At 62.8% G+C, this 922,746-nt stretch carries 847 protein-coding genes, 2 tRNA genes, 27 pseudogenes and 1 other annotated feature (2 of these 877 running past the window's edge); of the genes and pseudogenes, 411 read left to right on the plus strand and 465 right to left on the minus strand.

Features of this window, described 5'->3' with window-relative positions; translation table 11 throughout:
* A protein-coding gene (locus NLM33_RS11595; protein WP_254096175.1) for a hydroxyacid dehydrogenase crosses the window boundary here: on the minus strand, positions 1-298 show its 5' portion. The gene continues 752 nt to the left of window position 1, outside the view; the window shows 298 of its 1,050 coding nt (coding positions 1-298); its start codon is at positions 296-298; its stop codon lies off the left edge, out of view.
* A gap of 257 nt (positions 299-555) precedes the next feature.
* Between NLM33_RS11595 and NLM33_RS11600 the strand changes: the two genes are divergently transcribed.
* The 3 genes from NLM33_RS11600 to NLM33_RS11610 all read left to right on the plus strand — a co-directional run bounded on the left by NLM33_RS11600 (position 556) and on the right by NLM33_RS11610 (position 2,186).
* Entirely contained in the window at positions 556-1,116 is a 561-nt protein-coding gene (locus NLM33_RS11600) for a thiamine pyrophosphate-binding protein (RefSeq protein ID WP_254096176.1), read from the plus strand.
* A gap of 8 nt (positions 1,117-1,124) precedes the next feature.
* Positions 1,125-1,727 carry a thiamine pyrophosphate-dependent enzyme gene (locus tag NLM33_RS11605; protein ID WP_254096177.1) on the plus strand — a complete coding sequence of 201 codons (603 nt, stop codon included), beginning with the start codon at positions 1,125-1,127 and terminating at the stop codon, positions 1,725-1,727.
* Between the two features lie 78 nt (positions 1,728-1,805).
* Complete coding sequence (locus tag NLM33_RS11610) at positions 1,806-2,186, plus strand: VanZ family protein (protein ID WP_254096178.1); 381 nt, start codon at positions 1,806-1,808, stop codon at positions 2,184-2,186.
* Between the two features lie 33 nt (positions 2,187-2,219).
* Here the strand turns inward: NLM33_RS11610 and NLM33_RS11615 are convergent, their stop codons facing one another.
* The 7 genes from NLM33_RS11615 to NLM33_RS11645 all read right to left on the minus strand — a co-directional run bounded on the left by NLM33_RS11615 (position 2,220) and on the right by NLM33_RS11645 (position 11,615).
* Positions 2,220-2,606, minus strand: coding sequence for a DUF1236 domain-containing protein (locus NLM33_RS11615; RefSeq protein ID WP_254096179.1), 387 nt, complete (start codon positions 2,604-2,606; stop codon positions 2,220-2,222).
* A gap of 116 nt (positions 2,607-2,722) precedes the next feature.
* Positions 2,723-3,610, minus strand: coding sequence for a 2-hydroxy-3-oxopropionate reductase (locus NLM33_RS11620; protein ID WP_254096180.1), 888 nt, complete (start codon positions 3,608-3,610; stop codon positions 2,723-2,725).
* Between the two features lie 219 nt (positions 3,611-3,829).
* Positions 3,830-4,615 (minus strand): hydroxypyruvate isomerase, encoded by a 786-nt coding sequence (gene hyi, locus NLM33_RS11625; protein ID WP_254096181.1) that lies wholly within the window; start codon positions 4,613-4,615, stop codon positions 3,830-3,832.
* Between the two features lie 13 nt (positions 4,616-4,628).
* Complete coding sequence (gene gcl, locus NLM33_RS11630; protein WP_254096182.1) at positions 4,629-6,419, minus strand: glyoxylate carboligase; 1,791 nt, start codon at positions 6,417-6,419, stop codon at positions 4,629-4,631.
* 152 nt (positions 6,420-6,571) lie between these two features.
* Positions 6,572-8,374, minus strand: a complete 1,803-nt coding sequence (locus tag NLM33_RS11635; RefSeq protein ID WP_254096183.1) for an adenine deaminase — start codon at positions 8,372-8,374, stop codon at positions 6,572-6,574.
* Between the two features lie 119 nt (positions 8,375-8,493).
* A complete protein-coding gene (locus NLM33_RS11640) occupies positions 8,494-9,345 on the minus strand; it encodes an IclR family transcriptional regulator (protein ID WP_254096184.1) in 852 nt (283 codons plus the stop codon).
* Positions 9,346-9,485: 140 nt separating this feature from the next.
* On the minus strand, positions 9,486-11,615 hold the full coding sequence (locus NLM33_RS11645) for an acetate--CoA ligase family protein (protein ID WP_254096185.1): 2,130 nt from the start codon (positions 11,613-11,615) through the stop codon (positions 9,486-9,488).
* A gap of 340 nt (positions 11,616-11,955) precedes the next feature.
* Between NLM33_RS11645 and NLM33_RS11650 the strand changes: the two genes are divergently transcribed.
* From NLM33_RS11650 to NLM33_RS11685, 8 genes are all read left to right on the plus strand, one after another.
* Positions 11,956-12,651 carry a GntR family transcriptional regulator gene (locus tag NLM33_RS11650; RefSeq protein ID WP_254105754.1) on the plus strand — a complete coding sequence of 232 codons (696 nt, stop codon included), beginning with the start codon at positions 11,956-11,958 and terminating at the stop codon, positions 12,649-12,651.
* A gap of 74 nt (positions 12,652-12,725) precedes the next feature.
* Positions 12,726-14,459, plus strand: a complete 1,734-nt coding sequence (oxc, locus tag NLM33_RS11655) for an oxalyl-CoA decarboxylase (RefSeq protein ID WP_254096186.1) — start codon at positions 12,726-12,728, stop codon at positions 14,457-14,459.
* Positions 14,460-14,522: 63 nt separating this feature from the next.
* Complete coding sequence (frc, locus tag NLM33_RS11660) at positions 14,523-15,800, plus strand: formyl-CoA transferase (protein WP_254096187.1); 1,278 nt, start codon at positions 14,523-14,525, stop codon at positions 15,798-15,800.
* 96 nt (positions 15,801-15,896) lie between these two features.
* The gene (locus NLM33_RS11665) at positions 15,897-16,280 is read left to right on the plus strand and encodes a hypothetical protein (protein ID WP_254096188.1); all 384 of its coding nucleotides are present in this window, start codon (positions 15,897-15,899) and stop codon (positions 16,278-16,280) included.
* 603 nt (positions 16,281-16,883) lie between these two features.
* Positions 16,884-17,186, plus strand: coding sequence for a type II toxin-antitoxin system HigB family toxin (locus tag NLM33_RS11670; RefSeq protein ID WP_371929935.1), 303 nt, complete (start codon positions 16,884-16,886; stop codon positions 17,184-17,186).
* The gene (locus tag NLM33_RS11675; protein WP_254096189.1) at positions 17,186-17,569 is read left to right on the plus strand and encodes a type II toxin-antitoxin system HigA family antitoxin; all 384 of its coding nucleotides are present in this window, start codon (positions 17,186-17,188) and stop codon (positions 17,567-17,569) included. Before NLM33_RS11670 ends, NLM33_RS11675 begins: the two co-directional genes overlap by 1 nt.
* Before the next feature lie 322 nt (positions 17,570-17,891).
* Positions 17,892-18,290, plus strand: a complete 399-nt coding sequence (locus tag NLM33_RS11680) for a VOC family protein (RefSeq protein ID WP_254105757.1) — start codon at positions 17,892-17,894, stop codon at positions 18,288-18,290.
* 192 nt (positions 18,291-18,482) lie between these two features.
* A complete protein-coding gene (locus NLM33_RS11685; RefSeq protein WP_254096190.1) occupies positions 18,483-18,926 on the plus strand; it encodes an SRPBCC family protein in 444 nt (147 codons plus the stop codon).
* A 24-nt stretch (positions 18,927-18,950) separates the two neighbouring features.
* Here the strand turns inward: NLM33_RS11685 and NLM33_RS11690 are convergent, their stop codons facing one another.
* The 3 genes from NLM33_RS11690 to NLM33_RS11700 form a co-directional block, all read right to left on the minus strand.
* Positions 18,951-19,439 carry a flavin reductase family protein gene (locus tag NLM33_RS11690; RefSeq protein ID WP_254096191.1) on the minus strand — a complete coding sequence of 163 codons (489 nt, stop codon included), beginning with the start codon at positions 19,437-19,439 and terminating at the stop codon, positions 18,951-18,953.
* A gap of 5 nt (positions 19,440-19,444) precedes the next feature.
* Positions 19,445-21,034, minus strand: a complete 1,590-nt coding sequence (locus NLM33_RS11695; RefSeq protein WP_254096192.1) for a 4-hydroxyphenylacetate 3-hydroxylase N-terminal domain-containing protein — start codon at positions 21,032-21,034, stop codon at positions 19,445-19,447.
* Between the two features lie 115 nt (positions 21,035-21,149).
* On the minus strand, positions 21,150-21,980 hold the full coding sequence (locus NLM33_RS11700) for an IclR family transcriptional regulator C-terminal domain-containing protein (RefSeq protein WP_254096193.1): 831 nt from the start codon (positions 21,978-21,980) through the stop codon (positions 21,150-21,152).
* A gap of 138 nt (positions 21,981-22,118) precedes the next feature.
* On the opposite strand from NLM33_RS11700, the gene NLM33_RS11705 reads away from it, so the two are divergent.
* From NLM33_RS11705 to NLM33_RS11730, 6 genes are all read left to right on the plus strand, one after another.
* Complete coding sequence (locus tag NLM33_RS11705) at positions 22,119-23,447, plus strand: ABC transporter substrate-binding protein (RefSeq protein WP_254096194.1); 1,329 nt, start codon at positions 22,119-22,121, stop codon at positions 23,445-23,447.
* Between the two features lie 19 nt (positions 23,448-23,466).
* The gene (locus NLM33_RS11710) at positions 23,467-24,186 is read left to right on the plus strand and encodes an ABC transporter ATP-binding protein (RefSeq protein WP_254105759.1); all 720 of its coding nucleotides are present in this window, start codon (positions 23,467-23,469) and stop codon (positions 24,184-24,186) included.
* A gap of 3 nt (positions 24,187-24,189) precedes the next feature.
* A complete protein-coding gene (locus NLM33_RS11715; RefSeq protein ID WP_254096195.1) occupies positions 24,190-24,888 on the plus strand; it encodes an ABC transporter ATP-binding protein in 699 nt (232 codons plus the stop codon).
* 7 nt (positions 24,889-24,895) lie between these two features.
* On the plus strand, positions 24,896-25,762 hold the full coding sequence (locus NLM33_RS11720; RefSeq protein WP_254096196.1) for a branched-chain amino acid ABC transporter permease: 867 nt from the start codon (positions 24,896-24,898) through the stop codon (positions 25,760-25,762).
* A gap of 6 nt (positions 25,763-25,768) precedes the next feature.
* Positions 25,769-26,854: a branched-chain amino acid ABC transporter permease gene (locus NLM33_RS11725; protein WP_254096197.1), complete on the plus strand. Its 1,086-nt coding sequence runs from the start codon at positions 25,769-25,771 to the stop codon at positions 26,852-26,854.
* Between the two features lie 248 nt (positions 26,855-27,102).
* A complete protein-coding gene (locus NLM33_RS11730; RefSeq protein ID WP_254096198.1) occupies positions 27,103-28,899 on the plus strand; it encodes an NAD(P)/FAD-dependent oxidoreductase in 1,797 nt (598 codons plus the stop codon).
* Between the two features lie 84 nt (positions 28,900-28,983).
* On the opposite strand, the gene NLM33_RS11735 is transcribed toward NLM33_RS11730, so the two are convergent.
* From NLM33_RS11735 to NLM33_RS11755, 5 genes are all read right to left on the minus strand, one after another.
* A complete protein-coding gene (locus NLM33_RS11735; protein WP_254096199.1) occupies positions 28,984-30,309 on the minus strand; it encodes an Hsp70 family protein in 1,326 nt (441 codons plus the stop codon).
* A 91-nt stretch (positions 30,310-30,400) separates the two neighbouring features.
* Entirely contained in the window at positions 30,401-31,297 is an 897-nt protein-coding gene (locus tag NLM33_RS11740) for a hypothetical protein (protein ID WP_254096200.1), read from the minus strand.
* A 14-nt stretch (positions 31,298-31,311) separates the two neighbouring features.
* Positions 31,312-32,058 carry a sulfite exporter TauE/SafE family protein gene (locus tag NLM33_RS11745; RefSeq protein WP_254096201.1) on the minus strand — a complete coding sequence of 249 codons (747 nt, stop codon included), beginning with the start codon at positions 32,056-32,058 and terminating at the stop codon, positions 31,312-31,314.
* Positions 32,059-32,131: 73 nt separating this feature from the next.
* Entirely contained in the window at positions 32,132-32,824 is a 693-nt protein-coding gene (locus NLM33_RS11750) for a glutathione S-transferase family protein (RefSeq protein WP_254096202.1), read from the minus strand.
* 38 nt (positions 32,825-32,862) lie between these two features.
* Complete coding sequence (locus NLM33_RS11755) at positions 32,863-33,087, minus strand: DUF1127 domain-containing protein (protein ID WP_254096203.1); 225 nt, start codon at positions 33,085-33,087, stop codon at positions 32,863-32,865.
* A 122-nt stretch (positions 33,088-33,209) separates the two neighbouring features.
* On the opposite strand from NLM33_RS11755, the gene NLM33_RS11760 reads away from it, so the two are divergent.
* Positions 33,210-34,127, plus strand: a complete 918-nt coding sequence (locus NLM33_RS11760) for a transcriptional regulator GcvA (RefSeq protein ID WP_254096204.1) — start codon at positions 33,210-33,212, stop codon at positions 34,125-34,127.
* A gap of 144 nt (positions 34,128-34,271) precedes the next feature.
* On the opposite strand, the gene NLM33_RS11765 is transcribed toward NLM33_RS11760, so the two are convergent.
* The 3 genes from NLM33_RS11765 to NLM33_RS11775 all read right to left on the minus strand — a co-directional run bounded on the left by NLM33_RS11765 (position 34,272) and on the right by NLM33_RS11775 (position 36,863).
* A complete protein-coding gene (locus tag NLM33_RS11765; RefSeq protein ID WP_254096205.1) occupies positions 34,272-35,273 on the minus strand; it encodes a YncE family protein in 1,002 nt (333 codons plus the stop codon).
* Between the two features lie 75 nt (positions 35,274-35,348).
* Complete coding sequence (locus NLM33_RS11770; protein WP_254096206.1) at positions 35,349-35,945, minus strand: superoxide dismutase; 597 nt, start codon at positions 35,943-35,945, stop codon at positions 35,349-35,351.
* A gap of 54 nt (positions 35,946-35,999) precedes the next feature.
* A complete protein-coding gene (locus NLM33_RS11775; RefSeq protein ID WP_254105761.1) occupies positions 36,000-36,863 on the minus strand; it encodes a DUF1259 domain-containing protein in 864 nt (287 codons plus the stop codon).
* A gap of 522 nt (positions 36,864-37,385) precedes the next feature.
* Between NLM33_RS11775 and NLM33_RS11780 the strand changes: the two genes are divergently transcribed.
* The 14 genes from NLM33_RS11780 (at position 37,386) to NLM33_RS11840 (ending at position 51,996) form a co-directional block, all read left to right on the plus strand.
* A complete protein-coding gene (locus NLM33_RS11780; RefSeq protein ID WP_198031694.1) occupies positions 37,386-37,523 on the plus strand; it encodes a hypothetical protein in 138 nt (45 codons plus the stop codon).
* Positions 37,524-37,762: 239 nt separating this feature from the next.
* The gene (gene oxlT / locus NLM33_RS11785; RefSeq protein WP_254096207.1) at positions 37,763-39,049 is read left to right on the plus strand and encodes an oxalate/formate MFS antiporter; all 1,287 of its coding nucleotides are present in this window, start codon (positions 37,763-37,765) and stop codon (positions 39,047-39,049) included.
* 259 nt (positions 39,050-39,308) lie between these two features.
* On the plus strand, positions 39,309-40,631 hold the full coding sequence (oxlT, locus tag NLM33_RS11790) for an oxalate/formate MFS antiporter (protein ID WP_254096208.1): 1,323 nt from the start codon (positions 39,309-39,311) through the stop codon (positions 40,629-40,631).
* 187 nt (positions 40,632-40,818) lie between these two features.
* Positions 40,819-41,238, plus strand: coding sequence for a CBS domain-containing protein (locus tag NLM33_RS11795; RefSeq protein ID WP_254096209.1), 420 nt, complete (start codon positions 40,819-40,821; stop codon positions 41,236-41,238).
* Positions 41,239-41,348: 110 nt separating this feature from the next.
* Positions 41,349-42,362, plus strand: a complete 1,014-nt coding sequence (locus NLM33_RS11800) for a 2-dehydropantoate 2-reductase (RefSeq protein WP_254096210.1) — start codon at positions 41,349-41,351, stop codon at positions 42,360-42,362.
* The gene (locus tag NLM33_RS11805) at positions 42,362-43,150 is read left to right on the plus strand and encodes a fumarylacetoacetate hydrolase family protein (RefSeq protein ID WP_254096211.1); all 789 of its coding nucleotides are present in this window, start codon (positions 42,362-42,364) and stop codon (positions 43,148-43,150) included. The genes NLM33_RS11800 and NLM33_RS11805 overlap by 1 nt, the downstream gene beginning before the upstream one ends.
* 190 nt (positions 43,151-43,340) lie before the next feature.
* On the plus strand, positions 43,341-43,469 hold the full coding sequence (locus tag NLM33_RS49245; protein ID WP_256570524.1) for a hypothetical protein: 129 nt from the start codon (positions 43,341-43,343) through the stop codon (positions 43,467-43,469).
* A 224-nt stretch (positions 43,470-43,693) separates the two neighbouring features.
* A complete protein-coding gene (locus tag NLM33_RS11810) occupies positions 43,694-43,885 on the plus strand; it encodes a hypothetical protein (RefSeq protein ID WP_254096212.1) in 192 nt (63 codons plus the stop codon).
* Between the two features lie 77 nt (positions 43,886-43,962).
* Entirely contained in the window at positions 43,963-44,562 is a 600-nt protein-coding gene (locus tag NLM33_RS11815) for a hypothetical protein (protein ID WP_254096213.1), read from the plus strand.
* Positions 44,563-44,696: 134 nt separating this feature from the next.
* Positions 44,697-45,407 carry a hypothetical protein gene (locus NLM33_RS11820; protein ID WP_254096214.1) on the plus strand — a complete coding sequence of 237 codons (711 nt, stop codon included), beginning with the start codon at positions 44,697-44,699 and terminating at the stop codon, positions 45,405-45,407.
* A 276-nt stretch (positions 45,408-45,683) separates the two neighbouring features.
* Positions 45,684-46,679 (plus strand): nitronate monooxygenase family protein, encoded by a 996-nt coding sequence (locus NLM33_RS11825; RefSeq protein ID WP_254096215.1) that lies wholly within the window; start codon positions 45,684-45,686, stop codon positions 46,677-46,679.
* A gap of 245 nt (positions 46,680-46,924) precedes the next feature.
* Positions 46,925-47,893: a zinc-binding dehydrogenase gene (locus tag NLM33_RS11830; protein WP_254096216.1), complete on the plus strand. Its 969-nt coding sequence runs from the start codon at positions 46,925-46,927 to the stop codon at positions 47,891-47,893.
* A 175-nt stretch (positions 47,894-48,068) separates the two neighbouring features.
* Positions 48,069-49,442, plus strand: a complete 1,374-nt coding sequence (locus tag NLM33_RS11835; RefSeq protein ID WP_254096217.1) for a cation-efflux pump — start codon at positions 48,069-48,071, stop codon at positions 49,440-49,442.
* A 223-nt stretch (positions 49,443-49,665) separates the two neighbouring features.
* Positions 49,666-51,996, plus strand: coding sequence for a PAS domain-containing sensor histidine kinase (locus tag NLM33_RS11840; RefSeq protein ID WP_254096218.1), 2,331 nt, complete (start codon positions 49,666-49,668; stop codon positions 51,994-51,996).
* Between the two features lie 6 nt (positions 51,997-52,002).
* Here NLM33_RS11840 and NLM33_RS11845 read toward each other — a convergent pair whose 3' ends face one another.
* Positions 52,003-52,896 carry a LysR family transcriptional regulator gene (locus tag NLM33_RS11845; protein ID WP_254096219.1) on the minus strand — a complete coding sequence of 298 codons (894 nt, stop codon included), beginning with the start codon at positions 52,894-52,896 and terminating at the stop codon, positions 52,003-52,005.
* A 227-nt stretch (positions 52,897-53,123) separates the two neighbouring features.
* On the opposite strand from NLM33_RS11845, the gene NLM33_RS11850 reads away from it, so the two are divergent.
* Genes NLM33_RS11850 through NLM33_RS11870 form a run of 5 tightly spaced genes read left to right on the plus strand, consistent with a single transcriptional unit; the run spans position 53,124 to position 59,089 of the window.
* The gene (locus tag NLM33_RS11850) at positions 53,124-53,600 is read left to right on the plus strand and encodes a formate dehydrogenase subunit gamma (protein WP_254096220.1); all 477 of its coding nucleotides are present in this window, start codon (positions 53,124-53,126) and stop codon (positions 53,598-53,600) included.
* A complete protein-coding gene (locus tag NLM33_RS11855; RefSeq protein WP_254096221.1) occupies positions 53,597-55,153 on the plus strand; it encodes an NADH-quinone oxidoreductase subunit NuoF in 1,557 nt (518 codons plus the stop codon). Before NLM33_RS11850 ends, NLM33_RS11855 begins: the two co-directional genes overlap by 4 nt.
* Before the next feature lie 10 nt (positions 55,154-55,163).
* Positions 55,164-58,037, plus strand: a complete 2,874-nt coding sequence (gene fdhF, locus NLM33_RS11860; protein WP_254096222.1) for a formate dehydrogenase subunit alpha — start codon at positions 55,164-55,166, stop codon at positions 58,035-58,037.
* 4 nt (positions 58,038-58,041) lie between these two features.
* Positions 58,042-58,866: a formate dehydrogenase accessory sulfurtransferase FdhD gene (fdhD, locus tag NLM33_RS11865; protein ID WP_254096223.1), complete on the plus strand. Its 825-nt coding sequence runs from the start codon at positions 58,042-58,044 to the stop codon at positions 58,864-58,866.
* Complete coding sequence (locus NLM33_RS11870) at positions 58,856-59,089, plus strand: formate dehydrogenase subunit delta (RefSeq protein ID WP_254096224.1); 234 nt, start codon at positions 58,856-58,858, stop codon at positions 59,087-59,089. The genes fdhD and NLM33_RS11870 overlap by 11 nt, the downstream gene beginning before the upstream one ends.
* Here NLM33_RS11870 and NLM33_RS11875 read toward each other — a convergent pair.
* The 13 genes from NLM33_RS11875 to NLM33_RS11935 all read right to left on the minus strand — a co-directional run bounded on the left by NLM33_RS11875 (position 59,064) and on the right by NLM33_RS11935 (position 74,963).
* Positions 59,064-62,033, minus strand: coding sequence for a bifunctional [glutamine synthetase] adenylyltransferase/[glutamine synthetase]-adenylyl-L-tyrosine phosphorylase (locus NLM33_RS11875; RefSeq protein ID WP_254096225.1), 2,970 nt, complete (start codon positions 62,031-62,033; stop codon positions 59,064-59,066). The genes NLM33_RS11870 and NLM33_RS11875 overlap by 26 nt on opposite strands.
* Positions 62,030-63,490, minus strand: coding sequence for an ATP-binding protein (locus NLM33_RS11880; protein WP_254096226.1), 1,461 nt, complete (start codon positions 63,488-63,490; stop codon positions 62,030-62,032). The genes NLM33_RS11875 and NLM33_RS11880 overlap by 4 nt, the downstream gene beginning before the upstream one ends.
* Complete coding sequence (locus NLM33_RS11885; protein WP_254105763.1) at positions 63,474-64,154, minus strand: response regulator transcription factor; 681 nt, start codon at positions 64,152-64,154, stop codon at positions 63,474-63,476. Before NLM33_RS11885 ends, NLM33_RS11880 begins: the two co-directional genes overlap by 17 nt.
* A 271-nt stretch (positions 64,155-64,425) precedes the next feature.
* Positions 64,426-66,003: a Do family serine endopeptidase gene (locus tag NLM33_RS11890; protein WP_254096227.1), complete on the minus strand. Its 1,578-nt coding sequence runs from the start codon at positions 66,001-66,003 to the stop codon at positions 64,426-64,428.
* Positions 66,004-66,238: 235 nt separating this feature from the next.
* Positions 66,239-66,718: a cytochrome c-type biogenesis protein gene (locus tag NLM33_RS11895; protein WP_254096228.1), complete on the minus strand. Its 480-nt coding sequence runs from the start codon at positions 66,716-66,718 to the stop codon at positions 66,239-66,241.
* A gap of 4 nt (positions 66,719-66,722) precedes the next feature.
* Positions 66,723-68,705 (minus strand): heme lyase CcmF/NrfE family subunit, encoded by a 1,983-nt coding sequence (locus NLM33_RS11900; RefSeq protein WP_254096229.1) that lies wholly within the window; start codon positions 68,703-68,705, stop codon positions 66,723-66,725.
* Entirely contained in the window at positions 68,702-69,193 is a 492-nt protein-coding gene (ccmE, locus tag NLM33_RS11905) for a cytochrome c maturation protein CcmE (RefSeq protein ID WP_254096230.1), read from the minus strand. The genes NLM33_RS11900 and ccmE overlap by 4 nt, the downstream gene beginning before the upstream one ends.
* Before the next feature lie 34 nt (positions 69,194-69,227).
* A complete protein-coding gene (gene ccmI, locus NLM33_RS11910; protein WP_254096231.1) occupies positions 69,228-70,349 on the minus strand; it encodes a c-type cytochrome biogenesis protein CcmI in 1,122 nt (373 codons plus the stop codon).
* 132 nt (positions 70,350-70,481) lie between these two features.
* Complete coding sequence (locus NLM33_RS11915; RefSeq protein ID WP_254096232.1) at positions 70,482-70,751, minus strand: hypothetical protein; 270 nt, start codon at positions 70,749-70,751, stop codon at positions 70,482-70,484.
* Between the two features lie 100 nt (positions 70,752-70,851).
* Entirely contained in the window at positions 70,852-72,246 is a 1,395-nt protein-coding gene (locus tag NLM33_RS11920; RefSeq protein WP_254096233.1) for a hypothetical protein, read from the minus strand.
* Positions 72,247-72,405: 159 nt separating this feature from the next.
* A complete protein-coding gene (locus NLM33_RS11925) occupies positions 72,406-73,782 on the minus strand; it encodes a sensor histidine kinase (RefSeq protein WP_254096234.1) in 1,377 nt (458 codons plus the stop codon).
* 116 nt (positions 73,783-73,898) lie between these two features.
* Positions 73,899-74,573 carry a response regulator transcription factor gene (locus NLM33_RS11930; protein ID WP_254096235.1) on the minus strand — a complete coding sequence of 225 codons (675 nt, stop codon included), beginning with the start codon at positions 74,571-74,573 and terminating at the stop codon, positions 73,899-73,901.
* A 237-nt stretch (positions 74,574-74,810) separates the two neighbouring features.
* Entirely contained in the window at positions 74,811-74,963 is a 153-nt protein-coding gene (locus NLM33_RS11935; protein ID WP_254096236.1) for a hypothetical protein, read from the minus strand.
* Between the two features lie 223 nt (positions 74,964-75,186).
* On the opposite strand from NLM33_RS11935, the gene NLM33_RS11940 reads away from it, so the two are divergent.
* The 5 genes from NLM33_RS11940 to NLM33_RS11960 all read left to right on the plus strand — a co-directional run bounded on the left by NLM33_RS11940 (position 75,187) and on the right by NLM33_RS11960 (position 79,178).
* Entirely contained in the window at positions 75,187-76,161 is a 975-nt protein-coding gene (locus NLM33_RS11940) for a Ku protein (RefSeq protein ID WP_254096237.1), read from the plus strand.
* A 60-nt stretch (positions 76,162-76,221) separates the two neighbouring features.
* Entirely contained in the window at positions 76,222-76,458 is a 237-nt protein-coding gene (locus NLM33_RS11945; RefSeq protein ID WP_254096238.1) for a hypothetical protein, read from the plus strand.
* 177 nt (positions 76,459-76,635) lie between these two features.
* Positions 76,636-76,839, plus strand: a complete 204-nt coding sequence (locus NLM33_RS11950; protein WP_371929936.1) for a hypothetical protein — start codon at positions 76,636-76,638, stop codon at positions 76,837-76,839.
* A gap of 261 nt (positions 76,840-77,100) precedes the next feature.
* Positions 77,101-77,265: a Flp family type IVb pilin gene (locus NLM33_RS11955; protein WP_027521278.1), complete on the plus strand. Its 165-nt coding sequence runs from the start codon at positions 77,101-77,103 to the stop codon at positions 77,263-77,265.
* Positions 77,266-77,642: 377 nt separating this feature from the next.
* Positions 77,643-79,178, plus strand: coding sequence for a PAS domain S-box protein (locus tag NLM33_RS11960; protein ID WP_254096239.1), 1,536 nt, complete (start codon positions 77,643-77,645; stop codon positions 79,176-79,178).
* Between the two features lie 105 nt (positions 79,179-79,283).
* Here NLM33_RS11960 and NLM33_RS11965 read toward each other — a convergent pair whose 3' ends face one another.
* Positions 79,284-79,559, minus strand: a complete 276-nt coding sequence (locus NLM33_RS11965) for a DUF3303 domain-containing protein (RefSeq protein WP_254096240.1) — start codon at positions 79,557-79,559, stop codon at positions 79,284-79,286.
* 439 nt (positions 79,560-79,998) lie between these two features.
* Between NLM33_RS11965 and NLM33_RS11970 the strand changes: the two genes are divergently transcribed.
* Entirely contained in the window at positions 79,999-81,042 is a 1,044-nt protein-coding gene (locus NLM33_RS11970; RefSeq protein ID WP_254096241.1) for a medium chain dehydrogenase/reductase family protein, read from the plus strand.
* A gap of 17 nt (positions 81,043-81,059) precedes the next feature.
* Here NLM33_RS11970 and NLM33_RS11975 read toward each other — a convergent pair whose 3' ends face one another.
* Positions 81,060-82,253 carry a M20/M25/M40 family metallo-hydrolase gene (locus tag NLM33_RS11975; protein ID WP_254096242.1) on the minus strand — a complete coding sequence of 398 codons (1,194 nt, stop codon included), beginning with the start codon at positions 82,251-82,253 and terminating at the stop codon, positions 81,060-81,062.
* A gap of 106 nt (positions 82,254-82,359) precedes the next feature.
* On the minus strand, positions 82,360-82,935 hold the full coding sequence (locus NLM33_RS11980) for a CAP domain-containing protein (RefSeq protein WP_371929937.1): 576 nt from the start codon (positions 82,933-82,935) through the stop codon (positions 82,360-82,362).
* Positions 82,936-83,118: 183 nt separating this feature from the next.
* Between NLM33_RS11980 and NLM33_RS11985 the strand changes: the two genes are divergently transcribed.
* The 3 genes from NLM33_RS11985 (at position 83,119) to NLM33_RS11995 (ending at position 87,681) form a co-directional block, all read left to right on the plus strand.
* Positions 83,119-84,144: an aldo/keto reductase gene (locus tag NLM33_RS11985; protein WP_254096244.1), complete on the plus strand. Its 1,026-nt coding sequence runs from the start codon at positions 83,119-83,121 to the stop codon at positions 84,142-84,144.
* Between the two features lie 164 nt (positions 84,145-84,308).
* Positions 84,309-85,943, plus strand: coding sequence for a thiamine pyrophosphate-requiring protein (locus NLM33_RS11990; protein WP_254096245.1), 1,635 nt, complete (start codon positions 84,309-84,311; stop codon positions 85,941-85,943).
* Positions 85,944-85,962: 19 nt separating this feature from the next.
* Entirely contained in the window at positions 85,963-87,681 is a 1,719-nt protein-coding gene (locus tag NLM33_RS11995) for an alpha/beta-hydrolase family protein (RefSeq protein WP_254096246.1), read from the plus strand.
* 6 nt (positions 87,682-87,687) lie between these two features.
* On the opposite strand, the gene NLM33_RS12000 is transcribed toward NLM33_RS11995, so the two are convergent.
* Complete coding sequence (locus tag NLM33_RS12000) at positions 87,688-89,271, minus strand: MDR family MFS transporter (RefSeq protein WP_254096247.1); 1,584 nt, start codon at positions 89,269-89,271, stop codon at positions 87,688-87,690.
* A 194-nt stretch (positions 89,272-89,465) separates the two neighbouring features.
* Entirely contained in the window at positions 89,466-89,981 is a 516-nt protein-coding gene (locus tag NLM33_RS12005) for a YcgN family cysteine cluster protein (RefSeq protein ID WP_254096248.1), read from the minus strand.
* 295 nt (positions 89,982-90,276) lie between these two features.
* Between NLM33_RS12005 and NLM33_RS12010 the strand changes: the two genes are divergently transcribed.
* The 3 genes from NLM33_RS12010 to NLM33_RS12020 are packed head-to-tail and all read left to right on the plus strand — an operon-like array spanning position 90,277 to position 93,743.
* On the plus strand, positions 90,277-92,574 hold the full coding sequence (locus NLM33_RS12010; protein WP_254096249.1) for a transglycosylase domain-containing protein: 2,298 nt from the start codon (positions 90,277-90,279) through the stop codon (positions 92,572-92,574).
* Between the two features lie 9 nt (positions 92,575-92,583).
* Positions 92,584-93,162 (plus strand): DUF1214 domain-containing protein, encoded by a 579-nt coding sequence (locus NLM33_RS12015; protein WP_254096250.1) that lies wholly within the window; start codon positions 92,584-92,586, stop codon positions 93,160-93,162.
* Positions 93,159-93,743 carry a DUF1254 domain-containing protein gene (locus NLM33_RS12020; RefSeq protein WP_254096251.1) on the plus strand — a complete coding sequence of 195 codons (585 nt, stop codon included), beginning with the start codon at positions 93,159-93,161 and terminating at the stop codon, positions 93,741-93,743. Before NLM33_RS12015 ends, NLM33_RS12020 begins: the two co-directional genes overlap by 4 nt.
* Before the next feature lie 109 nt (positions 93,744-93,852).
* Here the strand turns inward: NLM33_RS12020 and NLM33_RS12025 are convergent, their stop codons facing one another.
* From NLM33_RS12025 to NLM33_RS49600, 7 genes are all read right to left on the minus strand, one after another.
* Positions 93,853-94,515, minus strand: a complete 663-nt coding sequence (locus tag NLM33_RS12025; protein ID WP_254105766.1) for an MIP/aquaporin family protein — start codon at positions 94,513-94,515, stop codon at positions 93,853-93,855.
* Between the two features lie 23 nt (positions 94,516-94,538).
* Positions 94,539-94,949 (minus strand): arsenate reductase (glutaredoxin), encoded by a 411-nt coding sequence (gene arsC, locus NLM33_RS12030; RefSeq protein ID WP_254096252.1) that lies wholly within the window; start codon positions 94,947-94,949, stop codon positions 94,539-94,541.
* A 15-nt stretch (positions 94,950-94,964) separates the two neighbouring features.
* Positions 94,965-95,435, minus strand: a complete 471-nt coding sequence (locus tag NLM33_RS12035; RefSeq protein WP_254096253.1) for an ArsI/CadI family heavy metal resistance metalloenzyme — start codon at positions 95,433-95,435, stop codon at positions 94,965-94,967.
* A gap of 11 nt (positions 95,436-95,446) precedes the next feature.
* Positions 95,447-95,791: a helix-turn-helix transcriptional regulator gene (locus tag NLM33_RS12040; RefSeq protein ID WP_254096254.1), complete on the minus strand. Its 345-nt coding sequence runs from the start codon at positions 95,789-95,791 to the stop codon at positions 95,447-95,449.
* Between the two features lie 213 nt (positions 95,792-96,004).
* Complete coding sequence (locus NLM33_RS12045; RefSeq protein WP_254096255.1) at positions 96,005-96,238, minus strand: hypothetical protein; 234 nt, start codon at positions 96,236-96,238, stop codon at positions 96,005-96,007.
* A gap of 276 nt (positions 96,239-96,514) precedes the next feature.
* Positions 96,515-96,814 carry a hypothetical protein gene (locus NLM33_RS12050; RefSeq protein WP_254096256.1) on the minus strand — a complete coding sequence of 100 codons (300 nt, stop codon included), beginning with the start codon at positions 96,812-96,814 and terminating at the stop codon, positions 96,515-96,517.
* Positions 96,815-97,032: 218 nt separating this feature from the next.
* The gene (locus NLM33_RS49600; protein ID WP_371929938.1) at positions 97,033-97,473 is read right to left on the minus strand and encodes a hypothetical protein; all 441 of its coding nucleotides are present in this window, start codon (positions 97,471-97,473) and stop codon (positions 97,033-97,035) included.
* Positions 97,474-97,660: 187 nt separating this feature from the next.
* On the opposite strand from NLM33_RS49600, the gene NLM33_RS12060 reads away from it, so the two are divergent.
* Positions 97,661-99,493, plus strand: coding sequence for a tetratricopeptide repeat protein (locus NLM33_RS12060; RefSeq protein ID WP_371929939.1), 1,833 nt, complete (start codon positions 97,661-97,663; stop codon positions 99,491-99,493).
* Positions 99,494-99,564: 71 nt separating this feature from the next.
* Here NLM33_RS12060 and NLM33_RS12065 read toward each other — a convergent pair whose 3' ends face one another.
* From NLM33_RS12065 to NLM33_RS12080, 4 genes are read right to left on the minus strand one after another with little or no spacing between them, the layout of a single operon-like run.
* Positions 99,565-100,329 (minus strand): hypothetical protein, encoded by a 765-nt coding sequence (locus NLM33_RS12065; protein ID WP_254096258.1) that lies wholly within the window; start codon positions 100,327-100,329, stop codon positions 99,565-99,567.
* A 2-nt stretch (positions 100,330-100,331) separates the two neighbouring features.
* Positions 100,332-100,529, minus strand: coding sequence for a hypothetical protein (locus NLM33_RS12070; RefSeq protein WP_254096259.1), 198 nt, complete (start codon positions 100,527-100,529; stop codon positions 100,332-100,334).
* A gap of 4 nt (positions 100,530-100,533) precedes the next feature.
* On the minus strand, positions 100,534-100,974 hold the full coding sequence (locus tag NLM33_RS12075; RefSeq protein ID WP_254096260.1) for a hypothetical protein: 441 nt from the start codon (positions 100,972-100,974) through the stop codon (positions 100,534-100,536).
* Between the two features lie 40 nt (positions 100,975-101,014).
* Positions 101,015-104,422 (minus strand): CHAT domain-containing protein, encoded by a 3,408-nt coding sequence (locus NLM33_RS12080; RefSeq protein ID WP_254096261.1) that lies wholly within the window; start codon positions 104,420-104,422, stop codon positions 101,015-101,017.
* 664 nt (positions 104,423-105,086) lie between these two features.
* On the opposite strand from NLM33_RS12080, the gene NLM33_RS12085 reads away from it, so the two are divergent.
* A complete protein-coding gene (locus tag NLM33_RS12085) occupies positions 105,087-105,464 on the plus strand; it encodes a VOC family protein (protein WP_254096262.1) in 378 nt (125 codons plus the stop codon).
* A 115-nt stretch (positions 105,465-105,579) separates the two neighbouring features.
* Here NLM33_RS12085 and NLM33_RS12090 read toward each other — a convergent pair whose 3' ends face one another.
* Both NLM33_RS12090 and NLM33_RS12095 read right to left on the minus strand, forming a co-directional pair.
* Positions 105,580-106,341, minus strand: coding sequence for a hypothetical protein (locus NLM33_RS12090; protein WP_254096263.1), 762 nt, complete (start codon positions 106,339-106,341; stop codon positions 105,580-105,582).
* Between the two features lie 18 nt (positions 106,342-106,359).
* Complete coding sequence (locus NLM33_RS12095; RefSeq protein ID WP_254096264.1) at positions 106,360-106,548, minus strand: hypothetical protein; 189 nt, start codon at positions 106,546-106,548, stop codon at positions 106,360-106,362.
* Between the two features lie 252 nt (positions 106,549-106,800).
* Here NLM33_RS12095 and NLM33_RS12100 point away from each other — a divergent pair, with 252 nt between their 5' ends.
* Entirely contained in the window at positions 106,801-107,775 is a 975-nt protein-coding gene (locus NLM33_RS12100; RefSeq protein WP_254096265.1) for a DUF2336 domain-containing protein, read from the plus strand.
* A gap of 116 nt (positions 107,776-107,891) precedes the next feature.
* On the opposite strand, the gene NLM33_RS12105 is transcribed toward NLM33_RS12100, so the two are convergent.
* Positions 107,892-108,845, minus strand: a complete 954-nt coding sequence (locus NLM33_RS12105) for a LysR family transcriptional regulator (protein WP_254096266.1) — start codon at positions 108,843-108,845, stop codon at positions 107,892-107,894.
* 123 nt (positions 108,846-108,968) lie between these two features.
* Between NLM33_RS12105 and NLM33_RS12110 the strand changes: the two genes are divergently transcribed.
* Positions 108,969-110,417 carry a hypothetical protein gene (locus NLM33_RS12110; RefSeq protein WP_254096267.1) on the plus strand — a complete coding sequence of 483 codons (1,449 nt, stop codon included), beginning with the start codon at positions 108,969-108,971 and terminating at the stop codon, positions 110,415-110,417.
* 89 nt (positions 110,418-110,506) lie between these two features.
* Here NLM33_RS12110 and NLM33_RS12115 read toward each other — a convergent pair whose 3' ends face one another.
* From NLM33_RS12115 to NLM33_RS12125, 3 genes are read right to left on the minus strand one after another with little or no spacing between them, the layout of a single operon-like run.
* Positions 110,507-110,851 (minus strand): DUF1491 family protein, encoded by a 345-nt coding sequence (locus NLM33_RS12115; RefSeq protein WP_254096268.1) that lies wholly within the window; start codon positions 110,849-110,851, stop codon positions 110,507-110,509.
* 59 nt (positions 110,852-110,910) lie between these two features.
* On the minus strand, positions 110,911-111,627 hold the full coding sequence (locus NLM33_RS12120; RefSeq protein WP_254096269.1) for a peptidoglycan-binding domain-containing protein: 717 nt from the start codon (positions 111,625-111,627) through the stop codon (positions 110,911-110,913).
* Positions 111,620-113,485, minus strand: a complete 1,866-nt coding sequence (locus NLM33_RS12125) for a PAS domain-containing sensor histidine kinase (RefSeq protein WP_254096270.1) — start codon at positions 113,483-113,485, stop codon at positions 111,620-111,622. Before NLM33_RS12125 ends, NLM33_RS12120 begins: the two co-directional genes overlap by 8 nt.
* A gap of 385 nt (positions 113,486-113,870) precedes the next feature.
* Here NLM33_RS12125 and NLM33_RS12130 point away from each other — a divergent pair, with 385 nt between their 5' ends.
* Together NLM33_RS12130 and NLM33_RS12135 are read left to right on the plus strand one after the other, a co-directional pair.
* On the plus strand, positions 113,871-114,302 hold the full coding sequence (locus NLM33_RS12130) for a DUF5330 domain-containing protein (protein ID WP_254096271.1): 432 nt from the start codon (positions 113,871-113,873) through the stop codon (positions 114,300-114,302).
* A gap of 70 nt (positions 114,303-114,372) precedes the next feature.
* Positions 114,373-114,801: a SufE family protein gene (locus tag NLM33_RS12135; protein WP_254096272.1), complete on the plus strand. Its 429-nt coding sequence runs from the start codon at positions 114,373-114,375 to the stop codon at positions 114,799-114,801.
* Positions 114,802-114,808: 7 nt separating this feature from the next.
* On the opposite strand, the gene NLM33_RS12140 is transcribed toward NLM33_RS12135, so the two are convergent.
* Both NLM33_RS12140 and NLM33_RS12145 read right to left on the minus strand, forming a co-directional pair.
* Positions 114,809-115,222, minus strand: coding sequence for a MucR family transcriptional regulator (locus tag NLM33_RS12140; RefSeq protein WP_254096273.1), 414 nt, complete (start codon positions 115,220-115,222; stop codon positions 114,809-114,811).
* A 9-nt stretch (positions 115,223-115,231) separates the two neighbouring features.
* Complete coding sequence (locus NLM33_RS12145) at positions 115,232-116,080, minus strand: DUF308 domain-containing protein (protein WP_254096274.1); 849 nt, start codon at positions 116,078-116,080, stop codon at positions 115,232-115,234.
* 312 nt (positions 116,081-116,392) lie between these two features.
* Here NLM33_RS12145 and NLM33_RS12150 point away from each other — a divergent pair, with 312 nt between their 5' ends.
* Together NLM33_RS12150 and NLM33_RS12155 are read left to right on the plus strand one after the other, a co-directional pair.
* Entirely contained in the window at positions 116,393-118,042 is a 1,650-nt protein-coding gene (locus NLM33_RS12150) for a glycosyltransferase family 39 protein (RefSeq protein ID WP_254096275.1), read from the plus strand.
* Between the two features lie 183 nt (positions 118,043-118,225).
* Positions 118,226-119,005 carry a class II aldolase/adducin family protein gene (locus NLM33_RS12155; RefSeq protein ID WP_254096276.1) on the plus strand — a complete coding sequence of 260 codons (780 nt, stop codon included), beginning with the start codon at positions 118,226-118,228 and terminating at the stop codon, positions 119,003-119,005.
* A 213-nt stretch (positions 119,006-119,218) separates the two neighbouring features.
* Here the strand turns inward: NLM33_RS12155 and NLM33_RS12160 are convergent, their stop codons facing one another.
* The 3 genes from NLM33_RS12160 to NLM33_RS12170 all read right to left on the minus strand — a co-directional run bounded on the left by NLM33_RS12160 (position 119,219) and on the right by NLM33_RS12170 (position 123,737).
* Positions 119,219-120,613 (minus strand): M20/M25/M40 family metallo-hydrolase, encoded by a 1,395-nt coding sequence (locus NLM33_RS12160; RefSeq protein ID WP_254096277.1) that lies wholly within the window; start codon positions 120,611-120,613, stop codon positions 119,219-119,221.
* Positions 120,614-120,641: 28 nt separating this feature from the next.
* Complete coding sequence (locus NLM33_RS12165; protein ID WP_254096278.1) at positions 120,642-122,015, minus strand: glycosyltransferase family 87 protein; 1,374 nt, start codon at positions 122,013-122,015, stop codon at positions 120,642-120,644.
* Between the two features lie 99 nt (positions 122,016-122,114).
* Positions 122,115-123,737: a helicase HerA-like domain-containing protein gene (locus NLM33_RS12170; RefSeq protein ID WP_254096279.1), complete on the minus strand. Its 1,623-nt coding sequence runs from the start codon at positions 123,735-123,737 to the stop codon at positions 122,115-122,117.
* A 330-nt stretch (positions 123,738-124,067) separates the two neighbouring features.
* On the opposite strand from NLM33_RS12170, the gene NLM33_RS12175 reads away from it, so the two are divergent.
* The 14 genes from NLM33_RS12175 to NLM33_RS12240 all read left to right on the plus strand — a co-directional run bounded on the left by NLM33_RS12175 (position 124,068) and on the right by NLM33_RS12240 (position 136,760).
* Complete coding sequence (locus NLM33_RS12175) at positions 124,068-124,433, plus strand: DUF2267 domain-containing protein (protein ID WP_254096280.1); 366 nt, start codon at positions 124,068-124,070, stop codon at positions 124,431-124,433.
* A gap of 24 nt (positions 124,434-124,457) precedes the next feature.
* Positions 124,458-124,865: a DUF4332 domain-containing protein gene (locus tag NLM33_RS12180; protein ID WP_254096281.1), complete on the plus strand. Its 408-nt coding sequence runs from the start codon at positions 124,458-124,460 to the stop codon at positions 124,863-124,865.
* Between the two features lie 139 nt (positions 124,866-125,004).
* Complete coding sequence (gene folP / locus NLM33_RS12185) at positions 125,005-125,853, plus strand: dihydropteroate synthase (RefSeq protein WP_254105770.1); 849 nt, start codon at positions 125,005-125,007, stop codon at positions 125,851-125,853.
* Positions 125,850-126,227 (plus strand): dihydroneopterin aldolase, encoded by a 378-nt coding sequence (gene folB / locus NLM33_RS12190; protein ID WP_254096282.1) that lies wholly within the window; start codon positions 125,850-125,852, stop codon positions 126,225-126,227. Before folP ends, folB begins: the two co-directional genes overlap by 4 nt.
* Complete coding sequence (folK, locus tag NLM33_RS12195) at positions 126,220-126,711, plus strand: 2-amino-4-hydroxy-6-hydroxymethyldihydropteridine diphosphokinase (protein WP_254096283.1); 492 nt, start codon at positions 126,220-126,222, stop codon at positions 126,709-126,711. Before folB ends, folK begins: the two co-directional genes overlap by 8 nt.
* 87 nt (positions 126,712-126,798) lie before the next feature.
* Positions 126,799-128,670 carry a methylmalonyl-CoA mutase family protein gene (locus NLM33_RS12200; RefSeq protein ID WP_254096284.1) on the plus strand — a complete coding sequence of 624 codons (1,872 nt, stop codon included), beginning with the start codon at positions 126,799-126,801 and terminating at the stop codon, positions 128,668-128,670.
* Positions 128,667-129,131, plus strand: coding sequence for a GFA family protein (locus NLM33_RS12205; RefSeq protein ID WP_254096285.1), 465 nt, complete (start codon positions 128,667-128,669; stop codon positions 129,129-129,131). Before NLM33_RS12200 ends, NLM33_RS12205 begins: the two co-directional genes overlap by 4 nt.
* Before the next feature lie 17 nt (positions 129,132-129,148).
* The gene (locus NLM33_RS12210) at positions 129,149-129,298 is read left to right on the plus strand and encodes a hypothetical protein (RefSeq protein WP_254096286.1); all 150 of its coding nucleotides are present in this window, start codon (positions 129,149-129,151) and stop codon (positions 129,296-129,298) included.
* Positions 129,295-131,451 carry a methylmalonyl-CoA mutase gene (gene scpA / locus NLM33_RS12215; RefSeq protein WP_254096287.1) on the plus strand — a complete coding sequence of 719 codons (2,157 nt, stop codon included), beginning with the start codon at positions 129,295-129,297 and terminating at the stop codon, positions 131,449-131,451. Before NLM33_RS12210 ends, scpA begins: the two co-directional genes overlap by 4 nt.
* 257 nt (positions 131,452-131,708) lie before the next feature.
* Complete coding sequence (locus tag NLM33_RS12220) at positions 131,709-132,443, plus strand: RsiV family protein (RefSeq protein ID WP_254105772.1); 735 nt, start codon at positions 131,709-131,711, stop codon at positions 132,441-132,443.
* A 132-nt stretch (positions 132,444-132,575) separates the two neighbouring features.
* Positions 132,576-133,559 (plus strand): tripartite tricarboxylate transporter substrate binding protein, encoded by a 984-nt coding sequence (locus tag NLM33_RS12225; RefSeq protein ID WP_254096288.1) that lies wholly within the window; start codon positions 132,576-132,578, stop codon positions 133,557-133,559.
* 81 nt (positions 133,560-133,640) lie between these two features.
* Positions 133,641-134,630 (plus strand): methylmalonyl Co-A mutase-associated GTPase MeaB, encoded by a 990-nt coding sequence (meaB, locus tag NLM33_RS12230; protein WP_254096289.1) that lies wholly within the window; start codon positions 133,641-133,643, stop codon positions 134,628-134,630.
* Positions 134,627-135,283 carry a pyroglutamyl-peptidase I gene (locus NLM33_RS12235; RefSeq protein WP_254096290.1) on the plus strand — a complete coding sequence of 219 codons (657 nt, stop codon included), beginning with the start codon at positions 134,627-134,629 and terminating at the stop codon, positions 135,281-135,283. Before meaB ends, NLM33_RS12235 begins: the two co-directional genes overlap by 4 nt.
* Positions 135,284-135,389: 106 nt before the next feature.
* On the plus strand, positions 135,390-136,760 hold the full coding sequence (locus NLM33_RS12240; protein WP_254096291.1) for a TIGR03808 family TAT-translocated repetitive protein: 1,371 nt from the start codon (positions 135,390-135,392) through the stop codon (positions 136,758-136,760).
* A gap of 21 nt (positions 136,761-136,781) precedes the next feature.
* Here the strand turns inward: NLM33_RS12240 and NLM33_RS12245 are convergent, their stop codons facing one another.
* The 4 genes from NLM33_RS12245 to NLM33_RS12260 all read right to left on the minus strand — a co-directional run bounded on the left by NLM33_RS12245 (position 136,782) and on the right by NLM33_RS12260 (position 140,743).
* Positions 136,782-137,261 carry a TIGR03809 family protein gene (locus NLM33_RS12245; protein WP_254105774.1) on the minus strand — a complete coding sequence of 160 codons (480 nt, stop codon included), beginning with the start codon at positions 137,259-137,261 and terminating at the stop codon, positions 136,782-136,784.
* Between the two features lie 509 nt (positions 137,262-137,770).
* Positions 137,771-139,465, minus strand: coding sequence for a S8 family serine peptidase (locus tag NLM33_RS12250; RefSeq protein ID WP_254096292.1), 1,695 nt, complete (start codon positions 139,463-139,465; stop codon positions 137,771-137,773).
* Between the two features lie 13 nt (positions 139,466-139,478).
* The gene (locus NLM33_RS12255; protein WP_254096293.1) at positions 139,479-140,177 is read right to left on the minus strand and encodes a hypothetical protein; all 699 of its coding nucleotides are present in this window, start codon (positions 140,175-140,177) and stop codon (positions 139,479-139,481) included.
* Entirely contained in the window at positions 140,174-140,743 is a 570-nt protein-coding gene (locus tag NLM33_RS12260; protein ID WP_254096294.1) for a sigma-70 family RNA polymerase sigma factor, read from the minus strand. Before NLM33_RS12260 ends, NLM33_RS12255 begins: the two co-directional genes overlap by 4 nt.
* Positions 140,744-141,217: 474 nt before the next feature.
* Here NLM33_RS12260 and NLM33_RS12265 point away from each other — a divergent pair, with 474 nt between their 5' ends.
* On the plus strand, positions 141,218-142,375 hold the full coding sequence (locus NLM33_RS12265) for a GGDEF domain-containing protein (protein WP_254096295.1): 1,158 nt from the start codon (positions 141,218-141,220) through the stop codon (positions 142,373-142,375).
* Between the two features lie 63 nt (positions 142,376-142,438).
* Positions 142,439-143,551, plus strand: coding sequence for a DUF2336 domain-containing protein (locus tag NLM33_RS12270; protein ID WP_254096296.1), 1,113 nt, complete (start codon positions 142,439-142,441; stop codon positions 143,549-143,551).
* A 64-nt stretch (positions 143,552-143,615) separates the two neighbouring features.
* On the opposite strand, the gene NLM33_RS12275 is transcribed toward NLM33_RS12270, so the two are convergent.
* Positions 143,616-144,254: an NrsF family protein gene (locus NLM33_RS12275; RefSeq protein WP_254096297.1), complete on the minus strand. Its 639-nt coding sequence runs from the start codon at positions 144,252-144,254 to the stop codon at positions 143,616-143,618.
* Position 144,255: 1 nt separating this feature from the next.
* On the minus strand, positions 144,256-144,801 hold the full coding sequence (locus tag NLM33_RS12280; protein WP_254096298.1) for a sigma-70 family RNA polymerase sigma factor: 546 nt from the start codon (positions 144,799-144,801) through the stop codon (positions 144,256-144,258).
* A 296-nt stretch (positions 144,802-145,097) separates the two neighbouring features.
* Between NLM33_RS12280 and NLM33_RS12285 the strand changes: the two genes are divergently transcribed.
* From NLM33_RS12285 to NLM33_RS12315, 7 genes are all read left to right on the plus strand, one after another.
* Positions 145,098-145,751 carry a hypothetical protein gene (locus NLM33_RS12285; RefSeq protein WP_254096299.1) on the plus strand — a complete coding sequence of 218 codons (654 nt, stop codon included), beginning with the start codon at positions 145,098-145,100 and terminating at the stop codon, positions 145,749-145,751.
* A gap of 137 nt (positions 145,752-145,888) precedes the next feature.
* Positions 145,889-146,668 (plus strand): enoyl-CoA hydratase, encoded by a 780-nt coding sequence (locus tag NLM33_RS12290; RefSeq protein WP_254096300.1) that lies wholly within the window; start codon positions 145,889-145,891, stop codon positions 146,666-146,668.
* A 176-nt stretch (positions 146,669-146,844) separates the two neighbouring features.
* Positions 146,845-148,275, plus strand: a complete 1,431-nt coding sequence (locus tag NLM33_RS12295; protein ID WP_254096301.1) for a TolC family outer membrane protein — start codon at positions 146,845-146,847, stop codon at positions 148,273-148,275.
* A gap of 199 nt (positions 148,276-148,474) precedes the next feature.
* Positions 148,475-149,443: an alpha/beta fold hydrolase gene (locus NLM33_RS12300; protein WP_254096302.1), complete on the plus strand. Its 969-nt coding sequence runs from the start codon at positions 148,475-148,477 to the stop codon at positions 149,441-149,443.
* A 33-nt stretch (positions 149,444-149,476) separates the two neighbouring features.
* The gene (locus NLM33_RS12305; protein ID WP_027528164.1) at positions 149,477-149,896 is read left to right on the plus strand and encodes a hypothetical protein; all 420 of its coding nucleotides are present in this window, start codon (positions 149,477-149,479) and stop codon (positions 149,894-149,896) included.
* Positions 149,889-150,989, plus strand: coding sequence for a hypothetical protein (locus NLM33_RS12310; protein WP_254096303.1), 1,101 nt, complete (start codon positions 149,889-149,891; stop codon positions 150,987-150,989). Before NLM33_RS12305 ends, NLM33_RS12310 begins: the two co-directional genes overlap by 8 nt.
* Complete coding sequence (locus NLM33_RS12315; protein ID WP_254096304.1) at positions 150,967-151,305, plus strand: hypothetical protein; 339 nt, start codon at positions 150,967-150,969, stop codon at positions 151,303-151,305. The genes NLM33_RS12310 and NLM33_RS12315 overlap by 23 nt, the downstream gene beginning before the upstream one ends.
* 149 nt (positions 151,306-151,454) lie before the next feature.
* Here the strand turns inward: NLM33_RS12315 and NLM33_RS12320 are convergent, their stop codons facing one another.
* Both NLM33_RS12320 and NLM33_RS12325 read right to left on the minus strand, forming a co-directional pair.
* Positions 151,455-152,417 (minus strand): hypothetical protein, encoded by a 963-nt coding sequence (locus NLM33_RS12320; protein ID WP_254096305.1) that lies wholly within the window; start codon positions 152,415-152,417, stop codon positions 151,455-151,457.
* Between the two features lie 304 nt (positions 152,418-152,721).
* The gene (locus NLM33_RS12325; protein ID WP_254096306.1) at positions 152,722-154,323 is read right to left on the minus strand and encodes an FAD-binding oxidoreductase; all 1,602 of its coding nucleotides are present in this window, start codon (positions 154,321-154,323) and stop codon (positions 152,722-152,724) included.
* Positions 154,324-154,416: 93 nt separating this feature from the next.
* Here NLM33_RS12325 and NLM33_RS12330 point away from each other — a divergent pair, with 93 nt between their 5' ends.
* Complete coding sequence (locus tag NLM33_RS12330) at positions 154,417-154,974, plus strand: AAA family ATPase (protein ID WP_254096307.1); 558 nt, start codon at positions 154,417-154,419, stop codon at positions 154,972-154,974.
* Between the two features lie 33 nt (positions 154,975-155,007).
* Positions 155,008-155,919, plus strand: coding sequence for an amidohydrolase family protein (locus NLM33_RS12335; protein WP_254096308.1), 912 nt, complete (start codon positions 155,008-155,010; stop codon positions 155,917-155,919).
* On the opposite strand, the gene NLM33_RS12340 is transcribed toward NLM33_RS12335, so the two are convergent.
* From NLM33_RS12340 to NLM33_RS12360, 5 genes are all read right to left on the minus strand, one after another.
* A complete protein-coding gene (locus tag NLM33_RS12340; RefSeq protein WP_254096309.1) occupies positions 155,907-156,785 on the minus strand; it encodes a hypothetical protein in 879 nt (292 codons plus the stop codon). The genes NLM33_RS12335 and NLM33_RS12340 overlap by 13 nt on opposite strands.
* A 15-nt stretch (positions 156,786-156,800) precedes the next feature.
* Positions 156,801-158,204, minus strand: coding sequence for a hypothetical protein (locus tag NLM33_RS12345; RefSeq protein WP_254096310.1), 1,404 nt, complete (start codon positions 158,202-158,204; stop codon positions 156,801-156,803).
* 107 nt (positions 158,205-158,311) lie between these two features.
* A complete protein-coding gene (locus tag NLM33_RS12350; protein WP_254096311.1) occupies positions 158,312-161,428 on the minus strand; it encodes an efflux RND transporter permease subunit in 3,117 nt (1,038 codons plus the stop codon).
* Positions 161,429-161,485: 57 nt separating this feature from the next.
* On the minus strand, positions 161,486-162,730 hold the full coding sequence (locus tag NLM33_RS12355) for an efflux RND transporter periplasmic adaptor subunit (RefSeq protein WP_254096312.1): 1,245 nt from the start codon (positions 162,728-162,730) through the stop codon (positions 161,486-161,488).
* 155 nt (positions 162,731-162,885) lie between these two features.
* The gene (locus tag NLM33_RS12360) at positions 162,886-164,298 is read right to left on the minus strand and encodes a CoA transferase (protein WP_254096313.1); all 1,413 of its coding nucleotides are present in this window, start codon (positions 164,296-164,298) and stop codon (positions 162,886-162,888) included.
* A 58-nt stretch (positions 164,299-164,356) separates the two neighbouring features.
* On the opposite strand from NLM33_RS12360, the gene NLM33_RS12365 reads away from it, so the two are divergent.
* Positions 164,357-164,644, plus strand: coding sequence for a hypothetical protein (locus NLM33_RS12365; protein ID WP_254096314.1), 288 nt, complete (start codon positions 164,357-164,359; stop codon positions 164,642-164,644).
* 166 nt (positions 164,645-164,810) lie between these two features.
* Positions 164,811-165,581: an SDR family NAD(P)-dependent oxidoreductase gene (locus tag NLM33_RS12370; protein ID WP_254096315.1), complete on the plus strand. Its 771-nt coding sequence runs from the start codon at positions 164,811-164,813 to the stop codon at positions 165,579-165,581.
* A gap of 143 nt (positions 165,582-165,724) precedes the next feature.
* Here NLM33_RS12370 and NLM33_RS12375 read toward each other — a convergent pair whose 3' ends face one another.
* From NLM33_RS12375 to NLM33_RS12385, 3 genes are read right to left on the minus strand one after another with little or no spacing between them, the layout of a single operon-like run.
* Entirely contained in the window at positions 165,725-169,189 is a 3,465-nt protein-coding gene (locus tag NLM33_RS12375; RefSeq protein ID WP_254096316.1) for an error-prone DNA polymerase, read from the minus strand.
* Positions 169,186-170,838: a DNA polymerase Y family protein gene (locus NLM33_RS12380; protein WP_254096317.1), complete on the minus strand. Its 1,653-nt coding sequence runs from the start codon at positions 170,836-170,838 to the stop codon at positions 169,186-169,188. Before NLM33_RS12380 ends, NLM33_RS12375 begins: the two co-directional genes overlap by 4 nt.
* Complete coding sequence (locus NLM33_RS12385; RefSeq protein ID WP_254096318.1) at positions 170,729-171,520, minus strand: ImuA family protein; 792 nt, start codon at positions 171,518-171,520, stop codon at positions 170,729-170,731. Before NLM33_RS12385 ends, NLM33_RS12380 begins: the two co-directional genes overlap by 110 nt.
* A gap of 168 nt (positions 171,521-171,688) precedes the next feature.
* Here NLM33_RS12385 and NLM33_RS12390 point away from each other — a divergent pair, with 168 nt between their 5' ends.
* Together NLM33_RS12390 and NLM33_RS12395 are read left to right on the plus strand one after the other, a co-directional pair.
* Positions 171,689-173,086, plus strand: coding sequence for a UdgX family uracil-DNA binding protein (locus tag NLM33_RS12390; RefSeq protein WP_254096319.1), 1,398 nt, complete (start codon positions 171,689-171,691; stop codon positions 173,084-173,086).
* A 108-nt stretch (positions 173,087-173,194) separates the two neighbouring features.
* Complete coding sequence (locus NLM33_RS12395; protein WP_254096320.1) at positions 173,195-174,817, plus strand: inorganic phosphate transporter; 1,623 nt, start codon at positions 173,195-173,197, stop codon at positions 174,815-174,817.
* A gap of 71 nt (positions 174,818-174,888) precedes the next feature.
* Here the strand turns inward: NLM33_RS12395 and NLM33_RS12400 are convergent, their stop codons facing one another.
* Entirely contained in the window at positions 174,889-176,061 is a 1,173-nt protein-coding gene (locus NLM33_RS12400) for a M20 aminoacylase family protein (protein WP_254096321.1), read from the minus strand.
* 202 nt (positions 176,062-176,263) lie between these two features.
* Complete coding sequence (locus NLM33_RS12405; protein ID WP_254096322.1) at positions 176,264-177,433, minus strand: M20 aminoacylase family protein; 1,170 nt, start codon at positions 177,431-177,433, stop codon at positions 176,264-176,266.
* 219 nt (positions 177,434-177,652) lie between these two features.
* On the opposite strand from NLM33_RS12405, the gene NLM33_RS12410 reads away from it, so the two are divergent.
* From NLM33_RS12410 to NLM33_RS12430, 5 genes are all read left to right on the plus strand, one after another.
* Positions 177,653-179,272, plus strand: coding sequence for a GMC family oxidoreductase (locus tag NLM33_RS12410; RefSeq protein WP_254096323.1), 1,620 nt, complete (start codon positions 177,653-177,655; stop codon positions 179,270-179,272).
* A gap of 266 nt (positions 179,273-179,538) precedes the next feature.
* Entirely contained in the window at positions 179,539-180,477 is a 939-nt protein-coding gene (locus NLM33_RS12415) for a metallophosphoesterase (RefSeq protein WP_254096324.1), read from the plus strand.
* 13 nt (positions 180,478-180,490) lie between these two features.
* Complete coding sequence (locus NLM33_RS12420; RefSeq protein WP_254096325.1) at positions 180,491-180,814, plus strand: cupredoxin family copper-binding protein; 324 nt, start codon at positions 180,491-180,493, stop codon at positions 180,812-180,814.
* 103 nt (positions 180,815-180,917) lie between these two features.
* On the plus strand, positions 180,918-181,469 hold the full coding sequence (locus NLM33_RS12425) for a sigma-70 family RNA polymerase sigma factor (RefSeq protein WP_254105776.1): 552 nt from the start codon (positions 180,918-180,920) through the stop codon (positions 181,467-181,469).
* Positions 181,466-182,227: an anti-sigma factor gene (locus NLM33_RS12430; protein ID WP_254096326.1), complete on the plus strand. Its 762-nt coding sequence runs from the start codon at positions 181,466-181,468 to the stop codon at positions 182,225-182,227. Before NLM33_RS12425 ends, NLM33_RS12430 begins: the two co-directional genes overlap by 4 nt.
* Before the next feature lie 124 nt (positions 182,228-182,351).
* Here the strand turns inward: NLM33_RS12430 and NLM33_RS12435 are convergent.
* Together NLM33_RS12435 and hpnO are read right to left on the minus strand one after the other, a co-directional pair.
* Positions 182,352-183,300, minus strand: a protein-coding gene (locus NLM33_RS12435) for an IS630 family transposase (protein WP_254096327.1) whose coding sequence is annotated in 2 segments (ribosomal slippage) — positions 182,352-182,957 and positions 182,959-183,300 — 948 coding nt in all. Because the reading frame shifts where the segments join, the coding sequence is not laid out codon by codon here.
* Positions 183,301-183,518: 218 nt separating this feature from the next.
* Positions 183,519-184,910: an aminobacteriohopanetriol synthase HpnO gene (gene hpnO, locus NLM33_RS12440; protein ID WP_254096328.1), complete on the minus strand. Its 1,392-nt coding sequence runs from the start codon at positions 184,908-184,910 to the stop codon at positions 183,519-183,521.
* A 124-nt stretch (positions 184,911-185,034) separates the two neighbouring features.
* Between hpnO and NLM33_RS12445 the strand changes: the two genes are divergently transcribed.
* On the plus strand, positions 185,035-185,649 hold the full coding sequence (locus NLM33_RS12445) for a DUF2147 domain-containing protein (RefSeq protein ID WP_254096330.1): 615 nt from the start codon (positions 185,035-185,037) through the stop codon (positions 185,647-185,649).
* Here the strand turns inward: NLM33_RS12445 and NLM33_RS12450 are convergent.
* The gene (locus NLM33_RS12450) at positions 185,617-188,205 is read right to left on the minus strand and encodes an MMPL family transporter (protein WP_254096331.1); all 2,589 of its coding nucleotides are present in this window, start codon (positions 188,203-188,205) and stop codon (positions 185,617-185,619) included. The genes NLM33_RS12445 and NLM33_RS12450 overlap by 33 nt on opposite strands.
* 431 nt (positions 188,206-188,636) lie before the next feature.
* On the opposite strand from NLM33_RS12450, the gene ispH reads away from it, so the two are divergent.
* Entirely contained in the window at positions 188,637-189,563 is a 927-nt protein-coding gene (gene ispH, locus NLM33_RS12455; RefSeq protein WP_254096332.1) for a 4-hydroxy-3-methylbut-2-enyl diphosphate reductase, read from the plus strand.
* Between the two features lie 35 nt (positions 189,564-189,598).
* Positions 189,599-190,747, plus strand: a complete 1,149-nt coding sequence (gene hpnH, locus NLM33_RS12460; RefSeq protein WP_254096333.1) for an adenosyl-hopene transferase HpnH — start codon at positions 189,599-189,601, stop codon at positions 190,745-190,747.
* Between the two features lie 87 nt (positions 190,748-190,834).
* On the opposite strand, the gene NLM33_RS12465 is transcribed toward hpnH, so the two are convergent.
* The 6 genes from NLM33_RS12465 to NLM33_RS12490 form a co-directional block, all read right to left on the minus strand.
* Positions 190,835-191,569, minus strand: coding sequence for a phosphorylase (locus tag NLM33_RS12465; protein ID WP_254096334.1), 735 nt, complete (start codon positions 191,567-191,569; stop codon positions 190,835-190,837).
* The gene (gene shc / locus NLM33_RS12470; protein ID WP_254096335.1) at positions 191,566-193,524 is read right to left on the minus strand and encodes a squalene--hopene cyclase; all 1,959 of its coding nucleotides are present in this window, start codon (positions 193,522-193,524) and stop codon (positions 191,566-191,568) included. The genes NLM33_RS12465 and shc overlap by 4 nt, the downstream gene beginning before the upstream one ends.
* A 53-nt stretch (positions 193,525-193,577) precedes the next feature.
* On the minus strand, positions 193,578-194,846 hold the full coding sequence (hpnE, locus tag NLM33_RS12475; protein ID WP_254096337.1) for a hydroxysqualene dehydroxylase HpnE: 1,269 nt from the start codon (positions 194,844-194,846) through the stop codon (positions 193,578-193,580).
* Complete coding sequence (hpnD, locus tag NLM33_RS12480) at positions 194,846-195,685, minus strand: presqualene diphosphate synthase HpnD (protein WP_254096338.1); 840 nt, start codon at positions 195,683-195,685, stop codon at positions 194,846-194,848. Before hpnD ends, hpnE begins: the two co-directional genes overlap by 1 nt.
* The gene (hpnC, locus tag NLM33_RS12485) at positions 195,675-196,559 is read right to left on the minus strand and encodes a squalene synthase HpnC (protein ID WP_254096339.1); all 885 of its coding nucleotides are present in this window, start codon (positions 196,557-196,559) and stop codon (positions 195,675-195,677) included. The genes hpnD and hpnC overlap by 11 nt, the downstream gene beginning before the upstream one ends.
* 182 nt (positions 196,560-196,741) lie before the next feature.
* Positions 196,742-196,984 (minus strand): hypothetical protein, encoded by a 243-nt coding sequence (locus tag NLM33_RS12490; RefSeq protein ID WP_254096340.1) that lies wholly within the window; start codon positions 196,982-196,984, stop codon positions 196,742-196,744.
* 460 nt (positions 196,985-197,444) lie between these two features.
* On the opposite strand from NLM33_RS12490, the gene NLM33_RS12495 reads away from it, so the two are divergent.
* Complete coding sequence (locus NLM33_RS12495) at positions 197,445-197,942, plus strand: hypothetical protein (protein WP_254096341.1); 498 nt, start codon at positions 197,445-197,447, stop codon at positions 197,940-197,942.
* A gap of 71 nt (positions 197,943-198,013) precedes the next feature.
* Positions 198,014-198,847 (plus strand): hypothetical protein, encoded by an 834-nt coding sequence (locus NLM33_RS12500; protein WP_254096342.1) that lies wholly within the window; start codon positions 198,014-198,016, stop codon positions 198,845-198,847.
* Positions 198,848-198,874: 27 nt separating this feature from the next.
* Here the strand turns inward: NLM33_RS12500 and NLM33_RS12505 are convergent, their stop codons facing one another.
* From NLM33_RS12505 to NLM33_RS12520, 4 genes are all read right to left on the minus strand, one after another.
* The gene (locus NLM33_RS12505) at positions 198,875-201,241 is read right to left on the minus strand and encodes an RND family transporter (protein WP_254096343.1); all 2,367 of its coding nucleotides are present in this window, start codon (positions 201,239-201,241) and stop codon (positions 198,875-198,877) included.
* 204 nt (positions 201,242-201,445) lie between these two features.
* Positions 201,446-202,228 (minus strand): ethanolamine ammonia-lyase subunit EutC, encoded by a 783-nt coding sequence (gene eutC, locus NLM33_RS12510; protein WP_254096344.1) that lies wholly within the window; start codon positions 202,226-202,228, stop codon positions 201,446-201,448.
* A gap of 6 nt (positions 202,229-202,234) precedes the next feature.
* Positions 202,235-203,821 carry a B12-binding domain-containing radical SAM protein gene (locus NLM33_RS12515; RefSeq protein ID WP_254096345.1) on the minus strand — a complete coding sequence of 529 codons (1,587 nt, stop codon included), beginning with the start codon at positions 203,819-203,821 and terminating at the stop codon, positions 202,235-202,237.
* A gap of 174 nt (positions 203,822-203,995) precedes the next feature.
* Positions 203,996-205,378 carry an ethanolamine ammonia-lyase subunit EutB gene (locus NLM33_RS12520; RefSeq protein WP_254105777.1) on the minus strand — a complete coding sequence of 461 codons (1,383 nt, stop codon included), beginning with the start codon at positions 205,376-205,378 and terminating at the stop codon, positions 203,996-203,998.
* 303 nt (positions 205,379-205,681) lie between these two features.
* On the opposite strand from NLM33_RS12520, the gene NLM33_RS12525 reads away from it, so the two are divergent.
* Positions 205,682-207,421 (plus strand): methyl-accepting chemotaxis protein, encoded by a 1,740-nt coding sequence (locus tag NLM33_RS12525; RefSeq protein WP_254096346.1) that lies wholly within the window; start codon positions 205,682-205,684, stop codon positions 207,419-207,421.
* Positions 207,422-207,430: 9 nt separating this feature from the next.
* Here the strand turns inward: NLM33_RS12525 and NLM33_RS12530 are convergent, their stop codons facing one another.
* The 10 genes from NLM33_RS12530 to NLM33_RS12575 form a co-directional block, all read right to left on the minus strand.
* On the minus strand, positions 207,431-207,655 hold the full coding sequence (locus tag NLM33_RS12530; protein WP_254096347.1) for a hypothetical protein: 225 nt from the start codon (positions 207,653-207,655) through the stop codon (positions 207,431-207,433).
* 72 nt (positions 207,656-207,727) lie between these two features.
* A complete protein-coding gene (locus NLM33_RS12535; protein ID WP_254096348.1) occupies positions 207,728-208,303 on the minus strand; it encodes an HdeD family acid-resistance protein in 576 nt (191 codons plus the stop codon).
* 132 nt (positions 208,304-208,435) lie between these two features.
* A complete protein-coding gene (locus NLM33_RS12540) occupies positions 208,436-209,959 on the minus strand; it encodes an FAD-dependent oxidoreductase (protein ID WP_254096349.1) in 1,524 nt (507 codons plus the stop codon).
* Between the two features lie 95 nt (positions 209,960-210,054).
* Positions 210,055-210,948: an alpha/beta fold hydrolase gene (locus NLM33_RS12545; protein WP_254096350.1), complete on the minus strand. Its 894-nt coding sequence runs from the start codon at positions 210,946-210,948 to the stop codon at positions 210,055-210,057.
* A gap of 11 nt (positions 210,949-210,959) precedes the next feature.
* Positions 210,960-211,787 carry an HD domain-containing protein gene (locus NLM33_RS12550; protein WP_254096351.1) on the minus strand — a complete coding sequence of 276 codons (828 nt, stop codon included), beginning with the start codon at positions 211,785-211,787 and terminating at the stop codon, positions 210,960-210,962.
* Between the two features lie 335 nt (positions 211,788-212,122).
* Positions 212,123-213,760, minus strand: coding sequence for a tetratricopeptide repeat protein (locus tag NLM33_RS12555; RefSeq protein ID WP_254096352.1), 1,638 nt, complete (start codon positions 213,758-213,760; stop codon positions 212,123-212,125).
* Entirely contained in the window at positions 213,757-214,437 is a 681-nt protein-coding gene (locus tag NLM33_RS12560; protein WP_254096353.1) for a formyltransferase family protein, read from the minus strand. Before NLM33_RS12560 ends, NLM33_RS12555 begins: the two co-directional genes overlap by 4 nt.
* 161 nt (positions 214,438-214,598) lie before the next feature.
* Positions 214,599-215,477, minus strand: coding sequence for a transglutaminase family protein (locus NLM33_RS12565; RefSeq protein ID WP_254096354.1), 879 nt, complete (start codon positions 215,475-215,477; stop codon positions 214,599-214,601).
* Positions 215,474-217,993 carry a circularly permuted type 2 ATP-grasp protein gene (locus NLM33_RS12570; protein ID WP_254096355.1) on the minus strand — a complete coding sequence of 840 codons (2,520 nt, stop codon included), beginning with the start codon at positions 217,991-217,993 and terminating at the stop codon, positions 215,474-215,476. Before NLM33_RS12570 ends, NLM33_RS12565 begins: the two co-directional genes overlap by 4 nt.
* Positions 217,994-218,020: 27 nt before the next feature.
* Positions 218,021-221,290, minus strand: coding sequence for a DUF2126 domain-containing protein (locus NLM33_RS12575; RefSeq protein WP_254096356.1), 3,270 nt, complete (start codon positions 221,288-221,290; stop codon positions 218,021-218,023).
* 174 nt (positions 221,291-221,464) lie between these two features.
* Between NLM33_RS12575 and NLM33_RS12580 the strand changes: the two genes are divergently transcribed.
* Positions 221,465-222,397: a lipase family protein gene (locus NLM33_RS12580; protein ID WP_254096357.1), complete on the plus strand. Its 933-nt coding sequence runs from the start codon at positions 221,465-221,467 to the stop codon at positions 222,395-222,397.
* Between the two features lie 4 nt (positions 222,398-222,401).
* Here NLM33_RS12580 and NLM33_RS12585 read toward each other — a convergent pair whose 3' ends face one another.
* The 4 genes from NLM33_RS12585 to hpaR all read right to left on the minus strand — a co-directional run bounded on the left by NLM33_RS12585 (position 222,402) and on the right by hpaR (position 226,796).
* Positions 222,402-223,925 carry a UxaA family hydrolase gene (locus NLM33_RS12585; RefSeq protein WP_254096358.1) on the minus strand — a complete coding sequence of 508 codons (1,524 nt, stop codon included), beginning with the start codon at positions 223,923-223,925 and terminating at the stop codon, positions 222,402-222,404.
* Positions 223,926-224,115: 190 nt separating this feature from the next.
* Positions 224,116-224,892, minus strand: a complete 777-nt coding sequence (locus NLM33_RS12590) for an HpcH/HpaI aldolase/citrate lyase family protein (RefSeq protein WP_254096359.1) — start codon at positions 224,890-224,892, stop codon at positions 224,116-224,118.
* A 127-nt stretch (positions 224,893-225,019) separates the two neighbouring features.
* Complete coding sequence (locus NLM33_RS12595) at positions 225,020-226,105, minus strand: malate/lactate/ureidoglycolate dehydrogenase (RefSeq protein ID WP_254096360.1); 1,086 nt, start codon at positions 226,103-226,105, stop codon at positions 225,020-225,022.
* A 169-nt stretch (positions 226,106-226,274) separates the two neighbouring features.
* Positions 226,275-226,796 (minus strand): homoprotocatechuate degradation operon regulator HpaR, encoded by a 522-nt coding sequence (gene hpaR, locus NLM33_RS12600; protein ID WP_254096361.1) that lies wholly within the window; start codon positions 226,794-226,796, stop codon positions 226,275-226,277.
* Positions 226,797-226,910: 114 nt separating this feature from the next.
* Between hpaR and hpaH the strand changes: the two genes are divergently transcribed.
* From hpaH to NLM33_RS12630, 6 genes are all read left to right on the plus strand, one after another.
* The gene (hpaH, locus tag NLM33_RS12605) at positions 226,911-227,717 is read left to right on the plus strand and encodes a 2-oxo-hept-4-ene-1,7-dioate hydratase (RefSeq protein ID WP_254096362.1); all 807 of its coding nucleotides are present in this window, start codon (positions 226,911-226,913) and stop codon (positions 227,715-227,717) included.
* A gap of 30 nt (positions 227,718-227,747) precedes the next feature.
* Entirely contained in the window at positions 227,748-228,146 is a 399-nt protein-coding gene (locus NLM33_RS12610; RefSeq protein ID WP_254096363.1) for a 5-carboxymethyl-2-hydroxymuconate Delta-isomerase, read from the plus strand.
* A complete protein-coding gene (hpaE, locus tag NLM33_RS12615) occupies positions 228,139-229,677 on the plus strand; it encodes a 5-carboxymethyl-2-hydroxymuconate semialdehyde dehydrogenase (RefSeq protein ID WP_254096364.1) in 1,539 nt (512 codons plus the stop codon). Before NLM33_RS12610 ends, hpaE begins: the two co-directional genes overlap by 8 nt.
* A gap of 126 nt (positions 229,678-229,803) precedes the next feature.
* A complete protein-coding gene (gene hpaD, locus NLM33_RS12620; protein WP_254096365.1) occupies positions 229,804-230,787 on the plus strand; it encodes a 3,4-dihydroxyphenylacetate 2,3-dioxygenase in 984 nt (327 codons plus the stop codon).
* Between the two features lie 3 nt (positions 230,788-230,790).
* Positions 230,791-231,660, plus strand: a complete 870-nt coding sequence (locus NLM33_RS12625; protein WP_254105778.1) for a fumarylacetoacetate hydrolase family protein — start codon at positions 230,791-230,793, stop codon at positions 231,658-231,660.
* Between the two features lie 20 nt (positions 231,661-231,680).
* Positions 231,681-233,306: a thiamine pyrophosphate-dependent enzyme gene (locus NLM33_RS12630; protein WP_254096366.1), complete on the plus strand. Its 1,626-nt coding sequence runs from the start codon at positions 231,681-231,683 to the stop codon at positions 233,304-233,306.
* A gap of 117 nt (positions 233,307-233,423) precedes the next feature.
* On the opposite strand, the gene alkB is transcribed toward NLM33_RS12630, so the two are convergent.
* The 4 genes from alkB to NLM33_RS12650 form a co-directional block, all read right to left on the minus strand.
* On the minus strand, positions 233,424-234,077 hold the full coding sequence (gene alkB / locus NLM33_RS12635; protein ID WP_254096367.1) for a DNA oxidative demethylase AlkB: 654 nt from the start codon (positions 234,075-234,077) through the stop codon (positions 233,424-233,426).
* A gap of 9 nt (positions 234,078-234,086) precedes the next feature.
* A complete protein-coding gene (locus tag NLM33_RS12640) occupies positions 234,087-234,836 on the minus strand; it encodes a 2OG-Fe(II) oxygenase (RefSeq protein ID WP_254096368.1) in 750 nt (249 codons plus the stop codon).
* A 175-nt stretch (positions 234,837-235,011) separates the two neighbouring features.
* Positions 235,012-235,698: a DUF2848 domain-containing protein gene (locus tag NLM33_RS12645; protein ID WP_254096369.1), complete on the minus strand. Its 687-nt coding sequence runs from the start codon at positions 235,696-235,698 to the stop codon at positions 235,012-235,014.
* Positions 235,691-237,040 carry an amidase gene (locus NLM33_RS12650; RefSeq protein WP_254096370.1) on the minus strand — a complete coding sequence of 450 codons (1,350 nt, stop codon included), beginning with the start codon at positions 237,038-237,040 and terminating at the stop codon, positions 235,691-235,693. The genes NLM33_RS12645 and NLM33_RS12650 overlap by 8 nt, the downstream gene beginning before the upstream one ends.
* Positions 237,041-237,227: 187 nt before the next feature.
* Between NLM33_RS12650 and NLM33_RS12655 the strand changes: the two genes are divergently transcribed.
* The 3 genes from NLM33_RS12655 to NLM33_RS12665 all read left to right on the plus strand — a co-directional run bounded on the left by NLM33_RS12655 (position 237,228) and on the right by NLM33_RS12665 (position 239,771).
* Positions 237,228-237,641 (plus strand): Zn-ribbon domain-containing OB-fold protein, encoded by a 414-nt coding sequence (locus tag NLM33_RS12655; protein ID WP_254096371.1) that lies wholly within the window; start codon positions 237,228-237,230, stop codon positions 237,639-237,641.
* 3 nt (positions 237,642-237,644) lie between these two features.
* Positions 237,645-238,784: a thiolase gene (locus tag NLM33_RS12660; protein WP_254096372.1), complete on the plus strand. Its 1,140-nt coding sequence runs from the start codon at positions 237,645-237,647 to the stop codon at positions 238,782-238,784.
* 72 nt (positions 238,785-238,856) lie between these two features.
* Entirely contained in the window at positions 238,857-239,771 is a 915-nt protein-coding gene (locus NLM33_RS12665) for an SDR family oxidoreductase (RefSeq protein WP_254096373.1), read from the plus strand.
* Between the two features lie 88 nt (positions 239,772-239,859).
* Here the strand turns inward: NLM33_RS12665 and ppc are convergent, their stop codons facing one another.
* Positions 239,860-242,658, minus strand: a complete 2,799-nt coding sequence (gene ppc / locus NLM33_RS12670) for a phosphoenolpyruvate carboxylase (RefSeq protein WP_254096374.1) — start codon at positions 242,656-242,658, stop codon at positions 239,860-239,862.
* A 375-nt stretch (positions 242,659-243,033) separates the two neighbouring features.
* Here ppc and NLM33_RS12675 point away from each other — a divergent pair.
* Positions 243,034-243,794, plus strand: a protein-coding gene (locus tag NLM33_RS12675; protein WP_371929940.1) for an IS5 family transposase whose coding sequence is annotated in 2 segments (ribosomal slippage) — positions 243,034-243,372 and positions 243,375-243,794 — 759 coding nt in all. Because the reading frame shifts where the segments join, the coding sequence is not laid out codon by codon here.
* 9 nt (positions 243,795-243,803) lie between these two features.
* Here NLM33_RS12675 and NLM33_RS12680 read toward each other — a convergent pair.
* The 3 genes and pseudogenes from NLM33_RS12680 to NLM33_RS12690 form a co-directional block, all read right to left on the minus strand.
* Positions 243,804-244,208, minus strand: a pseudogene (locus NLM33_RS12680) (YccF domain-containing protein).
* 137 nt (positions 244,209-244,345) lie between these two features.
* Entirely contained in the window at positions 244,346-245,443 is a 1,098-nt protein-coding gene (locus NLM33_RS12685) for a rhomboid family intramembrane serine protease (RefSeq protein WP_254096376.1), read from the minus strand.
* A gap of 307 nt (positions 245,444-245,750) precedes the next feature.
* Positions 245,751-246,560 carry a crotonase/enoyl-CoA hydratase family protein gene (locus NLM33_RS12690; RefSeq protein WP_254096377.1) on the minus strand — a complete coding sequence of 270 codons (810 nt, stop codon included), beginning with the start codon at positions 246,558-246,560 and terminating at the stop codon, positions 245,751-245,753.
* Between the two features lie 104 nt (positions 246,561-246,664).
* Between NLM33_RS12690 and NLM33_RS12695 the strand changes: the two genes are divergently transcribed.
* Complete coding sequence (locus NLM33_RS12695; protein WP_254096378.1) at positions 246,665-247,537, plus strand: SDR family oxidoreductase; 873 nt, start codon at positions 246,665-246,667, stop codon at positions 247,535-247,537.
* A gap of 70 nt (positions 247,538-247,607) precedes the next feature.
* Here the strand turns inward: NLM33_RS12695 and NLM33_RS12700 are convergent, their stop codons facing one another.
* On the minus strand, positions 247,608-248,882 hold the full coding sequence (locus tag NLM33_RS12700; protein ID WP_254096379.1) for an acyl-CoA dehydrogenase: 1,275 nt from the start codon (positions 248,880-248,882) through the stop codon (positions 247,608-247,610).
* Between the two features lie 215 nt (positions 248,883-249,097).
* Here NLM33_RS12700 and NLM33_RS12705 point away from each other — a divergent pair, with 215 nt between their 5' ends.
* Complete coding sequence (locus NLM33_RS12705; protein ID WP_254096380.1) at positions 249,098-249,877, plus strand: enoyl-CoA hydratase-related protein; 780 nt, start codon at positions 249,098-249,100, stop codon at positions 249,875-249,877.
* A gap of 150 nt (positions 249,878-250,027) precedes the next feature.
* On the opposite strand, the gene NLM33_RS12710 is transcribed toward NLM33_RS12705, so the two are convergent.
* Genes NLM33_RS12710 through NLM33_RS12720 form a run of 3 tightly spaced genes read right to left on the minus strand, consistent with a single transcriptional unit; the run spans position 250,028 to position 252,192 of the window.
* The gene (locus NLM33_RS12710) at positions 250,028-250,405 is read right to left on the minus strand and encodes a DUF6285 domain-containing protein (protein WP_254096381.1); all 378 of its coding nucleotides are present in this window, start codon (positions 250,403-250,405) and stop codon (positions 250,028-250,030) included.
* A gap of 2 nt (positions 250,406-250,407) precedes the next feature.
* Complete coding sequence (locus NLM33_RS12715; RefSeq protein ID WP_254096382.1) at positions 250,408-251,394, minus strand: phosphotransferase family protein; 987 nt, start codon at positions 251,392-251,394, stop codon at positions 250,408-250,410.
* 9 nt (positions 251,395-251,403) lie between these two features.
* Positions 251,404-252,192 carry an enoyl-CoA hydratase/isomerase gene (locus NLM33_RS12720; protein WP_254096383.1) on the minus strand — a complete coding sequence of 263 codons (789 nt, stop codon included), beginning with the start codon at positions 252,190-252,192 and terminating at the stop codon, positions 251,404-251,406.
* A 196-nt stretch (positions 252,193-252,388) separates the two neighbouring features.
* Between NLM33_RS12720 and NLM33_RS12725 the strand changes: the two genes are divergently transcribed.
* The 3 genes from NLM33_RS12725 to NLM33_RS12735 all read left to right on the plus strand — a co-directional run bounded on the left by NLM33_RS12725 (position 252,389) and on the right by NLM33_RS12735 (position 255,195).
* A complete protein-coding gene (locus tag NLM33_RS12725; protein ID WP_254096384.1) occupies positions 252,389-253,168 on the plus strand; it encodes an SDR family NAD(P)-dependent oxidoreductase in 780 nt (259 codons plus the stop codon).
* 122 nt (positions 253,169-253,290) lie between these two features.
* Complete coding sequence (locus NLM33_RS12730) at positions 253,291-253,668, plus strand: VOC family protein (RefSeq protein ID WP_254096385.1); 378 nt, start codon at positions 253,291-253,293, stop codon at positions 253,666-253,668.
* Between the two features lie 252 nt (positions 253,669-253,920).
* Positions 253,921-255,195: an acyl-CoA dehydrogenase family protein gene (locus tag NLM33_RS12735; RefSeq protein WP_254096386.1), complete on the plus strand. Its 1,275-nt coding sequence runs from the start codon at positions 253,921-253,923 to the stop codon at positions 255,193-255,195.
* Positions 255,196-255,309: 114 nt separating this feature from the next.
* Here NLM33_RS12735 and yghU read toward each other — a convergent pair whose 3' ends face one another.
* Positions 255,310-256,191, minus strand: coding sequence for a glutathione-dependent disulfide-bond oxidoreductase (yghU, locus tag NLM33_RS12740; RefSeq protein WP_254096387.1), 882 nt, complete (start codon positions 256,189-256,191; stop codon positions 255,310-255,312).
* A 242-nt stretch (positions 256,192-256,433) separates the two neighbouring features.
* On the opposite strand from yghU, the gene NLM33_RS12745 reads away from it, so the two are divergent.
* Together NLM33_RS12745 and NLM33_RS12750 are read left to right on the plus strand one after the other, a co-directional pair.
* Entirely contained in the window at positions 256,434-257,567 is a 1,134-nt protein-coding gene (locus NLM33_RS12745) for a nitronate monooxygenase (protein WP_254096388.1), read from the plus strand.
* Positions 257,568-257,738: 171 nt separating this feature from the next.
* Positions 257,739-259,247, plus strand: a complete 1,509-nt coding sequence (locus tag NLM33_RS12750) for an acetyl-CoA acetyltransferase (protein WP_254096389.1) — start codon at positions 257,739-257,741, stop codon at positions 259,245-259,247.
* 120 nt (positions 259,248-259,367) lie between these two features.
* On the opposite strand, the gene NLM33_RS12755 is transcribed toward NLM33_RS12750, so the two are convergent.
* The 4 genes from NLM33_RS12755 to ltnD form a co-directional block, all read right to left on the minus strand.
* Positions 259,368-261,059 carry a methyl-accepting chemotaxis protein gene (locus NLM33_RS12755; protein WP_254096390.1) on the minus strand — a complete coding sequence of 564 codons (1,692 nt, stop codon included), beginning with the start codon at positions 261,057-261,059 and terminating at the stop codon, positions 259,368-259,370.
* Between the two features lie 179 nt (positions 261,060-261,238).
* On the minus strand, positions 261,239-262,528 hold the full coding sequence (gene otnK / locus NLM33_RS12760; RefSeq protein WP_254096391.1) for a 3-oxo-tetronate kinase: 1,290 nt from the start codon (positions 262,526-262,528) through the stop codon (positions 261,239-261,241).
* The gene (gene otnI / locus NLM33_RS12765) at positions 262,525-263,307 is read right to left on the minus strand and encodes a 2-oxo-tetronate isomerase (RefSeq protein ID WP_254096392.1); all 783 of its coding nucleotides are present in this window, start codon (positions 263,305-263,307) and stop codon (positions 262,525-262,527) included. Before otnI ends, otnK begins: the two co-directional genes overlap by 4 nt.
* 10 nt (positions 263,308-263,317) lie before the next feature.
* Positions 263,318-264,232 (minus strand): L-threonate dehydrogenase, encoded by a 915-nt coding sequence (ltnD, locus tag NLM33_RS12770; RefSeq protein ID WP_254096393.1) that lies wholly within the window; start codon positions 264,230-264,232, stop codon positions 263,318-263,320.
* Between the two features lie 120 nt (positions 264,233-264,352).
* Here ltnD and NLM33_RS12775 point away from each other — a divergent pair, with 120 nt between their 5' ends.
* Positions 264,353-265,012 carry an aldolase gene (locus NLM33_RS12775; RefSeq protein ID WP_254096394.1) on the plus strand — a complete coding sequence of 220 codons (660 nt, stop codon included), beginning with the start codon at positions 264,353-264,355 and terminating at the stop codon, positions 265,010-265,012.
* Positions 265,013-265,326: 314 nt separating this feature from the next.
* On the opposite strand, the gene NLM33_RS12780 is transcribed toward NLM33_RS12775, so the two are convergent.
* The 6 genes from NLM33_RS12780 to NLM33_RS12805 form a co-directional block, all read right to left on the minus strand.
* Entirely contained in the window at positions 265,327-266,031 is a 705-nt protein-coding gene (locus NLM33_RS12780) for an ABC transporter ATP-binding protein (RefSeq protein ID WP_254096395.1), read from the minus strand.
* Positions 266,015-266,746, minus strand: coding sequence for an ABC transporter ATP-binding protein (locus tag NLM33_RS12785; protein WP_254096396.1), 732 nt, complete (start codon positions 266,744-266,746; stop codon positions 266,015-266,017). Before NLM33_RS12785 ends, NLM33_RS12780 begins: the two co-directional genes overlap by 17 nt.
* Positions 266,743-267,720, minus strand: a complete 978-nt coding sequence (locus NLM33_RS12790; RefSeq protein ID WP_254096397.1) for a branched-chain amino acid ABC transporter permease — start codon at positions 267,718-267,720, stop codon at positions 266,743-266,745. The genes NLM33_RS12785 and NLM33_RS12790 overlap by 4 nt, the downstream gene beginning before the upstream one ends.
* Entirely contained in the window at positions 267,720-268,598 is an 879-nt protein-coding gene (locus NLM33_RS12795) for a branched-chain amino acid ABC transporter permease (protein ID WP_256570525.1), read from the minus strand. Before NLM33_RS12795 ends, NLM33_RS12790 begins: the two co-directional genes overlap by 1 nt.
* 192 nt (positions 268,599-268,790) lie before the next feature.
* The gene (locus NLM33_RS12800; RefSeq protein ID WP_254096398.1) at positions 268,791-270,041 is read right to left on the minus strand and encodes an ABC transporter substrate-binding protein; all 1,251 of its coding nucleotides are present in this window, start codon (positions 270,039-270,041) and stop codon (positions 268,791-268,793) included.
* Between the two features lie 89 nt (positions 270,042-270,130).
* A complete protein-coding gene (locus tag NLM33_RS12805; protein WP_254096399.1) occupies positions 270,131-270,946 on the minus strand; it encodes a putative hydro-lyase in 816 nt (271 codons plus the stop codon).
* A 119-nt stretch (positions 270,947-271,065) separates the two neighbouring features.
* Here NLM33_RS12805 and NLM33_RS12810 point away from each other — a divergent pair, with 119 nt between their 5' ends.
* Positions 271,066-271,983, plus strand: a complete 918-nt coding sequence (locus NLM33_RS12810; protein WP_254096401.1) for a LysR family transcriptional regulator — start codon at positions 271,066-271,068, stop codon at positions 271,981-271,983.
* Between the two features lie 142 nt (positions 271,984-272,125).
* Positions 272,126-273,376, plus strand: a complete 1,251-nt coding sequence (locus NLM33_RS12815; protein WP_254096402.1) for a Zn-dependent hydrolase — start codon at positions 272,126-272,128, stop codon at positions 273,374-273,376.
* A gap of 177 nt (positions 273,377-273,553) precedes the next feature.
* Here the strand turns inward: NLM33_RS12815 and NLM33_RS12820 are convergent, their stop codons facing one another.
* Positions 273,554-274,627 carry a tartrate dehydrogenase gene (locus NLM33_RS12820; RefSeq protein WP_254096403.1) on the minus strand — a complete coding sequence of 358 codons (1,074 nt, stop codon included), beginning with the start codon at positions 274,625-274,627 and terminating at the stop codon, positions 273,554-273,556.
* 166 nt (positions 274,628-274,793) lie between these two features.
* On the opposite strand from NLM33_RS12820, the gene NLM33_RS12825 reads away from it, so the two are divergent.
* Both NLM33_RS12825 and NLM33_RS12830 read left to right on the plus strand, forming a co-directional pair.
* Positions 274,794-275,570: an SDR family oxidoreductase gene (locus NLM33_RS12825; protein ID WP_254096404.1), complete on the plus strand. Its 777-nt coding sequence runs from the start codon at positions 274,794-274,796 to the stop codon at positions 275,568-275,570.
* Positions 275,571-275,705: 135 nt separating this feature from the next.
* Positions 275,706-277,121: an amidase gene (locus NLM33_RS12830; RefSeq protein ID WP_254096405.1), complete on the plus strand. Its 1,416-nt coding sequence runs from the start codon at positions 275,706-275,708 to the stop codon at positions 277,119-277,121.
* A gap of 153 nt (positions 277,122-277,274) precedes the next feature.
* Here NLM33_RS12830 and NLM33_RS12835 read toward each other — a convergent pair whose 3' ends face one another.
* A complete protein-coding gene (locus tag NLM33_RS12835; RefSeq protein ID WP_254096406.1) occupies positions 277,275-278,381 on the minus strand; it encodes an amino acid ABC transporter permease in 1,107 nt (368 codons plus the stop codon).
* 2 nt (positions 278,382-278,383) lie between these two features.
* Entirely contained in the window at positions 278,384-279,571 is a 1,188-nt protein-coding gene (locus tag NLM33_RS12840; protein ID WP_254096407.1) for an amino acid ABC transporter permease, read from the minus strand.
* A 107-nt stretch (positions 279,572-279,678) separates the two neighbouring features.
* On the opposite strand from NLM33_RS12840, the gene NLM33_RS12845 reads away from it, so the two are divergent.
* The 4 genes from NLM33_RS12845 to NLM33_RS12860 all read left to right on the plus strand — a co-directional run bounded on the left by NLM33_RS12845 (position 279,679) and on the right by NLM33_RS12860 (position 283,737).
* Positions 279,679-280,551, plus strand: a complete 873-nt coding sequence (locus tag NLM33_RS12845; protein WP_254096408.1) for a MurR/RpiR family transcriptional regulator — start codon at positions 279,679-279,681, stop codon at positions 280,549-280,551.
* Between the two features lie 3 nt (positions 280,552-280,554).
* On the plus strand, positions 280,555-281,904 hold the full coding sequence (locus NLM33_RS12850; protein WP_254096409.1) for an aspartate aminotransferase family protein: 1,350 nt from the start codon (positions 280,555-280,557) through the stop codon (positions 281,902-281,904).
* Positions 281,905-281,916: 12 nt separating this feature from the next.
* Positions 281,917-282,930, plus strand: a complete 1,014-nt coding sequence (locus NLM33_RS12855; protein WP_254096410.1) for an amino acid ABC transporter substrate-binding protein — start codon at positions 281,917-281,919, stop codon at positions 282,928-282,930.
* Positions 282,931-283,086: 156 nt separating this feature from the next.
* Positions 283,087-283,737: an aspartate/glutamate racemase family protein gene (locus NLM33_RS12860; protein ID WP_254096411.1), complete on the plus strand. Its 651-nt coding sequence runs from the start codon at positions 283,087-283,089 to the stop codon at positions 283,735-283,737.
* Here NLM33_RS12860 and NLM33_RS12865 read toward each other — a convergent pair.
* Positions 283,720-284,373, minus strand: a complete 654-nt coding sequence (locus NLM33_RS12865; protein ID WP_254096412.1) for a TetR/AcrR family transcriptional regulator — start codon at positions 284,371-284,373, stop codon at positions 283,720-283,722. The two genes, NLM33_RS12860 and NLM33_RS12865, sit on opposite strands and share 18 nt — an antisense overlap.
* A 160-nt stretch (positions 284,374-284,533) precedes the next feature.
* On the opposite strand from NLM33_RS12865, the gene NLM33_RS12870 reads away from it, so the two are divergent.
* Genes NLM33_RS12870 through NLM33_RS12890 form a run of 5 tightly spaced genes read left to right on the plus strand, consistent with a single transcriptional unit; the run spans position 284,534 to position 289,321 of the window.
* The gene (locus NLM33_RS12870) at positions 284,534-284,743 is read left to right on the plus strand and encodes a ferredoxin (protein WP_254096413.1); all 210 of its coding nucleotides are present in this window, start codon (positions 284,534-284,536) and stop codon (positions 284,741-284,743) included.
* 58 nt (positions 284,744-284,801) lie between these two features.
* On the plus strand, positions 284,802-286,022 hold the full coding sequence (locus NLM33_RS12875) for a cytochrome P450 (RefSeq protein WP_254096414.1): 1,221 nt from the start codon (positions 284,802-284,804) through the stop codon (positions 286,020-286,022).
* Between the two features lie 33 nt (positions 286,023-286,055).
* Positions 286,056-287,378 (plus strand): MFS transporter, encoded by a 1,323-nt coding sequence (locus NLM33_RS12880; RefSeq protein ID WP_254096415.1) that lies wholly within the window; start codon positions 286,056-286,058, stop codon positions 287,376-287,378.
* Between the two features lie 29 nt (positions 287,379-287,407).
* On the plus strand, positions 287,408-288,073 hold the full coding sequence (locus tag NLM33_RS12885) for a sulfite oxidase-like oxidoreductase (RefSeq protein WP_254096416.1): 666 nt from the start codon (positions 287,408-287,410) through the stop codon (positions 288,071-288,073).
* 24 nt (positions 288,074-288,097) lie between these two features.
* Positions 288,098-289,321: a bifunctional alpha/beta hydrolase/OsmC family protein gene (locus NLM33_RS12890; protein ID WP_254096417.1), complete on the plus strand. Its 1,224-nt coding sequence runs from the start codon at positions 288,098-288,100 to the stop codon at positions 289,319-289,321.
* A gap of 167 nt (positions 289,322-289,488) precedes the next feature.
* Here the strand turns inward: NLM33_RS12890 and NLM33_RS12895 are convergent, their stop codons facing one another.
* The 16 genes from NLM33_RS12895 to NLM33_RS12970 form a co-directional block, all read right to left on the minus strand.
* A complete protein-coding gene (locus NLM33_RS12895) occupies positions 289,489-290,571 on the minus strand; it encodes a YeeE/YedE family protein (protein WP_254096418.1) in 1,083 nt (360 codons plus the stop codon).
* 114 nt (positions 290,572-290,685) lie between these two features.
* Positions 290,686-291,699: a zinc-binding alcohol dehydrogenase family protein gene (locus NLM33_RS12900; protein WP_254096419.1), complete on the minus strand. Its 1,014-nt coding sequence runs from the start codon at positions 291,697-291,699 to the stop codon at positions 290,686-290,688.
* A 192-nt stretch (positions 291,700-291,891) separates the two neighbouring features.
* Positions 291,892-293,223, minus strand: a complete 1,332-nt coding sequence (gene paaK, locus NLM33_RS12905; RefSeq protein WP_254096420.1) for a phenylacetate--CoA ligase PaaK — start codon at positions 293,221-293,223, stop codon at positions 291,892-291,894.
* Between the two features lie 35 nt (positions 293,224-293,258).
* Positions 293,259-293,708, minus strand: coding sequence for a hydroxyphenylacetyl-CoA thioesterase PaaI (gene paaI / locus NLM33_RS12910; protein WP_254096421.1), 450 nt, complete (start codon positions 293,706-293,708; stop codon positions 293,259-293,261).
* Between the two features lie 116 nt (positions 293,709-293,824).
* A complete protein-coding gene (paaE, locus tag NLM33_RS12915; RefSeq protein WP_254096422.1) occupies positions 293,825-294,907 on the minus strand; it encodes a 1,2-phenylacetyl-CoA epoxidase subunit PaaE in 1,083 nt (360 codons plus the stop codon).
* A gap of 2 nt (positions 294,908-294,909) precedes the next feature.
* Positions 294,910-295,413, minus strand: coding sequence for a 1,2-phenylacetyl-CoA epoxidase subunit PaaD (gene paaD, locus NLM33_RS12920; protein ID WP_254096423.1), 504 nt, complete (start codon positions 295,411-295,413; stop codon positions 294,910-294,912).
* Positions 295,407-296,183, minus strand: a complete 777-nt coding sequence (paaC, locus tag NLM33_RS12925) for a 1,2-phenylacetyl-CoA epoxidase subunit PaaC (RefSeq protein WP_254096424.1) — start codon at positions 296,181-296,183, stop codon at positions 295,407-295,409. The genes paaD and paaC overlap by 7 nt, the downstream gene beginning before the upstream one ends.
* 142 nt (positions 296,184-296,325) lie before the next feature.
* Entirely contained in the window at positions 296,326-296,613 is a 288-nt protein-coding gene (gene paaB / locus NLM33_RS12930; protein ID WP_092186062.1) for a 1,2-phenylacetyl-CoA epoxidase subunit PaaB, read from the minus strand.
* Positions 296,614-296,623: 10 nt separating this feature from the next.
* Positions 296,624-297,616: a 1,2-phenylacetyl-CoA epoxidase subunit PaaA gene (gene paaA, locus NLM33_RS12935; RefSeq protein WP_254096425.1), complete on the minus strand. Its 993-nt coding sequence runs from the start codon at positions 297,614-297,616 to the stop codon at positions 296,624-296,626.
* Positions 297,617-297,692: 76 nt separating this feature from the next.
* Positions 297,693-298,559: a phenylacetic acid degradation operon negative regulatory protein PaaX gene (gene paaX, locus NLM33_RS12940; protein ID WP_254096426.1), complete on the minus strand. Its 867-nt coding sequence runs from the start codon at positions 298,557-298,559 to the stop codon at positions 297,693-297,695.
* A gap of 170 nt (positions 298,560-298,729) precedes the next feature.
* A complete protein-coding gene (locus tag NLM33_RS12945) occupies positions 298,730-299,500 on the minus strand; it encodes a triacylglycerol lipase (protein ID WP_254096427.1) in 771 nt (256 codons plus the stop codon).
* 186 nt (positions 299,501-299,686) lie between these two features.
* On the minus strand, positions 299,687-300,973 hold the full coding sequence (locus NLM33_RS12950) for a DUF445 domain-containing protein (RefSeq protein WP_254096428.1): 1,287 nt from the start codon (positions 300,971-300,973) through the stop codon (positions 299,687-299,689).
* A gap of 234 nt (positions 300,974-301,207) precedes the next feature.
* Positions 301,208-301,663: a phasin gene (locus NLM33_RS12955; protein WP_254096429.1), complete on the minus strand. Its 456-nt coding sequence runs from the start codon at positions 301,661-301,663 to the stop codon at positions 301,208-301,210.
* Positions 301,664-301,898: 235 nt separating this feature from the next.
* Positions 301,899-302,492, minus strand: a complete 594-nt coding sequence (locus tag NLM33_RS12960) for a GNAT family N-acetyltransferase (RefSeq protein ID WP_254096430.1) — start codon at positions 302,490-302,492, stop codon at positions 301,899-301,901.
* Positions 302,489-303,571: an alpha/beta hydrolase gene (locus NLM33_RS12965; protein ID WP_254096431.1), complete on the minus strand. Its 1,083-nt coding sequence runs from the start codon at positions 303,569-303,571 to the stop codon at positions 302,489-302,491. The genes NLM33_RS12960 and NLM33_RS12965 overlap by 4 nt, the downstream gene beginning before the upstream one ends.
* A complete protein-coding gene (locus NLM33_RS12970; protein WP_254096432.1) occupies positions 303,568-303,948 on the minus strand; it encodes a hypothetical protein in 381 nt (126 codons plus the stop codon). Before NLM33_RS12970 ends, NLM33_RS12965 begins: the two co-directional genes overlap by 4 nt.
* Positions 303,949-304,115: 167 nt before the next feature.
* On the opposite strand from NLM33_RS12970, the gene NLM33_RS12975 reads away from it, so the two are divergent.
* Positions 304,116-305,036, plus strand: coding sequence for an alpha/beta fold hydrolase (locus NLM33_RS12975; protein WP_254096433.1), 921 nt, complete (start codon positions 304,116-304,118; stop codon positions 305,034-305,036).
* On the opposite strand, the gene NLM33_RS12980 is transcribed toward NLM33_RS12975, so the two are convergent.
* The 6 genes from NLM33_RS12980 to NLM33_RS13005 form a co-directional block, all read right to left on the minus strand.
* A complete protein-coding gene (locus NLM33_RS12980) occupies positions 305,033-305,707 on the minus strand; it encodes a spermidine synthase (RefSeq protein ID WP_254105780.1) in 675 nt (224 codons plus the stop codon). The genes NLM33_RS12975 and NLM33_RS12980 overlap by 4 nt on opposite strands.
* Positions 305,708-305,737: 30 nt before the next feature.
* Positions 305,738-308,974: a bifunctional cytochrome P450/NADPH--P450 reductase gene (locus tag NLM33_RS12985; protein WP_254096434.1), complete on the minus strand. Its 3,237-nt coding sequence runs from the start codon at positions 308,972-308,974 to the stop codon at positions 305,738-305,740.
* 144 nt (positions 308,975-309,118) lie between these two features.
* Positions 309,119-310,114 carry an alpha/beta fold hydrolase gene (locus tag NLM33_RS12990; RefSeq protein ID WP_254096435.1) on the minus strand — a complete coding sequence of 332 codons (996 nt, stop codon included), beginning with the start codon at positions 310,112-310,114 and terminating at the stop codon, positions 309,119-309,121.
* Positions 310,115-310,137: 23 nt separating this feature from the next.
* The gene (locus NLM33_RS12995; RefSeq protein ID WP_254096436.1) at positions 310,138-311,688 is read right to left on the minus strand and encodes a wax ester/triacylglycerol synthase family O-acyltransferase; all 1,551 of its coding nucleotides are present in this window, start codon (positions 311,686-311,688) and stop codon (positions 310,138-310,140) included.
* A gap of 48 nt (positions 311,689-311,736) precedes the next feature.
* Positions 311,737-312,537 carry an alpha/beta fold hydrolase gene (locus NLM33_RS13000; RefSeq protein ID WP_254096437.1) on the minus strand — a complete coding sequence of 267 codons (801 nt, stop codon included), beginning with the start codon at positions 312,535-312,537 and terminating at the stop codon, positions 311,737-311,739.
* On the minus strand, positions 312,537-312,794 hold the full coding sequence (locus NLM33_RS13005) for a DUF6489 family protein (protein WP_254096438.1): 258 nt from the start codon (positions 312,792-312,794) through the stop codon (positions 312,537-312,539). Before NLM33_RS13005 ends, NLM33_RS13000 begins: the two co-directional genes overlap by 1 nt.
* A 310-nt stretch (positions 312,795-313,104) precedes the next feature.
* On the opposite strand from NLM33_RS13005, the gene NLM33_RS13010 reads away from it, so the two are divergent.
* The 12 genes from NLM33_RS13010 to NLM33_RS13065 all read left to right on the plus strand — a co-directional run bounded on the left by NLM33_RS13010 (position 313,105) and on the right by NLM33_RS13065 (position 327,172).
* Positions 313,105-314,706, plus strand: coding sequence for an ABC transporter substrate-binding protein (locus NLM33_RS13010; RefSeq protein WP_254096439.1), 1,602 nt, complete (start codon positions 313,105-313,107; stop codon positions 314,704-314,706).
* A 100-nt stretch (positions 314,707-314,806) separates the two neighbouring features.
* Positions 314,807-315,787, plus strand: coding sequence for an ABC transporter permease (locus NLM33_RS13015; RefSeq protein ID WP_254096440.1), 981 nt, complete (start codon positions 314,807-314,809; stop codon positions 315,785-315,787).
* Between the two features lies 1 nt (position 315,788).
* The gene (locus NLM33_RS13020) at positions 315,789-316,760 is read left to right on the plus strand and encodes an ABC transporter permease (RefSeq protein ID WP_254096441.1); all 972 of its coding nucleotides are present in this window, start codon (positions 315,789-315,791) and stop codon (positions 316,758-316,760) included.
* 13 nt (positions 316,761-316,773) lie between these two features.
* Complete coding sequence (locus tag NLM33_RS13025; RefSeq protein WP_254096442.1) at positions 316,774-317,760, plus strand: ABC transporter ATP-binding protein; 987 nt, start codon at positions 316,774-316,776, stop codon at positions 317,758-317,760.
* A complete protein-coding gene (locus tag NLM33_RS13030) occupies positions 317,757-318,746 on the plus strand; it encodes an ABC transporter ATP-binding protein (protein ID WP_254096443.1) in 990 nt (329 codons plus the stop codon). Before NLM33_RS13025 ends, NLM33_RS13030 begins: the two co-directional genes overlap by 4 nt.
* 88 nt (positions 318,747-318,834) lie before the next feature.
* Positions 318,835-320,640 carry a gamma-glutamyltransferase family protein gene (locus tag NLM33_RS13035; RefSeq protein WP_254096444.1) on the plus strand — a complete coding sequence of 602 codons (1,806 nt, stop codon included), beginning with the start codon at positions 318,835-318,837 and terminating at the stop codon, positions 320,638-320,640.
* 18 nt (positions 320,641-320,658) lie between these two features.
* Positions 320,659-321,369, plus strand: coding sequence for a DUF1028 domain-containing protein (locus tag NLM33_RS13040; RefSeq protein WP_254096445.1), 711 nt, complete (start codon positions 320,659-320,661; stop codon positions 321,367-321,369).
* Positions 321,366-322,355, plus strand: a complete 990-nt coding sequence (locus NLM33_RS13045) for an ABC transporter ATP-binding protein (RefSeq protein WP_254096446.1) — start codon at positions 321,366-321,368, stop codon at positions 322,353-322,355. The genes NLM33_RS13040 and NLM33_RS13045 overlap by 4 nt, the downstream gene beginning before the upstream one ends.
* A 175-nt stretch (positions 322,356-322,530) precedes the next feature.
* Positions 322,531-323,640, plus strand: coding sequence for an ABC transporter ATP-binding protein (locus tag NLM33_RS13050; RefSeq protein WP_254096447.1), 1,110 nt, complete (start codon positions 322,531-322,533; stop codon positions 323,638-323,640).
* Between the two features lie 36 nt (positions 323,641-323,676).
* Positions 323,677-325,185 (plus strand): ABC transporter substrate-binding protein, encoded by a 1,509-nt coding sequence (locus tag NLM33_RS13055; RefSeq protein WP_254096448.1) that lies wholly within the window; start codon positions 323,677-323,679, stop codon positions 325,183-325,185.
* A 154-nt stretch (positions 325,186-325,339) separates the two neighbouring features.
* Complete coding sequence (locus NLM33_RS13060; RefSeq protein ID WP_254096449.1) at positions 325,340-326,281, plus strand: ABC transporter permease; 942 nt, start codon at positions 325,340-325,342, stop codon at positions 326,279-326,281.
* Between the two features lie 3 nt (positions 326,282-326,284).
* Positions 326,285-327,172 (plus strand): ABC transporter permease, encoded by an 888-nt coding sequence (locus NLM33_RS13065; protein WP_254096450.1) that lies wholly within the window; start codon positions 326,285-326,287, stop codon positions 327,170-327,172.
* Here the strand turns inward: NLM33_RS13065 and NLM33_RS13070 are convergent.
* The 9 genes from NLM33_RS13070 to NLM33_RS13110 form a co-directional block, all read right to left on the minus strand.
* Positions 327,169-327,912 (minus strand): hypothetical protein, encoded by a 744-nt coding sequence (locus NLM33_RS13070; RefSeq protein ID WP_254096451.1) that lies wholly within the window; start codon positions 327,910-327,912, stop codon positions 327,169-327,171. The genes NLM33_RS13065 and NLM33_RS13070 overlap by 4 nt on opposite strands.
* 10 nt (positions 327,913-327,922) lie before the next feature.
* Positions 327,923-329,176 carry an adenylate/guanylate cyclase domain-containing protein gene (locus tag NLM33_RS13075; RefSeq protein WP_254096452.1) on the minus strand — a complete coding sequence of 418 codons (1,254 nt, stop codon included), beginning with the start codon at positions 329,174-329,176 and terminating at the stop codon, positions 327,923-327,925.
* Complete coding sequence (locus NLM33_RS13080) at positions 329,173-329,562, minus strand: response regulator (RefSeq protein ID WP_254096453.1); 390 nt, start codon at positions 329,560-329,562, stop codon at positions 329,173-329,175. Before NLM33_RS13080 ends, NLM33_RS13075 begins: the two co-directional genes overlap by 4 nt.
* Complete coding sequence (locus NLM33_RS13085; protein WP_254096454.1) at positions 329,559-332,141, minus strand: ATP-binding protein; 2,583 nt, start codon at positions 332,139-332,141, stop codon at positions 329,559-329,561. The genes NLM33_RS13080 and NLM33_RS13085 overlap by 4 nt, the downstream gene beginning before the upstream one ends.
* A 54-nt stretch (positions 332,142-332,195) precedes the next feature.
* Positions 332,196-333,176 (minus strand): ABC transporter substrate-binding protein, encoded by a 981-nt coding sequence (locus tag NLM33_RS13090; protein ID WP_254096455.1) that lies wholly within the window; start codon positions 333,174-333,176, stop codon positions 332,196-332,198.
* A 112-nt stretch (positions 333,177-333,288) separates the two neighbouring features.
* The gene (locus NLM33_RS13095; RefSeq protein ID WP_254096456.1) at positions 333,289-336,384 is read right to left on the minus strand and encodes a MexW/MexI family multidrug efflux RND transporter permease subunit; all 3,096 of its coding nucleotides are present in this window, start codon (positions 336,382-336,384) and stop codon (positions 333,289-333,291) included.
* Between the two features lie 72 nt (positions 336,385-336,456).
* Positions 336,457-337,647, minus strand: coding sequence for an efflux RND transporter periplasmic adaptor subunit (locus tag NLM33_RS13100; protein ID WP_254105781.1), 1,191 nt, complete (start codon positions 337,645-337,647; stop codon positions 336,457-336,459).
* 1 nt (position 337,648) lies between these two features.
* Positions 337,649-338,350 (minus strand): TetR/AcrR family transcriptional regulator, encoded by a 702-nt coding sequence (locus tag NLM33_RS13105; protein ID WP_254105783.1) that lies wholly within the window; start codon positions 338,348-338,350, stop codon positions 337,649-337,651.
* Positions 338,351-338,422: 72 nt separating this feature from the next.
* On the minus strand, positions 338,423-339,091 hold the full coding sequence (locus NLM33_RS13110) for a GntR family transcriptional regulator (RefSeq protein ID WP_254096457.1): 669 nt from the start codon (positions 339,089-339,091) through the stop codon (positions 338,423-338,425).
* A 127-nt stretch (positions 339,092-339,218) separates the two neighbouring features.
* Here NLM33_RS13110 and NLM33_RS13115 point away from each other — a divergent pair, with 127 nt between their 5' ends.
* Complete coding sequence (locus NLM33_RS13115; RefSeq protein WP_254096458.1) at positions 339,219-340,187, plus strand: DMT family transporter; 969 nt, start codon at positions 339,219-339,221, stop codon at positions 340,185-340,187.
* Positions 340,188-340,203: 16 nt separating this feature from the next.
* Here NLM33_RS13115 and NLM33_RS13120 read toward each other — a convergent pair whose 3' ends face one another.
* Both NLM33_RS13120 and NLM33_RS13125 read right to left on the minus strand, forming a co-directional pair.
* Positions 340,204-340,794: a thiamine pyrophosphate-dependent enzyme gene (locus NLM33_RS13120; RefSeq protein ID WP_254096459.1), complete on the minus strand. Its 591-nt coding sequence runs from the start codon at positions 340,792-340,794 to the stop codon at positions 340,204-340,206.
* A complete protein-coding gene (locus NLM33_RS13125) occupies positions 340,791-341,330 on the minus strand; it encodes a phosphonopyruvate decarboxylase (protein ID WP_254096460.1) in 540 nt (179 codons plus the stop codon). The genes NLM33_RS13120 and NLM33_RS13125 overlap by 4 nt, the downstream gene beginning before the upstream one ends.
* A 104-nt stretch (positions 341,331-341,434) precedes the next feature.
* Here NLM33_RS13125 and NLM33_RS13130 point away from each other — a divergent pair, with 104 nt between their 5' ends.
* The 5 genes from NLM33_RS13130 to NLM33_RS13150 all read left to right on the plus strand — a co-directional run bounded on the left by NLM33_RS13130 (position 341,435) and on the right by NLM33_RS13150 (position 346,588).
* Positions 341,435-342,667, plus strand: coding sequence for a cytochrome P450 (locus NLM33_RS13130; RefSeq protein WP_254096461.1), 1,233 nt, complete (start codon positions 341,435-341,437; stop codon positions 342,665-342,667).
* An 84-nt stretch (positions 342,668-342,751) separates the two neighbouring features.
* Positions 342,752-343,354 carry a potassium channel family protein gene (locus tag NLM33_RS13135; RefSeq protein WP_254096462.1) on the plus strand — a complete coding sequence of 201 codons (603 nt, stop codon included), beginning with the start codon at positions 342,752-342,754 and terminating at the stop codon, positions 343,352-343,354.
* A 63-nt stretch (positions 343,355-343,417) separates the two neighbouring features.
* Positions 343,418-344,635: an ornithine--oxo-acid transaminase gene (gene rocD, locus NLM33_RS13140; RefSeq protein ID WP_254096463.1), complete on the plus strand. Its 1,218-nt coding sequence runs from the start codon at positions 343,418-343,420 to the stop codon at positions 344,633-344,635.
* 572 nt (positions 344,636-345,207) lie between these two features.
* Positions 345,208-346,422 (plus strand): Spy/CpxP family protein refolding chaperone, encoded by a 1,215-nt coding sequence (locus NLM33_RS13145; RefSeq protein WP_254096464.1) that lies wholly within the window; start codon positions 345,208-345,210, stop codon positions 346,420-346,422.
* The gene (locus tag NLM33_RS13150) at positions 346,400-346,588 is read left to right on the plus strand and encodes a Spy/CpxP family protein refolding chaperone (protein ID WP_254105786.1); all 189 of its coding nucleotides are present in this window, start codon (positions 346,400-346,402) and stop codon (positions 346,586-346,588) included. The genes NLM33_RS13145 and NLM33_RS13150 overlap by 23 nt, the downstream gene beginning before the upstream one ends.
* A 29-nt stretch (positions 346,589-346,617) precedes the next feature.
* Here the strand turns inward: NLM33_RS13150 and NLM33_RS13155 are convergent, their stop codons facing one another.
* The 9 genes from NLM33_RS13155 to NLM33_RS13195 all read right to left on the minus strand — a co-directional run bounded on the left by NLM33_RS13155 (position 346,618) and on the right by NLM33_RS13195 (position 356,092).
* Entirely contained in the window at positions 346,618-347,481 is an 864-nt protein-coding gene (locus NLM33_RS13155) for a sugar phosphate isomerase/epimerase (RefSeq protein ID WP_254096465.1), read from the minus strand.
* Positions 347,481-348,671, minus strand: coding sequence for a dihydrodipicolinate synthase family protein (locus tag NLM33_RS13160; RefSeq protein ID WP_254096466.1), 1,191 nt, complete (start codon positions 348,669-348,671; stop codon positions 347,481-347,483). Before NLM33_RS13160 ends, NLM33_RS13155 begins: the two co-directional genes overlap by 1 nt.
* 10 nt (positions 348,672-348,681) lie before the next feature.
* Positions 348,682-349,833 (minus strand): Gfo/Idh/MocA family protein, encoded by a 1,152-nt coding sequence (locus NLM33_RS13165; RefSeq protein ID WP_254096467.1) that lies wholly within the window; start codon positions 349,831-349,833, stop codon positions 348,682-348,684.
* A complete protein-coding gene (locus NLM33_RS13170) occupies positions 349,830-351,239 on the minus strand; it encodes a hypothetical protein (RefSeq protein WP_254096468.1) in 1,410 nt (469 codons plus the stop codon). The genes NLM33_RS13165 and NLM33_RS13170 overlap by 4 nt, the downstream gene beginning before the upstream one ends.
* Positions 351,240-351,456: 217 nt before the next feature.
* Positions 351,457-352,305 carry an ABC transporter ATP-binding protein gene (locus tag NLM33_RS13175; RefSeq protein ID WP_254096469.1) on the minus strand — a complete coding sequence of 283 codons (849 nt, stop codon included), beginning with the start codon at positions 352,303-352,305 and terminating at the stop codon, positions 351,457-351,459.
* Positions 352,302-353,294, minus strand: a complete 993-nt coding sequence (locus NLM33_RS13180; RefSeq protein ID WP_254096470.1) for an ABC transporter substrate-binding protein — start codon at positions 353,292-353,294, stop codon at positions 352,302-352,304. The genes NLM33_RS13175 and NLM33_RS13180 overlap by 4 nt, the downstream gene beginning before the upstream one ends.
* A 55-nt stretch (positions 353,295-353,349) precedes the next feature.
* Positions 353,350-354,159 (minus strand): ABC transporter permease, encoded by an 810-nt coding sequence (locus NLM33_RS13185; RefSeq protein WP_254096471.1) that lies wholly within the window; start codon positions 354,157-354,159, stop codon positions 353,350-353,352.
* Positions 354,160-354,467: 308 nt separating this feature from the next.
* Positions 354,468-355,175 (minus strand): TetR/AcrR family transcriptional regulator, encoded by a 708-nt coding sequence (locus NLM33_RS13190; protein WP_254096472.1) that lies wholly within the window; start codon positions 355,173-355,175, stop codon positions 354,468-354,470.
* A 68-nt stretch (positions 355,176-355,243) separates the two neighbouring features.
* Positions 355,244-356,092 carry a VOC family protein gene (locus NLM33_RS13195; RefSeq protein WP_254096473.1) on the minus strand — a complete coding sequence of 283 codons (849 nt, stop codon included), beginning with the start codon at positions 356,090-356,092 and terminating at the stop codon, positions 355,244-355,246.
* A gap of 212 nt (positions 356,093-356,304) precedes the next feature.
* On the opposite strand from NLM33_RS13195, the gene NLM33_RS13200 reads away from it, so the two are divergent.
* On the plus strand, positions 356,305-357,198 hold the full coding sequence (locus tag NLM33_RS13200) for a sugar kinase (protein ID WP_254096474.1): 894 nt from the start codon (positions 356,305-356,307) through the stop codon (positions 357,196-357,198).
* A 32-nt stretch (positions 357,199-357,230) separates the two neighbouring features.
* Complete coding sequence (locus tag NLM33_RS13205; RefSeq protein ID WP_254096475.1) at positions 357,231-358,148, plus strand: ribokinase; 918 nt, start codon at positions 357,231-357,233, stop codon at positions 358,146-358,148.
* On the opposite strand, the gene NLM33_RS13210 is transcribed toward NLM33_RS13205, so the two are convergent.
* Positions 358,149-359,369, minus strand: coding sequence for an NAD(P)/FAD-dependent oxidoreductase (locus NLM33_RS13210; protein WP_254096476.1), 1,221 nt, complete (start codon positions 359,367-359,369; stop codon positions 358,149-358,151).
* Between the two features lie 245 nt (positions 359,370-359,614).
* Between NLM33_RS13210 and NLM33_RS13215 the strand changes: the two genes are divergently transcribed.
* Both NLM33_RS13215 and NLM33_RS13220 read left to right on the plus strand, forming a co-directional pair.
* Positions 359,615-360,412 carry an enoyl-CoA hydratase/isomerase family protein gene (locus NLM33_RS13215; protein WP_254096477.1) on the plus strand — a complete coding sequence of 266 codons (798 nt, stop codon included), beginning with the start codon at positions 359,615-359,617 and terminating at the stop codon, positions 360,410-360,412.
* The gene (locus NLM33_RS13220; protein WP_254096478.1) at positions 360,409-360,990 is read left to right on the plus strand and encodes a histidine phosphatase family protein; all 582 of its coding nucleotides are present in this window, start codon (positions 360,409-360,411) and stop codon (positions 360,988-360,990) included. The genes NLM33_RS13215 and NLM33_RS13220 overlap by 4 nt, the downstream gene beginning before the upstream one ends.
* Here the strand turns inward: NLM33_RS13220 and NLM33_RS13225 are convergent.
* From NLM33_RS13225 to NLM33_RS13240, 4 genes are all read right to left on the minus strand, one after another.
* The gene (locus NLM33_RS13225) at positions 360,984-362,324 is read right to left on the minus strand and encodes a TRAP transporter large permease (RefSeq protein WP_254096479.1); all 1,341 of its coding nucleotides are present in this window, start codon (positions 362,322-362,324) and stop codon (positions 360,984-360,986) included. The two genes, NLM33_RS13220 and NLM33_RS13225, sit on opposite strands and share 7 nt — an antisense overlap.
* On the minus strand, positions 362,321-362,896 hold the full coding sequence (locus NLM33_RS13230; protein WP_254096480.1) for a TRAP transporter small permease: 576 nt from the start codon (positions 362,894-362,896) through the stop codon (positions 362,321-362,323). The genes NLM33_RS13225 and NLM33_RS13230 overlap by 4 nt, the downstream gene beginning before the upstream one ends.
* Positions 362,897-363,049: 153 nt before the next feature.
* Positions 363,050-364,045 (minus strand): TRAP transporter substrate-binding protein, encoded by a 996-nt coding sequence (locus NLM33_RS13235; protein WP_254096481.1) that lies wholly within the window; start codon positions 364,043-364,045, stop codon positions 363,050-363,052.
* A 60-nt stretch (positions 364,046-364,105) separates the two neighbouring features.
* The gene (locus NLM33_RS13240; protein WP_254096482.1) at positions 364,106-365,824 is read right to left on the minus strand and encodes an IlvD/Edd family dehydratase; all 1,719 of its coding nucleotides are present in this window, start codon (positions 365,822-365,824) and stop codon (positions 364,106-364,108) included.
* A 183-nt stretch (positions 365,825-366,007) separates the two neighbouring features.
* Here NLM33_RS13240 and NLM33_RS13245 point away from each other — a divergent pair, with 183 nt between their 5' ends.
* The 3 genes from NLM33_RS13245 (at position 366,008) to NLM33_RS13255 (ending at position 369,128) form a co-directional block, all read left to right on the plus strand.
* Positions 366,008-366,709: a GntR family transcriptional regulator gene (locus NLM33_RS13245; protein WP_254096483.1), complete on the plus strand. Its 702-nt coding sequence runs from the start codon at positions 366,008-366,010 to the stop codon at positions 366,707-366,709.
* 197 nt (positions 366,710-366,906) lie between these two features.
* Complete coding sequence (locus tag NLM33_RS13250) at positions 366,907-368,178, plus strand: MFS transporter (RefSeq protein WP_254096484.1); 1,272 nt, start codon at positions 366,907-366,909, stop codon at positions 368,176-368,178.
* 189 nt (positions 368,179-368,367) lie between these two features.
* A protein-coding gene (locus NLM33_RS13255) for an IS5 family transposase (protein ID WP_254094667.1) occupies positions 368,368-369,128 on the plus strand; the annotation gives its coding sequence in 2 pieces (ribosomal slippage) (positions 368,368-368,706 and positions 368,709-369,128; 759 coding nt in all).
* A gap of 9 nt (positions 369,129-369,137) precedes the next feature.
* On the opposite strand, the gene NLM33_RS13260 is transcribed toward NLM33_RS13255, so the two are convergent.
* Complete coding sequence (locus NLM33_RS13260; RefSeq protein WP_254096485.1) at positions 369,138-369,962, minus strand: NAD(P)-dependent oxidoreductase; 825 nt, start codon at positions 369,960-369,962, stop codon at positions 369,138-369,140.
* Positions 369,963-370,053: 91 nt separating this feature from the next.
* Here NLM33_RS13260 and NLM33_RS13265 point away from each other — a divergent pair, with 91 nt between their 5' ends.
* From NLM33_RS13265 to NLM33_RS13275, 3 genes are all read left to right on the plus strand, one after another.
* A complete protein-coding gene (locus NLM33_RS13265) occupies positions 370,054-371,034 on the plus strand; it encodes an SMP-30/gluconolactonase/LRE family protein (protein WP_254096486.1) in 981 nt (326 codons plus the stop codon).
* A gap of 374 nt (positions 371,035-371,408) precedes the next feature.
* Positions 371,409-372,530, plus strand: coding sequence for a DUF937 domain-containing protein (locus NLM33_RS13270; protein WP_254096487.1), 1,122 nt, complete (start codon positions 371,409-371,411; stop codon positions 372,528-372,530).
* An 81-nt stretch (positions 372,531-372,611) separates the two neighbouring features.
* On the plus strand, positions 372,612-373,106 hold the full coding sequence (locus tag NLM33_RS13275; protein WP_254096488.1) for a hypothetical protein: 495 nt from the start codon (positions 372,612-372,614) through the stop codon (positions 373,104-373,106).
* A gap of 92 nt (positions 373,107-373,198) precedes the next feature.
* On the opposite strand, the gene NLM33_RS13280 is transcribed toward NLM33_RS13275, so the two are convergent.
* Entirely contained in the window at positions 373,199-374,629 is a 1,431-nt protein-coding gene (locus tag NLM33_RS13280; protein WP_254096489.1) for an aldehyde dehydrogenase family protein, read from the minus strand.
* Between the two features lie 208 nt (positions 374,630-374,837).
* Complete coding sequence (locus NLM33_RS13285) at positions 374,838-377,201, minus strand: transketolase (RefSeq protein WP_254096490.1); 2,364 nt, start codon at positions 377,199-377,201, stop codon at positions 374,838-374,840.
* 132 nt (positions 377,202-377,333) lie between these two features.
* On the opposite strand from NLM33_RS13285, the gene NLM33_RS13290 reads away from it, so the two are divergent.
* The 3 genes from NLM33_RS13290 to NLM33_RS13300 all read left to right on the plus strand — a co-directional run bounded on the left by NLM33_RS13290 (position 377,334) and on the right by NLM33_RS13300 (position 380,317).
* Positions 377,334-377,795, plus strand: a complete 462-nt coding sequence (locus tag NLM33_RS13290) for an Lrp/AsnC family transcriptional regulator (protein WP_254096491.1) — start codon at positions 377,334-377,336, stop codon at positions 377,793-377,795.
* 128 nt (positions 377,796-377,923) lie between these two features.
* The gene (gene ppk2, locus NLM33_RS13295) at positions 377,924-378,844 is read left to right on the plus strand and encodes a polyphosphate kinase 2 (protein WP_254096492.1); all 921 of its coding nucleotides are present in this window, start codon (positions 377,924-377,926) and stop codon (positions 378,842-378,844) included.
* Positions 378,845-378,895: 51 nt separating this feature from the next.
* Positions 378,896-380,317: a TAXI family TRAP transporter solute-binding subunit gene (locus NLM33_RS13300; RefSeq protein ID WP_254096493.1), complete on the plus strand. Its 1,422-nt coding sequence runs from the start codon at positions 378,896-378,898 to the stop codon at positions 380,315-380,317.
* Here the strand turns inward: NLM33_RS13300 and NLM33_RS13305 are convergent.
* From NLM33_RS13305 to NLM33_RS13360, 12 genes are all read right to left on the minus strand, one after another.
* Positions 380,295-381,374: a zinc-binding dehydrogenase gene (locus tag NLM33_RS13305; RefSeq protein WP_254096494.1), complete on the minus strand. Its 1,080-nt coding sequence runs from the start codon at positions 381,372-381,374 to the stop codon at positions 380,295-380,297. The genes NLM33_RS13300 and NLM33_RS13305 overlap by 23 nt on opposite strands.
* Positions 381,375-381,435: 61 nt before the next feature.
* Positions 381,436-382,371 carry a DMT family transporter gene (locus tag NLM33_RS13310; RefSeq protein WP_254105788.1) on the minus strand — a complete coding sequence of 312 codons (936 nt, stop codon included), beginning with the start codon at positions 382,369-382,371 and terminating at the stop codon, positions 381,436-381,438.
* 194 nt (positions 382,372-382,565) lie between these two features.
* On the minus strand, positions 382,566-383,405 hold the full coding sequence (locus NLM33_RS13315) for an aldo/keto reductase (RefSeq protein WP_254096495.1): 840 nt from the start codon (positions 383,403-383,405) through the stop codon (positions 382,566-382,568).
* Positions 383,406-383,726: 321 nt separating this feature from the next.
* A complete protein-coding gene (locus tag NLM33_RS13320; protein WP_254096496.1) occupies positions 383,727-385,703 on the minus strand; it encodes a methyl-accepting chemotaxis protein in 1,977 nt (658 codons plus the stop codon).
* A gap of 202 nt (positions 385,704-385,905) precedes the next feature.
* Positions 385,906-388,608: a nitrate reductase gene (locus tag NLM33_RS13325; RefSeq protein WP_254096497.1), complete on the minus strand. Its 2,703-nt coding sequence runs from the start codon at positions 388,606-388,608 to the stop codon at positions 385,906-385,908.
* Between the two features lie 14 nt (positions 388,609-388,622).
* The gene (locus NLM33_RS13330) at positions 388,623-389,840 is read right to left on the minus strand and encodes an NAD(P)/FAD-dependent oxidoreductase (RefSeq protein WP_254096498.1); all 1,218 of its coding nucleotides are present in this window, start codon (positions 389,838-389,840) and stop codon (positions 388,623-388,625) included.
* Between the two features lie 74 nt (positions 389,841-389,914).
* Positions 389,915-391,306 carry an MFS transporter gene (locus NLM33_RS13335; protein WP_254096499.1) on the minus strand — a complete coding sequence of 464 codons (1,392 nt, stop codon included), beginning with the start codon at positions 391,304-391,306 and terminating at the stop codon, positions 389,915-389,917.
* A 419-nt stretch (positions 391,307-391,725) separates the two neighbouring features.
* Positions 391,726-392,151 (minus strand): globin family protein, encoded by a 426-nt coding sequence (locus tag NLM33_RS13340; protein WP_254096500.1) that lies wholly within the window; start codon positions 392,149-392,151, stop codon positions 391,726-391,728.
* 97 nt (positions 392,152-392,248) lie between these two features.
* On the minus strand, positions 392,249-393,043 hold the full coding sequence (locus NLM33_RS13345; protein WP_254096501.1) for an ABC transporter ATP-binding protein: 795 nt from the start codon (positions 393,041-393,043) through the stop codon (positions 392,249-392,251).
* Positions 393,044-393,055: 12 nt separating this feature from the next.
* The gene (gene ntrB, locus NLM33_RS13350; protein ID WP_371930115.1) at positions 393,056-393,949 is read right to left on the minus strand and encodes a nitrate ABC transporter permease; all 894 of its coding nucleotides are present in this window, start codon (positions 393,947-393,949) and stop codon (positions 393,056-393,058) included.
* A gap of 65 nt (positions 393,950-394,014) precedes the next feature.
* Complete coding sequence (locus tag NLM33_RS13355) at positions 394,015-395,331, minus strand: CmpA/NrtA family ABC transporter substrate-binding protein (RefSeq protein ID WP_254096503.1); 1,317 nt, start codon at positions 395,329-395,331, stop codon at positions 394,015-394,017.
* 343 nt (positions 395,332-395,674) lie between these two features.
* On the minus strand, positions 395,675-396,592 hold the full coding sequence (locus tag NLM33_RS13360; RefSeq protein ID WP_254096504.1) for an intradiol ring-cleavage dioxygenase: 918 nt from the start codon (positions 396,590-396,592) through the stop codon (positions 395,675-395,677).
* Between the two features lie 162 nt (positions 396,593-396,754).
* Here NLM33_RS13360 and NLM33_RS13365 point away from each other — a divergent pair, with 162 nt between their 5' ends.
* A complete protein-coding gene (locus tag NLM33_RS13365; protein WP_254096505.1) occupies positions 396,755-398,029 on the plus strand; it encodes a serine hydrolase in 1,275 nt (424 codons plus the stop codon).
* A gap of 32 nt (positions 398,030-398,061) precedes the next feature.
* Here the strand turns inward: NLM33_RS13365 and NLM33_RS13370 are convergent, their stop codons facing one another.
* Complete coding sequence (locus tag NLM33_RS13370) at positions 398,062-399,798, minus strand: SulP family inorganic anion transporter (protein ID WP_254096506.1); 1,737 nt, start codon at positions 399,796-399,798, stop codon at positions 398,062-398,064.
* A 317-nt stretch (positions 399,799-400,115) separates the two neighbouring features.
* Here NLM33_RS13370 and NLM33_RS13375 point away from each other — a divergent pair, with 317 nt between their 5' ends.
* Entirely contained in the window at positions 400,116-401,573 is a 1,458-nt protein-coding gene (locus NLM33_RS13375) for a sensor histidine kinase (protein WP_254105790.1), read from the plus strand.
* A 71-nt stretch (positions 401,574-401,644) separates the two neighbouring features.
* Here NLM33_RS13375 and NLM33_RS13380 read toward each other — a convergent pair whose 3' ends face one another.
* Positions 401,645-402,376: a cytochrome c biogenesis CcdA family protein gene (locus tag NLM33_RS13380; protein WP_254096507.1), complete on the minus strand. Its 732-nt coding sequence runs from the start codon at positions 402,374-402,376 to the stop codon at positions 401,645-401,647.
* Positions 402,377-402,581: 205 nt separating this feature from the next.
* Positions 402,582-402,908 (minus strand): hypothetical protein, encoded by a 327-nt coding sequence (locus NLM33_RS13385; protein WP_254096508.1) that lies wholly within the window; start codon positions 402,906-402,908, stop codon positions 402,582-402,584.
* A 433-nt stretch (positions 402,909-403,341) separates the two neighbouring features.
* On the opposite strand from NLM33_RS13385, the gene NLM33_RS13390 reads away from it, so the two are divergent.
* From NLM33_RS13390 to NLM33_RS13410, 6 genes and pseudogenes are all read left to right on the plus strand, one after another.
* Positions 403,342-404,385 carry a LysR family transcriptional regulator gene (locus NLM33_RS13390; RefSeq protein WP_254096509.1) on the plus strand — a complete coding sequence of 348 codons (1,044 nt, stop codon included), beginning with the start codon at positions 403,342-403,344 and terminating at the stop codon, positions 404,383-404,385.
* Positions 404,386-404,414: 29 nt separating this feature from the next.
* Positions 404,415-404,786: a helix-turn-helix domain-containing protein gene (locus NLM33_RS13395; RefSeq protein WP_020608151.1), complete on the plus strand. Its 372-nt coding sequence runs from the start codon at positions 404,415-404,417 to the stop codon at positions 404,784-404,786.
* A gap of 370 nt (positions 404,787-405,156) precedes the next feature.
* Positions 405,157-406,512, plus strand: coding sequence for a murein L,D-transpeptidase (locus NLM33_RS13400; RefSeq protein ID WP_254096510.1), 1,356 nt, complete (start codon positions 405,157-405,159; stop codon positions 406,510-406,512).
* 394 nt (positions 406,513-406,906) lie between these two features.
* Positions 406,907-407,725, plus strand: coding sequence for an enoyl-CoA hydratase (locus tag NLM33_RS13405; RefSeq protein ID WP_254096511.1), 819 nt, complete (start codon positions 406,907-406,909; stop codon positions 407,723-407,725).
* 223 nt (positions 407,726-407,948) lie between these two features.
* Positions 407,949-408,086, plus strand: a pseudogene (locus tag NLM33_RS49605) (zinc-ribbon domain-containing protein); the annotation flags it as partial.
* Between the two features lie 129 nt (positions 408,087-408,215).
* Positions 408,216-411,314: an AAA family ATPase gene (locus NLM33_RS13410; RefSeq protein ID WP_254096512.1), complete on the plus strand. Its 3,099-nt coding sequence runs from the start codon at positions 408,216-408,218 to the stop codon at positions 411,312-411,314.
* A 386-nt stretch (positions 411,315-411,700) separates the two neighbouring features.
* Here NLM33_RS13410 and NLM33_RS13415 read toward each other — a convergent pair whose 3' ends face one another.
* From NLM33_RS13415 to NLM33_RS13450, 8 genes are all read right to left on the minus strand, one after another.
* Positions 411,701-411,901: a hypothetical protein gene (locus tag NLM33_RS13415; protein WP_254096513.1), complete on the minus strand. Its 201-nt coding sequence runs from the start codon at positions 411,899-411,901 to the stop codon at positions 411,701-411,703.
* 1 nt (position 411,902) lies between these two features.
* Positions 411,903-412,379 (minus strand): hypothetical protein, encoded by a 477-nt coding sequence (locus tag NLM33_RS13420; protein ID WP_254096514.1) that lies wholly within the window; start codon positions 412,377-412,379, stop codon positions 411,903-411,905.
* A 51-nt stretch (positions 412,380-412,430) separates the two neighbouring features.
* A complete protein-coding gene (locus NLM33_RS13425) occupies positions 412,431-413,018 on the minus strand; it encodes a hypothetical protein (protein WP_254096515.1) in 588 nt (195 codons plus the stop codon).
* Between the two features lie 138 nt (positions 413,019-413,156).
* Complete coding sequence (locus NLM33_RS13430; protein ID WP_254096516.1) at positions 413,157-414,002, minus strand: metal-dependent phosphohydrolase; 846 nt, start codon at positions 414,000-414,002, stop codon at positions 413,157-413,159.
* A 308-nt stretch (positions 414,003-414,310) separates the two neighbouring features.
* On the minus strand, positions 414,311-414,748 hold the full coding sequence (locus NLM33_RS13435; RefSeq protein WP_254105792.1) for a PaaI family thioesterase: 438 nt from the start codon (positions 414,746-414,748) through the stop codon (positions 414,311-414,313).
* Positions 414,749-414,931: 183 nt separating this feature from the next.
* On the minus strand, positions 414,932-416,011 hold the full coding sequence (locus NLM33_RS13440; RefSeq protein WP_254096517.1) for an isocitrate/isopropylmalate dehydrogenase family protein: 1,080 nt from the start codon (positions 416,009-416,011) through the stop codon (positions 414,932-414,934).
* 70 nt (positions 416,012-416,081) lie between these two features.
* Entirely contained in the window at positions 416,082-417,149 is a 1,068-nt protein-coding gene (locus NLM33_RS13445; RefSeq protein WP_254096518.1) for an alcohol dehydrogenase, read from the minus strand.
* Positions 417,150-417,288: 139 nt separating this feature from the next.
* Positions 417,289-418,485, minus strand: coding sequence for a CaiB/BaiF CoA-transferase family protein (locus tag NLM33_RS13450; RefSeq protein ID WP_254096519.1), 1,197 nt, complete (start codon positions 418,483-418,485; stop codon positions 417,289-417,291).
* 184 nt (positions 418,486-418,669) lie between these two features.
* On the opposite strand from NLM33_RS13450, the gene glgA reads away from it, so the two are divergent.
* Complete coding sequence (gene glgA / locus NLM33_RS13455; protein ID WP_254096520.1) at positions 418,670-420,085, plus strand: glycogen synthase GlgA; 1,416 nt, start codon at positions 418,670-418,672, stop codon at positions 420,083-420,085.
* 24 nt (positions 420,086-420,109) lie between these two features.
* On the opposite strand, the gene NLM33_RS13460 is transcribed toward glgA, so the two are convergent.
* Positions 420,110-421,048, minus strand: a complete 939-nt coding sequence (locus NLM33_RS13460; RefSeq protein WP_254096521.1) for an oxygenase MpaB family protein — start codon at positions 421,046-421,048, stop codon at positions 420,110-420,112.
* A 65-nt stretch (positions 421,049-421,113) separates the two neighbouring features.
* Positions 421,114-422,256 carry a patatin-like phospholipase family protein gene (locus NLM33_RS13465; protein ID WP_254096522.1) on the minus strand — a complete coding sequence of 381 codons (1,143 nt, stop codon included), beginning with the start codon at positions 422,254-422,256 and terminating at the stop codon, positions 421,114-421,116.
* 202 nt (positions 422,257-422,458) lie between these two features.
* Here NLM33_RS13465 and NLM33_RS13470 point away from each other — a divergent pair, with 202 nt between their 5' ends.
* Complete coding sequence (locus NLM33_RS13470; protein ID WP_254096523.1) at positions 422,459-423,346, plus strand: LysR family transcriptional regulator; 888 nt, start codon at positions 422,459-422,461, stop codon at positions 423,344-423,346.
* Positions 423,347-423,614: 268 nt separating this feature from the next.
* Positions 423,615-424,886 carry a site-specific integrase gene (locus NLM33_RS13475; protein WP_254096524.1) on the plus strand — a complete coding sequence of 424 codons (1,272 nt, stop codon included), beginning with the start codon at positions 423,615-423,617 and terminating at the stop codon, positions 424,884-424,886.
* A gap of 123 nt (positions 424,887-425,009) precedes the next feature.
* Here the strand turns inward: NLM33_RS13475 and NLM33_RS13480 are convergent, their stop codons facing one another.
* The 24 genes from NLM33_RS13480 to NLM33_RS13590 all read right to left on the minus strand — a co-directional run bounded on the left by NLM33_RS13480 (position 425,010) and on the right by NLM33_RS13590 (position 436,072).
* Entirely contained in the window at positions 425,010-426,002 is a 993-nt protein-coding gene (locus NLM33_RS13480) for a PIN domain-containing protein (protein ID WP_254096525.1), read from the minus strand.
* Between the two features lie 143 nt (positions 426,003-426,145).
* Complete coding sequence (locus NLM33_RS13485) at positions 426,146-426,838, minus strand: abortive infection family protein (RefSeq protein ID WP_254096526.1); 693 nt, start codon at positions 426,836-426,838, stop codon at positions 426,146-426,148.
* 220 nt (positions 426,839-427,058) lie between these two features.
* Positions 427,059-427,238 carry a hypothetical protein gene (locus tag NLM33_RS13490; protein WP_254096527.1) on the minus strand — a complete coding sequence of 60 codons (180 nt, stop codon included), beginning with the start codon at positions 427,236-427,238 and terminating at the stop codon, positions 427,059-427,061.
* Positions 427,235-427,600, minus strand: coding sequence for a hypothetical protein (locus NLM33_RS13495; protein ID WP_254096528.1), 366 nt, complete (start codon positions 427,598-427,600; stop codon positions 427,235-427,237). Before NLM33_RS13495 ends, NLM33_RS13490 begins: the two co-directional genes overlap by 4 nt.
* Position 427,601: 1 nt before the next feature.
* On the minus strand, positions 427,602-427,994 hold the full coding sequence (locus tag NLM33_RS13500; RefSeq protein ID WP_254096529.1) for a hypothetical protein: 393 nt from the start codon (positions 427,992-427,994) through the stop codon (positions 427,602-427,604).
* Positions 427,991-428,443 (minus strand): endonuclease domain-containing protein, encoded by a 453-nt coding sequence (locus tag NLM33_RS49610; RefSeq protein WP_371929941.1) that lies wholly within the window; start codon positions 428,441-428,443, stop codon positions 427,991-427,993. Before NLM33_RS49610 ends, NLM33_RS13500 begins: the two co-directional genes overlap by 4 nt.
* Positions 428,433-428,621: a hypothetical protein gene (locus NLM33_RS13505; RefSeq protein WP_254096530.1), complete on the minus strand. Its 189-nt coding sequence runs from the start codon at positions 428,619-428,621 to the stop codon at positions 428,433-428,435. The genes NLM33_RS49610 and NLM33_RS13505 overlap by 11 nt, the downstream gene beginning before the upstream one ends.
* An 11-nt stretch (positions 428,622-428,632) precedes the next feature.
* On the minus strand, positions 428,633-428,809 hold the full coding sequence (locus NLM33_RS13510; RefSeq protein WP_254096531.1) for a hypothetical protein: 177 nt from the start codon (positions 428,807-428,809) through the stop codon (positions 428,633-428,635).
* Positions 428,806-429,057, minus strand: coding sequence for a hypothetical protein (locus tag NLM33_RS13515; protein WP_254096532.1), 252 nt, complete (start codon positions 429,055-429,057; stop codon positions 428,806-428,808). The genes NLM33_RS13510 and NLM33_RS13515 overlap by 4 nt, the downstream gene beginning before the upstream one ends.
* The gene (locus tag NLM33_RS13520; RefSeq protein ID WP_254096533.1) at positions 429,054-429,425 is read right to left on the minus strand and encodes a hypothetical protein; all 372 of its coding nucleotides are present in this window, start codon (positions 429,423-429,425) and stop codon (positions 429,054-429,056) included. The genes NLM33_RS13515 and NLM33_RS13520 overlap by 4 nt, the downstream gene beginning before the upstream one ends.
* Positions 429,422-430,099, minus strand: a complete 678-nt coding sequence (locus tag NLM33_RS13525) for a hypothetical protein (protein WP_254096534.1) — start codon at positions 430,097-430,099, stop codon at positions 429,422-429,424. Before NLM33_RS13525 ends, NLM33_RS13520 begins: the two co-directional genes overlap by 4 nt.
* Entirely contained in the window at positions 430,092-430,421 is a 330-nt protein-coding gene (locus NLM33_RS13530; protein ID WP_254096535.1) for a hypothetical protein, read from the minus strand. The genes NLM33_RS13525 and NLM33_RS13530 overlap by 8 nt, the downstream gene beginning before the upstream one ends.
* On the minus strand, positions 430,418-430,627 hold the full coding sequence (locus NLM33_RS13535; RefSeq protein ID WP_254096536.1) for a hypothetical protein: 210 nt from the start codon (positions 430,625-430,627) through the stop codon (positions 430,418-430,420). The genes NLM33_RS13530 and NLM33_RS13535 overlap by 4 nt, the downstream gene beginning before the upstream one ends.
* The gene (locus NLM33_RS13540; protein WP_254096537.1) at positions 430,627-430,812 is read right to left on the minus strand and encodes a hypothetical protein; all 186 of its coding nucleotides are present in this window, start codon (positions 430,810-430,812) and stop codon (positions 430,627-430,629) included. Before NLM33_RS13540 ends, NLM33_RS13535 begins: the two co-directional genes overlap by 1 nt.
* Before the next feature lie 39 nt (positions 430,813-430,851).
* A complete protein-coding gene (locus NLM33_RS13545) occupies positions 430,852-431,046 on the minus strand; it encodes a hypothetical protein (RefSeq protein ID WP_254096538.1) in 195 nt (64 codons plus the stop codon).
* Positions 431,046-431,258: a hypothetical protein gene (locus NLM33_RS13550; RefSeq protein ID WP_254096539.1), complete on the minus strand. Its 213-nt coding sequence runs from the start codon at positions 431,256-431,258 to the stop codon at positions 431,046-431,048. The genes NLM33_RS13545 and NLM33_RS13550 overlap by 1 nt, the downstream gene beginning before the upstream one ends.
* Positions 431,258-431,440 carry a helix-turn-helix domain-containing protein gene (locus tag NLM33_RS13555; RefSeq protein WP_254096540.1) on the minus strand — a complete coding sequence of 61 codons (183 nt, stop codon included), beginning with the start codon at positions 431,438-431,440 and terminating at the stop codon, positions 431,258-431,260. The genes NLM33_RS13550 and NLM33_RS13555 overlap by 1 nt, the downstream gene beginning before the upstream one ends.
* Before the next feature lie 53 nt (positions 431,441-431,493).
* A complete protein-coding gene (locus tag NLM33_RS13560) occupies positions 431,494-431,736 on the minus strand; it encodes a hypothetical protein (protein ID WP_254096541.1) in 243 nt (80 codons plus the stop codon).
* A 93-nt stretch (positions 431,737-431,829) separates the two neighbouring features.
* Positions 431,830-431,905 (minus strand) — tRNA-Phe (locus NLM33_RS13565).
* A gap of 355 nt (positions 431,906-432,260) precedes the next feature.
* The gene (locus NLM33_RS13570; RefSeq protein WP_254096542.1) at positions 432,261-432,611 is read right to left on the minus strand and encodes a hypothetical protein; all 351 of its coding nucleotides are present in this window, start codon (positions 432,609-432,611) and stop codon (positions 432,261-432,263) included.
* Positions 432,612-432,934: 323 nt separating this feature from the next.
* Positions 432,935-433,342 (minus strand): helix-turn-helix domain-containing protein, encoded by a 408-nt coding sequence (locus tag NLM33_RS13575; protein ID WP_254096543.1) that lies wholly within the window; start codon positions 433,340-433,342, stop codon positions 432,935-432,937.
* Between the two features lie 16 nt (positions 433,343-433,358).
* Positions 433,359-434,294: a recombinase RecT gene (locus NLM33_RS13580; protein ID WP_254096544.1), complete on the minus strand. Its 936-nt coding sequence runs from the start codon at positions 434,292-434,294 to the stop codon at positions 433,359-433,361.
* 18 nt (positions 434,295-434,312) lie between these two features.
* Positions 434,313-435,149 carry a hypothetical protein gene (locus tag NLM33_RS13585; RefSeq protein WP_254096545.1) on the minus strand — a complete coding sequence of 279 codons (837 nt, stop codon included), beginning with the start codon at positions 435,147-435,149 and terminating at the stop codon, positions 434,313-434,315.
* Positions 435,149-436,072 carry a PD-(D/E)XK nuclease-like domain-containing protein gene (locus NLM33_RS13590; protein ID WP_254096546.1) on the minus strand — a complete coding sequence of 308 codons (924 nt, stop codon included), beginning with the start codon at positions 436,070-436,072 and terminating at the stop codon, positions 435,149-435,151. The genes NLM33_RS13585 and NLM33_RS13590 overlap by 1 nt, the downstream gene beginning before the upstream one ends.
* A gap of 375 nt (positions 436,073-436,447) precedes the next feature.
* Between NLM33_RS13590 and NLM33_RS13595 the strand changes: the two genes are divergently transcribed.
* The 3 genes from NLM33_RS13595 (at position 436,448) to NLM33_RS13605 (ending at position 438,382) form a co-directional block, all read left to right on the plus strand.
* A complete protein-coding gene (locus tag NLM33_RS13595; RefSeq protein WP_254096547.1) occupies positions 436,448-436,849 on the plus strand; it encodes a GcrA family cell cycle regulator in 402 nt (133 codons plus the stop codon).
* Positions 436,850-436,913: 64 nt separating this feature from the next.
* Positions 436,914-437,282, plus strand: coding sequence for a GapR family DNA-binding domain-containing protein (locus NLM33_RS13600; RefSeq protein WP_254096548.1), 369 nt, complete (start codon positions 436,914-436,916; stop codon positions 437,280-437,282).
* A gap of 11 nt (positions 437,283-437,293) precedes the next feature.
* Complete coding sequence (locus NLM33_RS13605; protein WP_254096549.1) at positions 437,294-438,382, plus strand: S-adenosylmethionine-binding domain-containing protein; 1,089 nt, start codon at positions 437,294-437,296, stop codon at positions 438,380-438,382.
* Positions 438,383-438,408: 26 nt separating this feature from the next.
* On the opposite strand, the gene NLM33_RS13610 is transcribed toward NLM33_RS13605, so the two are convergent.
* Positions 438,409-438,786 carry a hypothetical protein gene (locus tag NLM33_RS13610; RefSeq protein WP_254096550.1) on the minus strand — a complete coding sequence of 126 codons (378 nt, stop codon included), beginning with the start codon at positions 438,784-438,786 and terminating at the stop codon, positions 438,409-438,411.
* Here NLM33_RS13610 and NLM33_RS13615 point away from each other — a divergent pair.
* From NLM33_RS13615 to NLM33_RS13635, 5 genes are all read left to right on the plus strand, one after another.
* On the plus strand, positions 438,746-439,771 hold the full coding sequence (locus NLM33_RS13615; RefSeq protein WP_254096551.1) for an AAA family ATPase: 1,026 nt from the start codon (positions 438,746-438,748) through the stop codon (positions 439,769-439,771). The genes NLM33_RS13610 and NLM33_RS13615 overlap by 41 nt on opposite strands.
* Entirely contained in the window at positions 439,768-440,061 is a 294-nt protein-coding gene (locus NLM33_RS13620) for an HNH endonuclease (RefSeq protein ID WP_254096552.1), read from the plus strand. The genes NLM33_RS13615 and NLM33_RS13620 overlap by 4 nt, the downstream gene beginning before the upstream one ends.
* 13 nt (positions 440,062-440,074) lie before the next feature.
* A complete protein-coding gene (locus tag NLM33_RS13625; RefSeq protein WP_254096553.1) occupies positions 440,075-440,584 on the plus strand; it encodes a hypothetical protein in 510 nt (169 codons plus the stop codon).
* Between the two features lie 9 nt (positions 440,585-440,593).
* Positions 440,594-441,202 (plus strand): hypothetical protein, encoded by a 609-nt coding sequence (locus NLM33_RS13630; RefSeq protein ID WP_254096554.1) that lies wholly within the window; start codon positions 440,594-440,596, stop codon positions 441,200-441,202.
* A 194-nt stretch (positions 441,203-441,396) separates the two neighbouring features.
* Positions 441,397-442,466, plus strand: a protein-coding gene (locus NLM33_RS13635; protein ID WP_254096555.1) for an IS630 family transposase whose coding sequence is annotated in 2 segments (ribosomal slippage) — positions 441,397-441,883 and positions 441,883-442,466 — 1,071 coding nt in all. Because the reading frame shifts where the segments join, the coding sequence is not laid out codon by codon here.
* Positions 442,467-442,711: 245 nt separating this feature from the next.
* Here NLM33_RS13635 and NLM33_RS13640 read toward each other — a convergent pair.
* Positions 442,712-444,325: an outer membrane beta-barrel protein gene (locus NLM33_RS13640; protein WP_254096556.1), complete on the minus strand. Its 1,614-nt coding sequence runs from the start codon at positions 444,323-444,325 to the stop codon at positions 442,712-442,714.
* Positions 444,326-445,093: 768 nt separating this feature from the next.
* Between NLM33_RS13640 and NLM33_RS13645 the strand changes: the two genes are divergently transcribed.
* The 3 genes from NLM33_RS13645 (at position 445,094) to NLM33_RS13655 (ending at position 446,995) form a co-directional block, all read left to right on the plus strand.
* Positions 445,094-445,918: a nodulate formation efficiency C protein gene (locus tag NLM33_RS13645; RefSeq protein ID WP_254096557.1), complete on the plus strand. Its 825-nt coding sequence runs from the start codon at positions 445,094-445,096 to the stop codon at positions 445,916-445,918.
* Positions 445,919-446,016: 98 nt separating this feature from the next.
* A complete protein-coding gene (locus NLM33_RS13650) occupies positions 446,017-446,355 on the plus strand; it encodes a hypothetical protein (protein ID WP_254096558.1) in 339 nt (112 codons plus the stop codon).
* Positions 446,356-446,587: 232 nt separating this feature from the next.
* Positions 446,588-446,995 carry a hypothetical protein gene (locus NLM33_RS13655; RefSeq protein ID WP_254096559.1) on the plus strand — a complete coding sequence of 136 codons (408 nt, stop codon included), beginning with the start codon at positions 446,588-446,590 and terminating at the stop codon, positions 446,993-446,995.
* A 206-nt stretch (positions 446,996-447,201) separates the two neighbouring features.
* Here NLM33_RS13655 and NLM33_RS13660 read toward each other — a convergent pair whose 3' ends face one another.
* Together NLM33_RS13660 and NLM33_RS13665 are read right to left on the minus strand one after the other, a co-directional pair.
* On the minus strand, positions 447,202-448,041 hold the full coding sequence (locus NLM33_RS13660; protein ID WP_254096560.1) for an RMD1 family protein: 840 nt from the start codon (positions 448,039-448,041) through the stop codon (positions 447,202-447,204).
* Positions 448,042-448,334: 293 nt separating this feature from the next.
* On the minus strand, positions 448,335-448,556 hold the full coding sequence (locus tag NLM33_RS13665) for a hypothetical protein (RefSeq protein ID WP_254096561.1): 222 nt from the start codon (positions 448,554-448,556) through the stop codon (positions 448,335-448,337).
* Between the two features lie 454 nt (positions 448,557-449,010).
* Here NLM33_RS13665 and NLM33_RS13670 point away from each other — a divergent pair, with 454 nt between their 5' ends.
* A complete protein-coding gene (locus NLM33_RS13670; RefSeq protein ID WP_254096562.1) occupies positions 449,011-449,274 on the plus strand; it encodes a hypothetical protein in 264 nt (87 codons plus the stop codon).
* A gap of 394 nt (positions 449,275-449,668) precedes the next feature.
* Here NLM33_RS13670 and NLM33_RS13675 read toward each other — a convergent pair whose 3' ends face one another.
* On the minus strand, positions 449,669-450,835 hold the full coding sequence (locus tag NLM33_RS13675; RefSeq protein ID WP_254096563.1) for a helix-turn-helix domain-containing protein: 1,167 nt from the start codon (positions 450,833-450,835) through the stop codon (positions 449,669-449,671).
* A 390-nt stretch (positions 450,836-451,225) separates the two neighbouring features.
* The gene (locus tag NLM33_RS13680) at positions 451,226-452,257 is read right to left on the minus strand and encodes an IS110 family transposase (protein ID WP_254096564.1); all 1,032 of its coding nucleotides are present in this window, start codon (positions 452,255-452,257) and stop codon (positions 451,226-451,228) included.
* 311 nt (positions 452,258-452,568) lie between these two features.
* Here NLM33_RS13680 and NLM33_RS13685 point away from each other — a divergent pair, with 311 nt between their 5' ends.
* Together NLM33_RS13685 and NLM33_RS13690 are read left to right on the plus strand one after the other, a co-directional pair.
* Complete coding sequence (locus NLM33_RS13685; protein ID WP_254096565.1) at positions 452,569-452,748, plus strand: hypothetical protein; 180 nt, start codon at positions 452,569-452,571, stop codon at positions 452,746-452,748.
* 11 nt (positions 452,749-452,759) lie between these two features.
* Positions 452,760-453,074 carry a hypothetical protein gene (locus NLM33_RS13690; protein WP_254096566.1) on the plus strand — a complete coding sequence of 105 codons (315 nt, stop codon included), beginning with the start codon at positions 452,760-452,762 and terminating at the stop codon, positions 453,072-453,074.
* Between the two features lie 783 nt (positions 453,075-453,857).
* Here NLM33_RS13690 and NLM33_RS13695 read toward each other — a convergent pair.
* The 6 genes from NLM33_RS13695 to NLM33_RS13715 all read right to left on the minus strand — a co-directional run bounded on the left by NLM33_RS13695 (position 453,858) and on the right by NLM33_RS13715 (position 458,608).
* Positions 453,858-454,088 carry a hypothetical protein gene (locus tag NLM33_RS13695; RefSeq protein ID WP_254096567.1) on the minus strand — a complete coding sequence of 77 codons (231 nt, stop codon included), beginning with the start codon at positions 454,086-454,088 and terminating at the stop codon, positions 453,858-453,860.
* Positions 454,089-454,131: 43 nt separating this feature from the next.
* Positions 454,132-454,962 (minus strand): nodulate formation efficiency C protein, encoded by an 831-nt coding sequence (locus NLM33_RS13700; protein WP_254096568.1) that lies wholly within the window; start codon positions 454,960-454,962, stop codon positions 454,132-454,134.
* A gap of 467 nt (positions 454,963-455,429) precedes the next feature.
* Entirely contained in the window at positions 455,430-455,897 is a 468-nt protein-coding gene (locus NLM33_RS13705; RefSeq protein WP_254096569.1) for a hypothetical protein, read from the minus strand.
* Positions 455,898-456,409: 512 nt separating this feature from the next.
* Complete coding sequence (locus tag NLM33_RS13710; RefSeq protein WP_254096570.1) at positions 456,410-456,787, minus strand: hypothetical protein; 378 nt, start codon at positions 456,785-456,787, stop codon at positions 456,410-456,412.
* Between the two features lie 3 nt (positions 456,788-456,790).
* Positions 456,791-456,916: a hypothetical protein gene (locus NLM33_RS49250; protein ID WP_256570526.1), complete on the minus strand. Its 126-nt coding sequence runs from the start codon at positions 456,914-456,916 to the stop codon at positions 456,791-456,793.
* A 735-nt stretch (positions 456,917-457,651) separates the two neighbouring features.
* On the minus strand, positions 457,652-458,608 hold the full coding sequence (locus tag NLM33_RS13715) for an ABC transporter substrate-binding protein (protein ID WP_254096571.1): 957 nt from the start codon (positions 458,606-458,608) through the stop codon (positions 457,652-457,654).
* Between the two features lie 103 nt (positions 458,609-458,711).
* Here NLM33_RS13715 and NLM33_RS13720 point away from each other — a divergent pair, with 103 nt between their 5' ends.
* Positions 458,712-459,005: a hypothetical protein gene (locus tag NLM33_RS13720; protein ID WP_254096572.1), complete on the plus strand. Its 294-nt coding sequence runs from the start codon at positions 458,712-458,714 to the stop codon at positions 459,003-459,005.
* Between the two features lie 223 nt (positions 459,006-459,228).
* Here the strand turns inward: NLM33_RS13720 and NLM33_RS13725 are convergent, their stop codons facing one another.
* The 6 genes from NLM33_RS13725 to NLM33_RS13750 all read right to left on the minus strand — a co-directional run bounded on the left by NLM33_RS13725 (position 459,229) and on the right by NLM33_RS13750 (position 465,340).
* The gene (locus NLM33_RS13725; protein WP_254096573.1) at positions 459,229-462,612 is read right to left on the minus strand and encodes an adenylate/guanylate cyclase domain-containing protein; all 3,384 of its coding nucleotides are present in this window, start codon (positions 462,610-462,612) and stop codon (positions 459,229-459,231) included.
* A 97-nt stretch (positions 462,613-462,709) separates the two neighbouring features.
* The gene (locus tag NLM33_RS13730) at positions 462,710-462,856 is read right to left on the minus strand and encodes a hypothetical protein (RefSeq protein ID WP_254096574.1); all 147 of its coding nucleotides are present in this window, start codon (positions 462,854-462,856) and stop codon (positions 462,710-462,712) included.
* Positions 462,857-462,969: 113 nt separating this feature from the next.
* Complete coding sequence (locus NLM33_RS13735; protein ID WP_254096575.1) at positions 462,970-463,239, minus strand: superinfection immunity protein; 270 nt, start codon at positions 463,237-463,239, stop codon at positions 462,970-462,972.
* Positions 463,240-463,366: 127 nt separating this feature from the next.
* A complete protein-coding gene (locus tag NLM33_RS13740; protein WP_254096576.1) occupies positions 463,367-463,648 on the minus strand; it encodes a DUF3489 domain-containing protein in 282 nt (93 codons plus the stop codon).
* Between the two features lie 110 nt (positions 463,649-463,758).
* On the minus strand, positions 463,759-463,968 hold the full coding sequence (locus tag NLM33_RS13745) for a hypothetical protein (RefSeq protein WP_254096577.1): 210 nt from the start codon (positions 463,966-463,968) through the stop codon (positions 463,759-463,761).
* An 877-nt stretch (positions 463,969-464,845) separates the two neighbouring features.
* Entirely contained in the window at positions 464,846-465,340 is a 495-nt protein-coding gene (locus NLM33_RS13750) for a papain-like cysteine protease family protein (protein WP_371929942.1), read from the minus strand.
* Between NLM33_RS13750 and NLM33_RS13755 the strand changes: the two genes are divergently transcribed.
* Positions 465,304-466,433 (plus strand): IS3 family transposase gene (locus NLM33_RS13755; RefSeq protein WP_254095161.1). Its coding sequence is split into 2 segments (ribosomal slippage): positions 465,304-465,556 and positions 465,556-466,433, totalling 1,131 coding nucleotides; the frame shifts between segments, so codons are not numbered across the junction. The two genes, NLM33_RS13750 and NLM33_RS13755, sit on opposite strands and share 37 nt — an antisense overlap.
* Before the next feature lie 543 nt (positions 466,434-466,976).
* Here the strand turns inward: NLM33_RS13755 and NLM33_RS13760 are convergent.
* Positions 466,977-467,468: a group II intron maturase-specific domain-containing protein gene (locus NLM33_RS13760; protein WP_254096579.1), complete on the minus strand. Its 492-nt coding sequence runs from the start codon at positions 467,466-467,468 to the stop codon at positions 466,977-466,979.
* Between the two features lie 914 nt (positions 467,469-468,382).
* Between NLM33_RS13760 and NLM33_RS13765 the strand changes: the two genes are divergently transcribed.
* Both NLM33_RS13765 and NLM33_RS13770 read left to right on the plus strand, forming a co-directional pair.
* Complete coding sequence (locus NLM33_RS13765; protein WP_254096580.1) at positions 468,383-469,597, plus strand: methyl-accepting chemotaxis protein; 1,215 nt, start codon at positions 468,383-468,385, stop codon at positions 469,595-469,597.
* Positions 469,598-470,056: 459 nt separating this feature from the next.
* Complete coding sequence (locus NLM33_RS13770; protein ID WP_254096581.1) at positions 470,057-470,281, plus strand: hypothetical protein; 225 nt, start codon at positions 470,057-470,059, stop codon at positions 470,279-470,281.
* Between the two features lie 153 nt (positions 470,282-470,434).
* On the opposite strand, the gene NLM33_RS13775 is transcribed toward NLM33_RS13770, so the two are convergent.
* Entirely contained in the window at positions 470,435-470,644 is a 210-nt protein-coding gene (locus NLM33_RS13775; protein WP_254096582.1) for a hypothetical protein, read from the minus strand.
* Between the two features lie 385 nt (positions 470,645-471,029).
* On the opposite strand from NLM33_RS13775, the gene NLM33_RS13780 reads away from it, so the two are divergent.
* From NLM33_RS13780 to NLM33_RS13835, 12 genes are all read left to right on the plus strand, one after another.
* Positions 471,030-471,461 carry a ParB/Srx family N-terminal domain-containing protein gene (locus NLM33_RS13780; RefSeq protein WP_254096583.1) on the plus strand — a complete coding sequence of 144 codons (432 nt, stop codon included), beginning with the start codon at positions 471,030-471,032 and terminating at the stop codon, positions 471,459-471,461.
* Positions 471,462-471,520: 59 nt separating this feature from the next.
* A complete protein-coding gene (locus NLM33_RS13785) occupies positions 471,521-472,372 on the plus strand; it encodes a site-specific DNA-methyltransferase (protein ID WP_254096584.1) in 852 nt (283 codons plus the stop codon).
* Complete coding sequence (locus tag NLM33_RS13790; protein WP_254096585.1) at positions 472,299-472,787, plus strand: phage terminase small subunit P27 family; 489 nt, start codon at positions 472,299-472,301, stop codon at positions 472,785-472,787. Before NLM33_RS13785 ends, NLM33_RS13790 begins: the two co-directional genes overlap by 74 nt.
* Positions 472,765-474,348 carry a terminase large subunit gene (locus NLM33_RS13795; protein WP_254096586.1) on the plus strand — a complete coding sequence of 528 codons (1,584 nt, stop codon included), beginning with the start codon at positions 472,765-472,767 and terminating at the stop codon, positions 474,346-474,348. The genes NLM33_RS13790 and NLM33_RS13795 overlap by 23 nt, the downstream gene beginning before the upstream one ends.
* A 459-nt stretch (positions 474,349-474,807) precedes the next feature.
* Complete coding sequence (locus tag NLM33_RS13800) at positions 474,808-475,179, plus strand: HNH endonuclease (protein ID WP_254096587.1); 372 nt, start codon at positions 474,808-474,810, stop codon at positions 475,177-475,179.
* 1 nt (position 475,180) lies between these two features.
* Positions 475,181-475,618, plus strand: coding sequence for a hypothetical protein (locus tag NLM33_RS13805; protein ID WP_254096588.1), 438 nt, complete (start codon positions 475,181-475,183; stop codon positions 475,616-475,618).
* 92 nt (positions 475,619-475,710) lie between these two features.
* Complete coding sequence (locus NLM33_RS13810; protein ID WP_254096589.1) at positions 475,711-476,769, plus strand: phage major capsid protein; 1,059 nt, start codon at positions 475,711-475,713, stop codon at positions 476,767-476,769.
* Positions 476,770-476,771: 2 nt separating this feature from the next.
* A complete protein-coding gene (locus NLM33_RS13815) occupies positions 476,772-477,941 on the plus strand; it encodes a hypothetical protein (RefSeq protein WP_254096590.1) in 1,170 nt (389 codons plus the stop codon).
* Between the two features lie 18 nt (positions 477,942-477,959).
* Positions 477,960-478,442, plus strand: coding sequence for an HNH endonuclease (locus NLM33_RS13820; RefSeq protein WP_254096591.1), 483 nt, complete (start codon positions 477,960-477,962; stop codon positions 478,440-478,442).
* Positions 478,442-480,568, plus strand: coding sequence for a phage major capsid protein (locus tag NLM33_RS13825; protein WP_254096592.1), 2,127 nt, complete (start codon positions 478,442-478,444; stop codon positions 480,566-480,568). Before NLM33_RS13820 ends, NLM33_RS13825 begins: the two co-directional genes overlap by 1 nt.
* 63 nt (positions 480,569-480,631) lie before the next feature.
* Positions 480,632-480,922, plus strand: coding sequence for a hypothetical protein (locus NLM33_RS13830; protein ID WP_254096593.1), 291 nt, complete (start codon positions 480,632-480,634; stop codon positions 480,920-480,922).
* Between the two features lie 6 nt (positions 480,923-480,928).
* A complete protein-coding gene (locus NLM33_RS13835; protein ID WP_254096594.1) occupies positions 480,929-482,329 on the plus strand; it encodes a phage portal protein in 1,401 nt (466 codons plus the stop codon).
* A 97-nt stretch (positions 482,330-482,426) separates the two neighbouring features.
* Here NLM33_RS13835 and NLM33_RS13840 read toward each other — a convergent pair whose 3' ends face one another.
* Positions 482,427-483,290, minus strand: coding sequence for a hypothetical protein (locus NLM33_RS13840; protein ID WP_254096595.1), 864 nt, complete (start codon positions 483,288-483,290; stop codon positions 482,427-482,429).
* Positions 483,291-483,383: 93 nt separating this feature from the next.
* Here NLM33_RS13840 and NLM33_RS13845 point away from each other — a divergent pair, with 93 nt between their 5' ends.
* The 6 genes from NLM33_RS13845 to NLM33_RS13870 are packed head-to-tail and all read left to right on the plus strand — an operon-like array spanning position 483,384 to position 486,084.
* Positions 483,384-483,734 carry a hypothetical protein gene (locus NLM33_RS13845; RefSeq protein WP_254096596.1) on the plus strand — a complete coding sequence of 117 codons (351 nt, stop codon included), beginning with the start codon at positions 483,384-483,386 and terminating at the stop codon, positions 483,732-483,734.
* On the plus strand, positions 483,727-484,380 hold the full coding sequence (locus tag NLM33_RS13850; RefSeq protein WP_254096597.1) for a hypothetical protein: 654 nt from the start codon (positions 483,727-483,729) through the stop codon (positions 484,378-484,380). The genes NLM33_RS13845 and NLM33_RS13850 overlap by 8 nt, the downstream gene beginning before the upstream one ends.
* The gene (locus NLM33_RS13855; protein WP_254096598.1) at positions 484,373-484,765 is read left to right on the plus strand and encodes a hypothetical protein; all 393 of its coding nucleotides are present in this window, start codon (positions 484,373-484,375) and stop codon (positions 484,763-484,765) included. Before NLM33_RS13850 ends, NLM33_RS13855 begins: the two co-directional genes overlap by 8 nt.
* Positions 484,756-485,112, plus strand: coding sequence for a hypothetical protein (locus NLM33_RS13860; RefSeq protein WP_254096599.1), 357 nt, complete (start codon positions 484,756-484,758; stop codon positions 485,110-485,112). The genes NLM33_RS13855 and NLM33_RS13860 overlap by 10 nt, the downstream gene beginning before the upstream one ends.
* Positions 485,112-485,798, plus strand: coding sequence for a hypothetical protein (locus NLM33_RS13865; protein WP_254096600.1), 687 nt, complete (start codon positions 485,112-485,114; stop codon positions 485,796-485,798). Before NLM33_RS13860 ends, NLM33_RS13865 begins: the two co-directional genes overlap by 1 nt.
* A gap of 37 nt (positions 485,799-485,835) precedes the next feature.
* The gene (locus NLM33_RS13870) at positions 485,836-486,084 is read left to right on the plus strand and encodes a hypothetical protein (RefSeq protein WP_254096601.1); all 249 of its coding nucleotides are present in this window, start codon (positions 485,836-485,838) and stop codon (positions 486,082-486,084) included.
* Here NLM33_RS13870 and NLM33_RS13875 read toward each other — a convergent pair.
* Positions 486,081-486,596 carry an NUMOD3 domain-containing DNA-binding protein gene (locus NLM33_RS13875; protein WP_254096602.1) on the minus strand — a complete coding sequence of 172 codons (516 nt, stop codon included), beginning with the start codon at positions 486,594-486,596 and terminating at the stop codon, positions 486,081-486,083. The genes NLM33_RS13870 and NLM33_RS13875 overlap by 4 nt on opposite strands.
* A 37-nt stretch (positions 486,597-486,633) precedes the next feature.
* On the opposite strand from NLM33_RS13875, the gene NLM33_RS13880 reads away from it, so the two are divergent.
* The 21 genes from NLM33_RS13880 to NLM33_RS49625 all read left to right on the plus strand — a co-directional run bounded on the left by NLM33_RS13880 (position 486,634) and on the right by NLM33_RS49625 (position 503,734).
* Complete coding sequence (locus NLM33_RS13880) at positions 486,634-488,127, plus strand: phage tail sheath C-terminal domain-containing protein (RefSeq protein WP_254096603.1); 1,494 nt, start codon at positions 486,634-486,636, stop codon at positions 488,125-488,127.
* A 172-nt stretch (positions 488,128-488,299) separates the two neighbouring features.
* Positions 488,300-488,500, plus strand: coding sequence for a hypothetical protein (locus NLM33_RS13885; RefSeq protein ID WP_254096604.1), 201 nt, complete (start codon positions 488,300-488,302; stop codon positions 488,498-488,500).
* Positions 488,501-488,550: 50 nt separating this feature from the next.
* The gene (locus NLM33_RS49615) at positions 488,551-488,772 is read left to right on the plus strand and encodes an HNH endonuclease (RefSeq protein ID WP_371930116.1); all 222 of its coding nucleotides are present in this window, start codon (positions 488,551-488,553) and stop codon (positions 488,770-488,772) included.
* Positions 488,748-489,116 (plus strand): phage tail tube protein, encoded by a 369-nt coding sequence (locus NLM33_RS13890; RefSeq protein ID WP_254096605.1) that lies wholly within the window; start codon positions 488,748-488,750, stop codon positions 489,114-489,116. The genes NLM33_RS49615 and NLM33_RS13890 overlap by 25 nt, the downstream gene beginning before the upstream one ends.
* A complete protein-coding gene (locus NLM33_RS13895) occupies positions 489,113-489,568 on the plus strand; it encodes a phage tail assembly protein (protein ID WP_254096606.1) in 456 nt (151 codons plus the stop codon). The genes NLM33_RS13890 and NLM33_RS13895 overlap by 4 nt, the downstream gene beginning before the upstream one ends.
* A gap of 160 nt (positions 489,569-489,728) precedes the next feature.
* A complete protein-coding gene (locus NLM33_RS13900; RefSeq protein WP_254106195.1) occupies positions 489,729-492,254 on the plus strand; it encodes a CHAP domain-containing protein in 2,526 nt (841 codons plus the stop codon).
* A complete protein-coding gene (locus NLM33_RS13905) occupies positions 492,251-492,811 on the plus strand; it encodes a DNA circularization N-terminal domain-containing protein (protein ID WP_254096607.1) in 561 nt (186 codons plus the stop codon). Before NLM33_RS13900 ends, NLM33_RS13905 begins: the two co-directional genes overlap by 4 nt.
* The gene (locus NLM33_RS13910; RefSeq protein WP_254096608.1) at positions 492,808-493,476 is read left to right on the plus strand and encodes a hypothetical protein; all 669 of its coding nucleotides are present in this window, start codon (positions 492,808-492,810) and stop codon (positions 493,474-493,476) included. Before NLM33_RS13905 ends, NLM33_RS13910 begins: the two co-directional genes overlap by 4 nt.
* 3 nt (positions 493,477-493,479) lie before the next feature.
* The gene (locus NLM33_RS13915; protein WP_254096609.1) at positions 493,480-494,610 is read left to right on the plus strand and encodes a phage baseplate assembly protein; all 1,131 of its coding nucleotides are present in this window, start codon (positions 493,480-493,482) and stop codon (positions 494,608-494,610) included.
* Positions 494,611-494,620: 10 nt separating this feature from the next.
* Complete coding sequence (locus tag NLM33_RS13920; protein WP_254096610.1) at positions 494,621-495,439, plus strand: phage baseplate assembly protein; 819 nt, start codon at positions 494,621-494,623, stop codon at positions 495,437-495,439.
* A 3-nt stretch (positions 495,440-495,442) separates the two neighbouring features.
* The gene (locus NLM33_RS13925) at positions 495,443-495,961 is read left to right on the plus strand and encodes a phage GP46 family protein (RefSeq protein ID WP_254096611.1); all 519 of its coding nucleotides are present in this window, start codon (positions 495,443-495,445) and stop codon (positions 495,959-495,961) included.
* A complete protein-coding gene (locus NLM33_RS13930) occupies positions 495,958-496,317 on the plus strand; it encodes a hypothetical protein (RefSeq protein ID WP_254096612.1) in 360 nt (119 codons plus the stop codon). The genes NLM33_RS13925 and NLM33_RS13930 overlap by 4 nt, the downstream gene beginning before the upstream one ends.
* Positions 496,318-496,394: 77 nt before the next feature.
* Positions 496,395-497,510 carry a baseplate J/gp47 family protein gene (locus tag NLM33_RS13935; RefSeq protein ID WP_254096613.1) on the plus strand — a complete coding sequence of 372 codons (1,116 nt, stop codon included), beginning with the start codon at positions 496,395-496,397 and terminating at the stop codon, positions 497,508-497,510.
* Positions 497,511-497,957, plus strand: a complete 447-nt coding sequence (locus NLM33_RS13940; RefSeq protein WP_254096614.1) for an endonuclease domain-containing protein — start codon at positions 497,511-497,513, stop codon at positions 497,955-497,957.
* A complete protein-coding gene (locus tag NLM33_RS13945; RefSeq protein ID WP_254096615.1) occupies positions 497,954-498,715 on the plus strand; it encodes a YmfQ family protein in 762 nt (253 codons plus the stop codon). The genes NLM33_RS13940 and NLM33_RS13945 overlap by 4 nt, the downstream gene beginning before the upstream one ends.
* A gap of 71 nt (positions 498,716-498,786) precedes the next feature.
* The gene (locus NLM33_RS13950) at positions 498,787-500,055 is read left to right on the plus strand and encodes a hypothetical protein (protein ID WP_254096616.1); all 1,269 of its coding nucleotides are present in this window, start codon (positions 498,787-498,789) and stop codon (positions 500,053-500,055) included.
* Between the two features lie 11 nt (positions 500,056-500,066).
* Positions 500,067-500,669 (plus strand): DUF4376 domain-containing protein, encoded by a 603-nt coding sequence (locus NLM33_RS13955; RefSeq protein WP_254096617.1) that lies wholly within the window; start codon positions 500,067-500,069, stop codon positions 500,667-500,669.
* Complete coding sequence (locus NLM33_RS13960; protein ID WP_254096618.1) at positions 500,666-501,010, plus strand: hypothetical protein; 345 nt, start codon at positions 500,666-500,668, stop codon at positions 501,008-501,010. The genes NLM33_RS13955 and NLM33_RS13960 overlap by 4 nt, the downstream gene beginning before the upstream one ends.
* A 38-nt stretch (positions 501,011-501,048) precedes the next feature.
* The gene (locus NLM33_RS49480; RefSeq protein ID WP_305880486.1) at positions 501,049-502,548 is read left to right on the plus strand and encodes a hypothetical protein; all 1,500 of its coding nucleotides are present in this window, start codon (positions 501,049-501,051) and stop codon (positions 502,546-502,548) included.
* A complete protein-coding gene (locus tag NLM33_RS49620) occupies positions 502,548-503,570 on the plus strand; it encodes a hypothetical protein (RefSeq protein ID WP_371929943.1) in 1,023 nt (340 codons plus the stop codon). The genes NLM33_RS49480 and NLM33_RS49620 overlap by 1 nt, the downstream gene beginning before the upstream one ends.
* Positions 503,531-503,734: a hypothetical protein gene (locus tag NLM33_RS49625; RefSeq protein ID WP_371929944.1), complete on the plus strand. Its 204-nt coding sequence runs from the start codon at positions 503,531-503,533 to the stop codon at positions 503,732-503,734. Before NLM33_RS49620 ends, NLM33_RS49625 begins: the two co-directional genes overlap by 40 nt.
* A 73-nt stretch (positions 503,735-503,807) precedes the next feature.
* Here NLM33_RS49625 and NLM33_RS13975 read toward each other — a convergent pair whose 3' ends face one another.
* The 9 genes from NLM33_RS13975 to NLM33_RS14015 form a co-directional block, all read right to left on the minus strand.
* Positions 503,808-504,299 carry a hypothetical protein gene (locus NLM33_RS13975; protein ID WP_254096620.1) on the minus strand — a complete coding sequence of 164 codons (492 nt, stop codon included), beginning with the start codon at positions 504,297-504,299 and terminating at the stop codon, positions 503,808-503,810.
* A gap of 127 nt (positions 504,300-504,426) precedes the next feature.
* A complete protein-coding gene (locus NLM33_RS13980; RefSeq protein WP_254096621.1) occupies positions 504,427-505,764 on the minus strand; it encodes a ParB/RepB/Spo0J family partition protein in 1,338 nt (445 codons plus the stop codon).
* 116 nt (positions 505,765-505,880) lie between these two features.
* Complete coding sequence (locus NLM33_RS13985) at positions 505,881-506,060, minus strand: hypothetical protein (protein WP_254096622.1); 180 nt, start codon at positions 506,058-506,060, stop codon at positions 505,881-505,883.
* Positions 506,057-506,386 carry a hypothetical protein gene (locus NLM33_RS13990; RefSeq protein ID WP_254096623.1) on the minus strand — a complete coding sequence of 110 codons (330 nt, stop codon included), beginning with the start codon at positions 506,384-506,386 and terminating at the stop codon, positions 506,057-506,059. The genes NLM33_RS13985 and NLM33_RS13990 overlap by 4 nt, the downstream gene beginning before the upstream one ends.
* On the minus strand, positions 506,383-506,829 hold the full coding sequence (locus NLM33_RS13995) for a hypothetical protein (RefSeq protein WP_254096624.1): 447 nt from the start codon (positions 506,827-506,829) through the stop codon (positions 506,383-506,385). Before NLM33_RS13995 ends, NLM33_RS13990 begins: the two co-directional genes overlap by 4 nt.
* Positions 506,826-507,125, minus strand: a complete 300-nt coding sequence (locus NLM33_RS14000) for a hypothetical protein (protein ID WP_254096625.1) — start codon at positions 507,123-507,125, stop codon at positions 506,826-506,828. Before NLM33_RS14000 ends, NLM33_RS13995 begins: the two co-directional genes overlap by 4 nt.
* A 23-nt stretch (positions 507,126-507,148) precedes the next feature.
* Positions 507,149-507,547: a helix-turn-helix domain-containing protein gene (locus tag NLM33_RS14005; RefSeq protein ID WP_254096626.1), complete on the minus strand. Its 399-nt coding sequence runs from the start codon at positions 507,545-507,547 to the stop codon at positions 507,149-507,151.
* 138 nt (positions 507,548-507,685) lie between these two features.
* Positions 507,686-508,429 (minus strand): hypothetical protein, encoded by a 744-nt coding sequence (locus NLM33_RS14010; RefSeq protein ID WP_254096627.1) that lies wholly within the window; start codon positions 508,427-508,429, stop codon positions 507,686-507,688.
* Positions 508,430-508,438: 9 nt separating this feature from the next.
* Complete coding sequence (locus NLM33_RS14015; protein WP_254096628.1) at positions 508,439-508,786, minus strand: hypothetical protein; 348 nt, start codon at positions 508,784-508,786, stop codon at positions 508,439-508,441.
* 845 nt (positions 508,787-509,631) lie between these two features.
* Here NLM33_RS14015 and NLM33_RS14020 point away from each other — a divergent pair.
* The 10 genes and pseudogenes from NLM33_RS14020 to NLM33_RS14065 all read left to right on the plus strand — a co-directional run bounded on the left by NLM33_RS14020 (position 509,632) and on the right by NLM33_RS14065 (position 518,455).
* Positions 509,632-510,351, plus strand: a complete 720-nt coding sequence (locus tag NLM33_RS14020) for a LuxR family transcriptional regulator (protein WP_254096629.1) — start codon at positions 509,632-509,634, stop codon at positions 510,349-510,351.
* A gap of 597 nt (positions 510,352-510,948) precedes the next feature.
* Positions 510,949-511,311: a hypothetical protein gene (locus NLM33_RS14025; RefSeq protein WP_254096630.1), complete on the plus strand. Its 363-nt coding sequence runs from the start codon at positions 510,949-510,951 to the stop codon at positions 511,309-511,311.
* 1,167 nt (positions 511,312-512,478) lie between these two features.
* Positions 512,479-513,426, plus strand: coding sequence for a hypothetical protein (locus NLM33_RS14030; RefSeq protein ID WP_254106197.1), 948 nt, complete (start codon positions 512,479-512,481; stop codon positions 513,424-513,426).
* Positions 513,427-513,522: 96 nt separating this feature from the next.
* A complete protein-coding gene (locus NLM33_RS14035) occupies positions 513,523-515,715 on the plus strand; it encodes a hypothetical protein (protein ID WP_254096631.1) in 2,193 nt (730 codons plus the stop codon).
* Between the two features lie 69 nt (positions 515,716-515,784).
* A pseudogene (locus NLM33_RS14040) lies at positions 515,785-516,084 on the plus strand (transposase); the annotation flags it as partial.
* Between the two features lie 173 nt (positions 516,085-516,257).
* Positions 516,258-516,641, plus strand: coding sequence for a hypothetical protein (locus tag NLM33_RS14045; RefSeq protein WP_254096632.1), 384 nt, complete (start codon positions 516,258-516,260; stop codon positions 516,639-516,641).
* A gap of 93 nt (positions 516,642-516,734) precedes the next feature.
* Complete coding sequence (locus NLM33_RS14050) at positions 516,735-516,872, plus strand: hypothetical protein (protein WP_254096633.1); 138 nt, start codon at positions 516,735-516,737, stop codon at positions 516,870-516,872.
* Positions 516,873-517,209: 337 nt separating this feature from the next.
* Positions 517,210-517,389, plus strand: a pseudogene (locus NLM33_RS14055) (IS3 family transposase); the annotation flags it as partial.
* A 326-nt stretch (positions 517,390-517,715) separates the two neighbouring features.
* Positions 517,716-518,096 carry a hypothetical protein gene (locus NLM33_RS14060; protein ID WP_254096634.1) on the plus strand — a complete coding sequence of 127 codons (381 nt, stop codon included), beginning with the start codon at positions 517,716-517,718 and terminating at the stop codon, positions 518,094-518,096.
* A gap of 116 nt (positions 518,097-518,212) precedes the next feature.
* Entirely contained in the window at positions 518,213-518,455 is a 243-nt protein-coding gene (locus NLM33_RS14065) for a hypothetical protein (RefSeq protein WP_254096635.1), read from the plus strand.
* A gap of 164 nt (positions 518,456-518,619) precedes the next feature.
* On the opposite strand, the gene NLM33_RS14070 is transcribed toward NLM33_RS14065, so the two are convergent.
* The gene (locus NLM33_RS14070; protein ID WP_254096636.1) at positions 518,620-520,479 is read right to left on the minus strand and encodes an NAD(P)-binding protein; all 1,860 of its coding nucleotides are present in this window, start codon (positions 520,477-520,479) and stop codon (positions 518,620-518,622) included.
* A 951-nt stretch (positions 520,480-521,430) separates the two neighbouring features.
* Between NLM33_RS14070 and NLM33_RS14075 the strand changes: the two genes are divergently transcribed.
* Positions 521,431-523,008: an NEL-type E3 ubiquitin ligase domain-containing protein gene (locus NLM33_RS14075; RefSeq protein ID WP_371929945.1), complete on the plus strand. Its 1,578-nt coding sequence runs from the start codon at positions 521,431-521,433 to the stop codon at positions 523,006-523,008.
* 454 nt (positions 523,009-523,462) lie between these two features.
* Complete coding sequence (locus tag NLM33_RS14080; RefSeq protein ID WP_254096638.1) at positions 523,463-523,960, plus strand: hypothetical protein; 498 nt, start codon at positions 523,463-523,465, stop codon at positions 523,958-523,960.
* A gap of 48 nt (positions 523,961-524,008) precedes the next feature.
* Here the strand turns inward: NLM33_RS14080 and NLM33_RS49630 are convergent, their stop codons facing one another.
* The 5 genes from NLM33_RS49630 to NLM33_RS14100 all read right to left on the minus strand — a co-directional run bounded on the left by NLM33_RS49630 (position 524,009) and on the right by NLM33_RS14100 (position 528,699).
* On the minus strand, positions 524,009-524,299 hold the full coding sequence (locus NLM33_RS49630) for a hypothetical protein (protein WP_371930117.1): 291 nt from the start codon (positions 524,297-524,299) through the stop codon (positions 524,009-524,011).
* Positions 524,300-524,724: 425 nt separating this feature from the next.
* Positions 524,725-525,009 (minus strand): hypothetical protein, encoded by a 285-nt coding sequence (locus NLM33_RS14085; protein WP_254096639.1) that lies wholly within the window; start codon positions 525,007-525,009, stop codon positions 524,725-524,727.
* 651 nt (positions 525,010-525,660) lie between these two features.
* A complete protein-coding gene (locus tag NLM33_RS14090; protein ID WP_254096640.1) occupies positions 525,661-527,049 on the minus strand; it encodes a hypothetical protein in 1,389 nt (462 codons plus the stop codon).
* A 366-nt stretch (positions 527,050-527,415) separates the two neighbouring features.
* On the minus strand, positions 527,416-527,631 hold the full coding sequence (locus NLM33_RS14095) for a hypothetical protein (RefSeq protein ID WP_254096641.1): 216 nt from the start codon (positions 527,629-527,631) through the stop codon (positions 527,416-527,418).
* 225 nt (positions 527,632-527,856) lie between these two features.
* Positions 527,857-528,699 (minus strand): nodulate formation efficiency C protein, encoded by an 843-nt coding sequence (locus NLM33_RS14100; RefSeq protein ID WP_254096642.1) that lies wholly within the window; start codon positions 528,697-528,699, stop codon positions 527,857-527,859.
* 1,354 nt (positions 528,700-530,053) lie between these two features.
* Between NLM33_RS14100 and NLM33_RS14105 the strand changes: the two genes are divergently transcribed.
* The 7 genes and pseudogenes from NLM33_RS14105 to NLM33_RS14130 all read left to right on the plus strand — a co-directional run bounded on the left by NLM33_RS14105 (position 530,054) and on the right by NLM33_RS14130 (position 535,251).
* On the plus strand, positions 530,054-530,347 hold the full coding sequence (locus NLM33_RS14105; RefSeq protein WP_254096643.1) for a hypothetical protein: 294 nt from the start codon (positions 530,054-530,056) through the stop codon (positions 530,345-530,347).
* 215 nt (positions 530,348-530,562) lie between these two features.
* Positions 530,563-530,931, plus strand: a complete 369-nt coding sequence (locus NLM33_RS49635; RefSeq protein WP_371929946.1) for a transposase — start codon at positions 530,563-530,565, stop codon at positions 530,929-530,931.
* Between the two features lie 126 nt (positions 530,932-531,057).
* A complete protein-coding gene (locus NLM33_RS14110) occupies positions 531,058-531,603 on the plus strand; it encodes a hypothetical protein (RefSeq protein WP_254096644.1) in 546 nt (181 codons plus the stop codon).
* A 123-nt stretch (positions 531,604-531,726) separates the two neighbouring features.
* Positions 531,727-532,374 (plus strand): annotated as a pseudogene (locus NLM33_RS14115) (IS630 family transposase); the annotation flags it as partial.
* Positions 532,375-532,632: 258 nt separating this feature from the next.
* Positions 532,633-533,031 carry a hypothetical protein gene (locus tag NLM33_RS14120; protein ID WP_254096645.1) on the plus strand — a complete coding sequence of 133 codons (399 nt, stop codon included), beginning with the start codon at positions 532,633-532,635 and terminating at the stop codon, positions 533,029-533,031.
* A gap of 12 nt (positions 533,032-533,043) precedes the next feature.
* Positions 533,044-534,275 (plus strand): IS3 family transposase gene (locus NLM33_RS14125; protein ID WP_254094988.1). Its coding sequence is split into 2 segments (ribosomal slippage): positions 533,044-533,335 and positions 533,335-534,275, totalling 1,233 coding nucleotides; the frame shifts between segments, so codons are not numbered across the junction.
* Positions 533,328-533,444 (plus strand) — a sequence feature (AL1L pseudoknot). Its footprint overlaps the gene before it by 117 nt.
* Before the next feature lie 586 nt (positions 534,276-534,861).
* On the plus strand, positions 534,862-535,251 hold the full coding sequence (locus NLM33_RS14130; protein ID WP_371929947.1) for a hypothetical protein: 390 nt from the start codon (positions 534,862-534,864) through the stop codon (positions 535,249-535,251).
* A gap of 183 nt (positions 535,252-535,434) precedes the next feature.
* Here NLM33_RS14130 and NLM33_RS14135 read toward each other — a convergent pair whose 3' ends face one another.
* The gene (locus tag NLM33_RS14135) at positions 535,435-536,151 is read right to left on the minus strand and encodes a peroxiredoxin-like family protein (protein WP_254096646.1); all 717 of its coding nucleotides are present in this window, start codon (positions 536,149-536,151) and stop codon (positions 535,435-535,437) included.
* Positions 536,152-536,423: 272 nt separating this feature from the next.
* Here NLM33_RS14135 and NLM33_RS14140 point away from each other — a divergent pair, with 272 nt between their 5' ends.
* A complete protein-coding gene (locus NLM33_RS14140; RefSeq protein ID WP_254096647.1) occupies positions 536,424-536,906 on the plus strand; it encodes a cupin domain-containing protein in 483 nt (160 codons plus the stop codon).
* A 73-nt stretch (positions 536,907-536,979) separates the two neighbouring features.
* Entirely contained in the window at positions 536,980-538,188 is a 1,209-nt protein-coding gene (locus NLM33_RS14145) for an MFS transporter (RefSeq protein ID WP_254096648.1), read from the plus strand.
* Here the strand turns inward: NLM33_RS14145 and ccoS are convergent.
* The 10 genes from ccoS to NLM33_RS14195 form a co-directional block, all read right to left on the minus strand.
* Positions 538,185-538,367, minus strand: a complete 183-nt coding sequence (gene ccoS, locus NLM33_RS14150) for a cbb3-type cytochrome oxidase assembly protein CcoS (RefSeq protein ID WP_254096649.1) — start codon at positions 538,365-538,367, stop codon at positions 538,185-538,187. The two genes, NLM33_RS14145 and ccoS, sit on opposite strands and share 4 nt — an antisense overlap.
* A complete protein-coding gene (locus NLM33_RS14155) occupies positions 538,355-540,559 on the minus strand; it encodes a cation-translocating P-type ATPase (protein ID WP_254096650.1) in 2,205 nt (734 codons plus the stop codon). Before NLM33_RS14155 ends, ccoS begins: the two co-directional genes overlap by 13 nt.
* Positions 540,560-540,570: 11 nt before the next feature.
* Positions 540,571-541,065, minus strand: coding sequence for a FixH family protein (locus tag NLM33_RS14160; RefSeq protein ID WP_254096651.1), 495 nt, complete (start codon positions 541,063-541,065; stop codon positions 540,571-540,573).
* Between the two features lie 21 nt (positions 541,066-541,086).
* Entirely contained in the window at positions 541,087-542,553 is a 1,467-nt protein-coding gene (gene ccoG / locus NLM33_RS14165; RefSeq protein WP_254096652.1) for a cytochrome c oxidase accessory protein CcoG, read from the minus strand.
* 113 nt (positions 542,554-542,666) lie between these two features.
* Positions 542,667-543,539 (minus strand): cytochrome-c oxidase, cbb3-type subunit III, encoded by an 873-nt coding sequence (ccoP, locus tag NLM33_RS14170; RefSeq protein ID WP_254096653.1) that lies wholly within the window; start codon positions 543,537-543,539, stop codon positions 542,667-542,669.
* Positions 543,540-543,545: 6 nt separating this feature from the next.
* Entirely contained in the window at positions 543,546-543,710 is a 165-nt protein-coding gene (locus tag NLM33_RS14175) for a cbb3-type cytochrome c oxidase subunit 3 (RefSeq protein ID WP_254096654.1), read from the minus strand.
* A 13-nt stretch (positions 543,711-543,723) separates the two neighbouring features.
* Positions 543,724-544,458, minus strand: a complete 735-nt coding sequence (gene ccoO, locus NLM33_RS14180) for a cytochrome-c oxidase, cbb3-type subunit II (RefSeq protein WP_254096655.1) — start codon at positions 544,456-544,458, stop codon at positions 543,724-543,726.
* Positions 544,459-544,469: 11 nt separating this feature from the next.
* Complete coding sequence (gene ccoN / locus NLM33_RS14185) at positions 544,470-546,119, minus strand: cytochrome-c oxidase, cbb3-type subunit I (RefSeq protein ID WP_254096656.1); 1,650 nt, start codon at positions 546,117-546,119, stop codon at positions 544,470-544,472.
* A gap of 214 nt (positions 546,120-546,333) precedes the next feature.
* Complete coding sequence (locus tag NLM33_RS14190) at positions 546,334-546,759, minus strand: HPP family protein (RefSeq protein ID WP_254096657.1); 426 nt, start codon at positions 546,757-546,759, stop codon at positions 546,334-546,336.
* Positions 546,760-546,792: 33 nt separating this feature from the next.
* Positions 546,793-547,626: a universal stress protein gene (locus NLM33_RS14195; RefSeq protein ID WP_254096658.1), complete on the minus strand. Its 834-nt coding sequence runs from the start codon at positions 547,624-547,626 to the stop codon at positions 546,793-546,795.
* Between the two features lie 216 nt (positions 547,627-547,842).
* Here NLM33_RS14195 and fixL point away from each other — a divergent pair, with 216 nt between their 5' ends.
* The 4 genes from fixL (at position 547,843) to NLM33_RS14215 (ending at position 551,286) form a co-directional block, all read left to right on the plus strand.
* A complete protein-coding gene (fixL, locus tag NLM33_RS14200) occupies positions 547,843-549,360 on the plus strand; it encodes a sensor protein FixL (RefSeq protein WP_254096659.1) in 1,518 nt (505 codons plus the stop codon).
* 3 nt (positions 549,361-549,363) lie between these two features.
* Positions 549,364-549,981 (plus strand): response regulator FixJ, encoded by a 618-nt coding sequence (gene fixJ, locus NLM33_RS14205; protein WP_254096660.1) that lies wholly within the window; start codon positions 549,364-549,366, stop codon positions 549,979-549,981.
* Positions 549,982-550,040: 59 nt separating this feature from the next.
* Positions 550,041-550,463, plus strand: coding sequence for a response regulator (locus NLM33_RS14210; RefSeq protein ID WP_254096661.1), 423 nt, complete (start codon positions 550,041-550,043; stop codon positions 550,461-550,463).
* A gap of 130 nt (positions 550,464-550,593) precedes the next feature.
* Complete coding sequence (locus NLM33_RS14215) at positions 550,594-551,286, plus strand: helix-turn-helix domain-containing protein (protein ID WP_254096662.1); 693 nt, start codon at positions 550,594-550,596, stop codon at positions 551,284-551,286.
* A 67-nt stretch (positions 551,287-551,353) separates the two neighbouring features.
* Here NLM33_RS14215 and NLM33_RS14220 read toward each other — a convergent pair whose 3' ends face one another.
* From NLM33_RS14220 to NLM33_RS14235, 4 genes are all read right to left on the minus strand, one after another.
* On the minus strand, positions 551,354-552,643 hold the full coding sequence (locus NLM33_RS14220; RefSeq protein WP_254096663.1) for an MFS transporter: 1,290 nt from the start codon (positions 552,641-552,643) through the stop codon (positions 551,354-551,356).
* Positions 552,644-552,665: 22 nt separating this feature from the next.
* Complete coding sequence (locus NLM33_RS14225; protein ID WP_254096664.1) at positions 552,666-553,178, minus strand: PRC-barrel domain-containing protein; 513 nt, start codon at positions 553,176-553,178, stop codon at positions 552,666-552,668.
* 23 nt (positions 553,179-553,201) lie between these two features.
* Positions 553,202-555,406: an amylo-alpha-1,6-glucosidase gene (locus tag NLM33_RS14230; protein WP_254096665.1), complete on the minus strand. Its 2,205-nt coding sequence runs from the start codon at positions 555,404-555,406 to the stop codon at positions 553,202-553,204.
* A 72-nt stretch (positions 555,407-555,478) separates the two neighbouring features.
* Positions 555,479-557,242: an ABC transporter ATP-binding protein gene (locus NLM33_RS14235; protein WP_254096666.1), complete on the minus strand. Its 1,764-nt coding sequence runs from the start codon at positions 557,240-557,242 to the stop codon at positions 555,479-555,481.
* A 305-nt stretch (positions 557,243-557,547) separates the two neighbouring features.
* Here NLM33_RS14235 and NLM33_RS14240 point away from each other — a divergent pair, with 305 nt between their 5' ends.
* Positions 557,548-558,618, plus strand: coding sequence for a glycosyltransferase family 4 protein (locus NLM33_RS14240; RefSeq protein ID WP_254096667.1), 1,071 nt, complete (start codon positions 557,548-557,550; stop codon positions 558,616-558,618).
* A gap of 130 nt (positions 558,619-558,748) precedes the next feature.
* On the opposite strand, the gene NLM33_RS14245 is transcribed toward NLM33_RS14240, so the two are convergent.
* The 5 genes and pseudogenes from NLM33_RS14245 to NLM33_RS14260 form a co-directional block, all read right to left on the minus strand.
* Entirely contained in the window at positions 558,749-560,680 is a 1,932-nt protein-coding gene (locus NLM33_RS14245; RefSeq protein ID WP_254096668.1) for an alkyl/aryl-sulfatase, read from the minus strand.
* A 117-nt stretch (positions 560,681-560,797) separates the two neighbouring features.
* The gene (locus tag NLM33_RS49640) at positions 560,798-562,081 is read right to left on the minus strand and encodes a TRAP transporter large permease (RefSeq protein ID WP_371930118.1); all 1,284 of its coding nucleotides are present in this window, start codon (positions 562,079-562,081) and stop codon (positions 560,798-560,800) included.
* Positions 562,082-562,318: 237 nt separating this feature from the next.
* Positions 562,319-562,837: pseudogene (locus tag NLM33_RS49645) on the minus strand (TRAP transporter small permease); the annotation flags it as partial.
* A 92-nt stretch (positions 562,838-562,929) separates the two neighbouring features.
* A complete protein-coding gene (locus NLM33_RS14255; protein ID WP_254096669.1) occupies positions 562,930-563,943 on the minus strand; it encodes a DctP family TRAP transporter solute-binding subunit in 1,014 nt (337 codons plus the stop codon).
* 197 nt (positions 563,944-564,140) lie between these two features.
* Complete coding sequence (locus NLM33_RS14260) at positions 564,141-564,911, minus strand: methyltransferase domain-containing protein (protein ID WP_254096670.1); 771 nt, start codon at positions 564,909-564,911, stop codon at positions 564,141-564,143.
* A 138-nt stretch (positions 564,912-565,049) separates the two neighbouring features.
* Between NLM33_RS14260 and NLM33_RS14265 the strand changes: the two genes are divergently transcribed.
* The gene (locus NLM33_RS14265) at positions 565,050-565,793 is read left to right on the plus strand and encodes an SDR family NAD(P)-dependent oxidoreductase (protein ID WP_254105794.1); all 744 of its coding nucleotides are present in this window, start codon (positions 565,050-565,052) and stop codon (positions 565,791-565,793) included.
* A 223-nt stretch (positions 565,794-566,016) separates the two neighbouring features.
* On the opposite strand, the gene NLM33_RS14270 is transcribed toward NLM33_RS14265, so the two are convergent.
* Together NLM33_RS14270 and NLM33_RS14275 are read right to left on the minus strand one after the other, a co-directional pair.
* Positions 566,017-566,274 (minus strand): helix-turn-helix domain-containing protein, encoded by a 258-nt coding sequence (locus tag NLM33_RS14270; protein WP_254096671.1) that lies wholly within the window; start codon positions 566,272-566,274, stop codon positions 566,017-566,019.
* Positions 566,274-567,977 carry a sigma-54-dependent Fis family transcriptional regulator gene (locus NLM33_RS14275; protein WP_254096672.1) on the minus strand — a complete coding sequence of 568 codons (1,704 nt, stop codon included), beginning with the start codon at positions 567,975-567,977 and terminating at the stop codon, positions 566,274-566,276. The genes NLM33_RS14270 and NLM33_RS14275 overlap by 1 nt, the downstream gene beginning before the upstream one ends.
* A 322-nt stretch (positions 567,978-568,299) precedes the next feature.
* Between NLM33_RS14275 and NLM33_RS14280 the strand changes: the two genes are divergently transcribed.
* Positions 568,300-569,403 carry an IS5 family transposase gene (locus tag NLM33_RS14280; protein ID WP_254094633.1) on the plus strand — a complete coding sequence of 368 codons (1,104 nt, stop codon included), beginning with the start codon at positions 568,300-568,302 and terminating at the stop codon, positions 569,401-569,403.
* The gene (locus NLM33_RS14285) at positions 569,400-569,606 is read left to right on the plus strand and encodes a hypothetical protein (RefSeq protein ID WP_254094631.1); all 207 of its coding nucleotides are present in this window, start codon (positions 569,400-569,402) and stop codon (positions 569,604-569,606) included. The genes NLM33_RS14280 and NLM33_RS14285 overlap by 4 nt, the downstream gene beginning before the upstream one ends.
* A 213-nt stretch (positions 569,607-569,819) precedes the next feature.
* On the opposite strand, the gene NLM33_RS14290 is transcribed toward NLM33_RS14285, so the two are convergent.
* The 3 genes from NLM33_RS14290 to NLM33_RS14300 form a co-directional block, all read right to left on the minus strand.
* Positions 569,820-571,013, minus strand: coding sequence for a serine hydrolase (locus NLM33_RS14290; RefSeq protein ID WP_254096673.1), 1,194 nt, complete (start codon positions 571,011-571,013; stop codon positions 569,820-569,822).
* Between the two features lie 79 nt (positions 571,014-571,092).
* The gene (locus NLM33_RS14295) at positions 571,093-572,727 is read right to left on the minus strand and encodes an NAD(P)/FAD-dependent oxidoreductase (RefSeq protein ID WP_254096674.1); all 1,635 of its coding nucleotides are present in this window, start codon (positions 572,725-572,727) and stop codon (positions 571,093-571,095) included.
* Positions 572,728-572,973: 246 nt separating this feature from the next.
* A complete protein-coding gene (locus NLM33_RS14300; RefSeq protein WP_254096675.1) occupies positions 572,974-574,044 on the minus strand; it encodes an isocitrate/isopropylmalate dehydrogenase family protein in 1,071 nt (356 codons plus the stop codon).
* 168 nt (positions 574,045-574,212) lie between these two features.
* Between NLM33_RS14300 and NLM33_RS14305 the strand changes: the two genes are divergently transcribed.
* A complete protein-coding gene (locus tag NLM33_RS14305) occupies positions 574,213-575,601 on the plus strand; it encodes an MFS transporter (RefSeq protein WP_254096676.1) in 1,389 nt (462 codons plus the stop codon).
* On the opposite strand, the gene NLM33_RS14310 is transcribed toward NLM33_RS14305, so the two are convergent.
* Positions 575,582-577,192 carry a B12-binding domain-containing radical SAM protein gene (locus NLM33_RS14310; protein ID WP_254096677.1) on the minus strand — a complete coding sequence of 537 codons (1,611 nt, stop codon included), beginning with the start codon at positions 577,190-577,192 and terminating at the stop codon, positions 575,582-575,584. The genes NLM33_RS14305 and NLM33_RS14310 overlap by 20 nt on opposite strands.
* A gap of 101 nt (positions 577,193-577,293) precedes the next feature.
* Here NLM33_RS14310 and NLM33_RS14315 point away from each other — a divergent pair, with 101 nt between their 5' ends.
* The 14 genes and pseudogenes from NLM33_RS14315 to NLM33_RS14380 all read left to right on the plus strand — a co-directional run.
* On the plus strand, positions 577,294-577,443 hold the full coding sequence (locus tag NLM33_RS14315) for a hypothetical protein (protein ID WP_254096678.1): 150 nt from the start codon (positions 577,294-577,296) through the stop codon (positions 577,441-577,443).
* Between the two features lie 263 nt (positions 577,444-577,706).
* A complete protein-coding gene (locus tag NLM33_RS14320; protein ID WP_254096679.1) occupies positions 577,707-578,156 on the plus strand; it encodes a (2Fe-2S)-binding protein in 450 nt (149 codons plus the stop codon).
* Positions 578,157-578,167: 11 nt separating this feature from the next.
* Positions 578,168-580,354, plus strand: coding sequence for a molybdopterin cofactor-binding domain-containing protein (locus NLM33_RS14325; RefSeq protein ID WP_254096680.1), 2,187 nt, complete (start codon positions 578,168-578,170; stop codon positions 580,352-580,354).
* A gap of 59 nt (positions 580,355-580,413) precedes the next feature.
* Positions 580,414-581,679 (plus strand): FCSD flavin-binding domain-containing protein, encoded by a 1,266-nt coding sequence (locus NLM33_RS14330; RefSeq protein ID WP_254105795.1) that lies wholly within the window; start codon positions 580,414-580,416, stop codon positions 581,677-581,679.
* Positions 581,680-581,683: 4 nt separating this feature from the next.
* Complete coding sequence (soxX, locus tag NLM33_RS14335) at positions 581,684-582,124, plus strand: sulfur oxidation c-type cytochrome SoxX (RefSeq protein WP_371929948.1); 441 nt, start codon at positions 581,684-581,686, stop codon at positions 582,122-582,124.
* Between the two features lie 8 nt (positions 582,125-582,132).
* Entirely contained in the window at positions 582,133-582,591 is a 459-nt protein-coding gene (locus NLM33_RS14340; protein ID WP_254096682.1) for a SoxY-related AACIE arm protein, read from the plus strand.
* Positions 582,591-582,911 (plus strand): thiosulfate oxidation carrier complex protein SoxZ, encoded by a 321-nt coding sequence (gene soxZ, locus NLM33_RS14345; RefSeq protein WP_254096683.1) that lies wholly within the window; start codon positions 582,591-582,593, stop codon positions 582,909-582,911. Before NLM33_RS14340 ends, soxZ begins: the two co-directional genes overlap by 1 nt.
* Positions 582,908-583,687 carry a sulfur oxidation c-type cytochrome SoxA gene (gene soxA, locus NLM33_RS14350; protein ID WP_254096684.1) on the plus strand — a complete coding sequence of 260 codons (780 nt, stop codon included), beginning with the start codon at positions 582,908-582,910 and terminating at the stop codon, positions 583,685-583,687. The genes soxZ and soxA overlap by 4 nt, the downstream gene beginning before the upstream one ends.
* A gap of 83 nt (positions 583,688-583,770) precedes the next feature.
* A complete protein-coding gene (locus tag NLM33_RS14355; RefSeq protein ID WP_254096685.1) occupies positions 583,771-585,096 on the plus strand; it encodes an ABC transporter substrate-binding protein in 1,326 nt (441 codons plus the stop codon).
* Positions 585,093-586,031 (plus strand): carbohydrate ABC transporter permease, encoded by a 939-nt coding sequence (locus NLM33_RS14360; protein WP_254096686.1) that lies wholly within the window; start codon positions 585,093-585,095, stop codon positions 586,029-586,031. The genes NLM33_RS14355 and NLM33_RS14360 overlap by 4 nt, the downstream gene beginning before the upstream one ends.
* A complete protein-coding gene (locus tag NLM33_RS14365) occupies positions 586,028-586,852 on the plus strand; it encodes a carbohydrate ABC transporter permease (protein ID WP_254096687.1) in 825 nt (274 codons plus the stop codon). Before NLM33_RS14360 ends, NLM33_RS14365 begins: the two co-directional genes overlap by 4 nt.
* Positions 586,853-586,941: 89 nt before the next feature.
* On the plus strand, positions 586,942-588,687 hold the full coding sequence (locus NLM33_RS14370) for a tannase/feruloyl esterase family alpha/beta hydrolase (protein WP_254096688.1): 1,746 nt from the start codon (positions 586,942-586,944) through the stop codon (positions 588,685-588,687).
* A 162-nt stretch (positions 588,688-588,849) separates the two neighbouring features.
* On the plus strand, positions 588,850-590,781 hold the full coding sequence (locus tag NLM33_RS14375; protein WP_254096689.1) for a S9 family peptidase: 1,932 nt from the start codon (positions 588,850-588,852) through the stop codon (positions 590,779-590,781).
* Positions 590,782-590,793: 12 nt separating this feature from the next.
* A pseudogene (locus NLM33_RS14380) lies at positions 590,794-590,886 on the plus strand (carbohydrate ABC transporter permease); the annotation flags it as partial.
* Positions 590,887-590,905: 19 nt separating this feature from the next.
* Here NLM33_RS14380 and NLM33_RS14385 read toward each other — a convergent pair.
* The 5 genes from NLM33_RS14385 to NLM33_RS14405 form a co-directional block, all read right to left on the minus strand.
* Positions 590,906-592,084, minus strand: a complete 1,179-nt coding sequence (locus NLM33_RS14385) for a 6-phosphofructokinase (protein ID WP_254096690.1) — start codon at positions 592,082-592,084, stop codon at positions 590,906-590,908.
* Between the two features lie 50 nt (positions 592,085-592,134).
* On the minus strand, positions 592,135-593,286 hold the full coding sequence (locus NLM33_RS14390) for a fructose-1,6-bisphosphatase (RefSeq protein ID WP_371929949.1): 1,152 nt from the start codon (positions 593,284-593,286) through the stop codon (positions 592,135-592,137).
* A gap of 342 nt (positions 593,287-593,628) precedes the next feature.
* On the minus strand, positions 593,629-595,296 hold the full coding sequence (locus NLM33_RS14395; protein ID WP_254096692.1) for a regulator: 1,668 nt from the start codon (positions 595,294-595,296) through the stop codon (positions 593,629-593,631).
* A 9-nt stretch (positions 595,297-595,305) separates the two neighbouring features.
* A complete protein-coding gene (locus NLM33_RS14400; protein WP_254096693.1) occupies positions 595,306-596,004 on the minus strand; it encodes a cysteine hydrolase family protein in 699 nt (232 codons plus the stop codon).
* Positions 596,005-596,331: 327 nt separating this feature from the next.
* Entirely contained in the window at positions 596,332-597,288 is a 957-nt protein-coding gene (locus tag NLM33_RS14405; protein WP_254096694.1) for a hypothetical protein, read from the minus strand.
* Between the two features lie 157 nt (positions 597,289-597,445).
* On the opposite strand from NLM33_RS14405, the gene NLM33_RS14410 reads away from it, so the two are divergent.
* Positions 597,446-600,922, plus strand: a complete 3,477-nt coding sequence (locus tag NLM33_RS14410; RefSeq protein WP_254096695.1) for an indolepyruvate ferredoxin oxidoreductase family protein — start codon at positions 597,446-597,448, stop codon at positions 600,920-600,922.
* Between the two features lie 158 nt (positions 600,923-601,080).
* Here NLM33_RS14410 and NLM33_RS14415 read toward each other — a convergent pair whose 3' ends face one another.
* The 4 genes and pseudogenes from NLM33_RS14415 to NLM33_RS14430 form a co-directional block, all read right to left on the minus strand.
* The gene (locus NLM33_RS14415) at positions 601,081-602,805 is read right to left on the minus strand and encodes an FAD-dependent oxidoreductase (RefSeq protein ID WP_254096696.1); all 1,725 of its coding nucleotides are present in this window, start codon (positions 602,803-602,805) and stop codon (positions 601,081-601,083) included.
* Between the two features lie 73 nt (positions 602,806-602,878).
* A pseudogene (locus NLM33_RS14420) lies at positions 602,879-603,736 on the minus strand (S1C family serine protease); the annotation flags it as partial.
* A gap of 72 nt (positions 603,737-603,808) precedes the next feature.
* The gene (locus NLM33_RS14425) at positions 603,809-604,258 is read right to left on the minus strand and encodes a hypothetical protein (protein WP_254096698.1); all 450 of its coding nucleotides are present in this window, start codon (positions 604,256-604,258) and stop codon (positions 603,809-603,811) included.
* Between the two features lie 9 nt (positions 604,259-604,267).
* Positions 604,268-605,866: a GMC family oxidoreductase gene (locus NLM33_RS14430; RefSeq protein ID WP_254096699.1), complete on the minus strand. Its 1,599-nt coding sequence runs from the start codon at positions 605,864-605,866 to the stop codon at positions 604,268-604,270.
* A 197-nt stretch (positions 605,867-606,063) separates the two neighbouring features.
* Between NLM33_RS14430 and NLM33_RS14435 the strand changes: the two genes are divergently transcribed.
* Positions 606,064-606,852, plus strand: a complete 789-nt coding sequence (locus NLM33_RS14435) for a thermonuclease family protein (protein ID WP_254096700.1) — start codon at positions 606,064-606,066, stop codon at positions 606,850-606,852.
* Between the two features lie 76 nt (positions 606,853-606,928).
* On the opposite strand, the gene cyoD is transcribed toward NLM33_RS14435, so the two are convergent.
* From cyoD to NLM33_RS14455, 4 genes are read right to left on the minus strand one after another with little or no spacing between them, the layout of a single operon-like run.
* Positions 606,929-607,318 carry a cytochrome o ubiquinol oxidase subunit IV gene (cyoD, locus tag NLM33_RS14440; protein WP_254096701.1) on the minus strand — a complete coding sequence of 130 codons (390 nt, stop codon included), beginning with the start codon at positions 607,316-607,318 and terminating at the stop codon, positions 606,929-606,931.
* Positions 607,315-607,956, minus strand: coding sequence for a cytochrome (ubi)quinol oxidase subunit III (locus NLM33_RS14445; protein ID WP_254096702.1), 642 nt, complete (start codon positions 607,954-607,956; stop codon positions 607,315-607,317). Before NLM33_RS14445 ends, cyoD begins: the two co-directional genes overlap by 4 nt.
* Complete coding sequence (cyoB, locus tag NLM33_RS14450; protein ID WP_254096703.1) at positions 607,956-609,956, minus strand: cytochrome o ubiquinol oxidase subunit I; 2,001 nt, start codon at positions 609,954-609,956, stop codon at positions 607,956-607,958. Before cyoB ends, NLM33_RS14445 begins: the two co-directional genes overlap by 1 nt.
* A complete protein-coding gene (locus NLM33_RS14455) occupies positions 609,946-610,779 on the minus strand; it encodes a cytochrome ubiquinol oxidase subunit II (RefSeq protein ID WP_254096704.1) in 834 nt (277 codons plus the stop codon). The genes cyoB and NLM33_RS14455 overlap by 11 nt, the downstream gene beginning before the upstream one ends.
* A 256-nt stretch (positions 610,780-611,035) precedes the next feature.
* On the opposite strand from NLM33_RS14455, the gene NLM33_RS14460 reads away from it, so the two are divergent.
* Positions 611,036-611,836 (plus strand): SDR family NAD(P)-dependent oxidoreductase, encoded by an 801-nt coding sequence (locus tag NLM33_RS14460; RefSeq protein WP_254096705.1) that lies wholly within the window; start codon positions 611,036-611,038, stop codon positions 611,834-611,836.
* 40 nt (positions 611,837-611,876) lie between these two features.
* On the opposite strand, the gene NLM33_RS14465 is transcribed toward NLM33_RS14460, so the two are convergent.
* The 4 genes from NLM33_RS14465 to NLM33_RS14480 are packed head-to-tail and all read right to left on the minus strand — an operon-like array spanning position 611,877 to position 616,121.
* Positions 611,877-613,253: an MFS transporter gene (locus NLM33_RS14465; RefSeq protein WP_254096706.1), complete on the minus strand. Its 1,377-nt coding sequence runs from the start codon at positions 613,251-613,253 to the stop codon at positions 611,877-611,879.
* Between the two features lie 46 nt (positions 613,254-613,299).
* Positions 613,300-614,316: an amidohydrolase family protein gene (locus NLM33_RS14470; RefSeq protein WP_254096707.1), complete on the minus strand. Its 1,017-nt coding sequence runs from the start codon at positions 614,314-614,316 to the stop codon at positions 613,300-613,302.
* Positions 614,317-614,340: 24 nt separating this feature from the next.
* Complete coding sequence (locus NLM33_RS14475; RefSeq protein WP_254096708.1) at positions 614,341-615,573, minus strand: acyl-CoA dehydrogenase family protein; 1,233 nt, start codon at positions 615,571-615,573, stop codon at positions 614,341-614,343.
* 17 nt (positions 615,574-615,590) lie between these two features.
* Complete coding sequence (locus NLM33_RS14480; protein ID WP_254096709.1) at positions 615,591-616,121, minus strand: flavin reductase family protein; 531 nt, start codon at positions 616,119-616,121, stop codon at positions 615,591-615,593.
* 157 nt (positions 616,122-616,278) lie between these two features.
* Between NLM33_RS14480 and NLM33_RS14485 the strand changes: the two genes are divergently transcribed.
* Positions 616,279-616,755: a MarR family winged helix-turn-helix transcriptional regulator gene (locus tag NLM33_RS14485; protein ID WP_254096710.1), complete on the plus strand. Its 477-nt coding sequence runs from the start codon at positions 616,279-616,281 to the stop codon at positions 616,753-616,755.
* 60 nt (positions 616,756-616,815) lie between these two features.
* Here the strand turns inward: NLM33_RS14485 and NLM33_RS14490 are convergent, their stop codons facing one another.
* Positions 616,816-618,111, minus strand: a complete 1,296-nt coding sequence (locus NLM33_RS14490; RefSeq protein WP_254105796.1) for a sorbosone dehydrogenase family protein — start codon at positions 618,109-618,111, stop codon at positions 616,816-616,818.
* Positions 618,112-618,344: 233 nt separating this feature from the next.
* Between NLM33_RS14490 and NLM33_RS14495 the strand changes: the two genes are divergently transcribed.
* Entirely contained in the window at positions 618,345-619,538 is a 1,194-nt protein-coding gene (locus NLM33_RS14495) for a urate hydroxylase PuuD (protein WP_254096711.1), read from the plus strand.
* 212 nt (positions 619,539-619,750) lie between these two features.
* Here the strand turns inward: NLM33_RS14495 and NLM33_RS14500 are convergent, their stop codons facing one another.
* Positions 619,751-621,589: an ATP-binding protein gene (locus NLM33_RS14500; protein WP_254096712.1), complete on the minus strand. Its 1,839-nt coding sequence runs from the start codon at positions 621,587-621,589 to the stop codon at positions 619,751-619,753.
* Positions 621,590-621,805: 216 nt separating this feature from the next.
* Between NLM33_RS14500 and NLM33_RS14505 the strand changes: the two genes are divergently transcribed.
* A complete protein-coding gene (locus NLM33_RS14505) occupies positions 621,806-623,215 on the plus strand; it encodes an ABC transporter substrate-binding protein (protein ID WP_254096713.1) in 1,410 nt (469 codons plus the stop codon).
* A 114-nt stretch (positions 623,216-623,329) separates the two neighbouring features.
* Here NLM33_RS14505 and NLM33_RS14510 read toward each other — a convergent pair whose 3' ends face one another.
* Positions 623,330-624,631: an FAD-binding oxidoreductase gene (locus tag NLM33_RS14510; protein WP_254096714.1), complete on the minus strand. Its 1,302-nt coding sequence runs from the start codon at positions 624,629-624,631 to the stop codon at positions 623,330-623,332.
* 129 nt (positions 624,632-624,760) lie between these two features.
* Here NLM33_RS14510 and NLM33_RS14515 point away from each other — a divergent pair, with 129 nt between their 5' ends.
* Positions 624,761-625,618: a VOC family protein gene (locus NLM33_RS14515; protein ID WP_254096715.1), complete on the plus strand. Its 858-nt coding sequence runs from the start codon at positions 624,761-624,763 to the stop codon at positions 625,616-625,618.
* 78 nt (positions 625,619-625,696) lie between these two features.
* Positions 625,697-625,972 (plus strand): hypothetical protein, encoded by a 276-nt coding sequence (locus tag NLM33_RS14520; RefSeq protein ID WP_254096716.1) that lies wholly within the window; start codon positions 625,697-625,699, stop codon positions 625,970-625,972.
* Positions 625,973-626,008: 36 nt separating this feature from the next.
* On the opposite strand, the gene NLM33_RS14525 is transcribed toward NLM33_RS14520, so the two are convergent.
* The gene (locus tag NLM33_RS14525; RefSeq protein WP_254096717.1) at positions 626,009-627,043 is read right to left on the minus strand and encodes a L,D-transpeptidase; all 1,035 of its coding nucleotides are present in this window, start codon (positions 627,041-627,043) and stop codon (positions 626,009-626,011) included.
* 187 nt (positions 627,044-627,230) lie between these two features.
* Between NLM33_RS14525 and NLM33_RS14530 the strand changes: the two genes are divergently transcribed.
* On the plus strand, positions 627,231-628,214 hold the full coding sequence (locus NLM33_RS14530) for a lytic transglycosylase domain-containing protein (protein WP_254096718.1): 984 nt from the start codon (positions 627,231-627,233) through the stop codon (positions 628,212-628,214).
* Between the two features lie 34 nt (positions 628,215-628,248).
* Here the strand turns inward: NLM33_RS14530 and NLM33_RS14535 are convergent, their stop codons facing one another.
* The 4 genes and pseudogenes from NLM33_RS14535 to NLM33_RS14550 form a co-directional block, all read right to left on the minus strand.
* Positions 628,249-628,632 carry a cupin domain-containing protein gene (locus tag NLM33_RS14535; RefSeq protein ID WP_254105797.1) on the minus strand — a complete coding sequence of 128 codons (384 nt, stop codon included), beginning with the start codon at positions 628,630-628,632 and terminating at the stop codon, positions 628,249-628,251.
* 23 nt (positions 628,633-628,655) lie between these two features.
* Positions 628,656-629,030 carry an SDR family oxidoreductase gene (locus NLM33_RS14540; protein ID WP_254105798.1) on the minus strand — a complete coding sequence of 125 codons (375 nt, stop codon included), beginning with the start codon at positions 629,028-629,030 and terminating at the stop codon, positions 628,656-628,658.
* A gap of 52 nt (positions 629,031-629,082) precedes the next feature.
* A pseudogene (locus NLM33_RS14545) lies at positions 629,083-629,367 on the minus strand (SDR family NAD(P)-dependent oxidoreductase); the annotation flags it as partial.
* 45 nt (positions 629,368-629,412) lie between these two features.
* Positions 629,413-631,212 carry a thiamine pyrophosphate-binding protein gene (locus NLM33_RS14550; protein ID WP_254096719.1) on the minus strand — a complete coding sequence of 600 codons (1,800 nt, stop codon included), beginning with the start codon at positions 631,210-631,212 and terminating at the stop codon, positions 629,413-629,415.
* Positions 631,213-631,384: 172 nt separating this feature from the next.
* On the opposite strand from NLM33_RS14550, the gene NLM33_RS14555 reads away from it, so the two are divergent.
* The 7 genes from NLM33_RS14555 to NLM33_RS14580 all read left to right on the plus strand — a co-directional run bounded on the left by NLM33_RS14555 (position 631,385) and on the right by NLM33_RS14580 (position 641,190).
* Complete coding sequence (locus NLM33_RS14555; RefSeq protein WP_254096720.1) at positions 631,385-632,323, plus strand: IclR family transcriptional regulator; 939 nt, start codon at positions 631,385-631,387, stop codon at positions 632,321-632,323.
* Between the two features lie 144 nt (positions 632,324-632,467).
* Entirely contained in the window at positions 632,468-633,712 is a 1,245-nt protein-coding gene (locus NLM33_RS14560) for an ABC transporter substrate-binding protein (RefSeq protein WP_254096721.1), read from the plus strand.
* An 88-nt stretch (positions 633,713-633,800) separates the two neighbouring features.
* Entirely contained in the window at positions 633,801-634,676 is an 876-nt protein-coding gene (locus NLM33_RS14565; RefSeq protein ID WP_254096722.1) for a branched-chain amino acid ABC transporter permease, read from the plus strand.
* Positions 634,673-637,213, plus strand: a complete 2,541-nt coding sequence (locus NLM33_RS14570; protein ID WP_254096723.1) for a branched-chain amino acid ABC transporter ATP-binding protein/permease — start codon at positions 634,673-634,675, stop codon at positions 637,211-637,213. The genes NLM33_RS14565 and NLM33_RS14570 overlap by 4 nt, the downstream gene beginning before the upstream one ends.
* A gap of 330 nt (positions 637,214-637,543) precedes the next feature.
* On the plus strand, positions 637,544-638,209 hold the full coding sequence (locus NLM33_RS14575; RefSeq protein WP_254096724.1) for a hypothetical protein: 666 nt from the start codon (positions 637,544-637,546) through the stop codon (positions 638,207-638,209).
* Between the two features lie 29 nt (positions 638,210-638,238).
* The gene (locus tag NLM33_RS49485) at positions 638,239-638,475 is read left to right on the plus strand and encodes an HGGxSTG domain-containing protein (RefSeq protein WP_305880513.1); all 237 of its coding nucleotides are present in this window, start codon (positions 638,239-638,241) and stop codon (positions 638,473-638,475) included.
* Between the two features lie 513 nt (positions 638,476-638,988).
* Positions 638,989-641,190: a TonB-dependent receptor domain-containing protein gene (locus NLM33_RS14580; RefSeq protein ID WP_371929950.1), complete on the plus strand. Its 2,202-nt coding sequence runs from the start codon at positions 638,989-638,991 to the stop codon at positions 641,188-641,190.
* 180 nt (positions 641,191-641,370) lie between these two features.
* Here the strand turns inward: NLM33_RS14580 and NLM33_RS14585 are convergent, their stop codons facing one another.
* Entirely contained in the window at positions 641,371-641,700 is a 330-nt protein-coding gene (locus NLM33_RS14585) for a hypothetical protein (protein WP_254096725.1), read from the minus strand.
* Positions 641,701-642,214: 514 nt separating this feature from the next.
* Here NLM33_RS14585 and NLM33_RS14590 point away from each other — a divergent pair.
* The 6 genes and pseudogenes from NLM33_RS14590 (at position 642,215) to NLM33_RS14615 (ending at position 650,759) form a co-directional block, all read left to right on the plus strand.
* Entirely contained in the window at positions 642,215-643,345 is a 1,131-nt protein-coding gene (locus NLM33_RS14590) for an ABC transporter substrate-binding protein (protein ID WP_254096726.1), read from the plus strand.
* A gap of 20 nt (positions 643,346-643,365) precedes the next feature.
* The gene (locus NLM33_RS14595) at positions 643,366-644,385 is read left to right on the plus strand and encodes an ABC transporter permease (RefSeq protein WP_254096727.1); all 1,020 of its coding nucleotides are present in this window, start codon (positions 643,366-643,368) and stop codon (positions 644,383-644,385) included.
* The gene (locus tag NLM33_RS14600) at positions 644,379-645,167 is read left to right on the plus strand and encodes an ABC transporter ATP-binding protein (protein WP_254096728.1); all 789 of its coding nucleotides are present in this window, start codon (positions 644,379-644,381) and stop codon (positions 645,165-645,167) included. The genes NLM33_RS14595 and NLM33_RS14600 overlap by 7 nt, the downstream gene beginning before the upstream one ends.
* A gap of 54 nt (positions 645,168-645,221) precedes the next feature.
* Entirely contained in the window at positions 645,222-646,022 is an 801-nt protein-coding gene (locus NLM33_RS14605) for a class I SAM-dependent methyltransferase (protein WP_254096729.1), read from the plus strand.
* 369 nt (positions 646,023-646,391) lie between these two features.
* The gene (locus NLM33_RS14610; protein WP_254096730.1) at positions 646,392-649,382 is read left to right on the plus strand and encodes a patatin-like phospholipase family protein; all 2,991 of its coding nucleotides are present in this window, start codon (positions 646,392-646,394) and stop codon (positions 649,380-649,382) included.
* A 111-nt stretch (positions 649,383-649,493) separates the two neighbouring features.
* Positions 649,494-650,759 (plus strand): annotated as a pseudogene (locus tag NLM33_RS14615) (MFS transporter).
* Between the two features lie 75 nt (positions 650,760-650,834).
* Here NLM33_RS14615 and NLM33_RS14620 read toward each other — a convergent pair.
* The gene (locus tag NLM33_RS14620; protein WP_254096731.1) at positions 650,835-651,395 is read right to left on the minus strand and encodes a hypothetical protein; all 561 of its coding nucleotides are present in this window, start codon (positions 651,393-651,395) and stop codon (positions 650,835-650,837) included.
* A gap of 577 nt (positions 651,396-651,972) precedes the next feature.
* On the opposite strand from NLM33_RS14620, the gene NLM33_RS14625 reads away from it, so the two are divergent.
* The gene (locus NLM33_RS14625; protein ID WP_254096732.1) at positions 651,973-652,227 is read left to right on the plus strand and encodes a DUF1127 domain-containing protein; all 255 of its coding nucleotides are present in this window, start codon (positions 651,973-651,975) and stop codon (positions 652,225-652,227) included.
* Between the two features lie 138 nt (positions 652,228-652,365).
* A complete protein-coding gene (locus tag NLM33_RS14630; protein ID WP_254096733.1) occupies positions 652,366-653,514 on the plus strand; it encodes an amidohydrolase in 1,149 nt (382 codons plus the stop codon).
* 20 nt (positions 653,515-653,534) lie between these two features.
* Here NLM33_RS14630 and NLM33_RS14635 read toward each other — a convergent pair whose 3' ends face one another.
* From NLM33_RS14635 to madL, 3 genes are read right to left on the minus strand one after another with little or no spacing between them, the layout of a single operon-like run.
* A complete protein-coding gene (locus NLM33_RS14635) occupies positions 653,535-654,254 on the minus strand; it encodes a GntR family transcriptional regulator (protein WP_254096734.1) in 720 nt (239 codons plus the stop codon).
* A complete protein-coding gene (madM, locus tag NLM33_RS14640) occupies positions 654,255-655,022 on the minus strand; it encodes a malonate transporter subunit MadM (RefSeq protein ID WP_254096735.1) in 768 nt (255 codons plus the stop codon).
* Positions 655,019-655,459, minus strand: coding sequence for a malonate transporter subunit MadL (gene madL / locus NLM33_RS14645; protein WP_254096736.1), 441 nt, complete (start codon positions 655,457-655,459; stop codon positions 655,019-655,021). Before madL ends, madM begins: the two co-directional genes overlap by 4 nt.
* A 193-nt stretch (positions 655,460-655,652) precedes the next feature.
* Here madL and mdcA point away from each other — a divergent pair, with 193 nt between their 5' ends.
* Genes mdcA through NLM33_RS14680 form a run of 7 tightly spaced genes read left to right on the plus strand, consistent with a single transcriptional unit; the run spans position 655,653 to position 661,667 of the window.
* Positions 655,653-657,299, plus strand: a complete 1,647-nt coding sequence (gene mdcA, locus NLM33_RS14650) for a malonate decarboxylase subunit alpha (RefSeq protein ID WP_254096737.1) — start codon at positions 655,653-655,655, stop codon at positions 657,297-657,299.
* Positions 657,300-657,309: 10 nt separating this feature from the next.
* Positions 657,310-657,627, plus strand: a complete 318-nt coding sequence (gene mdcC / locus NLM33_RS14655) for a malonate decarboxylase acyl carrier protein (protein WP_254096738.1) — start codon at positions 657,310-657,312, stop codon at positions 657,625-657,627.
* Positions 657,624-658,538 (plus strand): biotin-independent malonate decarboxylase subunit beta, encoded by a 915-nt coding sequence (locus NLM33_RS14660; protein WP_254096739.1) that lies wholly within the window; start codon positions 657,624-657,626, stop codon positions 658,536-658,538. Before mdcC ends, NLM33_RS14660 begins: the two co-directional genes overlap by 4 nt.
* Positions 658,525-659,265: a biotin-independent malonate decarboxylase subunit gamma gene (mdcE, locus tag NLM33_RS14665; RefSeq protein ID WP_254096740.1), complete on the plus strand. Its 741-nt coding sequence runs from the start codon at positions 658,525-658,527 to the stop codon at positions 659,263-659,265. Before NLM33_RS14660 ends, mdcE begins: the two co-directional genes overlap by 14 nt.
* Complete coding sequence (mdcG, locus tag NLM33_RS14670) at positions 659,258-659,905, plus strand: malonate decarboxylase holo-[acyl-carrier-protein] synthase (protein ID WP_254096741.1); 648 nt, start codon at positions 659,258-659,260, stop codon at positions 659,903-659,905. Before mdcE ends, mdcG begins: the two co-directional genes overlap by 8 nt.
* A complete protein-coding gene (gene mdcB, locus NLM33_RS14675; RefSeq protein ID WP_254096742.1) occupies positions 659,902-660,750 on the plus strand; it encodes a triphosphoribosyl-dephospho-CoA synthase MdcB in 849 nt (282 codons plus the stop codon). The genes mdcG and mdcB overlap by 4 nt, the downstream gene beginning before the upstream one ends.
* The gene (locus NLM33_RS14680) at positions 660,750-661,667 is read left to right on the plus strand and encodes an acyltransferase domain-containing protein (RefSeq protein WP_254096743.1); all 918 of its coding nucleotides are present in this window, start codon (positions 660,750-660,752) and stop codon (positions 661,665-661,667) included. Before mdcB ends, NLM33_RS14680 begins: the two co-directional genes overlap by 1 nt.
* A gap of 158 nt (positions 661,668-661,825) precedes the next feature.
* On the opposite strand, the gene NLM33_RS14685 is transcribed toward NLM33_RS14680, so the two are convergent.
* Positions 661,826-663,013, minus strand: coding sequence for a CaiB/BaiF CoA-transferase family protein (locus NLM33_RS14685; RefSeq protein WP_254096744.1), 1,188 nt, complete (start codon positions 663,011-663,013; stop codon positions 661,826-661,828).
* 178 nt (positions 663,014-663,191) lie between these two features.
* Between NLM33_RS14685 and NLM33_RS14690 the strand changes: the two genes are divergently transcribed.
* The 3 genes from NLM33_RS14690 (at position 663,192) to NLM33_RS14700 (ending at position 665,326) form a co-directional block, all read left to right on the plus strand.
* Positions 663,192-664,079, plus strand: coding sequence for a VOC family protein (locus NLM33_RS14690; RefSeq protein ID WP_254096745.1), 888 nt, complete (start codon positions 663,192-663,194; stop codon positions 664,077-664,079).
* A 598-nt stretch (positions 664,080-664,677) separates the two neighbouring features.
* Positions 664,678-664,995, plus strand: coding sequence for a hypothetical protein (locus tag NLM33_RS14695; protein WP_254096746.1), 318 nt, complete (start codon positions 664,678-664,680; stop codon positions 664,993-664,995).
* A gap of 133 nt (positions 664,996-665,128) precedes the next feature.
* Positions 665,129-665,326: a hypothetical protein gene (locus NLM33_RS14700; RefSeq protein ID WP_254096747.1), complete on the plus strand. Its 198-nt coding sequence runs from the start codon at positions 665,129-665,131 to the stop codon at positions 665,324-665,326.
* 498 nt (positions 665,327-665,824) lie between these two features.
* On the opposite strand, the gene NLM33_RS14705 is transcribed toward NLM33_RS14700, so the two are convergent.
* The 22 genes from NLM33_RS14705 to NLM33_RS14810 form a co-directional block, all read right to left on the minus strand.
* Entirely contained in the window at positions 665,825-666,274 is a 450-nt protein-coding gene (locus NLM33_RS14705) for a tetratricopeptide repeat protein (RefSeq protein ID WP_254096748.1), read from the minus strand.
* A gap of 167 nt (positions 666,275-666,441) precedes the next feature.
* Positions 666,442-666,849 (minus strand): hypothetical protein, encoded by a 408-nt coding sequence (locus NLM33_RS14710; protein ID WP_254096749.1) that lies wholly within the window; start codon positions 666,847-666,849, stop codon positions 666,442-666,444.
* Between the two features lie 12 nt (positions 666,850-666,861).
* Positions 666,862-668,523 carry a type II and III secretion system protein family protein gene (locus NLM33_RS14715; RefSeq protein ID WP_254096750.1) on the minus strand — a complete coding sequence of 554 codons (1,662 nt, stop codon included), beginning with the start codon at positions 668,521-668,523 and terminating at the stop codon, positions 666,862-666,864.
* Positions 668,524-668,921: 398 nt separating this feature from the next.
* Positions 668,922-669,329, minus strand: coding sequence for a TadE family protein (locus NLM33_RS14720; RefSeq protein WP_254096751.1), 408 nt, complete (start codon positions 669,327-669,329; stop codon positions 668,922-668,924).
* Positions 669,329-670,705, minus strand: a complete 1,377-nt coding sequence (locus NLM33_RS14725) for a pilus assembly protein TadG-related protein (RefSeq protein WP_254096752.1) — start codon at positions 670,703-670,705, stop codon at positions 669,329-669,331. Before NLM33_RS14725 ends, NLM33_RS14720 begins: the two co-directional genes overlap by 1 nt.
* Before the next feature lie 9 nt (positions 670,706-670,714).
* Entirely contained in the window at positions 670,715-671,104 is a 390-nt protein-coding gene (locus NLM33_RS14730) for a hypothetical protein (RefSeq protein WP_254096753.1), read from the minus strand.
* 150 nt (positions 671,105-671,254) lie between these two features.
* Positions 671,255-671,899, minus strand: coding sequence for an isoprenylcysteine carboxylmethyltransferase family protein (locus NLM33_RS14735; RefSeq protein ID WP_254096754.1), 645 nt, complete (start codon positions 671,897-671,899; stop codon positions 671,255-671,257).
* A gap of 3 nt (positions 671,900-671,902) precedes the next feature.
* Complete coding sequence (locus tag NLM33_RS14740; protein WP_254096755.1) at positions 671,903-672,814, minus strand: type II secretion system F family protein; 912 nt, start codon at positions 672,812-672,814, stop codon at positions 671,903-671,905.
* Complete coding sequence (locus NLM33_RS14745; protein ID WP_254096756.1) at positions 672,811-673,740, minus strand: type II secretion system F family protein; 930 nt, start codon at positions 673,738-673,740, stop codon at positions 672,811-672,813. The genes NLM33_RS14740 and NLM33_RS14745 overlap by 4 nt, the downstream gene beginning before the upstream one ends.
* Complete coding sequence (locus NLM33_RS14750; RefSeq protein WP_254105800.1) at positions 673,740-675,083, minus strand: CpaF family protein; 1,344 nt, start codon at positions 675,081-675,083, stop codon at positions 673,740-673,742. The genes NLM33_RS14745 and NLM33_RS14750 overlap by 1 nt, the downstream gene beginning before the upstream one ends.
* Before the next feature lie 53 nt (positions 675,084-675,136).
* Complete coding sequence (locus NLM33_RS14755) at positions 675,137-676,342, minus strand: AAA family ATPase (protein ID WP_254096757.1); 1,206 nt, start codon at positions 676,340-676,342, stop codon at positions 675,137-675,139.
* 11 nt (positions 676,343-676,353) lie between these two features.
* A complete protein-coding gene (cpaB, locus tag NLM33_RS14760; RefSeq protein WP_254096758.1) occupies positions 676,354-677,268 on the minus strand; it encodes a Flp pilus assembly protein CpaB in 915 nt (304 codons plus the stop codon).
* Position 677,269: 1 nt separating this feature from the next.
* Entirely contained in the window at positions 677,270-677,776 is a 507-nt protein-coding gene (locus tag NLM33_RS14765) for a prepilin peptidase (RefSeq protein WP_254096759.1), read from the minus strand.
* A gap of 117 nt (positions 677,777-677,893) precedes the next feature.
* Entirely contained in the window at positions 677,894-678,103 is a 210-nt protein-coding gene (locus tag NLM33_RS14770; protein WP_254096760.1) for a hypothetical protein, read from the minus strand.
* 145 nt (positions 678,104-678,248) lie between these two features.
* Positions 678,249-678,458, minus strand: coding sequence for a hypothetical protein (locus NLM33_RS14775; protein WP_254096761.1), 210 nt, complete (start codon positions 678,456-678,458; stop codon positions 678,249-678,251).
* 567 nt (positions 678,459-679,025) lie between these two features.
* Positions 679,026-679,238 carry a hypothetical protein gene (locus tag NLM33_RS14780; protein ID WP_254096762.1) on the minus strand — a complete coding sequence of 71 codons (213 nt, stop codon included), beginning with the start codon at positions 679,236-679,238 and terminating at the stop codon, positions 679,026-679,028.
* Positions 679,239-679,343: 105 nt separating this feature from the next.
* Entirely contained in the window at positions 679,344-680,231 is an 888-nt protein-coding gene (locus tag NLM33_RS14785; RefSeq protein ID WP_254096763.1) for a branched-chain amino acid aminotransferase, read from the minus strand.
* A gap of 28 nt (positions 680,232-680,259) precedes the next feature.
* Positions 680,260-681,114, minus strand: coding sequence for an acyl-CoA acyltransferase (locus NLM33_RS14790; protein ID WP_254096764.1), 855 nt, complete (start codon positions 681,112-681,114; stop codon positions 680,260-680,262).
* Between the two features lie 11 nt (positions 681,115-681,125).
* Positions 681,126-682,289: a homoserine O-succinyltransferase gene (locus NLM33_RS14795; RefSeq protein WP_254096765.1), complete on the minus strand. Its 1,164-nt coding sequence runs from the start codon at positions 682,287-682,289 to the stop codon at positions 681,126-681,128.
* A gap of 27 nt (positions 682,290-682,316) precedes the next feature.
* On the minus strand, positions 682,317-683,591 hold the full coding sequence (locus NLM33_RS14800) for an O-acetylhomoserine aminocarboxypropyltransferase/cysteine synthase family protein (RefSeq protein ID WP_254096766.1): 1,275 nt from the start codon (positions 683,589-683,591) through the stop codon (positions 682,317-682,319).
* 83 nt (positions 683,592-683,674) lie between these two features.
* Positions 683,675-684,628, minus strand: a complete 954-nt coding sequence (locus NLM33_RS14805) for an amino acid--[acyl-carrier-protein] ligase (protein WP_254096767.1) — start codon at positions 684,626-684,628, stop codon at positions 683,675-683,677.
* 32 nt (positions 684,629-684,660) lie between these two features.
* Positions 684,661-685,887 carry an acyl-CoA dehydrogenase family protein gene (locus NLM33_RS14810; RefSeq protein WP_254096768.1) on the minus strand — a complete coding sequence of 409 codons (1,227 nt, stop codon included), beginning with the start codon at positions 685,885-685,887 and terminating at the stop codon, positions 684,661-684,663.
* A 218-nt stretch (positions 685,888-686,105) separates the two neighbouring features.
* Between NLM33_RS14810 and NLM33_RS14815 the strand changes: the two genes are divergently transcribed.
* The 6 genes from NLM33_RS14815 to NLM33_RS14840 all read left to right on the plus strand — a co-directional run bounded on the left by NLM33_RS14815 (position 686,106) and on the right by NLM33_RS14840 (position 692,087).
* A complete protein-coding gene (locus tag NLM33_RS14815) occupies positions 686,106-686,375 on the plus strand; it encodes a phosphopantetheine-binding protein (RefSeq protein ID WP_254096769.1) in 270 nt (89 codons plus the stop codon).
* Positions 686,372-688,312: a long-chain-acyl-CoA synthetase gene (locus NLM33_RS14820; RefSeq protein WP_254096770.1), complete on the plus strand. Its 1,941-nt coding sequence runs from the start codon at positions 686,372-686,374 to the stop codon at positions 688,310-688,312. The genes NLM33_RS14815 and NLM33_RS14820 overlap by 4 nt, the downstream gene beginning before the upstream one ends.
* Before the next feature lie 34 nt (positions 688,313-688,346).
* On the plus strand, positions 688,347-688,592 hold the full coding sequence (locus NLM33_RS14825) for an acyl carrier protein (protein WP_254096771.1): 246 nt from the start codon (positions 688,347-688,349) through the stop codon (positions 688,590-688,592).
* Positions 688,579-689,964 (plus strand): class I adenylate-forming enzyme family protein, encoded by a 1,386-nt coding sequence (locus NLM33_RS14830; RefSeq protein ID WP_254096772.1) that lies wholly within the window; start codon positions 688,579-688,581, stop codon positions 689,962-689,964. The genes NLM33_RS14825 and NLM33_RS14830 overlap by 14 nt, the downstream gene beginning before the upstream one ends.
* A complete protein-coding gene (locus tag NLM33_RS14835; RefSeq protein WP_254096773.1) occupies positions 689,957-690,682 on the plus strand; it encodes an SDR family NAD(P)-dependent oxidoreductase in 726 nt (241 codons plus the stop codon). The genes NLM33_RS14830 and NLM33_RS14835 overlap by 8 nt, the downstream gene beginning before the upstream one ends.
* A gap of 940 nt (positions 690,683-691,622) precedes the next feature.
* Positions 691,623-692,087 (plus strand): cupin domain-containing protein, encoded by a 465-nt coding sequence (locus tag NLM33_RS14840; protein WP_254105801.1) that lies wholly within the window; start codon positions 691,623-691,625, stop codon positions 692,085-692,087.
* A gap of 347 nt (positions 692,088-692,434) precedes the next feature.
* Here the strand turns inward: NLM33_RS14840 and NLM33_RS14845 are convergent, their stop codons facing one another.
* Both NLM33_RS14845 and NLM33_RS14850 read right to left on the minus strand, forming a co-directional pair.
* Positions 692,435-692,758 carry a hypothetical protein gene (locus tag NLM33_RS14845; RefSeq protein WP_371929951.1) on the minus strand — a complete coding sequence of 108 codons (324 nt, stop codon included), beginning with the start codon at positions 692,756-692,758 and terminating at the stop codon, positions 692,435-692,437.
* Between the two features lie 437 nt (positions 692,759-693,195).
* Entirely contained in the window at positions 693,196-693,909 is a 714-nt protein-coding gene (locus NLM33_RS14850; RefSeq protein WP_254096774.1) for a response regulator transcription factor, read from the minus strand.
* A gap of 659 nt (positions 693,910-694,568) precedes the next feature.
* Here NLM33_RS14850 and NLM33_RS14855 point away from each other — a divergent pair.
* From NLM33_RS14855 to asnB (NLM33_RS14865), 3 genes are all read left to right on the plus strand, one after another.
* Positions 694,569-695,489, plus strand: a complete 921-nt coding sequence (locus tag NLM33_RS14855; RefSeq protein ID WP_254096775.1) for a response regulator transcription factor — start codon at positions 694,569-694,571, stop codon at positions 695,487-695,489.
* 654 nt (positions 695,490-696,143) lie between these two features.
* Positions 696,144-697,235: a Wzz/FepE/Etk N-terminal domain-containing protein gene (locus tag NLM33_RS14860; protein WP_254096776.1), complete on the plus strand. Its 1,092-nt coding sequence runs from the start codon at positions 696,144-696,146 to the stop codon at positions 697,233-697,235.
* A gap of 119 nt (positions 697,236-697,354) precedes the next feature.
* Positions 697,355-699,379 (plus strand): asparagine synthase (glutamine-hydrolyzing), encoded by a 2,025-nt coding sequence (asnB, locus tag NLM33_RS14865; protein WP_254096777.1) that lies wholly within the window; start codon positions 697,355-697,357, stop codon positions 699,377-699,379.
* Positions 699,380-699,641: 262 nt separating this feature from the next.
* On the opposite strand, the gene NLM33_RS14870 is transcribed toward asnB (NLM33_RS14865), so the two are convergent.
* From NLM33_RS14870 to NLM33_RS14895, 6 genes are all read right to left on the minus strand, one after another.
* Entirely contained in the window at positions 699,642-701,072 is a 1,431-nt protein-coding gene (locus NLM33_RS14870) for an HlyD family type I secretion periplasmic adaptor subunit (RefSeq protein ID WP_254096778.1), read from the minus strand.
* On the minus strand, positions 701,059-703,770 hold the full coding sequence (locus tag NLM33_RS14875) for a type I secretion system permease/ATPase (RefSeq protein ID WP_254096779.1): 2,712 nt from the start codon (positions 703,768-703,770) through the stop codon (positions 701,059-701,061). Before NLM33_RS14875 ends, NLM33_RS14870 begins: the two co-directional genes overlap by 14 nt.
* 108 nt (positions 703,771-703,878) lie before the next feature.
* Positions 703,879-706,023 carry a hypothetical protein gene (locus NLM33_RS14880; protein WP_254096780.1) on the minus strand — a complete coding sequence of 715 codons (2,145 nt, stop codon included), beginning with the start codon at positions 706,021-706,023 and terminating at the stop codon, positions 703,879-703,881.
* A gap of 1,078 nt (positions 706,024-707,101) precedes the next feature.
* Complete coding sequence (locus NLM33_RS14885) at positions 707,102-708,370, minus strand: glycosyltransferase family 4 protein (protein ID WP_254096781.1); 1,269 nt, start codon at positions 708,368-708,370, stop codon at positions 707,102-707,104.
* 663 nt (positions 708,371-709,033) lie between these two features.
* Positions 709,034-709,714 (minus strand): hypothetical protein, encoded by a 681-nt coding sequence (locus NLM33_RS14890; RefSeq protein WP_254096782.1) that lies wholly within the window; start codon positions 709,712-709,714, stop codon positions 709,034-709,036.
* Positions 709,711-710,840, minus strand: a protein-coding gene (locus tag NLM33_RS14895) for an IS3 family transposase (protein WP_254095161.1) whose coding sequence is annotated in 2 segments (ribosomal slippage) — positions 709,711-710,588 and positions 710,588-710,840 — 1,131 coding nt in all. Because the reading frame shifts where the segments join, the coding sequence is not laid out codon by codon here. Before NLM33_RS14895 ends, NLM33_RS14890 begins: the two co-directional genes overlap by 4 nt.
* Before the next feature lie 1,023 nt (positions 710,841-711,863).
* Between NLM33_RS14895 and NLM33_RS14900 the strand changes: the two genes are divergently transcribed.
* Complete coding sequence (locus tag NLM33_RS14900; RefSeq protein WP_254096783.1) at positions 711,864-713,552, plus strand: hypothetical protein; 1,689 nt, start codon at positions 711,864-711,866, stop codon at positions 713,550-713,552.
* Positions 713,553-713,700: 148 nt separating this feature from the next.
* Here the strand turns inward: NLM33_RS14900 and NLM33_RS14905 are convergent.
* From NLM33_RS14905 to NLM33_RS14915, 3 genes and pseudogenes are all read right to left on the minus strand, one after another.
* Positions 713,701-714,091: pseudogene (locus NLM33_RS14905) on the minus strand (transposase); the annotation flags it as partial.
* A 118-nt stretch (positions 714,092-714,209) separates the two neighbouring features.
* Positions 714,210-714,380, minus strand: a pseudogene (locus tag NLM33_RS14910) (transposase); the annotation flags it as partial.
* Between the two features lie 186 nt (positions 714,381-714,566).
* Positions 714,567-717,554, minus strand: coding sequence for an acetoacetate--CoA ligase (locus NLM33_RS14915; RefSeq protein ID WP_254096784.1), 2,988 nt, complete (start codon positions 717,552-717,554; stop codon positions 714,567-714,569).
* A gap of 400 nt (positions 717,555-717,954) precedes the next feature.
* On the opposite strand from NLM33_RS14915, the gene NLM33_RS14920 reads away from it, so the two are divergent.
* From NLM33_RS14920 to NLM33_RS14925, 3 genes are all read left to right on the plus strand, one after another.
* Positions 717,955-718,239, plus strand: coding sequence for an asparagine synthase-related protein (locus NLM33_RS14920; protein ID WP_254105803.1), 285 nt, complete (start codon positions 717,955-717,957; stop codon positions 718,237-718,239).
* On the plus strand, positions 718,121-718,417 hold the full coding sequence (locus NLM33_RS49650) for an asparagine synthase-related protein (protein WP_371929952.1): 297 nt from the start codon (positions 718,121-718,123) through the stop codon (positions 718,415-718,417). Before NLM33_RS14920 ends, NLM33_RS49650 begins: the two co-directional genes overlap by 119 nt.
* A gap of 266 nt (positions 718,418-718,683) precedes the next feature.
* Complete coding sequence (locus tag NLM33_RS14925; protein WP_371930119.1) at positions 718,684-718,956, plus strand: hypothetical protein; 273 nt, start codon at positions 718,684-718,686, stop codon at positions 718,954-718,956.
* A 50-nt stretch (positions 718,957-719,006) separates the two neighbouring features.
* Here the strand turns inward: NLM33_RS14925 and NLM33_RS14930 are convergent, their stop codons facing one another.
* Positions 719,007-719,786, minus strand: coding sequence for a bifunctional 2-polyprenyl-6-hydroxyphenol methylase/3-demethylubiquinol 3-O-methyltransferase UbiG (locus NLM33_RS14930; RefSeq protein ID WP_254096786.1), 780 nt, complete (start codon positions 719,784-719,786; stop codon positions 719,007-719,009).
* A 591-nt stretch (positions 719,787-720,377) separates the two neighbouring features.
* On the opposite strand from NLM33_RS14930, the gene asnB (NLM33_RS14935) reads away from it, so the two are divergent.
* Together asnB (NLM33_RS14935) and NLM33_RS14940 are read left to right on the plus strand one after the other, a co-directional pair.
* On the plus strand, positions 720,378-722,336 hold the full coding sequence (gene asnB / locus NLM33_RS14935; RefSeq protein WP_254096787.1) for an asparagine synthase (glutamine-hydrolyzing): 1,959 nt from the start codon (positions 720,378-720,380) through the stop codon (positions 722,334-722,336).
* 94 nt (positions 722,337-722,430) lie between these two features.
* A complete protein-coding gene (locus NLM33_RS14940; RefSeq protein WP_254096788.1) occupies positions 722,431-723,972 on the plus strand; it encodes a hypothetical protein in 1,542 nt (513 codons plus the stop codon).
* Between the two features lie 395 nt (positions 723,973-724,367).
* Here the strand turns inward: NLM33_RS14940 and NLM33_RS14945 are convergent, their stop codons facing one another.
* The 7 genes from NLM33_RS14945 to NLM33_RS14975 form a co-directional block, all read right to left on the minus strand.
* The gene (locus NLM33_RS14945) at positions 724,368-725,393 is read right to left on the minus strand and encodes a glycosyltransferase (RefSeq protein ID WP_254096789.1); all 1,026 of its coding nucleotides are present in this window, start codon (positions 725,391-725,393) and stop codon (positions 724,368-724,370) included.
* 197 nt (positions 725,394-725,590) lie between these two features.
* Positions 725,591-725,845, minus strand: coding sequence for a hypothetical protein (locus NLM33_RS14950; protein ID WP_371930120.1), 255 nt, complete (start codon positions 725,843-725,845; stop codon positions 725,591-725,593).
* Between the two features lie 44 nt (positions 725,846-725,889).
* Positions 725,890-726,756, minus strand: a complete 867-nt coding sequence (locus tag NLM33_RS14955) for a glycosyltransferase (protein WP_254096790.1) — start codon at positions 726,754-726,756, stop codon at positions 725,890-725,892.
* Between the two features lie 427 nt (positions 726,757-727,183).
* Entirely contained in the window at positions 727,184-727,930 is a 747-nt protein-coding gene (locus NLM33_RS49490; protein ID WP_305880487.1) for a hypothetical protein, read from the minus strand.
* Positions 727,927-729,108: a DegT/DnrJ/EryC1/StrS aminotransferase family protein gene (locus NLM33_RS14965; protein ID WP_254096791.1), complete on the minus strand. Its 1,182-nt coding sequence runs from the start codon at positions 729,106-729,108 to the stop codon at positions 727,927-727,929. The genes NLM33_RS49490 and NLM33_RS14965 overlap by 4 nt, the downstream gene beginning before the upstream one ends.
* A gap of 42 nt (positions 729,109-729,150) precedes the next feature.
* Complete coding sequence (locus tag NLM33_RS14970) at positions 729,151-729,819, minus strand: sugar transferase (protein ID WP_256570527.1); 669 nt, start codon at positions 729,817-729,819, stop codon at positions 729,151-729,153.
* Positions 729,797-731,143: a Gfo/Idh/MocA family protein gene (locus NLM33_RS14975; RefSeq protein WP_254096793.1), complete on the minus strand. Its 1,347-nt coding sequence runs from the start codon at positions 731,141-731,143 to the stop codon at positions 729,797-729,799. Before NLM33_RS14975 ends, NLM33_RS14970 begins: the two co-directional genes overlap by 23 nt.
* A gap of 1,039 nt (positions 731,144-732,182) precedes the next feature.
* Between NLM33_RS14975 and NLM33_RS14980 the strand changes: the two genes are divergently transcribed.
* The 8 genes and pseudogenes from NLM33_RS14980 (at position 732,183) to galE (NLM33_RS15015) (ending at position 744,283) form a co-directional block, all read left to right on the plus strand.
* Positions 732,183-733,631 carry an O-antigen ligase gene (locus NLM33_RS14980; RefSeq protein ID WP_254096794.1) on the plus strand — a complete coding sequence of 483 codons (1,449 nt, stop codon included), beginning with the start codon at positions 732,183-732,185 and terminating at the stop codon, positions 733,629-733,631.
* On the plus strand, positions 733,628-734,758 hold the full coding sequence (locus NLM33_RS14985; protein ID WP_254096795.1) for a glycosyltransferase family 4 protein: 1,131 nt from the start codon (positions 733,628-733,630) through the stop codon (positions 734,756-734,758). Before NLM33_RS14980 ends, NLM33_RS14985 begins: the two co-directional genes overlap by 4 nt.
* Positions 734,755-736,302: a lipopolysaccharide biosynthesis protein gene (locus tag NLM33_RS14990; RefSeq protein WP_254096796.1), complete on the plus strand. Its 1,548-nt coding sequence runs from the start codon at positions 734,755-734,757 to the stop codon at positions 736,300-736,302. Before NLM33_RS14985 ends, NLM33_RS14990 begins: the two co-directional genes overlap by 4 nt.
* Positions 736,303-736,402: 100 nt before the next feature.
* Positions 736,403-737,533, plus strand: coding sequence for a hypothetical protein (locus NLM33_RS14995; protein WP_254096797.1), 1,131 nt, complete (start codon positions 736,403-736,405; stop codon positions 737,531-737,533).
* Between the two features lie 77 nt (positions 737,534-737,610).
* A complete protein-coding gene (gene asnB / locus NLM33_RS15000; protein WP_256570528.1) occupies positions 737,611-739,461 on the plus strand; it encodes an asparagine synthase (glutamine-hydrolyzing) in 1,851 nt (616 codons plus the stop codon).
* Between the two features lie 847 nt (positions 739,462-740,308).
* Positions 740,309-741,691, plus strand: coding sequence for a polysaccharide biosynthesis/export family protein (locus tag NLM33_RS15005; protein WP_254096798.1), 1,383 nt, complete (start codon positions 740,309-740,311; stop codon positions 741,689-741,691).
* Positions 741,692-742,093: 402 nt separating this feature from the next.
* Positions 742,094-743,065, plus strand: a complete 972-nt coding sequence (gene galE / locus NLM33_RS15010) for a UDP-glucose 4-epimerase GalE (protein ID WP_254096799.1) — start codon at positions 742,094-742,096, stop codon at positions 743,063-743,065.
* A gap of 163 nt (positions 743,066-743,228) precedes the next feature.
* A pseudogene (galE, locus tag NLM33_RS15015) lies at positions 743,229-744,283 on the plus strand (UDP-glucose 4-epimerase GalE).
* A gap of 508 nt (positions 744,284-744,791) precedes the next feature.
* Here the strand turns inward: galE (NLM33_RS15015) and NLM33_RS15020 are convergent.
* On the minus strand, positions 744,792-745,169 hold the full coding sequence (locus NLM33_RS15020; RefSeq protein ID WP_254105806.1) for a VanZ family protein: 378 nt from the start codon (positions 745,167-745,169) through the stop codon (positions 744,792-744,794).
* A 913-nt stretch (positions 745,170-746,082) separates the two neighbouring features.
* Between NLM33_RS15020 and NLM33_RS15025 the strand changes: the two genes are divergently transcribed.
* From NLM33_RS15025 to NLM33_RS15040, 4 genes are all read left to right on the plus strand, one after another.
* On the plus strand, positions 746,083-748,638 hold the full coding sequence (locus NLM33_RS15025) for a hypothetical protein (RefSeq protein WP_254096800.1): 2,556 nt from the start codon (positions 746,083-746,085) through the stop codon (positions 748,636-748,638).
* Positions 748,639-748,731: 93 nt separating this feature from the next.
* Positions 748,732-749,772: a TAXI family TRAP transporter solute-binding subunit gene (locus NLM33_RS15030; protein ID WP_254096801.1), complete on the plus strand. Its 1,041-nt coding sequence runs from the start codon at positions 748,732-748,734 to the stop codon at positions 749,770-749,772.
* The gene (locus NLM33_RS15035; protein ID WP_254096802.1) at positions 749,769-750,386 is read left to right on the plus strand and encodes a hypothetical protein; all 618 of its coding nucleotides are present in this window, start codon (positions 749,769-749,771) and stop codon (positions 750,384-750,386) included. Before NLM33_RS15030 ends, NLM33_RS15035 begins: the two co-directional genes overlap by 4 nt.
* A gap of 36 nt (positions 750,387-750,422) precedes the next feature.
* A complete protein-coding gene (locus NLM33_RS15040) occupies positions 750,423-751,028 on the plus strand; it encodes a DsrE family protein (RefSeq protein ID WP_254096803.1) in 606 nt (201 codons plus the stop codon).
* Between the two features lie 426 nt (positions 751,029-751,454).
* Here NLM33_RS15040 and NLM33_RS15045 read toward each other — a convergent pair whose 3' ends face one another.
* Positions 751,455-752,123, minus strand: coding sequence for an ABATE domain-containing protein (locus NLM33_RS15045; protein ID WP_254096804.1), 669 nt, complete (start codon positions 752,121-752,123; stop codon positions 751,455-751,457).
* A 404-nt stretch (positions 752,124-752,527) separates the two neighbouring features.
* Between NLM33_RS15045 and NLM33_RS15050 the strand changes: the two genes are divergently transcribed.
* From NLM33_RS15050 to NLM33_RS15060, 3 genes are all read left to right on the plus strand, one after another.
* Positions 752,528-753,406, plus strand: a complete 879-nt coding sequence (locus NLM33_RS15050; protein WP_254096805.1) for an alpha/beta fold hydrolase — start codon at positions 752,528-752,530, stop codon at positions 753,404-753,406.
* A gap of 76 nt (positions 753,407-753,482) precedes the next feature.
* On the plus strand, positions 753,483-754,457 hold the full coding sequence (locus tag NLM33_RS15055) for a zinc-binding alcohol dehydrogenase family protein (RefSeq protein ID WP_371929953.1): 975 nt from the start codon (positions 753,483-753,485) through the stop codon (positions 754,455-754,457).
* 60 nt (positions 754,458-754,517) lie between these two features.
* Positions 754,518-755,492 carry a DMT family transporter gene (locus tag NLM33_RS15060; protein WP_254096807.1) on the plus strand — a complete coding sequence of 325 codons (975 nt, stop codon included), beginning with the start codon at positions 754,518-754,520 and terminating at the stop codon, positions 755,490-755,492.
* Between the two features lie 34 nt (positions 755,493-755,526).
* On the opposite strand, the pseudogene NLM33_RS15065 reads toward NLM33_RS15060, so the two are convergent.
* Positions 755,527-756,530 (minus strand): annotated as a pseudogene (locus tag NLM33_RS15065) (AraC family transcriptional regulator).
* 131 nt (positions 756,531-756,661) lie between these two features.
* On the opposite strand from NLM33_RS15065, the gene NLM33_RS15070 reads away from it, so the two are divergent.
* Together NLM33_RS15070 and NLM33_RS15075 are read left to right on the plus strand one after the other, a co-directional pair.
* Positions 756,662-757,198 carry a carboxymuconolactone decarboxylase family protein gene (locus tag NLM33_RS15070; RefSeq protein WP_254096808.1) on the plus strand — a complete coding sequence of 179 codons (537 nt, stop codon included), beginning with the start codon at positions 756,662-756,664 and terminating at the stop codon, positions 757,196-757,198.
* 41 nt (positions 757,199-757,239) lie between these two features.
* Positions 757,240-757,746: a YkgB family protein gene (locus NLM33_RS15075; protein WP_254096809.1), complete on the plus strand. Its 507-nt coding sequence runs from the start codon at positions 757,240-757,242 to the stop codon at positions 757,744-757,746.
* A 625-nt stretch (positions 757,747-758,371) separates the two neighbouring features.
* On the opposite strand, the gene NLM33_RS15080 is transcribed toward NLM33_RS15075, so the two are convergent.
* The gene (locus NLM33_RS15080) at positions 758,372-759,124 is read right to left on the minus strand and encodes an SDR family NAD(P)-dependent oxidoreductase (protein ID WP_254096810.1); all 753 of its coding nucleotides are present in this window, start codon (positions 759,122-759,124) and stop codon (positions 758,372-758,374) included.
* A gap of 95 nt (positions 759,125-759,219) precedes the next feature.
* On the opposite strand from NLM33_RS15080, the gene NLM33_RS15085 reads away from it, so the two are divergent.
* The 5 genes from NLM33_RS15085 to NLM33_RS15100 all read left to right on the plus strand — a co-directional run bounded on the left by NLM33_RS15085 (position 759,220) and on the right by NLM33_RS15100 (position 761,682).
* Positions 759,220-759,531 carry a helix-turn-helix transcriptional regulator gene (locus NLM33_RS15085; protein WP_254096811.1) on the plus strand — a complete coding sequence of 104 codons (312 nt, stop codon included), beginning with the start codon at positions 759,220-759,222 and terminating at the stop codon, positions 759,529-759,531.
* Between the two features lie 190 nt (positions 759,532-759,721).
* Positions 759,722-759,853, plus strand: coding sequence for a hypothetical protein (locus NLM33_RS49255; RefSeq protein WP_256570529.1), 132 nt, complete (start codon positions 759,722-759,724; stop codon positions 759,851-759,853).
* A 255-nt stretch (positions 759,854-760,108) separates the two neighbouring features.
* The gene (locus NLM33_RS15090; RefSeq protein WP_254096812.1) at positions 760,109-760,252 is read left to right on the plus strand and encodes a hypothetical protein; all 144 of its coding nucleotides are present in this window, start codon (positions 760,109-760,111) and stop codon (positions 760,250-760,252) included.
* A 507-nt stretch (positions 760,253-760,759) separates the two neighbouring features.
* On the plus strand, positions 760,760-761,179 hold the full coding sequence (locus NLM33_RS15095) for a hypothetical protein (protein ID WP_254096813.1): 420 nt from the start codon (positions 760,760-760,762) through the stop codon (positions 761,177-761,179).
* A 170-nt stretch (positions 761,180-761,349) separates the two neighbouring features.
* Positions 761,350-761,682 (plus strand): hypothetical protein, encoded by a 333-nt coding sequence (locus NLM33_RS15100; RefSeq protein WP_157341666.1) that lies wholly within the window; start codon positions 761,350-761,352, stop codon positions 761,680-761,682.
* Between the two features lie 4 nt (positions 761,683-761,686).
* Here NLM33_RS15100 and NLM33_RS15105 read toward each other — a convergent pair whose 3' ends face one another.
* The 4 genes and pseudogenes from NLM33_RS15105 to NLM33_RS15120 form a co-directional block, all read right to left on the minus strand.
* The gene (locus NLM33_RS15105; RefSeq protein ID WP_254105807.1) at positions 761,687-761,788 is read right to left on the minus strand and encodes a hypothetical protein; all 102 of its coding nucleotides are present in this window, start codon (positions 761,786-761,788) and stop codon (positions 761,687-761,689) included.
* An 82-nt stretch (positions 761,789-761,870) separates the two neighbouring features.
* Positions 761,871-762,122: pseudogene (locus NLM33_RS49655) on the minus strand (protein-L-isoaspartate O-methyltransferase); the annotation flags it as partial.
* Between the two features lie 151 nt (positions 762,123-762,273).
* On the minus strand, positions 762,274-763,143 hold the full coding sequence (locus NLM33_RS15115; RefSeq protein WP_254096814.1) for an NAD(P)-dependent oxidoreductase: 870 nt from the start codon (positions 763,141-763,143) through the stop codon (positions 762,274-762,276).
* A 221-nt stretch (positions 763,144-763,364) separates the two neighbouring features.
* Positions 763,365-764,918, minus strand: coding sequence for a PAS domain-containing sensor histidine kinase (locus NLM33_RS15120; protein ID WP_254096815.1), 1,554 nt, complete (start codon positions 764,916-764,918; stop codon positions 763,365-763,367).
* A gap of 533 nt (positions 764,919-765,451) precedes the next feature.
* On the opposite strand from NLM33_RS15120, the pseudogene NLM33_RS15125 reads away from it, so the two are divergent.
* A pseudogene (locus NLM33_RS15125) lies at positions 765,452-766,311 on the plus strand (MurR/RpiR family transcriptional regulator).
* On the opposite strand, the gene NLM33_RS15130 reads toward NLM33_RS15125, so the two are convergent.
* From NLM33_RS15130 to NLM33_RS15155, 6 genes are all read right to left on the minus strand, one after another.
* A complete protein-coding gene (locus NLM33_RS15130; RefSeq protein WP_254096816.1) occupies positions 766,308-767,153 on the minus strand; it encodes a sugar phosphate isomerase/epimerase in 846 nt (281 codons plus the stop codon). The pseudogene NLM33_RS15125 and the gene NLM33_RS15130 overlap by 4 nt on opposite strands.
* A gap of 65 nt (positions 767,154-767,218) precedes the next feature.
* The gene (locus NLM33_RS15135) at positions 767,219-767,533 is read right to left on the minus strand and encodes a MocE family 2Fe-2S type ferredoxin (protein WP_254096817.1); all 315 of its coding nucleotides are present in this window, start codon (positions 767,531-767,533) and stop codon (positions 767,219-767,221) included.
* Positions 767,534-767,556: 23 nt separating this feature from the next.
* Entirely contained in the window at positions 767,557-768,588 is a 1,032-nt protein-coding gene (locus NLM33_RS15140) for a sterol desaturase family protein (protein ID WP_254096818.1), read from the minus strand.
* A 125-nt stretch (positions 768,589-768,713) separates the two neighbouring features.
* Entirely contained in the window at positions 768,714-769,490 is a 777-nt protein-coding gene (locus NLM33_RS15145; RefSeq protein WP_254096819.1) for an ATP-binding cassette domain-containing protein, read from the minus strand.
* A gap of 1 nt (position 769,491) precedes the next feature.
* Positions 769,492-770,619, minus strand: coding sequence for an ABC transporter permease (locus NLM33_RS15150; RefSeq protein ID WP_254096820.1), 1,128 nt, complete (start codon positions 770,617-770,619; stop codon positions 769,492-769,494).
* Between the two features lie 143 nt (positions 770,620-770,762).
* The gene (locus NLM33_RS15155; protein ID WP_254096821.1) at positions 770,763-771,986 is read right to left on the minus strand and encodes an NAD(P)/FAD-dependent oxidoreductase; all 1,224 of its coding nucleotides are present in this window, start codon (positions 771,984-771,986) and stop codon (positions 770,763-770,765) included.
* A gap of 148 nt (positions 771,987-772,134) precedes the next feature.
* Here NLM33_RS15155 and NLM33_RS15160 point away from each other — a divergent pair, with 148 nt between their 5' ends.
* Positions 772,135-773,145, plus strand: coding sequence for a LacI family DNA-binding transcriptional regulator (locus NLM33_RS15160; RefSeq protein WP_254096822.1), 1,011 nt, complete (start codon positions 772,135-772,137; stop codon positions 773,143-773,145).
* A gap of 41 nt (positions 773,146-773,186) precedes the next feature.
* Here the strand turns inward: NLM33_RS15160 and NLM33_RS15165 are convergent, their stop codons facing one another.
* The 3 genes from NLM33_RS15165 to ltrA form a co-directional block, all read right to left on the minus strand.
* Positions 773,187-774,122, minus strand: coding sequence for a substrate-binding domain-containing protein (locus NLM33_RS15165; protein WP_254096823.1), 936 nt, complete (start codon positions 774,120-774,122; stop codon positions 773,187-773,189).
* Between the two features lie 410 nt (positions 774,123-774,532).
* Complete coding sequence (locus tag NLM33_RS15170; RefSeq protein ID WP_254096824.1) at positions 774,533-774,958, minus strand: hypothetical protein; 426 nt, start codon at positions 774,956-774,958, stop codon at positions 774,533-774,535.
* A gap of 10 nt (positions 774,959-774,968) precedes the next feature.
* Complete coding sequence (ltrA, locus tag NLM33_RS15175) at positions 774,969-776,222, minus strand: group II intron reverse transcriptase/maturase (protein ID WP_254096825.1); 1,254 nt, start codon at positions 776,220-776,222, stop codon at positions 774,969-774,971.
* 709 nt (positions 776,223-776,931) lie between these two features.
* On the opposite strand from ltrA, the pseudogene NLM33_RS15180 reads away from it, so the two are divergent.
* Positions 776,932-777,135 (plus strand): annotated as a pseudogene (locus NLM33_RS15180) (IS3 family transposase); the annotation flags it as partial.
* Positions 777,136-777,708: 573 nt separating this feature from the next.
* On the opposite strand, the gene NLM33_RS15185 reads toward NLM33_RS15180, so the two are convergent.
* The 13 genes from NLM33_RS15185 to nac all read right to left on the minus strand — a co-directional run bounded on the left by NLM33_RS15185 (position 777,709) and on the right by nac (position 788,087).
* Positions 777,709-778,380: a 4-carboxy-4-hydroxy-2-oxoadipate aldolase/oxaloacetate decarboxylase gene (locus tag NLM33_RS15185; RefSeq protein ID WP_254096826.1), complete on the minus strand. Its 672-nt coding sequence runs from the start codon at positions 778,378-778,380 to the stop codon at positions 777,709-777,711.
* A gap of 102 nt (positions 778,381-778,482) precedes the next feature.
* Positions 778,483-779,328 carry an ABC transporter substrate-binding protein gene (locus NLM33_RS15190; RefSeq protein ID WP_254096827.1) on the minus strand — a complete coding sequence of 282 codons (846 nt, stop codon included), beginning with the start codon at positions 779,326-779,328 and terminating at the stop codon, positions 778,483-778,485.
* 31 nt (positions 779,329-779,359) lie between these two features.
* Positions 779,360-780,097 (minus strand): amino acid ABC transporter ATP-binding protein, encoded by a 738-nt coding sequence (locus NLM33_RS15195; RefSeq protein ID WP_254096828.1) that lies wholly within the window; start codon positions 780,095-780,097, stop codon positions 779,360-779,362.
* Positions 780,094-780,867, minus strand: coding sequence for an amino acid ABC transporter permease (locus NLM33_RS15200; RefSeq protein ID WP_254096829.1), 774 nt, complete (start codon positions 780,865-780,867; stop codon positions 780,094-780,096). The genes NLM33_RS15195 and NLM33_RS15200 overlap by 4 nt, the downstream gene beginning before the upstream one ends.
* Positions 780,868-780,870: 3 nt before the next feature.
* A complete protein-coding gene (locus NLM33_RS15205; protein WP_254096830.1) occupies positions 780,871-781,572 on the minus strand; it encodes an amino acid ABC transporter permease in 702 nt (233 codons plus the stop codon).
* Between the two features lie 9 nt (positions 781,573-781,581).
* Positions 781,582-782,346, minus strand: coding sequence for an SDR family oxidoreductase (locus tag NLM33_RS15210; protein WP_254096831.1), 765 nt, complete (start codon positions 782,344-782,346; stop codon positions 781,582-781,584).
* Positions 782,347-782,432: 86 nt separating this feature from the next.
* The gene (locus NLM33_RS15215) at positions 782,433-783,224 is read right to left on the minus strand and encodes a LamB/YcsF family protein (protein ID WP_254105808.1); all 792 of its coding nucleotides are present in this window, start codon (positions 783,222-783,224) and stop codon (positions 782,433-782,435) included.
* A 2-nt stretch (positions 783,225-783,226) separates the two neighbouring features.
* Positions 783,227-783,631, minus strand: a complete 405-nt coding sequence (locus NLM33_RS15220) for a biotin/lipoyl-containing protein (RefSeq protein WP_254096832.1) — start codon at positions 783,629-783,631, stop codon at positions 783,227-783,229.
* Positions 783,631-784,614: a biotin-dependent carboxyltransferase family protein gene (locus tag NLM33_RS15225; RefSeq protein WP_254096833.1), complete on the minus strand. Its 984-nt coding sequence runs from the start codon at positions 784,612-784,614 to the stop codon at positions 783,631-783,633. The genes NLM33_RS15220 and NLM33_RS15225 overlap by 1 nt, the downstream gene beginning before the upstream one ends.
* Positions 784,611-785,270 (minus strand): 5-oxoprolinase subunit PxpB, encoded by a 660-nt coding sequence (gene pxpB, locus NLM33_RS15230; RefSeq protein ID WP_254096834.1) that lies wholly within the window; start codon positions 785,268-785,270, stop codon positions 784,611-784,613. Before pxpB ends, NLM33_RS15225 begins: the two co-directional genes overlap by 4 nt.
* Complete coding sequence (accC, locus tag NLM33_RS15235) at positions 785,267-786,622, minus strand: acetyl-CoA carboxylase biotin carboxylase subunit (protein WP_254096835.1); 1,356 nt, start codon at positions 786,620-786,622, stop codon at positions 785,267-785,269. Before accC ends, pxpB begins: the two co-directional genes overlap by 4 nt.
* A gap of 7 nt (positions 786,623-786,629) precedes the next feature.
* Positions 786,630-787,049 (minus strand): acetyl-CoA carboxylase biotin carboxyl carrier protein subunit, encoded by a 420-nt coding sequence (locus tag NLM33_RS15240; RefSeq protein ID WP_254096836.1) that lies wholly within the window; start codon positions 787,047-787,049, stop codon positions 786,630-786,632.
* A 141-nt stretch (positions 787,050-787,190) separates the two neighbouring features.
* Positions 787,191-788,087 (minus strand): nitrogen assimilation transcriptional regulator NAC, encoded by an 897-nt coding sequence (nac, locus tag NLM33_RS15245; protein ID WP_254096837.1) that lies wholly within the window; start codon positions 788,085-788,087, stop codon positions 787,191-787,193.
* Positions 788,088-788,247: 160 nt separating this feature from the next.
* Between nac and NLM33_RS15250 the strand changes: the two genes are divergently transcribed.
* The gene (locus tag NLM33_RS15250) at positions 788,248-789,477 is read left to right on the plus strand and encodes an aspartate transaminase (protein ID WP_254096838.1); all 1,230 of its coding nucleotides are present in this window, start codon (positions 788,248-788,250) and stop codon (positions 789,475-789,477) included.
* 241 nt (positions 789,478-789,718) lie between these two features.
* On the opposite strand, the gene NLM33_RS15255 is transcribed toward NLM33_RS15250, so the two are convergent.
* From NLM33_RS15255 to NLM33_RS15330, 16 genes are all read right to left on the minus strand, one after another.
* Positions 789,719-789,943, minus strand: coding sequence for a hypothetical protein (locus NLM33_RS15255; protein ID WP_254096839.1), 225 nt, complete (start codon positions 789,941-789,943; stop codon positions 789,719-789,721).
* Positions 789,944-790,262: 319 nt separating this feature from the next.
* Positions 790,263-790,472 carry a hypothetical protein gene (locus NLM33_RS15260; protein WP_254096840.1) on the minus strand — a complete coding sequence of 70 codons (210 nt, stop codon included), beginning with the start codon at positions 790,470-790,472 and terminating at the stop codon, positions 790,263-790,265.
* A 26-nt stretch (positions 790,473-790,498) separates the two neighbouring features.
* Positions 790,499-791,605: a WD40 repeat domain-containing protein gene (locus NLM33_RS15265; RefSeq protein WP_254096841.1), complete on the minus strand. Its 1,107-nt coding sequence runs from the start codon at positions 791,603-791,605 to the stop codon at positions 790,499-790,501.
* A gap of 32 nt (positions 791,606-791,637) precedes the next feature.
* On the minus strand, positions 791,638-791,916 hold the full coding sequence (locus tag NLM33_RS15270) for a hypothetical protein (protein WP_254096842.1): 279 nt from the start codon (positions 791,914-791,916) through the stop codon (positions 791,638-791,640).
* A 26-nt stretch (positions 791,917-791,942) separates the two neighbouring features.
* Positions 791,943-792,389 carry a hypothetical protein gene (locus NLM33_RS15275; protein ID WP_254096843.1) on the minus strand — a complete coding sequence of 149 codons (447 nt, stop codon included), beginning with the start codon at positions 792,387-792,389 and terminating at the stop codon, positions 791,943-791,945.
* 14 nt (positions 792,390-792,403) lie between these two features.
* Positions 792,404-794,452, minus strand: coding sequence for a sigma-54-dependent Fis family transcriptional regulator (locus tag NLM33_RS15280; RefSeq protein WP_254096844.1), 2,049 nt, complete (start codon positions 794,450-794,452; stop codon positions 792,404-792,406).
* A gap of 118 nt (positions 794,453-794,570) precedes the next feature.
* Positions 794,571-795,065 carry a hypothetical protein gene (locus tag NLM33_RS15285; protein WP_254096845.1) on the minus strand — a complete coding sequence of 165 codons (495 nt, stop codon included), beginning with the start codon at positions 795,063-795,065 and terminating at the stop codon, positions 794,571-794,573.
* Positions 795,066-795,198: 133 nt separating this feature from the next.
* On the minus strand, positions 795,199-795,879 hold the full coding sequence (locus tag NLM33_RS15290) for an aquaporin (RefSeq protein WP_254096846.1): 681 nt from the start codon (positions 795,877-795,879) through the stop codon (positions 795,199-795,201).
* 152 nt (positions 795,880-796,031) lie between these two features.
* The gene (locus NLM33_RS15295; RefSeq protein ID WP_254096847.1) at positions 796,032-797,663 is read right to left on the minus strand and encodes a molecular chaperone GroEL; all 1,632 of its coding nucleotides are present in this window, start codon (positions 797,661-797,663) and stop codon (positions 796,032-796,034) included.
* Positions 797,664-797,748: 85 nt separating this feature from the next.
* The gene (locus NLM33_RS15300; RefSeq protein ID WP_254096848.1) at positions 797,749-798,585 is read right to left on the minus strand and encodes a metal-sulfur cluster assembly factor; all 837 of its coding nucleotides are present in this window, start codon (positions 798,583-798,585) and stop codon (positions 797,749-797,751) included.
* 5 nt (positions 798,586-798,590) lie between these two features.
* A complete protein-coding gene (locus tag NLM33_RS15305) occupies positions 798,591-799,613 on the minus strand; it encodes an amidohydrolase family protein (RefSeq protein ID WP_254096849.1) in 1,023 nt (340 codons plus the stop codon).
* Between the two features lie 119 nt (positions 799,614-799,732).
* Positions 799,733-800,104: an MmoB/DmpM family protein gene (locus tag NLM33_RS15310; RefSeq protein WP_027550986.1), complete on the minus strand. Its 372-nt coding sequence runs from the start codon at positions 800,102-800,104 to the stop codon at positions 799,733-799,735.
* 6 nt (positions 800,105-800,110) lie between these two features.
* Positions 800,111-801,181, minus strand: a complete 1,071-nt coding sequence (locus NLM33_RS15315) for an aromatic/alkene monooxygenase hydroxylase subunit beta (protein WP_254096850.1) — start codon at positions 801,179-801,181, stop codon at positions 800,111-800,113.
* A gap of 50 nt (positions 801,182-801,231) precedes the next feature.
* On the minus strand, positions 801,232-802,272 hold the full coding sequence (locus tag NLM33_RS15320) for a 2Fe-2S iron-sulfur cluster-binding protein (protein WP_254096851.1): 1,041 nt from the start codon (positions 802,270-802,272) through the stop codon (positions 801,232-801,234).
* Between the two features lie 85 nt (positions 802,273-802,357).
* Positions 802,358-804,028, minus strand: coding sequence for an aromatic/alkene/methane monooxygenase hydroxylase/oxygenase subunit alpha (locus NLM33_RS15325; protein ID WP_254096852.1), 1,671 nt, complete (start codon positions 804,026-804,028; stop codon positions 802,358-802,360).
* A 1,877-nt stretch (positions 804,029-805,905) separates the two neighbouring features.
* A complete protein-coding gene (locus tag NLM33_RS15330) occupies positions 805,906-806,958 on the minus strand; it encodes an NAD(P)-dependent alcohol dehydrogenase (protein WP_254096853.1) in 1,053 nt (350 codons plus the stop codon).
* A 310-nt stretch (positions 806,959-807,268) separates the two neighbouring features.
* Here NLM33_RS15330 and NLM33_RS15335 point away from each other — a divergent pair, with 310 nt between their 5' ends.
* The 4 genes from NLM33_RS15335 to NLM33_RS15350 are packed head-to-tail and all read left to right on the plus strand — an operon-like array spanning position 807,269 to position 810,163.
* Positions 807,269-807,589, plus strand: a complete 321-nt coding sequence (locus NLM33_RS15335; protein WP_371930121.1) for a cytochrome c family protein — start codon at positions 807,269-807,271, stop codon at positions 807,587-807,589.
* Positions 807,590-807,985 carry a VOC family protein gene (locus NLM33_RS15340; protein WP_254096854.1) on the plus strand — a complete coding sequence of 132 codons (396 nt, stop codon included), beginning with the start codon at positions 807,590-807,592 and terminating at the stop codon, positions 807,983-807,985. It abuts the gene before it with no gap.
* 34 nt (positions 807,986-808,019) lie between these two features.
* Entirely contained in the window at positions 808,020-808,568 is a 549-nt protein-coding gene (locus NLM33_RS15345; RefSeq protein ID WP_254096855.1) for a gluconate 2-dehydrogenase subunit 3 family protein, read from the plus strand.
* Between the two features lie 26 nt (positions 808,569-808,594).
* Positions 808,595-810,163, plus strand: a complete 1,569-nt coding sequence (locus NLM33_RS15350; RefSeq protein ID WP_254096856.1) for a GMC family oxidoreductase — start codon at positions 808,595-808,597, stop codon at positions 810,161-810,163.
* A gap of 25 nt (positions 810,164-810,188) precedes the next feature.
* Here the strand turns inward: NLM33_RS15350 and NLM33_RS15355 are convergent, their stop codons facing one another.
* Positions 810,189-810,569: a ribbon-helix-helix domain-containing protein gene (locus NLM33_RS15355; protein ID WP_254096857.1), complete on the minus strand. Its 381-nt coding sequence runs from the start codon at positions 810,567-810,569 to the stop codon at positions 810,189-810,191.
* 256 nt (positions 810,570-810,825) lie between these two features.
* Positions 810,826-811,761: a LysR family transcriptional regulator gene (locus NLM33_RS15360; protein ID WP_254096858.1), complete on the minus strand. Its 936-nt coding sequence runs from the start codon at positions 811,759-811,761 to the stop codon at positions 810,826-810,828.
* Between the two features lie 97 nt (positions 811,762-811,858).
* Between NLM33_RS15360 and NLM33_RS15365 the strand changes: the two genes are divergently transcribed.
* Positions 811,859-812,734: an aldo/keto reductase family oxidoreductase gene (locus NLM33_RS15365; protein ID WP_254096859.1), complete on the plus strand. Its 876-nt coding sequence runs from the start codon at positions 811,859-811,861 to the stop codon at positions 812,732-812,734.
* 78 nt (positions 812,735-812,812) lie between these two features.
* Positions 812,813-813,352 carry an alpha/beta fold hydrolase gene (locus tag NLM33_RS15370; protein WP_254096860.1) on the plus strand — a complete coding sequence of 180 codons (540 nt, stop codon included), beginning with the start codon at positions 812,813-812,815 and terminating at the stop codon, positions 813,350-813,352.
* A 169-nt stretch (positions 813,353-813,521) separates the two neighbouring features.
* Here NLM33_RS15370 and NLM33_RS15375 read toward each other — a convergent pair whose 3' ends face one another.
* Together NLM33_RS15375 and NLM33_RS15380 are read right to left on the minus strand one after the other, a co-directional pair.
* Positions 813,522-813,851 carry a hypothetical protein gene (locus NLM33_RS15375; RefSeq protein WP_254096861.1) on the minus strand — a complete coding sequence of 110 codons (330 nt, stop codon included), beginning with the start codon at positions 813,849-813,851 and terminating at the stop codon, positions 813,522-813,524.
* Positions 813,852-814,841: 990 nt separating this feature from the next.
* Entirely contained in the window at positions 814,842-815,219 is a 378-nt protein-coding gene (locus NLM33_RS15380; RefSeq protein WP_254096862.1) for a response regulator transcription factor, read from the minus strand.
* 467 nt (positions 815,220-815,686) lie between these two features.
* On the opposite strand from NLM33_RS15380, the gene NLM33_RS15385 reads away from it, so the two are divergent.
* The 6 genes and pseudogenes from NLM33_RS15385 to NLM33_RS15415 form a co-directional block, all read left to right on the plus strand.
* Complete coding sequence (locus tag NLM33_RS15385) at positions 815,687-816,958, plus strand: nitrogen regulation protein NR(II) (RefSeq protein ID WP_254096863.1); 1,272 nt, start codon at positions 815,687-815,689, stop codon at positions 816,956-816,958.
* 33 nt (positions 816,959-816,991) lie between these two features.
* The gene (locus NLM33_RS15390) at positions 816,992-818,080 is read left to right on the plus strand and encodes an ABC transporter ATP-binding protein (protein WP_254096864.1); all 1,089 of its coding nucleotides are present in this window, start codon (positions 816,992-816,994) and stop codon (positions 818,078-818,080) included.
* An 80-nt stretch (positions 818,081-818,160) separates the two neighbouring features.
* A complete protein-coding gene (locus NLM33_RS15395) occupies positions 818,161-819,339 on the plus strand; it encodes a PotD/PotF family extracellular solute-binding protein (RefSeq protein ID WP_254096865.1) in 1,179 nt (392 codons plus the stop codon).
* Complete coding sequence (locus NLM33_RS15400; protein WP_254096866.1) at positions 819,315-820,238, plus strand: ABC transporter permease; 924 nt, start codon at positions 819,315-819,317, stop codon at positions 820,236-820,238. Before NLM33_RS15395 ends, NLM33_RS15400 begins: the two co-directional genes overlap by 25 nt.
* The gene (locus NLM33_RS15405) at positions 820,235-821,047 is read left to right on the plus strand and encodes an ABC transporter permease (RefSeq protein ID WP_254096867.1); all 813 of its coding nucleotides are present in this window, start codon (positions 820,235-820,237) and stop codon (positions 821,045-821,047) included. Before NLM33_RS15400 ends, NLM33_RS15405 begins: the two co-directional genes overlap by 4 nt.
* A 448-nt stretch (positions 821,048-821,495) precedes the next feature.
* Positions 821,496-821,915: pseudogene (locus NLM33_RS15415) on the plus strand (TetR/AcrR family transcriptional regulator); the annotation flags it as partial.
* Positions 821,916-822,070: 155 nt separating this feature from the next.
* On the opposite strand, the gene NLM33_RS15420 reads toward NLM33_RS15415, so the two are convergent.
* Positions 822,071-823,200 (minus strand): IS3 family transposase gene (locus NLM33_RS15420; protein WP_254095161.1). Its coding sequence is split into 2 segments (ribosomal slippage): positions 822,071-822,948 and positions 822,948-823,200, totalling 1,131 coding nucleotides; the frame shifts between segments, so codons are not numbered across the junction.
* A gap of 114 nt (positions 823,201-823,314) precedes the next feature.
* On the opposite strand from NLM33_RS15420, the gene NLM33_RS15425 reads away from it, so the two are divergent.
* From NLM33_RS15425 to NLM33_RS15435, 3 genes are all read left to right on the plus strand, one after another.
* Complete coding sequence (locus tag NLM33_RS15425) at positions 823,315-824,175, plus strand: alpha/beta fold hydrolase (protein WP_254096869.1); 861 nt, start codon at positions 823,315-823,317, stop codon at positions 824,173-824,175.
* Positions 824,176-824,601: 426 nt separating this feature from the next.
* A complete protein-coding gene (locus tag NLM33_RS15430) occupies positions 824,602-824,829 on the plus strand; it encodes a hypothetical protein (RefSeq protein ID WP_254096870.1) in 228 nt (75 codons plus the stop codon).
* Between the two features lie 29 nt (positions 824,830-824,858).
* Positions 824,859-825,176 (plus strand): PilZ domain-containing protein, encoded by a 318-nt coding sequence (locus tag NLM33_RS15435; protein WP_254096871.1) that lies wholly within the window; start codon positions 824,859-824,861, stop codon positions 825,174-825,176.
* Between the two features lie 645 nt (positions 825,177-825,821).
* Here NLM33_RS15435 and NLM33_RS15440 read toward each other — a convergent pair.
* A complete protein-coding gene (locus NLM33_RS15440) occupies positions 825,822-826,142 on the minus strand; it encodes a hypothetical protein (RefSeq protein ID WP_254096872.1) in 321 nt (106 codons plus the stop codon).
* A gap of 419 nt (positions 826,143-826,561) precedes the next feature.
* On the opposite strand from NLM33_RS15440, the pseudogene NLM33_RS15445 reads away from it, so the two are divergent.
* A pseudogene (locus tag NLM33_RS15445) lies at positions 826,562-826,746 on the plus strand (hypothetical protein).
* Between the two features lie 186 nt (positions 826,747-826,932).
* On the opposite strand, the gene NLM33_RS15450 reads toward NLM33_RS15445, so the two are convergent.
* The 3 genes from NLM33_RS15450 to NLM33_RS15460 form a co-directional block, all read right to left on the minus strand.
* Positions 826,933-827,214: a hypothetical protein gene (locus NLM33_RS15450; RefSeq protein ID WP_254096873.1), complete on the minus strand. Its 282-nt coding sequence runs from the start codon at positions 827,212-827,214 to the stop codon at positions 826,933-826,935.
* Between the two features lie 232 nt (positions 827,215-827,446).
* Positions 827,447-827,656, minus strand: coding sequence for a GDCCVxC domain-containing (seleno)protein (locus NLM33_RS15455; RefSeq protein ID WP_254096874.1), 210 nt, complete (start codon positions 827,654-827,656; stop codon positions 827,447-827,449).
* A gap of 137 nt (positions 827,657-827,793) precedes the next feature.
* Entirely contained in the window at positions 827,794-828,600 is an 807-nt protein-coding gene (locus NLM33_RS15460) for a hypothetical protein (protein ID WP_254096875.1), read from the minus strand.
* A 95-nt stretch (positions 828,601-828,695) separates the two neighbouring features.
* On the opposite strand from NLM33_RS15460, the gene NLM33_RS15465 reads away from it, so the two are divergent.
* The 6 genes and pseudogenes from NLM33_RS15465 (at position 828,696) to NLM33_RS15490 (ending at position 833,436) form a co-directional block, all read left to right on the plus strand.
* A protein-coding gene (locus NLM33_RS15465) for an IS3 family transposase (RefSeq protein ID WP_254095161.1) occupies positions 828,696-829,825 on the plus strand; the annotation gives its coding sequence in 2 pieces (ribosomal slippage) (positions 828,696-828,948 and positions 828,948-829,825; 1,131 coding nt in all).
* The gene (locus NLM33_RS15470) at positions 829,822-830,043 is read left to right on the plus strand and encodes a hypothetical protein (RefSeq protein ID WP_254096876.1); all 222 of its coding nucleotides are present in this window, start codon (positions 829,822-829,824) and stop codon (positions 830,041-830,043) included. Before NLM33_RS15465 ends, NLM33_RS15470 begins: the two co-directional genes overlap by 4 nt.
* 333 nt (positions 830,044-830,376) lie before the next feature.
* Positions 830,377-830,751, plus strand: coding sequence for a hypothetical protein (locus NLM33_RS15475; protein ID WP_254096877.1), 375 nt, complete (start codon positions 830,377-830,379; stop codon positions 830,749-830,751).
* A gap of 199 nt (positions 830,752-830,950) precedes the next feature.
* On the plus strand, positions 830,951-831,886 hold the full coding sequence (locus tag NLM33_RS15480) for a GAF domain-containing protein (protein WP_254096878.1): 936 nt from the start codon (positions 830,951-830,953) through the stop codon (positions 831,884-831,886).
* A 33-nt stretch (positions 831,887-831,919) separates the two neighbouring features.
* A pseudogene (locus NLM33_RS15485) lies at positions 831,920-832,321 on the plus strand (formylglycine-generating enzyme family protein); the annotation flags it as partial.
* Between the two features lie 446 nt (positions 832,322-832,767).
* Positions 832,768-833,436 carry a hypothetical protein gene (locus tag NLM33_RS15490; protein WP_254105810.1) on the plus strand — a complete coding sequence of 223 codons (669 nt, stop codon included), beginning with the start codon at positions 832,768-832,770 and terminating at the stop codon, positions 833,434-833,436.
* Positions 833,437-833,927: 491 nt separating this feature from the next.
* Here NLM33_RS15490 and NLM33_RS15495 read toward each other — a convergent pair whose 3' ends face one another.
* Positions 833,928-834,104 (minus strand): hypothetical protein, encoded by a 177-nt coding sequence (locus NLM33_RS15495; RefSeq protein ID WP_254096879.1) that lies wholly within the window; start codon positions 834,102-834,104, stop codon positions 833,928-833,930.
* Between the two features lie 199 nt (positions 834,105-834,303).
* Here NLM33_RS15495 and NLM33_RS15500 point away from each other — a divergent pair, with 199 nt between their 5' ends.
* The 3 genes from NLM33_RS15500 to NLM33_RS15510 all read left to right on the plus strand — a co-directional run bounded on the left by NLM33_RS15500 (position 834,304) and on the right by NLM33_RS15510 (position 835,698).
* Positions 834,304-834,600: a thermonuclease family protein gene (locus NLM33_RS15500; protein WP_371929955.1), complete on the plus strand. Its 297-nt coding sequence runs from the start codon at positions 834,304-834,306 to the stop codon at positions 834,598-834,600.
* A gap of 624 nt (positions 834,601-835,224) precedes the next feature.
* Positions 835,225-835,488 carry a hypothetical protein gene (locus NLM33_RS15505; protein ID WP_254096881.1) on the plus strand — a complete coding sequence of 88 codons (264 nt, stop codon included), beginning with the start codon at positions 835,225-835,227 and terminating at the stop codon, positions 835,486-835,488.
* Positions 835,489-835,521: 33 nt separating this feature from the next.
* The gene (locus NLM33_RS15510; RefSeq protein ID WP_254096882.1) at positions 835,522-835,698 is read left to right on the plus strand and encodes a PRC-barrel domain-containing protein; all 177 of its coding nucleotides are present in this window, start codon (positions 835,522-835,524) and stop codon (positions 835,696-835,698) included.
* Positions 835,699-836,079: 381 nt separating this feature from the next.
* Here the strand turns inward: NLM33_RS15510 and NLM33_RS15515 are convergent, their stop codons facing one another.
* Both NLM33_RS15515 and NLM33_RS15520 read right to left on the minus strand, forming a co-directional pair.
* Positions 836,080-836,628, minus strand: a complete 549-nt coding sequence (locus tag NLM33_RS15515) for a sulfite exporter TauE/SafE family protein (RefSeq protein ID WP_254096883.1) — start codon at positions 836,626-836,628, stop codon at positions 836,080-836,082.
* A gap of 399 nt (positions 836,629-837,027) precedes the next feature.
* A complete protein-coding gene (locus NLM33_RS15520) occupies positions 837,028-837,270 on the minus strand; it encodes a hypothetical protein (RefSeq protein WP_254096884.1) in 243 nt (80 codons plus the stop codon).
* A 711-nt stretch (positions 837,271-837,981) separates the two neighbouring features.
* On the opposite strand from NLM33_RS15520, the gene NLM33_RS15530 reads away from it, so the two are divergent.
* On the plus strand, positions 837,982-838,779 hold the full coding sequence (locus NLM33_RS15530) for a Crp/Fnr family transcriptional regulator (RefSeq protein WP_254096886.1): 798 nt from the start codon (positions 837,982-837,984) through the stop codon (positions 838,777-838,779).
* Here the strand turns inward: NLM33_RS15530 and NLM33_RS15535 are convergent.
* Together NLM33_RS15535 and NLM33_RS15540 are read right to left on the minus strand one after the other, a co-directional pair.
* Positions 838,760-839,059, minus strand: coding sequence for a DUF1330 domain-containing protein (locus NLM33_RS15535; RefSeq protein ID WP_254096887.1), 300 nt, complete (start codon positions 839,057-839,059; stop codon positions 838,760-838,762). The two genes, NLM33_RS15530 and NLM33_RS15535, sit on opposite strands and share 20 nt — an antisense overlap.
* A gap of 866 nt (positions 839,060-839,925) precedes the next feature.
* Positions 839,926-840,184 (minus strand): annotated as a pseudogene (locus NLM33_RS15540) (transposase); the annotation flags it as partial.
* 259 nt (positions 840,185-840,443) lie between these two features.
* On the opposite strand from NLM33_RS15540, the gene NLM33_RS15545 reads away from it, so the two are divergent.
* Together NLM33_RS15545 and NLM33_RS15550 are read left to right on the plus strand one after the other, a co-directional pair.
* On the plus strand, positions 840,444-840,932 hold the full coding sequence (locus NLM33_RS15545; RefSeq protein WP_254106199.1) for a hypothetical protein: 489 nt from the start codon (positions 840,444-840,446) through the stop codon (positions 840,930-840,932).
* A 441-nt stretch (positions 840,933-841,373) separates the two neighbouring features.
* Positions 841,374-841,856: a hypothetical protein gene (locus tag NLM33_RS15550; RefSeq protein ID WP_254096888.1), complete on the plus strand. Its 483-nt coding sequence runs from the start codon at positions 841,374-841,376 to the stop codon at positions 841,854-841,856.
* A 412-nt stretch (positions 841,857-842,268) separates the two neighbouring features.
* Here the strand turns inward: NLM33_RS15550 and NLM33_RS15560 are convergent.
* From NLM33_RS15560 to NLM33_RS15570, 3 genes and pseudogenes are all read right to left on the minus strand, one after another.
* A pseudogene (locus NLM33_RS15560) lies at positions 842,269-843,207 on the minus strand (aldehyde dehydrogenase family protein); the annotation flags it as partial.
* A gap of 620 nt (positions 843,208-843,827) precedes the next feature.
* Positions 843,828-844,055 (minus strand): hypothetical protein, encoded by a 228-nt coding sequence (locus tag NLM33_RS15565; protein ID WP_254096889.1) that lies wholly within the window; start codon positions 844,053-844,055, stop codon positions 843,828-843,830.
* A gap of 413 nt (positions 844,056-844,468) precedes the next feature.
* Positions 844,469-844,714, minus strand: coding sequence for a hypothetical protein (locus tag NLM33_RS15570; protein WP_254096890.1), 246 nt, complete (start codon positions 844,712-844,714; stop codon positions 844,469-844,471).
* Between the two features lie 1,136 nt (positions 844,715-845,850).
* Between NLM33_RS15570 and NLM33_RS15575 the strand changes: the two genes are divergently transcribed.
* The 5 genes from NLM33_RS15575 (at position 845,851) to NLM33_RS15595 (ending at position 848,946) form a co-directional block, all read left to right on the plus strand.
* Positions 845,851-846,666, plus strand: coding sequence for a phytanoyl-CoA dioxygenase family protein (locus NLM33_RS15575; protein ID WP_254096891.1), 816 nt, complete (start codon positions 845,851-845,853; stop codon positions 846,664-846,666).
* Between the two features lie 798 nt (positions 846,667-847,464).
* Positions 847,465-847,719, plus strand: a complete 255-nt coding sequence (locus NLM33_RS15580; protein WP_254096892.1) for a hypothetical protein — start codon at positions 847,465-847,467, stop codon at positions 847,717-847,719.
* Between the two features lie 57 nt (positions 847,720-847,776).
* Complete coding sequence (locus NLM33_RS15585) at positions 847,777-848,010, plus strand: hypothetical protein (protein ID WP_254096893.1); 234 nt, start codon at positions 847,777-847,779, stop codon at positions 848,008-848,010.
* Between the two features lie 173 nt (positions 848,011-848,183).
* Positions 848,184-848,363 (plus strand): hypothetical protein, encoded by a 180-nt coding sequence (locus NLM33_RS15590; RefSeq protein ID WP_254105811.1) that lies wholly within the window; start codon positions 848,184-848,186, stop codon positions 848,361-848,363.
* Between the two features lie 388 nt (positions 848,364-848,751).
* Positions 848,752-848,946: a hypothetical protein gene (locus NLM33_RS15595; RefSeq protein ID WP_254096894.1), complete on the plus strand. Its 195-nt coding sequence runs from the start codon at positions 848,752-848,754 to the stop codon at positions 848,944-848,946.
* A 109-nt stretch (positions 848,947-849,055) separates the two neighbouring features.
* Here NLM33_RS15595 and NLM33_RS49660 read toward each other — a convergent pair.
* Positions 849,056-849,865 (minus strand): annotated as a pseudogene (locus tag NLM33_RS49660) (GNAT family N-acetyltransferase); the annotation flags it as partial.
* A gap of 590 nt (positions 849,866-850,455) precedes the next feature.
* Between NLM33_RS49660 and NLM33_RS15600 the strand changes: the two are divergent.
* Positions 850,456-850,640: pseudogene (locus NLM33_RS15600) on the plus strand (saccharopine dehydrogenase); the annotation flags it as partial.
* A 237-nt stretch (positions 850,641-850,877) separates the two neighbouring features.
* On the plus strand, positions 850,878-852,659 hold the full coding sequence (locus NLM33_RS15605; RefSeq protein WP_254096895.1) for a Rieske 2Fe-2S domain-containing protein: 1,782 nt from the start codon (positions 850,878-850,880) through the stop codon (positions 852,657-852,659).
* 101 nt (positions 852,660-852,760) lie between these two features.
* On the opposite strand, the gene NLM33_RS15610 is transcribed toward NLM33_RS15605, so the two are convergent.
* Entirely contained in the window at positions 852,761-854,044 is a 1,284-nt protein-coding gene (locus NLM33_RS15610; RefSeq protein WP_254096896.1) for a S41 family peptidase, read from the minus strand.
* A gap of 150 nt (positions 854,045-854,194) precedes the next feature.
* On the opposite strand from NLM33_RS15610, the gene NLM33_RS15615 reads away from it, so the two are divergent.
* Positions 854,195-854,398: a DUF2934 domain-containing protein gene (locus NLM33_RS15615; RefSeq protein ID WP_254096897.1), complete on the plus strand. Its 204-nt coding sequence runs from the start codon at positions 854,195-854,197 to the stop codon at positions 854,396-854,398.
* Here the strand turns inward: NLM33_RS15615 and NLM33_RS15620 are convergent.
* From NLM33_RS15620 to NLM33_RS15635, 4 genes are all read right to left on the minus strand, one after another.
* Positions 854,390-855,652: a phenylacetate--CoA ligase family protein gene (locus tag NLM33_RS15620; protein ID WP_254096898.1), complete on the minus strand. Its 1,263-nt coding sequence runs from the start codon at positions 855,650-855,652 to the stop codon at positions 854,390-854,392. The two genes, NLM33_RS15615 and NLM33_RS15620, sit on opposite strands and share 9 nt — an antisense overlap.
* Positions 855,649-856,778, minus strand: a protein-coding gene (locus NLM33_RS15625; protein WP_254095161.1) for an IS3 family transposase whose coding sequence is annotated in 2 segments (ribosomal slippage) — positions 855,649-856,526 and positions 856,526-856,778 — 1,131 coding nt in all. Because the reading frame shifts where the segments join, the coding sequence is not laid out codon by codon here. Before NLM33_RS15625 ends, NLM33_RS15620 begins: the two co-directional genes overlap by 4 nt.
* Before the next feature lie 59 nt (positions 856,779-856,837).
* Entirely contained in the window at positions 856,838-857,197 is a 360-nt protein-coding gene (locus NLM33_RS15630) for a hypothetical protein (RefSeq protein WP_254096899.1), read from the minus strand.
* 117 nt (positions 857,198-857,314) lie between these two features.
* Complete coding sequence (locus NLM33_RS15635; RefSeq protein ID WP_254096900.1) at positions 857,315-857,512, minus strand: hypothetical protein; 198 nt, start codon at positions 857,510-857,512, stop codon at positions 857,315-857,317.
* A 562-nt stretch (positions 857,513-858,074) separates the two neighbouring features.
* On the opposite strand from NLM33_RS15635, the gene NLM33_RS15640 reads away from it, so the two are divergent.
* Positions 858,075-859,592: an amidase gene (locus tag NLM33_RS15640; protein ID WP_254096901.1), complete on the plus strand. Its 1,518-nt coding sequence runs from the start codon at positions 858,075-858,077 to the stop codon at positions 859,590-859,592.
* 3 nt (positions 859,593-859,595) lie between these two features.
* On the opposite strand, the gene NLM33_RS15645 is transcribed toward NLM33_RS15640, so the two are convergent.
* Together NLM33_RS15645 and NLM33_RS15650 are read right to left on the minus strand one after the other, a co-directional pair.
* Complete coding sequence (locus tag NLM33_RS15645; protein ID WP_254096902.1) at positions 859,596-860,303, minus strand: ABC transporter ATP-binding protein; 708 nt, start codon at positions 860,301-860,303, stop codon at positions 859,596-859,598.
* Positions 860,281-861,027 carry an ATP-binding cassette domain-containing protein gene (locus NLM33_RS15650; RefSeq protein ID WP_254096903.1) on the minus strand — a complete coding sequence of 249 codons (747 nt, stop codon included), beginning with the start codon at positions 861,025-861,027 and terminating at the stop codon, positions 860,281-860,283. Before NLM33_RS15650 ends, NLM33_RS15645 begins: the two co-directional genes overlap by 23 nt.
* A gap of 90 nt (positions 861,028-861,117) precedes the next feature.
* On the opposite strand from NLM33_RS15650, the gene NLM33_RS15655 reads away from it, so the two are divergent.
* The 3 genes from NLM33_RS15655 to NLM33_RS15665 are packed head-to-tail and all read left to right on the plus strand — an operon-like array spanning position 861,118 to position 864,261.
* On the plus strand, positions 861,118-862,353 hold the full coding sequence (locus NLM33_RS15655; RefSeq protein WP_254096904.1) for an ABC transporter substrate-binding protein: 1,236 nt from the start codon (positions 861,118-861,120) through the stop codon (positions 862,351-862,353).
* Positions 862,354-862,402: 49 nt separating this feature from the next.
* Positions 862,403-863,263, plus strand: a complete 861-nt coding sequence (locus tag NLM33_RS15660; protein WP_254096905.1) for a branched-chain amino acid ABC transporter permease — start codon at positions 862,403-862,405, stop codon at positions 863,261-863,263.
* Positions 863,260-864,261, plus strand: a complete 1,002-nt coding sequence (locus tag NLM33_RS15665) for a branched-chain amino acid ABC transporter permease (protein ID WP_254096906.1) — start codon at positions 863,260-863,262, stop codon at positions 864,259-864,261. Before NLM33_RS15660 ends, NLM33_RS15665 begins: the two co-directional genes overlap by 4 nt.
* Before the next feature lie 434 nt (positions 864,262-864,695).
* On the opposite strand, the gene NLM33_RS15670 is transcribed toward NLM33_RS15665, so the two are convergent.
* Positions 864,696-865,379, minus strand: a complete 684-nt coding sequence (locus NLM33_RS15670; RefSeq protein WP_254096907.1) for an integrase core domain-containing protein — start codon at positions 865,377-865,379, stop codon at positions 864,696-864,698.
* A gap of 430 nt (positions 865,380-865,809) precedes the next feature.
* Here NLM33_RS15670 and NLM33_RS15675 point away from each other — a divergent pair.
* Positions 865,810-866,920 (plus strand): annotated as a pseudogene (locus NLM33_RS15675) (IS630 family transposase).
* A gap of 1,481 nt (positions 866,921-868,401) precedes the next feature.
* Here NLM33_RS15675 and NLM33_RS15680 read toward each other — a convergent pair.
* The 5 genes from NLM33_RS15680 to NLM33_RS15700 all read right to left on the minus strand — a co-directional run bounded on the left by NLM33_RS15680 (position 868,402) and on the right by NLM33_RS15700 (position 872,962).
* A complete protein-coding gene (locus NLM33_RS15680) occupies positions 868,402-868,563 on the minus strand; it encodes a flavin reductase family protein (RefSeq protein ID WP_254096908.1) in 162 nt (53 codons plus the stop codon).
* 117 nt (positions 868,564-868,680) lie between these two features.
* Positions 868,681-869,535 (minus strand): carbohydrate ABC transporter permease, encoded by an 855-nt coding sequence (locus tag NLM33_RS15685; protein WP_254096909.1) that lies wholly within the window; start codon positions 869,533-869,535, stop codon positions 868,681-868,683.
* Between the two features lies 1 nt (position 869,536).
* Positions 869,537-870,481 (minus strand): carbohydrate ABC transporter permease, encoded by a 945-nt coding sequence (locus tag NLM33_RS15690; protein WP_254096910.1) that lies wholly within the window; start codon positions 870,479-870,481, stop codon positions 869,537-869,539.
* The gene (locus NLM33_RS15695) at positions 870,478-871,497 is read right to left on the minus strand and encodes an ABC transporter ATP-binding protein (RefSeq protein ID WP_254105812.1); all 1,020 of its coding nucleotides are present in this window, start codon (positions 871,495-871,497) and stop codon (positions 870,478-870,480) included. Before NLM33_RS15695 ends, NLM33_RS15690 begins: the two co-directional genes overlap by 4 nt.
* 124 nt (positions 871,498-871,621) lie before the next feature.
* Complete coding sequence (locus NLM33_RS15700) at positions 871,622-872,962, minus strand: extracellular solute-binding protein (RefSeq protein ID WP_254096911.1); 1,341 nt, start codon at positions 872,960-872,962, stop codon at positions 871,622-871,624.
* A 1,050-nt stretch (positions 872,963-874,012) separates the two neighbouring features.
* Between NLM33_RS15700 and NLM33_RS15705 the strand changes: the two genes are divergently transcribed.
* Positions 874,013-874,837 (plus strand): universal stress protein, encoded by an 825-nt coding sequence (locus NLM33_RS15705; protein WP_254096912.1) that lies wholly within the window; start codon positions 874,013-874,015, stop codon positions 874,835-874,837.
* A gap of 137 nt (positions 874,838-874,974) precedes the next feature.
* Here NLM33_RS15705 and NLM33_RS15710 read toward each other — a convergent pair whose 3' ends face one another.
* From NLM33_RS15710 to NLM33_RS15730, 5 genes are all read right to left on the minus strand, one after another.
* Entirely contained in the window at positions 874,975-875,874 is a 900-nt protein-coding gene (locus tag NLM33_RS15710; protein WP_254096913.1) for an ABC transporter permease, read from the minus strand.
* A 3-nt stretch (positions 875,875-875,877) separates the two neighbouring features.
* Complete coding sequence (locus NLM33_RS15715; RefSeq protein WP_254096914.1) at positions 875,878-876,831, minus strand: ABC transporter permease; 954 nt, start codon at positions 876,829-876,831, stop codon at positions 875,878-875,880.
* 58 nt (positions 876,832-876,889) lie between these two features.
* Positions 876,890-878,494 (minus strand): ABC transporter substrate-binding protein, encoded by a 1,605-nt coding sequence (locus NLM33_RS15720; protein WP_254096915.1) that lies wholly within the window; start codon positions 878,492-878,494, stop codon positions 876,890-876,892.
* Between the two features lie 33 nt (positions 878,495-878,527).
* A complete protein-coding gene (locus NLM33_RS15725) occupies positions 878,528-880,567 on the minus strand; it encodes an ABC transporter ATP-binding protein (protein ID WP_254096916.1) in 2,040 nt (679 codons plus the stop codon).
* A gap of 117 nt (positions 880,568-880,684) precedes the next feature.
* The gene (locus NLM33_RS15730; protein ID WP_254096917.1) at positions 880,685-881,089 is read right to left on the minus strand and encodes an SAM-dependent chlorinase/fluorinase; all 405 of its coding nucleotides are present in this window, start codon (positions 881,087-881,089) and stop codon (positions 880,685-880,687) included.
* Between the two features lie 517 nt (positions 881,090-881,606).
* Here NLM33_RS15730 and NLM33_RS15735 point away from each other — a divergent pair.
* Both NLM33_RS15735 and NLM33_RS15740 read left to right on the plus strand, forming a co-directional pair.
* The gene (locus NLM33_RS15735) at positions 881,607-881,963 is read left to right on the plus strand and encodes an Mth938-like domain-containing protein (RefSeq protein ID WP_254096918.1); all 357 of its coding nucleotides are present in this window, start codon (positions 881,607-881,609) and stop codon (positions 881,961-881,963) included.
* A gap of 139 nt (positions 881,964-882,102) precedes the next feature.
* The gene (locus NLM33_RS15740; RefSeq protein ID WP_254096919.1) at positions 882,103-882,561 is read left to right on the plus strand and encodes a YbhB/YbcL family Raf kinase inhibitor-like protein; all 459 of its coding nucleotides are present in this window, start codon (positions 882,103-882,105) and stop codon (positions 882,559-882,561) included.
* Positions 882,562-882,815: 254 nt separating this feature from the next.
* Here the strand turns inward: NLM33_RS15740 and NLM33_RS15745 are convergent, their stop codons facing one another.
* The 3 genes from NLM33_RS15745 to NLM33_RS15755 form a co-directional block, all read right to left on the minus strand.
* A complete protein-coding gene (locus tag NLM33_RS15745; protein ID WP_254096920.1) occupies positions 882,816-883,166 on the minus strand; it encodes a 4a-hydroxytetrahydrobiopterin dehydratase in 351 nt (116 codons plus the stop codon).
* An 84-nt stretch (positions 883,167-883,250) separates the two neighbouring features.
* Positions 883,251-883,586 (minus strand): ferredoxin FdxA, encoded by a 336-nt coding sequence (gene fdxA / locus NLM33_RS15750; RefSeq protein WP_254096921.1) that lies wholly within the window; start codon positions 883,584-883,586, stop codon positions 883,251-883,253.
* A gap of 38 nt (positions 883,587-883,624) precedes the next feature.
* The gene (locus tag NLM33_RS15755; protein WP_254096922.1) at positions 883,625-884,230 is read right to left on the minus strand and encodes a MarR family winged helix-turn-helix transcriptional regulator; all 606 of its coding nucleotides are present in this window, start codon (positions 884,228-884,230) and stop codon (positions 883,625-883,627) included.
* Positions 884,231-884,327: 97 nt separating this feature from the next.
* Between NLM33_RS15755 and rpoH the strand changes: the two are divergent.
* Together rpoH and NLM33_RS15765 are read left to right on the plus strand one after the other, a co-directional pair.
* Positions 884,328-885,228 (plus strand): annotated as a pseudogene (rpoH, locus tag NLM33_RS15760) (RNA polymerase sigma factor RpoH).
* A 173-nt stretch (positions 885,229-885,401) separates the two neighbouring features.
* On the plus strand, positions 885,402-885,638 hold the full coding sequence (locus tag NLM33_RS15765) for a zinc-finger domain-containing protein (protein ID WP_254096923.1): 237 nt from the start codon (positions 885,402-885,404) through the stop codon (positions 885,636-885,638).
* 100 nt (positions 885,639-885,738) lie between these two features.
* Here NLM33_RS15765 and NLM33_RS15770 read toward each other — a convergent pair whose 3' ends face one another.
* The gene (locus NLM33_RS15770; RefSeq protein WP_254096924.1) at positions 885,739-886,755 is read right to left on the minus strand and encodes an integrase core domain-containing protein; all 1,017 of its coding nucleotides are present in this window, start codon (positions 886,753-886,755) and stop codon (positions 885,739-885,741) included.
* 1,034 nt (positions 886,756-887,789) lie between these two features.
* On the minus strand, positions 887,790-888,863 hold the full coding sequence (locus tag NLM33_RS15775) for a LacI family DNA-binding transcriptional regulator (protein ID WP_254096925.1): 1,074 nt from the start codon (positions 888,861-888,863) through the stop codon (positions 887,790-887,792).
* 252 nt (positions 888,864-889,115) lie between these two features.
* On the opposite strand from NLM33_RS15775, the gene NLM33_RS15780 reads away from it, so the two are divergent.
* The 5 genes from NLM33_RS15780 (at position 889,116) to NLM33_RS15800 (ending at position 895,368) form a co-directional block, all read left to right on the plus strand.
* The gene (locus NLM33_RS15780) at positions 889,116-890,483 is read left to right on the plus strand and encodes an ABC transporter substrate-binding protein (RefSeq protein ID WP_254096926.1); all 1,368 of its coding nucleotides are present in this window, start codon (positions 889,116-889,118) and stop codon (positions 890,481-890,483) included.
* Between the two features lie 131 nt (positions 890,484-890,614).
* Positions 890,615-891,925, plus strand: a complete 1,311-nt coding sequence (locus NLM33_RS15785; protein WP_254096927.1) for a carbohydrate ABC transporter permease — start codon at positions 890,615-890,617, stop codon at positions 891,923-891,925.
* Between the two features lie 7 nt (positions 891,926-891,932).
* Positions 891,933-892,757 (plus strand): carbohydrate ABC transporter permease, encoded by an 825-nt coding sequence (locus NLM33_RS15790; RefSeq protein WP_254096928.1) that lies wholly within the window; start codon positions 891,933-891,935, stop codon positions 892,755-892,757.
* Positions 892,757-893,815, plus strand: coding sequence for an ABC transporter ATP-binding protein (locus tag NLM33_RS15795; protein ID WP_254096929.1), 1,059 nt, complete (start codon positions 892,757-892,759; stop codon positions 893,813-893,815). Before NLM33_RS15790 ends, NLM33_RS15795 begins: the two co-directional genes overlap by 1 nt.
* Positions 893,758-895,368: a glycerophosphodiester phosphodiesterase family protein gene (locus NLM33_RS15800; RefSeq protein WP_254096930.1), complete on the plus strand. Its 1,611-nt coding sequence runs from the start codon at positions 893,758-893,760 to the stop codon at positions 895,366-895,368. The genes NLM33_RS15795 and NLM33_RS15800 overlap by 58 nt, the downstream gene beginning before the upstream one ends.
* A gap of 763 nt (positions 895,369-896,131) precedes the next feature.
* Here NLM33_RS15800 and NLM33_RS15805 read toward each other — a convergent pair.
* A tRNA-Gln gene (locus tag NLM33_RS15805) sits at positions 896,132-896,206 on the minus strand.
* A gap of 262 nt (positions 896,207-896,468) precedes the next feature.
* Here NLM33_RS15805 and NLM33_RS15810 point away from each other — a divergent pair.
* Positions 896,469-898,247 carry an acyl-CoA dehydrogenase gene (locus NLM33_RS15810; protein WP_254096931.1) on the plus strand — a complete coding sequence of 593 codons (1,779 nt, stop codon included), beginning with the start codon at positions 896,469-896,471 and terminating at the stop codon, positions 898,245-898,247.
* 20 nt (positions 898,248-898,267) lie between these two features.
* On the opposite strand, the gene NLM33_RS15815 is transcribed toward NLM33_RS15810, so the two are convergent.
* Positions 898,268-899,503 carry an MFS transporter gene (locus NLM33_RS15815; protein ID WP_254096932.1) on the minus strand — a complete coding sequence of 412 codons (1,236 nt, stop codon included), beginning with the start codon at positions 899,501-899,503 and terminating at the stop codon, positions 898,268-898,270.
* A gap of 261 nt (positions 899,504-899,764) precedes the next feature.
* Here NLM33_RS15815 and NLM33_RS15820 point away from each other — a divergent pair, with 261 nt between their 5' ends.
* From NLM33_RS15820 to NLM33_RS15855, 8 genes and pseudogenes are all read left to right on the plus strand, one after another.
* A complete protein-coding gene (locus NLM33_RS15820) occupies positions 899,765-900,526 on the plus strand; it encodes an enoyl-CoA hydratase-related protein (RefSeq protein WP_254096933.1) in 762 nt (253 codons plus the stop codon).
* Positions 900,527-900,622: 96 nt separating this feature from the next.
* Entirely contained in the window at positions 900,623-902,290 is a 1,668-nt protein-coding gene (locus NLM33_RS15825) for a bifunctional UDP-sugar hydrolase/5'-nucleotidase (protein WP_254096934.1), read from the plus strand.
* A gap of 133 nt (positions 902,291-902,423) precedes the next feature.
* A complete protein-coding gene (locus tag NLM33_RS15830) occupies positions 902,424-903,353 on the plus strand; it encodes a histone deacetylase family protein (protein ID WP_254096935.1) in 930 nt (309 codons plus the stop codon).
* A gap of 73 nt (positions 903,354-903,426) precedes the next feature.
* The gene (locus NLM33_RS15835) at positions 903,427-903,678 is read left to right on the plus strand and encodes an exodeoxyribonuclease VII small subunit (RefSeq protein WP_027526545.1); all 252 of its coding nucleotides are present in this window, start codon (positions 903,427-903,429) and stop codon (positions 903,676-903,678) included.
* 251 nt (positions 903,679-903,929) lie between these two features.
* Entirely contained in the window at positions 903,930-905,240 is a 1,311-nt protein-coding gene (locus NLM33_RS15840) for a hypothetical protein (protein ID WP_254096936.1), read from the plus strand.
* A gap of 358 nt (positions 905,241-905,598) precedes the next feature.
* The gene (gene dxs, locus NLM33_RS15845; RefSeq protein WP_254096937.1) at positions 905,599-907,527 is read left to right on the plus strand and encodes a 1-deoxy-D-xylulose-5-phosphate synthase; all 1,929 of its coding nucleotides are present in this window, start codon (positions 905,599-905,601) and stop codon (positions 907,525-907,527) included.
* 181 nt (positions 907,528-907,708) lie between these two features.
* A complete protein-coding gene (locus tag NLM33_RS15850) occupies positions 907,709-908,263 on the plus strand; it encodes a nucleoside 2-deoxyribosyltransferase (protein ID WP_254096938.1) in 555 nt (184 codons plus the stop codon).
* Between the two features lie 78 nt (positions 908,264-908,341).
* Positions 908,342-908,680, plus strand: a pseudogene (locus NLM33_RS15855) (SAM-dependent methyltransferase); the annotation flags it as partial.
* Between the two features lie 269 nt (positions 908,681-908,949).
* On the opposite strand, the gene NLM33_RS15860 reads toward NLM33_RS15855, so the two are convergent.
* The 6 genes from NLM33_RS15860 to NLM33_RS15885 all read right to left on the minus strand — a co-directional run bounded on the left by NLM33_RS15860 (position 908,950) and on the right by NLM33_RS15885 (position 914,637).
* Positions 908,950-909,660 (minus strand): hypothetical protein, encoded by a 711-nt coding sequence (locus NLM33_RS15860; protein WP_254096939.1) that lies wholly within the window; start codon positions 909,658-909,660, stop codon positions 908,950-908,952.
* Positions 909,661-909,951: 291 nt separating this feature from the next.
* Entirely contained in the window at positions 909,952-910,887 is a 936-nt protein-coding gene (locus NLM33_RS15865; RefSeq protein WP_254096940.1) for a hypothetical protein, read from the minus strand.
* Between the two features lie 307 nt (positions 910,888-911,194).
* Entirely contained in the window at positions 911,195-911,908 is a 714-nt protein-coding gene (locus NLM33_RS15870) for a hypothetical protein (protein WP_254096941.1), read from the minus strand.
* 26 nt (positions 911,909-911,934) lie between these two features.
* Positions 911,935-913,041, minus strand: a complete 1,107-nt coding sequence (locus tag NLM33_RS15875) for a DUF4238 domain-containing protein (protein ID WP_254096942.1) — start codon at positions 913,039-913,041, stop codon at positions 911,935-911,937.
* Entirely contained in the window at positions 913,028-913,759 is a 732-nt protein-coding gene (locus NLM33_RS15880; protein ID WP_254096943.1) for a hypothetical protein, read from the minus strand. Before NLM33_RS15880 ends, NLM33_RS15875 begins: the two co-directional genes overlap by 14 nt.
* Before the next feature lie 293 nt (positions 913,760-914,052).
* Complete coding sequence (locus NLM33_RS15885; RefSeq protein WP_254096944.1) at positions 914,053-914,637, minus strand: hypothetical protein; 585 nt, start codon at positions 914,635-914,637, stop codon at positions 914,053-914,055.
* 135 nt (positions 914,638-914,772) lie between these two features.
* On the opposite strand from NLM33_RS15885, the gene NLM33_RS15890 reads away from it, so the two are divergent.
* Positions 914,773-915,159, plus strand: a complete 387-nt coding sequence (locus tag NLM33_RS15890) for a DUF4351 domain-containing protein (protein ID WP_254096945.1) — start codon at positions 914,773-914,775, stop codon at positions 915,157-915,159.
* 120 nt (positions 915,160-915,279) lie between these two features.
* Positions 915,280-915,942, plus strand: a complete 663-nt coding sequence (locus NLM33_RS15895) for an antitoxin Xre/MbcA/ParS toxin-binding domain-containing protein (protein ID WP_254096946.1) — start codon at positions 915,280-915,282, stop codon at positions 915,940-915,942.
* 165 nt (positions 915,943-916,107) lie between these two features.
* On the opposite strand, the gene NLM33_RS15900 is transcribed toward NLM33_RS15895, so the two are convergent.
* From NLM33_RS15900 to NLM33_RS15915, 4 genes are all read right to left on the minus strand, one after another.
* Complete coding sequence (locus NLM33_RS15900; RefSeq protein ID WP_254096947.1) at positions 916,108-917,529, minus strand: hypothetical protein; 1,422 nt, start codon at positions 917,527-917,529, stop codon at positions 916,108-916,110.
* Positions 917,530-917,950: 421 nt separating this feature from the next.
* Positions 917,951-919,654: a hypothetical protein gene (locus NLM33_RS15905; RefSeq protein ID WP_254096948.1), complete on the minus strand. Its 1,704-nt coding sequence runs from the start codon at positions 919,652-919,654 to the stop codon at positions 917,951-917,953.
* Between the two features lie 435 nt (positions 919,655-920,089).
* Complete coding sequence (locus NLM33_RS15910; protein ID WP_254096949.1) at positions 920,090-921,601, minus strand: helix-turn-helix domain-containing protein; 1,512 nt, start codon at positions 921,599-921,601, stop codon at positions 920,090-920,092.
* 108 nt (positions 921,602-921,709) lie between these two features.
* The gene (locus NLM33_RS15915; RefSeq protein WP_254096950.1) at positions 921,710-921,982 is read right to left on the minus strand and encodes a hypothetical protein; all 273 of its coding nucleotides are present in this window, start codon (positions 921,980-921,982) and stop codon (positions 921,710-921,712) included.
* 250 nt (positions 921,983-922,232) lie between these two features.
* Between NLM33_RS15915 and NLM33_RS15920 the strand changes: the two genes are divergently transcribed.
* A protein-coding gene (locus NLM33_RS15920; RefSeq protein ID WP_254096951.1) for a phospholipase D family protein crosses the window boundary here: on the plus strand, positions 922,233-922,746 show its 5' portion. It continues 497 nt past the right edge of the window; the window shows 514 of its 1,011 coding nt (coding positions 1-514); the start codon lies at positions 922,233-922,235; its stop codon lies off the right edge, out of view.

A 922,746-nucleotide genomic window follows, 5' to 3' on the forward strand; every position in this document is an offset into this window, starting at 1 on the left:
CCGCGGTGCAGGCCTCGACATCGACCGGATCGAAGCCAGCGCCGTTGGAGGAGACGATCAGCAGGTTCGGCGCGCGCTTCAACAGCTCGGCCTGGGCATGGAAATGCCGCGCGAGCTCGTCGCGCGCCGCGCCGATCTGATAGACATGCGCGGCCTCCAGGATCGGCGCGAAAACTACTTCGGGGCTTTCGTTCTCGATGCGATCAAGCCGGACGTCGCTCCGCGCCGTCAGGATGTCGACATAGATCGGATGTGCGAGATATTTGACGTAGAAGACGCGCTTGGTGTTGACGGGCATCGAAAGGCTTCCGGGCTCCTCACAAGGGGGCACGCAGGAACGGCGCGAGCTGCGCCCCTACCATGCCGTCCTCCCACTGCTCTCGTTGTGGTCGCTTATGACACGACAACCCCGGCCATGGCAGCGCAGAGAGCGCAGACCGCTGTCCGGTTCGGACATGTTGACAATCCCGCCCGCCGCGTCAAGTTCGGTACCAAGGCGCCTATGAAGCGGCACCGCGCATAGACCAAAAAAGATGTCGCGGAAGGGAGGACGAGATGACGATCGTGGAGCAGCAGACCCCACCCCAGATGTCTCCCACCGAACGAAGCTGGCACGAAATCGTCGTGCAAACGCTGAAGCGAAACGAGGTCAGCCTCGTGCCTTACGTGCCCGATCGGGTGCTGACACCGCTGATCACGGCCCTGCACGCCGATCCCTTCTTCACGACCTTTGCGACCGCGCGCGAGGAGGAAGCGGTCGGCATCGTCGCCGGAGCCTGGATGGGCGGACGGCGGGGCGCCGTGCTGATGCAGACCTCGGGCTTTGCGACGCTCGCCAATGTGCTGGCCTCGCTTGCGGTGCCCTATCAGATCCCGCTGATCATGTTCGTGTCCGAACGCGGCACGCTCGGCGAGTTCAACTATGGCCAGGCGCTGGTCTGCCGCACCATGCGGCCGGTACTGGACTCGCTCGCGCTCGAGCACCACACCATCGCCCGGCTCGACGAGCTCGAATTCATCGCCGACCGCTCGATCAAGCAGGCCGTCACCACCCAGGCACCGGTGGCGCTGATCCTCAACCCGCTGCTCACCGGCGGCAAGGTCTTTGACAAGTGAGATCAGCCATGAGCAGCACCCAAGGCAATACCAAGGTGATGAACCGCTTCGATGTCACCTCGCGCCTCATCGCGACACTCAACAACGAGGAAGCCGTGATCGGCGGCATCGGCAACACCAATTTCGACCTCTGGGCCGCCGGCCACCGCCCGCAAAACTTCTACATGCTCGGCAGCATGGGCCTCGCCTTCCCGATCGCGCTCGGCGTGGCGCTGGCGCAGCCCGACCGCCGCGTCATTGCGCTGGAAGGCGACGGCTCGCTGTTGATGCAACTCGGCGCGCTAACGACGATCGCGAACCTGAGGCCGAAGAATCTCACCATGATCGTGATGGACAACGGCATCTACCAGATCACTGGTGCACAGCCGACGCCGGCCGCTGGCGTGGCCGACATCGTGGCAATCGCGGCCGGTTCGGGCCTTGTCAACAGCGCCTGGGCCGCGGACGAGGAGGATTTCGAGCGCCTGGTCGAGGGTGCACTGACGGCCTCGGAACCGAGCCTCATTGCAGTGCGCATCGACGACAAACCCGGCGTCGGCACCACCCGCCGCGATCCCGTGCAGATCCGGGAGCGTTTCATGCACGGTCTCGGCGTGCGGCAACCGCTTTGACATTTCGTCATTAACTACACGGCGATCTGATCTCGGTGTGATGATCGATCCGGCGCCGCTCCGTGCTAAACGGATAGGATGTTAGTTTTGTTGCGTCTCTTTGCCTGGCTGCTTGCCGCCGCCGTCAGCTTTGCGACCCTCGGGCCGCCGAGCCTCCGCCCGCATTCCGATCTTGGGCAAGACGGCGAGCACGCACTGGCTTTCGTTCTGGTCGGACTCGCTTTCGGGCTCGCCTATTCGCAGCGCCGCCTCAGCGTCGCGGCCATCGCCGTCGTGCTGATCGGCCTGCTTGAAGTATTGCAGCTCTGGGTACCGGGTCGCCATGCACGGTTCGAGGATTTCGTCGTCGACGCGCTCGCCGCCTGCGCGGGCTTCGTAGTCTCCGCCGCGATCGACTGGGCCATCGTCCGCTTCCGCGGCGCTGCCGGCGTCACAAGAAGCGAAGGCCCCGCGGAGTAGTGCTCCGCAGGGCCCCGTCCCTGGTCGCGATGATCATTCCATGATTTTGATGACCTTGCGGGTCCGCGGCTCGACGATGACGCGGCGGTCGTTGACGACCGCGTAGTCATAGTCCCTGTAGTTCGGCACCGGATGCAACACCACGGTCGGCGGCAGCGGCTCACCGACCACCACGCGCTCATGCACCACGACGGACCGCTCGGAGCGCGGCACCGCACCGATCACCGCATTCGGGATTTCGAGGCCGGCGCCAACGGCCGCGCCGACGGTGCCGCCCACCATCGCCCCGACCGGACCACCAATCTCGCCGCCGGCCCGCGCACCATTCGCAGCACCCTCGGCTGTGGTCGACTGCGCAAAGGCTCCGCTCGACGCCAGCAGCGAAGCGACAGCGAGCGAAATCACAAGACGAGTCTTCATGTCCTCTCTCCGGATTGATTTGTGTTGCGCCGTCAACCGCCGGGCCCGGTGATAGTTCCGGGTTCCCGAACAACCGAAGCGACATCAATCCGAACGAGTGTTACCGCGTAACAGTTTTACGTCGCGGCGATCTCGTGGCCCGCCATCAACTCGAGCGCACGCACCATCGCCGAATGATCCCACCCCTTGCCACCATGCGCAGTGCAGGCCGAGAACAATTGCTGCGCCACCGCCGTGCTCGGCAGCGAAAGCCCGAGCGCTCGCGCGCCCTCGAGTGCGAGGTTGAGATCCTTTTGGTGCAGCTCGATACGGAAGCCGGGATCGAAATTTCGCTTCACCATGCGCTCGCCATGGACCTCGAGGATTCGCGACGAAGCAAAGCCACCCATCAGCGCCTGTCGCACCAGCGCGGGATCCGCGCCGGCCTTCGAGGCGAACAGCAGGGCCTCGCTCACCGCCTCGATCGTCAACGCGACGATGATCTGGTTCGCGACCTTCGTGGTCTGGCCGTCACCATTGGCGCCGACGCGAGTGACGTTTTTGCCCATCTTGTCGAAGACGCCCTTCATGGTGTTGAAGGCACGCTCCGGGCCGCCGATCATGATCGTGAGGCTCGCCGCCTTGGCGCCGACCTCGCCGCCCGACACCGGTGCGTCGAGATAATCGGCGCCGAGCGCCTCGATCTTTTTGGCAAACTCCTTCGTTGCCAGCGGCGAGATCGAGCTCATGTCGACGACAATCTTGCCCTTGGAGATTCCGCTCGCGACACCGTCCTTGCCGAACAGCACGGCCTCCACATGCGGCGTATCCGGCACCATGATGATGATCGCATCCGCCTCCTCCGCGACCTCCTTCGCCGATTTGCAGGCGACGCCGCCGGCCGCGATCAGCTCGGGCGCAACCGGTGCGACGTCGTGCAGGAAGAGACGATGACCCGCCGCCAGGAGGTGGCCGGCCATCGGCCGTCCCATAGTGCCAAGTCCGATGAAGCCGATGTCGATCATGTCACTCGTTTCCTCTCGATTTTGATAAGTCGATCCACGGGCTCGATGCACCTCGCCCGCTTGCGGGAGAGGTCGGCGCGAAGCGCCGGGTGGGGCTCTATCCTCGTTGGGATTTCTTCCGCAAAAATCCGATTGCGGAGACACCCTCACCCCAGCCCTCTCCCGCAAGCGGGAGAGGGAGCGTACCGTCATCGCGGCCGCATCTGGGCCCGAAAACTCTCACGTCTCGAAGGTCTGTGCCGCGTGCCAGGACAGGCCTTCCAGCGTCGTGGTGCGCGGCTTGTATTCGCAGCCGATCCAGCCGCGATAGCCGATCGCGTCGAGATGGCGGAACAGGAAGGGATAGTTGATCTCGCCCGTGCCCGGCTCGTGGCGGCCGGGATTGTCGGCAAGCTGGATATGCGAGATGCGGTCGAGATATTTCTGCATGGTGCGGGCGAGATCGCCCTCCATGATCTGCATGTGATAGATGTCGTACTGGATGAACAGGTTGCTCGAGCGCACATCGGAGATGAGCTGCACTGCCTGCTCGGTGCCGTTGAGGAAGAAGCCGGGAATGTCGAGGGTGTTGATCGGCTCGACCAGCAGCTCGATGCTCTCGCGTGCGAGCGCCGCCGCAGCGAAGCGCAGGTTTCCGACCAGCGTCTCGTTCAGCTCGCGCGGATCGGCATCCGCCGGCGCGATGCCGACGAGGCAGTTGAGCCGGTCGCAGTCGAGCGCCTTGGCATAGTCGATGGCGCGAAACACGCCGTCGCGGAATTCGGCGACGCGATCGGGAAGGATCGCGATGCCGCGCTCGCCGCCCGCCCAATTGCCGGCGGGGAGATTGTGCAGCACCTGAGTGAGCCCATGGCTCTCGAGCTGCTCGCGCAGCAACGCCTTGTCGAAATCGTAGGGGAAGAGATATTCGACTCCGGAAAAGCCTGCCGCCTTCGCCGCGGCAAAGCGGTCGACAAACGGCATCTCGTTGAAGAGCATGGTGAGGTTGGCGGCAAATTTCGGCACGATGCTGGTCTCCCTATTCCGCCGGCTGCAACACGCCCGCGCGCGTGCTCTCGACCTCGTCAAGCGGCAGATCGAGCACTTCCTCGAACTCGACGATGTTGTCGATCTCCGTGCCCATCGCGATATTGGTGACGCGTTCGAGGATGAACTCGACCACCACAGGCACGCGGTGTTTCGCCATCAACTCGCGCGCGGTCGCAAAAGCGGCCTGCGCGCCTTTGGGGTCGGTGACGCGGATCGCCTTGCAGCCGAGGCCTTCGGCGACCGCAACGTGGTCGACGCCATAGACGCCAAGCTCGGGCGCATTGATGTTCTCGAAGGAAAGCTGGACGTGATAGTCCATCTCGAAGCCGCGCTGCGCCTGACGGATGAGGCCGAGATAGGAATTGTTCACGACGACGTGGATGTAGGGCAAATTGAACTGCGCGCCGACCGCGAGCTCCTCGATCAGGAACTGGAAGTCGTAGTCGCCCGACAGCGCGACGATGTCGCGATCCGGACACGCCGCGCGCACGCCGAGAGCCGCGGGCAGCGTCCAGCCGAGCGGGCCGGCCTGTCCGGCATTGATCCAGTTGCGCGGCTTGTAGACGCCGAGGAACTGTGCACCTGCGATCTGCGACAGGCCGATGACGGTGACGTAGCAGGTGTCGCGTCCGAACGCCTTGGTCATCTCCTCATAGACGCGCTGCGGCTTGATCGGCACGTTATCGAAATGGCTCTTGCGCAGCATCGAGCGCTTGCGATCGCGGCAGGCCGCGGGCCACGCCTGGCGCTCGCGCAACCTGCCTGACCGGCGCCACTCCCTGGCGACGGTGACGAACAACTCCAGCGCGGCCTTCGCATCCGAGACGATGCCGAGATCGGGATTGAAGACGCGCCCGATCTGCGTCGGCTCGATGTCGACATGCACGAATTTGCGGCCCTTGGTGTAGGTCTCGATCGAGCCGGTGTGCCGGTTGGCCCAGCGATTGCCGATGCCAAGCACGAAATCGGATTCGAGCATGGTGGCATTGCCGTAGCGATGGCTGGTCTGCAGGCCGACCATGCCGGCCATCAGCACGTGATCGTCGGGGATGGCGCCCCACCCCATCAGCGTCGGGACAACAGGCACGTTCACGGTCTCGGCGAATTCGACGAGCAGATCGGAGGCATCGGCGTTGATGATACCGCCACCCGCCACGATCAGCGGCCGTTCGGCGGCGTTGAGCATCTCCAGCGCCTTCTCGACCTGCTTGCGCGTCGCGGTCGGCTTGTAGACCGGTAGCGGCTCGTAGGTCTCATCGTCGAACTCGATCTCGGCGAGCTGCACGTCGAGCGGCATGTCGATCAGCACCGGCCCTGGCCGCCCCGAGCGCATCACGTGAAAGGCCTGGCTGAACACGCGCGGCACCAGCGCGGGCTCGCGCACGGTGACTGCCCATTTGGTCACGGGCTTTGCGATGGATTCGATATCGACCGCCTGGAAGTCCTCCTTGTAGAGTCGCGCCCGCGGCGCCTGGCCTGTGATGCAGAGGATCGGAATGGAATCGGCGATCGCCGAATAGAGCCCGGTGATCATATCGGTGCCGGCCGGCCCAGATGTGCCGATGCAGACGCCGATATTGCCGGCCTTCGCCCGCGTATAGCCTTCCGCCATGTGCGAGGCGCCCTCGACATGACGCGCCAGGATGTGGCGGATCGAACCCCGCTTCTTCAGCGCCGAGTAGAGCGGATTGATTGCGGCCCCAGGAACGCCGAAGGCAGTCGAGATGCCTTCCCTCTCCAGAATTCGCACGGCTGCATCGACGGCTCGCATCTTCGCCATATCGGACCTCGCTCGGTTGCGTCACTTCGAGCGTGATCATCGATTGCGCACGAGCCGCGCTCAACGAGATCGATTTTATTTTCCACGATGCGGCAGCCGTGGAAAAATCGCGGCGGTCTCAATCGGTTAGGTCGGGAAGCGCGTGAAAGCGACTACTCGAACAGCGGCGCGAGCTCCATCTGCGGCACGAGGACGAGGCCTTTGTCGGTGATGCGAATTTCAGGAATGACCGACAGCGGGATCAAATTGAAGCCCATGTAGGGGATGGTGCAGCCGGCTTCCGCCCATTCGGTCTTCAGTGCCCGCACCTCCTCGGCCACCTCGGTGATGCGCTTGTCCGAGAGCAGCCCTGCGATTGGCAGCGGAACCAGCGCCCTCACCTTGCCGTCCGCAACGACGCAGACGCCACCTTGTTGCTGCTTGATGGCGGATATCGCCACCTGCATGTCGGCTTCGTTGGTTCCCGCAACGATGATGTTGTGGCTGTCGTGCCCGACGCTGGAGGCGACCGCGCCGCGCTTGAGCCCAAAGTCCTTCAAGAGGCCATAGGCGACGTTGCCGGCCGATTTGCCATGGCGCTCGACCACCGTCACGAAGCACAGGCCATGGCGCGCAAACAGCGTCGGCCAATCCTTCGCCGGCTCGATCCTCACCTTCTCGTGGATCAACGTGATGCCGGGAAGCGCGGTCTTGATCGCGTTGACGGTGCAAGCCTTCGGCGGAAGCTCCGGCGTCAGCTTGAGCTTTTCCGGCAGCTTCACGGTCGCATAGGCCGACTTGGGATATTGATAGCGCTGCGACAGCGCCTGATCGAGGAGCTCTGTGATCTTGCCCTTCTCGACCACCAGCTCGCCGCCATACCAGGTGCATTGCGGCTTCAGATCGTCGTCCATCAGCACGAGGTCGGCGCGGCGGCCGCCGCCGAGGCCGCCGATCTCGCCCTCCATGTTGAAGCGCGTCGCGCCATGCAGCGAGCCCATCGACCAGGCCTGCTCCGGTGACATCCCGGCCTTCACCGCCTCGCGCACCACCCAGTCGAGGCCAAACAGGAAGAGATCATCGGCATCACGGTCGTCGGTGCAGACCGCGGTGCGCTTGTGCGAGGCCCCGAGCTCGGTGATGGTGCGGATCGCCTGCGGCAGCGAGTGCCAGGGCGTCGTCGGCGGCCCGCCGCGCAGGAAGACCCACACGCCGGCATCGAGCAGATCATCGGCGATGTCGCGATCAATTGCTTCGTGGGTATCGGTGACGCCGGATGCCGCATAGGCCGCGACGAATTCGCGGCCATAGACATGCCCCGATACCGGACGCCCGCGCTTGAGTGCCGCCGCAAGGATCGCATGGCTGCGCTCATCGCCCATGGTCACCGGCACGAAATCCATCTTCTCGCCGAGCGCGACCGCTTCAGGCCACCGATCGAACAGGCCGGCGATTTTGTCGGGCGTCAGATCGCCGCCGGCGGTCTCCAGCTCCGCGGACGTCGCAGGCACCGTGCTCGGCACCGTCAAAAAGATCGACAGCGGCGCCTCGCGCGCGTCCTGAAGCATCGCCTCGACACCGGCAACGTCCATGACGTTGCCGATCTCATGGCTGTCGCAGAAGATCGTGGTGGTGCCATTGAGCAGCGCCGCTTCCGCATAGGCGCAGGCCGTCACCATCGAGGATTCGATATGGATATGCGGATCGACCAGCCCCGGCGCGATGATGCCGCCGGCAGCGTCATAAGCAGCCACGCTGCTCCAGGCCTTTTTGGCCGCGCCCGCCGGCTTCACCGCCGCGATCCGGCCGCCAGTGATCCAGACCTCGCGGTCCGGGTGGACGCGCTCCGAATAGGTCGACAGCACCCGCGCCCCCGTGATGATCAGGTCAGGCGCGACGCGCAAGGAGGCAACATCGGCCAGGCGGCGGGTCATCTCATGCAGCGGCGCGACGGCAAAGCGGGTCAGTCGGGTCATCGGGAATCTCGCGTGACGGGAACAGCCCAGCGATGGTTGCGCCCCGCGGGCGACACGGGCAACTCAAATAAAACGGCACCCGTGCTTACGCATTGGGCAGCGGCCTGAGCGGCCCGAGTTCAGCCTTGCTCCACCGGCGCCGGCACGACACCGCCCAGCGCAGCCGTGAGTTCCGCTGCGACCTCGCGCACCATCCGCCCAATGTCCGGCAGCCGCGCGTCGGTGATGCGGCTCGTCATGCCGGAGACGGAGATCGCCGCGAGCGGCTCGGCGCTGGGGTTGTAGACCACGGCCGCGACGCAGCGAAGGCCCGTCTGCGCCTCCTCGTCGTCCACCGCAAAACCCTGCTTGCGGATCGTCGCGAGCTCCCTGAACAGATCGCTCGGCCGCACGATCGATTTCTCCGTGAGCCTCGGCATGCCGTGATGCCGGATAACCGCACCGACGTCCTCGTCAGAATAGGTCGCCAGCACCGCCTTGCCGACGCCTGACGTCACCATTGCGACGCGGCCGCCGACCTTGGTCAGCGAGCGCATGATCTCGCGGCTCTCCATGCGCGTCAGCACGATGATGAACTCGTCGTCGACGACGGCGAGGTTGGCGGTCTCGCGGGTGAGATCGCGCAGCTTGCGGAGGTAGGGAATGGCCTGCGCCGTGAAGTTGCGCCGCCGCGCGAAACTGGCGCCGACGGTAAAACTGCGCACGCCGACGTGCCATTTGGATTCGGCGCGATCGAACTGCACGAAGCGGCGGCTTTCCAGCGTCGCGAGCAGCCGGTGCACGGTCGAGGCCGACAGCCCAGTGCGGACGGCAAGATCGCTCAGGCGATAGCCTTCATCGTCCTCGGCAAGCGTCTCCAGAATCGACAGCGCGCGGTCGACGGACTGCACGCCGCCGTCGCGCGCGTCGTTATCCGCCTCTCCCGGCGGTCTTGGCTCGAGCGATCTGCGCCTGATCACGTTCTTGCTCATCGCGACCTGCCGCTTTGGCTACCGTCATTCCGGGGCGCGCGTAGGCGCGAACCCGGAATCTCGAGATCCCGGGTTCGATGCTCCGGGCCGCGCTTGCGCGGTCCCGTCGCATCGCCCCGGGATGACAAGAGAGATACCGCTCAGAGCAGCCCTGCCCCGCGCGCCCACTTGTACTTGGCGCCGAGGACCTCGACCGGCAGTTCGGTCGAGTACGCATAGGCCGGGATGCCGTGCTGGTAGAGATATTCGGCGGCCTCCTCGACCTCGACGTCGCCGGCGAGCGAGGCGACCATGGGCTTCACGAAGCCCTTGGCCTCCATCTCCTTCTTCACCTCGACCATGTTGCGCGCGAACACCATCGGCGGGGTGACGATCGTGTGCCAGTAGCCGAGGATCAGCGCGTGGATGCGATCGTCGGAGAGACCGAGCTTCACCGTGTTGACGTAGGTGATCGGCGGCTCGCCGCCGGTAATATCCACAGGATTTCCGGCCGCGCCGAACGGCGGGATGAACTTGCGGAAGGCGGCATCGAGATCAGGCGGCATCGACATCAGCGACAGGCCGTTGTCGACACACGAATCCGACAGCAGCACGCCCGAGCCACCGGCACCCGTGATGATCAGCACGTTCTCGCCCTTCGGCGTCGGCAGCACCGGCACGCCGCGGGCGAATTCGAGCAGCTGGCGCAGGGACCGCGCGCGGATCACGCCGGACTGCTTGAACACGTCCTCATAAATCCTGTCGTTGCCGGCGAGCGCGCCGGTGTGCGAGGACGCCGCCTTGGCGCCAGCCGAGGTGCGGCCGGCCTTGAGCACAACGACCGGCTTCTTCTTGGAGACGCGTTTCGCGGCCTCCGCGAAGGCGCGACCGTCCTTGAGGTCTTCGCAGTGCTGCGCGATCAGGTTGGTGTTCGGATCCTGCTCGAAGAAGGCGAGCAGATCGTCCTCGTCGATATCGGACTTGTTGCCGAGGCCGACGATCGCGGAAACACCCATCTTCGCCGAGCGCGAGAAGCCGATGATGGCCATGCCGATGCCGCCCGACTGCGACGACAGCGCCGCGTGGCCCTTCACGTCATAGGCCGTGCAGAAGGTCGCGCAGAGATTCGCGGGCGTATAGTAGAAGCCGTAGATATTCGGCCCCATCAGGCGGATGTCGTACTTCTTGCCGACCTCGACGATCTCGGCCTGGAGCTCCGGCGCACCTGCTTCCGCAAAGCCGGAGGGAATCAGCACCGCGCCGGAAATCTTCTTCTCGCCGCACTCGGTCAGCGCGCCGGCGACGAATTTTGCTGGGATCGCGAACACCGCGACGTCGATCACACCGGGCACGTCCTTGACGCTCTTATAGGCCTTGTAACCGAGGATCTCGGCGGCCTTGGGATGGATCGGAATGATCTCGCCCTTGTAGCCGCCGTTGATGAGGTTCTTCATCACGGAGTTGCCGATCTTGCCGTCTTCGGCCGAGGCGCCGATCACGGCGACCGCCTTCGGCTGCATGATGCGGTTCATGGCCGCAACGATCTCTTCGGTCGGGCGCGGCTTCGGCTTGGGCATGTAGGCAAAGTCGACGACGATGCGCACGTCGGCGGGAGTCGCATCCTTTGGGGTCGCGAATACCGGGTTGAGGTCGAGCTCGACGATTTCGGGGAAATCGGTCACGAGCTGCGAGACCTTGACGATGACGTCGGCAAGGGCTGTGCGGTTCACCGGCTCGCCGCCGCGAACGCCCTTCAGGATCTCATGCGCCTGGATGCCGTCGAGCATCGACAGCGCATCCTCCTTGGTCGCGGGCGCGAGGCGGAAGGTGATGTCCTTCAACACTTCGACCAGCACGCCGCCGAGGCCGAAGGCGACCAGCTTGCCGAACGAGCCGTCGGTGATCGAACCGACGATGACCTCGGTGCCGCCCGCCAGCATCTGCTGCACCTGGATGCCCTCGATCTTGGCATCGGCCTTGTACTTCTTGGCATTGGAGAGAATGGTCTCGTAGGCCTTCTCGGCATCTTCGGCCGTCTTGAGGCCGACGATGACGCCGCCGGCTTCGGTCTTGTGGAGAATGTCCGGCGAGACGATCTTCATCACGACCGGGAACCCCATCGAGGAGGCCATCTTGCCGGCCTCGCCCGCCGACTTCGCGACCCCCTCCTTCGGCACCGGAATGCCATAGGCGTCACAGACGAGCTTGCCTTCGGGGGCCGTCAGGCTGGTGCGGTTGTCGGCCTTGACCTGGTCAAGCACCCTGCGGACGGCATCTTTGGAATTCGACATGTGGTTTCTCCCTTGACCTCAGATCTTGCTTTGCAAGGCGCGCGTATTGCGGCTGCCCGTGATGCTTGCCATTCGCCGCGCCTTGTTCCGTACGGCGGAACGGAGGGGCAGAAAGCCCTAGTTTACTCCGCCGGTTTGGATCAAAAATGGCTAGCGATGGCATTTGGTATGCCAGAAGCCAACTTGTCAAGGCGGGTCATAGGGCCGAAGGCCGCAAAAAATAGGCAGCTTGACATTCTGGCATGTGGTATGCCAAAAACATTTCGGTAAATATTCCTGTAAAAGACGACTCCCCCTGAGGAGGAGATTCGTCGTGAAGCAAATCAAGGCGTCGCCCAACATGGCCGAGGCAGATCTCGCAATCGTCCGTATTGCCCCGGAGAGCAGCTTCAAGAACAAGGCGTATGACGCCTTGAAGGAAGCGATCCTCAAGATGGACATCTATTCGACGCCCGAGCCGGTGATGCTGGACGAGCGCGCGCTGTCCGAACGCCTGGGCGTCAGCCGCACGCCGATCCGCGAAGCGATCGCGATGCTCGAGCAGGACGGTTTCGTGAAGACGGTGCCGCGCCGGGGCATCATGGTGGTGCGCAGGACCAAAAGCGAGATCGTCGACATGATCCGTGCCTGGGCGGCGCTCGAGAGCATGGCGGCGCGCCTGATCACCACGACCGCGCGCAAGAAGGACATCTCGGCGCTGCGCGACTACTTCAAGGATTTCGGCAAGGATCGCCTGCCCGAGGATCACATCGAGGAATATTCGCGCGCCAACATCGCCTTTCATCAGGCGCTGATCTCGCTGTCGGAGTCGCCGATCCTCGTCGACCTCACCAACGATCTGCTCTTGCACGTGCGCGGCTACCGGCAACTGACGATCGGACGGAAGGATCGCACCGCGACCTCGCTGCCCGAGCATCTCGGCATGATCGAAGCGCTGGAAGCGCGCGACACCGAGCTCGCCGAGAAGCGCGCCCGCGATCACACCCTTGGCCTTGCGGCTTACGTCGAAGCGCATGGCCAGGAACTTTTTAGCTAGCAACTTCACCACAAGGGCGAACCATTCGCCCCCAAAGCCTAAAACGGCACCTTAAGACCAGGGAGACAAGGCCCATGCTGAATACCGCGACCAAGTCCGAAGCACCGGGCACCGAGCAGGAGTTGACGGATGGCTTCCATCTCGTCATCGACGCGCTCAAGCTGAACGGCATCAACACCATTTATAATGTGCCGGGCATCCCGATCACGGATTTGGGCCGCATGGCGCAGGCCGAGGGCATCCGCGTGATCTCCTTCCGCCACGAGCAGAACGCCGGCTACGCGGCCGGCATCGCAGGATTTCTCACCAAGAAGCCCGGCGTCTGTCTCACCGTTTCGGCGCCCGGCTTCCTCAACGGACTCACTGCGCTGGCTCACGCCACCACCAACTGCTACCCGATGATCCTGATCTCGGGCTCCTCCGAGCGCGAGATCGTCGATCTCCAGCAGGGCGACTATGAGGAGATGGACCAGCTCGCGATCGCAAAGCCGCTGTGCAAGGCGGCCTATCGCGTGCTGCACGCCCAGGACATCGGCATTGGTCTGGCCCGCGCCATCCGCGCCGCAGTCTCGGGCCGTCCCGGCGGCGTCTATCTCGACCTGCCGGCAAAGCTGTTCGGCCAGGTGATGAACGCCGATGCCGGCCAGAAGTCGCTGGTCAAGGTGATCGATGCTGCGCCTGCGCAGATCCCCTCGCCTGCTTCGGTGAAGCGCGCGCTCGACGTTTTGAAGAGCGCAAAACGTCCCCTCATCATCCTCGGCAAGGGCGCGGCCTACGCGCAGGCCGACGAAGAGATCAAGAATTTCGTCGAGAAGAGTGGCGTACCGTTCCTGCCGATGAGCATGGCCAAGGGCCTCTTGCCCGACACCCATCCGCAATGCGCCGGCGCCGCCCGCTCGACGGTGCTGAAAGAGTCCGACGTCGTCCTGTTGATCGGCGCCCGGCTCAACTGGCTGCTCTCGCACGGCAAGGGCAAGAGCTGGGGCGAAGCGCCCAAGAAGTTCATCCAGGTCGACATCGAGCCGAGGGAGATGGACTCCAACGTCGAGATCGTCGCGCCCGTCGTCGGCGACATCGGCTCCGTCGTCTCCGCCTTCAACCAGGCGATGGGCGCGGGCTGGACCGCGCCGCCGGCCGAATGGACCAAGGCTATCGTGACCAAGCGTGAAGAGAACGTCGCCAAGATGGCGCCGAAGCTCATGAACAACAAGTCGCCGATGGATTACCACGGCGCGCTCGGCGTGCTGAAGAACGTCATCAAGGAGCATCCCGACGCGATCCTCGTCAACGAGGGCGCCAACACGCTCGACCTCGCCCGCGGCGTCATCGACATGTACAAGCCGCGCAAGCGTCTCGACGTCGGCACCTGGGGCGTGATGGGCATCGGCATGGGCCAGGCGATTGCGGCTGCGCTCGAGACCGGCAACCCCGTGCTCGCGGTGGAAGGCGACTCGGCCTTCGGCTTCTCCGGCATGGAGGTCGAGACCATCTGCCGCTACAATTTGCCGATCTGCGTCGTCATCTTCAACAATGACGGCATCTATCGCGGCACCGACGTCAACAGCGCCAATTCCGATCCCGCGACCACCGTGTTCGTCAAGGGCGCGCGCTACGACAAGATGATGGAAGCCTTCGGCGGCGTCGGCGTGAACGCCACCTCGCCGGACGAATTGAAGCGCGCCGTCAACGAGGCGATCGCTTCGGGCAAGCCGACGCTGATCAACGCGGTGATCGATCCGGCCGCGGGCTCGGAGAGCGGCCGCATCGGCAATCTCAATCCGCAGAGCGTTTTGCAGAAGAAGAAGTAAGTCCTCCCCTTCAACCCATTATCCCTGCGGGTGCAGGGGCAGACAGAGTACGGAGCAAACACGATGACCAAGGCGCTCACGGGCGTTCGCATTCTCGACTTCACCCACGTCCAGTCGGGGCCGACCTGCACGCAATTGCTGGCATGGTTCGGCGCCGATGTGATCAAGGTGGAACGTCCCGGTGTCGGTGACATCACCCGCGGCCAGCTGCAGGACATCCCCAACGTGGACAGCCTGTATTTCACCATGCTGAACCACAACAAGCGCTCGATCACGCTCGACACCAAGAACCCCAAGGGCAAGGAGGTTCTCACCGAGTTGATCAAGAAGTGCGACATCCTGGTGGAAAACTTCGGCCCCGGCGTGCTCGACCGCATGGGCTTCCCCTGGGAGAAGATCCACAGCCTCAACCCAAGGATGATCGTCGCCTCGATCAAGGGCTTTGGTCCCGGACCGTACGAGGACTGCAAGGTCTATGAGAACGTCGCGCAGTGCACCGGTGGCGCCGCCTCCACCACCGGCTTCCGCGACGGCCTGCCGCTCGTCACCGGCGCGCAGATCGGTGACACCGGCACCGGCCTGCATCTCGCGATCGGCATCCTGGCCGCGCTGCACCAGCGCACCACGACCGGCAAGGGCCAGAAGGTCACCGCCGCGATGCAAGACGGCGTGCTCAACCTCGCCCGCGTCAAACTGCGCGACCAGCAGCGCCTCGCCCATGGTCCGCTGAAGGAATACAGCCAGTTCGGCGAAGGCATTCCGTTCGGCGATGCCGTGCCGCGCGCCGGCAACGATTCCGGCGGCGGCCAACCCGGCCGCATCCTGAAGTGCAAGGGCTGGGAGACCGATCCCAACGCCTACATCTACTTCATCACCCAGGCCCCGGTCTGGGAGAAGATCTGCGACGTGATCGGCGAGCCGACCTGGAAGACCGATCCGAACTATTCCAAGCCGGCCGTCCGCCTGCCACGCCTCAACGAGATTTTTGCGCGCATCGAACAGTGGACGATGACGATGACCAAGTTCGAGGCGATGGAGATCCTCAACAAGGACGACATCCCCTGCGGCCCGATCCTGTCGATGAAGGAGATCGCCGAGGACCAGTCGCTGCGCGCCACCGGCACCGTGGTCGAGGTCGACCACCCCACCCGCGGCAAGTACATCTCGGTCGGCAACCCGATCAAGCTGTCGGACTCACCGAGCGACGTGCAGCGTTCGCCGCTGCTCGGCGAGCACACCGACGAGATCCTGCGCAGTGTGCTCGGCTTCAGCGATCACCAGGTGGCCGACATCCACAAGTCCGGCGCACTCGATCCGCCGCAGAAGCAGGCCGCGGAGTAAGCGGAACGACCGACCAGAGAAAACGCAAGGCCGCCGGTTTCGGCGGCCTTTTTGTTTGCGGAAGCAACCAATGCTCGACCCTCGCGAAGACCGCCGATGCTGCCCGCGCGCCATGCGCATTCCAGCGAAACACGATCGCTAGAGGTCCCCGCCTCCCAGAAGCTTCTTGCCGGCGGCCGCCTGGGACATCGCATCTCTGCAAGACTCGCCAAGCTCTGCAATGTGCGATTTGATGCATTTCCTGACGCCGCCGGTACCGGGCGCAATACCGGCACACAGTTTCGCGACATCGGCTTTGCAGGTCTTTCCGGTCACAGCCACCGTGAGCAGGCGGTCCTGGCAGGCCTCCGACACATCGTTCAAATGAGACTTTATGCAAGCCTTGATCCGGCCCTCACCGGGTCGAATGCCCGCGCACAGCGTCTTGATGTCACCGGCGCAAGGCGGGCCTGCCTGCTGCGCCACCGCGATGGAATCTGACAGCAGCAGCGCTATCACTATGACGAGTCCGGATCGGATTCCTGCCATTTTGATGCCCTCGGCCCGGATAATATCATATCCGAATACGGCCGTCCTTTCTGCATGCGAAGGCGGTGCTCTCCCCGGCTCCGACTAAAATCTGAAAAACAACCCCATGCAAAGTAGCCGTCAAGTGCAGGTGAGAAATTTATGATTTTACGAAAAAACTTGACACGTCGGGCAAATCAGTGGCATTCTGCCATCATCCCACACTTCGGAAAAAGCGGATGTTCTGACTGGCGAAGAGCAGGCCATGGTCGTCGAGGGATGGTCATTGTCTCAGCCACAGTCATCCTGAGCCGAATTCCTCGCCAACGGCAGTCGGTAAGCTTGCCGACGATGGCGCGGTTGGAGCGCGTGACGTATCGCCCATCTCACTAAACGAGACATTGCAGAATTCGCTAGGCCCTTCCTAAGATGGCGAGAGAAGCTCGCCCGTATTGGACGGCTGGAACCGGAAAAGCCTTCAAGAATCGCAAAAAAGGTCGCGTACGGGGCCGTACGAGCCAAAACTTAGTTCCCGCCTTGGGAATTCTTGAATTGATCCCATACTGGGAACATGCTATGGCGATAAACGTAATAGCTAGGAAGGCACTCAAAGACTTTTGGGAGCGATACCCAGATGCCGAGAAACCCCTTAGCGCTTGGTACCAGATCGCTTCCAAGGGAAACTGGAGTTCCCCTGCAGACTTGAAGAAGGCGTTTGGAAACAATGTGGACTTCGTCGGAGATAATAGGGCCATCTTCGATATAGGTGGAAATAAGTACCGCCTGATTGTTCACTTTGCCTACCAATACAAAAGCGCTCTCATCAAGTTTGTCGGCACTCACGAAGAATATGACGGTATAGATGCGGAGACGGTGTGATGATGGACGTTCGACCTCTCCATAACGAACAGGACTACAACTGGGCGATTGGCGAGGTAACTCGCTATTTCGAGGCTCAGCCCGCAGTCGGCACGCCCGAGAGCGACAGGTTTGAGGTGCTCACAACTCTCATCCGAGAGTATGAAGACACACACTATGAAATGCCCCACGTCGATCCAGTACAGGTCCTAGAGTTCGCGATTGAATCAATGGGAAAAACTCAGGCAGGCCTGAGCGAACTCATTGGACGGAATCGCGCGTCTGAAATACTGAACCGCATCCGCCCGCTGACGCTCGATATGATCCGAAAGATCAGTGCAGAATGGAATATTCCCATTGAACTGCTGACTCCACAGTACGCAATGGCTAGGGCTTACGCGTAGCTTCCGACCGCTTTTGCTTTTTTCTTAGCCCTTGGCTTTTCTTTCAGTGGCTCATGCGGGCTTTTAGGCGCGGAAGGGCGGCCTGTTCAGGCGGCACGTTTTTATGTGTGCTCCCTCTCGCACTCGCGGGCTGCCACAAAATTCGAAAAACAACCGCTATGCAAAGTAGCTAGTGCTCATCGGCATAGGCCTTGCGGATCTTACCAAATCGCGGGCAGCGCTGCATCGATTCTGGATCGCTGCTGACAGCATGCTGTCAGCAGGACGGCGTTATGGGTCAAGCGTCGCACGAAGCGGCAAGGGACCTACAGGAGATAGTGCTGTGAGATTTGCTTCGACACGTCTGATCGCTGCCGACATCAAGACGCTTGTCGCCTTTTATGAGAATGTGACCGGCAAGACGGCCGAGTGGCTGGCGCCTGTCTTCGCCGAAATCGTCACGCCTTCGGCAGCGCTCGCTTTCGGTGGCGTCGAGACAGTGGCGCTATTCAAGGAAGGGAGCGCAGAGCCTGCCGCCAACCGCACCGCCATTATCGAGCTCCAGGTCGATGACGTGGAAGCCGAATTTGCGAGGTTGAAAGACCACGTGGAGGTGGTGCATGAGCCGAAGATGATGCCCTGGGGAAATTGCGCGGCGCAGTTCCGCGATCCCGAAGGAACGCTCGTGAGCCTTTACACGCCCGTCAGCGACGCTGCCAAAAAACGGTTTGGATCGCGATGAATCGAGCCGAGGAAGGATGATGCCGAGCCGCCATCCTTTCTCGGTGAGGCCGTTGCATACGGGCTGGCCCTTTATCGGCTGACGCAACAAAATCTGAAAGTCATGTCGGGCCGCCCACGTCTCGTTCGTCCTCGGTGCATGAATGGGCAACGGACACTCCGCGTCGGCCCCATCAATTCATGAGGAACAACCATGCCTAGCACCGTCCGCCTGCACCGCGTTCTCGCGACCAGCCCCGAGAAGATCTATCGCGCCTTCCTCGAGGCAGACGCGCTGGCGAAATGGCTTCCGCCCAATGGCTTTACCTGCACCGTGCATCATTTGGAGCCGAAGGTCGGCGGCACATTCAGAATGTCGTTCCGGAACTTCACGACCGGCAACAGCCACGCGTTTGGCGGCGAATATCTCGAGTTCATCCCGGGCGAACGCCTGCGCTACACCGACAGATTCGACGATCCCAACCTGCCGGGCGAGATTCAGGTGACCGTGATCTTGAAGAAAGTATCTGTCGGCACCGAGCTGGATATCACGCAGGCAGGCATTCCGGACGTCATTCCGCCCGAGGCCTGCTATCTCGGCTGGCAGGAGTCGCTACGGAACCTTGCGCGGCTCGTCGAGCCCGAGATCAATCAGTAGCGCGGCCGGTGAAGGCGACGGCGTTCAACCCCGCTGAAAGCTCCCGTAGCTGCCCTTGTGAAACACCAGCGGGCTGCACGCAGATTCGTCGCCCGACAGCACCTCGCCGAGAATGATGTCGTGGTCGCCGGCCTTGTGGATGGTGGCCACGCGGCAGCAGAGCCGGGCCGCGGCGCCTTGCAGCAGCGGCAGTCCATCGGCGCTGAATACCACTGCCAGATCCTCGAACCTGTTCTTCACTTGCCCTGTGAAGCGGTGCGACAAATCAGACTGATGCTGGCCCAGAATATTCACCGAGAACAGGCCGCGCTGCCGGATCGCCATTCCGGTCGCGCTGCCCTCGTTCGTGCAGAATAAGAGCATGCAGGGATCGAGCGACACCGACGTCAGCGAGTTGATCGTCGCGCCGAACAGCTCGCCGTTCCATTCGGTCGCGATGACGGCGACGCCGGTCGGAAATGTTCCCATTACCGACCGGAAGCGTTTGGAATCGATGGCGGCGCTGCTCAGCATCGATCTCACTTTCGCAGCATGTGATAGCTGAGCTCGCCGGGATCGGTGAGGTCGGGCACCTTCCAGCCGTCGAGGTCGTATTCGGCCATGCAGTCCTCGGCAAAGCCCTTGAAGCGGTCGGCGTTGCCCGAAGCCTGCGCGCCGAACAGGCAGTAGCGGCGGATCTCCTCGGTCGAACCACCGTAGTTGATTTCGTAGAGCTCGTGGCGTCCGCCGAACTCGCTGCCAAGGCAGTCCCACAACAGCTTGAGCAATTTCACGCGCTCCTCGGCCTTGTAGCCGTTGGAGCCGCGCAAGTAGCGATCGAGATAGGGACGGATCTCGCCGTTCTTGAAATCGCTGGCATGGCTGTTGAGATAGATCAGGCCGGAGGCGACCGTCTGCTCGATCAGATATTTCACCTTGGTGTAGGCCATGGTGGCGATGATCTGATAGGCGTTGCCGGGGTCCATGTTGGGCAGCACATAGTCGCCGATCCACGGTTTTGGATCGCGCACCATTGCATCCGACAGGCTCCAGAACAGATTGCGCCAAGCAATCACTTCGCCGACATTGGCCTGCACGCCGCGATAATCCTTTGTGCCGGCCGCCTCCGTCGCCTTGAGCAAGAGCCCGCTGATGAAGTCGAGCTTCACCGCAAGCCGCGTGCAGCCATGCACGACGAAGCGCGGCAGGAAGCCGGTGCGCGGGAAGAAATTGTTCGCCTTGTCGATGTCGCCATAGACGAAGACGTTCTCCCAGGGCACCAGCACCTTGTCCATGATGAGCACGGCGTCGTTCTCGTCGAGCCGGCTCGAGATCGGATAGTCGAACGGGCTGCCCATCACGCTCGCGCTCATCTCGTAGGAGGTGCGGCAGATGAATTTCACGCCGGGCGCATTCGTCGGCACCATGAACACGACGGCGAACTTCTTGTCCTGCAGCGGAATGAGGCCGTGATGCGCGACGAAGGTGTAGTTCGTCAGCACCGATCCCGTCGCCACCACCTTGGCGCCGGAGACGACGATGCCGGCATCGGTCTCCTTCTCGACATGGCAGCAGACGTCGGCCACTTCACTCGGCGGACGATCGCGATCGACCGGCGGATGGATGATCGCGTGGTTGATGAAGGGCACGCGCTCCTGGCTGAACTTGTACCAGCGCTTGGCGTTGTCCTGGTACGGCTCATAGAAATCCGAGTTCGCGCCCAACGTTGCGAGAAACGCGGCCTTGTAGTCCGGCGCCCTGCCCATCCAGCCATAGGTGATCTTCGCCCATTCGGCGATTGCGTTCCGACCGGCGAGAAGATCGTCCATCGTCTTCGGCGCCTTGAAGAAGGCGTGCGTCACCCCGCCATTGCCGGTTTCGGTCGGCAGCAGCAGCTTGTCCTTGCGCTTGTCGTCGTGGAGCGCGTCGTAGAGACGGGCGACCATGCGCGCGGTGTTGCGGAAGGCCGGATGCTTGGTGACGTCCTTCACCCGCTCGCCATAGATGTAGACGGCGCGATCGTCGCGCAGCGAGTCCAGATATTCCGCGCCTGTTTGCGGACGCGTGACTTTGACGTTGCCGGTGTGCTCCGGCGGAATTGCCACCGCTGCCTGCGCCTTGCCTGCCATCGCGCGATCTCCCCTCTGAAATCTGATATGTTCGATAATCGAACTAGTGTCCGTATTTCGAACTTGACGCGACGATACGGCCGGCCCGCCGCGATGGCAAGAGCCGGACGCGTCCTCAGACGGTCATCGAGGAGACCTGCTCGCTGATGCGATTGAGCTCGGGCAGGAAATGCTCGCGCATTTCATTGCGGGTCGTTCGTGTCGAATGCGTCGACAGGTTGATGGCGCCGACGACCTGGCCGCTGCGATCGAGCACCGGCACCGCGATCGCGCGCAGGCCGCGCTCGAGCTCCTCGTCGACGATGGAAAATTTTTGGGCGCGGTCGGCACGGATGCGGTCGAACAGCGCCTGAAGATCGGTGATGGTCTGCGGCGTATAGGCCTCGATCCGCTGCGACTTCAGCCGCCGCCAGATCTCGGCCTCGTCGAGATAGCCAAACATGACGCGGCCGAGCGCCGTGTGCAACGCCGGCAACCGGCTGCCGACCGACAGCGCCGCCGACATGATGCGCCTTGCGGGGACGCGCGCGACATAGACGATGTCGCTATCTTGCAGGATCGCGGCCGAGCAGGATTCGCCGAGGCGCTCGCTGAGCTCGCGCATCAGGGGCAGCGCGCGATCGATCCAGCTCTGCGTCGACAGGTACGCGAAGCCGAGATCGAGGATCTGCGGCGACAGCGCAAACGTCCGGCCGTCCTGCACGACGTAACCGAGCTGGGTGAGCGTGCGCAGCACGCGCCGCGCGGTGGCCCGCGAGAGATCGGCGACCACGGCCGCTTCCGACAGCGTCATGGTCGGCCGCTGACGGCCGAACGCGCCGAGCACCGCCAGGCCCTTGGCGAGCGTCGTCATGAACTCCTTGTCGTCGGGCTCGCCCTTGTGATGCCCGGGCTCGCCCTTGCGATGCCCGGGATCGCCCTTGTGGCGCTCGGATGCTTGCGTCATGACGCGGCCTGTTGACTCCATCTGGGCGCTGGCGGAAACTGGTCGAATTACGAACTAATGTTCGAATATCGAACGCCGGCCCGTGTGTCAATCGATCCACGATGAGAATCCGGCGCATCCAGAGGGGAGGACGCGCAGATGACCTGCCGCAAGATCAGCTCGACCAACCGTCATTCCATCGACCGCCGCACGCTCCTGAAATACTCGGCCGCAACTGGCGCCGCGCTCTCGGTCGGACTGAAGTCGCCGGCGATCGCGCAGACCCGCGCGATCAAGCTCGGCTATGTCTCGCCGCTCACCGGTCCCCTCGCCGCCTTTGCGGAAGCCGACAATTTCATCCTCGCCAATTTCAAGGAGGCGACCAAGGCCGGCATCAAGCTCGGCAACGCCACCGTGCCGGTCGAGGTCGTGGTCAAGGACAGCCAGTCCAATCCGAACCGCGCCGCCGAGGTCGCCAAGGATCTCATCGTCCAGGACAAGGTCGATCTGATGCTGGTGGCTTCGACACCGGAGACCACCAATCCGGTCTCGACCCAATGCGAGATCGAGGAAGTGCCGTGCATCTCCACGGTTGCGCCGTGGCAGCCATGGTTCATCGGCCGTCAGGCCAATCCCGGCGGCGGACCGCCGACGTGGAAGGGCTTCAACTACACCTATCACTTCTTCTGGGGGCTCGAGGACATCATCGCCGTCTTCACCAACATGTGGAGCGAAGTCGCGACCAACAAATCGGTCGGCGGTCTGTTTCCCAATGACGGCGACGGCAACGCCTGGGGCGACAAGGTCGTCGGCTTCCCGCCGGTGCTCGAGAAAGGCGGCTACAAGCTCACTGATCCCGGCCGCTACCAGAATCTCACCGACAATTTTTCGGCGCAGATCGGCGCGTTCAAGGCGGCCAATTGCGAGATCATCACCGGCGTGGTGCTGCCGCCTGACTTCACCACCTTCTGGAAGCAGGCGCTCCAGCAAGGCTTCAAGCCCAAGGTTGCTTCCGTCGGCAAGGCGATCCTGTTCCCCGTTGCCGTCGAGGCGCTCGGCAAGGACGGTCACAACCTGTCCTCGGAAGTGTGGTGGACGCCGAACCATCCGTTCAAATCCTCGCTCACGGGCATGAGCGCGAGGGATCTCGCCACGGCCTATGAGGGCGCGACCAAGAAGCAATGGACGCAGCCGATCGGCTTCGTCCACGCGCTGTTCGAGGTCGCGGTCGATGTCCTGAAGCGCGCGCCCGATCGCGACGGCAAGGCGATCGCCACGACGATCGCCGCGACCAATCTCGACACCGTCGTCGGCAAGGTGCAGTGGGGATCTGCGAACCTGCCGCCCTTTGCCGCCAGGAACGTCGCCAAGACGCCGCTCGTCGGCGGCCAGTGGCGGTTCAAGGACGGCAAGTACGACATCGTCGTCACCGACAACCGGACGGCGCCGGCGATTCCCGTCGGCGGCAAGATGGAGCCGATCGCCTGATCGCGCGGCGCGTAGACGGATCATGCTGCTGGAAGTCGCGGGGCTGAAGAAAAGCTTCGGATCGATCGTCGTCGCCGACGATCTCGATCTGGCGATTGCGCCTGGTGAAGCCGTCGGCATCATCGGGCCGAACGGCGCGGGCAAGACCACGCTGTTCAACCTGATCGCCGGCGGCCTGTCGCCGAGCGCCGGCCACATCCGCTTCGACGGCAGCGACCTCGCCGGGCTGCCGCCCCAAGGCCGCTGCCACGCCGGCATCGGCCGCACCTATCAAATCCCGCAGCCGTTCGAAAATCTCACCGTGTTCGAAAACCTGCTCGTCGGTGCGGTCCATGGCCGCCGCAAGACGGAAGCCGAGGCCGCGCAATCCTGCGGCGATATCCTCGACCAGCTTGGGCTGCTCAAGCGCGCCAATACGCTCGCGGGCGCATTGACGCTGCTCGAGCGCAAGCGGCTGGAAATGGCGCGCGCGCTTGCGACGGCGCCAAAACTTCTGCTGCTCGACGAGATCGCCGGCGGCTTGTCCGAGGGCGAATGCGCCGAGCTCGTCGCGACCATCGGCGACATCCGCAAGACCGGCGTTGCGATCCTGTGGATCGAGCACGTCGTGCATGCGCTGTTTGCCGTGATCGACCGCCTGATCGTGCTCAATTTCGGGCGCAAGATCGCGGAAGGCGCGCCGAAAGAGGTCATGCAACGGCCTGACGTGCATCAGATCTATATCGGCATCGAGGCGTGAGGCATGCCGCTGCTGAGGACACAGAAGCTCACCGCCTTCTATGGCGACTTCCAGGCGCTGTACGGCGTCGACACCAGCCTCGAGGCGAGCGAGACCATTGCGATCATCGGCGCGAACGGCGCAGGCAAGTCGACCTTCCTGAAGGCGATCGCGGGCCTCATCCCCGGTCCCGCCGACAGCGTGCTGCTCGATGGCCTGCCGATCGGTGCGAAGCGCGCTGCCGATATCGTCAAGCTCGGCGTTGCGCTGGTGCCGGAAGGGCGGCGGCTGTTTCCCTCGCTCACCGTGGAGGAAAATCTCCTGATCGGCGGCTACGGCCGCAAGCTCGCCGGCCCCTGGACGCTCGACCGCGTCTACGCCCTCTTCCCGGTGTTGAAGGAGCGGCGCAGTTCGGCCGCGCCGATCCTGTCGGGCGGCCAGCAACAGATGGCCGCGATCGGCCGCGCCCTGATGTCCAACCCCCGCGTGCTGCTGTGCGACGAGATCAGCCTCGGGCTTGCGCCCATCATCATCGCCGACATTTACGCAGCCCTGCCGCAGATCAAGGCCGAAGGCACCAGCGTCGTGCTGGTCGAGCAGGACATTGTGCAGGCGATGAAGGCCGCCGATCGCGTCTACTGCTTCCAGGAGGGCCGCGTCTCGCTCGAGGGCCGTCCCGGCGCGCTCTCGCGCGATCAGATCCACCGCGCTTATTTTGGTTGATGCCATGATGGGGTTCCTCGACGCGATCATCCAGGGCATCTTGCTCGGCGGCCTATACGCCCTGTTCGCCACCGGGCTTTCGCTGATGTTCGGCGTGATGCGGTTGGTCAATCTCGCCCATGGCGACCTCATCGTGCTCGCAGCCTTTGCCATTTTCGTGGTGGCCGAGAAGCTTGGGCTCGATCCCTTCGTTGCGGTCGTTGTCGCAGCTCCGATCCTGTTTGTGATCGGCTTTGCGCTTCAGCACGTGTTGTTGAACCGCGCGCTCGGACGCGACCTCCTGCCGCCGCTGCTGGTCACCTTCGGCCTGTCGATCATCATCCAGAACGGGCTGTTGCAGATGTTCTCCGCCGACAGCCGCCGCCTCAACTCCGGCGCCATCGAGACGGCGTCGGTCTCGCTCGGCGGTGACATCGCGGTAGGCGTCGTGCCACTGCTGACGCTGGCATCCGCGATCGTCGTAATCGTGCTCCTCAACGTCATCTTCTATCGCACCGCGATCGGCCGCGCCTTCCGCGCCACCTCCGACGATCTCGACGTTGCGCAGCTCATGGGGATCGACGTCAACCGCACCTTTGCGATCGCGATGGGCATCGCCTTCGTCGTGATCGCGATCGCGGCGCTCTATCTGGGCCTGCGGGCCAATTTCGATCCCACCATCGGTCCGGCGCGACTGCTCTATGCCTTCGAGGCCGTGATCATCGGCGGGCTCGGCAGCTTCTGGGGCACGCTGGCAGGCGGCGTCGTGCTCGGCCTCGCCCAGACCATCGGCGCGCGGATCGATCCGGAATGGCAGATCCTGTCGGGCCACCTCGCCTTCCTCGTGGTGCTGGCAATCCGGCCGCGCGGCCTGTTTCCCCGCGCGGTCGATTGAGGAGCCATGAAGATGGATGCCGGCGCAGCGAGGCCAAGGCGGGTGTTTCGCATCCAGACCGCAGACCGCCTCTCGCACCGTGCGGCGATCGCCGCCTGCATCGCGCTGCTCATGCTGGTGCTGCTGCCGGTCTTCGCCGGCCGCAATCTCATCCAGGACCTGATCTTCCTGTTCTACATGCTGGCGCTGGCGCAATGCTGGAACCTGCTCGCGGGCTATGCCGGCCTGATCTCGGTCGGCCAGCAGGCCTTCGTTGGCCTCGGCGGCTATGTCCTGTTCGCGCTGACGCTGATCGGCGGCGTCAATCCGCTGCTCGCGATTCCCGTTGCGGGCATCGTGTCGGCGGCGCTGGCCTTGCCGACCGCGCTGATCGTGTTCCGGCTGCGCGGCGCCTATTTCGCGATCGGCACGTGGGTCGTGGCCGAGGTCTATCGCCTGGTTTTCGCGCAAGTGAAGGCGCTCGGCGGCGGCACCGGAACCTCGCTCTCGCCATCCGTCACCTCCTCCGTGCCCGGCATCGAATGGATCAAGGCGCTGCTCGATGTGCGGACGCCGGCGGCCCGCGACATTGCCTCCTACTGGCTGGCACTGGCCTTGATGGCCGGCACGCTCGCCTTCGTCTATCTCGTGCTGCGCTCGCGCCGCGGCCTTGCGCTGGGCGCGATCCGCGACCGCGAGGCCGCCGCCGCGAGCCTCGGCGTCGATATCGACCGCATCAAGCTCGCCGTCTACGTCGCGACTGCCGCGATGACCGGCATGGTCGGCGCGCTGATCTATCTTCAGAAGGCGCGCATCTCGCCGGACGCCGCCTTCTCGGTGCTCGACTGGACCGCCTACGTCCTCTTCATCGTCGTCATCGGTGGCATCGGCACGATGGAAGGCCCTGTCATCGGCGCGATCATCTTCTACCTGATGCAACGTTATCTCGCTGATTTCGGCGCCTGGTATCTGATCCTGCTGGGCACGCTCGGCATCCTCGTCATGCTGTTCGCGCCGCGCGGCCTCTGGGGCCTCGTCTGCGAACGTTACGACCTGACGCTATTCCCGACGCGGCGCCGGCTGGTGGTGGACGAGGATAGCAGTCAGGGATGACGCCGGCGTCCGACATGGCGACGGCTAGTTTGTTGTTCGGCCTGGACCAATTCCGGACTCATGCACCGCAACGAATAGAGCTCTCATTCTACCACCGCGTCGGTCGGCAGAGCGGCATTGTTGCAAGCGAACGCTGAGAACGCCGAAGCCGACCGGGAACCCTGCCCCCAGTCTGGATTCCCGCGATATTTGGGGTAAGGTTACGCCGCCTGCGCAGAAAAATTGCAAACGACATCCGGGAGGAAGTGATGCTCGACACCACGCTTAGCGCGCGCGTACAGGTTTTCCTCGACAAGTTTGAAGCCGCGCTGGCGGCGGGCGAACTCGACACCGCCGTGGGAATGTTCGCTCCGGAATGCTACTGGCGCGACCTTGTTGCCTTCACCTGGAACATCAAGACCATGGAAGGCCGCGACCAGATCCGCGACATGCTCGCGCATTGCCTCGCGCAAGCGAAGCCACACAACTGGAAAATCGCCGAGGGTGAAACGCCAACCGAGGCTGGCGGTGTGACCGAGTCCTGGATCTCGTTCGAGACCGAGGTCGGGCGCGGATATGGACTCATCCGACTGCAGAACGGTCAGATCTGGACGCTGTTGACGACGATGGCCGAACTCAAGGGCCATGAGGAAAAGGCCGGCTTCAGCCGACCGCTCGGCGCCAGGCACGGCGTCAATCCCGGCGCCAAGACCTGGAAGGAACTGCGCGACGAGGAAGTCGAGCAACTCGGCTTCAAGACCCAGCCCTACGTGCTTGTCATCGGCGGCGGACAGGGCGGCATTGCGCTCGGGGCGCGGCTGCGCCAGCTCGGAGTGCCGACGATCATCGCCGAGAAAAACGCACGCCCCGGCGATTCCTGGCGCAACCGCTACAAGTCGCTCTGCCTTCACGACCCCGTCTGGTACGATCATCTGCCCTATATCGATTTCCCCAAGAACTGGCCTGTGTTCTCGCCCAAGGACAAGATCGGCGATTGGCTGGAAATGTACACCAAGGTCATGGAGCTGAACTACTGGACGAACACCACGGCCAAGCACGCCGGCTGGGACGACACCAAGAAGGAATGGATGGTCGTCGTCGAACGTGATGGCAAGGAGATCACGCTGCGGCCCAAGCAACTTGTGTTCGCAACCGGCATGTCGGCCAAGCCGAACATGCCGAAAATCAAAGGCATGGAAAACTTCAAAGGCGAGCAACACCATTCCTCACGCCATCCCGGCTCGGACGCCTGCAAAGGCAAGAAGGTGGTGGTGATCGGCTCGAACAATTCGGCCCATGACATCTGCGCTGCGCTGTACGAGGCCGGCGTCGACGTAACGATGGTGCAGCGCTCGACGACGCACATTGTGCGCTCGGATTCGCTGATGGAGACACTCGGCGATCTCTACTCCGAACGTGCCGTCCGCAGCGGAATGACCACGGCAAAGGCCGATCTGATCTTCGCCTCCCTGCCCTACCGGATCTTGAATCAGTTTCAAAAGCCGGTCTACGACAAGATCCGCCAGGACGACGCCGCCTTCTATGCCGGGCTGGAGAAGGCCGGCTTCAGGCTCGACTTCGGTGACGACGATTCCGGGCTATTCATGAAGTATCTGCGCCGCGGCTCGGGCTATTACATCGACGTCGGCGCCTCGCAGCTCATCATTGACGGCAAGATCAAACTGTTCGCTGGACAGGTCGAGGAAATCACGCCCAACGGCGTCAGGCTTGATAACGGCAAGGAATTGCCGGCGGACGTGATCGTCTATGCCACCGGCTACAGCTCGATGAATGGCTTTGTCGCCGATCTCGTGAGTCGGGAAATGGCCGACAAAGTCGGCAAGGTCTGGGGCCTCGGCTCGAATACGACAAAGGATCCCGGCCCATGGGAAGGTGAACAGCGCAACATGTGGAAGCCGACGCAGCAGGAAGGACTATGGTTCCACGGTGGCAACCTGCATCAGTCGCGCCATTACTCGCAATTCCTCTCCCTGCAGTTGAAGGCGCGCTACGAGAGCATCCCGACGCCGGTCTATGGCCTGCAGACTGTCCACCACAAGGGCTGAAATTGCCGGGTGCACAGTGGGGCTCGCCGATCGCGAGCCCCATTCCGTTTCCGGAAGCTCCGCACGACGAGAGCCAATGAAGGATCAACCTATGCCAGCAAGCCCGCCGCTGGCGGCCCAGCGGTCCGGGTCAGGACTGTGTCCGATCAGAGCGAGGCCATAGGCGATCGACTCGAACTGGTCTCCCGACATCAGCCGCTCGTTGCCGAACCGCTCGGCAAACAGCCGCCGGACGGCGGGCACGAAGGAAGTCCCGCCGGTCAGGAACACCTTCTCCACCTCGCGCGCGGTGATGCCGGCCTCGCCCAGCACCTTGTCGACCGTAGCGCCGAGCCGGGCGATATCGTCGGCAATCCAGGCTTCGAAATTCTTCCGTGTGATGGTCGAGCCGATGTCGACCCCGCCGCCCTTGAAGCGAAAGTCCACCTGGTCGTTGGCCGACAGCGCGACCTTGGCATCCGACACCGCGCGGTACAGCGAAAAGCCGAGGTCGAGGTCGACGATGGTGATGAAATCCTCAAGCAGAGCCGGCTTCAGCGCGGTACGCGAAAGCTCCCGGAGCTCACGCAGATCGCCGTTGCTCTTCATCATCGCGAGCTGATGCCAGCGCGCGAGGTTGGTGTAGTGGCCGCTGGGGACCGGTAGCACCTTGTCAAACGACCGGAAGCTGGAGCCTTTTCCCAACCGCGGCGAGACGACGTGATCGACGATGCGGTAATCGAACGTGTCACCCGCAATCCCGATGCCGGCGTGGCCGAGCGGCTCGGCGCGCAAGCTGCCGCCTGCTTTCGAAAAACGCATCACGGAGAAATCGCTGGTGCCGCCGCCGAAATCCGCAACCAAGACAGTGGAATCGCGCTCCAGCCGGCGGGCGAAGGAGAACGCTGCTCCCACGGGCTCGTAGACGTAGCGCGCGTGGCCGGCGCCGAGGCGTTCGAATGCAGCCCGATAGCGCTGCATCGCCAGCCCTTCGTCTGGATTGCCGCCGGCAAAGCGCACGGGGCGGCCAACCACGATGTTTGCCGCCTCGAAGCCGAATTTGTCGCCGCCATGGCGCGCCAGCGTCCGCAGGAACGCCGCCAAAATATCCTCGAATTTGTAGCGCTGCCGGAACACCTGGGTGGAATTGAAGCTGCTGCTGGCAGCGAAGGTCTTGAACGACTGGAGGAAGCGGTAGACGTGGCGTCCTTCGAGAAACTGTTCGATCGCCCACGGGCCGCCTTCAGCCTGGGCTCCGCTTCCCGGCCGGTCCTCCCAGAAGCACAGGGCCGATACGTAGACGCTGTGGCGTTGCCCGCCATGATCGAAGCGGATGGCCTCGACCCGGCGGTCGTCCGCCGCGAGCGCGACGACCGTGTTGCTGGTCCCAAAATCGATGCCGATCGAGACGGCGGGCGAGGCGCTCGACATGAACCACTCTGACAGATGCTTGGAAAAGGGGGCAGACCACTAGCGGCTTTGAATTGCCCTGACAAGGCCCCGGTCCACCACTGAAATGCCATCATCCGTCGGCCAACACCAGAACCCCGCCGTGGCGAGGCGAAATCACGTAGAGCTGATTGGGCACGACCAACGCGGTCGTGTGCGCCCCCTCGCCGGTCCTGGTCTGTCCTCTCGCCCCTGTCTTCGGATCGATCGTCTCGATCACACCGGGCTCGCCGATCGCCACGTGGACACGGCCGGTGGCCGGATTGAAGAACGTCACGTCGGGCGGGCCTGCGATCGGCCAGACGTTGGTCACCTTTCCGGCGGTGCTATCGACCTCGACCAGCTCGCCGTCGTCGCAGGCCGCGTAAAGCCGATGGCTGATATGATCGATGTCGAGACCGTGTGCTCCGCCGGACGGCAACGGCCAATGCACGACGTCGCCGAGATCTGGCAGCCGGGCCGATAGGATCATCGAGGGCTCGCGAATGCAGAGAAACACACGCTCGGCGGCGGCATCGGTGACGCACCAGCGCGGCCGGCCCGGCAGATCGATCGCGCGCTGCGTGACGTCCTTCAGATCGATGCATTGCAGCGTCGGCACCTGCTCCGCATCACCGATGCAGGCGGCGATTCCGATCCCCTTGCGCTTGACGATCGCCGCGCCGTTCGGACGTGGCCCCGACGGGAAGACGCCCTTGATGTCGTAAGTCGCAGCATCCAGCCAGGATATCGTGGCTGCGCCGCGATTGGTGGTCAGGATCTCGCCGCCATCAGCGACCGCGCCTGCAACGCCCGGAAAGCCCGGAAGCGCTGCGATGTGCGTGTGCGTATCGTGATCGATCACCTCGATGCGATCGCGCGCAGTGTGGGCGATGAAGACGCGGCGGGTCTTCGGATCGAACGCGGCGTGATCGAAGTCGCTGTTCGATCCGTCGGGGATGGCGATGACGCCAAGGGGGTTCAACGGCATGGTGTCCTCACGGGTTAGTGGACGGAAAACGGCAGCACCGAGATGATCAGCGACAGTCCCGCGAACAGCAGGAGCACCAGCACCGTCTTGCGGAAGGTTTCATCGTCGATCTTTCCGAACAGGCGGAAGCCCGACCAAAGGCCGGCGACCATGAACGGCACGCCCAGCGCGTACAGCACAAGCGTATCCCTGGTGATGGTGCCGGCGGCGGCCTGGGACAGCGAGATGACCACGAAGGCCACGAACAGCACCGGCTGAAACACGGCACGCTGTACGTCCTTCGGCCAGCCGCGCCATTGGCAAGAGATCGTCGAGATGATGCCGCCAAGCCCTGTCAGGCCGCCGAGCAGTCCGTTGGAGATGCCGATCGCGATGTCGGCCCCGGTGCCGATCTTCATCGGAGCGAACACCGGCCGCGTGAGGCCATAGATCGCATAGAGTATCAGCAGAACCCCGACGCCGGACCGCAGGTGGGCCGGGTTGAGGTAGGCGAGAATGCTGACGCCGATCGGGATTCCGATCACGGTGCCGAGCGCGAGCGGCCAGGCTTTCTTGAGATCGAGCACATGCCGCAGCTTGACGATGCCGTAGCCTTGCGTGAGCAGGCCGTAGCCCGCGATCAGCGTGGCGGTCTGCATCGGCGTGATGATGTGCAGCCAGACGCCGGATACGACGAGGCCCATGGCGAAGCCGGAGAATCCACTGACGAAGCCGCCGACGAGCGCGGCAAGCGCAAACAGCGCGAAGACAAGTCCATCCATAGGGTCACCTCCCAACGCTGCTTCGAAATCTCCTGATCCAGAAACTCGGGAGCCGAGCCGACGATGTGACGCATCAATATTTCGGCCGGTGCGAATTGGCCCATTCGCGGGCATGATCAATCGGGGCACGAGGTGGTAGAATTGCCCGCAACTTCTTCGTGGTGGGCAGGCTTTCCATTCGCTCGCGCCACCGGCAGAAGGCAGGGAACTGCGGATACATCTTGCGCCCCTCCTCGGTCAGGCTAAACGCGAAGGTACTCGGCAGGATGAAGAAATCCGCGAGCGTGATCTCGGCACCGAGCAGATAGTCCTGCCCATGCGATAGCTCGCGCTCCAGGACGCCGAGCCCAAGCTCGACCTTTGGCAGCGCGTGCGCCACGACCTCTTCATCGGCTGCGATGCCGAGCTCGGGGAAGACGAGCCGTTCGTGCGTCACATGATAGATCATGTAGGGGTAGTAGTAGGAATTGACCGCGCTGATCCACTGGTTCATGCGGGCACGGTCACGGACGTCCTGCGGCGTCAACCGCGGCCCGGCAAACGCCTCGTCGATATAGGAGGCGATAGCGCTGGTCTCGTAGACCGTAAAACCACCGTGCTCCAGGATCGGTACGCGGTTGAACGGGTGCAACGCCAGATGCTCCGGCTTGCCCATCACCGTTTCAAGGTCACGAAAGGTATACGGCACGTCCTTGTGCGTCAGCACAAGCCTAACGATGTTGACGTAGGTGCTTCGCGGAAAACCATATACAATCGGATCGGACATTGTAGTTTCCTCTCGCTCGATAGGCGGTTGATCAGAGGTCACCGCCAAAACGGCTTGTCGGCTTCTTGCAGTGCCTGCTCACGAGTCACGCCGATGTCCGAGAGCAGATGGGGGTCATCAGCGAGATCGCGGAGCGCCTTGCGCTGTCTATGCCGCGCCCGCATAAGGCAAAATCGGCGCCAGCCCAGGCTGACGCGCGTGCCCCAGTTTTCCTGATGAAGTAGCGGACCATGGCGGGCCGCACGAATAGTCAAGGTTGGCATCGACAGGCTCCAAAATTCGTGAAATTCTAGTCTAGAGCCTTTCAATAGTTCCGCTGGCAGACTGACGGCAAACCATACTTTCTCGTCCCTGCCCTAGTTTAACTTATGAAGTTGGTCGCACGATGCGCCCGCGCCTGCCGCCTCTCAACAACCTGAAAGCGTTCGAAGCCGCCGCACGGCACGAAAGCTTCACGCGCGCTGCCGAGGAACTCTGTGTTACGCAAGGTGCGGTAAGCCAGCAGGTCAAGGCGCTCGAACAAGGGCTCGGGCTCAAGCTGTTCAATCGTGAACGCCAGCGTCTGGTCATCACGGAAGCGGGACGCGACTATCTCACGGTCGTGCGCGATGCCCTGGACCGGATTGCAGTTGGCACAGAGCGACTTCTCCAGCGTCAGAACGCCGGTGTCCTGACCGTCAGCACCTCGCCCGACTTCGCCGCCAAATGGCTCGTGCACCGGCTCGGTCATTTTGCCGAAGCCCATTCCGGCATCGACCTCCGCGTCTCGGCAACGCTGCATCATGTGGACTTCGCACGCGAGGACGTCGACCTTGCCGTCCGGCACGGCGACGGCAACTGGCCGGGGTTCGATACCGTCCAGTTGAGCGGCGAGCGGCTTTTTGCGGTTTGCAGCCCGAAGCTGCTTTTGGGACGTCGCGGGCTCAGCAAGCCCACAGGCATTCTGAAGTATCCTCTGATCCATCTGGACAGCCGGGCGGATTGGACGCACTGGCTGCGGGAGGCCGGAATCGATGAGAGCGCGGTCACGCATGGACCGCTTCTCAACCGGGCGAGCATGGTCATCGATGCCGCTATCGATGGGCAGGGCATTGCGCTGGCGCGAACGACCTTGGCCGCATGGGATCTGATCAACGGCCGCTTGATACGCCCCTTTCCGAATTCGCTTCCATTGTCGAAGACGTATTGGATTGTGTGTCCCAAAGCGACGTCGAACGTGCCGAAGATCGTGACGTTCCGAAACTGGCTGTTGGCGGAAGCGGCAGAGGATGCACGCCGCCTCAGATCGGCTCTTCGGCGATAAGGGGCGAAAGCCTTGGGTCATCTGTTCGGACCCGCCTCGGCCTAGCCGATTCCGCTTGTCGCGCTGCGGCTCTGCAAGGCCCTTCGGGACCTGTGTAAACGTCGACTACGCCCGGACATGCCGAACTCCCGACTGTGTGCTTCTTCAAGCTACCGGCCTGAATATCCAGATCGCCGCAGGCCCGGCGAAACTCTCTCGGACGGCCACGATCAGCCGATCCATCTCCGGAATGAACAGCGATGTTCGCGCCCCGGCCACGGTCGGAACGCGTGAGATTCTTTGGTACGCCACGCCATTCGCCTCGAGCACGTCGACATAACCCTGACCACAGCTGACATAGACACGCTTGCGCCTGGCATCGACGAAGAGATCGTCGACGTCTCCACAGGTGTCGGCGGTCCCGATGGACTTGCCGTCGGCAAGCTCCAAGACGCCGAGCCCGGGTGGACTGCGAAACGCCACGAGAAGCCGATTTCGCTCGCGGTCGATGGCCATCGCATAGTTTCCGCCCCTATCCACCGGCCAGCTGGTAAGCTGCTTTCCGGATTTTCCGTCCACCACGGCCACTGCGCGAACATTGGGAAGGTTGACGAAAATTCGATTCGTATCGGGATCGGGCTGGAAGCTCTCCGGGTGCGCCTTCAATGGCGTGTTCTGGACCTTGTTGCGGGTCGTAACGTCGAGGTATGCCAAAGCGCCGTCGCCGTAGCCGACAATGACCCGTTGGGCTGCGGCATCGATGCGGATATTGTCGGCGTCACTTCCAAGTTCGATTTGCCCCTTCGCCTTGTAGTCGTTGCCATCGAACACCTTGACCGAACCATCGCGGGCATTGGCTACAAAGAGCATGTCAGTCGACGGCTCATAGGCAACGCCTTGCGGCTCGTTCAAACCGGATATCGTGTGTATCACGCTGCGACTAGCGAGATCGACGACACCGACGCTGTCGTTGCCCAGTTCGGCTACGAACAATCGCTGTCGCTTCAGGTCGACCGCCATGTGATCGATCCGCCCACGCACGTGGCCAAGCAGTATCTTGGCCTCGAGTTGCAAGGGGCTGTTCTCTTCCGGCCGGGCAGACGTCGCGGCGCCGCTCAGCACGATGCCGGCCAACGCCACTGCCAACTTCCGGAGCCAATGGGACATCACCGCCGCCTTGTTTCGGCGCATGCCACCTGGATTTTACGGTCGGGTCCTCTTTGCTTGTTCACGCGTCTCTCCTCAGGTTTCCCTCGCGTATCGTTCGTAGAGCCTGGCGGCGTTGTCCCAGCGAATGGCCTCCATGTAGACGTCGACGTAGCGGGCCGCCGCCGCACCGAAATCCATGTGATAGGCGTGCTCATACATATCGAGCACCAGTACCGGGCGACCGCCGGCGAGCGTCGTCGTATGATCGGCGGCCCATTGGTTGATGAGCCGCCTGTCGCGAGGTGAATAGGAAAGTATCACCCAACCCGAACCACCCCCTTCTGCCTTGCCCATCGCCGCGAATTCCGTCCGCCAGCGCTCCACGCTGCCGAAGTCGCGCGCAATCGCGTCGGCGAGCGCGCCGCTCGGCCCACCCGCGCCACCGAGGCCGTCGAAGTAGACCTCGTGCAGAATCATCGAGTTCGACGCGATCAGCTCTTCGCGCTTCAGGCCGTTGATGACAAAGTTCGGCGCCTTGGCGAAGTCGAGCTCGGCGAGCTGCGTGCCGATCGCGTTGAGCCGCTTCACCGCGCCGACGTAGTTGTTCTCGTAGTGGCTCACGAGTACCTTTTCAGAGATACCGCTGATCGACTTTGGATCGAACGGCATCGGTTTGGCCTGGTAAGACATTGCAGTAGCTCCTGTATGTTATCGCGTCCCGTTTCCCGTCTTGCGACCTGCGCCTCAGCTCTTCGTGCTTGCGGTCTTGTCGAGTGCGGCGCGCAGGCCCTTGGCGAGCTTGATCGCGTCGTCGTTGGCCCAGAAATGCATGAAGAACAGGCGCTGCTGCTCGTCCAGCATGTGGCTGTGCAGCGCCGTCACCTCGATGCCGTTCGTCTTGAGCGCCGCAATCACCGGGTTCACCTCCTCGCCCGTCAGGACGAAATCGCCGGTGATGGCGGCCTTGCCGTCGCCGGTCGGCTGGAAGTTGATGCCGGTCGCAACACCCAGCGGTCCGGCCGGATTGAGCGGCATGCCGCCTTCACTGATGGGATCGCGACGCGGCACGGTGAACGCGTAGACGCCACCATTGGCCTGTCCCTTGACGCCGATGATCTGATCGAGCTGCGCCGTATCAAGATCGACTGCGGGCTGAGGGCTCGACGGCGCCGCGACGGTGAGCGGCGTCTTGCTCTCGACGAGCGCATCGTGGATGGCCGCGGCGAGTCTGGCGGGATCGCCGTGTCCGGCGACATGCATGTAGAATGTTGCCGGGCTCGCGCGCAGCAAATGATTGTGCACGGCTGATATCTCGAGCCCGCCCGCGATCATCTTCGCCATCACCGGATTGATCTCGGATTCGAGCAGCACCAGATCGCCCATAATCATCGCGCCGCCATGCGCGGGCTTGAACGCGACCCAGCCGCCGAGCGCGAGCGCGGGCTTGATCGTCACGCCGTCGAGCGTCACGGCAAGATCGCTGCGCGGAAAGCCGTAACGATGCACGTCGCCGGCAACAGCCGGCTTTCGGCCCAGCGTGTCATCGACCTTTTGCCAGTCGACGTCCTGCGCCTGGGTGCGCGCGAGCGGAAATCCGCTGACCGCCATCAACAGCAGTGCCGCACAAGAGGTGATGGATTTGCGCATGATTGTTCTCCTGGTTGTGTCCTGCCCCAGGGCAACAGGCGCGGCTCTGCGGAGACGGCGCGCCCCAACATGCGCCGGCACGAACGTGCTGCCGGCAAGTCGAGATCGTTTGTCAGGTGAGATCGGAGGGTGTGCTGACATGCGGCGTCCTTGAGGAGTGAGGACGCGATTCTTGGGCATGTCGCCTCACGGGGAGATCGCACATCCCCGTCAGGCCAATAAAGACCCTGTCGCTCCACGGCGTCAACCGGAGTGGTGGCAATCGGGCCTCGAGATGGCTGCAGCGACGGAAAAGGCCCGGTTTGGCTCCGTTTTTCGCATCTTTATGCCCGCAACGGCCGCTTCAGGGAATGATTATGTTGCAATGCAGGATATCGAATGCTGCCATGCAAACAAAACGATTGTTTCTGGCATCTGGTATACATAAGTTTCCCTTCGAAGATGAGACAGCAGTACTGACCGTCTCGAGAAAGGGAACTTCCGATGTCCAAGTCCGCCGCCGTCGCGCTCCAGCCCTCCAGCTCTCTGATCAGCCGCCTCGTGGCCGCGATCGACCGCCTGTTGATGGCGAGCGCCGAGATCTCCATCCGCAACGGCGATCAGCCACGCTTCGGCCTTTGAAACCTTCAGCGCGTCGAATTGTCGCGCCGAGTCTAAATCTGCCGAATTGCTACTTTCGATGAATGGCCCCTCTCCGCGGGGCCATTTCTATTTGCGCATACGGCTCGTTACGCGACCTCGATTCAAGCAGGTTGCGGCATAAGCGCACGGCGAGCCGTCGGGCGCTTGATGCTTGGCATAATGAATACAAGAATGCCTCTACAGCGCTCACAAGAAAGAGAAGCGCCTCTGGAGGATTCATGACGGACATGGTGCAAGCAGCGGCGCCCACAGCGGCACGCGTCAGCGACACCTATCGCTGGGCTCAACTCGCGATCGGGGTCGCCGCGATGGTGATGATCGCGAACTACCAATACGGATGGACGTTCTTCGTCCCCGACATCCAGAAAACATTCGGCTGGGATCGCGCCTCGATCCAATGGGCCTTTACGTTATTCGTGCTGTTCGAAACCTGGCTCGTGCCGGTCGAGGGATGGTTCGTCGACAAATACGGTCCACGCATCGTCGTGCTCGTCGGCGGCGTGCTCTGCGCGATCGGCTGGGTGATCAACGCCCAGGCGACCACGCTCAACGGTTATTATCTCGGCATGATCATCGCGGGCATCGGCGCAGGCGCCGTCTACGGCACTTGCGTCGGCAATGCGCTGAAATGGTTTCCGGACAAGCGCGGTCTTGCCGCGGGCCTCACCGCGGCGGGCTTCGGCGCTGGCTCCGCGCTCACGGTCGCGCCGATCCAGGCAATGATCAAGGACAGCGGATTCCAGTCCACCTTCCTCTATTTCGGCCTCGGCCAAGGCATCATCATCTGCATTCTCGCCTTCTTCCTGTTCGCGCCAAAGCCGGGCCAGGTGCCGAGTGTGGTGCAGAATGCCGCGCTCGTGCAGAGCCGCCGCAACTATCAGCCGACCGAAGTGCTGCGCCAGCCGATCTTCTGGCTGATGTACTTCATGTTCATGATCGTCGGCGCCGGCGGCTTGATGGTGACGGCGAACCTCAAACCCATCGCGGTCGACTGGAAGGTCGACGCCATTCCGGTCACGCTCGTCGGCATGACCATGACGGCGGTGACGTTCGTAGCCACGATCGATCGTGTGCTCAACGGCCTGACGCGTCCGTTCTTCGGCTGGATCTCCGACATGATCGGCCGCGAGAACACGATGTTCATCGCCTTCGGCATGGAAGGCGTCGGCATCTGGATGCTCTACCTCTGGGGCCACGATCCCGTCTGGTTCGTGCTGCTGTCGGGCTTCGTGTTCTTCGCCTGGGGCGAGATCTACTCGCTGTTCCCCTCGACCTGCACCGACACGTTCGGCGCAAAGTTCGCGACCACAAATGCGGGTCTGCTCTACACTGCGAAGGGCACGGCGGCACTCCTTGTTCCCGTGGCCAACTATGTGCAGCAGACCTCGGGCCATTGGGACAATGTGTTCATCATCGCGGCCGGCGCCAATATCCTTGCCTCGCTGCTTGCGATCCTGGTGCTGAAACCCTGGCGCAAGACGGTGGTCGCGCAGGCGTCCGCCTAAGCCCTCATTTCTCAAATCTCGCGCACTGCGCCCGGCCCTTTGGGGCCGGGCGTTTCGTTTTTAGAGAATAGTTCAGACTTCGTATAATCCGAATGAACCAGCGCATTTTGCTGCGACGCACCGCAAGATAGGGCTTGCATTCTGGGATATGGTATACCAAGCTCCGCGCCGCGCTTGCGACCATACGCCACAATATTTGCGACACTCCGTCGTCTTGCCGACGCCGGGTAACAACAGGCAGCGCCTTGGGAGGTTGTTGATGATTTCCAGCACGGACGGCGCCGTCACGGCCGCGCCTCTTCGAAGTGGTTTCCGTTGGCTCCAGCTCGTGATGGGCATCGTCTGCATGGCGATGATCGCGAACCTGCAATATGGCTGGACGCTGTTCGTCGATCCGATCGACGCCAAGCATCACTGGGGTCGCGCCGCGATCCAGCTCGCCTTCACGATCTTCGTGGTGACCGAAACCTGGCTGGTGCCGATCGAGGCTTGGTTCGTCGACAAATACGGCCCGCGCATCGTGATCATGTTCGGCGGCGTGATGATCGCGCTGTCCTGGGTGCTCAACTCCTACGCTGACTCGCTCACCTTCCTCTACGCCGCTGCGGTCGTTGGCGGCATGGGCGCGGGCGCGGTGTACGGCACCTGCGTCGGCAACGCGCTGAAATGGTTCCCCGACCGTCGCGGCCTTGCCGCCGGCGCGACTGCCGCAGGCTTCGGCGCGGGCGCAGCGATCACCGTGGTGCCGATCGCCAGCATGATCGCCTCCAGCGGCTACCAGACCGCGTTCTTCACCTTCGGCATCGGCCAGGGCGTGATCGTCTTCGTGCTCGCCTTCTTCATCCAGCCGCCGTCGATCTTCGTGCCGCCGAGGAAGAAGAAGCTCAACCTGCCGCAGACCAAGATCGACTTCACGCCGCCGCAGGTGCTGCGCAGCCCCATTTTCTGGGTGATGTACGTGGTCTTCGTGATGGTCGCCTCCGGCGGCCTGATGACCGCGGCCCAGATCGCGCCGATCGCGCACGACTTCAACATCGCCAACACGCCGGTCACGCTTGCCGGCTTCCAGATGGCGGCGCTGACCTTCGCGATCTCGCTCGACCGCATCTTCGACGGTTTCGGTCGTCCGTTCTTCGGTTGGGTCTCCGACAATATCGGCCGCGAGCACACCATGTTCATCGCCTTCGGCACGGCCGCTCTGATGCTGCTGACGCTGTCGGCCTATGGCCACGTGCCTGTTGTCTTCGTGCTGGCGACGGCGGTGTACTTTGGCGTGTTCGGTGAGATCTACTCGCTGTTCCCCGCAACCTGCGGCGACACCTTCGGCTCGAAGTTCGCAACCACCAACAACGGCATGCTCTACACTGCGAAGGGTACCGCCTCGTTGCTGGTGCCGCTCGCAAGCGTGATCTCGGCGACCTATGGCTGGAAGTCGGTGTTCGTCATTGCAGTCGCGCTGAACGCGACGGCGGCACTGATGGCGGTGTTCGTGATCAAGCCGCTGCGGCGCTCCTTCATCCTCGGCAAGGAAGCGACCGCAACGGACACCGCAACGGGCAACGCCAAGACCGAGACGGCGTAGCAACAGCAAAAGCTTTCGCATCGACCAAAAGGGGCGCAGTATTGCGCCCCTTTCTTTTTGCCGGTTGGTGCATGCGAAACGTCAGCATTGCTGCCGCAAGATTTTTCGGATGTGCCAAATCCAACGCTTGACGATTGGCATAATGTATACCAGAATATCTTCACATCGTTTACCCAGGGAGGTTGCAATGCTGGTCGGAGACATTCTGCGCAAGAAGACGTCGCGCGTCGTGACCGTGCGTATGAACGAAACGGTGGGTATTGCCGCGAAGCTGATGCGCGCCAACAACATCAGCGCGCTGGTGGTCAAGGACGTCGTCCGGTCCGAGGGCAACACCGCGGTCGGCATGTTCACCGAGCGCGACGTGGTGCGCGCCGTCGCCGAGCACGGTGCAAACAGCGTCAACGTCAAGGTCTCCCAGCTCATCTCGGTGCAGCAGCTCGTCTCCTGCACCTCGAGCGACACGATCGAGCACGTGCGGCATCTGATGAACCGGCACCACATCCGGCACCTGCCTGTGATCGACGACTACAGCCTCGTCTCCGTCATCAGCATGCGCGACATCGCCGCCGCCGTCGACGAGATCACCACGCCGCACGCGGCCTGACGGGCTGAACTACTTCCCCTGCGACTTCCGGCCCCGGCTCGGACCATCCGAGCCGGCCTGGACCTTTCGTGCCCAAAATCCCGATTCAGCTCCCCCTCTGCGAGGATTTCATGAAGATCTGCATCTACGGCGCCGGCGCGATCGGCGGATATCTTGGAGTGCAGCTTAAGCGCGCCGGCGCCGACGTCAGCCTCGTTGCGCGCGGCCCTCACCTCGCCGCCATGCGCGAGCGCGGCCTCACACTGCTGATGGACGGAGAGGAGCACGTGGTGCATCCGCGCTGCACCGACAACGCGGCCGAGCTCGGCGTGCAGGACTATGTCATCGTCACGCTGAAGGCGCATTCGATCACCGGCGTGATCGAGAAGATGCAGCCGCTGCTGGGGCCGCGTACCCGCATCGTCACCGCGGTGAACGGCATCCCCTATTGGTACTTCTACAAGCACGGCGGAAGTTACGAGAACTCCACGCTCGAGAGCATCGATGCCGGAGGCCGGCAGTGGCGCGAGCTGGGTGCCGAGCGCGCCATCGGCTGCATCGTCTATCCCGCCACCGAGATCGAGGCGCCCGGCGTGATCCGCCACGTCTACGGCAACAATTTCCCGCTCGGCGAGCCCTCGGGCGAGATCACGCCCGACGTGCAGCGCCTTGCCGATCTCTTCGTCGCCGCCGGCATGAAGGCGCCGGTGCTCGACCGCATCCGCGACGAGATCTGGCTGAAACTCTGGGGCAATGTCTGCTTCAACCCGATCAGCGCGCTGACCCATGCAACTCTCGACGTGATCTGCACCGATCCTGCCACGCGTGCGCTGTCGCGCGCAGTCATGCTGGAGACGCAGGCGATCGCCGAGACCTTTGGCGTCAAGTTCCGGGTCGACGTCGAGCGCCGCATCGAGGGCGCCCGCAAGGTCGGCGCGCACAAGACCTCGATGCTCCAGGACCTCGAGCGCGGCCGACCGATGGAGATCGATCCGCTCGTCACCGTGGTCCAGGAGATGGGCCGCATGACCAGGATAGCCACGCCCGCGCTCGATTCCGTGCTCGCCATGGTCACTCAGCGCGCCCGGATCGCCGGCCTTTATGACGGCGTCACGGCGCCTGCCGAAACCAAGGCGGTGGCGTGATGAGCGCGGCCGGCCCGAACAAATGGCTCCGCTTCCGCAATAATGGCGCGACGGGATTCGGAACGCTCACGCCAAACGGCATCGCCGTGCATGACGGTGAGATGTTCGGCCGCAACGCACCGAATGGCAAAGTGCTGGCGCTCGACGCAGTGGAGCTGCTCGCGCCGTGCGCGCCGAGCAAGATCGTCGCGCTCTGGAACAATTTTCACGCGCTCGCCGCAAAGCTCAATCAGCCCGAGCCGCCGGAGCCGCTGTATCTGTTGAAGGCAACCACCAGCATCACAACGCCCGGCGCCGTGATCCGCCGCCCTTCCTCCTATGACGGCAAGACCACGTATGAAGGCGAGCTCGGCATCGTCATCGGCAGAACCTGCAGCCGCGTTTCGAAAGCCGAGGCCGACGCCTTCATCTTCGGCTACACCTGCGTCAACGACATCACCGCCAACGACATCCTCACCCGCGATCCGACTTTCGCGCAATGGGCCCGCGCCAAGGGCATCGACGACTACGGCCCGTTCGGCCCGGTGATCGTAACCGGCCTCGATCCAGCAAAGCTCGTCGTGCGTACCATCCTCAACGGCGCGGAGCGGCAGAACTATCCGATCTCCGACATGATCTTCACCGCGCAGGAGCTGGTCAGCAAGATCTCGCACGACATGACCCTGCTTCCGGGCGACCTCATTGCGGTGGGCACCTCCGTCGGCGTCGGCGTGATGAAGGAGCCCGTCAACACCGTGACCGTCGCAATCGACGGCATCGGCGAGCTGACCAACGAGTTTCGACTGTAGCTGATACGTCGAAGCCCGGATGAGCGACTTGTCCGCCGTAGCTCAAAGAGCGAAGGCGGAAGCGACATCCGGGAGACGGGACCTGACGGCGTCGAAAACGGTCAACGACCACACAGGGTGATTAGTCCAAACGGGCGACTGGATTGCACGCTCTCCGCGCCTAGCATGGAGCCAAGGCACGGAGATCAACGTGAACGTGTTTCGCGGCATCATGATCGGACTTCCCATCGCCATCGCGCTGTGGCTGCTTTTTGTCATGGGCGCCCTCTGCCTGTACGACCTGTTCGAGTCCGTCGGCACACAGGTGGCGGCGCTCTGATCGCGCGACCAGACGACTTTGGCCGACGCGAGATGGTTTGAGTTCCTGCGAAACCCATCCTGCGATCACCACGCGCATGTGACGTGTCGGGCACAGCAAACATATTCCTCCAACGCGCCGCGCGTTCGCCGCACTGTGGACGCATTCCGACGCCCATCTTCGACCGCTTGGGGAGCGCGGCAGGCTACGGCCGTGCTTTGTCTGATCTCAAAGGGGAACTACCAGTGAAGAAAATCGTGATTGCAGTGGGGGCAACGCTTGCCCTGGTGACGGCCGCGAGCGCTGCGGATCTACCGCACCGGCAGCCCGTCTATCCGCCGGCGCAGGCTCCGATCGGGAAGATGCCGATCGGCAAATCGCCAATTGGAAAGGCTCCGATCGGCAAGGCGCCCGGCCCGATCGTGTCGCGCTACTAAAGCCTCACGCGTCTCCAAAACTGCTTTTGTCGGCGGCTGAAAGGCGAAGCGTGGCAATCACACGTCTGAGATCGGGATTGCGTCTCCTCGCGGGATGCGCAGTCCTCTCGCTCGTTTGCACGATCCAGTCGGCTTCCGCCCATGAGGCGCGCAAGCGCATCGCTGACGCGAATGCGCTTGCGTCCCGTGACGCGCCTGCCCGGCCGAAGCCTGGTCAGGCAAAGGGCCCATACTACGTGGACTTCAGGGCAAGGACCGCGGCGAGCTGGGGACATGCCTTCGTCTGGTACGGCAAGACCAGCGAGCGTGCGGTCGAAGTCGCAGGCCTGACGCCCGCGGGCGACACGCTCACCTATATGCTCGGCCATGTCATTCCGGTCCCATCGGAGACCGGCGCGAGCTATGGCGATCTCGATCCGGAATATCTGACGGCGAGCTACCGCGTCTATCTGAACGAGGCCGACGCCAAGCGGGTGTTCGCCTACATCAGGAAATTGCAGGACTCCTCGCCGCTCTGGAACGCCGAGACCATGAACTGCACGGGCTTCATCGGCAACATCGCGGGCTACATGGGACTGAAGGTCCCCATGCGCTGGCAGCGCCCCGAGGAGTACGTCACCAAACTGAAGGAAATCAACGCCGGCCGCCAGATGGTCCAGCTCGCGCCGGAGCAGTAGCGCGCGTTCATACGGGGCGCGCGAAGCGCGAGCCCTGAATGACGCGCTTTCGGGTCTTGCGGCTCGAACCCGGACGCTTGACGGAGCGACAACATAGTCGCCGCTCACCGCAAGCACTTTATCGCGCCCCCTCCATGTCCTTCATCCTCGGCCTCCTCTCCGGTCTCCTCGGCGCGCTCGCCGGCTGGTCCGGCCTTGCCGCGCTGGTCGTGCTGCTGTCCGGCCCGGACCGCGATGGCGGCATCGCGATGGGCGCGTTCTTCAACATCGGACCCTTTGGTGGCCTCGTCGGATTCATCGCCGGCGTCTGGCTGTTCACGAGGTTCGGTCTCGTCCGCGAGAGCATGCCGTCGGCCGATGCGGCGGTACCGGGCGCGGCGAGCCGGACGCACATCTCATACCCCTTTGCCGTGACCATCGTGCTGATCGTAGCGGGCCTCGCCTATTGGGGCTGGTACGAGCTGATCCGCTCGCCCTACCTCACGCACGGCTTCATGACGCTCGAGCTGCAATTCCGCCTGCCGCCCGGCATGGCCTTGCCGGCTGACAAGGCCGACGTGCAGATCTATGTCGACGAAAACCACGGCTTCGCGCCCGTCACCTTGAGCGAGGGCTGGTACGGTCACGACGGCGATCGCAAGGTGATCCTCGCGACCGCAGCGCTGTCTTACAAGACGGGCCGGCGCGAGGTCATCCTGACTCTTCCCAACACGCCGACCGAGACTTGGCGGCTCGACCTCTCCCGCGATCCCGATCCCACGCAGGGCTATTCGCCATGGCGTCCCGGGATCGGTGGGTCGCCTGCGAAGATCGAGATGAATTTCCGCCTGAGTGCCGACAGGTGAAGCGCCGCGTAACCCGGATGGAGCGCAGCACAATCGGAAATGGCGGCATCCGGGCCGTTCATCCGTCGAGGCTCGCTGCGCGAGCGCCTCAGGATGACGGGTCTGGTACTTCGAACAAGATTATCCGCCACGCGGAATCGTCCCCCGCCTCTCGCATGATCGCCCTGCCCTGGCCGCACTTGCTGCGAATAGACTTTTGCCGGACCGGGCGGCATCCTGCCGCCGAAATCAATCGATAACAGGGCCAATCACGCGCCCGAGGAAACAGAGGGCACCATGCTGAAGACACGCTTCACCGAGCTGGTCGGGGTCGAGCATCCGATCGTCCAGGGCGGCATGCAGTGGGTGGGGCGCGCCGAGCTCGTGGCGGCGGTCGCGAACGCCGGCGCACTCGGCTTCATCACGGCGCTGACCCAGCCGACGCCGGAGGATCTGACACGCGAGATCGCGCGCTGCCGCGACCTCACCGACAAGCCGTTCGGCGTCAACCTCACCATCCTGCCCGCGATCAAGCCGCCGCCTTACGCCGAATACCGCGCTGCGATCATCGAAGCCGGCATCAAGGTGGTCGAGACCGCCGGCAACAAGCCGCAGGAGCATGTCGACGAATTCAGGAAGCACGGCGTCAAGGTCGTGCACAAATGCACCAGCGTCCGCCATGCCCTCTCGGCCGAGCGGATGGGCGTCGACGCCATCTCGATCGACGGCTTTGAGTGCGCCGGCCATCCCGGCGAGGACGACACGCCCGGCCTGATCCTGATCCCGGCCGCCGCCAACAAGGTCAATATCCCCATGATCGCCTCGGGCGGCTTTGCCGATGCGCGGGGCCTCGTGGCCGCGCTGGCACTCGGCGCCGACGGCATCAACATGGGCACCCGCTTCATGGCGACCAAAGAGAGCCCGATCCACCAGCTCATCAAGGAGAAGATCGTCGCCAATGACGAGCGCGAGACCGAGCTGATCTTCCGCACCATGCGCAACACCTCGCGCGTCGCCAGGAACGCGATCTCCACCAAGGTCGTCGCCATGGAGAAGGAAGGCGCCAGGTTCGAGGACATCCGCGAGCTGGTGGCGGGCGCCCGCGGCAAGATGGTCTATGCGTCGGGCAATTCGGACGAAGGCATCTGGTCGGCCGGCCAGGTGCAGGGCCTGATCCAGGACATCCCGAGCTGCGCCGAGCTCATCTTGCGCATCGTGCGCGAGGCGGAAGCCATCATCAGGAACCGGCTCGAAGGCATGATCGTTCAACCGGCGGCGCAGGCTGCGGAATAGGATCTGTGAGGATTTGAGCAACGCTGTCCCGGGCGCCGAAGGTGCTCTCCCTCTCCCCGTTCTTACGGGGAGAGGGTTGGGGTGAGGGGCTATCTCCGCGATGTCGGTGACAGAAAGACTCGCGGAAGCTCCCCCTCACCCGGATCGCATCTGGCGATGCGATCCGGCCTCTCCCCGCGTGCGGGGAGAGGCGAAGTGGCACCGCCGTCGCTTAAACAAGTGCATCAAGCGCGAGAGAGTAACACATGAAGGCCTACGTCTATGGCCCTAACGGGGCTGCGATTTCCGACGTTGCTCAACCAACGCCAAAAGGCACGCAGGTGCTGGTCCACGTCCGCGCCTGCGCGCTCAACCGCGCCGACACCGGCATGCGCAAGGGCCACGCCCATGGCGCATCCGGCGGGGTCGGCACCGTGCTCGGCATGGAATGGGCCGGTGAAGTCGCAGCCCTCGGGTCCGACGCGAAGGGGGTGAAGGTCGGCGACCGCATCATGGGCTCGGGCGCCGCTGCGTTCGCGGAGTACACGCTCGCCGATCACGGCCGCCTGTTCCGCGCCCCCTCGAACATGAACTTCGAGGAAGCCGCCACCCTGCCCGTCGCGCTTGCGACCATGCACAACGCCGTCGTCACGGTCGGCGGCGTGCAGCCGGGCCAATCCGTCCTGATCCAGGGCGCAAGCTCCGGCGTCGGCCTGATGGCGATGCAGATCGCCAAGCTCAAGGGCGCGAAGGTCGTGATCGGTTCGTCGACGGATGCCCATCGCCGCAGCCGGCTTACCGACTACGGCGCCGATCTCGCGATCGACTCCTCCGACCCCGGCTGGGTCGACCAGGTGCTGAAGGCAACCGGCGGCGAAGGCGTCGACCTCGTCGTCGACCAGGTCTCGGGCAAGGTCGCGAGCCAGAACCTTGCCGCCACCAGGGTGAAGGGCCGCATCGTCAATGTCGGCCGGCTCGGCGGCACCCATGCCGACTTCAATTTCGACCTGCACGCAGCACGCCGCATCAACTATATCGGCGTCACCTTCCGCACCCGCACCATCGAGGAGATCCGCGAGATTTTCGAGGAGGTTCGCAAGGACATCTGGAGTGCGGTGGAAGCCCGCAAGCTGCAGCTGCCGATCGACAAGGTGTTTGCCTTTGGCGACATCGATGAGGCGTTCGCGCACATGGAGGCCAACAAGCATCTCGGCAAGATCGTCGTGACGCTGTGAGGGGTGACCGTCATTCCGGGGCGCCCGAAGGGCGAGCCCGGAAGCTCGAGATTCCGGGTTCGATGCTTCGCATCGCCCCGGAATGACGGAGCCGGCATCGCTCCTGCAACTCAGTCGCGACTACACCTGTGGACCGCGGCTTGATGTTACGTCGCGGGCTGCTAAATCCCCGGCCATGACAGCACAGCACAGCAAGACATCGGTCGCCGCGATCTCCATCTTCGCCAGCGGCGGCATGGCGGCGGCCAAATTCGTGGTCGGGATCGCGATCGGCTCGCTGGCGCTGATCTCGGAGGCCCTGCATTCCTCGATCGACCTGGTCGCGACCATCATCACCTGGGCGGTGGTGCGGGTGTCCGACAAGCCTGCGGACGACGAGCATCATTACGGCCATGGCAAGCTCGAGAGCGTCTCCGCGCTCGGTGTCACCGCCCTGCTCTACGTGCTGGCCGGGGGCATCCTGGTCGAGGCCTATAGCCGCATCCGCGAGGGCTCGCCGCCCCCGACCATCTCGGCCGTGCCCTTCGTCGTGCTGGTGATCGACATCGTCGTCAATCTCTGGCGCGCCCGGGCGCTGCATCGCGCCGCGCGGGAGACGCGGAGCCAGGCGCTCGCGGCCGACGCGCTGCATTTTGCCTCCGACGTGCTGGGCTCGTTCGCCGTCATCGCCGGCCTCATCCTCGCCGCCCTCGGCTTCTGGTGGGGCGACGCCGCAGCGGCCGCCGCCGTCGCCGTGATGATCGCAGCTCTCGGCCTGCGCATGGCGGGCTCCACGGTGCAGACGCTGGTCGACCGCGCGCCGGTGGGCGCGCTGGAGAAGGCCACGGCCGTGATCAAAAGCGTGCCCGGCGTTCTCGACGTCGAGCGCCTTCGCGTGCGCATGGTCGGCGCGACCTATTTCATCGACACCATCGCAAAAGTACCGCGGACCTATCCGATCGACCGCGTCGAGGACATCAAGCGCAACGCTCAAGCCGCCGTCGCCAAGGCGTTCGGCGATGCCGACCTCACCTTCACCGCGGTCCCCGTGGCGCGCGACAACGAGACCGTGCGCGACCGCATCATGGTGATCGCGCGCAATTCGGGCCTTGCCATCCATCACGTCACCGTGCACGATCTCGGCGCCAAGCTCATCGTCGGCATCGATCTCGAGGTCGACGCCGGGATGCCGCTGATCGCCGCCCACGACGTCGCCAATACGCTGGAGCGCAACATCCAGGAGGAGTTCGGCGAGGATGTGGAAGTCGACGTCCATATCGAGCCGCTCCAGCCGGAGCTGCCGTTCGGCGTCGACGCGCCGGCGGAACGGGTGCAGGCCATTGCAGCCGCGCTGACCGGCTTTGCCGCTGATAGCGAGATCCACGACATCCATAATGTGCGCGTGCGCAACACCGATGCCGGCGAGATCGTCAACTTCCACTGCCGCGCCACGCCGTCGATGAGCGTGATCAAGGTGCATGAGCATGTCGACGAGATCGAGCGCGCGCTGCGGCGCGCCTTCCCGAGCGTGAAGCGCGTGATCAGTCACGCCGAGCCGCCGCGCGCATGAACAAGCGCGCGAAGAGTCACACGTTCCCGTTTCGGACTCCCCGCGCGCGCAAGATTGCGGACGATCGTCGCGCAAACTCTCCATTGGATAAGAATTATTTCGCGTTAACGATTCGTTGACTCTCGACAGCCCGCGAAAACTGGATTCAAATCGCTGTGATTCGGAAGCGAGCGGGGGCTTCATTCCGAGTTGTGGTGCAGCAATATCTCTGGGGGCCGAAGGCATGCCGCGCGCAGACGCCGCGAGCGCGTGCGTCCAATCCGATTCGATCAAGGGATTGGCGCAATCGATCGCGAAACCGGCCTACCACCGGCTCCTGATCGCCGAGCCGGCGCTCCGGCGCGCTGTGCCTACTCTCATCATCGCCTTCCTCATCACCATCTGTCTCGGCGCCTTCGTCCAGGTCGTCGACCAGACCCGCCAGAAGCGCCAGGTGATCAAGCACGACATCCAGGCGCTCGCCGACCTGCTCGCCGAGCGCATCGATCGCCTCGCCTCGGTGCGCATGGATCGGCAGAAGAACATCGAGCGTCTGCCGACGCTGTTGCCCGAACTCATTCCCTCCTGGGGCACAGCCTCGGGCCGCCACGTCATCGTCACCTCCGTCGGCACCGACCGCCGCATCCTTGCCCGCATTCCCGTCGACACCGACCCGGCCGGCAACGACCGCCTGCTCGATGCGATCACCACCGCGCAGTTGGTGGCAACGCCGCCGCAACAGAACGACGTCTCCGATCTGACGCTGCCCAGCGGCAACAGCGCGATGGCGATCTCGCGGCCGATCAAGTCGCTGCCCGGTCAGGTCACGGTGATCCAGGAGCGCAACGAGCCGATCTGGGGCTCGGATGCCGCGCTCTCGGTGACGCTGTCGGCGACCACCGGCTTCGTCGTCCTGATTCTCGGCTTCGCCTTCCACTGGCAGTCGACCCGCGCCCGCGAGGGCGACCTGATCAACGACGCCGTGCGCGGCCGGATCGACACCGCGCTCAACCGCGGGCGCTGCGGCCTTTGGGACTGGGATCTTTCCCGCGGCAAGATCTTCTGGTCGCAGTCGATGTTTTCGATGCTGGGCCTCGACGGCCGCAACGAGCTCCTCACCTTCGGCGAGGTCAATGCGCTGGTGAAGTCGGACGACATCGACCTGTTCGCGATCGCCGACCAGCTGATTTCGGGCCAGATCGACCACATCGACCAGAGCTTCCGCATGCAGCATGTCGACGGCCACTGGATCTGGCTCCGCGTGCGCTGCGAGCGCACGCGCGCCACGGGCGATTCCGCCATGCATCTGATCGGCATCGCGGTCGACATCACCGAGCAGAAGAGCCTTGCCGAACGCACGGTGGAAGCCGACCTGCGGCTGCGCGACGCCATCGAGACGATCCCGGAAGCGTTCGTGCTGTGGGACAACAGCGACCGTCTGGTGCTCTGCAACTCGCACTTCCAGCGCCTGCACAGGCTGCCGGACTCAGCCGTCATCCCCGGCACCTCCTACGAGACCGTGCTCGAGGTCGGCCGCATGCCGGAGGTGCGCACGCGCCACAACGAGACCGCCAATCAGGGACCGGGCGCCCGCACCTTCGAGGCGCAGCTCGACGACGGCAGCTGGCTGCACATCAGCGAGCGCCGTACCAAGGACGGCGGCTACGTCTCGGTCGGCACCGACATCACGCGCATCAAGGAGCACGAGCAGAAGCTCGTCGACAACGATCTGCGCCTGCGCGCCACCGTCATCGACCTGAAGCGCTCGCAGGCGGCGCTGGAGCGCCAGACCAACGAGCTCGCCGATCTCGCCGAAAAATACCAGCGCGAAAAGACCCGCGCCGAGGAAGCCAACCAGACCAAGTCGAAATTCCTCGCCAATATGAGCCACGAGCTGCGCACGCCCCTGAACGCGATCATCGGCTTCTCGGAGGTCATGGGAAGCGGCATGTTCGGCGAGCTCGGCAACGAGAAGTACCAGGAATACTGCCAGGACATCCTCACCAGCGGTCACTATCTGCTGGAGGTCATCAACGACATCCTCGACATGTCCAAGATCGAGGCCGGCCGCATGAAGCTCGACATGGAGGAGCTCGACCTGTCGCGCACGCTGGCGGAATCGCTGCGGGTGGTCTCGGGCCGTGCGCAGGACAAGAACCTGACGTTAGACGCCGACATCGAAAGCATCATCTCGGTCGTCGCCGACCGCCGCGCCACCAAGCAGATCATCGTCAACCTCCTGTCCAACGCCGTGAAGTTCACGCCCGACGGCGGCCGCATCGTGGTGCGCAGCCGGCAGCTCGAGGACAAGGTCGTGCTGATGATCGCCGACACCGGCATCGGCATCGCCCCGCATTCGCTGACGCGGCTCGGCCGGCCCTTCGAGCAGGTCGAGAGCCAGCTCACCAAGACCTATCACGGCTCGGGCCTGGGGCTTGCGATCGCCCGCTCGCTCGCCCAACTGCATGGCGGCACGATGCGGCTGCGCTCGAAGATCGACGTCGGCACCGTCGTGCGCGTCACGCTGCCGCGCGATGCCAACAAGGCCGCAGCCAGGATCCCCGCGGCGGCCTGACCCCGATCAGGATCGCAGCGTCGGCGCAACCTCGCGCGCGACGTTGACGAGCGCGGCGATCAGCGGCGTCATCGGGTCGCGCTGCGGGATCACGAGGCCAATGCTGTAGTTGACCTCGGGATCGATGATCGGGATCGAGCGGACGGTATCGGCAAGACCGAGCGTCTCGGCAAGCTTCGCCGGCATCACGCTCGCCCAGCGCCCGGTCTTCACATGGGTGAACAGCACCAGCAGCGAGTTCGACGTCAACGTCGGCGTCGCCTCGGCATTCACCGAGCGCAACGCGCGGTCGATGATGCGGCGGTTCTGCATGTCCGGCGTCAGGAGGCAGAGCGGCACCTTGCCGACCTCCGCCCAGGTCACTGTCTCGCGGTCGCCGAACATCGCATCCGGCGCGGTCAGGAGGCGATAGCTCTCGTTGTAGAGCGGGATGGTGCGCACCTTGCCGATCGGCTCGTTCTCGATATAGGTCAGCCCGGCATCAACCTCGAGATTTTCGAGAAGCCCCAGCACCTCGGACGACGTGGTCGACTGGATGCGGAAACGCACCTCCGGATGCTTGGCGCGGAATGGCGTCGTCAGCGAGGCCACCATGCCGAGCGCGGTCGGGATCGCCGCGATGCGGATCTCGCCGGAGAGCTTGTGCTTCAGCCCGTTGATCTCGTCGCGCATGGCGCGGGCGTCACCGACGATGCGCCGCGCCCAGTCGAGCGCCCGCTCGCCTTCGGGCGTAAAGCCCTGGAAGCGCGAGCCGCGCTGGACCAGCATGACGCCGAGAATCTCCTCGAGCTGCTTCAGCCCGGTCGACATCGTCGGCTGGGTGACGCCGCAGGCCTCCGCGGCGCGTCCGAAATGCCGCTCCTTGGCGAGCGCCAGCAGAAGTTCAAGCTTGTCGAGCAACCGCTATTCCCCCGGGATTCTGTCGTGGCATGCAAGCTATCACGGCCAGCTCCCTCCAACACGCGAAAACGGGCCGCGGCGGGCACAATCATTCGATTTTCGTATCACCCAATTGCAACGACCGATCGATGCGAATTCCCGATCGCAGCATGAGACAGCTTTATTGATTCTTGAACGATTCCAAATACTCATGGAGAGGTCGGTCACCCTCTGATTGAGAATGAAGAATGACGGGGATTCACGAGCCTTGGGACGAAACGCGCGGCGCTGAGATCATCGCCGAACATGCCGGACAGGAGGGCGCGACGCTGGTTATCCTCCATGCCCTGCAAGAGGCCTTCGGCTATGTCCCGGAAGCCGCCATCCCGATGGTCGCGCAGGCGCTCAACCTGTCGCGCGCCGAGGTTCATGGCGTGTTTACCTTCTACCACGATTTCCGCCACAAGCCCGCCGGCCGCCACGTCCTCAAACTCTGCCGCGCGGAAGCCTGCCAGGCAGCTGGCGGCGATGCGCTGGCCGCACGCGCCGAGGCGAAGCTCGGCGTCTGCCTGGGCAACACCACCGCCGATGACCGGGTGACGCTGGAGCCGATCTACTGCCTCGGCCTCTGCGCGACTGCCCCGTCCGCAATGCTTGATGGCCGCCTCGTCGGCCGGCTCGATGAGAAGCGCCTCGATGCGCTGGTTGCGGAGGCACAGCGATGAAGATGCGGATATTCGTTCCCCGCGATGCGGCTGCGATTGCCGTCGGCGCCGACGATGTGGCTACAGCGTTCGAGCAGGCTGCGGAGAAGCGCGGCCAGCCGATCGAGATCGTCAGGACCGGCTCACGCGGACTGTGCTGGCTGGAGCCGATGGTCGAGGTGGCGACCCTCAAGGGTCGTGTCGCGTACGGACCGGTCAGCCCGGAGGATGTCTCCTCCGTGTTCGATTCCATGGCGAGCAACGGACAGCACCCCCTGAGGCTCGGCGTCGCGGACGAGATGCCCTGGCTCAAGCGCCAGACCCGGCTCACCTTCACCCGCTGCGGCGTGATCGATCCGCGCTCGCTCGAGGATTACCGCGCCCATGGCGGTTACAAGGGCCTGGAGCGCGCGCTCTCGCTCGGCCCGGATGCAATCCTCAACGAAGTGACCGCGTCCGGACTGCGCGGCCGCGGCGGCGCCGGCTTCCCGACCGGCATCAAGTGGAAGACGGTCGCGCAAGCCAAGGCGGACCGCAAATTCATCGTCTGCAACGCCGACGAAGGCGACAGCGGCACCTTCGCCGACCGCATGATCATGGAGGGCGATCCCTTCCTGGTCATCGAGGGCATGACCATCGCGGCGATCACGGTCGGCGCGACCAAAGGCTACATCTACATCCGCAGCGAATATCCGCACGCCGTCGAGGCGATGAACGCGGCGATCGCGACGGCCAAGCGCGGCGGCTATCTCGGCGCGAATATCGGCGGGTCTACCCAAAGCTTCGATCTCGAGGTGCGCGTCGGTGCCGGCGCCTATGTCTGCGGCGAGGAGACCTCGCTGCTGGAGAGCCTCGAAGGCCGTCGGGGCATCGTGCGCGCAAAGCCGCCGCTGCCGGCCCATCACGGCCTGTTCGGCAAGCCGACGGTCATCAACAACGTGCTGTCGTTCGCAGCCGTCCCCTTCATCCTTGCCGAAGGCGCGAAGGCCTATGCAGATTTCGGCATGGGCCGCTCGCGCGGCACGATGCCGATCCAGCTCGCCGGCAACATCCGCCATGGCGGACTGTTCGAGACGGCGTTCGGCGTGACGCTCGGCGAGCTCGTCGATGACATCGGCGGCGGCACGTTTACGGGCCGTCCGGTCCGCGCGGTGCAGGTCGGCGGTCCGCTCGGCGCCTACTTCCCCCGTGCGCTGTTCGACACGCCGTTCGATTACGAGGCTTTCGCCGCCCGCGACGGCCTGATCGGCCATGGCGGCATCGTCGTGTTCGACGACAGCGTCGACATGCGCAAGCAGGCGCGCTTCGCAATGGAGTTCTGCGCCATCGAATCCTGCGGCAAGTGCACGCCGTGCCGGATCGGTTCGACCCGCGGCGTCGAGACCATCGAGAAGATCATGCGCGGCGAGCGCGTGAGCGAAAACCTCGCGCTCGTCGAGGACCTCTGCAACACCATGAAATTCGGCTCGCTCTGCGCACTCGGCGGCTTCACGCCCTACCCCGTGCTGAGTGCCCTGAAACATTTCCGGGAAGATTTTGGCCCGGCACCGGCCACCCTTCAGGCCGCGGAATAGGAGAACAACGATGTCTCTGATCGAAGAAATCGACTTCGGCACGCCGCGCTCGAAATCGGAAACGATGGTCACGCTGACCATCGACGGCAATGAGGTCACGGTGCCCGAGGGCACCTCGATCATGCGTGCCGCGATGGACGCCGGCCACCAGATCCCAAAACTCTGCGCGACCGACATGGTCGATGCATTCGGCTCGTGCCGACTTTGCGTCGTCGAGATCGAGGGCCGCGCCGGCACGCCGGCCTCCTGCACCACGCCGGTGATGAACGGCCTCGTCGTGCACACCCAGACCGAGCGACTGAAGAAGCTGCGCAAGGGCGTGATGGAGCTCTACATCTCCGACCATCCGCTCGACTGCCTCACCTGCGGCGCGAACGGCGATTGCGAATTGCAGGACATGGCCGGTGCCGTCGGCCTGCGCGAGGTGCGCTACGGCTATGAGGGCGAGAACCACGTCTTCGCCAAGTCCAACGGCGAGGTCAACGCCGCCTGGATGCCGAAGGACGAGTCCAATCCCTACTTCACCTACGATCCCTCCAAGTGCATCGTCTGCTCGCGCTGCGTCCGCGCCTGCGAGGAGGTGCAAGGCACCTTCGCGCTGACGATCTCGGGCCGCGGCTTCGACAGCCGCGTTTCACCGGGCATGAGCGAGAGCTTCCTCGGCTCCGAATGCGTCTCCTGTGGCGCCTGCGTGCAAGCCTGTCCGACCGCGACGCTGACGGAAAAGTCGGTGATCGAGATCGGCCAGCCCGAGCACTCCGTCGTCACCACCTGCGCCTATTGCGGCGTCGGCTGCGCCTTCAAGGCCGAGATGCGCGGCGAGGAAGTCGTGCGCATGGTGCCGTGGAAGGACGGCAAGGCCAATCGCGGCCATTCCTGCGTCAAAGGCCGCTTCGCCTGGGGCTACACCAACCACAAGGAACGCATCCTCAAGCCGATGATCCGCGACCGGATCGAGGATCCCTGGCGCGAAGTGTCGTGGGATGAAGCGTTCTCCTTCGCCGCAGCGAAGATGCGCGGCATCCAGGCGAAATACGGCCGCGACGCCATCGGCGGCATCACCTCGTCCCGCTGCACCAATGAAGAGACCTATCTGGTGCAGAAGCTGATCCGCGCCGGTTTCGGCAACAACAATGTCGACACCTGCGCCCGCGTCTGCCATTCGCCGACCGGCTATGGCCTCGCCACCACCTTCGGCACCTCCGCCGGCACGCAGGATTTCGACTCCGTCGAGGATACCGACGTCGCCGTCGTCATCGGCGCCAATCCGGCCTCCGCCCACCCCGTGTTCGCTTCGCGCCTGAAGAAGCGGCTGCGGCAGGGCGCCAAGCTGATCGTGATCGATCCACGCCGCACCGAGATGGTGGAATCGCCTCACGTGAAGGCGCTGCATCTGCCGCTGATGCCCGGCACCAACGTCGCGGTCATGACGGCGCTGGCGCATGTCATCGTTACCGAGGGGCTCGTCAACGAGGCCTTCGTGCGCGAGCGCTGCGACTGGAGCGAGTTCGAGGAATGGGCGGCGTTCGTCGCGCAGCCGAACAACAGCCCGGAAGCCACCGCGATCCTGACCGGCGTCGATCCCAAGGCGCTGCGCGAAGCCGCGCGCACTTACGCCACCGGCGGCAACGGCGCGATCTATTACGGGCTCGGCGTTACCGAGCACAGCCAGGGCTCGACCACGGTGATCGCGATCGCCAACCTCGCGATGGCGACCGGCAATATCGGCCGCCCCGGCGTCGGCGTGAACCCGCTGCGCGGCCAGAACAACGTGCAGGGCTCCTGCGACATGGGCTCGTTCCCGCATGAATTGCCGGGCTATCGCCACATCTCAGGCGATGCCGTGCGCGACCAGTTCGAGGCGATGTGGAACGTCAAGCTCAATCCCGAGCCGGGCCTGCGCATTCCCAATATGTTCGATGCTGCGGTCGAAGGCACGTTCATGGGGATCTACGTGCAGGGCGAGGACATCCTGCAATCCGATCCGAACACGTCGCACGTAGTGGCGGCGCTCTCGGCCATGGAATGCGTCATCGTCCACGACCTCTTCCTCAACGAGACCGCCAACTACGCCCATGTCTTCCTGCCCGGCTCGAGCTTCCTCGAGAAGGACGGCACCTTCACCAACGCCGAGCGCCGCATCCAGCGCGTGCGCAAGGTGATGACGCCGAAGAACGGCCTTGCGGATTGGGAGGTCACCATCGGGCTGGCGAAGGCGATGGGCTTCGAGATGAACTACAAACACCCCTCCGAGATCATGGACGAGATCGCAGAGCTGACGCCGACCTTTGCCGGCGTCTCCTACGCCAGGCTCGACGAACTCGGCTCGGTGCAGTGGCCCTGCAACGAGAAGGCGCCCGAGGGCACGCCGGTGATGCATATCGACGGCTTCGTCCGCGGCAAGGGCAAGTTTGTCGTCACCGAATATGTCGCGACCGACGAGCGCACCGGCCCGCGCTATCCGCTGCTGCTGACCACCGGCCGCATCCTCAGCCAGTACAATGTCGGCGCGCAGACCCGCCGCACCGACAACGTGGTCTGGCACGCTGAAGACCGGCTCGAAATCCATCCGCACGACGCCGAGCAGCGCGGCGTGCGCGACGGCGACTGGGTGCGGCTGAAGAGCCGCGCCGGTGAAACCACGCTGCGCGCGGAGATCACCGACCGCGTCGCGCCGGGCGTGGTCTACACCACCTTCCACCATCCGGACACGCAGGCCAACGTCATCACGACCGACTATTCGGACTGGGCCACCAACTGTCCGGAGTACAAGGTCACGGCGGTGCAGATCTCGCCGTCCAACGGACCGTCCGACTGGCAGAAGGCCTATGACGCGCAGGCGCGGCATTCGCGTCGCATCGCGCCGGCCGAGGCTGCGGAGTAGGCCCATGCACGTGGCGGTCCAGGCGATCGATCGTGAGAGCTGGCGCGACGGAGCGGCCTCCGGCGGGACACGGCACGTCCCGGAGGAGACGCCGATCGCGCTGACCTACAATGGCGGCACCTATGCCGTCATGATGGGAACGCCGCAAAATCTCGAAGACTTCGCCGTCGGCTTCAGCCTGAGCGAAGGCATCGTGAAATCCGCCGACGACATCCAGTCGCTCGATGTCGTTCGCCTCGATGACGGAATCGAGCTCCGGATGTGGCTGGCCTCGGAGGATGCCGGACGCACGAGCGAGCGGCGCCGCCACATCGCTGGGCCCACAGGCTGCGGCATCTGCGGCATCGAGTCGATTGCGGAAGCCGTGCGTCCTGCGGCGGTCGTGCCACAGGGGCAAACCTTCACGCCGGAGCAGATCGTGACGGCGATGCAGGGCATTGCTCCCCTGCAAGCGATCAACATGCAGACCCGCGCCGTGCATGCCGCCGCGTTCTGGTCCCCTGCCCGCGGCATCGTCGCGCTGCGCGAGGATGTCGGCCGCCATAACGCGCTCGACAAGCTCGCCGGCGCGCTGGCCCGCAGCCGCACGGATGCGAGCGGCGGCATGGTGCTGCTGACCAGCCGCGTTTCGGTGGAGATGGTGCAAAAGACGGCCGCGATCGGCGCACCGGTGATGGTCGCGGTCTCCGCGCCCACCGCGCTTGCCGTGCGCACCGCGGAAGCCGCCGGCATCACGCTGGTTGCCATCGCCCGGCAGGACGGGTTCGAAGTGTTCACGCATGGCGGCCGCGTGGCCTGCCGTGCCACGGAGGTTGCCGATGTCGCCTGACCGCTTGATCTACATGGCCAACCAGATCGGCAAGTTCTTCCAGAGCCAGGGGCACGACAAGGCCGTGCCGGGGATCGCCGAGCACATCAAGAAGTTCTGGGATCCCCGGATGAAGCGCGCGATCTTCGCGCATCTCGACGCCGGCGGCGCCGGGCTGGAGCCTGATGTTCGCGAGGCCATCGCATCGCTAAAAGAGGCTACTGCCCTTCCAACAGCGCCCTGAACACGCGCCGCACCTCGCTCTGCGTCTCCTTCACGCGCGCTTCGAGCGATGAGAAATCCGGCGCGTCGCCTGCCCGCGCCAACACCCGCTGAAGGTCGACACCGGCGGTCTCCGGCTTGAAGCGGTCGCTGACGCAGAGGCGCAGGATCTGGGTCAGATCGTGGTAAAGCCGCGCTGCCGCGCGCAGGATCTCGGTCTCCGACTGCGCCAGCACGCCGAGCCTTGCGGCGTTCTCCAGCACCTGCATGGTCGAAACGTCGAGAATCCCCGGCTTGTCATGCGCGTGGACGAGCTGGAGATATTGCGCGATGAAGTCGATATCGACCATGCCTCCGGCGGCATATTTGAGGTCCCAATAGTCGGTCTCGCCCTTCTCCTGCGCGATCGCGCGACGCATGTCGGCGACGTCGTTGGCAATCGTGACGGGATCGCGCCGCCGCGTCAGCACCTCGCGGATGACGGCCTCGATCCGCTCCCGAAACTCCGGCGAAGCCGACACGACGCGTGCGCGCGTCAGCGCCATGTGCTCCCAGGTCCAGGCTTCGTGGGCCTGATAGTCGGCGAAGGAGGCGGCGCTGGAGGCCACCGGGCCTGCACGCCCCGAGGGACGCAGCCGCATGTCGATGTCGTAGAGCACGCCGTAATTGGTCCGCGTCGTGAAGGCGCTGATCAGGCGCTGGGTGAAGCGCGCGAAATAATGCGCGCCCTGGAGCGACTTTGGTCCGTCTGAATCCGGATTCTCGCCGTCGAAATCATAGAGCAGGATCAGGTCGAGATCGGACGACGCCGTCATCTCGCGGCTGCCGAGCCGGCCCATGGCGACGATCGCTGTCTCCTGCCCCTTGATCCGGCCATGCTGGCTGGCAAAGCGATCTGCGACCAGCCCGTGCACGGTGTGCACGATGCCCTCCGCGACGTCGGCGAAGGCGGTACTCGCCTGTTGCGCAGAAACTGTGCCCGAAAGGATGCGCGTGCCGATCAGGAACAGGCTCTCCTGTCCGAACAGGCGCAGCCGGTCGAGGAACTCCTCGTAGGAATCGGCATCTCGCACCGTGGCTGCAAGCCGCGCGGACAACTCCCGCTGGTCCGGCATTGCGCCGAAGAAGCGCGGATCGATCAGGCCATCCATCAATTGCGGCTGCCGCGCCAGCATCTCGCCGAGCCGGGGCGCGGCGCCCAGCACCAGCGCCACGAGGGCAACGAGATCGCGGTTCTGGCTGAGCAGCGTGATCAGCCGACCGCCGCGCTGCAAGGCCTGGAGGAAATGGTCGAACGCTGCGACCGCGCGGTCCGGCTCCTCGGCATGGGCAAGGCCGTCGATCAGGGCCGGTACGAATTCGACGAAGGCGCCACGGGTCGCCTCGTTACGGAACACGCGGTAGTCGCCGGTGATCCAGTCGCGCACCGTCTGTGCGACGGCGGCGGGCTTCTTGAAGCCGAGCGTCAACAGCTGCTGCAACAGGCGCGGATCGTCGGGGCCGGTGCCGTAATCAATCGCCGGCAGCTTTGCCGTGCCGGTCGGATCGCCCTCGAACAGTTTCTCGTAATGACCCTGTACGATCCCGAGCTGACGCAAGAGGTCGCACGCAAAGGCCTCGCGACTCTCATAGCCATAGAACCACGCCAGGCGCTCCACGGCCTCCTTGTCGTCAGGCAAGGCATGGGTCTGCTCGTCGGCGATCATCTGGAGGCGATGCTCGACCCGGCGCAGGAAGTGGTAGGCGGCGGTCAGCTCATCGCGGGCCTGGTTGGTGATCCAGTTGCTGCTGGCGAGCACGTCGAGGGCGGTCAGCGTCGGCCGCACCCGCAATCCCGGATGACGGCCCCCGGCGATCAATTGCTGGGTCTGGGCGAAGAACTCGATCTCGCGGATACCGCCACGCCCCACCTTCACGTTATGGCCTTCGACCGCGACCTCGCTCTGGCCGCGATAGGTCTGCATCTGCCGCTTCATGTCGTGAACGTCGGCGAGCGCGGCGAAGTCGAGATGCTTGCGCCAGACGAACGGCGCGATGTCGGCTAGCAGCGCTTCGCCGGCTTTCAGGTCGCCGGCGCAGGCGCGAGCCTTGATCATGGCCGCACGCTCCCAGGTACGCCCTTCCCGCTCGTAGTAATGCAGCGCTGCGTCGCGCGAGATCGCAACTTGCGTCGAGGACGGATCGGGCCGCAGCCGCAGATCGACGCGGAACACGTAGCCGTCATAGGTGCGCTGTTGCAGCAGGCGCGCGAGCCCCTGCGTCACCCGCACGAAGAAGGGCTGCGGCTCGATGTCGGACGCAAGCGTCGTCGCGTCGGGATCAAAGAACACGATCAGGTCGATGTCGCTGGAATAATTCAGCTCGCCCGCGCCCATCTTGCCCATCGCCAGCACGATCAGGCCGCAACCTTCTTCCGGAGCTTCTTCCGGATTGGCCGGCAGCAGCTTGCCGCGTGCGGCGTCCTGCCGCAGCAGGAACCGGAGCGCGGTCTGGACCGACGACACCGCGACGTCGGTCAACGCCGCCGTCACCCGCATCACCGGCCAAACGCCGCCGATGTCGCAGAGCGCGATCAAGAGCGCCGCCTCCGACTTCATGCGGCGGAGCAGCCGCATCACCTCGGCTTCCTCGATGGCGGCGAGCACGGCGCGTCTGGCGTCGTCGATCAGCGATGCCAGATGTGCATCGGGATCGCACGCCAGCAGCCGGATCAGCCGCGCCGGATCGCCGCGGATCAACTCGAACAGATAGGGCGAGAATTCCGCGATGCCGGCCAGGATCGGACGAACGAAGGGACGATCGAGCAGCGCCGCGATCGCAGCAGCCTGCTGCGGCTCGAGCTCGGCGAGCCAGTCACGAAGACGCTGTTCGGCGGTGGCGGAAGCGGCAATATGGGGACCTTCCGCGAAGCGCGCGGCCAGACTTCCACCATGCTTGTCCGCGTTTCCCGGCGCGGAGAGATTCATGCCACCTTCTGTGGCACATCCGGTATTGGAGGAGCAACCCTCTCGCCGGCCCCGGCGCGGGCGGGCAGGACCAGCGTGGCGATGAGGCCCGGATGGGCATCGCCCAACTTCAGCTCACCGCCATGCAGCGTTGCAACCGCGGCGGCAAGGCTGAGGCCCAGGCCCGAGCCCGGCAGCGTCCGGCTCGCCTCGAGCCGCACGAAACGCTCCACGGCGTGCTTGCGATCACCTTCCGGAATTCCGGGGCCGCGATCGGTGACGCTGAGCAGCACGTGATCGCCCTCGCGCCGAGCCTCGATGAGGATCTGGCGGCTGTCCATGCTGACCACGGTTCCAGCGGACTGCGCGACCGGCTTGCCATATTTGATCGCGTTCTCGACCAGATTGGCGAGCGCCTGGCTGATCAGCTCGCGATTGCCGTGGACCGGCGTCGGCTCAGCCTTCACCTTCAACGTCATGCCGTCGTCCTCGGCGAGCGGCTCGTAGAGCTCGTGGATGCCGCCGGCGACATCGGAGGCGTCGAAATCGTCCATGTTGCCGCGCGCTTGGCCGGATTCGGCGCGCGCGATCATCAGCAGCGCATTGAAGGTGCGGATCAGCCCGTCCGATTCCTCGATGGTCCGCTCCAGCGCCGCGCGGTAGTCAGCCTCGCAGCCCGATTTCGCCAGCGCCTCCTCGGCGCGGTTGCGCAGGCGCGTCAGCGGTGTCTTCAAGTCATGGGCGATGTTGTCGGAGACTTCCTTCAGCCCCACCATCAGCGCCTCGATCCGCTCCAGCATGGCGTTGAGGTTTTCCGCGAGCCTGTCGAGCTCGTCGCCGCTGCGTCCCACAGGCAAACGTTCACTGAGATCGCCGGTCATGATGCGATGCGCCGTGCCGCTCATCGCGTCAATGCGCGTGAGCACCCGGCGCGCGACGAAGATGCCACCGCCGAGGCCGAGCACGACGACGATCAGGATCGACCATTGTGCGGCCTTGGCGACGATGCCGAACAGGCGCCGCCGCTCGGCGAGGTCGCGGCCGATCAATAGGCGGAAGCCGTTTTCCAATTCGGTGACGCGCACGAGCGCGCGATGGTCGCGGTCATCGGTATCCTCGATACGCCGGTACGCGGTCTCCGACCAGCCGCGCGTCGCCATCACGCCCGGCGCCAGCGAGCCGACATTGCCGGCGATCGCCTGGCCCGCCGGCGAGGTCACGAGATAGAGGTTGGCGCCCGGCCGCAACGCCCGATATTCGATCGCCCGCACGAGGCCGAACATGCCGCGGAGACCGTAGATCTCGTTGATCTCCGAAGTCTCCGCATTCACCGTCTGGGTGATCTCTTCCGTGATCAGCCGCCGCGTATTCCAGGCGAAATAGCCGAGCAGCGATGCGGCAAAGATCGCGAACAGGAACAGGTAGACCAGCGTCAACCGGAACGCGGTCGTTCGTATCAGCTTACCGAATGCCGTCACGGATCATGTACCCCGCGCCGCGGATCGTGTGCAGCAGCGGCCGATCGAACCCCTTGTCGATCTTGGAGCGCAGCCGCGAGATGTGCACGTCGATCACGTTGGTTTGCGGATCGAAATGATAGTCCCAGACGTTCTCCAGGAGCATGGTGCGCGTCACCACCTGCCCTGCATGCTTCATCAGATATTCGAGCAGCCGGAACTCGCGCGGCTGAAGCGTCAGCTCGTCCTTGCCGCGGGCGACGCGATGGGAGAGCCGGTCGAGCTCGAGATCGCCGACGCGATAGACCGTATCCTCGGCGGGACCGCCGCGCCGGCGCGACAGCACCTCGACGCGCGCGAGCAACTCGGCGAACGAGTACGGTTTCGGCAGATAATCGTCGCCGCCGGCACGCAGGCCCTTGATGCGGTCGTCGACCTGGCCGAGCGCGGAGAGAATCAGCACCGGCGACGAATCGCCCTTTTCGCGCAGGGCGCCGATCAGCGACAGGCCGTCGCGCTTGGGCAGCATGCGGTCGACCACCAGCACGTCGTAATCGCCGCTCTCGGCCATGGCGAGGCCTTCCTCGCCGTCAGAGGCGTGGTCGGCGATGTGACCGACTTCGCGAAACGCCTTGACGAGATAATCGGCAGATTCGCGGTCGTCTTCGATGATGAGGAGGCGCATCGTGCGGTCGGCGGCGGTCAAGGAGGTCAGCCCTTCTGTCAACATGGCGCGGTCGGCAATCGCATGCAAGCGGAGCGGAAGATTCTCGAACCGGGAAAAGAGCGGGCGGTGAAGCTGGGGGACCTCACCGCCCTTAGGCCCTTCCGACGGAGGGGGGCGTATTCCACCGGAAGGTAGGTTGGGGAAGCGGTGTTGCTCCGCCCCCCTGAAGGGGGCCCGCGGCGGGGGCGACTAATGCCGGCGGCTCCCTTCATCTCGTAACTCCTGATCCTCAGCCCTTGGCGAGGGGGACTGCGACGAAGCGCGACTGGCCGCCGCTCTTCACGCGCATCAGGACGCTGTTCTTGTTGTCGGTGCGCGCCGCGTTGATCGCGTCACGCACGTCGCCGGCGGTGCTCACGCTCTTGCCGGCGACCTCGAGAATCACGTCGCCTTCCTTGAAGCCGCTCTCGGCCGCGGCGCTCTTCGGATCGACCTCGGTAACCACGACGCCGTCCTTGCCGGCGCCAGCCACGCTGTTGGCCGGGGCAACCGTCATGCCGAGCTTCGGCACGTCGGTGCCGCGGGTCGGCGCCTTGCTGTTGTCGTTGTCAGTGTCGGCCTTGGCCTCCACCGTGTTCGGCAATTGGCCGAGGGTGAGGTTCACGACCTTGTCCTGGCCCTTGTGCAGCACGTTGAGCTTCACGGTCGCACCGGGCGCCATGCCACCGATGGTGCGGGCAAGCTCACGGGCATCCTTGACGGACTCGCCGTTGACCGAGGTGATGACGTCGCCGGACTCGATGCCGGCCTTCGCCGCCGGACCGTTGGCCTGCGGCTCCGCCACCAGGGCGCCTTCGGCCTTCTTCATGCCGAGGCTGTCGGCGATGTCGGAGGTCACGGGCTGGATCTGCACGCCGATCCAGCCGCGGCTGACCGAGCCCTTGTCCTTGAGCTGGGCCACCACGCTCTTCACGGTCGCGGCCGGAATCGAGAAGGCGATGCCGACGCTGCCGCCGGAGGGTGAGTAGATCGCGGTGTTGACGCCCATCACCTCGCCGTCGGTGTTGAAAGCCGGACCGCCGGAGTTGCCCTTGTTCACGGGCGCGTCGATCTGGATGAAATCGTCATACGGACCGTTGCCGATGTCGCGGCCGCTGGCCGAGACAATGCCCGCGGTCACGGTGCCGCCGAGGCCGAAGGGATTGCCGACCGCCAGCACCCAATCGCCGATCCGCGGCTTGCCGTCGGACAGCTTTGCGAACGAGAAGTTGGAGCCGCCCTCGACCTTGATCAAGGCGAGGTCGGTGCGCTGGTCGGTGCCGATCACCTTGGCGCTGTAGGTCTTGCCGTCGTCGGTCGTCACCTCGACCTTGTCGGCGCCGTCGACCACGTGGTTGTTGGTCACGGCAAAGCCGTCGGCCGAGATGAAGAAGCCCGAGCCCTGGCCGGTGACGGCACGCCCGCCGCCGCGCGGTCCGCGCATGCCCGGGATCCCGTCCTGCCCGCCGAAGCGGCGGAAGAAGCGCTCCATCGGCGAGCCCGGCTGGAACGGCGAATCATCACCGTCATCGTTGCTCGCGGCCTTCTCCTTGATGTTGACCTTGACCGAGATCACCGAGGGTTTGACCCGCTCGACGATGTCGGCGAATCCGATCGGACGTTCGACCTTGCGGACCTCCGTGTTGACCTGCGCATGCGCCGGACTCGAGAACAGGTCGGACGGCGACGTCGACGGGCTGAAGCCATAGACGGCAACGCCCAGGCCGGCGACCACCGAGGCCATCAGCGCGAGTTTGCGGGCAACGAGCAGCGACCGGCGGGGCTGCCGGTACGACGGGAGGGACGAAAGGTCGGGGCGTTCGGTCATGCAGGGATCTCCAGGGCCTTGAATCTCTTTTGGCGCTGCGCAGGCAACGCCTTACGGCTTCAAGATGGGGATTTGCGCCTTACGGCGCGCTGGCGGCGGGGTTAAACTTTTGTAATGAAGCCGCAAATACCTGCGGCAGTTTAACGCAGGCCAAAAACCATGATTTCACAGGAACTTAAGGAAGTTCCGCGAACGGCGCGGTGCTTCCTTTTGTTCCCTTCGAGGAGCGCGAACGCTAGCCCGATTTCGCCTCGTCGGACATCAGCGCTGCGAGCTTCGCTTCCTCGTCGGGCGTGAGCGGCGGCGGCACATTTACGTCGCCTCGCGAGCGGCGCCGGATCTGAAGCCAGAGGGCGATACCGCCCGCGCCCAATGCGAGCGGCGTGAGCAGCCATAGCAGCAAGGTCTGCCGCTCGAAGCGCGGCTTGAGCAACACGAACTCGCCATAGCGCGCCACCAGGAAATCGATCACCTGGGAATTGCTGTCGCCGGCCGCGATCCGTTCGCGCACCAACAGGCGCAGGTCGCGGGCGAGCGGCGCGTCGGAGTCGTCGATCGACTGGTTCTGGCAGACCATGCAGCGCAGCTCGCGCGACAATTCGCGCGCGCGCGCCTCCTTCGCAGGATCCGCCATGATCTCGTCGGGCTGCACGGCAAAGGCCGCCGGCAGCCCCAAGAGTGCAAGTGCAAGGATCACTGCGATCATCCGGCGCATCGGATCACTCCGCCGGCTGCAAGCGCTGCTGCGCGCGCGCCGGTTTTGGCGCGCCAACCCGCAAGCGGCGGTCAGACAGCGACAGCACGCCGCCGAACGCCATCAGCACAGGTCCCCACCAGATGAGCAGCACCAGCGGCTTGTGATAGATTCGCACCGCGATCGCGCCTTCCGCAGTGACGTCGCCCAGCGAGATGTAGAGCTGGCTCGCGCCGCGGGTCAGAAGCGCAGCTTCCGTGGTCGAGGAGCCGCGGGTGGTGAAGCTCCGCTTCGACGGCGTCATGACACTGAGCGCCTCGCCATCACGGCTGACGTCGAACCGCGCGATCATCTCGCGGAAATTCGGACCCTGCCGCTGGAACAATCCGTCGAGCTTCAATTCATAACCGGCAACGTGCGCAACATCGTCCGGCTTCATGGTGCCGATATATTCGCTGTTCCAGGTGGTCTCGCAGACAATGCCGATCAGCGCGACGCCGAGGCCGGCATGCGCGAAGGCCGTGCCCCAGGCCGAGCGAGGCAATCCGCGCGCACGCCGCACCGCCGTTCCGAACGGCACGCGGAACAGGCCGACGCGTTCGACGAGATCGGTCACCGAGCCGAGGATGACAAACACCGCGAGCGCGATGGCCGGAGGCGCAAGCGCGCTGCCGCCATGCGCCCAGGCCCACACCAGCGCCAGGGCCAGCAGCGCGACGATACCGGCGGCCAGCAGTCGCTGCGCGGCGCCGAGCAGATCGCCACGCTTCCACGCCAGCATCGGGCCGAAGGGAACGGCGATCAGCAGCGGCACGAACAGCGGCCCGAAGGTGAGATTGAAGAACGGCGCGCCGACCGAGATCTTTTCGCCGGTCAAAACTTCCAGCCCGAGCGGATAGAGCGTTCCGACCAGCACCGTCGCACAGGCCGTGGTGAGGAAGAGGTTGTTCAGCACCAGCGCGCCCTCGCGCGAGATCGGCGCGAACAGCCCGCCCTGCTTCAGCGAGGACACGCGCGCAGCATAGAGGCTCAGACTGCCGCCGATGAAAACGCAGAGGATCAGCAGGATGAAGACGCCGCGCGTGGGATCGCTGGCAAAGGCATGTACGGAGGTGAGCACGCCCGAGCGGACCAGGAAGGTTCCGAGCAGCGACAGCGAGAAGGTCAGGATCGACAGCAGGATGGTCCAGACCTTGAGCGCGTTGCGCTTCTCCATCACCAGCGCCGAGTGCAGCAGCGCGGTGCCGGCGAGCCACGGCATCAGCGAGGCATTCTCGACGGGATCCCAGAACCACCAGCCGCCCCAGCCGAGCTCGTAATAGGCCCAGTAGGAGCCCATCGCGATGCCGAGTGTCAGGAAGATCCAGGCGACGAGCGTCCACGGCCGCACCCAGCGCGCCCAGGCGGCATCGATGCGACCTTCGATCAGCGCTGCGATCGCGAAGGAGAACGAGATCGAGAAGCCGACATAGCCGAGATAGAGCATCGGCGGATGCACGGCGAGGCCGACATCCTGCAGCACCGGGTTGAGATCACGTCCCTCGATCGGCGGGTTGGCGATACGCAGGAACGGATTCGAGGTGATCAGGATGAAGAGGTAGAAGGCGCTCGCGACCCAGGCCTGCACGGCGAGCACATGGGCGCGCAGCGACAGCGGCAGGTTGTTGCCGAAGGCGGCGACGAGCCCGCCGAACAGCGCCAGGATCGACACCCACAGCAGCATCGAGCCTTCATGGTTTCCCCACACGCCGGTGATCTTGTAGATCAGCGGCTTCATCGAGTGGGAATTCTCGTAGACGTTGGCGACGGAGAAATCCGAGGTGACGTGCAAGGCGACGAGCGCGACGAAAGACGCGCCGACGAACAGCAATTGCGCCAGCGCCGTGGAGCGCGCGACGTTCATCAGTGCGGGGTCGCGCAGCCGTGCGCCGATCAGCGGTACGAAGGACTGGATCAGTGCAAGACCCAGAGCGAGCACCAGCGCGTAGTGTCCGGATTCAGCGATCACCGCACCGCTCCCTGCGGATTGCCTTGCGCCGTCGTTGCCGCGGGCTTGGCGCCATAATCGTCCTTCCAGTGCCCCTGCTTCTTCAGGGCGTCGGCCACGTCCTTGGGCATGTAGGTTTCGTCATGCTTGGCAAGCACCGTGTCGGCCTTGAACACGCCGCTCGCGTCCAGCGCACCTTCGGCGACGACCCCCTGCCCTTCGCGGAACAGGTCGGGCAGGATGCCCTTGTAGGCGACCGGCAGTTTGGCGCTGCCGTCGGCGACTTCGAAGGTCACGGCGAGATTGTCGCCACGCTGCAGCGAGCCCGGCTGCACCAGACCGCCGAGGCGAAACCGCTTGCCCGGCGCGATGTGCTTCTCGGCGACCATGGTCGGGGTCGAGAAGAACACGATGGAATCACGCAGCGCATTGAGTACGAGCGCGGCCGCGAGCGCGAGCACTGCGAGCGAGCCGCCGATGATGGTCATACGTCGCTGCTTGCGTGTCATGCCGGATCTCTTGCCTGGTCTCTTTCTGCGATCGTCATCCGTCGAGCCCGAGATTCTTGAGGCCTTCATTGAGCTGGCGCAACCGCTCGGCGTCGCCCGCGACCGCTTGACGCGCGTCGCTCAATGCGCCCTTCGCCTTGTCGCGCTCGCCCATCACCACATAGGCGCGCACCAGGCGCAACCAGCCCTCGACATCGTCGCCATTCTGCTTCAGCCGCGTGGCCAGACGGTCGACCATGCTGCGGATCATGGCGCCGCGGTCGCCCTCGCTCATATCTTTGGCGGCTGCAATTGTCTCGTCCGAGAGCGCCGGCGCCGTGCTGCCGCCCCCCACGCGCGCGAGCGAGGATTGCACCAGCGAGCGCCACGGCGCATCCGCCGGTGCCTTTGCCAGCAGCGCGCGCCAGATCGCGGCGGCGTCGTCCTTGCGACCGTCCTGCTCGGCCGCGAGGCCGAGGAAGTAGTTCGCTTTGGGATCGTCGGCGTTCAGCGCCTGGGCGCGCGCGAATTCGGTCTTGGCTTCCGCCGTCACCACGCCGCCGGCGGCAGCCGACAGCGCCTCGCCGATATCAGACCGCCGCTCGGCGCTCTCGCCGTTATAGGTGAGCGAATTTCGATAGGCCGTCACCGCTTCGTCATAGCGGCCAAGCCGCTCCAGCACCGGTGCCAGCACGTTCCAGCCGCGGCCGTCGGTCGGATTTTTCTCGAGATGTTGCTGGACCTGCGTCACCATGTTCTCGAGCGACTGCGCCATGCCGGGCGCGCGATCACGCTGCGCCAGCGGGAAGTCGTGCAGCCTCGGCGAGCCGAGCGGGATGTAGACGAGGATTGCCACCAGCGGCAGGCCGACCAGCGCCAGCACGGCCGCCGCGCGGCGCCATTTCAGGCTCGACTTGTTCAAGCTCGACTTGCCGTCCGGCGCAGGCTCGCTGCCGGCTGCGGCCAACAACCGGCGGCCAATCTCGATCCGCGCAGCCTCCGCCTCCGGCGCGGCGATCAGGCCTGCGGCAAGATCGCGCTCGATTTCGGCAAGCTGGTCCTTGTAGACGGCAAGCTCGCTGCCTCCGCTCGGCGCACCGCCGGCACGGCCGAGCGGCCAGAGCACAGCGAAGATCGCCGCGACCGTCATCAGCGCGAACACGAACCATAGCGTCATCGGGCAAGCTTCCGGCAGCGCGTCGTTCGCGCCTCTCAGCTGGCTTTACACCACGCTGAAGCGGGGCGGCAATTGACAATTGTCAATTTGGCGCGACCAGGCATGGAGCCGAAAGGAAAGGAATCCAACGGCTTAGGCGATCTCGAAATCCGCACTCTGGGCCGCGTCCTCGCCGTGCCCGTTCAGGGCCTTCAGGAAATAGGTTCCCGGCTTCACCGTGTCCGGCAGCCGGATCCGCACCGCCCCGACCGGAACGGGAGAGGCAATCGTCGTGACCGGGTCAGGCAATTGCCGGCCACTCGCCTTCTCGACCAGCACCACCTTCGCCCTGACCATCATTCTGCGATAGGTCGCCGAAATCACGCGGTTCTCGATTTCCACGAAGCTAATGACAGGTTTCATGCGCCCACAAATAGAAATTCAGACCAATTGCGCGCGGACCGTACGTTCCGTCACCAACCAGGTCAACTATAAATTGTAGGCAGGCTTTGATACCCCAAACTTACACGGCGCGCGAGGATTTGCGCTCGCCAGTCAACGCGCTTTCGGCCGCCCGGCTCATCAGCGAGGCGTAATCGTCGCCGAACAGCACTTCGCAGAAGCGGATGGCGGCGGCCATCTGCTGCTGACGATAGGCCCGGACCTTGTGGTCGGCGGCGCGCAGCGACTGCACCAGGGACTCCGTCGACCGCTCCACATATTGCTGGAGGTCCGAATAGGTGCGCAGCGTCACCTCGTTGATCGCAAGCTCGCTGGCATAGTTGCGGCAGGTCGCGACGAAGTCGATCAGCGCGGCGGTTTCCTCGACCTCGGTGCTGTCGACGCGGGCGCCCGGCGGAATGTCCTTCTCCGCACGCTGGCGCAGGATGCGGCGGACACGGCCCGGCACGCTGTCGATCTCCGATTGCAGCGCGTTGGAGATATCGGCACGGATCGAGGTGAGCTGCTTGCCCCAGGCGGAATCGTTACGCAGATCGAGCTCGGTACGCAATCCGCGCACGCCGTCATGCAGCGCCTTGAGGTTCTCGGCAATGTTGTCGAAACGGCCCCGCTTGATGTCCAGCCGCAGCATGGCGGCGAGACAGGACAGGTCATGCAGGGCCATCGTGACCGCCACGCCGAATGGCGTCGCGGCAACACGGATCTCGTCGTCGGAGGCTGCCATCTTGATGGCGAGGCGAACGATCTGCCAGGGCGCCGTCAGCCGCTGGATCACCATCGACAGGACAAACGGCAGCATCTGCGGCGTCTGGAGGACGGGAACGTTGAGCGCGGCCGTCACGGAGGCGATCTGGGAATCGCCGAAGGCACGCAGAAACCGCGGCAGCTTCTCATTGAGGGTCGCAATGGCCTCGCGAACCCCGAGCACGGCACCGATCGCGTAGAGGTCCTCGATGACATTGGGCGGGCCAACGCGGGCGAGCGCGCGCGACTTGTCGCCGACGCCGGGCCCCGTCAGCTCGAAGATCGCGTCGGCCGCGACCGCCTGGATCTTCAGGGCCAGAGCCTCTCCGCTGTCGCCGGCAGGCAGCCGCGAAAGCGCGGCGTCGATCTCACCCACCTTGCCGGGGGCGCCATCGCGACCGAGCCATTGCCAGATCGGAAGCAGCGAGGAGCGGCGGATCTGTCCGAGGCGGATCGGAATGCCGGCCTCGACGAGGAACGGTTCCAGCGGCTGGTAAAGCAGCCGCGACAGATCCTCCGTGCGCGGCGCAACGTCTTCGTCGACCTCGGTCTTGCGCACGATCTTGCGCAGCTGCTCGAGCACGAGGGTGGCAACCGCCGTGTCCTGGCCGCGCTCCAGCGCGCGCTCGAACTCCCGCATCAGCAGCGCCTGCGACTGCGGCGGGAGCTGCGCGAGATAGTCTCTCAGCCGCTCGATCGATGTCTGGCTCATGCGCCCGGAATGCACGGTCATGTGGCGGACGAGGGATGCGTCCGGGCGCGATCATAGGAGGTGGCGCGTTAAGAAGGCGTTTAGGAAGTTGCCCAACGGTGTTGCGTTTTGTGTCGAACCCGCCTTAACAGAACTGAAAAAGGCGCGCGGGAACAAGGACTAAATGCCTGGGAGAACCAGCTCCGCCCGCAAGCCCCCGATCGGCGCGCCGCCGAGGGTCAGGCTGCCGCCGTAGAGCGCTGCGAGGTCGACGACGATCGACAGTCCAAGGCCCGATCCCGGCTTGGACTCGTCGAGCCGCTGCCCCCTGCGCGCGACCTGCGCCCGCTCGGCCTCGGACAGGCCACGACCGTCGTCATCGACGATGATCCGCAGGCGTGGTCCCGTATCGGGCTTGCCGGGCGCGTCCGCCAGCACCTCGATGAAGACGCGCGAGGCCGCCCATTTGCAGGCATTGTCGACGAGATTGCCGACCATCTCTTCCAGATCCTGCCGCTCGCCGCGAAATTTCGCGGCGGAATCCGCCTTGGCTTCGACGACGATGCCGCGATCGCGATGGATCTTCTCCATGGTCCGGCGCAGCGCCTCGATCGCCGGAGCCACCTCCGTCACGGTTCCTACGATCGACACCCTGGCCGCGATGCGGGCGCGCTCCAGGTGATGGGCGAGTTGGTCGCGCATGACGTCCGCCTGCTCCATGACCTTGGCCGCGAACGGATCGGCCGCATGCACGCCGGCTTCGTTGACGATGACCGAGAGCGGCGTCTTGATCGCGTGCGCGAGATTGCCGACATGGGTGCGCGCACGCTCGACGATCTCGCGATTGGCCTCGATCAGCGCATTGGTCTCGCGCGCGAGCGGCGCGATCTCGACGGGAAATTCGCCTTCCAGCCGCTCGGCACGCCCGGAGCGGATGTCGGCGATCGCCTCTGAAATGCGCTTCAATGGCGCAAGACCGAAGCGCACCTGGAAGATCGTGGTGAGCAGGAGCACGATGCCGAGCGCCGTGAATGTGCCGCCGAGGTAATAGTCGAAGCTGCGCGTCTCGTCGAAAATCTCGGTGGCATCGCCGGCGACGCTGACCAGGAACTTGCCGTCGGCGCCGAGATCGACGGGCCGCTCCACCATCCGCAAGGTCTGGCCTTCCGGCCCGTCGACATAGCCGAGCCGGATGCCGGCCGCGATCAGCTCGACGCCCTGCTCCTCCAGCTTGGGCAGCTTCTTGTCCCAGAGCGAACGCGACGAGCGCACTTCCGGCTTTTCGGTGTCCGTGCGCGTGATCTGCCAGTACCAGCCCGACAACGGCAGCTCGAACAGCGGCTCGCCGAGTGACTGGAATTGGCGGTCCGGCGGCTCGTCGGGCGTAGCCACCTCGGCGATCAGCGTGCGCAGATAGAGATTGAGCCGGCGGTCGAAGGCGCGCTCGGTGGCGTTCTTGTAGACCGATGACAGCACCACGCCGGTGATGGCCAGGATCACAACCAGCCACGCGGTCGCCGACAGGAACAGGCGGGTCGCAAGCGAGCTAGCGCGCATTGGATCGATCCCGGCAGGCGCAGGACGGCAGGTGGTCGCAGACGGTCATAGGCGACCAAGACCCCGGCCGCGCCGCCCGGTCAAGTCCCAGGTCAGGTACCCGGTCAAGTGCCCGGTCAAGGACCAGGAGCGGCTGGCGGGGTCAGGAGATAGCCGAGGCCACGGACGGTCTGGATGATATCGACGTCCAGCTTCTTGCGGATGCGGCCGACAAAGACCTCGATGGTGTTGGAGTCGCGGTCGAAATCCTGGTCGTAGAGATGCTCGACGAGTTCGGTACGGGAGACCACGCGGCCGGCATGGTGCATGAGATATTGCAGCAGCCGGTACTCGTGAGAGGTCATCTTCACGGGGTTGCCGGAGACGGTCACCTTGTTGGTTCGCGTGTCCAGCGTCACCGGCCCGCAGGTCAGCTCGCTCTGGGCGTGACCGGCCGAGCGGCGCAGCAGCGCGCGGATGCGCGCCAGCACCTCCTCGAGGTGGAAGGGCTTTGCGACATAGTCGTCGGCGCCAGCATCAAAGCCCTGGACCTTGTCGCTCCAGCGGTCGCGCGCGGTGAGGATCAGGACCGGCATGGTGCGGCCGTTGCGCCGCCAGGCCTCCAGAACCGAAATGCCGTCCTTCTTGGGCAGGCCGATGTCCAGCACCACGGCGTCATAGGGCTCGTTGTCACCGAGATAGTGCCCCTCCTCCCCGTCAAAGGCGCGGTCGACGACGTAACCGGCGTCGGCCAGCGCCTTGGTGAGCTGGCGATTGAGATCGGGGTCGTCCTCAACAACAAGCAGGCGCACGCTTCTCTCCAAGAATAGTCCGAAAGGGACGGACTGCGGAATCTACTGCCAAGATGACCAATCCCGGCGTGAACTGAATATGAACGCCGGGAACTGGCAAATGTTACTTTTTTGTCATGAGGCCGACACGACGGCGCCCGCCCTGCGGCCGGGCTACTCCGGCCGCAGGGCGGGCGCAATTTGCCGCGTTCCTCGGCGAGTCGGAAGCGCTGATCGCGCGTGCCGGGCGGCGGGCGCTCAGGTCCGGAAGAACACGAACCAGATGACGCCGAGGATCAGGATCGCAAGTCCGGTCGAGACGGTGAGCAAGGCTGCAACCGACGGACCGGGCTCGCCCTGGCGCGCTTCGGTCGATGTCTCGATGATCCGATCGTCGCGTCTCGTAGCCATGGTAACCCTCAATTGCCGGGGTATCGCGTCCAAATGCCGCGACCTCCTCGCGGCCTCTCGTGATGTGCGGGGCAACGTTTGATCACGAACGATGTTCCGGGCTGGCCCTTTCCAGAGGGTCAGCGATTAACGCCGTTGCAAGATTCCAATCCGCGCCTTGCTATGATTCGCGGTTCCCCGGTGTTATCTTCGCAGGCTGTCCCTGTTGCGTTTGGAGTAGCCCATGGCCCCCCGTGCCAACTGGAAGGGTTTTTTGCGCCTCTCGCTCGTGACCTGTCCGGTCGCGCTCTATCCGGCCACTTCGGATACCGAGAAGGTCTCCTTCAACCAGATCAACCGGAAGACCGGCCACCGGATCAAGTACCTCAAGGTCGACGCCGAGACCGGCGACGAGGTCACGTCCGACGACATCGTCAAGGGCTACAAGGTCGACACCGACACCTATGTCGAGGTCACCAAGGACGAGCTCGACGAGATTGCGCTGGAATCGACCCACACGATCGAGATCGATGAGTTCGTGCCCAAGGCCGACATCGACAACCGCTATCTGATCCGCCCCTATTATCTCGTGCCGGACGGCAAGGTCGGCCATGATGCCTATTCGGTGATCCGCGAGACCATCCGCAGCATGAACAAGGTCGCGATCGGCCGCGTGGTGCTGACCAACCGCGAGCACATCATCGCGCTCGAGCCGCTCGACAGCGGTCTGATGGGCACGCTGCTGCGCTACCCCTACGAGGTGCGCAGCGAGAAGGAGTATTTCGACGACATCCAGGACGTGAAGCTCACCAAGGACATGCTCGACCTCGCCAAGCACATCGTCGAGAAGAAGTCGGGCGCGTTCGAGCCCGAGCTGTTCGAGGACCACTACGAGACCGCGCTGATCGACCTGATCAATAAGAAGCGCAGCGGTGTTCCGCTCGCCGCCAAGGCCGCGCCGAAGACGGGTGGCAACGTCATCAACCTGATGGACGCGCTCAAGAAGAGCCTCGCGACCGAGAAGGAAGCCGCGCCCGCCGCCAAGGTCAACGGCAAGGCCAAGAAGCCGAAGAAGCGCGTCGAGGGTCAGCGCGAAATGCTGCTGCCGATCGCCGGCAAGGGCGGCAAGACCGCCGCCGCGAAGGAAGCCCCCAAGAAGGCCGATAAGCAGGCCGACAAGCCGGTGCGTGCGCCGGCGCGCGGCAGGAAGGCCGGATAGCGGCACCACCTCCGGGCGACGCTGCCGTGATGTCCCTTCCCGCGTATCGCCCGGCCTGACATGCCCTGGTCGACGTCGCTCGACGAACCAATCCCCCTGCCCAACCGGCGCAAACTGCTCACGCTGCAAGAGGCGGCCGACTACATCATGCAACTGCCGGAGGACGCGCAGCACGAAGCCCACTGGCAGACCGCAATCGAGATCCTGATCAACGCGGCTGAGACCGGCGGCGGCTGGACGATGTTCGCCCGCATCGCGATGTTGCGGGCGCTGAACGCGGACGGCGGCCGCGGATGAGCCCATGCCGGACCGGCGCTCGCTCGCCGACCCGTTGACGAACAGGCTCAACAATCCGTTAAGCGGAGGCGTCGTTTTTCGACGCGACCGCCTGACCTCACCGCCGCACCGGGTATTCCTACGGAAGACAAAATTAACCGTCGATTGCCGCTCTGCCCAGCATGGTCGCTCCCTCGATTGAGCCAAGGTCGCACGCCCGTGCAGCAGCAGGACGCCAGAAAAAACTACATCGGCATCGTGAACGACACGAGCGAGGAAGAGCGCGTCGCCAATAGCGCCGCACGGTCGCAGCCGCGCGTGGTGACCTATCTGGTCAGGCGCCTCGCAGCTGTGCTGAACCGCCGTCGCAAAGGCGCGCCGGGACGCGCGATGACGCCTTGAGACGCGCGAGGGTACAACACAGCGCCTTCTCGTCTCCTTTACCATGCCCGGCTCCCGCAATGTCGCTTCTGCCAGCAGGGCACCGATTCAAATCCGCCTGAATTGGGTGAGGAAACCTTAATTTAATGGATGCCATCATATCAGGCAGCACGCGAGGTCGACCGAACCCGTTGTTTTGACGCGGACAAAAAAACTTAATCGACCAATTTACCAGTTCGAAAACGACGCCAGCATAGATTAGACGGATCATAGGAGTCGACGATGGCTTTGCTTAGGTCTTTCCTTGCCGATGAAAGTGGTGCCACCGCGATTGAGTATGGTCTGATCGCCGCCGGCATTGCGCTCGCAATCGTTACGGTTGTGAACAACACGGGGTCCGCCCTGCTCAACAACAAGTTCAACTCCATCAGCTCGGCGATGAAGTAACGCCGGCAGTTGACCTGGTAAAAACTCCCGACTTCCGTTGATTCCAGAACGACGTCCGGCCTCGGCACGATTCCGAGCGGCCGAAGGGCAATACTGAAGCGGCAGCCGACGGAGCCAGAGATCAGCTCCGTTTATTTACTGACCCCGCCGGGCCGACCTGTCATTTCAGCATGACGTCGAGAACCGTTCGTATACCTAAGTATAGTCGTCACAAGCCATATTCCTGATCGATCATTGGCCACCGCGAGGCGCGGTTCGACCCACCGTACGCCGTTGACGACCGCTAGGTATCCGCCGCTCCGGGCCGAGGGATAGCTCCGCTACCCCGACGCTAGAAATGAGTCGATTTGATCCATCGCTCTTCAGCAAGGTCGGCCATGCAAGATCCAATTCAGGTACCGTCGGACGGGTTCGATCCAAGCGAGCGCAAGTGCCCCGAGAAGGCGTTACGCGAGAGCGACGAGCGCTTTCGCACCTTGGTGCAATTCTCCTTCGACGTATACTGGGAAACGGATGCACAACATCGCTTCATCCGCCAGGAGTTCGCCGAAACCCTTGCCGATCCGCCGGTCTCCGAGATTGGCAAAACGCGATGGGAAGTGCCTTATCTGGAGCCTGATGCGGAGGGTTGGCGCAAGCATCGGGAGATGCTGGACGCCCACCTCCCGTTCCGTGATTTCGAGCACGCGCGGCCGACGCCCGACGGCGGCAAGCGCTACGTGTCCGTATCGGGGCTACCCGTCTTCGACGAGAAGGCACACTTCCTGGGCTACCGCGGCGTCGGGCGCCACATCACGGAGCGCAAGCGCGCCGAACAGGCGCTGCGTGAGAGCGAGGCCCGCTTCCGCACCTTCGTGGACCACGCGACGGACATGTTCATGCTCCACAACGATGATGGTCGTGTTCTCGACGTGAACCGAAATGCGTGCGAGAGCTTGGGCTACGGCCGGGACGAACTGATTGGGTCGATTCCGCTTTTCTTCGATCTGGAGATGGACGAAGCCGCCTGGCGGATCAACCGCGAGCGCCTCAAGGCCGGAGGCATCGCAACGCTGGAGAGCCACTATCATCGAAAGGACGGCACCGTGTTTCCCGTCGAAGTCCGCATGCGCGAGTTCTGCGAAGGCGGCCAGCGACAGACCATTTCATTGAGCCGCGACATCACCGAACGCAAACGAGCCGCCGAAACCTTCCGCGTGATGCAGGCCGAACTGACACACGCCAATCGCGCGGCGGCAATGGGACAGGTCACGGCTTCGGTCACGCACGAATTAAGTCAACCAATTACTGCGATGCTCTGCAATGCGGAGGCTGCGCTGAACTGGCTGGGATCGCGATCCCCGAACGTCGAGGAGGCACAGCGGGCGCTCGCATGCATCGTCGCGGACGCCAGACGAGGCGGCGAGATCATCGGCTGGATCCGCTCCCTGATCAAGAGAGCTCCGACACGGAAAGAGAGCGTTGACGTCAATAGCGCCATCCTGGACGTCATCACCATAGCCCGCAGTGAATTGATCAAACATGGTGTTCTGCTCGAGACTGAACTCGCTGCGCACTTGCCGCTTGTCGAGGGCTACCGCGTCCAGCTGCAACAGGTCATTCTCAATCTGGTCCTCAATGCGATCGAAGCAATGAACTGCCTGGACGCGGGGGGACGGGAGCTGCGGATCAGCACGGTCGTGGATGCCTCAAATGCCGTTGTCGTTGCCGTCCGGGACAACGGTCCCGGTTTTGACGCGGCAATGGTCGACCGCTTGTTCGAGCCCTTCTACACGACCAAGCCCGGAGGTATCGGCATGGGCCTGTCCATCTGCCATTCGATCGTCGAAACGCATGGAGGACGACTTTGGGCCGGTGCGAATGAACCAAGGGGCGCCGTGTTCCAGTTCAATCTGCCTCCCGCACCAGGGTAGTACACGTCACGGGGGGCGGTGCGCAGGCGGGAGCTCATCCACTGAATCGTGTTCTCGGCCACTGCCGCCGGCCTCGGCGGCGGCAGTGGTTGTCGGGGTTGAAGCTCAACGCTTGGGTAGCGATGCCATGACCTCGCCCGCGTCTCCGTCCTCCAGGCAAGGCGTGACGGTCAACGGGAGCAGATCCGCCCATTGCGCGTGCCAACGATACATGGCCTTTGGATCACTCGATTCAGAGATCGCAAATCCCTGCCCGTTCATGCCATGCCAGCGGCCCAACATTTTCACGCCTTCAGGCGGAGCGCCACCGGTTTCCAGAAAGCGTGCGACAGCTGCATTGAAGGTGCCTTGAGGTACAGACCAAGTTGTTATGAATTTCATGCGAGTCTCCCATATCTGCAATTGTTGGAAGAATGCCGCGGCTGCGCCGCTTGCGCACGATAGCGCCTATGCTTCGAATAACAACGGCGAATGAATGGGTTCGTTGGTTCGATCGAAGCCGCCGTTTGCAGAGCAACAAACCAGCACCGGTTTCGACCGAACGTGGCACCGGCGTCAAAATGCGACTTAGCGGGACATTGAGCAGGGCAGCACGTGTCAAAAAGGCCAAGACGCGACCAGGCGTGCAGAGCGACTCCTGGCGCGAAGCGGAAGTCCATCGAAGCTCAAGCTCGCCTGAGAGGTTGGAGCGCAATTGATCGGCATCAATTACAAGGCCGGTTTTCCCAGCCAGACTTGCAAATCTGGATGCCTGACAGACGAAACCATCGATTGCAGTTCTCCCAATTCACGTCGAGTGTGAGATTGCAAGGATCGGCACGTGAGCAATCCGCGCAACCGCGTTGTTCAACTCCGGCGCTTCGGCGGTCCCGAAGAGCTGGAGGTGGTCGACGCTCCTCTGCCGACGGCTGGTCCCGGCGAGGTGCGCGTTCAGGTACTCGCCTCCGGGCTTGAGTACACCGACACTCTGATCCGACGCCACCTCTATCCGCAGACAGCCTCGCGTCGGCCCCCCTTTGTCATGGGCTACGACGTCGTCGGCGAAATCGATCAGCTCGGCGATCGTGTGAGCGGCTTTCAGCTTGGTGACCGAGTGGCCGACATGACGGTGCTCGGATCGAACGCTGCCTATCGCACGCTTCGGGCGAGCGACTTGACTCTCGTGCCAGCGGGCCTCGACGCGGCGGAGGCTGCCACGCTGATCCTCAGCTGGATGACCGCGTACCAACTCCTGCATCGCGCCGGCCGGGTGCAGTCAGGACAGCGCGTGCTGGTGCATGGAGCTGCCGGTGCGGTCGGTCAGGCGCTTCTCGTGCTCGGGGGTATAGCCGGGCTTCAGCTGTGGGGCGGAGCCCATGGGAAGCACGCCGCGCTGATCCGCGAGCTCGGCGCTACGCCGGTCGATTATCAACGCGAAGATTTCACGCGGGTCTTGCCGGGCGGATTTGACATCGTGTTCGACGGCATCGGGGAAAACGGCTATCGCCGATCATTCTCGGCCCTCAAGCGCGGCGGTCTGCTCTGCGCTTACGGCTACTCGGCGGGCGTGCAGAGTCACCGACGCATGCTCACCATGCTGATGTGGATCGCGCGACTGTACCTTTGGAGGTGGTTGCCTGGTGGCCGGCGGGCAATGTTCTATTCGATCAACGCAATGCGATTGCAGCATTCTGGGTGGTTTATGGAGGACCTGAAGCGCCTGTTCGCTTTACTCGGCAGCGGCGCTATCCATCCGCGTGTCGCAGCGCGGGTCTCGCTGGACGAAGTTGCTGAAGCGCATCGAAGCCTCGAAGCCGGTGGTCTTGAGGGCAAGCTCGTGCTGTGCCCAGATCTCTCGCCGCGACACGGCCAGCGTGCCGCCTGAATATCAGCGCAAGCAGTTCACCGCATCGTCGCAAGCTGGAGCGCGAGCGCGCAGGCGCGGTCGTATTCGTCGAGATTGATCCATTCGTCGATCGTGTGCGCCTCGTTCTGCCCCGCACCGAAAGTGACGGTCGGTATGCCGTGGCGGACCATCCAGTTGGCGTCCAGACCACCATTGGCGGCGCGGACGGCCGGCGTCCCTCCAACCGCGGCCACGGCCTCGATCGCGCGTTTGACGACGGGCAGGCTCTCCTTCATGCGGAACGGATAATAATCGGTCTCGGCCTTGAATTTGACGCGGCCGGACTTGCCTTGCGTGTTCTTGACGCGCTTGGCGGCCTTCTCGAACGCCGCCTTGTAGGCTTTGGTGATCTCCTTGAAAAACTTTCCATCGTGGCTGCGGCTTTCGCCGCGCACGTGCACATAGTCGGTGACGACATTGGTTGCATCGCCTGCGGGGCGGCCCTCGCCGCCGGTGACCGGACCTACATTGCTCGTGCCCTGCCGCTTGCCCTTCACCACCTTGCCGAACCAGCCGCCGGCCTTCACCTCGGCGAGCGCAAGCGCAAGGATCATGGTCGAGCTGATGCCGCGCTCCGGCGCAACGCCGGCATGCGAGGCGCGGCCGAAAATCTCGACATTCCAGCGATCCGCACCGACGGCGCCGATGGTGACGTTGGAGGCGGAGCCGCCGTCATAGTTGAAGGCCATGACCGGCGAGCCGAGCTCCTCCGTCTTGACGTGTCGCGCGCCATAGAGCCCGCTCTCCTCCCGCACGCAGAACAACAGCGTGATCGGCGGATGATCGAGCTGCTGCTTCGCAAGCTCAGCCGCCAACGTGACGAGAACGCCGCAGCCACAGCGGTTATCGCCGCCGAGCGCGGTCTTGGCCGCATTGACGATCTTGCGCCCCGACCGCTTCGGCTTCGCGCCGGCGCACAGCGGCACCGTGTCCATGTGGGTCATGAACATGATCCGCGGCTGGTTGTGCATCGCGCCGCGGCCGGGCAGATCGACGATGAGGTTGCCGGTCTCGGTCGGCACGGGAATGCGCGTGTTGGCATCGTCGAGGCGGATCGCCCCCGCCGGGACGCCGCTCTCTCGCAGCGCCGCCGTAAGCTCGCGCCCGATCGCCGCCTCCTTTCCAGTCACGCCCTCGACGGCAAGGAAGCGCATGAGGCGGTCAGTGGCGGCCTGGGTGTCGACGGACATGAATGATTCCCTTGATGGACGGTGCGAGCAAGCATCCGTTGCAGCGGCCGGTTCCGCAAGGCTCCTCACCGCAATTCGCCCGGCGATTCCGGCATCGCCCTCCGCTTCAAATGCAGAGGCTGAGCAGCTTGACGTGGCAATCCCTGGATTTCGGTCCACCCGAGGGAGCGGCGTCACGTTTCACGGCGACGACGGGCTCCTTGTCCTTTTTGCCCTTGCCCGGCTTCGGCTCGTAATCGCCCGCGATCACCATGGCCCAGTAGGTGCGCTTGCCGCTGGCATTCCTGGCGCTCGCGATTCCGACGCGGGATGCGTTGTGCAACAAGAGGTTCTTGCGGTGCCCGGAGGAGTCGATCCACTGTCCCAGCGTCTTCTCGAAACTGTCATAACCATAGGCGATGTTCTCGGCGGCGCGCCCCGCATGCGCCGGCGCGACCCGCCTGGTGAACGAGCCGAGGACTTCGTGGCTGAGATCGTCCTTGGCCGCCATGGCCTGCGCCTGCTCCAGCGCAATGCGGTCCAGCGTTGCATCACGCACGACGCGGGCCTCGCCGTGCTTGAGGCGGAAGCCGGAGATCAGCTCGGCCGGAGACTCGGCAGCCATGACAGGCGCGGCCAGCAGCACAAGGCCGGCCATCAGTCCGCTGACCATACGACGCGTCGTCGTCCCCCAGGCGCCCATCGGTCTCCAAGCCCGCGCGGTAATCCGCCGTTTCTCCACCGGCAATGTGGACGCTTCAAGGCGCGCGCCAGGCATCGCCTCCATGTGAGCGTGTAATGGCACGAGGCCCGTACTTGCGCTAGCATTTCGTGGAAAGGTCGCCCGGCGAAAGCTGCGGCTGCAGAACCTTCGAGGAGCATTGTGATGGAATACCGACGCTTGGGTTTGTCAGGGCTCACCGTGCCGGCGCTCAGTCTTGGAACTGGCACCTTCGGCGGGGTTGGTCGCCTCGCGGCGTGGGGCACCACCGATGCGACCGAGGCGCGGCGCCTGCTGGATATCTGCCTTGATGCCGGCGTGTCGATGTTCGACAGCGCCGACGTCTATTCGCTTGGCGAATCCGAGCGCGTGCTCGGCGAGGCGATCAAAGGTCGCCGCGACAAGGTTTTGATCTCGACCAAGGCGACGTTCCGCTTCGGCGATGGGCCCAACGACATCGGCTCATCACGGCAACATCTGCTCGCAGCGATCGACGGATCGCTCAAGCGGCTTGGCACCGACTATATCGACCTGTTCCAGCTCCATGGCTTCGACGCCTTTACGCCGCCCGAAGAGGTGCTTGCGACACTCGATGGGCTCGTACGCGCCGGCAAGATCCGCTATGTCGGCGTTTCGAACTTCTCGGGCTGGCACCTGATGAAGTCCCTCGCCGTCGCCGACAAATACGGCTATCCGCGCTACGTCGCCAATCAGACCTACTATTCGCTGATCGGGCGCGACTACGAATGGGAGCTGATGCCGCTCGGCCTGGATCAGGGCATCGGCGCTGTCGTCTGGTCGCCCCTCGGCTGGGGGCGTCTCACCGGAAAGATACGCCGGGGTCAGCCGAAGCCCGAGGTCAGCCGCTTGCCCAAAACCGCCGACTTCGGGCCGCCCGTACCCGACGAGCACGTCTATCATGTCGTGGACGCGATCGACGAGGTTGCCAGGGAAACCGGGAAAAGCGTGTCGCAAATCGCATTGAACTGGTTGCTCCGGCGTCCGACGGTTTCGACCTTGATCATTGGCGCACGCAACGAGGCGCAATTGCGCGAAAATCTCGGCGCGGTCGGCTGGTCATTGACCAAGGATCAGATCGAGCGGCTGGATGCAGCCAGCAAGGTGACGCTGCCCTATCCTTACTGGCACCAGCGGACGACCTTCACCGACCGCAATCCGCCGCCGGTCTAAGGCGGGTGAAATCGAGCGCCGGTGGATAGCGGCCGAGCGCGGCCGCCCTGCATGGCTGACCTACGGCTGCGCGCGGGCGCGCGCGCTTTACGCTTTCGCGAATTCCTGCTCCTCTACCCGACAAATCGGCCGGATCAACCGGCCTGCCGTAAGGGAGAGACGCGATGAAGCTCGGCACTGCGATCGCGGAAATCATGAAGCGCGAGGGGATCGAGATCCTCTGCGGCTATCCGGTCAACCACCTGATCGAGCACGCCGCGAAGGCCGAGATCCGCCCCGTGATGGTGCGGCAGGAGCGCGTCGGGATCCACATGGCCGATGCGATCTCTCGCGTTACGTCCGGGCGCTCGATCGGCGCCTTCTGCATGCAGCATGGTCCCGGCGCGGAGAACGCCATGGGCGGTGTCGCGCAGTGCTTCGGCGAGTCCGTCCCCGTGCTGGTGCTGCCGATGGGCTATCAGCGCAGGCTCTCGCACATCGAGCCGAACTTCAACTCCAGCGAGGTAATGAAGGCGTTCGCCAAATCCTCCGAGCCGATCATCCTCGCCGCCGAAGTCTCCAATATCTTTCGCCGCGCCTTCACCAGATTGAAGAACGGCCGCGGTGGTCCCGTGATTGTCGAGATCCCCGCGGACATGTGGAACGAGGAGGTGCCGGCCCCCCTCGACTACACGCCGGTGCTGCGCACCCGCTACGCCGCCGACCCTGTTCACGTGAAGGAGGCCGCGGCGCTTCTCATCAACGCCAAGCGGCCGGTGATCTATGCCGGCCAGGGCGTGCATTACGCGCAGGCCTGGCCGCAACTGAAGCGGCTCGCCGAGTGTCTCGCGATCCCCGTCACCACCAGCCTCGGCGGCAAGTCGTCGTTTCCGGAAACGCATCCGCTCTCGCTCGGCTCGGGCGGGCTCGCCGTGCCGCGCGCGGTGCCGAAGTTCCTTGCCGAGGCCGACGTGATTTTTGGCATCGGCTGCTCCTTCACCGAGACCAGCTTCGGCATCGCCATGCCCAAGGGCAAGACCATCATCCATTCGACGCTCGACCCGAACCATCTCAACAAGGATGTCGAAGCCAAGGTCGGGCTCGTCGGCGATGCCGGCCTGGTGCTCGATGCGCTGCTGGACGAGATCGGCAAGACGGTCACGTCGGACCGTGATGCCTCGGCGGTTGCGGCCGAGATCGCGGCGTCCCACAAGGAATGGCTCGCAAAATGGATGCCAAAACTCACCAGCAACGACGCGCCGCTCAATCCCTATCGCGTGCTCTGGGATCTCCAGCACACCGTCGACATCCACAACACCATCATCACGCATGATGCCGGCAGCCCGCGCGACCAGCTCTCGCCGTTCTGGAAGGCGGTCGAACCCCTCTCCTATCTCGGCTGGGGCAAGACCACGCAGCTCGGCTACGGCCTCGGTCTCGCGATGGGTGCCAAGCTCGCAAAGCCCGACAAGCTCTGCATCAATGTGTGGGGCGATGCCGCGATCGGATTTACGGGCATGGATTTCGAGACCGCGGTGCGCGAGCGCATTCCGATCCTGTCGATCCTGCTCAACAATTTCTCGATGGCGATCGAGCTGAAGGTAATGCCGGTCTCGACCGAAAAATATCGCTCGACTGACATTTCCGGCGACTACGCCGCGATGGCGCGCGCCTTTGGCGGCCATGGCGAGCGGGTGACCAAGCCTGAGGATATCGTGCCCGCGATCAGGCGCGGCATCCAGAAGACGCGCGAGGGCGTGCCGACGCTGCTCGAGTTCATCACCAGCAAGGAGACCGACGTGTCGCGGCCGGGGACATGAGCGACGCCAGCGGGGACGCATGAGTGTCGGCCAGAATCTCGCCTGGCCCATCCGGCGGCAGATGCTGTCGCTGTCCGGCGTCGGCCTCATGCTGGGCGCGTTGTTCTTTGCGGCTGCGCTGACGCCGACACTGATCCCGCGCAGCTATCTCACGCAAGGCGCTCTCGCCGGCGCCTGCTTTGCGATCGGCTACGCCGCCGGCATCCTCTGGCGCTGGCTGTGGCACTATCTCGAGCTGCCCGAGCCGTCGGCGCGGGTGCGATCGACCGCCAACGCGCTGGTCGCGGCCGGCTGCCTTCTCGTCGTCATCATTTACCTCAGACGGGCGGCCGAATGGCAGAACTCGATCCGCGCAGTCATGAAGATGGCCCCGGTCGAGACCGCGCATCCGCTCAAGGTCTGCGCCATCGCGCTGCTCACATTCGTCGTGCTTCTGGCGCTGGGGCGGCTGTTCGTGCTCGTCGTTCGTTTCCTGGCCGCGCGCAAAGGACGTATCATTCCGAGAAAGATCGCAAACGTCCTCGGCGTTCTCTTGGCGACGCTGCTGTTCTGGTCGATCGCCAACAACCTCCTCGTCCGCACCACCTTTCGCGCGCTCGATTCGTCCTTCCGCGAATTCGACGCCCTGATCGAGCCGGAGCGGCCGCAGCCGACGGCGCCCGGGAAAACGGGAAGCGCGGCATCACTGGTGAAATGGAATGAGCTCGGGCGCGCGGGACGCGAATTCGTGGCTTCGGGACCAACGGCTGCCGAGATCAGCGGCTTCACGGGCCGCGCCGCGCAGGAACCCGTGCGGGTCTATGTCGGTCTCGGTGCCCGCGACACGCCGCAGGCGCGCGCGAGACTGGCGCTGGACGAGCTCAAGCGCCAGCACGGCTTCGAGCGCGCGATCCTGATCGTCATCACGCCGACCGGCACCGGCTGGATCGACCCGGCCGCGATGGGCACGGTCGAGTATCTCCACCACGGCGATGTCGCCAGCGTCGCGATGCAGTATTCCTATCTCAACAGCCCGCTGTCGCTGTTGTTTCAACCCGAATACGGCGCGGAGGCCGCGCGCGCACTGTTCTCGGAAGTTTACGGCTACTGGACGACGCTGCCGAGGGACAAGCGGCCAAAGCTATATCTGCATGGTCTCAGCCTCGGCGCCATGAACTCGGAAAAATCCGCAGAGCTGTTCGAGACGATCGGCGATCCCATCGCAGGCGCGCTGTGGAGCGGGCCGCCGTTCGAAAGCCGGATCTGGCGCTCGGTCACCGCGAACCGCAATCAGGGCTCGCCGGAGTGGCTGCCCGAGTTTCGCGACGGCCGCTTCGTGCGCTTCATGAACCAAAACGGATCGACGGTGGCGGCAGATGCGCCCTGGAGCGCACTGCGTGTCGTCTATCTGCAATATGCCAGCGACGCGATCGTGCTGTTCGACTACCGCGATGCCTACCGAGCGCCAGCCTGGATGAAAGCGCCGCGCGGTCCGGACGTGTCACCGGAGCTGCGCTGGTACCCCGTCGTGACGATGCTCCAGCTCGCCCTCGACATGGCGGTTGCGACCAGCACGCCGATGGGCTTTGGCCACGTCTACGCGCCCGAGCATTACGTCGATGCCTGGGTCGCCGTGACCGACGTGCAAGACTGGTCCGCCGACGCACTCGCGCGGCTGAAGGATCATCTTGCGGCAGCGGCGAGGAAGGCGGCCGAGCGCAGCACTGATGACAATCCCTACGCTGATCGCGGCGGATGAAGCCGCCTACTCCGCCATCTCGACGGGTTGCGCGGTCGCAGGCCCGGCCAGCGGCCGCTCCTCCATCAGGATCAGGCAGAGCGAGGCGAGCGCCATCATCGCGGCCGCGGCCCCGAAAACGTAGCGGAACGCCATCATCATGTCGGCCGAGGGAATCGCGTTGATCGCACCGTGATGCTCGCCGGCCAGCGGGATGTCGGCGCCGAGCGAGATCAGCAGGACGGCCGCAAACGCTGCGACCGTGAACGAGGACATCAGCGAGCGGAAAAAGTTCATCGCGCCGGTGATGGTGCCGACCTGGGCGCGCGCGACCGAATTTTGCAGCGAGACCACGCAAACCGGAAAGGTCGTGCCGAGACCGAGCGCGAACGCGGCCATCAAGACCAAGAGGGCCCACAGCGGCAGCGTGGAGAATGTGAGACCCAGTCCGCACAGTGCTGCCCACGATGTGCCGACGACGGCGACGCGCTTGTAGTGCTTCGCGCGCGCCATGGTGCGGCCGGCGATGGCCGCGCCGCAGGTCGAGACCGCCGCGAGCGGAATGAGCGCAAGTCCAGCCTCGCTGGCGCTAAGATGGTAGACGGACTCATAGTATAGCGGCAGCTGCACGGTAAGACCGGTCATCGCCCCGAGCGCGCAGCCGCCGGCAGTGAGCGCGTAAGGCGCGACCGTTCCGCTGAGCAGCGGCAACGGCAGGAACGGCTCGTCCGCCCGCCGCGCGTGCCAGACGAAGGTCACCGCCAGAGCAACGGCGCCACCCACCATCGCAATCACGGTCGGCGAGAGCCAGGGATAGCGGGTGCCGCCCCAGGTCAAGACCAGCATGAAGACGACCGCGGATGCCATCAGGAGCACGCCGCCGAACCAGTCGACCTTGCGCTTGCGGTGGAAGACCGGGATCTTGCCCATCTTCGGCAGCAGCAGTGCCAGCGCAGCGGCTGCGAGCGGCAGGTTGATCCAGAAGATCATCGACCAGTGCAGATGCTCGGCGAACACGCCACCGATCACGGGCCCGAGGATGCCGCCGACCATCCAGACGCTGGAGAAATAGGCCTGGTACTGGCCGCGCTCGCGTGGGCTCACCACGTCGGAGATCACGGTCTGCACCACCGGCATGATGCCGCCGCCGCCGAGTCCTTGCAGGCCGCGCGCCAAGATCAGCATCGGCATATTCGGCGCGACCGCACAGAGGATCGAGCCCGCCACAAAGAGGCTCAGCGAGGTGATGAGCATGGCTCGGCGACCATAGATGTCGCTGAGCGTGCCGAACACCGGCGCCACGGCGGTGCCGGCCAGCAGATAGGCCGTGATCACCCAGGAGAGGTTGGAGACGTCGCGGAACTGGCGCCCGATGGTCGGCAGCGCGGTCGCGACGATGGTCTGGTCGAGCGCCGCCAGGAACATCGTCAGCATCAGGCTGATGACGATGGTGCGGACTTCATCCGAGGTCAGCGGCGCCGGCGGAGCGATGGAGGGCGCGTCGTCGACGCTCAAGACCTCGGTCGGAAGGCGGGACAGCTCTTCGGCGATGTCGTCGGGCAATGGCCCGATGTCGGCAGGTTGATGGCTCTGCCGTGCGAACTTGTTCATTTCAGACGTAGTTCTTCGGACGCAGATTGTTGCGGCGCAACGCCGCGATGGAATCGTTCTATGAATCCCAATCTACGCAGCAAATCCTCATCGAGGCAGGCACCTCGACGCATGGGAGCATCCCGTCCCCGGGTCATCCCGAAGACGTGATCGCTCCGGAATCGGGAATGGCGCTCAGCCCTTGTCAGCCCTTGTCAGCCCTTGGGCCGCCGCCTCAATTGCGCCCGCTTCGGCAGCAGCGCCGGCCACTCGACGATGTGGTCCTCGAGCTCCTCGTCCGGGATCTCGTCCTCGCTGCCCTCGACCCGGCCGCGCACGGAGACGCCCGCTTCATGCACGGTATTGGGATCGCCGGAGACAAGCGGATGCCACCAATAGAGGTCGCGCCCTTCCGCGACCAGCTTGTAGCCGCAGCTCGGCGGCAGCCAGTTCAGGGTGCGGACATTGGCCGGCGTCAGGCGCACGCAGTCCGGCACCTTCTGAGACCGATTCGGGTAGTCCTTGCAGGCGCAGGTGCCGGCATCGAGCAGCTTGCAGCCGACATGGGTGAAATAGATGTCCCCGGTGTCCTCGTCCTCGAGCTTGTTCAGGCAGCAGCGCCCGCAGCCGTCGCAAAGGCTCTCCCATTCAACCTCCGACATCTGCTCCAACGTCTTGGTTTTCCAGAAGAATCCTTCCTGGTCTGAAGGTCGTTTGGGAGCTGCGGTCATTGCGTCTTCAACTGGTTTCACAAGAGGATCGGCCAACTCCATCTAGGGCGCGAGCCAATGGTGCTGCAAGCAGCGCCGTGGACGTTCCGTAAAGATGCGGGGCCAATTAGGCCTGTCGTTCAAAATCGCGAGCGTGACCATTGGTTTATGGCCCCCGCTCGGCTAGAACAACCTGCGAGTCCCCCGAAGGACGCAATTGGGTGCCTTGGGTTTGCCGCAACAGTCCCGCAAGACGTCTCGATGCCGCCCCGGCCGGGTGCTTGAACGCTTTCGAACCGAGCCTCAAGGGTTCTAGGTGCGCCAGATCATACCACCGCATTGGAAGAGCAAGGTCCGGAACTTCTTCCTGGATCTTGATGCGCGCATCGACTCCTCGCTGTTCTCCTCGGCAAAGGGCATCCGCGAGCTCTATGAGCGCTACTCGACCTTCATGGACCGCTTCTATGTCGGACGGTGGAAGCGCTGGGTGTTCATCGAGCCGCTGTCGGAGGCTGCGACCCTCGGCCTCGGCGGGCTGGTGCTGCTGCTCACCCTCGCCATCCCAGCCTTCCGCGAAACGGCGGATGAGGACTGGCTGAAGAAGTCCGACCTCGCCGTGACCTTCCTCGACCGCTACGGCAACCCGATCGGCAGCCGCGGCATCAAGCACAACGACTCGATCCCGCTGGAAGACTTTCCGGACGTTTTGATCAAGGCGACGCTCGCGACCGAAGACCGCCGCTTCTACGATCATTTCGGCATCGACATCGCCGGCACCGCGCGCGCGCTCGTCACCAACGCCCAGGCCGGCGGCGTTCGCCAGGGCGGCTCCTCGATCACCCAGCAGCTCGCCAAGAACCTGTTCCTGAGCAACGAGCGCACCATCGAGCGCAAGATCAACGAGGCCTTCCTCGCGGTCTGGCTGGAATGGCGGCTGACCAAGAACGAGATCCTCAAGCTCTATCTCGACCGCGCCTATATGGGCGGCGGCACCTTCGGCGTCGACGGCGCCGCACATTTCTACTTCAACAAGTCGGCGCGTGACGTGACGCTTGCGGAAGCCGCCATGCTCGCCGGCCTGTTCAAGGCCCCGACCAAATACGCACCCCACATCAACCTGCCCGCCGCCCGCGCCCGCGCCAACGTCGTGCTCGACAACCTCGTCGATGCCGGCTTCATGACCGACGGCCAGGTGTTCGGCGCCCGCCGCAACCCCGCCTTCGCGGTCGACCGCCGCGACGAGGCTTCGCCGAACTACTACCTCGACTACGCCTTCGACGAGATGCGCAAGCTCGTCGACACCTTCCCGAAATCCTACACCGAGCGCGTCTTCGTGGTCCGCACCGCGATCGACACCAACGTGCAAAAGGCCGCGGAAGACGCGATCGAGAACCAGCTTCGCCAGTTCGGCCGCGATTATCACGCGACGCAGGCCGCGACCGTGGTCTCGGACCTCGATGGCGGCATCCGCGCCATGGTTGGCGGCCGCGACTACGGCGCAAGCCAGTTCAACCGCGCGACCGACGCCTATCGCCAGCCCGGTTCCTCTTTCAAGCCATATGTTTACACGACGGCCCTGCTAAACGGCTTTACGCCGAATTCGGTCGTCGTCGACGGCCCGGTCTGCATCGGCAATTGGTGTCCGCAGAACTATGGCCACTCCTATTCCGGCTCGGTGACGCTGACGCAGGCGATCACCCGCTCCATCAACGTGGTGCCGGTGAAGCTCTCGATCGCGATCGGCGCCAAGGAGCAGCCGAAGGCGCCCAACCCCGCCAAGATCGGCCGCGCCAAGATCGTCGAGGTCGCCCGCCGCTTCGGCATCAAGGCGCCGCTGCCCGACACGCCGTCGCTGCCGATCGGCTCGGACGAAGTCACCGTGATCGAGCACGCCGTGGCCTATGCGACCTTCCCGAACCGGGGCAAGGCCGTCACGCCGCATTCGGTGCTCGAGGTACGCACCGGTGGCGGCGACCTCGTCTGGCGCTGGGACCGCGACGGTCCGAAGCCGCGGCAGGCCATTCCGCCGAACATCGCCGCCGACATGGCCGGCATGATGAGCCACGTGGTCAGCGAAGGCACCGCGCGCCGCGCCGCGCTCGACGGCATTCCGACCGCGGGCAAGACCGGCACCACCAACGCCTACCGCGACGCCTGGTTCGTCGGCTACACCGGCAACTTCACCTGCGCGGTCTGGTACGGCAATGACGACTACTCGCCGACCAACCGCATGACCGGCGGCTCGCTGCCGGCGCAGACCTGGCACGACATCATGGTCGCGGCCCATCAGGGCGTCGAGGTCCGGGAAATTCCCGGCATCGGCATGGGCCAGAAACTGCCGCCGCAGCCGGCGGCCGCCAACGCGCAGGCCAATGCGGCGCCGAAGGTGCTGGAGACCAAGCCCGGTCCGCCGCCAGTGCTGACCAAGCGCGGCGCCGATATTCTGGTTCGGGTGGAGAAGCTGCTCGACGACGCCGCCAAGACCGCGACCAAGACGACGTCCGACGATACGGCAAAGCCGGCCAAGCCCGCCTCGCCGTCGAGTGCGCTCGCCTTCCCGCAGAACTATGCGGCGGAGGAGAATGCGACCTCGGCCGGCCCGCGCAAGAACTGACCTGATCCCGTGCGGCTGATCATCATCACATTGACGGCCCTTCTGCTCGCAACCGCGGTCGGCGTCGGCGCGACCTGGATGACGACGACGCGCGGCACCGACATCGGGGCGCTCACCATCGGCGCCTGGACGGCGCGGCCGCGCACCGGCACGGCCGACGTCGACCCCTATTCGCGCGCCACCATCGTGCGCAACGGCGAGCTGCCGATCGGCACCGGCGACGGCGTGGCGTTCACCGCGACCACCGACGACAAGAAAAAGGCGCTCGACGGCCGCTGCGACATCGTGGTCTCCGGGGTGACCCCGCCGGCTCGGTTCTGGACGCTGACGCTCTATGACCGCAAGGGCCATCTCGTCGCCAACTCGCTGCAGCGCTACGGCTTCACCAGCCAGGAGATCGTGCGGCAGTCGGACGGCACGTTCGAGATCCGCATCGCCTCGCGCTCCCGCTCCGGCAACTGGCTGCCGACCGGCGGCATCGAGCGTTACGCGCTGATGCTCCGCCTCTACGATACGCCCGTGGGCGTCGCCACGCGCACCCAGCGCGACGCGCCGATGCCGCAGATCGCAACGGTGGGCTGCCCATGATCCGGCTCGCGTTCACGATCCTTGCCGGCATCCTGCTCGGCCTCGTCGTCCACCTCGTCAGCGTGCTGGCGCTGCCACGCATCGCGACCCAGGACGCCTATTCGCGGCTGACGCCGATGACGAAGGAGAACGCGGTCACGCAGCTGCCGCTCGCCGATCCCAATACCTCGCCGATGCCGTTCATGGACCCGGCCTTTGCGCTCGCGATCTGCCGCTACGACCTGTCGGGTGGCCCCTTGAAGCTGCAGGTGCCGGTGAGCCAGGCCTACACCTCGGTGTCCTTCTACACCCGCAACGAGATCGCCTATTACGCGATCAACGACCGCTCCGCCGGCAGGAAGGTGATCGAGCTCGACCTGATGACGGAAGCCCAGCACAACGCGCTGCCCGAGGACGAGGAGGTCACCGCGGCCGACCGGCTGATCATCGATTCCCCGTCCGCGACCGGCCTGATCGTGATGAAGGCGCTCGCCGCGGAGCCCGGCCTGATGCCGCAGGCGCAGGCTTCGCTTGCCGCCGCCACCTGCGCGCCGCAGACCGACGCCCCCGCCAAGGCCGAGGCCCCGCGCGGCCGGCGTTGAGCGGGCCGCTAGCGGCGCATGAACAAAATCTGGAAAACAACCCCATGCAAAGTAGCGGAGGGCCTTGTTATGCTCACTTCGAGTATTGTTATGCCGGAGCGGGCCGAGATTAGTCTGACCGCTTCCAGACCCAGCGTGCCAGCGGGAGGGCAAGGGCTGCCCCGATGAGCTGAGCGGCGATGAAACCTGCAACTCCGTTTGGCGCGATACCGGCAAACGTGTCGGACATCGATCGCGCGATCGTCACGGCTGGATTGGCAAATGAAGTGGAAGCCGTGAACCAATAGGCTGAAGCAATGTAAAGGCCGACCGCGTAAGGCACTGCGTTTGGCGTTTTCGCCGCGACGCCAAAGATCGTCGCCAGCAGGCCGAACGTTGCTACGGCCTCGGCAAGCCATTGCCCGGCGCCAGAGCGCGCGGCCGCCGAGAACTGCCAAACCGGAAGCTCGAACATCAAATGTGCGATCCACACGCCGACGATTCCGCCGGCGACCTGCGCCACGACGTAGACTGCCACATCCGACCAGGTCGTTTCGCCGCGCAGTGCAAACGCCAGCGTGACTGCCGGATTGAAATGGGCTCCCGACACCGGACCGAACATCTGGATCAGCACGACGAGAATGGCTCCAGTCGGAATCGTGTTGCACAAGAGCGCCAGCGCGCCATTCCCGCCAGCGAGCTTCTGGGCCATGATTCCGGAACCGACGACGGTTGCGAGCAGAAAGGCTGTCCCGAGCCATTCAGCGAAGGCGCGCTGCGCGAGGCTTGGCATGGCGCGCTGCGCACGGTCTGGCATCAGCGGCTACGGCTCAACGAGACGCACTCGCCGTCTTCCTTCACGAACTCGCCGTGTTGCGGCGGCAGCAGCTCAAGGACCAGCTCGGAAGGGCGACACAATTTCACGCCCTTCGAGGTCACCACGATTGGCCTGTTGATCAGGATCGGGTGGGCCATCATCGCGTCGAGAAGCTGGTCGTCGCTCAAATCCTCATTGCCTAGCCCGAGCTCTGCATAGGGCGTGCCCTTCTTGCGCAACAAGTCACGCGCCGGCATTCCCATCCGCACGACGAGCTGCTTCAGCAGCGCACGAGCAGGTGGTGTCTTCAAATATTCGATCACATGAGGCTCGATGCCTGCGTGCCGGATCATCGCGAGTGCGTTGCGCGAGGTGCCGCAATCCGGATTGTGATAGATGATCGCGTCCATCGATCGTCCTCGAATTCAGCAGCAGGCCGAGGACGGCTTCGGGGCCGGCTGAGGCGCGCAGCAGGCAGACTGCTTCTCGTGAGCCACCCGTGCCCGGTTCTCTCCGGTGCCGTCGCCGTAAACGGTGCTCTCGCCGGTCGTGTGAAAAGTCTCCCACGCGATGCCGGCGGGATCGTCAATCCACGATTTCTCGGACTTGGCGTAGCAGCAGGTCGTCTGCCCTTGCTCGATGACGTTGCCGCCGGCCTGGTGCAGCCGCGCATAGACCTCTTGCAGTTCCTCGGCGGTCTCGACCTGGATGCCGAGATGATCCAGGCCAGGCTCACGCCCCCGGGTCGAGATCGCGAAATTGACCCGAGGATCCTCGAGCATCCACTTTGCGTAGTCGGATTTCACGACGGCGGGTTCGGCTGCAAACAGCGCGGAGTAGAACCCGATCGACCGCGGAATGTCGTCGACGGAAACGTGAACGTGCAGGCGCTTCATGACATGTCCTCTCAGGCTGGCACTCTGGTGCGCTTCCGCGCGGGTTTGCACGCCGCAACTGGAGCGCATGGCGCTCCGCCGCAGCAATTCTCCGTCAGGAATCCAAGCAGCGCGTTCATCGTGTTGAACTGGGCCGCATAAATCATCGAGCGTCCCTCGCGCCGGACGGTCGCCAGACCAGCCATCCGCAGCCGGTCGAAATGAAAGGTGAGCGTGTTCGGCGCGAGATCCAGCGTTTCCGCGATCGCGCCGGCAGACATTCCGTCCGGGCCGGCCTGGACCAGCAGGCGGAAAACGTCGAGGCGATTGTCCTGTGCGAGAGCGGCGAGCGCAGCTACCGCGGCCATCTTTTCCATATTTCAACGATTATTGAAATAATAACTGCCTGTCAATTGATCTTTCTCGTCGGCTGAGCCGGTCTGGCAATCACTCTGCCGCGCGATCACCGGAACGTCGTCCGTCTTGTCGAACACGTTGGTCCGGCACACGTTGACGCAAGTGTCGTGCAAAGCGCGAACTCGGTTGGCGATTGAATGCTGAATCGTCGCGCTAGACTAGTTTGGCGACGTTCACGCATCTTCGTCATCAAGCCAGGCGTGAATCAGAGACGATGGAATGATCCGTTTGGGCAAATGCGGATTGATGGTGCCCGCGAATACTGCCAAGCCTTCCCGAAGCCGTGAGCGCGCGAACGCCTTCGCTTCAGTTTCCGTCGCAAAGGTCTTCGTCTCGCGCGGACTGCGCTGCTTCGGCAAAACGCCCTGTTTGCGAACTTCATAGGTGACGTACCAAATCTGCGTCATTCTGCCCACCAACGTGTCATCCAGCCCGGCTGGTGCAATTGGCATTGTTAGGTGAGCGCCTGACACCGAATGCTTGATCCAGATCAATCTCGATCGAGACCGGGGATGGTCTGCGCGTAAAGCCAGAAAGCGTAGCTGGGTCTGGCACGTAGTGAGGCAAGAAAGCCAGGCGCGAAGCAGCGCAACTACGCGTGCACACTATCGGAATTGACGAGGCCGCCGGAATCTCTCCGGCGGCCTTCGCGCTTAACGTGGTTCGCTGACCTGCGTCCCCGACTAGATATCGATGCTAACAGCGATGTTACGGCCCTGGAGTTCGGAGATCTTCATTCCGTCGGCCATCACCTGCGCAAACTCCGGGTCCTTTGCCACGGCCTCCTGCACCTTGCCGTAGACTTCCCAATTGGCGTAGCGCGTCGTCACCAGCAACTCTCCTGCCCAATGGCCGGTGTGGAAACGGGACAGTCGAAGAAATTCGGCGCCGTGTTTCTCAAAGATTTTCTTCGCCTGCCTGACAATCTTGGTCATTTCCTCGGGCTTGTCAGTTTTGAAACGAGTAAATTGCACGATAGGCATGGGACTACCTCCATAGTGATGTAAAATGTCCAAGAGGCATGTATCGAGTTACGCTTGAGGAGCGAATCTCAATGCGATCTCGATGAACGTTTGTCTTCATCAACTTGTTGCTGGTTCAGCCTTCATAAGCGGCAACAACTCTGCCCTTTCGTGGCGGATCGGCTCGCATCATCACTGGCCAAAGCAGAGGTCGTACGCGCAAATGCAGTCTTGGAAAATCAGTGTTGAAGCAGTGCGGCCGGCGCCACAGGCAGGGAGCGCACGAACACGAAGCGAGAGGTCACCGGTATTTCCGCATCCGCGCGACCATCCTGGCCGATGAGGATGAGGCCTGCCCCGCCATTTGCCACAGTCAGGATGATGGCTTCACCTGTCCATGTCCGGATCGGCTCCATTCCAATGATGAGAAACTCCCCGATGGGCTGGTCCAAATATTGAAGTCGAAGCTGCGGCGCGATTTCAGCCGGTGCAAACGCGAAGCCCAGTTGCTGCGCGCGTGCGTAGATTTGCCGTAGCGACACCGTCTCGCCCTGAAAGCCCAGGTCGGCCGCCGACACTGTCAGAAGGTCCACCGCCGTTTTCGTGCCGCTGACGGTAAAGGCCGGCCGCGCAAGAGCCGCCGCAGCCGAGTCGCCAACGCCGCAACCGATCGCGCTCATGGCGTTGAGAAGAGCGAACGGATCCGAGAATGTCCCGATCGCTATCGTCTTCCACACCGCAACGTCCGAAGCGGATGTCAGAGGGCTCTGCGGTTTCGGGACAGCGGGAGCCGTCCTGAACGTCAACTGCCTCTGCAGCACATCGCGTGCCGAGCATTGGGCCTTGGCGTCGTTGGTGGAGCCGAGGATGCACGTGCTGCAAAGCAAGAGCACGGCAAGCGCGATGCTGTTGCACCACCCCGTCGAACGACGCGAGCTCGCGGCGTTTCGCTGCGAGGTGGCGGCCGTCGGCGCAATCAAGCCCCTCATGATGACCTCCCTCGCAATGCGAGATCGGCATGCGATGCATGCGCGTGCGGAGGATGCCAGGCGGTCGCTCGAAATGCTTTACAATCAGCTTCCTTTTTTCTTACCGTTACCTTCTAACCCGGTCCAAGGTGTCATCGTACCTGGGAGGCCGCGTTTGCTTTATTCCTTTGCGGACTGCACTCTCAACACGGACCAGCGTGAGCTCCGCCGCAACGGGGACCTCATTGTCGTCGCGCCGCAAGTCTTCGATCTTCTCGAGTACCTGATCTGCAATCGCGAACGCGTGGTCAGCAAAGACGACCTCATCGCTGCGATCTGGAAGGGCCGGATCGTTTCGGAATCAGCGCTCACGACCCGCATCAACGGAGTCCGATGCGCCATCGGTGACAGCGGCGAGGAGCAGCGGCTCATCAGGACGCTGCCGCGCAAGGGCATCCGCTTCGTCGGGGTCGTGCACGAAGAGCGAGAGCCTGCGCATGTGATTGCCGGGTCTGAGGAGCGGCCACAACAGACGCCACCTTATCCGGGGCGGATTTCGATCGCCGTACTGCCCTTCAGCAACATGAGCGGCGATGCCGAGCAGGAATATTTCGCGGACGGAATGGTCGAGGAAATCACGACGGCGCTTTCGCGGTTCAACTGGCTGTTCGTGATCGCTCGCAATTCGAGTTTCGCCTTCAAAGGCAAGGCGATCGATATCAAGGAAGTCGGATGCAGGCTCGGCGTGCGCTATGTCCTCGAAGGGTCCGTGCGCAAGGCGTCCGGGAAAGTTCGCATCGCAGGACAATTGATCGACGCGGCAACTGGCGCGCATGTCTGGGCGGATAGCTTTGAGCGAGACCTGAGCGATATTTTCGTGCTTCAGGATGAGATAACCACGGCCGTCGTCGGCGCGATCCTGCCGAAACTGCTTCGAACGGAAATTGCAGCGGCAACGCGGCGGCGGCCGGAGAGCCTCACCGCCTATGATCTTCAGCTCCGGGCCATGGCTCAGTATTCCCGGGCGACCCGCAAGGGTGTGGCCGAAGCGTTAACGCTGGCCAAACGCGCCCTCGAGCTCGATCCGGGATTTGGCTTTGTCGCGGCGCTAGCGGGCCTCTGTCACATGGTCAAGGTACTGTCGGGCTTCTCGACTGATCCTCAATCCGACAGAAATGAAGCCGTGCGGTTTGTGCACCTGGCGTCAAGGATCGATAATGGTGATCCGCAAACGTTGGCGACGTCTGCGTTGGTCTTGGCGTTCATGGTCGGCGATTACGAACGTAGTATCGAGATGGTCGACCGGGCGGTTGCGCTCAACCCCAATTCATACTGGCTATGGCTCGACAGGGGCTGGGTCTATCACACCGCGGGGGTTCCGGAGGAAGCGATCCGCAGCTTCGAACATGCAACGCGCATGAGCCCGATCGACCCGATGCTGGACCGGCTATCTGTTGGCATGGGGATGGCCTTCATCGAGCTTCGGCGCTTTGACGAGGCCATCGCCGCGGGCAAGAAAGCCTTCCGGTTCAATCCCTTTTTTTCGGCGACTTACTGGTGTCTCGCGTCCGCTTTTGCCCATCTCGGACGTGACGCGGAAGCGCATGAGGCTGTGGGGCGTCTGCTCGAGCTTGATCCCGCCTTCACGATATCCACGTGGATGGCTCGAGGTGGACAGACAAACGCAAAGCTCGCGATCGAAGGCCTCCGCAAGGCAGGCCTACCCGAGTGAACCGCGCTCGGATACGGCCTGAACGTCCTTAGTCCGGCTGCGCTGCGCCGGTCTGATTGAGGCCAACCGCCCTATCCGAGGATCCCCTTCAATCCGGCATAGATCGAGCCGACCGCGGTGGCGGCGACGCCGACGAGCGGGCCGACGGTCTGCATGAGGTCCTGGATCAGGCGCGCCCTGCGCCGCAATTGCTCCTCGCCGACATGCTGCCCGAGAAGTCGTGCCACCCTGAAAGCGAAGGCGTTGGGCTTGCCGCCCTGGGTCAGAACCCGCGGCAACACCTGGAAGATCACGACGCCGAGGATGTTGCCGGACAGGAAAGCGAGCAGGATGCTCGCGCCATATTCGAAGACCTCACGCCACTCGACCCAGACCTCGGGAAGGATCGGGACGCGGTCGTGAATGCCGGTCACCGTCAGCATCAGCTGGATGCTGACGGCAGCGCACAGCACACCCAGCACCAGCGCGCCGATCAGGGAGACCCTGTGCAGCGGATAGGCGATGAGCCCGAACAGCAGGGGGATGACGATCGACGCCAGCCGCAGCGGCAGCGGCGACATGTTGAAGGTGATGGTGACGAGGACGTGCGCGGTGACCAGCAGCAGCGCGGGAATGACGACATAGAGAACCGCATGCGTCGCCATATACCGCAGCGGATTCTTGTGTCGCTCGAGTGTCGCGTTGACCCGGTCGAGATCGCGCCTGAGCTTGTCCAGGTCGGCGACGATCTCGTCGATCTCGGCAAGCATCGGGCGCACGACACGCAAGTCCCGCGAGCAGTGCTTGCACGCGATGGCCTCATCCTTGATGGTCTCGGCGCAGAACGGGCACTCCATGGTCAGCGCGACTTCCTGCGGGTCATGATCGCCTCGATCTCGGCCCTGGCGCGCCGCAACTCGTCACGCAGCAGGTCCCGCTTGCGCAGGAGATCGTCGCGTTCGGCGATCAGCGTGGCGGGAACCGCAATGTCGCGCGAGCAGGACGCGCAGACCAACGCACTCTCGACATTGTCCGACTGGCAATAGGGACACTTCATCGCTTCATTTCGGCGCGACTTTCAGGACGAAACTGGCGGTGCCGGGGCGGCCGTCGCTGTCCTTGATGTCGACCCGCACCAGATACTCGCCCGGCGGCAATTCGGCGTCCTGCATGTTGATGCCGTCGGCCTGGATGAACGGCTTGACCCGCGCGGTCAGGTCCACGTTAGGCGAGCGCAGGAAGATCACCTTGACCGAGTCGGGATCAATCTTCGCGCCGCCGAATGACTCGAACTTCAATTGCAATCGCAGCGGCGAGCTGGCGGCATCGCTGGGCGAAACCACCTCCACCTTCGGACCGCGCAAAATGCCGCGCCGGTCGGTCGCAACCGCCCCCTTCGGCGGCGGCAGCTTGGCTTCGTCTTCCGTGATCAATTGCGTCGCCTGCGCGGCCCCCGAACTCAAGAGGCCTGCCGCGACGAGCCCGAGCAACGTCTTCCGCATCATCCTCGTTCAACCCTTCCTTCCCACGCACCACGCCTCGCTAGCGCACTCCGCCGTCGCCGATGATCGTGTACGGCGCCCAGAACAACGGATGCGCATAGGCAAATTCGGTCTTGCCTTCGCCGTTAAGATAGCCGGGGCCGTCGACGAGAGCCATCATCGCCTGGCGCAGCGCCTCGCTTCGTCCGAGCTTCGGATCGTCCGCCTGTCGCTTGAACAGATCCGTCACCAATTGCCGCGCCGATTGCGAATGCACCGACCAGTTCGTGACCAGAAGCGCGCGCGTGCCGGCGTAGAAGAAGGCGCGGCCGAGCCCCGAGGCCGCCTCGGCGCCGGCCCCTGCTCCGGCGCCGGTGTTGCACGCCGACAGGATGACCCAATCCGCGTCGAGCTTGAGGCCAAGGATCTCCTCCATCGTCAGGAGGCCATCGCCCTCTTCGCCCGTCACCGCCGGGGACGACAGTGCGAGCGCCGGCTGGGTCAGGCCGTTGAGCTCGCCCGGCACGAGGCCATGGGTCGCGAAGGCGAGGATCTTGAAGCCGGAGAGATTCATGGTCTTGACGGCGCTCTCCGTCGCCTTCTGGCCGAGGAACAGGACCTTTGACGGGTCGGCCTGCAAGGCGATCGCGATCGACTTCAGCTCGTCCGCGGTATCTGGCAGCCGGGGCAGCAGCCCGAGCTCGGCGCTATCGACACCTTCGAGCTTCGGACTGTTGCGCCGCTTCAAGGGCATGCCGCGTGTCAAATTCCCGCCGGCGTCCGCGACCTGGACCTTGGCATCGGCAGCTTCCGCCTCGGCTTGCTGATCCCTGTTGAAATAGGGATCGCCGAACGCCACCAGCTCGCTGCGTCCGGGCTTGCCCGGCGGCAACTGCCGCAGCGTCCGCAAGGCAGCCGCCGAGGGGACCGTCGTCACCGCGTGGGTGCGCGCAAGCCAGGGCACGTTGCGATAGCTGACGAACAGCGGATCGTCGTCCTGCACGACCTCCGCCGGCGCGGTCGGCAGCAATGAGAGCGGCAGCAGGCCGAGCGCGCCATTGGTGACGACGATCAGGTTCTTCGCCGGCTTCCAGCCGCCTTCGACGGGCTTCAGCAGGAGCTCGTAGAGCTCATAGGCGAGCTTGAGGTCGAACGGAGGAATGTCCGAGATCATCGCCGCCTGCGGCTCGAGCGCCTCACGCAGCTTGCGGATCTTGCTCTCGATGTCGCCGATCCTGGCCTTGACCGCGGCGAAGGCCACCGGACCCGTCTTGGGGACGGCCCAGACGAAGCTGCCGTTCTGGCCGAAATAGAACGACAGCATCGCCTCGTTGTCGGCCAGCGTCGCACGGATCTCGGCGACGCTCGCCGGTTTGGGCGAAACCAGATCGGCGTAAGACGGAAACTTCTGCTTGATCTCCTGGCGCGCCTTGTCGCGCTCGCCGCGCAATGCCACGATCGACGCCTGGATCTGCTGCACGCCCTTCTCGTCGCGATCGGCCGAGGGAATGGCGAGCACGTTGTTGAGCGTGCCGAGCTGGGCGTTGACCTGCTTGGTCAGGTCCTGCTCCTTGCGCACGAGATCGGCGAGCGCCGGATCTTTCGCCGCCGCCCGGGCGCTGGAAGCTGCCAGCGCCTGCTGGACCGAGCGGCCACGGATGGCGTCGGCAAGACCAAAGGTCTCTTCGCCGACCTCGTTGCTCGTCCCCTCGGCGCGTGCGAGCAGGATGAAATAGCTTTCAACGATCGCCTGCAGCCGCTGACTGCGCGCGGCCACCACGGTCGTATTCTCGTCGTCGGCGTTCTCGCGCGCATTCGCCATCATGATCGGAATGGCGGCCTTGAACTCGCGGATCGCTTCCGCATCGCGGCGCGCCCGCATCAGCCCGATCGCCAGCGTCCCGCGCGCCGAGGCGGCGTCGAAATGGTTTTCGCCGACACGGCTGACCTGCTTCTTGACCAATTGCTCGGCAGCGGCGATCCCGGCGTCGACTTGGCCGGAGGCATAGAGCGACATGATGCGCGAGGGATTGAGCTCGAACACCTGGCGGCGCTGCGGATCCCAATTGGCGACCGCCTTGTCGATCCTCGCGTAGATCTCGTTCGCTTCAGGCGCCTTCCGCCGCAGCGCCAGGATACCGGCAAGCTGCGAGAGCAGCGCGACGGTGGCCTGCGAATCCTCGGGCACGCCGACCGTCTTGTTGATCTCGACGGCGACCCGGCCGAGCTGCTCGGCCTCCTCATAGCGGCCTTCCTCGACCAGGATGCCGGCGAGGCCCATGACGAAGCGTGGCGTCACCGGATTGTATTTGCCGGTGTCCTTCAGCCGTGACAGCAGCGCCCGGCGCGCATCGACCTCGGCTTCAGCCAGTCTGCCCTGCCTCGCCTTCATGCGCGCCTGATTCAACACCATGGTGTCGACCACCTGCAGCAGGAGGGTCTCTGCAGGCGGGTTTTCCGACTCCAATACCGCCTTGTTACCGGCGCTCTTGCGCAGCTCCGCGGTGCGATAGGCGGCCTCGGCTTCGGCAAACTGCCCCCGTGCCTCGAATATGATCCCGCGGGTGATCTCGATTTCACCCTCCCAGGTCTGGCCGAACTTTGCATAGGACGTTCGCCAGCCGGGAAGCCCACTGGTGCGCGCTTCCTGAATCCCAGTCAGGCTGCGACGCAAATAGGCTTCCGCCTGCGCGACATCACCCATCTGGAGGAGAATGGACGCAACCGTGCGGTTTGCATTGAACTGCATTCCCTTCGCGCCTGGCAGAGTGGCTACCTCGCGCAACAGCCTCTGGATGACCTCGAGCGCGCGCTTCGGATCGCCTGCGAGGGCGTATTGCACCGACTGCAACTGCAACAATCGCCCCATCATGTTTGGGCTGACGGCCCCGCGGCCCACTTCTACGGCCTTGTTGGCGTCGGCGGTGGATTCGGCGAGACGCCCGAGCTGGGAGCGGGCATTGGCGCGGTCGAAATAGAACTGGGCGAGATCCTCGCGGGACTCCTTCCCCGTGGGCGTCGAATCCGCATCCGTCTTCAGCTCCGCGATCAGCTTCTCGTTCGGCTTTTCGCTGTCGAGGATTGAGGTGATGTCGGCGATCGTACGAGGCGGCGCCACAAAGCCTTTGGGCAATGCCGTTCCCGGCGCCAGCTTGGGCGCATCTTCCTTTGGCGCCGCGACCGCAACATTGGCGCGGCCATTGGCAGCATTGAGGGCGGCGAGCACGCAAGCATGGACCTGCGGCTTGGCCTTGGCACGACAGGCTTCGAGATTGGCGCCGCCCGCCGGCCCGCCTCCCGCACGCATGCAGGCTTGCACGATCGGCTTGCCGACCGTCATCCGGCAGTTCTCGACCGCCGCTTCCTGCGTGAGAGCGAATACCGGGCCGGTCGATGCCAGCAGAGCGCCGATTGCGAGGAGTTTGCGGATGCCTGGCAGCGACAGGTGATTCAAATGACTTTCGAACATGGCCGGAGCCCCTGCTGAAAGAAATGGTCAAAAATCAACGCGTCTAACGCATGCAATCTATCGATATCGGCGCTCGCGGGACAAGCACAAATCTATCCGACGAAGGTTCGAGAAGACCCTGGTCGCGGCCGCTGCGCTGCACAGCCACGCGCCCCCGTCCAGACGGAACCAACCCGGGTTACCCCTAAAGGTCAGCCGCGGACAGCCACCGTCCGGCCGTAAGGCGGCTGGGCAGCGAGCGGCGGATTGGCGGCCCGCGCGGCGAACTCGCCGATCAGGCGGCTGACAGCGCCTCTTCCATTGCGGGTATGAGTTGTTCGTTTTTCAAAACCCTGGCGATTGCTGCTTCGGTTAGGGTAAGCACCATCGGAACCTCCCCTGGCTGATCCACTCAAGGCAAAAGGTACTCTCCGGATTGTATGGTTGAGCCTAGCACCAAGCGAGTTAGGACAATGTCCGAATCAGCACATGAGCGAAGTGGCATATGCCTCCTCGAGGTTCGCTGAGCGAGGCACGGCGGACGAGATTTGCTCTCGTTGAGTTCTTCGCATTTTGACCCTGAGCGGTCATCTGGTGTCCAATTCGAACTCCAACCTTAAAGGTGACAAATTTCGGACCTTGAGAAGAGTGGACGAGAATTGTTGCATTAAGTCGGAGTGCACGAATGAGCCCTTCCGGATCTTTGATCGCGATCCTGCCGTGTAATGACCTTGATGCGTCGGAGCGGTTCTACAATCGATTAGGCTTCGCGCGCCCGGACAGCCAAAGGCCTGCTCCGGGAGAACCCGACACCTATCGCATGCTGTCGAACTCAAAAGGCGGATATCTGCATTTGACGGACGCGGTCGAGGGATGGCTAAAGCCGGGCAGAAACCCTTTTGGGCTTTATCTTTACCTTGAGAATGTTGACGCTGCGGCGCGCGAATTTCAGCAATCACCCGAAGACAAGCCGTGGGGGATGTACGAATTTGCCATGTCTGATCCAGATGAAACGTTGGTCCGTGTCGGGTGGCCAACCCGTCTCCGCGCTGGAGCTCAATAATTCGGCGCAATTGGCCCTTCCGTGACCTCCGGCGACCTCCGCTATCGTGCCGCTAATGGCGGATAAGGAGACATCAGGCGTTACCCGGGCACCCTGATTACGGTGCACGACCTGGTCAGCCGCGGACGGCGACCGCGCGGCCGTAAGGCGGCTGGGCCGCGACCGGCGGATTGGCGGTCTGTGCGGCGAGCTCGCCGATCAGGCGGTCGGCGTCCGCCGCCATGCCGTCGGGCGCCTGGATCACCAGCCGTTCCAGCGCCCAGCGATAGGACGAGACGCGCTGCTCCAGGCATTGCTGCACCCACTGCACGATCAGCGAGTTCTCCTGCATGCGCGCGACCGCATCCGCCTTCTCCCTCGGCGAGAGCTCGGAGACGCGGGCCATGCTGGCGTTGCGCTTCTTGTCGAGATCGATGACGCGGATCGCACTGGCGAAGAACGGCTCGAACCGCGTGATGTCGTTGCGCACGTCCTCGATGAGCTGCGCATAGCGCGAGGAATGCGAGCGGTGCGGCTCGTCGATCAGCGTGCGCCCGTACATCGTACGGTCGAACACCACCTTCTGCTGCCAGGGTGACGGCAGCGCCTTGTAGTCGCCGAACACGCTCTTCCAGGCGGGACGCGACAGCGGCGGCTCGATCATGGGATAGGCGAGGTCGCGAAGCTGGCGTTCCTCGTCGGTGAGCTGGAATTGCGAAGCCCTGAGACCAAGGCTGCCGGTCACCTCGGCCCCCAGCCAACGGTGCATGTCGTCGCTGCGCATGTCCTCGCGGGTGCGGCCGAAATCGCCGCCGCTACAGGCGCCCAGCGTCGCGCCGGTCAGCGCGAGCAGCAGGGCCGATGCGAAACACCGGATCTTGTGATGTGGGTCCGGCATGACACGACAACCGGATGATCAGCGGCGCCGACGGCGGCGCCCCGGCGCAGTGCCCTCTTCCGGCCCGCGACCGCCGCTGGTCTCGTCCGATTCACGCTCGATGCGAATCACGGGAAGGATCAACACCCTCCCCGTCTCTGCGAGCGGAGCGACATCCCCCGATGAGCCCGGCCGGCGACCGGCCGGAAATTCAATGATGGTCCCCATGTCAGCTCTCTTCTATTGCCGCGCGACCGAACGGTCCTCACAACATGGGTGCCATTAAGATCAGCACATGGTTAACGGGGTGTAAACGTGCCGCCTGGACCGTAACCGCACGGGCAAGACGCGCCGTCCCGTTGCAGCACGACAACAGCGCAAAAGGCGGCGTCAGCTTCACACCTCGTTTTCCTTAACGAGCCTTTAAAACAACCCGCGATAGGCTGACGCGGACGATCTTTCTCGAGTCGCGTACGCCTCATGACCAAGCCGCTATTTCCAGCATTCGACGGGCTCATCACCCTGTCCCGTCGCGAAGGCGTCGATATTCGCCCCACGCTCCTGCGCGTGCTGACCGACCTTTACGTACAGGCGAAGAGCCATAGCGGCGACGAGGAGCGGCAATTCGTCGAGCTCGCCTCGCGGCTGATCGACCAGGTCGACGATGCGACGCGCGCCGCGGTCAAGGCCCGTCTCGCGATCTATCCTGCAACACCCGCGCCGATCATGCAGAAGCTCGGGCTTCTGCCCACGCATGAGGGCCGCAGAATTCCGCTGGCGCGCGAGATCCCCGCCCTGCCCGCAGCCCCCGCGCCGGACCGTACGCCAACGGATGTCGAGCTGCGGATGTCCGCCAACATGGCGATGCAGCCAAAGGACGCCGCCGAGATCCACGACATGTTCTTCCGCGCCACGGCCTCGGAGCGCGCGCTGATCCTGCACAATCTGGCGCAGACGCCCCTGAAGGCTGCGCCCCGCATTCCGACCGCGCGCGCCACGCGCGCGATCCAGACGCTGGAGTGGGCGGCCTATGCCGAGGACACCGAAAGTTTCACGCTGGAGCTCGGCGAGAGCCTGATCCTGCCCTCGCGCGTCGCCGCGCAGATCGTCGATGACGTCGGCGGGGAAGCGCTTGCGGTCGCCGCGCGCGCGCTCGACATGCCGAGCCCCAACTTCCAGCGCATCCTCTTGTTCTTCAAGCCGGAGATCGGGACGTCGGTGAACACCGTCTACCGGCTGTCGCGGCTCTATGACCGCCTCAGCGATCGCTCGGCGCTGGTGATGTTAGCGGCCTGGCGCGGCTCGACGCTCGCCGTGACGCGGGCCAAATATCAGTCGTCGCTCTACGACGGCGAACGCCAGCGCGCGCGCAGCGGCGCGAGCCAGCCGCGGCCCGCGGTGCAACCCGGCGCGATCCCGCCGATGCGGACAGGCACCGGCGGCTCGGAGCGCTAGATCGTGGGCTCCTCAACCGGCGGGTAGTACCGGCCGCATCGCGATCGTTCTCGGTCTTGCCCGAACGCCGATAGACGGATGCAATCAGGACTGCGACCAGTGTCGGGAGACCACGATCATGCGATCGGAGCCCGCTTTGCACTCCAAATTCCGCGATCGATCAATGTGTTCGTCGTCTCCACGATAAGACGAGCAACGGCCTGTTGTGCACGCGTTTTCGGTCGGCGCGACAATGTTGCGATCGACGCATGACGCGCAAGGGTGGGCCGAACAATACGACGAGCGCTCAGAAGTCCCTTTGAGAGCTCCGCTTGAATCGCAGCGGAGGGCAGAATTGTATATCCCAGCCCACTCATCACCATCTGCTTGATCGTCGAGACCGAATCGATCTCAGCCTTGACCTGGAGTTTGCGCTTGGTCGTAAGGAAAATGGCATCATCGAGGGTATTTCGCAGATCATGCGATTGGCTCGCCAGGAAAAGATCAAACGTGTGCAATTGGGCGAGAGTGACAGTTTCCGCCTTCGGCCCGATCTGCGGAGCGCTGATCAGGTGGAGCGTCTCGACGACGAGGGGCTGCAAGTCCAATCCGTCGGCATCAGCGACGTTGAACAGCAGCGCCAGATCAAGGCGCGATGAATCGAGCCATTCGCGAAGAAACCCCGAATGGCTTTCGAGCAGATGAAGCGTAACCCGCGGGAGCGATGTCAATGCCATCTCCAATAGCGGCGCCGCAAGAATTGGGGTGACGGTAGTTGGCAATCCGATCGCCACCCGCCCGGAAATCTCGCCGCCGGCTTCTGCCGCGGCTTCGCGTGCTCGTTCAAGCTCACGCAAGACAATGCGTGCGTGCTCGATAAAACGAGCGCCAGAGTCCGTCAGGCGCACGCCTCGCGCCTCGCGCTGTAGAAGCCTTGTGCCCAGCTCCTTCTCCAAGGAGAGAACGTGCTGACTGAGTGCCGGTTGAGCGACGCGGAGCCGATGCGAGGCGGCCGTGAAGCTTCCTGCTTCGACAACGCTTATGAAGTAGCGCAGCTGACGGACGTCCATCGCGAGCCATAGGATTTTCATCTAGCTTGCAGGCATATTAGCTATTTGGCATCTGGATTGGAATGCGACAATTTTGAGGGGTACGAGCGCCTCGGCCTTGCCAGGCTTTCGTCGGGTGCCGCACTCCATCCGAATGCCAGCAAAATGATCTATCTGACGTGGTCACTGCCGATACTTGCCGTTGTCATTCTGATGGCGTCAGGCCGTGTTGGCGCAATCGGCGCCGGACTGATTGGCGCCGGAATCGCGACACTGGTGGCCTTGACGGCAGCGCCAGCCCCATTGACCCTTCCCGGAATATTCCTGGCCGTCGCCGCGGGGCTCTGGAGGAGTTGGTTGGTCGCCGCAGTGATTCTAGCGGGTCTCTTCTTTCGGCACGTCATGGAGACCGAACAAGATGGACGAGGTCGTCCAGTGATTGTCCATGAGATGAGACGCCAGAAAGTCTTTGTTGCTTGCTTCCTCTTGGGACCATTCGCCGAAACTGCAACAGGATTTGGCGTTGGTCAGGTGACGACTGTCGGCGCACTACGCGCGGCCGCGTTGTCTCCGGTCCACGTCGCTTTGCTCGCTCTGTTCAGTCAAATTCTCGTACCCTGGGGAGCTATGGCCAATGGTACGATCATTGGAGCGCAGTTGGCGGCCCTGTCGCCAGCAGATCTCGGCACCAACAGTGCTCTTGTGAGCGTTCCCCTTCTTTTGGTCTGGCTCGTCGTCTTTTGGCGCATGGCAGGAGAGGCCGGTGTAAGCGCGTCGAGCTACCTGATCCACCTGCAAGAGGCCATGTGGGTTCTGCTCGTATCCGTGTTGCTCATTATCGCCAATCAATTCCTTGGCCCGGAAATCGCCGGTATGGCGGCGTTGGGGCCAGTCATCCTTCTGCGCTTCTGGCGGGATGAGAAACCGGATCGACGCCGCTGGCTATCGGCGTTGCGGATTGGATTGCCGTACGCCGCGTTGATCGTCGGCTTTTCCGCGACCCGCATGATCCCGATACTCAGGGCAACTCTTGGAAATTTGGCATTCCAGCCGTTTGCGGACGGCCCGACATGGGTTCCATTGTTACATCCCGGCGTTTGGCTTGCGAGCATCGGATGCCTCGCGGCCCTGGTGGCGCGACGCAGCAGTAAGATAGCAAGCTCAGCGCGGCGCGCTTGGTCACTCGGCTGCAAAGCTGCATCGACGGTCGCCGTTTACTTGGTCATCGCACAGATCATGGCAGAATCGGGTATCGCTAAAGGCCTTGCAAGCGGAGTACAGCTTCTGCTCGGCCCTTGGGCGGTGCTCGCCGTCCCTTTGATCGCCGGCGCACTTGGATTTCTGACGGGCAGCAGCAATGCAGCTAACGGCTTGCTTATGCCATCCCAGACAAGTCTTGCAGGCAGCCACGTCTCGCTTGGGTCGATCGCCGCACTTCAAAACACGGCTGCAGCCGCAATGACGATGCTGTCGCCAGCGCGTGTAGCTATGGGTTGCGCTTTGGTTGGCCGGACAGATCTCGAGCTCGCGGTCTATCGTCTGGCATGGCCCCTCGCCGCTTCAGCTTTGATTGCACTCTCCTGCATAGCAATCGCACTGCTCAGCATACCTTGATGCGCGCAAACGAACGCTGCTGACCCACCTGCCATTTCGTTGTCACGTAGCAAGCGGATACGGCCGGACTCCATAAGTACGCGCCCTGGTCAAGTGCGCGCCAGTTCCAGAAAATGCCGTCCGGCGCGGTCCTCGGTCTCGACGATCCAGGCGTCGGGATCGAAGCGGATTTCCTTGGTGAGCCGTTCCTCGACCGCAGGCTCCGGCAAGGGCTGCGGCGCAAGCGGCACGAAGAAGCGATCGACCGGCCGGCCGTCGTCATAGACGGTCTGCGGCGCGGGCACGTACAGCATCGCATTGCCGTCAAGCAACGACACCTTGACGAACACCGCGCCGGCTTCCTCGGCACCACGCCGGCGCACCGCGCCGAACACGCCTTCAGCCTGGCAGCGGCGCAAATATGCCGCCACCCATATGTTCGATTTCAATCGCATGGACGGGACGATAGGCCAGCTGCGGAAACAGCACCAGTGTCCGCGGCAAGCAACGGCGATTATTCGACGGGATGTCCGATTGCAGCCGCAAGCTCACGCAGCAGGCGGTCCGAGACCTGCCCCGTGACCGGCATCTTGTGCTCGCGCTCGAACTTCTGGATCGCGGCCTGGGTTTCCCCGGAGATCGAGCCGGTCACCTTCAACTGCCCGTAGCCATATTCGGAGAGCGCGCGCTGCACGGCGGCGACGCGACGGATTGCGGGGCTCTGCTGCGCCGGGATCGGCGCCGGCGGTCGCGCGACGACGACGGACTGCGACGGAGGCGTTGTCGCCGTGGCCTTGACGAGATTGGTCAGGGGATCGGCAGACCTCGAGGTCGAGGCCGTCGCCTCCGCGGCTTTCTCCGGCGCTGGCGCCTTCTCTACCGGTTTTGGCTCAGCGACGCGGAACTCCATCGGCTTCGGCTCGAGCGGCAGCGAGTCGGCTGCGAGCGGGCGCGGCCGCGGCAACGGGTTCGACAGCGCGACGGCCGACGGCGCCGGCAAATTGATCACAGTGCCGAACATCGGCGCGGGATGGCGGCCGGTTTGCAGGAACAGCGCGTTGGCGACGATGGCGCTCACCGCGGCGAATGCGACGAGGCCGGCGAGCGTATCCTTGGGGCTGTGCAGCAGGATCCGCATCGCGAGATTGCGCTCGGTCTCGACGTCGACGACCGCCGCCTTGGCGCCGCGGCGGCGTGGAGCATCCTCATCCCTTGCAGACTTTCTAGGCACTTTTCTTCACCAAAGCCGGTTGGTCCTGAACATCATGGCGTGGCGGCGGCATCAGCGTCGCGATCTTGCTTTCGCTCGGCCGTCCTTGCGACGGCATGCAGACGAGCGGCAGCTTGATGGTCACAGCCGTCCCCTCGCCGAGCTTGCTTTGTACCGTCAACTCGCCGAGATGCAAGGCAACGAGGCTCTTCACGATCGACAATCCGAGACCCGTGCCTTCCTGGCGACGCTGATAGGTCTTGCCGGCCTGGAAGAACGGCGCGCCAATCCGTTTCAGGTCGTCGGGCGCGATGCCGACGCCGGTGTCGCTGATGCGAAGGAAGAGGTGCGATGGCGAAACCGTGGCGGCGACGGTGACCTGCCCTCCACGCTCGGTGAACTTGATCGCGTTCGAGACGATGTTGAGCACGATCTGCTTGAAGGCGCGCGGATCGCCGGTCATTACCGGCAGATCCTGCGGCGCATCGGTGACGAGATCGATGCCGTTCTCGCGCGCCTTCAGCGCGAGCAGATTGCAGCAATGCAACAGCGCGGCGCGCGGCGCGAACGGTTCCGGCGAAATCTCGAACCTGCCGGATTCCATCTTCGACATGTCGAGGATGCCGTTGACGACCGACAACAGGTGCTGGCCGGAATCGTTGATGAGCTCGGCATATTCCTTGCGCTGGGCCGCCCCCAACATCAGGGTCTGCTCCTGCGCAATCATCTGGGAGAAGCCGATGATGGCGTTGAGCGGCGTGCGCAGCTCGTGGCTCATGGTGGCGAGGAAGCGCGTCTTGGCGGCATCGGCCGCTTCCGCAGCGCTGCGGGCCTGATCGAGCGCCTGCTCCTGCATCTTGCGATCGGTGACGTCGCGCATCACGGCGACGACCTCCGGCTCGGCCGTCACGTCGCGGCCCAAATCCTGGTCAACCAGATCCTGGTCGAGCGGCCGGCAGCGCATCTCGACCCAGATGAAATCGACCTCGCCGCGCTCGCTGCCGCCGATCTCCCGTCGCAGCCGGAACTCGACGCTGCGCACGTCGCCGCGCGCGGCGTCCGACAGTGCGGTGAGATAGGCCGGGCGGTCGGCGACATGGACGCGGTCGAACAGGCCGTGGCCGGTGAGCTGGGCGCCCGGCAGGCCGAGCATGGCTTCGACCGCCGGCGAGATGAACTGGACTGCGCCGTTGCGCTGATGCCGCGAGATGACGTCGCTCACGTTGCGCGCCAGCAGGCGGTAGCGCTCCTCTTCGCGCGACAGCAGCGTAACGCTGGTGCGCGCCAGCGATTCGGCGCCGAAGGCGAGACCCGCCGCATAGAGCGTCGCGGACACGACGCCGAATGCCATGAACATGCCGCGTTCGGCTGCATTGGCCTGGTCGAGCGGCAACCAGTCGAGATGACCGAACAGGATCAAGAGCGCCGCACAGGACAACGCCAGCACGGAAGCAAAGGCGGCGACCCGGCGCGAGGCCGACAGCGCAGCCTCCAAGGGAACGACGACCAGCCAGACGGCGGCAAACGATTCGATGCCGCCCGTGGTTACCGCCACGGCCATGATCAGTCCGGCGAGCGCCAGCGACGACAGCACATGGGCGCCTTCATAGCGGCCGGTGCGCGAAAGGAACCACGACAGAAGGATCGGCGCGATCAGCCAGGCGAAGGCCGCGACCTCGATCGCGCTGGGTGCGCCGCGCATGGCGAGATAGATCGGGAATGCGGCAAAGGCGGCGAGGCTGCCGAGGAGCCTGGGGGCCATGAAAGCCCGATGGCGTGCCCGCGTCAGCGCGTCATGACGTGCCGAGGGATGCAGCAGCGCATCGAGACAATCGCGGATGATACTCAAAACTGTCACGGGTCTCGCGCTTCGGCTCATGCATCGAAAAGACGCGCCGGAACGCCTCCTTGTCGTTGAGCCACCGTGTCAGAGTGACATTAAACGAACGCTAAGGCGGTGGCGCATGCGACGGAACACCGGATGATCGTGGGGAATTTTACGCGATTTGACGGTTTCATTCGCGCGGATGGTGAACACGGGGTTTCCGCCTCCCTCACCGTATGGTTTCGAATTGGTGGAAGGGCGCAAACGGGCAATCGCGATCCCACATCAATCGAAAATTTACGAGCCTTTCGATTCGTTCAAATCTCACACAAATTTTCGCCGAATTAAGCTCAACGCAATCACTTGCGATTTATCGAGGGGTGCGAGGTCGTAGGCCCGCGGGGGCGCCGCCGGCTGGATCTAACACACAGGTCGCAAGATGCGTTTTCTGCTCCGCATCACATTCTGGCTCGGGCTGGTGCTGGTGCTCCTGCCGCGGGACAAGACACCCGAATCGGAGAAGCTGCCGCAGGTCGGCGCCGCCGAGGCCGTGTCAGCTGCGACCGCTGCCGTCTCCGACATGAGCCAGTTCTGCAAACGCCAGCCGGCGGCCTGCGAGGTCGGCGGCCAGGCCGCGACCGTCATCGGCCAGCGCGCGCAGGACGGGGCGCGCAAGCTTTACCAGATGCTCAATGACAAGAAAGAGCAGATCACCAACGGTAAGAATGACAAGAGCGACAAGAAGGCGCCCGACCACACCGGCTCGATCGGCAGCATGGCGGAGGCCGATCTCGAAACGGGCGCGCAGCGCGACACCCTGACCCAGGACGACCTTGCGCTCGAATGGCGCGGGCCGGAGACGGCGAATTAGGGATCGAATCCTATCGATTTCGATGGATTGCGCCCTTATATATTGGCCCTGAGATTGAACACGGGCCATCATGACGACGATCGACGAAATCAGGGACAATTTCGAGGTTCTGGACGAGTGGGACGACCGCTACCGGTATGTCATCGAGCTCGGCCGCACCCTGGAACCGATGTCGGAGGCCGAACACTCCGCCGCGAACAAGGTGCAGGGCTGCGTCAGCCAGGTCTGGCTGTCCAAGCGGATCGATCGCGGCAACGGCGCTCCCATCCTGAAATATCTCGGCGACAGCGACGCGCATATCGTGCGCGGCCTGGTCGCGATCCTGCTGTCGCTCTATTCGGGACGCACGCCGCAGGAGATTCTTGCGACCGATGCGCTCGCGGTATTTGACGAGTTCGGCTTTCGCGAGCACCTGACGCCGCAGCGTTCCAACGGCCTGCGCTCGATGGTCGAACGCATCCGGACCGATGCGCGCGAGGCGCTCGCCGAGGCCTCGTGAGGCAACGCTATTTGCGTTTGCGCTGCTGCTGCCCCAGCCCCATCTTCTTCGCCAGTTGCGAGCGCGCCACCGCATAATTCGGCGCGACCATGGGATAGTCGGCCGGCAGGCCCCATTTCTCGCGATACTGCTCGGGCGTCATGTTGTACTGGGTGCGCAGATGGCGCTTCAGCGACTTGAAGCGCTTGCCGTCCTCGAGGCACACGAGATAGTCCGGCGCGATCGACTTCTTCAGCGACACTGCGGGCTTTGCCGGCTCGAGCGGCGCCTCGGTCCGCCCCGAGGAGACCCGCACCAGCGCGCCATGCACCTGGCTGATCAGGTTCGGGATCTCGGCGGCCGGCGTCGGATTGTTGCTCAGATACGCCGAAACGATGTTCGCCGTCAGCTCGATGAAGTTCTTGCCCGCCGCATCTGACACGGATGGACCTCAGGAGCGCTGGTCGAGATGCGTGCGCAGCTCGTCGATCGAGGCGAAGCGCATCATCCCCTCGGGCATCTGCGCCTCGATCGAGCCGTCGGAATAGAGCGAATAGGCCATCCCGTCGACGACGCCCGATTTGAGCACGGTGACGGCCGGCTGCTCGGCCGGCGGTGGCGCGGGAGGTGGCGCGGCGTCCGTAAGGGTCGAGGGTGAACGAGGCGGCGGACGGCGCGGCGGCGCGGCCTCCGGCGGGCGCATGCGTTCGGGCTTCGGCCAGGCATCGTCAAAGCTCGCCGGCGGCGGCTCGGCAGGCTCGGCGGCCTCGGGCGCCGGATGCTCCTCGGCCGGTGCGGTCTCGGCAGCCTTGGCCTGCGCGCGCTCGCGCTCCTTGCGCGAGGTCGAAGCAAACAAAAGATTGCGCCGGCGCGGAGCTTCCGGCGTTGCTGCGGGCGCTTCCGGCACCGGCGGCACGTCGGCGCGCGTACGCGCGGCCGCTTCATCCAGCCATGGCGGCGGGGCAGCCGGAGATACCGGCATCGCGGGCTCGGCCTTGGCGGCTTCAGCAGGAACCGCTTCGGGCGCGGGCATACCCGCTGTCGCCATGCCCGGCGGAAGCACCGGCCTGACCCGAACCTCGGACAGTGGCGCCGTTCCTGCAAGCCGGCGGGCCATGCCCTTCAGCTCCTGCACGACGGCGTACAGGCCGATCAGTAACATCCCGGAGCAGACGCCAATGGTCCCGCTGAGTATGAGAGTACTGCCGAGACTGAATTCCTTGAGCGAGATGCCCCAGAGGACCGTGAGGAGACCCGCCACAAAGGCGAAAATCCCCGCGATCAACAATACCAGCGCCATCGAACCCACCCCCGGCCGCGCATGATCGCGCGACACCGCCTACGCCAAGATACCGTCATATCGCATGCCTCGCCAACGGCGATTTGCCGTAACCGTTCCTTAAAATAGCGAAATCAGAGACTTATTCACATTCCCTTCAGCAACACCTCGCTAGCTCTATCAAAGCGTCAGGATCTGGAAATTGCTGCGTTGCATCAGGAATTTAGCCATAATGCGCAATTACTTGGAAATGGAACTGCGCTATAGGGTTTCCGGGGAAAAGGGCCGTGCGCACCGGCACGGCCTAGAGGGGATTCCGGGTCACCGATAGCCATGACATCCATCACCACTTCGGCGATCGATACGCCCCTGCCGCGCTCGATTGAGCGGACTTGCGATGACATTGCCATGCTGGTGCTGGCGGCGGTCGCGATCATCGCGGGGCTGACCTTCCGCGACTACGGGCTTGGCTGGGACGACTACACCCACGCCGAATATGCCGACCTCCTGCTGCGCATGTTCGGCTCCGGCTTCAAGGACACCGCGGCGCTCTCCTTTGCCAATCTCTACATGTATGGCGGCGGCTTCGACATGGTCGCAGCGCTCCTGCACAAGGTCATGCCGATCGAGTTGTTCGAGACGCGCCGCCTCGTCGGCGCCGTCGTCGGCGTGATCGGGCTTGCGGTGACCTGGCGGCTCGCTCGCCGCATCGGCGGACCTCTTGCAGGCCTCGCAGCACTCCTGCTGCTCGCACTCTGCCCGATCTTCTACGGGCACATGTTCATGAATCCGAAGGATGCGCCCTTCGCGGTCGCGATGATCATCCTGATGCTCGGCCTGGTACGGCTTGCGGAAGAATATCCGCAGCCCTCGCCACGCACGATCCTGATCGTCGGCCTCGGCGCGGGCCTCTCGATCGGCACGCGCATTCTCGGCGGCCTTTCGCTCGTCTATGCGATGATCGGCTTCGTGCCTCTGTTCCTGGAAGAGCTGCGCGTCGAAGGTACCCGCGAAGCGATCCGCCGCTTCGCCCATGTCGTCTACGTGCTGCTGCCCGGCCTCGTGCTCGGCTATCTCATCATGGGCCTGATCTGGCCGTGGTCGATCATGGAGCCCGGCAATCCGTTCCAGGCCCTGACCTACTTCTCGCACTTCTTCGAGAAACCCTGGAAGGAGATGTTCGACGGCGCGTTGGTGTCCGTGCCCGACATGCCCTGGTCCTACCTGCCGACGCTGTTCGCGCTGCAATTGCCCGAAGTCATGCTCGTGCTGATGATCGGCGCCGTCATCGGCACCTTGGTCATCCTGCCACGCCGTGAGGTTCCGGCGCGCCGCAAGACCATTCTGTTGATGCTGACGCTCGCGGCCACGCTGCCGCTCGTGATCGCGATGGTGAAGCGGCCAGCGCTCTACAACGGCATCCGCCACTTCGTCTTCGTCATTCCGCCGATGGCCGTCCTTGGCGGAGTCGCCTTTGCCTGGACCATGGAGCGTCTGCGGACCAATCACCGCGCCTGGCAGCCGGTCGTGCTCGCCACCTTCTGCTTCGGCCTCGCGCTGTCGCTCGCCGAGATGATCCGGCTGCATCCCTATCAATACACCCACTTCAACCATATCGCCGGCACCGTGCGCGCCGCCGACGACCGCTTCATGCTGGATTATTGGGGCCTGGCCTTGAAGCAGGCCTCCGACGAGCTGCGCGAGCAGCTCATCGAGCGGCAGGAAGTCCCGCCGCGCAATCGCAAGTGGAAGGTCGCGGTGTGCGGCCCGCAGCGGCCGGCGCAGGTCGCGCTCGGCCCCGATTTCACCATCGGCTGGGATTCCAATGCCGCAGACTTCGCCATGACGCTCGGCGAGTTCTACTGCAAGGGCCTCACCGCGCCGGTCATGGTCGAGATCAAGCGCGACGACGTGGTCTTCGCCCGCGTCTACGACATCCGCGGCCGCAGCATTTCCAGCCTGCTGTCGATCCCGGCGCCGTAATATTTTTCTCCTGACTCTCCTTGGTGGATCCCGCATTCCACTTCCGCCTTCGCTCTTCGAGCCACGGCGGACAAGTCGCTCCATGCGGGCCACGCTTGACTGCCGCGCATCGCGCGCCTTGCTGCATGCCGTTCGCAGGACTAGGCTCCCGCTCCGCAACAACGAGGTTCGGAGAGATTTGCCATGTCACCAGCGGAAGCGCGCCTGAAGGAAGTGCCGTCGAACATGACGGAGGCTGAGTGGCAACAGCGGGTCAATCTCGCCGCCTGCTACCGTCTCGTTGCCCTTTACGGCTGGGACGACCTGGTCGACACCCACATCTCAGCCCGCGTGCCCGGCCCCGAGCATCACTTTCTCATCAACCCCTACGGGCTGATGTTCGACGAGATCACCGCATCGAGCCTGGTCAAGGTCGACCTGCACGGCAACCAGCTCACCGAGAGCGAGTACAGCATCAACCCCGCCGGCTTCACCATCCATTCGGCGATCCACGAGGTGCGCGAGGATGCGATCTGCGTGCTGCATCTCCACACGCTCGACGGCACCGCGGTGTCGAGCAGCGCGGAAGGATTGTTGCCGCTGAATCAGACCGCGCAGCTCGTCACCCACGACCTCGCCTATCACGACTACGAAGGTATCGCGCTCGATCACGAGGAGCGGCCGCGGCTCCAGAAGGACCTCGGCGACCACAACCACATGCTGCTGCGCAATCACGGCACGCTGACGGTCGGCCGTTCGGTCGCCTCCGCGTTCGAGCGCATGTATCACCTCGAGCGCGCCTGCTCGATGCAGGTGCGCACGCGCGCGCTCGGCACGCCGATCTATCCGGTCGAGGAGATCGCGATCGAAAAGAACACCGAACTGCTCTCCAACCGCGACCGCGCCGAGCTGCGCGCCACCAACCTCGTATGGCCGCCTCTGCTGCGCAAGCTCGACCGCGTCAATCCGGGCTACCGGACTTGAGAATTGCGAAGATTCGTGTAGGATCTTCTGCGAACGACCTCTGCACGTTTTGGAATGAAACGCCGCCCAATTCCGGGCGGCGTTTTTGTTTTGGTGCTGCAAACACCGAACGTCATTCCGGGGCGCGCGACAGCGCGAACCCGGAATCTCGCGCAACAATCTCCAGATTCCGGGTTCGCCTCTTCGAGGCGCCCCGGAATGACCGCTATGCGGTCACTTGACCTCCGCGAGCGCGGCGAGGATGCGGGCCCAGGAGCGGATGCCCTTCTGGAAGCTCTGCAGATCGTACTTCTCGTTCGGCGAATGGATGTTGTCGTCATCGAGGCCGAAGCCGACGAGCAGCGAGTCAAGCCCAAGCGTGCGCTTGAAGTCGGCGACGATCGGGATCGAGGCACCCGAGCCCATCAGCACGGTCTCGTTGCCCCATTCGTCCGTCAGTGCCTTCTTGGCGGCGGCGAGCGGCTTCATGTTCCAGTCGAGCGCGATCGCGGGCGCGGCCGAATGGTCGCCGAACTCGACCTTGCAGTCGGCCGGAATTCGCGCCGACACGTAGTCGCGGAAGGCCTTGCGGATCTTCGCGGGGTCCTGCCCCTCGACCAGGCGAAACGAGACTTTTGCAGATGCATGTGACGGGATCACCGTCTTGGAGCCTTCGCCGATGTAGCCGCCCCAGATGCCGTTGACGTCGCAGGTCGGGCGCGAAGAAGCCTGCTCGATCAGCAGCCGTCCCTTTTCGCCGGCCGGGATCGACAGACCGATCGGCTTGAGGAACGTGTCCGGCGTCAGATTGAGCTTCTTCCACTGCTCGAGGATATCCGCGGGCAGGTCCTTCACCCCGTCATAGAAGTCGGAAATGGTGATGCGGCCGTCATCGTCGAACAGCCCGCCGAGAATCTTGGCGAGCACGCGAATCGGGTTCATCGCCGCGCCACCGAACACGCCCGAATGCAGGTCGCGGTTGGCGGCCGTGATCTTCACCTCTTCATAGAGCAGGCCGCGCAGCGACGTCGTGATCGCCGGCGTGTTCCGATCCCACATGCCGGTGTCGCAGACGAGTACATAGTCCGCCTTGAACTCGTCCTTGTTGGCTTCGATGAACGGCACGAAGTTCTTCGAGCCTACCTCCTCCTCGCCCTCGATCAGGAAGGTGACGTCGATCGGCAGCGAGCCCGTCACCGTCTTCCAGGCGCGGCAGGCCTCGACGAAGGTCATTACTTGCCCCTTGTCGTCCTCGGCGCCGCGCGCGACGATGATCTTGCGGCCGTCGGCATGATCGGTGACGACGGGCTCGAACGGCGGGCGGTGCCAGAGATCGAGCGGATCGACCGGCTGCACGTCGTAATGTCCGTAGAACAGCACGTGCGGACGTCCGCTCGGCTTGCTCTTGCCGACGACGGCGGGATGGCCCGCGGTCGGCCTGACCTCCGTTGCAACGCCGAGGCTTGCGATATCCTTGGCGAGATGCTCCGCCGCCGCCTTGCAATCATTGGCAAAGGCCGGGTCGGCCGAGATCGACTTGATGCGCAGCAGCGCGAACAGGCGCGTCAGGCTGTTGTCGAAATCCTTGTCGATTTGATCGAGCACGGACTGAAGCTGTGCATTGGACATTGTTCTCGTTCCTGACTTGCGGTGGTTCTCAAGGCGCTGCTGCTTTTAGCGCCGCCGCGGCTTTCGAGCCAGACGCATCTGGCGGATGCCTGATGTGCCAGACCAGCGCGCCACCGAGAACGGCGGTGGCCGCGAGATTGTTGCCCCAGGCCTGCAAGACCAGGGGAAACAGCGGCAGCGACAGCAGCATGAGGATGCCCGCAGCGGCCAAGGCGATCCAGGTTCCCAGCCGCACGCCTGGTCGCTCGTCGAAAGCGGCGCGATGCATCAGCACCGTGATTGGGAAGAACAGCCATATAAAGTAGTATTGTCGCGCCAGAGGCGAGGCCACCGTCATCAGGCAAAACAGGATGCCGAGCTCCTCGGCGTTCGAGCGTTCCGTTCGCCGCCGCTGCGGCGGCATCGCGGCGAGGAAGCCGAGCCCGAGCGCCGCCGATACTGCGAGCACGATCCAGTTCGCGGTTTTGTAATCGACATCGATCACGTTCGTGGTACGCGGCGGCTTGTCGGGATCGTCCTGATTCCAGTTGACCGGCCGCACCAGGCGGTGCGTCACCGCGATGATGGACTGATTGACCCACGACCAGTTCTGCTCGTCGCGCTTGCCGAAGCCTTTTTCCGAGCTCGAGCCGACCATGGCCTGGTACCAGGTCTTGATCTCAGCGACGTTGTGATCAAAGCCGCGGATCGGTGCGGGCACCACGAAGAGCAGGATGCCGGTGCAGGCGATCATGCTGACGACCGCTCCCCATTGCCGTCGCCAGAGCAGATAAGGCAGCACCGCGACCGGAAACACCTTGATGGCGGTCGCGAGCGCGAACATGAAGCCCGCGAGCCAGGATTCCAGCCATGTTTCCCGATGCTGGAGGCTCCAGAATCCGTACAGCATCATCGCCAGCAGAACGAGGTTGGGCTGGCCGAGGTCGAACATGTCGAATACGAAGGAGATCGTGACGAAGGCCGGCAGCGCCTCCAGCCATCGCCCGGGCGCGCGACCCGATCCGGACATCGCGTGGGAGAATTGCGCGATGTACCACCACGCCACGGCGTTCAGGATCGACAGGACGATATAGAGCGGGACCTTGCCGAACCAGCTCGGGATCGCGAGCAGGATCGCCGGTAGCGGCGGATAGAGGAAGGCAAACTGGGCGGCGAGATCGCTGGGGTAGAGATCGCCGCCCTGCAGCACCTGCTGCCCGGCCCAGTACCACAGCGCGTAGTCCTTGGTCTTGCCGCTGCCGAAAATCTCGGGAACGAGGACATCGGCGGTCAGCACTACACAGCAAAGCAGATATAAAACGTCGAGCGGCGCGCGCAGTGACGGAGTCCTGAGCACGCCGGGCTTGGCTGGGGATGTGGTCGGGATCACAGCTCGATCAATCAGCGCCAAAAAACAGATCATACTGGATCGCGCCGGGGCCGGAAGCCCTGCCCTCGAGCGCGACAAGACAAGATGCGGTTGCAAACCAGCCCGATCGCTTCGATCGAATTTCCTTGCGCGTCAGCGCCGCAACAATCCGCCCAGCGCGCCGCGCACCAGGGCGCGGCCGACCGAGCCGCCGAGCTGGCCGCCGACCGACTTGCCGAGATCGGCGACGACGCCGCCGACCACCTGGTTTGTGACCGTGCGCGTCACGTCGCGTACGACACGCTGACCGGTGGTGAGCCGGGCGCGCCCCGTGTTGGTGCCGAAGATGGTGCCGACAATCGAGCCGATCTGGCCGAGGATGCCGCCCCCGCCTCCGCTCGCCGAACCGTCCGCGGTCGCCGCACTGCCGGCAATGCGCTTTTGCAGGATCTCATAGGCGGATTCGGCATCGATCGCGGTGTCGTATTTTCCCTTCACCGGGCTTGCATCCATGATCGCCTTGCGCTCCTCCGGCGTGATCGGCCCGATCCGCGCCGAGGGCGGACGGATCATCACCCGCTCGACCATCGATGGCGTGCCGTTGCCTTCGAGGAAGGACACCAGCGCCTCACCCTTGCCGAGCTCCATGATCACCTTGGTGGTGTCGAGTTTCGGATTGGGCCGGAAGGTCTGCGCGGCGGCCGCGACCGCCTTCTGGTCGCGCGGGGTGAAGGCGCGCAGCGCATGCTGCACGCGGTTGCCGAGCTGCCCAAGCACCCGGTCGGGCACGTCGATCGGGTTCTGCGTCACGAAATAGACGCCGACGCCCTTGGAGCGGATCAGGCGGACCACCTGCTCGATCTTGTCCATCAGCGCCTTGGGCGCGTCGTTGAACAGAAGGTGCGCCTCGTCGAAGAAGAACACCAGCTTCGGCTTGGGCAGATCGCCCGCCTCGGGCAACTCCTCGAACAGCTCTGAGAGCATCCACAACAGGAATGTCGCGTAAAGCCGCGGGCTCTGCAGCAGCTTGTCGGCGACCAGGATGTTGATCATGCCGCGGCCGTCACGGTCGGTCTTCATGAAGTCCTTCAGCGTCAACGCCGGCTCGCCGAAGAATTTGGTGCCGCCCTGGTTCTCCAGCACCAGGAGCTGGCGCTGGATGGTCCCGACCGTTGCCTTGGTGACGTTGCCGAACCCCTGGGCGGCTTTCCGGATCGGCGCCAGCGGATCTTCTCCGGCATCCGGCCCCTTCCTGCTGGTGTCGGGCACGATGGCGTCGAGCAACGCCCGCAGGTCCTTCATGTCGATCAGGGTCAGGCCGTTGTCGTCGGCGACGCGGAAGGCGACGTTGAGCACACCCTCCTGCACGTCGTTGAGATCAAGCATGCGGGCCAAGAGAAGCGGGCCCATCTCGGTGACGGTTGCGCGCACGGGATGCCCCTGCTCGCCGAACACGTCCCAAAACACCGTCGAGAACTGGTCGGGCTGGAACGTCAGCCCCATGTCAGCGGCGCGCTTGACGATGAAATCCTTGGCCTCTCCTACTTCGGAGATGCCTGAAAGGTCGCCCTTGATATCGGCGGCGAAGACCGGGACACCGGCGCGCGCAAATCCTTCCGCCATCACTTGCAGCGATACGGTCTTGCCGGTTCCGGTTGCACCGGTGACGAGGCCATGGCGGTTGGCGAGCGCAAGCGTCAGCCAGGCGGTCTCGTCTCCCTTGCCGACAAAGATCTTGTCGCTGGTATCTCCGGGCTTGGTGTCTTGTGTCGCCATTACTGATTGCCTTGGTGCGGGAGTGCGATCGTAGGTTCCGTAGTTTAGCGTATGTTGGGTGCCGATTGAACGGGTCAACGCATCTCACGAAGCGTGCATATGCGACATTGTCGAAGGCGAGACGCCTAATCCTTCGACAAAAGTCGGAATGACAGGTTCGCACAGCGGTAATTTTTCGCGGATTCTATCTTTCGCTCTTGCATAGCTGCAACACTTCCTCCGCGATTCGTCGCTGCTCATGCGTTCGTCGCTTGTAATTCTTAACGCACCGGCTCAAGATCATTTTCAGAAGCAAGACTCCGGACTCGAACCGGCTGAGGGGCAGGCCAAATGGACGAGCTGATCGGGCGGCTGGCGACAAACGCCAGCATCGATAGTGCTGTCGCTGAAAAGACCGTCGGCATTATCCTGGGCTTCCTGCGCAACGAAGGCCCTTCCGACAGCGTCCAGGCTCTGATTGATCACATTCCCGGTGCCGAAGCCGCGATCGCCGCGTCGCAAAGCGGCGGCGGCCTTTCGCGCCTGATGGGCGGCGGCCTGATGGCCGTCGGTACCCGGCTGATGGGCCTAGGGCTCGGCATGTCCGACATTCAAAAGATCGCCCGTGAACTATTTCGTTTCGGCCGAGACAAAATCGGAGCGGATCAGATGGGCAAGATCATTGCGGGGACGCCGGGCCTCAGCCAGTTCGGCTGAGGCACGCATTGCATATCGAATGTCATGACATATCCCATCTCCGAGATTGAGGGCCTGTCGGCCTTCGCCGCCAGCAAGCTGAAGGCGCAGGGCATCCGCACCACCGTTGCGCTGCTCGAAGCTGCCAGCACCTTGAAGGGTCGCAAGGCGCTCTCCGCCAGGACCGGCATCAGCGAGCAGCAGCTCCTGGAATGGGCCAACGTCTCCGACTACATGCGCATTCCCGGCATGGGCAAGGCCAAGGTCAACCTCGTCCGCGCCGCCGGTGTCACCACTGTCCGCGAGCTCGCCTATCGCAACCCGTCGCGGCTGGCGCAGAACATGCGCGAGGTGAACGAGAAGCGGAAACTGGTCCGCGTGCTGCCGTCGGAGAAGTCGGTCGGCGACCTCATCGCCAAGGCCCGCAAGCTGGCGCCGAAGATTTCGTATTAGGCGCTGGTCGCTCGCAGCATACTGAGTCTGCGCAGCAGACTGAATCTGGTGCCACACCTTCGGTGTCGTCCTGGCGAAAGCCAGGACGACGTTGGGGATGCGTCTTGACTTGACCTCCCCGACCGCGCAAAGCGACCGCATGAGCGCCTTGCCCTCGCACCCTGCCCCGTCCACTGCCGCATGGCTGCGGACGCTGCTGGCCAGGCCGGTCCCGGCGGTGATGGGCGTGCTCAACGTCACGCCGGATTCGTTCTCCGACGGTGGGCAGTTCATCGCGCCCGACGAGGCGCTGGCGCGGGCGCGCACCATGATCGCCGATGGCGCCGACATCATCGACATCGGCGCCGAATCCACTCGGCCCTACAAGGGCGCCCAGCCGGTCACGGCGGAGGAGGAGCTGCGGCGGCTGAAGCCGGTGCTGGCGGAAGTGGTCGCGCTCGGCGTGCCGGTCTCGATCGACAGCATGAAGTCGGAGGTCGTGGCTTTCGCGCTGGACCAGGGCGCAGCGATCGCCAACGACGTCTGGGGCCTGCAGCGCGATGCCTGCATGGCAGAAGTGGTCGCGGCGCGACAAGTCCCCGTCATCGTGATGCACAACCGCGACAGCGTCGATCCCGCCATCGACATCATGCAGGACATGATCGCGTTCTTTCAGCGTTCGCTCGACATCGCGGCCAAGGCGGGCATCGCTGAGGGCCACATCGTGCTCGACCCCGGCATCGGCTTCGGCAAGACGCCGGAGCAGAGCATGACGGCGCTGGCGCGCCTCAACGAGCTCAGCGCCTTCCGCCTACCTGTGCTGGTCGGCGCCTCACGCAAGCGCTTCATTGCATCCGTGTCACCGTCGGAGCCGCAAGAGCGGCTCGGCGGCTCGATCGCCGCCCATCTCATCGCCGCGCAGTGCGGCGCGCGGATCATCCGCACCCATGACGTCGCCGAGACCCTGCAAGCCCTGCGTGTCGCCACCGCCATCGAGAGCAAACCATGACCGATACGATCTTCGTCACCGGCCTCGTGATTCATGCCCGCCACGGCGTGATGGAGCATGAGACCGAGGTCGGCCAGCGCTTCGTCATCGACCTAGAGCTCTACGCCGACCTCCAGGAATCCTCGCGCACCGACCGGCTCGCTGACACCGTCTCCTATGCCGACGTGGTCGCGACCACGACGGCTGCGTTCAAGAACACCAACTACAAGCTTTTGGAGCGCGCGGCCGGTGCGGTGGCCGATGCCATCCTGTCGCATTTTTCGCGCATCCGTGCGGTGAAGGTCACCGTGCACAAGCCGCATGCTCCGATCGCCGCCATTTTCGATGACGTCGGCGTGATGCTGACGCGCTCGCGGCACCCAAACCATGGCTAGCGTGCTCATCGCCTTGGGCGGCAATGTCGGCGATGTCCGCGCGACATTCCGAAAAGCGATCTCCCACATCTGCGGCATGGCGCAGGCGGTGCTGGTCGCGCGTTCCTCCGACTACACGACGCCACCCTGGGGCGACGAGGACCAGGCGCCTTTCGTCAACGCCTGCATCGAAATCGAGACCAGCCTCGATCCGCACGCGCTCTTGTTCGTGATGCAGAAGGTCGAGCAGAAATTTGGTCGGACCCGCGACAAGGAACGCCGCTGGGGACCGCGTACGCTCGACCTCGACATGATTGCTTATGACGACGTCTCGCTGCAAAAGCCGGATCTGATCCTGCCGCATCCGCGCCTGTTCGAGCGCGCCTTCGTGCTGGTACCGCTCGCCGAGATCGCGCCCGACCGCATGATTGGCGGCATCCGCGTGCGCGACGGCCTCGCCAGCGTCTCAACGCAAGGAATCGAGCGGCTTTCGGATACCGGTTAACCAAAAACAACCGTTTGCAGGGACGGCCGGCCGTGGCAATTTCGCCCCCAACGACGAGAACGAACATGTCCGGGAGCTTCCTGCCGAATGACCGCCGTGACTGACGATCTGCCGCTGGCCGCGGACTTCCCCAAGGCGAGTTACGAGGATTGGCGCAAGCTGGTCGATGGCGTGCTGAAGGGCGCGCCGTTCGAAAAGCTCGTCGGCAAGACGTATGACGGGCTGAAGATCGATCCCCTCTATCCGCGCGCCAAGGATGTCACAGCCGTGGTGGGACGGCCGGCGGCCGCTCCCTGGCAGGTGATGCAGCGGATCGACCATCCCGATGCAACGCAGGCAAACGCGCAGGCGCTCACGGATCTCGAGAATGGCGCGACCGGGCTTGTGCTCGTGTTTGCCGGCGGCAACGGCAGCCATGGCTTTGGCCTGGAACCGACGGCGGATGCAGTCGCAAAGGTCCTCAGGGATATTCACCTCGATGCCGGCATCGGCATCGAGCTTCAGGTCGGCCCACAATCGCGGATGGCCGCGATCCATGTTGCGGAATACGTGAAGAGCAAGGGCATCGATCCTGCGGCCTGCGACATCCGCTTCGGCCTCGATCCACTGGCGGCCTGCGCAGTCTGGGGTCACAGCCCCTATGCCTGGGAGGAGATCGTTCCAGCGGTGACCTCTGGGATCAAGGGCCTCGCGGCGCTCGGCTTCAAGGGACCGTTTGCCTCCGCCGACGGACGCGTGGTCCATGATGCCGGCGGATCGGAGGTGCAGGAGCTTGCCTTCGTGCTCGCCTGCGGCGTTGCGTATTTGCGCGCGATCGAAGGCGCCGGCGTTCCCCTGGAGCAGGCGCAGGGCATGGTCTACGCACGGCTTGCCGCGGATGCCGACCAGTTCCTGACAATGGCAAAGTTCCGCGCGCTGCGGCTATTATGGGTCCGCATCGAGCAGGCCTGCGGCTTGACGCCGAAGCCGCTGTTCATCGCGGCCGACACCGCCTGGCGCATGCTGACGCAGCGCGACCCCTATGTGAACATGCTGCGCGCGACCATGGCGACGTTCGCCGCAGGCCTTGCCGGCGCCAATGCCGTCACCGTGCTGCCGCACACATTGGCGCTCGGACTTCCCGACGCATTCGCGCGGCGCGTGGCGCGCAACACGCAGCTCGTGCTGCTCCAAGAGAGCAATCTCGCAAAAGTCTCCGATCCCGCCGCGGGCGCAGGCGGCATCGAGGCGCTCACGGCGCAGCTTTGCGAGGCGGCCTGGGCGCTGTTCCAGGAAACCGAAAAAGCCGGCGGCGTCTTTGCCGCGCTTCAGCAAGGCCTGATCCAGGGCAAGGTCGCCGCAACGCGCAAGGCGCGCGAGGCCAACGTCGCAAAGCGCCGCGACGTGCTGACCGGCGCCAGCGAGTTTCCGAATCTGCAAGAGAGCGACGTGGCCGTGCTGCCGGGAACGCCGATCGCGCTTGCGCCTTATGGCGAGCAAAAGTTCAAATTCGACCCGCTTGCGCCGATCCGCCTTGCGGAACCTTTCGAGGCGCTGCGCGATCAATCCGACGCAAAGCTGAAAGCAAACGGCGCGCGGCCAAAGGTGTTTCTGGCCAACCTCGGCACGGCCGCTGATTTCACCGCGCGCGCAACCTTCGCAAAGAGTTTCTTCGAAGCCGGAGGCATTTTGGCCGTCGATAGCGAGGGCTTTGCCGATCCGGCAAAGCTTGCAGCCGCCTTCAAGGCGTCGGGCGCGGAGCTCGCCTGCCTGTGTTCCAGCGACAAGGTCTACGCGGCCCATGCAGAAGCCTCGGCCAGGGCCCTGCAAAACGCCGATGCGAAGCATATCTATCTGGCAGGCCGGCCGGCCGAGAACGAAGCTGGCTTGCGCGCCGCCGGCGTGAGCGGGTTCATCTTTGCCGGCGCCGACGCCCTCGCCACGCTGCAGGACGCCTATCGACGGATGGAGCAGGCATGACCGAGACGAGCAAACCCGTTCTCACCGGCGGCTGCCAATGCGGCGCGGTCCGCTTCGCACTGGCGGCCGCGCCGAACAAGATCAGCATCTGCCATTGTCGGATGTGCCAGAAAGCCAGCGCCGCGCCGTTCGCCTCCTTCGCCGATATCAACAAGACGGATTTTGCCTGGACCAAGGGACGGCCGTCGTCCTTCCGCTCCTCCTCGATCGCCGAGCGCGATTTCTGCGCCGCTTGCGGCACGCCGCTGAGCTTCCGCCGCATCGACGGCGACCGCATCGAGATCCTGACCGGCGCCTTCGACCGGCCGGATCACGTGGTGCCGACGCGGCAATACGGAACTGAATCCCGGCTCGGCTGGGTCGTCGGAATCGCAAACCTGCCGAGCCAGACCACGCAGCAGAATTACGGGCCGGAGAAGATGGCGACCATCGTCAGCCATCAGCATCCGGATCATGATTGATATGCTAGGATTGTATTATGCTCGGTTTCTTGGCGGAATTTCTGTTCTGGGTGATCGTGTCGTCCATCGAGCATTTCTTCACCAAGGTTTCACCAGGAAGAGTGGCCAAAAAGAAGCTTCATAGACTGATCGAACGAAGCCGCAAGCTTGAGGAAGCCAAGGGATGAGCCGAATTCCCAATTTCGCCGATGTCGCCTTCGAGCGCGTCGCAAACCCCGCTTCCGCCGGCAGTGCCGAGCCGTGGCTGACGCCCGAGGGCATTTTGGTGAAGCCCGCCTATGGCGAAACCGATCTCGCCGGCCTCGATTTCCTCGATACCTATCCGGGCATCGCGCCGTACCTGCGCGGCCCCTACCCGACCATGTATGTCAACCAGCCCTGGACGGTCAGGCAGTACGCCGGCTTCTCCACGGCGGAGGATTCCAACGCGTTCTACAGGCGCAACCTCGCGGCCGGACAGAAGGGTCTTTCGGTCGCCTTCGACCTCGCCACCCATCGCGGCTATGACAGCGATCATCCGCGCGTCGGCGGTGACGTCGGCATGGCCGGCGTGGCGATCGACTCCATCTACGACATGCGCACGCTGTTTGCCGGGATTCCGCTCGACCAAATGAGCGTGTCCATGACCATGAACGGCGCAGTGCTGCCGATCCTCGCGCTCTATGTCGCAGCCGCCGGCGAACAGGGCGTGGCGCCGGAGAAGCTCTCGGGCACCATTCAGAACGACATTCTGAAAGAGTTCATGGTGCGCAACACCTATATCTATCCGCCTGCGCCCTCGATGCGGATCATCTCGGACATCTTCGCCTACACCTCGCAAAAGATGCCGAAATACAATTCGATCTCGATCTCCGGCTATCACATGCAGGAGGCCGGCGCGACGCAGGACCTCGAGCTCGCCTATACGCTCGCCGACGGCGTCGAATATCTTCGCGCCGGGTTGGCTGCCGGCCTCGACGTCGACCGCTTCGCGCCGCGCCTGTCCTTCTTCTGGGCGATCGGCATGAACTTCTTCATGGAAGTCGCCAAGATGCGCGCCGCGCGCCTGCTCTGGGCAAAGCTGCTCAAGCCGTTCAACCCGAAAGACCCGCGCTCGCTCTCGCTGCGTACGCATTGCCAGACCTCCGGCTGGTCGCTGACCGCGCAGGATGTCTTCAACAACGTGATGCGCACGACCGTTGAGGCGATGGCGGCGACGCAAGGCCACACCCAGTCGCTGCACACCAACGCGCTGGACGAAGCGCTGGCGCTGCCGACCGATTTTTCCGCGCGCATCGCCCGCAACACGCAGCTCTTCCTCCAGCAGGAGAGCGGCACGACCCGCATCATCGATCCCTGGGGCGGCTCCTATTATGTCGAGCGGCTGACGCGCGACCTCGCTGCGAAGGCCTGGGGCCACATCCAGGAGGTCGAGGAGCTCGGCGGCATGGCCAAGGCCATCGAAGCCGGCGTGCCGAAACTGCGCATCGAGGAGGCGTCCGCCAAGACACAGGCCCGGATCGACGCGGGCAAGCAGGCAGTGATCGGCGTCAACAAGTACAAGCCTTCAGATGAAGTGCCGATCGAGATCCTGAAGGTGGACAACACCAATGTCCGGCGCTTGCAGATCGACAAGCTGACGCGGCTCAAATCCGAGCGCAACCAGAAGGACGTCGAGGCCGCGCTCGCCGCGTTGACGCGCTCGGCCGGCGAAGGCAACGGCAATCTGCTCGCGCTCGCGATCGACGCAGCGCGCGCGAAAGCAACGGTCGGCGAAATTTCCGACGCGATGGAAAAGGTGTTCGGTCGCCACCGCGCCGAGATCAGGTCCATCACCGGCGTCTACAAGCGGGAGGCGTCCGCCATGGGCAGCCAGGTTGAAAAGGTGCAGGCGCTGATCGACGCCTTCGAGGAGGCGGAAGGCCGCCGGCCGCGCATTCTCGTCGCCAAGATCGGCCAGGATGGCCACGACCGCGGCCAGAAGGTGATCGCGTCGGCCTTTGCCGATATCGGCTTCGACGTCGACATCGGGCCGCTGTTTGCCACCGCCGATGAAGCCGCGCGCCAGGCGGTCGAGAACGACGTGCACATCCTCGGCGTCTCCTCACTGGCCGCCGCCCACCTCACCGCGGTGCCGGAATTGAAGGCGGCGCTGAAAAAGCACGGCCGCGACGACATCATGATCATCGTCGGCGGCGTGGTGCCGCCGCAGGATTACGATGCACTTTATGCAGCAGGTGCGGAAGCGATCTTCCCACCGGGCACCGTGATCGCGGATGCCGCCGAGGAGCTGATCCACAAGCTCAACGTGCGGCTCGGGCACAGCGCGGCGGCGGAGTAGTTCGGCACAGTCAGGCGGAGAACCTGCAGGCGCCTTGCCGCGACCAACCTTCACGATCCGGTGTATCGATCAAGCGTTCTGCGCCGGTTCATCTTACGGTGTCTATGCTGTGGCAGGTGTCCGGGCTCGGCCAAGCTGGCGGCCTCGGAAGAGAGCATGAATTCATGGGTATTGACGTGACATACTATCGTGCAACCACGCGCGCGGGGCTGCTCCTACGGACCATCGCGATCCTTTCGACCGTCGCGGCGGTCTCCATGGCCTCGCCGTCCCATGCGGCCGAGCCCAAGCCCGATGCCATCATCAAGAACAGGACCATCGAGGCCCGCGTGCTGCTCGACGACCAGATCAAGGCCGATCCCGCGCTCGCTGCCGATTGCCTGGCCGAGGGCAGGAAGTGGCTCGAGAAGAATGCGGCCGATGCCGCCGCCTCGCGCAAGCAGGATCCGCAGTTCTTCCAGAACGGCGGCTGGGATTTCGAGCGCAAATACACGATCCGCTCGGTGGTTGCCGACCGCTATCTCAGCCTGATCCGCGCCGACTATATGGATACCCACGGCGCGCATCCGAATTCCGACGTCAACACCATCCTGTGGGACAAGACGCAAGCCAAACGCATATCGATCCGTCCGTTCTTCACCGACACCGCCGACAACGGAGCGACGATGAAGGCCATGCAGAAGGCCGTGATCGCCTCGCTGCGAATCGAGAAGAAGAAGCGCGATGCGGGCGAGACGGCCACCAACGAGTGGTTCAAGAGCGTCGAGCCGAGCCTGCTCAAGATCGGCGCCGTGACGCTCGCGCCTTCGACCGAAGCGGGCAAGAGCTCCGGTCTCACCTTCCACTATCCGCCCTATGCGGTCGGCCCCTACGCCGAGGGCGAATATGTCGCCTTCGCGTCGTGGGAGACGCTGAAACCTTATTTGACGCCGGAAGGCGCGCGGATTTTCGGCGGCGCACGACCGAAGGGCGACGAAGACGACGGGCAATGATTCGTCGCGGCATGGACAACGCGTTGCTCACAGCGCAACTGGTCTGGCCAGCTTGCCGCGCTGGTGCAAAGCTGCCAAAACTGTCGCTATAGACAGGGCGTCCGACGTTACAGGCGCCGCTGGAAGGTGCTCATGTCTGCCATCACGCGCCGCGCCTTCGCGGCATCGTCTGTCGCTGCCGCTGCTTTCGGTCTCAAGCCGGTACGCGCGGAGACCTATCCGGCGCGGCCCGTGACATTGATCGTGCCATGGGGTGCGGGCGGCGGCACGGATGCAACCGCGCGCATCGTCGCCGCGATGCTGGAGAAGGAACTCGGCCAGCCTTTCAACGTGGTCAATCGGGTCGGCGGCTCCGGTGTCGTCGGCCACACCGCGATCGCAACTGCCGCTCCCGATGGCTACACGATCGGCATGCTGACCGTGGAGCTCACCATGATGCACTGGCAGGGGCTCACCGACCTGACACCGCGGAGCTTCACGCCGCTCGCCATGCTGAACGAGGACGCACCCGGCATCCAGGTCTCCTCCGCCTCGCCTTACAGGACGGCCAAGGAATTGGCCGTGGCCATCAAGGACGCGCCGCCCGGCAAGTTCATTGCGTCAGGCACCGGTCAGGGCGGCATCTGGCATCTCGCACTGATCGGCTGGATGCAGGCGATGGGCCTGCCGGCCAACCAGGTCGCCTGGGTGCCGTCGAACGGTGCCGCACCCGCGATGCAGGATCTTGCGGCTGGCAAGATCGATCTCGCTACCTGCTCGGTGCCCGAGGCCCGCGCGACGATCGAAGCCGGGAAGGCGCGCAGCCTCGCCATCATGGCGCCGGCGCGCAACCCTGTTTTCCCCGACGTGCCGACCCTGAAGGAAGCCATGGGGATCGACTATTCAACCGGCGGCTGGCGCGGCATCGGCGGACCGAAGGGCCTGCCTCCGGAGATCGCGGCCAGGCTCACGACGACGGCGAAGAGGATCTTCGACTCCGCGGAGTTCAGGGCCTTCATCGCCAATCGCGGCTTCGGCATGGCGTGGCGCGATGCCGGCCAGTTCGCCGACTTCATGGACAAGGGCGATGTTCAGATGGGCGCCGCGATGAAAGCCGCCGGCCTCGCCAAGGCGTGACGTGCCGAGCGGGGTGAAGCCGGCCGCGTCGATCCCGGCCCCGGCCCTCGCCTGTCCCGCCCGGCCGTTGTAAAGCAGGGCATGATTCAGAAGAAGGCTTCGCTCGACGTCAAAGCCCTCGCCCGGGACGTCCGTTCCGGCAGCCGCGCGGCGCTCGCCCGCGCCATCACGCTGGTGGAGAGCCGGCGCGGCGACCATCAGACGGCCGCGCGCGAGCTGGTGCAGCAGCTGCTGCCGGACACCGGCAAGGCGGTCCGCGTCGGCATCACCGGCTCCCCGGGCGTCGGCAAATCCACCACCATCGACGCGCTCGGCGCGTATCTGATCGCGCAGGGCCACAAGGTCGCGGTGCTCGCGGTCGATCCGTCCTCGGCGCGCAGCGGCGGCTCGATCCTCGGCGACAAAACCCGGATGGCGCAGCTATCCGCGTCCGATCACGCTTATATTCGCCCGTCGCCGTCATCTGGCACGCTTGGCGGCGTCGCCGCCAAGACGCGCGAGGCGATGCTGCTTTGCGAGGCGGCCGGCTTCGACGTCGTGCTGGTCGAGACCGTCGGCATCGGCCAGTCCGAGACCGCGGTCTGCGACATGACCGATTTCTTCCTTGCCCTGATGCTGCCGGGCGGTGGCGACGAATTGCAGGGCATCAAGAAGGGCCTGGTCGAGCTCGCCGACATGATCGCGATCAACAAGGCCGACGGTGACAACCTCAAGCGCGCCAACATCACTGCCGCCGACTATCGCGGCGCGCTGCACATTCTGACGCCGCGCTCGGAGCATTGGCACCCGCCGGTCGAGACCTATTCGGCTCTGACCGGCACCGGCATCGCAAAACTCTGGCAAAAGATCCTCGATCATCGCAAGGCGATGAGCGCATCGGGCGATTTCGCCGCGCGCCGGCGCGAACAGCAGGTGAAATGGATGTGGTCGATGCTGGAGCAGCGCATGCTGTCGCGGCTGCGCACCGAGGCCTCCGTCCGCGCCAGGGTGAAGAAGATCGAGGCCGAGGTGGCCGATGGCCGCGTCACGCCGGCGCTCGCCGCCGAGCACATCATGGAGCTCCTGCAATGAGCGGCAAGCTTCGCGTCCTCCTCACCGGCTTTGGCCCGTTCCCCGGCGCGCCCTATAATCCGACGCAGCCGCTGGTCGCGCGGCTGTCGCGGCTGCGCCGTCCGGCGTTCGACGGTGTCGAGCTTAAGACCCACATCTTCCCGGTGACCTATGCCGCGGTCGACCGGCAATTGCCGGAGGTGCTCGCAAGGGTGAGGCCCGATGCGCTTCTGATGTTCGGCCTCGCCGCACGCACCTCATACCTGCGCATCGAGACCCGCGCGCGCAACGCCGTCACCATGCTCTGGCCCGATGCCGCCAATACCCGTTCCCGCAAAGGCGCGATCGCAGCGAACGCGGACGCGATGCTGTTCGGCCCCCACACCGCAAAGCTCCTGCGGGCCGCGCGACTGACCGGGATCGACGCGCGGGCCTCGCGCGATGCCGGCGCCTATCTCTGCAACTATCTGAGCTGGCGTGCGATCGAGAGCGTGAACGCCGGCGGGCCAAAGCTTGCCGCGTTCATCCACATCCCGCTGTTGGCGCGCAGTGGCGCGTCGCGGCGCAAGGGAGCGCCGCGCATCACGCTGGAGGAGCTGGTCGATGCCGGCGAAGCGATGCTGATGGAGATGGTGCGATCGGCGCGCCGTGACGCGGCTGCGCGGGGTGGGTAAACATTTAACCCTACCTGCAACAATCGTCCGGCGGCCGGCCGCCCTGCCCCATTTCTGCGCTACCTAACGCTCGCGGATGCGTCCCGCGTCCGCCGGAGGACGCGTTATGGACCTCAATCGCCGCCATCTCATCGGAGCTTCCACCGCCGGCATTGCCGGTGCGCTGGCCATGCCTGTCGATGCCGCGCGCGCAGCCCCCCTGACGTCCGTGCTGGGACGCGATGCCACGCAATATGGTGTGCGGCCCGGCAGCAGCGAGGACCAGACGCGCGCGCTCCAGCGCGCCATCGACGACGCCGCGCGTGCGCAGGTGCCGCTGGCGCTGCCGCCCGGCATCTACCGCACCGGTCTGCTGCGGCTGCAAAACGGCTCGCAACTCGTCGGCGTGCGCGGTGCCACGAAACTTGTCTTCACCGGTGGTCCTTCGATGGTCCTCAGCGAAGGCGCGGGCTCGATCGGCCTCGCCGGTATCACTTTCGACGGCGGCGGCATTGCGCTGCCGATACGCCGCGGCCTCATCCAATGTCTCGGCGGACGCGACGTCCGCGTTCTCGATTGCGAGATCACGGGCTCCGGCGGCAGCGGCGTCTGGCTCGAGCAGATCGCCGGAGACATCTCGGGCAATATCTTCACCAACATCGCCGTGACGGCTGTGGTCTCGTTCGATGCCAAGGGACTCATCGTCTCGCGCAACACGATTCTCGGCACCAACGATAATGGCATCGAGATCCTGCGCACCGCCATTGGCGACGACGGCACGCTGGTCGCCGACAACCGCATCGAGAACATCAAGGCCGGCCCCGGCGGCTCCGGACAATACGGCAACGCCATCAACGCATTCCGCGCCGGCAACGTGATCGTGCGCGGCAACCGCATCAACAATTGCGACTACTCGGCAGTACGCGGCAATTCGGCCTCCAACATCCAGATATCAGGCAACAGCGTCAGCAACGTGCGCGAAGTCGCGCTCTATTCGGAGTTCTCGTTCGAGGCTGCGGTGATTGCCAACAACACGGTCGATGGCGCCGCAGTCGGCGTCTCCGTCTGCAATTTCAACGAAGGCGGCCGCATCGCGGTGGTCCAGGGCAACATCATTCGCAACCTGATCCCGAAACGGCCGATCGGCACCGCGCCGGACGACGATGCCGGCGTCGGCATCTATGTCGAGGCGGACACCTCCGTCACCGGCAACGTGATCGAGAACGCGCCGTCCTACGGCATCGTCGCCGGCTGGGGCAAATATCTGCGCGATGTCGCGATCTCGGGCAACGTGATCCGCAAGGCGCTCGCCGGCATCGGCGTGTCCGTCGTGCCGGGCGCCGGCACAGCGCTCGTCAACAACAACATGATCTCCGAGACCCCGCTCGGCGCCGTCGTCGGCCTCGACCACGCGCGAACAGTCACGACGGATCTCGCAGCCGACGGCGCGCAGCGGTTTGCACAGGTGGTGGTCGGCGGAAACGCGGTGAGGCGGTGAGCCCGGGGTCGTCTCCGCCCCCTAAAACGCATTCCGCAGCAGCGGATATTTCGCTTCGATGCCGTCGAGGCTGAAGGTGAATTCGACGACGCGTTCGGGGATTGCAGGCGGAGGCCCGGGGGCGATCGGGGCTTCGGTAATCTCGGCGAGCCGTTCGGGCATGCCGGCAAGGCCGACAGGCACGACCGTTTCCGGCACAATGTGCACGGCCTTCGGCTGCACGGTCTGGGCGTGCTCGCGGCGCACCGTCTCGCGTGACAAGGCCGCCGGCGACCAGCCCAATGCCACCGTCCCGACGGGACTCATCGCCGGCACGTCGGCGCCGTCGGCGAGCGCCCGCCAGGTCTGCACGGCGCGCTTGGCTTCCTGGATGTTTTCGAGAAAGGCGACTTCGGAGTGATAGCGGCGCCAGCGTCCGGTCTCGAACATTTCGGTGAGATGTTCCAGCCGCTGTTCGGCGAGCGCGCACCAGCGTTCCGCGATGTCGCGGCCGCGAGCCACGCCTTGGCGATGTGTCATGAACCAGCCCGTCAGGAGAGAACCACGGACGCGTGACGCAACGCAGACGAATCAATTTAGACGTGACGGGATTATTTTGTGGAAAAGTTTTGACTTGTCCAGCGACGACGCAAATTTCGGGGCGAAATTCCGTAGTGGTGCGGAGATTTCGCGGGCTTTCGTCGTCAAGCCCCGCACAAGCATGGCGGTCTTGCAGCGCAAGTGCGCGAGGCGATTCGCAAACATCATCTGTGCTGACTCAACCCGGAGCTGAACGGCGGGGAGCTTCGGAGATCGAGAGATCGAGAGCCCAAAAAGAAAAGACCCGTCCGGGGGGACAACCGGACGGGTCAAGCCATATGGGCGCTTGGGGTGGATGGGCGCTCGCGCCTGATATGACTGATGGGGAGGGATGACCGCTCCCACATCATTTGGTCGTGGCACAGGGCCGAACGTTCAAAACCCGTCGCGTGATTTTTTAACCTTCGCAGCCCGCGCAGCCTTGCGCGCAACTATCGCGCGGCAGGTCTATCCGCTTGAGAAAGCGTGGATTTGTCGGCGGCGCCGGAAAGCGAGGGTTGCTCCAGCGCGCGTGTTCCAGGCTCTTCGCGACGTTCCGACGCATCTTCACGTTTTGTTGTTCCCGGCACCGCCGCAACCGGCGTCGCACCGTCGACGGCAACCGCCATGACCGCGGCATAAGCATCGGGCTCACCGTCCCCGAACAGATCGTCGCGGCCCGGCGTTCCCAGGTCGCGGGCGGTCTTTACGAGCGTCAGGCGCAGCGCTTCCGGCTTCAAAGCGTAGTTGCGCTCCAGAAGCAGCGCGGCGACGCCCGAGACATAGGCCGCCGAGAACGAGGTGCCCGACGTCATCTGGTATTTGCCATCCGGCGCCGGAAGGAAGATGTCGACGCCGGGCGCGGCGAGCGCGATGTGGCTGCCGCGATTGGATGCGGAGAACAGCTTGTCCTGCGCATCGGTCGCGCTGACCGCGATCACGTTGGGATTGGCCGCGGGATAGAGCGGCGGAGATTTCGCACCGGCATTGCCGGCCGCCGCGATCAGCACCAGCCCGCGCGCGGCGGTCGCCGCGATGGCGCGCTCGATCACCGCGTCCTTCGGCCCGGCAAAGCTCATATTGACGATCTGCGCGCCGTGCTCGGCGGCGTAGTTCAGCGATCTCAGGATCACGTAGGATGAACTCTCGGCGCCCCCCGTGGTGCCGCCGAAGGCGCGGATCGCGATGATGCGCGCCTCGGGCGCGCTCCCCATCAGACGGGCATGCGACACGATCGCGCCGGCGATGCCGGTGCCGTGAACGTGCGGCCCTTCCTTGCTGCCGAGCGCGTCGAAATTGTCCGCGATTGAATTGGCAAGCTCGGGATGGCTGGTGTCGATCCCGGAATCGATCACCGCGACCGTGACGTTCGCGCCATGCACCAGCATATGTGCCTCCGGCAGGCGGAGCTTTGCCAGCACATATTGCGCGGGGTCGCCTTCCGCAGGCACGCGCGCCTTCTGGTCCTGGAGCATGTAACGGAAATTCGGCTGCACCGAGCGCACGCCGTTCGCAGCGGCGAATTCGCGGCGCGCGGTGTCGTAGGACCGGCCGTCGGTGATGCGGAACAGCCCGATGGTGGCGCCGATCAGCGGAAAGCTTTCCGACGCAATGCGGGTCAGGCCGTGGCTGCGCGCAAGCGCGTCGGCATCGGCCGTCGAAAGGTTGCTGTCGAGCTCGGCCACGAACTCATTGGCGAAACTGCGCGACGTGGTGGCGGCCTGCGCCGTGCTCCGGCCCGAATTGCCGGCGCCGTTCTTGCCAGATTTCCCCGAACCGCCACCGGCAGCATTCGGCTGGCCCAGGCATTCGCCGTCGGCGTCGGGCGCGCTACAGGCCGGATAGAGATTGGGCGAATAGCGTACGTATGGCAGCAACGCCGTGTGGGCCATGCGCGCCGTCAGCCGGGGCACCACCCTGGGTCCGCGATCGACGCTGGTTACCGCCCGCCCGGTGACGACGGGACTGCCGCGCCCCGTCACCGTCGGGCTGATGGTCGGCACGCGGGAAGGAATGCTGATTGTCGGCGTGCGCATGATCGCCTGCGCGTGCGCGACCTCGCCGCCGAAAGCACCAATCAAGAGAATCGCGCCCACCGACGAAGCGCAGGCGCCCGCTCTCGACACGCTTTCGGACTTGCGCTTCATGTCTCTCGGGCGCTTAAGGCGCCGCCACGGCGAGGTTGACGATCTTCTCGCGCTGCATCCTGCCGAGCAGCGAGGCAAGCTCGTCGTTGTTCATCGCCTTGTTGAACTGGAGGCGGAACATGCCGCCCTTGGCGCCGTCGACGATCGAGGCCTGGTAGCTGTCGAGCAGCGTGGTGATGTCAGCGATCCGCGCGTCCGGCGTGAACCGCACCAGCGCATGCGCCGACGCCGCACGCGAGGCCCCGAGCTCGCGCGTGATCGGCTCATTCGTAGAGAGCGAGGCCGTCTGGAAGGTCGAGTTCTGGTTCTTCATCAGCACGGCGCCGATGACACCGGCCTGCAGCAGCAGCGCGATCACGCCGAGGCTCGCCGACCAGGCGAGCGTGCGCGGCGACAGGCTCGCGAAGAAGGTGGAGATGCGCGAGGAGAGCGACAGCGCGGTCGGCGCTCGCGCGGGCTCCGCGTCGATCGCCGCGAACAGCTTCTGCATCGCGCGGGCCGACGGAGCACCGAGGCTCTCATTGAGATGGATAGTCTCTTCGTATTCGGTACGGATCGCGGCATATTGCCTGGCGAGATCCGGATCGCGGGCGAGCGCTTCCTCGACCCGGCGCGTATCGCGCGGATTCAGCGTGCCGGCAGCATGCCATGGCAGCAGCATCTCAATTTCACTGGGCTCTTGCTCCAGCATCTTCTTGCTCAATGCCATCATGGCCAGCCTCGTTCTACGCCGGCTGCCTTGAGCAGATCGGCCAGTTTCTTGCGCGCATAGAACAAGCGCGTCTTCACGGTGTTCTCCGGTATTCCGACGATTTCGGCCACCTCTTCCACGGACTTCTCGTGGTAGTAGACGAGATCGACGATTTCCCGATGTTCCGGCGACAGTGCCGTCAAACACTCTCGCAACGCTTCACTGGTATCCTTTTTCTGCACCGCCGTTTCCGGATCGTCGGACTGGTCCTCGATCGCGTTGGCGGCCTCTTCGTCCAGCTCAAGATCCTTCCTGCGCCGAAGCGCAGACAGGGCCTTGAATCGGGTGATTGCCAGCAGCCAGGTGGAAACAGCGGAACGTCCCTCGAACTTTCCGGCCTGACGCCAGACGTCGAGAAACACCTCACTGATCAGGTCCTCAGCGACCTGCTCATCGCGCACGAGCCGGAGCCCGAAGCGATAGACCCTGACATGGTGCCGCCCGTACAGCACCTGCATGGCGAGCCGGTCGCCTTGGGCGATCCGGGCGATCAGGACTTCGTCCGAAGCCGCCTGTGTCACGCTCAAAGGCCGTCTCGCAAAGTTGGTCGGGTCGAAACGGCAGGCGGTTCGACGGGTGGCGCAAGATTCTTCAACTTACCGCAGTCGTACGGGGACATGTGTGATGTGCCCCACATACGCGCGTTTTCTTGCAGCCCTTGGGGACATGCTGAAAATGGTAACATAATACTAGAACTTTTCCCTACGGAGCGCCCGCAGGCGCGGCGCGATCTTACCAAGCCTCGATCCATAACGCAGCCTTGCGCAGCGCATTCGCCGGCCAAAATGACTGTATCTCTGGACCTTACCGTTGACCTTATCCGTGGCCCATTACTTGACGCATTCCCCGGCCTATCGCCGACAATCCCTAATCGCTGGCTAATTTCCGTGTCGGATCAAGGCACTTACCCGGGCGCAGCGCCCGGATTCGCACCGCAAGGATACCAAACCTAAAGGCTTGCCACGTAGATTTTTGGACTGACATTCACCAATGGCAGGTTCATGAGCACGGCCGCGACATCCATCCCGGAGCGGAATGCCGCAGAGGTCGCGGATCTCGTCCTGTCTCCCGACAAGGCCACGCCGGAAGTCGTCGCGCGCCGCATGCGGCAGCGGCGCCAGATGTATATCAGCCAGGTCGCGAGTTACTCGCTCGGCGCGTCCGTTCTGTTGCTCTATGCCTTTGACGGGGCGATCCCGATGATCGTGCCGTCCCTGTTCTGGCTCGGCGGACTGATGATCATCGGCAGCTTCGGGGTGCTGTCGGAGGCCGGCGTCGGCGAGCGCTACAGGGACCACTACCTCACCGTCTTCCAGATCTCGGCGCATATGGCGCTCCAGCTCATCTTCCTGCTGGCGGTGCCGACGATCGGGGTCGCCTTCATCAGCGTGCTGTTCCTGATCTTCGCCTTCGGCACGCTGCGCATGACCTCGCAGCAGGCGATGCTGACCTGGGCGCTCGCGACCATAGGGCTCGGCTTCGTCTTCCTGATCTCCGACCTGCCGATCGGCATGCCGGTGACGAGCCGGCTCGAGCGGCTTGCATCAATGCTGTGCTTCGTCCTGGTGATCGGCCAGTGCGCCTTCCTCGGCCTGTTCGGCAGCACGCTGCGCAAGATTCTGTACCAGCGCAGCATCGAGCTGAAGGCCGCCTATCAGCGTATCGAGGAGCTCGCGGAGCTCGACGAGCTCACCGGCTCGCTCAATCGCCGCTCGATCATGCGCGCGCTCGATGAGGAGATTGCCGGCGCGCGCGAGGCGAAAGCGCCCTGCTCGGCCGCACTCATCGATCTCGACTGGTTCAAGCGCATCAACGATGCCCATGGCCATCCGACCGGCGACGAGGTGCTGCGCACCTTCGCCATCACCATCTTCGCCAATATCCGCCCCAACGACCGCTTCGGCCGTTACGGCGGCGAGGAGTTCCTGCTGCTGATGCCGGAAACGTCGGGCGAAGCCGCCATGCGCATGCTTGACCGCCTGCGCTTGATCGTGGCCGAGCTCGACTGGAGCGCGTTCGCGCCCGGCATGCATGTGACGATTTCCGCAGGCGTCGCAGCGCTGCGCGACAATGATAATGCCGACTCATTTCTCGCGCGCGCCGACAGCGCGCTCTATTCCGCCAAGGCGCAAGGACGCAACCGCATTGCGACCAGTTGACCAATCCATTTTTGTCCGGCGGCGCTGAAAGAACCGCCGGACCTAACGCTCCAGGACAGGGCCATGAGATCGAAACCCGCCAAAGAATCCGCCAAGGTTTCCGAAGACCTGCTCGACGAATTGCAAGCGACGCTGTCCCACGGCACGGTTGCGCGCCGGGTCGAGACGCTGCGCCGCGTCACAGATCTCTTCATCGGCGGCGCGGTGGACTATTCCGACGACCAGATCGCCGTGTTCGACGACGTCTTCCAGTGCCTGATCGACCATATCGAGACCTCTGCCAAGGTGCTGCTCGCCGAGCGCCTGGCACCGATCCACACGGCGCCGGCCATGACCATCCGCACGCTCGCGCTCGACGACGTCATCGACGTCGCCGGCCCCGTGCTGTCGAAGTCGGAGCGGCTGGACGAGGCGACCCTGATCGAGATCGCGCGCAGCAAGAGCCAGGCGCATCTCAAGGCCATCTCGATGCGCCGCGTCCTGTCCGACGCGCTCACCGAAGTGCTGGTGGCGCGCGGCGATGACGAGGTGGTGCAGTCGACGGTCAAGAATCCCGGCGCGCAATTCACGGAGATGAGCCTCACCGAGCTGGTCGAACGCGCCGAACGTGACGACGACCTCGCAACTTGCGTGGGCCTGCGCCCGGAGCTGCCGCGTCATCACTATCTGAAACTGATCGCGAAGGCCTCCTTGAGCGTGCGCCGGAAGCTCGAAGCCGCCAATCCGGGCCAGTCCGACGCGGTGCTCAGCGCGGTCCAAGAGGCTGCGCAGCGCGTCCGCGCGGCGACCATGACGCGACAGACCGAAATGGCGCGCGCGCTGGTGAAATCGCTGTTCGAGGACGGCCGTCTCAACGAGCACCAGGTCACGGCCTTCGCCGAACAGAGCAAGTTCGACGAGGCCAATGCCGGGCTCGCGGCGCTCGCGGGCGTGCCGGTCGCGATCGCCGAGAACATGATGATCGAAAGCCGCACCGAGGGCGTGATGATCCTCGCCAAGGTCGCCGGCATGTCATGGTCAAGCGTGCGCGCGATCATCGCGATGCGCGACAAGCTGTCCGGCGGCGATCCGACCGACCTGTTGAGCGCGCGAGACACCTATGAGGCGCTGCGCGCCTCGACCGCGCAGCAGGTGCTGCGCTTCCACCGTATGCAGCAGAGCACGGCGCCGGCATAGCCGGCGGGACATATTGTCTGAGCATGAGCTCCGCGCAAACGCGTTCCGCGTTCCGGATCGTGCTCTAGTATCTCAGGACTCTTGAGCCGACGAGCGCGCCGATCGCGGTGACGAACGCGGCGGCGAGCGTGTACCAAGTCGCCACGAACAGCGGCGAATCGTCGGTGCAGTGCGAGGCGTAGAGCGTCGCCGCCAGCCCCGCCGACAACAGGCCGGCGAGCGCGCCGGCAAGCGCAGGCCGCGACGGTGCGCCGTGACGCAGGCCGAACAGCGCGCCCACGAGCAGCGGCAACGACATCGCGGGGATCGCCGACAGGCACACCCTGGAATTCTTGCCGACGAGCCGCATCGTCATCGGCATCGCAGGCGCCATCATCATCTCGCCGCCGATCGCCACCGCAAGCAGGGCCACGGGGAGCAGCAGCAGCCAGCCCCAGCCGCGCATCAAGGCCTCGGGCCGCGACAGATGCAGGCTGATCGCGATCGCGGGAATCGCGAGCGACAGGGTGACCGCGAACTTCATGTCGAAGAACGGATTGTGCATCGCGCTCATCACGTCCGGCCGCACACCGAGGAAAGTGGCGAAGATCAGGATCGAGAGCGGCGCGGCCACCAGCAGCGAGAGCGCCAGCACGGCGCCGACCTTCGGCGCGTGATGAGCGTTGTCGGCCGCGAGCGTGCGAATGAGTTGATCGGTATCCATCTCATATGTCCCGCAATTTGGCGGTCAGCGCGGCCAGCCCCCGATGTAGCGCGACGCGCACCGCACCTTCGCTCATCGACAACTTTGACGCCGTGTCCCTGATCGAGGTGCTGTCGACCGCAATCGACTGCAACACGTCGCGCTGGCGCCGCGGCAGCGTGGCAAGCTGCGCCGCGACCTCGCCTGCGGAAGCGGTCTCCTGCGGCGCCTCGCCCGGGAGCGTCTCGGCGAAATCGTCGATATTGACGAAGATCCGCCTACCCCGTCGCCTCAGCGCGTCGATCAGCTTGTTGCGGGCGATCGCGAACAGCCAGGGCGCGAAAGGCGCTTCGCTGTCCCAGGTATGCCGCTTCAAATGCACCGCCAGCAAAATGTCCTGCACGATATCCTCGGCTTGATCGGGAGGCTGGCCGGCCCGCGCGAGACCGCGCCGGGCGGCAGCCCGCAGCACCGGCGTGACCGCCTTCAGCAGGCGATGATACGCCGCATCATCCCCTGCCATGGCCGACCGCATCAGGCCGGTCCATTCGTCCTCACGTCCGCGCACGCGCGCCCCTCACACGGCAATTCGGCCGCTCTTTCAATTTGTTACGCCAGCACGTTTCACATCACGAAATCGTGACCTCACGACGGGCGACGCATCGCCCCACGGTCCGGCGCAGCCGGCAAGCCCGGGAGGCTCATAACATCGTTCGGTTCGGCTCGCACCCGCCAAGCCGGCCGGACGCGCCGGATTGCTCCGTTTTCGCCCGCCCAGGCCCGAAGATTCCCATTTTCTGCCCCGCTGCGGTCACGCCCAGGGTCTCTGTTCGCGCCGGGCGGGCGCATTGGGGAGATCGTCAAATGATCAGAGCCAGCGGGCGTGTCGCCTTTGTTCTGGGCGCCGGACTGTTTCTGCTGTTCGGGGGCGCCTCGCAGGCCGCCCCGACCGCGTCCATGTCGGACAACACCGACAGCGCGACCAAATCGACCGAGACCGTCACTCCAACCAAACACCGGCGTCACGCCGCCCGTCACCGCAGCAGCAGGACGGCGGAGACATCCTCCGAAGACAAGGCCGGCAAGGGCGCTGCCAAGAATACGGTGGGCGCGGTCTCCGATACCGCCGCGCCGGCCTTCGGCGCCATGCCGCCGTTGGTTGCCAACGCCAACGCGCAGCTCGCCGCTGCCGATACACCGACGGCCGCTGCAGCCACCGCCATGACGTCGCGGGCCAATGACAACGTGCAGGCCGCGGCCGACCAGGCGACTGCAGCGCCGGCGCCGGACAGCCAGGCGGCGGCGGATCAGCCGGGCGACGCCACCCAGGAGCAGGACAACCCGCCTGCGCAAAAGACCGTCGCGGCGGCCGACGCGCAGCCGCGCCCGGCTCCGGTGATGGCTGCCGCAAGCCACGAAAACTCGGCCTGGGACCAGAGCTCGCTGATCGGCAAGATCTTCATCGGCTTCGGCGCGCTCCTGACGCTGGCCTCGGCCGCGCGCATGTTCATGGCTTGATTCGTTGGGATTCTTGGGTCTGAGCGGATTCCAGGGACGCGCGGCTCGCGCGTCCCGTCGGGCGGTTTCGCCCCCTTGAAGCCCACCGCGTCAGCGGGCACATTGCCGGCTGAAATCGAAAAATGCGTGGGTGGACCATGAGCACGTTCGAGCACATCATCGTCGAAAGCAAGGGCGCGGTCGGCATCGTCAAGCTGAACCGCCCGAAGATGCTCAATGCGCTGTCCTTCGGCGTCTTCCGCGAGATCGCCGCCGCCGTCGACGATCTCGAGGCCGATGACGCGATCGGCTGCATCGTCGTCACCGGCAGCGAGAAGGCGTTCGCCGCGGGTGCCGACATCAAGGAGATGCAGCCGAAAGGCTTCATCGACATGTTCTCGGAAGATTTTGCCGCGATCGGCGGCGACCGCGTGGCGCGCTGCCGCAAGCCGACGATCGCCGCAGTCGCAGGCTACGCGCTCGGCGGCGGCTGCGAGCTTGCGATGATGTGCGACATCATCATCGCCGCCGACACCGCGAAATTCGGCCAGCCCGAGATCACGCTCGGCACCATTCCCGGGATCGGCGGCACGCAGCGCCTGACGCGCGCGATCGGCAAGTCCAAGGCGATGGACCTCTGCCTCACCGGCCGCATGATGGACGCGGCGGAAGCCGAGCGAAGTGGCCTCGTCAGCCGCGTGGTCCCCGCCGACAAGCTGATGGACGAGGTGATCGCGGCTGCCGAGAAGATCGCCGCGATGTCGCAGCCGGCGGTCGCCATGGCCAAGGAAGCGGTGAACCGCGCCTTCGAGACCACGCTCGCCGAGGGCATGCAGGTTGAACGCAACCTGTTCCACGCCACCTTCGCACTGGACGACCGCTCCGAGGGCATGGCCGCCTTCATCGAGAAGCGCAAGCCGGTGAACAAGAATCGGTAAGGCTGGTGTAAGGCTTCCTCATAGCTCCCCGCGGAATCCCTGTGACGTAGCTGCAACAAGCACGGATTTCATTGGACATTCACCCGCGGCAGTTTGCCTGCGCGACCGACGCTGGTTAAACAGGTAAGAGGGCCGCCGTCGGCGGGGGCGGACAGCCGGGGGTTGTTACGGATCAGATGAACGGGCGTGCCGCCAGAACTGGCCGCGTGGGGACGCGGCGCCGATCGGGCGTGGGTCATGTCCTTGTCACATGGACCGCGCTGGCGGTTTCCTGCGCCCTGCCCGCCGCGGCGCGCGCCGAAGCGCTGCCGGAGGCCCTGGCAAAAGCCTATCAGACCAATCCGCAGCTCAATGCCGAACGGGCGCGCCAGCGCGCTACCGACGAGAATGTGCCGCAGGCGCTTGCCGGCTACCGGCCGCAGATCGTGGCAAGCCTGAGCGCCGGCCTGCAATCGGTGCGCAACCTGCTTCCGGACAACACCATCCAGACCGCGACGCTGAAGCCCTGGACCATCGGCGTCACCGTGACGCAGACCCTGTTCAACGGTTTCAGGACCGCCAACAGCGTGCGCGTCGCCGAGCTTCAGGTGCAGTCCGGCCGCGAAGCCTTGCGCAATGTCGGCCAAGGCGTGCTGCTTGATGCGGTGACCGCCTACACCAACGTGCTTGCCAACCAGTCGCTGGTCGAGGCGCAACGCTCCAACGTCGCGTTCCTGCGCGAGACACTCGCCGTCACCCAGCGCCGGCTGAACGCGGGCGACGTCACGCCGACCGATACCGCGCAGGCCGAGGCACGCCTCAACCGCGGGCTTTCCGATCTCAACGCCGCCGAAGTCGCGCTTGCCATCAGCCAGGCGACCTACGCCCAGGTGATTGGCAACCCGCCGTCACAGCTTCGGCCCGCCGAGGTCGTCGACCGCTATCTGCCGCGCAGCCGCGAGGACTCGCTCGCCATGGCGATCCGCGAGCACCCGGCGGTGATGGCGGCAGGCTTCGACGTCGATGTCGCCTCGACCAATATCCGCGTCGCCGAAGGCGCGCTGCTGCCGAGCGCCAACGTGCAGGGCAGCGCCAGCCGCAGCCGCGACGCCGACCCGACGCTCAGCACGCTCGGCACCGACCAGGCCTCCATCGTCGCGAACGTCACCGCGCCGATCTATGACGGCGGCCAGGCCGCGTCACAAACCCGTCAGGCCAAAGAGGTCGCCGCGCAAAGCCGCCTCGTGCTCGACCAGGTGCGCAACCAGGCGCGCACCGCCGCGACCAGCGCATGGGTGGCGAACGAAGGCGCCAAGATCGCGGTCTCCGCCTCCGAGTCCGAGGTGAAAGCGGCGACCGTTGCCCTGCAGGGCGTGCAGCGCGAAGCCGCCGGCGGACAACGCACCACCGTCGACGTACTGAACTCGCAAGCCGACCTGATCCAGGCCAAGGCCCGCCTGATCGGCGCGCTGCGCGACCGCGTCATCGCCTCCTACACGCTGCTGAGCGCCGTCGGCCACCTCGACGTCAAGACCCTGAGCCTGAACACCCCCGACTATCTGCCCGAAGTACACTACCACCAGGTGCGCGACGCCTGGCACGGCCTGCGCACTCCGTCGGGGCAGTGATCCCGGCAGGCTCCCCAAAATGTCGAAAACAACCCCATGCAAAGTAGACTGGCCCGGCCGGGCCAGGACTTGACACGTCGGGCAAATCGGCAGGCCATTTCATCAGGAGCGAGGCCAGCGATCACGATTGCTTCAACGTCAAATCAACTCGCGCTAGAGTAGCGACCAAAGTATCGATCGACTCATCTCGCGAGGCACGTTGACTTCAAAGATTCTTCGCGGCGCAGCCTATCTGTGCCTGATCGCCTTGCTGGTGCTCGTCGCAGCCGTCATCGCATTCCGGCTCGCGGCTTCCGTTCGCGAGACCGCAGGCCGCGCTGATCGCGCGCCGCCGGGCGGCCGCTGGGTGACGACGCGCTCGGGCGACGTGTTCATTCAGGAGAAGGGCCGGCCGGCCGGAATTCCGGTCGTGCTGTTTCACGGCACCGCGGCCTGGAGCGAATTGTGGCGGGCGACGAGCGATGCGCTCGCAGCCGGCGGATATCACGTGATCGCGCTCGACCTGCCGCCGTTCGGCTTCTCCGATCGGCCGGGCGGCTACACGCGACAGGATCAGGCGCTGCGCGTCAGCGACGTGCTCGAGAAGCTCAATGCGGCGCCCGCGATCATCGTCGGCCATTCCTTCGGCGCGGGTGCCGCGACCGAGCTGGTGCTGCGCTTCCCGGCCCGCGCCCGCGCGCTGGTCCTGGTCGATGCCGCGCTGGGACTGACGGCTGAACCGTCCGATCCGCCGGCGGTGCTGCGTCCGCAATGGCTGCGCGAAACGCTGGTGTCGCTGACGGTCACCAATCCGCTTGCGACGAAGCTGCTGCTGCAATCGCTGATCGCGAAAAAGGATCGCGCCTTGCCCGAATATGTCGAGATCCTGCAGCGGCCGCTGACGCGCCAGAACTCCACGCCGGACATTGCCGACTGGCTCTATTATTTCACAGGTACAGATCGCGGCGCGATGAGCGCCGACCGCGCCGCCTACGCGCGGCTCAAGCAACCCGTCGCGATTCTCTGGGGCGAGATGGATAGTGTGACGCCGCTCGCCCAGGCGCGCGATTTGAACGTTCTGTTACCCCAGGCGCACTTCACTCTACTGCCCGGACTCGGTCACATCCCGCAGATCGAAGATCCCGGCCAGTTCAATGACGCCCTGCTCAAGGCGCTCGGGACACTCTAAACTCGAACGAGATTCGAACTCATCGGAGGACTCATGGACATCATCAGATTGTGCGCCCTTGGCTACGCCGCACTGCTTGGTTTCGTGATCCTGACCGGTTACATCCCCGCCTTCATCGACCAGAATGACATGATCTTCGGCCTGTTCCGCCGCACCTGGTACGCCGACGGTCTGCACCTCGTCTCCGCGCTGTGGGCGCTCGCCTCGGCTCTGACCTCGCGCCGCGCATCCGAACTGTTCTTCCAGCTCTTCGGCGTCTTCTATTTCGCCGATGGCGTGCTCGGCCTCCTCACCGGCAGCGGCTATCTCGATTTCGGCATCCTCATCAACGGCGTGCTGAACCTGCCGCTGTCGACCCGCATCTTCGCCAATGCGCCGCATCTCGGGCTCGGTGGACTCGCGATCCTGATCGGCTATCTCCTCGCACCGCGCACGCGCCCAGCCCATGCTTAAGCGCTTGCGTCGCATCGTCCTCGCGCTGCTCGTCCTGATCGCGGCCGCGATCCTAGGGCCGCTCGCCTATATCGAGGGCACCTGCCAGCCCGCCACGCAAGCCGAAGCGTCAGCGACCGCGGCAATAGCGCTGCCGCCGATCGGCGAGAAGGGCTATCGCCGCCCGCTCGACAACACCTATTTCACCTTCCCGGAGTGGTACATCGTCTATTCCTTCGAGGATTTTGGCCGCTTCCTCGACCAGTCCAGCGAGAGCCATTTCGGCTATTTGCGCCACATCCTCGGCTTCTGGCAGAGCTTCTGCACCATCAACCGCGCGGTCCCGGCGAGCGCGGAATCGCGCTTCGACGTGAAGATGATGATCTACGTCATCGGCATCAGCTACTCCGCCGAATACGCGATCAAGGGACTTTACGAGAACACGATCGGGCGCGTGTTCGAATGGATCAGGGGGGAGAAGCTCACGCCGCAGGACGAATATGCCCGCGCGGTGCTGCAGGACTATGCGGCCTTCCTCTACACCATCCCCTGGTACAAATATCCGTTCAGCGACACGCTGAATGGGCTGGCGGCGATCTCGGCGCCGACACCGAGCAATCTGCGCACATGGGAGCGCGACTTCGCGCTCGGCACCGAATATTTCATCAAGATCGGCTACGCCGCCGCGATCCAGAAGGCGCTCGATGCCAGCGATGACGACGAGCCGCGCGACATCATGTTCGTGGTCGCGACGCTGCCGCAGGACGTGCTTGGCGCCGAGCCCCGCATCACCCCGGTCCGGACGCTGTCGCCGGATTGGCAACTCGTGCAGGCTCCACGCTACAAGGCGCTGAGTGAGATCCTGAACAAGCTGCTCGACGGCGGTCACCGCCTGGTGGAGATCGCCGGCAATCACGAGATCCTCATCACGGTAATCGCGCCGAAAGGGACGGCTCTCGATATTCCCGACACCACGGAACTGTTTTCACTGGATCTGGACGCCAAGCCCGGCTTCCGCAGGGCCGGCCTTAAGGCTAGGATCGATCGGCTCGTCGAGATCAAGCGCGAGCTGACGACCAAGGGTGCGAGCCTTGAGCACTTCTACGACTATTAGCCCTACAGCTCTGCTGCCGCTCCGCAGGATCGCGTTCGCGGTCTCGCTCGTCATCACGGGCTGGCTTGCGCTTGTCGTTGCCCTGACCTTCGGCACCGCGCCCGGCCGCTCGCTGGCCGTGATCGGGCCGCAGGCGCAGGCGATCGCGGCCATCGCGAAGGCCGACGGCCGCGTGCTGGCGTCGAACACCTATGTCACCATCACGCGATCCAATGCAGCGGATTTCGTCAGCCGGCTCTACGCCGCCGGCGCCCTGCTGGTGCTCGATGCCGAGCAGGCCGGCGGCTGCAACGGACTCGCGCCGAAGCGAAGCTGACGCGGCCCGGGATTTCGGTGCTTTCGGGGCAAAGCGGACATGAGCCAGCGGACAACCTACGCTCAGTCGGTCGAAAATGACCCAAAGCGGGCATGGCAGATATCAGTTTCTGTGAACGAATCGCGCCGAAGCGGAAGTGGTTTGAAAACCTAAATCGCCAATTCAGTGAATCGCCAGTAGGGCTGGACGCTAGGCTGCTGCCGCACAACTTCGAGCACTTCGGCTCTGTACCGTTCCATGCTGTGATTTTCGAGAAATGAACTCATCGCTAGACCAGCTATCCACGAGATGAAAAAGTACATCTCTTGACTGTCCGCGGGCTTGAACGGCGCTCCTGCAGGATCGAATTCAACCTTGAAGTTTGCGTAGTTGAACAGCGAGGGTGGGCAGTGGGGTACGATGTCCAATGATCGCCGAATGGCGAATGGTTGTTTTATCGCACGCATCGCGGAGGCGGAGCAGACTCGCGGTGAGCCATATGTGTAGGAGCCCGCCACCGGACATGCATTGGTCGTCGACGCCATTAGAGCCGCCACAGCGCCACCTAGGGAATGACCAGCGAAGAACATTGTGGGAAGTCGATCTTCTAGGTCGCGCTCAAATCTAAGTTCCATGATCAGCTTGCCAAGCTTTTCGGCTTCATCGAAAAAGCCAGCATGAAATTCGATGTCGTCGAAGAGTTTTCGCTTGTTGATGCGGAGGTTGATCGCCCAGTCATAAGCAAATTGCGTTCCCCGAATGCCCACCAATATCATGTTGCGTCGCTTGACCGGCACCAGGATCGCAACAAACCGTTCTGTTCGGACTATTCGGATTCCAGCGAAGTCCAGTCCAAGCATGACTTCAACGAAATCAAAATCCTCTGCAAGCAACAGGCGTTGGTAGGCTCGGCATGGCACCACCTTCGCGCGATGGGGATGCTTACGCTCATCCGAGCCGATAGCGCAGTATGACAGGTGAGCAACGATTGCGAGAGCGCCGGACCTTATGACATCAAAGACCCCCGATGTTCTTACATCGTAATTCGGGTGAGGCCAGGATGTTTGATTGATCAGGAGATTCAAAGGCTCTCCGATCTTGCGAATATCGTCTTTCGAGGCGACTGCGAGCATTTGAGATGGAATAACCCGGTTTGCGAATTAACCTAAGGTAGCAGACTAATGCGATTGCACAAGCAGGTCCCTGATGATGTTAGGTTGGATAAGTCTGTTGTTGGCCCTTGGCGACATATTGCGCTGCCGCACGAACTTGGTCGCTAACCGGCAAAAGCGGACCTAGCCTTCGTTGGTCCCGGTACACGTGGCCTAGGCTTTATTTGCTGAGCATGATCGCCGCGCAAACGCGTTCCGCGTTTGTCGCGCGGGAAAACCGCTGCACACTTTGCGCTAACGCGGCCCTTCGGGTCCGGATTGTGCTTCACGAAGCGTATTTCTGGTACATCGTGTTGGTGAAGAGATCGGCCGGGTCGTACTTGCGCTTGGCGGCAAAGAAGTCGTCGATCTGCGGATAGGACTTCTTGAGCTGGTCGCGCGAATAATAGAGCTGGTACGGCAGGAAGAAGCGCCCCTGGTTGGCGATGGTGAGGCCGATCAGCTCTTCCGTCACCTTCTTCATGCGGCGGTTGCCCTCATCGTCCGTCGGCTGGTTGATGTAGAGCACCAATGAGAACGCCGGCTCCGGCGAATAGGTGAGGAAATTCTCCTCCTTGTGCACGACGCGGACCGACGCGTTCAACAGATTGGTCTTGTTGTCGAGCATGATCCTGCGCATGCCATCGACGAAGGCGACGAAGTTTTTGCGCGGGATGAAGTATTCGTGGAGGATATCGGTCTCGTCCTGCAAGGCGTTGCGCAAGTACGGCACGGAGTCGTGCATGGGATCGTTGCGGCTGACGAGACAGGCCTCGCCCGAGGCGATCGCCTGCGCCCGCGTCACCGTGCAATTCTCCATGCGGTGCTCGATGTGCTTCTCCGAGAGCCATTTCAGCTCCTGGAAGAACGACCCCTGCTTCGACAGGTTGATGGTGAGCCGTCGGAGTTTCGTGCCGCTGACTTCGCCGAGCGGCTGTCGCTTGAAGTCTGCCCCGTCAGCCTTGGTGTAGGTGTAGAGGAGCATCTCCTGGAGGAAGCTGCTCGGCGCGGTCGAGAGATGGCCGTACATCAGCCCGATATTGCCGTCCTTCTCAATGTCGTCCGCAAACAAGGCCGGGAACGCCTTGTAGTCGAGCACACGCCGTCCGGTCTGGTAGACCGTATTGTCGGCGATATCGAGCTCGGCCTCGACGATGACACCGAACAGGCCGTAGCCGCCGACCACGAGGTTGAACAGCTCCTGGTTCTCGGTCGGCGAGACGCTTTGGACCGAGCCGTCGGCCAGCATCACCTTCATGGTCTTGATCGAGCGGGCCAGCGCACCGGCCTGGTGGTCCATGCCGTGGGCATTGACCGAGATCGAACCGCCGACACTGAAGATGTCCGTCGACTGCATCGCGCGCACCGCAAAGCGCGGATGCAGCACGATCTGGATGTCGTGCCACGTCGCGCCCGGCTGCACGGTGACGCTGCGCGCCGCCTCGTTGAGCGTGATGCGGTTGAAGCCGCGCATGTCCAGCACGATACCGCCCTTGCGGAACGCCTGCCCACCCATGGAGTGGCGCACGCCGGCCGTCGTCACCGGCAGCTTGTTGGCCCGCGCAAAGGCCAGGGTTTTTGCGATGTCGTCGACGCTGTGCACCTCGACCATGCCGTAAATCTCGGTGCGGTTGAGGCAGCTCGCATCATTGATGCTACCGCCAAGCTGCGACCACTTTACGCCCTGAAGCGGTGCGATCGCCCTCACCTTGTCAAGGTCGATCTTGACGTTGCCCTCGCCGATGTCATCCGCAGCCCGGCAGTCCTTCGGACCGGCCGGATCGGCCGCCAGCGCCTGAAGCTTGCGGAAGCCATAAACACCGAACAGCGCAACGAGGACGGCGGCGGCCGAGACGCCTGCTTTGAATTTGCCAAAAGACTTTTGCATAAAGTGATTCCGGTGGGAGGGAGATGATCCGGGAGCGCGGATCATTAGTCAAACCTGACGCTACTCGGTTCAAGCCATTCTCGGGACATGACCATGAAAAGCTGCCGCATTCATCTGATGGGCGCGTCGGGCTCCGGCGTGACGACGCTCGGCCGCGCGCTCGCGGACAAGCTTGCGCTGCCGCATCACGACACCGACGATTATTTTTGGCTACCGACCGCACCGCCCTACCAGACGATCCGGGCTCCGCAGGATCGCCTGCGTCTCGTGCGCGAGATGTTCCTGCCGCGCCGTGATTGGGTGCTGAGCGGAACCGCCTCCGGCTGGGGCGACGAACTGGTCGCGCATTTCGATCTCGTCGTCTTCTTGGTCACGCCACGCGAGATGCGGCTGCAGCGCCTGCGCGCCCGCGAGGCCACGCATTTCGGCGCCGATGCCGTTGCGCCGGGCGGCTGGCGCCATGAAGAGACCGAAGCCTTCATCGAATGGGCCTCGCATTACGAGGCCGGCGACCGCGAAGGCCGCACGCTTGCGAAACATGAGGCGTGGGTTGCCAGCCTGCCCTGCCCGGTCGTGCGCGTCGATGGCGCGCGGCCCCTTGCAGAACTTGTCGAACAGCTATGCAGCGACGTGCGGCGACTGCCAGACTGATGTGATATCGTCGTCCTAGCTGCCGGAGTCACCATGACCAGCAAAGCCCGCGCCCGGGCGTCGCAGCCGTCGACGCCCATCAATTTCGACGTGCCGGCCCATGCCTGCGACTGCCACACCCACATCCACGGCGATCCCGAGAAATTCCCCTTCTTCGCGGGCCGCGTCTATACGCCGGAGCCGGCCTCGCCAGAGGAGATGGCGGCGCTGCACAAGGCGCTGCGCATCGAGCGCGTCGTGATCGTGACGCCGAGCGTCTACGGCACTGACAACTCGTCCACCCTGTTCGGAATGAAGGCCCGCGGCGCCACGGCACGCGGCGTGGCCGTGATCGACGACAAGACGACGGAGGCCCAGCTCGATACGCTGGGAGAGAACGGCTTCCGCGGCATCCGCATCAATCTGGCAACCGGCGGCATCAGCGATCCCAATGTCGGACGCGCACGCTTCATGGCCGCCGTCGAACGCATGAAAGCACGCGGCTGGCACGTGCAGCTCTACACCACGCTGCCAATGATCTCGGCGATCAAGGATCTCGTGCTGGCCGCGCCGGTGCCGGCGGTGTTCGATCATTTCGGCGGCCTGGACGCGTCGCTTGGGCTGGAGCAGCCGGGATTCTCCGACCTGCTCGAACTCGTGAAATCGGGCAAGGCCTATGTGAAGATCTCGGGCGCCTATCGCTCGTCAGAGCTCGCGCCCGGCTACCAGGACATAGTGCCGTTCGCCCGCGCGCTGATCGCGGCCAATGCCGACCGTATCGTCTGGGGCACCGACTGGCCGCATCCGGATTCAGGCCATGTGGAAGGACGCAAGGCCACCGACATCGCTCCGTTCTATCAGATCGACGATAGCCGGTTGCTCAACCAGCTTCCGATGTGGGCGCCGGATGCAGAGACCCGCAAGAAGATCCTGGTCGACAATCCAGCGCGGCTTTACGGGTTCTGATGGGCATTAGGCAAGCTCACCTGTTCGTTCAGCCAGCGCGCGGATTTGCGCAGGCCGCCGAACGGGAACAAATGGAAGCCGCTGATCGGCGAGGTCGCAGGCTTCGGTGCGGCCTCGAGCCCGCGCAGCACCTCGTCCGGCCCGGTCTCGGTCAATAGCCGGCCGTAGCGGCCGATCTGGTTGCGCACGGCGCGGATCGAATTGCCGACGCCACAGCGAAGCGCGAACTTCATCAGCGTGGCCGGACTAGCCGGACCCGCGAGCCCGATCACCACGGGTAGATCGATGGCTGCGATGCGAAGCTCGCCGAGCCAGTTCAGGATCGGCGCGGCCTCGAAGCAGAACTGCGTGACGATGTCGAGTGCAATCTCCCGCTCCTTGCCCCAGTCGCGCCATGCCGCGAGCGACTTCATCGTCTGCGCCGTGTCGAGATAGGGATGTCCCTCAGGATGGCCGGCGAGGCTGAGGCGTGAAAAGCCGTGCGTCTCGATCAGGCCGCTTGTGGCGACATCGCGGCTCGACTTGAACGGCCCTTTGGCGATCGCGAGATCGCCGGCGATCAGGAGGATGCGGTGGACATCTGCCTCCCCGCGCAGCCGGCGGAAGAAATCGTCCAGGGCTTCGCGCGAGCCGACCTCGCGCGCCGCGATGTGCGGGACGGGGTTGAAGCCGGCGCGGCGCAGCGCCGCCGCAGTCTCGACATTGTGCTGGTAGTGGTCGCCCGGCAGGAAGGTGATGCTGACATCGATATCAGCCGAGAAATGCTCGCGCAGTTCGTCGAGCTGATGCCCGCGCGAGGAGATCTCCACCGACGCCTGCGGCAGCAGTGCGGCGAGATCGCAGGGCTGTTGGAGCGTCATCGTCATCGCGCGCTCCATCGTTCACGCCGGTGCCCGGCGGCGCGAGATCACATAGGTCTCGTCGTTGAACCAGAGGCCGCCGTGCTTGCGCACCACGCGATCGGTCGCCTCGAGATAACGGCCATCGCGCACGACCTCGGACAGCCTGTCGTCCTCGATCTGCGCGACATAGATCGCCGCGTTCCAGGCCGCGAACAGCGTCGAGGTGCCGATCGGGCCCGACACTTCATCGGGCAGCGTGTGCATGCGGTAGCGAAAGATCGCGCGCGCATCCGACGACGCGTTGAAATTGTAGTGCCGCGCCGCCGAGCCGAGCTCGTGCTTGACCTGGCGCAGGATCGCGTAACGGTCGGTGCCAAAGGGATCATCGCCCGGCCAGATCTGGTCGATGATCTCCATGCCGGGATCACGGCCGTGGGAATGGATGCCGATCAGCCGGCCGCCGGGACGCAGGGACCGCACCAGCGGCGTCACCACCTTCGAGGCCTTGAACGCGACGCTGGCGCGCGCCCGATAAGGCTGCGAAGCGATGACGAGATCGTAATCGGCCATCACGCGGCCGGGCCGCGGCATGATCGGATCGAGCAGGAAGGAATGGTCCTCACGCCTGAGCGTCAGGATCACCGGCCGCATATAGACGGGATTGCCGGTCTTCTGGCTGATGCCGGCGCGCCAGTTCTCGGCGAGGAACGGTTCGAGCTCGCCGATCTGCTCGGCAAAGCCGTGCGCGGTGTTGCCCGAGAGCGCGACGTCCTTCCACAACAGGCCTTGCGCCGCGGTTGCCGAGCGCGGCGTCAGCCAGGGCGCTTCGCCGTAATAGAGGTTGGTCACGACGAGCACGGTTGCGGGATGCTCGAACAGGCGGTCGGCCATCTTCTCCAGCATCATGCGGACGTCTTCGTAGGAAATCTCCTTGGCAACGACGTAGAGCGGCATCGCGGGAAAGCGCGCATGCAGCGCCCGCATCACCCGCGACAGCACGGTGCCATCGCCGGAACCGGCATCGAACAGCCTGAGCGCCGGCGGGGCGGGCTGGAGATTGGAGATCTCCAGCGAGATGCGGTTGGCGACCTCGGTCTTCTCGCTACAGGTCGAGACGAACAAGAGATATTTCTGCCGATTGTCGAAGAAGCGGAAGCCGGGCGGCGCGGCCTCGACCACGGGAGCCACGCCATTGGCCGCCTTCACCGCGACGGTTGCGGATGGCTCCGGCCGGTGCTCGCTGAGATAGGCGCGCACCTTGTCGAGCGTGCCCGTCGTGATCCTGGCGCCGTCGCGCAGGCGGGACACCAGCTTGCCGTCATTGACGACGAGCCGGCCAAAGGTCGATTCCGCCGTTCGGGTGGCGCGGCAATAGTCCCGGATCTCGCCCAGGATCTGCTCCGCCGTGGCGGTTCCCCTGCCGACTTGTTCCTCCATCCGCATGGCCCGTCTCTCCCGCGGTTGTCCTTGTCTCTAATCAAGGAACGCCGGAGGAGTTCGTCAACCACAAACCGAGTGGGCAGGATCTGTGGGCATATGCCCACAAGGGATCAGCGGGCGCGACGCGAGAAGAAGGAGATCAGGACCGGCAGAGTCACCAGGATCACCACCGGCGCCAGCATCATGCCGGTGACGACGACGACTGCGAGCGGCTTTTGCACCTGCGAGCCGATGCCTTCGGACAGCGCGGCCGGCAACAGCCCGACGCCGGCGACCACGCAGGTCATCAGCACCGGGCGAAGCTGCAACTCGCCGGTGCGCACCACCGCTGTCATGCGGTCAAGGCCTTCCTCGATGAGCTGGTTGAACTGCGAGATGATGATGATGCCGTCCATCACGGCGATGCCGAACAGCGCGATGAAGCCGATCGCCGCGGAGACGCTGAACGCCGTGCCGGTAATCAGCAGACCCAGCACGCCACCGAAGATCGCCATCGGGATCACGCTCATGGCGAGCAGCGTGTCGGTCATCGAGCCGAAATTGAACCAGAGCAGGATGCCGATCAGCGCCAGCGAGATCGGCACCACGATCGACAACCGCCGAATCGCGTCCTGGAGGTTGCCGTACTCGCCGACCCACTCCATGTGCGATCCCGGCGGCAACTGCACCTGCTCGGCGATCTTCTGCTGCGCCTCGCGGATCGCGCTGCCGAGGTCGCGTTCGCGCACCGAGAACTTGATCGGCAGGTAGCGCTCCTGCTGCTCGCGATAGATATAGGCCGCGCCCGAGACGAGGCTGATCGTGGCGACCTCGCTCAAGGGAATCTGCGTGACGGTGCCGTTCGGCCCGGGCGCGCCAATGCGCAAATTCTGGATCGCCTCGGCGCTCTTGCGGTATTCCGGCGCCAGGCGAACGATGATCGGGAAATGGCGGTCCGAGCCCGGCTCATAGAGGTCACCCGCGGTGTCGCCGCCGATCGCGACCTTGATGGTGGCGTTGATGTCGCCGGGCGCAAGGCCATAGCGCGCGGCCTTGGCGCGATCGATATCGATCTGGATGGTCGGCTGTCCGAGCGAGGTGAACACCGCAAGGTCGGTGACGCCCTGCACCGTCGACAGCACCGACTTGATCTTGTTGGCCGTGTCGGTCAGCGCCTTCAGGTCGCTACCGAATAGTTTGATCGAGTTCTCGCCCTTCACGCCGGAGACGGCTTCGGAGACGTTGTCCTGGAGATATTGCGAGAAGTTGAACTCGACGCCCGGGAAGTGGTCGTCGAGCTGCTTGAGCAACTCCGCGGTCAGCACTTCCTTGTCGTGGGTGCCGGGCCATTCGCTTGCGGGCTTGAGCGGCGCGAAGAACTCGGCATTGAAGAAGCCGGCCGCGTCGGTACCGTCGTCGGGGCGGCCGTGCTGCGACACAACGGACTCGACCTCCGGCCGGGCGCGGATCAGCTTCCGCATCTCGTTGACATAGGTGTTGCCCTCCTGGAGCGAGATGGTCGGCGGCAGCGTGGCGCGGATCCAGAGATTGCCCTCTTCCAGCTTGGGCAGGAATTCGAGGCCGAGCAGGCGGCCGAGTGCGATCGTCATGACGACGAGGCCGATGGCCCCGCCCAGCACGATGTTGCGGTTGTTGACAGCCCAATGCAGCACCGGCGTGTAGATCCGATGCAGAAGCAGCATGATCCTGGTCTCGGTCTCCTCGACATGCGCGGGCAGGATGATCGCGGACAGCGCGGGCGTCACCGTGAAGGTCGCAAGCAGCCCGCCTGCGAGCGCATAGGCATAGGTACGCGCCATCGGGCCGAAAATGTTGCCTTCGACGCCAGAGAGCGTGAACAGCGGCAGGAAGGCCGCGATGATGATGGCGGCGGCAAAGAAGATCGAGCGCGACACGTCGGCCGCGGCCGACAGGATGGCATGGCTCTTCATGCCGAACAGCGTCTCCGGTGAGGCATGCTCGAGCTCGGAGAGCGGCGTGGTCTGGGTCAGGCGGCGGAAGATCGCCTCCACCATGATGACGGTCGCGTCCACGATCAGGCCGAAATCGATGGCGCCGACCGACAGCAGGTTGGCGGACTCCCCGCGCAGCACCAGGATGATCACGGCAAAGAACAGCGCGAACGGAATGGTGGCGCCGACGATCAACGCGCTGCGCAGATCGCCTAAGAATATCCACTGCAACAGCACGATCAGCAAAATGCCGACCACCATGTTATGCAGCACGGTGTGAGTGGTGAGGTCGATCAGGTCCTTGCGGTCGTAGATGCGCTCGATGCGCACGCCGGGCGGCAGGATGGTCGAATTGTTGATCTGCGTGACGAGTTGCTCGACGCGTTTGATGGTTGGCGTGCTCTGTTCGCCGCGGCGCATCAGCACGATGCCCTGCACGATGTCATCGCTGTCGTCGAGGCCGGCGATGCCGAGCCGCGGCTTCTCTCCGACGGTGACGGTTGCAACGTCCTTGACCAGCACCGGATTGCCGCCGGTCTGCGCCACCATGGTGTTGGCGAGGTCGTCGATCGAGCGGATCAGGCCGACGCCGCGCACCACGGCGGATTGCGAGCCGATATTGACGGTGTTGCCGCCGACATTGACGTTGGAATTGCTCACCGCCTGGAGCAGCTGCGGCAGCGTCAGGCCATTGGCTATCAGCTTGTTGAAGTCGACCTGGAGCTCGTAGGTCTTGGTCTTGCCACCCCAGCCGGTGACGTCGATCACGCCGGGCACGGCGCGGAAGCGGCGCTGGAGGATCCAGTCCTGGATCGTCTTCAGATCAAGCACGCTGTAGTTCGGCGGACCGACCAGGCGGTAGCGGAAGATTTCGCCGATCGGGCTGAGCGGCGAGATCTGCGGCTGCACGTTGCCGGGCAAAGGCGCGAGCTGTGCCAGCCGATTCAATACCTGCTGGAGCGCCTCGTCATAGGTGTAGGCGAAGGAGAACTGGAGTTTGACGTCGGACAGTCCGTAGAGGGAGATGGTGCGGATGGTCGTCAGGTTCTTCAGGCCTGCGACCTGGGTCTCGATCGGGATCGTGATGTAGCGCTCGATCTCCTCGGCCGACAGACCCGGGCTCTGCGTCACGATGTCGACCATCGGCGGCGTCGGATCGGGATAGGCCTCGATATTGAGCTGGTTGAACGCGATCAGGCCGCCGATCAGCACGGCGACAAACATGCCGACCATCAGGTAGCGGCGATTGACGGCAAGGGCGACGAGACGATCCATTACAGGTCAGTTTTTCGCTGTGAGCTGACGGCAGTGTTGATTGCGCATGTTCATGCGCTAGCTGCCAGAGGCCGCGCGATCGATGAACAGGCTGCCCTTGGTGACAATCTGTTCGCCCGGTTTCAGATTGCTTGTGACTTCGACGAGGTCGCCGTTGACGAGCCCGATCTTGATCTGGCGCAGCTCGACCGACTTGTCCTCGCGCGCGACCCAGATGCGGACCTGGTCACCTTCATAGATCAAGGCCTGCTTCGGCACCGCCGGCGCCCCGCGACCGCCAGCCGAATAGATCGTCACGTTGGCGAACATCTCCGGCTTGAGCAGGCCTTCCTTGTTGTCGATGGTGGCGCGGACCAGAAGGCGGCGGGTGTTGGGGTCGATCGCGGCGGCAACGTAATTGATCTTTGCGGTGAAGGGACGGCCCGGCAGCGCCATCACGTTCACGGCAATGTCCTGATCGACGCAGACGGAGGCGGCATCGCTCTCACGCACGAAGGCCGTGAGCCAGACGGTCGAGAGATCGCCGATCACGAACACCGGATCACTGGCGCCCGCGCTGACATACTGGCCGGGGCCGATCTTGCGCTGCACGACCGTGCCCGAGATTGGCGCGTAGATCGTGATCTCCGGATTGATGCTGCCCTTGTCCTGGAAGGCCTTGATCGATTCGTCGGTGAAGCCGAGGATGTGCAGCTTGTTGCGTGCGGCCTCCAGCGCCGTCACCGAGGAGCGCATGTCGTTCTGCGCCTGGACCTGCGTCGCTTCCGCCTGCTGGTAGTCCTTCAGAGGAACGGCGTGTCCTTCGTAGAGATCCTTGGCGCGCTTGTACTGGATGTCGGCGAGCTCGAGTGCCGACTTCGCCTTGTTCTGTGAGGTGATCGCCGTGATGAAATCGTTCTGGGCCTGCACGGTGTCGGCGGCCTCGATCTTAAACAGCGGTTGACCCTGCTTGACGCTCTCGCCGGGCTTCACGAGCAGCTTGGTCACCCGCCCGGCATAGGGCGAGAACACCGGCGTCGAGCGGTCCTCGTCGACCGCGACCTTGCCTTCGGTGACATATTCGGCGCGGAAGTTCTTTTGCTTCACGGGCTCGATCGACAGCGTCGCCCATTCGGACGGCGTCGGCATGAAATTCTGCGCGTTCTTGCGCGACTGGCTGGAGACTTCCGAGTGGTTCTTTTCCTTGCCCCCCGCATAGAGGTAGGCATAGGCGGCGCCGCCGGCGAGCGTCAGTAAAACTACGGACGCGATCAGCCGTTTCTTGGTAAATACCTGCAATTGCTTGGTATTTTTGACTAACATGTGGCCTGGTCATTCTCGCGATGATTTCAGCAAAATGACTGCCTCATCGATCGCGCTAATAGTGCCGAATTGAGATTTCAGACAACCTAAAAAACGCTGGTGGCCTTTCGGTTTGCGTTAAAATTTTGCCACGTCAGTTCTATGTCAGCTTCGTGTCAGTTACCGCTCGGCCATTCCGGCGGGTGGCTGCCGAGCGGCATTGCCGGACGCAGCCAATCGGCCGGGGTTTTCGACAGCATCGCCGAATGGCTGACCGCTTTCAACGTTCCGAAACCGGATGGCATGGCCTTTATGAACGCAGGATGTACAGCCGCCCCCGGAAGATCCGGGGTCTTCAGACCGTCCGCGAGCCGGCCGAGATTCCACAACCAGCGCCCGGTTTGCGCCAGCGACACGCGCACGTGCCAGCTACCGCCCTCGCGGGCCTGGCGCGCCTTCGCCATCATCGCACCGAAGGCCATCAGATAGCCGGTGGCGTGGTCGAGCATCTGCGCGGGCAATTCCTTCGGTCCGTCAACGCCCGCGGCCTGCCCCTCCGCGTGGTTGAAGCCGGTCGCAGTCTGCACCAGCGAGTCGAAGCCGCGCCGCTCTGCCCAGGGACCGGCATGGCCATAGGCCGACAGCGTGACGTAGACGATGCCCGGATTGATCTTTGCCGCATCTTCCGGCGCGAAGCCGAGGGCGGCGAGTGAGCGCGGACGATAGCCCTGCGAGAAGATGTCGGCCTCCGTGAGCAGCGCACGCAGCCGCTTGCGACCCGCATCGCTCTTCAGCTCGATGAAGGTCGTAAGCTTGCCGCGCCCGGTGTCGATGGTGAGCCAGGGGATGGCGGGCAGCTCGGGGCCGGACACCAGCAGCACATCCGCGCCGTGAACGGCGAGCGTGCGGCCCGCAACGGGCCCTGCGATGACGCGGGAAAGATCGAGCACGCGCAGGCCCGCGAGCGGGCGGTCGCCTTTTGGCCAAAGCTTGGGCCACGGCTTTGGCGGCGCCTCGCCGATCTTCTCGATCGAGACGAGCGGCAGCTCGGCCAGTGCACGCGCCTGCGGCAGCACGGACCATTCGTCATGGGAACGCATCAGCGCAACGACGCCGCCCGCAGCATAGGCGGCGGTCTCAAAATCCTCGCCCTTCCATTGCATCAACGCGGCTTGCACCTTTTCGCGCTCCGGCTCGGAGCCGAGCACCTTGCAGACGGCGTCGCGATGGTGCGGGAAGTTGGTGTGACAGCGGACGAAGCGGCCATCGCCGGTCTTGTAGACGCCGGCGATCGCATCCCAGGCCGGCGGCGGCGGTTTGTCGTCGACGCGCAGATAGCGTTCGGAGCGACATTCGACGACGGCATGGCGCATGTCCACAGTGACATCCTGCACCTCGCCCGTGCGCTGCCTCCAGATTTCGGCGGCCGCAAGGCCCGCCGCAGCGATGCTGACCTGGCCTGCTGTCGCGACGCGGAATGAGGACGGGATTTGCGGCTCCTCGCCGCTCAGCCAGACGCGCTCGAGCGCGGCGGCCTCGCCGCCCGCGGAGGTCCAGATATCCTTGAGGACATGGGCCGGACTTTGCATGGCCACCTGCTCCCGTTAGCTTGGCTCCACGCACTTCACTAGCACGGAAAGGACTGCAATGGCTGCCATCGATCCCCTCACTGCGGGTGCCGTGTTGCTCGCGACCGCCGCCACCGACGCGGTCTACGTCATGTTCACCTCCGCGGTCGTGGCGCGCAAGCGCGTGCCGGCTGCGACCTGGAGCGCGATCTGGTACCTGCTCTCCTCCTATGCCGTCATCAGCTACACCGAGAACGCGACTTATGTCGCCTTCGCCGCGATCGGCTCCTGGATTGGCGCCTACGCGTCGCTCACCTTCCTGCACCGCCCGCCCGGCGGCCCGCCGGTAGGCGCGGCCCCGGAGTGACGGTCGAAACCCATTCAGAAATCGTAGGGTGGACAAAGCGAAGCGTGCCCACCGCTTTCGTGCGGATTGAAGAATGGTGGGCACGGCGCAAGCGCGCCTTTGCCCACCCACAACTCGCGAGGTAAAAGCAGCTGCATTCCACGCGACCAACAAAAAGGAGCCAAAAATGGATCTCGGTCTCAAAGGGAAAAGCGCCGTCGTGCTGGGTGGCACGCGCGGCATCGGGCGGGCGATTGCGGCGACGGTGGCCGGCGAAGGCGCCAACGTTGCGGTCTGCGCGCGCAACGCCGAGCAGGTTGCGGCCACCGTGGCTGAATTGAAAGCGAGCGGCGTGCGCGCGACAGGTAGCGCGGTCGATGTGACTGACGGCGCGGCTCTGAAATCCTGGATCGACGGCGTCGCCAGGGAGTTGGGCGGCATCGACATGATGTTCTCCAACGCCGGCGCCATGGCGCAAGGCAACGACGTCGCCTCATGGGAGCAGAATTTCCGGCTCGATGTGGTCGGCGCCGTGCATGCGTTCGAAGCGGCGCGTCCGTTCCTCGAGACAAGCGGCGAGAAGACGGGCGATGCAGCCTTCGTCATCATCTCGTCGGTTTCAGCAGCGCAAGCCGATGCGGCCGGCTCCTACGGCCCGATCAAGGCGGCACTGATCCACATGGCCAAGGGGCTGGCGCGGCAATACGCGAAGAAGAAAATCCGCGTCAACGTGGTGTCGCCCGGCACCGTCTATTTCAAGGGCGGCGTCTGGAACATGATCGAGCAGAACATGCCCAAGCGCTACGAGGACGCGCTCGCCCGCAATCCGACAGGGCGCATGGCCACGCCGCAGGAAATTGCGAACGCCGCGGTGTTTCTGGCAAGCCCGGTGTCCTCGTTCACGACAGGCTCCAATCTCGTCGTGGACGGCGGCATCTCGAACCGGGTGAATTTCTAGAGGCGCGATATCATCATCGAAGAACTTGTAGGGTGGGCAAAGCGAAGCGTGCCCACCGCTTTCGCGACGAGATGTTGGAAGGTAGGCACGGCGCTCGCGCGCCTTTGCCCACCCTACGGCAGCTTTACTGGAGGCGAAGAGCCTCAATGAAAATCCCGTGATGGCGGCAGAATCCTCACATCGCGGGGGTGGCGGAGTTTTTGCGCGGGCGTGTCGAGGTGGTCGCGGCGGTCGTCGTTGAGGGGCTCGATCAGGGCGTCGCCCGCCGGCACCGGGTGCTTGCGGCTCAGCGCATCGTTCGCAAGCCCGACCAGATCGTGCGAGCGGTCGATCATGCGCTGGGCAATGAGATGCGTCACCTTTTCGGGGCTGCTCTGGATATAGCCCTCGACCAGGATGAGGCGCGCGCCCATGACCTCTTTGCGGTACTGCTCCATGATCTTGGGCCAGACCACGACATTGGCGATGCCGGTTTCGTCCTCCAGCGTCATGAACACCACGCCGCTGGCGCTGCCCGGCCGCTGCCGGACCAGCACCACGCCGGCACAGCGGACGCGGCGCCGCTCGTTCTCATGACTGACGTCCTTGCAGGCGATGACGCGCTCGCGCGTGAACATCTCGCGCAAGAACTCCATCGGATGGCCCTTCAGCGACAGGCGGATGGTCTGGTAGTCGGCGACGACCTGCTCCGGGCGCGGCATAATCGGCAGCGGTTTTGCGTGCTCGTCCGGCTGCTCGCGCGCGGTCGCCGCCTCGAACAGCGGCAGCGGCACGTCGTCGGGCAGACGCCGCACCTGCCATAGCGCCTCGCGGCGATCGAGCCCGAGCGAGCGGAAGGCATCGGCATCCGCCAGCAGGATCAGCGCGCGCTTGGGCAGGCCGGTGTCACGGGCGAAGTCTTCGAGCGAGGTGAAGGGCCGACGGTTACGCGCGACGACGATGCGGTCGGCCCAGTCTTGAACTCTCTCCACGTTGTCATTCCGGGGCACGCGAAGCGTGAACCCGGAATCTCGAGATTCCGGGTCTGGTGCTAACGCACCATCCCGGAATGACGATGTTGTGGACGCGCCCCGGAATGACAGCTGTGAGCGCTTCAGCTTCTCCTCATCCTCATCGCGCCAGTGGAAACCGTCGATCTGGCGGAAGCCCAAGCGCACGGCGCAATATTTGCCGTCGGTGTTCTCCAGCGTGTTCTGCGCAAAACTGTAGGACACGTCGATCTCGCGCACCTCGACGCCGTTCTTGCGGGCGTCGCCGACGATCTGTGCCGGGGCGTAAAAGCCCATCGGCTGGGAGTTGAGAAGCCCGCAGCAAAATGCATCGGGATGATAATATTTTAGCCAGGACGAAATGTAGACGAGCTGGGCGAAGCTCGCGGCATGGCTCTCCGGAAAACCGTAGGAGCCAAACCCCTTGATCTGGTCGAAACAGCTCCTGGCGAAGTCGGGATCGTAGCCGCGCGCCACCATGTTGCTGATCAGCTTGTCCTCGTATTTGCCGATGGTGCCGACATTGCGGAAGGTCGCCATCGAGCGGCGCAGGCCGTTGGCCTCCTCGGAGGTGAATTTTGCCGCCTCGATCGCGATGCGCATCGCTTGTTCCTGAAACAGGGGTACGCCCATCGTCTTGTGCAGCACCTTGTAGAGCTCATCCTTGTCGCCATGCTCCGGTGACGGAGATGGATAGCTCACTTTTTCCTGGCCGTTCCGCCGCCGCAAGTAAGGATGCACCATATCGCCCTGGATCGGCCCCGGCCGCACGATCGCGACCTCGATGACCAGATCGTAGAAGGTCCGCGGCTTCAGGCGCGGCAGCATGTTCATCTGCGCGCGGCTCTCGACCTGGAACACGCCGAGCGACTCCCCGAGGCACAGCATGTCGTAAACCTTGGGATCGTCCTGCGGGACGCTCGCCAGAACCCAGCGCTCACCTTTGTGTTCGTCGATCAGATCAAAGCATTTGCGGATGCAGGTCAGCATGCCCAGCGCCAGCACGTCGACCTTCATCATGTTGAGCGCATCGACGTCGTCCTTGTCCCATTCGATGAAGGTGCGGTCGTCCATCGCGGCATTGCCGATCGGCACATAGGTGTCGAGCCGGTCTTGCGTGAGCACATAGCCGCCGACATGCTGCGAGAGATGGCGCGGGAACTCGATCAGCTCGGTCGCAAGCTCGACCGCGAGGCTGATCATGGGATTGTCGGGATCAAGCCCGGCCTGCTTCACCTGCATGTCGTTGAGGCCCTTGCCCCAGCTTCCCCATACCGTGTCGGCGAGCGCCGCGGTGACGTCCTCGGTCAGGCCCAGCGCCTTGCCGACATCGCGGATGGCGCTGCGCGGACGATAATGGATAATGGTCGCGATGATCGCGGCGCGATGGCGGCCGTAGCGGCGATAGACATATTGCATCACCTCCTCGCGCCGCGAATGCTCGAAATCGACGTCGATATCAGGCGGCTCCAGCCGCTCCTTGGAGATGAAGCGCTCGAACAACAGATCGACCTTGGTCGGATCGACCGAGGTGATGCCGAGCACGTAGCACACGGCGGAATTCGCCGCCGAGCCCCGGCCCTGGCACAGAATGTTCTGGCTGCGCGCATAATGGACGATGTCGTGCACGGTGAGAAAATAATGCGCGTATTTCAGCTCGGCGATCAGCGCGAGCTCCTTGTGCAGGGTGGCGCGGAGCTTGTCGTCGATCCTGCCGCCGAAACAAGTCTGCACGCCGGCCCAGGTCAGATCCTCCAGATGCCCTTGCGCGGTCTTGCCCGGCGGCACCGGCTCGTCCGGATATTGATATTTGAGCTGGTCGAGCGAGAAGTCGATTGCGTCTGCAAAGCGCACGGTTTCTGCGATCGCCGCAGGGACATCGCGGAACAGCCGCGCCATTTCCCGCGGTGACTTCAAAAAGCGTTCGGCATTGGCCTCCAGCTTCCTCCCGATCGCCTCGATCGTGGTTTTTTCCCGGATGCAGGTCAGCACGTCCTGCAAGGGACGGCGCGCGTGATGGTGATAGAGCACTTCGTTGGTCGCAAGCAGCGGCACCTTTGCATTCGCCGCGAGACCATCGAGCCGCGCGAGACGGCGCCGGTCGTCGCCGCGGTAGAGCAGGCTCGCCGCCAGCCACACGCCCTCGGCGCGGCTCGCCTTCAGTTTTCCGAGAACATCCAGCGCTTGTCCCGGCTCGAAGCGATGCGGCAGTGTCAGGACCAGAAGCTGGCCTTCGGCAAACTCCAGGAGATCGGCGAAGCTGAGATGGCATTCGCCCTTCTCGATCCGCGTGATGTCGTCGCCGCGCTTGCCCCGGGTGAGAAGCTGGCAGAGCCGACCGTAAGCGGTGCGGTCGCGCGGATAGACCAGGATGTCGGGCGTATCATCGATGAAGACGATGCGCGCGCCGATCAGGAGTTTTGGCTTGTGCAGCACCTCGGCATTGTCGAGCTCTTTGTAAGCGCGCACGACGCCGGCGAGCGTGTTGTGATCGGCAATCCCGATCGCGGGAATGCCCAGAATGCCGGCCTGATGCACATAGGCGCGCGGATCCGAGCCGCCGTGCAGGAAGGAGAAGTTGGTGGTGATGCCGATCTCGGCATAGGCTGGCGTATTCATGCGAAGAGACCGTGCACATACCAGTTGGCGGGAACGGACCTGCCCTCCTCGTCCACGAGCTCGCTGTCGTAGAGACCATCGCGAAAGATCCAGAACCGCAGGCCTTCGGCATCCTCGACGCGAAAATAATCCCGCGTGAGCTGCTTGCCGTCCTGGCGCCACCATTCCATCGCGATGCGCTCGGGCCCTTCCACCCGCACCACCGCATGCAGCGCGCGTCGCCAGGTGAATTGATGCGGCGCTCCGTCCGGCACGGTCGCGAACGGCACCTTGATCGGCTCCGGTCTGTCGAACAGCCGCAACGGGCGCAGCGGTGGCTCGCTCTCAACGCGCGATGGCCATTCGGCCTGCGCGGCGGCGGCGAGATGATGCTGCGCGGGCGCGGCCAGCACGGCGCACTCCGGGATATGCGTATCCTGCGGCCGGTGCACGACGACGCGCTTGCCGCCGATCCGCGCGGCGATGCGGTCGATCAGCGCGGCGAGCTCGTCATTATCGTGGACGTGCGCATCGAGATCGCGCTGCTCCTGCACCACGATCTCGGTGCGGCTCGCCGAGAGACGGACCATGTCGAAGCCGAAGCCGGGATCGAGGGGATCGGCGAGCGCGTCGAGCCGCTCGCGGAACAGACGATCGATGACTGCACTTCGTGTCACCGGGCGCCCCGTCTCGACCATGATCGCGCGCACCACGCCGTCGGTGCGGAAGAAGGAAGCCTCCAGCCGCCGCGCGCCCTTGCCTTGCTTCTCCATCGAGACGATCAGCGTATCCGCGAGCCGCGACAGCGTCATCGCGATCATGGTGTCGGTCGCGATCGGCTCGGCGAAGCGCTTTTCCACGATGTAGTCAGGCAGCGGCTTGCGCGGGCTGATCGGCGCATCGCCTTGCCCCAGCGCATGCGCGAGCAGCGTCGAGAAGCGCGCACCGAAGCGCGCCGTGATCTCATGGGGGCTGCGCGAGGCGACATCGCCGATGGTTTTCAGGCCGGCGCGGCGCAGGCCCGTGGTGATGGCGTCGTCCGCGCCGAGCGCCGAGACCGGGAAGCGGTTGATCGCTTCCGCCTCCGCGCCATCGGCAACGATGGTGCTAGGTGCCTGCCGCGTCAGCGTGCGCGCGCAGATCGAGGTCGAGGCGATCGCCGCGCTGATCGCAAACCCCTGCCGCGCCAGCGCACGAACGAGCGCCTGCAACAGGTTGGCTTCGCCGCCGAACAGATGCGCGCAGCCGGTGACGTCGAGAAAGAGGCCATGCGGGGGATCGAGCGCCACCAGCGGCGTGAAGCGGTCGCACCAGTCGGCGATATCCTCGAGCGTCTTGGCATCCGCCGCGACATCGGCGTCGAACACCTTTAATTCCGGACAGATCGCGCGGGCATTCGCCAGCGGCTGGCCGATATGCAGGCCGAGGCGGCCGGCCGCGTCATCGAGCGCGTAGATCGAGAGCGCGTTGTTTTCCTTGGCAACGACGATGCTCGGCTGATCATTTCGTTTTAACGCGTTTTCTTCACGCGAACCGATGTCCACTTCGCTTGAAAATGCTTTATCCGGCCTTTCGCTGATGAGCGAAAGCACCCGCTTGATGCGATCGATGGGCAGGCGCGGCAGCCACAGGCTGAGGATACGACGACGGTTCGCTGAACTGGCACTCATCACACTTCCATTCCATGATCCACCGGCCGACCGGGCCATGACGATTGCGAACGAGTTCGGCATCGAAGCAAGGCGCGCCCCAGGCGCTCCACGCAGATCCCGGCGGCGAATGCGCCGCCCGCAACATCCATCTGGTTTCCGCGGTTGACGGCAGAGGGTTTGCTGCCATCCGCAGCAGCAGCCCGGTTACGCCGGAAGCTTGGGCTGCAAGCGTCAACTTGCGGCTCGCCACGAGATCGAATTGTCTGGTCTCGCCCCAGAGCTCGAGCACGACGGCACCCAGCGCATCGCAGGCAAGCGCATCGGCTGACGTCCGCAGCGCGCTCTCGACATCGACAGCGCGCACCATCACCACGCGACGCGGATCAAGGCCGAGCTCGGCAAGCCCGCTCATCGACAGCGCGCCTGTCTCGATTTCCGAAAAGTCCTGGCGCACCCACAACAGCGGCCGGCGCGCAGTCACGCGGCCGGCGAGTCCCGTGACAAACCCCGTCGCGGCCGTGCCCTGACGTCCCTCGCAAAACACTTCGTGGATCGCGGCGCGTGCCAGCCCACCCTGCAAAGCCTGATCGGCTTCCGGGTGGCCGAGCGCCACGCGATCGCGATGATGCGCGGCCTCCGACGTCTCGATGCGCTCGATCTGGCCGCGCAAAGCCGCAAGCGCGCTTGTGCGTGCGCTCATTGCTCGCCGCTCCTTGCCTGATGGGTCGCCAGGATCGTCAGAAAGACAAACGATCGGCTGGCTCATTTGTTCATGATATGTTCTAATATAAAGCTAACAGCGCCGCCGGAGTCAATCGAATTGGCGCGCCCGCAGATTCGTGAGTGGAATCAAGAGGATTCAAGTGCCATGTACCTCATCACCCTCGATAGCGAGACGGATTTCGACGGCTGGCGCAAAGCCGCACGCGCGCTGGCACTGCATCACATCGCCCCCGTGGACGTGACGTGGGGCGTGCAAGGCCAAACCAAGGATCAGATGCCGTCCGGCCTGTCCGAGGCACAGAACCTTCCGCCGATCGAAATCGAAAACACCTTCAACGTGCCGTCCAATTTCATCGAGCTTGCGCGCGTCGCGATCCTCTATCGCGATGCCCAGCGCTTTGCGCTGCTCTATCGCCTGCTGTGGCGGTTGAAAGCCGATCACGATCTATCGGCAGCGATGAGCGATCCCGATGTCGCGCTGGCCACCGCGATGGCAAACAGCGTGCATCGCGACGTGCAGCGGATGCGCGATGTCGTCCGTTTCCGCGAGATCGGACGCGAGCAGAAGGCGCATTATGCCGCCTGGTTCGTGCCGGAGCATCACATCGTCGAATTCGCCGCATCTTTCTTCGCGCGCCGTTATGCCGACATGCCCTGGTCGATCCTCACGCCCGACATCTGCGCCCATTGGGACGGGCACGTGATCTCGTTCACGCCGGGGATCAGCCAGACGGAGATGCCTGCACCCAACCGATTGGAGGAGACCTGGCGCCGCCACTTCCACCCGGACCGGCCGATCGCACCGGAAGCATCCAACAAGCGCGTGAGGAACCTCCCGGAAGCCTCGATACTTGAACCTCTGCTCGCCGATGCCGAGCGCTGGACCGGCGGACGGACCACCCCGCGTCCGGAGGCAGCCATGCCACGCAAACCCGCCGCTGATGATCTCGAAACGCTGCGCGAGGAAGCTGCTCATTGTCGCGCCTGCCCTCTCTACAAGGATGCGACCCAGACAGTGTTCGGTGAAGGCCCGAAGTCCGCCACCATCATGCTGGTCGGCGAGCAGCCCGGCGACAAGGAAGACATCGCCGGTCATCCCTTCGTGGGACCAGCCGGGCAGATGCTCGACCGCGCGCTGGAAGAGGCCGGCGTCGACCGCAGGAAGGTCTACGTCACCAATGCGGTGAAACACTTCAAATTCGTGCCGCGCGGAAAAATCCGTCTGCACCAGAAGCCGAGCACGCCGGAGATCCGCGCCTGCCGGCAATGGTATCAACGAGAACTGGCGGTCCTCCAGCCCAGCCTCGTCGTCGCGATGGGCGCGACCGCCGCGCAAAGCGTGTTCGGCAAGATTACGCCGATTGGCAAGAACCGCGGCCGGCTGATCGATCTTGCCGACGGCCGCAAGGCGCTGGTGACGGTGCACCCGTCCTATCTGCTGCGGCTGCCGGATCCCAAGGCCAGGGAGCTGGAGTACCAGCGTTTTGTCGACGACCTGAAGATCGCAGCTGGATTCCGGGAAAAATCGGCACGGGCAGCGTGATGTAACTCACGCTGCGCCGCGGCAGATACCCGTGGAGAAGCGCCGTCATTTCAACTGCCTGTCACATGCCGCGCGCAAAATCGGGGCACAGGGACAGGAGAGTTTTCAATGAGTGACCTTGCTTTACCCGGCTCCATCGAGCCGGCCTTGCGGAGGGGCCCCGACCTCGACCGCGGTTTTCATCCGCTGACCGGCATTATCTACATGGGGATCATCGCCGCGGCGCTGCTCTTCGTCGCCTACAGCATCTGGGTCGACATCGATGCGACCGGCACGCAGGTCAAGAGCATTGCGCCCTTCCTCATGCTCTTCGTCGCGCTGCTGATCGCGCTCGGCTTCGAGTTCGTGAACGGCTTCCACGACACCGCCAATGCGGTCGCAACCGTCATCTACACCCGCTCGCTGCCCGCCCACATTGCCGTGGTGTGGTCCGGCATGTTCAACCTGTTCGGCGTGCTGCTCTCCTCGGGCGCGGTCGCGTTCGGCATCGTCTCGCTGCTCCCGGTGGAATTGATCCTCCAGGTCGGCTCCAGCGCCGGCTTCGCCATGGTGTTCGCGCTGTTGATCGCGGCGATCATCTGGAACGTCGGCACCTGGTATTTCGGCCTGCCGGCGTCGAGCTCGCACACGCTGATCGGTTCGATCATGGGCGTCGGCATCATGAACGCGGTCCTGCATGGCCGCAGCGGCACCTCGGGCGTCGACTGGGCCCAGGCCACCAATATCGGCAAGGCATTGCTGCTGTCGCCACTGTTCGGCTTCGCGCTCGCCGCCGGCCTGCTCCTGATCCTGCGCACCGTGCTGCTGCGCGCCACGCCCGCTTTGTTCGGCGAGCCGAAGGGCGACCAGCCGCCGCCGTGGTGGATCCGCGGCATCCTGATCCTCACTTGCACGCTGGTGAGCTTCTTCCATGGCTCCAATGACGGCCAGAAGGGCATGGGCCTGATCATGCTGATCCTGATCGGCACTGTGCCGACGGCCTACGCGCTCAACCGCGCGCTGCCGGCGAGCCAGATCGAGGCGTTCAGCGCGAACTCGGAGGCCGCGAGCAAGGTGATCGAGGCCAAGGCCGCCGGCTACAACGTGATCGGCAACCCGCGCCCCGCGGTGACCAACTACGTCGCTCAACACGAGGTCAATGGCGGCACGTTCCCGTCGCTCGCCGTGCTGGTGCGCGACATCGCAAAGCAGGTCACCACCTACGGCTCGCTGGCGAAGGTGCCGGCCGAAGTCGTCGGCAACACCCGCAACGACATGTACCTCGTCTCGGAAGCGATCCGCTTCCTGATGAAGGACAAGGAGGCCGAGCTCAGCGCCAACGACGTCGCCGTGCTCACCGCCTACAAGGGCTCGCTCGACAGCGCCACGAAGTTCATCCCCGGCTGGGTGAAGATCGTGGTCGCCATCGCACTCGGGCTGGGCACCATGGTCGGCTGGAAGCGCATCGTCGTCACGGTCGGTGAGAAGATCGGCAAGACGCACCTGACCTACGCGCAAGGTGCATGTGCCGAGATCACGGCGGCCGCCACCATCGCCGCTGCCGACATCTACGGCCTGCCGGTATCGACCACGCATGTGCTGTCGTCCGGCATCGCCGGCACCATGGCGGCGAACGGCTCCGGTCTGCAATGGGCGACGATCCGCAACATCGCGATGGCCTGGGTGCTCACCCTGCCCGCCGCGATGATCATCTCCGGCGTGCTCTACTACGTGTTCTCACGCGTGTTCTGAGCGAGGGACGCTCCACGACAAAGGGCCCGCGCATCGCGCGGGCCCTTTTCCATTTCGTCAGGCTTGTGTGCTTACGACGCGGCCAAAGAGCTCTCCACCAGCTTGATCCAGTAGGACGTGCCGTAGACGATCGCCTCGTCGTTGAAATTATACGCGGGGTGATGCAGACCGGCGCTGTCGCCGTTGCCGCAGAAGATGAAGGCGCCGGGGCGCGCTTCCAGCATATAGGCAAAGTCCTCGCCGCTCATCTGCGGCGGCATCTCGTGCACATTGGCATCGCCCGCGATCTGCTTCGCCACGCGCCGAGCCACCGCGGTCTGGGCGGCATGATTGCTGGTGAGGGGATAGCTGTTCTTGTAGTGCAGATCGATCTTGGCCCCGGTGATCTGCGCGACACCCGCCACCACATCGTGCACGCGCTTTTTGACGAGCTTGCGCACCTCCGGCGTCAGCGTGCGGATGGTGCCTCTCAATTCCGCTGTCTGCGGAATGACGTTGCGGGTGTTGCCGGCATGGAATTCGCAGATCGAGATCACCGCCGACTCCAGGGGATCGATGCTGCGGGCGACGATCGATTGCAGCGCTGTGATCACCTGCGCACCGACCACGACGGAATCGATGCATTTGTGCGGCCGCGCGGCATGGCCGCCGAGTCCTTCGATCTTGATGTCGACCGCATCGGTCGCCGCCATGACCGGCCCTGACCTGATCGCAAACGATCCGATTGGAATGCCCGGACCGTTGTGCATGCCGTAGACCTGCTCGATCCCGAAGCGCTCCATCAGCCCGTCCTTGACCATGGCCGCGCCACCGGCGCCGCCCTCCTCGGCCGGTTGGAAGATCACCACCGCATCGCCCGCGAAGTTGCGCGTCTCGGCGAGATAGCGCGCGGCGCCGAGCAGCATCGCAGTGTGGCCGTCATGACCGCAGGCGTGCATCTTGCCGGGATTCTTGGACGCATAAGGCAGGTTGGTCCGTTCCTCGATCGGCAGCGCATCCATGTCGGCGCGCAGGCCAATCACCTTGAGATCGCCACCTATCGGCTGCTTGCCCTTGATCACCCCGACCACGCCGGTCTGGCCGAGACCGGTGACGACCTCATCGCAGCCAAACTCGCGCAGACGGTCCGCCACGAACGCCGCTGTGCCATGGACGTCGTACAGGAGCTCCGGATGCTGGTGAACGTGCCGCCGCCAAGCCTGGATGTCTGATTGCAGGTCAGCGACGCGGCTTACGATCGGCATGGAGGCTCCCGGGTACAATCTTTACATTGTAAAGATACCTTAGGAGCGACACTGGGAAACGTCAAGTCGAATCTTGACAGTGTCAAAATTCGATCGCAAGTCCGGAATGGCACGCGAACGCCAGCCCCGAAATGACGCAGCCAGAATGTCAAATGCCCGGGACAAGCCCGGGCATGACCAAACGATAGCGAGTGGAACTAGCTCACGCCGCGAGCGAGCTTTCCACCAGCTTGATCCAGTAGGACGTGCCGTAGACGATCGCCTCGTCGTTGAAATTATATGCGGGGTGATGGAGACCGGCGCTGTCGCCGTTGCCGCAGAAGATGAAGGCGCCGGGGCGCGCTTCCAGCATGTAGGCAAAGTCCTCGCCGCCCATCAGCGGCGGCATCTCGTGCACATTGGCATCGCCCGCGACCTGTTTGGCCACCGTGCGCGCGATCTCGGTCTGCGCGGCATGGTTGTTCACCACGGGATAATTCCTCTTGTAGAGCAGATCGATTTTCGCACCGGTGATCTGTGCCACGCCCGCCACCACCTCGCGCACCCGCTTCTCGACGAGGGCCCGCACCTCCGGCGTCAGCGTGCGGATCGTACCCTTCAGCTCCGCTGTCTGCGGAATGACGTTGCGGGCGTTACCGGCGTGGAATTCGCAGATCGAGATCACGGCCGACTCCAGGGGATCGATGCTGCGCGCGACGATCGACTGCAGCGCCGTAATGAGTTGCGCGCCGACCAGAACGGAATCGACGCATTTGTGCGGGCGCGCGGCGTGGCCGCCGAGACCCTCGATCCTGATGTCGACTTCGTCGGTCGCCGCCATGATCGGCCCTTGCCGGATCGCGAACGAACCGATCGGAATGCCGGGGCCGTTATGCATGCCGTAGACTTGGTCGATGGCAAAACGCTCCATCAGCCCGTCCTTGACCATGGCCGCGCCGCCGGCGCCGCCCTCCTCGGCCGGCTGAAAGATCACGACCGCATCGCCGGCGAAATTGCGGGTTTCCGCAAGATAGCGGGCCGCCCCTAGCAGCATCGCGGTGTGGCCGTCATGGCCGCAGGCGTGCATCTTGCCCGGATTCTTCGAGGCGTAAGGCAGGTTGGTCTGTTCCTCGATCGGCAGCGCATCCATGTCGGCGCGCAGGCCGATGGTCCTGATGCCCTCGCCCGCCGGCTTCTTGCCCTTGATCAGCCCGACCACGCCGGTCTGGCCCATGCCGGTCACGACCTCATCGCAGCCGAATTCGCGCAGGCGGTCCGCAACGAATGCTGCGGTGCGGTGGACGTCATACAGCAGCTCCGGGTGCTGATGGATGTCCCGCCGCCAGGCCTGGATGTCAGGTTGAAGGTCGGCGACGCGGTTCACGATGGGCATGGAGGATCTCAAGCTTTCAGTTGGGAATGCAGGCCTGTCTACCATGCAAGCGGCGGTCCACCTAACTGCTTCGGACATGGCCTTGCGTACGTCATGCTTGGGCTTTTCTTGGGCTTGTCCCGGCCATCCACGTCCGACTATTAGGACAGCAAGCGCGTCGATGTCCGGGACAAGCCAATGTCAGAGTCCCGGCATGATGGCCATCCGGGTGGAAGCAGAATGCCAAGACGGCTCGAAGGTGAGTTTGACTACATTGTCGTCGGCGCCGGCACGGCCGGCTGCATCGTCGCCAACCGGCTCTCGGCTGATCCGAAGAACCGCGTCCTCATTCTGGAGGCCGGCGGCGACGACAACTGGATCTGGTTCCACATCCCCGTCGGCTATCTCTTCGCCATCGGCAACCCGCGCTCGGACTGGATGTTCAAGACCGAGGCCGAGCCCGGGCTGAACGGCCGCGCGCTCGCCTATCCCCGCGGCAAGGTGATCGGCGGCTGCTCGGCGATTAACGCCATGATCTCGATGCGGGGACAAGCCGCCGACTACGACCATTGGCGCCAGCTCGGGCTCACCGGCTGGAGCTATGATGACGTGCGGCCAATGTTCAAGCGACTGGAGGACCACTTTCTTGGACCGAGCGAGCATCACGGTGTCGGCGGCGGCTGGCGCATCGAGGCGCCGCGGCTGTCCTGGACCATTCTCGACGCAGTCGGCGATGCCGCAGAGGAGATGGGCGTCAAGCGCATCCCGGATTTCAACACCGGCGACAACGAGGGCACGAGTTATTTCCACGTCAACCAGAAGCGCGGCCGGCGCTGGTCCTCGGCGCGCGGCTTCCTCAAGCCCGCACTGAAGCGGCCCAACCTGCGGCTCGAGAAGCATGTGCTGGTCGACCGCCTGATCATCGAGCAGGGCCGTGCCGTCGGCGTGCGCTTCATCCAGAACGGCGAGACCATCGAGGCGCGCGCCAAGCGCGAGGTGATCCTCGCCGCCGGCGCGATCGGCTCGATCCAGGTCCTGCATCGCACCGGCATCGGACCTGCCGAGTGGCTCACGCCGCTCGGCATCGACATCGTGATGGACCGGCCCGGCGTGGGACGCAATTTGCAAGACCATCTGCAACAGCGCGCGATCTACAAGGTCGAAGGCGTCCGCACGCTGAACGAAACCTACTACAATCTGTTCCGCCGCGGCCTGATGGGGCTCGACTACGCCTTCCGCCGCCGCGGTCCCCTCACCATGGCGCCGTCGCAACTCGGCATCTTCACCCGTTCCGACGCGACCCGCGCGCGCGCCAACATCCAGTTCCACGTGCAGCCGCTCTCGCTCGACAAGTTCGGCGATCCCCTGCACCGCTTCCCCGCGATCACGGTGAGCGCCTGCAATCTCCAGCCGACCTCGCGCGGCACTGTGCGCTTACGCGCCGCGACGCCGGACGAGAAACCGATCATCGCGCCGAACTACCTGTCGACCGCCGACGACCGCCAGGTCGCCGCCGATGCCATCCGCACCACGCGCCGCCTGATGCAGCAGAAGGCGCTGGCAAAATATCACCCCAGCGAGTACCTGCCCGGGCCCTCCGTCGGCGACGACGATGCCTCGCTCGCCAAGGCCGCCGGCGATATCGGTACCACCATCTTCCATCCCGTCGGCACGGCGAAGATGGGCACGGCCAACGATCCGATGGCGGTCGTCGACGAGCGTCTGCGCTTCTATGGCCTCGGCGGCTTGCGCATCGTCGACGCCTCGATCATGCCGACGATCACGTCAGGCAATACCAACACGCCGACCGCGATGATCGCCGAGAAGGGCGCGACGATGATTTTGGAGGACGCGAGGTAGCTTCAATCGTCGTGCCCCGGACGCAGCGCGGCACCATCAGCGCGTTCACGCGCGTCTGCGACGCGCTATGGTGATGCGCTGCTGAGCCGGAGCCCAGACCGCGCGAGTTGCATGGGTCCCGGCCCTGCAACACACCGCCAAGAGGCGCTGCGTTGCGTCCGGGACATGAGATCCTCCTCACGAAATCGTCATCGCTTCCCGGAATAAACCCGAGCCTCCCCTGATCACGTCTCCAAAGCCCAATCCAGGGCCGAAGGAGAAGCGCTATGAGCGGACACGACCACGGGGACGACGGCGTCAACCGCCGCAAGGTGCTGGAATGCATGACCTGGGCCGGAACTGGCGTGCTCTGGACCATCACGGGCGGCGTGCCGCGTTCGCTCGGCATCGTTGATTCCGCGATGGCCGCCGAAGCGCCCGGCATGACCTTCCTCCAGATCAGCGACAGCCATGTCGGCTTCGACAAGCCGGCCAATCCCAACGCGCTCGGCACGCTGGAGGAGGCGGTCAACAAGATCAACGCGATGCCGGCCAAGCCCTCCTTCATGATCCACACCGGCGACATCACGCACCTCTCGAAGGCCGCCGAGTTCGACAATGCCGAGCGCATCATCTCGCAGACCAAGCTGGACGTGCACTACGTGCCCGGCGAGCATGATTTCCTCGACGAGGAAGTGAAGTTCTATCGCGATCGCTATGGCCGCGGCACCAAGGGCCAGGGCTGGTACTCGTTCGATGCCGGCGGCGTGCACTTCGTCGGCCTCGTCAACGTCGTCGACCTCAAGGCCGGCGGTCTCGGCAATCTCGGCGCCGAGCAGCTCGCATGGCTGGAGGACGATCTGCGCGGCAAATCCAAATCGACGCCCGTCGTGCTGTTCGCCCACATCCCGCTCTGGACCGTCTATCCGCAATGGGGCTGGGGCACCGAGGACGGCGCGCGCGCGCTCGAATACGTCAAGGGCTTCGGCTCGGTCACCGTGCTGAATGGCCACATCCACCAGGTGATGCAGAAGGTCGAGGGCAACGTCACCTTCCACACCGCGCGCTCCACCGCCTTCCCGCAGCCCGCGCCGGGCGCGGCCCCCTCGCCCGGCCCGATGAAGGTCGAGGACGCAAAGCTCCGCTCCATGCTCGGGGTCGCCAGCATCAACTTCAAGCAAGGCAACCAGCCGCTTGCGATCATCGACACGCCGCTCCAGGGCTGAATGGAAGCTGACCATGAAGACACTCAATCGCCGCGACTTCGGTGTCGCCGTGGCCGCGGCCATCCTGCTGCCTGTCACAAACGCCCGCGCCGACGACATGGAGGTGCATATCGACAATTTCACCTTCCAGCCGCCCGAGCTCACAGTGAAGACCGGGACCACCATCACCTGGACCAACCGGGACGATATCCCCCACACCATCGTCTCGGCCGGCAAGTTCAGGTCGAAGACGCTCGACACCGACGACAAATTCTCGTTCACCTTCACCGCGGCCGGCGACTACAAGTATTTTTGTTCGCTGCACCCGCACATGACGGGGTTGATCAAGGTTGAGTAACGGCTCAAACCAAGGCATCACCATTCTGCCCGGCCAGTGGGTTGACACTGGCCGGGCGCGCGCGTCGAAAGCCGGCACCGGCGACAAGGCAAAGCGAGCGGCGATGCCCTCCATCAGCGATGATCCCGACAAGGCGCGGCGCTTCCGCGAAGCGGCGCTGCCGTATCTGGACGACGTCTATACGCTCGCGCGCTATCTGCTGCGTGACGCCTCGGATGCGGAGGACGCCGTGCAGGAGTGCTACCTGCGCGCCTTGAAGCATTTCGACAGCTATCGCGGCCCGGCGATGAAGCCGTGGCTGTTCGCTATCCTGCGCAACGTCTGCAACGCCGAATATGCACGTCGGGCCCATTCCCCCGCGGCGATCGAGGATATTCCCGAGGCGGCCGAGCAGCCGCCGATCTGGCGCGAGACCGAAGCAAATCCCGAAGCTGACATGCTGCGCACGCGCGATGCGACGGCGATCAGAAAGCTCATCGAGGCTCTGGCCGAGCCATTCAAGGAAACCTTTGTGCTGCGGGAGATCAACAACCTGTCCTATCGCGAAATCGCCGAAGCGGTCGGCGCGCCGATCGGCACCGTGATGTCCCGCCTTGCCCGGGCGCGCGCCATGCTGCGCGCAGCCTGGATGGCGGAAGAGGAGCAACCGAAATGACCTGCGACGAGGCAAGGCTTCTGCTTCACGCACTGATCGACGGCGAGCTGGACGCCGGCCATACCAGCGAGGTCGAGGCGCACATCGCGACCTGCCCGGCTTGCGCGGCCGAGCTCGCCGCGCAGCGCGAGATGAAGCGCGTGCTCGCCGATGCGAGCCTGCGTTATACCGCACCCAGCACCTTGCGCGCCCGCATCGAGGCCTCACTGCCGCAGCCGCGCCAGCAGAGCCGTCGCGCGGTGCTGCGCGGCTTTGCGATGGGCTCGGCGGTCTCGGCGCTCGCCGCCACCGGCCTCGTCGCCATCGTGCTGCGCCAGGACGACCAGCAGCGCATCCTGTCCGAGGTCGTCTCAGCGCATCTGCGCTCACTGCAGGCCGGTCATTTGACCGATGTCGTCTCCACCGACCAGCATACGGTCAAACCGTGGTTCAACGGCAAGCTCGACGTCGCTCCGCCCGTGATCGACCTCACTACACAAGGCTTCACGCTGGTCGGCGGCCGGCTCGACTATATCGATGCCCGCGCAATCGGCGCGGTGGTCTACCGGCGCCGGCAGCACATCATCAACCTGTTCGTGTCGCAGACCGCAAGCGCAGAGCACCGTCCGCCGAAGACCCAGACCATGCAGGGCTTCAACTGCCGCCGCTGGGGCGATCGCGGCCTGAACTTCTGGGCCGTCAGCGACATCGGCGCCGACGAGCTCGCCGAATTCGTCGACAAGTTCGAGACGGCGATGAAGGCGAATGTGGAGGGGTAACGTTCCGTCGAAGCACAACAACGTGGTTGCTGGCGCGCAAATCCTCTCCAGGGTCGTCCTGGCGAAAGCCAGGACCCATTACCACAGAATGCAGTTCTGTGATTGGTACTAGAGCATTCGTCACTTAAGTTGACGCATAGCCTGCGTGTCGAAAGTAGTTTGCACATTCCTGTGCTGAGAAGGCATCAAGTACCTCGCCGATCTTGTCCCAGAGTGCGTCGCGGGTTCGCGCGGCGGCCTTGCGCAGGAGAGCCTTGAGCTTGGCGAAGAGCATCTCGATGGGGTTGAGGTCGGGTGAGTAAGGCGGCAGGAAGACCAGCGTTGCGCCCCTGGCCTGGATGATTTTCTTCACCTCTTCGCCTTTGTGAGCTGGCAGGTTGTCGATCACCACCATGTCTTCCGCCGCGAGGGTGGGAGCGAGCACTGCCTCAACATAGGTGAGGAAGGCGTCGCGATTCATGGGGCCATCCAAGACCCAGGGAGCGCTGATGCCGTCGCAGCGCAAGCCAGCGGTAAAGGTGGTTGTCTTCCAATGTCCCCAAGGCTGCTGGCCGATCAGCCGCTGGCCTCTGGGACAGCGTCCATAGCCACGGACCATCTTGGTATTGGTCCCAGTCTCGTCGACAAAGACCAGCTTCTTGGGATCAAGGCCTGTTTGGCGGACCCGCCATTGCTCACGCGCCTGAGCAACGTCGGGCCGATCCTGTTCGGCGGCGTGCAGGCTTTTTTTTGAAGCTGATGCCATGGCGCTTGAAGAAGCGACGGATCGAGCCCTCCGTCGTCTGCAGCCCCAGCGCCTGCTGTATGCGCTGCGCCAATTCTACCAAGGTCAGATCCGGTTCCTTGGCGTTGAGTTCCAGCAACCAGGCTCGATGCGGCTCCAACGGAGACCGGCTTCTGCCACCGCGCGGCGTCGGGCTGACACTGCCGGTCGCATCGTTCCGCTCAGTCCAGCGCACCGCTGACGAGGCGCTCACCCGATACATCCGTGCCGCTTCCCGTCGCGACGTCCCAGCCGCCACTTCCGCCACAAGCCGGCTGCGAAGATCGTTCGAATAGGCTTTTCCCTTCATCTGAGCCCCCAAATCTGGTGGAGCCCAGCGACTCATATTCGCGGCAGTTCGGGAATCCCCCCGGCCATCACAATCGATTCAACTCAGCCGCCGAATGCTCTAGCCCCGAAGTTCTATGAGAGATCACGCGGTATGGGTCCTGGCTTTCGCCAGGACGACATCGTGGAACCGATAGGTGGTCGCAATCCCGGTCGCTATACGCGGCAAAGTAAGCCTGCCTACGCCGACCGTCGCACCGCATTATCCACCAGCGTCTTGCCGAGCGACCAGATCGCACCGGGGACCTTGTGGCTGCCGGCGATGACGTCGTCGAACGCCTTCTCGATCCAGCTGCAGTCTTCTTCGGTGATGGTGAGCGGCGGCAGCAGCTTGATGGTGTGGCTGCCGTGGCCGGCGACTTGCGTCAGGATCTTGTGGTCCTTGAACAGCGGCACGGTGATGAGCTGGCAGAACAGGCCCTTGTTCGCCGTCTCCAGCACGTTCCAGGAGGCGCGGAGCCGCAGCGATTTCGGCGGGCCGAACTCGACGCCGATCATGAGGCCCTTGCCGCGCACTTCCTTCATCAGCTCGTAGCCGGGCACCATGCGCGTCAGCGCGAGGCGGAGCTCGGCGCCGCGCTTGGCGGCAGCCTCGATCAGTTTCTCGGACTCCATGACGTCGAGCGTGGCGATGCCGGCGGCCATGGCGAGGTCGTTCTTGGAGAAGGTCGAGCCGTGCACCACCGCACGGTCCATCTGGTTGAAGATCTTGTCGAAGATGCTTTTCCGCGTCAGCACCGCGCCGACCGGCACGTGGCCGCCCGAGAGCGACTTCGACAGCAGCACCATGTCGGGCTCGACGTTCCAGTGCTCGACCGCGAGGAAGCGGCCGGTGCGCCCCATGCCGGTCTGAATCTCATCGGCGATGAACAGCGTGCCGTATTTCTTGCAGAGCGCAGCCGCACCCGGCAGGAACTCGTCGGTGGGCATGTTGACGCCCTTGCCCTGGATCGGCTCGACGATGAAGCCTGCGACCTCGCGCGAGGACAGCGCCTTTTCCAGCGCTGCCAGATCGTTGAACGGGATCGAGGTGCAGCCGGGCAGCAGCGGCTCGAAGCCGCTGCGGAAATTCGAGTCCCCCGTCAGCGACAGCGCGCCATAGGTCAGACCGTGATAGGCGTGGGCGCAATAGACGATGCCTGGGCGCCCGGTGGCACCGCGCGCGAACTTGATCGCCGCTTCGACACTCTCCGCGCCCGAATTGGCAAAGAACGCCTTGTCGAGATAGGGCACGTATTTGAGCAGCCGCTCGGCGAGCACGCCGGCGAGCGTCGAGACGTCGAACTGAACGAGATTGGGCAGATCGGCGTCGAGCACGCTCTTCAGCGCCTCGCGCATCACCGGATGGTTGCGGCCGATCGCGAACACACCAAAGCCGGACAGCAGGTCGAGATAGCGCGCGCCATCGCGGTCGTAGAGGTACTGCCCCTGCCCCTTCTGGAAGCCGACATCGTAACCGATGGTCTTGAGCACCCGAACGAACTGCTCGTTCAGGTGACGCGTATGCAGGGAGCTGCGTTGCGCCTCGCGGTCAGCAAAGAGCTGAGCCATGTCTGGATTTGGAGTGTGCATCCGCTACATACTTCGGTTGATGGCTGTGTCGTCAACAGAAAACGGTCGTTGCGGCCTTTTGCCCTTTTTCGGACCATCTTCGCAAGCACAGCTTTAGATCATGTTGCACTGCCAAGGAACTATCATGCGTTTGACCCTTTACTCCGGAATAATACTGGTTAGCGGTTTCAGCTGTTTGAACCCGGCCTTCGCGGCCGATCCGACCGGCGACTGGCGGGTCGCCGACGGCGTCGCGAACATCCGCGTCGCTCAATGCAATGGCAGCATGTGGGGCGCGGTATCCTGGGAGAAGACCCCCGGCGGCCGCGACGAGAACAACCCGGATGTCTCAAAAAAGAGCAGGCCGACCCTGGGCATGGCGATCCTGATCGACATGAAGAAGAAGGCCGGTGCCGACCAGTGGGAGGGCCAAGTCTACAACGCCAAGGATGGCCAGCTCTACGCGTCGACCATCACACCCGCCGGCGCCGACGAGCTCGAAATCAAGGGCTGCGTGCTTGGCTTCCTCTGCGGCGGCGAGACATGGACCCGGGTCGGGCCGCCGATCCCATCGAGCCCCGCCAACAGTATGGCCAAGGGCGCGCCGAAGACCACCGGCGCGGCGCCCAAGGCGGCCGCGACCGCAGCGCCCGCCGCTCCCAAGAGCACCGGCGCGAGCGCAAAACCCGGTCAGAAGGGCGCCGCCGATCCCGTCGGCGACATCTGCCTACTCCCTGAGATTGCGGGGTTTGCCCATTAGGGCCGGCTGAAACAGCAGCACGGCGGCGAGCGTCGTCACCAGCGACAGCGCGAGCAGCTTGCCCATGCTGGACGTGCCGGGATGGCTCGACAGCCACAGGCTGCCGAACGCGGTGGCGGTCGTCAGCGCGCTGAAAAAGATCGCCCGCGTCAGGCTGGTCTGCAGCAGATTTGTCCTGCCGGAGCGCCAGGCCACGACATAGTAGATCTTGAAGGCGACGCCGACGCCGAGCAGCAACGGGAAGGCGACGATATTGGCGAAGTTGAGCGGCAACCCGATCAACACGCAGATCTCGAGCGTCACCGCGCCGGCAACCAGGAGCGGCACCAGCGTCATCAGCACGTCGGTGAATCGCCGCAAGGTGACCCACAACAGCAGGCTGATGACGACCAGCGCATAGATGCCGGCCATGATGAAGGCGCGCACGACGGTATCGCCCGATTTCAGGATCGACACCGGGCCGCCGATCGCGGCCGGCTCTGCCGCGAGCACGGCCGCGGCGAACTTGCGCAAGGTGTCGTTGTCGTTGGGATCGCCGCGCGGCAGCGCCTCGACGCGGATCACGCCGTCCTTGCTCTTCCAGGCATTGACCAGATCAGACGGCAGCGATTTCAGCGTGACCGGCTCGGCCTGCATCGCGTTCCTGAGCTGATCGAACACGATCTTCATCGGCGTAATGAAGACGTCCTGTGCCTTGTTGCGGGTCGCCTCGTCCGCATTGGCGAGCTTCTCGAGCCCATCCGCAAGCCGCCGCGAGGCGGTCGCGCCGGGTCCCTGGTCGTTGCCTGCGGTCCTGCGCAAGGCCTCGACCGAGGATTTCAGCGCGTCGACGTTTTCCTGGTCCGAGGGCGCGGCGTCGACCTGGTCCGGGTTGAGCGCGGGTTTGATCACCTTGGCGCCCTGCGCGATCAGCTTCAGCTTCGGTGCCTGGTCCGATGGCACGAAGCTGTCGAGGGACATCACGCGCAGCACCTCCGGCAGCTTCTCGAGCCTCGCCTCGATCTGCCTCGCCTGCTCTTCCGAATTGGTCAGCACGTTGATGGCGTTGGCGCCGGTGTTCGGATCCTTGCGCAGGTCGAGGAAGGTCGCGATCGACTCCGCTCTGGGGTTGCGCAGGTTCATCGGGTTGAAGTCGAACTTCATGTAATAGAGCAGCGGCAAGCCGCCGACGGCGAGCAACAGCGTGCCGCCCACGATCACCACGCGGTGTTTCTCCAGGAAGTGATCGAGCGGCGCCAGGAAGGCGTAGCCGACCGGCTCCTTCTCACCGGGCGGGTTGAGCAGCTTCAAGAGCGCAGGCAGCACGGTGATCGAGGAGAGGAACGCCACCAGCATGCCGACGCCGGCGATCTGGCCGAGCTCGGAGATACCTTTGTAGTCGGTCGGCATGAAGCAGAGGAAGCCGGCGGCGGTCGCCATCGCGGCCAGCGACAGCGGGATCGCCGAGCGCTTGGCGCCCAGCACGAGCGCAGAACTGAGATCATCGACCTTGTAGCGCTCCGAGCGATAGCGGACGCTGTACTGGATGCCGAAATCGACGCCGAGACCGACGAACAGCACGGCGAAGGCAATCGACAGCAGGTTGAGCGAGCCGACCATCATCAGGCCTGCGGCCGTCGTGAGCGCAAGCCCGACGAACAGGTTGATGAACACGGCGAAGATGATCTTCGCCGAATGCAGCGCGAGCCACAGAATCAGCAACACCACCAGGACGGTGCCGATACCGTTGACGACGGCGCCTTCCTGCACCGTGGCATATTCCTCGTTGGCGATGGGGACCGGACCGGTCAGGCGCACCCGCGCCTGGTATTTGGTCGGGAAATCCAGATCGGCTGCGGCTTTCCGGATCGCGTCGGTCGCGCCCTTGCCGGGCTCGAGCGCGTTGTAGTCGACGACCGGCTTGAACTCGATGAAGGCGCGCTTGTCCGAGTCGGTCAGCGGCTTGTCGCTGACGAGCTCGCGCCAGGAGAAGATAGCATTGCCCTTGCCCAGGACGGTCTCGACCGTCTGCGCGATCAGGTTGAAGGGACGCTCGGTGTTGTCGAGCTTCACCTGGCCCCGCTTGACGCCGGCAAGCCCCGTCTCCAACGCGCCGGTCAGGCCGCGGATCGAGGGATCGCCCGCCATGATCTCGATCAGGGGGGCTGCGGATTCGAACTGGCCGGTGATCTTGCCGACCTCTTCGGTCGGCAAGAACAGCAGCCCGTTCTTCTCGAAGAATTCGCCGGTGCCGAGCTGCTGCATCGACACGAAATTGGTCTTGTCGTCCCTCAGCTTGGCGTAGAGGGCGTCGGCCGCAGCCGTCGTCATCTCGGGCGTCGCCGCCTCGACGACGGCCAGAATGGTGGCGTCACGGTCGAAGGCGCGGTCGAAAGCCTGGTCGCGCTGCCGCCAGTCGAGATTTTGCGCGATCAGCGAGTTGATATCGGTGTTGATGGAGAAATGGCGCGCCGCGTAGTAGCCCGCGCCGACAGCCAGCAGGAGCCCGGCGACAACGACGAGGGGGGCAAATCGGGTACAGGTTCGGACGATCGCAACGACTATACTTTGCAGCACATCTATTCTTTCTGGCTTTAAAACAGCTTGCCGGAAACGCCCGCTGTTTATCGGAGTTCCCCGGCGAAACCTATTGCTGTTTTGGGCGGTTTGACCCGTCGCGAGGTTCGAGGAATTGACGTAAGTCACGGCCGCGCGGGCGGGTATAGACGGCCAGTTGAGGCGGTAAAGTGACGAAGAGGCGAGACTCTTGCCTTAATCTTGCTGCATCATAATACCGTTAACGGAACCAAAGATGCGATCCCGCCTTTCCTCGCGGCCGTTTTTTTGACACAAGACCCTGTGCCTCCATGCGCTTGGGGCCCAACGGACGGGTGGGCTGCTACCGCCGGCGCGGACCCAATGGTGCGGATATTGCACTATTGCCACGTATCGGGGTGCCGCCGGGGACAACTGAACGGATTTGGTGCAACTTGCGTGATGGGCGTCCTATGGAAGTTTATCTAGCGCAGCCGCGCGGCTTTTGTGCCGGCGTGGTGCGTGCCATCGAAATCGTGGAGCGGGCGCTGGAGAAGTACGGCCCGCCCGTCTATGTGCGCCATGAGATCGTGCACAACAAATACGTCGTCGAAAGCCTGAAGAAGAAAGGCGCAATCTTCGTCGAGGAGCTGTCCGAGGTTCCACCGAAGGCGATGACTGTTTTCAGCGCCCATGGCGTGGCGCGCAGCGTCGAGGAAGAGGCTGCCGCCCGCGACCTTCCCGTGCTGAATGCGACCTGTCCCTTGGTCACGAAAGTTCACAATCAGGGGAAGCGCTACATCTCCAAGGGCCGTACCCTGATCCTGATCGGCCATGCCGGCCATCCTGAGGTCGAGGGAACCATGGGCCAGGTTCCGGGCCCCGTGCTGCTGGTCCAGAGCGTCGAGGAGGTTAAGGCCCTGACGCTGCCGGCCGATAGGCCAGTGGCCTACATCACCCAGACCACGCTGTCGGTGGACGACACCAGGGATATTATTGCGGCCCTCCAGGCCCGATTTACAGATATTCAAGGCCCTGACATCCGGGATATCTGCTATGCGACACAGAACCGCCAATCTGCGGTAAGGGACTTGAGTAAGCTGGTCGACGTGATCTTGGTGGTGGGCGCCGCCAACAGTTCCAACTCGAACCGGCTCCGCGAAATCGGCACTGAGGCCGGCGTGGCGAGTTATCTGGTCGCCGATGGCCGCGAGCTCAATCCGGAATGGTTGAATGAGGCCAAGACCGTCGGCATCACAGCCGGCGCCTCGGCACCTGAGGTTCTCGTGGATGACGTGATCGAAGCCCTGCGACGGATCGGACCGGTCTCGGTCTCGGTGCTCCCCGGGCGCGAGGAAAACATCGAATTCCGGCTTCCGGCGGAACTCGCCGCAAGCTGACCTACCTGAATTCCAAGCCCAGAAAGAAACGTGTGATGGCAATACCCTTCTTCAAGGAAATGCGTATCGGCGGCTACTTGCTCAAGCAGAAAATGCTTGGCCGCAAACGCTATCCGCTCGTGCTGATGCTGGAGCCGCTGTTTCGCTGCAACCTCGCCTGCGTCGGCTGCGGCAAGATCGACTATCCGGACGCGATCCTCAACCGCCGCATGACGGCGCAGGAGTGCTGGGACGCCGCCGACGAATGCGGCGCGCCGATGGTGGCAATCCCCGGCGGCGAGCCGTTGATCCACAAGGAGATCGGCGAGATCGTGCGCGGCCTCGTGGCGCGCAAGAAGTTCGTCTCGCTCTGCACCAACGCGCTTCTGCTCGAGAAGAAGCTCGACCTGTTCGAGCCCTCCCCGTACCTGTTCTTCTCGGTGCATCTCGACGGGTTGAAGGATCACCACGACAAGGCGGTGTCGCAGAAGGGCGTGTTCGACCGCGCCGTGTCCGCGATCAAGGCGGCGAAGGCGCGCGGCTTCACCGTCAACGTCAACGCCACCATCTTCGACGGCCACCCGGCCGAAGAGATCGCGAAGTTCCTGGACTTCACCACCGAGCTCGGCGTCGGCGTTTCGATGTCGCCGGGCTACGCCTATGAGCGCGCGCCGGACCAGGAGCACTTCCTCAACCGCACCAAGACCAAGAAGCTGTTCCGCGACGTCTTCGCGATGGGCAAGGGCAAGAAGTGGAACTTCATGCATTCCGGCCTGTTCCTGGACTTCCTCGCCGGCAACCAGGAATACGAATGCACGCCCTGGGGCATGCCCGCGCGCAACATCTTCGGCTGGCAGAAGCCCTGCTATCTGCTCGGCGAAGGCTATGCCAAGACCTTCAAGGAGCTGATGGACACCACCGACTGGGAGACCTACGGCACCGGCAAGTATGAGAAGTGTGCCGACTGCATGGCGCATTGCGGCTACGAGCCGACGGCGGCGACGGCTGCACTGACGAACCCGATCAAGGCGGCCTGGGTCGCGATGCGCGGCGTCAAGACTTCGGGTCCGATGGCGCCCGAGATCGACATGTCCAAGCAGCGCCCGGCGCAGTACATCTTCTCGGAGCAGGTCCAGAAGAAGCTCTCCGAGATCCGCCGCGACGAGGCAGTCGCTGCCGAGCAGAAGGCCTCGACCGCCGCCTGAGCGGCTGGACATCGACGACAGCAAAAAGGCCCGATCGCGTTGCGATCGGGCCTTTTCGTTTCTCTGGTCTGTTCGCTCCGAAACCGCTCAGATCGTCTCGGGGACAGGTCCCTCGTTGCCGATCAGGAAGTCGCGGCTGACGCGCAGGGAGCGCAGTGCGCGGTTGAAGTCGATGCCGGTGGAGACCAGGGCGCGCAGCGTGCCCGGATTGCGCACCAGGCCGCGCAGCACAGCGGCTACGTCGATCTGGCCATTGGGCTTGATCGCGGCGCGGGCGAGCGCCGGCAACGCGCGGTGGGCGGGATCGCTGATGACCCGGAGTGCAGCGAACGGCAGGCCAGCCTCGGCGGCATAGGCAGCCGCGATATGGCTCTCCATGTCGACGGCGGCCGCGCCGGTCTCGGAGTGGAGCGCCGCCTTGCAGGAGCGGCCCGTGACCACTTCCTCGGCACCGGCGAGGCTGCCACGTACGACGCGGCGGCGGCCGGAGGTGAGCCGGTCAATGAGGTCTTCGCTGAGCGACAGGCCGGCGGCCCAGCGGGCGTCGCCCGCCAGCACCTCGGTCGCGACCACGACGTCGCCCGAGCGAAGCGTGGGATCGAGCCCGCCGGCGACGCCGAAGGAGATCACGCCCCGGATGCTCTCGGGATCCACCACCGTCAGAAGCGCCCGCAACTGCGTCGGGCTGCTGGAAGAGCAAATAACGGCCATCCCGGGCCCTGCCGCGATGCGGGCCTCCTGAACCAGACCGGTCACAATAAGTATCGGCCGCAGGTCTATTGCATTACCCGCGGAGCCCCCGTCCCCCGTCCCCAAAGTCACATTCCGACCCCTACCACCCTGCTGTTGGTGTTCCGCAAGTTCCGATACCGCGCCAGCGCCCACAGCGGGAAGAACTTCGGGTAACCATGATACCGTAGATAGAACACGCGGGGGAAGCCTGTGGCGGTATACCGCTGCTCGTCCCACAGTCCTTTTTCGTTCTGTGTTGCAATCAGGTACTCCACCCCGCGGACAACGGCCGGATGATCGACCTCACCGGCCGCCATCAGAGCAAGCAAGGCCCATGCCGTTTGCGAAGCCGTTGACGGGGCGGCCTCCCAGCCCTTGTAGTCGAGCCGGTAGCTGACGGCGTCCTCACCCCAACCGCCGTCCTTGTTCTGGATCGAGACCAGCCAGTCGGCGGCCTTGCGCATCATCGGGTCGGCGTGGCCGACGCCGGCCGCATTCAGCGCGCACAGCACCGACCAGGTTCCATAGATGAAATTCATGCCCCAGCGGCCGTACCAGGAACCCTCCGGGTGCTGGGTCCGCCGGAGATAGGCGACCCCGTCGGCCAGGTGCTTGCTGGTCTTCTCGGTCTCGCCGAGCTGGGCCAGCATCGAGATGCAGCGCGCGGTGACGTCCTCGGTCGGCGGATCGAGCAGCGCGCCATGGTCGGAGAACGGGATGTTGTTCAAATAATATTCAAGGTTGTTCACGTCGAAGGCAGCCCAGCCGCCGTCGTCGCTCTGCATGCCCTCGATCCACTCCCGGCCGCGGTCGATGGCGGCGTCATAGCCGGCCGTGCCGTGTTCGCGCCGCATGCGGTCCATCGACATCACCACGACGGCGGTGTCGTCGAGATCGGGATAGTGGGCATTGTTGTACTGGAAGGCCCAGCCACCGGGGCGCGTCTCGGGCCGCTTCACCGCCCAGTCGCCCTTCACATTGAGCTCCTGCTTCGGGATCAGCCAGTCGAGGCCCTGCTTCGCAGCCGGTACGGCTTGCGTGCCGCCGGCCTCGAGCAGCGCGTGGGCAGCCAGCGTCGTATCCCAGATCGGCGAGACGCAGGGCTGACAATAGGCTTCGTCGTCCCTGATCACGAGCAGCTTGTCGATGCCCCGGCGCGTGATCGCGCGCGGCGGGAAATTCTCGTCCTTGCCGAGCGCGTCATACATCATGACGATGTTGGCCATCGGCGGATAGATCGCGCCCATGCCGTCCTCGCCGTTCAGCCGCTCCTCGGTGAAGGCGAGCGCCGCGTCGATCGCGCGCTTGCGCAGGCTCTTGGGAAACATCGGCTCGACGACACGCAGGATCGCATCGAGCGAACGGAACAGCACGAACCAGGCCATGCTCTGGTGCGGCGCCTTGGCGGTCATGCCGATCGACCGCGGATCCTGGAGGAACAGCTCGTCGATGCCGACGCCTTTTGGATTCCGCGCGCGCGGCTTCAGCGCCGCGAGCACCATCAGCGGCACCATGGTGGTGCGCGCCCAGTAGGAGATCTTGTTGAGGTGAAACGGCGACCAGAACGGCAACAGCACGATCTCGACCGGCAGCACCGGCACCGCGCGCCAGCTCACGACGCCGAACATCGCGAGCGTGAAGCGGGTGAAGACGTTGCTGTTGATCGCGCCGCCGCGCGAACGGATCGCCTCGCGCGCCCGCACCATGTGCGGCGCGTCGATGGAATCACCGATCATCTTGAGCGCAAAGTAAGCCTTCACGCTCGCGCTCATGTCGAACTCGCCGTCATGCACCAGCGGCCAGCCGCCATGGGCGCCTTGCACGCGGCGCAGATAGTTGCCGATCTTGGCCTCGATCGCGGCATCGACCGGCTCGGCGAGATGGTGCCGCAACAGGACATATTCGGCCGGAATGGTGCAGTCGGCCTCGAGCTCGAACACCCAATGGCCGTCGGATTGCTGAAAGCCGAGCACGCCTTGCGTGGCCGACGCAATGCTCGATTCCAAGACTTCGCGGTCGGTCGCGCTCTTGTTCACGGAATGCATCTCGCTCGATATCTCCGATAGTTGTCTGGAATTTTGACCGGGACCAAAGCCCGTCAGGTCCGCTGTGCGGCCAGGACCAAATCGGCGGCGCGATCGCCGGACCGGACCGATCCCTCAATGGTTGCTGGCAATCCCGTAGCAGTCCAGTCGCCGGCAAGAAACAGGTTTTTCAGCGCGGTGACCGGCCCGGGACGCAAGGAATTCTGCTCGGGCGTGGCGGCAAAGGTGGCGCGGCGCTCGCGCACGATCTGCCAAGGGGGCAATTCGGGTGGCAGCTCGCCGGCAACGCCGCCCGCCTTGCAGACGTCGTTCCAGATCGTCTGCGCAAGTTCTTCGCGCGGCATCTCGACCAGCCGGTCGCCATTGCTGATGGTGACGGACAGCCGGTTCGGGAACGCGAACAACCATTCCACGACACCACCAATCACGCCGAGGATGGGGGCCGAGCCCGGCGGAGGCTCAAAGCGGAAATGCGCATTCACGATGGCGCGGAATTGTGTCGGCGTTTTCACACCCGGCAGCAACGAGGCGGCGGCGCGCGGCGGCACCGCCATCACGATCACATCGTCGGGCCCGATCGCGACCACATCCTCGCCGCCGAAATTGAGCGCGCTGACCTTGCCGTCCGTGGTCGCGTACGAGCGCAACTCATGGCCGAGCTGCACCGAGTGGCCGCGCTCGGCCAGGAACTTCACCGCGGGCTCGATCAGCACGGCGCTCAGGCCGTCGCGCGCAATCAGCGGGCGGCAGGCCTGGCCACCGGCGAGCAGCGTCTCGCGCACGATCGCGCCGGCAAGCCCCGCCGAGCCCTCGGGCGGATCGACGTTGAGCGCCGCGAGCAACAGCGGCTGCACCAGGCGCTGATACAGCACGCCCTCGCAGGGAATCGACTTGCCGACCAACGTCTCCTCCGACGCCCAGATCAGCGGCGCGAGCTTGAGATAGTCGGTCAGTCCCGTGTCGGGGACGCGACGGCTCTCGTCGAACACCCAGCCCGGCAGGCGGCTGTCGCCAAGATCGAGCTGCCAGCGCTGCCCGGTCTTCAGATCAACGAAGGGAAACTGCGCGCGCGCCGGGCCCACCAGCCCCGCTTCGGTGCCGATCGAGCGCGCATAGGCCAGCGCGTGGCGGTTGCCCGACAACAACAGATGGTTGCCGTTATCGATGACGAGATTGGTCGCGCCGTCGAAATAGGAGCGGCAGCGGCCGCCGGCCTGCTGCGTCGCCTCGTGCACGGCGACCTTGAAGCCGGCATTAGCGAGCCGCACGGCGGCAGAGAGGCCGGAAATTCCGGCACCGATGATGTGAGCTGTCTTTGACATCAGAAAATTGCGTAGCGGAGAAGGATGGCGATACGTGTGAGCTTTGACACACGCACCGGCGTGCGGGGCGCGGCAAAGCCGCGTTCGAGCAAGAGGTCCAGAATGGCGTGATAATATTTCGACATGATCCGCGGCGCGCGCACCGCGCGGCGCCTGTTGCGCGCCATGATCTCGTCCGACTTCTCGAAATGCGCCTTCGCACGCTGGGCGAGCGGCAGGCAGACCTTCGGCAGCGCGCGCTCGGCAATCACGCGCTGCGGGTCGTTGGAGGTGATCCCGGAATGCAGCAGGCCTTCGCGCGGCAGATAGAGCCGGCCGAGGCCTGCGTCCTCGTCGATGTCGCGCAGGATGTTGGTGAGCTGGAGCGCGCGGCCGAGATGATGGGCGAGCAGGATGCCGTCCTCTTCCGGCATGCCGAATACCCGTACCGACAGGCGTCCCACGGCACTCGCGACGCGATCGCAGTAGAGATCGAGGATTGCCATGTCGGGCGCGCGGATGTCCTGCGGCACGTCCATCTCCATGCCATCGACGATGGCGAGGAAATCCTCGCGCTTCAGCCCGAAGGTCTTCACGGAAGCGACGTAGTCGGCGAGCCGCGCCGGCGGATGACCCTGATAGAGCGCATCGATGTCGTTGCGCCATTCCTGAAGCGCGGCGAGGCGCTCATCGCGTGGGCCGTCGGAATCGGCGATGTCGTCGACCTGGCGGCAGAAGCTGTAGATCTGGAACATCGCCTCGCGCTGGTCGCGCGGCAGGATGCGCATCGCGGCGTAGAACGAGCTGCCGGATGCGGTCGAGCCATAATTGGCGCCGGGCGAGGTCGCCTCAAGCGTCATGGGCCGGCCCCGGATTGGAGATTGGCCTGCGTCCGAAGGCGCGACGGCCGATTTCACCGGCGATGCCGGCGAGACTGAAGGTGAGGAGCTCGAGCTTGTTCAGATGCACGCGCTCGCGCAGGGGATCGCGCACCTTGAGCAGGCGCACGATGCGGTCGGCATAGGCCTGGATCACCGAGATATCGACGCCCAGACGGAAGTCCCGCACCTCGGCGGAAAGCAACTTGCTCTCGTTCAGGAGCTCTTCGTTGCGCGCGGCGAGCGCCTGGAGGCAGGCCAGCATCTGCGGCGGCGAATGATCGCCACCGAGCTGTTCGACCGAGGCGCCGCTTGCGGCCAGCGCATCGCACGGCAGGTAGACGCGGTTGAGCGCGCGATAATCCTTGCCGCAATCCTGGAGGTGATTGTTGATCTGCAAGGCGGCGCAGAGCGCATCCGAAGCAACCCAGGTCGAGGTCGCCTCGCCGTGCACGTCGAGCATGAAGCGGCCGACCGGCATCGCCGAGTAGCGGCAATAGTGGATGACCTCGTCCCAGGTCTCGTAGCGCAGCTTCGTCACATCCATGCGGAACGCGATCAGCACGTCCAGCGCATGGCGTGGCGACATGCCGCGCTCGGCCAACGCACGGCGGAGAATGACGGCCTCGGCCTGCGAGTCGCCCTTGCCGTCGAGCTCGGCCTCGAGCAGGTCGAGATAGGCGAGCTTCTCCTCAGCCGGCAACGTCGCATGGTCGGCGATGTCGTCGGCCGTGCGGACGAAATTGTAGAAGGCGAGGATCAGCGCGCGGTGACGCGGATGAATGATCCACGACGCGACGGGAAAATTCTCGTCGCGGTCACCCTTGCCGGATCGCAATTCGCTCGCAGAGGTCATCGGGGACTGGTTAACAATCGTCTGAACAGGAAGGCTTTTTTCGGCGCGCCCGGCCGAGCCGTCGCGGCCCCCATATAGGGGAATATGCCCGCAAAACCAACCTGTCTTGCGGGTCCCCTGCCCCACGATTCGAGACCGCCGCAAAGGCGGGCCCGTGAAAGCTTCACGGGCCACGCGAAAGCTTACTGGTTGTGGGTCTTCAGGACCTGATCGCAAGCCTGCGAGATCTTGGCCCGGTTCTCCTTCAGGCAGGCCAGAATCGTGAAATCGCCCTGATCGATGACCGGACGGCAGAACTTCTGCACATCGCGCGTGCAGGCCTTCTGCTCTTCGGCCGTGCCGCGCCCCTGCTGGGGCTGCTGGGCGAGCGCCGCGGTCGAAAGGGATGCCGACAGCAGGGTGAGAGCGAGGAGAAATTTACGCATTGTAGTCCTTCATTCTGACGGCAGAATCTCTCCGTTCCCGGACAGCACAGGGCGGACGACCGGAACGGATTGTTCTGATGGCGTTGCCGCGGAGCGCGCAGCAGTGGAGACAGCACAAGCACTGGTAAATGCGGCCAAATTGGCACCAAATCCACCAGATCGCGCCTTCGCACGGCATTCATTGGCAGATGTAAGAGATTGATACTATGAGATTATTTAGGCAGCCGGTGTTTTGCCATGGACCTGTTGCAGACATGCATCGCAAGCCCTTGCGTACGTCATCGAAAAGGCACAGCTGAAACCCGTGCGGGGAACGTCGAACACGGCCGCAATCGTTCGCCGTCCTGACACCTCGCAAGTCTATGGTTTGAACCTGCAAGCGTATGGGGACACTAAACCTTCGATGCGGCGAGACGTTCTATTAGGAGCGAACGTCATTCAGAAAACGGGATATTCGAACATGAAATTCTTTGGACGGTCTGGACTGGCGATCAAGGCGGCGGGCATTGGCGCCGCGCTGCTCTTCTCGGTTTCGGCGAGCCACGCTCAGTCGTCCGGACCCTTTGCTGGCTTTGACGGCGCCTGGGCGGGCACCGGAACGGTGTCGTTGTCCGACGGGTCTACCGAGCGCATCCGCTGCAAGGCGGACTACAAGGTCGCGGCCAGCGGTCTCGGCCTGAAGCAGGCGCTGCACTGCGCCAGCGACAGCTACAAGTTCGACCTCACCAGCGAAGTGACGAGCCAGGGCGACCGCATCTCCGGCAATTGGAGCGAGGCGAGCCGCAACATCTTCGGCAATTTGCAGGGCACCGCCGGCGGCGGCCAGATCGACGTGTTCGTCGAGGCCAACGGTTTTGCCGCCAATTTGACGCTGCGCACCAACGGCAACAAGCAGACGGTGCAGATCAGCTCCAAGGGCGAGATCCGCGGCGTCAACATCACCATGGTGAAGAGCTGACGCGCTTCGCCTTCACTCGATGAGCAGACAACATGGCCCCCGGTTCTCGCGAGCCGGGGGTTTTTCATGACATGGACCCTGTTCGCAGAACCCTGCTCAAGGCCGTCGGCCTTCTCGCCCCGCATGCGGCATGGGCAGGTGACGCGCCGGTGACAGAGATGCAAAAGCCCGCCGTCAAGCCGCGTCACGTGCTTTGCTTTCTCGGCAAGGACGAAAGCCTGCTGCATCCGCCGAAGGACGTCGTCAAGACGATCGAGGATTTCGGCTTCGAGATCGACCGCACCTATTCGCAAGCAAAGCCCGACCCGCACATGCCGCGGTCGTTCTCGGTGTGCTGGGATCGCGTATTTCCGCTAGCGTGGTCGGCAGCAGACGAGCAGGCCGTGGTCAACCACAAGTCGGTGCTCTACGTGCTGAGTCCTCGGATGGATCAGCAGAAGACGGTTCCGTATTCGGCGGCGGCCCTGCGCATCGTCGAGGCGATGATCAAAGCGGGCGCAACGGCCGTGAAAGGCGAGAGCGCGGGGGTCGCGCATGGCCTCGAACGTTGGCGAGACCTGGCTGATCAGGCACGCAAGGGCGCAACAACCGGACAGGGTCTTGCCGTGACTCTCGCTTTGGCCAAAGCGTGCCGTCTCGCCTTTGCCAAGCGCCCGCTCGGTGGCGAGCGCTACAACGAAAGCGTCGGCTATCACCTCGTCGGCCTGCCCGAGGTCTACGTTGCAAGATCCCGCGGTAGCGATCAGGACGCAGTGAACCTCATGGAAGAGATCGCCAACGAGATGGCCGAGCGCGGCCTCGAGGCGACGCTCAAGGCGCGCAAGCTCACGCTCTCACACGAGACGCAGTACCGCGAGGACGACTTCAAGTTCAATCCGTACGGGATCGTCCGTATCGAGGCGTGAGCGAGGCGCGGCGCGAGCCGCTCTCGCTCAGATCGCCCGCTTGTCAGCCCCTTGCAGCTTCCCGTGCAGGTTGATCAGCCACATCGCCGTCGGGCGCAGGATGAAGAGGTCGGCAACCAGCGCTGCGACCATCGAGAAGGCGCTGAGCCAGCCGAATAGCCTGAGCGACGGCAGGTCGGAGAACACGGTCACGACGAGGCCGCAGGCGAGCACCACCGTGGTCAGGATCAGCGCGGGGCCGACCAGCACGGTAGCGCGCTCGACCGCGAGCGCCGAGGAGACGCCCGGCTTGCTCTCCAGCCTGAGGCGATTGAGGAAGTGGATGGTCGCGGAGAGGCCGAGGCCGAACGAGACGGTGAGCGCCACGACGCTGGCGAATTGCAGCCCCTCACCCATCGCCCACAGCACCGTTCCCGACATCACCACCGGGAAAATGCCCGGCAGGATGCAGGCGAACATCACCACCCAGGAGCGGAAGGCGAGGCCAATGAAGATCGCGACCAGCGCGAACTCGACCGTAAGGCCGCGGTTCAGCTTCTCGATCATGCTGGCCGAGTTGCGCGCGGCAATCGCCGCAAGGCCGGTCACCGCGACCTCGTAGCCGGGATGTTTCTGGCGTACCGCGTCGAGCTCGCTGTCGAGCTTGTCGACGATAGGCAGGAGCTGGCTGGAATCCTTGTCCGGCACGCGGCCTGCGACCACGACCGCGTCCTGTTCGGCGTCGATGAACCGTCGCACCAGATGCTCGGGGATGACGTTCACGTATTCCTTCAGGGTCGCGACATCCGCGCTGCCGGCCTTTTCCGCCAGCCACCTGCGCAGCGTCTCCAGCGACCAGACGTTGCCGACGCCGGCCGCCTTCTCCACGGTCGCGTGCACGTCCGCGATCGTTTGCAGGGTCTCCGGCGAATAGAGCGTCTCCCCCTTGGGGAGCGTGATCAGGACGTTGACGGGATTGGCGCCGGTCAGCTTGGCGTCGAGCCGGTTGCTGGCGGCGACCGCCTGGCGCTTGTCCGGCACCTGGTCGGCAAGGCGGTAGCGCGGCTGGAGGTTGGCGTAGATGACGCCGAGGCTCGCCACGAACAGCAGCGCGATCAGGCTGAACAGACCGGGCCGACCCACCATGCGCACCGCGATCCAGTAGCAGAAATTGCGCAGCGCCTGCACACCGGCATCCGCGCTCTGGAACTTGACCGCAAAGACCTTCTCGTTGCGCACGAACAGGACGCCGAACACCGGCACCAGCGACAACACCGTAACCAGCGCGATGATGGTGGCGGCGAGCCCTGCCTCGCCGAACTTGCGAATCAGGTCGGAGTCGGAGAATTGCAGCGCGATGAAGGAGATGCCGGCGGTGCCGTGCGTCAGCACGCAGGCAGGTCCCACCACCAGCACCGCGTTCTTGAACGCGGTGAACTTGTCCTGGCCCGCGATCAGCCGGTCTCGCGCGGCGAAGGTGAGCTGCATCGAGTCCGAGAAGCTGATGACCATGATGAGCGGCGTCATCACGTTCAGGAACATGTTGAGATTGAAATTGGCCCAGCCGAGCGCGCCGAGCGCCAGCAGGATCGCGATCATCGGCGGGAACGCCGCCACCACCATGAAGGAGATCTTGCGGAAGAAGATGATGGCAATGATGCAGCCGGCGAGAATGCCGAGGATGTTGTAGGTCAGGCCGTCGCGCTCGACCGCATTGCGGATCTCGAGCTGCATCACCGGCACGCCGGAGAGCTGCACACTGAGCCCGGTGTCGCCGAGATCCTCCTTCATCAGCGCGCGGATGTCGCCGACGACCTTGCCGAGCTTGCTGGAGGCGACCACCTCCGGGTCCAGCGAGAGCACGACCAGTGCGAGCGTGCCGTCCTCCGACAACAGCTTGCCGCGGATGATCTCGTTCGTTTTGACGGTTTCGATGAACTTGTCGTAGGCGGCGCCCTCGGGCAATTCAGCCGGGAACAGCGCAGCCGGCAGCTTGCCAGGCGCCGGCGCCTGGCGGGCGGAGAACAGCGAGACGAGGCCGCGCGTGCCTTCGACGAGCTGCATGTCGGTGATGAAGTCGCGCAGCTTCATCAAGTTGTTGCGCGCCAGCAGGGTCTTGCCTTCGATCACGACGAGGACGTCGAACTCCTCAGCCGGGAACTTCTTCGTCACCTCTTCATACTGATGGAATTCCTTGCTGTTGGAGCGGAACAGCTGCGACAGCGAATCGTCGATCTTGATCCGCTCGATGCCGAAGACGGCACCGACGATCAGCGCGATCAGGATGAGGCAGGAGAGGATCGGCGCGCGGACGGCGACCAGTCCGATGCGTTCGAGTCCAAAAGCGATGGAGGACGAAGGTCCCTGCTCGACCTTGTCGACATGAACCTCACTCTCGCTGTGCTTTTCGAGCATGCCTTGTCCAGTTCCTAAATCGGCTCAGTTGATGAGCTTATGCGCCCCGCATATCGGCTTGAAAACGCCATACAGATGGGAGGCTTGCCCTTTGAAAATGCGCGGGAAATTGCCGCGAGGGTTTAGCAGGTCGGCACGCCCCCTCGCAAGCACGCGCTGGGCAACAAAATCGATCAAGATACGGCAATTTCGGCCCTTGATGGCTCATTCCGGCAGCGCTGCGCCGATTCGCGCCGGGGAATCGCCGCTCTCGTCCTTCAGCGCCACACCGGTGACGCCCCGCGACAAGCTGGCCCGGACCAGCCAGGCGATCTTGAAGGCCGCCTCGCCATAGCTGAGCCCAGCCCGATGGATGTTGGAGACGCAGTTTCGCTCGGCATCGGTACGGCCGGGTCTTGGCGCAAAGGTCAGGTAAGCCCCGAGGCTGTCCGGGGTCGACAGTCCCGGCCGCTCGCCGATCAGCGTCACGACCATGCCCGCCCCCAGGATGGCGCCGATCTCGTCGCCCAAAGCAACACGGGCGCCTGAGGCGACAACGATATGGCCGATTGCGACAGGCGCCGGTTCGGCAAGGCGCTTCAGCAGCGCGCGCAGCAACCCGACCGCATGCGCATGCACCGCCGTCGGCGACAATCCGTCGCCAATGACGATCGCAACCCGGCCGGGGTCCGCGGCGCACGCCGCCAGATGCTCGGCGCAAGCCGGCTCGAGCTGGCGTCCAAGGTCCGGCCGCCGCAGATAGGCGCCGCGATCGGCGGCGCGGCTCCTCGTCGCAATGACCGGAACACCGAACTCGCCAAGCCCGGCGATCATCCGCTCGGAATCGAAGACGGCATGCACGGCGTCGCGGGCGCGCGCGTGATCGAGCGTGAAGTCGAGCAGCGGCTTGGTCGGCAGACTCGCCCCGCTGCGCCCGAGCGCGACGCGCGCCGGTGTCAGCGTCCGCAGGTCCAGGGTCGGGCGACTCGGGTCGGGTGGGCTAGACATGTCGCATCATTCGGCGGGAACGGACGCCTCGCGCAGCCGCAGCGAGTAGTTCGACGCGTTCTGCTGGCCGCTCGATGCCGCGCGCGCGAAGGTGATGAGATGATGTGCGATCATGGCGCAGCCGATCAGGCCTTCGAGATCGCCACGCCTGATCCGGCCCAGCGCGAACTTCCAGAACACACGTCTATAGTCGCCGAGCACGCCGACCTTCCAGAAGATGTTGCGCAGCATGACGAGACCGCGCCTGATGTTGGGCCAGGTCTTCATCTCCGCAGGCACCGGCACCTTGAGACGGTTGGCATAGGTGTAGTCGCACTGGTGCTGATAGCGCGCATAGACCTTCTCGGGCGCGTAGGCCCGCTCCATGCAGAATTTCCAGGACGCCACGACATCGTCATAGGGCAAGAGGAAGTTGACGTTGGAATCGCGGCCTTCGTCGTTGATCAAACGGCCCTCGCGCGCGAGCCGGTCCCACAGCGGCGTCTTCGGCAGCGCCTGGAGCAAATTGATGGTGAGCAGCGGGATGCGGGATTCCTCGACGAAGGAAAGCAGTGCATCCGACGTGTTCGGCTTGTCGGTGTCGAGCCCCATGATGATGCCCGAGACGACCTCCATGCCATAGGAGTTGATGGTGCGCACGCCCTCCAGGATCGGGACCATCATGTTGTGGTCCTTCTGCATCGCATGCAGCGCGTCGGGATCGGGCGTCTCGATGCCGCAGAAGATGGTGATGAAATAGGCCTCGCGCATCTTCTCGAGGATCTCGGGGCGCTTGGCGATGTTGAGCGTTGCCTCGCAGGCAAGCCGCATCACATAGCCGGTCTTTTTCTGCCACTCGATCAGATGCGGCAACAGGTCCATCGCCGCCTTGCGGTTGCCGATGAAATTGTCGTCGACGAAATAGACCGTGTCGGTCATGCCGCATTCCCGCAGGCGGTCGAGCTCGGCGATGATCTGCTGCGGCGACTTGATGCGCGGGTTGCGGCCGTAGAGGCCGGGGATGTCGCAGAACTCGCACTGATAGGGACAGCCGCTGGAATACTGGATGCTGCCGAGGAAATACTTCTTCACCTCCGCAAGCTCGTAGGCGGGGATCGGAAACTCCGTCATCGGGACGCGGTCGTTGGTCGTCAGCACCACCTGCTGCGCCGGGCGCGCGGTGTCGCGCGATAACATCGCGATCAGCTCATTGGTGGCGTCACCGAGTTCGCCGACATGGAGATAGTCGAAGGACGGATAGTAATCCGGGCAGGCGCTGACCGAGGGGCCGCCGAGCGCGACCGGCAGATCGTGCTCATGGGCGCGGCGGCAGATGTCGTTCATCTGCTGGCGCTGGATGTGCATGCCGCTGACGAAGACCGCCTCCGCCCAGTCGAACTCCTCCTTCGTCGTCGGACGGAGGTTCTCGTCGACGAACTTCACCTGCCATTCCCTGGGCAGATAGGCGGAGATCAGGAGCAGCCCCTGCGGCGGCATGAAGGCCTTGACGCCGTCGGTCAGGGGATAGGCGTGCTCGAAGGTGCCGAAAGACGATGTGTAACGCGGAAAGACGCAGAGAATGTGCCGGACCGTTCCGTTGCTTTCAGCGCGCATCGAACTTCCCCCAACGACTTCCTACAAACCGTGCAGAATAGACATCAAGACACATAACGTAACGCTGGGCCCGAATTTCCTCAATATTGTGGCATGGGCCTAATTCATGAGACGCAGCAATGGTTTCCCCGGTTCACGCTGATTGTCGGGGATTATTCGAAATTCCCCCCGGCTTCAGGCGATCAACCGCGAGGCAAAATCGGGTAGCAGCCCCGCATCGCGAGCAAGTCGGAAATCGGCACCCGCAATCCCGCTCTTCGTCAGCCAGTCGTCGAACTCCGGCGCGCGGTGCAGGCCGAAAACGTCGCGGACATAGAGCGCGTCATGGAAGGAGGTCGACTGATAGTTCAGCATGACGTCGTCGGCGCCCGGCACCCCCATGATGAAGGTGACGCCGGCGGCGGCGAGCAGCGTCAGGAGATTGTCCATGTCGTCCTGGTCGGCTTCGGCATGGTTAGTGTAGCAGATGTCGACCCCGAGCGGCAGGCCGAGCAGCTTGCCGCAGAAATGATCCTCGAGCCCTGCCCGGATGATCTCCTTGCCGTCATAGAGATATTCCGGACCGATGAAGCCGACCACGCTGTTGACCAGCAGGGGCTGATACGCGCGCGCGACCGCATAGGCCCGCGCCTCGCAGGTCTGCTGATCGACGCCGTGATGGGCGTTGGCCGACAACGCCGAGCCCTGGCCGGTCTCGAAATACATCACGTTCTGCCCGACCGTGCCGCGCCTCATCGACAGCCCTGCCTCGTTCGCTTCCCGGAGCAAAGCGAGATCGATGCCGAAGCTGCGATTGGCGGCCTCAGTCCCGGCGACCGACTGAAACACCAGGTCGACCGGCACGCCCTGCCCGATCAGCGACAGCGTCGTCGTCACATGGGTGAGCACGCAGCCCTGGGTCGGGATGTTCAGCCGCGCGATGATCTCGTCCAGCAGCCGCAGCAACTGGCCGATGGTCGTGGGGTCGTCGCTCGCCGGGTTGATGCCGATGCAGGCATCGCCCGCGCCGAGCAGAATGCCGTCGAGGATCGAGGCGGTAATGCCCCTGGCGTCGTCGAAGGGATGGTTGGGCTGAAGCCGCGTGCTCATCCGCCCCCTTAGGCCGATGGTGTTGCGGAACGATGTGATCACCTCACATTTGCGCGCCGCCAGGATCAGATCCTGGTTGCGCATGAGCTTCGACACCGCGGCGGCCATCTCCGGCGTGATACCGGCGGACAGCTTTCGCAAACCTTCCCTCGTCACGGCGTCCGACAGCAGCCAGTCGCGGAAGCCGCCGACGGTGAGCGTGGCTACCGGCGCGAAGGCCTTTGCATCGTGGGTGTCGATGACGAGGCGCGTGACCTCGTCGGCCTCATACGGGATCACGGCCTCCTGGAGGAATTGGCTCAGCGGAACGTCGGCGAGCGCCATCCGCGCCGCGATCATCTCTTCGGCGCTGCCGGCCGCGATCCCGGCCAGCCGGTCACCGGAGCGCGGCGGGGTCGCCTTGGCCAGGAGGTCGCGCAGATCGGCGAAAACATAGCTCGTCGCATCGATGGTGTGGCGGTAGACCAAAAGCTCCTCCGGCGTCAGTCGGCCAAAGGCCGACGCAGGATCCATCTTGCCCCAAGGTGTACGAGCCCGGCGGCGTTAGTGCATGTCGATCTTTGCAGCATGGCATGCCGATCCCGGAAGGCGCTGTGCCGAACGGACAGCCCCATCAAGAGACTGATATTCCTCATATTTTCTACGACCAAGGTCTGAGGTGCAACCCTGGAGCGTTAACGCTGCGTCCACCTTCATTCTGCATAGTTTTGTATCAATTTTACCGGCCGCGCTTACCGGCCGCGCGCAAAGGCCATTCGGGCCCTGAGAGCCATGACAACTGATCAAACTGGGAATCCCACGCACCTGGCGGGCCGTTTCACGCTCGCAACCAGGCTCTATTCGATCTTCGCGCTGTTCGCGCTGCTGACCGCGGGGATCGCGGTGCTGTCCGACTACAACAGCCGCCGCGGCGCCGAGCTGACCGCCGCGATCGAGACCGCGAATGCGGCAGCGCTGAACGTCGAGCGCGTCAACTCGCTGGTCTACGCCGTGGTGATGGAATCCCGCGGCGTCTACATGTCGACCGACCCGGCCGTGGTGAAGAAATACGGCGAGGGCCTTCTGAAGTTCAACGGGCAAATCCTCGACGTGGTCAAGCGCTGGGAGACCATCGTCAAGGCCGACGACGCCGAGCAGTTCGCGACCTTCAAGAAGCGCATCGAGCAGTTCGTCGACTTCCGGAAAGAACTGGTGCGCCGCGCCAACGAGATCGGCGCCGCGGCAGGTCGCGAATGGGGCGACAACGACGCCAACCGCAGCGTCCGTTCGGCGCTGAACAAGGATCTCGAGGCGCTGTCGAAGGTCTATGCCGAGCGCGCCAAGCAGATTACTCAGGAGACCGAGACCAATCGCACGCTCTCCTTCGTGCTGACCTGCCTCGGCGGCGTGGCGCTGGCGCTCGTCGTCATCGGCATCGTCATCATCGCGCGCTCGATCGCCCGTCCGCTCTCGACGATCACCGCGACCATCAAGCAGGTCGCCGACGGCGAAGAGAGTGTCGTGGTGCCGCACACGGAACGCGCCGACGAGATCGGCGCGCTGGCACGCGCGATCCGGATCTTTCAGGAGGCGATGGAGCGCAACCGCAACCTCGCCTCACAGGTCTCGCAGGATTCCGCGTCGCGCGACGAGCGCGCCCGACACATCGAGACCTCGGTCGAGGCGTTCCGCGAGGCGATCGGCGCGGTCATGCGCGGCCTTGCCGACAACGCGTCCGCCATGCGCGAGACCGCGCAGACCATCACCCGCGTCACGGCAGATGCCAACACGCGCGCCGGCACGGCGGCGAGCGCCACCGAGCAGGCCTCGCACAACGTCACGGCGGTGGCGGGTGCGGCGGAAGAGCTGTCGGCCTCCGTCGAGGAGATCGGCCGTCAGGTGCGGCAATCGGCGAGCGCCGTCGAGCAGACCGGCCAGCGCACCGAAAAGTCGATCTCCGAGATCGAGAGCCTGGCTGCCGCCACGCAGCGCATCGACGGCGTGCTCAATTTGATCCAGGCGATCGCCGAGCAGACCAACCTCCTCGCGCTCAACGCCACCATCGAGGCGGCGCGCGCCGGCGAGGCCGGCCGCGGCTTTGCCGTCGTCGCCCATGAGGTCAAGGCGCTCGCGGGGCAGACGGCGAAGGCGACCGCGGAGATCAGCGAGAACGTCGGCATGATCCAGTCCTCGACCCGCAATGCGGTCGAGGCCGTGCGCGAGATCGGCGGCGCCGTGCGCGAGATCAACGACGTCACCTCGGCGATTGCCGGCGCCATCGGCCAGCAGGACTCCGCGACCCGCGAAATCTCCGCCAACGCTCAGTCCGCCGCGCAAGGCAACGAGACGCTGGTCGCCAACATCACCTCGCTGCGCGACGCCATCGGCGAGACCGACACCGCAGCAACCTCGGTGCTGACCGCGGCAAGCAGCCTGACCGCAACGGCCGACACGCTGTCGCGCGAAGTGGAAAAATTCTTCCAGAATTTGCGCTCGGGACCCGCTGAGCGCCACATCGCCAAGGCGGGCTAGCTCTTCGCATCAGCCGACGCTGTGCCACGAGCCCTTGTAGGAACGTCGCAGAAGCGCGAACAGACTGCCGCCAGTCGCAGCGCCTAGCAGATAGACGACGACGGAGAGCAGCGCGAGCGGCAGGCTGAGGTTCACCCTGAAGAACGAGACCGTCACGGTCTCGAAATTCTGCGCGGCGAACACCACGATCGCGACCGCGAACAGGATGATGATGGCGAGATAGACCCAACGCATGACGCACTCCCCTTCGGCCGCGCGGAGGATCGCGCGGTCAACCGCGACTTAAAGCTCACCTTTGCTCGCGCCTTAGGTGCTGCGCCGCAGGCTGAAGCCGAGGCTCAGCCAGCCCGCGCCGGCAAAGATCAGGTCGATGCCCAGGAACACACCGAGGATGTAGACGCTGTTGACCGGCCAGCGCGCCAGGATCAACAGGCCGAGCAACAAGGTGATGACGGCCGAGAGCGCGACCCAGATCCAGGGGCTCTCCCGCTTCATGCTGAAGGCGAGAAACAGCCTGACGACGCCGGAAGCGATCAGCGAGGCGCCGAGGAACAGGGTCAACAGCACCGCGGCAAACAGCGGGTTCTCGAAGGTCAAAAAGCCCGCGATGACGTAGAGCACGCCGAGCAGCGCCCAGATCAGGAACTTGCCCCAGCTCTTCATCTGGAACGCGCCGATGACCTCGGTCACGCCGGCCACGATCATCATCGCGCCGACCACGAGCACGCTCGCCACCGTCGCCATCACCACGCTACCGAGCGCAATGAAGCCGGCAATGAGGTAGACGACGCCGAGCGCGACGATCCAGCCCCATTTCGGGCGCAACGCCGCGATGCCGGAGCCCAAGCCTAGGCTGTGAGACATATCCGAAGCAGTTGTCATGACGGTTACTCCTACAAGCGAACCCCCACGGCACACGTCAGGATAGCATGGGCCCAGCGGGGGCAACAGCCAGAAGAGCAGCCGCCGCCAGCGCCGCTATTGATGCAGGTCAAGGCCGACACAGGGCACGCCTCAGGCGCGCGACCGCTCCATCTCAAGCTCGGCCTTCAGACTGTCGAGATCGCGATAAATTGAAGCGACCGCCAGCACGCGGCCGCCTTTCCGGTACCGGAGCAGGCAGTCCTTGCCCGACACGCTGCCGTCGATCTCGATGTCATCCCAGCCTTCGGCGTGGCCGACATAGTTGATCGGCACGTCATAATGCTGGCTCCAGAAGAACGGCACGGCGTCGTAGCGTTCGCGCCGGCCCAGCATGTTGCGCGCCGCGGTCTGACCCTGCCGCTCGGCAACCACCCAGTGTTCGACGCGGATGCTAGCCTGCGAATGCGGATCCGGCCAGCGCGCGATGTCGCCGGCGGCAAAGATGCCGGGCGCGCTGGTTTCGAGGTAAGCATCGACCGTCACGCCGCGATCGACCGCAAGCCCAGCCCGCTCGGCCAGCTCGAGGCGCGGCTTGACGCCGATGCCGACCACCACGAGGTCCGCCTCGATCTCGCCGCCACTTTTCAGGTGCGCACGGCGGCCGTCGAGCTTCTCCACGGTGTCCCTGAGGTGGAAATGGACGCCGTTCTCTTCATGAAGAGCACGGACGAAATCGCCCATCTCACGCCCCAGGATGCGCTCCATCGGCCGCTCCTCCGGTGCGACCACGTGAACCTCGAGCTTGCGCGCCCGTAAGGAGGCGGCGACCTCGAGGCCAATGAAGCTCGCCCCGATCACCAGCGCGCGTTTGGCGCCGCCGGCCGCCGTGATGATGGCGCGGCTGTCGGCGACCGATCGCAGGGTGTGGACATGCGGCTGGTCACTGCCTGGAATTTTCAGCTTCACGGGCTCCGCGCCGGTCGCCAGCAGCAGCCGGTCGAACGGCACCTCGTCACCGTTGTCCAATGCCACATGACGTTGTTTCGGATCGAGCGCGGCGACGGAGGTGTCGAGCCTGAGATCGACACCTGCGTCTGCGTAATAATCCTCGGGCCGGAGCGGCAGCCAATCCTCCGGCGCGTTGCCGGCCAGATAGTCCTTGGACAGGTTCGGCCGGTCGACCGGCAAGGCACTGTCGTTGCTGAGCATGGTGATGCTGCCGGCAAATCCTTCGCGGCGGAGCATTTCGGCCGCCGCAAATCCTGCCGCGCCGCCACCGACGATGACGAACCGGTCCGGCGTCGGCGCGGAGCGGTGCGGCGCGGCCTGCGGTGGCGCCTCTCGCTTGCGGCGCACGACGATCTTGTCCTTCTCGCGTTCGACCTCCCAGACCGCCAGCGCATTCAGCGCCGGCGCCGCGACCGCCTCGCCGGTGCGTAGCGAGAAGCAGGCGTGATGCCAGGGACAGCGGATGGTGTCGTCGACCACGAGCCCTTCGGCGAGCGGACCATGATAGTGCGTGCAAGCGGGTTCGATCGCCACGACTTCGGCGCCGAGCTGCACCAAGAGAACGTCTTCGTCACCGACATGGCCAAGCAGCTTGCCGTCGTTGAAATCGGCGAGGTTCACGCCCTTGCTCAGATCGGGTCCGCTCGGATTCTTCTCTGCTGTCATGGCGCATCCTCCCGGCCTGCTTGCGCGGCTCCAGGTGATGGACGGCTGCAACAGCAAAAGGTTCCCGCGACTGCGAAAAAAGCGCGACCCTGCGGCTAGCGTTCCGCGGCTCTGCGGAGGTCGAGGACGGCCTGCGCCCATTCGGCGGGCCGCTCCTGCGGCAGATTGTGACCTGCCCCGTTGAACACGCGCCGTTCGAAAAAGCTCTCGAACTTGCGCGCGTGATGGGCGGTGCCACGAAGGACGCCGTCATGATCGCCGTCGATCGCGATCGTCGGCACGCGGATCGGCGGCTGCGCGGCAAGCTGTGCCTCGATTGCCGCATAGGCGGGATCGCCTTCAACCAGCGCATAGCGATGCCGGTAGGAGTGGATCACGACGTCGACGAAGTCCGGATTGTCGAACGCGGCTGCGCTTCTATCGAATGTCGCATCATCGAACGCCCAGGTCGGCGACCACATCGACCAGAGCTGGCGGGCAAAGCCGCGCCGGTTGCGCTCGAGCGCGCGGCGGCCACGCTCGTTGTGGAAGAGATATTGATACCAGAGCGCGGCCTCCTCCGGTGGCGAAGCCGGCTCCATCGACCGCGCGATGTTCTGGATGTTGTACGAATTGCCGGAGACGAGCCCGACGACCCGCTCCGGGCACAGCACCGAGACCACACAGGCCGCGCGCCCGCCCCAGTCATAACCGCCGAGCACCGCACGTTCGATCTTCAGAGCGTCCATGAAGGCCAGGAGATCAGCGCCGAGCGCCGCCTGCTCACCTGAGCGCAACGTCTTGTCGGACAGAAATCGCGTCCCGCCATAGCCGCGCAGCCACGGCACCAGCACCCGCGCGCCGGATTGCGCAATCAGCGGCGCGGTCTCCGCATAGGCGTGGACGTCGTAGGGAAAGCCGTGGCCCATGATACAGGGCCAGCCGTCCGGCGCGCCGAATTCGAGATAGGCGATTTCGAGGACGCCGGCGGTCACTGTTTTCGGTTGCATGTTAGCGAGTACTACTTCTGCGGCCCAGACAGCGTGATGTCGCGCTCGGCACGGTATACATTGCTGTAGAGGTTGGCGATCCACTGCCGGCCGATCTCGGTCTTGTTGAGATAGCCGATCTCGGTCTGGATATGCGGGGCGACGCTGTCCCAATAGAATTGCGGATAGCGGTGCACGACGTCGGCGGGCGAGTCGTAGCCGAGCTGACGGTTGATGCCGACCTCCTCGAATTCATAGTAGAGCGCGTTGGCCTTGCGCAGATAATTGGGATCGCCGAGTTGGCCGATGAAGTCGGCGGCGCGCAGGATCGAGGCGTCTTCGTCATATTCCTGGTCTGCGCGCGCTGGAAACCGCGTGCCTTCAATGGCTCGCGCAATGCGCTCATGGTCGAGACCAGGGACGCCCTTCAGGCGCTGCCTCACATAGAGCTTCGAGCGATCAACGTGATAATTCATCAAGCTTGCGTCAGATGCGCCGCGCTGCAGCGCAACCTTGGTGCCGGCCTCGTCGATGACAAAGCCATCTTCATCGTCTTCCTTGAACAGGCCGCGCACATAACCGATGTCGTGGGCGAGGCAAGCGATCAGGATGTGGATGTAATCCTCCGCCGGCAGATGCGTGTGGAGATGACGGCCACTGAGGATCGAGTGCGCGGCCAAGGTCACCAGCATGGTGTGTTCGATATTGTGATAGAGCGCGTCGCTGTTGCCGATGCACTCCATCGCCGTGCGGGTCGCAGACTCCAGAACCCGTGCGTAGGATTCGTCGTAGCGGCGGCGCATGAACGAGCCGAGCAGCTTTTCCAGAGATTCGGCAGCCAGTCTCGGTAACGTGATCATGGATGCAGCCCCGTTGTCGGTGGTGTCCCCACACCAACTCCTGACGCCTCGTTTCTCCTCGCCCGGGGCAGCATAGCCTATCTCGGTCTCACTGACCAAATCTCCAATGGCGGCGTAACGAAAAGATTTGTGTTGCGCCACGCCGCGCGACAGCTTTGTCATCCTATCGAGGATGGCGAGGATTGCCAGTCAGGCCAACGCGTGCCGCGCGGTCGGTCATCGGTGCCGGCATCCGTCCCCGGCTTGCTCGGGGATGACCGCGCGATCCGGTATTCCGGGGACTATCGAGATGAACGGCGGAGCCGCGGCGTGCCCCCCGGCCCGGCCGCATGCGCTCAATCGGTCCGCGCGAGCCGCCTCAGCATGGCGTCGAATGCAGTCTTGATCCTGCGAACGAACGGGTCCTTGTAGGGGAAATCCGGGTTCTCGTCGTGCACCAGCATGGAGGCGTTCACCTCGAAGACGACGAGATAGCCCCTGCCGTCGAGCGCGCAGTCGATACCGAAATAGTCGAGACCGATGCGGCTCCTGACCATTTGCAATACGTCATAATGACCGGCCGAAAATACCGATTTGGGGGCACGCAGGAATTGCTCCTCCTCGCGCTGCATCCAGTCCTGGCTTGCCATATCCGTGCTATCGCGGTGGAGCTTCCAGCCGTCCCCGATCGCCAGATGATAGGGCAGGATCTCCTCGCCCACGAAAATGAACCGGTACTTGCGGAAAAAGCCGTCGGCGGACCGATAGTCGATAGGCTCGATCAGATAGCGATCCTCACTCACGCGTTCGGCGAGGAACGCCGTCAGAGCATCGGGATCCTCAAACCTGGCGAAGAACTCCCCGCCGTGGGTCCCTGCCGGCCTTGCCAGCAACGGAAACGTCAGGTCGTTTCCTGCGGGCGGAAGCACGTGACCCGCGGCGATGCGCAGTGTGCGCGGAACGCGACAGGCTGGAATGCCGGCAAGCACAGCCGCGGTCGCATCGCGTGTCGTCCGCAAGGCCTTTTCGGGTTCGTTCACGACCGGCTTGCCGATGTGCCTCGCAATCTCATCGGCGAGCGGCAGGACGGCCGCGCCCTGATCAGCGTCGCATACGAGGTTGACGACGACGTCGACCTCACATGCGAGCGTCGCGAGATCCGGCCGGATCGAGGGCGATAGCGAGAGGATGTCCGTCTGGTAGGCGCAATCCCGAAACAGATACGCGACCGGCGTGTTGCCGACGAAGGGCGCGAACAGAGCGAGCACGCGGAAGCTGGCCGGCGACCGCGTCGCGGGTCTGCGCAGCACCGGATGAAGCCGGACGGCTCGCTCATAGGCGGCCTCCGAAGCCTCGCTCTCGCCGATCGCCTGCCGGATGGCGCCGATCCAGTAGAGATTGTCCGCCCGCTCCGGTGCGAGCGCAGCGGCCCGTTCGAAATGCGCGATCGCATCCTCGATCTGCTTCAGCTCGAAGCAAACCTTGCCGAGCTCGGCATGAAGGCCCGCGTCCTCGGGCGTCTCCTCGATGAGCTCGCCCAGCAGAACCTGCGCTAGCACATATTGCCTGGTCGCGACGAGTGCCTGCACCAGATTGGTCCGCGACGGACGGTGCGCCGGGCTCAGCCGCAGCGCCTCGAGATAGAGTGCGATGGCCTGCTGCGCCATGCCGGTCTTCAAATGCACATTGCCGAGGTTGCACCAGCAGGCGACGAGATGCGGCGCAAGCCGCAAGGCGGCCCTGTAATTGTCGGCCGCGGAGTCGAGATCGTCGCAGAGCATGAAGGCGTTGGCGAGCGCGGCATGGAGGTCGGCCGCAATATCGGCGGCCGTGCCGATCGACATCGTGGCCGCCAGCGCGAGACCAGCCCTGAAGATCGCGATCGCATCCTTCAGCTCACCGCGCTTGTAATGCTCGCGTCCCGTGCGCAGCAGGTCGGCGGCGCTGGGTCCGGTCGGAACCTGCGGCGAGAGAGCGGTCGACATTGCGCTCATGCGCTCTCCGCCGGAAACGTCGCAGTGAAGGTCACCCCGTGCAGATTGACGGTCGGCGCGATGCCGTAGTGATTGGCGCCGAAGATACGCAACCGGCGCCACAGCTCGTCCTTGCTGATATCCAGCGGAATGTCGCAGATGGCCTTGTAGTTGCGCCGCGAGTTTCTTCGACCGCTCCATTGGATCGCCGGACGCGGTGCCGGCAGCGACGGCTGACGGGCCAATCGATCGGCCCATTCCACGAACAGATTCAAGAGCTGGGCGTAAGTCAGCTCGCACAGCGCGAAGACGCCGGCGTTTTCCGGAATGGGAAACGGCGTGACGTCGATGATCATGCCGCTATCGACCCGCTCGGCCATGGCGTGAAGGGTCACGCCGAACTCGGTCGCGCGGTCGTAGAGCGCGAAGTGCGTCGGCGCCCAGCCGGGATAGGTCGGCGGCCCCGGATGGAAATTGTAGGCGCCATAACCGAGCTTCGCGAGCAGGTCGGCGGGCACGATGGTGTTGGAGGCAAAGGCGATCAGCCGGGCTTGCCGAATAAGCGATGGCTCGAGACTCATGAGCTCGTTGATTTCGGTCACAGGCCTGATCGTCAGGTCCTGTCGGTGGCTTCTCAATATTTGCGACAGCGCCGCCTGCTCGGCCGCTTCCGTCAGCAACACAACGGCCTCGAGCATCGGTTACCGCTTTGTTAAGGATGATAGTGAGCCAAAATGTCGCAGCGCCCCTGTTAACAGCGCATTAACGATGAGCGACTGGACACGCGAGGGAAACATCGAGAAACAAAATTGTTGGTGTCGCGGGGAATGACAGCCCAAGACGCGGCAAGAGCGCCGCCCTACTCCACCAGCAGCACGTCCACGGCGACGCCGAGCTTCTGCTTCGGCGAGCCGACGATGATGCCGTCGACCGGCGAGACGTCGGAGAAGTCGCGCCCCATTGCGAGCACGATGTGATCATTGGCGACCAGGAGATCGTTGGTCGGATCGAGCCCGACCCAGCCGAGCTCAGGCCCGCACCATAGCGAGACCCAGGCGTGCGTGGCGTCGGCGCCCTGCAAGCGCGGCTGGCCGAGCGGCGGGATCGTGCGCAAATAGCCGCTGACATAGGCCGCCGGCAGCCCGAGCCCGCGAAGTCCTGCGATCATCACATGGGCAAAGTCCTGGCAGACGCCGTGGCGCTTGTCGAACACCTCGTTGAGCGGTGTCGAGATCACCGTCGCCTTCGGGTCGTAGCGAAATTCGCTGCGGATGCGATGCATCAGATCGATAGCGCCGGCAAGGATGCCGGCGCCGGTCACAAAGCTCATCGCAGCATAGGCGCTGACGGGACGCAGCACCGGCACCAGCGGGCTCGCAAAAACGTAGCCGACCGGCGACGACGGCCCGAGGCTCGTCGCCTCGAAGGCGATATCGCGGATGCTTTCCCAAGGAGGGCTCAAGGCATCACGCGCCGGTGGCGTTCGCGACACCGACACGCGGGAGCGGGAATCGATGCGCAAATTGCGATGCGAAACTTCGATCACAACGCTCTCGGTCAGAGTGCCGAAGAAATCGCGCCGGGCTTGGCGGTCCGCAGGCCGCGGCCGGATCTCGACGTGGTGCGAGATCAGCTCCTGCCCGTCACCGCTCTTCGGCTCCAGCCGCAGCGTGCAGCGGGCGAAGCTGACCGGACTCTCGTAGGAATAGGTCGTGACGTGACGGATGTCGTAGATCACGCAAGCCCCGTCAGCTTTTCCGGCCGGCTGGCATTGGGACCGTGCGGGAAGTAGTGCAGCCCGATCGCCTCCGCGAGGTTGAGCAGGTCCTGCTCCAGCGAGAACAGCGTCTTGACCTCGAGCTTCTCGGCCTCGGCCGTGGCGAGCATCGCCTGCACGGCGACCGCGAGCCGCTGCGGCTTCTCGATCAGGCCGTATTCCTTCAGGCTCGGCAGTGCTGCGATGTGCTCGTTCAGGCTTGCGACCTGGAAGGCGACCGAGCGCGGATTGTAGGTGTCGAGCACCGCGAGATCGCGTACCGGCGCGAGCAGCGGCGCCAGCAGATAGCGCGAGCGATAGGTGATCTGGCAATCGACCAGCGTGAGGAGCACGTCGAGATCCTCGTCGCCCGCCTCGTCATAGGCGAATTGCCGCGCAAAGCGCGTGGTGTTGATGGCGCGCTCGGCGCGGCGGCCCATGTCGAGGAAGCGCCAGCCGGCGGCGCGGTTCATGTTCTCCTGCGCAAGGCCGGCGAAACTCGCGAGCTCCTGCAAGGTAAGCTCGGCGGCGCTGAGCACGCTGTCGTCGTCCTCGACCTCATAGGCGAGCCGCTCGGCCATCTCGGTGATGACCTGCCAGGCATCGGGCGACAACCGCTCACGCAGGCCGGTTGCCGTGCGTTGCGCAGCGCGCACCAGCGACAGCGCCGAGCCGAAACGGTCGGGGCTTTGCAGTGCTTCCGCGGCGATCCGTCCGGGGGCCGTGCGCGAGGCTTGCGAGATTGCGCCCCAGGCGACGAGGATGCGCTGGATGCGCTCGGCGGACTGCATCGCGGCCGATGCGCCCTTGTTGTTAGGCCCGCGCATCGGCGAGCCGAGTGCGCGCACCAGCCGCAGCGTGGCCTCGGCGCGCTCGAGATAGCGGCCAAGCCAGAACAGATTGTCGGCGGCACGGCTCGGCAGCACGCCGGCGATGCGGCGGATCCGCACCTTGTCGGTCGCCGGCAGCAGCGTCGCGGTGGAGACCTGCTTCTCAGAGACGACCCAGACGTCGGCGGCGCGCGCGCCATCGCCCATCGAGACGGCGCGGGCGTCCGCCTGCTCGGCGATCCGGCAGAAGCCGCCGGGCATGATGGTCCAGCCGTCGGGCGTCGCGGCAGCGAACACGCGCAGCACGAAGGGGCGCGGGGTGAGCTGGCCCTGCTCCCACACCGGCATGGTCGACAGCCGCACCACCTCCTGGCCGACATAATCCATGCCGCGTCCGCCGATCGCGTCGATCAGGCGCTGGCGCTCGGATGCGTCGAGCTCGCCCGCAAGCACAGGACCCGTGCCGTGGAAGCCGGGAACGCCACGGCGGTAGGCGCCTTCGATCGCGACCTCGTCGAGCCGTGCCAAAACCTCCTCGCGCGCCGAGCGCTGGCCGCACCACCAGGTCGCGATGTGCGGCATCTTCAGGTCCTCGCCGAGCAGGCGACGGCTCAGGGCCGGCAGGAAGCCGAGCAGCGCCCTTGCCTCCAGCACGCCCGAGCCCGGCATGTTGGCGACGACGACGCCATCCTTGCGCAACACGTCGATCAGCCCGGGCACACCCAACCGCGACGACGCGTCGAGCTCGAGCGGATCGAGCGAGTTGGAATCGACCCGGCGCAGGAGCACGTCGAGCCGCTTGAGGCCTGCGACGGTGCGGATGTGGATGCGGTTGTCGCTGACCGCGAGATCGTCGCCCTCGACCAGCAGGAAGCCGAGATAGCGCGCCAGCGTCGCGTGCTCGAAATAAGTCTCGCTGAAGCTGCCGGGCGTCAGCACGCCGATGCGCGGCTCGTCGCGATCAGCGCTGGCACGAAGGCTATCCCGAAACGCCTCGAAGAACGGTGCGACGCGCGGGACGTTCATCGACTTGTAGAGGTCTGCGAAGGCGCGCGACAGCACGAGGCGGTTTTCCAGCGCATAGCCCGCCCCCGACGGCGCCTGCGTGCGGTCGCCGAGCACCCACCAGCGCCCGTCGGGCCCACGGCCGACATCGGCGGCATAAATCGACAGGTACCGCCCGCCGGGGGGCGCCACGCCGCAGACGGGCCGCAGATATTCGGGGCTGCCGGCGATCGCAGCGGCAGGGAGCGCACCCTCGGCGACCAGCCGGCCCTCGCCGTAGATGTCACGCAGCACGAGTTCGAGGAGCTGAGCGCGCTGCTTGATGCCGGCCGAGAGCTGCTGCCAGTCGGCCTCGTCGATCAGCAGCGGCAGATGGCTGACCGACCAGGGCCGATCGGCGCTATCGCCGGGCGCCCGGTAAGTGACACCGGCCTCGCGCAAATGCCGGTCGGCCATGGCAAAACGCCGCTCGATTTCGTCGGGCGCCAGCGCACCGAAGGCATCGAAGAAACGGCTCCAGACAGCGCGCGGGGCGCCGTCTGGACTGAGGAATTCGTCGGGGATGCCGGGCAGCCGGCTATAGTCGCGGACCCATTGCGCGACGCGGCGCTGGCTGAGGCGCCTGGCCGCCTGGCCTTCTCCGTCGGTCGCGCCTTCGCCCATGCACCACTCCCTGCCCCATCACCATACTCAATGCAGGAGCGGCGTGCGCAAGTCGAGGGTCAGCGGAAACTCAATTGTGCGTTCCTCCGGCGGCGGCTGGCTGGGGCCCGGCGTGTGGCCGTGGTCCTGGAAGCGCGCCAGCCGCCGCGCCTCGGCCTCATAGGTGTTGACCGGCTTGGTGTCGTAGTTGCGCCCCCCGGGATGGGCGACGTGATAGACGCAGCCGCCGAGCGAACGGCCATTCCAGGTATCGATGAGGTCGAAGGTCAGGGGCGCGTGGACGGGTATTGTCGGATGCAGGCCGGAGGCCGGCTGCCAGGCCTTGAAGCGGACGCCGGCCACGGCTTCCGCCGAGCGGCCGGTCGGGGTCATCGGCAGGCGGCGGCCGTTGCAGGTCACGACATGGCGGCCCTCGATGAAGCCTTCGGCCTTCACCTGAAGCCGCTCAACCGAACTATCAACATAGCGCACGGTGCCGCCGGCCGAGCCCTCCTCGCCGAGCACATGCCAGGGCTCCAGCGCCTGGCGCAATTCCAGCGTCACGCCGCCATGATGGACGCGGCCAAAGGCGGGGAAACGGAATTCGAGCTGGGCCAGATACCATTCCGGCTCAAAGGGATAGCCGGATTGCTTCAACTCAGAAAGCACGTCAACGAAATCCTCCCAGATGAAGTGAGGCAGCATGAAGCGATCATGCAGCGCCGTACCCCAGCGCACGAACTTGCCGGCTTGCGGCTCGCGCCAGAATTTTGCGATCAGCGCGCGGATCAGGAGCTGCTGCGCCAGCGACATGCGCGGATCGGGCGGCATTTCGAGCGCGCGGAATTCGACCAGGCCGAGCCGCCCCGTCGGGCCATCAGGCGAATAGAGCTTGTCGATGCAGATTTCGGCGCGATGGGTGTTGCCGGTGATGTCGACGAGCAGATGCCGGAACAGCCGGTCCACCAGCCACAGCGGCGTCTGGTAGCCCGGCGGCGGGACGTGCGAGAGCGCGACCTCGAGCTCGTAGATGCTGTCGTGTCGCGCCTCGTCGATGCGCGGCGCCTGGCTGGTCGGGCCGATGAACAGGCCGGAGAAGAAGTAGGACAGCGACGGATGCCGCTGCCAGTACAGCACAAGACTCTTCAACAAGTCAGGCCGGCGCAGGAACGGCGAATCCTGCGGACTGGAGCCGCCGACGACGACGTGATTGCCGCCGCCGGTGCCGGTGTGGCGACCGTCGACCAGGAATCGGTTGGCGCCGAGACGCACCTTTGCTGCGTCCTCATAGAGGCCGGCGGTGATGTCCGCCGCCTCACGCCAGCTCTTCGCCGGCTGAATGTTGACCTCGATCACGCCGGGATCGGGCGTCACCTTGATGACCTCGATGCGCGGATCGAACGGCGGCGGGTAGCCTTCGACATGGACCTGGAGCTGCATCTCCTCGGCGGTGGCTTCGAGCGCGGCGATCAGTTCAAGATAATCCTCGATGCGCTCGACCGGCGGCATGAAGGCGCAGAGCACGCCGCCGCGAACCTCCAGCGAGAGCGCGGTGCGGACCGGGACAGACGTGTTGAGGTGTTCAGGCGCGACCCGCGGCGGCGACGGCGGGCGCGCCGTGCGAGTGAACACCGGTAGCTTGCCCCGCGGCTCCATCGGGTCCTGCTCGACGATGTACGGATATTGGTTCGGTGGAACATAGCCGAGCGAGCCCATCGGCAGCCGCAGACCGAGCGGGGAATCGCCTGGCGTCAGGAACAGGTGATTGCGCCGCAGATTCCACCGCTCGCTGCGCCAGCGCGGCGGCGCGTTCCAGCGCTGCACCGGCAGCACGAAACCGCGCGGCGTGCCGAGACCCTGGTCGAACACCCGCGCCATGCGCGCCCGCGCTTCCGGATCGGACAGCTTGGAGTCGGAAGGATCGACATTGACGGGAAGGTCGGCTTCCTTCTGCAGCCAATAGGCGGGATCCTCGTAGGCCGGCATGATGTAGCCGGGGTCGAGCCCGAGCCGCGCCGCCGTGCCCTCCATGAAGGCCTCGGCGTCCCTGACCTCGGCGCGGCGGGGAGTCTCGACCTTCGCGATCAGGTCGGCGTTCTTCCAGATCGGCACGCCGTCCTTGCGCCAGTACAGGCCAAAAGCCCAGCGCGGCAGGCTTTCGCCCGGATACCATTTGCCCTGGCCGTAATGCAAAAGGCCGCCCGGCGCAAAGCGCGTGCGCAGGCGGCGGATCAGGTCATCGGCGAGCGCGCGCTTGGTCGGACCGACGGCCTCGGTGTTCCACTCCGGGGCTTCGAGATCGTCGACCGACACGAAGGTCGGCTCGCCGCCCATGGTGAGCCGCACATCCTGCGCGGCGAGGTCGCCGTCGACCTGTTCGCCGAGATCATTGAGCCGCGCCCAGGCTTCGTCGGAAAACGGTTTTGTGATGCGCGGCGCCTCGCGGATGCGACGGACGCTCATGTCGAAGGCGAAATCGACTTCGGCAAAACCGGCGCCCCCGGAGATCGGCGCAGCCGAGCGATAGTGTGGTGTTGCGGCGACCGGGATGTGCCCCTCGCCCGCGAGCATGCCGGAGGTCGCGTCGAAACCGATCCAGCCCGCGCCCGGCAAGTAGACCTCGGCCCAGGCATGCAAGTCGGTGAAGTCGTTCTCCACTTCCGGCGGTCCCTCGATCGGATCGATGTCGGGACGGATCTGGATCAAATAACCGGAGACGAAACGGGCAGCCAATCCCAGATGACGGAAGGTCTGGATCAACAGCCAGGCGGAGTCGCGGCACGATCCGGCGCCGGAGGCGAGCGTCTCCTCCGGCGTCTGCACGCCGGGCTCCATGCGGATGACGTAGCGAATCCTCTGTTGCAGCTCTCTGTTGAGATCGACCAGGAAGTTGACGGTGTTCGGGGCTTCTTGTGGGATCGTGTCGAGATATTTCGCGAACAGGCGATCGGGCTTGATGGTCTCGAGATAAGGCGCGAGCTCCGTCTTGAGATCTTTCGGATATTCGAACGGAAAGCTGTCGGCATAGGGCTCGACGAAGAAGTCGAACGGGTTGACCACGGTCATCTGCGCCGTGAAATCGACCTCGATCTTCAGCTCCGTCGTCTTCTCCGGAAAGACGTAGCGCGCCAGCCAATTGCCTTGCGGGTCCTGCTGCCAGTTCACGAAGTGATTGGGCGGGCTGACCTTGAGCGAATAGCTCAGGATCGGCGTCCGCGTATGCGGCGCCGGCCGCAAGCGGATGGTCTGCGGGCCGAGATCGATCGGACGGTCGTATTTGTAGTGCGTGACGTGGTGTAATGCGACGTAGATCGACACGGATGCGGTGCTCCAGCAGCTTTTTTGAGCAGAACACCGGTCGCTATCGCGATCAAGCATTAACAAGCGGCAGCGATTGCCTACGCCACGGGCTGATTTGGCATTCGTCCTTGCCGCTCATCTCTACCTGTGGTTGACTATCTGCTCCTTGTGCGGTCGCAGGGGGAATGCTCGATGAGTGTATTCGTCAAGAAGGACCGAAACGTCTATCGCCGGCGGGCCCTCGATAGCTTCCAGGCATCCAGGGACTTTAACCTGGTCGACGCGCGGGCCATGATGTGGCTGTCGCAGCTTGCTTACGAGACCGACGACGAGCCGAAGGTCGACAGCATCCTCAATGGCTGGGACCTGAGGAAGCTCGGCTTCAGGAGCAACGATCCGGGCACTGGCCTGCCCCCACACAGCGCCTGTGTCGTGGTCGCGGAAGGGCCACACGCGACATTTGTGACGTTTGCCGGCAGCGATCCCCTAAAGTTTCAGGACTGGATCACGGATTTCGACGCCATGCCGTCGCCGGACAATCTCCACACGGGCTTTGAGAGAGCCGTCGCGACAGTTTTGCCTGATATCCAGGCGGCGCTCGGCAAGCGGGTCGCGCCCAATCAACCGGTGTTCTTCACCGGCCATAGTCTTGGTGGAGCGCTCGCGATCCTTGCCGCATGGCGGACCTCACTCCTGCCAAGCGCGCCCAAGATCGTCGTTTACACGTTCGGCAGTCCACGCAACGGCGGCCCGGAATTCTTCAACGACTATACGCCGCGGCTTGGCGATTTCACCTTCCGCCTGGTCCACGGCACCGACATCGTTGCGACAGTCCCGCCGACATTGCTCAACGTCTATCGCCATGTCGGACAGGCCGTGCAGTGCCCGAGCGGCGGCGTTTTCGACGGCTTGCTGCCGATGGCGCGTGATGGGAACAAGCCGGATCTCTTCGAAAGCGTCGGACAAAGCGTCTTTGCCGACGTTGGCGCGCTCACTGCGCTTCAGGTCATTCCCATCCTTGGAGTGGGACTGCAGAATGCGCTCCAGAGATTCCTGCCGCACATGATCGACGATCACGTGCCGGACAGTTACTTCCGCGCATTATCGATCGTGATCGAAGAATAGTCGCTCACATCGTCGCGCCGATCACCCAGGGTGCAAACTCGGCGCCGCCGAAATCAAAGCTCTCGCTCTTGGTCGGCTGGCCAGAGGCGGTTTTCAGGATCAGATCGAAGATGCGCTGGCCGCATTGCTCGACCGTCTCGGAGCCTTCGAGGATGGTGCCGCAATTGACGTCCATGTCCTCTTCCATGCGCTTGTACATGGGCGTGTTGGTCGCAAGCTTGATCGACGGCGCGGGCTTGCAGCCGAACACGCTGCCGCGCCCCGTCGTGAAGCAGACGAGATTGGCGCCGCCTGCGACCTGGCCGGTCGCGGCAACCGGGTCGTAGCCGGGCGTGTCCATGAACACAAAGCCCTTCTTCGTCACCGGCTCGGCATAGCGCAGCACGTCGACGAGATTGGTGGTGCCCGCCTTGGCCATCGCACCGAGCGATTTCTCGAGAATCGTGGTGAGGCCGCCCGCCTTGTTGCCGGGGCTCGGATTGGCATTCATCTCGGCGCCTTCGCGCTCGGTATACTCTTCCCACCAGCGCATGAGATCGACGAGCTTTTCGCCGACTTCGCGGCTGACGGCGCGGCGCGTGAGCAGATGTTCTGCCCCGTAGGTCTCCGGCGTCTCCGACAGGATCACTGTGCCACCATGACGCACGATGAGATCGCTGGCCGCCCCGAGCGCGGGATTGGCTGATACGCCGGAATAGCCGTCCGAGCCGCCGCATTGCAGCGCCACGGTCAGCTCGCTCGCGGGCACCGCTTCGCGTTTCACGTTGTTGGCGTCAGCGAGCGCCTCGCGCACGAAGGCAACGCCGGCCTCGACCGTCTTGCGGGTACCGCCGACCTCCTGGATGTCCATCGCGCGCAAGCGCCCGGCGAGCTTCTGTTCCTCCATCAGGCCGCCAATCTGGTTCACCTCGCAGCCAAGGCCCAGCACGATCACGTGGGAGAAATTGACGTGCCGTGCATAGCCGCCCAGCGTGCGGCGGAGCAGCGCCAGCGGCTCGTTCTGTGTCATGCCGCAGCCGGTCTTGTGCGTCAGCGCGACCACGCCGTCGACGTTTGGGAATTCGGCCAGCGGATTTTCACCGGTGAAGGGATTTTTCTTGAAGACGTCGGCGACGAGGCCCGCGACATGGGCGCTGCAATTCACCGAGGTGAGGATGCCGATATAATTGCGCGTAGCGACGCGGCCGTCGGGACGGCGGATGCCCTCGAAGGTCGCGGGCAGATCGAAATTCGGCGTCGGCTTGACGTCGGCGCAATAGGCATAGTCCTTGGAAAAATCACCCATGCCGCAATTCTGCGTGTGCACGTGCTGGCCGGGTGCGATCGGCGCGGTGGCAAAGCCGATGATCTGACCGTAGCGCTTGACCGGCTCGCCCACCGCGATCGGCTTGATCGCGACCTTGTGCCCCGACGGGATACGGTCGAGCGTCGTCACGCCGTCAGCCACCGCCGTCCCGGGCGGCAGGCTGGCACGCGCGATCACCACGCCATCATCGGGATGCAGGCGGATGACGGGGGCTGGGGTCATGGGAGTTCTCCTTGGTCTTCAAAAGTATCGTGCCCCGGATGCTGCGCAGCGCGCAAGCGGTGCGCTGCTGATCCGGGGCCCACGCGTGACATCGGCAACTGGGTCCCGGCTCTGCGGTGCAACGCCATAGCGCGTCGAAGACGCGCGTAAACGCGCTTATGGCGCTGCACCGCGTCCGGGACACGCGAGATCAAGCCTTGCTGCCGGAATCCTTCCGGGTCTGGTTCACCTGCATCTTCGCATAGGTCGACATCAGGCCGACCTCGTTCGACAGCGTCACCAGCTTGAAGCCCATGTTGATGGCGCGCGCGGCACCTTCCGCGCCGCTGCAATGGATACCCGCGTTGAGGCCGCGCTTGCCGCATTCCTTGATGATCTTTTCGTAGATCGCAAGGATCTCCGGCTCGGTGCGGTCGAGCTTCGGCTCGAGCCCATAGGAGAAGCCGAGGTCGGACGGGCCGATATAGACGCCGTCGATACCCTCGACGTCGAAGATCGCTTCCATGTTCTCGACCGCGGTCCTGGTCTCCATCATCGGCAGCAGCACGATCTCGTCGTTCGCCGTCTTCTGGTAGGTGCCTGCGCTGCCGTACATGCCGGCGCGGATCGGCCCGTTGGAGCGCACGCCCTTCGGCGGATACTTCGAATAGGAGACGAGGTTCCTGGCCTCCTCCGGCGTGTTGACCATCGGGCAAATCACGCCATAGGCGCCGCCATCGAGCACCTTGCCGATGATGCCGGGCTCGTTCCAGGGCACGCGCACCATCGGCGTCACCGGATGCTTGTCCATCGCCTGGAAGCACTGAACCATCGACAGATAGTCCTGCACGCCGTGCTGCATGTCGACCGTGACGCTGTCGAAGCCGCATTGCGCGATCACCTCGGCCGAGAAGCCGGATGGGATCGCGAGCCAAGCATTGACGACAGCCTTGCCCGACTTCCAGATCTCTTTGACTTTATTCGCCACGTTGCCTTCCTTCCCTGTTGGCTCTTCCTCGCCGTCATTGCGAGCGAAGCGAAGCAATCCAGAATCTCTCCGCGGCAACACTCTGGATTGCTTCGTCGCTTGCGCTCCTCGCAACGACGAAATTGAATCAGCTCGTCGCCCTCTGAATGCTGGTCTCGCTGACACCGACGTCGCGGGCGGTATTCACTATCGCCGCCCAAGTGTCATCCGGCAAGGGCACGCCATTCCTGGTACGCTCGGCGCGGGTCTTCCTTTCGGGATCGCCGGGGATCAGAACCTGCTCGACGCCGGCCATCGGTTTCGTGGCACGGATGAAGTCGACATAGCGCGAGACTTCGGCATCGAAAACATCGGACGTATCGACCACCCTGGGATCGACGAAGAACGCCAGCATGCCATTGGCGAAGCGGCGGCCGCCGGAGGTGGCGCCGGTTCCGGTCAACGCGCCGCCGAGCAGCTCGCAAATGAAGGCAAGGCCCGAGCCCTTGTGCTCGCCAAAGGCGCGAATCGCGCCCGTTCCCTGAGTGTGGTCGCGCTGGCCGTCGGGCGTATAGGGCCCGTAGAGCACGACCGGGTCCTCGCTTAAGCTGCCGTCGGAATCGACCAGCGCGCCCTTGGGCAGCTTCTTGCCGCCGCGGCTTGCGACCAGCACCTTGCCCTCGGCGACGATTGACGTCGCAAAGTCCAGCACGATCGGATCCTGGCCCTCGCGCGGAATGCCGACGCAATAGGGCGCGGTCGACAGCCGCTTCTGGACGCCGCCGAACGGCGCGACCAGCAGCGAGCCGGCGGCGTTGACGAAATAGACCGAGATCAGCCCCGCAGCGGCGGCCATTTCGGCCCAGTCGCCGACACGGCCGATATGGCCGGCATTGCGCAGGGCGACCGCGGCAAGGCCCGCCTTCTTGCACTTCTCGATGCCGATCTTCACCGCCTGCGGCGCGACCGTCTGTCCATAGCCGAACCTGCCGTCGACCACCGCGAGCGAGGGCGTATCGAGCACAACCTCGGCGTTCTGGTTCGGCACGACCGAGCCCGTCTTCTTCCAGCGGATATAGACAGGCACGCGGATCACGCCGTGGCTGTCATGGCCGGTGAGATTGGCTGTCGTCAGATAGGTCGCGATACGCTTGGCTTCTTCCGGCGACGACTCCGCATGCGAAAACACGTCCGTGACGAAGTCGATCAGCTTCTGAACCTGAATGGTGACCATAACGGGGTCTATTTGCCTCTACCTTCTTGTTCCCTGCCGAATGAGCCAGCGCAGATGCGGCATCATCCGTCCTGGCGCCGATTTTGGGCAGATCGGCTTGGGCGGCACTTTGAGCGAAAAAAAGCGGCCATGTCCATGGTTCTTGCCGCTTCCGCGCGCATATCTGGTTTCACTCCTCGGCTATTGCCTCATCGGCGCTTCCGAGTTCTGCAAGGCAACGCTCGAGCTCGCCCAGCATCACCTGGAGCTCGGTGAGCTTGCGTGCGCCAAAGCGTTGCGTGATCTCGGCATAAATCGCCTCCGAGGTCGGCGCCACGACCGCCATCAGCTTCACGCCCTTCTCCGAGATCGACACCATGCTGCGGCGCTGATCCTCTTTCGCCGTCTTCCGCTCGATCAGATGGCGAGCTTCGAGATCACGCAGGATACGCGACAGGCTGGGCCCGAGGAGAAATGCCGTGCGCGCGAGTTCCGTGACCTCGACCGTGTCGATGGCCGCGAGCGCGCGCAGGATGCGCCATTGCTGCTCGGTGAGGCCATGCTGGCGCAGCGAGGGACGGAACTGCCGCATCACAGCCTCGCGCGCCCTCAGCAGCGACATCGGCAGTGAGCGCGAGAATTCGCGCATCGGCACCTGCCGGGCGGCAGACGCGCTTCCGTTCGCAGGATCAGCCGGTTTCTTCTTCGCCATCACGCCCCGCCCTCAAACCTCAAAATGTTTGCACTGCAGCAAACCCAAATTGGGTTTGACGAATTCATTTAACATGTTAAGTATCTCGCGGCACCACGATTTGTAAGATCACAGATGGCGCTTTCCAACGACGATATTCTGAACTGCGCGAGACGTCTGCACCAGGCGGAGAAGACGCGCACGCAAATCAGGCAGCTCTCGCAGGACCATCCCGCGATCACCATCGCCGATGCCTACGCGATTCAGAAGGCCTGGGTCGACATCAAGCTCGCCGAGGGCCGCATCGTCAAAGGCCACAAGATCGGCCTGACCTCGAAGGCGATGCAGAGCGCGCTCAACATCGACGAGCCGGATTCCGGCGTGCTGCTCGACGACATGTTCTTTGCCGATGGCGGGCTGGTGCCGACGGACCGCTTCATTGCCACGCGTGTCGAAGCCGAGCTCGCCTTCATCATAAGCAAGCGGCTTTCGGGCCCCGACTGCACAATGTTCGACGTGCTCAACGCCACCGACTTCGTGGTGCCCGCGCTGGAAATTCTGGACACGCGGATCGAGCGCGTCGATCCCAAGACCAAGGCAACGCGAAAAATCTTCGACACCATCGCCGACAATGCGGCCAATGCCGGCATCGTGCTCGGCGGCCGACCGATCCGTCCGCTGGAAGCCGATCTGCGCTGGATCGGCGCGCTCTGCTTCAAGAACGGCCAGCTCGAGGAGACCGGCCTTGCGGCCGGCGTACTCAATCATCCCGCGACCGCCGTTGCGTGGCTCGCCAACAAGATCGCGCCGCTCGGCCTTGCGCTCGAGCCGGGACAGGTCGTGCTCGCCGGCTCTTTCATCCGTCCGATCGAGGCCCGCAAGGGCGACACAATTCAAGCCGACTATGGCGCCTACGGCTCGGTAAGCTGCTACTTCGCCTGACAAACAAGAAACGCAGGGAGTGAAACCGCCATGCCGCACTTCACGATCGAATATTCGGCCAATCTCGACGGCAGCGTCGATATGGGCGCGCTGTGCGAGGTCGTGCGCAAGGCGGCGGTCGAGACCGGCATCTTCCCGCTCGGCGGCATCCGAGTCCGCGCGATCAAATGCGAGCATTACGCGATCGCCGATGGAGGCAAGGATCTTGCCTTTCTCGACATGGTGCTGCGCATCGGCGAAGGTCGCGATCTCGCCACCCGCAAGAAAGCCGGCGAGCACGTCTTCCAGGCGCTCTCCAGGCATCTCGATCCCATCTTCGCAAGCTCGAAGTTCGCTCTGTCGTTCGACATGCAGATCAACGACAAGGAGACGAGCTGGAAGCGCAACAACATCCACGATGCCCTGAAAGCGGAGGCCGCCCATGGATAAGCCCGCGCCGAAAGCCGACGTCTTTCAGGCCAATCGCGACCGCGCGGCGCCGCTGCTGAAGAAGCTCCGGGCCGATGGCATCGGCCACATGATCGGCGGCAAGACCGTCGCCTCGATCTCCGGCGAGACGTTTGAGACGAGGTCGCCGGTCGATGGCGCGACACTCGCAAGCGTCGCTCGCGGCAATGCCGAGGATATCGACCGCGCAGCGACCGCTGCCGCCCTCGCCTTCAAATCCTGGCGCGACATGGGACCCGCGATGCGGCGCAAGCTCTTGCATCGGGTCGCCGACGCGATCGAGGACAATGCCGACGACATCGCCGTGCTCGAATGCATCGACACGGGCCAGGCCTATCGCTTCATGGCGAAGGCCGCGATCCGCGCCGCCGAGAATTTCCGCTTCTTCGCCGACAAATGCGCTGAGGCGAGAGACGGCCTCAACACGCCGAGCGAGGAGCACTGGAACGTCTCCACGCGCGTGCCGATCGGCCCGGTCGGTGTGATCACGCCCTGGAACACGCCGTTCATGCTCTCGACCTGGAAGATTGCGCCTGCGCTCGCGGCGGGCTGCACGGTCGTGCACAAGCCGGCCGAGTGGTCGCCGGTCACCGCCGATCTTTTGTCCAAGCTCGCCAGGCAGGCCGGCATCCCCGACGGCGTGCTCAACACCGTGCACGGATTTGGCGAAGAGGCCGGCAAGGCGCTGACAGAGCATCCCGCGATCAAGGCGATCGGCTTCGTCGGCGAAAGCGCGACAGGCTCGGCGATCATGAAGCAGGGTGCACCGACCCTGAAGCGCGTGCATTTCGAGCTCGGTGGCAAGAACCCGGTGATCGTGTTCGACGATGCCGACCTCGACCGCGCGCTCGATGCCGTCGTGTTCATGATCTACTCGCTCAACGGCGAGCGCTGCACCTCCTCCAGCCGCCTCTTGGTCCAGGCGAGCATTGCCGAAAAGTTCGTCGAGAAGCTCACCGCGCGCGTGAACGCACTGAGGGTCGGCCATCCCCTCGATCCCGCGACCGAGATCGGACCACTGATCCACGAGCGGCATCTCGCCAAGGTCTGCTCCTATTTCGACGTCGCGCGCCAGGACGGCGCGGTCATCGCCGCTGGCGGCAAGGCGCATGACGGTCCCGGCGGCGGGCACTACGTGCAGCCGACACTGGTGACCGGCGCACACAGCAAGATGCGTGTCGCGCAGGAGGAAGTGTTCGGCCCGTTCCTCACCGTGCTGCCGTTCCGCGACGAGACCGACGCCGTCGAGATCGCGAACGACATCCGCTATGGCCTCACCGGCTATGTCTGGACCAACGACATGGGCCGCGCGCTGCGTGTCGCCGACGCGCTCGAGGCCGGCATGATCTGGCTGAACTCGGAAAACGTCCGCCATCTGCCGACGCCATTCGGCGGCATGAAGGCCTCAGGTATCGGCCGCGACGGCGGCGACTATTCGTTCGACTTCTACATGGAAACCAAGCACGTCTCGCTCGCGCGGGGCACGCACAAGATTCAGAAACTGGGAATCTAGAACAACCATCGTTCCGGGGCGCGCGCAGCGCGAACCACAGATGCGCAATTGCGCATCGGGGAACCTCGAGATTCCGGGTTCGGCTCTTCGAGCCGCCCCGGAATGACCAATCTGAGGGGAAACGCAATGCCCGCACCGCAACACGTCTTCGAGCCGCCCTTCAACATCATCCGCTCGAGCCACGCCGTGCTCGACGTAACCGACCTGAAGCTCAGCCGCGAGTTCTACGAGACCACCGTCGGCCTTCATGTCGAGGATGCCGACGACAACGTCGTGTACCTGCGCGGCGCGGAAGAGCATCAGCACCATTCGCTGGTGCTGCGCAAGGCCGCCGTGCCGGCCTGCAACCGCCTCGGCTTCAAGGTCGGCAACGAGAAGGATCTCGACAAGGCGGCCGCCTTCCTTACCGAGAACGGTCTCAAGCACGCGTTCGTCGACCAGCCGTTCCAGGGCCGCACGCTGCAATTCACCGATCCTTTCGGCTTCCAGATCGAGCTCTACGCATCGATGGAGAAGCGGCCGCATCTGCTCCGGCGCTATGATCTCTACAGGGGATGCCACCCGCAGCGGCTTGATCATTTCAACGTCTTCGCGGCCGAAGTGCAGGACACGGTCGATTTCTATGCGCGGCTCGGCTTCCGCCTCACCGAATATGCGGAGGAGGACGGGCCGAACGGCCGCATCGCCGCCGCCTGGATGCATCGCAAAGGCAACGTCCACGACTTCGCCATCACCAACGGCAAGGGCCCGCGGCTGCATCACTTCGCCTACTGGACGCCGACAGCGATGAACATCATCCATCTCTGCGACGTCATGGCCTCCCAGGGCTTCGTGAAGAACATCGAGCGCGGCCCCGGGCGTCACGGCATCTCGAACGCGTTCTTCCTCTATGTTCGCGATCCCGACGGCCACCGCCTCGAGCTCTATACCAGCGACTATTTTACCGGCGATCACGACCACGAGCCGCTGCGCTGGTCGCTGCGCGATCCGCGCCGGCAGACGCTGTGGGGCGCGCCGGCCCCGCGCTCCTGGTTCGAGCAGGGCTCGCCGTTCACAGGACAGGCCGTCCGCGAGCCGAAGTTCGTGGCTGACGTGCTGGTGGCGGACTGAATGATGCAAGCCCCTCGCATTGCGACCTATTCCGTCAAGGGTGCAACCAAATATGGTGCCGTCGTCGACGGCGGCATCGTCGATCTCTCCGCGCGCCACGCCAAGGACCATCCGACGCTGCGCGAGGTAATCGCAGCCGGCAAGCTGGTAAGCTTTGCAGAAGAAGCTGCCGGCCGCACGCCGGATCATGCGATCGCCGACATCACCTGGCTGCCGCCGGTGCCTGCGCCGGAGAAGATCATCTGCATCGGCGTCAACTATCCCGACCGCAACGCCGAGTACAAGGATGGCCAGGACGCCCCGAAATATCCGAGCATGTTCATGCGCTCGCCCCGCTCCTTCGTCGGCCACGAGACGCCGCTGGTGCGCCCACGCGCATCCGCGCAGCTCGACTATGAAGGCGAGATCGTGCTGGTGATCGGCAAGGCCGGCCGGCACATCCCGGAAAGCAGCGCGCTCGACCACATCGCCGCGATCACGCTGTGCAATGAAGGCTCGGTGCGTGACTGGCTGCGACACGCCAAGTTCAACGTCACACAAGGCAAGAATTTCGACTCCAGCGGCAGCCTCGGCCCGTGGCTCGTTCCCTATACGCAGGAGTCGCAGCTTGCCGATGTGCGTCTGACCACGCGCGTCAACGGTGAGCTTCGGCAGGACGACTCTACCGGCCGGCTAATCTTTCCGTTCCGCTACCTCATCAACTACATCTCGACGTTTGCTACGCTCGTTCCCGGCGACATCATCGTCACGGGCACGCCGACCGGCGCCGGCGCGCGCTTCGATCCGCCGCGCTTTCTGAAGCCCGGCGATGTCATCGACGTCGAAGCCGAAGGCATCGGCCTATTGCGCAACGGCGTCGTCGACGAAGCCTGACATCTGGATTGGAAGCAACCATGACCACCCTCACCGGCGGCGAAGCGATCGTAAGCGGCCTTGTCGCCCATGGCGTCGACACCGTGTTCGGCCTGCCGGGCGCGCAGATCTATGGCCTGTTCGACGCCTTCCACCAGGCTCAGCTCAAGGTGATCGGCGCGCGGCACGAGCAGGCCTGCGGTTACATGGCCTTCGGCTATGCGCGCGCGAGCGGCAGGCCGGGCGTGTTCAGCGTGGTCCCCGGCCCCGGCGTGCTCAATGCGAGCGCCGCGCTCCTCACCGCCTTCGGCTGCAACGAGCCGGTGCTCTGCGTCACCGGCCAGGTGCCGACCGCCTTTCTCGGCAAGGGCCGCGGCCATCTGCATGAAATGCCGGATCAGCTCGGGACCCTGCGCAGCTATGTGAAATGGGCGGACAGGATCGAAGCGCCAGCCAACGCGCCGACGGTTGTCGCACGCGCGTTCCAGGAGATGATGTCGGGACGCCGCGGCCCGGCCTCGGTCGAGATGCCCTGGGACGTCTTCACGCAGCGCGCGGAGACAGCGCCTGCGCAGATGCTCACGCCCTTGCCTGCACCGCAGCCCGATCCCGACGCCGTGAAGCAGGCCGCTAGCCTGATCAAGGCCGCCAAGGCACCGATGATCTTCGTCGGCAGCGGAGCGATCGATGCGCGCGAAGAGATCCTCGAGCTCGCCGAGATGATCGATGCCCCCGTCGTCGCCTTCCGAAGCGGTCGCGGCATCGTCTCCAACGCGCACGAGCTTGGGCTCACCATGGCGGCCGCCTACAAGCTGTGGCCAAACACGGATCTCATGATCGGCATCGGCACGCGGCTCGAATTGCCCACCATGTCGCGCTGGCCGTTCCGCCCGGACGGGCTGAAATGCATCCGGATCGATATCGATCCGGTCGAGATGCGGCGCTTTTCCGCCGACGCAGCGATCATCGCCGATGCCAAGGCCGCGACCGCCGATCTTGCAGCCGCCGTGCGCAAGGTGGGCTACAGCAAGACCAGCGGCCGCCGCGCCGCGATCCGCGAGGCCACCGCCTCCGCGCAAGCGGAGATCCAGCGCATCCAGCCGCAGATGGCGTATCTCAACATCCTGCGCGAGGTGCTGCCGGCAAACGCGATCGTCACCGATGAATTATCGCAGGTCGGCTTCGCCTCCTGGTACGGTTTTCCGATCTACGAGCCGCGCACCTTCGTCACCTCGGGCTATCAGGGCACGCTCGGCTCCGGCTTCCCGACTGCGCTCGGCGCCAAGGTCGCCAATCCCGACAAGCCGGTCGTCGCGATCACCGGTGACGGAGGCTTCATGTTCGGCGTGCAGGAGCTTGCCACCGCCGTGCAGTTCAACATCGCCGTGGTGACGCTGGTGTTCAACAACAACGCCTATGGCAACGTGCGCCGCGATCAGCGCGAGCGCTTTGACGGCCGCGTGGTGGCGTCCGATCTCGTCAATCCGGATTTCGTCAAGCTTGCGGAGTCCTTTGGCGTCGCGGCCGCACGCGTGACTTCACCGGATCATTTCAAGGCCGCACTGGAGAAGGCGCTCGCCCATGGCGGACCATCTCTGCTGTCGATCGAGGTGCCGCGGGATTCCGAAGTGAGCCCGTGGGCGTTCATTCATCCGCCGAAGCCGTAGCTCCTCATGGTGAGGAGGCGCGTAGCGCCGTCTCGAACCATGAAGGCCCGCGTCTCTCATCTTGGCCTTCATCCTTCGAGACGCGCGCGAGCGCGCTCCTCAGGATGAGGGGATGGATTAGCGCGTTCTGCGAAATGTCAGATTGATCCGTTGCTGGCCGAGCAGCGCATGCTCGCCGTCGGCGAGCGGCGCGACGCCGTGATAGGCGAGCCGGCTCGCACCGCCCCAGGCCACGACATCGCCATGCACGAGCCGAACGCGGCGCGGCTTGTCGCTACGCGCCATGCCGCCGAACAGGAAGATCGCGGGAAGCCCGAGGGAGACCGACACGATCGGCGCTGAGAGATCCAGCTCGTCCTTGTCCTGGTGCAGTGACAGCCGCGTGCCGGGCTCGTAGCGATTGACGAGGCAGGCATCAGGCGCGAAGCCGGCAAAACCACCCTCCTCGGCCGCCCGTCTCGCCAGGTCTCGGAATATCGGCGGCATCTCCGGCCAAGGCCTATCGGACAGCGGATCGATCGGATCATAGCGATAGCCGGTGTGATCGGTGATCCAGCCGCGCTCGCCGCAATTCGTCATCGCCACCGACATCTGATAGCCACCGGGCGTCGTCATCTGCCGAAACGACGACTGCGCCGTGATCGCGCGGACGGCGGCGATCAGCTCATGCTCGATCGTCCCTGCAAATCCACGCAACACCACGGCTCCGTCGGCGATATCTTCGCGCGACGGCTGGGCCTCGGCGAGGCTATCGAACAAATCCGCAGTCAACGGCCGTGCTCACTTTGCATCATGGAAGATCACGCCCAGCGTATGGCGCCGTCCGGACCGGATCCGGCTGACACCATGGCGCAGATTAACCCGATACGTGCCGCGCGTCCCCTGCACCGGACGATGATGCACGGCAAAGGCGACCGCGTCGCCCTGCGCCAGCGGCACGACCTCGGCACGCGACTGCATACGCGGACGCTGCTCGGTCAGCACGAACTCGCCGCCGGTGAAATCGCGGCCCGGTTCGGACAGGAGGATCGCGACCTGGATCGGGAATACGTGCTCGCCATAGAGATCCTGATGCAGGCAGTTGTAGTCGCCGGCCTCATATTGCAGCAGCAGCGGCGTCGGCCGACTCTGGCCCGCCTCGTGGCAGCGCTTCAGGAACGCGTCATGCCGCGCGGGATAGCGGATATCGATCCCCATCCCCTCGTTCCAGCGATTGGCGATGCCGTGCAGATGCGCGTAGAGCGCCGGGCGGGTTTCCGCGATGAGAGCCGGCAGCGGATAAGAAAAATACTTGTACTCGCCACGGCCGAAACCGTGGCGGCCCATCACGATGCGGCTGCGGAAGTTTGCGTCGTCGGGATAGAGCGCGGCGATTGCACGGCATTCCTCCGGCGTGAGCAGGCTTTTGAGGATCGCGCAGCCCTGTGCGTCAAGTTCGCCGGCGATCTGGGCCCAGTCGAGGGCATCGACTCGGGTGGCGATATCAATCGTCTCATCAGGAGTACTCGGCTTACGTTTCGCGATTGCCATACCGGTCATCCTATCCACAACTGTTATTCCGGGGCGCGCCCTCTTGGGCGCGAGCCCGGAATCCATCCTCCCGATCGTGGTTATGGATTCCGGGCTCGCCCTTCCGGCGCCCCGGAATGACGGAAATGGTGTTGCAGATCTCTGCCGCAACGGCCACCCGATTTGCGGGCGGAACCTAGCCGAGCACCGGCAGCGTCATCACGTCATAGGCGTGCCGGATCGTGCGCTTCAGCACGGGATCCTCCAGCTCGAACTCGAAGCGGTCGGCGGGGCGGATGCCGCCCTTGGCGGCAAAGGTGCCGCCGAACATGGCGCAGCCGTCGGGCAGCTTCTTGCCGTCGAAGCCGCGCGTGATCAGTTCGTCGACCGGCAGCATCGCATCCAGCGTGCCCTCCTGGTAGAGCACGCGCTCGCCGTTGATCCAGGCATAGGAGCGCAGGACCATCTTGTCCCAGTGGTTGATCACGTCCTCGAGCTCCCACAACACCGGCGCGACAACCTTGTCGCACATCTGCTTCGAGACGGTCACGCTGTAGGCCTCGACCTTGCGGTCGGTATGGTCGGAGCCGCAGCCGACGAAGATGCGGCCCTGCCAGCCGATCAGCACGAACTCGACCTCGCCGGAGGAGGCGCCGCCAGAACATTCGATGCTGTCTTCCGTCGTCAGCCGCCGCGCCGAGACGCGGTAGTAGATCGGCGTCGACGCGGGCCGCGCGATGCCGACAGCCTCCAACTCGGCAATGTGCTTGTCGCGGGCGACGGGATCGCGGCCGGTCCAGCCGGCAATGACGGCCTGGTCGATCGCAAGCGTCAGCGGCGTTGTCGCGTCCTGGGCATCGACGGTGAAGGTCAGGTCAAACACGGATCACGGCCTCCATGCCGGCAGCAAGCTCGAAAATGCGATGGTCCGTTCCGCCAGCGCCCGCCAGCATGAGGCCGACGGGAACCTCGCCCTCGCGATGGGCAGGCAGCGAGATCGCGCAACCATCGATCATGTTGATGAGGGTGCAGTTGCGCAAGGCACGCAGGTTCGCCGTGGTGAACGCCTTCTCGTCGGCAAGATCGGCGATCTTCGGCGGCGTGTTGGCGGTGGTCGGCAGCACCAGCGCGTCATAGGGCGCGATCCGTGCATTGACCCGCGCGATCAGCGAACGGCGCTCGTTGAGGAGATCGATGTAGTCGGCCGCGCTCTGCGCCTCGCCGCGCATGATCCGCACCGCGACGCGGGGATCATAGACGTCGCCCTTGGCCGTGATGAGATAGCGGTGCCAGGCGAAGCTTTCGGCGGCCGCAAAGCCGCCCTTGGCGTTCATGGGGCCGATGTCGTGGAATTCCGACATCTCGATGCGCTCGATGGCCGCGCCGTGACCGGCGAGCGTCTCCAGCGCGCGATCGAAGGTCTGCGCCACTGCCGTATCGAGGTCGTCGAGCGCAATCGTGGTCGGCACTGCAAGCCGCATGCCCTTCACGGCGCGCGGCTTCAGCGGAGCGATCGGCTCGTTCGCCAGCACGGCGTCGAGCACGGCACAGCAACCGACCGTTCGCGCCAAGGGTCCGATGCTGTCGAGCGAGAAAGACAACGGCACTGCGCCGTCGAGCGGCACGCGACGCTGCGTCGGCTTGTAGCCGACGATGCCGTTATAGGCCGCCGGGATGCGGCAGGAGCCGCCGGTATCGGTACCGAGCGCAGCATGCGCCATGCCGTCCAGCACGGACACCGCCGCGCCCGAGGACGAGCCGCCGGGCACGTGGCCCTCGGCTCGGTTCCAGGCGCCCTTCGGCGTGCCGAAATGCGGGTTGATGCCGATGCCGGAATAGGCAAACTCGGTCATGTTGGTCCGCCCCATCACCACGAAGCCGGCGTGGCGCAGCCGCGCAACCGCCGCCGCATCGTGCTCCGCCGGATCGGAATCATCGAGCGCGCGGGAGCCGGCCCGCGTCACCTGCCCCTTGATGTCAAAGAGATCCTTGATCGAGATCGGAATACCGGCATAGCGCGACGGCGCCGCGTTGACCTCACGCAAGCCATCCATCGCATCTGCCGCAGTCAGCGCAGCCTGTTTGTCGACATCGATAAAGGTGCGTCGACCTTCGCCGGCCGGATCGGCGATCCTGGCAAGGCACTCCTCGACCAGCTTGCGGGAGGTCGTGCGGCCGTTCTCGAGGTCTTCGGCAAGTTTTGCCAGTGTCGGAAAGTTGGGCATGTCTGTCTCACGGAATATTGGCACGCGCAATCTATCGCGGTGGCTCAGTTCGACACAAGCATCGTGCGCGCGACGGTATACTTACCATGCGCGCACATCGCTGGACCGTTGACGGCCAATAGTCAATTGTCGCATCAAGATCGAAACGGGCAGGCTCCAAGCCTGTACTTTGGGAGGACTTGCCGCAATGGCCGAACCACAGCGCGCGCGACCGAAGCCGACGCCGGAGACGCAGCATTTCTGGGACGGCGCGAAAGCTGGCGAGCTCCGCCTGCAACGCTGCGATGCCTGCGCGCATGTCTATTTCCCGCCGCGTCCGTTCTGCCCGTCCTGCGCTTGCCGCAAGGTCAGCATCTTCAAGGCGAGCGGCAAGGGTTTTCTCTACAGCTACGTGATCAATCACCGCCCTGCCGCGCCTGGCTTCACGCCGCCTTACGCGATCGCGGTGGTCGAGCTTGCGGAGGGACCGCGGATGATGAGCAACATCATCGACTGTCCGCAGACGCCGGAAGCGCTCGAGCTCGACATGAGGCTCGAGGTCGCTTTCCAGAAGCTCGACGAGGTCATCACCCTCCCCGTGTTCCGTCCGGCGAAGGGATAGGCCATGCGCAGGAACCAGGTCGCCGTCGTGGGCGCGGCCGAGACCACCGAGCTCGGCGTCATCCCCACCATGTCGCAGCTTCAGCTTCATGCGGACGCAGCCCTCAATGCCATCGCGGACGCCGGGCTGAAACTGTCCGACATCGACGGCTTCGCCACCGCCGTCGAGACGCCGCAGCAGGTCTGCCATTATCTCGGCATCAAGCCGACCTGGGTCGACGGTACCTCGGTTGGCGGGTGCTCGTTCATGCTGCACGTCCGCCATGCCGCCGCAGCCATCGAAGCCGGCCTGTGCAAGACCGTGCTGATCACCCATGCCGAAAGCGGCAAGTCGATGATCGGCAAGCAGCCGCGCTCGATCCCCGCCGACAGCCTGCAAGGCCAGTTCGAGGCACCCTACGGCGTCTTCGGGCCGCCCAGCATGTTCCCGATCCCCGTTCTGCGCTTCATGAAGACCTACGGCATCACCCGCGAGCAGCTTGCGATGGTAGCGGTGGTGCAGCGGGAATGGGCGGCGAAGAATCCGCGTGCGATGATGAAGGAGCCGATCACGGTCGCCGACGTGCTCAACTCGCGCATGATTGCCTATCCGTTCCGGCTGCTGCAATGCTGCCTCGTCACCGATGGCGGCGGCGCGCTGATCCTGACCTCGGCCGACCGCGCCAGGGATTTTCCGCGCAAGCCCGTCTACATCATGGGCACCGGCGAGAGCGTCGAGACCCCGATGGTCAGCCAGATGGAGACCTTTAATTCCTCGCGTGCCTTCAAGGTCGCGGGCCCCCTTGCCTTCAAGGAGGCCGGCATCGCGCACAAGGACGTCAATCATCTCATGATCTATGACGCGTTCGCACATCTGCCGCTGTTCGGCCTCGGCGACCTCGGCTTCATGCCCCCTGAGGAGACCGGCAGTTTCATTGCCGACGGCAACACGCGGCCGGGCGGCAAGCTGCCGCTGAACACCAATGGCGGCGGCCTGTCCTACTTGCATTCGGGCATGTACGGCATGTACGCGCTCCAGGAGAGCGTGCGCCAGATGCGCGGCATCGCGCCGGCGCAGGTGCCCAATGCAAAGATTTCGGTGTGCCACGGCGTCGGCGGCATGTTCGCGGCAAGCGGCACGATCGTGTTTACGAACGAGAGGTAACTCATTCGCCATTCCGGCGCGCGCGCAACGCGAACCATCAGGGAATGACGGACACCACAGGAGACAACCCACATGACGAAATCACTGCAAGACAAGGTCATCATCGTCACCGGCGCAGGCCGCGGCATCGGCCGCGAGATCGCGCTGCTCTGCGCCGCGGAAGGTGCCAAGGTCGTCGTCAACGACCCCGGTGGGGCCGCCGACGGCGCCGGTTCGAACGCTGCGCCCGCTGAGGAGGTGGTCGAGGAGATCAAGAAGCGCGGCGGCACTGCGGTCGCCAACTTCGAGTCCGTGGCGGAAGCGATCCCGGCGAGCAAGATCGTCAAGACCGCGACTGATCATTTCGGCCGGCTCGACGGCGTCGTCAACAATGCTGGCATCTTACGCGACATGATCTTCCACAAGATGAGCGTGGAAGCCTTCGAGGCAGTCATCAAGGTGCACCTGATGGGCTCGTTCTACGTCTCTCACGCCGCGGCGCGGATTTTTCGCGAGCAGGAGAGCGGCTCCTTCGTGCATTTCACCTCGACATCCGGCCTGATTGGCAATTTCGGCCAGGCCAACTACGCCGCCGCCAAGCTCGGTATCGTCGGCCTCTCGAAGTCGATTGCGCTGGACATGAACCGCTTCAACGTCCGTTCCAACTGCGTCTCGCCCTTCGCCTGGACCCGCATGATCGGCACGATCCCGACCGAGACCGATGCCGAGAAGGCGCGCGTCGAGAAGATCAAGCAGATGGGACCGGAGAAGATCGCCCCGGTCTGCGCCTATCTGCTCTCCGATGCCGCCAAGGACGTCACCGGGCAGATCTTCGGCGTGCGCATGAACGAGATCTTCCTGTTCAGTCAGAATCGTCCGCTTCGCTCGGTACAGAGCAGCGATGGCTGGACGCCGCAGTCGATCGCCGAGCACGCGATGCCGGCGCTCAAGGGATCGTTCTACAAGCTCGATCGCTCGGCCGATGTTTTCACGTGGGATCCGGTATGACGCTGCATCGTCGTCATTCCGGCCGAACCCGGAATCTCGAGATTCCGGGTTCGCCCTTCGGGCGCCCCGGAATGACGAACCATTAAGGCTACCCCGTATTCCGCAAGCCCGCCGAGATGCCGTTGATGGTGAGCTGAATGCCGCGCAGCACCTGCTCGTCCGGGTTCTGTGCGCGGTGCTCCTTCAAGAGCTCGACCTGCACGTGGTTGAGCGGATCGAGATAAGGGAAGCGATGGCGTACCGAGCGCTCGAGCAGCGGATTTCCCTGCAGCAGCCGGTCCTGCCCCATGATATCGAGCAGCGTCTCGATGCATGAATGCCATTCGCGGCGGATGCGGCCAAAAATCTTTTCGCGCAAGGCTTCGTCCGGCACGAGCTCCGCATAGCGCGACGCAATCGCGATCGAGCTTTTTGCGAGCACCATGTCCATGTTCGAGAGCAGCATGCGGAAGAACGGCCATTCCCGGTAGAGCTCTTTCAGGAACGGCATGCCCTTGTCGGGATGCTCGCCGATCCAGGTCTCGACCGCGCTGCCAAAGCCGTACCAGCCGGGCAGCATCAGGCGGCACTGCGCCCAGGAGAAAACCCAGGGGATCGCGCGCAGATCCTCGATCGCGCGGGTCTTCTTGCGCGAGGCCGGACGGCTGCCGATGTTGAGCGTGGCGATCTCGTTGATCACGGTCGATGACCAGAAATAGTCGACGAACCCATCGGTCTCGTAGACGAGGCCACGATAGGCCTTGAACGTGAGGCTCGACAATTCATCCATCGCGGTCAGATATTCGCGGCGCGGCGCGCTCTGGCGCGGATGCAGCAGGCTCGCCTCCAGCGTCGCGGCGGCAAGAATCTCCAGATTATTGCGGCCGACTTCGGCGTTGGAATATTTCGACGAGATGATCTCGCCCTGCTCGGTGATGCGGATCTGGCCGTTCACCGCGCCGCCCGGTTGCGCGATGATGGCGTCATAGCTCGGGCCGCCGCCGCGGCCGACCGAGCCGCCGCGGCCGTGGAACAGGCGCAATCGCACGCCGTGGCGCTCGAACACCTCGACGAGGTTGATCTCGGCCTTGTAGAGTTCCCAGCCCGAGGTGACGAAGCCGCCATCCTTGTTGCTGTCGGAATAGCCCAGCATCACCTCCTGCACGCTGCCGCGGCTGTCGACGAGACGGCGGTAGTCGTGCAGCGAGAGCATGCGGTCCATGATGCTGCCCGAGGCCTGCAAGTCCTCGATGGTCTCGAACAGCGGCACGACGTTGATGGCGCTGCGCCCCGACGGATTGACGAGACCGACCTCCTTCAAGAGCACGGCCACCTCGAGCATGTCCGACATGCCCTTGCACATCGAGATGATGCATTGGGGAATGGCATCCGAGCCGAACTTCGCATGCGCCTCCGCGGCGGCATGGAAGACGTTGAGCTCGCCCATCGTCTCGTCACTGTACTTGACGAATTGCGAGACCAGCGAGCGCGTGCTGCGCAATTCGTTGGTGAGCAGCGCAATGCGCGCCTCCTCGCCGAGCGCGAGATAGGACATGCCCGGGTTCGCCGCATCGATCAGCTCGGCGATGGTGCGCTCGTGCACCGCCGAGTTCTGGCGGATGTCGAGCCGCGCCAGATGGAAGCCGAAGCAATCCACCGCGCGACGCAGCAGCCGCAGCCGGCCGCGCGCGATGACACGGGCGTTGTTCGAGATCAGCGAGCGATGCAGCACGTCGAGATCGGCCTGCAATTCCCTGACGCTCTCGTAAGGAGCGCCCTTGCCGACCGGCCTGCGCGTGATCTCGACCTGGAGCTTTTCGGCCGTCGCCGTCAGCCGCGCATAGATGCCGGAGACCGCGAGGCGATAGGGCTCGCCGCTCCGGTGCGGCGAGGTATCGGGCGAACGCTCGGCGAGCGCGCGCAGCTCCTCGGAGACGTCGGCGAGATGCGCCGCGATCGACAATTCCGAGCCGAGCACGTGAAGCTCGTTGAGATAGAACTGCATCACCCGGCTCGATTGCAGTCGCAGCGTGCCGCGCATCACGTCGGCGGTGACGAAGGGATTGCCGTCGCGGTCGCCGCCGATCCAGCTTCCCATGCGCAGGAACGAGGCGAGCTCGGCCGCCGCCCGCTCGCCGCCCTCCTCCAGCCGGTCCTCCAGCGCGTTGACGAGGCGCGGAACCTCGCGAAGGAACGTGTAGTCGTAGAACGACAGGCCGTTGCCGACCTCGTCGAGCACGGTGAGCTTGGTCCGGCGCAACAGATTGGTCTGCCACAGCGTCAGTACCTCGCGCCGCAACTGCTCATCGCTGGCGGCGGCCTCGTCCGGCGTCAGTGCGACGCGCTCGCGGCGGTCGAGCAGCGCCGCGACCTCCATCTCGCGGTCCATGGTGCTCTTGCGGCGGACCTCGGTCGGGTGCGCCGTCAGCACCGGGCTGACGAGGGCCTCCCTGAAGAAGTGGCGCAACTCCTCGCCGCTCAAGCCCTCGCTCTTCGCGCGCGTCAGCGTCTCTGCGAGCACCCCCGCCCCGCCGCCCTTGGCGGCACTACGCGCCCGCATTTGGCGGATGTTGTTGTGGTCCTCGGCGATGTTGGCGAGATGGGAGAAATAGCTGAAGGCGCGGACGATCCGCAAAGTATCGGGGATCGACATGCCGTCGAGGATCTGCTCGAGCTCGCGGCGGGCGAGCCGGTCTTCGTCGCGGTGGAACCGGATCGAGGTCTGGCGGATGCGCTCGACCAGATCGAACACGTCGGCGCCCTCCTGGTCGCGCACCGTGTCGCCCAGAATACGTCCCAGCAGGCGGATGTCGTCCCGCAGCCGTACATCCGCCTCCAGCGCCTGGGCCTCCTCGGCTCGGTTGGAACGGTCGATCGCTGCATCAGATGGTACGGTCTGGAGGGACATGGCTTGCTTCCCTTCGAAGCCCCTTGGCTTCCCGGCCCAGCGAGTGTGCAAGTTTTCTGCCGCGGTGCAAGATAAACTTGGAGGCGGCGCACACTGGGGGCCAAACGGGCAAAGTCGTAGAGATGATTGCCCGAACGGCGCAAGCGACTTCCTTTTCCTCGAAATCAACCCCATGCAAAGTAGGGCTTGCCCGACGCATCAAACAAGAAGCACAAGATATTGTGGTCCGGTGTCGCTTTCGCTTACCCCGGCTACGGGACTGAGCCTAATGCCCCTCGAATTCGGCTCGCGCTGCGCTAGGGTCTGTACTCAATAAGGATTCCGGCTGAGCCCGGTTTGTGATTCAAGGTCTCCGAAGATGATTTGGAGGCCGGGATGGCGAAGGCGCTCTACCTTTTGAACGATGCGGAATGGCGGCGGATCGAGCCGTTGTTGCCCCGTGGTCGGCGTGGAGCGCGTCGCGTCGACGATCGCCGGGTGATCAGCGGGATCGTCTACATGCTGCGTTCGGGCGGTCGCTGGCGCGATTGCCCGGCGGGGTATGGTCCCTACACGACGATCTACAATCGCTATAATCGCTGGAGCCGTCAGGGGATTTGGCACGACATCTTCAAGGCTCTGACCGGTCATAGCGGCATCTTCGGCACCGTCGCCATCGACAGCACCCACGTCAAAGCCCACCGCTCCGCCGCTGGCGCAAAAGGGGGGACTTCGCGCAAGGTATCGGCCGCTCGCGCGGCGGGCGCACGACGAAGCTCCACGGCCTGACCGACGCCAAAGGACGGCCTCGGGTGCTTTTGCTCACCGCCGGCAATGTCAACGACATCACCGTTGCCGCCGATCTGGTCCGCGCTATCGGTCCCTTCCGCCGCCTGATCGCCGACCGCGGATACGACGCCGATCACCTGCGCCACCTGATCAAGGGCCGCAAAGCTGAACCGGTCATCCCCTCGACCACATCAAGGCGCAGCCCTATTCCTTACGACAAACGCGCTTACAAGCAGCGAAACCGCGTCGAACGTATGTGGTGCAGACTCAAAGACTGGCGTCGCATCGCCACCCGATACGACAAACTCGCCAGGAATTACCTCAGTGCAGCCTTCATCGCCGCCGCAGTCACCTATTGGCTCAATTGAGTCCGGACCCTAGGCCGGCACGATCACCTTGCCGATCGGCCAGAGCGCGATGCCCGCGAGCTTCAGGTGAGCCCAGGCGAAGGGAATGCCGATGATGGTGAGCGCAAGGATGACGGCGGTAACGACGTGGCCGAGCGCCAACCACCAGCCGGCAAGCAGGAACCAAACGATATTGCCGAGCACCCCGAGCGGGCCAGTGCCGATATCGCTGGCGCCGGTGACCTCGTCACGCCGCACCGCCTTCTAGCCGAACGGCAGGAGCGTGTAGACGGCGATGTTGAACGCCGCCCGCGCCCAGGGCAGGCCGACGATGGTGATGGCCATGATGACGGATGCCACCAGCCAGCCGAACGCCATCCAGGCGCCGCCGATGAGAATCCAGAGCAAGTTCAGCAGGATCGAAACCGGAGCCATGAGATAATCCGCCGTCAATGATCAACGCTTGTATAAGCTCGAAAGCTGTCGCTGCGAAGACAGCTCGGAAATCTGTCGCCGATCAGCTGCGGACATCAACTCGAGGTTTCCTTCCCAAGCCAGTCGTCTTGTACGGATCAAAGTCCTTGGCGCCGGCTGCGTTCGGCGCGAAGCGAAGCGCCGACAAACCCCACATCTTCGATTCCGCGGTGGATCTCCGTCGAGCAAATCCAAAGCATCAGTGCGGCAGCGCCAAAGGAGGTCAATCCGGTCACGATAACCGGACTCAAACAGAATACCCCGAGAAGGTTGTCGAGCGGTAGGAGCCCGCTCTGCCAGCGCGCCACGCACGCCGAGGATGCGACAGCCCACCCGCCAAGCAACACACCGACCGCGTTTGCGCCGGCAAGCGCAGTGACGACGATCGCGAGCCCCTTCTTCACGGAAAGCCCAACATCAACCAGCTTGACGATAGCGCCACACGCAACGGCAAAAATGATAGTCGCACCCCATCCCGAAAACCCCAACAGCCTGCCCTGCGTCTGACTTGTCCAAACCCAGAGGCCTGCTGCGCAGGCCAACAGAGTAAGGTTGACCTTCACAGCTTCCGGAAACTTGCAGCGAAGCGCATGGGCATTCGCCTTCTCGACCAGGTCGAGCAGCGCGCAGGCGATCAGGCCGGCCGCAAAGCCGCCGAGGTGCACACCCCAATCGATGCGCGAGTTGCTGATCGCGAAGGCAACGTTCAATCCGATATTGATGGCGAAGAAGTCGAACCTGAGGTCGAGCTTGCCGAGAATCCACAGGCAGAGCAGCGCCCCCAGGATGCCTGACGTGGCGCCGGACGCGCCTACCGTCAGGTAAGGGGTCGCATGAATGGCGTTGCCAATGATGGCACCGAGCACCATCGCGCAGAAATAGATGATCAGAAAATAGGCCGGCCCGACCCGCTTCTCGAGATGTCCGCCCCACAGAACAAGACACAGCATGTTGGTCGTGAGGTGAACGAAATTGACGTGAAGGAAGCCATAGGCGAACAGCCGCCAATACTCATGCCGCGGCAACGCGCCCGAATACATCCCGCCGTAGCGAAACAGCAGTTCGGCCGGCGCCGACGAACCACCGCCCGACTGAATGAGGCAGAGGCCGGACGCCAGAACCGTCGCCGTCATCACGACGTAGAGTGCTGCATGAGGGGCTTCGAAGAAGCCAGGGCTGGTGCGGTATATGGCCATGGATCATTGCAAACGAATGAGGTGAATACCTCAACCTAGCCGAGCCGCTGCATGATTGCTACTCCTGCGTGCAAGATCGCGGTCTCATGTATGGACGCGCAGCAACGCCTCGAGCATTGCCGCGCAGAGCCAGCCTCACATCGTCCCCGGTAGCTCTTGTTTCTTTGTTTGTTGAAGTTGTCGCCGATCTTGCGCCGGCCTTGCCCCTCATGGTGAGGAGGCGCATCAGCGCCGTCTCGAACCATGAGAGCCCGTGGCCCATCCCTCGAGACGCCGCCTTCCGCGGCTCCTCGGGATGAGGACAGCGCTAATCCGCAAATTTCGGTGCGCGCTTTTCCATGTTGGCGCGGACGGCTTCGGTCTGGTTCGCACTGCCGATCAGCTTTTGCTGCTCGACGGATTCGGCAAGCAGCGCGGCAGCAGGATCGACCGAGAGATTGTTCAGCATGCGCTTTGCCGCGCGGATCGCATCCGGGCTCTTTCCGGCGATCTCGCGCGCGACTTCCAGCGCCGCGGTGCGCGGATCATCGCAGATACGCGTTGCGAGGCCGTATGACATCGCCTCCTGCGCCGAGAAGATACGCCCCGTGTAGGTGAGCTCGCGCAGAATGTCGTCGCGCACGAGGCTTGCCAGGATCGGCGTGCCCGCCATGTCGGGCACGAGACCCCATTTGATCTCCATGATAGACATCCGCGTATCAGGTGCGACGAAGCGCATGTCGGCGCCGAGCGCGAGCTGGAAGCCGCCGCCGAAGGCGACGCCGTGCACGGCCGCGATCACAGGCACGGGGAGTTGACGCCACCCCCATACCGCCTGCTGCGCAAAGTTCGCCTTGCCGTGCGTGCGCGCGGTAAGATCGCGATTTTCGCCACCCGGAATACCGTTGCCGCCCTTCTCCTTCATGGCGGCAAAACGCCCCATGTCGAGGCCGGCGCAGAACGCCCGCCCCTCGCCCGACAGCACGACGACGCGCACGCCTTTTTCCTTGGAAAGCCGGCCGGTTGCGTCCACCAATGCCTGAAACATCGCCTGATCCAGCGCGTTCATCTTATCGGCCCGTACAAGACGGACATCGGCGACGCCTTCGGAAACCGAGATCGAGACGCGCTCTTCCATGGATCAATTCTCCCCTGTTCTTGCTCGGTGCCGCTTTACAGGACGGCGACGGCCGGATTTAGTCAATTGACCAATTAACTCATAATCCATCGAGGGGAAACGCCATGTTCAAGGAAAATCTTCTGACCGGCCGGCGCATCCTTGTGACCGGCGGCGGCACCGGTCTCGGCAAGTCGATGGCGTCGCGCTTTCTCCAGCTCGGCGCCGAGGTGCACATCTGCGGCCGGCGCAAGATCGTCTGCGACGAGACGGCGACCGAGTTGATGGACCTCTACGGCGGCCGCGTCACCAGCCACGGCGTCGACATCCGCAACGCGCTTGCGGTCGACGAGATGATCGAGAACATCTTTCGCGAGGGCGCGCTGACCGATCTCATCAACAACGCGGCCGGCAATTTCATCTCGCGTACCGAAGAACTCTCGCCGCGCGGCTTCGATGCGGTCGCCAACATCGTCATGCACGGCACGTTCTACGTGACGCATGCAGTCGGCAAGCGCTGGATTGCGGCGCGGCAACCCGGCAATGTCGTCTCGATCACCGTGACCTGGGTACGCAACGGCTCGCCCTACGTCGTTCCATCAGCGATGAGCAAGTCCGCGATCCACGCCATGACGATGTCGCTTGCGACCGAATGGGGCCGTCACGGCATTCGCCTCAACACCATCGCGCCCGGCGAAATTCCGACCGAAGGCATGAGCAAGCGCATCAAGCCCGGCGACGAAGCCGGCGCGCGCACCAAGGCGATGAACCCGATGGGCCGCGTCGGCTCCATGGAGGAACTGCAGAACCTCGCGGTGTTCCTGATCTCCGGCGGCTGCGACTGGATCAACGGCGAGACCATCGCCATGGACGGCGCGCAGGCGCTCGCCATGGGTGGCAATTTCTACCAGCTCCGCGACTGGACCGACGACGACTGGACCAAGGCGCGCGAGTCCATCATGGCGCAGAACGAGAAGGACCGGGCGGCGAGAGGGTGAAGGCCCCTCATAGTCGTCCTGGCGAAAGCCAGGACGACTCGCGGAGGGCGTCATCGCGCATGAGACGCCCTCAATGCTTCCCCGGGCCCATATACCCGAACAAGAATCCCGCCACCTTCCGCATCTGGATTTCCTCGCTCCCCTCCGTGATGCGGTAGCGGCGGTGGTGGCGGTAGATGTGCTCAAACGGCTTGTGGCGTGAATAGCCCATGCCGCCATGGACCTGCATGGCACGGTCGGCGGCTTCGCAACACAGGCGGTTTGCCCAGTAGTTGCACATCGAGACGCGGTCGGAGAGCGTTCGCTCGACCTGCTCTTCGGTGAGCTTGTCCATCTCCCAGGCGGTCTGGCGGATCAACAGGCGCAGCATCTCGGCTTGGGTCGCAAGCTCGACCAGCGGGAACTGGATCGCCTGATTCTCGGCGAGCGCCTTGCCGAAGGGCTTTCGCTCGCGTGCATATTTCACGCTCTCGTTGATGCAGTAGACGGCGGCGCCAAGCGAGCTTGCGGCCTGCCGGATGCGGTTCTGGTGGACAAAACATTGCGCCAGCGACAGGCCCCGGCCGACCTCGCCGAACAGCGCATCCTCCGGCACGAACACGTCCGTAAAACTGACGCGCGGATGGTCCGTCGGCATGTTGAAGGTCCACATGTATTCCTCGACCTTCACCCCATGGCTGCTCGCCGGCACCAGGAAGCAGGTGATGCCGCGCGCATCGCCGTCATTGCCTGAGGTGCGCGCGAACAGCGCGCAGTGGGTGGCGACGTGCATGCCGGTCGTCCACATCTTCTCGCCGTTGATGATCCACCCCTTGACGTTGCCGCGGGTCGCCGGCACCGCGCGCGTTTCCATGTGGGTCGCGTCCGAGCCGTGATGCGGCTCGGTCAAGCCAAACGTGATGCGATACTTGCCTTTGATCGAGCCGTCGATCATCGCCTTCTGGTCATCGCGGCCGTAGCGGTCCAGCATGGTCACGACGGGGAAATTGCCGACGATGGAATGCTCGTTCTGAAGATCGTTGTGCAGGCCGAGACCTTTTGAGGCGAAGTGCTCGCGGATCACGGCCATCCAGAGGTTTGAGCCGTCCTTGCCGCCATATTGCCTCGCCACGGCAAAGCGCAAATGACCGGCGGCATCCGCGGCGTCCTTTGCCTTACGCAGCAGCGCTTCCCATTCATGACGCGGCAGGCCGCCATTCTCGAAATCGGTGCGCGCCCATTCGCGGCGATGATCGAAGAAGCGGATGTTGTCGTCGGCCTCCTCCAGCGGCTTGATCTCGCGAGCGATGAAGGCATCGAGCTCTCCGAGATAGGCGACGAGATCGGCAGGCAATGAGAAATCCACGGCAGTCTCTCCCGGATCAGTCTTGTCGTTTTGCGTTAAGGCGCTACGCACTTTGTTGATTGCTTCGAATAAGGTGAGAAGAGCGCGAGCAAGTCAAGCAAGCCGAGAAGCGCCGATAACGCAACGCGCGCTTGCGCAATTGGGTGGTGCCCAGCTCCGGACGCGCGTTACTATGGGGATCAATTCCTTCCAACAGAAAATGCGGGAGCGCGACCATGGAGCTGAAATTTTCCAAAGTGGAACGCAAGGGACCGGTCACGATCGTCACGCTGTCGCGGCCCGAGGTCTACAACGCGCTGCACACCGACGCGCATTTCGAGCTCAACAAGGTGTTTGACGATTTCTCCGCCGATCCCGAACAGTGGATCGCGATCGTCACCGGCGCCGGCGACAAGGCGTTCTGCGCCGGAAACGATCTGAAATGGCAAGCGGCCGGGGGAAAACGCGGCTGGGACAAGGGCGGCTTTGCCGGCCTGACCTCGCGCTTCGACTGCGACAAGCCGATCATCGCCGCCGTCAACGGCGTCGCGATGGGCGGCGGTTTCGAGATCGCACTCGCCTGTGACCTGATCATCGCCTCCGAAAACGCAACCTTCGCCCTGCCCGAGCCGCGCGTCGGCCTTGCCGCGCTCGCCGGCGGCCTGCACCGACTGCCGCGGCAGATCGGGCTGAAGCGCGCCATGGGCATGATCCTCACCGCGCGCCACGTCAGCGCCAAGGAAGGTTTTGAGCTCGGGTTCGTCAACGAGGTCGTGCCGCAGGGCGAGGCGCCCGCCGCCGCGCTGCGCTGGGCGGAGATGATCACAAAGAACTCGCCGATGTCGATCCGCGCGTCGAAGCAGACCATCCAGAAGGGGCTCGCCGTGTCGCTTGAGCAGGCGATCGAGGAGCAGCGGGAGTACCCGGCCGTGAAGGCGATGGTGGCCTCGCAGGACTACATCGAGGGGCCGAAGGCGTTTTCCGAGAAGCGGCCGCCGAAGTGGTTGGGGAGGTAAGTCGCCTGCTCTCTCCGCTCGTCATTCCGGGCTCGTCGCTACGCGACGCCCCGGAATGACGGTGGAGGGAGATGTAGGATGGGTAGAGCGCAGCGAAACCCATCAGGAGCGTCCGTGCGTCATGATGGGTATCGCTTCGCTCCACCCATCCTACGATTTCCGTTCCAGCTCCCGCCTGTACGACGCGTAATTCGGCTGATCCACCGCGAGCTTGTCCATCGTGGTCTGCCAGAGATGCTCGGCAAGACCCGGCGTTGCGAGATCCACTTCGCCCTCCGCGATGCGCTCGGCGAGGGCGCGGTTGAGCTCGGCCACCGAGCCGTCGATGCCGAGCAGCGCGCGCAGCCGGTCCGCCTCCCTCGCATCGCTCCCCTCCTGCAGCGTCAACTGCCGCGTCACGAGGTCGAGGGCGTTGATCGCCACACGCAGCTTGAACGCCTGGTGGCCGGAGATCAGCGGCGCGATGTCGCTGCGGAGGAAATCGGCAACCGCTTTGGTCAGCTCGATGGGCGCGGGCTCGTCCTGCATGGTCAACTCCCTCGCGGCGCCAGCAGGCGCAACAGGTCGATTTCGGTTTCGGAGGCGCGGCGGCCGATCATGGCGCGCTCCATCGAATGATCGGGACCGGTGCGAAACCGCTGCATCATGCCGCAGCACATGATGCCCCAGCGCAGCGTGCCCATCACTTCCCAGAATTTCACCCGCGCCGGATCGACCTTGCGGCCCGCGGCCTCGTAACCCGCGAACAATTCCTCGCGCGGGCCAAAACCGCCGACGGGCTTGTCGATCTCGCCAAAGCGCCAGGAGTTGACGCAGATCCAGCCGAGATCCTCCATGGGATCGCCGAGATGGGCGAGTTCCCAATCCAGCACCGCGCGCACGCCATCCGCACCGATGATGAGATTGCCATTGCGGAAGTCGCCATGCACCAGCGTGACCTCAGTAGAGGGACCAGGATTGTGGTCGCGCAGCCAGCGCAGCGCCAGCGCGAACACGGGCTTGGGCCAGTCGAGGCTGCGATAGTCGCGCTCGAACTCGTCGATCTCCTTTGCCGCGGTCATGCGCCGCAGCTCGGGCAGTTGCGAGAGCGGAAGCTTGTGCAAACCGGCGAGCACGCCACCGAGCTGCCGCGCCAGCATGGGACGCGCTGCAGCGAATGCCTCATCGCGAAGAATCTTGCGCGCAATGGTTTCGCCCTCGACGCGCTGCATGATGAAGCCGGTGCCGAGATCATCCTCGGGCTCGAGGACATGCAGCACGCGCGGCGACGGCAGTCCCGCCTCGAACGCGAGTTGCATGAGCCTCGCTTCAGCCGCAAGGCCCGCCGCGCGCGAGGGCGCCGCGCCATAGCCCTTCGGCGCACGGCGCAGGATCGCGCCGATCGTGCCGTCCGGATGCGCGATGTCGAAGCGCCAGGTTTCCTGGCTGGCGCCGCCCGACAGTTTTTCCGCACCGGTCGCGCCGGTTGCGCCCGGGCACCAGCGCGCGACGCTGCGCGAAAGCTCCGCCTCGATCATTTGCCTCGATCATTTGCCTCTGAACTTGGCCGGCCGCTTCTCGAGGAAGGCGCCGACGCCTTCACGGAAATCCTCGGTGTCACCTGCACGCAGCTGGCACTGGAATTCGAGATTGAGCTGTTCCTCGAAGGAATTTTCCGGGCTGTCCCAATAGAGCTTGCGGATCAGCGACAGCGCAACGGTCGGCCCGTTGGCAAGCTCATGCGCGAGCTTCATCGCCTCCTCCATCAGCGCGCCATCGTCGTAGACGCGGTTGACGAGGCCCCATTCCAGCGCCTTTTCCGCCGGCAGCCGCTCGCCCATCAGCGACAGCTCGATCGAGCGCGCCTTGCCGACGAGGCGCGGCAGCAGCCAGGTGGAGCCGCAATCGGGCACGAGGCCGATGCGGCGGAAGGCTTGCAGGAAATAGGCCGAGCGTGCGCACAGGATCATGTCGCCGAGCAGCGCGAAGCTCATGCCGGCGCCGGCAGCCGGCCCGTTGACCGCGGTGACGATCGGACAGTGCAGATTGCGGATGCGGCGCAGGAACGGGTGAAAACCGGTCTCGAGCGTCAGGCCGGCCTTGGTCTTCTTCGACTGATTGTTGCGGCCCTGCAAATTGGCGCCGGTGCAGAACGCGCGCCCCGCGCCGGTCAGCACCACGCAGCGGACCTCGCCCTTCCGCTCCTCGATCTCGTCGAGCGCCTCGGCGAGCCCGCTCAGCATGTCCATGGAGACGGCGTTCATGACCTCCTGGTGATCGAGCTTGAGAATCGCGACCGGCCCGTCGACATCGAGCGTGACGTGTTTGAACTGCATGGTTTCCTCGTCCCGTTGCGGCCCGCGATGTTCCGCAGACCGGAATTGCTTTTCGTCGGGGCGCATATTTGATTTTTGCCGGCGGCTTGTCCATGGTGATCGGGACATAGTGGACAATCTTGTGCACACAGGCTGATGTGCGTCATGCCAAGAACACGTGCCAAGAACACATGCCAAGAACAGCGGGGAAACGCCCATGACCATTTTCGATCTCACCGGCCGCGTCGCCGTGATCACCGGCGGTAATGGCGGTATCGGGCTCGGCATCGCGCAGGCGCTCGCCGCGCAAGGCTGCAACGTCTCGATCTGGGGCCGCAACGCCGAGAAGAACAAGGCTGCCGCCGCGAGCATGGCCGGCTCGCCCGGCAAGGTCGATGCCCGCGTCTGCGACGTCACCGATCCTGCGTCGGTCAATGCGGCGATGAAGGCGACGCTCGACACGTTCGGCCGGGTCGACGGCTGCTTTGCCAATGCCGGCATCGGCGGCGGCGGCCGGCGTTCCTTCGTCGAGCGCACCGAGGAGGAATGGCGCACGATGTTTTCGACCAATCTGGACGGCGTGTTCCACGCCTTCCAGGCCGCCGCCAGGCACATGACCGAGCGTGCCAATGCCGGCGATCCCTTCGGCCGGCTGGTTGCGACCTCGAGCCTCGCCTCGATCTTCGGCACCGCGCGCAACGAGCATTACGCGGCGACCAAGGCCGCGATCAACGCGCTGGTGCGCGCGCTCGGCGTCGAGCTGGCGCGCTACGGCGTCACCGCGAATGCGATCCTGCCGGGCTGGATCAGGAGCGACATGACCTCGGGCCTGATGGCCAACGACAAATTCGTCGCCAACGTCATGCCGCGGATTCCGCAGCGGCGCTTCGGCGAGCCATCCGATTTCGGCGGCATCGCGGTGTACCTGATGAGCAAGGCGTCGTCCTATCACACCGCGGATACGTTCGTGATCGACGGCGGCTATACCGCGTTTTGAGGAGTCTTGTAGGGTGGGCAAAGGCGCGCAGCGCCGTGCCCACCTCGGCTGGAAGTGGTGGGCACGCTTCGCTTTGCCCACCCTACGATTTCTGAGTGATAACAATCGGGGAGAAAGAAAGCATGTTCTCGCACGTGATGATCGGCACCAACGATCTGGACAAGGCCAAGGCGTTCTACGACAAGCTGCTGGCGACACTCGAGGTGCGGCCTGCGCGGGTCGACGGCCATCGCATCTTCTACATCACCAGGACCGGCGTGTTCTCGGTGAGCAAGCCGATCAACGGCGAGCCTGCGACGCACGCCAATGGCAGCACCATCGGCTTTGCCTGCAATTCGCCCGAACAGGTCGAGGCCTGGCACGCGGCCGGCATCGCGGCCGGCGGGAAGACTTGCGAGAATCCTCCCGGCATTCGTGAGGGCTCGGCGGGCAAGGCCTACCTTGCGTATCTGCGCGATCCCGACGGCAACAAGATCTGCGCCATGCACCGGATGGTCTGAGCTCGCCACACAGGACATGTCATTCCCCGCGAAAGCGGGGAATCCAGTACGCCGCGGCCTCTCGTTGGACTCAACTGACGTCACGGAGTCCTGGATCGCCCGATCACGTCGGGCGATGACGTCGGGGATTACGACGGCATAGCGTTTCAAACGCTGTTTGATCTGCACCGATTCAAAAACCACGCTCGCGCTTTCGGTTCGCCCCGTCTATTGTCGCGCCAACTGCGGCTCACCCAATCGGGAGGAACAAGAATGAAACACGCCTATGTGCCCCGCACCACCAACTACACGCTCAATCCCGGCGACGAGCTCAATGACCTCAGAATGTCGGACCAGGTCCGGCCGCTCTACGATCATGTGAAGAAATTCATTCGCGAAACGGTCGAGCCGATGACGGTGGAGTTCGTCAAGCACGGCGAGAAGAAGGACGACCGCTGGAGCTTTACGCCGGGTCAGCTCGAGGTGCTGGAGAAGGCCAAGAACAAGGCCAAGGAGGAAGGCCTGTGGAACTTCTTCCTGCCCGATGACGAGACCGGCAAAGGCCTGACGAACCTCGACTATGCGTATATCGCCGTCGAGCTCGGCAAGAGCCCGCTCGCCTCGGAGACCATGAACTGCTCGGCGCCCGACACCGGCAACATGGAGGTGCTGGAGCGCGTCGGCACCAAGGCGCAAAAAGAGAAGTGGCTGAAGCCGCTGTTGAACGGCGAGATCCGCTCGGCCTACGCCATGACCGAGCCGAATGTCGCTTCATCCGATGCCAAGAACATCTCGACCACCGCAAAGCTCGTCGGCGACGAATGGGTGATCAACGGCGAGAAGTATTACATCTCGGGTCTCGGCGATCCCCGCTGCAAGATCATGATCGTGATGGTCAAGACCAATCCCGATGCGTCGCCGAGCAAGCAGCAGTCGCAGATCCTGGTGCCGAAGGACACGCCCGGCGTCGAAATCCTGGGCCCCATGCACGTGTTCGGCCAGGACCACGCGCCGCGCGGTCACATGCATATGCGCTTCAACAATGTCCGCGTGCCCAGAGACAACATCCTGCTCGGCGAAGGCCGCGGCTTCGAGATCTCGCAGCTCCGCCTCGGACCCGGGCGCATCCATCACTGCATGCGCACCATCGGCAAGGCCGAGAAGGCACTCGACATGATGGTGCAGCGTGGGCTGACCCGCGAAGCCTTCGGCAAGAAGATCGCCCATCTCGGCGGCAATTTGCAAATCATCGCGCAGGCGCGCTGCGAGATCGAGGCGATGCGGCTGATGGTGCTGAAGGCGGCAAAGGCCATGGACGTGCTCGGCAACAAGGAGGCGCGCGTCTGGGTCTCCATGGTCAAGGCCATGGTGCCGGAGCGCGCCTGCACCATCATCGACCAGGCGATCCAGCTGCACGGCGCCACCGGCATCTCGCAGTGGACGCCGCTGGCCGAGATGTACCAGGACGTCCGCCATCTGCGCTTTGCCGACGGCCCGGACGAGGTGCACTGGATGGTGGTCGGACGGCATGAGCTGAGCATGCCGTAAAGGTACGGCTGTCGTAGGGTGGGCAAAGCAAAGCGTGCCCACCTCTTCTGTCGCAATCAAGATGGTGGGCACGGCGCTGTGCGCCTTTGCCCACCCTACAATTCGTGGAGGAGCTTACGACGCAGCCACCGCCTGAAGCTTGTCCTGCGTCTTGGTCTCGAAATCCGATGCGTCGTGACGCTCGTGCAGTTGGCTCGCTGGATCGCCGGAGACACGGTTGACCATGCGGCCGCGCTTGACGGCCGTGCGCTTGGCGATCTGATCGGTCCAGCGCTGCACGTTCTTGTAGTCCTGCACCGACAGGAATTCGCCGGCGCCATAGACCAGCCCCTTGGCGAGCGCGCCGTACCAGGGCCACACTGCGATATCGGCGATCGTGTACTCACTGCCCGCGAGGTACTCGCTCTCCGCAAGCCGCCGGTCGAGCACGTCGAGCTGGCGCTTGGTTTCCATCGCGAAGCGGTCGATGGCGTATTCGATCTTGGTCGGTGCGTAGGCATAGAAGTGGCCGAAGCCGCCGCCGAGATAGGGCGCGCTGCCCATCTGCCAGAACAGCCAGGACATCGCCTCGGTGCGCGTCTTGATATCCTTCGGCAGGAAGGCGCCGAATTTTTCGGCGAGGTAGACCAGGATCGAGCCGGACTCGAACACGCGGATCGGCTCGGGGCCGGAGCGGTCCAGCAACGCAGGGATCTTCGAGTTCGGATTGATGGCGACAAAGCCGCTGCCGAACTGGTCGCCCTTGCCGATATTGATCAGCCAGGCGTCGTATTCGGCACCCTTGTGGCCGAGCGCCAGCAGCTCCTCCAGCATCACGGTCACCTTCACGCCGTTCGGGGTCGCCAGCGAATAGAGCTGGAGCGGATGCCGGCCGACCGGAAGCTCCTTGTCATGCGTGGGCCCTGCGATCGGGCGGTTGATGCTGGCAAATTGTCCGCCATTGGCTTTATTCCAGGTCCAGACTTTGGGCGGCTCGTAGGCGGGTGCGTCGGTCATGAAAAAGGGCTCCAGCGCGAAAGGCGCGTGGGCTGTTAGCTAGCGATAGCGGCGAGATTGGCAAGAGCGCCGGGTTGCATTGGCAGATGGGCGCCCTCCCCGTTTCGTCATGGCCGGGCCGCCCCGTCCGTCTGGCGCCTGCACGCAAGAAGCCCAGGGCGAACCGCCTTTGCATGGCGGCGAGGCTGGGCTAGCGTTTCGCCAAAGCAAGAGCAACGAAGCCGGTCGCCGGGGAGAGACAGATGAAATCGCCGATCTGCGACATGCTGGGAATCGAGTTCCCCCTGTTCGCCTTCAGCCATTGCCGTGACGTCGTTGCCGCCGTGAGCCGCGCCGGCGGCTTCGGCGTGCTGGGCGCCACCGTGCACACGCCTGATACCCTCGAGCGCGAGCTGAAATGGATCGACGATCACGTCGACGGCAAGCCCTATGGCGTCGACGTGCTGATCCCCGAGAACATCTCGACCGCGGGCGAGAAGGACGTCACCTGGAAGAGCCTGGAGGCACGGGTGCCGCAGGCGCATCGCGACTACACGCGCAACCTCCTGAAGAAGTACGACATCGAGCTGACCAGCACCTCCGTCGCCGACAACCAGCCGCAGCCGTTCGACGCCAAGACGGCGCTGGAGCTCTTGGAGGTCTCCTTCCGTCATCCGATCCGGCTGATCGCCAATGCGCTGGGCGTGCCGCCGAAATCGATGATCGAGATGGGCAAGGCGCACGGCGTGCCGGTGGCCGCACTCGTCGGCGCCAAGGAGCACGCGCTGCGCCATGTCGCCGCCGGTGTCGACATCCTGGTCGCACAGGGCACCGAGGCCGGCGGCCATTGCGGCGAGGTCTCGACCATGGTGCTGGTGCCGGAGGTGATCAAAGCTGTGAAGCCGATCCGCGACGTGCCGGTGCTGGCGGCCGGCGGCATCATGACGGGTCGGCAGATGGCCGCCTGCATGGCAATGGGCGCCGCCGGGGCGTGGACCGGCTCGGTGTGGCTCGCGACGGTCGAGTCGGAGACCACGGAGATTTTTCGCGAGAAGATGATCGCAGCGTCCTCGCGCGACGCCGTGCGCTCGAAGGGCCGCACCGGCAAGCCGGCGCGGCAGCTCCGCTCGGTCTGGACCGATGCCTGGGACCGCGCACCGGACAGCCCCGGCGCGCTGCCGATGCCGCTGCAAAGCATCGTCAGCCGCGACGCCTTCAACTCGATCGACCGCGCGGCCGCCGCCGGCAATGCGCGGGCGCGCGACCTCGTCAGCTACTTCGTCGGCCAGGGCGTTGGTCTCATCGACAGCGTGAAGTCGGCAGGTGCGGTGGTGCAGGAGTTCAAGGAAGAGTTCGCCGAAGCCGTCGAGCACATGAATGCGCTGGTGGCGGAGTGATTTGCTCGTCCACGTTGGCGACAAACACTACCGCCCTCATGGTGAGGAGGCGCGGAGCGCCGTCTCGAACCATGAAGGCCCCATCTCGCCCGCAGCCCATCCTTCGAGACGCCTGCTTCGCAGGCTCCTCAGGATGAGGTCTTAATTTGTTGAGAGAACGAAGAACAAGAAATGACCAGCCTCCCCCCTGACCGCATTCCCGTCATCGTCGGCGTCGGCGAGATCGTCGACCGGCCCGAGGAGATCACCGAGGGCCTCGAGCCGCTCGATCTTCTCGAGCGGGCGCTGCGGCGCGCCGAAGAAGATGCCGGTGCAAAGCTGCTCGGCGAGGTTCAATCGCTCGACGTCGTCAACTTCCTGAGCTGGCGCTATCGCGATCCCGAAAAGCTGCTGGCGCAGCGGCTCGGCATCCAGCCTTCGCATTGCTATTACGGCCCGGTCGGCGGCGAGAGCCCGATCCGCTATCTGCATGAGGCGGCGCAGCGCATCGCGCGCGGCGAATGCAGCGTCGCCGCCGTCTGCGGCGCGGAGGCGCAATCGACCGCGACCAAGGCGGAGCGCGCCGGCGCCAAGCTGCCGTGGACGCCATTTGCACATGACGTCGAGGAGCCGAAGCGCGGCGCAGCGTTCCAGAAGCCGCTTGCCGTGAAGCTGGGCGTATTCCGCCCCGTCACGGTCTATCCCTTCTACGAGGCCGCATCCTCGGCGCATTGGGGCCAGAGCCCGCGCGAGGCGATGGCGGAGTCAGGCACGCTGTGGTCACGCTATTCGGACACCGCCGCGCAAAATCCCAACGCCTGGTTGAAACGGCGCTTTGCGCCGGAGGAGATCACGACACCGACCGCGGACAACCGCCTGATCGCCTGGCCCTACACGAAATTGATGGTCGCCAACCCCATGGTCAACATGGGCGGCGCGCTGCTGCTCACCAGCCTTGCCAAGGCGCGCGAAGCCGGCATTGCCGAAGATCGGCTGGTCTATCCGCTCGGCGGCGCATCGGCCGAGGAGCCGCGCGACTATCTCTTGCGCGACCAGTTTTATGAGAGCCATCCGCAGAATGCGGTGCTGAAGGCGGTGATGGACCTCGCCGGCGGCGACGGCAAGCAGTTCGACGCAATCGAGCTCTACAGCTGCTTTCCTTGCGTGCCGAAGATGGCGCGCCGGACGCTGGGCCTGGGGCCCGACGTGCAGCCGACCGTAACCGGCGGCCTCACCTTCTTCGGCGCGCCGCTCAACACCTATATGACGCATGCGGCCTGCGCGATGGTGCGCAAGTTGCGCGATGGCGCGAAACTCGGCCTGCTCTACGGTCAGGGCGGCTTCGTCACCAAGCACCACGGGCTCGTGCTCTCGAAAACACCGCCACGCACGGCGCTGGCGCAGGACACGAGCGTTCAGCTTGATGCCGACCACAACAAGCGCGCGGTGCCGGAGTTCGTGACCGAGGCCTCGGGCCCGGGCAAGGTCGAGAGCTTTACCGTGATCTACGGCCGCAATGGCGACATCGAGCACGGCGTCGTCATGCTGAGCACGGAAGATGACCGGCGCACGCTGGCGCGCATTCCAGCGGGTGACGGCACGACGCTGGCACACCTGCTCGACATGAATCGCACGCCCGTCGACTCGCTCGGCGTCATCACAATGGCCGCCGATGGCGTGCCGGAGTGGCGGGTCGGGTAGATCTTGTAGGGTGGGCAAAGGCGCGTCAGCGCCGTGCCCACCATTGATTCCGCGATTGTCGTGACAATGGTGGGCACGCTTCGCTTTGCCCACCCTACTGTCTACGTCGATGTCGGAAGATCACGCCGCGCGAACGTTGGTCAGGAACTTGCTGACCTCGGTCTTCAGCCGGTTCGAATCGTTGGACAGCATCTGCGCTGCCGACAGCACCTGCGAGGAGGCCGTGCCGGTCTCGGTCGCGCCACGCTGCACGTCTGTGATGTTGGAGGAGACCTGCTGGGTGCCCTGTGCCGCCTGCTGCACGTTGCGGGCGATCTCCTGGGTCGCGGCGCCCTGCTCCTCGACGGCTGCTGCAATGGCCGAGGAGATCTCGGAGAGGCGCTCGATGGTCGAGGAGATTTCCTTGATCGCGCCGACGGAGTCGTTGGTGGCGGCCTGGATGCCGGTGATCTGCTGGCCGATCTCGCCGGTCGCCTTGGCGGTCTGCTCGGCGAGCGCCTTCACTTCGGAGGCCACCACCGCGAAGCCGCGGCCGGCTTCGCCGGCGCGTGCCGCCTCGATGGTCGCGTTCAGCGCCAAAAGGTTGGTTTGGCCAGCGATGGTGTTGATCAGCTCGACGACGTCGCCGATGCGGGAGGCGGCCTTGGAGAGCTCGCTGACGCGTTCGCTGGTGGTGCGGGCCTGGCCGACGGCGTCGCCCGCCATCCGCGCCGATTCCTGGACCTGGCGGCTGATCTCGCCGACCGATGAGGCCATCTCCTCGGTGGCCGAGGCCACCGACTGCACGTTGGTGGAGGCTTCTTCCGAAGCGGCGGCGACCGTGGTCGCCATCTGCTGCGAGCGATCGGCGCTCGCCGTCAGCGTCGAGGCGGAGGCTTCGAGCTGAGTGGAGGCAGACGAAACCGTCTGCACAATCTCGCCGATCATGGATTCGAATTCGCGGGTGATGTTGTCGACGCGGCGGCCGCGCTCGATCTTCACCTCCGCATCGCGCGCGGCGGCTTCGTCGGCCGCCTTCTTGGCGACCAACGCCTCCTTGAACACCTGGAGCACGTCGGCCATGGCGCCGATCTCGGTCCTCTCGCCCCGGTGCGGCACTTCGGCGGTCAGGTCGCCCTTGCCGAGCGCCTGCATCGGCTCGACGATGGAATTGATGCCGCTGGAGACATCGCGGATCATGTAGAAGCTGAGGCCGATGCCGATGACGAGGGCGGAGCCGAGAATGACGGAGACCAGCATGAAGGCGAAGGCGTAGCTGTCAGCGGCATCCTGGGCGGCCTGGTTGCCGCCTTTGGTGTTGAGCTCGATATCCTTTTTCAGCACCTCGTCCGATTGCACGCCGATCTTGCCAACGACCTTGCTGTTCAAATCACGCGCTTCGTGCGAGATCTTGCCGACATCCTTGCGCGACAGCGCCATGACATCGTCCGTACCCTTCTTGTAGTCGTTCCACAGCTTGGACCATTCGGCGTACAGCGCACGCTCCTCCGGCGAGGTGATCATCGGCTCGTATTCCTTGCGGGACTTGGCCAGCGCGTCGATCACCTCCCCTGCCGTCTTTTCTGCCGCAAGCTTTTCCTCCGTCGTCTCGGCCAACAGATGAGCGCGTACCACAGTGCGATAAGTGAGGACGTTGGCGCGGAGCTCGCCGAGCACCCGAACGCTCGGCATCCAGCTCGTAGCGATATCGAGGGTGTTGGCGTTGATCGCCCGCATTTTCATGACGGCAAGCACACCCATGCCGGTCATCGCGGCCAGGAGGAAGGCTACGACGCCGATGATCTTGGCACGAATGGAAATTTTCGCGAGCATTGCTGGGTCTCTTGTCTTGGATCGCGGCTTTGGGCCACGACCGCGCGTCATGAAATGGCTGCAGCCAAATGGAGTGCGGCCGACATCCAACAACAAACGACCTGAGCAGATGTTAACTACGACTCCGTACGAGTACGGAAACCGAAAGAAATAAACAGAGGACTAAAACAGCCCTGCGCTCAGCGCATGAGCCCAAGCGCGTCGGAGAAAAACTCCGGCCCGCCGAAATTGCCTGATTTAAGGGCAAGCAGCATGCCGCCTTCCTTGGCACCAACCGCGCGCAACACCGGGACTCCCGCAGCGATCTCCGCGCCGACGAGGAAGCCCGGAATCTTCAGGCGGTCGACGACGGCGCCCGACGTCTCGCCGCCGGCAACGACAAGGCGCCGAACGCCCGACTGCACCAGCCCTTCGGCGATATCGGCCATGGCCTGCTCGATCGCGTGACCGGCCGCATCGCGGCCGTAACGCGCCTGCACCGCACCGACTGCCTCCGGCGTGGCGCTCGAGGCGATCAGCACCGGACCATCAGCGAGCCGGGGCTTCGCCCAGGCGAGCGCCCGCTGCGCTTCGCTTCCACCTGCGACAATTTGCTCGGGATCGAGATGCAACACCGGCATGACACGCTCGGCATTCGCGATCTGCTGAAGGGTCGCCTGCGAGCAGCTACCGGCGAGACACGCCGCCGGTCCGCCGACCGGCGCGCTCGCCTCGGCGGCTGCGACAATCGGACTCACCCTCCCCGTGGAGACGAGCGCCCGCGCCAGCCCGAGGCCGATGCCGGAGGCGCCGACCGACAGCCGATGGCCGGCTGCGACGAGGCCGATGGTCTCGAGATCGCGGTCGAACACGGCGTCGATGATCGCGGCGCCCGTGCCCTTGGCCGAGAGCTCAGCGAGTTGCGCACGCACGGCATCCGTGCCGCGCGTCACGCTTGCGAGATTGACGAGACCGACCTTGGTCCTGCTCTGTCGCGCCAGCACCCGCACCAGGTTGGAATCGTGCATCGGGTTGAGCGGATGGTCCTTCAGCGGGCTCTCGTTGAGCGGAGCAGCGCCGACGAAGAGATTGCCCTGGTAGACGGTGCGGCCGGTCTCGGGGAAAGCCGGCGTCACCAGCACGATCGCCCCATCGCAGTCGTCGCGCAGCGCGTCCATCACCGGGCCGATATTGCCGGCGTCGGTAGAATCGAAGGTCGAGCAGATCTTGAACAGCACGTGGCTCGCACCGCGGCCGCGCAGCCATTTGTCCGCCGCGCGCGAGCGCGTCACCGCAAGTCCCGCCTCGATCGAGCGGCTCTTCAGGGATACCACGACGGCGTCGACCTCGGGCAGCGCCAGGTCGTCGGGCGGCACGCCGATGGTCTGTACGGTGCGCAGGCCCGCGCGCGTCAGCGTGTTGGCGAGATCGGACGCGCCGGTATAGTCGTCGGCGATGCAGCCAAGAGAAATTTTCGCTGCCAGCGTCACGGCTTCACTCCAGCATAAGGCTTGAACCAGGCGAGACCATCGGTGGTCTTGCCGCGCGGATTGTATTCGCAGCCGACGAAGCCGGCATAGCCAAGCCGGTCGAGCTCGGCGAACAGGAAGGGATAGTTCAGCTCTTCGCTATCAGGCTCGTTGCGCGACGGGATGCTGGCGATCTGGATATGGCCGATGATCGGCATCATCTCGCGCAGGCGCATCGTGACGTCGCCGTGGATGATCTGGCAGTGATAGATGTCGAACTGGAGCTTGAGGTTCGGGATCCTCAGCTCCTCGACCACGTCGCGCGCGAAGCCGAAGTCGTTGAGGAAGTAGCCGGGAACGTTGCGCGAATTGATCGGCTCGATCACGATGTCGATGCCATGCGGCGCGAAGAATTCGGCCGCCCACGTCACCGACTTGTAGAACGCCTCGATCGCGAGGCGATCGCCGCGGTTGGCCATGCCGGCCATCAGGTGGAGACGCTTGACGCCGGTCGCCCTGGCGTAAGGCAGCGCCGTCTCGAGACCCTGCTTGAGATCGCCGAAGCGGGACGGGAGCGCCGCAAAGCCCTTCTCGCCGGCGTCCCAGTTGCCAGGCGGCAGGTTGAACAGCGCCTGCGTGAACCCGTTGCGCTTGAGCCGCTCGCCGACCGCTTCGGCCGGGTGATCATAGGGAAACAGGAATTCGACGGCGGTGAAGCCGGCCTGTGCTGCGGCATCGAAGCGGTCGAGGAACGGCACCTCGGTGAACATCATCGTGAGGTTGGCGGCAAAACGGGGCATGGGAATCCTCTTATTTATCGCCTGGCAGCTTTACGCCGGTGACCTGCGCATACATCCGCGCCACCGACGCATCGTCGTCGCGCCCCATGCCGGCGGCAGCCGTCATCAGGAACATCTGGAGCGCCGCAGCCGAGACCGGCACCGGGAATCTTGCCGAGCGCGCCATGTCCTGAATGATGCCGAGGTCCTTCACGAAAATCTCGACCGCGCTGCGCGGGGTGTAGTCGCCGTCGAGCACGTGCGGCATGCGGTTCTCGAACATCCAGGAATTGCCGGCAGAGGCCGTGATCACCTCGTACACTTTCCGGATGTCGAGGCCCTGCTTGGCGGCAAAGGCGATCGCCTCGCTAGCGGCCGCGATGTGCACGCCGGCCAGGAGCTGGTTGATCATCTTGAAGGCGGCGCCCTGGCCCGCGGCATCGCCGAGCTCGTAGAGCTTTGCCGCCATGGCATCGAGCGCGGGGCGCGCCTTGGCAAAAGCGGCCGGACTGCCGGAGGCGAGGATCGTCAGCTCGCCTTGCGCGGCGCGCTGCGCGCCGCCGGAGATCGGCGCATCCAGGTAGTGCCGGCCGGTCGCCTCGAGCTGTTTTGCGAGGCGCCGGGCGACGTCGGGATCCATGGTGGCGGAGGAGATGAAGACGCTATCCTTCGGCATGGTCTCGGCGGCGCCGTTTTGGCCGAACAAGATCGCCTCGGTCTGCGCGGCGTTGACGACGACGCTGACGACGACATCCGCCTCCCTCGCCGCCTCCGCCGGCGTCTTCGCGCCCGCGCCGCCGTCCTTGACGAAGCGCGCGACGGCGTCGGCCGAGACGTCGCAACCGGTGACGGCAAATCCCGCCCGCTTCAGCGATGTGGCCATGCCAAAGCCCATCGAGCCGAGCCCGATGACGGCGATACGCGATTTTTGCGAGGCTGACGACATGCGATTGATCCCTTGGAACGTTCCTCAATGGCCGGTCTCAGCGGCCTCTTGAGACCGCATATCACGGCTTGGCCGCGCTGCCAAAGCATGAGACAACGAGGCCGTGAGGGCGCCCCTTTCATGAGCCATGACAGCAAACTTCGCGAGGATATCTGCCGCTTCGGCCGCTCGTTGTTCGAGCGCGGCCTGACGCCGGGCTCCTCAGGCAATATCAGCGTCAAGCTTCCCGACGGCGGCTGGCTGGTGACGCCGACCAACGCCTCGCTCGGCTTTCTCGACCCGGCCCGGCTGTCGCGGCTCGATCCCTCCGGCCGGCTCGTCTCGGGCGATGCGCCAACCAAGGAGGTTCCGCTGCACACCGCGCTCTACGAGACGCGGGGCGCGGCACGCGCGATCGTGCATTTGCACTCGACCCATTCGGTTGCGCTCTCGATGCTGCCCGAGATCGACCCGCGCGCGGCGCTGCCGCCGATGACGGCCTATTATTTGATGAAATGCGGCGCCACCGCGCTCGTGCCCTATTACCGCCCCGGCGATCCCGCGGTGGCGGATGCGATCAAGGGGCTCGCCGGGAAATATTCATCGGTGCTGCTCGCCAATCACGGCCCGGTCGTCGCCGGCGACACGCTGGAAGCCGCGGTGTTCGCGACGGAGGAGCTGGAGGAGACGGCAAAGCTGTACCTGCTGCTGCGCGGGCTCAACCCGCGCCACCTGTCGCCGGAGCAGGTGAAGGATCTGGTGAAGGTGTTCGGGCTGACGCTGCCGGAGCATGGGCACTAGCCACACCTACAGACGTCATCCTGAGGTGCGAGCCTTGCGATGCGCTTGCATCGCAAGGTGAAGCCTCGAAGGATGGGCCACAGGAGCTCGCGGCCCATCCTTCGAGGCGCGCAGGGGCGCGCACCTCAGGATGACGGCTGTGCTTGTGGAGACAGTCCAGAGATTACAGTAAGTACCTGTAGTGCGGGCAAAGCGACTTGTCCGCCGTAGCTCGTAGAGCGAAGGCGGAAGCGTGCCCACCGACCATGCGTCCACAAAAACGGTGGGCACGGCGCTTCGCGCCTTTGCCCACCCTACGGCATCCTCTTTCGGGCCTACAGCCCCAGATACGCCTTGCGCACGTCCGGGTTGCCCCTGATCTCCGCGGATGCCCCCTGCATCAGCACACGGCCGGTTTGCAGGATGTAGGCGCGGTCCGCGATCTCCAGGCATTCGGCCATGCGCTGCTCGACGATCAACACGGTCATGCCGGCGTCCCGGATGCGCTTGACCGCCTGAAAAATCTCGTCGACGAGTTTTGGCATGATGCCCTGCGAGGGCTCGTCCAGCATCAACAGCCGCGGCCGTGTCATCAGCGCGCGGCCGATCGCGAGCATCTGCTGCTCGCCGCCGCTTAGCGTCTCGGCGCGCTGCTCGAGGCGCTCGGACAGACGCGGGAACAGCTTGAACACGAGGTCGAGCGGCCCTTCGCGATCTGCTTCGCCGCGGTAGAGATAGCTGCCGAGGCGAAGATTGTCGCGCACCGACAGGCGCGGGAACAGGCGGCGATTCTCCGGCACATAGGCGATACCGGTGGCCGTGATGTGATGCTGCGCCATGCCGTCGAGGCGCTTGCCGTCGAACGTCACGGTGCCCGAGCGCGGGCGCTCTGCGCCGGCGATGGATTTGAGCAGCGTCGACTTGCCCGCGCCGTTGGCGCCGGCGACGCAGACGATCTCGCCCTTCTCGACATCGATCGACACGGAGGAGATCGCAACCAGCCCCTGATAGGCGGTCGTGACTTCACGCACCGACAGCATGACGATCTCCCAGATATGCGCTGATCACCTTGGGATCGCGAACGACCTCAGTGGGCTTGCCCTCGACCAGCACCTTGCCGAGGTCGAGCACGATGGCGCGGTCGACCAGGGGCATCACGATCTCCATGACGTGCTCGACCATCAGCACGGTGATGCCGGCATCCCGCACCTTGCGCACCAGCGCGACGCCGGTCTGCGCTTCCGTCGGCGTGAGGCCGGTGAGGACTTCGTCGAGCAGCAACAGTTTCGGTTCGGTCGCGAGCGCACGCGCGACTTCGAGGCGGCGCTTTTCGGCCGGAACGAGATCGCTTGCGAGCACATTTGCACGCGCGGCAAGGCCGGTAAATTCGAGTACCTCATGAGCCTTGCGGCGGGCCTCGCGCATCACGGTGTTGCGCACCAGCGCGCCGACGATGACGTTGTCAATGACCGTCATGGTCTCAAAGCTCTTGACCACCTGGAAGGTGCGCCCGACGCCGCGCTGGCAGCGCTCGGCCGCAGGCATGCGCGTGACATCCTCGCCGTCGAACCAGATCGAGCCTTGCGTCGGCGGCAGGACGCCGGCGATGAGATTGAACAGCGTCGACTTGCCGGCGCCGTTGGGTCCGATCAGCCCGACGATCTCGCCGCGGCCGACCGAGATCGAGACGTCGGAGTTGGCGACGAGGCCGCCGAAGCGCTGCCAGACGCCGCGGGTTTCGAGGAGCGCGCTCATCGTGCGGCTCCCTTGCGCGAGGAGAACAGGCTCACCAGTCCCCGTGGCAGCGCCAGCGAAATCAGGATGATCAGTGAGCCATAGACGATGAGGTCGACGCCGCGGCCGGAACCGCCGATATAGGAGCGCGTCAATTCCGTCAGGGGGATCAGGATGACCGCGCCGAGCGCGGGTCCCCAGAGAGTGCCGATCCCGCCCAGCACCGCCGGCAGCGCCATGAGCAGCGAGAACTGGAAGCCCATCACGCTTTCAGGATCGATATAGGAGACGAACTGCGCATAGAAGCTGCCGCCGACTGCGACCAGGAAGGCCGAGACGGCCGCGGCGCCCATCTTGGAATTGAACACGTCGACGCCCAGACTCTCGGCGGCCTGCGGATTGTCCTTCACCGCACGCCACCAAAAGCCCCATTTGGAATCTTCCAGCCACCAGGTGACGAACCAGGCGACACAGGCGAGCACGAGGGCGAAATAGAAGTACGGCAGCTTGCTTCGCGTGAACTGGAACTTCAGCCAGCTGTCGCCGCGCACGGGAATGTCGATGCCGAGCGCTGCGCCCGCCCAGTCCCAGTTCTGGATCAACAGCAGCGCGATCTCGGCGATCACGATCGTGGCAATGGCGAAATAGTGGCCGCCGAGCCGGAAACAGGGATAGCCGAGCGCCATCGCGATCAGCGCCGAGATCAGGCCGCCGGCGATCATCCCGAACCACGGCAGCACTCCGAACTTCATGAAGAGAAGCGAGGTTGTATAGGCACCCAACCCGAAATAAAGGGCGTGCCCCAGTGAAATCTGCCCGCAATAGCCGGAGAGGATATTCCAGCTCTGCGACAACGCTGCGTACATCAGCGTCAGGATCATGATGTTCTGGACGTAGACGTCCTTCACGAACAGCGGCACCAGTGCTGCGATCACCGCCAACACAGCGGCTATGATCAGGTCGCGGCGGCGCCGCGCGGAAAAATTCTTGTCCATCACATCGACCCGAACAGGCCGCGCGGCCGGATGAAGACCACGAGGAGATAGACGGCGTAGATGCCGACCGATTTCAGCGATGGCGGCAGCACCAGCGCGGTCGTTGCTTCGACCAAACCGACGACGATGCCGCCGGCGAAGGCGCCGAACACGCTACCGAAGCCGCCGAGGGCCACCGTAACATAGGCGATCAGCGCAAAGGACGCGCCGACGTCGGGATAGATATAGAAGAAGACCGCCATGATGGCGCCGGACAGACCGACCAGGGCCGCGCCGAGGCCCCAGCCGAGGGCGAACACGCGGTTCTTGTCGATGCCGACCAGCGCCACCGCGCCGGGGTCTTCACGAGTCGCCTCCAGCGCACGGCCGAAATCGGTGCGGTTGATGAAGAAATAGAGCCCGGCAAACGCCGCGATCGACACCAGGGCGCCAACGAGCTGTGGCTCCGGCAGGAAGATGCCGGCGACCGACACCGTCTTGCCGCCGAGCCAGGAGTGGGTGACGCTGCGATAGTCCGGCGTGAAGAAGAGCTGCGCCAATCCCCGCATCACGATCGCCAGGCCAAATGTCGCGAAGATCTGCACCATGCCGGCATTGGCCTTGGCGCGCATCGCAAAGCGCACGATCAAGAGATAGATCAGGGCCCCGAACACGAACAAGGCCGCGGCGACCAGCGGCGCCGCGAGCAAGGGGTCGATCGCGAAGAACGCGAACAGGAAGAAGGTCGCGTACATCGCGATCATCAGGAACTCGCCATGGGCAAAGTTCACAACGTCCATCAAGCCGAAGATCAGGGCGAGCCCGACAGCGATCAATCCATAGAGCAGCCCCATCAAGAGGCCGCTCGCAAGACTTTGGATAATGGTTTCGGCGGTCACTTGTGGAGCTCCCCTCTCAACGCATCACGCCAATGTCGTCCTGGCGAAAGCCAGGACCCATTACCACAAGTGCATCGATAGGACGGACAACAGCCAATCATCGCAAAACGCCTGCCTGGGGGTATGGGTCCCGGATCTGCGCTCCCTTCGCTGCGCTTGTCCGGGACGACGGTTGGAGATGGCGCGCGCCGCTTACTTCATCGGCCAGATGGGCTCGGCAACCGCGGCCTGCGCCGGCGAGATGGTGACGAACTTGCCGCCGACATATTGAAGAAGCACGGGATCGGCATCGTTGTTCTGGCCCATCTCGTCGAACTTGACGCGCTTCCAGGGCATGATGGTCTGCTCGCCCGGCATCTCGGTTGCCACCAGGGCGTCGCGGATCTTCTCGCCGTCGGTGGACTTGGCGCGGTTGATGGCGTCCGCCATGATGATCATGCTCATGAATTCCCGCGAGGTGTTGTCGTTGAGATCCTTGCCGGACTTCGCCTTGAACATGTCGTTGATCTTGCCGACCATCGGCCGCTTGGCGGCGAGATCGAGCGAGAAGCTGCCGCGGGTGATCACGCCCGCGACCTTGTCGCCGACCGCGTCATAGAACGCCTTCTCGGAGAAGCCGGCGGCCTGCGCCACGATGGCGTTCGGCTTGTAGCCGAGCTCACCCATGGTCTTGATCAGAAGGATGCCGTCGGTGGTGTAGCTCGAGGGCATGAGCACGTCGGCATTGGCGGCCTTCAGTTGCTGAACTTCGGCCGACAGCGACGGCGAATTGGCACGATACTTGATATCGGCGGCGACCTTGTAGCCGCGCTCGGCGGCGAGCTTGAGCTGCGCATTCGCCGAGTCGGTGCCGAAGATCGTGTCCTCGTGGAACAGGGCCACCGTCTCGATCTTGGTGCCCTTCTTCTTCAACGCATCGAGGAAATCGAACATCGCCGCCGAGAACATCTCGTCGTGCGGCGAGGCACGGAAATAGTATTTCAGGCCGCGGCGATGCAGGCTGGGCGAAGAATTGTCCGCCGACATAAACGGTATCTGGTAACGTTCGCAGGTCTGGCTGACGGTGACCGCGACAGCGCTCTGATAGGTGCCGAGCACGGCACAGACCTTTTCCTGCGTGATCAGGCGTTCGGCCTCGGCGCGGCCCTTCTGCGGATCGCCCTGGTGATCGGCGAAGACCAGGCGGATCTTGGCGCCGCCGAGGCCCGGCAGTCCTTCACCCTTGGCGAGCGGCAGGTCAAGATCGAGGTCCTTGTTGATGATGTCGACCGCAGTCTCGAATGCGCGCTGCGCATCGACGCCGATCTGCGCGTTGGCGCCCGACATGGGATAGGTCAGGCCGATCACGATCTCGGAGGTCTGCGCGCGCGCAGCAAGCGGCATGAGCGCAGCGGTGGCTGTGGCAGTGGCTCCGAGCAGAACATCACGGCGAGTGATCGTCATCAGCAAATTCCCCCTGTTACGGATTTCGGCTCATCGATGGAGCGATTGATGCATACGGTAAAGCCCGAAGAAGCAGCATACGCTGCCCATTAAATCACGGCCATGTCCCTGTTCTTCAGATCCGTGACCAGCATCAGCCCCGGCGAATGCGTGATCGCGAACGGCAGCCTGGCAGCGTTGATGACGGACTGCGGCGTGACGCCGCAGGCCCAGAACACCGGGATCTCATCATCGGCGACCGGCACGGGATCGCCGTAGTCGGGCTTCGTAATGTCCTTGATGCCGATCAGGTGCGGATGGCCGAGATGCACGGGCGCGCCGTGCACGGCCGGATAGCGCGAGGTGATCTGCACCGCGCGGATCGCATCCGCCGGCTTGAACGGACGCATCGACACCACCATGGGACCGGCGAACGGGCCGGCCTCGCCGCAGGCGATGTTGGTGCGGTACATCGGCACGCGCACATTGTGCTCGATGTGGCGGATCGGCATGCCCTCGTCGAGCAGCGCTTCTTCGAACGAGAACGAGCAGCCGAGCACGAAGGTCACGAGATCGTCGCGCCAGTGTTTGGTGATATCGGTCGGCTCTTCCATGACCTCCCCGTCGCGCCACACGCGATAGCGCGGCACGTCGCTGCGGATGTCGAGATCGGCACCGAGCGAAGGGATGTACGGACTGCCGACATCGGACATGCCGATGATCGGGCACGGTTTTGGATTGAGCTGGCAGAAGCGGTGAAAGGCGCTGGCGTAGTCCGCGGGCAGGATCGCCAGATTGCCCTGCACGAAGCCGGGAGCGACGCCGGCTGTCGAGCCGACCTGTCCGCCGCGGTAGGCGAGCCGGGCCTGACGGCTCGGAAGGGTCCCGGTTGTTTCAGTTTGCTGCGCTGCCACCAAAACAGTCATTTGATCGACCTGCCTATAATCTCGACAAGGACAGCCAACACCAGCCGTGATATAAAGTCTAATCTTCCTTTCTAATCAATATCGATAAATCTGATTTATCGATCGGGAAATTCCATCCAATGCTGGACTTCAGGTCGATCGAAACCTTCCTCTGGGTCGTGAAGCTTGGCAGCTTCCGGGGGGCCGCGGCGCGGCTCAATACCACCCAGCCGGCGATCTCCCAGCGCATCGCCCAGCTCGAACGCGAGATGGGCGTCAAGCTCCTCAACCGCGATCATCGCGTCGCATCGCCGACGCCGAGCGGCCGGCAGATGATGGTCTATGCGGAGAAGCTGATCGGCCTGCGCGCGGCGATGATGGCCGAGATCGGCAACGCATCCGCGATGCGCGGCGTGATGCGGCTCGGCGTCGCCGAGACCATCGTGCACACCTGGCTGCCGCGGCTCGTCAAGAGCGTGAACGAGATCTATCCGAACCTGTCGCTGGAGATCGAGGTCGACATCACGCCGAATTTGACCGCGCGCCTCTTGGCGCAGGAGATCGAGCTCGCTTTCGTGGTGGGACCGCTGTCGGCCTCCGGCGTGCACAACCGCTTGCTGGTCGATTATCCGATCGGCTTTCTCGCTAGCCCGTCTCTGGGCTTGGGCAATGGCCGCGTGACCCGGCAGGACCTCGCGCGGTTTCCGATCATCACCTTCCCGCGCAAGACCAAGCCCTACGAGGTCGTGCGCGAGGTGTTCGACCGGCCGGAGTTGCCGCCGATCCGGCTGCACGCGAGCGCGTCGCTTGCCACCGTCATCCACATGGCCGTCGAAGGGCTCGGCATCGCCGTGATTCCTTCGGCGATCGTCGAGAAAGAACTCGCCGATGGACGGTTGCAACTGCTCGATACCGACCTCAACATCACGCCGCTGACCTTCACGGCAAGCTGGCTCGCCTCGCCCGACGTCGTCGCCATCGAGCGCGTCGCCGAGCTGGCCCGCCAGATCGCGCAACAGAGCCTGCTGGTTGACGCGGAGATGGCGGCGCGTCATTGAAATTCGGCCGGACAACCTTCAACGTCATTCCGGGGCTCGCGAAGCGAGAACCCGGAATCTCGAGATTCTCAGGTGCGCAATTGCGCACCATAGCTCGGCTCTTCGAGCCGCCCCGGAATGACAGCGACAATGGAACGAACGCATGAGCCGAGCCGCTACCAATCTGCAGATCGATTCCGCCCGCCTCTGGGGCTCCATCCACGAGACCGCGCAATTCGGTGCGACAGCGAAGGGCGGCGTCCGGCGACTGACGCTGAGCGCCGAGGACAAGCAGGTGCGCGACTGGTTCCTCAAGGCCTGCGAGGATGCCGGCCTCGAGGTGCACGTCGACGCGCTCGGCTCGATGTTCGGATTGCGGAAAGGCCGCGACATGTCGAAGCCACCCGTTGGCATCGGCTCGCATCTCGATACCCAGCCGACCGGCGGCAAATATGACGGCATTCTGGGAACGCTCGGCGCGCTCGAGGTGATCCGCACGCTGAACGACGCCGGCATCGAGACCGAGGCCCCGATCTGCGTCGTCAACTGGACCAACGAGGAAGGCTCGCGCTTTGCCCCCGCGATGATGGCCTCCGCCGCCTATGTCGGCGATTTCACCACCGACGATATCCTGTCGCGCAAGGACGCCGAGGGCATCACGGTCGGCCAGGCGCTGGATACGATCGGCTATCGCGGCGACAAGCCCGTCGGCTTCCAGAAGCTCGGCTGCTTCGTCGAGCTGCATATCGAGCAGGGACCGATCCTGGAGGCCGAAGCCAAGACCATCGGCGTCGTCGATTCCGGCCAGGGCGTGTTGTGGTACGACGGCCATATCACCGGCTTCGAGAGCCATGCCGGCTCGACGCCGATGCCGCTGCGCCGCGATGCACTGGCGACGCTCTCGGAGATCGTGCTCGCGATGGAGGCCATCGCGAAAAAGCACGGGCCGAAAGCAGTCGGCACCATCGGCGAGGCCGTGATCGCAAATCCCTCGCGCAACGTCATCCCCGGCGAGATCGCCTTCACGGTGGATTGCCGCAGCGCGGATGCCGCGATCATGGACGCGCTCGATCGCGACCTGCGCGCCGCGATTGCCGAGATCGGCGCACGCCGCAAGGTCGAGGTGAAGCTTGATCTGGTCTGGCGCAAGGCGCCGACGCATTTCGACCCGAAGCTGATTGCGGCCGTCGAGAATGCCGCCAACGCGCTCGGCTATTCCAGCCGCCGCATCACCTCCGGCGCCGGTCACGACGCCTGCAACCTCAACACGGTCATGCCCGCGGCGATGGTGTTCGTGCCCTGCAAGGACGGCATCAGCCACAACGAGCTGGAGGACGCGACGCAAGGCGACTGCACCGCCGGCGCCAACGTGCTGATGCATACCGTGCTGGCGATTGCGGGCGTTGCGTCTTGAGGGACGGGCGCGGATAAATCCGCCGTCGTCCCGGGGCGCGCGAAGCGCGAGCCCGGGACCCATAACCACAGGACGTGGTTATGCGACGACTCGTGGTTGGCAGCTTAGCGCCACAACTACTCCCTGGGGTTATGGGTCCCGGCCTTCGCCGGGACGACCCGTGAATAGCAGCTCACATCAATCCACCATCTCCGCGACCGCCTTGCCGCAGGCGGTCGTGTCGGCGTTGCCGCCGAGGTCTTTCGTGCGCAGCGTGCGTTCGGCGAGCGTGCGCTCGATGGCGTCGACGATCGACTTGCCGGCTTCCTTCTCGCCGAGATGCTCGAACATCATCGCACCCGACCAGATCATGCCGATCGGATTGGCGATGCCCTGCCCCGCGATATCGGGCGCCGAACCATGGACGGGCTCGAACACCGACGGGAAATTGCGCTCGGGGTTGATGTTGCCCGACGGCGCGATGCCGATGGTGCCGGTGCAGGCGGGGCCGAGATCGGAGAGGATGTCGCCGAACAGGTTCGAGCCGACCACGACGTCGAACCAGTCCGGATGCAGCACGAAGTTCGCGGTCAGGATGTCGATGTGGTACTTGTCCCACTTCACACCCGGAAACTTCTTCGCCATCGCCTCCACGCGCTCGTCCCAATAGGGCATGGTGATGGAGATGCCGTTCGATTTGGTCGCCGATGTCAGGTGCTTCTTCGGCCGCGACTGCGCGAGCTCGAAGGCGAATTTCAGGATACGGTCGACGCCGACGCGGGTCATCACCGTCTGCTGCGTGACGAATTCGCGCTCGGTGTCCGGGAACATGCGGCCGCCGACGGACGAATATTCGCCTTCGGTGTTCTCACGCACCACCCAGAAATCGATATCGCCGGGCTTGCGGTTGGCGAGCGGCGACGGAACGCCCGGCATCAGGCGCACCGGGCGCAGGTTCACATACTGGTCGAACTCGCGGCGGAACTTGATCAGCGAGCCCCACAGCGAGACGTGATCCGGAATCTTTGCCGGCCAACCAACCGCGCCGAAGTAGATCGCGTCGTGCTTGCCGATCTTCTCCTTCCAGTCGTCAGGCATCATCTGGCCATGCTTCTCGTAATAGTCGTAGGACGAGAAGTCGAAATGGTCGAACTGTACGGAGACGCCGTGCTTCTTCGCGGCCGCCTCCAGCACGCGCAGCCCCTCCGGCATTACTTCCTTGCCGATGCCGTCGCCGGGGATCACCGCGATCCGATATTGTTTCTTGCTCATTCTGGTTGTCCTGACTTGAACTGGCCGGGCCGACCATGAGCCCTGGTTGATGGGCCTGCAATGGACCAAACTCGCCGGCAGTGCAACGCTGCACTGCAATGTTGACCGTGGCGCGGACAACCGCCTACTGATTTCATCCCGTTCCCCGACGTCAGCGAGAATTCTCATGGACCTGCATCTGCGTGGCAAGCGCGTCCTGATCACCGGCGCGTCCAAAGGCATCGGCGCGGCCGCCGCCGAAGCGTTCGCCGAGGAAGGCTGCCACCTCCTGCTCGCCGCCCGCAGCGGCGACCAGCTCAAGGCGCTGGCTGACCGTTTGCGCTCGGCGCATCAGATCGACGCGGCAATGAGCATCGTGGACTTGCGCAAAGCTGAAGACGTCGCGCGGCTCGCCAAGGAAGCCGCGGACATCGACATCCTCGTCAACAATGCCGGCGACATTCCCGGCGGCTCCATCGACAAGATCGACGAGGCGACCTGGCGGCACGCCTGGGAGCTGAAAGTGTTCGGCTACATCAACCTCACGCGCATGATCTACGCGCAGATGAAGGCTCGCGGCGGCGGCGTGATCGTCAACGACATCGGCGCGGCCGGCGAGAAATTCGACGCCAACTACATCTGCGGCAGCGCCGGCAATGCGGCGCTGATGGCTTTCACCCGCGCGCTCGGGGGCAAGAGCCTCGCCGACAACATCCGCGTGGTCGGCATCAATCCCGGTCCGGTCGGCACCGACCGCCATGTGACGCTGCTCAAGACTCGCGCAAAGCACCAGTTCGGCGACGAGAGCCGCTACAAGGAATTTCAGAAGGGCCTGCCGCTCGGCCGGCCCGCGCATGCGCGCGAGATCGGCGACCTGATGGCGTTTCTGGCCTCGGACCGCTCCGGTTATACGTCGGGGGTCATCTATACCGTGGATGGCGGGATCAGCGCGGGTTGGGGTTAGCGAACACCAGTCATTCCGGGGCGCTCGAAGAGCGAACTATGGTGCGCAGTTGCGCACCTGAGAATCTCGAGATTCCGGGTTCGGTGCTACGCACCGCCCCGGAATGACGAATGCAAGAACCGGGGAGTTGCTGAGTTGTCAGAGTTGATCCACGAAACCGCATGCGCCGTCGTCGACAAGCTGCGTGCCGGCGACGTCACGCCGCTTGATCTCCTCGACGTCGTGGAGAAGCGCATCGCGGAGGTCGAGGGCAAGGTCAACGCGCTCCCCACGCTGTGCTTCGATCGCGCGCGGACAGGCGCCAGGGCGCTGATGCAGAAGCCGGCCGCCGAGCGCGGGCTGCTTGCAGGCCTGCCAGTACCGATCAAGGATCTGACCGACGTTGCCGGCGTGCTGAACACGCAGGGCTCGCCGATCTTCAAGGACAATATCCCGGCGCGATCGGACCTTCTGGTCGAACATCTCGAAGCCAACGGCGCGGTCGTCTACGCCAAGTCGAACACGCCGGAATTCGGCGCCGGCGCCAACACGTTCAACGAGGTGTTCGGCGCGACACTCAATCCCTGGGACACGTCGAAGTCCGCGGCCGGCTCCTCCGGCGGCGCGGCGGTCGCGCTTGCCACCGGCATGGCCTGGCTCGCACACGGCTCCGACATGGGCGGCAGCCTGCGCAGCCCCGCGAGCTTCTGCGGCATCGTCGGCATGCGGCCGAGCATCGGCCGTGTCGCGCATACGCCGAAATCGGCGGTTGACCGCAATCTCGGCGTCCAGGGTCCGATGGCCCGCAATGTCGAGGATCTGGCGCTGCTGCTGGATGCGATGAGCGGTGAGCATGCCGCCGATCCGCTCTCGCTGCCCTCGCCTGCGACATCATTTCTGTCGGCTGCGCGTGCCGGCAACAAGCCGAAGCGCGTCGCCTTTTCGCCCGATCTCGGCATCACGCCGGTCGATCCCGAGGTCAAGGCGATCACACGCAAGGCGGCAGAGCGTTTTGCGGAAGCGGGCGTGATCGTGGAAGAGGCGCATCCGGACTGGCGCGAGGCGCATGAATGCTTCCACGTGCTGCGCGCCTTCGATTTCGCCATCAGCAAGGCGAATTTGCTGCGCACGAAGCGCGACCTGCTCAAGCCCGAGGTGATCTGGAATATCGAGGAAGGGCTGAAGCTCACGGTCGAGAGGCTCGAGCGCGCCGAGGCGCAGCGCGTCGCTATGACGGCGCGCGCGATCGAGTTCTTCAAAACCTACGACCTTCTGCTCACGCCCACGACGATCGTGCCGCCATTCCCGATCGAGCACCGCTATGTCGCCGAATGCGCCGGCAAGCGGTTCGACAACTACATCGAGTGGCTCGGCATCGTCTACGCCATCACGCTCGCCTGCTGCCCGTCGCTGTCGCTGCCCTGCGGCTTCACCGCATCGGGCCTCCCGGTCGGCGTGCAGGTCGTGTCCGCCCCGCGCGGCGACGCAACGGTCATCGCCGGCGCAAAGATGTTGGAGGATATTTTGGGCGTGCGTGGGACGACGCCGATTGATCCGCGGGTGAAGAAGTAACGCTTTCGTGCCCTAGACGCAGCGCAGCGCTACTTCGGCGGTGCGCTGCAGAGCCGGGGCCCATCCCTCAGCGATCCAGCCTGCATCCGCCTTGGTCCCGGCTCTACGGCGCAGCGCTGACGCGCTGCACCTTGTCCGGGACACGAGAGAAGCTCACCTCGCCGTCCCCGCTTCCAGGCTCCGGCTGTAGCGCGACATCGCAAAGCAGAAGGCGAAATAGATCGCGGCGATGAAGATGTAGACTTCGACCGAGAACTGTTGCCAGGCGGGATCGATGATCGCGGTCTTGGCTGTCGTCAGCAGGTCGAAGATGCCGATGATCAGGACAAGGCTGGTATCCTTGAAGAAGGCGATGAAGGTGTTGACCAGCGGCGGGATGACGTGGCGGATCGCCTGCGGCAGGACAATCAGCCGCTGCTTGCGCCAGTAGGACAGTCCCAGAGCATCAGCGGCCTCATATTGCCCGCGCGGCACGGCCTGGAGACCGCCGCGGATCACTTCGGCGAGATAGGCGCCGGCGAACAGGATGATCGCGATCTGCGCGCGGAGCAGCTTGTCGATGTTGAAGCCGCCCGGCATGAACAGCGGAAACATCACGCTCGCCATGAAGAGCAGGCTCACCAGCGGCACGCCGCGGATCAACTCGACATAGAGCACGCAGAGCGAGCGGATCGCCGGCAATTTCGAGCGCCGGCCGAGCGCAACCAGGATGCCGAGCGGGAAGCCGAAGGCCAGACCGAACGTCGCCAGGATCAGCGTCACCGGCAATCCGCCCCAGCGGTCCTGCGAGACGAAGGACAGCCCGAGCACGCCGCCCCACATCAGCACGCTGATCAGCGCCAGTGCGGCGATCCAGACATAGGCGAGCTCGCGCCGCCACCACGCGCGACGGGTCGAGACGTAGAACAGCGCGATGAACAGCAGAACCGCGAGCGCCGGCCGCCACTGCTCATCGAAGGGATAGGTACCGAACAGGATGAAGCGGTACTTTTCGGGAATGACGGCCCAGCAGGCACCTAATCCACGCGCCGCGCGGCAGGCGCTGGAGTCATTCGCAGGCGTCAGCCAGACCGCGTTCGCAATGCCCCATTGCACGAAGCTGATCACGCCCTTGGCGAGCACTGCGAAGAGCACGAGCGTGATGATCCCATTCGGGATCGAGGAGAACAGGTTGGCGCGCAGCCAGCGCAGCATGCGGTTGCCGGATTGCGGGCGGCGCATGGCGCGCGGCGATTCCGGAATTTCGGTGATCGCGGTCATGTTCAGCGCTCCACCAGCGCAATCCGCGCATTGTACCAGTTCATGAAGAAGCTGATCGACAGGCTGATGGTCAGGAACACCGCCATGATCAGCGCGATCGCCTCGATCGCCTGCCCGGTCTGGTTCAGCGTGGTGTTGGCGATCGAGACCACGTCCTGATAGCCGATCGCGACCGCAAGCGAGGAGTTCTTGGTGAGGTTCAGATACTGGCTCGTCATCGGCGGCACGATGACGCGCAGCGCTTGCGGCAAAATGATCTGCCTCAGCATGAAGCTGCGGCGCAGACCGAGCGCGTTGGCGGCGTCCCACTGTCCGCGCGGCACCGACTGAATACCGCTGCGCACGATCTCGGCGATGAAGGCCGAAGTGTAGGTGACGAGCGCGATCAGCAGCGCAAAATATTCAGGCGCGAGCGTCAAGCCGCCGACGAAGTTGAAGCCGCGCAGCTCGGGCCACGCGATGGTCCAGCGCACACCGAGCTGCCACGACATCAGCGCCGGCAGCACGACGATGAGGCCGAGCACAAAAGGCCAGGCCGGCCGCGGCCTGCCGTCGCGCATCTGCTGCGCAATCTGAGCTCGCCTTACGACGTAGAAGACGACCGCGCCGATCGCCGCCGTGCCGAACACCCAAAGCTGCCCGTCGCCGATCGGGATCGACGGCAGGATCAGTCCGCGATTGGACAGGAAGATGCCCTCGATCGGCCGCCATGCGGCGCGCGCGGCCGGCAGCGCCTGCATCAGCACGTACCAGAACAGGAGCTGCAACAGCAGCGGGATATCGCGCAGCACCTCGACATAGACGGCGGCGAGCCGCGACAATAGCCAGTTGGTCGACAGTCGCGAGATCCCGATCAGCGTTCCCAGCAGGGTCGCGAGCACGATGCCGATGACGGCGACGCGCAAGGTATTGGCGACACCGACGACGAACGCCCAGAAATACGTGTCCTTCGGGCTGTAGGCGAGCAGGCTGTCGGCGATCGGCATGCCGGCCTCGCGGCCGAGGAACGCAAAGCCGGTCGAGATGCGCCGTGCCGAGAGATTGTGAACGGTGTTGGACCAGAGGAAGGCGATGATGGCGAGGGCAACGCCGACGACGAGGATCTGCCACAGCAGGCCCTTGAGCTGGGGGCCTCCCAGCACGAGCGAGAATGTCCGGCGCGGCGGCGGTCTGGGGCTATCAGTCGTCACAGCACAAAAATCCTCAAAACGCTTTGAAAGCAGCGATTTCCGGCCATGCGCCTCGTCGGCGCGCATCAACTGTTGCACCAATCAATGAAATATGCAACAAATGTTTCATGGCCGAGCCCGCCAAATCCTCGCCGTTGAGCGAAATCTGCAGCGCATTGCCATCGCTCCCGATGCGATTGCAGGAGGTCGGGCGTTTTGTCGCGGCCAATGACTACGACGCCACCACCCGCTCGATGCGCGACCTCGCGGCCGAAGCCGGCGCCGACCCCGCCGCGTTCACGCGGCTTGCCAAGGCGATCGGCTATTCCGGCTGGGACGCGCTGCGCGCTGCGCTGACGGAAGCGCGGCGGCCATCGCAGACATCTCCATTCTCCGGCCGCGCCAAGGGGAGCCGCCACGGTCCGAATTCCGACGTTGCGCTGATCACCGACAAGCTCGAAGCGGAAGCTGCGGGCCTGCCGCGGATCTCGGCCACCTCCGTGGCCGACGCCGCGAAGGCCTTGCACGGCGCAAAGCGCATCTGGATTGCAGGTTTTCGGAGCTGCCGCAGTGTCGCGGAGCTCCTGAACTATGAGCTGCGGCTGTTCCGCGCGGGCGAGGTGCAGATCGTCGGCGGCTCCGGCCCTGACGATCTCGACCTCGGCGCCTTCCGTTCGGGCGACGCGGTCGTGGTGATCGGCTTCATGCCCTACACGGGCGCAAGTGTTCGCGTTGCCCAGGCTGCCTATCGCGCCGGCGCGACGCTAGTCTCGATCGCGGACAGCGTTACCGCACCGATGGCCGAGGGCGCGGACCACGTGCTGCTGTTTGAAGCAGCGTCCTCCCCCGGATTCTTCCCGAGCCTCACCGGTGCGATCGCGATTGCGCAGTCGCTCGCCGCGGTAACGTTCTCGCTCGGCGGCGCGGCTGCGAAGAAACGCCTTCAGGACACCGAGGCGCGATTGACCGCGACCGCCATCTACGTCTCAGAGAAAGGTTGACCCATGAGCAGCCGTACGAGCCGCGTGCTACACCGTTCCTTGCGCGAGACGCCGCCGAAGGCGATCGGCGGCGAAGGCGTTTACTTGATCGCCGAAGACGGACGGCGCGTGCTCGACGCCTCGGGAGGTGCCGCCGTCTCCTGTCTCGGCCATCAGCATCCGCGCGTCATCGCGGCGCTGGCGAAGCAGGCCTCGACGCTGGCCTACGCGCACACGGCGTTCTTCTCCTCCGAGGCGGCGGAGCGGCTTGCCGAAACGTTGGTCGGCCACGAACCCGGCGGGCTCGCCTACGCCTATTTCGTCAGCGGCGGATCGGAGGCGATCGAAGCCAGCATCAAGCTTGCGCGGCAATACTTCATCGAGCGCGGCGAGCCGCAGCGGCAACACTTCATCGCGCGGCGGCAGAGCTATCACGGCAATACGCTGGGCGCACTCGCTGCCGGCGGCAACGCCTGGCGCCGCGAGCCCTATGCGCCGCTCCTGTCCGGCGCCTTCAGCCATGTGACGGCGGCCTTTGCCTATCACGAGAAGCGCGACAACGAGTCCGATGCAGCGTTCGTGGCGCGGCTGGCCGCCGAACTCGAAGCCGAATTCCAGCGGCTCGGTCCCGACACCGTCGCAGCGTTTCTTGCCGAGCCGGTCGTCGGCGCTACCGCCGGCGCCGTCACTGCGCCCGATGGCTACTTCAGGGCGGTGCGCGAGATCTGCAACCGCCATGGCGCGCTGCTCATCCTCGACGAGGTCATGTGCGGCATGGGCCGCACCGGCACCATGCATGCGTGGCAGCAGGAAGGCATCGCGCCCGACATCCAGGCAATCGCCAAGGGTCTCGGCGGCGGCTACCAGCCGATCGGCGCGATGCTCGCGAGCGGAAAGATCATCGACACCATCCGCGCCGGAAGCGGCGCATTCCAGCACGGCCACACGTATCTGGCCCATCCCCTCGCCTGCGCCGCGGCCCTCGCTGTGCAGGAGGTGATCCGCGAGGACGCCCTGCTCGACCAGATCAGGGAGCGCGGGCGTCAGCTCGAGCAGCGGCTGACCGAGCGTTTCGGCAATCATCGCCACATCGGCGATATCAGGGGCCGCGGCCTGTTCTGGGCGATCGAGCTCGTCGCCGATCGCGCGACGCGCACCTCGTTCGATCCGACGCTCAAGCTGCATCAGAAGATCAAGGCGGCCGCCTTCGCCGAGGGGCTCGGCTGCTATCCCGGCGGCGGCACCGTCGATGGCGTCCGCGGCGACCACGTGTTGCTGGCGCCGCCCTACATCGCCTCGGCGAACGAGATCGACCTGATTGTCGACAGGCTCGGCACGGCCGTCGACAACGTGTTGCGTAGTGTCAATCACTGAGGGGAGAGTAGCATGATGAGGAACGTGATTATCGCGGCAGGCTTGCTCGCGGCTTCGAGCAGCGCGGCGTCGGCTGCGACGCTTGACACGGTGAAGAACCGCGGCACGCTGGTGTGCGGCGTCAGCGCCGGCTTTGCCGGCTTCTCCGCGCCGGACTCGCAAGGCAATTACAAAGGCCTCGACGTCGATTATTGCCGCGCGCTCGCCGCCGGCGTGCTGGGCGATCCCAACAAGGTGCGCTATGTCGCGCTGACCGCGCAGAACCGTTTCACCGCGCTGCAATCGGGCGAGATCGACGTGCTCTACCGCAACTCGACGCAGACCTATTTGCGCGGTGTCACGCTGGGCTTGCGGCAGGGACCGATCAACTTCTACGACGGCCAGGGTTTTGTCGTGAAGAAGGATCTCGGCGTGAAGGAGCTGAAGGATCTCAAGGGCGCCACCGTGTGCGTCGCGCAGGGCACCACGCATGAGGTGACGCTCGGTGACTACGGCCGCGCCAACGGCATCGACTGGAAGCCGCTGGTGTTCGACCGCGTCGACACCATGTACCAGACCTTCTTCGGCGGCCGCTGCGATGCCATGACCCAGGATGCCTCGGCGCTTGCCGGCGCGGTCACGACCGCCGCACCGAACCCGGCCGATTACGTCGTGCTGCCGCAGACCATCAGCAAGGAACCGCTCGGGCCCTTCACCCGCAATGGCGACGAAGTCTGGAGCGACATCATCACCTGGCTGCATTACGGGCTGATCGAGGCGGAAGAGCTCGGCGTGACGCAGGCCAATGTCGAGGAGATGGCGAAGTCGCAGACGCCCGCGGTGCAGCGGCTGCTTGGCGCCTCCGGCGATCTCGGCTCGCGGCTTGGGCTGGACAACAAATGGCTGGTCACGGCGATCAAGGCGACCGGTAATTACGGCGAGATCTACGAGCGCAACGTCGGCAAAGGCAGCCCGCTGAAGCTCGAGCGTGGCCTCAACGGCCTCTGGGCCAAGGGCGGCTTGATGTACGCCATTCCGTTCAAGTAACGGCTATGCCCTGTGTCCCGGACGCGCTGCAGCGTGTAACGCTGATGCGCAGAGCCGGGACCCAGCAGCCACAAATGGGCCCCGGCTCAGCAGCGCAATACTGCGTATTGCGCTGCTGAGCCGGGGCACGAGACCTTAGCCAGGCAGCCACCTTCGATGATGACGCCCCCTCGCATCACACTGATCCACGCGCTCAAGCATTCCATCGCCCCGATCGAAACGGCGTTCGCGCGCCTGTGGCCGGAAGCGCGGCTGATGAACCTGCTCGACGACAGCCTGTCGGCGGATCTGGCGCGCGACGGCGCGCTCACCGACGCCATGACCGACCGCTTCCTCGCGCTCGGCGAGTACGCCGTCGCGACCGGGGCTGACGCGATCCTGTTCACCTGCTCGGCCTTCGGGCCTTGCATCGAGGCGGTGGCGCGTGCGCATGCGCCGATGCCGGTCCTGAAACCGAACGAAGCGATGATCGAGCAGGCGGCAACGATGGGCCGGAAAATCGGCCTGCTCTCGACCTTCCCGCCGACGCTGCAATCGATGCCGCCGGAGTTTCCAGCCTCTGTCGAGATCGTTCCGAAGCTCGCCGAAGGCGCGCTCGCCGCGCTCGATCGCGGCGACCGCGCGACGCACGATCGGCTGATTGCGGAAGCCTCGAAAGACCTGCGCGACTGCGACGTGATCGCGCTCGCGCAGTTCAGTATCGCAGCCACCGCGCCGCTGGTCGCGGATGCAACCGGCAGGCCGGTGGTGACGACGCCTGATAGCGCCGTGCTGAAACTGATGAAGCTATTATCGGTGAAGCGCTAGCCCGCCGCGGCGGCGGGCTTCCTTGATCGCGGCATCGAGAGCGAGCTTGGTCTCGGCCACGAAATCCTCGACCAGCTCCTCGCGCGTGGTGTGCGCCGACCGGCCGGTGAGCATGCCCTGCTCGGCCAGCATCACCACACCGTGCAGCGCGGCCCAGATCTTCAGCGCATGCCGCTCACGCAAATAGCCGACGGCCGGCACCTCCAGCGCCTCGATCACCAGCGCGAAGGTCTCGTTTGTCGCTGCGTGCAGCTCGCTCCCCGCGTCCGCGCAGGAGGCGATGCGCGAGGCGAACATCAGCCGGTAGATGCCGTTGCGACGCAGGCCGAAATCCAGTGTGGCCTGGGCGAGCCGTGAAAGCTTCGACTGCTTCGATGGCTTTGCCATGGCCTCGCGCAGCACAGCGGTGAATTGCCGGAAGGCTTCCGCCGTCACCGCGGCGAGCAATGCCTCGCGGTCAGCGAAATGACGATACGGCGCAGGTTGGGAGACGCCGAGTTCCTTGGCCAGCGCCTTGATGCTGATCGCCTCCGCCCCGCCCTGCTCGGCCTCACGCAAGGCGGCCTTGATCAGGGCGTCGCGAAGATCGCCATGGTGATAGGCGTTTTGCGGCTTGCGGGCGAGTTGTGTCGGCATGTTGAGCGAAAACCTATAAGTTTGCGCTTGACAGGGGAAGCCCGTCCGCAATGTAATATACTATAACTTAACTTCGCGGTGAACGCCGCGGACAAAAATCAATTGAGGAACACGCCCGGCCCCGCGAGGGGCCCGCATGCGCATGACCGAGGGAGCTTAAATGGCAGAACGGCTGAGAGTTCACGTCGATCCCGACAAGTGCCAGGGCCACGCCCGCTGCAAGGCGCTGGCACCGGAACTGTTCGAGCTCGACGAATACGGCAATGCGCACGAGGTCGGCGACGGCACGGTGCCTACCGGCCTGGAAGACAAGGCCTGGCTTGCCAAATCCAACTGCCCGGAAATCGCGATCGAAGTAACCGAGGAATAGCGCGTCGTTGCGCTCGTTCCTGCGTTCTTCCGTGAACACAAGCCCCGAGGATCCAGAGATGTCCGACGTCAGCCAACCCGCCGCCCATCCGCCCGTCACCGATTGGCTCCACGATTTCGACCACACCGATCCGCACTGGACGGAAGATCCCTTCCCGATCTGGGACCAGATGCGTGCTGCAAGTCCCGTCGTGCACACCGAGCGCTTTCTCGGCTGCTATCTGCCGACGACCTACGAAGCGGTGCGGCAGATCGCCAACGACACCGAAAGCTTCTCCTCACGCCGCATCATCGTTCGCGATGAGCGGCCCGAAGTCGCCAAGAACGCGGCGCCGCCGATCACCTCCGATCCGCCGGACCACAAGCCGGCCAAGCAATTGCTGCTGCCGCCGTTCACGCCGGATGCGATGAAGAAGCTCGAGCCGCGCGTCCGCGCCATCTGCAACGAGCTGATCGACGAATTCATCGCCGACGGCAAGGTCGATGCGGCCGCACGCTACACCAAGCACGTCCCGGTGCGCGCGATCGCCCACATGCTCGGCATCCCCGAGAGCGACGGCGACCTCTTCATCAAGTGGATCCACATGATCCTCGAGCTGAGCATCAAGAACGAGATGATGCTGAAGCAGGCGGCCGAGGAGATGACCAATTATTTCGCCGGTCATGTCGAAGCGCGCAGGAAGACGCCCGGCGACGACCTGATCTCCTATCTCCTCAACGCCCGTGACAAGAACGGGCAACCGCTCGAGGACTCTCACATCTACGGCTCGCTGCGGCTGCTCCTGATCGCCGGCATCGACACCACCTGGAGCGCGATCGGCTCCTCGCTCTGGCACCTCGCGAAAACGCCCGCGGACCGCGAGCGCCTGATCGCCGAACCCGAGTTGATGCCGATCGCCGTCGAGGAGCTCTTGCGTGCCTATTCGCCGGTGACGATGGCGCGCGAGGTGGTGAAGGAGACGACCATCTCCGGCTGCCCCGTCAAGCCTGGCAACATGGTGCTGCTGTCCTTCCCCGCCGCCAACCGCGACCCCAGGATGTTCCCCGATGCCGACAAGGTCGTGCTCGACCGCCGGGAGAACCGCCATGCCGCCTTCGGCCTCGGCATTCACCGCTGCGTCGGTTCCAACCTGGCGCGGATGGAGATGCAGGTCGCGATTGAGGAATGGTTGAAGCGAATCCCGGACTTCCGGCTCGACCCGGCGGGTACCGTGACCTGGTCGCAAGGGACCGTGCGCGGCCCTCGCCAGTTGCCATTTCTGCTTGGAAAGGCCATGTAGCTTCCAGACAGAAAATGTTCTGGGAGGCCGGTGATGACTGACCAAGCAATCAAGCCGGCCTCCGAACATTTCGACATTGCCGACGCCGAACGCCGCATCAAGGCGATCTTCATTGGCTCGATCGGCAATCTCGTCGAATGGTATGATTTTTACGCCTATACGGCGTTTGCGCTGTACTTCGCGCCGGCGTTCTTCCCTGGCGAGGATCCTGTCGTCCAGCAACTCAACGTCGCCGTCGTGTTCGCGGCGACCTTCCTGATGCGCCCCCTGGGCGGCTGGTTCTTCGGCCATCTCGCCGATCATTTCGGGCGCCGGATCTCGCTGACGCTCTCCGTCGTCTTCATGTGCTTCGGCTCGCTGATCATCGCGGTGACGCCAACATATGCCTCGATCGGTCTTGCCGCCCCGGCCATCCTGGCCATCGCGCGCGTGATCGAGGGCTTGAGTCTCGGCGGCGAATATGGCGCCAGCGCCACCTACTTGAGCGAGGTCGCCGATCCCAGGCATCGCGGCTTCTATTCGAGCTTTCAGTACGTCACGCTGATCGGCGGGCAGCTCACCGCGATCATCGTGCTGCTGCTCTTGCAAAAAGTGTTCCTCACGCCCGAGGAGCTGAAGGCCTGGGGCTGGCGCATTCCGTTTGCGATCGGTGCGATGCTGGCGATCTTCGCCGCGGTGATGCGGCGCGGCCTGCATGAGACCGAAGCGTTCGAAGAAGCCAAGAAGGTGGTGAAGCCGACCGGCTCGATCGCCAACCTTCTGAAATATCCGCGGGAGCTGTTGCTTGTGGTGGGCCTCACGGCCGGCGGCACCGCGGCATTCTACACCTTCACCACCTACATGCAGACCTTCGTCAAGCTCTCGGTCGGGCTGACCGAGGACCAGACCACCTTCGTGATCTTCGGCACGTTGATCTTCGCGACCATCCTGCAACCGATCTATGGTGCGATCTCCGACAGGATCGGGCGCAAGCCGCTGCTGATCTTCTTCGGCGTCGCCGGCACACTCGCAACCGTCCCGCTGCTGATGACGCTGAAGGAGACGAAATCGCCCTTTATGGCGTTCGTGCTGATCTGCTGCGCCTGGCTGTTCGTCGCCGGCTACACCTCGATCAACGCGGTGGTGAAGGCCGAGCTGTTCCCCACCAACGTTCGCGCGCTCGGCGTGGGACTACCCTATGCAATCACGGTGTCCCTGTTCGGCGGCACGGCGCCGGCGATCGCGCTCTATTTCAAGACCATCGGGCACGAGGACTGGTTCTACTACTATCTCAGCGGCATCATCTGCCTCTCGCTGATCATCTATGCTACGATGCGCGACACCAAGCATGCTTCCGCGATGCATCGTCACGAGTAGACGCCACGAGTGGACGCCACGAGTAAACCATGGCTGACGAGAACGAGCCGCCGCCCGAAAGCAAGCTGACGCGGACCAAGGAGAAATGGGCGCGCGAGGGCCGGTTCCTCACCGGCAGGATCACGCGCCCGGAAGACCAGCGCCTGCCGCCCGGGCAGCATCTGACCAAGGATTGGCCCGTGCTCGATCTGGGCCTCACACCGGAAATTTCGCGGGAACGCTGGCGGCTCGACGTTTACGGCGCGATCGAGAACCCGGTGTTCTGGACGTTTGCGGAATTCACGGCGCAGAAACAGGCGCAATTCACCTCCGACATCCATTGCGTGACGACCTGGTCGCGCTACGACAATCAGTGGGTGGGCCTTGCGACGCGCGAGCTGCTTGCGGCCTGCCAGCCGCACGATGATGCTCGCTTCGTCGTGCTGCATTCCTATGACGGCTACACCACCAATCTGTCGGTGGAGGATTTCGCCACTGACGACGCCCTGCTCGCCCATAGCTGGTCGGGCCAGCCGCTGTCCGAGGAACATGGCGGTCCGGTGCGACTGGTCGTGCCGCATCTCTATTTCTGGAAGAGCGCCAAATGGCTCCAGGCGATCGAGTTTCTGACCGAAGATGCGCCCGGCTATTGGGAAGTCCGCGGCTATCATAACCGCGGCGATCCCTGGGTCGAAGAGCGCTATTCCGGCGACTGACACTCACGCACAACGAGAAGGCCTATGCCGATGGAACGCTTTCAATTCACGGGCGAAGGCGGCCATCTGCTAGCGGCCGCGCTGGAATTGCCGGAGGGCGAGCCCGCAGCCTACGCGCTGTTTGCGCATTGCTTCACCTGCGGCAAGGACGTGCTGGCCGCGCGCCGCATCGCGGTCGCGCTCGCAGCCAAAGGCATCGCCGTGCTGCGCTTCGATTTCACCGGGCTTGGCTCCAGCGAGGGCGATTTCGCCAACTCCACCTTCTCCTCCAACGTCGCCGATCTCGTCCACGCGGCCGACCATCTGCGCGCAACACGCAAGGCGCCGGCGATCCTGATCGGCCACAGCCTCGGCGGCGCTGCGATCCTGGCGGCAGCCGGAAAGATTCCGGAAGCCAAGGCGGTGGTGACGGTTGCTGCGCCATCGGACCCTGCGCACGTCACCGGGCTGTTCAGGGAGCACCTGAGCAACATCCGCACGCAGGGCGAGGTCGAGGTGTCGCTCGCGGGGCGGCCCTTCCGCATCAGGCGCGAATTCCTCGACGACATCGTCGAGCACGAGCTGATTAAGGATATCACGACCCTGCACAAGGCGCTGCTGGTGATGCATTCGCCGGTCGACGATACCGTCGGCATCGACAATGCGACCAAGATCTTCGTCTCGGCGAAACATCCGAAGAGCTTCGTTTCGCTCGATCACGCTGATCATCTGCTCAGCAAGACGAGCGACGCCGTTTATGCCGCCGATGTCATTGCAGCCTGGGCGAGCCGCTATGTCGAAGCGGCAAGACCTGCAAAAGTGGCCGATCTCCCTGAAGCGCCGCGCCAGGTCGTGGTGCAGGAGACCCACAAGAGTAAGTTCAACCAGTTGATCTCCGTCGGTCCGCACCGGCTGGTGGCCGACGAGCCGGTTGCCGCCGGCGGCGAGGACGCCGGCCCCAGCCCCTATGATTTCCTGCTCGCTGGCCTCGGCGCCTGCACCTCCATGACCATGCGGCTCTATGCCGACCGCAAATCGCTGCCGCTCGATCGCGTCACCGTGACGCTGAAGCATTCCAAGATCCACGCGAAAGATTGCGAGGAGTGCGAGACCAGCGAGGGCATGCTCGACCAGATCGACCGCGTGATCGCAATGGACGGCGCGCTCGACGCCGAGCAGCGCAAGAAATTGATGGAGATCGCCGATAAATGCCCGGTGCACCGCACGCTGACGTCGGAGATCAGGATCGTGACGAAAGCCGCGGAATAGTTGCTCTTCCTTCTCCCCTTGTGGGAGAAGGTGGCGCGAAGCGCCGGATGAGGGGTCTCGATCTATGCATCAAACCGCAAGAGAATGACTCGCGGAGAGAACCCCTCACCCGGCTTCGATGCGTAGCATCGAAGCCACCCTCCCCCACAAGGGGCGAGGGTGCAGCGTCATGCTGGGCGACTTGACGCGGTTTCCGCTGCCGACTTCAGCGGCTCAACGCGAAGCAGCCCACGCAGGCCCGCGGCGGTGCCGAGCAGAATGCCGCTGACCGCAACGAACGATGCCAGCGCCAGCGTCGAGAGGCCGGTCAGCCCCTGCCCGATCGAGCAGCCGAAGGCCATCACGCCGCCGATGCCCATGAGCGCCGCGCCACCCGCCGAGCGCAGCATGTGGCGCGGCGATGAATAGCCTTCGAGATGGAAGCGGCCCGTTGCAAGAGCCGTGACGAGGCTGCCGGCGAACACGCCGGCGACCGTGGCGATGCCGAAATTGAGCGTCAGGCCGGTCGAGAGCATGGCGTATTGCAGCGCGTCTGCAATCGGCGCGATGAAGGTCAGCGAGGTCACCGGCACCGGGTTGAAGTCATCAGCGCCGAGGAAGCCGGTGACGTACCAGCCGCCGGCGACCAGGAGACCGACGATCGCGCCTGCCGCAATCTGGCCCGGCGAGCGGCGGAACGCCGCGTGGGCGAACGCGAACAGCACCAGCGCGGCCACAATCACGACAGCGGCGAACGTGCGCGAGGCGGCTTCGCCAAGGCCAAATGCGGAGAGCAGCGCCGGCAGCGAATTCGCGCCCACGGTGGTCTGCGAGGCCTGCACCAGCGCGATGCGGGCCGGCGCGATCAGGCCTTTCAGCGTCATCTGCGCCGCGATCGCCAGCACGATCACGACGACGAAGGAGCGCAGATTGCCGCGACCGAGCAGCACCAGCGCGCGTGAGCCGCAACCGTTCGACAGCACCATGCCATAGCCGAACAGGAGCCCGCCGAGGAACAGCACCGGCGCCGAGAATGTCTGTTGCAGATAGATCGACTTGCCGAGATCGACTGTGCCGCTTCCGGCGAGAAACTGGCTCGCGGCGATCGCGACCGCGATCGCCAGCGCATAGGTGCGGACCAGCCGGCCGTCGCCATCTGCGAGGTATCCGCGCATGCTGCTCATCAGGCAGAAGCCGCTGAGCAGGCCGACGGCGCCGTAGACGAGCCCGATGGCAAGGCCAGCAAGGATGACGAGTTGGGCGGATTCCATCGGTTGCTCTCAGAACTCTCGCCATTCGCCATCATTGCTAGCGGAGCGAAGCAATCCAGTCTGTCTCCGCGGATGCATTTCTGGATTGCTTCGCTGTGCTCGCAATGACGAGTTTCAAGGCTTCAGGATCACGCGATCGCGCGAGGAGCCGGCGACGGCAACGTACGCCTCTCTAGCACGCTCGAGCGAATAGATTGCGCTTTCCTTGATCGGGAACGGCTTCAGGTGGCCGCTGGCAAAGCCAGGGCCGAGATCGCGCAGCACCGCGCCGGTTGCGGCCGACGACAGGCCGAGCGTGTCGATGCCGACATAGGTGTGCTGGCCGCGATAGAATTCGAGGATATCGAACTGCACGATGCGATCGATCGCCGCGATGAGGATCTGGCGGCCGCGCAGGGCAAGCGACTTGTGCGCGGCCTCGAAGTAGGGATCGCCGACCGTGTTGAAGACGATATCGGCGCCCTTGCCACCGGTGACCTCGCGCACGCGCGTGGCGACGTCGGTGGCGGAGGCGTCGATCACCTCGACGGGCGCGTTGGTATGGCCTTCATAGGCTTCCGCCTTGCGCACCACGCCGATGACGCGCGCGCCCTGCCAGGTCGCGATCTGCACTGCAGCCTGGCCGACCTTGCCGTTGACGCCCATCACCAGCACGGTCTCGCCGCTCCTCGGCAGGCCGGCACGACGAAAGCCTTCCATCGCGGTGACGAAGGGCACGCCGATGCCGGCGGCCTCCTCCCAGGACAGCGCCTTCGGCTTCTCGACCACCGCCTCAAGCTCGACGACGAGATGCGTGGCATGGGTGCCGTCGCGGCGGATGCCGAGATCGCCGGAGGAGCCGAACACCTCCCGGCCGATCGTACCGGCCGGGCCGTCGATCACCACGCCGGCATAATCACGGCCCGGCGTGCGCGGGAACACGGCATAAGGCATCAGCCCAGTCGCAGCTTTCACGTCGGACGGATTGACGGCGGCGGCCTTCACCTCGATCAGGACGTCATTGGCGCCACGAGCGAGCGTGTGATGCTCGACGCGAGGCGCAACCGCCGCCGCGTTCACGGCCTTGGCATCAAGGCGCACGCAGCGCGCGTCGACGGTTTTGGATGGCGTAGATTGGGCGACAGACATGGAGATACCCGCGACTTCTCAAGGCCTTGTCGCCGTTCGAAGCAGCCATGTCAATTGCAGCGAGCACCCTGCCTCCCCTCATCCTGAGGAGCCGCGAAGCGGCGTCTCGAAGGATGAAGGCCCCCGCTGCGGCAGCCGGGCCTTCATGGTTCGAGACGCGCCTTCGGCGCTCCTCACCATGAGGGGTGAGAGCTAGTCTTTCGGCCGCTTGTCGTAGAGACGCTTGGCCTTGCCGAGCGACCGTTCCAGCGTGGCCGGCGCGACCGCCCGCACCTTTGCCGTGATGCCGATCGTGTTCTTGATGTGGGTCGATATCCGCTCGGCGTGGTCGACGAGCCCGCGGCCGTCCCAACTCTCGGGACGCGCCTCCGCGATGATGGTCAGTTCGTCCATCCGGCCCTCGCGGGTCAATTCCATGATGAAATGACCTCCGCACCACTCCGTCGCGAGCAGCACTTCCTCGATCTGGGTCGGGAAGAGGTTGACGCCGCGCAGGATGATCATGTCGTCCGAGCGCCCGGTCACCTTCTCCATCCGCCGCATTCCGGGACGAGCCGTGCCCGGTAACAGCCGCGTCAGATCGCGGGTGCGATAGCGGATCACCGGGAAGGCCTCCTTGGTGAGCGAGGTGAAGACCAGCTCGCCCTTCTCACCATCGCGCAGCACCGCGCCGGTCTCGGGATCGATCACCTCGGGGTAGAAGTGATCCTCCCAGATGTGCAGGCCGTCCTTGGTCTCGATGCATTCCTGCGCGACGCCCGGACCGATCACTTCGGACAGGCCATAGATGTCGGTCGCATCCATGTCGAAGGCCTCTTCGATCTCGCCGCGCATCGCGTTGGTCCAGGGCTCGGCGCCAAAAATGCCGACCTTGAGCGAGCATTGCCTGGGATCGAGCTTCTGGCGCTTGAACTCGTCGAGGATCGCCAACATGTAGCTCGGCGTCACCGTGATGATGTCGGGCCGGAAATCGTTGATGAGCTGCACCTGCCGTTCAGTCATGCCGCCGGAAATCGGCACCACGGTGCAGCCGAGCTTTTCCGCGCCGTAATGCACGCCGAGGCCGCCGGTGAAGAGGCCATAGCCATAGGCGTTGTGGATGATCATGCCCGTACGACCGCCGGCGGCGCGGATCGAGCGCGCCATCACCTCCGACCACGTCTCGATATCCGCTCTCGTGTAGCCGACGACGATCGGCTTGCCCGTCGTGCCGGAAGAGGCGTGCACGCGTACGAGTTTTTCGCGAGGGACCGCAAACATGTTGAAGGGATAGTTGTCGCGCAGATCCGTCTTCACCGTGAACGGAAACTTTGCGAGATCAGACAGCTCTTTGAAATCGGACGGATGCACCCCGGCCTTGTCGAACGCTTTGCGATACTGCGCGACGTTGTCGTAGGCGTGCTTCAGCGACCAGGCCAGGCGCTGCGTCTGCAACGCCATGATCTCATCGCGCGAGGCGCGCTCATGCGCGTCCATCTCGGCACTATAGGCGTTGCCACCTGCCTTCAGCCTGGTCAGAGCCATCCTCGTTTCCCCACATCATTTGTTTGTTCTTGTGGTCACTGATCTTGCGTCGGCAGCCACGTGCCGGGAATGACACGCGAATGCCCACGGAATTCGGCGATGACGGTGTCGCCGGCGGTGACGCGCACGTCATAGATGCCGGAGCGGCCGCCGCGGGTAACCTCGCGCGCTCTTGCGACGAGACGATCGCCAAGCCTGCCCGGCTTGATGAAAGTGATCTGCCCCTGCGCCGCGACCACGCGCTCATTGCGCGAGTTGCAGGCGAACGCGAATGCGGAATCGGCAAGCGTGAAGATGAAGCCGCCATGGGCGATGCGCTGACCGTTGACCATATCCGGCCGCACCGTCATCGCCAGCGTCGCAAAGCCCGGGCCGATCTCGACGATCTCCATGCCGAGACCTTTCGAGGCATCGTCCTCCGACCACATCGCATCGGCGCAGGCGCGGGCAATATCCTCGGGCGACAGGGCGGCTTTGACGTTCACGCGCTTCTCCCGGCCAGGTATTTGTTCATCGAGCGTTTGCACATGATGTTCTGCCGGTTGGCTCAACGTGTCAAATAACGCGACGCATTTGCATCGTCGGGGTCTGATGCGCCTGCTCAGACATGATCGTAGTCGACCACGACCCGCTCCGACGACGGCTTGGCCTGGCAGGTGAGGACGAAACCTGCCTTCAGCTCCCATGGCTCCAGCGAATAGTTGATGTCCATCGGCGCGTCGCCCTCGACCAGCTTGGCGCGGCAGGTCGAGCACATGCCGCCCTTGCAGGCAAACGGCAGATCGACGCCGGCGCGCAGCGCAGCATCGAGGATGGCCTCGTCCTCGGCGACCGGAATATCGCGGCGCTTGCCGTCGATGATCAGGGACGCGATGGCCTTGGGCGGCGCGTCGGCCGCGACCGCCTTCTTCGGTCGCGGCTTGCCGCCGAACTCGGACACGAAGCGCTCGACGTGGATGCGGTCATCCGCAATGTCGAGGTCGCGGCAGGTCGCCTCGATCTCCTCGCTCATGCCTGATGGACCGCAGATGAAGACGTGATCGACGCTTGCGGCCGGCACCAGCGAACGCAGCAGCACCCTCACCTTCTCGCCGTCGAGCCGGCCATGCAGGATCGGGATGTCCTGCTCCTCGCCGGAGATGACGTGGAAGATCGAGAGGCGATCGATGAACCGGTCCTTGAGTTCTTCGAGCGCCTCCAGGAACATGATGTTGTCAGTCGCACGGTTGCCGTAGAACAGGAAGAAGCGGCTCTTCGGCTCGCGCGCCAGTATCCCCTTCACGATCGACAGGATCGGCGTGATGCCCGAACCCGCGGCAAAGCCGACATGGACGCGCGCGGTGTCGCTTTGCGGGATCGCACCGAAGCGGCCGGTCGGTGTCATCACATCGAGTTCGTCGCCGCACTTCAATTCGTCCGCCGCCCAATTCGAAAACGCGCCGCCGTCGACCTTCTTCACGGCGATGCGGATCTCGCCGTCGTCGGGACCCGAGCAGATCGAATAGGAGCGGCGGACTTCTTCGCCGTCGAGCACGGTGCGGAGCGTGAGGTACTGGCCGGGCGCGAACGCATAGTCGCTGGCGAGTTCACCCGGAATGACGAAGGTCATCGACACGGCGTCCGACGCTTCGCGACGGAGGTCGTTGACGGCGAGGCGATGAAAACGTGGTGCGGCTGCGGACATGGTCAATGACACTTGAAGTAGTCGAACGGTTCGCGGCAGGACTTGCAGCGCCAGAGCGCTTTGCAGGAGGTCGAGCCGAATTCGGACAACAACTCGGTATTCTCAGAGCCGCATTGCGGGCATGCGACGGCCTGCTCGCCGAACAGCGCGCGGCGCGAGCTTGAGGCTTGCGGCGGCGCAATGCCGTAGGCGCGGAGCTTCTGGCGACCTTCCTCGCTCATCCAGTCGGTAGTCCAGGCCGGCGACAGCACGGTGCGCACTCTTGGGCGATGGAAGCCGGCGCGTTCCAGCGCAACCTCGATCTCGAGCGCGATCATGTTCATCGCCGGGCAGCCTGAATAGGTCGGGGTGATCGCGACCTCGACGTGATCACCCAGAAGCGCAACGTCGCGCAACACGCCAAGATCGGCAATGGTCAGCACCGGGATCTCCGGATCGACCACGCTTGCCGCCGCGTCCCATGCACGCCGGCGGAGCTCGGTGTCGCTGTCGAGCGCCATCACCATGTCAGCCCCGGGAAGGTTCGTTGCATCGATTGCAGCTCGCTGAGCAGGTGACCGAGATGCTCGCTGTGCCGGCCCGCGCGGCCGCCCTGTTGCATCCAGTTGTTTTGCGGCAGCGTGAGCGTCGCCTCGCCGGCGACATTGGAGAGCGTCTTCAGCCAGCGATCGCGCAACGTCGCCGGATCGATCGCGACGCCGGCCTCGATCAAGCCGCGCTCGCCGTCGTCGACGGCAAACATCTCGCCGGTGAACGCCCAGAGATGATCGATCGCTCCTTGCGCGCGCGCGTGGCTCTCCTCGGTGCCGTCGCCGAGCCGGATGATCCATTCCGAGGCATGGCGCAGATGATAGGCGCTCTCCTTTTCGGACTTGGCGGCAATGGCGGCGAGCGTCGCATCGCGCGAGGTCATCATTGCGCGCCAGTAGAGATCGGCGAAGGCGGAATAGAAGAACTGCCGGACCAGGGTCTGGGCGAAATCGCCGTTCGGCTGCTCGACCAGCAGCAGGTTGCGGTACTGGCGTACGTCGCGCAGGTAGGCGAACTTGTCCTCGTCATTGTCCTTGCCTTCAACCCTGGCCGCATAGGTGTAGAGCTCGCGGGCCTGGCCGATGAGATCGAGCGCGATGTTGGAGAGTGCCATGTCCTCTTCCAGCATCGGCGCGTGGCCGCACCATTCCGACAGCCGGTGGCCGAGGATCAGCGCGTCATCGGCGCGGCGCAGGGTGTAGAGCACCAGCGGCGTCTCGGAGACCTGTATGTTGGCGACGGGCATCTATTCAATCCATCTTGCCACTTGTTCCGACCTCATCCTGAGGAGCCTGCGCAGCAGGCGTCTCGAAGGATGGGCTGCGAGTTAGGGGCCTTCATGGTTCGAGACGCCGCTTCGCGGCTCCTCACCATGAGGAGCGAGACCGCTACATGTGCCCCACTTCTTCCGGCACCTCGTAAAACGTCGGATGCCGGTAGATCTTGGATTCCGCTGGCTCGAACATCATGCCCTTCTCCGCGGGGTCGCTTGCGGTGATCGCGGTCGAGGGCACGACCCAGATCGACAGGCCCTCGCCTCTGCGGGTGTAGATGTCGCGCGCGGCCTGCAGCGCCATGGTGGCATCGCTCGCATGCAGCGAGCCGACATGCTTGTGCGCGAGCCCGTTGCGGCTGCGAATGAAGACTTCCCACAGCGGCGTGTTCGGCGTCGTCATCGTCACCTCCCTACTCGGCAGCTTGCGCGGTCTGGCGATGCTGGCGCTTGGCCGCATAGCTGGCTGCCGCCTCGCGCACCCAGGCGCCTTCATCATGCGCCTTGCGGCGCGCGGCGATACGGTCGCGGTTGCAGGGGCCGTTGCCGGCGAGCACCTGCTTGAACTCGGTCCAGTCGATCTCGCTATAGCGCCAGTGCCCGTCGGCATCCTGCGTCATGCCGGGATCGGGAATGGTCAGGCCGAGATACTGCGCCTGCGGCACGGTGGCATCGACGAACTTCTGGCGCAGCTCGTCATTGGAGAAGCGCTTGATCTTCCACTTTGTCGAGGTGTCGCTGTGCTGGCTCGTAGCATCCGGCGGGCCGAACATCATCAGCACCGGCCACCACCAGCGGTTCAGCGCATCCTGCGCCATCGCCTTCTGCTCGTCCGAGCCGCGGCACAGCGTCAGCATGATCTCGTAGCCCTGGCGCTGGTGGAACGACTCCTCCTTGCAGACGCGGATCATCGCGCGCGCGTAAGGGCCATAGGAGCAGCGACACAGCGGGATCTGGTTCATGATCGCGGCGCCGTCGACCAGCCAGCCGATGGTGCCGATGTCGGCCCAGGTCAGCGTCGGATAGTTGAAGATCGAGGAGTACTTGGCCTTGCCGGCAAGCATCGCATCGACCAGCTCCTCGCGCGATGAGCCGAGCGTCTCGGCGGCGGCATAGAGATAGAGCCCGTGGCCGCATTCGTCCTGCACCTTTGCGAGCAGCGCGGCCTTGCGGCGCAGCGTCGGCGCGCGGGTGATCCAGTTGCCCTCGGGCAGCATGCCGACGATTTCGGAATGAGCGTGCTGGGAGATCTGGCGGGTGAGCGTCTTGCGGTAGGCCGCCGGCATCCAGTCGTTCGGCTCGATGCGCTCCTCGGCATCGATGCGCGCCTGGAATTGCGCAGCCTTGGCGGCATCCTCGAGGCCGCGATCGTCCGCCTCGGCCGTGTTCAGCGCCTGGGTATACATGCGCATCCTCCCGATTTATTAAGAGGCAATATATAACATAAATTAGATCATGCAAGATATTTCTGTAACATAAATCCTAGCTACCGAAACGTCGCTCCAGCAGCTTCCGCGCCAGCGGCAACGGCCCCTTCTCATTGGTTCCGTGGTCGTCAAGCCATTGCTCTGATGGGGCCAGGAGCGCGCGATAGATCTCGCCGCAGAGCTCGCGAGCCGCCCTGCCCGGCCAGTCCGCCGGCAGCAATTCGCCCGGCAGCAGCGGATCGCGCAGCACGACGCGGCGATAGTAGTGGATCAGGAGAATGCGCGCGGTGAAGGCGTCGGCGTCGGAGAGGTCAGCGCCGCGCGCAATCGCGGCGCGCAGCGGCTCGAACATCGTCATGAATTTCAGATAGGCATCTGCGGTACGGTTCAGCGGCCAGCTCGCGCTGAGCAGACGGCGGCCGCTGTCATCCTCGGCCGAAACCTCGAGACGGATCGCGCCGGTAGCCTCGTCAGGCACCGGCACGCCCGATGGCGCGACCCACACGCCCGGCAGTGGACTGCCAAAGCCGGCATTACGCAGCGCCTCACGCGAGGCGTCGCGGTCTTCGCCATTGCCGATCAGCAGAAGCTCGAAGCGGCCGGTCCAGTCGGATGGCGGCGGATCGTAGATGTGACGCGTCGCGGCCTCGAAGGTCTGACGACCCTTTGCGGCGAGGCGATAGAAGCTGTTACGTCCGACCTTTTCGCGCGTCAGCCAGCCGTCGGCGGCAAGCCGCGACATCGCCGTGCGAACGACGCCGCTGTCGATGTCGAGACCTTCAAAAAATTCGAGCAGCGTGCCAAGCCACACCGAGCCTCCGCGCGGCACGATGGCATCGCCGAACACAGTGATGATGATGGAGCCGGTACGCGACGGCTCACGCTTGAGCTGGTCGATGATGCGGGAAAGCGGATGCGCCATGCGTCAGGCATAGCGCGATTTGCGCTAATGCCAAAGCCGGGCTCGATCCTTCGAGACGGCGCTTCGCGCCGCCTCAGGATGAGGTCGAACAGCTATCGCGGAGATTCAGGTCTCAACCCTCACGGTGAGGAGCGCGGCAGCGCCGCGCGTCTCGAACCATGCAGGCCCGCTTAGCGATGCGGATCCGGATAGACCAGGCTCCGCCAGCCGCCGCGGTCGAAGGGCTGCCACTGGCCCTCCTTCTGCGCCAGACGATCGGCCACCGCGTAGACCGCCGCAGGGTGGTGACCCATGCCGCAATGGCTGCTCTCGACCTCGATGCTCTCGGTCTCAGCACCCGCCTTCTCCATGCAGCCCTGCCAGGCGCAGACGCCGTCGGTACGGCTGAAGATCGCGGTGGTCGGCACCGGCGGCGGGACGGCGAGCTCGCCGCCGAAGCGCGGATCGACCTCGTCGGCCTTGCGACCGCTCGCCCATTCATAGACGCGCCAAGCATTGGTCGAGTGCGGATCGCCCGCAAAGGGGCTGCCGAGCGTGATCACCTGGCGCACGCGCTCCGGCATCATCTTGGCGAGCTGGCGCGCGTAGAGACCGCCGAGGCTCCAGCCGACCAGGCTGATCTTGCGACCATGGGTGTCGCTGAGCTCCTGAACGAGGTCGACCATCGCATGCTGCACGCCCGGGCGCAGGCCATAGTTGCGGCCCTGGCGCCAGCCGCTGACGGCATACCCCTTACCCTTGAGGAACGACCGCAGCGGCCGCGTGGAAACGTCGGATGCGACGAGGCCGGGCAGCACCAGCACCGGATGGCCGTCGCCACGCGCCGCGAGGCTGAGAAGCGGCAGCGCGCCGAGGAAGGCGCCGAGCTCGTGGATCGCCCGCCCCTCCAGAAACATCAGGGTGCGGGACGGCGGACGCAGCGTCTGGGCAGTAGCGGTCATCAACGTTTCCTCTGAAGGCACCGGCCGCGATGCCGGTGGATGGGCATGAATTCCAAGACGCCGGCTTCTTGATCGTTCCGCAGCGCAACATGAATCAGCTAGGCGGCCGGTTCCCGACATTCAAGCCGGTGAACACGGGAGCGACAATAGGCCCGCGCGTTAATGCTAACGGCCGTGACGCAAAAGTCACAGCAATCGAAGCAGGAATTCTACGGAGTAGAGCGTGAGGCCCGCGAGCCCGCCGATCAGCGAGCCGTTGAAGCGGATGTATTGCAGGTCGCGGCCGATGTTGATTTCGATCAGCGAAATCAACTGCGTCATATTCCACGACTTGACCTGGTCGGAGATGAAGGTCGAGACGCCGCTCTTCTGGTCGGCGATGAAGCTGCGCAGCACCGTGACCAGGCCTTTGTTGATTTCGCCGCGCAGCTCCGCATCGCCCGCGAGCGCCTCGCCGGCCGCGACGAACATTCCCGCGAGATGATGCTGGAGCACCTGCGTCTCGCCCGAGGCACTACGCTCGATGAAGGCGCGCGTGTTGGCCCACACTGTGCGCGCAAGATCAGCAAGTTCGGGCCGCGCCAGCAGATCCCGTTTCAGACCGTCGATGCGGTCAATATAGGTCTGGTCGGTGCCGAGCCGGTCGACGAAGGTCAGCACCATGCGATCGAACTCGCCGCGGAACGGATGCTTGGGATCACCGCGAACCTCCTCGAAGAAGGCGCTCGCGGACGCCACGATCTTGTTCACCAGAAACTTGTCGGCGCGATAGAGCCGAAGCAACGTCGGCAGCTCCGCACGCACCTTCTCGCGGATCATCGCCATGGTCTCCTTCCCCGTCAGCGTGTCGTGCATGACGCGCAGGAGATCGTCGAACAGGACCTGGTGCCGCCCCTCCGCCACGAAGCCGCGCAGCGTGCCGGCCGCGAGCGGCGCGAGATCGATGGCCTGGAGCTGCGAGGACATGCGGCGGATGATGAAGGTCATCAGGCCCGAGCTTTCCGTTGCGGAGAAAGCCTCCGGCAACAGCCGCAGCGCAAAGCGCGCGAGATCGTCGCTGCGCTTGCGATCGCGCAGCCAGTCGGCAACGAAGGAGCCGAAGTCGATTTCCTTCAGCTTCGCCTCGACCGGACCCGCCTCGAGGAAATGCACCTGGATGAATTCGCCGAGCTTGTCGGCGATGCGGGCCTGATTGCTCTGGATGATCGCGGTGTGCGGAATCGGCAGGCCCAGAGGCCGCTTGAACAGCGCGACCACGGCGTACCAGTCGGCAAGGCCGCCGATGGTGGCGGCTTCCGCGAAGGCCGCGATGAAGCCGAATACGGGGTGCACGTTCAACAGCCATTTCGCGACCACGAACAGCCCGAGCGTCGCGGCCAGCACGAACGTCGCCAAGGCCTTGACGCGGCGCAACTCGGCCGCGCGTTCGGCGTCGCCGGGGGCGTCGAAGGAGAAGGTGGTTGGCACAGTCATGGGCATGCAACTTAGCTTGCCGACCCTTGCGTGTCCCGGACGCGATGCAGCGCGTAGCGTTGCGTCGCTGAGCCGGGACCCAGAAAAGCAAGCAACCAGATGGACCCCGGATCAGCAGTGCACCACGCCGCAAGGGCGGCGCGCTGCACTGCATCCGGGGAACGCAATCGGCAAAAAACAAAGGCCCGCCGAAGCGGGCCTTAAGAACTCAGTTTCTCAACTTAGGCGCACACATCAGGCGGTCTTGTTGTAGACCTTCGCGAAATTGTCCTGAGCGGACTTCGCGCCGTTGGCGGCGAGCTTGCCGAGATAGTCGGTGGTCGCCTTGGCGCGCGAGACGAACACTTCGCTGCGGGCACGGAGCAGGCCGGACTGGATCTCGACGGCTTCGCTGATCGACTTGGCCGAAGCGAGCTTGTCGATGCCGGAGAAGAACGCCTCGGCGTCCTCGTAGATCGCCTGCTGGATGTTGCGGCTGATCTTGCCGGCCTCGGAGACGGAATCGGTCACCGCGTTCTCGATGGCGGCGGTCACCCGCTCGGAGCCAGCGAAAACCTCGGCAGCACGGTCCTTGGCGGTGTTGGCAGTCTTCTTGACGAAATCGCGGGCAGCCTCGGGAACTTCCAGGTTCTGGATGTTCTTGAACGCGTCCTTGAAGCCCTCGAAAGCGGTATTGGTCTCGGTCGTCATGGGGTCTCTCTCCATCCTCAATTGTCTGAGCTATGGGCTCACCCCGTCCGGATTGGCCCGGGGCACGGCTTATATGGCATAGTTAATTGTGCGATGCAACAATCGTATTGCAGTGCGATATCACTAAATCGTGATCAGCCTTAACGAGAGGCAACATGATGCCTCCCCAGGCATCGCCGGGCAGCGCTGCCTTTGTGCCGGTTGCCGGACGGCGCTTTCGTGCTGGGAGATGCTTCTAGTGCTGGACGGCGCCTGGCAGCCCATAGGCCTCCATCTGGGCCTGGACCTGCGCGATGTTGTGCCCGAGCACGACGATGTCGTGGGTCTTGCCGCCGACATCCCGGACATGGTCGCGAAGCAGCGCCTCGGCCTTGAAGCCGAGGCTCTCGAACAGGGCGATCGCCGCCTGCTGGTCGACCGTCATCTGGACCGAGAGCTTTTCGAGGCCGGCACCAAGCGCGAGCGCAAAGGTCTCCTGCGACAGCGCCCGCCCGACCCCCTTCCCGCGGACGTCCTGCGACACCACCATCCGGATCTCGCCGACATGGGGCGACCAGGAGTGGGGATCGCGCACCAGCGTGCCGCAGCCGACGACCTTTCCGTCCTTCACCGCGAGCAGGCTCGTGATCGCGCCGCGCTCGATCTCCTTGACCCAGGCCGACAGCACCTTCGGCTCGCTGATATTGCGCGGCAGGAACAACAGGTCATGCGTCGGCAGTGCCTTGCCGAAGGCAAGCACTGCGGGCTCATCGGCCGGCGACATCAGGCGAATCTCGATATCGCCCGCATCCGTCCTGACGTTACGCGGATAGGAACGCGCTTCACTCATGTCGATCTCTTCCCCAGCCAGGTGTCCAGTTTCGGCCACAGCCGCTTGATCGCGTTGGCACCTGCGACGAGAGAGACGTGGCCGCCCTTCAGCATCACCTCTTCCTTGTCCTCGGACCCGATCTTCGTGATCAGATGCCTTGCGGCGTCATAAGGCACGATGTGATCATGCTCGGCGACCGCATGCAGGATCGGCACCTTGATGTTCTCCAGCTTTGCCGCGCGTCCCCCCACCGACATGGTGCCGTTGAAGAGCTTGTTGTCCCACATCAGGTCCTTGGTGATGGCGCGGAAATATTCGCCGGCGAGCGGTAGCGTGTCGGTCGCCCAGCGGTCGAACATCCGGTAGGATTTCACGAACTCGTCGTTCCAGATGTTCTCCCAGAGCTGGATCTGGCTCACGGTGCGCGAGGCCGGGCGCAGCATCTCGAAGGAGGAGAGAATCATCTCGGGTGGGACGTTGCCGACGCTGTCGACGAGACGATCGACGTCGAAATAGCGGCGGTCCGAGAAATTCGAGAACAGCTTCATCTCGCGAAAGTCGATCGGCGTGGTGAAGCAGATCAGATTCTTCATCGGCCCGTCCTGAAAGATCGAGCCGTAGAGCAGCGACAGCACCCCGCCGAAACAATAGCCGATGACCGAGACGTCCTGCTCGCCGGAATCCTCTTGCACGCGGCGGATGCAATCCGGGATGAAGTCGAGGACATAGTCCTCCATCGCCAGGCTCTTTTCCTCGGGCCGCGGCGCGGTCCAGTCGAGCATGTAGACGTCGTAGCCACGCTTCAGGAGAAACTCGATGAAACTTTGGCCCGGCACGAGATCGAGGATGTAGCCGCGGTTGGTGGTTGCCATCACGATCAGCACCGGCACGCGGTAGATCTCGTCCGACATCGGGCGGTAGTGATAGAGGCTCATCGTGCCGCGCGAATGCAGCACGTCCTTCGGCGTCGACCCGAGCGTGGGTCCGGAAGTCGAGAAATATTCGACGCCCTTGATGCTGCGCATGACGGCACGCTGCACCTCGGACTGGATGCGCTCCGGGATCTCTGCGAAATCAAGTCCCGTCGGCGCGTTCATTTTTGCTCTCCGCCTTCAGGCGGCGGGCGCTTGGTGCGGGGCGGCCGCGGCGCCGCCCCTGCCTGCGACACGCCTGATCCGGCCGACATCTGGGTCAGCATCGATCTGATCTCGCCGAGCTGGCCTTCGATGGATTGCAGCCGTTCGGCAATGCCGGTCATCTGCTCGCGGCTCGGCAGATTCATCGAGAGAAGGTATTTCTCCATGACGTCGCCGAATTGCTTCTGAGCACCCGCAGCAACGCCGCCGGCCCGGTTCATGGCCTGCGAGAATTCTGGCGTCTCCATCGCTTTGGTGGCGAACGAGTTGAAGCCTTTCTCCATCTCGCCAATCATCTGCTGCCACAAGGCGACCGGATCGGTGATCTTGTCGGTCATCGGCGTCCTCCAGGTCGAGGGCTGTGTTGCCCTTCTTTTCCCGCCATACCACACCGTTGTGACGGGCGGGTCAACCCACGAGCGGCGGCCCGATGTCGCGCACGCGGCTTCTTTGCGGCGGCAAACCGTGCGATACAACGCTGACTGCCAGCAAGGGGAACACGCCCGTGAATGCTTCCGCTCATCAGCCGCCGCAGATCGTCCGCGCCAACGGCATCGACATCTGCTACGAGATTTTCGGCAACGACAACGCCGAGCCTCTGCTGCTGATCATGGGGCTCGGTGCCCAGATGATCCACTGGGACGACGCCTTCTGCGAGCAGCTCGCCGCGCGTGGCTTTCGCGTGATCCGCTTCGACAATCGCGACATCGGCAAGTCCAGCCATCTGACCGGCGGCAAGCGGCTGACGCCATTCGAGCTGTTGAAGCTGCGCTTCCTGAAGATTCCGGTGGCCGCCACCTACAGGCTGATCGACATGGCCAGGGACACGGTCGGCCTGATGGACGCGCTCGGGATCAAGTCGGCGCATCTCGTCGGCGCCTCGATGGGCGGCATGATCGCACAGGAGATCACGCTGTCGTTTCCGCAGCGCGTGCGCTCGCTCACCTCGATCATGTCGACGACCGGCAATCCGCGCGTACCGCCGCCGACCCGCGAGGCGGCCGCCATGCTGATGGCGCCGCCACCGCGCAGCAAGGAGGAATTCATCGTGCGCTACGGCCAGACCTGGAAGGTGCTGCGCGCCGGCCATTTTCCGGAGGAAGAAGCGCTCGATCCCAGCCGCGCCGAACGCGTATTCGCACGCGGGCTGAATCCGGCCGGCGTCGGGCGGCAGTTGCGCGCCGTGCTCGCCTCCGGCAGCCGCAAGGAACGCTTGCACAACGTCAAGACGCCGACGCTGGTCATCCACGGCACCGTCGATCCGCTGGTGCGCCCCGAAGGCGGCAAGGACACCGCGGCATCGATCCCCAACGCGACACTTCTGATGGTCGATGGCATGGGCCACGCACTGCCGATGCGCTTCTGGCCGCAGATCATCGACGCCGTCGACAAGCACGCGCATGGAGCGGCGGCGAAGGCGGCCTAACCCTTCCTCGCGATCCAGATCACATGGCGCGCGCCACCACCTTTTCCGGTGGCGCGGACGTTGACTTCGTTGACATCGAAACCTGCCGCACGAAGATGCCGTGAAAATTTCGCATGCGGCCCGGACGACCAGACCGCGAGCACGCCGCCCCGCCGCAGCGCCGTGTGGGCCATTTTCAACCCGGCGACATCGTACAAGGCGTCATTGGCCTTGCGGGTGAGGCCTTCCGGGCCATTGTCGACGTCCAGCAGGATCGCATCGAACCCGAGCGGATGCCGTTCGATCAACTGCCCAACATCCGTTTCACGGATATCAACGCGAGCGTCGTTGAGACTGTCGCCAAAAATCTCGGCCATCGGACCTCGCGCCCATGCCACCACGGCAGGGACCAGCTCGGCCACCACGATTTGCGCCTTGCTTCCGAGCACGGCGAGCGCCGCACGTAGCGTAAAGCCCATACCCAATCCGCCGATGAGGACGACGGGTTTGGCGACCTTCTCGATCTGTTTGGCCGCAAGCGTCGCGAGTGCGGCCTCCGAGCCCGACAGGCGGCTGTTCATCAGCTCGTTGGTGCCGAGCATGATGGAGAACTCCTTGCCGCGGCGCATCAGGCGAAGCTCGCCATCGGAGCCGGGTATCCCGGCGGTATCGATTTTTTCCCAGGGAATCATGCCCAAGGTTTAGCATGATCCGGCCGGCGGTTACCCACCCGCCCAGACGTCGAGCACGTAGCGGTTCTTGGTGCCCAGCTCCTCGATCCAGCGCGCGCCGGCGGCAGCGTCGCCGCCGCTCTTCTCGCGGTAGATCGCCACCAGCGCCGCCTTCACGTCGGGCTCCATCTTGCCGCCATCGCCGCAGACATAGATGATCGCGCCCTGCTCGATCAGGCTCCACGCCTTGTCCTTCTGCGCGGCGAGGACGTGCTGCACATAGGTCTTCGGTCCATCGGCGCGCGAGAAGGCGGTGAGGAGCTCGGTGATGCCGCTCGCGGCCAATGCTTTCAATTCATCGGCATAGAGAAAATCCTGATCGGGGTGGCGGCAGCCGAAGAACAGCATCGCGGGTCCCAGAGCCGCCCCCTTGGTTTTCCGCGCGGCGCGCTCCTGGAGGAAGCCGCGGAACGGCGCTAGCCCCGTGCCTGGGCCGATCATGATGATCGGCACCGATGAATCATCCGGCAGGCGGAAGCCGGCCTTGGTCTCACGCACCGTGGCGTAGATCGTGTCGCCAGTTCGGCGATCGCTGAGATAGTTCGAGCAGATGCCCTTGTAGATGCCGCGGCCCGATGCGGCCGGCCCACCGACCACACCGACGGTGACGCTGCATCGTGCCGGATCGACCGACGGCGAGGACGAGATCGAGTAGTAGCGCGGCGCCAGCAGCGAGAGCATTTCGAGATAGGCATGGAACGGCAGCTCGCAGGCCGGATATTCGATCAGGAGATCGAATACCGATTTGCGCTTGGCCAGGATCTCGCTGCGGTAGCGCTCGCCGGCCTCCGCGTCGTCACCGACGAAGGCGAGCACCTTCGGTTTGGTCACCGGGCAGCGCGTGTGCTCCGACATGATCTGGATCTGCTTGCGCGTCGCGACCTGCTGGAGCTCGACGAAATCGGTGAGGAGCTGACCAACCGACACGCTCGCGCCGACCGGCAATTGCGCGCGGCGGCCTTCGGCCACCGCGAGCTTGATCTGGTCGGCGGGCAGGAAGCCGAAGCGGCGCGCAACTGCTTCAACCAGCGCAGGATCGTTGCGCGGCACCACGCTGAGATGGTCGCCGACGCGGTAGCTCGCGCCCTGCGGCAACTGCACCTCGATATGGCGCGTCGAGCGCTCGGACGGGTTGGGACCGCTCTTGCTCTGGAGCTCGTCGTTGACCAGCACCCTCATCGCCGCCGTGCCGCCGAGCGCAGCGATCGCGTTGACCGCACCGGGTGCGACCGGCTCGACCTTGTAGAGCGGCTCGTCGTCGGCGTTGCGGCTGAAATCCGCCGTCAGCCCCCACTCCTTCACGGCGGCCGGTGCGGCGGCGGCGAACCATTTCTCGAACTGGCCGTCGAGATCGCTCCGCGCATCGCCCTCCCCGCGCGCATAGAGGCTGCGCGCGCCATGGGCCGAAAGCTGCTCGTCGATGAAGCGCGGCACGGATTGATAGGTGGCGGCCCAATCGCTGTTGCCGCAACCGAACACGGCGTAGCGCACCTTTGAAAGCGCGTCCTTCGGCATGTCGCCATGGAGCCATTTGACGAACTGCGTGGCATTGTCCGGCGGCGCGCCGTTGTAGGAGGCGCAGAAGATCAACACGCCGCCCTCCCCCGGCAGCTTGTCGGCGTACTCGTCCAGCGGCGCAAGCTTGCTGGCAAAGCCATTGACCTGTGCAAGATCGGCAACCCGCGTCGCCAGCTCTTCAGCCGTGCCGAGATTGGAGCCGTAAAGCACCAGCAGCGGCGTGTTGTGACCGGGGCGCGTGGTGGCGCGTGGTGCAGCTGCGCCGGGACTCGTGGTCGCTGCCGCAGGGCCGGAATGGGCGCCGCGCTCGCGATCGGTGCGGGGGCGGACCTTGATCTTGAATCCTTCCGGTTTGATGGTCAGCGTTTCCTTCAGGTGCATCTGGTAGCGCTGGTGATCGTTCAGCCTGAAGCGCTGGAGGATCATGCCGAGCGCAAGCGCGGCCTCGTGCATGGCAAAGCCGCGGCCGATGCAGGCGCGCTGGCCATTGCCGAACGGCTTCCAGGCATTGACGGGGCGCTTGGCCTCCGCCTCGCGGCTGAAGTTCTCGGGATCGAAGGCATCTGGGTTCGGTCCCCAGATGCTGGGGTCGCGATGCAGCGCCGTCACCAGGATCGTTGTGAAGGTACCCTTCTTCAGCTTGTACTTGCCGCCACCGATGGTCTCGTCCTTCAGCGGCGAGATGCCGTAGGCCGGCGCCGGCGGCCACAGCCGTAGCGCCTCTTTCAAAACCTGCGTGATGTAGGTCAGCTGCGTTACCTGCTGATAGGTCGGCTTGGCATTGACGTCAGGACCGAAGACGCGGTCGACCTCGTCATAGGCCTTCTTGAGAATGTCCGGGTGCTTGAGCAGCGCATAGATCGTGTAGGACAACAGGCCGCTGGTGGTCTCGTGTCCCGCAATCAGGAACGTGTTGATCTGGTAGCGGATGTTGACGTCGTCGAGCTGCTCGCCGGTCGTGCGATCGACGCCGGTCATCATAGCCGCGAGCATGTCCTTCTTGTCGTCCGAACCTTCCGCGCTCTTGCGCCGCTCGGCGATGATCTCGTCGACCATCTTGTTCATGAAGGCGACGTCTTCGGCGAGAGTCTTCCGCCGCTTCTGCATCCAGAGCTGCTCGAACGGCAGGCCGCGGGTCATCATGATGGTTTCGAGCGAGCGCACCAGCGACTCGACGAAGGGATGGTAGTCGCGCCGGTAGAAGGAATTGAAGCGGTAGTCGAAGCCGCAGAGACCGATCGTATCAAGCGTCAGCGCGGTCATGTCGTGGACGACGTCGATCTCGTCGTCGGCGTTGAGCCGCTCCCATTTCTTGACGAGCTGCTCGGCGATATCGACCATGCTCGGATGATAGGACTGCATGGCCCGGTTGCCGAAGGGCTGGAGCAGGATGTTGTGGGCCTTGCTCCAGTTCGGTTCGCTGGTATCGGCCGTGAAGAGGCCATCGCCACCGACGGCGCGCACGCGCCGCAGCGCGCCGCGCACCACCTTGTCGAAGCGCTTCTCGTCGGAGAGCTCGTCGACGAGATCATGGCCGGAGACGATGACGATCGGCGACCCCATCATGTCGAGCCAGAAGATCGGGCCGAGCTCCTTGGCGAGACGCGTCAGGTGCTGCACGGGCGCGGCCGAATCCAGCGACAGCATATTGCCGACCACCGGCTTGGTCGGCGGATGCGGGATCGGGTCCAGACGGTTCTTGGATGACATGTAGTTACGCTTCCCCCAATTGCATTATTCCGGGGCGATGCGACGGGACCGCAAGCGCGGCCCGGAGCATCGAACCCGGAATCTCGAGATTCCGGATTCGCCCCTCGGGCGCTCCGGAATGACGTCTGTCTCTCGACTGCGTCCTCAGCCGAACCGCCTTCTATGCCATTCGATCAGCTTGGCGCTGACCTCTTCCGGCTTTTCCTGCTGCGTCCAATGTCCGCTATCCCTGACCAGATATTTTTCGAGATCCGGCACCAGCTTCTCCATGCCGTCGGCGGCCGAGGGTGGCAGCACCGCGTCGTTCTCGGCCATGATCATCAGCGACGGCACGCGCACGTGATGGTCCAGCCCCTTGGAGTTCTGCCAGTTGCGGGTGAAGTTGCGGTACCAGTTGATGCCGCCGGTGAAACCGGTCTTCGTGAAGGTGTCGACGAACACCTTCTTCTCCTCCGCCGACAGGATCGGCGTGCGCGGATCATGCCTGGCATCGTAATTCGCAATCATCTGCGGAAATGCCAGATTGATCCGCGGTGAAGCCCCGACGCCCGCGATCGGTTCCTCCGCCGGCGCGCCAGGAGGCCGCGCCGCCGGCTTGCGCATGAAGGCATCGAAGGTCTCTTCGACACGGCTGCCAAAAATCCTGTCCGGCTCGCGCGCGGGGTCCTGGAACTGCACGATGTACATCTGATCGCCGAACCGCTTGCGGAACAGCTCGATCGGATCGGCCGGCGCACGGTCCCAATGCGGCGTGTTCACGCCGACGACACCGGCGACGCGCGAGAGGTGCCGCAGCGGCATCTGCCAGACGATGAAGCCGCCCCAATCGTGGCCGACGAAGATCGCCTTTTCGATGTTCAGATGATCAAGGAGCCCGACCAGATCGCCGGTCAGATGCTCCATGTCGTAGTCCTCGACCGGCTCGGGCCGATCGGTCGCGCCATAGCCGCGCTGGTCCGGCGCGATCACGCGGATGCCGGCCTCGCTCAGCGCCTTGATCTGGTGACGCCAGGAAAAGGCGATCTCCGGCCAGCCATGGCAGAGCACCATCGGCGGCTTGTCGCTCTTCGGGCCTGCCTCGTAATAGCCCATGCGGATGCCGTTCGTCTGCACGAACTTGAGCGGCGGCATTTCAATCATCATAAGATTCCTGGCAAACTTTCCTATTCGGCGGCGCCCTTGATGTCGGCCGCTGGCGGCGCGTAGGCCGCTTCCAGCGCGGCGAACTCCTCCGGCAGCATGTCGCACATCACCTGCACGTGCGGGATGATGTTGGCGCCGACGATGAAGCCGAAATCGAGCTGGTCGCGATAGCTCTGCACGGTGATGTTGAGCGCCTGCCCGTGGGTGGAGATCGACACTGGATAGATGTGCAGCAGCTCGGCACCTGCAGCATAGAGTGTCTGCCGTGGCCCCGGCACGTTGGAGACGGTGACGTTGGCCGCCGGCGGCAGCACGTCCGACAGGTTCGAGCGGCTGTAGAGCAGCGCCAGGATCTGCACCATCATCGGCGCGCCCAGCATCGAGATGTTGGAGACCTGCGGCATCAGCGCGCGCAGCGGATGCGACATCTCCTTGGCCTTGGTCGACTGCGCAATGATCGCCTCCAGCCGTCCCTTGGGATCGTCGACATTTGTGGCGATCGAGCAGATCATGCCGAACACCTGGTTGTTGGCCTCGGTATTGCCCTCCTCGCGCAGCGAGATCGGCACCGCCGCGGTCAGCGATTTCGCGGGCAGCGTGCCGTATTGCTGGAGATAGCGTCGCACCACGCCGGAGGCGAGCGCGAGCACCACGTCATTGAGCTTGCCGCCGGCCTGCTTGGCGAGCGCCTTGGCGCGCGACAGCGGGATCGAGACGCCGGCAAAGCTGCGCTCGGAGGAGATCGACTTGTTCAACATGGTCGGCGGCGAGACCATGCTGGCAAGGCTCTCGCGCGAGTTCGGATCGGAGATCTTGCCGAGCACGTCCGAGACGCTCTTCAGCACGGTCGGGATGTTGCCGGCAAAGCGCACCGCGCTTTCGATCTGGTACATCGCATTGTCGAACAGGATCGAGCCGATATCGCTCTTGCCCGTGCGCGGCAGCTGCAGGTTCTTGGCGGCTTGCGAGGCCTCAAGCGGCTGGGTGAAGAGCTGCTGGTAGGAATCGAGCAGATTGGCCGCGATGTCGCGCGGCTCTTGGCCTGGCTTCGCGCCGGCCACCGGCGGATCGACCTGTCGCGGGATCGGCGAGATGTCGTAGATCATGTTGGTCAGCGCCGCGCCGGCGCCGCCGTCGATGGCGGCATGGTGCATCTTGGAATAAAGGCCGACCTCGTTGTGCTTCATGCCCTCGAAGACGTAGAACTCCCAGAGCGGACGGGCGCGGTTCAGCAGCTTGGCATGCATCCAGCCGACGATGCGCTCGAGCGTCGCGCGGTCGCGCGGCGCGGGCAGGCTGGCGCGGAAGATGTGGCGATCGATGTCGAACTGGTCGTCCTCGACCCAGGAGGGATGGTCGATGTCGAGTGGCGCCTTTTCGAGCCGTGCTTTCAGGATCGGCGCGATGTGCAACCGCGAGGCGATCATCGCCTTGAAGTCTTCGAAGAAGTCGCCCTTGTAGTCGTCAGGCAGGCGAAAGATCGCCATGCTGCCGACATGCATCGGCATTTCCGGCGTCTCGAGATAGAGAAACGACGCGTCCAGCGACGACAGCTTCTTACCGTCACCCATAGTTCCCTCCGACTTAATCTTGGACAGGCGCCTTACCGGCGCTTCTTGTCAGGCCGATACTGTAGGGTCCGGCGGGGCATATGCAATGGCAAACGGGCCCGCCCGGTCAAATGGCCAGAACTCCCCTTCCGGTTGCGCCAGCCGATCGGCCACGGCCCAGAGCGCCGCGGGGTTGACCCCGAGCCCGATATGGCTCGCGAAATAGACCTCGATGTTCTCGGCACGCTCGGAAGGATGCAGCAGGCAGGTCTTCCAGTTTACGATGCCGTCGCTGCGCGAAAAGATCGAGCTGTTGGGCACCGGCAGGTCGCCGGCGATGGCCTCGCGCAACTCGGAAAAGTCCTCGACCCGTTCGCCCGACAGCGCCTCATAGAGCCGCGTCGCATTGGTAGCCCGCACGTCGTTGGCGAAAGGGCTGCCGAGCGTGACGACATAGCGGACCATGTCGGGCGCCTGCAGCGCGAGGTCGCGGGCATAGACGCCGCCTAGGCTCCATCCGACGAGGCTTACCTTGCGCCCGGTCGCCGCATGAATTTCCGCCAGACGGACACGCAGCGCGTCCCGGACGCGCGCCAGCCCGCCGAGATTGCGGCCCATCCGCCAGGCTTGGGCGTCATAGCCGAGCTCGTGCAGATAGCGGCGCATCGGCGCCATCGACAGGTCGCTGGCGAGAAAGCCTGGCAGCGCCAGCACCGGATGACCGTCGCCCTTGGGAGCCCGCATCAGAAGCGGCGACAGGAACAGGCTGGCGTTGAATTCGAACAGGCCGCGCGCTTCCGCGAGCAGGAGCCCGAGGCCCGGCGGACGAAGCCGGGGCGACGGCTCTGCTCCGTCCCGCTCGCCCGGCATTACTTCTTCTTGTCGCCGCTACGCGGCCCGCCGAGACCGGCCATCGTCACGAACATGTTCTGAAACTGCTCGGCGAGCTTCGGATCGAAGGTGAACCAGCTCTGGATCAGCGATTCCGGCGAGACCTTTTCGATGTTGCTCAACACCTGCTGCTGCAACTTGTCCATCACCGCCGTCTGCATCGGCCCCACGTCGGGCAACCCAAAGAACTGGCGGGCCTCGAGGGGGGTGCAGTCGATTTCGATGTTAACCTTCATGGTCCCCTCCAGATCGGATTCGAGCGGCCTTACTGTAGTATCACCGCGAGTTGTGGTGCGACGCAAGCGACCAGATGCGAGGCGCCGCGTGCCCCCTCCCGCATTCGGCCAATATGGTCAATCAAAAGTCGAATGTCGCCGGCGGGCGATCTGTCGGAGTATCGGTCAGCATTGCTGCACAGCGGCGCAGGTTGGCGCGTTCCTTGCTGGAAGGGCGCTTGCACGGTGCAAAAACTCTGGGCAACATGGATACATCAGCCCGGCCGAACAATCAAAAATCACGGCACGGGCAGAGTGGAGAGGGTCAAGAATGTCGGTACGTCAGGGTTTTCTAGCGATGACGCTTGCGTCGGCGCTTGCGTTTGCGGTCTCACCGGCCATGAGCCAGACGCTGCGCTACGCCAACCAGGGCGAGCTCAAATCACTCGACCCCTACACGCTCAATGAAAGCACCACCCACGCCCATCTCGGCCATGTCTATGAGGGCCTCGTCGAGCGGGACAAGGACCTGAAGATCATCCCGGCGCTGGCCGAAAGCTGGGAGACGCCGGAGCCGACCCGTTGGCGCTTTCATTTGCGCAAGGGCGTGAAATTCCACAATGGCGATCCCTTTACCGCCGACGACGTGGTGTTCTCCGCCGAGCGCGTGCGTGCCCAGGGTTCGAACCTGCAGAACCGCCTCCCCGCCGACGCCAAGGTCGTCAAGGTCGACGACTACACCGTCGACTTCGTTCTCAGTTCGCCCAATCCCATCCTCCTGGGGCAATGGGACGTCTGGTACATCATGGACAAGAAGTGGGCAGAAGCGAACAACGTTGTGGCACCGACGCCGGTCGCCGCCACGACGCCGAGCTATGCCTCGCTGCACGCCAATGGCACCGGCCCCTTCATGATCGACAGCCATCAGCCCGGCGTGAAGACCGTGTTCAAGGCCAATCCCAACTACTGGAAGAAGCCGGAACATAACCTGAAGGAGATCGTGTTTACCCCGATCGCATCGGACGCCACGCGCGTGGCGGCGCTTCTGTCAGGCGAGGTCGATGTGATCGAGCCCGTTCCGATCCAGGATATCCAGCGCGTCAACGCGAGCCCCAATGCGACGGTGCTGTCCGGACCGGAGCTCCGCACCATCTTCATCGGCATGGATGAGTTGCGCGACGAGCTCCTGTTCTCGAACGTCAAGGGCAAGAACCCGTTCAAGGACATCCGCGTCCGCGAGGCCTTCTACAAGGCGATCGACGTCGAGCTGATCAAGAATCGCGTCATGCGCGGGCTCTCCACGCCGTCCGCCTTGATGGTCGCACCGGAGCTCTATCCGCTGTCGAAGGAATTCACGCGGCCGAAATTCGATGTTGACGGCGCCAAGAAGCTGCTGACGGAAGCGGGCTATCCCGATGGCTTCGAGCTCACGATGGACTGTCCGAACGATCGCTACGTCAATGACGCCGCGATCTGCCAGGCCGTGGTCGGCATGCTCGCGCGCATCGGCGTCAAGGTGAGCCTGCTGGCGCAGCCCAAAGCGCAATATTTCGCGAAGGTGCTGAAGCCCGGCGGCTTCAAGACCTCCTTCTACCTGTTGGGCTGGACGCCGGCCACGATGGACTCCCAGAACGTGCTGCACGACATCATGGGCTGTCGTGACGATCCGAAGGATCCCAACCGCGGCGAAGCCAATCTCGGCGGCTACTGCAACAAGCAGCTCGACGACCTTACGGACAAGGTTCTGGTAGAGCCCGACATGACCAAGCGCAATCTGCTCATCAAGGAGGCCTTCGAGGTCGCCAACAAAGACTACGCCTACATCCCGCTGCATCAGCAGGCGCTGGCCTGGGGCGTATCCAAGAAAGTGAAGCTGGTTCAGCGCGCGGACAACCAGGTCCTGCTCTACTGGGCCACCAAGCAGGAAGAGTAAGTGTCGACGAGTTGTGAAGTCCCGGAAGCCTCGGCTTCCGGGACTTGCCGTTTAGGGCTACGCGATGATGCGCGCCTCTGAAGAGACCTGAAAGGAACCGATGCTCGCTTTCACTCTTCGCCGGGCAATCCAGGCCGTCGGCGTCATGATCGCCGTCGGGATCATTTCGTTCTCGATGTTCCGCTTTGCCGGCGATCCCGTGAACCAGATGGTGTCGCTGGATACATCCGGCGCCGAACGCGCCGCGATACGCCAATCGCTCGGGCTCGACGATCCCGTCATCGTGCAGTTCGGCCGCTATGTCGCCAATGCTGCGCAGTTCAAGTTCGGCATCTCCTACCAGTTCCGCCTTCCGGTCACGAGCCTCTTGATGGAGCGGATGCCGGCAACGCTGGAGCTCGCGATCTGCGCCACCATCTTCGCGATGGTCGGCGGCATCCTGATGGGCGTCTATTCGGCGCTCCGCCGCGACAGCTTGCTGGCTCACGCATTCCAGGCGATCTCGCTGATCGGCATCTCGCTGCCGACCTTCCTGATCGGCATCCTGCTGATCTACCTGTTCTCGGTGACGCTGGGCTGGTTGCCCTCGTTCGGGCGGGGCGAGGTCGTGCATATCGGCTGGTGGACGACGGGGCTGCTCACGCTCTCCGGGTTGAAGGCGCTGATCATGCCCTCGATCACGCTCGGGCTGTTCCAGATGACGCTGATCATGCGCCTGGTGCGCGCCGAGATGCTGGAGGTGATGCGCACCGACTATATCCGCTTCGCCCGCGCCCGCGGGCTCACGACGCGCGCGATCCATTTCGGCCACGCGCTGCGCAACACGCTGGTTCCCGTCATCACGGTGGCCGGCCTGCAATTTGGCTCGGTAATTGCTTTCGCAATCATCACCGAGACCGTGTTCCAGTGGCCGGGCATGGGTTTGTTGTTCGTCCAGGCCGTGCAGAATGTCGATATCCCGATCATGGCAGCCTATTTGATGATGGTGTCCCTGATCTTCGTCACCATCAATCTCATCGTCGATATCCTCTACACCATCGTCGATCCGCGTCTGCGCTCGACGGTCAGCCGGGCACACTGAGATGAGCGAGGCCGTCGTCCAGCACAAAACGGAAGAGCCCCTCGCGCGCGCTGCGGCCCGTTCCGGCTGGTTCAAGCGCGCCATCGAGAGCGACCTGTTCTATTCCTTCCGCCGCTCCAAGATCACCATGATCGCGGCTGCGATCACGCTGCTGTTCTTCCTGCTGGCGATCTTCGCCTCGTTGCTCGCCGTACAGAATCCGTTTGATCCGGCGCAGCTCCAGCTCCTGAATTCGCGCATCTCGCCGCTCTGGACCGCGGACGGCCAGAGCCCGTTCCTGCTCGGCACCGACGAGCAGGGCCGCGACGTGCTTTCGGCGATCCTCTACGGCTTGCGGATCTCTCTCCTCGTCGGCATCCTCGGCGTCGTGTTCTCCGGCGCGCTCGGAATCCTGCTTGGCCTCACGGCCGGCTATTTCGGCGGCGCCGTCGACGGCCTAATCATGCGCGTCGCCGACGTGCAGCTCTCCTTCCCCGCGATCCTGATCGCGCTTCTGATCAACGGCATCGCCAAATCGCTGCTCGGCAACAAGCTCGACGAGATGAGCATGCTCGGCGTGCTGGTGCTCGCGATCGGCCTGAGCTTCTGGGTGCAATATGCCCGCACGGTGCGCGGCTCGGTCATGGTCGAGAAGAACAAGGACTATGTTGCCGCCGCGCAGCTGATCGGCCTGCCCGCGCCCGTGATCATGCTGCGCCACGTGCTGCCGAACACGATGGGGCCGATCCTGGTGATTGCCACCATCAACCTGGCGCTCGCCATCATCACCGAGGCGACGCTGTCGTTCCTCGGCTCGGGCATGCCCGAGACCATGCCCTCACTCGGTACGCTCATTCGCATCGGCAACAACTATCTGTTCGCCGGCGAATGGTGGATCGTCGCCTTCCCGGGCCTCGCGCTCGCCGTGCTGATCCTCTCCATCAACCTGCTCGGCGACTGGCTGCGCGACGCGCTCAATCCCAAGCTCAGGTGAGTCCACCTCGTTCATGACCGATACAGTTCTCTCCGTGCGTAACCTTCAGGTGGAGTTCGCCTCCCGCCGCGGCACGCTGCGCGCGATCGACGGCGTCTCCTTCGACATAGCCAAGGGCGAGGTGCTGGGCGTGGTCGGCGAGTCCGGTGCCGGCAAGTCGGTCACCGGGCTCGCGGTGATCGGCTTGATCGATCCGCCCGGCCGTATTGCCGGCGGCGAGATCCAACTCGCGGGCACGCGGATCGACAACCTGCCACCGGAGGAGATGCGCCGCGTCAGGGGCAAGCGGATCGGCATGATCTTCCAGGATCCGCTGACCTCGCTCAACCCGCTGTACAAGATCGGCGACCAGATCGTGGAGACGATCCGCACACATCTGAATCTGTCCGAGCAGGCCGCGCGCCGCCGCGCCATCGATCTCCTCGCCGAGGTCGGCATCCCCGCGCCGGAGAAACGCATCGACGGCTATCCGCACGAATTCTCCGGCGGCATGCGCCAGCGCGTGGTGATTGCGCTCGCGATCTGCGCCGAACCCGAGCTGATCATTGCGGACGAGCCGACCACCGCGCTCGACGTTTCCGTGCAGGCGCAGATCATCTCGCTGATCAAGCGGCTCGGGCGCGACCACGGCACCGCGGTGATGCTGGTGACCCACGACATGGGCGTGATCGCGGAGGCCTCCGACCGCGTCGCGGTGATGTATGCCGGCCGTGTCGCCGAGATCGGCCCGGTGCAGGACGTCGTGAAGAATCCGCTGCACCCCTACGCCAAGGGCCTGATGGGTGCGATCCCGACGCTCGCCGGCGAGGACAAGCGCCTGGTACAGATCCCCGGCTCCATGCCGCGCCTGTCGGCGATCCCGCGCGGCTGCTCGTTCAATCCGCGCTGCGCCTTTGCCTTCGACCGCTGCCGCGTCGAGCGGCCCGAGCCGCTTGCCCGAGGCGCACAATCGGTCGCCTGCCACCTCTATGACAACGTCCCCGCGGAGAGCGCAGCATGAGCGCGCCGTTCGTCCAGGCCAGGAACCTGCGCCGCGTCTTCGACGTCTCGAAGCCATGGCTCAACCGGGTGCTCGAAGGCGGGCATCTCGAATATCTCAAGGCCGTCGACGGCGTCACCTTCGACATCAACAAGGGCGAGACCTTTGCGCTGGTCGGAGAATCAGGCTCAGGCAAGACGACCGTCGCACGGATGATCGTCGGGCTGCTGCCGCCAAGCTCGGGCCAGGTGCTGATCGACGGCGTCTCGATGACCGACCCGAGGCAGGCGCCGGCGCGCCGCCGCCTGCGCCGCCGCATCCAGATGATCTTCCAGGACCCCTACGCGAGTCTCAATCCACGCTTCCGGGTCGACGCCATCATCGCCGAGCCGATCCGCGCCTTCGACCTGATCCAGGGCGAGCGCGACATCCAGGCCCGGGTCGGCGAATTGTTGAGCCTGGTGGGGCTGCATCCAGACGACCGGCTGAAATACCCGCACGAATTCTCCGGCGGTCAGCGCCAGCGCATCGCGATCGCGCGTGCGCTGGCGTCCGACGCCGAGTTCATCGTCTGCGACGAGCCGACCTCGGCGCTCGACGTGTCCGTGCAGGCGCAGATCCTCAATCTGATGCGTGACCTCCAGGACAAGTTCGGCTTGACCTACATGTTCATCAGCCACAACCTCGCGGTCGTCCGCCACATGGCGAGCCGCGTCGGCGTGATGTATCTCGGCCGCATCGCCGAGATTGCCGAAGGCCGCGAGCTGTTTGCGCGCCCGCGCATGCCGTACACGAAGATGCTGCTCGGCGCAGTGCCGGATCTCGCGATGTCCGGCCGCCAACGGATTCCGGTCAAGGGCGAGATCCCGAACCCGATCGATCCGCCGCCGGGCTGCGCGTTCAATCCACGCTGCCCCCTTGCGTTCGATCTCTGCCGGAAGGAGACGCCGCAACTGATCGACGGCGTCGCCTGCCACGCCGTCAACACCGCCCCGGTGCCGGCGTGACGCGTGCGTGCCATGCCGCCCGCGCAATTGGCAGCGGGTCACGCCTGTGATCAATTGCGCCCGCCGCAAACAAGAAAAGCGATCTCCCATGGCCAGCAACGTCAATCCGGATCCCTTCACGACGAGGCCCGAGATCGAAGGAACGTTCGGGGTCGTCGCCAGCACGCACTGGATCGCGACCGCCGTCGGCATGGCCATCCTCGAAAAAGGCGGCAACGCGTTTGATGCCGGCGTCGCGACCGCCTTCACGCTCCAGGTGGTCGAGCCGCATCTCAACGGCCCCGGCGGCGACGTGCCCATCATCGTGCATGACGTCAAGCGCGGCCGCACCGAGGTGATCTGCGGCCAGGGCCCGGCCCCGGCGCGCGCCACCATCGCCCACTACAAGAGCGAAGGGCTCGACATGGTGCCGGGCACCGGCCTGCTCGCGGCCTGCGTTCCCGGCACCTTCGAATCCTGGATGATGCTGCTCCGCGACTACGGCACGATGCGCGTGCGCGACGTGCTGGAGCCAGCGATATCCTACGCATGCGACGGCTATCCGCTGGTCGAGCGCGCCTGCGCGACGATCAAGACCGTCGAGCAACTGTTCCGCAGGCACTGGCCGACGTCGGCCGCGGTTTACCTGCCGAACGGCGAAGTCCCGAAACCCGGCACGCTCTTCACCAACAAGACGCTCGCCGCCACCTATTCGCGCATCCTGAGCGAAGCCGAAAGCGGCGGCGGTGGCCGCGACGCCGAGATCGAGCGCGCGCGGAACGCCTGGTCGAAAGGCTTCGTCGCCGAGGCCATCGACAAGTTCTGCCGGACCCAGGAGGTGATGGACGTCAGCGGCTCGCCGCATCGCGGCGTGCTCTCGGCCGACGACATGGCGCGCTGGCAGCCGACCATCGAAACGCCGCTGACCTATGATTACGGCCGCTACACCGTCTGCAAGGCCGGCGTCTGGAGCCAGGGTCCGGTCACCTTGCAGCAGCTTGCGCTGCTCAAGGGCTTTGCCCTCGACGGGCTCGATCCGACGGGCCCCGAATTCATCCATCTCCAGATCGAATGCGCCAAGCTTGCTTTCGCCGATCGCGAAAAGTTCTACGGCGATCCCAAGTTCAACGAGATCCCGGTCGCGACGCTACTGTCGGATGCCTACAACGACGAACGCCGCAAGCTCGTCACCGACAAGGCCTCGCTCGACTTCCGGCCCGGCTCGGTCGAAGGCTTTGGCGGGGTCGTCAAGCTGCGCCGCGCCGAAGGCCAACGCGAGGCCGTCGGCGCGCTGGGCGCCGGCGAGCCCACCGTCGGTCGGTTCGGCGAGGTGCGCGGCGACACAGTGCATTTCGACATCATCGACAAGGCCGGCAACATGGTGTCCTCGACGCCGTCGGGCGGCTGGCTACAATCCTCGCCGATCATTCCGGAGCTAGGCTTCTGTCTGGGCAGCCGCGCCCAGATGTTCTGGCTGGAGGAGGGTCACCCCGCCTCACTCGCGCCGGGCAAGCGTCCGCGCACCACGCTGTCGCCGACCATGGCGCTGCGCGACGGCGAGCCGTATCTCGCCTGGGGATCCCCGGGCGGTGACCAGCAGGATCAGTGGATCACCCAGTTCTTCCTGCGGCATATCCATTGCAACCTCAATCTGCAGGAGGCGATCGACGCGCCGGCCTGGCATTCCGAGCATTTCCCGATCTCGTTCTGGCCGCGCACGGCGCGTCCCGGCGTGCTCGTGGTCGAGAACCGCGTGCCCAAGGCGACGATCGAGAATTTGCGCGAGCGCGGGCATATCATCGAGGTCGGTCCCGACTGGTCCGAAGGCCGCCTCACCGCCGCATCGCGCGTCGGGGTGCGCCGACGCGCTGCCGCGAATCCACGGGGCATGCAAGGTTACGCGGCAGGACGCTGAAGGACTGACGAGCACGACATGACCTGGTCGATCATCGCGCGAGATCCTGCCACCGGCCAGTTCGGCATCGCGGTTGCGACGCGATTCTTCGCCGTCGGCGCGCGCGTACCCTTCATCGCCGCCGGCCTTGGCGCCATCGCGACGCAGGCTTTCGTCAATCCCTATTATGGCATCGACGGCGTCAAGCTGTTGCGCGAAGGCCTGAATGCGCATGACGTGCTCGCGGCGCTGCTCGCGACCGATGATGGCCGTGAAAGCCGCCAGATCCACATCATGGATGCCAGCGGTGAAGTCGCGGCGCACACCGGCCGCGACTGCGTCGACTGGTGCGGACACACGGCGGGAAGCGGCTTCTCCATTGCCGGCAACATGCTTGCCGGTCCCGACGTCCTCAGCGAGACGGCAAAGACCTACATCGCCAATGACAGCCTGCCCTTCCCGCGCCGCCTGCTCGCGGCAATGCGCGCCGGCGAGGCCGCCGGCGGCGACAAGCGCGGCAAGCAATCTGCTGCACTCCTCATTCATGGCGAGGAGGAATGGTCCGCGCTCGACCTGCGCGTCGACGATCATCCAGATCCGCTTGCCGAGCTGGCACGGCTCGAGCAGGTCAGCAACGAGCTCTGGGTGCATTTCCGCGCCTCGCTGCCGACCCGCCGGAATCCTGCGGGGATCACCGACCGCGCCGTGATCGATGCCCGCATCGCGGCGGCCCGCGCGACAGAGCAATGAGCGCGGCGCCCCTCATCGAAATCCAGGGCCTGCGCGTCCGCTTCCACGGCGACGATGGCCGCATCACCCACGCGGTGGACAGCGTCGATCTCAGCGTCGCCAACGGCGCGACGCTCGGCCTCGTCGGCGAATCCGGCTGCGGCAAGAGCGTGACGTCGCTTGCGATCATGGGACTGTTGCCGAAGCAGACCAGCGAGGTCACCGGCAACATCCGCTTCGATGGTGTCGATCTCCTGCAAACCTCCGACCAGACCCTGCGCGACCTGCGCGGCAACCGGCTCGCGATGATCTTCCAGGAGCCGATGACCTCGCTCAATCCGAGCTTCACCATCGGCGACCAGATCGTCGAGACGATCCTGCGCCACCGCGGCGGCTCAAGGAAGAGCGCGCGCGAGCGGGCGATCGAGTTGCTCCGCCGCGTCCATATCCCTTCGCCCGAGCGGCGCATCGACGAATATCCGCACAAGCTCTCCGGCGGCATGCGCCAGCGCGTGATGATCGCGATGGCGCTGGCCTGCGATCCGCGGCTTCTGATCGCGGACGAGCCGACCACGGCGCTCGACGTCACCTTGCAGGCTCAGATTCTTGAGCTGATGCGTGAATTGAAGGCGGCGAGCGGCGCCGCCATCATCCTGATCACCCATGACCTCGGCGTCGTCGCCGAAGTCTGCGACGAGGTGGCGGTGATGTATGCCGGCGAGATCGTCGAGCGAGCGCCGGTGGACGAATTGTTTGCCTCGCCGCAGCATCCGTACACCGTCGGGCTGCTCGGCTCGATCCCGCGCCTCGACCAACGCGCCGAGCAGCTTGCAACGATCGAAGGCATGGTGCCGAACATGGCACATCCGCCGGCCGGCTGCCGCTTCGCGGCAAGATGCCCGTTCGTGCGCGAGACCTGCACGAAAGCGCCGCCGGCGCTCGCCGAAGTGAGCGCCGGCCACCTCTCGCGCTGCATCCGCGCGCCGCTCGAGCAACTGGTGTCGTGATGGCGCTGCTCTCTCCTCTCGTGCCCCGGGCGCAGCGCAGCACGAGCGCAGCGCAGTGGTGCGCTGCTGAACCGGGGCCCATTTTGCGACGAGCTGGGTCCCGGTTCAGCGTCGCAACACTTCGCGTTGCGCCGCGCCCGGGACACGAGACAACTCCTCGCGCGGAGCAGATGCGATGACCGCGCTGCTCGAGGTCGAAAATCTGGTCAAGCATTTCGTTGCCGAACGTTCGCTGCTCGGCAGACCCAAGGCCCTCGTCAAGGCTGTCGACGGCGTGAGCTTTACGCTCGACGCCGGCAAGACGCTGGCGCTGGTCGGCGAATCCGGCTGCGGCAAATCGACGGTCAGCCGGCTGGTGCTGCGGCTGATCGAGCCGGATGCCGGCAGCGTTCGCTTCGAAGGTCGCGATCTGCTCGCGCTCGACCCCAATGCGCTGCGCGCCTTCCGCCGAAAGGCCCAGATCATCTTTCAGGATCCTTACGCCTCACTCAACCCGCGCATGACGGTTAGCCAGATCCTGACCGAGCCGCTCGCACTGCATGACCTCGTCCCGTCATCGCGCCGGCGCGAGCGGGTTGCGGAACTTCTGCAACTCGTCGGGCTGGAGCCGCGCCTCGCGCGCCGCTATCCGCATGAATTCTCCGGCGGCCAGCGCCAGCGCATCGCGATTGCCCGTGCGCTGGCGGTCGAGCCCAGGCTGATCATCTGCGACGAGCCGGTCTCGGCGCTCGACGTGTCGATCCGCTCGCAGATCCTGAACCTGCTGCGCGAATTGCAGGATCGGCTCGGCCTAGCCTACATTTTCGTGTCCCACGACCTTGCCGTGGTGAAGCACATCGCCGACCGCGTCGCCGTGATGAATCTCGGCCGCATCCTCGAGACGGCCGAGGCCGACGCGCTGTTCGCCGCACCGCGCCATCCCTATAGCCGCGCGCTGCTGTCCGCGATTCCCCTGCCGCAGCCGCACGCAAAGCGAGGCACCATCCTGCTCAAGGGCGAGATGCCGAGCGCGCTCGATCCGCCGGCAGGATGCCGCTTCCACACCCGCTGCCCGTTCGTGGTCGACCGCTGCCGCAGCGAGGCACCGCAACTTCTGGCAGACAGCAGCGGCCACGCCACGGCATGTCACCGCGTCGCGGAGCTGCCCCCGGCCGACGCCATCCTGCCCGCCCCGCACGCCTTGTCGCCGGCGCTCGCGAAATTGGTTGCCGCCTTCAGCCGAAAGACGGAAGGCGCTGGCCCCTCCGGGGTTGGTATACAAGATGCGCCGGCAACACCGAGATAGCCGCCAGCCATGTCAGACAGTTTTGGGGATGATGCAATGAAGATGTTCCGTCTCGCGGCGACCGCCGCCACATTGCTGATGTCACTCGGCGCCGCGCAGGCCCAGACCACGCTGCGCATCGGGCTCGCCGAGGACCCAGATATCCTCGATCCGACCATGGCGCGCACCTATGTCGGGCGTATCGTGTTCGCCGCATTCTGCGACAAGCTGTTCGACATCGACGAGAAGCTGAACATCGTGCCGCAGCTCGCGCTGTCCAGCGAGACGGCCGATGACGGCAAGGCGCTCGTCATCAAGCTCCGCCCCGGCGTGAAATTCCAGGATGGCGAGCCGTTCGACGCGGAGGCCGCAAAGTTCTCCCTTGAGCGACACCTCACCTTCCCGGGCTCGTTCCGCAAGCCCGAGCTCGCCTCGGTCGATCACGTCGAGGTGGTCGATCCCCTCACCGTCAGGCTGGTGCTGAAGGCACCGTTCTCGCCGCTGCTCGCGCAGCTCACCGATCGCGCCGGCATGATGGTGTCGCCGAAAGCGGCGAAAGCCGAAGGCGACAAGTTCGGCCTGCATCCGGTCTGCGCCGGTCCCTACAAATTCGTCGAGCGCGTGCAGCAGGACCGCATCGTGTTCGAGAAATTCGCCGACTATTGGAACAAGGACAATGTCTTCATCGACCGCGTCGTGTTCCAGCCGATCGTCGACTCCACCGTGCGGCTTGCCAATCTGAAATCCGGCGGGCTCGACCTGATCGAGCGCGTGCTCGCGACCGACCTGAAGGACGTGCGGGCCGACTCGCGACTGAAGGTCGCGACCGCCATCGAGCTCGGCTATCAGGGCGTCACGCTCAACATCGGCAAGGACAAGGCCAAGGGGCCGCTCAGCCAGTCCGCCAAAGTCCGCCAGGCACTCGATCTCGCTATCGACCGCGAGGCGATCAACCAAGTCGTCTTCAACGGCGAGTTTCAGCTCGGCAATCAATGGGTCAATCCCGACCATCCCTACTATCAAAAGGCTGTTCCGGTCCGCGCCCGCAATGTGGAGAAGGCCAAGGCACTGCTGAAGGAAGCCGGCGTGACGCCGCCTGTCAGCGTCGATTTCCTGGTGCCGAAGGGCGCGGAAACGGAGACGCCGGCGCAGGTGATCCAGTCGATGGCGGCAGAAGCCGGATTCGACATGAAGATCCGCGTCACTGAGTTTGCGACCGGGCTGAAGCAGGCCGAGGCCGGCGATTATCAGGCCTTCGTGCTCGCCTGGAGCGGCCGCGTCGATCCCGACGGCAATTCCTACATCTTCCTGCACGGCGACGCCCCGCAGAACTATGGCGCCTGGAACAATGCACAGGCCGACAAGGCGCTCGAGGAGGCCCGGCTCGTCAGCGATCCCGACAAGCGCAAGGCGATCTATGAGACTCTGGCGAAGCTGGTCCAGGACGAAGTGCCGATCCTCTATCTCTACCACCGCCGCATCATCATCGCCCACACGACCAAGCTTGAAGGTTACAAGCAGATGCCTGATGGACTCGTGCGCGTCGTCGGCCTCAAGCTGAAGTGACGCGCTTGGCAACCCGCTCGTGTCCCGGACGCGGCGCGGCGCGCGAGCGCTGCACCGCAGAGCCGGGACCCAGAGCCCCAAACAATGATGCATGGGTCCCGGTTCAGCGTCGCAACATTGCATGTTGCGCCGCGCCCGGGACATGGGAGCGTCCATGCTGAACTTCCTCGCCCGCCGTCTCGCGCAGATCGTGCCGACGCTGTTCTTCGTGTCGGTGCTGATCTTCTCGCTCCAGCAACTCCTGCCGGGCGATCCGGCGCTGGTGATGGCCGGCGAAGAGCGCGATCCCGCCGTGATTGCGCAGATCCGCCAGCAATACCGGCTCGATCAGCCGATCCCCGTCCAATACGCCTATTGGGTCAAGGGCGTTTTGACCGGCGACTTCGGCGAGTCCCTGCGCAACAAGATACCGGTGCGCGCGCTGATCGCGCAGAAGCTGCCGGTGACGCTGCAACTCGCATCGATGGCGATCCTGATCGCATTCCTGATCGGCATTCCCGCCGGCATCGTTTCAGCGGTGAAGAAGGGCACCGCCTGGGACTACGGCGCCAACCTGTTCGCGCTGTGGGGCATCTCGACGCCGAACTTCTGGCTCGGCATCATGCTGATCTTCCTGTTCTCGATCGAGCTGGGCTGGCTGCCGGCCTCCGGCTATGTGCCGCTGACGGAGAACTGGCGCGCGAGCCTTGCCGCCACGATCATGCCGGCCTTCGTGCTCGGCAACGCCATCGCCGCGATCCTGATGCGGCATACGCGCAGCGCCATGCTCCAGGTGCTGGAAAGCGACTATGTCCGCACCGCGCGCGCCAAAGGCCTCCTGGAGCGGACCGTCATCCTCAAGCACGCTATGCGCAATGCGCTGACGCCGGTGATCACGCTCGGCGCGCTCGAGCTCGGCACGCTGTTGTCGGGCGCGGTGCTGACCGAGCAGATCTTTTCCATTCCCGGCTTCGGCAAGCTGATCGTGGATGCCGTGTTCAACCGCGACTACGCGGTCGTGCAGGGCGTCGTGCTGGTCACCGCGACGATCTACATCACGCTCAACCTGATCGCCGACATCGCCTACATCCTCGTCAATCCGCGGCTGAGGGGTTAGGTCATGGCCGACACCGTGCTCTCGGCCAATCCCGTCACTGACGCGAGCGAGCTCGACAGTCCCGCACGCCGCGCCCGGCGGCGCCTGTTCAGGCGCAAGGCCGCGGTCGCGGGGCTCGTCGTGATGACGGCGTTCATCCTGCTGGCCCTGCTGGCGCCGCTGATCGTTCCCTATGATCCCGTCGCCACGAGCTGGAGCCTGGTGCGAAAAGCCCCCACCGCGCTACACTGGTTCGGCACCGACGAGCTCGGCCGCGACATTCTGAGCCGCGTCATCTACGGCGCGCGTGCCTCGCTGCTCGCCGGCGCAATCTCGGTGGCGATTGCGCTCGGCATCGGCGTGCCGCTCGGCCTGCTCGCCGGCTATCGCGGCGGTTTCACCGACGCACTGATCAGCCGGATCACCGATGCAATGCTCGCATGCCCGTTCCTGATCCTGGCTATCGCGCTCGCAGCGTTCCTGGGTCCAAGCCTCGGCAACGCCATGATCGCGATCGGCATCTCGGCGACGCCGGTATTCATTCGCCTGACCCGCGGGCAGGTGCTGAGCGTCAAGGCCGAGGACTATGTAGAAGCCGCGCGCGCCCTCGGCAACCCGTCCTGGCGGATCGCATTCGCCCACATCCTGCCGAACATCCTGCCGGCGCTCCTGGTTCAGGCGACGCTGTCGATCGCCGCGGCCATCATCGCGGAAGCCGCATTGTCGTTTCTCGGCCTCGGCCAGCAGCCGCCGGCGCCGTCCTGGGGCAGCATGCTCAACGCCGCCCAGCGTTTCCTGACGCAGGCGCCGTGGATGGCGATCTGGCCAGGCCTTGCGATTTTCCTGGTGGTGCTGTCCCTGAACCTGCTCGGCGACGGCCTGCGCGACGCACTCGATCCGCGCCAGCGCTAGATCACGACCTCGCGCACCACGCGCCGGCAATCCATCTCGAATTCGAGATCCACCACCGGTGGCCGCGCAAAATGCCAGGTGAGGCCGGAGCGCAGCGCCCCGCGACGCACCAGCTCGTCGGTCAGGGCGTGGTGGAAATTGCGGATCGAATAGGCCTGCACGGCCGTCGTCTCCTTCCAGCCGAAGCCGAATGCCGCAAGGCGGCTCTCCATCTGCGAGGTGGTGAAGCGGACCTTCTCCGTGATGCCCTCCGGGCTGAGGTCGCGATAACGCACGGTGCGCTCGACATAGCTGCCGCTTCCCTCCCGCGCCTCGGCGCCGCCGGCGATCACGAAACTCGGCGTGCTCGACCGCGTCGGCCGTGTGAAGGAGAACGCATGGAAGGACGGCTCGGCGGGTGGATCGATCTCGGGACAGACATTGCTGCGCGCCACCGGATTGGTGGTGCCGTCGAAGATGCCCCACTCGGACAGCGTCTTGACGTAGTGCAGATTGAAATTCCGGAAGCCTTCTTCCGTGAACGCGGCCGGTGAGCGCAGCTCGCAGGCACAGAACGCCGTCAGCGGACGCCCGGCCTCGCGGATGAATTTTGCGGCGAGCGCAAATCCTTCGGCGAGAGGCACCAGACGATCGAAGCGAACCCGCTCGATTTCGTAGCCGGGATCGGCGGCGGCGCCCGCCGAATACTGGAACACGGACGGAATGAAGCGATAATTGCCGGCGGCGAATTCGCGGGTCATTTTCGAATCCCTATTCCAGTTGCATGCGGACGCCCTTGGCGCCGTTGAGCAGGCGCCTGAGGTGGAAGCCGGCCAGCGCATCGTCTGCGTGCATGCCGACCAGCGCGGCGAAGGCCGGCATCGCCGCGACGTCACCGGCTTCAAGCTTGGCGAAGGCTTCGGAGTATTGCGTCGTCAGAGGTGTTTCGAATCTTGCCGGCGGGAGCGGTTCGAAGGCCCGCAGCGGCTCGCTGCGGCCGCGCAGCAAGAGGTCGCCCACTGGCCGCCCCTGGAAATTCGCCGCGCTCTTGGCGACGCTGGCGCTGACGCAGATGCGCGTGCCCAGATACTTGTTGGCGGATTCCAACCGCGCCGCCGTGTTGATGGTGTCGCCATAGGCGGTGTAATCGAAGAAGCGGCTACCGCCGAAATTTCCGACCAGCGCCGGCCCGGCATGGACGCCGATGCGTGTCGTGCCGAAATTGACGCCCTTGTCCTTCCAGCGCTGGCGAAAGCCCTCGGCCCATATATCGAGATCGTGGGCGCAGGCGACCGCACGCGTCGCGAAATCTGGCTGATCGCCGGGCGCGTTGAACAGCACCTGGATGGCATCGCCGATGATCTTTGCAACGGTGCCTTCGTGCTCGAACACGATGTCGGTCATCCCGCCGACATAGGTGTTGAGGAGCTCGCCCAGCGTTTCCGGCGCCGCGCTCTCGACCAGCGTCGTGAAGCCGGTGATGTCGGTGAAAATGGTCGCGACGTCGCGCCACTGCACCTCCATGCCGTCGCTCTCGCCGCTCGCCGCGGCCAGACGCTTGGCGATCTCGGGCGAGAAATAGCGCGACAGCGAGGCATGGGCGCGCTCGGCCTCCGCCTGCCGTCGCCGCGCCTCGCGCAGCGTCTCGACGTGGCGGATGGTCTTCTGGATCGTGGTCTCCAGATCCGCGAAGTCGATCGGCTTGGTCAGGAAGTCGAAGGCACCGCGATTCATCGCGGTTCGGATGTTGCTCATGTCGCCATAGGCCGAGACGATGATGGTCGACTTCTTGTCCTCGGCCTCCTGGAGCTTCTGGAGCAGCGACAGCCCGTCCATCCGCGGCATGTTAATGTCGGACACCACCAGATCGACATCCGGATGCAGCTCGAGCGATTGCAGCGCCTCGACGCCGTCATGGGCAAACATGAAGCTGACGAGCCCCTCGCGAATCTGCCTGCGAAACTTCTGGAGGACCAGCGCCTCCAGATCGGGCTCATCATCGACAACGAGAATCGTGGATGTCATGCCGCTTGCTCGAGCCTGGTGTCGATCTCCTGCCGCAGCAGCGCAAAATCGATCGGCTTGGTCAGAAGCCCGACCGCGCCGCGCTCGATCGCCTTCCGCCGTGTGTCCGCATCGCCGTAGGCCGTGATCATGATCACGGGTACATCCGGGCGTTCCGCGCGCACCTTCGGCAGCATGTCGAGCCCGCTCATGCCGGGCATGTTGATGTCGGACAGGATCAGGATCAGCGAGGGATCGCGCACCGCAACCGCACGCTCGATCGCCACCGGCGCGGACGGCGCAAACTCCATCTGGAAACGGCCCGCGCGCAGATCGCGCCGGAACTGCTGACGAAACAGCGCCTCAACGTCGGGCTCGTCGTCGACGACAAGGATGTAGACGTTCAATTCCTGCCTCCGGTATCGCCTTCTGCCAGCATGCGCGGCAGCGTAATGATGAATTCAGTGAATGCACCCGGCTCAGTCATTACGTCGACCGTGCCGCCGTGCTGTTTCACCACGATGTCGTGACTCATGGACAGGCCAAGCCCGGTTCCCTCGCCGGCCGGCTTGGTGGTGAAGAAGGGATTGAACATTTTTTCCTTCACCTCGGGCGGGATGCCGGTGCCGTTGTCGCGGATCCTGATTTCGACCTTGTTGCCGAGATTCCTGGTGGACGCGCTCAACGTCGGCTCGAACGCGCCGCCCTCGCTCTCCTTGCGCTTGGTCGCGGCATAGAAGCCGTTCGAGATCAGGTTGAGGAAGACGCGGGTGATCTCCTGCGGATAGATATCGAGCATGCCGGCGGCCGGATCGAGGTCGCGCTTGAGCGAGATGTTGAAGCCGGGCTTTTCGGCGCGCGCGCCATGATAGGCAAGGTTGAGGCTCTCCTCGACGAGCGCGTTGATGTCGGCCGGGCGACGCTCGCCCGCCCCTTCGCGCGAATGCAAGAGCATGTTCTTGACGATGGAATCGGCGCGCTTGCCGTGCTGAACCACCTTCTCGAGATTACCCTTGAGCATATGGGTGAGTTCGGCGACCTCCTCCTTGGTCTTGTCGTCGAGGCCTACCGATTGCAGGACCTCGTTGAGCTCGTCGATCAACTCCGTCGACACCGAGGAGAAATTGTTGACGAAGTTGAGCGGGTTCTTGATCTCGTGCGCGATACCGGCGGTGAGCTGGCCGAGCGAGGCCAGCTTCTCGGTCTGGATCAGGCGATCCTGGGCGGTGCGCAGCTCGTCGAGCGATTGGGAGAGCTCCTTGGTGCGCTCCTGGACCTGCTCGAACAGGCGCACATTCTCGATCGCAATGACCGCCTGGTCGGCGAAGGTCTGGACGAGATCCATCTGGCGCTGGCTGAAGGGGCCCGGATCGGGCCGTCCCAGCAGAAGAACACCTTCAACCGCCTTGTCGCGCATCAGCGGCACGGCGAGCACGGCACGATAGAGGCCGATCACAGGCGCCTGTCCGAAATTATACTCGGAGTCCTCGCGAATGTCGGGAACGTGAACCGGCTTGCCGTCCATGAAGACGCGGCCGGTGATGGTCTCACGTCCCGGTCTGATCGGGTGAGCCTCCATGAAATCGATGAAGGCTTGCGTGCAGCCCGACTCGGCCTTGAGCCGCATCACCTCGCCGTCGCGGAGGCAGATGATGCCGAGCGTGGCGCCGCACAGCGCCTGTGCTGATTCAGTCAGCGTCGTCAGCACGGATTTCAGATCGAACGCGGAACGGCTGATGACCTTGAGCACGTCGGCGGTTGCCGTCTGCTGCTGGAGGGACTCGCTCAATTCCGCCGTGCGCTGCTCGACCTTGTTTTCCAAATCCGCGTAGGATTCCTGCAAGCGCGCGCCCATGTCGTTGAACTGGTTGGCGAGCCCTTCCAGCTCGTCGCCGGTCCGAATCGAGATGCGCTGCGAGAAGTCGCCGCCGCCGATGCGCTCGGCGCCGGTGCGCAGTGCCTGGATCGGGCCGACCATGCGCCGCGCCAGGAAAATCCCCGCGAGCACTGCGAAGATGGATGCTGCGAGCAGCACGATGGCGAGACGCTGCAGGGAGGCATAGAGCGAGGCATAGGCTTCCTCGACCGGAAGCTCCACGAACATGGTCCAGCCCAGCGGAGCGATCGGCGCGGACGCGGTCAGCACCTTCTGTCCCTGGATATTCGTCGCCTCCTGCAACGAGTCAGGCATGGTCCCGCCGCCGGCCTGCGCGGCGCGCACCTGCTCGAGCCTGGACATGTCGGTGTTGCGCAATACCAGGCTGATGTCGGGATGCGCGATCAGCCGGCCCTGCGAGGCCACCACATAGGCATGCCCGCGCTCGCCGACCTTGATCTGCGAGACGACGTCCCAGATCAGCTTGAGATTGACTTCCGCGATGCTGACGCCGGCGTCCTTGCGCGTGCCGGCGAGCGCCAGCGTCATGTAGGGCTCGGACTCCCGCCGGAAATAGACCGGCCCGTAATAGACCTTATGCGCAACGGCCTCGGTGAATTTCGCATCATTGGAGAGGTCGATCCCGCTATCGACGACGTCCATCGCCAGGCGCGAGACGCGCAGGCGCTCCTTGCCGGTCGAATCGACCTGGGCGAGTTCGGTGATCGCCGGAACCTGGCGCAGAAGCCGCAGCGCATCGAAGCGGCGCTGCTCGATCGAGCCCGCCGACCACGGCAGTTGCGTGGTCCAGCCAAGCTGGCTCTCGATCTCCTTGACGAACTGGCTGATCTTGGCGGCAGCCGCCTCGGCCTGCTCGCGCTGAACACGGATCAGCGCGGCCTTGTGCTCGCGATAATAGAAGAACACCTCGAAAAGACCGTTGGCGAGCAGCGCAACGGCCACCACAGCCACGAACAGGGCGACATATTTGGTAAAGAGCCGGGTCCGGATCCCGGGCCGCCGGCCCTGCCCGGAAGCGGCATCGCCCGCCGCTGCGCTACCAGGCAACGACCGGCCCTGCGGCGTGTCGGGATGGAGGGAAATGCTCATCCTGCCGAGCCTAGCAAGAAGGCCGTGGCTTGTCTCTTGCCGCAGTGCACAAGGCTATTCGATGACTTCGTCGGCGAGCGCCAGCAAGGTCGGTGGAATCTCGAGTCCGGTGGCCTTCGCCGTCTTGAGATTGAGCACGAGGGGATAGCGGGTCGGCTGCTCGAACGGCAGATCACCGGGGTTCGCGCCGTTGAAAATGCGGGCGACCAGTGATGCTGCCCGCTCGAAGGATTCCGACACGTCCGGTCCGTAGGACATCAGCCCGCCGTCGCGGGCGAGGTCGTCATTTTCGTAGATCGCCGGCAGCTTTCGGACGGCAGCGAACTCGAACACCCGCTTGCGATTGAGAATGGTGAGCGCGTCCGCCACCATCAGGATGCCATCCGGCAGATCGCCATTCATCACTGAGAAGGCCTCGTCGAAGTCGTCGGGTTCGCGGACGCCGAGCGCCTGCACGGTCAGCCCAAGCGCCTGCGCGGCCTTCGCCGATGCCTGATAGCGCATGGTCATGCCGAGGTCGTCCTTGTTCCAGAGCATGGCGACCTTGGTCAGTTTCGGCGACATCTCTTTCAGCAACGCCAGCCGCTTGGCACTGAGCGTCGCCGCGACGTCCGAAATGCCGGTGATGTTGCCGCCGGGATGGGCAAGGCTCTCGATGAGCCGGGTCTCGACGGGATCGCCGATGCCGCTGGCCGCAACTGTCGGGAGGCCCACCGCCTTGGCGGCCATGGCCGTCGGATAGCCAATAATCACGATGGCGTCGACGCCCCTGGACTTCAGCTCGGCGACCAGCGAGGGGAGTTTTGCGACATCGCCGGCCGCGCCGCGAGGCTCAAGGGTCAGGTTCTGACCGAGGCGAAACCCGCGCTCACCAAGCGTCCTGATCAGTATCTTGCCGCGTGGACTGGTCTCTGCAATCGGCGCGATCGGCGTCAGCGTGCCGAGATGGTAGGTCCTGCCGCCCTGGGCTGCCGCCGAGCCGGGCCACAACAGCGAAGCGCAGCCGAGCCCTCCCAGGAATTCGCGCCGCCTCATCATGTCTTCCCTGCCCTGGCGCAACAGCGCGCCGTTGCAAGTCTAGCACGGGACAACAAAAAAGCGGCAATGGCGATGGCCATTGCCGCTTTGCATCCTCGATCGAACGGCCTCAGGTCGGCCGCAGCGCGCTGGAGCCGATATCCAGCGCCTCGATCTGCTTGTTCCGCTCGGACTCGGTCTCGGCGCGGTGGTCGGTCGCGAGCACAACGTAGACCGCCGGCAGCACGAACAACGTGAACAGCGTGCCGATCGACATGCCGGCCACGACCACCAGGCCGATCGAGAAGCGGCTGGCCGCACCGGCGCCGGTTGCTGTCAACAGCGGGATCAGGCCGGTGACCATCGCAGCCGTCGTCATCAGAATCGGACGCAGCCGGATGCGAGCCGACATTTCGATCGCCGAGCGGCGATCGAGCCGTTCGTTGACCTGGAGCTCGTTGGCGAACTCCACCATCAGGATGCCGTGCTTGGTGATCAGGCCAACGAGCGTCAGCAGGCCGACCTGGGTGTAGATGTTCATCGTCGCCACGCCGAAGAACAGCGGGATCAGCGCGCCGACGATCGCCATCGGCACCGAGATCATGATGACCAGCGGATCGCGCAGGCTCTCGAACTGCGCCGCCAGCACCAGGAAGATGATGATCAGCGCGAAGCCGAAGGTAATCGCGAGCTGATTGCCTTCCTGCACGTACTGCCTACTGTCGGCGAGGTAGTCGTGGCTGAAGCCTTGCGGGAGCTTCTTGGCCTCGCCTTCGAGGAAGTCGACCGCAGCGCCAACGGTCACGCCGGGCATCGGCACGGCCGAGAAGGTCGCCGAGTTCAGCTGATTATAGTGCGTCAGCGAGTTCGGCTCGGTCGAGGTCTCGATCGACAGGACGGTGGACAGCGGAACCTGCTGGCCGGTGTTGGTCGTGACGTAGTACCCATCGAGCGCCTCCGGGGAGAGCCGCTTCTCGCGCGGAACCTGCGGGATCACCTGGTAGGAGCGCCCCTCCAGGTTGAAGCGATTGATGTAGTTGCCGCCGAGCAGCACCGCCAGCGCACTGCCGACATTCTGCATGCTTATGCCGAGGTCCTGCGCCTTGGTGCGATCGATCTTCACCTTCACCGTCGGCTGGTTGAAGTTGAGATCGCTATCGGAGACGATGAACATGCCGCTCTTGCGCGCGGCGTCCTTCAGCTTCTCCATCTGCTCGTAGACGGTCTGGAAGCCCGCGGTCGAATTGATCACCATCTGCACCGGCAGGCCGCCCGGCCCACCGGGCAGCGGCGGAAGGTTGAAGGCGAAGGCCTGCACGCCCTCGATCTTGGAGAGCTCGGCCTGCACCAGCGGCTTCAACTTGATCGACGAACGCTGGCGCTCATCCCAGGGCTTCAGCAGCATGCCGGCGATGCCGCCCTGCGGGCCGTTGATGCCGTTCAGCACGAAGCGCAGATCGGTCTCGGGGAAGCTCTGGAACTTCTTGTCGAGCTTTTCGCCATAGAAATCGAGATAATCGATATTGGCGTATTTCGGCGCCTTGGTCACCGCGAACACGATACCCTGGTCTTCTTCCGGCGCCAGCTCCTTCGAGGTGTGCATATAGAGGAAGCCGACGAGGCCGAGGATCGTCAGCGCGAACAGGCCCGTTACTGCCTTGTAGTCGAGCGAGCGATCGAGCCGGCGGCCGTACCAGCGCGTCACCGCGCCGAACACCTTGTTCACGAGCTTGGCGAAGCGGCCCTCTTCGGTGTTCTTCAGCAGCACCGAGCACATCATCGGCGACAGCGTCAGCGCGATGACGCCGGACACGATCACCGAGCCGGCCAGCGTGAAGGCGAATTCGCGGAACAGCGAGCCGGTGAGGCCGCCGAGGAAGCCGATCGGGGCATACACGGCGGCGAGCGTGATGGTCATCGAGATGACGGGGCCGACGATCTCGCGCGCACCTTCGAGCGCGGACTGCACCGGCGTCTTGCCCTCCTCCAGATGGCGGTGGATGTTCTCCACCACCACGATGGCGTCGTCGACGACGAGGCCGATGGCGAGCACCATGGCGAGTAGCGTCAGCAAGTTGAAGCTGAATCCCAATGCGAGCATCAGCGTACAAACGCCGATCATCGACAGCGGGATGGTGACGACGGGAATGATCACCGAGCGGAACGAGGCCAGGAACAGGAAGATCACCACGATGACGATAATCACGGCCTCGCCCAGCGTCTTCTCGACCTCGTCGATCGAGGACTGGATGAACTTGGTCGAGTCGTAGGCGACCTTCATCTTCATCGACGGCGGCAGGTTGCGCTCGAGCTCGGGGAACAGCGCGCGCACGCCCTTCACCAGCGTCAGCGGATTGCCTTGCGGGGTGGCCTGCACGCCGATGAAGATCGCATGCTCGCCGTTGAAGGCAACGCTCGCATCCGTGCTCTGCGCGGCAAGCTCGACGGTCGCGATGTCCTCCATCCGGACGAAGCCGCCATCCTTGGCTTTGACGATCATCTTCCTGAACTGATTGACGTCGGTCAGGCCCGTGTTCGTCGAGATGTTCGAGACGATCAGATAGCCCTTGGTCTGGCCGGCCGCCGACTGGAAGTTGTTGGCGGTGATCGCGGCTGCGACGTCGCCGGGCGACACGTTGCGGCCGGCCATCTTCACCGGATCAAGCCACAGCCGCATCGCAAAGGTCTGGCCGCCCAGGATGTCGGCCGACGCCACGCCGTCGACGGTCGACAGCACCGGCTGCACCACGCGCGTCAGATAGTCCGAGATCGCCGACCCCGACAGTTCCTCCGAGGAGAAGCCGAGATACATCACGGCCGTGGTCTGGCCCGTCGTCTTGGTGACGATCGGGTCGTTCGATTCCTTCGGGATCAGGTATTTGACCGAGTTCACCTTGGCGAGCACCTCGGTGAGCGCCTGGTTCGGGTCGAAGTTCAGCTTGATGTAGATCTGGATCGTCGAGGTGCCCTGCACCGAGGACGAGGTGATGTAGTCGACGCCCTCGGCCGAGGCGACCGCCTGCTCGATCGGCGTCGTGATGAAGCCCTGGATCAGGTCAGCGGACGCGCCGGGATACACCGTCGTGACGTTGACGACCGTGTTCGACAGTTTCGGATATTGCCGGATCGGCAGCACCATCGCCGCGCGCAGGCCGATCAGCAGGATCAGCAGACTGACGACGACCGACAGGACCGGTCGCTTGATGAAGATATCGGTAAAGGCCATCGCGGCAATCTCGAATTCGTTTTGCTTGAGTGGCGTGATCCGGCGTCAGGCCGGATCACGCGAGCGCGTCAATCAGTAACGCGGCGGTTTGGCCGGAATCGCCGGCGCCGGATCGGACGAAATGGCTACCGCCGCACCCGGTTGCAGCTTGAGCTGGCCGACCGCGACGACTTTGACGCCCGGCTTCAGGCCCTTGAGGATCTCGACCCGTCCTTCGACCCGCTTGCCGGTCTGCACGAAGGTGCGCACCGCGGAGAGGCTGGTCTTGCCGTCATCCTCCTTCTTCTCGGTGATGACGAACACCGAGTCGCCATAGAGCGTGTAGTCGACCGACGTCTCGGGAACGGTGATCACCGGCGGAGTATCGGGCAGCACGACGGTGGTGGTCACGAACATGCCGGGCTTCAGGATCTTCTCGGGGTTCGCAATCGTCGCCTGCACGCGGATGTTGCGGGTGTCGCTGGCGATCTGCGGCTCGATGGTGGTGATCTTGCCCTCGAAGACGCGGCCCGGATAGGCATCGACCCTCAGCCGCACGGCCTGGCCGACCTTGAGATTGCCAGAGTCCTTCTCGGTCACCGTGAAATTGGCCCACAGCACCGACAGATCCGTCAGCGACACGATGGCCGTGCCCGCGGTGAGATACTGGCCAACCTCGACCTTGCGCACGCCGAGATCGCCGGAGAACGGCGCCCGCACCAGCTTCTGCGAGATCAGCGCTTCCGTCTTGGCAATGCCTGCCAGCGCCTGGTCATAGGAGGCTTGCGCCTGGTCGACGGTCGCCTGCGGACCGAACTGGCGCGAGGCGAGCTGCTTGGCGCGGTCGAGCGAGAGCTGCGCCACCGTTGCCTGCGCCTTGAAGTTGGCGAGGTCGCCCTGCTCCGGCGCGTCGAACAGCTGCACCAGCGGCGTGCCTTCCTCGACATGCGCGCCCGGCTCGAACTTGATCTCGGTGACACGGCCGTTGACGTCGGCGGTGACGTTGACCTGATGCACGGCGGCAAGCTCGCCGACCGCGGTCAACAAGTTCGGCACCACCTCGCTCTTCGCCTCGGCCGCACTGACGCTCATCGGCGGCGGCTTGTTGTTGGCAAAGAACTGCTTGATCATCTGGCCACGGAACGAATTGAACCAGACCAGCCCGCCGACGAGTGCGCCGAGCAGCAAACCGACAATGATGAACCAGCGCACCGGCTTCACCGGGCGCTTGGGCGCTTTATCAATCGGTTCGCCCGATATTTTATGTTCAGCCACGATGTTCATGTCATGCACTTTCTGCAATCGCCGTCTCGCCTGCACCCGTCGCCAAAGCGCGGCCCAGATGCGAAGCAATTGCGGCGTCGTTAAGTCCGATACCTCTCAGGAGAAACTCACAGAGCTGCCGCTCCAGATCGTCCGCCTTGCCGTAAGCGAGGCAGGGCGTGGCCGGCAGCCTGGTCAGCGCAGCCGTCATCACCGAATGGTGCGCGAACCAGAACAGGTTGAGTGGCGCCGTTACGCAGGGCCTCGCATCACCAGCTGCGACTGCACGCTCCAGCGATGCAACGAAGACGGCTCCAATCAGATGTTCGATCTTGGCATATAGCAGGCGGGCGAATTCGCCATCATCCAGATGGCTAGTAACCATCAGCCGCAGGCGCTGCGCCTCTTCCTGATCCGGGCTGTCGGCGACCTGCATGAAGTGCTGGACCATGCCGCGGATCAGCTCGACCAGGGTGGCCGTCGAGGGCTCCCGCTCCAGAAGCTCCATCAGCGCCGGATCGGCCTCGCACTCATCGCTGAGGATCTCGGCATAGAGAGCCGCCTTGGACGGGAAATGCTTGAACAGCAGCGCTTCGGAAATGGCAGCGGCGGCCGCCACGCTCTTGGTCGTGGTGCCGGTATACCCGTGACGGGCAAAACAACGTTTAGCGGCACCGAGGATGAGTTGCCTCCTCAGGTCGCTGGTCATACGCAATGAGCTCATGCTAGTGAGTAAGCACTCACCCACGCAAAAGTCAAGCCATTCGCTGCATTGCAACCGGCGTGAGGTGGAATTTTAGCGCGCCCCGACGATCGCGAATCCCCGAGCACGGAGGCCGCGTCGATCCGCGTCCAGCGAGCGGAGAAGACGATCCCTTGTATCGCGCACGTGCGCAGCGGATTCACGAGCGGCCTCCTCGGGTTGCCGGCTCCGGATATGGCCGAGGATGCGCCGGTGCTCGCTCCAGGCCTGCTCGCGTGAGGACTCGGTCCAGACCTCGAGCCAACGGGCTCGCGAGAGTCTGGTCATAACGCCCTCAATCGCCGTCACGAGAAATTTATTGCCGCTGAGGCGGGCGATCTCGACATGGAAGTCGGTGCCGACCTTGTGCCACTCCTCACGCGGCACGTCGGGGCGGCAGGCGTTGAGCATCTCTTCGATGGCATCGAGATCCGAGGGTGTCGCGCGCGCGCAGGCAAGCCGGACCGCGGTCACCTCGAGGGGTTCGCGGAATTCAGCCAGGGCTTCAAGTTCGCCGAGATCGATCGGGGCGACGGTCCAGTTCCGCCCCTCCCGCTGCACCAGGCCCTCGCCTTCCAATCGGGCCAGCGCCGCGCGAATGGGCGTGCGCGAGCTCTGGAAGCGACCTTCCAGCCAGCGCTCACTCAGACGCTCGCCGGGCCCGAGATCCAGCGAAAGAATCATCTCCCTGAGCTGATCGTGGATCAGCAGCATCTGCGACACGCCGAAATCTCCAGCCTTCCGCGCGCGCTATACGCTCGCAATTGTGAATGATGGTATCCTTTTTTGGTATCCCACTCAACCGTACTTTGGTATCCCAAAATGGTATTCCATGGAAGGACGGTGAGGAATGACGACGGCCACGGACAAAGAAGATATGCCGGGCGCAGTCAGCACCGCCCGCCCGGTGTCCGCCGCTCATAACCTCGTTGGTGTCGGCCTCGCGGCCGTCGCGGCGATCGCGTTTTCGCTCCGCGCGATCTTCGTCAAACTTGCCTATGAGGACATGAGCGATCCCGTCACGCTGCTCGCGCTGCGGATGATCTTCTCATTGCCGTTCCTGGCAGCGGCGCTGGCGCTTCATCGCCGTTCCTCAGCCGCTCCGGCCCCGCTCACAAGACGCGACGCGCTGGCCCTCGCGGCACTTGGTTTCATCGGCTACTACCTGTCGAGCTTTCTCGACATGTTCGGACTGCAATTCGTGGCCGCCGGGATCGGCCGCCTGCTGCTGTTCCTGTATCCGACGATCGTGGTGATCATTTCCGCGCTGGTTTTGGGCAAGCGAATTTCGCAGCGCGAAGTCGTTGCGCTGCTCGTCACCTATGCGGGCGTTGCATTGGTGCTCTCCGGCCAGTTCGACAAGCCGAACCCAAACTTCTGGCTCGGCGCTTTGCTTGTGATGCTCAGCGCAGTCACCTTCTCGGTCTATCTCGTCGGCAGCGGCGAAGTCGTCGCCAGGCTCGGATCGATCCGTTTCACGGCTTACGCGACCGCAGCAGCCAGCGTCTATTGCATCGCGCAATTCCTGCTGCTGCGACCGTTGAGCGCGCTCGTGCTGCCCATTCGCGTCTACGAGCTCGCGCTTGCCATGGCGGTGTTCTCGACCGTGATGCCCCTGTTCATGATGGCGGAGGCACTGCGTCGTATCGGCGCGAGCCGCGTCGCGATGATCAGCGCACTGGGACCGGCCGCAACCGTCGTCTCCGGCTATCTCGGCCTCGACGAACGGATGACATGGATGCAGTCGATCGGCGGTGTCCTGATCGTGTCGGGCGTGCTCATCGTCGCCGCTCACGTCCGCAAGCTGGACGGGAAGTGACCGGCTGGGCGGCGAGCTAGATCGGCGGGAACCCGAGGTCGCCGCGCAGCCGGTTGACGATGTAGGTGCCGTCGCGCGTGGGCAGGATCCGGGGCAGCTCGGCGCTGTCGATCTTCACATTGGCAAAGCGGGGTCCGCTCCTGACGTCATGAACGGACGCGGCGAAGCTCTCGACCTCCGCCATGGTGGAGATCGCCTGGCTATCCCTGATGCCGCAGGCCTTGGCAACGCCGACGAGATCGGCAGCGGCCGAGGTGTGGCTGGTCTGGCCGCCGGTCTCGCCGTAGCGCTCGTTGTCCAGCACCACGATCGAGAGGTTGGCGGGCTTCTGCAGGCCGATGGTGGCAAGGCTGCCCATCCCCATCAGCATCTCGCCGTCGCCGGTGATGACGAGCACCGGCAGTTTTGGTTGGGCCAGCGCCAGCCCGAGCCCAATCATCGCGGCGCCGCCCATGCCGCCCCAGAGATAGAAGTTGCGCGCATGGTCACCGGCGGCAGAGATGTCGTTGGTCGAGGCCCCTAAGCCACCGATCGCGACCACCTCCCTGCGGTTCGCAAGCAGCGCGGTGACGACCTGACGGCGATCGAGGAGATTGGTCTTGCTCATTTGGTGAAAACCTTGGCACCGATCAGGCGCTGCGACAGGAGGACGGCGGTCGGCGTCAGCGCGTTGTAGGCCTGCGCCGCGGCAGCTTCCAACACGACCGGCACTTCGGCGGCATGCGATGCGCGCAGCACCTGGACGCCGGAGAGTTCGAATACGCCCTGCGTGGTCGATCCCATCGGCACCTGCCAGGGATTGAACTCGCCCCATTCGCCACGCATCGTCACCAGCGTGAGGAACGGAAAGCGCAGGATCGGGATCAGCGACAGCATGTTGATGCAGTTGCCGACCCCGCTCGACTGCATCAGAAGCACGCCGCGCTGTCCGCCGGCCCAGGCGCCGGCGAGCAGCGCCACGCCCTCCTCCTCGGTCGTGAGCGGAATGCCGCGCATGGCCGAGGACGCGAGCACGCGCCTGATGAGTTGGGAGTGTCCGGCATCGGGCACATAAGGCACCTGCCGGACCTCGAAGCGCTCAAGGACCGCGAAGATATCGTCAGGCCATGACGGCGGGGCATCAGCATCAGTGCGCGCGTGCATTTTGGTGTCCAGTCGGCTAGCAAGTCGGAAGAAGTCTAGACGGACGCATGCATCGTTCGAAGAACAATAACGGCATATCGGCTTTAACCGGTGAGTATAACGGGATGGACGCACACGCGAGAGAGCTGGCTGCGAGCTTCGACCTGGAGCGGCTGACGCCCGAGTTCTACGACAACCCCTATCCGACCTATCGTGCACTGCGGGAAAACGAGCCGGTCAAGCGCCTGCCGAACGGCACGGTGTTCCTGACGCGCTATGACGATCTCGTCACCACCTACAAGAACACGAGATCGTTCAGCTCGGACAAGAAGAAGGAGTTCGCGCCGAAATACGGCGCCTCCCTGCTCTACGAACACCACACCACGAGCCTGGTCTTCAACGATCCGCCCGCGCACACCCGCGTGCGGCGCCTGATCATGGGCGCGCTGTCGCCGCGCGCGATCGCCAGCATGGAGAGCGACCTGGTCGCGCTGGTCGACCGCTTGCTGGACGCCATCGCCGCCAAGGGCAACTGCGAGTTGATCGGCGACTTCGCCGCCTCCATCCCCATCGAGGTGATCGGCAACCTGCTCGACGTCCCCCATGACGAGCGCGAGCCGCTGCGCGACTGGTCGCTGGCGATTCTCGGCGCACTCGAGCCGGTCATCTCGCCGGACGCCTTTGCGCGCGGCAATCAGGCGGTGAAGGGTTTCCTCGCCTATCTCGAAACGCTGGTCGCGCGGCGCCGCCGGAAGCCCGGCAACCCCGAGCGCGACGTGCTGACGCGCCTGATCCAAGGAGAAGGTAGCGGCGAGGACAATGGCGAACGACTGACCGAGACCGAGCTGCTGCACAATTGCATCTTCCTGCTCAATGCCGGCCACGAGACCACCACCAATCTGATCGGCAATGGCCTCGTGGCACTCGACCGCCACCCGGACCAGAAGCAGCGGCTGATCCAGAACCCCGACCTGATCAAGACGGCGGTCGAGGAGATGCTGCGCTACGAGAGCTCGAACCAGCTCGGCAACCGCATGACCACCGAACCGGTGGAACTCGGCGGCGTGACGCTGGAGGCCGGCACGTCGATCACGCTGTGCATTGGCGCCGCGAACCGCGATCCAGCGCAATTTCCTGATCCTGAAGTCTTCGACATCGCGCGCACGCCGAACCGCCATCTCGCCTTCGCCACCGGCGCGCATCAATGTGCCGGCATGGCGCTGGCGCGGCTGGAAGGCACGATCGCGATTTCGCGCTTCCTCGCGCGCTTCCCGAACTATGCCTTGAGCGGGAAGCCCGTACGTGGTGGCCGCGTCCGCTTCCGCGGCTTCCTCAGCGTGCCGTGCACGATCGGTTGATACAGGCGAGGATTCCATGAAGATCGAGAGCTTGCGCGATCGCTGGGCCGATCCCCTGCTGCACTGACGGGGCTTCTCGTCGTCATGATGTTTGTCGTTGCACCGTTGCAGGCACTCGGGATCTTCGCCTTTCAGGTCTCCGAGCTCGTGCTCGCCCTGCTGCTCGTTTGCGGCATCTTCATCATCTCGGCGAGTCCGATCGCGGTCGGGGCGATGCTGCTCGCACTCGTCATGATCGTCACCGGCGCCGTCCTGCGATTCCACTCGCCCTCGCTGCTCGACCTCAACCTCTTCGCCGGCGCCTGGTTCATCGTCGGCGTCACCATGGCCTGGGCGGTGGCGCGTGCGACCTTCGGGCCTGGACGCATCAACTATCATCGCGTCGTCGGCGCCGTTCTGCTCTACTTCACGGTCGCCGTGATCTTCGCAGCGCTTTTCACCTTTATCGGATCGCTCGTGCCGGAGGCCTTCTCGGGCATGAAGGTCGAGGATAGTCCGGCGCTGGCAAGCCAGGTGATCTATTTCAGCTTCGCGACGATGACGACGACCGGCTACGGCGACGTCTCGCCGGTGCACCCCATCGTTCGCAGCCTTTGCAATCTCGAGGCCATATTCGGACAGCTCTATCCCGCGACCCTGCTGGCGAGGCTGGTGACGCTGGAGCTCGAGCACCGCGACAAGGAGTGAGTTTGAACATGTCGCGCATTTTCGGCTAGAATGCGTGAGGCTGACAAGCTGGAGTGACGAAGGATGAGCAATCCGCCAGTCGCTGATTTCATCGCGAGAGAGGCGCGTTTCGGCGCCCGCAATTACGAGCCGCTCGGCGTCGTCTTGTCGCGCGGCGAAGGCGTCTTCGTATGGGACACCCAGGGCAACCGCTATCTGGATTGCCTCTCCGCCTATTCGGCTCTCAACCAGGGCCACTGCCACCCGAAGATTCTGGCCGCCATGGTCGAGCAGGCGGGCCGACTGACCCTGACCTCGCGTGCATTCCACAACGACCAGCTCGCCCCGTTCTACGAGGAGATTGCGGAGCTGACCGGCTCGCACAAGGTGCTGCCGATGAACAGCGGGGCCGAGGCGGTGGAGAGCGCGATCAAGTCCGTGCGCAAATGGGGCTATGAGGTGAAGGGGGTGCCGGACGGGCAAGCCGAGATCATCGTCTGCGCCAACAATTTCCACGGACGCACGCTTGGTGTGGTCGGCTTCTCGACCGATCCGGCAACGCGCGGACACTTCGGACCGTTCGCACCAGGCTTCAGGATCATTCCATTTGGCGATGCGGCAGCCCTCGAGGAGGCGATCACGCCGAACACCGTCGCCTTCCTGGTCGAGCCGATCCAAGGCGAAGCCGGCGTCATCGTTCCGCCGGCAGGCTATTTCACAGGGGTCCGCGAGCTCTGCACGACTCATGAGGTGATGCTGATCCTTGACGAGATCCAGACCGGGCTCGGCCGCACCGGCAAGCTGCTCGCAGAACAGCACGAAGGCATCGAGGCGGACGTGACGCTGCTCGGCAAAGCCTTGTCAGGCGGTTTCTATCCCGTCTCGGCCGTGCTTTCGAACAACGAAGTCCTCGGCACGCTGAAGCCTGGCCAGCACGGCTCGACGTTTGGCGGCAATCCGCTCGCATGTGCCGTGGCGCGCGCAGCGCTCCGCGTGCTCGTCGAGGAAGGGATGATCGAGAACGCCGCGGTGCAGGGCGAACGTTTTCTGGAAGGCCTCAGAAGCATCCGCGCCAACACCGTCCGCGACGTGCGCGGACGCGGACTGATGCTGGCGGTCGAACTACATCCGGAGGCCGGCCCCGCGCGCCGCTACTGCGAGGCTCTGCAGGTTGAAGGCATCCTCGCCAAGGATACCCATGAGCACACGATCCGTATCGCTCCGCCACTGGTGATCACCAGTGATCAGGTCGACTGGGCGCTGGAACGCTTCGCCACCACACTGACGCGGGATTTTCCCTGAGGCGGCCTGCGTCGGAAAACCGCAAGGCAGGTTGTCGTTGACAACGAACGATATCGTCACCTGCGCGTTGAACGATTGCGGGCGACGGGGACGAGCGTGGAGTTGCGATCATGCTTCCGCGTGGTGTTTGCTTTTCGGCGTTTTTGGTTAGTGTCTCGATAGTCGCGGCGAGCCTCAGTGCGGCCGCCCAGGACCACCATGGAAGGGGTGGACCACCGGCACCGGCTGCGCGCCCAGCCGCGCCACCTGCGATGGCCCGTCCGGCGGCGCCGCCAGCCATGGCGCATCCCGCCGCGCCGGCGTTCCATCCACCGGCCATGCCGCAGCGCCCCGCGATGGCGCCACATCCGGCGCCTCACATCGCCTCACCGCCGCCGCGTCCGACCCCACACTTCGCTGCGCCGCCGCCGCGAGCTGCCCCGCACGTGGCGGCCCCGCGACCTGAATTCCATCACCCGCAAGCAGCGCCACAGCGTCCGGCCATGGCGCCGCGGCCGACGCCGCATATCGCCGCCCCCTCACGCCCAAGCGCGCCACCGACCGTGAGCGCGCGGCCGTCGCGACAGGAGCAGATGGAACAGCGCGCGCAACAGCACCAGCAGCAGATCCAGCAGCGCCAGCAAATGGTTCAGCAACGGCAGCGCGACGCGCTGTCGCGCCAGAGCGCGGAGCGTCAGACCCGCATCGATCGGATGCAACAGCGCGTCCAGCAATTGCAGTCGCAGAAGCCGGAAGGCATGCGGGCGCAACGTGCACAGGAGCGGATGCTGCAGACGCAGAATCGCCTACTCCAGCGCGAGCAAGGCATGCAGCAGCGCGATCAGGCGCGCCTGCAGCGGTTGGGACCTGAGCCCGCGGCAGCTGGGCGAGCCGCCGCCGTGCAGGCCGCCGAGCGCGGGCGATTTGCGCAACGCTTCCGCGAGCAGGCTACTGCGCAAAGCCAGGCGGCGCTCATCACCCGCCAGAGCGGCTGGGCTCCCCGGCAGGCATGGCGGCACCGCCATCCTGCGGTCTTCGTGGCGTGGCTGGGGCCGGTGTTCTGGCCGTATGCCTACTCCGACATTTTTGACTACACGTTCTGGTCCTACGCGTACGAACCCGGCTACTGGGCCTATGCCTACGACGACTTCGTCGACACCGTGTTCTGGGGCGGGGATGGCGCCTATTCCGCCTATGCCAGCACCAACCCGTATGACTATCCGCAGACCGGTGGCAGCTACCGCGCGCGACGGGGCACCAGCGCAAGCCCGCAGGCGCTACGGCAATTGTGCGACGCTCCGGACAAGGGCGTGACTGCCTGGCCGATCGCGTCGATCACGCAGGCGGTCCGGCCGACGCCCGAGCAGCGCAGCCTGCTCGACGACTTGAAGGCCGCGGCGGCACAGGCTGCCGATGCATTCAAGCAATCCTGCAACGATTCCTATGCGCTGACGCCGCCCGGCCGCCTGCGCGCGATGACGAGCCGCGTCAGCGCCACGCTCGAGGCGGTGAAGATCGTTCGGCCGGCGCTCGAGAAATTCTATGGTTCGCTCAGCGACGAGCAGCAGGCGCGTTTCAACGCGCTCGGTCCCAATGTCGGCGAGCCTTCGCAACAGCAACCCCAGCAGCAGGAAGCAAATGCTCAGCCCGGGAACTGCGGCGATCCGAAATCAAGCCTGACGCAGCTGCCGATCGAACGGATCGACGCAGTGGTACAGCCGGCCGGGCAAGCAGAAGGAAGCGCTCGACCGCCTGAGCGACGCGACGAAACAAGCGGTTCAAGGGCTGCAAGCTGCCTGCCCGGATGAGGTACCGTTGACACCAGTCGGGCGGCTGGAAGCGATGCAGAAGCGACTCGAAGCCATGCTGGAGGCGGCCAATCGGGTGCAGCCTGCGTTGGACGAGTTCTACGCGACGCTGAGCAGCGAGCAGAAGGCGCGCTTCAACACGATGCCCCGGACGGCAAGCCAGTGATTGCCACCAGCGTTGCTTGAGACATGATTCTAAACCACGGTCCGGTGCCGCGCGATGCAGGTGCGCAGCACCTCATCCATCGGCTTGTCCCACCAGCCGTTGGAGAATATCTCAATCTCGGAATAGCCGGCGTAGCCTTGAGCCTCAACCGCGTCGCGCAACCGCTTGATGTCGATGACGCCGTCGCCCATCATGCCGCGGTCGTTGAGGATGTCCTTGGTCGGCACCAGCCAGTCGCAGACATGGAACGCAAGCAGGCGGTCCCGGCCCGCGCGCGCGATCTGTGCCATCAGCTCGGGATCCCACCAGATGTGATAGACGTCGAGCGCAACGCCAAGCATGCCGCTGCGACCTGGGTCGAGCCGATCGCAGATGTCGAGCGCCTGTTTTGTCGTGTTCACACAGGCGCGGTCAGCGGCATAGGCCGGATGCAGGGGCTCGATCGCAAGCGGCAGTTTTGCCTGCCTGGCATAATCGAGCATTTCACCGAGAGCATCCTCGACCTGCGCACGCGCTGCGACGATATCTTTCGAGGCGCCACTGCCCGGCCGCGAATATTGCGGCAGGCCGCCGACGACCAGCACAATGCAGGAGGCGCCGAGCGACTTGGCTTCGTCCACGCAGCGGCGATTGTCGTCGCGCACCTCCGCGCGGCGCGCAGCGTCGGACGTGAACATGCCGCCGCGGCAATAGCCGGAGAGTTCCAGCCCGGCGTCGCGCACCGCTTGTACGGCGCGATCGAGCCCGACGGCGGCGACCTGATCGCGCCAGGGATCGATGGCGCGGATGCCGTGCCGCGCGCAGGCATCGATGATGGCGACGAGGTCGCCCTGCTTGCGGACCGTTGCCGTGTTCAGCGACAGCCAGCGATGATCAGAAGAGAAGTCGCGCATCAGGCTTCGATTCCGCGCGAGGCCATCACGGTCTTCATCCGCTGTGTCGCGGCTTCCGGATTGGCGAGCAGCCCGGCCTGATCGGCGAGCCGGAACAGCTCGGCCAGATGCAATGTCGAGCGCGCGCTCTCCTGGCCACCAACCATCGTGAAATGATCCTGATGACCATTCAGATAGGCCATGAAGACCACGCCGGTCTTGTAGAAGCGCGTCGGCGCCTTGAAGATGTGACGCGACAGCAGCACCGTCGGCCCGAGCACATCGTGGAAGCCGGCCTCATCGCCGGCCGCCAGCCGCGACAGCGCATAGGAGGCCGCCGGCGCGATCGCATCGAAGATGCCGAGCAGTGCGTGCGAAAAGCCCTGCGCGTCGCCGGCGATCAGCTCCGCATAGTTGAAGTCATCGCCGGTATACATCTTGATGCGCTTGTCGAGGCGACGGCGCATGTCGATCTCGCGCTGCTTGTCGAGCAGCGAGACTTTGACGCCATCGACCTTGGCGGCATTGCCGTTGATGATCGCGACGGCGGTGTCCATCGCCTTGTCCAGATCCTGGGTGCCCCAATAGCCCGTCAGGGCCGGATCGAACATGTCGCCGAGCCAGTGGATGATCACGGGCTCGCGGACTTGCGACAATACGCGGTCATAGACCTTGGCGTAGTCCTCGGCATTGCGGCCGAGCTTTGCCAGCGCGCGCGAGGCCATCAGGATGATGCGGCCGCCGATCTTCTCGATTGCCGCAATTTGTTCCTCATAGGCGCGGATCACATCGTCGATGCCTTTGGCATCCTCGACCGCGAGGTGATCGGTGCCCGCCCCCGAGAACACCAGCGCATTGCGCGGCTTTGCGGCCGCAACCGAACGCGTGATCAATTCCAGCGAGGTCGGCCAGTCCAGCCCCATGCCGCGCTGCGCAGTGTCCATGGCTTCGGCAACACCAAGGCCGAGATCCCAGACGTGCTCGCGGAAGGCAATGGTCTTGTCCCAGTCGATGGCGGCGGAGAGCCAGGGATCGTTGTCGGCGAGCGGATCGGCCACCATGTGCGCGGCCGAGAACGCAACGCGGTTCAGCGTACCCTCGAGCTTTGCAGGGAAACTGCGCGAGGCGGCGAGCCGATAGGTCTCGATCGAGCGATCGGCCCTGGGCAGCTTGAGCGACAAAGACGACATCGGCGGGACTGGCTTGTTCATGGCTCCCTCCTCAGAGTTTGATCGGTGCGACGTCGATCCAGCGCCGCTCCTTCCAGCTCTTCAGCGCACATTCGGCGAGCTGCACGCCCTTGGCGCCTTCGAGCAGCGTGAACTTGTACGGCGCATCCTCGAAGACGTGCCGGATGTACATCTCCCACTGCTCCTTGAAGCCGTTGTCGTAGGAGACGTTGTCCGGCAGCTTCTGCCAGTCGCCATAGAAATCATGCAGCCGCTTCTCGTCGGGATTCCACACCGGCCGGGGCGTCGCCTGGCGTGCCTGGATCACGCAGTCGGTGAGGCCCGCCACCGCAGAGCCAAGCGTGCCGTCGACCTGGAAGGTGACGAGATCATCGCGATAGACGCGCGTTACCCAGGACATATTGATATGGGCGATGATGCCGCCCTTGAGCTGGAAGGTGGCGTAGGCGGAGTCATCGGCCGTCGCCTTGTACTTCTGTCCCTGCTCGTCATAGCGCTCGGGGATGTCGGTATTGCCGATGCAGACCACGCTTTCGACGTCGCCAAAGAGGTTGTCGAGCACGTAGCGCCAGTGGCAGACCATATCCAGGATGATGCCGCAACCATCCTCATTGCGATAGTTCCAGGATGGCCGCTGCGCCTCCTGCCAGCCGCCTTCGAACACCCAATAGCCGAACTCGCCGCGCACCGAGAGGATGCGGCCGAAGAATCCGGAATCGCGCAGGAATGCGAGCTTCTTCAATCCCGGCAGGAACAGCTTGTCCTGCACCGTGCCGTGCTTGACGCCCTTCGCGTTGGCGAGCCGCACCACTTCGACGGCTTCCTCGAAATTGGTCGCAATGGGCTTCTCGCAATAGACGTGCTTGCCGGCGTTGATGGCGCGGGTCAGCAGGTTCGGCCGCGCCTGCGTGGTCGCGGCGTCGAAGAACACGCTATCGTTCTTGTCGGCGAGCGCCGCATCGAGATCGGTGGTCCAGCGCGTGATGTTGAACTGTCTGGCCAGCCGCTCGACCTTGTCGGCACTACGGCCGACCAGGATCGGATCAGGCATCACGCGGTCGCCGTTCTTCAAGCGGACGCCGCCCTGGTCGCGGATCGCGACGATCGAGCGGATCAGATGCTGGTTGAGCCCCATGCGGCCGGTGACGCCGTTCATGATGAGGCCGAGGCGTTGCGTGGTCATGCCAATTGCTCCTGAAGTGATCCTGGCTGTTCGAGCGGTGCCAGCGCCGACCAGTCCGGATGGACCGACGTCGCAAAGCCCGGTGTGGCGAGCGATCCCGTCAGGAGATCGCCGTCGTGAATCTTGAGCCGGACGCCTTGGCCGGTATCGGCATAGAGATCGGGATGCGCAGCGGCGAAGGCTTGTGCCTCGGCCGCAGGCGCATCGCCAAAGCCGTCGACATAATGATGGCCGTTGCGCTCGGCATGGGCGATGCCGATGAACGCGCCGAGCGCGAGATCCTGCTGCACGGCCAGGCCCGCCTGGCAGGTCAGATCCTCGCTGGTGATGAAAAACCGCTCCCCACCGGCGCTCCACTTCGCCGCGCGCGTCGCGTTGATGATCGACTTGTAGAGGCCCTTGCAGGATTTCGACGAAATGCCGCGATAGCCCAGCGCCCGTGCCGCGGGGAAGGCGTCGTAGGCATCGTCAGCTTCGTCGATGATGAAATTGCGTGCCGCGAGCGAGCCGAGCGGCGTCTGCCGGCTGATATCGCGGGGCATCGGCTGCTCGATGTAGAGCAGTTGTGCCGCGATCGGCCGCAGCGCCGCGTCCCGGTCGAGACGATCGAGCAGCGCACGGAGCGCGGCGAGATCGGCGTATTGTTCGTTGGCGTCGAGCGAGACCTTGTAGCCATGTCCGCGCGCCGCAAGCTCGGTGCCGATGCGCGCCAGCCGCCTTGCATCATCTTGCGGATCGCCGGAAAGCTTGAGCTTGAAATAGCGCGCCCCGCCGTTTTCCTGCGCATCAGCGACGCCGCCCTTCCCTTCGATATTGTCGTCGAGACCAACCGTATGCCTGACCGCGACCCGCGGCAGCGGCTTACGGTCGCCCAGGAATTTTGCGATGTCGGCGCGGACCAGTTCGGGCGCAAGCCGGGCATCGACGCCGGCGATGTTCTCGGCCATGCCATCGAAGAAATTCGTCCCGGCTGCCCGCAGCAGCGCATCGAGGATGGCCTTGTCGATCTCGGCGGGGCCATAGGCAGCCGCGAGCGCTGGGATGTCACCTTTCGCGCAGGCGGCAACATGTGCACCGATACAGGCGGCGTGCAGGCCGAATGCGGTATGGAATCCGGATTGCGCCAGATAGAGCCCTCGCGCGATCCCGAGCGAACGCCTGAGCTCATCGACCGTCTGCTCCGGCGACAGCTCGGGCCGCTTGTCGAACCATTTCGGCACCATCAGCTCGGCACTGGCGCCGACTGCGGTTCCCTCACCCGTCCCCTTGCCCTCGACCTCGATCTCGACCCGGACGAAGATCTGCGGCGTTGCGTTGACCGTAACAGCGCCAAAACGGAACGGCCGCGCGAAGCGCACGGGCCGTTCGAAGAATGCGAGGTCTCGCAGCTTCAGGCGCACAGGCATGGTCCCAGGGCATATGGAGTTGATGGAGACAGATTGAGCCGCGATGACGGTGCACCTCTCCCGCTTGCGGGAGAGGTCGGCGCGTAGCGCCGGGTGAGGGCTTTCTCCTCTTGGGGGTTCTCGATTGCGGATGCACCCTCTCCCCAACCCTCCCCCGCAAGCGGGGGAGGGAGCGCACCGTTCTTGTGGTCGCGATCAAAAGACATCACATCAAGCCTTAGTCCAGCGACCCCTGCGTAAAGAAATGCTTGCGGATGCGTTGCACGAGTTCGGTGAAGACGGGATCGGCCATCACGTCGAGCGAGCGCGGGCGCGGCAGCGGCACGTCATAGATCGCCGCGATCGCGCCAGGCCGCTCGGTCATGACCAGGACGCGATCGGCGAGGAACACGGCCTCCGGAATCGAATGCGTGATCAGCAGCACCGTCTTACCGGTCTCGCGCTGGATCCGCATCAGCTCCACATTCATGCGCTCGCGCGTCAGGGCATCGAGCGCACCGAACGGCTCGTCCATCAGCATGATCTTGGGATCGTGCACCAGCGCGCGGCAGATCGAGGCGCGCTGCTGCATGCCGCCGGAGAGCTGCCAGGGCAGCTTCTTCTCAAAACCTTCAAGGCCGACCAGCTTCAATAGTTGCTTTGCGCGCTCGAGATATTTCGCCCGCGGCAGCCGCTTCATGTCGATCGGCAGCATCACGTTGGAGAGGATGTTGCGCCAGGGCAGCAGCAGCGCGTTCTGGAAGACGATGCCGACATTGCCGTGCGGCTTCGTCACCGTCTCGCCGTCGACCTGGATCTCGCCGCTCGACGGCGGCAAGAGCCCGGAGATCAGTTTCAGCAGCGTGGACTTGCCGCAGCCGGACGGGCCGACCACGACGAAGAATTCGCCCTCGTTGATGCGGAAGTCGAGGGGCTTGAGCGACGGCACGTCGCCGTCGCGCGATCTGTAGGTTTTGGACACGCCGGACAGCGTAATGCCCGATGCTTCGCTGCCGGCCCGGTCGCTCACCAGTCGCAGATGAGCGGCCGGCTGCACGGCGTCGCTTGGTCTGGCCGCCGATTTCACGAGTCGCCCTTCGGCAGGTAGTCGTTGGTGTAGAACGCCTTCGGGTTCTCCTTGGCCTTGGCGTCGAGACCGCCATAGTCGACCAGCAGGTTGACCGTATCGGTCATATTCTGGTCGGTGACCTGGAACGGGCGCTTGTTCTTGGTCTCCGGCGTGCGGTAGAGCGGAATGGTCAGCTCGAAGCCCTGCGTCAGCGTGTCGATCTTGCCGCCCTTCGGATTGGCGTCGAGGATCGACTGCGCGGCAGCTTTTGGGTCCTTCTCGGCGGCTTCCACCGCCTTGGTCGTCGCCGACATGAAGCGGCGGACGAGATCTGCATGGGCCTTCACGTAGTCCGCGTTGGCGATGATGCCCGAGGAGACCATGTTGATGCCGTAGTCGGCGAACTTGATCGGATAGACGTCCTTGCCGGTCGCATCCTTGATCTTCATCGACTGGTCCATGACGTAGCCGAGGAGGAGATCGGCCTGGCCGTTGACGACGGCGTTGAGCTTGGTCTGGCCGTCACCGGCAACGGTCTGGAACTCGCTCTCCTTCAGGCCCGTCTTCTTCAGGAACAGCGGCCAGATCTGCGTCATCGAGTCCGCGGGCGTGATCGCCACTGTCTTGCCCCTGATGTCCTCGGGCTTCCTGATGTTCTTGTCGACGAACCCCATCGCCGACATCGGGCTGGTCTGGAGCAACACGCCGGTCGCGATCACAGGCGCGCCCTTGATCGCGGCGCGCATCATGGTGGGCACGTCGACATAGCCGAAGTCGGCGGTCTTGGCCGCAACGGCCTGCGTTGTTGCCGCCGAGCCGCGGCCTTCCTGGATCTCGAGGTCGATGCCTTCGGCGGCGTAGATGCCCTTGGCCTTGCCGTAGTAGAACGGCGCGTGCTCGCCATAGACGTACCAGTTGAGCATCAGCACGACCTTGTCGGCGGCCTGCGCCGGCGCGACGCCGAGCGCCATCAGCGCCACCGAGACAGCTCCTATCAACCGCTTCATCGCTACTCCTCCCACTCCCTTTTTTGGCTTCGGCCGTTGCTGGCCGCTGGTTGGCTTATGAGGCGAAAATGACATCCTCGCGCTGGCTGACATGCCAGGGAATGACGAGGCGCTCGATGCGGTCGACGATCCAGAACAGCACCACGCCGAGCAGCGCCAGGATGACCAGCGCCGCGAACATCGTCGGCAGGTCGAACGTTCCGATCGAGCGCTGCATGACGTAGCCGATGCCGGAATTGGAACCGACGAACTCGCCGACCACGGCGCCGACCACGGCGAGGGTCACCGAGACTTTCAGGCCGGAGAAGATCGCCGGCAGCGCATGCGGCAGGTTCACCGCGAGGAACACCTGGAAGCGGCTGCCCTGCATGGCGCGGGCGAGATCGACCATGTCAGGATCGACCGATTTGAAGCCCTGCACGGCGGAGACAACGACGGGGAAGAACCCGAGCAGGAATGCGGAAATCACTTTTGGAATGATGCCGAAGCCGAACCAGACCACGAACAAGGGCGCGATCGCGATCTTCGGCACGGACTGCGAGAACACCAGAAGCGGATAGACGTAGCTCTCCACCGTCTTCGAGCCCGCGATCAGCATCGCCACGGGAATGCCGAACAGCGCGGACAGCAGGAAGCCGCAGATCGTCGCATAGGTCGTCGGCCAGGACTGCCGCAACAGTTCCGGCCAATCGGTGCGCAGCACGGCGACGACGTCGGCCGGTGCCGGGATCTGGTAGGCGGGGATCCTGAACAGCCGGATCGCGAGATCCCAGGCAATGACGACGAACACCAGGAACAGGAACGGCCGCACCCAGGCGGCATTCAGCATCTTCGACAGCGCGCCTTGCGGTCTGACCTCCGCCACGTCTCACTCCCGGTCTTCTTTTTCGTTCTCGGGAGAAATTAACTTGTTGGATAAATACTGTCCAGCGCTTTCCCTGTGGCGTTTTGTGGCGCCTGCCCGACCCGGCATTCCGAGAGCTTGATCGGATATCAAGGGCGATCGACGGGTTCCGCTCCGTTCGCCCGCTCCTGCGCATGTCGATGATCGCGCGCTGCTGATTTGCCCGACGCGTCAAAGGCTTCGCGCAACGCGCAAGGCGTTGGACCGGCGGCCGCCGGCTACTTTGCATGGGGTTGTTTTCGAGGTTTGGTTTGCCGTCGCGTCGGACGCTAGACCGGCTGGTGCTGCGGGACGCGCCGTTTCGACGCCTTGACCATGCCGAACAATTCCGCCGAGCGCCCGGTCAGCGCCGCCAGCACGAGACCGATCATATGCGCGAGCCGCTCCTCCTTGGCGTCTTTCCCGAGCAGGTCGCGGCCGAAAATCACGCTCAGCGTGGCGCTGTTGGAGAGATAGAAGAAGGTGAGCGCCGCGATCGAGATGTAGAGCTGCACCGGATCGACCGCGATCTGGAAGTCGCCGCTCTCGACGCCGCGGCGAACCACGGTGCGGATCATCTCGACGAAGGGCGAGTGCATCGACTTGACCTTGGTCGAGCGCTTCAGATGTCTTGCGCGCGAAAGATTCTCGGTCTGGAGCAGCGACAGGAATTCGGGATTTTGCAGGAAGTAATTCCAGGTGAACTCGATCAGCCGCTTGATGGCCTCGGGCGGATCGAGATGCTCGAGATCGAGCCCCCGCTCCTCGTTGCGTATCTTCTCATAGGCGCCCTCCAGCACCGCAAGATAAAGTTCGTCCTTCTTGCCGACGTGGTAGTAGAGCATGCGCTTGTTGGCGCCGGCCTTGGCCGCGATGCGGTCGACGCGGGCCCCCGCAAGGCCATGGGCCGAAAACTCCTGCTTCGCCGCTTCGAGGATGCGGAGCCGCATCCCTTCCGGGTCACGCTGCCATTTGAGAGCTCGTTTTGCCTTCGCCAAACCGGTTGCCCGCCGATGCCTGTCCGATTGCATGTATCACGCGCACAAGGATTTGAGAATGCGAGCGATCACGCCGCCGGCTTCGGTGCGCGCTCGAGGAGGATCGTCTGGATGCCGCAGGTGCGGCTGCGCACCGTCATCACCCGCGTGCCCGGCTTTCGGCCGTTGCGCACCTCGCTGACGTCGACGCCCGCGGCGATCAGGCGGGCGCGGGTCGCTTCGATGTCGGCGACGCGCCAGCTCAGGCCCCAGAGCCGGTCATGACTGAGGTCGCCGCCCGCGACCGGCCGGCGCACCACCTCGACGATGAGGTCGCCGCAGCGGAAGAACATCAGCTGGCCCCAGTCGTGATGCGAGCGGTCGAGCGCCAGATCGAGCCCGAGCCGGGCGCCATAGAGCGCCGCGGCACGCTCGGAATCCTCGGTCGCGACCACGACGTGGTCGAGCCCTTCGATCGGGCCGACGTCGGTCACATCTGAAATCGGGCGCTGCTCGGCGAGCTCGAGAAAGAACATGCGCACGCCGCGCGTGAGCTCGGTGGCCGTGCGGGTGCGCTTCCAGTGCAGCACCGCGCCGCTCTCGGCGTCGCGGCTCTCGACCTCCACGACCGGCTCCGGCTTCAGCGCCACACGGTCGAGCCGCCGGTGCATCTTGCCGACGTCTGCGACGCGGAAGCACAGGCTTGCGAGCACGCCCTCGTGGTCGTCCAGCAGCGCACGCATCCGGTCGGCGGTGACGCTGAAGCCGCTCGGCGCCATCAATTCCAGCGTCATATTGTCGAGGGTGAACAGCACGCGATCGGCGCCGTCGCCGGAGTTCTGCCAGGCCGGCGCCCGTGCCAGCAGGGTCTGATAGGCGGCCTTGGCGGCGCCGATATCGCTGACCAGGGCGACCACGTGATCGAGGCCGGTGATCATTATTCCCCCCTATTTGACCGCCCCGGAACAACGGGTCGAAATACGGCATTTGTCCGGGCTTGGCATTGCCCAGCGATGGTCGTATTCCGGCCCTATGCTCACCTCAAGCGCCGAGGGCGGTGCCTGTGCGAATAATTTCCGCGTTCCATCCGCGGAAGCGGTGCTAATGTAGTGCCGCCGGCCGGGACCACCCAGCGCATCACGGACAACCAATGCAGGCTCTCTTTATCGGACAGACCTATATCGACGTCACCTTCATTACCGACCACATGCCGACCGGCGACGAGAAGCACGTGGCGGATGCTTACGCGGTCTCGTTCGGCGGCAATGCGGTAACTGCGGCTTTCTGCTGCGCCAAGCTGGGAATCGTGCCCGACCTTATCGCGACCGTCGCCAATGACTGGCTCGGGCGGATGTTCCAGGACATGTGCGCGAAATATGCGATCTCGCTGCACAACCGGAAGGTCAACCAGTCCTCGCTGTCCTTCATCATGCCCAAGGACGGCAAGCGCGCCATCGTCCGCTGCCGCGACGATCACCACATCCACCCCTTCCCGATCCTCAATCTCGGCAGCTGCCGCGCGCTGCACATCGACGGCCACCAGCCCGATGCAGCGATCCACTACGCAAAAGTCTGCCGCGAGGCCGGCATCTTGACCTCGCTCGACGGCGGCGGCCTGCGCACCAACACGCATGAGCTCCTGGAGTTCATCGATGTTGCGATCGTCGCGGAGCGGCTGTGCGAGCAGATGGACCTGACACCGGACAAGATGCTCGATTACCTCAAGAGCCGCGGCTGCAGGATCGGCGGCGTCACCATGGGTGAGAAGGGCCTGCTCTGGTACAACGAGACCGGGGCGGTCGACATCATGCCCGCCATGCCAATTCCGCGCGAGCGCGTGATCGACACCAATGGCGCCGGCGATGTGTTCCACGGCGCCTACATCTATTCCTACCTCGCCCACCCCGGCAAAAGCTGGCGCGAGCATTTCGACTTCGCCCGCGCCGCCTCGACCTTCAAGATCCAGCGCCTCGGCAACGAGGCCGGCTTGCCGACCCTTGTCGACATCGCCAAAGTCAGGCAGGAATTCGAGGTCAGGGTTTAGTCTTCGCCGTAGTTTCGCATCTGGGGTATCACATGGGGCGCGTCTTCGTCGCCGGCAGCATCAATATGGATGTGGTGGCGACTGCCGATCGCCATCCCAGGGTCGGTGAGACCGTCGCCGGCAAGCAGGTGCTATACTTCCCGGGCGGCAAGGGTGCCAACCAAGCGGTCGCAGCCTCAAGACTCGGCGCACGGACCACGCTGATCGGCCGGCTCGGCAAAGACTCCTTCGGCGCGGAGCTGAAGGCGTTCCTCGGCGGTCAAGGCATCGATCTTGGCTATGTCCAGGAGACGGCGGAGGCCCACACCGGCACCGCCATCATCACCGTCGCCGAGGCCGACAACACCATCGTCGTCATTCCCGGCACCAATGCGCTGGTCAGCGCCGAGGACGTCGGTGTCGCGCCGTTGGCGAAGGACGATGTCGCGGTCAGCCAGTTCGAGATTCCGCTGCCGACGATTGCCGCCTTCTTCCGGCGTGCCCGCGCGGCGCAGGCGCGGACGCTGCTCAACCCGGCACCGGCACAGAAATTCGGCCGCGACCTGCTCGAGCTGGTCGACGTCCTCGTGCTGAACGAGACCGAGCTTGGCCTGCTCGCGGGAACCGAATTGTCAGACGGCGACGAGGTCGCGCGGATCATCGACGTGGCGCGCAGACTTCAGGCTGGCCCGGACCAGACCATCTGCGTCACGCTCGGCAAGCGCGGCGTTGTCGCGCTCGCCGGCCGCGAGGAGCTGGTCGTGCCGGGCCGCGTGGTGCGGGCGGTCGACACCACCGGCGCCGGCGATTGCTTCGTCGGCGCGCTGGCGGCGCAGCTTGCGGATGGCGCAGCCTTGCGCGACGCGCTCGCCTTTGCCAACGCCGCCGCCTCGATCTCCGTGCAGCGCATGGGTGCCGGCCCCTCGATGCCGACGGCGGAAGAAGTTTCCGCCGTCCTCAACAAAGGCTGATCAAGCCAGCGCGCTCTTCAAATCGAAAGTCTCGTCCGCGGCCTTGTCGGGCGCGAGCGAGCGGTCCATGCCGAGCAGGCGGCGGCCGAACATGTGGTCGCCGGCGCGGTTGATGGACTCGATGCCGAGCAGCTTGTCGCCCTTGTAGCAGAAGGCCGAGAACGCCTTCTTCGTGGGGTCGCCGCGCAGCACGACGCGGTCGTAGCCTGTGGTCAGCCCCGCGATTTGCAGCTTGTCGTCGCCCTGGTCGCTCCAGAACCAGGGCTGGCCGTCATAGACCTTCCTGTCGCCGGTCAGCCGCGCCGCCACGCAGCGGGCGTGGTCGGTAGCGTTCTGCACCGACTCCAGCCGCAGCGAGCCGCCGAAACGCGGGCTCGCGAACAGCGCACAATCGCCGACCGCCGAGATGTTCGGATCGGCTGTCAGGAGATATTCGTCGACGATGATGCCGGAGGCAACCGCAAGCCCCGCCTCTGCCGCAAGCTCGATATTCGGCAGCACCCCGACGCCGACCACGACGAGATCCGCCGGCAGATGACGGCCGTCGCTTAAGGACACGCCGGTGATCTTGCGGTCCTCGGCCTCGATGCTGGTCGCCTGCACGCCGAGATGAATGCGGATGCCGGCCTCGCGATGGCGCTCCTGGAAATATTCCGAGACCTCCGCCGTCACCGCCCGCGCCATCACGCGCGGCGCGAGCTCGAGCACGTCGACCTCCAGGCCCTTGATCCGGGCGGTCGACGCGAATTCGAGTCCAATGAAGCCCGCGCCGATCACCACGACCCGTGTCTTCGACGGGATGATCTTTCGCAACGCCTCGCTCTCGTCGAGGATGCGCAGGTATTTGACATCAGGAAGATTGGCGTTGGGCAGATCGAGCAGCCGGTTGCGCGCGCCCGTCGCCAGCACGAGGTGGCCGTAATCGAGCATGTCGCCGGAGGCGAGGTGAACCTTGCGCCCGGCGCGGTCGATCGAGGTCACGCGGCCCGCGATCAGCTCAATCTTCTGGTCGGTATAGAATTTCTCCGGCCGGAACATCAGGCTTTCAGGGCCAGCCGAGCCCTTGATATAGGCCTTGGACAAAGGCGGCCGCTGATACGGCAGATGTGCCTCGTCATTGATCAAGCAGACGCGACCGGCAAAGCCGGACTGACGCAGGGACGCGGCGACCTGGTAGCCACCATGGCCCGCGCCGACGATAATCACCGAACCATCCGTCATCGGAACAGCCCAACTTTCTGGACACGAGCGTTACCCATGTCGTCTCCTCTCTCACTGATTTTGGCTCGCTGGCCTTGTCGGTCGAGGAGCCGGCGCTCGTGTCCGTCCCTAAACGATGGCACCGCCATTTGACCCTATCGTTCCCGGTAACGCAAGAGCGACTGGCAGCATCCGGCGGTGGGGATTGTCTCCCCTCGCCTTCTGCGATTTAGTTGCGGCAAAGACCTCTTGCCGGGGATTTTGCCATGTCCGTATCCACTGCCTCCCATTCCGACGACGCCGCGCTGCTGCGCATCGACGGCTCCGTCGCCACCATCACGCTCAACCGCCCCGCCGCGTTCAACTCGATCAATCTCGCGATCGCGCAGAGGCTCGAGCAGATCGCCACCGAGATCGAGGCTTCCGACGCGATCAGGGTCGTCGTCATCGAAGGCGAAGGCCGCGCCTTCTGCGCCGGCGGCGATTTGCAGACCATCGGTGCCGCGGCCGAAGCCAACACGGTAACGCCGGTCGTGGGCGAGCTGTTGAAGCATTATCACGCCTTCATCGAGACGCTCAGGCGCATGCCAAAATTGTCGCTCTCGAGCGTGCACGGCTCGGCCGCCGGCGCCGGCATGGGGCTCGCCTTCGTCACCGACCTCTGTATCGCCGCGGAAGATGCCAAGTTCACGCCGGCCTATGCCAAGATCGGCGTGTCGCCGGACGGCGGCAGCACAGTCGGGATCGTCGGAACCGTCGGCACAAGGCGCGCGCTGCAGATATTCCTCGTGGAGGACAGCTTTACCGCACAGCAGGCCCAAGAATGGGGCCTCGTCGCCAAGGTCGTTCCCGCGGCTGAGCTCAAGGCCGCCACGCGGCAGCTCGCAGAGCGTCTCGCGCAAAATCCGCCAGCCGCAATCGCGGGAACAAAATCGTTGGTCTATCAGGCCGCGACGACGCCGGTGAGACAGCAGCTCGATGCCGAGGAGCACAAGATCATCATGGCGATGCACACGGATGATTTTCGCGTCGCCGTGAAGAAATTCACCAGCAAGTCGAAATGAAGGTGCTGACCCCATCACGCTCGTTCTACGGCCTCCGTCATGGCGCGACCGACTGGAATCGCGAGGGACGTTTCCAGGGACGGACCGACAATCCGCTGAACGCGGATGGCCTCACGCAAGCCCATGCAGCCGGAGACGTGCTGCGCGGCGTCGGCATCAGCCGCATCGTCACCAGTCCGCTGGTGCGCGCGGCAAGAACGGCCGAGATCATTGCAGCCGCGATCTCGGCGCCGTTGACGATCGACGACCGCATCATCGAGTGCGATTTCGGCAGCTTCGAGGGACTATCCGTCCGCGCCGCCATGGAGAAGCACGGCGTCAAATCGGCCGAGGGCCTCATATCCATTCTGCCCGCCGACGGTGAAGCCTGGGATGTCGTCACCGAACGGTCGCTGGCTTGCGTGTCGGGGTGGCTGGAGCGGCACCCCGACGAGCACATCCTGTTCGTCTGCCATGATGCAGTGATGCAGGCGCTTGCGCGGTCGCTGTGCGGCGGCTTTTTCCAGAACCGCCACGGCACGCCCTTTCGGTACGTGCCCTCACGGCAGGGGTGGAGCGTCGAGGAAGTTCGCTACTGAGGGCAGATATAGCCCGTGCCCGCCGGCGACTTGAAGCAGCCGACCGACTCGGGAAGCACTTGCCGCGGCAGCCACAAAACCACGCTCGGAAAATAGATCGCAAAGGCGATAGTGGCGAAGAACACGACATAGATCGGCAATGCGGCGCGCAGCGCCTTGGCAAAGCTGATCCCGACGAATTTCGAGGCCATCAGCAGCACCAGGCCGTAGGGCGGCGTGATCAGGCCGAAGGCGAGCGTTGCGATCAGCACCACGCCCATATGCACGCCGTTGATGTCGCCCGCTTCCGTCAGCGCGTTGACCAGCGGCATGAAGATGATGATGGTCGGCACCGGCTCGATGAAGTCGCCGACCACGGTGAACAGCAACACCATCAAGAGCATGATCAAATGCGGATCGTTGCCGGCGATCGAGGTGATCCATTCCGCGATGTAGTTCGCGCCGCGCAAATAAGCGAGCATCCAGCCGAAGGCGTTGGCGGCGCCGATCGTGATCAGCGGCAGCGAGAAGATCAGCCCGGCGAGGCAGAAATCGTACGGAATCTTCCTGAAGTGGCCGCGGTTCAGTGCGGGGATCACGACCAGGATGATCCAGGCCACGGCAACCACGCCGGCTTCCGTCGGCGTGAACCAGCCGGTCAAAATGCCGCCGAGCAGGATGACCGGGATCATCAGCGGCAGGGCCGCATCGCCGGCAGCGAACACCACCTGCCGCAGCGGCGCGCGCGGCTTGCGCAGGCCCGAGGGGCCGAAGAAGTAGCAATAGATCATCAGGCCGAAGCCGATCATCAGGCCGGGCACGACGCCCGCCATGAACAGGCCGGCGATCGAAACATTGCCGACGGCGCCATAGACCACCGCGGTGATGCTCGGCGGCACCAGCGCGGCAATCGTCGAGGCCGACGCAATGATCGCGGCGATGAACGCCGGCTCGTAGCCCTCGCGCTTCATCGGGCCACCGAGCGCGCGGCTCATCACGGCGACGTCGGCCGTCGTCGAGCCCGACATTTCCGAGAAGAACATGCTGAAGACGACGACGACCTGCGACAGCCCGCCCCTGATATGGCCGACCAGCGACACCGAGAGGTTCGCGATTCTTACCACCACATTCGCCGAACTCATGAGCTCGCCGACCAGCAGGAAGAACGGGATCGCCAGCAGCGCCTCGGAATCGACGCCGTCAAAGATCTTCTGGATGATGGCGGCGAGCGAAACGTCGGACAGGATCGCGCCGATGAAGACGCCGGCCATCAGCGAGAACGGCACGGGCACGCCAAGATAGCCGAAGAACAGGAAGCAGGACGACATCAACACCAGGACGACGGGTGCGCTCACGGCTGCACCCTCGTCTCACTGGCTGCGGGAGGCGCGGGATCCTCGTCCAGCGGTTCGGGATGATCAAAACCGTTGCGCAGGCCGTTGACGAGCTGCTCGACGGTGAACAGGCCGATCAGGACGCCCGACACCGGAATGATGGCATAGAGCGAGGCGATCGGCGTGCCCGACGGCAGGCGAAAACTGCCGAAGCCGCGAAGATAGTTGAGATAGCCGTACCAGATCAGGCAGGCGGCAACGCCGAGCACGACAATGCGGATGATGACCTCGACGATCAGCCGCGGCGTGCCGTGCATCGCCTCGGAGATCGCTGTGAGATAGAGATGGTCGTTGCGCCGCGTCGCGGCCGCCGTGCCAATGAAGATCGCGTAGATGAACAGCGTCGAGGTGACCTCCTGGAGCCACAGCCAGGGATGACCGATGGTGCGGGTGACGATGTCGGCGGTCACCGACAGCGAGAAGCCGAAGCACAGCACGCCGCAAAGCATCATCAGCGCAAGCTCGAGCCAGTCGAAGATACGCCACTTCAGGTGACGCTGCCGCGTCAGGACGAGCTTGTCGGCGATGGCCATCAACGTCCCCGTCGTCCCGGCGAATGCCGGGACCCATAACCCCAGCTCCGCGTTGTTGAAAGAAGCAGACAGCCATCGTGCCACAAGCTGCGTCGCGGAGTATGGGTCCCGGCCTTCGCCGGGACGACTCGTGGAGGCAGTGGCATCTGCGGCCTAGTTGATCGACCGGATCAGGTTCTTGATCTTCTCGGCGTGCCGGCCGAGATCCTTGGCGAGCTTGTCGAGATAGGGATCGGCGAACGCGGTAAAGCTCTTCTTGTCGACGTTGTCGACGATCTTGACGCCCATCTTCTTCAGCTTCTCGGCCGCGCTGCGCTCGAGTTCGAACGCTTTCTGCGGCTCCTTCGAGCTGATCTCGTTGGCCGCGGTCTGCACCCACTGCTTCTGCTCGGCCGTAAGACTCTGCCAGAGCTTGTCGGAGACGAACACCAGCGCGTTGTTGGCCTCGTGCTCGGTGATGTTGAGCACCGGTGCCACCTCGTAGTGCTTGTTGACGAGATAGACGTTGATGCTGTTCTCAGCGACGTCGACCACGCCGGTCTGCAGCGAGGTGTAGACGCTGCCGAAGGGCATGTGCACCGTCTGGGCGCCATAGGCCGGGAACATGGTGTCCTCTGTCGCAGTCGCCTGCACGCGGACCTTCAGCCCCTTGATGTCACCGACATTGTGGATCTCCCGCTTGGAGTACATGTGGCGCACGCCCTGCGAGCCCGTCGCGATCAGGTGCAGGCCCTGCGTGGTCTCGTCGATCAACGTCTTGAGCGCTTCGAACACTTTTGGATCGGCCAATCCCTTGATCACGTGATTTTCGTCGCGGAACAGGAAGTGCAGCGACATCACGCCGGCCTGCGGCGAGATCGTGGCGGTGTTGGCGGAGGAGATAATCGCGAATTCAATGTCGCCCGACTTCACGAGCTGGAGCACCTGCGGCTCCTGGCCGAGCTGCGCGCCGGGATATTGGTCAATGATCATGGTGCCCTTGCTCAATTCCTTGAGCTTGTCCGCAAAGAGATCACCGGCGATCGAATAGCCGGTGTTGCGCGGCTGGTCATAGGCGAAGCGATAATGCTTCACCTCCTGTGCCGATGCGCCCGTGACGAACAGGATCACAGCCGTTGCCGCCAGCCCAAGCATGGATCGTGCAATCATCGTCTCCCCCTGTTTTATGGTTCGCCGCTTTTGCGGCTGAACAGTTTTGCGGGTGGTCGCTCACCCCTTCTCGGTCTTTGGTCCAGTCCTCTGCATGAAATCGAAGTCGCAGCCCTCGTCGGCCTGCAAGATGGTCTCGTTGAACAGCCAGGCATAGCCACGCCTGCTTTCGTCCGGCGCGGCCGCCGGCTTCAACGCCGCCCGCCGCCGCGCGAACTCCGTATCGTCAACCAGAAGCTCGATGCTGCGCCTGGCAACGTCCAGCCGGATCATGTCGCCGTTCTTCACCAGCGCCAGGGGACCGCCGACCGCGGATTCCGGCGTGATGTGCAGGACGATGGTGCCGAACGCCGTGCCGCTCATGCGCGCGTCCGAGATGCGCACCATGTCCTTGGTGCCGCCACGCGCGAGCTTCTTCGGGATTGGCAAGTAACCTGCCTCGGGCATGCCGGGCGCGCCCTTCGGACCCGCATTGCGCAGCACCAGCACGTCATCGGCGGTCACGTCGAGATCGGGATCGTCGACCCGCAAGGTCATGTCCGCGACGGATTCGAACACCACCGCGCGCCCGGTGTGCTGCAATAGCTTGGGGCTCGCGGCGGATTGCTTGATGACGGCACCGCGCGGCGCGAGATTGCCGTGCAGGACGGCGAGCCCGCCCTCGGGCTTGATCGGATTGTCGCGCGGCCGGATCGCGTCCTGTCCCGGCACTTCCTCCGCGTTGGCGACGACATCGTGCAGCGACTGCCCCGAGATCGTCTTGGCGTCGAGATCGATGAGATCGCCGAGCTGCGCCAGCAGCTTCGGCACGCCGCCGGCGTGATGGAAATGCTCCATATAGTGCTCGCCGGACGGTTTGAGGTCGACCAGCACCGGCACCTCGCGGCCGAGCTTGTCGAAGGCGTCGAGATCGAGCCGGTGCGGCGAGCGGTGCGCCATCGCCGTTAGATGGATCAGGCCGTTGGTCGAGCCGCCGATCGCCTGGAGCACGACCTGCGCATTCTTGAAGGACGCCGGCGTCAGCAATTCGCTCGGCTTCGGTCCCTTGGTCTTGGCCATCTCGGCGGCGACCTTGCCGCTCGCTTCCGCCAGGCGAAAGCGCTCGGCATGCGGCGCCGGGATCGTCGCGCTCATCGGCAGCGAGAGGCCCATGGCTTCGATCATGCAGGCCATGGTCGAGGCCGTGCCCATCACCATGCAGGTGCCGACCGATGGCGCGAGCCGGCCGTTGACCGCCTCGATCTCGGCATCGTCGATGTCGCCGGCGCGATACTTCGCCCACAGCCGCCGGCAGTCCGTACAGGCGCCCAGCACCTCGCCCTTGTGATGGCCGACAACCATCGGCCCCACGGGAATGACCACCGTCGGCAGGTCGGCGCTGATCGCGGCCATCACCTGCGCAGGCAGCGTCTTGTCGCAGCCGCCGATCACGATCACCGCATCCATCGGCTGGGCGCGGATCATCTCCTCGGTGTCCATCGCCATGAGGTTGCGGAGATACATCGAGGTTGGATGCGCAAAGCTCTCGGCGATCGAGATGGTCGGGAACACGAACGGCATCGCGCCCGACAGCATCACGCCGCGCTTGGCCGCCTCGATAATCTGCGGCACGTTGCCGTGGCAGGGATTGTAGTCGCTGTAGGTGTTGGTGATGCCGACGATCGGGCGCTCAAGCGCGTCGTCGGAATAGCCCATGGCCTTGATGAAGGCCTTGCGCAGGAACAGCGAGAAGCCGGCATCGCCATAGCTCGTCAGCCCCTTGCGCAAGCCACTCGTCATGATGCCACTCCATTCGCCTCGGCATTGTCGTACAGGCTGCCCCCTGATTGTCAATAACAGAGGCCGCTATTAGACCTTTTTCCAACCCAAACTCCGCCGAGCACGGCAGATTATTGACAATCCACTCCCTCCCTGCTCCACAGGAGCGACCGAACCACGGGCCCGGCCCGGGAGGCCAAGGGGATGACGGAGATTTTGAGCGCGAGCCCGGCGGCACTTCGGCGCGAGGACCCCGACGACGTGGTCGCGCGGCTCGAGGAGGACATCATCTTCGGCCGCTTCGCACCGGCCGCGCGCCTGACCGAGGACGCGCTGATGTCGCGCTACGGCACCTCGCGGCATTTCGTCCGCCAGGCTCTTGTGGAGGCCGAGCGGCGCGGCATCGTCCGGCGCGAGAAGAATATCGGCGCTACCGTTCGCTTCTATTCGGCCGAGGAAGTCCGGCAGATCTACGAGGTGCGGGAGATGCTGACGCGGCAGGCCGCGCTGATGATCCCCCTGCCCGCGCCGCAAGCCCTGGTCGAGGAGCTGACCGAGCTACAGCGGCACTATTGCGCGAAGGCCGAGGCGCAGGACCTGCGCGGCATCCACGAAGCGAACGACGCCTTCCACGTCGCGCTGTTCTCGGCCTGCGGCAATCCCTATCTGGTGCGCTCGCTGCAGGACTACATGAACCTGACGCTGCCGATGCGCGCGAAGAACCTCGCCGACCGCGACGGGCTGGCGCTGTCACGACGCCAGCACGAGCTGATGATCGAATTGCTGAAGGGCAGGGATAGCTGGGCCCTGGCGCAGCTCTGCGTCGATCACATGCAATTCAGCAAGTCGGATTATCTCGCCCGCATCGCGGACGATGAAACTGAACGCCAAGGTGCGCCCCCTTAAATAAGCTGGATGTCAGTGCCCGGTATGCATGGAATGTAGGGATAGGACCAACCGCAGCTTGAACCGACGCATGCCGAGACGAGCTTTAAAACTGTTTGTCAAGCCATCGAAATAACGCAGAGCCAGAAATAAATAGGGACGGGCGTCCAGCGGCACATCGCACATGCTCACCCTTTTCCTTCCCGAATGAAAATGTCATGACCGAACAAACCCTGACAGAGCCGATCGATGAGCGGCGAGAGGTGTCCCGCGGCTTTTCGCGCTACCAGTCAATTCTCGTCGCGCTGCTGGCGCTTGTCCAATTCACCATCATCATCGATTTCATGATTATGTCGCCACTCGGCGCCATCATCATGCCGGCGCTCAATATTTCGGCCGCGCAGTTCGGGGTGGCCGTCTCCGCTTACGCATTCAGCGCGGGAATTTCCGGCATCCTGGCGGCCGGCTTTGCCGATCAGTTCGATCGCAAGCGGCTGCTCTTGTTTTTTTATTTCGGGTTTACCCTTGGGACCGCGCTTTGCGCGATCGCTCCCAACTATCATGTGCTGCTGCTTGGGCGGATCGTTACCGGCTTGTTCGGCGGTGTGATCGGCTCCGTTGTGCTCGCCATCGTGACCGATCTCTTTGCACTGCAATTGCGGGGCCGTGTCATGGGCTTCGTGCAAACCGCCTTCGCTGCAAGCCAGGTGCTGGGGATTCCAGCCGGTCTTTTTCTCTCCAACCACTGGAGCTGGCACGTCGCGTTCGGCGCATTGGTCGGCGTGTCGATCGTTGGGATGGCCGCCGTGCTGCTTTTGATGAAACCGGTAAACGGCCATCTCTTGCTGAAGCAGGATAAAAGCCCGTTCCGGCACCTCATCGCAACGATCGCACAGCCACGCTACTGGATGGCATTCGCGGTGACGACGCTGCTCGCAACCGGCGGCTATATGCTGATGCCGTTCGGGAGCGCCTACACCGTGCACAATCTCGGCATCGATATCGTTCATCTGCCGACGATCTATCTCGTCTCCGGTCTGTTTAGCATTTTGATCGGACCGCTGGTCGGACGTGCGAGCGATGCTTTTGGCAAATTTCCCACCTTTGCCTTCGGCAGCGCCATGTCCATCGTCATGGTGCTCATCTACACGCATCTCGGCCAGGTGAGTTTGACGGTCGCGATCCTCGTCAACGTCTTGATGTTCGTTGGAATCTTTTCACGCATGATCCCGTCGCAAGCGTTGATTTCCGCAATCCCCGAGCCGGCACAACGCGGCTCCTTCAGCGCGATCGGCGCCTCCCTGCAACAGCTCTCCGGCGGTCTCGGCTCCGTGCTCGCAGCCGCACTCATCGCACAAAATGCCGATGGTTCGCTCCGGCATTTCGATTGGCTAGGATACGTCGTTGTTACAACGGCGGTGATTTCCCTGATCGTGATGTATCTTGCGCAGAGGCCAATCGCCGCCCGGGTTGGCAAGCACGTTGTTTAAGGCGTCGGTTCCGACGCCCGGACACGCTACGGCGATCTGCCCCTGCCCACTCCCGAGGGCGAGAACGGACAGGGCGTGCCGCTGGCTGATCGGATTCTGCGAATGGACGCCTAGGGTCTGTACTCAATAAGGATTCCGGCTGAGCCCGGTTTGTGATTCAAGGTCTCCGAAGATGATTTGGAGGCCGGGATGGCGAAGGTGCTCTACCTTTTGAACGATGCGGAATGGCGGCGGATCGAGCCGTTGTTGCCCCGTGGTCGGCGTGGAGCGCGTCGCGTCGACGATCGCCGGGTGATCAGCGGGATCGTCTACATGCTGCGTTCGGGCGGTCGCTGGCGCGATTGCCCGGCGGGGTATGGTCCCTACACGACGATCTACAATCGCTATAATCGCTGGAGCCGTCAGGGGATTTGGCACGACATCTTCAAGGCTCTGACCGGTCATAGCGGCATCTTCGGCACCGTCGCCATCGACAGCACCCACGTCAAAGCCCACCGCTCCGCCGCTGGCGCAAAAGGGGGGACTTCGCGCAAGGTATCGGCCGCTCGCGCGGCGGGCGCACGACGAAGCTCCACGGCCTGACCGACGCCAAAGGACGGCCTCGGGTGCTTTTGCTCACCGCCGGCAATGTCAACGACATCACCGTTGCCGCCGATCTGGTCCGCGCTATCGGTCCCTTCCGCCGCCTGATCGCCGACCGCGGATACGACGCCGATCACCTGCGCCACCTGATCAAGGGCCGCAAAGCTGAACCGGTCATCCCCTCGACCACATCAAGGCGCAGCCCTATTCCTTACGACAAACGCGCTTACAAGCAGCGAAACCGCGTCGAACGTATGTGGTGCAGACTCAAAGACTGGCGTCGCATCGCCACCCGATACGACAAACTCGCCAGGAATTACCTCAGTGCAGCCTTCATCGCCGCCGCAGTCACCTATTGGCTCAATTGAGTCCGGACCCTAGCGCTTGGTCCAGTCGATGATTCGGCTTGGATCCGCATCGAATTCGATGCTGCAAAACGCGCCGCCCTGGTAGTAGTCGCCGACCGGATCGGGCTTCAGCTTGGCCTGCTCGGCCATCGCGTGCTGCCAAAAGTCCTCTGCGCGGCCGGTGGGACGGTAGCCGAACTCATAGGCGCGGTGGTTGTCCCACCAGGCGCGCTCGTTGAGCGAGGCGCCGTAGAAGATCTCGAAATGGATGTCGGGGTGCTCGAGGCCGATGCGGCAGAGCTGCACGAGATCCTCGGGCTTCAGCCAGATCGCGAGCCGGCGCTGGTCGAGCGGCTTCTCGCCGAAATTTCCGATACGGATGCAGGTGACCTTGAGCCCGTGCTTGTCGGCATAGAGCGCGCCGACCGCTTCGCCAAACACCTTGCTGACGCCGTAGCGGCCGTCGGGGCGCGGCGTGACGTCGGTACCGATCTTGTGGTGGCGCGGATAGAAGCCGACCGCGTGGTTGGAGGACGCGAAGATCACGCGCTTGACGCCCTGCTTGCGCGCGGCCTCGAACAGGTTGTAGCCGCCGATGATGTTGGCCTGGAGAATGTCGTCCCAGGATCCCTCGACCGAATAGCCGCCAAAATGCAGGATGCCGTCGACGCCCTCGCAGATCGCCTCGCATTGCGCGAGATCGGACAGGTCCGCCGCCTTGAATTTCTCGTTGGCGCCGAGATCGGCGGGCGGCTTGATGTCAGAGAGCAGGAGGTCCGGATAGATCGGCGGCAGCAATTTGCGCATCGCGCTGCCGATTCCGCCCGAAGCTCCCGTCATCAAAATACGCGGCATGTCTTCCCTCGCAGGTAGCGACCGGTTTGCGGTCGCGGGGCTCTAATGATAGCAGACCTGACCAGAGGGGACGCAACAACGAGAACTGCACATGTCCGATGCATCGTCACATTCCCAAGAATCCTCGAAAGGATGGCGGCCGGCGACCTATTACCCCGATCCGGCGATAAGTGCACTAGACCCAAGGTTTGAGAAATACTGGCTGAAGCTCTCGGCTGTGGAACGCCTCACCACCGGCCTGCGCTGGGCCGAGGGCCCGGTGTGGTTCGGCGACGGGCGATATCTCCTGTGCAGCGACATCCCCAACCAGCGGATCATCAAGTGGGAGGAGGAAACCGGGGCGGTTTCCATTTTCCGAAAGCCCTCCAATTTCGCCAACGGCAACACGAGAGACCGCCAGGGCCGGCTGATCACCTGCGAGCATGGCGGCCGCCGCGTGGTGCGCACCGAATATGACGGCTCGATTACGGTGCTGATGGATTCGTTCGGCGGCAAGCGGTTGAACTCGCCGAACGACGTCGTCGTGAAGTCCGACGGCTCGATCTGGTTCACCGATCCCGTGTTCGGGCTGCTCGGCAACTACGAGGGCTACAAGGCGGAGTCGGAGATCGATCCGAACGTCTACAGGCTGGATCCCGCGACCGGCAAGGCGACCATCGTCGCCGAGGGCGTGCTCGGGCCGAACGGGTTGTGTTTCTCGCCGGACGAGAAGATTCTCTACGTCGTGGAATCGCGCGGGCAACCGAACCGCAAGATCCTCGCCTACGACGTGTCGGCCGACGGCACCACGATTTCCAACAAGCGCGTCTTCATCGATGCGGGGCCAGGCACGCCGGACGGCATGCGCTGCGACATCGACGGCAATCTCTGGTGCGGCTGGGGCATGGGCGATCCCGAGCTCGACGGCGTCGTGGTGTTCGCGCCCGACGGCGTCATGATCGGCCGCATCGCGCTACCCGAGCGCTGCGCCAACCTCTGCTTCGGCGGCGTCAAGCGCAACCGCCTGTTCATGGCGGCGAGCCAGTCGATCTACGCGCTATACGTGAACACGCAGGGCGCGCCGGGGGGATAGATGAAAGGGCCTGCCCTACATCGCCCTGCAATGGAGTGGGCCAACGATTGAAGTCATGTCAAATCGGCGGCGCCTGGCTCGCCGTTGAATGGAACTTCCTTCGCACTTCAGCGTTAAGTGCTGCTTTGTCAGAATTCAACTGGGGTGCGGTTCCCATGTTGTGAGTGGACAGTTGGAAGTTTTTCGCCGGACATTCCGTCGATCGGCAGGAACCCGCCGACTTATTTCCAACACCAACCATCGGCCCGAAATTTCCCAAGAGAAATTTCCCAAGACAAGGCAGTTGCGAGATCGTGCGACGGCCGTCGTCCACCCGCAGATCAGGAGCGACCCCAACAAAGCAACATTGCAACAATCAATGCGGAGAGAACGCCATGGCCGCCAATCTCACGTCCGTTGTGATGCAATTCCTGACTCCTGAAGTTCTGTCGCAAATCGCTTCATTCCTTGGAATCGATCGAACCACAGCCCAGAAGGCAACAACCGGAGCTGTCCCGTCACTGCTGGCCGGGCTGGCAGACCTTGTCGGAACTCCTGCTGGAAGCAATCAATTGTCAAAGCTGCTGTCCCAACAGCAAACCGGCTCTCTTGCAGATATTTTGCGCAGCGCGGGTCCTGACCGACTGGCCGAGAGCGGGTCGGGCATGCTGTCCGAATTGTTCGGCGCCGGAACAATGGGGACCATGGCCCAGGCCGTTGGAAAGTTTGCCGGCCTAGGCGATGGCGGCGGAAAGTCGCTGCTCAGCATCCTCGGCCCGATCGTGCTGGGCGCGCTGGGGCAGCACCAGCGCGAGGCTGGTCTCGATGCAAACGGTTTGGCATCGCTGCTGCGCTCGCAGAAGGACCAGATTTCCGCGGCCATCCCGGCAGGCCTTGCCAATCAGCTCAGCGCTGCGGGTCTGATCGACCAGGCAGGAGCCGGAGTGCGCAGCGGGATGGCTGCTGCCTCCGCCGCAGGAAGTAGAGTCGCGAGCGCAACCGAACGGGCGAGTTCCGCTTACGCAACAGCCACCAAGACCACTCAATGGCCCTATTGGCTCGCCGCCCTGGTCGTCCTGGGGGGCCTGGCATGGTACGCATTCGACCGTCCCGGCCAGCAGACGGTCGCTGAGCAAACCGCTCCCGCGCGGCCCACCACCGCCACAGTGGGCATGGCACCTCCGAACCTGACCGTCGACGGTGTGAACCTGGCCAGCCAGGTCAACACGACGATCGACTCCTTGAAGTCAGCGCTTCCGAGCATCACCGATGCCACCGGGGCGCAGGCGGCTCTGCCAAAAATCAACGCGGCAATATCGCAACTCGACGACGTCGGCACACGCGCGGCGAAGCTCACACCCGAAGGACGAACTGCGCTCGCCAAACTGATCGCCGCCGCAATGCCGGCCATCAACCAGATGTGCGACAAGGTCATGGCGGCTCCCGGCGTCGGGCCGATCGCGAAACCGGCGATCGACGATCTCAAAGCGAAGCTCGATTCGCTGGCTCGCGTTTGAGATTTCTGAGCGCGGAGACACTGGACTGTCGCCGCGCTCAGATCGGCTTTCACACGGCGGATTGTGTCAGGGAGTGGATCTATGGCTGACAAAGCAAGTTTCACGAAGGACGAATGGGCCTTGCTCTTGAGAAGTCCAATGAATGCAGGGATCGCCATCACAGCGGCTGAACCGAGCGGCTTGTGGGGCCTGCTCAAGGAGTCGTTTGCGAGTGGCGCGGCGCTGAGCCAGGCGGCCACAGACCCCAGCGCCAACGCATTGGTCAAGGCGGTGGTTGCGGATTTCACGACCGGCGACGGCAGAGGCGTGGCTCGCGATGGATTGAAAGCCGAACTCGCGAACAGCAAGCCGGCGGAGGTCAAAACCAAAGCCATCGACTCGCTGCGGCAAGTCTCGGCGATCCTCGCAGCCAAGGCGCCCGGTGACGCCGCGGCGTTCAAGGATTGGCTCCGCCAGGTCAGCCAGAAGACGGCCGAGGCTGCATCTGAGGGTGGAGGCCTGTTTGGCGGCGGCGTCCTGGTCAGCGACGCCGAGAAGGCAACGCTTGGCGAAATCTCGGCCGCGCTCGGCGCCTGATCGCGGCCGACACCGAAGGTTGCCTGCCTGCTGACGCGAAACGCCGGAGCGGTCATCCCGCTCCGGCGCCCGCAATTGCGTTCGCGAAAGGCTTATGCCGCGTTGAAGCCGGCGACCGCCTTCACCTCGAGGAAGTCCTCGAGACCGTACTTGCCCCACTCGCGGCCGTTGCCGGACTGCTTGTAGCCGCCGAACGGCGCACTGCGATCGTTGGGCACGCCCTGGAGGTTGACGTTGCCGGCGCGGATCTGGCGGGCAACGCGCTTCGCGCTCTCCACCGTATCGGCCGAGACGTAGCCCGCGAGGCCATAGGGCGTGTCGTTGGCGATCTGCACGGCATCGGCTTCGTCCTTGGCGCCGATGATGGTCAGCACCGGTCCGAAAATCTCCTCCTTCGCGATCGTCATATCGCTGGTGACGTCGGCGAAGATGGTCGGGCGAACGTAGAAGCCCTTGTTGACGCCCTCGGGCAGGCCCGGCCCGCCGGCGACGAGCGTTGCGCCCTCGTCGATGCCCTTCTTGATCAGCGCCTGGATCTTGTCCCACTGGCCGCGGTTGACGACCGGGCCGATGGTGGTGCCTTCACCGCGCGGATCACCCGCCTTGGTCTTGTCGGCCACCGCCTTCGCGATCGCGGCCACTTCCTTCATCTTGGACAGCGGCACGATCATGCGCGAGGGCGCGTTGCAGGACTGGCCGGAGTTGTTGAACATGTGCATCACGCCGCCGGTCACCGCCTTCGTGAGGTCGGCGCCTTCGAGGATGACGTTCGGCGACTTGCCGCCGAGCTCCTGGCTGACGCGCTTCACGGTCGGGGCTGCGCGCTTGGCCACATCGATGCCGGCGCGGGTCGAGCCGGTGAAGGAGATCATGTCGACATCCGGATGCTCGCTCATGGCGGCACCGACCTCGGGGCCGAGACCGTTGACGAGGTTGAACACTCCCTTCGGCACGCCGGCTTCATGGAGGATTTCCGCGAAGATCAGCGCCGAGGTCGGCGTGAACTCCGACGGCTTCAGGATCATGGTGCAGCCGGCGGCGAGCGCGGGTGCCACCTTGCAGGCGATCTGGTTGAGCGGCCAGTTCCAGGGCGTGATCATGCCGACCACGCCGACCGGCTCGCGCAGCACCATGGCGGTGCCGACCGGCTCCTCGAAATGATAGTTCTTGAGCACGTCGAGCGTGGTCATGAGGTGGCCGAGGCCGGCGCCGGCCTGAAGCTTCTCCGCCATCGGCAGCGGAGCGCCCATCTCGTCGGATACGGCGGCGCCGATCTCCTTGAGACGGCCCTTGTAGATCTCGATGACCTTGGAGAGCAGCGCGACGCGCTCCTCGCGGCTGGTCTGGGAATAGGTGACAAAGGCGCGCTTGGCGGCAGCGACGGCCTTGTCCACGTCGGCCTTGGAGCCGAGCGCAACCTCATACATCGCCTCTTCCGTCGCCGGATTGACGACCGGCGTCGACTTCTTCACGGCGGGATCGACCCAGGCGCCGTCGATGTAGAATTGCATGCGATTGACCATTGTGAACCTCTTCTTTTCGCAAATGGAGGGGGCGTTTCGGCAGGCATCCTTGCACGAAAGCCGGGGGAGTTGAACCCGCCCCCATGCTTGACCTGCGATGCGGCGGACGCGCGGGAATATGATCGCGGACCGCCGTCGTGGCAAGGTCCCTCAGCCGGCATTCCAGGGCGGCGGTCTTGGTTGCCTATGACGGCCTAGGTTACTTCCGTCACACCGCCATCTTCCGATGCAGCACTGGCGCACCGGTGGTGAGGCTTTCGGCCGCATCGATGATGGCGTTGGCATCGAGCCCATGGTGGCGATAGAGGTCGGCGATGGTGCCGGTCTGGCCGAACTGCTCGACGCCCAGTGCCTCGACTCGGTTGCCGCGGACGCTGCCGAGCCAGCCGAGCGTGGCCGGGTGGCCGTCGATCACGGTCACGAGACCGCAATCGCGCGGCAGCGGTGCCAAAAGCTTCTCGATATGGCTCAAATGCTGCACGCCGCGGCGGTCGCGACGCAATTTCCGCGCGGCGGTCCATCCGGCATGCAGGCGATCCGCCGAAGTAATCGCAAGCAGGCCGACGTCGCGACGGCTCTCGCCGATGAAGCCGGTCGCCTCGATCGCCTCCGGCGCCACCGCGCCGGTATAGGCGATCACGACTTCGGCATTGGGGCCCGGCTTGCGTAGCCAATAGGCGCCGTCGGTGATGCCCTGCGCGAGCTCGGCCGTCATGATCCGCTGCGCCTGCTCGATGGTGCGCGTCGACAGACGCAAGTAGACCGAGCCGCCCTCGCCCGCGTCGCGCTGCATGTGGTCAAACCCCCAGCCCATGATCACGGCGAGTTCGTCGACAAAGGCCGGCTCGAACGATGAGAGCCCGTCCTGGGCCATGCCGATCAAAGGCGTTGCGATCGACTGATGCGCGCCGCCTTCGGGTGCGAGCGTGATGCCGGAGGGCGTCGCCGCCACCATGAAGCGAGCATCCTGATAGCAGGCGTAGTTCAGCGCATCGAGGCCGCGCTCGATGAAGGGATCGTAGAGCGTGCCGACCGGCAGCAGCCGCTCGCCATTGATCTGGTGCGAGAGACCCAGGGCCGACATCATGATGAACAGGTTCATCTCGGCAATACCGAGTTCGAGATGCTGCCCCCTAGGCGATGCATCCCAGTTGAAGGTCGATGGAATTTTCTCGCTGCGGAATAAATCCGCTTTTTCGGCGCGTGCAAACAGGCCGCGGCGATTGACCCAGGGACCGAGATTGGTCGAGACGGTGACGTCGGGCGACGTCGTCACGATGCGCTTTGCAAGCTCGCTGTCGCTGCGCGCGACCTCGTTCAGCACCAGTCCAAAACCCTGCTGGGTCGACATCTGCGCCGACGGCTTGAAAGTGAGCTGAGAGGGAACCTCGACGACGGGCGCGGTCAGCCGGCGGCCGTCCTGGTTGAAGGGCACGCGCGCGAGGAAGGCTTCGAGCCCGGCAGCATCCTGCGCCAGGCCTTCGAACTTGTCCCACTCATGTCCAGGGCGAATGTTCTGGGTGCTGCGAAACTTCTCCATCTGCGCGACCGTCATCAGGCCGGCATGGTTGTCCTTGTGGCCCTGGAACGGCAGGCCGACGCCCTTGATGGTGTAGGCAATGAAGCAGACCGGGCGATCGTGATCGATCTTTTCAAACGCCTCCAGCATGCTCGCCATGTCGTGGCCGCCAAGGTTCGACATCAGTGCCAGCAGCTCATCGTCGCTGCGACGATCGATCAGCTTGGTGATCGGCCCCTGGTCGCCGATCTCGTCATGCAAGTGCTTGCGGAAGGCCGCGCCGCCCTGGAAGCAAAGCGCCGCGTAGAGCGCGTTCGGGCAGTTGTCGATCCACGCTTTAAGCGCTTCGCCACCGGGCTCGGCAAAAGCCTCGCGCATCAGCCGGCCGTATTTCACGATCACCACGTCCCAGCCGAAATTGCGGAACATGGTCTCGAACTTTTCCCAGAGCCCCTCGCGCACGACGGCGTCGAGCGACTGCCTGTTGTAGTCGACCACCCACCAGGTGTTGCGCAGGCCGTGCTTCCACCCCTCGGCCAGCGCCTCGAAAATGTTGCCCTCGTCCATCTCGGCGTCGCCGACCAGCGCGATCATCCGCCCTTCGCTGCGATCCTTCATCCAGCCATGCGACTTGACGTAGTCCTGCACCAGCGAGGAGAACAGCGTCTGCGCGACGCCGAGGCCGACCGAGCCGGTCGAGAAATCGACGTCATCGATATCCTTGGTGCGCGAGGGATAGGACTGCGCGCCCTTGAAGCCGCGAAAATTCTCCAGCTTCTCGCGGGTCTGCCGACCGAACAGATACTGGATGGCGTGGAACACCGGGCTCGCATGCGGCTTCACCGCGACGCGATCCTCAGGTTTCAACACGTGGAAATACAGCGCCGACATGATGGTCGCGAGCGAGGCCGAGGAGGCTTGATGGCCGCCGACCTTCAGGCCATCCGCGTTGGCGCGGACATGGTTGGCATGATGGATGGTCCAGGACGACAGCCAAAGCACCTTGCGGGCGAGCGCGGACAATGTGTCGAGGCGAGCAGAATCAACGGGCATGGCAATGCTCCGGAAAATGATGGCCCATGATACGCCTGCGGAGGGGCGCAAAATTCTCAATTTTTCGCGCTATGCCAGCCAATATTGGGATACTTTACCAATAGATAGCCACTCCACACAGGTTTCATACCAATGCCCGAGCTCGACGCCATCGACCGAAAGATCCTCGCCCTGCTCCAGACCGACAGCCGGCTGACCATGCAGGAGCTCGCCGACAAGGTCGGGCTGTCGGTCTCCCCCTGCCACCGCCGGGTCAAGCTTCTGGAGGAGCGCGGCGTCATCAGCCGCTACATCGCGACCGTCGACCAGAAGGCGCTGGGGCTGCATGTCAGCGTCTTCATCTCGATCAAGCTGGCACGGCAGAAGGAGGAGGATCTCAACCGCTTTGCGCGAGCGATCTCGAAATGGGACGAGGTGCTGGAGTGCTATCTGATGACCGGCAACCGCGACTATCTCTTGCGTGTCGTCGCCGCCGACCTCTCGTCCTATGAAGCATTCCTTAAGAACAAGCTCACCCGGCTCGACGGCATCGCCTCGATCGAGTCGAGCTTTGCGCTGAGCCAGGTCAAATATTCGATCGCGCTGCCGGTGTAGCTCAGCCTCTGTCATAGTCTTGGTAGGCGCCTCGGGCGCGCGCGATGCCGGTGTGACGACGGTGTCACATGGGCGCAACAAAGGCCGTCGATGGTCGTGCCCTGGCACCTCAGGGAAGAGAAGGACCCATGACCGCAGCCGACCGTAGCGCCGATGCCGCCAAGCGCGAGCGCATCATTCAGGAAATGGCCGACAATCTGGACGAGGAGCTCGAACTCGAGCTTGACGACAGCCGCCTCGACGATCTGCTCGACGAGACAAACACCCTCCACCCGACGCTGGACCGCAGGGTCTATTTCAGAGAGCTGCTCCGCCTCCAGGGCGAGCTGGTCAAGCTCCAGGACTGGGTGCAGAACGAGAGGAAGAAGGTCGTGGTGCTGTTCGAGGGCCGCGACTCCGCCGGCAAGGGCGGTGTCATCAAGCGCATCACCCAGCGCCTCAATCCCCGCATCTGCCGGGTCGCGGCCCTTCCCGCGCCGAGCGAGCGCGAGCGCACGCAATGGTATTTCCAGCGCTACGTGACGCATTTGCCCGCCGGCGGCGAGATCGTGCTGTTCGACCGCAGCTGGTACAACCGCGCCGGCGTAGAGCGCGTGATGGGCTTCTGCAGCGACGAGCAGTACCAGGAATTCTTCCAGTCGGTGCCGGAGTTCGAACGGATGCTGATCCGCTCCGGCACCATCCTGCTCAAATACTGGTTCTCCATCACCGACGACGAGCAGCAGTTCCGCTTCACCATGCGCATCCAGGATCCGCTGAAGCAGTGGAAGCTGAGCCCGATGGATGTCGAGGCGCGCAGCCGCTGGGAGCAGTACACCAGGGCCAAGGAGACGATGCTGGAGCGCACCCACCTGCCGGACTCGCCGTGGTGGATCGTCGATGCCGTGGACAAGAAGCGCGCGCGACTCAACTGCATCGCGCATCTGCTCAGCCAGATCCCGTACCAGGACGTCTCGCACGTGCCAGTGGTGCTGCCGCCGCGCGTCCGCAACCCCGACTATCATCGCGGGCCGATTCCGGCGGAGATGTACGTGCCTGCTAAATATTGACCGCGCCGGCCGCAGTCGCCGGCAACAGGCCTTCGGGATGAGGACCACGACATGCCCGTGCCGACCGATTTGAGTGTGAATAGTGGGACCCCGCTTCGCCGCCGCAATCGCTCCGGCCCGTGGCTCGCGCTCGCAAGCATTCTTTCGGCGGTGACGGTGGTTCTCGCGGTCGCCTATTGGGCCTGGCAGCCGGCGAGCTTGCGCATCGCCGTCGGCCCACCCGGCAGCGACGACCAGACCGTGATACAGGCGCTTGCGAGGGCCTTCGATGCGAAGGGCGGTGCGATCCGGCTCGCGCCGATCGAGACCGACGGCACGTTGCAAAGCCTCAACCTGCTCGGCGCGGGCAAGACCGATCTTGCGGTGGCGCGCGGCGACCTCGACATGCCGCCTGATACCAATTCGGTGGCAATCCTCCGCAGGAGCCTCGTGCTGCTGTGGGCGCCGACGGGCCGCAAGGGCGCGGCGAAATCGAAGGTGACGGAGATCGCAGGCCTCAGCGGTCGCCGCATCGGCGTTGTCGGCCTCGGCGATGCCAACGTCATCCTGCTGCGGGTCATCCTCGCGGAGTCCGGCGTCAATCCACAGAAGGTAACGGTGGTGCAATTCGGCGCAGACCACATCTCCGAGATGGCGCAGGATACCACGCTCGATGCCTTCATGACGGTCGGTGCGCTCGATGCCAAGGTGATCGCGGACACGATCGCCGCAACGGCGCGGGCGCGCGGCGAGCCGAAATTCCTCGGCATCGACGTCTCCGACGCCATTGCCGAGCGACATCCGCTCTATGAATCCGAGGAGATCCCCGCCGGTGCGTTCGGCTCCTCGCCGCAGCGGCCCGATGACAAGATCGACACCATCGCCGTCAACCACCTGATCGTGGCGCCGAGCTCGCTCTCCGAGGACGCCGTTGCGGCCTTCACCCGCGAGCTGTTCACGATCCGGCCGTCGCTCGCGAAGGAGTTGCCGGCTGTCAGTCACATCCAGAAGCCCGACACCGACAAGGATGCAGCGCTGCCGGCCCATCCCGGCGCGGCCGCCTACATCGACAGCAATGAACGCAGCTTCATGGACAAGTACAGCGACTACATCTGGGGTGCGGTGCTAATCCTCTCCGGACTCGGCTCGGTGGCCGCGTGGCTGCGTCACTATCTGAGACGGAACGAGCGCAAGCTGAACACGCTGCACCGCGACCGCCTGCTCGGCGCGATTGTAAGCGTGCGCGAGGCGGCGTCGCTCGACGAGCTGGCGGCCATGCAACGCGCGGCCGACGACATCCTGCGCGAGACGCTGATCTGCCACGAGGACGGCGCCATCGAGGATGGCGATCTTGCCGCTTTCGGGCTCGTGTTGGCGCAATTCCACCAGGCGATCGTCGACCGCCGCGCCGTGATCAACGGCGAGGCCGAAGGACATGCAAGGCCTGATGGTCCCGCACTTCAGCTTGCCTCTATCTCCACGGCTCCACGATGATCTTGGTGTGCGCCTCGGGATTGGCGAGGTCGGCAAACGCTTTCGCCACGCCGTCGATGCCGACGGTCGCCGTCACCATTGCCGCCGCGTCCAGCTCGCCCTCCGCGATCAGCCGCAGCGAATAGGCGAACTCCTCCGGCGTGTAGCCGAGGACGTACTGGACATTGAGCTCCTTCATGATGCCGAGCATCGGCTCGCTCTTGTCGCTTTCCATGCAGACGCCGACCACGACGATGCGGGCATCGCGCGGGGCGCCTTCGAACACCTGCTGGAGCAGGCCGGGCACGCCGACGCATTCGAAGATCAGCGCGGGCTTCAGCGCCGGCAGCATCGCCTGGAACGGCGGCCGCGCGGCCTTTTCCTGCTCCGACATCTGGGCGTGCTCAGCCCAGGCCGCATAGGGTTGCGACACCCGGGGATCGACGACGATGTCGGCGCCGAGTTTTGCCGCAAGCGCGCGCCGCGCCGGCGAGTAATCCGCGGCGACGATCGGGTGCAGGCCCTTGATCCTCAGCGCCGCAATGACCGCGAGCCCGACCGGCCCGCAACCGATGACCAGCGGCACCTCGCCGCCGCGCAGGTTTGCTTTGGCGACGGCATGGACGCCGACTGCGAGCGGCTCGGTAAGTGCTGCATGTTCCGCGGCGAGGCCGTTCGGCACTTCGAGCAGCAGCGGTTCGCTGAGCAGCATCGCCTCCGCGTAGCCGCCGATATTGTCGTTGGAATAGCCGATGCCCTGGATGCCCGCGGGCGTCAGCAGCGCCGGCAGCGAGCAGACGCGGGTGCCGGGTCTCAGCTTGCGTTCGGTACCCGGACCGTATTCGACGACCTCGCAACAGAACTCGTGACCGAAAACGACGTCGCGCGACAGGTCCATCGCGGTGCGCCCGACCTTCTTCGCCATCTCCACCATGCGGTGGGCGTGTTGGCGCGCGTGCAGATCGGAACCGCAGATGCCGCAGGCGAGCGTCTTGACCAGCACCTGGCCGGGGCCCGGCTTAGGTTCCGGCAACCTGTCGACGACAATCTCGCCGTTTCTGAAAATCGCGGCGCGCATCCGGCTCCTCCCAGTCTTGTTGGAGCCGTTGATAGCACAGAGCCAGCCCTGAGATATTGCGTCAGGCGTTCGGCGAACGCTCTTCGAGCACCAAAATCTGCGCGCGGCGGACACGCTCGCGATGGGCGATATAGAGGCCGCTCGCGACGATGAAGGCGGCGCCCGTGATGGTCCAAACATCCGGCAGCTCGCCGAAGATGAAGAAGCCCAGAATGCTGACCCACAACAATTGCGTGTAGGAGAACGGCGCCAGCACCGAGGCATCGCCATAACGATAGGCGAGCACGATGATCCACTGGCCGACCGTCGAAGCAATGCCGATGAAGATGCCGAGCCCGATGGCGCTCCAGGACGGCGTGACCCAGACGAATGGCACCATGACGGTCAGGAGGGCAACGCCCGTGAGCGCGGAATAAGCCATCGTGGTGAGGACGGCCTCCCGGCCGCTTATCATGCGCGTCAGGATCAGCGCAGCAGCCCAGCAGAACGCCGAGACGATCGGGAAGAACGCGGCGACGTGAAATGCGTTCGAGCCCGGCCGCAGGATAATCGTGACGCCGACGAGGCCGAGCGCGGTTGCGAGCCAGCGGCGCAGGCCGACCTTCTCGCTCAGGAAGATGATCGACAGCGCAGTGACGAACAGCGGCGAAACAAAGCCGGTCGCAGAAGCTTCCGCGATGGGGAGGAAGCGCAAGCCGGTGATGAAGAACAGCGAGGAGCCGAGCAGAGCTGCGCCGCGCATCAACTGAAGGCCGAGCCGCTCGGTACGCATCGCATAGAGCGGCGAGGCCGGAAGCATCACCGGCGTGAACATCAGCGCGAAGGTCAGGAAGCGGATCCAGGTGATCTCGATCGACGGCAGGCTCGTCGAAAGGTATTTCGCGGTGACGTCGGAGCAACCGAGGAACACGGTCGACAACAGGACCAGCGCAATGCCTTTGAAGGGATGGTCGACGCGCGCAGGTGCGCGGCGTGCAGCCTGCTTCCTCTCTGGCATAGGCACGGAAATACTGTCGAGCCTTGCGGCTGCGGCGGGCGGCGGTGTCACGGCTGGAACTCGGGAAAATGCGAATCTTATGAGCCTATAAAAACGCCAATTGCGCGCGGTTCACAACGCCCGAAAACAGGAAGCCGATATGCGCTGATGGGCACGTGTGTGAACGCTCCGTTAATAAAATGCGCCTTTTTGCACTACAGCATCGGCAGGCTGCGCGGCTTGCTCCCGCGCGGAAACGCCGCATCCAGCGCTGTGATGTCGTCCTTGCTCAACACGAGATCGCCACTTGCCGCATTTTCGCCAGCATGCTCGGCAGACGACGCCTTCGGGATCGCGAACACGGTAGTTGCGCGTGTGAGGAAGCTGAGCGCCACCTGACGCGGCGTCGCGCGGTGCGCCTCCGCAATGCGCGCGAGCACCGCGCCACCCTTGCTCGCCGCTGCGGGAAAATCGTCATGGCCGAAAGGCGAATAGGCCACCACCGCGACACCGCGCCGCTCGCACCACGGGATCACCGCGTGCTCGATCGCGCGCTCCTTCAGATGGTACAGCACCTGATTGCAGGCGATCTTGCCGTCACCGGCAACGTCGAGGATATCGTCGAGATCGTCGGTATCAAAGTTGGACACGCCCCAGGATTTGATCTTGCCGGCCTTCACCAGTTCCTCGAATGCGGCAACGGTGTCCTCCAGCGCGTAGGAGCCGCGCCAGTGCAGCAAATAGCAGTCGAGCCGGTCCGTCTTCAGCCGCTTGAGCGAGCGCTCGCAAGCCGTGATGGTGCCGCGGCGCGAGGCGTTGCTCGGCAGCACTTTTGAGACCAGGAACACCTCGTCGCGGCGGCTCGCGATCGCGTCGGCAATGACGAGCTCCGCATCGCCATACATCTCAGCGGTGTCGATATGCGTCATCCCGAGATCGAGCCCGCGCTGAAGCGCCGCAATCGCGCGCTTGCGGTCGCCGTGGTCGAGATACCAGGTCCCCTGCCCGATGATGGAGACGTTGGCGCCGGTGTGGCCGAAGGGTTTTGTGTTCATGTTTTTCTCCACAGGCGAGATCGAAAGCCCACCCTGTCCCCACATGCGGGGAAAGGCGAACGAGCGCGCGGCTTGCGTTTCATCCCACAACAACTATCGAACGCTAGAGTTCACCGATATCGGCGTTTCCAGGTACATGATGGTTGTTGTGTTGTCAGTATGTCCCGGACAGGCGCTCGCGTCAGCATAAGCGACAATCTCGGATGACAGTAAGTGCGCGGCCGAGCGATGATTTGGATCAATCCATCGCCGCCTTCCAGCGTTGTCATGTCGGCCGCCGTGCGCGCCCCGAACAGGTTTCGCGGCGATTTGTCCCGGGCTTCAGGAGGCCCGCACCGTCACAAGGAACTGCTCGACCTCGCGACCCAACCGATTGCTTTCCCCGAGCAGCGCTGACGCGGCGCCGTGAACCTGCGCGGCTGCTGAGCCCGTATCGGATGCGCCCCGACTGACCTCCGCGACATTGCTCGAGACCTGGACTGCGCCCAGGGCGGCCTGCTGCACATCGCGGGCAATCTGCTGCGCGGCGGATCCTTGTTCCTCGACGGCCGTGGCGATCGACGAAGACATTTCCGCAATCGACTGGATGGTGCCGCCGATCTCCTTGATGGCTCCGACCGACTGCTCGGTCGCCGATCGGATCTGAGTCACCTGGCGCGCGATTTCTTCGGTCGCCTTGGCGGTTTGTCCCGCCAGCGCCTTGACCTCGGCCGCAACAACCGCAAACCCCTTGCCCGCTTCGCCCGCGCGCGCCGCCTCGATCGTCGCGTTCAAGGCAAGCAGGTTGGTTTGCTCGGCTACGGCGGAGATGAGCTGGATAACCTCTCCGATGCGGGCGGCCGACTTGGACAGCTCGTTGATCTGCAGATTGGTGCGATCGGCCTGCTCGACCGCGGTGAGCGCAACCTTCTGCGATTCGACGACCCGTCGGCCAACCTCGCTTACCGAGGAGACCATCTGCTCGCAGGCTGCCGCCGCGGACTCCACACTGGCCGACGACTGTCCCGAGGCTGCCGCCACCGAAGCCGACAGCTCGTGCGTGGCCTCCGCGGTCTTGGTCATCCCGTTGGCCGCCAGCTCGATTTCGGATGACGCCGTGGTGACCGCGGTTACGATCCTGCCGACAGCCGTCTCAAAGCCGTCCGCGATCTCAAGCATGGTTTGCTTGCGCTGCGCTTCGGCCTGCTCCTTGGCACTCTCGCGCTCATCGGCCAGCTGCCTGTTCTCCAGCAGCTTGCGATGGAACACCGACAGGGTGGCCGAGATCTTGCCGATTTCGTCGCGGCGATCGATCCGTTCGACCGTGCGTTCGAGATGTCCCTGCGCAAGGCCCTCCATCACGTCCACCATCCGGACCAACGGCGCCGTCAAGCGTCGGCCGAACAGGAGAGCCACAATCATCATGACGGCGACCGCGATGCAGATGGACCAGACCACGTAGCGCTGCACGGTTGCCAGATCGTCCCTGACCGCTTCAAGCCGCTTATCGGACGCGTTTCGCACGGCATCCAGGTTGGGCCGCAGCCGGTCGTAGATCTGCGCGAGATCGGCGGCCTCCTCCGCGAGCGTGCTTTGTCCGGCCATGAAAGCGAGGAAGCTGATCTTGTAGGTATCTATGAGCTTGGATATCTCGGCCTTGGCCTCCGTGGGCAGATCGGACTTCGGGAGCTCGGCGAGGAATTCGCCCACGCGCTTGGTCAAATCATCGCCGTATTTTTCGTCGCCGCGCAGCATGAAATCCTTCTCATGCCGCCGCATCATGAGCATCAGCACGGCAAGCCGCGGCTGATCGAAGGTCTTGAGCTTGCTCTCGACCGAATGCACGGCCGCACGGAGCCTGCCCTGCAGGCCGTCGTTTTCGTTGAAGCCAACAAGCTTCTGCGCCGCGACCACGTTGGAGAAGCGCGTGGTGTAGTTGCCGATGACCGCACGGAAGGTCAGCGCCTTGCGCAGTTCATCGCCTTCTGGAAGCGAGCCGGCAAGCTCCTCGATTTCGGCAAGACGGACGGCGGCGGACTTGATGGTCTCCTCGTGCGCGGCTACCTTCTTGTCAGTCGGCTTCTGCAGAAATTCGGTCGCGGTTTCGCGGCCCTGCAGCAGGCCTTCGGATAGCCGCGCCGTCAGGGACTCAAGCTTTGCAAAGCGATCGGCGACCCGTTGGCTACGATCTTCGATCTGGCGCCCGGCCAGATAGATTGCGCCCACCACGACGACGCCGGCGACCCCAAGCAGAAGGATTTGCGTGCGCAGGCCAACGTGAAGCCGTCCCGCCAGCCGGCCCTTGCCTAGCTCCCTCATGCGCACCCATATCCCTAAAGAATAAATTCTAAGATTGAATTCCTAGTAGACGGAATTGCTTAATACTTTTGCAATCGGCCGCTTGGGACCTATCCGAGAACCGAAGCGCCAGTCCGCCGCCTACGCTTCGGCGGCCCCATGACCGCAAGCCCGGCGAAGCCTTCGGCGTAAGCCGTGTCGCAGGCGATGATCCGAGCCCAAATCAGCTCGCCGCGCCGGCGAAGTTTGCTTCCTTCGCCGCCCCGCCCGTCTCCGCAATCAGCCGCTTGAGCTGGGGAATGCAGGAGCCGCAATTGGTGCCGGCTTTGAGTTTTGCGCCGATCTCGGCCGCGCTGCGCGCGCCGGCAGAGATGGTGTCGCAGATGGTGGCGCGGCCGACGCCGAAGCAGGCGCAGACCACGGGACCGGTCGAGGCGACGCCTTCGGTCGATTTGCCCGAGAGCAACAGGCGGCGCTGCTCGTCGCTGACGCTGTCTGCCGCGAACAGGCTCTTCACCACTTCCCAGTCGCCGGCATCATGGGCAGGCCCGATGAACAGGCAGGTCTCGATGCGATCGTCGACGAAGGATGCGGCGCGATAGACGCCGCCGCCGAAATCGCGATACTCCGCGATATCCTCACCGGCGATCCCCTGGAGCCAGGCCGGCCAGCGCGACAGATCCGCATTGTCGGCGAAGAGATAGCCGTAGCCGCCGCCGATCGCGGCACGCGCCCACCACAGATGCGGCGGCAGCGCGAGCTGCTTGCGCGAGAGCGCAAAGCCGCGGAAGACGTACTCATACGGCGCGATCGCGGCCGGGGTCGCCTTGGCTTCCGGCTGCCCCGAAAACGGATCGTTGAACGACTGCACCAGCGCGCCGATGCGGCCGTGCGAAGTGTTCATCGCGCTCCAGTGGATCGGCACGAACAGCGTGCCGCGCTGCTGGCGCTCGCTGACCACGACTTTCAGGATGCACTGGCCGTAGTCGGTGGTGACGCGGGCAAAGCTGTCGTCGGTGACGCCGTATTTGCCGGCGTCATCGGGATGAACCTCGACAAACGGCTCCGGCAGATGCGCCCCAAGCCGCTGGCTGAGGCCGGTGCGGGTCATGGTGTGCCACTGGTCGCGGATGCGTCCGGTGTTCAGCCGCAGCGGTCGCCCCGCATTGGTCTCGCTGCGCAGCGCCGGCACCTCCGGTGCGACGAAACGGCCCTTGCCGTCATTGGTGAAGAAGCCGCCGTTCGCGAAGAAACGTTCTCCGGACGGCTGGCCCTCGCGCGCCGGCCATTGCAGCGGCACCAGCGCATCATAGGCTTCGTCCGAGACCGATTGCAGCGCGCCGATGTCGAAGTCACGGCTGCCATCGTTCTCGAACGCCGAGAGCGCGGCATGCTCGCGGAAGATCTCGGCGGCCGATTTGTAGTTGAAGCCCTCGCCGAAGCCGAGGCGCTTTGCGACCTCGCTCAGAATCCACCAGTCCGGCCGCGCCTCGCCCGGCGCCGGCAAGAACGAGCGCTGCCGCGAGATGCGGCGCTCGGAATTAGTCACCGTGCCCGACTTCTCGCCCCATGCGAGCGCGGGCAACAGCACATGCGGCCCCGCCTCGACCGTATCGTTGGCGAGCACGTTCTCCGAGACCACGAACAGCTCGAGCTTCTTCAGCGCCTCGCGCACGAGGTCGGCATCCGGCAGCGACACCGCAGGATTGGTGCCCATCACCCACAGCGCCTTGACCTCGCCGCGGTTGATCGCCTCGAACAGCTGCACCGCCTTCAGCCCTTCATGGGTGGCGATGCGCGGCGCCTTCCAGAACCGGCGCACGCGATCGATCTCGGGCGGCGTGAAGTTCATGTGCGCGGCGAGCTGGTTGGCGAGCCCGCCGACCTCGCGCCCGCCCATCGCATTGGGCTGTCCCGTGAGCGAGAACGGCGAGGCCCCTGGCTTGCCGATGCGGCCCGTGGCGAGATGGCAGTTGAGGATGGCGTTGACCTTGTCGGTGCCCTGCGCCGACTGGTTGACGCCCTGCGAGTACAGCGAGACGACCCGCTCCGTCTCGCGGAACATCGCAAAGAACGCCGCGACGTCCTGCTCCGACAAACCGGTCGCGAGCGCCGTCGCAGTGACGCTGCCGGCGATGCTGCGCGCACGTGCCAGCGCATCGTCGAAGCCCGACGTGTTATCCGCGATGTAGTCCTTGTCGAGAGCGCCGCTGTCGGCGAGATGGACGAACAGGCCGGAGAACAGCGCGGTGTCGGTACCCGGCTTGACGCCAAGGAACAGGTCGATATCGCTTGCGGTGTCGGTGCGGCGCGGATCGATCACGACGATGCGCGCACCGCGCTCCTCCTTGTTCCTGCGCATGCGCTGGAACAGGATCGGATGGCACCAGGCCGCATTGGAGCCGACCAGCACGAGCAGGTCGGCTTTGTCGAGATCCTCGTAGCAGCCGGGCACGGTGTCGGCGCCGAAGGCGCGGCGATGGCCGGCGACCGAGGACGACATGCAGAGTCGCGAATTGGTGTCGACATTCGCCGTGCCGACAAAGCCCTTCATCAGCTTGTTGGCGACGTAGTAGTCCTCCGTCAGCAACTGGCCGGAGAGATAGAAGGCGACCGCATCCGCGCCGTCGCGCGCCACGATATGCTGCATGCGATGGGCGACATGGTCGAGCGCGTCGCTCCAGGCGACACGTTCCATGACGCCTTTGCAGCGGATCATCGGATAGAGCAGACGTCCCTCGAGTCCGACGGTCTCGCCGAGCGCCGAGCCCTTGGAGCAGAGCCGGCCGAAATTGGCGGGATGCTCGGAGTCGCCGGCGATCGCAGCGCCACCGTTGCCGTCGGGCGTTGCCAGCACGCCGCAGCCGACGCCGCAATAGGGGCAGGTCGTTCGGGTGGTGCGGAGCGTCGGATCGATCGCAGTCATTCAGGCGACATCCATCAGGCGGCTTTGGGGGGAAGCGCGAGCGCGCGGCCGAACATCATGTCGGTGCGGATCGCGGCGACCTTCTCGCTATTGCGGATCAGTTCGAGATACCAGAGCGCGTCCACGGTATCGCCGATCAGCACGGCGCCGGTGAGTCTGCCGTCTGCGATCACCAGCTTCTTGTAGGTGCCGCGCCTGCGATCGGAGAGCACGAGGCTCTCGCTGCCCTCGCCGCCGACGAAATCGCCGGCCGAGAACACGCTGACGCCGGATACCTTCAGATTGGTCGAGACCACGCTGCCCTGATAGGCGGCACTCTTCCCGGCGAGATGCCGCGCCAGCACGCGCGCCTGCTCATAGGCCGGCTCGACGAGCCCGTAAGCGGTGCCGCGATGTTCGGCGCATTCGCCGAGCGCGAAGATGTCGGACTCGCTGGTCTGGAGGCAATCGTTCACGACGATGCCGCGATTGACAGCAAGCCCCGCCTCCTTCGCGACCGCGACGTTCGGCCGAATGCCGGCCGCAAAGATCACGGCATCGGCCTCGATGCGGCTGCCGTCGGCAAGCTCGACGGCCTCGACGTGGCCGTCGCCATGAATGCATTTGGTGCTGGCGTTCAGAACGACGTGGATGCCCTTGCGCTCGACCAGCGTCTTGAGCAACTCGGCGGCCGGCAGATCGAGCTGGCGCTCCATCAGGCGGTCCATCAGATGCAGCAGCGTCACCGGTGCACCCGCTTTCGCAAGACCATAGGCCGCCTCCAGTCCCAAGAGGCCGCCGCCGACCACGACGACGCGCTTCCTGGCTGCTGCGAGCGTCAGGAGGAGATCGACGTCGCGGCTGTCGCGAAAGGTGTGGACACCTGCGAGATCCGCACCCGGCACGTTCAGCCGCAGCGGCGTCGAGCCGGTGGCGAGGACAAGCTTGGAGTATTCCATGCTCTCCTCGCCGGCGATCTTCAGTTCGCGACGGCCGACATCGATCTCGGTGACGCGATAGCCGTAGCGCACGGTGACGCCGCGCTGCCGCCACCAGTCGGCCGGCCTGAGCTCGATCTCGTGCGAGCCGGTCTCGCCCGCAAGCACGGACGAGAGCAGCACGCGGTTGTAAGCGAGCCGCGGCTCTTCGCCGATCACAGCGACTGCGTAACGGCCGAGCGCGGTCTTGGCGAGTTCATCGACCAGACGCGCTGCCGCCATACCGTTACCGACGATGACGAGCGGTTCACTCATGAAAGTCCTCTATTCTACAGCCTGAGGGATGCTCCTCCCCGCGTACGGGGAGAAGCGAGATTCGTACCAATCCTCTACACTCGCGCTTCGGCAAGGCTCGGAGCACCTTCGGCTTGCGGGCCGCGACGCAGGTAGAACCACCAGGTCAGCCCGAGGCAGGAGGCGTAGAAGGCGAGATAGATCGCGAGCGCGAGCTGCGGCCCGCCGGTCATGGCGATCGACTTGCCGAACCCGGTCGGGATCAGATAGCCGCCGACCGCGCCGACCGCGCCGATGAAGCCCACGGCCGCACCGCTTTCGATGCTCGCCGTCTTCAGCGCGAGCGCACGCGCCGCATCGCCCTTGCCGCGCACCTTGAACAGGTTTTCCTCGCGGAAGATCGAGGGGATCATCCGGTAGGTCGAACCGTTGCCGATGCCCGTCGTGACGAACAGGATCAGGAACATCGCAAGGAAGCCCAAGAAATCCTTCTGCCCGACGAAATAGAGCACGCCGATCGTCGCCGCCGCCATCGCGATGAAATTCCAGAAGGTGATGATGGAGCCGCCGACCTTGTCGGCAAGCCAGCCGCCGAGCGGGCGCGACAGCGAGCCGACCAGCGGACCGAGGAAGGCGATCGAGATCGTCATCGCGGGGAACTGGGTCTTGATCAGCAGCGGAAACGCCGCCGAGTAGCCGATGAACGAGCCGAAGGTCCCGATATAGAGATAGGCCATGATCCAGGTGTGCTTGCGCTTGACGATCGCGAGCTGGTTCTTCACCGACGACTTGGCCGAGGTCAGGTTGTTCATGAAGAACACAGCGCCGAACACCGCGATCGCGATCGGCAGCACCCACATCAAACCGGCGTTCTGAAGGAAGATGCCGTCGACGGGCGTCGCCTGGAACAGGTTGATGACGCCGAGTGTCATCAGGATGGGCGTCAGGAGCTGCACGCTGGAGACACCGATATTGCCGCCGGCCGCGTTGAGACCGAGCGCCGATCCCTTCATCCGGTCGGGGAAGAAGAAGGAGATGTTGGTCATGCTGGAGGCGAAATTGCCGCCGCCGAGGCCTGCGGTCGACGCAACAAGCAGCATCAGCCAGAACGGCGTGTCGGGCTGGCTCACGAAATAAGCAAGCGACATCGTCGGGATGAACAGGATCGCCGCGCTGAAGATGGTCCAGTTGCGGCCGCCAAAGGTCGTGACCGCGAAGGTATAGGGAAAGCGCATGAAGGCGCCGATCAGGCCCGGCACGGCGACGAGCTGGAAGAGCTGATCGGTCGTGTAGTGGAAGCCTGCCTGCGGCAGTTTGGTGGTCACGATGCTCCAGATCAGCCAGACCGAGAAGCCGATATGCTCGGCCACGATCGACCAGATCAGGTTACGCCGCGCGACAGTCTTGCCAGTCGCATTCCAGAACGCCTCGTCTTCGGGGCGCCAGTCTGAAATCCAGGTCGGATTTCCGGTCGGATTCTTCGTCATTGATAATCCCTTTTGGTCTCACCGCTGCGTCGTTGCAGGCTCAGCCTCCACGCATGGAGGCACGCTCCGAGGCTTCCCCCCGGTGGCGAGTTCACGATGCTGATTGATGATGTCTGGGGACGTCGTCGTTGGCGTCGCAAAATGACATTTCAAATTCCATGCCAACTGCGCGCGATCGGGAAATACAGGAATTTCAGCGACTTATTCGAACGGCCCGAAATTTTCGCAGGCCATTTTCGCATGCAAATTTTGCGATTCGCTCAATCCTTGTGCGACGCACAAAGATTGAGCGAGATGTCGATTACTTGGGCGCGCGATGCAGGGGGTAACGACGCGTTTACGCGGCTTCGGCGAAGCGCGCACACAAGTTCGCATGGTCGCCGCACTTCGCGCGAGCACTACGCCCTTCCGGATGCTTCCTACTCGGCCGCCTGCGGCCGGCCATAGGCCTCAGTGATCATGAAATTGGAGAGGACGCCGTAGGCTGCGGTCCAGGCGGAAGCGACCTCAGGCGTCCAGGCTTCACCGAGGCCTTTTTCCAACGTCCAGAGCAGTGCGGAGCCCACCACCGGATAATGCTCCGCCTTCGCGCCATAAGCGACGTGACGCTTTGCCAGCGCGCTCGCGGCGGGCAGGATCGATTCAAGGTTGGAAAGACCGCCGACGACGATTGCGAGCGTTGCCATCAGCTTCTTGCGCTGATCGGTCAGGTCGGCCGGAAACATCGCCTTCACGGAAGGCGCGACTTCGAACAAACGATCGTAGAAAATGACAGCGGCCTTTTCCGAGATCGGTGCGACCTTGGCAAAGCTGTCCTGGACTAATTTGATTTGCGTCGGATTCATCTCAAACTTCCTTAGGTGACGTGATCAAGAGAGACCCGTTGGTCGCGACGCCGGCGCTTTGGTTCAATGCCAGTGCTTCCCGCGCCACACACCTGGACTACGCCGCCTCGACGAAGCGATGACGCTCGTAGAGGAATTCGAGCACGCGCTGGCGGCACTTCAAGTAAGTGGCGTTCGACGCGAGCTCGAGCCGCTTGCGAGGACGCGCGAGCGGCACGTCCAACACCTCGCCGATGTGCGCGCTCGGCCCGTTGGTCATCATCACGATACGGTCGGACAACAGCACGGCCTCGTCGACGTCGTGGGTGATCATCAGAATCGTGTTGCCGAGCTTCTGATGCAGCGCCATCACCGAGTCCTGCAAATGCGCGCGGGTCAGCGCGTCGAGCGCGCCGAAGGGCTCGTCGAGCAGGAGCACCTTCGGCTCCATCGCGAGCGCACGCGCAATGCCGACGCGCTGCTTCATGCCGCCGGAGATTTCCGACGGACGCTTGTCCTTGGCATGGGCCATCTGCACGAGGTTGAGATTGTGCATGACCCAGGCCTCGCGCTCGGCCCGCTTCTTGGTCCTGGCAAACACCTTGTCGACGCCAAGCTTGACGTTCTCGAACACGGTCAGCCAGGGCAGCAGGCTGTGGTTCTGGAACACCACGGCGCGATCGGGTCCGGGCGAGTTGGCCTCGCGGTTCTCCAGCAGCACGCCGCCGGTCGAGGCGCCGGTCAGACCTGCGATGATGTTGAGCAGGGTCGACTTGCCGCAGCCGGAATGGCCGATGATCGAGACGTATTCGCCCTTCTCGATGGTGAGGTTGATGTCCTTCAGCACCTCGGTGGTGGCGGCACCGCGGGTAAAGATCTTGTCGATGTGATCGAGCTTCAGATAGGCGGTCATGTGCCCTCTCCTTCAGTTCTGCGCGGTGCCGTGGGTGACGAACTTGCCGAGGCCCGCGATCAGGCGGTCGAGCACGAAGCCGATGATGCCGACATAGAACAGTGCCAGGATGATCTCGCTGATATGCGAGGAGTTCCAGGCGTCCCAGATGAAGAAGCCGATGCCGACGCCGCCGATCAGCATCTCGGCCGCGACGATCGCGAGCCAGGAGAGGCCGATGCCGATACGCAGGCCGGTGAAGATGTAGGGCGCGGCCGCGGGGATCATGATCTTGCCGAAGAACTCCAGCGGATTGAGCTGCACGACGGCCGCGACGTTGCGGTAGTCCTGCGGGATGTTGCGGATGCCGACCGCGGTGTTGATGATGATCGGCCACACCGAGGTGATGAAGATGACGAAGATCGCCGAAGGCTGCCCGTCGCGGAAGGCGGCGAGCGAGAGCGGCAGCCAGGCGAGCGGCGGGATGGTGCGAAGGACCTGGAATAGCGGATCGAGTCCGCGCATCGCCCAGACCGATTGCCCGACCAGCGTGCCGAGCGCGATGCCGACGATGGCCGCGATCGAGTAGCCATAGGCGACGCGCTGGAGGCTGGCGGAGAGATGCCAGAACAGGCCCTTGTCGATACCGCCGTGGTCGAAGAACGGATCGAGGATCAGCTCCTTCGTATCCTTGAACACTTTCGACGGCGGCGGCAGCGTGGAGCCGGCGCGGCGGCAGATGAGCTCCCAGACCAGCATCGACAACGCGAGCACGACGAGCGGCGGGATGACGCGGACCGCGGTCTCCTTTGCCATACGAGCGTATGTCTCGGCGCGCGGCGGGCGCTTGGGTGTCATCGCGACGACCGACGCGGCCGCGCCGGCGGAAGGTGCAACACCTTCGGCGTCGATCTTCTTCACGGACATGTTCATCGAAATCGTTCTCCGGCTGCAATGGCGATGCGGCCGCCCATGGGCGGCCGCGGGACCTGTCAGACTTCGACGCGCTTGATCGCGAGCGACTTCAGATAGGCAGCCGGATTTTCGGGATCGAACACCTTGCCGTCGAAGAAGGTCTCCTTGCCGCGCGAGGTGGAGGCCGGAACATCAGCGGCTGCAACGCCCAGCGTCTTGGCCGCGTCCTTCCAGAGGTCCTCGCGGTTGACCTTGGCGATCAGCGCCTTGGTGTCGAAATTGGGTTCGTACTTGCCCCAGCGGATGTCTTCGGTAAGGAACCAGAGGTCATGACTCTGGAACGGATAGGACGCATTGTCCTTCCAGAAGCGCATCTGCTGCGGCGAGTTCTCGACGATGCGGCCGGTGCCGTAGTCGAACTTGCCTTTCATGCGGTCGGTGACGTCCTCGACCGGGCAATTGATCCACTGGCGCTTGGCGCAGATCGTCGCTGCTTCCTCGCGGTTCTCGACCTTCTCGGCCCATTGCTGGGCTTCCATCACCGCCATCAGCAGTGCTTTCGTCGCCTTCGGATATTTGTCGACGAAGGCCGCGCGCATGCCGAACGACTTCTCGGGATGCTTGTCCCAGAGTTCACCGGTAGTGACCGCGGTGTAGCCGATCTCCTGGTGGATGAGCTGGAGGTTCCAGGGCTCGCAGACGCAGAAGCAATCCATCGTGCCAACCTTCATGTTAGCGACCATCTGCGGCGGCGGCACGACGATGGTTTCGATGTCCTTGTCGGGATCGATCCCGCCGGCGGCAAGCCAGTAGCGGATCCAGAGGTCATGCGTGCCGCCGGGGAAGGTCATCGCGGCCTTCACGGCCTTGCCGGAGGCCTTCTTCTTGTCCAGCGCGACCTTGAACGGCGCGGTGTCGATTCCAACCTTGATGTCGGCATATTCCTTGGCGACCGAGATGCACTGTCCGTTCAGGTTGAGCCTTGCCAGGATGTACATCGGCGTCGGCTGATTGTTCTGCGTCACCTTGCCGGCGGAGATCAGATACGGCATCGGAGTGAGGATGTGCGCGCCGTCGATGCCGTTGCCTTCGGAGCCGAGCACGAGGTTGTCGCGCGTCGTGCCCCACGAGGCCTGCTTCTGTACCTCGACATCGGGCATGCCATATTTGGCGAAGATGCCCTTCTCCTTGGCAACGAACAGCGGGGTCGCATCAGTGAGCGCGATGAAGCCTAGCTTGGCGCCCTTGACCTCGGGGCCTGATTCTTGCGCGAACGCACCTGCGGGGAAATTCAGCTTGGCGGCGGCGAGAAGTGCGGCGGTGCTACCGGTCGCTTTCAACAATTGACGGCGGCTGAGGCCGCTCGCGGAGGGGCGGCGAATGCGCTTGGTCATAGGTCGTGTCGTCCTTTGCGTCGTTGCAGAGATGGTGCGTCAGTGCACACGAGCCCGCCTGTCCGGTGACGCCGCCTTTGGCGCATGCGAACGCATGACGGAGAGACCCCCGTCCGGTGGCGTCGGCAATTCGGATGAGAAGTCTCGCGGGACGGCATCAGTGGCGTCGGCACAAACTATTCAAGCTTTGTGCCAAGCGGGACAGCGCGAATATTATTTATAAATCAATATATTAAGGCATGGGAACAGATTGTCGCAGGCCTCTGTTCCGCATGCAGAATTTGCGACCTGCCCAGTTCTTGTGCGGCGCACATAAACTAGGCAGGCGCTGGGAGGGCCGCTCTCACGCGTGCTCCGCGACCTTCACCCCGAGCGGCTTGGGAGCCAAACCGCTGCCCGGCTTGAGGTGGAATTCATAAGTCATCAGGTGCCAGGGCGCAGCCGCCTTGCCGCCGTCGGGCATCGCCGGATCGGCGCGTTTCTCGACCTTCGCGATCAGCTCGTCCTTGACGCCGAACACCACGTCGGAATCCAGGTATTTGTCGCCGCCAATGAAGACGTGGGTGATCAGGGGCTCATAGCCCTTGGCGTTGACCAGGAAGTGAACGTGCGCGGGCCGCATCGGGTGGCGGTTGGTCTGCACGATCATCTCGCCGACCGGTCCGTCAGTCGGGATCGGATAGCTGCAGGGCAGAATGGTGCGAAAGAAAAAGCGGCCGTCACTGTCCGTGACGAACCGCGCCCGCGCCGAAGCGCCAACCTCGTCGTAGTTCGGCTTCTGGGAATCGTAGAAGCCGTCGTCGTCGGCGTGCCAGACGTCGACCGGAACATTCGCGAGCGGCGCACCGCTGAGATCCGTGACACGGCTCTGCACGAACATCCTCTCGCCGGTCAGGTTATGCGGCGAGATGTCGGTGCCGTGCGCGGTCACCTTGTGCTCGCCGACATAGAAGGGACCGAGCACCGTCGTCTCGGTGGCGCCGTCGCGGTCGCGGTGGTTCACCGCGTCGACCAGCATGGAGACGCCGAGCACGTCGGAAAGCAGGATGAACTCCTGGCGGGTGTCGGTGCACTTTTGTCCTGTACGGGTCAGGAAATCGATCGCATAGTCCCATTCCTCGAAGGTGAGGCCGGTCTTGCTCACGTAATCGTGCAGCGACTTCACCAATTCCTGGAGCAGGAACTTTGCACGCGGATTGGGCGTGTTGTCGAAGCTCTTGATGACGGCCTCGGTAAGCTCGGTCTCGTTGAACTGGGTCATTTCTCTTTCCCGCTGTCCGATTTTCTCGTTGTTTGGCCTGACGGCGTTCCGCTGCGGAGCCTACACCAGCCGGGCATACGGCGTTAAGCGCGACCGGCTTGGAATGGAGCCCTCATTTCGGCTATCACCTCCCCACAAGAACACTCCGGAGGAACGTTCCAGATGCTCGCCCCCACCCCCGCCTCGCCCGAATCCGTCGGCATGTCCAAGGCCGCGCTCGACCGCGTCGATGCGCATCTGAAGAACCGGTATGTCGATGCCGGCCGCTTCCCGGGAACGCAGCTCCTGGTCTATCGCCGCGGCAAGATCGCCCACCGCTCGGTGCTGGGCCTTGCCGACGTCGAGCGCGAGGTACCGGTCAAGGACGACACCATCTACCGCATCTATTCCATGACCAAGCCACTCACCAGCGTCGCCTTCATGATGCTGGTCGAGGAAGGCCTCGTCGCGATCGACGAACCCGTGCACAAGTACATTCCGGAATGGAAGGACCTCGGCGTCTTCGTCGCCGGCACGAACCCTGCCTTCCTGACCCGGCCGCCGTCCCGGCCGATGCAGATCGTCGACCTCCTGCGGCACACCTCGGGACTGACCTACGGCTTCCAGCAGCGCTCCAATGTCGATGCGGCCTATCGCGAGCAGAAGATCGGCGAGGTCGAGAAGGCCGGCACGCTGCAGACGATGATCGAGGGGCTCGCCAAGATCCCGCTGGAGTTCTCGCCGGGCGATGCCTGGAACTACTCGGTCTCAACCGACGTGATCGGCTATCTCATCGGCAAGATTTCGGGAATGCCGTTCGAGCAATTCCTGAAGCAGCGCATCCTCGACCCGCTCGGCATGACCGACACCGATTTCCACGTGCCCGCCTCCAAGGCGCACCGCTTCGCGGCCTGCTATTCCGCCGATCCGCAGGGCGGCATGACCTTCCATGCCGGCCAGCGCCGTCAGGGCCTGACGCTGCAGGACGACCCGACGACGAGCTCGTTCCTGTCGCCCCCAGATTTCATCTCCGGCGGCGGCGGTCTGTGCTCGACCGCTGCAGACTATCTCACCTTCTGCCGCGCGCTGATCAATGGCGGCGAACTCGGGGGCGTCAGGCTGATCGGACCGAAGACGCTGGCGCTCATGACGACCAACCACATTCCGGGCGGCCACAGCCTGCCCGACGTGTCTCGCTCGCTGTTCAGCGAAGCGACGTACAATGGCATCGGCTTTGGCCTCGGCGTCGCCGTGACCATGCGCCCCGCCGAGACACTCATTGCGGGCAGCCCCGGTGAATATAATTGGGGCGGCGCCGCCACCACCTCGTTCTGGATCGATCCGGCCGAAGAGCTGATCACGATCTTCATGACGCAGGTTCTGCCGTCGAGCGCCTACCCGATCCGGCGCGAGCTGCGCAGCATGGTCTACGCCGCGATCACCGAGAGCAATCTGTAGGCGCACCACGGGGCGGGCCTCGGCACTTCACCCTAAGGCCCGTTCGCTCCAACCTCGGCTTGGTCCTCCCAGTCCTCCCACGCCACATCATTGATTTCGAGATAACGAGAAACGGCGACCCCGATGGTCGGGAAGAAGTAGTTTTCGCCAAGCTGCGCGAACAAGCCAAATCGCTTCAGCTTGTCCTTCACGGGATCCTTGAGCTCGGCAAAGCACAGCTCAATCCCCTGCGCGTGCAGCGCTACATCGAGTTCAGCGACCACGTCGCAGGCTGTGACGTCTACGCTCGTAACCGGCTCCGCCGCAACGACCAGCCAGCGTACAGACGTCGGCGATGTTGCTATGGCATCCAGAATGCGCTCCTTGAAGAATTCGGCGTTGGCAAAGAACAGAGGCGCATCCCACCGAAACAGGACCAGCCCGGGGATTCGGCGTGCATCCGGATATCTTGTGACGTCGTGATAACCCTTGACGCCTTGGGCGCGCCCCAACACGGCGGAATGCGGGCGCCATCCGTCCCAAAGAAACTCCGCGATGGCGATGGCGATTGCCAGGCCTATTCCTGGAATCACACCGAGCACGGCGACACCGACAAAGCAGACGATCGCCAACCAAAACTCCCACCGCTGAATGCGATAGATTCGTTTCAGGTCGGCGACCTCGATCAAGCCGATCGCCGAAGTGATGACCACAGCGGCCAATGCTGCACTCGGCAAATGCTGAAGGAGGTTTGGCGCCGCCAGCAAGAGCACAACGATGGCAAGCGCGCCAACGACGCTGGTAAGTTGGGTCCGCGCGCCGGCGGCTTCCGCAACGGGTGTACGCGAGCTGCTGCTGCTGATCGAAAACCCCTGAAAAAAGCCGGTCACCAGATTGGCGACGCCGAGGCCCACCAACTCCTGGTTGGGATCGACCCGCGTCCCCAATCGTGCGGCATAGGCCCGTGAGAGCACGCTGGTATCTGCAAATGATATCAGCGCTATCGCACAACCGCCGACCAGCACAGGGACCATGTCGCCGTAGCTGATCCAGGGAACGACGAAACCCGGCAGTCCCTGAGGAAGAGGACCCAGGACCTTCACGTCATAAGGCGCTGCGAGACCGAGCGCACCGACGACGACCGTCGCGCCAAGAACCGCGATCAGAATGCCCGGGAGCCGCTTGCTGTTCCTGAGAAGCAGGATCACGATCAACGTGCCGAGCCCGATCCCAAACGCGACCCAGTTTGTCCGCCCTTGATGGATTGCGCCGCCGATCGCCAACAAACTTCGAAGAGGTCCTTCGCTCTCAATCGAGAAGCCCATGAGCTTCGGCAGCTGGCTGATCAATACGGTCAACGCGATTCCGTTCATGTAACCGTAGCGTATCGGCTTGGAGAGAAGCTCGGTCACAAAGCCCAGGCGCGCGATACCCGCCAGAATGCAGACCATCCCCGAAACGATCGCCATCATGCCGGCGAGCGTCGCGGCCCGCAGGGGATCACCACCGGACAACGGAGCGACAACGCCGAGGATGACTCCTGCCAGAGCGGAGTCCGGGCCGAGGACGAGGATACGGCTTGGACCGAACAACGCATAGACCATTAGCGGCACGATCGTTGCGTACAGACCATAGATGCCAGGCAATCCCGATGCTGTGGCGTAGGCAATTCCGACCGGGACCAGCATTGTCGCCAGGACGATCCCGGCGAAGGTATCGTGCCGAAGCCACGCCGCCTCATACCGACGGAGAGTATGGAGCCCCGGCAACCAGTGGATCCAATGCTTCATCGGCGATCACCCCAAACCCGGGCAGGGCTAGTTGGCCGCGCTCTATACGCTGGCCGAGATTAGCGCGGCTGGAATCCAGCGTAGGCTAATACGCCCCTAGCAAGCTGAACAGTGGCGTAGTGTTCATGCGAGCGACGCAGAATGCAGTGCAAAATCTGACGCGCCGTCATCTGCCATGAATTCGAAAACCCGTGGCGCAACCGAGAGGCTCCTCGTATGCTCTTTCGTCTTCCGGCGCCGTCGCACCGGAACCAGGGCGTCCGCGTTTGTCCAAGTTGACCCTACCTGTGCGGCTCGCGCTCCTCGTCATGGGGACGATGCTGCCCCTGATCGTCTTCGCCGTCGGCATCGTCTTCTACAACTACACGCAAGACCGCAGCGACGCCAATCGCCGTGTGCTGGAAACGGTGCGCAGCATACGCCTGGTGCTCGATGCCGAGGTACAGCGAATGACCGGTGGCTTGCAGGTGCTTGCGCTCACCAACGCACTGCGCAGCGGCGACTTCGAAAGCTTTCGACGCATCGTCTCAGGCTTCCTCGACCAGTACGGCAAGGACGGCGTCGTGCTGGTCTCCGACCGCAAGGGGCGGCTGCTGTTCTCGTCGGTGACGGAGAACACCGCGGGCCTGCCGCTGCGCAACAACACCGAGATCGTGGAGAAGGTCTTCGCGACCAAGTCGCCGCAATATTCCGACCTGTTCCTGGGCGCGATCAAGCAGCGCCAGGTCGTCACCGTGGAAGTCCCCGTGCTGCGCGACGGCGAGGTGATCTACGCGCTTACCTTCAGCCCGCCGCTCGACATCTTCCAGACGCTGGTCGAAAAGCAACGGCCGGATGAGCACTGGACGGTGTCGCTGCTGGACAGCAAGGGCGTCGTGTTCGCGCGCGCGCCCAACCCGGGCGACACGTTCGGCAAACGCGCCACCTCCTCGCTCTATGACGAGATGTTCCGCAAGGGCGAGGCGTCCTTGTCGGCGGTCTCGCTCGACAACATTCCGCTCAGTGCTGCCTATACGCGATCACGACTGACAGGCTGGACGGTTGCCGCCGGCGTTGCCGAGAGCTCGCTGGTCGCGCCGCTTTGGCGCAACATCGCGATCACGAGCCTGATCGGCGGCGTGCTGCTCCTGACAGGGCTTACCTTCGCCCTGCGGATGGCCGCGACCATCGCGCGTGGCGAAATGCTGCACAATCTGCTGATCGAAGAGCTCAACCATCGCGTCAAGAACACCCTCGCCTTGATGCAGGCGATCGCGGTGCAGTCGTTCCGCAGCGCGAGCCGCGACGAGCGCACCAAGTTCGAGGGGCGCCTCGGCGCGCTTGCGGAAGCCCACAATCTCCTGAGCCAGGAGAAGTGGCAGGGCTCCGATCTGAAGGACGTCATTGCCCGGGCACTGGACCCGTTCCTGCTGAACAATCCGGACCGCATACGGATGAACGGACCGGCGGTGCCGCTATCGCCGCGCCTCGCCCTCGTGCTGTCGATGATCGTGCACGAGATCGCGACCAACGCCGCCAAGTACGGCGCGCTGTCCAACGAGACCGGGACGGTGACGCTGGACTGGGAGGTCACGGCCGATACGGCCAAGCCGCGGCTGCGGCTGATCTGGACCGAGCGCGGCGGCCCGCCGGTGACCGCGCCCGTGCAGCGCGGCTTCGGCTCGCGCCTGATCGAGCGCAGCGCGCGTGATCAGCTCGGCGGCGAAGCGACGGTGGACTTCCTGCCGCGCGGCGTCGTCTACACGATCAGCTGCGCGCTGGACGAACCGCGGTAGCGAATGAGCCTACTTTGCATGGGGTTGTTTTCGATATTTTTATTGTCCGGCCTCAGGCCCTGATCTGGCCCCTAGCCGATCGACTGGAGCACCGGAAAAGTCTCGAGCAGCCAGATGCTCATGTTGCTGATCGCGCCGGTGAGAAAGAAAATGCCGGTGATCACCATCAGCACGCCCATGGCCCGCTCGACATTGACGAGATGGCCCTTCATGCGCGCGAACAGCGCCGAGAATTGCTCGATCAGGAGCGCTGCGATCAGGAAGGGAATGCCGAGCCCCGCGGAATAGACCGCGAGCAGACCGGCTCCCTTGGTCACCGTCGCCTCCGCTGCGGCAATCGAGAGGATCGCCGCGAGGATCGGCCCGATGCAGGGCGTCCAGCCGAAGGCGAAGGCCAGCCCCATGATATAGGCGCCCCACAGCCCCACGGGCCTGGGGATCGGCAGCCGCCCTTCCCGCATCAACAGGTTGATGCGCGTCAAACCGAGGAAGTGCAGGCCCATCACGATGATGACGACGCCGGCGAGGATCGAGAGCTCGGCCGACCAGGCGCGGATCACGGTGCCGATCAGGGAGGCGCTGGCGCCCAGCGCAATGAAGATCGTCGAGAAGCCAAGCACGAACAGCAGTGCCGACATCATCACCGCGCGCCTGGAGGCCGACGGCTGCTCGTCGCTCTCGACGTGCTCGATCGTGGCGCCGGTCAGATAGATCAGATAGGGCGGAACCAGGGGCAGGACGCAGGGCGAGAGGAAGCTGACGAGGCCGGCAAGCAGCGCCGCCGTGATCGAAACATTTTGCATGATGCAGTCGGGGCCATCTCAAGGCCCGCACCGCGCGCAAGGGAAGCGCGCCGGAATTTGGGCCTAACGGCCCTTGGTGTAACCGATGCAGGGCAATGCGCAACAGAGGCGCGGGAAACCAAGGCTCCTCCCGATGCCGCCTGTGATCACAGGTGCGGCATCGGGACACGCACAAATCTCGCGGATGCGAGAGACGGCGGCGCGGTTATTTCACCACGCGGAGCAGCGGACGCCGGGGCTGGTCCTGCGTCTGCTTGGAACGGGAGGCGGATTCGCTGGCAGCGCCCCGCAGCATTTCGTCGCACAAGGCCCGAAGCTCGGCGTTGTCGACGCCTTTGAGTTTCATCCGCAAATCGAGGATGGCGATCGAGAGCAGCTCGACTGTCTCGCGGACCTGATTCTCACCGAGAACCCGACGGCACTCCTCGAGCGTTTCGAGCACCGACTGCAATTGTTCATCTGAATGCGACACCAGCGTTCTTTCCGTTAGTTCAACCTGTGAGAATGAATGGCAACCATCCACGCGGTCCATGGTTGCGAACGAGGATAGCACGATGAATCCGAGCCTTCGAAGACGATTTCGGCACGTCCGGGCTCGAAAATCGCAGTTCCAGTGCAAGAAAAGCCTTGCGTGATCGCCAAAGCACGGCGCGTCAGCATGATTGGATTTGTTGGCAATGATGCTTCCGCTGTGGACAATCGGGAGATGGACGTGAAGCCGGACTCGCGACCAATGCCCTCCGTTTTCGGAGAGCCCGATATCCACACGGTCTTCTCAAGGCTCGCAACGGAACGCACGCGATACCCCTCATCCGGACGATCGTCTGCCCGATTCCCAGTCATGGCGCACTCCAATACCTCCCGCGAGGCGGTAACAATGGCGTTAAAAACTCGCCACCCCCGCAACCCGCCGTGGTTGTGGTTTGCCCAAGTTTCTGCCAGTTTAGCCAGCCGAAAGGACTTGTATGCACCTCTTGGCGGAAAGGGGCGTTCCTCTGGAAGAACGCCAGAAAGCACTCCTCGGCGGCCTCTCGGATTGGGACGCGGCCAGGATATTCCTTGAGGTCGTGCGTTGCGGCAGCTTCCGTTCGGCGGCCGAGCGCCTTTCGCTCTCCATTAATGCCGTCCGGCGACGAATCGACGATTTCGAGCGCCAGATCGGGTCCACCCTGTTCACCCGCGACGTCCATGGCACCCATCTGACCGATGAAGGCGCACTGGTGGTCTCGGCCGTGGAGCGGATGGAGGCCGCGACCTTCGACGTGATGCGCGCCAGCGATACGCTCGCCGGCACGTCCGGCGAGGTGCGGGTTGCCATCACCGAAGGGCTCGGGACCTTCTGGCTCGCGCCGCGGCTGGTCGAATTCCAGCAGAGCTATCCGAACATCCTCGTCGACCTGCACTGCGCGATGCGCTCGGCCGACGTCTCCCGGCACGAGGCCGACGTCGCCATCCATCTGTCGCGCCCCTCAGCGCTCGACATCAAGCTGGTGCGACTGGGCCGCATGCATCTGATGTTCTGGGCGGCCGAAAGATACATTCAGAAACATGGCGCTCCGCGCACGGCTCACGAATTGATCAAGCACCGCCTGGTGCTGCAATTCGCCGACCAGCTCGCAGCCAAGGAAACATTCGAGAGCTTCTTCCCGGGCGTTGCGGAGCGTGACCTTCTGGTCATGAAGACCAACGTCTCAAGCGCCAACTACTGGGCTGTCGCGAACGGCGCCGGAATCGGCGTATTCCCGAGCTATGCCATCGCGCTTGGCGGGAAGTTGATACCACTGGAGGTCGCGTTGAACCGACCGCTGGATATCTGGTTGTCCTACCATCCCGGTAGCGGTCGGATTCCAAGGGTGCGGCACATGATTGACTGGCTGATCGAAGCCTTCAATCCGGCTCGCTTCCCGTGGTTCAAGGATGAATTCGTGCATCCGCGCGAATTCAAGGAAGTGTACATGGGCGAACCCCTGACCCAACTCTTCGGGGGATTTTCAACCGAAGAACGGTGAGAAAAAGTATGAAAACAGCGGCGAAGAGAATGAAGCAGCGCAGTGCCGGCAAGCCGGACATTGAGCTTGGCAAACGGATCAGGTTGCGGCGCGTCGAGATGAAGATCTCGCAGGCTGAGCTTGGCGAGAAGCTGGGCGTCAGCTTCCAGCAGGTCCAGAAGTACGAAAAGGGCGTCAATCGTGTCGGCGCGGCCCGTCTGCAGCAGATTGCTTCGGCGCTCGATGTGCCCGTGACCTTCTTCTACGACGGCGACAACAAGGCGCGCGAAGTCGAGAGCCTTCTGTTCCTCGACAGTGCCTTCAGCCTCCGGCTGCTGCGCGCCTACAGCAAGATCAAGGACCAGACGGTGCAGCGTCAGCTCGTTTCGCTGATGGAATCGATCGCGGCGAACGAAAGCTGAGCGATCGACGGCTGGGCAGTCGGCCGTCCATCGGACTTGATGTTCAATCCGCCGCGTCGCGGGGGCGCGGCTGGATTGGACGGGACTTCGCCGCGCGCCTGACGCGCGGCTTTTGCTTTTTGGCCCTCCTTCTAAAACGCCCCCTTGTTGCTTTTCGTCCGTTTCCTCGCGTTTTTCACGAACCGATCCGAGCCGTCGAACGACCAAATCGAGGGCGGATGGGCCGGGACGCCTGCGTTTAATCGGACCGCAATCCCCATGCCCTAGCCTGCCTCCGACTCGCCGAAAGCCGCGCCCGCGGCACTGCCGCAAGAAGAACATCATGCGAGCGCCCGTCCGGGCCTCGTCTTTCCAAGGGAAGATCAGACACATGTTGAAGCGCCAAGCCATGATCGTTGCGGTTGGGCTGCTCGCGAGCGCCTCGGCCCTTGCGCAAACCGAAACCACCGGCCAGGCCGGTCCTGCCAAGCCCGCGACCGCAGCACCGGCCGGTACGACACCCGCGACGGCCAATCCGGCCCACACGGCGGCGCCGAAGGCCGCCACAACGCCTGCCTCGACCCCGGAGTCACGCTCAGCCGCCGCGCTTGCGCTATCGCATGAGCCGACCTTCGACGAAGGCTCGGCCCAGCGGATCAAGGACGCCGCGCTGAGCTACTCCGACCTCGCCGTGCGCGGCGGCTGGCCGACGATCCCTGCGGACGCGAAATTCACCCTCGGCACGCAAGGGCCCAATGACGAGCTGCTGCGCAAGAGGCTGATCGCCTCCGGCGATCTCGCCGCCGACAAGGCAAGCGGCCCCTTCGACCAGGATCTGACTGAGGCCGTGAAGCGCTTCCAGGCGCGCCACGGTCTCGCGCCGACGGGCACGGTGACGCCGCGCACGATCGCGGCCATGAACGTCTCGGTGCAAAAGCGCATCCGGCAGCTCGAGGCGTCGCTGGAGCGGCTCCAGAACACCAACTTCGGCTTCGGGCAACGCTATGTCGTGGTCAATATCCCCGCGGCCTTTGCCGAAGCGGTCGAGAACGACGTCGTGGTGCGGCGCTATCGCGTGATCGTCGGCAAGACCGAAAAGCAGTCGCCGACACTGACGACAGAGATCACGGGCGTCGTCCTCAATCCGACCTGGACCGTGCCCTCCTCGATCGCCAAGACCGAAATCTCCGCGCATATGCGCAAGGATCCGACCTATCTGTCGCGCATGCACATGGAGGTGCTCGACGCTCACGACAATCCGATCGATCCGCATTCGGTCGACTGGTCGGGCACGCACACGCCGAACTTCACCGTGCGCCAGCAGAACGGCACCTTCAACGCGCTTGGCGCGGTCAAAATCGACATGCCGAACTCCTATTCGGTCTACATGCACGACACCAACCAGCGCAACCTGTTCAGCGACGACTACCGCTTCGATTCCCACGGCTGCTCGCGCGTCGACAACGTGCGCGATCTCGCGGCCTGGCTGCTGAAGGACCAGCCGAAGTGGAGCCGCGCCGCGATCGATGCGGAAATCGCCACCGGCCAGCATCTCGAAGTCGCCATGGCGAAGAAGGTCCCGGTGACCTGGATCTATCTCACAGCGTGGATGACCAAGGACCAGACCATTCAGTTCCGCAACGACGTCTATAACCAGGACGAACAGTTGCTGGAGGCCACGGCCGAAGAAGCCGCATTCTTCAGCAATGCCGCCAACCATCCGCTGACCGCGCATCTGGCGCAGTAGGCCCGGCACGGCCCGCTCGACCAAAATCTGGAAAACAACCCCATGCAAAGTAGCGAGGCCGGGGGATGGCGCATTGCTGATTTACAGAAATCGACTTGACACGTCGGGCAAATCAGGGGCAATAGTCGATCATCGCGCAATCTGCGAAAGGCAACCGTGCCCTGCCTGAGAAATGGGCCCGTGGAACGGTTGACCTCGCCGCAGCGCCTGCCGCACATTGCTCATGCGCGATGAGATCGGGACGAGCCGTCATCGCGCTTTAGGTTGTTGAGCATGATCTCCGCGCAAAATGCGTTCCGCGTTTGTCGCGAGGGAAAAACCGCTGCACACTTTGCGCCAACGCGGCCCTTTGGGTCCGGATCATGCTCTAGCCGCCAACACAAGCGGGTGCGCGATGACAGACGTTTTCCAGCCGGACACTTCATTCGCCGACGGCAAGATCCTCAAATCTTCCACCGACGGCGTGGGCGCGATCACCTTCAACAATCCGGACAAGCACAATGCGATGTCGCTGGAGATGTGGGAAGGGTTTGGCCAGGCGCTGACGAGCTTGCGCGACGACGACACGGTGCGCGTGGTGATCCTGCGCGGCGCCGGTGGCAAGGCTTTCGTGTCGGGTGCCGACATCAGCCAGTTCGAGAAGCAGCGCCACAACGCGGCAGCCTCCGAGGACTACGCGAAGCGCAGCGCCGTGCAGCGGGCGCTGCTCGCAGACTACCCCAAGCCGACGATCGCCTGCATCCAGGGCTTCTGCCTCGGCGGCGGCATGCAGGTCGCAATGCTCGCCGATATCCGTATCGCCGCCGCGAGCAGCCAGTTCGGAATCCCCGCGGCAAGGCTCGGAATCGCCTATGGCTATGACGGCTTGCGCCACCTGGTCTCGCTGATCGGCCCATCCTGGGCGCGACTGCTGATGTACACGGGCATGCGCATCGATGCGGCGGAAGCACTGCGGATCGGGCTCGTGGAGCGCGTGATCCCCGACGATCAGCTCTGGGGCGAGACCATGGCGATCGCCGAGACGATTTCCGGGAATGCGCCGCTCGCGATCAAGGCCGCCAAGATCACCATTGCAGAGGTGCTGAAGGACGAGAGCCAGCGCGACATGGACGCGATCAAGCAGGTCGGTACAGCCTGCATGGACAGCGAAGATTTTCGCGAGGGCCGCCAAGCCTTCATGGAAAAGCGCAAGCCGCAATTCCGCGGACGCTAGGGCGGAGCGGTGAATTCGTCAGGTCCGCCCTGCTCTGGGAAGGTCGGGCTCGCTACCAGTCTGGAAGCCAAATGCCAGCGCACGCGGCACGAAAGCCAGCGAAGCCTTTAATTGCGTCAAATGCAGGTCTTTTGGGCCGCCGGCCTCGCCGCTGGGCCGATTACCAGCTTGTTGACAATGGAGTTCGACGGTACCGTGGGAACGGCTTTTCGCAGGGACCTAAATGATTTGCCCGAGGTGCCAGCACCAAAACGGCGCAGCGGCGAAGTTCTGCGAACAATGTGCTTTAGCACTGACACGCGTTTGCGCGAACTGCGGCACTGAGGTTTCGCCGACGGCCAAGTTCTGTTCGCATTGCGGTCACGCAACGGGTCAGGGTGCCGCAAACTACCTGTCTGCCCGCTCTCAGGCGGTGAGACCACAGACTGCCCAACTCATCCCTGACGACGTTCTCACCGCTACCGCCGAACCCGCGGGTGAACGAAAGCAGGTGAGCGTGCTGTTCGCAGACATCACGGGCTCACTGGCCCTGATATCCGGCCAAGATCCGGAGAGCGCGCAGGCGATCCTCAACCCTGTGCTCGAGCGGATGTGCGAGGCCGTCCACCGCTATGAGGGTACGGTCAACAGGATCCTTAGTGACGGTATCATGGCGATTTTTGGCGCGCCGCTCGCCCATGAGGATCATGCCGTGCGGGCTTGTTACGCCGCGCTGATGATGCAGGACTCCATGGCCAAATTGGCTGACGGTACCGATCCGTCTGATCATAAGCCCCTCGAGATTCGCGTTGGGCTCAACTCGGGCGAAGTTGTCATCTGCGCGATCAGCAACGAGCTTGACATGGAATACACCGTTGTCGGTGAGGCCGTGCACGTGGCTTCTCGCATGGAGCAGATGGCGCAGCCAGGCTCGATCTTGACGACGAAGAAGACCATCCGATTGGCTGAGGGATACATCATGGCGCGGTCGCTGGGGCCGCTGCCGATTAAGGGGCTTGCCGAGCCCGAGGAGGTCTATGAGCTCATCGGAGCGGGGCCCGCGCGCACGCGTTTGCAGGCCGCAACGCTTCGGGGCCTAACCCAGTTCATCGGCCGCGAGGCCGAACTCGATGAGCTGCGTCGCGCACAGCAGCAAGCCGACACGGGATCGGGCCAATCGGTGGCGGTCATTGGTGAGGCGGGCGTGGGCAAGTCACGTCTCGTCTATGAGTTCACCCATGCCAATCGGCTGCTCGGTCTGCTTGGCTGGCTGATACTCGATAGTACGTCGATCTCGCATGGACGAGCGACCAGCTACTTGCCGGTCATCGCGCTTCTCAAGAGCTACTTTGGCATCCAGGACCGGGATGAGCTTCACGAGATGCGTCGAAAGGTGGTCGAGAAAATCTTCGCTCTCGACGAAAGGCTGGAGCCGACGCTTCCCGCGCTTCTGGCACTGCTCGATATCCCGGTCGAGGACCAAAGCTGGCATGCGCTCGATCCGATTCAGCGCAGACGTCGCAATATCGATGCCGTGAAGAGTTTGTTGCTGCGGGAGGCTTGCAAGCAACCGGTCCTCTTGATCTTCGAGGACCTCCATTGGGTGGATAACGAAACGCAGGAATTGCTCGATGCTTTGGTCACCGTCCTGGGCTCGGCTCGCCTTATGCTGCTTGTCAGTTATCGCCCCGACTACCAGCACAACTGGGGGAGCAAGGAAAACTACCGTCAGATCCGGCTGAGCGCGTTGCCGACCCGCGACACGCGCTATCTGCTGGAGGCACTCCTGGGTGAAGATCCTGAACTCGCGTCACTCAAGCAGCTTCTGATCGCACGGGGCGGCAATCCCTTTTTCATTGAAGAAACAGTCCGCTCGCTGGTGGAGACCCAATACCTCGCCGGAGAACGCGGTCACTATCGACTGTTGCGTCCGACCGGGAATGTTCAGGTTCCACCTACCGTCCAGGCCATTTTGGCGGCGCGCATAGATCGGCTGCTTCCCGGTGACAAGAATCTTTTGCAAATCGCATCAGTTGCGGGCCGCGAGACTCCGTTGGCGGTACTTCGGCCGATGGCCGACCTGACGGAAGGCGCACTGGACGGCGCGCTGGATCGGCTGCTGGCGGCCGGCTTTCTCTACGAGTCCGGGCTCTTTCCGGACGTAGAGTACTCGTTTGTACACGCGCTCACCCACGATGTAACATACGACGGCTTGCTGCGGACGCGGCGGCGCGCGCTGCACGCGCGACTGGTCGGCACGATTGAGACTCTGTATCGGGACCGGATCGGCGAGCACATTGAGCGCCTTGCGCAACATGCGGTTCGTGGAGAGTTGCCGGACAAGGCTGTTCGATACCTGCGGCAAGCCGGACTGAAGGCGCTCTCGCGGTCGGCGCTCGAGAACGGGCGGGTCTGGTTCGAACAGGCGCTCGCGATCATCGAGAAGTTGCCCGAAACCAAAGACAATATCGAACTTGCCATCGATATTCGCTTTGATCTCCGAAACGCACTTCATCCCCTGGGCCACCTTGAGAAATGCCTGGGCCAACTGCAGAGAGTGGAGGCGCAGGCGATACAGCTCGCGGACAAGCGAAGGCTTGGTCAGGCATCATCGTTCATATGCCAATACTACCGCTTGCTTGGCGAGTTGGGCCCGGCGATCGAGGCGGGCGAACGCGCGATGGCCATAGCGGAGGAATTGGATGACCTGTCGCTTCGGACGATAGTCAGTGGGCATTTAGGAGCAGCTCTGGCGGCACGGGGAGATCATCGTCGTGCGGTACAAATATTGTCTGAGGCTGTTGAGCGCCTGCGAGGTGATCTCGCCTCCGACACGATGGGAACGACCGGGGTTCAGGGCGTTTTCAGGCGGGTCTATCTGGTGTGTTCGCTTGCCGAACTCGGCGAGTTCGACCAGGCCTTGCGCCTTGCGGAAGAGGCCATGGAAATTGCCAGAGTTGCCAACCACGTCTACAGCCTTGGGTTCTCTCTTTACGGAGCTGGTACTGTTCTAGCCCTTCGGGGCGAGGCGCCGCGAGGCATCAGCGTCCTTGAGCAGGGCCTCGAGCTCTGCCGCTCATGGATTCTGCCACTGATGATACCACTCATCGGCACGTCCCTTGGATATGCCTATTGCCTCTCCGATCGCCTCGACGAGGCCATCGTCCTGTTGGAGGAAACCGAACGGGAATCGACCGCAATGCACCGCATGGGCGGGCTCGCCATGACCCTGGTCCGGTTAGGTGAGGCTTACCTTCGAAAGCTTCGGGCGGTCGAGGCTGAGCGGTGCGGCCAACGGGCACTGATGCTTTCACGCAAACATGGCGAGCGCGGCAACGAAGCTTACGCCCTGCGATTGCTCGCTGAGCTTGGCGCGACAGACCCTGCTCACCTTGATGAATGCCAGACAAATTTTCTCGAGGCGCTGCGCAGGGCCGAGGAGCTCGGTCTGCGACCTCTCGCGGCTCAATGTCACCTCGGGCTCGGAAAACGCTACCGATGGATCGGCCAGCAGACGAGCGCCGAACAGCACCTCAACATCGCCGCAGCCATGTTCTCGGAACTCGGGATGCAGTTCTCGCAGGAGGAGCATGCCGCGTGTGGCAGCTAGCTCAATCTTCCCGGGACCAGAGCATGATCCGGACCCGAAGGCCGCGCTAGCGCAAAATGTGCAGCGGTTTTCCCTCGCGACAAACGCGGAACGCGTTTGCGCGGAGATCATGCTCAAACAATAACCTAAAGCGCGATCACGATTCATCTTGGTCTCATCGCGCTTTAGGTCAGCCGAACTGCGGCGCGGACGAGCACGCGCGCGCCCGGAAAACCGGGCACGAAAATGCGGGCTAGCGGCGAGTGGTCGTTTCGACCTCGATGCTGCTCACCTCCAGCCCGCAGGATCGCGCGAGAGCTCGCAGCTCGAGCTGGATCGTCTCCAGCTGATGGCTATCGAGGTCTCGATCGATCGTGACCGTAGCGACGACCTGTTGCTCCGTTTCGCTACTTCGCAGCCTTCTTCTTTTTCTTGGCTTTTTGCGCGTCACGATAGGCCCCGGTCGCTTTCCATTCTTTCTCAAATTCTCTTACCTCGGCCTGGAATTGACGAAGCAGTTTGCGCGTCTCTGTGCTTTTGGGTGTGGCCGCCACCCGGATAAACGTGCGACCCTTGTTCACTCGTTTGTAGACCTTGATATCCGCCATGCTATTTGCCCCTTGCCTGCAAGCGGCCCCGACGGGAGCCTGCCCCTTGCCAAGGTTTTCTGATGTTATCGGAGAATTCGGAGGCGTGGAAGATGCACGGAGTGCCATCGATGCCTCTGAGCATGTACCAATCCGGAGCCGCGTCGTAACTGTTCTCAATATCGACCGGCTCACCTTGCGCCAGCCGGACAAAGCTCGCGGCCATGTTGTGCTTTCCAACCAGATCGAAGATGTTGGTTGCTGACGAAAACCGGCCTGCGTTGATTTCCGTGATGCAAGGAACGCCGCGTGCATTCGCTTTGAGATCCACGCTGAAAACGCCGGACACCTTTGCATCAAGCAATCGGATTGCCCGTGTACAGGTGTCGACGACCTTCGGTTCGAACACGGTCTTTGCGAGGGCCGCGACCGAAGACACTTCCGCTGGTTGGCTGCCCGTCCCGAGATAGGAAAGCCGTTCATAGGTCTTGATCAGCACCAGCTCGCCATCCTTCCAAAGGCTTTGACAGCCGAAATCGCGGCCTGGCAGTTACTCTGAAAGCATGAACGCGGAGACGGGCACGCCGCGCATCTCCTTCCAGTACCGGATCCAGCTGCGCGCCTGCTCCGGCGTCCGGACTGGCAGCGCGCCGAGCGCGCCGGCCCCGTCCCGAACACGGCACCACAGTGGCCTGCCGCCCCTCAATTCCTGAAAGATCTTGGTGATGTGCCTCAGATCCTTCACCTGATAGCTCGCGGGGGCGTCGATGCCGTTGTCGCGCAACAGCGCAATGAGACGGTTTTTGTCCCGGCAGATTTCGAGCACGGATGCGCGTGGCAGAAACAGGTACTCACTCAGGTGCTTACGCACGCGCGACAAGCTATCCGGATCAGAATCTACCGTAGGAACAATGAGATCCAGACGTTCTGTTTCGACAATCCATCGCAGTGCCTGAGACCATTCCGGATGGTCCACGGGCGGAACGACATAGTGCCTGTCCGCGTCTGATTTCTTCAGAGTGAACTGGTCGTCATTGCAGCCGACTATGAAGACAGGCTCGGCACCCTTTCGCAAGCTGCGGGCCAGATTGTTGCTCGGAGCGTGACCAGCGTTCGTAAAGAGCAATCGCGCAGCCAACTAACTTCTCCTGCGTCTGACAGCGACATGTCGTCCACAGGAGACACTATGGATCATAAGACATGAAATAGACATTCAATTTCCACTGGCCTTCGCCGCCATCGGACCGGCCTCCCCGGGCGGTCCGATCAAACGTAGTCAAGGCTGCGGACCAGATAGACCTGGCTCGCGCTCGGCCCGGAAAACATTACTATAAAGATTTGCTATCCATTGCCGACCGCTCGAGGTGATATTGAGATAGCGTATCGCGGCCTGAATTTGTGGAGCAACGTTGTTCCAATAAAATTGCGGGTATTTGTAAACCACGTCGGCAGGCGTTTCATAGCCGAGCTTTTTGTTTAAACCGATTTCCTCGAACTCGTAGAACAGAGCATTTGACTTTCTCAGGTAGTTGGGATCACCAAGCTGACCGATAAGATCGGCGGCGCGCAGCAACATACCCTCCTCTTCCATCAAACTGTCGTTTGAGGATTCCGAATAGGGAAAGCGCGTAAATTCTATGGCTCGGGCAATTCGGCTTGCGTCGATATCTTCGATGTCGTCGAGGCGTTCCAAGACGAACAATTTTGAGCGGTCCACATGATAGGGTGCGAGCGCGGCGTCAGACGCGCCCCGTGGGAGACGAACCATGCGGCCAGTCAAATCTGCGACATAGGAATCGTCGTTATCTCCCTGAACGACTCCGCGCACGTACCCGATGTCATGGGTGAGGCACGCCAGGGTAAAATTCGCATAGTCGACGACTGTCGTTGGTCGCAACAGCATTCGTCCCATCAGGATATCGTGCCCGGCAAGAGTAGCGAGCATCGAGTGCTCTATGTTGTGATACAGGGCGTCGCTGTTGCCAATGCATTCCAATGTGAGCCTGGCCGCAAAGGGGAGAACTTCAGCCAGGCGGGCATGCGAAGAGCCAAACCGATCTCGTGTATCAGAGGTCAGAAACGACGCCAAAGTCTGCGCTACCAGTTCTGGAATTGTGATCATCTGAACACCCATCTCAGTGTGCGCCGCGGGTTTCGACAAGCTCCTTCGTTGGGCTTCAATGATAGCACATCGCTCGTCTCTGCGTCGGTGAATGTGACGTCCGTGCGGACCCTGACCTCACCGGTCGGCCGGCAAGATCCATTTGGGGCGGCATCGAACTGATTCCGCATCCAGAAGCGAGCACTTCCGAAATAGGCTCATCAGCGAAGGGAGGCACGTCTCGTCAAGGTCCGCTCAGCGCGGTGAAGCGGACTGGATTTGCTCACGTTGAATTCTTCGCAATTTGACCCAAAGCGGACCTAGTGCGGCTAACGGGGATGAGTGTCGCCCTCGTGCTTCGGCACCACGCGAAACGTGGCGTTCGCCCGTGCGATTACACTGTCGTCGGCCTTGATTAGGCTTTGCGCGAAGCAGATCGTTCTGCCGGTCTTGATCACTTCGCTTTCCACGCTGAGCCATTGCCCGATCTGCGCGATGCCGGTGAAGTCGACCGCAAGAGTGATCGTCGCCAGCGACGATGCCCAGCCAATCGCTTGTCCGCAGCTATTACCCATTGCGTTGTCAGCAAGCGCGGAGATCAGTCCGCCATGAACATTACCACGCGCATTGGTGTGCGGCCTGGCCAGCCGCAATCCGATGATCACGGCTTTGTCCGTCCGCTTTGAATAGAGCGGTTCCCAAGGATCGGTGAAAGGGCTCTTGCGGAAGTGAGGCTCGAAACCTTCGGGGATACCAATGCTGTTCATGGTCATGCGCGACCTCCGTTGTTGGCGAAGCCCGTGCCATTCGCCTCAGTTGGCGGCCTTTTTTTATATCAAGCCAAGCTCGCCATGTCGCCTATTTGCCCTTCGGCGACGTACAGCGACGTCCGCTATTGAGCCGCTGTCGGCGAACAAGCGGACATCAGGCGCATTTTATGGGTACACGGCTTACAGCGCCGCAAGCACCGCTTTCGCGATATCGGCGGTGCCGTTGCTGCCGCCGAACTCCATCGGCTTGATGCCGCCGGCATAGACCTTATCGACCGCGCGCTCGATCTGCTCGCCGGCCTCCGCGGCGCTTTCCACGCCATGCTTGTCGGCGAGCCAGTCGAGCATCATCGCAGCCGACAGGATCATGCCGGTGGGATTGGCCTTGCCCTGCCCCATGATGTCGGGCGCGGTGCCGTGGCAAGGCTGGAACACGGCGTAGCGGTCGCCGATGTCGGCCGACGGCGCCATGCCGAGGCCGCCGATCAGGCTGGCGGTGATATCGGAGACGATGTCGCCGAACATGTTCTCCATCACCATCACATCGAAATCCCAGGGCCGTTTCACCAGCATCGCCGAGCAGGCGTCGACATAGAGGCGATCGGCCTTCACATCCGGATGCCGCTTGGCCGTTTCGTCAAAAATCCCGCGGAAGAAGGCAAAGGCCTTGAACACGTTCGCCTTGTCGACGCAGGTCAGCGCGCCCGGCCGGCCGCGCGCCTTGCGCCGCTCGGCCAGACGAAACGAGAACTCGAACAGGCGTTCGGATGTCTTGCGCGTGATCACCATCGTCTCGCGCGCGTCCTCATGCGTGACGATGCCCTTGCCCATCGAGGCGAACAGGCCCTCGGTGGATTCGCGGATGACGACGAGATCGATGCCGCGCTGATCCGCGCCGACGATCGGGCTCGGCACGCCCGGGATGAGGCGTGCCGGGCGCACGCCGGCATAGAGATCGAAGATGAAGCGCAGCTCGATCTGCGGCGCGATCTCGGTGTTATCGGGATAACGCACCGACGGCAGGCCGCAGGCCCCTAGCAGGATCGCATCCGCTTCCTCGCACAGCTTGATCGTCGAATCCGGCATCGACTTGCCGGTGGCGAGATAATTGTTGGCGCCGGCGGGCGCCTCGGTGAAGCGGAAGCTCAGCCCTGCCTTCCCGCCGACCTTGCGCAGCACCTCCAGGGCCGGCGCCATGACTTCGGGACCGATGCCGTCACCGGCAAGCACGGTAATGTGGAAGGCGTTATTTGCGGACATGGGGATTCCTGTCGAAGGGGCGTCATTCCAGGGCGGTCCAAAGGACCGAACCCGGAATGACGGAACAAGGCTACGGCGTCAACACCGTGCGTCCGACCACCGCACCCTGCTGCAATTGCACGAGCGCGTCGTTGGCCTTGTTGAGCGGCAATGGCGTCACGGGGATCGGCGGCACTTTCCTTGACCGAACAAGGTCGAGTAATTCCCGCGTCTCGCGCAAATTGCCGACATAGCTGCCCTGGATCGTCACCGCCTTGATCGGGATCAGCGGCAGCGCCCAGGTGGCGCCGCCACCGAACAGGCCGACGATGACGAGCTTGCCGCCCTTGGTCAGGCAGTCAAAGCCGAGCTGCGTGGTCGCGGCGTTGCCGACGAGATCGATCACCGCGCGGATCGGGCCGCCTGCCTTCCTGGCGAGCTGCTCCAGCGCATCCGGCGCCTTGGGATCGACGGTGGCGAGCGCGCCGGCCTTCTCGGCCGCCTCGCGCTTCTTCGCATCGATGTCGACCATGATCGCGCCCTTGCCGCCCATCGCCTTGAGCAGCGACAGCGCCATCAGGCCGAGGCCGCCGGCGCCGAACATCACAATCGGCGTGTCGAAATGCTGCTCGACCTTTTTCAGCGCGCTGTAGGTGGTCACGCCGGAGCAGGCGTAGGGCGCGGAGGTCGCGGGATCGAGCCCCCTGAGATTGAGAAGGTAACGCGGATGCGGCACCAGCATGTGATCGGAATAGCCGCCGTCGCAATAGACGCCGAGCGAGCGCGGCGTCAGGCACATGTTCTCGTCACCGGCCAGACACGTCGCGCATTTGCCGCAGCCGATCCAGGGATAGACGAGACCGATGTCGCCTTTCCTGAGGTCGCCCTGGTCCGATGGTGTCACGTCTGGACCGAATGCAAGCACCTCGCCGACCGTCTCATGGCCCATGGTCAGAGGCAAAGCGATGCCGCGATCCCTGAGCGAGAGCGGCTTGCGGCCGTGGCCGAGATCATAGCCGCCTTCCCAGATGTGCAGGTCGCTGTGGCAGACGCCGGACGCCTTCACCTTGATCAGCACCTGCGTGCCCGAGGGCTGCGGCGTCGGCTCGTCGAATTCCTTCAGCGGCGCTTTGAAATCGGCGACCTTGAAGCTCTTCATGGCGTCTCTCCCGCTCAATTCTTCTTTTCAAGCGCAACCTTGCCATGTCCAGCGGAGCAAGACAAACGGCGCGGCTCGCCCGTGGCGACACTCTCGGCCACGGCAAGAGGAACGCGCGCGAGATCAAACGCCGCAGGGCTTATTGTTGCGCAGCTGTTTTACCTGACGGAATTAGCACGTCATCGCCAAGGTCCGCTTCCGCGCAAAGCTCGCGCGTGTGCTCGCCGAGCGCTGCGATGCGCTTGCCGGGCATCGTGTCCGCACCCGACATCCGGAACGGCAGGTTGAGCACCTGGAAGGAGCCGCCCTCATCTTCCACGTCCGACAGCGCCTGGCGATGCGCGAGCTGCGGATCGCGCAGCGCCTCGGCGACGGTGCGATAGGCCGAGGCTGGCACGCCCTCGGCGCCGAGTTCTGTGAGACATTGCTCCGTCGTGATCTGCCGCGACCAGGCTTCGACGCCGTCCATCAGGTCAGCCCAGTTGTCGCGTCGCACGCCATAGGCGCAGAAGCGGGAATCGGAGATCCAGTCCTGCCGGCCGATCACCTTCATCAGAGATTGAAAAGTCTTCTCGCTCGCGATGGTGATCATGACGTAGCCATCGGCCGTCTCGGTCGGACCGAACATCGGACGCGGCGGCGGCTTCACCTCGAATTGCGAGTTCTGCAGCTCTATCACCGTGAGCGTCAGCATCGACTCCAGCATGGAGACGTCGATGTGCTGGCCAAGGCCCGTGATGGTGCGCTGGTACAGCGCCGACGCAATCGCGCCAAAGCCATAGGTGCCGGTGACGACGTCGGCATGATAGATGCCGCAATAGTCGGGGCGGTTGCGGCCGGGCTGATAGGCGAGATGCGCCATGTCGTAGCCGGAGGCGGCGTGGATCACCGGCGCATAGGCCGGCAACTCCGCTGACGGGCCGGTCTGGCCGTAGCCCGAGATGGAGCAGTAGATCAGCCTCGGATTGAACGGGCGGAGCGTGTCGTAATCGAGCCGCAGGCGGCGCATCACGCCGGGACGGAAATTCTCGACCAGGATGTCGGCGGTAGCGACGAGGCGCCGCACGGTCTCCTTGCCCTCCTCCGACTTCAGGTCTAGCACCATGCTCTTCTTGCCGACGTTGAGCTGGCCGAACACGGTACTGCAGCCGCTGCGCACCGGCGGGCGCGTCCGCATCGTCTCGCCGCCGTTGGTCTCGATCTTGATGACCTCGGCGCCCATGTCGGCGAGCATCCGCGCGCAATGGGGGCCGGCGATGGTGGTCGAAAAATCGAGCACCCGCAGGCCGGCAAAGGCTTTTGTCGTCGTCCCCTCACGCTTGTCTGCTACCTGCATTCCCTGAGTCCCCCTTAGGAACCACGCGCGTTCTTGCTTGTTGATGCGCCGACCCTAGATGGCGGCGGCCTGGTAGGAAAGTCTTTACCCGAACGGCAGCTTCCAGGGGCGGGCTTGGAATTCCGAGGGCAACTGGACCCGATCTTGCATAGCAGCAATCGGGCTCGGAAGAGGGCAGCTGTTCTTGAGGGTCTTGTTCGTCACGACAGAGATGGACGATTTTGTCCGCGTCGGCGGACTCGGCGCCGTTTCTGCTGCCCTCCCCAGAGCGCTCCGCCCCTTCGCCGATATCCGGATCATGCTGCCCGGCTATCGCGACATCATCGAACAACTCACGCATATTCAGATCGTTGGTCGCTGTCCGGCGTTCGCGGAGATGCCGGCCTGCACGCTCGGCCGGGCCGCAACGCGCGACGGCCTGCCGGTCTATGTGCTGCTGTGCTCGCAGCTCTACGACCGCCCCGGCAATCCCTATGGCGACGAAAGCGGGCGCGACTGGCCCGACAACGACATCCGCTTCGCGCGCTTGGCGTCGGCAGCCGCTGAGCTTGCGACGGGCAACCTGGACAAGAATTGGGCAGCCGACCTGATCCATGCCAATGACTGGCAGGCCTCGCTCGTGCCGGCCTACCTCGCCTGGCGCGGCTCGAAGCTGCCGTCGATCCTGACCATCCACAACCTCGCCTATCAGGGCCTCTTCCCGAAGGACGCGCTGCGGCGGATCGGCGCACCCGAGAGCTCCTTCCACATCGACGGCGTCGAGTTCTACGATCAATTGTCCTTCCTGAAGGCGGGCCTCGTCTACGCCTCGCACCTGACGACCGTGAGCGCGACCTATGCGCGCGAGATCACCACGTCGGAATTCGGTTGTGGCCTCGAGGGCCTGTTGCGCGCCCGCTCTGAGGCGGCCGAGCTCACCGGCATCCTGAACGGGATCGACGAGAGCTGGGACCCCCGCTATTGCGCGCAGCTCGCGCAGCAATTCGGCGCCGGCGACTGGGCCGGCAAGCGGGCCAACGCGGACTATGTGCGCAAGCAGTTCGGGCTCGCGGTGTCGCGCGGGCCGATGTTCGGCATCGTCGCACGGCTCGTGCATCAGAAAGGCATCGACCTCGTGCTGTCGGCGGCCGACGAGATCATCGATGCCGGCGGGCAGATCGTCGTCACCGGCTCCGGCGAGCCGGCGCTCGAGCAGGCGCTGATCAACGCCCATCGCAGGCGGCCCGATGCGATCGGCGTCGCCATCGGCTTCAACGACGCGCAGGCGCGGCGCATCTTTGCCGGCAGCGATTTCACCCTGATGCCGTCGCGGTTCGAGCCCTGCGGGCTCAGCCAGATGTACGCCCAGCGCTTCGGCTCGCTGCCGATCGGCCACCAGACCGGGGGGCTTGCGGAAACCATCACCGACGGCGAGACCGGCTTCCTGTTCACGCAGCCGTCCTACGAATCTTTCCTCGGCGGGGTTCGTCGGGCCTTCACGACCTTCATGGCCCAGGACCGTCTCGACTCCATGCGCCGCACCGCCATGTCGCGGTCGTTCAGCTGGAATATTTCCGCCGCCTGCTACAGCGCGCTTTATCGCAAGATCGCGTCGGCTTGAGGCGGCTTCGCCTTTCACGACGGGTCACCCAATCGAAGACCGTCCGATCCAGGCCCTGTTGAGACATCGCGTCATCCAGCCGGGCTGTGGCGTCCCGCGCAGTCGGGCTTGGGCTTCCTGATACGGACCGACATAGCGCAGGCGGGCGGGCAGCCGGGGGTAGATGCGTCGTATCCACTTGAGCGCGCGGTCCGCAGCCCTGTCGTCGGCTGCGCCACAAGCCAATCCAAAACCAGCGCCCAGTCGCTCCGGCAACATCCGGGCCGTCAGCGCCTGGTACCATTTGGGCGGACGTAACCAGGGTCGTCCGACGCCCCCGAGAATTTGTCCGGCCACCTCGCGCGCTGCGGTGCCGACGGTCAAAACCTCCGAGCGGGCCATGGCTTCCGTGTAGGCGAGAAAGGATTGCCAATCCGCCGGCAGGTCGTCCGGGGTGAGCCCGAACATTGCTGCGAAAAGCCGGCATTCGGCCCAGTATCGCTCGCGCTCGTCGGCCGAGAGCGGCGGAAAGACGAGATCGTGCGCCATGACCGCGCTCTCGACGAGAGTGGCGTGAACCCAACGCAGCGCCGCAACTTCATTGGCGCAGTAGTGCGAATTGGCTTCAAACGACCCGACGGCATCCGGTAAGCGGCCGACGATCGTGGCGTGACGCCGATGCAGCTTGCGCGAAGCCGTCAGCGCCTGATCGAGCGAGCCGAATACCATCGTAAACATGACATCGAAGGTTCGATGGAAGCGACCGATCGGGTCAGCGAGCGTCCTGGAGTGCTCGGCGATGGCGGCAGCGACCCACGGATGCGCCAGTTGAAGCAGCAGCGCACGGCCGGCTCCGAGAAAGATCACGGCCTCTCGGTCAATTCGCCAGGTCAGTGAGGCCGGCCCAAAAATACCCGCCGTCGATCCAGCTGCCTTGCGCCTGATATGATCGAGCGAAGACTCCAGGTCGTTCTCGGAAATCACTTTGCAACATCCGCTTGGGGCCAATTGCGAAGATCACGCGGATGAGCCGGATGGACTCCGCCGCGCTACTCCGCCGCGACGGGCAGGATATCAGGATTATCGTGCAACACCACGCCCGAGAGCGGATCGAACTCGCCGACCCATGGCGCGCGCGCCAGAACTGATCGCGTATGAAGATAGCCGGCGTCCCAGCGGCGCATGATGCCGGACGGACTGAAGTCTATGTCCTTGGTGTGGGTCTCGCGGTCGAGCTGCGGCGCGAGCAGCCGCACCACATGCATCCGCGTCGGACAGCCATAGCTCGTGAGTTCGCGCACCGCAGGATCGCTCCGGTCGCCCTCGGGCAACCGCGCGGCGAGCTGGTTGATGACGTGGCGTAGACGGTGCGCCTGCTGCTGCCGCGCGATGTGGCTTGCGATCCGGCTGGAATATTGCACGTCCTTGTGGCGGTTCAGCACCTCCGCCATCGTGGTCGGCTCGGCGCCGACCGGATTCCACAGATGAACGGCGAAGATCAGCGAGTTCTTGCGCGGATTGTCGTCGAACACGGCTTCCGTCGGCGTGTTCGAGAGAATGCCGCCATCCCAGTACAGCTCGCCATCGATGCGCACGGCCGGAAAGGCCGGCGGCAGCGCACCCGACGCCATGACGTGCTTCACCGTCAGATCGCCATCGCGGCTGTCGAAATAGCGCATCTGGCTGGTGCGGACGTGCGCGGCTCCAACCGTGAGGCGGGGCGTGCAGCGGTTGACGAGGTCGAAATCGACGAGTTCTGAAAGCGTCCTCTCCAGCGGCGCGGTCGAATAGAAGCCGGCGTGGTCGGCGCCCAGCGGAAAGGAGTCGCCGGCGTGCGCCAGCGGATTGGGCCGGAAGAAGCCGGGTATACCGTTGGTGATAGTCGACCAATAGGCGAGCTTCTCGTTGAAGCCGGGAAATGCGGCGCGCAGACTCCAGACCGGATTTTGCTCCATCCGCTTCCAGAACTCCTTCAGCCGCGACAACCGGTGCTGCGGCGCATTACCGGCAATCAGGCTGGCGTTGATTGCGCCAATCGAGGTGCCGATGATCCAATCCGGCTCGATGCCGGCCTCGTGCAGCGCCTGGTAGACGCCGGCCTGGTAGGAGCCGAGCGCGCCGCCGCCCTGGAGCACGAGCACGACCTGACCCGGCAGGTCTCTCGACTTGATGCGCTGCGTCATATCTTGCATGTGTCGCCTCCCATCGTGCTGGCACCGCTCGAATATTCGTCAAGCACAGCGCGATTGTTACGCCATGCTCTTGTGACCAATTGCCGAACACAACGGAAATGCCGGTTGGCTTCCGAAACCATACGTGCGCGCTATCGCGGACGGGATGTCATTCCCCACCCTGATCGGCTAGATTCGCCCCGACCTTGCCGGGAGCCGATCCATGGAGATGCACCAGGTCCGCTATTTTCTCGCGGTGGCGCAGCTTTTGAACTTCACGCGCGCGGCCGAGGAGTGCAACGTGACGCAGCCATCGCTGACCCGCGCGATCAAGCAGCTCGAAGCCGAGCTCGGCGGCGATCTGTTCCGGCGCGAACGGCCAGCGGCACAATTGACCGAGCTCGGCCAGCGCATGCATCCGCTGCTCAAACAGTGCTACGAGGCCGCGGCCGGCGCGCGCTCGCTCGCCTCATCCTTCAAGAGCGGCGAGATCGGCGCACTGCGCATCGCGCTGACGCATTCGATCGATCTCGCGCTGCTCATCCCGCACCTCAGCCAGATCAAGCGGCAGTTCAACCGACTCGAATTCCGCTTCCTGCGCGGCTCGAGCCGCGAGGTCGGCGAGTTCCTCAAAAAGGGCGAGGCCGAGCTCGGCATCGCCGCCGAGATCGACGAAGCCTGGGAGCGGCTCGACGTCTGGCCGCTGTTCACCGAGAATTTCGAGCTGGTGATCGGCAAGGGCCACCTGCTCGCCGAGCGCAGCACGATCGAATTCGACGATCTGCGCTCCGAACAGCTGCTCAGCCGAAACTACTGCGAGCACGCCACGCGCATCTCGGCAAGCCTGCGCGAGCACGGCGTCGACGTCGACCACAGCCACGAGGTTTCGAGTGAGCGCGACCTGATCGAGCTGGTCGAGGCCGATATCGGCGTCGCCATGGTGCCGCACACCTCGCCGGTGCCGGAGAGCCTCAAACGCACCTCGGTCGCCGGGCTCGATGCACGCCGCACCGTCAACCTCTACGGCGTCGCCGGCCGCCAGCGCACCGCGGTCGCATCCGCCGTGATGCGCATGCTGCGCGGCGCCGACTGGCGGGAGATTGCGGGGTAGGCCCTGCACTCGCTGCCCTCCCTCTCCCCTTGTGGGAGAGGGTGGCTCGCCGCGCTCGCGGAGACAACCCCTCATCCGGCGCTTCGCCCTTCTCCCACAAGGGGAAAAGTTTGCACTTCCTTGCAGCGCCTTGCATTAACTAGAGGCCTTCTAAGTCACTGAAATCCATAGTAAATTCTGCACAGTCCTGAAGCGGGGCGCAAGAGGTTGCACCCCGCACTTCCCGACACCGGGCCGGACACTAAAACAAAAAGGAATGTGCAAGACCATGGCTAAACCTCGCAACTATTCTCTTGAGAGTCCGACCGCGCGGTTGAAGCTCGCTATTCAGAAGAAGCCCCATTGGCAACGGCTCGGCCCCGGCCTCTCGCTTGGCTATCGCCGCAACGAAGGCGCAGGCACCTGGTCGATCCGCGCTGCTGATGGCCAGGGCGGCGAGTGGCTGAAGAAGTTCGGCGTCGCCGACGACTTCGACAAGCCCGATGCAAAGACGATCTTCAACTACGGACAGGCCGTCACCGAAGCCCGCAAGCTGGTGCGCGGCGGCGACCAGGACGAGGTCGAGGAGGAGCAAGGCAATAAGCCCGTCACCCTCGGCATCGCGATGGACCGATACAAGGACGATCTGGTCTCGCGCGGCGCGAACGCCAGCAACGCCACGACCCCGAAGGGCCATCTGCCTGCCAGCCTCTTGAGCAAGCCGGTGCCGCTGCTCGATGCGCAGGAGCTGCGCAAGTGGCGCGATGGCCTGCTGCTGAAGATGGCCCCGGCCAGCGTCAACCGGTACTGCAAAGTCATCAGGGCCGCGCTCAACCTCGCCGCCGCGAGCGACCGGCGCATCAAGAACGAGCACGCCTGGACGACCGGGCTCGAAATGTTGCCGGATGCCAACGGGGTCAACAACGTCATCCTGACCGATGGGCAGGTCGTCAGCTTTGTCGCGGGTGCCTATGCCCACGACGAGAAGCTGGGCGAGTTCTCCGACGTGCTGGCCCAGAGCGGGACGCGGCCCTCGCAGGCTGCTCGCCTCTGCGTGCGGGACCTGATCGCGCACAAGACCGAGCCTCGGCTGATGATGCCGAAGTCGGCCAAGGGTGGCGGCCGCAACCGCACGAGCAAAAAGGTCGAGCGCTACAGCGTGCACATCACCCCGGCGCTGGCCGAACGGCTGGCGAAGTCGGCCAAGGGTCGGCCCGCGAACGCGCCGCTCCTGGTGCGGAGCAACGGCAAGACCTGGGGCGTCGATGGCAAGGGCGTCTCTGACGACTATCGCGACGACGTTGCCGAGGTCGTCAAGGCCATCGGGCTCGATCCGGACGAGGTCGGCATGTACGCCTTGCGCCATAGCAGCATCGTCCGCAACCTCTTGCTCAACGTCCCCATCCGGGTCGTCGCGGCAAGCCACAACACGAGCGTCGTGGAAATCGAGCGGACCTATTCAAAGTTCATCACCGAGCATTCCGGCAGCCTCTCGCGCCGCGCTCTGCTTGATTACCAGCCCCCGCAGCCTGCTGATAGTGTGGTTCCCATGGCTGCCTGATCGGCCCCGCAAACAAAAGGCTCCGCTTCCGGCGGGGATCGGAGTGCATCTCGGCGGCTCCGCAGCTCGCGCTCCGGCGTTGGTTCGACCAAGTGCTCACTCCGGTGGGCTTCTTTTTTGGCACTAAGAAAGCGGGTCGTCTTCTTCCGGCTCCGGTTTGCCCTTCTCGACGAGCTCTTCAAGGAGTTCGTAGTCGTCGTTCTTCAGACCACCACCGTACTTATCCAGCAGCTTCGCATAAAACTCGTGAACGTCGGGGTCGTCGATGATCCAGCCGACTTGGTTATTCTGCCCAGGGATTTTGATGAGCCGTTCGACCTGAGCAATGGTGAACTGATCGAACGTATCGAGCTTCCCGATATGCACGTGCGTGGATGCGAAACTGCCGCTATTGCTCAGGCTGTTAATGGCGATATCCGTCTCAACCTGACTCGCGATCTTGATGTCCGGGAAGCAATCCTTGAAGAAGTCGGAGATCTTCGAATAGTAGATCAGCGACGACTTCTTCTTGGTCTCCCATTCGTCCCGAAGGAACTCATTGAAAACGCCTTCGGATAACTGCGACCGATAATCCTTGTCCTCGGACACGAGGTAGAGATCGGTCCCTTTATCTACCGTGACCAATAAGGTTTCCCAGTTCACCGCGTCGCCAAGGCTCTCGTTCTTCCAAGGCGGATTGCCGAGCCGCACGCGTCTCAGTGCGTTCAAATAGTGATCGTCATCGAACTCCGGCTTCGTCGCCTTCTTGAACAGCCCGGTTACGACCTCATCTGCCTTAAGAGAAGTATCCTTCGCATCGGCCATGATCTTGCTGACCAGCTCAGCATGCAGCTTGTCGGCCTTCTTGAGCAGCGCGCGAAGCTCATCGTATTCCTCGTAGTCCTTCGAGAATGCCGGGAAGGACGCATTGAATTTGGCCTCCCTCAGCTTCTTCATGGCATCGGAGATCTTGCCACCGCGATTGCGCCAGAACTCGTCCTCGACCTGCTTCGGAACAATGAGACTGATCTCTTTGTTCTTAACCAGGGCGACGAGCTTCTTCAGCTCCTCGATATCCTCGCTCGTCAGGTAATAGAACGACAGCAGGACGTTGGTATCGATAAAAAGCGTGATCATGTGCCACTCGTTTGCCGGGCGGAGTGAACGGCACGGGCGCGTTTTTTTAAGGGCTCCCGCAGAGGTTTAGCGCCTCAAGGTGCCAGGTCTTGCCAAGTCTCGATGAGGAATGTGGCCATCGTGCCTGCGAGGTTCACGGCTAGCTACGCGTGCCGCGGCGCCGGCCGCACCGCGGCCTTTCCCTTGCCATGGGCGTCACCGATCTTATTACGCAGCGACCCCAGGCCTTCCACCACACTTGTCGCGCCGCCTAGTATCCTCTTGAAGGCTTCTTCGGCATGCTGGCTAGGGGCGATATTGAGCTTTAAGGCCACAGCGCGGTAGAGCCCTGGCAAGTCGTCGTTGTCGCTATAGCTCCCGCCGGTCTCGTCCAAAATATGCTTACAAGTGGTCTCAAGCAGCGTGTGCGCGCTGGTAATCGCTCCTTCGGGGTCCGCGTGACGGCGCTCAAGTGCTCTGCTCCAGACGGCATGTACGCCGTCAGGATCAACGGACTTCAGCACATCAGTGGCGACACTATCGACGGGCGCCGTGTTCCTCTTTTCCAGAAAGTCAAATAGGGGTGTCAGGCCGTCGCGGGCATGTCGACGGCGCTTCTCCCAATGCCCGCTAGTCCCGGTCGGCAGGTCTTTGACGTAAGACCAGAAATGATTGAGATCTCGGGAGGTCCGCACGAACTGCGGCAGCAAAGCCTGCAGCGTCTCGTCACCCATCAGCATGCCGCGCAGTTGTGCGTACATCCCGGTCTGACTTCGGTCGCCTTCGCAGGCGGCCAGGAGGATGTTTTCCATCATCCTGGCCTGCTCCAACGAAGTATCTGGGATGTCGTCGAACATGCCCCCGAGTATCATAGCGGCTCCAGAGTCGCCACCCCTGAAGCGACAACGAGGAAAGTGACGGCCCCCCACCAGTCCTCCAGCATTCATGCCACGGCTGCCAGTCTGGGATAGGCATCCGCGCCGCAGGCTGAGGCGTCGGAGCCGTCCGTTACGATGCAACATTAAGGCTGCATCGAAGCGGAATGACTCAGAACTCACCCTGCTGGCCGTGCCTCGACTAGGCGAGGCTCTTTTTGCGCTCTGCGGTCGCGCGCTTGACGCGCTCACGGTGGCATTTCTTGCAGACCGTCATAGTCGCGTCCCGGAGGCCGGGGCGCACCTGGACATAGAAGTCGCGGAGCGGCTTCTCCTTGCTGCACGCCTTGCAGACCTTGGTCGCGATAACCTGCGTGTTCATCGTCCGCTGATCTCCGTCATCTTTCCGCAATGGAAGCACCTCGTTCGCCTGCGGTCGCGGAGCCGCTGCATTTCCTCGATATAGTTTGCACGCGAGCGGGACCACTGCGTCTCCTCGCTCGCCATTATCCGCAGGACGAACATCGGGTCGAGCCGCGTATGGCAGCGCTCGCATTCCACCTCGGTCTCGCCCTCGCGCAGATAGTAGGTCACCGGGACGAAGCCGCGCCCTTCGACGTAGTAGGACCGATGATCGCAGCCGTCGCGGTCGCCCCAGCGGTTGACCACCTTGAGGAACGACGGCTCGCCAGCGGGCGGGTCCTTGAACCTGACCGGGATGCGCGAAATCTTATCGTCGCCCATCTCACGCTCCTTTGCGGCCAAACTTGCGCTTCGGCCAGCGGCTACGCGGGCGCGGCTCGCCCCGATCCTTGGCCAGGAGCCGCGCCCGGAATCCCTCCTGGGCCTTTTCGATCCGGCGCGTCTTTGCCATCTGCGGAATGTCGCGCTCGCGCGTCTTGACGTTGTGCTCCTCGATTAGCATCGGCGTCAGGTTCCAGAACTCATCCGAGCCGCCTTGCGCGTGATAGAGCCCGTGGTCGAACCGAAACAGCGAGAGCACCTGGTCCTCGGTCATCTTCACCGCATCCTCGTGCGGAATGATCTTGACCAGCTTGCCGGTGCCATCGTCCGTCAGCATCTCGCAAAGCGTCGCCGCCAGCTTCGTCTTGAACGAGATGTGGCCGCGCCGCCTCATTCCTTGACCGGCTCGCCGCTCCAAAACGCAAGCTGATTAGGCTCGCGTTTCCTAGTTTGCGCTTCGTGTAAAGGCATTTCATGTCGCTCCGCTAGGTACTTAGCGGCACAGCTCAGAGCGTCCGGGCTTTCCTTGAAGTACCCGAGGCCAAGATTGCAGTCTCGGCACAACAGACCTCTAACAACGCCGCTTGCTTTGTGGTGGTCGACGTACAGTTTCAGGGACTTGTTACAGATTGCGCAAAGGTACGATTGCGCCTTTGCCATCGCGTCATATTGATCCGGCCTCAGACCGTAGCGCATCATCAGCTTGGTGATGCGCCGCTTGTCTTTGCATGTGGCTGCGTAGCGCCGATTTGCAGCCCGCACTTTTGCTAGATTTTTTGCGCGGTAAGTTGCGGAATAACTCCGACACTTAGATCGGTCCCTGATACGCACTCTACTGATCATCTCCTTCGTCAATAGGTTCCGACGCTGGATAATTCGTGTCGGTCAGCACGTCGGGCCGATAGCGGCCGAGCTTCTCCTTCCGGCACTTGTCGCAGACCCGGCACAGCGGAATGCCGCGCGCATCGTGTTCCCACCACGACTGCTTGCCGGACCCGCAGAGGCAAAGATTGTCGGCCATACTTGTGTTCCTCATCTCGGCTTCAGCGGCCTCGGCGTTTCGTAAATCGTCACCAGCTCGACCACGGCGAACTGCTCCTGGTACTGGCAGTCTGCGGCCAGCGTGTCGGCTAACTGCATGGCCTGGTCTGCCTTGTGCAGCTCGGCCACGATCTCGCCCTTGGTCTGGTTGATGACGCGGGAGGTCATTGCAGCCGCTCTTTCACCTGATCGGCGATCATCTGCCGCGTATACGCCGCCCAGTGGTCGAACTCGTCCACGGCATCGAGCGGATTGATGAAAGGGACCGTCGTGAACACGGAGACGGCCATGCAGCCGATGATGTTGTACGCAACCCCTGAGGTCACGCCGTTGATGAGGGTGAGCAGCACGTTGGCGGCATCGCGACCGATATCCGCGTCCCGCTCAGCCATCTCCTCGTCCTGCTCTACGCTCATGACGCTGTTGGTCCCATGATTTCGCGGAAGTGCTCGCGGCAGACGTAGCTCGTCAGCGGGTGCCTGACGGGCTGAGGGTCGTCGGCGAAGACCACTTCCTCGACCTTGTGCGCGGCGGGCTCGCCGCAGAAACAACGCTCGCCCTCGCGGCTGCCGGGATGCGCCGCTGATCGCTCGACCAGGCCGAGTAGCCAGACCACCAGATTGGCGCGGTCAGGCAGCACCAGCTCGTTGCCGGGGTTCGCCTCGCGCCAGCGGCCGACCGCCCGCATGTCGGCCTCCCACTGCAGATCGAAAATGTCCTGCAGCTCGGCTGCCTCTTCCTTGGCTGCGGCCAGCTCGGCCCGCAGGGTCTCGAGTTCGTTCACTTCAGCACCTTCTGAATTTCGGACAGCGACTTCTCGATCTTGTCGGCCAAAGCGAACAAGCGCTGCGCTTCATCAAAGGGTTGCCGCAGCGCTTTGATGTCGAGGAGAAGCTTTCCTGCTTGCATGATGTGATCGCGGATCTCCTCATTGCCAACTTCGTCGCCGAAATTTTCTTCTCGGATCACGCGCACCCAGGCGCGCGGCACGCCGAGATCGGTCGCCACCTTCTCGTCAGTCCAGCCGCGCCCGTAGCCGACCTTGCCGTCGATGTAGACTTCGTTCAGCTTTTCAAAGACGATGCGTCGATCCTCGCGCGTCATCACCCTGGCGTTCTCCTGCACGACCTGCAGCGGCGGCTCGATCTTAGTCACCACGGGCTTCTCCTCAGATTTCCGGATTGCTGCAAACTTCGCTGCGTTGAAGCATTTGGGGCAGCGGTGGGCCGTTGCGGTCTTGCCGATGCGCCAACCCTTCTGCTCCAGCTTGCGCGCGATGAACTGCCATTCGATGTTGCTGTCCGTGCCGCGACCATTCGCCATCACGTTCACCGGGAGCGGAACGGCAGCCTCGCAATTCGGGGCTCCGCATCGGGCGATGATGCCCCGCACCAGTCTGCCGTCATCGCCGTAAGGCACTCGCGCATGCTCGAAAACAGTCGAGACGACGTTACTCATCTTTCGCCCTCGCTTCCGGAAGGAGTCGGTCGATCACCGCGCCGATGATCGAGGACGGCTGGCCCTGGCCGTCGCGGGTGATGGCGCTTGCTATGTTCTCGATCTGCGCGCCGTATTGCAGCGCGAGCGACAACAGAACCGCACCATCACGCGCGATAGCCTCGACGGCCTCGCCGCTCTTGCCGCCCGAGATGAAGACCTCACCAAGCGCGCCGTCCTCGTAGAAGCCGAGCGTGACGGCATAGCTGCGATTGAGACCTCCGATGCTGATATCGAAGGTCTCGGCGCTGCGGCGCATCGGCAAGGTCCGGCGATCGGTCACCGCATGTATTCCCGGTGATACTCGTCAGTGTCCAGGTCGACGATATCGACCCAACCGACGTCGGCGCGCTGGCGGAAAGCCGCCAGCTCAACCACCAGGCTGGCCTCGGTGGCGTGCACCGTCGTGATCGCGCACATGCCGCGCCGCTTCCCGTTATCGGGGTCCTCGACGCCGTAGAACGCAGATACACGCCAGCGCCAAGCCATCACGCTGCCTCGGCGATCTTCGGCTTGCGCACCCGGCGCTCGCTTTCGAGCGCACCGGAAACCTGGCGGATGCAGGAGATCAGGTCGTTAGCCTGCGCCTTGGTGGTGATCGCCGCAGTGATCTGCAATTCGAGCGCGTCGTTCTCGGTCTTCAACTGGATGTCGGCCCCCTTGGGAATACGCATCGACTTCTCTCCTTGTTGCCAGGACCGGCCTGGCGTTGCTTAAGACGCTTCGTGAAGGATGATGTGCATGACCTCGGTCAGCCGCGCCTGGTAGGCGACGGCGATCAGGCCCAGGCTGTCCGCGAATTGCTTGTCGTTCTTCAGCTCCATCAAGAACGCGGTGATGGCAACACGGACCGACATGCTCTGGCCTTCGGTCAGCGTGTGCCCATCGATCGTGATCGTTGCTTCCATCACGGCCGCTCCATCTCTTTGAACATCTCGGTCTGCGGCGCTTCGGCGGCGGCCAGAGCGCGATAATCCTGGCCAATCGTCACCATCAGGTCGATCTCGCGCTTCGCCTGGGCCTCGGTCATGAAGCCGTCAGCGACGCGCCGCCGATAGACGTGCTTGCGGTAGCCGATTTCGCGCAGCACGCAGCGCAGCTTGTCGGTGGTGGTGGTCATCACGTCCCCTCCAGTTCGCGCGCCCTGAGCCAGGCCTGTGCGCTCTCGACGGAGATTAGCACTCGCCGACCGGCGCGAAATTCCTTCGGACCCTTGCCCTCGTCGCGCAGGTTGAAGTAGTGCCGCTCCGAAATGCGGAAGGCACGGCAAAACTCGGAGACCGTGTAGGCAAGCTGAGTCATCGGGGCCTCCGGCTTCTTGCGTGATTTGGCTTTCGCTCTCGCGGCGGACATCATCAGTGCGCCCCCATCCGACGATGCAGGTATGCGTTGATCTGTTTGATTTCGTCTGCGACGCACCGGTCGAAAAGCCCGTGCATCTGCTGCTGATGCGTGGGCGCGAAGCAGGCGACGTATTCGGCGACCAGATAGGCGAGCGTTGCGCCCTCGCTGTCGCAGTCCATGTCGCCGCTGGCCAGGTGGAATGCCTCAATCAGCTTGGTGACGTTGTCGGCGATCTTGTTTTCATCAACCGGCATGGCGGCATCTCCAGGACAGATGGCGACCGGTGTGGAAATAGCGGCGACTGCGCTTGCGGCAGACCGGATCGTGGGCAGCCCGCATGGCGTGTTTGGTGCCAGGGAGTGGGTTCGAACCACCGACGCGCGGATTTTCGATCCGCCGCTCTACCGACTGAGCTACCCCGGCATCGCGCCCGATGCGGCGGTCCCACATCGCCTGGAAGTCCTCGGCGAGGATCGGGGAAGCCAGGGTCGCAGCCAGGCATTGCAGGAGGGCGCGACGCATGATCATGCCCGAGCCCTCCGCTTGCGCTTGGTATGGGGCGCGGGTCGTTGGCTCATATCCTCACCGCGCGACGGCGTTGTGCGAGACGCCGCCTCCGTAGCTCCACCGGACCCAAGGGCGTGGCGGTCCAGCAACTTGCGAACGCGATAGGCCTCGGCGAAGTGATTGCCCGCATGGCAATGCGAGGTCTCGCTGCGGCAGAGATCGCCGCAGCAGATGGCCTGTGCAATTTCGAGGTCGCTGGGTCGCGTCATGTTCAGTGCTCGGTCTTGTCGGCCTCGGCGTGGCCGTTGCCGCGCGCCTGGGCCAGGAACATCGGCATCTCGCCCGTCTCGGTGGTGAGCTGGGCGGCTGCGATGTCGCGCTCGTTGTCGTGGAATTTGCGAAGCCCGAGCATCAGGCTGCCGCCGATCTGATCGAGCAGGCTCTTGATAACCTCGGCACGGCGCATCAGGTTGTCGCGCTCGGCGTTCACCTTGGCGACCTGGCGGCGCAGGCTCTCGTTCTCGAACTCGATCAGCGCCTTGTTGCGGTTGAGCACCTCGTTCTCGGTGCGCAGCGACTGCAGTTCGGTCTCAAGCGAGGAAATTTCGTTAGCGAGGTTCATGGTCTCTCCTTTGTTGTGGCTACATCAACGACCAGAGCAGCTCCGCCACGTAGATCAGCACGATCCAGACGGGGAAGTTTGCGAGCAGCATCAAGAGGCGAAGATGGTTTGCACTCATTTCGCGAGCTTCCTTCGGATTTGAGATCGGATCGCGGTGTGAAACCATCTGCCGATGGCCGTGCCGCGATGGAGGATCACGAGGGATCGTTTCCCCTCTGGGCCGGTGAAGTGGACGCGCGTGTGCTTGGCACCTTGGGAGACGCGGACATTCGAACCGCCTTCCTCGTGAACGGCGGCGACCACATCGCGCACCAGCTTCCGCATCATCCGACCTCCTCAGCGAGGACGCGGCGGATGAAGGCTTCGTACCGCTCGCAGGCGCGGATGACCGCGCTGTGGTCGATGTTGAAGCTGCGCGCGATCTGGTGATAGCTCGCGCCGGTCGCGACCTTGGCGAAGGCCATGATCTTCTGGCGCGAGGCGAGGATGTCCCGATTGGGTCTTGTCCGCAGATCGTTGAGCGTGACGCCGAACACCTGTGCGCCGACCGAGCACGCGATGGTGCAATGGTTGAGGTAAGGGCGCGCTGCGCTGATCGCGTTGAACTCGTCGAGCATTTTGCGATAGCGAGCCGCATCAGTCGCCACGAGCGGCACTGCAAGCGAGCTACCCTGCACATGCGGCCAGCCGAGCTGCATGAGCGCATTGTCGTCCACGATAAAGCGCAACATCACCCGTCACTCCCGTTTACGCATCACTCAAAGGACGATCACCCGCAGCGTCAGTCACATGCGCAGTCGAAGGCGCTTCGGCTTCGGATTTCGGCTTGGGCTTCGGCGCGTGCGCGGCGGCATGCGCGTCTATGGCGGCGATTGCCGCCTGGCCAACAGGGGGTGCGTTGCCGGTCAGGCGCTGCGCCAGGCGCGGCGACACGTCCTTGGCGAGGTTGGCGGCAACCGAAAAACCGGCATCTTCCATTTCATCGCGGCCATAGAGACCAGCGAGAATGTCCGGGCAGTACATCCGCGCCCAGTCGCGCGACATGTTGTAAAACAGCTGAAGATCAGGCTTCTTGTCCCAGAGCGGCGAGCCCATGACGAAGCCCTTGTCGTTGCGTTTGGGACGCAGCTTGCCGAGTGTGAACTGATCCGGATCGGCATCGACCGGCGGAAAATAGCGCGGCTCCTTCTCGCCCTTGAACGTGGCCCAGACCCGGCAGCGGCGCTTGTCGCCTTCGCCCTCGTAGCCAACCTGGAGGCGGCTAGTGATCGGCGCGTGCGCCTCGATGATCGCGTGGAACATCTGGCTCTCGTAGGCGACGCGCTGGACCTTCTGCCCGCCGACATACTGCTCGACGACATAGGACCAATTCATCAGCGCGAGCGGCGAGACGCCGAGTTCCTGCGCCTTCAGGAAGCAGTACAGCACGCCGCCGACATTGCCCTGCAGATGCGGCGGCAAGAACACACCAGACGCAGCGAAAAGCTTCGCGGCATCCACGGCATCCTTCAGGTTGGCGATGTCGACGCCACCGCCCTTGAACAGCGTCACGCGCTCGGTCCTGTCGGAAACGACCTTCTCGACATTGCCTTCCGCAAGATCGCGGCGGGTCACGCGCTCGGGCGGCGGCGCGCGGTCGGACTCCATCGGGCGGTCGCCGGGAAAAGATTGGTCATCGGCCATGTCAAATGTCCCCGTTGTTCAGTTCGCGACCCGATAGCGACTCTGCTTGATGCCCAGCGCGGGGTCACCGCGCCAATGACCCTCGACGTATTCGAGGCGGCCGCGACGCACGCGCAGATGTGTTCGACAGAAATGCAGGCACTTGTCGCCAGTCAGATGACCTTCGGAGGCAGGCTCTCCCGAGCGCGCATCAGGCGGCGCAACCGTCAGCAGGATTTCAGTCCAAGCCTGAACGGGAAATTTGCCGACGAGGCGCCGCTGCTTGAGCTTTTCGCGTTCGATACGCTCGTGCGGCATGTGCTGCCGCCGCCCGATGACGCGCGGCGAGTTGATCAGGGCGAGAGCGGCGTAGGCATCAAATGTCAGTTCATCTCCGCTCGACTCGCGCTGGTGGAGCTGCCCATCCCGATGGAGGGCCAAAAGGGGACGAGACGGCTTTCCGCCGGAATTAACCAGCGGGAGACGGTGCATGTCCTTGAGCATGCAAAACGCGCCATCGTCCCGCCGCTGCAACAAGCTCAAGCTGGCTGCGCTGAGGCTGCTATCGCCAGAGCCGACGAGCACAATGACCTCGCGCACACCGTCGCGCGCGATATATTCGACCCACGTCTGCGCGGCAGGCAAGAACGCGAGGCGATCACTGAAGTGATCGTGCTCGTCAAATGCCTTCCGCATCTTGTCGCTGATTTCCAGCATCAGAGCACTGCACGCCGCAAGATCGAAAAGGCGGCTAGAAGAGAGGGCGCTCCGCAGATCGCCGGGCGTCGGCATCCGATAAGGCGGCGGGTTCTCCACGATGTACAGCGTCTTGGAGCCATACAGATGTTCGGCCAAGTCGAGCGCGAGCGGTGTCATCACGGATTTTCCCGGAGCGCGAACTTCACCCGGTCATCGACCGACTTGCGATACCAGTCCGGAAGGTCGATATACTCAGCATCGGCGTGGTCGTCGCCGGGTCCCGGCCAGTGTTTCGACTGGTAGCACTGCAAGAACGTCTTGCGGGCAAGCTCATTGAGAGCGTGACCGCGCGCGATGTCTTCGTCTTTCATGGTGACGGCGCGGACGCAGAACGGTGCGTTGCTCTCGACAAAGAGGAAGGTGAAGCTCGTGGCGGGCAGGCCGAGCGCCGTCGCGCCCTCCATCACCAGTGCGGCCTGTTGGACATACCCGTATTCAACGATTGCCTTCTGAAGATCGCGCCAAGCCACCGACTTCGTCGTTTTCAAATCGACGAAATCGCCGCTGTCGTTGGGGGTGTCGTCGGGCCGCGCCTTTTCGAAGAAGCCATATTTGTTGCGCCAGATCAACGACCGCTCCGGTGCGCCGCCGAGAATGCCCTGCTGGACGAGCGGAAACTTGCCAAGCGCGACGATCATGCCCTTGGCACGCTCGACCATCTCGGGCGTCATGATGTACTTGCCAGCCGCGATCTGCGCGGCCTTCCAGTCGCGCCATTCTTTCCGGTTGCCCTGATAGGCCACGCCACCGACCGTTGCGGGGCGAAGGACGCAGTCGTGATCGAAGGGCTCGCCTGCAACTGCGGCATGCACGAAGCGGCCCAGCGCCATCGACTCACTCTGCTCCGCATCATCAACGTGCGCGGGGTTGAACCGCGACCGCTCGAATGCATGCGCAGGCGACTTGTTCAGGTTGCGGTAGAAAGACGACGACGTGCTGACCTCGACGCACAGGTCAGGGCGATGATAGACGGCCAAGGGGATGCCCCGATAAGCACCAGGCGTGGCGATCTGGTTTCCGTCCCACTGGATAGACTGCATGACGACACGAACCTCCGGCGCAAAGCAGTGACGACCTTGGCGCGAGCCAAGGGCGGCGAAGTGCGATGATTTGGAAGCGGGTCACCTGCTACACGGCAGGTGATGACACCGTGGTTTCGAGATCATGAGGGGCGATGGTGATTTGCTGTTCTTTGCGCCCGCCTGATGTGATCGATTGTCAATCTCGCCTATTGCAGTGTCAACAGCTCGATGCAGCGCAGACCCGGAAAGTTTGATGCAGCGTGTTGCAACGCTTAACAGCCGCACCACCAAGTCATCATCGCTCGTCGATACTACCTGCCAGTTGAGCCAGACCCGTTATTTTGAGCTGCACGCAAAATTCCTCGTGACACGAGGCATCATCGGGGATGATGAATGCGGATGCGGTTCAGCGTCTGGGACAATCCCGAGTCCGAACAGGTTCTTCGCGCGATGTGGATGCAAGGTAGCTCAGCGGCCCTCATCGCGGACGCCCTGCGCACGTCGCGCAATTCCGTCATCGGCAAGGTCCATCGCCTTGGGCTGTCGCGCACCCAGCGAACGCCGAAAGCGGCGAAGCAGCCCGCGCGGTCCAACGTCGTGCCGGCGCCCCGCAAGTCGAAGCCGCGTCCCGGCGAGCCGGTGCCATTCCTCCAGGCGAAGTGGTTTCACTGCCGCGCCGTGCTTGATCTGCGCGGCAAGGACGGGCTCGCGCTGTTCTGCGGCCAGAAGAAGGCCATCGGCTCGCCCTGGTGCGCCAAGCATCGGCGGGCGTTCACCGCTGCGAGGGTGCCCTGACAATTAGCGCGGCCCGGTGATTCTCCCGCTTCACCGTGGCCCCGCAAAACGCAAAGGGACACCGATGGCGAAAGCAGCGAACACGACCAACGACTTCGAACCCGAGGTCGTGCAGGAACTCCTGGGGAAGATTGACGGCTACCACGCCGACCTGGCGAGCGAGCGCGGCACGTTTATGAAGACCTGCCGCTCGATCCGGGAGTCCATCTCGAACGTCTATACCGAGGCAAAGGCGCGGGGCATCCCGGAGAAGGAGCTGCGGTCGTTGGTCAAGATCAGGCTCAACGAGGCGAAGAACCGCAAGATTTACGAGGAGCTTGAGGCCGACCAGCAGCTGACGCTGTCGATGCTGGCGACCGCCGAAGGCGTCAAGGACCTGCCGCTTTGGCGGGCTGCCGCCATGATGGGTGATGCAAGCGCCACCGCTCACTAACGGGGGCGGTCATGCACAGCATCGTTGCAGGTCCTGGCGCGACTGAGGTCGCGCTCTTCCCATCCGCGCAGAAGGCGCTCGCTGATCTCGACCACCTGGCGGCCGAGATCAGGAATGCCCCCTCCATGGACACTGTGGAGGCGGCTGCGAATGCGGCTGCTGGCTACCAGCGCATGTTCAAGCCGGTTAAGGCGGTCGCCGACCGCGCTGGCGAGGTGTGGGTCGAGGCCGAGGTCAGGATCGGCGAGGAACGCAAGAAGGTTGGCAAGGCGAAGGGCACGCGCGGCCAGTTTCGCGGCAAGCCGAAGGGCGAAGGTTCATCTGGCAGTCCCATTGTGGCCCCGCCAGATGAGGCGGTCCCCACCGTCTTAGAACTCGGCATCGACAAGAAGCGCCTGCTGCGTGCTGAAAAGCTCGCCGACCTGCGTGAGGACGAGCGTGCCGCACTGACGGCAGAGCTTAAGGCGGCTGACAAAGCGGGCACGCCCGCTGCGCTGCTCGCGGCTTCGCGCAAAAACGCGAAGGCCGAAAAGCGCCAGGTGGCGTTGACGGCGGTGTTTTCCGAGACCGGCCCCTTCGATGTCGTCGTGATCGATCCGCCCTGGCCCATGCTGAAGATCGACCGCGACGAGCGGCCGAACCAGGACGCCTTCGACTATGACGTGATGACGCTGGAGCAGATCGAGGCCTTTTGGCCCAGCGAGATCGCATCGCACCTGAAGGACGACTGCCACGTCCTTTGCTGGACCACCGAGAAGTTCCTGCCCGCAACGCTGGCGCTGCTCGAAAAATGGGACCTGCGCTACGTCCTGACGATGGTCTGGCACAAGCCTGGCGGCTTCCAGCCGCACGACCTGCCGCAGTACAACGCCGAGTTCATCGTCTATGCTCGCAAGGGCGCGCCGGTCTTCACCGACACGAAGGACTTCAACGTCTGCAACTCGTGGCCGCGCCGCGAGCACTCGCGCAAGCCAGCGGAATTCTATGAGCTGATCGCGCGAGTGACCGGTGGATCGCGGCTGGACGTGTTTGCTCGCGAGGCCCATCCCGGCTTTGCGCAGTTTGGCAAAGAGATCTTCAAATTCCCGGAGGTCGCGTGATGCCATACGCAGCTGACCGGGAGACTTCAGATCGCTTCCTGCCCGAGGTCAAGCGGTTGATCTCGCCTTACTTGCTTGACGCGACTCCTGACTTCATCGACCAGAAGCAGGCCGCCGATCTGATGACCGTGCTCGGGCGCGATATTCGGATCGGCGTCCGTGTGCGTGTGTTCGGCTACGCCGAGCGGTACCCGCATCAGTTCACCCTGCGCTGCCAACGTGACAGCGGCGCGGAAACCGAGCTGTCGAAGATCATCAATGGCTGGGGCGACTGGTTCTTCTACGGGCATGCGGCTGGCACTGAGGGGCTGGAAGATCGTTTGGTGCGGCGACCAGGACGAAGCCGGGTTGAAGCTTCGTGCGATGATGGCGCAGCTGTTCGGTTTCTCGAATTTTTTCTTCATCGAGTGGCCGGAAGGCTCGAAGGACGCGAACGACTTCCTGCGGAGCGACGGCCCGAGGGACCTGCACGACAAGGTTATCCACGCGCCCATGCCGTGGCCTGTCGATGGTCTCTTCCGCATGAGCGAACTTCCAGACCCGCCGCCGATGACGGTCTGGCAGCTTGGCTTCGACGACTGGAGGAACCGCTGCAACATCGCGGCTGGCACGCTGTCGGTCGTGACGGGTCATCCCGGCATGGGCAAGACAACGCTGTGGACTCAGCTTTGGCACCAGATTATCGCGAAGTACGACCTCGTAGCCTGCATCGCCAGTTTCGAGACCCGTCCGAAGCCGCATCTGCGGCGGCAACTGCGCACGCTGCACGCACGCAGGCTGGAAAAGACCTTGGACCCCCACGAGATCGCGGCAGCCGACGGGTGGATCGAGGATCACTACCTGTTCCTGCAGCATCCGGAACGTCGCCCCACGCTGCAATGGTTGCTCTTGAACGCGGAAGTCGCTGTGCGCCGCAACGGCGCAAAAATTCTGCAGGTTGATCCCTGGAACAGGCTCGAAGCGAGCCGCGAGCGCGGTGAAAGCGAAACGGACTACATCGGTCGTTGCCTGCGCGAGCTCTACAGTTTTGCCGTCGATCTCGACTGCCATGTGCAGATCATCGCGCATCCCGCGAAGGCGAATGATGGCTACCGCCGCAGCGATCCGCCCGAGCTTGAGCACATCCATGGCTCGAAGCACTGGGACAACATGGTCGACCAGGGGTTCGTGGTGCACCGTCCGCGCCTCTTCAGCGACTCGGGTGAGTGCGAGCACTACGCCGAGCTTCATCACAAGAAGGCGCGCTTCGAAGAGTTGGGCTTCGCTACCAAGTTCGGCCTGGAATTTCAGTCCGACTGCGGTCGCTACGCGACGTGCAATCTGCAAACGAAGAAGCCGAAGCAGGCGCACGCCCCGACGCAGCAGAACGAAGAGGAGGCGAGCGCGTGAAGTATGCTGACTATCTGACCTCGCCCGAGTGGCGCGCGAAAGCGGATGCAGTGCTGGCGCGTGAGGACGGAAATTGCCAGCGGTGCGGCGATCCGGCGCGCGAGGTGCACCACAGGACATACGAGCGACTGTTCAACGAACTTCTGGACGACCTCGAAGCGCTCTGCGTCCGCTGTCACCGACTAGTGCATGGCCGGTTGTCCATGACCGATGCTTCCCGTCAGGAGCGGAAGCAGCAGCAGTACGGCGAGCGCCGCGTGCGCGATCTCTATGCACCCAAAGGGAGGTAGGACGATGAATTGCATGCTGATCCGGCGCGGGCCGATGAACTTCAATCCGCTGGAAGACGTGGTGATGGATGACGAGGCTCCCTCGATCTGGGGCGGGCCCCACGTTAGCAAGCGGCTGTCCGAGGCGATGCAGACCCTGCGCCTGCTGCCGATGCCTGGCGTCTGCGGCTACCGGCCTAGCTGGCCTCCCTATGTTTACGAATTCGACGATCTGGTCGAGCAGCACAAGCAGGGCGAGCTGGAGCGGACCCAGCAGCTGCAGAACCGCACGCGCGTGCTGCCGTCCCTGCGCGAGATCACGCACATGGAGGCGGCGATCTGCTGGCCTGCCCAATACCTGGGGCGGCTCGCGCACCTCGTCCTGGCCGTGAATGCCGTGGCCCTCGCGCACGCCCTGGAGCGCGATGCCGGATGGGTGGCGGCCAAGCGCGGCGGCTATGCCGATGCCTGGCGGCAGCGCCACGACGAGGGCTGCGAGATCATCGCTTGCCAATTGCGCGACGAGCTCGTGCCGGTGTTCTGAGAGTGCCGAATGGAATTTGAAACCCCCCACGGTGCGGAGCGCGAATATCTGATCATCTTTGGCGTGGCTGCGGTCTACATCGGTACGAGCCCGATTGGAGAGCCCTGCATCGTCGGCGCAACCCGCGATCTCAACCTGACCCAGCGCGGCATGCAGCGGAAATGGCTGCGGTCGGAAATCTCGTGCGCCTACTGGGTCAAGGACCGTGATATAGCCGAGGCAATCGTCGCCGAGGTCAACGGCGTGCTGCCGCATGACCAGGAGGGTCGGCTCGCGGTGCGTGGCGAGGTCGCAGCACGGCAGATCGAGGCGGTCGCTCGCGGCTGGAATATCCCGCTGACAAATCACGATGCGGCGATGGCGCGCGTGAAATCAGCGGTCAGGCACGTCCAGGAGGTGATCGACGCTGCGAACGCGACCGGCCAGCTTGCCTGGTTCAACGCCGCCTATCGGGCCTGGCGTCTCGACGCGAAAAAAATCGGGTCCGGCATGAGCTACGCGGAAGCGCGGGCACGGCTGCGCAAGGCAGTCACCAAGCGGCTGATTACGTTAGACGTTCTCGATTGCAGCGAAACGCTGCTCCGGGAGATATTCCCTGCGCTGCAGGATGCTCGTTGAAAAACTTACGTTGAGGGCTTGAAAATTCGGGATCGTTCAGCGCGCGCAACCCCGCCCATATTCCTTGGCCGCGCGATCCATCCGCCGCCGATTGACGTTGAAGGCTGATACTAATCCGCTGAGGTGGTGACTCACGGTGGGGCTTTCCAAATCAGCGGGTCGATGATTCAACATGGCAATTGGAGGGAGTTGCCATGGGCCAGCCGATTGCGGTTCGGACGGATTTGACGGCGGTTGAGGTGCGCCGGTTAGCGCGGCGGGCGAAGGACAGCGATCAGGTTCGGCGGCTTCTGGCGATTGCTGCGGTGCTCGATGGCGCCTCGCGCACGGAGGCCGCCAAGGTCGGCGGGATGGACCGGCAGACGCTACGCGACTGGGTGATCCGGTTCAACGAGCAAGGGCCGGATGGTTTGATCAATGTCCCCGCGCCAGGTGCGCCGGCGAAGCTCAACGAGGAGCATCGGGCGTTTCTGGCGCAGATCGTGGACGAAGGGCCGATCCCGGCCATCCATGGCGTGGTGCGCTGGCGGGCGTGTGACCTGATCATGCGGCTGCACGAGGAGTTTGGCATCTCGGTATCAGACGACACGGTCTATCGCGCCCTCAAGGACCTCGGCTTCTCACACGTCAGCGCCCGGCCGAGAGCTTACAAGCAGGATCCCGATGCGATCGAGGCATATAAAAAAACTTCCACTCCAGCGTGGAGGACATCCGCAGCAGCCTTGCGCCGGACACGCCGGTAGAGGTGTGGTTCCAGGATGAGATGCGGGTGGGCCAGAAGAATAAGCTCACCTATCGCTGGGCCAGAAAGGGATCGCGGCCGCGGGCAGCCCATGACCAGCGTACGCAATCGACGTACCTGTTCGGTGCCGTATGTCCTGAACTCGGAACTGGCGCCGCTCTGGTACTACCTTTCTGCAACACCGAAGCAATGCAGCTTCATCTCGATGAGATATCCACCAAGGTCAGCCATGGTGCCCACGCCATCATCATCCTCGATCAGGCTGGATGGCACGGAGCGAAGCAGCTGAGCGTTCCGCACAACATCTCGCTGCTGCCATTGCCGCCGCGTTCGCCCGAGCTGAACAGCCAGGAGAACATCTGGCAGTTCATGCGCCAAAATTGGCTGTCAAACCGCGTCTTCAAATCCTACGACGACATCGTCGACCACTGCTGTTACGCCTGGAACACCCTCATCGCGCAGCCGTGGAAGATCATGTCGATCGGGCTCCGCGATTGGGCTTACATCGGTCGATCATTATGAGGATTGGTATGAGTCCAAGCCTGCGCCGTGATTGCAACACAGGTCCATGCCAACTCTATGCGCTCTCGGATCGAGGCCGTCGTTTTTTCTAGTTTGCGTCGTATCGGTGGAATCCAGCTTGTGGCTCGGATGAGGTTCCCCACATGCCAATTTACTCGGCGCCAAACTGGCGCCGGGGTCGGTGTCGATGTCAATACCAAAGCGTCAGGATGGCACTAACAGGCCCTGGATGTTGGCTAATCTTTTCAATCGAACCTATAGGACGCCTGAAAGAACGTACCCCAGCGCTCCATGCTGAATTTCGAAAACTGAGTTCCAGTGATTCCCACGCCAATACAGCCTGTGCATGTTGTTTTGCTGTCCTTGTTGGTCCACATTGCCCAGTAGCGCCCGCCGACGCCGACGCTGAAATTCTTGGTGATGAAGTAGGACAACACGCCTTCAATCTGGACGCCCCCGCCTCCATTCCCACGTTGTTCATCGAAGGTGGTTGTCGGGCGAAAGAGATGATGGTCACGCCCTCTGAAATCGATCCAGGGCAGATAAGCGACGTCCGTGCTCAAACGCCAACGCTCGGTGAGCATGGTTTCGGCGCTGAGGCCGAGCCGAGGTGCATTCCACTGAGTATTCTGGCTGCCAACGACCCTGTCGTCGCCGGGTGGCAAGCATCTCATCGCCGGGTTGGCGATCTGTACACACCCCCTCGAGTCGGAACTCTGTTCGTAGTAGGTCCAGCCGATAAATCCGCCGACCTTGTAGTTGGCGCCGCGCAAGAAATCGTAACCGGCATCGGCCGTGTAATAGGTGAACCTCCCGTTTGCCTGGCCGGATATATTGTTGACATAGGACAGCGGCCCCGTCCCCCCCGGAATGCCCCAATCTTCATTGTTTATGTTTCCTTTGTTGAAGCGTCCGAGGCCAATATTGCCCTTCAGGAATACTCCCCGCGGGCTGTCAACACGACCAAATGCTTCCCCGGAAAGCCCGTCGAGGCCGTGGTAGGTGAGCCTTGATATAAGAATGTTAGGATCTGTTGGCACAGCGCCAACGTTCCATTGGAATCGTCCGCGGCTGAGCCAAAGCCGCGGTCCGCCTTCAAACGACCAGCCGGCCGCGTAAGCAATCGGCGGCGTGCCGGCAGGCGCTTTCGCGTACAGCGGCGCATCGGACCATTGTGTCGCCCAAGGGGCGGCGCCAAAATGGTAGTTCAATCCGATCTTTCCGACGTGATAGTCGCTGGACAGGCTCGTTGTGTTCGCTGGCAGAATTGCGAACGGTGGATTTTGCACCGTCGGAGGGGTCGCGACACTCGGGCCGCGGACATGCAGATAGTCATACTCGACTTTGACCGACCATGCAGGGGTAAGCGCTTGCTCGACGCCTAGCCCGATGGTACCACCGACCCGGCCATAGTCGAAATGGGTTTTCCCCTGTGGCCCCCCGTTTTCAAAATTGTTGACGACGTCGCCGCGATTGTTTTGCCAGGCAACGCCTCCCTTGAGATAGGCCAGCGTGTGGCCCAGCGCGCCAAACGCGTAACCGACGCGACCGGTCCCGGTGGCAAAGACGTTGGGACCAGCCTGGCAGTTTGCGCTCACGACAAAGCCGGACGCCGCGAGGCAAGTATTTGTGCCCTCGGAGACAGCCCCGCTTGCATCGAGTTCGACGCCAAACACCCAGCCGTCCTTCTGCCAGTTGTAGCCGATCTGGCCGCCTGCGAGAAACACTGGGGTATCGACGACGCCCCCATAAATTGACGGACCGTACGGATTGCTGAAGGAGGTTCGGCCGTGGCCGCCGCCGACGTGCCCGCCAATATAGCCTCCCGACCAGCTCCACACAACAGCAGGCAGTTTCACTTCTGGCGCAAGGCCTGCTGCATTCGCTGCACCCCTTGCAACGAGCCCAATTGTACCGGCTACCAAGAGAAGAACTCTAGATCGCATCCAACACTTCCCTGAATTTTCTCGGTCCACAACCGAGCGCCCTTAAGTTGTTATCGCCGCAGCAAATCGTTGGGGCGGACCAGAGGCTAACAGCGACGCGCGCCAAGTTCGTCCCGAAGACCATCGCACTGCGGTTGGTGATGATGCCGTGAACAAAGCAAACCGCGTACCGAGTGAGTTCGCAGGCTCTGCAGCCCTCTTCGTAGCGGTGTGTAGCGTCAAGTTGCTGACATTGGTCTCAATACCGCCAGTCGGCGCAGCCAGCGCCCGACAGTGGCCGCTCGCGCGCTAAATGTGCGGGGCAGGCCTTGCGCAGCATTGCATTCTTCCGTGCGGTGTCGCGTGCAGACTCCGGCGGTGTGATTTCAACAGGGGATATGTGCGCGTCATCGACGACCGCGCGGTGTCGTCGTTGATCACCGGGGCCTACCGATGCGACGAGCCTGCGCGGGTACGCGGGACCGCCCAGTTCGCGCTTATTTCGCGACTGCGTTTTCGGCCTTTGGTTTCTCGCTGGGAGAAGTGGCCTTCCCGAGCCGTAAATGGCCCACCGGACGGGCCTTCATTCCAGACGCCGGTGGCATGGTGACCGACCAATTCTGAGAGGTGCGTCGCGGATCTCTTTGGGGGATACGATCCGACGCGGAGATTAGCGACCGGTTGCGTGAGGTAGTAGAAAAAATGACTGCAAGGCGCGGACTTTGGTCCGGCATCGGTCTCGGGCTTTGTCTCGGCCTTGGTCTATGGCGGGTTTTGCCCGGCGGGCTGGCCGGTAAGAATGATGGTGTCGGTGCGGGCGACGCCCTAATCGACAAGGTTAAATCAACTTGGCGAGCGCAGGATGGCGAGACGGCGGAGCAAATCTTCGCCAGGGTCGCGAAGGTCGCACACTTTGTTCCCAAAGGATGGGAGCGTGGCCGAAAGACCGACGCAGGCGAGCCGGTTGTGCTTTTGTGGGCCAGACACCGGACTGATAAAGCAGAGGACGACTCTACGGTGACCTGGGAGGTGGGACGCGATGGCACCGTGACACTTGTGACGCCGTCTGCAAAACCGATGGAGTTAGGCTGGCGGGCGTTCGCACTCTCACTTCTTGCTGACGAGGCCACAAGCAACGAAACGGGAGTGAACCGGCGCTTTCTACTTGATCCCGCTAACTTTAACTTCGTGACGACAGCGCAAGGCAAGCTGGGCGATCTTCTACGGCGCGGTCGTTGCATTATTGGCGATGGTGTTAAGATGGACTACTTGCCGATGCTGGACGAGCAACAAACGGTCAAGGACGGCTTGTGGCGCGTTCAGCTTTCGGTCGACTGCGATGTTCAGGGGGCTGGTCATTCTACCCGCGATGTCATCGCTTTCGAGAAGCGCGAGGGGCAAGATTGGGAGCCGCAATCGTTCCTAGCCAAGCGTATCGCGACCTATGCCCCAGAATCTTTGTTTGATTTTGCGGAACCGAAAGATCAGGAAGCGTTCGAGGCGGCGCGGAAGGCGTTGGCAAAATGACCTTGGCTTGCGCTGTCGATACCCTGACGGATGACGATGATTGAACGTGAAGTTGCGGCGTGGCTGGGTCGGAACAGAGGCCGACTTTGGACCAGCCAATGACGCCACCGATGATCATTAGCGATTGGTCCGAAAAACAGGACTCAGAAGTACAAGTCGACATCGCTGGCATGGCGGCGTTTTTGATGTTCGACGGTGCTGACCTTGTCGATATCGGCAGCCACAAGCAGGTAGAGTTTCTCCGACATCGGTTGAGCGAGGTGGGATTGCAGGCCCATACGGTCGTTGGCCGTGTCTTGACGTTCCGAGTCTGTTTTGAGTATTTCGCGGAAGGCAGGTTTACCGACTTCGGGTGGAGGCTCTCCGAAACGGCCCTGCGTAAAGTCGTCGAAGAGGCTGAGCGCGCCGCGAATTCGGATACTATGCGTCGATGCTAATCTTTGAGCCGTTGACCGTGACAAAAGCAACTGATGCGACAATGCTGAAGTGAGGGGTTCTGGAGGCTTGAATTCTTCGCGATGATCCCGACAGGACAGGGGCGGACGTGCTCATCGCCGAATGCCGCGCCACACAACTCACTGCATAGTTAGGATTATTGCATGGAATGACCAAGGGCGTGGATCGAGCCTTACCCTGCCTCATCGAACCGACTAAAGGATTTTCGATCGCATGCTCACCGCCCAGCAAATCGCCGAAGCCAAAAAGCACGTCCGCTATCAGCGACAGAACAATGTCCACGAACATGACGACTGCATCAGGATCGCCTACGAATGGCTCGATGCGCAAACCACGACCAAAGGAGCGTTGAAGCGAGCGTACCCAATTAAACAGATCATCGAAAGATGGGGCGGCAGATACATTTCATCTGCGGACGTGGAAGTTGCGGCCGAAATTCACCCGCGGATCAAAGGACGGTATCCTCACTTCAATATCAGTTCTCGCCTTACATTACCCCGTGATGGTCGGTTGGCAGACATTCAAGAGGCGAGAGCGCAGGGTTTCCAGCTTACCACGCACCATATTACCCAAACGTATGCTCGGATCGAAACTGAATTGGAGGCTCCGCAAGAGCGATAGCTCATCTTCGGGACCCGCTTAATTAGCAAGATGGGTTAGATATCCACTGTCAGAGTGACTGTCGGTAGTGCACCGGCGATGTGGCACTCTTGTAACCGTTTGCTACGTCCCCGGTTACGCGGACCTGGTCCTGTTGTTGTATCCGCGACCGTCATGCTCGTAGATGCTGAGGACTTCGTGATTCAGCGCATGAGCGAACGCAATCATTAGTGAGTTCCAGTGAGGATCTGGATACAGCCGATCACGACCTCGATTAGGATGAGCACAACCACGGCAACCTCCAGCCGAAGCGAGCGTTGCGTGTCGATAATATCCGTTAGCGCGTTTCCAGTCTCGGAAATCGCCTTGAGCTTGCGCTCGAGCGTGTCGAGACGCTCCTGCAGCTCATATTCGTCCTCCAGACGCTGATAGAGACGGTCGAGCCCCGGCCTCTCCCAGAGCACGTCGGGCTTCTCCGCGACCGCAACACGGCCCGCGACGCCCTGCTGCACCAGCAGCACGTTACCAATCAGTTGCAGGATTCCCTTGCGTCGGCGTGGCGTGCGGCCGCGCTGGGCGAGCTCACGCGCAAAGGGCTCGATGACGTCGAAGACGGCGGCGACGCGGCGCTCGTCGCGGGCAAGCGCCGTGCTCTTGGCGATCGCGTCGGCGATCAGGAGCAGCCGGTCGTCCGAGAATTTGGCGATGCAGATTGGCCCGCCCGGCTGGATCGTCTCAGAGCTTTCATCGTTGCAGAGCTGCGCCTGCGCGGTCTCTTCCTCGTAGGGGCTGAATTCGCCGATCACGCGCGGCCTCAAGCTGTCGATCAAAACCTTCTCTTCGGAGGGCAAGAGGCCGATCAGCACAACGATGCCGTAGCGGAAGATCACGGCGAGTCCAGCATGGATGCGGACCGCGACGGGCGTCGATGACACCAGCGTTCCGATCTCCAGGCCCGCCGCGTTAATGCGGTCGCCCAGCATCAGAGCGCGAATCCGTAAACCTGGCGCGGCGTCCTGCCCGGGTGACGTTGCGGGCGTCGCCACAGAGAGTTGATCGGCGTTCACACGAAGATCCTGCTCGGTTAGATGCAGGCCACCCGTTTGCTTGTTTGCTCATCGAGACGCGAAGGCCGCACGCGGCAAGGGCCGTTAGTCTTGCAGGGAACCGTGTAGCCGGTCGCAGCCAAGCCTGTCCCACGCGGCCCTTATTGTTGCGGAGTATGTAGAACTGGCAGACCGAAATGGCGTTGGGAACATCCCGAGCCCGCCTAGCATGACGGCCCCTGCAAGTCCGCGATGCTCATCCCATTGAAGCAAGGAGATGGCAACGATGAGCGCCCCGGTCAGTATTCATCCCTCTACCCGAGTCTCTCCCGCGCGATCATTGCGGACCAATTAAGCCCCTGCACGGAACCGAAGAAGCCGCGTCGCAGTTCGGTGCTCGGTTCCGTGCAGACGTCAAAACCTTGTGGGCAAAGCTTGCGCGCTGCTGCTTCGGCGTCTTCTAACTTCGAGTGCTGCGACGCAAAGGCCCATTGGCCCGGCCGGGGCATGCGCGCGAACTTGTAAACGTAGAACATGCGCCATCTCCGGGCTCGTCTCTACGCTTCGTTCTCGCGGCCAACAACTATGGGACTTGGTAGGCCGGTTCTCTCTTCTTTCGGCAAGGAATGTCGGCAAAACCCGCACGGCATGCCGAAGCGATCGGCTGACGTTCTCTGTGCAAGCCTCACCTGATTGTTTTGCCGCCGTGATGCTGATGTGGCCACCTGATTGCGGTGACATCAAAACTGCATGCTGTGGCTCACAATATGGAGTATGAATCCTGCGGAGGCTACCACCAAGCGGCTGATTACGTTGGGAGGTCTCGATTGCAGCGAAACGCAATTTGGCTGATGTATCCGCCGCCGACGGGAACCGCTTGATTGAAATTTACGTTGACGCTGCGAAAAATCGGGTCCATTCGTCGCGCGACGGCGAGCGGGCCAGTCGGTTGCCCAGATGACAATCAACCAGCAGCTCAAGCGCAGAGAGTTGGAGAAGCAGGCGACCGCGCTCCTACGCGGCGAAGGGCTTGCACCGGTTGGGCCGATTGGATTGATCGGAAAGCTTAGACGTCGCGAGACGGATAGCAATCTGGTCAAGCGAAACCGCCGGGAGACGGTGGTCGAGCTTCGCTCGCTGTATCAGCAGCTCTCGAAAGCAGCCCGCAGGACGCTGGCCAGCCGCTTCAAACAGCAGCGCATCGGCGATTCGACGCTCGACTGGAATGAGTGGCTCGCCAGAAATTTACGTTGACGACCGAGTCCGAGCCTGCGCTCGATTGCAGCACAGCTCGATGCCAGAGCCCAGCGTTCTCGGGTCGAGGCCGTGGTTTCATCTAGCACAGAGACTTGGATCAACCGGCTTCGGTCAACGGACGCCGGTTGTTTTTTGTACCGAGGGTTCGAGTCATAAATTTCGGTCATGTCCGCTTTGCTTCTAAAACGACGCGGTTGCTGCGAAGCAACGAATTTACGCGATGGGGCCAACTCCAGAATTATCCGGCGCGAGAGGAAGCCAACCGCTCGCGCCCGAATGGACGCGGATGTGGCAGATGTCGGTTCGGGTCAACAAGCTGAGGAGCGACGATCTCTTTAGTCTTCGAGCCCGCTGTGCTGTCAATTCTCACGGCCGATACGTTCGGTAAAAATTACGCCCATTTACCGCCAGGACCATAGCTAGGCGAATTGGGCGAACCAGCCGCATTCCAGATAGTGTCAAAGAGCGGCTTGAGGGCTCGGCAGTAATCCTTCTTCGGGCCGTAGGCCTCGATCGATACCGCGGGAAAAAGCAGGTCACTCTTTCGCACCGGCAACTGTGCGGACTGCCGACTTTCGCCCACGACGGTTGTTCCATGCATGCGAACGCCGCTTAATACGATGAGCATTGGTGGAACTACGCCCGCGTGCGAGAGTACGGTCATATAATCTTCGATTTTCTGCGAGATTTCGTTTTCAAAGTTAACCGCGTAAAGAAGAAAGGCTCCATCTGAGGGTGTGCGCACGTCGCCCGCGGCCGATTCGATGATTCCGCTTCGAAATGCCTGGACGTAGCCCGATAGGCCATTGGTTGGGTCGCCGCTAGTGGTGTAGAACCCGTCAGCATTGTATCCGATATTATATCCAGAACAGAAGATCGGCGGCAGATACTCGCGCTCAAGAAGACCTAGATCCAAAACGCCTTCCGAACTGAACGCCGAAAATGGAATTACGTGCAGAAGTACCCGGCCGCCCTCTCCACCGAACGGAAGCGGACCAGGGCCATCTGCAGAGTGGACCTCTTGCATTCGCTCTCGATGAAGCTCGCGTGCTCGGTCTAGCAGAGTTGCGCCTGCTAGAAACATCGATCGCATTTCATCAACGCTAGCCATATGCGCCCCAGCGGAATTCCTTGCGAAGATTAGCCGTGACTGATTGTGTACGACGGCATGCGGCTGGTTCCAGCTCTTAGGGACCCTTATGACTAGCGCACGCTGACCATTACCCAATGTAACAGCCCGCATCCGTACACCGACAATTCTGGGCTCCATGCGATCGCGGAGCAGGCTTTCGAGCCTTTGCTTTTCCTGATCGAGGTCGCCTTGCACTCCGATCACACCGGTTGGCACACCGCAATTCTCTGTCATCCCAATGATAATGTGCCCCCCGGCAGTATTCGCGAAGGAAGAGACGTCTTTCAGAAATTCCTTCTTCTCCGAATCGGAGGCACCATAAAGTGCGGCTTTGTAGTCAAAGAGAATTCCTTCGGCCACTCCATTGTCCACCAAGCTTTGCAAATCGCGTTCGTTAATGTGGTCGGGGTCAATTGGAAGCGCCATGTTCGTCGTTCTGACCGATCTCGCGCGGGGCATGCCACAGTTTCAAGATACGCGGCCAGTCGGAATGCCTGCAAGCACTAACTTTCAAACCGGCGATTCGTCGCTCATATGGGTCATGTGTGGACGACGCCCGCGTTGCAAGAAGAATCTGACGTTCGGCTTGCGGTCGGGTGCAAGTCATGTGTCCGGCCTGTTTGCGCGGCAGTATGACCGCTGGCCCTGATGTAGTCCGCGGATCGGGTCCCAATCATTTTCACGGGCTTTATGCCCATGACCCAGAAGCGGGTTGTCCCAATCGACGGCTCGACCGTTTCGCATCACGTCATCATCACCCTCGCAATTCGATTGTCTTGCTCCGCCGTCGCCTCACGCTCCCATTGCCAAGCCTCTTCAGGCGGTTGCAGCGAGCTCCGGCGCTCGATAGCGTCCTCCTTTGGCCATGATCGCCCAAGCGATGCGCGCCATCTTGTTGGCAACGGCAACGGCGACGAGCTTGGCCGGCTTCCTGGCCAGTAGCCTCATGACCCAGGGATGCTTTTGCGGATGCCGCCGGGCGTGTTGAACAACGGCTGTTGCACCGATGACGAGCAACCGTCGAAGATAGCGATCTCCCTGCTTGGAGATGCCGCCGAGCCGCTCCTTGCCACCCGTCGAGTGCTGCCGCGGCACAAGTCCGATCCATGCGGCAAAATCCCGACCGGATTTGAAGCCACTCGGGTCTGAGACAGTGGAAGCGATGGCCGTAGCCCCGATCACGCCTATCCCAGGCACGGTCTCGAGGCGGCAGCTCATGTCGTTGGCACGATGATGGGTGTGAATTGCGCGATCCAGAGCCCCGATCTGCGATTCCAGAGCAGCGAGTTGATCGACAATGGCCTGCAGCGCCTGTTTCATCGCGGATGGAAGGGCTTCGCGATTGCTCTCGTCTGTGATGATCGCGGCAAGCTGCGCGAGACCTTCGCGTCCCATCTCGGCCACCAGGCCGAACTCGGCAAGGTGGGCTCGGAGCGCATTGATCAGCTGCGTGCGCTGGCGGATTAAAAGATCACGCGTTCGATGCAACATCAGCAAGGCTTGCTGATCGGCCGACTTGATCGGCACGAACCGCATCGATGGGCGTGTCACGGCCTCGCAGATGGCGGCTGCGTCGGCAGCATCGTTTTTCGACCGTTTGACATAGCCCTTCACGTAGCTCGGCGGCATCAGACGCACGGTGTGACCGAGCTTGGAGACTTCACGCGCCCAATGATGGGCGGTTCCGCAGGCCTCCATACCGACCAGGCAAGCAGGAATCTTCCTAAGGAAATCGATGACCTGCTTGCGCCGCAACTGACGGGTGATGACGACCTTGCCCGCGCTATCCACGCCGTGCACTTGGAACACGTTCTTGGCGAGATCAATGCCAATGTTGCTTACCTGCATGCGGACGCCCCCCTCCGGTGATTTGTTGTTCAACGATCACCCTTTTGGCACATTCGATGCCGGGAGCGGGCGTCGTCCACCACATCATTTTCGACGGATTCATTTTCGACGGATTCAGCGGGAATTGTCGGCTGGTTGATGTCCGCCATGCCCCGAAAGCGCCGAAGCCAGAGAGCCGCTCCTTTGACGTCAACAACGCGCTCGAACCGTATCACTATGTTCGCGTTCACGAGTTTTCGCGACCTTTGCCGCATTGGGAGGAAGGGAGCGCGTGACAAGCGCCGCTCCGTTTATGGTCGAGAAGATCCGATATGTTCAGACGACTCGCCAACAACATCGTTGAGAGCCTGCGCACTCAGCCGCTCGTCCTTGCACTGGTCCTGGTCAACGTCATCGTGCTGGCGGGCTTTGCCTTCACGCTGCACGAGGTTGGCAAATCAATCGAGCGCAAGGACGCGATGCTGCAGAGCTGCGTTCTGCAACGAAAGTAAAGAGACGAGCCATGGCACTCGAGATTCTGAACGGCCCGATCATCGCAGCGGGCGAAGCGTTGTCCGACGGTGTGGACTGCAGCGCTGGCAGCATTATTCGCCTAACCATGCCGCCAGAGTGGGATGCAGCCAACATCAGCTTTCAAATCTCAAGTGATGGTGCTTTCTACAACGACCTGGTCAAGGGTCGACCGTGCGAAAATTTCCTGAAGGCGATTGCCTTCCTCAAAATCCGCTCTGGATCGCGCGACGCTCCGGTGACGCAGAGCGAGCAGCGCGCGTTCGCTATCGCCATCGAGCCCGATCCTGTCAGCGGCACGCGATAGGCGCGGCTCGCGACGACGAGAAAAAGGCCCGGATTGCGCCGGGGCCTTGCATCACTTCTTTCAGGAAAACTTCGCTTCCAGCGGTTTGACAATTCCCGGCGCCTAGCCACCGACGCGATCGGTTGCTCGCGCGGCGCATGGGCTGGTTGGGAAAGCGGCAAGCAGCCGGTCCCGAAATACATCTCGCTCGCCTGCGCGTAGCGCTATCGCTCGGGGCGGCCGATGACGCTGACCGAGATCGAGGCCCGCGGTCGAGGCGATCCGCAAGGCGGATCACTTCACCGCTTCGCTGTTCCTCGGGAGTGGCCAATACCGCATCGAGAAGCGGCCCACCGTACTCGCCGCGATGCATGCCGTGCGCGAGATCGAGAACGATCCGGCCGCCTTCACGCGCCGCGCGATCATTTACGTCCATCGCGCCCGACGGCCACGCCACGCTGCTGACCGCCGCGCTCATCGAGAAACTACTTTCCCTCAAATCGAAGGTGTCCGTTTAACACCCACAAAGGGCACAAAGGCGGACATCACAGTCGCCAGGAGGAGCGCAAGTGCAAATCGCGCGAGAGCTGACATAGTTGGCTCTATGCGAGCCCAAAGGGCGGTTACAACAGGAATATTGCGGCGCTTTCGCGACTTAAGAGGCTGAAGTCTGAAGTCGCCTATAGGGTCAATCGCGACGGTTTTGCCCGGTCTCTATTAGGGTCCCGTCCACCGCTCACAACCGCCATTCAGGCGACAGGCGGATTTCGTCGCAAAAGGGGCCACGAGCTGACGCCGTCGCTCTTACTCCGGTTCATCCTCAAGCCAAGAATGGATGCCTGAAGACGGAATGAGCCGTTTGGGTAAGTGAGGATTGATTGTGCCTGCGAAGATCGCCAAGCCTTCTTCAAGCATCAACCGCGTGAACGCCTTGGCTTCTGCCTCGGTCGCAAAAGTCTTCGTCTCGCGGGGGCTGCGCTGCTTGGGCAGGACGCCGCGCTTGCGCTCAAACGTGACGTACCAAGTCGGTGTCATAGTCCATAATTGACGGCCCGCGCCGCAAGCTTGTTTGCTGCGTTCATTTTGCCAATGTCTTTCGGGCTGGCTCCAATGCTTCCTGGTCCTTCGGGTTTGCAAGCTCAAACCAAGAGCCGGGTGCAGACGTGGCGATAAGCTTGGCAAAGAAGGATTGCGGCTCCCAATCCTGCCCTTCTCGCTTCTCGAAAATGATGATTCCGTCACGGGTAAAATAACTAGGTCCGGCAATATTGCAGTCGACCGAAAGCTCGACGTGCCACAGGTCACCCTCGGCGGTTTGCTGCTCGTCTATTTTCGGCGAGTTGTACACTTCAACAGGATCGCCGATAGTGCAACGGCCACGCCGCAGAAGATCGCCCAGCTTGCCTTGCGCCGTCGTCACGAAGTTGAAGTTAGCGGGATCATGCAGAAAGCGACGGTTTGCGCGTCTTTCGTTGTTCGCTACCTCGTCAGCAACAAGAGAGAGTGCGAACGCTTGCCAGCCTAGTTCCATCGGTTTCGCATGCGGAGCCACAAGTTTCATTGTGCCATCGGGTGCGACCTCCCAAGTGACCGTATATTCGTCCTTGGTTTTATCCGACCGGTGTTTCGCCCATGAAAAGACAACGGGCTCGCCAGCGTCCGTCTTTCGGCCAACCTCCCATCCCCTGGGAATGAAGTGGGCTACCGTCGACACCTTGGCAAAGATTTCCTCCGCCGTCTCACCATCCTGCGCTCGCCAAGTTGATCTAACCTTGTCGATCTGAGGGTTGTCATCCGCACGGGCGCCATCGCCCTTACCAGCCAGCCCGCCGGTCAAAACCAGCCATAGAGCAAGTCCGACACAGCCCCCGAGCCCGAGAGCGAACCAAAGCATGCGTCTATCAATCATTCTCTCTTACCCCACGCAGCCAGCCTTACATTTCGCGTCGCATCGTATTTCCGAAGAGACCCGCGACGCACCTATCAAGGTTGGTTGGTCACAATGCCGCTGCGTCTGGAGTGAAGGCCTGTCGGGCGGGTGATATACGGCTCGGGAAAGCCACTTTCTTGCGAGAAACTAAAGGCCCGAGAAACCAAAGGCCGAAAACGCCACCGCCAAATATGCGCGAACTGGGCGATCCCGCGATCCCGCCTGACGAGGCAGGCCTCAAAGTACCTTAAGAATCGCTAGGCTGTGCGAACAGCCGGTCTTGGTGATAGGCGGTGGATTGCTGAGCACTGTCTGGGGAAGGGCTATGCGCATCAACCGACGTCAATCGTTTGAATGCTTTAGCCAATCGAACCAAATGCACGTTGGCGCCACGCCGAGGCTAGCCGTATAGCGATAGCGCAGGCGCCAGTGCAGCCCTCGCTCGTCTACTTCTTTAGAAGTACGGCTTCTTGCTTCTTCTGCATCGGGATGGTCGTGCTGTAATACGGCCAAATGTAGGGGCCTCCGGCACCTTGATTTAGGTCTTGATTGATCGGTTCATACCCGCTGATAGCCGGCGGTTTGGATTGCTGGGTCGGAAGCAGTTGCAGGGCTGTGATGGGTTGCTTGCCCGACTCGTCGTTTTTCCAGACCATGTAGATGAACCTCCCACCTGCTCCTTCTTTCAGATCTTGACCGGTCCAATGCCAACCGGGAGGCGGATTCCTTTGCGCTTCGTCATATGCAATGAAATCGACAGACGTCACCGGATTACGGTCACCAAGAGTATAACCGATGTAAATGTACTTCCCTCCCACGCCTGTATTCGTGTCGACGAGCAGGAAATCCCAAGGCGGCTGATATCCTGGCCCAGGATTGTCATCAACTTGGTTCGTCAGCTGCTGGATTGCCATTTTAAGTGCTCCATTTGCTTTGTTGTGGATCTCCGCGCCGCGAGCAGTCCTCGGTTCGATAGCAGGGCAAGCAAGTGCCGCGCCAATCAGAGAACTCATTTTAGAACAGTACGATCCTCTGAAACCGCTGTGTTTCAGTTCCCGACTTGTCGAAGATCCGACACCGCAATGCAGAAGTGGAGCGCACCAATCACGATCATCGCCGGGCGCCCGAGCCTTGTCAGTCCTTGTAAGGCGGGATGCCGGGGCTTTCCCCCGTGGCTTTACCATTTCGCTGGGAACCACTAAATTTCACGTTCTAGCATTGCTTCTCTCGGTGAACTCCGTTCGGGGGAAGCGTTTATGGTTCGTCTCAGGTGGGAGGGAGACGATGCCGAACCCCCGGTCAAGAGATGGGCATTATTCACCGATTAGTTCGAGACGCCGCGATGGAGCCCGAAATGGTCAGCCGCATCAGGGCGGCTTACAAGCAAGCGCTCCATACCCTTTGCGTGAAGGATGGTGACGATCCGCTAACGGAAATGATCGCGAGGAAGGTCATCAAGATTGCACAAAACAGTGTCCGTGACCCGGCGGAAATCGCGGCCCTTGCGATCGGAGAGCTTGAACTTCGGTAAGGCGAACACCGCCATCTGTGCAAAGCTCGGCAGCCGTGAGGGACCAACAGCCGTGCCCTTGCGGGCGCGGGCCTTGTCTAATTCGAGTAACTCGATCTCGAGCGCTTGATCCCGGTAGCCGAGGGAGATCAGCGCATTGTGGGCGTCAGGCCATGACATCGCGCGTGCGACGTATTGCTCGACGAAGTTGCGATAGTAGGCGCGCCACCGCCCGAAGTATTCAGGATCGAGCCGATTGACAGCCCGATCTCGCACAACGCGCTCGATCACCACGGCTTAATCCTTGTAAGGCGGCACGCCCTGGGTGGTATCTTCCGCCGCCGTCTGCCGCTGTTCGGTGTGATCCGCCGGCGGCTTTTCCGCATGCCGCCGGTCCTCGTCCTTTTTCGGCTTGCCCGCCATAGCTTCCTCCGTGTTAAGGGCGTGGACTCGTTAGCGCGAAGCCATAGCCTGATTGACTCAAGCTGAACGAACCCGAGGTAGTTCGCGGCGAGTGAGCTGCCATTGCGCTGGCCAACAAGCTCGCCGGCATCGCATGGGCGGTTCTCAACAAGTGGCGCGCCTTCGCATGCGACAAGACCGATGCGATGGCGTACCGCCCAGCCTGATCCTCGCGCCGTGCTCGGGGCCGTCAAGACGTGACCTGGCAGCATGGAAGCAAGAGGTAAGCCTGTGCGACGGCCAGCCTTGACGGCCCCTTCCGCGCGGCCCGTTCTGCCGCGCACGCCGGGACGAAGGAACAACCGCCAGGCGCGAACAAAGGAACAGCCATGAAATGAGGAGAGACCCATCGACGATGTAATCTTACCCGCCGAGGTCTGCGAGAAGATAAGACGAGTATGGAGGATCGGTCTTCTCGGCGCATCCGAACACTGGTGACCCGAACGGCCCGGTCGAGGCCTGACCGCTAATCAGATCGCATGCGCGCTGATATCCATGATGGTCCGGAGCAACGCTCCAAACAGAGGCCGGATACATTGATGCAAGACCGCTTCACCGCCAGGTCGTCGAAATCTTCTTGCAACGCGCGGCCGGACCATAATCCGGTCAAATGGCGAAGAACTCAACGAGACCAAATCTAGTCCGCTTTTCCGCGCTGAGCGGACTCAACGAGAGGTGCCCCACTTCGTTGCAGACTCATTCAATCACCTCGTCGACGCTCACGAGCAAAGACGGCGGGATGGTGAGGCCAAGCTTCTTGGCTGTCCTCATGTTGACGGCGAAGTTGAGATGGGTGGGACCTTGAAACGGTAAATCGGCCGCTTCCGCGCCATTGAACAGGCGCTCCACATAGCTTGCCGCCTGTTGCTCAAGTTCTGCAATGCTCGGGCCATAGCCGATCAGAAGCCCGCCTTGAGCGGCCTCGCGGGAGCCTCCAATCGTCGGCAATCCGGCTTTCACCGCAAGCGCGCCGAGTTTTTCAAGGTCGCGGTTCAGCTCCGGGGTAGGCTCGATCATGAGGGCTTCCACGTCAGAACTGAGCATCGCATCAAACGCGGCTGCATACTCGTTCGGGCTCTCGACCCAGATTTCGACCAGTTCCAGTCCGGTTTGGGCAGCAGCCTTGCGCAAGGGCGCGAAGCCGGCTTCCACGATCTTACGATGAGCGGAGATCACCGCAATTCGATGCACTGACGGCAAGGCCTCATGAAGCAGGGACAGCCGCTTGACCTCAAGTTCCGGGGCGATCAGGCAAACGCCCGTGACGTTGCCGCCCGGATGCGCCCAACTCTCGGCAACACCGGCGCGGACTGGGTCTGCGCCCATTGGTGCGGCGACAATCGGAATTGTGCTCGTTGCTGCGCGAGCAGCATGGACCGACCAATCGGAAGAGGCAATAATGACATCGGGTTTTTCGCCAACCACGGCCTGCGCCAGTGCTGGCATTTGCTCCTCCGTACCTACGCGAAAATCGACAACTAGATTGCGGCCTTCGACGAAGCCGCGGGTCGCCAAATAGGGCAGCGTGACAGATCGGATAGCGCCACGGTTGGGGAGCGAGAGCACACCTAAGCGCCAGACGCGTTCCGCAGCTTCCGCGTATCTCGGCAAAAGCGTCGCCAGCACCACGCAGAGAAGCACAGCCCGCATCATTTAACACTCTCCTTTGTGGCTCGCGCTACAGCCTAGCGCTCCCCGCGAGAAATGTCCGCGTTGTGTCATTTTCGACGTTTCAGCGGGCATTGTCGGCTGGTTGATGTCCGCTTTAATCTCGAAAGCGGCGAAGCCGGAGAGCCGTTCCTTTGAGGTCAACAACACGCTCGAACCATATCACTATATTCGCACGCTGTACGAGTTTTCGCGGCCTTTACCACTCGTCGGCGCAAACCTCGCGCGGATCATTTTTGCTGGCGCGATGCTGCTGACGGCTATCCTGATCGCGGCGACGTCAAAAGGTCCGTTGATTCGTGGGAGCCCGTCGCACTCGCGTGCCGGGCGGAGGAGCCGTCCACAACATTCTGCCCTGAAAAGCCTGGTGTTTTCGTCCTGACACGCCTTGGCCGTTTCCCGGCCCATTCTCGCCAAAGCCGGGACAAAAACGGGCAGAGGAAGGCGACTGGCGCGCTTTTGAGGGTGACGGCCCGTAACCCGCCGAGCGCATCCCTGGGGCTTCCAATTGGCTCGCCCGGTTAACAGCGACGCGAGAGCAGACATTCCGGGACCGCCGCTTTGGGCCCAATCAGCGACATTTCCCCTGTCGATCGCGAGCGCCTTCACGTCGCCAGTTCGGCAAGCAACGCTTGGGCCTCTTTCAGATCGCGCGTGTCGAACCCTTCAGTGAACCAGCCGTAGACCGGAGCAAGTAATTCACGAGCTTGCCGCGGCTCGCCCTGGGAGCGCCAAAGACGGGCGAGGCTCATTGCGGCGCGGAGTTCCCAGGATCTGGCCTGTTGTTCGCGGGCGACCGCAAGGGCGCGCTCGAAATAGCGTTCTGACTTCGCAGCGTCGCTATCTGGCGAGTTGACCGCGACTTCGCCTGCTACGCGATTGACCTCAGCCTCGTACCAGCGTTCATCGGTACTTTCGACCGCCATCATGGCTTCGTGGATACAGCGTTCGGCATTGTCGAACTGACCGACTTTCAGATAGGCGCTGGCAAGATAGGACAGATCGGTCGGCACCCGTAAGGTCGAACCGGTTGATCGCCAGGCGTCGAGGCTGGAGCGGATCATGCTGACAGCGTCGACCGCGCCGCCGACTTCAGCTAGGAGGTAGCCTTGCGCTCGAATGCCATTTGCTTTCCAAAAAGACGTGCCCTTCTCATTCGCCAAGACGACGAGTTCGTCCGCCTGCATTTTTGCTACGGCGTACTTTCCGCACCAAATGTGGGGAAGGATTGCGTAAAATAGGGCCCACATCAAAGTGGCGGCTTGGCCAAACTCGCGTGCATTCTTTAGACTGTCCTCCACACTTGCGAGCGCCGCATCTGGATAGCCAAGCAACCAAAGACTCCAAGATCTAAAGCACAGAGCGGCTACCGCAGCATCGATGGAAAAGTGCGTCGCCAGAGAATGGTGCACGGCCGGGTCATAGAGCGCAAGCGCCCGATCGTAGTGTGGCAAGCTCCCGGCGATGTCTCCCGTGGTCATGAGGGAGACGCCAGTGAGGCGGCTCCCGATCAAGAGTGGAACCGTGGAGGGGCTTTTGTCAGCCAGCGTCAGGAACTGACGAGCAAGCTCGCGCATCGCCTTACCATTGAAGTTGGCGTAGTGATGGACCCAGAAGCTATAGAGTACCGAGAACAACAAGAGGGGGTCTTCAGGGTGCTCTCCAAGCATTTCTGCCTGCTGGATTAGCGTGTGTGCCTGTTCCGCCGCAGCCCTGGTCTCTGGCGCCGCGTAACCCCTCACGTGAATAAGCGGCGTAATAAGCGCCACCTGAAGTTTGATTTGCTCACGGCGCAGCGCGGGCGTACTCGGTAAACTGGCTATCTGGTCGAGCGCGCGGGTGAGTTGCTCAATGGCTTCAACCAGGGCGGACTTCTGGAGCGACCGTTCCCCTGCCTTGCCCCACCATTCGAGCGCCGCTTCGGTGAGCCCCGCTTGTGTGAAGTGATGCGCCAGCAGCTCGGGCGCGGCGGCACAGGTGGTGGCAAAATTATCACGTAGCGCTTCGGCGACGCGTCGGTGCAAAACCTGGCGTCGGCTCTTAAGCAAATTCTCATAGGCAGCATCCACAATAAGAACATGCTTGAAGCGATATTCAGAGTCCGGCGGCAGGCCTTGCACACGTAGAATGTCGGCCTCGACGAGCCGTTCGAGCGCCGTCTGAAGCGGCACGTTTTCCGTCCCGGCGACGGCGCGAAGGAGCCGATAGGAAAAGTCGCGCCCGATCACGGCGCCGATCTGCGCCACCTCGCGCGCTGCGCCCAGCCGGTCGAGCCGCGCGGTCAGCGATTGTTGTAGTGTCGGCGGGATCGCATGGATGTCACCATGCTCGCCGCGCTCCAGTAGAAGTCGTGTCACTTCCTCAATGAACAGCGGCACACCACCGCTGCGCTCGGTCACGCGGTCCAGCACTTCCTTCGGCAGCGCGTGGTAAGCGGCAAGCTGACCCACCATATGGCGGACCTGCGAGCGATCGAGCGGAGCCAAGCTGATTGTGCTGTGATGCGAGCGCGTGCCCCAGGGCGGTCGGAACTCCGGTCGGGCGGTGATGAGAATGAACAAGGGCGCAAGTGCCCCGCGCTCGGCGATGCCGCGCAACAGCTCGAGCGTGGTAGGATCAGCCCAATGCACATCTTCAAATGCCAGGACCAACGGCTGGGTTCGCGCGCCGGCCATTGCCCAATTGGTGAGTGCTGTCAGCTGTCGGCGCCGCAACACCCCTGGCTCCAAGGTGCATGCACGGGTCTGCGGCATGGGGATGTCCAATAGGGGCGCCAATAAGGGGGCATTCTCGACCGGGTCAAGCTTCACCAGTTCCAGCGTATTTTCCAGGTCCGCGAGACGTTGCTCGGCGGGGATGTCGGCGCCGCCGAAGCGCTGGCGGCCCCAATCGGCGATCGGGTGCAGCGGCGTGTTTTGCGAAAGCTGCGAGCAGCTCCATTCTGTCCAAGTGTGCGGCACCTCGCGCAGCCGGAGATGGAATTCCTCGATCAGGCGGGATTTTCCCAATCCCGGCTCGCCCACGATCATCACCAACTGCCCGTCGCCCTGCCGCGCCCTCTCCCAGCGCCGCATCAACGTCGCGATCTCTTCCTCGCGCCCCACCAACGGCGTGAGATGGCGCTGTCCCCCGCGGCGCCCGCCACCACTCGCCCGCACGAGCCGGTATAGCGTCACCGGCTCCCGCACGCCTTTAAGTTCATGGCTGCCGCGTTCCTCAACGACGAACAGACCGGCGACCTGGTGCTGCACCCGCGCCGTCATTACTACCGTACCTGGCTCCGCTAGCGCCTGCACCCGCGCCGCAATGTTAGGCGCATCACCGTAAATCTCACCCGCCGCATCGACCACGACCGCGCCAGTTTCAATGCCGATACGCGCGTTAAGCGCAGGCTTGCCAGCAGCAGTATTCTTGCGGTTCACCTCGGCGAGCCCGCGTTGGATCGAGAGCGCAGCCCGCGCCGCGCGTTCGGCATCGTTCTCTTGCGCTACCGGATAACCGAACAGCACCATGAGCCCGTCGCCCAACTTTCTGGCGATATGGCCGCCCATCTCGATCGCCGCGGCGCAAGCGGCATCGAGATAAGCGCAGACGAGGTCGCGCCACTCCTCGGCATCGAGCTGCGCGCAAATGCTGGTCGAACCGACGAGATCGCAGAACATCACCGTGACATAGCGGCGCTCGCCGCGGACTTCAGCCGCGGCGGCGCTCGGCAGCGGTGTTGCGGTCGGGATCGGCTCTGACGCCACCGGTGTACAGCGCGGCGCTGCCATCATCTTGGCGCGCGCAGCTGGTGCGTTTTTCTTAATACCGTCGATGTCAGCAATCGCGCGCAACATTTTTCGGCGATCGCCAAGGACGACACCAATATCTTTAAGGTCCTGATCAGTCAGTTCGCGAAGGACGGAGAAATCAACGCGGTTTTCAGCAAAACGCTGAGCATACTCGGACATACCGAGCTTTTCGAGCCAGTCGGCAATTTGCTGCATCGCGGCCCCCGACCTGACGCTATCCCGGGTTGAACCGACGAAAGTCTACCACACGCGGCGAACCTGTTGCAGTGCTCGCAGGGGGTACATGTCCGGGTCAGTGATGTGTGCGAGCGATATGCATCAGAAACTTGACCGCCACGTACACGAGAATTGCGCCGATGCCCCATGACGACCACACCGGCGTTTTGCGTTCTGGCTCTACGCCGTTCTCGCGTAGCGACTTTTCATTGTCGTCACTCATGATCATCCCCCAGGAGGGACGGCAGCAAGCGCCGCCCCTGGTGGTATCAGTTGCAGGTGCAGACCGTGATGTAGCCGCCCGAACCGTTCGGCACTTGTTTAGAAGAGCGTAGCTCATGTGATCCTCCGCTTCACCGCTGTAGCCGCCCAGACCAGGGAGGCGATCCAGCCGCAGAACGTCCAGCCCAAAAAGAGATTGAGCAGAAAGATCGCCAGCGTGTTGCGATGCCGCCGCCCAAGCGCGATCAGCGTCGGAAAGAAGTAGCAGCCGATCAGGATGGCCAGGACGATCAGGCCCATGAACGGGTCGCCGCCGCTGCTGCTGTCCCCGGCAAAAGCCGGGGTCGCCGCAAGCAGCGCAGTTATCGTGAGTGGTAGTCTCATTTCCGTTTGCTCCATTTTGCTTTGATGAAGCTGGCGAAGTGCCAGCCAGCCTGTGCTGCTGCGATGGCGATCATGAAACTGACCACCATCGCGGCAGTGAATTCGTCGGGGATCACGCTGGCGCGCCTTACGCCAGCTTGTATGAGGTGACGCCGTCCTCGCGGGACCGCTCGACCTTCGCACCGCCAGGCAGGCGGGTGACCGCGGCGCGCAGCGTGTGCGCCTGCCAGCCGAGCTTCGAGCACAAGGCCTCGACCGTCGCGCCGCTCTTGAGCAGCGTCATCAACTGCTCGGTCTTGGTGCCCGCCTTCGGCGCGCCAGACTTGGCGGCCGTCTTCTTGGCGCTGGACTTCTTGGCGACCGCCTTCTTAGCGGGAGCCTCCTTCGCCGTTTTCTTCTTCGTAGCCATTTCAACTTCTCTTGTTTTGCGGCGACCGGAATGGTCGCCCCGTACTGCCCCGAGCCCAGAGCCCCTTTCGGGTGCTGGGCGTGTGGGCAGCCAGGAGGCTGCGGCTTCGGTTATCGCGCGAGCTTCACGCTCTTGGCCCAAGTGTTCAGGGCCTTGATCCAAGCGTCGTATTGGACCTGCGTCGCCTTGCCGGAAAGCAGGGCCTTGTCGGCGCGATCCATCAGGCGTTCGATGATGCGCTCCAGCCGGTCTTCGGTTGGCTTGTCGGTATCGCAAGCCGGAAAGATCGACAGGTGCATGCCGTAAGGCGAGTCAAGCATTCGGTTTCTCTTTCGTGGTTTCGCGCCTGGCGTTGTGCGCCGCGCCGTTTCGTTGCCCGTACATCGCTCTGCTGCGCGCCGACATCCAGTCGAACCGTAGCCATGGCATTGCGAAGGTGCTGCAGAAGCAGCAATGGAAGTGCTGGCAGCGTTTTCCATTCCCGAAGGGATTGCCTGCCTGGACCGTAAGCCCCAGGACTACGGGCCCGACCGGTTAGGCATTCCCTGGGCCACAGGCGGCCCGTGCGGCGCGCTGCCCCATCAAGGCGGAACGAGCGCGCGTGTGGCCAAGCGTGCGGCTCGGCAGAGTCGTTCGGAACTAGGCGGCAGTCGGCGGAACCAGGCAGCGCCCCAGGGTTCCGGCTCAATAGACGAACATTCCCCATTCGGTCAGCCCGGTTCCAAGGGGACCCGCGCAGCGCCTGATAGCAAGGACCGCGAACGCTCGACTTCCGAAAAGCAGTACCGGTGCCGCGCCGAAACTCGCCCTAACCAATTGAAGTCTGCGGGGAATGTCTTTCTCCGGGCGGGGGGGGCGGCACCGGAAATCCTAAAGAAACCCATTTCCGAGCGCGGCGGCGCTCCAATTTTAGCGGCCGCTCTTCCGAAAATTCGGGAAAGAAAAACATTCTTTCGGCCAAAAAGCTTTAGGTTTTCAATGGATGGTGGCAGATCGAGAAATGGCATGGACCAACTTAGCGGGTCCCTAGGATCGGCTAAGTGGGTTCCTTTAAGTCGAAATTGTCAGCGGTATTGTCTGCGCCTCGTTCTGGAACCAAGGATCGTGACAATCATGCAATTTCGGAGCCATTGAGTGTATGGGGAAGGCGGGGATAGTCTTGGCTCGCCCTTCCCAGTCCTGCTTGCGGCGGAGCGTTCACAGCCAATCGCGGTTCTTGACGAAAAGCTCGTCGAGCTCAAGATCAAAGAAGCCAATTTCCGCACGCTCTGGGGTTGAAGGATCATTCAAGTGTAGCGTCAATTCGTTCACGCCGGTCAGTACCACTACATGCTTATCCTCCTCTGCTAGAGTTACCGCAGCCCAGATCGGCCCTCGCCTCTGCAACGTCTCGGCGATAAAATCGCGCGTAAATCCGCCAGATGGCTTTACGAGCCTCTCCAATCCTTCGATCGAAGCCAAATAATGAAAACAGTCTCGGTCGAGGCCTGCGTCGTCCCGCCAAAGCGCGGGCAAACCCAGGCGGGGCCCCGGGCGAAAGTAATAGGACACCATACAAGCGGAAGCAAGAGCTGGCTCCGCAAATTCGGACAGTAGCTTGAGTGGATTTTCTGCCTGAGAGCGGCGAGGCTTCTTGCCGCGAATCAGGAGCGAAGATGACGAAGAGGAGTCGCCGGACGCATTCTCCGGCATTCAAGGCAAAGGTGGCTTTGGCGGCCGTGAAGGGGGAGAAGACGTTGGCCGAGCTGGCGCAATTGTTTGATGTCCATCCGAACCAGATCACGACCTGGAAGACCCAACTCCTGGAAGGCGCCGCCGGAGTGTTTGGGCAGGACAACGGACCGGCCGAGGCGCCGGTCGATTTGAAGGCGTTACATGCCAAGATCGGCGAGCTTGCGTTGGAGAACGATTTTTTGTCCGGCGCGCTCACCAAGGCGGGCCTGCTGAGCGCAAAGCGATGATCGACCGCGACCATGATCTGTCTGTCGTGCGCCAGGCGAAGGTCCTGAACCTTGCCCGCAGTACGGTTTACTATGAACCTCGGCCGGTTTCGGCCGAGGACCTTGTCTTGATGCGCCGGCTCGATGAGCTGCACCTCGATTATCCCTTCGCAGGGGCGCGCATGCTGCGATCGCTGTTGCAGCGTGAGGGCATGCAGATTGGCCGCCGCCACGTCGCGACGCTGATGAAGCGCATGGGGATCGAGGCGATCTATCGCCGTCCGAACACGAGCAAGCCCGCACCGGGCCACAAGATCTACCCGTACCTATTGCGCGGATTGAAGATCGAGCGGCCGAACCAGGTCTGGGCAATGGACATCAGCTACATTCCGATGCGACGTGGATTCGTCTACCTCGCGGCGGTCGTCGATGTGTTCAGCCGACGGGTGTTGGTCCATCGCGTATCGATCACGATGGAGACGATATTCTGCGTCGAAGCGCTCCAGGAGGCGTTGGCGAAGCACGGCAGGCCCGAGATCTTCAACACGGATCAGGGTAGCCAGTTCACCAGCCTCGACTTCACCGGCGTGCTGCTGGACGCGAACATCGCCATCAGCATGGACGGCAAGGGTGCCTGGCGCGACAACGTGTTCGTCGAGCGGCTGTGGCGCACTGTCAAATACGAGGAAGTCTATCTGCGTGCTTACGACAGCGTGCTCGAGGCGCGAGCATCGATTTCCAAATATCTGGCGTTCTACAACCGAGGACGTCCTCACTCGAGCCTTGACGAACGCACGCCCGACGAGGCTTACTTCGGCGCGCAAACGATGGTGACGGCCGCATGATCGTCGCCAACGATTTTGCTGCGGCTCTGGTCGGGCTTACGCCCTCCCGACGCCACAGCAAAATCGTAAAGCCCCGCCTTCAGCATAACCCGGCAGGAATCCACTTAATTTTCGCGGGGCGCTGTCCAAACAACCGGGGCCAGCTCTGCATACCAACAAGCCCAACTCCCCCACGGCCGCATAATTCCGTGGTGATCTCGTCGCATGATCGGTTGACCATCATAGCCATGCTCTTGGCCGACAAGCGGAACCCTCAATTGTATGTTCACTGTGAGAGCTCCATGAGTTTAAGGGGAGCCGAGCAAATAGCGCGCCAAGCGCCCGCGAACAACTACGAGAAAAAATAGTCTCTCGAGGGCGCGGAGAACTGGGCCTGCATCGCTTCGCTGATCGAGACCTGCCTATGCCGATTGCGGCATAGACAGGTTTATGCCGCCCGCCTCACCGCAACGGACGATCGGCTACGGTCGAGTCGCCCGGGGGAATTTCACCCCCAGGCGCTCACGAATCCGGACGTGAAGCTCGCGCTTCATCCGGCTTCTATCATCCAGCCGTTGGTCTGATGCCGACTTTCCACAGATACAGCAGGCTTGGCGCTCGTTTTGCGAGACGTCCTAGCCAGTATATGGCCGCAGTTTTCCGGCGCTTGAACCTTTTATATTTCCCCATCACCCACCGGGTGAGCACCATGTTGACGTGACGAAGGACGTTGACGCACTCCGAGCGGTAATACCGCCCGTAGTAGTTCAGCCATCCTCTCGCGACAGGGTCGATCAGTTTGGCTAGGTCTTCCAGCGTTTGGTTGCTCCTGCTTGTCACCCGCCATTCGCGGATAGCCTGCCGGATTCCCTTGGCTGCCTTGCGGCTGATGGCCGGTGCGAAGCTGACAAACTTCTCACCCTTGCTGTCCCGAGCTTTGCGCGGCCGGAACGTGTAGCCGAGGAAGTCGAACGTGATTTGCTCGTACCCCCGCTCCGATTGTTGTCCTTGCAGTAGACGATCCGGGTTTTCTCCGGGTGGAGTTCCAGACCGCACTCGGCAAGGCGATTACGGATCGCTCCCAGTACCGCTTTGGCCTCCTCCTCACTCCTGCACCCCTCAGCGGTGCTGCCGCTTTCAGGTTCTCCCTTGGCATCACAACCCAGGTTCCCACGTTCCGTGTAAGAGCCTGCCATCAGGATCGCGCCGCCTCTACACCGGTCGTCACCCATCCGGTAACCAGGCTCCCGATAGGCTTGCTCCCAAGGAAGGGTTGAACCCTTGGTTTCGACAACGTCTGTACTGGTTTTCGATGCTTCATCGGCGGTTCGCTTCCGCTCGCCTTCCTGAGGCTTACCTGACGGGCTTGCGCCCGCCTGTTCCAACAACGCTCACCACCTCGACCGTTGTGTCGAAGCAGCTTGTGGTGGTTTGGACTCTGATCCTGCAATCCGAGCCCGAGGAGCCTACCCTCATCTCTTGCACAGCAAGGCTGCTTGAAGGTTTTAGGTCGATCTTCCTCCTTCTTCGCGCCGTCGTGGCGCACCAACCCCGACCAGCTCCGCCGATCGTCCGTTGCTCCACCCGCACCATCGGCCGGCCCAGATCGCGCACGCATATTGCAGCAGAGCTTTGAGGCTGCGTATGAAGCTTTTTCGGGAGCGGTGCACGTGGGGTATACTCAGCCATACAAAGGTATAACCGCTCAATAGCGGTGGATAGAACGGTGCGAAAGGGAAATCTTAATTTAGATTCGATACGACCACTTATGTCGGGTGCAATCGGCGGTTGGAATTATGTGGCACAATCGGATATCAAGTCTCGCCCTGGCGTTGTCTGTCCCGGTAGCAACAATTGCGGCTAATGCAGACGCGCTTTCACTTCACTTCTGGGGCGGGCTCCTTCTCGGCGGATTGATGTTGGTCCTTTCCTTCATGATGTCGGCGAGACGGGAGACGACAGGAATAACCTTGGACGAAGCGATGGCGATCACAGCCTTCGAGTCGATCAAGGATGGTATTACAGTTTATGATGCGGACCGGTGCGTGCTCGGCAACGACGCCGCAGCTCACATGCTCGGACTTTCCGGTAGAGAAGAATTGAGAGGATTGAGTATCGCCTCGCTTTCCTTGGATCCTCAGCCGAACGGCAAGACTGTTGCGCAGATGTTCGAAGAGACGAATGAGGTTGTGATGAGGTCAGGCCACGTCGCGATCGAATGGTGGCTTCGGCGCAAAAATCACACTTCCATCCCGGTCAGGATAAGTCTTGTCGTTTCGGCATTCAGAGGCCATCCGATAGTCGTGTGTGTTTGGCAGGACATAACCGATCTGGTTCGTATGCGCGAAGAGAGGCTGAGTCTTGCAGGGAAATTTGACAACGACGTGTCGCGGGTCGTCGACGTTGTGGCGGGCTCAATGCAGGACATGCAAGCGGTTGCATCAGAAATCACAGCTTCAACGGACGATGTCCGTCTTCGTGCTGAAGCCATGACAGGAATGGTGAAAAAGACTGAAGAAAACTCCACTGCCGTGTCTTCGGCTGCCCAGGAATTCTCGGCCTCGATTTCCGAAATCAGTCGACAAGTTTCGACCGCAGCAAATGTTTCGCAAACTGCGCGCGAAAAAACCGTACACGCCGAAGCAACATTAAGTGAGCTCGTTGCTTCGGTGACGAGGATCAGCAGCGTTGTCCAAATGATCGAGGGCATAGCCTCGCAAACCAATTTGCTGGCGCTCAACGCCACCATCGAGGCAGCACGAGCTGGCGAAGCGGGTCGAGGCTTTGCAGTAGTGGCGGGGGAGGTGAAGACTCTCGCTGCGCAAGCAGCAAAAGCGACGAGCGAGGTTGATACTCAGATTCTCGCCATTCAACGAAAAACGGAACTGGCGACTGCGGCGATGGGTGAGATCGCTGACATAGTCGAACAAGTGCAGGAGATCTCGAGCAGCATATCGGCGGCGGTAGAAGAGCAATCGATTGTGACTAACGACATCTCAAGAAGCATCACAAAGGTCAGTGCTGATATGCGCGAAGCGTCCCGAGATATCGACCAACTGAACGATGCGTCGCGCGCATCTGGCTCATCGGCGGGCCACGCTGTTGGAAAGATGATGCATTTGAGCAACAATATCTCTTCATTGCAGGCGCAAGTCAGCGACTTCTTGATCAAAATAAGAGCGTAGTACGGCGCGTTCGGTTCAAGCACGGGTCACGCAACCAACTCGCCATCAACATCTGCCGAGTTCGAGGTTGGTGCCGTCCGGGATGTGGTTGGAATCTGGAGTGGCGCAATCTCCGACTTCGTGAAGCTATCTGATTACACGGCGAGGTCAATTGTAAGCGGCAAGCTGAGAGTCTCTTTGCCGCTTACATATAAGCAAAGGTCGTTCGGACTACATCCTGCGACGGGTGCTAATGCCGTCGAGCGAGGGTTTTCTCGTAGAGCTGCAGTCGCTTGTCCATCTCTGGATCTAGTATGCGCGAAGACGCTTGCCGCATTTGATTGATCGCCTCGTCTAGCAAAAACTTTCCCCCGCCATATTTGCTGTTTCGACCGCGACATCGCAAAGAACGAAAAAAGAATACTTGTCGAAGCGATCAAATTCGGCATTCCTGCTGGCTTGCTCAATAGCAGCCTACCCATGGCCGAAGGCGATCCCATCCGCATCATCCCTCACCGTGGCGTCGACGATGACTGCGGCAGCCTCGAAGTGTGGTTCGCCGATGGACGGAAATCGGTCAGGTTCTATTGGGACAGCCTTGTCTCACGCCGTTTGAGCCCCAACACCTTCACGCGAGAGCAGGCCATCGAGAAAGCCACGGCGTTGGCGAGGGCTGAGCTGCACAAGCTGGACACCCCCGAGTGAGAGCCCCGCAAACGCGCATCAGCGGGCTCCGCAACGTGCTCGCCGAATGCGCCAGCAATCGGCGCGATCCGAACTCGCCCGCGACCGCGCGCATCCGGCCTATCGACCGGTCCAGGAACCAGTTCTGACCCGGACACTGGGCGGCTCGGTCGCTCAGAGATGAGCACGCGGCAATAGCCAGCTCATGATTTTCTCGTAGGGATCACGATGACTGTGGGCGAATGCATTTTCGTTCTCCTGGGCGGCGGTCCTGGCGAATTCAGAAATCGCCTCAATAGACTGCCGCCGCTCCTTCGGAAGCTTCGCCCATTGGCGAATGATCTTCCGGCGGGCTTCGCGTTGCTTTTCCCTTACGTCAGGCATCGGTACGCTCCTGAAGTGGTGGCTCGGCCAATAGCAGCCAACATGAACGCTATGCTCGTGTCCAGAGCGCAGTTTGGATCGCGATGAAATTGATCTCCGCGCGCTTTCAACGGGGGCTTGAAAGGCGGCCAGGGGAGCCGGAACGGTTCAATATGTCCCGCGACGCCGCGACCGCGCTGCGGCTAATCCTCTTACCGCCGCGCGCCCCCGCCCCGGCATAGGAGGATGGTCGGCGAACTTCGCGACCTGACGGGCGAGCGAGCACGGTCAGCACGGGTCGCTGACCGCCGAGCACATGAAGGCCGGAAGCCCACCATCACGCTGCTGACCGGCTTGGCGTGGTGGTCAGGCATAGTGATCAAACACATTTACTACCGAGGTTGTGATGCTGCTGGATACCCTCGCCACGCAGGGCGCAAATTGGCCCGCGTGGGCCACAGAACGGCGTCCGGTTGCGGCCCTGGTCCCCTATGCCCGCAACGCCAGGACGCATTCCGAGGCGCAGCTGCAGCAGATCGCGGCCTCGATCCGCGAGTGGGGTTGGACCACACCGGTCCTGGTCGATGAAGCCGGGATGGTGATCGCTGGGCACGGGAGGCTGCTGGCTGCCGAGCGGTTGGGGATACGAGAGGTCCCGGTCATCGTCGCTCGCGGCTGGTCGGAAGCGCAGAAGCGCGCCTACGTCATCGCCGATAACAAGCTCGCCGAGAACGCGGGCTGGGACGACGCGCTGCTCAAAATCGAAGTGGCCGATCTCACCGCGATGGGCTTCGACCTGCCGCTGATCGGCTTTTCCGACCGCGAGCTGGCGCGCTGACGAACTCGAACCCAAGACTTACAGATCCCGACGAGGTCCCTGATCTTCCGGCCGAGCCGTTGGCGCGGCGCGGCGATGTTTGGCGGCTTGGCCGTCACCGCCTGGTCTGCGGCGATGCGACCAATGCGGCCGACGTTGGCCGCGCGCTCGCGGGCGTGACGCCGCATCTGATGGTGACCGATCCACCCTATGGCGCGAACTACGACCCGAACTGGCGCGAGCGCGTCTATCGCAGCGACGGCACCAAGGTCGGTGCTGGTGCTCGCGGGCTCGTCCTCAACGACGATCGCGACGATTGGACCGAGGCCTGGCAGCTCTTTCCAGGCGACGTTGCCTACGTCTGGCACGGCGCGCTGCATGTCGGCGTGGTCGAGGCGAGCCTGATCGCAAGCGGCTTCCAGATGCGCGCCCAGATCATTTGGGCCAAGAGCAATTTCGCAATCGGGCGCGGTGACTATCACTGGCAGCACGAGCCGTGCTGGTACGCGGTGCGCAAGCACAAGATCGGGCACTTCAACGGGGCGCGCGATCAATCGACGATCTGGGAAATCCCCAAGCAGCAGTCGTCCGAGACCGGCCACAGCACGCAGAAGCCGGTCGAGTGCATGAAGCGGCCTATCGAAAACAATTCGTCCGCCGGCCAGGCGGTCTACGACCCGTTCTGCGGCTCGGGCACCACCATCATCGCCGCCGAGATGTCGGCGCGCGCCTGCCACGGCATCGAGATCAATCCGGCATACGTCGATGTCGCGGTGCTGCGCTGGCAGGCATTTACCGGCGAGCAGGCGCACCGCGAGAGCGACGGCCGCCGTTTCAACGACCTCAAGGAGTCCATCGATGCCTGCGCGAACGATCCCGACGCAGCTGAAACTGTTGCGCGGCAATCCAGGCAAGCGACCGCTTCGCACTGACGAGCCGCAGCCCGAGGTAGCGGCCAACCTGCCTGATCCGCCGCCCTTCATCACCGGCTACGCAGCCGACGAATGGTGGACGGTCGGCGCGGAGCTGCACCGGCTCGGCCTCTTGACCATCGTCGATGTCGCGCCGCTTGCCGCCTATTGCCACGCCTATGGCCAGTGGCGGATGGCGGCCGAGGCGCTGGCGCGGATGCAGAACAACGATCCGCTGATGAACGGCATGATCATCAAGACCAAGTACGGCGACGCCGCGCAGAACCCGCTGGTCTACATCGTGCGCAAGGCCGCAGCGGACATGGTGCGTTACGCCGCCGAGTTCGGCCTGACCCCTGCCGCACGCACCCGCATCAACGCTGGCGTCCAGGGCGAACAGTCGCAGAGCAAGTTTGCCGGACTCCTTGCTGGTTAAGCGCACGCCCCAGGGCAAGGCCCGCGCTAAGGCGGTTATCGACTTTATCGAGCGATTGACGGTGCCCAGCGGCACCGGCCAGGGCAAACCGTTCAAGCTCGACGCTTTCCAGAAGCTATTCATCCGCGCCATCTACGAGCCGCACATCGGTGTCAACCGCGCGGTGCGGCGGGCGATCCTGTCGATCGCGCGCAAGAACGGCAAGACCGCGCTCATCGCGGCAATCGTGCTCGCGCACCTGGTCGGCCCCGAGGCCATCGTCCACGGCGAAATTTATTCGGCCGCGAATGATCGCGACCAGGCGAGCATCGTTTTCAAGTTTGCGCGCCAGATCGTGGACCTGGAGCCCGAGCTGAAGGCCGAGATTGAGGTGATCCCCTCGACCAAAACGATGATCGGCAGGCGAACCGGCTCGGTCTATCGCGCGGTCAGCGCCGAGGCTGGGACGAAGCACGGCTATCTGCCGAGCCTGGTGATCTATGACGAGCTGGCCCAGGCCAAGAACCGCGAGCTCTACGACGTGCTGGATACCTCGTTCGGCGCGCGGCAAGAGCCGCTGTTCATCATCATCTCGACGCAGAGCAACGACCCTGAGCACGTCCTGTCGAAGCTGATCGACGACGGGCTGTCGGGCGTCGACCCCTCTATCGTCTGCCATCTCCACACAGCCGACGAGGACTGCGACCTGGACAACGAGAGACAGTGGGAAAAAGCCAACCCGGCGCTCGGCAAATTCCGCGACCGCGAGGACCTGGCGACCGCGATCCGCAAGGCGCAGCGCATGCCCGCCGAGGAGCCGAAGGTCCGCAACCTGTTTCTGAACCAGCGCGTTGCGCCGGTCGCCTCGCTAATCAGCCGCGCGGAATGGATGGCGTGCAACGGCGACGCAGCGCTGCAAGACGGCGAAGAGGTTTACCTGGCGCTCGACCTGTCCAGCGTCGTGGACCTGACCGCGCTGCTGGTCGGGTCGGCCAGCGACCCCTGCCGGATCGCGCCGTACTTCTGGAAGCCGCGCGATCACCTGAACGAGCATTCCAACCGGGACTTCGGCGCATCGAGCCGCCGTTACCAGGAATGGGCCGAAGCCGGTCACCTGTTGATCAGCCCCGGCAGGACAATCGACCCCGAGGCGATAGCTCTCTTCATTGCCGGGCTGACGCAGCGCTATCGCGTGAAGCGCCTGGCGTATGACCGCTGGCGCATCAACGACTTGCTGCGCGAGTTCGACCGCATCGGCCTGCAAGCCTATCAGGACGGTGACAAAGGCGACGGGCTGCGGCTCGTCCCGTGGGGCCAGGGCTTCAAAGACATGGGCCCGGCCATCGACGCCGTCGAGCTGGCGATCATCGAGCGCAAGCTGCTGCATCCGAACAATCCGATCCTGAACTGGAACATGGCGAATGCCGTGGCCATGATGGACCCGGCTGGCAACCGCAAGCTCGACAAGGACAAGGCCCGGTTTCGCATCGACGGCGCGGTGGCGCTCGCCATGCTGCTCGGCCTGCGCTCGCGCGACCGCACCACGACGAAGCCGGTCGATATTGAAGCTCTCATAGGCTAGGCACATGCCGGGTAAGATCGATCTTGCTGGACAGCGGTTCGGGCGACTTGTCGTTCGAGCCGAGGTCGGTAGCACACGCGGAGGCATTTGTTGGCTCTGCGATTGCGATTGCGGAGAGCAGATCGAAGCGACGGCCTGTCATCTTCGACATGGCACGCACTCGTGTGGCTGCCTAAAAAGGGAACGTGCGACGACTATTGGACGCCAACAGCGTCCCCGGCACGGACATGCTGGTCGTGGTCGAAAGACGCGGGCATACCATAGCTGGGAAGCGATGATCCAGCGATGCACGAACCCCAGCACGAAGGCCTTCAAGAACTACGGCGGACGCGGCATTACAATCTGCGATCGGTGGAGGCAGAGCTTCGAAGCCTTCCTGGCCGACATGGGCGAGCCGCCCGGTGGCCATACGCTCGACAGAAAGAACAATGACGGCTGCTACGAGCTTGACAATAGCCGTTGGGCAACGCGAGCCTCGCAGAATTTAAATCAGCGGCCACGAGCGGCGCTGATCGGATGAGCACGCCCAGCAGCGAGTGGAAGCACTTCTACGACACCGGTTTTTGGCAGCGCCGCCGCAAGCTGCAGCTTAAGGCGCATCCGCTGTGCAAATTCTGCCTGGATCGCGGCGTCGTTGCCGTCGCGACCGTTGCCGACCACGTCGAGCCGCACAAGGGCGACTGGAACAAGTTTGCGCTCGGTCCGCTGCAGTCGCTTTGTGCCGACTGCCACAACTCGACTAAGCGGTACGTCGAGCTGCGCGGATATCGCAACGATGTCGACGAAGACGGCTGGCCGACCGATCCGAACCACCCGGCGAACAGGAAATGACATGCCGCTTCTGCGATGGCGTGCGGAGCACGGTGAGGCTCCAATTGTCACGCTGGCTTGCGCGCGGAACGTCGAACTCTCGCCAGGGGACGGCAGCGTCGGGTCGAACACCGTCTACATCAAAGGCGAAGGCACCATCGAGTCCTTCGGCAACGCTCCCCCCGGCGACATCGACCCGCAGGGACGAAAGTGGGGCCTCGCCATCTCCAAGACGGTCTTCTTCGACGCCGGGATCATCCTGAAGCAGTCGGACCGCATCGCGACGCTAAGTGAGCGGGATCGCGTGATGCTGACGCCTTCTGTCGGCATCTATCGCTGCAACGGCGGCAGCAACTGGGGCGAGGTCTTCTTCGCCGCCTCCGGGGCTGCGGAGGTCTCGCGTCGCCTCGACGCAATCGATGAGCGGCTCGCCGCGATCGAGCGGCAGCTCAAGAAATAAACCCCGAGATGGGCGGCGATTGACTGCTCTGGCGCGACCGCGCGCCGGACGCCGCCCGCGCGGGCTTCCTTCTCCGAAAAAGGAAAGACCCAATGAAGCACGAGAGCCAGAGCGCGTTCCGCCGCGAACCGCGCGAGCCGGTCGTGGGCGGCAATCTGTTCACGCGCTCGCTCACTGCGAGGACGCTTGCGCGCCTGCGGCGCAGCAAGGCCGCCGATGTTGCTGCCGAGCTGTGGCCGAACGACCGCTCCCTGGAGCATTTGCTGACGCGGGCCGCGTCCAACCCGGCGATGGTTTCCGTCCCCGGATGGGCCGCCGAACTGTCGCAGCGCTATGTCAGCGATGCGATCCAGGCGCTGGGGCCTGCATCGTCTGCGGCGCAGATTTTGCGCAAATGCCTGGTTCTCTCGTTCGACGGCTACGGCAGCATCAGCGCACCGGGCTTCGTCGCCGAATACGGCAACGCTGGCTTCGTCGCGGAAGGCCAGCCGATCCCGGTGCGTCAGCTGACGACGACGCCTGCTGTGCTGGACCCGCACAAGCTCGCCGCCATTGCCGTGCTTACGCGGGAAATGCTGGAGTCATCCAACGCAGAAGCACTGATTTCGGACGCGCTCGTGAAGGCGGCGGGCCGCATGATGGACGAGGTGCTGTTCGACGCCAATCCGGCTGCCGCCAACCGGCCTGCCGGTTTGCGCTACGGCGTGGCCGCGCTTCCCGTGAGCACCGCCTCCGATGGGTTCGAGGCCGTCTTCGAAGACGTTGCAGCGCTCATCAACTCGCTGGCTCCGGTCGGCGGCAACGGTCCCTACATCCTCGTGGGGGCTCCCGGTCGCGCTGTGATGATGGGGGCGCGCTTCGCCGAGCGCAGCGACGTGGACCTTTCAATTTTCGGCTCGAACGCGGTGGTCAACGACCTGCTGGCGATTGCGCCAGCCGCCCTGGTCGCTGCGATCAGTCCAGAACCCGAGATTGAGACCGTCAATGCGGCAACTCTGGTGATGGACACCGCGCCTGGAGCGGCGGGCACCATGGGGCCGGAAAAGGAGATTTGGCAAACCGACAGCATCGCCATCAAGGTCCGGTGGCCGGTGTCATGGGCTTTGCGTGATCCGCGCGCCTTCGCCTGGACGACGCCGACCTGGAAGTAGCGATGCGAGATGGTCTGAGCGCTTTCGGCGACGATCTGCCCGAACTCGATCCGGTCATTTTCCACGAGCCGACCGAGTACGGCTGGCGCGGCTTGACCGCGCAGGGCGAGGTGCTGGAAGTCAAGAGCGGCAACGGCGTGCCGGACTCGATCATCGTCGCGCGTGCTGGCAAGCCGATCGGCCGCCGCGCGGTCACAAACGACGTGCCAGTCGATATCGACCGCTACCTTGCGCATTTCAATCGCGTGGTCGCGCTCTATCGCGACAACCAGATCGACGAGGCGCTGATAGAGTCGGACGCGACGTTGAAGGCCGCGCCGACGCTTCGCGCCAGGTTCAATCGCGCGATGGTGCTGCTCGCGGCTGGCCGCTGGGCCGAGGGTCTCGACGAATATTGGCGCTGCGAGCAGGAAGCGCCGTTCATGCGGGCCCAGGTGCGCGAGGCGCTGGACCGTGGCCTGCGCCCCTGGCGCGGCGAAGATGTGCGCGGCAAGCGGCTGCTGGTGCTGCACGCGCACGGCTTCGGCGACACCATCATGATGCTGCGGTATCTGCCGAAGCTGCTTGCGATGGGTGCTGACGTTGCACTGGACATGCCGCCTGAGCTGCAACGGCTGACGCGGCGTTGGCCCTCAGCCGATGACTGCGACTATTTCTGCCCCATCCTGCACCTGCTGCACTTCCTGCGCGTCACGCCCGACAGCGTCGATGGCAGCCCGTACATGGCGATCGAGGCCGATCTGATCAGGCGCGTGCGGCTGGCACGGAATGGCCGCTATCGGATCGGCATCGCCTGGTCGATCGGCAAGCCGAGCCATGGCGATTATCCGCGCGAGATACCGCTCGGCGAACTGATCGCAGCGCTGGGCGATGCCGAATTGCACAGCGTCCAGGTTCAGAACGCTGATGAAGCGCGGGCCCTGGGCGTCCACGTCCATGAGTTCTCGGACTTCGCCGATTGCGCGGCGCTGATGATGCAGATGGACGAGATTGTCAGCGTCGATACGGCGGCGCTGCACCTGGCCGGAGCGATCGGGCATCCGCGCGTAACCGCGCTGCTCTCGTATTGGGCCAGCTGGCGTTGGCTCGCGCCCTGGTACGCCGACATGCGGCTGTGCCGTCAGGCCGCGGCAGGCGACTGGGCGAGCGCGCTCGCCGCTCTGCGCCGCTAACTCTTCGAAAGGATCGTCATGCCGAAGCCAACAGCCTCGCGGCTGCGGGCATTGCTGCGCTACGACCCGTCCACGGGAGTGTTCACCTGGCGCGTTGACGGTCGAGGGTGTTACCAGCGCAAGGGCGCAAGGGCCGGAACGATCAACAGCAAAGGCTATCGGCAAATCTGCATCGATGGAGCGATCCATCTCTGCGGTCGGCTCGCCGTGCTTTGGATGACGGGCCGCTGGCCCATCGAACTTGTCGATCACCACAACCGCGTCAAGGACGATGATCGCTGGAGCAATCTGCGCGACGCCGACTATTCGCAGAATGGCGCGAACAGCCTAGCGCGAAAGGGCTGCAAGGGCGTCGTCCGCGCGCGGGGCAAGTACGAAGCGCGCATCAAGGTCAATTACCGAACGATCTATCTCGGCCGCTTCAATCGGCCAGAGGACGCGCATGCCGCCTATTTCGCCGCCGCCGAAAAGCACTTCGGTCAATTCGCGAGGAGGGCCTGATGGACGAGCGCGTCAAGCAGGACATCGAGCCGGATGACGGTGAAACTTATGAAGATTGGATGGATAGGTGCCTCGACGAACTCGGCGACGAGGACGCCTGCCAGCTGATCTGGGACAACGAGGGCGATGACGACGAGTGCGCTGCGACCGGCATCAAGCACAAGACGCGCGCGGGCCAGCTCACCGGCCTCGAGTTCGTCCTCTCGGACGAAACGCCGGACCGCATGGACGATGTCATTCTCAGCGACGGCTGGGACCTGAAGAACTTCAAGCGCAACCCGATTGCGCTGTTCAATCACAAGAGCGACTTCCCGATCGGGAAGTGGAGCAACCTGCGCGTCGAGAACAAGCAGCTCCGGGGTCAGCTTGAGATGGCCCCGTTCGGCACGTCCGAGCGCATCGATGAAATCAGGAAGCTGATCGACGCGGGCATCCTGCGCGCCGTCAGCGTCGGCTTCAGACCGCTCGAAAGCAAGCAGCGCGAAGGCAGCGACTGGGGCGTGACCTTCGTTCGAAGCGAGCTGGTCGAGACGTCGCTGGTCGCAGTGCCAGCCAATCCAAACGCCTTGGCCGTGGCCAAGTCGCTGAACATCTCCCCGCAAACGATGGACCTCCTGTTCGCCAAGCACGGCAGCATAGACGCGAGGACCAGACGTCGCGGGATCACTGGCGAGCAAGCCAAGACATCTCGTAATCGAAAGGGCAGCGCCATGTCTGGCCTGGCTCAACGCATTACCGACTTGGAGGCGCAGATCGTCGCCAAGCGGGACCTCCTCGAAGCCCATCTCGCCAAGATGGACGACAGCAACGTCAGCGACGCCGACCTGGAGATGACCAGCAGGTTCAATTCCGACATCGCCCAGCTCGAAAAGACCCGCTCGGCGCTGGTCGACTCCGAGAAGCTGCTGGCGAAGTCCTCGGCCGACGGCAACGGCGCAAGCCGCAGCCGCTCGCTCTCGACGACCGTGATCACGGGCGCGGATCGCGAGCGCATCGCCGCTCCCGCGATCATCGTCAATCGCAAGAAGGACCTCGATCTGCTCGACTACATCGTGCGCGGCGCCACGGTGGCGGTGATCGCCAGGGTGACCAACAAGTCGGTCGAGGAGACGCGGCAGCGCATCTACGGCGACGACGAAGGCACCAAGGCCATCGTCGAGATCGTCACCCGCGCGGCTTCGGCCCCGGCGATGACCACCGTCACCGGCTGGGCGCAGGAACTGGCGCAGACGACCTATGCCGATCTGATGCCGCTCCTGATGCCGAAGGCGATCCTGACCCGCCTTGCGCCGAAAGGCCTGACGTTGGACTTCGGCACCTCTGGCCGCATCGTCATCCCGACCCGCTCGCGCACGCCGTCGCTGGCTGGCTCGTTCGTCGGCGAAGGCATGGCGATCCCCGTTCGGCAGGGTGCGTTCACCTCGCAGACGCTTACGCCGAAGAAGATGGCCGTGATCTCGACCTGGACACGGGAGATGGGCGACCATTCCGTTCCCGCGATTGAGGGCCTGATCCGCCAGGCGATCCAGGAGGACACCAGCGTCGCCGTCGACTCGGTCCTGATCGACGCCAACCCGGCGACCACGATCAGGCCCGCTGGCCTGCTCAGCGGCGTGGCGGCGACCGGCGCGACGGCGGGCGGTGGCATCGCGGCGCTGGTCGGCGACATTACCGCGCTGATCAACTCCATCAGCACGGCGACCTACGGCAACGTGCGCAATCTGGTCTGGCTCGCCAACCAGACCGACTTGCTGCGGGCCTCGCTGCTCTCGGCGGCCAACATCGGCATCTTCCCGTTCAAGGCAGAGATCGCCGCCGGTTCGCTGAACGGCATCCCGATCATCGACAGCGCCACGGTCGCTCCGAAGACCCTGATGCTGGTCGATGCTGCCGACTTCGCCGTCGTCGGCGGCGAGGCTCCGCGCATGGAGATGAGCGACCAAGCCACGCTGCATATGGAGGACACCAACCCGACCGATCTGGTCGCTGGGTCGCCTGGCACGGTGGCCTCGCCGCAGCGCTCGCTGTTCCAGACGGACTCGCTCGCTCTGCGCATGGTGATGCCGCTCAACTGGGTCCAGCGCCGGGCAGGCACCGTCGCCTGGACGCAGAACGTCACCTGGTGACCAGCGCTGACCGTGCGCTGTCTTGAGCAGCGCACGGCCATCCCCAACGAGGAGGATTTCCCCATGACGACCAAACTTGCAGACGATCCGCAGACCGAGGCCGCTAAGAAAGCGGTCGCAGACGAGAAGAAGGCCAGCGACAAGTCGCGTACCGAGTTTGCCGAGCGCACCAAGGGCAAGCCGACGCCGACGCAGGAGGAGAATGATCTCGCGATGTGCGGCGCGCATATCCTTGAGCACGAGGACGATGGCAGCGGTCCCGACCCGCACCAGGCCAAGGTCCTTGAGGCCGAGAAGCCGAGCGCGCGGCCTGCCGGGAACTACCAGACCAGGTCGGCGCATCGCAGCGAGTGACCGGGTGTGGGAGACTGGCTGTCGCGCGTTGCCAATCGGCTGATCGGAAAGACCGAGGGCGAATACCATCCCGGCCCATGGTATTTGCCGATCACGGGCGGCTGGATTCCCGCTGGCGTGGGCGATTATCTGAACTGGTGGCAGAAGGGTTACGACCTTATCGGGCTGTCAGCGCAATCGGCCATGGTCGAGGCCTGCGTCTCGGCCTATGCGCAAACCGTCGCCATGTGCCCCGGCGATCACTGGCGGCTCAACAGCAAGGGCGGGCGTGACCGGGTCAAGAACTCGGCGCTCGCCCGTTTGCTGCGTCATCCCAACGACTATCAGTCGATCAGTGATTTCCTGCTGAATGCGACGCGGGCGCTGTACCTCGACGGCAACTGCTATGCGCTGGCGCTGCGGAACGACCGCTACGAGGTCGACGAGCTGCACCTGATGAAGTCGGAGCAGTCGTTTCCGCGCATCGCGGTCGGCGGCGAAATCTTCTACCAGTTGCACGGTAACGACGTGATCTCGGCGCGGCTCGGTGAGTCCACGGTCCTGGTGCCGATGCGTGACGTGTTGCATATCCGGCTGCACACGCTGAAGCACCGCTATCCGGTGCCGCTGATCGGCGAGAGCCCGATCGTCGCCGCCTATGGCGACATCGGCGTCGGCAACGCCATCGCGCGGCAGCAGCAGTCCTTTTACATGAACGAGGCGCGGCCCTCGGCGGTGCTGTCCACCGACCTGGTGCTGGACAAGGACCAGGTCCAGGCGCTGCGCGACCGCTGGAACGACCAGGCCAAGGGCCTGCACCAGGGCGGCACCCCGATCCTGACGGCGGGGCTGAAGGTCCAGCCCTGGTCAGTCGCCGGCAGGGACGCGGCGACCGCCGAGATGCTCAAGCTGACGAACGAGCACATCGCGCTCGCCTTCCGCATCCCGCTGCAGATCCTCGGTCTCGGCGGCGCAGCCTACGGCTCGACCGAACTGCTGATGCAAAGCTGGATCGCTTCGGGCCTCGGCTTCTGCCTCAACCACATCGAGGAAGCCTTCGGCGTGCTGTTCGGGTTGAAAGGCCAGCCCGACGAATATGTCGAGTTCGATACGGCGGCATTGCTGCGGTCGGCGATGAAGGATCGCATCGAAGCGCTGGCGCGCGGGGTCCAAGGCGGCATCTTCGCGCCCAACGAGGCCCGTCAGCAAGAGGGCCTCGATGCTGTCGCGTTCGGCGACGAGCCGCGCGTGCAGCAGCAAGTCGTCCCGTTGAGCGCAGCGGGCAAAATCCCGGCATCGCCTGCGCCGCCATCGGCTCCACCGGCACCGCTCCCGTCCGAAAAAGGCAATCGCGATGACATTCAACGGGAAGTCAGAAACCTATTTAGACTCACCGAGCACATCGGACGGCGGCGACTTGCTCCTTGACGCCTGGCGCGAGGCCCTGGCTCAGGTGCTGGAGGCCCAGCAGTGGCAATGGCAGCGCGAGCGCGCCCTCATCGAGGCGCAAGCCGCAGCGACCGTTTCAGAGTTCAGGGCCCACGTCTCGGAGCTGAAGGCCCAGCTCGCGACGCTGCGCGGCGAGTTCGCTGAGCTGATCAATGCGCGCCTGGCCGAACTGCGGAACGGCGCGGATGGCGCAGCGGGTGAGCCTGGACCTCCAGGCCTGCCTGGCCTTCCCGGCGAGAAAGGCGAACCAGGCGAGCGAGGTCTGCAGGGCGAGCGTGGACCAGAGGGCGGGCTCGGCGAGCGCGGCGATCCCGGTGAGCCCGGGCTGCAAGGTGAGCGCGGGCTTGACGGTGCCCCCGGCGAGCGCGGCGAGAAAGGCGATCCAGGCGAACGCGGCGATCCCGGCGAGCCCGGGCCGCAAGGTGAGCACGGGCTTGACGGTGCCCCCGGGGAACGCGGCGAGAAAGGCGATCCAGGTGAGCGCGGCGATCCCGGCGAGCCTGGGCCGCAAGGTGAGCACGGGCTTGACGGTGCCCCCGGGGAACGCGGCGAGAAAGGCGATCCAGGCGAGCGCGGCGATCCAGGTGAGCCCGGGCTGCAAGGTGAGCGCGGGCTTGACGGTACCCCCGGGGAACGCGGCGAGAAAGGTGATCCCGGCAAGCGCGGCGATCCAGGTGAGCCGGGGCCACAAGGCGAGCCCGGAGAACAGGGCGAGCGAGGACACGATGGCGCGCAAGGCGAAAAAGGCGATCCCGGCGAAAAAGGCCAGGCAGGCGGCGAAGGCCCCCAAGGCGAACCCGGTCCGCGCGGCGAGCAAGGCGAGCGTGGCGAAAAGGGCGAGCCCGGTCAGGACGGCAAGAACGGCGCGCCGGGGGAGCTGAAGTGCGCGAGCCCGTTTGCCGAGGGCTCCGTCCACTATGAGGGCGATATCGTCACGCACCACGGCTCGACCTACCAGGCCAGGTGCGACACCGCTCGCGCACCGCCACATTCCGATTGGTCCTGCATCGCGGCTGCGGGCCGTAACGCCACCATGCCGATAATCTGCGGCACCTATCGCGAAGGCGAGACGTACAAGTTCCTGAACATCGTGGCGCTCAACGGCTCCGCGTTCGTCGCGCGCTGCGATGATCCGGGACCGTGCCCAGGCGACGGCTGGCAGCTGATCGCCTCGGCGGGTCGCCAGGGCAAGCCGGGGCCGAAAGGCGAGCGCGGCGAGCCTGGTCCGCGCGGACTGCCCGGAACGAACGCTGCGGCCATCGTTCGGTGGGAAGTCAACCGCGCGGCCTACACCATCACACCCGTCATGTCGGATGGCAGCCAGGCCGCGCCGATCAACGTCCGCGCGCTGTTCGAGCAGTATCACGAGGAAAGCGATGGCTGACATCAGCGTCAACGTGATCACGCCAGCCGCCAGCTACGACCTGGCGTCGCTCGACGAGATCAAGGCGCTGATCGGCATTGCGTCGACTGACACCAGCGAAGATGACCTGTTGCAGATGTGGATCACGACCTATTCCGACATCATCGCAACGACGTGCCGCCGGGTCTTTGCCAAGGAAACGGTCCTCGAAACCTGGCGCGGTGACACCAAGCCGTTCGATACCGACAATGGGCGGGTCTTTCTCACACACTATCCGGTCGCTGATGGCGACATCCAGTCTGTCACCGGACCCGATGGCGCGGACCTTAGCGGCACCTACGAGTTGGAGAACGCCAGCGGCAAGCTGCAGTTTTTCAACACGTCCTGGAGCGAGCCGATCCGCATCACCTACACGGGCGGCTATGAGCTGCCCGACGAAGCGCCGCCCGCGCTCAAGCAGGCGCTGGCGTTGCTGGTTCAGAGCGCGCGGGTGTGGCAATCGCGCTCGATGACGGCGGGCGTGCGCTCGATCTCGCATCGCGAGTCGCGTGTGCAGTTTTTCGACGTGAACCAGGCGCTGGAGAAGATGGGCGGCCCAGGGCCGCTCGGCATGGCGGCCGGAATGGTTGAGCCGCTGCTGTCGGCGTACATGCGCTACTATGTTTGAGATCAAGGTCGAAGGCGTCAGCGAACTGCTGAAAAACTTCGACACGTTCGGCAAACAACTCGACGAGCTTCATAAGCAGGCGCCCGAGGAGCTGGTCGACTGGCAGCGCACCGACATGCGCCGCAAGTATCCGAACATCACCGTCAGCCAGGACCAGGACGAGACGACATCGGAAACCGACATCTGGCCGCGCTCGCGAAACGAGCAGCCCGGAAGCGGCTTCCGCAGGCCCAGGCGGCCGGCGCTCGCAGCGCCGAAGCAGTATCGCGCGAAGGGCGCGGGCCGCGCGCCGCCGTCGACGCGCCCGATCCTGCGCACAGAGCTGTTCACCAAGCTGGTTGACCGGATGACGAGGCTTCTGACCGAGGCGATGAAATGGCCGTGAACCTGGACGTGCTCTTGCAGTCGCCCATCTTCGATTTCTGGGCGGTTGATTGCACGTTCGTCCCGCTGAAGTCGCAGCCGTCTGCAGGCAGCTATCCGGGGCGCGGCATCCTCAACACCTATTCGACCGACGTGACCGCGCTCGACGGCTCGCTGTACTCCGACCAGCGCACTATCCTCGACATCCGCGAGAGTGAGTTCGCGGCGCTGCCGATGCAGAACGATCACGTCATCATCCCGGTCGACTGCAACAATGTGCCGAAGGGCGAGTACCAGATCGTCGATGCGGTCAGCGATGGCGGCGGACAGACCATGCTGACCATCCGCAAGTACGAAACGGTCATGTGATGGGCGTTACCGACACGCAGAGCTATTCGCACGTCATCCGGAACGTGTTCTTCGATGCGGTGTCGGCCGACCCCTTCTTTGCGAGCTACACCTGTCGCAAAAACAAGATGCTGGTCGCTCGGCCCGAGTACCTGCCTTATCTCGGCGTCTACGTCCTCGAGGAGACGATGCTACCCGACGGCGACGGCAACGCTGGCGAGGTACGCTTCATCCATGCGCTGCGCATCGGTTTCTCGGTCCTGATGGCCAACAACGACCAGGACGCGCTGGAGGCGCAGCTCGACGCTGCCTGCTGGCGGATCATGAACCGGCTGTGGCTGGACGAGTACATCATGAACCTGCTGGACACGATGAACCCGAACACCGGGAAGCAGAACCCCGATAACACCAGGATCGAGAGCATCGAGCGCGGCGTGCGCCGCTATGTCTGGGGCAATTCGGCGTTCAACAACGAAACCCCAGTCGGCGAGGTGCAATACGACATCACCTGCCGCCACCGCACCTATTGGTCGCCGGTCATCCCGGACGATCTGCTGACCATCGAGATGCAAACCGGCATCAAGCCAGGCGACACCCAGGACGAGATGGGTCAGCGGCAGCAGCTGCACGCTGTCTATCAGTTCGACCCATCAAGCTTCAGCGCGAAGCGGGAGTTCAAGCAAAGGAGCAAGGGCTATGGCCGTTAGCAAGGCATCGCTGCGCGGGCTGCGCATGAACGAGCGAATGGAAAAGATGCGGGAGGCCAACAAGGCGGCACAGAAAACCGTCCGCGTGACACCCGCGAACCACATCATGCGTCGGCTGTTGAAGCACCCGCACGCTGGCGGCTTCCCCAAGGAAGGCGGTGCGGAGTGGCCGGATGATCGCTTCACGAAGCGCCGGATCGCGGATGGCGACATCACGCGCGAGGACGACGCGCCCAAAGACCGAAGTCGATCCCATCGAAGGCAAGAAGATAGCAGCGCCGCCTAATAGTGTCGGCGCGCTATGCTTATCTTCCGCTTTGTTTCTTCTGAGTGATGGCGGCCAGACATCGCGTTGTGTTTGCCATCGCGCCGGATTGCTTCGAATGCCTTCTTGACGGCCTGTTGGGTGCGCTTGCGCTCTGAGTGGTCGGAATAGCGCCGCAAGGCAGCTTGCCGAATCTTCTCGCGATGCTCTGGCGATTTCGCGACTCCGCGCAAACCGCGACCGTCGGTGAAGCCGCCTCGGCCACGATTCCAGCCGATGCCAGGGCGCGGTCGCAGCTCTGCTGCGTAAGCCAAACACTCAGCCTTCGATGCTTCGAGCAGCATCTTGACCTGAAAACCAGCAGGCAGGCGACGGCTTCGCCGATGGGCATAGAGCCGGCGCTTCAAACAGCTCGTCACTCCAACCCAACCGTGAAGCCACGGTGAATTGCAGCTGTCGTCGTGCAGACAATACACCATCCACTGAGGAGATAGGGCCATGCCAATTTCGTTCGCAAATGTGCCATCGAACATTAAGGTCCCATTGTATTGGGTCGAAGTGGACCCTTCTATGGCGGGCCTGCCGACGATCAACCTGCGCGCTCTGCTGGTCGGCGTCGCGAAAGGCGGCACGGCCGAGCCTGATATTGCGGTGCCCATCGGCAGCCAGGCCCAGGCTGATGCACAATTCGGCGAAGGCTCCGAGCTGGCGCGGATGTTCAAGGCTTTCTTCGCGAACAACTTCGCCAACGAGATCTGGGGCCTGCCGATGACCGAGCCGACCGGCTCAATGGCGGCCACTGGCGATATCGTCATCACGACCGCGCCGACCGAAGCTGGCACGATCCATCTCTACGTCGCGGGCGATTATGTCCCCGTCAACGTGCTGACGACCGACACGCCGACGGCGATTGCCCAGGTGATTGCCGATGCGATCAACGCCGACACCGGGCTGCCGGTCACGGCGGCGGCGGTGACGGGCACTGTGACGCTCACCTCGGTCTTCAAGAGCATCAACGCCAACGAGATCAACGTCTCGATGAACTATTACGGCTCGATTGGCGGCCAGCAGACGCCGGTCGGCCTCGGTATCACCTTGCCCGCGACCGGCTTCCTGACCGGCGGCACCGGCACGCCCCCGTTCACCACCGCGATCACCAATCTTGGCGATGAGCCGTTCGAGTACGTTGCGATGCCGTACACCGACAGCAATTCGCTGTTCGAGTGGGACCAGGAATACGGCTTCACCGACCAGGGCCGCTGGGGCTGGCGGCGCGAGCTGTTCGGCCATGTCATCTCGGCCAAGCGCGGCACCTATGCCGCGCTGCTCACATTCGGCGACACCATGAACAGCGGCGTCGAGTCCATCATGGGGTTCGAGGTCGCTTCCCCGTCGCCGTCCTTCGAATGGGCGGCGGCCTATACGGCCAAGACGCAGCGGGCCTTCATCAACGACCCGGCGCGACCGCTGCAGGCGTTGTCGCTCAACCAGATCAAGGCCGCGCCGATCCACCAGCGGTTCGATTTCGTGGAGCTGAACTCGCTCGCATCGAACGGCATCGCGATCCAGAAGATTGGCGCGGACGGCCAGCCGATGATCGCCCGAGAGCAGACGACCTACCAGCTGAACCTTTATGGCCAGCCGGACGATGCTTACGAGCTGATGACCACGCTGGCGACGCTGGCGAAGCTGCTGCGCAACCAGAAGCAGGCGATCACCTCGAAATTCCCGCGGCACAAGCTCGCCAACGACGGCACCAAGTTCGGCCCAGGCCAGGCCATCGTCACCCCCGGCATCATCAAGGCCGAGCTGATCAACCAGTATCAGCAGGATATGTACGACGGCCTGGTCGAGGACCTGGTCAACTTCAAGCGCAACCTCCAGGTCGAGCGCGACCCGAACGACCCGAACCGGGTCAACGTGCTGTACCCGCCCGACCTCATCAACCAGCTGCGCATCTTCGCGGTGCTTGCGCAGTTCAGGCTGCAGTACGACCGCGGCATCGACACCCAGATCATCGGCCAGCCGCAGCCGCCGTTCAACGCGGCGTCGGGCGCGTCCTGACCGGTGGCACCAATCCGACTGCGGCTTCTCGGTCAATGCAATAAATGCAGGACAATTTATCCGGAAGAAACGGATGATTTTTTTCCACGGCATACACGGCGTGGCCGACTGGAGTTGCGCGCGACATGCAAGGCATGCGCCTCTGGGCAGAGCCAGAGTTACGGCGAGGCGCATGCAGACAAAATCAGGGAATACAATCGAAACCGGGCCACCCGTCCCGAATATCGCGCAACGATGCAGCGTGCTCAGCGCCGATTTCGTGCCAAGCCGGGGTTCAAAGAAATTGAAAGAGCGCGCTATCGGCGCGCTACGCAAACGGCTGAAGGCCAAGTTAGGTTTCGTGTCAAAAACAGCCGCCGCCGCGCACGCATAAGAGGTTCTGCGCGGCATCATACAGCTGCTGCTGTCCTGCAGGCGTTCGAAGTGCAGGATGGACACTGCTTCTATTGCGCGGCAGATCTGTCAGCAACGGCTTGGACGGTCGATCACCTCATCCCTCTCATACGCGGCGGCAGCGATGGTCCAGAGAACATCGTGGTCGCTTGCCCATCCTGCAATTTTCGGAAGGCCGATCGCACTCCAGAGGAGTTTGCGGCTGGCATATCTCATAGGAGGAAAATGTGGCGCAAAGGATTGCTGGTATAGCGTTCCTCACTGTCGATGGGACGCAATTGGCGCTGCGCGGCAACTTCACCGTCAGCCCGTCACCGGTCGAGCGCACCATGATCGCAGGCCAAGACGGCGTGCACGGCTATCAGGAGCTGCCGCGCGTGCCGTACATCGAGGGCGATCTCTCGACGTTGCCGGGTTTCTATTTGGAGGACTTGCTCGCCGAGACCGATGTCACCGTCGTCGCCCAGCTTGCCAATAACATGCAGTACATCCTCACGGGCGGGACCTGCAAAGGCGGCTTCGAGAACAACACGCGCGATGGCCAGGTGCGCGTGCGCTGGGAGGGCATCACCTGCCAGGAGGTTAGCCTCGCATGAACGTAGCGCCGAAACGAGAAGGCTTCGTCGACGGGAGGCCCACGCCGAAGGTCATTGACGCCGAACCGCTGCCGCAGTCAGAAGCCAAGCCGTCGCGCGCGATGCCGCCGCCCGAGGTCGAGCCGTCGCCCGCCGAGCAGCCGCCGATGTGGCAGGATGAATGGCCGCTCAAGGTCAAGCTGATCAACAAGCCCATTCACAACAACAAGGGCGAAAAGATCACGGAGCTGGTCTTGCGGGAGCCCCGCGCGGGCGACATCAACCGCTACGGCAATCCGGTGCGCATCAACCAGGACGGCGACGTGGTCTGGGACGAGCGCAAGATGACCTACATGATCGCGGCGCTCTCGGACATCCTCGCGCCGTTCATCGAGGACATGCATCCTCGCGACTGGAATACGGTGGCGATGAAGCTCCGAAATTTTTTTCTGCCCGATCCACGGGCCTGGTAGGCGACGAGGACGAGATCATCCTCGACTGCTACCGCCTGGCCCGCTGGTACCACGTCAGCCCCGAAGTTTTCCTGTCGATGCCGTTTAGCGACGTGCGCATCCACCTTGAGCGCACCGCCACGCTGGATCGCAGGCAGCAACCCCCGAAAGACGACGACTGATGCCCACGGAGCAAGAGGAGCTGAAGCTTATCGTCTCGCTGGTCGATAACGCTTCGCCTGGCCTCGACAAGATCGTCGAAAAAACCAAGGAGATGGGTGGGCCGCAGGTCAAGGAAGCCCACGAGAAGATGCGGCGTGGGACCGAGGAGCTGAGCAAAGCCTTCAAGGAAATGACAGGCGGCTTCGGCGAAGCTTTCAAGGCGCTGGGCTCATTCCGGGGCGGTCTGGTCGCTGGTGCTGGCGGCCTGGCGCTGTTCGGCGTCGAGATGACCAGGCAGGTCGCCGAGATGAAGAAGTGGGCCGAGGAGCTGCGCGGCATCAGCCAGGCGGCAAAATCCATCGGCGTCGATCCCGCCTCGATGAAAAATATCATCAGCCAATTCGAGGCTGTCGGGGTCAGCGCGGACCAGACGCAAGCCAATCTCGGTAAGATGGCCGAGGCGGTTGCCGACTTCAACCGCCAGGGCAGCGCGCTGCGCCGCGAACTGCTGCACATGGCGGGACCGACGCCAGAGGCGCAGGCGAATATGCGCGAATTCCTCGACAAGGTCGTCCGCGCCAGGACCGAGGAAGAGCGATACAACGCGGTCGCCGAGGCCCGCAACAACGTCCTGAAGAACGCGCTGGCCAACGGCTACACGCTCCAGGAAGCGACTAATCGTGCGAACGCATTCGCCTCGCACTTTTGGGACAAGACGATGGAGGCGAAGGAACGCCTCAACCAGCTGTCGGCGGAAGAGCAGCGCATCCAGAACGAGCGGATCGCCAAGGCGCGCGAGTTCGCCAACATCACGGGCGACATCGCTTCCGAATGGGCCGACATCATCGAGGAGCTGAAAGCGCCGTTCCTCGACCCCGCGATCAAAGCGGCAAAGGTGTTCCTGGAGGTCAGCAAGGAAATCCACGAGTGGCTGAAGAAGAACTACGAGCTGGCGAAGCCTGACGAGGCCAAAAAGTCGATCCAGGACACGTTCGGCAAATTCCGTGGACCGCTGCAGCTCGGCACGCCGCAGGCCGAGGAGCAGAAGAAGACCACCGAAGAAAACACCGAGGCCCAGAAGCAGCTGAAGCAGTCGAACGATCAGCTCATCGACGCGCTGAAGCAGCAGGGCTACTCGCCGATGAGCTATACGGGCGGCGGCGTCGGCCGCAATCCGTTTCTGCAGAACGCGAGCTTTACCACGGGTGGGCCGCGGGGCTTCAGCTACGGCGGCGGTGGTGGTTATGGTCCGTTCGGCGGCGGGCGCGGCTTCGGTGGCGGTGGTGGTGGCGGCGGCAACAGCAGTTACGGCGGCGGCGGCTCGGGCGGCTATGGCGGCGGCGGTGGTGCGCCGTATGGCAGCGACACGGGCGGCGAGACGGGCGGCCCTCAGAGCGGTCCCGCAGGCGATCCCAGCGTGCCGTCCGACATCCTGGCCAAGGCGCGTTCGGTCGCGCTGCACGGCGGCCCGCGCGCTGTCGAGCAGTTCATGGCCAGCCAGGGCTATCCCAAGCAGGGCAGCTGGTGCGGCGAGTTCGCGGCGTCCGTCGTCAAGTCGGTCGGCGGCACGCCACCAAAGGGCGCGGCCATCGCATCGAATTGGCGCAATTGGGGCACCCCGGTCGCACCGGGAGACGTGCAACCTGGCGACATCGCGGTCGCGGATCGCGGCGTGCGAACCGGAGCGACGGGTAGCCACGTCACTATCGTTGAGGACATCAACCGGAAGGCCGGGACCTTCACCGGCCTCGGTGGCAACCAGGGGCGCGGGTTCGAGTCGCAGTTTGCGCTGAAGGGCTACAGCTTCCGTCGCTCGACCGGCGAACCGCCGAACGGGCAGACTGCAGGTCCCGGCACGGGCGCAGGCGCTGGCGGCACGCCAGCAACAGCGGACGGAGCCAAGGGCGCGGGCGGCGACCAGCGCGCCGCGATGATGGCAGAGGTCAACCAGGACCCTGCCACGAAGCAATTGCTCTATCGGATGATGCGTTCCGAGGGCGGCGGCGCTCCCACGGTCGAGGCGCTGTTCAATCGCACGCAGATGATCCGGCAGAAGGTGCCGGGCTACAAGATCGGCGACGAATTGCGGAGCGGCTTCTATGGCCCGATCAACCGGGGCCAAACTGGCGGCCCTCTCAGCGAGAACGAGCGGGCGAAATACGACAAAACGCTGGGCGAAGTGGTTGGCGGCAGCGACTACATCCAAGGCCGCACCAATCAAGGCATGGCGTCCGATCCCGGCGCGGGTCTTCCGGGTCGCGTGCCGGTGCCGGGCTCACATGAGGTCTACAATTATTGGGAAGGCCGACGCAAAGGCGTCAACTTCTCAGTCGCCGACAGCGCGCGGTTTGCACGCGAGCGGCTCGATAGCCGGATGGCTGCGGCCAACAAGGTCGAGGGCTCGGGCAAGATCAGCGTCGACGTGAACGCGCCGAAGGGCACCAAGGTCGACGCCCAGGGCGGCGGCATCTTCAAGGACGTTGAGATCAATCGGCAAACCCAGATGGAGCGCGCGAGAAGCGGGCCCGAGACGATATCGATATGAGCACCATTTTCGAGATCACGCCGAACAAGCCGAGCTGGCGCGACGACTGGGTTCGCGCGACCTACAACAACGCGCCCTTCCATTGCGAGGCCAACAGCCGCGAGAGCGGGCGGCGCATTGTCGAACATCAATTTCCGAAGAAGGAATATCCCTATGCCGAGGACATGGGGCGCATGGCGCGCGAGTTCACCATCCGCGCCTATTGCATCGTCTACGCCCGCGACGATGACGATCTGTTTCGCACCGACTATCGCAAGGTGCGCGACCGGCTGATCGATGCGCTGGAAACTGAAGGCCCAGGCATTCTGCAGCTCTCGACGCAGCCGCCGCAGACCGTGGTGGTGGCGAAATATCGGATGACGGAGGAAGAGCGCTTCGGCGGCTTTTGCACGTTTGACATCACTTTCCTCGAGTACGGCACCGACCCGCTGTTCGATCCCGGCCAAGAGGACACCCAGGCAACCGTCGCGAACGCCTCGCAGGCCGTGCGCGACCAGGTGCAGCGCACGCTTGCGCCGCCGTCTCCGTCCATCGGCACAGGAGCGATTGAGGTATGAAGCGGACCGACGCGAACGAGGCTGCGCCGCTCGTTGACCGCATGCTGGCGCATTTGCTGTCGTTCGTTCCAGCCAAGGGGCGTCCCGGCATCGATGCGAGGACCGCCATCGGCGACACGCGGGCGAACGCATACAAGCTGCTGATCGGCGATGCGATGGGGCCGCCCCTCGACAACTGTTTCGACCAGGCTTGCCAGGCAGGCGTCAGCTGGCAGCAGCTCGAAAAGGTGCGCAGCCAGATCGTCCAGGAGAAGCCGGTTTCGCTTGGCGCGGTGCTACTCCAGAACGCTGGCATCCGCCTCTGCCTGGCGACGGAGGCGCACATCATCGCGGGGATGGCCTTCGTCAGCCGCCAGCAGGTCGATGCGATCAAGGCTGCGCTGTTTCAGCCGTTCATGGACAGCGAGGAGGTTGCCGCCGACGACATGGATCAGATGACCTTCCAGTCGCTGATCACGCTGCACGGGGCGATCAGCAATCATCTCGTGCAGACCGCGCTGCCGCTGCCGCGCATGCTCAACTATCAATTTTCCAAGCCGCTGCCGAGCCTGGTCATGGCGTACAAGCTTTATAGCGATGCATCGCGCGCCGACGAGCTACGCGACGAGAACAAGATCGTGCATCCCGCCTTCTGCCCGATGCTCGGCGAAGCCTTGTCGGCGTGATCGATGCCAAAGCCGCAGGAGACTGCCGTCCTCGTCGTCAACGGGCTCAAGTTCGAGGACTGGGAATTCGTCATGGTCCGGCGCAACTGGGGCGACTCCTACGCTTATTTCCAGTTCAGCGCAGCCGAGCGCGACCCGATCTTCAAGCAAGGCAGTCCATTCCCCGATTGGCAGAAGCTGCAGTTCAAGCCCGGCGATCATTGCAGCGTCTATCTCGCAGGCTTCCTGGCGATCACCGGCTTCATCGAAATCCGCCAGGTCGCCTATGACGCCTTCAGCCATGGCGTGATGCTGGTGGGAAAGAGCTACACCGCAAACGGCGGCAAGAGCAGCGTCGATACCCAGACCGGCAGCTTCGACAACAAGAACCTAGCGCAGATCGCGCAGGAGGTCTGGGCTCCTTACGGCGTCGGCGTCAAGACCATCGGCCAGCTCGATCTGACGCCATTCGACAAGCTGCAGAACAACAAGGGCGAGCCGGTCTGGGACTTCATGGAGCGCATTGCGCGGGATCGCGGGGCGCGGCTGGCGTGCGATGCCTTCGGCAACTTCCTGCTGATCGGCCAGCACACGTCGCCCATCGTCGCCGGTCTGATCGAAGGGAAAAACATCCTGTCGTGCCAGTGCATCATCGACAGCACGATGGTGTTCGAGACCTATGATGTGCACGGCAGCTCGCAGGGCAGCGACGATCACAACGGCACCGACGCGAGCGAGCAAAAGGCGACGGCGAGCACGGGCGTGGGGAACGTCCTCTACAGCAAGCTGATCACGCCGATCGAGGAGTCCGTCAAGTCGCAAGGCGAGATGCAGGCGCGGGCCAACTACGAGAAGATGTGGCACGACGGCACGCACATCCAGGCGACCATTACCGTGCAGGGCTGGCTGCGCGAAGGTGTGACGCTCTGGAGCGAAGGCGAGCACGTCCATGTCTATTCGCCGATGGCGATGCTCGACACTGAGCTCGCCATCCAGCAGGTGATTTTCACCCAGGACGACAAGAAGGGCAGCATCACCGTGCTCAATTGCGTCGATCCCGAGTGGCTGAACGCCCAGCCGAGCTACAGTGTCGGCCCGACCAGCACGTCCAAGCCGCCCAGCATTCCGCCGAACCAATCGGCCAATTCAGTGTGAAGGAACGCACATGCACCGTGCCACACCGCTCAACAGCTCGCTCCGGGGCTATTCCGCTGGCGGTGCGCGCGGCGTCGTCGATCAGGTCGATGACAGCAAGCTGATGCAGGAAATGGGCGGAAACTTCATGGCCAACGAGACGCGCAGCGGCGTCGAGGCCCCGCAGAACTATGGCTTCACCTCGGTCGTCTTCGACGCCGAGAAGGACGCCATGGGCAAGATCAAAGCGAGCGCGGAGCACTTCTCGGCCTTCATCGGCGGCAGCCGCTCGTTCCCGGTCGCTGGTTCGATGGATGATCGCCGCCACCGGCTCTACAAGCTGGAGAAAGGCGACACCGCGATGTTTCGCGGGCGCGGCGACAAGCAGCAGTTCCACCTGTCGCAGGATGGTGGCTTCTGGACCGCGCCGCAGGACAAGACCGTTCGCATGCATTTGCTGCAGGAGGACAGCGAGAGCAACGCAACGATGAACCAGGGCGGCGGCTCCAGCGGCTCGGGCGGCAGCTCGTCAGGCGGCCACGCGGCTGCCCGTGACGCGAGCGGCGGTTCAAGCAGCGGCGGCGGCCAGCAAGGTGGCCAGCAGCAGAACCGAGGACAGCAGGCGCGCTACAAGGACGGCCAGAAGTCGCCGATGTTCGTCGAGGTCACCAAGGACAAGACGCGGATGGGCGGCAACCAGTGTCACCTCGCGCTCGCCGATGGCAAAACGTACCTGCACTGCCACACCGACAAGCAGGTTTATGTCGGCGCGGAGGCAGGCAAGGCATCCTTCGATTACCTGGTCACGCTGTCTGGCCCGTGCGTCAACTCGCTCGGCAAGATCGGGTGAACAATGCCAGCGGGCTACAATGTCCCTGACATCCGGCTCGTCCAGAACAACGTCTTTCCGCAGTATTCCGTCACGGTCGATTGGTCGCTGCTGCCGGATGGCACGCTCGATGATACCCAGGCGCTGGCCACCGCGATCATCGTCGCGCTCGGCACCAACGCGCTCGCTGGCCCGAACGATATCCTGCCCGATCCCGACTCCAGTGATCGCATGGGCTGGTGGGGCGACATGGACGCGCAGGCGATCTGGGGCGGCTGGGATATCGGCTCCAAGCTGTGGCTACTGCGCCGCTCGAAGATCACGCCTGCCCAGGCGCGGCAGGGTTCCACGCTGGTGATGGTCGAGAACTACATCGCCGCTGCGATCCAGCCGTTCGTCGACCGCAAGATTTGCTCGGGCTTCGATGTGTGGGTGACCCGCGTCGACACGCAGCGGATCGATGCCCTGCTGCGCATCTATCGCGGGCCTCTTCCTGAAATCGAGCTTCGCTACGCCGTCCTCTGGGACGCAATGCAAACATGAACAAAGAGAAACGCAGGGCATATCTCAGGCGTTGGGAAGCGGCACATCGGGAAGAGCGAAATAAGCCGCGCGGCAACTACAAAGAGCGTGCGCGGCGATATCGCCAAAGGCATCCTGAGAAGCGGTGCGAGGCTGAGGCACGACGGCGTCGTGATCCAGTAGAACGAGCGGCAGACGCAATCGGCCGCAAAATGCGTCACATCATAAGCGGCAGCTTTCCAAGCGACATCACCGCGCTCGGTTACGATGGCGACGTATTGAGACGCCACATCGCAGCACAATTCCTGCCGGGAATGTCGTGGGCCAACTACGGCGAATGGCACGCCGATCACATCAGGCACGTTCCGCTTGCCTGACGAGATGTTGGAATGCTTCGCGCTATCCAATCTGCGGCCACTCTGGGCCATCGACAACGTCACTCACGGGAAACGAGATGCCCTGGCAGACCCCTTCCTTACGCGCCGTCCGTGAACTGGTCCGCGATGCGGTCAACGCTTCATTGCCTGGAGCGGATGCCAACGTCCCGAACAGCGTGCTGCGGGTTCTCTCGGATAACCAGGGCGCGCTCTGCCACTTGACGCTGCAATATGTCGACTGGCTGTCGCTGCAGCTTCTGCCCGACACCGCCGAGACGGAATGGCTCGATAGGCACGGGCAAATCTGGCTGGTCAACGCGGACGGCTCGACCGGCCGCAAGATGGCGACGCTCGCGATCGGTTCGGCGCAATTCCAGGGCATCATCGACGGCACGGTGGTCCCGGCCGGGACGCAATTGCAGAGCGCGGTCGAGCTGCCGGTCAATTTCAGCTCGCCGAATACGGTGGCGACGTTTGAAACCCTTGAGGACATCACCACGTCGGCGAGCGTGCCGGTCACCGGCAACATCCGGGCGGTCGATGCCGGATCATTCGGCAATCTACCGGACGGATCGGGGCTGTCGCTCAACCCGACGGTCCCTGGCGTCATCAGCACGGCCTTTGCCTACGCTCTGACTGGCGGGACCGACACCGAGACCGACGACGAGCTGCGCGCCAGGATTTTGCAGCGCATCCGCAACCCGCCGATGGGCGGCGCGCAAGCTGACTATGTCTCCTGGGCTTTAGCTGTTCCTGGCGTCACGCGGGCCTGGGCCAATGTCGAGCAAGGCATCGGCACCATGACCGTCCGCTTCATGATGGACGATCTGCGCGCCGACAACGACGGCTTCCCGCTGCCGGAGGACATCGCGACGGTCGGTGCCTACATCGACAAGATGCGGCCCGTCACCGTGAAGGATTGCTTCGTCGCCGCGCCGATCAAGTACTTCCTCGACCTGACCATCGCGGACCTCAACCCGAACACCGACGAGTGCAAGGCCGAGATCGAGGCGCAGCTCAAGGACATGCTGTTCCGGATGGCCGCGCCTGGCCAGACGATCTTCTCGGCGTGGATCAGCGCTGCGATCATGAAGGCTCCGGGCGTGATCTCGCTCGATCTGGTTACCAACAACGACTTCGTCATGCCCAACATCGGCAGCATGGCGGACTTGGGTACAATTCTCTACGAGTAAATGAGCAAGAGCCGCAAGCGTAACCTCGATCGTCAGCGGGAGTGGCGGCGCGCGAATGCGGATAAGGTCCGTGGCTACGACCGCAAGTCGTACCTGAAGCACAAGGAGAAACGCTTGGCAAAATCCGCGCGCTGGAAAGCGGATAATCCAGAGCGCGTTCAAGAATATTCGACACGCAAGGAGCGGTGCGCGCAGCGAACCGCATACCAACGCCGGTTTTATGCAAAGAAGCTTGGCTTTGCCGAATGTGTCGAGTACCCACCGCCACCGACTGATAGCAAATGCGCGATCTGTCACCGAGAGTCGCCGCTTGCCCTCGACCATGACCATGAGACTGGACAATTTCGAGGCTACATATGTCGCGACTGCAATCTGGGGCTTGGCAAGCTGGGCGACAGTATCGAAAGCATTCGGCGCGTGCTTCAGTATCTGGAGCGTAGCCAATGAGCGACCGGCATATCCGCCGTGCCGGAAGTGACTATCGCGATGCCTTCCTCGAATTGTTGCCGCAGGGCCAGGCGTGGCCGAAGCATTCCACTGATAGCGTGCTCTGGCAGGCCTGCGACGGACTGAACAATTACTGGGGCTATGTCGATGGGCGCGCCGCCAATCTCCTGGAGATCGAGAGCGATCCGCGTAAGACCGTTGAGCTGCTGCCAGACTGGGAACGCAACTGGGGCCTGCCTGATCCCTGTTATACCGCGCCGCAGACGATAGCCCAGCGCCAGGCCGCACTCGTCGCGCGCATGACGCTGTACGGCTCGCAGTCGCGAGAGTTCTATATCAACTTCGCGGCTTTCCTCGGCTACACGATCACCATCACCGAATATCGCCCGTTCATGGTCGGCATCGACGCTTGCGGGAATAATCGCGTCTATGGCGACGGCACCTTCATGCAAGATCAGTGGGGCCGCCCGATTCTCACTCCGGACGGCACGCCGCTCCAGAACGGTGAGCTGAGCGAGTGGCCGAACTACGGCCTCGGGCCGCCTGAGAACCGCTATTACTGGACCGTGCACGTCCACCAGGCCGACCTGCACTGGTTCAGGTGCGCATCGGGCCAGTGCGGCGTCGATCCGCATCTGCGCATCGGTCGCGCGCAGGACCTCGAATGCATCCTGGACCGCTGGAAGCCCGCGCACACGCAGATCATCTACGACTACACGGACCTTCATCCTCGCGATCCGATGGAAGGGACGCCCTAGCGATCCAAACATTTTCAATCTGAGAACACAGCGTTCCGCAGGTTTGCGGGACGCCGTGAGAGGACGCGCGCATGCTCTACATCCAGCCCTATGGCGTGAGCGATCCGAACGCGCCCTACATCAACGGCAATCCGGCGACTGGCACGCAGGGCTCAATCCCGCCAGCCGCGTCCATCGAGTATCCGCAGCGCGAGATCGTCAACCTGATCAGTGACGGCGGGCTCGTGCCTGATAACGCCGACCTGAGGCAGCTCGGTCAAGGCGTGCAGGGCGGCAAGCTCAATTACGCGCTCGATGCCGGAACGGCGAATGCCTATCAGGTGACGCTGACCCCGGCACCGACCGCCTTGCGCGCCGGTCTCGTCGTGCGGATGAAGGTCGGCAATGCGCCCACCGGGCCGTCAGTGCTCAACGTCAACGCGCTCGGCGCAAAGCCGATGAAGAAGCGCGGCAATAAGGACATCCAGAGCGGTGACTTCGCCGCTGGTGACGTCATTGAGTTGGTCTATGACGGCACCGTGTTCTTCCTCATCGGCGCAGACAGCGTCACGATGCTGGGCGCATCGCTGGATTACTACGTCGCAACCACCGGCAGCGACACGCTCAACGATGGAAGAACGGCAAGCACCCCGTTCGCGACAATCCAACATGCCATCAATGTAGCTCAGACTTTCAATCTCAACGGCTATAGCGTCACGATCCACGTGGCCAATGGTGTCTACATCGGACAGACCGTTGCTCCGCCGATGAACGGCTCAGGCTCGATCAATATCCTCGGCAACGAGGCGACGCCATCCGGTTGCCAACTCACGTGCAGCACCGGAACGACATTCATTCTTTATGGCAGCGGTTATCTTGTCGCTGGCTTCCAGATCAGCAACACCGGGACGACGGCCGGTACCGGCGATCCGGGCAATTGCCTCTGGTCGCATGGCAACAATGGCGCGGTGACTGTTCGCAACATGCAATGGGGGTCGGCTGTTGCCGCTCAGGTCGCTGCGACTGACGGAGGTACGCTTGGCATTACGGGCAACCACATCATCTCGGGTGGCGCTTCTTGGTTTGCATGGGTGCAAATCAACTCTCTGATCATCTGTGATCCGGTCAATCGACCGACTGTGAATGTCATCAACCCGGTGTCGTACTCCGGACCGTTCATCAATGCGAATTGTCTGGGCGTCTGGGCAAACCAGCTTGGGACAATCACCGGTTATGGGAACGTCAGCGGGAAAAAATACGACGCTGAATTGAATGCCATCATTGCCACTGGCGGTGCTGGCGTCAATCACTTCCCCGGCACTGTGGCAGGTACGACAGGCTCAGGCGGACAGTACGGTTAGGAGCAGTGACGATGGTCATAACCTATAATCCGACCGATTGGTATTGGCTCGCCGACGACGGGCGCATCTTCTCCAGCTCGAAGCAGACCAAGATCGCCTCGGATGAGGCAGACTATGCGGCGTGGAGCGGAATGGGTGGAGTGCCCACGGCGTGGCCGCGCGACATCCAAGGCAACCAGACCGACCGCGCCCTGCAGGAGGTGCTGCAGCCCTACAACATCTTCGTGACGCTGGAAGCCTATGCGGCCTATGTGCGCTGGACGAGCGAAACCCTCAGTCTCGTCATCAATGGCTATGTGGTCGGGACCGACGATAGATCGAAGCTGATGATCATCGGCGCGCGGAACGCGGCAGGGAACGACCCGCAATTCACCACCGATTGGGTGACGGAGGACGGCAGGCTGGTGCCGATCGACGCACGGCAGATGATCGATTTGTCGGATGGCGTGCAAGATCACATTGGGTCCTGCTTCGCGATCTACTCGCAGGTCAAGGCTGGGATCGATAGCGGGGCGATCACGACGCACGAGCAGATCAACGATGCGTTTGTGAACATCCCGCTGTCGAAGAAGCTGGAGAACGTGTTCAAGTCGAAGCCGAAAGGCAAGAAATGACCACGGTCAACATCAGCACCGAAAGCGACGCCGACTTTCGGCGCGCGTTCGTCTACCAGACGGTGGATGGCGCACCGATCGATCTGACCGGCTGGACATTTCACATGATGCTGCGGCCTCACGTCGAGGATGCCACCGTGTCGATGGAATTGACGACCGAGAATGGACGCATCGCCCTGGTCGATGCCGTCAACGGCAAATTTGAATTGGTTGTTCTGCAAGCGGACTTGGAGCAGCTTGCGGCGCACGAGTATCAGCAATCGTTGATTGCGAGCAACTCTGGCGCGCAAATCCGTATCTGGCGCGGGACCTGGGCTCATAGCATGGGACCGTCGCGATGACGGATGTCGTTGTCAGCGCCGACGATGATGTGCTCGTCATGCAGGACGAGGATGACGTTCAAGTCATTCTGGCGGACCCGATCACGATCATCGAAGTGCCAGAGCAAGGCCCGCCCGGTCCGGCAGGTCCGCCCGGTCCTGCGGGTCCGACAGGCGCACCCGGCCCCAAGGGCGACAAGGGCGATCAAGGCGACCAGGGTCCGCAAGGTGACGTAGGTCCGCAAGGACCAAAGGGCGACACGGGTCCTGCTGGTCCTGCTGGCCCTGCTGGTCCTCCCGGTACGAGCGCGTCGGTCTACGTCTCCGATACCGCCCCGGTTGGCGCACCCGACAAGAGCCTGTGGTGGAAGTCCGACACTGGCGTGCTCTATGTGCTGTACAACGATGGCACGAGCACGCAGTGGGTGGTGACCATTCCGTCGCCCGATCTGAGTGCTTACGTCTCGACTGCGGTGCAAGCGCTCGCGGCATCGCAGAAGACGCAGGCGCGCTCCAACATCTATGCCGCGCCGTTCGATGCGCTCGCCTACAACGGCATGCAGCACAACGGTTCGTGCGATGTCAATCAGGTGATTGGCACCGGGTCCACGAGCGGCAATGCTTATCTCGTCGATAGTTGGGCGGTGAACAGCTCAGGCGCTCAGGTCTTGTCCTGCTCCTGCGTTCTCGATGCGCCTCCCGGTTTGCGATCTTCGCTCAAGGTCGCTGTCACGACGGCTAACGCCTCACCTGGATCAGGTGACTGTGCCTTTCTGATCAATCGCATCGAAGGCAATAGAACGATGAAGGCGGGCTTTGGCAAGTCCACCGCCATGCCCCTCACGATTGGGTTCTGGTCGAAGCACCACCGCACTGGACTCTATTCCGGCGTCTATGAGAACGGCGCGTGCAATCGAAGCTTCCCGTTCACCTATAGCCAAAACGTCGCCGACACGTGGCAATTCAACGCGGTGCCGATCACGGGTGACGTTACCGGAACGTGGCCGACCGACAACAGTTTCGGAGCGCAAGTTCGTTTCTGCTTGATGGCCGGAAGCTCGCTGGTTGGCACTCCGAACGCGTGGGCTGCGGCGAACCTCGCTGGAGCGACAGGCACCATCAATGGTGTCGCGGCAACGACTGACACGTTCCAAATTACTGGCTTGATCGTGCTACCCGGACTTGAACTGCCCTCTGCTGATCGCGCCGCCTGCATCATGCGTCCATATGATCAGGAACTTCTGCAAGCCCAGCGATATTTGTGGCTATGGAACGGCAATCAGTATCAACGCGTCGCTGTTGGCATGTGCGACACGGCCACGACCTGCCAGACGGTCATCTGGACGCCAAATATCATGCGAGCCGTGCCTGCTCCGGTGCAAGTCAACATGTCAGCGAATGGCGTCGCGGTGACCAGCATAGGCGTGGTGGGTATCGTCACGACCAATGCGGTGTCTGTTCAATGGAGCGTCGCAAGCGGCCTAGCTGCCGGATCGGTCGGGTCAATTTACTCGAATGTCGCTGGCGGTGGCGCTATGAGCCTTGATGCGAGGTTATGATGGCACTGGACTTCCCCAACACTCCGAGCGTGGGTCAACTCTACCCGTCGCCAGCGGTGGCGGGCGTGCCGGTGTATCGTTGGAGTGGCGTGACGTGGGATGCGCAAAATCTGACAGGTACAGACGCGCCGAGCGACGGTAAGACCTACGGTCGATTGAATGCGGCTTGGTCGCAAGCACTGCCTATTGCTGGTGGCACGTTGACTGGTAACTTGACGATTTCATCCGGCGGTCAACTAATCATCTCTTCGGCCGTTGGCCAGATAACCTTGAACAAGGCATCAGGTAGTGCGGGGACAAATTGCTCGATTGGTGGGTTCACCACAGGGAATGCGCGTTGGGTCATGGAGTTCGGCAATGCTGCATCGGAGAGCGGCAGTAACGTGGGCAGCGACTTCGACATCATCCGTTACAATGATGCCGGCGTCGCCATAGATACGCCGTTCAAGATCACCCGCTCGACTGGTGTCATCACGACTTCGATTGATCTAAAATGCGGTGGTGCCCTTACCGCACTTGGGAACAGCATTGTCGTACAAGCACAAGCCGGTGCCAACGCTAATCTGTTCTTTAATGATGAGACCGGCGCCAACAAGTCCACAATGTACTGGGAGCGTTCTTCCGGGACTTTCCACGTAACGAATGCAACCAAAGACTGGCAGTTTCAATCAGGTGGACAATTTCTAAGCGCTCTCGGTTATGTGTGCAAGCAAGGTTTTAGCGGAGGCTATGGCGGCAACAGTTTCAATCTTTTTTACAATTCCGGGCCGTGTCAACTGTGGATCGACGCGACCAACCTCGGCAACATCAGCGTCACCTCGGACTATCGCACCAAAAAGACGTGGCCGATCTGCGGAGCATGTGGTCGACCGTTAAGAAATTGCGGCCGATCTCATACACGCAGAAGGACTTCACGCCGCCATCGCAATTGGAGTACAACGCCAAGGCTCGTGATGAGGGGCAAGAGGTTGGAACAGCTCCGATGTTCGCGGGTGATGATATCGAGCGTTGGGGTTTCCTAGCCCACGAGCTTCAAGAGGCAATGATTGATAGCGCAGCGAGTTGCCCGAAGGATGCGCCGGATGCGATCCAATCTCCGAACCCGTGGACGATCATCGCGGCTCTGACCAAGACGCTTCAGGAGGCAATGGCCCGCATTGAGATGCTGGAAGCCGCCGCGCGTTGACGCAACGAACCTCCCGGCCTAGGCCCCGCTTCGGCGGGGCCTTTTTTGTGCCCAGCCAGACCCGGCAGCGATGTTAACGGGCCTGCGGCCTTTCGAGCATGTTGATCTGTTCCGCATGGATGCGATCAGAAAACCGGTGCAAGCGACGCTCGGCTTGCAAGATCTGTCCCGCGAACGACTCGGCAAGGTCGTTGATCGTCTCGACCACCATCCACGCGCGGTCGACCTCGGACAGGCTCTCGTAGTCCTTGGCCTGGTACAGCCGCGCGAGTTGCTTCTTTTTCGTCACGATGCGGCTTGCGATCTGCGAGAAGATCGATTTGATCATCGCGCTGCGTTCGGGCGTGTTCACCTCGTAGCCAACGCCGACCCAGTCGATCACGTACGGCTGGCATCCGGCCTCAGTCATTCTCGGATGAACTGCTGACCGGTTGATCTTGACGCGAAGCTGGTTACGCTGGTCGAGATAGCTGCGCCAGGCCGCCGACCGCTTACCTCCAGCTGGGCGCTCGATCAGCTTGTGGGACTCGATCCAGCTGTCGAACTCGTCGGCGTTGAACCTCATTCCGATAGGAAACCGCTTGTAGAACTGGCTGGCGAGGTCGACCTGCGCCTTCCCCCGTCGCGGGTTTGCATCGCCCCAAGGGCATGTTTGGCGTTGCGGACACGACGGAGCTTTGCAACCTGTTTCCTCACTGCAGCTCTCCGACGATCTGCAAGGCTTCGCGTGCATTGTTGATGGCGTTGCGCAATTCGGCGTTGGCAGTGAGCGTCACGCCCGTCGGTGCCCGCTCGCAGTGCGTCTTCAGCTTCTTGGCTTGCGACAGCATGGCGTTCGCCTGCCGTGAGAGCTGGTGCTGAAACTCGGTCGCCTGCCGGGTCCAATCGGACTTCAAGGCGCGGTCGTGTTCGTCGCCGTCAACCCGCCGCTGCTTCACCCGGATGTCATGCACCATGTAGGCGATGCGCTCGCTGATGAACCGGGCAGTGACGTCGATCTGGTTCTTATAGGCGATCTCGACCAGCTCGCGCGCGAGAGCTGCCTGATTGCTGACCGGCAGCAACGACGCGACATTCGGCGCGGTGACGGCCTTGCGGAAGGCTTCCAACAATCCGGCCTGATCGAGCACTTTCGCCACGCCTGCGAGATCGAACGTGATCGGCGTGCTGACACTCGTGTTGCGAGCGCTTCGTGCGACATTGGTGGCTTTCTGCGCCTGGCTGTGCTGCTTCGCACGCTGGGTAGCAGCCTTTCCTTTGGCGTTCGCCTTGGCCTTGGCCGCCTCGGCTGCTTCCCGCTCGCGCCTGGCCTTCGCCTTGTTAGCTTCGTCGGCAGCGGCCTTGGCCTTAGCGGCGGCAGCTTGACGGCGCGCTTCGGCAGCTGCGGCCTCACGCTCAGCTTCCGCCCGCTCGCGCTCGGCCGTTTCCAGCTCTGCGACGGCGGCGGCGTTCTCGTCTTCGACCTCGGTCGCGACTTCGTCGATGATCCGGGCATAGTCGCCGGAGGATTTCAGGACGGCCAGTTGCTGACGGACGGTGTGTTCGTTGATGTCGGGTACATTCTGGAGAAATTCGGTGATGATTGGCTCGCCGATGCCTTTGGCGCTGGCGATGTTGCCTTGCAGCTTGTCGAGGTCGTGGTTTCTCGCGAAATCACGAGAAACCCCTCCCGTCATGATCTGCTTTGCCAGATAGCGCAGTGCCGCCGCCACGGTGCCGACCTGCGCCGTGCCTGATTGTCCGCGCTGCGTTGCGTTCTCCCTCGCGTAGATGCGGATCATGCCGACCATGTCGATGTCGCCGACGAACAGATCGGCGCTCTTGATGCCAGCCTTGAGGGCTTCGGCTACCCGGTGGTGCCCCGCAGCGATCTCCAGCTCGCCGTTCTCGTTCTTGCGCAGGACCACGCCGCCCCAGAACCCATCCTGCCGGATCGACTTCTCTAGATTGACGACGACGTCGGGTGCCATCGGATCGACCTTGAAATCGCGGGCCGGATTAGGCTTCAACTGATCGAGCTTAACGAGCATCACACTCCCTTTCGAAACGTCCGTGGCCGCCGCTTAGCGGGGCTTTTTTTGTGTCTTGAACCAGACTGGCAGCGTCGAAGGCCCTGGGTGCCCTATCGGGAATTCCCGAGACGCGGTCATCCCCGCTCATTCGTTCCCTCCCGCGCGGCGTCACACAACATGGAAAGGATTTCGGCGGCCTTGCGCCGGGCGATCTTCTGCCGCTTGATCATGCCCTCGTGGGTCACATAGCGGGTGAAGGCGTTCGTATCGATGATGCGAGCGGCTTGCTCGATGATCTCGTCTTTGGTCGTCATTTCTTCGACCTCGGCTCGATCAGCTGCCGGAACGCATCCCGTCCTTCTTCGCTCTCGGCCCACGCCTCGGACTCCTCCGGGCTCGCGTCGAAGTCCCCATTGATGTGCCGCTTTCGCACAGCCTCGATGGCCTGGGCCCGCTTCTGATCGTTGAACGACAGCGCGACCTGGGCTGCCACGCGGAGGTCCTTTTCCAGCTCCATCTCGGGAAGATCGAGCGGGGAAAGGAAATCGTGATAGAAGCCGGTCGCCGCGCGCTCGGCCATCTCGTGCAGCCCGACCTCGCGCAATGCGCCAGCCAGCTTGTCCTTGGTGTGCTCGGTCATGAAGGCTCCAGCTCAACGAAGTTGATGGCGACGCGACCGGGCTCGTATTCCTCGACCCACACGCGATAGGGACGGCTCGGCGGATATCCAGAGAAGCCGAACGCCTCCAGCACCATCTTGGCGGCGTGCTCATTCGGGACCTTGCCGGGAACGCGCGAGGAGATTGAGAGATGCCGGAACAGTCCGGAGGCCTGCTCCTCGAACGAGATCGCGGCGACGTAGGACCCGAGCTGCACGGGATAGCTCGGATATTCCCTGCGGAGCGCCTCGATGCGGTCAGGGTCCGGCCGCTCGCCGAGCTTCAGCGTATTGGTCGGATGGTCTCGGTCGTCGACAATGATCTGCCGCATCTTTTCCCAGGGCATCGGCTTGGCCAGCGCCGACCGGATCGCCTTAGCGATCTCGGCCCGCTCGTTTTCGCCGATAATGAGTACGCCGCTCATTGCATCGTCTCCCCATCGGGTCCGATTTCCATGATCTCGGCGCGCTGGGACAGCTTGATCAGCTTGATCGTCTTGCCGCTCATCGCCGCGATCCAGCGCGCCCAGGGGAGACACAGTTTCAGCCGCTCCTCGTCGGCGGCGATCAGCGGGATCAGCGTGCCGGGTCCCATCAACGGCGCGGCGCAGAGACCTTCACCGGTCTCGTCGCTGGAGATGAAGGCCCAGACAGCGTCGATGCGCCTCAACTCGTTCGGCGGGGAATGCACTTCGGGATCGTCGTCGCGCGGATCAGACATAGCTGGGCCTCCTCGTCAGTGCCTCAGTGCCCCTCCGCGGCCAGCGAGCGCGTCAGGGAGATGATGCTGCGCCGGACCTGCTGGCTTTCCACCCGTGACCAGGCCTCGATCAAATCGATGCCGTCCCTGCTCGCGACGAACTCACTAACCAAACTGTTCTTCTGCTTGTCCCATGGAAGGTCCCCACCGATCAGAGCCGCCACCGTGGTCTTGAGGAAAGCGGCGATCTCGCCCAATCGCGCCGCTGCGACACGGTTGGTGCCCTTCTCGTACTTCTGAATTTGCTGGAAGCTGACGCCCAGGGCCTCCCCCAACTCGGACTGGCTGATGTGCAGCTCAAGCCTCCGCGACCGGATATTCCTGCCGAGTTCGCGATCCCCATCGTTCACCGCACGCGGCGATGTCTTTTGTCTACGGCGCATCTTTGCGCTCCTTCATTACATGCCCAGTTTTTAGCATCGCGCCGCCCAGATCGAGCTCTGCGCTGCGCCTCGTTTCCTTCCAGCTGGTCGTTTATCTCGGGGAGTTCTCCCTTCTCGTATCCGCGCTACGTCATTCGCTCATGCGGATGCGGCCTGCTCCACTTGGTGCAGCTGCCGAGCGCGCTTCTTCCTCGTAGTCGGCTTCGCCGGCGCGACCTTTTTCGTCTTCTTTGCGGACGGCGTCGGCACCGCTGGCTTCAGTCTGACCTCGCCACGGTAACTCTCGATCTGTTCGTGTTGCTTGAGGTATTGCAGCTTCAATTTGATCTGCGTCGGGGTCAGGCCGGTGTCGCGCACCAGGGCCGAGATCGCGACCCATTTGTCGAGCGACAGATACTCGACCAGCTTGATGCTGCGCGACGACGGCTTGATCACCGGGGCGGCCGGTTGCGGCTTCGGAACGTGCGTTGTGAGCACCTCGCGCATGCCGGTCGCGATCTTGGTAAGCCGCAGCACCAGCTCGGTCAGATCGGCGACTTCTCCGCGCAGCGCCTTCATCTGGTCCGGGATCGGGACGACGGCCTCGGGTTGCGGCAACTCCAGCGCCTTCGTTAAGGGCTTCGGCTTCTCCGGCTTGTCGTTCTGAGACTTCAGCGTCACGTTGTCGGCGCGCAGCAGCTTACGGACCTCGGCGCGCGTGTTCATGCGGGCCCGCCAGTCGCTGGCCGTCTTCGCGACGATCACGCGGCGGACCTCCTTTTCCGGCACCACCTGCCAGGCGATCTCGATGTGCCCGCCATTGGTGTCTCGGGTCTGCCCCTTGACACCATGCAGCTTCAGTTCGTTGAGCGCGATCTCGGTCAGTTCATTGCTGTACGCCATTCCCTAAACCTATCCCTTGCCGTTCGTCTCGATGGTCGCCGACGCTCGACCACCGAGCGCCTCCGCGATTTCTGCTAATGAGTGAGTGCGGCCCGCAGCGATGCCGCTGTCGATCTCGCGCCATTGCCCCGCCAAGTCGAACGGTGGCGCGAACACGGCGAGAGCTTTCCTGGAGTTGAAACGGATCAGCGCAGCAATGCCCTTTTCGGCGCGGCGGGTCAGCCAGCGTCGCAGGGCGGGATCGCGGTGGGCATCGCGGTGGTGCGGATCGACCCATACCTGGACGACCTGAATGTTCTGAGCGTCGCCCGTCTCGTTGTCGCGGACCGTGACGAAGTCGGGCATGAGATCGAGCACATAGTGCGATCTATCGGGTCGCGACAGATCGTCAGCGTCATCGTTGATCAGCCAGCGACAATTCCACAGGCCGCACTCAGGCGGCATCTTCGCCGTGTGATAGACGGCGCATCCCTTGTGGAATTGTTGAAAGCGGCAACGTTCGCCCGCAGCCTTTTGTAAAGGCGGCACAGGCAAAAGCTTGCAACACAACGAGCAGTCACCGCAGCGTCTCATCGGTGCCCGTCCAATCTATGCACATTAGTCGCGCGGCTTGTGCCGCTGCTTATGTGTTGATGATTAGTATGATGATTGTGGCGAAATAAATTTGGCCGCACAGGTTTTCGCCACAGCCAAAGTTGAAATCCGAGTTGAGCGATTATTCAGTTGTCGTCCGAGTTGACTATGGCCAACCCGAACGACAACCTTTAGGACAGATGGACCGGCGAGGAAGACTATGCACATGCCCGACTTGCCGTAGGCGGCGATATCGGGTCCGCCTTGCCGACACTGCCCGCCCTTCGTCATTCGAAGGGCGGGCTTCTTTTCACGAGGGGTGTAGCGCCGTCAATTTGTTTCTTGCGACTGTCATATGTTGTTGCGTCCAAATAGGTGATCGGTCGCGGCTGTAAATTGTCGAAGTCGACATTGTAAGAAATGACAATGGCCGCCGAGGCCGAGCGCCATTCGCGGCGTGCGAGGCGAACGGCCGCCGTTGTCCGGGTGTGATCCGTGCAATCCGGCCAGATGGACGAATGGCAATGTGCGGGCCATTTTTGGGACACAAACCCGACCACCTATCTGCCCAGACGGCCGATGTTTGGAGACGTTCTAGCGCAAGGCCATCTTAGAAAGGCCGCCCGCTTATGGACCGCAAAGTATTTGAGTTCATCGAAAACCTCGCCCCACTGACTGACGCCGCGAGCGTCACGAATGCGATGGGTGAGCTGTTAGAGCAGCATGGCATCGACCACTTCTGTCTCAGCTTTCTCCCTGGCCCGAACCAGAGCTATGACGATGTGGCCATCGAGAACCGGATGCCTGACGGGTACGTGCCGACTTACATCGAAAAGCAGTACACGCAAGACGATCCTGTGTTTCACCACTGCAAAACGACGGTGCTGCCCTTCCGATGGTACAAGGAAACGCCGATTGATCCCGAGCGACAACCCCGCGCCGTAGAGGTTGTGCGGCTTGCGAGAGACTTTGGCATGGTGGACGGCGTGGTTGTCCCAGTCGCCTCGGCTGCCGGCAGGATGGGCCAGGTGTGGTTCGGCGGGCGCGAGTTCGATCTGCCTGAATATAAACTGCCCGCGCTGCATCTGATGGCGCACTACGCCTTCGACCGGCTGCTTAGACTCAAGGGCGTGCCATCCCAGCCCGAACATCCGCTCTCGCCCCGCGAGCGGGAGGTGCTGACCTTCGTTGCCTTGGGCATGACCAGCGCCGCTATCGCCGCGCGACTTTCCATCACGGAGCGGACGGTGATCGCGCACATCGCTCACTGCTGCCGGAAGCTCGGCGCGGCAACCCGCACGCAGGCTGTCGCCATCGCGGTGCGCGACGGGATCATTCAGCCGTGGTGACCGGCCCCGCGCCGGGAGCTATAAACATCAACGGCGCCCCTCTTATTTACGTCGCGCGGAGCGCAATGTCCGCGCGGTCAGGGCTTGCCGGGTCGTTCGGTCATCCGAGGCAGCCCTGTGAATAATCGGGAGAGGCGCGCGATAGCCAGCGAAGGCTCGTAGAACGTGCCATCTTGGGCAGCGTTGTTGTTCGGAGAGGCACATGGATTTAGATGAGGCAATTGCCATATTGCTCGATCTTCTGCGGAATGACCGGGCGGGAAGTTACGGATATGATCTATACGCGCGGACTGGAGCGGCGGTTGCTGTTCAACAGCGATACCCTCATGAACCCTTCAACGAGGGCCGTGTTCGAGAACTGTCGCCGATTTTTTTCGAGGCGGCATGGGAAATATGTAGGCGCGGACTTGTTCGACCAGGAGTCCGAAATACGGGCGGACAAGCAGTCCCGGAAGGCGGCTATTCGCTCACAGTCGCGGGGCGGGCCGCGCTAGAAAATCTTGACGCCGCAACTTCCTAATTGCGCAACCGGGCTCGCTTGCGGCTACCTTTAACGGCTATCAGCCTCGTTTCGGGGGTGGATTCCATCAACGGGCCATGGAAGCGATCAGGTGCCGAAATGCGGAAGCGTGGTTAGCTTGCTGTGCAATGGTCGGCGCAGCCGCAGAGTCGGTTTTGCTGGCGATTGCGATCACCAAGGAAGGGGACGAGGAACGGGTTTTGAGGGCGTATCACGGCAATCGAGGACGCCAAGCGGTGTTGAACATGATCGTAGGCAAAGCCGACGCGCACAGACGTAACACTCTGACGACGTTTGCAGGTATCGTTTCGCTCTGGCGAGATGATGCTGCGCACGGTCGGGCAAGTCCTATTGATACGTCAAATGCGGATGAAGCCTTGCGTCAGCTTCTCCACATGTGCCAGTGGGTTGCGCGCGAGTGGAATAACCTTACGGCTTAAGGGGCCATGATCACCGAAATCCTCGCTCAAATTCGCGCCCCCAACTTCACGGCAGGCATCGTCCTGTTCGACGACAAGGTGGTCGAGACCGCGCCTATCCTGCGTCGCATGCACGGCTGGTCGCGGGATCGGGCCCGCGCTGCGTGTAAGCGCAATGGGCTAGGAGATCACCGTGGGGCATCAGATGCAGCGCGAGGACTGGGCCGCAGATCGGGGCTGGCATCATCCAGCATGAGGAGAGCTTTGCGGCCATGCGCGCGGGTCGATAATCCGGGGCGTAGGGCGGTCACGGGGAGGTTGATGCGCGAAGCGGCGTTTCCGAAAACGCAGGCCCACATTCAATCCCGCACGACGGGCGACTCGTGGTAAAGCTAGGTCACGTCACCCGCGCGACTTGGCGGTCACGTTTCATGGCCGCCTCGGCCTGCGCGTCGCTAGGGGTCAAAAAACCAAGCTGTCAGAACTTGCTTTCGAGCCCGCTTGCGACACGCCTTCGTCACCTAACCAAGGCCTCAGACGCTCTAGCTACTTTCCTTGGGGCTTGCGGCCTCTCTTTTGGCGCGAGGTGGTGATGATCATCGCACGCAGGCCGTCGTGGATGCGGCAGAGACTGTAGTGCGTGACGTGCAGCGCGAAAGACCAGATGATCCGCAACGAGATTGAGGTGGGATGCTCGCCATTTGAATTTGCAGCAGCCCATTGAGATACTCCTTCATTTGCGCCAGATCTCGGGCTGTTCGCTCCGCGACAACTGCTTGGGCGGCCACTCGGATAGCCGCCTCGTACTCCGGGCGCGTGAGCATGATTTGATCAATGACTGTGGTGGCTGCAGTCTTCATCTTTGGCGATGTTGTCTAGGAGCTCACATTGGTCGGCCAACTTGGCATATGTTTTGGAGATGCTGACCAAGACGCACAATCGCCTAGGCGACACATCACCGGCTCTCGACATGTCCCTGTAGATCTGAGCTAGCTCGCGATATTCTTTAGGTCTCAGCATGCCCATAGCTCCGCGACACATCGGCATTTCTCTAGCTCCGCGACCGCACCGCAACCATCAATGCGTATCAGTTGAAACTGCATCATATGGCCTACTAACTTTCGTAGGCGTACGCGACCTCCTATCTACCTATATTTAATTGCATCATGACCTCTCGCGGAGTGTCCTATGGTGAGACGAGGTCGGATCGGCAAATCGCTGCATGAACGGCTGACGGCAGTTGCGAAAGAGGCGCGGGACAAGGCGTCGCGGTTACCCCCGGGACCGGAGCGCAATAGCTTGCTCATCAAGGCCCAACAGGCAGAAGCAGCATCTCAGTTCGACGGGCCAAATCTCCAAGCCAAGCGCCCAAGCCGTGACGCAACCCGCCTGCGCCCGCCCGTGGTGCGTTATCTGGAACCCGCAGCTACTCGTCATAGGCTCAGACAAACGTCTCTCAGCGGGCTCCGTAGATGGCAATCGCCCTCGGAGCGGCTCTCGCCATGGTCGCGATGCGGCGCGGCGGGGCGCACCGTTGGGGCCGACGTCATCACCAACCAGGCCGTCTGCTTTCTTCAGCAAGGCGGCCTCAAGCGGGGCACTGGCCCAAACTCCGGCGGTGACAAAATGATGCAGCTGTTCGCCGCTGCGGCCGCAGCCATCAATCTTTGCCCGGAAAAACGATGGATCGACGGAAGTCATCGATCCCTCGCGGCGCTCGATCTGGAGCCTGGGACGAAACATGTGCTGATCGCGTGGCGCAAGAAGGGAGGGCGGCGCTTCGCCTATGACACGGCTCAGATCGAAACTCTCTTCATCGAGTTCCCCGAACTTCCAATTCCCACCGCCGATTGGGCAGAGTTAGGCTGGACGAGGCTCGGTTTCCAGACCGGTAACCTAACCCTGTACTTCGCTTCGATTACCGCAAGCGGCCGCATCGAGGTGAGATGGGGCAGAGACTTTCTCACTCTCTTGCTGCGTCGCCGCCGTGCCGAAATTTGCATCGATGCTCGTTTCACAGACCCGCTTGTCGACGATTTCCACACTGACACCCTCGAGATCGATTGGACTTTCAGCGTGGATCTGCAGGCTTCTGCTATCCTCGCTTCGCGGACGACAGCGTCGCCCACCGTTTGACCCTTGGCTCAAAATCCGACGCAGAATATCTCCAAACGCCTGCAAACGGTGGTTGACTGATTGCGCGCTGGGTAAGTTCTGAAGGAGGGATCGACGATGACAGACAGTCCGCCGCGCAAAAAGCAAAAGCACGGCTCATCCGGTAGCTCTTCCGCCCAGCCAGAACCAGGCCCCTACGACGATGATGCGGCACTAATTGCTCGCTTCGCGAATCAAGCCGAGGGCGGCTTCAACAGAGATTACGTGCTATGGATGAGGCGCCTCGCGCGAAACTTTAGCGGATGGCTTCGCGAGACTAGAAGGCCGCCACTGGCCGGTCGGTTGAGCCAGCTGGATGACGATTTGCGGGCCTATGCGATCAGGCTCCGCGTTCCTGACCGACGACTTCTAAATTTAACGTTGGGCCGCCTTCGAGCTGTCAGTGCCGGCGTGCGTCTTCCCGCCGGACTCAATGAGAGGTCTATCGCCCGCAGGAACTCTGCCCCACAGCACCAGCTCTTCGAAAGGGATGCGCAACTCAGCCGCGCTGGCCGCCGCCCCATCAAAGCGATGTGTGCTGAGGATGAGAGGCTTATTTCCGGCTTTAGGATGGCACGCTTGCCTGTGCAACCAGCCACTGCCCGCAGCTACGCTTCTGCTCTTTGCGGATTCAGTATTTGGCTCCAGGCGCAAAAAAAGAGGTCGATAGCTAGCCGCGTGTACGACAATACGCTGACCCAGGATGCTGAACACTATAAGAACCACGTGCTGCCGGCTGCGTTGGGGTACCTTCGAGAATTGTGCCGCAAGCAGGCGCAATCGAGCGCCGGGCCGGGCACTCAGTACATGGTTGTCGCGCCGGATGTGTCCACGAGCTATGAGCCGCGTCACGATGCTCAAGTTACCCCGGCCTCAGCTGTGCTTCGGCCATTATCGCCTGCCGGACGTGGGGAGCCATCCTCGGCGTACGGCGACTCGGCCGCGCCTGGCGCATCGTCGGAGGCTGCGGGATGGCCAGATGACTTCAGCTTGCTAGATGACTTCGCCTTCCGTGAGGGCGATCATGAACTGATCATGTCGGTTCTAGACGATGCTGCGGCCGAAGGCGCTCCGCAGCACGGCGCGTCGCAGGTACCTCCCCCGTTTGTGGGCGGCATCGGCGATGCTTCGCCGCCGTGGGATCAAGCCACCGGACGATCTTCATTTGCCGGTACTTCGGAAGCGTCATCGAGTTTCGTCGCTCGCCTGTCGGCGTCCGATTTTGGAAGTTTGGTCAGTTTGGGCTGGGAGCACGGCATCCAACCGGCTCCCCCCGAGCTGATCCGCGCCCTCGACGCACGCGGACTCCTGCCGGGGCCGTGTCGGCCGACACATCTGAGGATCCTTGATCGATCGTATTCGGCGCAGTGGGCAGGGAGAGGAAGAAGGGAGGTCGCGACCTTAAATAATTTGCTCGGCGGTGACGTTATGCTGATTCCGGAACCCGGGTTTGAACACCAGGGACCGGTGCAGGTGCGCCCCGGAACTGTTCCATCATCTGCGGTCGCGGCATCGTCCACAGCCGGTGCATCGTCCTCCGGGCAAGGCGGTTCGCAGGCACTGTACGGCCTTCCGGACATCGGAGAGTATGTTCCCCAGGACTTTGCTCACGGCGACACACGACCGATTGGCGCACAGGACTGGGGTGGCACCAGCGGTGCCGAAAGCATGGGACCATCAGAGATGCCCACGGGCTTTTGGGGGCGTCATTTCGAAGAAAACATCGTCAGCGATCCTTGGCAACACACCAGTACTTCTGGCTCCGATCGGCACAGCGCCGCCGCCATCGGAGTGCCGCCCGCGGCACATCACCAGGCGCCCTCACAGGCACTCGCGGGCGCATCGCTGCCTGCCTTGTCTGTCGGCCCGTTGAGCGACACGCTCCAAGCATTTTTGGCGCGATTCAATGCCTACGTGGGACAAGCCAGTGGCCAAGGACTGAATTGCCTGCTGGAAACGGTTCTTCAATTGGCCAGCAACACGGAGCGACCGGACGACGAAACGCCGCAGACTCAGCAACTTCAGCAACAGGCTCAGTTGTTGCGGAATAGCCTGGTTCAAGACGGCGCAGTCGATCCGCATGGCGAAATCGACCTTTACGGCGCTGGAGTCGGGGTCTCGCTGGCGACCCGTTTTCGCCTGCGCATTCAAGCCATCGAGGTACATGCGAATGGCGGGTTGACCGTGCATCCTGTCCTGGGTCAGGAAGGTCGGCTGGTGCACATTTTGCACACGCCGGGGCATTTCCAGCCGCTGTGGCCTCGGGACTAAGAAAGAAAAGCCGAAGCCCGCGCGAGCTCGGTACTGCAGCCCCAGCGCATGCGACGGTGAGCGCGCAGACACCGGCGGTGCTGGTGCCACAAAGTCAGCAACGTGCTCGACAAGGTCGCCAAATCCGTGCAGGGCGCGATGAAGAACGATCTGCGGAACGTCTATCTGGCACCGAGCCGGGCGAAAGCCGAAACCGCGATCGACACCTTCGTCGAGACATACCGTGCCAAATACGGGTCTGCGGTCGAGTGCTTGATCAAGGATCGTGAGGCGCTGCTCGCGTTCTTCGACTTCCCTGCCGAGCATTGGGTTCATCTGCGCACCTCGAATCCGATCGAGAGTGTGTTCGCCACGGTGCGGGTGCACCGAGGACGACCTCATTGCGGCCGAGACGCGCGTGCGAGACGAAGAGGCGGCAGGATTCGCCGACTATCTGGTAACCCGCTGGCAACCCTTGGAAACCGTGGTGAGCCGCATTGCACCCGAGGCTTATGCAGCGATGCAGGAACGGCTCGCCGACGCATGGGCCGCGGCGGCAATGGTTGAACGAACCCGAGTTGGAATCGCACGCCGCCGCAAGCCGTGCTCCGACCTTCCGTATCTCCATGGATTACTTCGTCGAGGGTAGAACGACCGGCTGCGGATGGAAACAAACCGAAGCAAAGCTGCGCAAAACCCTGGACGAAGCTAAGCGCGTCGGGAAGTTCCCGGCTGCACGCAAGGCGCAAAGGATGCTTGAGCTATTGCCCACACGACAAGCAAGATGGCATGAGGTGGCGAGATCCTGGAATGAACTGGCTTCGACTCGCCTGACTCTTAAGGCTCTCACTGATTGGAACGATAAGCGCCCCAGCCTGAAAACTATTTCAAGTGCCGCGAATCCTCCATTGGTTGCCGTCGCGTCGCGCCTTCGTCATGCGCATTAATGAGGTTGCCTCCCGCACGGTAAGCAAAAATGTTGAGCGCGGGCGGTAGGGACAGCGTCGTCACCCCCCGAGCCTTTCGGCGCTGAGTTGCAAGTGCTGACCGCGAAATACATTACGCCATCAAGTTCCTTTGAGGACTATTGCTGCATCACCGAGGAGCTGGTTGTCGAAGAAAATCGGCTGAGCGCGGAGACCGAGAAGTTTTCGGATGAGGAGATCAACGCCGCCTAGACAGCCCTGACCGCCTCCGACTTGGCTACTCATTCAATGATGAAGCCGCGCTCTTGACCACTGAATCGAGAAGCGACGATAATGCGTTGAGCGCTTCCAGGCGGACAAAGGGCTCTGCCGTTAGGCAGCAACCCCGAGCACATGCCGCGCGATCGAACATCCAGGATGGGATCTCCAGAAAGCGCTGCGTCTCCGATCCATCCAGCGTGCAGCGGAGAACAACGCCGTCCGGCTTGTCGATCACAGCATGGACGAAAACTTCGCGGCCTGCCCAAGGGGTGAAACCGGTACAGAACCTCACGGTCTACGGTCCCGTGGGCGTTCTCAAGCCTTGTTGTACAACGATACGCGACCCCACTCGCAACTCGGATGGAAAACACCATCCGAGTTCGCCTTCACCTGCAACCCGCAACGGGGTCTGGCGCTGCGCTATGCCGATGGCTCCGCACTAGCTCCCGTCGCTACCACCGCCCATTCGGGTAAATCCACCGGCCAGAGCGAACTCAGGACTGGATAAAACTGGGGGGCAAGGTCATGAACATCCCGTTCGCGTTGTTGCGTTCAGCACGGCAGTGGGATGGTCGTGCGATGTGACTGCGGACATCGCTGACGAGCTTCGCCGCCGCTTTGTCAAGCTCAGCGACGTGGAGCCATCCCTGCTCGAGTTGCTGGAAAAGCAGCGAGACACTGAACCCCGGAACCCGGCAAGACCGCCGCAAGAGCGGCCGCCAGCGTGAACCAGCGAGCCTTGTTTCACATCCACGACAGACAGTGGTCTTGCGCCGCCCATCCGCGAGCGATTGATAATTTGCAAGCCGCCAATCGCGACGCTTTGATCGCGGCATGCCCCCTCTCACCCGCCGCCGCAGCAAGGTCGATGCTCATCACGAGATGTGGTTAATCTATTTCGGTGATGTCCGTGGCGGCTGGATCGCCCGCCGCTCAGGTGTGCCGAATTCGGCTCCGCAGTGGGGTTGGTCGTGCGGTTTCTATACGGGCACCGATCCCGGCGAGCACCGCAGCGGCATCGCCGAGACATTCGAAGAAGCCCGCGCCGATTTCCAAGCCGCTTGGCAGGAGCTGGCAGCGACCCGCACGCACGGCGGCGGATTTCAAGGCTTGGCGCCGCCAGCGCGACTGGACAGCATGGAAAGACCGGATGCACGTCGCCGCCGGCATACAGCCCGTCGAGGACGGCTGATCAACAGAGAAGCTGTCAACTGATCCAGCCTTACAGAAGAGTCCGGCCAATAGCCGCTCTTTTTCCCTGCTAGGAAAAAGGAATCCATTTGCCAGGCCGCAGTCTCGCAGGCTAACCGTGCTTCAGCAGGGGACGGCAAATGCAGACCAAGGCACGCGAGTACATTGATTTTTGGGTCAAGAATAGCATTCACGCAGCTGAGCAATACGGAACGCCCGGCGCATCGCAGGACGTGAACGAACTAGTCGGTCGCCTCATTGAGGGGGCGAGGGGGCAAGGCATTTCTCAAAAGGCCATGGAGGAAGAGGTCGGCGACTTGACGGAATATGTCCGTAATATGCTTGTGACGGCAAACAAAGCCGAAATGGATCGCCGCAATTGAGTTAGTCCGGCGGGACAGCGCGGCCAAGCGGCGTGAGCCGGGCATTCTCATGGATGTCCATCCGGTTCCTCTTGCGGGTTGCTAAAGCTTCGACAACTTCAGCTTCCCCGCCGGAGATTGAAAGCTCGCAGCTAGCCCGCACATAGGCCAGTCACTCCTGCCGGCTAGTCGATCTCGCCGACGGCACGCCAAGCTTGATAGATCGCCGCTTGGGTAAGGGGTTTCCAGCCGGAATCGGAATTGGCAATCGCAACATTGCCGAAGGGGCGTCGCGCCACCGTCATCGTGTGCGCCATCTCATTCGGGTCGTCGAATAGGCTGTTCGGAGAGTAGGCATAGCCATGGGGCCAGCGATTGACGGTAATGCCCTGGATATCCCGTCCTTCATCGAAGCTGCTGCCCGCGAGCTGGCGACTGAGCTGGTCGCGGATATCGTGCTCGAACTTCTCGAAGGGCGTCTCCAGCAATCTCTGGCGCCCAAGCCTCGCCTGGTCGCGTGCATCCAGGCCCAGATTCGGCGTGGTTGGAGCGCAGTACATGTGAACGCACATTGTCTCTGACGGATCCTTCGGATGTTGGTATCCACCGAGGTTGACTGGAAAATCCATCTTGACGCGGGCCCATGTTCCGGTCGGCGCATAGAGCTCGTGAATGCCGAGCTCAAGGAACGCCTTCCAAGTCCGCACCACCACGTTTGTAGAGATCAGTGGCATCTTGACGTTCTTTCGGAGCGCTAGCTTCTGTTCCTCCGGCAGTTCAGGACAAAGGAATGGGATCATCATGTTGTATCCGGCGAGGATGCATTTGCGTCCGCGAACCTTGCGTAGCGTACCTCCTTTCACGTAGCTGACATCTGCATGATCATCGAAGTTCCTAACATTCACCGCGATGCTATTGAGGCGGAGCCGCACCGGCGAAGTGGCTTCATCGAGCCTGCTATAGTCGAACCGTGCAAGGACAATGTCATCCATTGTCGTGCCCGGCGCCGCACCAGGGATGAGGCTGCGGACCAGCAGGCGGGCGATGGAGGCATTGCCGTCCGGGAAATGGCAGATATAGGGATCATCCGCGTCCTTGTCGGTGGCCCGTTCGGTATTCATGCCTAGGCCATCGAAGCCCGGAAAGCCGGTGTTCATTGCAGCCAGCGCCGACACTGCGTCGGAACTTGACGCGAAGAGGTCGTTAAAACGTCCTTGGAAGTACTGCGCAGCCCTCTCGCTCAGCCCGGCATGCTTGATGAGATAGTCCCGGTAGCTGGTTCTGGCGAGAATCTTCTCCTTGGCATCCAAAGCCATTCCCTTGAGATAATCGATAGGCGCTTCATGGAAGGCAACAAGGGCCGCCTTGTCAGCTTCCGCGAGTGGAAAATCAGCGATGAAGTCCTTTAGCCGGCGGGCGTTGAGCCGATTGGGAAGTTGGTCGTCATCCGCCATCCAGAACGAATCGCCGGTTACGAGCTTGTCCTCGCCCCAGTTTTCCTTGTTGAAGAAGACACCGCGGCTCAGATTCCTGGATGCGTAGAAAGTACGGTCGAATGCCGCGGTGAATCGATCGAGATCGATGCCCAGCGATTTCAGCAGGCCGGCTGCGACTTCGCCATAGCCGGTGCGCGGGGAATCGATGGTTTCCGTGCCACCATAGCCGATGATTAACCGGCCACTGAGTGTGAATTCGTTGCGCTTGGCGTGTCCGCCGAAATCATCATGGTTCTCAAGGATGAGAATTGACTTGTCCGCACCGTGTTTCCGTCGATAGAACCATGCGGCAGACAAGCCGCTGATGCCGCCGCCGACAACGACCAGATCGTAAGTTTCCTCCACAGGCGTTTGTCCAGCTTGGAAACCCTTACCCTCGCGTCCAAGTGCGTGTGCCGCCTCGAATGAGCCAGGATGGCTGCCGCGCAGACCTGTCAGAGATGGTGGATAGTAGGGTGAGAACTGTTGAGCCCGAAGGAAGTCGATAGGGGCCATACCGGCGACGATGGCAAGGCCAGTACCTGCCAGAAAATCGCGGCGCGTAATCATTCGAATACTGCCGAAGCGCGAACATACTGTTTCATGCTGCCCTCGTCCGGTTTGGAAGGAGCAATTCATGGGTGTGGTCAGCGCGAGTTTGAACTGGATTATTCATTCAGTGGCCATGGCACCCAGCAAGCGCCGTGCCAAGGGCAAAAAGCCGCCGCCCTTCCGCACGGATGCGTTTAGAGACATAACGCGGCCGTGTCGGTAATAGTTCAAAATCAATACGCGTGAGGCATCAGACTTCCAAATCGCATAGCTAAACAATCGACGAGAACCTGAACGCGGCAACGGGCGCACAAAAATAACCTGCAGATGTCATCAGAGCATTCCGCGCGGCACGCTGTGCGTTCTCGTGTTGTCGCTGCGTTTTGCAACATCCGCACCGCGGTCCGCTCAAGAACCTCTCGCATCGAGGCCATCAACCCTCGGAGGGAGGATGGTTGGGCCGGTCGCCGCTGTAACGGCTGGCCTGCGGCCACCGCCTTCGGCGGCTGGCGGCCTTGACAGCAGCGGCCAGCCCAGCCGTCGTTGGCCACCATCGGTTCGACGACTTAGACCGCCCGGATGCTCTGCCCGCGTCCGATGTCGCCAGATTTACGCGGTTCTCGACAGCCATCGACAGCAGCAACTCTTTCGCGTGCGGCATGCCGATTGCAGGAACGAATAACCAGCAATTGAAGGACGTCGCACGCATCACCGGCTCACGATTACACAATGAGACTTGCTCGATTGATCCTGATCAATGCGAGGTTGAAGCTGTAAAATTGTGGGCTACGGGCCTCGAGAAGCGCCGCTCCCTTGCATTCCCCTTGTTTTGGCGACCGGAGAGACGCATCGATGAACCCAGGACAGGACCAACCGGGGGACGGCGTTACGACTGTCTCTTCCGAACGAGACCAACAGCCAGGCTGCCTATGCACGCTCACCCGGGCCGCAACGCAGTGGGTTGGATCCTTGACCAGGGCGCGCATCTCTGCCGCTGGCGATCCGACGAACCGCGAGGCTCGGGCTTCTCGCGAAACGGCGCAGGACCAGGTTCTGGAGGGCTGGGCTGCCGACGACGGACAGGGTGAACAGGAGAATCGGCAAGAGGCCGTAAGACGAACGAGAGCCTGGCTTGATGCCGCCGCGGCCCATGCGCCGCTGGACCTTTCCTTCCTATCCCTGACAGCCTTGCCCGCCGCCTTCCCGGCCGGGCTCTTGCGCCTCGAGGTCCAGGACAATCAGCTGACCAGCTTGCCCAACGTCCTTCCGACCGGCCTCCATGTGCTCTACGCCATGCGCAACCAGCTGAACAACCTGCCGGCCGCCTTCCCGGCCGGGCTCTTGCGCCTCGACGTCCAGGACAATCAGCTGACTACTTTGCCCGATAACCTTCCGGCCACGCTTCTGGAGCTCAACGCTAGCTTCAACCGGCTGACCAATCTGCCGGCCCGCCTCCCGGCCGGGCTCGAATTTCTCGGCGCGAGCAACAACCAGCTGACCAGCCTGCCCGAGACGCTGCTGACGCGGCTCGGCCCTGAGTGCGTCGCTGATCTGACGGGTAACCCGCTATCCGAGCGGGTACGGACCAATCTGGCGGCAGCCTGCGACGTCCCGGGCTATGCCGGCCCATACCTCTTCTTCTCGCGAGGCGAAGGATCGGAGCAAGCGCCGCCGCGGCCTCTGCCCGAGGTCGTCGCGGACTGGCTGGAGGGCGAGCCGCAGGTGGTGGCCGCCTGGCAGACCGTCACTGATGAACCGAGCGCCCAGCAGTATGCCTTCTTCCTCGACAGGCTGCGGCACACCGTGAACTATGGCAACCCCGAGTTCCGGCAGGCGGTGGCCGAGGATTTGCGGCAGGCGGCAATCAGGCCGCGGTTGCGCGAGCAGTACTTCGAACTGGCCTTCGGGGCGAGCGAGACCTGCGAGGATCGCATCACTTTGACCTGGAACGGCATGCAGTCCGCACGTCTAAACGCCGATGTCGAGGACGGGGCCTATGACGAGCGGCTCAACGAGCTCATCGAGCAAGCCCGCGTGCTGTTCCGCTTGGACCAGCTCGAGAAGATCGCCCGGCAGAAAGTCAGCTCGCTCCGCTTTGTCGACGAGATCGAGGTCTATCTCGCCTATCAGATCAAGCTGCGCGAGCGGCTCAAGCTGCGGCATATCGCTCCGGACATGCGCTTCTTCACCGTCTCCTACGTCACCGAGGACGACCTCATTGCGGCCGAGACACGCGTGCGAGACGAAGAGGCGGCAGGATTCGCCGACTATCTGGTAACCCGCTGGCAACCCTTGGAAACCGTGGTGAGCCGCATTGCACCCGAGGCTTATGCAGCGATGCAGGAACGGCTCGCCGATGCGATGGGCGAGGAGTTCGAGACGCGCCTGCAGCAACGGCTCGCCGATCTTCACCTGACCGATGCCGCGCCGGAGCTCATAGCCGCAGCCGCGGAGGGGCTCGGACCCGATCTCCTCAAAGAAATCACCCGCGAGATCAAGGGCGCGTTGATGCGCAAGGTGCTCGGGGACCGCGGTCTCGAGTTATGAAGTGGCGCTCCGTATGCGGGGGGATCCTGTTTCCATGCGATCGGCGGCGCAAGGGGGCATTCCTGCCGAAGTTGGATCCGGACCAAGCCGGAGATCGCGCTAGTCTTACTGAGTGTGCGCGGGAAGGCCGGCAAGGAATAGTGCCGGTACGCAGTGCGAAGCGACCGGTAAGAACCTCCAATTTCAAGCGGCACGTTGATTGCGTCGTTCGGGGGGCGCCGGCGGACGCGGTTCTCTCCGAATGTCCGCTCTTCGAAACCGACTTAGCGTTCATGAGAACGTCGAAACTTTCGAGGGGAGGTAGGCCCTCATCGCCAGCCATTGACCAGCGCGGCCTACAAATTCTTGTAGTTGACCAGTGCAACGTTCTTCGGGCCGAATCGCGCTCACGATGAGCACTACCTGTTTAGGGGCATCAAGCGCAATCAGACCGTAAGGAAGGAGAGCCAAAGTGATGTCACCAATCGAAGCAATCGCCAGTTGGCTGGAAGCGCAAGGTGCGGATCTGCAAATTGAGATTGCCGGCTTGGCGACATTCTTCATTTTCGCAGACAATAACGTACTCACGTTCGGGGACAGTGACGTGCTCACGCTGGGCCGGCCGGAGCTGCTTCATTCTCTTCAGCGATGGTTGAACGAGCCGGACTTAGCATCATGCACCGCCGCAGAGCGTGCTCTGACCTTCCGAGTTTCCTTTGAGCACTTTGCCGAAAGTAGATTCACGGACGCCGGATGGAAACGAACCGAAGAGCTTGTGCGCAAAACTCTGGAAGAGGCTAAGCGCGACCAGAAGTTCGCGGCTGCGCACAAGGCGCAGAATATGCTTAAGAGTTTGTCAGACCGAAAAAAGTACTGGTATGAGGCCGGGAAATCCTGGAAAGAATTGGCCGCGACTTACCTAACAGTCGATGCTCTCGCTAAATGGGCCGATAGTGAAGCGCAGGGGGCCTGAGCACGGCGATCATATTCGTTTGCCGGGGCCGCCTCATCGGAACACCTGTTAGTCTTGGTAGATTCCGCGATTTCTCTGCACGCATATATTCCGCAGCCAATGGAGGCCGCGCCCAGCTCTTCGTCTTGTTGCTCCCTTAAGGAGAAGATAGGTTCCATCTTTCGAGAAGATGACCCCAGGCGCACCGCAGGTGGTCAGCGCAGCCAGAATAGTCTCGGTCCACCGCCGGAGCCATTTTGCACGCCGGTCGGCCATGCGCTCGTGCGCTTTATGGGAATAAGCACAGCGCCCATAGCACTCGCGGACCTGCGATTCTAGCGCGGGAGATCGCAGTGGCAGCCTGGTATGGACCGACGATTATCCCACTGTTACAACTTGTGAATTTCTTGTCGATTCTTTTTTCGCCGAATTTTGGGCGCTCAAAAAACGTTAGCTCGCGCCGCTTCTTCAATGCGGTCCTGCGCTTCTGCCGAAGGCGAAGCGATTGAAGCGGCCCCACAGGGCGGCGCCGCATACAAGGACGTGTCGGGCATCATGTGGGCGCCCCCTACGGTACCACCACAATTCAGTCCGAACGGCGCTGCCGGGCCCTCTCGATTGCAACCCGACACGCGGAGGGGAAGGTTAGTGCAACGTCGGTTGTGAATTCATAGTCCTCGGATGTATTGCGGGGCGAGACAATCCGGAAGCGCCATTTTCGCCTCCCGCTTGGCTTTTTACCGTGTTCACGCTCCCACAACGAAGTGTCAAAGCGCATGCCTGCCCTAACGACCGTGCTTTCTAGCGTGGTATGCCGACACACCGGCGGCCGCCGCGCTCGCCACTGCGTCGTCGTCCAGCGCATCGCGTGCGATCTGGCCGCCATCACGCGCCACGTCCCAAAGGCGAGGCTCATCTTTTGGCTGGTATCTGTCGGGCTCGCCGTTGATGGGGCGATGGGGACCATCATAGCGCCTCGGGTCCCCGTAAAAGCGCAACGCGAGTTCCAAGTCGGCGACCCGATGAAGCAACACAGTCGCTTCCATCGCGATGAGGTCGGCTTCTGTCATCTTGGGTCGGTTGCACCTTCGTGTTTGCTCGGGAGCACCGTTGGATACTGCGACCATGTCGATTTCGCGCAGGCAATCAAGCGGCACTCCGCGTCGCCACCGCAGCTGAAGCCAAAAGTGAGCAAGTGACCGTCTCATCCTTTTGGACGGGGCTAGCCGGGACACTTCGACCCGGCGAACGACGTCAAGGATGAACAACTGGGCCGGTAAGTCTTCACGCTCTACTCCAGTCTCTCCCGCGCGATCATTGCGGACCAATCGCGCCCTTGCAGGGAGCCGAAGAAGGCGCGTCGCAATTCGATGCTTGGCTCTGTCCACACATCAGCGCCTCGTGGGCAAAGCTTGCGTGCCGCCGCTTCCGCATCTTCCAACCTCGCGTGTTTCGACGCCAAGGCCCACTTACCCGGCCGGGGCGTGCGCGCGTATTTGTATACGTAGAACATGCGCTATCTCCGTGCTAAAAATTAGCGCTTCGTTCTCGCCGTCCGCAACCTATGACGACCGGCCAACCGATTGAGGGGCTTCCACTCAAAGGAGCAACAGCCGCGCGTTGAGAACACCGCCATATCTAACCTTAATCATTGCTGCTTCCCTCCCCGATGCTGAACCCATGAACAGGATGATACCCGGATAGGACGCGCATTGCGTTGATCACGTGGATTGATTGATTTTTTGGTCCATCCATGTGAGTGCTGCGATGAGCTTGTTCAATCCATGCGGGTCGCGTGCGATCACACTGAGTGGAATGCTGGGATACTTCGTTAAGTCGGCGTCCGTGAGGTGAACATTCTCGATCGCGTCAAATTTCTGCATCAGCTCGCGACGCACCTGCAACGGCCCGAAGACCGGTTTATTTTCCAGCGAGCCAAACTGCATGTACAGCTTCCCGTCGGACGAGAGGTATACCGGATTGATGCTGACTCCATTCGGCTTGAAGGCGGGGTACACCGATCCGTTCTCCTTGCCAGTACCGAATATGACAGTCCGCGCGCCGTCCTTTCGCATCCAGTCATAGATTTGGCGCGCGATCTGTAACTCATTCGCGCCCACCGTGGCCTCAAGCGTGTCAAATAGCCGCCCCTCGTCCCAGCGTGGGCCTACGCCGCCCCGCTTGCTCGCGGCCTCCTGCGTTTGACCATAAACTCTAGGCACCAGCACTTTGAGCTGGTCACTTTCGAATTGTCGGAGTTCGATCGCCAGCACTTCCACTCGCTCCATCTGCTCGTTCAAGAATTCGACGATGCGCCTAAGCTCGAGGGGAATGATGTCGGCAACAAACAGCAGTCGAATTCGCTTTGCCTGAAGATTGGTCTTCACTCGCTGCCAGAACTCCTCGACATCACCTTCAGGTCCGATGAGCTCATTCAATGGCGCCTTGTCCGTTAGCCCGGCTTCCTTGCAGGTCTTCTCCAATGCTGATCGCAGCGTCTCGGCCGACCAGTATGTGACGCAGCTGGCTGCATAGTCCAACATCTGACCAACGACTTCACGCCTGATGCGGCTATCGCTCCGTCGCTTTAGCTCCACTAAGGTAGGAATGCCCTCTTGGTCGAGAGCGATCGACCATAGCGAAGCGCCGAGCTCTCCAGTGGCAATAGAAAGCTCTCTGGCGACCAGCATCCATCGGCGCGGGTTCTGCGGGGCGACCTGATCTCCAACGAGAAGCTGCGGAAACTTGGATAGCAGCCGCTGAAAATCATCTTCCTTCGCAAAAGACGCGGGCTGCATTGGGACAAGCGTGTCTTCGCCCCGTAAAAGAAATAGGCCTGATTGATCCGACGCGCGAAGTGGAATGATCTCGCAGCCCCGTTCCTTCAGGTAACTATTTGCTTCGTTGTCGCCGCCAAGGCTTGACACTGGCGTGCCAGTCGCCATCGAAATGATTTGCTTAACCGGGTAGCGGCTTCCATCGCGCTCGATGGCGTACCGATGTGCTTGGTTGCTCTCCCAATCTGCCCACTGCGGACTGGCCCGGAGCTCTTTGTCAAAGCGATCCAATGTCTTGGCGATCTCTTCTGCTGAAACAGACGGTATTGACATTTGCCCCTATGCTGCAAGTTGCGGTGCGTTTGCTTGACCGGATCAAGGGATCCGGGATCAAGGGAGAAGATAGGCTGGGCGAGTTGTTGGCCTGTTCTGTAGCGCGCTAGACGATCTGGGACACTTCCTAGAAGATTGGGGCGCTGAACAAGCCGCTCGAGACTCGTTCGACGCGATCCCCGGACGTACCGATGCTTCTTGTTGGTGCGCATCACTCTGCGCGCATTCACGAACGGGTCAAGCGGTGCCGAGTTCTTCGGCTCCCACCGCGAGACAACGATTTCGTGACGGGAATCGCCGATGCCAAGCGCGGCAACGACGACGCAATAGTCTCGGCAAGTAGAGCTAAACGACGCATGGTCCCTCCTAGGCTAGACGGTTGCGCCCAACGCGTCGCGTCCACGATTGTGCTTCGCGAAACAGCGGTGGCGTGGTGTGGCTCAATGCGCGCACGACGCTTGCGGTCCGAGCGTCCAGCAATTTCCGTTCTTCGCGGCCCGCTTGTGCAAACGCTTCGCGGGCCAGCACGTCGGGGGCGCGCAAGCGGCAGGTGCCGATGAAATTGAACACGGCACCAATCAACGTGTGCGCATCTCCCTTGGGGAGCACCACAATTGCACCTCAACCCATTTTTCGGTGAGAGTGACAGACAATGGCGGTCCAGATAGTCGATTGGCGGAAGAATTCCTTTCTCACATACATCGTCTGGGGGGCGAGTTTGTGGACCGAGAACACATTGAGCAGCCACGCGGCGACTTCACGTTCAATCATCGTCATCCGCCACGGTATCGGCAGCGCAAGCCAATGTCAGTGTGCCAACGCCTTCCGGGACGCCTCGACGGCTTCCTGATCTTTCGGTTCCGCAAAATCAAACAAAGACTCTGGGGCATAGGTCGCGATACGCTTGGCTAGGAACGATTGCGGCTCCCAATCTTGCCCCTCGCGCTTCTCGAAAGCGATGACATCGCGGGTAGAATGACCAGCCCCCTGAACATCGCAGTCGACCGAAAGCTGAACGCGCCACAAGCCGTCCTTGACCGTTTGTTGCTCGTCCAGCATCGGCAAGTAGTCCATCTTAACACCATCGCCAATAATGCAACGACCGCGCCGTAGAAGATCGCCCAGCTTGCCTTGCGCTGTCGTCACGAAGTTAAAGTTAGCGGGATCAAGTAGAAAGCGCCGGTTCACTCCCGTTTCGTTGCTTGTGGCCTCGTCAGCAAGAAGTGAGAGTGCGAACGCCCGCCAGCCTAGTTCCATCGGTTTTGCATCTGGCGTCACAAGTGTCACTGTGCCGTCGCGTCCCACCTCCCAGGTGACCGTATGGTCGTCCGTTGTTCTATCAAACTTGTGTTTGGCCCAGGAAAGCACGACCGGCTCGCCTGTGTCAGTCTTTCGGCCACGCTCCCATCCTTTGGGAACGAAGTGTGCGACCTTCGCGACCCTGGCAAAGATTTGCTCCGCCGTCTCACCATCATGCGCTCGCCAAGTTGATCTAACCTGGTTGATCAGGGCGTTGTCTTCCGCACGCACGTCGTCGCTCTGCCCGGCCAGCCCACCCGGCAAAATCCGTAGGCCAAGACTGAAACTAAGTCCAAGACCGAGACAGAGACAGAGACAGAACCAAAACCGAAGCACGCGCCTATCGGTCATTTTCTCTGCCCCACGCTGCCAGTCCTCATATGCGCTTCGCATTTGTATCCCGATGAGATCCGCGAGGCGCCTACCAGAGTTGGTTGGTCACGATGCCGGCCGCCTCGACGACTCCCGGTCCGGGCTGGCCTGGAAATGAAGTTTCAGGAAGCGCTACGGCGCGCGGGTTCTGGTCCCGACCGCCGAAATCGAGTGCTATCTGGCAACGCTGGCCGATACTGCGGGCGAACACAAGCCGCCCCGGCGTGACCCGCGCGGTGGCTGGAATGCCGTCCCCGTCGGGGCCTCATAAATTCGCCTCATCCGCTCTGCCCACAACAGCGACCGAAGCGCGGACATCAATTCGCGTCGGCGTCGACATCAAGACATCGGCATGTCAAAAAGCTGACAGATCCGACGCAAACATGATGCGAACTGGGATCTGATCTTGGCACGAAGGGTGCACGACTTGGTAATGCTCGGGGCTGCTTCTCCCCGCGGCTGGTCAGCATCGTGCTCAGCGATCGTTGACTATGGAAGTTAGCGGCGTGTGACTCACACGTGCGGCAGTCATGTGACCGCTAGTCTTCTCGGCAGCGCGGGCGGACAGCGACAGCGTCCTCTCGCCGCGGACTGTCCAGTCACGCCCGCGCTGCACTGTTAGGCGTATGTGGCGTGCGCGTCAGGTTTCAGACATTTGCACATGAAGCGCCCGGGTCCGAACAGCAAAACAGACAGAAAGAGGACAGTTAAGGCGGCACGCTCCTTGCTTCGCTGGGTGGGCATCGGCGGTCTTGCACGGGCGGCGATGCTGCGGGCGGACCCGGGATGTTTCCAACGCCATGTCGGGTCCGTCCCGTTCGTGCTCGCGAGGCACCATGGAGCAACATGTCCGAGCGGCTTCCGCGGCGATTGTGTTCGCGCATGCGCTCGATCGCGAAGTCCTCAGCGTGTACGAACATGAAGGCCGCAGGTACAACAGGATCAGTGTTCGCGTAGCCGGGAGCTTAGCAAACGGTTACGACTTCGACAATGAGTGCCACATCGCCGGTGCGCTACCGAGCATATATCATTTCGGTGCCAAGTCGCATTGGCTGCTAAGACCTAAGCGCCCGCGATACTATAGCGGCTTTGACTATTGCACCTCAACCCGCTTCTCGGTGAGGGTGACAGACAATGGCGTCCAGATAGTCGATTGGTGGAAGAATTCCTTGCTCACCTACACCGTCTGGTGGGCGGCAGGTCACGCCGTCGAAGTGGGAGCTACGCGATGGAAATCACGTTGGTAGAGATCACGTCAGCAATTGGTGCTGTGCTCGTTTATACCGCGATCGTGATTGCTTGCTGGTGGGCAATTCTGTGAAGCGGCGCCACCATGGCAAAGTATCTGTGCTCGTATGACTTGGAAGAGACTTTCGCGGAAGACGCTTTCGCGGCCGCCCACCCTGTGTTCTTGAAACAGGCCGTGGCGCACGGCTGGCAGGCTTGGATGCTCGGCAGCAACAATCTATGGTACCGCCTTCCATATACGACCCTGCAGGGCACGTTTGCCGATATGGCAACTGCCGAGCTTGCATTGGAGGCGCCCGCGCCGCGGCCGAGCGCGACCATCAGCAAGTGGATTATCGTGCAGTATGATTCCGATCGCTTTAGTTCCGACGAACGGTGAGAGCTAGAAAAAGGGGCGTGGCACGTTGCTGCTTGCGTTCTTCGACTTCCCTGCCGAGCATTGGGCTCATTTGCGCACCTCGCATCCAATCGAGAGTCTCCGCCGAGGGTGCCAAGGCACCCGACCGAACCAGACGCGGACGTAACGCGAGGTCGCAGTCGCTTTGGCAGGCGGCTCTGCATACCGCGAAGATGAACGGACGTCGACCCGCACGCATGGCTCACACAAACCGTTTTGCGGCCTGGATTGGTCTCACGCCCAAACAGAATTCATCCGGAGGTAAGGACAGGCGCACCACGGCGGTTGCACCAAGAACAAGCAGGGCCCGGTGTTGCCGTCTCTGGAAGGCCGCGAGCGGTCTCGACTGTAAGATGTCTGTCCGAGGGTCTCTCATGTCAGATGCAAACCTACCGCCCAGTGAGACCGCACCATATCGCCCCAAGACCAAACGCGCCCAAAAAGAAGAAGCAAAGCCAAGCTGCGCGACAAAGAGCAATCCGAGCGGTCAAGCAAACCGCTCGGGAAAACGCGGCGACAGCTCACTTAGCGTTGATGAGAACGTCGAAACTTTCGCCAGCCGTTGACTAGGGCCGCCTACAAATTCTTGTAGTTGACCAGTGCAACGTTCTTCGGCCGAATCGCTTTCACGATGAGCACTACCTAGTTAGGGGCATCAAGCGCAATCACGACCGTAAGGAAGGAGAGCCAAAATGATGTCGCCAATACCAACAGAAGCAATCGTCAGTTGGCTGGAAGCGCAAGATCTGGACCTGCAAATCGACGTCGCGTCATTCGCCTCGTTCTTGATTTTCGAGGATGGCGACGTTCCCTCGCTTAGCACGCCGGAGCAGCTCGAAGCTGTTCGTCAATGGTTGAGCGAACCCGAATTGGAATCGCACGCCGCCGCAAGCCGTGCTCTGACCTTCCGTATCTCCATGGATTACTTCGTCGAGGGTAGAACGACCGGCTGCGGATGGAAACAAACCGAAGCAAAGCTGCGCAAAACTCTGGACGAAGCTAAGCGCGTCGGGAAGTTTTCGGCTGCACGCAAGGCGCAAAGGATGCTTGAGCTATTGCCCGCACGACAAGCAAGATGGCATGAGGTGGCGAGATCCTGGAATGAACTGGCTTCGACTCGCCTGACTCTTAAGGCTCTCACTGATTGGAACGATAAGCGCCCCAGCCTGAAAACTATTTCAAGTGCTGCGAATCCTCCATTGGTTGCCATCGCGTCGCGCCTTCGTCATGCCCATTAATGAAGGTCATCATTAGATTCGCGGCAGAGTCGCATTGCTATGCCATGCCTTTGCAGGCAACAGCGATGGAGCATTCGATGGCGCGGCAATTGGCACCCTTGATCCTAACCGACGTGGAGCTGGCTGAACTGGAAGGCGTTGGCTGGCCGCCGCAAGACAGCCCAAGCCCTGGCATTGAGGGCGCGGATCGTTCTGGCCTATGCGGAAGGCTGCCAGAACAAGGAGGTGGCGGCGAAGCTCGGTGTGGTCGAGATGGCGGTCGGCAAGTGGCGTCGGCGTTTTGTACGGGACCGCCTGGAGGGCCTGCGCGACGAGCCAAGGCCAGAAGCCCCCGGGACGATTGACGATGCGCGCATCGAAGCTACCATCGTAAAGACCTTGGAAAGCCTTCCAAAGGATGCGACCCACTGGAGCTCGCGCGGCATGGCGAAGGAAAGCGGGCTGTCCGTCTCAAGCGTGCAGCGCATCTGGCGGGCCTTCGGTTTGCAGCCTCATCGGATGGAGACCTTCAAGCTCTCGACCGACCCGGATTTCGTGGCCAAGGTGCGCGATGTGGTCGGCCCCTACGTCTCCCCGCCCCAGCGGGCCGTCGTCCTGTGTGTGGACGAGAAGTCCCAAATCCAGGCGCTCGACCGTAGCCAGCCCGTGTTGCCCATGCGTCCCGGTCAGCCTGCACAGCGCAGCCACGACTACACGCGCTATGGCACGACCTCGCTCGTCGCGGCGCTCGACATTGCAACCGGCAAGGTTATCGGCAACTGCTATTCCCGCCAAGTGTGCGCACACTGCTGGTGCGCACGTCACCTCCAAATCTTAGGGGGCAATCATCGGGTCATCGGGACCGAACTCGACGGCCGACCCGAAAGCACTCGTCGCGGGCACGCCAATCGATCGGAATGGCCTTGGAGGCACGATCGGCACCGCCTCCTTTGCTGCCACACGCACAAACTGGGAGCGACAAATGGATTGACGCAGCACCCCGTTAACAATCTATAGTTGCTTAAGGGAAAACGCCGGGGCTAATTTATAATGGTAAAGCGCTCACCGAGAAAGTTTGAGGCCTTCGTTATGCATGCGCATCACGATACGGCCGCCACCTATTCCGATCTTTTCGACAAACTCAGCCGGCTGCGCGCGGAAGATCGGTTGTACAAATTCAGCGACGAAGTGGTGCTCGGCTTCCCGATCGCATCGAAGGAGTCGGGCGGGTATTTTATCCAGTCGGTGTTGGGTAGCTCCGAGTCAGCGCTTGTTCTCAACACTGAGACGGGAAGCACCCGAGAAAATACCTTGGCCAAATCCGAAATGCTCAGCCATCCGACACACTTGTCCGTCTCTCCTCAAAAACGTCGAGCTGCCATTGAGTATTCGCATCGGGGCCCGAAAGCGCTGAACCGCCACGGGTTTGCCGGAGGCTCCAACTCCTGAGAGGATGGAGCCATGACAAGCAAGACGACGAACAAGTTTTCACCCGAGGTCCGGGCTCGTGCGGTTCGGATGGTTCTGGATCATGCGAGCGAGCACCCGTCGCGGTGGGCGGCCGTGACCTCGATTGCGGCCAAGATCGGCTGCACACCGCAGACGCTGCACGACTGGGTCAAGAGGGACGAAGTCGATAGCGGACACCGGGCCGGCGTTCCGACCGACATGGCCGAGAAGCTGAAGGCGCTGGAGCGGGAGAACCGTGAGCTTCGGCAGGCGAATGAGATCCTGCGCAAGGCGAGCGCGTATTTTGCGATGGCGGAGCTCGACCGCCGGTCCAAGCCATGATCGCCTTCATCGACGATCATCGTGGGGCGCATGGGGTCGAGCCGATCTGCAAGGTCTTGCCGATCGCCCCTTCGACCTACCACGCCCATGTGGCCAGGCGGCGCGATCCTGCCAGGCTGTCGGCGCGCGCCAGGCAGGACGCTACCCTGAAGATCGAGGTTCGGCGGGTGTTCGATGAGAACTTCCGGGTCTATGGCGTGCGCAAGGTCTGGCGGCAGCTCGAGCGGGAAGGCTTCGATGTTGCCCGCTGCACGGTGGCGCGACTGATGCGGGACATGGGTTTGCAAGGAGTCATCCGCGGCAAACCCGTCAAGACCACGATCAGCGACAAGGCCGCGCCATGCCCGCTGGATCACGTCAACCGCCAGTTCAGGGCGCCAAGGCCGAACGTTCTTTGGCTCTCCGACTTCACCTATGTCGCGACCTGGACCGGCTTCGTCTACGTCGCCTTCGTCATCGATGCCTACGCCCGCAGGATCGTGGGGTGGCGGGTCTCGCGCACGGCGCATGCGGGCTTCGTGCTCGATGCGCTGGAACAGGCCCTGCACGATCGCCGGCCGGTCCATCGCGGCGGGCTCGTGCACCACAGCGACAGGGGCAGCCAATACGTCTCGATCAAATACACCGAGCGTCTGGCTGAAGCTGGTATCGAACCTTCTGTCGGCAGCGTCGGGGACTCCTATGACAACGCTCTCGCCGAAACCATCAACGGCCTCTACAAGGCCGAGGTGATCCATCGGCGCGGGCCATGGCGCAGCTTCGAGTCCGTCGAGTTCGCGACGCTGGAATGGGTGGACTGGTTCAACAACCGAAGGCTCCTCGAGCCCATCGGCAACATCCCGCCGGCCGAAGCCGAGCAACGCTACTACGCCATGCTGGAACAACCCGCCATGGCGGCATAACTTAAACCAAATTGCCTCCGGCAAACCCGGGGCGGTTCAGTAGCGGACTTTTTAGTTGGGGAGTCAAGAAGCTTGGAAAGGCTTCATCTGCGTCCGAAAGGCGGTCCCCAACGTCGGAAAAACCGTGGTCGGCGACACAAGGCTCCAACTCACCCCTGGCGAGCTCGGTTGAGCGAGAAAGATCCAAACTACTTTCTGCCAAGCGCTTGGTCTATCGGGGAAATGCCATACTAGACCGATTCGGGGTACAAAGGTTCGGAGAAAATTCGGTTCTCCGGGCCTCTCCACGCCCTAGGTAGTTCGATCGGCGACGAGGCTTCTCAGGCGGGAAGAAAGCAGGAAAGCGGCAGGATTTTCGGCCTTTCTCTACACGGACGTACGAAAGTGCGTTGGCTGGGTGGCGGAGCGAGAGAGATTCAAACCCACAGTACAGCTCCCGCTGAGCCATCGCAAAGGTAACAAGGTCAAACGTTCGCACATCAGACGAGCGCTCCATGGTTTGAGGGTTCACCGTGTTACCGTGGATGCAGGGCGTGTCGGACTGGCTCGGCGGCAGTCAAAAGTGACGCTTAAGAGCAGACGAGGCGTGCTGAAGCTGCGCCATGATCGGTTCGTGATCGACGGCGAGGCCGTGGTCCTGGGCGTCGATGGGATATCCAACTTCGATGCCTTGCAGTCCGGCAAGTACGATGACGAGGTCCAGCTTTACGCCTTCGACATGCTTGCAGGCGAAGGCGACGACTATCGCAAGCTGCCGCTGTTCCTACGCAAGCAGAACCCGGCCCAGCTTCTGGTGCGCCGTCCCGAGGGCATCCATGCTGCGCCCTTCGAGCAAGGCGAGATCGGGCCCGACCTGTTTCGCACCGCTTGCAAGATGGGCTTAGAGGGCCTGGTGTCGAAGCATCACGAGCGCGCCTATCGCGGTGGCCGTTGCGCCCTGGGTCAAGGTCAAGAACCCCGAGCATCCCGGCTGTAGCCGCGTCCAGGACGCCCCACGAGCGGCGTACCGGAAAAATGCTGGAAAACGCTTGAAAAACGCTATTCCCGACACTTGGCGGACACTCGCGGGATGACCCATTGAGAGTGTTGCGTTTTTCCCGGTAATAAGCTTCCCACAAGGGGAGAAGGGAACGCAGTTCGCCGGGCGTCGAGTCGAACTCTACTGCTCCCGGCTCGCGCTTTCCAAAGCCGCGAGCAGATCATCGATCTCCATGCGCGTGCGGAAGTCGGGATCGACGAAGCGCGCCTTGACGATGCCGTCGCGACCAACGACGAAGACTGCGGGGATCGGCAGGACCCAGCCGTCGTTGCCGTGGAATTTGGCCATATCCTGGTAGGAGAGAAGCTGTTGAATCTCGGCGCCGAGCCAGATCGCGAGATTGAGCGAGAGCGCATAGCCGTTGTCGAGATCGGTGAGCACCGGGAACGGCGCGCCGGACTCTGCCTTGAATTTCTCTGAAAATTCCTGCGTCTCCGGCATGATCGCGACGATCTGCGCGCCCATCGCCTTGATGCGATCGTGCGCCTCGGTCACCGCGCGGACGTTCAGCCGGCAGTAGGGGCACCAATGGCCGCGGAAGAACATCATGGCCGCTGGGCCACGCTCCAGCAGCGAAGGCAGTGTGATCAGCTTCCCGTTCTCGTCCGGCAGCATGAACGGCGGCATCGCCTCGCCCGATCGCGGCGCGTTTTCGCCGCCGCCATTCTCGTTCAATCTTACCACCAGGCGATCAACCGCCGCACCATAGGCGGGAAAGATCTCGCGGCCGGCGTCGGCATAGGCACGAAGCTGCTCGTTCAGCGTGCCCTCCATATCGCGGCAGCGCTGGAAAGCGAGCCTTAGCCGCTCGGCATTGGCTGGTGAGAGGGACGTCATTTTCGGCTCCGGCGTTACGGCTCGAATACTAGGTTCGTCGCAGGGCCGCCCGCAAGGGGCGGCCTCGAGAACGCGGTGTCAGCGCACATCGAACGCCGGATCGCGCGAAGGCGGAAATGCCGATCCCCAATCGGTTCGATAGCCGCCGCCTATCGATAGCGCAGGGCTATCGCGTCGAGAGCGAGATGGCATTTCATCGGATACCTCGCTTCGACCAGGCTGATCCCACAGCCGGCCATCAACGAGGCCGCGGCCAACAGAGGAGAAGTTCCATGTTCAAGCATCCAATCCTGTCGCGCGCAGTGTGGGCGGGCCTTGCACTCGCCGGTGCACTCATGGTCTCGGCACAACCGGTATTCGCCGGCGAATGTCCGGCCGACAAGATCAAGCCGAATGCACGCCAGATGGTCGACTACAAGCCGGTCGGCGTCACCGACGTCACGCTCGGCTCCATCGATCTCGAAAAACAGCCCGCGAACATCAGGGAGCGCGAGCTTCGCTTCCGAAGGTTGACGATCGAGCCCGGCGGCATCGTGCCGTGGCACAGCCATGACGACCGCCCCGCCCTGATCTTCGTGCAGCAGGGCGAGATCGTCGAATACGCCTCCAACTGCATCGATCCGATCGTGCACAAGGCTGGCGACCTCCGTCCCGAGGTCTACGGCACCTCGCATTGGTGGAAGAATCTCGGCAAGGAGACGGTCATTCTCTATGTCGGCGACGTCCGCAAGGATCCGCGCGACCACAATATGTGACGAGCGCACTCAATTGCCTCTGTCGTCATTCCGGGCATCCGGAATGACGACCAAGTTGAGGAGACTTTGTGTCATGACCGACCTGTCTGCACGCATGAAACCGCTTGCAATGGAAATGGGCCAGCATTCGCGCAGTACTGTGCTGCGCTCCATCATCATCGGCCTGACCGCCTTCCTCACCGTGGTCGACCTGTTCGCCACCCAAGCGATCCTCCCCTCGCTGACGCGGCACTACGGCGTGACGCCGGCGGCCATGGGTTTTGCCGTCAATGCGAGCACCTTCGGCATGGCAATCGCCAGCCTCGTGGTCGGCTTCTTCAGCCCGCACATCGATCGACGGCTTGGCATTCTACTGAGCCTGACCTTGCTCGCGTTCCCCACCAGTCTGCTCGCGTGGGCGCCCAACCTCACGATCTTCACCGGCTTGCGCGTCCTCCAGGGCCTCTGCATGGCCTCCGCTTTCGCGCTGACGCTCGCCTATCTCGGCGAGCAGTGCAGTGCGATGGATGCCGGCGGCGCGTTCGCCGCCTACATCACCGGCAATGTCGCGAGCAATCTGATTGGCCGGCTCGCCTCGGCCGCGGTCGCGGACAGCCTCGGCTTGGCCTCGAACTTCTATTTCTTCGCTGCGCTCAATCTGGCAGGCGCCGTGCTCGTCCATTTCAGCATCCAGCGCGCCCGGCCGATGCAGGCGATGACGCCGGCGGCCTCCCCGCTCAACGCCATGTCGACGCATTGGCGCAGTCCGCGGCTGCGCGCCGCGTTCGGTCTCGGCTTCTGCATCCTGTTCGCCTTCATCGGGACTTTCACGTTCGTCAACTTCGTGCTGGTGCGGCCCCCACTGTCGCTGGGCATGATGGACCTCGGCCTCGTCTACCTGGTCTTCCTGCCATCAGTCGTCACCACCCTGCTCGCGGGCCGTGCCGTGGCACACATCGGAACGCGACCAACGATCTGGGCGGCGCTCGGCGTTGCCGCACTTGGCCTGCCCCTGATGCTGACGTCGCATCTGGCCAACGTGCTGACCGGCATGGTGCTGGTTGGCGTCGGCACCTTCTTCGCCCAGGCGGCCGCAACCGGCTTCGTCGGGCTGGCGGCCAGCGAGAACCGCGGCGTCGCCAGCGGGACGTATCTGGCGTGCTATTTCAGTGGCGGTCTCGTCGGTACGGCGGTGCTTGGCCGGCTGTTCGATGCTTATGGGTGGACGGCCTGCGTCATCGGTGTCGGAGCGGCGCTGGCCATTGCCGCACTGCTGACGGTTGCAATCCGAAGCGATGCCTAGCGCTTCACCTCCGCCAAATCGGGCTGCGGCTCCTGCGGAGGATCATCATCGGCGATGGCGCGCCAGGCCGCGCCGTCGAGATCGTCATATTGGCCGCTCTTCAGCGACCAGAGGAAAGCGGCGAGGCCTGCAAGCCCGAGCCCCAGCGCCAGAGGGACGAGGATGATCAGGACTTCCATGATGTGATCCTCCGCGAGGCGCTGCGCGCGCGCAGCGCATTCAGCATGACCAGGATCGACGATCCGCTCATCGCGGCCGCCGCGATCAACGGCGTGACGATGCCGCTGATCGCGATCGGCACCGCCAGGATGTTGTAGCCGATCGCGAGCCAGAGATTTTGCCGCATCAGGTGCAACGCCTTGCGGGCGTAGTCGACGGCCGTCACGACCGGCGCCAGCGGCTTGCCGAGGAAGACGAGGTCGGCGGTCGCCTGGCTGAGATGCGCGGCCGAGATCGGCGACATCGAGACGCGGGCCGCAGCGAGCGAGGGCGCATCGTTCATGCCGTCGCCGACCATCAGCACGCGCGTGCCACGCCGTTTCAACTCCTCGATCCGCGCGATCTTGTCGGCCGGCGTGACACCGGCGCGCCACTCGGGAATGCCGAGCGTATCTGCCACCGCTTTCACCGCGGGCTCGCGGTCGCCGGAGAGGATTTCGATGCCGATATTGCGCGCCTTCAGCGCCGCGATCACCGTGACCGCATCCGGACGCAGGGCCTGCCGCACTGTAAAGACAAATTTTTCGGCGCCCCTGCTGAAGGCCACGATGGATGCTTCGGGGTCGAGATCGACGCGGCTTCTTGCCAGATCCTCGGCACCGCAGAAGGATGGCCGGCCGAGGCGGACCTCGACACCACCGACGTTCGCGCGCACGCCCTGCCCGGCCTCCTCGACAGCACCGACGATCGGCGACTTGGCACGGGCGGCCTGCGCCACCGCAGCCGCCACGGGATGATGGCTCGACAATGCGAGCTGCCCGGCGAGCGCAAAAATATCGGTGGGGATCGCCGCCGCATTGACCACGTCGAGATCGGGCAGCGTCAGCGTGCCGGTCTTGTCGAAGATGATATGATCGGCCTCCGCCAGCCGTTCGATCGCGTCACCGGCGTTGAGCAGCACGCCGGATTTGAACATCGCGCCCGAGGCCACCGTCTGCACCGTCGGGATCGCGAGTCCGAGCGCACAGGGACAGGTGATGATCAGCACGGCGACGCCGGTGACGATCGCATCATGCCAGCCTGCGCCAGCCAGCACCCAGCCGAGAATGGTGAGGAGCGCGGTCGCATGCACCACCGGCGCGTAGAGGCGCGAGGCGCGGTCGGCGAGCCGCCGATAGCGCGAGCGTGCCTGGAGCGCATTGTCGAGCAGGCGCGTGATCTCCGCGAGCAGGGTCGCTTCCGACGCGGCCGAGACCCGCACCCGCAAGCTGCCGGAGATATTCATCGAGCCGGCGTAGATCGGCGTACCCTTGTCAGCCGTGACGTAAAGCGTCTCGCCGGTGATCAGGCTCTGATCGATCTCCGAACGACCCTCGATCACGGTGCCGTCGACAGCGCAGCGCTCGCCGGGCCGCAGCAGCACGATGTCGCCCGGATTGATCGCGGCGACCGGCACCTGCGAGATCTCGTCGGGCCCGACGAACTTTGCCGCGGTCTCGGCCTTCAGCGCCGCCAGATTGCCGGCAACCGCACGCGTCCGCCGTCGCATGTTCTGGTCGAGAACGCGCCCGACCAGGAGAAACGTCAGCAGCATGATCGCGGCGTCGAAATAGGCGTGCTCGGCGTGATGGATGGTCTCGACCACGGACATGCCGAGCGCGAGGGTCACCCCGATCGAGATCGGGACGTCCATGTTGGTGGTCTTCGCCGACAGCGCGCGCCAGGCCGAGCGGAAGAACGGCTGGCCGGCATAGGCTGCGGCCGGCAGCGCGATCAGCGCCGACAGCCAGTGGAAGAAATCGCGCTGCTCGGGCAGCATGTCGCTGACATTGCCCGACCACACCGGGATCGACAGCATCATCACGTTCATGGTGGCGAAGGCCGCAACGCCGAGGCAACGGAGCAGGAAGCGCGACTCGGCGACCTCGGTCGCCTCAGCGCTTGCCGTCTCATAAGGATAGGCCTTGTAGCCGAGCTCTTCGAGCCGGTCGATCAAGCGCGCGGGATCGAGCGTACCCTCCTTCCATTCCAGCGCGACGCGGCGGTCGGTGAGATTGACCCGCGCCAGCGTCACGTCGGGAATGGCGGAGAGACCGCGCTCGATCTTTGCCATGCAGCCGGCGCAGTGCACGCCCTCGACGGCGAGATCGATGCGCTGGAGCCCCTCACCCGCGGCACGAACATAATGGGAAAAGTCGCGCGAGACCTGCATGACGAATTCCTTCAGTTCAGGATCACGCGATTGCGCGACATGAACATGCGCTCGCCGCGCGCATCGCCCTCGAGCACGAGATCCCACTGGCCTGGTGCGACGGCCGCCGCGTTGCCGCCATAGACGCCGATGCCGGTCTCGGCGAATTCGACGGAAATATCCGCGCGCTTGTCGGTCGGCCGCTCCAGTCGCCCCAGGAATTTCAGGCCGGTGACCGGCCGGCCGGTGGCATCGCGAGCCTCGATCCGCACCGTCGCACTGCCATCGGCGCTGCGCTGGATCTTCGCGTCGACCTGCCATTTCCGCTCCGCCTGCCCCCGCGCCGCAGCGATCTCCTTCTCGTAGGTGAGACCGGCGGCATAAGGGCTGTCGACTTCAGTGCCGGGAAGCGTCGCGATCGCAAGCTTCATCATGGTGACGTTGACGCCGATCACGACGCCGAAAAACGCGATCAGGATAGCGAGGACCGTGGTGCCGGTCAGTGGCTTCGGTGCGGCGGATGCCATGGCGAACTCCAAACGATGCTCTCAGGGCGCGACGAAATTGTCGGTGGCGGAGGCGGCCTCGCCGAGCCCGATATCGGTGACGTGGAAATGAACCGGGATCGATTTCTCCGGATTGCTTTCGGCCGGCGCCGTCACGAGCAGCCGCAATTCCGCGGTCTGGTCGCGGCCGATCACGATCATCGGCCGGTCCGGCGTCACGGAATCGACGCCGACGACGTGGACCGTCGCATTCACCGGCCCGTCGACGTCGATGGCGATCACGCGGTCGAAGCCGCGCTTGTTGAGCAGGCGGACGGTATAGGCGTTGCGGATCGAGCCGTCGCTGAGCCTGACCGCAACGGGGTTGCGGTCGTGCAGCACGTTGACGTCGAGCAGGCTGCGGGTCAGCAGCGCATAGAGCATGATGCCGCCGACGGCCGCAATCATCGCGCTGTAGATGATGGTGCGGGGCCGCACGATGCGGTAGATCGGCGGCTTGCCTTCCTGGCGGCGCTGGATGTTGATGTCGTTGTCATAGGCGATCAGGCGGGTTGGCCGCCCGATCTTCTTCATCACGGTGTCGCAGGCGTCGATGCACAGGCCGCACTGGATGCATTCGAGCTGCGGTCCGTTGCGGATGTCGATGCCGGTCGGACAGACCGCGACGCACTGGTAGCAGTCGACGCAGTCGCCGACCTGCTCGCCGAGCGCGCGCAGCTCGGCGGCCTTCTTGACCGACGTGCGCTTCTCGCCGCGGTCGTAGCGGTAGGTGACGTTGAGCGCCCATTCGTCGGTGAGCGCGGCCTGGATGCGCGGCCACGGGCACATATAGGTGCAGACCTGCTCGCGCATGTAGCCGGCAAGCACATAGGTCGTCGCGGTGAGGATGCCGATCCAGATATAGGCGATCATCGGCGCCTGAAACGTGATGAGCTGCTTCACCAGTGTCGGCGCATCGTTGAAGTAGAGCACCCACGCACCGCCGGTCCACCAGGCGATCAGGAGCCAGATCGAATGCTTGAGCACGATCTCGGAGATGCGCTCGAGCTTCATCGGGTCGGAAGACTTGTCCTTCTTCATGCGCTCGCGCCGGTCGCCTTCGATCAGGCGCTCGACCGCATAGAACAGGTCGGTCCAGACGGTCTGCGGACAGAGATAGCCGCACCACAGGCGGCCGCCGATGGAGTTCATCAAGAATAGCGCCACCGCGGCGACGATCAGAAGGCCGGTGAAGTAGTAGACCTCCTGCGGCCACAGCTCGATGAAGAAGAAATAGAAGCGGCTGTTGGGCAGGTCGATCAGCACCGCCTGGTTCGGCGCGCCGAGGCCGCGATTCCAGCGCACGAAGGGCAGGAAGTAGTAGACGCCGAGGCAGAACGCCATCAGCCCCCATTTGATGCGGCGGAACGTGCCCGAGACGCTCTGGGGGTAGACTTTCTTGCGGGACGCGTAGAGCGGCCCGTAATCGTCGTCTGAGGTGAGCTCGTTGGGGTTCACGGCCGTGTTCATCGCTGGAAACGTCTCGACAGGTACGATCTAACCTAGAGCGAACGCCGGCTGGCCAGTTGATCCAGCTCAAGCGGGGGCACGTTTTTCACCGCCCCCGCCGGTCGCTGCCCTGGTTACTTGCCGCCGCCGAGCGAGTGGACGTAGACCGCCATCGCCTTGAGGGTGGCGGGGTCAAGCCGTCCGTCCCACGCCGGCATGACACCGGAGCGGCCCTGGCTGATGGTCTCGATCAGGGTCGCCTCGTCCGAGCCGTAGAGCCAGATCTTGTCGGTCAAATTGGGTGCGCCCATCTCCTGATTGCCCTTGCCGCCGTCGCCATGGCAGGCGACGCAATTCTCAGTGAAGATCTTTTCCCCCTTGGCCGCGTCAAAGCCCTGCCGGGTCGGCAGGCCCGACAGCGAGCGGACGTAGTTGGCCACCGTGACGATCTCGTCGGGCTTCAAGACGCCGTCCTTGCCGAAGGCGAGCATCTGGCCCTCATGGGTCTTGGCGTGACCGGACCGCGCGCCGAACTGGATGGTCTGCATGATCTGTTCGAGCGTGCCGCCCCACAGCCAGTCGTCGTCATTGAGGTTCGGGAAGCCCTTTGCGCCGGCGGCGCCGCTGCCGTGGCACGGCGCGCAATTGTCGCCAAATACGACCCTGCCCTTGGCACGCGCGAGCGCCAGCAGCGCCGGATCCTTCTCGATGTCGGCGAGCGGGGCCGCCGCCAGCGCCGCCATCTTCTCGCCGCGGGCGGCCTCGAGATTGGCGAGTTCCACCGCGAGGCTGGCGCGCGTTGAATAGCCGAACAGACCGGTGGTGTTGCTCGAGATCAGCGGCCAGGCCGGATAGACGATCCAGTAGCCGATCGCCCATATGATGGTGAGGTAGAAGGTTATCAACCACCACCGCGGCAGCGGCGTGTTCAGCTCCTTGATGCCATCCCATTCGTGTCCGGTTGTAGTCCTGCCGGAGACACTGTCGATTTCACCGTGGTCGGTCATGATCCCTTACTCCTCGCGCAATGGCAGTCGCGCTGCTTCGTCGAAAGCGGCCTTGTTGCGCGGCCAGAATGCATAGGCGACGATCGCGAGGAAAATCGCGACGAAGACCGGCGTCCAGATCGTCGTCACGAGATCGGACGCAAGGTTATGGACTGTCAGAATTGCTTTCATCGTTCATGCCTTCTCAGCGGAGATTGGCTTTCTCGTTGTAGAGCTTGAAGTCGACGAGCGTGCCGAGCATCTGCAAATAGGCGATCAGCGCGTCCATCTCGGTCGGAGTGCCCGGCTTGCCGTCGAAGTTGCGTACCACCGCCTTGGCGTAGCGCTTGGTGAAGGCGTCGCTGCCGGCATTGTCCGGATCGGCCTGCGCCTTCATGTCGTTGGCCGCATTGGCGATCTGGTCGTCGCTGTAGGGCACGCCGACGGCCTTGAGGGTGCGCATGTGATCGGCAATCGTGGCGGGATCGACTTCATTCTCGCCCAGGAACGGATAGCCCGGCATCACCGACTGCGGCACGATGGCGCGCGGGTTGGTCAGATGGGTCACGTGCCAGTCGTCGGAATATTTTGCACCGACGCGGGCAAGATCGGGACCGGTGCGCTTGGAGCCCCACTGGAACGGGTGGTCGTACATGCTCTCGGCGGCGAGCGAGAAGTGACCGTAGCGCTCGACCTCGTCGCGCAGGGGACGGATCATCTGCGAGTGGCAGAGATAGCAGCCCTCGCGGACGTAGATGTTGCGGCCGGCGAGCTCGAGCGGCGTGTAGGGCCGCACGCCGTCGACCACCTCGATCGTGCTCTTGAGGTAGAACAGCGGCGCGATCTCGACGAGACCGCCGATCGAGATCACCAGCAGGATGCCGACGACCAGGATGATCGAGTTCTTTTCGAAGATTTGGTGTCGAGTCCAGAAAGACATTGTCGAACTCCTCATTCCGCCGGCTGAAGAGCGACGGGCATCTGCACTTCCGCCTCACCGACGCGCACGGTCATCCAGAGATTGTAGGCCATGATCAGCGCGCCGATCAGGAACAGCCCGCCGCCGGCGGCACGGATGATGTAGAAGGGATGCATCGCTTCCACGGTCTCGATGAAGGAATATTCGAGGAAGCCGAGCGAGGTGTAGGCGCGCCACATCAGGCCCTGGAGGATGCCGGACACCCACATCGCCGAGATGTAGAGGACGATGCCGAGCGTCGCGATCCAGAAGTGCCAGTTGACGAGCTTGAGGCTGTAGAGGCCCTTGCGATTCCACGCCCACGGCACCAGGCAATACAACGCGCCGAACGAGACGAATCCGACCCAGCCGAGCGCACCGGAATGCACGTGGCCGATGGTCCAGTCGGTGTAGTGGCTGAGCGAGTTGACGACCTTGATCGACATCATCGGGCCTTCGAAGGTCGACATGCCGTAGAAGGCGACGGAGACCACGAGCATGCGCAGCACGGGGTCGGTGCGCAGCTTGTCCCAGGCCCCCGACAGCGTCATCAGGCCGTTGATCATGCCGCCCCACGAGGGCATCCACAGCATGATCGAGAAAGTCATGCCGAGCGTCTGCGTCCAGTCCGGCAGCGCAGTGTAGTGCAGATGGTGCGGGCCGGCCCAGATGTAGAGAAAGATCAGCGACCAGAAGTGGATGATCGAGAGCCGGTAGGAATAGACCGGCCGCTCGGCGCGTTTGGGGATGAAGTAATACATGATGGCGAGGAAGCCGGCGGTCAGGAAGAAGCCAACCGCGTTGTGGCCGTACCACCACTGGAACATCGCATCCTGGACGCCGGCCCAGGCGACGTAGGACTTGGAACCGAACACCGATACCGGCAGCGCAGGATTGTTGCCGAGATGCAGGACGGCGATCGTCACGATGAAGGCGAGATAGAACCAGTTCGCGACGAAGATGTGCGGTTCCTTGCGCTTGATCACCGTCACGAGGAAGACGAGCAGATAGACCACCCAGACGATGGTCAGCCAGAGGTCCGCATACCATTCTGGCTCGGCATATTCCTTGGACTGGGTGACGCCGAGCAGATAGCCGGTGCCGGCGACCAGAATGAAGAAGTTGTAACCGACCACGACGAACCAGGGCGCGAGATCGCCGGCAAGGCGCACGCGGCACGACTTCTGCACGACGTAGAATGAGGATGCGATCAGCACGTTGCCGCCGAAGGCGAAGATCACCGCCGAGGTGTGCAGCGGACGCAGGCGGCCGAAACTCGTCCAGGGCAGATCGAAGTTGAGCGCGGGCCAGGCCAGCTGCGAGGCGATGATCAGGCCGACCAGGAAGCCGGCGATGCCCCAGAACATCGACATGAAGGCGGAGAACTTGATCGGCCCCATATTGTAGTTGGGCCGTCCGTTGATTTCCGCGGGCGGCAGCGCCGCCGGGCGCTCGAAGTAGCGGTTGAGAATGACGAAGACCGCCGCGACGCTCGCCGCAGCGCTCAGCGAGGCATGGAAGGCGAAGGGCGCATCGAGCGCCTTGGCGGCTGCGATCACGCATAGAAAGGCGCTGACCGCGAACACCACCGCCAGGCCGCTTTCACCGATGGTCATGGATTTGGAACTGGAGGTCTGGCTCATGCGGATTCTCTCTGAAAGAACACGCAGCCAGAAACCATATTCATGCTCGCGGGGAATTGATTGAAATCAAGATAGCCGGATTTCCGGGGCTCCCGATCGAAAGGACATCGGGATGCGATATCAGACGTTTACGCGGGTTTTGCGCGCGCACCGCTGGCCGCGCCTCCGGCAAATCACGGAGCGGGTCTGTCGCAAAAATGAGCCAGCCGAAGCGCTAGTCGCGCGAGGTCGCCTTGAGCGCGGTGATGACGTCCTCCCGCGCGATGATGCCGACGAGCTTTTGCGCGCCGTCGAGCACGATGATGCTGCGGATCCGGTGCTCGACCATGAGCTGGAGCACGCGGGTCAGGCGCGTGTCCGGGCGGACGTAGATGAACTCCGGCGTCATGACGTCGCCGACCTTGCGATTCATCAGATCCAGATAGCGCGGCACCATCTGGCTCGGCGTGAATGCGAAGCACTTCAAAATGTCGAACTTGGTGACGATGCCGACGACCTGCCCGTCCTCCTCGACCGGATAGCCGTTGAAGTCGTCGCGCTCGAACATCTCGCTGAGCTCGAGCATGTTGAGGTCGCGCACCACGGTCTTGACGTTGCGCGTCATGTAGCCGTCGGTGGTCTGTTCAAGGAATCTGTACACGGCGCGTCCTCATTGTGTTTCAGTCAGCCGATGTCAGTGCGACAGCAGCACGCAGCGGGCTGACTGGGTGAGCAGATATTGCGTGACGCCGCCGAGGATCAATTCGCGGACCCGCGAATGGCCGTAGGCGCCGGCCACGATTAGGCCGGCTCCGACGTCGGCGGCCACCTTACCCAGATGGTCAGCCGCACTTTCGTTCCGGCCGGCTTCCGACACCCGGGCGGTTGCCGTGACGCCATGGCGGGCGAGCCAGGCGACGACGTCGGTGACGGAGGCCAGCACCGCCGGGCGATCGTCATCCGGCTCGGGGATGGCGACGATCGTAATCTCCCTCGCCTTGCGCAGCAGCGGCAGAGAATCGGCGACCGCGCGCCGGGCCTCCGGCGCATCCTTCCAGGCCACCAGCACGTTGCGCAGATCGAGCCAGTTGACGCCGTCGGGCACGACCAGCAGCGGACGGCCGGCCTGCATCACCAGATCCTTGGGGCTGGCAAGCGAGAAGGCGTCCGAGAAGGCCGGGCTTTGCCCGCCGCTGACGATGATGTCGGCGCAGCGCGCCTGCTGCAGCGCGTAACGCGCCGGGAAATCGACCGCGCCGCGCCACTCGACGTGCCCGCCGCGATTCCTCGTCGCGGCTCGGAATTGTCCCTCGAGCTCCGCAAGGCGCCGCCGGACCGAGGCCTCGCCCTGGTCGATCACGCGCTGGGCCTCGGCACCGTCGGTGAAATAGAGCGGCGGCGCGAACTGCACCGCCGCAACTCCGACGATCGCCGCCTCGAAACGCTCCGCGAGCTCGCCCGCGACCTGAAGCCTCGCCTCATTGGGCTGACCAAGCGCCAGGCTGACCATGACGGTCGCGTATGTCATTCCTTGCCTCCCGAACCTGCGGATGTTGGCTATGCTAGGCCAGCCGCGGCGGGAGCGGGATGAGATAGATCAAGCCGACAAGAGCTCCGGACCGTGGCCGGCCTGCTCGCCCTGTCGCGGGGCATCCGATCGCCGAACTTGCCTCCGGGGCAGCCATGGGCGAAATTGCGGTCGCGGAACCGCGCCCCGGACCCACCACGCAAGGATGGAAGCAAATTGAGCCCGACCCGCGTAACTCATCCGGCAGATGACGGTCGGGGCGAACATTTCCGGGTCCGGATCGAAGGATTCGGCGTCGGCACCTGGGACCTCGACCTCAAGACGCAGGAATTGGAATGGTCGGATGCGGCGGGGGCCATGTTCGGCATGGCCCGCGACCAGCCGGTCACCTATGAGCTCTTCCTGTCGCGCCTCGAGCCGAGAGACCGCGAACGGGTCGAAGCCGCGATCAGGCGCGTCGCCGAGCGCGGCGGCGGGTTCGACGTGTCTTTCCGGATTTCCGCCGCTTCCGGCAGAGGGCAATGGATCCGGGCCCGCGCCGGCCTGATCCGGGACGAAGCCGGCAGCGCGCGCCATCTCAGCGGAATCTTCCTCGACATCGACGAGGAGAAGCAGGTCGAGGAGGCGCTGCGCACGCGCGAGACCCACCTTCGCTCGATCCTGCACACGATCCCCGACGCCATGATCGTCATCGACGGCCATGGCATCATCCAGCTGTTCAGCACGGCCGCCGAGCGCCTGTTCGGCTTTTTGGAGCATGAGGCGATTGGCCAGAACGTCGACATCCTGATGCCCGAGCCCGACCGCTCCCGCCACGACAGCTATATCGCCCGCTACCGCACCACGCGCGACCCCCACATCATCGGCATCGGCCGCATCGTCACCGGCAAGCGGCGCGACGGCACGACGTTTCCGATGCACCTGTCGATCGGCGAAATGCAATCCAGCGGCGAGCCCTATTTCACCGGCTTCGTCCGCGACATGACCGAGCATCAGCAGACCCAGGCGCGGCTCCAGGAATTGCAGTCCGAGCTCGTCCATGTCTCGCGCCTGAGCGCGATGGGCGAGATGGCCTCGGCGCTCGCACACGAGCTCAACCAGCCGCTGGCGGCCATCAGCAACTATATGAAGGGTTCGCGCCGGCTGCTGGCGGGCAGCAGCGATCCGAACATCGCCAAGATCGAGAGCGCGATGGACCGCGCCGCCGAGCAGGCGCTCCGTGCCGGCCAGATCATCCGCCGCCTGCGCGACTTCGTCTCGCGCGGCGAATCCGAGAAGCGGGTCGAGAGCCTCTCCAAGCTGATCGAGGAAGCCGGCGCCCTCGGCCTTGCCGGCGCGCGCGAGCAGAACGTCCAGCTCCGATTCAACCTCAATCCGGAGGCCGATCTTGTGCTGGCCGACCGCGTCCAGATCCAGCAGGTGCTGGTCAATTTGTTCCGCAACGCGCTGGAAGCTATGGCACAATCGCCGCAACGCGAGCTCGTCGTCACCAACACGAAGGGGGCCGACGACATGATTGCGGTCGAGGTCTGCGATACCGGATCGGGCTTCCACGACGACGTGATACCGAACCTGTTCCAGACCTTCTTCACGACGAAGGAGACCGGCATGGGCGTGGGACTTTCCATCAGCCGCTCGATCATCGAGGCTCACGGAGGCCGCATGTGGGCCGAGAGCAACGCATCAGGCGGCGCAACGTTTCGCTTTACCTTGCCGGCAGCCGACGAGAACTGATCAATGACCACAAAGGGACATGTCTACGTCATCGACGACGACGAGGCGATGCGGGATTCGCTCAACTTCCTTTTGGACTCGTCCGGCTTCGACGTCCGATTGTTCGAGACGGCGCAGAGCTTTCTCGACGCGCTGCCGGGCCTCTCCTTCGGCTGCGTGGTGTCCGACGTGCGCATGCCCGGGCTTGACGGGATCGAACTCTTGAAGCGCATGAAGGACACGCAAAGCCCATTCCCGATCCTGATCATGACCGGTCATGGCGACGTTCCGCTGGCGGTCGAAGCCATGAAGCTTGGCGCTGTCGATTTCCTCGAAAAGCCGTTCGATGACGATCGCCTGACCGCGATGATCGAAGCCGCGATCCACCAGGCCGAGCCCGCGGCCAAGAGCGAGGCGATCGCGCAGGACATTGCCGCGCGTGTGGCTTCGCTCAGCCCGCGTGAGCGCCAGGTCATGGAGGGGTTGATCGCGGGCCTCTCCAACAAGCTGATCGCCCGCGAATACGACATCAGCCCGCGCACCATCGAAGTGTATCGGGCGAACGTCATGACCAAGATGCAGGCGGGCAGCCTGTCGGAGCTGGTGCGGCTGGCGATGCGCGCCGGCATGCTCAAGGATTGAGGCGGCTTCGACTTGAGGCATGTCAAGTCCGTTCCCTCGCCACGTGTTAGCAAAGTCGCATGACTGAGATCAGCTTACACCACAGGCGGGATCCGATGTCGTCCCCACTCAAGCCCACCGTATACGTGGTCGACGACGACGACGCCGTCCTGGGATCACTGCGATTCCTGCTGGAAACCGACGGCTTTGCCGTGCGGACCTTCAGGAATGCCACGGCATTGCTTAATGCCCCCCACTCCCCTGGCGCGGACTGCTACGTGATCGACTACAAGATGCCCGATATCAACGGCGTCGAGCTCGCCAGGCGCCTGCGCAAGTCGGAGGGCGACACGCCCGTGATCCTGATCACGGGCTATCCGGATGAGAATATTTCGACCCGGGCCGCCGCGGTCGGGATCAAGGACGTGATCTTGAAGCCGCTTCTCGACGAGAATCTCATCAAGCGCATCCGCGGCGCCATCCAGGGCAATCCCAAAAGCTGACCTCAAGAGCTGACCCGGATGGCTGACCTACGGGACTCTACGTAGGTACACCTCCTTAAGATATCGCTCGAAATTTTCACGCCTCGCAACCCGCTGTAACCACGTGCCATCTGAAATGGAGATGGCCAACATGCTCACCCAGTCGCTCAACACCCAGGTTCACGGCAGCAAGATCGCTCCCGCCGCCGCCCATCCCGTCTCCGATCAGTTCGGCGCCATCACCGGCCATGTCGGTCTTGTCGCCACCGAGTTTTCCTATCGCAAGGACGAGGAGATCTACGGCGAGGACGAGCCTGCTGAATACGTCTACCAGGTCGTCTCCGGTGCGGTACGCAGCTACAAGCTCCTTTCCGACGGCCGCCGCCAGATCGGCGCCTTCCATCTCCCCGGCGACATGTTCGGCCTTGAATCCGGCGCCAGCCATCGCCTCGCCGCCGAAGCCATCATCGACACCAGCGTGCGCCTCGTGAAGCGCTCCAGCCTTGAGAAAGCCGCCGGCACCGACGTGCAGGTCGCGCGCAAGCTCTGGGCGATGACCGCGGGCGAGCTGCGCCACGCCGAGGACCACATGCTGCTGCTCGGCCGCAAGACCGCGATGGAGCGGGTTGCGACCTTCCTGCTCGAAATGGACCGCCGCCTCGCGGTCGCCGGAATGATGGCGCTGCCGATGTGCCGCCGCGACATCGGCGACTATCTCGGCCTGACGCTGGAGACGGTGTCGCGCGCGCTGTCGCAGCTCCATTCCCAGGGCATCCTGGGCTTCTCCGGCGCCCGTCAGATCGTGCTGCGCAACCGCCAGCGTCTGCACAATCTCGACGCCTGAGCTCTTCCTTCCTGCCATCTTCCCAACTGGCCGGCCGAATTGGTTTCGGCCGGCCATTTTCCTATGCTCAACGTGAGCTGCGCCGCGTCTCCGGCATCACCAGGAAAATCAGGACGAGCCCGACTGCTGCGACGCAGGCGAGGCCGACGAAGGCGGTGCTGCTGCCGAACTTGTCGCTGATGAAGCCGCCGAGCACGGTGCTCAGCGACGCACCGATGCCGGTCGCGGTTCCCACGACTCCCTGCGCAAGATTGAAATGGCCGCTGCCAAAGGCGACGTCGGCGACGATCAGCGGGATCATCACCGCGAACACCGCCGCCGTGATGCCGTCGAACACCTGCACCAGCACCAAGAGATAGGGATCGCGGACGGTTGCGAACAACAGGCCGCGAATCGCGAGCGCGCCGAATCCGATCAGCAGCAGCGGCCGCCGGCCCCACGCCTGCGCCTTGCGCCCGACCGACGGTGACATCAGCGCCACGATCGCCTGCGGCACGATGATGCAGCCCGCGATCAGCACGGTCGCCCACTGGCTCGACCGCGTCGTCACCACGCTCGCCATCAGCGGCAGCATCGCCGCATTCGCGAGCTGCAACAGCAGCACGCTGCATGCGAAGATCAACAGCGGCCGCTGCCTCAGCAGATGCCACACATTCGTATCCGCGCCTTCAGCGGCTTCGCGCGGCATTTCGCCGTGCGCGCGCGCCACGTCGACCTCCTCCTCGCGGATCCGCGACAAGGCAATCAGGGTCGGGATCGCGAGCAGGAAGGTGACGAGGAACACCGAGCGGCTCGACAACAGATAGCCGGCGGTGCCCATCACCGCGGCCGCGACGCCGTTGCCAAGCGAGGCGAACCGAGCGTTGCGGCCGAGCCGTTCGCCGATCGCGAACGGCCCGACGAGGCCGAGGCTGATCGCGGCGATCGCCGGCCCCAGTACGCAGCTCGCGGCCGCATGCAGGGCCGCCGCCGTCACCACGACCGGGAAGATCGGCATCGCCGCATAGGCCAGCGCACAGCAGCCGATGGTCGCGATTGCCAGCCCCGCGACCAGCCGCTCGGATTTCGCGGCGTCGATGATCGCGCCACCCGGCATCTGACCGATCAGGCCCACGATACCGCCGATCGACAGCACAAGGCCGATCTCGACCTGCGTCCATTTCTCCGTCGTGAGGTAGACCGCGATGAACGGGCCGAAGCCGGTCTGCACGTCGGCCAGGAAGAAGATGAACCAGTCCAGTGCCCGCAGGCTTTGTTTTGAGGGCGCCGGTTGCGGAAGCGCAGGGACAGCGTTGCGGCTCTCAGGTTGGCCACGTTGATCGTCGCTCGGATGGCTCGGCTTCCTGGACAAGCGCACCGGCAGTCTGCCCTCCCCTTTCTTACGGAATGAACTGCAGCGGTTGCAACGTGCCGGACGCACCCAGCACGACGATCGGCATGTCCTCCTTGTATTCCGGCGCAGCCGCGACCTGCGCCTTGGTCAGCTCCAGGCTGATGCTGTCCTTCTTGTTGGCGATCTTGCCGAAATGCAGCGCGTTCCAGTCGACCACGATCTTGCGGCTGCCGACGCCGAGGAAGCCGCCGAAATCGATTACCGCCGCCCGCACCTGGCCGGTGCGATCGACGATGACGTCGACGATGCGCCCCATGTCCTCATCGGCGGCGCTGCGCACGTCGCGCCCGAGCACGCCGTGCGCGTCGCTGGCCCCGATGATGGTGACCGACGGCGGCGGCGCGGCGTCCTTCGGCACCACAGGCGCGGCCGGCGTCGGCGACGGTGGCGCGTTCGGCTCTGCTTGCGCAGCAGGCGGCTCCTCTGCCGCTTGCGACACCGCAGGCACGATGCCCCCCACGATCACTGCAACGAGCATCAACCGCGTCATGGCGCGCATGCGAATTCCTCCGACTGATTGCGCTAGTGCGCCAACACGATCGACACCTGGATCTGACCGCGCGTGCGCAGCACCTCGAGCGCGACATCGTCGCCGTGGCGGCGGATCCGCAAATCGACGCTGGAGGAGCCGAGTTGGAGATCGCGCAGCACAACCTCGTTCAGGAACGCAGGCAGATGCGGGTTGCGCAGGCGGATCTCGCTGCGCGCGACGTCGAACTCGATACCGAGCGCCGCTTCCAGGAGCGTGAACGGCGTCGCGCTGGCCCAGGCCTGCGGCGCACAGGCGACCGGATAGAGCGTCGGGCCGCGGCGCTTCTCGCGCCGGAAGCCGCAGAACAATTCCGGCAGCCGCCGGAGGTCCATATAGGTCGCGGCCTCGAACAGGCCCTTGAAGACATGCACCACCGAATGCTTGAGACCGTAGCGCGCGAGCCCGAGCGCAATCAGCGCATTGTCGTGCGGCCAGACCGAGCCGTCATGATAGGACATCGGATTGTATCTTATTGCGCCGAGCGCCACGGTGCGAATGCCCCAGCCGGAGAAGAAATGCGGCCGCATCAGGTCGGCAGCAACCTTGCGCGCGCGGTCCTCTCGGATCATTCCGCTGAACAGAAGCTGGCCGGCATTCGACGTGCGCACCTTGCAGGGGCGCTTGGCGCCGTCGAGCGCGAGCGCGTAGGTGCCGAGTTCCTCGCACCAGAACGCCTCCTCGAAACGCGCGGCGAGCGCCTTTGCCTCAGCCTCGAGCTTCCGCACCTTGTCCGGCTTGCCCAGCCGCAGGGCGCAGCGTGCGGCGAGCTGCTTGGCGGCAAAGACGTAGCCCTGCACTTCGGCGAGCGCGACATAACCTTCCGCAAGCGTGCCGTCGGCATGGAAGATCGCATCATAGGAGTCTTTCCAGCCCTGGTTGGCGAGGCCCTGCTCGGAGGCGCGCTGATATTCGACGAAGCCGTCATGGTCGGGATCGCCGGGTCCGTCGATCCAGGCCAGCGCCGCTTCGATCGCGGGCCACAATTCCAGCAGCGTATCGACATCGCCCGTGCGTTCGAAATAACGGCCGGCGAGCAGCACGAACAGCGCGGTTGAATCGACGCTGCCGTAATATTGCGCGAACGGCACCTCGCGCAGCGCCGCCATCTCGCCGCCGCGCATCTCGTGCAGGATCTTGCCGGGCTCGGCGTCGGCGAGCGGATCGGTGGCCTTGGCCTGGAAGTGCGCGAGCCGCCGCAGCACCCCCCTGGCAACCCTCGGATCGATCCACAGCATCTGCAATGCCGTGATCAGGCCGTCGCGGCCGAACGTCGTCGAATACCAGGGAATGCCGGCATAGGGATAGCGGCCCTGCGGCGTATCCGTCATCAGCATGTTGAGGTCGGCCATCGCCTGGCACAGCACCTCGTTGAAGATGTTGTTGGAGGTCTCGATGCTGGTCGTCCCCGCCGTGCAGGAGCGCATCTCGCGGCGATGCGCCAGCATGGCCGGAAAGAACCGCACCGGCTTGAGTGTCTGCGGCCGGTTGCAGGACACGGCCACGAACAACGACTTCGTATGGTGTGGCTCGAGCTCGAGCTGCCAGGTCGCGGCATTGACCGAGAGCCGGGTTGGCCTTGGATCGAAGTGCAGCCCCGTCGTGCGTTGCGCATCATCGAGCCCGCGATATTCGAACAGCACGTCGGTCGGGCCGAGCAACTTGCTCGCCCCGGTCCCCCGCCGCAGCCGCTTCTCGCCGCGCACCTCGAACAAATCGGCGAAGTCGCTGTCGAACAAAAGGGTCAGCTCGAAGCTCGCCGGCCGGTCGCCATGGTTCTGAAGGCCGATGCGCTGATAGGCCGTGCCGCGCCACAGGAAGACCGTGCGCACGATGTGCAGCAGGTCCTTCTGCAGGACAATGCGGCCACTGCGGTAGATATCGGGATTGGTGAGATCAACGGTCAGGGCCGAGTTGTCGTCACGCAAGTTCGAGCCGAGCAGAAGCGGCTGAAGATCGTCGAGCACGAGTTCGAGCCGCGCGAGATAGCGCGTGTCGCAGTTGAACAGGCCGTCCGGACCACCGGCGGAGGCGCCGATGTCGCCATGGCTGTCGAGCACGATGAAGGTGTCGTCGTGCTTCAGCGAACGCCGCGGCCTGGCCGCAGGTCCCGTCATGGGAATGTAGAACGGCTGCTCCTCCACCACTTCCACGGTTCGCGATGCCGCGACGAACTGGGTGACGACTTCGGCTGACATGCCCTATTCCCCTGCGCCGTTATCCAAAAACGCAATCGACCTGAACGCGACGAGCTGGACGCGACTAACGACTTACGCGGCGAACTTCGAGAGCCGGTTCATCTCCTGCGTGACCAGCTCACGGTAAGGCCCGTGGTTCTGCATCAGGCGGTCCGGCGAGCCGTCCTCGATGATCTTGCCGGCCTTCAGCACCACCACGCGGTCGAAATTGCGCAAGGTTGCCAGCCGGTGCGCGATCGCGATCACCGTGCGGCCCCGCATCAGGCGCGACAACGCCTCGCGGATCGCCTCCTCCGCCTCGCTGTCGAGCGCCGCGGTCGCCTCGTCCAGCAGCAGGATCGGCGCGTCCTTCAGGAAGGCGCGCGCAATGGCAATGCGCTGGCGCTGGCCGCCGGAGAGCTTTACGCCGCGGTCGCCGACCATGGTGTCGAGCCCCTCGGGCATGCTCTCGACGAAATCGCAGCGCGCCGCGATCGCAGCGCGCAAGACCTCGTCATCGGTCGCGTTGGGCCGGCCGTAGCGGATGTTCTCGCGAACCGAGCGATGAAACAAGGAGATGTCCTGGGGCACCACAGAGATCGCCTCGCGCAGGCTCTGCTGCGTCACCCGCGCGACATCCTGACCATCGACGGTGATGTTGCCGTCGTTGACGTCATAGAACCGCTGCAGCAGCGTGAACAGCGTCGACTTGCCGCCGCCGGACTGCCCCACCAGGCCGACGCGCTGGCCGGGCTGCAGCCGCAGGCTGAAGCGCTCGAAGATCTTCGAAGCTCCGGGATAGCCGAACGTCACGTTGTTGAAGGCAATCGCGGCGCCGCGCTTGACCAGCGGCTCGGCTTCCGGATGGTCGCGCAGTTCATGCGGTACCAGGAGCGTTGCGATCGCCTCCGTCAGCCGCGCGACATGCTGGGTGACGTCGACCAGCGCGACCGCAAGGTCGCGCGTCGCGTTGAGAATCGAGAGCCCGAGAGTGCAGACCAGCACGACGTCGCCGGTGGTTGCCTCACCCTTCTGCCAGAGCGTGATCGCCCAGGCGAGCAGCGCGATTGTGAGGACGACGGTAACCGCGGCGTGGGTCAGGCGCAGCTTTTCCAGGTAGCGCAGGCTGCGGCCCCGCGCGGTGAGTTCCCGGTTCACGGTCGCATCGAAGCGCTGATGTTCGTGGGCGATGCCGCAGAACGCCCGCACCAATGGCATGTTGCTGATGACGTCGATCATCTCGCCGTCGACGACGGCGGCCTTGTCGGCGAAATCGTCATGCAGCGGCTTGCCGGCCGCGGCGAGGTGGAACATCGCGATCACCATGCCACCGGCGATCACGATGAGTCCGGCTGCCATATAAGGACTCACGGTTCCAATCAGCAGGATTGCCGCAATTGTGGCAATGCACGGGGGCAGGACATTCCAGACGAACATGTTCTCGACCGTGAACACGGCGTTGGAGGTCGCGGTGATACGACTTGTCAGCATACCCGGCATGCGATCCGAGAAGTAGCTCGGCGCGTGACCGGTCAGATGGCGGAAGATGTCGCGGCGCAGATCGCCGGTCACGCCAACAAAGGTGAAGCTCGCTGTCCAACTTGCGATGCGCCACAGGAAGTTATCGGCGGTGATCAGCGACATGAGGAAAACGAATGACAGCCATACGCCCCCGCTATGAGAAGCACCGGCAGAAAGGCTGTCGACCAGCGATTTGACGCCATATTGCGTGCCAACGGAGCAGGCAACGGCTGCGACCACAGCGGTCAGGATCACCAGATGCGACGCGAGCCGCCGGCGAAGATAGCGTAAAACGAAGGCAAACGGCCGCCTCGCGTAACCCGATAGATGATCCATATAGCTGCCACCCCGTCGTAAAGATTGTCAGTCGTGCCCGCGCGGCACTGGCTGAGTGAACATCGACCGGTTCGTTCCGGTTCCCGTGCAATGCGATCACGACATGACGATGCGGACGGACTGAGAAGCAGTCGTGACATCATCAAGACCAGATTGCGGACGAGTCACGCCGCATTGCGGACGTGTCGAATAAGTAACCTTTGAGAGCGGAACTTCGCAGATGCGGGAACGTTCCCATGGCTGGCATGCCGGTGCCGAAGTGAGCTGGGGTTCAACTTTCATGATCGCGACAAGGAGATGGTGAGATGCGCATCGCGCAGGTAGCTCCGTTGACGGAGGCTGTTCCACCCAAGCTGTATGGCGGCACCGAGCGGGTGGTGCATTGGTTGACGGAGGAACTGGTGGCGCTGGGACACGACGTGACCCTGTTCGCCAGCGGCGACTCGCATACCTCTGGCAAGCTCGACGCAATGTGGCCGAAGGCGCTCCGCCTCGACGGCGCGGTGCGCGATCCCAACGCGCTGCACATGGTGATGCTGGAGCGAGTGCGGCAGAAATGCGACGACGAGGAATTTGACTTCCTCCACTTCCACCTCGATTACTATCCGTGGTCGCTGTTCTACCGCCAGCCGACGCCCTTCCTGACGACGCTGCACGGCCGGCTCGACCTGCCCGAGCACCAGCCGGTGTTCAACACCTTCTCCAAGGTCCCGGTGATCTCGATCTCCAACGCGCAGCGGCGCCCCGTACCACAAGCGAACTGGGTGACGACGATTCATCACGGCCTGCCGGAGAATCTGCTGACACCGAAGCCGGCGAAGCAGGAATATCTCGCCGTGCTCGGCCGCATCGCGCCGGAGAAGGGCGTCGATCGCGCGATCAAGATCGCGACCCATTGCGGTATCCCGCTGAAGATCGCCGCCAAGGTCGATCGCGCCGATCAGGACTATTATGACGAGCTGATCCGCCCCATGATCGATAACAATCCGCTGGTGGAGTTTATCGGCGAGATCAGCGATCACGAGAAGTCGGAATTCCTGAGCGGCGCGCTTGGGTTGCTGCTACCGATCGATTGGCCGGAGCCGTTCGGCCTCGTCATGATCGAAGCCATGGCCTGCGGAACGCCGGTCGTCGCCTTCAATCGCGGCTCGGCGCCGGAAATCATCGACGAGGGCCTGACGGGCTTTGTCGTCGAGGACGTCATCAGCGCGGCCGGCGTCGTGGGCCGCCTCCCGCAGATGAACCGCGCCGCGATCCGCAAGCGATTCGAAACGCGCTTCACCGCGCGGCGGATGGCACTGGACTATCTCGCCGCCTATCGCGGCCTGATGGAAGCCACCGCGCCGAAGATCAAGCTGGTTAGCAGCGCAGAGTAGCGGTGCGTGGTCATTCCCCGCGAAAGCGGGGAATCCAGTACGCCGCGGCCTCTCCGTATTCTCGCGCCACCTCTGGAACAGTGGATCGCCCGATCAAGTCGGGCGATGACAGTGAGAATGTGGCGAGCGCCTACGTCACCGCCGCCCGCTTCGGCTCGACGATCTCGAACATGCGCGGGAATTCGTCCATCAGGGCCATCAGCTCGGCGAGGCGCAGCGCATTGCCCGACAGCTTGATCTTGCCGGCGGCAACCGCCTCCGGGAAGGTCGCGAGCTTCGCGATCACCTCGTCGAGCGTGGCGCGGGCGAGCGTGAAACTGGCGTCGGCTTTTTCCGACTGCGCGCCTTCGGTGTAAGTGAGCGCGGAATTCTCAAGATTCAGGACGAAGGTCTCGCCGGTGTCGGTGAAGCTCCAGTTCAGCACGATGTGCTTGCCCTCCGCCTTCGGGCCGTTGAGACGGATACCGAGCACGTCCCAGAGCTGCGATGTGCGAAGCGCGGCCAGCGTCTCGCGCGGCATCGGCGGACGTGGCGGCGTCTTCGGCATGCCCTGGCGCAATTCCTGAGCGCCGAACAGATAGGCGTTGCGCCAGGTCGCGCTTTCAGCGGCATAGCCGAGCTGCTCCAACGTGTCGGCGAGCAGACCACGTGCCGCCACACGATCCGGCTCGGCGAAGACGAGATGGCTCAGCGCCTGCGCCACGAAGCGGAATTCACCCTTGTCGAAATCCTTGCGCGCCCGCGCGAGGATCGCGTCCGCACCGCCCATATACTCGACGTACTTCTTGCCGGATTCGACCGGCGGCAGCGGATCGAGATTGACGGGGTTCGCATCGTACCAGCCGAGATATTTCTGGTAGATCGCCTTCACATTGTGACGGATATGGCCGTAATAGCCGCGGCCGTGCCAGGCGCCTTCCAGACTTTGCGGCAGCTTGATCGTCTCGGCGATCTCGCTTGCGGTGAGGCCGTGATTCATCAGGCGGATTGTCTGGTCATGCGCGAACTTATAGAGGTCGCGCTGCTGGCGGATCATGGTGTCGATACGCTCGCGACCCCACACCGGCCAGTGATGCTGGCCGCACATCGCCTCCGCCTTGCCGCCCCATAGGGACAGCGCCTCGTTCAGGTATTTCGACCAGGCCAGCGCATCGCGCACGTCGGCGCCGCGGAACGGCAGCAGATTGTGGAAATTATGCGTGCAGTTCTCGGCGAGGTTCAAAACCTTGTAGCGCGGGATGAAGAAGTGCATTTCCGCCGGCGCCTCGCTATTGGGCGCCATCTGGAATTCGAATTCGACGCCGTCGATCACGCGCGTGTCGCCGGTCGCGACGATCAGGTCGGTCGGACGCAGCAGCGCCACGGAACCCGCCGCCATCGACTTGCCGAGGCCGCAATCGACCTGCCCCCGCGGCCCCTTGGCGAGGAACGGGCCGAACTGATATTGCGCCCGGCGCAGCATCGCCGGTCCCGCGATGATGTTCTCGGAGACCGCATGCTCCATGAACAGGTTGGGCGCGATGATCGGCACACGGTCCGTGGTGAGCGCGTCCTCCTCCAGAACGCCGCGTGCACCGCCCCAGTGATCGGTGTGGGTGTGGGTGAAGATGACGGCCGCGACCGGCCGCGCGCCGCGATGGCTGAAATAGAGATCGAGCGCGGCGCGGGCACCCTCGATCGAGGTCAGGGTGTCGACCACGATGACGCCGCTGTCGCCTTCGATCAGCGTCATGTTGGCGACGTCCAGCCCGCGCACCTGGTAGACGCCGGGCACCACCTCGAACAGGCCGTGATGCATGTTGAGGCGCGACTGGCGCCACAGGCTCGGATTGACCGTCGGCGGCGCCTGTTCGGTCGACAGGAAACCGTAGGGCTCGAGGCTCCAGACCGTCCGTCCTTGTGGATGGTTGATTCTGGCATTCTCGATCGTGCCGAGGAAGCCACGCGCGGCGTCCTCGAAATCCCGCGTGTCGGAAAACGGCAGCGCGCTCAGCATCGCCTCGTGCTGCGTGATGACGGACGACGTTGCATCTTTCGGCTCGCTGCCGGCGATCTCGGTCATCGATTTTCCTCCCCGGAGTGTTGGCTGGAGGTGATCTAACCGCATCGCGCAGCGATTTGCCATCGTCCCTTCTCCCCTTACAAGGGGAGAGGGTGCACCGTTTGCCCGGCTCGCGGTTTAGTGCATCCCGAGCACCCGCGGCAGGAACAACGTCAGCTCTGGCCAGTAGGTCACGATGACGAGGAAGCCGAGCATGGTGAGCAGCCACGGCATCACGGCGACCGCGAGCTCGGTGATGCGCATTCGCGCGATCATCGAGGCGACGTAGAGATTCAACCCCACAGGCGGATGGCAGAGGCCGACCTCCATGTTGACGTCGATGACAATGCCAAAATGCACGAGGTCGATGCCGAGCTTCTTCGCCGCCGGAGCGAGGATCGGCGCCATGATCAGGATGATCGAGTTCGGCTCCATGAAATTACCGGCGAGCAGCAACAGCACGTTGACGACCAGAAGGAAGCCGACCCAGCCGAGATTCTGCGCCGCGATCCAGTCGGCGAGCGTCGCCGGCAGATTCTCGTTGGAGAGCACGAAGGAGAATAGCACCGCATTGGTGACGATGTAGAGCAGCATCGCGCTGGTGTTGGCGGCGCGGAGCAGCACGCGCGGCACATCCTTCATCCCGATCGCCCGGTAGACGAAGACCGAGATGAAGAAGGAATAGACCGCGGCCATCGCGGCCGCCTCGGTCGCGGTGAACAGGCCGCTATAGATGCCGCCGATGATGATGACGACCAGCATCAGGCCCCAGATGCTCTCGCGGAACGTGCGTACCGTCTCGCCCCAGCTCGCCTTCGGCAGGCGCGGATAGTCGCGCTTCTTCGCAAGCCACCAGGTCACGATGCACAGCATCGTGGTCAGCATCATGCCTGGCAACAGGCCCGCGACGAACAGCGCACCGATCGAGGTGTTGGTCGAGACCGCGTAGACGATCTTCGGGATCGAGGGCAGCATCAGGATGCCGAGCGAGCCGGCGACCGTGATGATGCCGGCGCCGAAGCGCATGGGATAGCCGTGGCGGACCATCTCGGGCAGCACGATGGCGCCGATCGCGGCCACCGTGGCGACGCTCGAACCGCACACCAGCGCGAACATCGCGCAGGCGACGATGCCGGCAAGCCCGAGGCCGCCGTGCCAGTGGCCGATCAGCGAGGTCGCGAAATTGATCATGCGCCGCGCGACGCCGCCATGGGTGAGGAAATTGCCGGCGAGGATGAAGAACGGGATCGCCATGATCTCGAAACTCTCGATGCCCGTGAAGAGCTTCATCGAGACCGCTTCGATCGGCACCGTCGTCAGCGTGAACAGGAACGTCATCACGGTGAGGCCGAGCGCGATCGAGACCGGGATGCCCGTCAGCATCAGCGCGATCAGCAGCGCAAACACGGTCGCGGCGCGCATCCAGTGCGGCAGCACGATGACGCCGGACTTTTCGGCAAGGCATAGCGCGAAGATCAGGATCGGCGCCAGAATCAGGATCACGCCGAGCGGCGAGATTTTTCGCGCAGCGGCCTTTGTCACGGCGCCGGCGGGCTGAGGATGCAGCGCGGGCGAGGCGTCGGCTTGCACACCCTCGACATGGCTCTCGTCGTGATGCGGCAGTTCGCCGGTCCAGAAATAGAACCAGGCGACCTGGAGGAAGCGGAAGCACATCAGGCCGGAGCCGAGCGGGATCGCCAGATAGACGATCCACATCGGCGCTTCCAGATCGTTCGACTGCTGTCCGGTGTGGAACATCTCGCCGACGAAGGAGGCGCCGAAGGCCGCGATCATGCCGGTGAAGATCGCGCCGCAGAGCAGCGCGAACAGGATCACGTGCTTGCGGGAATGTTCGGGCAGGCGGTTGACGAGCAGGTCGACGCCGACATGGATGCCGGTGCGCACGCCATAGGCCGCGCCGAACTTCGCCATCCAGATGAACATGTAGATGCAGAGCTCCTGCGCCCAGGACAGGTCGAGCTCGGACAGGAAGGTGAATGCGGCCTTCGACAACGCCGCGAGCCAGGTCAGCCCATGCGCGGCGGCCCATCTGGAGAGCGCGATCGACTCGCCGGCGCCGTAACGATGCAGCACGGCGATGAAGATGAGGCCGGTTGCAGCCGCAATGAGCGTCGCGATCAGCCATTCCTCGAGGTGATCGAGCGCACGATTTAGCACGCGAAGCAAATCAAGTCCCCCCTATCAGACCGAAACGGCCGGGAGTGCATTCACTCCCGACCGTTCTTGTTGTTGTTCTACGCCAGGCCGAGTCAGTTCATCTTGACGTCGAGTTCCTTGGCGACGAGATCGAGCACCTCCTGCCCGACCCGGCCCTTGGCCCATTTATACGTCGGCTGCATCGCCTCCTGCCACGCCTTGCGGTCGGCATCGGAGAGATAGTGCAGCGTGGTCTTGCCCGACTTCTTGATCTCAGCGAGCGCGTCCTCGTTCTCCTGGCGCGCGATCGAATTGGTGTAGTCGGTCGCCTCCGCCATCGCCTTCTCGAGCTGGGTACGGATATCCGGCGGCAGGCCGGCCCAGAATTTCGAATTGACGATCACGGCGTATTGCAGATGCGCGTGATAGGACACGGTGATGTCCTTCTGCACCTCGTAGAACTTCTGCGTCAGGTAGTTCGAGGCCGTGTTCTCGCAGCCGTCGACGACACCGGTCTGCAAGGCCTGATAGACTTCGGAGAACGCCATGATCTGCGGGATCGAGCCGACGAGGCGGAAATACTGGTCGGCGACTTTCGAGCCGGAGATGCGGAACTTCAGCCCCTGGAAGTCGGCGGGCTTCATCAGCGGACGGCTGGAGGAGACCATGTGGAAGCCGTTGTCCCAATAGGCCAGACCCGTGATGCCTTTTGCCTCCAGTTTCTGGAACAGCCACTTGCCGACGGTGCCCTTCATCGCAGCGGCGTAGGTCTCGTCGTCCTTGAACAACCAGGGCAGGTCGAGCGCCTCGAACTCCTTCACCCCGAGCGGCGCGAATTTCGCGGTCGAGGGCGCGAGCATCTGCACCGAACCGAGCTGGAGCGCCTCTATCTCCTCCTTGTCCTTGTAGAGCGAGGAGTTCGGATAGACCTCGATCTTGACCTTGCCGTCGGTGTATTTCTCGGCGAACTCCTTGAACTTGAGCGCGCCCTTGCCCTTGGGTGTGTCATTGGCGACGACGTGGCTGAACTTGATGACGATCGGGCTCTGGGCCTGGACGGCGGCAGGCACCAATAAGAGCGTGGAGACGAGCGCGGCCGCAGCAGCCGCAAGCAGCAATTTGCGCATTAAGTACCTCCCAACAACCTCTAAAACCGGTTCTTTTTTGTTTTCCGGCTTCAGTAGTGGCAGCAAACCACCAGGCGAACAACTAGACCTAAGCCCAATTTGCCGCAGCCAAATCGCGTTGACGGCTCTTGTATACGCAAGTTTGCGCCCGCTCCAGCCCCGACGGGCGAGCGCTTATGTCGCATCAGCGAAGGAAGTTAACCCTTGCGCTGAGCGATCATGAACAGCCGCCGGAACGGGAACAGCGTCTGCCCCGCGGCATTCTTCGGATAGGCTTTTGCGACGCGCATCCCATAGGCGGCCTCGAAGGCGGCCTTCTCCTCGCCCTGCAAGACGTCGAGATAGCGTGTCAGCCAGGTGCCCTTGGTCCATTCCTTGACGGGATTCTCGCCTTCCAGGACCTGGAGATATTCGGTCTCCCAGATGTCGATGTTCTGCGAGAGCGGCGCAAGGAGATCGTGATAGAAGGCCGGCCCTTCGACCGGCGGCGGGGTGACGAGGTGCTCGACCTTGGCCCGCCAGGGGCCGTTCAGCGCGGTCTCGCCGATCAGGACATGCGAGGGCGCGGTGAAATTGCGCGGCATCTGCACCGCGAGCATGCCGCCGGGCCTCACCTTCTCCATCACCGAGGGGAAGAGTGCCGCATGATTGGGCAGCCAGTGCAGTGCGGCATTGGAATAGATCAGGTCATATTGCTTGGCCGGGCGCCAATGGCCGAGATCCTCATGTGACCATTCCACCTCCGGCGCCGCCTTGCGGCCTGCGGCGACCATCTCGGCGGAGCCCTCGACGCCAGTGACGGCCGCATTCGGCCAGCGCTCCTTGATCAGTTTTGTGACGTTGCCGGCACCGGCACCGAGATCGGCGATATCAGAGACGGCAAAATCCGGAATCCGCATCAGGAGATCGACTGCCGGCCTCAAGCGGTGGCCGGAGAATTTCAGATATTGCTGCGGATCCCACACCATCTTCGCGAACCTGTTTTTCGTGTTTCCTTCGCCTTGGCTCTTCGTTACCACTGCTCGTCCCGGTCGGGCAAATCGCTCCCGGGACGGGTTGGAAACGATCAGCAAACACGACAAAAGCAAACAAGAGAGCGTGTGACCATGGACCTCGGGCTCAAGTCGAAAACCGCAATCGTCACCGGGGCGAGCATCGGCATCGGCCGCGCCATCGCCAAGGGCCTTGCCACCGAAGGCGTGCGCGTCGTGGCGGTGGCGCGGCGCAAGGACCTGCTCGACCAGCTCGTGCAGGAGACAGGCGCGGGACTGATCACGCCGTTCGAGCAGGACGTCATGGCACCGGATGCCGCCGAGCGGCTGGCCGCCTTTGCGCTGAAGGAGCTCGGCCACGTCGACATCCTCGTCAACAATGCCGGCGGCAGCCGTCCGCTGCCGGTCGATGCGCCCGACAGCAAGTGGGACGAGGCGATTGCGCTGAATTTCACCAGCTACCGCCGCATCGCGCATGCGCTCTTGCCGCAGATGATGGAGCGCAACTGGGGCCGCATCATCAACATCACCGGCAAGTCCGAGCCGGAAGGGCTGAACGCCGCCTTCGCGGCGAAGGCCGCCGTGCACGCCTGGGCCAAGGGCCTGTCGCGCGAGATCGGCAAGCACGGCATCACCATCAACTGCATCCCGCCCGGCCGCATCATGAGCGAGCAGATCCGCCGCAACTATCCGGCTGATTATCGCGAGCGCTTTGCCGAGGAAGAAATCCCGGTCGGCTATTGGGGCGAGCCGGAGGACCTCGCGGCCCTCGCCGTATTCCTGGCCTCGCCGGTCGCGCGCTACATCACGGGCACGGTGATCCCGGTGGATGGGGGCTTGCGGCGGTATCAGTTCTGATCGGCGAGAGCGCACCAGCCGCCGCGGCAACGCTGCTCCTGCAAATCATCGAAAACAACCCCATGCAAAGTAGAAACGCGGTTGCCGGATGACCCGCTGCCCCCTCCGCGCCACATTTGACACGTCGGGCAAATCACCGGCAATCTGCGATCATCGCACTATCTTGGAGTGAGCAGCCTCCACGATCGCGGTCGCAGACGGACTCGCGGATGTTGCGACGGCATCAACGCGCAGGGCCTGCGGAGCCCGGGTCGAAGCGGATGTTGTAGCGATGCAGCTTCGCATAGACGGTGCTTTTGGCGAGACCGAGCGCGGACGCGGTCGCCGTCACGTTGCCGCTGCACGACCGCAGCGTACGCGCTATCAGGTCACGTTCGGCTCTCTCGGTCAGAGACAGGCCCGGTTCGCGCGCTTCTTCTGTGCGCCGGATGGTATCAGGCAAATCCGACGACACGATCGGGTCGCCGCTACTGGTCAGCATCACACTCTCGATGAGGTTGCGCAGTTCGCGGACGTTGCCGGGCCAGTCATAGCGGCGCAGGCACTCGAGCACCTCCGGCGCAAACGGCGGTCGGCAAGGCCGTAGCGAGACTTTGCCTGGGCGACGAAATGATCGACCAGCAGCGGAATGTCGTCGCAGCGCTCCCGCAGCGGCGGTATGACGACGGGCACGACGGCCAGCCGGTAATACAGATCCTTGCGGAAGCGCTGTGCGTCCACCTCGGCTTGCAGATCGCGGTTGGTCGCGGCGACGAGACGGAAGTCCACCTTGCGCGCCACGGTCTCGCCGACCCTGCTGATCTCGCCATTCTCCAGAGCCCGCAGCAACATGGGCTGGAGATCGAGCGGCAATTCGCCGATTTCGTCGAGGAACAGCGTGCCGCGGGACGCAGCCTCGATCTTTCCGGACATGCCGCCGCGCCGCGCGCCAGTGAACGCGCCGTCGACATAGCCGAAGAGTTCGCTCGCCAGCAGCTCGCGCGAGACGGAGCCGCAGTTCACGACGACCAACGGACCGCTTCGGCGCGGGGAAGCAGAATGAATGGCTTGAGCGAAAACCTCCTTGCCGACACCGGTCTCGCCAAGCAGCAGGACAGGAGCCGAGGTCGTGCCGACACGACGGCATTTTTCGACGACGGCGTGCATCTTGGGGTCTGTATGGATGATGTTGGTGAAAGCCCTGGCATCAGCTTGGACGGGCGGCAAAACGGATCTACTCGAAACCGCTGGCTTCGGCGCCATCATGACGGTTCCCAGATGTTCGCCCTGATACGCCACCGGTCTCAGCCATTCCTCCTTGATCCAGGCTGGGCGCGAATTGCACCAAGGCCGATCGTCGCCGCTCCCAAGGAGCGGAAAATTCGACTGGCTGTGCGGCGCGCCGAGGTCGCGTAAGATCTGCGCCATTTCGCCGTTCGCCTTGAAGGGCCGCCCGGCACTGTCGAACAGCACGGCGTGATGGCGGTCCGAAGGAGGCAGCATCCAAAAGCATTGGTCGAGAAGCCTGTAACGGGCGTCCAGCTCCATCTGGAGCAGCTGGGCCTCGATGCGCGCGGCCGCAGAAATCGCCAATGCGAGTGCCTGCCGTCCGTAGGAATCGGACAGCCCGGAAATATCGATGGCTCCGATCACGGCGCCATCGATGGGATCGCGGATGATGGAGGCCGAGCAGGTCCAGCGCTGGATCCCTGAGCAGAAATGTTCGGTGGCATGCACCTGGATGGCCTGACCAGTTTCCAGCGCCGTGCCGATTGCGTTGGTGCCGCAGGTCGCTTCGCTCCAGGTGCTGCCGGGCAACAGGTGGGTCTTCTCCACCGCATTGCGCAAGGCGATCCTGGTATCGCCTTCCAGGCGCAAAACGATGCCATCGACATCGGTCAGCACCATCACCGTGCCGGTTTCCCGCATGTAGTCGCGCGCAAGTGCCATCGTCGACGCGCCGGCATGGACCAGGCGGGTGCGCTTGTCGAGCAGGCGCCGCAGCCGCTCGTCATTCATCGGCATCGGAGCCTGGCTGCGCCGGTAGTCGACGGCCGACTTCCGGCTCCGCCGCCAGGAATCGTTGATCGCGGGTCGAACGACCTGCCCGCCAGCGCCGGTCCCGGACAGGAAGTGCTCCCAGCTTGTCAGGACGTCGCGCTCAATACCTGGATTCGCAAAAGCTTCCTCTGGCGTCTGACCCAACACGCTTCCTCCTTTGACGCGCTGAGCGGTCCAGGTTCTTATTGTTTTTGGCGGACCCCGAGCTTTATCGGCCAATCTTGAGACCATTCCATGCCAACGCGCAACTGATTACCGGATCACGGCCCAACTTTGACGCGTCTCCGACCGCACTGCAAAAGCGTGAGGCCGGAGGCACACCAATTATTGGTGCCTGACAAGGCCCTTAAAGCGCGATGAGATTGGGATGAATCGTCATCGCGCTTTAGCAGGCTGTTGAAGAAGTCTCTGGCGAAGCGTTTTGGATCGTGATTCCCTAGGATCAGGATTTTGCTGGGGTGGCACGATGCGGGGAAGTGACGAACGGTCTGGCTCGCTGTTCAGTTATGTTGACCTGGAGGCTCGGGTTCGCGTCGACCACCCGCTGCGGGCGATCAGGGATCTGGCAAATGCGGCGCTGGGCGATCTTTCTGGGGAGTTTGGCAAGCTCTACACGGACTTCGGTCGGCCCTCGATCGCACCGGAGAAACTGCTTCGGGCGATGCTCCTACAGGCGTTCTATGGGGTTCGCTCGGAAAGGCATCTGATGGAACGGATGGAGTTCGATCTTCTGTTCCGCTGGTTCGTCGGGCTTGGGGTGGACGATGCGGTTTGGGACCATTCAACCTTCTCGAAGAACCGCGACCGGCTGCTTGAAGGTGAGATTGCGGCCAAGTTCTTGAACGCGCTTTTGGCGCAGCCGAAGGTGAAGCGTCTTTTGTCGAGCGATCACTTCTCGGTGGACGGCACGCTCATTGAAGCCTGGGCTTCGATCAAGAGCTTCCGGAGGAAGGATGGCAGCGACAAAGATCAGGACGGTCCGGGACGCAATGCCGAGCGCAGCTTCCACAAGGAGAAGCGATCCAACGAGACCCATGAGAGCACGACCGATCCTGAGGCCAGGCTCTATAAAAAGGGCGACGGCCAGCCGGCCAAACTCTGCTATATGGGCCATGCGCTGATGGAGAACCGCAATGGTTTGGCGGTTTTAGGTGGAGTGAGCCAAGCTACTGGCACCGCCGAACGAGAGATTGCGCTTGCCATGATCGACAGGCGCGGGTGTGCGAAGCGGGTCACTCTGGGGGCGGACAAAGCCTACGACGTCACGCAGTTCGTGCATGACCTGAGAGATAGATCGGTTACTCCGCATATCGCGATCAATGGACATCTGAGTAAGACCGGCAAGCGGCGCAAGACGGCGGTCGACGCGCGTACCACGCGTCACGACGGCTATGACATCAGCCAACGCTGCCGCAAACGCATCGAAGAAGTCTTCGGCTGGATCAAGAGTTCCGCTGGCCTGGCCAAGGTCAAGCTGCGAGGCCGCGACCGGGTGGATGCCGTCTTCGTCCTGGCGCTTGCGGCCTATAATCTGATCCGGCTGCCCAAGCTTCTGGCGGCACCGGCATGAGCATCCGAGGTAGATGGCGGGTCGTCGAGACACCAGGCTACGACATGGCCGTGGCGGGCGCCTACATCCTGTTCGATGACGACGGCGGCGAGTTCGCCTTCGATTGCCTCACGGGCTGCATTCATGGAGCCTGTGACGGCGATGCCGTCCAGTTCGGCTGGCAGGGAAACGACGAAATGGAGCCAGCCAACGGTGATGGCTAGGCCGAACTGCGGGATGACGGCTCACTCGAAGGTGAAATCTGCCTCCTTAATGGCGACGACATCCCATTTATCGCGCGTCGCTCGAAGACTTCTTCAACAGCCTGTTAGGTTACTGTTTGAGCATGATCTCCGCGCAAACGCGTACCGCGTTTGTCGCGAGGGAAAGCCACGTCACACTTTGCGCTAACGCGGCCCTCCGGGTACGGATCATGCTCAGGCTGCCTTGCGCCGGTGCAGGGTGTTATAGAAGGCCGTCTCGAAGCGCATATACCCGGTGAACGAAGCCGGATCGCCAAACGGCAGAATCTGGGTCGCCCAGTAGCCGCCGACGCCGTTCTGCCGGTCGATCCAGTAGAACAGGTTCGCTAAGCCAGCCCAGCCGAGCGCGCCGGCCGGCCGGCCCGTCGGGGCCTCCTCGTCGTTGACCATGAACGTGAACGACCAGGATTTCGACTGGCCCGGGAAGAACTCGGCATCGTTGGAGAGCGACTTGATCACCCCCGGCAGCGCCTTGACCTTGAGATCGCCGAGATGGTTCTTTTCCGCCATCGTCACGGTCTCCGCTCTAAGCACCCGGCCGTGCGGGCCGTTCCCGTCGTTCAACCACATCCGAATGAAGCGCATGTAGTCGCCGACCGTACTGTAGAGGCCGTGCCCGCCCATATGGACCTCGGGCTTCGCCGGCAGTTCAAAGTCCATCGGCGTGAGCGAGCCGTCGGCGTTGCGGGCATGCATGCCGGCGAGCTTGCTGCGCATCACATCATTGATCTCGAACGTCGTGTTCGCCATTCCGAGCGGCTTGAAGATACGCTCGGCGAAGACCTCGCCGAGCCGCTTGCCGGTAATGCCCTCGACGACCTGCCCTACCCAATCGATGTTCGTTCCATATTCCCACTTTGAGCCGGGATCGAAAAGAAGCGGCGTCATGATCGCGGCCTTGGACGAGGTGATCACGCTCGGCTGTCCGTGGTCGGTCGCCAGGCGCAGATAGTTCTCGTTGAAGAAGTCGTAGCCGAATCCGCCGGTGTGCAGCAGCAGCATGCGCGTGGTCACGTCGCGTTTCGGCGGGCGAAGCCTGGGCTGGCCCTTGGCGTCGAAGCCGTCGATCACCTGCAGCTTGCCGATGTCGGGCGCATATCTCTTCGCGGGAGCATCGAGGTCAAGCCGGCCCTCTTCGATCAGTTGAAGAGCGGCGGTGCCGGTGATCGCCTTGGTGGTCGAGAAGATCGCAAAGCTCGTATCCGTCGTCATCGCCTCAGGCTTGTCGGCCCGACGCTTGCCTGCGGCACCTTCGTAGATATTGCCGTTGCGATCCGTCACCATGGCGACGACGCCCGGGACACCCGGCCCCGTCGTGACGGTCTCATTGAGGATTGCGTCGGCGTCTACAGCAAATTCTCTGCACATGTGTTTCCTCCATTGAATTTTGGGAGATGCGAAAAGAAGGGCCGCGCTCGCGGGGAGCGCTTGCGCGACCCTGCGTCGATCACTGCTTGGCAAAGCCTGGATAGGCCGAGGAGGCGACTTCATCGCACTTCTGGCGATAGGTCCCGACGCCGCCGATATAGGAGAGCAGACGGCGCGGCTTGCCCTCGACATTCGAGCCCATGTACCAGGAGTGCGTCTTGGTCACGAGGGTCGTGTTCGCGATCTCATCGTGATGAGCGACCCAGGCGTCCTGCGTCTCCTTGGTGGGCTCGATGACGCTCAAATGGTTCTTCTTGAGATAAGCAATACAATCGCTGATCCACTCGACCTGCTGCTGAAGGCACGTCGTCATGTTGCAGAGCGCCGTCGACGGTGCCAGCGGCGCGCCCGTCGTGAAGAGGTTCGGGTAGCCGTGGACCTGAAGCCCCATCGTGGTCCTGATGTCGCGGCTCCACTCGTCCTTCAGCGAGCGGCCGTTGCGGCCACGGATGTCGATGCGCGTCAATGCACCGGAGCCGGCGTCGAAGCCGGTCGCGAGGATGATCACATCCAGCCCATACGACGTGCCATCGGTAAGCTCGATACCCTGGGGTGTGATCCGCTTGATCGGGTTGTTCTTGACGCTGACCAGCTCGACGTTCCCCTGGTGAAAAGCCTCCAGATAGTTGCTCTCGAGCGGGACCCGATGCGTGCCGAAGCCGTAATCGGTCGGGATCAGCGCCTCGCAGAGCTTGGGGTCCTTCAGGCGCGCGCGCATCTTCTTGCGGACGAACTCGGAGATCTCCTCGCTGACGTCCTCCTCGAAGAACATCTCGACAAATGAGGCGAGCCACAGCCGCAGCGAGCCTTCATCCCAGATCTTCTCAAGAACGGCGTGACGCTGGTCCGCCGTGAGATCCTTCCAATTGCCGTTGGTGAAGTCGTATTCGAAGCCGGTGAACGAGTGGGGCAGGGTCTTGCGGAATTCCTCGAACCGCGCCTTGTAGGCCTCGACCTCCTTCGGCCCGTATTTCGGGTTCTTCATCGGAATGATGTATTGCGGCGTGCGCACGAACACCTTCAGGCTGCCCACATCGCCGGCGATGGTCTGGATCACCTGAATGCCCGTGGCGCCATTGCCGACCACGGCGACGCGCTTGCCGGCGAGATCGAGCTTCTCTTTCGGATAGCGGCCGGTATGGACGAGGATCCCCTTGAACGTGTCCTGCCCGGGAAACACCGACGTCAGCGGCGCGGACAGCATGCCGCAGCAGGTGATGAGGAACTGCGCGTCTATGACATCGCCCTTGTCGGTCGTGATCGTCCAGCGCTGCGTCGCCTCGTTGAAGACGGCGCTCGTGATCGTCGTAGAGAACCGGATATCCTTGCGCAGATCGAGCTTGTCGGCGACGTAGTTGAGCCACCTTTCGATCTCCGGCTGACCGGGGAAACGCTCGCTCCAGCTCCAGCCTTTGTAGAGCTCCTCCGAAAAGAGATACTGGTAGATATAGGCCTCGGAGTCGAAACGCGCTCCCGGATAGCGGTTCCAGTACCAGGTGCCGCCGACGCCGGTGGCCGTATCGACGGCCTTGACCTTCAGGCCCTGCTCGTCGCGCAGCTTGTAGAGCTGGTAGAGGCCGGCAACTCCCGTGCCGATCACCACAGCGTCCAAGCTTTCGTGCTTGCCCGCGCCGTTGCTCTTGGACTCACTCATGCATTCCCTCCCAATGTCAGACTTGTTTCTGCTCCCCGCCGCAAGGCGTGAGAGACGCAAGGGGAGAAACGCAGATTGCGTGCCAGATCGGATTTCTGGATTTAAGCGCTTGCAGTCATTGAAGTGTTGGCTGCGGAAGCCAATTTCCTGTCCGTTCGAAATTCAAACGGGATGCGTGCGACCAGACCGAATTTCGATCGCCAGGCTCCGAAACCGGAACGTCGCGAACGCAATGTCGAGCCGCGATCAAGCCTCGATCTTGCGGTGCAACAGCTCCGCCACCGCGGCGCCCATCGCCTCGGTGCCCAGCGTACCGCCGATATCGCGCGTCGCGCGTCCCTGGGCGATCGCGGTCGCCACCGCCTCCTCGATCGCGCACGCGGCCTCCTCATAGCGAACCGCACCGCTCCTCTCGCCGTGCCAGGCCAGCAGCAGCGCGGTCGACAGGATCAGCGACACCGGATTGGCGACGTCCTGCCCGGCGATGTCGGGCGCCGAGCCGTGCGCGGCCTGCGCCATGGCGTGACGGTCGCCGACATTGAGCGAGCCGCCAAGGCCGAGGCTGCCGGACAATTCCGCCGTGAGGTCGGAGAGGATGTCACCAAACATGTTGGTGGCGACGATGACGTCGAAGCTGGCGGGGTTGCGCACCACATGCGCCATCATGGCATCGACCAGGACGTCGTCGACCTCGAGGCCCGGATAGGTGCTCGCCGCCTCGCGGCAGATGTCCAGAAACATGCCATCGCCGATCTTGAGCACATTGGCCTTGTGCACGATGGTGAGATGCTTGCGCCGCTTCATCGCCAGCCGGCAGGCGGCGTGCGCGATGCGCTCGCAGCACAATCGCGTGATTCGGCGGAGCGAGATCACGACATCTGATGTGACCAGCAGCTCGCCATTGCCCTCTTCCATGTTGCGGTCAGCATAAAAGCCTTCGGTGTTCTCGCGCACCACGACGAGATCGAAATCGCCGAGCCGGCCAGGCCTGCCGGCATAGGTGCGCGCGGGCCGGATGTTGGCGAACAGATCGAGGTTCTTGCGGAAGTAACGCGATGGATTGATCTCGCCGCGCGCCTCGTCCTTGAAATCGAAGGTCGCGGTCGGGCCGAGGATCAGGCCGTCCGCCGCGCGCACCATGTCGAGGAGCTCGGGCCGCACCGTCGTGCCGAACTGCTGAAGGCTGGCATGGCCGATGGCATGCTCCTCCAGCCGCAGATTGAGCTGGAAGCGTTCGGACGCCACGCGCAGCACGCCCGTGGTCGCGGCCGTGATCTCCGGCCCGATGCCGTCACCCGGCAGAACCACAATTTGCATCGGTCATTCCTCTGAAAGCCAGCTCTGGCCGATCATAGGCCATGGCGCGCAATCACCGCCCGATCTTCGCGCATAGCCGTATGCAAGCATATGCCTGTGGCACTCAGCGTGGCCGTAGTACATCCCGGGAGCAACACAGACGCCTCACGCCGGAGCAAAGCGCAGGCAATGACAATCACGTTACCTGCGCTCACGAAGGAGCCCGAACGCCCCCTCGCCGACGGCCTGCCCACGATGCGCCGTCGCTGGGCGATCGCCGCGATCTTCACCGCGCTTGCGATGGCCTCGCTCGATACCGCGATCGCCAATATCGCCCTGCCCGCCATCGCTGCCGATCTCCATGTCAGCCCGGAGCAGGTGGTCTGGGTGGTCAACGTGTACCAGATCGCGCTGGTCGCAACGCTTTTGCCGCTGGGAGCGCTCGGCGAGATCGTCGGCCATCAGCGCATCTATCTCGGCGGGCTTCTTCTGTTCACGATCGCCTCGCTGCTCTGTGCGGTGGCCTGGTCGCTGCCGAGCCTGCTGGTGGCGCGCACGCTGCAAGGCCTCGGCGCGAGCGGGATCATGAGCGTCAACACGGCCCTCGTGCGCTTCGTCTATCCCGGACGGATGCAGGGCCGCGGCTTCGGCCACAACGCGCTGGTGGTCGCGACCGCCTTCACCTTAGGGCCGTCGATCGCGTCAGCGATCCTCGCGCTCGGGCCGTGGCCATGGCTGTTCGCGGTCAATATTCCTTTTGGCCTCGTCGCGATCGGCATCGGATTTGCAATGCTGCCGAAGACGCCGCGCGCCGATCACGGCTTTGATTTCCTGGGCGCCGTGCTGGCGGCGATCTGCCTCGGCCTGTTCATCACCGGCATCGGCAGCGCTGCGCACAATCTGTCCCCTCGCCTCGTCGCGGTCGAGCTGGTCGCGGCGCTCGTGATCGGCTTCATCCTGACGCGCCGGCATGCCGATCATCCCGCGCCGATGCTGCCGATCGACCTGTTCAGCCGTCCGATGTTCGCGCTGTCGGCGGCGACCGCGGTCTGCTCGTTTGCCGTGCAAGGCCTCGCCTTCGTCTCGCTGCCGTTCTATTTCGAGGACGTGCTGGGACGCTCCCAGGTCGAGACCGGCTTCTTCATGACGCCGTGGCCGCTGGTCGTCGCCATCATGGCGCCGATCGCCGGCCGCCTGTCCGACCGCCACGCCGTCGGACTCTTGGGCGGCATCGGGCTCGTGCTGCTCGGCATCGGCATGGCACTACTGGCGACGCTTCCGGCCAACCCTTCCATCCCTGATATCGTCTGGCGCATGGTGATCTGCGGCATGGGGTTTGGGTTCTTCCAGGCGCCGAACATGAAGGCGGTGATGTCAAGCGCGCCGCCGCACCGGAGCGGCAGCGCCAGCGGAATCGTCGCCACCGCGCGGCTGACCGGACAGACGACCGGCGCGGCGCTCGCCGCGCTCTGCTTTGCGCTTGCCGGACATGACGGTGCGACGGTGGCACTGGCGCTCGGCGCCGGTTTCGCCGCGCTCGGCAGCGTGATGAGCTTCCTCAGGCTGGCGGTGAAGTAGAGTGTGATGCGGACGCGACCGCTGCCGGGATCGGCATCGGCTCGTCCAGGGCGGCCAGGCGCGCATCGATGGCGTCGATGACCCGGCGCGAGAACGGTCCGAGATGCGCATAGGCCGCGATCATCGCGACCGCGATCCGGGCCGAGGACTTGTCGCGCTTGGCGCAAGCGAGAAAAGTTTTCCAGAGCGGACCGTGCGCTTCGGGAATGGCTGACGTCACGCGATGCACGGTCTCAAGCGCGCGCACCTTGTTGCGAATGTCGCCCTCGGGGAGCTCCGGACGCTGCCGCGAGCGGTCGAGCATCGTCATCAACCGGTCGACACGGCTCGCATAGGCGGCGGGATGATAGACGCTCTCCAGGACCTGCTTGTAGTCCGTCAGGATGTCCCGCAGCGGCCGCACCGGATCAAAGTTGATCCCGCCGGTGCACTGATCGCCCTCCGTGGTCGAGGCAAGATCGTGGTCCGCGTGCAGCCGGCCTTCGCGAGCCAAACGGCGGGTGAGCTGCGTGTTCGGCAAGGCATAGAGCAGGCCGACCATGCAGACCGGAATGGCGGCCTCCTCGATGAAGCCGATCATGGCATCCGCCATCGAGACCTTCTCGCTGTCGAAGCCCACGATGAAGCCGGCGGTGACGAGCATCCCGGCGCCGTAGATCCTGTGAATGCTCTCGGCGATGTTGCGCCGCGTGTTCTGCTTCTTCCGCATCGCGACCAGCGTCGCCGGGTCAGGACTTTCGATGCCGAAGAAGTTCGCCGCCGCCATCATGTTCAGGAGCTCCTGATCATCGGCGAGGTTGACCGAGGCTTCGGTCGAGAATTCGAACGGATAGTCGTGCGCGCGCTGCCATTCGGCAAGCTCGGGAAGGAACTGCTTCAACGACTTCTTGTTGCCGATGAAATTGTCGTCGACGAAATCGAGATGGCCGCGGTAACCCATCCGGTACAGCGTCTCGAGCTCGGTGAACATCTGCGGCGTCGTCTTGGTGCGCGGGACGCGACCGTAGAGCTCGATGATGTCGCAGAATTCGCAGGTAAACGGGCAGCCGCGGGAATACTGCACACCCAGATAGAGATAGTCCTCGAATTTCAGGAGGTCGAAGCGCGGCACCGGCGTCGTGGTCACGTCGGCCTGGAATTTCGGCGCTGTAAACACGCCCGACCGGGCGCCGCGGTCCCAGGCCGCGATGAACTCGTCGATGACGCCTTCGGCTTCGCCCAGCACCTGGAAGTCGGCCCGCGCGTAGACGTGGGGACTCGATGTCGGATCGGGGCCCCCGACGACCACCGGCTTGGCCTTGGCGCGGCAAAGCTCGATCAGCCGCAGCGTATCGGCCTGTTGCGGCAACATCCCGCCGGTGAAGACGACATCCGCCCAGTCGAGATCGTCACCACCGAACGGCGTGGTGTTGCAGTCGATGAGACGTATCGTCCAGCTCTCGGGCAACATCGCAGCGACGGTGATCAGCCCCAGGGGGGCTGCGGGGCGCTGGACGCCCATCAATTTGCAGGATTCGCCAAAACTCCAGAACGACTCCGCAGTGAACAGCGGGTAGAGCATGAGCACGTTGCAACGGCGCGGCACGTTCATGGAACCCCCTCAAGGTTTCGTGCCGAGTGTACCAAAGCACGCCCGTATTGCATCCCTACAACGCGGGACAAGCTGTCACTTTCTGTTCCACGGTCGTTAGCATGGCGTCGTATCAGGCCGCCTTTCTGGCGCTTAGGGCGGAGCGACGGCTCAGCATCGGCATAGGTGTGGTCGTCGTGCTTCTGGCCCTGCTCGATCTATTCCTCCACTACGAGAAGAGGCACCTGGAGGATGATGCCTCCGCGGACTGACAGGAAAGAGCCCACCAATAGAGTGCGACGCAGCACGCGGCACGAGCCTTGCAGCCGGCCGCGTCATGAGCTCTGCGCGCCTCGCCGATGCACACGCCGCATAGCCGTGAAGACGGCGTAACACCGCGTCCTCGACAATCTTCCCGCAGCCGCAAGATTCTTAACGGGCCCAACCCCAGATTGTTGATTTGAAACGGTTCCGTTTGCCGGACAAATTGCGCGCCTTGGGCCTCATCGGTGGATGGGCCAATCAGGGGACTGCGATGGCAAACCTTACGATCAACGGAAAATCAATCACTGTCGACGTCGAGCCGGATACGCCGCTGCTCTGGGCGATCCGCGAGAACGTCGGCCTCACCGGCACCAAATACGGCTGCGGCATCGCGCAATGCGGCGCCTGCACGGTTCACATCGACGGCGTCGCCACCCGCTCCTGCGGGGTCGCGGTCAGCGAGGCCGTGGGCAAGCAGATCACCACGATCGAGGGCCTGGCGAATGGCGCCACGCTGCACCGGGTGCAGCAGGCCTGGATCGCGCATGACGTCCCGCAATGCGGCTATTGCCAGAGCGGCATGATCATGGCGGTCGCGGCGCTGCTCAAGGAAAAGCCGAAACCGACCGACGCCGATATCGACGAAGCCATCACCAATATCTGCCGCTGCGGCACCTTCCAACAGGTGCGCGAAGCGATCCACACGATCGCGAACGCTTAACGGAGGCGGCCATGAACAAGCACGTTTCGCCCGCCATGAATCGCCGTGCCTTCGTCATCGGCACCGCCGCGGTCGGCGCCGGCCTTGCGCTCGGCCTCGACATTCCCTTCGGCGGACCGGCCGTGGTCCGCGCCGCCGACGGCTCGCCCGAGGTGAACGCCTGGGTCGTGGTGCGGCCCGACGACACCGTGGTGATCCGCATCGCCCGCTCCGAAATGGGCCAGGGCTCGCTCACCGGCCTTGCGCAGCTCGTCGCAGAGGAGCTCGAATGCGACTGGTCGAAGGTGACGACCGAATATCCGACACCCGGCCAGAGCGTCGCCCGCAAGCGCGTCTGGGGCGACTTCTCGACCGGCGGCAGCCGCGGCATCCGCTCTTCGCAAGACTATGTCCGCAAGGGCGGCGCCACCGCGCGCATGATGCTGATCCAGGCCGCGGCCAACGAGTGGAAGGTGCCGGTGTCCGAATGCACCGCCGCCAAGAGCGTCATCACCCACACGCCGTCGGGCCGGACCACCACCTACGGCAAGGTCGCCGAGGCCGCGACGAAGCTGACGCCGCCCGCCGAGGTCAAGCTGAAGGATCCGAAGGACTGGACAATCGCAGGTAAAGGCGTGAGCCGGCTCGACACCGCCGACAAGACCACCGGCACGATGATCTACGGCATCGACGTCAAGCTGCCGGGCATGCTGAACGCCGCGATCAAGGACTGCCCGGTGTTCGGCGGCAAGGTGAAGAGCTTTGACGAAGCCAAGATCGCGGGCATGAAAGGCGTCAAGAAGGTCGTCAAAGTCGGCGATACCGCGGTGGCAGTCGTTGCCGATACCTGGTGGCACGCCAAGACCGCGCTGGAAGCGCTGCCGATCGTCTGGGACGAGGGCGACAACGCAAAGGCCTCCAGCGAGTCGATCGCGAAATGGCTGGCCGAGGGCCTCGACAACGCGCAGCCGGCCTATGTCGGCAACAAGAACGGCGATGCCAAAGCGGCGATTGCAGGCGCCGCCAAGAAGATCGAGGCGGTCTACAACTATCCCTACCAGAACCACGCCACCATGGAGCCGATGAACGCCACCGCGCTCTACACGGCGGACAAATGCGAGGTCTGGTGCGGCACGCAGAATGGCGAGGCGGCCTTCGCGGCGGTACTGGAGGTTTCTGGCCTGCCGCCGGAGAAGTGCGACGTGCACAAGGTGATGCCGGGCGGCGGTTTCGGCCGGCGCGGTCAGACTGACTATGTCCGTCAGGCGGTCGAGATCGCCAAGCAGATGCCGGGCACGCCGATCAAGCTGTTGTGGTCGCGCGAAGAGGATATGGCGCACGGCAGGTATCACCCGATCACCCAGTGCAAGATGACCGGCGCGTTCGATGCCGACAACAATCTGGTCGCGCTGCACTACCGCCTGTCCGGGCAGTCGATCCTGTTCTCGCTCCGCCCCGAGGCGCTGCAGAACGGCATGGATCCGGCCGCGTTCCAGGGCGTCGCCCAATCCGGCGAAGCCGCGTTCGGCTACTCGGTGCCGAACCTCTTGATCGAGCATTCCATGCGCAACCCGCACGTTCCACCCGGCTTCTGGCGCGGCGTCAACGTCAATCACAACGCGATCTACATGGAATGCTTCATGGACGAGCTGGCCCACGCCGCAGGCCAGGACCCGCTCGAATTCCGCCGCAAGCTGATGGGCGATCACCCCAAGCATCTGGCGGTGCTCAATGCAGTGGCCGAGAAGATCGGCTGGAGCAAGCCGGCGCCGCAGGGCGTCTATCGCGGCATCGCGCAGGTCATGGGCTATGGCAGCTATGTTGCCGGCGCCGCCGAAATCTCGGTGACCGACGGCAGCAAGATCAAGGTGCATCGCATCGTCGCCTCCACCGACCCCGGCTATGTCGTCAATCCGGCACAGGTAGAGCGGCAGATCGCGGGCTCCTTCGTCTTTGGCCTCTCCGCGCTGTTCTATGGCGGCTGCACCGTGAAGGACGGCCGCATCGAGCAAAGCAACTTCGACACCTACAATTCGATGCGCATCAACGAGATGCCGAAGGTGGAAGCGGTGATGGTGCCGAGCGGCGGATTCTGGGGCGGCGTTGGCGAGCCGACCATTGGGGTTGCGGCACCAGCGGTGCTCAACGCCTATTTCGCAGCGACGGGAAAACGCATCCGCTCGGTGCCGCTGCGCGACCAGAACATCACCTTCGCCTAGGAAGGTGCGGCTGCGGCGGCCCACGGGTCGCCGCAGCGTTTTCCGGATGAATGCTCATGATGACCCGCCCGCTGACACGGCGGAAAGCCGCCCTCGGCATCGCGGCCGCATCGCTGGCCCTGCCGGCGATTGCGCGCGCGCAAGGCGCGGCGCGCGTCGTCGTGATCGGCGGCGGCTTCGGCGGCGCCGCCTGCGCCCGCGCGCTGAAGCGGAGCGAAGCGAACTTGCAGGTCACGCTGGTCGAGCCGAACAGGACCTTCACCGCCTGCCCGTTCAGCAACGAGGTGATCGCAGGCCTGCGCGAGATCGAGGCGCAGCAATTCGGCTATGAGAAGATCGCGTCCGACGGCGTGAATGTCATCGCGCAGGCCGCAACCGCGATCGATCCGCAGGCGCGGCGCGTCACGCTGGCGGATGGCTTATCGCTTCCCTACGACCGTCTCGTGCTCTCGCCCGGCATCGATTTCCATTTCGACGGCCTGCCCGGCTATGACGAAGCCGCAAGCCAAAAGATGCCGCATGCCTGGAAGGCCGGCGAGCAAACCACGCTGCTGCGCAGGCAGTTGGAGGCCATGGAGGATGGCGGCCTGGTCGCAATCGCGGTGCCCGCCAATCCCTCGCGTTGTCCACCCGCTCCTTACGAGCGCGCCAGCCTGATCGCGCATTTTCTCAAGACGAAGAAGCCGCGCTCGAAGGTTCTGATCCTGGACGCCAAGGACAATTTCACGCAACAAAGACTGTTCGAGAAAGCCTGGACGGAGCTTTACAGCGGCATGATCGAGCGCGTATCGCTGTCGCAGGGCGGTCGCGTCACCTCCGTCGATCCCGCGAGCAACACTGTCATCACCGAATTCGGCAATTACACGGCGCAAGTCGCCAACGTCATTCCTCCGCAACGCGCCGGGCGCATCGCGGCGATTGCCGGCGCTACGGATGCCACGGGCTGGTGCCCGATCGATCCCATGACCTTCGAATCCAGGCTCGTGCCGAACATCCATGTCGTCGGCGATGCCTGCCTCGGTGGTGGCATTCCGAAATCGGCCTCGGCCGCGAGCGCGCAAGGCAAAGCCTGCGCGAACGCGATCATCGACCTCATCGCTGGCCGAACGCCACAGACACCACGGCTGACCGGTGTCTGCTACAACACGGTCGCGCCCGCTTACGGCTTTTCGCTCGCCGGCAACTATCAGCCCAAGGGAGACCTTTTTGCCGAGGTCGAGGGCGGCGTCACCAGCCCCCTCGACGCGCCGCCGGAACGACGCGCCCGCGACGCTGCGGACGCCGAGCGCTGGTTTCAAACCATCACGGCGGCGACCTTTGGCTAGGCCGATGATCCATATCGCCGCACTGATTGCGGCAAGCTTTGCGCTTTCCGCCAGCGCACGGGCGCAGGCGCTGGTCTCCTACACCATCGTTGGCGACGGCATTCCGGAGTCGCTCACCGGCGCGCCCGGCGATGCGGCACGCGGGCGCGCGTTGGTGCTCGATCGCGGCACGACCTGCATCCTCTGCCATTCCGGGCCATTTCCGGAAACCCGTTTCCAGGGCGATCTCGCGCCTGATCTTGCAGGCGCCGGGAACAGATGGTCGACGAGTCAGTTGCGGCTTCGACTGGTCGACGCGTCGCGGTTCAACCGAGAGACCATCATGCCGTCCTACTATCGCAATGACGGGCTCGTTCGCGTCGGCCGCAACCTTGCCGGCAAGCCGATCCTCAACCCGGGTCAGATCGAGGACATCGTGGCCTATCTTGCAACGCTTCGGGACTAGGACGATCGATGCCAAGCACACGTCGACAATTTTTGGGCTTCACGCTCGCCGCCGGGACGATCCCCATCGTCACGATCCGCCCGCTCGAAGCGACGCCCGCGATGCTCGGCCCGGCGATCCGCAATGTCGTCGGCGAGGCACAACTGCGCACCGGCAAGATCAGACTCGACATTCCGCCGCTGGTCGAGAACGGCAACACCGTGCCGATGACGGTCAGCGTCGCAAGCCCGATGACGGCAACCGACTACGTCAAGAGCATCCACGTCTTCAACGAGAAGAACCCGCAGCCGAACATCGGCAATTTCCATCTCGGCCCATGGGCCGGGCGCGCGCAGGTCTCGACTCGCATCCGGCTCGCCGACAGCCAGAAGGTTGTCGCGATCGCGCGTCTGTCCGACGATTCCTTCTGGCAAATCGCAGCCGACGTCGTCGTGACGCTCGCCGCGTGCACCGAGGAGGTGAACTGATGGCCTCCACCCTGATCAACGTTCCCCCGAGAGCCAAGCGCGGCGATGTCATCGAGATCAGGACGCTGACCTCGCACATCATGGAGACCGGCTTTCGCCGCACGGCGGCCGGCGATCTCGTGCCGCGCGACATCATCACGAGCTTTACCTGCCGCTACAACGGCTCCGAGATCTTTCGCGCCGACCTCTTTCCGGCCATCGCCGCGAATCCGTATCTGGCGTTCTTCACGATCGCGAAGGAGAGCGGCAAGTTCGAGTTCGAATGGATCGGCGACAACGGCTTTGTGTCAACCGCGTCGGCGCCGATCACGGTCGAATGAGCTTTGCGCGCACGATCATCGCGGCGATGCTGCTCGTCGCCGCGCCTGCCCTGCTCGCCGGCGAAATTCCGCTGGGAGAGCGCCGCTCAGGCTATTCCTTCATGGGACCCGATACGCGCGCGATGCAGGACGACGATACGTCCAATCCGGGCATGCTGTTCGTGCTGGACGGTGAAACGCTGTGGACGGCGAAAAGCGGCAGCGCCGGCAAGGCGTGCGCCGATTGCCATGGCGACGCGCGCGAGACCATGAAGGGCGTCGCCGCGCGCTATCCCGCCTTCGACAAGGCGCTGGACCGCCCGGTCACGCTCGACCAGCGCATCAATCTCTGCCGCGCCAACCACCAGCAGGCAACGCCACTGCCTTACGAAAGCCGCGACCTGCTCGCGCTCGAAGCCTTTGTCGCCCACCAGTCGCGCGGGCGGGCGATCACGGCCGCTGACGATCCACAGCTCAAGCCGTTCGTAGAACAGGGCCGCGCGCTCTTCATGCAGCGGCAGGGACAGCTCAACCTCGCATGCGCCAATTGCCATGACGACAACTACGACAAGCATCTGGCGGGCGCACCGGTCACGCAGGGGCAGCCGACCGGCTATCCGCTCTATCGCCTGGAATGGCAGACACTGGGATCGCTGGAGCGCCGCTTGCGAAGCTGCATGACCGGGGCCCGTACCCAGGCCTATGACTACGGCGCGCCCGAGCTGGTCGCGCTCGAGCTCTATCTGATGGCGCGGGCGCGCGGAATGCCCATGGAGAGCCCGGCCGTGCGGCCTTAATCCGCAGAGGAATATTAGGACTAGGCAGGCGCGGCGCGGACGCTAGTATCCCCTCCCAAGAAACGAGTCACAGGGAGGTTAAAGTGGCTGACCATCGTATTTCGCGCCGCACGCTTTTGCAGGGGACCGCCGCGGCTGGCGCGCTCAGCCTGACCGGATTTCCGGCCCACGCCGAGGTCAATTGGAAGAAATATGCCGGGACCAAGCTGGAGGTGATCCTCGCCAAGGGTCCGCGCGGCGACAACCTGCAAAAGAACATCAAGGAGTTCACCGATCTCACCGGCATCCAGGTGGAATCGGAGCAGATTCCCGAGCAGCAGCAGCGCCAGAAGTGCGTCATCGAGCTCACTTCGGGCAAGCCGAGCTTCGACGTCGTGCATCTCAGCTACCACGTGCAGAAGCGGCAGTTCGAAAAGGCCGGCTGGCTCGCCGACATAACACCCTTCATGAAGGATCCGACGCTGACCGCGCCCGATCTCGTCGAGAGCGATTTTTCGGCCGCTGGCCTGCAATACGCCAAGAACGACAAGGGCCAGATGCTGTCGCTGCCCTGGTCGGTCGACTATTTCATCCTCTACTACAACAAGGAGCTGTTCCAGAAGAAGGGCGTCGCGGTGCCCAAGACGATGGACGAGATGGTCGCGGCCGCCGAAAAGCTCACCGATGCCAAGGACGGCACCTACGGCTTCGTCGGGCGTGGCCTGCGCAACGCCAACATGACGTTGTGGACCAACTTCTTCCTCGACTATGGCGGCGAATTCCTCGACGCCAAGGGCAACATCCTGACTGACGGCCCCGAAGCCGTCGCGGCGACGAAGCTCTACCAGACGCTGCTGACGAAGGTCGCCCCGCCCGGCGTCGCCGGCTTCAACTGGATGGAGTCGATGGCCTCCTTTTCACAAGGACGGTCGGCGATGTGGATCGACGGCGTCGGCTGGGCGCCGCCGCTGGAAGATCCGGCTGCCTCGCGCGTCGTCGGCAAGGTCGGCTACACCGTCGTACCTGCCGGGCCGAAGGGACAATACTCTGCCACCTACGGCGATGGCCTCGGCATTGCCGCCGCGAGCAAGAACAAGGAAGCGGCCTATCTGCTCTGCCAGTGGGCGGTTTCCAAGACGCAAGGCGCTCGGCTGTTGCAGGCCGGCGGCGGCGTGCCGTTCCGCAACTCGATCCTGAACGATGCCGAGGTGCAGAAGGGCGTCAAGATGCCGGCGGAGTGGCTGCAATCGGTGATCGATTCCGCCAAGATCAGCAAGCTCGGCCTGCCCGTTGTGATCCCGGTCGCCGAATTCCGCGATCTCGTCGGCGCTGCGATCACCGCGACCCTGGCCGGCGCCGATCCCGCGACCGAGTTGAAGAAGGCCCACGAACAGTATCGGCCGATCCTGGAGCGTAGCGAAAAAGCGTGAGTGCGTTGACACAAGCTGATCCGGCCGCGGCACAATCCGGCGCCGCGCCGGAGAGGGAGTTGCGGCCACCGTCCTACTGGCCGTTCGTGGTGCCGGCGCTGGTCGTCGTGCTCGCCATCATCATCTTTCCGTGGCTGTTCACGATCTGGATGAGCCTGAACGAGTGGAAGGTCGGCTCACCGACCACTTTCGTCGGGCTTTCCAATTATCTGCGGCTGACGGGCGATCCGCGCTTCCTCGAGTCGGTGGGCCACACCATGGTCTATACCGTGCTGTCGGTGGTGCTGCCGCTGATCCTCGGCACGCTCGCAGCCGTGGTGTTTCACCAGAAATTCCCCGGCCGCGGTTTTCTGCGCGGCGTCTTCATCATGCCGATGATGGCAACGCCCGTGGCGATCGCGCTGGTCTGGACCATGATGTTCCATCCGCAGCTCGGCGTGCTGAATTACCTGTTGTCGCTGGTCGGCCTGCCGCCACAGCTCTGGGTGTTTCATCCCGCAACCGTCATTCCCTCGCTTGTCCTGGTCGAGACCTGGCAGTGGACGCCGCTGGTCATGCTGATCGTTCTCGGCGGCCTCGCCGCGATCCCGACCGAACCTTACGAAAGCGCGCAGATCGACGGCGCCAATCTCTGGCAGGTGTTCCGCTTCATCACGCTGCCGCTGATCATGCCGTTCCTGTTCATCGCCGGCATGATCCGCATGATCGACGCGGTGAAAAGCTTCGACATCATCTTCGCGATCACGCAAGGCGGGCCCGGTTCGGCGTCGGAGACGATCAACATCTATCTCTACAGCGTCGCCTTCACCTATTACGACCTCGGTTACGGTTCGGCGATCGCGGTGGTGTTCTTCCTCCTCATCGTCGCACTCGCCGCCCTCATGCTTTACATGCGCCAGCGGATGCTGTGGACCGAAATCGCGAGGGGCGCATGACCCCACGTCAGATCCTTAGTCAAATCGGCCTGTGGCTTTCGGTGCTCGTCATCGTGTCGCCGGCGATCCTGTTCTTCCTCTGGATGGCCTCACTGTCGCTCAAATTCGAGGTCGACAACGCCGCCTACCCGCCGGTGTTCATCCCCGAGCATATCGCCTGGAAAAACTATGCCGACGTGCTCGCCTCCAACCGCTTCCTGACCTATTTCTTCAACAGCCTGATCGTGACCGGCAGCGCGACCGCGTTGGCGCTGATCGTCGGCGTTCCCGCCGGCTACGGGATCGCGCGGATGGCCGCGCATAAATCCGCGATCGTGATCCTGATCGCCCGCATCACGCCCGGCCTGTCCTACCTGATCCCGCTGTTTATCCTGTTCCAGTGGCTCGGATTGCTCGGCACACTGGTGCCGCAGATCATCATCCATCTCGTGGTGACGGTGCCGATCGTGATCTGGATCATGATCGGCTATTTCGAGACCACGCCGATGGAATTGGAAGAGGCAGCGCTCATCGACGGCGCGACGCGCTGGCAGGTGTTCAGCCATGTCGCTCTTCCGATCGCGAAACCCGGCATCGCGGTCGCCTTCATCCTCGCCGTGATCTTCTCCTGGAACAATTTCGTCTTCGGCATCGTGCTGGCCGGACGCGAGACGCGCACCCTGCCCGTCGCGGTCTACAACATGATCTCGTTCGACCAGTTGAGCTGGGGGCCGCTCGCGGCCGCCGCACTGATCGTCACCTTCCCGGTGCTGCTGCTGACGGTTGTCGCCCAGCGGCAGATCGTCGCCGGACTCACTGCGGGAGCAGTGAAAGGCGGATAAGCACACCTCGTCCTCCGCCGGTCAAGCCGAACGAGCGATGAGGCCAGTTGCTGCGTACGCAGGATCATCTCCAACCAAAGATCAGGACCATGGGACCAAACACAGGCGACGTCGACCATGCCAAGCGAGGCCATGCGATGCGCCGCGCGTCGAAAGCCGCAGCCAGCCTGACCTTCTGCGCGATCGTGTTGTCCGTGAGCGGCGGATCGTCGGCAGCGGACGAGGCGTTTCAAGGCGCCTGCGCGAGCCTTTCGGGACGAACGATCCCGGCTCGCCTGATCGGGTTGCCTAGCGGAGAGGCCACCGTCACGTCGGCAAGCTTCACGCCGGCAGCACCGGCCAAGGCGGCAGCTCCCGCGACGCCGGACTTCTGCAAGGTGACGGGCACCATTGCGCCGGTCGATCCGGCTGCGCAACTGATCAACTTTCAGCTCAACCTGCCCGCCGCGTGGAACGGCAAGCTCCTGCAATATGGCGGCGGCGGTTACAACGGCACCCTGGTGAGCGGCCTTGCGCCGCTGCGCGACGCGGCCCCCGACGATGTCCTGCCGCTGACGCGCGGCTATGCCACTCTCGGCACCGATTCCGGGCACCAGGCCGCGAGCTTTGCGCCCGATCGCATCGGTCAGTTCGGCCTCAACGACGAGATGCTGACCAATTACGGCTATGCCTCCTACAAGAAGGTGCGCGATGTCGCCGTCGCGCTGACCGGCGCGCTCTATCGGAAACGGCCCGCCAAAATCTATTATTTCGGCGGCTCAGAGGGCGGCCGCGAGGGTCTTACGATAGCCCAGCGTTTCCCGGCTGATTATGACGGGATCGTCAGCGTGGTGCCGGTGGTGCAGCTCTCGATGCTGTTCCAGTCCTACATCCCGAATAATGTGCCGCAATTCAAAGGCGGCTGGCTCAACCCAGCCAAGAGCGAGACGCTTGCAAAATTCGTCGCCAATGCCTGTGACGAACTCGACGGCTTGCGCGACGGCATCGTCGGCAACTATCTCGCCTGCCAGCCGAAGGTGAACGTGCAGGCGCTGCGCTGCCCGCAAGGCGCCGATACGGGCGATGACTGCCTGTCTGACGCGCAGATCACAGCGGTTCAGACCGTGCATGCATCGCATCCGTTTCCGCTTGCGATGGCGAACGGCATCACGACCTATCCGCAATCGCTTTACGGCAACGAGACCACACCGGACCCGCAGCGGATGACCATGACGCGTTGGGTCATGGGCACGGCGGCGCCGACCGAGCAACTCGATGTCGCCACGGTGTCGCAGCAATGGCTCTACGGCAGCAATGCCGTGCGCTTCCTCCTGACGCGTGACGAGAAGTTTGACGTGCGCACCTATCGTCCAGAAGACTTTCGGGCCCGCGTCGAGGAGGTGTCGAAGATCCTCGATTCCACCGATCCGGACCTGACGGCTTTCTTCGCCCATGGCGGCAAGCTGATCCTGCGCGAGAACATGGCCGACCTCGCCCAAAGCCCGCTCGCTGGAATCAACTATTTCCAGTCGGTCGTGGCGCGGCTTGGCGGGGCGACGGTCGAGGCTTCAGCACGGCTTTACGTCTCGCCCGGCTCGACACATACGGGACACGGCACAAGCGTGCTGGACGGCTCCGCGATCCCGACCATGGTCGACCTGCTCGAACCGCTCGACCGCTGGGCGAGCGATGGCGTCGCGCCGGCCGACGCACTGGTCCAGACGTCGAAGGAGCCTGCCCCGCCCTTCGCGCTGAAAGCCGCCCGGCCGATGTGCCGCTATCCGAACTACCCGCACTATGTCGGCGGCGACAAGGCGGTAGCCGAAAGCTACATCTGCAAGATATCGACGCTGTGACAAATGGCGGGCGGCGATCGACCGCCCGCGCCTTCTCATTCTAAGGCTCGTAACACTGACGCCGGCGCTCTACCTGGCGTTGACGCAAAGTTTGCATACGCATATGCTACATCGTGTAGCGCTACCTAACGTGACGCCCGCCCGAACCACGAGAGACGCCAGATGTCACCTCGTCCCCTGATCCCGCGCCGGAAGCTGTTCGGTAATCCAACCTACGTCGGCGCCAAGTTGTCGCCGGATGGTCAATTGCTGTCCTGGCTCGCCCCTGTCGACGGCGTCCTCAACATCTGGGTGTCGCCGGTCGACAACATTGCGGCAGGCCAGCCCGTGACGCGCACCAGGGGCAGGCCGATCAACTGGCAGGATTGGAGTCCGGACGGTCGCCACATCATGTTCCTCAACGACGAGAACGGTGACGAGAATTTGCACCTCTTCGTCGTCGATCCCTACACTCTGGAGCTCAGGGATCTCACGCCCTTCGCCAATGTCCGTGCGTTGCCGACCTACTGGTCGCACGTCGTCCCCGACAAGGTCGTGATCGGTCTGAACGATCGCGACGTGCGATGGCACGACGTCTTCCTGCTCGACCTCACAACCGGCGAACGCTCCCTGGTATGGGAAAATCGCCAGGAGTTCGACTACGTCGGGCTCGACTGGCAATTAAGGCCGCGCCACGCCCGCAGCAACGCGCCCGATGGTGGTACGCGGCTTTGGCGCATCCACGACGGGAAGGCGACGCATTGGCGCGACGTCCCGTTCGAGGCTTATGCGAGTACGCGGCTCTGGACGTTCGATGCTAGCGGCAACCACCTCCACATGAGCTCGAGCCTGGAGCATGACAAGTCGGCGCTGATCCGGATCGACTGGTCAACGGGGGAAGAGCGCGTCCTGTTCAGGAGCGACCACGCCGACGTGACCGGCGCCATCTTCAACGCCCGAACATTCGCGCCGGAAGCGGTTTGCATCGATCCCGGCCGGCAGGAATGGACGGCCTTGACGCCGGCAGTGACGAGCGAACTCGACCTGATCCATGCGAAGCTTCCCGGGCATGCATTTCACCTCGAGAGCCAGAGCAATGACGGTCGTCGGTGGATCGTGGGAAGTCATGCACCGGAGCAGCCGGTCACCTATCATCTCCTCGACCGCGACAAGCAGTCTCTCACCGAGCTGTTCACGGCGCGACCGGAGCTGAAGCCGTACCGCCTCGCGCCGATGCAGGCGGTGCAGGGCAAGTCGCGCGACGGCCTCACCCTGGTCTCATACCTAACTCTGCCGGCCAATATCGAGGGCGACCGCCCGCCCCGGCCGCTGCCGATGGTCCTCATCGTCCACGGTGGTCCCTGGGGCCGCGATATCTATGGCTATCGCCGCGATCATCAGTGGCTGGCCGATCGTGGCTACGCCGTCCTCTCGGTCAACTATCGGGGATCGACGGGCTTCGGCAAGGCGTTCGTCGCCGCCAGCGAAAAAGAGCATGCGCGAAAGATGCATGACGATCTCATCGACATGGTCGACTGGGCAATCGCGGAAGGCATCGCGCAAAAGGACAAGGTCGCGATCTTCGGAGTGTCCTACGGGGGCCTGGCCTCGTTCATCGGCGCGACCTTCACGCCGGAGGTGTTCTGTTGCTCGGTGCCGGTGGTCGGCATCTCCAACCTGCAAACGCTGCTGGAATCGATGCCGCCCTATTGGGCCGGTTTCGCGGAATTCATGTATCGCAGCTACGGAGATCCCCGCACCGAGGAAGGCCGCAAGCTGCTCGCCGAACGTTCACCGATCAACAAGGTCGACAACATCAAGAAGCCGATGCTGATCTTCCATGGTGCCAACGACGTGCGGTGCAAGGTGGCCGAAAGCGATACCATCGCCGCCGCCATGCAGGCCAAGAACATTCCGGTGACCTACATCGTCTATCCCGACGAGGGACACGGATTCCAGAAGCCTCCCAATCAGCTGTCCCACCTTGCAATTGCCGAGGCCTTTCTGGCGCGGCATCTCGGTGGCGCCTGCGAACCGGTCGGGCATGATTTTGAAGGCTCAAGTCACGAGGTTCGGGCCGGCGCCGATATTCTGACGGATTTGGGCGTCGCCTGACACAGGCCTCGGCTGATCGTCACCTTCCCGGCATTGCTGCTCACGGCGTTAGCCCAGCGGCAGATCGTCGCCGGATTCACCGCAGGTGCCGTCAAGGGCGGATGACCTCTCCTCACCCTGCCCCCTATGACGCGCGGTTGAGAAAGATCGGCAGACCGCGCTTGCTGGAGTAGATGGGACGGTAGCGCTCCGTGTTGTATGTGCTGGCGACGTCCAGCTTGCGCGGCCCGAGCTTGACGTCAGGGATCGGCACGAGGTCGTAGCGGCCTTCCACCAGCGCCGACATCAGGCCGGTCTTGCCTTCCAGCATTGCATCGAACGCCATGTTACCGAAGGTCAGGGCTACGAGCTTGTCGATAAAGTCCGGATCCCCCGACCGAAGGTCGTAGGTGAGGTCGGAGGTCATCGTCTGCTCGCCAGTCCGCCGCTTGATCTCATCGGCGAGCGCTTCGGCCACGTTGGCCTTCTTGCGGTGACCGTAGGGATCAGGCTCGCCATATTCCTGCGGCTTGTAGCCTTCCCACTCGGCGCCCTCGCTGAGCACGATCAGCGCGTAGTTGCTTGGATTGGCCCGCTTCTCCTCGAGCAGCAACGCGATCAGCTTGTCGAGATTGATCTTGTACTCCGGGATGACGCACCGTATCGAGGTTGCGTACGCGGTGTAGAGCGCGGTAAATCCGGCATCGCGGCCAAAGACGCGAAAAATACCTATCCGCTCGTGCGAGCCGACGGTGGTGCGCTGCCGTTGGATGGCATCGCTGGCGCGGGTGATCGCGGTCGAGAAGCCGATGCAGTACTCGGTGTTGCGGACGTCGTTGTCCATCGTCTTCGGGATGGCGATAATCTTGACGCCGAGATCGCTGAGCTTGGCCGCATAACTGAGCGTGTCGTCGCCACCAATGGCGATCAGATGCTCGATGCCGAGTCCCGAAAGGTTCGCCAGCACCTGGCCGGTGAGGTCCCACGTCTTGGTTCCCTTGGTACTCAGGGAAGCCGGAAGGTCGCTGCCGACGAGATGATCGGGCAGCTCTTGCATTTTTGACGGATTGGTGCGGCTCGTGTGCAGCACTGTGCCGCCGCGCCGATCGATGGTGCGCGTGTTTTCGCGATTCAGGGGCATGAGGTAGTGGGACCTGCTGTCCGCATCCTCGAGGTTGAGGTGCGTCAAAGCCTCCCAACCTCGGCGGAGACCGACAACCTCGATGTCGTTCTCGCTACCGCGATAAGTCACGCTCTTGATGACGGCGTTGAGGCCGGAGACGTCGCCGCCACCCGTGAGAATGCCGATGCGTTTTCTCGCCAAGCCGACCTCCCAACGTTAGCATGTCGCCATCATGCACAGAGTAGCGTTCTCTACTCGGCCGCCTCCGGCTTGCGCTCCTCGCGCAGCCGAAAACGCTTCAGCAAACCAGACACGGTATCGCGGAAGCCGCCATACTCCAGCTCGGAATAGGGCAGCATCGCGGCACCGGACCAGCCCTGGCTGCGCATCTCGATTGCCTTGCTCTGGGCTCGCCGGCGGACTTCGTCCCACGCCGGGTTGTCGAAGAAATCGGTGTGCGACTCCGAGAATCGGCCGTCCTTGTCGATCGAAAAGCCGGCACAGGAAACGATCGGCAGGCAGTACATGCCCGTCACCGGTGTGTTGAGCGGCACCGGCATGAGCGGCATCACGTGCGAGCCTCGCGCATCGCCGCCTACGAAATGCGCCTTGGCGAACGGCGAGACGATTTCTTCGGGCGCCGGGAAAATCCCCTGGTTCCTGACGATCGCGACTGGATCGTCCTTGCCGGTGTACTTGCCCGCGATCGCGTGAAGACGCTGCGCCGAAACAGCGACGACAACCTCGTCATATGTTCGAGAAACGATGCGATCGATCCCAAAGCGCTCATTGTCGCGAAGGAGCGCGGCAATGTGGTAGCCGTCCGCCGGGGCGTCGAGTTCGATGATGCTGTCGCCTGCCGTGTGGTCCATGTCGATGACATGGAAACGGAAACCTTTGATCATCGGGGGCAGCATCAGCCCGGCGCAATACATGGGATCGGCGAAGGCGAGGTAGAGCGGCAGGTTGTACGCGCCGGGGCCGCATTTGTCGGCGGCGAACACCATGAAGGACTCCGCGGGCCTTGAATCCGAGAGGCTGTGGTTGAAGCTGAGCTCCGCGACGGCCGGTCCGGCGCCGCGAATGTTTCCGGAAGGCGCGTCGACGAGAAGATCCTGGCCGGCGCCGTAGAGCCCGGAGGTTTTCGCGACCGACGTAGCCGCAAGGAACGTATTCCATGCAAATTGATGGACCGCGGCGCTCCCCTCACCCTTTGTGTGCGTCATGATGATCGCGATGTCGTCGCCGGTATGGCAGACGAAACTGTCGATCAGAAGGCCTTTGTCGACCGCCTGAGCGGCTTCGCCGATGACGGTCGCCATCATGAGGGAAGACGGTTGCGTATGCCCGCCGACAGAGCCAACGTCAGCCTTGATGACCGAAAGAGTGAGTCTCATGAGCATCCCTCCCAGGCGCAGGTTAGCGCGTCAGCCTCTGCGCTTGCTGCGCCGGGGCGACGGCGCTGCTCATACGCAAAAAAGAACGTCCGGTGCTGCGTTAGGTTCCACGATGCCGCCTTGCTCGAAAAGCCCGGGCCGATCCGGTAGCTGGCATCATCAATCCACCTTGGGACTCGCGGCAGATGCGATAGGATAAGTGGCAGATGCGCCATCATCTGCTGCGGTGCAGGGTTCTGTGTTGTGCCCCAAAAAGCGGCGCGCGTGGGGAAGCTTCCGACTTGACGTGAAAAGAAATCGGCCGGGTAGCGTGACACCACCCGGCCGCAACCAAAGTTTCGTTCGAAGTTACTCCGCCGGCGCCGCCGACATTTCGGGATGCGCGGCGTAGTGCTCGCCGGTCGCAAGCTTACCGAGCGCGAACAAGCCGGCCGCCATTACGGCATAGGAGAGCGCGACTGCCGGCGTGACGCCGAAGCCGCCGCCGATGCCGACGGCCTCGCCATGCATGAAGCCGAAATAGGTCAGGACCGCGCCGACCAGCGCGAAGGCTGACGCCTTCTCGAAGTCGCGCTCGATGATGAAGACGCCGATCGCACCGAGGATGAGGCCGGCGAGGATCGAGCCGCCGCCCATCACCTCGAGGCCGTGATAGAACACGCCTTGCTGCGGCAGTGCGGCGATCGCAGCTAGCTTCACGGCATCCGCCTTGTCGGCGGCCATGCCGCCGACGGTCGCGGCCGCCGTCATGGTGGAAGACAGCATCGTGTCGATCTGGAGTTTTGCCCAGGCCGCCAGATGCGGCGTCAGCGCCAGCACGATCGCCGGCGCATGCTTGACTGGCGTCGTCTGGAACGCCTGCGCGCCGATCAGCATGCCGATATAGAGCAGGATCGGCGAGATCGCGACGACAGGCACCAGCGCCAGCAGCACCGAGATGATTCCGAACCAGGACAACACGACGACCATCACGCCGGTCGCGGCGGAATAGCCGATGCGGCCGCCCATCGCCTTCCAGCCGGGATGGCCGATATAGACCGCGTTGATGAAGGGATTGCCCATCAGGCAGCCGATCAGGCTGACGACGCCGTCGGCAGTGAGAACGCGCGTGGTCGGATATTCGTCTCCGGCGGCTTCCGCGCTCTCGACATTGTCCATGGCCTCGACGAGGTCATAGATGCCGAAGGGAATCGCGGTGACGAGGATCACGCCGAGGAATTCGAAGCCGGAGAACACGTAGCCCACGGCGGGAAGCGGCACCGAGAAGCCGAAATTCGCGAAGGCATCGCCGACGCCCTTCACGCTCAATCCGCCGAGACCAAGCCCGAACAGGTTCGAGCCCCAGGCGATGATCATGCCGACCGCGATCGCGACGAGGCCGGCCGGAATGCCGCGCGGATATTTCACGCCGCCGAACCAGCTCACCAGGATGATGGCGAAGCAGACCAGACCGATCTGCGGCGTCATGTACATCTCTAGCGCCGGCCGCATCGAGATGAAGGTGACGGAAACGCCCGCGAGCGTGCCGAGCAGCGCCGCGCGCGGCGTGATCCTGCGGATGAACGGCGCGATGAAGCCGCCGATCATCAGGATGAAACTCTGGAAGAACACCCAGACGAGGCCAGCCGACCAGCCCTTCAGGGGATCGCCGGTCTTGATCGTGATCGGCAGCATGATCACGAAGGTGACGATGAACATGTGCGGCACGCTGACGCCCGAGGGCAGTGCGCAGACGTCGCTGCGACCGGTCTTCTGCGCCAGGCGGTAGGCGAGGAAGGCATAGTAGAAGGTCGACAGACACATCATCAGCCCGAGCGCGGGCAGGATGCGGCCGAACACCAGGCTGTCGGGCATCTTCAGCACGAAGCGCAGCAGGCCCGTGAGCACCAGCATGTTGACGAGGATGTTGGTGCCGAAGCCGAAAAACGCGTTCCAGTCGCCCGGTGTCCATAGTGCGGGCTTGAATTCGGGCTTATTGATCTCAGATTTGCCGGCCGTCCCTGTCAATGTGCTCATGTCGTACCCCTATGTGGTCGAAGTCTTCAACGCCTCCAGTACTGCGGCCGAGCTCGCGACCCAGCCGAAGATTCCGCCCTGGGCCTTGATCATCCTCAGGCCCATCTCGTGAAACTCGGGGAAGTAGGATGCGCAGCCGTCCGAGATGACGACGCAGCGATAGCCGCGGTCATTGGCTTCGCGCACGGTGGTGTTGACACAGACCTCCGTCGTGACGCCGCACACCAGGAGATTTTCGATGCCGTATTTCTCCAGGACGTCGCTGAGCTCGGTGGCGTAGAACGCGCCCTTGCCGGGTTTGTCGATGACGATCTCGCTGTCGAGCGGATAGAGCTCGGGGATGATGTCGTGGCCAGCCTCGCCGCGGATCAGGATGCGGCCCATCGGGCCGGGATCGCCGATGCGAAGGCTCGGCGCGCCGCGCTCGACCTTCGCAGGCGGCGCGTCGGAGAGATCGGGCAGATGGCCTTCACGCGTGTGGATGACCAGCATACCGCTATCGCGCGCCATCGCCAGCACGGCGCCGATCGGCTTCACCGCACGGGCGAGCTGGCTGACGTCGTTGCCGAGCGTCTCGCCGAAGCCGCCGGGCTCCATGAAGTCGCGCTGCATGTCGATGATGAGAAGCGCAGTGGTCGACCAGTCGAGCTTGATCGGCTCGGGCTCAGCATCGATGACGCCAAGTGTCGGCTTCGCTGAGTTCAACATGCACGCCCCTCGCGAGAACTCCTGTCAGGGGAGTTCTGCAAGCGCCGTGCCATTGTGTACAATAGCGATGATGCGGGGCGGGCGCAGGATTTTGTTGCGCTTTCAGCGCGTTACGCCGGAAGCTGACGCCTGCTTATTCCCTGTGCGACGGCTTCGCGACGGGCATTTGCTCAAGACTTGGGCGGCGGCGACGCTCTCTCCACCCGTCATTCCGGGGCGCGACGAAGTCGCGAGCCCGGAATCCATTGGGCCCAGCACAAGAGGTTAAATGGATTCCGGGCTCGACGCTTCGCGTCGCCCCGGAATGACGAGCCGATAATGTGGCGCCTACCGCTCTCTACTCCCATACAGCGTGCGATACTCCTCCTCATAGGGCGCATAGGAATCCTTGATCGTCGCCATGTTGAGCAGCATGGTCGCGACTACCTCGTTCGCCTTGTCGAACACACGCGTCTTCACCCAGGCGCTTTCGGTGCGGCGGCTGCCGGAGAGCGCGACCACCTCGCGCTCGACCTCGTAGTCCTCGTCGACGAAGAGCGGGCCCTTGATCAGCCGGATCTCCTGATCGGCGAACAGGCCGACGGCCGGGCCCTTCGACGGCAGCGGATCGTCCTTCGCGCGGTACTGCAACAGCACGCTCAGCATCTCCATCGGGATGATGGCTTTCCGCCAGGGATTCTCTCCGCTCGAATAGAACGGCGAGTTCTCGGTGATGACTGCGAGCTTCTGCCGCAGCGAGAATGGATAGAGGTCGCCCATGTTCTGGTCCAGGCCCATGCGCACCGTCTGCCGCCTGCTGGTCTGCGCCACCTTCACGTCGCGCAGGATGACGGGATCGGCGAGCGGCTTGAGCTCAGTGAGACGCGCCTCGAGCGCGGTCGCAACCTGCGGATCGCCGACGGTGGCCGAGCCGCGCAGCACCTCAGTGCCGTCGCGCTTGACCATCTGGATCTGGCATTGGCTCGTGCCGGGGAGAGGCTTCGACAAGATCGCCTGCACCTCCTCGCCCTCGAAGCAGGCGTTGCGATAATGCGCGGAGAGACACCCCGTTTCGAACCAGGTCCGTCCCCACAGCCGCGCGCCGAGCGGCGCGAACTGGCTGAAATGCGTCGGACCTTCGATGGTGCCGCCTTTGAAGCCGAGCTTTTGCGCGGTCGCATCATCGTGGATCGAGGCGTGCGCATCGTAGACCTGCGCCTGCAACATCTGGCGCGGCCGGCGCCATGGCCCGATCAGGGCGCCGTCGGTTTCATTGATGTCGGTGTCGAACGCTTGTGCCGTCATGATGGCCTCCCTTTCAGCCATGACTAGCAGGAGCGACACCGATGCGGCCAGCGATATTGACTTCGCCGTCGCATGCTCTTGACTGCAACAAGCTGCTTCGCAAATCCCCTCCCGCGGCGCAATTCCTCCAGCCGGAACAAGAAAAGGGAAGAACGAGATGACGCTGTTGCAGGTCGAGCTGGAGGACAAATACCGGTTCGAATCGAAGCGGATCTACCTGTCCGGTACGCAGGCCCTGGTCCGTCTTCCCATGTTGCAGCGCGAACGCGACCGTCTGGCGGGCCTCAACACCGGCGGTTTCATCTCGGGTTATCGCGGCTCACCGCTCGGCATGTACGACCACGCGCTGTGGCGCGCAAAATCACACCTCGCAAAGCACGACATCGCTTTCGTCCCCGGCCTGAACGAGGATCTGGCGGCGACCGCGGTGTGGGGCAGCCAGCAGGTCGGCCTGTTCCCCGGCGCCAAGGTCGATGGCGTGTTCGGCATCTGGTACGGCAAGGGCCCCGGCGTCGACCGCTCGGTCGACGCGCTGAAGCATGCGAACTCCGCCGGCACCTCGCGCCATGGCGGCGTGCTGGCGCTCGCCGGCGACGATCACGGCTGTCAGTCCTCGACGCTGGCGCATCAGAGCGAGCAGGTGTTTGCCGCGGCGCTGATCCCCGTGATCAACCCCGCGACCTTGCAGGATTATCTCGACCTCGGCCTCTACGGCTTTGCGCTGTCGCGCTTTTCCGGCTGCTGGGTCGGCTTCAAGGCGATCGGCGAGACCGTGGAGAGCTCGGCCTCGATCGACAGCGACCCCGCGCGCATCCGGATCAAGATCCCTGACGATTTCGAGATGCCGCACGGCGGCCTCAACATCCGCTGGCCCGATCCGCCGCTGGAGGCGGAGAGGCGCCTGTTCGGCCCCAAGATGGAGGCGGTGAAGGCGTTCGCCCGCGCCAACCAGCTCGACCGCATCGTGCTGGATTCGAAGCCCGCGCGGCTCGGCATTCTCGCGACCGGCAAGGCCTATCTCGACCTGCGGCAGGCGCTCGCCGATCTCGGCATCACCGACAAGGACGCGATGGACCTTGGCCTGCGCATCTACAAGGTGGCGATGACCTGGCCGCTGGAGGAAAGCGGCGCGCGGCGCTTCGCCGAAGGTCTTCAGGACGTGCTCGTCGTCGAGGAGAAGCGCGGCTTCATCGAGGACCAGCTCATGCGCATCCTCTACAACGTCGATGCGTCAAGGCGCCCGACCATCGCGGGCAAGCGCGACGAGAGCGGCGCGCCGCTGCTGCCGAGCGAAGGCGAGCTGACGCCGACCATGGTTGCCTCCGCGCTGGTCGCGCGGCTGCGGCGCCTCCGCCATCAAAGCCCCCTGCTCGAGCAGCGGCTGGCGCGGCTCGAAGCCTTCGACAATCCCGTCACCGCGAACGCGCCGATCAAGCTTTCGCGCACGCCGTTCTTCTGCTCGGGCTGCCCGCACAACTCTTCGACCCGCGTGCCCGAAGGCAGCCGCGCCATGGCCGGCATCGGCTGTCACGGCATGGCCTTGAGCATGCCGAGCCGCCGCACCGACCTGATCTCGCATATGGGTGCCGAGGGCGTGAACTGGATCGGGCAATCGCCCTTCACCAGCGAAAAGCACATCTTTCAGAATCTCGGCGACGGCACCTATACGCATTCGGGGCTTCTCGCTCTTCGTGCCGCGTCCGCCGCCGGCATCAACATCACCTACAAGATCCTCTACAACGACGCGGTGGCGATGACCGGCGGCCAGCCGGCCGAAGGCGGTTTCAACGTCGCGCAGATCGCGCACCAGGTCTGGGCCGAGGGCGTCAAGCGCCTCGCGATCGTCTCGGACGATCCCACGAAATACCCGGCCGGAAACTACTTCCCGCAAGGCGCGAGCGTCCATCACCGCCGCGAGCTCGATGCAATCCAGCGCGAATTGCGCGACATCGAGGGCCTCACCGTCATCATCTACGACCAGACTTGCGCTGCGGAAAAGCGCCGCCGCCGCAAGCGCGGGCTCTATCCCGATCCGCATAAGCGCGCCTTCATCAACGAGCTCGTGTGCGAAGGTTGCGGCGACTGCTCCCAGGCTTCCAACTGCGTCTCGGTGCAGCCGCTGGAGACCGAGTTCGGCCGCAAGCGGCAGATCGACCAGTCGAACTGCAACAAGGACTATTCCTGCGTCGGAGGCTTTTGCCCGAGCTTCGTCACCGTGCACGGCGGCACGCTCAAGCGCATCAAGACCTCGGCGGTCGATTCCGGGCAGTTGTTCGCCGATCTGCCGCTGCCGCCCGCGCGCGAGTTGGATGGTCCCTACAACATCCTCGTGACCGGCATCGGCGGCACCGGCGTCATCACCATCGGCGCGCTGCTCGGCATGGCCGCTCATGTCGACGGCAAGGGCTGCTCCGCACTCGACTTCACCGGGCTGTCGCAGAAGAACGGCGCGGTGATGAGCCATGTCCGCATCGCGCCGAAGCCGGAGGACATCTCAGCGGTGCGCATCACGACCGGCGGCGCCGACGTCATCCTCGGCTGCGACATGATCGTCTCGGCAGGTCCCACGGCGCTGAGCCGTGCCGAGCGCGGCGTGACCAAGGCGTTCATCAACGCCGACCTGCAACCGACCGCGAGCTTCGTGCAAAACCCCGATCTCGATTTCGAGATGGGCGCGATGCAGACCATGCTGCGCGATGCGGTCGGCGACAAGAATCTCGATATCGTCGATGCCACCGGCATTGCCGCGAGCCTGATGGGCGATTCCATCGCAACCAATCCCTTCATGCTCGGCTTCGCCTTCCAGAAGGGCGCCATTCCACTGTCGCTGGAGGCGCTGCTCCGCGCCATAGAGATCAACGGCGCCGCGGTCGAGATGAACAAGCTCGCCTTCACCTGGGGACGCCTGGCCGCGCATGACATCGCACGCGTGCGCAGCGTGCTCCAGTTCAAGAGCCGCGCGAGCGCACCGGCCAGATCGCTCGACGAGATCGTCGCGACGCGTGCGGAGTTTTTGACCAACTATCAGGACAGGGCTTACGCGGACCGCTATCTCGCTACCGTCGCCAAAGTGCGCAGGGCGGAGACAGCTGCCGCGCCAGCATCCACCGAGCTGACCGAGGTCGTGGCGAAGAACCTGTTCAAGCTGATGGCTTACAAGGACGAGTACGAGGTCGCGCGGCTCTACACCGACGGCAGCTTCGCCAAAAAGGTCGCCGAAAAATTCGACGGCGACTTCACGCTCAAATTCCATCTGGCACCGCCGATCTTCGCACGGCGCGACAAGGGGACCGGGCATTTGCAGAAGCAGGAATATGGCGGCTGGATGACCCACGCCTTCCGCATGCTGGCAAGGCTGAAGTTTTTGCGCGGCACCGCGTTCGATCCGTTCGGCCGCACCACGGAGCGCAAGACGGAACGGAAGCTCGTCGAAGACTATGTTGCAATGATCGACCAGCAGTTCGCGGGGCTCACAGCGGAACAGATTCCCTTACTGGCGCGGCTCGCGCGCGTGCCGGAGACCATTCGCGGCTTCGGGCACGTGAAGGAAGGCAATATCAAGCAGGCGGAAGCCGAGAAGGCACGGCTGGAGGCGGAGCTCGAAAACAGCCGCTTTGCGGCGGCAGCGGAATAAGTAGACGGGCGCGCCGCATTCTCAACCGTCATCGCCCGCCTTGTGCGCAATTGCGCACTGGGGCGGGCGATCCAGTATTCCGGAGGCAGTGACGAATACGGAGAGGCCGCGGCGTACTGGATGCCCCGCTTTCGCGGGGTATGACAGCGGGGGGATGGTCAGACCAACGCCGTGGCGACGCTTGGCGCGACGGTTAGACCCTCCGCCAGATGCCGTCCCGCGATGTACCCGAACGTCAGCGCCGGGCCTAGCGTGATGCCCGCGCCCGGATAGTTGCCGTTCATGATCGAGCCCATGTCGTTGCCGCAGGCGTAGAGGCCGGCGATCGGCGTGCCGTCCTCGCGCAGCACGCGGGCGTGGGCGTCGACCTTCATGCCGATGGCGGTGCCGAGATCGGCGGGGTAGATGCGAAGTGCGAAGAACGGCGCGCGGGCGACCGGCGCGACGCACGGATTGGGCTTGTGGCTGATATCGCCGAGATGGCGCTGATAGATGGTGCTGCCGCGGCCGAATTCGGGATCGCGGCCCTCGTGCGCATGGGCGTTGTAGTCGGCGATGGTCGCGGCGAGCGAGGACGGCGCGACGCCGATCTTCTCCGCCAATTGCTCAATGCTCTTGGCCTCAACCAGTTCGCCGCTTCTGCCGTAGCGGCGGTAATTCCAGGTGAAGGGCTTGATGCGGCCGAGGCCGTAGGTCCACAGGAAGTTGCGGTCGCAGATCAGGTAGAATGGCCGATCAGGCTCGCGATTACCGTCGCGGAGCATGCCGAGCACGAACTCGTGGTATGACAGCGCCTCGTTGACGAAGCGGCGCCCCACCGCGTTGACGGCGATCACGCCCGGCTTGGCGCGGTCGGTCACCGTGTGCGGGAACACGCCGCGGCTGCCGTCGGCGCGGCGGAACAGCGAGGCCGGCACCCAATAGGCCGGGCTCGCGGCTTCCGTATTCAGCGCGGCTCCGCCTGCGGTCGCAAGCCGGAGTCCATCGCCGGTGCCGGCGGGCGTGGTCGCCGAGACATATCCCGCGGCAGCGGGAAAGAAGCGCTTGCGCAAGGGCGCATCGTGCGAGAAGCCGCCCGTTGCGAGAACCACGCCGCGGCGCGCCGCGATCACGCGGTCGCGCGAGCCATGGCGGATGGTCGCGCCGTTGACACGGCCACCTTCGACGACGAGGTCCGCGACATCCGTGCTGAAGAGGATTTCGACCTGCCGTGCCAGCAGCGAAGCGTAGAGCCGCGCCGCAAGCGCGTTGCCGAGATGCAGCGTCGTGCCGCGTGGGCTGCGAAGCCGCTGCAGCGCATATTGCGAGATCAGATGCAGCGAGCGCAGCGTCGAGCGGACCGACTTTCCGAACTTGCGCAGGTGCGGGATGTCGAGCCGGTTGACCATCATGCCGCCGAGCAACGTGAACTCCGGCAGCGGCGGCCGCAGCCGAGCGAAACTGGGGCCCAATTTGGTGCCATCGAACACCACCGGCTCCAGCACGCGCCCGCCCGCGGTGGCGCCCAGCCGCTCCGGATAGTAGTCGGGATAGGCCATCACCGGCTGGAGGTGAACTTCGGTGTTGGCTTCGAGATAGGCAATGGCCTCCGGCCCGCGCGCAAGGAATGCGGCGCGCAAGCCCGCATTGGCAAGCTCGGGCACGGTGCTCGCGAGGTACTGGACGGCATCGGTGACGCTGTCGGGGAGCCCCGCCTCTCTCATCTTGCCATTGGCCGGGATCCAGACCATGCCGCCGGACCAGGCCGTCGTGCCGCCGACGAACGCGGTCTTCTCGATCACCAGAACACGCAGGCCCTCGGCGGCCGCGACGGCCGCCGCCGTCATGCCGCCGGCACCGGCGCCGATCACGATGACGTCGTAGGTCTCATGCGCCGGCATCATGCGGCAAATTTCCGGGACCGAGGCATGCTCCCGTCATACCTCGCCCTGCCTGTCCCGCGCTCTATTTTTTTGCGTCGCCCGGGAGCAGCCCTGCCTTTGCCGCCGGCCCGTCCGGCTCGATCTGGGCGAGCAGCGCGCCCATCTTGTTCTCGACGCCGGCGAGCACCGCATGGCGCCGCGGGATCGGGGCGGTCTGGCCGGCGACGCCGATATAGGCGCGGCGGACGTAACCGTGGCGGATGATCTCCGACAGCACGAATTGCGCGGTGTTGCTCGCAACCGCAAAACAGATGCCCTGCGCGCCGCTGATAATGGCGGTGTTGATGCCGATCACCTCGGAATTCGACGAGACCAGCGGCCCGCCGGAATTGCCGGGGTTGAGCGCGGCGTCGGTCTGGATGACGTCCTCGATCGTCCGGCCACTCACCGAGCGGATCGAGCGTCCGAGCGCGGAGACCACGCCGGCGGTCACGGTGGACTCGAATCCCAAGGGATTGCCGATCGCGATCACGAGCTGGCCGCGCCGCAAGCCCTTCGAATTGCCGAGCGCGGCGTAGCGGAGGTCGCGGACCCCGTCGGCACGCAGGAGCGCAAGGTCGGTGTCGGGGTCGACGCCGAGCACACGGGCATCGCCAACATGGCCCTCGATATCCCGCAGCCGGATCTCCTTGGACGAACCGACGACGTGGCTGTTGGTGAGCACCAGGCCATCCGGCGAGATCACGATGCCGGAGCCGAGGCCGCCGCGCTCGCGGCCGTTCGGCACCTTTGGTCCGGTCTCAACGCGGACCACAGCGGGCCCGACCCTTTCCGTCACGCCGATCACGGCATTGGAATAGGCATCGAGCAGGTGCTGGTCGTCGACTGGCGTGGATGGGACGGCTTGCGATGACAAGCTGCCACCGCTGAGATCTGAGGTGAAATCTAACATGGCGAATTTCCTTCGCGCGTCAGATGGTTACCTCGGACTTATAATGCAAGTCGCCCGCTCTTCACGAACTGCTTAACTGACCTGACGCATCGTGTGAGCTCGGGCCTTGACCTGGTCGAGCAGCGACCAATCGCCGTCTTCCAGCACGTGCCCTTTGGGGAAAGGCGCGCGCGGCTCGAGCCCGAGCGAGCGCAGCACCCGGTCATCGCGATAGTAGCACTGCAACACGACGCGGACGAGGGTTGCCGCCGGGGCACCCCCATCAGCGCGGAAAGTCTGGGCAACACCATCGCGCGCGCCGGCATCGAGCTCGGCGAGCGGCATGCCGGCGAGGCGGGCGAGATGATCGAGCGCCGTGGCCACCGGCTTGGTATCGCGGCCGAGGGTCGCGAGGATGTCGGCCTGGATGAGACCATCATCCGCCCCGGGCACGCGGTACTCCTCGCTCGCCGGGATGATCATGGCCGCAATGGTGCGCAGGTCCTGGCGCTGCCGCGGCGTGAGGGTGAGCTGATTTGGCATGGCGATCCTCTAGTCGAAGAGATTGGCGAGGCGCTGCTTCATCTGGTCGGCGACGTAGAGCGCGATGGCCTGGATGGTCGAGGTCGGGTTCACACCGCCCGAGGTGACGAAGACGCTGCCGTCGACGATGAACAGGTTTTTGACATCGTGCGAGCGGCCCCATTCATTGACCACGGAGCGCTCGGGGTCGGTGCCCATCCGCGCGGTGCCGAGCAGATGCCAGCCGCCCCAGGGGATCGGACTGTTGACGCAGATGTCCGTGGCCCCCGCGGTTTCGAGAAACTCCCGGCCGCGGGCCAGCGCATGCCCCATCATCCTCTGGCTGTTCTCGCTGATGGTGTAGTCGATCCTCGGCGCGGGAATGCCGTGGCTGTCCGTCAGGACGGGATCGAGCGTGACCCGATTGTGCTCTTCAGGCAGGTCCTCGCAGATCGCGGAGAACCCCAGCCGATGGCCGTTGAGCTTGCGGAACACGCGGTGATGATCCGCACCCCAGGGCAGAATACCATTCTGCTCGCTCACGACCGCCTCGAACACCGGTCCTGCGCCGCGCACGAACTGGACGCCGTAGCCGCGGACGAAGCCGCGCGACAGGTTGGTGTCGTAAAACTCCTTGCTCCACAGGCAGGTCGGCGGCGCGCGATTACTGTCAGTCGGCTCCGTGACATAGCCGTAGATCTGCGCGTAAGGGTGGAACATGAGGTTCCTGCCGACCAGGCCTGATGAATTGGCAAGCCCGTTCGGGAAAAGGCCTGAGGCCGAGTTCAGCAGAAGTCGCGGCGTGCCGACGCCATTGCAGGCGATGATGACGACATGCGCTCCCTGGAACTGCTCGACGCCGTCCTTGTCGTAATAGACGACGCCCGAGGCCATGCCGTTCTCGTCAGTCGTGATCTCGCGGACGCGGCAGTGGGTACGCAGCTCGACGCCGGCGCGGATCGCGTGCGGCCAATAGGTGATGTCGGTCGAAGCTTTGGCGCCTTGCGCGCAGGCCGGAGTGCAATGGCCGAGATTGATGCAGCGCGCCCTGCCCTCGTAGTCCATCGTCGCGACCGTCGTATCCGACGGCCACCAGTGCCAGCCGAGTTTGTTCATGGCCTTGGCGACGAGGGGACCGGAAAGCCCGAGCGGCTGCGGCGGCATCGGCGGATGGGTCAGCGGCGAGAGCGGATCGCCTGACAGGCCCGATGTGCCCATGATCCGGTCGTTCTCCTCGAAGAACGGCACCAGCGTGTCGTAGTCGATCGGCCAGTCGTCGGCGACGCCGTCCAGCGTCTTCACCCTGAAATCGGAGGGATGCAGCCGCGGCCAGTGCGCGGTGTACATCACCGTCGAGCCGCCGACCGCGTTGAAATTGACGACCTTGATCGGGGAGTTGTCGTCGTTGATCGGATAGTCCTCGGGCCGGCCACGGATGTTCGGACTGGTCGACCATTCGCCGTAGAACCTGGCTTCCCAATCCCGGCCGGTGCTCGGATAATCCGACGGCTTCATCCAATCGCCCTGCTCGAGACAGAGGATGTGCATCTTGGTCTCGGCGAGGGACCAGGCGACCGCGGCTCCGGAGGCACCGGCGCCGATGATCAAGACGTCCACGGGATCGTTCATGCCAAAGTCATCCTCCCGCCCTCGCCGCTTCCCGGGCGATTGAGCCTTGCGTGCAGCGTCAAACGATAGGGTCAGAGCAGCCGGCGAGTAAAGCCGCAGCGGACGAATGTCAGGCTTCGCTGGGCGCAGACCATTGGTGTTGCAATGTCGAGATGCTAGAGAACCCTCGCGAAAGAGCAAATCGATAGCGAGAACGTATGACCTTCCAAAATTCCTTTGCCGCTGCCCGCGCTGCCGCGCTTGTCTTGTTTCTCGCTATCCTCGGCTGCGTCGCCGATACCGGGCCTGGCTTCGCCTTAACGGCCAGTGCAACGGTGCGGGATGGCAACTCCATCCAGCTCGGCGACGCGACCTACCGGCTGGACGGTGTCGACGCGCCGGAACTGGACCAGGTCTGCATCGACGACCACGCCGATCCCTGGACCTGCGGGCTGGAGGCGCGCGATCAGCTTGCGAAGCTGATCGACGGCCGCAACGTACGCTGCGACGATGTCGGGCCGGAGAAGAGCTTTGGCAAGCGTCACCGCGCCATCTGCACGGCCGAGGGCGACAAGGCGAGCCTGAACGAGCAGCTCGTCCGCCTAGGCTTTGCCGTCGCGCGCGAGCCGATCAAGGCGAACGTCAAGCCGGCCGCCGCCGAGGCCAAGACGAATTCGGCCGGCATCTGGAAGGGCTGCTTTGTTGCACCGCAGGAATTCCGCACCGGCAAGAAGGACGGCGCGCTGCTCGGCGCCGCCTGCCGCTCCGACCGCGACAAGGAGATCCGCACGGTGCTGTTTCCGGACGAGCTGACCATGCCGCCGAACTGCAGCATCAAGGGCAAGCTCGCGGTGCGCGCGCGCGTCACCGGCAACATCGGCATCTATCATCTGCGGGGCTGCCCGAGCTATCCGGCGACGACGAAGCCGGACCGCTGGTTTTGCTCGGAGGACGACGCGTTAGCCGCGGGCTTCCGCAAGGCGTATAACTGCCGGCGGCCGAAGTGAGCTGAGCGGCGCGTCTTTCGCCTCTCCCCGTAAGAACGGGGAGAGGGAGAGGAGACAGCCTGCTCCCCTCACGCGCTCACTGCATCCGCATGATCTGGTCCATCGCCGGCATGTTCTCGTTCAGATGCGACATGATCCAGACCGAGCCGCCGACCACCAGGACGACGATCAGCAGCCCGAACGCCAGCGCCAGCACGTTGTTGGTGTTGTCGGGGCCGGTGGTGATGTGCAGGAAGAACACGAGATGCACGCCCATCTGGGCGATCGCGAGCACGATGATGGCGACGGGGATGGAGGGTTGCCAGACGAGGTTCGTGCCGGCGATGAAGAACGACGTTGCCGTGAGCAGGAGGGCAAGGACCAGGCCGACGACGTAGCCGATGATTCGGGTGCCGACGCTATGCTGCTCTTCCTCGCCGGGCGCGAGGTCGTGCTCGTGGACGCCATGCTGTGACAGATCGCTCATGGCGCGCCTCCAAGCAGATAGACGACCGAAAAGACCGCGACCCAGATGATGTCGAGCGCGTGCCAGAACAGCGCAAAACACGTCATGCGGCGCAGGATGTCGGCACGAAAGCCCTTGGCGAAGACCTGGGCCATCATGGTGAGAAGCCACAGCACGCCGGCCGTGACGTGCAGGCCGTGGCACCCTACGAGCGAGAAGAACGCGGTCAGGAACGCGCTGCGCGAGGGTCCATAACCACGGGAAACCAGGTCGGCGAATTCGCGGAACTCGATGGTGAGGAACGCAAGGCCCAGCACGCAGGTCACGGCCATGCCGAGATAGAACCAGAGCCGGTTGCGGACGTCGGCTGCGATGCTCGCCATGCCGCAGGTGAAGCTCGACAGCAGCAGGCAGACCGTCTCGATCGCCACGTTCCGCTGCTCGAAAATCTCCGAGCCCTTCGGCCCATCGGCGGTCTGGCCAACCAGCACCGCATAGGCTGCGAAGAAGCAGGAGAACATCACGATGTCGGAGAGCAGGAAGACCCAGAAACCGTAGGCGGTCACGATCCGCTTCGACGCCGGCCCGGGATGCTCAACCACGAGCCCGATGTGATGCGGGTCGGCATGCGCGTGCCCGACGGTTGCGGTCATTGCCATTAGACAGTCCCTGCGAGGCTGACGAGATTGCGCCGTTCTTCGAGATTGGCACGGTCAATGCGCGCGACTTCGGCGGCCGGAATGACGTATTCGTCATGGTCGCGCCAGGCGAAAACGACGAAGGTCGCCCACGCGCCAATCACACCCACAATCACCATCCACCAGATGTGCCAGATCAACGCAAAGCCCATGATGGTGGCGAAGAAGGCGCAGACGAAGCCGGTCGGCGAGTTCCGGGGCATCTCGATGTTCTGATATTCGGGCTCGGCGTGCTCGAATTGCTGCTGCTTGGCCTTTGCCTTCATCTCCCAATAGGCGTCCTCGCCGCGCACGTCCGGATAGAAGGCGAAGTTGAACACCGGCGGCGGCGACGATGTCGCCCATTCCAGCGACCGGCCGTCCCAGGGATCGCCGGTGCGGTCACGCAAGGCTTCGCGGTTGCGGATGCTGACGACGAGTTGCATGACCTGGCAGATCACGCCGATCGACAGCACGGCCATGCCGATCGCGGCCACGAACATCCAGGGACGCCAGGCCGCGACGTCGTAATGCTGCATGCGCCGCGTCATGCCGAGCATGCCCACGATATAGAGCGGCATGAAGGTGATCCAGAAGCCGGTGAAGGTGAACCAGAAGGCCGCCTTGCCCCAACGTTCGTCGAGGCGGAAGCCGAACGCCTTCGGGAACCAGTATTCGAAGCCTGCGAAGGCGCCGAACAGCACGCCGCCAATGATGACGTTGTGGAAATGCGCGACCAGGAACATGCTGTTGTGCAGCATGAAGTCGGCCGGCGGCACGGCGACCAGCACGCCCGTCAGGCCGCCGATGATGAAGGTTACCATGAAGCCGACGGACCAAAGCATCGGCGTCGCGAAGCGGATACGGCCGCCATACATCGTGAACAGCCAGTTGTAGATCTTCACCCCCGTCGGCACCGCGATGATCATGCTGGCAATGCCGAAGATGGCGTTGACGTCGGGACCTGCGCCCATCGTGAAGAAGTGGTGCAGCCAGACCATGAAGGAGATGACGCAGATCGCCATGGTGGCGAGCACCATGGAGCGGTAGCCGAACAGCGGCTTTCCGGAAAAGGTCGACACCACCTCCGAGTAGATGCCGAAGGCCGGCAGAACGAGGATGTAGACCTCCGGATGTCCCCACGCCCAGATCAGGTTCATGAACATCATGACGTTGCCACCGGCTTCGTTGGTGAAGAAGTGGAAGCCGAGATAGCGGTCGAGCAGCAGCATCGCGAGCGTGGCGGTAAGGATCGGGAAGGCTGCGACGATCAGCAGGTTCGAGGCCAGCGTCGTCCAGCAGAACATCGGCATGCGCAGATAGTTCATACCCCTGGTGCGCAGCTTCAGCACGGTGGTCACGAGGTTGATGCCGGCGACCAGCGTGCCGACGCCGGAGATCTGAAGAGACCAGGCGTAGTAGTCGACGCCGACGCCCGGCGAATAGGTCAATCCCGACAGCGGCGGAAAGGCAAGCCAGCCGGTGCGTGCGAATTCGCCGACCACGAGCGAGACGTTGACTAGCAGCGCGCCAGTCGCGGTCAGCCAGAAACCGACCGAATTCAGCGTCGGAAAGGCGACGTCGCGCACGCCAAGTTGCAGCGGCACGACGAGGTTCATCAGGCCGATCACGAACGGCATCGCCACGAAGAAGATCATGATGGTGCCGTGGGCCGAGAAGATCTGATTGTAGTGCTCCGGCGGCAGATAGCCTTGCGACTGGTAGGAGACCGCCTGCTGGATCCGCATCATGATGGCATCGCTGCCGCCGCGCAGCAGCATCACGGAAGCGAGCAGGATGTACATGACGCCAATGCGCTTGTGATCGACGCTGGTGATCCATTCGTGCCAGAGATAGGGCAGATGTCCCTTGACCACGACCCAGGCCAGCACCGCGAAGATCCCGACCAGCACCACGCCGCCGGCGATCAGCGGGATCGGCTGGTCGAACGGGATCGCAGACCAATCGAGCTTACCGAGCATCGTGAACTCCACTGTGTGGCCGCCCGGCACTCGAGGTCAGTTGCGGGCCGGGCCCCGGCGGAATGTGCTGAGTTGCAATCATGTCGAACAGGCGGGGATCCTCGAGCCGATAGGTCGGCCTGCCCCGCTCGACGGACTGCTGCATCAGCTTCTTGTAGCTGTCCTCGTTCAGCACCTGGTCGGACTTCGCCGTGCTCGCCACCCAGTCCGGGAAGGCGAGCGGCGAGATCACGTTGACGTCGAACATCATCTCGGGAAAGCCGTCGCCGGAGAAATGCGCCGACAGGCCCTGGAGCTTGCCCTCATTGTCGGCGCGCAAATTGAGCCGCGTCACCATGCCGTTCATGGTGTAGATCATGCTGCCGAGCTGCGGGATGAAGAACACGTTCATCACGCTCGACGACGTCAGCTGGAAATTCAGCTCGGCGCCCGCCGGCACCGTCAGCGAATTGACGGTCGCGATACGCTGGTCGGGATAGATGAAGAGCCATTTCCAGTCGAGCGACACCGCCTGGATGCGCACCGGGCTGCCGGTGCCCGGCACCGGCGCCCGCGGATCGAGCTGGTGCGAGCCGATCCAGGCAACGCCGCCGAGCAGGATGACGGTGAGCGCCGGGATCGCCCACACCACCATTTCGACGCGGCCGGAATAGACGAAGTCGGGTTGATACTGCGCGCGGGGATTAGAGGCGCGAAACCACCAGGCGAAGCCGAGAATGGCGACGATCGTCGGCACCACGATCGTCAGCATGATGAAAACGGAATCGACGAGAATCGTACTGTTGGCAACAGCAACAGGCCCTTGTGGATCGAGCAGATTCATCGGCAAGCCACTGGCGGTTGGGGAGCCCCCGGGGAGAACCTAGCGCGGACAGGTTCCGCCAACAAACGAAGATCATGTGAAGTCGGTTCCGACGGGACGGCAAAGTCATTGCCGAGCCCGCACAGTCCTCTAGGGCAATCAAGCCATGCAGGTGTTGTAGAGGAATGCTCCTTCGGCGCCCTGGCGTGGCCGACGAACACTCTTCTCTCGCAGCGTCACCATTGCTATCGTGATGAAAAAGCAGGGAGAAAACGTCATGCGCTTGAAGGACAAGGTTGCCATCGTGGTGGGGGCCGGGCAAAGCCCCGGCGAGGGCATGGGCAATGGCCGTGCCACCGCGCTGACGTTTGCGCGCGAGGGCGCGAAGGTCGTCTGCGTCGATCACAATCTCGAATCAGCACGGGAGACCGTCGCGATGATCGCGGCGAGCCAAGGCACGGCCGCGGCTTTCAAGGCCGACGTGACCAGGACTGCCGACATCAAGGCGATGGTGGCGGACGCGCAGGCGCGCTGGGGACGGATCGATATCCTGCACAACAATGTCGGCGTCAGTCTTGGTGGCGGCGACGCCGAGCTCCTGAAGCTGACCGAAGAGGCATTCGACCGCGTCGTCGCCATCAACCTGAAGAGCTGCATCCTCGCAGCAAAGGAGGTGATCCCGATCATGCGCGCGCAGAAGAGCGGCGCGATCATCAACATCTCCTCGATGGCCGCGATCACCACCTATCCTTACGTCGCCTACAAGGCGACGAAGTCGGCGATGATCGCCTTCACCGAGCAGCTCGCCTACCAGAACGCCGAATACGGCATCCGCGCCAACGTCATCCTGCCCGGCCTGATGAACACGCCGATGGCCGTCGACACCCGCGCCCGCGAATGGCACAAGACGCGAGCCGAAGTCGAAGCCGAGCGCGACAGCAAGGTGCCGCTGCGCCGGAAGATGGGCACCGCCTGGGACGTGGCCAACGCGGCCCTGTTCCTCGCCTCGGACGAAGCGAACTTCATCACCGGCGTGACTCTGCCGGTGGACGGCGGCGCGAGCGTGATCAGAGGGTGAGCTTCCTCCTCTCTCTCTCCCCGTTCCTACGAGGCGCGGGTCACGAGGTTGAGCGAACGACCTCCGACACCGCCCTGCCCTCGTTGACCAGGCTGCTCTGCTCGGCCAGCGGACGCCGGGCGAACAGGATGATCGCGCCGGCGGCGATCGCCGATATGCCGATCGACACGAACATCGGCACCGGGCTCTGGTAGACCTGCTGGAGCGCGCCCGCAACCACCGGCCCGAGGATCGCGCCGACGCGCGCGACCGCGAGCTCCATGCCGACGGCGGTGGCGCGCACGCTGGTCTCGTAGGAGACCGCCGTAAAGTTATTCAGGACGAATTGCGCGCCGATGATGCAGAAGCCGGACAAGGCAACGGCCGCAATGTTCACCGCATGCGTGTTGAACGCGACCAGCGCGAGCACGGCCACGCCGCCGACCGCCCACCAGAGGGCGATCAAGCTCCGGCTCCGGCCGGCGCGATCGATCAGGCTGCCGAGCGCCAGTCCGCCGAGGAACGACATGATCTGCATGATCGCGCCGAAACCAAAGCTCGCGGAGAACGTCTCGCCACGCTGCATCATTACGGTCGGTATCCAGCCGGTCAGGCCGAAGATGCAGAACAGGCTGAGGAACGCCGAGATCCAGATCGCCAGCGTGGTGCGCCGGTAGCGCGCCGAGAGCAGGATGGCGACGGGATTGCGCGTCTCCGCCGCGCGCACGACGGAGATCTCCGCGGTCGCATAAAGCGCGGCCCGCTCCGGCCGCAACCGGCTGAGCAGCGCGCGAATGTCCTGCGAGCGATCCCTGAGCACGAGGAACTTCGGCGATTCCGGCAGTTGCACGTGCAGGAAAGGCAGGAGCAGGAAGGACAGCGAGCCGATCCAGTACAGCACCTTCCAGCCGAAGACAGGGGTCGCGAACACCCCGACCAGTCCGGCAGCCGTGCCGCCGAGCGCCCAGCCCAGCGCGACGCCCCAGAGCGCAAAGGTGTTGGCGACGCGGCGCGGCGCGAGCTCGTTGATGTAAGTGGTGGCGAGGGGCAGCAGCACGCCGAGCCCAAGCCCGGTCAACAGTCGCAGGCCGCAATAAGAGAGGAAGGAATCGGCGAACAACGCGGTCAGCAGCGTGAACACGCTGGTGATCCACAATCCGCCCAGCAGCGTGCCGCGCCGGCCGAACCGGTCTGCGACGATGCCATGCGCGGCGGCGCCAATGAGAAACCCGATCAGCCCGCTCGAGATCAACAGGCCGGCCTGACCGGGCTTCAGCCCCCAGGGACCGGCGACGTAGTGAATGACATAGGCCGGATTGAACGTGTCGTAGCCGTCAAACAACGTCAGCAAGCCCATGATCGCGCCGAGGCGCAAATGAAAGCCGCTGACCCTGGCCTCGGCAAGCTCCTCATGCACGTCGATCCCGTGATCTGCCATCACGTTCCTCCCATCCCTGATTCGATTTGTTGTTAGGTGAGGCCGCTTATTCCGCGGCTTGGTTGAAGTCTTGCGCGGCGCCTGGCGGGTCGAGCCTGAACAGCTTCGCCGCATTGCCGCGTCCGATCTTGAGCCGATCGGTCTCGCTGATGCTGGCGGCATCGAACCAGTCCGCGGCATGGTCGACATTCTCGAACGGCCAGTCGACCGAGAACAGGATGCGGTCGGCGCCGATCTCCAGGATCGCATCGATCAGCGTCTGCGTGCGGAAATTGCCTGACGTCGTGAGATGGAAATTCGAATTGAAATAGTCGCGGATCTTGCGCTTCGCCTTGTGTTTCGCCGGCGCCTTCACCCAGCCGTTGCGATGATCGATCCGCCACATGCTGTAGGGCAACCCCTCGCCCATATGGCCGAGCACGATCTGGAGTTTCGGATAGGCATCGAACAGGCCGGAGCCGATCAGGCGCAAGGCGTGCACCGCGGTCTCCTGCCCGAATGCCCAGGTCGGCCCGAGCAGCCAGGGATGACCGTCATAGATCCGGGAAGCCTCCGGCAAGGGGTTGCGCGGATGCAGATAGAAGGGAACGCCGAGCTCCTCGACCTTGGCCCAGAACGGCCAGTATTGCGGCAGGTCGTAATAGGCGGGCGCAGCGGCGCCGACGATCTGGGAAAAGCCGTTGACGAGCGCGCCGCGGAAGCCGAGCGTCGTGACGCAACGATCGAGCTCGGCGATGGCCAACTCCGGATCCTGCATCGGCAGCGCGGCAAAGGCCTGGAAGCGCGAGGGCCGTTTCGCCACCTGCTCGGCGAGATAGTCGTTGGCACGCCGCGCGATCTCGTCCGCTCTTGCGGTCTCGGGGATGGCCTGCACCGCCGGCGCATTCAGCGACAGGATCATGGTCTCGATGCCATGCCGGTCCATCTCGGCGATGCGCCGTTCCTGGATGTCCATGAGCCGGCTCTTCAGCTCCGGCCAATAGCTCTCCGGCACGAAGCCCGCCGAGTCCATCAACGTGTCGGGGATGGCGAAATGCTCTTCGAGCGCGATCTTGCCCTGCATGGTTTCCTCGCTGTGCTGGTTGCTTCAGTATTGGCCCTGCGGCGGCAGCCCGAGCGCCATCTGCCCGTACATGGTGCCGACGGCATCCCAATTCATGCTGATGTGGCGGCCGACGGCGTTGGCATCGCGCCACGCCCGCTGCACGGGGTTCGAGAGATCGAGACCCAGCCCGCCGGTCGATGCATTGAGCGCTTCGGCCGCGCGAATGGCGAGGCTCACCGCGAAGGCCTGGCCGCGCCGGCTGGTGATGCGGTCCTCGACGGTCACAGGCTGCCCCGCACGGAGCGAGGCCACGCGGTCGCGGAGATCGCGCAGCAGCACCTCGCGCGCAGCGTCGACCGATGCAGCAGCTTCCGCGACGCGCAACTGGATGGTGGGGAACTCCGCCATCTTGTTGTTGCTCCCCGCAACCGCGCCGCGCGTGACACGCTTGGCGGTGCGATCGAGATAGTCCTCCAGCGCGCCGGCGGCGGCGCCGACCGCCGTGGACGCCAGACACGACGGGATGTTGCAGAGCATCGGAACGGAGAAGCCGGTATTCTCCACGTAAAGCGCGGCACCGGGCGTCTGCCCGCTCGTGGTCTCCGCAAAGCGCAGCACCCGGTGCGTCGGCACGAAGACGTTGTCGAGCACCAGCGTCTTGCTACCGGTGCCGGCGAGACCGACGACGTTCCAGGTATTGTCGATCACATAGTCAGAGGCCGGAACGAGGAGGAAGGCGGGCGTCAGTTGATTGGCAGCGGCGGCCGACGGCAGCAGGGCCGCGCACAGCGACCATTGCGCATTGTCGCAGCCGCTCGCGAACGACCACCGGCCGCTCAGGCGATACCCGCCATCGACGCTCAGCGCTTTCGCTGCGGGCGCATAGGAGCCGCAAGCGAGCGCGTCCGGATTCTCGCCCCAGACGTCGCGCTGGGCCTCCTCCGGAAAGCTCGCGATCAGCCATTGATGCGCGGCAAGCAGGCCGCCGACCCAGGCGGTCGATGCACAATGTTTCGCAAGTTCGATATTGAGCGCGACCAGGACATCGAAATCATGCTCGTAGCCGCCGAACATCGCGGGCTTGACGATGTCGAAATAGCCGATGGCGCGGAGCGCCGCGATGTTCTCGGCCGGCACGCGGCAAGCCGTCTCGGTTGCTTGCGCGGCGGCCTTGATCGCGGCCGTTACCGTCGCGAGCTTCGCCTTCAACTCCGCAAGCGAGGGACGCTGGACCCGCGGCCATCCCTGCTCTTTCAACTGTGCTGCCGTCGCCATGGTCGTTCTCCCTCGTGTCAGTGGCTTGCGGCGCGCGCGCCGGCCGGTTCGTCGCGCGCAACCGAGACGCAGTAGGTCGCGTCCTGATAGATCAGCGGCTCGATCGGATCGCGAACGTGCACCATCTCGGCCTCGCCGATGAAGATCGTGTGCGTGCCATAGGGCACCGCGGCGACCTTGCGGCAGAACACGTTGAGCTGCGCATCCGCGAGATAGTTCAGCCCGTGCGAGGATGTCAGCCAGCTCCCGAGCGCGAAGCGCGCCTCCGGCGGCACCGCGCCGCTGAACGCTGACGACAGCTCGGCCTGGTCCTTGCGCAGAACGTTCACGCAGAAATGGCGCCCGGTCAGCATGATGTCGTGCAGCAGCGTCGAGCGATTGATGCAGGCGATCAGCGAGGGCGGATCGAGCGAGAGCGAGGTGACGGCGGTGGCCGTCATGCCATGGCGGCGCGTCTCGTCGGCGGAGGTGATGACCGAAACCGCGGCGGGAAAGCGCCGCATTGCGAGCCTGAAGGACGCCCGCAGCTCCTCGGATGTCGACGACATCGTCCGTCCCTCCATCGATTATCAATTTCAATGACAATATTTGCATACGCAAATGAATGTCAAATAGAAATTTGCAAATGCAAATTTTGTCGTGGATGACGCAGGTTGAATCGGTTAGTGTGAACGCAATATTTGCGGCAAGACAGGTTGCAAGGCTTTGTACCAGCTCACCAATTCACTTCCCTATCTGCTCAACAGGGTCGGCGTCCGGATGGGCGAATTGTTCTCCCGGCGCATCGCCGGCTACGACGTGACGCTGCCGATGTACCGCGTCATGGCGGCGCTCTGGGAGTTGAGCGACCAGCGGCTCGGCGATCTCGCGGCGATGACCTCGATCGAGATCTCGACGCTTTCGCGGCTGATCGGCGCGATGAAGCGCAAGGGCCTCGTGACGCGCACACGGCTGAAGGACAATGCCAGAACCGTTGCGATCAATCTGACCGCCAAGGGCAAGGCACTCGTGGAGCAACTGATCCCGATCGCCGTTCATTTCGAGGCGGTCGCGGTGCACGATTTTTCCGCCAAAGGTGTCGCCGACCTGAAGGCAACGCTCGCGGAGATCTATCGGAGCCTCGGCACGCTGGAGCCCGAGATCAAGGAGGTGGAGGCACGTCCAAAGACGTCGAAGCGATAGGCCTCGATCGATTCGCACGTTTCTTCCCTTCTTCCCTTGTAAGGGGCGAGGGTTGCACCGTCAGCGCGGCAGGCTCGTCACGCGCCAGATGGTGCCGCTGCCGTCTTCCGAGATCAGCAGCGCGCCGTCTTTCGCCACCGCGACACCGACCGGCCGGCCCCAGACGTCGTTGTCGTTGACGACGAAGCCGATGACGAAGTCTTCGTACTCACCGGTCGGCTTGCCGTCCTTCATCCTGATGCGGATGACCTTGTAACCGGTGCGCTTGGACCTGTTCCAGGAGCCGTGCTCGGCGGCGAAGGCGTCGCCTTGATACTCGGCCGGGAAACCAGTGCCCTGGTAGAACGTCATGCCGAGCGAGGCAGAGTGCGGCTGGAGCAGCACGTCGGGAATCGTGACCTTGTCCTTCAGGTCCGGCCGCGCACCGGCGTGGCGCGGGTCTTCGTTGGCGCCGATATAGAACCACGGCCAGCCATAGAACGCGCCTTCCCGCACACTCGTCACGTAGTCCGGCACGAGATCGTCGCCGAGGCCGTCGCGTTCGTTGGTCGAGCACCAGGGCACGCCGCTCTGCGGCTCAATGGCGAGGCCCACGCAGTTGCGGATGCCGGTGGCGTAGAGCTTTCTGTTCTTGCCGTCCGCATCGAAGGCGAGCACGGCCGCGCGCTCCGCCTCATAGCCCCAGGGTGCGCCCAGGGCGTGCGCGCGTGACCACGCCTCGATGCCGCCGGGCGGATTGCCCATGCCCTCGCCGGCGTTGCCGGCCGAACCGACCGACACGAACATACGCTTGTTGTCCGGCGTGAAGACGATGTCGCGGGTGGAATGGCCGGTGCCGTGCGCAAGACTCGCGACCACCGTCTTCGGCTTGCCGGATGCCTTGAGGTCGCCGCTGCGATAGGCGAAGCGGACGACGCTGTCGGTGTTGGCGACATAGACCCATTGCGGACTGTCGCCGTTCGGGAAGAAGGCGATGCCGAACGGACGGCTCAGGGCGCTGGCAAAGATCTCATTCGCCACGATCTTCGCGCCGTCTGCGCGCAGCACGCGGATGCGCCCTGCCCGCGTCTCCGCGACGAAGATGTCGCCGTTCGGCGCGACGCGCAGGATGCGGGGACCGGACAGGCCCTCGGCGAGCAGTTCGATCTTGAAGCCCTCTGGCACGAGCGGCGTCGCTTCGGCGGGCCGCGCCACCACGGACGAGGCATTGGCGACCGATCGCGACGCACCCGGCGCCGGAAGATCCTGCGGCCGGATCAGCCTGACGGTGCCGGGCTTGTCCGCTTGCCAGCTTCCGAAGGCGTCCTTGCCTTGCAGCACGGGTTCTGCCGACGCGGTGGTACCGATGACAGCCATGAACAGTGCGGACGTCAATGTGGGCTTGGCCGGACGTCCAGGATGCTTCGTCACGAGTTCCTCCGCAGCCTTCGAGTGCCGAATCGCACATCAGCTCATGCCCGCAGGATGTGCAATGCGTAACACCGTCCTGCTGGAAAATCCCGTCCATCGGTGCGACACATTGTAAGGGCGCGGCCGCCGGTTGCGGTCATCAAAGCTGCGGCATCGAGGTCGCGACGGATGGGGTGAGCATGTGGGGATCCATCATCTCGGAATGGGCGAGCCTGCTGTTGCGCTGGCTGCATGTGGTGGCCGCGATCGCGTGGATCGGCAGCTCCTTCTATTTCATCCACCTCGATCTCAGCCTGAAACCGAAGCGCGACCTGCCTGACGGCGTGCAGGGCGAAGCCTGGCAGGTGCATGGCGGCGGCTTCTACCGGATCATGAAATATCTGGTGGCCCCAAGCCAGATGCCGGAGGAGCTCACCTGGTTCAAATGGGAGGCCTACACCACCTGGCTCTCCGGCTTCGCGCTGATGGTGGTAGTCTATTATCTCGACGCCGACCTCTTCCTGGTCGACAAGTCGATCCTCGACCTCACGCCGATCCAGGCAGGCCTGTTCAGCTTCTGCAGCCTTGCGCTGGCCTGGCTGCTCTACGAGATCGCCTGCCGCACCGGCCTTGCCCAGCGCGAGCTCGGCTTTGCGATCGGCGGCTATCTATTTCTGGTCGCGCTGACCTATGCCTTCACGCATGTGCTGAGCGGCCGCGGCGCGTTCAACCAGATCGGCGCGATCATCGGCACCATCATGGTCGCCAACGTCTTTGCGGTGATCATCCCGAACCAAAAGAAGATCGTAGCCAGCCTGATCGCGGGACAATCGGCCGATCCCAAGCTCGGCAAGACCAGCAAGGAGCGCTCGGTCCACAACAACTATCTGACGCTCCCCGTCGTCGTGCTGATGATCAGCAACCACTATCCCCTGCTCTATGCGACCCGCTTCAACTGGATCATCGTCGCGATCGTGCTGGCGCTGGGGCCGGTGATCCGGCACTTCTTCAACGAGCGCCATGCGGGCCGCAAATCGCCGTGGTGGGTGTGGGGCGTCGCAGCGGTCGGCGTGATCGCGATCGGCTTTCTCTCCGCCGCCGGCCCGCGCGAGGTGAAGACAGGCGCGCTTGCCGCGCAGCCGACGCTTGCCAATGTCGAGGAGATCGTGATGTCCCGCTGCAGCATGTGCCATGCCACAGAGCCCGTGTGGGCCGGCATCGTCACCGCGCCAAAGGGCATCCTGCTCGATGCCCCCGAGCACATTCAGCGCAATATCAGGTTGATCGGACGCGTCGCTGCATGGTCGAGCGCGATGCCACCCGGCAACATCACGGAAATGACGGGTGAGGAACGCGCGGTGCTGGCCGCCTATATCACGCAGACCGATCGCTGACGCCAATCGCAGTGACGCGTCCATGCGACGTTTTGCGGAAGGATATTCCGTAATCGCAGACCATTTCAAAATGACTTGAGCGCCCGTCCGGCGTAGATAGGGAACCCGTGCGGCCACAGGTCGGCCTTTAAGTCAGTTTGGGCGGCGCGTTCGCACGAGAGCATCAGACGGCCGTGTAGCCGGGCGAACTTACGTCATTTGGCCGCGGAGCTTCAGCTCAACGCCGGCGCCGGAGCGGCCCTTCCGATGCGCGCGGTCTCCTGGGCGAACGGCAGAGTGAACTGGAACGCCGCCCCTCGCGGTTCGTTCTCGCCGGCCCACATCTTCCCGCCATGTGCCGCGATGATCGAATGGCAGATGGCGAGCCCCATCCCCATGCCTTCGGCCTTGGTGGTGTAGAACGGCTCGAACACGCGGCCCACGCTCTTTGGATCGAGCCCCGGGCCGGTATCCCGCACGCTGATAACGACACCGTTCGTCTCGTTCCTGCCGGTGGAGATGAACAGCTCGCGCGCGCCTTCGCGGACGTGGCTCATCGCCTCGACGGCATTGATGATCAAGTTGAGAACGACCTGCTGGAGCTGAACCCGGTCCGCCTGAACGGGCGGCAAGCCGTCGGCAAACTGCGTCCGCACCGTGACGTCGTGTTTCAGCACTTCGCTGTGTGTCAAGGTCATGACCTCGCGCACCAGCTGATTGATCTCCAGGTCCTCCATCTGCGGCGGCGCGTTCTTGATGAGGGCACGGATCCGGCTGATGATCTCGCTGGCGCGCATACCGTCGCTGATGATCCAGCCCAGCGTCTGCCCGACTTCGTCCAGATTCGGCGGCCGGGCGCCGAGCCAGTTCAATCCGGCCCGCGCGTTCGCCACGGTGGCGGCGATCGGCTGGCTGATTTCGTGGGCGATCGAGGCGGTCAGCTCGCCCATGGTCGTGACGCGATTGCTATGCGCGAGCTCCATCAGGGCCTCGCGGTAGCGTCGCTCGCTCTCGCGGGCCTCGGCCTCCACCCGCTTGAGCTCGCTGAGATCGAGGACGAAGCCGACGCCCTGGCTATTGTCTTCCTCGAACATCGCACCGCCGATCAGGACAGGCACGCGGCTGCCATCCTTGCGAAAATACTCCTTCTCGAACGGCTGGACGGTCCCGATCCGCTCAAGCTGGGCAACGTGCTGCGCATCGTATTCGTGCCATTCGGTTGGCGTCAGGGTCCTGCGATGCAGGCGACCGGCAGCGAGGTCCTCCCGGTCGTACCCGACGATGCGGAGAAAGGCGTCATTGGCCTCGAAGATACGGCCTTCCAGATCCCAGATGATGATGCCGATGATGTCGGAATCGAACAGGCGCCGGATCCTGCTGTCGCGCGCCAGCAGATCGCTCTGGAGCTGGACGTTCTCCTCGGTCGCCATCCGCCGCCGTCTCGCTTCGATGCGCGCCAGCGCCAGCGCGGCGCCGGCCAGGGCGACGACGAAGACGACAGCCGCGATGGTGATCCGGGTCCTGCGCTGCTCGAGTTCATCGGCGGCTTTGTCGAGATCCACCTGGAGGAGCCGTTCCTGATCGACCATCAGGTCGATCTGCGACCGGATGTCCTCCATGCCGCGGATCATTGCCAGTGCCGCCAGCCCCGATTCGCGCGCCGCCGTCTTGACGATGTCATCGATCTCCTTGAGCTTCGCCGAAAGGGTCAAGGCAAGATGTTCAGCGCGCAGGCTCTGCAACGGGTCGTTCGCGACGAGCGCCTGGAGCGCCTCAGCCTGCCGTCGCACGCTTTCGTCGGAGACGCCGTAAGCCTTCAGATAGGCGGGATCGAGGGTGAGCAGATACCCGTGCCTTTCGGCTTCCAGATCGGCGATGTTCGCTTTGAGACGATCGAACGTCTCGAACACGTTGCGGCTGTGGGTGAGCGAAACATTGAGCGTCTGCCGATCGCGCCAATAGCGCAGGCCGAGAACCCCGATCACGGCGAGCAGAATGACGAGCCCCGCAACCACTGGGATCAGCGGTCGTGCAAACCACCGCAAGATATGGCCCGAAGCAAGGATTGACATTGGCGTTAAGTCTTCCATGCTCGCAGGCGCATCTTCTGGCGCCAACGCCAGAGCATGGCTAGAATAATAGCATGGACCGGCCCGCATTGGGGAGCCGGAAACTCAATATTCTCCGCATGTTACTCCGGCTTCGGAGTTGATCATTCGGCTTTGACGAAGCCGGCGCCCACACAGGTTGCGTGTTGTGAACGACCGACCACAACGAGGAGCATCAACATGGCGCCAGGTGAGAAATCGAAACGTGAAAAATCAACAAGTGAGAACTCACATAATGGACCAGCGCCGACCAGTCGGCGCAGCTTCATCAAAACATTGGGCGTGGCGGGAGCCGTGCTGCCGACCCTCACCACGTTGCCGCGGAGCAGCCTCGCCGAGGAGGCCAGCCCGGCCTTTGCCAGTGCCAAGATCGACTGGAAGCAATTTGCGGGACAGACGATCACGCTCACGGGCGCGATCCATCCTTGGTCGAGCGCGATTACTCCGCTTCTGCCGGATTTCACCAAGCTGACCGGCATCAAGGTCGTCAGCGACTTCCAGCTCGAAACCACGTATTTGAGCGCAATCCCGGTCGTGCTCGCGCGCGGCGGCAATACGCCCGACGTCTTCATGTTCACGACCTATGGCCAGGGCATCTCGGGCGGATGGCTCGAGCCGCTCAACGCCCACTACGCCAACAAGTCGCTGACCGATCTCGCCTGGTATGACGAGAGCGATCTCTTGAAGACGGCGCGCGCCTTTCCGGTGTGGACCGACGGTGAACGCTACGCCGTGCCGATCACCTCCGAGGCGATGACACTGTTCATCAACACCGACGCACTGGCGGCCAAGAAGCTGCCGGTGCCGCAGACCTTCGACGAGCTGCTCGCGACTGCGAAAACGATCAAGAGCAACGAGATGGCGGGGATCGCGATGCGGGCGCAGGCCGGCGGCAATTCGACTCCACCGGCGATGGGCTTCGTGTTCTCCTATGGCGGGGCCATGGTCAACAAGGACGGCACGGCTGCGTTCGCGAGCCCCGAGGCGATCGAGGCCATCGACATGTATGCGCACCTGCTCAGCGAGGCCGGACCGGCCAATGTGGGCACCTATGAATGGTACCAGGTGCTCGACGACTTCCTGCAAGGCAGGACCGCGATGGCGATCGACAGCAGCAACTTCGCCACCGACATCTCCAATCCGGCGAAGAGCCGCGTCGCCAAGCAGGCCGGGTTTGCGCCCTTCCCGCACCTCCCCGGCAAGCCTCCCGTGCCCTTCATGTCGCACTGGCAGGCCTGCGTGAATTCCAAATCGCAGAACAAGCGCGCGGCGTTCCTGTTCCTGCTGTGGGCGACGAGCAGGCCGACTTCGCTGCAAACGGCTGCTGCGGGCCTTGCGACCACACGCGTCTCCGCCTGGTCGAGTAAGGGCTTCAAGGATGCCTTCGGCGCGCAGGCCGCCGAGGCGGCGCTGGCCAACCTACAAAACGCAGATGTCGAGCGCGCCAAGGCGATCCTGTTCCATCCGCAACAACGTCGCATCCTCGACGCGTTCATGATCGGCGTCAATGAAGTGGTCTCCGGCAACAAGACGGCGAAGGCGGTGATGCCCGCCGCCGCCGAACGCGCCAATGCGGCGATCCGCGGATAGCATCCGCGGCGATTGCGATGCGCGATCGAGCGCGATGAGTCATCATCGCGCTCGAGCTCATTACTTGCGCATGATCTTTTCGGAAAACCGCTGCACACTTTTCCGGATCGTGTTTTAGATCTCGCGCGCGTCGCGGCGCCGGTAGACCAGCAGCATCAGCGGCGCGAGTTTGCGCATCAGGCCGTGCGCCGTGATCGGCACCGGATTGGTGAACGGCAGCGCGAGCTCGCTGTCCGGCACGCCGCGCACGGCTTTGGCGAGCTGATCGCCGAGCGGAATCGTCAGCGCCACCGCGCGGCCGTTGCAGCCGGTCCAGCCATAGGCATCCGGCCCGAGCTTGTGGATGCGCGGCAGGAAATCCGAGGTCATGCCGACATAGCCGTTCCAGACATAGTCGAAGCTGATCTCGCCGATCTGCGGCCAGAGCCGCTGCAGGCGTTCGGTGACGCGCGCCTTCAATCGCTCCGCTTTGTTGCCGGGCCCGGTCACGGCACCGCCGGTGACGAGCCGATTGCGGGCGTCGTAACGGGCGAAATAGAGCTCGCCATGGGTATCCGACATCGCCTGCCGCGCGGGAATGATCGTCTTCCTGACGTTGTCCGACAGCGGCTGCGTCGCCAACTGCCAGGACAGCACCGGCATCACCTCATGCGCGATATCGGGCACGAGCTGCCTGGAGAACTCGCCGCTATAGGCGTTGGTCGCCATCAGCAGCGCGCGGCCGGACATCTCGCCCTTCTCGGTCTTCACCACCCATCTGTCGTTGCGCCGTTCAAAGCTCACAGCCGGGGAGCGTGCGTAGATGCGCGCGCCGAGGCCGAGCACGGCGCGCGCCAGTCCGCGCGCCAGCGCGAGCGGATTGATGTGCCCGCCGGTCCTGTTCCAGAAGCCGCCGTACCAGGCATCCGAGCCCAGCATGTCTCTCACTTGCTCGCGCGAAAGCAGCTCGACGGGCGCGCCGAATTTCGCCCATTGCCGCACGCGCCGCTCCGCAATCTTGATGCGGCCCGGCGAATGCACCGGCTGCACCCAGCCCGCCTGCTCCTGCTCCGCCTCGACGCCATAACGCCGCGCCACGTCGAACAGCGTCGATGCGCTGTCGCGCAACAGCTCAACAAAGCGCTCGCCGACCGCGCCGTGTCGCGCGATGATGTCCTCGGGATCGGGGCGAGACAAGGTCGGGATCACCTGGCCATTGTTGCGGCCCGAGGCGCCCCAGCCCGGCTCGGCCGCCTCCACGATTGCGACATCCACACCGGCTTCGCGCAGGTGCAACGCCGTCGACAGCCCGGTGAAGCCGCCGCCGACCACGACCACATCCGCCTTCTCAGCTCCGATGAGCTCCGGCAATTCGGGCCCCTGCGGCGTGACCGCAGCCCATAGCGAATTCGGCCAGGTGACGGTTGAACTACTCATCATCAATCTTTCCAAACTGTCCCAAGCGTCACGAGATACCGCATCTGCGGCCGTCGCGGTTGACAGCCGCTTACAGGTGCGTTGTCGTGCTCGTCAGCCTAATCCACCCATTCATGCCGGGGAAATCAAGTGGCCCTCAAAAGCATCATCGGAATCGACCACGCTGTGGTCATGGTGAAAGATCTCGACAAGGCCGCGGAAAACTACAAGCGGCTCGGCTTCACCGTCTCGCCGCGCGGCACCCACAGCGCGCATATGGGATCGGGCAATTACACCATCATGTTCGACCCCGACTATATGGAATTGCTCGGCGTGCTCGCACCGACAGAGCATAATGCTCCGGCGCGTGCTTTTCTCGAAAAGCGCGGCGAGGGCATCGAGCGCATCGCCTTCACCGCGGTCGATTCCACGGCCGGCGCGGAGGAGATCCGCGCGCACGGACTGACGCCGGTCGGTCCGGTCGATTTCGAGCGGCCGGTGACGCTGCCAAACGGCACGGTGTCGGCGGCGAAATTCCGCGTCTTCCAGTGGCCGGTTGCGGAAGCGCCGGGCGGCGTGCGCATCTTCGCCTGCCAGCACAAGACGCGCGAGACGGTGTGGATTCCCGAGCTGATGACGCACGCCAACAGCGCGAAGCGCCTGAAGCAGGTGCTGATCGCGAGCCCCGAGCCTGCAAAGGACGCCGCGCACCTGTCACGCCTGATCGACCGCGAGGCAAAAGTGGAAGCCGACGGCGCCGTCACGGTGCCCTCGGGCGGCGACCGCGGCGACTTCGTGTTCCTGACGCTCGACCAGCTCGGCAAGCGCTACGCCGGCGTCTCGCTTGCAGGTCTTGCCGAGCGTGGCGGCGCGGCGCTCGTGCTGGTGAGCGGCGATCTCGCGGCGACCGAGAAGGCGCTCGGTGCAGCCGCCACGCGCAGCGGCCCTGCGATCTGCGTGGCGCCGGCCGCGGCCAACGGTACCCTGCTCGCCTTCGTTGCCGATTGATTTGAAGTAATTCTTTAACATGCGTTTACCCCGGCCTCTTAGGGTCTCCGGCAGATCAAGCCGCCAGGGCTCAAGCGCATGTTTAGAGAGACCTCGCCGATCGCCTATGACGCGCCGGCCGAACTGAAGAAGTGGCCGTCGCTGAAGGGGCACCGCCTCAAGGACCGAGGGCCGCCCTACCTCGTCTACAACGGTACGCTGGCCGAATGTGTGCGCGAGCTGATGGCAAAACCCATCAAGGGCATCTCGCTCTACGACATCATGACGGGGCCGCAGCCGGCCTTCGACCAGACCGTGCTGTCGCCTGGCGATGCCGCCGAGATCGCGATGCGTAAGGACTTTCCGAAGGATTAGCCGCGCGTCCACCGCGACGATCGGCCGGCAGCCATGCTACATCCGCGAGCTCTTTGCCAGCGGACGGTTCTGCGCAGGCGCTATCGCTTCTCCCGGCCGGTCCAGAAACACCACCGGCGTTCCGCGCTTGATGTTCGCGCTGAGCGCTAGCGCATCCCAGTTGGTCAGCCGGATGCAACCGTGCGAGGTCGACTTGCTCACCTTGCCGGGGTCCGGGGTGCCGTGAATGCCATAGCCCTCGGCGGACAGGTTGATCCAGGTCGAGCCGACAGGATTGTTCGGACCAGGCTCGATCGTGAAAGGCTTTCTCGATTTTACACCCTTGAACCTGTAGTCCGGATTGTAGCGGTAGGTCGGATTTTCATTGATGGCTGTCACTTTCAGCGTGCCGCTCGGCGTCGGCTTCTCCGGGCTGCCGACTGTCGCAGGATAGAACGTCAGCAGCTTTCCGCTTGCGTCAAATGCCTTCAGCGTCTGCCGCGCCTTGTCGATTTCAACGCGCGCGACCGGTATGGAATTCTGCTGCCCAATGACGTTTGCGACGGCGATCGTCTCACCCGCCTTGTCGAACGCCTTTCCAGGGTTGATCGCGCTGAGCAACGCCTCGCTCATGTGGAATTTCTCGGCGAGCGCCTCGAGCGGGCTGGTGTAACTCAGCGCCTCCAGACTCTTCATGTCCTCCATCTTCGCCGGCAGTTTCTTGAGAAACGGTCCCCTCAAATCCACTTCCATGATTTTGTAATCGACAATGGCCGGACCGTCGCTCGTCAAGGCCAGCTTGTCCCAGAGATCCGGCGTGATCGCCTTGTCGAGATTTAGCTCATTTTCTTCGGCAAACGCGGACAAGGCCTTCTGCGCGTTCTCGCCGAGCTTGCCGTCGATCTCGCCCGGGGAGAAGTGTGCACGGTCGAGCAGGATCTGAAGCTTGACAATGGAGCTGCTGGGCTTGTCGGAGCTCGCCGGCTTCGCAGGCATGGCTGCGTCATTAATGGCAGCGGCATCGAGAGCACCTGCGATGACAGGCGTCACCGCAAGAAACGAGAGCACCACAACAGGAAGAGTTCGCAACATGCTGCATCCTCAACCAGGGACTTCTCCGTAAAGTCACGGAACGCGACGAAGTTCCAGTGCGAGGAAAATACGGTGTTCCTGCACGGAACAGCAAAGATCGCAGCTTCGCCCCAATCGACTCGTCAAAAAGTCCCCATCGGCAGCGCATTTGCGGCCAACTCATCCACAATTGAGGCTCACACAAGCAATGCGATTCGTTTTCGCGGCGCTCGCCGCGTTCCTCGTCCTGATGCTCGACCTCGACGGCCCCGCCAAACCGACATCGAGCACCAACAACCTCCTCCTCGCAACCAGTCCATCCGAACAAATCTCCTCCGCCTTCGCAGCGCTATTTGAACGCGCAAGGGCCGACGAGCAGTCGAACGCGACGCGCGCACAAGAGAGTTCTCCCCCGCCGGACACGCCAGTGGATACCACCACCGAACGCAAGGCGGAGGAGTCGCTGCACGATGCATTCTGCCATGCGCTTCGCGAGGCCGCCGAGAACAGCGAAATCCCGGTCCCGTTCTTTGCACGCCTGATCTGGCAGGAGAGCCGCTTCCGCTCGAACGAGGTCAGCAACGCCGGCGCGCGAGGCGTCGCGCAATTCATGCCGGAAACCGCAGCCGAAGTCGGGCTCGACGATCCCTTCGATCCGTTCAAGGCGCTGCCCGCGTCCGCAAAGCTGCTGCGCAAGCTGCGTGATGATTTCGGCAATCTTGGCCTCGCCGCGGCCGCCTACAATGCCGGCACCGGCCGCATACAGAAATGGCTGGCCAGGCAGAGCGCACTTCCGCGCGAGACACGCGATTACGTCCACATCATCACCGGCACCAAGGCGGAAGACTGGATCGAGGACGCCGACATGCTCGCGATCCGCGTCGATCTGCCCAGCGAAGCGCCGTGCGAAGGCGTCGGCGGGCTATCCAAGACCAAGGAGGTCGCGTTCGTCTCGGCCTCTCCTGCGGCGAGTGTCACCGCGCTGATTCAGAAGGCACAAGCCGCGGAGGCCACGGCAAAGCTCGCCGCGCACCGCGTGCGCAAGCGGCTCGCCTTGGTGCACAAGAAGAGCGCTCCGTCGGCAGGTGCCACGCGGCTCAGCAAGGCACGCAACATGATCGCCGCACGCGCAGCCAGGAGCGCGAAGGCGCGCAGGGTTCGCATCGCATCACGCGAGCGATCTTCGAGCTGACACGCCAAACCGGCAAGCCGTTCCACGGAACGGTTCAAACCGGCTTCTCGTCATCCGTCACCGGCGAGGTGACCACCAGGAACACGAGATCGACCAGGCCCGAGTTGGAGATCGCGTGCTCGACGCCGGGCGGCAGGAAGATGACGTCGTGCTTACGCACGACATGGTTCTTGCCTGCGATCTCCATCAACCCCTCGCCTTCGAGCACGTGATAGACCTGCTCCTGCACCTTGTGATGGTGGCGGACGACATAGGCCATCGGCTGGTACATCGAAATCCGGTAGTCGATGTGGCGCGAGCCCGAATTCTCCGGCATCACCAGCGGCTTCGACAGCGCGCCGCCGAAATGGTTGGGGAATTCGCGCCAGGGCACTTCAGCGATGTTGCGGATGAAGGCACCATTGCTCTCTTCGGCCATGATCGTGCTCCCTCTTGCGCGCCTCAATTCACCAATGCGCCGCCATCGACATAGACGATCGAGCCCGTAGCAAAACCGTTGGCCATGAAGCTCAGAATCTGCTGCGCGATGTCCTCGGCGGCGCCGACGCGGCCGACCGGCAACGCGGCAGCCGTCTTCGCCAGCATCTCGCGCCGTGCCGCTTCCGGCATCGCGGCGCGGATCGGTGTGTCGATCACCCCGGGCGACACCGCGTTGACGCGCACCGGCGCCAGCTCGAGCGCCAGCGCTCGCGCCAGCGATTCCAGCGCGCCGTTGGCCGCGCTGATGACCGCCGAGTTCGGACGCGGCCGCACGCTGAGGAAGCCGGTGACCAGGGTCAGCGAGCCGCCCGGCCGGATCTCGGCCTCGCGCGCCACGCGCCACGCGCCACGCGCCCCAGAATTTTCCTTCCATCGTGCTGCGCACGTCGTCCATGGCAACCGTCTTGAACGGCCCCGTCTTGAGCTGTGCCGCGGTCAGCGCGACGTGATCAACCGGACCGATGCGGCGGAATAGATCGGCGACGCTCTCATCGCTGGTCACGTCGGCCGGGATTGCGATCACGTTCAGTCGCTCGGCGACCGCATCGAGTTTGGTCGCATTGCGCGAGGCGATGATGACGTCCGCGCCCTGCTTTTTGGCGAGCTCGGCCGTGGCGAGCCCAATGCCGGAGGAGCCGCCGACGACCACGACCTTCTTGCCTGCAAGCGTCATTCCCGTGTTCCCCTGAAGTCGTCTTGAAAATTGCACCGCGCGCGATCAGTCCGGCTGATAGCGCGTGCCGATGCCGGCCTTGCTTTGGCCGAGGCCCGGCAGCTCCCACACGCCCGCGCCCGCTGGGTTGACGTCGGCGGCGATATCGACGTCGATCAGATACGGCTTGTTGGCCGCGATGCCCTTGCGGATGGCTTCGCCAATATCCGCGGCGCGATCCACCCGCACGCCTTCGACGCCGCAGGACCGCGCCATCGCCGCGAAATCGGGATTGTAGCGCTCGCCGGTGACGGGATCCCTAAAGTCGGTCGCGAGCTCGCGGCCGCCGAGATAGCCACGCTGCAAGCCCCGGATCGAGGCATAGGCGTAGTTATTCCAGACCACCCACACCACGGGCAGATTATATTCGACCGCCGTGCCCAGTACGTTGGCGTGCATGAAGAAGGCGCCGTCGCCGCACACCGACACACAGGGCCGATCGGGCGCGGCGAACTTCGCGCCCATCACGCCGGCGACGCCAAAGCCCATCGGGCCAAAGCCCATCGAGCCGATCAGCGAATCCGGCCGTTTCGGTTTGCAGAAGGCAAGCAGCCAGTTGTGGTGCACGCCGATGTCGCTGACGAGGATCGCGTCCTCCGGCAGCGCCTTGTCGATCTCGGCAGCGGCGCGTTGCGGGTTGATCGGGGTGGTGTCGTCGGAAAAGCCAGGCGCGACGAACTTGTCCCATTCCTTGCGGTAGCCATCGATCTGCGCCAGCCACTTCTTGCGCGCGTCGGATTTCCTGAACAGGTTGTCGCGACGATCGAGCTCGGCATGCACCTGCCGCAGGAAGGTGCGGACGTCGGCCATCAGCCCGAGCGCGACCGGATAGTTGCGGCCGATCTCCTCGGGATCGATATCGACGTGGATGAGCCTGGTCGGCGGGATGGTGAAGGAATAACCAGGAATCCACGAGCTCGAGGTGCGATCGTCGAAGCGGACGCCGAGGGCGAGCAGCACATCGGCCTGCCGCGTCGCGTGATTGGCCTGATAGTGCCCGGCACGCGCGACGAGGCCGAGTGCGAGCGGATGATTAACGTCGAGCGCGCCAAGGCCTGAGGCCGACGCCGCAACTGGAATCTGCAAGCGCTCGGCGAGGCTGCGCAACTCTTCCGCGGCACCGCCGTAACGCACGCCCTGCCCGACCAGCATCACCGGCCGCTCGGCAGCGAGCAGCATATCGACCGCCTTGACCACGCCTTCGGGATCGGCGCCGCAGCGGCTGGAGATATTTGCGTTCCACTCGATCGCCTTCGGTGCTTCTTCTGCGGCCGATTCCATGAAGACATCGAAGGGAACATCGACCACAACCGGTCCTGGCCGTCCGGTGATCATGGTCTTCCAGGCCTGCCGCACCGCGAGCGGCACCATCTCGCCGCGCGTCGGCTGAAACACCTTCTTGCAGATCGAACGCACCGTGGAGGGAAAATCGGCCTGATAGTGCCGGTACATTTCCTGGAACGCGCCGCGATTGAACTGGCTGGTCGGTACGTTGCCGGTGATCGCCATGAACGGCACGGAATCGAGAAAGGCGTTCGCAAGCGAGATCGGCAAATTAGCCGAGCCGGGCCCGCATGACGTGAAGGTCGCGGTCGGCCGTCCGGAGACGCGGTAATAAACGTCCGCCATGAAACCGGCGACGCTCTCATGATGAACCGAAATCGTCTTGATCTCGGACGAACGCTCATACAGCGCGTCGATGAACTGGATATTGCCGTGGCCGCAGAGCCCGAACACCTGCGGCACCTTCTCCTGGATCAGGTAGTCGACGATGACCTGGGCGCCGTTGAGCATATTTCGCGACATTCAACCCGTCTCCCTGCGGCCCGACGGCTTCTTCTTCGATGCGGCGGCCATCGTTGAGCCGCCGCACCCTATTTCTCATAATGCTGCACGTCAATTTATATTGTGATAGTTTGTTTTCCAGGGAACGCGCGGGGCTCCACGCCCGTCGCGTGCTAGTGTCAGGACTCGAGCCATGATGGATTCATCGAAGGGGGCCTCTTCCTTGAGATCGCGCACCAAGCCCGGCACCAGCGAAAAACCTGCAAGCCCACGCAAGGCGGCCATTGCAAAACTGGTCCCGCCGACTCAGACGGATGGTGACGACGCCGACGACAAGCAGCGCGGCGGCGGCGTGCAGTCGCTCGGCCGCGCCTTCTCGATCCTGGAGGAGGTCGCGCGGCATCGCGAAGGGATCGGGCTTGCGGAATTGAGCAAGCTCGTCGGCCTGCACAACTCGACCACTTTTCATCTCGCCAAGACGCTGGTCTCGCTCGGCTATCTCCGGCAGGAGAAGGACAACAAGCGCTACCGCATCGGCCGCCCCCTGTTTGCACTCGCGGCATCTGCGCTCGACGAGATCGAGATGGTCAATGTCGCAACTCCTGTGCTCGAAGACTTGTCGCGCGAGACCAGCGAAAGCAGCCATTTTGCCGTGCGCATGGGCGATGCCGTCATCGTCATCGCGCGCACCAGCGGGCCCGGCGCGTTCCAGCTTACCGACCGGGTCGGCGTGGTCCGCCCCGCCCATTGCACGGCACTCGGCAAGATCATTCTTGCATCGCTGCGACCCGAGCAGTTCAAGCGCTTCCTCGATCGCGCCGAACTGAAGCCGTCGACGCCGAAATCCATCACCGACCCCGGCGTGCTGATGCGCGAGATCGCCGAAGTGCAACGCACCGGCGTTGCCTTCGACGACGGCGAGTTCAATCCGGAAGTGCGCTGCGTCGCCGTGCCTGTGATCGATTTCACCGGACAGGTGATCGGCGCGCTTGGCATATCCGGACCGATCTGGCGGCTGTCGAACCAGGCGCTGCATGCGAGCGCACAGGTCGTTCAAGTCGCGGCCAACCGTCTCTCGTTAGAGTTCGGCGCCAAAATTACGGCGTCCAAGCCAGCAGCGAAAAAAGTCTAAGGCGCGCGCAAGCGGCGATTTTGCCGGTTGACACCGGCGACCGCGTTCGGGATTATCATCCCGCATTAGAAAAACGTCTCTCACAATATCGCATTTCCGATACTGAAGGGAGACACCGCGATGCACCCGGGAGGAGGCTTTGAGATGATCCGCACCAGCCGACGGACATTGCTAAAGGCGAGCGCGGCGTTTGCCGGCGCATCCGCGCTCGGATTACCCGCGATCGCGCGCGCCCAGGCGGAGAAGATCAGAATCGGCCACCTGACGCCGCTGACCGGCTTTCTCGGCGTGATCGGCGGCTACGCCCAGCTCGGCGTGAAACTCGCCGCGGAGGAGATCAACCAGTCCGGCGGCATTTTGGGCAAGCAGATCGATCTTTTCTCCGAAGACTCCATCAACCCCGCGACCGCCGCGACCAAGGCGCAGCGGATGCTGGAGCAGGACGGCGCCGTCGTGCTGCTCGGCGAAATCTCGTCGGCGTCCTCGCTCACGATCATGCAGGTCGCCGAGCGCAACAAGAAGGTGTTCTTCTCGACCGGCGCGCGATCGGATGCGCTGCGCGGCAAGAACTGCAACAAATATTCCTTCCACTGCGACATCCCCAACACCGTGATGGTCAATGCGGTCGGCACCGCGCTGTCGCAGAAGGGCATGGTGAAGGGCAAAAAGTTCTTCACGCTCACCGCCGACTACATCTTCGGCCACGACCTCCTCAAGGCGGCGAAGGCCTTCTTCGGCACGCACGACGCCAATCTGATCGGCGACGAGCTGATCGCAACCGACGTCACCGATTTCAGCCCGTATCTTCTGAAAGTGCGGCAGGCCAAGCCCGATGTGGTGTGCTGCAACCTCGCCGGCAACCAGGTCACCAATCTCGTCAAGCAATATGCCGAATTCGGCCTGCCCTATCCGCTGGTCGGCTTCAACCTCAACACCGGCGATGCCTGGGCGGCGGGCGCCGGCAATCTCGGCGGCACCTGGCCGACGGTCTGGTACCACACGCTGGACAACCCGACGTCCAAGGCCTTCGTCGCCGCCTTCAGCAAGAAATACGGCAAGCCGCCGGAAAACCACGCCTGGATCGACTACGTCACGCTAAGACTGCTCGCGGAGGCGATCAACACGACCAAGTCGACCGACAGCGGCGAGCTGATTGGCTATTTCGAGAAGCAATCCCAGTTCGACATCGGCAAGGCGCGCAAGGCCTATTTCCGCTCCTGGGACCATCAGCTCGTGCAGGAGGCCTATCCGTTCACGGTGAAGCCGAAGGAGCAGATGAAGGACCAGTGGGACATGCTGGTGCTGGGCGATGCCGTGCCGGCGGCGAACGATCTGCTGGAACAGATCTATCCGACCAGGGAACAGAACCCCTGCGAGATGAAGGCCTGACGCGCTCTCTCGCGCGAAAGTGCTCAGTTGGCGCCAACGGTGCCGGCGTGCGAGCCGGCGCCGCTTTTGCCAAGGTGATGGACGCAACATGCAGTTCGAGTTCTTGCTGGAACAGGTGGTGAATGGCCTCGTGCTCGGCGGCTATTACCTGCTCATCGCGCTCGGGCTGTCGCTGATCTTCTCCGTCGGCGGCATCGTCAATCTCGCACACGGTGCCTTCTACGCGCTCGGCGCCTACGTTTTCGTCGAGCTGACGCGTCACCTCAGTTTCGGCGCGTCGGTGGTCATCTCCCCGTTCGCCGTGGCCCTGCTCGGCATCCTCTTCGAGCGCTTCATCCTGCGCCGCTTCTACAACTCCGACCCGATCCTCAGCCTGCTCGTGACCTTCGGCCTTGCGATGGTCGCCGAGCAGGCGATCCGCATGATCTGGGGCGCGGCGCCGGTGTCGGCCGAGATTCCGCAAAGCTTTCGCGGCTCGGTCATCCTCGGTGATTTCCTGTTCTCGCGTTATCGCCTGCTGATATTGGCGGTGGTGGCAGCGGTGCTCGTCGGCATCTGGCTCCTCCTGCACAAGACCTCATTCGGACGCGTGGTGCGCGCCGGCATCCAGCGGCCTGACATGGTGGCAGCGCTCGGCATCCGGCTTCAGCCCTACATGACCGCGATCGTCATGCTCGGCGTCGGCATGGCCGCGCTTGGCGGTGCGTTCTTCGCGCCGATCACGACCGTGCATCCGGCGATGGGCGCCGAGATCATGACGGTCGCCTTCGTTGTCGTCGTGATCGGCGGGCTCGGAAGCTTTTGGGGCGTTATCATCGCCGCCCTCCTCGTCGGCGTCGTGCGCGGCATTGCGATTCATTTCCAGCCCGCCGCGGGCGAAGCCTCGATCTACATCCTGATGTTCCTGGTGCTGCTGGTGCGCCCGCGCGGGCTGCTCGGCGAACGCATCGAGAAGTTCGAATGAGGCGCGCATCCGCCTTCGACAGGCTGAAGCCGTTGCTGGTCGCGGCCGTAGCAGTCATCGCGCTGCCGTTCGTGCTCAGGGCCCTCGGCCTGTCGCTCAACACCGGCACCTGGGTGGTCGCGCTTGCGATCGCCACCATGGGGCTCAACCTCTGCATCGGCTACACCGGCCTCGTCTCCTTCGGCCACAGCACCTGGTTCGGCGTCGGCGCGTACGCGGCCGGCCTGATCCAGCTCCGCTTCTTTCCGGGCCAGATCTGGCTGCCGCTGCTGCTGTCGACGGTCGTCGTCGCCGCGGCATCGGCGGTCGTCGGCGCGCTGATCCTGCGCCGACGCGGCGTCTATTTCTCGCTTTTGACCCTGGCGCTCGCGGCGCTGGCCTATACGACGGCGTTCCGCTGGACGAGCCTGACCGGCGGCGAGGATGGCCTCGGCGGACTGAAGCGCGGCCGCATCGGCCCGCTCGATCTCGACAATGCGCTCGCCTACTACATCGTCGTCGCCGCCATCGGCCTTGTCGTGCTCTACGTGCTGTTGCGCCTGGCGCGCTCGCCCTTCGGTCACGTGCTGGTCGCGATCCGCGAGAACCAGCTGCGCGCGACGTTCCAGGGCTATCCGGTCGAACGCTACAAGCTCGCGGTCTTCGTGATCTCGGCGGTGGTCACGGGAATCGCCGGCGCGTTGATCGCGTTCCTGAACTATCTCGTCTCGGCCGAAGCCGTCTCCGTGCCGTTCGCCGGCGAGCTGCTTGCGATGGTCGTGATCGGCGGCATGCGAAGCATGCTCGGGCCCGCGCTAGGTGCGCTGTTCTTCATCCTGTTCCGCGAGCTGTTCTCGATCTGGACGTCGGACTGGCTGTTCTGGTTCGGCATCACCTTCGTCGCCTTCGTGATGTATTCCCCGGGCGGCCTCGTCGGCATCGGCACGTTGATCATGCGGCACGTCCACCCTCCAGCGGAAGAGCCGGCCGCGATGAGCCGGCGCAAGATCTATGACGGCCTGCCGCTGCCGGCCTTTCTGCGGCCGCAAGCACTGACGGGGACGGTGCTCGAGGTGAGCGGCGTCTCGAAAAAGTTCGGCGGCATCCGCGCCGTGCACGATGCGAGCATCAGCGTTGGCGCCGGCGAGATCCACGCCCTGATCGGGCCGAACGGCGCCGGCAAGACCACACTGTTCAACCTGGTCTCCGGCCTCTACGCGCCGGATCAGGGCGGCATCCGCCTCAACGGCCGCGATATCGCGGGTGTGCCGTCCAACCTGATCTGCCATCAGGGGCTGGCGCGCTCGTTCCAGATCACCAACCTGTTCCACGGGCTCACCATCTACGAGAACCTGAGGCTCTCGCTTCAGGCGCGCCGGCCGATGCGCTTCAACATCTGGAACGACATCGACGCCTACGAAGACATCCACGCCGAGACCGCGGAGCTGATCAAATTCCTCGGACTCGAAGGCATCGAGGAGATCGATAGCGGCGAGCTCTCCTATGGCGGGCAGCGACTTGTTGATTTGGGTATCGCTCTTGGCTCCAAGCCGCAGGTGCTGCTGCTCGACGAACCGCTCGCGGGCCTTGCCGCGGCCGAGCGCGAGCGCGTCTCCAGCCTCGTCAAGAACATCGCGGCCAATATCCCCGTTCTGATCGTCGAGCACGACATCGATCGCGTGCTGGGCTTCTCAGCCGTCGTCACGGTGATGAACCAGGGCGAAGTGCTGATGTCGGACTGCCCCAAAGCGGTGCGCGAAGACGTGCGGGTGCAGGAGATCTACACCGGCACGGGCACCCCGACCGTTGCGCTTCAGCGCAGCGATGATGCTGCGAGCGATGCAAAACCCATCCTGCGCTTCGAGCGCGTCAACACGTTTTACGGCAAGAGCCACATCCTGACCGAGGCCTCCCTCGACGTGCGCGAAGGGGAGATCGTCGCGCTTTTGGGCCGCAACGGCGCCGGCAAGTCGACGCTGCTGAAGACGCTCGCCGGCCTGGTGCCTGCGACATCAGGCAGCATCGACTATCGCGGTGAAGACATCGCGCACCTCGCCGCGCCCGACATCGCGCGCCGCGGCATCGGCTATGTGCCGCAGGGTCGCGGCCTGTTCGCCGGCATGACCGTGCGCGAGAACCTCGCGCTCGGGCGCCTAGCCCGCAAGACCGACGGCAGCGACGGCGTGGTCTGGGACGAGGCGCAGATCCTGCACACCTTCCCGCGGCTGAAGGAGCGCATGAACGTCGCGGCCGACTATCTCTCCGGCGGCGAGCAGCAGATGGTGGCGGTCGCGCGTGCGATGTCCGGCAATGTCCGCCTGCTGCTGCTCGACGAGCCCTTCGAGGGGCTTGCGCCGGCGGTGACGCTCGAGCTGTTCAAGGTGTTCGACCAGCTCCGGCGGCACATGTCGATCGTGATCGTCGAGCACAATCTCGACCTCGTGCTCGCGCTCGCCGACCGCGTCTTCGCGCTGGAGCGCGGCGCGGTGTTCCACCAGGGCCCGGCCAAGCCGCTGCTGACCGATCTCGGCTATCGCAAGCAGATCCTGTGGCTTTAGGCTGCGGGAGACGCGCCAGATCAGGTCGGGTTTTCCCGCCCCATCAAAAATGGGGAAAACAACCCCATGCAAAGTAGCGGGTGACTGTCGGCGCGACGTATTACGATTTTACGAAATCATTTGACACGTCGGGCAAATCACCGGCATGATGTCATCATTGCCAAATCCCTGAAGTGTCCCACGGCGTGCCCGGCAACGGCGCGTCACGACAGCTTGCGCGCAACTCATCCTCATCAACATCAGCAATCGGTCCGGCGGGCCGCGGGCAGGCAATCGGCCTTGCGCGCAGCCGCCCACGCGCCTGCGCCGGCCCCAAAAGGAAGCATCGACATGACAGCATCTTCGAACCACAACACGACGGCGGCGATCGCCGCGCCCGATCGACCCCAAACCGCAACATTCCCGCGGATCAAGTTCTCCAAGCGCGGCTTTTCGATCGACCATCCGGATCCGGAGGCGGGCGAACGGCTGATGGCCGACGCGTTCGGGGTCGCCGATAGCGACGCCATGTACGGCATCCTCAAGCAATTGGTGAAGGCGAGCGTGAACGGCGCGAGGCTCGACCACGCCAACCTCGCCTTCATGATTTCGATGATGCAGGGCATCAAGCCGAGGGACGCCATCGAGGCGATGCTGGCGGCGCAGATGATCTGCGTGCACGTCACCGCAATGCGAAGTGCCCAGCATCTCGCCGGCGCCGACAACATCCAGTGCCAGGACAGCGCCGCGCGTGCGCTCGGCAAGCTCGTGCGCACGTTTCCGGCCCAGATCGAGGCGCTCAATCGTTACAGGAACAAGGGCGAGCCGGCCATCACCGTGCAAAACCTGTCGGTCCAGGACGGCGGCAAGGCCATCGTCGGCAACGTCACACAGCATGCGCGGATGATCGTGTCGCAGCCGGGCGCGCCTGCCGCGCTGGCGGACGCGCGGACGGTCCCGATGCCAATTGTCGGCGAACACGAGCAGGTCATCGCAACGCACGACGCCCCCGCATGACCAGTGGCCACGTCCGCACCACGGGCGCGATGCTGGCAAGCCCGCGCTGCGGCGCCAGAACGCGCAACGGCTGTGCTTGCCGCGCGCCGGCGGTTCACGGCAAGTCCCGGTGCCGTATGCATGGCGGCGCGGAGGGATCGGGCGCGCCGAAGGGAAACAGGAATGCGCGGAAGCATGGGCTGTTCACGAAGAAGGGCATCGCAGAGCAAAAGCAAGTTCGGGATCTGTTGGATGAGGCGCGGAGACTGCTCAGGGAATTCGAGTGATGCCGCCTCCTTCAATTCGGGCTGTCTCGCGTCAAGTCGATCACTCTTTCTTGTGTGACCTAGTTCATAGGCTGCCCCCGTTGAGCAGACTACGTTAGGTAACCGAGCGTTAGCTCGCTTTGCCGCGCCCGACGGACGGGCGTTTTCTCCCTAGACTGGCCGATCGCTTCGAGCGGTCGGCCCTTTCGTTGTGCAGCGCCCCTGACGTTGCCGCACTTCGTGGGAGCGTCGTCGGGGATCAATGCCCGTTTGCGATCAACAGCCAAACATCATTCAGCGGACTGCACGCTTCCGTTTGGGCCCCAGGAGCTGCCGTCGCGGCCGATGGACGCGAACGCCGGCCGTAATACGGAATACTCGGAGAGGGGCGAGTTTGCTCTCGCTCCATCTGATCTTGCCTGAAGTATGACATTCATATTGAAATGTCATACGTACTCGCTACCATTGGCTTCCGGGTAAGGATGCGCAGTCGTCGGCGATTGCGGCACTCGATTGGTGTGCGGGAGCAAGTCAGTGCGTGGGATATTGCGGATAGTTTCTGCCGCCGCGTCGTCTGCTATTTGTGCGTTGCCCGCCGTCGGACAGGATCGAGCCCCGAGCGGGCCGGATCAACTTCCACCGGTCACCGTCACTGCTCCTGAGGCGAAACCGCCCACGCGGAATGCGAGGCCCAAGCCAGCGCAAAATCGCGGGAGACGGGTGACTGTCGCAGTCAGATCGGAGCAGCCGGCCACAAGCGGCGGCGCAGGGGTGGCACAAGGCATGACTCCCGATGGAGTGGCGGCAATGCAGCCTACTGCTGCCAGCGCCGTGCGCTTCACCGGCGAACAGGTGAATGCAGTTCCGTTCTCGCGCGTGGGCGAGGCGCTAGAAGTCGTGCCGGGCCTGATCGTCACGCAGCATTCCGGCGAAGGCAAAGCAAACCAGTATTTTTTGCGCGGCTTCAATCTTGACCACGGTACCGATCTCTCGATCTTCGTGGACGGTATGCCCGTCAATATGCCGACGCACGGTCATGGTCAGGGTTATGCTGATATCAATTTCCTCATTCCCGAGCTGATCCAGTCGGTCAACGTTCGTAAGGGGCCGTATTATGCGGACGTCGGCGACTTCAGCTCCGCCGGCTCCGTGGCTATCGATTACATCAATAAGCTGCCGAAGAATTTTGCGGAGGTCACATTTGGCAGCTTCGGTTATCGGCGCAGCGTGGCAGCGGGATCGACCGCGGTGGGCGACGGCACCCTACTTGCGGCGATCGACGGTACCAAATACGACGGCCCGTGGGATGTGCCGGATAATGTGCGGAAGATCAACGGCGTGCTGCGCTACAGCCGCGGCACCGCAACAGACGGCCTGACGCTGACCGCGATGGCCTATTCCAACGGCTGGAATTCGACCGATCAGGTGGCGCAGCGCGCCATCGACGAGGGCATCATCGGCCGCTTCGGCACGCTCGATCCAACCGATGGAGGCACCTCCAGCCGCTTCAGCCTGTCGGGTAATTGGGCGCAATCTAGCGAGTATGGCCAGAGCAAGGTCAGCGCCTATGTCATCCGCTCTGACCTGCAGCTCTTCAACAATTTCACTTACTTTCTCGACAACCCCATCAATGGCGACCAATTCAATCAGCTCGATCGCCGTACCCTGGGCGGCTTCGACGCGCGGCACGCCTTCGACTGGCGGTTTGGAGGCTTCGAGACACAAACCCGCGTCGGCATGCAGAGCCGTTACGATGACATCCATGTCGGTCTGTTCACGACCGAGCAGCGCGCACGGCTATCGACCACACGCGAGGACCGCGTGCAAGAAGGCAATGTCGGCATCTGGACCGACACAACGACACGCTGGACCGACTGGCTGCGCACTACCGTCGGCATCCGCGAAGATGTTTTTGCCGGTCACGTCTTGAGCGATACGCCCGAGAATTCGGGCAATGCTCAGGCGACGATGGCGAGCCCTAAGGGCGGTATTGTGCTCGGCCCATGGTTCAAGACTGAATTCTACGGCAATGCCGGCTACGGCCTGCACAGCAACGATATTCGTGGCGCGACGATCACGGTCGATCCAATTGACAAGGTCACACCGCAGGATCGCGTCCCGTTGCTGGTCCGCTCGCGCGGTGCAGAGCTTGGCATCCGCACGAAGGCGATCGACAACCTCACCAGCTCGGTTGCTGTCTTCGTACTGGATTTCGACTCCGAACTTCTGTTCGTCGGCGACGCCGGTACCACCGAAGCCAGCCGGCCCAGCCGCCGCGTGGGCGTGGAATGGGTCAACCAGTACAAGCCGCTTCCGTGGCTATCATTCGACCTCGACGTTGCCTACGCTCGGGCTCGGTTTACAGACTTCGATCCTGCGGGGGACCGCATCCCCGGCGCGCCGGCTTGGATCGCAAGCGGCGCGGTCACCTTCGGCAGAGAGGCTGGCTGGTTCGGTGCACTCAAGGCACGCTATTTTGGCCCGCGCCCGCTGATCGAGGACGACAGCGTCCGCTCGCTATCCTCGTTGATCTTCAACGCACGTGCCGGCTATCGCTTCGATAACGGCCTTAAACTTCAGCTCGATGTGCTCAATCTCTTCAACGCGCAGACCAACCAGATTGAATACTACTATCTGTCCCGCCTGCCCGGCGAGCCGATCGAGGGCGTTGCCGACCGTCACGTCCATCCCGCTGAACCTCGTGCGGTACGCTTGACGCTCGCCGGCAAGTTCTGAGGGCTGCCGATATCGCCCAGCCCTTACTTCCGCTTCGGGTCCAAGATCACACGTGATCCGCGCATTCGGTCACGGTGCGGACTTGCCACCTGCGACGCCGCCAGAGCTCTGTGTACCATCCTCCAACGCAACCGCCATCTCCACGCGCCAGCGCGGCAGATGAGCGAGATCCGCTCAGGGTCATTTGGAGGCAACGGTCTCCTTGAACAGCTCAACCGTGCCGCGCGCGTTGTCGGTCACTGCAAAGACCTCGTAAAAATCGATCTGCGGCTTCATGCCGTAACGCTGGACGATCCCCTCGAGCCACGGCCCGGTGTAGAACGCCTTGGCATCCTCGATGCGCTCCCACTGATACACGCCGCCGGCCCATCCGCTTTCGGACCAGATGAAGTGCTTGCTGATCAGCCCCGTCACCTCGCGGAAGTTGGGTGCGATCTTGTGAAAGTGCTCGCGACACGCGGCATAGTCGATCTGCGGCGGCAGTTTGTATCGTACAACGGTGGTAATCATGCGACCTCCTCGTAAGGACGCCCCAGGCGCAACATTGATGACATTCCCCCGACCAAGCAAGCGAAGCAGGAAGACGAGATGGATCAAAGGCGCAAAGCCTAACGAGTAGCTTTCCGTTCTGCTGCGACAAGCCGTTTGTTCCAGAGCATTGCCGGACTTGGCGTTAGAAGTTCAGCCTTGTCCTGCATGATTGGTATGGCCGTCGCTCAATTCGCGAAATGCACGCTCCATGCTGGTGCGCGCGCAGACCGAAATATCGACCATCTGCCCGCGCCGATCGCGATCAAACGCGACGGACGCCACCGCGAGTAGGTCAATACGATTGACGAGAGAGAGCCTCAATCGCCGCGCAGCTATCTCCATGCATTTTTTTGCGTTAATGTGAACCTCTTCATACTTGTGTAGCAGACGGGCTCGGATGATGCCCAACCAAAGAGAGGCGAGCTAAGCCCCGCAAAGCGCCACCCGGTTCCGATGGGTTCATTCCATTCAAACGCGAGTTTGGGAGCGACACATGGAAAAGCGCGAAATTGGCAACAGCTTGACGAAAGATCTGTCCGAAGCGAAGCGGGGCGCCTTCTCCCGCCGCTCGGTGCTGACGTTGGCTTGTACCCTCGGCGCCGCGGCGCCGTTTGGGATGTTCGGCGCGGCTCGCGCGCTGACGGCATCCGGGACTGGATCGCTGTCTTATATTCCGGGCGAGCCCTTTATCTGCCGCGCCGCAGCGAACGGTGAAGAGCTGCAGGGCGCGCCCCGCCAACTAAAACTCGCCTGGAACGCCAACGCGGCCTGCACGGTCGCTGCGCCAGTCGCAAAGGAGCGGGGCATCTTCGCCAAGCACAACCTCGATGTCGATTTCGTCAATTTCGGCGGTTCGACCGACCAGTTGTTGGAGGCGATTGCAACTGGCAAGGCGGATGCCGGTTTGGGATTGGCCCTGCGCTGGCTCAAGCCGCTGGAGCAAGGCTTCGACGTTCGGATCACCGCCGGTGTGCACGGCGGCTGCATCCGGCTCCTCGGCTCCAAGGCTGCGAACATTGACAGCCTGGAGTCCCTGCGTGGCAAGGCTATCGCGATCAGCGATCAAGCGAGCCCAGCGAAGAATTTCTTTTCGATCTACCTCGCCAAGAAGGGCATCGATCCGGCCCAAGAGGTAGAGTGGCGCCAGTACCCGGCCAATCTGCTCGCGCTTGCCGTCGATAAGGGCGAAGTGCAAGCGCTAGCCGAGATAGATCCGCTGCCCTATCTCTGGCTCAAGGAAGGCAAACTCAACGAGATCGCGACGAACTTATCGGGTGAATTCGCCGACCGCACCTGCTGCGTTCTCGCGATACGTGGCAGCCTCACCCGAAGCGAAGTGCCGGTGGCGGCCGCTCTGACACGGTCGATACTGGAGGGGGCAGACCACGTTGCCAGCGATCCCGCCGATGCCGCAGCAATCTATTCGGGCTACGGCGGGAGAGGGTCCGTAGAGGATCTCGCCACTATGTATCGCAGCCATACTCACCACAAACATCCTGTCGGGGCGGAGCTCAAGAAGCAGCTTTTGCTGTACACCGATGAACTCAAGGCAGTGAATGTCATCAAGCGAAGCACCGACCCGGCCAAGTTCGCCGACCGGATTTATCTTGACGTTCTAAGCTGAGCCGATTGGGAAGATCCGCAGTGAGCTCGGTCATCGATGAAGTGCCGAGGCCATCAGAGAAGTCGGGTTTCGGCTTTTTTGAAAGTTCAACCACGCGGTCGCTGATCGGCGGCCTGTCTGTGGCCGCCGCATGGTCGATGGTCGCCGCGCTCACTGCCTTCTGGCCGGATAAGCCCGAAAGCGATTGGGCCTACACGAGCGGTTTCGCCATTGCCTGCGGCGCGTTGGCCCTTGCCCTTGCCTTGGCAGCCTTTGCCGGCGTTCGTTTTGCAGCTTTTCAGCGTCTCCAGCGGCTTTCTCCGTGGCTGTTCGCGCTGGCGCTGTTTTTGGCTGCCTGGGAGGTCGTCACAGCAAAGCTCGGATTGCTGCCTTTGCCGTTTTTTCCGCCGCCGCAGGCCATTGTCGAAGTCGTAATCGACGATTGGGGGCGGCTGGCTGAAGGCATCTTCGCCTCAGCTCGTCTGCTCGCGACCGGTTATTTTCTCGGTGCGGCAGTGGGGTTCGTGACCGGCGTGGCGATCGGCTGGTCGCCGCTCGCCGGTTATTGGATCCACCCAGTCTTGCGGTTCATCGGGCCGCTGCCCGCGACGGCTTGGCTGCCGCTGGCATTTTTCGTTTTCCCGTCGAGCTTCAGCGCCAGCATTTTCCTGATTGCGCTCGCCACCGGGTTTCCGGTCACCGTGCTCACCTGGTCGGGCGTCGCCTGCGTGAAGAGCGCCTATTACGATATCGCGCGGACATTGGGAGCAAACCAGCGCTTCCTCGTGTTCAAGGTCGCCATTCCGGCGGCAATGCCGCATGTCTTCGTTGGCCTGTTCATGGGTCTCGGCAATTCGTTTGCGGTTCTTGTCGTAGCCGAAATGCTGGGCGTGAAGGCGGGGCTCGGTTGGTATCTGCAATGGGCGCAGGGTTGGGCGGCCTATGCCAATATGTACGCCGCGCTGCTGCTCATGGCGTTCTTGTGCTCCGGGCTGATCACGCTGCTGTTCCACTTGCGGGACCGCCTGCTATCCTGGCAGAAAGGCCTGGTACGATGGTAGCGGCGATCGCAAGCGATCACGCGGTCCGTGGATCGACGCTGACGCTCCGCGAAGTGAGCCATCGCTTCGATCTCGAAGGGCAGCCCCTGCCTGTATTGGACCGCATCAGCCTGCAGGTCGGCCGCGGTGAATTCGTCGCTCTCCTGGGACCGAGTGGGTGCGGAAAATCGACCTTGCTGCGGCTGGTCGCGGGGCTCGAGACACCAACAGCCGGCTCCCTGCTCACGGAGGGAAGCGAGATCGAAGCACCGGATCCGTCGCGCGTCGTCGTTTTTCAAGACCCCACGCTTTATCCATGGCGGACGGTATGGAGCAACGTTGCGCTCGGGCTGGAAGCCCGCGGTTTGCTACGCACCCATCGTGGACGTGTTGAAAGCGCGTTGCGCCTGGTGGGGCTCACGGGCTTCGCCAATGCCTACCCGCACCAGCTTTCCGGCGGCATGGCGCAACGCGCGGCTCTGGCGCGTGCGCTTGTCAACGACCCGAAGCTGCTCATTCTCGACGAACCTTTGGGCCAGCTCGACTCGCTGACCCGCATCGCGATGCAGGCGGAACTTGTATCACTTTGGCAGCGCTCGAGCTTCACGGCGCTGCTGGTCACGCACGATGTCGAGGAGGCTCTCTTGCTCGCCGGCCGCGTCATCGTGCTGAGCGACAGACCTGCACGGATCAAGGCCGAGATCGTCAACAGCCAGCCCTATCCCCGCCACCGGGGCGATCCGCACTTCGTTGAGCTTCGTCGCGAAGTGTTCGAGCAGCTCGGCCTCGATGAGGCATGGTAGCCGTCAAAAGGAGCTCGCCGACTTCAGAAATTTGGCGAGCGCAGGGAGACTTCGATGACCTCGGACTTCAACGTCCACGACGCCGTGGGCTATGAGCAGCTCATGGGCCGCTGGAGCCGAAGACTCGCGCCGCTGTTCATCGACTTCACGGGGGTTACCGACGGCGAAAGGATTCTCGACGTCGGCTGTGGCACCGGGAGCTTGACCTTCGCGCTCGCCAAAGCCGCCGACCTCGCCGAGATCGCCGCGGTCGACTATTCACCGGTCTTTGTCGAGGAGGCGGTCCGGCGCAACACAAACCCGCGAATAAAAGTCCGACAAGCGGATGCCTGCGCCCTGCCCTTCGAGGACGGCACGTTCGACCGTGCTTTGGCGCTCCTCGTGCTCCACTTCGTTCCCGAAGCCGGCAAGGCCGTCGCCGAGATGCGCCGTGTCGTTCGGTCGGGTGGCGTGGTCGCGGCAGCGGTGTGGGATCATCTCGGCGGCATGCCCGGCATGCGCATGATGGTCGACACGGTGGCGGCACTCGGTGAAAGCGGGCGCCAGCTGCGCAGTCGCTATTGCTTTCAACCGATGATGCAGCCGGGCGAACTGAGACGGACCTTTGCCGAACAGGGTCTCGTGGACATTGCGGAAATGGAGCTGATGATCCGCATGGACTACCAAAGCTTTGCCGACTATTGGGCGCCGATTGCCGCCGGCGAAGGGCCGCTCGGCAAGTATGTGGCAGCGCTCGACGCTGCGGAGCGAGCGCGCACCGACGCCGCCGTGCGCGGTGCCTACGAGGCCGGCCGGCCCGATGGCCCGAGGTCCTTTGCAAACGTCGCGTGGGCCTGCCGTGGCATCGTTCCCTGACTCGCGGCCCGGGGGCGCATGGTTTCGAGCGGGTATGAAGCTCGTAGGATGGGTTGAGCCTTTCGCGAAACCCATTTCCCTCGGATGCAAGTCGATGGGTTTCGCTTTCGCTCTAGCCATCCTACGGCGAGGCGATCGCTGAGTGAAGGCAGGGTGCGGGCGTTACTGGGGTGACGCGGGCGCTGCTGCGTGAGGTGAAATGATTTCCCGCCAGATCGTCAGTGTTGCTCTGATCGTCGACACGCCATATAGTAGTCTACTCTCGGCCATCAACCAATAATTGCGACCCTCACCTGCCGGCTGTCCGAGGTCGGGGGGCAAACGGGAAACGATGCTCGCGTGCACGGAGCTCGTGAGGGGGAAACAGTCATGCCGGCATTGGGTCTTTCACAGGTTCTGTGGGATGAACGGCAGGCTCTCGCAGGCAAGCCTCTCCATTTCTCGCCTGCGCAGCCGCCGAACACGACGTCGCCCGATCCCACGCAGCAACCGCCCGCAACATCGCCGGCAGCAGCGCAGGCGCCGTCCACACCGGAGCCCATGCCGGGTACACTCCTCGACATCTATCGAGCGCTCAACGCAGACGACCGATGGGCGCTGTGCCTCTCCGGCGGGGGAATCCGCAGCGCGGCGTTTGCGCTCGGCATCCTGCAAAGGCTTGCCGCCCTGAACGTCACGTCGAAGCGTGAAGGTGAGAAGGCCGGTTCGGCTCTGACGCAGTTCGAGTATCTTTCAACCGTGTCGGGTGGCGGCTATATCGGCAGCTGGTTGTCGGCATGGCTCTGTCAGGAGCGTAAGCAGCGTGCCGCAGCCGCCGCGAGCGCAGGCCAGACCACGCACGCGCGCGACCCGGATCGCGTGGTTTCCGCACTCAATCGGCGATATACGGAAGACGCCGACAGTTCCGGTCAGCTGAGAGATCACGAAGAAGCAGAGCCGATCTCCAACCTCCGGCGCAACACGCACTATCTCGCTCCCAGCTTTTCGCCGATTTCTCCTGATCTGTGGAGCGACGTTGCCGGCGTCCTGCGCAACCTGTTCCTGAACTGGGTGCTGCTCGTTCCCCCGATGATCCTCATGGTGCTTGTCACCAAGGCGCTCTACTACGGAGTCATCGACGCCCACAACATCACGGATGCGAACCCATCAAGGTGGTTCGAGTTCCTGATGATCGTGCCAACCCTTTGCTTCATCATCTCCTTGTCGTTCTCTGCCGCAAACCGTCCCGCCCGCGGATGGATCAACGTCCCGCAACCGTGGTTTTTCGTCTGCGACCTGATGCCCTTCCTCGTCGGAGCCGCGCTGCTGATTTTCGTATTGCAAAGTCAATACGGTCTGTCGACGCTCACGGCCGTGATCAGTGCCAGCGGATTCAAGTTCCTCGAGCAGTTCGCAAGAGATCACCTCGAGGCCGCGGTGCTCAGTCGCGGCGCCATCCTTGGAGCCGCGCTTTTTTTCCTTTGCTGGTTGCTGGCGCCGCTGTGGAGCTTCATTTTACGAAGCACGGCCCACCAACCGCTCGGGGCCCGTATCAAGCATCGATGGATCGATCTTGGCGCCTGGTGTGTTGCCGGCGTGGCTTTCGGCGTGCTGATTGCAGCGGGACTGGTTTTGCTTTTGCATTTCGAATCCGAGCCATCCTACTCCGTTGCTGCAGTCGCGGGTTTTGCCTGCGTACTCGGACTGCCCTGGATCGTCGCGGCGCGCATCATAGCCGACGTCATCTATATCTCGTTTGCCGAGTTTCTGTCCGAGGTGGATGCGGGGCTCGAATTCCAGGCACGCGCGAGCGGCATCTTCACACTTGCATATCTTGGCTGGCTGCTCTGGTTCGGACTCGTGCTTGGCTCGCCGCCGGCGGCAAAATGGATCAGTGAGCTTGGCAGCTGGCTTGTCCCCTCGCTCGCAACGGGCGGAGGTATTTCGGGCCTGATTTCCGTCGTCCTGGGATCGAGCTCGAAGACCAAGGCCATCGCCGAGGAAGCGACCACAGGCTTGCGCCAATACTTCGGGCTCAACACCATCGCAGCGATCGCCGCGGCGGTTTTCGCCGCCATCCTGGTGGCCGTGCTGTCCATCGTGTGCGACCTGGCGCTCGCATCTTTCGCGCCCGGTCCCGACCATGCGCCCTGGACACTCGTGGTCGGAGCAGGCGCCGTGCTCGCGCTGTTGATCGGCGCAGCCGCACATGTGCTTAGCATCAACCGCTACTCACTCCACAGCATCTACCGAAACCGCCTGGTTCGTGCCTTTCTTGGCGCCTCACGCCATGAGAGCGACCGCGACCAGACGAAGAACGCCTTCACGGATTTCGACAGTCGCGACAGCCCGCGTTTGCACGAGCTCTGGGAACATGGCGTTAAACCGCTGGGGACCAATTGGAAGCCGCTCCATGTCATCAGCGCGGCGCTCAACCTCGTGTCGTCCAAGAACCTGGCATGGCAGGAACGGATGGCGGCGCCTTTCACCTTCTCGCCGCTCCATTGCGGCAGCGGCAGCGCGATATTTTCCGATGGCGCTTACCGGACGACCTATGCCACGACCGGCCAGCCGCAGCCTTACGGCGGAAGGCTTGGCCTGACGCTCGGGACAGCCATGGCCATTTCCGGCGCCGCCGTCAGTCCGAACATGGGTTACAACTCATCGCCAGGCGTCGCTTTCCTGATGACGCTGTTCAACGTGCGCCTCGGCTGGTGGCTGGCCAACCCGCGCGGCGACAATCCCTACTATTCGGAGGTCAAGCCGCGCAATGCGCTGCGCCCGTTCTTCATGGAGATGTTCGGCCTGACGAGCGAGACCGAGCGCTGGGTATACCTGAGCGACGGCGGGCACTTCGAAAACCTCGGCCTCTACGAAATGGTTCGGCGGCGTTGCCGCGTGATCGTCGTCAGTGACGCCGGGTGCGACCCCGACTACTCCTTCGAAGATCTCGGCAACGCGCTTCGCAAGGTGTGGATCGACCTCGGCGTGCGTATCGACCTGCACGGCCTGGACCGGCTCAAGAAGCGCTTCAAGGAGCGTCCAAGCCCTGCGCCGGAAGAGCCCTATTGGGCGATTGGCGACATCCTCTATCATGAGTCCGACGGCGGCGATTCAAGGAACGGGCTGCTCCTTTACTTCAAGTCGGGTCTGCACGGCTCGGAACCGATCGGGGTGCTGAGCTACGCGATATCTCACGTGTCCTTTCCGCATGAGACGACGCTGAATCAATTCTTCACGGAGTCGCAATTCGAGAGCTACCGCATGCTCGGTTACGAGATCGCAGAACGTGCGTTCGAATCCGGAGGAGCCGTTTCGATCGATGTCGCCACGAAAGCGGAACCCACATTCGTCTCGATCATCGAGAAGCTCAAGGGCTAGATGAAGCTCCGGAAGGCCGCAATCCCGGAATAGGGAGCTGCCCCTCCCGCCATTGGCACACGTCCCCCAATCGTGTACCCCACCGAAAACCCTTGCCGGGACGGGACGCTCATGACTGCGGTGGCCACGGAGGAAGCGGGAGTTGGCACCCGCGCGCTGATCTTTGCTCTGGTGGCGCTCGCCTGCGGTCACATGCTCTCGACCCTGCTGCGCACCATTCCGGCGGTCAGCCTCGATCTGATGGCCGCGGATTTCGGCATCAGGCCGCAGGCGCTGGCCAGCCTCACCTCGGTCTATCATTTCGCCTTTGCCGCAGCCCAGATCCCGGTCGGCGCTGCGATGGACCGCTTCGGCGTACGCCCGGTGTCGCTCAGCCTGCTCGGTGGAACCGTGGTCGGCGCCACAGCTTCCGGCTTTGCGACGGGGCCGCAAAGTTTCGCGTTCGGCCAATTGCTGCTCGGCGTTGCCACCTCCGGCATGCTGATGTGCCCGATGACATTGGCTGCCAAGCAATTGTCGGCGGCGCGGTTCGGCCTGTGGTCCGGCGCGATCCTCTCGATCGGCAATATCGGCATGCTGCTGTCGTCGAGCCCGCTCGCCTTCGTGGTCGATCATTACGGCTGGCGCGCCGGGTTCTGGATCTCTGGGCTGGCCGGCATCCTGGTGGGGCTCGCCGTGTTCGCGCTGGTGCCGAACCAGCCGGCCGAGCACAAGGACGATTCCTCGCCCCTGTCGCAGATGATCGAGGTGCTGCGGCTCGGATTCTCTCGTCCCCTACGCGGTCTGATCGCGCTCGCGCTGGTATCGCTTGCGACCTCGCTGGTGCTGCGGGGCCTGTGGGGCGGGCCGTGGCTGATGGAGATCAAGGGCTTGTCGCGGGTCGAGGCCGGCAACCAGCTCGGCGCGTTCACGATCGCGATGATCGTCGGCCCGCTTTGCATCGGCATGGTCGATCGCAGGTTCGGCCGCCGGCGCGAGCTGGTTGCCGGTGCTCACCTCGTCGCGGCATTTCTGCTCGCGCTGATGGCGCTCGGCGCGCCTCACAATGCGGTCTCTCTGCTGCTCGGCGTTCCCGTCATGCCGCCGCGATACGACCTCGTGCTGTTCGTGCTCATTGGCCTTGCAACATCCGCGTAGCCGCTGCTGTTCGGCATGTCACGGCAACTGGTCGACGCGCAAGTTGCGGGCAAGGCACTCGCCGCGGTGAACCTCGCCTTCTTCCTCGGCGCGGCCCTGATGCAGTCGACCACCGGCGCAGTGGCGGCGCTCGCAGGACTGCCGGCGGTGCTGCTGTTCATGGCCGCGGCCCTTCTGATCGGCACGCTGATCTTCCTGGCTTATACGTCGCCAAGCTCATCCTCGTCACGCATGAGTTGATGGGAGCGCGCGCCGGGGCTTTCGCCCCGGCTACCACAATCGATTCAACGCACGCGTGGCGGACCTACGTTCCGGTCAACCCTGGCCGCGGAGCCGCAGCAGCCGCGGTGGAACGTACTCGACGTCGATGCTGATGCCGTCGCCGTTCAGGGGCGTCGCCGTGTAGACCGTGGAGACGGACAGCTCGAACTGGCTCACGATCGTCAGGATCGCGATGGTCAGCGCGGTGTCGCCGTTCGGGGTCGCGCCCAGCAGCATCTGCGCGATACGGCAGCAATCGTCCATCGTCGCCCCCAGCGGAGGGATCTTGATGATCTCGACCTGACGCCTGGCAAGCGTGGTGGGATCGGCGATGTCAGGCTCGCGAGCGACGACGGCGCCCGAGTTGATCAGGGGCAGCACGAACTTCACGACCGGGGCGACGACGAGATTGAGATTCTGGATGTTGACCTCGGTCGCGTAGACGCCGGGCCGGGTTCCTGCAGGACAACAGCAGCCCTGCTCGCTCTGCCTGCCGCACACGATCTTGGCGCTGTATCCGAAGAGATTTTCCGTTGCTGCCCCGATGGGGCCGAGATGTTCGAGAAGCGGATGCGTCAGTCGCTCGGAGTTGGAGCCCTTTGGATTGGTAGCCATCTCGACCTCCATGAACGATGTTTGGGACGGATGAGCGGCACCTCGGCGCGTTGCCTGGATTTCTCCATATGCCTTCCACAGATGCTGGAGCATTCCTGCTGGACGCTTTTCCAAGAACGCCTGCTCACCACCTAGGATAGCATCACATTGGAATGCTCGCCAACCCGTTTTCAAGCGCCTTTGATTGAATAATTCCAGTACACAACCTTTGTGGAGCATGTTTTCGGCGAGACGAATTGTCGCGGGCGTTCGAAATTCGCTGCTGCATGTGAATTCGCTCACAACGGATCCTGCGTCAGCGAGCTAAGGTTATTGACGGAAGTCGGCTTTGCGAAATTTTCTGCGCAGGGGATTTCCATCAGGAAGCTGTTCTGGATCGGAGCTATCGCGGTTGCTTTTGACGTAACCGTTGCAGCAGCTGCGCCTGCCTCCGCCAGACAGAAATGTTGGCCGCGCGCTCCAGATTGATGGCGAAGCCAACCATGTTTCGGTCAAAGCTGATTTTGGAGACTGCCAGCTAGCGAGGCGGCCGCGATGATGCGCGTGCCGGCCGAGTTTGGAATTCGGAGATTGCGCCATGAGCACGACCTACAGTGCAACGCGGTTGGACAGGCGGCTTGCTTCTGCGCGGCGCGTCGTCAGATTCCTGGAAAGACATTGGGAGGCGTTTCAAGAGCGGCGCAAGCGCGCGCGGCGGCGCGACGCGCTGTTCGATTTGGGTGACCGGGAATTGACCGACATCGGCATTTCGCGTGGTGAGATCGACTACGTCGCCTCGAACCCAAATATCGACCCGCGCGGCGTCCGATCGATCCCGTCGACGATGTTCTGATATCCGGAACGGGCTGGCACGGCTTTCGCCTTAATGGAAAGCGTTTTGTTGCACGCGAGCCATTCCCGCGCGCCGGATGTGCGAGGCTCAAATTCGGTTATGGTGGCGGGTGCCGGCACCATCCGAAAGACCGAGACCTTGACACCTGAACTCCACCAGAAGCTCACCGCGTGGCGCCAGCATCTGCATGCCCATCCCGAGCTCTCCTTGCAGGAGAAGGCGACGTCAGCCTTCGTGCAGGGGAAGCTTGCCGAGCTCGGCATCCCCTTCGAAGCCGGCATCGGCGGCCACGGCATCGTTGCGACGCTGACGCGTGGGTCCGCGAGCGCGCGGGTCGGCTTGCGCGCCGACATGGATGCGCTGCCGATCCGTGAGGAGACCGGACTTGCCTACGCCTCGCGCCATCAAGGCATCATGCACGCCTGCGGACATGACGGCCACACCGCATCGCTGCTCGGCGCGGCGGCGCTGCTCGCTGGCGATGCGAGCTGGAGCGGCACGGTCGATTTCATCTTCCAGCCGGCCGAGGAGGGTTTTGGCGGCTCGCGCGCGATGGTCGCCGACCGCCTGTTCGAGCGCTTTCCGATGACGCGGATTTTCGGCTTCCACAACTGGCCGGGGCTGGACGCCGGCACCGTCGCGGTCCACGACGGCGTCGTCATGGCTTCCGGCGGGCGCGTCACGCTGACGATCGAGGGACACGCGGGCCATGCCGGCATGCCGCATCTGACGCGCGATCCGGTTGTTGCCGCCGGCCACCTGATCGTGGCGCTGCAATCGATCGTGGCGCGCAATGTCGACCCGCTCGACACTGCCGTGCTCTCGCTGTGCATGATCGAGGGCGGCACGGCGGCGAACCAGATCGCCGGGCGCGTGGTGATCCGCGGCACGCTGCGCAATCATCGCGGCACGGTCCGCGATACCATCGTCGAAGGCATCGCGCGGACCTGCGCCGGCATCGCGACGAGCTTTGGCGTCAAGGTCACGCCGGACATCACCTTCGGCGTGGGCACGGTCGTCAATACGCCGGCGGAGGCGGGGCTGGCGCGCATCGCCGCGGAGAAAGTGCAGGCGCTGCAGCGCCGCGACCTCGCCCCCAGCATGGCCGGCGAGGATTTCGCCTTCTACCTCCAGCATCGCCCCGGCGCCTTCGTCTGGATCGGCAACGGGCCCCTGCGCGACGGCGCCGAGCTTCACGGCCCGCGCTACGATTTCAACGACGCGATCTTGCCGGTGGCATCAGGCTGGCTGGCCGAGGTCGCCAAGACGGCGCTGGCTTCGAATTAGCTGATGGCCGCTGGCGACGGTCAGCCATTGTCGGGCGCAAGCCCGTCCGCCTGCCCGCCAAGGCGATCATCGATGTAGCGCCTGAGCGCTGCGGCCGCATTCAACATATGGGCACGCATTCTGCGCGATGCGGTATCGCCGTCGCCTTCCGCGATCGCCTGCATGATCGCCTCATGCTCGTCACGAGATCTGCGAATGCGATCGCCCTGGCGCAATTGCGTCCGACGGAAGGCGCTCAGTCGTGAGCGGACGTCTTGCGCCTGCTCGGCAAGAAACGAGTTGTGCGTCGCGCGGTAGATGCATTCGTGGAATTGCCGGTTAAAGGCATCATAGGCATCGACGTCGTTCGCCTCGACCATCGCCCGCGAGCCCTCGTGGAGCTCGATCAGGTCACTGCGCTCGAGCGGCGTCATGCGGTAGGTCGCAAGCCTGACGCACATCGCTTCCACTTCGGCGCTGGTCTCGAACATGTCCATGATGCGCTCGGGTGTCATCCGCGCCACGACGAGGCCGCGGCGTCCGCGCACTTCAACGAGGCCGCTGACCACGAGCTGGCGAAGAGCCTCCCGCACCGGCGTGCGGGAAGCCCCAAAGCGATCGGCAAGCTGCTGCTCTTCCAAGGCCGAACCGGCGACGAGCGCGCCCGACGCGATCTCGTCGGTCAGCGCGTTCCGGATCCGATCGGAGAGCAGTCCCCCATCGTCTTCCGTTTCGGCTGCGACCTTGAGCAAACCTGCCATTTAGCCTCCTATGATCGCACGCACGGCGAAGTAAAGGATGGACGGTGCGACCAGACATCCCAATCCCGTATGGAATGTCGCAGTCAACGCGCCATAAGGCACCAGACGCCGATCGGTCGCGGCAAGCCCCCCCGAAACGCCGCTGACCGTTCCCATCAATCCACCGAACACCATCGCGCTGCGCGGATTGTTGAGACCGATCATCTTCGCCACGAAAGGCGTGCCGATCATCACGATCACCGCCTTGAATACACCGGTCGCAATCGAGAGCGCAATAACCGGTGAAGATGCCCCGATCGCCGCCCCTGTGACGGGCCCCACGATGTAGGTGACCGCGCCGGCACCGATCGTCGTCAGCGAGATCGCATCGGTATAGCCAAACGCCGCGGCAACGAACACGCCCAGAATGAACGGGACGACCGTTCCCAACCCGAGCGCGACCGCACCGATCACCCCGGCCTTGCGCGCATGAACGACATCGACCTCGAAGGCCGTGGCGACGATCGCGAAATCCCGCAGCATCGCGCCGCCCATCAGGCCGATCCCGGCCAGCGCCGGCAGGTCAGCCACGCCCTTTTCACCCCCTGTGGCGAGGCCTCCGAAGAAGGCCAGCCCGAGGCCCAGCATGATCGCGATCGCCGAGCCGTGAATGCGCCCGAAAGTGAAGTATCTCGAGATCGCTCCGGAGATCCACATCAGAATCCCCACGGCGGCGAACGCGGTGAGCAGCGAATTGGCGGCGAGAACGTGAGACATCATGTTGTTCATCCGACCCTCCCGGACTTGAGACCGAGCACAGGCGCGGCGAGCGCCTCGGCTTCGCGCGCCTCGATCTCGTCAATCGTCTCGACAGGACCGCTGAGCCGACCGATCAGGGCGACCATCGCAAAGCACACCGCGACGGAACCGACGCCGGCGATGACCACGATCGGCCCGCCTTTGACTGCGGCAACCACGTTCTGCTGCGCGGCCATGGCGACCACGATCGGAATGTAAAAACTGCCCCAGAACTCGACGCCGGTCTTGAGCCCGTGGCTGAGCAGGCCGCGCCGAACCAGCCAGAGCCGGGCCGCTATCAGGAACATCATCGCGATGCCGACGCCGCCGACATTGGCCTTCACGCCGAGTGCGACGCCGAGCAGGTCGCCCAGCAAAACACCCAGGAGGGTGCAGATCGAAAGCAATGCAACGCCGGAAATGGTCACGGGCGCCTCCCCTTGGCGAGCCAGGCACCAACCCCAGAACTGGGATGCTCTGTATGCATTCGCATCTTAAATTTCCTCCTGTGCATGCGAATATCCATCGCTTATGAAGTTACGTATACACTAATTGACAGAAGAAGGCAATACGCATACATTCCGAGCCATCGAAGACAACCCGGCATGCCAAGGAGTCGAAATGAGCGATTGGGGTATGCAGAAGGCCGCCCTGGGCGAGCGCCTGGCGGCCGGCCAGCGGCACGCAAAGGGAAAGATCGTCCCGATCCCGAGCCTGCCTGCGTTTTTGAAGGCGGTAATCCGGTCAGGCGACCGGGTGTGCCTCGAGGGCGACAATCAGAAGCAGGCCGACATCCTCGCCTCGGCGCTCGCGAACCTCGAGCCCGCGGACGTTCATGACCTGCACATGGTGCAGTCCGGCGTGGTGCTGCCTTCCCACCTCGACATCTTCGAGAAGGGCATCGCGCGGCGGCTCGACTTTTCCTATTCGGGCCCGCAGTCGGCGCGCATCGCGCGGATGCTGTTCGGCCGCAAGATCGAGCTCGGGGCCGTGCACACATACCTCGAGTTATTCGCCCGCTATTTCATCGATCTCACGCCGAACGTCGCACTGATCGCGGCGGTGAGCGCCGACAAGGACGGCAACCTCTATACGGGACCAAATACCGAAGACACGCCAACGGTGGTCGAGGCCACCAGCTACAAGAACGGTCTCGTTGTGGCACAGGTCACCGAGATCGTCGACAAGGTGCCGCGCGTCGACATCCCCGGCGACCTCGTGCATTTCGTGGTCGAAGCCGGCAGACCGTTCTATGTCGAGCCGCTCTTCACCCGCGACCCCGCCGCCATCACCGAAACCCAGATCCTGACGGCGATGCTCGCCATCAAGGGCATCTACGCGCCATACGGCGTACGCCGGCTCAATCATGGCATCGGCTTCAACACGGCCGCGATCGAGCTGTTGCTGCCGACCTATGGCGAGAAGCTCGGCCTCAAGGGCAAGGTCTGCACCCACTTCGCACTCAATCCGCATCCAACCCTCATTCCGGCTATCGAATTCGGCTGGGTCGACCAGATCCATTGCTTTGGATCGGAAGTCGGCATGGAGGATTACGTCGCCGCGCGATCGGACATCTTCTTCACGGGTCCCGACGGGTCGCTGCGATCGAACCGCGCTTTCTGCCAGACGGCGGGCCTCTATGCCTGCGACATGTTCATCGGATCGACGCTCCAGATCGATCTCGAAGGCCACAGCTCGACGGTGACGACCAGCCGCATCGCTGGATTCGGCGGCGCGCCCAACATGGGATCCGATCCGCGTGGCCGCCGCCATCCGAGCGAACCCTGGCTCAAGGCCGGCGCCGAGGCCGACCCCGACTCCAACGCTGCGCTCCGCCGCGGCCGCAAGCTGGTGGTGCAGATCGGCGAGACCTTTGGCGAGCGCAATGCCCCGCTCTTCGTCGAACGGCTCGATGCGCTCGATCTGGCGCGCGAGCTCAACCTCGATCTGGCTCCGGTGATGGTCTACTCGGACGACGTGACACACATCGTCACCGAGGAAGGCATCGCCAACCTCTTGATGTGCCGGACCAAGGACGAGCGCGAGCAGGCAATCCGCGGCGTTGCCGGATACACGGACATCGGCCGGGCCCGCGATCCGAAACTGGTCGAGCAGCTCAGGCAGCGCGGCGTGATCCGACGGCCCGAAGATCTCGGCATCGATCCGCTCGATGCCGATCGCAGCCTGCTGGCGGCGCGCTCGATCAAGGATCTCATGCTGGCATCCGGCGGCCGCTACCGTCCGCCCAGCCGCTTCCGCAACTGGTGAGGAGTTTTGCATGGAAAAGCTCAGCTTCAAACTAACCGCACCGCAGCGAGCCGGTGGTACCCGCACGCAGGCGATCGTCGGCGTCGTCGCCTCCGGCAATCTCGAGGTCCTGCTGGAACGGGCCTCGCCGGCCGACGTCTGCACGATCGACATTGCGACCGCGGCCCATGGCTTCGGCGCGGTGTGGGACGCCGTGGTCCGGGACTTCGTCGCCCGCCGATCTGCCGGTGGCCTACGCATCTCCATCAATGACGGCGGAGCCCGGCCCGACACGGTCGCGCTCCGCCTCGCGCAAGGCATCCGCAAGATCGAGGGGCCGGAACGATGACAGCCGTCACAGCCAACACGGTTTCGCTGAGCTGGTACGAGGCGAGCGCCCGGCAGCGCATCGACGCGCTGGTCGATGCCGGCAGTTTTTCTGAATTCATCGGACCCGAGCTGCGCGAGATGAGCCCGCATCTGGCGATCTTCGACCTGCCGGAGCAGTTCGATGACGGCATCGTCATCGGCCGCGGCCGTCTCGACGGATCGCCGGTGCTCGTCGCCGCGCAGGAGGGACGCTTCATGGGCGGCGCCTTCGGTGAAGTCCACGGTGCGAAGCTCACTGGCCTCCTGCGCGCGGCTCGCACGCTCAACCAAGACCTGCTGATCCTGTTCGACACCGGTGGCGTGCGTCTTCAGGAAGCCAATGCCGGTGAGCTCGCGATTGCGGAAATCATGCGCGCGGTCGTCGAAGCGCGGCGTGCCGGGGTCCGCGTCATCGGGCTGATCGGCGGGCGAGCCGGATGCTATGGCGGCGGCAGCCTGATTGCCGGCACCTGCTCGCGTCTGATCGTATCGGAGCAGGGGCGGATCAGCGTCAGCGGCCCCGAGGTCATCGAGACCAACAAGGGCATCGAGGAGTTCGACTCGCGCGACCGCGCGCTCGTCTGGCGCACGATGGGCGGCAAGCACCGCTATCTCATCGGCGGCGCCGATGCGTTCGTCGACGACGAGGCGCTGGCGTTTCGCCAGGCGGCGATCGACGAACTCAAGGGCAAGCGTGGCTGCGACGCGGCGGTTCTCGAAGCCGAGCAGAAGCGCCTCGAGCGGCGATTGCAGCGTTTTGGCGAGGCCGAAGACGCCGTCGAGATCTGGCAGGCGCTTGGCATCGACCAGCCGACCGAGATCCCCTCACTTCCGACGGGCGCATTTCTTCGCGCGGCCAACAACAGGGAGAATGCCGATGACGCTCGATGACATTCTGGCCAGCCTGTTCCCGAATGGCAGCAAGATCGAGATGACCGGCGCGATGATCGCGGGACAGGCGATCCTGCCGGGTAGAGGGCCGATCCACGTGCTCGGCATCTCGCAAGGGCAGCCGCTCGGCGTGGACGAAGCGATCGTGCTCGCGGGGCGCGCGATCGAGATCATCAAATCGAAAGATCGGGCGCCGATCCTGTTCCTGGTGGATTCCGCCAGCCAGCGCATGAGCAAGCGCGACGAGTTGCTCGGCCTCAGCGAGTACCTGTCTCACCTCGCCAAGACTCTGCTACTGGCGCAAGCTGCGGGACATAGCACTGTCGGTCTCCTCTACGGCGGCAGCGCGGCCGGTGCGTTCATCGCCACGGCGCTGGCCACCGCTACCCTGGTGGCGCTTCCCGGTGCGCAACCCGCGGTCATGGATCTGCCGTCGATGGCGCGGGTCACCAAGCTTCCGATCGATGTCCTGAAGGCCAAGGCGGAAGCGACGCCAGTCTTTGCGCCCGGGCTCGAGAACATGGTGAAGACTGGCGGCATTCACGTCGTCTGGGACGAAAGTGCACCTTTGGCGCCGCAGCTTGCGGCGTTGCTGGAACGGCCGGCAGCACAAGACGATCGCGCTCGGCTTGGCGCCGAGCGTGGCGGACGGCGGAAAGCGGGCGAGATCGCGGATCGGGTCGTCGCACACGCAGCCGCTTCGTATCAGGGATCGCAACATGGCTGAGCTTCTCGAGCGCCATACCATGGTGAAGGCCTCGGCAGCTGGATGGACCGCCGCGATGAACCGATATCCCGGACTTGCCGGGGAGCCGACCATCGAAGGCTGGGCCCGCGCCGGTCGTCCTCTCATCGTTCGCCGGCCAACCTGCAGCGATACCGCCGGCATGATTCCGCTTGGCCTGCCGCTGCCGCCGAGCCACGGCAAACGGCGCATTGCGGTCTCGCTCGCCGCCGCCGATATCGTCGCGTCCGCTCCGCCTCCATTATTGGCCGACGCCGCGGCGGCGGCACCTGCACGCTGGCGCGACACGATCGGCCTGCTCCTTGATCTTCTGCCGGAGACCCGCACCTTCGGCAGCCTCGCGTGGCAGCATCTCACTGGTCTCGCCTATCTCTCGGATGGTTCGGATCTCGATCTGCTTTGGCCGCTGTCGTCAGCGAAGCAAGCCAGGACTCTGCCGTCCGAGATCGCCCGTATCGCGAACCAGGCGCCGATGCGGCTCGATGGCGAGATCGTCGGTCACGCGGGAGGTGTGCAATGGCGCGAGCTGACCGGCGCTGACGAGGACGAAATCCTCGTGAAGGAACCCGCCGGCGTCGAGAGCACGACGCGCGCAGCATTTCTGTCCGTTAGGGTGCCATGAACGTTGCACTGAGATGGAAATCGTCGCCGGAAAGCGAGCATCGGGCGGAGCAGCTCGGTCATCTCGCATCGCTCTGCCTGAAGCTCGAAGTCGAGACCTATCCGAAACCGGGACTCGTCAGCCACGTCGACAATGGTGCACACGGTGACATGGACGCTGAATTGCTGTGCCGAAGTGCCGACACCCTGACGTCGTTCTTCCGCGATCTGGCCATCGCGGGCGCCGAAGGTGCGGGCATGAACCGATTGCGTGCGGTCGGCGTTGCGGCGGAGCGCGCAATGTTGACTGCAACCTGCGGCGTCAACACGCATCGCGGGGCGATTTTTGGACTGGGTCTGCTTTGCGCCGCGGCCGGATATCGGAACGCCGTCGGCATTCGCAAGCCACTCGGCAGGCTAGTTTCGGAGCGTTGGGGCGAAGACATCCTGTCCGGCCCCGTATCGCTTCGTAGCCATGGCGCCGTGGTCTCGCGGCGCTATGGCGCCGGCGGCGCCAGAGCAGAAGCCGCCCAAGGCTTTCCGTCGGTCTATGACATCGCCCTGCCCGCGCTGCATGCGGCGCGCAAGCTTGCGGCACATGATGAGGAGGCGGCCCGCATTCAGACGTGCATGACGCTGATCGCCGATGTCACCGACACCAACCTCCTGCATCGCGGCGGGCCCGAGGGATTGCGCTTCGCGCAAGCCAGCGCCTCCGCGTTCCTTGCCGCTGGAGGCGTCGGATCTCTGGGTTGGCGCGGAAGAGCTGTCGATATTCATCAAGCGTTTGTGGCACGCAATCTGAGCCCCGGCGGCTCCGCGGATCTACTCGCCATGGCCCTCTTCGTCGATCGGCTGGAGGCTTGATGCTTGCACTGCTCTGCGGCGGACAAGGAACCCTTTCGGACAAGATCTTCGATCTGGTCGCCGATCGACCTGCCGCGGAACCAGTTTTCGTCGCGGCAACCGCTTTTCTCGGTGAGGATCCGCGGGAGTTCATCAGCACGCGAAGCGCGGACGAACTGTCCGCCAATCACGCCAGCCAGATCCTGGCCGTCACGTCAGCTCTCGCGATCCACGCCTGCATTGCCGACCTCCTGGTCGAACAGACAGCCGTCACAGGCTATAGCGTCGGTGAGATGGCGGCATGGAGCATCGCAGGAATCTGGACCGCCGATGAAGCCTTGCGGCTCACGGATATTCGCGCCCGATTGATGGAAAGTGTGGCGGGCCCCGATGGCCGCTTGGGCTACGTCCGCGGCCTCGATCGGGCCGCGCTCGAACGCCTGCTCGAGAAATATCGCTGCGAGATCGCGATCAAGAACCCCGACTTCCTTCTCGTGATCGGAGGCGCCGAGCGGGATGTCATCGATCTCTGCAATGAAGCCGCCAAGCAAGGCGCACGCGCGGGCCTTCTCGCCGTGAAAATCGCATCGCATACCACAAGGCTCGAGCAGGCCTGCGGCTCTCTGCAACAGGTGCTCGACGCCAGCAGGCACTCGGCCGTTGCAAGCCAGCGAGTCCTGCTTGCCGGAGGTGACGGCGAACGCATCTTCTCTGTCGCCGGCGACACAGCGAAACTGGCGTGCCAGGTCGCACGGGCCATCGACTGGTCCGCGACCCTGGAAGCTCTGGCAGAGCTGGGCGTGACCCGGGTGCTGGACCTGGGTCCAGGACATGCGCTGGCAGAGATGATGCGGGCCTCTCAGCCATCCGTGCGCTGCTACGCCGCCGACGGATTTCGCACCGTCGACGGCTTGAGAAACTGGATTGCGTCCGACTAAAAGCGCGATGAGATTGGAATGAATCGCCATCGCGCTTAGGTTATTGTTTGGGCATGATCTCCGCGCAAACGCGTTCCGCGTTTGTCGCGAGGGAAAACCGCTGTGCACTTTGCGCTAACGCGGCCCTTCGGGTCCGGATCATGCTCTAGCCCTATCCGCTAGATGATGCCGCCTTGCCGAAGCGCAGCAATCGCAGCCGCGTCGTAGCCGAGTTCGGCCAGGACGAGATCGGTATGCTCGCCGAGCGTCGGCGGGCGCGTCGCGATTTGACCCGGCGTTTCCGACAGCCGGACGGCAGCGCGTGTCACCGGTGCGGGCTTCGGCAAGCCTGGATAATCGACGTCCTGCATGAATCCGGCGGCGCGAATGTGCGGATGATCCAGCGCCTGTTGCGGGCTCAGGACGGGCCCGGCCGGAATCATCGCACGTCCCAGCGTGTCGACAGCCTCCTGCGTGGTGCGATCGGCGCACCAGCGCGCCATCCGCTCGCTGATGATGGGGCCGTTGTCGCCGCGCTTGATATCGTCGGCAAAGCGCGGATCGTTCAGCCACTGGTCTTCCTCACCCATCAGCTTCGCCCAGCGTTTGAACAACGGATGACCCGTGACCTGGCACAGCACCCAGCCGTCCTTGGTGCGGTAGATGTCGGCTGGAGCTGCGGTCTGACCGAGATTGCCGGTCGGAACGCGATTGGCTGATATCACCGCCTGCTCGATCAGCGTGGCGTTGGTGAAGGACAGCGCGGTCGCAAGCAACGCGCCCTCGACGATCTGCCCGCGCCCGGACTTTGCCCGCTCGATCAGCGCGGCAAGCGTCCCGAACGCGCAATGCAATGCAGTTCCGAAATCAACCCAATTCACCGCGGCCCGGTAAGGCGGATCACCGGCGCCCGTCATGTACACCGAACCCGACATGACCTGCCCGACACCGTCGAAGCCGACGCGGTCGGACCAGGGCCCCGGCCCGCCGAATGCGGTTGCCGTCGTCAGGATGATGTCGGGCTTGATCGCCTTCAACGAGTCGTAGTCGAGCTTCATCGCGCGCAGGGTCTGTGGCGGCAGGTTGGCGACGACCACGTCCGCGGTCGCGATCAGGCGGCGCATCACCTCCTGCCCTTCCGGCCTCATCGGATCGAGCGTGATGCACTTCTTGTTGCGGTTGACCTGTAGAAACAGCGCGCCTTCACCGCCTTCGCCGACCGGTGCCACGAAGCGATCCTCGCTGCCGTCGCGCTTTTCCACGCGAATGACCTCGGCGCCGAATTCGGCCAGCAACGTCGCGCAATACGGCCCCGCGATATAGCGCCCGAAATCGAGGACGCGCACGCCCTCCAGAACTCCCCCCATCGATTTCTTCCCTTATCGTCTTTTACCTTGTGTTTTTGCCAGATTACAGGGACTGGCTGCGGCGGCAAGGTGGCAACGTGCATCGTGCTTTGCCCGCAGATGTGATCGGCTGACAGTTTCGGCTGACGGAAATTCTGCTCTAGTATGGCCTCTCCGTCCCCCAGCCAGAGCGCGATCCATGCCTCAACAATTCGATCGATCCACTGAAGACCTCGGCAACGCGATCCATTTCGAGCACGTCAACATCCAGGTCCCGGATCAGCGCCTCGCTACCTTGTTTTACGTCACGGGGCTCGGGCTCACCCGCGACCCCTATCTGATGGTGTCCGACACCAACATGTGGATCAATGCCGGTCAGAGCCAGTTTCACTTGCCGAGCGGCAAGCCGCAGGTGCTGCGCGGTCACGTCGGGCTGGTCATCGCGGGCCGTGAGGCGCTGCTACAGCGGCTGTCGTCAGTCGCCAAAAAGCTCGAAGGCACGGCGTTCGCGTTCGCCGAGCATGACGACTATGTCGAGGCTGTCTGTCCGTGGGGTAATCGCCTGCGCTGCCATGAGCCGGACGCGGCGCGCTTCGGGCGTATCGCGCTCGGCATCCCCTATGTCGAATTCGAGGTGCCGGTCGGAACCGCGCCGGCGATTTGCGCTTTCTATCCCGAGATCATGGGCATGCCCGCCGAGCTCAGGAATGGCGACGGCCAGGTTGCCGCCGTGAAGACAGGCCGCGGCCAGCACCTGCTATTCCGCGAGATCGATCGGCCTCAGCCGGATTACGACGGCCACCATGTGCAGATGTACATCACCGATTTCTCCGGTCCTTACCGCAAGCTATCGGCGCGCAACCTGATCTCCCGCGAGGACAATCAATACCAGTACCGGTTTTGCGACATCGTCGATCTCGACAGCGGCAAGCATCTCTTCACGGTCGAGCACGAGGTGCGCAGCGCGACCCACCCGATGTTCATGCGGCCGATGGTCAACCGCAATCCAGCGCTGACCAACCGCAACTACGCGTTCGGCCACGATCAATCGCTCTGGGCGATGGGGCCGGACCAATACGAGGGATAGAGCATGATCCGGACCCGAAGGGCCGCGTTAGCGCAAAGTGTGAAGCGGTTTTCCCTCGCGACAAACGCGGAACGCGTTTGCGCGGAGATCATGCTCAAACAATAACCTAAAGCGCGATGACGATTCATCCCAATCTCATCGCGCTTTAGGGAGCAACAAGGATTGTGCTTGGCAAAGGCCGGCTCGTGCGCCGCTTGCTTCGACTGCATCATCAGAAAGAAGATGTCCACGCGCGGAGGCCACCCGTAAATTTCCCAAGTGCTGGCCGCGGGGCTCACTGGTTAACTGGTGCCGGTCGAGCGCCGCACCATGAAAACACCGAAGCCAAAGCAATGGTCCGAGCAGGAAGTCCGGCGATTGGTCAGGCTCGCCCGGCAGGGAGCTGGCACGTCGAAGATAGCCGCCGAACTGGGCCGTCACGCCGGCTCGGTGAGGCGAATGGCGCGGACGGTGGGAATATTGTTGAAGAAGTAGCTGTCTGTTGCGGCGCAAAGCGCGGCGTCGGCCACGGCTAACTCTTAATATCCATGGCTTTCTTACCGCAAAGGCTCAAAGTTCTCAGCATCAGGCGAAGCCAAATCTTCCTGGCGGAGACCCTATGAGTCGCTCCCCCTCTATCGTGCCGCATGCGTCAGCCAACCATGACGTCTATCTTGTGCTTGAAGACTTCGGCGGCCGGCTCGGGTGTGCCTGGTGCGAGACTGCCGAAGAGGACGCAAATCGCGCCACGCTGGTGCGGCACCTGGTCGAGGGCCAATACGAACATCCCGTCCGCATCGTTGCCTTCAATCCGGTCGAGGGATGGTCGCGCGATGTGACTGCGGACATCGCCGATGAGCTTCGCCGCCAATTCGTCGAACTCGACGACGTGGCGCCATCTCTGCTGGAGTTTCTGGACAGAGCGGCCGGCCGCTGATGCGGGCGATGATCGAGTCTCTTGCCACGCTTGCGAGCTCGTCAAACAAGAAGTCCTGTTTGGGGACTTACTCAAAAGTCATGGATCGCTATACTCACCCAATTGCAGTATCGTTTTTCGTACGGGGGCGACCATGTTGGACGATGAATTCAACAAGCAGCGCGCGAAGATATTGCGTGACCTCGCAGAGCAAGCTGATCCCTTTATCAAAAGACGTCTCCTGAAGTTGGTGGAGCGCTACGAACCCAAGCGACGGACCGCGCCAATTGACCAACAATTTCAAGCCAGGCTTCAGCGGGACATCGAACATCGCGACATCACTTCTGACTGATTATTGAGGGCCCTCTCTTTTGAAGCCGGTCAAAAAGAACTGGCGTTCGAGAGCAAGAGGGTGGAAACTCCGGTCCACGAGCATCACGTCAGCCGTAAATTCGAAAGTCGCGATTTCGCCATCCACACGCTGGAGCAGCGTCATGCGATACGCTTTTGGGCGGGCAGTTTCTCCTCAAGACCAGCTCTCGAAAGTCGCGCAGGAGAGCCGTGAACACGCGAAAACGATGCCTGCCGGCAAGGAGAGAGAGGAGCTTCAGAGGAAGGCCAGCCAGGCCGAAACGGCAGCTCACATAGATGAGTGGGTCAATTCGCCCGGGCTCCGCCCCCCAACTTGAAGCGCGATGAGATTGGGATGAATCGTCATCGCGCTTTGGGTTATTGTTCGAGCATGATCTCCGCGCAAACGCGTTCCGCGTTTGTCGCGAGGGAAAACCGCTTCGCACCTTTCCGGATCATGCCTTAGTCAGATCAGATCGTCGCCAATTCAAGGTGCTTATCAAGGCTGATTGTTCGGCGGCCTTTCGATGAACCTGCGACTGCCGTTGAGAAGCTCGAGGTTATTGGCGATAACCGGGTTGCCTGGATCGAGCGAATAGGCCTTCTCGAACTTCCGTCGCGCCGCACTCAGATTGCCGCGCAGCATGTACGAATATCCCTGATCATTCAGGATCTGAACGGTTTCGCCCCCAAGCTTGATCGCGTGGGCATAAGACTGGTCCGCAAGGTCGAACCGGCGGATCCGATCATAGCTCGCGGCGAGCCCGATCCACGCCGTCACGTCCTTCGGCGATTTCTCGACAGCGTCCTTGAAATAGCGCTGGGCGAGCCCGTAACTACCGCGGTTGAAATGCTCCAGCCCGAGCCGCACGGGCTCGTCCGACGGGTAGTACTTGACGTCGGTCGGCTCCTGCACGGGGTCCCCGCCCGGCGGATCCACCGGGGCCACGATCGCGGCCTCCCGCGTGGTGTAGTCGCACGCCGCAAGGCCTGTCCCCAACCAGCAACAGGTCAACATTAAGAAGATGCGCCGCATAACAATTGTCCCCGCCCGGCTCAGCGGACTGATTGAAGTATCATCGTTAGATCATCCAAAGCTGAGGCCCCTTTGGTCCTTTACCTGCTCGGTGCTCCGCCCGCTCCGCCGACCGGCACCGACACTCCGGCGTTCGCTCCAGCCCCCAATCCTTCTATGTTGATATTCTGGTTGGTGGGAGGCCGCTGGCCCATCGCTTCGGTCGCCGGTCCGATATCGGGAAGCTGATCCACCGGCCGGGTCGTGTTGCCATAGCGCGTCACGGCGGCGCCCACGCGCCGAGCGTCGTACGCGATCCTGCGATCGCCGACGTTTCGCGGCCATGGATGGATCGTATGGGTGACGGCGTTGACCTCTTTGGCGTTGCCGGCGCTCATCGTGATGGAGTCGGACCGTTGCACGTAGCGATCCATCTCATCATGACCGGCGAGGCCGTAACATCCGCCGAGCAGCAAGGGCGCGAACAGAGCCAGATACCTGATGGTCATCTCTCGCTTCCTCTAGTTGAGGGTTTTCACGACCGGCTGGTTTGCAGCGGCGGCCGGTGCGGGAACGGGCGCCCTGAGCTCAGGAGCGATGATGTGACCGTACGGACCCTTCACGTCGCCACCGGAATTGACATAGTCATCGTAGCGCTTGCGGACTTCCATCTGGCCATTGAGGAAGAAATCGACGTCATTGGCCGGCAGGCGGGAGTCGAGCGGGGAGGCCAGTTGCTGACCAGGTGCCGCCGGCGCGACCAGGCGCGGCGTCACGATGATCACCAGATCCGTTTCCTCTTGCTGGTACGACTTGCTGCTGAACAAGCTTCCAATCACCGGCACCGAGCCGATCCAGGGCAGTTGCGAGACGTCCTGCCGATTGCGGGTCTGGAGCAGGCCGGCGATGGCAAAGCTCTGGCCGTCACGCAACTCGACCGTGGTGCGCGCGTCGCGGCGGGTCAACGCTGGAACTTGCGTCCCCTGAATCGTCACCGCATTGGCGAAATCAAGCTCGCTGACCGACGGCTCGACGCGAAGGTTGATCACACCGCGCGAGAGGACAGTGGGCACGAAGGCGAGCTCAACACCGAACTTCTTGTACTCGATGGTAACGGTGGGAAAACCGTTCGTCGTCGTGTTCGGGATCGGCACTGGAAATTCACCGCCGGCCAGGAAGCGAGCGGCATCGCCGGAAAGCGTGGTCAAGTTTGGCTCCGCTAACCGGCGAGCCAATCCCTTGGTTTCCAGCGCCGAGATCAATAAGTCCACCGAGCCGCCGTTGCTGGTTCGAATGAGACTGGTCAACAGACTTCCGAACGGCGCAGGTGCCAGACCGCCCGCGGTGCCAAGGAGCGTCCCCACTGTTCCGAGTATCGGAAGACTGCCGGTAGGAGAAGCACCAACAGGCGTACCGCCAGTATTACCAGAGGGGTTTGGGACTGTATTAATACCACCGATCGGCTGTCGGACCGTCGCGGCAGTTGCACCACCAAGCCCCGTATTCCCAACATTGGTCCCATTGGCATTCGCCGCATAAAGGTTCACGCCAAGGTTGCGGCCGGCTTCTCGGCTGACCTCGAGAAAGCGCACCTCCAGCATCACCTGTTGCGGCGCCGCGACACTCATCGCGTTGACGACGACGCCCCCTTTCGCAACGGTGCTGGTGGCGATCGCCATGGCTCGCTCGGCCGCAACCGCGTCGGTGGCGGTTCCGCTGAGCACCACCTGCCCTTCGGAGGCCGAGACGCGAACGCCCTGCATGCCGGTGCTGGATCGGATGTTCTGCTGCAGATTACCGGTATCGATCACGACCTCGACGTCGAGGATCCCGATCTGCTTCATCGAGGAGTCGAACAGGATGACGTTGGTGGTGCCGGTCTGCTTGCCCTGGACGTAGATCAGGTGATCGCTCAGCGACTTCACGTCGACGATGTCAGGCGAGCCCGCGACGATCGTTGCAAAAGGCGTGTCGACCTTGAAGGTGCGTGACTTGTTGACGACCACCTTGACCCGCTGGACGTCGTTCATTTCGCTGACGAAGACGCCGCCGGAAGAACCCCGCTTGTCTGCAGCCTGCGCGCTGTCAGCGGCCCCAGACAAGGCGAGCGCCGCGCCAAGACCTATCACGCCGAAGGCGAGAAGCCTCCCTACCCTAATACCCGAAACGCGACCGCCACCCATTCGAGTCCCCCCGCTGCGATCCACGGCTCTCCCCGCAAATCTACGCACTCGATGTCCCCTGAGAGTTCCCCTCCGCGCACCACGTCGCAGAGGTTACAATCTGTCCCATTACAAATCGTTACTTCGTATTTCCAACATCATCATCCCGCATGCTGCCTCGTTGCAAGAAGAGACGCTTGCCGCACCGCGGCAAGTGCATAGAAAACTTTCCAATGTTGCCAGTGAGCACCACTCTCGCTGCTTGCTCGGAACTATCCTGCAGCGGAACCGCAAACGGGTTCCCTTTGCCGCATCGCTCGGCGAGTTCCCTATCGATTTTAGGCAAATGGGAACTCACGCGAACGGAACCCGTTCCCGCATCGCTCACGATAATCCAGATGCGATCAAGGTGATTCCCGCTAGAAGGGAATGGTTGTGGAGGCGCTCGGCGCGTTCAATGCTGTGCCCCATATCGGCATCAGCATGTTGAAACTCGGGAGAGATGCCGTAACAGTGAGTGCGCTGGCTCCCGAAGTCGTGTTCAGCGTCGGCGAGAGACCGCCGAGCATTGGAGCAACGGCTTTTTTGGCCGCGGCGGATGGCAGGGGGTCACCGCTACAGGTTGGTGAGCTTTTGGTCATTACGTTGTTTACGTAGCAGTCGTTGATCATCCATGTGCGAGCACCGGCATTCGCGAGCGTCCGCAATGACTGCATGGTGATTGCGTAACGCCCCAGATCGAAGATGGCGAACATCAATGTAAAAAGCGGCACGGCGACGAGGCAGAATTCGAACGCCGCCATGCCGCGCTGATCGAGCTTTCTCATCACTGCACCAACTGGACATACTGGCTTTTAGGCAGCTTCGTTTGCGATGGGCACCCTGTGGTGTCAAAAGTGGCATTTCCGTTGAACGCGATCGAGGCGGCGATCAACTGGCCACAACCGCCGGCGCCGCCTACGGCGATCGTCGGATCGCCCTGAAACGTCACTGCTGCGTTCGGCGCGTAGATGTTTCCTGTGAGGTTGATGTTGCTGTTCCCACCGAAGGTCACAGCCGTCGCTGAAGCATCGTACATGGACATGTACTGGAATAATGCAGCGCTGGACTGAAGAGCCGCGGGAAGCGACGAGGCACTCGGGGCAGTTGCCGGCCCCTTCAGGGTGAGCGTGCCGCCGCCCTTCGTGTCAATGCTCGCCCCAGGCAGCAGGATGAAGGTCACTCCTGTGCATGGACTGTTACAGGTGATCGAGGAACCGCCTTTGAGGGTCAGAGTACCAGATATGAAGTACACCGACACGCCTGCAGCCAGGTTGAAAGCGGTATTGCCCTTCGTCGAGGTATTGTTATTCGTGCATGCAGTGCTGGCCGAACCGGCCACGTAAGCGACGAGATCCGATCCTGGACATGCTGGAAGGCCGCATTTGGCCGGGAGCGTGGGGTTCGCTCCGCACAACGTGGTGAGGGCGCCATCGAGAGCAGAGAAGGGATTGACGGTCGGGGCCGGCAGATACTTCAACGCCGTGTCACAGAAAGACGCGGTACCCGTGCAACCGCCGACGGTCGATAGCGAGCCGAGATTCATGGTCATCCCGCCGCCGGTGAAGTTTATTGCATCCTTGGCCGGATCGTTCGAGGCCATGCCGCAATTCGGCGCATTGATGTTCGGGCTGCCCTGGAAACTGAGAGAGCCTATCAATGACAAGACGCAGGGCGGGAACGTCACACTCTTGACTGAGGCCACGGCTGTCGCGCCAATGTTGACGGTGGACAAACCAAGCATTTGTGCCAGGTATGCCGGCTGTTGCTGGATAGCAGTGGCCTGAACGTAAGTTCCGGGCGTCCCGTTCCATGAAGCGAGTGAAGCGACCGTGACGGTCTGCGAGACTCCCGCCGGAAGGCTGGTGCTACACTGGGAGCCGGGATAAGAGGTGCCGCCTGCGTTGCAGAACGCGTTCTGTGCCGCGGCTTGTTTGGCGCGATAGTCCACCGTCTGTGTCACCGCGCACGGCGCGTTCGATAGGCACAGTTGCTGCATGGCGCCCGAAACGGCCGCCGCATCGGCGGCATTCTGCGCGTGTTGCCTGGTAACGTACCACGATCCCGCCTCGCCCCCGAGTGCGACCACGCCTATCAACGGTATCAGGGCGATAATGGTCCCGAAGGTGACGGAACCACGACGAGAGTGAAGCAAGCCACGCATGGACCACTCCTATTGAAACCGTTCGGCGTAAGACAGTGTGTACGTGCAGGGATCGGCGTTGGTACTCCGACAGATCCAGGCTCTTGACACGATGGGAGCCACGGTGACCGTCGTCGAGTACGTGTAGTGCTTGGGCGAACCGGAGTTGGTTGTGGAGCAGGCAGCCATGCTATCGCTGCAGACGACCTGGAGATTGTTGATGGGATAACCCGAAACCGAAGTGGGGAGCGCTGACTTCCAGGTCGCCCAATCGGTAACGTCCTGCGGCGGGTTGTACTGGATCCTTTGCCCGAAGGCGCGCAATGCCTCCCACGCGGATACAAACCGAAAACCGGCGGCGGCAACGTCAGCAAGCGGCAGAAGCAGGAACGTTCCCAAGAAAGAAAAGACGATCAGCATTTCAAACGCCGCGGCACCGTGCTGATCGGCAATGAAAGACCTTCGATGGCTCGCGCGCGGGCCTCGACGGACAGTTACCAAGTCTGGACGCCGACTCCGAGCACGAGCAGTTTGAACGATGTCCATGTCAATTCGGCCACGCATGGCCGCTCACCAAACATAAGGGACCAATCTCCAACGCGATGCTTCGTAGCTGGAATACTCAGGGCAAGTGCGCCGAAGCAGATCTTCTTCGTAAAGAATTCGGCAGACTTGAACGCCGATATGCAGGACCAGCACGATCACCGTGAGCGGCGTCAGATATTGCAGCACCACGCCCACGATCACGATCTCTTCCGCGAAGTAGAGCGGATGCTTGATCCATCGATAGGGACCGCTCTGCACCACCGAACGCGCCTGCGGCACCAGGCTGAACGACCGCCCCAGGTGTCGGATGGTGACAAGCATCATGACCAGGCCGATCAGCACGCAAGCGGTCGACAGCAGATTCGGCAACGCCTCGTCGGTCTTGCCGAAGAAGGAGATCGTCCACGGCATATAAGAGCCGACGAATGCAGCTATTCTTGGCATGACCCCGTCCGCATGCGCCTTTGCCGGTGACCTGCTCAGGATCAACACCGCCAGAAGCATGTAGAAGATGGCAAGGCAAAAACTCGACAGAAGCGACGGCCAGGGATCGGTAAATGACCCAATTCTAATGGCGACGCAAAGTGTCAGCAACAAGAACCACATGCTGCCGAGCAGTTGCATCATCCACTCGTACGACCGGCTTCTCGACAGGGTCACTGTGCTCATGGCTTACTTCACCGAGATGCTGGAGAATGTACGCACGAGGTGCAGAAACGGACTTCCGCCCAAAATGATGAACATGGCTGGAAGCATGAACAACACCATCGGAATGGTCAGCTTGGCGCCCAGCTTGTGCGCTCTTTCCTCCAGGTTGGTAATGCGTTCCCGCCTGAGGTCGATAGCGATGCTGCGGAGAGCCTGGCTCAGGGGCGTTCCGTATTGCAGGCTTTGGCTTACCATGGTGCCGAACCGGCGAAGTCCTTCTGACGTAGATGCCAATTTCTCGAAGGCCTCGCTGCGATTTGGCAATATCCGGAGATCATCAAGAAGGCCGTACAAAACCCGGGCCATGGCAGGATTGGTCCGTTTCATTTCTTCCGCTACGCGTTCCAGCGCGCTCTCCAGACCCATTCCCGCTTCGCTGCAGACAACCAGCAAGTCGATCATATCCGGCGTGCCTAGCCGAATGCCGGCATTGAAACGCCGTCTCAGCACCAACAGGATCAACCGCGGCCCCACAATTCCGATCACCACGCCAATGAGACTGAAGACCAGCACATCGGTCAGTGGCTTCCCAAGAAGCTGCGCAACAAACAGGGCAATGATCGGGAATAAGAACATGCTGACGGTTTTGACACCGATCCAGATCGACAAGGCCCGATGAGGATTCAAGCCCGACGATTGAACGATCGTTCGGAGCTGGTCCAGATTTTCCGCAGAGTAGAAGCGCCGATACCGCGCGCCGAGCGACGAAAGCCAACTGGTGATGTCCTGGATGGGCGCGGACCGGCCAGGAACGCCCAACACGGCATTTGACACCCGTATGTTCAACACACGAATGTGCAGTTCGTGGATGATCAACACGAAGGTCGCAGTCGCAAGTACTATGGCGAGGGCCACCAAACTGAGACCGAAAGTCATAGCGCTGTTTCCCTTCTGACCATCCAACGGATCACAAGGGACCCGACAATCACCGAGGCTGCTGCGTAAGCCAGCAGCCTGTTTCCGGTCGGATCATAGATCAGCAGATCGACTGTTTGCGGATTGATCAGGTATAGTAACCCACCGACAATGACGGGCGACAATGAAAGCGCGCGCGAGGAAAAGATCACCTCTCCGGCCAGAGCCTTCGCGCGAGCAGCGAGCGCAACACGCTGCCTCACGGTATCTCCCAATGTTTGCAAGGTTTCGGTCAAACTGCCACCTGACTTCAGCTGGACTGCGAGCGTGACCGCAAAGATCCCATACTCCGCCACTTGCGTTCGTTGATAGACGGCTTCGACGGCCTCCTCTGGAGGTCTCCCCATACTCACTTCGCTGCAGACGATGGCGAACTGCCCAGCCGTTGGTTGCGGCATCTCGCGAGCAATGGTGCGAAATGCTTCAGTCACGGGTAACCCGGATCGAACAGTACTCGTCACCAGCTGGATCGTGTCAGGCAGCTGTCGAAACAGTTGACTGGTGAGGCGATGCCGCTGCCATCCAAACAGACCTCGCACCACCGAAATCGCTACAATTACTGCCACCGGATACGCATAGAGGCTGGGAAAATCCAGCACGCTATTGGCATAAAGGATTGCGGCTGCTGCGATCGCACCGGCAAACAGCACGTATGCGGGGTGGCAAACGTAAGCGATCCCGGCCTCGTAACTGACGATGCGGAAGACAAACTGCCAGCGGGATCCGGCCTCTAGCCGGCGAATGGAGGGCAGGTTCGCCGAATCTGAAACTGGCAGAGCTATCGCTACCTGACGATCGATGCGTCGTTGTCGTGCGTCGAGCCACAAACTTAAGGCTGCTGCACATGTCAGGAGCACGAGGTCAAAGGTGGTCAAAAACTCCGACATTATAGTTGCCTCATAGCCTCGGCCCAGGCTCGATCAAGCCCATAATAGGTAAGACGGCTCTTGAATTTTGGGACCGCGTTCGTGGACCTGTAGGTGCCCGATATCCGTCCGTGAACATCCTCGTGTTCGTACTCGAACGCCGCGATGTCATTGGTGGTGATCACCTCGCCTTCCAGCCCGATCACCTCGCTGATCTGGATAACGCGACGCTGTCCATCCCGCATGCGTTCGACCTGCACGATGAGATCCAGCGCAGCGACGATCTGAGACCTGATCGCCCGCAGCGGCAGGTTTGGCTGTCCCATCTGCACCATGTTTTCAATACGGGTCATTGCATCGCGGGCGCTGTTCGCATGCACCGTCGAGATCGAACCATCATGGCCGGTGTTCATCGCTTGCAGCATGTCAAACGCTTCAGCGCCGCGCACCTCGCCGACGACGATCCGGTCAGGACGCATGCGTAGCGCATTCCACACCAGATCGCGTTGTGTCACCTGCCCCGTGCCTTCGAGGCTGGGGGGCCGCGTCTCCAGGCTGATCACGTGCGGCTGTTGAAGCTGCAACTCTGCGGCGTCCTCGATGGTGACGATGCGCTCACTGTGATCGATGAACTGGCTCAGGGCGTTCAACAGCGTCGTCTTGCCGGAACCGGTGCCGCCAGAGACCAGAATATTGAGCCGGGATCGGGCGGCAATCTCCAGCAATTGTCCCATGGCCGCGGTCACCGAGCCGTTCTGGATCATCCCGGCCATGTCCAAACGGCGACTTGGAAATTTTCGGATGGATATGCAGGGGCTATGGATCGCGAGCGGCGGGAAGATGATGTTGACCCGGCTGCCGTCAGGCAGGCGGCAATCCACCATCGGACTGGATTCGTCCACTCGGCGCCCGACTTGCGCGGCAATTTTCTGCGCCACCGAGGCGATATGATCATTGTCGCGGAATCGCACCGCGATCCGTTCCAGCTTGCCGCTTCGCTCGACATAAACGTTACTCGGCCCGTTGACCATGATGTCGTTGATCGATTGATCCAGCAGAAGCGGACGCAGCGGCCCGTAGCCGGTCATGTCGTCTGCAATCTCGTCCGCCAGCTGAAACTGCTCGCGGCCTGACAGTTCGAGCCGTTCCTCGTTGGCGATTCCGTGGATGATTTCCTCGATCTGCCGCCGAAGAACATCGCGCGAAACAGTTGCGGCCACCGACGGCTCAATCTGCTCGATGACCCGTTCGCGCAGCGAAGCCGGCATCGCGGGGCGCTGAATCGTAGATTCGTCGCGTCTCGGCGTCGATGCAGGCGAGCTTGGCGCCGGCAAGCTCGGCGTCGACGCAGGCAAGCTTGGCATCAATGCAGGCAAACGAGCTGGCGTGTCGTCTTCGCGCCTACCAAATGTCTTCGTCACCCGAGCAGCCTCCTCAACCATCCCTTCCGTTCGGCACCGACGCCTGCGATCTCCCGGACAATTGGGGCGAGGTGACGTCGCAACCCTCGTACGTGCTTGAGAGCCGGAATTCCGAGATTGACCGCTTGGGTCATCCCCTTGCCGAGATCGGGAATCACCATGTCGGGTTCTGCGCCCAAGGCCTTGACAATCGTATCCCTGGGAAGGCCGCCGGGACGATCGGCGCGATTGAGCAAAGTAAACACGCGATCCTTGCCGGCGATGTTGGTGACGGCCGCGCGAAGTGCATGGGCGTTGCGCAGTCCGGTCACTTCCGCTTCCAGCAGCACCAGCACGTGGCGAGAAAGAGTGATCACCGGATGGATGGATGGCGGAAACGGGACTGGAACATCGACCACGACGTAATTGAACCGTTGGCGGAGCAGACCCAGCACGTGTCTCACTCCCGCCTCAGTAATGTTCAGCTGCGCATCCAGGTCCTCGTCGGCGGAAATGAGGCAAACTCGCTCGTTGACATCAATAGCCGCGCGTTCGAGGAACAACGTGTCCGCCCGCATCGGGTTCTCCAAGGCGATGCGCAGCCCAGGTCCAGGCTGAACACCCAACATTACGGCTGTTTCGCCGCCTTGCAGATGAAGGTCGAGCAGCGCGACCTTGGCCTTGGTGGTCTCGGCCAGCTGCAGCGCGAGATTGATGGCGATACTCGTTGCGCCGGCACCGCCCTGCGCACCACAGATCGAGATCACATGCCCGCCACGATCGGTGGGACCGGGCGCCACGTCGCCAAGCAACTTCGGGCGCAGCTGGTCTAGCACCATATCGCGCGTAAGCGGCCTCGGCAGATACTCGGTCAAGCCGATTTCCATAAGCTCGCGGTAGAAGGTGATCTCCTTGCTCTCACCGATCAGAGCCACCCGGACATCGGGTGGGCAGACGCCGGCCAACCTTTCCAGTTCGGTAAATGGATCATCGATTCCACTGATGTCCGTCACCAACGCGAATAACTCGGTGTCGGTCTCGAGCATCTTTATGGCATTACGGATCGTGCCACGCCTGATCGACAAGTTGCTGCCTTCGAGGCCTTTGCGCAGAGCCGCTGCACTAAGCTCGTCATTCACGAAACAGACGATTCGATTGCGCGTTGCAACCGACGGAGATTCTTCGGACGAACTGACGACTGCCATATTTACGTTTACGCTCACCACTGCCTCCCTTACCGACGTGACGACACGGCCGACGCGAGCGGCGCTGACGGGGCAATCGCCGGCAGCACGTCGCCGCTCAACAGCGTGCGCGTGTTCCCTGTATCGTCTCGCCTGACTGAGTATTTCGTACCGCTGTTGCGCGCATAAACCACCACCGTCGCGGCCGTGTCTCCTGTATCCTGTCGATCGACCGCTGACCGTACGGCCAAGGTGAGCTTTCCGAGCACTGCTGCGACCGTGACTTTCTTGACCTGCTCTGGCGCAAGCTGCAACGATACGGTACGCGCTACCTTCCCGGCCGTGGCGTTGCTGGCTGAGCCACCTTGCACGATCTCCTGGTCAATCGCGACAATTCGAACGTTGTGAACAACGGTTTCGCTCAGCGTGCCATGCTGTTGATCGGGATTTCTCTTGTCGTCGTTCGCTGCTGTCGATTCCTGGGTCATCACGACATCCACATAGTCACCCGGCCAGATCAGGCCCGAGACACCAGACGCGGCGTCAACGTTGATGCTGATGGCACGGCTATCGGGTGCCAGGACGGTGGCGAGAAAACCCCGTTCCCGCGGGCGCAATATGTCCTTTGATGTGACGGGACTGCCGGTGTCGAGAAAGTTGCGAACCAGAGCTCCGCGAAGTCCGATCTTGGCGTCGGCCGTATCAAGGATTGCCCCTGCAGGAGCACCATCCGACGCTGGCACCGAGCGTACTGTGAAATCCTCATCGCGGGCCAGCGTCCCTCTCGGTAGCGGACGTGCCGCGACCAAGTACGCTACAGCGGGAGGCGGCTCCGGCGCCTTCTCCGCGACCTGTACGACCGCGACCTGTTCTTTCGGCAGAACCATGTTGTAGGCAATAAGCCCGAGCGCAGCGGTCGCGAGCAAAAACACCATGATGATCGAGAGACGCAAAGTGGATGACATGTCAAAGTCCTTTGCTGAAAATGGCCCAGATACCGCCGCACGCGATGGCAACCCCGTAAGGCAGCGGTGCCTGTCGCAAATGGCGCCAACGCTCTATCGAGTAGACGCGGCGTACGAGCGACGATCCGGCGGGCGCCAGCCTGGGATATGGCAGCATGCGCATCATCAGATGCACCAGGGCAAGAACGCCGCCGGCAAGCGCGGTTATGGTCAACAACTGAATCACACCCGTCAGCGGGAGACCAACCGCTAATGCGACCAGCAGCTTGACGTCACCGCCGCCAATCCATCCCCGCTGGTATATGACCAGCAGCAGCAGCAACAGGATTGTTGCGGCGATTAGCGATTCGGCAACTTGCATCGGGCTGGTAAATTGACTGGCGATTCCGAGCAGCGCCAGCGCCACACAAATTTCATTTCGGATCAATCGTGTCGCGATATCGATCGTTGCGACATACAGCAACAACAGGATTTCCAGAAACGAGGTTATGGGAACAATCCAATTCATGAAATGCAGGCCTCAAAAACGCGAGGGCACATCAACAAACCTAAAGTGGGGTCACATAAAAAACTTTAAGAAGCGGAGGGCACATTCCGATGCCCCCTCCGGCGTCAGATAGGCGTATTACACGGCCGCAGTGAAGGCGGCGGTGATAGTGGTGATCCCGGTAGCCAACGCCGTCGCGATAGCACCACCTGCTCCCGTACCGAACGCAGCAGCCACTGCGCCGATGATACAAGCGGCGACGATAATGTACTCGAACGACACCACGCCGTTCTGATCCGTGCGCAGGTTCTTCAAAGCTTCGGCGGTCTTGATGTAATAGTTCAACATGGGAGACAATCCTTCTTGCAAGACGAACCACAACTACTAACCCTGGCAGACATTGCCGCGCTTCCAACTGCGTACAATTCAGGTGGGAGGCACATTTTAAGTGGGAGGCACATTCCGATGCCCCCCTCCGGGTCAGATAGCCGTATTACACGGCCGCAGTGAACGCGGCTGTGATAGTGGTGATCCCGGTAGTCAGCGCCGTCTTGATGGCACCACCAGCTCCGGTACCGAACGCAGCAGACACTGCGCCGATGATGCAAGCCGCGACAATGATGTACTCGAACGACACAACGCCGTCCTGGTCCGTGCGCAGATGCTTCAACGCTTTCCTAGTCTCGAAATAGTACTTCAACATCGTAAAACCCCTTCTTTGAAGATGAATTTGCACTTCTCCGGCAGGTGAAAGCCGGTGCCAACGCGTGCATTTATAGCGTGGCGAACATCACGGCGGCTGTGATTTCCGGGAGTAGCCCGAAATTGCCGAGTATTCCCGACCTAGGTGCTTCGCGATGTTTGCGCCGCAAGCCTTGAGTTCGCCGCGCTTCGCTCAACGTGTGTAAGGCCTTCACGGAATGGCGAAAACTTCACTCGGGGTGGATGACGAATTGAGATGCAAGTCTCGTTGAACACAACCTCCGCAGCAGTTAACCAAAGGCTGAGAACAGTCCTTCCCCAGTAAACATACGGGCTCTGCGTAGCGGCGTTGGACAGGAGAAAGTGGCAAGCACAAAGTAAACGACGCTCGTTACACTTCGATCTATTGCAATGGTGAAGGATGTTGCGGCGCAAAGCGGAGCGTCTTTGCAGAGCGACCTTCCCTGCAGCGCGCATGCATGCGCCCGTCATGTCATGCGCACTATAGCACCACCACTAACGGCGGCGTCGTGCTGGCGCTCCCATAGGGTGATGCGAGAGCGGCCGCCTAGTAGACGCACTGACGGACGTAATAGCCGTTCACCCGTATCCACTGGCACGGGCTCGGCGGAGGCTCCTTGATGATGGTGAAGCCGTGATAGTCGATGTTGGTTGGCGCGGTCAGGCCGCGCCAGAACACCGCATTCGCGTCGGACGGGCTCAGGGTCATCGCTGCCAAGAAACAGGCCAGGGCAGCACAGAGCGGAAAGAGTGTTCGCATCGTCGTTTTCCGGTTTGGAATTGCCTGCAGTCGCGCGCTCATCCTGATTGGTCCCGCGGAGGGTCGCAAGTCCTATCGCACCATCAGAAGGCCTGCGGGGAGCTCTCACGCCGCAAGCTTCACCCCGTGTGCGAAATCCCAATACAGCTTTCGTGCACGCGCATAAAAGCGCCCGGGCATGAGTTGCCGGTCGTCGATCCGGATCACGGGCGCGACCTTGGCGAAATTGCCGGTCGAAAAGATCTCGTCCGCAATGACGAAATCCGAATAGCGTAACGTCGCCTCTATCACCGTGATGCCGTCACCGCGCAAAAGGTCGATCACGCGCTGCCGCGTGATTCCGTTCAGGAACGTGCCATTCGGCGCCGGCGTATAGACGACGCCGGCTTTCGCCATGAACACGTTGGAATTGCCGAACTCGGCGACGTTGCCGAGCATATCCAGCATCAGGCAATTCTGGAAGCCACGCGAGGCGGCCTCCCTGAGCGCACGGGAGCTGTTCGGGTAAAGGCAGGAGGCCTTGACGTCGGCCGGCGCGCATTCGGCGGTCGGTCTGCGGAACGGCGACAGCGTAATCGCGCTGCCGACGGGCTCCGGGATCGGCGATTCGTAGATGCAAAGGCACCAGTCCGTCGTTTCCGGATCGAACAGCACGCCGCCGCCGACGCCGTTCTGCGGCCAGTACATCGGGCGGATGTAGAGTTCGGCGTTGGCCGGGAAGCGGGCGATACCTTCACGCGCCAGTTCGAGCCACGTGCCGAGATCGACGATCGGTTTGAGGCCGAAGTTGAGCGCAGATTGATTGACGCGGGCGCAATGACGATCGAGGTCGGGCATGACGCCTTCGAAGGCGCGCGCGCCATCGAACACAGTCGAGGCGAGCCAGAGCCCATGGGTGCGTGGCCCCATGATCGGCAAATTGCCCTCGTGCCACTCGCCTCGGAAGAATGTCCATGTCCTCGAATGGCTGACGGATTTGGTGTTGGGAACCATGACGAACCTCCATTCCGGGACGACTGAGTTATGGTCCGTAGATCACCAGCTCGGAATCCGACAGATCGGCAAGGCGGGGGCAATGCGGACCCTTGAAGTATTTGCGGCGTTCCCTGTAGAGCCCGGCAAGGCCCTTCATGCGGCCATTGGCGTCGAGAGCGACGGAGATCCGGCCGCGCCAGAGCAGGAAGCGGCCGATGGCGCCGGCGCAGGCGACGTAGTCGGCCACATCGGTGCAATAGATCAACTGCATGGCGGGAGGCGCGATCCTGCGGATTCGCATCGACTGCAGGACGAACGGAAAGGCGCGGCCATCGGCAGCGCGGCATACCAGGCTGAGGCAGCCATACGCTGCGTGACGTGCAAGCAGCGCGACGTCAGCCTCGGACAGGCCGTCGACCGCCTGCGTGTGCTGCCGGACGACTTCAACGCGCATATCCCTGGCCCGACGCGACAGCGCTGGAAAGGAGAAGAACAAGCCGCCGCAATAGCGGCGGAATCCCTGCGCTTCGATGGCTGGCCACGTCCATTGCGCCGGACTGATATTGACGTAGGTGACGTCCTTGTGACGCTGCGCGACCTTGGTCAGCATCGGCGCGTAGCTGCGGAAGGCAGGTTTCACATACCAGCTGGAGAGATTGCAGCGGATCGAGATACAGCCGTCATCGTTCCGTGCGGTGTGGATCAACAGCAGAGCGCCGACGGGCGTCCGATCATGCTCGAGCATGTAGCCGAAGCGCGGGAAACTGTCGGGCGTCTCGCGCACGGACAAGCGCCGTAGTCCGTCGATCCAGTAGTCGCGCGAGCGGATCGGAAAGCCTCGTGTCAGAAGATCGGCGATAACGTCAAGATCGGCTATTCCTATTTCGCGGCATCGGATCATGGTCCGAACTCTCACTCACAACTTCCGAGCCGCTTCTTGTTCTTGGTCATCGGGTCTGGCAGGTGCGCCAGGCGGGCGGATCGAGCGGCAACCAACTTGCGACCATGGCGGCGCGCCGGCATTCCGGATGCGGAGAGAGCCGCTTCCCCTGCCCCCAACGGTTTGGAGCGTCCAGCTCGCTGCGACACCATGTACAGCAACCAGTTGCGGTAGATGCGCTTGGCCGGCAGATGCCAGACGTTGTTCAGATCCTTCGTCACCTGATCGGCCGGAAAGTCGGCGAAAAGCTCTGGGCGTCTGTCGGAAAGGGCTTTCTGTCGGAAAGCGATCAATATCTCTTCCGCCTCCTCGTTCAAATAACCCCTCGGTATCGTCGGACAGACTTCGTTCTCTCCCCGGAGGAAGCGACCCATGTCTCTTCTATGTTCGCCCAACAGGCTCAGGGATTCGTATTCCGGGTGGCCCTGGAAATGGACGAAAAGGCTCTTCTTCTGCTGCTTGACGAAGCAGTCGACCCCCGCCTCCGCCGACCAGGAGAGAATCGAATATCCGCAGTTCGCGAGATCCTCCTCCTGCACTTCGTTCCACCGGGCGTGCGGTATTCTGAAGGTCGTCGGCACATCTTGCATCAAGGAATGATGCCTCATCTTTCTTTGAGCGAAGACACCGAAGCATTTGGCAGGCAGCTTGTGGCGCGCAACGCCATCCAAGTGCAGGACAGCCCCATGGACGGCCAGACACGAAAACACCGACGACACGGTATTCTCCCTGGCCCAGTCGGCGATCTGGACGAAGGTGCTCCAATAGGGCTCTTCCGTCAGGCTGGCGGCTCTGGGTTCGGCGCCGGTCACGATCACCCCGTCCAGCCTCCTGTTCAAGAGATCGTCGATGCCACGGTAGTATCGACGCACGTAATCGCGCCCCCATTCCGTACGGGGGGTCGCCTCCATCGTGTAGAAATGCAGCCTGACGAGAAGTCGTCCGGCCGCCGCGTTGAGCAGGTCGAACAGCTGACGCTCGGTCGACATCAAGGCAGCATCTGACATGTTGTTGATGAGCCCGATGTCGAGGCACTCCACCCGGTGTTTCGGCGAGGTCTTGTCATAAGCGCTTCCGCGCGGCGCTCTGGATAGAAGATGGTGTTCGTACGAATCTACGTCAATCAAAACAGTCATTCGAATGCCTTCACAGTTGACGAAACATCAATTCGCGGCACGGAGGGCCTGATCGAGATCCGCGATGATGTCGTCGATGTGCTCGATTCCGACGCTCAGCCTGATCATCTCGGGCCGCACGCCGGCTTTGTCCTGCTCTTCGGGCGACATTTGCCGATGCGTGGTCGATGCGGGGTGGCAGGCGAGCGTTTTCGCGTCGCCAATATTGACCAGCCGTTTGCAGAGCTTCAGCGCGTCGTAAAACCGCTTGCCCGCCTCGAAGCCTCCAGCCACGCCAAAGGTCAGCAGCGAACACGCCCGGCCGCCCAGATATTTCTGTGTCAGCGCGTAATAGGGGCTGTCGTGAAAGCCCGCATAATTCACCCACCCGACACCGTGGGCATTGCGCAAGAACTGCGCGACCTTCTCGCCATTATCGACGTGCCGCTCGATCCGCAGCGCGACGGTTTCAATGCCCTGGAGCAGCAGGAAAGCGTTCATCGGCGCCAGGACGGCGCCGGTGGTCCTCTGCGAGACGGCGCGGCAACGCGCAATGTAGGCAGCGGCCCCGTAGCGCTCGGTGAAGACCAACCCGTGGTACGATGACTCCGGCTCGTTCATCATCGGGAAGCGCCGGCGATGCTCCGTCCATGGGAACCTGCCCCCGTCGATGATAATTCCACCGAGCGTGGTGCCATGCCCGCCCATGAATTTCGTCAGCGACTCCACGACGATGTCAGCGCCATGTTCGATCGGCCGGAGCAGGATCGGTGTCGGCACCGTGTTGTCGACGATCAGCGGAACGCCGTGCCGGTGCGCGACGTCGGCCATCGCTTCGATATCGCAGACGTTTCCGGCCGGGTTTCCGACGCTCTCGCAGAACACCGCCCGGGTATCGTCGTCGATCAGTCCTTCTACGCTCGCCGGCCGGTCGTCTTCCGAAAACCGCACCGTAATGCCCTGCCTCGGCAGGATGTGCGCGAACAGCGTATGCGTGGTTCCGTAGAGCTGAGGGACCGAGACGATGTTGGTGCCCATCTCCGCGATATTGATCACCGCATAGTTCACCGCGGCCTGGCCACAGGCCACGCTGAGTGCCCCGATGCCTCCTTCCAAGTCGGCAACGCGACTCTCAAGCACCGCATTGGTCGGATTGCCGATCCGGGTGTAGCGGAAGCCGTCCACTTCGAGGTTAAACAGCGCGGCTCCATGGTCGGCGCTGTCGAATGCGTACGAGGCGGTCTGATAGATCGGCACGGCGACGGCCTTGGTGACCGGATCGTCCTTGAAGCCGCCGTGGACGGCGATGGTCTCTCTTCTCATGGAGGAGGGTCCTTCGACCCTTCGATCCCGGGCGATCTCGGGATGTCCCTGGCGCATCGCACGTCCTCCAATTCCAACGCCACCTACCGGTCGTTCCGCGGGAAACCGAGCAGGTCCCGCACCGCGGCCGGCCAGCGGGTCGTGTTTCCGCCGTGGGTGTGGAACATGGCGACCGCGAGACGGTCCATTCCGAACGCCACGCAGGCGGTATGGGCCGGCTCGCCGGCCGCATCCACGATGCCCCAGGCGGCACCGAAATGTTCGCGGTGATAGTTGAAGCTCATGCAGGCAGTCGGCTGCTCCTCGGAGCGCAGAGGCACCAGCAGCTCGAACTTCAGCGACATTTGCTTTTGGCTCAGGGCCATCATCTGGCCGACCCGCCCGAAGAACGGATCGCTGGCGTAGTCGATCCTGAAGGTCAACCCGAGATCGCGAGCGATCCCCTGTGCCCGCTCGATCCAACGCTCCCGGAACGTGAAGGCCTGATCAGGGCTGCCGATGCAGACGAATTCGCGCATCCTGAAGGACTGAAGCCGGTCGAGATGGTGCGAGGGCTCGCGGCGGAAGCAATCGGCGGCAACGTCGAAACGCCAACCGCATGCGGGTATGGGACCGCGGCTCGCTGCGATCGGATAGACCGGATAGCAGGCTGCTGGCGACAGCACGAGGTCGGCCGGTGAAAGCGACTGCGTCCAGTCGCCGCCGGCCTCGAAGCGGCTGACTGCGGCGTGGATCTCGCTATCCGTGCCGTGCAAGCCGCAAACGCAACCCAGGAGGTTCGGAAAGCTTTTCAGATAGCCCGACCTCTCAAGCTGCGCACGACTCATGACGGGGGGGAAGCGCATCACCTCGGTGTCCGCTTCGCGATGCCGCGAGATCAGCACCGCAAGCCGCTCTACGACGTCTTCATAGAGCGCGGTGCGACCATAGACCCCCGGAGAGCCCATCTCGTGGAACAGCAAATCGGCAAGATGGTCCAACGGATCGGACGGACGCGAAGCGGATTCCGGCGGTGCTGCAAACATGGCCACGTTCATATCGAGCCCCATTTCCTTTCGAGGACCAAATATCAATCGCGCAGGGAATCCGGGACGGCGCTCATCAGCGTAGCGGTACCCATGCTGGCGAGGATACGATCGTTGTTGATCATGATCGGAGCGGAAAGCACGTCGCGCAGGTGGCGGCCGATACTTACGTCGGTGTCGTTGCGGTAGCCGGACAGGCCGCAGGCGCGCATCGCGTGCATAACGGCCGCGACCGCGAGCTCGGAGGCCTCCACCTTGAGAAGATTGATCGAGGACTGGAAGTCGACGGACGACAGCGCGCGCTCGTCCCGTTCGCGAGCTTCATAGAACTGGAGATTCGCGGCAATGACGGCGCGCAATTTCGTCAGCGTCATTTTGGCGGCAGTGAAATGCGCCGCGCCGGGAGGCATATTGCCGCCCGCCCCGCGGGCGGCCTTGCGGATGAAGAGCTGCGCCCGGTCCGCCGCCGCAGCCGCGATCCCCGCCCAGACCGAGGACCAGCACAGGTGGGCGACGGGCGTCATCGTCTGCGCATGGATCCTTTCGTATGCCACGGGAAATATCTGGTCCGCAGCGCCCCTGAAATTCAGCTTGAACCCGGCGCTGCAGGTCCCACGCATGCCAAGGGTCTCCCAGGCGAGAGTGGGTTCCAGCGTATAGTCGTCGCGGGTGATGGCCAGCAGAACCTGATCGGATCCGGTGGCAGAGTCGGAGCGGCGGGCGACGGTGATGATACCGTCCGCCTCGGCGCCGTACGAGATCACTGTCGCGTCGCGCACCAGCGAAATCTCGGCGCCAGCGCGTTCCACTGCGGCCGTGCTGAACCGGATGTTTCCGCCGTTCTGGCCTTCCGTGGTCGACGATGCCAGCAGCAGCTGTTCGGCAGCCACGCGGCGCATGAGATTTTCGTGCCAGCCGCTGCCAGCGCCATGGCGGACCAGGCACGCGATCTTGGTCTGATGCATCGCGAAGATCATCCCGACCGAGGCGCAGGCGCGGCCGAGCGCGTAACACATATCGGTCACGTCGGAGATGGATGCGCCGTCTCCGCCGAATTCGGCCGGAATCTGAGCGCCCAGAAGCCTCTCCTTGCGGGCCGCGTCGATCGCCTCCCGCGGGAAGCGCGCCTCGCGGTCGACCGCCCCGGCCTCCGTCGCAGCGACCTTCGCGACATTTGCCGTCCGCTGCTGGAACGAGGAACCATCGGGAGAGAACGCTACTCGGCTAATGTCCGTGGCAATGTTGCGGAACTGGACTTCCTGCACACTCATGGGCCAAAGCCTCGCATTTCACGGTTGGACGACGCGAACCCAGCTCGAAAATCGACCACTAGCCCACTTCCCCGGCGACGTCGTTGGCGCAAAAGTGGGTGTCGGGGAGCTTCCACTCCCGAGCGAGGTACCTCCGAAGCACAGCTATTGACGGGAAGAACGGTTGGGTATCGTCCTCCGATTGTGATCACGCCCGGTCACGGCGAGGGGCCGTTGAAATGCATGACTTTGCCGTCAACGTTCAGAACCGTGTTCTATCCGTCGTCAGGAGCGTCCTTGAGCAGAACGCGATCACCGCCGATGTCCACCCGGAGTCGCGGCTTGTGGATATCGGATTGAGCTCGATGGGCATGGTCGAGCTGATGCTCAAGGTTGAGGCCGAGTTCGACCTCATCCTTCCCCAACTCGCGATCACGCCCGAGAATTTTCAATCGGTGAAGACGATGGAGCGGATGATCCTCAACCAGCTCGGACCCGGGTCGGGATGAAGCCGGTTGAACAGAGATTCTGTTTCGACGACCAGGCAGGCCGCATAGACAATGATTGCACGGTCGCTCTGGCCGCGACCTTGCCGACCAGCGGGCAGGTGCGCGCGGATGTCGATCCAGCCCAACTGCACGATCAGGTCGTGACGACCAGAGGCGACGCGCCGCAGCGCGGACGCTCTGCCGCCAAGACCTGGCTGCAAGCCTTCGAACGAACCGCGCGGGTCGCAGCGGAGCCGCATCGTTTGTTCGCCGACATCGTAGAAGAATGGGCTCAGCGTCAGCCCGGGCGACCTGCCTTGCTCTCGGACGGCCACTCGTTCACCTATGGAGAACTCGCCGCCCGGATCAACCGGTATGCGCGCTGGGCGCGCAGCCTTGGCCTTCATGCAGGCCGCACCGCCTGTCTGCTGATGCCGAACCGGCCGGACTACCTCGCCTGCTGGCTCGGCATCAGCAGGGTCGGCGGAACGGTCGCGCTGATCAATACCAGGCTGGTGGGCCGGTCGCTCGCCCACTGCATCGACGTCGCGCAGGCCGATCACATCATCCTTGCTGCCGATTGCGTGGATGCGTTCGAGACCGCACGTCCGTACCTGCACCGCCTGCCGCAAAGCTGGAGCATCGGCACTGGCGACCCAAGCGGCGATCTGGACGCGACACTCGCCGCCTTCGAGCCGGGCCCGCTGTCCGCCGCCGAACGTGGCGAGGTCACGATCGATGGACGCGCACTCCTCATCTACACCTCGGGCACCACGGGGCTACCGAAGGCCGCGAACATCAGTCATCGCCGCATTCTCACCTGGGGCGGATGGTTTGCCGGCCTGATGGACGCGTCCGCCAACGATCGTCTCTACGACTGCCTACCGCTCCACCATTCCGTGGGCGGCGTCGCGGCTCCCTGTAGCATGCTCAGCGCGGGCGGTTCGGTCGTGATTGCGGAGAAATTCTCCGCTGGCAGCTTCTGGGACGACATCGTGCGTTTCGACTGCACCGTCTTCCAATATATTGGCGAGCTCTGCCGGTACTTGCTCAAGGCGCCGGCTTCTGAACGAGAGGCGCGACACGGGCTGCGGCTGGCTGTCGGCAACGGATTACGCGGCGACATCTGGGAGATGTTCGCCAGCCGGTTCGCGATTCCGCAGATCCTCGAATTCTATGCCGCAACGGAAGGCAATTTTTCGCTGTTCAACGTCGAAGGAAAACCCGGCGCGATCGGTCGGATTCCGCCGATGCTGGCGCATCGCTTTCCCGCCGCGATCATCAAGGTCGATGCCGACAGCGGCAACCCGCTCCGCAGCGACGCCGGGCTCTGCATCGCCTGCGCCCCTGGCGAGACGGGCGAGGCTGTCGGGCGCATCAGCAGCGCCGGTCGCAACGGCGTACCTTTCGAAGGCTACACGGACCCCGGCGAGACGGAGAAAAAGATTCTGCGCGACGTCTTTACCGAGGGCGATGTCTGGTTCCGCACCGGCGATCTGATGCTGCGCGACGAACAGGGTTACTTGCACTTCGTCGACCGCGTCGGCGATACCTTCCGCTGGAAGGGCGAGAACGTCGCGACCAGCGAGGTGAACGACGCAATAAGGGACTGCCCCGGCGTTCTCGACGCCTCGACCTATGGAGTTGCCGTTTCCGGGGCCGACGGCCGCGCGGGCATGGCGGCTTTGGTGGTGGATCGAGGTTTCGATTTCGGGATGTTCAGCGAACACCTTTCGCATCGGCTTCCGCCCTACGCAATTCCAGCCTTCGTCAGGCTGTGCGGGGCACTGGAGGCGACCGACACTTTTAAGCAGAAGAAGCAGCGGCTGATCCGCGAAGGGTTCGATCCTTCGGTCGTGGACGATCCGCTGTTCCTGCGCGATCCAGCGACCGGTCACTATCATTCGATCGACCGGGCCGCCTACGCGCGCATCGTTGAAGGCGAAATCAGGCTCTAACATCGGCTCGGAAAGCCGAGATGTGAGGTGTACCATGTCGGTCAGGTCAAAGATTTTCTCCGCGATGAAGCAGATCGCCGAGGAACAGAAGGTCACGCTTCCGCCGCTTGAGGACGATCTGTCACTGAACGAAACCGGGTTCGATTCGCTGGCATTCGCAATCCTGGTTGCACGGCTGGAGGACGAACTCGGTATTGATCCCTTTACGGTCGCCGAGGACGCAGCCTTCCCGTCAACCCTCGGTGAGTTCGTCAGAGCTTACGAGAATGTCCCCGCCTGACATCTTCGCGCTGCGCCAATATCTCGGCCCGGAGCTGACGGACCGCAAGATTTCCGATGCCCGGCACAGTGTATCGCTGACCGACATTATCGAGCACAGCTGCCTGACTGGCAGGCCCTGCGAGCTGTCCGGCCGCTCGGTGCTGCTTGCGACGTCGGGACAGCTGCTGTCCGCGCTTGCATTGATCGAGCTCGACGGCGTCGCCCGCCGCATACTCCTATGCCCGCCCGACCTCGATTGGGATCGCCTGCAGGTCCTGCTCGAGCAGGCCGAGATCGACACCATCGTCACCGACCGGCCGTTACAGCGATGCAGTGCCGGCAAGTACGCCGTTATCGGCATCGACCTGCCCGAACGGAGGACCTTGGGGTGGAAGGTCGACCGCGCGACCGAGTGGCTCATGCTAACCTCGGGGACGTCAGGGCTGCCGAAGATCGTCCGGCATACGCTCGATGGGCTCGCCGGCGCGATCATCGCCGACGGGCCTTCACGCTACCGGAACGCAACCTGGGCGACATTTTACGACATCCGTCGCTACGGCGGCCTGCAAATCTTCCTGCGAACCTTGATCGGCGGCGGATCGATGGTGCTTTCGGAGCCCGGGGAAGCCGTCGCGGCCCATGTGGCGCGGTTGCGCACGGGCGGGGTCACCCACATCTCCGGGACGCCGTCGCACTGGCGCAAGCTCCTGATGAGCGGCGCGGCTGCAGACTTTTCGCCGCACTATGTCCGCCTGTCGGGCGAGATCGCAGATCAGGCAGTGCTCGACGGCCTGGCTCGGGCATTTCCGCATGCGTCGATCGGCCACGCCTATGCCTCGACCGAGGCTGGCGTCGGTTTCGGTGTGGACGACGGGCGCGAAGGTTTTCCCGCCGGCCTGATCGGCCGGAATCGCGACGGTGTCGAGATGAAGGTGGTCGACGGCTCGCTGCGGATCCGTTCCAAGAGGACCGCGCGCGCCTATGTCGGCGCCGATGCGCCGCCGCTCGCCGACGCAGACGGCTTCGTCGATACCGGCGATATTGTCGAGCTGCGCGGCGAACGATACCACTTCGTCGGCCGGCGAGGCGGCATCATCAACATCGGCGGGTTGAAGGTGCATCCGGAGGAGGTGGAAGCCGTGATCAACCGGCACGCCTGCGTCCTGATGTCGCGCGCGCGATCGCGCAGGAGCCCGATCACCGGTGCCATTGTGGTCGCCGATGTCATCCTCGCCGACGGCATCGATCCGGAGCGCCACGAGACGATCCGCAAGGAGATTCTCGGCCGGTGCAAAGACTGCCTGGCGGTATGGAAGGTGCCTGCGGTGATCCGCTTCGTCGAACGGCTCGACGTCACGGCAGCGGGGAAACTGGCGCGCACCGATGCGTAACGTCCTCGTCACCGGCGGCAGCCGCGGCATCGGTCTTGCCATTGCGCGCAGGCTCGCCGCATCCGGCGACTACAATGTGGTCGCGGTAGCGCGCCGCGAGAGCGGGGAGCTTGCGGCTGCCATCCGCGAAGCGGAGCGGCGCCTGCATTTCCGCGCCTGCGACCTTGCGGTGACCGATGCGATCCCGGCCTTCGCAAAATCGGTGCGCGACGAATTCGGCACGATCTACGGCCTCGTCAACAATGCCGGGATCGGCACCGATGGGCTGCTGGCCACCATGCACAATTCCGAGATCGAGGCCTTGATTCGCCTGAACGTATTGTCGCCGATCATCCTGACCAAATATTTGGCGCGCCATATGATGGCAGACGGCGCGGGGCGGATCGTCAACGTCTCCTCTATCGTCGCCTCGACCGGCTACAGCGGCCTGGCCGTGTATGCCGCGTCCAAGGCCGCGATTGCCGGCTTCACCCGTTCGCTGGCCCGAGAAGTCGGCAGGGTCGGCATCACCGTGAACGCGATCGCGCCCGGCTTCATCGACACGGAATTGACCGGGTCCTTGGACGACGAAGGCCGTCGACGCATTACCGGCCGCAGCGCATTACGCCGCCTGCCCGAAGCCGACGACGTCGCTTCCATGGTCGAATATCTTCTCGGCGAAGGTGGCCGAAACATCACCGGCACCGTCGTGACGGTCGACGCCGGCAACACCGCCTGACTACCGGGACTCAGCATCCGTCCATCCGCCGGTTCGACCTTCCGGACCAGGCTTATGTCCATGCCGATCAAACTTGGGGGCGAAAACCGTTCAAATCCTGAATCACAGAGATATTCGTACATGCTGCGTGGCAATCTGAATGCGGCGCCGACGGAAGAAGTCAATTTCGGCCGCGACTCCGATCTCCCTTCCCTTCTCCCTGCGAACAGGCAAATCTACAGGCAAAACGCCCCGTTGCGGGGCGGCCGACCCCAAGAGAAGGGGCAAGAAGTACTTGAAAATACCTGCAAAATCCAACCGTCGGAGCGGCGCTGCGCTTGAATCGGAACAGGGAGCTTTTCGGCAAGGAACAGGGAATCTGTCTGCCGCGAGCAGGGAAATGCTAAGCGTCCAATTCTCACACGCTTTGTCTCGTCCTTTGCGAACACGATCTGTTCTCGCTCTCGACTTGCAGATGAGGAGAGCAAGATGGTGGATGAGAACGGAGCGTGGACCCGTCAAGGCGAGGCTTTCTGGCGGGAGCGCCACGATGCCTGGAAGCGCAGCGACTTGAATCAACGGCAGTATTGCGAGGCGGACGTATTCCGCTCAAGGCGTTCGGCAACTGGCGCGCGAAGTTCAGAGCGGAGACGGCAGCGGTAGCCGGCGAATGTCGAGTGGCCTCGAGCTGAGGTCGATTTTTGAAGGGAACTTGCGGCGGGAATTGGCAAGCCAAAAGCGGCCCCGTCGAGAGCTGGGCCGTTCGAGGTTGTCCGGCTTCGGTCATGGTGTCCGGCAGTACCGAAGCCTGCGACGAACGCGGCCCATTGTCACTTTCCTTGCCGCAATGAAAGGGCAAGGGGTACCTCCAGAGAGGCGCGGCAAAGTGCTCTCTTTACGCTCGCGTGAAAAAACGGAAATTGATATTTCCGATGCCGTGCAATTTCCAGTGGGAATACCCATGCCGCTCGCAATGATTGAAACGGGGCACTACAAGGTAGATCTCGGTCCGGCGCCGATCAAGCAATCCTGGATCATTGAAGGCACTCCGGAAGCTCGTTCGCGCCTGCTGTCGGCGAGCGCATGCAAAACTTCCAAAACGGTGGTCTGGTCGTGCACCGAAGGAAAATTCAACTGGTACTACGATCGCGACGAGACCATCTTGATCCTGGAAGGATCAATCGTGCTTGAGAGCGAAGGCATGCCGCCGAAGCGCTATGGCGTCGGTGACGTGATCACTTTTCGCGAGGGAGCGCACGCCAAATGGCACGTCGAGGGTTACGTGAGGAAGCTAGCGTTCCTCCACGTGAACAGTCCATTCCCGATTGCCGTCGCCATCCGCGTCATCAGAAAGCTCAGGTCGTTGATCGCGCGGAACGCGCCCGGCGGGCAGCAAGACCGCCCGTCCGCTATGCCCACGGACTAAGGCTCCAGCCGTGTCACGTAGGCGGGAAACCGGATGCCGCTTCCAGCTTGGATAGTTGCGAGCAGGGAAAATTGTAAGATCCGCAGATCCGCCGAGCGGGGCTTGTTGAGGACTGGCACTTCCTCAAAGCCGTTGGAGGCGCCTACTGTGCGGTACCCGCTAAAGAAGAAGAGGGAAGCGGCCTATGGGCAACCACCGCGGCGACGGGCCCCACCCTTTTTCCCGACCTGTTTCTCTCGAATGCGAACTGAGCGTGAGCTTCAGCCTCCGCGCCGCCCCGGTTTGGCGGCCTCTCCTTTCGGCTCAAAGGTACTCGAAGGTCGATGCCTGATTGCAGGCTGGTCACTTCAGCCCACCGCGGGCCCCCTCAGATCCTCAAGCGTCGTGTTGCAGGCCTCCTCGGCCTCCGTGAAAGTCGCAAACGCCGAAGCGCCGATCTTGATCGCGCCGTCATTCCGATAGAGCGACCGCCACGACGCCACATAGCCGGCACTTCCATGAAAGCCAGAACCAGCAGGGCTCTCATACGTGATCACAAAGGAAAAGCCGTCGCCGATCGCGCTCCAAATTTCCATGTGCTCGACGGCACGGTGAAAATGAAGGGACATCACGATGCGCCCACGCGCTTTCGGCTCGACGACAGAGTTTAGTCCCGATGGCAGGCCGTCCATGGAGAAACGGCCCTGACCATAGGGGGCAGCAGGGAGGGCCAGGGCCGCCGCTCCAGATGTGCCCACGTCCAGTCGGCACATCTCTGCTATCGCATCTGGAGCCGTTCGCTATCGCCCGCGACTGCGTTTTACCTGACAACGGACAAACCGCGATGGATCCAGAGCTGCAGATCACGGATAAATACACTGCTCTGCCGGTCGTTTGGCTGCGATTTGGAATCAGCCGCCTGCCCCGACGGACTACCCCGCCAAGCTTGCGGGAAACATCGACCTCGCCGATCAAGCGGCGCCCGCACCGATCATTCCCGGCGCACGCCGACGCCTGGCGCCTCGTTCCCCGCCGGTCGAGCCAGATCGCGCAGATGGGGGCCGCCGGCCCATAGCAGCAGGAGCGTCGACCAAGCGCGGTGGCGCGACGATTTCTCAGCGCTCCGGATTCAATCCGGAATGCGGGCCTTCTCCCGCGGGGCGGTCGCGCGATCGTTTTGCGAGATGGCGAGGGCCGCAAGCACCGTCCGATTGCTGATTTCAAGCTTTTGAAAGATGTTGTGCAGGTGCACCTTGATGGTGCCATCGGCAATGTTCAGCCGCCGCCCGATCTCCTTGTTCGACAACCCTTCGGAGACCAGCCGCATGATCTGACGCTCGCGGTCCGTCAGCGCAGTCAGGGCGCTCTCCGTATTGGTACCCTGCCCCTGCGACACGATCGACTCGGATGGGGCGGCCGGCAGCAGATTGTGATTGTTGGCGACGTGCCGCAAGGACTGCACCAGCGGTTCGGGCTCCGTATCCTTCAGGACGATGCTGCAGGTCATGGGCGTCGCCGCGAGTACCAGCTCACAATCTTCACTCGCGGCGAAGAACACCAAACGGGTCGAGCGATTTTCTGAATTGACGGTCGAAAGTATTCTCAGCGCGCCGAGTTCAGGCAATGCGGGATCGACAATCGCGATATCGGGCGCCAAGTTACGGATCGCTTCGATGCAGCTCGCGGCATCGCTGCAAGATGCGACGATATTGAAATCCGCTACGGCACCGAGCACGTTGCTCAGGCCCTGCAAAACGACCGGATGCCGGTCTGCAATGACTACACTGGTACGTCGCATTGGGCGCTCCTCAGCGTGTCGCCCCCAAAAGATAAACGCCCCCAAAAAGATAAACTCTGTAGCCCCGGCACTATTTCACCAATATCGATAGAATCATCCGAAATTTCCAAAAACACAAGCGATACTTAAGGGTTAACGGACGCGGCGGTCTGCTCGCTTCCCGACTCTCATCCAGCAATTTGGCCCGTAAGAACCCGGTAGTCCGGCCGCGGCACACAGGCCTTGGTTGCGAACGCGCCCGGACAACGGCGAAATCTTGAACGGCCAACACCTTCGATATTTCCGCAACGTTGATGTGTACCGCGTCGTTAACTCACTTGCAGAATGTGTTCGCGCAGACGTGGCATCGACCAACAAAAACTCCGAGAAGTTCTTCAACGTTGAATCAACATCTCGACCTTATTCGCGCAGAGACTGTGCCAGAAGCGGTTTTTAACCACCGCACTCGTACGGATATATCCGCGCCCGCTCCTATAACGAACGATATATAGGGCGATCTCAAATTCGCATCTAACATTCATAAACGCTTAAGAAAATGTGGTGCGATCGCCGACAACGTTCGGCAAACGACAAAAGAGGAGGGCCACGATCGAAGTACCTCAATTTTTTTGAAGACTGAAAGCTCAGGGAGAACGACCAATTTAACAACAACGATTCGTTCGTCCGTCGAAGAACCAAATTGAGTTCAACCGTCCGTCGCTGTTGTGTCATTGCGTAGGCTGGAGGGTAAAATGAGGAGGCGGCAATCTTACGGAATGGTTCTTATTGGAAGAAACGTTCTGATTAGAGAAGGTATTGCTAGAATATTGCACGCGGCTAATTTTCGTATCGCGGCATCGACGTTAAGCCCCGCGGAATTGCCAAGCTCACTTCAAACAGAGCAACTGATGTTTCTCATCGTCCACACCGGCGATGATTTCGATCTCGCGAGAGAACAAATCGGATATGTGAAAGATCGGTATCCGGAGGCGCGCATCGCGATCGTCTCGGACAACTATCGGCCGGCCGAACTGGCTTCTGCATTTCGTGCTGGCGCCAACGGCTATTTCGTCAACGTCATTTCGTGCGACGCTTTCATCAAGTCGGTGGAGCTCGTCACGATGGGCGAGACCGTCTTCCCGCCCGCATTTCTGTCGTTCGCTCTTGACGGAAATCGCGAGCGCGAAGCAACGCCGCTCAGCGAAAGCGAGCACGCAATCCTCGTCACGTCGGAGGACACGATCTCGCCGCAGCTGTCGCCGCGCGAAAAGGCAATTCTATCGTGCCTTATCGAGGGCGATTCCAACAAATGCATTGCCCGAAAGATCGATATCGCCGAAGCGACCGTGAAGGTCCACGTCAAGGCGATCCTGCGCAAGATCCGGGTCCAGAACCGGACACAAGCGGCGATCTGGGGAATGAACCATGGATCGCTGGTACGAGCGGCAAGCGGTCGCGCGCTCACAGCCGTCGATCCGGGCAGAGGGATCGCGAAGCCGCTCGATGTGATCTCCGAGATGGAGCAGATCAACGAGCCGGCCTCATTGGTCCCCCAGTCCAGTCACGTCGCGGTACCCCCTATCGACGGTCTGCTCCGCAAGGGCGCCGACCGAGGGACACGCGTGGCGACACGGCTCTACAAGTAGGCGCAGGGATCCGAACACGACTGCCATCGCGCGAGTGATCCCATCGCGGAATAAGTTGCGACACTTTCGTCGACTTCCCCGACGTCCAGGACGCGTTCCTGCTGCGCTCGCGTGAATAGCACGCAAGCGCAGCAGGGACTCTCCTCGGTTGACGAGGCGCAGCGTGCAGACTGCGGGAGCCGGTCTCTTCTATCGCTCCCGTTGCAGGGACTTTCGCAGCTCCACTGCGCCGCTTTCGCCGCTATGGTTCCGCTGGAACGTTTCCTCCTTACCTTCGCCGCCCAGCGCGGCCGATTTGCGACTCGATCTGGCAGTGCCGTCGACCATCGTAGTTACCTAATTATCGCCAACTCCCATCATTATCGCCAATTCCCATCCAGTGAGCTGTAATGTACTGGTTTAATTGGAGATGAGCGACTGGGTAGCAGAGTTACATGGGTCATCTGTCCTTCACCAATTTGCCGGCCTCAACAAAGTGTCCGGCACATTCGGTCGACGGCGGCAGGGCGCCCCCAGCAAGCGTCGGTAGGGGCCGGTTAGTTGCCTCGTGCGACTTCGTCTGCTGCATCTTCCGCCAACCGACGTTCGCCTTGGTAAATCGACATGTTTAACTTGGGCACCGTCGCGAAGCCTCAACTATCAGCGGTGGTGCGAATGCTGCAGACCAATGGAACGGATAATAGGGTAAATCGGGACAACGTGCCGCGTGAACTTCGACCGGCACCGACCGTGTCGCTGGTAGAAGTGCTAGCCTTCCTACGACGACATCTCCCGATCATATCGCTGACAACCTTGGCAACGCTTAGCGTTGCCATCCTTTACCTAATCATCGCGGTACCGACGTTTACGGCGAAGGCGGAACTCATCGTAGACTCGAAAGCGGTCGACCCCACGTCGGTGTCAACGATCGTCGAAAGTCAGATAAGGATCATCACGTCTGACAGCATCGCCAGCGCTGTGATCGGAAAGCTCGGCCTTGCTCAAGATCCGGAATTTGAGGTCGGCCAAACCAGCCTCTTGAGCTCGGTATCCCGTCTGCTCGGCTGGAGTAAACCAGAAACGAAAGCTACTGCCGCGCGCTATGTCGTGGAATCGTTCCAACGCAAGCTCTCGGCAAAGCGAATAGGCCCGACATATCTTGTCGAAATTGCTTTCGACTCCAGAGATCCTGATCGCGCGGCGCAGATCCTAAACGCCGTTGCGGAAAAATATATTACCCATCAAATGGACTATGGCGGCTTGCAAGATGATTCATGGATCAAGGATCGATTGAACGAGTTGAGCACTCAGGCATCAGCTGCTCAAAAGGCATTGGCGGATTACAGCAGAGATGGGAAGGATGCAGCGGATTCCGCTGCTACTATCGATAGACTGACGGCTGCTGCCGAATCTTCCAAAAGCGCCTATGATAATTTTCGCCACGTGCTGCGTAAGATGGAAGTCACGCGACAACAAACCTCGCCGGTATTTGAGGCGAGTCTCATCACTGGGGCGTCGCCTCCCTTGAGGCCCAGTTCGCCGAAAGCCAGAATCGTGCTTGGAGCAGCGATCGTTGTGGGCGGGCTTCTTGGCATCGCTATCGGAATACTGCGCGATCTGTCGGAAATTCTCGCCATCGGGCGGGAGCCCCGTCTAAGCGCACAAGACGACTGGATCGAGCGACCTATTCCGGACGTGGTTCGAACAGATCATCAACCTGAAATATCGGCAAAGACAAGGCCAGCGCGCCTTACGGGTTCGGGGTGAATCATACCTGACAATCGGCATGCCGCCGGCAGTTGGCTTGTCCTGGACGCGAAAGCGCTTCGGATCGCGCTTACCGCCAGGCTGCGAGGAGTACATCCTGAAACTCATGGGATGAAAGCATGTGCGGAATTTCCGGTATTTGGGAGCGTAACGGTTGCAGCCTTCAAGATCTGAAAACGCGCGCGTCTGCAATGACGCAAACCCTGAGCCACCGCGGGCCGGATGACAGCGGAGTTTGGTTAAACGAACAAGCCAGCATTGCCTTCGGGCAACGTCGCCTGGCAATTATCGACCTGTCCCCAATGGGACATCAACCGATGGTCTCGACCAACGGGCGATATACAATCACGTTCAACGGCGAAATATATAATTTCCGAGAACTGAGGGCCGAATTGGAGCGCCGCGGAGTTCAGTTTCGCGGGCATTCAGATACAGAAGTTATTGTCGAAGGGTTCGCCCGATGGGGCGTCAAATCGACTATCGCTCGCTTGAACGGGATGTTCGCAATTGCCGCGTGGGACGCCCGAGAGCGTCAACTGTTCCTGGCTCGTGATCGAATGGGCGAAAAGCCGCTCTACTGGGCGATTTTCGATGGACTGGTTTTGTTCGGATCAGAATTGAAGGCGCTGCGCGCGCATCCAGGCTGGAAGCCAAGACTCAATCGTGGAGCGATCGCCGCCTTTCTTCGGCACGGCTATGTGCCAGGTCCGTTCACGATCTATGAAGGTGTCTACAAACTGCCGCCCGCCGGGTTCGCCAAAATTGCGAGCGGCGGCGGTCCCGAAGTGGGCGTGTACTGGGATCTGGCCGGTGTTGTTTCGCAAGGGCAGCGCAATACGCTTCGAGCCGACGAAGAGGGACTGGTCGATGAGCTCGAGGCGTTGCTGCATGATGCAGTATCGCGCCGCATGATAGCGGATGTCCCGCTTGGCGCCTTTCTGTCGGGCGGCTATGACTCATCTACCGTCGTCGCACTGATGCAGAAAGCCTCTCCGAGACCGGTCAGGACGTTTACCATCAGCTTTGAGAACCCGACATTCGACGAAGCGAAACACGCTGAGGCTGTCGCGCGACATCTTGGGACCGACCATACAACGTTTCCCGTTAGCGGCGCTGACGCTCTCAATGTAGTGCCGAATCTGGCCGATATGTATGACGAGCCATTCGCCGACTCCTCCCAGATTCCGACCCATATTGTTTCCGCCTTGACGCGAAAACGCGTCACGGTGGCTCTGTCAGGAGATGGTGGAGACGAATTGTTTTCCGGATACGACCGGTATCAACGGATGGACAATGTTTGGCGACCGGCTGCGAAGATGCCGCTTGCGCTCCGCCGCCTCGCGTCTTCAAGCATTCGCGCTGTTCCGCCTAGCACTTTCGACAGCATAGCGCGCTATGTACCATACGTTCGGCGCGTGCCACGTGTCGGCCAAAAGGCTCATCGGTTAGCGCAAATCCTCTCAACGTCATCGATCGATTCCATGTACTATCAAATTATGTCACAGACCCAAGACGATCTTGTAAAAGGATCACAAGAGGTGCGGACGGCCTGCTGGGACCAAAACCTCGAGGTCCTCTTGCCAGATCCGATCGACCGTATGCGCTACCTCGACATGTGCGCGTATTTGCCCGATGACATCCTGACCAAGGTTGATCGGGCCTCTATGGCTGTCGCTCTCGAGGTGCGTGTTCCGCTCCTCGACCATCGACTGGTTGAATGGGTCTGGAAGCTGCCGTCCGTTCAGAACGCGCGTGCCCGGCGCCCCAAACATTTGCTCCGGCGTGTTCTTGCCCGCCATGTGCCCGATCGTTTGGTCGAGCGCCCGAAAATGGGGTTCGGGGTTCCGCTCGCAGATTGGTTGCGCGGTCCATTACGGAATTGGGCCGAAGACCTGATGAGCGAAGCTTGCCTGATCGCCGGTGATATTTTTTACGTCGAGGCCATTCGCTCGCTCTGGGCCGAATTTCTGAGCGGAGATAGTCGGCGGTATTATCTCATTTGGAATATCTTGATGTTTCAGGCGTGGCACCGTCGGTGGGGCGAGGCGTCGGTGGCGGATACCGGAACAAGCGCTTGGCATCCCTTTCGAATTGAAGATATGGCGATGACACCCTCTATCGTTTTGGGAGCCGGCAGCGCGTGACGACTGACCCATTGAGCTCGGGTGTCAGGTCCGAATTCTCTCGATGGATTTTTCCATTCCCTATCCATCGAAGGATCATAGCTATCCGATTGGGCGGCTGGGAAGTCCAACCTTAAATATGGCTTCGCGCATGCGCGTGACGACGCCCGGCTGAGTTTTGCCGAGGAGGACATACCGGTGAGGACACTAAGACGGGAAATCGTCCAGCCGGTTCGACATCGGCAGGTTGCGGGCAACGCTCATCGATGACGCTCCGCTTCGTCTAGCGCTCCCGCAACGATTCCTGCTTGTACCTCGCCAGCGGCGAGAGAAGGTAGCTGATGATCGTACGCGCGCCGGTCTTGATCTCGACCGTCACTGCCATACCGGGGCCGAGCTTGACCAGTTTGTCCTCCACCTGCATATGCGTGCGATCGAGTGAAATGCGCGCCGCATATTCCAGCTCCTGGCCCCTCGGCTCACTGCTGCCCTGCGCCGTGCCCGATGCCCGGTCATTCGACCCGCCTTGTTGTTGCCTGTCGCGCGCTATGGCGTCCGTCGACACGCTGAGCACGTCCCCATGGAGGAGTCCGTAGCGCGTGAAGTTGAACGTATCGACCTTGATCTCCGCCTTCTGCCCCGGGTGAACGAACCCGATGTCGCGGTTGGAGAGCATGGCCTCGATCTCGAGCTGACTCTCGCTTGGAACCACGATGGCGAGCGCCTGCGCCGGCGTCACCACGCCGCCCACGGTATGAACGGCGAGCTGTTGCACGACGCCGTCGACCGGCGCGGTCAACTGCTGGAGCTTCGTGCGCCGCTCCGCCTTGACCACTTCCTGCGCAGCGCTCGCCGACTTCTGCTCGGCTTTCGCAAGTGCGTCATAGGTCGCGCGCCGGTACTCTGCGGCGGTCCTCTCTTTCGTCTCCTTCAGTAAGGCGATGGCTGCGTCGGCCTCGCGGAGCCGGCTCTGCTGAAGAACGAGATCCTGCTGAAGGCCGACCAGCTCCTGATACTCGGAAAGATAAACGACCTTGGACGCGAGCGCCTTGTCGACGAGCCCCTTGCGGATGTCGACCCGCTCCTGGAGTACCGGGATGGTCGCCTGCAGCTTCGCCACGCTCGCCGACGTGGTCGCCCGCTCGGCGTCCTTCTGACCCTGCTGGCGCTCGATCTCGGCGAGCTTGGCGTTCTGCTCGGAGCGCTGGCTGATCAGAAACTGCCGATGCATCTCGATCTCCGCGGCACTGGCGCTCTGCGGTGGCCGGAAGGCGGCAAGCGGATCCTCGGCGAGCGCCGCGCGCAGCCGCGCGACGTCGAGCTCGGCCGCAAGGAGATCACTTCTCTGGCGCTCCTGATCGGCTTCCGTCATCGTTGGGTCGAGCTCGATCAGAACGTCGCCGGCCTTGACGCTCTGTCCGTCGCGGACGTGGATGGCGCGGACAACGCCCGTCTCGAACGGCTGGATCAGCTTGGTGCGGCCGCCTGGCACGATCTTGCCCGTCGCGGTCGCGACGATATCGACGCTGCCGACCGATGCCCACAACAGCGCGATGCAAAAGACCGCGATGATGCTCACTCCGATCGCACGCCCGACCGGCGACGGCGGCGTTTCAGTGATCTCGAGTGCCGCCGGCAGGAACGCGATTTCGTGTTCGCGGCGGCGAGGTTCGCGCCTCGGAAACGGAACGATATTTCGGCTAGCGGATGTCATGGATTCCGGCCTGCAGATAATGAAGGTTGGCGTAGCGCCCATTCGAGCGGATCAGCTCGTCATGGCTGCCGTCCTCGACGATGCGGCCATGCTCGAGTGTGATGATCCGGTTCGCGTTGCGTACGGTCGAAAGCCGATGCGCGATGACGAAGACAGTCCGCCCCGCGGCAATCCGCTTCATGTTCTGCTGGATAGCCCGCTCGCTTTCATAGTCGAGCGCGCTGGTCGCCTCATCGAGGATGAGGATACGCGGATCGGTGATGAGCGCGCGCGCGATCGCAACACGTTGACGTTGGCCGCCTGAGAGACTGCTGCCGCGTTCACCGACGATGGTATCGTAACCCTCGGGCAGCTCCAGGATGAAGTCGTGCGCGCCAGCCAGCGACGCCGCCTCGATGACACGCTCCATGGGCATGGCCGGGTCGGCGAGTGCGATGTTCTCTCGGATCGAGCGATTGAAGAGCACGTTCTCCTGCAAGACCACGCCGATCTGGCGCCGAAGCCAGGTCAGATCGACCATCGCAAGGTCGACGCCATCGACCAGCACACGGCCGCTCTCCGGCACATAGAGACGCTGGATCAGCTTGGTAATGGTGCTCTTGCCCGAGCCCGACGAGCCCACAATACCGACGACCTGGCCGGGATCGACGTTGAAGGACACGTTGTGCAGCACTTCGGGACCGTCGGCGCGGTAGCGGAAGGTCGCGTGCTCGAACGTAACCTTGCCGCGGATCGGTGGCAGGGCAGCCCGGGCCGGACTGAAGCTCGGCTCGGGAATGGTGTTGAGGATGTCGCCAAGACGATCGATCGACAGACGGGCCTGATGGAAGTCCTGCCACATCTGCGCGAGCCGAAGCACCGGCATACTCACCCGCCCCGCCAGCATGTTGAACGCAACGAGCTCGCCGACGCTCAGGTCGCCGCCGATCACGAGCTTGGCGCCGAAGTAGAGCGTTGCGGCGGTGACCAGCTTGTTGATCATCTGGACCGCCTGACTTGCCGTATTGTTCAGGCTGAGCACGCGGAAGCTCGCGCTCACATAGCCGGCGAGCTGCTCCTCCCAGCGACGCTGCATCTGCGGCTCGACCGCCATCGCCTTCAGCGTCTCGACGCCGGTGACGCTCTCGACCAGGAAGGCCTGATTCTCCGAACCGCGATTGAATTTCTCGTCGAGGCGCCGGCGGAACAACGGCGCGGCGCCTGCAGAAATGCCGATATAGAGCGGGAACGATGCCATGACGATCAGCGTCAGCGGCGTCGAATAGTAGAACATCACCGCAAGGAAGACGACGGTGAACAGGAGATCGACAACAAGCGTGAGCGCCGAGCTCGTCAGGAACTGACGGATGTTCTCCAGCTCGCGGACGCGTGCGACTGAATCGCCGACGCGGCGCGCCTGGAAATATGCGATCGGCAATGCCATCAGGTGACGAAACAGCCGCGCGCCAAGCTCGACGTCGATGCGGTTCGTCGTGTGCGCGAACAGATAGACGCGCAGCGTGCCGAGAACAGTCTCGAACACGGTCAGCGCGACGAGGCCCGCAACCAGGACGTCGAGCGTGCTGAGGCTTCGATGCACGAGCACCTTGTCGATGACAACTTGGAAGAACAGCGGAGAAATGAGAGCAAAGACCTGGAGGAAGAACGACGCGGCCAGCACTTCGCCGAGCAGGCGGCGATACTTGTGGACCGCACCAATGAACCAGCTGATATCAAATCGCCGGGACAGATCCGTCAGAGCCGCACGCCGGGTCATTAGGATGATGTCACCGTCCCAGATGGCCTCGAGCTCCGCCTGGGTCATGGATTCGGGTCGGGGAGACAATGGGCGCTGAACGAGAAGCTTGTCGTCGATGACCTTGCCCAGGATCAGGAAGCCGCCGTCGCGCAGCACGGCAATTGCCGGCAGCGGCGTGACTGCAAGCCTGCTCCAGCTCGATCTCTGGGCCCGGGCCTTGAGCCCGAACTCCTTGGCACAGCGCAGGATTTCGGTCGCACCGACCCGCGCGGTGCCCAGGCGGTGCCGAATTTGCTCCGGGTCGGCCGCAATGCCATGGCAACGCAGCAATATCGCCACCGCAATGAGCCCTGACTCGTCGCCGCTCGCAGGCTCAAGACCCGCCTCGTGGACAGCCATATCGGGTTGATCGGGTGACTGCGTGCGCGTCACGATATCGCGGGCGCGCATGAAGACGTCCCGGGCGTGCGTCAACAGATTGCCGGCATGCATCACGGCGTAGCCGGCGCGCTGCGCCAGATCACGCCCCGGGATGCTCATGCCGGCAAGGGAATGAAGCAACCGGTGCACGAGATTTTGTGAGCCGGCCAGGATCAAACGGCCGTCCCACACTTCTTCGAACTCGGCGCGCGTCATTGTGTTCGGACGCGATGCGGTTGGATGCAGCACAAGTGCCGTCTCGTCATCGACCTTGCCGAGAAGCAGGAATCCGCCATCACGCAGCGACGCGATCCCGGGCAGCGTGGTGCTCGCAAGTCGCTTCCAACGCGTCGTGCGCGAACGGACTTTGACCCCGAATTCATGGGCACAGCGAAGCATCGCGCTGATGCCGATATCGTTGCTCCCGCAACGGTCGCGGAGCTGGTCAGGCTCGGCGTTCACGCCATGAAGGCGCAGGAACAGAGCAAGGGCTCGAAGCCCGAGGTCTGCGGCATGGGCATTTCCATTCTGGATCGCCATTTTTAACTCAACCCTTCGCGGTTACCGACCGCGTATGTGTTCCTTCTCATGCATTCACAAATATTGACGGTGCCGCACCCAGGCGCTGAGCCTGGGTGCGGCCAGGCATCAATGTTGCGGTCTGGCCAGCAACGATTCCAGACCCGAACCGGTCGCTTGCGACACAGCGGCGACGATCTGTCCGGGATCCACCCGGCCTGTGTTACCGGCCAGATACTGGTTCAGCAGCGCAAAGCTCTGGCTCGCCAGGGACGCCGTGCTCGTGCCGGCCGCAACCGGATGATCCGCCACGATGATCGGCTGCTGTGCGGTCGTTGCCAGGGTGCTGGTGGCCGGGTCCACATGCTGCTGGAGCAGCGCGAAGGCCCGGCTTGCCAAGCCCCCCGCGTTCGCGGCGATCGCATGCTGAAGATCGGTGAAGTCGAACCTCTGCGGCGATGTCGTGGTCGTGGCGGGCGTGGTCGTCGCGGCCGTGGTCGTGATGGGCGTGGTAACCGTCGGCACATGATCCGTCACGGTGCTCGTCTGCGACGACGTTGTGCTCGTGTGCGACGACGTCGAGGTCGTTCGGGGATCCGTCACGGTGATGGTCTGCGGCGAGGCCGTCGAAACCGCACCGGTGGTCGGATCCTTCGCGCTCGCAGTCAGCGTGAGCGTTGCGACAGGATGGCCGCCGCCGCGATAGTACGAGTGCAGTTCCAGTCCGCTGTCGACCTGCGCAGCCGTCAAGGTGATGTTGCTTCCTCGGAACGTCTGACCATCGAGCTTATCGGTGATCGTCTCGTACCTCGGCAACCCCGTGATGTTCACTGTCACGTTGTCGTTGGTGTCGGTCGTCGCCACCTTGGTCCCCAGGTCGACGTGACCGCCTCTCCCGCCCACCCAGAGCGAGTTATCCGCGATCGTCAGGACCGGCTTGGTCACTGACGGGGTCGTCGGCGTCGTCGGAGTCGTTGGCGAGGTCGGCGTCGTTGATGTCGGCGGGTCGATTTGGAGACCCGTGAACGTCCTCGCCGCGCCCGAGAGATTGGCGGCAGTGCCGGACGAATCCTTGATGCTCGCACCGTTCGGGAGGTTGACCCCGGTGATGGCGAGCGAGGACACATTGGTGTCGGTCGACGCGACAGTCGTCTTGAAGACGAGCGAACCCGTCCCGGAGCCGCTCACATAGGTGGCCTTTGCGCCGTCATTGAGTGACAGCGTCGGCGTGCCGCTGACCGTCACGGCTTTGCTGAACGCGAGCGTCAATGTGATGGTATCGCCGACATTCTCAATTCCCGTCCCCGGTGAAGCGGAGGCCTGGGTCACCGTCGGTGCGACGTCTGTCGGGGTAGTTGGCGTCGTTGTCGTGCCGGACGAGGAGGTGCTGCCCGACGGTGTCGGCGTGCCCCCGCTCACCGCCTTGAGCATGGGAAGGAGCTTATTCATGTCCGTATTGAGGGCGCTCAACGTCGTCGCATCATAGGCGTTCTGCTGGACGCGAAGGGCGGTCTGGGAGCCTCCCCGCTCGGTGATGTAGGCGCCGTATTGTTCGAGGGCGCGGAACACCTCCTGGCCGAGCGGCGAAAGGCCGTTCGGCATCGGCGTTCCGGGCGCAATGGCCAGAAGCTGGCCTTCCTTCAAGGGAGCACCGGCAGTGTAGCCGTCGGTGCCAATGGCGGGGGAGACATAGCCTGACGACAACAGCGAGTTGTCGACGGCGAGCTGCAGCGCATGATCGATCGTGCCCGTGTCCGTCTGCGCCTTGACCAGGAGCCCGCCGAGCTCGCTCGAGCCGTCGGCAGAGACGCCTGCGCCCAGCATGGATGACCAATTATTTGCCGCAGTGGGTGTCCGGAGGGTGCCCCAGCCGGTGCCCGTGGCCACGTTCGCCTCGCCATACGCCTGGGCGCTAGCGGTCGTGTTGCTCGTGCGGCTGAATCGCCAGAAATTGTAGGCGGTGTCGCCGTCGATGACGATGATCGGGTTGTCGGGATTCGGGTCTGACCCATATCCCGCGCCGCCCCCGCCGGTCGCCCCGACCGGGATATGGACGCTGACGGTTCCGGCGGGCCATCCATAGGTCTCGGGAACAGAAACCTGCACGACCGGGTCCGACGACGAGGCGACGTAGACTGGAAACAGGTCCGACGCGGCGTAGTTATATCCGGTCGAGGTGGGCCAGTTGATCGACGTATATGTTGCTCCGGTGTTGACCTGCTGGTTCCAAAGCGAGGTCGACGAAAACGGAGCTGATGACAAGTTGAATGACATGCGTACCCTTTCGTTCTGTTTACACAGTCTTTGACACAAGGGATTCCACTGCCGCGCATCACGAAGGCGCGCGACATACCACGTGCTCGCAACCTCAGGCCGCGAGCAGATTCCAACGCATCGCAGTCTCGGACCGCGAGCGGATTCCAACGCATCGCAGTCTCGGACGACGAGCGGATTCCAAAGCAGTGGGATTTTAGAAGGTGCCCCCCCAACTGCTGGGTCGGTTGGTTAATGAGCAAAAATGGCGAAAAAACTTTCAAAGTGTGATTTATACTCAAGTATGTAGCGCCCGGCACTACGCGCCGATTTTGCGCCACGTATTGAATTAGTTGGTTTTCTGTCAGCTTGTGCCGCTGTCCGGAGAGGTACAGCTGGGTCCGATGCTACGGCGGGCACGTCGCGTAGGCGAACACATCAGTCTTGGGCGCTTGCGCCTGCTGCATCTTCCTTGGGCGAACGGTGGCGATGGAAGCAGAGACGACGCACCGTCAGCTTTTGCCCGCACGCGCCAGAGCGTTGCGCATGAACTGCACGTGGCAACGCTGCGCCGATAAACATGCGATGTGGCGTTGCTTCTCGATCTGTTTGGAGCAAGTGGCGTTGCGAGTCCTCTGAGCGGCATGGCGGAGTCATCTTGCCGCCGAACAGATTGCGCTCCGGGGTGCCCCTAGGGCTTATTGAAGGCTGAACTCGAGTACGACCTGGACGTTGAACGCGTTGCCAGTGACCTGCGCCCAGCATTCGGAAGAGAGGCGAACCGGACGGCCTACAATGGCGCGCGGCGCACAGCGGCAGACCCGTCCATCGGCATCGGCTTCACCAGTGCTCCGCCGTCATTTGCACCTGACCCCTATCAGTTCGTCATGGCTCAACAGTCGAGCGCTTGGCACTCCTCACCGAGCAGGCGCGGCGTCTATGCAGCGTAGCCGCCCTGAGCCCGACCGATTTACGATCGCATTCAAACAACGCGGACAGAATTGAAAGAGGTAGACCAAAAGAGGTACCGCCCCAGACACATCAATCTCGGCGACCTCGCGATCGAGCAGTTCTCCCGCTCCACCACGTGTTTCCGCTCTCATCGAGCACTCGTGTTGACTGGTGTCTCTGCATGCGCACGTGCGCGCCTCGGCACCAACCTCGCATAGGCGGCCAGGAGAGAACGCTTTTCGACCTCCCACTGAAATTCGCCGTAGGCACGCTCCCTGCCGTAGTTCCGCATACGCTCGCGCCGGGCCTCATCCTCAAGCAGCGCGACGATTCTTTCGCCGAGCGCCTGCGGTGTCGGCTCCGCCACCACCAGGCCAGCCTCGCCTGCATCACCCCTCGCCTGTGCCAAGTCGAACAGGACGAACGGCAGCCCGAGGGCCATGTATTCAAAGACCTTGATCATCGACATCATTACGTTGCAGGCATTAGGAGGATCCGGAACGACACCGATATCGCAAGCCGCCAGCTTGGCGGGAAGCGCATCGCCCGAAATGTAGCCGGCAAATTCGACATAGTCGCCGATCCCGAGTTCGCCTGTTTGCGTCCTGAGCCGGCCCGCTTCCGGCCCGTCGCCGATGATCAGGCAGGCGATATCCGTTCGATGCAGACGCTTGACGATGTGTTCCATCGCCCCAACCAGGAGGTCTACACCGTCCTGCTCGGCCATCACTCCTACGTAGCCGACGAGATATCGAAAGGTCCGCCTGACCGACAGGTCGGGCTTGACCTGACTGAAGCGCCTAACATCGGGGACGCTTCTGACGATCCAGACCCTGTCTGGCGGCATTCCGCCTCGCTCCACGGCCTGCTGCTTCAGGGTTGGGTTTGTCGCGAGGACCCCGTCGGCCGATCGAAATGTCCAGCGTTCAAACAGGAGCAGGAGACGATAACAGAAATCCCGGCGGCCGAACTTGACCTCATAGAGCTCCGGCGAGGGATCATGCTGATCAAACAGAAATTTCTTGCCAAAGAAGAACTTGTAAAAAATCGCGATCAAGAATGTCAGATCCGGCGGATTGCACGCTTGAAGAATATCGAATCCATGCCTGTGCGCCACCTTCAACGAGAGAACGAATTGCCAAAAAAGAGCGACAGTATATTCGAGAAGATAGGTCACGGCGCCCGAGCCTTCCACACCGCGTGGATGGCGGTAGATATGGACACCGTCTATCTGCTCGTACGCCTTGTCATATCCCCTCCCTTTCGGACAAATGACTGAAACGGTGTAACCAGCCTGTCGCAGCGCTGTGGCCTCCGACCAGACCCGGCGATCGACCGGCACCGGCAGGTTCTCGACGATGATAAGGACCGCGCCGAGCCGATCATCTCCCGCAGATGTGTTCGCTGAGAGCCCCATTGCGCCTACCTCTGTCAGTGGGAAGCGAGCTTTTGTATAGGCCTTCCCAAAGAGGAGCACAATTCGAGGTCGCGGTTCAAACCGGAGTAAGCCAAAGGGGCAAGGTCAATTCGATCCAGCATCATGCTATTGTAATGAGGCGACGCGAGTTCATCTCGCTTCTCGGCGCAGCGACCGTGTGGCCGTTCCCGGGGCTGGCGCGGCAGTCCCGCCAGATGAGACGGATCGGTGTAGCTGATGGATGGCTTCGACGAAGGCAATCAGAAAGCGCAGTCCTCCAACGTCTAGGCGAAATTTGCCAGCCTGTACCGGCAAACCCGCGCCGCCGCGCTCGAGCATGAGCGCCGCCAAGAGGAGCTCAAAGCGTCGCCGCCGGTGGCAAGCAGCCCTGCGATCCGCATCATTTGCGCTTTGCCCAAGCCCGCGGGCTCGGACAAAAGGTCAGTGACGAGTTCACCGTCCCGCTCTGCCGCGCCCATCACCGCGGGCTGCATCGCGCCGTAACCGAAGGGGAATGGTGGTCGCGATTGGGAAGCGAACCGCTGCAGGCGGCACGGACGTTGTGGCTAGCGACCCACCCAAGTAGTGTAGCTTAGGACGCGCTTGCGCTGGACGCGCGAACGCTGGGCCGCGTCCTCCTGAGCGATCGGGCGCCGAGATGAGTTATTCATGTGACCCGTTCGTTGAGCTCGCCGAGAATGCAAATCGTGTTTCTCGCAGACGCAAGCCCCATGCAGCGAGCCTCACCAAAGGAGCCGCGATAGCCATTGCGCTGAAGGGCAGATATTCAGCGATATGTTGGACACCACCATGCATGGGATCTTGCATGAAATCCTTGAGAAACGCGTAGAGTATGAGATTCATGCCGATCGTCCGTAACAGCCGCCACGGCTTCGGACCAAGCACCGTATGTAGGTTTCCAAAGGATAAGAGCGCGAGAATGAAGGTAAGGGCTGCAACAGGTCCGAAAAAGACGAATACGCCGACAGGCGGCGCGGAGCCGATCCAGCAAAGCCAGCCGACTAGAGCGAGATGAACTAGGAGTGCGGCCGCGAATGCGAGGCCAAGTTCCCGACCGAGTTGCTTTAGCGGTAGAAACGCTGCACCAAACAAGATCGGTAACGCTCCTCCGGCATATGCGGCCCAGAACCAAAGAAAGGCCACGCGCGCGGTGGCGGCGAGCGCCAGTGAAGAGAGCTGGCCCCGGTTGTTTGGACAGCGCCCCGCGAAAATTAAGTGGATTCCTGCCGGGTTATGCTGAAGGCGGGGCTTTACGATTTTGCTGTGGCGTCGGGAGGGCGTAAGCCCGACCAGAGCCGCAGCAAAATCGTTGGCGACGATCATGCGGCCGTCACCATCGTTTGCGCGCCGAAGTAAGCCTCGTCGGGCGTGCGTTCGTCAAGGCTCGAGTGAGGACGTCCTCGGTTGTAGAACGCCAGATATTTGGAAATCGATGCTCGCGCCTCGAGCACGCTGTCGTAAGCACGCAGATAGACTTCCTCGTATTTGACAGTGCGCCACAGCCGCTCGACGAACACGTTGTCGCGCCAGGCACCCTTGCCGTCCATGCTGATGGCGATGTTCGCGTCCAGCAGCACGCCGGTGAAGTCGAGGCTGGTGAACTGGCTACCCTGATCCGTGTTGAAGATCTCGGGCCTGCCGTGCTTCGCCAACGCCTCCTGGAGCGCTTCGACGCAGAATATCGTCTCCATCGTGATCGATACGCGATGGACCAACACCCGTCGGCTGAACACATCGACGACCGCCGCGAGGTAGACGAATCCACGTCGCATCGGAATGTAGCTGATGTCCATTGCCCAGACCTGGTTCGGCCGCTCGATCTTCAATCCGCGCAATAGGTACGGGTAGATCTTGTGGCCCGGTGCGGGCTTGCTCGTGTTCGGACGGCGATAGATCGCCTCGATCCCCATGCGCTTCATCAGCGTCGCGACGTGGCGGCGGCCAATCTGCATGCCCTCACGCTGCAACAGCGATCGCAGCATGCGCGCCCCTGCGAAGGGATAATCGAGGTGCAGCTCATCGAGCCGGCGCATCAAGACAAGGTCCTCGGCCGAAACCGGCCGAGGTTCATAGTAAACCGTACTGCGGGCAAGGTTCAGGACCTTCGCCTGGCGCACGACAGACAGATCATGGTCGCGGTCGATCATCGCTTTGCGCTCAGCAGGCCCGCCTTGGTGAGCGCGCCGGACAAAAAATCGTTCTCCAACGCAAGCTCGCCGATCTTGGCATGTAACGCCTTCAAATCGACCGGCGCCTCGGCCGGTCCGTTGTCCTGCCCAAACACTCCGGCGGCGCCTTCCAGGAGTTGGGTCTTCCAGGTCGTGATCTGGTTCGGATGGACATCAAACAATTGCGCCAGCTCGGCCAACGTCTTCTCCCCCTTCACGGCCGCCAAAGCCACCTTTGCCTTGAATGCCGGAGAATGCGTCCGGCGACTCCTCTTCGTCATCTTCGCTCCTGATTCGCGGCAAGAAGCCTCGCCGCTCTCAGGCAGAAAATCCACTCAAGCTACTGTCCGAATTTGCGGAGCCAGCTCTAAGTGCCATGAACGCCGGAGCCGCTAGTCGCAAGTATGATGGCTGCCAAAAACAGATTGGCTCCAAGCGCCGTGCCCATCCACCATTCTGCAGACCTAGATCGCATCTTCCGCGCCTCGGCCCTAAGGGTTTGAGGCGGCCATTCTCGCAGGCGGCTGCGCCTAGGGCAAATCAATTAGATAGCAACTAGATAGAATGAGTCCGGCGCCCCGCATTGCCGCAGCGAAGTGTTTTCCCGGATGCAGCTGTACTGCAGTCGCTAACCTGCAACAGTCGGCCTAATTCGTCCTGACCTCTCCGCTGCCGCAGGCGCGCTGGCGGTGGCGCTGCCAAGGCGCAATCTGAGAACCCGCTCAAATCGCTGACGGCGACGATCGAATCGCCCTACCTGCGCGAAGGCCAGCGCTCGTTTCGCTATGCCCCGCTTGCCGCCGGCCTCGACAACACCCGCAAGTGCCTCGGCCAGCACGAGAATGCAACCGTTCAGGCCACGACCATCAACCGCGACCGGCCTGATCAGGCTGACGACGACGCCCTCCACGCCTCCGGGGAATGGATCTCGTCAGACTGGCCAGTTTGCCCGGTCATCGAGACCGCAACACCGCATCGGAATGGGCGCCGCGCTGACGCATGCCAGGCGCTATGCGCTATGCCCTTTTTACGCTGGTGGGAATCGCCGGCGAGGATGATCTGAATGCGCGGCCCGGCTTGATGCGCTGCGCTGGCCAGAGCCAGGCTCATGCGGGCCTCGCCCTCGGAAGGCCTCGCTGTTGGGAGTAATCCCTCCGGGCTGTTGCGCTCGACGTATTGGAGATAGCTCGGGCTCGATATCCAGTTCAAGCTCTGACACAGCGGCCACTCTTTCCTAGCAACCCGTTAGCTCGGACTCGCCAAAAAAGTGGTAACACGAGTCACTCTTCAGGAGTTTGCTCAAAATGATCAAGAGCCGCGTGGACGAAACGGTCACCGCCGAAAGGGCAGTAGTCGACGTCTACGTGCACCCAGCGATCAACTCGCTTGACCCGATGATAAAGGATCTCCTGGAGAGTCTTACCCCTATACGGTTCAAGGACTGCCAGAATCTGTTCGAGCGCCGGCCTGGGGAAGTCGTGCTCAGCCTTTCCGGGGACGAGAGAGTCGCGGAGGAATTATGGAAACGTCAGGTCCGTCACTTTCACGCGATGCCCCGCCGGGTTGAGCGAGGCGCCAGCGGCGATAGCAGCAAAGTCGTGTTCACTGCGTCCAGGCAGCTCAAGCCCCTCCTGCGGAACCGGACATTGCGACACGCCGCATTTTCCAACGTTCCCGTGTTGCAAGACCCTGATGGCGAAGTCCTTGCATATTTTGATCGCCGCCCAGTGTGGGTCGAAACAAGAAAAAACGGATGCGTTGGCCAGATGGCTTCTATTCCTCTGCCAGATTTACGACCGGGGGAACAGCCATTGGATTATCTGAATGGCAGCAATTTTATCCAGCTCTTACCCTTGTTGCAGTTTTTAGTTAAGGAAACTGAAGAAATTGGTTGGAGACGCGCGCCACTGCGTGCGTGCTTTACTCTCGATGATCCGAATTTGCGCTTGCCCTCGTACGGGTTTTTGAATTATCGCGAACTTATCGAGCAAGCGCAAAAGCACCACTTTCATGTTGCGCTGGCGACGATACCATTTGACGTTTCGAGCACACACTCAAACACAGTGCGTTTAATGAAGCGCAACTCACAGTGTGTCTCACTTCTTATTCATGGCAACAATCATACGCGAGCCGAACTGGGCTGGTCTCGCCCACGCGAGCGCTCTTTGGCAATTTTGAGCCAAAGTCTGTCGAGAATCGAATGGCTGGAAAAAACCACCGCGCTGCAGGTGGACCGGGTGATGGTACCACCTCATAACGCCTTATCCGACAAAATAGCCCCGCTTATGCTGGCGTTGGGATTCGAAGGTGCCGCAGTCGCAATGACAGCTCTACGTGATTGGAACCCCGAAATGGTAAATCGGCCGACTTTCGGGTTACGAATGGCCGAAATGACGAGCGACGGATTCCCTGTATTGGGGCGAATTGAGCTGTCTGCGGCCTGCGAAGGTAATGCTGTCATCTCCGCGACGCTCGGCGCACCGATCATATTCGGTGGGCATCACGAATGTGCGGCGGGAGGCCTTGACCTGTTGTCCGATTGTGCCGCGACGGTGAATTCCTTAGGGGACGTGCAGTGGTGCAGCCTCGAAACAATACTGCGGTCGAACTACCTTTCTCGGCAGGAGAATTGCAGGCTGTGGATACAACCATACTCTTGCCGCCTTGAGTTGCGCGTGCCAGAGGGCGTGTCATCAATGATGATAGTTGGGCCGCATGGCGCTGATCTCCAAAAAGCTGGCGCGTTCCGATTAATTCGAAAGAGCGATGTTGTCGCCGGAAGGCGAACCGTGCTTGTCCACGCGAACACGCCATTTGACGTGGTGCCCGGGGAGGCTGTTGAGTTGATTTCATCGAATTTAGGTACGATTGACCATCGTCACATCAAGATGGTGCGACCGTCTGCGTGGGCGCTGGTCAGGCGATTCCTGTCTGAAGCTCGCGACAGGGGGCGACCATTCCTACCTGTGGCGCGTGCGGCGCACAAGCGATGAGAGATGCCGATCGCCCCTGAGAAGACCTGAAGGTGCGCAAATCTGGTCCGTTGAGCCCGAGGATTTGTCGGGCGACCTCCTGGCCCAGCTCGGCATCTCCTGGCCCAGGTCGAAATCCGGCGCCATCAGCTTTGAGCCTCTGAAAGACGAGCCGCGACACCTGGCTCTTGGAGATCCCCGTCATGCCCATCGCCTGCACCAGGCCGTGGACCGAGCGGGTCGAAACGCCCCTCCTGCACCACGGCGGTGAGTGCCTTCTCGGCCATCCGCCGCGGTTCGAGGAAGCCCGGGAAGCAGGAGCCGTTGCGCAGTTTGGGGATGCGAAGCTCGACGGTGCCGGCGCGGGTCTCCCATTTCCGATCGCGGTAGCCATTGCGCTGCGCCAGACGCTCCTGGCTCTTCTCGCTATGGGCGGCCCCGGTCAGTCCCTCGACCTCGAGCTCCATGAGCCGGTGGGCGGCAAAGCCGATCATCTCGCGCAAAAGATCGGCGTCCGGGGTCTTCTCCACGAGCGCGCGCAGGTTCATCATGTCGGTCATCGGTGGCTACGGCGCTATCGGAGGGCGCGCGTGCGGACGGCTTTGCTCTACCGAGCTACACCATCACAGGGGACACGACCCTCACCAGCTACAAAGTGTGGATGGAGAACCGCTTTCACTTCAGCCGCTTGGCCTCCGAGACCTCCATCCCGCCAAACTTGGCTTTCCATTTGTAGATGCTGGCGCCGCTGATGCCATGCTTGCGTCACAGATCGGCGACCGAAACGCCGACCTCGTGCTCCTTCAAAATCCCGATGATCTGCTCTTCCGAAAAGCGGTTGCGCCTTATGCTCTGCTGGGCCAGAACGAACCTCAAACGTTTTGAGCCAAAGGGCGAGGTCACCGCGCGACCAGCGATCCGCAGACTCGAGCCCTATTGAGCCGCGAGGGCCGGTCGATCCGCCCTTTTTTTCGGAAATCAGAGGCATGTCGCAAACGCCAGCGAATCTACGTCCGCAGGCGCAGAGTCTTCCGTCTATGGTTCGAATTTCAATTCAATAGATTCTGCGCCATCAATCGCTGCAGACTTTTTGCGGGAGCTTTCCTGGATTGAGCCCCGGGTTCCCCATGGGCCCGTTATAATATTCTTCATAACGATTTTGGCTGGATTGCCCATTACGATGGATCCCGCTGGCACATTTTGCAAAACGACGCTGTTTGGTGACACAATGCAACTATTTCCGATTTGAACGCCTGGCATGATTACTGAACCAGCTCCGATTAGGCAGTTGTCGCCAATAAAAACGTCCTTGTACTTTCCGTTTACGAAATCATGAGCAAGTATTGCAGATCCAAAAGCAACCGCAGTATTCTTACCAATGTGCATACCTGAAGGATTTACCTTATCAAGTTTTGCGCTAAGTGAGATGCGTGTCCCCTTTTTTATATCCATTTTCCAAAAGAAAACAAAATACAACCGCCTCAACTCATAATTGAGCAAAGCGAACTTAGATCTAACAAGCGAGATCATCGGTGTTGGCATATTATCACTCCGAACAATACTTACTGTCGCAATTGTCTCGCGCTCGACTCGCGGAAAGGCCTCCTCGGGGAAGCGACAGACCGGCTTCTGGTCGTCCGGACCCCAACCAGCCTGCTGCGCCGCAATTGCCTCAGGGCCGATAGACAGTACCGTGGCCAAGGCTTCGACCGACTGCGCCGACAGAAAGGCCGAAAGGGGCATGGGACGCCCAGCGTAGCCCTCGATCTCGAGCAGCAGGTTCACTAGTGCCAGCGAGTCCGCGCCGAGGCCAAGAAGATTCTCGGACCAGCCGATGGGCGAGACGCCCAGCACGTGCTCGCAGATCGCCTGCAGCTCCCGCCGCAGCCGGTCACCATCCTGGATCACCCCACCGGCCGGCGCCGTCCCGCGCGATGCCCTGATGGCCGCAGGCGCCCGGAGAACTGGATGCTTGGCAATCTTTTCGAGGCATTCCGGGTTCTGCAGGGCATCACGGTTCCGTACAGGGCGGTGATTCACCGCATCCCGCGCCGCCGCCTCGGACCGCTTGCCGCTAAAGGTGACGGGAAGCGCCGCGACCTGTGCGATGCGCGCCGGCGCGAAGGCGGGAGAGCCGCAGCGCGCAAGCTCCGAGCGGATGTGCTTCGCCAGCATGTCGTCGAGCACCCGGCCTTCGCGCAGCACGATCAGCAGAATCATGCGCGAGCCGCCCGCCTCCTCCTCGGCCTGCTGCTCGACCGCCATTGCCTCGCGGATCTCCTCGATGTTGCCCAGGATCCCGTAAATCTCCGCGGTGCCGATGCGGATGCCGCGCACGTTAAGAACGCCGTCGGAACGACCATGCAGCCGCCAGCCGCCTTGGGGAGTAGCCTCGATCAGATCGCCATGGGTCCAGAAGCCGGGGTTCTGGGCGAAATAGGCGGCATGGAAACGCGCGCCGTCGGCGTCACCATGAAAGCCGAGCGGGCGGGAGGGAAAAGGATTGACGCAGACCAGCTCGCCGATGCCCGCCTCCGGATCGTTGGGCGGCGGCAGCGAGCGGACATCGAGGCCAAGGCTGCGGCATTGTATCTCTCCGCGATGGATGGGCAGGTTCGGATTGCCCAGCACAAAGCAGCCGATAATGTCGGTGCCGCCGGAGATCGACTGCAGCGGCATCGCGGCCTTCACCTCATCGCGGACCCAGTCGTACTGGCGGGGATACAGGATCGAGCCGGTCGAGAGCATAGCTCGCAGGGCAGAAGGAGCGAATACTCTGCACGGGGATAAGCCTGCCTTCTCGCAAAAGTCTAGATAGGCAGGGTTGGTGCCGAACACGGTCACGCGCTCGTCGGCGACGATCCGCCAGAAAGTATCCGGTCCTTCGAGCGGCCCATCGTAGAGGACGATCTCCACGCCGGAGGCGAGCGCGGAGAGCTGCCAGTTCCACATCATCCAGCCGCAGGAGGTCTGGAAGAACAGCTTGTCGCCGGGGGCGAGATCGCAGTGCAGCCGGTGCTCCTTCACATGCTCCAGCAGCGTGCCGCCGGTGCCGTGCTGGATGCATTTCGGCGGCCCTGTGGTGCCGGAGGAGAACATCGTGAACAGGGGCTGATTGAATGGATAACGCAGCCAGCCCGGTCCCTCCTCGTCGCCAACGGCATCGCGGAGCAGATCGGCGAGCCTGTGCAGGGGCACTATCCTCTCGCCGGCGGGAAGAGAACCGTTGTCCAGCGCAACCATCGCGGCGAGGCTCGGTAGACCGGCCGCCGCACCGGCGACACGCTGGGCGACGGGGGCCCCCGAATCCCACGGCTTCGCCCCGAGACACCCGAATAGCACCACGGGATCTAAGGGGGCGAAGCGCGCGAGGATGGCTGGCACGCCCATGTCGGGCGCGCAGCTGGCGAAGGTCGCGCCAACAGCAGCGGTGGCGAGCGCGGCAATGACCACTTCCGCATTGTTGCGTGCGATAGCCGCGACATGGTCGCCACGACGCACACCCAACCGCTGTAACGATGATGCCAGCCCGGCCACCGCGGCGCGCAGTGCGCCGCGCGTGAACCTCTCCCCGCTGCCGCCCCCATGGCAGGCCGTCAGGACGGGTTGGTCTGGACTACCGGCGAGGAGGCACTCGGCGTAGTTAAGACGGAGATCCGGGAAAAAGCGGGCGGTCTCGCAGGCATCGCCGACACAGACCGGCTCGACCGCCCCCTCCCGAGGTAGGTCGCACCACTCCAGGAAGAGGCGCCAAAAGCTGCGGAACTCCTTCACCGAGAAACGGTCCATCGCAGCATGATCGGGCAGGTTCTGCCCCGTCCGAGCCTCGCACCATTGTCTGAAGACGGTCAGCTGCGAATGCGCGACAGCCCAGTCATCGGGACGGTACACCACTTCCTCTCCCCTTCCTCCAGAGGAGCGACCGTTCCTTCCTCCAGAGGAACGACCGTTGCGCAAAACCTCGGTCAGCGGATCGGCAAAAGTTCCTGGCTGGGTGAGTTGGAAAACGTTAGCGTCGGTCATGGCGTAGTCACCAACTTTCGCGCATAGCTCGCCGACCTCTAGCTCACGCTCTCTGTGGGTCGAACGCAACAGCCCCGAAGGACTACTCCCTCCGGTTTCGTCGCTTCAGTATGGCCAATCGTCAGGGATAGCTCTCGAAAGGCGTTGAGTTCGTCCAGGTTTTCGAAGGCCGGCCTGACCTTGCCCCAAATCCGCGCTTCATCCTTGGCTTCTGAAGATCGCGCAACTGCGGAAGTTTGGCCTGCATCGGCTCGGATTGGAGGCACTCGCCGCAAAATCGATGCCGTTGGGAATCAAAGGATGCAGCGCGATCATGGCGCTACTCAGCTGCACCGAGCCACAAACAGCGCTGACGCGACTACTTGATCCGATTACGCGGTCGCGACTGACCGGCCGGCCGATGTCGGCTAGCCCGGAACTTCGCCGCGCTGGATTGGAAACAGTCTGCGGTGGCATAGATGCGATTTGTGCCACGGAGTTCCGCAGCTACTTACCCGACGACATTCTCGTCAAAGTCGATCGGGCGACCATACTCACATCCCTGGAGGTGCGCGCGTCCCTCCTGGATGATCGAATCGTTGAGTTTGCTTTTTGGGCAGTTGCCTGGAAGGTTCAAAGTCGAGAACGACCGAAGAAAGATTATTTTGCGTGCGCTTGCACAGCGCTGGCTACCTCCCGACTTTAATAGTCACCGAAAGCAGGGTTTCTCCCTTTGCACGAATGGTTCCAGGAACCTTGGAAACCGCTCGCGGACGATCTCATCGCGACCAGCTCGCCACTTTTCGACAAACGATTATTGGCGCGCTTTCTGTCAAGACTGCGGTCGACAGAGCGCGGAAGTCACCGTCTATTTCAGCTCATGATGGTCGAGATGTGGCGCCGTGAGTATCGTGTTTCCGTATCATAAGGCCTGCGCTTCGGTTCGAGCTCTGCAACAGGCGTTGTCATCGCCGCTATCACAGCAGACTCGCCGCCAATCGCCCAAAACTTTTAACGCCTTGATTCAATTCGCCGAGGCTCTCAAACCAAGCGGCCGGCGTGCAGATCGCCGAGTTGACGGCGGTCGTCAAGATGCTCGAGCGCACGCTGCACGGCACGCGCTCGAAACGCGACACTGAGCGATGAGCAGATTGCCTTCGTGTTTAACGAGATCGCGACCGGTGCAGCAGCAGTCGAGGCGGAACTGGCGGAAACGGCCGGCACGGAGAAGACGAAGCGAGCGCCGCAGCCGCGCAAGGAGTTCGACGCGCATCTGGAGGTCGAGACTGTCATCGAGCCGGAGGTTACCTGGTTGCGAAGGGTTGGAGAAGGTCCTGATCGGCGAGGACGGGTTGAAGGGCCTGATCGTGACGCCGGCGAAAATCCGCCTGATTGTGACGTGCCGCCCGAAAGGCGGACATAGCCCAAGAGACCGACACTTGATAGACATGACGCGTCGCTAGAGGCCGCAGATCAGGCGGGAGGAGCGGCGCTGACCTGCAGGTCAGCCCTCGCGGGGAGAGCCGGTTTGCGGATCATAAAGATGATGTCGTCGTAATCGGAGCTCAGGCGGCCGAGAGACAGGACCTGAAGCGCTTTCTTGTAGGCTTCCACCAAGTTCTGTCTAAGGCTCTTGTTAGTCAGGGTGCCAGAATACCCATATTCGGCGGCCAAGACCAGTCCGTTCTGTCCGCAGAAGGCCCGAACGCCTTCGCGCGACACCACCTTATCGTAGGTGACGCGGTAGGGGGCGTAGCCTGGCTTGCCGGCGTTCTTCGATCCGCGGATCAGACGATAGAAGAGCACGTGAAACCAGTGCGGCGTCATCCTGGAGGTGAAGCCGAACGCAGAGTAGGGGTCGGGGATCACGATGATGATCAGCCCGCCCGGTTTCACCCATCTGTTGAATTTCTCCAGGACCTGCTGCGCCCCCGACACGTGCTCCAGGACAAAGCAGTTGAAGATCACGTCGAAGGTCCGCTCACCGAAATCAGCTGTGCGCAGATCCCCGACGATCGCTTCGTGGAGGTCCTTCGTTTCGTCGCGCCGGATGCGAAGGGCTTCGGGGTCGAGGTCGATGCCGGTCAGCACATAGCCGCCATCGCCGATGTCGAGATCCCACTTCTGGCCGCAACCAGCTTCGAGGATCTCAAGAACCTTGTCGGGATCCTTGATCAAGCGAATCTCCCGGGACATCACCTGCACCGCGTGATCCCAACCGATCGTCAGCGGAATTCGGCTTCGTGCTTTCATTGACTTGGCTCCATTGGCGCAGGCACTTCCCGTCCGGCCGGCCTCTCCGATGTGGCGCACTCAGCAGGCGCTGTGCCGCCAACAGGCCGGCTTACATCACTAGCGCTCGAATTTTTTATTACAACCAGCCCAGTGGAGAGCGCACTATTGAGGACTACCCCCTAACGATGAGCAGCGCGAAATAACCGCGTCGCAACCGCTAAGTTCTTGGCGCTGATCGATAAGCCCAATAAACGGGAAACGGGTCGTGTCCTCGGTGATGGTATAGCTCGGTATAGCAAAGCCGCCCGAGGGCGGGCCAATCCCGCCCAACACGCATGATACTTAATTGCATGTGCAGCTGGCTTCACCTTCGGGTAGGAACTGGAGTCGGGGCAGACCGCGTCCTCGAGTCGACAGAGCGGACGGGCGCGAGCCGGGACGGTTGAGAAAATGGAGCTTTAGGTGGAGCTGCTGCTTGCTGCCAAGGTTCTAATTGCCGCACTGTGGCGTCTCTTGCCAGAAGCGCTGGGCCTGGTCGGGGATCGTTTTGGCATCGGCTGCAGCCTCAACTAGTCACCGAGTCACCAGGTCGCGCTAAAGGACTCCATCATGTGTGGCATTTGCGGGCAGTTTAACTTCGGCAGCGGTGCGCCCGTCAGCGCTTCCACCATCGAAGCGATGATGGGCACGATCATCCACCGCGGCCCCGACGATGCCGGCCGCCATTTGGACGGGAATCTCGGCTTGGGTTTCCGCCGCCTGGCGATCATCGATCTGTCACCCGCCGGCCACCAACCGATGTCCGACCAAGCCCAAACGGTGTGGGTGGTCTTCAACGGGGAGATCTACAACTATCAGCAGCTCCGGCAGGAGTTGCAGGGGCACGGCCACGTGTTTCGTTCCAACTGCGACACCGAGGTGATCGTGCACGGCTACAAGCAGTGGGGTGACGCCGTGCTGAACCGCTTCAACGGCATGTTCGGCCTCGCCATCTGGGACGTGAAAAAGCGCCGGCTGCTGTTGGCGCGCGATCCGATGGGCATCAAGCCGGTCTACTACGCAATCCACAACGGATCGCTCGCCTTTGGTTCGGAGATCCGGCCGGTCCGCGTTGCTCTCGGCGAGCCGCCGGGCATTGATCCCGAAGCCGTCGCTCTTTTTCTGCGCTATCGCTACACGCCCGCCCCGCGCACGATGTTCAAGGGCATCCACAAGCTCGCCGCGGGTGAAAAACTCGTTGTCGAAAACGGCCAGGTGCACGTCTCGCGCTACTACCAGTTCGCTCCTGTGCCATTCGCCCCGCAGCCCCGCCCGGAGGAGGCGGCGGAGAAATTGATCGAGCTCTACAAGGCAGCCATGAAGCGGCATCTCATCAGCGACGTTCCGCTCGGACTGCTGCTCAGCGGCGGCCTGGATTCGGGGCTGCTGCTCGCGCTGATGAGCTTCTATGGCCGCGACTGGCACACGTTCAGCGTCGGGTATGGATCCTCGTTCGCCGATGATGAGCTCGAGGATGCCGCTAAAACGGCCCGGATCTACGGGGCCAAGCACAACGCGGTTCGCCTCACCCGGGAAACGTTTGAAGACGTCTTGCCCCGCGTCGTGAACGTCCTCGAAGAACCGGTCGCCTCGTCGTCGATCGTGCCGATGTACTTCGTCTGCCAGCGGGCCCGTGAAAACGTGAAGGTGGCGCTCATCGGCCAGGGGCCGGATGAGCTGTTCGGCGGATACACCCGACACCTTGGCGTGCACTATGGCGCCGCCTGGCGCGCGCTGCCCGGCTGGTTGCAGACACCCAGTGCCGCACTCGCGCGCGCCTTCCCGCGGAACGATACGGTCAAGCGTGGCCTTTACTCGCTGCACGAGCCCGACCGGCTACGTCGTTTTCAGCAGGTATTCTCCCTGGTATCGGACAACGCGATGCAGGGGCTTTTTCGCCCCGAGCTGATCGCCGACGGCGAAGCTACCGTGGCCGCCCGCTGCTGGGAGGAATACCGGCCGGCCTTCGAAAACCTGGACGACCTGAACGCCTTTCAGTTACTCGAGCTGCGCTCGTCGTTGCCGGACGAACTGCTCATGTATGGCGACAAGTTGTCCATGGCGCACGCCCTCGAGGTTCGCGTACCCTACCTCGATCGCGAAGTGGTCGAGCACGTCCAGCAATTGGGCGCGTCCTTCAAGGTGCGCCATGGCGTTCGCAAGTGGCTTCATCGCGAAGTGAGCAAGCGGCAATTGTCGTCGGAAATCATCCATCGCAAGAAGCGCGGATTTGCGGTGAATGTGGTCGATGGGTGGCTCCGCCAATCCCTCGACGGACGGATCCGGCAATACCTGGCCGATCCGCAGTCACAGGTCTACCGCTTCCTGGAGCCGGCTGCGGTGCAATCCATGCTGGGCGACCACGCGGCAGGCCGGGCCGACCACCACAAGATCTTATTCAGTGTCGTCGTGCTGGAGCAATGGTTCCGCATCGCCCGCGAACGCGACGTAAACTGCATTAACAGGCGGGACGCTTTACACGAGTCTCCAAGCGGGGTGGCAGCGAGTAGCTCCCCAGCGAGCACCTAGTAGACCCATGCGTACGTCCAATTATCGGAACTTAATCATTCGCTTTTGCTTGTTCGCGTCGGCCAACGTCGCTGCTGTCACGGGCTATTCGGACGTGGACTTTGTGATCGGCAGGGGAGCGTGGCCTCCAGCGAACATGAAATGGACCCGCGAAGCGGGACCGCTTCGACCGGTTGTTAGTTGGAAATCCCCTTCTATCACTCTGCTGCAGTTGCTGTGGGCATGTGGTCAACGCGTCTTCTTGTTCCTAGCCATTTTGTTTTTGCCCTTAATGATTGCTCCGACCGCAGCGTTCGGTGTCACGTATTTTGTGAATCCCGGAGACAACATTTCGGCAAAGCTAGGCGTACTAAAGCCCGGAGACACGCTCATTTTCAACGACGGCACCTATTACCAATTGTATATTAACGCAGCAAACGGCACGGCTCTGAAAGGAACCGCGACCGCTCCTATTGCTCTCAAAGCTGCTAACGACGGCAAAGCTGTTTTTGACTCTGGAGGCACTGCAGAGCCGATTTTTATTACCGGAAGTTCCTATTTGACTCTTCAAGGATTTGTCGCGCGCAATTCCTCAGCCAGCGTGGTCCATGTTTATGGAGGAGGCCGCGGCGGGCAAAACAACGACCATATTACTCTGCGACGGATCACTGCTTACAATGCGGGCGCTGATAACAACCACGTCTTCAACATTGAATACCCGCAAACCAACATTCTGGTCGAGGATTGCGCTGCCTGGGGAAGAGGCAGGTACAAGTTTATCGCTTATCATTCCAGTTACGTCACGTTCAGACGAGATTGGGCTTTTTGGGAGGGAATCACTACCTTTGGCCCCGCTCCGCGCGCGCCCTTTGCCGTGTATGGCGCAAGCAATGTGAGCCTGGAGAATGTCATCGGCACCAACGCGATCCCCACTCAGGTTGACGACAATTACTACACATCGCTTTGGCACACCACCGATGATGCCATTAATTTTCCGGCCAACAATATGACCATTCTTGGGTCTATCTTTTACAATAACTGTGAAGGTCATTGGGAGAACGAGTCGGCTGGTGCTGGTACGTACATGAAGGACAATTACTTCTCCATTCCCGTCAACCCAGCATGCCCACAGTTTACGACGCGCCCCTACGGCGATGGTTTGACGTGGAACCACAATACCAACACAGGGACCATCACCAACGCAGTATTTGTAAACAACAATGTTGGGCTCAACCAATTTGGCGCAGTCGGATCGCTCTTACTCAGCAACTCCGTCATGCTCAGCAACACAACCGCGGTCGTTTCAAGCGCCACCCATAGCAACGTCGATTTTTTGGGCAACGGTGATAATGGCATCGCCTTAAAGTCCAGTGATCAAACCATCAACCCCGGCTACGACAGCGACACCTTTGGAACCGGCGCCTACTTTTTCGTGCCCGCGCGCTCACCCCTCAAGGGCGCAGGATCTGGAGGCTCGGACATCGGTGCCAATATCATTCATCAATACGTCAATGGCACATTGACCCAAACGCCACTTTGGCCGTGGCCGATGGAGGGAAGAATCCTCGCTGAAAAGGGCATCAGCGTGACTTACGCGAGCAATGGCGGTTTTTGGAATACCCTTAATGGCGTATACTCAACACCCGCGCATAAGTAGAGACCCTCGTCCCGCTAAGCATTGACTTCTTCTCCCACGAGAGTCCTAGAAGCCTCGAAGTTCTCACGGCGAGCCCCTGTGCGGCCGTCGATCAGTCCGGCACGCAGTTACCGGTCATGGTCGGATGAGGAGAAGGCGAGGATTGTGAGAGACGCTGGTTGCCGGAGCGAATGTATCGGCGGTTGTGCGGTCAAATGGGCTCGATCCGTCGCAACATTTCGCGTGGCGCCGCAAGGCGAAGGCGTCTGGGGTGGTCGTGCTGTTGGCAGGCAGCCCGAGCAAGCCGGTCAAATTTGTGCGCGTTGAAGCGATGCGGAGCGACACGGTAGAAATTGTTATCGGCGATAACGATCGTCATCCACGCGCCCCGCGCCAACCTCTCCCCTCCGGCAGCTTCAGGAGAGAACGTGCTCATACAAAGATTGTATTCGCCTGCCGATCTTCGCGAGCGAAATTTCATCGACCGCGGCATAAGCGCCGGAAAGACGCTTTCCACGGACCAGTACCTTCGCTACAGCTTCCGCGATAAAGGCCGGTTCGTCAGGCACGATGTAACATCCTTCGAACTCTCTAATTCGCTCGGCCACGTCGCCAACATCGACGGAGACAATCGGTAGATTGCAGGCAAGAGCTTCTTTGACAATGTTCGGAGAACCCTCATGAGCGGATGTAAGCAGCAAACAATCGACGGCGTTCAGGAATCGCGCGACTTCTTGTTGAGGTCTCTTATCAAGAGTGACCAATTTGGCAGATGGATTTGATTTTCGAACTAACTCAAAAGCGGCTTCGGCGAGCGGGTATCTCTTATAACCCCCTGCTGAGGGCCTGCCTGCAAATAGAACGTGCTGCTCGCATTCCTTCAGACCCACTTCGCGCTTAGCGACCGTTCTGGGATAGAAGATATCAAGATCCACTCCATTGGAAATAATCGACGTTGTTTTGGCGCGAAGATATTTTGCAAGACCGGCACTCTTCGCAATATTGTGAGCCGTCGCGTACGACAATAAACGGGAGAATAGTCCGTGCAACACTCGATTAGAGGATCGATATTCTCCCCACTCGCTGCAATTTCCATATACGTCGTTGCCCATAAAAGACACAACGAGTGGCAGGGCAGTAGCTAATCTGGCAGTCCAGCCTGAGTACATATAGTGCGCATGAACGATATCGTACTCCCTCGAACGCACAGCCTTCCGTACTTCAGCAATGCCCTTGAAATATTTGCCAATGCCAGTGCCATTGAGCAGGCAAACATCAACATCAATCCCAAGCTTCGCCAGCGACTCCACTTGAGTGCGGATGAAAACTCCCTCAGACGGATTCTGTTCAGTAGGGTATGCGCCCGTCACATGCAGAACCATCATCGCGGCTTGCTCCTTGTGGTCTCCGGGAATGGCGACCGCCTGATAATTCGCTATCAACAAACCTCGATGAAGTTTTGTGGCCCGGTCTCTGCCGACTCGGATACATACATGTTGGTGACATAGCGGATCCTCACGATCCTGCGTTCCCTCAGCGCCCGGCAGTAATTGCCATCGCATTACTGGCCTGCGCCGGCCGCCGGCGCATTTGCTCGGCCCATTGTCGTCGCCACGCCTCGAAGGAAAGAAGGCGAATTTCATCCGCATTTTATCTCGTCATTGTAACTCACGACCCACCGCCCATCTGCTGACATCATGGGCTGCGCTCCGGCCTCACTTACGTCAATTATGGCAAGTCGGCGGTGTGAAATCCCGACGCCAATCGCTGCATCAATCCACCCCCCCTCACCGTCTGGTCCGCGATGCGCAATCGCATTCGCCATGTCGCGCGCCGAACACTCCAACGCCTCCGGCTGCGCAGCGAGACTAATCAAACCTGCAATCCCGCACATAGCGACCAATACCCTTTCAGCAGCCTCCAAATATGATCGTTCGATCAACTTGAGGCCCCATCTCGCAATCCAACTTCAAAGCGCTCCCTACTTGCCAATCGCCGAAACAGTTCAACGTGCTTCTGCACCATTTGCTCAATCCCGAACTTCTGCTCCACGAGCGCCCGTCCTGCGCGACCGAACGCGCTTCCAACGTCAGGACGGTCGACAATTTCCCTTATCCGCAACGCCAGTGCATTTTCATCTCCGAATGGAATTAGGAATCCATTCTCCCCGTCCTTGACAATTTCGCGATTGCCAGCTGCGTCTGTGGCTATGACCGGCTTTTCCAGCGCCATGTACTCCAGAATTGCATTAGCTATTCCCTCTCCGTGGTATCTTGTGTCCGTTACCAAGACTCCGACGGAAAACGTTTTTACGATTTCTTCGACCCGTTTGCTGACTCCTAGAATGCGTATATTCGCCTGACTGTCGCTCTTCAGACGCCCCCTGAAGCTTTCCAGATCCGGTCCTTCACCGACAGCAACGAATGTAATGTCCTTGCGCTCGCTGCACAGCAATTTTGCCGCTTTAAAAAACGTACTATAATCTTTCTCTCGATGGAATCGTGCGATCATACCGACCACATGCTTGGTTCTTATCTCCAACGAATGCTTGACGGTGTTGACGTCAGGAAGATTGTTTACTCGGTTAAGATTGAAACCGTTGTGTATGCAAAGACCTTTTTTGCCATCAACTCCAAAAGCTCTAAGTCCCGCCAATGAGTTTGCCAGGATTACCGTTGAAAATGGAGCTGTCAGAAGTAAACGTCGGTATGCTTGATCTTTCAAATTCAAAACGAGCGGTGCGTATCGTATCATCCCATTGATCAAAGCCGATCTAAATAACAACGCAATTGGTGACGCATACACCGAGCACATCGACTCCCAGGAGTATATTATATTCGGCCGGTATCGTCTCGCCACGCCATATAGCTTTTCGAAAATACGGAAATCATATTTTCGGCTTCTTCTGAAGATGTGTATTTTTATTCCCAGTGACCTAACCTCATCATAGTGGATGGTATCTGAAAGAACGACTAGCTCGTTAACGAACCCATCTATTTTGTTGAACCCGCGCAACAATTCAATCAGTTGTCGCTCCTTCCCCCCGGAGCCCAACGTGTCGGTTATATGCAGTACCCTGATCGCAGGCCCTGACGAATTCGGCATTCCATCACCCGACCGTTATCACCGCAGTCCCAACGTTCAACCAAAATTAGGATTTTGATACATGTTGATGACGCCGAGGATCCTCACGATTGTGTTCGCTCCACGTTTGGCAGGAACCATCGAGTCTCTAGGCTGCGCCGGTAGCCGCTTTGAACCGTCGTCGGACCCCCGCTGGGACACCCATCACGAGCGCACCGTCGGGCACGTCCTTTGTCACCACCGCGCCGGCGCCGACGACGGCGCCAACCCCGATTCTGACACCTGGCAGTAGGTTGGCTCCCACTCCGATTGCCGCGCCGCGCGCGATATTGGGCCCCAGCATGGGCGAACCGTCGTAGCCGTTGCGGCCGATCGCATTGTCGTTCGAAGTGCCGACGCAGCCTGAAATGAACACGTCGTCTTCGATCGTCATATTGCCCGCCAGCCAGGTGTGATCCTGCACCCGGACGCGATCGCCGATCCGCGTGTTGTAGTTGACCGTGACGTAACGTCCGATGACGGTCTTCGAGCCGATCCGCGATTGTTCACGGATCGAGGCGCCGTCACCGATCAGGGTCCCAGCCCCGACCGAGACGTCGTAGAATACGACCGCGTTCGGTCCGATAGAGCAATCGGCGCCGATATCGACCCACGCCTCGAATTGCGGCGCGCGCGACAACGCCCCGGCTCCTTTGGGCGCCTTGCCGATATAGGCGCCCGGAAAGATCTCGACGTTGTCCCCAATTCTTGCGCCGCTCTCAATCACGACATGCGGGTGAATGACCACCCCGTTGCCAATCGTAACGTCAGGCCGCACCACAGCGAACTCGGCGATCGTCACGCCCGCACCGATCGCCTGGGTCTCGACCACCGCCCATGCACTGATTCGATTCATCGCCACTCCTTCCCGCCATCGGCGCGTAGCGCGGCGGGCGCATACGTCGACTTCCGCCACAATTCCTCGTGACCGTCCTGCTCGGCCGGAGCGCCCACAATCGCGGCGACACGGCGCACCTGGTCGCGTGTGAGTTCGGGGAACATGGGCAGGGACAATGATCGCGCGGCCATCGCTTCGCAGAATGGCAGGTCACCTTTCCTGTAGCCGAGATGGACGAGAGCGGGCTGTAGGTGGAGCGGCAACGGATAGTGGATCCCGGTCGCCACGCCGGCCTCGTCGAGCTTGATCCGCATTGCGTCACGCTCGTTCGTGGTGATCACATACAAATGGTAGACGTGCGTCGACCCCTTTCGAACGAACGGCGTCTTGATCCCCGACTGCGCCAACTCCGCGGCGTACCACTCCGCAGCGCGCCGCCGGTTGGCGTTCCATTCATCCAGACGCCGGAGCTTGATCTGCAGGATTGCGGCCTGGAGAGCGTCTAGCCGGCTGTTGAACCCGATCTCGGCGTGGCTGTAGTGGGTGGTTCGACCGTGGTCACGCAGTCGTTCGATCCGCTCGGCGATCGCGGCATTGTTGGTGGTGATCGCTCCGCCGTCGCCATAGGCCCCGAGGTTCTTCGCCGGATAAAACGAGAAACATGCGACATCGCCGAGCGCCCCGGTGCGGACCCCCTGATATTCCGCTCCGTGCGCCTGGGCTGCATCTTCCAGGACATAGAGGCCGCGCCGCCGTGCGATGTCCTTGATTGGACCCATGTCAGCCGGCTGCCCGAAGAGGTGAACCGCGATGATCGCTCTTGTACGATCGGTTACGGCGCGCTCGATCATCTTGGGATCGATCGTGTAGGTGTCCGGATCGATATCGACGAACACGGGCCGCGCTCCCGTCGCCACGATGGCCGCCGCGGTGGCGATGAAGGTATGGGCGGTTGTAATCACCTCGTCGCCATGACCAATACCCAAGGCCCGCAGCGCCAGATGAAGCGCGTCCGTGCCGTTCGCCACACCGCGCGCATGGCGCACCTGGCAATACGCGGCGAAATCTCTTTCGAACGAGGTAAGCGCCTCACCGCCTATGTACTGCGCTGAGTTGAGGACGCCCCGAATTGCTTCGGCCACCTCGTCTTTCAGCGTTTCATATTGCGCTTTGAGATCGACGAACGGAATGTGCATTTTTCGAACCTCACGAGAATCCATATATATTTCTTGAGAACGTCATCGGGCACCATGCCCCCGCAGCACCGCGGGAAACGTCAGGGCAATCAACTTCAGGTCGGTCCATAAGGTCCAGTTCATTGCATATTCGACGTCCATCTCGAGCATCACCTCGGGGCTGACACGACCCCGAGCGCGCACCTGGCAAATTCCGGTGATTCCGGGCTTCACGATGTGACGCTTATGGTGCCAGTCCCGGAAGTGCTCGAGTTCATAAGGAATTGCCGGCCGCGGACCGACGATGCTCATCTCGCCCCGCAATACGTTGAGGAGTTGAGGCAGCTCGTCGAGGCTGGTTCTCCGCAACCACCGTCCCACGCGCGTCACGCGAGGATCGTCTGTCAACTTGTAAGGGGCGGCGGGATCGTTCGAGAGGGGTTGCTTTGCCCAAGCTTTCCGGATCGCCTCGCGATGGATGTTTTCGTCGGCGTTGTGGCGGAGCGTCCGGAATTTGAAGCAGTTGAACGGCTTCTCGTCTCGCCCGATCCGGCGTTGGCGAAAGACCGCTGGTCCGGGGCTATCGAGATGGATTGCTATCCACACCGCGATGAAGACGAGGGCCAGCGGCACGATCGCGAGAACGCAGATCGCGACGTCGAGCGCCCGCTTTCCGAATTCCCGCAGGGCCGTCTTCCCCCGCGTGGCTTCATGCGACGGCAATTTCGGCACCTCCCGCCGGCATATTCCGCCGCCGAAACACCCGTTGATCCCTGCCGTTGCCACCGTGCTTGTGCTTGAGCCGTAGACACGCCGAGGCCGCCTCGAGCGCTTCGACAACGCGCAGCCCGTGCAATCCGTCCGCGCGCGGCCGTCCCCCGGTCATGATCGCATTGACGAAGTCGAGTACCTCGAGTTTCAGAGGTTCGCTGTCGGATATCGCGGGTATATGAACGTCGCCATGATGATAGGCCGACTGGAAGTCGGCGTAGGAGTCGCCGTGGATCTGCGGCCTGAATCGCTTCTGGTATACGCGCACTTTCTCGGACGGCTGCACGTCGTCGAACACCAGCATCGCATCGCTTCCGACGACCGTGATCTGGCGCACCTTGACCGGGTCCAACCAGGAAACATGCACGTGGGCGGTCGGGCCGCTCTTGAAGCCCATCTTGGCGTAAACAACATCCTCGACGTTGGGCAGAACGTGCGCGCAACCCCAGGCACCGATGGTTTGCGGCACCTCCTCCAGCAAGCAGAAGATGATCGAGAGGTCGTGCGGCGCCAAGTCCCAAAGAACATTGGCGTCCTGCCGGTAGAGACCGAGATTCAGGCGCCGCGAGTCAATGTAGTAAAGTTCTCCGAGAGAGCCGTTCTTGATCATCTGGCGCATGACACCGACCGCCGGGTGATACTCGAATGTGTGCCCGACCATCAGCACGCGCTTGCGCTGCTCGGCGATCGCATTCAACTCGCGGCATTGCGCGCTCGTCATCGCCAACGGCTTCTCGACCAGCACGTGCTTTCCGGCCTGGAGCACCGCTCGCGCCAATTCAAAGTGCGTCTCCACAGGGGTGGCGACAATGACCCCGTCTATAGAAGGGTTATTCAGTACCGCGCCGATATCACGCGAAACCGCGACAGAGGGATATTGTGAACGGACATATTCCAATCTGTCAGGACGCGGATCAACGACCATCGACATCCGTGCATTGCGTATATCGCAGCTGACGCGGATGTGTTTCGCGCCCCAGTAGCCGCAACCGATGACGGCGAGCGACGGGCCGCCGTTCGCGGCCTGAATTTCCGCGTCCTCATTTTTCGCCATGTTGGCTCCTTGTTTGAAGGCCCTCATCGTGCGCTCATTCAAGATAATCAACTTGGCCCGCGGGCTGTTGAAGAACATGGATAGTGATCTACGCTCTTTGGGAGTACCTACCAGGCCGAGCGCCAGGACAATGATCGGTTGAGGAAGGCGAAAAACTCTGACGGACTGGCCAATTGCGCAATTCGCAAGCCCAATACGCGTGTTGATCCGCTCTTCGGTGGTCCGCTTCACTTAACTCTCGGTAGCGCTCACCGCCAGAGTCACATCGCGGCTCAGCTCATTGTATTCCCTCTCTCTCGACGAGAGACCGGCAATCTCGTTTTTACACTCCGGAGCTCTGTGCGAAGCTGTGCCTCCATTGCGTCAGCTTGAAACGAGCAGCCATTGTGTCCTGATAGACGCGGATGAGATGGAGCGCTGGGAGCCTCGGTGAGAGATCGCCCCGCCTGGCTCATGGCGCTACTTTCATCCCTTTCAGCATTGGTTGCTTCCAAGCTGCTCACAATCCCGCAGACGTATTGCGATTGCGTGACCGGCCTCAGCCTCAGTAACTGCTCGGTCACTGCTTCCGGACCTTATAGCTACGCCATTGAGCCCTGCATTGATCGGCAAGGTCGTTCGCACGCCTGAGAAGGAAGGAGCGCTGATCATTGATGGAACAGATCGAGGCTGCAGCCGAAAAGCTCCAAACCTGGAGCCGGCTTTCTGAACCTCTTCCCTCAGCTGTTTCCTCTGCACCTCAAGCAATTGAAAGGCGCCCCGAAGCTCCGCCTGCTTCAACCGATCGGTGCAACACTCTAATCCCAATATCTTCAGCCTGGCATCGATATTCCCTGTATAGCCAGGCCAAGCTCAGCGCGATCGCAAGGCAGCTCAATGAAAGGCCTCGAAAGACTTTGCTCTATCAGACCCGAGCTGAGGAGTTCGTAGAATGTGTTACGGCGATCCGTTGTCATCATCGTGCGTTCAGTCGTTTGGCGCACACGCCGCTGAAAACAGGGACTATGACCTACCTCCTCTGAGGTACACAGGCGGGAGTACCCGCCCGCATACGCGGGGTACCCACCAGCATCGCTCATGATTCTTGTTGGAATATTTGGCGCAGTCGTGGGTAGATTGACCGCGATGATCGGAACGTTATGCTTGGCCTCGCTCTTAAGCTGGGGCCGCTCGGCTTTCCGAACTGACGCTGGCGCTATTGGCTCATGTTGTCGTCAATTCGAACGATGAGAGTTTAACCGTGAGCACATACCTGCAACAGCGAGCTAGGATGTCGGTAAACCAAGCAATGTCAACGAATCTGACGCTCGACCATGCCTCTCAATTGAGGGTTAGCATTCTAACTCTAGTACTCCTTGGCATTTCCGCGGCGCTGATCGGTGGCGTGACAGCGTTTCTCGGCGCGTCCGCCTACGGTCTTCTCTATTGCAGCTTCTTGTTCGCACTGATCATTTTTGCTGACTATCGGAAAGGCGTTTGGCTGCTCGCATTGCTGTTGCCATTCGCCTCGAGCCAGCTCGTTCCACGAGAACTTTTCGAGATAACCGGATTGAACCCATTCAATATCTTGCTTGGGCTAACACTCTTATCGTTGTTCGCGGCTTCCGCATTCAGGCGAGAGGATATTCAATTCGTCAGCTTCCCAACTACATTCTGGATTTATGTGGGCGTCATGACACTTGGCGCCTGCCTCGGTGTCGGTTCGGTGGAAAGGGCGATCGTACTTCCTAACCTTCAGCCCTTAACAAAAACCGCATATCTGCTGGACTTTGCAAAGTCGTTGATAATGCTTACGGTGGCCTGGTTGGCGGCGGTTCTTTCCCGAAGCGGCAATGGACGCTCCGTAATCTGGGCGCTGGCAGCTGCGTACATTGCCTTTTTCTTCGTGATTGCCGGTTACCTCGTTATCGATGGCATCAGCCTGCAGGGCCTGGCGGCTGGCGACAGAGATTTTCTAAGTTGGATCGGATTACATGCCAATGAAATCGGCCTGCTGGCCAACATTGGGTTCGCGATCCTCCTCCACGCCGCACTAGCCACCTCTGCACCCTGGTCGCGTGCAATACTGCTGGCATGCGCCGGCGCTGCCGCAATGATGGCTGCGTTGACCTTCTCACGGGCCGCTTTCGTTGGGATTGCCATCATACTGGGCTCCTACATATGGAAACAGCGAAGCATGGGTCAGTTCTTGCTGGCGCTGTTTGCAATCGTGACGGTCGTATTGCTATTGCCCGACGCGTTCATTGAACGGGCATCGACCGGCCTGGCTACCGGGGACGAACAGGCGATAACCGCTGGTCGGCTCAACCTCTGGCTTACATTGATAGGTACTTTTTGGGAGGCGCCCATTATTGGTGGAGGCCTCTATTCGACGCTGTGGGCGACCCCGAACCTCCGTGGCCTCATGCTTCCGGTCGCTCATCCGCATAATGCCTATCTGGCCGTCGCCCTTGACCTCGGAATAGTGGGTGTTGTGGTTGTGGCGGTTTTCTTCTGGTCAGTATGGCGGACGTTTAGTCATTTATCCAAGCACCACGTCGATCCGCAATGGCGCGGTGTTTTTGAAGGCTGCATGGTTGGCCTGTTGTGCCTTGCAGCCGACGGATTCACGGATGGTCGATTTACTCCAACCCCCCCGCAGGCGGCTCTATGGCTGTGTTACGGGCTCGCCCTCGGTCAGGCACAATCAACGTGTTCCATCAAGAGACCGCCGCCATGAAGGTGTGTTTCGTCGGTTTCGATAACCTTCCGATCCTTGCCCGCGAATACAACCACCATGGCAATGGCGGGGCGCAGTTACAACAGACGTTGCTCGCGAAAGCACTCGTTGCTCGTGGATACCAGGTTTCCATGGTCGTCTGGGATTATGGTCAGTCAGACGCAGCAGCCTGGCATGGCGTCACAACCTACAAAGCGTATCGTCCGGATGCGGGTCTTCCGGTACTTCGTTTTGTTTATCCCCGTTTGACCACAACGTGGGCGGCGTTGATGCGGGCCGATGCCGACGTTTACTACACGAGTACCGAGGGTGGGCTTGTCGGCTTGGTCGCGATGTTCTGCCGCCGGCATGGACGTGGCTTCATACACCGGTTAGCACACGACAACGATGCCGATCCTAAACCTAAACGACTGAGCATTCTCCATACGCGAGACAAACAATTGTACAAATATGGATTGAGACATGCTCATACTATCCTTTGCCAGCACGCGGGCCAGCAACGCGCACTCATGGAAAATTACGCAGTGACGAGCGTGGTCGCTGACCCGCTGCTGGATCCCCCCAGTCGGCAGCTGGATCGTGAGAAGCGCGACTTGGAAATTCTTTGGGTCAGCAACCTGCTTCCCTTCAAGCGACCCGAACTCGCCATCGAGTTGGCGCGTCACATGCCTTCCCGGCATATTCACATGGTCGGTGGTCCACAACCGGGTTTTTCCGATCTGTACAGCAAGATCGAGTCTGCCGCGAAGAGACAGCCGAACCTGACGTTTTGCGGTCGCGTGCCTTATCACGACGTAGGTGACCTCTATGACCGCGCCAAGGTCTTCGTCAACACCTCCGACACGGAGGGTTTTCCGAATTCCTTTCTTCAGTCGTGGAGTCGCGGCGTTCCTGTAATATCTTTTTTTGATCCTGGTGGACTTATCAGTCGCGAAGGCCTGGGTGTCTCGCTCCGGTCCATCGATGAGATGGCTTGCGCTGCTGAGCACTTGATTGCCGATGAAACAGAATGGCGAAAGGTGTCCATGCGATGCAGGAACTATATGGACCGGGTGCATGGCGATCACGTGGTGCTGAAGCCCTACGTCACAGCCATCGAGGAAGCGGTTCGCCGAAGGAAAAAATGACGCGCGCCGAGCAAACCGCTCCACTTCGCAGGAAGTACGAAAGCCTGCTGGAGCGGGCCGCATACAGGAGGCGCGCGCGCGGCATGGGATCGGGGATTCGCCGGAAGGCAGGATTTCTCGCGGCTGCAGGGTTGCTCGAATATGCCATGCAGTTGGGGGTGCCTGTCATCCTGGTCCGCCACCTGACCAAGCAGGAGTTCGGGGACTACCGCCTGATGTGGCTGCTCGTCCAAACGGGGTTGATCCTCTTTCCCCTGTTCCTGCCGCAGTCCCTGTTCTATTTCCTGCCGCGCGCCGCTCCAGGAACCCGCCGAAAGCTCATGGGCAATACGTTCGCAAGTCTCTTCGCTCTTGGGGGGCTCTCGATTCTGTTGCTTTTAGGGCTGATGCCCGTCTTGCCGAGTTCGATTGGAGGCCTCCAGCCTTACTCGCCCCTCGTTCAGATCTTCGTTGGCATCTGGATATTGGCGTCGATTCTTGATGTCTTGCCGACGGCGGACGGAAAGGCGGAATGGGGGGCCTGCGCAACGATCGGGTTTGCGATAGTCAAGACAGCGGCATTGGCAGGTGCAGCAGTCGCATTTGGCGATGTCGGATGGATTCTGGTGGTGATGTGCGGCCTGGCCATGCTGAAGGTCGGCCTTGCGGTGTTCTATGCCCTCTTTGCCGCGCAGGAACGGGGTCTCGGATTCGACGGCCAGTTGGCCCGCGCGCAATTGAAGTACTCGCTGCCCTTTGCGATGGCCGATGGCTTTTTTGCCTTGCGTGGGCAGGCCGGTCAATGGGTGGTGGCAGCGAACTTTTCGAGCTCTGCCTTTGCACTCATCTCGATTGCATCGACCGCCATGCTCCTCGGAACCTTGACCCGCCAGCCTCTAGGTAACGCGCTTCTGCCTAACTTCAGTTCCTTGGTGGGCGAAGGCAACGTTGATGGCGCCCGCAAGCTGGTGTCGAAAGCGTATCTGCTGCTGGCATGTACGCTGCCGCCACTCTTCGGGTTGCTGATAGCGACCGCGGACGACCTGGTGGAACTGATCTATACGCGCGAGTATCTCGGGGCAGCGCCGCTCATGCAAATTTACTCGCTGGGACAGATCGCAACTGTTTTCGGGGCCGGCCAGCTTCTTTGGGCGTTAGGATTGGGCCGGCAGGCCGCGACAATCAGCGCGATATCGCTTTTGCTGTCAGTTGCCTTGAGCATCCTTGGTCTCCAGTTGTTTGGTCTCGCCGGTGCGGTTGCAGGAAGCATCACCGGTCTAGTTCTTTGGGAGTGGTGGGCGTTGATCAAGGTCGCCACGGCGCTCAGAACCAGTATCGCCAAATTGATACCGATGGATCAGACCTGGAAAGTCGCCTTCGTGGTTGTAGTCGGTGTACTGGTCGCTCACATAGTCTCCTCCGAGCTAGACACATCCGTTTTTTTGCGACTCGTGGCGAAGTCTTCGGCTTTTATGACGACCGTACTGCTTGGGTTCGTGCTCACGAAGGTCCATCACTCGGTGCTATCTCTCGTTCGCCGCGCGAGCGAAGAGCGCGTTTATTAACTGAAATTCATAGGCGGTCGGAGGATGTATGGAAGAACGACGACTGCGTGCAACAGCCGAACGAGCGGTGACGATTCGCACTAGGCCGCGCGGTCAGTTCATGGCCCTGGCAAAGAGTGCCAGGAGCGCATGGTTCATTTATCGAGCGTGTCTAGGAGCCCTGCTGGCCACTTTGAGCTTCGCCGCCGGGCATGCGGGCGCTGTCAAGAGCGAGCCACACGTCTGGACAAACGTGAAGTGGGGCGGCGGTGGGTACGTCACCGGGATCGTCGCGCATCCATCCGCCCCCAACCCCAACTTGCTCTACATCCGCGCCGATGTCGGTGGATGCTACCGGTGGGATGCTGCCAACCAGCGGTGGATTCCGTTGCTCGACTGGCTCCCACTCTCGCAGGAGAATCTATTCGGCGGAGAGAGCATCGCTATCGATCCATCGAACCCCAATAACGTCTACTTCGCTGCCGGGATGTTCAACTGGTGGCGCGGCGGACCGTGGGATGTGCTCAAGTCCACGGATCAAGGCAAGAAATGGCAGCGCACTAATCTGAACGTCGTGATGCACGGCAACGACTTCCCCGGCGCGCTCAACGGGGAGCGCCTGATTGTAGATCCGAATGACGGCAACGTCCTTTACTTTGGTTCACGCAACGATGGTTTGTGGAAGCGCACCAACGCCGCAGCAAGTTTGCAGCGGGGGATCACCTTCGTGGCCATCGATCGCACGACAGGCAGGGCGGGTTCGCCTTCAACAGTCTATGCCGCTGTACGTGGCCAGGGAGTCTACCGAAGCACGGACGCAGGGCTCTCGTGGGCCCTCATGGCAGGCAGCCCGGTTGGCCCTCACCGCGAAGCCATCGCCTCTGATGGAACGCTCTACGTGACCCACGACGACGGCGTCGCGAAATTTTCCGGGGGCGCCTGGACCAACATCTCGCCGCCTCGGGAGAGGCGCAACTTTTCGGCCATCAGCGTTGACCCGACCAATCCAAACGTCCTGGTGACGATGGAGAACCACTACGGCTGGTACCGCTCCACGAATGGCGGCGCCAGTTGGACCTTTTGGAACGTGAGCGCCACGTCTTCGGTTCCGTGGCTGCCCAACAGCGAGTTTGCCTCTACGCCGCCAGCGATGGTCATTGATCCCGCCGATCCGAAGCGGGTCTGGTTCACGGACACCGCCGGGGTGGATGCAGTGATTGATCTCATCCGCCCGTTAACCGTGGACATTTGACGTTGAGCGCCCCTCCTCTGTAACCTTGCAGTATCTCGAGTATCTTTCTTTTCGAATAGAAAAACGATCGGGCAAGCATGTGCGGAATTGCCGGTATAATCGAGGCCGAGAAGCCGGTTAGCCTTCAATTGGTGCAAAGCATGTGCGATGCTCTTGCACACCGCGGCCCGGACGATGCTGGTACCTGGCTCAGTCCTGATCGGCGGGTAGGCTTGGGTCATCGGCGCCTAGCCATAATCGATCTCAGCCCTCTCGGTCATCAGCCAATGAGCTCGGATGATGGCCAGATAACAATCGTTTTTAACGGTGAGATCTACAATTTTCAGGAAGTTCGAGCCGAACTTCAGGCGCGCGGCCATAGCTTTCGCAGCGCAAGCGATACCGAGGTCGTGATCGCCGCGTATCGAACGTGGGGCCCCGCGTGCCTCGATCGTTTGGTCGGAATGTTCGCGCTCGCGATTTGGGACGGCGCCAAACGACGCCTGTTCGTTACGCGCGATCGGGCCGGCGAAAAGCCTCTGTTCTATTTGCACAAGAAGGGCCGGTTCGCTTTCGCGTCCGAACTGAAGGCTATTCTCGTTGATCCGAACATCCCACGGAGGATCAATCGCGAGGCGCTCGACGATTACTTGGCGTATGGTTACGTTTCCGGGTCACTTTGCATCCTCGACGGATTCGCGAAACTCCCGCCCGGGCATTGGCTGACTTACGAGCCCGATCTGGATCGACTGCAGATCAAAAGATATTGGAACCTACCGATACGGGCCACCAACACCGCGCAGAGCGATCTGCAAGAGCTCACTGGCGATCTCGAAGTCTTGCTGATGCAGAGCGTGCGCTGCCAGCTCATCGCCGATGTGCCGATTGGCATCATGCTGAGCGGTGGTCTTGATTCGAGCCTCGTGGCTGCCGCAGCCGTCAGGAGTTCGGAGCGGACTATTCGCACTTTCAACGTCGCCTTTCCAGGCTATCCGAGCTTCGACGAGTCGCGCCACGCGCGTCGAGTCGCTGATTATCTCGGTTCAAACCATACTGAACTCGTCGCTGAGCCCGGCTCGGGCGAGCTCCTGCCTTCACTCATCCGTCAATATGACGAGCCAATCGCCGACAACTCAGTGCTTCCCACCTATCTTGTGAGCCGCGCAATTCGAAAGGAATGCGCTGTCGCCCTGGGAGGCGATGGCGGCGATGAACTCTTCGGTGGCTACATTCATCACCCTTGGCTTCTGAAGATCGCGCAACTGCGGAAGTTTGGTCTGCATCGGCTCGGATTGGAGGCGCTCGCCGCAAAATCGATACCGTTGGGAATCGAAGGACGCAACGCGATCTTGGGACTACTCAGCTGCACCGAGCCACAAACAGCGCTGACGCGACTACTTGATCCGATTACGCGGTCGCGACTGACCGGCCGGCCGATGTCGGTTACCCCGGAACTTCGTCGCGCGGGATTGGAAACAGTCTGCGGTGGCATTGATGCGATTTGTGCCACCGAGTTCCGCAGCTACTTACCCGATGATATTCTCGTCAAAGTCGATCGGGCCAGCATGCTCACATCCCTGGAGGTGCGCGCGCCCCTCCTGGATCATCGAATCGTTGAGTTTGCTTTTGGGCGATTGCCCGGAAGATTCAAAGTCGAGGATGGTCGAAGAAAGATCATTTTGCGTGCGCTTGCACAGCGCTGGCTACCTCCCGACTTTGATAGCCACCGAAAGCAGGGTTTCTCGATCCCTCTGCATGAATGGTTCCAGGGACCTTGGAGGCCGCTCGTGGACGATCTCATCGCGACCGGCTCGCCACTTTTCGAAAAACGGTTTTTGGCGCGCTTGCTGTCAAGACTTCGGTCGACAGAGCGCGGAAGTCGCCGTCTATTTCAGGTCATGATGGTTGAGATGTGGCGCCGTGAGTACCGTGCTTCCGTACCAGAATAGCTGGCACCTCGCTTCGAGCATGTTCACCAGCGGTGCCTGCGCTTGGGTGTGATCCTGACACCGGCGCGATCATCGGCGGTGAAGCGTTCGTCGGCGATGCGTACTGTTCTCAACGATCGCCATCTGCGCGCCCCATGCCAACCTCTCTCCTCCTACAGTCACGAATGCCCACTTGTAGATTGTATTCGCTTTGGAGCGAAAGTTCATCGAGCCCGCCCCCGAAAGATGCTTTCCACGGTCCGGTACCTTCCCTGGCGGAATCCGGCGTCTCCAACAAGGCCAGTCGATGTCAGCTGCGAAAATTGGCCGCACCGGGCTACGAGCAGGAACTCGGTACCTGCCGCCGATAGCAATAGAGCGGCCAATCTGCTTCTACCAACGCCTCCCGCGATCGCCGTGCCGCCATCGACCGAATGTGCCGAACGCTTAGTAGAAGCCGGCAAATTGGTGAAGTACGCATAGCTCATGGCAGTCAGCCACCCAATCACCCGTCGCTTGGGCAGAACCGGTAGTCCGCGTCACTGGTTGGACATTGGCGATAACTGGATGGGGCGGGCAATAAGTAGGTAACTACGATGGTCGATTGAGCCGCGACAGCGCGGGATTAGATTCGGGCGGCAATCGAAGCGCCCGTCCCCAATGGGTTCGACGGGTATGGACGGGTATCGGGTATGATGGAGAACCGATCGTCGAACAGATCGGAAGACGGCACCGAGCGGTTCGGCGCTAATGAGAGACTAGAACGTCGTTTTGCGGATCGCCTGACGGTTACCCGGACGGCCGTTGACGCGCCGCCTTCGACGCCTTCCATTGAAAGACTTTCACTTGGTGTACAGGAAATGATGCCATGCCGAACTCCAGACTGCGCAATAGCTCCCATGTCGACGGCTCTGGCAGCGACCTGGGTCGTTGCATCAAATGGGCCCTGGTGGCTGTTGGCCTGACAATTTCCGTCCCTCAGGCAAAGGCGGAATATCTGGTAAACATCGGAGATGCGCTGGAGGTTGCAGTGGCGGGCGTGCCCGAGCTGCGGCATCGCGCTGCCGTTCAAATGGACGGGAATATTTCGTTGCCACTGGTCGGAACGGTTCCAGTGGCCGGCCTGCCCTTGCCGCAGATCCGAGCCAAAATCGGGGCCGCACTTGCGCGCAAAGTATTTCGACAGAGGACGTCCGATGGCCGCGAGACGGTCGTCGTGATAGACGCAGACGAGGTCACGACGGTCATCGCGGAATACAGGCCCATATACGTAAATGGTGATGTATCGAAGCCGGGTGAGTACCCTTATCGTCTGTCTATCACCGCACGCCAGCTCGTCGCCGTGGCAGGCGGCTACGACATCATGCGTATCAGAATGAACAACCCGTATCTCGAGGCAGCCGACCTGAGAAGCGAGTATGGTTCGCTTTGGACGGATCTGGCCAAAGAACAGGCGCGCATGTGGCGCATCAAGACTGAACTTGGAGAGGGATCCCAGATCAGTCCAGGCGCTCTGACGGAGGCGCCCTTGGCTCGATCCGCGATTTCGGAAATCGTTAATTCAGAAGCGGAATATCTGAAGACCAAGCAGAGTGACTATCAGCAGGAAAAGACGTACCTTCAGCGCGGCATTCGACAGGGAGACGACGAGGTTCGCGTGCTGTCGGAGCAGCAGAAGAAGGATGAAGAGGGACTTCAGGCAGATCTTGACGACCTGCAGAAGACGACCGAGCTCTTCGGCAAGGGTTCCTTGATCAGCCCTCGCGTTACGGATGCGCGTCGCGCGGTGCTGCTGTCATCAACCCGGAAGCTGCAGACCTCTGCGCAACTGCTGCAGGTCAAGAAGCAGCAGGATGAATTCGTCAGGAAGCTGGCAAAGCTGGATGACCAGCGGAGGCTCGACCTGCTCCGCGAGCTTCAGGATACCAGCGTAAAGCTCAATCAGATCCGCGAGAAGCTGCAGAGTGTCGGCGAGAAGCTTCAGTACACCGCGATGGTTCGATCGCAACTCGTGCGGGGAGCCGGCAACCACCCGGAGATTGCCATCATCAGGAAGGGCGACAAGGGGCAGGAACGGATCGTCGCAAGCGAAGATACCGAGCTGCAGCCGGGTGACGCCGTGGAAGTCAGCCTTCAATACCAGGATGGTCCTGCCGTCCCTCCCCAAAGGCTAGGCAGTTCAAACATTCAATCAGGGGCAGGCCGGCACGATGCGACCGCAGCCGATTCGGTGCGCGTCGGGCAGAGATGACCAGGGCCGACGCACTTCCGGAACGGGAGATAGCCACTGGCTCGCATGTCTGCATCGGTGTGCTGGATGCTGCGCTCGACGTCGTCGTCGTCGACAACCTCTTCAACAGCGGCAAGGCTTCGCTGGAACGGGTGCGATCGATCTGGCGGCCGTCGCTTGTGTTTCGGCGTGCGCCGACATTCAGAATGAAACGGCCATCTGCGACATACTCCGCTCCTGCGGAGTGACCGCGGTCTTTCAGCTTGCAGGGCTGAGGGCCATCGAATGAAAGCCAACCTATTGCATTTTTCCGCGGCGACTAGGCACGCCGCCGCGCAAGCAGGAGGAGCTATCTTCGCCCTCGGAGGCAATTTCGTCGCCAGGGCGTTCTTTCGCAGTGCTAAATTCGAGGCGATATAGAGCGTGGTCAAGATTCTGGTAACGGGTGGTGCCGGCTATATCGGAAGCCACACCTGCAAAGTATTGGCGCGCCATGGGTTCGAGCCGGTTGTCTACGACAACCTCTCACGTGGCAACCGTTGGGCCGCGAAATTCGGCATGTTCGAATTTGGCGACATTGGCGATGCAGCCAAGGTGCGTTCGGTACTGGAAAAATACCGTCCGTCAGCTCTGATACATTTCGCCGCTTATGCCTACGTTGCGGAATCCGTCGCAAACCCCCTGCTCTATTATAGCAACAACGTCGGCGAAACCGCCTCGCTGCTACAGACCTTGATCGATTTCAAATCGGTGCCGGTGGTGTTCTCGTCAAGCTGCGCGACCTATGGTGTGCCCAATCGGCTTCCGATCTCGGAGGATCATCCACAACAACCGATCAATCCTTACGGCTACTCGAAGCTCGTTGTCGAGCGGATGCTTGGAGATCTCGATGCGGCTCACAACCTTCGTTCGGTCTCGCTCCGTTACTTCAACGTGGCGGGCGCTGACCCCGAAGCAGAAATCGGCGAAGCGCACGATCCGGAAACTCATTTGATCCCACTGATCCTAGCCGCCGCCCGCGACGCCACGGCGGTCAAGGTGTTCGGAAATGACTACGACACGGCTGACGGAACTTGCGTCCGTGATTACGTACACGTGCTTGATATCGCCGACGCGCAGGTGAGGGCACTCAAGTATCTCATCGGCGGCGGGGCCACTTGCGCGGTCAACCTGGCCAATGAGCGGGGCTACACGGTACTGGAAGTCGTTGCGACAGCCGAACGCGTTACGGGCAAATCAATCCAGGTCGAGCTTGTGCCGAGACGGCCTGGCGATCCCGCAGTCCTGATCGGCGCTATCGAAAAGGCACGAACCCTATTCGGCTGGAAGCCAGAGCGATCTGACCTTGGGGTTCAGATCCGCGACGCTTGGAGATGGATGATGCGACAATCGTGAGCGCTCGACGGCCCGTCCCCAGCGGGCGGCGCCACCCGCGATGCAGTCCCATCAGAGGTCGCTCATAAAGCCCAAGGTCTACACGCCTCATGGGCGCGACTTGCAAGTAAGTTGGTGTCGCATTGCACGGAAGCTGGTTGAGCGAAAGCGGAAGGTGTCCGAGATGATCCTGGTGACCGGAGGTGCCTGCTACATCGGGTCCCACGTCTGGGTCGCATTGCTGGATGCCGGGCTCGACGTCGTCGCGATCGACAATCTCTGCAGCAGCAACGAGGCCTCGCTCGAGCGAGTGCAGTCCATCTGCGGGCGTTCGCTCGTCTTTCGGCACGCAGACATCCGGAATGAAGAGGCGATCTCCGACGTAATTCGTACCTGCGGAGTGACTGCGGTCATCCACCTTGCGGGGCTGAAGGCCGTCGGCGATTCCAACGCACGGCCATGAGCTACTACGAGAACAACGTCCTCGGAACGATGCGGCTCGTCTCGGCCATGAAAAGGGCGGAGGTCAAGACGCTCGTCTTCAGCTCGTCCGCAACCGTTTACGGGATACCTAAATACCTGCCGCTCGAAGAGAAGCATCCCCTCGGTCCAACCAATCCGTATGGCCATGCAAAGCTCGTTATCGAAGAGATGCTGAAGGATCTCTGCAGGTCCGACGACGATTGGCGGATCGCCAATCTGCGCTACTTCAATCCGGTTGGCGCGCACGAGAGCGGGCTCATCGGAGAAGACCCGCTGGGTGTCCCGAACAACCTGCTACCGTTTGTGGCTCAGGTGGCGATTGGGCGGCGGGAGAAGCTGCAGATCTGGGGAAACGACTACGACACGCCTGACGGCACCGGAATTCGCGACTTCATTCATGTGGTCGATCTCGCATCCGGGCATTTGAGCGCCTTGCGCCACCTCAGATCCGGCGTGCTCACGCTCAACCTTGGAACGGGCAACGGCAGCAGCCTTCTGGACATCGTTCGCACATTCGAAGCAGCCAGTGGGCGATCAGTCCCCTATGAAATCAGGGAGCGCCGGGCCGGTGATGTCGCCGTCTGCTATGCCGACCCGACCCTTGCTATGGAGGCGTTGGGCTGGAAGTCGACCCGATCTTTGCAGCAAATGTGTGCGGACCATTGGCGTTGGCAATTGCAGAACCCCGAGGGCTACCTCGGTAGCGAACTTCCGAAGGTCCGGGAGCGGTCCAGGAATTTTCGCCTTCGCGGCTGAGTGTGTCCGCCTCGGGTATTCGAACAGACCGAGGGTCTGACCGCATGAACGGGCTCGGGGCAAGCCACTGCGGCAAGCACACCGCCCATCAGGGGTAGCTCGTAATGACCCAAAATCTCCACGGCGCAGAGCGAGGCTGCAGGTAAGATGCCGTCGCGTGGGGATTTCCGATGCCACACTATCGTGCATTCGTTCTGGACGAACACGGCCAATTAGGGGGCGTGGTCAACCTTCACTGCCCGGACGACGCGTCCGCAACCGAGCGGGCCGGGCGGTTGGCGGACGGCCACGAAGTCCAGCTCTGGCGGCTGGTTGCCGAGCTCAAATTTGGCGATCCGCGGCACCGACCCAAGCGGCGGCGGGGCTCTCGCGCACCAATGCACTGAGCTCGATTGAGCGTTGCGCGTTCAATCCCTCACCTGCGGATAACTCGCCCTGGCCCACGAAGTCAGTAGACTCGGCGTCACGAGGCGATCGCGCCTGACCTCGCGGCGGCTGACGTGCGCCGTTACGGACGTTGGCGCGTCACCGCGTCTGGATCTCGGCCAAATTGCGCCATCATCCAGTTGGCCGCTGCGGATAGCGCGAAGCCAACGCAGGCCGAGAGCGCGTCGACCACAAAATCCCCAAACCTCGCGTGCCGTCCCGGCACCCATAGTTGCATGATCTCAAGTAGGCCGATCAGGGCAACGGCGGCCGCTGAAGCACTCCAGCGCCGCTGCGGATAGGCGAGGCCGAAGAAAATCCCCACCAGAACGAAGGCGAGCGCGTGATCACCATGCTGCCCGAGAACGGGGTGAGGCCGAATGCTCTCAGGTCCGAGCGTTGCGAAAGTGACAACGGCCGCGAGCAGCCACGCGACGAGCCGAAGTGCGCTAATAACCATTAAAGCGCCTCGATTGGTGGCCCCAGCAAGGGCCCTACATTTCTGAGACTCGATTTTAAGAGCATGCTCCCTCCACTCAGCGCAAACGGCAACGTCAATAATCGTGCCCTTTAGCCAACATTCTTCGAACTCCCCGCTGAGGCCGCGAACCTTGAACGATCCAGTTGGCTGCAGCGCGACCAGCTCGAGCCAGATCGACCTGCCAGTTTCCACACCGAGCTTGCGGGACTGCAGCTGGGTGTGTTCGTACGCAGCATCAGGTTGCGCCGGCTGCTCTGGAGCAATCCCGATGTCCTGCTGCGGAAATCCTTTCGACCAAATTCATGCCCACCTGAGCAGTGGGACGCTGGGTCAATGGTTACCAACCGTTCCTGACATATGAGTGCAGAATTCCTGATGTGCTTGGACGAAAGGAGAGTACTCCAAAAGGATCGGACACTGAGCCAAAATCCGGATGTGGCCTTCCTGCGGCGGCTCGGCGATGCGGGCTTGCGCGCTCGCTCTGGATCGGCACATGGCTGATTAGGTGCGAAACATCATCGGACGCTCGACCTACAATTTCAAATAGCGGGTGGTACAGGCTGTCCGCACAGGGAGTACCCATCCATGGCAGTTGTTAAGCGCTGTTTCTTGGCAACAATAGCTTCTGCTTTCCTCAGGATTGAGGGCAACGCAATGGCGGTCCAGGCAGGCGCTACTCGCAGGCGCGGGAATGGACGGCCCCAGGCTCCGGCCCGCTGAGGCCGTCTCCTTGTTCACGGCTTCGATGATCGGGCACAATCCGTAGCCTAACCCAAAAGTGGTGGGGAGGGTCCTCCATGCGAGCTATATGACTCGCGTGAAGATGGAGGGCATAATGAGGCATCTGAAGACATCTGAAGGATGTCGTATCGCACGCGACAGGTAATTGCAGATGGCTCGCACGGTCATGCTCAACGAGGAGGAAGTGAATATCTCCCTCAAGCGGGGAAGATGTGCACCCCTGTGGATGGCAGCGGTCGTGCTCGCTATGACATGGGCGTCCGAAACGGAGGCTTCGCCGGATCAGGCGCGGTACCTCGCAGACGCGCAACAGGCGACGACTGCCCGCAATCTCGGTGCTGACGAGTTCGAGACGTTACTGCCGCGCGCAGACGGCAGCGACAAATCGATACGGATTGCGCAAACGACGACCAGCGACACAGGAGCCCCGCAGCAGCATCCGGAACAGCAACGTGACTGGGCAGTGTCACTATCCTGCGAACTTGCCCTTGCAAGGCGCGACATAGAGTTGCTGCGACATCTCGAGCAGGAGCACGATCGAGCCGAGTGGCTGGTGCAGGACCTTGACGCAGCGCGGCGCGAGGTCGAAACCCAAAAGGCGTTGACGGCGAAGGCCGTCGAGGAAACTTCCCGGCTGAAGGAAGCTTCCAGGCTGAATCAAGCGGGCGAGAGTGGCGCGGCTGAGCTGCAGGTATCACTGCAGGCGGAGCGCGAGCGGTTGGCGCGGCTGGAGCAGGATCTCGCGGCCGCCCGGCACGATGTCGAGACCCAGACTGCGCTGGCGACGAAAGCAGGTGAGGAAACGTCCCGGCTGAAACAGGCGGGCGACAGCGGCGCCGCGGAGCAGCAGAAGGCCCTGCAACAGGAGCGCGAGCGAACGGCGCGGCTGGAGCGGGATCTCGCAGCCACGCGGCGCGATGTCGAAACCCAGACTGCGCTGGCAACGAAAGCAGGTGAGGAAACGTCGCGGCTGAAACAGGCGGGCGAGAGCGGCGCCGCGGAGCAGCAGAAGGCCCTGCAGCAGGAGCGCGAGCGAACGGCGCGGCTGGAGCGGGATCTCGCAGCCACGCGGCGCGATGTCGAAACCCAGACTGCGCTGGCGACGAAAGCAGGTGAGGAAACGTCGCGGCTGAAACAGGCGGGCGACAGCGACGCCGCAGAGCTGCGGAAGGCCGTGCAACAGGAGCGCGAGCGAACAGCGCGGTTGGAGCAGGATCTCGCAGCCGCGCGGCGCGATGTCGAAACCCAGACTGCGCTGGCGACGAAAGCAGGTGAGGAAACGTCCCGGCTGAAACAGGCGGGCGACAGCGGCGCCGCGGAGCTGCGGAAGGCCGTGCAACAGGAGCGCGAGCGGTCAGCGCGGTTGGAGCAGGATCTCGCAGCCGCGCGGCAAAACGTCGAGTCCCAGGCTGCGCTGGCGGCAAAGGCAAACGAGGAAGTTTCGCAGCGAAGTCGGGCTGCGGAGGCCAGTGCCGCGGACTTGAGGCAATCGATGCAGAAGGAGCGCGAAAGGGCCGACACGCTTGCGCAGGATCTCTCCCTGACGCGAAGCGCTATTTATGCATACGAGGCGCAAACGGCGCTGTTGGCGAAAGCCGGCGAGGACGCGCCCCCGCTGAAAGCGGCAGAACAGCGCGGCGCGGCGGAGTTGCAGAAAGCACTGCAACAGGAGCGGGATCGGACCGGTCAGCTGGAGCAGACACTTGCGGCCGCGCGACGAGACATCGATGCGCAGACGGCGCTGGCGGCCAAGGCGAACGACGAGGTCGCCAGGCTGACGCAAGCAGTAAAGGCTGGCGCCGCGGAGCAGAGACGGTCGATCCAGCAGGAGCACGAGAGAGCCGATGCGCTGGCGCAGGATCTTTCGATGGCCCGCAGCAAGATCTACGCATACGAGGCTCAAGCGGCCAAAGCCAGCGAGGAAGCAGCACAGCTCAAACGGGCGGAGGCGAGCAATGCCGCCTCCTTGACGCAATCGCAGCAACGCGAGCGCGAGCGGGCTGAGCAACTGGCCCGGGATCTCGCAAAGGCAAGCCGCGATCTCGACGCGCAGACCGAGCGCGCGTCCAAGGCGAGCGAGGAAGTCGTACGGATCAAGCAGGCCGGGGAGCGCGACTCGGCCGAGCTGCGCACCTTGTTGCAGCGTGAGCGCGAACGCGCCGAGGGATTGGAACGGGATCTCGCATCGGCGCGTCGCGATAACGTCGCGCTTGTTGCGAAAGATCCCCCCGCTGGGTCTCAGCTGGCCACCACTGGCCAGGTCGTGCGCGAGGAGCCGCTGCCAGCGCCGGCACAGCTAATCCGGAACCAGCCTAGCCAAGACAAGCCAATCCAAGACAAGCCGGTCCAAGACAAATCGGTCAGAGACAAGCCGGTCCAAGGCCAGGCCATACCGGCGCGCAGCCAGGGCGATGCCCAGGTCAATCCTAGCGAAGGGATGCAAGCGGCGAAATTGATCGCGCGCGCGAGTGCACTGCTTAAACAGGGAAACATCGGCGCGGCGCGGATCGTGCTGGAGCGAGCCGCTGAGATGGGCAGCGCGCAGGCAAGCTTCGCGCTCGCGGAAACCTACGATCCGCGAATCCTTCCAAATTTCGGAACGTATGGAACGCAAGGCGATCTCACCAAAGCGCAAAATCTTTACGCGCGGGCCGAAGCTGGAGGAATCAAGGAAGCGAAGGCGCGATTAGAAGCGTTGCGTCGATAGCACGGTCATGTGCGGCGATTTTCCAAACCGTCCGTGCGCAACCACAGATCAAAAGCGCCGATACGGATGCAGCAGGTGTAGAGGAGTTGGTCGATGAAGAAGCTCATGGGATTGCGTCGGCTGCTCTTGCTCGCGGCGTTGGCGCCATTGCTCCTGGCCATTTCGCCTTGGGCGGATGCGCAGCCGCAAAATAGGCCTCACAAGGTTCGCCTGGCTCGGCCCGAGCCGCCGCAGGCAAGGCCTGAGGTGATCTCCATGAACGCCTGGACGATCGGCCTGGCCGGAGGTCTCCTCGAGGGCGCGCCGATCCGCCTGGCTGCAGAGATCGCCCGTGTGGTCGACGATGGGGATAACCTGCATGTTCTGCCGGTTGTCACTCGCGGGGCCACGGAAAACCTGAATTCCCTGCTCTATTTGCGCGGCATCGATGCGGCGATCATCAATTCCGACGCGCTCGAGGAATACAAGAGCCAGGTGCCGGACATCCAGCGAAGAATTGCGTATGTCCTGAATCTGTTCCCGTCCGAGCTGCATATCTTCGTCCGACCGGAGATTCGGAGCTTGAACGATCTCGCCGGCAAGAAGGTCAATTTCAATACGCAGGGCACCGCTGCGGCCTATTCGGGGCCTCTGATCTTCAGCCGGCTCAACATCGAGGTGGACAAGACATTCATTCCACACCAGATCGCGCTCGAGCAGATGCGCAAAGGCGAGATGTCGGCCGTCGTCTTCATTACATCGAAGCCCGTGGATGCCTTCGTGAAGGGCCGTTGGGAGCCAGGTTTCAAGTTCCTGCCCGTCCCATACGAGAGCAAGTTCGAGGACTACTATCTTCCCGCTACCCTCGATGGGAGCGACTATCCTAACCTGATCAAGCAGGGCGAGCGGATTTCGACGATCGCCGTGCCGACCGCTCTGGTCGCCTTCAACTGGCCGGCCAAGTCGAACCGCTCTGAGCGCGTCGCGCGCTTCATCGACCACCTATTCTCCCGGATCGACAGATTGCAGGGACCGGGCTTCGATCCAAAGTGGAAATCCATCAACCTCGCTGCGACGGTTCCGGGTCTCACGCGCGTCCCTGCGGCGCAGGATTGGCTGGATCGTCAGCTCCGCACAACACGTGCCTCGCAATGAAACGCGCCGCGATCCTGCTCATTGCGCTCGGGGCTACCTGCGGTATTGCGTTGGCCCAGGATCCGACGACGCAGCTCCGCTCCTGCCTTCAGAAGGAACACGCGGATCGCCTAGGGTGTCTGGATAAACTGACGCGTACCCCAGCGCCACAGCAACGCCAGACGCCGGAAGACGACTGGATCGTCAGCCAGACGACCTCGCCCATTGACTACTCGCCGATCGCGACCGCTACGACATTGTCACGCAGCGGGACCGGCGAGTCCGCGATGCAGTTATCGATTCGCTGTCGCGCCGGCCGGACGGAGCTGGTGCTCGTGGACCCCGACGTCTCCCGCGGGGGCGGTACTGATGCAATTTCCTATCGCGTGAATGACCGTCCGGCTGTGCAGGTCGCAGCCGCCGTGCCGGCATTCGGTCCTGGCGCTGCGTTCGCAGGGGATGTTGTTCGCTTGCTGCAGTCGCTTCCGGATAGCGGGGACCTTATCGTCCTCCTCTCATCTCGGGGCGGGGCTGCCCATGACGCAACGTTCTCTCTCGCCGGAATAGAGGCGGCGCGCGCGAAGATGGCCGCGGCGTGCAGATGGCCGCTCGCCATCGCGACACCGAACCATTGATGGTGTGCAAGTGATTTTCTTCGATGGAGGCGTACAATGATCGAGTTTCATCATATTGCAAAGACGGTCGCGATGGGAACGATCGCCGTTCTAATGTCCGCGTCGTTTGCGGCCGCTGAGCAGGGCGGAAAATACTGGACGCCGCCAGAAGGGCAGCCCGTCGTGCATAAGACGAGCCATGCGAGGCATCACATAGCGAAGCGAACGACAGCGACGCAGACGCAATCGCGATCCGCGCTTGCCCGCATGGAAGATCCGGCTGCAACGAAGAAGAAGGAGCATCACCTGATCCTGCAGGTGAATACCAACGACCCCGCAGCGATGAATCTCGCGCTCAACAACGCAACGAACGTGGCTCAATATTACAAGGCCTCCGGCGACAAGGTGAAGATCGAGGTCGTCACGTTTGGGCCCGGCCTGAACATGCTGCGTGAAGACACGTCGCCGGTAAAGGCGCGCATCGAGGAAATGGCCCTGAGCACGCCCGAGGTTTCGTTCAAGGCCTGTGGCAACACCCAGGAGAAAATGCAGAAGGCCGAAAACAAGGACATACCGATTGTTCGGCAGGCAGACGTCGTGAAGTCAGGCGTCGTGCGCGTGATGGAATTGCAGGAGATGGGCTGGACCTACGTCAAGCCGTAAGCCGGCCGACTTTGGCCATTTGTCCAACGAACTCAGCGCTCTGGCTTCTGGCTGGGGCGGGAGGGATCGAACCTCCGAATGGCGGAATCAAAATCAGTTTGATCATTCAACAATTTCAAGGAGCATTTGGAAAAAGCGGCCAACAATGGCCTCTAGCAATTTCAATAGCTTGGCAGCCCCTTCCAAACAAAGAAGCAGCCCTCGCAGGGAGGATCAGTCCCGAAATGCCTGAGGAAACGGGGCTGCGCGCGTGCCGAACGCGAAGAGACACCCCGGCACGCAGACTTCCGAGATGTGCGACGCGGTCGTCGTGAACGGATTGAAGCCTGTGATCGACAGGACGTTCTCGTTCGTCTGACGAAGGAGGCGTCGCGCACACGCCAAGCGCTGGCGCAGGCGAGCACGAAGGTGGTCGATGCCTCTCCCTTACGCGCGCCCGCGCGAGCGCGGTCGCGTTCTGGCGGCGACTTTGGCGCGATCGCGGTGAGCCTGCGCTTTCGCCCGGTTTCCGCAGAGGGCCATGCTGCACCAACGCCGAGCACGACCTCTTGTGCGGTCAATGAACATGAGCGTGCAGGCATGACCCTCGCACGCTTTCACGTGCGCGAAGTCGTCCGTGCAGACAAGCTCCGCCATTGATCTCGCGATTGGTAGCAACAGCGAATCGGGCGAGCGCCATTGTCGTTGCATCTGCCAGACAACACCTGAGGGCGCCTCTTCGTCCGGGTCGCCCTTGCGCGCAACGATCTGGCCGAACTGCTCATCTCGGGCGAGGATGCGGTTGAGCGGCGCGAGCCCCTCCAAAGCATCGGCGTGCAGCGGCTTGCCCTTGTGCCTTTGAACGAACGTGCGAAACCACTCGCGCAGTGCGCGCGACTGCGCCGCGACGGCGTCAAGTTCGCCCGGGACCGCGGATTTGAGGAATTCCTCGCGAACGTCATCCGGCACCAACCCGGCAACTCCGAGCCAATTCAGGAGATCCTTGCCCGAGGTAATCCACTCGACGGGCTCGTCGACCGGGGTTGCGATCGTGTTCAGAAAATCCAGGCCGGTCGCGTCGGCGACGAAAAATGCTGCGGGGCGCTGCTCTGTCATTTGCGGATTCCGATGGCCTTCGGCGGCGAGCCGTGGCCTCTCACTGTATGCCCATACATAACCACTAAAACATAATATAACAAGTTATCCACCCGAAAGGGCCCCACGGCACCTGACGCGGTCCTGTTGGATTTGGCTTCCTCGGCCCTTTGGCCGGCTCGCGGGTGGGACGCTTCACGTCCAATACCGATGCGCTTCCGGCCAGCGATTTCAGCCGAGATCGAGAAAGCCCGCGACCGGCGGAACGCTGCGCAAGGATCGATGTCCCGAGTTCCATCGCCGCCGCGCCCCGAGCCCATCCCAGTCGGTAACATTTTCGTAACCTGCATATCGGCTCTTGACGGGTTATCTATAGTAACCGTATAAATTGCAACTGAGGGGTTACGAAGCAACGGAGACCCGCCATGGGAACAGTGAGATTTCGAAAGATCGATGTCGATGGATTCAATGTTGCCTACCGCGAAGCGGGATCGAGGACAGCGCCGACACTGCTGCTGCTCCACGGCTTTCCAAGCTCGGGCCATATGTTCCGAGATCTGATCCCGCTGCTGTCGGATCGATTTCACGTGGTGGCCCCCGATCTGCCGGGATTTGGTCAATCGGACATGCCGCCCCGAACCAAGTTCACCTACACATTCGACAACATCGCCCAGGTGATCGAGCGGTTCACGGAAGTCCTGGGCCTCGGCCGCTTCGCGATTTACGTCTTCGACTATGGGGCCCCGACGGGCTTTCGACTCGCAGTGCGGCATCCCGAGAGGATCACCGCAATCATTTCCCAGAACGGGAACGCATACGAAGAGGGGCTGAGCGATGGATGGAATCCCATCCGCGCCTACTGGACTGACTCGTCGGAAAAGAATCGGGAGGCCCTGCGCGCCTTCCTTTCGCCGGAGACGACGGCCTGGCAGTACATGCACGGCGTCCCCGACGATGCCAAGGAGCGCATCTCCCCGGACGGTTATTCCCTGGATAGTTACTACCTGGCGCGGCCGGGTGCGGACGAGGTGCAGCTCGATCTGTTCGGCGACTACAAGAGCAATGTAGCCATCTACCCTTCATTTCAGGACTATTTCCGAACCTACAAGCCGCCCTTCCTTGCCGTCTGGGGGAAGAACGATCCGTTCTTTCTGCCGCCAGGCGCCGAGGCCTTTCGCAGGGATATCCCCGAGGGGGTGATCCGCTTCTTCGACACCGGACACTTCGCGCTGGAGACCCACGCGCAGGAGATCGCGCAGCAAATCCGCGACTTCCTCGCCGCGGTCGATCGCAAGCGCGACTGAACACGAACCCGCGCTGCCGCACCCTATCCATGCGACCGCGGATGGCGTGCTGCGTGCCAACCATTGGAGAGAAACAGTGCGTGCGATCGTCATCGAAAAGTTTGGTGGGCTGGACGGCCTGGTCTACAAGGACATTCCGGAGCCGGAGCCGGTTTCTGGCCATGTCGTCATCGAGATCAAGGCGTTCGGCATCAATCATGCCGAGATGCACATGCGGCGCGGCGAATGGGCCGAGGCTGCAGAAGTCAGCGGCATCGAGTGCGTGGGTCTTGTGAAGGCGTGCCCGGGTGGCGAATTCCCGGTCGGCGCAAAGGTCGCTGCACTGATGGGCGGCCTCGGAAGAACGATCAACGGGAGCTACGCGGAGTACACCCGTGCACCGGTGTCGAACGTCGCGCTGATCGAATCCGACCTGCCTTGGGCGGAGCTTGCTGCCATCCCTGAGACGTACGCGACAGCCTGGACCTGCCTTTTTCGCAATCTTGAGATCGAGAAGGGGCAGACGCTTCTGATCCGTGGAGCGACGTCCTCACTCGGCCAAGCCGCCGTCAATATGGCGGTGAATGCGGGTGCCAGAGTGATCGCAACGACTCGGAGCAACGCCCGCTTCGCGCTGCTCGAGAAGCTGGGCGCCGAGCGGTGCGAGATCGAGGGGCCGGAGCTTTTCAAGCGCCTTCCGGAGACGAGGAAACTCGATGCGGTGCTCGATCTGGTGGGCAACAGCACCATCATCGACTCGTTGGCGCTCCTTCGCCGTGGCGGGCGCGCCTGCCTGGCGGGGTGGCTTGGCGGCCTTGATCCCATCAAGGATTTCAATCCGCTGCTTCAGATGTCGAGTGGCGTCTATCTGACCTTCTTCGGCAGCTTCGTCTTCGGCACCCCCGGGTTTCCGTTGTCAGACGTCCCTCTTCAACAGATCGCGCTGGACGTTGCCTCGGGCCGGCTCAAGGCGAAGCCCTCACGCATTTTCAGATTCGAGGAAATTCGTGAGGCTCACCGCGTGATGGAGGCGAACGAGGCCGGCGGCAAGATGGTCGTCGTGCACGCGTAACCGACCGACGCAAGGCACTAGCCAACCCAAACCGAGAGCTTGTGGTCCTGGAGTTGCGATATGCCCAATGGAGAGCGCTCGATCGCCGGCGTCGCAAATGGGTTTGTACCGACACTCGTTGTCTCGACCTTTCTCATGGGGTCGAGCTTCGTGGCCGGCAAAATCCTGTTGTTGCAGGGCTTCGAGCCCATGGTGCTCGTCGGATGGCGCTTCCTCGTGGCTGCCATGGCCACTTTGCCGTTCGTCATCCTATCGCCAGAGCCCAAAGGACGAAGGCTGGTACCCGCCGGCACCACACTATGCGATGCCGGCTGGGTGTTCCTCATAGGCCTGTTGCAGACGGCTGCGGTGATGGGACTTCTTTTCCTGGCTATGCGCTCGATATCCGCCTCGACTGCAGCGATCCTCTTGTTCACGAACCCGATATGGGTCGCGGTTCTTGGACGCGTGTTCCTGCAGGAGGAGCTCTCCGCATTGCGCATCGTCGGCCTGTTGCTCGGGATAGCCGGCGTTGCGCTGGCTATTGGAGGAGGAGGCGCCGCACCCGGAGGTGCCGCCCTGACCGGCGAGGTTGTCGGTCTGGCGTCAGCCTTTTGCTGGGCGGCAGCGACGATCGTGAACAAGCGCGTAGCCCTGCCCTTTCAGACATGGGCGCTCAGCTTCTGGCAGATGCTGATTGGCGCCATCGTCTTGCTGTCAGTCGGTTACGGCATCGGCGAGCACTGGCCGAGCGATACGACACCACAGCAATGGGGCTGGTTTCTCTGGCTAGCCGTTCCGGCTTCTACGGGCTCGTTCGGTCTTTGGTTCGTCGCTCTGGGAAAGGGAGGCGCCACGCGCGCCAGCAGCTATCTGTTTCTCGCTCCTCTCTTCACGGTCGCGATCTCGTTCTTCGTACTCCACACAACGCTCGCCTGGCCGCAATTGGCGGGGGGAGCTCTCATCGCGGTGGCGCTTTGGCTGATCAATCGCACGCCATACCGCGTCGGCGATCAGGAGCGGCGCAAGGAAGCGCTCGCAGTGGGAGAGCCGTAGCAGCGGGCTCCTGTCTGCACGACGGGAAAGCAAATCATTTTTGAGAGGCTGGAGGCGCTAGCTTCGCATCGGCATTTGGTGCAGGCTTGGCGAAGACTTCTCGGCCGGACGGCTCCTGCGTCCTTCTCCATTGCGCCGGAGTCATGCCCATGCGGCTCTTGAAGGCGCGCTGAAACGCCGCTTCTGATTGATAGCCTACGGCCTCCGCAACGGCGCCAGTGGAAAGCGTTGATCTCCTCAGTTCGTTCGCTGCCCGCGTCATCCGGATGTCCGTGAGGAGATCGCTGGCCGATCGCCCAAGCTTCTCCTGGAACTGACGGGCGAGCGTGGCGCGCGACATGTTGCACAGGCGTGCAAGATCGGGCAGCGACCATGGCCGCGCCGGCTCGTTGAACAGGGCCGCTACCGCGGGAGCCAGGCGGGGATCACCGGCCAAAGCGAGGAGACCGCGCGGCGCATCGTCGGTCTCGCTGGCGAGCCGCAGCACGAGCGCGAACATCGCCGTCGACAGCGCGTTCAGCATTGCGCGACCGCCCAGGTGATCGTCCGCCGACTCGCTGCGCATCACGGAGACGAGGCCCGCGAGCTGCGTGGCAGTCGCCGGTTGTTCACCGCGAGGACCGGCATGTACGACCAGGCGTGACGGCAAATAGCTGCGCACCAGGCGATCATGCGGCGGCGCAATCGCAAAATGGCCGCACAGCAGATCCAGCCGCTCGCCGGTGCCAGCGTTCTCGCTGATCACGAGGTTGAGATGCTGGTGATTTTGCGCCGGCTTGGCTCGCCTCCCGCTGCCGTCGTGCATGACGTGTGCCGGGGATTTCCGGGGAGCAGAAGAATGTCGCCGGCGGCAAGATGCAGCGGCTTGCCGCCGGCCGGATCTTCCAACAATGCCGAGCCACCTATGACTGCATGGTACGGGATTTCGCTCGCCTCGCCCGGCCCCTGCTCGATGCGCCAGGGCACGCCATAGGAGCAGCGCAAGTCCAGGCGTCCCCGGACCGGCATCATCTCGAACAGCCGGCTGAGCCAGTCCATGGCGATCTCCTTAAACAATCAAGATGAGACGATAGAGCATATATTCAAGACATATGAACATTCAAAGTCTCACACCCTAGTCATACTGTCACTCCGCAATCGTTCACCAACCCCAACAAAGGAGTGCCACCATGTCTCGTCTTTCAGTCCCCAATCTCGAAACCGTCGCCGGCCCGTCGGGTCAGATCTATGCCCAGATCAAGAAGGCCATCGGCAGCGTCCCGAACACCTTCGCAGCGATCGCTGCCCACGGCCCGGCCGCCCTCAAGTCGGTCCTTGCCGCCGATGCCGTGCTCGCTGCAGGCAGCCTGACCAAGCGTGACCAGGAGATCATCAAGCTCGTCATCAGCGCCGTCGGCGGCTGCGACTACTGCGTCGCCGCCCACAACCATCTCGCCAAGCTCGCGGGCGTGAAGCCGGAGACGCTGAAGCAGATCCGCGATGGGCAGCCCACCGGCGAGTCCAAGCGCGACGCGCTGGTCGGCTTCGTTCGCAAGCTCGCGCGGTCCAGCGGCACGGTCAGCGACGAGGATTTCGCCGCGATCAAGGCCGCCGGCTACAGCGACGCTCAGCTGGTGGAGATCAGCCTGGCCTTCGCGACCACCGTCTTCACCAACGTCTTCAACCGCATCAACGACACCGAGATCGACTTCCCCGCGGTCGCATGAAGGCGACCGCCCGTCAGATCTCGAATGAAAGGATCACGACCATGATTACACTTGCCAACACCGCTCAAAGTCCGCTTGTCCGCGCGCTGGAAAGGTCCGGGCTTCTCGCCGATGATCTCGACTACCACGTTGTCCGAGCCTCCATGGTGATCATGTTCTTCTTCTTCGGTTACCAGAAGTGGTTTCCGTACGAATTCGAGAGACTGGTCCCGTTCATCAGCAACGGTCCGTTGATCTCGTGGCTCTATCCCGCGTTCGGCCACGCCGGTGCCAGCTACTTCCTGGGCTTGTCGGAGTGGACGTTCGGGTCCCTGCTCCTCGCGGGCTTCTGGGACACGCGGCTTGGCGTTCTTGGCGCCTTGGGCTCGACCGGCACCTTCATCGCAACGGTCACCATCATTCCGTTCATGCCGGAGGGCTGGGACATCGCCGCAGGAGGCTTCCCGGCGATGACGGGCAACGTCCCCTTCCTGATGAAGGACGTCGTTCTGCTCGCCGTCTCGCTCTACCTCCTGAGGCAGGACGTCGTTCGCCTGACGCGGCAATAAGAAGGCACTCTGCTAAACGGCGCAGCGTCGCCGGCGAGCTTCCCGCTCGCCGGCGATTGCGTGCCTTCGGCTATGCCGAACGGGTGTGGCGGAGAAAACTCAGGGCCTTGTAGATCGCCCCTAGACGGCCGCATAACGCGCGAGGCCGTTTTGTTCGATTCTCGACCGAGCTTCAGAATCTCTATTTCCAAACGCGCCCGCAAACCGGGCCGGGAACAGAGCTGTTCCTTTAACGAACTCAGCGCTTTGAGGTCTGGCTGGGGCGGGAGGGATCGAACCTCCGAATGGCGGAATCAAAATCAGTTTGATTATCCAATGATTTCAAAGCGCATTTGGAAAAAAACACCGAATTGCGCTTTAGCAATATCAATTGCTTGGCGGTTGTTTCCAAATGAACAGCGAACCTGCGAGACGAAAATCGGTCCTCGAATAGCTAGCCGCAACTTCCGTATTCAATCCGTGAGCTGAGCCTCGAAGGTTGCCATTTTACACTCTACGCGCGCTGCCCTGACACGTCAGTATTTTTCACACCGATGGGTATCGAACTCTGCCCGTTAGATCGCAAACGTAACCATGCGGGGCCGACGGCCTTCAGCACCGTCGGCCCGCCAGAGCACGCGCTTCGTCAGCGAAGGCCGCCGGTGACGTGAAGTGTCTCGCCCGTGATGTAGGACGCGTCGTCCGAAGCGAAGAAGGCCACCGCGGCGGCGATCTCCTCAACCTTGCCGATGCGGCCGAGCGGGGTGACGGATTCGATCCACTTGCGCATCTCGCCCTCGTGCAGGCCGGCGGACACCACACCTTCGGTGGCGATCATGCCCGGATTGACGGCGTTGACGCGGATCTTGCGCGGCGCCAGTTCCTTGGACAGCACGGCGGAGATCGCATCCACCGATGCTTTCGTCGCGGTGTAGACGGCGGTGTTCGCCGGCGCGATGGTCGATACGCCGGAGCTGATGTTGATGATACTTCCGCCCTTGGGGTTGAAGTGCCGCACCGCTTCCCCCGAGATCAGAAGGAGGCCGAGCACATTGAGGTCGAAATGCTTGTGGAAATGCTCGTCGGTGATGGCCTCGAGCGGCGCGAACTCGTAAATGCCCGCGTTGTTGACGAGGATGTCGATCGCACCGAATGCTTTCACGGTCTCCGCGAGCACGCCTTTCACGGTTTTGGCATCGGCCAAGTTACCGTGGACGGCGGCGGCTTTGCCACCCTTGGCGATGATGGCGGCGACCACGCGGTCGGCGGCCTGCTTGCTGGCGCTGTAGTTGACCGCGACCGCCGCACCCTCAGCCGCGAGCCGGGCGGCGATTTCAGCGCCGATGCCTTTGGATGCGCCGGTCACGAGCGCAACTTTTCCTTCAAGTCTCTTGGTCATCGCATAATCTCCATGATCCGGCGAGACGCCGATATTCATTAGTTCAATACTAGTGAACCATTGAATGAATTCAAGGGACATGCTATATTTTGGGCATGGTGCAGTTCGTTCACCCACCGCGAGACGAGATCACACTGGCCGGAGTGCTTGGAGCCCTCGCGGATCCGATGCGGCTGCGTATCGTCAAAAGCCTGGTCGCGCAGAACGATTGCATGTCGTGCACCGAGGCGGCGCCTTGCCCTGACATGGCGAAGTCGACCCTGTCGAACCATTTTCGGATCCTGCGGGAGGCCGGCCTGGTCCGGACGTCAAAGCAAGGTGTCCAGCACCGCAACGTCCTGCGCGAGGAGGACATCAATGCGCGATTTCCGAAATTGCTCAAAACGATCTTGAGCTTTCCTGACTGAGGGCATTCGCTCGCTCTTGTTATCTCGGTAGAGAGAGAGAGAGAGAGAGAGAGAGAGAGAGAGAGAGAGAGAGAGAGAGAGACGGCTTGCGCGCCTGGTCGGGCACGCGGGCGCAGGCGCGGTCCATCCGATCGGCAGAGCCAGTGCGAAAGCGAAGGCGACGACAGCAGATTTGCGGGGAGCGTAAGGTATGGCCGATGTTTCCACCGTGAGCGACGGCCAAAGCAAAATGGCCCGCGTGATGCGGGCCATTTTATCGGAACCGGCTAAGTCCGCGGGGACGCGCAACCATCTCAAACTGCTATTTCAGGCGGTCGCTTAGCATTGCCCTCCGAAGGCCAAGGTCACACGTTCGAATCGTGTCGGGTGCGCCAGTAAAATAAGGGCTTTCTGTAATCTTTGCCTTTTGCGCTGGCGCTCGGTGTCACCAGGGTGTCACCAGGGATACCTGGACTTCCTTTAACTTCACGCAGCTTGTCGCGGCTCTCGGTCTGACTGCGCTCTTCTCGGTATTCACAAATGTGGCCCGACAGCGCGGAAAACAGATCGAGACGGGCATTTATGACAAGATGGGGGCATGCCGAGTACCGTGATGCTCTGTCATAGCGACGATACCTTCGACGCGGTCACAAAGGCGAATATGCATGCCTTTCTCGCGCAAAAGTTAAATGAGGAAGCACCCACGCCAGACCAGGAGAAGGCCGATATTTGCCGCCGCTGACGGCTTCTATGTGCGGGCTTGCAACTGGCTACGCGAGAACACTCGCGACGCAAAGAAGTTTCCAATCGTATTTAGCGAGAACATCAATTACGGCTTTCACCGCAATCTACTCGGGCTGCGTCTCCCCGGCTTCTACTTGAACGCTTTGATCCTTCTATTTTTGCCTCGCAGTGCTATGGTTTCGCTTCCCTATCGACCTGACTCGTCGGTTCGATCAGGCCCTCGCCACTGTCGTCGGCATCGCAGTCCTGCATGGGCTTTATCTCGCCTTTTTCGTCAACGAGCAGAACGTATTCCAAGCAGCGCGCCTCTATGCACGCCAGCTCTTACTCAGCATTGACAAGCTAAACGGGCGAACGGGACAGACGACCGCGACGCGCTCGCAGTCAAGGGCGAAAGAGGAAGGCTGATGTCGGAGGCGCGGAGGGATCGGCGGAACATCACGCCGAACAGTCATGACATGAAGGGGCACGCGGCGCCGTTCTCACCTCGTCGGAACTCTAGTCGATGGATGAATACAAGCACGAAATCTCTGGGATGTACGGGTGCGCCGTTCATGAGGCTGGCCATGCCGTGGTCGCCTGGGCGCTGGGGGTACGCGTTAGGAAAATTGTCGTCGGGGTGAAAGGGGACGAGACGGCTGGCAGAGCCGAGACGGATCCGGCAAACCATTTGCCACTGTCTGACCAGATCGCGATCTGTGCCGCGGGTAGCGACGCGCAATTCATGTTGGCAGCGCCTACGAACGACAACGCCGCGATGATGGACATGACTGAGATAAGAGAACTTATCGAGGACTGCAAGGAGGCCGAGGGCGACGCTCTGCGCTATGAAGGTTTTAAGAGATCGAGAGCCCTTCTAGAACTACATCGCACGCTCGTCGAGCGCCTCGCGCTCGCGCTTGTCGAGCATGGGAAGGTTTGTTAATTCGGCTCATGGCCCTTCCCGAATTTACGAATCACGCCGTAGGTCCGCTTTGCGCCACAAGCTGCCCTCCACGAGGTCGCATGTTTGACACATCTCCTGGAAGGAGACCCTAGTCCAGTGATGGCCCGATATGCTTTGATGCGAGGAGCCGGAAACGCGTAGGTGGCCTCATGTACATGGTCATTCGAAAGTACACCAAGGTTCGTTCGGTCGCGGATGCTGCTCGCCGCGCGAAAAGTGGCATCGGTCAGATCCTAAGGGAATCGCACGGCTTCAGATCTTATTATGTATTGGACGGGGGCGAAGGCGTCGGCGTCGCTGTGATGATATTCGACGACCGAGAAAGCGCCATCGCGGCGAACGATAGAGTACTGGCATTTGTTCAAGCAAGCTTGCATGACCTTGATCTTGGAGACCCCGAAATTCTCGCCGGGGAAGTTCTGGTGGATATAGAGACGGATGCGTCATCGTTCGTGAAGGCTCATCCAGCGCGTGAACGCTAGGTCGTCACACAGGAAGGTGCGGGATGATCTCGATGGTGCAGACCTTTCGCGCCAGGTGCGCGAGAATGGCGGCCTGATCGCCCGAACCCGTACCGACTTCGAGCACAACACCATCGGGCGCGACGTTCAGCCAGCTCAGTCATCAAGGCCACGATGAACGGCTGCGATATGGTCTGGCCGAGGCCTATCGGAAGCGGCCCGTCTGCGTACGCGATGGAGCAGTGTCGCTCGGGAACGAACAGATGGCGCTGTGTTTGCCCCATGGCCCCAAGGACTCTCTCGGACAGTCCCTGCTGTCCCAGGACATTGGCGTAGGACCGGGCGTAAACGCGAATGGTGTCGACCATGGCGGCGCGTTCGTGGTCGCATTGTGTCTCTTGCGCGATCGCTCCCCGCGCGGCAGCAAGCATATAAATCAGCAGTAGCAGCAAGGTCTTCATGAGCCGTGCGGTCTCCCCAATCGGTCCGCGATTAGCGTCGACCGCTTGAGCGCAACGCGTGTATTCGACCGATCAAAACTAGGGACAGCCGAACGCCGCTCGGGAATTCCGGATCCCCGGCTGACGTCGATGCATTGGCAAACGCGGCGCGCTAGCGCGGGGGCGCTACCGTGACCCCAGGCGGCGGCACGTCGTCGTCGGGCACAAAGAAGTCCACCGCCAGCGGGACAGAGGGATCCACGCGATAGTGCTCGAAGTCACGCACTCCGCTGGCATAGAGCAGCTTGTCATCGATGCAGAACTGCCCGGTGAACTCGCGCGACGGCTTCGTGAGGATCACATAAGCCGCATGTCCCATGATCGCCGGCGTGCGGCTCGCGCGCATCATGGCGTCGCCGCCAAGGAGATTGCCGACCGCGGCGGTAGCGATCGTCGTGCGCGGCCACAGCGCGTTGACCGCGACGCCCGCGCTCTTCAGCTCGGCTGACAGTCCCAGCACGCACATGCTCATGCCAAACTTCGCTATGGTATAGGCGGTGGAGCGCTCGAACCATTTCGCCTTCATGTCGAGCGGCGGCGACAGCATAAGGATGTGCGGGTTTTCCGCCTTCTTCAGATGCGGGATGCAGTATTTCGACACCATGAAAGTGCCGCGGGTGTTGATGTTCATCATCAGGTCGAACCGCTTCATGTCGGTTGCCTGGGAGTTGGTCAGACTAATGGCGCTGGCGTTGTTGACGCAGATATCGATGCCACCGAATTCGGCGACGGTCTTGTCAACAGCTGCGATCACCTGGGCTTCGTCGCGAATATCGCAGATGACTGGCAGCGCCTTGCCGCCGGCCGCGCGCACCTCGTCGGCGGCGGTAAATATGGTCCCCTTCAGCTTCGGATGCGGCTCAGCGGTCTTCGCGGCGATCGCGACACTGGCGCCGTCGCGAGCTGCGCGCAGCGCGATCGCAAGCCCAATGCCGCGGCTCGCACCCGAGATAAACAGCGTCTTGCCTTTGAGGGATGACATCAGAGGCCTCCAGGCCGCCCATGAGCGGCTGCCGTCGGCGGCAAGTATACTCCGGTATGGCAAGTGTCGATAGACATCCCAATGCTCGCGCACCTCACCTGGGGTCCGCCCTTGGCTGAACTCGCGCGTTCGTCAGACGTCCGCTTTGCGCCAACAGCGGGCATCCCCATGTGGCCGAGGATACATTTGAGGCTGTGGGCGCCGGCCGGCGGAGCCCCCTGTCAAGACATGCGACGTGGATCACCCTGTCCCGCGGGAAGATTGAACTGAAACACGGCGCCCCGTGGTTCGTTCGCACCGGCCCAAAGTCCTCCTCCATGCGCTTCGATGATCGAATGACAGATAGACAGGCCCATGCCGATCCCCTCCGGCTTGGTGGTGTAGAAGGGCTCGAACAAGCGGTCGACCATTGCCGCGTCGAGTCCAGGACCGTTGTCCCGCACGGTGACAACAACGGCATTTGAGGCATCTGCGGCCGTGCTGATCCGCAGCTCCCGTCCCCCCTCCTCGTGGCTGTTCATTGCCTCGATCGCGTTGAGGATCAGATTGAGAACAACCTGTTGCAGCTGGACGCGATAGCCCTCCACGAGCGGCAAGCCCGGCGCGAGGTCGGTCTCGAGCAAGACACCGTGTTTAATCAGTTCGCTCCGGACTATCGTGATCACGTCCAGGATCACACCATTGACAACGACGCTCTCTTTCGGCGCCGGCGTCTTCTTGATCAGGGAACGGATCCAGCCGATGATCTCGCCGCCCCGCTTGGCGTCCGCGACAATGGATGCGAGCGCCCGCCGCGCTTTTTCGAGATTCGGAGCTTGCGATCCTAGCCAGTTCAGTGCGGCCTCTGCGTTGCAGAGCATCGCGGTAATCGGTTGGCTTAATTCGTGTGTCACCGAAGCCGTGACCTGTCCCATGGCCGCCGCGCGATTGGCGTGTGTCAGTTCCGCCTGCATCTCCCGGAAGGTCTCGGCGGCTCTTTTACGCTCGGTGATGTCGCGGCTCAGACAAATGATCTGTCGCTGGCCGCCTTCGCAGAATTCTCGCATGCGGACTTCAACGGGAAACACGGTGCCGTTCCTTCGGCGATAGCGACTCTCAAGCGTAGCGATGCCGCCGGCCTTGAGGCGCTCGCGGTTGACCCGCCAGGTCGCTTCATCCATATCCAGATTGAAGAAGAACGGAACAGCCCCAATCAGTTCGTCCCGGCTGTAGCCCAGGCTTTCGCAAGCATTTCGGTTCACGTCGAGAACACGACCGTCTTCATTGTGGAGCGTGAACGTGTCTGTCGCGTGGTCCACGAAGGTCCGGTAACGCGCCTCGCTCTCGCGCAGCGCCTGTTCGGCGCGCTTGCGCTCCGTGATGTAGCGCCCGACACCGCGGTAGCCCATGAAGCGCCCCGTCTCGTCAAACACGGGCAGCCCGGAGACAGACGTGTAGCGCTTGCCGCCATCGGGCGTCGGCCGCGCGTGCTCGAAATCACGGAACGGGAGGTGGGCATCCAGCGTCTCCCGGTGCTTGCGCCAGCCCTCTGCATCAGGCTCCAGATAAGGCACTTCCCACCGCGTCCTGCCAATCTCGGCGACCGGCGGCTCGGAAAGCGTCTCAGCGAACTCCTGGCGGATGAAGCGATGCTGCGCGTCGGTTTCCCAGTACACATCGAACGAGAATTGCACCAAGGTGCGAAAGCGCTCCTCGCTCTCACGTAGCGCCTCCTCGGGGCGCTTGCGCTCATTTAAATCCACCGCGGCCGACGGCACTTGAACCGGATGTTGCATAATCGACTCTTGCTGAAGAGCGATGGATCAAATCGACTTGTTTCTCGCGCCGGGTAGCGGGGCTGTCCCCCGGCCCGGAGCGGCAAGCGCCAGCGATCGTTGACGGTGCACGGGGGTCGAACCCGGCCTCACGGTGGCCAATGATTGATCAGGAATTATGTCTTGTGACGACTATACTAATGTATACGAGGGCTTCTCGACCGCCATATTGAGGTGACGAGTCGGCCCGGCAGGCGGCAAACAACGCGAGCTGAACCTGGTTCCATCAACGTCTGCGCGTGAGGCGGAGTCGGCAGGCGCAGGCGTTTCATTCATCGAAACAGTCACGAAGGGGTAGCCGGTGTCGCCCGGCGGCGAGGACGGGCTGATCGCGCTGATGATCGCGAACGCTGCGCTCGAATCTGTCAAAGGAAAGGAAAGTAGTTCGGCTGGACCCTAGACCAACGAAGACGTCGACCCGATTGCTGATTCTTGTGGCTTGAGCATTGGCCGCGATGCTGCGGTCGCGGCAGGAGAGCGATCAGGTGGAGGAGATGACCAAGCGCGTAGCATTGCCTGATGATTTTGAGAGCCTCCGGACCATGATCTTGGAACAGCGCGAGCTTCTTCCAAAACGGATCGCTCAGATCGCTGCCTGTTCGCTCGACAATCCCGACGAGATCGCGTTCGGAACAGCCGCGAGTATCGCCACTTCCGCGGGCGTTCAGCCCTTGACCTTGATCCGCTTCGCCCAGCACCTTGGCTTCGATGGCTTCAGTTCTCTCCAGGCCGTCCTCCGCAAGCGCCTTCGCGAGCGCAATTCCTCCTATGACGAACGGCTTTCAGCCCTGCACAAGAGAGCCGGCAACGGGGTCGGACATCGCGCCATCTTCGAAGGATTCGTCACGGCAGCGAGCACATCCCTCGACAGGGTACAGCAGGTCGTTGGAGAGAAAGATCTCGATGCGGCGATTGGGCTCCTGGCCAAGGCTGAAACGATCTTCATTATCGCCCGTCGCCGCTCTTATCCGGTGGCGAGCTACATCGCCTATGCATTCGGCAAGCTCGGTATTCGATACCAATTGGTGGAATCGGTAGCCGACCTGAACCCGGAAGTCCTTGCTTTTGCCACATCGAAAGATGCGGCTCTTGCAGTCAGCTTCTCCCCCTACACGCCCTCCACCATTCAAGATGCCCGACGGCTCTCGGAACAGGCGTTCCCGTGGTTGCTATTACAGACAGCGCGTTTTCGCCGCTTGCTCAGTTCGCCAAGGTCTGGTTCGAAGTCGTGGAGGCTGACTTTACAGGCTTTCGCTCCCTAGCTGCGACGATGACGCTCGCCATGACCATGGCGGTCGGCATCGCCGAAAAACGACAAGCCCGAGCGAAAAAACGCGATGGCCGAACTCCTTAGTGTTCCTCCTCCGACTCGATCTTGGCGTAAAGCTGCTCGACCAACTCTTTCATCATCAACGACTCGGCCCAGCGATCGGTCGTGTCGTTCCCGTCACGGCCAGTGATTGCGTACGGCTTAGGGCCGAGTTCGCAGGTAAAACAGATGGGGACCTCCCGGCCGGCGCGCCGGCGGAAACCGCGGAAGCCATAATCCCACCACCGCAGGAACAGATCGACCCAAGGCCGGTGATGCGGGAACGAAATTTCGATCTGGACCTGTTCGCGCGTGGCCACGCGCCCGTGGAATGCCCACGAGGCATCGAGGATCCGATGAACCAACGCGTGATTTTCGTCTGAGACCGGCCATGCGAATTCGCGGCCTACCAGGATATGGGACAAATCGGCGATGAGCCGTAAGTCGGGGTAACGGTCGAGCAGATCGAGCGTGAAGTAGAGGTCCGTCGTCATACGATCGCGGTGGGTTTCGATGTAAACTGGAATGTCGGCCTCTTCACCGAGGCGCCGCCAGCCCTCGATCAGCGGAAAGCAATCCTCCAATCGTCGCGGCCGGACATCGGGCTGAAGATTGATGTGGCGGACGCCGAACTCGGATGCGATGTCGAGAACAGGCTTGAGGTCGTCGATCGTCTTCGGGAAGGCCTGCCCTTCAATCGCCATGTCTCGGTCGCCGAGAACGCTGACAATGCGTCGGACGTTGTCGCGGTTGGTACAATGCGCGCTGACGCCGCCGAAGCCGGCTTGGATGATCAGCGCGAGATTTTCTTCCAAAGACCGCTCGACTCCGTCCGTCTGTCGGCGCTCCATGGCCCAGAGCGACTGGAGTACGATCAGCCCGCCCATTACTGCTCCGCTTTGCAATCTGACTGCCGTGCCCGAGGTGTACGACGATGATGCCGAGCGGGCGGTCAGCCGACATCGATGCTGATACGCCTGCCCTCCAGCTTGGCAGGATAGACCCTTAGATTGACGCAAGCAGGAAGCCGCAGGGCTTCGCCGGTCCGGTAATCGAAGGCTCCCTGGTGCTTCGGGCACTCAATCTCGTAATCCATGACTAGGCCGTCAGCGAGATGGACCTTTTCGTGGGTGCAGAGCCCGTCAGTGCAGAACACTTCATTGTCGGGCGAGCGGTAGACTGCATAGGACTTCCCCTCGTGGTAAACGCGGATTGCGCCCTCCTGTTCGATGTCATCCAGAGCGCCGACTTCAATCCAATTCGTCATCGCATCACCTTCTCAAAGCCGGATTAGTCAGCAGTCACCGCCCCTTTGGCTTGCGCCTTGGAATTCGCGCGCTGCTTGGTCCTCTGATAGCGGGCTTGCATCCGTGCCTCGCTTTCGCGCGAGCCGTCGTGGAAAGTGCCGAACCACTTATCGAATGGAATGAGGCCGTCGCCGTAGTTCACCTCAAAATACTTATGGTGAAGGTAGTGGATGTAGGCGTGGCTATCGACCATGGCGCCTTCGGTGATTTCGACCTTATCAAAGCCGATATGCCCGGGGATGGCGCCAAATCCGGCGAAGTGAAGCTGATAGAGCGCCAAGATCGGGTTGGAGGGGACAATCAGATGCCAGAGAGCCACGCCCAGATAGCCGAGCTGCTCAATCGGATGCATGGAGAGTGACGACCATGGCGACGGGTTCACCGAATTGTGGTGGACCGAATGAACCCATTTGTAGAGCGGCCCCCAGTGAATTGTTCTATGCAGGATGAAGAAGTGCGTCTCGTGAATGATCGGCACGAGGAGCGCCAGTACAAGCAGATACCAGGGATTTTCCGCAAAGGTCAGCCACGGTACGTAGCCGTTGGCGAAGGCATACAGGATGGCCACCTGGATCGTTGTCCAAATTGGCAGGCCCGTTCCGAACACCCGCATCATATTGTCGACGTTCTGTCTTTCGAAAAAGAACGCCTTGCTCCTCTGCTCGGAAGGCCATTTTCCGTTGTATTTGAAGCGGCTGCCTTGAGCGCGCAACGCATAAAGCCGCAGCTCGAACACACCGTAGAAAACGAAAACTGCAATGCAGTTGATGATGAATAGCTTGAGTATCCACCCCCAGGCGAACGATTTCATGACTTCGGGTTCCGGCAGCACCCAATGCCACCAGACGACCGCTGAAAGCGCAAAGAGAAGATTGTAAGGCAGGAAATAGCTGGGCAGCCACCTCAGGAATTTGAGCGGCTGCGGCGGGAAGACGAACAGCGGGGCAGTAGCGGCCGGTTCGCCAGGAGACCAATCGCCGCGCTTGTTACGGGTGCCATATTTCAGATCGTCCATTGCTAACTCCGTCGGAACAGACACGCTTCGTAAGCTCTGCACAGGCACTGATAGCGCCCTGTGAGTCGAGGCGCCGCTCTTTGCTTGATCAAATCAAATCAACACGCAAAGCGCAGTTGCCCTCCTCAAACAGTGCCGCGGAGTGAGCCTGCCAACTCGGCGAGCTCTTCTCCTCCTGCCATCAGGTTTTGCAGTTCGTCCTGGGTAACCTCGCCATGAAGTGCGGTGCCGAGCGTCTTGCCACGATTGAGAACGGTAAACCGATCGCCTATGGCCATCGCGTGCCGGACATTGTGTGTGATGAAAACGACGCCAACGCCCCTCTTCCGGGCTTTATCGATCGTCGAAAGAACGTTCGCAGTCTGTCGCACCCCCAACGCCGAAGTTGGCTCATCCAAAATCAGCACCCGCGCTCCGAAATAGACGGCGCGCGCGATAGCGACCGATTGGCGTTCACCGCCCGACAAAGTGCCGACCGCCTGGCTGGGTTCGCGCAAGCGTATGCCCATGCGCGCCATTTCCTCCATGGTGATGCGGTCAGCGGTGGCAAAGTCGAACCTCTTGAGCGGGCCGATACTCTTTCTTGGCTCCCGGCCGAGAAAGAAGTTGCGCGTCACCGACATCAAAGGGATCATCGCGAGATCCTGGAATACGGTGGCGATGCCGCAGTCGATCGCATGACGGGCATCGGCGAACCTGGTTTCCTCTCCGTTCAGAAAGATCTTTCCTCTCGACGGCTGAACGACGCCTGACATGGTTTTGATCAGCGTGGATTTTCCGGCTCCATTGTCGCCGAGCAAACAATGCACCTCACCCGCGTTAACAGCAAAGCTGACCCCGGCCAAAGCAATTACCATTCCGTAGTGCTTTCCGATATCGGTTAGTTGCAAGATCGGAGCCATCTCAGCGTTCTCCGGTGATCAGGCGACGGATGTAGGTATTCAGGAGGACGGCGGAGAGCAGAATGATTCCGAGAAAGACTCGGAACAGGGAGCTGTCCACTCCAGCAAAGAAGAGCCCCTGTTGGACCACGCCAAAGATCAGCGCTCCGAGTGCCGCCCCGATCACGGTCCCGTACCCACCAGTCAGCAGCGAACCGCCGATCACGACGGCAATGATGGCTTCAAATTCCTTGAGCAGCCCGCGATCGGCGACCGCCGACCCGAATTCCAGGGCCTGGCACGCTGCGAACACGGTTGCACAGAATGCAGAGAGCATGAACATCAAGACTTTGACTCTGCCGACGGGCACGCCAACATTGCGAGAGGCGCCGGCATCGCCGCCGGAGGAAAATATCCAGTTGCCGAACGCGGTCTGCGTCAAGAGCAGGTGCCCAAGCAGCACCAGGACGACCGCCCAGACCATGAGCATAGGAATGCCGTCGACGACCGGTTGGCCTGCCTTGGCCCCGACCTTGAATTTGTCGACGAGTCCGTTATCGGCAAGCCAAACGAACAAGCCATGGAGAACCTTGCCCCCAAAGATGGGGGCCAGCCAATCGCCCTTGGCGGCGGCGTCAAGGCCGCTGATGATCGTCGTTCCGTTCGTCTTGATGGGAACGTAGATCGTGAGCCCGCGCAGGACAAAAAGCGATGCGAGTGTCACAATGAAGGATGGCAGACCGGTACGGATCACCAAGAATCCATTGACGGCGCCGACCGCAAGCGCAACCACGAAGGCGATGAGGATCGCCAACCACATCGGACAGCCGCCGACAGTCGAAAACAGCGCTATGACGATCCCAGAAAAGCCAATCATTGAGCCGACCGAGAGGTCGAATTCGCCTGCTATCATCAAAAGGCACGCGCCAACCGCGATGATTGCGAATTGAGCTGCGATAACGCCCCAGTTCATGAAGCCCTGCAGCGAAAACATTCCCGAGTCGGGAGCGACGACAAAGAAGAAGAGAAAAACTGCGATCGTGCCGCAGATCGCCCCGAGTTCGGGTCGAATCAGTCTTCTGCGGAAAGAAGACACTTTTCGAATACGTTCATCTGCAGCTATCGCTTCAACCGAAGCGTTCGCGCCCATGGTCTTCCTCCCGATAATTGTCGGCCCTGGGTTGTCGGGCTCGTTCTCGTTAAGCTGGTTCGACCTGCTCGGCGTTTCCGCCGACCAGAATACATCGCGCCTCGGCTCTGCCCCGCAGACGGAGCGAGACGAGCCGTCCGCCTTCACGCGGCCAGAAGCGTTTTGAGCTTGACGTCGACTGCAGCCAGCTGATGCGGCTGCGGCTTCGCGCGCTTGGCGATCAGCATCTCGGCGAGTCGGATTTCCCTGGCCACCGCGTAGCCCTTGCCAAGGCCGCTTGCGGCAATGAGGCGTCCGCCAGCCGCGAGATGAAAAAGCACGAAGCTTTCTTCGGGCAGGTTGCGACGGACTGTCGTGCACTCGTCGTTCAGCAAACCTGCTACGTAAAGCTGCATGTCATATTGGTCCGACCAAAACCAGGGAACGGCGTTGTGCTGGAGATTGGCACCAAGCATGTTTCGAGCCGCAAGCCGCCCTTGCTCCCGGGCATTGCGCCACGACTCCAGCCTGACGCGGAGTCCATCACAAGTCGCAAGCGGGAAGGAACAGCAGTCGCCGGCCGCGAAGATATCGGGATCGGAGGTGCGCAAGCATTCGTCGACGGCGATGCCGTTTTCGATGTCAAGCCCGGCAACTTGCGCCAGATCCGTCACAGGGGCCGCGCCAATGCCGACGATGCAAACATCTGCTTCAAATTGGCGACCATCCGTCGTCAGAACGAGAATGGAAGAACCGTTTTCTTCGATCGCTGCGATACTACGGTCGCACAATATCTCGACTCCCTCGGCCGAATGCCGCGCAGTTACCGCGGCCGCGATTTCCTCCGGCACCGCCCGCTTCAGGATCCGCGACTGAGCTTCGATGACATGGACAATGGCGCCGCGCTGTCTCGCCGAGGCCGCCAGCTCCAGCCCGATAAACCCAGCGCCAATCATCACTATCCGAGAATTGGGCCGCAGGAGCGTGCGGATACGCAGCGCGTCGTCATAAGTCCTGAGATAGGCGACCCTCGCGGACGCGTTCGGCAGCCGCCGCGGGTTAGCGCCGGTCGCAAGCAATAGTTTGTCGTAGGCTACCGAAGTGTTGTCCGCCAAAAGGACCCTCTTTTCACGGCGGTTTATCGCCTGGACTGGGTTCGACGTCCTCAAGTCGATCGAAGCCCCCGCCAGGCGGCCGCGGTCCGCGATTGTCTTGGGTGAAGGCTCGCGTTCGTCCGTCATCGTGGCTTTCGAGAGCGGCGGCCGCTCGTAAGGCAGATGGGCTTCAGCTCCAATTAGAGTCACCAGGCCGGCATAGCCCGCCTCGCGCAGGGTCAAGGCGGCGGCCACGCCGCACTCGCCCGCACCGATGATTACGATTCCTGCCATGTCTTCGCCCTACCGGTTTCATCCCTCGGGCGACCATCGGGCAGCTACCCCGTCGCCTCGTGTTCCTTGAACCCTCAGGGTAGTTGGTAGATACCATTGCAAACCACCCAATTTCTGATCATCTTTGATCAAGGATCCGGTTTCAGGCATGAAGAAGGTCACGTTGCTCGACTTGGCCCGAGAGGCGAACGTGGGCACCGCTACCGTGGAGCGGGTTCTCAATGCGCGCGGCAACGTGAGCCCCGAAACAGCCGAAAGAGTCGCCCTGGCGGCTCGCAGGCTGGGCTACGATCGTCGGCTGCCGGATCGCTATCGGGGGGTCGTCAAAATTGAGGTCATGATGGTTCGTCCGGATACGCCTTTCTTCGCGCGGCTCAATCAGGCCTTCGCGCGGATCGCCGCGTCGCTGGACTCAAGCGTTGTCGTCCACCGTACTTTTCTCGACGAGCTTGATCCTCATGGACTCGCACGCCACATCGCCAACCCCGGATTCCGCCGGTCTGGCCTGATCATCGCGGCGCCGGATCATTCCGAAGTAAGAGCAAGGTTACGAGAAGCGAAGGCATCAGGTGTCGCCATCGTTCATATCGTCTCGCGTATTGGTGCCGAGCACGATTCGTTCGTAGGCATCGATAACTATGCTGCCGGGCGTTCGGCCGCCTACTACATGACGAACATGCTCAAAACGCGATCCGGGAGCCTTGTGGCTCTATGTCACAGCGGCGCTTACGACGTTCACAGAGAGCGTGTGCGTGGCTTCTCCGATTATTTGGCGGAGCATGGCGATCCGGCGCATTTGTTTGCGCTCGTCATGTTCGGGCTAGACGATCGTTTGCGATCAGCGGAGGCGTTTGACGGCGCATTGCGGCAATGCCGAGATGTTATCGGCGTCTACAATGCCGGCGGTGCGAATTCCGGCATTGGCTCTGTCCTGGAGCGGCACGGTCGGACCAAATCGATCATGTGGATCGGCCACGAACTGACCGAAAATTCGCGCCGATGGCTCAAATCCGGGCTCATGAGCATTGTATTCGATCAGGCCCCGGAAACCCAGGCAAGGCGCGCCATTGACCTGGTTCTTCAGAGGATAGGCTTCATCGATGTAGAAGTATCGAATGAGCCGGTGCGGTTCCTTACCGTGACCTCGGAAAACCTCTAAAGGGCGCGCAGATAGGTTGCGCGCCCCTTTTCCGATTCTTGTTACCGATATTTGCCAGCCAGCGCCAAGACCTGATCGAGATTGTTCTTGGTGATCAGGCCGGGTCCAGAATAGACGTCGTTTGCTTGCAAGACGCCGAACCGTACATAGTCAGTCAATATTCCCACGGCTCCGTAGCCCTGAATAAAGGGCTGCTGGTCCACGGCGACCTTGATCATGCCCTCCTTCATCGCGCCGACAATGGCTTGGCTCAGGTCAAACGTTGCGAAGAAGTACTTGTCGGCGGCGCCCTGATCCTTCACCCATCTGATCACGGGATCGGCTCCAGTGGGTCCCAGCGTCAGGATTGCCTGAGTATCGGGATGCGCTTTCAGAAAGGCCGCCGTGCGCGCCACTATGTCATTCGGATCGGTACCCGAGTCCATATCTTGAGCGCCAAGCTTGACGCCGAGAGCATCGGCAAACCCCTGGCAGCGTCGGTGCGAGGCTGGATGCTGATAGAAATGGTTGACGCAGACAAAACTCTTGACGCCGGCAGCTTTCGCCTTTTCACCTGCCGCCTTGCCGGCTTCGTACTCCGCCTGGCCGATATAGCGGAGCGCTCCGATTTTCCTGGCAATGTCGGCGGAGCCCGAATTGACGATGACCACCGGTATCCCGGAAGCTACGGCGTTTGAGAGCGGGTCATCAACGATCTTCTCGTCAGGAACGGTCGAGATGATCCCGTTCGGCTTGGACGCAATCGCCTGATCGATCAGCCGAGCCATCTGCGACAGGTCGCCTCCCGGCGGATTCCGGAATTCGACTGTCACGCCCATCTGAGTGGCGGCAAGCTGCGCCGAGTTGCGGATCACATTGAAGAACGAATCCGATTCCGACCAGTGGCCTACAAACACGATGCGTTCAGCTGCATGGGCTACCGCGCCAGTCAGGATTAATCCGCAGACGCCGAGCGCCGCGGCAAGCAGTTTTTTCATGTGACGTGTCTCCTCCCCGCGCTCGATTATCGCTTCGGCAAAATGCCGTGCTGCGCGTGAGAAGGCAGCGTATTCGCCGCATTCGGTGGCTCAACACTTTCGATGATCAGATTTCATCAAGCGCTGAATGCGACCGGCGGACAGATGTGAGCGCCCCTGCCCTCGCGACCCAACTCACTAGGCCACCTAGCTCTATGGACGTCACATCAGACTACCTGATTCCAGATCCTGACTGAGGGTATTAAGTACAGATGGAGCGGTGCCCTTCACGCGACCCGCCGGTCGGTGGTCAAGTCACCGGTCCGCTGCATCGCTGGATCGACTACTTCAGTTGGCTCGACCGGCAATGCGCCGCCAGTCGGGCCAACGAGGCACCAACTTCCTTGCGCAGGACGTGTCGAGGTAGGCCACTATGAGCCGGGCGTTTTGATAACCAGCTTTATGTTGAGGAGGCTTACGCCCTTGAACGGGTTCGGCGCGCTTTCGATAGTGCCCGTGCCCGTAGCGTTCGCATAGGCACCCGTGCCCGAGAGGAACGTATATTCGCCCTTTGACTGGCCGTCTTTTACCGAGCCGGTATAACGCGCCGTGATGGAGCCATCCTCGAACGTGTAGGTGCTGTAGCCGTAGTAGGATCCCGAGCCTTTGAGCATTTCTTGAGAATTTACGAAGTCTTTCACCCCAATGCGACCGTCCTTGAAGATGGCAACGCCGAACAATTTGCCGGACGCGACCGTCTGGCCCTCGACATTTGCTACCTCTGTTATCTGTCGAGTAGCGGAGAAGAATTTCACCTCTCCGCCCTCACGAATCCGGACATGAAACTCGCGCTTCATCCGGCTTCTATCATCCAGCCGCGGGTCGAATGCCGGCCGTCCACAGGTACATCAGCTTCGGCTCTCGTTTTGCGAGACGTCCGAGCCAGTGTACTGCTGCGGTCTTTCGGCGTTTGAACCTCTTATATTTCCGCATCACCCATCGCGTGAGCGTCTCGTTGACATGGCGAAGGACGTTGACGCACTCCGTGCGGTAGTATCGCCCGTAGTAGTTCAGCCATCCCCTCGCCACAGGATCGATCAGCTTGGCAAGGTCTTTCAGCTCCTGGTTATTCCGTGTCGATGCTATCCGCCATTCGCGGATAGTCTGCCGGATTCCCTTGGCTGCCTTGCGGCTGATGGCCGGCACGAAGCTAACAAACTTCTTACCGCTCCTGTTGCGGGCTTTTCGCGGCCGGAAGGTATACCCGAGGAAATCGAACGTGATTTGCTCATATCCTCCGCTCCGATTGTTGTCCTTGCAGTAGACGATCCGGGTTTTCTCCGGGTGGAGTTCTAGACCGCATTCGGCAAGACGTTCTCGGATCGCTTCCAATACGGCTTTGGCCTCCTCCTCACTCCTGCAATGGACGATCGCATCATCGGCGAATCTTTCGAAACACAGATGTGAGAAGGTCCGCTGCATCCATGCATCGAAACAGTAATGCATGAAGAGATTGGAGAGCACGGGCGAGACAACGGAGCCCTGAGGGGTTCCCCGTGTTCGCTCGTCACGGGCTCCGTCTTTCCGTTCCACGGGAGCTTGCAGCCACCGCTTGACGTAGAGACGAGCCCAGCCCAATTCCACATGGTGGGCTACAGCTTTTTCCATCAGGTCCCATGGAATCGTATCGAAGAATGACTTGATGTCCAGGTCTATGACCCAATCGAATTTCCAGCAGCGCTCGCGCGCCTTCCCCACTGCGTCGAGCGCAGACCGTCGGGGTCGATAGCCGTAGGAGTCGGGGTGGAAGATTGGCTCCACTTCCTTTTCTATGACCATCTTTGCGACCGTCTGGGCAACGCGGTCTCCGACGGCGGGAATGCCGAGTTTCCTGACACTCTTGCCGTCAGATTTGGGGATTTCCACGAGACGAACGGGCGGTGGAAAATACGTCCCCGACGACATGCGATTCCAGACCTTGTAGAGATTCCTCTTCAGATCCTTTTCGAACGCCGCGATAGAGACGCCATCCACGCCCGCAGCTCCTTGGTTTGCTTTGACCTGTTGCCAGGCTTGCCAAACAAGGTGTTTGGAAATGTCATACGGCTTTGCCTCGGACATCAGCTCCTCCCCTTTTCGGGTTGGCTGTCGTCGTTGGCCAGATGATCGGGTCCCTTCGCTCTACCCGCATTACCGGGCTTCATCACTACTGCGAACCCGTCCGCCCCTGCGCCGTGCATCGGTACTCTCCCCTCAGCGGTGCTGCCGCCTTCAGGTTCTCCCTTGTCATCACGACGCAGGTTCCCACGTTCCACGCAAGAGCCTGCCATCAGGATCGCGCCGCCTTTACACCGGTTGCCACCTGGCCAAAATACAGGCCCTTGCCAGATTTGGTCCCAAGGGAACTACAAGCCCTTGGTTTCGACAACATCTGATCCAATTTTCGATGCTTCATCGGCGGTTCGTTTCCACTCGCCTTCCTGAGGCTTACCTGACGGGCATGTCGCCCGCTTTTTCCAACAACGCTCACCACCTCGGCCATTGTGCCGACGCAGCTTGTGGTGGTTTGGACCCTGATCCTGTAATCCGAGTCCGGAGGGCCAACCCCCATCTCTCGCGCAGCAAGGCTACTCGAAGTTTGGGTTACATTTTCATGTTCTCCCTCGTTCCTTCGCCTTCGTGGCGCACTGTAATCGATCGGCTTGGTTACGAGCTTGAACTCGAGCACCTGCTCGCCGGCTACAGCGGTTGACGCCGCAACGACCAATCCCACGCCAGCAAGGAAAAAGGTGAGAGATTTCCGCATAGGCTCCTCCTGCTTTTTGAAATGAAATCAAGAAGTGCGCTGCGGGCTATACATCATGCCCCGCCTCTCGCGCAGCTCGGATGGAAGACACCATCGGAGTTCGCCTTCACCTGCAACCCGCGACGGGATCTGGCGCTGCGCTATGCCGATGGCTCCGCACCAGCTCCCGTCGCTACCACCGCCCATTCGGGTAAATCCACCAGCCAGAGCGAACTGAGGACTGGATAAAACTTGGGGGCATGGTCACCGCCCATGGCCCCAAGCCCAACAGCGCTCAAGCCATTGGCATGTCGGCCGTCGCACAAGTGCATCATTCGACGGGTTGTCCGATTTGTTCGCCGTAACCCTCTATTCTACGATGAGAGCATAGCCGGCCTATCCAAGTAGTCTCCACCGTATATGTTGGTGATGAGACCTATGGAGATAAGCCAATATGGCCAACGCAATGCTCGTTTAGCTCGATTCTCAACCGTGCCTTAGAATCTCTATTTCCAAACGCGTCCGAAAAATTCAGCGGGAATAGAGCTGCTTCTATAACCAACCCAACAGCTTGAGTGCTGGCTGGGGCGGGAGGGATCGAACCTCCGAATGGCGGAATCAAAATCTGTTCGATTATTCAATGTTTTCAATGCGCATTTGGAAAAAATGCCGAAAAGGCGCTCCAGCAATTCCAATAGGTTTGTAGCCGTCTCCAAATAACGAAGCAGTTCCCGCCAGAATGTGAGGCAACCACGACAGCTCGCCCGGAGCAGCAACTGGAGCCGCAACACTGGCGGCCCCTTTCGATGCTTACTTTTCAAATCAGCCGTAGGTGCAATTCTTAGCGGCAAGGACTTTGTCCATTCCGGACAGTTCGAGGATATTCCCCTTCGCTTCCAGCGCCGCCATCATCCGCGCTTCCTTGGCCTCGCGCTCGGCAGAGGCCCTCGAGACCGCCGCAATGTTGTTCTTGGGCACGACGACCACGCCATCGTCGTCTGCGCTGACGAGGTCACCCGGATTGACGGCAATGCCGCCGATCACGATCGGCTGGTTGATCGTGCCGAGCGTCTCCTTCACCGTGCCCTTCATGGACAAGCCGTAGCAGAAGACATTGAAGCCACGCTTGCGGATCGCCAGGCCGTCGCGCACGCCGGCATCGGTTACGAGACCCACGATGCCCTTCGCCATGCAGGCCGTCGTCAACACCTCGCCGAATCCTCCCTGCTCCGGATGATCTCCTGCACTGACCACCAGCACATCACCGGGTTGGGCAAGGCTGATCGCCGTGATGAGCATGAGATTGTCGCTCGGATGGCAGCTGACGGTCAGTGCCGGCCCGCAGGCGCGCATCCCCGAATAGATCGGCTTGATGCGCGAGGTCAGCGCGCCCGTGCGCCCCTGCGCTTCATGCAGCGTCGACGGCGCATATTGCGAGATGTCCTTGACCGCAGCCGGATCGGGGCGCTCGAACGATCGAATGACGTGAACCATTGTGTCGTTTCCGTTGTATCGTTGTTGGATATTGGTTCAGCCCGGATGGCGGAAACCGCCATCCGAACCGTACGGGTTGGCCATTGCAGCGTAAGCGGCACGTCACGGTATCGGCGTGAACTTCAGCTGGCTGAGCGGGACGACCTTATCCGTTCGGGTCTGGCGGTACTCAGTCTCCGGACCGAGCCACTTGTTCCAGAGCTGATTGATCTCGCCGGCGCCGTCCATCGCGACGAGCGTCTCATTGATCTTGGCAAGCAGCGCCGGCTCATCCTTCTTCATCCCGACACCTATCGGTTGGAGGAGCATGGGGTCGTCGATCATCTTGAGCTCGACGCCGCCCTTCTTCGATTCGGCGACCAGCTTCACGATCGTCATCGTGTTGGCGACCATCCCGGCCGCCTTGTTCTGCTGGACCGCCATGAAGACGGATCCGGTGTCCTGAAACACGAGGGGATCGGACCCGTTGAGCTTGATCGACAATTCCGAGGTCGAACCCTTGGTCGACGCCAGCCGTTTGCCCTTGAAATCGTCTTTGGTCTTGCCAGGATCGGTCGCCCTCACCGCCAGCATTTCCTTGGCGATATAGTAGGGATCACTGAACTGGATCTGCTCGGCCCGGCTTAACGTGTAGGCCAGGTTGGCGACCGCAATGTCGACGTGCCCGAGCTTGACCTCGGGAACCCGCGCCTCGACCGACATTGGCGTGATCTTGGCGGTCACGCCGAGCCGCTTGGCGATGGCACTGCACAGATCGACGTCAAAGCCGACCATCTCGCGCGTCTTGGGATCCGGCGCCGCAAACGGCGGCACATCGGCAAACGTCCCACAACGCAATTCCTTGCGCTCCATGATGTCCTGGAGCTGATCGGCTCGCGCTGCCGCGCTGGCCCCTGCAAGGCTCGCGGCAACGAGAGCGGCTGTCAATAACGGGGCGATTGAATGCATGTGGTCCTCCTCCAACAAATCGACGATGAAACTAATGGCGCGTGCGCAAGTCCGACAGGAAGCGCTTGGCGCGGGGATGCTCCGGATTGCCGAAGAACTTGTCCGGCGTCGCAATCTCGACGATGCGCCCCACGTCCATGAACCAGACGCGGTCGGCCACTTCGCGCGCGAAACCCATTTCGTGGGTCACGCACATCATGGTCATTCCTTCGTTGGCGAGGCTGCGCATGACCGCGAGAACCTCGCCGACCATTTCCGGATCGAGCGCGCTGGTCGGCTCGTCAAAGAGCATCGCTGGAGGCTCCATCGCCAGCGCCCGCGCAATCGCGACGCGCTGCTGCTGACCGCCGGAAAGCTGCGCTGGATGCGCCGACGCCTTCGAGGCGAGACCGACGCGGTCCAAGAGCTGCATCGCCTTGTCGTGGGCTTTGGCGCGATCGACACCTTTGATCTTCATCGGCGACAGCATGATATTGTCGAGCACGGACAGATGCGGGAACAGGTTGAAGCTCTGGAACACGAAGCCGATGTGACTGCGCAAGCGGTTGAGTTGCGCTCCGCTCATCCGGGCGTGGACATTCTGGCCGTCGAACATGAGCTCGCCGGACTGAATTTCCTCGAGCCGATTGACGGTCCGGATCAGGGTGGACTTGCCCGAGCCGGACGGACCGCACACGACCACCACCTCGCCGCGCTTCACCTCGGCGTTGATATCGGCAAGCGCCTGATAGTTGCCATACCACTTGTTGACGTTGCAGAACTTGATCATCGACGGACCTCCTGAACGGTCTCGGGCTTGATCACCGCGACGCCATCAACCATTAGAATTTGGGAAGCGCCGCGCCCCGCACGCTTTGCCGCGATACGGCGCTCCAGCCAGTTGGTGAGCTGTGTGAGCGTCCAGCAGACAGCGAAATAGATGATGGCGAGAACGAAGAAGACCTCGAACGGCTGGGTCAGAAGCTGATTGTTGATCTGATTGGCCGCAAACGTCAGTTCGGGAACGTTGATGACATAGGCGAGCGTCGTCTCCTTGATCGTCGATACGAACTGGCTGAGGATGCTCGGGATCATGTTGTAGAGCGCCTGGGGCAGAATGACGTAGCGCATAGCCGAAAAGTGACTGTGGCCCAGCGCGCGTGCCGCATCCATCTGTCCCTTGGGAAGAGCCTGGATGCCGGCACGGACGATCTCACTCAGGAATGCCGCCTCGTATACGACCAGCGTGCAGACCATCGCCAGGAAGCCGGGAACGATGCGTCCGATTAGAAGCGGCAACAGAAAATAGACCCAGAAGATGATCATCAGAAGCGGCACGCCGCGCATGACATAGACGAGCGCCGTGGCAGGCCAGTTCAACACGGGCCAGGGCGAGAGGCGCGCCAGCGCGACGAGAATGCTCAGCGGGAACGCCAATCCGATGCCAAGAATCGACAGCATCAGCGTCGCGGCAATGCCGCCGAGCGGGCCATTCGGAAACTGGCCGATCAGCAGGAGCAGCCAATTGTCGCTGACAATATGGTAGATATTGATCAGCATGGGTCAGGTGGCTCCCACCGGACTCGACCGACGACTCAGCCAGGCGCCAACCGCCATCAGCAGCAGCGAACAGGCGAGATAGATGATGGTCGCGATCAGATAGGTTTCGAACGTGCGGAAGCTCTGGTTTTCGACCTCCTTCACTGCATGCATCAGGTCGGTGACGCCGATCGCGACCGCAAGACTGCTGTTCTTGAACAGAGAAACCGTATGGTTGATGAGCGGCGGCAGCGCGTTTCGCACCGCCTGCGGCATCATCACATAGCGCATCGCGCTGATGTAACCGTGCCCAAGCGCCTTGGCCGCCTCCATCTGCCCGGCTGCAACCGACCGCAGGCCGGAGCGCAAATCCTCGCTGAAATAGGCCGCCTGGCAAAGGCCAAGCCCGATCACGGCGAAGATCGCTTCACCATTGTGCACGCTGATCCAGTCTTGAAGCCCAAGTGGAAGCAGGCTCGATATGCCGAAGTACCACAGCATCAACTGCACGAGCGTCGGCACGTTCTGGTGATAGGAGATGTAGGTAGCCACCGCGCGGTCCGCGATCCGGCTCGGCGCCAGCCGGATGACGAGCAGCAGGATGCCGAGGCTCATCGCGAGCAGCCAGGACCCGATCGCCACCACCAGCGTCATCTCGAAGCCGTCGAGCAGCATCCGGCTATATTCGGGCTTGAGCAGGATCGCTGAGAGGTCGAGGCTGCTCATCGCGGGGACTCAGCGGCTCGGCTCGGCGGTGGACGCGGCACCCTTCGCGGTCGACAGTCCGCCCGGGACCTGGAGCGTCGGAGTGATTTCCATGTATCCGACGTTGACTGCTATGGGCGCGGCAATCGCAAACGCAATCGCGTCCGCGATGTCCTTCGCTTCGGGCAGCTCGTAGCCCTCAATGAAGCGTTCGTAGGTTTCCTTCGAGGCGCCGTGGACATGGGCAAAGATATCGGTGGCAACGCGGCCCGGGCAGATTTCGGTGACGCGAACGCGGCGGCCAAACACGTCGATGCGAAGCTGGCTCGACAGCATGCTGATGCCGGCCTTGGTCGCATGGTAGGAGGAGTTGCCTCCAAAATTGTAGGCGCCCGCAATCGAGCTGATGTTGACGATGTGGCCACGGTCGCGCGCAGCCATGCCGGGCACGATCAGGCGGCAGAGATGCAAGACCGCGCGCAGGTTCACGTCGACGATGAGGTCGATGTCCTCTGCGTCGGCCTTCAGAAACGGCTTCGGCCGATCTACGCCGGCATTGTTGACGAGAATGTCGAACTCGATCTCTTTGGCAAGCTTCGTCACGCCAGCGAGATCCGTCACATCGAGCGCGTGTCCGACGCAACCGGTCCGTCGCGCCAGCTCCTCGAGCGCGTTCGCGCCGCGCGCCAGCGCGTGCACTTCCAGGCCCTCGCGGCGCAATCGTTCGACGACAGCGGCACCGATGCCGGAAGAGGCGCCGGTGACGAGAGCCTTGCGATAGTCGGAGAACGGCATGGGCTGTCCTTGAGCTCGATGGTTTACGTTATCCCCTCGCCGCCACCCAGGCTAAGACGGAATATCTCTGGCGCGATAAGGCTGCCTTATGTCCGGGCATGCCCATCCCAGCGGCATCCTTGCTGCGAAATGGGCACGATGCTGGCGCCGCTGGCCACGACCTCCTCGCGGATGGCTCTCGCCAGATCGACGGCGCCGTCGGTATCGCCGTGCAACAGAATGCTCGCGGGTCGCATCTCCAGCGAGTTTCCGCTGTGGGTCACAATCTCGCCCTGGCGAAGGATGCGCTTGACCCGCTCAAGCACGTGGGCACGGTCATGGATCACCGACCCGGCAAGCTTGCGTGACACCAGCAGGCCGTCATCGTCATAGGCGCGATCCGCCAGGAAGGTCGACGCGGCCCGCAAGCCGCAATCCCTGGCGGCCGCTTCCATGGCGCGGCTTGCCGAGGTGAGCAGGATCAGCTTCGGATCAAAGGCTGCAACAGCGCGCACCAGGGCGGCCGCCAGCGCATGATCTGCCGCGACCATGTTGCCGAGCGCACCGTGAAAGCTCATATGCGTCATGCGCGCGCCGCACGAGCGGCAGATCCCGTCGAGCGCTCCAAGCTGATAGGTCACGATCGCGGCAAGCTCGGTGATATCGATCTGCATGACGCGGCGACCAAAGCCCTGACGGTCGGGGAAGCCGACATGCGCGCCGATGTCGACACCGCGCGCCATGGCAAGCTCGACAGTGCGCTGCATGATCAGCGGATCGCCCGCATGGAACCCGCAAGCCAAATTGGCCGAAGACAACACGTCCAGGAGCGCAGTGTCGTCGCCCATGCGCCAGGGTCCATAGCCCTCGGCAAGATCGGCATTGAGGTCGATATCCATGGTCAAGCCTCACTCGCGATGTCGGAAAGTCGGGTGATCTCGGCGCCAAACCCGACCAACGCGCCCTCTTCTGCCACGACCTCGACAACGACCCCGTCGCAGGGCGCGTCGATCGGAACCAGCAGCGCGCCAACTTGCAACAACGCGACCGTCTGGCCGACGCGAACCAGGCTTCCACACGGCGCGAGCGGAACGCGCCGCATCGGATGACTGTGCAGCAGAGTCCCCGCCATTGGCGCCTTCACGACGTGAGTGACGGCGCGCGCGGCGTCCGTCGTCTTCACTTGGAGCCCCTGCCGGACAGCGCGCCCGAGACGCAACTCGCGGTCCGGGCCGCTCAGCTCGAGGTAGTCGATGCCCGCTTCGGCAAGCCACGACGAGAGCTGGTCAACATGCTGGAACGGCATCAGCGCCCTCCCCGCTGTGCACGGAAAAGACCGACCAGACGTCGCGCTTCGGCAAGCCAGCGGTCGTTCGCATCCTGGGCCACGACGGCCTCATCCCAAGTCACCTCGACAAAGCGGATGCGGCCGCCGATCGGCGCCTGCCCGAGGCGCCACAAGTCGGCCTCGATAACGGTTCCGATCTTGGGATAGCCGCCAGACGGCTGGGCATCACGCATCTGCACGATGGGCTGACCGCCATGCGGGACCTGGATCACCCCCGGCACGATCCCGTGCGAGCGCAATTCGAGCGGCACCTTGGGCATCAAGGGGGTGCCCTCGAGGCGGAACCCGTAGCGATCGCTCTGCGGCGAAATCCGCCATGGCTCGTTCCACAGGCTCGCCTGAGCGTGCGGCGTATAGGCATCGTATTCGGCGGCGCGAAGCACCCGTACGGCCGGCAGGCCATCCACCGTCAGCGGCATCGCCAACGCGGGCGGATTGAGGCCCACGCGTGCACCCGCTGCGCGAAATGGTCCGGTCGCAATCTTGTCGCCTGTGCGAAGGGCGCGTCCCTCGAGACCACCAAACTCGCCGCGTAATTGCGTGCTGCGCGAGCCCAGCACTGCCAGCACATCGACGCCGCCGGCAACGCAAAGATAGGCGCGGCTCGCGGCCCAGCCGTCGCGCCGCGGAAGTCCAAGATGGAGCAGCTGTCCGGCGCTGGCATGATGCACGCACCATGGCAGGACTGCCAGATCATCGAGTCTCGCGTCGCAATCTGCTCCCGTCACGGCGAACGCCGTGTCCTCCTGGAAACGGATCCGAAACGGAAAAATCTGGATCTCGATCGCCGCCGCATCGTCGGGATTGCCGAGCAGGATGTTGCCGGCCGCGACTGCAAGGTCATCCATGGCCCCTGAGGTACCGACGCCCCATTTGAGCGCGCCCTTGCGGCCAAGATCCTGAATTGTCGCAAGCCCGCCGGTGGCGATGATCTCAATCATCGGATCACCGCCGCGATGCGAAAGCGGATGCTGTCACCGGGACGCAGCAGCGCCGGTGGGTCGCTGGCCGGGTCAAAGAAACGCATCTCGGTGCTGCCGATCGTGTTCCAGCCGCTCGGCCCGGGCGATGCGGACACGCCGGTCTGACCGCCGCCGATTGAGACGGCGCCTCCCGGAATCCTCAGCGTAGGGGTCTTGCGGCGCGGCGTAGCTATCCGCTGGTCCATGCCGCCGAGATAGCAATAGCCGGGATGACTGCCGAGCGCGTAGACGTGATAGATCGGCGCACTATGGATTTCGGCAATGTCGTCGAGGCTCAATCCCGTATGCGCGACGACATCGGCGACATGCGGCCCGCCCTCGCCGCCATAGACCACCGGCAGCTCGATCAGCCGGCCTTCCAGCTTGAGCGCCGCGGCGCTGGCCCAGGCCGACCGTAACCTCGTTTCAATCGATGTAAGCGAGCTGGGCGGACGCACAAAGCTGAGCATGACGTTGTTCATGCCCGGCACGGCCTCGCGAATTTCAGGCCATTGCCCGGCTTCCTCGGCTAGCGCCCAGATCCGCCGCTGCGTGTCGAGTTCCGTCGGACCGGGCGCATCGAACAGCAATGCGCTCGTTCCAAGCAGGCTGATCCGGGGCTCATCGGTGCTCATGCGCGGGGTGCTCCCTCGCGCAGGCGGCGTTCGAGATAGTGGATGTCGACCGCCCCCGAGCTGAAGGCCGGGTCCGACGCAATGCGGCGGTGTAGCGGCAAATTGGTGGAGATCCCCGAGACGCTCATTTCATCGAGCGCGAGCCGCAGCCGCGCCAGCGCATCAGCACGATCGTCGCCATGGACGATCAGCTTTGCGATCATGGAATCGTAGTGCGGTGAGACCGTGTAGCCGGCACCGGCATGGCTGTCGACGCGCACGCCGTAGCCGCCCGGCAGTTCCCAGCCGGTGATGCGGCCCGGTGACGGCGCGAAGCTATCCGGGTTCTCGGCATTGATCCGGCACTCGAAGGCATGTCCGCGGCAGCGAATATCCGCTTGCGTCAACGCCAGCCGTTCCCCGCGCGCGACGCGGATCTGCTGCTGGACGATGTCGATCCCGGCCGTCATCTCGGTGACGGGATGCTCGACCTGCAGTCGCGTGTTCATTTCGATGAAATAGAAGGCACCGTCTTCGAACAGGAATTCGAACGTGCCGAGCCCCTGATACTGGATCTGCTGACAGGCCCGCGCGCAGCGTTCGCCGATCTCGGCAATGAGCGCATCCGCGATTCCCGGCGCGGGCGCCTCTTCGATCACCTTCTGGTGGCGGCGCTGGAGCGAGCAGTCCCGGCTGCCGAGCCAAAGCGCCTGACCATACCCATCGGCGAGCACCTGGATTTCGACGTGCCGGGGATGGGTCAGGAATTTTTCGATATAGACTTCGCCGTTGTCGAAGGCGCGTCGCGCTTCCTCGCGGGTGACGGCGAGCGCATCGAGCAGCGCTGCCTCTTCGGTGACGATCCGCATCCCTCGCCCGCCACCTCCGCCTGCGGCTTTGACGATGACGGGATAGCCGATCGCATGAGCGAGGCGACGAACGGCCTCGGGATCATCCGGCAAGGTTGCGTCGGGGCCGGGAACGCAGGGCACGCCCGCCGCGCGCATCGCCTTCTTGGCGGCAACCTTGTCGCCCATGGTCCGAATGCATTCGGCGGAAGGGCCGATGAAGGTCAGGCCAGCCTCGCTGACGCGCTCGGCGAATTGGGCGTTCTCGGCCAGAAATCCATATCCGGGGTGAACAGCTTCAGCACCTGTCGCCTTGGCCGCGAGCAAGATGGCGGCCTGATCGAGATAGCTATGCGTCGCCGCAGCCGGACCGATGCAGACTGCCACATCCGCGCGTTCGACATAGGGCGCATCGCGATCGGCCTCGGAATAGACGACGATGGTGCGCAGGCCGAGGCTCCGACACGCCCGCTGGATACGAAGCGCAATCTCACCGCGGTTTGCGATCAGAACGGACTCGAACATGGGTGCCTCAGACGGTGCGCATCAGCGGCTGACCTGCCTCGACGAGGGTTCCGGGGGCGACGAGGATCGCTTCGAGGATTCCGTCCCTTTCGGCGCGGACTTCGATGAACGTCTTCATCGCCTCGATGACACAGATCGCCATGCCGGCCTTGATCGCCTGACCGACCTCGACATAGGGCGGCTGATCCGGTCCGGGGCGCAGATAGACGATGCCGGAAAGCGGCGCGCAGATCTCCGGCGCTGCCGGGGGCGTTTCTATCGGGGCGTTTGGACGAGACGGCGATCGGTCCGCAGCGGGGGACACGGACTGGCTTCGCACGCCGTTGCGCACCAACCGAAGCGTCCAGCCGTCCTTGCTCGCCTCGAGCTCGGCAAGATCGGACGACGCCATCGCGTCAATGAACGCCTTGATCTGCGCCAGGTCCATCGGCGCCTACCGATCGCAGTCATGAGCATCAAACATGCGTAAAGGCTAGCGTGCGAAGCGAACGCTCGCCAAGACGGAATGTATTTGACCCGATAAGGGGTGCTTATGTCCCGGCGCGCCGCGCCCCACGAGCGGCTCGTGTCACGACAGGCTCGCGACGAGTTCCAGGAGGAGTTCCTTGATCGCCGAAGCTGGCTCCGACAGCGGCAAGTGATCCGACTGGCAGAGCGCCAAGGGCGCCTCGATGGTCGGCTGGATGATGCGAGACAGCCAGGCGTTGGAGGATCGGGCGACCTCACGTGCCATGGATTCCGGCAGGATCGTCGCGCCAAGACCGCTGGCGATGACGGCCGACAGCGTTCCGGCCGATTCGATTTCTGCGACCACGCGAGGCGTCATCCCGAGTCCTGAAAACGCCTCGTTCACCATTCTTCGCACGACGTTGTAGGGCCGCGGGAGGTAGAGATCCAGATCAGCGATCGTGTGCAACGATACATCGCTGGGGGACGCGACCATGCTGTCGGGGCCCACCAAATACAGTTGCTCCTTGAACAGCGGAAGGAACGTCAATCCATGCACGATGGTCTGGCCGCCATAGAGCACTGCAATGTCCATCCGCCCATTCATCACGAGCTCCGACAGCGTACTGCCGTAGGTCTCGTTCAGATAGAGCAGGATGCCGGGGTGACGCGCCCGGGCAGTGCGCAGAAGCGGCAGCGACAGACGCGCGGCAGCCGTTCCCGGCGCGAGCCCGACTGACACCGCGCCGGACAGGCCTTGCCCCGCTGCCTTCATATCGGCATTAGCCTGGTCCCATTGGCGCAAGATGAGCTGGGCATGCCGGTAGAGAACCTTTCCGGCTTCGGTTGGCACCACACCACGCTTGGTGCGCAATAACAGCTGCTGACGTACCTCGCCCTCCAACGTCGCCACTTGCTGACTGAGCGCGGGCTGCGCCACGTGAAGAATGTCCGCGGCCTGCGTCAGACTGCCGATATCGACAATCTTCACGAAATATTGCAGGCGCCTCAAGTTCACGTCGTTTCTCCCGTTCCGCGACCATCGTACACCGAAGTCTAGTCGATTTCCGCGCCAGTCATAAGAGGTTCTTATCGAGGGAGATCGAAGTCATCTTGGCCACGGCTTCCGAGGAGGACTAGACCTTCGACTTCAGCCTCGACATCAAGGGATGCCTGCCGTGAACTCCTACAACCTCGCAGGGCGCATCAGACGCATCAAGCCGTCACCCAGCACGGTCGCCGCCGATCGGGCCAACGAACTACGGCGACAGGGCCAGCAGATCGTGAGCCTGGTGGTCGGCGAGCCGGATTTCGACACGCCGGCCCATATCCGCAAGGCGGCTGCATACGCGATGGACCATGGCGCGACCCGCTACACCTCGATGCGGGGAACGCAGGAATTGCGGGAGGCGATCTCAGCCAAGCTCAAGCGCGAAAACGGGCTGAGTTACGGCGTCGACGAGATCATCGTGACCAACGGCGCCAAGAGCGCGATCTACAGCGCGCTCGCAGCGACCGTCGATGTCGGTGACGAGGTGATCATTCCGGCGCCGTACTGGGTGTCCTATCCGGACATGGTGCTGGCTTGCGACGGCACACCGGTGACGATCGCCTGCGGCGAGAACCACGGCTTCAAGCTGTCGCCCGAGCAGCTGGAAGCCGCCATCACACCGAGAACACGCTGGCTGCTGATCAACTCGCCGAGCAATCCGACCGGCGCCAGCTATACCGCTGCCGAATACCGCGCGCTCGCGGACGTGCTCGTCAAGCATCCGCACGTGATGGTCATGACTGACGATATCTACGAGCACATTCGTTTCGACGGCAAGCCGACTCCACATCTCCTCATCGCCGCGCCCGAGCTGCGCGACCGTGCCCTCGCCATCAACGGTGTGTCCAAGACCTATGCCATGACCGGCTGGCGCATTGGCTGGGTTGCCGGCCCGCGGGATCTGATCGGCGCGCTTGATACGTTGTTGTCGCAGTCCGCGGGAACCTGCTGCGCGGTGAGCCAGGCGGCGGCAACTGCCGCGCTGAACGGTGATCAGTCCTTCATCGCGGAGAGCGTCGCCATCTACAAGCAGCGGCGCGATGCCATCCTGCCGCTCCTCAACGCAATCCCGGGTCTGAGCTGCCAGGCGCCCGACGGCGCTTTCTACCTGTTCGTGAATTGCGCCGGCTTGATCGGCAAGACAACGGAGGATGGCAAGCAGATCGAGAACGACAACGACGTGGTGCTTTACTTCCTCGACACCGCCGGTGTGGCGCTGGTGGCTGGCGCCGCTTACGGCCTTTCACCTTACTTCAGACTGTCAATCGCGACCTCTCTGGAGGCTCTGACAGAAGGCGTTGAACGCATCGCACGCGCCGTCGCGAAACTCCAAGGCACCTCATCGAAACTGATTTGATGGACGATAGTGCGTTGTGGGACGCAGGCCGAAGCAGCCAGAGGCCCATCTTGCGCCAAATCATGCACGACGAACACAAGCTTACGATTGTGTATTGCGGCCGCAACTTGCGAAAAATACACGGATCATCTGGTGGCCAAGGGAGCGCTACCGCTTTTCCCGATACCTGCGGAATCTACGCTAGCTCATTCCAATCCTTTGCATGAGAGACGGGCGACAAACGACGTAGCGACGTCTCTCTTCAACGGGCGGCGGATTCCGCTATTTCCAAATGAAGCAACGAAGAAGGAGATTTCCCAAGCAATATCAACTGGCTGGGGCGGGAGGGATCGAACCTCCGAATGGCGGAATCAAAATCAGTTTGATTATTCAATGATTTCGACGGGCGTTTGGAAAAAATGGCCGAAAGACGCTCTAGCAATATCAATAGCTTGGCTACCGTTTCCAAATGAAAAAGGGCAGCCATCAACCGCAAGGCCTGAGAAAACGGGCTGCGTGCGTGCCGACTGCGGAGAGCTCCAGCGCTCAGACTTCCGGACGCACCCGGAGCATCGGCGGTTCATGACCCCAGCGGGCATGGCAGGATGCGGGCCACAATCGTGCAGCCGAGTTACTTTTAAGAGGCTGACTACCGCGCAGACGCTCCGGCGCAGGGATGCCGAACTTCGTGGCGATAAACGAGCACCCGGAGCGACTGCTTCGCGCCAGACGCTGTCAAACAGCCTCCTCGGTGAAGGGACGTTGACAGTCGCCCCGATAACTTTCGCCTTCAGCAGAAGCCCGCGTCACTGCGTTGCTGCGCTTCGCTCGAAGGGCTTATTTTCAGCGATGAACCTCGCGGCCAGCACCAAAGCGCCCATCGAAAATTCCTTTCCATGCGCTGCGATCATGCGCTCCGAGAGTTCCGCCAACTCCTGAAAGAATTGATCCTTGCTTTCGGCTTCGTTGAGCGATCGAGTGGCTGTCATAACTTTGTCTCCTGATGATGCTGGCAACGCTCTCTGGCGTGGCACCGGGGCAACTATTTGAAAATGTACGGAGGAAACGTCACGATCGCCGCCTCCCCGTCGCTTGTTCCGAACGCAAGATGCTGGCCGTCGCTAGACCAATGCAGGGTGTGGACGGCGCCTCGACCAGGCGACCTGACGACCAATTCGTCGGATTGTCCGATCCTCGCGACCGCGACCATGCCGTCGGCGTAACCTGCCGCAACCAGGCCACGCTCTGGATGAATATCCACCGTCCCGACGAGGACGAACCGGGCGCGCCCCGTAGCGAGGTTCGTCGGCTGATCCCTTTCGTCGTCAAGGCTGGAAACGTCCCATGCGATCATCCGATAGGCTCCGCTCGTAACGAGGACGCGGGAGTCCGCGCTCCACGAAAGAGATGCAACGGTTGCGGGATAGGTCGGAATCCGAACGATCCGCGCATCGGCAAGACGCACCAGAACAATACCTGTTTTCCCGACTGACACAGCCAACCAGCTCCCATCCGGGCTCCACGACAAGGCTGAGACTGAGCCCAACTCAAATGAAGCGGAGGGCTCGGGTCGTGGTCCAAAGCTACGGACGAGCAGACAACCGTCGGCTCCAAGTGCAAAGCGCCGGCCATCCGGCGATACAGCCATTGCCGACGCATGCCCTCCGACCCGCTCTTGCAGCCAGGCGACTTCACCATTGGAATCGTAAAATATGATTGACCCGCCGGAAGCTGTCAGGATGCCCCCCGCCGATACCGGGGCAATCACATCGATAGGCGCCACGATGCTCGAGACCACCCGTGTGATGCCGGACGCCGACACACGAAGCAGGCGGCCGTGATCACTGGCGACGAAATCCGAGGTCCCGAGCGGAGCGAGATGAAGCGGGGCATCGCTGACTATCACTTTCGTCAATGGCGGCACTGGTTTCCGTCGCGGTGAAATCGTCGTCCGGCCTTCGTCAAGCGCCGCGCGACAGCGATCTTGCGCCGGCTCGACGTCAGTTAGCGGAGCTATCGCCAACGCACCATCGGCGAGCGCGAACGCAACTCCCTGTCCCGCAGGATCGAAGGCCGTATTTGTAACGGCCGTACCCACCGACCAATGCCGCCCAAGCAATTCATAGAGCGTCGCGATCTCTGCTTCCATTGTATCCATCGTCGCCTCACGTTCAGGTCGTCTCATCTACCAGCGGCAATCCACCTGTCTAGTTCTTCAAGGCGCTGCTCCAGCGCGGCGCAATGAGCGTCGCATTCTGACATTGCCGCATTCGCCTTTCGCAAGCGCTCGCGCGCATCCGCGAGGGTCCTGGCGAGCTCATGCGAACAGCCGGAGGCCGCAATCTCTTGCTCGATGCCCTGAATATCGAATTCGGCGCCGCCGCTAAGCTGACGGTTGAGCAGATTGCGCGACTGGGCGGCCGATATCTCCTGAACGACCTGCAGCCGCTGGGTCAGCATTTCGACAACGGTCAGGGGACCGGTCCTCATGTATCAGTCTCGATCTGGACCAGGATCCGCTGCAGGCCACCCACGCCCGATACAAAGTGGCGTTGCGCGTCATTGATGTGAGATTCCAGCGAGTCCCACAGATCAACCCTCAGCAACCGCGATGGATCGCCAGCCATGATCTCAAGCGCCTGCAGACCGAACTGATGCCGCAACCCAATGCCCTGCAAAACAAAATCGGTCAGTTCGCGCGCATGCGTTTCGATGAAAGGACGCAATAGCGGATGCGCGCCATAGGTGATGCCGCGCTTCGCGAGTTCGGTCTCGATGAACACCACGAAATGCCGAACCAGCAGATTTTGGCTTTCACCAACCAGGTGCACCATGAAGGTTACGTCGCGGTCCGCGCGCGAAAGGATCTCCGACGCGAGCGCCGCAGCGGCAGGCTCCTCTGTCCCCTTTCGTCCGTCCCAGACCGTCGCCATGCCCGATCCTGTCCTCAGGTCCGTGAACGATACTGATGCAATTTGCGATACAGAGTGGCACGCGAAAGGCCCAGCTTCTCGGCCGCGGCTGCAATGTTGCCGCCTGCGTTTGCGACGGCCCTTTCGATGGCACGACGCTCCATATCGTCGAAGCGCGCAATCTCTTCGCCTTCTGGTCTCGTGGTATCACGCCCTGTCTGCAAGACGCCCGGATCTGGCTGGGCCGGTGCTGCTTCCAGGAAATCCTCGGGCAACTCCCTGGGCGTAACCACGCCGGTGAGCGTCATCAGCACCAGGTTCTCGATCAGATTGCGTAGTTCGCGAACGTTCCCCGGCCAGCTATGGCGCCGCAGCATTTCCATTGCGGCTGCCTCGAAACGTAGCGGTTCGGTGCTATAGATCTCCGCGAACTGTCGGTTGAAATGATCGATCAGAATCTCGACATCACCCAGGCGCTCGCGGAGCGGCGGGATGGTGATCTTGACAACGCCGATCCGGAAATACAGGTCCTTACGGAAACGTCCTTCCGCTACTTCCTGCTTCAGATTCCGATTGGTCGACGCCACGAGCCGAACGTCCACCGGACGCGGCTTGTTGTCGCCGAGGCGGTAAACCGCGCGCTCTTCCAGCACGCGGAGCAAGTACGGCTGCAGATCCAGCGGCATCTCCCCGATCTCGTCGAGGCTGAGCACGCCGCCATTGGCAAATTCAAAGCGGCCGGGCTTTCCTTCTCGTGTGGCGCCGGTATAGGCGCCCGGCGCATGTCCAAACAATTCACCGCCAAGAAGCCCTTTCGAGACCGCACCGCAATTGAAGGCAACGAAAGGCTCCTTGCCGGTCTTCTGGCTGGCGGCGTGAACGAGACGAGCAAACAGTTCTTTGCCAACCCCGGTCTCACCCTCAAGCAGGACAGCTGTCCGACCAAGTGCCGCCCGCGCAACCTTCTCGACCGCATCCTGCAATGCGTCGCTACATCCGACGATCGCTTCCTTGGCCGACATGATGGCTGCACGAGTTGCCGGCGACACGTGAGACGCAGCGGAATTTATCCGTGGCCTCGATGCAAGCACGAGCATCGCTCCCTTCACAACCCCGTCGACCAACAGCGGCTCGATCCGCTGGTCGCGCAATTCGTCGGGTAGCCCGCTTTCCAGCTCTTTGCCCAGCAGGCCTTCGTTGCTCGGCAGAAGCTGAGTTCCGATGATCAAGTCGCGAGACTGCGCGATCCGCTGCCAGCGAACCGACGCCATGTCGTTGTGATGAACGACCCGACCGAAACGATCCAGGATCACCACACCGTCCGCGCTGCCCATCCCCGGCATTCGAGAAATGCTGGCCTCGAGCAGCCGTATTCTTTCAAGGCGGATCTTTTCCGAGAGCGCAAGCTCGATGTGATTGGCCGCAATCACCGCCAGTGCGACGTTGTGCCGGTGAAAGATCGCCTGAGGTCCGGAAAAATCAATGATGCCGATAATGCTGCCGTCGATGGGGCTGCGAATGGGGCTACCGACGCAAGTCCAGGCCTTGATGCCTTCGGAAAAATGCTCGGCTGCATGGACATGGACCGGTTTTCCCGTGACGAGCGCAGTGCCGATGCCGTTGGTGCCGGTCACCGTCTCACCCCAGGCGGCGCCGACCTCGAGGCGAATATCGTGCCCTGCATCGATCGTCCGCTGATCGCCGCCCACGTCAAGCACAACACCGTTCCTGTCGGTGATAACCAGCATGGTCGCGGCGTCGCCGAGCACTTCTGCGACGCGGCGGAACGTCTGAGCGCTAGAACCCAATAAGTCATCGTTCTTCAGACGCAGCTCGTAGAGATCGTCCGGCGAGGCGACGAGATTGCTGCCCTTGCAATGCGCGTCGACCCCGGAGCTGACGCTGCGCCGCCATGATTTCTCGATGACGCCTCGCACCAAAGCGTTCTCGCGCTTGAGGTCGCCAAACGTCAGAAAGTCTTCCCAGGCCTTATTCGTCTCTCGTGCATCATATGGCTGTCCCTGCTCCGCATCCGTGGCATCCGGATTTTTATGGCCTTCCAGGGAGAACGGCGGCTTAGCCATGAGCGTTTCCGTCAGCATTGGAGCACCATACCTAAGTTGGCAAACAGCCCGATCGGCAGAAGCGGCCTGAACCGGACCTGGCCGGGATCGCAATCCCCACAGGCCCGACTCACGGAGATCAATCGGCGCTTTTGGCGACGGCATCCAAGCCGAGACGGCCTGCGATGACTTGTTCCAGCCTCTGCTCCGACGTCTCGTCGGGCACGCTCACGCCCTCAAGATCGGCGAGGACTTTCCGGATTTCCTCATCCAGCGGATCGAAGATCCCGTTCTCCTGCGTCGCCAGGGCGAAGTATCGCGATTGGCCCCTTCCACGCAGTTCGCCGACAAAATGGAGTTGTCGCCCCGACCCGAGATCTACGATCACGACGCGGCCGTTGAGGCTGATCCGCACATAGGGTTCCGCCTCTCTCGGACGGCTCGGCGGCGTGTACCACAGCTTGCCTGACGGCTGGGGCTGCGGAGGAGGCGTGGGATTGCGCAACTCCTGCCAGCGCCCACCGGTCAGATGGTTGGCGACCGCGTCGATCCTCGTGCGGTTCTTCTGAATGAAGTCCTTCGCCGCGGCCTCCTCGCGGCGCGGACCGTCGCGCTTTGAAATGATGTGGACCATGGTCTCCTCCTTCCCCGGTCAGTCGGATGGCCGTGGAGGCTTGTTGTACCGCCTCCTTCGGCGCATGCCGGAGCTTCCAAGATTGTAGCTCGTTCTAGATCATTGTCACCGCCCAATCACGCGATCGCGGAGCTCAAGCTGTCGCCACCATTTCGCGCGTCACGCCGACCTTGAACACGTAACCGGACAGTGCGGCCCCGATGCACGGCGCCACGAAATATAGCCACACCTGCGACAGCGCATCGGGGCCGGCGAACAGTGCTGGGCCGAACGAGCGCGCCGGATTGACCGAGGCGCCCGATACAGCGATGCCAGCGAGATGGATCGCCACCAGGGTGAGGCCGATCACCAAACCCGCGTAGACCGATGCCGCGCCTTTTTGCGTTGCACCCAGGATCACGGTCAGGAACAGAAACGTCGCAGCGGCCTCGAATACGAACGCGGAGAGCACGCCATATTGTCCCCAACCGTTCTGGGCGAAGCCGTTCGCTGCGACGTCATAGCCGCCGACCTTGCCTTCCGCGATCAGATACAGCACCGCTGCAGCCGCGATTCCGCCGATGAACTGCGCGACGACGTAACCGCCGAAATCCCGCGGCCCCATCCGGCCGGCCACGAGCACGCCGAGGCTGACGGCCGGGTTGAGGTGCGCGCCCGAGATATGCCCGATCGAATAGGCCATCGCGACCACCGACAGGCCGAATGCAAACGCCACGCCCAGTAAACCGACTTCGGATCGCATGAAGATCACGGTCGCGCAGCCGAAGAACACGAGTGCGAACGTGCCGATGAATTCCGCAACATACTTACGCATGACTTCCCCTCCTTGGTGATGATTTCGATGCCGAGGCGCCCGATCCGCCGCCCCTCTCCGCTCGCTCAGGTTTGCGATTGATCCGAGTATCTGGCCACGGTGTCCCGCGCGGCGGATCCGGCGCGGCGGAATACGGACCGCGTACACGCGCCTCATGCACGCCCAAGCTTCTCTGCCCCGCCGCCTAGGGCCGGCCCCTGTGTCGGATCGATGTACTCCGGCACGTCTGCAACCAACGTGTTGGTGGTCAGCACCAGCGTGGCCACGGAAGCCGCGTTTCGAAGGGCGGTGTATGTCACTCGGACCGGGTCGACGATGCCGGCCGAGACCATGTCGAGGAACTTGCCGTTGGCAGCGTCGAAGCCGACACCCGCCGGCGCGCGCTGCAAGTCGGCCACGACCTTTTCCGAATCGTGCCCCGCGTTCCGGGCAATGAACGCGGCGGGACGGGATAGCGTCTCGCGCACCAGCTTGATTCCTTCGCCCAGGTCGCCATTGACGTTGCCGAGCGTGCGAGCAACCACCGGCGCGCACTGCGCCAACGCCGTGCCGCCTCCCGGCACGATGCCCTCTTCGGCTGCCGCACGCGCCGCGCTGAGTGCATCGTCGATCAACTGGATCGTCCGCTTCTGTTCCACTGGCGTGACACCCCCGGCGAAAATCACGGCTGTCCCACCTGAGAGCTTCGCGAGCCGCTCCTTGAGCTTGTCTTGCTCGATATTAGGTGGTGCCAGGTCGTATTGTTTGGCCACCTGCTGGCGCCGCGCCGCGATCGCCGCATCGTCGCCACCGCCACGAATGATCACCGTTTCGCGCGCACTGGCCCGAACCTGCCGCGCAGTACCGAGATCGGCAAGGTTCGCCTCTTCCAGCCTGCCTCCAAGCTCGCGGGCGATCACGCGTCCGCCGGTCATGATGGCAAGATCGTCCATCATCGCCTTGCGCCAGTGGCCATAGTCGGGCGGATTGACCACCAATACCTTGCCGCGGTTGCTATCGCCAAGCAGTGTGACGACGACTTCGGGCGCAATCTCCTCAGCGACTATCACCAGCGGCCGCCCGGTCGTGGCAACCGACGTGCGCACCGCGGACAGCTCGCTCGGCGATTTGATCTTCAGGTCGGTCAGAAGGATGTAGGGCTGATCCAGCACCACTTCCATCTTCTCGACGTCCGTCACCATGTGATGGGAAATGTAGCCACGGTCGAACGACATGCCTTCAACGACCTCGAGCGTCGTGCTGGTCGTCAACCCGTACTCGGAACTGATGATGCCATCCTTGCCGACGCGCTCCACTGCCTCGGCGATTAATCCACCAAGATGGGCGTCGGTCGACGCAATCGTCGCCACCGCTTGCAGCGTTTTGCGATCCGATACGGTGATTGCCGAACTCTTCAGGGTCTCGACAACGACCTCGACGGCCCGGTCAATACCTTTACAGAGATCCACGGCCTTGGCGCCGCGTTCCAGGGCCGCAACGCCTCCTTGAATGAGACCGTTCGCGAGCACCATCGCGGTCGTCGTTCCATCGCCCGCGACTTCGTTGGTCTGCTTCGAGACCTCGCGCACCACCTGCGCGCCCATGTTCTCGAATCGATCCGGCAATTCGATTTCCGAGGCGATCGTCACGCCATCTCGTGACACGATAGGCGTACCGATCGGCCTGTCGACCATCGCGTTCATGCCTTTCGGACCGAGCGTCGATTCGATTGCAGCGGCAAGCTTCTGGACTCCGCGCGCAAGAGCGCGACGGGCTTCTACGTCATGCAGCAGAACTTTTGGCATCGCGTTTCACTCCCCACGTGGTCTGTTGTTTGTCAGGTCGGGCGGACTTGCTAACCGCTCCTTTTTCGGCACTCGCAGACGCGCCTCACGCGGGCGCGACGGTACGTTGTTCGGTAGCCCCATGCAGCCCGATGGTCCGCGCGGAACAACCACTGCCACAAGCCCCGCATGCGGATGTCCGTTCCGTACTGCTCCCGCCGAGCTCGCGATAACGGGCAGCAAGAAGACCCCTGCATAGTGAGCTGTTGAACTCCATATTGATCCGCACCCCCCGCAGCCGCTGCAGATACGGGGGCAGCTCGTGACGTCTGATGGCGTCGCCCTCGTAAGTGACGAAAGCGCGATCGTCGGGGAGATGAACGAGGTGCCGTTGAACCAGAAGCTCACGATAACGCAGTTTCTGACGCGAAACGTCTCCCGGCCCGAAGTCGACCCCATCGTAGGTGCCCATGGTCATCCGGCAGATCGCCGGATCCTCGTAACCCAGGCCGCGCAACGCCAGGATCATGAACTCCTGCCGCCGCTCGAACGCCTTCCGGCGAAACTTCTCGCGCAAGTCATCAAGAGAGCCTCCGGGTGCAAACTCCTTGAGCGCGTCGGCGAATGACTTCCCCTCGCTGACGCCCTGGTTGATCTCCTGAGCGACCATGTGATCCCGGAGCTGCGGTCGCGCATGACGTACCCACGGCAGCGCTGACACCGCCTGACGCATGTCGTCGGCCATGAGGAATGCGAAGTTCGCCGAACACCAGTAGGTCGGCAAGCGAAAAACGATGTCGACTCCGCCATCGTCATGCACGGTGACGAGTTCGACGAACCCAAGGTCGGTCACGGACTCGTCTAGCTCGGGATCCGTGACCGTTGCGAGGCGTGCCCACACCTCGCTGGTCTTTCGGTCACGATGTTGGAGGACCTCGCCCATCCTCATCACTCCGCAGCGACCGCGTGAGCTTTTTTCGCAAGCTTCGCCTTCTGTGCTTCGACGTCGACGCCATAAAGGCGCGCGGCGTTAAGACCCAGAATCTTCTTCTTGGCCTGCGGGGTGAGATCGACGCCGTGCTCCTGCTTCAGATCCTCGGGCAGCTCGAAGTTCCAGAACTTTTCGACCAGCCAACGGGGCGTCCAGATGGCGTAGTCACTGCCGAAAAGAAGCTTGTCTTCGCCGACCCAGAACAAGAGTTCGGAGATCACTTCGGCGAAATACCGCGGGCGGCCGTGAATGAACGGCAGCGCCACCGCCAGGCCACCATAGACGTTGGTCTCCTGCACCGCGATCCAACAGAAATCGTCAAGCCGCGGCAGGCCGCAATGCTCGATGATGAAATTCAGCCCCTGGAAGTCGGTGGCTGCGTGATCGACGTCGTGGACATCGAACGCATCCTTGTCCAGCGGGATGATCGTCGGCCCTTTGTGGACATGAATGTTCTTGATACCGAGCTTTTCGCAGAGTTCGAAGCAGCGATAGGCGTTGGGATCGGTGAGCTTCCAGCCCCGCGAATCGCCCTTCCACTCCGCCGTATAGAGCTTGACGCCCTTGATGCCGAACGTCTCCTTCATGTAATGGATGTACTCGAGCGCACGCTCTCCATCCCGCGGATCAAACGCGCCATTGACGATGAAGCGATCCTTGTACTTCTTCGCCATCTCGGCGTTGCGGTCGATGGTGTTGAACCCGTTCTTGTAGAATTCCGTCAGGTAGGTCGACTGCACGATGGCCATATCGTCCGGGCCATCGACGAACAGATCGCGATACATCTGCTCGGCGCTGTATTTCTCGAACTGCTCCTTCGGCCAGAGCTTGTCCTTCGGACTGAGCGAGGTGTGATAGGCGTAGAAGCAATCAATGAATTGCTTGCCGTGAATGTTGAGCTGGTTCGCCGGGCTGCCGTCCCAGAAATGGGTGTGACCGTCGATGACGAACACTTCCTCGCCAGAAGGGGGTATGAACATGATAGTCTCCAAAGTTTATAGGTGCTTTTTCATCGATGTCGGAAACGACCGACCGCGCGAGAAGGTGGTGGAGCTGCAATCCGGGTGGATGCAGCCCCACCCAGTCTCGGGAGAAACGGTTACTCGATGTACTCGAACACCTCGTCCATGTTGCCGAACAGGGTCACCGTATTGTCGTCGATGCGAACCATTCGGCCGTAATGCGTTGAGGTATTCACTTCGAAGATCTCGGCTGTCATTTCCTTCCCGAGAATCTCGCTGATTTCGTCCATCTTGAAGATCAGCTTGCCCTCCCCGTCGATGCGGATCAGGGCTGGCTGATAGGTCACGGTCACGTTCGGCTTCTTGCCCATGAACTCGGCGATGGCACGCGCCTCCACGCTGTCGTTCATCGTGACGCCGCACTGATGGGAAATCGTTTGTTCGAAACGAAGGTCTCCCATCTTCTGGAAGATGTTCTGGTTGGTGGCAGATCTGGAAGCAACGGACATTGCAATTTACTCCTTGGGAAGGGTGAGGCCGAGTTCGCCGAGTATCTTCTTGATGCGTTCGACGGACTGCGCGCGGGCATCGGCGTATTGCACCGGCTTCGAATGCGGCTGCGACCAGATCGGCTGCAGGCCCGCGGCTGCCTTGTTGGCAAGTGCCACATGCTTGTTCACCCAGCCCTGGAACAGCTTCTTGTTGTGGGCGGCATGCTGATTGTCGGTGACGAGCAGATGCATCAGGTCGATCGTGTTCGCGAGGTTGCGCTCATAATCGGCTTCGGCCGCCGAGATGACGGGCGGCGTGATGAAGTCCCCGTTCGATGAGGCCACCTGCATCAGGAAGCCGCTGCGGAACAGTTCGCCGACGAGCGGCTCGAACACGATATTGGTGGCAAAATACTGCTCGAGGTAGTCGGCCGAGCCCATGATCGACTCGATCGCTTCCCGAGTGCCCTGCCAACCCTTGTCCTCGAGCCAGATGTGCTTGCCGGCTGCGTCGTCGAAGCTCGGAATATCCATTCCGATTTCAGCCAGATAGAGCGTGATATCCTGGGCAAGGCGGAGCTTGTAGGACGAGTTGGTCAACGTCGCGTTGTTGATCATCTGGGTGTAGCCGTAACGCTGAGCTTGCATCAGCGAGGTGCCGAGCCCGAACTCGACATGCTTCCATGCACCAAGATGATTCTGCAGGACCTTGATCCACGCCTTGTCGAAGGACTTCGGCGCGCCGGACTTGCGGCCGTTGGCGATCACCGCTTGAACCATCGCCTCGATCTTGGACTGCCTCTGGTAATGGGTCCGTTCCCACTCCTGGTCCGGAGCACGAAAGGCATGCCAATTCGAGCTCAGAGCTGCCGTGTTGTCCTTGGTGTAGGCACCCTTGCCGTTGGGAAAGGAGATGATCCAGTCCTGCAGCAAATAGCGCTCCGGATCCGGCTGCACGTCGACGGTCACGTCCTCGTAGTGCGTGGCTCGCTTGCTACGTGGTTCGAAATACCGGTACTTGCGGCTGTCCGAGTCAGGAAATATTGCAGCACCGGCAGCGCCGGATCCTACTGAAACGCTTGGAACGGCAGTCATAGTCTTCCTCCTTGGTGGCTTTACACTTGCTGGATCGACGCTCAGAAAGCTCAGTTGTTGGCTGGCGTGAACTTGTCGAAGAAGACGCGTTCGGACTCGACATCGTTCATCTGCAGCACCGGCGTGAGCGCCTCGATCATGGGCGATGGTCCGCAGGCATAGACGTCGACGTCCTCGCCATATCCGGAAGTACGTAGGTGAGCTCCGACCGCTTCGTGCACGAAGCCCTTTTCTCCATGCCAGGCCGCATCATCGACAGCGTGGGAGAGCACCGGGACGAACGTAAACTCGGGATGCTTCGAGGACAGTTCCTTGAATCGATCGAGATAGAAAAGATCGTTTTGCGTACGGGCCCCGTAGAAGAAATACACCGGACGTACCTCCCCAGAACTGATGTGATCATGGAGGATCGACCACAATGGCGACATTCCCGATCCTCCACCGACCAGGATCATGGCTCCGGTTTTGTTTTCTCTCCGGAAGCACGTCCCGTAAGGTCCCTTGATCCCGACCTCGGTTCCGACGGCGAGGTCTCCGTCAAGTCGGGAGGAGAAGCGTCCGTTCGGGTACTTTTTGATGATGAATGCGAGTTTTTGGCTTTCGCCCGGCGAATTTGCCATGGAAAACGAGCGCGTAATCGTCTCTGCCCCCGGGAGCGTGATGTCGACATATTGACCCGCCCAGAACTTCAGAGGTTGCTCCAGCGAGATTTCGAGCCGCCGAATGTCGTGGGTCAGCGCGGAGATGCTCGTGACTGTGCCCGTGAAGTCCCTGACGGGGATCGACTTCGACAGCACCTCCTCGTCGTAGTTGAGGAGTTCCACTTCAAGATCCGAATAGGCCAGCGTCCGGCACAGCAGGATGTAGTCCTGGCTGCGCTCCATCTCGTTGAGGGCGAACGTCGAGTATTTCTTCAGCTCCACATCGCCGCCGGTAAGCACGCACTTGCATGCGGAGCATTGGCCTTCCTTGCAACCATGCGGCAGTGCGATGCCCTGGCGGAAAGCGGCGTCGAGAACGGTTTCATTCTCTTCAACCTCGAATTCTATGCCTACGGGTTGCAGGCGAACGACATTAGCGGGCGCGCCCATAGGGGCCTCCTCAAACCAAGGCTTGCGAATCTTCCGGTGATTGGCAGGGAAGGAGCCAGCCGGAGCCGGCTCCTTCCCCCTTCGCTTAGTTGCAGGGATTGATGGTGAATCCCTTGCGATAGTCGGCGAGATGCGCCTCGCGGTCGGCCGGGCTCATCTCCCGCAGGGTGAGCAGCGGGCTCTTGAGAATGTGGCCGCGGACATCGTCGAGCGTCCACATTTCCTTCTCGTCGAAGCGCAGGTGCGGCTGGGCGACCAGGGTCTTGCCGTCCGTACGCACGAAGCCCAGATCTTTGATGGCGTCGGCGATATCCACGTTGTGATAGACGCTTTCCCACTCGCGACGGCCGCTGAACCGTCCCATCGCCGGGGTCGGACGCCCCTCATATTCGCCGGCGAAAGCTTCAACCGCCGTCCAGCGATCGATCTCATGGGCGAACGTGTAGAGCTTGCCGTCGATCTCATCCGTGACGATATCCTCGCGGATCAGGCAAGGCACCAGGCACGACCAGCAACGATGCGGATAGACATAGCCGACATCGCTGTTGAAGAGGATGTTGGTCTGGCCGCGATGCGATAGCTTCTCGTACCACTTCCAGAACTCGCCGAACTGAGCATACCAGCCCGGGTACTTGTGCTCGAACCACTCGAAGTCCTTGTCGGTCTGGGCCTCGATGCGCCAGAAGTTCGCCGACCAGCCGACTGCGAAAAACTGCGCGACCTTGTGCACGTAGTGCTTCTCGGTCAGCCGTTTCCAGGCGGTCTGCACGTCGTCATGATGAATCTTGATGCCGTACTTTTCGAGCGGCAGCATGTAGGTCCGATAATAGTCCTCGAAGATCCAGCGGTGCCACATCTCCGCGTAAGACTCCTTGGTCTTGTCGCGGTTGGTGGTGCCGTACTCGATGAAGGTGCCGATGGCGGCATCCACGATGGCGTGGTTCTGCCAGAACGCGTAGCGCATGTCGCGCTCGAGCAGCAGATGGTTCTCGGGCTCCTTCAGCATCGACATCAGCATTGAGTGGCCGTTGCCGATGTGGCGGCTTTCGTCCGACTGAACCGAGAGGAACACTGTCGGCAGCGCATAGTCACCGTTGCGGGCCGCTTCCGACGGCATGGCGACGAACAGCGTATTCGTGAACGCGGTCTCGGCGACCACGGTCAGGTAAACGTTCGCCGACGTGATGGCGTCGCCGGTGATGAATCCTTCACCGAACTGGCGGCCGATGGTGGTGGCGTAGCATTTCCCGAACGCCTCCTCCGTGATGTCGAACCCGGCCGGGTCGATGTAGTTCTCCATGTACCATTTCTTCAGGTTCATCTGGATCGTCGAGTGACGGAACTCGTCGACCATCTGCATCGTGAAGCCGGTGCGCAGATCTTCGCCGGGGGCAAGGCGCCCGACCATGGCCATGGACCGCGCAGCGGAGATCTCTGGAAACGGGATGATCGCCAGGAAGAGCTTCATCCACTCGACCCAGCGCGGCTCGACGTTGCGGAACATGTCGCCGCGCAGAGCAGCATCGAGCGCGCCATAGACGCGGTTGTCCTTTTCTTCCTGCATTGGGAAGTAGGAGCGAAGGACTTGCTTCATCGGATCCTTCGGCGCCTTCGTGATTTTGTAGTCCGTGGGGAAGGTCATCGCTTCCTGCACGTAGGACGGATTCCACCCGAGATCCGCAATCTTCTTTGCAGCTTCGCCGACGGAAATGCCGCGCTGGGCGGTGATCTTGTTGAGTGTTAAAGTTCCAGACATCTAGTCTATCCTCCTGATCGGGTCAGAGACCACTTCGATATTCCGCCTGCCCAGGACCTCGACGGGCCGGGCAGTGCTTACCCGTGCGTTACGGGCCACCTCGCGGCCGTTCGCACGACCGGACGTTTGATATCGGCAAGGGTCTTAGGATGACTGTGGAGCGCTCCAGCGATGATCCGGGACGATCTTCGGACCCGGCGGCCCCCGATCGCAGTTGTCCCATCCCGCATGAAGCGCGCCTTCAGCTGAGCATCCCCTTCCCTCGTTCTTTTCGCGGCTCGCCCCAGACGGAGCAGTCGGCGTTGTTGTGCCAAGAGCTTTGCAATGGCCGTGCCAGCGTGTCTGAGGGCCCAGCCAAATGATTTTTGATTGGGTAAGCGCGGAAATGAACGAGGACAGAGGCGTTGCAACGCTTGGCTCGCGACTGATGAGATGCAAATTGCGACATGAATTGCAAAATGAGAATCTCAGACGCGCACAGGCGTCAACTATTGCACCGCAAATTTTGCATCGCAACATCGATCAGTTGCTTGCTTGGATGCTGAAATTACTTTTTCGCTCTTGATCGATGCTGCACGTTGAGAGACCCGGAGAGAGACCTTCTGAAGGTCGGCTCTCAGCCGGCCAGCAAGCACTTGCGGGTGATCGATGCTGATCGAAACCGGTCTGGCCTTCGCCGGCACATCCCTGAATCGTCAGCAGACTGCTCGTTAGGTCAGGAGTTTTTCGGGACTGCCAACCTGGCACATCTTATCGAGCTTGAAGCGACGGCGCGACAGCGCTTCTCCTGCGGGCGTCAATGGCCCGGGGGCTCTTTCAGACCGGGAGTGATCACTCGGTCGCACTTGGCGATCGGCGTTCTTTCGCTTATGCCGGCGGCCGCGCGTTGCGAGCAGGCTCCTTGTTCTACTGCTCAAACTAGCGATAGTCTTCCGCAACGGCTGAGTGTTTTGATTGTCCAGCTCTCGACATCCAGCGGCCGGAATAGAGGGCGTAACAACCATGATCGCAAAAGGGCAGACCGGTACTGAACTCTCTCAGATAGCTTGCGTGAATTGGCTCACAGCAAAGCATGCAGAACGTTTTCGGACATGGCGTTCTGCCGTTCACCAGAATAAACCTCATGTGGCGCCTCCCAACGCGAAGCATTACAATGCCACTATGTGATCGTTGAACACCTAAGCGGCTCGCAACCAGCGGAGCCATCTATGGTCGGCCTCCCTGCGCACTCTGAACCGGTCGACGCACTTCCTGGAGCAGAGCGCCGTACGCCAGCAGTAGTAGCGAATAAGCCCAAACTTTCCGCCGCAGACGGCGCAGCAACCCGCCGAACCGTGGTGAGGATTCTTGGAGCTCTTGCCCATTCTGGCCTCCTGTCGATATCGCGTGAATAATTCTCCGAGCTTTCCACATAGCACCGCGACCACACGCGAAGTGCGGCGTCGGCGATGGCGTTGGCTTGCAATGTCTCGCGGCGGATACGGACGCCAGGCGCAAGAGCTTGCCTCTGATGCGCGCCTCAAGGCGAAGCGGCTCGTTCTTGGCCGTATCGGTGTGCTTCGCCAGCGAGTACCAGCAGAGGAGGTGTGCAACAGCCGTGCCAGATCTTCGAGGGCTTCTATCGGATCGTCTTCTGCGCCAGCAGAAGACAGAGCTGGACGACATTGGATGATTGCGGGTATCGCCCTGAGACCGGTCGCGTTGCAAATTGCGACGACGACGCAAAATGAGACTTTGTGCGAACCGCGCGGGTATTCGTCCAGCCCCGCAGCATTTGCGCCGCAACATGAGCAGTCTGCGCGGTTGCCTGGACAGACGGAGGGACGTCAAATCCATCGCGAGGAGTGCATTCTCGCGATGGATGACTTGGTTCTGAATTAAGGAATTAAGACAGCGCGTCCATGAATCTTGCCGGCGTTGAGATCGTGCAACGCCTTGTTCGCATCCGCCAGGCGATATTCGGCGGTCGCGAGTTCAACCAAACCTCGCTCCGCGAGGGCCATCAACTCCGTTAGCTCGGCCCATGTGCCGACCAGATTTCCGATGATGTTTTTCTCGGTAATCACCATGTCGACGGTCGGAACACGGATGTCCTCACCATAGCCAACGACGTAATAGCTGCCCATCGGACGGGTCATCGCCAGGCCTTTGGATGTCGTGCCCTTCTCGCCGACGAAATCGATCACCGCTTCCGCGCCGTTTCCGGCAGTCAGAGCCAGCACCGCTGCCACTTCGTTGCCGTCGGCCTTCACCAGATGATCGGCGCCGGACTTTTCGGCCAATTTCAGCGACGCTTCGGACTTGTCCACCACGATAACGTCGGCCGCACACATCGCCTTGAGGCACTGGATTCCGATGTGGCCCAAGCCACCCGCTCCAATAACGACGCAGGATTCGCCCGGCAGAAGGTGACGCGTGGCCTTCTTGATCGCTCGATAGGCCGTGAGGCCCGCATCCGCGTAGGGCGCCACATCCTTCGGCGCGAGCGTCCGCGGCAGCGGCACGATATTGCGTTCCGAGGTGCAAAGGAATTCCGCGTAGCCGCCGTTGCAATCGAGACCCGGAAAAGTGCCGGGACCGTGCATGTCGAAGCCACGACGACAGGCGAGACACGTGCCGCCGGTGATCTTCGGATGAACGATTACCGGGTCGCCTTTCTTCAGGCCCTCAACTTCCTTGCCAACCTCTTCGATCCAGCCTGCATTTTCGTGTCCCATGATGATGGGTAGCAGTTTGTCGCCGGTCGGATCCATATGCGGCTTCCAGACGCCTTCGATGATATGAAGATCGGTCCTGCAGACACCCGCGCCGCCGATACGGACGATGACGTCCGTAGATTTGGTCAGCTTGGGATCCGGCACTCTTTCCTCGCTGACCCACTGGTCGTTGGAAAGCTTCTCGTCATACGCTCTCAATACTTGGGCTCTCATCATCTCCTCCGTTTCCTCGGCGACCTTCGGGTCTCCATCGGCGACGGTGCCTCAGCATTTTCTGTGCCAGTGGGCTTAATTCGCGGCGCCGACCAGCCAATCCTTCGAAATGGATAGCCGCAGTGCTGCGGTGCACCGCGGAACATGTCGATCGTTCGCAATGAAACAACCCGTTACTACCAAGTATGGATTTGTGTCCTCTAAGGTCCTCCATCATCACGGAGGATCGATGGCCAAGTTCGGCTCAATAAGAGTAATGGCGGCCGGCGTTTGCACTGCATTTCTTGTTGCGCCAACAGCCAGCGCTCAGATGCCGCTGCCAGCCGCCAAGCCTCTCGACGGCGCAATGCTGTTCAAACACCAATGCGCCACGTGCCATACCACGAACCTGTCGGACCCAGTCCGACAGGGGCCATCACTTTACAAGGTCGTCGGACGTTCCGCCGGCAGGGCGGACGGGTTTCACTACTCGGATGGATTCGCCAAAGCAGACTTCGTCTGGGACGACGCGAGGCTTGATGCCTGGCTGACAAATCCGCAGGCGCTGATTCCGGGTGCGGTGATGGCCTATCGGCAAGCCAAACCGGAAACTCGCGCTGCGATTATCGCCTACCTCAAGGAGCTCAACTGAATGGCCAAACCGGTTCACTCGATGATCCGCGTGCTCGATGAAGCGAAATCGCTCGACTTCTACAAGCGTGCTTTTGGGCTCGATGTCGCAGATCATCTGAAGTTTTCCGACTTCGCACTGATCTATCTGCGCCATCCGTCTTCACCGTTCGAGGTCGAGCTGACCGTCAATTTCGATCGAAAAGCGGCTTACGCGCTGGGCGACGGCTACGGCCATCTTGCAGTCGTCGTCGACGACGTTGACGCGGAACACAAGCGTTTCGAACGCGAGAATCTATCACCGGGACCTCTGCGCGACTTCAAGCATGACGGCGCGACTCTGGCGCGTTTCTTCTTCGTCGCCGATCCGGACGGATACAAGATCGAAGTGATCCAGCGGGGCGGTCGCTTCGGCTAATTGCAATAAACAAGACATGCCACGGAGGAAACTCATGAGAGAAGTCGATCGTCGCAGCAAATATGATCGCCGCGTGTTCCTGAAGGGGGCGGCTGCAACGGCACCGGCGGTTGCAATCGCGACCAGTATGGGCCTCGGCGTCAGCGACGCGTGGGCCGATGACGCGACCACGCTGACACCAGCGACGCTGAAGACCCTGGTGAAGATGGCGCGCGACATCTATCCACACGATTTCCTCGGCGACAGCTATTACATCACCGCGGTGAAGCCGTGGGACGGCAAGGCAGCCAAGGATCCCGCCATCAAGTCGCTGATCTCCGACGGCATTACCCAGCTCGATAGAGCGGCCAACGACCGTCACAAGGTCCCCTATGTGCAGGTGCAATGGGAGAACGACCGGGTCGCACTGCTCCAGCAGATCGAGCAGACCGCATTCTTCCAGAAGATCCGCAGCGACCTCGTCGTCTCGCTCTACATCCAGAAAGAGGTCTGGCCGAAATTCGGCTACGAGGGCTCCTCGGCCGAGCATGGCGGCTACATCAAGCGCGGCTTCGCCGACATCGATTGGCTCCCGAAAGTCTAGGCTGCGAGCGGTTTGGAGAAAATAACATGGCAAAATTCGATCTCAATGACAGCGGCGTGGTCGTCATCGTCGGCTCCGGCGCAGGCGGGGGAACGCTCGGCAACGAGCTCGCGCAAAAAGGCGTCAAGGTCGTCATCCTCGAAGCCGGTCCGCGTGTCGAGAACCAGGACTTCGTCAACGACGAGTGGGAGAGCTTCGGGCAGCTCGCCTGGTCGGACATGCGCACGACATCGGGAAGCTGGCGCGTCGCCAAGGATTTCCCGAACCTGCCAGCCTGGATCGTGAAGGCAGTCGGTGGTTCGACCACTCATTGGGCCGGCGCGTCGCTGCGCTTCGACGAGCACGAGTTCAGGATCAAGTCGGCCTACGGCGAAATTCCCGGCGCGAACCTGCTGGACTGGCCGATCACGCTCGCGGAGATGGAGCCGTACTACGCCAAGGCCGAGGACAAGATGGGCGTGACGCGGACCAACGGCATCCCGGGCCTGCCTGGCAATAATAATTTCAAGGTGCTGGAGGCCGGCGCCAAGAAACTTGGCTATAAGGACGTCCACACCGGGCGAATGGCGATCAACAGCGAGCCGCGCGATGGCCGCGGCTCTTGCCAGCAGATCGGCTTCTGCTTCCAGGGCTGCAAGTCCGGCGCAAAGTGGTCGACGCTCTACACCGAGATTCCTAAGGGCGAGGCCACCGGCAATCTCGAAGTGCGACCGGGCAGCATGGTGATCAAGATCGAGCATGACGCGTCTGGCAAGGTGACTGGCGTGGTCTATGCCGACGAGACCGGCACGATGCAGCGCCAGAAGGCCCGCATTGTGGCGGTCGCCGGTAACTCGATCGAGAGCCCGCGGCTATTGCTCAACAGCGCCTCCAACATGTTCTCCGATGGGCTCGCCAACTCATCGGGCCAAGTCGGCCGCAACTACATGCGGCACATGACCGGCAGCGTCTACGCCGTCTTCGAGAAGTCGGTGCACATGTATCGCGGCACCACCATGGCCGGCATCGTCCGCGATGAGGCCAGGAACGATCCGAAGCGCGGCTTCGTCGGCGGCTACGAGATGGAAACGTTGTCGATCGGCCTGCCCTTCATGGCCGCGTTCCTCAATCCCGGCGGCTGGGGTCGCCCCTTCACGTCAGCGATGGAGGGCTATCCGCGCATGGCCGGCATGTGGCTCGTCGGCGAAGACATGCCGCAAGCGACCAACCGGATCACGCTCGATCCGAAGGTCAAGGACAAGTTCGGCATGCCGGTCGCGAACGTCCATTTCGACGATCATCCGAACGACATCGCGATGCGTGCCCATGCCTACAAGCAGGGGGCCGCCGTCTACGAAGCCGTCGGCGCCACCGTAACCTACCCGACACCGCCCTATCCGAGCACACACAACCTCGGCACCAACCGCATGAGCGAGAAGCCCAGGGACGGCGTGGTGAACAAGTTCGGCCAGACTCACGACATCAAGAACTTGTTCATCTCCGACGGCAGTCAATTCACCTCGGGCGCAGCCTGCAATCCGACGCTGTCGATCGTATCGCTGGCAATCCGGCAGGCGGACTACATAGCTGCCGCAATGCAGAAGAAGGAGATCTAAGTTCGTCTACGGGCAAGCAGCTCTGTCACTTGAAAAGTGCCAGAGCTGCTTCTTCATGCCGCTTGCGCTCCAAGGCGGAGAGCCGGGACTCCGGCTCGCTGCTCCGCAACACTGATATCGGCGTAACGAAATCACTCTTCGTACTGTCGCCACTGGAGCGATAGATCAGGCAGCAACATCGCAAGAGCGAGGTGAAATTGTTCACTTCGCCGTAATGCTCAAGGACCTCATTGTGAAGAGTTGTCAGAAATTTGGCGAGGCTCATCCTCTCCTTTGCTGCAATCTCTTCCAACGTGTCCCAAAATGCGAGTTCGAGACGAATGGATGTGCAGTGCCCTCCAATCCGCAGCGAACGGGTCTGCGTTTCGTAGTTGCGTTGAGGCTGTCGCGCGAACAGATTGCACATGGCCGTTCCCCTCGGATGCTCTACTTCTTTTATATGGCACAATCGGAAGCAGCAAGCCACAGCAGTGCCAGCCGAGTGCACCTGGGGTTCTGCGCCTAGGAGTTCTGACAGCCGGATTGACCGGCTACATGCGCTGCCGCGGAAGATCTTGAGGATCAGAATATATCGGCAGACCGGCTGGGTTCACGAGAATCCAATCCGCGCGCGGCTCTGAACCCTCAACAAGTGAGCGACTCGCTGCTGGCAAACGCATTGTCTACGCGGTGGACGTTGCCCCAAGCACTGAGTGCGACGGTAGACCCCTTACGAAATCTATGAATGCGCGCAACGGCGCCGGCACGAGACGTCGGCCAGGATAGTAGAGAAAGGGACCCGAAAAGCTTTGCCACCAGGGTTCGAGCACCGGCTCGAGCTGACCCCTGGCGAGATAGGGGTGCAGCCAGTCCTCGAAAAGGGTGATGATGCCGGTACCGGCGATAGCCGCGGCAACGGCGAGATCTGTCGCCGTCCCGACGCTGACCAGCAGAGGTCCTTTGGGCTCGACGCGAACGATTTCGCCCTCACGTTCAAACTCCCACGGGGCCGTCATCGCACCGGACGAAAAACGGCCGCCAAGACAAGCGTAGTTAAGGAGGTCGCGAGGATGATTGGGCCGGCCGTGGCGATCAAGATAGTTTGGAGAGGCAGCGGTTGCGAAGCGCTGAATGCGAGGTCCGATCGGTATGGCCATCATATCCTGCTCCAGACGTTCGTCGTATCTGATGCCGGCATCGCAACCCGCCGCCAGAACGTCGATGAAACTATCCTCCGCAATGATCTCCAGCCGAATGTCGGGATAGGCCGCGAGGAAGCGCGGCACGATGGTGGGCAGCACGAGGCGTGCCGCGCTGACGGGTACGTTGAGACGCAGCGTGCCTGCAGGCCTGTCGCGGTAGTTGTTGACGACGTCGACGGCAGCTTCCACCGCGGCGAATGCTGGTCCGAGCCGCTCGAGGAGACGCTGACCCGCCTCGGTGGGCGCCACGGTTCGCGTCGTTCGGTTCAACAATCTGACGCCGAGTTGCGCTTCCAGCCTGGTTACCGCTTCGCTGAGCCCTGACGCACTGGCCCCGCTCGAGCGAGCTCCGTCGCGAAAGCCACCGGCCCGCGCGACGGTCACAAAAGCGTTCAGTTCACCCAGATCGACTTTCACTGTTCGCTTCTCCGAACGACCCGTTCGGATTGTACCCAGTTATCGAGCACGCGGGCAACGTCTACCTACCGACCATTGGATTTTATGGAGATGACCTATGCCCAACCCCGCCCCGACTGCCAGCTTTGACCTCGGAGACCGCCGCGTGAAGCGGCTTGGCTACGGCGCCATGCAGCTTGCTGGCCCCCACGTGTTCGGTCCGCCCCGGGATCGCGCCGCGGCATTGGCAGTCCTGCGAGCAGCCATCGCGTCGGGCGTGAATCATATCGACACAGCCGACTTCTACGGCCCGCATGTCACGAACCAGCTGATCCGGGAGGCGCTGCACCCCTATCCCAAAGACCTCGTCATCGTCACCAAAATCGGCGCCCGACGCGGCGCGGACGCTTCATGGAATCCGGCCGTCTCGCGCGAAGAGCTCACCCAGGCGGTCCACGACAATCTGAGCAATCTCGGGCTCGACGCGCTCGATGTCGTCAATTTTCGCGTCATGATCGACGCGCATGGTCCGGCCGAGGGCTCGATCGAAGCGCCGCTGAACGTCTTGGCGGATCTGCAACGTCAGGGCCTGATAAGGCATATTGGGCTGAGCAACGTGACCGCCGCGCAGGTCGCGGAAGGACGCAAGATTTGCAAGATCGTCTGCGTGCAGAACCAATACAATCTGGCCCACAGGTCTGACGACGCCTTGATCGACGACCTTGCCCGTGACGGCATCGCCTACGTGCCGTTCTTTCCGCTCGGCGGGTTCACCCCCCTGCAATCGTCCACTCTAACCGATGTCGCTGCAAGCCTCGGTGCAACGCCCATGCAGGTCGCGCTTGCTTGGCTGCTTCGTCGCTCGCCCAACATCCTCCTTATCCCCGGCACTTCGTCCGTCGCGCATCTGCGCGAGAATCTCGCCGCAGCCGAACTCGATTTGCCGGATGATGCGATCGATGAGCTGAATGGCCTTGCCGGCAGTCCCGGTTGAGCGGTTTTCAGGCGCAGCATGGTGCCAGTGCTGCCTCATGCCAAATTGGGGCCGACAGTATGAAAATGGAAAACGCTCATGGACATCGGGCGCCGCAATGCCTTCAAGACCCTGGTCGGTGCGACCCTCGCCGCCGCAACGGCCCCGCAGGCTCTCGCACGTTCTGTCGAGATTGAATCCCGGATTGCCCGCTTGAATGGCTGCGACATTCATTATCGGGTCGCGGGTTCCGGTCCCACCGTCATGCTGCTCCACGGCTGGCCACAAACGTCCTTCGCATGGCTAGGCGTGATGCACAGGTTGGCCGACCTATACCGCTTGATCGCGCCCGACATCAGGGGCACGGGCCTCTCGGAAAAAACGGTATCGAGGTTTTGGATCAGCCTTGGACCGACAGCCTTACCCTGGTCGCATTCAGCGCTGTGTGGACCAGGCGCACTCGGATGCAACACGACTCTTGGCCCAATAATTCGCCCCAATATCCTATTCCACGATGCGCGGATTTTCGATCTGTACCACGTTCGCCGACGCATGCATCTTGCCGAGAAGAAAGCCGCAGAGACCACGCTCTGCTTTGAAATAGGATCGAGAATGAAAGATCGGCCATATAGCCGCTGACGACTTGTCGGAATGGCCGTCGCGAAGGGTGCCCAAGCCATTGAAAAGCTTGGTGGGCGCACCAGGGCTCGAACCTGGGACCCGCTGATTAAGAGTCACGCTGTTGGCCTTGATTTCTCAAGAGAATTTTTCCAACTGAGCCAAAATCCGGTCATTAGAGATCAATGGCTTAGATTGAAAAATCCAACTGTGCACGCGTGTCGGGGGTGGTAGATCCCTCGGCGGTGTTGAAGGCGACGATGCGCACCGGATGGCTGTACACGCCGTCCAAGAGGTCGCGGATTAGCATCTCGCGATACGTACCCTCATCATCATCGGTCTCGTCCCAGGCGCGGCCTACCCATGCCCCAAAGGCGTCCAGTAATACGAGATACATGTCATGGTCCGCATCCTGCGGCACGATCGATGATGGCGAGCGCTGCGACGACGCCACTTCGAAGCGGACTTTCTTCGCATTCCGACTCTCTTCGAATGTATGGGGCTGTGAGCGTCGTCGCATGGCGCGCTCCTTCCAAGCTAGAGTGAGGCGGGAGCGCCTGATGGGCGATCTCATCACCGATACTGACTGGGGTCCGCGCGGTGATGGCGCTTAACGTCTGTCCGGATTGCAGGTTGCTATTCGATCGAGAACATTGACCAAGCCGCCCAGGTAGTCCCGAGAACGTCGGCTAAGCCATGGTGTGTTCTCTGTTAATTGAAAGTAATGTCCGTTGAGGGGCATAGGCTGAATTTCCTCACGCCGATCGGAAGCCCCATCTGCCCCGCAGAGCGGACATCCGGCGCTTATGATGGAACCGCCAATCATCCCGAACCAATGGCCTCCCTCAACCGGCGCACGCTACCGCGCATCTGATGCATGCTGTAACCCGGCAGCAGCTCATTCTGAGGAGGATTGCAATGACGGTTCGCATCGCCGTGCTCGCCGCTCTCGCCTCGTGCTTTGCAATACCCGCTCTGGCGCAATCGCCGCGCCTGCCGGCAATTCCACTTGAGAGTGCGAGGATGCGCAGAAGAAAGCCGCCGCCGAGTTCGAGGCGGCCATCAAGAGACCGCCGTGCGGACCCTTCGAGAAGCTAATGTACAGCCCCGAAGCGATGGTCGCCGCCCGGGAGATGGGTAGTTATCTGTGCCGCAAGTCGGCTATCGGCACGACCTTGAGCGAACTCGTGATCCTCGTGGCCGCCCGCGAATAGTCACAGGATTTCGAATGGAGTTCGCACGCTCCCATCGCCCTGGAAGCCGGTATCGCCAAGGCGATCGTTGACGCGATCGCAGATGGTCGTCGCCCCCGGGGCATGAGCGCCGACGTGTTACGACTTCTCAATCGAGCTTCTCCGCAACAAACCCGTGTCGGACCCGACCTATGAGCGGGCCAAGTCCCGCTTCGGCGACAAGGGCCCTCGATCTCGCGGCTATCAGCGGCTGTTACACTTTCATAGCAATGGTACTGAACGCCGCCCGCGTGCCGGCCAGAGAGAAGCTAATGCGCTCAACTGTTGGACCGGTTGAGGGCACGATCGACACATTGAATGAGGGCCTGTCCGTCGAAAGGCTTCGTGAGAAAGCAGATGGCCCCGCCCGCGACCGCCCGCTCCTGGATTCGAGGATCCGGAAAAGCGGTGATAAAGATGACAGGCGTTCGACGATCTGTGGATGCCAATCGGCTCTGCAACTCGAGACCGCTGATGCCCGGCATGTGAACATCAGAAATGACGCAGGAGGTTTCGCCGAGTTCCGGCGACTGCAGAAACTCTTCAGCCGACGCAAAACCCCGGGCAGCGAATCCGAACGCCCTGATGAGATTTGCCGTCGAGACGCGAATGGATTCATCGTCATCGACAATCGCAATGAGAGATTTTTTTGCCATTGCTGGGGGATTTTAGAGCACTGATGGTGTTTGCACAACTGGGGACTCGACGAGGCCAGAGCTGCTGCAAGCAAAGCGCTGGCCTATCAAGATTCGCTATCGGCGCCTCGCCCCCATCCCCCCACCCAACCAACTTCCTCGCACATCGGATCGCGGTTGATGTGGGCCAATCGGCTTTGCACGTTTGGGGCGCACGGTTGCTGAAGATCATTCTTCGCAAACGGCCTCGCGACCCTACTTTCGTCCACTGCACAACCAATCACGCAGGCCCGCAAAGCGGATGAGTGTTGGTACGAACCTACCATCAGCAGAACCTCCGTGCCCGATCCGCACGCGAGATTGAATACGAGCCAAAATCGTAGTAGCGTTGCTGTCTCTCTGCCTCAGCGTCATCGTGGCGTCCGCAAAGTGGACGCGGATGGCTGCTTCGATATGAGGTCGTGAAACCGGTTGGCCCGAGCATTCTGATGTCGCAACCGGAATTTGAAACGCACTATGCCACACTGAAGCGCGAGATTGATGCTCTCGAGGCGGACCTCGCGGAGCCAAGAGCACGCAAGCATTTTGCAGACGTGAGGCAGCGGATCGAAACGCTCTACGAGACGTTGCGAGAGAACCATCTGCTCCTGCACACCGTCCTCGAAAACAGCGCCGCGAGCATTTACGCCAAACGCAAAGATGGTCGCTATACCTTCCTCAACAGAGGCATGGAGATGCTGTGCAACGTGACTCGGGAGGAGTGCCTCGGCAGAACAGACTATGACGTGTTTCCCGTAGAAATCGCGGAGCAGTATCGAAGCAATGACGTCGCCGCCATGATGACGGGCAAGCTGTCGGAATCCGAGGAAATGTCGAAGACACCTGCAGGTGACCGGTTGCTCCTGTCCAAGAAGGTGCCGCTGATTTCAGACACCGGCGAAGTCCAGGGAATTTGCGGCATCTCGACCGATATAACGGACCAGCGACGGACCGAACGCGCCCTGCGCGAGGCGGTTGAGACGCTGCAGCGCGAACGAGACAACAAACTGCTGAATGTCGAGGCGGCCACAGCCTCCATTGCCCACGAAATACGTCAACCCCTGGCGGCCATTGCGACAAACGGTCTTGCGGCAATAAGATTTCTTGGAATGACGCCGCCCGATCTGGATGAGTTGCAGACGATTCTGAATCGGATCGTCTCCGACTGCCGGCACGCGAGTGAGGTCTTCAACAGCATCAGTGCCCTGTTTAGGAAGGTCGATCACAGCCGACAACCGGTCGATGTCAACGAGATTGCACGTGGCGTGCTGCAATCGCTTCACGGACAGTTGAGGGATCACGGCGTCGCGACCGAAACAGAACTTGCATCCGATCTGCCGCTGGTCGACGGGGATCAGGGTCAGTTGCGACAGGCGGTCTTCAACCTGGTCCACAATGCGATCGAAGCCATGGCCACCACAACGGAAAAACGACGCCTGCTGCGGGTGAGCACACAGCCTCGGGATCGCAACACAATCGTGGTCGCAGTCGAGGATTCAGGACCTGGGATTGATCCTGGACGTTTGAACAACATATTTGACGCATTCGTCACGACCAAAGCGAATGGAATGGGATTGGGCCTCGCGATCTGCCGCATGATCGTTCAGCGTCACGGCGGTCAACTTTCGGCATCGTCTGACGGCAGGACCGGCGCGCGCGTCCAATTCGTTCTGCCGGTCGGATTCGTGGATACTGCACACGCGCGCAACGTCAGCCATTGACTGTTTCGGTTTCCTGGCGAACGAGGAGGCCGGATGAGTTCGCCAGCCGCCATAACGCTCGATCGTGTAACCAAGGTCTACGACAAACCTGTCGTGTCCGACATTTCGTTGGAGGTGCCGGAGGGAAGCTTCGTCACGGTGCTGGGACCTTCCGGCGCTGGCAAGAGCACGATATTGCAAATGATCGGTGGCTTCCTGCAGCCGACCGCAGGCCGTATTCTCTTCGCCGGTACGGACGTGACGGCGCTTCCGCCCAACAAGCGGCCATGCAACACGATCTTTCAGGACCTCGGCCTGTTTCCGCACATGACTGTTGCCGAGAACGTCGCCTATGGCCTCAAGGTACGCGGCGTCGACCCAGCCACGCGGCGCAAGTGCACGGCGGAGATGCTCGCTATCGTTGCCCTTGAAGGCTACGAGCGGCGCCGCATACACCAGCTTTCCGGAGGTCAGCGCCAACGCGTGGCGCTTGCCCGAGCGCTGGTGCTCGACCCTGCTGTTCTTCTGCTCGACGAGCCATTGACGGGGCTCGACGAGCGATTGCGCCAGCAACTGCGCGGCGAGATCAGTCGGCTGCACCGACAACTCGGCGCGACCATCCTTGCCGTCACTCACAATCAGGATGAGGCTCTGTCTCTAAGCGATCGGATTATAGTCCTGCGAGCGGGCCGCATCGAACAGATCGGTACGCCGCGCGAAGTCTTCGAACGACCGGCCAATACCTTCGTCGCGTGGTTCGTTGGGTTCGACGTAATATTGAAGCCGGAGCGCGTCGATTCCGGCACTGCCGACTGGCATGCGCGCGTTGCTGGACGAGATATCCGCTGTGAACCGCCCGTCAGCCGTGACCCGGCGAACGGTTATGTGCTGGTCCTCCGACCCGAGCGGATCAGGATCGCACACCCAAAAGAGCGAAGTGATCTCGGGCCGCTCACGGTCATTTCCACCGCCTACAAGGGCCGAGACGTCGAGGTTGAGAGCCGCTTGATTGATGGTCAAGCGCTCAAATTTCTCATCTCCGCAGATCCGGGTGTCGCGGTACCCGCACCAGGCAGCAGCATCGAGATTGTTTGGGAACCCATGAAGCCGCTATTGCTGCCGGACGCGCCGGTCGAGCCCTGATATCTGCCCAGCGCCGGCTCTGCGAAGGCGCCTGAATTATGATATGAATCAAGCCGGGAGGCTCCCTGGGAGCTTGGACAATGGCGCACAGCATCGGGAATGGCTTTCCGCCGGGCGTATTCTCCCAGTTGACACGCCGCCAGCTCGTTCAGAACGGTGTTCTTGGTGCTGGCGCGCTGGCAGTCGGAAGTTTGGGCCTGCCGCGCGCCGCCCGAGCGTTAGATGAGATCAATTTTTGGGCAACCGGCACGCTCGATATCGGCGACGACGGTTGGAGAACCATTGCAAACGACAGCGGTGTCAAAGTCGACTTCACCGATAACGGCAACGACCCGGGGCCGGTCGTTGCCAAGCTCGTGGCTGGCAACGCAAACGACATTTATGATGTCGGAGGGCTCCAGGGAGGCAGCGAAAAGGAACTGGCGAGACGCGACCTGATTGCGCCCTGGGATATTTCGCAAATACCAAATTATGCGAGCGTGTGGCAGTGGGCGAAGGACATTCCCTACCTGACCCACGATGGCAAGGCCTACGGAATGCCGACCGTCATCAATGCCGATTCCATCATCGCCGTAAGAGACAAGGCTGGCAGCATCGACAGCTATGGCGTCATCTTTGATCCGAAGCTGAAGGGCAAGACCGCTATGGAAGACGCCTGGATCAACAGCGTCATCTTTACCGCCATTTATCTGAAGAACTCGGAGAATGCGAAGATTGCCGAGCCCGGCAACCTGACCGCTGACGAGCTCGGGCTGGTCATGGAATTCCTGATCAAGCACAAGCGGGACCGCCAGTTCCGCACGTTCTGGAACGGTTGGGAACAGGGTCTTCAGCTCTTGGCCAACCAGGAGGTCTGGGTGATGACTGGCTGGGAACCCATTGTTTATGCCGCGCGGATGCGGGGTGTCGATTGCTATTATGCCGTGCCGAAGGAAGGCTACGAGGGATGGGCTAACAATACCATCCTGCTGAAGAGCGCGGTGGTCCGCGATCGTGCAAAGGCGGCCCATCAGTTGGTCAATGCCCTTTTCTCGGGATTCTACGGCTGCAAGCTCGGCGTGCTGCGCGGCTATGTCGTTCCCACCGACAACAACGTCGCCTACGCGACGGCTCATGCGAATGCTTTCGATCCGGCGGGCGTCCGGAAACTGGCCGAACATGTGAAGCAAAAGTTTGCCGGCAAGATCTATTGGCAAAACACCCGGCCGGACAATTTCCAGCTCTACGAAACATGGTGGCAGAAATTGAGGAACGCGTAGTGCCTCACGAACCGGGGCCCGACGAAAGCGTGGGCGCCCGCTGGCGGCCGGCGGGCTTCCTCCTCGCGCTCCCGTCGCTCGCGGTTTTTGTCGGGGTGGGCTTCATTCCGCTGGCACTGATCACGACGTGGAGTTTCTGGAGCTTCGATCCTGATACCTACTGGATCAAGCCCGCCTGGTCGTTCGCGTCATATGCGGCCCTCCTTGAGAACGGACGAGCAACCGTTTTTCTGCGCACGGCGGGCCTCGCCGCACTGACGGCTACTGCTTCCACGCTACTCGCTGTTCCGACCGCGGCGGTCGTCGGTCTGTTGAGCGGACCGCGCCGGGCTGCGCTCCTCCTCGCACTGTTCACCATTCCATTCTTTACGAGCGGCCTCGTGCGCGCCTTTGCATGGCGCCTCGTGCTTGGTCGGCAGGGCGTCATCAACAACGCACTAATGAGCCTTGGAATTGTGGAGACTCCAGCTGAATGGCTTTTGTTCTCCGATTTTGCGGTCCTGCTGGGGATGGTCGCCGCCTATCTGCCATTCGCGATAGTTCCCATTGTGCTGGCATTCGCACGGATCGAACATTCAGTGATTCGTGCAAGCCAGGACCTTGGTGCAGGCTTCTGGACCGTGCTCGCAACCATCGTCTTGCCGCTCGTCCTGCCAGGAATCGTGGCGGGCTTTCTGTTCGTATTCGTCGTCGCCGTTGGCACATCCATGGAGATCCAGCTTCTTGGAGGGGCTGGTGCTTCTTCCATTTCCATCATGATCGACGATGTGCTGAGAGTGGTGAATTTCCCCCTCGCCTTCGCCATCGCTACGGTTGTCATCACTCTGCTCACCGTCCTCATCATCATCGCAAATCGCGCGCTCAGGCTATCGCGCCTGTTCGAAAGCCTCGGCATATGAACTTCGATGCAATCGTCACGGGACGCACCGGCGGCGGCCGGCTTTTGTTCACCACTATCACGGCGCTGAGCCTGGCAATCATGTATGCGCCAGTACTGTACCTGCTGCTTGCATCGTTGAACCCGGACGCGCAGCTTGGACTCGTTACGCCGAGCCGCTATAGCCTCAAATGGTATTTTGCGCTTCTCGACGATGGCCGCCTCGCTGGGGCTCTCAAGGAAAGCGCAATGGTCGGGCTCGCAACAGCCGCACTGGCGACGCCGATCGGCCTCTCTGCTGCGCTCGCTTACCGGGCGATGACGCGCCTGCGCGGCGTATTCCTCCTCGTCATTCTCTCGGCCATGTTCGTCCCGGGTACGATTGAGGGCCTCGGTCTGTCGGCGACTCTGAGAGTTGTCGGTCTCGCCCCATCTTGGGTCACCATAGCAATCGGACATCTTCTGTGGACGCTGCCGTTCGCCGCTGTGGTCTCGCTCATCGGCCTGTCGGCGGTCAGGCCCAGCACCATCGCGGCGGCCCGCGACCTCGGCGCCGGGCCAATACGGGCCTTCGTCGACATAACCCTGCCGCTTATGCGCACCAATCTCCTCTCGAGCTTCGTCTTTGCATTTCTCCTTTCACTGAACGAGCAGGCGCGCGCGTACTACCTGGCCGGTCGCCAGAACACGCTTCCGCTTTATATGTTCGGCGCGATGAATTCGGGTGCCTCGCCGACCATCTATGCATTTTCAGGCGCGATCATCGTCATCTCGGTCGCAATCGTCGCCTTGGTCTTTGCCGGCCTAATGGGGCAGCAGAGCCGGCGGTAGGCGCCTTGGCCGAGACACAGGAACGGCAACAAGAAACGCGCAGCTGTGCCGGCATTCTCGACGAAGAACTCGAGCGTGAGCGGCTGCGCCGGCGTGCCCGCGTTGGGAATCCTCCCGCCGCATCCGCAAACCGTGAGGGTGCAGTTGGCCGGCTCGGCCGGATCATCCGCCACTTCAATACAGAATCCCAACCGATTGAGACAGTTCACCATCGCCTGCGTGTCCTCGCTCCAAAGAGCACCGCGTAGGACGACGGTTGCGCGGTCCGACGGCTCAGGGGGACAATTTCGATGAGGTCCGGCAGCATGGTCCCATCGCAAGGTCCCCGAAGGTAGAGTCGAGGACGGGCGCGGTGGCTGGAGGCCTGAGGCCATCACTCCGTTTCCCATCCTCGCTCATCGAACTGGACGTGCCGATTTCCGGCATCCAGCTCTCCGACTAGTTTCATCGCGAGGCATTGGCGGTTGAGGCGTCCAAGCGCGCATTGGAGAGCGCGTCCGGCCGATGGTCAGACGCGGCCGCGGCACATCCTGACGATCCACTCGGCGCGGTGATCGCGTTTTACCTCAGTGGCGACCATCGCGGAGAAAAGATGGACGGTTGCCCGATCGTGGCGCTTGGCTCAGATGCCGCCCGACAGGGCCCCGACGTGAAGGCGGAATTCGAAACGGGAATTAAGGCGCATCTCGACGTGCTCGGCCACTTCGTCGCCGGGGCCGACGGCAAGGCCTCCCGCAGCAAGGCCATGGCCATTCTCGCAACGATGGTCGGCGCGGTGACGCTATCGCGCGTCGTCAACGACCCTGATCTGGCTCAGGCGCTTTTGGATGCCGCGGCCGAGCAGGTTCGCGACGTCGCTGCCTCTTGAGAGCGCACAGAGCTGGCCCCGGTTGTTTGGACAGCGCCCCGCGAAAATTAAGTGGATTCCTGCCGGGTTATGCTGAAGGCGGGGCTTTACGATTTTGCTGTGGCGTCGGGAGGGCGTAAGCCCGACCAGAGCCGCAGCAAAATCGTTGGCGACGATCATGCGGCCGTCACCATCGTTTGCGCGCCGAAGTAAGCCTCGTCGGGCGTGCGTTCGTCAAGGCTCGAGTGAGGACGTCCTCGGTTGTAGAACGCCAGATATTTGGAAATCGATGCTCGCGCCTCGAGCACGCTGTCGTAAGCACGCAGATAGACTTCCTCGTATTTGACAGTGCGCCACAGCCGCTCGACGAACACGTTGTCGCGCCAGGCACCCTTGCCGTCCATGCTGATGGCGATGTTCGCGTCCAGCAGCACGCCGGTGAAGTCGAGGCTGGTGAACTGGCTACCCTGATCCGTGTTGAAGATCTCGGGCCTGCCGTGCTTCGCCAACGCCTCCTGGAGCGCTTCGACGCAGAATATCGTCTCCATCGTGATCGATACGCGATGGACCAACACCCGTCGGCTGAACACATCGACGACCGCCGCGAGGTAGACGAATCCACGTCGCATCGGAATGTAGCTGATGTCCATTGCCCAGACCTGGTTCGGCCGCTCGATCTTCAATCCGCGCAATAGGTACGGGTAGATCTTGTGGCCCGGTGCGGGCTTGCTCGTGTTCGGACGGCGATAGATCGCCTCGATCCCCATGCGCTTCATCAGCGTCGCGACGTGGCGGCGGCCAATCTGCATGCCCTCACGCTGCAACAGCGATCGCAGCATGCGCGCCCCTGCGAAGGGATAATCGAGGTGCAGCTCATCGAGCCGGCGCATCAAGACAAGGTCCTCGGCCGAAACCGGCCGAGGTTCATAGTAAACCGTACTGCGGGCAAGGTTCAGGACCTTCGCCTGGCGCACGACAGACAGATCATGGTCGCGGTCGATCATCGCTTTGCGCTCAGCAGGCCCGCCTTGGTGAGCGCGCCGGACAAAAAATCGTTCTCCAACGCAAGCTCGCCGATCTTGGCATGTAACGCCTTCAAATCGACCGGCGCCTCGGCCGGTCCGTTGTCCTGCCCAAACACTCCGGCGGCGCCTTCCAGGAGTTGGGTCTTCCAGGTCGTGATCTGGTTCGGATGGACATCAAACAATTGCGCCAGCTCGGCCAACGTCTTCTCCCCCTTCACGGCCGCCAAAGCCACCTTTGCCTTGAATGCCGGAGAATGCGTCCGGCGACTCCTCTTCGTCATCTTCGCTCCTGATTCGCGGCAAGAAGCCTCGCCGCTCTCAGGCAGAAAATCCACTCAAGCTACTGTCCGAATTTGCGGAGCCAGCTCTCACCCCTCGAAGCACGGAGAGATCGAATGCTCAGCGTGACTGAAGCCAAACCAAGTTTGCTCAAAATATCGGACAAGCTAAGCGTACGTTTTCAAAAGACCGGCAGCGGGCCTCCGCTGCTCCTCATACATACGATCCGGACGCAGCTCGAATATTTCCGCGCTCTTGCGCCCCTCCTCGCCGGGTCGCACACGGTGTACGCCATTGACCTTCCGGGTCACGGACACTCACCAATCGATCCAAGCGCGAGCTTCGATGAACCCTACTTCAGGCGGGCCGTCATAGGTTTTATCGAGGAGCTGGATCTCTCGGACGTGACGCTCGTTGGCGAATCGATCGGCGGGGCATTAGCCCTCACAGTGGCGGCGTCGCTTCCGCAGCGGCTGAAGCGGGTCTTTGCGATCAACTCCTATGACTATGAGACCCGCTACGGCGACGGCATTCGACGTGGCAACTGGTTGGCGAATTTCATCATCGGAAGTCTGCAGATCCCGGTCCTCGGCGCGATCAATGCATCGCTCGAAAACAAGATCGTCCTCGGCAAGATCATGGGCGGCGGATATCACGACCCACGCAAACTGCCGGCGGATCTGCTTGCTGAGTTCGATGAGGTAGCCCACCGCCCGGGATACAAGCGGGTCGCACGCAAGGTGCTGGCAGGTTGGCGCTCCTGGAGCAAGGCCCGCGACTACTATCAGCAGATCTCGGTCCCTGTGACGCTCATCTATGGCGATAGCGATTGGTCTCGACCAGATGAGCGCGAACGCACGCGGTCGCTGATCCCCGCCTCGCGGATGTTGACTCTGAATAATACCGGCCACTTCTCAGCTGTCGAGAATCCGTCCGAGCTGGCTCGTGTGATCCTGCCTACAGAACGACGGCAATGATCAAACACAGGAGTACGCGACCATGACTGAGAACACGGCTGCAACCGACTGAACGGTTTGATCTGTAATGCTTGCCGAATTTCGATGGCGTTTTAGCGCAACTTAGATACTACAATACCGGCTGCTCGCAACCCTTCTAAATGTTTGTTAAACATTTCGGCGTGAAATTCTGAACACGGGCATTCTACAGAGGGTCGGCGTGGCCATGGTTGTCATGGTAAGGCTAGTCCGAGTGGGCCTGTCCGTTGTCCTAGCGTGTAGCTGCATTTTTCATCATCGCTTTTTTGATCACTATCGACGACAGCAACGCCATTAAGGCCGACCCGCAAAAAGAGATTTGCGACAATGTCTACGGTCCTTAGATTTCAGCGGCTTTACAGGGGGAAATCTGAGACAAGTCCCTCGTGCCAGAGACTGCCTGACATTTTGGCGAACGTCGCCGCTCTGTTGTCACAAGTTCAAGCTCTGGACGTCCAAACGACGGATGACGCCCGTCAGGCCGTCTTTCTTCTTGAACTCGCGAATAATTGCATCCGCCTGATCATCGGACAGACCAATTTGGATGAAGCGACCAGAGCGACGTTACTGGCGCAATCTGCCACGATCGATATGCGCATTGAAACCGCGCGCAGGGAGGCAGCGCATCTATTTTAGAAGAGAAGATTTGGAATTTTGGATTGCAGATGATGGGAAACGATCGAAAGGCACAGCGTGTTCGGTTTGATCACAAGCATGCTGTCAGCATCATGGGTGTCGATGGAACGTGGCGACGGAGCTGTATTCTCCTCGACGCCTCTGCAAGCGGCGCCAAACTTGAGGTCGATGGCTCGACCGACCCCCTGAAAGCGCAGGAATTCTTCCTCGTTCTGTCCTCCACTGGTCTGGCATTTCGACGGTGCGAGCTGATTTGGGTCGATGGCTCTCAAGTCGGCATTCATTTCGTCACCGCAAAGACAAAGGGCAAGGCGAACCCAGAGAAACGTCTCGTTCGTTCACAGTAAGACGAGCCCTTCAAGTGCAGCTTATTTCCTCTCGAACTATTCCGTCCATCGATACCCAATCTCTCTCAGAGAGCCACGCCAGAGAAGCGCTGCTGCATGACAATCGCAAGGGCTTCATCCTATATCTTTCCAGCGGTGGACCATCATCGCTCACGGAAGAGCGCGTGTTATTTCTAGAACCACGAGAGGCTCTGATATGGCTCAATGAGCCCGTCGAAGAGCGGGGATCATTTTGGGTGTGAGACTCGCGCGGGTATACCGTATAGATTGGCTTCTTCGACCAATGGCACCAGCGATGATGAATGGACTCTCCTCGATTAAAAGTGAATTTGCGATTGGTTCTCGCATAGAGGTAAAGCCCTCAGTGGGGCCGCGTTTGGGTGGTAAGACCGGGACGGTGATTGGTCTTGGCTATCATCCGAAGAGCCTCCGCATCGTCTTAGACGGGTCAAGATCACCGATAACACTTCACTTCACGTACCTTCTAATCGTGAACTCAAGTGCCCCTGGCTCAACGGACTTCGAGGCGTCCTCCGCCCGAGAGGCCCCCTCGTTCAAGAACGCGCTGCGATTGACCGGACCCTCTCGCAATTTGCGATGATCTGCGGCAGCATTTCGTCCAGCTTGAATTGGACTACTTCCGCTTCATTTGTCCGTAGGGCCCTGCGCCTGCTGAGGTCTTCCCTGTCGGGTGGCCTGCGAGGTTCGGCTTGTGACGGCCTCAAACACCGCAATACGGCGATCGAGTTGCCATAGCTCGACATCGTTGACATCAACTAGCTGCTCAGCACGTTCTCGTGCTTCCTGCTCGTTGGCGCACTGCAAATTGGCCACGCTTATAACGTGGTGGTGCTGATCCAAAAGGTAAGCTCGGTAGTGCGCCATCCCCACGCCCCCCAAGGCCGAGAAAAACTGTACTCCATTGATGCGAAGGGAAACCACGGAAATTTTCGCCTGGGAGTTCACGCTTGATGTCTATCCCTTTCAAAGTTGCTTTGATGGAGGAGGCTGACCACGCCGGAATATCGCAAATCAGTCGGTCCCGGTATCAAAGTGCGTCAAGTTGCTTCACCAATTCCTCGGCGACTTCCTTTCCGCCCTCCTCCGCTCTTCCGCGTAGTCAATCGCTACGTCGGCAACCTGTCGTCGATGCCCCGCGTCTTCCCTGACTATCCAGCGCCAGTAATCCGCAACGCATCAGCCGGGACCGAGATGACGCTAATGCGCTGGGCTTGCATCAGTCCGTTCCCAACCGGAACACGGTGAAGCATAAATTGGCGGGCGTTGCACATTTACAACCCGCGTAGGCATCGGAGACATTAAGCTACTCGGTCGAGACCAAAATATATTCGGCGTTTATTTCAGTACGATCAGCGAGGCGAAATATGTTTGATGTCTATCGCAATGATAAACGCGACTTGCTCGTCCTAAGCACGGGCTCAGCGATACCAGCGCTTAGCTCCAGGCATAAGTGGCGCAAGAGCAGAAGAGGGTTTGCAAAGTCAGCGACGAGATCAAGTCAGCCGTCCAGAGACAAGGTTATTACGTCCGCAGCCTGCGCGTTACCTAGAAGGGATTGATCTAGGTCGAGTGCGGCGTTCACCGGCCTCAGGCGGGCATGCGCCAGATGGGCGTGCGTGCCATCCTGGTCTATTGCTCCGACTACCACTGCAGCGGAAAAGGCCTGTGCTCGGCTTTAATTCGCCGCGTGCCTGATTGGGCTGCTAGGATACGCGATGAACCCGCAACGACTACCTTAGCATCCCGACAGGTCGCACACTTCCAATACCCTCAATGTTCGCTCTAAAACACAATTTGCAAACTCGCTGTTGCCAGTACAGGTGTCCACTGCTCTGTTATTTTGATCCGTCACACAGTCAGCGTAATTGCGACCTTTTGCTTCACCGAACTTCTGCCGAAATTTGGCAAGGCAAGCTTTGCTCGCTCTTGCAGTCTGCTCAATCCACTTGTTTCGGTCGATAGCTCCCGCCTGAGCAATCCATACAATCACCATCGCGATAATCAAAATGGATCGCATGTTGTTATCACTTTCCGCTGCGGGCAATGCGGCTACGATTTGAGGTCTGAAACGCCGCTCGGCGTTGTTATTGGATGGCGCACGAAAAGGCCCCAGCCCGGGGCTGACCCGCTGAGGCCCTCCTGAGTCACCCACTCCAGAAAGCGGTCACGACTCGATTGCCACATTATCCCGAAAAATGTTCTAATTTGGCAAAGCGCGTGTCCAAGTTAGGACAGTACCACCGGCGGCCTTATTCGCAGCATTTTGCTTTGCCTTGTTCTTGAACCGGCGGGCACGGGACAGAGCCATAAGTGCAAAACACGCAACAATCGCCAGCCTTGGGGTTAAACCGGGTGCCGCAGCCCTTGCAGTCATAGAAGAACTGGCAGGCGTCGGTTGGCATGGTCTCGGTGGCTTGGTGGCCGCAGGCTGGACAGGTCAGGGTCGAGTTCAATTCCATGGCCCGTAGTAGTTCAAATCAGGCCACTGTCAAATTCAACTTAGGCCACTAGGGTTAAACTAGGCCAGCGCCAAGAAACGTGAGCCGACACAAGCCAGTCGGTAACCTACGCGGCTATGTGCGGGACGCCGGGCTGTTCAAGGAGCACGCTGGGGCGGGCTTGCTCTAAACGGGTCGAAGATTTGCAGGAACGATGGTGCCTGGGCACTCTGCACAGACTGGTCCTGTGCTCGTGCATCTCGTACGGGCCGGGCGGGTACCTCTCCATCTTGCTCCCGCTGGACCTTTGCTCGGGGCTTCTGCGCGTGCCGGATCTTTGCCCTCGCATTTTGCACGGGCCGGACCCTTCGGTGCTTTTGCGTGGGCCCGACCTCTGGTCGGGCATCTTGTGGGAGCTGCACGAGCGCGACCTGTGCCCGTCTATCTTCCTCGGCCCTCCAAGCCTGGAATTGCTTGAACAGGGCTTCAGTTGGTAGCTCAGTGTTTTCCGTCTGACTCTGAGCGGCGGGTTCAGAAGCGGCAGCAAATTCGTCGCGGGTCGGCTCGTTCCTTGCGGCGGTCTTGTTGTCTGATGGCGGCGCTGACTCGGGATTAACCGACGGCGCGTCCCTTGCCGTCGGCGGCAAAGCCTGAGCATCGGCGGTTGATTGCATTGCGGTTGATTGAACTGTTGGCGTCGACTGATCGGTGCCAGGCTGAAGCGCCGAATTGTCGATCCGCGAAGCCGTGACGCCCGCAAAGAGCGTCGCTGGATTTTCCACTGATAGAATCGCGATACCGATCGCTGTCGCCGTTGCAGCCAAAATACTCGCCTTGAGGATTCGCGACGAGATACTCGCACTGTCCAAAGCTTTCCCGATTCCCTGCTCCTCGGGTCCATCGGCATGCTCGGAGAGAAAGAGAGTCAAAGGATCGTTCGAAGTAAAACGGTCTTTCGTCGGCATTGGGTAAAGAGCTGGCTCCGCAAATTCGGACAGTAGCTTGAGTGGATTTTCTGCCTGAGAGCGGCGAGGCTTCTTGCCGCGAATCAGGAGCGAAGATGACGAAGAGGAGTCGCCGGACGCATTCTCCGGCATTCAAGGCAAAGGTGGCTTTGGCGGCCGTGAAGGGGGAGAAGACGTTGGCCGAGCTGGCGCAATTGTTTGATGTCCATCCGAACCAGATCACGACCTGGAAGACCCAACTCCTGGAAGGCGCCGCCGGAGTGTTTGGGCAGGACAACGGACCGGCCGAGGCGCCGGTCGATTTGAAGGCGTTACATGCCAAGATCGGCGAGCTTGCGTTGGAGAACGATTTTTTGTCCGGCGCGCTCACCAAGGCGGGCCTGCTGAGCGCAAAGCGATGATCGACCGCGACCATGATCTGTCTGTCGTGCGCCAGGCGAAGGTCCTGAACCTTGCCCGCAGTACGGTTTACTATGAACCTCGGCCGGTTTCGGCCGAGGACCTTGTCTTGATGCGCCGGCTCGATGAGCTGCACCTCGATTATCCCTTCGCAGGGGCGCGCATGCTGCGATCGCTGTTGCAGCGTGAGGGCATGCAGATTGGCCGCCGCCACGTCGCGACGCTGATGAAGCGCATGGGGATCGAGGCGATCTATCGCCGTCCGAACACGAGCAAGCCCGCACCGGGCCACAAGATCTACCCGTACCTATTGCGCGGATTGAAGATCGAGCGGCCGAACCAGGTCTGGGCAATGGACATCAGCTACATTCCGATGCGACGTGGATTCGTCTACCTCGCGGCGGTCGTCGATGTGTTCAGCCGACGGGTGTTGGTCCATCGCGTATCGATCACGATGGAGACGATATTCTGCGTCGAAGCGCTCCAGGAGGCGTTGGCGAAGCACGGCAGGCCCGAGATCTTCAACACGGATCAGGGTAGCCAGTTCACCAGCCTCGACTTCACCGGCGTGCTGCTGGACGCGAACATCGCCATCAGCATGGACGGCAAGGGTGCCTGGCGCGACAACGTGTTCGTCGAGCGGCTGTGGCGCACTGTCAAATACGAGGAAGTCTATCTGCGTGCTTACGACAGCGTGCTCGAGGCGCGAGCATCGATTTCCAAATATCTGGCGTTCTACAACCGAGGACGTCCTCACTCGAGCCTTGACGAACGCACGCCCGACGAGGCTTACTTCGGCGCGCAAACGATGGTGACGGCCGCATGATCGTCGCCAACGATTTTGCTGCGGCTCTGGTCGGGCTTACGCCCTCCCGACGCCACAGCAAAATCGTAAAGCCCCGCCTTCAGCATAACCCGGCAGGAATCCACTTAATTTTCGCGGGGCGCTGTCCAAACAACCGGGGCCAGCTCTTAATGCCTCCTCTTAATGTTCTTGTCGACCCGGCACTAACTATCGAAGCGACAATCACCGGCACGATTTAGGACAAATCTTGATTTCATTTGGCCGGGGGAACCGCTCGATCACGCGGGAACCGGACTTCCATGGTATCCCCAATCTGCCGAACGGGTGGCAGCAGATGAAGTGGCCCGCGTCACGCAAGGTGACGAGCGCGACTGTTTGGAAGCACAATCGGATGTCGAACGCGGCGGACCAGCCCGTCATTAATGCACAAACGAAAGGGCCCCAGCCGGGGCTTGGCTGGAGCCCAACTTCCCTATTGCGCCCCAAGGCGGGCACGAGGATTAGAAATTCACCAATCGATTGGCCGATCCTATGTCCTAATTCGGAAGAGTGCGTGTTCTAGTTAGGACAGTATGCGCCATCTCTTCAGCTGCCTGAAAGCAACGCTTGCTGGTGCCCTCTGCATCTGCTTCACGGGCGTTGCCCTTGCCAAGGATGATGATGACGACGATGGCTCCTCGAAAGGCGCATCCAAGACGCCCAACATTTACCTCGATGCGAGAACAGCCTACGCCAGCGTACCTGCCGGCTCGCTGCCGATCGGATTTGGCAATTCGGCTCTGGTCACGGCATTGCAATCACTCGCACTATCCAGGGCCAATAGCTTCCCCGCACGTCCGGGCAGCTTGGCGCTGCCTGCGGCTCAGGCTGTCGTTGTCGATCTTCCGATGACCATCGACGTGACCGATGGCGTGTCAATCGTTGGCCCGAGCCGAGCAGGGGCGTAAGTGTTGCCGCTTCGGCTGTCAGCGGCGCACGGGACGTAGCCCAGCCGTCCCCTACTGGCGCTGATGAACCTTCTCAGACATTTCTGCCGGTCTAAATCAGACTACCCCCTAGCTGAGGATTGGCCTGCACGCTCTTATGTACCAAAAGCCAAATCGAGGCGGCGCCCAGCGTCTCGTCTGATAATTCGGAAATTTCCTTGTGACGGATGCCAACGATCCCCAGCAGGTCATTGCTGATCTCCAGTGTAGGCTCGACGAGGCAATTGCACAGCAGGCCGCCACCGCGGACGTGCTCAAGGTCATCAGCCGTTCGACCTTCGACCTCCAAAGCGTTCTCGAAACACTGATAACGTCCGCGGTTAAATTGTGCGGCGCCAATCGGGGTTCGATCTTCCTTCGCGAAGGCGACGTGTTTCCGCTGAGAGCAGCGTCCAGCACCACTCCCGAATTCCTGCAATATTGGGCAGCAAACCCGCCAAAAACGGGCCGCGGTTCGGCCACCTCGCGCGTCATCGCGTCGGGGAAAGTCGAAGTTATAACCGATGTTCTTGCCGACCCTGAAATGCAAATGCCCGCGAGTTCCTTGAACAGAATTCGCGGGACGCTTGGTGTGCCAATGCTCAGAGACAACCAGGTCGAGGGCGTGCTGGTGCTGACGCGACCCGAGCCCGGCCCGTTCCCCCAAAGTCAGATCGATCTGGTGCAGACCTTTGCCGACCAGGCGATGATCGCCATCGAGAACGCCCGCCTGTTCGACGAGGTACAGGCGAAGACTGCCGACTTGCACGAATCGCTGCGGCACCAGACCGCAACCTCCGAGGTGTTGCAGGTCATCAGCCGCTCGCCCGGTGAACTCGATCCCGTGTTCCAGACAATCCTGTCGAGTGCGAGCAGGATCTGTGATGCCCAATTTGGCCTGTTGCTTCTCTACGAAGCCGGCGGCTTCCGCTGCGCCTCAATGTTCAACCTGCCGTCGGCTTTCGCGGCGACCTTTTTGCGCAATCCGATCATCTGCCCGCCGCCGATCGACCCGTTGGGGCGGCTGATTGCGACCCAGCAACTCGTCCATGTTATCGACGTCAAGCAGGAGCCGGCTTATCTCACCGGCTTCCCGCCGATCGTGGAACTGGCTTAGCAACACATAGCGGATGAGATTTGCTCACGTTGAGTTTGGGTCAAAGGCGGCACTTTCCGGATGGGATCGAACGATCACTACCCGGAAGAAGCGCCGGTGCATCGCGTCTCCGTCGATGGCTTCTGGATCGATCGCATGCCGGTAACCAACCGGCTGTTCAAAGCAATTCGTCAAGGCGACCGGCTACGTCACCACAGCGCAGACCGCGGCGGCCTCGACGGCGAGGAATTCGCCTGGGGCAATGCGCTCACGCCTGATGGCAAACACATGGCCCACCTGGCAGGGCAATTTTCCAACCGAGAATCTCGACCAGGACAGCGAGCGCACTTCACCGGTTGACGGCCGTTCCCGCCCAACGGTTATGGCGTCTACGACATGATCGGCAATGTCTGGGATTGGTGGCCAACAAAGCACGAGGTCGATGCAATGTGTTGTGCTGAACGCGCAGCGATGCAACTGGCCGGGCCAGTTGTGACAGCGAGCAAAACGCTTGTGGTGTAGTTCACACACCGCCTTGCGACGCCGTGCGATACTTCGATCAGATTGAACTAGCGGAACGATGGTGCTACCTTTCAGCTACGTCATTCCTCGTAGGTATGATGCTGCAGGGGCGATCACGCTTACGGACTGCCGCCCTGCCATTTGGAAATTGGAATACTTCAGCCATTAGTGCCCCGCCTCCGGACGCATTTCAAAGTCGGCCGGGCGATGTCTCGTTGATGCATTACCCTCCTTTCTTCCCATTGACTCGGAGGCGGGCATTTTGCGTCTAGCGTACCAACAAATCGATTTTCGACATGTTTATTCTGATAAGTCGAGCCGGTTGCGGCAGGGACAATCAGCGTCGTGCAGGGTGTAACTGCCGTCGCTTCATCGTTTCAATGGTGTACTCGGCCTGCATCGTTCTTTTCGCACAAAGCGCGCAGGCTCAATGCGCAGCCCGCGATGTCTTGCAGAACCAGATGAAGTCCCACAAGGTACGTCCATCCGATGTGCCCCAACAGCTCATCAAGTCCGAGCGCGATGTCCCGACGTGGAAGACAATTAGGGCTGGTACCTTTGCCAATTCTATTGCGCTGCGTAACGCGCTGGATGCCATGGGGTGTGGTGTCGGTGGAGCGGCTGCCGAAATTCTCGCTCGACCGACCTTCACCGTCACTTCTAAGACAACCGAAGTGAAGCTTGTCGCTGTATCGGCGGCCGAGCTTGGGTTCAAGACGGATACCGTGACTTTGGCTGCTATTTACGCGCGCGCTAGGCAGCTCGGCTTTGAACTCGCTGGCGCGGAGGTCGGTCCGCAGTTGCGAATTCAATATCTTGACCAGCCTATTGGTGAATTTCTCATCATCGGAATGAAGCCAATCAAGACGTGGGGCGGCGAACCGACTATTCTGAACGTCGCGAATGGCGGCGCTGGATTAATCCTGATCGGACAAGACGGAAGGGACGAAGCGGAAATTGCCGCGACCTCCCGTGTTCTCTTCGCGCGGTCCAACGAACCTGCACCCAGCAACGAACTTGCGAGGGCAGCCGCACTTCTGCCGCCCTGAGCGTGACCGTAGCGATTCTCTTCTTCTCGGTTAGCTCGGTAATGGCTCGCGAATACCGCTGTCGAAGCGTTGCATCTCCGATCTTCGGTTCTTTGGCCAACGTGTCGGCGTAGAACCGATTTCGCCACGCGTTCCGGTTGGAGGCCACAACGCCTTCAGGAAAGCCGGGCGAGCCCGCTGGCGGGCTTTCGCCGTCCTCTGCAAGAACGGCCAGCAACGAATCCAGCGCCTTTCCATCGGGATCGAGCGTTCGGTCAACGCGTGCAGAACGGCCGGCGATATTTTGACGTAGATATTCAACCAGAACCGAAACGTCGCGCTGCCGGGCCCGCCAGCAAATCAGCGGGTTACCGCGTCTTCCTTTCCTCGTCGTTAGGTTCGCGGAACCGGAAGCTCCTAGCGGGAAGCGATTGCACTCCACCAGCGCTTCAATCTCGGCCTGCCATTCTGGCGCGGCAGCGTCGGGTCGTCGAATAGTCGTTACCAGCCCTTCAAGGCTCGTCGTTCTTGTTCGTCATCTCTCGCGCGGCCAGCTTCAGTTCTAATTCGCTGATTTGCTCTACCAGCCGCTCGACAATCTGTTCGTAGTCGGACGGCGCTAGCGAATTTACGCTGCGCGCCAATAGCTCGGCTTGTAGGACTTTCGCCATAACGGCTTTGACGCTCATTTCGACTCCCTGCGCAAATTCGATCATGATGAAATAGCAAGGAAAGGTTACAACAACCTGCGCCCCGTAGAATTACGGCCTATGTCAGTGGCGCCAGCCCTTCTTATCGAATTGCGTTCTGAAGCCTTTTGGTGGTCGCGGCAGCTCTGTCTCATCGTTTGGATTGCAGTCCACCAGCCGCTCACTGACCTGCGTGCCTGTGACCGACGATCGATACGGTCGCACGGCACCGACCTGCGCGGCGGACGGTGTCGATTTCGGCGAATGGCTGGTCCGCAATGGCTACGCGCTGGATTGGCTGCAATACTCCAAAGGCAAGTACGAAGCGGCACAACGTGGGACCGAGCGTGCCGTGCGCGGTATGTGGGAAGGCAGCTATGTCCGGCCTTGGCTGTATCGCGCCTGCATCCGATCGGCGGAACGCAGGGCGGCTGCTCGGATGACGCGAATACGCATCCCTAATGCGCGCGGCATTAGCCAACGGCGCAACTCGTAGCCGACCGCGCCGTAGACGGTGCACCTAGGGTCTGATCGACAATTCGATTTTGCTCGCGGATGTCAGCCGCGCTCCGCCATGATCCGAGCAGCCAATGCATTTTCGAGTTACGCCGGCTGTTAGACACCGGACCGCATCAAAAACGGATCCACGGACACAGCTAATCGGTCCGCAACTTGCGTGACAGTCGGCGTGGACTGCTTTTCGAGCGGTAGCGAGCCGAGAGATTTCATGGCCAGCCCAGTACAAGCGGCAAGAACAGCTATCGCAATCGCAGCGAGATATTTGGTCCTCATGGCGATGATCCCTCCCTTCATCACCCCATTAACTAAACCAGGCACCTTCAGAAATGGTTCCGAGTGCTGTTCGTCTGTCGATTGGGCCGGTTGCCTCAGTGTCGATGGCGCACCCCGAGTTCCTGGCCCGCATGGAACATCGCGCGTCGCGATCAGGTATCGGAACGAAAGCGTCTAAGAGGCTTTAGAAAAGCATGAGACCGCCGCTCGCCGGTACTAACACGGCGCATGTCGCGGGATAGCCAAAGGTCGCTGTGGCGATCCGCTGTTCTGAATACAAGCGCTCGCGCAGATAGCCAAAAGCGGCGGTCTCCGGTTGCTTTGAAAAATGGCCAGCCTGCTCCGATCGGTTGCTGGGGAGCGCTGGTGGCGCTACCGAACCGAAGGCTCCGTGATGCGCAACCACCTCGACATCGACTACGCACACAGCCGGGCCATCGTTCGAGAGATCGGCGAGAGACTACGCGCGACGCTGAAACCAGAGCCGAAATTGCCAGCGCGCCTCAAAACGCAAATCGACCGACTCCGCGAACTGGAGCGTTCACCGTCAATCGTTCCCGGTGCGGAGCATTGGAAGAGATCTCGCCATTGAGCCGCGGATGGGTCGGCCGAAGATGGACGAGCAATGCCATCGGTGAAACGCCATGAGTTAACAATCTTGAACGCGTACGGTGAGGCGCAATCTGAATTGATCGGCAAAGCCGTCGTCCTTACCGATGGAAAGGCAGGCACGGTGGAGAACGTTTGGCTGGATGAATTGCACGGGCTTCGGATTTCGATCAAAGGCCATGACGGAAGGTAGCCGGTCTCAACCATCAAGCTTGTGGAGAGCTAGATCCTCGCCTCGGCCGCGGGCTGCCCAAAAGCCGCGTTTCCTTTCAGAACATTCAAATCAAGATGAAAAAGCCGGACCGGCGCTTATTACCAAAGGCGAACTTCCCGCGTTCACACATGCCGCCATGCAATTGGCCAGGTGAGAATGCACTTGGCCAGGGTTTTTTATTCTCGCCGCAAGGTGCTAATCTCGCTATTCCTTAGCGTGGTCCTTAGAAGAGGGATACGTGCGGCGGCGGGAGTTCATTAGGCTTGTAGTATCGAGTGCCGCCACATTGTCGCAGATGGATGCGCGGGCACAGCAGTCGCCCCCGGTTATCGGTATCTTAGGAAGCTCAACGGCTGGGGACTATGGTCCGATGATAGTCGCCTTTTGAAAAGGGCTGAGCGAAACCGAGCAGCTTAGGTGTTCAACGACGACATGGCTGAACAGCATCGCCAGCGGCGGTCCCGAGATGGTGGTGACTGAATACAGGATGCCCAGTGCAGTCCCAAAGGGAAGACCGACCCACCATGTCTGCCGAATTGGTCTCCGCCAACCGGCTGCCTGAACGAGGATGAGCGGCAGAATGAGTGCGTAGGTCGCGAGTTTGATCCAGCCTGGCTGAACCGACGCGAGAACCAAGGCTCCGATTCCGATGCCGGGCAGGAGCCCGACGATGATTGGAAACACCCTCTTCCATACAGTTGCAACGCCGCTCAGATTGATAAAGAGAACGTAGAAGTTGGTGGCAACCTCGACCAGAACGACGGCGGGATTCAGGATGCGGTTTGCGTAGAAAACGAGAGCCACCGGCACGGTGAGCGAAGAAAACCCATAGCCGAGCGCGCCATTTACGAAGGCTCCAAGAAAAGCAATGCCGGCCAGAACGATCACCGCAGTATCAAGAGGAGGCATCGTTGGCTTCTCCAATACCGGCAATGGTCTTTATGGTACCACTCCTAACCTTCTGTGTGCAGTTGGAATCCGGCCGGGTGCGCGCCTCCGGTGTCAGCTTTCAGTGCCGAACCAATGCCATGCCCTGACGGTTATAGAGCGGCGCACGTCCATACACCGGTCCCATTAACGTCACTTACTCCTCCGAGTTGTTCTCCTCGGAGTTGTCGCGGGCGTTTTGGTCTCGCCGATGGTGCCGCAGCGGGGCAGGTGAATACATGGGCGACGACTTGTTCTGCGGCGATGAGAGCCGACCGCGACCAACTCATCTCGGTCTCACAGACTTCGCAAATTGATGCAACCAACTGCTCTAGTGATCGTCTCAGTACATCCATGCGCAGCAGTCCTCCGTGAGGCGCGTTAGTTCTTTCTGTTGATTTCGACTTCGATTGTGAACCGAATTTGCATCACTGGACCGCTGTCGTCGCGAGCCTCTACCGCGATCCGAGTTGGATTGATTGGCCTAAGGAGCGCGTCTCGGGCTGCGTCTGTCAGTGCCTTCGCGGCCTCTTCCTGCACGGCTTGGATATTCGGCAGCTCTAGCCCCTCGTCATCGGGGGCGAAGTCATCATCATCTCGCAAATCAAAATAGTAACATGACACTGGGCATTCCCGCGTTCTATGGAAAAGGCGGGCGAATTCATTCCTAGGCGTGTGCTCTCACTTGAGAGGCTGTGGTACCGGAGAGCGCAACCACTCGCTGATGTGCGAGCCAGTTTCGGCCTGCCGAACTTTCCGCAACAGCGCCTCTCTGCGAAGGCCGGGCGGGAGCGATTTGGCTTCCTTGCGAAGTCGCTCCGCTTCGTCAGCAAGGCGCACTTCGAGGGATTGTGCTTGTTTGATACGGCGTCGCTTTTGCACGGCGCTGCTCCTTCATGAGAGGAAGGCGGGAGCGCAACCGGCGTTCTCATCACAGATAAAAGCCAAGGTCCGTGCTGTGATGCGACCAAGCCTACGCCTGATAAATTCTGAGCCTGATGTCATATGTTAGGAGATGTGGCGGAATAAATAACGCTCCTCCACTGTAAGTAGGAACATTCCGGGTCTGAGCCGACGGAGAATGTGGTCGAAAACGGCGTAGAGTTAAGCGAGGGCTGATCCCCGGTCTGCTGCGGACACTCGACATGACGACGGCTTTTAAGTGCAGTTCATATGCCCCGTACCGGGAATAGGAACTCACTCTTCAATGCCGTACAGTGTTACCCATACGCATTTTGCAATTGCTTCTCCTAATGGTGCTGCGAGAAGGACAAAATCTGCCTCACGAGAGACTTGGACTATGGCCGCGCGTTGGTTTAAGTCGAAATGAGATTCATGGAAAAGATCTCGACCAGCTCTGGGAATCGACTTCTGGCGGCGTTGCCGCCGGCGGATTTGGGCTTGCTCGCGCCTCACTTCCAAACAGTCTCGTTCCAATCCGACGCCGTCTTGGTGCGGTCGGGCGATCAACTCGACCAGGTTTATTTTCCCCACAGCGGCGCGATCGCCTTCATGCTCGATATGCCCGACGGGCAAACCGTCGCAACCACGTTGATGGGACGGGAAGGCGCTTTGGCTTCGCTCTCCGTGCTCGGCCCATCGCTTTCCTCCGTGACTGCGATTGCTCGCGTGGCCGGCACGGCATCACTGATTTCCGTCGCGAAATTCCGGGCTGCCTATGCGCAAAGCGAAGCCATCAGGAATGTCGTGCAGGTGCACGCCCGCGCGCTGTTGTTACAGCTCCAGCACGTGGCCGCCTGCAATGCGCTGCATCGGGTGGATCGCCGCATGGCGCGGTGGCTCCTACAGCTCCACGACCGCGTTCCCGACGACGTGCTTCCGCTGACGCAGGAGGCGCTTGCCCAATTGCTCGGGGTGCGGCGAACGACGGTGACGCTGACGATGAGCAAGCTTCGCGCGGCGGGCGCCATTCCGTCCGACCGGCGCGGCTTTGTAGAGATCGACCGGGCGCGGCTCGAGCGCGTCGCATGCGCCTGTTATGCGCCGATGCAGCGCAAGATCGATCGGATGTATTGCCAGGAATTGTCGGCGCCGCAACCTGCCCTTGCGCCGTTCCGCGCAAGCTCCATTGTCGCCTTCGACGCCCCGCGCGCTAGACCCCCTCAAGCGTGATCAACATATCCAGATCGCTGGTGCTTTCTTTCCGCAACTTAATGAGCGGCTGATACTCAGGTGAGTTGTACCAATCGTAGAGTGATTGCCGATCAGGAAATTCAATGATCACGACGCGCTCGGGCTCCCAATGACCACCTTCGGGAAATCGATGCTCATCGCCCTTGGTCAGATACCGCCCGCCATATTTTCCGATCATCGGTCCAACCTTGACCCGGTACTCCTCAAACACAGCGGGCTCGGTGACGATGTGCTCAGCGATTAGGTAAGCCTTTGGCATGGCCGTTCTCCCGCTTGATCTCCCGGCCTGAAGCCTATCACGATCGGCCGATCGGCGCTGCGAAGTGGCGCGGGGCTTTCTAAAGGTAATTTTGGGGCAGCCGATGCGGCGCGGGTACGCGGGACCGCGATCTCTTCGCATATCTCGCGATTTCCGTTTCCGGCTTTGCTTGACCGCCGGAAACCCCAACAACGGCGAATCTTCAGCGGCGGTACTCGTAGTTCGTTCAGCGAGACCTCTCGCGTTTGGGATTTCAACAGACAGGCAGCTTCCAACGCAAAGAAAGGCGAGCGAGAGATTCGCGATAGAAGCGAACGCAGCGAACTATCACGCACGATCGACGTACCCCGAATTGACCGATTCAGCGCGAAAAATCGGGAGATCTCCGACAGACGACGCCGCCTTCCTAAAGAGCCCGGATGCGAATGGTTCCGAAGATATGGTGCTCGCGCGTCGTTTGTTTTTCTCTCGACGGGCGCCCCTACGACATCAGGAGACGAAAATACGAGTAGGCGTAATCGCTCGGTATATTACAAAGGAGGTAGACAAACTCCGCTAAGCCGCCACTTGCCGCGGTACTCCGGGTTCTCCCGGCGTCTTTCCGGCATTCAACATCTAATCCCGACCAAAACAGATGCAGCAGCTTGAGCTGCTGAGAAGTCCCTTTCGGGCGTAAACTATCTCAACGTGAACAATCGGGCGAACAACGGACTATTAAGCAACCATTTTTTAGCTGAACCGAACGCCACCGCGTGCCGGTACAGCGCCCTGGTGCGATATCAGCGCACATCTTCCGACATCTTTTTCACTCATTCGGCGAAACCCTTCGAGTTCGCAGGACAAGATTTACAATCTAAGATGACCTCCTCAACAGTACACATGTAGAGGCTCGTCAGGCCCCCTCGCGAGCGGCCCATATCTTGGTGATCGTTGTCCGCGATGCAGGCTCCCGGCTGGTGCACGCGCACGACGGAGGTATCGATCATCCGTACCGCCGCGTCATGACCGGCGGTCAGCATCCATGATCCGATCCCATACGCCAGCCTGCCGCCAACGAACGAAGCGATTATAGCAAGTAGTGCGGGGACCATAGGTTTCCGGTAGATCGCGCCAGGGAGCACTTGCCAGATGGCGTGCTCTGCACCACCACCTTACCCTTTAGCAGCCTCGACAGATCGTGAGATTGGGCTTCAGTTTCTCAATTTCTGCTTGATCGCCCAGCCACTGTATCGCCGATGGTCCCTCGGCAATATCCGGCTTTTGCCTGACCTTGGACTGTTTTGGGCGAGGCCTAATGGGCAGCGGCCGGCCTGTCTCCTCGCCGTCGTCGATACCTACGGTAAAGCCATCGGGACCGGGCTCCTGTGACGGAGACAGCTTGCCAATGCGCGGCGTGGGCAAAATGTTGTCGACGGCTGGTGCCGGCGCGTCTTTGTCATTGGCAGGCCGTGCCGAGTACTTGGCGGCTGCCGATGATCGCGCCGAACGTTTGGCGGTCGCTGTTGGCGCTGGAACATCGTCAGTCACCATTGGCGGAGAAACGTTTTTGATGGCCGGTGGCGGCGAACCCTTAGCGGTCGCTGTTCGCGCTGGAACGTCGTCTGTCACCGTCGGCGCCAAAACGTTATTGATGGCCGGTGGTGGCGAACCCTTGGCGGTCACTGTTCGCGCTGGAACGCCGTCCGTCGCCACAGGCGGAGAAACGTGTTTGGTCGTCGGTGGCGGCGAACCTTTGGCGGTCACCGATGGCGGCGAGGCAAGGATGACGGGCGGCGGATACATCGGGACTTCTGGCGCCATTGGCGGCGGAGGCGGCGAACCTCTGGCTGTCGGCCCCGAGTTGCTGCACGACAGATTGAGACCGCCCCAGTGACACGTAGCCGCTGGTGGCGAACCTTGGTCGGTCACCGATGACGGCGGGGTAAGTGAAAGCGGCCAGGCAACCGAGCTTTGACATCGAGCGGAGCCATGCAGCCAAAAACTGACAAACAAGAAACCAACGGCAAATAATGCAGCGCTTTTCAATCGCATTCTGCAATCCGCTTCGCTGTTGAAATCACTGACCCCTTAGCTGCGCGCAATCCACTATTCACCTCGCGATCAAAAGGCGACCAAAATAGGGAGGATGCGCCGGAGAAGATGCGGGTTCCTGGCATCTTGAAGTACCCCTGCTAGTACCAGCCAACAGGAGGACGCAATCCAGTGGGCCTCTCCACCGCGCTATAGCGCGATGGCTTGCGCTTGCGCTCGCCAACCGGTTGCGCTCAGATACTTCTGGTCTCGGGAGATCAGCCAATCCGAGTTTACGCACGGGGTGCTGCACTATTACTTCAGCGACAAGGTCGACCTGATCTGCTGTTGTGTTCGTCACTACAAGTCGAAGTGCGTCACGCGGTACGACCAGATCACGTCAGCGGCGCAAAGCCGCGACGAACTGATGAAGGGCTTTCTGGAGAAGTTCGGCGGGACGGTTCGCGACGATGCGACGATGCATCGCCTCTGGTACGATCTTCGCTCACAGTCTCTGTTTGAAGAGGCCTTTCGCGACGACGTCGCCGAGATCGACAAGAGCCTGGAGGTTATAGTGTGGCGGGTCGCGTCCCGCTTTGCCTCACTTGGTGGCCGACAGCCTCTCGTCTCCCGGGGCGCGCTCTATGCGTTGTTTGATAGACTCTTCCAGCGATGCCGGCTGCGGCATCTATCGGGTGAACATGCTCTATGCAGCGATGCTCGCGGGCGCTGGTATCGGCCGCACCGACTTTTCTCGTGCGCAGAGACCTGGCGGAAGGTCGCCTGATCGCGCCGCGGCCGTTAAGGCGTTTCGCGCGGCGGTGCAGAAGCCGTGCCTTTGTAGACTTGGGCGGTTACCCGGTCCTGCTCTGCGGCTCGCATTTCCCGCGCAGTCTTCAATGCTCGCCGAAGGAAAGGGTCTTCGGTCTCCTTGGATAGTGTTATGAGCTTATTGCAGTTGTAGCAGTTGACCTGAAGACCATCCCGGACTTGGTTGGCCTTCTCCCGGAATACACGCGTACAGGTCGGGCACCTGATCTTTACCTTCTCCTCTACAACCATGACAAAACCTTTCAATGAAAGGCTTGGTGTCGCGCTTGGCCGTTACGGAAGCACTAACTCCTAACAGACAAGAATGCCCGCAAGCAGCCCCTGTGAGGAACGGGCTGACGTTAAGCAACGTGCAGGGTTAGTGGCTTCTTACTCCGATGCGGCTGCAAGCCGAACGCCGCCCACATTCGGCGGATCGTGGTGTGGGAAAAGCCAGTTGCCGCATCGACATCCTTGCCCCAGACCGAAGCGCCGAGGCCGAAGAGGCTGTCATTCGCCTTCTCAATAGCGGTGTCCAAATTGCTGTAACGAAGAAGCGCAATCGCAGGGCCGAACTGTTCTTCCGCGACCAGTCGACTTTCTTCGGGCAAATCCTTGAATAGCGTGATCGGATAGAAAAAACCGCCGTCCGGAACGTCACCTTTGAAGAACGGCGCAGCGTGCGTCTCAGCCTCGCTAACCAGTTCCGAGACCCGCGCGAATTGCTTGCGGTTCTGCAAAGGGCCGATCTCTACGCCATCCATATCCCACGGACCGATTTTTATCGAGCGCGCCAAAGCGGAGAACTTATCCGCCACGGCGTCGATCATTGCGTCCGGAACATAGATTCGTTTCGCGCATGCACATACTTGACCGTTGTTGGCAAACGCAGCCCAAAACAAGTCGCCTGCCTGGGCCTCGATATCAAAATCATCCAACACGATGGCCGCATCGTTGCCGCCCAATCCCAGAGTGATCCGCTTCAACGTGGGCGCGGCCGCAGCCATAATAGCCTTGCCGGTTGCAACCGAACCCGTGAAGGCAATCTTGCCTATCGCTGGATGTGCCGTTATCCAACGGCCGAGGTTGTCTCCACCGGACAAGACGTTGATTACGCCGACCGGTTGGCTGCAACCGTCAAGGCACGGCGGCAAACAGGAGGGCAAGTTCGTCTGTGCGCTGGCAGACCTCAGCGAAGAAATGAGAGTGCGATTAGTCGAGTTGCCTGCAGCAGCACTCCAAAAATGTTGCGGACACACCTTCGATCTCAACGACGACTGCCCTGATTTGGCGCTATCACGGTATCTCGGGTCGGGGCTTCGAGACATAAGCCGTCAAGGGCTCAAGACCTGCCATCAGTCTAGCTTGCGTTTGGCCCAACCCTTCCTTCAGCACGTCTAGCAAAGACAATCTAGTGACTGCAGGTGACGCCGGCACCGTGTCGTTCCTCGCGGCTTCAATATTCACCCTCGGCGCTGCACGATGAACAGCAACCTTTTTCGAAGGTTCTCGCTTTGCGGGATCTTGTATTTTCGATAGGTCGCTACTTGGCGGAGGAGTTGCTGGCCTGGGGACGGGGGCGACATCTACTGCAACGGTTGCCTGGGGCCATCGTTCAGCAAAGCTCAACACACTTGGTGGAGGTACGATCGTCGGCAAACTCGTGTCGATAACCACCCGCTCAGGTAACTTGTCGGCCGATGCTATCCTGATGGTTGGCCTATCGGTAGCACTGACGAGAGGTTCCGTTGCTGGCTGCGGGAAACACCAGCCTAATCCGACCAGCAACAGGACCAGAGCGCTGCCGACGAAACTGAAATATTTGATCAACGGCATGGGGTCGCCTCCCAATCGAGACGACCATGAGATTCGAATTCTTAGGAGATCGATAAAGATAGATTAAAACTGAAAACATGGTTATCGCCGATGCTGCGATGCAGAAGCGGCGTCATTTCAACAAGGTTCGTGACTTTGAGGATGCGTCGTAGATCTCAATCTTTAGCTTCGGATACTTGGCCAATAACTCGGCCGCCGCCTTCTTTGCGGCTTTCTCCTCGTCAAACTCGGTCTTGAAATGCCCATCAACGGTTATCGCATAACCGGTAGACGGTGCGAGATCAGCACGCTGAACAATGCGTGGTGGTAGACTTTCGACCTGAACCTTTGGCTTCTTCATCGGCTCGTTAGGCCTATTGGGATCGGGAATTGATCTCTTCGGTTAGCTGCTGAGATTGGGGAAGTTCTCCATATTGGGAACTCGCAGTCTGCCAACCTGCGTAAGCACAGCACAGAAATATAACGATCTGCAATCCGATCGTCATCGCCGTCCCCTTGTTCTCGTTGGCGAAGAAATTACAAGGGACGTCCTACGAGCAGCTTAGGCAAAACGGTTTTCGCAACGTTTACTGGATAGGTAAACGATTGGCGACGCAAGCGGTAGACCGAGCCGCAGTGAGGGCACGTAAAATCGTCGGCCTGCGCGTGCTCCACCCGGCCCCTGGGCAACTTTTCGCGCTGGAACGCCACCTCGACGATCCACGGGTAGCGCTTGGGCTTGGCGGCCTTGAGGGCTGCATTGTTTCCATAGCTTTAAAAGTTAGGTGGCCGTCGGCTAACCAGCGAACCTTCCTCGCCGTCCAGAAAATAGCCGTGTTCACTCTCAGCTCGGCCGTGCGGATGCGGGCCGTTGGGTGCAACCAACATCACAGCGGTAACCAACTTCCGTTCGTGGTCGTCCTCGTCTACGACACCGCCAAGCGTTCGGGCGTAGTTCAGGAATGCCGCCTCGTCGAACACGGCAAAGCGCTGGGTGAACTCCAGATATTTGATCGTCATGATTGATCCCCACGCTTCCACGCAATGAGGGTCGGCCCGTGCCGAGACCTCCAGGTCTGGCTGGCGCGCGTGGCGAAAGGCTACACCTCAAGGGGTTTGCGGTGAAGGGCGTTTGTGGCGGGGGGCGGTCCAACCCGGGCCCCCGGGGGATTTTTCCGCGCCGGTAAATCCAACCTTCGGGTCGAGGCACGCTCGGCCTGCTCGATTTTATACCGCTTGCGCGAAGGGGGTACGTCAGCCTTTTTCGGCGGGCTTAGGAGTGGTAGCAAAGGATTCCTGCCGACGCGATGTCACAAGCGCTCAAGCACGGCTGTTGCGCCAGTAGGCCCGACGATTGCGCCTGCGGGGTTGCACTGTTGCACCGGAGGTCGGCGTTGGTGCGTACCGCCTCGCTGTAGCGGCGCCTAGAACAGCTTGCGCGCCGTCTCGATCTCCTTGAGCCGCCGATTCCACATCGCGGCGTTGAGCCATGACCGGATATGGGCGTCGAGCGCCGCCGCGATCACTGCGGCTCGCAAGATATCGGTTTCCCAGCAGCGTGAACCGTACTGTTCGATGTAGCGCTTGGCCCGACTGTCGCTCGGCTTGCCTTCGATGCATTGGCGCAGGCGTTCTTCGGCAGGAGCGTCTCGGCTCCGGCAGGCTCCGGCAGACAAAGGGCTAAGGACCACTTGGCTATGATCGTCCTATGCCCTTCGTTCAGGTCTCACCAACCGACAAGAAGCTTCGGGATGAGAGGGTGAGATCAAATTGAGTTTAAGGTTCCGGTCGCATCACCCAAGTTCGATGTCCGTTTTACACCCAAAGCGACGCAATTGCTGCGCGCAGCGAAATGACACGAAGGGCCAGATGCGGACTCTTGTCGTTGAGTCTTGCACCGCTGGCCTCAAGCCATTTGTTGATCCTTCAAGCCTATCTGTGCTACGCTAAAACATCATGATGATCCGCACATCCGATATCGTCTCGGTCTTCTTCCTCAGCCGTTAACAGCGGCGCCTGCTTCGAGCGGGTGGAAGGCGAGAGCGTGCTGGGCAACTGCCTGGCTCGCCCATCTCACATTCCTGGACCAATGAGCCGCACCCAACGTCGCATCACGCGGCGACGGGTGACCGGTCTACAACGATACGGGGATATTCATGCCTGCTGATGAACATGAGTCGATGCGCGCACTCAGCGATGATCAGGTACAGCAATTCATTCGCGACGGATTCGTCCGCATCGACCGGGCGTTTCCGCGCGAGCTTGCCGACGAGGCCCGCACCATCCTGTGGCGCGATACGGGCTGCGATCCCCACAATCAGGCGACCTGGACAAAACCGGCCATCCGGCTTTCCGGCTACAAGGACGCGCAGTTCCTCAAGGCGGAGCGCACGCCGGTGCTGCACGCCGCGTTCGATCAGATCGTCGGCGAGGGCCGCTGGCGCCTGGGCTCGCTGGGCTTCGGGGGTACGTTTGTCGTACGCTTCCCCCATTCGGATGAGCCCGGAGACGACGGTTGGCACATCGATACAAGCTTTTCCCCCGATGGCGGCGATCCGAATGAGCGGCGCGCGAATGTGGGGTCGCGCGGCCGCGCTCTGTTGATGCTGTTCCTGTTCTCCGACGTCGGCCCACGCGACGCCCCAACGCGGATAAGGGTGGGATCACACATCGACATGGCACGCTTCCTCGCGCCAGCAGGCGAGACTGGGATGTCACAAACGGAAATGGCGCAGGGTCGGATGGGAGCCGAGCGGCCCGAGGCGCTGGCGACGGGTGAAGCCGGCACTGTCTACCTGTGCCATCCGTTCCTCGTGCACGCCGGCCAGCGCCACCAAGGGACGGCGCCGCGGTTCATGGCCCAGCCGCCGCTGCATCCCGCGGAACCCATCCGGCTCGAGCGGGTGGACGGCAATTATTCACCAGTTGAGATCGCGATTCGACAAGCTCTTCAGGGCGGCTTAGCGGAATAACTCCGACTAGCCCCGAGGACGTCGGCCCAGCTGCCAAAATCCAATAGATCGTTGATAGGCGACTCGCCACTGGTGCGAACTTCTTGAGATTCGCACCAGTACGTGAGCAAAGGGCGAGGTCTCGTGACATGGGAGAGAAGGGTGCGGTAGTGCTCGATCTTTTCATTGATTTCATCGCACTTCTCGCACATTGCCGCGTCGTCGCGTCAATGTGGGTAACCAACATTTCCGTGACGCCTGACAAGCGAGCTGGCTGATCTACTACGGCGATGTCCACGTCGGCACCATCGGCCTGCGCTCCGGCAATCCGACCGAGAGCGACCCGTGGCAATGTCGCTGTGGTGTCTATCCCGGATCACGTCCCGGCGAATGCACCGCCAGCACCGAGTTGACCTTCGAGAGCGCGCGCGCTGCGTTCTCGGCGGCATGGACGCTGTCCTGTCCAAGCACCGAAGCCGATTTCGATAAATGGCGAGAAGTGCGCGACCGGACGGCGCGAAAATATGCTGCGTGGGCGCGCGGCGAAAGAGTGCTGGTCCGATAATGAGCTTTTGACACCAACCGCGCCCACTCGCGAGCGCAAGCGCTTGCGCCGCGTGGGGCGCGGAGGTTGATGCTCGCTTTCTCTGGCCGCTAGGACGCTTGCACTGTCGGCGCTGGCCCCGTCGGGCACTGGCACTATCGGCTCTGCTCCCATGGCGCTCGTGGTGCGAGAGACCGTCTCGATCAACCCGCCTTGATGTAGACCCGCATCCCGGATTGGTCAATGGGTGCCGACTCAGCGTATCGATCGACGCCATGAAGTGCACCGCCGAACGCCCCTTCGCCGACCCTGATGCCGCAGCGCGCAAGCTGATCGAGATCTCCAACGCCGTCGAGCCGGTGCAAGACGGGCGCATCTACATCGATCTGATCAACAGTCCCTCCCTGTATCAGCTCAAGGGCACGCCTGCCGAATTACCAGACCGGTTTAGATCGGCGCGGTTGCCGAGGGCTGGCTTTGGCTGCACGAGAGCGGCACTCGCGCAGGCCGGTTACACCTCAGATTTTTGATGCGTCTTATCGCGATCACATTAAGCTGCGCGTTGACTCCAATTGGAGTGACAACCGATGTCCGAGATCGAGGCGTACACACTGGAAGGCCATCTCTCCAAGCTAACAGAGGACAGCGAATCCTTGTCGATTGTGTTCGGCGTGCAGAACGCCTGCACTATGTACCCACCCTACACGATCGGGAGAGACTTCATCGCAGGGCACGATCATGTTGACCCCGCAAAGGCTCGGCCCATCGTGGCACCATTCAACAGCATCCAACAGATCATCTGCCACATGAGGAAGAGCTAGCCGCCGTCTTTAAGGCAAAACTCATGGGGGCGCTCAGGTTATTAAGCGTGGAGCAGTGGGCGGCAAAAGCATTGGATCAAGGTGAAGGACCGGAGCATCCGGCGTGGAGTGAGTGCTTGACGCATTCGCATGATCACTTTAACCCGGCGGCCGATCACGCCGGAGAACATCAAGTGGCAAAAAAGACGAAGAGCAAGCGCAACGAGTACACCAAGGACGACATCAAGCTGCTCAAGGCACATTCCAAGGCTCGCACCCCAGTGGCCACACTCTCGAAGCTGATGAAGCGCTCCGAGGGCTCGTTGAGACAGAAGGCTGGCAGCCTTGGAATTGGACTAGGCCATCAGCGTTAAGCGAAAAGGCCCCGGCGTGCTCACTCGCCGGGGACTTTCTCCATCATAGGCCGGGTACATCCGCCGAACCGTCCGATCTGTCCCTGATTACGGCATCTAATCTGGGACGTGATGTGGCAGCGGTGCGGCGAACTCGGCCCCAACGCATTCGCGGACGTCCGGTTCGGTGCCGATAGCCGACGGCGTAACGAGCGTTTACGTTGGGCAGCTTAGGGCCAAAGGCGGAAATGATCTGACTCGCGACGTCGCAAAACGGCGATTGTGCGACACATCGAGAATGGCTCCGTTAAGCCACTTCCCTGCTTAAGGGGAGTGGCCGCCACGCCGGTCCCTCCCCATTTTGGCTGCGCGGGACGAGCACGTCCTCGTATGCCATCGGAGACAGGCAATGACCATAAGAACCTTTTGCACGCTTGCCGCCGCCATCTTTGCCCTTATCGCACTTCTGCAGTTGATCCGTATTGTGATGGGGTGGTCCGTCACCTTGAATGGCGTCGATGTGCCGCTCTGGGTGAGCTGGATTGCCGTCGCCGTGGCGGGCGCGTTGAGCTTCGTCGGCTTCCGCGCCGCCATGCGCAGCTAAAGGCTGGCAGAGCCCGCCCGGGCAGCGGAGCCACTTCCCTACTCGCGCGGAATTCCGCCGGCGGCCTGATTAAGCGATATCTCACGCCAATAGCGGCCTGTATCATAGACTATCGCAAATCATCGAGAACAAACGCGGCTGCGTGACTGTACGCGTCTTCATTCGGGCGATGCATGGTTACGCCATTGCGCTGGGCGCGAAAGCCCATGGCCAGAAGGTGTCGATAAGCCTTGGGGCGACTGGCATTTGCACATGCCACGACTTGTTTAAGCCCTTGGTCTGCTGCCAGCCTTTCGCAGGCAGTGAGCAATCGACTAAGAGGCATTTCAGTATCCGAGCCCGGATGAACTGCTGCGAACCTAATCAGGCATGAACCGGCTCCTGCAGGGCTCCTGGGGCCGTATTCGCAGAGGGCCACTGCCTCCACCCGCGAACCAGCCGCAAGAAAGATGCTGTCGCCGTGCCCATGAGTGTGAGCAGTTCGTATTTCTGTTGTGAGATCCAATCCGTCGAGTACCTCAGTGGTTAGAGCTCGGCACGCACCGAGCCAATGTGCTTGATCTGCGTCGGCAATGGCCGAGTAGCGAACCGATTCTCCCACAGTTTCATTGGGATCGACTGGGCGGGTCATGATCGCGGTGAGGAATCGCGGCCAGAAGCCAAACCTCTGATACAAGGCAATGTGTTTCGTGCTTTCGGCAAACGTGAAGAAGGCTAGGTGCCGAGCTCCCGATGCATTCAACCGCTCAAGCACTGGAGGAATGAGAAGCCTCGCGGCCCCGCGATTCCAAGTGTCTGGGTGTGTTGAGATTGGTCCGAATACTCCCAAGCTTCCCCAACTAGTACCCAGGCTGGATCCAACGAGCCGGTCTTCAATCCACGCGCCAAAAGCCAGCGAGGGATTTGCCATCCAACGACCAGTGACGAAGTCGCGATCCGTCCAAAATGCATCTTCTTGTCATCGCATTGCGGCTGTGTGCCTGGATGACTACACGCCAACCACCGGCGTCGGAGTCCGTCGCGTATAGGAAGACGTCTTCGGGGCGACGGGATATCTCAATGCTCTCTACGATCGTTGCCATCTGTTCCTCCTTTGCTCCGATCTCCTGCGGATGTCGCCGGGCCGGGGCGCCGAGCATCCGTCGCGGTGGGAGCCGGCGGAGGCGCACCGGGTCAGCAAGGATGTCGTACCCGTCTGGGCCGATGGACTCATCTCCATTTCGCACATGCTCTGGGCCTTCGCATCGTATTCCCCCAATCACGTGGCGGATAGCCGGACGCCCCTGAACAGAACTCCTCTCCTTCCGAAGAAGCAGGATTTCCTGACATCGCTGGTTTACGGCGGCCAAATAAAGTGTGCGACAGGCTCTTACTCGTCGCGAGAGCTTGCCGAGACACGCCGAACTCTCGCTCCCCCGAGACCGAGAAAGCGTTCCAGGCGTTCAGCCGTCAGGTATTCGCCGACGGCGCGCTGTCGCGCGCCAGGAGTTGATGGACGCGATCTGGGTTGCCGTGATCACGGGCGACCGCGATCCGGGCTACGGCTCGACCAGCAAGATGATCGCCGAAAGCGCTCTCTGCCTTGTGCGCGACGTGGAGGGCGAGGGTGGCATCTGGACGCCGGGCGCGCTGATGGGCCGGCGTTGCGCAAGCGTCTGACGGAGCGCGCCGGCCTCACCTTCAGCGCGCGTTGAGATAACGCTCAAAACTGCAGCGGCTGCCTGGTTACGTGTGCTGCTTATCATCGACACGCTTTTGTTGAAACTGCCGAGCGCGATCGAGCTGTGCCTCAGTTCCGTACCGCTTGATGATCCAGTGCGGTGCCTTTCGCGCAGCCCCTAAGCCACGGCATCCTCTCGCCCTAGCGCGAGAGGATGCCTATGTTGCGGAGTACCTGCAGCGCCCAAAAAGCGACAATGGGAGGTAGGCTCATGGACGCGCCCAGCGAGGAATTTGCGCTGGCAGGAAGCCTTGAGGAGCTCAAGCTCAAGGGGCGGCTCGTTGTGCGCGGTGGCCACCGTCCGATCCTCGTCATCTATGACCGCGGCCGCGTTTTCGCCCTCGACAATCGGTGCCCGCACATGGGCTTCCCGCTCGAGCGCGGCAGCGTCGAGGACGGCATCTTGACCTGTCACTGGCACCACGCTCGCTTCGATCTCGAAAGCGGCAGCACCTTCGACCTCTGGGCGGACGACGTGCCGGTCTGCCCGGTCGAGGTGCGCAATGGTGACGTCTGGGTGAAGACCACGTTCACGCATCCCGATCTTGCCGCGCACTGGCATCAGCGGCTTGCGGACGGGCTCGCCCACGATCTCGGCCTCGTCATTGCCAAGGCCGTGTATGGTCAGCTCGCGGCCGGCGTACCGCAGACCGAAATCGTCCGGCAGGTGGCGCTGTTTGGGGCGCAGAATCGCGACGGCTGGGGCACAGGTCTTACGATCCTTACGGCACTCGCCAATCTCCTGCCTGTGCTGCCGGAGGAGAAGGCCTATCTCGCCCTCTTCCACGGTGCGCGCCACGTGGCGGCGGACTGCGACGACGAGGCGCCGCGGCGGGAACGCGCGCCGCTTGGAAGCCGGCCAGATCCGGCCACACTCAAAAGCTGGCTGCGCCGTTGGACAAGCGTGCGCCATCGCGAGGCGGCCGAGCGCACCCTACTCACGGCGATCGCGACCGGCTTCTCCCCGACTGAGGTCGCCGATGCCCTATTCGCCGCCGCGACCGAGCGGGCGTTCGCCGACACCGGGCACTCGCTCGACTTCATCAACAAGGCGCTCGAGTGCCTCGACCTGGTCGGCTGGCAACACGCGGCGGCTCTGCTGCCGACTGTCGTCGGTCAGATGGTCGCGGCCCGTGGCGCCGAGGAATCGACTGCCTGGCGCCAGCCCATTGACCTTGTTGCGTTGTGTGAGACATCTACCGGCGAACTCGCGGACCTGTTCGCTGCGGGACGCGGCTCGCGTGACTGGTCGGGCCAGGCTGCACTTGCACAAGAGCTGCTCGGTGACGATCCGGCTGGGATCGTTGACGCGCTCAAGGAGGCGATCCGCGCCGGTGCCGCTCCTGCTGACCTTGGCCAATCCCTCGCGTACGCGGCAGCGCTCAGAGTGGCGCGCTTCGGCGATGTCAACGAGCACGCCGACTGGGAGACGGCGCATCACGTCTTCACCTACGCCAACGCAGTCCACCAGATGCTAACGCGCATCGGGACTGCCAACATCGACACTCACGTCACGGCTGTTCGCGGCGTATTGTATGGAGCGGTGGCGCTCTACCTTGCTCGCTATCTCAATGTGCCACCGGCGCGCATCCCGGGCGACGGCGGCGAGCAGCTCGATGATCTGCCTGCGGATCCAGAGACGATCGGCGCCGCCTTGCTCGACGCCTTCGACCGGCAGAGACAGATCGATCTCGCCGCACGCCTGGTGGCCCGGCACCTTACCCTCGGCCACTCGCCGCAGGCGCTGATTGCCACGCTCGCGCATGCGGTGCTGCGAGAAGATGCAGGCTTCCATGCGTACCAGATGCTCGAGGCGGGAGTCCGGCAGTTCGGCGCGTGGAGCGACACGGACGAGGGCCGGCACATTCTCGTCGCGGTCGCTCGCTATCTGGCGGCCCATTTCCCGACCGAACGCGCGTCGCTGCAGACAGCCGATATCGCCCACCGCTTGATGCGGGGTGGCGAGCTGCATCAAGAGGCGGGATCGTCCTGACGTCACACGCTCAGGCGATCTGAAGCGACCCTGCGCGCCGCGGACCGAGACGCGCTTCCAATACCCATTTTCTCGTGCTGCAAATGTGCATGACGCCCGGATTAGGTTCCGGACAGGAGCGCAACAGCACGGCTCAGTTGAGGGTCGTCTGACCCGGCGGAGGCCACATCTGCCAGGACCTCGATCGTCGGCGTCACGCCCACGCTCTCCAGGCGCTCGCCATCGACCCGGACATCTTCGACGGCGAGCAGCAGCAAGCCGCTTCCGATGAGGAATGCGGTGGCGGCCAGGACCGCACCCTCTGTCCGGGTGCCTATGAGCTCGCCCAGCCGATACTTTTTGAAGCCATAGGCCAGGACCTCCTTGCCGCTGCGCGTACCGCCGTTGATGAGCATCGCAACGGGCTTGCGCCATTTCACATTGACGAGTTCGCTCCTGCCGTTTCGGTCGGTGACCTGCATTGTGGGCACGCGGGCATTGAAGAGATCGAGATATTGGGGTTGCGCGCCGCCCCAGCCATCCCGCAAATCCCAGATCAGCGCGTCCGCGTCTCTGAGCACCCCTTGAGACAGCAGGGATTCAAGAGCGCGTTGATAGATGGAGCCGGCATAGCACCAAACATGGACATAGCCGATACGTCGTCCGTTGGACTCAATGATGCGCGCACTGGATTCCAACCCACGAAGGAACATTTTCGTGGGCTTGAGATCGATGGGTATGACCGGGACTTGCAGCACCGAGGCGCCCCGATGCACCTCCAAGACAACCGATTTGCCCACCTTCCCACGGAATGACCCGATCGGCTCAAATGCGGTTCCGTTAACGGCAATGGTTTCGTCGCCGGCACGGAGGCCCGCCTCCTGAGCGGGCGTTCCGTCGATGACGCCCGTGATCACGTTGCGACCCGTCGCCTCGAGACGTGAAAGGATACCGATGCCGGGATACGAAATGTGGCCGTCTGGAAACGCACGCTGCAGTCCCCGGCGCTGCAGTGCGCCGGCAAAGATGTCTGCAAGCTGATAATATTCGGGCTCATCGGGCGTGTAGAAACGCGTGTGCGAAGCGTGCAGCTCAGACAGCATGGTATTGATGACGCGCGCCAGAGAGTCCTGGGAAGTTGCCCGCTGAACGTCTAGAAGATATCTCTCTCGTACCGCCGGCCAGTCCAGTCCGTTGTGGCGCGGATCGTAAAAGCGCTCACGCACGGTCTGCCAAACGCTCTCGAAGGTCGCGACGCCATCAGCAGGAACGTAGGAGTTGCCGCCCTCTCCCTTGAGAGCCTCCTCGGCGTTCGGGACCTTCGTAACCACGGCACATGCCGTCACCATGGCTGTCAGCCGCAACACTTGGCGACGCGAAGGCGATGGATCGATAGCCGCTTTCATCGTCTGATCTCCGATGTCCGCGCGTTACCGAACGCTCGCGCTCCCCGAAAGGAGGGGGTCAATGAGGTCAGGACACGCCCGACCACGATAGCGCCCCTGCCACGACGAGGCGAATCTTATGCTTTGGCGACTCTCTGACCTGGGGATGGATTGCTGTTCACGTTCGAACTATGGGAGCAGGCGGGCAAACCCGAAGGACGCGAAGATGAGTTCTGGCACCAAGCGCAGAGGGAATTGCAGGACGCGGAAGGGCGTGAGGACTTAAACAAAGGTGCCGACATGCGACTCCGCGTCCCCCTCGGTGGCCTGACCCAAGCGAGGCGACTGACAGCGTCCGAGCTGATATCACCTTAAGGCGACCGAAACCGATCGTCCACCAGCGCCAAGCAGTGGGACTACAGTGCGGTACTTTCCGGCGGAAGATGGAATGGGCGGTTCGGCGGCCAACTCAACAGACACGTGACCAAGCTCATGCTCATTCAACAGCTTGGTCAATTCGGAATGCACCGCTCGCCAAACCCGTTTTGGGTCAGCGTCGGCCGCGAGATATAGGCGAACGCGCAATTGTGTTGGCGCAGTCTGCACGATCTGAAACAACTCCACACCGGGTACGTGATCGATCTCAAGCGCGAGCGATGGCACTGCGACTTTCTCTCCGCGTTCGGTTTGAAAGGTGAGGATGTCGGCAGTGCGGCCCCGCACGCGGATCGCTGGAAGCGGGTTGCCGCAAGGACACGGATCAGGTCGTTGCAAGATGCGGTCGCCTAGATCGTAGCGGATGATCGGCTGCACGCGATTGGCGAGGTTGCTCACGAGGACCGTATGCGACTCCTCGCCGGGCGGAACCGGCCGATAGCTGGCATCGACGGGTTCGAGAATCACCCAATCGCTGTTGACGTGATACCAACCGTGTTCACAGCCGACGGCCATGAACAGGCATTCCGTCGCGACGTAAACGGTCCGGACCTTGGCGTGGAATGCCCTCGCGATCCGGTCGTATCCGTCCTGCGAAAGCCCTTCCGAAATCGGAAGAACCAGCACCGGCTGAATATGCAGGCGACCAGCATCCTGCTCCGCGGCCAATAGTGCCATGACGCTGGCATATCCGATGAGCAGAGCCGGGCGGTACTGATTGAGTTCGGCGACCAGATTGTGCAACGGCGCCTGCGCCGGAAGCGCCCGTAATCGTCGGGCCGACCGTTTTGTGCGGATTGCAGCAAAGCTGGTTGCGCCGATGTAATGGCCGCCCATGGCCAGCACCGACGCCGCGCGGCCGCCGCGGACGAGGAGACGAAACATGTCGCTGGCGCTCAGCCAGCCCATGATCATGCGCAGCGAAGAAGCGAGAGTGACCGTCCAATTGTGTGTGTCCAACAGAAATATTCCAGGTGTCCCGGTGCTGCCCGAAGTGGTTGCCACGGAATACTTGCCAAGGAGGCGTTGCCCGATCAGCTCAGAGAGCTGGCCCCGGTTGTTTGGACAGCGCCCCGCGAAAATTAAGTGGATTCCTGCCGGGTTATGCTGAAGGCGGGGCTTTACGATTTTGCTGTGGCGTCGGGAGGGCGTAAGCCCGACCAGAGCCGCAGCAAAATCGTTGGCGACGATCATGCGGCCGTCACCATCGTTTGCGCGCCGAAGTAAGCCTCGTCGGGCGTGCGTTCGTCAAGGCTCGAGTGAGGACGTCCTCGGTTGTAGAACGCCAGATATTTGGAAATCGATGCTCGCGCCTCGAGCACGCTGTCGTAAGCACGCAGATAGACTTCCTCGTATTTGACAGTGCGCCACAGCCGCTCGACGAACACGTTGTCGCGCCAGGCACCCTTGCCGTCCATGCTGATGGCGATGTTCGCGTCCAGCAGCACGCCGGTGAAGTCGAGGCTGGTGAACTGGCTACCCTGATCCGTGTTGAAGATCTCGGGCCTGCCGTGCTTCGCCAACGCCTCCTGGAGCGCTTCGACGCAGAATATCGTCTCCATCGTGATCGATACGCGATGGACCAACACCCGTCGGCTGAACACATCGACGACCGCCGCGAGGTAGACGAATCCACGTCGCATCGGAATGTAGCTGATGTCCATTGCCCAGACCTGGTTCGGCCGCTCGATCTTCAATCCGCGCAATAGGTACGGGTAGATCTTGTGGCCCGGTGCGGGCTTGCTCGTGTTCGGACGGCGATAGATCGCCTCGATCCCCATGCGCTTCATCAGCGTCGCGACGTGGCGGCGGCCAATCTGCATGCCCTCACGCTGCAACAGCGATCGCAGCATGCGCGCCCCTGCGAAGGGATAATCGAGGTGCAGCTCATCGAGCCGGCGCATCAAGACAAGGTCCTCGGCCGAAACCGGCCGAGGTTCATAGTAAACCGTACTGCGGGCAAGGTTCAGGACCTTCGCCTGGCGCACGACAGACAGATCATGGTCGCGGTCGATCATCGCTTTGCGCTCAGCAGGCCCGCCTTGGTGAGCGCGCCGGACAAAAAATCGTTCTCCAACGCAAGCTCGCCGATCTTGGCATGTAACGCCTTCAAATCGACCGGCGCCTCGGCCGGTCCGTTGTCCTGCCCAAACACTCCGGCGGCGCCTTCCAGGAGTTGGGTCTTCCAGGTCGTGATCTGGTTCGGATGGACATCAAACAATTGCGCCAGCTCGGCCAACGTCTTCTCCCCCTTCACGGCCGCCAAAGCCACCTTTGCCTTGAATGCCGGAGAATGCGTCCGGCGACTCCTCTTCGTCATCTTCGCTCCTGATTCGCGGCAAGAAGCCTCGCCGCTCTCAGGCAGAAAATCCACTCAAGCTACTGTCCGAATTTGCGGAGCCAGCTCGCAGGGTTGTCGACGAACCCTCGCACTGCCGCGAAACTAACCTCGCGGTCGGTGACCCAGTCGTCAAAATGACGCATGAGCTCTTGCTTGTTAGCTACCGGCAGCACGGACGAACTCTCGATCCGCTCGGGTAGACCCTGATAGAGTTCGCGACAATAGGGCGAGTTGGCGCGGGCGAAGGCGACGGCCTCGCCAAGCCGCGCGCGTTGTCGCTGCGCTATGGCGTCGAGACCTTGCCTTCTTGCGCGGTGCGCATCGAGCAATACCGATGAGATGCTTTCTCTCATGACAGGTGAACCCTCAGCAGGCGAGCGCGCGGCGATGATATTCACTCCCACTCTTGTCGTGCAGGCGCAACGCTTGCGCGCTCGACGGTTCATCCGGACGTAGATTTAGGCGCTAACTCGCGGCGTTCGCAGACTACCTTGCTGTGCACGCCGCGCGATGCGTTAACGCTCTTTTTGGATCGGCTCACTCGGTGCACGATCAAGCGGCGGGTGCGGCAGGGCGAAACCGGTCGTGCCGGGCGACGCGTCGTTCGCAGCTTGGCGTGTGTCGACGCGCTCCAGCGTCGTGACGAACGCAACCACAATCGCGATGGCAAGTGCAACGGCAAATAAAACCAACGCTGTCCGGTGCCTGTCCATGACAAGTCCCTCCTGCGGTAACGCTATAACGAACCGCCAAACCCGCGGGTTCCGCGCAAGGGCATGGATCGTCGACAAGCATAGCCTTCACACCGAGCCCACCGAGCGCGCACCCGCGCGCGAAAACCACTCGCAACGGTGGCTTTCGGCGAGACGCGCGAAAACACGCGTGTTTGCAAGGGCGTTCGGGGGAGCGGCAATCCGTAGATCGGTGGAGAAGGCTCTGTCTGGCGACAAGACCGAGGCCGCTCTGCTGGCAGACTACCGCGGATGACGATTAGTTTTCTTCATCCGGAACATCTCGTTAGATGTCTCGCCGAGCCCGAAATCGGCAAGTTGCACCGGCGCCGGCCCTCCCCCGTACCCAAACTCGCACCATGGGCGCCGTCTGAAACCCTTCGCAGCAGCGGTCCCCCGTGGTCCCCAAACGATGGAATCCGACCGGAGCTGCCTACCTGGCAAGGCCAAAAGGGATTGAAAAGCGGTCATTGCAAGGGCGACACTGCACAGCGTCCCGACGGGACGCCGAGCAAAAATGGAGGAACGCAAGAGGAGGAACGTAATGTCACCGAAGCTGCCAACCATCGACCAAATCCTCAACATCGCCGAATTCTACGGCATGCACCTCAATGAGGAGGACGCCGTATCTTTTCGCGGCCTGATGGCGGGATCAATGGCCTCTTACGCGCGCCTTGACGAGCTCGCAGAGCCGAAGCTCCCCGTCAACTACCCGCGCGCGCCTGGCTATCGTCCGAGCCTCGAGGAGAATAAATACAACGCGTGGTATTGGAAGACGGACATCAAGGGCAGCGGTGAGGGCCCGCTCGCGGGCAAATCGGTGGCGATCAAGGACAATATCTGTGTCGCGGGCGTGCCGATGATGAACGGCTCACGCGTTCTCGAGGGCTATGTGCCCGAAGTCGACGCTACTGTCGTGACCCGCATCCTCGACGCCGGCGGTACAATCGCCGGCAAAGCCGCCTGCGAAGATCTTTGCTTCTCGGCCGGCAGTCACACTTGTGCCACGGGCCCCATCCGAAACCCGCACAATCTGGAGCACAGCACCGGCGGATCATCGGGCGGCAGCGCCGCGCTGGTGGCTGCGAAGGAGGTGGATATGGCCCTCGGCGGCGACCAGGGCGGGTCCATCCGCACGCCGTCATGCTGGTGCGGCGCATATGGTTTGAAGCCAACTTGGGGACTGGTGCCAATGACCGGCGGCATGCCCATTTCCTATTCGGTCGACCACTGCGGGCCGATCTGCGGCTCAACCGAGGACGTCGCCCGGCTGCTCGCCGTCATCGCCGGCCCGGACGGCTACGATCCCCGCACGGTCGTCGCGAAGGTGCAGGACTACGTGGGCGCGCTCTCAAGGGGCGTCAAAGGAATGAAAATCGCGCTGATGAAGGAGGGTTTTGGCCACCCGACCAGCGATCGGATTACCGACGAAAAAGTCCGTGGGGCCATCGCCGAATTCAGCGCCTTGGGCGCAACCGTCGACGAGGTCTCCGTGCCGATGCATTACGACGGGCCGCACATCTGGACCGGCGTGATTCTCGAAGGCGCAGCCGAGATGATGATCAAAGGCTACGCCATGGGCAACAACTGGTCCGGCTACTACACCACCTCGTTGCAGGAGGCCTTTGCCCGCGGCTGGCAGTCGCGGCCGGACGACGTGTCTGAGACGGTGAAGCTTGTATTGATCCTCGGGGAGTACATGCACCGGCGCTACCACAACCGCTATCACGCGAAGGCGCAAAATCTGCGGGTGCTCCTGCGCAAGGCTTACGACGACGTCCTCGACGCTTACGACCTCATCGCCATGCCGACGATACCGTTCCCCGCCACGAAGATTCCGCCGGCCGACTGCTCGCGCGAGCACTACGTCGACGCCGCCCTCAACATGCAGCAGAACACGTGTCCCTTCGACGTGAGCGGCCATCCCGCCTTCACGGTTCCGTGCGGCAGGGTGGGCGGGCTGCCTATCGGCATGATGCTGGTCGGCCACCACTTTGACGAAGCGACGCTGATCAGCGCGGGCCAGGCATTCGAGCAGATCGGGGACTGGCAGAGCCGCTGAACGTCAAAGGCCCATCCGCTCAGAAATAAGCGCCCGATCGCCAAGTGCGGACGGCGCGAGTTCGTCTGTTATCCGACCCTTTTGCATGATCAAGACGCGCTGCGCCAGCGTGGCGACTAGCTTCAGATCTTGCTCCACCAGGAGGATCGTCAAGTTCCAGGCGCTGCGCAGCGCCTGCAGCCGTTCGGCGATGTCATCGACGATCGATGGCTGTACACCGTCGCTCGGCTCATCGAGCAAGACCAGGTTTGGTCGGCCCGCGAGACAGCGAGCCAGAGCCAGCACTTGACGCTCGCCGCCCGAGAGCATGCGGGCACGACGATCGAGCAGCGGCCTTAGGATCGGGAAGCGCTCCAACAGCTCCGGCACGGCGCTCGGCTCAATGACGCCGAGTTCGCCCATGCGCAGGTTTTCTCGCACAGTCAGGTCAGGGAAGACCCCCTCGCCTTGTGGAACGTAGCCTATTCCGGCGCGCGCCCGGTGAGCTGTCCGAACGCGGGTGACGTCCCGCCCATCATATCGGATGACCCCCGCACTCGCCTGCAGCTCGCCGATCAGTGTCTTCAACAACGTCGTCTTGCCCATCCCATTGTGTCCCAGCACGCCGACGAGTTCTCCGCGAACGATCGAGAATGATACGCCGGCGAGGATGCCAATACGGCCATAGCCCGCGTGCAGGTTCTCGACTTCAAGTATGGCGCGACCTGCCAAGATACACCTCGCGCACGCGCGGATCGCGTTGCACGTTTTCCATGACGCCTTCGACGAGGATGCGTCCCTGGTGAAAGACCGTGACGAATGAATTCAGCCTGCGGATGAATTCCATATCGTGCTCGACGACGACGACGCTCGCGTCGCTATTGATAACGCGGATAAGCTCGACCGTTCGCTCGATCTCATCCGCCGCCATCCCCGCCGTGGGCTCGTCAAGCAACATCAGCTTGGGGCGCTGGGCCATGACCATGCCGATGTCGACCCATTGGCGCATGCCGTGCGCAAGTGTCCCGACGGTCTGCTTGGCGACGTTCCCCAGATTGAGGCGATAGATCATCTCATGGACGGCGGCTCGGGCACCGGTCGTCGAATGCCGAAGGCGCGCCGCAAGCCACAGATTCTCTGAGACACTGAGACCCTCGAACACGCTGGGGACCTGGTTCTTGATCCCGATTCCGAGGCGCCCGATTGTGTGCGGCGCCCGGCCAGTGATCTCCTGCCCATCGAAGATGATGCGTCCGCCGCTGGCGCGAAGCTGACCGGTGACGAGCTTGAAGAAGGTGCTTTTGCCCGCGCCGTTCGGGCCGATCAAGCAGCGCAGCTCCCCGCGTCGCATCTTGAAATCCACGCCGGCGACCGCCCGGACGCCGCCGAACCACTTCTCGAGGCTTTGCGTCTCAAGCACCGACTCTTGGCTCATTTGGGCGCTCGGCGCCCTCATGAGGACTTGATCTGCATCGCGGTCCGGTGGGATAATGCAGCCGCGCGTCATAAGGCATTATAGCTGAAGCATAGGCGATGGAGAAAGCCAATGTTGACTCGCAGGACAGCGCTTTTTCAACTCAGTGCAGCGTCGCTCGGTTTGGCCCTGGCGAATATGCCGCAACGCCGCGCCGAGGCGGCGGACGAGATTATCGTCGGCAACCTGCTCGATTCCACCGGACCGATTAACATCTACGGCCTGCCGATGGTCGATGCCACGAAATTCGCGATCGACGACATCAATTCATCGGGCGGGGTCTTAGGAAAAAAACTTCATCTCGTGCAGTTCGATACGCAATCCAACAATCAACTATACACACAATACGCGACGCAACTGTTGCTCGAAAGCAAGGTCGCCGTCCTCATGGGAGGCATCACCAGCGCTTCGCGCGAAGCCGTCCGGCCGGTCGTCGACAAATATGGCGCCCCGTATTTCTACAACGAGCAGTATGAAGGCGGCGTATGCGACAAGAACGTCTTCTGCACGGGCGTGACACCGGCTCAGCAGATCGGCAACCTGGCGCCGTGGGCGGTGCAGGAGCACGGCCCCAAGTTTTATACGCTGGCGGCCGACTACAACTACGGCCATATTTCCGCGGACTGGGTGAAGGTTTACCTCCAGCAGGCGAAGGGCGAGCTCGCAGCGCAAGAATTCATTCCGCTCGACGTGGTCGATTTCGGCTCGGTCATTCAGCGCATCGAGAATGCGCGGCCGAACGTCGTGTTTTCCTTGCTGGTCGGTGGCAACCACATCGCCTTCTACCGGCAGTTCGCCGCCGCGGGTCTGAACAAGAAAATCCCGATCGTCTCGCCGACTTTCGGTCTCGGCAACGAGCAGATCGTTCTGAAGCCGGAGGAGGTCGAGGGATTGACCGTAATTTATCCGTACTTCCAGGAGCTCGACAACGAGACTAACAAGAAGTGGGTAGCCGCTTGGCGTCAACGGTACGGCGCCGACTATCCCTACATCACCGACTCGGCCAATACCGTGTGGAACGGCTGGCATCTCTGGGCCATGGCCGCCAACAAGGCGGGATCGCTCGATCCGGCCAAGGTTATTGCCGCGCTGGAGAGCGGACTGTCCTTCGACGCGCCGGAAGGCAAGATCAGGCTCGACCCGCAGAGTCATCACGTTGTGCATACGGTGCATCTTGCGAAGGTCAACGACAAGAAGGGCTTCACGATCTTCAAATCGATCGAGAACGTCGAACCCTCGGATACTAAACAGGTCTGCGACCTGATCGGGAAGCCCGACCAACACACGCAGTACACGCCGAAGTTCTGATGACAGACGGCGGCGACGGCTGATCCGTGGCCCGGAGGGTTGCAGCGGAATGGAACAGGCAGTGGTAACTGCGGTAGGCGTCTTTTTCTCGATCTCTACCCTTGTGCTGCTCGCCCTAGGCCTCGCCATCATCTTCGGCATGATGGGCGTGCTGAACCTGGCCCAGGGGGAATTCCTCACGCTCGGCGCCTACACCGTGCTCGTCGCCACCTCTCACGGGCTCTCGATCTGGGCGGGGGTTCTGCTCGCTCCGTTCGTCGTCGGTTCTATTGGAGTGATCCTCGAAAGATCGATCATCCGCTTTCTGTATGGTCGTCCGCTCGACACGATGCTGGCCACGTGGGGCCTGAGCCTGGCGCTCGTCGGCGTCATGACTCTCGTCATGGGGCCGACGACCGAAGGTATTGCGACGCCCCTCGGCAGTTTCGAAGTCGGCCGCTACCGCGTCTCCTTCTACCGGCTCGTGGTGATTGCGATCTCGGCCGGCGCGGCTCTGGCGACCTATTTGGCGCTTCGCCACACGCGCGCTGGGCTGATCGCGCGGGCGACGATGCAGTCGCCTCATCTCGTGGCGGTCTCGGGCGTCGAGCCGCAGCTCGTCTATATGGCCACGTTCGGCGCAGGAGCGGCGCTCGCCGGGTTGGCCGGCGCTGTGATGGCCCCCCTGACCGGCGTGGTCCCCACCATGGGACTTGCCTTCATCGCCAAGATCTTCATCACCGTCATGGTGGGCGGCTCCACGGTGCTGCTCGGCACCGTAAGCTCCGCCGGCGTCCTCGGGCTGGTCGAGAGCGCCGTTTCCTACGCCTCCACGCCGATCTACGGCCAGGTCACGATGCTGGCTCTGGCGATGGTGCTACTGCGCCTGCTGCCGAACGGAATGTCCGGCCTGTTTCGGGGCGGCCTATGAAGCGGGGTGAGCTGATTGGCTGGGCCGCGGCGGCGGTTGTCCTAGCCGGCCTGCCCCAGCTGTTGTCGCTGTTCCAGACGGTCCAGCTCACGGTCTTCGTCATTTTTGCAATGCTGGCGCTTAGCCTCGACTTCCTGTGGGGGATCGCCGGCATTCTGTCCTTTGGCCAGGCGGCGCTGTTCGGCGTCGGTGGATACGTTTATGGCATCGTCGGCATCGCCTTGGGGACGACCCCGTTCGGATTGATCGCGGGAATGCTTGGTCCCGCAGTCGTCGCCGCGCTCATTGGCTACGTCGCCTTCTACGGACGGGTCGGATCGATGTATCTCGCCGTAGTCACCTTGACGCTGACGCTGATCCTTTACCAGGTCATGGGCAGCACGGCGGATCCGAAATACGCGATCGGCGATGCGCGCCTTGGCGGCTACAACGGGATGACCAACATACCTTCTCTGTCCCTCGCCGGTCGTGGCGGCCCGCCGCTGGGTCCGGTGGAATACTTCTATGTCGTCGGGGGACTGCTCTTTCTCGCCTTGATATTTTGCGTCACTCTCTCCCGCGCGTCTTTCGGACGCATTCTTCAGGGCATCCGGGAGAACGAGTCGCGCATGGAGCTGCTCGGGTATGACGTTCGCTGGCGGAAGCTCCTCGCCTTTGTCATTTCTGCGGCCCTCGCCGGTCTCGCAGGGGCGCTGTTCGCGAGCTGGGGGAACTTCATAAACCCGGAGGTCTTCAGTCTGCCGCAGGCCGCAGTGGTGGTCATTTGGGTTCTGGTGGGCGGACGCGGCACACTGTGGGGCGCCATCCTGGGGACCGTCGTGGTACAATATTTAACAAGTCTCGTGGGCGAAGTCGGAGCAATCTATACCACGATCGTGCTTGGGAGCATGCTGGTCGCGATCGTGCTCTTGTTCCGCCGCGGCCTAGCGCCGGCTCTGATGGACGGCGTTGTCCGGGTCGTTCGTCGTCGGTCCGGCGGGGTTGCCGCAGGTCGTTGAATTGATGCACGGCGAAACCTAGTTCCCGGTCTGCGGCCTTGTCTTGGGAAGTAAAGGACTGTGCTCCGCCCGGCCAAGACTTACGCCGACGGGTCAGGTGGTGATCCGCCGTCAGTTAAGACGTCGATCACTACACCCGATATTTGCTCGCGTAGTGCTTTCCGAGAATCTTGCGGGTCTGCTCTGTAAGGCGCTTGTTACCAAGCGTCGGAGGCCGGTCGCTGGGCTTTCGCACCTTCGGCCAATCCGTTCCTCGTCTCCGTTTCCTTTGTAGACGCATCGCAGCAAATCGAGTCGTAACGGACCCGCCCTCATTCAAAAGACGATCTCGACGGGAATGCCGATCGAGAGGCCGAGATCGCAGTCCGCGCGCCCCTGATTGACCGCGATTTCGGCAAGGCCGTTCGAATTCTCGTACCTGTGCCTACCGTAAATCACATCCGGCCATATTGATGGTGCAGTCCGCCTAGGACCGGTCGGCATACGATATTCCCGACCCGCTCAACGCCGCGAGGAACCGGGGCATCCTTGTTCAATGACAAATGAGTGCGCGTGGCGTTGTAGTAATCTTTGTACGATAGCAGAACGTGGCGCAGATGTCGTTCGCCGAAGACTACGACATGATCAATGCATTCCCTCCGGATTGAACCGATCAACCGTTCTGCGTAGGCGTTTTGCCAGGGTGAGCGGAAAGACGTCGGGCGGTCTCGAATGCCGATCGACCGAACCCGGCGGACAAAGATCTCGCCATAAACTCGATCGCGGTCCCTGATTAAGTAACGAGGGATTTGCTCCCAGCCACAGGCTTCAGTGAGCTGATTGGCGAGCCATTCGGCCGTCGGGTGCGCGGTCACCCCAAACCACAGGATCTGCCGCCGGCCATGGCCTATGATCAGCAAACCATAGAGCAGTCGGAACGAGATCGTCGGCACGACGAAGAGGTCCATTGCGACAATGCCATCCGCATGGTTGCGAAGGAACGTCTTCCATCCCTGCGAGGGAGGGCCCCTCCTCCGCGCCATATACTTGGCGACGCTGGTCTGGCCGATCTCGATGCCGAGCTTGAGAAGCTCTCCATGGATTCTCGGCGCTCCGCACAATGGGTTGGCGATGCTCATCTCGCGGATCAGCCGGCGAATTTCCAACGGTACAGTTGGTCACCCGCAGCGGTGCCGCGATTTCCAGCGCCAATACGATCTGAAACCGGCACGGTGCCAACGGATGACGGTACCCGGCGTCACAATCGTGAACGCCTTGATGGTATTTGGCACCAAACGATACAGACCAACAAAGATCAGGCGATCCATCGCACTTAAGGGCACTCTCTTCGGCACATGCCGTCGCTGGATGTTAAGTTGATGACGAAGGATCAGGATCTCAGCTTCCAACGAGACCCGCGACCGGAACAATAGGACCAGCACCGACCAGACCAGGCTGTAAGCTTCTCTCATGAGACAGAAGCATTGCGCGATTCGACCTCACGTACCAGATGGATTAGGGTTTCCGACAGGGACAGCCAAGGATGGAGGCACAGCGACGGAGTCTCCAATGGCGGTCCAGCAACTTGCTCCCCTGATATTGAGCGCTGATGAGCGTGCCGAACTGACGTCGCTGACGATGCGGCGGAAGACGGCGCAGGCGCTGGCTCTGAGAGCCCGGATTGTGCTGACCTGTGCGGAGGGTGGTCAGAACACGGAAGTGGCGGCCAAGCTGGGGCTGGACCGGCAGACCGTAGGCAAGTGGCGGCGGCGTTTTATGGAGCAGCGTGTGGCCGGGCTGCACGACGAGCCGCGCTCCGGCGCGCCGCGCACGATTGACGATGCCCGCATCGAAGCCGTGATCGTGAGGACGTTGGAGAGCTGCCCTGAGAACGCTACTCATTGGAGTTCCCGCGACATGGCGAAGACCAGCGGCCTATCGGTGTCGACGGTCCAACGCATCTGGCGGGCCTCCGGGCTCCAGCCGCACCGGATGGAGACGTTCAAGCTCTCGACCGATCCGAACTTCGTGGCCAAAGTGCGCGATGTCGTGGGCCTCTACGTCTCACCGCCGGAGCACGCCATCGTTCTGTGTGTGGATGAGAAGTCCCAAATCCAGGCGCTGGACCGCAGCCAGCCGATGCTGCCGATGCGTCCCGGCCAGGCGGCCCGAAGGAGCCATGACTACAAATGGCATGGCACCACATCGCTGTTCGCCGCCCTCGATATTGCGACCGGACGAGTCATTGGCAAGTGCTACGGGCGCCACCGCACCGCCGAGTTCCGCAAGTTCCTTGACGAGATCGAAGCTGCCGTACCGCGCGAACTCGACGTCCATCTCGTCATGGACAATTACGTCACGCACAAGACCCCAATGATCCGCAGATGGCTGGCCAAAAGGCCGCGTTGGCACGTGCACCTGACCCCGACCAGTTCGTCATGGCTCAACCAAGTCGAGCGCTTCTTCGCGCTCCTCACCGATACGAAGATCAGGCGCGGCGTCTATCGCAGCGTGGCCGCTTTCAGGGCGGACATCGCCTCGTTCATCGAACGACACAACGCCGATCCCAAACCGTTCCAAATCCGCCGATGACATCCTTGCTTCCATCGAGCGCTTCTGCCGTTACAATGCCCCGGCAAAACACGCCCCGATGTTGCGAACTTCTGGTTCAGGACACTAGCGTAATAACGCCAGCAGCCACCACGACAATAACGACGACAGTGGCAAGCGTCTCGATCGAGGCCAAGGTCTCGTACCATTTGTTCCAAAGCTCAAGCATGCGCCGGCCTCTATCGAGAGCGTACCCACGATCGATAAAATCCGCTCTTAAAAAGGACGTGCCTTTGCGACCAAAAACACAATGCTACCTATCGTCGCGCGGGTTTTGACCGCGCGGCAACATGACTTATGCGGCACCGATACGCAGGCCGCCATATCGAGCGAAGGTCGATTCCAATTGCCGCACAGCTGGCCCCGCCTGATCTTTTTCCCTGATCAAGCCATTCGTGAAAACTGGGAATCGTCTCTGACGCAGTAGGCGCGATGAAACACAACAAGAATGATAAATGCCCCAAAGCAGGCATCAACAGCCCAACTCCTCGTAGGCTCCCGCCGCTCCGGCAGCGACGACGAGCCACGTTGATTTTCAGGCCGCCTGGGGCCCACTGTCGATGAAGGGAGCGCGCATTCGCGCAGCGTGCCGATTTCAGGAGGTGTCCCACTGGCGTCTGGCCGGGGCGGCAGAAACGGCGTTCAGCCACCTCCAGCGCAAAAATAAAGGCTTTCGGTCTGGCGCCGGTCCTTCATAGGGGATCGCCGATGACGCCTTTCAGCCGTTCCTTGGCAAGCAGCGTGGCTGGTTGCGGCTGCGGGGCCGCTCAACTTGAAGCCGCGGGTGAACAATCGACGTGGATCCTGTCCGCTGTCGATGAACTCAAGACTACGCCCCCGCAGACCGGAGAGGCCGCGGCACGCGAACTAACCGCTCTCAAGACGATGGTCGCCAATCGAAACGTTTCCGAAATCGCGCAGGCGCGGGGGTGGGACGTTGGCGGACCGGTCTATCGCTGGAATGAAGTCGCCGTGAGGGAGATGCTGACACACTCCGCTACGGTGCCGCTCGCGCCGCGAAATCTTGCCCTTGTTCACGCCGCCGTTCACGATGCCGTGGTGAGCGCCCTTGCGAACAAGAAGAGGTACACTCGTGAGCGACCGTTTGCCGTCGATCCTCAGATCGCCGCTGTACTGCCAGTCCCGAGCAGTGGATCATATCCATCTGATTTCGGCGCAGGAAGCCGTTCGGTCCCAGCGCCGACAGCACCTCATCGCCAATCATGTGAAACGTGTCTGCGCCGCCCGGCGCGGCCACAATGAGGCAGCCGACGTTCTTCGCAGCCTCGACGACAGATGCGTAGTACTTCCACGCGAACTCGGGCTTCTCACTGCGGGAATGATAGCAGACGTCGCCTCGTCTCCTGGCGCAGCGGCCACATGCGTGTCGCCGATGGCGAATGCACAATTGCCATCGATGAGAACACGCTCGTTGACCGGCGTCGCGCCAAAGAGCTGACGCCCACGACTCGAAGGCACTGGATCGCGGTCCGGGCGCAACACTTGAAATCGTTCCGACTGCTGTCAGGCTGGATCGGCCAGCACAACGTGTCAGCCACGGCGAAAATAAATCAGGTTATCTGCACAGTCCGATCTCTGCAGTGCCACCACCACTTCACGCGTACCCGCCTTAGCGACATCGATGATGCGGCAGTCGATGGCGGGCGCGCGATCGGCAAGAATCGGCGCGCCGGTCTCCGGCGTCGACCACACCGCCTCCCAAATCGTTCGTCGACCGGAACCCTGGCCCCGGCATTCCGGGACTTTTGCGACACACTCTGCCAAAACCTGACATGGTATCGTGACGCGGAGCGTATCCGGTTTCGCGCGTCACTTGATCGCTCCCATGGTAAAGCCAGCTACGAAACGAGCGACGAAGAAATTATAGATGACCGCAATTGGCACGCTCGCGATCAGGCAGGCCGCCATCATCGAGCCCCAGAAATAGACGTCGCCCCGCACAAGAAAGGTCGGCACTCCGACGCTCACCGTATAGCTCGACGACGCTGTGATAAACGTGACGCCATAGACAAACTCTTGCGTCACTAAAGTAAAGGCGAAGATCACCGCCGTCAGTATTCCGGCGGCCGAAATCGGCATCACCACCTTGATGAATGCCCCGAAACGACTCAGCCCGTCGATCATGGCAGCATCCTCGAGATCGCGCGGGATCGCCTTGAAGAAACCCATCAGAAGCCAGGTACAGAACGGCACGGTGAAGCTCGGATAAACAAGGATGAGCGACCACACCGAATCCTGCAATCCCAGTATCGCGATGATGCGCGAGAACGGGATGAACAGGATCGTCGGCGGTACCAGATAAGTGAGGAAAATAGTGACGCCCAGGGTTTGCGCCCATGCACCGGCGATGCGCGCGAGCGCGTAGCCTGCCGGGACTGCGAGCACGAGCGTGATGATCACGACGGCCACTCCGACGAAGCCGGTATTCAACAGCCATTGCAGATACTGCGTGTCCTCGAACAGCACCGACAGATGCCTTAGTGTCGGTGGGTCGTTGAACAAATAAGGGTTGTTTTCGGTATTGTGCAGGTCCTGCGTGGTTTTGAACGTGGTGATCAGCATCCAGTAGAACGGGAACGCAAGGAAGGTCACAAAGAAAGTCAGGATGGCAGCGTGGCCGGCCTGCTTGGCAATACGACGTCCGCTGGCTGATCGAGGGGTCATCTCACGTAACCTCCGTGCGCCGGGCGAGCCACAGGAATAGGATGGCAACGCCCGCGAGAACAGGAAATAGGAATAGGGAGATGGCCGCGCCTCCTGCAAGATCACCTCCCTGAATGCCGGTGAAATAGGCCCAACTGGCAATGACTTGCGTGGTGTCGTAAGGACCGCCACGCGTTAGAACGAACACGACGATCAAGTCGGTGAAGGTGAAGATGATGCCGAACAACAACGCCACCAGCGTAATCGGCAAGATCAACGGCGTTGTGATCTGGAAATGATGGCGCCAGAACCCGGCGCCATCCACTTCTGCCGCGTCGTGGATGTCTTGCGGGATCGACGACAGGCCGGCCAGGATGATCACGGTCGCCAGCGGAAGAATGCGCCAGACATTGACGGCGATGATCGACGCCTTTGCCAGGGTTGGTTGGCCGAGCCAGATCGGCCATTCGTTCGGTCCGAGCAGACCGGCTGCGCGCGCCGTCCAGTTGATGACGCTGTAGATCGAATCGAAGATCCAGAGCCAACCGATGCTGCCAAGCGAGATCGGCGCCACCCACGGCAGCAGAATCAACAGACGAACCAGCCATTTGCCGCGGAAATCGATGGCAAGCGCCGTCGCCAGAATATTGGCGAGCACCATGACGAAAAACTGGGAGACGACGGTGATGACGATTGTATTCTGCAGCGAAAGCCAGAAAGTGCGGCTGTCGACGATCCGCCGGAAATTTTCCAGCCCGACGAAGTGCGCCTCCTGGCCGGCGACCGTCGCGCTGGAAAGGCTGTAATAGATCGAAAGCAGGAAGGGAAAGCCCACCAGCAGAACAATGTAGAGGATCGCGGGCGCCAGCATGGCGCGCCACAGCCAGCGGTCGTTATCGGCAAGACGCGACAGGAAGCGGTCCTGCGCGCGGGTCCTGCGAGCCGTCCCCGCGATGATTGACGTCACGTCGCACCTCCGTCGATGCGCCGCCCGCTCTCCTTGTCGAAGCGGGCGATGTCCAAGCGCCGCACAACAAAATCGTAGACCTCGCCGGCTTTAATATGGGTGCGGACGTTCGACGGGATCTTGGAGATCACGTGCGCCTCGGGTATGCGGCCGTCGATGACGCCGTAAACCAAGCGGTCAGCACCGAGATACTCGATGCGTGTGACGCGAAACGGAAAGTCGACGATGTTGCCATCCGGTTCAACTTCCTTCGGCAGGAACGCTTCCGGCCGGAATCCGATCCAGGTCTTGCTATCCTCGATCAGATTCATCGGCGGTGATCCGATGAACGTGGCGGCGAAGGTATCGGCCGGCGAGCCATAAATCTCGTGCGGAGTGCCGATCTGGTGGACACGACCTTGATTGAGAACAGCGATGCGGTCGCCCAAGCCCATGGCTTCGGCCTGATCATGGGTGACGTAGATGGTGGTGGTGCCAAGGCTGCGCTGAAATTGCTTTAGCTCGTCGCGCGCCGAGTTGCGCAGCTTGGCATCGAGATTCGACAGAGGTTCGTCAAGAAGGAAGACGACTGGCTCACGCACCACCGCGCGCGCAAGAGCGACGCGCTGCCGCTCTCCGCCCGACAACTGACGCGGCTTGCGGTCAAGCAAGCCTTGAATGCCGAAGACCTGGGCCGCCCAGGCGACCTTCTTGCGGATTGCTTCTTTTGGCACGCCGACTGCACGCAGCGGAAACGAAATGTTCTTCGCGACGGTGAGGTGCGGATAGAGTCCGTAACTTTGGAACACCATGGCGACATTTCGTGCGCGCGGCGGGAGCCCGGTCACGGTGCTTCCATCAATCACAACGTCACCTGAGGTTGGTCGCTCAAGGCCGGCGATCAAGCGCATCAACGTCGTCTTGCCGCATCCCGATGGGCCGAGCAGAACCAGGAACTCTCCTTCCTTGGCGACGAGGTCGATGCTGTCGACAGCACGGACCTCGTCGAAAAGCTTGGTGAGACGACGTGTTTCCACAATGGCCAAGCGCGACTCCCGATTGCCCACCCTGCGAAGCGGTTCACCGGAACGGCCTCGGTGCCAGGCACGGTCCGTTGGGCTCAGAACTCGTGTGCCCCAACGGCAATGCCCAGCGAGACGATCAGATCATCTTCCGATCTTTCCATTTCGCCCAGATCGCCTTCATCTTGACCTCCGCGCGTTTGAGAGCGTCCTCCGGAGTCTCGGCGCCTGCCGCTGCTTCGGCGAACATCGTATTGATCACCCAGGTATTGAACGTTTCGTCGATCGCAGCACTGGAATAGCCGGGATAGCCGACGTTGGTTGCCCAATCGAGCACGTCCGAGAGGACCGCGTACTTGTCCGGCGGCACCGCCTTGGAATCCTTGGAGATGGTCTGTGCGAGATCTGGCACCGTATCTGAGAAGCAGGGAAAGTTGTAGAATTCGCTCGCCATGAACGCGCTCTTGAAGCTGTCGACGTAATCGACTAGGAATCTCTTGGCACCATCGATGTTCTCGGAAAACTTCCAGATCAGATAGCAGCTCATCAGGTGTTCGAGTCCGATTTGGCGGACCGGACCTTTCGGCGGCTTGGCAAGGGCGATCTTCTCGTGGATCGGAAGCGTGTCGTTTTCGCCGGCGCGCGTGATCGAAATCGCATTGAGCACCAGCGACGATCGACCGGCGAGCATCTGCCGGTTATTGGACGACGCATCCCAGGCAAACACTTCCGGCGTTTCGGTTTCCTGGAACAGCGCCTTGACGAATTTGAGCGCTTCGAGGGTTTCCCTGGTATTGATGGCGAGGTTGCCCTCGGCGTCCTGCTCGTGCGCGCCGAACGAGTACATGATCGCCCGCATGGCCATCGCCGTGTCGATCTCGGCGGAAAGACCGATGCCGACCGGAATGCCGGTCTTGTCCTTGATCTTCTTGCCGCCGACGCGGGCGTTGTCCCAGGTGTCGGGCTTCATGCCGATTTCTCCCCATAGGTCCGAGCGGTAGTTGACGGGATCCGGCACAAAGCTGTCAGAGAATGCGAAGTATTTCTTGGTCCTGGGGTTGTAGGTGCTCTTGACCGCGAGATCGATCGGCTTGCCGTGCTTCGCCGCGCACTCGGCATAGACCTCCGTCATGTCGACGACCTGCTCTTCGAAGACCGACGGTGGCGCGAGGAACATCACGAGGTCGTGGCCCTTTTGCGCCGAAACTTCTGCCGCTGCGCGTGAAGGGATCAGGGCGAGGTTGATGTTGTCGACGATGACCTCGGTGCCGTTCTTGGCACCCCATTCCTTGGTGTAGGTGTTGTTGAACCACTTGTCGTAGCCGGGAACGAAGTGACTCCATTGCAGGATCTTCAGCGTCTTGGCAGCCCGGGCCGGCGCAACGTGGAAATAAGGTCCGACGGCTGCGGCTACACCTACAGCGGACTTGATGACGTCGCGGCGCGAAAGGCCGAAGCGACGAGATGCACGGGATGACATGTTTCCCTCCCATTGCTTGACGGTTCAGCGGGAGGTTGTGTGCCGGTCAACAGCAGGACGAGACTCCCGCTGACATTAGCTGACAATAATTATCCCACGATCAGGAAATGTTGACAACGCAGCAACCGTGCTTCCATCCAAGAACGCTGTTGCCCGATGCAGCGGAATTTCTGCCTGACAATCAGGCCCGGCTAGTCGCGCATGATCCTCGGGTCGTGGTGGCGCGCTCGATTTTCGCGCCGACTCCCGGGTCCATTCCGTATCGCAATCTTGCCAAAGGATGGATACGTCAGAAGCGTGCCTAATTCCACGCGCAGCAAATTCGTAAATTATCTCGATATTTCAATACCATAGGACCAGCACTCCATTCTAAGCGATGCGCCATTCCTGAAGCAGGTCCGACGTCTCCTCCGGCCGGACCAGCCGAGCACTTCGGCAGACCATGACCTGCAACCCAAGCCGCGCCGGGTTTCTGCGGGCGCGCCAGCGGAAGCCAAGCCCTAGGACGGTCAGGCGCGCTTCGGCGCGGTGACGATTTGTCACTTCTAGGCACCGGGTCCTGATCAACAGAAGTCTCTTCGCCTGCCCTCCGATAACGTCGCCGCAAAAAATGCGGGCCACATTCGACTGGGTTGTTGAGGAAGAGTCGATTTCCGCTATGCGAACGGATTTGAGGCCGTAGCCGTGTCGTGATTGATCCAGATCTTCGCCTAGTGCCCTTAGCGCAGATGCAACGAGAGGGACTCACACGCAAAAGTTTGAGGGCAATTTGCTCCGACCGGGAAGTTGGAGAGTGACTCGGGACGGCAGGCAAATCCGACACCGTCAGACGGCGAGCAAAGCCAGCAACGCAGAGCCACTAGGAACGCTGAGAGCTATTACTATATCGAAAAGGCAGGGAGGTGAGACATCGCCAGCTTGTCGCTGGGTGCGTGGCCGGCTCCATTCGCCCTGGCTACGCCGGGCTCGCTACCTGGATAATCATCATGCTTAGAAGATAGACACTGTAAACGGCGTCGACAAGCGATCACCCAAACTGGAGGCAGACACATGATCAAGGATATTCTTGTCAACCTGTCCTACGGGACATCGCAAGATGGAGTTTCCAATTACGCCTATTCGGTTGCGGAAACATTCGGCGCACACATCGTGGGGATCGCCTTTGCCTACCCGGCAATGGCTGGTGGCGTTGGCTTGCCGACAGGCTTTAGCCGAGCCCCGGAAGCGGAGGCTCAGGAACGCGCAGATTCCGTGGCCGCCGCCTTCGACGAGGCGGCCCGTCGCGCCGGCGTTTCAGCCGAGACGCGCAGGATTGAAGCTGGCACTGGCGACGTACCAACCCAGTTTGCGCATATCGCAAGACGATTCGATCTTTCCGTCGTTGGCCAATTTGAAGGCGGCAGGGATCATTCGGCCAAAAATATGGTCATTGAGGCGACGCTGTTTGAATCGGGAAGACCAGTACTCATCGTTCCTGTTATACAGAAGGATCGCCTCAAGCTCGATCATGTCATGGTGTGCTGGGATGGCAGCCGGGCAGCCGCGCGAGCGGTCGCCGATGCCATGCCGTTTCTTACCCGCTCTGGCAAGGCGAGTATTGTTGTTGCGGACATTCAGAGCGTGAAGAGCACAGATCTTCCGGGAGCGGATATCGCGACCCATCTGACCCGTCACGGAGTGAACGTCACGATTGAGCGCATTCCCGTCAGCAAGATCGACGTTTCAAATGCAATCCTGTCATATGCAGCCGATACATTTCCCGATCTCATTGTCATGGGCGGGTACGGACATTCCCGGCTGCGCGAATTTATTCTTGGCGGGACGACACGTGGTATGCTTGCCTCGATGACAAAACCCACATTGATGTCGCACTGAGCGGAGACTCAAACCGACGAGCATCAATGTTTGTCGAGACACCTCGCAAAAAATGCCGACGCAAAGCCGAACGTCTCCCCGACTGACGACCTACGCAACGGGAGACCGAACCGGTGGTGTCGGAGCTTAAAGCATGGCTACACCTTGAAGCGTGGATCGAGGTAGTCACGCAAGCTGTCGCCGAACAAATTGAAGGCGAATACTGCAACGCTGATAGCAACGCCCGGGAACAAGATCATCCACGGCGCCTGACGGTAGAAATCAGCGGCGTTGCCCGACAGCATCAGGCCCCAGGCCGCGGTCGGTTCCTGCACGCCGAGTCCCAGGAACGACAGCGATGCCTCCGCCAGGATCGCCTGCGCGACGAACGCGGTCAGCATGATGAGGTACGGCGCGACCACGTTCGGCGCCATGTGCCGAAAGATGATCCGGGTGTGCGAATAACCCGCGGTACGCGCCGCGTCGACATAGGGCATGCCCCGCACCGACAGAGCCGCCGCGCGCACCACGCGCGCGACGCGCGGCACGATCGGGATGGCGATGGCGAAGATCAAGTTTACGTCGATGCCCACCACGAGCAGCTTGCCGAACGCCGCCACCACGACGAGGGCGAGTACGATGATTGGAAACGCCAAAAGCACATCCACCGCGCGCTGGATCCAGTTGTCGATCCGGCCGCCGAAATAGGCCGATGCGATGCCGAGAATGGCACCGACCGAGGAGCCAACGAAAGACGAGGTGAAACCGATCACCAGAGCCGTGCGCGAGCCATAGATCAGGCGCGAGCAGATGTCGCGACCGAAGGCGTCCGTGCCGCACCAATGATCCCACGATGGCGCGGCAAGCAGCGAAGCAAAATCGACCGCTAACGGATCATATGGCGCGACCCATTCACAGAAAATCCCGGCGATCAGCATCGCGCAGATGATGATGAAGCTGGTGGCCCCAAGCGGCTGCTGACGGCAGAATTCCGCAAATGCCCTGAGTTTCCGGACTTCCGACATCGGCGCAGGCAGAGTGGGGGTGATTATCGACACGGATCACCAATACCTGATGCGCGGATCGAACACGGCATAGAGCAGGTCGACCAGCAGATTGACGAATACGTAGAACGCGGCGATCAGCATCACCATGCCTTGAATCAGCGTAAAGTCGTTGCGCGACACACTTTGCACGAAGAGCATTCCGATGCCGTTGAGATTGAACACCTGCTCCGTTACCACGAGCCCGCCGATCAGGAAGGTGAATTCTAGGCCGATGACAGTGATCGCCGGCAACAAGGCGTTGCGTAATGCGTGGCGCGAGATCACAAGCCTCTCGTACACGCCTTTGGCGCGCGCGGTCCGGATGTAGTCTTCGTTGAGTACCTCGAGCAGAGAGGAGCGGATCATACGCGCCGTCACCGCACAGTAGCGGTAACCGACAGCAAGCGCAGGCCAGATCAGCTGGGTCAGATTGGCGATGGGATCGACGTAGATCGGCGTAAAGGTGATCGGCGGTAACCAGTTGAAGGCGGCGAGCAGAGCCGACATGATCAGCATGCCGAACCAGAACGCGGGAATCGAAATTCCGCCGATCGTGGCTATTCGCATCAGATAGTCGATCCAGGTGTCGCGAAAAAGCGCGGCCATTGTGCCCAATGGAATGGCAATCAGCACCGCAAAGATCGTCGCCATGATCGCGACCTGCAGCGAGAGTTCAAGCCGAAGCGAGATCTCTTCCATCACCGGCCGTTCAGTCCACATCGATTTGCCGAAATTGAGCGTTGCGACGCCCACCATCCAGTCCTTGAATTGAATGACGAGTGGCTTGTCGAGGCCGAGCTTGTGGCGCTCCATTTCGATTGTTTCCTGCGAGACGGCCCCGCCGTCACCGCGCAGTTTCACCTCGACGATATCGCCAGGAACGATGCGCAGCATCAAGAAGACTAGGATCGCCACGCCGAGCAGCGTGGGGATCGCTAGCAGCACACGGTTGATCGTGTAGCGGAGCACGTTGCGATGCCTTCGTTCCGTTTTCGACCTCGTTCTTGTGCGATAGGGCGAAGTTGCCTCAAGTGTTCAGCCAAACTTCTGCCAGATCCTGACCGAGATTGTGACTGGGCGACATTTTCCAGCCCATCACCACCTTGTGGGTCGCCACAATGCGGTGCCACCATAGCAGCGGCTGCTGGTAAGCCTGCTCGAACAGCCGCTTTTCGAACGCCCGAATCATCGCCTTGCGCTTTTCGACGTCGCGCTCGCGCAGATGATCATCATATAGTTTGTCGAGCTCCGGATCGTTCGAGCGCGAGCGGTTTTCCGGCGCACGCGTGACAGACAGATATTTGGCTAACCCGAGACTGGAATCATCCATGAACAGGTTCGAGAAGTCGATCGCCACCTCGTGGTTGCCGGCGTTCATCGTGGCAAGATAGGGCGCGGTGTCGAACTGCTTGTGCTCCACTTCGACGCCGACCTGCCGCCATTGGTCGACCAGGAAGATGCCGGCGGGCGTGTAGGGCATGGCGAGGTTGCGGTTGTGCAAGGTGAACTTCAGGTTCGGCACCCCGGCCTCTGCTAGCAGCTTCTTGGCTTCCTCGCGGGACTTCTTGATGTCCTTCGAAAAACCGGGAAGTTTGACCAGCTCCGACTCCGGCGTCGCGAACGGCGAACCGGGTCGGATCAGGCCGCCGACCGCGCGAAGCGTTGAGATGCGGGATAGGCCTTGGCTGCCGCCCCAGCGATCGATCGCCATGCAGAGGGCGCGGCGGACCCGCACGTCGTCGAATGGCTTTTTTTCCACGTTGAAGCAAACGAGGAGATTGAGCGTCCAGCTCGATTCTTCGATCCGAATCTTGTCACCCATCGCCTGCACCAGCCGGTCGCGCTCGGCTGGCGAAATGCCGCGAAACTCGCCCAGCACCTGCCCGCCCTGCACCGCGTTGAGCATGGCGGCGGCCTGCAGCGTGAACACACCTTTCCACCCGTCGAGATACGGCAGACCCTGCTTGAAATAGCTCTCGTTCTTCCTGCCGGAGACGTGGCTGCCCCTGACGTGCTCGACGAAGATGAACGGGCCGGTGCCGTTGATCCTGGTACGTGGGCCTGCCGGATTTTCGGCAAGGTCTTTCGCCGAATAGATGATGTTCCAAGGCGATGCGAAATGTTCGAGCATCGACGCGTTGAGGTTCTTCATCTTGAAAATGACCGTGGTCGGGTCGGGCGTCTCAATCGTGCCGATGTCGTCGAACGTGGCCTTGCGGGTGGACACGACGCCCTGCGGCGGGTTGCGCAGCCGCTCGTAGGTTGCCCTCACATCGGCCGAGGTGAGCGGCGTGCCGTCGTGGAATTTCAGGCTGGGGCGGAGCTTGAAGGTGTAGCTCGTCAGGTCCTCTGCGACCGTCCAGGATTGCGCCAGATCGCCCTCGACCTCCGGAAACTTGGACAGGTTGAAGCGCAGAAGCGTGGAGTAAAACGGCGCCGCGAAATGCAGCGTTGCATAGGTATCGCTCCCATGCGGATCGTAGTGCGGCGTCTCAGCGCTAATCGCGAATGTAAGCGTGCCGCCGCGTTTGGGTGTCTGCGCTCGAGCCTGCACGGTAGCGAAGTTTAACCCGCCCATGCCGAGGGCGAGCGCGCCACTCACGTGCCTTAGCACGGCGCGTCTTGTTTCCATGGCATTTCCTCGTGTGCTATCGCCCTCCCGTCGTCAGATTTTGATGCAGGCAGCATAATGTCCCGGCCGTTTCTCCTCCAGTGGCGGAATCGTCGCACAGCATTCTGCGCTGGCAAACGGACAACGGGTATTGAAGACGCATCCAGTCGGCGGCGTGAGATGGCTGGGCAACTCGCCTTGGATGAGACGCGGTGCGCGCGCCTTCTCGACTGTCGGGTCGGGGATCGGGGCGGCGTCGAGCAGAGCTTTGGTATATGGGTGCAATGGGTTGCGATAGAGTTCATCGCGATCTGCTATTTCCACCACCCGACCGAAATACATGACCACCACGCGCATCGAGATGTGGCGGACTACGGCGAGGTCGTGCGCGATGAAGAGATAGGCTAACCCCAATCGGTGCTGCAGATCCTCGAGCAGATTGATGATCTGGCCTTGGATTGACACGTCGAGCGCGGACACCGCCTCGTCGCAGACGATGAACGACGGCTCCATGGCGAGCGCGCGCGCGATACCGACGCGCTGGCGCTGGCCGCCGGAAAGCTGGTGCGGATATCGCTCCGCGAGCTCCGGGCGCAGGCCGACTTGGCCGAGCAATTCTCCGACGCGCGCATCCGCTGCTTTGCGGTCGGGAACGAGCTTGTAGACGTGCACCGGCTCACCAACGATCTGGCCGACCGTCATGCGTGGATTGAGCGACGCGTAGGGATCCTGGAAGATGACCTGGATTTTGCGTCGAATTGTCTGCAGCTCGGCTGGCGAAGCGGTAACAACATTTATGCCGTCGAACGTGATTTCTCCAGCGGTTGGTTGTTCGAGCCGCAGGATCAGTCGGCCGACGGTGGTCTTGCCGCAGCCGGATTCGCCGACCAGGCCCACGGTCTCCCCGGGATAGATCGAAAAGCTCACGCCCTCGACTGCGCACACGACCACGGCTTTGCGTCCGAATCTGGCGCGCACCGGGAAATGCTTGGTCAAGCCCCGCACCGACAGGAGCGGCTCGGCACCTTGCGTCGCCGTCCGCCGCCCGGCGGCGCGGCTCGCCTCCCACACAATCGTTCCGGAGGCTATCTCTTCATGGCGATGGCAGCGCGATAGTCCACCGGTGTCTGTCGACGCGAGCACCGGCTCGTGCGCGCAAATTTCAATGCGGAAAGGGCAGCGCGGCGCAAAGCGGCAGCCGGGCGGTGCGCTGGTGAGATTCGGAACCAGACCTTCGATTGTTTCGAGGTTCGCTCCTCGCGCGCGATCGAGCCGCGGCACCGAGCGCAACAGGCCCATTGTATACGGGTGGCGCGGGCGATGGAATATCGCCTCGGCCGAGCCCTGCTCTACCAGACGCGCAGCGTACATCACGATGACGCGATCGGCGTAGCGCGCAACCACGCCCAAATTGTGTGTGATGATAACAAGCGCAATGTTGAGCGTGCGCGACAGATCTTTCATCAGCTCGAGGATCTGCGCCTGAATGGTCACGTCCAGCGCGGTGGTCGGCTCGTCCGCAATGATCAGCTTGGGATTGCAGGCAAGCCCGATCGCGATCATGACACGTTGGCGCATGCCGCCTGAGAATTGGTGCGGGTATTGATCAAGTCGTCCTTCGGCGTCGGGGATGCCGACGAGCCGAAGCAGCTCGATGGCGCGGGCGCGCGCCTGTTCCCCGTTCATGTCAAGGTGGATGGTCAGCGGTTCGGTGATCTGCAGCCCGATGGTGAGCAGCGGATTAAGCGACGTCATCGGCTCCTGGAAGATTATCGAAATGTCGCGCCCACGGATTGCGCGCATCTGCTCCTCGTCGAGCTCGAGCAGATTGCGGCCATTGAATAAGATGCGGCCCTGTGGGATGCGGCCGGTGTGTCGCGGCAGGAGGCGCATGATCGAGAGCGCCGAGACCGATTTGCCCGACCCCGATTCCCCGACGATGGCGACGACTTCGCCGCGCCCCACACTGAAACTTAGCCCCTCGACCGCCCGCACCACCCCGCGCGAGGTGAGAAAATGGACATGCAAATCTTCCACCTCAAGCAGCGGGCCCGCGTGCTGGGGCTGCAGTTCAGGTTGAAGCGGCTCCCTCATCCTGGACTCGATGAGGATTAGGGGTTTCGGTCTTCAAGCAGAACAAAATATACCCTAATTGGCGGACAGAGGTGCTCTCAATTTCTGGGATGAACGGCGGCTTGGTCAGGATGGACGCTAAGTTGGGCGATCGCCCGGCGCGAAGAGGTCGCGCCCGTGAAAACTGGCCGAGAGGCGATCCGGCTTCCAGTCGATGTCCCAGCTGCGCGTCTCTCGGGCACGGCGCCGGACCAGCTCGAACAAGCCGTTGCCGGGACCGATGTACCATCGGCCGTCGGCCTCGAGAAAAATGGACGGCCGCGGCCCGCCGACGCCGGGATCGACGACGCAGAGAAAGACGGTTCCCGCCGGAAACCATGCGGCATAAACCGCCAACAGATACGCTGATGCCTTAGGATTGCCGACCGGAGCATCGGCAAAGAGATCGATAATGGGTATGCCCGGCGCCATCTGGTGCAGCACCGCCTTCATCTGACCAGTATACGGGCCGTGCAACCCAAAATCTGTGAACAGCGCAATCATGTTGTCAGCTTACCCAAATGCGCCGGCGCCTTGCAGCGATCCCGCGTTTCCAATGGCAACTGTTGGGACCTTTGGCCAATAGCTGCGACGCAGCATATCGTCCGCACCTGAAGCTAGGTCTCCCCTCTCCGCCCGCGGTGCCGCGTTCCGTGGACTTGCGCGCTGAAGCGCGCTTATGGCCGTCGGCGAGTGGAAAACGCGATCGACCCAGAACTCACGGTCGCGCCCATTTCTGACGTCGCGCCTTCGCACGTCAGAAAATTACATACTCCCGCAGAGGTCAATTACCCAAGTTCTTTCGGGCGGTTGCCGTGGCGCCCGCGCGGGCGGGGCCGTGCCGCCGTCCGGAGCGAGTTCATCCTGAAGAGGCTCTCTGGAACTCTCCCGAAACCCCATCCGGGCATAGAGTCCCGCGACACTTCAACCCGACCCAGCGCTTGCCCGACGGCGGGCTGCGCCATACGTTTCTTCCGAAGGGCCGTCCTTCACGGCCTCGTGCAGCGATCAGAAACAGGCCATGGAGATCGATCGCACCACGTTCGGCACCATCACGATTGACGGAAAAACCTATGAGCACGACGTGATCATTCGTCTCTCCGGCGAGGTGGTGAAGCGAAAGAAGAAGCTATCGAAGAAGTCGTACGGCACCTCTCATGTGCTCTCGAAGGACGAAGCGAAGTTCGTCTTTGAGAACGGATGCGAGCAGCTAATTCTCGGCTCGGGCCAGTTGGGCAATGTGCATCTATCGCCGGAAGCTGAGGCGTATTTCGTGAAAAGGGGCTGCAAGGTGCTGTTGCAGCCGACCCCTGAAGCGATCCGTACGTTCAATAGGTCGCATGCAAAAAAGATAGGGCTTTTTCACGTGACGTGCTGAATCAGGCAGGTGCCAGCTGCCACTACGCTGCGGGCGATGATCGCCCCGTAGAGGTCGAGGGAATCCTCGACGAGACGCCCTATACCCCGCGAGGACCAGGGCGGCGGGCGCCGCCATCCCAACAACGAGGAGGCAACCAATGCAGCTTAGCTCAAATGCCTTTTCTGGCGGCTCAGCGATCCCGCACCGTTTCACCTGCGATGGAGAAGACCTCTCCCCACCGTTGGACTGGCAGGCCGCACCTGAAATGACCGCCAGCTTCGTCCTCCTTTGTGACGACCCTGATGCGCCCTCAGGCACGTGGCACCATTGGGCCGTTTACGACATTGACGCTGCACAAACAGCACTTGCCGAGGGCGCCAGCCACCGCAGTGGCGCTGTACAATTCAAGCAGGCGATCAACGACTTCCACCGGGTGGGCTACGGCGGCCCCTGCCCGCCCCGCGGTCACGGACGTCACCGCTATCATTTTCGTTTGCTGGCGTTGTCGGTCGACCACCTGTCGCTCGGCACGAAGCCCTCCTGCCGCGAGGTCGAGCGAGAAGCACGCCGGCATCTTATCGCCGAAGCGACCCTCGTCGGGGTCTATCAGCGATAACCTTTCACCTGACTACCCGACGCAGGTGATCAGGCGACTGAGCAAGAGCATGTCCAATCGCGCCGATTTCGACAAGACGGGTCCGCCGGGGATCAATTCGTCCCAAAAGCGCCAAAGGCGGAAGTGCAGATTGCTTTGACCCCAATCGAAGCAGGGCTCCAACGGCTATCGCATCGCTGCATCAGTCTGCTGCTCGTCGAAGAACGCGCTCGGCGCCGAAAAAAGGGGCGCAAGTTGCAGGACGACGAACTCGTTCACGCCGTGGCCGTCCGAGCGAATATGCGGTCAATCTTGGTGGCCAAGATGAAGTCGTTCTCATGCAGTCCCTTGATCTTCTTGGTCTGCAGAGAGACCGTCGCATTGCCCCAACCGAAGCTGATATTCGGATGATGGCCTTCGGCTTCCGCGAGTTCACCAATCTCCTGAACAAAGGTAAGCGCCTCGCGGAAATTGCGAAACCGGAAGCTCCGCTCGATGCGGTGAGCTTCCTCCGCCAGTTGCCAGTCCAGGGCCTGTGCGTGAAAGAGCTCAGCTTGCTCGCGCGTGAGTGGGGGTATTCCCCCGCGGCAGGGAGTACAGGTTTTGCTGGAAAGAGCTTCGGTCATGTTGCTTGCCCCTCGTGTCAACCTTCGCCCGCATAAGGCTCGCAAACTGCGAAGGTGAATGTTGCGGCACGGGCGCTGTCCGCCTCAATCTCCCGAGCCGGGATTTGGTGAGAAGTGTTGGAGTTTGTCCGGCTTCCCCTCCCACTCCTTAGAGTCAGACGGGGGCGCTTTTTTGACCATAATATTTGGCCAGATTTTCGCGTATTCCGCATTCAGCGACAGCCATTTCTCTAGCCCCGGCTCGGTGTCGGGCCTGATCGCGTCGACCGGGCATTCCGGCACGCAGACCCCGCAGTCGATGCATTCGTCCGGGTGGATGACGAGCATGTTCTCGCCCTCGTAGAAGCAGTCCACGGGGCACACTTCGACGCAGTCCATGATTTTGCAGCGAATACAGCTCTCGTTGACGACGAAGGTCAATTAAGCGCCCTTTCAACAGATTGCAGTGGTGAACTCATTCATGGTGTCGTCCGTCCGTCCTCGCGGTGCTCGTTTATTGGTTGAAAATGGACGCACAGAAGACCTACGTCCTCTGGCTGAATCGGAACACCCAGAAGCAGGCATTCAGTGGCCGAGGAGCCCGTGCTCGCCAGGTTGTCGCACATCTCTCTGCCGAAGTGCGTGCAGTCCTGGCAAACACCGATCCGCCGATGCGCCCCACCCGTAGCTAGAGTGGACAGCACTTGGTGCAGGGCGCGACGCATCGCAGTTCGCTCTGTCGCGTCGAGCGAATCCACGGCGCGCACCAGAACCTCGAACGGATCGCGTGCAAGCGCTTTTTTGCCCTTGCTCGTCAGTCGCAGACTGACGCTTCGCCGGTCCGTCTTGAATGGCTGTCGGACCAAGTACCCACCCGCTTCAAGCGCCTTAATGGCTTGTGTTGCAGTGCCGCGGGTTGTCGCTTGAAATTCTGCGAATGCCGACGGGGTCCGCGAGAACGGGTTGGCACGGGCGAAGAAGCGGAGCGCCATCCATTGGGCCGGACTGAGTTCACCGTCATAGCCCTCAGCTTGTACGAGCCGTCCCACCTGCAGCAGGAGCTCTGCCGTTTCGCGCGCTGACATGACTGCCTCTTTGCAAATATAATAGTGTTTCGAAATTAACTTGACAACCGATTGGATGCAGATAATTTTGTTTCGAAACTAGTTTGAGGGCTTGATCATGGCCCGCAACGCGCCCCTGCCGATCCTTACGGCCGACCCCGGCCTCACCCATTATCTTGAGGAAATTCGGCGGTTCCCGATGTTGGAGCGCCAGGAAGAATACCTACTAGCCAAGCGCTGGCGCGAGCACGGCGATCGCGACGCAGCGCACGAACTCATCGCCAGCCATCTGCGGCTCGTGACCAAGATCGCCAGGGACTATCGCGGCTACGGCCTGCCGATCTCTGAGGCGATCTCCGAGGGCAATGTCGGCCTGATGCAGGCCGTCGAGCGCTTCGAGCCGGAGAAGGGCTTCCGGTTCGCAACCTACGCCGCGTGGTGGATCAAGGCAGCGATCCAGGAATACATCCTGCGCTCGTGGTCGCTGGTAAAGATGGGCACCTCGGCCAACCAGAAGAAGGTGTTCTTCAACCTGCGCAAGGCACCAGAGCAAAATCTCCATCCTCGACTGTGGCGATATGCGGCAGGACCAGGTGAAGATCATTGCCCGGAGGATCGGCGTCACCGAAACGGACGTGATTTACATGAACCGGCGGCTCCGCGGCGACGCCTCGCTCAACGCCGCGATCCACGAGGACGGCGAGTCCGGCGAGTGGCAGGACTGGCTGCTGGACGAATCCCCGGACCAGGAGACGACGCTCGCCGCGAGCGAGGAGTTCGATAACCGCCGCAAGACGCTGTCCCGCGCGCTCACCGTGCTCAACACGCGCGAGCGGCGCATCTTCGAGACACGCCGGCTCGCCGAGGACCAGATCACGCTCGTGGAACTGGCCGAGGAATTCGGCATCTCGCGCGAGCGCGTGCGCCAGATCGAGGTGGGCGCCTTCGCGAAGGTGCAGAACGCAGTGAAGCACCGCGTCGCGGCGATAGCGCCCCCCGAGCCGCTGCAGGTGCGTTAGCTTCCAACCCTCTCCCGTGGTGGGAGAAACTGACGATGGACGTGTCGCTATGGGTACGTCTTACGGCAACCGCGCAAGAGGGGCGCCGCTCACCGGGTGCTGATCGGGCCCTCGCTCGACGATCCATCCCCGGCACTTTGCATCATCGACCGGGCGCCTAAGCCGCGCCGCAGATGGAAAGTTATCCGACGTTTCATAATGAAGTCGGGGTGCCGATCGTGCGCATTGGTTGCCGCGAGTTCAAGTGCATTGGGGATAGACCGCCGCAAGATCACCCACACATCTACCTCAAGATGGGCGATGCCAGTGAGATCGTCTGCCCCTATTGCTCTACCCTATTCCGCTTCGATCCGAGCTTGGGCGCACACGAAGCTGACCCGGCAGATTGTGCTTACGGTGATACGGACTGAGTTGAATTGCGGTAACGCTGCTTCCTTCGTCATGCCGGCCGCAGCCAACCAGCGCCAGGCGCCATCGTCCCGCAGTTTCGGGGCTGTGTATACCGAAAACCTAAATCCTGAGGTAGCGGTGATGAAGTCCGCCCAGGATGGCAAGTGACCTGACCACACCGGTTCGCTGAACTGGGCGAGAAACGGGCGCATCCTTATCCAAGGCCAAGTGCGTTCGTGTCGTGTTATAGTAGCAAGCGTAAGATTTCAGAATCCGGCGCAGATGTGCCTCGCCCAGGACAATGATGTGGTCCACACATTCGCGCCGGATCGATCCGATCAGCCGCTCGACAAAGCCATTCTGCCAGGGTGAGGCTGGTGCAATAGGCTTGTCGCGAATACCCATGGCACGCAGTCGGCGTGTCACCACTGCACCGTAGATGCAATCCCGGTCCCGGATCATGTAGCGCGGAGCCTCATTCCAGGGGAATGCCTCCGTTATTTGACGCGCGACCCATTCGGCGGTTGGATGTGCCGTGACGTTGATCCAGACAAGATGTCTGCGGTCTAGCCGAACGACGACGAAAGCATAGAGCAGGCCGAAGCTATTGGTCGGGACAACAAACAAGTCCATGGCGGCAACATCTGGCGCATGATTGTGCAAGACGGTTCGCCATCCCTGGCTGGGTGGCACCCGGCGTTTGACCATGTACTTGGCGACGCTCGACTGCGCGACCTCAAACCCGAGCTTGAGCAGTTCGCCGTGGATGCGTGGCGCGCCCCAAAGCGGATTTTCGACGCTCATGCGCCGGATCAAGACGCGCAGCTCCGTCTCGACTGGCGGTCGCCCTCCCCGTTGGCGCGACTTCCAACGCCAGTAGCAGCGAAATCCGGCTCTGTGCCAACGCACAAGCGTCTCAGGCCGGATGATCGTGAGGACCTTTAGGATTGCTGGAAACCAGCGATACAGCTGGATAAAGAACCAGCGATCAAGGTTCGTGAGCCGAAGGCGGCTACGCCGCCTGCGTCTCAAGACAATCAACTGATGTCGCAGCACCGCGTTCTCGGCTTCAAGCCGCAACTTCGACCTGAATGGCGAGGCCAGGGCGGCCAGAGCGAAGCAGAACAGCCCGATCATCGCGCCAGCTTAGGCGATTCCAACGCGGTATCACACTCGGATGAGGTTTTCGGTACACACAGCTCGCCAAGGCGGGCAACGCACGGGTACGCGGCGGAATGATTCAGTTGGCTTGGCGCTTTTTGCTGTTTCAGAAGGACAGTGCATTGGCCCAGTGGTATCGGACCCGAACTGAGGGTGGCAGAAATCGCAAAACAATAATCGTAGCTCTGGCGCGCAAATTGCTAATTGCCTTGTGGCGTCTGGCAACCACCGGCGAGGTTCCGGCTGGCGTTGTATTGCGAGCAGCGTGAGGGAGAAGACTTAGAAAAGACAAGCTCTCGGAGGCCGACGAGCAGAACATCGTCAGTGTCCGATGACGATCCGAGGTGGCGGTCACCCGAAGCACGCCATGGTTTTGAAACCGGTTTCGAGAATGGGTCCGCCGCCGAGGAGCTTCGCCGCCGATGCGCATGACTGCATCATGGTCAGGTCACTACAGACCTACCGAATACAAGGTTGTGGCGCGATGATCGCGCCCGATGGCAAGCTCCCCTCTGATCATCGTCCCGACCACAACCAGCGTGGCCGCCGTGCTCGTGTCTGTCAAGGCGCGGCCTTGAAACGACGGAACGTGCGGCCAGAGGGCAGAGCGACGGCCGACCTTGACAGGCCCTGTGCGCGTCGGCCTCAACACGTGTGGGTCGGGGCGAAGAAACGGGATTCCGTGTCGAACAAAGAAACTGGAATGAAGGAAGTAGAGAGTGGTGTAAAATATCTGCTTGACTTCAAAAGCCCCATACAAGGCCTGCCCAGACTTTACTCACGTTACGGCCCATTGGATCGCTCAACCGTCCAAAGACGGCCTTTGTCACAAGGCTCCGATCGGTCGGTTGCCCTCCGAACCGCTCGTCAGCTGCCAGATCAATCGACAACTCTCTGGGTGGAATCTTCCTCCACTGTTGACACGCGCCTTCGGGGCGCACTCCAATCCTTCGCATGAGGCAGTTCATGACCCTGAGCGAGCTTAGCTTCGTACTTAAAAAACCGCGCCATCATCGCCTTCTCCGGCGATGGGGCGCCTGCTCGCCGACGCAAAAGCCTGGTGCCGGGACGGCTGTTTCCCGCAGCACCAGCGGTGCCTCGATGACATGCGTGACCGACGGCAGATCCGGATGGGCCTGGCGCCATTCGATGAGGCGGATCGCCTGATCAGCGGTGACGACCGGATCTTGCCGAAAGGTCGTCAGCCGATAGGCGCCCCACGAGGCCTGGGGAATATCGTCGAAGCCGATGACGGACAGGTTCTCGGGCACAGTGAGGCGCCGCTCCCGTCGTGCATAGTCGATGAGGCCGAGGGCCAGGAGATCGTTGACGCAGAAGACCGCCTGAGGGGGGCTTTGCCTGTCGAGAAGGGCCTTGGCCGCCGTGACGCCGCTTTCGTAGTCGGACACCTCGCCGCGACCGACGATGACCGCTAGCCCCCGGCGCTGCGCCTCATCTTGGAAGGCGTGTTCGCGCTCGGTGAGGCTGAGTGTGCCGGCCCAAGAGCTGACTAGGCCGAGCCGCGTGAAGCCGCGGCCGTGGAACAGCGCTGCCGCAGTCCGCCCGGCGGCGGCGTTGTTCGCCATCAGATGATCCGTATCCGGCTCCGACCGGCCGAGCACGATGACGGGCTGGCCGTTGCGGCGGGCCGCCTCTACGAAGCTGGACGGCGGCGAACCCGACAGCACGATCACCGCTTCGGCCATGTGCCCCATCAGGATTCGCTGCGCCGACGCCCTCTCCTCCACCGTCAGGCCGGTGTTGAGGACAATCGGCACGCTGCCACGACGAATCAGCCTGGCGGTCAGCGCGGCGAGAAGCTGCGCCCGGATGCCCTCCTCCGGCTTGGTGACGACGATGCCGACGAGGCGGCTGCGCCGCGCCAAGAGCCCCCTGGCGAGGTCGTTCACGTGATAGCCGAGAGCCTGGGCCGCCTGCATCACCTTCTCGCGGGTTTCCGGAGCAATGCTTGCTCCATCCGTGAAGGCACGCGACACGGCGGAACGGGACACGCCGGCGAGCTTGGCCACCTGCAATGCGCTCGTGAAACGCCGCGCATACCGTGTGTAGTGGGCGTCCGCCATGGTCTCTCGCCATTGGGATATGACGGCCCGACAAAGAAGCAACCGCGGCCAGTCATAAAACCATTGCACAGCCGTGCATCACTATGAGGTGCGTAACGTCCTGAACTCGCGCCCACAAGGGAAATCTTGATGCACAGCTGTGCAGATCCGCTTACAATCCGTTGGCCAATCGGCTTACAAGATAGGCGTCCGGCTTCATCGGACTCGCGGCCAAAAACGATAAGACGGCCGTCCGGCTCAGGGAGGATCGGCATGTTCAAGGGCTTCAACGTGGCGCTGCGCCGGCTGGCCGTAGCTGCTTCCACGCTCGCCGCCGTCGGAGCCGGCGCACCGGCCCTCGCCAAGGATTTCACAATCACAGTGTGGTCGGGCGGCACGAGCGACCCCGAGCACTACCGCGTCGACAACATCAAGCTCGCAGCGGAGCAGTTGCAGCGGGAGGCTCAGGCCGAAGGCAAGGACCTCAAGATCAAGGTCGACACGCGCGTCTTCAACGACTGGGATAGTTTCAAGCAAGCCTTCACTCTCGCGGCGCAGTCGAAGACGGGGCCCAATATCGTCGTCTCCGGCCATGAGGACATCGCCGCCTGGTCGCAAGCGGGCCTGCTGCGCCCGGTCGAGGAACTCGTCGATCTGGACTCCTGGCCGCTCAACGTCATCTTCCCCAACCTGACGAATTCGGCGAAGTTCAACAACGTGACCTACGGCCTGGCGCAGGATGCCGAGGCGCGGCCCCTGTTCGCCTGGATCCCGCATCTGAAGGCGATCGGCTGGAGCGACGCCGACATCGCCGCGCTGCCGGACCGCATCGGCAAGGGGCAGTACACGCTCTACGACATGCTGGCTGATGCCAAGAAGATGCAGGACAAGGGCATCGTCGCCCCCGGTTACGGCTTCTATCCGCGCAACCTGAACGGTCCGGATTTCTGGCAGTTCTACATCGCCTTCGGGGGCCAGATGTTCGATCCGAAGAGCGCCAAGCTCGTGTTCGACCAGGGCGCGATGACCAAGTTCTACAAATTCTTCGCCGATGCGGTGGCGATGGGCGTAACCAAGAAGAACCACATCGGCCTGCCGACCGACCAATGGTATTCCGACGTCGCGAGCGGCAAGGCAGGCTTCTGGCATGGCGGCACCTGGCACTATGCCCGCTACACCGGCAAGGAAAAGCTCAAGGACTTCTTCGGCACGGTACTGTTCGCGCTCATTCCTGCCGGAGAGAAGGGTGGCAAGCCGACCACCCTCACCCACCCGCTGGTCTATCTAATCACCAAACAGGGCAGCGACGACGACGCCAACATCGCGGCGCAACTCGTCACGATCGCCTCGGAGCCGCGCCTCAACGTGCTGCACGCCGTGAGCTCGGCGCATCTCGCGATCTCGGAGGCGGAGACGCGGATCCCGCTCTACGCCGACAATCGCTGGGCCTCCGAGGCGACCAAGCGCCTGCTGCCGTCGGCCGTGTCCATGCCCAACGATGCCAAGCTCGGAACCTATTGGGACATCATGTGGAACGGACTCCTCGCCGCCTGGACGGGCGACAAATCCCCGGAAGCGGCGGTACGTGATGCCGCCACCGAGGCGAAGAGCCGGCTCGGCGACGCCATCGTCGTGCGCTGACCATCACGGGTCGTCGCGTGTCGCCCCCATCAGAAACGCAAGACGCCACCGTCGAACAGCGGCAGCCTGACGCCTGGGTCGGGCGGTCCGGCGTCGCACCTGCGGGCGTGAAGCCGCGCGGCAGGTTCGCGATGTCAGCGTCGGCTCGGCTTGGTCTTGTCATGCTGGCGCCTTCCTTGGTCATCGTGGTGCTTCTGTTTCTGGCACCGGTCATCCTGACCGGCGTGTTCTCATTCACGACGATGACGACCGGCACCGGCATCCGCGCCGGCGCCTACCAGATCGACGATGTCGCTGCCGGCACCTTGCGGTCGCAAGGCGTGCCGGCGGATATTCTCGACCGGCTGAGTGCGGAATTATTCGCGATCGACGACGCGACGCTCGCCGCTGCGCGGCAGGCGGGCGTTGCGGAGGCGCTGGTTTCGGAACTCGCGACGAGCCATCGCGGCGAAAGCTTTCCGACGCGGCTCGACTTCGAGCGTTTTCTCAAATCGCTCTGGGCGCGCCCGGCGACGACCCGCGACCTCAAAGCGGCGAGCGCGCCGTTCCGTCGCTCGATCGTCAATACGCGCTACGAGTCGCGCGAGGCCTTTCTGGCTGCGCTGGACGGTCTCGACCTCAAGCTCGATCCGGCGACGACGGCGAAGATCGAAGACACCGCCTATACGGGCTGGCGGTGGACGACCGCGAACTACACCCGCATGCTGTCTTCGGCGGAGTCGTTCTATCGCCTGCTCCGGACCATGCTCTATGTCGGCGCGACGGTGGCGCTGTTCAATGTCGGCTTCGCGCTGGTGCTGGCCATCACCACCTTCTTCCTGCCATCCCGAACCGCCGCGGCGGTGCGCGCCCTGTGGCTGCTGCCGCGCATTCTGCCGCCGGTGCTCTATGTCTTGTTGTGGAAATGGCTCGCCTGGGACAACGGTTTTCTCAGCGCCGTGCTCGCCCCCTTCGGCGTAGCGTCGCGCAACTGGCTGCTCGACAACAGCGTCAACGCCTGGATATTCGTCGTCCTGATTAACGGCTTCGTCGGCGCCTCGATGGGCATGATCATCTTCTCGAGCGCCATCAGGGCCATCCCCGTGACGCTGATCTATGCCAGCGCCACGGACGGCGCCTCGACGCTGCAGCAGGTGCGTCACGTCATCTTGCCGCAGCTGAGATGGCCGATCCTGTTCGTCACCTGTTATCAGACGCTGTCGCTGCTCGCCTCGTTCGAATACATCCTGCTCTCGACCAACGGGCGGCCCGGCACGTCGACCGAGGTCTGGGCGCTCGCCGCCTATCACACCGCGCTCAGCAACTATACCGGCAACCTGGAATACGGGCTGGGAGCGGCGCTCGCCATCGTGCTGGTCGTGGTCGGGCTGATCGCCTCGACAGCCTATCTGCGGCTGTTCAATTTCGCCACCCTGGTGCCACCGCCACGGATCGAGCAGTGAGGCGCTGATGCAATCGAAGCTGCGCAACCTCGTCATCGCCGTGCTGCTCGGCCTCACCTCGCTGCCGCTGGTCGTGATGCTGATCTCGCTTCTGCTCGACACCGTCACCACGACGCCCCCTGGCTCGTTTGTTCCGGATCGCTTCACCCTTGATGCCTGGCAGTTCCTGTGGTCGGCGCCGCCCGGTCGGCCGAGCATTTGGATCACCACCTTCAACACCATCGTCTTCGCCGGCTGCTCATCCCTGCTGCTGCTCGCCGTGTCCTCGACGGCCGGCTACGCGCTCGCCCGGCTGAACGTGCCCTTCCGCAAGTTCTTCCTTGCGGGCGTGCTCGTCATGCACGCATTCCCGACCGTGACGCTGATCATCGCGATCTTCCTGATCCTGCAGGTGGTCGGCCTCTACAACCATATCGGCGGTGTGATCCTGGCAAAGACCGCGCTCGACCTGCCGCTCGGCATCTGGATCATGAAGGGGTTCTACGACACGGTTCCCTGGGAGATCGAGATGGCCGGCGTCCAGGACGGCGCCAGCCGGTTCACCGTATGGCGCAAGCTGGTGTTGCCCCAGATCAAGCCGGGACTGATGGCGCTCGGCATCTTCTCGGTCATTTCCGGCTGGAGCGAATACATCCTGCCGCAAGTGCTGGCTCCGCGTAACGACGTGCAGGTGCTGTCGGTTTATCTGGCCGCCCTCATCAATGACGACACGCATTTCGATTTTCACGTGTTCAAGGCGGTCGGCCTGTTCTACGCACTGCCGATTTTCGTGATCTACCTGTTCTTCCAAAACAAGCTCATGACCATCTATGGCGGAGGCACGAAGGGCTGATGAGCATCAGGCTCGAACATTTCACCAAGCGTTTCGGCGGCTTCGTCGCCGTGCCCGACATGAACCTTGCGGTCGAGGAGGGCGAGATGCTGGCCCTCCTCGGCCCGTCGGGCTGCGGCAAGACCACGACGCTGTTCGCCATCTCCGGCATCCTGAAGGCGGATGGCGGGCGAATATGGATCGGCGAGCGGGACGTGACGGACCTTCCGGCTCAGAAACGCAATGTCGGCGTCGTCTTCCAATCCTACGCGTTGTATCCCCACATGACGGCGCATGAGAACATCGCCTTCCCGCTGAAGCTGCGCGGCAACGACAAGGCCGCGATCGACAAATCGGTCCAGGAACTCGCCCGGCTTCTGGAGATTGAAACCTTGCTCGACAGGCGCCCCGCCAACATGTCGGGCGGACAGCAGCAGCGTGTGGCGCTGGCCCGGGCTCTCATCCGCCGTCCCGACGTGCTCCTGCTGGATGAGCCGCTGGCCAATCTCGATGCGCGGTTGCGCCTCGAGATGCGCAGCGAGATTCGCCGTATCCAGCGCGAGACGCACACGACCGCCATCCTCGTCACCCATGACCAGGTCGAGGCGATGAGCATGTGTGACCGCATCGCGATCCTGGACAAGGGAGAGGTCATCCAGGTCGCTACGCCTTCGCAGATGTATGCTCGGCCGGCCAACCGCTTCGTGGCGAGCTTCCTCGGCAGCCCGCCGATCGCCTATCTTGACGCCAAGGCCGAGACACAGGGCATGCGCCTTGCTTGCGTTGATGTGCTCGTGCCTTGGCCGGTCGGGGTCGAGCCCGTCGAGCCGGGCTCGCCGATTTCGGTCGGTGTGCGTCCAGAAGCGTTCGGCCCCACCTTCCCGGTGCACCTGCCCGGGCGGATCGCCGCCGTCGAGAGCCATGGTCGCGAGATGCTCTACGCCGTCGATCTCGCAGACGGCAGCCGCCTGCGCGCCATCGGGTCGGGTCTCGGCCAGCTCGATCAAGGCGAGCCCGTCCAATGGGGCATCGAACCGACGAAGCTCCTGGTGTTCGATCGGAACGAGGTGTGCCTGTGAAGGCTTCGATCGAGGCTTTCGTTAGTCGCTACGGCTGGCCGGCGCACGCCGCGCAGCGGCCGCTCTCGATCGGCCATCGCGGTGCCTGCGCCCACGCCCATGAGAACACCATCGCGGCCTTCCGCGTCGCCGCGCGCCTCGGCGCCGATATGTGGGAGCTCGACGCCAGGCTCTCACGCGACGGCGTCGCGGTCGTGTCGCACGACGACGCGGTGCTGGGCGCGGATGGACGCCGCATTGTCCTCGCCGAACATGATGCCGTGGACATTGCGCGCATGCCATTGAAGCGCGGCGGCCATGTGCCGTTGCTTCAGGACGTCATCGATCTCGCGATCGAGACAAACTGCGGGCTCTATGTGGAAGTGAAGGAGCGCGCCGCCGCCCGGCCGGCCCTGGCGCTGCTTGCGAAAAGCGCCGTTCCCTTCGCGGGCCTGGGCTCGTTCGACCATGACACCGTCCGCGACCTCGTCGCCGCCAAAGGGGCCGAGCCGCGCTTCCCTGTTTCCGTTCTCGTGCGCAATGGTGAGGATCCGTTCGCGGCAGCGGCCGCTACGGGGGCCGAAATCATCCATTTGTGCTGGGAGCGGGCCTCGGACGATCCCGATCGTCTGATCACGCCAGAGTTCCTTGCGCGCGCAGCGAGGGAGAATCTCATCGTTGTGACCTGGCACGAGGAGCGGCGGAGCGTCCTCCAACGCCTAATGGCGATGCCGGTTGCCGGCATCTGCACGGACAAGCCTGAGATGATGAACCGCTACCGGCCCCACCCGGATTATCCGATCGACATCGTCTGCCACCGCGGCATGAATGCGGTCGCCCCGGAGAACACGCTGCATGCGGCGCGTCTCTGCTTCGACCAAGGATTCCAGGTGGTCGAACTCGACGTGCGGCACACTTCTGATGGTGCCCTCGCCGTCATCCATGATGCGATCCTCGACCGCACGACCGACGGATCCGGCTTCGTCGCGGCGAGGACGATAGCAGAGCTCCGCCTGCTCTCGGCCGGTATGTGGTTCGATCCGTTCTTCGCGGACGAACGGGTGATGCCGCTCGCGGCTTTCTTCCAGGCAGCCGGCGCCGACGGGCGCCTCTACGTCGAGGTCAAGGATACGGATCCGGCCGTGACAGTGACGGCGGCAGAGCGGGCGGGCTTTCTGCCGCGCGTCTTTTTCTGGAGCCCGGATCCGACCAGACTGGGCAAACTTCGTGGCCTCTCCGATGACGTCGCGATCATGGTCGAACGCGGCAGCTTCTCCAGCATCATGGAGGCGGTCGACGCGCTACGGCCAAACATCATTCAGTACGATGCCGAGCATGACGACCTCGGAGAGATCGAGACGTGCCGGGAAGCGGGCCTCGTCCCAATGATCAAGTACTTTGGCTCCGATCCCGCCATCTTCGAAAGGATCATTCGTCTACGGCCGGCCTTGATCAACCTGGACCGACCGGATGTGTTCCTCGCCGCATATTGGATCGTTACCGGTCAAGGGAGACCCGACAGACAGACTATTGCTGGCGACCAGCTGCCGTCGCAGGGGCGTTCCAAAGCCTGAAGCCAATCCGCTGCATAAAAGCCAGGCCTGTCGTTCGCTGGCGAGGTGAACCGCCACCGCCTTTGGGCAAGGATTATCTTGCCGGAAGAAATTCCTGCCTGTTCACATGCGTGGCGCTGGCTGCACCGAGTTTCGCTCACTGAGATGGAAGCCGAGCGACCGTCACATCTCGAGACCACAATTTGTCAGTTCGATTCGAAGCTGGACTTGCGGCGCAAGAAGTGCACGTCAGAGAGCAGGCGCTTTAGCACAGATTGGCGCCGGGCCGTAATCGACTAGGACAGGCGTGCACCGTGAGCTCTTGTAACCCGAAGCCGAAGTGCTTCATCCCTTGGAGGTAGACCCGGAACTTCCCCGCCTTCGCAGCTAACGCAATTCGCGCCAGCCGGCTCGGTCGCTACCGTCAGGAGTACAAGATCGCAGAAGATCGTAGGCTGGCGTCCAAAATCGTACGATTGGTAGCGGGGGAGCGCTACCAACCCACACTGCAAGCGGTTTTCGTTCTTAGTTGGATCAGCGCAGCTACGCGAGTCGCGGTGAAGAGGTGACGCTTTCAACCTCCGATAATTGAGACGGCTTATCAGCACTCACCCGTCTTCCGTGCACTCGGAAATTTTTTGTCGTGCACTCACGGTGCACACGGAGCCTTCTAATCCGAAGTCGATTGAGAGACCGAACCCTCGCTCCAATCCATCGACGGGCAGCGGAATCCGCCTTTCCAAATGAAGCGACGAAGAGGTGGATTTAAGTGAGCAATATCAAGTGGCTGGGGCGGGAGGGATCGAACCTCCGAATGGCGGAATCAAAATCCGCTGCCTTACCGCTTGGCTACGCCCCAACACGGCCTTCGGGAACGGCGCCAGCACAGGCGGCGGATTCCCTTCGGGTCTCGCCGGTCTATAGAGAGTGGTCGGCCATTTCAACCGTCTCCGCGCGCAAATTGGCCGGCGGCGGGCACGGGTTTGCGCCACTTCTTTTAAATATGGCGCCCTGCCCGCGCCCGGCCTGGCCTCCCAGTCACGAAACTTGGCCCTCCCGGCCATTGAGACCCCAGCGGTTTCGTGGGAATACGGCGCCAACGAGGTTTCCGGGAGTACGCCATGACCTACCGCGCGCCGATCAACGACATGCTGCTTTCGCTCAACCACGGCGCGGGCCTCAAGGCTGCCGTGGAGGCCGGCCATTACCGCGATTTCGACGCCGATATCGTAGCTGCCGTGCTGGAGGAAGCTGGCAAGTTCGCGACCGACGTTCTTGCGCCGCTCAACCGTGTCGGCGATGAGAACGGCATCAAGCTCGACGACGGCAAGGTCACGACCGCGCCCGGCTGGCCCGATGCCTACAAGCGCTGGACCGATGGCGGCTGGAACGCGGTGTCGGGGCCGGAAGCCTTCGGCGGCCAGGGCCTGCCGGTCGCAATCAACGCGGCCTGCACCGAAATCTGGAGCGCCTCCAACGTCGCCTTCGGCCTCTGCCCGCTGCTGACGGCCTCCGCGATCGAGGCGCTCGAGGCGCATGGCAGCGACGAGCTGAAGCAAATCTATCTCGAAAAACTCGTCACCGGCGAATGGACCGGCACGATGCAGCTCACCGAGCCGCAGGCCGGCTCCGACGTCGGCGCGCTGCGCACCCGCGCCGAGCCGCAGGGCGACGGCACCTATCGCATCAAGGGGACGAAGATCTTCATCACCTATGGCGAGCACGACATGACCGACAACATCGTGCATTTCGTGCTCGCGCGCCTGCCTGATGCCCCTGCCGGCACCAAGGGAATTTCTCTGTTTCTTGTTCCAAAGCTCATGGTCAATGCAGACGGCTCGCTCGGCGCGCGTAACGACATCTATGCGTCTGGTGTCGAGCACAAGCTCGGCATGCACGCCTCCCCCACCTGCACCATGACCATGGGCGATCATGGCGGCGCGATCGGCTTTCTGATCGGCGAAGAGAACCAGGGCATGCGCTGCATGTTCACGATGATGAATCAGGCCCGCCTCGGCGTCGGCCTTGAAGGCGTCGGCGTCGCCGACCGCGCCTATCAGCAGGCTCTCGCTTACGCGCAGGAGCGCAAGCAGGGTCGCGCTCTCGGCAAGAAGGGCGACGGCTCCGATGCCATCATCGTGCATCCCGACGTCAAGCGCATGCTGATGCGGATGCGTGCACAGACCGCGGCCGCGCGCACCATCTGCTATGCGACGGCGGTCGCAATCGACGTCTCGACGCGCGCCAAGGACCCCGGCGTGCGGGTCGAGGCCGCGGCGCGCGCGGCGCTGCTGACGCCGATCGCAAAAGCCTATTCGACCGATGTCGGCAACGAAGTCGCCTATCTCGGCGTCCAGGTACATGGCGGCATGGGCTTCATCGAGGAGACCGGCGCAGCCCAGCACTATCGTGACGCCCGCATCACCGCGATCTATGAAGGCACCAACGGCATCCAGGCGATCGACCTCGTCACGCGCAAGCTGGCGGCCAACGGCGGCACCGCGGTCTGGGCGCTGCTTGGCGAGCTCTCCGGCATCATCAAGCAGGTCGAGGCCTCCAACGATCCCGCCTTCGGCGCCACCGGCGTCAAATTGCGCGAGGCGCTGGACGCGCTCAAGCGCACCAGCAAGTGGCTCTTGGAGCGGCTGGCCGAGGCGCCGAACGACGCACTCGCCGGCGCCACGCCCTATCTCCAGCAGTTCGGTGCGACGCTCGGCGGCTGCATGCTGGCAAGCGAGGCGCTCGCGGCCAAGAGCGACGGCAACCTCGATGCGCCCCGCTACGTCTCGCTCGCCCGTTTCTTCGCCGAGAACATCACCGTGCAGGCGAGCTCCCTGGAGCGCACTGTGACGGAGAGCGCGGAGTCGGTCGCGGCGGCGGACGCGGTGCTACTGGGGTAACGCCTGAACTGTCCGCGCCCTCACCCCGAGGTGCGAGCCAACCTGGGCCGCACCAAAACCGCGGCCGCCGCGACGAGGTCGAGCACCACGCACAGCGTTAGCGCTGCCGTGTAGTCGCCGGTCAGGCTTTGCACGAAGCCGATGAGGCCGGGGCCGAACGCGCTGACGACGCCGCTGATCGACGTGCCCAATCCCATGGCGGCACCGAATGCGGCATCGCCGATCTCGCGCTGAATGATCAGGGGTGGGAACGTGATCATGTTCCCGATCGAGAAGCCGTAGACGGCGCAGGCCGCCAGCATCACGCTCGCCTGCGACGATTGCAGCAGCACGAGAAGCGCCAGCGCCTGGCTCACCATCGACACCGAGCTCGCCCGACGCGGATCGATCCGGTCCACGAACAGGCCGAGCGAGAGGCGGCCGACGACGGCCATGCTCGCCATGACGGTGAGCGCGAGCCCCGCCGCCGAGCGCCCGACCACCGGCTCGAGGAACGGGACTTGGTGGACGATGAATCCAACTTGCGCGAGAATCGCAATCGCGATCGGCAACACCATGGTCCAGAAGCCGGGATCGCGGAGCAGTGCCCTTCGTGAAGGCGCGGGAAGCGTATCCTGGCCTGCCGCCTGGGACGATGCAAGCGGCGCCTGCGTTCCGCCTTTCGGCCGATCGATCAGGGACACGATCACCGGCACCAGCACGACAACCATCACCGTCGTTGCGGCCAGCATCGCGCGCGCGAAGCCGACGAGGCCCGTCATGACCAGCAGCAGCGGCGCCAGCACGACGCCGCCGCAGGTGGCGCCGTTGAACGCGAGACTGAGCGCAAGCCCGCGGCGCCGGTCGAACCAGGCGTTGAGGACCGTCGCGATCACGACCGTGCCCATGCCGGTCCAGCCCACCGACATCAGGGCATAGGCGAGATAGAGCTCCCAGGGCGCCGTCATCAATCCGAACAGAATCGTCGAGGCGCCGAGCGCCGACAGGCCGCACAGCGAAAGCGCGCGCGGGCCGATCCGCACCATGATGTCGTCGGTGAAGATGACGAGAACGGAGGTGAGCAGGAACGAGAAGGTGCTGGCCGTCGAGATCAGCGCGCTCGGCCAGCCGTGAACGCGCTGGAGCTCTGCGAGATAAATGCCCTGACCGTAAAGGCCGAAGCCGAACATGAAGAAGGCGATCAGGAAACAGCCGAAGACGACCCGCCAGCCGCGATAGTGCAGCGAGGATTCGTCAACGATCGTTGCGGCAATCATCGATCGGGCAATCGGCCAAACGAGAGCGAAACGGGGCCGATCCTGCCGCACAACTCCCGGTTTTTCAATAACATCATTGTAGCTTTTTGTTGTAGTGCTCGTCTCGCATGTGCGACAGCGGCGAAGACGGGGGTGGTATGCACCGCCACCGTTGAAAACGGCAACCCCAGGTTTGGCAGCTCCGCAAGATGATGTAGGCTGACAGCAAAACGACAGGCCGGCGGCAACGGTGCCGTGGGCCGCTATTGGGGACTGGGAAGCATGGCCGGCCAGATCATTGTGACGCACGAAGGCGCGATGCGCGTGATCACGCTGCGCCGGCCGGACAAGAGGAACGCGGTCACGCAAGCCATGTACCGCGACATCGGCCACGCGATCGACACGGCGCAGAACAATCCGGACATCCGCTGCCTGATCATCACCGGCGGCTCCGGCGCTTTCAGCGCAGGCAACGATCTCGAGGAGTTCCTGGCGGATGCCACGGCGAGCCCCGAGACGCCGCGGGCCTCCAACGCCATCAAGCTGCTGTATTCGCTGGCCCACAACGTGAAGCCGATCATCGCCGCTGTCGACGGCGTAGCGATCGGGATCGGCACGACCATGCTGTTCCATTGCGACTATGTGCTCGCATCAACCGCGGCGACCTTCAGGACACCGTTCGTCCCGCTCGGACTGATCCCGGAGGGTGCGTCCACCCTCTTGATGCCGCGAACCATGGGCTACCAGCGCGCCTTCGCGATGCTGGTGATGGGGCGGACCTTCACCGCAGAGGAGGCGCAGGCGGCCGGATTCGTCAATGTCGTAGTCTCGCCCGGACATACCGAGGCGGAAGCCAAGAAGGTGGGGCGCGAGATTTCCAGACTGCCGGCAGATGCGGTCGCGACCTCGCGCAAATTGCTGCGCCTGCCGCCGGAGGAGCTGACGCGCCGCATCGACCAGGAGAGCCATCTCTTCGGCGAACGCATACGCTCTCCGGAAGCGATCGCCGCGTTCAAGGCGTTCTTCGCGAGAAAAAAGCATTAGGCTCTTCACTTCGCCAAGCTTGCGGGGAGAGAGAGCGCACCGACATCTGACAACAAGCATCGTGAAATCTTTGCGCGGAACGTTTAGGCTTGTTCCATGCGACATCTGCTTCGCCTGATCCCGGCCACTCTCGTTTTCGCGCTTGCCTGCGCCCTGCCCGCTCCCGCCCAGGGCCCAGCGCCGGTCGAACTGCGCATCCTTGCGATCAATGACTTCCACGGCAATCTCAGGCCGCCGCCCGGCGGCATCCGCATCGGCGATCCCGAGGACAAGGCGAAGAAGGTGACGGTCGTGGCGGGCGGTGCCGAGTACATGGCGACGCTGGTCAAGCAGCTTCGCGAGGGCCGCAAGAATACAATCTTCGTTGCGGCCGGAGATCTCATCGGGGCGAGCCCGTTTTTGTCGGCGATGTTTCACGACGAGCCGTCGATCGAAGCGCTGTCGATGATGGGCCTTGCGATCACCTCGGTCGGCAATCACGAGTTCGACGAGGGCAAGGCCGAGCTGCTCAGGATGCAGAACGGCGGCTGCCATCCGGAGGACGGATGCCAGGGGCCGCATCCCTTCACGGGCGCCAAATTCCATTATCTGGCGGCCTCCACCATCGAGACCGCGACCGGCAAGAGCATCCTGCCGCCCTATGAGATCAGGGAATTCGACGGCATCCCCGTCGCCTTCATCGGGCTGACGCTCAAGGGCACCGCTGGCATCGTCTCGCCAAAAGGCATTGCCGGGCTCGAATTCCGCGACGAAGCCGAGACGGTGAACGCGCTTGTTCCGCAACTGAAGGCGCGCGGGGTCGAGGCTATCGTGGTCCTGATCCACGAAGGCGGCGAGCCGACCGGCGACTACAATGAATGCCCGGGCATTTCAGGACCGATCGTCGACATCGTCAAAAAATTCGACCGCGCGGTCGACGTCGTCGTAAGCGGCCACACGCATCGTGCTTACGTCTGCCAAATCGACGGCCGGCTCGTCACCAGCGGCGACAAGTACGGCACGCTTGTCACGGCGATCGACATCACGCTCGATTCCACGACGCGCGATATCGTCAGCGCGAAAGCCGACAACGTGATCGTCGCGAACGCCTCGCTCGCAAAGGATCCCGAGCAGACCGCCCTGATCGAGGCCTACGACAAGCTCGCGTCCCCCATCGCCAACCGTCCGGCCGGATCGGTGACGCAGACGTTGTCGCGCGTGCCCAACGAGGCGGGCGAGAGCGCGCTCGGCGACGTCATCGCGGATGCGCAGTTGGCGGCGACGAAGGACGCGAAGGACGGCGGCGCCGTCATTGCCGTCACCAATCCCGGCGGCATCCGCACCGACATCGTGCCGAAGGAGAACGGCGCGGTGTCCTTTGGCGAAGTGTTCGCGAGCCAGCCGTTCCGCAACCGCCTCGTCACCCTGACGCTCACGGGCAGCCAGCTCAAGGATATGCTGGAGCAGCAATGGCTCGATCCGAAGCGGCCGCGGATCCTTCAGGTGTCGAACGGATTTGGCTATGTCTGGGACGCCTCGAAGCCGTTCGGCGAGCGCGTCATGGCCGACAAGATGACGCTCGACGGCAAGCCGATCGATCCGGCATCGAGCTACCGCGTCACCCTCAACGATTATCTCGCCGTCGGCGGCGACGGCTTTACCGTCGCCAAACAAGGCACCTTGCCGCAATATGGCGGCTATGATGCCGATGCGCTGTTTGCCTTCTTCAGGGCGCACGGCCCGGTCGGCCCGCTGCCACCGACCCGCATCCTGCGTATCAATTGATCCGGATCAAACGGCCCGGAACGGAACCACCTTTGCCATTCCCGACCAAACCCCTACATTGCGTTTTGCATTGCCTTTTGGCGCCGGATGCGTCAAGCGACGTCAAAAGCCCGTTCGCAGTGAGCCCGACCTGATGAGCACGCTTCTTCTCTCCCACAAGGCCTGCCTCGACCATGTTACGCCGCAGGGCCATCCCGAGCGGCCGGATCGCCTGCGCGCGGTGGAAGAGGCGCTGTCGCATGAGCGCTTCCAGTTCCTGGTGCGGGATCAGGCGCCGGAGGGCAATCTCGACCTCGTCACGCTCTGCCACAACGAGCATTACGTCACCGAGCTGCGCCACATCGCGCCGACCAGCGGCCAGGTCTATATCGACGGCGACACCTCGATGTCGCCGGGCACCTGGGAAGCCGTCATGCGCGGGGTCGGTGGCGCGGTCGCCGCGACCGAGGCCGTGATGGCGGGCGAGCACCGCAACGCCTTCGTCGCGGTGCGCCCGCCCGGACACCATGCCGAGATCGGCAAGCCGATGGGCTTCTGCTTCTTCGACAATGTCGCGATCGCCGCCCGCCACGCGCAGCGCAAATACGGCATCAAGCGCGCCGCCATCGTCGATTTCGACGTGCACCACGGCAACGGCACGCAGGACATCTTCTGGTCGGATCCGACCGTGATGTACTGCTCGACCCATCAGATGCCGCTGTTTCCAGGCACCGGCGCGCGCTCCGAGCGCGGTGACCACGACACCATCGTCAACGCGCCGCTCGCCTCCGAGGATGGCGGCCCCGAATTCCGCGACGCCTTCGAGAATCTAATACTGCCGCAGCTAACCAGGTTCAGCCCCGAGCTTCTCATCATCTCGGCGGGGTTCGACGCGCATTACCGCGATCCGCTGGCCTCGCTGAACCTGCGTGGTGAGGACTACGCCTGGGTGACGCGGAAGCTGATGGACCTCGCCGACAAGACCGCGGGCGGGCGCGTTGTTTCGGTGCTCGAAGGTGGGTATGACCTGCAAGGACTGAAAGAATCTGTTACGGCGCATGTCGGCGCCCTAATGGGCGCCTGACGACACCCGCCACATTGCGCCCGCAAAAATATTGCTTCGTAACCTAGCGAAGGGCGGGCAATCGGAAACGGATATGGCCGAAAACACCCAAATCGACGTCACCAGGCTGACCTTTGAGCGCGCGATCGAGGAGCTCGAAACGATCGTGAAGCGGCTCGAGGAGGGCAAGGTGCCGCTGGAAGAATCAGTGGCGATCTATGAGCGCGGCGAGGCCCTGAAGCGACGCTGCGAGGAACTCCTGCGCCAGGCTGAGGCCCGCGTCGACAAGATCACCACGGACGCCAGCGGCCAGGCGAGCGGCACCGCGCCCCTCGACGTTCAGTAGCCGCCCTTCCCCGATACCCCCAAGCCATTCAGAATATTCAGGGAATGCGCCCGAAGGCCGCGCAGCCAGGCTGCAAATAGCTCTTGGCCTGCCCCGCGGACTGCTATAGTCCCGGGGGCAAGAGAATGCGGACCGGGCCAACGGTCCGGACGAACGTCGACGGTTTGCGTCGAAAAAAGCGCGTCAATCGGGGGAGAGAGGCTGGGGCTCCTGTCGGGGCCCCAAGGCCGGCTTGCGGGATCACAGGGTCAGTGCGCGTTCAAAACCGCCATGTCATCTATGTGCAGGGTTACGATCCGCGCGGACTCGCGCGTTATTATCGCATGTTCCGCACCGAGCTGCGCAAGTTCGACCGGCTCTACCAGCTCAAGACCACGATCAGCCGGCCGCAGGATCTGAGCGAAGGCGAGATCGCGTCCTGGAGCATCGAGACCCGCGCGGACGACTGGCAGACCCGCACGGCCTACGACTTCCTGCGCTTTGAGGATTTCATCAAGCGCGACCTCGCCCAGCCGATCCGCAAGACCGTCTTCGCGGCGCTCTGGGTTTACTGCCAACTCGTGTTCGGTGGCACCATCGCGCGCTTCGCCAAGGCGAACTGGCGATTCGCGACCTTCGTCAGCTACCCCTATCTGGTGCTGCTCGCGGAGGCGCTGTGCGCGGCCGGCGTCGCATGGCTGTTCCGGAAAGGGCTGGATGCATTCGGCGTCCCCGATCCCTTCAGCCTGCTCGCAGCCGCTGCACTGTTCGTGGCGCTGCTCGGCACCATGCTGAAATACACGGAGGACAGGACCTATGTGCTGTATCTCCTGCGCGACCACATCTGGACCTGGGAATTCGCCCATCGCCGCCAGCCGGAATGGGACCGGCGCATCGACCGCTTTGCGGAACATCTGTGCAAGGTCGCGCGCACCACGCGCGCAGAGGAGATCGTGCTGGTCGGCCACTCATCGGGCTCGTTCCTCGCCATCGAAATTCTGGCGCGCGCACTCAAGCTCGATCCTGCGCTCGGGCAACGCGGCGCCCGCGTCATGCTGCTCACCGTCGGCGGCAATTGTCCGGTCGTCGGCTATCACGCGGCGGCACAGGATTTCCGTGACCGTTTGCGCGAGCTCGCGGTCGAGCCCTCGATCGAATGGATCGACTGCCAGGCCCGCAAGGACGTGATGAACTTCTTCCAGTTCGATCCGATCGCGGGCCACGGCATCGACGTTGGCGCGGCGCGCTGCAATCCCGCCGCCATTGTGCCGGTGCGCTTTCGCGAGATCATCGCGCCGGAGCACTACAAATTGTTCCGCTGGCAGTTCTTCCGCGTCCATTTCCAGTTCGTGATGGCCAATGAGCAGCCGCATGCCTACGACTTCTTCATGATCGTGTGCGGCCCGGTTCCGTTACGAGAACGGATGGCCATGCCGGACGCGGCCCTTGCGGTCGCAACCGGCGATGCCTCGGCCCGCGAGTTTGCCTGGCGGCGGCTGGAACTCGAAAATTCCTCTCCCCACGGCCAAATTTCTGCCGAGGAACTCGGGAAACTGGAACCTCCGGCCCGGAGCCGGGGTTAACCAAATCGGCCCGAGGCTTGCACGCGCATACCCTGTCCACGGGCCTAACGGGTTGGCTTTGACGGCCGCTTTGGTGTAAAGGTGCGCGGACTATGGCTATTTGAGAGCCTTTCGTAAGCAAGTATTGCTGACGGCAAGTGCTTCAGATCGCTAATGAAATTGGCTGGGACGGGTGACGCCGAGCTGAGTGACAGAGATCACAGAGACTGAACCGGAGCGCACTTAGGCTCACTTAAGCTTGAAGAAGGGGCTTTGCCCCGCGCAGGTGGCTCCGACAGTCAGGGCTCGCGCTGCGCCAATATTGTGCATACCCATCTCGCGCCGGACGGTCGTCCGGCCCTTAAAATTGGAAATCGCCGTGAACGCATACAGCAAGACGCCGCTTCTCGACACCATCCGCACGCCGGATGACTTGCGCAAGCTCAAGATCGAGCAAGTCCGCCAGGTCGCCGACGAGTTGCGGCAGGAGACCATCGACGCCGTTTCCGTGACCGGCGGTCACTTCGGCGCGGGCCTCGGCGTGGTCGAGCTCACCACCGCGATCCATTACATCTTCGATACGCCGCGCGACCGGCTGATCTGGGACGTCGGCCACCAGGCCTATCCGCACAAGATCCTGACCGGGCGGCGCGACCGCATCCGCACCTTGCGCACCGGCGGCGGCCTCTCCGGCTTCACCAAACGCAGCGAAAGCGACTACGATCCGTTCGGTGCGGCACACTCCTCGACCTCGATCTCGGCCGGCCTCGGCATGGCCGTCGCGCGCGACCTCTCCGGCGGCAAGAACAACGTGATCGCCGTCATCGGCGACGGCTCGATGTCGGCGGGCATGGCCTATGAGGCGATGAACAATGCGGGCGCGATGAACTCCCGCCTGATCGTCATCCTCAACGACAACGACATGTCGATCGCTCCGCCGGTCGGCGCGATGAGCGCGTATCTGTCGCGGCTCTACTCCGGCAAGACCTACCGCACGCTGCGCGAGGCGGCCAAGCAGATCAACAAGCGCCTGCCCAAGATCATCGCCAACCGCGCCAACCGCGTCGAGGAATACTCCCGCGGCTTCATGATGGACGGCGGCACGCTGTTCGAGGAGCTCGGCTTCTATTATGTCGGCCCGATCGACGGGCATAACCTCGACCATCTGCTGCCGGTCCTGAAGAACGTCCGCGACATGGAGACCGGCCCGATCCTGGTCCACGTCGTGACCCAGAAGGGCAAGGGCTACGGCCCGGCGGAAGCTTCCGCCGACAAATATCACGCCGTCGTCAAGTTCGACGTCGCGACCGGCACGCAGGCCAAGGCCAAACCGAATGCGCCGGCCTACCAGAACGTGTTCGGCCAGAGCCTGGTCAAGGAAGCCCAGAAGGACGACAAGATCGTCGCCATCACCGCGGCGATGCCGTCCGGCACCGGCGTCGACATCTTCAACAAGGCGTTCCCCAACAGGACCTTCGACGTCGGTATCGCCGAGCAGCACGCGGTGACGTTTGCCGCCGGCCTCGCCACCGAAGGATACAAGCCGTTCTGCGCGATCTACTCGACCTTCCTGCAACGCGGCTACGACCAGGTCGTGCATGACGTCGCGATCCAGAGCCTGCCGGTGCGCTTCGCCATCGACCGCGCCGGCCTCGTCGGCGCCGACGGCGCCACGCATGCGGGCTCGTTCGACAGCGCCTATCTCGGCTGTCTGCCGAACATGGTGATCATGGCAGCCGCGGACGAGGCTGAAATGGTGCACATGGTCGCAACCCAGGTTGCGATCAACGACCGTCCGAGCGCGCTGCGCTATCCGCGCGGCGAAGGCCGCGGCGTCGAGATGCCCGAGGTCGGCATTCCCCTCGAGATCGGCAAGGGCCGCGTCGTCCGTCAGGGCACCAAGATCGCCCTGCTCTCCTTCGGCACCCGCCTTGCCGATTGCGAGAAGGCGGCCGACGAGCTCGCCGCGCACGGCCTCTCCACCACGATCGCCGATGCGCGCTTCATGAAGCCGCTCGACACCGACCTGGTGCTCAAGCTCGCCCGCGAACACGAGATCCTGATCACGATCGAGGAAGGCTCGGTCGGCGGCTTCGGCTCGCATGTCGCGCAGTTCCTGACCGACCAGGGCGTGCTCGACAGCGGCGCGGTGCGGTTCCGCTCGATGGTGCTGCCCGACGTGTTCCTCGACCACGACACGCCGGCCGCGATGTACGGCCGCGCCGGTCTCGATGCCAAGGGCATCGTCGCCAAGGTGTTCGAGGCGCTCGGCAAGGACGTGAAGACCGAGACGGTCAAGCTCGCCTGATTGTCGACCGGACGCGGCCCCCTCACCTCTCCCGTAGGGAGAGGTCGGATTGCGATAGCAATCCGGGTGAGGGGTCTAGAGGTCCCACGAGTGCGCGCAACCCCTCACCCGGCGCTTCGCGCCGACCTCTCCCTATGGGAGAGGTGTTGCACCGCCGACATCGCTCTCATTTGGTGATCGCATGAAAATCTATCTGGCAGGCCCCGACGTGTTCCTGCCGGATGCGGTCGAGATCGGGCGTCGCAAGGCTGCGATCTGCGCCGCGCACGGGCTCGACGGCCTTTATCCCCTCGACAGTGCGATTGATCTCACTGCACCCGATGGTTCGCGGCAGATCTTCGCCGCCAACGAGGCGATGATGGATGTGGCCGATGCCGTCATCGCCAATCTCACACCCTTCCGCGGCGCGGGCGCGGATCCCGGCACCGTCTACGAGCTGGGCTACATGGCCGGCCGCGGCAAGCTGTGCCTCGCCTATTCCAACGACCCCGCCGTCTATGCCGACCGTGTCGGCCGCTTCATGGATATCACCACCGAGGACGGCCGCCTGGTCGATGCGCAGGGGTTGACGATCGAGGATTTTGGCCTGGTCGACAATCTCATGATGATCCACGCACTGGAGCTGCACGGCTGCCCGCTGGTAACGCCAGCCGAGATGCCCATCGACGTCTGGCACGATCTCGCCGCGTTCGAGACTTGCGTCCGGATGGCGGCCGCGCGACTTATCGCTACATAAGCGCTAGAGCATGATCCGGAAAAGTGTGCAGCGGTTTTCCGGAAAGATCATGCTCGAATAACGTTCCCGGAGAGCCTGATGTCCCCTCCCCGCAAGCGCGCGGATGTTTTGCTGGTCGAGCGCGGCCTGTTCGAGAGCCGGGCGCGGGCGCGCGCGGCGATCGAGGCCGGGCTCGTCACCGCCAACGACAAACTGGTTGCAAAGCCCTCCGAGACCATCGCAGAGGACGCGGTGCTCCAGGCTGAGCCGGCGCATCCTTATGTCTCGCGTGGCGGCGTCAAGCTCGCCGGTGCGCTGGAGCGCTATGCGATCGAGATCGAGGATCACGTCTGCCTCGACGTCGGCGCCTCCACCGGCGGCTTCACCGAGGTGCTGCTGGCCAATGGAGCGAGCCTCGTTTTCGCGCTCGATGTCGGGCGCGAGCTATCCCGCCAAGGTAAGAGCGAGTCGTCCGGACTCAATAAAACCGGGGGTTCTTGAATCCGTAGTGAGTCGGATTCCGCAATAACGGCGAGTCGAAACCGCGGGCTTTCAGGATAACGGCGAGTCGATGTAATTCGATCTACATCTAAGTCATTCTACTATCTACGTTTATTGGCGCACCTTACATTGGCTCTTCGTGGTACCATCACTACGCGGCACCTGCGGCTGGGACCAGCCTACCGGTTTCTTTGCCGCGGCCTGCCCTATTGGGCTTCACCAGCTGAGGTGCCATCGCCGGCATCGACCGGAACTGCCGCGCGCGGGCCCGCGCTCATGATCGTGTCGTACGATACCGGGCTCCACCTTCTGGTCTCGCGGTTGAATTCCACGAACTGCCCACCGTGCACGGAGAATATCCGAAATTGCGGAAAACAGGCGAAGGCGGCGTCTCTGTCGACTTCTCCCTCGCCGCCGAAGAAATGCCTGACGAGGATCGGGCCGAAGGCGAATATTCCGACCGTGCGGTAGCCGCGAACGAGCCACTCGTTGCTGGTTCTGCGCTCGTCGATGCTCCGTGCGCAGCTTTCCGAGGTAGGAGCGTAGCCGCCCGATATGATTTCGCCGGTTGACGGGTTGAACGAGGTGCCGTCGTCGTTGGCCCCAACGGTGACAACGGAGTCGTTCGAAGGGATATCGACAATGATGCCGATGCTGCCACCGGCATTCGGGTCCGCGGGGTGCATGTCGGGATGCTGATATGGCCCGACATCGCCGGCCATGATCGTGCTGAAGGAGAGCGGGACGTCGGCCAGACCGGCCGCCTGCCGAAGGTCGTCAGGAAAGACTAGGCCGGGGTGGTTGCTCATCAGCGTCGAGAAATGGACCAGCAGTGCCTGGCGCTCCCGGAGGAAAGACCGGATCGAGAAGTCGGTCTGGCTGGGCGGCGTGGTTTCGGTGGTGTCTTGAGTGTTCATGGGTATCCTTCTTGGGACCGTTGATATCGTCCTCAGGTTCCGGTCAGGCCTTGGGAAGGACCCCAGGAATTGGGGATCGTTGTATTTAGAAATCGGCAGACTTTGCCCGGGGGATTCCGGCGCCAAAGCCGAAAATATTTTTACGATCCTGGCAGACCTCTTGGCGCCCGGACAAGGTCCGCCTTCCTATAATGGAAATCGCGATCTTAACCCTCGAGGACCCGGCCCGAAGTTCCCAGGACGCGAGGCTTCCGGGCGAGCAACACGGTGGTCGCCCGGAAGATTTGCTCACTACGCCATCATGAGCCGCGGCGGACCTGATTTCTCCCGTAGCTGGAGATCCCTCAGGACTCCCGCAGGCATCCGAACGTTGCCCACGGACGTGACCATCAGCGGCAACAGGTCGATCAGCAGCGGCAATCCGGTGATACCGAACGACTTCAGGCGGGCCTCTTCCTCGGCCTGGCGATGCCGATCCTCCCACGGTGCGGTGGCATCTTCCCAGAACCACGTTTCATCTTGGTGCTTGATCCAGTCTGTCGATGGGACCTGCTGCGGTCGCTGTCCGTCGCGCAGGCGCCAGAGCGGAGCGTAATCTCGCGAGAACAGGACCTTGCTGCCGTCCGGCTCCGTCCAGGCGCCGTAGACGAAGTAGAGCCGGTGCGGCAGAAACGGCGGCAGCGGATCACGAGGAATGGAGATCTCCTCGCGCGTGCAGATCCCACAGCGATTATCGGTGATGATCTGCACCGGGGAATCGCGCCCACGGCCGAAGTCGGCCGTCAGCATGGCAAGGCGCCGGGGTCCGGCGAAGCTCCCTCGGAAACGAACAGTGGTCCCCGCCATTCCAGAAACGGGCCAATCGCCTGTTGCCTTCCAGCACTGCAGGCGGATCGCGAACTGATCCTCGATGGTGCCGGCGTCACCGGTCAGTCTGGACGCCAATAGGACGTACAGCGCCTCCCCGGCCGTGATGTCGAGAGCCCGGGCGAGCTTCAACGTCAGGTCGGCGCTGCGGCTGCGGAAGTCCCCGCGGGAAAGATCTTGGTCCAGCGGCACTGGCGGCTGGGCGGAGTGGGCAAACTCCAGTTCGTGCCAGTCGCGATAGCCGAGCACCGTAGCGAGGCCGTTCTGAACCTTCGACAGCGGTAGGCGATCTCCGAGCAGCCGGGCAACGCGTTTCGCGGCCTTTTTGGGTCGGTCGAGATTGGGAAAATGGAAGCGCATGACAGTCCTCATCGCGGGCGCGCGATATGGCGAGACAAGTCCACTTGGCCTCAAGGCGCCCTAGAAAAGGATGTCCATTGAGAGTTTGTTTGCGATTAGTCTGTCCTGCCCCGAAGGCTTCGCCAATGTGGACGGCCCGGCTGGACAAGCCGGTACCCGGACAGAATGGATGACGGACGCCGATTGTCAAGGATCGGTCCAGGCGAAACGCTCGGGCATCGCACGCGCCTTCACTCTCCGCAATCGCCGGCCCGGATCTGGCTTCGCACAGGGCCGGACCAATGTTCGGCCCGATTTCGCGGACGTCCTAGTTCCAGAGAACTCCGCTCGCCAGCTTCCGCGCGCGCTTGCGCAGCCAAGCATACCGCATCTTCTTGGCTGCTCGGGCCTCTGCCGAGGCCGCATAACTCGCCATGTAGCGCGTGAGCGGCTTGAACGGCCTGCGGATGGTAACCAGCAAGCGTTTGAAGCGGTACTCATAGGTAAAGTAAAAAATGCCAGCGATGACGAAAGACAGCGAGATCATCATTATGGATTGAAGCAATTTCTTCGGGAGGTCCGCAGGGTGCAGGTATGGAGCGGCGTAGAGCGCCGCGACCGCCTGGGCCATGAGAATGCCGGACAGAACGGCAAGAAACTTGATGACGAGCCAGGTGACGGCTGCGGTTATCCATTCGACCAGGATCAGACGGTTTGCACATCCGAAGATGCCGCTGACGAGGTAACTCATGAGTTGCGGAAGCAGGACGGCGATGTAGATCGACGCGATCAGATATCGTTCGTCGCGGAAATCCATCGAAGTATTCTGAAACCAGACGATGAAGCCGCCGAGCGGCGCAGCCCCGCTCATGGCGGAGCCGGCTATGGTCTCCGAATGCGCCCACACATAGAAAAAAAGGCCGGAAAACAGCGTGAACATCAGCCAGAACGCGTACCAGATGGTGAATACGTGACCGGGGTGTTTGTGCCGCAAGTATAAGATAGCACCGACGAGCCCGCCGAGCAGAGCCAGATCGGCCACGCCGAGCGCGATGTAAGTCCAGACAGTCATGGTGTGCCTTTCGCTTGGTCGCTCGCCGAAGCACCCACGCTTCCTCGTTCGCCCTCCTGGCTCGCGTACTTCTGCCTTCGCCGGTCCCGCAATCTCTCCAGAAGCGATGGAGGGCGGTCGCTGGATATCAGCTGGTCGACAAATTCCCGCTCCGAATCGTCGACCCCATAGACGTACTTGACCGCCTGCTTGACGACCCTGGCGTTGACCTCCTGAACCAAATCCTTGGAAGGCTTGCTTTTGAAGCTCCGCTCCACTTCCTCGGTATTGGTCGCTAGGAACAGCCGATGGGGCCCGATGGGCAAGGTCAGGTAGCAACCGGGTTCGCTGAACGTCTTGGACATGTGGAGGGGCCTGTCGGACGAAAGGAACGGCGGCGCGTCGTCTGGCGTGGTCACAACGGACCAGCGCATTCGGTTGAGCGCCTGGCCAATGCCTTCATGATCCATCAGTTCAGGCGCAACGTTCATGACCCAACGGGCCATGTGGTCGGGATCTCTCTTCTCGATAAACTCCTCAATCGTCTCGGGATCGTCCGGCTTACGGTTGGAGGCGTATTTCTGCTTCAGCAGCGTAAGGTCCCGCTTCCAGTCGTCTTCCAGTATCTCCGTGAGAGCGGCCAAGTCCTCGGGCATCCGAGTCATGAGCGTGATCAGGAAGAGCGACCAAGCCGACGTCTGTTCGGCATCGTTCTTTACCTTGTCGACGTTAGCCTCGATCATGTCGAGGGCTTTCGCCGCGAAATTGTCGACAGGGCTCATGAACTCGTCCTCGACCTGCTGCGCGATCGATTTGGGAACGCCTTTCTTTTCGTACAGCCTGTCCTTGAAGCCCGTTTGTTTCGGGTAGACGCGCTGGTGATGGATCTTTTTGTAGGGGCGGCTGAACTCGCAGATCCGGCCGTCGTCTCCGGCCCAGCGCCTCGAATAGAACTGCGGAACGTAGTGATGCCGGATCGATTGTTGGGCTGCCCCGCGCAGCCAGATCATATTAGGGCAGACGGCCTCCGTCTCCGCGGTGCAAGGCTGGATGTACGGATGCCCGCAGAAGCCGCACACCACGGCGCGCGGCCGCGTCGGCGGCATGACATCATCGTCGCTCATTTGCGTACGCAATCGTTTTCAATGCTTTGTTCGCGTCGCCTCGCCCCTGGTAAAGGCCCAGCAATACCCCTTCGTCTTCGATCGTTTCAACGCGAAAAAGCGTCCAGCGCTTATCCTTGCCCTGCACGATACGGAAGGTCCGACCGTTGCGACGGCAATAAAACGAGGCAGAGCTATCGATTGAAGTCCAACCGCAATCCGCTCCGGAGAGAAAGCGCTGTTCTAGCTTTGCACGCTCCTCTTCTTTCAGCTTGCGATATCGCTCCTCCTGCTCTCGCCGGAGCCTTTCGTCCTCCCGCTCCAGATGTTCCTGAAGCATTCCGATGATGGCGCGCATCTCGGTACCTTGCGCCTTTTCCGAGCGATACAGCGCCAGACAACCATCCTTGAGGTCTTCGTTGGGATAGGTCGTGTAGGGCTCCTCCCAGATCGCGCGCAAACGCTGCTCCACGTCCGTCTTGGTCAGCGTCGGACCGGGCAAATTATTGAGAGAGGCAAGCAGGTCTTCTATCGGAATCCAGCACGGAGCAGCAGCCTTCGCCACTTCCTCCCGCTCAGCTTCCCACTTGCTCCAGATCGAGCCCGCTCGATCGATCGCGTTCACGATGTCCCGGGCAAGCTTGTGCACGCTGTGCGGATCGCGCAGATGCCGCAGCGATGGGCTTTTCACGAAGTCGAAGAGCAACGAGGCCACGGCATACTGGCGGTCGGAGTTCATGCGGGCCCCTCCGGTTGGCAGGCTCGACATGCTATCAACTAGAACGCGATTGGACGAATCGCGACGAATGACTGCCAACCAGACGCCCTCCACGCCAAGGATTCGCCTGGAGCGTTCTGCGAGGTCCATCACAGTCTTGATTGCAAGACAGGTGCGCGCCCCTGACGACGAGGCAAGGTACTGACCTCTAGGCGTAGGATTCACCGAGGCGTCGGCGCGCGCAGTTGCGGCGGCAATTCGGCGAGACCGGCGGCCAGCTCGTCGAGGGCTCCCTGATTGAAATACCCCACGCGCTAGGCCTCCACGTCCTCGACCTCTCCGCGGTCGCCGACCAGCGCGATGCGGATGCCGGAGGCGGCGCAGCGGGGCGCCAGTTTGCGCCCGACCCGGCGCGTCACCTCGGTTGCCGGCATGACCGCGACCTGGCGGGTGCCGGGTGCCCTCATCATCAATCTGCCGACGATCTCGCAAAGGCCTTTGTCCAGCTTCGAAAGCCGGCCCGGATGGCGGGTCTCGATGGTGCCGCCTTTGCATTCGGCTTCGATCGTGACCCCGTTGGCTTCGGCGGTGACGTCGCTCAGTCCGGACTGCGGATGGATAACGATGCGCCGCCCATCGGCGTCCTCGAACGTGCCGGCGAACGCGCTGCGGGCCGTTGCTATCCTGCGGAAACCACGCTTCTCCAGCCACCCTGGGAAGTCGATTTGCTGCGCGTGCTGCCCGTCGGGGTGGATCCTCACTTCGCGGACCGGCTCCGTCCGGAATAGGTGCATGGCATAGGCCAACATGACGGCGCCTTCGTAGAAGTGCCGATCTGGCCGATCGGCCGGCGCTCCGGCGGTCGGTGGCCGCTCGACGATCAGGTCATCGAAATCCATGTCTAAAACCCGACAACGTGCAATTGTACGCGGACTGTAGCTACCGTGGGTCAGGCGCGCCAGTCCGCAAGCCTGGCGCGCGGTCGCGACCGGGCTTGCGTTGCGGTCCTGTTCCGAAACGGCCCCGAACGGTATATGATCCAGAAGATCGTGCGGCGCATTTCGGAAGTCGCCAAGACGGATCACGAAATTAGAGATGCCGGAGCCCTGCTCACCGTGTTCTCCGAGTTGCGCGATGCCGGCCGGACCGTCGCGGAGGAGTGGAAGAAGATGAATATTTCCATCGATGTCAACAAAAGCCCGCTCATCAAGGAAGGCCTCGATCGTGAGCGCGCCAAAAGCTTCGGCAAGCTGATCGCAAAGCAGCTTCAGCAGAAGTTCGGTGCCGATCCCGCCGACATCGAGCGGCGTCTCGCCGACCTCAACGCCGACGAACTCGAAGCCATTGGCGAGCGCATCATCCAGGCCATTTCGATCGAAGAAGCTTTGACCGTCCCGGCGCCATCGACCGCGCCACGGTGAGCGAGAGCGGCCCCGAGCCGGTACGCAAGCCATCCCCACGCGGGTCCGATCATGACGCCTCCGTCACCGCTAGAGCCGCCCGAAATCTATCAAGTGGAGATCGCGACAACCGACGGCGGAATGACCGCCGTCGCCGTCACCGACCCCGGCAGCGGCCGCAGACTTACGGGCTCGACCACGGCATCCGCAACGCAAATGGTGGCCGTCCTGATCGAGGACCATCGCGAGCGGGCGGAAGCGGACCCGGTCGATCCCTCGCTCGCCGAAGAGAAACGCAGCCGTCGAGAGAAGATCACCTCCGTCGCCGTCTCCGTGTTCGGCGACGAAACCATCGCCCGCGCGTGGCTCACGAGGCCTCACTGCGACTTCGATGATCGACGCCCGCTGGCCGTGGCCGCCCGCGACGACTGCGGTCTGGCCGCCGTCACCGCCAAACTCGCCTCCTTGGACGCCCACCCCCACGTGGAAGCGCCTCCCGCACGCACCGTCCGGACACTTTACGCGGAGGCTCTGGACGTGCTGCTGCGCGGAGAGATGGCCGATGTCGCAGTGGCGAGAGATTGGGACCTGCTGTCAGAAGTGGCGCGGCTGGCCTTCGACGACGCCTCCACCGACTTGGCGGTCACCGACCCCTCCCTGTTCGCCGCCTGGCGCGAGGCGGTCACGAAGTTTCATCTCAAAGGATGGACGAACATGACCCCGCAGCGTGTGGAGGAAGTCCGGAAACGAGCTGCGGAGCGCGCTGCGGAACGTCAACGTCGTGACGCTGCTACTCTCCGATAGATTGCTCGACGGCATCAAAACACGCCAGCGACCCGATCTCTTGGCGACGAGCCGCGCATTCGCTTCGCGGGAAGACAAATGCGACAACAAGCATCAACGTGCGCGCGCCGACCTCGTGGAGCAGGCTGAACGGCCGGGGCGTTTGCTCTTTGCTCGCGGTCCTCGTCATGACCGCATCCGACGCATGAAGGTCGCTCTCCGACGCGTCATTTCGTCATCGGAGCTCTCCAGCAAGCGATCGAGCGCATTCATCATGGGCGCAGCGGACGTTAAAAGTTGGCCGTCCAGTGCCTTTTCGTCGTCGCGGTAGAGAGCGTCACGCAATCTGTCGAGCAGGCTCTCCGACGGAACGCCGCCCGGCATCTCGACCGAGGACGGCAGCGCGCTGCGGCCGGACCAGCGACCGAAGAAGTCCCAGCCGGGCGGCGAGCTTTCATGTCGCAGCATCAGCTCGAGAATTTCCGGGGTGATGTCGACCGCCCGCATGGTCTGCTCGCAAACCATCGGATCCTCGAAATCCGCACCGTCGAACCAATCTCGAAACTCCGGGCACGTGGGACTCGTCGGACCCGTAGCGATGAAATCGAACGTCCCGTGCTCGTCGGTGCCGCTCGACGCCGAGAAGGGGAAGCCCGGGCACCAGATTCCCGCCGCCGGATTAGGCCAGCCCTTATCGCTCGTCGATCGCGGCCCGGACGCAAGCAAGGTCCAGGATTCCAGAAGCAACAACGCTTTTGCCCTACCGCGTGCACGCGACGGACCGACCGCCAAGTGCACCGCGTAGCAGAGCTTAGCCTTGACCTTGCCGATCGGCCGAGACCGGTTCTTCAGCGATTGCAGCGTGTGCTCTAGGATGTCGGAGCCGTCGTTCTCGCTGCACTCCACCTCGGCATGTCCGACGACGCGGGGAAACAAGAAGATGCGCGGCCAGGTGAGATACCAGCTGAACTCCGGATCTTCCCCACGATATTCGAGCTGCCCCGTCGGCTCGTCGAATTCCAGGCGGCGCTGATCGCAAGCGGCCCAAAGCCGGCTCAGGTCGATAATCGTTCCGTCGGCGGCTTTCCTTGGCCTCGAGAGATATCGGCCGATCTCGGCTAGGCCTTCGGCGAGCTCCTCGAACTCGTCGCGCCGCGCCAAGGGGACGTACGGCTCGAGGAAATCTTGCACGGCGACGGCAAGCTCATCGAGGAGCGGAAGCTGATCGCATTCCGCAAGCGCCGCCGCGGCGACGACCAGGTCTCTGTATCGGACGAGAGTCTTGTTGAAGCGCCCCGCAGCGAATCTCGTCTGCCCTGACTCGCGCTCTTCACGCGTCAGGTGGAAGCGGTAGAAGTTTTTCGGATCGCGCGCGATGTTGGCTGTCTGGCAAATCGCGGAGCAAGAGAGGCCAAGCCGATCCGCGATCCGCGTCACGACCAAGGCCGCCGCCGCGGCCTGATCGTCGGTCAGTTTGCGGCCGGCCGGAAGCTTGTAGCCTGACTTGGGTCGCAACATGTCGCAGACCCTGGTCAAGGTCTGTCCGGGGTGGGCGACGGCGGCGAGAGCGTCGTTCATCAATCTGCTCAAGGGGGTCTCGGTGGTCATGCTCATCTCCTCGCGGGTTCGGGATGGGCGATGGCTACCGGGAAGCCTCCGGACGCGCATTCTGTTCTGCTAAATCTAAAATATCGTATTTTGCAGAACACGGATGAGGAATTTTGCAGAACATCGTGAGCCCCAGCAGGTTGGCTCGCTCGGTTCGCCGGTGGACGGTCGGGATCTTTTGAGTCCTCTTCGTGGGTGGGGGCGCTGGGCCTGGGGTGACGGATGCTGCTGGGGTGCCCGAGCTCATGCTGGAGCCATGGACTCGATCAGCCAGACCCCACCGGAGACGCCATGCCGTCGGCAAAAATGCCGCTCCAGACGCCGATTCCCTGAAAATCGACATCGGGGGGCGCCTAAGGGGGCCGTCCGCCACCCTGAGCCCCGCGTTCGCGCCGTGCCGGAAATCACCTAACTGCGTGCCTCACGACTGCGCTCCGGACCCGGCGCCATCTTTCGGAAACAGGACTGCTCTGGCTCGATCCGCCGTTTCGAGCGACTTCCCCAACACGACCGGGCTCGGCTTCATCCGTCTCGAGTATTCCGAGTGCGCGATGAAATTGTGAAGCGAGCACAGTGGGTCCACGTCTCGGATCTCCTTCACGTAGTCGGACAGCAGCCGTGCAAGCGAAATGGCGCCGGACGCCACCCCGCCTTCCAGGTTCTCCAGATCCTGGATGGTCATGACGATCAGCGGCCTGACGCTCTGGCCGGCATCACCATCGAGCAGCTTTCTCATCTCCTTGCGGAAGAAGACACCTGTGCCGGGGCTGTCCAGGCGCAGATCGTGTGCCACCACGATCGGATAGATTTCGGTGGGGCTCGCGAATTCGTCCGGAAGCTCTGGCCAATCGCGCTTCGAGATTGCGCCGGTGCTCTTCGCGAGTTGCCAGACGGCGTTTCCCTTACTGATGTACTTCTCTCGCAGGTGGCCCACGAAGTCGGCGTACTCGTTGCCGGAGACGAGCTCCTCCTTGAGAAACTTGGCTTTGGCCTCGAACACGAGGATGGCGGCCGCCTCGCCGGCAACGGCATCGACCTCGAACTCCGTCTTCTTGCCGTTGGCCTTCTCGAGATTGAGCCTGGCGTTGCCGAACATGCGCCCGACGATGGCATTCGCATAGTCCTCGAACGCCAAGCCGAACGCGTGGAAGACCGCCCTTCCGCGCTCCGGGTGATCGCGCAGCAGGAAAAACAGAGGCCCGATCGAGAGCTTCGCGGAATAGAAGACCGGATCGATGATGACCGATGCCCCGTCGGGAAAGAGGATGATCGGCCTTTGCCACATCGCCTTTTCGAACTCGGCCTGGCTCCCCTGGCTGGCCTGCGCGAACTGCTCCGGCGTCTGGCTATCCAGCGCGAGATAATCCGGAAACACGCCTCTGTACGTGGTAGCGGCCCCGACCGTGTTGATCTTGAAGACCCGGCCTTCGAGTTCGTTTCCGACCATGATGTAGGACATGAGGCCGGAGACGCAGGTCGAATATTGGTCGAACGTCATCCTGGTCGCCTCCCGGAATTCATCTTCGAACTCCGGGTAGTGCTTCGGGAAATGCTCCGCGAACAGCAGCCATCCGCGTCCGATCGTGTTGACCACGTTCGGCGCAGGGTTGGTTTCCTCGATGACTTTCCGCAGATATCCCATGTGATCTTCGACGGTGTCCTCGGTCACTCGCGCGAAATTCCGGGACGCCATCGTGCGCTCGGTCCACAGCGCGCTCGCGACGAGCGCCGCCTTGAGAAACTGCGCTCGATTCTTGGCGGCTTCGTAAAAGTCGGGACGGGGCCCCGGAGAGCAGTGCCTCACGGCCAGACGCATCAGATGCAGAAGCTGGCCCCGGAAGAATACCGCATGCGTTCGGTGTCCGCCGCGCGGTCCGGTGAAGCTCAGAATCCTCTGTTCCTCCTTCGGCAACGCGATGAACGACATCGCGGCTCTGTTGCGGCGCTCCATGGTTGCGATTCCGATTCCGGAGACGATCGCGTTGAGCCGCGCGCAGAGGATCACGGTCTCCTGGAGAGGGAGAGAGGCCAGCAGATTTGCGGCATACCCTTCGGTGGACGGCAGCCCATAGACGTGGGCTATGTCGGCGAACGAGTTGACGTCGCGCGCGTTGACGTAGCCCATCAGCTGGCGCTCGACAGAAACGGGTCCCGGACCCTGAAGCGCCAGAAAGTCTCCCGGATCGGTTTGGTTTTTCGGCCGTACAACGGATCGCTCCCGCAGCAGGCAGTGGTGAACACTGCCCGGGCCATATAAATGAGGATCCCCTCATAATCGTTCAAGCGAGGTCGCTGGACCGGCCCGATGGGCCTGTCGTCGGCAGGAACGCAGCTACGGACGTCGAAGCCCTGGAATCGATATCTGGACCCCCGAAAACGCCTTGACTCACTGCCGGCTCGCTGATCTCGACTCTGACGCTGGACGCAACGATGAAGCGGCCGCCACACCCTCCCGAGCTTGTGTAATCGAACCCGACCGATCCAAGGTAAGAAGCCGGCGAAGGAGGTGGCGGCGAAGAAGCCCGCAGCCAGACCGCATCGGAAGTCGGCGTAGCGCTCGCTACTTCTTCGAGTAGAGCAATTCGTCGAGCCGGCAGGCGGCCCGGTAGATTGACCCGCGACGATTGCTGCTTCGGGGGTCCGCTCCCTGGGCCCGATCCAGGCAGTCGAGCAGGATTTTTCTGATGCTTTCGAGGTCCTTCGGCTTCGCTGTCGTAGGCAGAGCCTGCACAGCGCCGGCGAAGACTACATCCTCGTCAACGTCGGCCGGCGCCGCGATCTCGCCGCGCGCCAGCTTCGCGCGCAAGGCTTCGGCCTTCCCGGTGGATTGACGGAAGGCAGCGTCCTTTCCGGCGAGCCTATCGACGAGCGCGTCGCGCGACGACGGGTAGGTCGCGACTTGCTTGCGCAGATCCTCGGCGACCTGGTCGGCCGTCGACTGCGTCTGGTCGATATAGAACCACACCGGAAACCATTTGCGTTGGGCGTGAGCCTGAAAGTGGATGTACTGCATGGGCTCCGCGACCTTTTCGTTCCGCAGGAAGTTGCGGACGACCGCGTCGGGGGTCACGTTTTCGCGGATGATTCTCGTTCGCTCCCTTTCCACTTCCGAAACGGGCTCGACGTCGCCGATCAGCCTGAGTGCCGGCGCCCCCTTTTTCTCGTCGAACTCGCCCTCGCGCACGAACTGGATGCTCGGGAGCAGGGATTTGTCGATGAGGAATTTGCCGCTGGTGCCGGCGACTTCGCCGGAGTCCAGATCGATCGTCGCTTCCTTGCCGATTGCGACGCGGTTCATGCGGGCGCTGAACTCGGCGACCGCCCGCTGCTCACGCGCGGCGATGATCTGCCTGAGCTCTCCCGGCTTGATCAGGCGGGTCTCGCCGACGTACCGGAAATAGATCCCACCTTCCTTCACGTCCTGGCCGACGTTCTTGATGGCGATGACGGGCCCATGGTCGTGCTTCTCCACGTAAAGCACGCCGACCTGCTTGCCGCCGAGCTCGATGAGGCCCTTCGTGATGTGAGGAACGGGATCGAGGGCGCCGGCCAGGATTCTGTTGAGGAGCGAGATGTCCGACTTCGTGAAGATGTCGTCCGAAAGCCCATCCGCATGATAAGTCGCGTCGGTGACGCCAAACAGGAGATAGCCGCCCTTGTTGTTGGCCAAGCCCGCGATCGCGCGCAGTGCCTTCGAGAACCGATCCTCCGGCTGAAGCCGGAAACCTGCCTTGCACTCGATGCGGTCGGTCTCGCCGCCGACCAGCCGCCACGTGCCGGTTTCGCGGACGAACAGGGAGCGAAGAATTCGGATGTCGACCGGAGACGGAGCAGGAGGCGACTTGGCATCCGGATCTTGCCGGGCGGCAAGGAAGGCCTCGAGCTCTTCGGGCTGGGCTTCCTCGACGGATGCCCCGTACACCCCTTTCTTGATCTGGGTGATGCGTCCGGAGCTGATCAACCGGTCCGGCTTGTTGAAGTGAAAGTGGATGACGTCGTTCCGCCACCCCTTACGGAGCATCGCCTTCACGATGCCGATCTCGGCATCGGAGAGATTCCGCTTCTTGGCCATGTCGCCCCCGGCGCCGAATCGTCGGGCCGGTGGCGCAGACGGTTCGCACAATGTTGCTTGACGTTGGTGCTACTGGAGGATGCAGGGGCAGCGCAAGAGCCTGCGAAGTTACCTTGCCGAGTCGGGCGGGCACTCCGGGCAGGTGTCCCCCATCGAATCGAGGACGTCGCGAATTTCTGCAAGAGATTCATCAGGAGAGATCCCGGCCGGCGGATCGTGACGAGCGGCGGCGAAGGCGCGGTCGCGCGCATGCGGGTCGGCGCGATCCTGCATCCAGCCGTGCTCCTCGCATTCGTGGATAGCGCCTGACTCCTGCAGCACGCCGATCGCCCATCCGCGCAGCGTCCGGATCGCCGGCCGTCGTTCCATCGTCATCAGCATCGACAATCGCTCCTGCCGTGACGAATCCTTCCGCCCGCCGGCCCGTTCCCGGCCGTTAGCACAAGCCAGGGATTCGAAATCGGGAGGGCTCGAGTTTGTCCACCTGTTCCGCAGGACCTGTGCAGAACGTTATTGGGCTATAGCGGCGTGCCCTTGACGTGTCCCCGCCCGCTCACGAACTATGGGAACCTCTTTTGATGTCACTTGGGCGTCGAGATTTTACGCAGCAAATGGCAGAGGTTGCGCGCGCATGACCCAGGCGGCTTCGACCCGACTCCTCGACGAGAAGAGCGTCATCGCTCCCGTCCGCAAGATGGCGAAGGGATGCTCCGATCTTCGGCTCGCCGTCGCGTTTTGGGGGAAAGGCGCCTCGAAGATGCTGCGCTTGTCGAGCGCAAAGAGGGGCCGCGTCATCTGCAATCTGGAGTCTGGAGCCTGCAATCCGGCGGAGATCCGCAAGCTTCGGGCTTCGAAGAAGTTCAGGATCAAGACTCACGCCCAACTTCACGCGAAACTCTACTGGTCGCCGACAGGCGTCGTCGTCGGCTCCTCGAATGCGTCCGCCAACGGTCTAGTGGTCGGTGCCGACGTCGCGAAGGGTTGGCGGGAAGTCAACGTTCTGTTCGACCAGCAGGATCAAGTCCGCCGCGCCGGCGAGCGCTTCGATGCGCTGTGGAAGCAGGCGAAGCCCATTACAAAGATTTTGCTCGATGAGGCGGACCTCAAGTGGCGGGCCCGGGCCAAGGCTACGAAGGTGCTCTCGG

The sequence above is a fragment of the Bradyrhizobium sp. CCGUVB1N3 genome (assembly GCF_024199925.1).
Lineage (GTDB): Bacteria > Pseudomonadota > Alphaproteobacteria > Rhizobiales > Xanthobacteraceae > Bradyrhizobium.

Bases quoted from the DNA above. Each gene is read 5' to 3' on its own strand.
- NLM33_RS11600 (WP_254096176.1), top strand. From the start codon at position 556: ATGACGATCGTGGAGCAGCAGACCCCACCCCAGATGTCTCCCACCGAA.
- NLM33_RS11605 (WP_254096177.1), top strand. From the start codon at position 1,125: ATGAGCAGCACCCAAGGCAATACCAAGGTGATGAACCGCTTCGATGTC.
- NLM33_RS11610 (WP_254096178.1), top strand. From the start codon at position 1,806: ATGTTAGTTTTGTTGCGTCTCTTTGCCTGGCTGCTTGCCGCCGCCGTC.
- NLM33_RS11615 (WP_254096179.1), bottom strand. From the start codon at position 2,606: ATGAAGACTCGTCTTGTGATTTCGCTCGCTGTCGCTTCGCTGCTGGCG.
- NLM33_RS11620 (WP_254096180.1), bottom strand. From the start codon at position 3,610: ATGATCGACATCGGCTTCATCGGACTTGGCACTATGGGACGGCCGATG.
- gcl (WP_254096182.1), bottom strand. From the start codon at position 6,419: ATGGCGAAGATGCGAGCCGTCGATGCAGCCGTGCGAATTCTGGAGAGG.
- NLM33_RS11635 (WP_254096183.1), bottom strand. From the start codon at position 8,374: ATGACCCGACTGACCCGCTTTGCCGTCGCGCCGCTGCATGAGATGACC.
- NLM33_RS11640 (WP_254096184.1), bottom strand. From the start codon at position 9,345: ATGAGCAAGAACGTGATCAGGCGCAGATCGCTCGAGCCAAGACCGCCG.
- NLM33_RS11645 (WP_254096185.1), bottom strand. From the start codon at position 11,615: ATGTCGAATTCCAAAGATGCCGTCCGCAGGGTGCTTGACCAGGTCAAG.
- NLM33_RS11650 (WP_254105754.1), top strand. From the start codon at position 11,956: ATGGCCGAGGCAGATCTCGCAATCGTCCGTATTGCCCCGGAGAGCAGC.
- oxc (WP_254096186.1), top strand. From the start codon at position 12,726: ATGCTGAATACCGCGACCAAGTCCGAAGCACCGGGCACCGAGCAGGAG.
- frc (WP_254096187.1), top strand. From the start codon at position 14,523: ATGACCAAGGCGCTCACGGGCGTTCGCATTCTCGACTTCACCCACGTC.
- NLM33_RS11665 (WP_254096188.1), top strand. From the start codon at position 15,897: ATGCTGCCCGCGCGCCATGCGCATTCCAGCGAAACACGATCGCTAGAG.
- NLM33_RS11670 (WP_371929935.1), top strand. From the start codon at position 16,884: ATGGCGATAAACGTAATAGCTAGGAAGGCACTCAAAGACTTTTGGGAG.
- NLM33_RS11675 (WP_254096189.1), top strand. From the start codon at position 17,186: ATGATGGACGTTCGACCTCTCCATAACGAACAGGACTACAACTGGGCG.
- NLM33_RS11685 (WP_254096190.1), top strand. From the start codon at position 18,483: ATGCCTAGCACCGTCCGCCTGCACCGCGTTCTCGCGACCAGCCCCGAG.
- NLM33_RS11690 (WP_254096191.1), bottom strand. From the start codon at position 19,439: ATGCTGAGCAGCGCCGCCATCGATTCCAAACGCTTCCGGTCGGTAATG.
- NLM33_RS11695 (WP_254096192.1), bottom strand. From the start codon at position 21,034: ATGGCAGGCAAGGCGCAGGCAGCGGTGGCAATTCCGCCGGAGCACACC.
- NLM33_RS11700 (WP_254096193.1), bottom strand. From the start codon at position 21,980: ATGACGCAAGCATCCGAGCGCCACAAGGGCGATCCCGGGCATCGCAAG.
- NLM33_RS11705 (WP_254096194.1), top strand. From the start codon at position 22,119: ATGACCTGCCGCAAGATCAGCTCGACCAACCGTCATTCCATCGACCGC.
- NLM33_RS11715 (WP_254096195.1), top strand. From the start codon at position 24,190: ATGCCGCTGCTGAGGACACAGAAGCTCACCGCCTTCTATGGCGACTTC.
- NLM33_RS11720 (WP_254096196.1), top strand. From the start codon at position 24,896: ATGGGGTTCCTCGACGCGATCATCCAGGGCATCTTGCTCGGCGGCCTA.
- NLM33_RS11725 (WP_254096197.1), top strand. From the start codon at position 25,769: ATGAAGATGGATGCCGGCGCAGCGAGGCCAAGGCGGGTGTTTCGCATC.
- NLM33_RS11730 (WP_254096198.1), top strand. From the start codon at position 27,103: ATGCTCGACACCACGCTTAGCGCGCGCGTACAGGTTTTCCTCGACAAG.
- NLM33_RS11735 (WP_254096199.1), bottom strand. From the start codon at position 30,309: ATGTCGAGCGCCTCGCCCGCCGTCTCGATCGGCATCGATTTTGGGACC.
- NLM33_RS11740 (WP_254096200.1), bottom strand. From the start codon at position 31,297: ATGCCGTTGAACCCCCTTGGCGTCATCGCCATCCCCGACGGATCGAAC.
- NLM33_RS11745 (WP_254096201.1), bottom strand. From the start codon at position 32,058: ATGGATGGACTTGTCTTCGCGCTGTTTGCGCTTGCCGCGCTCGTCGGC.
- NLM33_RS11750 (WP_254096202.1), bottom strand. From the start codon at position 32,824: ATGTCCGATCCGATTGTATATGGTTTTCCGCGAAGCACCTACGTCAAC.
- NLM33_RS11755 (WP_254096203.1), bottom strand. From the start codon at position 33,087: ATGCCAACCTTGACTATTCGTGCGGCCCGCCATGGTCCGCTACTTCAT.
- NLM33_RS11760 (WP_254096204.1), top strand. From the start codon at position 33,210: ATGCGCCCGCGCCTGCCGCCTCTCAACAACCTGAAAGCGTTCGAAGCC.
- NLM33_RS11765 (WP_254096205.1), bottom strand. From the start codon at position 35,273: ATGTCCCATTGGCTCCGGAAGTTGGCAGTGGCGTTGGCCGGCATCGTG.
- NLM33_RS11770 (WP_254096206.1), bottom strand. From the start codon at position 35,945: ATGTCTTACCAGGCCAAACCGATGCCGTTCGATCCAAAGTCGATCAGC.
- NLM33_RS11775 (WP_254105761.1), bottom strand. From the start codon at position 36,863: ATGGCGGTCAGCGGATTTCCGCTCGCGCGCACCCAGGCGCAGGACGTC.
- NLM33_RS11780 (WP_198031694.1), top strand. From the start codon at position 37,386: ATGTCCAAGTCCGCCGCCGTCGCGCTCCAGCCCTCCAGCTCTCTGATC.
- oxlT (WP_254096207.1), top strand. From the start codon at position 37,763: ATGACGGACATGGTGCAAGCAGCGGCGCCCACAGCGGCACGCGTCAGC.
- oxlT (WP_254096208.1), top strand. From the start codon at position 39,309: ATGATTTCCAGCACGGACGGCGCCGTCACGGCCGCGCCTCTTCGAAGT.
- NLM33_RS11795 (WP_254096209.1), top strand. From the start codon at position 40,819: ATGCTGGTCGGAGACATTCTGCGCAAGAAGACGTCGCGCGTCGTGACC.
- NLM33_RS11800 (WP_254096210.1), top strand. From the start codon at position 41,349: ATGAAGATCTGCATCTACGGCGCCGGCGCGATCGGCGGATATCTTGGA.
- NLM33_RS11805 (WP_254096211.1), top strand. From the start codon at position 42,362: ATGAGCGCGGCCGGCCCGAACAAATGGCTCCGCTTCCGCAATAATGGC.
- NLM33_RS11820 (WP_254096214.1), top strand. From the start codon at position 44,697: ATGTCCTTCATCCTCGGCCTCCTCTCCGGTCTCCTCGGCGCGCTCGCC.
- NLM33_RS11825 (WP_254096215.1), top strand. From the start codon at position 45,684: ATGCTGAAGACACGCTTCACCGAGCTGGTCGGGGTCGAGCATCCGATC.
- NLM33_RS11830 (WP_254096216.1), top strand. From the start codon at position 46,925: ATGAAGGCCTACGTCTATGGCCCTAACGGGGCTGCGATTTCCGACGTT.
- NLM33_RS11835 (WP_254096217.1), top strand. From the start codon at position 48,069: ATGACAGCACAGCACAGCAAGACATCGGTCGCCGCGATCTCCATCTTC.
- NLM33_RS11840 (WP_254096218.1), top strand. From the start codon at position 49,666: ATGCCGCGCGCAGACGCCGCGAGCGCGTGCGTCCAATCCGATTCGATC.
- NLM33_RS11850 (WP_254096220.1), top strand. From the start codon at position 53,124: ATGACGGGGATTCACGAGCCTTGGGACGAAACGCGCGGCGCTGAGATC.
- NLM33_RS11855 (WP_254096221.1), top strand. From the start codon at position 53,597: ATGAAGATGCGGATATTCGTTCCCCGCGATGCGGCTGCGATTGCCGTC.
- fdhF (WP_254096222.1), top strand. From the start codon at position 55,164: ATGTCTCTGATCGAAGAAATCGACTTCGGCACGCCGCGCTCGAAATCG.
- fdhD (WP_254096223.1), top strand. From the start codon at position 58,042: ATGCACGTGGCGGTCCAGGCGATCGATCGTGAGAGCTGGCGCGACGGA.
- NLM33_RS11870 (WP_254096224.1), top strand. From the start codon at position 58,856: ATGTCGCCTGACCGCTTGATCTACATGGCCAACCAGATCGGCAAGTTC.
- NLM33_RS11875 (WP_254096225.1), bottom strand. From the start codon at position 62,033: ATGAATCTCTCCGCGCCGGGAAACGCGGACAAGCATGGTGGAAGTCTG.
- NLM33_RS11885 (WP_254105763.1), bottom strand. From the start codon at position 64,154: ATGCGCCTCCTCATCATCGAAGACGACCGCGAATCTGCCGATTATCTC.
- NLM33_RS11890 (WP_254096227.1), bottom strand. From the start codon at position 66,003: ATGACCGAACGCCCCGACCTTTCGTCCCTCCCGTCGTACCGGCAGCCC.
- NLM33_RS11895 (WP_254096228.1), bottom strand. From the start codon at position 66,718: ATGCGCCGGATGATCGCAGTGATCCTTGCACTTGCACTCTTGGGGCTG.
- ccmE (WP_254096230.1), bottom strand. From the start codon at position 69,193: ATGACACGCAAGCAGCGACGTATGACCATCATCGGCGGCTCGCTCGCA.
- ccmI (WP_254096231.1), bottom strand. From the start codon at position 70,349: ATGACGCTATGGTTCGTGTTCGCGCTGATGACGGTCGCGGCGATCTTC.
- NLM33_RS11915 (WP_254096232.1), bottom strand. From the start codon at position 70,751: ATGAAACCTGTCATTAGCTTCGTGGAAATCGAGAACCGCGTGATTTCG.
- NLM33_RS11920 (WP_254096233.1), bottom strand. From the start codon at position 72,246: ATGAGCCAGACATCGATCGAGCGGCTGAGAGACTATCTCGCGCAGCTC.
- NLM33_RS11925 (WP_254096234.1), bottom strand. From the start codon at position 73,782: ATGCGCGCTAGCTCGCTTGCGACCCGCCTGTTCCTGTCGGCGACCGCG.
- NLM33_RS11935 (WP_254096236.1), bottom strand. From the start codon at position 74,963: ATGGCTACGAGACGCGACGATCGGATCATCGAGACATCGACCGAAGCG.
- NLM33_RS11940 (WP_254096237.1), top strand. From the start codon at position 75,187: ATGGCCCCCCGTGCCAACTGGAAGGGTTTTTTGCGCCTCTCGCTCGTG.
- NLM33_RS11945 (WP_254096238.1), top strand. From the start codon at position 76,222: ATGCCCTGGTCGACGTCGCTCGACGAACCAATCCCCCTGCCCAACCGG.
- NLM33_RS11955 (WP_027521278.1), top strand. From the start codon at position 77,101: ATGGCTTTGCTTAGGTCTTTCCTTGCCGATGAAAGTGGTGCCACCGCG.
- NLM33_RS11960 (WP_254096239.1), top strand. From the start codon at position 77,643: ATGCAAGATCCAATTCAGGTACCGTCGGACGGGTTCGATCCAAGCGAG.
- NLM33_RS11965 (WP_254096240.1), bottom strand. From the start codon at position 79,559: ATGAAATTCATAACAACTTGGTCTGTACCTCAAGGCACCTTCAATGCA.
- NLM33_RS11975 (WP_254096242.1), bottom strand. From the start codon at position 82,253: ATGTCCGTCGACACCCAGGCCGCCACTGACCGCCTCATGCGCTTCCTT.
- NLM33_RS11980 (WP_371929937.1), bottom strand. From the start codon at position 82,935: ATGGGCGCCTGGGGGACGACGACGCGTCGTATGGTCAGCGGACTGATG.
- NLM33_RS11985 (WP_254096244.1), top strand. From the start codon at position 83,119: ATGGAATACCGACGCTTGGGTTTGTCAGGGCTCACCGTGCCGGCGCTC.
- NLM33_RS11990 (WP_254096245.1), top strand. From the start codon at position 84,309: ATGAAGCTCGGCACTGCGATCGCGGAAATCATGAAGCGCGAGGGGATC.
- NLM33_RS11995 (WP_254096246.1), top strand. From the start codon at position 85,963: ATGAGTGTCGGCCAGAATCTCGCCTGGCCCATCCGGCGGCAGATGCTG.
- NLM33_RS12000 (WP_254096247.1), bottom strand. From the start codon at position 89,271: ATGAACAAGTTCGCACGGCAGAGCCATCAACCTGCCGACATCGGGCCA.
- NLM33_RS12005 (WP_254096248.1), bottom strand. From the start codon at position 89,981: ATGACCGCAGCTCCCAAACGACCTTCAGACCAGGAAGGATTCTTCTGG.
- NLM33_RS12020 (WP_254096251.1), top strand. From the start codon at position 93,159: ATGATCCGGCTCGCGTTCACGATCCTTGCCGGCATCCTGCTCGGCCTC.
- NLM33_RS12025 (WP_254105766.1), bottom strand. From the start codon at position 94,515: ATGCCAAGCCTCGCGCAGCGCGCCTTCGCTGAATGGCTCGGGACAGCC.
- arsC (WP_254096252.1), bottom strand. From the start codon at position 94,949: ATGGACGCGATCATCTATCACAATCCGGATTGCGGCACCTCGCGCAAC.
- NLM33_RS12035 (WP_254096253.1), bottom strand. From the start codon at position 95,435: ATGAAGCGCCTGCACGTTCACGTTTCCGTCGACGACATTCCGCGGTCG.
- NLM33_RS12040 (WP_254096254.1), bottom strand. From the start codon at position 95,791: ATGGAAAAGATGGCCGCGGTAGCTGCGCTCGCCGCTCTCGCACAGGAC.
- NLM33_RS12045 (WP_254096255.1), bottom strand. From the start codon at position 96,238: ATGACGCAGATTTGGTACGTCACCTATGAAGTTCGCAAACAGGGCGTT.
- NLM33_RS12050 (WP_254096256.1), bottom strand. From the start codon at position 96,814: ATGCCTATCGTGCAATTTACTCGTTTCAAAACTGACAAGCCCGAGGAA.
- NLM33_RS49600 (WP_371929938.1), bottom strand. From the start codon at position 97,473: ATGAGCGCGATCGGTTGCGGCGTTGGCGACTCGGCTGCGGCGGCTCTT.
- NLM33_RS12060 (WP_371929939.1), top strand. From the start codon at position 97,661: ATGCACGTGCTGCAAAGCAAGAGCACGGCAAGCGCGATGCTGTTGCAC.
- NLM33_RS12065 (WP_254096258.1), bottom strand. From the start codon at position 100,329: ATGGAGTGCCCGTTCTGCGCCGAGACCATCAAGGATGAGGCCATCGCG.
- NLM33_RS12070 (WP_254096259.1), bottom strand. From the start codon at position 100,529: ATGAAGTGTCCCTATTGCCAGTCGGACAATGTCGAGAGTGCGTTGGTC.
- NLM33_RS12075 (WP_254096260.1), bottom strand. From the start codon at position 100,974: ATGCGGAAGACGTTGCTCGGGCTCGTCGCGGCAGGCCTCTTGAGTTCG.
- NLM33_RS12080 (WP_254096261.1), bottom strand. From the start codon at position 104,422: ATGTTCGAAAGTCATTTGAATCACCTGTCGCTGCCAGGCATCCGCAAA.
- NLM33_RS12085 (WP_254096262.1), top strand. From the start codon at position 105,087: ATGAGCCCTTCCGGATCTTTGATCGCGATCCTGCCGTGTAATGACCTT.
- NLM33_RS12090 (WP_254096263.1), bottom strand. From the start codon at position 106,341: ATGCCGGACCCACATCACAAGATCCGGTGTTTCGCATCGGCCCTGCTG.
- NLM33_RS12095 (WP_254096264.1), bottom strand. From the start codon at position 106,548: ATGGGGACCATCATTGAATTTCCGGCCGGTCGCCGGCCGGGCTCATCG.
- NLM33_RS12100 (WP_254096265.1), top strand. From the start codon at position 106,801: ATGACCAAGCCGCTATTTCCAGCATTCGACGGGCTCATCACCCTGTCC.
- NLM33_RS12105 (WP_254096266.1), bottom strand. From the start codon at position 108,845: ATGAAAATCCTATGGCTCGCGATGGACGTCCGTCAGCTGCGCTACTTC.
- NLM33_RS12110 (WP_254096267.1), top strand. From the start codon at position 108,969: ATGATCTATCTGACGTGGTCACTGCCGATACTTGCCGTTGTCATTCTG.
- NLM33_RS12115 (WP_254096268.1), bottom strand. From the start codon at position 110,851: ATGCGATTGAAATCGAACATATGGGTGGCGGCATATTTGCGCCGCTGC.
- NLM33_RS12125 (WP_254096270.1), bottom strand. From the start codon at position 113,485: ATGAGCCGAAGCGCGAGACCCGTGACAGTTTTGAGTATCATCCGCGAT.
- NLM33_RS12130 (WP_254096271.1), top strand. From the start codon at position 113,871: ATGCGTTTTCTGCTCCGCATCACATTCTGGCTCGGGCTGGTGCTGGTG.
- NLM33_RS12135 (WP_254096272.1), top strand. From the start codon at position 114,373: ATGACGACGATCGACGAAATCAGGGACAATTTCGAGGTTCTGGACGAG.
- NLM33_RS12145 (WP_254096274.1), bottom strand. From the start codon at position 116,080: ATGGCGCTGGTATTGTTGATCGCGGGGATTTTCGCCTTTGTGGCGGGT.
- NLM33_RS12150 (WP_254096275.1), top strand. From the start codon at position 116,393: ATGACATCCATCACCACTTCGGCGATCGATACGCCCCTGCCGCGCTCG.
- NLM33_RS12155 (WP_254096276.1), top strand. From the start codon at position 118,226: ATGTCACCAGCGGAAGCGCGCCTGAAGGAAGTGCCGTCGAACATGACG.
- NLM33_RS12160 (WP_254096277.1), bottom strand. From the start codon at position 120,613: ATGTCCAATGCACAGCTTCAGTCCGTGCTCGATCAAATCGACAAGGAT.
- NLM33_RS12165 (WP_254096278.1), bottom strand. From the start codon at position 122,015: ATGATCTGTTTTTTGGCGCTGATTGATCGAGCTGTGATCCCGACCACA.
- NLM33_RS12170 (WP_254096279.1), bottom strand. From the start codon at position 123,737: ATGGCGACACAAGACACCAAGCCCGGAGATACCAGCGACAAGATCTTT.
- NLM33_RS12175 (WP_254096280.1), top strand. From the start codon at position 124,068: ATGGACGAGCTGATCGGGCGGCTGGCGACAAACGCCAGCATCGATAGT.
- NLM33_RS12180 (WP_254096281.1), top strand. From the start codon at position 124,458: ATGACATATCCCATCTCCGAGATTGAGGGCCTGTCGGCCTTCGCCGCC.
- folP (WP_254105770.1), top strand. From the start codon at position 125,005: ATGAGCGCCTTGCCCTCGCACCCTGCCCCGTCCACTGCCGCATGGCTG.
- folB (WP_254096282.1), top strand. From the start codon at position 125,850: ATGACCGATACGATCTTCGTCACCGGCCTCGTGATTCATGCCCGCCAC.
- folK (WP_254096283.1), top strand. From the start codon at position 126,220: ATGGCTAGCGTGCTCATCGCCTTGGGCGGCAATGTCGGCGATGTCCGC.
- NLM33_RS12200 (WP_254096284.1), top strand. From the start codon at position 126,799: ATGACCGCCGTGACTGACGATCTGCCGCTGGCCGCGGACTTCCCCAAG.
- NLM33_RS12205 (WP_254096285.1), top strand. From the start codon at position 128,667: ATGACCGAGACGAGCAAACCCGTTCTCACCGGCGGCTGCCAATGCGGC.
- NLM33_RS12210 (WP_254096286.1), top strand. From the start codon at position 129,149: ATGCTCGGTTTCTTGGCGGAATTTCTGTTCTGGGTGATCGTGTCGTCC.
- scpA (WP_254096287.1), top strand. From the start codon at position 129,295: ATGAGCCGAATTCCCAATTTCGCCGATGTCGCCTTCGAGCGCGTCGCA.
- NLM33_RS12220 (WP_254105772.1), top strand. From the start codon at position 131,709: ATGGCCTCGCCGTCCCATGCGGCCGAGCCCAAGCCCGATGCCATCATC.
- NLM33_RS12225 (WP_254096288.1), top strand. From the start codon at position 132,576: ATGTCTGCCATCACGCGCCGCGCCTTCGCGGCATCGTCTGTCGCTGCC.
- meaB (WP_254096289.1), top strand. From the start codon at position 133,641: ATGATTCAGAAGAAGGCTTCGCTCGACGTCAAAGCCCTCGCCCGGGAC.
- NLM33_RS12235 (WP_254096290.1), top strand. From the start codon at position 134,627: ATGAGCGGCAAGCTTCGCGTCCTCCTCACCGGCTTTGGCCCGTTCCCC.
- NLM33_RS12240 (WP_254096291.1), top strand. From the start codon at position 135,390: ATGGACCTCAATCGCCGCCATCTCATCGGAGCTTCCACCGCCGGCATT.
- NLM33_RS12250 (WP_254096292.1), bottom strand. From the start codon at position 139,465: ATGAAGCGCAAGTCCGAAAGCGTGTCGAGAGCGGGCGCCTGCGCTTCG.
- NLM33_RS12255 (WP_254096293.1), bottom strand. From the start codon at position 140,177: ATGATGGCATTGAGCAAGAAGATGCTGGAGCAAGAGCCCAGTGAAATT.
- NLM33_RS12265 (WP_254096295.1), top strand. From the start codon at position 141,218: ATGAGCACGGCCGCGACATCCATCCCGGAGCGGAATGCCGCAGAGGTC.
- NLM33_RS12270 (WP_254096296.1), top strand. From the start codon at position 142,439: ATGAGATCGAAACCCGCCAAAGAATCCGCCAAGGTTTCCGAAGACCTG.
- NLM33_RS12275 (WP_254096297.1), bottom strand. From the start codon at position 144,254: ATGGATACCGATCAACTCATTCGCACGCTCGCGGCCGACAACGCTCAT.
- NLM33_RS12285 (WP_254096299.1), top strand. From the start codon at position 145,098: ATGATCAGAGCCAGCGGGCGTGTCGCCTTTGTTCTGGGCGCCGGACTG.
- NLM33_RS12290 (WP_254096300.1), top strand. From the start codon at position 145,889: ATGAGCACGTTCGAGCACATCATCGTCGAAAGCAAGGGCGCGGTCGGC.
- NLM33_RS12295 (WP_254096301.1), top strand. From the start codon at position 146,845: ATGAACGGGCGTGCCGCCAGAACTGGCCGCGTGGGGACGCGGCGCCGA.
- NLM33_RS12305 (WP_027528164.1), top strand. From the start codon at position 149,477: ATGGACATCATCAGATTGTGCGCCCTTGGCTACGCCGCACTGCTTGGT.
- NLM33_RS12310 (WP_254096303.1), top strand. From the start codon at position 149,889: ATGCTTAAGCGCTTGCGTCGCATCGTCCTCGCGCTGCTCGTCCTGATC.
- NLM33_RS12320 (WP_254096305.1), bottom strand. From the start codon at position 152,417: ATGCTCGCAGTCGCCTCGAAAGACGATATTCGCAAGATCGGAGAGCCT.
- NLM33_RS12325 (WP_254096306.1), bottom strand. From the start codon at position 154,323: ATGCAAAAGTCTTTTGGCAAATTCAAAGCAGGCGTCTCGGCCGCCGCC.
- NLM33_RS12330 (WP_254096307.1), top strand. From the start codon at position 154,417: ATGAAAAGCTGCCGCATTCATCTGATGGGCGCGTCGGGCTCCGGCGTG.
- NLM33_RS12335 (WP_254096308.1), top strand. From the start codon at position 155,008: ATGACCAGCAAAGCCCGCGCCCGGGCGTCGCAGCCGTCGACGCCCATC.
- NLM33_RS12340 (WP_254096309.1), bottom strand. From the start codon at position 156,785: ATGACGATGACGCTCCAACAGCCCTGCGATCTCGCCGCACTGCTGCCG.
- NLM33_RS12345 (WP_254096310.1), bottom strand. From the start codon at position 158,204: ATGCGGATGGAGGAACAAGTCGGCAGGGGAACCGCCACGGCGGAGCAG.
- NLM33_RS12350 (WP_254096311.1), bottom strand. From the start codon at position 161,428: ATGGATCGTCTCGTCGCCCTTGCCGTCAATCGCCGCTACCTGATGGTC.
- NLM33_RS12355 (WP_254096312.1), bottom strand. From the start codon at position 162,730: ATGTTAGTCAAAAATACCAAGCAATTGCAGGTATTTACCAAGAAACGG.
- NLM33_RS12360 (WP_254096313.1), bottom strand. From the start codon at position 164,298: ATGCAAAGTCCGGCCCATGTCCTCAAGGATATCTGGACCTCCGCGGGC.
- NLM33_RS12365 (WP_254096314.1), top strand. From the start codon at position 164,357: ATGGCTGCCATCGATCCCCTCACTGCGGGTGCCGTGTTGCTCGCGACC.
- NLM33_RS12370 (WP_254096315.1), top strand. From the start codon at position 164,811: ATGGATCTCGGTCTCAAAGGGAAAAGCGCCGTCGTGCTGGGTGGCACG.
- NLM33_RS12375 (WP_254096316.1), bottom strand. From the start codon at position 169,189: ATGAATACGCCAGCCTATGCCGAGATCGGCATCACCACCAACTTCTCC.
- NLM33_RS12380 (WP_254096317.1), bottom strand. From the start codon at position 170,838: ATGAGTGCCAGTTCAGCGAACCGTCGTCGTATCCTCAGCCTGTGGCTG.
- NLM33_RS12385 (WP_254096318.1), bottom strand. From the start codon at position 171,520: ATGAGCGCACGCACAAGCGCGCTTGCGGCTTTGCGCGGCCAGATCGAG.
- NLM33_RS12390 (WP_254096319.1), top strand. From the start codon at position 171,689: ATGTACCTCATCACCCTCGATAGCGAGACGGATTTCGACGGCTGGCGC.
- NLM33_RS12395 (WP_254096320.1), top strand. From the start codon at position 173,195: ATGAGTGACCTTGCTTTACCCGGCTCCATCGAGCCGGCCTTGCGGAGG.
- NLM33_RS12400 (WP_254096321.1), bottom strand. From the start codon at position 176,061: ATGCCGATCGTAAGCCGCGTCGCTGACCTGCAATCAGACATCCAGGCT.
- NLM33_RS12405 (WP_254096322.1), bottom strand. From the start codon at position 177,433: ATGCCCATCGTGAACCGCGTCGCCGACCTTCAACCTGACATCCAGGCC.
- NLM33_RS12410 (WP_254096323.1), top strand. From the start codon at position 177,653: ATGCCAAGACGGCTCGAAGGTGAGTTTGACTACATTGTCGTCGGCGCC.
- NLM33_RS12415 (WP_254096324.1), top strand. From the start codon at position 179,539: ATGAGCGGACACGACCACGGGGACGACGGCGTCAACCGCCGCAAGGTG.
- NLM33_RS12420 (WP_254096325.1), top strand. From the start codon at position 180,491: ATGAAGACACTCAATCGCCGCGACTTCGGTGTCGCCGTGGCCGCGGCC.
- NLM33_RS12425 (WP_254105776.1), top strand. From the start codon at position 180,918: ATGCCCTCCATCAGCGATGATCCCGACAAGGCGCGGCGCTTCCGCGAA.
- NLM33_RS12430 (WP_254096326.1), top strand. From the start codon at position 181,466: ATGACCTGCGACGAGGCAAGGCTTCTGCTTCACGCACTGATCGACGGC.
- hpnO (WP_254096328.1), bottom strand. From the start codon at position 184,910: ATGCACACTCCAAATCCAGACATGGCTCAGCTCTTTGCTGACCGCGAG.
- NLM33_RS12445 (WP_254096330.1), top strand. From the start codon at position 185,035: ATGCGTTTGACCCTTTACTCCGGAATAATACTGGTTAGCGGTTTCAGC.
- ispH (WP_254096332.1), top strand. From the start codon at position 188,637: ATGGAAGTTTATCTAGCGCAGCCGCGCGGCTTTTGTGCCGGCGTGGTG.
- hpnH (WP_254096333.1), top strand. From the start codon at position 189,599: ATGGCAATACCCTTCTTCAAGGAAATGCGTATCGGCGGCTACTTGCTC.
- shc (WP_254096335.1), bottom strand. From the start codon at position 193,524: ATGCATTCCGTGAACAAGAGCGCGACCGACCGCGAAGTCTTGGAATCG.
- hpnE (WP_254096337.1), bottom strand. From the start codon at position 194,846: ATGTCAAAGACAGCTCACATCATCGGTGCCGGAATTTCCGGCCTCTCT.
- hpnD (WP_254096338.1), bottom strand. From the start codon at position 195,685: ATGACGCTTGAGGCGACCTCGCCCGGCGCCAATTATGGCTCGACCGCA.
- hpnC (WP_254096339.1), bottom strand. From the start codon at position 196,559: ATGACCTCTGCGAGCGAATTGCGATCCGGCAAGGGTGACCGCGACGAG.
- NLM33_RS12490 (WP_254096340.1), bottom strand. From the start codon at position 196,984: ATGCGTAAATTTCTCCTCGCTCTCACCCTGCTGTCGGCATCCCTTTCG.
- NLM33_RS12495 (WP_254096341.1), top strand. From the start codon at position 197,445: ATGAAATTCTTTGGACGGTCTGGACTGGCGATCAAGGCGGCGGGCATT.
- NLM33_RS12500 (WP_254096342.1), top strand. From the start codon at position 198,014: ATGGACCCTGTTCGCAGAACCCTGCTCAAGGCCGTCGGCCTTCTCGCC.
- NLM33_RS12505 (WP_254096343.1), bottom strand. From the start codon at position 201,241: ATGCTCGAAAAGCACAGCGAGAGTGAGGTTCATGTCGACAAGGTCGAG.
- eutC (WP_254096344.1), bottom strand. From the start codon at position 202,228: ATGTCTAGCCCACCCGACCCGAGTCGCCCGACCCTGGACCTGCGGACG.
- NLM33_RS12515 (WP_254096345.1), bottom strand. From the start codon at position 203,821: ATGCGCGCTGAAAGCAACGGAACGGTCCGGCACATTCTCTGCGTCTTT.
- NLM33_RS12525 (WP_254096346.1), top strand. From the start codon at position 205,682: ATGACAACTGATCAAACTGGGAATCCCACGCACCTGGCGGGCCGTTTC.
- NLM33_RS12530 (WP_254096347.1), bottom strand. From the start codon at position 207,655: ATGCGTTGGGTCTATCTCGCCATCATCATCCTGTTCGCGGTCGCGATC.
- NLM33_RS12535 (WP_254096348.1), bottom strand. From the start codon at position 208,303: ATGACAACTGCTTCGGATATGTCTCACAGCCTAGGCTTGGGCTCCGGC.
- NLM33_RS12540 (WP_254096349.1), bottom strand. From the start codon at position 209,959: ATGACAGCAGAGAAGAATCCGAGCGGACCCGATCTGAGCAAGGGCGTG.
- NLM33_RS12545 (WP_254096350.1), bottom strand. From the start codon at position 210,948: ATGCAACCGAAAACAGTGACCGCCGGCGTCCTCGAAATCGCCTATCTC.
- NLM33_RS12550 (WP_254096351.1), bottom strand. From the start codon at position 211,787: ATGATCACGTTACCGAGACTGGCTGCCGAATCTCTGGAAAAGCTGCTC.
- NLM33_RS12555 (WP_254096352.1), bottom strand. From the start codon at position 213,760: ATGAGCGCAATGTCGACCGCTCTCTCGCCGCAGGTTCCGACCGGACCC.
- NLM33_RS12560 (WP_254096353.1), bottom strand. From the start codon at position 214,437: ATGCTCGAGGCCGTTGTGTTGCTGACGGAAGCGGCCGAGCAGGCGGCG.
- NLM33_RS12570 (WP_254096355.1), bottom strand. From the start codon at position 217,993: ATGGGCGAAGGCGCGACCGACGGAGAAGGCCAGGCGGCCAGGCGCCTC.
- NLM33_RS12580 (WP_254096357.1), top strand. From the start codon at position 221,465: ATGAGTGTATTCGTCAAGAAGGACCGAAACGTCTATCGCCGGCGGGCC.
- NLM33_RS12585 (WP_254096358.1), bottom strand. From the start codon at position 223,925: ATGACCCCAGCCCCCGTCATCCGCCTGCATCCCGATGATGGCGTGGTG.
- NLM33_RS12595 (WP_254096360.1), bottom strand. From the start codon at position 226,105: ATGGTCACCATTCAGGTTCAGAAGCTGATCGACTTCGTCACGGACGTG.
- hpaR (WP_254096361.1), bottom strand. From the start codon at position 226,796: ATGGCGAAGAAGAAACCGGCTGATCCTGCGAACGGAAGCGCGTCTGCC.
- hpaH (WP_254096362.1), top strand. From the start codon at position 226,911: ATGGCGCTTTCCAACGACGATATTCTGAACTGCGCGAGACGTCTGCAC.
- NLM33_RS12610 (WP_254096363.1), top strand. From the start codon at position 227,748: ATGCCGCACTTCACGATCGAATATTCGGCCAATCTCGACGGCAGCGTC.
- hpaE (WP_254096364.1), top strand. From the start codon at position 228,139: ATGGATAAGCCCGCGCCGAAAGCCGACGTCTTTCAGGCCAATCGCGAC.
- hpaD (WP_254096365.1), top strand. From the start codon at position 229,804: ATGCCCGCACCGCAACACGTCTTCGAGCCGCCCTTCAACATCATCCGC.
- NLM33_RS12625 (WP_254105778.1), top strand. From the start codon at position 230,791: ATGCAAGCCCCTCGCATTGCGACCTATTCCGTCAAGGGTGCAACCAAA.
- NLM33_RS12630 (WP_254096366.1), top strand. From the start codon at position 231,681: ATGACCACCCTCACCGGCGGCGAAGCGATCGTAAGCGGCCTTGTCGCC.
- NLM33_RS12640 (WP_254096368.1), bottom strand. From the start codon at position 234,836: ATGGCAATCGCGAAACGTAAGCCGAGTACTCCTGATGAGACGATTGAT.
- NLM33_RS12650 (WP_254096370.1), bottom strand. From the start codon at position 237,040: ATGCCCAACTTTCCGACACTGGCAAAACTTGCCGAAGACCTCGAGAAC.
- NLM33_RS12655 (WP_254096371.1), top strand. From the start codon at position 237,228: ATGGCCGAACCACAGCGCGCGCGACCGAAGCCGACGCCGGAGACGCAG.
- NLM33_RS12660 (WP_254096372.1), top strand. From the start codon at position 237,645: ATGCGCAGGAACCAGGTCGCCGTCGTGGGCGCGGCCGAGACCACCGAG.
- NLM33_RS12665 (WP_254096373.1), top strand. From the start codon at position 238,857: ATGACGAAATCACTGCAAGACAAGGTCATCATCGTCACCGGCGCAGGC.
- ppc (WP_254096374.1), bottom strand. From the start codon at position 242,658: ATGTCCCTCCAGACCGTACCATCTGATGCAGCGATCGACCGTTCCAAC.
- NLM33_RS12685 (WP_254096376.1), bottom strand. From the start codon at position 245,443: ATGGCCATATACCGCACCAGCCCTGGCTTCTTCGAAGCCCCTCATGCA.
- NLM33_RS12690 (WP_254096377.1), bottom strand. From the start codon at position 246,560: ATGGAAGAGCGCGTCTCGATCTCGGTTTCCGAAGGCGTCGCCGATGTC.
- NLM33_RS12695 (WP_254096378.1), top strand. From the start codon at position 246,665: ATGTTCAAGGAAAATCTTCTGACCGGCCGGCGCATCCTTGTGACCGGC.
- NLM33_RS12705 (WP_254096380.1), top strand. From the start codon at position 249,098: ATGGAGCTGAAATTTTCCAAAGTGGAACGCAAGGGACCGGTCACGATC.
- NLM33_RS12710 (WP_254096381.1), bottom strand. From the start codon at position 250,405: ATGCAGGACGAGCCCGCGCCCATCGAGCTGACCAAAGCGGTTGCCGAT.
- NLM33_RS12715 (WP_254096382.1), bottom strand. From the start codon at position 251,394: ATGATCGAGGCGGAGCTTTCGCGCAGCGTCGCGCGCTGGTGCCCGGGC.
- NLM33_RS12720 (WP_254096383.1), bottom strand. From the start codon at position 252,192: ATGCAGTTCAAACACGTCACGCTCGATGTCGACGGGCCGGTCGCGATT.
- NLM33_RS12725 (WP_254096384.1), top strand. From the start codon at position 252,389: ATGACCATTTTCGATCTCACCGGCCGCGTCGCCGTGATCACCGGCGGT.
- NLM33_RS12730 (WP_254096385.1), top strand. From the start codon at position 253,291: ATGTTCTCGCACGTGATGATCGGCACCAACGATCTGGACAAGGCCAAG.
- NLM33_RS12735 (WP_254096386.1), top strand. From the start codon at position 253,921: ATGAAACACGCCTATGTGCCCCGCACCACCAACTACACGCTCAATCCC.
- yghU (WP_254096387.1), bottom strand. From the start codon at position 256,191: ATGACCGACGCACCCGCCTACGAGCCGCCCAAAGTCTGGACCTGGAAT.
- NLM33_RS12745 (WP_254096388.1), top strand. From the start codon at position 256,434: ATGAAATCGCCGATCTGCGACATGCTGGGAATCGAGTTCCCCCTGTTC.
- NLM33_RS12750 (WP_254096389.1), top strand. From the start codon at position 257,739: ATGACCAGCCTCCCCCCTGACCGCATTCCCGTCATCGTCGGCGTCGGC.
- NLM33_RS12755 (WP_254096390.1), bottom strand. From the start codon at position 261,059: ATGCTCGCGAAAATTTCCATTCGTGCCAAGATCATCGGCGTCGTAGCC.
- otnI (WP_254096392.1), bottom strand. From the start codon at position 263,307: ATGCCCCGTTTTGCCGCCAACCTCACGATGATGTTCACCGAGGTGCCG.
- ltnD (WP_254096393.1), bottom strand. From the start codon at position 264,232: ATGTCGTCAGCCTCGCAAAAATCGCGTATCGCCGTCATCGGGCTCGGC.
- NLM33_RS12775 (WP_254096394.1), top strand. From the start codon at position 264,353: ATGAGCCATGACAGCAAACTTCGCGAGGATATCTGCCGCTTCGGCCGC.
- NLM33_RS12780 (WP_254096395.1), bottom strand. From the start codon at position 266,031: ATGCTGTCGGTGCGTGAAGTCACGACCGCCTATCAGGGGCTGGTTGCG.
- NLM33_RS12785 (WP_254096396.1), bottom strand. From the start codon at position 266,746: ATGAGCGCGCTCCTCGAAACCCGCGGCGTCTGGCAGCGCTTCGGCGGC.
- NLM33_RS12790 (WP_254096397.1), bottom strand. From the start codon at position 267,720: ATGGACAAGAATTTTTCCGCGCGGCGCCGCCGCGACCTGATCATAGCC.
- NLM33_RS12800 (WP_254096398.1), bottom strand. From the start codon at position 270,041: ATGACGATCACTCGCCGTGATGTTCTGCTCGGAGCCACTGCCACAGCC.
- NLM33_RS12805 (WP_254096399.1), bottom strand. From the start codon at position 270,946: ATGACTGTTTTGGTGGCAGCGCAGCAAACTGAAACAACCGGGACCCTT.
- NLM33_RS12810 (WP_254096401.1), top strand. From the start codon at position 271,066: ATGCTGGACTTCAGGTCGATCGAAACCTTCCTCTGGGTCGTGAAGCTT.
- NLM33_RS12815 (WP_254096402.1), top strand. From the start codon at position 272,126: ATGAGCCGAGCCGCTACCAATCTGCAGATCGATTCCGCCCGCCTCTGG.
- NLM33_RS12820 (WP_254096403.1), bottom strand. From the start codon at position 274,627: ATGAGCAAGAAACAATATCGGATCGCGGTGATCCCCGGCGACGGCATC.
- NLM33_RS12825 (WP_254096404.1), top strand. From the start codon at position 274,794: ATGGACCTGCATCTGCGTGGCAAGCGCGTCCTGATCACCGGCGCGTCC.
- NLM33_RS12835 (WP_254096406.1), bottom strand. From the start codon at position 278,381: ATGACCGCGATCACCGAAATTCCGGAATCGCCGCGCGCCATGCGCCGC.
- NLM33_RS12845 (WP_254096408.1), top strand. From the start codon at position 279,679: ATGGCCGAGCCCGCCAAATCCTCGCCGTTGAGCGAAATCTGCAGCGCA.
- NLM33_RS12850 (WP_254096409.1), top strand. From the start codon at position 280,555: ATGAGCAGCCGTACGAGCCGCGTGCTACACCGTTCCTTGCGCGAGACG.
- NLM33_RS12855 (WP_254096410.1), top strand. From the start codon at position 281,917: ATGATGAGGAACGTGATTATCGCGGCAGGCTTGCTCGCGGCTTCGAGC.
- NLM33_RS12860 (WP_254096411.1), top strand. From the start codon at position 283,087: ATGATGACGCCCCCTCGCATCACACTGATCCACGCGCTCAAGCATTCC.
- NLM33_RS12865 (WP_254096412.1), bottom strand. From the start codon at position 284,373: ATGCCGACACAACTCGCCCGCAAGCCGCAAAACGCCTATCACCATGGC.
- NLM33_RS12870 (WP_254096413.1), top strand. From the start codon at position 284,534: ATGGCAGAACGGCTGAGAGTTCACGTCGATCCCGACAAGTGCCAGGGC.
- NLM33_RS12875 (WP_254096414.1), top strand. From the start codon at position 284,802: ATGTCCGACGTCAGCCAACCCGCCGCCCATCCGCCCGTCACCGATTGG.
- NLM33_RS12880 (WP_254096415.1), top strand. From the start codon at position 286,056: ATGACTGACCAAGCAATCAAGCCGGCCTCCGAACATTTCGACATTGCC.
- NLM33_RS12885 (WP_254096416.1), top strand. From the start codon at position 287,408: ATGGCTGACGAGAACGAGCCGCCGCCCGAAAGCAAGCTGACGCGGACC.
- NLM33_RS12890 (WP_254096417.1), top strand. From the start codon at position 288,098: ATGCCGATGGAACGCTTTCAATTCACGGGCGAAGGCGGCCATCTGCTA.
- NLM33_RS12895 (WP_254096418.1), bottom strand. From the start codon at position 290,571: ATGGAATCCGCCCAACTCGTCATCCTTGCTGGCCTTGCCATCGGGCTC.
- NLM33_RS12900 (WP_254096419.1), bottom strand. From the start codon at position 291,699: ATGTCTGTCGCCCAATCTACGCCATCCAAAACCGTCGACGCGCGCTGC.
- paaK (WP_254096420.1), bottom strand. From the start codon at position 293,223: ATGGCTCTGACCAGGCTGAAGGCAGGTGGCAACGCCTATAGTGCCGAG.
- paaE (WP_254096422.1), bottom strand. From the start codon at position 294,907: ATGTCCGCAGCCGCACCACGTTTTCATCGCCTCGCCGTCAACGACCTC.
- paaD (WP_254096423.1), bottom strand. From the start codon at position 295,413: ATGGTGATGGCGCTCGACAGCGACACCGAGCTCCGCCGGCGTGCATGG.
- paaC (WP_254096424.1), bottom strand. From the start codon at position 296,183: ATGCCCGTCGCCAACATACAGGTCTCCGAGACGCCGCTGGTGCTCTAC.
- paaB (WP_092186062.1), bottom strand. From the start codon at position 296,613: ATGACGACGCCGAACACGCCGCTGTGGGAAGTCTTCATTCGCAGCCGC.
- paaA (WP_254096425.1), bottom strand. From the start codon at position 297,616: ATGTATACCCAGGCGCTGAACACGGCCGAGGCGGACGATCGCGGCCTC.
- paaX (WP_254096426.1), bottom strand. From the start codon at position 298,559: ATGGCGCATCCGCTTTCCCGCATCATCGACCAGCTCAAGCGTGAGCCG.
- NLM33_RS12945 (WP_254096427.1), bottom strand. From the start codon at position 299,500: ATGACCGCTACTGCCCAGACGCTGCGTCCGCCGTCCCGCACCCTGATG.
- NLM33_RS12950 (WP_254096428.1), bottom strand. From the start codon at position 300,973: ATGACTGTGCCAACCACCTTCTCCTTCGACGCCCCCGGCGACGCCGAA.
- NLM33_RS12955 (WP_254096429.1), bottom strand. From the start codon at position 301,663: ATGACGACCGAGACCAATACCGCTTTCGAGGGCTTCAAGGACGCGTTC.
- NLM33_RS12960 (WP_254096430.1), bottom strand. From the start codon at position 302,492: ATGAGTGAAGCGCGTTCCTATCCGCGTAACGTCAGGACGGATGCGGGC.
- NLM33_RS12965 (WP_254096431.1), bottom strand. From the start codon at position 303,571: ATGAACGCGCCGACGGGACTTGATTTCGCAGAGATCCCGGAGCGCATC.
- NLM33_RS12970 (WP_254096432.1), bottom strand. From the start codon at position 303,948: ATGACCGACAAGATCACCGATCCGGTCGCCTTGTGGCAGCAGATGATT.
- NLM33_RS12980 (WP_254105780.1), bottom strand. From the start codon at position 305,707: ATGATTCCCTGGGAAAAAATCGATACCGCCGGGATACCCGGCTCCGAT.
- NLM33_RS12985 (WP_254096434.1), bottom strand. From the start codon at position 308,974: ATGTCATCCAAGAACCGTCTGGACCCGATCCCGCATCCGCCGACCAAG.
- NLM33_RS12990 (WP_254096435.1), bottom strand. From the start codon at position 310,114: ATGATTGAAATGCCGCCGCTCAAGTTCGTGCAGACGAACGGCATCCGC.
- NLM33_RS12995 (WP_254096436.1), bottom strand. From the start codon at position 311,688: ATGGGTGACGGTAAGAAGCTGTCGTCGCTGGACGCGTCGTTTCTCTAT.
- NLM33_RS13000 (WP_254096437.1), bottom strand. From the start codon at position 312,537: ATGCCGGGCGAGCGGGACGGAGCAGAGCCGTCGCCCCGGCTTCGTCCG.
- NLM33_RS13005 (WP_254096438.1), bottom strand. From the start codon at position 312,794: ATGAAGGTTAACATCGAAATCGACTGCACCCCCCTCGAGGCCCGCCAG.
- NLM33_RS13010 (WP_254096439.1), top strand. From the start codon at position 313,105: ATGTCGGTACGTCAGGGTTTTCTAGCGATGACGCTTGCGTCGGCGCTT.
- NLM33_RS13015 (WP_254096440.1), top strand. From the start codon at position 314,807: ATGCTCGCTTTCACTCTTCGCCGGGCAATCCAGGCCGTCGGCGTCATG.
- NLM33_RS13020 (WP_254096441.1), top strand. From the start codon at position 315,789: ATGAGCGAGGCCGTCGTCCAGCACAAAACGGAAGAGCCCCTCGCGCGC.
- NLM33_RS13025 (WP_254096442.1), top strand. From the start codon at position 316,774: ATGACCGATACAGTTCTCTCCGTGCGTAACCTTCAGGTGGAGTTCGCC.
- NLM33_RS13030 (WP_254096443.1), top strand. From the start codon at position 317,757: ATGAGCGCGCCGTTCGTCCAGGCCAGGAACCTGCGCCGCGTCTTCGAC.
- NLM33_RS13035 (WP_254096444.1), top strand. From the start codon at position 318,835: ATGGCCAGCAACGTCAATCCGGATCCCTTCACGACGAGGCCCGAGATC.
- NLM33_RS13040 (WP_254096445.1), top strand. From the start codon at position 320,659: ATGACCTGGTCGATCATCGCGCGAGATCCTGCCACCGGCCAGTTCGGC.
- NLM33_RS13045 (WP_254096446.1), top strand. From the start codon at position 321,366: ATGAGCGCGGCGCCCCTCATCGAAATCCAGGGCCTGCGCGTCCGCTTC.
- NLM33_RS13050 (WP_254096447.1), top strand. From the start codon at position 322,531: ATGACCGCGCTGCTCGAGGTCGAAAATCTGGTCAAGCATTTCGTTGCC.
- NLM33_RS13055 (WP_254096448.1), top strand. From the start codon at position 323,677: ATGAAGATGTTCCGTCTCGCGGCGACCGCCGCCACATTGCTGATGTCA.
- NLM33_RS13060 (WP_254096449.1), top strand. From the start codon at position 325,340: ATGCTGAACTTCCTCGCCCGCCGTCTCGCGCAGATCGTGCCGACGCTG.
- NLM33_RS13065 (WP_254096450.1), top strand. From the start codon at position 326,285: ATGGCCGACACCGTGCTCTCGGCCAATCCCGTCACTGACGCGAGCGAG.
- NLM33_RS13070 (WP_254096451.1), bottom strand. From the start codon at position 327,912: ATGACCCGCGAATTCGCCGCCGGCAATTATCGCTTCATTCCGTCCGTG.
- NLM33_RS13075 (WP_254096452.1), bottom strand. From the start codon at position 329,176: ATGACATCCACGATTCTCGTTGTCGATGATGAGCCCGATCTGGAGGCG.
- NLM33_RS13085 (WP_254096454.1), bottom strand. From the start codon at position 332,141: ATGAGCATTTCCCTCCATCCCGACACGCCGCAGGGCCGGTCGTTGCCT.
- NLM33_RS13090 (WP_254096455.1), bottom strand. From the start codon at position 333,176: ATGAGGCGGCGCGAATTCCTGGGAGGGCTCGGCTGCGCTTCGCTGTTG.
- NLM33_RS13095 (WP_254096456.1), bottom strand. From the start codon at position 336,384: ATGGCCTTTACCGATATCTTCATCAAGCGACCGGTCCTGTCGGTCGTC.
- NLM33_RS13100 (WP_254105781.1), bottom strand. From the start codon at position 337,647: ATGAACATCGTGGCTGAACATAAAATATCGGGCGAACCGATTGATAAA.
- NLM33_RS13105 (WP_254105783.1), bottom strand. From the start codon at position 338,350: ATGAGCTCATTGCGTATGACCAGCGACCTGAGGAGGCAACTCATCCTC.
- NLM33_RS13115 (WP_254096458.1), top strand. From the start codon at position 339,219: ATGACGACGGCCACGGACAAAGAAGATATGCCGGGCGCAGTCAGCACC.
- NLM33_RS13120 (WP_254096459.1), bottom strand. From the start codon at position 340,794: ATGAGCAAGACCAATCTCCTCGATCGCCGTCAGGTCGTCACCGCGCTG.
- NLM33_RS13125 (WP_254096460.1), bottom strand. From the start codon at position 341,330: ATGCACGCGCGCACTGATGCTGATGCCCCGCCGTCATGGCCTGACGAT.
- NLM33_RS13130 (WP_254096461.1), top strand. From the start codon at position 341,435: ATGGACGCACACGCGAGAGAGCTGGCTGCGAGCTTCGACCTGGAGCGG.
- NLM33_RS13135 (WP_254096462.1), top strand. From the start codon at position 342,752: ATGATGTTTGTCGTTGCACCGTTGCAGGCACTCGGGATCTTCGCCTTT.
- rocD (WP_254096463.1), top strand. From the start codon at position 343,418: ATGAGCAATCCGCCAGTCGCTGATTTCATCGCGAGAGAGGCGCGTTTC.
- NLM33_RS13145 (WP_254096464.1), top strand. From the start codon at position 345,208: ATGGAACAGCGCGCGCAACAGCACCAGCAGCAGATCCAGCAGCGCCAG.
- NLM33_RS13155 (WP_254096465.1), bottom strand. From the start codon at position 347,481: ATGCGCGACTTCTCTTCTGATCATCGCTGGCTGTCGCTGAACACGGCA.
- NLM33_RS13160 (WP_254096466.1), bottom strand. From the start codon at position 348,671: ATGAACAAGCCAGTCCCGCCGATGTCGTCTTTGTCGCTCAAGCTGCCC.
- NLM33_RS13165 (WP_254096467.1), bottom strand. From the start codon at position 349,833: ATGACCACGCAACGCCTCGGCCTCATCATGAACGGCGTCACCGGCCGC.
- NLM33_RS13170 (WP_254096468.1), bottom strand. From the start codon at position 351,239: ATGCCTGTGCGCCTGAAGCTGCGAGACCTCGCATTCTTCGAACGGCCC.
- NLM33_RS13180 (WP_254096470.1), bottom strand. From the start codon at position 353,294: ATGAAGCGGTTGATAGGAGCTGTCTCGGTGGCGCTGATGGCGCTCGGC.
- NLM33_RS13195 (WP_254096473.1), bottom strand. From the start codon at position 356,092: ATGATCACCGGCCTCGATCACGTGGTCGCCCTGGTCAGCGATATCGGC.
- NLM33_RS13200 (WP_254096474.1), top strand. From the start codon at position 356,305: ATGCAGGCTCTCTTTATCGGACAGACCTATATCGACGTCACCTTCATT.
- NLM33_RS13205 (WP_254096475.1), top strand. From the start codon at position 357,231: ATGGGGCGCGTCTTCGTCGCCGGCAGCATCAATATGGATGTGGTGGCG.
- NLM33_RS13210 (WP_254096476.1), bottom strand. From the start codon at position 359,369: ATGACGGATGGTTCGGTGATTATCGTCGGCGCGGGCCATGGTGGCTAC.
- NLM33_RS13215 (WP_254096477.1), top strand. From the start codon at position 359,615: ATGTCCGTATCCACTGCCTCCCATTCCGACGACGCCGCGCTGCTGCGC.
- NLM33_RS13220 (WP_254096478.1), top strand. From the start codon at position 360,409: ATGAAGGTGCTGACCCCATCACGCTCGTTCTACGGCCTCCGTCATGGC.
- NLM33_RS13230 (WP_254096480.1), bottom strand. From the start codon at position 362,896: ATGGCCATCGCCGACAAGCTCGTCCTGACGCGGCAGCGTCACCTGAAG.
- NLM33_RS13235 (WP_254096481.1), bottom strand. From the start codon at position 364,045: ATGATTGCACGATCCATGCTTGGGCTGGCGGCAACGGCTGTGATCCTG.
- NLM33_RS13240 (WP_254096482.1), bottom strand. From the start codon at position 365,824: ATGACGAGTGGCTTGCGCAAGGGGCTGACGAGCTATGGCGATGCCGGC.
- NLM33_RS13245 (WP_254096483.1), top strand. From the start codon at position 366,008: ATGACGGAGATTTTGAGCGCGAGCCCGGCGGCACTTCGGCGCGAGGAC.
- NLM33_RS13250 (WP_254096484.1), top strand. From the start codon at position 366,907: ATGACCGAACAAACCCTGACAGAGCCGATCGATGAGCGGCGAGAGGTG.
- NLM33_RS13260 (WP_254096485.1), bottom strand. From the start codon at position 369,962: ATGCCGCGTATTTTGATGACGGGAGCTTCGGGCGGAATCGGCAGCGCG.
- NLM33_RS13265 (WP_254096486.1), top strand. From the start codon at position 370,054: ATGTCCGATGCATCGTCACATTCCCAAGAATCCTCGAAAGGATGGCGG.
- NLM33_RS13270 (WP_254096487.1), top strand. From the start codon at position 371,409: ATGGCCGCCAATCTCACGTCCGTTGTGATGCAATTCCTGACTCCTGAA.
- NLM33_RS13275 (WP_254096488.1), top strand. From the start codon at position 372,612: ATGGCTGACAAAGCAAGTTTCACGAAGGACGAATGGGCCTTGCTCTTG.
- NLM33_RS13280 (WP_254096489.1), bottom strand. From the start codon at position 374,629: ATGGTCAATCGCATGCAATTCTACATCGACGGCGCCTGGGTCGATCCC.
- NLM33_RS13285 (WP_254096490.1), bottom strand. From the start codon at position 377,201: ATGCCCGTTGATTCTGCTCGCCTCGACACATTGTCCGCGCTCGCCCGC.
- NLM33_RS13290 (WP_254096491.1), top strand. From the start codon at position 377,334: ATGCCCGAGCTCGACGCCATCGACCGAAAGATCCTCGCCCTGCTCCAG.
- ppk2 (WP_254096492.1), top strand. From the start codon at position 377,924: ATGACCGCAGCCGACCGTAGCGCCGATGCCGCCAAGCGCGAGCGCATC.
- NLM33_RS13300 (WP_254096493.1), top strand. From the start codon at position 378,896: ATGCCCGTGCCGACCGATTTGAGTGTGAATAGTGGGACCCCGCTTCGC.
- NLM33_RS13305 (WP_254096494.1), bottom strand. From the start codon at position 381,374: ATGCGCGCCGCGATTTTCAGAAACGGCGAGATTGTCGTCGACAGGTTG.
- NLM33_RS13310 (WP_254105788.1), bottom strand. From the start codon at position 382,371: ATGCCAGAGAGGAAGCAGGCTGCACGCCGCGCACCTGCGCGCGTCGAC.
- NLM33_RS13315 (WP_254096495.1), bottom strand. From the start codon at position 383,405: ATGAACACAAAACCCTTCGGCCACACCGGCGCCAACGTCTCCATCATC.
- NLM33_RS13320 (WP_254096496.1), bottom strand. From the start codon at position 385,703: ATGAGGGAGCTAGGCAAGGGCCGGCTGGCGGGACGGCTTCACGTTGGC.
- NLM33_RS13325 (WP_254096497.1), bottom strand. From the start codon at position 388,608: ATGACTGCGATCGATCCGACGCTCCGCACCACCCGAACGACCTGCCCC.
- NLM33_RS13330 (WP_254096498.1), bottom strand. From the start codon at position 389,840: ATGAGTGAACCGCTCGTCATCGTCGGTAACGGTATGGCGGCAGCGCGT.
- NLM33_RS13335 (WP_254096499.1), bottom strand. From the start codon at position 391,306: ATGACGAAGAATCCGACCGGAAATCCGACCTGGATTTCAGACTGGCGC.
- NLM33_RS13340 (WP_254096500.1), bottom strand. From the start codon at position 392,151: ATGAATCCGACGCAAATCAAATTAGTCCAGGACAGCTTTGCCAAGGTC.
- NLM33_RS13345 (WP_254096501.1), bottom strand. From the start codon at position 393,043: ATGACCGCCTATCTGAAGCTCGATCACATCGACAAGATCTTTACCCGC.
- ntrB (WP_371930115.1), bottom strand. From the start codon at position 393,949: ATGTCCGTGAAGAAGATCGACGCCGAAGGTGTTGCACCTTCCGCCGGC.
- NLM33_RS13355 (WP_254096503.1), bottom strand. From the start codon at position 395,331: ATGACCAAGCGCATTCGCCGCCCCTCCGCGAGCGGCCTCAGCCGCCGT.
- NLM33_RS13360 (WP_254096504.1), bottom strand. From the start codon at position 396,592: ATGACCCAGTTCAACGAGACCGAGCTTACCGAGGCCGTCATCAAGAGC.
- NLM33_RS13365 (WP_254096505.1), top strand. From the start codon at position 396,755: ATGCTCGCCCCCACCCCCGCCTCGCCCGAATCCGTCGGCATGTCCAAG.
- NLM33_RS13370 (WP_254096506.1), bottom strand. From the start codon at position 399,798: ATGAAGCATTGGATCCACTGGTTGCCGGGGCTCCATACTCTCCGTCGG.
- NLM33_RS13375 (WP_254105790.1), top strand. From the start codon at position 400,116: ATGCTGCCCCTGATCGTCTTCGCCGTCGGCATCGTCTTCTACAACTAC.
- NLM33_RS13380 (WP_254096507.1), bottom strand. From the start codon at position 402,376: ATGCAAAATGTTTCGATCACGGCGGCGCTGCTTGCCGGCCTCGTCAGC.
- NLM33_RS13385 (WP_254096508.1), bottom strand. From the start codon at position 402,908: ATGGACCGCGTGGATGGTTGCCATTCATTCTCACAGGTTGAACTAACG.
- NLM33_RS13390 (WP_254096509.1), top strand. From the start codon at position 403,342: ATGCACCTCTTGGCGGAAAGGGGCGTTCCTCTGGAAGAACGCCAGAAA.
- NLM33_RS13395 (WP_020608151.1), top strand. From the start codon at position 404,415: ATGAAGCAGCGCAGTGCCGGCAAGCCGGACATTGAGCTTGGCAAACGG.
- NLM33_RS13400 (WP_254096510.1), top strand. From the start codon at position 405,157: ATGTTGAAGCGCCAAGCCATGATCGTTGCGGTTGGGCTGCTCGCGAGC.
- NLM33_RS13405 (WP_254096511.1), top strand. From the start codon at position 406,907: ATGACAGACGTTTTCCAGCCGGACACTTCATTCGCCGACGGCAAGATC.
- NLM33_RS13415 (WP_254096513.1), bottom strand. From the start codon at position 411,901: ATGGCGGATATCAAGGTCTACAAACGAGTGAACAAGGGTCGCACGTTT.
- NLM33_RS13430 (WP_254096516.1), bottom strand. From the start codon at position 414,002: ATGATCACAATTCCAGAACTGGTAGCGCAGACTTTGGCGTCGTTTCTG.
- NLM33_RS13435 (WP_254105792.1), bottom strand. From the start codon at position 414,748: ATGAACAGCATTGGTATCCCCGAAGGTTTCGAGCCTCACTTCCGCAAG.
- NLM33_RS13440 (WP_254096517.1), bottom strand. From the start codon at position 416,011: ATGTCCGCAAATAACGCCTTCCACATTACCGTGCTTGCCGGTGACGGC.
- NLM33_RS13445 (WP_254096518.1), bottom strand. From the start codon at position 417,149: ATGAAGAGCTTCAAGGTCGCCGATTTCAAAGCGCCGCTGAAGGAATTC.
- NLM33_RS13450 (WP_254096519.1), bottom strand. From the start codon at position 418,485: ATGCAGGTAGCAGACAAGCGTGAGGGGACGACGACAAAAGCCTTTGCC.
- NLM33_RS13465 (WP_254096522.1), bottom strand. From the start codon at position 422,256: ATGCAAGATATGACGCAGCGCATCAAGTCGAGAGACCTGCCGGGTCAG.
- NLM33_RS13470 (WP_254096523.1), top strand. From the start codon at position 422,459: ATGGAGATGCACCAGGTCCGCTATTTTCTCGCGGTGGCGCAGCTTTTG.
- NLM33_RS13475 (WP_254096524.1), top strand. From the start codon at position 423,615: ATGGCTAAACCTCGCAACTATTCTCTTGAGAGTCCGACCGCGCGGTTG.
- NLM33_RS13480 (WP_254096525.1), bottom strand. From the start codon at position 426,002: ATGATCACGCTTTTTATCGATACCAACGTCCTGCTGTCGTTCTATTAC.
- NLM33_RS13485 (WP_254096526.1), bottom strand. From the start codon at position 426,838: ATGTTCGACGACATCCCAGATACTTCGTTGGAGCAGGCCAGGATGATG.
- NLM33_RS13490 (WP_254096527.1), bottom strand. From the start codon at position 427,238: ATGAACACGCAGGTTATCGCGACCAAGGTCTGCAAGGCGTGCAGCAAG.
- NLM33_RS13495 (WP_254096528.1), bottom strand. From the start codon at position 427,600: ATGGGCGACGATAAGATTTCGCGCATCCCGGTCAGGTTCAAGGACCCG.
- NLM33_RS13500 (WP_254096529.1), bottom strand. From the start codon at position 427,994: ATGAGGCGGCGCGGCCACATCTCGTTCAAGACGAAGCTGGCGGCGACG.
- NLM33_RS49610 (WP_371929941.1), bottom strand. From the start codon at position 428,443: ATGATCAGTAGAGTGCGTATCAGGGACCGATCTAAGTGTCGGAGTTAT.
- NLM33_RS13505 (WP_254096530.1), bottom strand. From the start codon at position 428,621: ATGGCCGACAATCTTTGCCTCTGCGGGTCCGGCAAGCAGTCGTGGTGG.
- NLM33_RS13510 (WP_254096531.1), bottom strand. From the start codon at position 428,809: ATGACCTCCCGCGTCATCAACCAGACCAAGGGCGAGATCGTGGCCGAG.
- NLM33_RS13515 (WP_254096532.1), bottom strand. From the start codon at position 429,057: ATGAGCGTAGAGCAGGACGAGGAGATGGCTGAGCGGGACGCGGATATC.
- NLM33_RS13525 (WP_254096534.1), bottom strand. From the start codon at position 430,099: ATGAGTAACGTCGTCTCGACTGTTTTCGAGCATGCGCGAGTGCCTTAC.
- NLM33_RS13535 (WP_254096536.1), bottom strand. From the start codon at position 430,627: ATGGCTTGGCGCTGGCGTGTATCTGCGTTCTACGGCGTCGAGGACCCC.
- NLM33_RS13540 (WP_254096537.1), bottom strand. From the start codon at position 430,812: ATGCGTATTCCCAAGGGGGCCGACATCCAGTTGAAGACCGAGAACGAC.
- NLM33_RS13545 (WP_254096538.1), bottom strand. From the start codon at position 431,046: ATGGAAGCAACGATCACGATCGATGGGCACACGCTGACCGAAGGCCAG.
- NLM33_RS13550 (WP_254096539.1), bottom strand. From the start codon at position 431,258: ATGACCACCACCACCGACAAGCTGCGCTGCGTGCTGCGCGAAATCGGC.
- NLM33_RS13555 (WP_254096540.1), bottom strand. From the start codon at position 431,440: ATGACTCAGCTTGCCTACACGGTCTCCGAGTTTTGCCGTGCCTTCCGC.
- NLM33_RS13560 (WP_254096541.1), bottom strand. From the start codon at position 431,736: ATGCCGGTTGATGAAAACAAGATCGCCGACAACGTCACCAAGCTGATT.
- NLM33_RS13570 (WP_254096542.1), bottom strand. From the start codon at position 432,611: ATGAACCTCGCTAACGAAATTTCCTCGCTTGAGACCGAACTGCAGTCG.
- NLM33_RS13575 (WP_254096543.1), bottom strand. From the start codon at position 433,342: ATGTTGCGCTTTATCGTGGACGACAATGCGCTCATGCAGCTCGGCTGG.
- NLM33_RS13580 (WP_254096544.1), bottom strand. From the start codon at position 434,294: ATGGCCGATGACCAATCTTTTCCCGGCGACCGCCCGATGGAGTCCGAC.
- NLM33_RS13585 (WP_254096545.1), bottom strand. From the start codon at position 435,149: ATGACACCGCTCGCGCTCGACTTGGCCGAACATCTGTATGGCTCCAAG.
- NLM33_RS13590 (WP_254096546.1), bottom strand. From the start codon at position 436,072: ATGCAGTCTATCCAGTGGGACGGAAACCAGATCGCCACGCCTGGTGCT.
- NLM33_RS13595 (WP_254096547.1), top strand. From the start codon at position 436,448: ATGCGGATGCGGTTCAGCGTCTGGGACAATCCCGAGTCCGAACAGGTT.
- NLM33_RS13600 (WP_254096548.1), top strand. From the start codon at position 436,914: ATGGCGAAAGCAGCGAACACGACCAACGACTTCGAACCCGAGGTCGTG.
- NLM33_RS13605 (WP_254096549.1), top strand. From the start codon at position 437,294: ATGCACAGCATCGTTGCAGGTCCTGGCGCGACTGAGGTCGCGCTCTTC.
- NLM33_RS13615 (WP_254096551.1), top strand. From the start codon at position 438,746: ATGATGGCGCAGCTGTTCGGTTTCTCGAATTTTTTCTTCATCGAGTGG.
- NLM33_RS13610 (WP_254096550.1), bottom strand. From the start codon at position 438,786: ATGAAGAAAAAATTCGAGAAACCGAACAGCTGCGCCATCATCGCACGA.
- NLM33_RS13625 (WP_254096553.1), top strand. From the start codon at position 440,075: ATGCTGATCCGGCGCGGGCCGATGAACTTCAATCCGCTGGAAGACGTG.
- NLM33_RS13630 (WP_254096554.1), top strand. From the start codon at position 440,594: ATGGAATTTGAAACCCCCCACGGTGCGGAGCGCGAATATCTGATCATC.
- NLM33_RS13645 (WP_254096557.1), top strand. From the start codon at position 445,094: ATGACTGCAAGGCGCGGACTTTGGTCCGGCATCGGTCTCGGGCTTTGT.
- NLM33_RS13650 (WP_254096558.1), top strand. From the start codon at position 446,017: ATGACGCCACCGATGATCATTAGCGATTGGTCCGAAAAACAGGACTCA.
- NLM33_RS13655 (WP_254096559.1), top strand. From the start codon at position 446,588: ATGCTCACCGCCCAGCAAATCGCCGAAGCCAAAAAGCACGTCCGCTAT.
- NLM33_RS13665 (WP_254096561.1), bottom strand. From the start codon at position 448,556: ATGTTCTACGTTTACAAGTTCGCGCGCATGCCCCGGCCGGGCCAATGG.
- NLM33_RS13675 (WP_254096563.1), bottom strand. From the start codon at position 450,835: ATGGCGCTTCCAATTGACCCCGACCACATTAACGAACGCGATTTGCAA.
- NLM33_RS13680 (WP_254096564.1), bottom strand. From the start codon at position 452,257: ATGCAGGTAAGCAACATTGGCATTGATCTCGCCAAGAACGTGTTCCAA.
- NLM33_RS13685 (WP_254096565.1), top strand. From the start codon at position 452,569: ATGTTCAGACGACTCGCCAACAACATCGTTGAGAGCCTGCGCACTCAG.
- NLM33_RS13690 (WP_254096566.1), top strand. From the start codon at position 452,760: ATGGCACTCGAGATTCTGAACGGCCCGATCATCGCAGCGGGCGAAGCG.
- NLM33_RS13695 (WP_254096567.1), bottom strand. From the start codon at position 454,088: ATGACACCGACTTGGTACGTCACGTTTGAGCGCAAGCGCGGCGTCCTG.
- NLM33_RS13700 (WP_254096568.1), bottom strand. From the start codon at position 454,962: ATGATTGATAGACGCATGCTTTGGTTCGCTCTCGGGCTCGGGGGCTGT.
- NLM33_RS13705 (WP_254096569.1), bottom strand. From the start codon at position 455,897: ATGGCAATCCAGCAGCTGACGAACCAAGTTGATGACAATCCTGGGCCA.
- NLM33_RS49250 (WP_256570526.1), bottom strand. From the start codon at position 456,916: ATGGCGGGCAAGCCGAAAAAGGACGAGGACCGGCGGCATGCGGAAAAG.
- NLM33_RS13715 (WP_254096571.1), bottom strand. From the start codon at position 458,608: ATGATGCGGGCTGTGCTTCTCTGCGTGGTGCTGGCGACGCTTTTGCCG.
- NLM33_RS13720 (WP_254096572.1), top strand. From the start codon at position 458,712: ATGTCCGCTTTAATCTCGAAAGCGGCGAAGCCGGAGAGCCGTTCCTTT.
- NLM33_RS13725 (WP_254096573.1), bottom strand. From the start codon at position 462,612: ATGCAGCAAATTGCCGACTGGCTCGAAAAGCTCGGTATGTCCGAGTAT.
- NLM33_RS13730 (WP_254096574.1), bottom strand. From the start codon at position 462,856: ATGAGTGACGACAATGAAAAGTCGCTACGCGAGAACGGCGTAGAGCCA.
- NLM33_RS13735 (WP_254096575.1), bottom strand. From the start codon at position 463,239: ATGAGACTACCACTCACGATAACTGCGCTGCTTGCGGCGACCCCGGCT.
- NLM33_RS13740 (WP_254096576.1), bottom strand. From the start codon at position 463,648: ATGGCTACGAAGAAGAAAACGGCGAAGGAGGCTCCCGCTAAGAAGGCG.
- NLM33_RS13745 (WP_254096577.1), bottom strand. From the start codon at position 463,968: ATGCTTGACTCGCCTTACGGCATGCACCTGTCGATCTTTCCGGCTTGC.
- NLM33_RS13750 (WP_371929942.1), bottom strand. From the start codon at position 465,340: ATGCCGGAGAATGCGTCCGGCGACTCCTCTTCGTCATCTTCGCTCCTG.
- NLM33_RS13770 (WP_254096581.1), top strand. From the start codon at position 470,057: ATGGCCGAAGGCGATCCCATCCGCATCATCCCTCACCGTGGCGTCGAC.
- NLM33_RS13775 (WP_254096582.1), bottom strand. From the start codon at position 470,644: ATGCCTGACGTAAGGGAAAAGCAACGCGAAGCCCGCCGGAAGATCATT.
- NLM33_RS13780 (WP_254096583.1), top strand. From the start codon at position 471,030: ATGCTGCTGGATACCCTCGCCACGCAGGGCGCAAATTGGCCCGCGTGG.
- NLM33_RS13790 (WP_254096585.1), top strand. From the start codon at position 472,299: ATGCCTGCGCGAACGATCCCGACGCAGCTGAAACTGTTGCGCGGCAAT.
- NLM33_RS13805 (WP_254096588.1), top strand. From the start codon at position 475,181: ATGCCGCTTCTGCGATGGCGTGCGGAGCACGGTGAGGCTCCAATTGTC.
- NLM33_RS13810 (WP_254096589.1), top strand. From the start codon at position 475,711: ATGAAGCACGAGAGCCAGAGCGCGTTCCGCCGCGAACCGCGCGAGCCG.
- NLM33_RS13815 (WP_254096590.1), top strand. From the start codon at position 476,772: ATGCGAGATGGTCTGAGCGCTTTCGGCGACGATCTGCCCGAACTCGAT.
- NLM33_RS13820 (WP_254096591.1), top strand. From the start codon at position 477,960: ATGCCGAAGCCAACAGCCTCGCGGCTGCGGGCATTGCTGCGCTACGAC.
- NLM33_RS13825 (WP_254096592.1), top strand. From the start codon at position 478,442: ATGGACGAGCGCGTCAAGCAGGACATCGAGCCGGATGACGGTGAAACT.
- NLM33_RS13830 (WP_254096593.1), top strand. From the start codon at position 480,632: ATGACGACCAAACTTGCAGACGATCCGCAGACCGAGGCCGCTAAGAAA.
- NLM33_RS13845 (WP_254096596.1), top strand. From the start codon at position 483,384: ATGCCGATAATCTGCGGCACCTATCGCGAAGGCGAGACGTACAAGTTC.
- NLM33_RS13850 (WP_254096597.1), top strand. From the start codon at position 483,727: ATGGCTGACATCAGCGTCAACGTGATCACGCCAGCCGCCAGCTACGAC.
- NLM33_RS13855 (WP_254096598.1), top strand. From the start codon at position 484,373: ATGTTTGAGATCAAGGTCGAAGGCGTCAGCGAACTGCTGAAAAACTTC.
- NLM33_RS13860 (WP_254096599.1), top strand. From the start codon at position 484,756: ATGGCCGTGAACCTGGACGTGCTCTTGCAGTCGCCCATCTTCGATTTC.
- NLM33_RS13865 (WP_254096600.1), top strand. From the start codon at position 485,112: ATGGGCGTTACCGACACGCAGAGCTATTCGCACGTCATCCGGAACGTG.
- NLM33_RS13870 (WP_254096601.1), top strand. From the start codon at position 485,836: ATGGAAAAGATGCGGGAGGCCAACAAGGCGGCACAGAAAACCGTCCGC.
- NLM33_RS13875 (WP_254096602.1), bottom strand. From the start codon at position 486,596: ATGTTCGATGGCACATTTGCGAACGAAATTGGCATGGCCCTATCTCCT.
- NLM33_RS13880 (WP_254096603.1), top strand. From the start codon at position 486,634: ATGGCGGGCCTGCCGACGATCAACCTGCGCGCTCTGCTGGTCGGCGTC.
- NLM33_RS13885 (WP_254096604.1), top strand. From the start codon at position 488,300: ATGCAGACAAAATCAGGGAATACAATCGAAACCGGGCCACCCGTCCCG.
- NLM33_RS13895 (WP_254096606.1), top strand. From the start codon at position 489,113: ATGAACGTAGCGCCGAAACGAGAAGGCTTCGTCGACGGGAGGCCCACG.
- NLM33_RS13900 (WP_254106195.1), top strand. From the start codon at position 489,729: ATGCCCACGGAGCAAGAGGAGCTGAAGCTTATCGTCTCGCTGGTCGAT.
- NLM33_RS13905 (WP_254096607.1), top strand. From the start codon at position 492,251: ATGAGCACCATTTTCGAGATCACGCCGAACAAGCCGAGCTGGCGCGAC.
- NLM33_RS13910 (WP_254096608.1), top strand. From the start codon at position 492,808: ATGAAGCGGACCGACGCGAACGAGGCTGCGCCGCTCGTTGACCGCATG.
- NLM33_RS13915 (WP_254096609.1), top strand. From the start codon at position 493,480: ATGCCAAAGCCGCAGGAGACTGCCGTCCTCGTCGTCAACGGGCTCAAG.
- NLM33_RS13920 (WP_254096610.1), top strand. From the start codon at position 494,621: ATGCACCGTGCCACACCGCTCAACAGCTCGCTCCGGGGCTATTCCGCT.
- NLM33_RS13925 (WP_254096611.1), top strand. From the start codon at position 495,443: ATGCCAGCGGGCTACAATGTCCCTGACATCCGGCTCGTCCAGAACAAC.
- NLM33_RS13930 (WP_254096612.1), top strand. From the start codon at position 495,958: ATGAACAAAGAGAAACGCAGGGCATATCTCAGGCGTTGGGAAGCGGCA.
- NLM33_RS13935 (WP_254096613.1), top strand. From the start codon at position 496,395: ATGCCCTGGCAGACCCCTTCCTTACGCGCCGTCCGTGAACTGGTCCGC.
- NLM33_RS13940 (WP_254096614.1), top strand. From the start codon at position 497,511: ATGAGCAAGAGCCGCAAGCGTAACCTCGATCGTCAGCGGGAGTGGCGG.
- NLM33_RS13945 (WP_254096615.1), top strand. From the start codon at position 497,954: ATGAGCGACCGGCATATCCGCCGTGCCGGAAGTGACTATCGCGATGCC.
- NLM33_RS13950 (WP_254096616.1), top strand. From the start codon at position 498,787: ATGCTCTACATCCAGCCCTATGGCGTGAGCGATCCGAACGCGCCCTAC.
- NLM33_RS13955 (WP_254096617.1), top strand. From the start codon at position 500,067: ATGGTCATAACCTATAATCCGACCGATTGGTATTGGCTCGCCGACGAC.
- NLM33_RS13960 (WP_254096618.1), top strand. From the start codon at position 500,666: ATGACCACGGTCAACATCAGCACCGAAAGCGACGCCGACTTTCGGCGC.
- NLM33_RS49480 (WP_305880486.1), top strand. From the start codon at position 501,049: ATGCAGGACGAGGATGACGTTCAAGTCATTCTGGCGGACCCGATCACG.
- NLM33_RS49620 (WP_371929943.1), top strand. From the start codon at position 502,548: ATGGCACTGGACTTCCCCAACACTCCGAGCGTGGGTCAACTCTACCCG.
- NLM33_RS49625 (WP_371929944.1), top strand. From the start codon at position 503,531: ATGTTCGCGGGTGATGATATCGAGCGTTGGGGTTTCCTAGCCCACGAG.
- NLM33_RS13975 (WP_254096620.1), bottom strand. From the start codon at position 504,299: ATGAGGTTCAACGCCGACGAGTTCGACAGCTGGATCGAGTCCCACAAG.
- NLM33_RS13980 (WP_254096621.1), bottom strand. From the start codon at position 505,764: ATGCTCGTTAAGCTCGATCAGTTGAAGCCTAATCCGGCCCGCGATTTC.
- NLM33_RS13985 (WP_254096622.1), bottom strand. From the start codon at position 506,060: ATGACGACCAAAGACGAGATCATCGAGCAAGCCGCTCGCATCATCGAT.
- NLM33_RS13990 (WP_254096623.1), bottom strand. From the start codon at position 506,386: ATGACCGAGCACACCAAGGACAAGCTGGCTGGCGCATTGCGCGAGGTC.
- NLM33_RS13995 (WP_254096624.1), bottom strand. From the start codon at position 506,829: ATGAGCGGCGTACTCATTATCGGCGAAAACGAGCGGGCCGAGATCGCT.
- NLM33_RS14000 (WP_254096625.1), bottom strand. From the start codon at position 507,125: ATGTCTGATCCGCGCGACGACGATCCCGAAGTGCATTCCCCGCCGAAC.
- NLM33_RS14005 (WP_254096626.1), bottom strand. From the start codon at position 507,547: ATGCGCCGTAGACAAAAGACATCGCCGCGTGCGGTGAACGATGGGGAT.
- NLM33_RS14010 (WP_254096627.1), bottom strand. From the start codon at position 508,429: ATGGCGTACAGCAATGAACTGACCGAGATCGCGCTCAACGAACTGAAG.
- NLM33_RS14020 (WP_254096629.1), top strand. From the start codon at position 509,632: ATGGACCGCAAAGTATTTGAGTTCATCGAAAACCTCGCCCCACTGACT.
- NLM33_RS14025 (WP_254096630.1), top strand. From the start codon at position 510,949: ATGGAAGCGATCAGGTGCCGAAATGCGGAAGCGTGGTTAGCTTGCTGT.
- NLM33_RS14030 (WP_254106197.1), top strand. From the start codon at position 512,479: ATGGTGAGACGAGGTCGGATCGGCAAATCGCTGCATGAACGGCTGACG.
- NLM33_RS14035 (WP_254096631.1), top strand. From the start codon at position 513,523: ATGACAGACAGTCCGCCGCGCAAAAAGCAAAAGCACGGCTCATCCGGT.
- NLM33_RS14060 (WP_254096634.1), top strand. From the start codon at position 517,716: ATGCCCCCTCTCACCCGCCGCCGCAGCAAGGTCGATGCTCATCACGAG.
- NLM33_RS14065 (WP_254096635.1), top strand. From the start codon at position 518,213: ATGCAGACCAAGGCACGCGAGTACATTGATTTTTGGGTCAAGAATAGC.
- NLM33_RS14070 (WP_254096636.1), bottom strand. From the start codon at position 520,479: ATGATTACGCGCCGCGATTTTCTGGCAGGTACTGGCCTTGCCATCGTC.
- NLM33_RS14080 (WP_254096638.1), top strand. From the start codon at position 523,463: ATGTCACCAATCGAAGCAATCGCCAGTTGGCTGGAAGCGCAAGGTGCG.
- NLM33_RS14085 (WP_254096639.1), bottom strand. From the start codon at position 525,009: ATGACAGAAGCCGACCTCATCGCGATGGAAGCGACTGTGTTGCTTCAT.
- NLM33_RS14090 (WP_254096640.1), bottom strand. From the start codon at position 527,049: ATGTCAATACCGTCTGTTTCAGCAGAAGAGATCGCCAAGACATTGGAT.
- NLM33_RS14100 (WP_254096642.1), bottom strand. From the start codon at position 528,699: ATGACCGATAGGCGCGTGCTTCGGTTTTGGTTCTGTCTCTGTCTCTGT.
- NLM33_RS14105 (WP_254096643.1), top strand. From the start codon at position 530,054: ATGGCAAAGTATCTGTGCTCGTATGACTTGGAAGAGACTTTCGCGGAA.
- NLM33_RS49635 (WP_371929946.1), top strand. From the start codon at position 530,563: ATGGCTCACACAAACCGTTTTGCGGCCTGGATTGGTCTCACGCCCAAA.
- NLM33_RS14110 (WP_254096644.1), top strand. From the start codon at position 531,058: ATGATGTCGCCAATACCAACAGAAGCAATCGTCAGTTGGCTGGAAGCG.
- NLM33_RS14120 (WP_254096645.1), top strand. From the start codon at position 532,633: ATGGTAAAGCGCTCACCGAGAAAGTTTGAGGCCTTCGTTATGCATGCG.
- NLM33_RS14135 (WP_254096646.1), bottom strand. From the start codon at position 536,151: ATGACGTCCCTCTCACCAGCCAATGCCGAGCGGCTAAGGCTCGCTTTC.
- NLM33_RS14140 (WP_254096647.1), top strand. From the start codon at position 536,424: ATGTTCAAGCATCCAATCCTGTCGCGCGCAGTGTGGGCGGGCCTTGCA.
- NLM33_RS14145 (WP_254096648.1), top strand. From the start codon at position 536,980: ATGACCGACCTGTCTGCACGCATGAAACCGCTTGCAATGGAAATGGGC.
- ccoS (WP_254096649.1), bottom strand. From the start codon at position 538,367: ATGGAAGTCCTGATCATCCTCGTCCCTCTGGCGCTGGGGCTCGGGCTT.
- NLM33_RS14155 (WP_254096650.1), bottom strand. From the start codon at position 540,559: ATGCAGGTCTCGCGCGACTTTTCCCATTATGTTCGTGCCGCGGGTGAG.
- NLM33_RS14160 (WP_254096651.1), bottom strand. From the start codon at position 541,065: ATGGCATCCGCCGCACCGAAGCCACTGACCGGCACCACGGTCCTCGCT.
- ccoG (WP_254096652.1), bottom strand. From the start codon at position 542,553: ATGAACACGGCCGTGAACCCCAACGAGCTCACCTCAGACGACGATTAC.
- ccoP (WP_254096653.1), bottom strand. From the start codon at position 543,539: ATGACCGACCACGGTGAAATCGACAGTGTCTCCGGCAGGACTACAACC.
- NLM33_RS14175 (WP_254096654.1), bottom strand. From the start codon at position 543,710: ATGAAAGCAATTCTGACAGTCCATAACCTTGCGTCCGATCTCGTGACG.
- ccoO (WP_254096655.1), bottom strand. From the start codon at position 544,458: ATGTCTTTCTGGACTCGACACCAAATCTTCGAAAAGAACTCGATCATC.
- ccoN (WP_254096656.1), bottom strand. From the start codon at position 546,119: ATGAGCCAGACCTCCAGTTCCAAATCCATGACCATCGGTGAAAGCGGC.
- NLM33_RS14195 (WP_254096658.1), bottom strand. From the start codon at position 547,626: ATGACATACGCGACCGTCATGGTCAGCCTGGCGCTTGGTCAGCCCAAT.
- fixJ (WP_254096660.1), top strand. From the start codon at position 549,364: ATGACCACAAAGGGACATGTCTACGTCATCGACGACGACGAGGCGATG.
- NLM33_RS14210 (WP_254096661.1), top strand. From the start codon at position 550,041: ATGACTGAGATCAGCTTACACCACAGGCGGGATCCGATGTCGTCCCCA.
- NLM33_RS14215 (WP_254096662.1), top strand. From the start codon at position 550,594: ATGCTCACCCAGTCGCTCAACACCCAGGTTCACGGCAGCAAGATCGCT.
- NLM33_RS14225 (WP_254096664.1), bottom strand. From the start codon at position 553,178: ATGCGCGCCATGACGCGGTTGATGCTCGTTGCAGTGATCGTGGGGGGC.
- NLM33_RS14230 (WP_254096665.1), bottom strand. From the start codon at position 555,406: ATGTCAGCCGAAGTCGTCACCCAGTTCGTCGCGGCATCGCGAACCGTG.
- NLM33_RS14235 (WP_254096666.1), bottom strand. From the start codon at position 557,242: ATGGATCATCTATCGGGTTACGCGAGGCGGCCGTTTGCCTTCGTTTTA.
- NLM33_RS14240 (WP_254096667.1), top strand. From the start codon at position 557,548: ATGCGCATCGCGCAGGTAGCTCCGTTGACGGAGGCTGTTCCACCCAAG.
- NLM33_RS14245 (WP_254096668.1), bottom strand. From the start codon at position 560,680: ATGACCGAGATCGCCGGCAGCGAGCCGAAAGATGCAACGTCGTCCGTC.
- NLM33_RS49640 (WP_371930118.1), bottom strand. From the start codon at position 562,081: ATGCGCGCCGCGACCGTGTTTGCGCTGCTGATCGCGCTGATGCTGACG.
- NLM33_RS14255 (WP_254096669.1), bottom strand. From the start codon at position 563,943: ATGCGCAAATTGCTGCTTGCGGCTGCTGCGGCCGCGCTCGTCTCCACG.
- NLM33_RS14260 (WP_254096670.1), bottom strand. From the start codon at position 564,911: ATGGTGTGGGATCCGCAGCAATATCTGAAATTCTCCGGCCACCGCTTG.
- NLM33_RS14265 (WP_254105794.1), top strand. From the start codon at position 565,050: ATGGACCTCGGGCTCAAGTCGAAAACCGCAATCGTCACCGGGGCGAGC.
- NLM33_RS14270 (WP_254096671.1), bottom strand. From the start codon at position 566,274: ATGCTGACCAGTAGCGGCGACCCGATCGTGTCGTCGGATTTGCCTGAT.
- NLM33_RS14280 (WP_254094633.1), top strand. From the start codon at position 568,300: ATGCGGGGAAGTGACGAACGGTCTGGCTCGCTGTTCAGTTATGTTGAC.
- NLM33_RS14285 (WP_254094631.1), top strand. From the start codon at position 569,400: ATGAGCATCCGAGGTAGATGGCGGGTCGTCGAGACACCAGGCTACGAC.
- NLM33_RS14290 (WP_254096673.1), bottom strand. From the start codon at position 571,013: ATGTGCAGAGAATTTGCTGTAGACGCCGACGCAATCCTCAATGAGACC.
- NLM33_RS14295 (WP_254096674.1), bottom strand. From the start codon at position 572,727: ATGAGTGAGTCCAAGAGCAACGGCGCGGGCAAGCACGAAAGCTTGGAC.
- NLM33_RS14300 (WP_254096675.1), bottom strand. From the start codon at position 574,044: ATGCAAATTGTGGTTCTGCCGGGTGACGGCATCGGGCCGGAGATCACG.
- NLM33_RS14305 (WP_254096676.1), top strand. From the start codon at position 574,213: ATGACAATCACGTTACCTGCGCTCACGAAGGAGCCCGAACGCCCCCTC.
- NLM33_RS14310 (WP_254096677.1), bottom strand. From the start codon at position 577,192: ATGAACGTGCCGCGCCGTTGCAACGTGCTCATGCTCTACCCGCTGTTC.
- NLM33_RS14315 (WP_254096678.1), top strand. From the start codon at position 577,294: ATGGCGTCGTATCAGGCCGCCTTTCTGGCGCTTAGGGCGGAGCGACGG.
- NLM33_RS14320 (WP_254096679.1), top strand. From the start codon at position 577,707: ATGGCAAACCTTACGATCAACGGAAAATCAATCACTGTCGACGTCGAG.
- NLM33_RS14325 (WP_254096680.1), top strand. From the start codon at position 578,168: ATGAACAAGCACGTTTCGCCCGCCATGAATCGCCGTGCCTTCGTCATC.
- NLM33_RS14330 (WP_254105795.1), top strand. From the start codon at position 580,414: ATGACCCGCCCGCTGACACGGCGGAAAGCCGCCCTCGGCATCGCGGCC.
- soxX (WP_371929948.1), top strand. From the start codon at position 581,684: ATGATCCATATCGCCGCACTGATTGCGGCAAGCTTTGCGCTTTCCGCC.
- NLM33_RS14340 (WP_254096682.1), top strand. From the start codon at position 582,133: ATGCCAAGCACACGTCGACAATTTTTGGGCTTCACGCTCGCCGCCGGG.
- soxZ (WP_254096683.1), top strand. From the start codon at position 582,591: ATGGCCTCCACCCTGATCAACGTTCCCCCGAGAGCCAAGCGCGGCGAT.
- soxA (WP_254096684.1), top strand. From the start codon at position 582,908: ATGAGCTTTGCGCGCACGATCATCGCGGCGATGCTGCTCGTCGCCGCG.
- NLM33_RS14365 (WP_254096687.1), top strand. From the start codon at position 586,028: ATGACCCCACGTCAGATCCTTAGTCAAATCGGCCTGTGGCTTTCGGTG.
- NLM33_RS14370 (WP_254096688.1), top strand. From the start codon at position 586,942: ATGGGACCAAACACAGGCGACGTCGACCATGCCAAGCGAGGCCATGCG.
- NLM33_RS14375 (WP_254096689.1), top strand. From the start codon at position 588,850: ATGTCACCTCGTCCCCTGATCCCGCGCCGGAAGCTGTTCGGTAATCCA.
- NLM33_RS14390 (WP_371929949.1), bottom strand. From the start codon at position 593,286: ATGCTCATGAGACTCACTCTTTCGGTCATCAAGGCTGACGTTGGCTCT.
- NLM33_RS14395 (WP_254096692.1), bottom strand. From the start codon at position 595,296: ATGAGCACATTGACAGGGACGGCCGGCAAATCTGAGATCAATAAGCCC.
- NLM33_RS14400 (WP_254096693.1), bottom strand. From the start codon at position 596,004: ATGTTGAACTCAGCGAAGCCGACACTTGGCGTCATCGATGCTGAGCCC.
- NLM33_RS14405 (WP_254096694.1), bottom strand. From the start codon at position 597,288: ATGACGGCACAAGCGTTCGACACCGACATCAATGAAACCGACGGCGCC.
- NLM33_RS14410 (WP_254096695.1), top strand. From the start codon at position 597,446: ATGACGCTGTTGCAGGTCGAGCTGGAGGACAAATACCGGTTCGAATCG.
- NLM33_RS14415 (WP_254096696.1), bottom strand. From the start codon at position 602,805: ATGATGCCGGCGCATGAGACCTACGACGTCATCGTGATCGGCGCCGGT.
- NLM33_RS14425 (WP_254096698.1), bottom strand. From the start codon at position 604,258: ATGCCAAATCAGCTCACCCTCACGCCGCGGCAGCGCCAGGACCTGCGC.
- NLM33_RS14430 (WP_254096699.1), bottom strand. From the start codon at position 605,866: ATGAACGATCCCGTGGACGTCTTGATCATCGGCGCCGGTGCCTCCGGA.
- NLM33_RS14435 (WP_254096700.1), top strand. From the start codon at position 606,064: ATGACCTTCCAAAATTCCTTTGCCGCTGCCCGCGCTGCCGCGCTTGTC.
- cyoD (WP_254096701.1), bottom strand. From the start codon at position 607,318: ATGAGCGATCTGTCACAGCATGGCGTCCACGAGCACGACCTCGCGCCC.
- NLM33_RS14445 (WP_254096702.1), bottom strand. From the start codon at position 607,956: ATGGCAATGACCGCAACCGTCGGGCACGCGCATGCCGACCCGCATCAC.
- cyoB (WP_254096703.1), bottom strand. From the start codon at position 609,956: ATGCTCGGTAAGCTCGATTGGTCTGCGATCCCGTTCGACCAGCCGATC.
- NLM33_RS14455 (WP_254096704.1), bottom strand. From the start codon at position 610,779: ATGAATCTGCTCGATCCACAAGGGCCTGTTGCTGTTGCCAACAGTACG.
- NLM33_RS14460 (WP_254096705.1), top strand. From the start codon at position 611,036: ATGCGCTTGAAGGACAAGGTTGCCATCGTGGTGGGGGCCGGGCAAAGC.
- NLM33_RS14465 (WP_254096706.1), bottom strand. From the start codon at position 613,253: ATGGCAGATCACGGGATCGACGTGCATGAGGAGCTTGCCGAGGCCAGG.
- NLM33_RS14470 (WP_254096707.1), bottom strand. From the start codon at position 614,316: ATGCAGGGCAAGATCGCGCTCGAAGAGCATTTCGCCATCCCCGACACG.
- NLM33_RS14475 (WP_254096708.1), bottom strand. From the start codon at position 615,573: ATGGCGACGGCAGCACAGTTGAAAGAGCAGGGATGGCCGCGGGTCCAG.
- NLM33_RS14480 (WP_254096709.1), bottom strand. From the start codon at position 616,121: ATGTCGTCGACATCCGAGGAGCTGCGGGCGTCCTTCAGGCTCGCAATG.
- NLM33_RS14490 (WP_254105796.1), bottom strand. From the start codon at position 618,111: ATGGCTGTCATCGGTACCACCGCGTCGGCAGAACCCGTGCTGCAAGGC.
- NLM33_RS14495 (WP_254096711.1), top strand. From the start codon at position 618,345: ATGTGGGGATCCATCATCTCGGAATGGGCGAGCCTGCTGTTGCGCTGG.
- NLM33_RS14500 (WP_254096712.1), bottom strand. From the start codon at position 621,589: ATGTCAATCCTTGCTTCGGGCCATATCTTGCGGTGGTTTGCACGACCG.
- NLM33_RS14505 (WP_254096713.1), top strand. From the start codon at position 621,806: ATGGCGCCAGGTGAGAAATCGAAACGTGAAAAATCAACAAGTGAGAAC.
- NLM33_RS14510 (WP_254096714.1), bottom strand. From the start codon at position 624,631: ATGAGTAGTTCAACCGTCACCTGGCCGAATTCGCTATGGGCTGCGGTC.
- NLM33_RS14520 (WP_254096716.1), top strand. From the start codon at position 625,697: ATGTTTAGAGAGACCTCGCCGATCGCCTATGACGCGCCGGCCGAACTG.
- NLM33_RS14525 (WP_254096717.1), bottom strand. From the start codon at position 627,043: ATGTTGCGAACTCTTCCTGTTGTGGTGCTCTCGTTTCTTGCGGTGACG.
- NLM33_RS14530 (WP_254096718.1), top strand. From the start codon at position 627,231: ATGCGATTCGTTTTCGCGGCGCTCGCCGCGTTCCTCGTCCTGATGCTC.
- NLM33_RS14535 (WP_254105797.1), bottom strand. From the start codon at position 628,632: ATGGCCGAAGAGAGCAATGGTGCCTTCATCCGCAACATCGCTGAAGTG.
- NLM33_RS14550 (WP_254096719.1), bottom strand. From the start codon at position 631,212: ATGTCGCGAAATATGCTCAACGGCGCCCAGGTCATCGTCGACTACCTG.
- NLM33_RS14555 (WP_254096720.1), top strand. From the start codon at position 631,385: ATGATGGATTCATCGAAGGGGGCCTCTTCCTTGAGATCGCGCACCAAG.
- NLM33_RS14560 (WP_254096721.1), top strand. From the start codon at position 632,468: ATGATCCGCACCAGCCGACGGACATTGCTAAAGGCGAGCGCGGCGTTT.
- NLM33_RS14565 (WP_254096722.1), top strand. From the start codon at position 633,801: ATGCAGTTCGAGTTCTTGCTGGAACAGGTGGTGAATGGCCTCGTGCTC.
- NLM33_RS14570 (WP_254096723.1), top strand. From the start codon at position 634,673: ATGAGGCGCGCATCCGCCTTCGACAGGCTGAAGCCGTTGCTGGTCGCG.
- NLM33_RS14575 (WP_254096724.1), top strand. From the start codon at position 637,544: ATGACAGCATCTTCGAACCACAACACGACGGCGGCGATCGCCGCGCCC.
- NLM33_RS49485 (WP_305880513.1), top strand. From the start codon at position 638,239: ATGCTGGCAAGCCCGCGCTGCGGCGCCAGAACGCGCAACGGCTGTGCT.
- NLM33_RS14585 (WP_254096725.1), bottom strand. From the start codon at position 641,700: ATGATTACCACCGTTGTACGATACAAACTGCCGCCGCAGATCGACTAT.
- NLM33_RS14590 (WP_254096726.1), top strand. From the start codon at position 642,215: ATGGAAAAGCGCGAAATTGGCAACAGCTTGACGAAAGATCTGTCCGAA.
- NLM33_RS14600 (WP_254096728.1), top strand. From the start codon at position 644,379: ATGGTAGCGGCGATCGCAAGCGATCACGCGGTCCGTGGATCGACGCTG.
- NLM33_RS14605 (WP_254096729.1), top strand. From the start codon at position 645,222: ATGACCTCGGACTTCAACGTCCACGACGCCGTGGGCTATGAGCAGCTC.
- NLM33_RS14610 (WP_254096730.1), top strand. From the start codon at position 646,392: ATGCCGGCATTGGGTCTTTCACAGGTTCTGTGGGATGAACGGCAGGCT.
- NLM33_RS14620 (WP_254096731.1), bottom strand. From the start codon at position 651,395: ATGGCTACCAATCCAAAGGGCTCCAACTCCGAGCGACTGACGCATCCG.
- NLM33_RS14625 (WP_254096732.1), top strand. From the start codon at position 651,973: ATGAGCACGACCTACAGTGCAACGCGGTTGGACAGGCGGCTTGCTTCT.
- NLM33_RS14635 (WP_254096734.1), bottom strand. From the start codon at position 654,254: ATGGCAGGTTTGCTCAAGGTCGCAGCCGAAACGGAAGACGATGGGGGA.
- madM (WP_254096735.1), bottom strand. From the start codon at position 655,022: ATGAACAACATGATGTCTCACGTTCTCGCCGCCAATTCGCTGCTCACC.
- mdcA (WP_254096737.1), top strand. From the start codon at position 655,653: ATGAGCGATTGGGGTATGCAGAAGGCCGCCCTGGGCGAGCGCCTGGCG.
- mdcC (WP_254096738.1), top strand. From the start codon at position 657,310: ATGGAAAAGCTCAGCTTCAAACTAACCGCACCGCAGCGAGCCGGTGGT.
- NLM33_RS14660 (WP_254096739.1), top strand. From the start codon at position 657,624: ATGACAGCCGTCACAGCCAACACGGTTTCGCTGAGCTGGTACGAGGCG.
- mdcE (WP_254096740.1), top strand. From the start codon at position 658,525: ATGACGCTCGATGACATTCTGGCCAGCCTGTTCCCGAATGGCAGCAAG.
- mdcG (WP_254096741.1), top strand. From the start codon at position 659,258: ATGGCTGAGCTTCTCGAGCGCCATACCATGGTGAAGGCCTCGGCAGCT.
- mdcB (WP_254096742.1), top strand. From the start codon at position 659,902: ATGAACGTTGCACTGAGATGGAAATCGTCGCCGGAAAGCGAGCATCGG.
- NLM33_RS14680 (WP_254096743.1), top strand. From the start codon at position 660,750: ATGCTTGCACTGCTCTGCGGCGGACAAGGAACCCTTTCGGACAAGATC.
- NLM33_RS14685 (WP_254096744.1), bottom strand. From the start codon at position 663,013: ATGGGGGGAGTTCTGGAGGGCGTGCGCGTCCTCGATTTCGGGCGCTAT.
- NLM33_RS14690 (WP_254096745.1), top strand. From the start codon at position 663,192: ATGCCTCAACAATTCGATCGATCCACTGAAGACCTCGGCAACGCGATC.
- NLM33_RS14695 (WP_254096746.1), top strand. From the start codon at position 664,678: ATGAGTCGCTCCCCCTCTATCGTGCCGCATGCGTCAGCCAACCATGAC.
- NLM33_RS14700 (WP_254096747.1), top strand. From the start codon at position 665,129: ATGTTGGACGATGAATTCAACAAGCAGCGCGCGAAGATATTGCGTGAC.
- NLM33_RS14710 (WP_254096749.1), bottom strand. From the start codon at position 666,849: ATGACCATCAGGTATCTGGCTCTGTTCGCGCCCTTGCTGCTCGGCGGA.
- NLM33_RS14715 (WP_254096750.1), bottom strand. From the start codon at position 668,523: ATGGGTGGCGGTCGCGTTTCGGGTATTAGGGTAGGGAGGCTTCTCGCC.
- NLM33_RS14720 (WP_254096751.1), bottom strand. From the start codon at position 669,329: ATGAGAAAGCTCGATCAGCGCGGCATGGCGGCGTTCGAATTCTGCCTC.
- NLM33_RS14725 (WP_254096752.1), bottom strand. From the start codon at position 670,705: ATGCGTGGCTTGCTTCACTCTCGTCGTGGTTCCGTCACCTTCGGGACC.
- NLM33_RS14730 (WP_254096753.1), bottom strand. From the start codon at position 671,104: ATGCTGATCGTCTTTTCTTTCTTGGGAACGTTCCTGCTTCTGCCGCTT.
- NLM33_RS14735 (WP_254096754.1), bottom strand. From the start codon at position 671,899: ATGAGCACAGTGACCCTGTCGAGAAGCCGGTCGTACGAGTGGATGATG.
- NLM33_RS14740 (WP_254096755.1), bottom strand. From the start codon at position 672,814: ATGACTTTCGGTCTCAGTTTGGTGGCCCTCGCCATAGTACTTGCGACT.
- NLM33_RS14745 (WP_254096756.1), bottom strand. From the start codon at position 673,740: ATGTCGGAGTTTTTGACCACCTTTGACCTCGTGCTCCTGACATGTGCA.
- NLM33_RS14750 (WP_254105800.1), bottom strand. From the start codon at position 675,083: ATGCCAAGCTTGCCTGCGTCGACGCCGAGCTTGCCGGCGCCAAGCTCG.
- cpaB (WP_254096758.1), bottom strand. From the start codon at position 677,268: ATGTCATCCACTTTGCGTCTCTCGATCATCATGGTGTTTTTGCTCGCG.
- NLM33_RS14765 (WP_254096759.1), bottom strand. From the start codon at position 677,776: ATGAATTGGATTGTTCCCATAACCTCGTTTCTGGAAATCCTGTTGTTG.
- NLM33_RS14770 (WP_254096760.1), bottom strand. From the start codon at position 678,103: ATGTTGAACTATTACATCAAGACCGCCGAAGCTTTGAAGAACCTGCGC.
- NLM33_RS14775 (WP_254096761.1), bottom strand. From the start codon at position 678,458: ATGTTGAAGTACTATTTCGAGACTAGGAAAGCGTTGAAGCATCTGCGC.
- NLM33_RS14780 (WP_254096762.1), bottom strand. From the start codon at position 679,238: ATGCGAACACTCTTTCCGCTCTGTGCTGCCCTGGCCTGTTTCTTGGCA.
- NLM33_RS14785 (WP_254096763.1), bottom strand. From the start codon at position 680,231: ATGGTTCCCAACACCAAATCCGTCAGCCATTCGAGGACATGGACATTC.
- NLM33_RS14790 (WP_254096764.1), bottom strand. From the start codon at position 681,114: ATGATCCGATGCCGCGAAATAGGAATAGCCGATCTTGACGTTATCGCC.
- NLM33_RS14795 (WP_254096765.1), bottom strand. From the start codon at position 682,289: ATGACTGTTTTGATTGACGTAGATTCGTACGAACACCATCTTCTATCC.
- NLM33_RS14800 (WP_254096766.1), bottom strand. From the start codon at position 683,591: ATGAGAAGAGAGACCATCGCCGTCCACGGCGGCTTCAAGGACGATCCG.
- NLM33_RS14805 (WP_254096767.1), bottom strand. From the start codon at position 684,628: ATGAACGTGGCCATGTTTGCAGCACCGCCGGAATCCGCTTCGCGTCCG.
- NLM33_RS14810 (WP_254096768.1), bottom strand. From the start codon at position 685,887: ATGAGTGTGCAGGAAGTCCAGTTCCGCAACATTGCCACGGACATTAGC.
- NLM33_RS14815 (WP_254096769.1), top strand. From the start codon at position 686,106: ATGCATGACTTTGCCGTCAACGTTCAGAACCGTGTTCTATCCGTCGTC.
- NLM33_RS14820 (WP_254096770.1), top strand. From the start codon at position 686,372: ATGAAGCCGGTTGAACAGAGATTCTGTTTCGACGACCAGGCAGGCCGC.
- NLM33_RS14825 (WP_254096771.1), top strand. From the start codon at position 688,347: ATGTCGGTCAGGTCAAAGATTTTCTCCGCGATGAAGCAGATCGCCGAG.
- NLM33_RS14830 (WP_254096772.1), top strand. From the start codon at position 688,579: ATGTCCCCGCCTGACATCTTCGCGCTGCGCCAATATCTCGGCCCGGAG.
- NLM33_RS14835 (WP_254096773.1), top strand. From the start codon at position 689,957: ATGCGTAACGTCCTCGTCACCGGCGGCAGCCGCGGCATCGGTCTTGCC.
- NLM33_RS14840 (WP_254105801.1), top strand. From the start codon at position 691,623: ATGCCGCTCGCAATGATTGAAACGGGGCACTACAAGGTAGATCTCGGT.
- NLM33_RS14845 (WP_371929951.1), bottom strand. From the start codon at position 692,758: ATGGACGGCCTGCCATCGGGACTAAACTCTGTCGTCGAGCCGAAAGCG.
- NLM33_RS14860 (WP_254096776.1), top strand. From the start codon at position 696,144: ATGCTGCAGACCAATGGAACGGATAATAGGGTAAATCGGGACAACGTG.
- asnB (WP_254096777.1), top strand. From the start codon at position 697,355: ATGTGCGGAATTTCCGGTATTTGGGAGCGTAACGGTTGCAGCCTTCAA.
- NLM33_RS14870 (WP_254096778.1), bottom strand. From the start codon at position 701,072: ATGACATCCGCTAGCCGAAATATCGTTCCGTTTCCGAGGCGCGAACCT.
- NLM33_RS14875 (WP_254096779.1), bottom strand. From the start codon at position 703,770: ATGGCGATCCAGAATGGAAATGCCCATGCCGCAGACCTCGGGCTTCGA.
- NLM33_RS14880 (WP_254096780.1), bottom strand. From the start codon at position 706,023: ATGTCATTCAACTTGTCATCAGCTCCGTTTTCGTCGACCTCGCTTTGG.
- NLM33_RS14885 (WP_254096781.1), bottom strand. From the start codon at position 708,370: ATGGGGCTCTCAGCGAACACATCTGCGGGAGATGATCGGCTCGGCGCG.
- NLM33_RS14890 (WP_254096782.1), bottom strand. From the start codon at position 709,714: ATGATCGTCGCCAACGATTTTGCTGCGGCTCTGGTCGGGCTTACGCCC.
- NLM33_RS14900 (WP_254096783.1), top strand. From the start codon at position 711,864: ATGATCAAGAGCCGCGTGGACGAAACGGTCACCGCCGAAAGGGCAGTA.
- NLM33_RS14915 (WP_254096784.1), bottom strand. From the start codon at position 717,554: ATGACCGACGCTAACGTTTTCCAACTCACCCAGCCAGGAACTTTTGCC.
- NLM33_RS14920 (WP_254105803.1), top strand. From the start codon at position 717,955: ATGTCGGCTAGCCCGGAACTTCGCCGCGCTGGATTGGAAACAGTCTGC.
- NLM33_RS49650 (WP_371929952.1), top strand. From the start codon at position 718,121: ATGATCGAATCGTTGAGTTTGCTTTTTGGGCAGTTGCCTGGAAGGTTC.
- NLM33_RS14930 (WP_254096786.1), bottom strand. From the start codon at position 719,786: ATGAAAGCACGAAGCCGAATTCCGCTGACGATCGGTTGGGATCACGCG.
- asnB (WP_254096787.1), top strand. From the start codon at position 720,378: ATGTGTGGCATTTGCGGGCAGTTTAACTTCGGCAGCGGTGCGCCCGTC.
- NLM33_RS14950 (WP_371930120.1), bottom strand. From the start codon at position 725,845: ATGTGCGGGATTGCAGGTTTGATTAGTCTCGCTGCGCAGCCGGAGGCG.
- NLM33_RS49490 (WP_305880487.1), bottom strand. From the start codon at position 727,930: ATGAATCGAATCAGTGCATGGGCGGTGGTCGAGACCCAGGCGATCGGT.
- NLM33_RS14965 (WP_254096791.1), bottom strand. From the start codon at position 729,108: ATGCACATTCCGTTCGTCGATCTCAAAGCGCAATATGAAACGCTGAAA.
- NLM33_RS14980 (WP_254096794.1), top strand. From the start codon at position 732,183: ATGTCGGTAAACCAAGCAATGTCAACGAATCTGACGCTCGACCATGCC.
- NLM33_RS14985 (WP_254096795.1), top strand. From the start codon at position 733,628: ATGAAGGTGTGTTTCGTCGGTTTCGATAACCTTCCGATCCTTGCCCGC.
- NLM33_RS14990 (WP_254096796.1), top strand. From the start codon at position 734,755: ATGACGCGCGCCGAGCAAACCGCTCCACTTCGCAGGAAGTACGAAAGC.
- NLM33_RS14995 (WP_254096797.1), top strand. From the start codon at position 736,403: ATGGCCCTGGCAAAGAGTGCCAGGAGCGCATGGTTCATTTATCGAGCG.
- asnB (WP_256570528.1), top strand. From the start codon at position 737,611: ATGTGCGGAATTGCCGGTATAATCGAGGCCGAGAAGCCGGTTAGCCTT.
- NLM33_RS15005 (WP_254096798.1), top strand. From the start codon at position 740,309: ATGCCGAACTCCAGACTGCGCAATAGCTCCCATGTCGACGGCTCTGGC.
- NLM33_RS15020 (WP_254105806.1), bottom strand. From the start codon at position 745,169: ATGGTTATTAGCGCACTTCGGCTCGTCGCGTGGCTGCTCGCGGCCGTT.
- NLM33_RS15025 (WP_254096800.1), top strand. From the start codon at position 746,083: ATGGCTCGCACGGTCATGCTCAACGAGGAGGAAGTGAATATCTCCCTC.
- NLM33_RS15030 (WP_254096801.1), top strand. From the start codon at position 748,732: ATGAAGAAGCTCATGGGATTGCGTCGGCTGCTCTTGCTCGCGGCGTTG.
- NLM33_RS15035 (WP_254096802.1), top strand. From the start codon at position 749,769: ATGAAACGCGCCGCGATCCTGCTCATTGCGCTCGGGGCTACCTGCGGT.
- NLM33_RS15040 (WP_254096803.1), top strand. From the start codon at position 750,423: ATGATCGAGTTTCATCATATTGCAAAGACGGTCGCGATGGGAACGATC.
- NLM33_RS15045 (WP_254096804.1), bottom strand. From the start codon at position 752,123: ATGACAGAGCAGCGCCCCGCAGCATTTTTCGTCGCCGACGCGACCGGC.
- NLM33_RS15050 (WP_254096805.1), top strand. From the start codon at position 752,528: ATGGGAACAGTGAGATTTCGAAAGATCGATGTCGATGGATTCAATGTT.
- NLM33_RS15060 (WP_254096807.1), top strand. From the start codon at position 754,518: ATGCCCAATGGAGAGCGCTCGATCGCCGGCGTCGCAAATGGGTTTGTA.
- NLM33_RS15070 (WP_254096808.1), top strand. From the start codon at position 756,662: ATGTCTCGTCTTTCAGTCCCCAATCTCGAAACCGTCGCCGGCCCGTCG.
- NLM33_RS15075 (WP_254096809.1), top strand. From the start codon at position 757,240: ATGATTACACTTGCCAACACCGCTCAAAGTCCGCTTGTCCGCGCGCTG.
- NLM33_RS15080 (WP_254096810.1), bottom strand. From the start codon at position 759,124: ATGACCAAGAGACTTGAAGGAAAAGTTGCGCTCGTGACCGGCGCATCC.
- NLM33_RS15085 (WP_254096811.1), top strand. From the start codon at position 759,220: ATGGTGCAGTTCGTTCACCCACCGCGAGACGAGATCACACTGGCCGGA.
- NLM33_RS49255 (WP_256570529.1), top strand. From the start codon at position 759,722: ATGGCCGATGTTTCCACCGTGAGCGACGGCCAAAGCAAAATGGCCCGC.
- NLM33_RS15090 (WP_254096812.1), top strand. From the start codon at position 760,109: ATGCCGAGTACCGTGATGCTCTGTCATAGCGACGATACCTTCGACGCG.
- NLM33_RS15095 (WP_254096813.1), top strand. From the start codon at position 760,760: ATGGATGAATACAAGCACGAAATCTCTGGGATGTACGGGTGCGCCGTT.
- NLM33_RS15100 (WP_157341666.1), top strand. From the start codon at position 761,350: ATGTACATGGTCATTCGAAAGTACACCAAGGTTCGTTCGGTCGCGGAT.
- NLM33_RS15115 (WP_254096814.1), bottom strand. From the start codon at position 763,143: ATGTCATCCCTCAAAGGCAAGACGCTGTTTATCTCGGGTGCGAGCCGC.
- NLM33_RS15120 (WP_254096815.1), bottom strand. From the start codon at position 764,918: ATGCAACATCCGGTTCAAGTGCCGTCGGCCGCGGTGGATTTAAATGAG.
- NLM33_RS15130 (WP_254096816.1), bottom strand. From the start codon at position 767,153: ATGGGCGGGCTGATCGTACTCCAGTCGCTCTGGGCCATGGAGCGCCGA.
- NLM33_RS15135 (WP_254096817.1), bottom strand. From the start codon at position 767,533: ATGACGAATTGGATTGAAGTCGGCGCTCTGGATGACATCGAACAGGAG.
- NLM33_RS15140 (WP_254096818.1), bottom strand. From the start codon at position 768,588: ATGGACGATCTGAAATATGGCACCCGTAACAAGCGCGGCGATTGGTCT.
- NLM33_RS15145 (WP_254096819.1), bottom strand. From the start codon at position 769,490: ATGGCTCCGATCTTGCAACTAACCGATATCGGAAAGCACTACGGAATG.
- NLM33_RS15150 (WP_254096820.1), bottom strand. From the start codon at position 770,619: ATGGGCGCGAACGCTTCGGTTGAAGCGATAGCTGCAGATGAACGTATT.
- NLM33_RS15155 (WP_254096821.1), bottom strand. From the start codon at position 771,986: ATGGCAGGAATCGTAATCATCGGTGCGGGCGAGTGCGGCGTGGCCGCC.
- NLM33_RS15160 (WP_254096822.1), top strand. From the start codon at position 772,135: ATGAAGAAGGTCACGTTGCTCGACTTGGCCCGAGAGGCGAACGTGGGC.
- NLM33_RS15165 (WP_254096823.1), bottom strand. From the start codon at position 774,122: ATGAAAAAACTGCTTGCCGCGGCGCTCGGCGTCTGCGGATTAATCCTG.
- NLM33_RS15170 (WP_254096824.1), bottom strand. From the start codon at position 774,958: ATGAAGCGCGAGTTTCATGTCCGGATTCGTGAGGGCGGAGAGGTGAAA.
- ltrA (WP_254096825.1), bottom strand. From the start codon at position 776,222: ATGTCCGAGGCAAAGCCGTATGACATTTCCAAACACCTTGTTTGGCAA.
- NLM33_RS15185 (WP_254096826.1), bottom strand. From the start codon at position 778,380: ATGGTTCACGTCATTCGATCGTTCGAGCGCCCCGATCCGGCTGCGGTC.
- NLM33_RS15190 (WP_254096827.1), bottom strand. From the start codon at position 779,328: ATGCATTCAATCGCCCCGTTATTGACAGCCGCTCTCGTTGCCGCGAGC.
- NLM33_RS15195 (WP_254096828.1), bottom strand. From the start codon at position 780,097: ATGATCAAGTTCTGCAACGTCAACAAGTGGTATGGCAACTATCAGGCG.
- NLM33_RS15200 (WP_254096829.1), bottom strand. From the start codon at position 780,867: ATGCTGATCAATATCTACCATATTGTCAGCGACAATTGGCTGCTCCTG.
- NLM33_RS15205 (WP_254096830.1), bottom strand. From the start codon at position 781,572: ATGAGCAGCCTCGACCTCTCAGCGATCCTGCTCAAGCCCGAATATAGC.
- NLM33_RS15210 (WP_254096831.1), bottom strand. From the start codon at position 782,346: ATGCCGTTCTCCGACTATCGCAAGGCTCTCGTCACCGGCGCCTCTTCC.
- NLM33_RS15215 (WP_254105808.1), bottom strand. From the start codon at position 783,224: ATGGATATCGACCTCAATGCCGATCTTGCCGAGGGCTATGGACCCTGG.
- NLM33_RS15220 (WP_254096832.1), bottom strand. From the start codon at position 783,631: ATGCCGTTCCAGCATGTTGACCAGCTCTCGTCGTGGCTTGCCGAAGCG.
- NLM33_RS15225 (WP_254096833.1), bottom strand. From the start codon at position 784,614: ATGATTGAGATCATCGCCACCGGCGGGCTTGCGACAATTCAGGATCTT.
- pxpB (WP_254096834.1), bottom strand. From the start codon at position 785,270: ATGAGCACCGATGAGCCCCGGATCAGCCTGCTTGGAACGAGCGCATTG.
- accC (WP_254096835.1), bottom strand. From the start codon at position 786,622: ATGTTCGAGTCCGTTCTGATCGCAAACCGCGGTGAGATTGCGCTTCGT.
- NLM33_RS15240 (WP_254096836.1), bottom strand. From the start codon at position 787,049: ATGGACCTGGCGCAGATCAAGGCGTTCATTGACGCGATGGCGTCGTCC.
- NLM33_RS15255 (WP_254096839.1), bottom strand. From the start codon at position 789,943: ATGGCTGCCCTTTTTCATTTGGAAACGGTAGCCAAGCTATTGATATTG.
- NLM33_RS15265 (WP_254096841.1), bottom strand. From the start codon at position 791,605: ATGGAAGCAGAGATCGCGACGCTCTATGAATTGCTTGGGCGGCATTGG.
- NLM33_RS15270 (WP_254096842.1), bottom strand. From the start codon at position 791,916: ATGCTGACCCAGCGGCTGCAGGTCGTTCAGGAGATATCGGCCGCCCAG.
- NLM33_RS15275 (WP_254096843.1), bottom strand. From the start codon at position 792,389: ATGGCGACGGTCTGGGACGGACGAAAGGGGACAGAGGAGCCTGCCGCT.
- NLM33_RS15280 (WP_254096844.1), bottom strand. From the start codon at position 794,452: ATGGCTAAGCCGCCGTTCTCCCTGGAAGGCCATAAAAATCCGGATGCC.
- NLM33_RS15285 (WP_254096845.1), bottom strand. From the start codon at position 795,065: ATGGTCCACATCATTTCAAAGCGCGACGGTCCGCGCCGCGAGGAGGCC.
- NLM33_RS15290 (WP_254096846.1), bottom strand. From the start codon at position 795,879: ATGCGTAAGTATGTTGCGGAATTCATCGGCACGTTCGCACTCGTGTTC.
- NLM33_RS15295 (WP_254096847.1), bottom strand. From the start codon at position 797,663: ATGCCAAAAGTTCTGCTGCATGACGTAGAAGCCCGTCGCGCTCTTGCG.
- NLM33_RS15300 (WP_254096848.1), bottom strand. From the start codon at position 798,585: ATGGGCGAGGTCCTCCAACATCGTGACCGAAAGACCAGCGAGGTGTGG.
- NLM33_RS15305 (WP_254096849.1), bottom strand. From the start codon at position 799,613: ATGTTCATACCCCCTTCTGGCGAGGAAGTGTTCGTCATCGACGGTCAC.
- NLM33_RS15310 (WP_027550986.1), bottom strand. From the start codon at position 800,104: ATGTCCGTTGCTTCCAGATCTGCCACCAACCAGAACATCTTCCAGAAG.
- NLM33_RS15315 (WP_254096850.1), bottom strand. From the start codon at position 801,181: ATGACTGCCGTTCCAAGCGTTTCAGTAGGATCCGGCGCTGCCGGTGCT.
- NLM33_RS15320 (WP_254096851.1), bottom strand. From the start codon at position 802,272: ATGGGCGCGCCCGCTAATGTCGTTCGCCTGCAACCCGTAGGCATAGAA.
- NLM33_RS15325 (WP_254096852.1), bottom strand. From the start codon at position 804,028: ATGTCTGGAACTTTAACACTCAACAAGATCACCGCCCAGCGCGGCATT.
- NLM33_RS15330 (WP_254096853.1), bottom strand. From the start codon at position 806,958: ATGAGAGCCCAAGTATTGAGAGCGTATGACGAGAAGCTTTCCAACGAC.
- NLM33_RS15335 (WP_371930121.1), top strand. From the start codon at position 807,269: ATGCCGCTGCCAGCCGCCAAGCCTCTCGACGGCGCAATGCTGTTCAAA.
- NLM33_RS15340 (WP_254096854.1), top strand. From the start codon at position 807,590: ATGGCCAAACCGGTTCACTCGATGATCCGCGTGCTCGATGAAGCGAAA.
- NLM33_RS15345 (WP_254096855.1), top strand. From the start codon at position 808,020: ATGAGAGAAGTCGATCGTCGCAGCAAATATGATCGCCGCGTGTTCCTG.
- NLM33_RS15350 (WP_254096856.1), top strand. From the start codon at position 808,595: ATGGCAAAATTCGATCTCAATGACAGCGGCGTGGTCGTCATCGTCGGC.
- NLM33_RS15355 (WP_254096857.1), bottom strand. From the start codon at position 810,569: ATGTGCAATCTGTTCGCGCGACAGCCTCAACGCAACTACGAAACGCAG.
- NLM33_RS15365 (WP_254096859.1), top strand. From the start codon at position 811,859: ATGCCCAACCCCGCCCCGACTGCCAGCTTTGACCTCGGAGACCGCCGC.
- NLM33_RS15370 (WP_254096860.1), top strand. From the start codon at position 812,813: ATGGACATCGGGCGCCGCAATGCCTTCAAGACCCTGGTCGGTGCGACC.
- NLM33_RS15375 (WP_254096861.1), bottom strand. From the start codon at position 813,851: ATGCGACGACGCTCACAGCCCCATACATTCGAAGAGAGTCGGAATGCG.
- NLM33_RS15380 (WP_254096862.1), bottom strand. From the start codon at position 815,219: ATGGCAAAAAAATCTCTCATTGCGATTGTCGATGACGATGAATCCATT.
- NLM33_RS15385 (WP_254096863.1), top strand. From the start codon at position 815,687: ATGTCGCAACCGGAATTTGAAACGCACTATGCCACACTGAAGCGCGAG.
- NLM33_RS15390 (WP_254096864.1), top strand. From the start codon at position 816,992: ATGAGTTCGCCAGCCGCCATAACGCTCGATCGTGTAACCAAGGTCTAC.
- NLM33_RS15395 (WP_254096865.1), top strand. From the start codon at position 818,161: ATGGCGCACAGCATCGGGAATGGCTTTCCGCCGGGCGTATTCTCCCAG.
- NLM33_RS15405 (WP_254096867.1), top strand. From the start codon at position 820,235: ATGAACTTCGATGCAATCGTCACGGGACGCACCGGCGGCGGCCGGCTT.
- NLM33_RS15425 (WP_254096869.1), top strand. From the start codon at position 823,315: ATGCTCAGCGTGACTGAAGCCAAACCAAGTTTGCTCAAAATATCGGAC.
- NLM33_RS15435 (WP_254096871.1), top strand. From the start codon at position 824,859: ATGATGGGAAACGATCGAAAGGCACAGCGTGTTCGGTTTGATCACAAG.
- NLM33_RS15450 (WP_254096873.1), bottom strand. From the start codon at position 827,214: ATGCGATCCATTTTGATTATCGCGATGGTGATTGTATGGATTGCTCAG.
- NLM33_RS15455 (WP_254096874.1), bottom strand. From the start codon at position 827,656: ATGGAATTGAACTCGACCCTGACCTGTCCAGCCTGCGGCCACCAAGCC.
- NLM33_RS15460 (WP_254096875.1), bottom strand. From the start codon at position 828,600: ATGCCGACGAAAGACCGTTTTACTTCGAACGATCCTTTGACTCTCTTT.
- NLM33_RS15470 (WP_254096876.1), top strand. From the start codon at position 829,822: ATGATCGTCGCCAACGATTTTGCTGCGGCTCTGGTCGGGCTTACGCCC.
- NLM33_RS15475 (WP_254096877.1), top strand. From the start codon at position 830,377: ATGCGCCATCTCTTCAGCTGCCTGAAAGCAACGCTTGCTGGTGCCCTC.
- NLM33_RS15490 (WP_254105810.1), top strand. From the start codon at position 832,768: ATGGTGTACTCGGCCTGCATCGTTCTTTTCGCACAAAGCGCGCAGGCT.
- NLM33_RS15495 (WP_254096879.1), bottom strand. From the start codon at position 834,104: ATGAGCGTCAAAGCCGTTATGGCGAAAGTCCTACAAGCCGAGCTATTG.
- NLM33_RS15505 (WP_254096881.1), top strand. From the start codon at position 835,225: ATGGCCAGCCTGCTCCGATCGGTTGCTGGGGAGCGCTGGTGGCGCTAC.
- NLM33_RS15510 (WP_254096882.1), top strand. From the start codon at position 835,522: ATGCCATCGGTGAAACGCCATGAGTTAACAATCTTGAACGCGTACGGT.
- NLM33_RS15515 (WP_254096883.1), bottom strand. From the start codon at position 836,628: ATGCCTCCTCTTGATACTGCGGTGATCGTTCTGGCCGGCATTGCTTTT.
- NLM33_RS15530 (WP_254096886.1), top strand. From the start codon at position 837,982: ATGGAAAAGATCTCGACCAGCTCTGGGAATCGACTTCTGGCGGCGTTG.
- NLM33_RS15535 (WP_254096887.1), bottom strand. From the start codon at position 839,059: ATGCCAAAGGCTTACCTAATCGCTGAGCACATCGTCACCGAGCCCGCT.
- NLM33_RS15545 (WP_254106199.1), top strand. From the start codon at position 840,444: ATGCGCGGCGTGGGCAAAATGTTGTCGACGGCTGGTGCCGGCGCGTCT.
- NLM33_RS15565 (WP_254096889.1), bottom strand. From the start codon at position 844,055: ATGAAGAAGCCAAAGGTTCAGGTCGAAAGTCTACCACCACGCATTGTT.
- NLM33_RS15570 (WP_254096890.1), bottom strand. From the start codon at position 844,714: ATGACGATCAAATATCTGGAGTTCACCCAGCGCTTTGCCGTGTTCGAC.
- NLM33_RS15575 (WP_254096891.1), top strand. From the start codon at position 845,851: ATGCCTGCTGATGAACATGAGTCGATGCGCGCACTCAGCGATGATCAG.
- NLM33_RS15580 (WP_254096892.1), top strand. From the start codon at position 847,465: ATGAAGTGCACCGCCGAACGCCCCTTCGCCGACCCTGATGCCGCAGCG.
- NLM33_RS15585 (WP_254096893.1), top strand. From the start codon at position 847,777: ATGTCCGAGATCGAGGCGTACACACTGGAAGGCCATCTCTCCAAGCTA.
- NLM33_RS15595 (WP_254096894.1), top strand. From the start codon at position 848,752: ATGACCATAAGAACCTTTTGCACGCTTGCCGCCGCCATCTTTGCCCTT.
- NLM33_RS15605 (WP_254096895.1), top strand. From the start codon at position 850,878: ATGGACGCGCCCAGCGAGGAATTTGCGCTGGCAGGAAGCCTTGAGGAG.
- NLM33_RS15610 (WP_254096896.1), bottom strand. From the start codon at position 854,044: ATGAAAGCGGCTATCGATCCATCGCCTTCGCGTCGCCAAGTGTTGCGG.
- NLM33_RS15620 (WP_254096898.1), bottom strand. From the start codon at position 855,652: ATGATCGTCGCCAACGATTTTGCTGCGGCTCTGGTCGGGCTTACGCCC.
- NLM33_RS15635 (WP_254096900.1), bottom strand. From the start codon at position 857,512: ATGGACAGGCACCGGACAGCGTTGGTTTTATTTGCCGTTGCACTTGCC.
- NLM33_RS15640 (WP_254096901.1), top strand. From the start codon at position 858,075: ATGTCACCGAAGCTGCCAACCATCGACCAAATCCTCAACATCGCCGAA.
- NLM33_RS15650 (WP_254096903.1), bottom strand. From the start codon at position 861,027: ATGAGGGCGCCGAGCGCCCAAATGAGCCAAGAGTCGGTGCTTGAGACG.
- NLM33_RS15655 (WP_254096904.1), top strand. From the start codon at position 861,118: ATGTTGACTCGCAGGACAGCGCTTTTTCAACTCAGTGCAGCGTCGCTC.
- NLM33_RS15660 (WP_254096905.1), top strand. From the start codon at position 862,403: ATGGAACAGGCAGTGGTAACTGCGGTAGGCGTCTTTTTCTCGATCTCT.
- NLM33_RS15665 (WP_254096906.1), top strand. From the start codon at position 863,260: ATGAAGCGGGGTGAGCTGATTGGCTGGGCCGCGGCGGCGGTTGTCCTA.
- NLM33_RS15670 (WP_254096907.1), bottom strand. From the start codon at position 865,379: ATGAGCATCGCCAACCCATTGTGCGGAGCGCCGAGAATCCATGGAGAG.
- NLM33_RS15685 (WP_254096909.1), bottom strand. From the start codon at position 869,535: ATGACCCCTCGATCAGCCAGCGGACGTCGTATTGCCAAGCAGGCCGGC.
- NLM33_RS15700 (WP_254096911.1), bottom strand. From the start codon at position 872,962: ATGTCATCCCGTGCATCTCGTCGCTTCGGCCTTTCGCGCCGCGACGTC.
- NLM33_RS15705 (WP_254096912.1), top strand. From the start codon at position 874,013: ATGATCAAGGATATTCTTGTCAACCTGTCCTACGGGACATCGCAAGAT.
- NLM33_RS15720 (WP_254096915.1), bottom strand. From the start codon at position 878,494: ATGGAAACAAGACGCGCCGTGCTAAGGCACGTGAGTGGCGCGCTCGCC.
- NLM33_RS15725 (WP_254096916.1), bottom strand. From the start codon at position 880,567: ATGAGGGAGCCGCTTCAACCTGAACTGCAGCCCCAGCACGCGGGCCCG.
- NLM33_RS15730 (WP_254096917.1), bottom strand. From the start codon at position 881,089: ATGATTGCGCTGTTCACAGATTTTGGGTTGCACGGCCCGTATACTGGT.
- NLM33_RS15735 (WP_254096918.1), top strand. From the start codon at position 881,607: ATGGAGATCGATCGCACCACGTTCGGCACCATCACGATTGACGGAAAA.
- NLM33_RS15740 (WP_254096919.1), top strand. From the start codon at position 882,103: ATGCAGCTTAGCTCAAATGCCTTTTCTGGCGGCTCAGCGATCCCGCAC.
- NLM33_RS15745 (WP_254096920.1), bottom strand. From the start codon at position 883,166: ATGACCGAAGCTCTTTCCAGCAAAACCTGTACTCCCTGCCGCGGGGGA.
- NLM33_RS15755 (WP_254096922.1), bottom strand. From the start codon at position 884,230: ATGTCAGCGCGCGAAACGGCAGAGCTCCTGCTGCAGGTGGGACGGCTC.
- NLM33_RS15765 (WP_254096923.1), top strand. From the start codon at position 885,402: ATGGAAAGTTATCCGACGTTTCATAATGAAGTCGGGGTGCCGATCGTG.
- NLM33_RS15770 (WP_254096924.1), bottom strand. From the start codon at position 886,755: ATGATCGGGCTGTTCTGCTTCGCTCTGGCCGCCCTGGCCTCGCCATTC.
- NLM33_RS15775 (WP_254096925.1), bottom strand. From the start codon at position 888,863: ATGGCGGACGCCCACTACACACGGTATGCGCGGCGTTTCACGAGCGCA.
- NLM33_RS15780 (WP_254096926.1), top strand. From the start codon at position 889,116: ATGTTCAAGGGCTTCAACGTGGCGCTGCGCCGGCTGGCCGTAGCTGCT.
- NLM33_RS15785 (WP_254096927.1), top strand. From the start codon at position 890,615: ATGTCAGCGTCGGCTCGGCTTGGTCTTGTCATGCTGGCGCCTTCCTTG.
- NLM33_RS15790 (WP_254096928.1), top strand. From the start codon at position 891,933: ATGCAATCGAAGCTGCGCAACCTCGTCATCGCCGTGCTGCTCGGCCTC.
- NLM33_RS15795 (WP_254096929.1), top strand. From the start codon at position 892,757: ATGAGCATCAGGCTCGAACATTTCACCAAGCGTTTCGGCGGCTTCGTC.
- NLM33_RS15800 (WP_254096930.1), top strand. From the start codon at position 893,758: ATGGGGCATCGAACCGACGAAGCTCCTGGTGTTCGATCGGAACGAGGT.
- NLM33_RS15810 (WP_254096931.1), top strand. From the start codon at position 896,469: ATGACCTACCGCGCGCCGATCAACGACATGCTGCTTTCGCTCAACCAC.
- NLM33_RS15815 (WP_254096932.1), bottom strand. From the start codon at position 899,503: ATGATTGCCGCAACGATCGTTGACGAATCCTCGCTGCACTATCGCGGC.
- NLM33_RS15820 (WP_254096933.1), top strand. From the start codon at position 899,765: ATGGCCGGCCAGATCATTGTGACGCACGAAGGCGCGATGCGCGTGATC.
- NLM33_RS15825 (WP_254096934.1), top strand. From the start codon at position 900,623: ATGCGACATCTGCTTCGCCTGATCCCGGCCACTCTCGTTTTCGCGCTT.
- NLM33_RS15830 (WP_254096935.1), top strand. From the start codon at position 902,424: ATGAGCACGCTTCTTCTCTCCCACAAGGCCTGCCTCGACCATGTTACG.
- NLM33_RS15835 (WP_027526545.1), top strand. From the start codon at position 903,427: ATGGCCGAAAACACCCAAATCGACGTCACCAGGCTGACCTTTGAGCGC.
- NLM33_RS15850 (WP_254096938.1), top strand. From the start codon at position 907,709: ATGAAAATCTATCTGGCAGGCCCCGACGTGTTCCTGCCGGATGCGGTC.
- NLM33_RS15860 (WP_254096939.1), bottom strand. From the start codon at position 909,660: ATGAACACTCAAGACACCACCGAAACCACGCCGCCCAGCCAGACCGAC.
- NLM33_RS15865 (WP_254096940.1), bottom strand. From the start codon at position 910,887: ATGCGCTTCCATTTTCCCAATCTCGACCGACCCAAAAAGGCCGCGAAA.
- NLM33_RS15875 (WP_254096942.1), bottom strand. From the start codon at position 913,041: ATGAGCGACGATGATGTCATGCCGCCGACGCGGCCGCGCGCCGTGGTG.
- NLM33_RS15880 (WP_254096943.1), bottom strand. From the start codon at position 913,759: ATGAACTCCGACCGCCAGTATGCCGTGGCCTCGTTGCTCTTCGACTTC.
- NLM33_RS15885 (WP_254096944.1), bottom strand. From the start codon at position 914,637: ATGGATTTCGATGACCTGATCGTCGAGCGGCCACCGACCGCCGGAGCG.
- NLM33_RS15890 (WP_254096945.1), top strand. From the start codon at position 914,773: ATGATCCAGAAGATCGTGCGGCGCATTTCGGAAGTCGCCAAGACGGAT.
- NLM33_RS15895 (WP_254096946.1), top strand. From the start codon at position 915,280: ATGACCGCCGTCGCCGTCACCGACCCCGGCAGCGGCCGCAGACTTACG.
- NLM33_RS15900 (WP_254096947.1), bottom strand. From the start codon at position 917,529: ATGACCACCGAGACCCCCTTGAGCAGATTGATGAACGACGCTCTCGCC.
- NLM33_RS15905 (WP_254096948.1), bottom strand. From the start codon at position 919,654: ATGGGCTACGTCAACGCGCGCGACGTCAACTCGTTCGCCGACATAGCC.
- NLM33_RS15910 (WP_254096949.1), bottom strand. From the start codon at position 921,601: ATGGCCAAGAAGCGGAATCTCTCCGATGCCGAGATCGGCATCGTGAAG.
- NLM33_RS15915 (WP_254096950.1), bottom strand. From the start codon at position 921,982: ATGCTGATGACGATGGAACGACGGCCGGCGATCCGGACGCTGCGCGGA.